Origin of the sequence: Porphyrobacter sp. CACIAM 03H1 (assembly GCF_002215495.1) — a bacterium.
Classification (GTDB): domain Bacteria; phylum Pseudomonadota; class Alphaproteobacteria; order Sphingomonadales; family Sphingomonadaceae; genus Erythrobacter.
The window spans coordinates 1983169-2881677 of sequence record NZ_CP021378.1 but is presented as its reverse complement, the minus strand read 5'-3'; the positions used below and the strand labels follow the sequence as shown (position 1 = coordinate 2881677).

General features: G+C 67.9%; 864 protein-coding genes, 11 tRNA genes, 2 other RNA genes and 1 pseudogene (2 of these 878 cut by a window edge). 460 read left to right on the top strand and 418 right to left on the bottom strand.

The annotated features are described in order from the left end of the window. Positions 1 to 167, top strand: the 3' end of a protein-coding gene (locus CBR61_RS13780) for a thiol-disulfide oxidoreductase DCC family protein (protein WP_088914882.1). Its footprint begins 178 nt before the window's first position; only the last 167 of its 345 coding nucleotides appear in the window; the start codon falls outside the window, past its left edge; the stop codon is at positions 165 to 167. 70 nt (positions 168 to 237) lie between these two features. Beyond that, positions 238 to 1404 carry an alpha-hydroxy-acid oxidizing protein gene (locus CBR61_RS13775; RefSeq protein WP_088914881.1) on the top strand — a complete coding sequence of 389 codons (1167 nt, stop codon included), beginning with the start codon at positions 238 to 240 and terminating at the stop codon, positions 1402 to 1404. A 269-nt stretch (positions 1405 to 1673) separates the two neighbouring features. Here CBR61_RS13775 and CBR61_RS13770 read toward each other — a convergent pair whose 3' ends face one another. The 8 genes from CBR61_RS13770 to tsaD form a co-directional block, all read right to left on the bottom strand. Then, positions 1674 to 3125, bottom strand: coding sequence for an NAD-dependent succinate-semialdehyde dehydrogenase (locus CBR61_RS13770; protein WP_088914880.1), 1452 nt, complete (start codon positions 3123 to 3125; stop codon positions 1674 to 1676). A 113-nt stretch (positions 3126 to 3238) separates the two neighbouring features. Then, positions 3239 to 4249: a fumarylacetoacetate hydrolase family protein gene (locus CBR61_RS13765; protein WP_088914879.1), complete on the bottom strand. Its 1011-nt coding sequence runs from the start codon at positions 4247 to 4249 to the stop codon at positions 3239 to 3241. Positions 4250 to 4366: 117 nt separating this feature from the next. After that, positions 4367 to 5008, bottom strand: a complete 642-nt coding sequence (gene maiA, locus CBR61_RS13760; RefSeq protein WP_088915636.1) for a maleylacetoacetate isomerase — start codon at positions 5006 to 5008, stop codon at positions 4367 to 4369. A 106-nt stretch (positions 5009 to 5114) separates the two neighbouring features. Beyond that, the gene (locus CBR61_RS13755; protein ID WP_233996743.1) at positions 5115 to 5471 is read right to left on the bottom strand and encodes a response regulator; all 357 of its coding nucleotides are present in this window, start codon (positions 5469 to 5471) and stop codon (positions 5115 to 5117) included. 74 nt (positions 5472 to 5545) lie between these two features. Beyond that, positions 5546 to 6154 carry a hypothetical protein gene (locus tag CBR61_RS13750; protein WP_088914878.1) on the bottom strand — a complete coding sequence of 203 codons (609 nt, stop codon included), beginning with the start codon at positions 6152 to 6154 and terminating at the stop codon, positions 5546 to 5548. Positions 6155 to 6248: 94 nt separating this feature from the next. After that, positions 6249 to 7778: a lipopolysaccharide biosynthesis protein gene (locus CBR61_RS13745; protein WP_088914877.1), complete on the bottom strand. Its 1530-nt coding sequence runs from the start codon at positions 7776 to 7778 to the stop codon at positions 6249 to 6251. Further along, positions 7775 to 8782: an NAD(P)H-dependent glycerol-3-phosphate dehydrogenase gene (locus CBR61_RS13740; RefSeq protein ID WP_088914876.1), complete on the bottom strand. Its 1008-nt coding sequence runs from the start codon at positions 8780 to 8782 to the stop codon at positions 7775 to 7777. The genes CBR61_RS13745 and CBR61_RS13740 overlap by 4 nt, the downstream gene beginning before the upstream one ends. Next, positions 8779 to 9855, bottom strand: coding sequence for a tRNA (adenosine(37)-N6)-threonylcarbamoyltransferase complex transferase subunit TsaD (tsaD, locus tag CBR61_RS13735; protein ID WP_088914875.1), 1077 nt, complete (start codon positions 9853 to 9855; stop codon positions 8779 to 8781). The genes CBR61_RS13740 and tsaD overlap by 4 nt, the downstream gene beginning before the upstream one ends. A 44-nt stretch (positions 9856 to 9899) precedes the next feature. On the opposite strand from tsaD, the gene hemC reads away from it, so the two are divergent. Genes hemC through CBR61_RS13720 form a run of 3 tightly spaced genes read left to right on the top strand, consistent with a single transcriptional unit; the run spans position 9900 to position 12513 of the window. Then, on the top strand, positions 9900 to 10841 hold the full coding sequence (hemC, locus tag CBR61_RS13730) for a hydroxymethylbilane synthase (RefSeq protein ID WP_088914874.1): 942 nt from the start codon (positions 9900 to 9902) through the stop codon (positions 10839 to 10841). Next, positions 10838 to 11554: a uroporphyrinogen-III synthase gene (locus tag CBR61_RS13725; protein WP_233996742.1), complete on the top strand. Its 717-nt coding sequence runs from the start codon at positions 10838 to 10840 to the stop codon at positions 11552 to 11554. The genes hemC and CBR61_RS13725 overlap by 4 nt, the downstream gene beginning before the upstream one ends. 44 nt (positions 11555 to 11598) lie before the next feature. Continuing rightward, complete coding sequence (locus CBR61_RS13720) at positions 11599 to 12513, top strand: hypothetical protein (RefSeq protein WP_172835967.1); 915 nt, start codon at positions 11599 to 11601, stop codon at positions 12511 to 12513. A gap of 139 nt (positions 12514 to 12652) precedes the next feature. Here CBR61_RS13720 and CBR61_RS13715 read toward each other — a convergent pair whose 3' ends face one another. Further along, a complete protein-coding gene (locus CBR61_RS13715; protein WP_233996968.1) occupies positions 12653 to 13819 on the bottom strand; it encodes an FAD-dependent monooxygenase in 1167 nt (388 codons plus the stop codon). Positions 13820 to 13929: 110 nt separating this feature from the next. Between CBR61_RS13715 and CBR61_RS13710 the strand changes: the two genes are divergently transcribed. Beyond that, positions 13930 to 16020 (top strand): protein-disulfide reductase DsbD family protein, encoded by a 2091-nt coding sequence (locus CBR61_RS13710; RefSeq protein ID WP_088914871.1) that lies wholly within the window; start codon positions 13930 to 13932, stop codon positions 16018 to 16020. Here CBR61_RS13710 and CBR61_RS13705 read toward each other — a convergent pair. From CBR61_RS13705 to uvrB, 3 genes are read right to left on the bottom strand one after another with little or no spacing between them, the layout of a single operon-like run. Then, positions 15965 to 16546, bottom strand: a complete 582-nt coding sequence (locus CBR61_RS13705) for a hypothetical protein (protein WP_088914870.1) — start codon at positions 16544 to 16546, stop codon at positions 15965 to 15967. The two genes, CBR61_RS13710 and CBR61_RS13705, sit on opposite strands and share 56 nt — an antisense overlap. Then, positions 16543 to 18054, bottom strand: coding sequence for a S10 family peptidase (locus CBR61_RS13700; RefSeq protein ID WP_088914869.1), 1512 nt, complete (start codon positions 18052 to 18054; stop codon positions 16543 to 16545). The genes CBR61_RS13705 and CBR61_RS13700 overlap by 4 nt, the downstream gene beginning before the upstream one ends. Positions 18055 to 18101: 47 nt before the next feature. Beyond that, positions 18102 to 20297: an excinuclease ABC subunit UvrB gene (gene uvrB / locus CBR61_RS13695; protein ID WP_088914868.1), complete on the bottom strand. Its 2196-nt coding sequence runs from the start codon at positions 20295 to 20297 to the stop codon at positions 18102 to 18104. A gap of 121 nt (positions 20298 to 20418) precedes the next feature. Here uvrB and CBR61_RS13690 point away from each other — a divergent pair, with 121 nt between their 5' ends. From CBR61_RS13690 to CBR61_RS13660, 7 genes are all read left to right on the top strand, one after another. Continuing rightward, positions 20419 to 20961 (top strand): DUF3617 domain-containing protein, encoded by a 543-nt coding sequence (locus CBR61_RS13690; protein ID WP_088914867.1) that lies wholly within the window; start codon positions 20419 to 20421, stop codon positions 20959 to 20961. A gap of 70 nt (positions 20962 to 21031) precedes the next feature. Next, complete coding sequence (locus tag CBR61_RS13685) at positions 21032 to 21868, top strand: esterase/lipase family protein (protein ID WP_157696600.1); 837 nt, start codon at positions 21032 to 21034, stop codon at positions 21866 to 21868. 103 nt (positions 21869 to 21971) lie between these two features. Further along, positions 21972 to 23402, top strand: a complete 1431-nt coding sequence (locus CBR61_RS13680) for a circularly permuted type 2 ATP-grasp protein (protein WP_088914866.1) — start codon at positions 21972 to 21974, stop codon at positions 23400 to 23402. Between the two features lies 1 nt (position 23403). Next, the gene (locus tag CBR61_RS13675) at positions 23404 to 24348 is read left to right on the top strand and encodes an alpha-E domain-containing protein (protein WP_088914865.1); all 945 of its coding nucleotides are present in this window, start codon (positions 23404 to 23406) and stop codon (positions 24346 to 24348) included. Beyond that, positions 24345 to 25202: a transglutaminase family protein gene (locus tag CBR61_RS13670; RefSeq protein WP_088914864.1), complete on the top strand. Its 858-nt coding sequence runs from the start codon at positions 24345 to 24347 to the stop codon at positions 25200 to 25202. The genes CBR61_RS13675 and CBR61_RS13670 overlap by 4 nt, the downstream gene beginning before the upstream one ends. A gap of 87 nt (positions 25203 to 25289) precedes the next feature. After that, positions 25290 to 26036: a proteasome-type protease gene (locus CBR61_RS13665; RefSeq protein ID WP_088914863.1), complete on the top strand. Its 747-nt coding sequence runs from the start codon at positions 25290 to 25292 to the stop codon at positions 26034 to 26036. A gap of 142 nt (positions 26037 to 26178) precedes the next feature. After that, on the top strand, positions 26179 to 26799 hold the full coding sequence (locus CBR61_RS13660) for a response regulator transcription factor (protein ID WP_088914862.1): 621 nt from the start codon (positions 26179 to 26181) through the stop codon (positions 26797 to 26799). A 243-nt stretch (positions 26800 to 27042) separates the two neighbouring features. Here CBR61_RS13660 and CBR61_RS13655 read toward each other — a convergent pair whose 3' ends face one another. The 5 genes from CBR61_RS13655 to typA all read right to left on the bottom strand — a co-directional run bounded on the left by CBR61_RS13655 (position 27043) and on the right by typA (position 32175). Beyond that, entirely contained in the window at positions 27043 to 27723 is a 681-nt protein-coding gene (locus CBR61_RS13655) for an extensin family protein (protein WP_088914861.1), read from the bottom strand. A 137-nt stretch (positions 27724 to 27860) separates the two neighbouring features. Continuing rightward, complete coding sequence (locus tag CBR61_RS13650; RefSeq protein ID WP_088914860.1) at positions 27861 to 28256, bottom strand: VOC family protein; 396 nt, start codon at positions 28254 to 28256, stop codon at positions 27861 to 27863. Between the two features lie 140 nt (positions 28257 to 28396). Next, positions 28397 to 29869, bottom strand: a complete 1473-nt coding sequence (putP, locus tag CBR61_RS13645) for a sodium/proline symporter PutP (protein ID WP_088914859.1) — start codon at positions 29867 to 29869, stop codon at positions 28397 to 28399. Between the two features lie 65 nt (positions 29870 to 29934). After that, complete coding sequence (locus CBR61_RS13640) at positions 29935 to 30228, bottom strand: hypothetical protein (protein ID WP_088914858.1); 294 nt, start codon at positions 30226 to 30228, stop codon at positions 29935 to 29937. Between the two features lie 114 nt (positions 30229 to 30342). Then, the gene (gene typA / locus CBR61_RS13635; RefSeq protein WP_088914857.1) at positions 30343 to 32175 is read right to left on the bottom strand and encodes a translational GTPase TypA; all 1833 of its coding nucleotides are present in this window, start codon (positions 32173 to 32175) and stop codon (positions 30343 to 30345) included. Between the two features lie 405 nt (positions 32176 to 32580). Here typA and CBR61_RS13630 point away from each other — a divergent pair, with 405 nt between their 5' ends. Together CBR61_RS13630 and CBR61_RS13625 are read left to right on the top strand one after the other, a co-directional pair. After that, positions 32581 to 35157: a TonB-dependent receptor gene (locus CBR61_RS13630; RefSeq protein WP_088914856.1), complete on the top strand. Its 2577-nt coding sequence runs from the start codon at positions 32581 to 32583 to the stop codon at positions 35155 to 35157. Positions 35158 to 35297: 140 nt separating this feature from the next. Beyond that, the gene (locus CBR61_RS13625; RefSeq protein WP_088914855.1) at positions 35298 to 36155 is read left to right on the top strand and encodes a glycerophosphoryl diester phosphodiesterase membrane domain-containing protein; all 858 of its coding nucleotides are present in this window, start codon (positions 35298 to 35300) and stop codon (positions 36153 to 36155) included. On the opposite strand, the gene CBR61_RS13620 is transcribed toward CBR61_RS13625, so the two are convergent. Together CBR61_RS13620 and CBR61_RS13615 are read right to left on the bottom strand one after the other, a co-directional pair. Further along, entirely contained in the window at positions 36152 to 38677 is a 2526-nt protein-coding gene (locus CBR61_RS13620; protein WP_088914854.1) for an ABC transporter permease, read from the bottom strand. The two genes, CBR61_RS13625 and CBR61_RS13620, sit on opposite strands and share 4 nt — an antisense overlap. Continuing rightward, positions 38674 to 39375 (bottom strand): ABC transporter ATP-binding protein, encoded by a 702-nt coding sequence (locus CBR61_RS13615; RefSeq protein ID WP_088914853.1) that lies wholly within the window; start codon positions 39373 to 39375, stop codon positions 38674 to 38676. Before CBR61_RS13615 ends, CBR61_RS13620 begins: the two co-directional genes overlap by 4 nt. A 59-nt stretch (positions 39376 to 39434) precedes the next feature. Between CBR61_RS13615 and CBR61_RS13610 the strand changes: the two genes are divergently transcribed. Next, positions 39435 to 40151: an arylesterase gene (locus tag CBR61_RS13610; protein ID WP_233996741.1), complete on the top strand. Its 717-nt coding sequence runs from the start codon at positions 39435 to 39437 to the stop codon at positions 40149 to 40151. A gap of 225 nt (positions 40152 to 40376) precedes the next feature. Here the strand turns inward: CBR61_RS13610 and recF are convergent, their stop codons facing one another. Further along, the gene (gene recF, locus CBR61_RS13605) at positions 40377 to 41465 is read right to left on the bottom strand and encodes a DNA replication/repair protein RecF (RefSeq protein ID WP_088914851.1); all 1089 of its coding nucleotides are present in this window, start codon (positions 41463 to 41465) and stop codon (positions 40377 to 40379) included. A 241-nt stretch (positions 41466 to 41706) separates the two neighbouring features. Here recF and CBR61_RS17065 point away from each other — a divergent pair, with 241 nt between their 5' ends. After that, the gene (locus CBR61_RS17065) at positions 41707 to 41820 is read left to right on the top strand and encodes an enoyl-CoA hydratase (protein ID WP_199797434.1); all 114 of its coding nucleotides are present in this window, start codon (positions 41707 to 41709) and stop codon (positions 41818 to 41820) included. A 176-nt stretch (positions 41821 to 41996) separates the two neighbouring features. After that, positions 41997 to 42212: a PspC domain-containing protein gene (locus CBR61_RS13600; RefSeq protein ID WP_088914850.1), complete on the top strand. Its 216-nt coding sequence runs from the start codon at positions 41997 to 41999 to the stop codon at positions 42210 to 42212. Between the two features lie 106 nt (positions 42213 to 42318). Here CBR61_RS13600 and CBR61_RS13595 read toward each other — a convergent pair whose 3' ends face one another. The 5 genes from CBR61_RS13595 to CBR61_RS13575 all read right to left on the bottom strand — a co-directional run bounded on the left by CBR61_RS13595 (position 42319) and on the right by CBR61_RS13575 (position 45875). After that, entirely contained in the window at positions 42319 to 43101 is a 783-nt protein-coding gene (locus CBR61_RS13595) for an SDR family oxidoreductase (RefSeq protein ID WP_088914849.1), read from the bottom strand. A 3-nt stretch (positions 43102 to 43104) separates the two neighbouring features. Beyond that, on the bottom strand, positions 43105 to 43626 hold the full coding sequence (locus tag CBR61_RS13590; protein ID WP_088915632.1) for an NUDIX hydrolase: 522 nt from the start codon (positions 43624 to 43626) through the stop codon (positions 43105 to 43107). A gap of 111 nt (positions 43627 to 43737) precedes the next feature. Continuing rightward, positions 43738 to 44412, bottom strand: a complete 675-nt coding sequence (locus CBR61_RS13585) for a TPM domain-containing protein (RefSeq protein ID WP_088914848.1) — start codon at positions 44410 to 44412, stop codon at positions 43738 to 43740. Between the two features lie 3 nt (positions 44413 to 44415). Next, positions 44416 to 45267: a TPM domain-containing protein gene (locus CBR61_RS13580; protein ID WP_420705665.1), complete on the bottom strand. Its 852-nt coding sequence runs from the start codon at positions 45265 to 45267 to the stop codon at positions 44416 to 44418. 5 nt (positions 45268 to 45272) lie between these two features. Continuing rightward, entirely contained in the window at positions 45273 to 45875 is a 603-nt protein-coding gene (locus tag CBR61_RS13575) for a LemA family protein (RefSeq protein WP_088914846.1), read from the bottom strand. Between the two features lie 174 nt (positions 45876 to 46049). On the opposite strand from CBR61_RS13575, the gene mscL reads away from it, so the two are divergent. The 3 genes from mscL (at position 46050) to CBR61_RS13560 (ending at position 47485) form a co-directional block, all read left to right on the top strand. Further along, positions 46050 to 46472, top strand: a complete 423-nt coding sequence (mscL, locus tag CBR61_RS13570; protein ID WP_088915631.1) for a large conductance mechanosensitive channel protein MscL — start codon at positions 46050 to 46052, stop codon at positions 46470 to 46472. Between the two features lie 10 nt (positions 46473 to 46482). Then, positions 46483 to 46839, top strand: a transfer-messenger RNA (tmRNA) gene (ssrA, locus tag CBR61_RS13565). Between the two features lie 175 nt (positions 46840 to 47014). Then, positions 47015 to 47485: a GNAT family N-acetyltransferase gene (locus CBR61_RS13560; protein ID WP_088914845.1), complete on the top strand. Its 471-nt coding sequence runs from the start codon at positions 47015 to 47017 to the stop codon at positions 47483 to 47485. 36 nt (positions 47486 to 47521) lie between these two features. On the opposite strand, the gene CBR61_RS13555 is transcribed toward CBR61_RS13560, so the two are convergent. The 4 genes from CBR61_RS13555 to CBR61_RS13540 all read right to left on the bottom strand — a co-directional run bounded on the left by CBR61_RS13555 (position 47522) and on the right by CBR61_RS13540 (position 51406). Next, the gene (locus CBR61_RS13555) at positions 47522 to 47773 is read right to left on the bottom strand and encodes a hypothetical protein (RefSeq protein WP_088914844.1); all 252 of its coding nucleotides are present in this window, start codon (positions 47771 to 47773) and stop codon (positions 47522 to 47524) included. A gap of 93 nt (positions 47774 to 47866) precedes the next feature. Further along, entirely contained in the window at positions 47867 to 49114 is a 1248-nt protein-coding gene (locus tag CBR61_RS13550; RefSeq protein ID WP_088914843.1) for an N-succinylarginine dihydrolase, read from the bottom strand. 88 nt (positions 49115 to 49202) lie between these two features. Continuing rightward, entirely contained in the window at positions 49203 to 50219 is a 1017-nt protein-coding gene (locus tag CBR61_RS13545; protein WP_088914842.1) for an arginine N-succinyltransferase, read from the bottom strand. After that, on the bottom strand, positions 50216 to 51406 hold the full coding sequence (locus CBR61_RS13540; protein ID WP_233996740.1) for a hydrolase: 1191 nt from the start codon (positions 51404 to 51406) through the stop codon (positions 50216 to 50218). The genes CBR61_RS13545 and CBR61_RS13540 overlap by 4 nt, the downstream gene beginning before the upstream one ends. Before the next feature lie 124 nt (positions 51407 to 51530). Here CBR61_RS13540 and CBR61_RS13535 point away from each other — a divergent pair, with 124 nt between their 5' ends. Further along, entirely contained in the window at positions 51531 to 53630 is a 2100-nt protein-coding gene (locus tag CBR61_RS13535) for a malate synthase G (RefSeq protein WP_088914840.1), read from the top strand. 65 nt (positions 53631 to 53695) lie between these two features. Continuing rightward, positions 53696 to 54247, top strand: coding sequence for a hypothetical protein (locus CBR61_RS13530; RefSeq protein WP_088914839.1), 552 nt, complete (start codon positions 53696 to 53698; stop codon positions 54245 to 54247). Here the strand turns inward: CBR61_RS13530 and rsmA are convergent. The 4 genes from rsmA to CBR61_RS13510 all read right to left on the bottom strand — a co-directional run bounded on the left by rsmA (position 54222) and on the right by CBR61_RS13510 (position 59871). Next, positions 54222 to 55043, bottom strand: a complete 822-nt coding sequence (gene rsmA / locus CBR61_RS13525; RefSeq protein ID WP_088914838.1) for a 16S rRNA (adenine(1518)-N(6)/adenine(1519)-N(6))-dimethyltransferase RsmA — start codon at positions 55041 to 55043, stop codon at positions 54222 to 54224. The two genes, CBR61_RS13530 and rsmA, sit on opposite strands and share 26 nt — an antisense overlap. Next, entirely contained in the window at positions 55036 to 56067 is a 1032-nt protein-coding gene (pdxA, locus tag CBR61_RS13520; RefSeq protein WP_088914837.1) for a 4-hydroxythreonine-4-phosphate dehydrogenase PdxA, read from the bottom strand. Before pdxA ends, rsmA begins: the two co-directional genes overlap by 8 nt. Further along, positions 56064 to 57431, bottom strand: a complete 1368-nt coding sequence (locus CBR61_RS13515) for a peptidylprolyl isomerase (RefSeq protein WP_088914836.1) — start codon at positions 57429 to 57431, stop codon at positions 56064 to 56066. Before CBR61_RS13515 ends, pdxA begins: the two co-directional genes overlap by 4 nt. Before the next feature lie 172 nt (positions 57432 to 57603). Beyond that, positions 57604 to 59871, bottom strand: a complete 2268-nt coding sequence (locus CBR61_RS13510; RefSeq protein WP_233996738.1) for an LPS-assembly protein LptD — start codon at positions 59869 to 59871, stop codon at positions 57604 to 57606. Between the two features lie 166 nt (positions 59872 to 60037). Here CBR61_RS13510 and CBR61_RS13505 point away from each other — a divergent pair, with 166 nt between their 5' ends. The 5 genes from CBR61_RS13505 to ndk all read left to right on the top strand — a co-directional run bounded on the left by CBR61_RS13505 (position 60038) and on the right by ndk (position 63305). Further along, a complete protein-coding gene (locus CBR61_RS13505) occupies positions 60038 to 61498 on the top strand; it encodes a leucyl aminopeptidase (RefSeq protein WP_088914834.1) in 1461 nt (486 codons plus the stop codon). 44 nt (positions 61499 to 61542) lie between these two features. Beyond that, a complete protein-coding gene (locus CBR61_RS13500) occupies positions 61543 to 61698 on the top strand; it encodes a DUF2256 domain-containing protein (protein ID WP_088914833.1) in 156 nt (51 codons plus the stop codon). 25 nt (positions 61699 to 61723) lie between these two features. Continuing rightward, positions 61724 to 62158: a DNA polymerase III subunit chi gene (locus CBR61_RS13495; protein ID WP_088914832.1), complete on the top strand. Its 435-nt coding sequence runs from the start codon at positions 61724 to 61726 to the stop codon at positions 62156 to 62158. 63 nt (positions 62159 to 62221) lie between these two features. Continuing rightward, positions 62222 to 62728: a hypothetical protein gene (locus CBR61_RS13490; RefSeq protein ID WP_088914831.1), complete on the top strand. Its 507-nt coding sequence runs from the start codon at positions 62222 to 62224 to the stop codon at positions 62726 to 62728. 154 nt (positions 62729 to 62882) lie between these two features. Beyond that, on the top strand, positions 62883 to 63305 hold the full coding sequence (gene ndk, locus CBR61_RS13485) for a nucleoside-diphosphate kinase (RefSeq protein ID WP_088914830.1): 423 nt from the start codon (positions 62883 to 62885) through the stop codon (positions 63303 to 63305). A gap of 24 nt (positions 63306 to 63329) precedes the next feature. Here ndk and CBR61_RS13480 read toward each other — a convergent pair whose 3' ends face one another. The 4 genes from CBR61_RS13480 to purM form a co-directional block, all read right to left on the bottom strand. Next, the gene (locus CBR61_RS13480; RefSeq protein ID WP_088914829.1) at positions 63330 to 64010 is read right to left on the bottom strand and encodes a class I SAM-dependent methyltransferase; all 681 of its coding nucleotides are present in this window, start codon (positions 64008 to 64010) and stop codon (positions 63330 to 63332) included. Between the two features lie 60 nt (positions 64011 to 64070). Continuing rightward, complete coding sequence (locus tag CBR61_RS13475; protein ID WP_233996737.1) at positions 64071 to 65279, bottom strand: sulfotransferase; 1209 nt, start codon at positions 65277 to 65279, stop codon at positions 64071 to 64073. Next, positions 65279 to 66244 carry a phosphoribosylglycinamide formyltransferase gene (gene purN, locus CBR61_RS13470; RefSeq protein ID WP_088914828.1) on the bottom strand — a complete coding sequence of 322 codons (966 nt, stop codon included), beginning with the start codon at positions 66242 to 66244 and terminating at the stop codon, positions 65279 to 65281. Before purN ends, CBR61_RS13475 begins: the two co-directional genes overlap by 1 nt. An 87-nt stretch (positions 66245 to 66331) precedes the next feature. Next, complete coding sequence (gene purM, locus CBR61_RS13465; RefSeq protein WP_088914827.1) at positions 66332 to 67453, bottom strand: phosphoribosylformylglycinamidine cyclo-ligase; 1122 nt, start codon at positions 67451 to 67453, stop codon at positions 66332 to 66334. 69 nt (positions 67454 to 67522) lie between these two features. On the opposite strand from purM, the gene CBR61_RS13460 reads away from it, so the two are divergent. Genes CBR61_RS13460 through CBR61_RS13445 form a run of 4 tightly spaced genes read left to right on the top strand, consistent with a single transcriptional unit; the run spans position 67523 to position 70644 of the window. Further along, positions 67523 to 68812 carry a hypothetical protein gene (locus CBR61_RS13460; protein ID WP_088914826.1) on the top strand — a complete coding sequence of 430 codons (1290 nt, stop codon included), beginning with the start codon at positions 67523 to 67525 and terminating at the stop codon, positions 68810 to 68812. 13 nt (positions 68813 to 68825) lie between these two features. Further along, positions 68826 to 69476, top strand: coding sequence for an HdaA/DnaA family protein (locus CBR61_RS13455; protein ID WP_088914825.1), 651 nt, complete (start codon positions 68826 to 68828; stop codon positions 69474 to 69476). A gap of 53 nt (positions 69477 to 69529) precedes the next feature. Beyond that, on the top strand, positions 69530 to 70270 hold the full coding sequence (epsC, locus tag CBR61_RS13450) for a serine O-acetyltransferase EpsC (RefSeq protein WP_088914824.1): 741 nt from the start codon (positions 69530 to 69532) through the stop codon (positions 70268 to 70270). 8 nt (positions 70271 to 70278) lie between these two features. After that, on the top strand, positions 70279 to 70644 hold the full coding sequence (locus CBR61_RS13445) for a DUF2794 domain-containing protein (protein WP_233996736.1): 366 nt from the start codon (positions 70279 to 70281) through the stop codon (positions 70642 to 70644). Positions 70645 to 70764: 120 nt separating this feature from the next. On the opposite strand, the gene CBR61_RS13440 is transcribed toward CBR61_RS13445, so the two are convergent. From CBR61_RS13440 to CBR61_RS13430, 3 genes are all read right to left on the bottom strand, one after another. Next, positions 70765 to 71391, bottom strand: coding sequence for a hypothetical protein (locus tag CBR61_RS13440; RefSeq protein ID WP_088914822.1), 627 nt, complete (start codon positions 71389 to 71391; stop codon positions 70765 to 70767). Positions 71392 to 71841: 450 nt separating this feature from the next. Beyond that, positions 71842 to 72771 (bottom strand): SDR family NAD(P)-dependent oxidoreductase, encoded by a 930-nt coding sequence (locus CBR61_RS13435; protein WP_088914821.1) that lies wholly within the window; start codon positions 72769 to 72771, stop codon positions 71842 to 71844. A 126-nt stretch (positions 72772 to 72897) separates the two neighbouring features. Beyond that, on the bottom strand, positions 72898 to 73593 hold the full coding sequence (locus CBR61_RS13430; protein ID WP_088914820.1) for an HAD hydrolase-like protein: 696 nt from the start codon (positions 73591 to 73593) through the stop codon (positions 72898 to 72900). Between the two features lie 76 nt (positions 73594 to 73669). Here CBR61_RS13430 and glmU point away from each other — a divergent pair, with 76 nt between their 5' ends. Next, positions 73670 to 75037 carry a bifunctional UDP-N-acetylglucosamine diphosphorylase/glucosamine-1-phosphate N-acetyltransferase GlmU gene (glmU, locus tag CBR61_RS13425; RefSeq protein WP_088914819.1) on the top strand — a complete coding sequence of 456 codons (1368 nt, stop codon included), beginning with the start codon at positions 73670 to 73672 and terminating at the stop codon, positions 75035 to 75037. Beyond that, positions 75034 to 75309 (top strand): HNH endonuclease, encoded by a 276-nt coding sequence (locus CBR61_RS13420; RefSeq protein WP_157696599.1) that lies wholly within the window; start codon positions 75034 to 75036, stop codon positions 75307 to 75309. Before glmU ends, CBR61_RS13420 begins: the two co-directional genes overlap by 4 nt. 12 nt (positions 75310 to 75321) lie before the next feature. Here CBR61_RS13420 and CBR61_RS13415 read toward each other — a convergent pair whose 3' ends face one another. The 11 genes from CBR61_RS13415 to CBR61_RS13365 all read right to left on the bottom strand — a co-directional run bounded on the left by CBR61_RS13415 (position 75322) and on the right by CBR61_RS13365 (position 87448). Continuing rightward, positions 75322 to 75570, bottom strand: coding sequence for a DUF1153 domain-containing protein (locus CBR61_RS13415; RefSeq protein ID WP_088914818.1), 249 nt, complete (start codon positions 75568 to 75570; stop codon positions 75322 to 75324). Between the two features lie 245 nt (positions 75571 to 75815). Then, positions 75816 to 77906, bottom strand: coding sequence for a prolyl oligopeptidase family serine peptidase (locus CBR61_RS13410; RefSeq protein WP_088914817.1), 2091 nt, complete (start codon positions 77904 to 77906; stop codon positions 75816 to 75818). A 137-nt stretch (positions 77907 to 78043) separates the two neighbouring features. Beyond that, on the bottom strand, positions 78044 to 79510 hold the full coding sequence (locus CBR61_RS13405) for an ArnT family glycosyltransferase (RefSeq protein WP_157696598.1): 1467 nt from the start codon (positions 79508 to 79510) through the stop codon (positions 78044 to 78046). Between the two features lie 103 nt (positions 79511 to 79613). Continuing rightward, positions 79614 to 79871: an ATP synthase F1 subunit epsilon gene (locus CBR61_RS13400; RefSeq protein WP_088914815.1), complete on the bottom strand. Its 258-nt coding sequence runs from the start codon at positions 79869 to 79871 to the stop codon at positions 79614 to 79616. Between the two features lie 136 nt (positions 79872 to 80007). Beyond that, positions 80008 to 81462 (bottom strand): F0F1 ATP synthase subunit beta, encoded by a 1455-nt coding sequence (atpD, locus tag CBR61_RS13395; protein WP_088914814.1) that lies wholly within the window; start codon positions 81460 to 81462, stop codon positions 80008 to 80010. Positions 81463 to 81506: 44 nt separating this feature from the next. Then, positions 81507 to 81725, bottom strand: coding sequence for a hypothetical protein (locus CBR61_RS13390; RefSeq protein ID WP_088914813.1), 219 nt, complete (start codon positions 81723 to 81725; stop codon positions 81507 to 81509). After that, a complete protein-coding gene (locus tag CBR61_RS13385; protein WP_088914812.1) occupies positions 81725 to 82594 on the bottom strand; it encodes a F0F1 ATP synthase subunit gamma in 870 nt (289 codons plus the stop codon). Before CBR61_RS13385 ends, CBR61_RS13390 begins: the two co-directional genes overlap by 1 nt. A 12-nt stretch (positions 82595 to 82606) precedes the next feature. Further along, positions 82607 to 84136: a F0F1 ATP synthase subunit alpha gene (gene atpA / locus CBR61_RS13380; RefSeq protein WP_088914811.1), complete on the bottom strand. Its 1530-nt coding sequence runs from the start codon at positions 84134 to 84136 to the stop codon at positions 82607 to 82609. Positions 84137 to 84148: 12 nt separating this feature from the next. Continuing rightward, positions 84149 to 84703 carry a F0F1 ATP synthase subunit delta gene (locus CBR61_RS13375; protein WP_088914810.1) on the bottom strand — a complete coding sequence of 185 codons (555 nt, stop codon included), beginning with the start codon at positions 84701 to 84703 and terminating at the stop codon, positions 84149 to 84151. Between the two features lie 187 nt (positions 84704 to 84890). Further along, positions 84891 to 85826, bottom strand: a complete 936-nt coding sequence (locus tag CBR61_RS13370; protein ID WP_088914809.1) for a hypothetical protein — start codon at positions 85824 to 85826, stop codon at positions 84891 to 84893. 65 nt (positions 85827 to 85891) lie between these two features. Continuing rightward, positions 85892 to 87448 carry a S1 family peptidase gene (locus CBR61_RS13365; RefSeq protein ID WP_088914808.1) on the bottom strand — a complete coding sequence of 519 codons (1557 nt, stop codon included), beginning with the start codon at positions 87446 to 87448 and terminating at the stop codon, positions 85892 to 85894. A gap of 91 nt (positions 87449 to 87539) precedes the next feature. On the opposite strand from CBR61_RS13365, the gene ada reads away from it, so the two are divergent. Further along, a complete protein-coding gene (gene ada / locus CBR61_RS13360; protein WP_088914807.1) occupies positions 87540 to 88577 on the top strand; it encodes a bifunctional DNA-binding transcriptional regulator/O6-methylguanine-DNA methyltransferase Ada in 1038 nt (345 codons plus the stop codon). Here ada and CBR61_RS13355 read toward each other — a convergent pair whose 3' ends face one another. Then, the gene (locus CBR61_RS13355) at positions 88578 to 88826 is read right to left on the bottom strand and encodes a hypothetical protein (RefSeq protein ID WP_157696597.1); all 249 of its coding nucleotides are present in this window, start codon (positions 88824 to 88826) and stop codon (positions 88578 to 88580) included. A 217-nt stretch (positions 88827 to 89043) separates the two neighbouring features. Between CBR61_RS13355 and CBR61_RS13350 the strand changes: the two genes are divergently transcribed. Continuing rightward, positions 89044 to 89841, top strand: coding sequence for an acyl-CoA thioesterase (locus tag CBR61_RS13350; protein ID WP_088914805.1), 798 nt, complete (start codon positions 89044 to 89046; stop codon positions 89839 to 89841). Here the strand turns inward: CBR61_RS13350 and CBR61_RS13345 are convergent. Then, complete coding sequence (locus CBR61_RS13345; protein WP_088914804.1) at positions 89838 to 90473, bottom strand: glutathione S-transferase family protein; 636 nt, start codon at positions 90471 to 90473, stop codon at positions 89838 to 89840. The two genes, CBR61_RS13350 and CBR61_RS13345, sit on opposite strands and share 4 nt — an antisense overlap. A 101-nt stretch (positions 90474 to 90574) precedes the next feature. On the opposite strand from CBR61_RS13345, the gene CBR61_RS13340 reads away from it, so the two are divergent. Beyond that, positions 90575 to 91465, top strand: a complete 891-nt coding sequence (locus CBR61_RS13340) for a CPBP family intramembrane glutamic endopeptidase (RefSeq protein WP_088914803.1) — start codon at positions 90575 to 90577, stop codon at positions 91463 to 91465. Here the strand turns inward: CBR61_RS13340 and CBR61_RS13335 are convergent. Beyond that, on the bottom strand, positions 91462 to 93021 hold the full coding sequence (locus CBR61_RS13335) for a cryptochrome/photolyase family protein (RefSeq protein ID WP_088914802.1): 1560 nt from the start codon (positions 93019 to 93021) through the stop codon (positions 91462 to 91464). The two genes, CBR61_RS13340 and CBR61_RS13335, sit on opposite strands and share 4 nt — an antisense overlap. A gap of 140 nt (positions 93022 to 93161) precedes the next feature. Further along, positions 93162 to 95330: a primosomal protein N' gene (locus CBR61_RS13330; protein ID WP_088914801.1), complete on the bottom strand. Its 2169-nt coding sequence runs from the start codon at positions 95328 to 95330 to the stop codon at positions 93162 to 93164. Between the two features lie 55 nt (positions 95331 to 95385). Between CBR61_RS13330 and CBR61_RS13325 the strand changes: the two genes are divergently transcribed. Further along, the gene (locus tag CBR61_RS13325; RefSeq protein WP_088914800.1) at positions 95386 to 96084 is read left to right on the top strand and encodes a DUF4197 domain-containing protein; all 699 of its coding nucleotides are present in this window, start codon (positions 95386 to 95388) and stop codon (positions 96082 to 96084) included. A gap of 10 nt (positions 96085 to 96094) precedes the next feature. Here CBR61_RS13325 and CBR61_RS13320 read toward each other — a convergent pair whose 3' ends face one another. Beyond that, entirely contained in the window at positions 96095 to 96751 is a 657-nt protein-coding gene (locus tag CBR61_RS13320) for a DUF2490 domain-containing protein (RefSeq protein ID WP_088914799.1), read from the bottom strand. 59 nt (positions 96752 to 96810) lie between these two features. Here CBR61_RS13320 and fsa point away from each other — a divergent pair, with 59 nt between their 5' ends. The 9 genes from fsa to CBR61_RS13280 all read left to right on the top strand — a co-directional run bounded on the left by fsa (position 96811) and on the right by CBR61_RS13280 (position 106820). Next, on the top strand, positions 96811 to 97464 hold the full coding sequence (fsa, locus tag CBR61_RS13315) for a fructose-6-phosphate aldolase (protein ID WP_088914798.1): 654 nt from the start codon (positions 96811 to 96813) through the stop codon (positions 97462 to 97464). A 41-nt stretch (positions 97465 to 97505) separates the two neighbouring features. After that, positions 97506 to 99344 (top strand): cobaltochelatase subunit CobT, encoded by a 1839-nt coding sequence (cobT, locus tag CBR61_RS13310; RefSeq protein ID WP_088914797.1) that lies wholly within the window; start codon positions 97506 to 97508, stop codon positions 99342 to 99344. Further along, positions 99344 to 99811: a hypothetical protein gene (locus tag CBR61_RS16900; RefSeq protein WP_157696596.1), complete on the top strand. Its 468-nt coding sequence runs from the start codon at positions 99344 to 99346 to the stop codon at positions 99809 to 99811. Before cobT ends, CBR61_RS16900 begins: the two co-directional genes overlap by 1 nt. Before the next feature lie 4 nt (positions 99812 to 99815). After that, complete coding sequence (locus CBR61_RS13305; RefSeq protein WP_088914796.1) at positions 99816 to 100475, top strand: nitroreductase; 660 nt, start codon at positions 99816 to 99818, stop codon at positions 100473 to 100475. 171 nt (positions 100476 to 100646) lie between these two features. Next, positions 100647 to 102095 carry a cysteine--tRNA ligase gene (gene cysS, locus CBR61_RS13300; protein WP_088914795.1) on the top strand — a complete coding sequence of 483 codons (1449 nt, stop codon included), beginning with the start codon at positions 100647 to 100649 and terminating at the stop codon, positions 102093 to 102095. 30 nt (positions 102096 to 102125) lie between these two features. Further along, complete coding sequence (locus CBR61_RS13295) at positions 102126 to 102482, top strand: phosphopantetheine adenylyltransferase (protein ID WP_088914794.1); 357 nt, start codon at positions 102126 to 102128, stop codon at positions 102480 to 102482. Between the two features lie 10 nt (positions 102483 to 102492). After that, positions 102493 to 103431, top strand: coding sequence for a D-2-hydroxyacid dehydrogenase (locus CBR61_RS13290; RefSeq protein WP_088914793.1), 939 nt, complete (start codon positions 102493 to 102495; stop codon positions 103429 to 103431). Between the two features lie 148 nt (positions 103432 to 103579). Then, positions 103580 to 105262 (top strand): acetolactate synthase large subunit, encoded by a 1683-nt coding sequence (locus tag CBR61_RS13285; protein WP_088914792.1) that lies wholly within the window; start codon positions 103580 to 103582, stop codon positions 105260 to 105262. Positions 105263 to 105383: 121 nt separating this feature from the next. Next, the gene (locus CBR61_RS13280; protein ID WP_088914791.1) at positions 105384 to 106820 is read left to right on the top strand and encodes an aldehyde dehydrogenase family protein; all 1437 of its coding nucleotides are present in this window, start codon (positions 105384 to 105386) and stop codon (positions 106818 to 106820) included. Positions 106821 to 106844: 24 nt separating this feature from the next. Here CBR61_RS13280 and CBR61_RS13275 read toward each other — a convergent pair whose 3' ends face one another. Beyond that, entirely contained in the window at positions 106845 to 107270 is a 426-nt protein-coding gene (locus tag CBR61_RS13275) for a hypothetical protein (protein ID WP_324616817.1), read from the bottom strand. Continuing rightward, on the bottom strand, positions 107270 to 107473 hold the full coding sequence (locus CBR61_RS13270; RefSeq protein WP_088914790.1) for a hypothetical protein: 204 nt from the start codon (positions 107471 to 107473) through the stop codon (positions 107270 to 107272). The genes CBR61_RS13275 and CBR61_RS13270 overlap by 1 nt, the downstream gene beginning before the upstream one ends. Positions 107474 to 107597: 124 nt before the next feature. Here CBR61_RS13270 and CBR61_RS13265 point away from each other — a divergent pair, with 124 nt between their 5' ends. After that, positions 107598 to 108278, top strand: coding sequence for a S24 family peptidase (locus CBR61_RS13265; protein WP_088914789.1), 681 nt, complete (start codon positions 107598 to 107600; stop codon positions 108276 to 108278). Positions 108279 to 108290: 12 nt separating this feature from the next. Here CBR61_RS13265 and CBR61_RS13260 read toward each other — a convergent pair whose 3' ends face one another. Next, positions 108291 to 108866, bottom strand: coding sequence for a hypothetical protein (locus CBR61_RS13260; RefSeq protein ID WP_088914788.1), 576 nt, complete (start codon positions 108864 to 108866; stop codon positions 108291 to 108293). Between the two features lie 123 nt (positions 108867 to 108989). Here CBR61_RS13260 and CBR61_RS13255 point away from each other — a divergent pair, with 123 nt between their 5' ends. Beyond that, entirely contained in the window at positions 108990 to 109631 is a 642-nt protein-coding gene (locus tag CBR61_RS13255) for an MBL fold metallo-hydrolase (RefSeq protein WP_088914787.1), read from the top strand. Positions 109632 to 109758: 127 nt separating this feature from the next. On the opposite strand, the gene CBR61_RS13250 is transcribed toward CBR61_RS13255, so the two are convergent. Further along, entirely contained in the window at positions 109759 to 110154 is a 396-nt protein-coding gene (locus CBR61_RS13250; protein WP_172835966.1) for an MAPEG family protein, read from the bottom strand. Between the two features lie 224 nt (positions 110155 to 110378). Here CBR61_RS13250 and rpmF point away from each other — a divergent pair, with 224 nt between their 5' ends. The 5 genes from rpmF to CBR61_RS13225 all read left to right on the top strand — a co-directional run bounded on the left by rpmF (position 110379) and on the right by CBR61_RS13225 (position 113541). Then, complete coding sequence (gene rpmF, locus CBR61_RS13245) at positions 110379 to 110555, top strand: 50S ribosomal protein L32 (RefSeq protein ID WP_086736123.1); 177 nt, start codon at positions 110379 to 110381, stop codon at positions 110553 to 110555. Between the two features lie 38 nt (positions 110556 to 110593). Continuing rightward, positions 110594 to 111679, top strand: a complete 1086-nt coding sequence (plsX, locus tag CBR61_RS13240) for a phosphate acyltransferase PlsX (RefSeq protein WP_088915627.1) — start codon at positions 110594 to 110596, stop codon at positions 111677 to 111679. Next, entirely contained in the window at positions 111676 to 112650 is a 975-nt protein-coding gene (locus CBR61_RS13235; protein WP_088914786.1) for a beta-ketoacyl-ACP synthase III, read from the top strand. Before plsX ends, CBR61_RS13235 begins: the two co-directional genes overlap by 4 nt. A 140-nt stretch (positions 112651 to 112790) precedes the next feature. Next, on the top strand, positions 112791 to 113090 hold the full coding sequence (locus tag CBR61_RS13230; RefSeq protein ID WP_017665718.1) for an integration host factor subunit alpha: 300 nt from the start codon (positions 112791 to 112793) through the stop codon (positions 113088 to 113090). A 19-nt stretch (positions 113091 to 113109) separates the two neighbouring features. Beyond that, positions 113110 to 113541, top strand: a complete 432-nt coding sequence (locus tag CBR61_RS13225) for a MerR family transcriptional regulator (RefSeq protein WP_088914785.1) — start codon at positions 113110 to 113112, stop codon at positions 113539 to 113541. Between the two features lie 3 nt (positions 113542 to 113544). Here CBR61_RS13225 and CBR61_RS13220 read toward each other — a convergent pair whose 3' ends face one another. From CBR61_RS13220 to CBR61_RS13205, 4 genes are all read right to left on the bottom strand, one after another. Continuing rightward, positions 113545 to 116967, bottom strand: a complete 3423-nt coding sequence (locus CBR61_RS13220) for a chromosome segregation SMC family protein (protein WP_088914784.1) — start codon at positions 116965 to 116967, stop codon at positions 113545 to 113547. 30 nt (positions 116968 to 116997) lie between these two features. Next, complete coding sequence (locus CBR61_RS13215) at positions 116998 to 117747, bottom strand: DsbA family protein (protein WP_088914783.1); 750 nt, start codon at positions 117745 to 117747, stop codon at positions 116998 to 117000. A gap of 112 nt (positions 117748 to 117859) precedes the next feature. Continuing rightward, positions 117860 to 118618, bottom strand: coding sequence for a DsbA family protein (locus CBR61_RS13210; protein WP_088914782.1), 759 nt, complete (start codon positions 118616 to 118618; stop codon positions 117860 to 117862). Continuing rightward, positions 118618 to 119181 carry a DUF721 domain-containing protein gene (locus CBR61_RS13205; RefSeq protein WP_088914781.1) on the bottom strand — a complete coding sequence of 188 codons (564 nt, stop codon included), beginning with the start codon at positions 119179 to 119181 and terminating at the stop codon, positions 118618 to 118620. Before CBR61_RS13205 ends, CBR61_RS13210 begins: the two co-directional genes overlap by 1 nt. Positions 119182 to 119195: 14 nt before the next feature. On the opposite strand from CBR61_RS13205, the gene CBR61_RS13200 reads away from it, so the two are divergent. Continuing rightward, positions 119196 to 120239, top strand: a complete 1044-nt coding sequence (locus tag CBR61_RS13200) for an A/G-specific adenine glycosylase (protein ID WP_088914780.1) — start codon at positions 119196 to 119198, stop codon at positions 120237 to 120239. Here CBR61_RS13200 and CBR61_RS13195 read toward each other — a convergent pair. Continuing rightward, positions 120236 to 120457, bottom strand: a complete 222-nt coding sequence (locus CBR61_RS13195; protein WP_088914779.1) for a hypothetical protein — start codon at positions 120455 to 120457, stop codon at positions 120236 to 120238. The two genes, CBR61_RS13200 and CBR61_RS13195, sit on opposite strands and share 4 nt — an antisense overlap. A gap of 118 nt (positions 120458 to 120575) precedes the next feature. Between CBR61_RS13195 and CBR61_RS13190 the strand changes: the two genes are divergently transcribed. The 5 genes from CBR61_RS13190 (at position 120576) to CBR61_RS13170 (ending at position 124787) form a co-directional block, all read left to right on the top strand. After that, complete coding sequence (locus CBR61_RS13190; protein ID WP_233996735.1) at positions 120576 to 121907, top strand: serine hydrolase domain-containing protein; 1332 nt, start codon at positions 120576 to 120578, stop codon at positions 121905 to 121907. Further along, positions 121907 to 122800 (top strand): NAD(+) diphosphatase, encoded by an 894-nt coding sequence (gene nudC, locus CBR61_RS13185; protein ID WP_088914777.1) that lies wholly within the window; start codon positions 121907 to 121909, stop codon positions 122798 to 122800. The genes CBR61_RS13190 and nudC overlap by 1 nt, the downstream gene beginning before the upstream one ends. Next, positions 122797 to 123483: a DsbA family oxidoreductase gene (locus CBR61_RS13180; protein WP_088914776.1), complete on the top strand. Its 687-nt coding sequence runs from the start codon at positions 122797 to 122799 to the stop codon at positions 123481 to 123483. The genes nudC and CBR61_RS13180 overlap by 4 nt, the downstream gene beginning before the upstream one ends. 127 nt (positions 123484 to 123610) lie before the next feature. Continuing rightward, entirely contained in the window at positions 123611 to 124129 is a 519-nt protein-coding gene (locus CBR61_RS13175) for a hypothetical protein (RefSeq protein WP_088914775.1), read from the top strand. Positions 124130 to 124208: 79 nt separating this feature from the next. Then, on the top strand, positions 124209 to 124787 hold the full coding sequence (locus tag CBR61_RS13170; RefSeq protein ID WP_088914774.1) for an HdeD family acid-resistance protein: 579 nt from the start codon (positions 124209 to 124211) through the stop codon (positions 124785 to 124787). On the opposite strand, the gene CBR61_RS13165 is transcribed toward CBR61_RS13170, so the two are convergent. The 5 genes from CBR61_RS13165 to mgtE are packed head-to-tail and all read right to left on the bottom strand — an operon-like array spanning position 124784 to position 129318. Next, a complete protein-coding gene (locus CBR61_RS13165; protein ID WP_088914773.1) occupies positions 124784 to 125176 on the bottom strand; it encodes a DUF1489 family protein in 393 nt (130 codons plus the stop codon). The two genes, CBR61_RS13170 and CBR61_RS13165, sit on opposite strands and share 4 nt — an antisense overlap. 31 nt (positions 125177 to 125207) lie before the next feature. Next, entirely contained in the window at positions 125208 to 126581 is a 1374-nt protein-coding gene (locus CBR61_RS13160) for an aromatic ring-hydroxylating dioxygenase subunit alpha (protein ID WP_088914772.1), read from the bottom strand. Next, on the bottom strand, positions 126578 to 127078 hold the full coding sequence (locus CBR61_RS13155) for a nuclear transport factor 2 family protein (protein ID WP_088914771.1): 501 nt from the start codon (positions 127076 to 127078) through the stop codon (positions 126578 to 126580). The genes CBR61_RS13160 and CBR61_RS13155 overlap by 4 nt, the downstream gene beginning before the upstream one ends. Continuing rightward, on the bottom strand, positions 127078 to 127836 hold the full coding sequence (locus CBR61_RS13150) for a glucose 1-dehydrogenase (protein WP_088914770.1): 759 nt from the start codon (positions 127834 to 127836) through the stop codon (positions 127078 to 127080). Before CBR61_RS13150 ends, CBR61_RS13155 begins: the two co-directional genes overlap by 1 nt. Before the next feature lie 33 nt (positions 127837 to 127869). After that, complete coding sequence (mgtE, locus tag CBR61_RS13145) at positions 127870 to 129318, bottom strand: magnesium transporter (RefSeq protein WP_088914769.1); 1449 nt, start codon at positions 129316 to 129318, stop codon at positions 127870 to 127872. 102 nt (positions 129319 to 129420) lie between these two features. Between mgtE and CBR61_RS13140 the strand changes: the two genes are divergently transcribed. After that, the gene (locus CBR61_RS13140) at positions 129421 to 129882 is read left to right on the top strand and encodes a peptidylprolyl isomerase (protein ID WP_088914768.1); all 462 of its coding nucleotides are present in this window, start codon (positions 129421 to 129423) and stop codon (positions 129880 to 129882) included. Positions 129883 to 129975: 93 nt separating this feature from the next. Continuing rightward, positions 129976 to 131325 (top strand): tRNA (N6-isopentenyl adenosine(37)-C2)-methylthiotransferase MiaB, encoded by a 1350-nt coding sequence (gene miaB / locus CBR61_RS13135; RefSeq protein ID WP_088915626.1) that lies wholly within the window; start codon positions 129976 to 129978, stop codon positions 131323 to 131325. Here miaB and CBR61_RS13130 read toward each other — a convergent pair. Together CBR61_RS13130 and CBR61_RS13125 are read right to left on the bottom strand one after the other, a co-directional pair. Further along, positions 131305 to 132219 (bottom strand): hypothetical protein, encoded by a 915-nt coding sequence (locus CBR61_RS13130; RefSeq protein WP_088914767.1) that lies wholly within the window; start codon positions 132217 to 132219, stop codon positions 131305 to 131307. The genes miaB and CBR61_RS13130 overlap by 21 nt on opposite strands. A 6-nt stretch (positions 132220 to 132225) precedes the next feature. Next, the gene (locus CBR61_RS13125) at positions 132226 to 133044 is read right to left on the bottom strand and encodes a hypothetical protein (protein WP_088914766.1); all 819 of its coding nucleotides are present in this window, start codon (positions 133042 to 133044) and stop codon (positions 132226 to 132228) included. 213 nt (positions 133045 to 133257) lie between these two features. Between CBR61_RS13125 and CBR61_RS13120 the strand changes: the two genes are divergently transcribed. Both CBR61_RS13120 and CBR61_RS13115 read left to right on the top strand, forming a co-directional pair. Beyond that, positions 133258 to 134301 (top strand): PhoH family protein, encoded by a 1044-nt coding sequence (locus CBR61_RS13120; RefSeq protein WP_088914765.1) that lies wholly within the window; start codon positions 133258 to 133260, stop codon positions 134299 to 134301. A gap of 12 nt (positions 134302 to 134313) precedes the next feature. Continuing rightward, positions 134314 to 134697 (top strand): hypothetical protein, encoded by a 384-nt coding sequence (locus CBR61_RS13115; protein WP_088914764.1) that lies wholly within the window; start codon positions 134314 to 134316, stop codon positions 134695 to 134697. Here CBR61_RS13115 and CBR61_RS13110 read toward each other — a convergent pair. After that, complete coding sequence (locus CBR61_RS13110) at positions 134694 to 136148, bottom strand: erythromycin esterase family protein (RefSeq protein ID WP_088914763.1); 1455 nt, start codon at positions 136146 to 136148, stop codon at positions 134694 to 134696. The genes CBR61_RS13115 and CBR61_RS13110 overlap by 4 nt on opposite strands. 123 nt (positions 136149 to 136271) lie before the next feature. Here CBR61_RS13110 and ybeY point away from each other — a divergent pair, with 123 nt between their 5' ends. The 3 genes from ybeY (at position 136272) to CBR61_RS13095 (ending at position 138687) form a co-directional block, all read left to right on the top strand. Next, positions 136272 to 136751 (top strand): rRNA maturation RNase YbeY, encoded by a 480-nt coding sequence (ybeY, locus tag CBR61_RS13105; protein ID WP_088914762.1) that lies wholly within the window; start codon positions 136272 to 136274, stop codon positions 136749 to 136751. A gap of 26 nt (positions 136752 to 136777) precedes the next feature. Next, a complete protein-coding gene (locus CBR61_RS13100) occupies positions 136778 to 137707 on the top strand; it encodes a hemolysin family protein (protein WP_088914761.1) in 930 nt (309 codons plus the stop codon). Positions 137708 to 137802: 95 nt separating this feature from the next. Continuing rightward, a complete protein-coding gene (locus CBR61_RS13095; protein ID WP_088914760.1) occupies positions 137803 to 138687 on the top strand; it encodes a LysR substrate-binding domain-containing protein in 885 nt (294 codons plus the stop codon). On the opposite strand, the gene CBR61_RS13090 is transcribed toward CBR61_RS13095, so the two are convergent. The 7 genes from CBR61_RS13090 to CBR61_RS13060 form a co-directional block, all read right to left on the bottom strand. Continuing rightward, entirely contained in the window at positions 138684 to 139544 is an 861-nt protein-coding gene (locus CBR61_RS13090; RefSeq protein ID WP_088914759.1) for a lysophospholipid acyltransferase family protein, read from the bottom strand. The genes CBR61_RS13095 and CBR61_RS13090 overlap by 4 nt on opposite strands. Further along, positions 139537 to 139959 (bottom strand): Fur family transcriptional regulator, encoded by a 423-nt coding sequence (locus CBR61_RS13085; RefSeq protein WP_088915625.1) that lies wholly within the window; start codon positions 139957 to 139959, stop codon positions 139537 to 139539. The genes CBR61_RS13090 and CBR61_RS13085 overlap by 8 nt, the downstream gene beginning before the upstream one ends. Before the next feature lie 134 nt (positions 139960 to 140093). Further along, the gene (locus CBR61_RS13080) at positions 140094 to 140543 is read right to left on the bottom strand and encodes a MucR family transcriptional regulator (RefSeq protein WP_088914758.1); all 450 of its coding nucleotides are present in this window, start codon (positions 140541 to 140543) and stop codon (positions 140094 to 140096) included. Positions 140544 to 140659: 116 nt separating this feature from the next. After that, on the bottom strand, positions 140660 to 141136 hold the full coding sequence (locus CBR61_RS13075) for a GNAT family N-acetyltransferase (protein ID WP_088914757.1): 477 nt from the start codon (positions 141134 to 141136) through the stop codon (positions 140660 to 140662). Continuing rightward, entirely contained in the window at positions 141133 to 141759 is a 627-nt protein-coding gene (tsaB, locus tag CBR61_RS13070; protein WP_088914756.1) for a tRNA (adenosine(37)-N6)-threonylcarbamoyltransferase complex dimerization subunit type 1 TsaB, read from the bottom strand. Before tsaB ends, CBR61_RS13075 begins: the two co-directional genes overlap by 4 nt. A gap of 49 nt (positions 141760 to 141808) precedes the next feature. Continuing rightward, positions 141809 to 142417 carry a malonic semialdehyde reductase gene (locus CBR61_RS13065; RefSeq protein ID WP_088914755.1) on the bottom strand — a complete coding sequence of 203 codons (609 nt, stop codon included), beginning with the start codon at positions 142415 to 142417 and terminating at the stop codon, positions 141809 to 141811. Then, the gene (locus CBR61_RS13060; protein WP_088914754.1) at positions 142414 to 142995 is read right to left on the bottom strand and encodes a NifU family protein; all 582 of its coding nucleotides are present in this window, start codon (positions 142993 to 142995) and stop codon (positions 142414 to 142416) included. Before CBR61_RS13060 ends, CBR61_RS13065 begins: the two co-directional genes overlap by 4 nt. 110 nt (positions 142996 to 143105) lie before the next feature. On the opposite strand from CBR61_RS13060, the gene CBR61_RS13055 reads away from it, so the two are divergent. The 5 genes from CBR61_RS13055 to CBR61_RS13035 all read left to right on the top strand — a co-directional run bounded on the left by CBR61_RS13055 (position 143106) and on the right by CBR61_RS13035 (position 151046). Further along, the gene (locus CBR61_RS13055; protein ID WP_088914753.1) at positions 143106 to 146123 is read left to right on the top strand and encodes a M16 family metallopeptidase; all 3018 of its coding nucleotides are present in this window, start codon (positions 143106 to 143108) and stop codon (positions 146121 to 146123) included. A gap of 142 nt (positions 146124 to 146265) precedes the next feature. Further along, positions 146266 to 147651: a class II 3-deoxy-7-phosphoheptulonate synthase gene (locus CBR61_RS13050; protein ID WP_088914752.1), complete on the top strand. Its 1386-nt coding sequence runs from the start codon at positions 146266 to 146268 to the stop codon at positions 147649 to 147651. Positions 147652 to 147786: 135 nt separating this feature from the next. After that, the gene (gene egtB, locus CBR61_RS13045; RefSeq protein WP_088914751.1) at positions 147787 to 149061 is read left to right on the top strand and encodes an ergothioneine biosynthesis protein EgtB; all 1275 of its coding nucleotides are present in this window, start codon (positions 147787 to 147789) and stop codon (positions 149059 to 149061) included. A 1-nt stretch (position 149062) separates the two neighbouring features. Then, positions 149063 to 150049 (top strand): L-histidine N(alpha)-methyltransferase, encoded by a 987-nt coding sequence (egtD, locus tag CBR61_RS13040; RefSeq protein WP_088914750.1) that lies wholly within the window; start codon positions 149063 to 149065, stop codon positions 150047 to 150049. Between the two features lie 31 nt (positions 150050 to 150080). After that, a complete protein-coding gene (locus tag CBR61_RS13035) occupies positions 150081 to 151046 on the top strand; it encodes an NAD(P)/FAD-dependent oxidoreductase (RefSeq protein ID WP_088914749.1) in 966 nt (321 codons plus the stop codon). Here CBR61_RS13035 and CBR61_RS13030 read toward each other — a convergent pair. The 4 genes from CBR61_RS13030 to CBR61_RS13015 all read right to left on the bottom strand — a co-directional run bounded on the left by CBR61_RS13030 (position 151019) and on the right by CBR61_RS13015 (position 155359). Further along, positions 151019 to 151798: an FkbM family methyltransferase gene (locus CBR61_RS13030; protein ID WP_157696595.1), complete on the bottom strand. Its 780-nt coding sequence runs from the start codon at positions 151796 to 151798 to the stop codon at positions 151019 to 151021. The two genes, CBR61_RS13035 and CBR61_RS13030, sit on opposite strands and share 28 nt — an antisense overlap. Then, entirely contained in the window at positions 151791 to 152960 is a 1170-nt protein-coding gene (locus CBR61_RS13025) for a hypothetical protein (protein WP_088914747.1), read from the bottom strand. Before CBR61_RS13025 ends, CBR61_RS13030 begins: the two co-directional genes overlap by 8 nt. Beyond that, positions 152957 to 153754: an NTP transferase domain-containing protein gene (locus tag CBR61_RS13020; RefSeq protein WP_088914746.1), complete on the bottom strand. Its 798-nt coding sequence runs from the start codon at positions 153752 to 153754 to the stop codon at positions 152957 to 152959. The genes CBR61_RS13025 and CBR61_RS13020 overlap by 4 nt, the downstream gene beginning before the upstream one ends. Positions 153755 to 153847: 93 nt before the next feature. After that, the gene (locus CBR61_RS13015; RefSeq protein WP_088914745.1) at positions 153848 to 155359 is read right to left on the bottom strand and encodes a tryptophan halogenase family protein; all 1512 of its coding nucleotides are present in this window, start codon (positions 155357 to 155359) and stop codon (positions 153848 to 153850) included. A gap of 195 nt (positions 155360 to 155554) precedes the next feature. On the opposite strand from CBR61_RS13015, the gene CBR61_RS13010 reads away from it, so the two are divergent. The 5 genes from CBR61_RS13010 to CBR61_RS12990 all read left to right on the top strand — a co-directional run bounded on the left by CBR61_RS13010 (position 155555) and on the right by CBR61_RS12990 (position 164583). Beyond that, on the top strand, positions 155555 to 158842 hold the full coding sequence (locus CBR61_RS13010) for a TonB-dependent receptor (protein WP_088914744.1): 3288 nt from the start codon (positions 155555 to 155557) through the stop codon (positions 158840 to 158842). A 10-nt stretch (positions 158843 to 158852) separates the two neighbouring features. Continuing rightward, complete coding sequence (locus CBR61_RS13005) at positions 158853 to 159830, top strand: glycoside hydrolase family 16 protein (protein WP_088914743.1); 978 nt, start codon at positions 158853 to 158855, stop codon at positions 159828 to 159830. 21 nt (positions 159831 to 159851) lie between these two features. Continuing rightward, positions 159852 to 160904, top strand: a complete 1053-nt coding sequence (locus CBR61_RS13000; RefSeq protein WP_088914742.1) for a LacI family DNA-binding transcriptional regulator — start codon at positions 159852 to 159854, stop codon at positions 160902 to 160904. After that, positions 160901 to 162097, top strand: coding sequence for an MFS transporter (locus CBR61_RS12995; protein WP_088914741.1), 1197 nt, complete (start codon positions 160901 to 160903; stop codon positions 162095 to 162097). The genes CBR61_RS13000 and CBR61_RS12995 overlap by 4 nt, the downstream gene beginning before the upstream one ends. Positions 162098 to 162201: 104 nt before the next feature. Then, positions 162202 to 164583: a glycoside hydrolase family 3 protein gene (locus CBR61_RS12990; RefSeq protein WP_088914740.1), complete on the top strand. Its 2382-nt coding sequence runs from the start codon at positions 162202 to 162204 to the stop codon at positions 164581 to 164583. On the opposite strand, the gene CBR61_RS12985 is transcribed toward CBR61_RS12990, so the two are convergent. The 3 genes from CBR61_RS12985 to CBR61_RS12975 are packed head-to-tail and all read right to left on the bottom strand — an operon-like array spanning position 164580 to position 169321. Further along, positions 164580 to 165746, bottom strand: coding sequence for a DUF1501 domain-containing protein (locus CBR61_RS12985; protein WP_088914739.1), 1167 nt, complete (start codon positions 165744 to 165746; stop codon positions 164580 to 164582). The two genes, CBR61_RS12990 and CBR61_RS12985, sit on opposite strands and share 4 nt — an antisense overlap. Positions 165747 to 165751: 5 nt before the next feature. Continuing rightward, positions 165752 to 167296: a DUF1800 domain-containing protein gene (locus CBR61_RS12980; RefSeq protein WP_324616815.1), complete on the bottom strand. Its 1545-nt coding sequence runs from the start codon at positions 167294 to 167296 to the stop codon at positions 165752 to 165754. Between the two features lie 57 nt (positions 167297 to 167353). Next, a complete protein-coding gene (locus CBR61_RS12975) occupies positions 167354 to 169321 on the bottom strand; it encodes an alkyl/aryl-sulfatase (RefSeq protein ID WP_088914738.1) in 1968 nt (655 codons plus the stop codon). 201 nt (positions 169322 to 169522) lie between these two features. On the opposite strand from CBR61_RS12975, the gene CBR61_RS12970 reads away from it, so the two are divergent. Together CBR61_RS12970 and CBR61_RS12965 are read left to right on the top strand one after the other, a co-directional pair. Then, complete coding sequence (locus tag CBR61_RS12970) at positions 169523 to 170671, top strand: hypothetical protein (protein WP_088914737.1); 1149 nt, start codon at positions 169523 to 169525, stop codon at positions 170669 to 170671. 37 nt (positions 170672 to 170708) lie between these two features. Continuing rightward, positions 170709 to 171074: an ArsR/SmtB family transcription factor gene (locus tag CBR61_RS12965; protein WP_172835965.1), complete on the top strand. Its 366-nt coding sequence runs from the start codon at positions 170709 to 170711 to the stop codon at positions 171072 to 171074. Between the two features lie 20 nt (positions 171075 to 171094). Here the strand turns inward: CBR61_RS12965 and CBR61_RS12960 are convergent, their stop codons facing one another. The 3 genes from CBR61_RS12960 to CBR61_RS12950 are packed head-to-tail and all read right to left on the bottom strand — an operon-like array spanning position 171095 to position 173750. After that, positions 171095 to 172663, bottom strand: a complete 1569-nt coding sequence (locus tag CBR61_RS12960; RefSeq protein WP_088914736.1) for a SulP family inorganic anion transporter — start codon at positions 172661 to 172663, stop codon at positions 171095 to 171097. Positions 172664 to 172705: 42 nt separating this feature from the next. Continuing rightward, positions 172706 to 173371 carry a carbonic anhydrase gene (locus CBR61_RS12955; protein WP_088914735.1) on the bottom strand — a complete coding sequence of 222 codons (666 nt, stop codon included), beginning with the start codon at positions 173369 to 173371 and terminating at the stop codon, positions 172706 to 172708. Positions 173372 to 173384: 13 nt separating this feature from the next. Beyond that, positions 173385 to 173750 carry an ArsR/SmtB family transcription factor gene (locus CBR61_RS12950; protein ID WP_088914734.1) on the bottom strand — a complete coding sequence of 122 codons (366 nt, stop codon included), beginning with the start codon at positions 173748 to 173750 and terminating at the stop codon, positions 173385 to 173387. A 192-nt stretch (positions 173751 to 173942) separates the two neighbouring features. Between CBR61_RS12950 and CBR61_RS12945 the strand changes: the two genes are divergently transcribed. Next, complete coding sequence (locus CBR61_RS12945) at positions 173943 to 175109, top strand: acyl-CoA dehydrogenase family protein (RefSeq protein ID WP_088914733.1); 1167 nt, start codon at positions 173943 to 173945, stop codon at positions 175107 to 175109. Positions 175110 to 175197: 88 nt separating this feature from the next. Here CBR61_RS12945 and CBR61_RS12940 read toward each other — a convergent pair whose 3' ends face one another. Beyond that, a complete protein-coding gene (locus tag CBR61_RS12940; RefSeq protein WP_088914732.1) occupies positions 175198 to 178509 on the bottom strand; it encodes a TonB-dependent receptor domain-containing protein in 3312 nt (1103 codons plus the stop codon). A gap of 420 nt (positions 178510 to 178929) precedes the next feature. Here CBR61_RS12940 and CBR61_RS12935 point away from each other — a divergent pair, with 420 nt between their 5' ends. Further along, positions 178930 to 180591, top strand: a complete 1662-nt coding sequence (locus tag CBR61_RS12935; protein WP_088914731.1) for an acyl-CoA dehydrogenase family protein — start codon at positions 178930 to 178932, stop codon at positions 180589 to 180591. Here CBR61_RS12935 and CBR61_RS12930 read toward each other — a convergent pair. After that, entirely contained in the window at positions 180588 to 181049 is a 462-nt protein-coding gene (locus tag CBR61_RS12930) for a response regulator (protein WP_088914730.1), read from the bottom strand. The genes CBR61_RS12935 and CBR61_RS12930 overlap by 4 nt on opposite strands. A gap of 183 nt (positions 181050 to 181232) precedes the next feature. On the opposite strand from CBR61_RS12930, the gene CBR61_RS12925 reads away from it, so the two are divergent. After that, positions 181233 to 182048 (top strand): tyrosine-protein phosphatase, encoded by an 816-nt coding sequence (locus CBR61_RS12925; protein ID WP_088914729.1) that lies wholly within the window; start codon positions 181233 to 181235, stop codon positions 182046 to 182048. A 61-nt stretch (positions 182049 to 182109) separates the two neighbouring features. After that, on the top strand, positions 182110 to 183081 hold the full coding sequence (trxB, locus tag CBR61_RS12920) for a thioredoxin-disulfide reductase (RefSeq protein ID WP_088914728.1): 972 nt from the start codon (positions 182110 to 182112) through the stop codon (positions 183079 to 183081). A 17-nt stretch (positions 183082 to 183098) separates the two neighbouring features. Here trxB and CBR61_RS12915 read toward each other — a convergent pair whose 3' ends face one another. The 4 genes from CBR61_RS12915 to CBR61_RS12900 form a co-directional block, all read right to left on the bottom strand. Further along, a complete protein-coding gene (locus CBR61_RS12915) occupies positions 183099 to 183545 on the bottom strand; it encodes an MAPEG family protein (RefSeq protein ID WP_172835964.1) in 447 nt (148 codons plus the stop codon). Positions 183546 to 183555: 10 nt separating this feature from the next. Then, positions 183556 to 184005: an MAPEG family protein gene (locus CBR61_RS12910; protein ID WP_088914726.1), complete on the bottom strand. Its 450-nt coding sequence runs from the start codon at positions 184003 to 184005 to the stop codon at positions 183556 to 183558. A 78-nt stretch (positions 184006 to 184083) separates the two neighbouring features. Continuing rightward, on the bottom strand, positions 184084 to 185583 hold the full coding sequence (locus tag CBR61_RS12905) for a helicase HerA domain-containing protein (protein ID WP_088914725.1): 1500 nt from the start codon (positions 185581 to 185583) through the stop codon (positions 184084 to 184086). 69 nt (positions 185584 to 185652) lie between these two features. Next, the gene (locus tag CBR61_RS12900) at positions 185653 to 185997 is read right to left on the bottom strand and encodes a hypothetical protein (RefSeq protein WP_088914724.1); all 345 of its coding nucleotides are present in this window, start codon (positions 185995 to 185997) and stop codon (positions 185653 to 185655) included. Positions 185998 to 186354: 357 nt separating this feature from the next. On the opposite strand from CBR61_RS12900, the gene CBR61_RS12895 reads away from it, so the two are divergent. The 8 genes from CBR61_RS12895 to CBR61_RS12860 are packed head-to-tail and all read left to right on the top strand — an operon-like array spanning position 186355 to position 197101. After that, the gene (locus CBR61_RS12895) at positions 186355 to 187989 is read left to right on the top strand and encodes a TldD/PmbA family protein (protein WP_088914723.1); all 1635 of its coding nucleotides are present in this window, start codon (positions 186355 to 186357) and stop codon (positions 187987 to 187989) included. A gap of 22 nt (positions 187990 to 188011) precedes the next feature. Beyond that, positions 188012 to 189334 carry a TldD/PmbA family protein gene (locus tag CBR61_RS12890; protein WP_088914722.1) on the top strand — a complete coding sequence of 441 codons (1323 nt, stop codon included), beginning with the start codon at positions 188012 to 188014 and terminating at the stop codon, positions 189332 to 189334. A gap of 26 nt (positions 189335 to 189360) precedes the next feature. Further along, complete coding sequence (locus CBR61_RS12885; protein ID WP_233996734.1) at positions 189361 to 190098, top strand: DUF4159 domain-containing protein; 738 nt, start codon at positions 189361 to 189363, stop codon at positions 190096 to 190098. A 58-nt stretch (positions 190099 to 190156) separates the two neighbouring features. After that, on the top strand, positions 190157 to 191119 hold the full coding sequence (locus CBR61_RS12880; protein WP_233996961.1) for an AAA family ATPase: 963 nt from the start codon (positions 190157 to 190159) through the stop codon (positions 191117 to 191119). Positions 191120 to 191122: 3 nt separating this feature from the next. Continuing rightward, on the top strand, positions 191123 to 192019 hold the full coding sequence (locus CBR61_RS12875) for a DUF58 domain-containing protein (RefSeq protein ID WP_088914720.1): 897 nt from the start codon (positions 191123 to 191125) through the stop codon (positions 192017 to 192019). After that, positions 192016 to 193158 (top strand): BatA domain-containing protein, encoded by a 1143-nt coding sequence (locus CBR61_RS12870; RefSeq protein WP_088914719.1) that lies wholly within the window; start codon positions 192016 to 192018, stop codon positions 193156 to 193158. Before CBR61_RS12875 ends, CBR61_RS12870 begins: the two co-directional genes overlap by 4 nt. Further along, positions 193155 to 195293, top strand: a complete 2139-nt coding sequence (locus CBR61_RS12865) for a DUF4175 family protein (protein ID WP_088914718.1) — start codon at positions 193155 to 193157, stop codon at positions 195291 to 195293. Before CBR61_RS12870 ends, CBR61_RS12865 begins: the two co-directional genes overlap by 4 nt. Beyond that, a complete protein-coding gene (locus CBR61_RS12860; RefSeq protein WP_088914717.1) occupies positions 195290 to 197101 on the top strand; it encodes a hypothetical protein in 1812 nt (603 codons plus the stop codon). The genes CBR61_RS12865 and CBR61_RS12860 overlap by 4 nt, the downstream gene beginning before the upstream one ends. On the opposite strand, the gene CBR61_RS12855 is transcribed toward CBR61_RS12860, so the two are convergent. Beyond that, positions 197098 to 197772, bottom strand: coding sequence for a sugar transferase (locus CBR61_RS12855; protein ID WP_233996733.1), 675 nt, complete (start codon positions 197770 to 197772; stop codon positions 197098 to 197100). The two genes, CBR61_RS12860 and CBR61_RS12855, sit on opposite strands and share 4 nt — an antisense overlap. A gap of 206 nt (positions 197773 to 197978) precedes the next feature. On the opposite strand from CBR61_RS12855, the gene CBR61_RS16895 reads away from it, so the two are divergent. Next, positions 197979 to 198185, top strand: coding sequence for a hypothetical protein (locus CBR61_RS16895; RefSeq protein WP_157696594.1), 207 nt, complete (start codon positions 197979 to 197981; stop codon positions 198183 to 198185). Here CBR61_RS16895 and CBR61_RS12850 read toward each other — a convergent pair. The 6 genes from CBR61_RS12850 to CBR61_RS12825 form a co-directional block, all read right to left on the bottom strand. Then, the gene (locus CBR61_RS12850; RefSeq protein WP_088914716.1) at positions 198114 to 198605 is read right to left on the bottom strand and encodes a Rap1a/Tai family immunity protein; all 492 of its coding nucleotides are present in this window, start codon (positions 198603 to 198605) and stop codon (positions 198114 to 198116) included. The two genes, CBR61_RS16895 and CBR61_RS12850, sit on opposite strands and share 72 nt — an antisense overlap. Further along, entirely contained in the window at positions 198602 to 199534 is a 933-nt protein-coding gene (locus CBR61_RS12845) for a cell wall hydrolase (RefSeq protein ID WP_088914715.1), read from the bottom strand. Before CBR61_RS12845 ends, CBR61_RS12850 begins: the two co-directional genes overlap by 4 nt. Positions 199535 to 199672: 138 nt before the next feature. Continuing rightward, on the bottom strand, positions 199673 to 201520 hold the full coding sequence (locus CBR61_RS12840) for a glycosyltransferase family 2 protein (RefSeq protein ID WP_088914714.1): 1848 nt from the start codon (positions 201518 to 201520) through the stop codon (positions 199673 to 199675). Further along, a complete protein-coding gene (locus tag CBR61_RS12835; RefSeq protein WP_088914713.1) occupies positions 201517 to 202707 on the bottom strand; it encodes a glycosyltransferase family 61 protein in 1191 nt (396 codons plus the stop codon). The genes CBR61_RS12840 and CBR61_RS12835 overlap by 4 nt, the downstream gene beginning before the upstream one ends. Positions 202708 to 202722: 15 nt before the next feature. Continuing rightward, positions 202723 to 204570 carry an ABC transporter ATP-binding protein gene (locus tag CBR61_RS12830; protein WP_088914712.1) on the bottom strand — a complete coding sequence of 616 codons (1848 nt, stop codon included), beginning with the start codon at positions 204568 to 204570 and terminating at the stop codon, positions 202723 to 202725. Further along, positions 204567 to 205763 (bottom strand): hypothetical protein, encoded by a 1197-nt coding sequence (locus tag CBR61_RS12825; RefSeq protein ID WP_157696593.1) that lies wholly within the window; start codon positions 205761 to 205763, stop codon positions 204567 to 204569. The genes CBR61_RS12830 and CBR61_RS12825 overlap by 4 nt, the downstream gene beginning before the upstream one ends. Positions 205764 to 205932: 169 nt before the next feature. Between CBR61_RS12825 and CBR61_RS12820 the strand changes: the two genes are divergently transcribed. Next, positions 205933 to 207180, top strand: a complete 1248-nt coding sequence (locus CBR61_RS12820) for a glycosyltransferase family 2 protein (RefSeq protein ID WP_157696592.1) — start codon at positions 205933 to 205935, stop codon at positions 207178 to 207180. On the opposite strand, the gene CBR61_RS12815 is transcribed toward CBR61_RS12820, so the two are convergent. The 4 genes from CBR61_RS12815 to CBR61_RS12800 form a co-directional block, all read right to left on the bottom strand. Further along, positions 207135 to 208244 carry a glycosyltransferase family 4 protein gene (locus CBR61_RS12815; RefSeq protein ID WP_088914709.1) on the bottom strand — a complete coding sequence of 370 codons (1110 nt, stop codon included), beginning with the start codon at positions 208242 to 208244 and terminating at the stop codon, positions 207135 to 207137. The genes CBR61_RS12820 and CBR61_RS12815 overlap by 46 nt on opposite strands. Before the next feature lie 15 nt (positions 208245 to 208259). Continuing rightward, positions 208260 to 208829: a polysaccharide biosynthesis/export family protein gene (locus CBR61_RS12810; RefSeq protein ID WP_199797433.1), complete on the bottom strand. Its 570-nt coding sequence runs from the start codon at positions 208827 to 208829 to the stop codon at positions 208260 to 208262. Further along, positions 208826 to 210133: an O-antigen ligase family protein gene (locus CBR61_RS12805; RefSeq protein WP_157696591.1), complete on the bottom strand. Its 1308-nt coding sequence runs from the start codon at positions 210131 to 210133 to the stop codon at positions 208826 to 208828. Before CBR61_RS12805 ends, CBR61_RS12810 begins: the two co-directional genes overlap by 4 nt. A 115-nt stretch (positions 210134 to 210248) precedes the next feature. Then, positions 210249 to 211235, bottom strand: a complete 987-nt coding sequence (locus CBR61_RS12800; protein WP_157696590.1) for a glycosyltransferase family 2 protein — start codon at positions 211233 to 211235, stop codon at positions 210249 to 210251. 165 nt (positions 211236 to 211400) lie between these two features. Between CBR61_RS12800 and CBR61_RS12795 the strand changes: the two genes are divergently transcribed. Together CBR61_RS12795 and CBR61_RS12790 are read left to right on the top strand one after the other, a co-directional pair. Then, positions 211401 to 212780: a glycosyltransferase gene (locus tag CBR61_RS12795; protein WP_088914706.1), complete on the top strand. Its 1380-nt coding sequence runs from the start codon at positions 211401 to 211403 to the stop codon at positions 212778 to 212780. Further along, positions 212777 to 214090 (top strand): glycosyltransferase, encoded by a 1314-nt coding sequence (locus CBR61_RS12790; protein WP_088914705.1) that lies wholly within the window; start codon positions 212777 to 212779, stop codon positions 214088 to 214090. The genes CBR61_RS12795 and CBR61_RS12790 overlap by 4 nt, the downstream gene beginning before the upstream one ends. Here CBR61_RS12790 and CBR61_RS12785 read toward each other — a convergent pair. Continuing rightward, positions 214009 to 215040, bottom strand: a complete 1032-nt coding sequence (locus CBR61_RS12785) for a glycosyltransferase family 2 protein (RefSeq protein WP_233996732.1) — start codon at positions 215038 to 215040, stop codon at positions 214009 to 214011. The two genes, CBR61_RS12790 and CBR61_RS12785, sit on opposite strands and share 82 nt — an antisense overlap. Beyond that, positions 215037 to 216146 carry a glycosyltransferase gene (locus CBR61_RS12780; protein WP_088914703.1) on the bottom strand — a complete coding sequence of 370 codons (1110 nt, stop codon included), beginning with the start codon at positions 216144 to 216146 and terminating at the stop codon, positions 215037 to 215039. Before CBR61_RS12780 ends, CBR61_RS12785 begins: the two co-directional genes overlap by 4 nt. 295 nt (positions 216147 to 216441) lie before the next feature. Between CBR61_RS12780 and CBR61_RS12775 the strand changes: the two genes are divergently transcribed. After that, complete coding sequence (locus tag CBR61_RS12775; RefSeq protein ID WP_088914702.1) at positions 216442 to 218655, top strand: GumC family protein; 2214 nt, start codon at positions 216442 to 216444, stop codon at positions 218653 to 218655. Between the two features lie 6 nt (positions 218656 to 218661). On the opposite strand, the gene CBR61_RS12770 is transcribed toward CBR61_RS12775, so the two are convergent. From CBR61_RS12770 to CBR61_RS12740, 7 genes are all read right to left on the bottom strand, one after another. Then, entirely contained in the window at positions 218662 to 219921 is a 1260-nt protein-coding gene (locus CBR61_RS12770; protein ID WP_157696589.1) for an outer membrane beta-barrel protein, read from the bottom strand. A 67-nt stretch (positions 219922 to 219988) separates the two neighbouring features. After that, positions 219989 to 221812, bottom strand: coding sequence for an ABC transporter ATP-binding protein (locus tag CBR61_RS12765; RefSeq protein WP_172835963.1), 1824 nt, complete (start codon positions 221810 to 221812; stop codon positions 219989 to 219991). Continuing rightward, positions 221809 to 222738 carry a serine kinase gene (locus tag CBR61_RS12760; RefSeq protein WP_088914699.1) on the bottom strand — a complete coding sequence of 310 codons (930 nt, stop codon included), beginning with the start codon at positions 222736 to 222738 and terminating at the stop codon, positions 221809 to 221811. Before CBR61_RS12760 ends, CBR61_RS12765 begins: the two co-directional genes overlap by 4 nt. Continuing rightward, positions 222735 to 224588, bottom strand: a complete 1854-nt coding sequence (locus CBR61_RS12755; protein ID WP_088914698.1) for an asparagine synthase-related protein — start codon at positions 224586 to 224588, stop codon at positions 222735 to 222737. The genes CBR61_RS12760 and CBR61_RS12755 overlap by 4 nt, the downstream gene beginning before the upstream one ends. After that, positions 224588 to 225034, bottom strand: a complete 447-nt coding sequence (locus CBR61_RS12750) for a lasso peptide biosynthesis B2 protein (protein ID WP_088914697.1) — start codon at positions 225032 to 225034, stop codon at positions 224588 to 224590. The genes CBR61_RS12755 and CBR61_RS12750 overlap by 1 nt, the downstream gene beginning before the upstream one ends. Then, positions 225019 to 225306: a PqqD family protein gene (locus CBR61_RS12745; RefSeq protein WP_157696587.1), complete on the bottom strand. Its 288-nt coding sequence runs from the start codon at positions 225304 to 225306 to the stop codon at positions 225019 to 225021. The genes CBR61_RS12750 and CBR61_RS12745 overlap by 16 nt, the downstream gene beginning before the upstream one ends. A 131-nt stretch (positions 225307 to 225437) precedes the next feature. Next, on the bottom strand, positions 225438 to 225596 hold the full coding sequence (locus CBR61_RS12740) for a lasso RiPP family leader peptide-containing protein (protein WP_088914695.1): 159 nt from the start codon (positions 225594 to 225596) through the stop codon (positions 225438 to 225440). A gap of 196 nt (positions 225597 to 225792) precedes the next feature. Between CBR61_RS12740 and CBR61_RS12735 the strand changes: the two genes are divergently transcribed. Next, positions 225793 to 226950, top strand: a complete 1158-nt coding sequence (locus tag CBR61_RS12735) for a nucleotidyltransferase family protein (protein ID WP_088914694.1) — start codon at positions 225793 to 225795, stop codon at positions 226948 to 226950. Then, positions 226951 to 228273 carry a glycoside hydrolase family 16 protein gene (locus tag CBR61_RS12730; protein ID WP_088914693.1) on the top strand — a complete coding sequence of 441 codons (1323 nt, stop codon included), beginning with the start codon at positions 226951 to 226953 and terminating at the stop codon, positions 228271 to 228273. It abuts the gene before it with no gap. Here CBR61_RS12730 and CBR61_RS12725 read toward each other — a convergent pair. From CBR61_RS12725 to CBR61_RS12685, 9 genes are all read right to left on the bottom strand, one after another. Continuing rightward, positions 228258 to 229925, bottom strand: coding sequence for a sulfatase (locus CBR61_RS12725; RefSeq protein WP_233996730.1), 1668 nt, complete (start codon positions 229923 to 229925; stop codon positions 228258 to 228260). The genes CBR61_RS12730 and CBR61_RS12725 overlap by 16 nt on opposite strands. Beyond that, positions 229922 to 230341 carry a DUF1330 domain-containing protein gene (locus tag CBR61_RS12720; RefSeq protein ID WP_088914692.1) on the bottom strand — a complete coding sequence of 140 codons (420 nt, stop codon included), beginning with the start codon at positions 230339 to 230341 and terminating at the stop codon, positions 229922 to 229924. The genes CBR61_RS12725 and CBR61_RS12720 overlap by 4 nt, the downstream gene beginning before the upstream one ends. Next, the gene (locus CBR61_RS12715; RefSeq protein WP_088914691.1) at positions 230338 to 231246 is read right to left on the bottom strand and encodes a haloalkane dehalogenase; all 909 of its coding nucleotides are present in this window, start codon (positions 231244 to 231246) and stop codon (positions 230338 to 230340) included. The genes CBR61_RS12720 and CBR61_RS12715 overlap by 4 nt, the downstream gene beginning before the upstream one ends. A 61-nt stretch (positions 231247 to 231307) precedes the next feature. Further along, the gene (locus CBR61_RS12710) at positions 231308 to 232237 is read right to left on the bottom strand and encodes a formylglycine-generating enzyme family protein (protein ID WP_088914690.1); all 930 of its coding nucleotides are present in this window, start codon (positions 232235 to 232237) and stop codon (positions 231308 to 231310) included. Next, positions 232234 to 232752: a TetR/AcrR family transcriptional regulator gene (locus CBR61_RS12705; RefSeq protein ID WP_088914689.1), complete on the bottom strand. Its 519-nt coding sequence runs from the start codon at positions 232750 to 232752 to the stop codon at positions 232234 to 232236. Before CBR61_RS12705 ends, CBR61_RS12710 begins: the two co-directional genes overlap by 4 nt. A 197-nt stretch (positions 232753 to 232949) precedes the next feature. Continuing rightward, positions 232950 to 233276, bottom strand: coding sequence for a GNAT family N-acetyltransferase (locus tag CBR61_RS12700; RefSeq protein WP_088914688.1), 327 nt, complete (start codon positions 233274 to 233276; stop codon positions 232950 to 232952). Positions 233277 to 233280: 4 nt separating this feature from the next. Then, positions 233281 to 234159, bottom strand: coding sequence for a pirin family protein (locus CBR61_RS12695; RefSeq protein WP_088914687.1), 879 nt, complete (start codon positions 234157 to 234159; stop codon positions 233281 to 233283). A 234-nt stretch (positions 234160 to 234393) separates the two neighbouring features. Next, on the bottom strand, positions 234394 to 237414 hold the full coding sequence (locus CBR61_RS12690; RefSeq protein ID WP_088914686.1) for a TonB-dependent receptor: 3021 nt from the start codon (positions 237412 to 237414) through the stop codon (positions 234394 to 234396). Positions 237415 to 237442: 28 nt separating this feature from the next. Next, positions 237443 to 239107: a hypothetical protein gene (locus tag CBR61_RS12685; RefSeq protein ID WP_157696585.1), complete on the bottom strand. Its 1665-nt coding sequence runs from the start codon at positions 239105 to 239107 to the stop codon at positions 237443 to 237445. Positions 239108 to 239202: 95 nt separating this feature from the next. On the opposite strand from CBR61_RS12685, the gene CBR61_RS12680 reads away from it, so the two are divergent. Next, a complete protein-coding gene (locus CBR61_RS12680) occupies positions 239203 to 239853 on the top strand; it encodes a Crp/Fnr family transcriptional regulator (protein ID WP_172835962.1) in 651 nt (216 codons plus the stop codon). Positions 239854 to 240236: 383 nt separating this feature from the next. Next, the gene (locus tag CBR61_RS12675; RefSeq protein ID WP_088914683.1) at positions 240237 to 241694 is read left to right on the top strand and encodes a tyrosine-type recombinase/integrase; all 1458 of its coding nucleotides are present in this window, start codon (positions 240237 to 240239) and stop codon (positions 241692 to 241694) included. A gap of 877 nt (positions 241695 to 242571) precedes the next feature. On the opposite strand, the gene CBR61_RS16890 is transcribed toward CBR61_RS12675, so the two are convergent. After that, entirely contained in the window at positions 242572 to 243087 is a 516-nt protein-coding gene (locus CBR61_RS16890; RefSeq protein ID WP_157696584.1) for a hypothetical protein, read from the bottom strand. A gap of 322 nt (positions 243088 to 243409) precedes the next feature. Here CBR61_RS16890 and CBR61_RS16885 point away from each other — a divergent pair, with 322 nt between their 5' ends. Beyond that, the gene (locus CBR61_RS16885; protein ID WP_157696583.1) at positions 243410 to 243586 is read left to right on the top strand and encodes a hypothetical protein; all 177 of its coding nucleotides are present in this window, start codon (positions 243410 to 243412) and stop codon (positions 243584 to 243586) included. A 572-nt stretch (positions 243587 to 244158) separates the two neighbouring features. Here the strand turns inward: CBR61_RS16885 and CBR61_RS16880 are convergent. Beyond that, positions 244159 to 244410, bottom strand: coding sequence for a hypothetical protein (locus CBR61_RS16880; protein WP_157696582.1), 252 nt, complete (start codon positions 244408 to 244410; stop codon positions 244159 to 244161). Between the two features lie 274 nt (positions 244411 to 244684). Between CBR61_RS16880 and CBR61_RS12665 the strand changes: the two genes are divergently transcribed. From CBR61_RS12665 to CBR61_RS16875, 3 genes are all read left to right on the top strand, one after another. After that, positions 244685 to 245275, top strand: coding sequence for a recombinase family protein (locus CBR61_RS12665; RefSeq protein WP_233996728.1), 591 nt, complete (start codon positions 244685 to 244687; stop codon positions 245273 to 245275). Positions 245276 to 245479: 204 nt separating this feature from the next. Then, a complete protein-coding gene (locus CBR61_RS12660) occupies positions 245480 to 246787 on the top strand; it encodes an SMODS domain-containing nucleotidyltransferase (protein WP_088914681.1) in 1308 nt (435 codons plus the stop codon). Positions 246788 to 246789: 2 nt separating this feature from the next. Then, the gene (locus tag CBR61_RS16875; protein WP_157696581.1) at positions 246790 to 247359 is read left to right on the top strand and encodes an SLATT domain-containing protein; all 570 of its coding nucleotides are present in this window, start codon (positions 246790 to 246792) and stop codon (positions 247357 to 247359) included. A gap of 147 nt (positions 247360 to 247506) precedes the next feature. Here the strand turns inward: CBR61_RS16875 and CBR61_RS12655 are convergent. Continuing rightward, a tRNA-Gln gene (locus tag CBR61_RS12655) sits at positions 247507 to 247581 on the bottom strand. An 82-nt stretch (positions 247582 to 247663) separates the two neighbouring features. Next, positions 247664 to 248524 (bottom strand): glutathione-dependent disulfide-bond oxidoreductase, encoded by an 861-nt coding sequence (yghU, locus tag CBR61_RS12650; RefSeq protein WP_088914680.1) that lies wholly within the window; start codon positions 248522 to 248524, stop codon positions 247664 to 247666. 117 nt (positions 248525 to 248641) lie between these two features. Between yghU and CBR61_RS12645 the strand changes: the two genes are divergently transcribed. From CBR61_RS12645 to CBR61_RS12635, 3 genes are all read left to right on the top strand, one after another. After that, positions 248642 to 249664 (top strand): DNA topoisomerase IB, encoded by a 1023-nt coding sequence (locus CBR61_RS12645; protein WP_088914679.1) that lies wholly within the window; start codon positions 248642 to 248644, stop codon positions 249662 to 249664. A gap of 67 nt (positions 249665 to 249731) precedes the next feature. Then, complete coding sequence (locus tag CBR61_RS12640) at positions 249732 to 251810, top strand: NAD(+) synthase (protein WP_088914678.1); 2079 nt, start codon at positions 249732 to 249734, stop codon at positions 251808 to 251810. After that, positions 251810 to 252712, top strand: coding sequence for a DMT family transporter (locus CBR61_RS12635; RefSeq protein WP_088914677.1), 903 nt, complete (start codon positions 251810 to 251812; stop codon positions 252710 to 252712). The genes CBR61_RS12640 and CBR61_RS12635 overlap by 1 nt, the downstream gene beginning before the upstream one ends. A gap of 119 nt (positions 252713 to 252831) precedes the next feature. On the opposite strand, the gene CBR61_RS12630 is transcribed toward CBR61_RS12635, so the two are convergent. Both CBR61_RS12630 and CBR61_RS12625 read right to left on the bottom strand, forming a co-directional pair. Continuing rightward, positions 252832 to 253428, bottom strand: a complete 597-nt coding sequence (locus CBR61_RS12630) for an FMN-dependent NADH-azoreductase (RefSeq protein ID WP_088914676.1) — start codon at positions 253426 to 253428, stop codon at positions 252832 to 252834. Positions 253429 to 253518: 90 nt separating this feature from the next. Continuing rightward, positions 253519 to 254220 (bottom strand): pirin family protein, encoded by a 702-nt coding sequence (locus tag CBR61_RS12625; protein ID WP_088914675.1) that lies wholly within the window; start codon positions 254218 to 254220, stop codon positions 253519 to 253521. Between the two features lie 107 nt (positions 254221 to 254327). Between CBR61_RS12625 and CBR61_RS12620 the strand changes: the two genes are divergently transcribed. Then, positions 254328 to 255221: a LysR family transcriptional regulator gene (locus CBR61_RS12620; RefSeq protein WP_088914674.1), complete on the top strand. Its 894-nt coding sequence runs from the start codon at positions 254328 to 254330 to the stop codon at positions 255219 to 255221. Here CBR61_RS12620 and CBR61_RS12615 read toward each other — a convergent pair. The 5 genes from CBR61_RS12615 to CBR61_RS12595 all read right to left on the bottom strand — a co-directional run bounded on the left by CBR61_RS12615 (position 255218) and on the right by CBR61_RS12595 (position 259351). Then, entirely contained in the window at positions 255218 to 255850 is a 633-nt protein-coding gene (locus CBR61_RS12615; protein WP_172835961.1) for a glutathione S-transferase, read from the bottom strand. The two genes, CBR61_RS12620 and CBR61_RS12615, sit on opposite strands and share 4 nt — an antisense overlap. Then, positions 255850 to 256680: a rhodanese-related sulfurtransferase gene (locus CBR61_RS12610; RefSeq protein WP_088914673.1), complete on the bottom strand. Its 831-nt coding sequence runs from the start codon at positions 256678 to 256680 to the stop codon at positions 255850 to 255852. The genes CBR61_RS12615 and CBR61_RS12610 overlap by 1 nt, the downstream gene beginning before the upstream one ends. Next, positions 256674 to 257033, bottom strand: a complete 360-nt coding sequence (locus CBR61_RS12605; RefSeq protein WP_088914672.1) for a hypothetical protein — start codon at positions 257031 to 257033, stop codon at positions 256674 to 256676. Before CBR61_RS12605 ends, CBR61_RS12610 begins: the two co-directional genes overlap by 7 nt. Positions 257034 to 257036: 3 nt before the next feature. Beyond that, positions 257037 to 258113, bottom strand: coding sequence for a branched-chain amino acid aminotransferase (locus CBR61_RS12600; protein ID WP_088914671.1), 1077 nt, complete (start codon positions 258111 to 258113; stop codon positions 257037 to 257039). 698 nt (positions 258114 to 258811) lie between these two features. Then, positions 258812 to 259351, bottom strand: a complete 540-nt coding sequence (locus CBR61_RS12595) for a hypothetical protein (protein ID WP_088914670.1) — start codon at positions 259349 to 259351, stop codon at positions 258812 to 258814. Positions 259352 to 259386: 35 nt separating this feature from the next. Here CBR61_RS12595 and CBR61_RS12590 point away from each other — a divergent pair, with 35 nt between their 5' ends. Next, a complete protein-coding gene (locus tag CBR61_RS12590; protein ID WP_088914669.1) occupies positions 259387 to 260151 on the top strand; it encodes a TlyA family RNA methyltransferase in 765 nt (254 codons plus the stop codon). A 109-nt stretch (positions 260152 to 260260) separates the two neighbouring features. Here the strand turns inward: CBR61_RS12590 and CBR61_RS12585 are convergent, their stop codons facing one another. Then, positions 260261 to 260473, bottom strand: coding sequence for a hypothetical protein (locus CBR61_RS12585; RefSeq protein WP_088915616.1), 213 nt, complete (start codon positions 260471 to 260473; stop codon positions 260261 to 260263). A 296-nt stretch (positions 260474 to 260769) separates the two neighbouring features. Between CBR61_RS12585 and CBR61_RS12580 the strand changes: the two genes are divergently transcribed. From CBR61_RS12580 to CBR61_RS12555, 6 genes are all read left to right on the top strand, one after another. After that, positions 260770 to 261318 (top strand): TspO/MBR family protein, encoded by a 549-nt coding sequence (locus tag CBR61_RS12580; RefSeq protein ID WP_088914668.1) that lies wholly within the window; start codon positions 260770 to 260772, stop codon positions 261316 to 261318. Positions 261319 to 261406: 88 nt separating this feature from the next. After that, positions 261407 to 261658: an accessory factor UbiK family protein gene (locus CBR61_RS12575; RefSeq protein WP_088914667.1), complete on the top strand. Its 252-nt coding sequence runs from the start codon at positions 261407 to 261409 to the stop codon at positions 261656 to 261658. Between the two features lie 93 nt (positions 261659 to 261751). Beyond that, positions 261752 to 263749, top strand: coding sequence for an alpha/beta hydrolase family protein (locus CBR61_RS12570; protein ID WP_088914666.1), 1998 nt, complete (start codon positions 261752 to 261754; stop codon positions 263747 to 263749). 10 nt (positions 263750 to 263759) lie between these two features. Beyond that, positions 263760 to 264359 (top strand): DNA repair protein RecO, encoded by a 600-nt coding sequence (recO, locus tag CBR61_RS12565; RefSeq protein WP_088914665.1) that lies wholly within the window; start codon positions 263760 to 263762, stop codon positions 264357 to 264359. Positions 264360 to 264361: 2 nt separating this feature from the next. Further along, positions 264362 to 265420 carry a 3-isopropylmalate dehydrogenase gene (gene leuB, locus CBR61_RS12560; RefSeq protein WP_088914664.1) on the top strand — a complete coding sequence of 353 codons (1059 nt, stop codon included), beginning with the start codon at positions 264362 to 264364 and terminating at the stop codon, positions 265418 to 265420. Positions 265421 to 265554: 134 nt separating this feature from the next. Then, positions 265555 to 266649 carry a glycosyltransferase gene (locus CBR61_RS12555; protein WP_233996959.1) on the top strand — a complete coding sequence of 365 codons (1095 nt, stop codon included), beginning with the start codon at positions 265555 to 265557 and terminating at the stop codon, positions 266647 to 266649. Between the two features lie 45 nt (positions 266650 to 266694). On the opposite strand, the gene CBR61_RS12550 is transcribed toward CBR61_RS12555, so the two are convergent. Together CBR61_RS12550 and CBR61_RS12545 are read right to left on the bottom strand one after the other, a co-directional pair. Then, positions 266695 to 268029 (bottom strand): phospholipid carrier-dependent glycosyltransferase, encoded by a 1335-nt coding sequence (locus CBR61_RS12550; protein WP_088914662.1) that lies wholly within the window; start codon positions 268027 to 268029, stop codon positions 266695 to 266697. A gap of 46 nt (positions 268030 to 268075) precedes the next feature. After that, positions 268076 to 268489 (bottom strand): hypothetical protein, encoded by a 414-nt coding sequence (locus tag CBR61_RS12545; RefSeq protein ID WP_088914661.1) that lies wholly within the window; start codon positions 268487 to 268489, stop codon positions 268076 to 268078. Between the two features lie 102 nt (positions 268490 to 268591). Here CBR61_RS12545 and CBR61_RS12540 point away from each other — a divergent pair, with 102 nt between their 5' ends. The 4 genes from CBR61_RS12540 (at position 268592) to CBR61_RS12525 (ending at position 273090) form a co-directional block, all read left to right on the top strand. Further along, entirely contained in the window at positions 268592 to 269128 is a 537-nt protein-coding gene (locus CBR61_RS12540) for a TetR/AcrR family transcriptional regulator (protein ID WP_088915615.1), read from the top strand. 11 nt (positions 269129 to 269139) lie between these two features. Then, on the top strand, positions 269140 to 270357 hold the full coding sequence (locus CBR61_RS12535; protein ID WP_088914660.1) for a trans-sulfuration enzyme family protein: 1218 nt from the start codon (positions 269140 to 269142) through the stop codon (positions 270355 to 270357). Between the two features lie 12 nt (positions 270358 to 270369). Beyond that, a complete protein-coding gene (locus CBR61_RS12530; protein ID WP_088914659.1) occupies positions 270370 to 270987 on the top strand; it encodes a 2-hydroxychromene-2-carboxylate isomerase in 618 nt (205 codons plus the stop codon). 120 nt (positions 270988 to 271107) lie between these two features. Continuing rightward, positions 271108 to 273090, top strand: coding sequence for an alpha/beta hydrolase family protein (locus tag CBR61_RS12525; RefSeq protein ID WP_088914658.1), 1983 nt, complete (start codon positions 271108 to 271110; stop codon positions 273088 to 273090). Positions 273091 to 273205: 115 nt separating this feature from the next. On the opposite strand, the gene CBR61_RS12520 is transcribed toward CBR61_RS12525, so the two are convergent. Beyond that, entirely contained in the window at positions 273206 to 273928 is a 723-nt protein-coding gene (locus CBR61_RS12520) for a M15 family metallopeptidase (RefSeq protein ID WP_157696579.1), read from the bottom strand. Positions 273929 to 274071: 143 nt separating this feature from the next. Between CBR61_RS12520 and apaG the strand changes: the two genes are divergently transcribed. Both apaG and CBR61_RS12510 read left to right on the top strand, forming a co-directional pair. Beyond that, positions 274072 to 274485 (top strand): Co2+/Mg2+ efflux protein ApaG, encoded by a 414-nt coding sequence (gene apaG / locus CBR61_RS12515; RefSeq protein WP_088914656.1) that lies wholly within the window; start codon positions 274072 to 274074, stop codon positions 274483 to 274485. Positions 274486 to 274524: 39 nt separating this feature from the next. Continuing rightward, a complete protein-coding gene (locus tag CBR61_RS12510; RefSeq protein ID WP_088914655.1) occupies positions 274525 to 275313 on the top strand; it encodes a LysR family transcriptional regulator in 789 nt (262 codons plus the stop codon). 22 nt (positions 275314 to 275335) lie between these two features. Here the strand turns inward: CBR61_RS12510 and CBR61_RS12505 are convergent, their stop codons facing one another. Further along, a complete protein-coding gene (locus CBR61_RS12505) occupies positions 275336 to 276064 on the bottom strand; it encodes a helix-turn-helix transcriptional regulator (protein WP_088914654.1) in 729 nt (242 codons plus the stop codon). Between the two features lie 152 nt (positions 276065 to 276216). Between CBR61_RS12505 and CBR61_RS12500 the strand changes: the two genes are divergently transcribed. The 37 genes from CBR61_RS12500 (at position 276217) to CBR61_RS17055 (ending at position 301541) form a co-directional block, all read left to right on the top strand. Continuing rightward, positions 276217 to 276819 (top strand): helix-turn-helix domain-containing protein, encoded by a 603-nt coding sequence (locus CBR61_RS12500; protein WP_088914653.1) that lies wholly within the window; start codon positions 276217 to 276219, stop codon positions 276817 to 276819. A 328-nt stretch (positions 276820 to 277147) separates the two neighbouring features. After that, positions 277148 to 277519: a 30S ribosomal protein S12 gene (gene rpsL, locus CBR61_RS12495; protein WP_006831873.1), complete on the top strand. Its 372-nt coding sequence runs from the start codon at positions 277148 to 277150 to the stop codon at positions 277517 to 277519. Positions 277520 to 277654: 135 nt separating this feature from the next. Then, complete coding sequence (gene rpsG, locus CBR61_RS12490) at positions 277655 to 278125, top strand: 30S ribosomal protein S7 (RefSeq protein ID WP_069310558.1); 471 nt, start codon at positions 277655 to 277657, stop codon at positions 278123 to 278125. Positions 278126 to 278235: 110 nt separating this feature from the next. After that, complete coding sequence (gene fusA / locus CBR61_RS12485) at positions 278236 to 280368, top strand: elongation factor G (protein ID WP_088914652.1); 2133 nt, start codon at positions 278236 to 278238, stop codon at positions 280366 to 280368. Between the two features lie 94 nt (positions 280369 to 280462). Beyond that, on the top strand, positions 280463 to 281653 hold the full coding sequence (tuf, locus tag CBR61_RS12480) for an elongation factor Tu (protein WP_088914651.1): 1191 nt from the start codon (positions 280463 to 280465) through the stop codon (positions 281651 to 281653). Between the two features lie 329 nt (positions 281654 to 281982). Then, positions 281983 to 282294: a 30S ribosomal protein S10 gene (gene rpsJ, locus CBR61_RS12475; protein WP_017665146.1), complete on the top strand. Its 312-nt coding sequence runs from the start codon at positions 281983 to 281985 to the stop codon at positions 282292 to 282294. A 277-nt stretch (positions 282295 to 282571) separates the two neighbouring features. Continuing rightward, positions 282572 to 283366 (top strand): 50S ribosomal protein L3, encoded by a 795-nt coding sequence (gene rplC / locus CBR61_RS12470; RefSeq protein WP_086739460.1) that lies wholly within the window; start codon positions 282572 to 282574, stop codon positions 283364 to 283366. 3 nt (positions 283367 to 283369) lie between these two features. Beyond that, on the top strand, positions 283370 to 283993 hold the full coding sequence (gene rplD, locus CBR61_RS12465; protein WP_088914650.1) for a 50S ribosomal protein L4: 624 nt from the start codon (positions 283370 to 283372) through the stop codon (positions 283991 to 283993). Further along, complete coding sequence (locus tag CBR61_RS12460) at positions 283986 to 284294, top strand: 50S ribosomal protein L23 (RefSeq protein ID WP_088914649.1); 309 nt, start codon at positions 283986 to 283988, stop codon at positions 284292 to 284294. Before rplD ends, CBR61_RS12460 begins: the two co-directional genes overlap by 8 nt. Before the next feature lie 23 nt (positions 284295 to 284317). Next, the gene (gene rplB, locus CBR61_RS12455; RefSeq protein ID WP_088914648.1) at positions 284318 to 285154 is read left to right on the top strand and encodes a 50S ribosomal protein L2; all 837 of its coding nucleotides are present in this window, start codon (positions 284318 to 284320) and stop codon (positions 285152 to 285154) included. Between the two features lie 6 nt (positions 285155 to 285160). Beyond that, positions 285161 to 285436 (top strand): 30S ribosomal protein S19, encoded by a 276-nt coding sequence (gene rpsS / locus CBR61_RS12450; RefSeq protein WP_088914647.1) that lies wholly within the window; start codon positions 285161 to 285163, stop codon positions 285434 to 285436. Next, positions 285436 to 285813, top strand: a complete 378-nt coding sequence (rplV, locus tag CBR61_RS12445; RefSeq protein ID WP_017665140.1) for a 50S ribosomal protein L22 — start codon at positions 285436 to 285438, stop codon at positions 285811 to 285813. The genes rpsS and rplV overlap by 1 nt, the downstream gene beginning before the upstream one ends. A 1-nt stretch (position 285814) precedes the next feature. After that, positions 285815 to 286510, top strand: coding sequence for a 30S ribosomal protein S3 (gene rpsC / locus CBR61_RS12440; protein WP_088914646.1), 696 nt, complete (start codon positions 285815 to 285817; stop codon positions 286508 to 286510). Between the two features lie 11 nt (positions 286511 to 286521). Further along, complete coding sequence (gene rplP, locus CBR61_RS12435) at positions 286522 to 286956, top strand: 50S ribosomal protein L16 (RefSeq protein ID WP_088914645.1); 435 nt, start codon at positions 286522 to 286524, stop codon at positions 286954 to 286956. Continuing rightward, positions 286956 to 287168 carry a 50S ribosomal protein L29 gene (gene rpmC, locus CBR61_RS12430; protein ID WP_066529807.1) on the top strand — a complete coding sequence of 71 codons (213 nt, stop codon included), beginning with the start codon at positions 286956 to 286958 and terminating at the stop codon, positions 287166 to 287168. The genes rplP and rpmC overlap by 1 nt, the downstream gene beginning before the upstream one ends. 11 nt (positions 287169 to 287179) lie before the next feature. Beyond that, complete coding sequence (gene rpsQ, locus CBR61_RS12425) at positions 287180 to 287470, top strand: 30S ribosomal protein S17 (protein WP_066529809.1); 291 nt, start codon at positions 287180 to 287182, stop codon at positions 287468 to 287470. Positions 287471 to 287542: 72 nt separating this feature from the next. Beyond that, positions 287543 to 287911 carry a 50S ribosomal protein L14 gene (gene rplN / locus CBR61_RS12420; protein ID WP_088914644.1) on the top strand — a complete coding sequence of 123 codons (369 nt, stop codon included), beginning with the start codon at positions 287543 to 287545 and terminating at the stop codon, positions 287909 to 287911. Beyond that, positions 287911 to 288231 (top strand): 50S ribosomal protein L24, encoded by a 321-nt coding sequence (gene rplX / locus CBR61_RS12415; RefSeq protein ID WP_088914643.1) that lies wholly within the window; start codon positions 287911 to 287913, stop codon positions 288229 to 288231. The genes rplN and rplX overlap by 1 nt, the downstream gene beginning before the upstream one ends. Beyond that, the gene (gene rplE, locus CBR61_RS12410) at positions 288224 to 288805 is read left to right on the top strand and encodes a 50S ribosomal protein L5 (protein WP_088914642.1); all 582 of its coding nucleotides are present in this window, start codon (positions 288224 to 288226) and stop codon (positions 288803 to 288805) included. Before rplX ends, rplE begins: the two co-directional genes overlap by 8 nt. A 42-nt stretch (positions 288806 to 288847) precedes the next feature. Then, a complete protein-coding gene (gene rpsN / locus CBR61_RS12405) occupies positions 288848 to 289153 on the top strand; it encodes a 30S ribosomal protein S14 (RefSeq protein ID WP_088914641.1) in 306 nt (101 codons plus the stop codon). Positions 289154 to 289163: 10 nt separating this feature from the next. Then, entirely contained in the window at positions 289164 to 289559 is a 396-nt protein-coding gene (rpsH, locus tag CBR61_RS12400) for a 30S ribosomal protein S8 (protein WP_088914640.1), read from the top strand. Then, a complete protein-coding gene (gene rplF, locus CBR61_RS12395; RefSeq protein ID WP_088914639.1) occupies positions 289559 to 290092 on the top strand; it encodes a 50S ribosomal protein L6 in 534 nt (177 codons plus the stop codon). The genes rpsH and rplF overlap by 1 nt, the downstream gene beginning before the upstream one ends. A 1-nt stretch (position 290093) precedes the next feature. Then, a complete protein-coding gene (gene rplR, locus CBR61_RS12390) occupies positions 290094 to 290438 on the top strand; it encodes a 50S ribosomal protein L18 (RefSeq protein WP_088914638.1) in 345 nt (114 codons plus the stop codon). Positions 290439 to 290440: 2 nt separating this feature from the next. Further along, on the top strand, positions 290441 to 291148 hold the full coding sequence (gene rpsE, locus CBR61_RS12385) for a 30S ribosomal protein S5 (RefSeq protein WP_088914637.1): 708 nt from the start codon (positions 290441 to 290443) through the stop codon (positions 291146 to 291148). A gap of 6 nt (positions 291149 to 291154) precedes the next feature. Next, positions 291155 to 291331, top strand: a complete 177-nt coding sequence (rpmD, locus tag CBR61_RS12380; protein WP_088914636.1) for a 50S ribosomal protein L30 — start codon at positions 291155 to 291157, stop codon at positions 291329 to 291331. 1 nt (position 291332) lies between these two features. Further along, positions 291333 to 291617 carry a hypothetical protein gene (locus CBR61_RS12375; RefSeq protein WP_088914635.1) on the top strand — a complete coding sequence of 95 codons (285 nt, stop codon included), beginning with the start codon at positions 291333 to 291335 and terminating at the stop codon, positions 291615 to 291617. 32 nt (positions 291618 to 291649) lie between these two features. Further along, a complete protein-coding gene (gene rplO / locus CBR61_RS12370) occupies positions 291650 to 292174 on the top strand; it encodes a 50S ribosomal protein L15 (protein WP_088914634.1) in 525 nt (174 codons plus the stop codon). 184 nt (positions 292175 to 292358) lie between these two features. Then, positions 292359 to 293723 carry a preprotein translocase subunit SecY gene (secY, locus tag CBR61_RS12365; protein ID WP_088914633.1) on the top strand — a complete coding sequence of 455 codons (1365 nt, stop codon included), beginning with the start codon at positions 292359 to 292361 and terminating at the stop codon, positions 293721 to 293723. Positions 293724 to 293826: 103 nt separating this feature from the next. Next, on the top strand, positions 293827 to 294474 hold the full coding sequence (locus CBR61_RS12360; RefSeq protein WP_088914632.1) for an adenylate kinase: 648 nt from the start codon (positions 293827 to 293829) through the stop codon (positions 294472 to 294474). Between the two features lie 75 nt (positions 294475 to 294549). Next, positions 294550 to 295428, top strand: a complete 879-nt coding sequence (locus tag CBR61_RS17060; RefSeq protein ID WP_199797431.1) for an SRPBCC family protein — start codon at positions 294550 to 294552, stop codon at positions 295426 to 295428. Positions 295429 to 295690: 262 nt separating this feature from the next. Beyond that, positions 295691 to 296059: a 30S ribosomal protein S13 gene (gene rpsM / locus CBR61_RS12350; RefSeq protein WP_017666382.1), complete on the top strand. Its 369-nt coding sequence runs from the start codon at positions 295691 to 295693 to the stop codon at positions 296057 to 296059. 55 nt (positions 296060 to 296114) lie between these two features. Next, positions 296115 to 296504 (top strand): 30S ribosomal protein S11, encoded by a 390-nt coding sequence (rpsK, locus tag CBR61_RS12345; RefSeq protein ID WP_017666383.1) that lies wholly within the window; start codon positions 296115 to 296117, stop codon positions 296502 to 296504. Between the two features lie 127 nt (positions 296505 to 296631). Further along, on the top strand, positions 296632 to 297687 hold the full coding sequence (locus CBR61_RS12340; RefSeq protein WP_088914631.1) for a DNA-directed RNA polymerase subunit alpha: 1056 nt from the start codon (positions 296632 to 296634) through the stop codon (positions 297685 to 297687). A gap of 113 nt (positions 297688 to 297800) precedes the next feature. Beyond that, entirely contained in the window at positions 297801 to 298220 is a 420-nt protein-coding gene (gene rplQ / locus CBR61_RS12335; protein WP_088914630.1) for a 50S ribosomal protein L17, read from the top strand. A gap of 86 nt (positions 298221 to 298306) precedes the next feature. Next, the gene (locus CBR61_RS12330; RefSeq protein ID WP_088914629.1) at positions 298307 to 299737 is read left to right on the top strand and encodes a serine hydrolase domain-containing protein; all 1431 of its coding nucleotides are present in this window, start codon (positions 298307 to 298309) and stop codon (positions 299735 to 299737) included. A gap of 147 nt (positions 299738 to 299884) precedes the next feature. Continuing rightward, positions 299885 to 300427, top strand: coding sequence for a hypothetical protein (locus CBR61_RS12325; RefSeq protein WP_088915614.1), 543 nt, complete (start codon positions 299885 to 299887; stop codon positions 300425 to 300427). 205 nt (positions 300428 to 300632) lie between these two features. Continuing rightward, the gene (locus tag CBR61_RS17055; RefSeq protein WP_088914628.1) at positions 300633 to 301541 is read left to right on the top strand and encodes a hypothetical protein; all 909 of its coding nucleotides are present in this window, start codon (positions 300633 to 300635) and stop codon (positions 301539 to 301541) included. Positions 301542 to 301558: 17 nt separating this feature from the next. On the opposite strand, the gene CBR61_RS12315 is transcribed toward CBR61_RS17055, so the two are convergent. The 13 genes from CBR61_RS12315 to CBR61_RS12255 all read right to left on the bottom strand — a co-directional run bounded on the left by CBR61_RS12315 (position 301559) and on the right by CBR61_RS12255 (position 316717). Next, a complete protein-coding gene (locus tag CBR61_RS12315; protein WP_088914627.1) occupies positions 301559 to 302203 on the bottom strand; it encodes a trimeric intracellular cation channel family protein in 645 nt (214 codons plus the stop codon). Next, positions 302200 to 302883, bottom strand: a complete 684-nt coding sequence (locus CBR61_RS12310; RefSeq protein WP_233996727.1) for a PepSY domain-containing protein — start codon at positions 302881 to 302883, stop codon at positions 302200 to 302202. The genes CBR61_RS12315 and CBR61_RS12310 overlap by 4 nt, the downstream gene beginning before the upstream one ends. Before the next feature lie 38 nt (positions 302884 to 302921). After that, positions 302922 to 304280, bottom strand: coding sequence for an amidase family protein (locus CBR61_RS12305; protein WP_088914625.1), 1359 nt, complete (start codon positions 304278 to 304280; stop codon positions 302922 to 302924). 73 nt (positions 304281 to 304353) lie between these two features. Further along, the gene (locus tag CBR61_RS12300; RefSeq protein WP_157696578.1) at positions 304354 to 305844 is read right to left on the bottom strand and encodes a DUF4403 family protein; all 1491 of its coding nucleotides are present in this window, start codon (positions 305842 to 305844) and stop codon (positions 304354 to 304356) included. Between the two features lie 43 nt (positions 305845 to 305887). After that, a complete protein-coding gene (locus CBR61_RS12295; RefSeq protein WP_088914623.1) occupies positions 305888 to 306739 on the bottom strand; it encodes a hypothetical protein in 852 nt (283 codons plus the stop codon). Positions 306740 to 306752: 13 nt separating this feature from the next. After that, positions 306753 to 308159, bottom strand: a complete 1407-nt coding sequence (lpdA, locus tag CBR61_RS12290) for a dihydrolipoyl dehydrogenase (RefSeq protein WP_088914622.1) — start codon at positions 308157 to 308159, stop codon at positions 306753 to 306755. 35 nt (positions 308160 to 308194) lie between these two features. Further along, positions 308195 to 308665 (bottom strand): acyltransferase, encoded by a 471-nt coding sequence (locus CBR61_RS12285; protein ID WP_088914621.1) that lies wholly within the window; start codon positions 308663 to 308665, stop codon positions 308195 to 308197. Between the two features lie 16 nt (positions 308666 to 308681). Beyond that, the gene (gene odhB / locus CBR61_RS12280) at positions 308682 to 309917 is read right to left on the bottom strand and encodes a 2-oxoglutarate dehydrogenase complex dihydrolipoyllysine-residue succinyltransferase (protein ID WP_088914620.1); all 1236 of its coding nucleotides are present in this window, start codon (positions 309915 to 309917) and stop codon (positions 308682 to 308684) included. A gap of 108 nt (positions 309918 to 310025) precedes the next feature. Continuing rightward, positions 310026 to 312821 carry a 2-oxoglutarate dehydrogenase E1 component gene (locus tag CBR61_RS12275; protein WP_088914619.1) on the bottom strand — a complete coding sequence of 932 codons (2796 nt, stop codon included), beginning with the start codon at positions 312819 to 312821 and terminating at the stop codon, positions 310026 to 310028. 67 nt (positions 312822 to 312888) lie between these two features. Next, entirely contained in the window at positions 312889 to 313779 is an 891-nt protein-coding gene (gene sucD, locus CBR61_RS12270) for a succinate--CoA ligase subunit alpha (protein ID WP_088914618.1), read from the bottom strand. 87 nt (positions 313780 to 313866) lie between these two features. After that, positions 313867 to 314829, bottom strand: coding sequence for a malate dehydrogenase (gene mdh, locus CBR61_RS12265; RefSeq protein WP_088914617.1), 963 nt, complete (start codon positions 314827 to 314829; stop codon positions 313867 to 313869). 271 nt (positions 314830 to 315100) lie between these two features. Next, a complete protein-coding gene (locus tag CBR61_RS12260; protein WP_088914616.1) occupies positions 315101 to 315442 on the bottom strand; it encodes a hypothetical protein in 342 nt (113 codons plus the stop codon). Between the two features lie 129 nt (positions 315443 to 315571). After that, positions 315572 to 316717 carry a cell wall hydrolase gene (locus tag CBR61_RS12255; RefSeq protein WP_233996726.1) on the bottom strand — a complete coding sequence of 382 codons (1146 nt, stop codon included), beginning with the start codon at positions 316715 to 316717 and terminating at the stop codon, positions 315572 to 315574. 141 nt (positions 316718 to 316858) lie between these two features. Here CBR61_RS12255 and CBR61_RS12250 point away from each other — a divergent pair, with 141 nt between their 5' ends. From CBR61_RS12250 to uvrA, 4 genes are all read left to right on the top strand, one after another. Continuing rightward, positions 316859 to 317710, top strand: coding sequence for an ABC transporter substrate-binding protein (locus tag CBR61_RS12250; protein ID WP_088914615.1), 852 nt, complete (start codon positions 316859 to 316861; stop codon positions 317708 to 317710). Continuing rightward, the gene (locus CBR61_RS12245) at positions 317707 to 318708 is read left to right on the top strand and encodes a FecCD family ABC transporter permease (RefSeq protein ID WP_088915612.1); all 1002 of its coding nucleotides are present in this window, start codon (positions 317707 to 317709) and stop codon (positions 318706 to 318708) included. The genes CBR61_RS12250 and CBR61_RS12245 overlap by 4 nt, the downstream gene beginning before the upstream one ends. Next, on the top strand, positions 318705 to 319460 hold the full coding sequence (locus tag CBR61_RS12240; protein ID WP_088914614.1) for an ABC transporter ATP-binding protein: 756 nt from the start codon (positions 318705 to 318707) through the stop codon (positions 319458 to 319460). The genes CBR61_RS12245 and CBR61_RS12240 overlap by 4 nt, the downstream gene beginning before the upstream one ends. 461 nt (positions 319461 to 319921) lie before the next feature. Next, positions 319922 to 322834 carry an excinuclease ABC subunit UvrA gene (gene uvrA / locus CBR61_RS12235; protein ID WP_088914613.1) on the top strand — a complete coding sequence of 971 codons (2913 nt, stop codon included), beginning with the start codon at positions 319922 to 319924 and terminating at the stop codon, positions 322832 to 322834. A gap of 145 nt (positions 322835 to 322979) precedes the next feature. On the opposite strand, the gene CBR61_RS12230 is transcribed toward uvrA, so the two are convergent. From CBR61_RS12230 to CBR61_RS16865, 3 genes are read right to left on the bottom strand one after another with little or no spacing between them, the layout of a single operon-like run. Then, positions 322980 to 324047, bottom strand: coding sequence for a beta family protein (locus tag CBR61_RS12230; protein ID WP_088914612.1), 1068 nt, complete (start codon positions 324045 to 324047; stop codon positions 322980 to 322982). Beyond that, the gene (locus CBR61_RS12225) at positions 324048 to 324524 is read right to left on the bottom strand and encodes an ImmA/IrrE family metallo-endopeptidase (RefSeq protein ID WP_088914611.1); all 477 of its coding nucleotides are present in this window, start codon (positions 324522 to 324524) and stop codon (positions 324048 to 324050) included. It lies immediately after the preceding gene. After that, a complete protein-coding gene (locus CBR61_RS16865) occupies positions 324521 to 324913 on the bottom strand; it encodes a hypothetical protein (protein ID WP_157696577.1) in 393 nt (130 codons plus the stop codon). Before CBR61_RS16865 ends, CBR61_RS12225 begins: the two co-directional genes overlap by 4 nt. A gap of 292 nt (positions 324914 to 325205) precedes the next feature. On the opposite strand from CBR61_RS16865, the gene CBR61_RS12220 reads away from it, so the two are divergent. After that, positions 325206 to 325445, top strand: coding sequence for a hypothetical protein (locus tag CBR61_RS12220; RefSeq protein ID WP_088914610.1), 240 nt, complete (start codon positions 325206 to 325208; stop codon positions 325443 to 325445). A 148-nt stretch (positions 325446 to 325593) separates the two neighbouring features. Here the strand turns inward: CBR61_RS12220 and CBR61_RS12215 are convergent, their stop codons facing one another. Continuing rightward, the gene (locus tag CBR61_RS12215) at positions 325594 to 327090 is read right to left on the bottom strand and encodes a sodium:solute symporter family transporter (RefSeq protein WP_088914609.1); all 1497 of its coding nucleotides are present in this window, start codon (positions 327088 to 327090) and stop codon (positions 325594 to 325596) included. A gap of 93 nt (positions 327091 to 327183) precedes the next feature. Here CBR61_RS12215 and CBR61_RS12210 point away from each other — a divergent pair, with 93 nt between their 5' ends. Next, the gene (locus CBR61_RS12210; protein WP_088914608.1) at positions 327184 to 327567 is read left to right on the top strand and encodes a hypothetical protein; all 384 of its coding nucleotides are present in this window, start codon (positions 327184 to 327186) and stop codon (positions 327565 to 327567) included. 6 nt (positions 327568 to 327573) lie between these two features. On the opposite strand, the gene CBR61_RS12205 is transcribed toward CBR61_RS12210, so the two are convergent. Continuing rightward, on the bottom strand, positions 327574 to 328128 hold the full coding sequence (locus CBR61_RS12205; RefSeq protein ID WP_233996724.1) for a septal ring lytic transglycosylase RlpA family protein: 555 nt from the start codon (positions 328126 to 328128) through the stop codon (positions 327574 to 327576). A gap of 975 nt (positions 328129 to 329103) precedes the next feature. Continuing rightward, positions 329104 to 330324 (bottom strand): argininosuccinate synthase, encoded by a 1221-nt coding sequence (locus tag CBR61_RS12200; RefSeq protein ID WP_088914607.1) that lies wholly within the window; start codon positions 330322 to 330324, stop codon positions 329104 to 329106. Positions 330325 to 330511: 187 nt separating this feature from the next. Between CBR61_RS12200 and CBR61_RS12195 the strand changes: the two genes are divergently transcribed. Continuing rightward, positions 330512 to 330925, top strand: coding sequence for a hypothetical protein (locus CBR61_RS12195; RefSeq protein ID WP_199797430.1), 414 nt, complete (start codon positions 330512 to 330514; stop codon positions 330923 to 330925). Here the strand turns inward: CBR61_RS12195 and CBR61_RS12190 are convergent, their stop codons facing one another. Next, complete coding sequence (locus CBR61_RS12190) at positions 330926 to 332149, bottom strand: SAM-dependent methyltransferase (protein WP_088914606.1); 1224 nt, start codon at positions 332147 to 332149, stop codon at positions 330926 to 330928. It lies immediately after the preceding gene. An 86-nt stretch (positions 332150 to 332235) separates the two neighbouring features. Here CBR61_RS12190 and CBR61_RS12185 point away from each other — a divergent pair, with 86 nt between their 5' ends. Further along, positions 332236 to 332676 (top strand): DUF1801 domain-containing protein, encoded by a 441-nt coding sequence (locus CBR61_RS12185; protein ID WP_088915609.1) that lies wholly within the window; start codon positions 332236 to 332238, stop codon positions 332674 to 332676. Here the strand turns inward: CBR61_RS12185 and CBR61_RS12180 are convergent. The 13 genes from CBR61_RS12180 to CBR61_RS12120 form a co-directional block, all read right to left on the bottom strand. Continuing rightward, a complete protein-coding gene (locus CBR61_RS12180) occupies positions 332673 to 333422 on the bottom strand; it encodes a molybdopterin-dependent oxidoreductase (protein ID WP_088914605.1) in 750 nt (249 codons plus the stop codon). The genes CBR61_RS12185 and CBR61_RS12180 overlap by 4 nt on opposite strands. Next, positions 333415 to 334140 (bottom strand): cytochrome b/b6 domain-containing protein, encoded by a 726-nt coding sequence (locus tag CBR61_RS12175; RefSeq protein WP_088914604.1) that lies wholly within the window; start codon positions 334138 to 334140, stop codon positions 333415 to 333417. Before CBR61_RS12175 ends, CBR61_RS12180 begins: the two co-directional genes overlap by 8 nt. After that, positions 334137 to 334910, bottom strand: a complete 774-nt coding sequence (locus tag CBR61_RS12170) for an SDR family oxidoreductase (protein WP_088914603.1) — start codon at positions 334908 to 334910, stop codon at positions 334137 to 334139. The genes CBR61_RS12175 and CBR61_RS12170 overlap by 4 nt, the downstream gene beginning before the upstream one ends. An 85-nt stretch (positions 334911 to 334995) precedes the next feature. Continuing rightward, entirely contained in the window at positions 334996 to 335367 is a 372-nt protein-coding gene (locus CBR61_RS12165; RefSeq protein WP_088914602.1) for a glycine zipper 2TM domain-containing protein, read from the bottom strand. A 129-nt stretch (positions 335368 to 335496) separates the two neighbouring features. Continuing rightward, complete coding sequence (locus CBR61_RS12160) at positions 335497 to 335949, bottom strand: glycine zipper 2TM domain-containing protein (protein ID WP_088914601.1); 453 nt, start codon at positions 335947 to 335949, stop codon at positions 335497 to 335499. A gap of 134 nt (positions 335950 to 336083) precedes the next feature. Beyond that, on the bottom strand, positions 336084 to 336722 hold the full coding sequence (locus CBR61_RS12155) for an MOSC domain-containing protein (protein ID WP_088914600.1): 639 nt from the start codon (positions 336720 to 336722) through the stop codon (positions 336084 to 336086). Then, on the bottom strand, positions 336719 to 337315 hold the full coding sequence (locus tag CBR61_RS12150) for a class I SAM-dependent DNA methyltransferase (RefSeq protein WP_088914599.1): 597 nt from the start codon (positions 337313 to 337315) through the stop codon (positions 336719 to 336721). The genes CBR61_RS12155 and CBR61_RS12150 overlap by 4 nt, the downstream gene beginning before the upstream one ends. 7 nt (positions 337316 to 337322) lie before the next feature. Continuing rightward, the gene (locus CBR61_RS12145; RefSeq protein WP_088915608.1) at positions 337323 to 338036 is read right to left on the bottom strand and encodes a hypothetical protein; all 714 of its coding nucleotides are present in this window, start codon (positions 338034 to 338036) and stop codon (positions 337323 to 337325) included. Next, entirely contained in the window at positions 338036 to 338602 is a 567-nt protein-coding gene (locus CBR61_RS12140; protein WP_233996723.1) for a hypothetical protein, read from the bottom strand. Before CBR61_RS12140 ends, CBR61_RS12145 begins: the two co-directional genes overlap by 1 nt. A gap of 52 nt (positions 338603 to 338654) precedes the next feature. Continuing rightward, positions 338655 to 339914, bottom strand: coding sequence for a 23S rRNA (adenine(2503)-C(2))-methyltransferase RlmN (gene rlmN, locus CBR61_RS12135; RefSeq protein WP_088914597.1), 1260 nt, complete (start codon positions 339912 to 339914; stop codon positions 338655 to 338657). 40 nt (positions 339915 to 339954) lie between these two features. Next, complete coding sequence (locus CBR61_RS12130; RefSeq protein ID WP_088914596.1) at positions 339955 to 340431, bottom strand: hypothetical protein; 477 nt, start codon at positions 340429 to 340431, stop codon at positions 339955 to 339957. Further along, complete coding sequence (locus CBR61_RS12125; RefSeq protein WP_088914595.1) at positions 340424 to 340903, bottom strand: GreA/GreB family elongation factor; 480 nt, start codon at positions 340901 to 340903, stop codon at positions 340424 to 340426. Before CBR61_RS12125 ends, CBR61_RS12130 begins: the two co-directional genes overlap by 8 nt. Before the next feature lie 8 nt (positions 340904 to 340911). Beyond that, complete coding sequence (locus CBR61_RS12120; RefSeq protein WP_088915607.1) at positions 340912 to 342798, bottom strand: lytic transglycosylase domain-containing protein; 1887 nt, start codon at positions 342796 to 342798, stop codon at positions 340912 to 340914. 174 nt (positions 342799 to 342972) lie between these two features. Here CBR61_RS12120 and dapA point away from each other — a divergent pair, with 174 nt between their 5' ends. After that, the gene (gene dapA, locus CBR61_RS12115) at positions 342973 to 343860 is read left to right on the top strand and encodes a 4-hydroxy-tetrahydrodipicolinate synthase (protein ID WP_088914594.1); all 888 of its coding nucleotides are present in this window, start codon (positions 342973 to 342975) and stop codon (positions 343858 to 343860) included. Here the strand turns inward: dapA and CBR61_RS12110 are convergent. Then, positions 343857 to 344921 carry a succinylglutamate desuccinylase/aspartoacylase family protein gene (locus CBR61_RS12110; protein WP_088914593.1) on the bottom strand — a complete coding sequence of 355 codons (1065 nt, stop codon included), beginning with the start codon at positions 344919 to 344921 and terminating at the stop codon, positions 343857 to 343859. The two genes, dapA and CBR61_RS12110, sit on opposite strands and share 4 nt — an antisense overlap. Before the next feature lie 106 nt (positions 344922 to 345027). Between CBR61_RS12110 and smpB the strand changes: the two genes are divergently transcribed. From smpB to alaS, 7 genes are all read left to right on the top strand, one after another. Then, on the top strand, positions 345028 to 345510 hold the full coding sequence (gene smpB / locus CBR61_RS12105) for an SsrA-binding protein SmpB (protein ID WP_088914592.1): 483 nt from the start codon (positions 345028 to 345030) through the stop codon (positions 345508 to 345510). 200 nt (positions 345511 to 345710) lie between these two features. Continuing rightward, on the top strand, positions 345711 to 346265 hold the full coding sequence (locus CBR61_RS12100; RefSeq protein ID WP_088915606.1) for a DUF2062 domain-containing protein: 555 nt from the start codon (positions 345711 to 345713) through the stop codon (positions 346263 to 346265). 128 nt (positions 346266 to 346393) lie between these two features. Then, a complete protein-coding gene (locus CBR61_RS12095; RefSeq protein WP_088915605.1) occupies positions 346394 to 348841 on the top strand; it encodes a response regulator in 2448 nt (815 codons plus the stop codon). 85 nt (positions 348842 to 348926) lie between these two features. Beyond that, positions 348927 to 350420, top strand: a complete 1494-nt coding sequence (locus CBR61_RS12090; RefSeq protein ID WP_172835960.1) for a DUF4139 domain-containing protein — start codon at positions 348927 to 348929, stop codon at positions 350418 to 350420. Between the two features lie 10 nt (positions 350421 to 350430). Then, positions 350431 to 352035 carry a DUF4139 domain-containing protein gene (locus CBR61_RS12085; RefSeq protein WP_088914591.1) on the top strand — a complete coding sequence of 535 codons (1605 nt, stop codon included), beginning with the start codon at positions 350431 to 350433 and terminating at the stop codon, positions 352033 to 352035. Positions 352036 to 352180: 145 nt separating this feature from the next. Next, entirely contained in the window at positions 352181 to 353248 is a 1068-nt protein-coding gene (recA, locus tag CBR61_RS12080; protein WP_088914590.1) for a recombinase RecA, read from the top strand. Positions 353249 to 353532: 284 nt separating this feature from the next. Then, positions 353533 to 356190 carry an alanine--tRNA ligase gene (gene alaS / locus CBR61_RS12075; protein ID WP_088914589.1) on the top strand — a complete coding sequence of 886 codons (2658 nt, stop codon included), beginning with the start codon at positions 353533 to 353535 and terminating at the stop codon, positions 356188 to 356190. A gap of 22 nt (positions 356191 to 356212) precedes the next feature. Here alaS and CBR61_RS16860 read toward each other — a convergent pair whose 3' ends face one another. The 5 genes from CBR61_RS16860 to cpdR all read right to left on the bottom strand — a co-directional run bounded on the left by CBR61_RS16860 (position 356213) and on the right by cpdR (position 360318). Next, positions 356213 to 356389 (bottom strand): hypothetical protein, encoded by a 177-nt coding sequence (locus CBR61_RS16860; RefSeq protein WP_157696576.1) that lies wholly within the window; start codon positions 356387 to 356389, stop codon positions 356213 to 356215. A 49-nt stretch (positions 356390 to 356438) separates the two neighbouring features. After that, complete coding sequence (locus CBR61_RS12070; protein WP_088914588.1) at positions 356439 to 358202, bottom strand: cation:proton antiporter; 1764 nt, start codon at positions 358200 to 358202, stop codon at positions 356439 to 356441. A gap of 110 nt (positions 358203 to 358312) precedes the next feature. Beyond that, entirely contained in the window at positions 358313 to 359536 is a 1224-nt protein-coding gene (locus tag CBR61_RS12065; protein WP_088914587.1) for an NADP-dependent isocitrate dehydrogenase, read from the bottom strand. 236 nt (positions 359537 to 359772) lie between these two features. Then, a tRNA-Val gene (locus CBR61_RS12060) sits at positions 359773 to 359847 on the bottom strand. A gap of 81 nt (positions 359848 to 359928) precedes the next feature. After that, the gene (cpdR, locus tag CBR61_RS12055) at positions 359929 to 360318 is read right to left on the bottom strand and encodes a cell cycle two-component system response regulator CpdR (protein WP_088914586.1); all 390 of its coding nucleotides are present in this window, start codon (positions 360316 to 360318) and stop codon (positions 359929 to 359931) included. A gap of 137 nt (positions 360319 to 360455) precedes the next feature. Here cpdR and CBR61_RS12050 point away from each other — a divergent pair, with 137 nt between their 5' ends. Then, on the top strand, positions 360456 to 361433 hold the full coding sequence (locus CBR61_RS12050) for an N-formylglutamate amidohydrolase (protein ID WP_172835959.1): 978 nt from the start codon (positions 360456 to 360458) through the stop codon (positions 361431 to 361433). Between the two features lie 92 nt (positions 361434 to 361525). Here the strand turns inward: CBR61_RS12050 and CBR61_RS12045 are convergent, their stop codons facing one another. Both CBR61_RS12045 and CBR61_RS12040 read right to left on the bottom strand, forming a co-directional pair. Next, positions 361526 to 362320 carry a SapC family protein gene (locus tag CBR61_RS12045; RefSeq protein ID WP_088914585.1) on the bottom strand — a complete coding sequence of 265 codons (795 nt, stop codon included), beginning with the start codon at positions 362318 to 362320 and terminating at the stop codon, positions 361526 to 361528. Positions 362321 to 362430: 110 nt separating this feature from the next. Then, the gene (locus CBR61_RS12040; RefSeq protein ID WP_088914584.1) at positions 362431 to 363900 is read right to left on the bottom strand and encodes an FAD-binding oxidoreductase; all 1470 of its coding nucleotides are present in this window, start codon (positions 363898 to 363900) and stop codon (positions 362431 to 362433) included. 173 nt (positions 363901 to 364073) lie between these two features. Between CBR61_RS12040 and CBR61_RS12035 the strand changes: the two genes are divergently transcribed. The 4 genes from CBR61_RS12035 to CBR61_RS12020 all read left to right on the top strand — a co-directional run bounded on the left by CBR61_RS12035 (position 364074) and on the right by CBR61_RS12020 (position 367943). Next, positions 364074 to 364649 carry a hypothetical protein gene (locus tag CBR61_RS12035; RefSeq protein ID WP_088914583.1) on the top strand — a complete coding sequence of 192 codons (576 nt, stop codon included), beginning with the start codon at positions 364074 to 364076 and terminating at the stop codon, positions 364647 to 364649. A 148-nt stretch (positions 364650 to 364797) separates the two neighbouring features. Next, positions 364798 to 366213, top strand: coding sequence for a DEAD/DEAH box helicase (locus tag CBR61_RS12030; protein ID WP_088914582.1), 1416 nt, complete (start codon positions 364798 to 364800; stop codon positions 366211 to 366213). A gap of 82 nt (positions 366214 to 366295) precedes the next feature. Beyond that, entirely contained in the window at positions 366296 to 367066 is a 771-nt protein-coding gene (locus CBR61_RS12025; protein ID WP_088914581.1) for an aspartyl/asparaginyl beta-hydroxylase domain-containing protein, read from the top strand. 52 nt (positions 367067 to 367118) lie between these two features. Beyond that, positions 367119 to 367943 (top strand): sterol desaturase family protein, encoded by an 825-nt coding sequence (locus CBR61_RS12020; RefSeq protein ID WP_088914580.1) that lies wholly within the window; start codon positions 367119 to 367121, stop codon positions 367941 to 367943. Between the two features lie 7 nt (positions 367944 to 367950). Here the strand turns inward: CBR61_RS12020 and CBR61_RS12015 are convergent, their stop codons facing one another. Then, positions 367951 to 370257: an ATP-dependent helicase gene (locus CBR61_RS12015; RefSeq protein WP_088914579.1), complete on the bottom strand. Its 2307-nt coding sequence runs from the start codon at positions 370255 to 370257 to the stop codon at positions 367951 to 367953. Positions 370258 to 370528: 271 nt separating this feature from the next. Between CBR61_RS12015 and CBR61_RS12010 the strand changes: the two genes are divergently transcribed. Continuing rightward, the gene (locus tag CBR61_RS12010; RefSeq protein ID WP_157696575.1) at positions 370529 to 370984 is read left to right on the top strand and encodes a hypothetical protein; all 456 of its coding nucleotides are present in this window, start codon (positions 370529 to 370531) and stop codon (positions 370982 to 370984) included. Here CBR61_RS12010 and rsmD read toward each other — a convergent pair. Genes rsmD through CBR61_RS11995 form a run of 3 tightly spaced genes read right to left on the bottom strand, consistent with a single transcriptional unit; the run spans position 370981 to position 373494 of the window. Beyond that, positions 370981 to 371568 carry a 16S rRNA (guanine(966)-N(2))-methyltransferase RsmD gene (gene rsmD, locus CBR61_RS12005; protein WP_088914577.1) on the bottom strand — a complete coding sequence of 196 codons (588 nt, stop codon included), beginning with the start codon at positions 371566 to 371568 and terminating at the stop codon, positions 370981 to 370983. The two genes, CBR61_RS12010 and rsmD, sit on opposite strands and share 4 nt — an antisense overlap. Beyond that, positions 371565 to 372344, bottom strand: coding sequence for a pseudouridine synthase (locus CBR61_RS12000; protein WP_088914576.1), 780 nt, complete (start codon positions 372342 to 372344; stop codon positions 371565 to 371567). Before CBR61_RS12000 ends, rsmD begins: the two co-directional genes overlap by 4 nt. Before the next feature lie 19 nt (positions 372345 to 372363). Next, on the bottom strand, positions 372364 to 373494 hold the full coding sequence (locus CBR61_RS11995) for an aromatic ring-hydroxylating oxygenase subunit alpha (protein WP_088914575.1): 1131 nt from the start codon (positions 373492 to 373494) through the stop codon (positions 372364 to 372366). 115 nt (positions 373495 to 373609) lie between these two features. Between CBR61_RS11995 and CBR61_RS11990 the strand changes: the two genes are divergently transcribed. Beyond that, entirely contained in the window at positions 373610 to 375325 is a 1716-nt protein-coding gene (locus tag CBR61_RS11990; protein WP_088914574.1) for an AmpG family muropeptide MFS transporter, read from the top strand. Positions 375326 to 375542: 217 nt separating this feature from the next. Here the strand turns inward: CBR61_RS11990 and CBR61_RS11985 are convergent, their stop codons facing one another. From CBR61_RS11985 to radC, 13 genes are all read right to left on the bottom strand, one after another. Further along, a complete protein-coding gene (locus tag CBR61_RS11985) occupies positions 375543 to 376865 on the bottom strand; it encodes a bifunctional folylpolyglutamate synthase/dihydrofolate synthase (RefSeq protein WP_088914573.1) in 1323 nt (440 codons plus the stop codon). 7 nt (positions 376866 to 376872) lie between these two features. Continuing rightward, positions 376873 to 377724 carry an acetyl-CoA carboxylase, carboxyltransferase subunit beta gene (gene accD / locus CBR61_RS11980; RefSeq protein WP_088914572.1) on the bottom strand — a complete coding sequence of 284 codons (852 nt, stop codon included), beginning with the start codon at positions 377722 to 377724 and terminating at the stop codon, positions 376873 to 376875. Beyond that, complete coding sequence (trpA, locus tag CBR61_RS11975) at positions 377721 to 378518, bottom strand: tryptophan synthase subunit alpha (protein ID WP_088915602.1); 798 nt, start codon at positions 378516 to 378518, stop codon at positions 377721 to 377723. Before trpA ends, accD begins: the two co-directional genes overlap by 4 nt. Beyond that, positions 378515 to 378736, bottom strand: coding sequence for a hypothetical protein (locus CBR61_RS16855; protein WP_157696574.1), 222 nt, complete (start codon positions 378734 to 378736; stop codon positions 378515 to 378517). Before CBR61_RS16855 ends, trpA begins: the two co-directional genes overlap by 4 nt. Before the next feature lie 121 nt (positions 378737 to 378857). Further along, positions 378858 to 380069 (bottom strand): tryptophan synthase subunit beta, encoded by a 1212-nt coding sequence (trpB, locus tag CBR61_RS11970; protein ID WP_088914571.1) that lies wholly within the window; start codon positions 380067 to 380069, stop codon positions 378858 to 378860. A 95-nt stretch (positions 380070 to 380164) separates the two neighbouring features. After that, positions 380165 to 380800 carry a phosphoribosylanthranilate isomerase gene (locus tag CBR61_RS11965; RefSeq protein WP_088914570.1) on the bottom strand — a complete coding sequence of 212 codons (636 nt, stop codon included), beginning with the start codon at positions 380798 to 380800 and terminating at the stop codon, positions 380165 to 380167. 10 nt (positions 380801 to 380810) lie between these two features. Continuing rightward, positions 380811 to 381344, bottom strand: coding sequence for a GNAT family N-acetyltransferase (locus CBR61_RS11960; protein WP_088914569.1), 534 nt, complete (start codon positions 381342 to 381344; stop codon positions 380811 to 380813). Between the two features lie 2 nt (positions 381345 to 381346). Beyond that, the gene (locus CBR61_RS11955) at positions 381347 to 381709 is read right to left on the bottom strand and encodes a bleomycin resistance protein (protein WP_088914568.1); all 363 of its coding nucleotides are present in this window, start codon (positions 381707 to 381709) and stop codon (positions 381347 to 381349) included. An 11-nt stretch (positions 381710 to 381720) separates the two neighbouring features. Next, positions 381721 to 382395, bottom strand: a complete 675-nt coding sequence (pyrF, locus tag CBR61_RS11950; RefSeq protein WP_088914567.1) for an orotidine-5'-phosphate decarboxylase — start codon at positions 382393 to 382395, stop codon at positions 381721 to 381723. Then, a complete protein-coding gene (locus tag CBR61_RS11945) occupies positions 382392 to 382787 on the bottom strand; it encodes a DUF1049 domain-containing protein (RefSeq protein WP_088914566.1) in 396 nt (131 codons plus the stop codon). The genes pyrF and CBR61_RS11945 overlap by 4 nt, the downstream gene beginning before the upstream one ends. A gap of 76 nt (positions 382788 to 382863) precedes the next feature. Further along, positions 382864 to 384174 carry an adenylosuccinate lyase gene (purB, locus tag CBR61_RS11940; protein ID WP_088914565.1) on the bottom strand — a complete coding sequence of 437 codons (1311 nt, stop codon included), beginning with the start codon at positions 384172 to 384174 and terminating at the stop codon, positions 382864 to 382866. A 50-nt stretch (positions 384175 to 384224) separates the two neighbouring features. Then, positions 384225 to 386165, bottom strand: a complete 1941-nt coding sequence (locus CBR61_RS11935) for an acyltransferase family protein (protein ID WP_088914564.1) — start codon at positions 386163 to 386165, stop codon at positions 384225 to 384227. Positions 386166 to 386167: 2 nt separating this feature from the next. Next, complete coding sequence (gene radC / locus CBR61_RS11930) at positions 386168 to 386902, bottom strand: RadC family protein (protein ID WP_088914563.1); 735 nt, start codon at positions 386900 to 386902, stop codon at positions 386168 to 386170. A 75-nt stretch (positions 386903 to 386977) separates the two neighbouring features. Here radC and CBR61_RS11925 point away from each other — a divergent pair, with 75 nt between their 5' ends. From CBR61_RS11925 to CBR61_RS11885, 9 genes are all read left to right on the top strand, one after another. After that, entirely contained in the window at positions 386978 to 390151 is a 3174-nt protein-coding gene (locus CBR61_RS11925; RefSeq protein WP_088914562.1) for an intermembrane phospholipid transport protein YdbH family protein, read from the top strand. Continuing rightward, a complete protein-coding gene (locus tag CBR61_RS11920) occupies positions 390148 to 390426 on the top strand; it encodes a YnbE family lipoprotein (protein ID WP_233996722.1) in 279 nt (92 codons plus the stop codon). The genes CBR61_RS11925 and CBR61_RS11920 overlap by 4 nt, the downstream gene beginning before the upstream one ends. A gap of 23 nt (positions 390427 to 390449) precedes the next feature. Next, positions 390450 to 390830 carry a YdbL family protein gene (locus CBR61_RS11915; protein ID WP_088914561.1) on the top strand — a complete coding sequence of 127 codons (381 nt, stop codon included), beginning with the start codon at positions 390450 to 390452 and terminating at the stop codon, positions 390828 to 390830. A gap of 129 nt (positions 390831 to 390959) precedes the next feature. Then, entirely contained in the window at positions 390960 to 391307 is a 348-nt protein-coding gene (locus CBR61_RS11910) for an AtpZ/AtpI family protein (protein ID WP_088914560.1), read from the top strand. A 102-nt stretch (positions 391308 to 391409) separates the two neighbouring features. Beyond that, on the top strand, positions 391410 to 392171 hold the full coding sequence (locus CBR61_RS11905; protein ID WP_088915600.1) for a F0F1 ATP synthase subunit A: 762 nt from the start codon (positions 391410 to 391412) through the stop codon (positions 392169 to 392171). 64 nt (positions 392172 to 392235) lie between these two features. Further along, positions 392236 to 392460: a F0F1 ATP synthase subunit C gene (locus CBR61_RS11900; RefSeq protein WP_054118254.1), complete on the top strand. Its 225-nt coding sequence runs from the start codon at positions 392236 to 392238 to the stop codon at positions 392458 to 392460. Positions 392461 to 392546: 86 nt separating this feature from the next. Further along, positions 392547 to 393041 carry an ATPase gene (locus CBR61_RS11895; protein ID WP_088914559.1) on the top strand — a complete coding sequence of 165 codons (495 nt, stop codon included), beginning with the start codon at positions 392547 to 392549 and terminating at the stop codon, positions 393039 to 393041. Next, complete coding sequence (locus CBR61_RS11890; protein ID WP_088914558.1) at positions 393034 to 393564, top strand: hypothetical protein; 531 nt, start codon at positions 393034 to 393036, stop codon at positions 393562 to 393564. Before CBR61_RS11895 ends, CBR61_RS11890 begins: the two co-directional genes overlap by 8 nt. A gap of 156 nt (positions 393565 to 393720) precedes the next feature. Beyond that, the gene (locus CBR61_RS11885; protein WP_088914557.1) at positions 393721 to 394329 is read left to right on the top strand and encodes a flavodoxin family protein; all 609 of its coding nucleotides are present in this window, start codon (positions 393721 to 393723) and stop codon (positions 394327 to 394329) included. On the opposite strand, the gene CBR61_RS11880 is transcribed toward CBR61_RS11885, so the two are convergent. The 6 genes from CBR61_RS11880 to aroA form a co-directional block, all read right to left on the bottom strand. Continuing rightward, on the bottom strand, positions 394317 to 395294 hold the full coding sequence (locus CBR61_RS11880) for an NADPH:quinone oxidoreductase family protein (protein WP_088914556.1): 978 nt from the start codon (positions 395292 to 395294) through the stop codon (positions 394317 to 394319). The genes CBR61_RS11885 and CBR61_RS11880 overlap by 13 nt on opposite strands. Positions 395295 to 395298: 4 nt before the next feature. Continuing rightward, positions 395299 to 396054 carry a hydroxyacylglutathione hydrolase gene (gloB, locus tag CBR61_RS11875; RefSeq protein ID WP_088914555.1) on the bottom strand — a complete coding sequence of 252 codons (756 nt, stop codon included), beginning with the start codon at positions 396052 to 396054 and terminating at the stop codon, positions 395299 to 395301. A 122-nt stretch (positions 396055 to 396176) separates the two neighbouring features. Beyond that, on the bottom strand, positions 396177 to 397883 hold the full coding sequence (gene rpsA / locus CBR61_RS11870; RefSeq protein WP_088914554.1) for a 30S ribosomal protein S1: 1707 nt from the start codon (positions 397881 to 397883) through the stop codon (positions 396177 to 396179). Between the two features lie 214 nt (positions 397884 to 398097). Further along, on the bottom strand, positions 398098 to 398718 hold the full coding sequence (gene cmk / locus CBR61_RS11865) for a (d)CMP kinase (RefSeq protein WP_088914553.1): 621 nt from the start codon (positions 398716 to 398718) through the stop codon (positions 398098 to 398100). Next, entirely contained in the window at positions 398715 to 398978 is a 264-nt protein-coding gene (locus CBR61_RS11860) for a CBU_0592 family membrane protein (RefSeq protein WP_088914552.1), read from the bottom strand. The genes cmk and CBR61_RS11860 overlap by 4 nt, the downstream gene beginning before the upstream one ends. After that, positions 398975 to 400294, bottom strand: a complete 1320-nt coding sequence (gene aroA, locus CBR61_RS11855) for a 3-phosphoshikimate 1-carboxyvinyltransferase (RefSeq protein WP_088914551.1) — start codon at positions 400292 to 400294, stop codon at positions 398975 to 398977. Before aroA ends, CBR61_RS11860 begins: the two co-directional genes overlap by 4 nt. A 177-nt stretch (positions 400295 to 400471) precedes the next feature. On the opposite strand from aroA, the gene CBR61_RS11850 reads away from it, so the two are divergent. The 13 genes from CBR61_RS11850 to CBR61_RS11790 all read left to right on the top strand — a co-directional run bounded on the left by CBR61_RS11850 (position 400472) and on the right by CBR61_RS11790 (position 411391). Continuing rightward, positions 400472 to 400816, top strand: coding sequence for a TIGR02300 family protein (locus CBR61_RS11850; RefSeq protein WP_088914550.1), 345 nt, complete (start codon positions 400472 to 400474; stop codon positions 400814 to 400816). Between the two features lie 89 nt (positions 400817 to 400905). Then, positions 400906 to 400981: transfer RNA gene (locus tag CBR61_RS11845), tRNA-Ala, on the top strand. 132 nt (positions 400982 to 401113) lie between these two features. Continuing rightward, a complete protein-coding gene (gene ffh, locus CBR61_RS11840; RefSeq protein WP_088914549.1) occupies positions 401114 to 402574 on the top strand; it encodes a signal recognition particle protein in 1461 nt (486 codons plus the stop codon). A gap of 55 nt (positions 402575 to 402629) precedes the next feature. Continuing rightward, entirely contained in the window at positions 402630 to 403115 is a 486-nt protein-coding gene (gene rpsP / locus CBR61_RS11835) for a 30S ribosomal protein S16 (RefSeq protein ID WP_088914548.1), read from the top strand. Between the two features lie 116 nt (positions 403116 to 403231). Continuing rightward, complete coding sequence (gene rimM / locus CBR61_RS11830) at positions 403232 to 403738, top strand: ribosome maturation factor RimM (protein ID WP_088914547.1); 507 nt, start codon at positions 403232 to 403234, stop codon at positions 403736 to 403738. Between the two features lie 3 nt (positions 403739 to 403741). Beyond that, on the top strand, positions 403742 to 404290 hold the full coding sequence (locus CBR61_RS11825) for a glycine-rich domain-containing protein (protein WP_088914546.1): 549 nt from the start codon (positions 403742 to 403744) through the stop codon (positions 404288 to 404290). After that, the gene (locus tag CBR61_RS11820) at positions 404290 to 405102 is read left to right on the top strand and encodes a TIGR04222 domain-containing membrane protein (protein ID WP_157696573.1); all 813 of its coding nucleotides are present in this window, start codon (positions 404290 to 404292) and stop codon (positions 405100 to 405102) included. The genes CBR61_RS11825 and CBR61_RS11820 overlap by 1 nt, the downstream gene beginning before the upstream one ends. 22 nt (positions 405103 to 405124) lie before the next feature. Next, entirely contained in the window at positions 405125 to 406075 is a 951-nt protein-coding gene (locus CBR61_RS11815) for a carbon-nitrogen hydrolase family protein (protein WP_088914544.1), read from the top strand. Next, positions 406072 to 406920 (top strand): tRNA (guanosine(37)-N1)-methyltransferase TrmD, encoded by an 849-nt coding sequence (gene trmD, locus CBR61_RS11810; protein ID WP_088914543.1) that lies wholly within the window; start codon positions 406072 to 406074, stop codon positions 406918 to 406920. Before CBR61_RS11815 ends, trmD begins: the two co-directional genes overlap by 4 nt. Next, positions 406917 to 407285 carry a 50S ribosomal protein L19 gene (rplS, locus tag CBR61_RS11805; protein ID WP_017665507.1) on the top strand — a complete coding sequence of 123 codons (369 nt, stop codon included), beginning with the start codon at positions 406917 to 406919 and terminating at the stop codon, positions 407283 to 407285. The genes trmD and rplS overlap by 4 nt, the downstream gene beginning before the upstream one ends. A 183-nt stretch (positions 407286 to 407468) precedes the next feature. Then, entirely contained in the window at positions 407469 to 409715 is a 2247-nt protein-coding gene (locus CBR61_RS11800; RefSeq protein ID WP_088914542.1) for a S9 family peptidase, read from the top strand. A gap of 78 nt (positions 409716 to 409793) precedes the next feature. Then, the gene (locus tag CBR61_RS11795; RefSeq protein ID WP_088914541.1) at positions 409794 to 410819 is read left to right on the top strand and encodes an aspartate-semialdehyde dehydrogenase; all 1026 of its coding nucleotides are present in this window, start codon (positions 409794 to 409796) and stop codon (positions 410817 to 410819) included. Then, the gene (locus CBR61_RS11790; protein ID WP_088914540.1) at positions 410819 to 411391 is read left to right on the top strand and encodes an aspartate-semialdehyde dehydrogenase; all 573 of its coding nucleotides are present in this window, start codon (positions 410819 to 410821) and stop codon (positions 411389 to 411391) included. The genes CBR61_RS11795 and CBR61_RS11790 overlap by 1 nt, the downstream gene beginning before the upstream one ends. Positions 411392 to 411394: 3 nt before the next feature. Here CBR61_RS11790 and CBR61_RS11785 read toward each other — a convergent pair whose 3' ends face one another. The 3 genes from CBR61_RS11785 to CBR61_RS11775 are packed head-to-tail and all read right to left on the bottom strand — an operon-like array spanning position 411395 to position 414480. Beyond that, positions 411395 to 412969 (bottom strand): DHA2 family efflux MFS transporter permease subunit, encoded by a 1575-nt coding sequence (locus CBR61_RS11785; RefSeq protein ID WP_088914539.1) that lies wholly within the window; start codon positions 412967 to 412969, stop codon positions 411395 to 411397. A 1-nt stretch (position 412970) separates the two neighbouring features. After that, entirely contained in the window at positions 412971 to 414044 is a 1074-nt protein-coding gene (locus CBR61_RS11780) for an HlyD family secretion protein (protein WP_088914538.1), read from the bottom strand. Next, on the bottom strand, positions 414037 to 414480 hold the full coding sequence (locus tag CBR61_RS11775; RefSeq protein WP_088914537.1) for a MarR family winged helix-turn-helix transcriptional regulator: 444 nt from the start codon (positions 414478 to 414480) through the stop codon (positions 414037 to 414039). Before CBR61_RS11775 ends, CBR61_RS11780 begins: the two co-directional genes overlap by 8 nt. Before the next feature lie 94 nt (positions 414481 to 414574). On the opposite strand from CBR61_RS11775, the gene CBR61_RS11770 reads away from it, so the two are divergent. The 6 genes from CBR61_RS11770 (at position 414575) to rimK (ending at position 420297) form a co-directional block, all read left to right on the top strand. After that, positions 414575 to 415231, top strand: coding sequence for a 2-hydroxychromene-2-carboxylate isomerase (locus tag CBR61_RS11770; protein ID WP_088914536.1), 657 nt, complete (start codon positions 414575 to 414577; stop codon positions 415229 to 415231). Next, entirely contained in the window at positions 415224 to 415976 is a 753-nt protein-coding gene (locus CBR61_RS11765) for an alpha/beta fold hydrolase (RefSeq protein ID WP_088914535.1), read from the top strand. Before CBR61_RS11770 ends, CBR61_RS11765 begins: the two co-directional genes overlap by 8 nt. Before the next feature lie 63 nt (positions 415977 to 416039). Then, entirely contained in the window at positions 416040 to 417899 is a 1860-nt protein-coding gene (locus CBR61_RS11760) for a M2 family metallopeptidase (RefSeq protein ID WP_088914534.1), read from the top strand. Next, on the top strand, positions 417899 to 418915 hold the full coding sequence (locus tag CBR61_RS11755; protein ID WP_233996958.1) for a YncE family protein: 1017 nt from the start codon (positions 417899 to 417901) through the stop codon (positions 418913 to 418915). The genes CBR61_RS11760 and CBR61_RS11755 overlap by 1 nt, the downstream gene beginning before the upstream one ends. Positions 418916 to 418932: 17 nt before the next feature. Continuing rightward, a complete protein-coding gene (locus CBR61_RS11750) occupies positions 418933 to 419367 on the top strand; it encodes an ATP-dependent zinc protease (protein ID WP_088914533.1) in 435 nt (144 codons plus the stop codon). A gap of 24 nt (positions 419368 to 419391) precedes the next feature. After that, positions 419392 to 420297, top strand: coding sequence for a 30S ribosomal protein S6--L-glutamate ligase (rimK, locus tag CBR61_RS11745; RefSeq protein ID WP_088914532.1), 906 nt, complete (start codon positions 419392 to 419394; stop codon positions 420295 to 420297). On the opposite strand, the gene CBR61_RS11740 is transcribed toward rimK, so the two are convergent. The 5 genes from CBR61_RS11740 to rpsF form a co-directional block, all read right to left on the bottom strand. Further along, positions 420294 to 421052 (bottom strand): SDR family NAD(P)-dependent oxidoreductase, encoded by a 759-nt coding sequence (locus CBR61_RS11740; protein ID WP_088914531.1) that lies wholly within the window; start codon positions 421050 to 421052, stop codon positions 420294 to 420296. The two genes, rimK and CBR61_RS11740, sit on opposite strands and share 4 nt — an antisense overlap. After that, positions 421049 to 422485 carry an AMP nucleosidase gene (locus CBR61_RS11735; RefSeq protein WP_088914530.1) on the bottom strand — a complete coding sequence of 479 codons (1437 nt, stop codon included), beginning with the start codon at positions 422483 to 422485 and terminating at the stop codon, positions 421049 to 421051. The genes CBR61_RS11740 and CBR61_RS11735 overlap by 4 nt, the downstream gene beginning before the upstream one ends. 138 nt (positions 422486 to 422623) lie before the next feature. Then, positions 422624 to 423229: a 50S ribosomal protein L9 gene (gene rplI, locus CBR61_RS11730; RefSeq protein ID WP_088914529.1), complete on the bottom strand. Its 606-nt coding sequence runs from the start codon at positions 423227 to 423229 to the stop codon at positions 422624 to 422626. Positions 423230 to 423243: 14 nt separating this feature from the next. Then, the gene (gene rpsR / locus CBR61_RS11725) at positions 423244 to 423468 is read right to left on the bottom strand and encodes a 30S ribosomal protein S18 (protein ID WP_017665523.1); all 225 of its coding nucleotides are present in this window, start codon (positions 423466 to 423468) and stop codon (positions 423244 to 423246) included. Then, a complete protein-coding gene (gene rpsF / locus CBR61_RS11720) occupies positions 423468 to 423833 on the bottom strand; it encodes a 30S ribosomal protein S6 (protein ID WP_088915598.1) in 366 nt (121 codons plus the stop codon). The genes rpsR and rpsF overlap by 1 nt, the downstream gene beginning before the upstream one ends. A 215-nt stretch (positions 423834 to 424048) precedes the next feature. On the opposite strand from rpsF, the gene CBR61_RS11715 reads away from it, so the two are divergent. Together CBR61_RS11715 and CBR61_RS11710 are read left to right on the top strand one after the other, a co-directional pair. Further along, on the top strand, positions 424049 to 424996 hold the full coding sequence (locus tag CBR61_RS11715) for a DUF808 domain-containing protein (protein ID WP_088915597.1): 948 nt from the start codon (positions 424049 to 424051) through the stop codon (positions 424994 to 424996). A 10-nt stretch (positions 424997 to 425006) separates the two neighbouring features. Then, positions 425007 to 425648, top strand: coding sequence for a glutathione S-transferase family protein (locus CBR61_RS11710; RefSeq protein WP_088914528.1), 642 nt, complete (start codon positions 425007 to 425009; stop codon positions 425646 to 425648). A gap of 15 nt (positions 425649 to 425663) precedes the next feature. On the opposite strand, the gene CBR61_RS11705 is transcribed toward CBR61_RS11710, so the two are convergent. Both CBR61_RS11705 and CBR61_RS11700 read right to left on the bottom strand, forming a co-directional pair. Next, positions 425664 to 427124 (bottom strand): M48 family metalloprotease, encoded by a 1461-nt coding sequence (locus tag CBR61_RS11705; protein WP_088914527.1) that lies wholly within the window; start codon positions 427122 to 427124, stop codon positions 425664 to 425666. Between the two features lie 11 nt (positions 427125 to 427135). Continuing rightward, positions 427136 to 427789, bottom strand: coding sequence for a LemA family protein (locus CBR61_RS11700; protein WP_088914526.1), 654 nt, complete (start codon positions 427787 to 427789; stop codon positions 427136 to 427138). A 200-nt stretch (positions 427790 to 427989) separates the two neighbouring features. Here CBR61_RS11700 and CBR61_RS11695 point away from each other — a divergent pair, with 200 nt between their 5' ends. Both CBR61_RS11695 and CBR61_RS11690 read left to right on the top strand, forming a co-directional pair. Continuing rightward, on the top strand, positions 427990 to 429795 hold the full coding sequence (locus tag CBR61_RS11695; RefSeq protein WP_172835958.1) for a DUF1963 domain-containing protein: 1806 nt from the start codon (positions 427990 to 427992) through the stop codon (positions 429793 to 429795). Positions 429796 to 429937: 142 nt separating this feature from the next. Continuing rightward, on the top strand, positions 429938 to 430720 hold the full coding sequence (locus CBR61_RS11690; RefSeq protein ID WP_088914524.1) for a transglutaminase-like domain-containing protein: 783 nt from the start codon (positions 429938 to 429940) through the stop codon (positions 430718 to 430720). 219 nt (positions 430721 to 430939) lie between these two features. Here CBR61_RS11690 and CBR61_RS11685 read toward each other — a convergent pair whose 3' ends face one another. Genes CBR61_RS11685 through CBR61_RS11675 form a run of 3 tightly spaced genes read right to left on the bottom strand, consistent with a single transcriptional unit; the run spans position 430940 to position 434227 of the window. Beyond that, the gene (locus CBR61_RS11685) at positions 430940 to 432481 is read right to left on the bottom strand and encodes a class I adenylate-forming enzyme family protein (RefSeq protein WP_088914523.1); all 1542 of its coding nucleotides are present in this window, start codon (positions 432479 to 432481) and stop codon (positions 430940 to 430942) included. Positions 432482 to 432509: 28 nt separating this feature from the next. Beyond that, the gene (locus CBR61_RS11680; RefSeq protein ID WP_088914522.1) at positions 432510 to 432764 is read right to left on the bottom strand and encodes a hypothetical protein; all 255 of its coding nucleotides are present in this window, start codon (positions 432762 to 432764) and stop codon (positions 432510 to 432512) included. 35 nt (positions 432765 to 432799) lie between these two features. Then, on the bottom strand, positions 432800 to 434227 hold the full coding sequence (locus CBR61_RS11675; protein WP_088914521.1) for a Mur ligase family protein: 1428 nt from the start codon (positions 434225 to 434227) through the stop codon (positions 432800 to 432802). A 57-nt stretch (positions 434228 to 434284) separates the two neighbouring features. Here CBR61_RS11675 and CBR61_RS11670 point away from each other — a divergent pair, with 57 nt between their 5' ends. From CBR61_RS11670 to CBR61_RS11645, 6 genes are all read left to right on the top strand, one after another. Next, positions 434285 to 435115: an LD-carboxypeptidase gene (locus CBR61_RS11670; protein ID WP_088914520.1), complete on the top strand. Its 831-nt coding sequence runs from the start codon at positions 434285 to 434287 to the stop codon at positions 435113 to 435115. A gap of 38 nt (positions 435116 to 435153) precedes the next feature. Then, positions 435154 to 436092, top strand: a complete 939-nt coding sequence (locus tag CBR61_RS11665; protein ID WP_088914519.1) for an ACP S-malonyltransferase — start codon at positions 435154 to 435156, stop codon at positions 436090 to 436092. Next, positions 436092 to 436853 carry a 3-oxoacyl-[acyl-carrier-protein] reductase gene (fabG, locus tag CBR61_RS11660; protein WP_088914518.1) on the top strand — a complete coding sequence of 254 codons (762 nt, stop codon included), beginning with the start codon at positions 436092 to 436094 and terminating at the stop codon, positions 436851 to 436853. The genes CBR61_RS11665 and fabG overlap by 1 nt, the downstream gene beginning before the upstream one ends. Before the next feature lie 167 nt (positions 436854 to 437020). Then, positions 437021 to 438148 carry a DNA polymerase III subunit beta gene (gene dnaN, locus CBR61_RS11655; protein WP_088914517.1) on the top strand — a complete coding sequence of 376 codons (1128 nt, stop codon included), beginning with the start codon at positions 437021 to 437023 and terminating at the stop codon, positions 438146 to 438148. Then, positions 438145 to 438777 (top strand): glutathione S-transferase family protein, encoded by a 633-nt coding sequence (locus CBR61_RS11650; protein ID WP_088914516.1) that lies wholly within the window; start codon positions 438145 to 438147, stop codon positions 438775 to 438777. Before dnaN ends, CBR61_RS11650 begins: the two co-directional genes overlap by 4 nt. Positions 438778 to 438808: 31 nt before the next feature. Then, a complete protein-coding gene (locus CBR61_RS11645) occupies positions 438809 to 439891 on the top strand; it encodes a DUF2855 family protein (protein ID WP_088914515.1) in 1083 nt (360 codons plus the stop codon). Positions 439892 to 439897: 6 nt separating this feature from the next. Here CBR61_RS11645 and CBR61_RS11640 read toward each other — a convergent pair whose 3' ends face one another. Beyond that, entirely contained in the window at positions 439898 to 441664 is a 1767-nt protein-coding gene (locus tag CBR61_RS11640) for an N-acyl-D-amino-acid deacylase family protein (protein WP_088914514.1), read from the bottom strand. A gap of 101 nt (positions 441665 to 441765) precedes the next feature. Here CBR61_RS11640 and CBR61_RS11635 point away from each other — a divergent pair, with 101 nt between their 5' ends. After that, positions 441766 to 442719: a glycerophosphodiester phosphodiesterase family protein gene (locus CBR61_RS11635; protein ID WP_088914513.1), complete on the top strand. Its 954-nt coding sequence runs from the start codon at positions 441766 to 441768 to the stop codon at positions 442717 to 442719. A 21-nt stretch (positions 442720 to 442740) separates the two neighbouring features. Beyond that, complete coding sequence (locus CBR61_RS11630) at positions 442741 to 443022, top strand: DUF427 domain-containing protein (protein ID WP_088914512.1); 282 nt, start codon at positions 442741 to 442743, stop codon at positions 443020 to 443022. A gap of 19 nt (positions 443023 to 443041) precedes the next feature. Here the strand turns inward: CBR61_RS11630 and CBR61_RS11625 are convergent, their stop codons facing one another. Further along, positions 443042 to 443902, bottom strand: a complete 861-nt coding sequence (locus CBR61_RS11625; RefSeq protein WP_233996721.1) for an alpha/beta fold hydrolase — start codon at positions 443900 to 443902, stop codon at positions 443042 to 443044. A gap of 132 nt (positions 443903 to 444034) precedes the next feature. Next, positions 444035 to 445732, bottom strand: coding sequence for a PHA/PHB synthase family protein (locus CBR61_RS11620; RefSeq protein WP_088914510.1), 1698 nt, complete (start codon positions 445730 to 445732; stop codon positions 444035 to 444037). Between the two features lie 206 nt (positions 445733 to 445938). Here CBR61_RS11620 and CBR61_RS11615 point away from each other — a divergent pair, with 206 nt between their 5' ends. The 3 genes from CBR61_RS11615 (at position 445939) to lepA (ending at position 452864) form a co-directional block, all read left to right on the top strand. Further along, entirely contained in the window at positions 445939 to 448674 is a 2736-nt protein-coding gene (locus CBR61_RS11615; protein ID WP_233996720.1) for an EAL domain-containing protein, read from the top strand. A gap of 148 nt (positions 448675 to 448822) precedes the next feature. Beyond that, positions 448823 to 450979: a putative bifunctional diguanylate cyclase/phosphodiesterase gene (locus CBR61_RS11610; RefSeq protein WP_233996719.1), complete on the top strand. Its 2157-nt coding sequence runs from the start codon at positions 448823 to 448825 to the stop codon at positions 450977 to 450979. Between the two features lie 67 nt (positions 450980 to 451046). Further along, positions 451047 to 452864, top strand: a complete 1818-nt coding sequence (lepA, locus tag CBR61_RS11605) for a translation elongation factor 4 (protein WP_088914508.1) — start codon at positions 451047 to 451049, stop codon at positions 452862 to 452864. Between the two features lie 370 nt (positions 452865 to 453234). On the opposite strand, the gene CBR61_RS11600 is transcribed toward lepA, so the two are convergent. Next, positions 453235 to 453402, bottom strand: coding sequence for a Flp family type IVb pilin (locus tag CBR61_RS11600; RefSeq protein WP_088914507.1), 168 nt, complete (start codon positions 453400 to 453402; stop codon positions 453235 to 453237). Between the two features lie 82 nt (positions 453403 to 453484). Here CBR61_RS11600 and CBR61_RS11595 point away from each other — a divergent pair. Together CBR61_RS11595 and CBR61_RS11590 are read left to right on the top strand one after the other, a co-directional pair. Continuing rightward, positions 453485 to 453649 (top strand): annotated as a pseudogene (locus CBR61_RS11595) (hypothetical protein); the annotation flags it as partial. 190 nt (positions 453650 to 453839) lie between these two features. Then, positions 453840 to 454844, top strand: a complete 1005-nt coding sequence (locus CBR61_RS11590; RefSeq protein ID WP_088914505.1) for an FRG domain-containing protein — start codon at positions 453840 to 453842, stop codon at positions 454842 to 454844. 252 nt (positions 454845 to 455096) lie between these two features. Here the strand turns inward: CBR61_RS11590 and CBR61_RS11585 are convergent, their stop codons facing one another. Both CBR61_RS11585 and CBR61_RS11580 read right to left on the bottom strand, forming a co-directional pair. Next, positions 455097 to 455861, bottom strand: a complete 765-nt coding sequence (locus CBR61_RS11585) for a DUF3800 domain-containing protein (RefSeq protein WP_157696572.1) — start codon at positions 455859 to 455861, stop codon at positions 455097 to 455099. 171 nt (positions 455862 to 456032) lie between these two features. Continuing rightward, positions 456033 to 456917, bottom strand: a complete 885-nt coding sequence (locus CBR61_RS11580; RefSeq protein WP_088914503.1) for a hypothetical protein — start codon at positions 456915 to 456917, stop codon at positions 456033 to 456035. A gap of 108 nt (positions 456918 to 457025) precedes the next feature. Between CBR61_RS11580 and CBR61_RS11575 the strand changes: the two genes are divergently transcribed. The 7 genes from CBR61_RS11575 (at position 457026) to CBR61_RS11545 (ending at position 465314) form a co-directional block, all read left to right on the top strand. Next, positions 457026 to 457820, top strand: coding sequence for an outer membrane protein assembly factor BamD (locus tag CBR61_RS11575; RefSeq protein ID WP_088914502.1), 795 nt, complete (start codon positions 457026 to 457028; stop codon positions 457818 to 457820). 69 nt (positions 457821 to 457889) lie between these two features. Beyond that, a complete protein-coding gene (locus tag CBR61_RS11570) occupies positions 457890 to 458942 on the top strand; it encodes a phosphotransferase family protein (protein ID WP_233996718.1) in 1053 nt (350 codons plus the stop codon). Between the two features lie 4 nt (positions 458943 to 458946). Beyond that, positions 458947 to 460017, top strand: a complete 1071-nt coding sequence (locus CBR61_RS11565; RefSeq protein ID WP_088914501.1) for a hypothetical protein — start codon at positions 458947 to 458949, stop codon at positions 460015 to 460017. Between the two features lie 68 nt (positions 460018 to 460085). After that, positions 460086 to 461753: a DNA repair protein RecN gene (gene recN, locus CBR61_RS11560; protein ID WP_088914500.1), complete on the top strand. Its 1668-nt coding sequence runs from the start codon at positions 460086 to 460088 to the stop codon at positions 461751 to 461753. Continuing rightward, a complete protein-coding gene (locus tag CBR61_RS11555; protein ID WP_172835957.1) occupies positions 461750 to 462649 on the top strand; it encodes an alpha/beta hydrolase family protein in 900 nt (299 codons plus the stop codon). Before recN ends, CBR61_RS11555 begins: the two co-directional genes overlap by 4 nt. Before the next feature lie 8 nt (positions 462650 to 462657). After that, entirely contained in the window at positions 462658 to 464820 is a 2163-nt protein-coding gene (gene ligA, locus CBR61_RS11550) for an NAD-dependent DNA ligase LigA (protein WP_088914498.1), read from the top strand. Continuing rightward, a complete protein-coding gene (locus CBR61_RS11545) occupies positions 464820 to 465314 on the top strand; it encodes a CinA family protein (RefSeq protein ID WP_088914497.1) in 495 nt (164 codons plus the stop codon). Before ligA ends, CBR61_RS11545 begins: the two co-directional genes overlap by 1 nt. Before the next feature lie 22 nt (positions 465315 to 465336). Here the strand turns inward: CBR61_RS11545 and CBR61_RS11540 are convergent, their stop codons facing one another. Next, the gene (locus CBR61_RS11540) at positions 465337 to 466410 is read right to left on the bottom strand and encodes a phosphoribosyltransferase (RefSeq protein ID WP_157696571.1); all 1074 of its coding nucleotides are present in this window, start codon (positions 466408 to 466410) and stop codon (positions 465337 to 465339) included. A gap of 209 nt (positions 466411 to 466619) precedes the next feature. Here CBR61_RS11540 and CBR61_RS11535 point away from each other — a divergent pair, with 209 nt between their 5' ends. Beyond that, the gene (locus CBR61_RS11535; protein ID WP_088914495.1) at positions 466620 to 466973 is read left to right on the top strand and encodes a YciI family protein; all 354 of its coding nucleotides are present in this window, start codon (positions 466620 to 466622) and stop codon (positions 466971 to 466973) included. Beyond that, positions 466970 to 468217 (top strand): RNA polymerase sigma factor, encoded by a 1248-nt coding sequence (locus CBR61_RS11530; protein ID WP_233996717.1) that lies wholly within the window; start codon positions 466970 to 466972, stop codon positions 468215 to 468217. Before CBR61_RS11535 ends, CBR61_RS11530 begins: the two co-directional genes overlap by 4 nt. 100 nt (positions 468218 to 468317) lie before the next feature. On the opposite strand, the gene CBR61_RS11525 is transcribed toward CBR61_RS11530, so the two are convergent. Next, positions 468318 to 469232, bottom strand: a complete 915-nt coding sequence (locus CBR61_RS11525; RefSeq protein ID WP_088914494.1) for a 50S ribosomal protein L11 methyltransferase — start codon at positions 469230 to 469232, stop codon at positions 468318 to 468320. Further along, positions 469222 to 469947: an SDR family NAD(P)-dependent oxidoreductase gene (locus CBR61_RS11520; RefSeq protein ID WP_088914493.1), complete on the bottom strand. Its 726-nt coding sequence runs from the start codon at positions 469945 to 469947 to the stop codon at positions 469222 to 469224. The genes CBR61_RS11525 and CBR61_RS11520 overlap by 11 nt, the downstream gene beginning before the upstream one ends. A gap of 109 nt (positions 469948 to 470056) precedes the next feature. On the opposite strand from CBR61_RS11520, the gene sdhC reads away from it, so the two are divergent. The 7 genes from sdhC to CBR61_RS11485 all read left to right on the top strand — a co-directional run bounded on the left by sdhC (position 470057) and on the right by CBR61_RS11485 (position 475345). Beyond that, on the top strand, positions 470057 to 470437 hold the full coding sequence (sdhC, locus tag CBR61_RS11515; RefSeq protein ID WP_088914492.1) for a succinate dehydrogenase, cytochrome b556 subunit: 381 nt from the start codon (positions 470057 to 470059) through the stop codon (positions 470435 to 470437). 13 nt (positions 470438 to 470450) lie between these two features. Next, on the top strand, positions 470451 to 470837 hold the full coding sequence (gene sdhD, locus CBR61_RS11510; protein WP_088914491.1) for a succinate dehydrogenase, hydrophobic membrane anchor protein: 387 nt from the start codon (positions 470451 to 470453) through the stop codon (positions 470835 to 470837). Beyond that, positions 470837 to 472705, top strand: coding sequence for a succinate dehydrogenase flavoprotein subunit (gene sdhA, locus CBR61_RS11505; protein WP_088914490.1), 1869 nt, complete (start codon positions 470837 to 470839; stop codon positions 472703 to 472705). The genes sdhD and sdhA overlap by 1 nt, the downstream gene beginning before the upstream one ends. Positions 472706 to 472831: 126 nt before the next feature. Continuing rightward, positions 472832 to 473839 (top strand): C13 family peptidase, encoded by a 1008-nt coding sequence (locus CBR61_RS11500; RefSeq protein ID WP_088914489.1) that lies wholly within the window; start codon positions 472832 to 472834, stop codon positions 473837 to 473839. Between the two features lie 88 nt (positions 473840 to 473927). Then, on the top strand, positions 473928 to 474386 hold the full coding sequence (locus CBR61_RS11495) for a YiiD C-terminal domain-containing protein (RefSeq protein ID WP_088914488.1): 459 nt from the start codon (positions 473928 to 473930) through the stop codon (positions 474384 to 474386). A gap of 9 nt (positions 474387 to 474395) precedes the next feature. Beyond that, a complete protein-coding gene (locus CBR61_RS11490; protein WP_088914487.1) occupies positions 474396 to 474965 on the top strand; it encodes a TetR/AcrR family transcriptional regulator in 570 nt (189 codons plus the stop codon). Further along, complete coding sequence (locus tag CBR61_RS11485) at positions 474962 to 475345, top strand: PaaI family thioesterase (RefSeq protein ID WP_233996715.1); 384 nt, start codon at positions 474962 to 474964, stop codon at positions 475343 to 475345. The genes CBR61_RS11490 and CBR61_RS11485 overlap by 4 nt, the downstream gene beginning before the upstream one ends. Here CBR61_RS11485 and CBR61_RS11480 read toward each other — a convergent pair. Continuing rightward, a complete protein-coding gene (locus CBR61_RS11480) occupies positions 475342 to 476943 on the bottom strand; it encodes an esterase-like activity of phytase family protein (protein ID WP_172835956.1) in 1602 nt (533 codons plus the stop codon). The two genes, CBR61_RS11485 and CBR61_RS11480, sit on opposite strands and share 4 nt — an antisense overlap. 132 nt (positions 476944 to 477075) lie before the next feature. On the opposite strand from CBR61_RS11480, the gene CBR61_RS11475 reads away from it, so the two are divergent. Both CBR61_RS11475 and CBR61_RS11470 read left to right on the top strand, forming a co-directional pair. Then, a complete protein-coding gene (locus CBR61_RS11475; RefSeq protein WP_088914485.1) occupies positions 477076 to 477477 on the top strand; it encodes a BlaI/MecI/CopY family transcriptional regulator in 402 nt (133 codons plus the stop codon). Continuing rightward, positions 477474 to 479150: a M56 family metallopeptidase gene (locus tag CBR61_RS11470; RefSeq protein WP_088914484.1), complete on the top strand. Its 1677-nt coding sequence runs from the start codon at positions 477474 to 477476 to the stop codon at positions 479148 to 479150. The genes CBR61_RS11475 and CBR61_RS11470 overlap by 4 nt, the downstream gene beginning before the upstream one ends. Before the next feature lie 27 nt (positions 479151 to 479177). Here the strand turns inward: CBR61_RS11470 and CBR61_RS11465 are convergent, their stop codons facing one another. Continuing rightward, on the bottom strand, positions 479178 to 479690 hold the full coding sequence (locus CBR61_RS11465; RefSeq protein WP_088914483.1) for a hypothetical protein: 513 nt from the start codon (positions 479688 to 479690) through the stop codon (positions 479178 to 479180). 4 nt (positions 479691 to 479694) lie between these two features. Next, entirely contained in the window at positions 479695 to 480582 is an 888-nt protein-coding gene (locus CBR61_RS11460; protein WP_088914482.1) for a neutral zinc metallopeptidase, read from the bottom strand. A 100-nt stretch (positions 480583 to 480682) separates the two neighbouring features. Here CBR61_RS11460 and CBR61_RS11455 point away from each other — a divergent pair, with 100 nt between their 5' ends. The 5 genes from CBR61_RS11455 (at position 480683) to CBR61_RS11435 (ending at position 486237) form a co-directional block, all read left to right on the top strand. Next, on the top strand, positions 480683 to 481444 hold the full coding sequence (locus CBR61_RS11455) for a 3-hydroxybutyrate dehydrogenase (protein ID WP_199797429.1): 762 nt from the start codon (positions 480683 to 480685) through the stop codon (positions 481442 to 481444). Next, positions 481441 to 482949: a M28 family metallopeptidase gene (locus CBR61_RS11450; protein ID WP_088914480.1), complete on the top strand. Its 1509-nt coding sequence runs from the start codon at positions 481441 to 481443 to the stop codon at positions 482947 to 482949. Before CBR61_RS11455 ends, CBR61_RS11450 begins: the two co-directional genes overlap by 4 nt. An 82-nt stretch (positions 482950 to 483031) precedes the next feature. After that, entirely contained in the window at positions 483032 to 484486 is a 1455-nt protein-coding gene (guaB, locus tag CBR61_RS11445) for an IMP dehydrogenase (RefSeq protein WP_088915592.1), read from the top strand. A 9-nt stretch (positions 484487 to 484495) separates the two neighbouring features. Beyond that, complete coding sequence (locus CBR61_RS11440) at positions 484496 to 485674, top strand: RsmB/NOP family class I SAM-dependent RNA methyltransferase (protein WP_088914479.1); 1179 nt, start codon at positions 484496 to 484498, stop codon at positions 485672 to 485674. A gap of 62 nt (positions 485675 to 485736) precedes the next feature. Continuing rightward, positions 485737 to 486237 (top strand): tetratricopeptide repeat protein, encoded by a 501-nt coding sequence (locus tag CBR61_RS11435; RefSeq protein ID WP_233996714.1) that lies wholly within the window; start codon positions 485737 to 485739, stop codon positions 486235 to 486237. A gap of 4 nt (positions 486238 to 486241) precedes the next feature. Here the strand turns inward: CBR61_RS11435 and CBR61_RS11430 are convergent, their stop codons facing one another. Beyond that, positions 486242 to 486724, bottom strand: a complete 483-nt coding sequence (locus tag CBR61_RS11430) for an RNA pyrophosphohydrolase (RefSeq protein WP_088914477.1) — start codon at positions 486722 to 486724, stop codon at positions 486242 to 486244. Beyond that, positions 486721 to 487671, bottom strand: coding sequence for an alpha/beta hydrolase (locus tag CBR61_RS11425; RefSeq protein ID WP_088914476.1), 951 nt, complete (start codon positions 487669 to 487671; stop codon positions 486721 to 486723). The genes CBR61_RS11430 and CBR61_RS11425 overlap by 4 nt, the downstream gene beginning before the upstream one ends. Positions 487672 to 487768: 97 nt before the next feature. Here CBR61_RS11425 and CBR61_RS11420 point away from each other — a divergent pair, with 97 nt between their 5' ends. The 3 genes from CBR61_RS11420 to CBR61_RS11410 all read left to right on the top strand — a co-directional run bounded on the left by CBR61_RS11420 (position 487769) and on the right by CBR61_RS11410 (position 491553). Next, on the top strand, positions 487769 to 488755 hold the full coding sequence (locus tag CBR61_RS11420; RefSeq protein ID WP_088914475.1) for a metal-dependent hydrolase: 987 nt from the start codon (positions 487769 to 487771) through the stop codon (positions 488753 to 488755). A 113-nt stretch (positions 488756 to 488868) separates the two neighbouring features. Next, complete coding sequence (locus CBR61_RS11415) at positions 488869 to 490260, top strand: cryptochrome/photolyase family protein (RefSeq protein WP_088914474.1); 1392 nt, start codon at positions 488869 to 488871, stop codon at positions 490258 to 490260. A 69-nt stretch (positions 490261 to 490329) separates the two neighbouring features. Continuing rightward, entirely contained in the window at positions 490330 to 491553 is a 1224-nt protein-coding gene (locus CBR61_RS11410; protein ID WP_088914473.1) for a serine hydrolase domain-containing protein, read from the top strand. Positions 491554 to 491577: 24 nt separating this feature from the next. On the opposite strand, the gene CBR61_RS11405 is transcribed toward CBR61_RS11410, so the two are convergent. The 3 genes from CBR61_RS11405 to purF form a co-directional block, all read right to left on the bottom strand. Next, entirely contained in the window at positions 491578 to 491925 is a 348-nt protein-coding gene (locus CBR61_RS11405) for a PilZ domain-containing protein (protein ID WP_088914472.1), read from the bottom strand. A gap of 132 nt (positions 491926 to 492057) precedes the next feature. Beyond that, on the bottom strand, positions 492058 to 492777 hold the full coding sequence (locus tag CBR61_RS11400; protein ID WP_088914471.1) for an SDR family NAD(P)-dependent oxidoreductase: 720 nt from the start codon (positions 492775 to 492777) through the stop codon (positions 492058 to 492060). 6 nt (positions 492778 to 492783) lie between these two features. After that, positions 492784 to 494283, bottom strand: a complete 1500-nt coding sequence (gene purF, locus CBR61_RS11395; RefSeq protein ID WP_088914470.1) for an amidophosphoribosyltransferase — start codon at positions 494281 to 494283, stop codon at positions 492784 to 492786. 206 nt (positions 494284 to 494489) lie between these two features. Here purF and CBR61_RS11390 point away from each other — a divergent pair, with 206 nt between their 5' ends. Genes CBR61_RS11390 through dnaE form a run of 5 tightly spaced genes read left to right on the top strand, consistent with a single transcriptional unit; the run spans position 494490 to position 500897 of the window. Next, entirely contained in the window at positions 494490 to 495728 is a 1239-nt protein-coding gene (locus CBR61_RS11390) for a lipoprotein-releasing ABC transporter permease subunit (protein ID WP_088914469.1), read from the top strand. Then, positions 495721 to 496398, top strand: a complete 678-nt coding sequence (locus CBR61_RS11385; RefSeq protein WP_088914468.1) for an ABC transporter ATP-binding protein — start codon at positions 495721 to 495723, stop codon at positions 496396 to 496398. Before CBR61_RS11390 ends, CBR61_RS11385 begins: the two co-directional genes overlap by 8 nt. 55 nt (positions 496399 to 496453) lie before the next feature. Next, positions 496454 to 496741: a hypothetical protein gene (locus CBR61_RS11380; protein ID WP_088914467.1), complete on the top strand. Its 288-nt coding sequence runs from the start codon at positions 496454 to 496456 to the stop codon at positions 496739 to 496741. A gap of 19 nt (positions 496742 to 496760) precedes the next feature. Further along, a complete protein-coding gene (locus CBR61_RS11375) occupies positions 496761 to 497240 on the top strand; it encodes a glutathione peroxidase (protein ID WP_088914466.1) in 480 nt (159 codons plus the stop codon). A 60-nt stretch (positions 497241 to 497300) separates the two neighbouring features. Then, a complete protein-coding gene (dnaE, locus tag CBR61_RS11370) occupies positions 497301 to 500897 on the top strand; it encodes a DNA polymerase III subunit alpha (protein WP_088915591.1) in 3597 nt (1198 codons plus the stop codon). A gap of 64 nt (positions 500898 to 500961) precedes the next feature. Here the strand turns inward: dnaE and CBR61_RS11365 are convergent, their stop codons facing one another. Together CBR61_RS11365 and CBR61_RS11360 are read right to left on the bottom strand one after the other, a co-directional pair. Further along, a complete protein-coding gene (locus tag CBR61_RS11365) occupies positions 500962 to 502116 on the bottom strand; it encodes an OmpA family protein (protein ID WP_088914465.1) in 1155 nt (384 codons plus the stop codon). A 155-nt stretch (positions 502117 to 502271) separates the two neighbouring features. After that, on the bottom strand, positions 502272 to 503405 hold the full coding sequence (locus CBR61_RS11360; protein WP_088914464.1) for an OmpA family protein: 1134 nt from the start codon (positions 503403 to 503405) through the stop codon (positions 502272 to 502274). Positions 503406 to 503654: 249 nt separating this feature from the next. Here CBR61_RS11360 and CBR61_RS11355 point away from each other — a divergent pair, with 249 nt between their 5' ends. From CBR61_RS11355 to CBR61_RS11345, 3 genes are read left to right on the top strand one after another with little or no spacing between them, the layout of a single operon-like run. Continuing rightward, positions 503655 to 505262, top strand: coding sequence for a long-chain fatty acid--CoA ligase (locus CBR61_RS11355; protein ID WP_088914463.1), 1608 nt, complete (start codon positions 503655 to 503657; stop codon positions 505260 to 505262). After that, on the top strand, positions 505255 to 505770 hold the full coding sequence (locus CBR61_RS11350; RefSeq protein ID WP_233996713.1) for a GNAT family N-acetyltransferase: 516 nt from the start codon (positions 505255 to 505257) through the stop codon (positions 505768 to 505770). The genes CBR61_RS11355 and CBR61_RS11350 overlap by 8 nt, the downstream gene beginning before the upstream one ends. Next, a complete protein-coding gene (locus CBR61_RS11345) occupies positions 505767 to 506204 on the top strand; it encodes a DUF1330 domain-containing protein (protein WP_088914461.1) in 438 nt (145 codons plus the stop codon). The genes CBR61_RS11350 and CBR61_RS11345 overlap by 4 nt, the downstream gene beginning before the upstream one ends. A gap of 6 nt (positions 506205 to 506210) precedes the next feature. On the opposite strand, the gene CBR61_RS11340 is transcribed toward CBR61_RS11345, so the two are convergent. The 5 genes from CBR61_RS11340 to CBR61_RS11320 form a co-directional block, all read right to left on the bottom strand. After that, positions 506211 to 507128, bottom strand: coding sequence for an alpha/beta hydrolase (locus tag CBR61_RS11340; protein WP_088914460.1), 918 nt, complete (start codon positions 507126 to 507128; stop codon positions 506211 to 506213). 61 nt (positions 507129 to 507189) lie between these two features. After that, positions 507190 to 508275, bottom strand: coding sequence for a PA0069 family radical SAM protein (locus CBR61_RS11335; RefSeq protein ID WP_088914459.1), 1086 nt, complete (start codon positions 508273 to 508275; stop codon positions 507190 to 507192). A 108-nt stretch (positions 508276 to 508383) separates the two neighbouring features. Next, complete coding sequence (moaB, locus tag CBR61_RS11330; RefSeq protein ID WP_088914458.1) at positions 508384 to 508914, bottom strand: molybdenum cofactor biosynthesis protein B; 531 nt, start codon at positions 508912 to 508914, stop codon at positions 508384 to 508386. Positions 508915 to 508929: 15 nt separating this feature from the next. Continuing rightward, positions 508930 to 510705 carry a lytic transglycosylase domain-containing protein gene (locus CBR61_RS11325; RefSeq protein ID WP_233996712.1) on the bottom strand — a complete coding sequence of 592 codons (1776 nt, stop codon included), beginning with the start codon at positions 510703 to 510705 and terminating at the stop codon, positions 508930 to 508932. Next, a complete protein-coding gene (locus tag CBR61_RS11320) occupies positions 510687 to 511499 on the bottom strand; it encodes a hypothetical protein (RefSeq protein ID WP_157696570.1) in 813 nt (270 codons plus the stop codon). The genes CBR61_RS11325 and CBR61_RS11320 overlap by 19 nt, the downstream gene beginning before the upstream one ends. 125 nt (positions 511500 to 511624) lie before the next feature. On the opposite strand from CBR61_RS11320, the gene CBR61_RS11315 reads away from it, so the two are divergent. From CBR61_RS11315 to CBR61_RS11280, 8 genes are all read left to right on the top strand, one after another. After that, positions 511625 to 513274, top strand: coding sequence for an electron transfer flavoprotein-ubiquinone oxidoreductase (locus CBR61_RS11315; RefSeq protein ID WP_088914455.1), 1650 nt, complete (start codon positions 511625 to 511627; stop codon positions 513272 to 513274). A gap of 14 nt (positions 513275 to 513288) precedes the next feature. After that, entirely contained in the window at positions 513289 to 513507 is a 219-nt protein-coding gene (locus CBR61_RS11310; RefSeq protein WP_088914454.1) for a hypothetical protein, read from the top strand. Continuing rightward, positions 513504 to 514307 carry a 4-(cytidine 5'-diphospho)-2-C-methyl-D-erythritol kinase gene (locus tag CBR61_RS11305; RefSeq protein WP_088914453.1) on the top strand — a complete coding sequence of 268 codons (804 nt, stop codon included), beginning with the start codon at positions 513504 to 513506 and terminating at the stop codon, positions 514305 to 514307. Before CBR61_RS11310 ends, CBR61_RS11305 begins: the two co-directional genes overlap by 4 nt. 88 nt (positions 514308 to 514395) lie before the next feature. Further along, positions 514396 to 515112, top strand: a complete 717-nt coding sequence (locus CBR61_RS11300) for an N-formylglutamate amidohydrolase (protein ID WP_088914452.1) — start codon at positions 514396 to 514398, stop codon at positions 515110 to 515112. 41 nt (positions 515113 to 515153) lie between these two features. Then, entirely contained in the window at positions 515154 to 516875 is a 1722-nt protein-coding gene (gene ilvD / locus CBR61_RS11295; RefSeq protein WP_088914451.1) for a dihydroxy-acid dehydratase, read from the top strand. After that, complete coding sequence (locus tag CBR61_RS11290; RefSeq protein WP_157696569.1) at positions 516856 to 517239, top strand: hypothetical protein; 384 nt, start codon at positions 516856 to 516858, stop codon at positions 517237 to 517239. The genes ilvD and CBR61_RS11290 overlap by 20 nt, the downstream gene beginning before the upstream one ends. Continuing rightward, positions 517236 to 518627, top strand: a complete 1392-nt coding sequence (locus tag CBR61_RS11285; protein ID WP_088914449.1) for an NAD(P)H-hydrate epimerase — start codon at positions 517236 to 517238, stop codon at positions 518625 to 518627. The genes CBR61_RS11290 and CBR61_RS11285 overlap by 4 nt, the downstream gene beginning before the upstream one ends. Then, entirely contained in the window at positions 518624 to 519832 is a 1209-nt protein-coding gene (locus tag CBR61_RS11280; protein ID WP_088914448.1) for a class I SAM-dependent RNA methyltransferase, read from the top strand. The genes CBR61_RS11285 and CBR61_RS11280 overlap by 4 nt, the downstream gene beginning before the upstream one ends. Here CBR61_RS11280 and CBR61_RS11275 read toward each other — a convergent pair. The 4 genes from CBR61_RS11275 to CBR61_RS11260 all read right to left on the bottom strand — a co-directional run bounded on the left by CBR61_RS11275 (position 519829) and on the right by CBR61_RS11260 (position 522667). Then, positions 519829 to 520620, bottom strand: a complete 792-nt coding sequence (locus CBR61_RS11275) for a hydrolase 1, exosortase A system-associated (RefSeq protein ID WP_088914447.1) — start codon at positions 520618 to 520620, stop codon at positions 519829 to 519831. The genes CBR61_RS11280 and CBR61_RS11275 overlap by 4 nt on opposite strands. Next, positions 520617 to 521306, bottom strand: coding sequence for a hypothetical protein (locus CBR61_RS11270; RefSeq protein ID WP_233996711.1), 690 nt, complete (start codon positions 521304 to 521306; stop codon positions 520617 to 520619). Before CBR61_RS11270 ends, CBR61_RS11275 begins: the two co-directional genes overlap by 4 nt. A 33-nt stretch (positions 521307 to 521339) precedes the next feature. After that, on the bottom strand, positions 521340 to 521636 hold the full coding sequence (locus CBR61_RS11265; RefSeq protein ID WP_088914445.1) for an acyl carrier protein: 297 nt from the start codon (positions 521634 to 521636) through the stop codon (positions 521340 to 521342). A gap of 92 nt (positions 521637 to 521728) precedes the next feature. Next, positions 521729 to 522667, bottom strand: a complete 939-nt coding sequence (locus CBR61_RS11260) for a GNAT family N-acetyltransferase (protein ID WP_088915590.1) — start codon at positions 522665 to 522667, stop codon at positions 521729 to 521731. Between the two features lie 56 nt (positions 522668 to 522723). Here CBR61_RS11260 and CBR61_RS11255 point away from each other — a divergent pair, with 56 nt between their 5' ends. The 12 genes from CBR61_RS11255 to CBR61_RS11200 all read left to right on the top strand — a co-directional run bounded on the left by CBR61_RS11255 (position 522724) and on the right by CBR61_RS11200 (position 537802). Next, entirely contained in the window at positions 522724 to 524265 is a 1542-nt protein-coding gene (locus CBR61_RS11255) for an acyl-CoA ligase (AMP-forming), exosortase A system-associated (protein WP_088914444.1), read from the top strand. Beyond that, positions 524262 to 525488: a pyridoxal-dependent decarboxylase, exosortase A system-associated gene (locus CBR61_RS11250; protein WP_088914443.1), complete on the top strand. Its 1227-nt coding sequence runs from the start codon at positions 524262 to 524264 to the stop codon at positions 525486 to 525488. The genes CBR61_RS11255 and CBR61_RS11250 overlap by 4 nt, the downstream gene beginning before the upstream one ends. A 189-nt stretch (positions 525489 to 525677) precedes the next feature. Then, complete coding sequence (locus CBR61_RS11245; RefSeq protein ID WP_088914442.1) at positions 525678 to 526319, top strand: XrtA/PEP-CTERM system exopolysaccharide export protein; 642 nt, start codon at positions 525678 to 525680, stop codon at positions 526317 to 526319. A gap of 15 nt (positions 526320 to 526334) precedes the next feature. Further along, positions 526335 to 527855 (top strand): XrtA system polysaccharide chain length determinant, encoded by a 1521-nt coding sequence (locus CBR61_RS11240; RefSeq protein ID WP_088914441.1) that lies wholly within the window; start codon positions 526335 to 526337, stop codon positions 527853 to 527855. 15 nt (positions 527856 to 527870) lie between these two features. Continuing rightward, positions 527871 to 528842, top strand: a complete 972-nt coding sequence (locus tag CBR61_RS11235; protein ID WP_088914440.1) for an AAA family ATPase — start codon at positions 527871 to 527873, stop codon at positions 528840 to 528842. Further along, complete coding sequence (locus tag CBR61_RS11230) at positions 528839 to 530491, top strand: preprotein translocase subunit YajC (protein ID WP_233996710.1); 1653 nt, start codon at positions 528839 to 528841, stop codon at positions 530489 to 530491. The genes CBR61_RS11235 and CBR61_RS11230 overlap by 4 nt, the downstream gene beginning before the upstream one ends. 14 nt (positions 530492 to 530505) lie before the next feature. Then, a complete protein-coding gene (locus tag CBR61_RS11225; RefSeq protein WP_088914439.1) occupies positions 530506 to 531684 on the top strand; it encodes an XrtA/PEP-CTERM system-associated ATPase in 1179 nt (392 codons plus the stop codon). Positions 531685 to 531688: 4 nt separating this feature from the next. After that, entirely contained in the window at positions 531689 to 532612 is a 924-nt protein-coding gene (locus tag CBR61_RS11220; RefSeq protein WP_088914438.1) for an XrtA system polysaccharide deacetylase, read from the top strand. Then, a complete protein-coding gene (locus CBR61_RS11215) occupies positions 532609 to 533670 on the top strand; it encodes a FemAB family XrtA/PEP-CTERM system-associated protein (protein WP_088914437.1) in 1062 nt (353 codons plus the stop codon). The genes CBR61_RS11220 and CBR61_RS11215 overlap by 4 nt, the downstream gene beginning before the upstream one ends. Continuing rightward, positions 533670 to 534899, top strand: a complete 1230-nt coding sequence (locus CBR61_RS11210; RefSeq protein ID WP_088914436.1) for a TIGR03087 family PEP-CTERM/XrtA system glycosyltransferase — start codon at positions 533670 to 533672, stop codon at positions 534897 to 534899. The genes CBR61_RS11215 and CBR61_RS11210 overlap by 1 nt, the downstream gene beginning before the upstream one ends. Next, positions 534889 to 535893: an exosortase A gene (xrtA, locus tag CBR61_RS11205; RefSeq protein WP_088914435.1), complete on the top strand. Its 1005-nt coding sequence runs from the start codon at positions 534889 to 534891 to the stop codon at positions 535891 to 535893. Before CBR61_RS11210 ends, xrtA begins: the two co-directional genes overlap by 11 nt. A gap of 13 nt (positions 535894 to 535906) precedes the next feature. Next, positions 535907 to 537802 (top strand): XrtA/PEP-CTERM system amidotransferase, encoded by a 1896-nt coding sequence (locus CBR61_RS11200; protein WP_088914434.1) that lies wholly within the window; start codon positions 535907 to 535909, stop codon positions 537800 to 537802. Between the two features lie 113 nt (positions 537803 to 537915). Here CBR61_RS11200 and zapE read toward each other — a convergent pair whose 3' ends face one another. From zapE to CBR61_RS11185, 3 genes are read right to left on the bottom strand one after another with little or no spacing between them, the layout of a single operon-like run. Beyond that, a complete protein-coding gene (zapE, locus tag CBR61_RS11195; RefSeq protein ID WP_088914433.1) occupies positions 537916 to 539037 on the bottom strand; it encodes a cell division protein ZapE in 1122 nt (373 codons plus the stop codon). 1 nt (position 539038) lies between these two features. Continuing rightward, on the bottom strand, positions 539039 to 539500 hold the full coding sequence (locus CBR61_RS11190; protein WP_088914432.1) for a PaaI family thioesterase: 462 nt from the start codon (positions 539498 to 539500) through the stop codon (positions 539039 to 539041). Between the two features lie 4 nt (positions 539501 to 539504). Continuing rightward, positions 539505 to 540284 (bottom strand): succinate dehydrogenase iron-sulfur subunit, encoded by a 780-nt coding sequence (locus CBR61_RS11185; RefSeq protein ID WP_088914431.1) that lies wholly within the window; start codon positions 540282 to 540284, stop codon positions 539505 to 539507. A 142-nt stretch (positions 540285 to 540426) separates the two neighbouring features. Between CBR61_RS11185 and CBR61_RS11180 the strand changes: the two genes are divergently transcribed. Beyond that, the gene (locus CBR61_RS11180) at positions 540427 to 541182 is read left to right on the top strand and encodes an SDR family NAD(P)-dependent oxidoreductase (protein WP_088914430.1); all 756 of its coding nucleotides are present in this window, start codon (positions 540427 to 540429) and stop codon (positions 541180 to 541182) included. Between the two features lie 55 nt (positions 541183 to 541237). Beyond that, positions 541238 to 541870 (top strand): class I SAM-dependent methyltransferase, encoded by a 633-nt coding sequence (locus CBR61_RS11175; RefSeq protein WP_088914429.1) that lies wholly within the window; start codon positions 541238 to 541240, stop codon positions 541868 to 541870. A 176-nt stretch (positions 541871 to 542046) separates the two neighbouring features. Here the strand turns inward: CBR61_RS11175 and CBR61_RS11170 are convergent, their stop codons facing one another. Continuing rightward, positions 542047 to 544839, bottom strand: a complete 2793-nt coding sequence (locus CBR61_RS11170; protein WP_088914428.1) for an Rne/Rng family ribonuclease — start codon at positions 544837 to 544839, stop codon at positions 542047 to 542049. A 425-nt stretch (positions 544840 to 545264) separates the two neighbouring features. On the opposite strand from CBR61_RS11170, the gene CBR61_RS11165 reads away from it, so the two are divergent. The 7 genes from CBR61_RS11165 to CBR61_RS11135 all read left to right on the top strand — a co-directional run bounded on the left by CBR61_RS11165 (position 545265) and on the right by CBR61_RS11135 (position 553478). Continuing rightward, a complete protein-coding gene (locus CBR61_RS11165) occupies positions 545265 to 546164 on the top strand; it encodes an N-acetylmuramoyl-L-alanine amidase family protein (protein WP_088914427.1) in 900 nt (299 codons plus the stop codon). A gap of 54 nt (positions 546165 to 546218) precedes the next feature. Then, positions 546219 to 548735: a penicillin-binding protein 1A gene (locus CBR61_RS11160; RefSeq protein ID WP_088914426.1), complete on the top strand. Its 2517-nt coding sequence runs from the start codon at positions 546219 to 546221 to the stop codon at positions 548733 to 548735. Between the two features lie 42 nt (positions 548736 to 548777). After that, the gene (locus CBR61_RS11155) at positions 548778 to 549320 is read left to right on the top strand and encodes a peroxiredoxin (RefSeq protein WP_172835955.1); all 543 of its coding nucleotides are present in this window, start codon (positions 548778 to 548780) and stop codon (positions 549318 to 549320) included. A 77-nt stretch (positions 549321 to 549397) separates the two neighbouring features. Next, positions 549398 to 550525, top strand: a complete 1128-nt coding sequence (gene prfB / locus CBR61_RS11150; RefSeq protein ID WP_088914425.1) for a peptide chain release factor 2 — start codon at positions 549398 to 549400, stop codon at positions 550523 to 550525. A gap of 6 nt (positions 550526 to 550531) precedes the next feature. Next, the gene (locus tag CBR61_RS11145; protein ID WP_088914424.1) at positions 550532 to 551263 is read left to right on the top strand and encodes a class I SAM-dependent methyltransferase; all 732 of its coding nucleotides are present in this window, start codon (positions 550532 to 550534) and stop codon (positions 551261 to 551263) included. Between the two features lie 63 nt (positions 551264 to 551326). Continuing rightward, positions 551327 to 552763, top strand: coding sequence for an NAD(P)H-dependent flavin oxidoreductase (locus CBR61_RS11140; RefSeq protein ID WP_088914423.1), 1437 nt, complete (start codon positions 551327 to 551329; stop codon positions 552761 to 552763). 13 nt (positions 552764 to 552776) lie between these two features. Then, entirely contained in the window at positions 552777 to 553478 is a 702-nt protein-coding gene (locus CBR61_RS11135; RefSeq protein ID WP_088914422.1) for an alpha/beta fold hydrolase, read from the top strand. On the opposite strand, the gene CBR61_RS11130 is transcribed toward CBR61_RS11135, so the two are convergent. Beyond that, the gene (locus tag CBR61_RS11130; protein WP_088914421.1) at positions 553475 to 554485 is read right to left on the bottom strand and encodes a 2-hydroxyacid dehydrogenase; all 1011 of its coding nucleotides are present in this window, start codon (positions 554483 to 554485) and stop codon (positions 553475 to 553477) included. The genes CBR61_RS11135 and CBR61_RS11130 overlap by 4 nt on opposite strands. A gap of 96 nt (positions 554486 to 554581) precedes the next feature. On the opposite strand from CBR61_RS11130, the gene CBR61_RS11125 reads away from it, so the two are divergent. Further along, positions 554582 to 555079, top strand: a complete 498-nt coding sequence (locus CBR61_RS11125) for an SH3 domain-containing protein (RefSeq protein WP_088914420.1) — start codon at positions 554582 to 554584, stop codon at positions 555077 to 555079. A gap of 27 nt (positions 555080 to 555106) precedes the next feature. Here the strand turns inward: CBR61_RS11125 and CBR61_RS11120 are convergent, their stop codons facing one another. Together CBR61_RS11120 and CBR61_RS11115 are read right to left on the bottom strand one after the other, a co-directional pair. Next, positions 555107 to 555514 (bottom strand): hypothetical protein, encoded by a 408-nt coding sequence (locus CBR61_RS11120; RefSeq protein WP_088914419.1) that lies wholly within the window; start codon positions 555512 to 555514, stop codon positions 555107 to 555109. 74 nt (positions 555515 to 555588) lie between these two features. After that, on the bottom strand, positions 555589 to 556785 hold the full coding sequence (locus CBR61_RS11115; protein WP_088915588.1) for a thiolase family protein: 1197 nt from the start codon (positions 556783 to 556785) through the stop codon (positions 555589 to 555591). Positions 556786 to 556922: 137 nt separating this feature from the next. On the opposite strand from CBR61_RS11115, the gene CBR61_RS11110 reads away from it, so the two are divergent. From CBR61_RS11110 to CBR61_RS11015, 22 genes are all read left to right on the top strand, one after another. Further along, complete coding sequence (locus tag CBR61_RS11110) at positions 556923 to 558374, top strand: coniferyl aldehyde dehydrogenase (protein WP_088914418.1); 1452 nt, start codon at positions 556923 to 556925, stop codon at positions 558372 to 558374. Between the two features lie 143 nt (positions 558375 to 558517). Next, the gene (locus tag CBR61_RS11105) at positions 558518 to 558892 is read left to right on the top strand and encodes an NADH-quinone oxidoreductase subunit A (RefSeq protein ID WP_088915587.1); all 375 of its coding nucleotides are present in this window, start codon (positions 558518 to 558520) and stop codon (positions 558890 to 558892) included. A gap of 35 nt (positions 558893 to 558927) precedes the next feature. Beyond that, positions 558928 to 559467 (top strand): NuoB/complex I 20 kDa subunit family protein, encoded by a 540-nt coding sequence (locus CBR61_RS11100; RefSeq protein WP_172835954.1) that lies wholly within the window; start codon positions 558928 to 558930, stop codon positions 559465 to 559467. Between the two features lie 10 nt (positions 559468 to 559477). Beyond that, positions 559478 to 560269: an NADH-quinone oxidoreductase subunit C gene (locus tag CBR61_RS11095; RefSeq protein WP_088914416.1), complete on the top strand. Its 792-nt coding sequence runs from the start codon at positions 559478 to 559480 to the stop codon at positions 560267 to 560269. Continuing rightward, positions 560266 to 561477 carry an NADH-quinone oxidoreductase subunit D gene (locus CBR61_RS11090; RefSeq protein WP_088914415.1) on the top strand — a complete coding sequence of 404 codons (1212 nt, stop codon included), beginning with the start codon at positions 560266 to 560268 and terminating at the stop codon, positions 561475 to 561477. Before CBR61_RS11095 ends, CBR61_RS11090 begins: the two co-directional genes overlap by 4 nt. Next, the gene (gene nuoE / locus CBR61_RS11085) at positions 561477 to 562145 is read left to right on the top strand and encodes an NADH-quinone oxidoreductase subunit NuoE (protein WP_088914414.1); all 669 of its coding nucleotides are present in this window, start codon (positions 561477 to 561479) and stop codon (positions 562143 to 562145) included. The genes CBR61_RS11090 and nuoE overlap by 1 nt, the downstream gene beginning before the upstream one ends. A 1-nt stretch (position 562146) precedes the next feature. Next, the gene (locus CBR61_RS17010; protein ID WP_172835953.1) at positions 562147 to 562290 is read left to right on the top strand and encodes a hypothetical protein; all 144 of its coding nucleotides are present in this window, start codon (positions 562147 to 562149) and stop codon (positions 562288 to 562290) included. Next, positions 562287 to 562463, top strand: a complete 177-nt coding sequence (locus CBR61_RS16850) for a hypothetical protein (protein WP_157696568.1) — start codon at positions 562287 to 562289, stop codon at positions 562461 to 562463. Before CBR61_RS17010 ends, CBR61_RS16850 begins: the two co-directional genes overlap by 4 nt. Then, positions 562463 to 563755, top strand: a complete 1293-nt coding sequence (nuoF, locus tag CBR61_RS11080; protein ID WP_088914413.1) for an NADH-quinone oxidoreductase subunit NuoF — start codon at positions 562463 to 562465, stop codon at positions 563753 to 563755. Before CBR61_RS16850 ends, nuoF begins: the two co-directional genes overlap by 1 nt. Further along, positions 563752 to 564495: a hypothetical protein gene (locus tag CBR61_RS11075; protein WP_088914412.1), complete on the top strand. Its 744-nt coding sequence runs from the start codon at positions 563752 to 563754 to the stop codon at positions 564493 to 564495. The genes nuoF and CBR61_RS11075 overlap by 4 nt, the downstream gene beginning before the upstream one ends. Then, on the top strand, positions 564495 to 566510 hold the full coding sequence (nuoG, locus tag CBR61_RS11070; protein WP_088914411.1) for an NADH-quinone oxidoreductase subunit NuoG: 2016 nt from the start codon (positions 564495 to 564497) through the stop codon (positions 566508 to 566510). Before CBR61_RS11075 ends, nuoG begins: the two co-directional genes overlap by 1 nt. After that, positions 566507 to 567640 carry an NADH-quinone oxidoreductase subunit NuoH gene (nuoH, locus tag CBR61_RS11065; protein ID WP_088914410.1) on the top strand — a complete coding sequence of 378 codons (1134 nt, stop codon included), beginning with the start codon at positions 566507 to 566509 and terminating at the stop codon, positions 567638 to 567640. The genes nuoG and nuoH overlap by 4 nt, the downstream gene beginning before the upstream one ends. Then, the gene (gene nuoI / locus CBR61_RS11060) at positions 567637 to 568125 is read left to right on the top strand and encodes an NADH-quinone oxidoreductase subunit NuoI (RefSeq protein ID WP_088914409.1); all 489 of its coding nucleotides are present in this window, start codon (positions 567637 to 567639) and stop codon (positions 568123 to 568125) included. The genes nuoH and nuoI overlap by 4 nt, the downstream gene beginning before the upstream one ends. A gap of 128 nt (positions 568126 to 568253) precedes the next feature. Then, positions 568254 to 568877 (top strand): NADH-quinone oxidoreductase subunit J, encoded by a 624-nt coding sequence (locus CBR61_RS11055; protein ID WP_088915586.1) that lies wholly within the window; start codon positions 568254 to 568256, stop codon positions 568875 to 568877. Then, positions 568874 to 569179, top strand: coding sequence for an NADH-quinone oxidoreductase subunit NuoK (gene nuoK, locus CBR61_RS11050; RefSeq protein WP_088914408.1), 306 nt, complete (start codon positions 568874 to 568876; stop codon positions 569177 to 569179). Before CBR61_RS11055 ends, nuoK begins: the two co-directional genes overlap by 4 nt. 7 nt (positions 569180 to 569186) lie before the next feature. Next, on the top strand, positions 569187 to 571247 hold the full coding sequence (gene nuoL, locus CBR61_RS11045; RefSeq protein ID WP_088914407.1) for an NADH-quinone oxidoreductase subunit L: 2061 nt from the start codon (positions 569187 to 569189) through the stop codon (positions 571245 to 571247). A 14-nt stretch (positions 571248 to 571261) separates the two neighbouring features. Then, positions 571262 to 572827 carry an NADH-quinone oxidoreductase subunit M gene (locus CBR61_RS11040; RefSeq protein WP_088914406.1) on the top strand — a complete coding sequence of 522 codons (1566 nt, stop codon included), beginning with the start codon at positions 571262 to 571264 and terminating at the stop codon, positions 572825 to 572827. Then, complete coding sequence (nuoN, locus tag CBR61_RS11035; RefSeq protein ID WP_088914405.1) at positions 572827 to 574305, top strand: NADH-quinone oxidoreductase subunit NuoN; 1479 nt, start codon at positions 572827 to 572829, stop codon at positions 574303 to 574305. The genes CBR61_RS11040 and nuoN overlap by 1 nt, the downstream gene beginning before the upstream one ends. Continuing rightward, a complete protein-coding gene (locus tag CBR61_RS11030) occupies positions 574302 to 575012 on the top strand; it encodes a biotin--[acetyl-CoA-carboxylase] ligase (RefSeq protein ID WP_088914404.1) in 711 nt (236 codons plus the stop codon). The genes nuoN and CBR61_RS11030 overlap by 4 nt, the downstream gene beginning before the upstream one ends. A 17-nt stretch (positions 575013 to 575029) precedes the next feature. Then, positions 575030 to 575824: a type III pantothenate kinase gene (locus tag CBR61_RS11025; RefSeq protein WP_088914403.1), complete on the top strand. Its 795-nt coding sequence runs from the start codon at positions 575030 to 575032 to the stop codon at positions 575822 to 575824. A 95-nt stretch (positions 575825 to 575919) separates the two neighbouring features. Next, on the top strand, positions 575920 to 577506 hold the full coding sequence (locus CBR61_RS11020; RefSeq protein ID WP_088915585.1) for a ribonuclease J: 1587 nt from the start codon (positions 575920 to 575922) through the stop codon (positions 577504 to 577506). Further along, the gene (locus CBR61_RS11015; RefSeq protein WP_088914402.1) at positions 577506 to 577787 is read left to right on the top strand and encodes a DUF1467 family protein; all 282 of its coding nucleotides are present in this window, start codon (positions 577506 to 577508) and stop codon (positions 577785 to 577787) included. Before CBR61_RS11020 ends, CBR61_RS11015 begins: the two co-directional genes overlap by 1 nt. Here CBR61_RS11015 and CBR61_RS11010 read toward each other — a convergent pair. Then, the gene (locus tag CBR61_RS11010) at positions 577784 to 580327 is read right to left on the bottom strand and encodes an ATPase (RefSeq protein WP_088914401.1); all 2544 of its coding nucleotides are present in this window, start codon (positions 580325 to 580327) and stop codon (positions 577784 to 577786) included. The genes CBR61_RS11015 and CBR61_RS11010 overlap by 4 nt on opposite strands. A gap of 70 nt (positions 580328 to 580397) precedes the next feature. On the opposite strand from CBR61_RS11010, the gene CBR61_RS11005 reads away from it, so the two are divergent. The 4 genes from CBR61_RS11005 to CBR61_RS10990 all read left to right on the top strand — a co-directional run bounded on the left by CBR61_RS11005 (position 580398) and on the right by CBR61_RS10990 (position 584421). Further along, positions 580398 to 580724, top strand: coding sequence for an Hpt domain-containing protein (locus CBR61_RS11005; RefSeq protein WP_088914400.1), 327 nt, complete (start codon positions 580398 to 580400; stop codon positions 580722 to 580724). A 114-nt stretch (positions 580725 to 580838) separates the two neighbouring features. Then, positions 580839 to 582038 (top strand): hypothetical protein, encoded by a 1200-nt coding sequence (locus CBR61_RS11000; RefSeq protein WP_088914399.1) that lies wholly within the window; start codon positions 580839 to 580841, stop codon positions 582036 to 582038. 53 nt (positions 582039 to 582091) lie between these two features. Then, positions 582092 to 583015, top strand: a complete 924-nt coding sequence (locus CBR61_RS10995) for a hypothetical protein (RefSeq protein ID WP_088914398.1) — start codon at positions 582092 to 582094, stop codon at positions 583013 to 583015. Next, complete coding sequence (locus tag CBR61_RS10990) at positions 583015 to 584421, top strand: HAMP domain-containing sensor histidine kinase (RefSeq protein ID WP_324616814.1); 1407 nt, start codon at positions 583015 to 583017, stop codon at positions 584419 to 584421. Before CBR61_RS10995 ends, CBR61_RS10990 begins: the two co-directional genes overlap by 1 nt. A gap of 10 nt (positions 584422 to 584431) precedes the next feature. On the opposite strand, the gene CBR61_RS10985 is transcribed toward CBR61_RS10990, so the two are convergent. Genes CBR61_RS10985 through gltX form a run of 3 tightly spaced genes read right to left on the bottom strand, consistent with a single transcriptional unit; the run spans position 584432 to position 587419 of the window. After that, entirely contained in the window at positions 584432 to 584626 is a 195-nt protein-coding gene (locus CBR61_RS10985; RefSeq protein WP_088914397.1) for a hypothetical protein, read from the bottom strand. Between the two features lie 14 nt (positions 584627 to 584640). After that, positions 584641 to 585927 (bottom strand): citrate synthase, encoded by a 1287-nt coding sequence (locus tag CBR61_RS10980; protein ID WP_088914396.1) that lies wholly within the window; start codon positions 585925 to 585927, stop codon positions 584641 to 584643. 55 nt (positions 585928 to 585982) lie between these two features. Continuing rightward, positions 585983 to 587419: a glutamate--tRNA ligase gene (gltX, locus tag CBR61_RS10975; protein ID WP_088914395.1), complete on the bottom strand. Its 1437-nt coding sequence runs from the start codon at positions 587417 to 587419 to the stop codon at positions 585983 to 585985. Between the two features lie 38 nt (positions 587420 to 587457). On the opposite strand from gltX, the gene CBR61_RS10970 reads away from it, so the two are divergent. Continuing rightward, positions 587458 to 589818, top strand: coding sequence for a ComEC/Rec2 family competence protein (locus CBR61_RS10970; protein ID WP_233996709.1), 2361 nt, complete (start codon positions 587458 to 587460; stop codon positions 589816 to 589818). A gap of 128 nt (positions 589819 to 589946) precedes the next feature. On the opposite strand, the gene lexA is transcribed toward CBR61_RS10970, so the two are convergent. From lexA to CBR61_RS10925, 9 genes are all read right to left on the bottom strand, one after another. Continuing rightward, a complete protein-coding gene (gene lexA, locus CBR61_RS10965) occupies positions 589947 to 590630 on the bottom strand; it encodes a transcriptional repressor LexA (protein WP_088914394.1) in 684 nt (227 codons plus the stop codon). 195 nt (positions 590631 to 590825) lie between these two features. Continuing rightward, positions 590826 to 592007 carry a molybdopterin molybdotransferase MoeA gene (locus CBR61_RS10960; RefSeq protein WP_088914393.1) on the bottom strand — a complete coding sequence of 394 codons (1182 nt, stop codon included), beginning with the start codon at positions 592005 to 592007 and terminating at the stop codon, positions 590826 to 590828. Then, positions 592004 to 592477: a cyclic pyranopterin monophosphate synthase MoaC gene (gene moaC, locus CBR61_RS10955; protein ID WP_088914392.1), complete on the bottom strand. Its 474-nt coding sequence runs from the start codon at positions 592475 to 592477 to the stop codon at positions 592004 to 592006. The genes CBR61_RS10960 and moaC overlap by 4 nt, the downstream gene beginning before the upstream one ends. An 84-nt stretch (positions 592478 to 592561) precedes the next feature. Continuing rightward, the gene (gene trpC / locus CBR61_RS10950; RefSeq protein ID WP_088914391.1) at positions 592562 to 593353 is read right to left on the bottom strand and encodes an indole-3-glycerol phosphate synthase TrpC; all 792 of its coding nucleotides are present in this window, start codon (positions 593351 to 593353) and stop codon (positions 592562 to 592564) included. 4 nt (positions 593354 to 593357) lie between these two features. Next, complete coding sequence (gene trpD, locus CBR61_RS10945; RefSeq protein ID WP_088914390.1) at positions 593358 to 594350, bottom strand: anthranilate phosphoribosyltransferase; 993 nt, start codon at positions 594348 to 594350, stop codon at positions 593358 to 593360. After that, positions 594347 to 594958, bottom strand: a complete 612-nt coding sequence (locus CBR61_RS10940; RefSeq protein WP_088914389.1) for an anthranilate synthase component II — start codon at positions 594956 to 594958, stop codon at positions 594347 to 594349. Before CBR61_RS10940 ends, trpD begins: the two co-directional genes overlap by 4 nt. Beyond that, positions 594955 to 595812, bottom strand: a complete 858-nt coding sequence (locus tag CBR61_RS10935) for a phosphodiester glycosidase family protein (RefSeq protein ID WP_088914388.1) — start codon at positions 595810 to 595812, stop codon at positions 594955 to 594957. Before CBR61_RS10935 ends, CBR61_RS10940 begins: the two co-directional genes overlap by 4 nt. After that, positions 595809 to 597332, bottom strand: coding sequence for an anthranilate synthase component I (gene trpE, locus CBR61_RS10930; RefSeq protein WP_420705706.1), 1524 nt, complete (start codon positions 597330 to 597332; stop codon positions 595809 to 595811). The genes CBR61_RS10935 and trpE overlap by 4 nt, the downstream gene beginning before the upstream one ends. A 20-nt stretch (positions 597333 to 597352) precedes the next feature. Beyond that, positions 597353 to 599287 (bottom strand): peptidylprolyl isomerase, encoded by a 1935-nt coding sequence (locus CBR61_RS10925; protein ID WP_088914387.1) that lies wholly within the window; start codon positions 599285 to 599287, stop codon positions 597353 to 597355. A 249-nt stretch (positions 599288 to 599536) separates the two neighbouring features. On the opposite strand from CBR61_RS10925, the gene tpiA reads away from it, so the two are divergent. The 3 genes from tpiA to CBR61_RS10910 all read left to right on the top strand — a co-directional run bounded on the left by tpiA (position 599537) and on the right by CBR61_RS10910 (position 602597). Continuing rightward, complete coding sequence (tpiA, locus tag CBR61_RS10920) at positions 599537 to 600310, top strand: triose-phosphate isomerase (RefSeq protein ID WP_088914386.1); 774 nt, start codon at positions 599537 to 599539, stop codon at positions 600308 to 600310. Between the two features lie 140 nt (positions 600311 to 600450). Next, positions 600451 to 600825 carry a preprotein translocase subunit SecG gene (gene secG, locus CBR61_RS10915; protein ID WP_088915581.1) on the top strand — a complete coding sequence of 125 codons (375 nt, stop codon included), beginning with the start codon at positions 600451 to 600453 and terminating at the stop codon, positions 600823 to 600825. A 134-nt stretch (positions 600826 to 600959) separates the two neighbouring features. Continuing rightward, complete coding sequence (locus CBR61_RS10910) at positions 600960 to 602597, top strand: CTP synthase (RefSeq protein WP_088914385.1); 1638 nt, start codon at positions 600960 to 600962, stop codon at positions 602595 to 602597. Between the two features lie 429 nt (positions 602598 to 603026). Here CBR61_RS10910 and CBR61_RS10905 read toward each other — a convergent pair whose 3' ends face one another. Next, positions 603027 to 603506 (bottom strand): Hsp20 family protein, encoded by a 480-nt coding sequence (locus CBR61_RS10905; RefSeq protein WP_088914384.1) that lies wholly within the window; start codon positions 603504 to 603506, stop codon positions 603027 to 603029. 148 nt (positions 603507 to 603654) lie between these two features. Between CBR61_RS10905 and grxC the strand changes: the two genes are divergently transcribed. The 4 genes from grxC (at position 603655) to CBR61_RS10885 (ending at position 605335) form a co-directional block, all read left to right on the top strand. Then, entirely contained in the window at positions 603655 to 603918 is a 264-nt protein-coding gene (gene grxC / locus CBR61_RS10900; RefSeq protein WP_088914383.1) for a glutaredoxin 3, read from the top strand. Between the two features lie 14 nt (positions 603919 to 603932). Further along, the gene (locus CBR61_RS10895) at positions 603933 to 604754 is read left to right on the top strand and encodes a carbon-nitrogen hydrolase family protein (RefSeq protein ID WP_088914382.1); all 822 of its coding nucleotides are present in this window, start codon (positions 603933 to 603935) and stop codon (positions 604752 to 604754) included. A 6-nt stretch (positions 604755 to 604760) separates the two neighbouring features. After that, positions 604761 to 605225 (top strand): DUF1178 family protein, encoded by a 465-nt coding sequence (locus CBR61_RS10890; RefSeq protein ID WP_088914381.1) that lies wholly within the window; start codon positions 604761 to 604763, stop codon positions 605223 to 605225. Positions 605226 to 605258: 33 nt separating this feature from the next. Continuing rightward, a tRNA-Arg gene (locus CBR61_RS10885) sits at positions 605259 to 605335 on the top strand. Positions 605336 to 605488: 153 nt separating this feature from the next. Here the strand turns inward: CBR61_RS10885 and CBR61_RS10880 are convergent. Beyond that, positions 605489 to 606709 (bottom strand): MFS transporter, encoded by a 1221-nt coding sequence (locus tag CBR61_RS10880; protein ID WP_088914380.1) that lies wholly within the window; start codon positions 606707 to 606709, stop codon positions 605489 to 605491. After that, positions 606706 to 607623 (bottom strand): haloalkane dehalogenase, encoded by a 918-nt coding sequence (locus CBR61_RS10875; RefSeq protein ID WP_088914379.1) that lies wholly within the window; start codon positions 607621 to 607623, stop codon positions 606706 to 606708. Before CBR61_RS10875 ends, CBR61_RS10880 begins: the two co-directional genes overlap by 4 nt. Before the next feature lie 152 nt (positions 607624 to 607775). On the opposite strand from CBR61_RS10875, the gene CBR61_RS10870 reads away from it, so the two are divergent. The 4 genes from CBR61_RS10870 to CBR61_RS10855 all read left to right on the top strand — a co-directional run bounded on the left by CBR61_RS10870 (position 607776) and on the right by CBR61_RS10855 (position 611938). After that, complete coding sequence (locus tag CBR61_RS10870; RefSeq protein WP_088914378.1) at positions 607776 to 608939, top strand: acyl-CoA dehydrogenase family protein; 1164 nt, start codon at positions 607776 to 607778, stop codon at positions 608937 to 608939. A gap of 108 nt (positions 608940 to 609047) precedes the next feature. After that, a complete protein-coding gene (locus CBR61_RS10865) occupies positions 609048 to 609350 on the top strand; it encodes an FtsB family cell division protein (RefSeq protein ID WP_088914377.1) in 303 nt (100 codons plus the stop codon). A gap of 155 nt (positions 609351 to 609505) precedes the next feature. Beyond that, positions 609506 to 610573, top strand: coding sequence for a pyruvate dehydrogenase (acetyl-transferring) E1 component subunit alpha (pdhA, locus tag CBR61_RS10860; RefSeq protein ID WP_088914376.1), 1068 nt, complete (start codon positions 609506 to 609508; stop codon positions 610571 to 610573). 3 nt (positions 610574 to 610576) lie between these two features. Next, positions 610577 to 611938 carry a pyruvate dehydrogenase complex E1 component subunit beta gene (locus tag CBR61_RS10855; RefSeq protein ID WP_088914375.1) on the top strand — a complete coding sequence of 454 codons (1362 nt, stop codon included), beginning with the start codon at positions 610577 to 610579 and terminating at the stop codon, positions 611936 to 611938. Between the two features lie 30 nt (positions 611939 to 611968). Here the strand turns inward: CBR61_RS10855 and CBR61_RS10850 are convergent, their stop codons facing one another. Genes CBR61_RS10850 through CBR61_RS10840 form a run of 3 tightly spaced genes read right to left on the bottom strand, consistent with a single transcriptional unit; the run spans position 611969 to position 615221 of the window. After that, a complete protein-coding gene (locus tag CBR61_RS10850; RefSeq protein ID WP_088914374.1) occupies positions 611969 to 612658 on the bottom strand; it encodes a TadE/TadG family type IV pilus assembly protein in 690 nt (229 codons plus the stop codon). After that, on the bottom strand, positions 612655 to 613269 hold the full coding sequence (locus CBR61_RS10845) for a TadE/TadG family type IV pilus assembly protein (RefSeq protein WP_088914373.1): 615 nt from the start codon (positions 613267 to 613269) through the stop codon (positions 612655 to 612657). Before CBR61_RS10845 ends, CBR61_RS10850 begins: the two co-directional genes overlap by 4 nt. Beyond that, entirely contained in the window at positions 613269 to 615221 is a 1953-nt protein-coding gene (locus CBR61_RS10840; RefSeq protein WP_157696567.1) for a pilus assembly protein TadG-related protein, read from the bottom strand. Before CBR61_RS10840 ends, CBR61_RS10845 begins: the two co-directional genes overlap by 1 nt. 244 nt (positions 615222 to 615465) lie before the next feature. Between CBR61_RS10840 and CBR61_RS16845 the strand changes: the two genes are divergently transcribed. Together CBR61_RS16845 and CBR61_RS10830 are read left to right on the top strand one after the other, a co-directional pair. Continuing rightward, positions 615466 to 616128 (top strand): squalene/phytoene synthase family protein, encoded by a 663-nt coding sequence (locus CBR61_RS16845; protein WP_157696566.1) that lies wholly within the window; start codon positions 615466 to 615468, stop codon positions 616126 to 616128. Positions 616129 to 616177: 49 nt separating this feature from the next. Next, a complete protein-coding gene (locus tag CBR61_RS10830) occupies positions 616178 to 616639 on the top strand; it encodes a hypothetical protein (protein WP_172835950.1) in 462 nt (153 codons plus the stop codon). Between the two features lie 4 nt (positions 616640 to 616643). Here CBR61_RS10830 and trmFO read toward each other — a convergent pair whose 3' ends face one another. Then, complete coding sequence (trmFO, locus tag CBR61_RS10825) at positions 616644 to 618029, bottom strand: methylenetetrahydrofolate--tRNA-(uracil(54)-C(5))-methyltransferase (FADH(2)-oxidizing) TrmFO (RefSeq protein WP_088914369.1); 1386 nt, start codon at positions 618027 to 618029, stop codon at positions 616644 to 616646. 69 nt (positions 618030 to 618098) lie between these two features. On the opposite strand from trmFO, the gene CBR61_RS10820 reads away from it, so the two are divergent. Continuing rightward, positions 618099 to 618764, top strand: coding sequence for a lysoplasmalogenase family protein (locus CBR61_RS10820; RefSeq protein WP_088914368.1), 666 nt, complete (start codon positions 618099 to 618101; stop codon positions 618762 to 618764). On the opposite strand, the gene gyrA is transcribed toward CBR61_RS10820, so the two are convergent. Further along, entirely contained in the window at positions 618757 to 621546 is a 2790-nt protein-coding gene (gene gyrA / locus CBR61_RS10815) for a DNA gyrase subunit A (RefSeq protein ID WP_088914367.1), read from the bottom strand. The genes CBR61_RS10820 and gyrA overlap by 8 nt on opposite strands. 320 nt (positions 621547 to 621866) lie before the next feature. On the opposite strand from gyrA, the gene CBR61_RS10810 reads away from it, so the two are divergent. Beyond that, positions 621867 to 623198 carry a hypothetical protein gene (locus CBR61_RS10810; protein WP_157696565.1) on the top strand — a complete coding sequence of 444 codons (1332 nt, stop codon included), beginning with the start codon at positions 621867 to 621869 and terminating at the stop codon, positions 623196 to 623198. Between the two features lie 83 nt (positions 623199 to 623281). On the opposite strand, the gene CBR61_RS10805 is transcribed toward CBR61_RS10810, so the two are convergent. After that, positions 623282 to 623992, bottom strand: coding sequence for an NYN domain-containing protein (locus CBR61_RS10805; protein WP_088914365.1), 711 nt, complete (start codon positions 623990 to 623992; stop codon positions 623282 to 623284). Between the two features lie 91 nt (positions 623993 to 624083). Here CBR61_RS10805 and lipA point away from each other — a divergent pair, with 91 nt between their 5' ends. Both lipA and CBR61_RS10795 read left to right on the top strand, forming a co-directional pair. After that, positions 624084 to 625049 carry a lipoyl synthase gene (lipA, locus tag CBR61_RS10800; RefSeq protein WP_088915580.1) on the top strand — a complete coding sequence of 322 codons (966 nt, stop codon included), beginning with the start codon at positions 624084 to 624086 and terminating at the stop codon, positions 625047 to 625049. 6 nt (positions 625050 to 625055) lie between these two features. Continuing rightward, entirely contained in the window at positions 625056 to 625517 is a 462-nt protein-coding gene (locus CBR61_RS10795) for a type II toxin-antitoxin system RatA family toxin (protein ID WP_088914364.1), read from the top strand. On the opposite strand, the gene CBR61_RS10790 is transcribed toward CBR61_RS10795, so the two are convergent. Genes CBR61_RS10790 through CBR61_RS10780 form a run of 3 tightly spaced genes read right to left on the bottom strand, consistent with a single transcriptional unit; the run spans position 625478 to position 627731 of the window. Continuing rightward, the gene (locus CBR61_RS10790) at positions 625478 to 625990 is read right to left on the bottom strand and encodes a CinA family protein (protein WP_088914363.1); all 513 of its coding nucleotides are present in this window, start codon (positions 625988 to 625990) and stop codon (positions 625478 to 625480) included. The genes CBR61_RS10795 and CBR61_RS10790 overlap by 40 nt on opposite strands. A gap of 5 nt (positions 625991 to 625995) precedes the next feature. Beyond that, positions 625996 to 626559, bottom strand: a complete 564-nt coding sequence (locus CBR61_RS10785; RefSeq protein ID WP_088914362.1) for a hypothetical protein — start codon at positions 626557 to 626559, stop codon at positions 625996 to 625998. 11 nt (positions 626560 to 626570) lie between these two features. Beyond that, the gene (locus CBR61_RS10780) at positions 626571 to 627731 is read right to left on the bottom strand and encodes a bifunctional 2-C-methyl-D-erythritol 4-phosphate cytidylyltransferase/2-C-methyl-D-erythritol 2,4-cyclodiphosphate synthase (protein ID WP_088914361.1); all 1161 of its coding nucleotides are present in this window, start codon (positions 627729 to 627731) and stop codon (positions 626571 to 626573) included. 79 nt (positions 627732 to 627810) lie between these two features. Between CBR61_RS10780 and dusB the strand changes: the two genes are divergently transcribed. The 7 genes from dusB to hflX all read left to right on the top strand — a co-directional run bounded on the left by dusB (position 627811) and on the right by hflX (position 637191). After that, positions 627811 to 628827: a tRNA dihydrouridine synthase DusB gene (gene dusB / locus CBR61_RS10775; protein ID WP_088914360.1), complete on the top strand. Its 1017-nt coding sequence runs from the start codon at positions 627811 to 627813 to the stop codon at positions 628825 to 628827. 2 nt (positions 628828 to 628829) lie between these two features. Further along, positions 628830 to 629939 carry a two-component system sensor histidine kinase NtrB gene (locus CBR61_RS10770; protein ID WP_088914359.1) on the top strand — a complete coding sequence of 370 codons (1110 nt, stop codon included), beginning with the start codon at positions 628830 to 628832 and terminating at the stop codon, positions 629937 to 629939. Between the two features lie 4 nt (positions 629940 to 629943). Further along, complete coding sequence (gene ntrC / locus CBR61_RS10765) at positions 629944 to 631380, top strand: nitrogen regulation protein NR(I) (protein ID WP_088914358.1); 1437 nt, start codon at positions 629944 to 629946, stop codon at positions 631378 to 631380. 94 nt (positions 631381 to 631474) lie between these two features. Then, positions 631475 to 633703, top strand: coding sequence for an ATP-binding protein (locus CBR61_RS10760; RefSeq protein WP_088914357.1), 2229 nt, complete (start codon positions 631475 to 631477; stop codon positions 633701 to 633703). Positions 633704 to 633749: 46 nt separating this feature from the next. Beyond that, positions 633750 to 635132, top strand: a complete 1383-nt coding sequence (locus tag CBR61_RS10755; protein ID WP_088914356.1) for a sigma-54-dependent transcriptional regulator — start codon at positions 633750 to 633752, stop codon at positions 635130 to 635132. A gap of 158 nt (positions 635133 to 635290) precedes the next feature. Further along, positions 635291 to 635872, top strand: coding sequence for an RNA chaperone Hfq (gene hfq, locus CBR61_RS10750; RefSeq protein ID WP_088914355.1), 582 nt, complete (start codon positions 635291 to 635293; stop codon positions 635870 to 635872). A 26-nt stretch (positions 635873 to 635898) separates the two neighbouring features. After that, positions 635899 to 637191: a GTPase HflX gene (hflX, locus tag CBR61_RS10745; protein WP_172835949.1), complete on the top strand. Its 1293-nt coding sequence runs from the start codon at positions 635899 to 635901 to the stop codon at positions 637189 to 637191. Between the two features lie 3 nt (positions 637192 to 637194). On the opposite strand, the gene mazG is transcribed toward hflX, so the two are convergent. From mazG to CBR61_RS10700, 9 genes are read right to left on the bottom strand one after another with little or no spacing between them, the layout of a single operon-like run. Next, positions 637195 to 637965 (bottom strand): nucleoside triphosphate pyrophosphohydrolase, encoded by a 771-nt coding sequence (gene mazG, locus CBR61_RS10740; RefSeq protein ID WP_088914353.1) that lies wholly within the window; start codon positions 637963 to 637965, stop codon positions 637195 to 637197. A gap of 37 nt (positions 637966 to 638002) precedes the next feature. After that, entirely contained in the window at positions 638003 to 638200 is a 198-nt protein-coding gene (locus CBR61_RS10735) for a hypothetical protein (protein WP_088914352.1), read from the bottom strand. Continuing rightward, positions 638197 to 638979, bottom strand: a complete 783-nt coding sequence (locus tag CBR61_RS10730; protein WP_088914351.1) for an MBL fold metallo-hydrolase — start codon at positions 638977 to 638979, stop codon at positions 638197 to 638199. The genes CBR61_RS10735 and CBR61_RS10730 overlap by 4 nt, the downstream gene beginning before the upstream one ends. Further along, positions 638976 to 639752: a TatD family hydrolase gene (locus tag CBR61_RS10725; protein ID WP_088914350.1), complete on the bottom strand. Its 777-nt coding sequence runs from the start codon at positions 639750 to 639752 to the stop codon at positions 638976 to 638978. Before CBR61_RS10725 ends, CBR61_RS10730 begins: the two co-directional genes overlap by 4 nt. After that, positions 639752 to 641308, bottom strand: a complete 1557-nt coding sequence (metG, locus tag CBR61_RS10720; protein ID WP_088914349.1) for a methionine--tRNA ligase — start codon at positions 641306 to 641308, stop codon at positions 639752 to 639754. Before metG ends, CBR61_RS10725 begins: the two co-directional genes overlap by 1 nt. Further along, positions 641301 to 642257, bottom strand: coding sequence for a DNA polymerase III subunit delta' (locus CBR61_RS10715; RefSeq protein ID WP_088914348.1), 957 nt, complete (start codon positions 642255 to 642257; stop codon positions 641301 to 641303). Before CBR61_RS10715 ends, metG begins: the two co-directional genes overlap by 8 nt. Next, entirely contained in the window at positions 642254 to 642877 is a 624-nt protein-coding gene (gene tmk / locus CBR61_RS10710) for a dTMP kinase (protein WP_420705705.1), read from the bottom strand. Before tmk ends, CBR61_RS10715 begins: the two co-directional genes overlap by 4 nt. A 5-nt stretch (positions 642878 to 642882) precedes the next feature. After that, on the bottom strand, positions 642883 to 644067 hold the full coding sequence (locus CBR61_RS10705; RefSeq protein WP_088914346.1) for a D-alanyl-D-alanine carboxypeptidase family protein: 1185 nt from the start codon (positions 644065 to 644067) through the stop codon (positions 642883 to 642885). Positions 644068 to 644120: 53 nt separating this feature from the next. Then, positions 644121 to 645170: a lytic murein transglycosylase gene (locus CBR61_RS10700; protein ID WP_088914345.1), complete on the bottom strand. Its 1050-nt coding sequence runs from the start codon at positions 645168 to 645170 to the stop codon at positions 644121 to 644123. 205 nt (positions 645171 to 645375) lie between these two features. On the opposite strand from CBR61_RS10700, the gene CBR61_RS10695 reads away from it, so the two are divergent. Then, positions 645376 to 645465 (top strand) — tRNA-Ser (locus CBR61_RS10695). A 4-nt stretch (positions 645466 to 645469) separates the two neighbouring features. Here CBR61_RS10695 and CBR61_RS10690 read toward each other — a convergent pair. Genes CBR61_RS10690 through CBR61_RS10675 form a run of 4 tightly spaced genes read right to left on the bottom strand, consistent with a single transcriptional unit; the run spans position 645470 to position 650479 of the window. Next, a complete protein-coding gene (locus tag CBR61_RS10690; RefSeq protein WP_233996707.1) occupies positions 645470 to 646636 on the bottom strand; it encodes an aspartyl/asparaginyl beta-hydroxylase domain-containing protein in 1167 nt (388 codons plus the stop codon). Between the two features lie 55 nt (positions 646637 to 646691). Continuing rightward, positions 646692 to 647546, bottom strand: coding sequence for a class I SAM-dependent methyltransferase (locus CBR61_RS10685; RefSeq protein ID WP_088914344.1), 855 nt, complete (start codon positions 647544 to 647546; stop codon positions 646692 to 646694). Positions 647547 to 647559: 13 nt separating this feature from the next. Then, on the bottom strand, positions 647560 to 648975 hold the full coding sequence (gene lpdA, locus CBR61_RS10680) for a dihydrolipoyl dehydrogenase (RefSeq protein ID WP_088914343.1): 1416 nt from the start codon (positions 648973 to 648975) through the stop codon (positions 647560 to 647562). A gap of 49 nt (positions 648976 to 649024) precedes the next feature. Beyond that, the gene (locus CBR61_RS10675; RefSeq protein ID WP_088914342.1) at positions 649025 to 650479 is read right to left on the bottom strand and encodes a 2-oxo acid dehydrogenase subunit E2; all 1455 of its coding nucleotides are present in this window, start codon (positions 650477 to 650479) and stop codon (positions 649025 to 649027) included. Positions 650480 to 650617: 138 nt separating this feature from the next. On the opposite strand from CBR61_RS10675, the gene CBR61_RS10670 reads away from it, so the two are divergent. Next, positions 650618 to 651070, top strand: coding sequence for a universal stress protein (locus CBR61_RS10670; protein ID WP_088914341.1), 453 nt, complete (start codon positions 650618 to 650620; stop codon positions 651068 to 651070). Between the two features lie 9 nt (positions 651071 to 651079). Here CBR61_RS10670 and CBR61_RS10665 read toward each other — a convergent pair whose 3' ends face one another. From CBR61_RS10665 to radA, 9 genes are all read right to left on the bottom strand, one after another. Continuing rightward, a complete protein-coding gene (locus CBR61_RS10665; protein WP_233996706.1) occupies positions 651080 to 653500 on the bottom strand; it encodes a ribonuclease R family protein in 2421 nt (806 codons plus the stop codon). Positions 653501 to 653619: 119 nt separating this feature from the next. Next, positions 653620 to 654987, bottom strand: a complete 1368-nt coding sequence (locus CBR61_RS10660; RefSeq protein ID WP_172835948.1) for a M28 family peptidase — start codon at positions 654985 to 654987, stop codon at positions 653620 to 653622. A gap of 37 nt (positions 654988 to 655024) precedes the next feature. Then, positions 655025 to 656569: an aminoacyl--tRNA ligase-related protein gene (locus CBR61_RS10655; protein WP_088914339.1), complete on the bottom strand. Its 1545-nt coding sequence runs from the start codon at positions 656567 to 656569 to the stop codon at positions 655025 to 655027. 42 nt (positions 656570 to 656611) lie between these two features. Beyond that, positions 656612 to 657190, bottom strand: coding sequence for a polyhydroxyalkanoate synthesis repressor PhaR (phaR, locus tag CBR61_RS10650; protein WP_088914338.1), 579 nt, complete (start codon positions 657188 to 657190; stop codon positions 656612 to 656614). 83 nt (positions 657191 to 657273) lie between these two features. Continuing rightward, the gene (alr, locus tag CBR61_RS10645; RefSeq protein WP_233996705.1) at positions 657274 to 658356 is read right to left on the bottom strand and encodes an alanine racemase; all 1083 of its coding nucleotides are present in this window, start codon (positions 658354 to 658356) and stop codon (positions 657274 to 657276) included. After that, positions 658349 to 659980 carry an MFS transporter gene (locus tag CBR61_RS10640; protein ID WP_088914337.1) on the bottom strand — a complete coding sequence of 544 codons (1632 nt, stop codon included), beginning with the start codon at positions 659978 to 659980 and terminating at the stop codon, positions 658349 to 658351. The genes alr and CBR61_RS10640 overlap by 8 nt, the downstream gene beginning before the upstream one ends. A gap of 49 nt (positions 659981 to 660029) precedes the next feature. Beyond that, positions 660030 to 660470, bottom strand: coding sequence for a Fe-S cluster protein (locus CBR61_RS10635; protein ID WP_088914336.1), 441 nt, complete (start codon positions 660468 to 660470; stop codon positions 660030 to 660032). Positions 660471 to 660476: 6 nt separating this feature from the next. After that, on the bottom strand, positions 660477 to 661022 hold the full coding sequence (locus CBR61_RS10630; protein WP_088914335.1) for a CvpA family protein: 546 nt from the start codon (positions 661020 to 661022) through the stop codon (positions 660477 to 660479). Positions 661023 to 661033: 11 nt separating this feature from the next. Next, the gene (radA, locus tag CBR61_RS10625) at positions 661034 to 662401 is read right to left on the bottom strand and encodes a DNA repair protein RadA (protein ID WP_088914334.1); all 1368 of its coding nucleotides are present in this window, start codon (positions 662399 to 662401) and stop codon (positions 661034 to 661036) included. A 73-nt stretch (positions 662402 to 662474) separates the two neighbouring features. Here radA and CBR61_RS10620 point away from each other — a divergent pair, with 73 nt between their 5' ends. Next, positions 662475 to 664784: a patatin-like protein gene (locus CBR61_RS10620; RefSeq protein ID WP_088914333.1), complete on the top strand. Its 2310-nt coding sequence runs from the start codon at positions 662475 to 662477 to the stop codon at positions 664782 to 664784. 77 nt (positions 664785 to 664861) lie between these two features. On the opposite strand, the gene CBR61_RS10615 is transcribed toward CBR61_RS10620, so the two are convergent. From CBR61_RS10615 to dnaK, 3 genes are all read right to left on the bottom strand, one after another. After that, positions 664862 to 665485 (bottom strand): DUF6445 family protein, encoded by a 624-nt coding sequence (locus CBR61_RS10615; protein ID WP_088914332.1) that lies wholly within the window; start codon positions 665483 to 665485, stop codon positions 664862 to 664864. 5 nt (positions 665486 to 665490) lie between these two features. Further along, positions 665491 to 666645 (bottom strand): molecular chaperone DnaJ, encoded by a 1155-nt coding sequence (gene dnaJ / locus CBR61_RS10610; protein WP_088914331.1) that lies wholly within the window; start codon positions 666643 to 666645, stop codon positions 665491 to 665493. A gap of 91 nt (positions 666646 to 666736) precedes the next feature. Continuing rightward, complete coding sequence (gene dnaK / locus CBR61_RS10605) at positions 666737 to 668656, bottom strand: molecular chaperone DnaK (protein WP_088914330.1); 1920 nt, start codon at positions 668654 to 668656, stop codon at positions 666737 to 666739. 168 nt (positions 668657 to 668824) lie between these two features. On the opposite strand from dnaK, the gene CBR61_RS10600 reads away from it, so the two are divergent. Next, positions 668825 to 669316 carry a copper chaperone PCu(A)C gene (locus CBR61_RS10600; protein ID WP_233996704.1) on the top strand — a complete coding sequence of 164 codons (492 nt, stop codon included), beginning with the start codon at positions 668825 to 668827 and terminating at the stop codon, positions 669314 to 669316. Positions 669317 to 669399: 83 nt separating this feature from the next. Next, positions 669400 to 669816, top strand: coding sequence for a vgr related protein (locus tag CBR61_RS10595; protein ID WP_233996703.1), 417 nt, complete (start codon positions 669400 to 669402; stop codon positions 669814 to 669816). Here CBR61_RS10595 and CBR61_RS10590 read toward each other — a convergent pair. From CBR61_RS10590 to hrcA, 3 genes are all read right to left on the bottom strand, one after another. Continuing rightward, complete coding sequence (locus CBR61_RS10590; protein ID WP_088914329.1) at positions 669813 to 670085, bottom strand: glycine zipper family protein; 273 nt, start codon at positions 670083 to 670085, stop codon at positions 669813 to 669815. The genes CBR61_RS10595 and CBR61_RS10590 overlap by 4 nt on opposite strands. 104 nt (positions 670086 to 670189) lie before the next feature. Then, positions 670190 to 670759 (bottom strand): nucleotide exchange factor GrpE, encoded by a 570-nt coding sequence (locus tag CBR61_RS10585; protein ID WP_088914328.1) that lies wholly within the window; start codon positions 670757 to 670759, stop codon positions 670190 to 670192. Between the two features lie 17 nt (positions 670760 to 670776). Then, positions 670777 to 671820, bottom strand: a complete 1044-nt coding sequence (hrcA, locus tag CBR61_RS10580; RefSeq protein WP_088914327.1) for a heat-inducible transcriptional repressor HrcA — start codon at positions 671818 to 671820, stop codon at positions 670777 to 670779. A 155-nt stretch (positions 671821 to 671975) separates the two neighbouring features. Between hrcA and rph the strand changes: the two genes are divergently transcribed. Both rph and rdgB read left to right on the top strand, forming a co-directional pair. Continuing rightward, a complete protein-coding gene (gene rph / locus CBR61_RS10575; protein ID WP_088914326.1) occupies positions 671976 to 672689 on the top strand; it encodes a ribonuclease PH in 714 nt (237 codons plus the stop codon). Further along, positions 672686 to 673312 carry an RdgB/HAM1 family non-canonical purine NTP pyrophosphatase gene (gene rdgB, locus CBR61_RS10570; RefSeq protein ID WP_088914325.1) on the top strand — a complete coding sequence of 209 codons (627 nt, stop codon included), beginning with the start codon at positions 672686 to 672688 and terminating at the stop codon, positions 673310 to 673312. The genes rph and rdgB overlap by 4 nt, the downstream gene beginning before the upstream one ends. A 4-nt stretch (positions 673313 to 673316) precedes the next feature. Here rdgB and CBR61_RS10565 read toward each other — a convergent pair whose 3' ends face one another. After that, positions 673317 to 673859, bottom strand: coding sequence for a CAP domain-containing protein (locus CBR61_RS10565; protein WP_088914324.1), 543 nt, complete (start codon positions 673857 to 673859; stop codon positions 673317 to 673319). 69 nt (positions 673860 to 673928) lie between these two features. On the opposite strand from CBR61_RS10565, the gene hemW reads away from it, so the two are divergent. Next, positions 673929 to 675080, top strand: coding sequence for a radical SAM family heme chaperone HemW (hemW, locus tag CBR61_RS10560; protein ID WP_172835947.1), 1152 nt, complete (start codon positions 673929 to 673931; stop codon positions 675078 to 675080). Beyond that, complete coding sequence (locus tag CBR61_RS10555; RefSeq protein WP_088914322.1) at positions 675077 to 675967, top strand: tyrosine recombinase XerC; 891 nt, start codon at positions 675077 to 675079, stop codon at positions 675965 to 675967. Before hemW ends, CBR61_RS10555 begins: the two co-directional genes overlap by 4 nt. Here CBR61_RS10555 and CBR61_RS10550 read toward each other — a convergent pair. From CBR61_RS10550 to rsmI, 4 genes are all read right to left on the bottom strand, one after another. Continuing rightward, the gene (locus CBR61_RS10550; RefSeq protein ID WP_088914321.1) at positions 675964 to 676587 is read right to left on the bottom strand and encodes a DedA family protein; all 624 of its coding nucleotides are present in this window, start codon (positions 676585 to 676587) and stop codon (positions 675964 to 675966) included. The genes CBR61_RS10555 and CBR61_RS10550 overlap by 4 nt on opposite strands. Before the next feature lie 35 nt (positions 676588 to 676622). Beyond that, positions 676623 to 677588 carry a glutathione synthase gene (gshB, locus tag CBR61_RS10545; protein WP_088914320.1) on the bottom strand — a complete coding sequence of 322 codons (966 nt, stop codon included), beginning with the start codon at positions 677586 to 677588 and terminating at the stop codon, positions 676623 to 676625. A gap of 112 nt (positions 677589 to 677700) precedes the next feature. Continuing rightward, the gene (locus tag CBR61_RS10540; protein ID WP_088914319.1) at positions 677701 to 678078 is read right to left on the bottom strand and encodes a YraN family protein; all 378 of its coding nucleotides are present in this window, start codon (positions 678076 to 678078) and stop codon (positions 677701 to 677703) included. Then, positions 678075 to 678947: a 16S rRNA (cytidine(1402)-2'-O)-methyltransferase gene (gene rsmI, locus CBR61_RS10535; RefSeq protein ID WP_088914318.1), complete on the bottom strand. Its 873-nt coding sequence runs from the start codon at positions 678945 to 678947 to the stop codon at positions 678075 to 678077. The genes CBR61_RS10540 and rsmI overlap by 4 nt, the downstream gene beginning before the upstream one ends. Before the next feature lie 26 nt (positions 678948 to 678973). Here rsmI and CBR61_RS10530 point away from each other — a divergent pair, with 26 nt between their 5' ends. The 6 genes from CBR61_RS10530 (at position 678974) to CBR61_RS10505 (ending at position 685723) form a co-directional block, all read left to right on the top strand. Then, positions 678974 to 680191, top strand: coding sequence for a penicillin-binding protein activator (locus tag CBR61_RS10530; protein WP_088914317.1), 1218 nt, complete (start codon positions 678974 to 678976; stop codon positions 680189 to 680191). A 57-nt stretch (positions 680192 to 680248) separates the two neighbouring features. Further along, positions 680249 to 682249, top strand: a complete 2001-nt coding sequence (gene parE / locus CBR61_RS10525; RefSeq protein ID WP_088914316.1) for a DNA topoisomerase IV subunit B — start codon at positions 680249 to 680251, stop codon at positions 682247 to 682249. A 76-nt stretch (positions 682250 to 682325) separates the two neighbouring features. After that, complete coding sequence (locus tag CBR61_RS10520; RefSeq protein ID WP_088914315.1) at positions 682326 to 682850, top strand: RNA polymerase sigma factor; 525 nt, start codon at positions 682326 to 682328, stop codon at positions 682848 to 682850. Beyond that, complete coding sequence (locus CBR61_RS10515; RefSeq protein WP_088914314.1) at positions 682847 to 683440, top strand: hypothetical protein; 594 nt, start codon at positions 682847 to 682849, stop codon at positions 683438 to 683440. The genes CBR61_RS10520 and CBR61_RS10515 overlap by 4 nt, the downstream gene beginning before the upstream one ends. A gap of 29 nt (positions 683441 to 683469) precedes the next feature. Further along, a complete protein-coding gene (locus CBR61_RS10510) occupies positions 683470 to 684780 on the top strand; it encodes a serine hydrolase (protein ID WP_088914313.1) in 1311 nt (436 codons plus the stop codon). A gap of 82 nt (positions 684781 to 684862) precedes the next feature. Then, on the top strand, positions 684863 to 685723 hold the full coding sequence (locus tag CBR61_RS10505) for an AAA family ATPase (protein WP_088914312.1): 861 nt from the start codon (positions 684863 to 684865) through the stop codon (positions 685721 to 685723). A 16-nt stretch (positions 685724 to 685739) separates the two neighbouring features. On the opposite strand, the gene CBR61_RS10500 is transcribed toward CBR61_RS10505, so the two are convergent. After that, the gene (locus CBR61_RS10500; protein WP_088914311.1) at positions 685740 to 687140 is read right to left on the bottom strand and encodes a methyl-accepting chemotaxis protein; all 1401 of its coding nucleotides are present in this window, start codon (positions 687138 to 687140) and stop codon (positions 685740 to 685742) included. Positions 687141 to 687274: 134 nt separating this feature from the next. On the opposite strand from CBR61_RS10500, the gene CBR61_RS10495 reads away from it, so the two are divergent. From CBR61_RS10495 to CBR61_RS10485, 3 genes are all read left to right on the top strand, one after another. Continuing rightward, positions 687275 to 688459, top strand: a complete 1185-nt coding sequence (locus CBR61_RS10495; RefSeq protein ID WP_088914310.1) for a vWA domain-containing protein — start codon at positions 687275 to 687277, stop codon at positions 688457 to 688459. After that, the gene (locus CBR61_RS10490) at positions 688456 to 689115 is read left to right on the top strand and encodes an immunity protein Imm33 domain-containing protein (protein WP_088914309.1); all 660 of its coding nucleotides are present in this window, start codon (positions 688456 to 688458) and stop codon (positions 689113 to 689115) included. The genes CBR61_RS10495 and CBR61_RS10490 overlap by 4 nt, the downstream gene beginning before the upstream one ends. Positions 689116 to 689241: 126 nt before the next feature. Beyond that, positions 689242 to 689595: a hypothetical protein gene (locus tag CBR61_RS10485; protein WP_088914308.1), complete on the top strand. Its 354-nt coding sequence runs from the start codon at positions 689242 to 689244 to the stop codon at positions 689593 to 689595. A gap of 34 nt (positions 689596 to 689629) precedes the next feature. On the opposite strand, the gene CBR61_RS10480 is transcribed toward CBR61_RS10485, so the two are convergent. Then, positions 689630 to 690922, bottom strand: coding sequence for a spinster family MFS transporter (locus tag CBR61_RS10480; RefSeq protein WP_088914307.1), 1293 nt, complete (start codon positions 690920 to 690922; stop codon positions 689630 to 689632). Positions 690923 to 691006: 84 nt separating this feature from the next. Further along, positions 691007 to 692206 (bottom strand): exo-beta-N-acetylmuramidase NamZ domain-containing protein, encoded by a 1200-nt coding sequence (locus CBR61_RS10475; RefSeq protein WP_088914306.1) that lies wholly within the window; start codon positions 692204 to 692206, stop codon positions 691007 to 691009. 89 nt (positions 692207 to 692295) lie between these two features. Between CBR61_RS10475 and CBR61_RS10470 the strand changes: the two genes are divergently transcribed. Next, a complete protein-coding gene (locus tag CBR61_RS10470) occupies positions 692296 to 692799 on the top strand; it encodes a TspO/MBR family protein (protein WP_088914305.1) in 504 nt (167 codons plus the stop codon). Here the strand turns inward: CBR61_RS10470 and CBR61_RS10465 are convergent. Next, complete coding sequence (locus CBR61_RS10465; protein WP_088914304.1) at positions 692796 to 693311, bottom strand: DOMON-like domain-containing protein; 516 nt, start codon at positions 693309 to 693311, stop codon at positions 692796 to 692798. The genes CBR61_RS10470 and CBR61_RS10465 overlap by 4 nt on opposite strands. Positions 693312 to 693388: 77 nt before the next feature. Between CBR61_RS10465 and tyrS the strand changes: the two genes are divergently transcribed. The 5 genes from tyrS to CBR61_RS10440 all read left to right on the top strand — a co-directional run bounded on the left by tyrS (position 693389) and on the right by CBR61_RS10440 (position 697987). Continuing rightward, on the top strand, positions 693389 to 694618 hold the full coding sequence (gene tyrS, locus CBR61_RS10460; RefSeq protein WP_088914303.1) for a tyrosine--tRNA ligase: 1230 nt from the start codon (positions 693389 to 693391) through the stop codon (positions 694616 to 694618). A gap of 80 nt (positions 694619 to 694698) precedes the next feature. Then, the gene (locus CBR61_RS10455) at positions 694699 to 695037 is read left to right on the top strand and encodes a PilZ domain-containing protein (protein WP_088915574.1); all 339 of its coding nucleotides are present in this window, start codon (positions 694699 to 694701) and stop codon (positions 695035 to 695037) included. A 69-nt stretch (positions 695038 to 695106) separates the two neighbouring features. After that, positions 695107 to 696372, top strand: a complete 1266-nt coding sequence (locus tag CBR61_RS10450; protein WP_088914302.1) for an MFS transporter — start codon at positions 695107 to 695109, stop codon at positions 696370 to 696372. Further along, entirely contained in the window at positions 696369 to 697289 is a 921-nt protein-coding gene (cysK, locus tag CBR61_RS10445) for a cysteine synthase A (RefSeq protein ID WP_088914301.1), read from the top strand. The genes CBR61_RS10450 and cysK overlap by 4 nt, the downstream gene beginning before the upstream one ends. Next, positions 697286 to 697987: a dienelactone hydrolase family protein gene (locus CBR61_RS10440; RefSeq protein ID WP_088914300.1), complete on the top strand. Its 702-nt coding sequence runs from the start codon at positions 697286 to 697288 to the stop codon at positions 697985 to 697987. The genes cysK and CBR61_RS10440 overlap by 4 nt, the downstream gene beginning before the upstream one ends. A gap of 7 nt (positions 697988 to 697994) precedes the next feature. Here the strand turns inward: CBR61_RS10440 and CBR61_RS10435 are convergent, their stop codons facing one another. Next, entirely contained in the window at positions 697995 to 699266 is a 1272-nt protein-coding gene (locus CBR61_RS10435; RefSeq protein WP_088914299.1) for a M20/M25/M40 family metallo-hydrolase, read from the bottom strand. Between the two features lie 193 nt (positions 699267 to 699459). Between CBR61_RS10435 and CBR61_RS10430 the strand changes: the two genes are divergently transcribed. Then, the gene (locus CBR61_RS10430) at positions 699460 to 699942 is read left to right on the top strand and encodes a hypothetical protein (RefSeq protein ID WP_088914298.1); all 483 of its coding nucleotides are present in this window, start codon (positions 699460 to 699462) and stop codon (positions 699940 to 699942) included. A 74-nt stretch (positions 699943 to 700016) separates the two neighbouring features. Then, the gene (locus CBR61_RS10425) at positions 700017 to 701522 is read left to right on the top strand and encodes a M20/M25/M40 family metallo-hydrolase (protein WP_088914297.1); all 1506 of its coding nucleotides are present in this window, start codon (positions 700017 to 700019) and stop codon (positions 701520 to 701522) included. A gap of 65 nt (positions 701523 to 701587) precedes the next feature. Here CBR61_RS10425 and CBR61_RS10420 read toward each other — a convergent pair whose 3' ends face one another. The 4 genes from CBR61_RS10420 to CBR61_RS10405 form a co-directional block, all read right to left on the bottom strand. Next, entirely contained in the window at positions 701588 to 703393 is a 1806-nt protein-coding gene (locus CBR61_RS10420) for an acyl-CoA dehydrogenase C-terminal domain-containing protein (protein ID WP_088914296.1), read from the bottom strand. A 53-nt stretch (positions 703394 to 703446) separates the two neighbouring features. Next, a complete protein-coding gene (locus CBR61_RS10415) occupies positions 703447 to 703902 on the bottom strand; it encodes a MerR family transcriptional regulator (protein ID WP_088914295.1) in 456 nt (151 codons plus the stop codon). Between the two features lie 31 nt (positions 703903 to 703933). Next, positions 703934 to 704329 (bottom strand): phosphoribosyl-AMP cyclohydrolase, encoded by a 396-nt coding sequence (gene hisI, locus CBR61_RS10410; protein WP_088914294.1) that lies wholly within the window; start codon positions 704327 to 704329, stop codon positions 703934 to 703936. Between the two features lie 361 nt (positions 704330 to 704690). Beyond that, positions 704691 to 705404 (bottom strand): ComF family protein, encoded by a 714-nt coding sequence (locus CBR61_RS10405; RefSeq protein WP_233996702.1) that lies wholly within the window; start codon positions 705402 to 705404, stop codon positions 704691 to 704693. 39 nt (positions 705405 to 705443) lie between these two features. Here CBR61_RS10405 and CBR61_RS10400 point away from each other — a divergent pair, with 39 nt between their 5' ends. After that, entirely contained in the window at positions 705444 to 706211 is a 768-nt protein-coding gene (locus CBR61_RS10400; protein WP_088914292.1) for a methyltransferase, read from the top strand. Here CBR61_RS10400 and ppdK read toward each other — a convergent pair. The 4 genes from ppdK to CBR61_RS10385 form a co-directional block, all read right to left on the bottom strand. Next, complete coding sequence (ppdK, locus tag CBR61_RS10395; RefSeq protein WP_088914291.1) at positions 706208 to 708880, bottom strand: pyruvate, phosphate dikinase; 2673 nt, start codon at positions 708878 to 708880, stop codon at positions 706208 to 706210. The two genes, CBR61_RS10400 and ppdK, sit on opposite strands and share 4 nt — an antisense overlap. A 120-nt stretch (positions 708881 to 709000) precedes the next feature. Beyond that, positions 709001 to 711304 carry a glycine--tRNA ligase subunit beta gene (glyS, locus tag CBR61_RS10390; RefSeq protein WP_088914290.1) on the bottom strand — a complete coding sequence of 768 codons (2304 nt, stop codon included), beginning with the start codon at positions 711302 to 711304 and terminating at the stop codon, positions 709001 to 709003. Continuing rightward, on the bottom strand, positions 711304 to 711426 hold the full coding sequence (locus CBR61_RS17240; protein WP_267890699.1) for a hypothetical protein: 123 nt from the start codon (positions 711424 to 711426) through the stop codon (positions 711304 to 711306). Before CBR61_RS17240 ends, glyS begins: the two co-directional genes overlap by 1 nt. Continuing rightward, complete coding sequence (locus CBR61_RS10385; RefSeq protein ID WP_088914289.1) at positions 711426 to 712358, bottom strand: glycine--tRNA ligase subunit alpha; 933 nt, start codon at positions 712356 to 712358, stop codon at positions 711426 to 711428. Before CBR61_RS10385 ends, CBR61_RS17240 begins: the two co-directional genes overlap by 1 nt. A 319-nt stretch (positions 712359 to 712677) precedes the next feature. On the opposite strand from CBR61_RS10385, the gene CBR61_RS10380 reads away from it, so the two are divergent. The 10 genes from CBR61_RS10380 (at position 712678) to CBR61_RS10335 (ending at position 721062) form a co-directional block, all read left to right on the top strand. Then, positions 712678 to 712878: a helix-turn-helix transcriptional regulator gene (locus CBR61_RS10380; RefSeq protein WP_088914288.1), complete on the top strand. Its 201-nt coding sequence runs from the start codon at positions 712678 to 712680 to the stop codon at positions 712876 to 712878. Next, positions 712875 to 713327, top strand: a complete 453-nt coding sequence (locus CBR61_RS10375; protein ID WP_088914287.1) for a hypothetical protein — start codon at positions 712875 to 712877, stop codon at positions 713325 to 713327. The genes CBR61_RS10380 and CBR61_RS10375 overlap by 4 nt, the downstream gene beginning before the upstream one ends. Before the next feature lie 76 nt (positions 713328 to 713403). Further along, positions 713404 to 714312, top strand: a complete 909-nt coding sequence (locus CBR61_RS10370; protein ID WP_088914286.1) for a TraB/GumN family protein — start codon at positions 713404 to 713406, stop codon at positions 714310 to 714312. Continuing rightward, positions 714312 to 715217: a TraB/GumN family protein gene (locus CBR61_RS10365; protein ID WP_088914285.1), complete on the top strand. Its 906-nt coding sequence runs from the start codon at positions 714312 to 714314 to the stop codon at positions 715215 to 715217. The genes CBR61_RS10370 and CBR61_RS10365 overlap by 1 nt, the downstream gene beginning before the upstream one ends. A 118-nt stretch (positions 715218 to 715335) precedes the next feature. Further along, positions 715336 to 715947 carry a 50S ribosomal protein L25/general stress protein Ctc gene (locus CBR61_RS10360; RefSeq protein WP_088914284.1) on the top strand — a complete coding sequence of 204 codons (612 nt, stop codon included), beginning with the start codon at positions 715336 to 715338 and terminating at the stop codon, positions 715945 to 715947. A 90-nt stretch (positions 715948 to 716037) separates the two neighbouring features. Further along, on the top strand, positions 716038 to 716607 hold the full coding sequence (gene pth / locus CBR61_RS10355; RefSeq protein WP_088914283.1) for an aminoacyl-tRNA hydrolase: 570 nt from the start codon (positions 716038 to 716040) through the stop codon (positions 716605 to 716607). A 41-nt stretch (positions 716608 to 716648) separates the two neighbouring features. Then, complete coding sequence (locus CBR61_RS10350) at positions 716649 to 717650, top strand: SDR family oxidoreductase (RefSeq protein ID WP_088914282.1); 1002 nt, start codon at positions 716649 to 716651, stop codon at positions 717648 to 717650. A gap of 123 nt (positions 717651 to 717773) precedes the next feature. Further along, entirely contained in the window at positions 717774 to 718874 is a 1101-nt protein-coding gene (ychF, locus tag CBR61_RS10345; protein WP_088914281.1) for a redox-regulated ATPase YchF, read from the top strand. 48 nt (positions 718875 to 718922) lie between these two features. After that, a complete protein-coding gene (locus CBR61_RS10340; RefSeq protein ID WP_088914280.1) occupies positions 718923 to 720128 on the top strand; it encodes an ectonucleotide pyrophosphatase/phosphodiesterase in 1206 nt (401 codons plus the stop codon). Between the two features lie 133 nt (positions 720129 to 720261). After that, on the top strand, positions 720262 to 721062 hold the full coding sequence (locus tag CBR61_RS10335) for a DUF1206 domain-containing protein (protein ID WP_233996701.1): 801 nt from the start codon (positions 720262 to 720264) through the stop codon (positions 721060 to 721062). Positions 721063 to 721064: 2 nt separating this feature from the next. Here the strand turns inward: CBR61_RS10335 and mutL are convergent, their stop codons facing one another. Then, positions 721065 to 722936, bottom strand: coding sequence for a DNA mismatch repair endonuclease MutL (gene mutL, locus CBR61_RS10330; RefSeq protein WP_088914278.1), 1872 nt, complete (start codon positions 722934 to 722936; stop codon positions 721065 to 721067). A gap of 208 nt (positions 722937 to 723144) precedes the next feature. Between mutL and CBR61_RS10325 the strand changes: the two genes are divergently transcribed. From CBR61_RS10325 to CBR61_RS10285, 10 genes are all read left to right on the top strand, one after another. Then, positions 723145 to 724188: a rod shape-determining protein gene (locus tag CBR61_RS10325; protein ID WP_088914277.1), complete on the top strand. Its 1044-nt coding sequence runs from the start codon at positions 723145 to 723147 to the stop codon at positions 724186 to 724188. 35 nt (positions 724189 to 724223) lie between these two features. Then, positions 724224 to 725168 (top strand): rod shape-determining protein MreC, encoded by a 945-nt coding sequence (mreC, locus tag CBR61_RS10320; RefSeq protein ID WP_088914276.1) that lies wholly within the window; start codon positions 724224 to 724226, stop codon positions 725166 to 725168. Further along, positions 725168 to 725722, top strand: a complete 555-nt coding sequence (gene mreD / locus CBR61_RS10315; RefSeq protein WP_088914275.1) for a rod shape-determining protein MreD — start codon at positions 725168 to 725170, stop codon at positions 725720 to 725722. Before mreC ends, mreD begins: the two co-directional genes overlap by 1 nt. Continuing rightward, positions 725722 to 727869, top strand: coding sequence for a penicillin-binding protein 2 (gene mrdA, locus CBR61_RS10310; protein ID WP_233996700.1), 2148 nt, complete (start codon positions 725722 to 725724; stop codon positions 727867 to 727869). Before mreD ends, mrdA begins: the two co-directional genes overlap by 1 nt. Beyond that, positions 727866 to 729002, top strand: coding sequence for a rod shape-determining protein RodA (gene rodA / locus CBR61_RS10305; RefSeq protein WP_088914274.1), 1137 nt, complete (start codon positions 727866 to 727868; stop codon positions 729000 to 729002). Before mrdA ends, rodA begins: the two co-directional genes overlap by 4 nt. Positions 729003 to 729119: 117 nt before the next feature. Further along, positions 729120 to 729195, top strand: a tRNA-Lys gene (locus tag CBR61_RS10300). 560 nt (positions 729196 to 729755) lie between these two features. Next, complete coding sequence (locus tag CBR61_RS10295; protein WP_233996699.1) at positions 729756 to 730115, top strand: GNAT family N-acetyltransferase; 360 nt, start codon at positions 729756 to 729758, stop codon at positions 730113 to 730115. 804 nt (positions 730116 to 730919) lie between these two features. Beyond that, entirely contained in the window at positions 730920 to 731150 is a 231-nt protein-coding gene (locus tag CBR61_RS16840) for a hypothetical protein (RefSeq protein WP_157696564.1), read from the top strand. Positions 731151 to 732241: 1091 nt separating this feature from the next. Then, positions 732242 to 732715, top strand: a complete 474-nt coding sequence (locus CBR61_RS10290) for a hypothetical protein (protein WP_088914272.1) — start codon at positions 732242 to 732244, stop codon at positions 732713 to 732715. 162 nt (positions 732716 to 732877) lie between these two features. Next, positions 732878 to 733183 (top strand): excalibur calcium-binding domain-containing protein, encoded by a 306-nt coding sequence (locus CBR61_RS10285; protein ID WP_088914271.1) that lies wholly within the window; start codon positions 732878 to 732880, stop codon positions 733181 to 733183. Positions 733184 to 734361: 1178 nt separating this feature from the next. Here CBR61_RS10285 and CBR61_RS17315 read toward each other — a convergent pair. The 9 genes from CBR61_RS17315 to CBR61_RS10250 form a co-directional block, all read right to left on the bottom strand. Next, a complete protein-coding gene (locus CBR61_RS17315; RefSeq protein WP_420705654.1) occupies positions 734362 to 734538 on the bottom strand; it encodes a hypothetical protein in 177 nt (58 codons plus the stop codon). Next, entirely contained in the window at positions 734453 to 735247 is a 795-nt protein-coding gene (locus CBR61_RS16835; protein ID WP_157696563.1) for a hypothetical protein, read from the bottom strand. The genes CBR61_RS17315 and CBR61_RS16835 overlap by 86 nt, the downstream gene beginning before the upstream one ends. A gap of 28 nt (positions 735248 to 735275) precedes the next feature. After that, complete coding sequence (locus CBR61_RS10275) at positions 735276 to 736664, bottom strand: AAA family ATPase (protein WP_088914269.1); 1389 nt, start codon at positions 736662 to 736664, stop codon at positions 735276 to 735278. Further along, the gene (locus CBR61_RS10270) at positions 736657 to 736965 is read right to left on the bottom strand and encodes a hypothetical protein (protein WP_088914268.1); all 309 of its coding nucleotides are present in this window, start codon (positions 736963 to 736965) and stop codon (positions 736657 to 736659) included. Before CBR61_RS10270 ends, CBR61_RS10275 begins: the two co-directional genes overlap by 8 nt. Positions 736966 to 737188: 223 nt before the next feature. Continuing rightward, entirely contained in the window at positions 737189 to 737557 is a 369-nt protein-coding gene (locus tag CBR61_RS10265) for a hypothetical protein (RefSeq protein ID WP_088914267.1), read from the bottom strand. After that, positions 737554 to 737817, bottom strand: coding sequence for a hypothetical protein (locus CBR61_RS17005; protein WP_172835946.1), 264 nt, complete (start codon positions 737815 to 737817; stop codon positions 737554 to 737556). The genes CBR61_RS10265 and CBR61_RS17005 overlap by 4 nt, the downstream gene beginning before the upstream one ends. Positions 737818 to 737820: 3 nt before the next feature. Next, on the bottom strand, positions 737821 to 738027 hold the full coding sequence (locus CBR61_RS10260) for a helix-turn-helix transcriptional regulator (RefSeq protein ID WP_088914266.1): 207 nt from the start codon (positions 738025 to 738027) through the stop codon (positions 737821 to 737823). 127 nt (positions 738028 to 738154) lie between these two features. Beyond that, on the bottom strand, positions 738155 to 739456 hold the full coding sequence (locus tag CBR61_RS10255; protein ID WP_088914265.1) for a hypothetical protein: 1302 nt from the start codon (positions 739454 to 739456) through the stop codon (positions 738155 to 738157). A 90-nt stretch (positions 739457 to 739546) separates the two neighbouring features. Beyond that, positions 739547 to 740797 carry a tyrosine-type recombinase/integrase gene (locus tag CBR61_RS10250; RefSeq protein WP_088914264.1) on the bottom strand — a complete coding sequence of 417 codons (1251 nt, stop codon included), beginning with the start codon at positions 740795 to 740797 and terminating at the stop codon, positions 739547 to 739549. A gap of 329 nt (positions 740798 to 741126) precedes the next feature. On the opposite strand from CBR61_RS10250, the gene ribB reads away from it, so the two are divergent. The 4 genes from ribB to CBR61_RS10235 all read left to right on the top strand — a co-directional run bounded on the left by ribB (position 741127) and on the right by CBR61_RS10235 (position 743787). Further along, positions 741127 to 742374 carry a 3,4-dihydroxy-2-butanone-4-phosphate synthase gene (gene ribB, locus CBR61_RS10245; protein WP_088914263.1) on the top strand — a complete coding sequence of 416 codons (1248 nt, stop codon included), beginning with the start codon at positions 741127 to 741129 and terminating at the stop codon, positions 742372 to 742374. A 5-nt stretch (positions 742375 to 742379) separates the two neighbouring features. Continuing rightward, positions 742380 to 742799, top strand: coding sequence for a 6,7-dimethyl-8-ribityllumazine synthase (gene ribH / locus CBR61_RS10240; RefSeq protein ID WP_088914262.1), 420 nt, complete (start codon positions 742380 to 742382; stop codon positions 742797 to 742799). 162 nt (positions 742800 to 742961) lie between these two features. Next, positions 742962 to 743126: a hypothetical protein gene (locus CBR61_RS16830; protein ID WP_157696562.1), complete on the top strand. Its 165-nt coding sequence runs from the start codon at positions 742962 to 742964 to the stop codon at positions 743124 to 743126. Between the two features lie 142 nt (positions 743127 to 743268). After that, the gene (locus CBR61_RS10235; protein WP_233996698.1) at positions 743269 to 743787 is read left to right on the top strand and encodes a MarR family winged helix-turn-helix transcriptional regulator; all 519 of its coding nucleotides are present in this window, start codon (positions 743269 to 743271) and stop codon (positions 743785 to 743787) included. Here the strand turns inward: CBR61_RS10235 and eno are convergent. Then, positions 743784 to 745070, bottom strand: coding sequence for a phosphopyruvate hydratase (gene eno / locus CBR61_RS10230; protein WP_088914261.1), 1287 nt, complete (start codon positions 745068 to 745070; stop codon positions 743784 to 743786). The two genes, CBR61_RS10235 and eno, sit on opposite strands and share 4 nt — an antisense overlap. Before the next feature lie 192 nt (positions 745071 to 745262). Between eno and CBR61_RS10225 the strand changes: the two genes are divergently transcribed. The 6 genes from CBR61_RS10225 (at position 745263) to CBR61_RS10200 (ending at position 748108) form a co-directional block, all read left to right on the top strand. Further along, positions 745263 to 745898, top strand: a complete 636-nt coding sequence (locus CBR61_RS10225; RefSeq protein ID WP_088914260.1) for a hypothetical protein — start codon at positions 745263 to 745265, stop codon at positions 745896 to 745898. A gap of 25 nt (positions 745899 to 745923) precedes the next feature. After that, complete coding sequence (locus CBR61_RS10220; protein ID WP_088914259.1) at positions 745924 to 746361, top strand: phage holin family protein; 438 nt, start codon at positions 745924 to 745926, stop codon at positions 746359 to 746361. Then, on the top strand, positions 746358 to 746738 hold the full coding sequence (locus tag CBR61_RS10215; RefSeq protein WP_088914258.1) for a hypothetical protein: 381 nt from the start codon (positions 746358 to 746360) through the stop codon (positions 746736 to 746738). Before CBR61_RS10220 ends, CBR61_RS10215 begins: the two co-directional genes overlap by 4 nt. Further along, positions 746735 to 747304 (top strand): hypothetical protein, encoded by a 570-nt coding sequence (locus tag CBR61_RS10210; protein WP_088914257.1) that lies wholly within the window; start codon positions 746735 to 746737, stop codon positions 747302 to 747304. Before CBR61_RS10215 ends, CBR61_RS10210 begins: the two co-directional genes overlap by 4 nt. Before the next feature lie 83 nt (positions 747305 to 747387). Next, entirely contained in the window at positions 747388 to 747618 is a 231-nt protein-coding gene (locus CBR61_RS10205; RefSeq protein ID WP_088914256.1) for a DUF4170 domain-containing protein, read from the top strand. A gap of 7 nt (positions 747619 to 747625) precedes the next feature. Then, positions 747626 to 748108, top strand: coding sequence for a GNAT family N-acetyltransferase (locus CBR61_RS10200; protein WP_233996697.1), 483 nt, complete (start codon positions 747626 to 747628; stop codon positions 748106 to 748108). Positions 748109 to 748189: 81 nt separating this feature from the next. Here CBR61_RS10200 and CBR61_RS10195 read toward each other — a convergent pair whose 3' ends face one another. The 7 genes from CBR61_RS10195 to carA all read right to left on the bottom strand — a co-directional run bounded on the left by CBR61_RS10195 (position 748190) and on the right by carA (position 755085). Further along, positions 748190 to 748477 carry a hypothetical protein gene (locus tag CBR61_RS10195; RefSeq protein ID WP_088914255.1) on the bottom strand — a complete coding sequence of 96 codons (288 nt, stop codon included), beginning with the start codon at positions 748475 to 748477 and terminating at the stop codon, positions 748190 to 748192. Between the two features lie 22 nt (positions 748478 to 748499). After that, positions 748500 to 748976 (bottom strand): transcription elongation factor GreA, encoded by a 477-nt coding sequence (greA, locus tag CBR61_RS10190; RefSeq protein ID WP_088914254.1) that lies wholly within the window; start codon positions 748974 to 748976, stop codon positions 748500 to 748502. A gap of 114 nt (positions 748977 to 749090) precedes the next feature. Further along, complete coding sequence (gene carB / locus CBR61_RS10185; RefSeq protein WP_088914253.1) at positions 749091 to 752417, bottom strand: carbamoyl-phosphate synthase large subunit; 3327 nt, start codon at positions 752415 to 752417, stop codon at positions 749091 to 749093. Next, the gene (locus CBR61_RS10180) at positions 752417 to 752983 is read right to left on the bottom strand and encodes a hypothetical protein (RefSeq protein WP_157696561.1); all 567 of its coding nucleotides are present in this window, start codon (positions 752981 to 752983) and stop codon (positions 752417 to 752419) included. Before CBR61_RS10180 ends, carB begins: the two co-directional genes overlap by 1 nt. Continuing rightward, the gene (locus CBR61_RS10175; RefSeq protein WP_088914251.1) at positions 752983 to 753585 is read right to left on the bottom strand and encodes a carbamoyl-phosphate synthase large subunit; all 603 of its coding nucleotides are present in this window, start codon (positions 753583 to 753585) and stop codon (positions 752983 to 752985) included. The genes CBR61_RS10180 and CBR61_RS10175 overlap by 1 nt, the downstream gene beginning before the upstream one ends. Continuing rightward, positions 753578 to 753907: a hypothetical protein gene (locus CBR61_RS10170; protein WP_088914250.1), complete on the bottom strand. Its 330-nt coding sequence runs from the start codon at positions 753905 to 753907 to the stop codon at positions 753578 to 753580. Before CBR61_RS10170 ends, CBR61_RS10175 begins: the two co-directional genes overlap by 8 nt. Beyond that, positions 753904 to 755085, bottom strand: a complete 1182-nt coding sequence (carA, locus tag CBR61_RS10165) for a glutamine-hydrolyzing carbamoyl-phosphate synthase small subunit (RefSeq protein ID WP_088914249.1) — start codon at positions 755083 to 755085, stop codon at positions 753904 to 753906. The genes CBR61_RS10170 and carA overlap by 4 nt, the downstream gene beginning before the upstream one ends. 142 nt (positions 755086 to 755227) lie before the next feature. Between carA and CBR61_RS10160 the strand changes: the two genes are divergently transcribed. From CBR61_RS10160 to rpoD, 4 genes are all read left to right on the top strand, one after another. Beyond that, positions 755228 to 755680 carry a GatB/YqeY domain-containing protein gene (locus CBR61_RS10160; RefSeq protein WP_088914248.1) on the top strand — a complete coding sequence of 151 codons (453 nt, stop codon included), beginning with the start codon at positions 755228 to 755230 and terminating at the stop codon, positions 755678 to 755680. Positions 755681 to 755796: 116 nt separating this feature from the next. After that, positions 755797 to 756147, top strand: a complete 351-nt coding sequence (locus CBR61_RS10155; RefSeq protein ID WP_088914247.1) for a GIY-YIG nuclease family protein — start codon at positions 755797 to 755799, stop codon at positions 756145 to 756147. 6 nt (positions 756148 to 756153) lie between these two features. Then, a complete protein-coding gene (gene dnaG / locus CBR61_RS10150; RefSeq protein WP_088914246.1) occupies positions 756154 to 758046 on the top strand; it encodes a DNA primase in 1893 nt (630 codons plus the stop codon). Between the two features lie 53 nt (positions 758047 to 758099). After that, positions 758100 to 760130, top strand: a complete 2031-nt coding sequence (gene rpoD / locus CBR61_RS10145) for an RNA polymerase sigma factor RpoD (RefSeq protein WP_088914245.1) — start codon at positions 758100 to 758102, stop codon at positions 760128 to 760130. Positions 760131 to 760155: 25 nt separating this feature from the next. On the opposite strand, the gene CBR61_RS10140 is transcribed toward rpoD, so the two are convergent. Together CBR61_RS10140 and CBR61_RS10135 are read right to left on the bottom strand one after the other, a co-directional pair. Next, entirely contained in the window at positions 760156 to 760338 is a 183-nt protein-coding gene (locus CBR61_RS10140; protein WP_088914244.1) for a DUF3008 family protein, read from the bottom strand. 67 nt (positions 760339 to 760405) lie between these two features. Next, entirely contained in the window at positions 760406 to 761551 is a 1146-nt protein-coding gene (locus tag CBR61_RS10135; RefSeq protein ID WP_157696560.1) for a sterol desaturase family protein, read from the bottom strand. 103 nt (positions 761552 to 761654) lie between these two features. Here CBR61_RS10135 and CBR61_RS10130 point away from each other — a divergent pair, with 103 nt between their 5' ends. From CBR61_RS10130 to CBR61_RS10095, 8 genes are all read left to right on the top strand, one after another. After that, positions 761655 to 762134, top strand: coding sequence for an RpiB/LacA/LacB family sugar-phosphate isomerase (locus tag CBR61_RS10130; protein WP_088914242.1), 480 nt, complete (start codon positions 761655 to 761657; stop codon positions 762132 to 762134). After that, positions 762131 to 763456: a serine hydroxymethyltransferase gene (gene glyA / locus CBR61_RS10125; RefSeq protein WP_324616812.1), complete on the top strand. Its 1326-nt coding sequence runs from the start codon at positions 762131 to 762133 to the stop codon at positions 763454 to 763456. The genes CBR61_RS10130 and glyA overlap by 4 nt, the downstream gene beginning before the upstream one ends. Before the next feature lie 12 nt (positions 763457 to 763468). After that, entirely contained in the window at positions 763469 to 763687 is a 219-nt protein-coding gene (locus CBR61_RS10120; protein ID WP_088914241.1) for a hypothetical protein, read from the top strand. A gap of 8 nt (positions 763688 to 763695) precedes the next feature. After that, entirely contained in the window at positions 763696 to 764157 is a 462-nt protein-coding gene (gene nrdR, locus CBR61_RS10115) for a transcriptional regulator NrdR (RefSeq protein ID WP_088914240.1), read from the top strand. Positions 764158 to 764164: 7 nt separating this feature from the next. After that, entirely contained in the window at positions 764165 to 764911 is a 747-nt protein-coding gene (locus tag CBR61_RS10110; RefSeq protein ID WP_088914239.1) for an RNA methyltransferase, read from the top strand. Positions 764912 to 764993: 82 nt separating this feature from the next. Further along, positions 764994 to 765269, top strand: coding sequence for a hypothetical protein (locus tag CBR61_RS10105; protein WP_088914238.1), 276 nt, complete (start codon positions 764994 to 764996; stop codon positions 765267 to 765269). 181 nt (positions 765270 to 765450) lie between these two features. Then, a complete protein-coding gene (gene rpsD, locus CBR61_RS10100) occupies positions 765451 to 766065 on the top strand; it encodes a 30S ribosomal protein S4 (RefSeq protein WP_088914237.1) in 615 nt (204 codons plus the stop codon). Between the two features lie 100 nt (positions 766066 to 766165). Further along, positions 766166 to 766804 (top strand): NAD(P)H-dependent oxidoreductase, encoded by a 639-nt coding sequence (locus tag CBR61_RS10095; RefSeq protein ID WP_088914236.1) that lies wholly within the window; start codon positions 766166 to 766168, stop codon positions 766802 to 766804. Here CBR61_RS10095 and CBR61_RS10090 read toward each other — a convergent pair. From CBR61_RS10090 to CBR61_RS10045, 10 genes are all read right to left on the bottom strand, one after another. After that, on the bottom strand, positions 766794 to 767096 hold the full coding sequence (locus CBR61_RS10090) for a chorismate mutase (RefSeq protein WP_088914235.1): 303 nt from the start codon (positions 767094 to 767096) through the stop codon (positions 766794 to 766796). The two genes, CBR61_RS10095 and CBR61_RS10090, sit on opposite strands and share 11 nt — an antisense overlap. Further along, positions 767096 to 768232 (bottom strand): tRNA guanosine(34) transglycosylase Tgt, encoded by a 1137-nt coding sequence (gene tgt, locus CBR61_RS10085; RefSeq protein WP_088914234.1) that lies wholly within the window; start codon positions 768230 to 768232, stop codon positions 767096 to 767098. The genes CBR61_RS10090 and tgt overlap by 1 nt, the downstream gene beginning before the upstream one ends. Before the next feature lie 108 nt (positions 768233 to 768340). Continuing rightward, positions 768341 to 768913 carry a hypothetical protein gene (locus CBR61_RS10080; RefSeq protein WP_088914233.1) on the bottom strand — a complete coding sequence of 191 codons (573 nt, stop codon included), beginning with the start codon at positions 768911 to 768913 and terminating at the stop codon, positions 768341 to 768343. A 164-nt stretch (positions 768914 to 769077) separates the two neighbouring features. Continuing rightward, positions 769078 to 769848, bottom strand: a complete 771-nt coding sequence (locus CBR61_RS10075) for an ABC transporter permease (RefSeq protein WP_088914232.1) — start codon at positions 769846 to 769848, stop codon at positions 769078 to 769080. Continuing rightward, positions 769845 to 770786, bottom strand: coding sequence for an ABC transporter ATP-binding protein (locus CBR61_RS10070; protein ID WP_088914231.1), 942 nt, complete (start codon positions 770784 to 770786; stop codon positions 769845 to 769847). Before CBR61_RS10070 ends, CBR61_RS10075 begins: the two co-directional genes overlap by 4 nt. A gap of 9 nt (positions 770787 to 770795) precedes the next feature. Further along, entirely contained in the window at positions 770796 to 771833 is a 1038-nt protein-coding gene (gene queA / locus CBR61_RS10065) for a tRNA preQ1(34) S-adenosylmethionine ribosyltransferase-isomerase QueA (protein ID WP_088914230.1), read from the bottom strand. 42 nt (positions 771834 to 771875) lie between these two features. Then, complete coding sequence (locus CBR61_RS10060) at positions 771876 to 772619, bottom strand: peptidylprolyl isomerase (RefSeq protein ID WP_088914229.1); 744 nt, start codon at positions 772617 to 772619, stop codon at positions 771876 to 771878. An 85-nt stretch (positions 772620 to 772704) separates the two neighbouring features. Then, on the bottom strand, positions 772705 to 773217 hold the full coding sequence (coaD, locus tag CBR61_RS10055) for a pantetheine-phosphate adenylyltransferase (protein ID WP_088914228.1): 513 nt from the start codon (positions 773215 to 773217) through the stop codon (positions 772705 to 772707). Between the two features lie 27 nt (positions 773218 to 773244). After that, positions 773245 to 774156, bottom strand: coding sequence for a polyprenyl synthetase family protein (locus CBR61_RS10050; protein ID WP_088914227.1), 912 nt, complete (start codon positions 774154 to 774156; stop codon positions 773245 to 773247). 5 nt (positions 774157 to 774161) lie between these two features. Further along, positions 774162 to 774434 carry an exodeoxyribonuclease VII small subunit gene (locus tag CBR61_RS10045; RefSeq protein WP_088915570.1) on the bottom strand — a complete coding sequence of 91 codons (273 nt, stop codon included), beginning with the start codon at positions 774432 to 774434 and terminating at the stop codon, positions 774162 to 774164. An 11-nt stretch (positions 774435 to 774445) separates the two neighbouring features. Here CBR61_RS10045 and CBR61_RS10040 point away from each other — a divergent pair, with 11 nt between their 5' ends. The 3 genes from CBR61_RS10040 (at position 774446) to purL (ending at position 777886) form a co-directional block, all read left to right on the top strand. After that, entirely contained in the window at positions 774446 to 774943 is a 498-nt protein-coding gene (locus CBR61_RS10040) for a DUF2177 family protein (RefSeq protein ID WP_233996696.1), read from the top strand. A gap of 79 nt (positions 774944 to 775022) precedes the next feature. Continuing rightward, positions 775023 to 775619 carry a hypothetical protein gene (locus tag CBR61_RS10035; RefSeq protein WP_324616811.1) on the top strand — a complete coding sequence of 199 codons (597 nt, stop codon included), beginning with the start codon at positions 775023 to 775025 and terminating at the stop codon, positions 775617 to 775619. 29 nt (positions 775620 to 775648) lie between these two features. Beyond that, positions 775649 to 777886, top strand: a complete 2238-nt coding sequence (purL, locus tag CBR61_RS10030; protein ID WP_088914225.1) for a phosphoribosylformylglycinamidine synthase subunit PurL — start codon at positions 775649 to 775651, stop codon at positions 777884 to 777886. Between the two features lie 7 nt (positions 777887 to 777893). On the opposite strand, the gene CBR61_RS10025 is transcribed toward purL, so the two are convergent. Continuing rightward, positions 777894 to 778685, bottom strand: coding sequence for a Coq4 family protein (locus CBR61_RS10025; protein ID WP_088914224.1), 792 nt, complete (start codon positions 778683 to 778685; stop codon positions 777894 to 777896). Between the two features lie 165 nt (positions 778686 to 778850). Between CBR61_RS10025 and CBR61_RS10020 the strand changes: the two genes are divergently transcribed. Both CBR61_RS10020 and CBR61_RS10015 read left to right on the top strand, forming a co-directional pair. After that, positions 778851 to 779228, top strand: coding sequence for an argininosuccinate lyase (locus CBR61_RS10020; RefSeq protein WP_157696559.1), 378 nt, complete (start codon positions 778851 to 778853; stop codon positions 779226 to 779228). 27 nt (positions 779229 to 779255) lie between these two features. Then, positions 779256 to 779942 (top strand): nitroreductase family protein, encoded by a 687-nt coding sequence (locus CBR61_RS10015; protein ID WP_088914222.1) that lies wholly within the window; start codon positions 779256 to 779258, stop codon positions 779940 to 779942. 6 nt (positions 779943 to 779948) lie between these two features. On the opposite strand, the gene CBR61_RS10010 is transcribed toward CBR61_RS10015, so the two are convergent. Next, a complete protein-coding gene (locus CBR61_RS10010; RefSeq protein WP_172835945.1) occupies positions 779949 to 780791 on the bottom strand; it encodes a Coq4 family protein in 843 nt (280 codons plus the stop codon). Between the two features lie 117 nt (positions 780792 to 780908). Then, complete coding sequence (gene serB, locus CBR61_RS10005) at positions 780909 to 781793, bottom strand: phosphoserine phosphatase SerB (RefSeq protein WP_088915568.1); 885 nt, start codon at positions 781791 to 781793, stop codon at positions 780909 to 780911. On the opposite strand from serB, the gene miaA reads away from it, so the two are divergent. From miaA to CBR61_RS09980, 5 genes are all read left to right on the top strand, one after another. Then, entirely contained in the window at positions 781786 to 782742 is a 957-nt protein-coding gene (miaA, locus tag CBR61_RS10000) for a tRNA (adenosine(37)-N6)-dimethylallyltransferase MiaA (protein WP_088914220.1), read from the top strand. The genes serB and miaA overlap by 8 nt on opposite strands. A 155-nt stretch (positions 782743 to 782897) precedes the next feature. Then, positions 782898 to 784643, top strand: coding sequence for a biosynthetic-type acetolactate synthase large subunit (gene ilvB / locus CBR61_RS09995; RefSeq protein WP_088915567.1), 1746 nt, complete (start codon positions 782898 to 782900; stop codon positions 784641 to 784643). 16 nt (positions 784644 to 784659) lie between these two features. Further along, entirely contained in the window at positions 784660 to 785175 is a 516-nt protein-coding gene (ilvN, locus tag CBR61_RS09990) for an acetolactate synthase small subunit (RefSeq protein ID WP_088914219.1), read from the top strand. 38 nt (positions 785176 to 785213) lie between these two features. Beyond that, on the top strand, positions 785214 to 786233 hold the full coding sequence (gene ilvC / locus CBR61_RS09985; RefSeq protein ID WP_088914218.1) for a ketol-acid reductoisomerase: 1020 nt from the start codon (positions 785214 to 785216) through the stop codon (positions 786231 to 786233). A 98-nt stretch (positions 786234 to 786331) separates the two neighbouring features. Continuing rightward, complete coding sequence (locus tag CBR61_RS09980) at positions 786332 to 786994, top strand: YceI family protein (protein ID WP_088914217.1); 663 nt, start codon at positions 786332 to 786334, stop codon at positions 786992 to 786994. 63 nt (positions 786995 to 787057) lie between these two features. On the opposite strand, the gene CBR61_RS09975 is transcribed toward CBR61_RS09980, so the two are convergent. Next, entirely contained in the window at positions 787058 to 787555 is a 498-nt protein-coding gene (locus CBR61_RS09975) for a YHS domain-containing (seleno)protein (protein ID WP_088914216.1), read from the bottom strand. A 139-nt stretch (positions 787556 to 787694) separates the two neighbouring features. Between CBR61_RS09975 and CBR61_RS09970 the strand changes: the two genes are divergently transcribed. The 6 genes from CBR61_RS09970 to CBR61_RS09945 all read left to right on the top strand — a co-directional run bounded on the left by CBR61_RS09970 (position 787695) and on the right by CBR61_RS09945 (position 794272). Next, positions 787695 to 788846 (top strand): alpha-hydroxy acid oxidase, encoded by a 1152-nt coding sequence (locus tag CBR61_RS09970; RefSeq protein ID WP_088914215.1) that lies wholly within the window; start codon positions 787695 to 787697, stop codon positions 788844 to 788846. A gap of 71 nt (positions 788847 to 788917) precedes the next feature. Next, complete coding sequence (locus CBR61_RS09965; protein ID WP_088914214.1) at positions 788918 to 789379, top strand: hypothetical protein; 462 nt, start codon at positions 788918 to 788920, stop codon at positions 789377 to 789379. Between the two features lie 192 nt (positions 789380 to 789571). After that, the gene (gene leuA, locus CBR61_RS09960; protein WP_088914213.1) at positions 789572 to 791260 is read left to right on the top strand and encodes a 2-isopropylmalate synthase; all 1689 of its coding nucleotides are present in this window, start codon (positions 789572 to 789574) and stop codon (positions 791258 to 791260) included. Positions 791261 to 791329: 69 nt separating this feature from the next. Further along, positions 791330 to 792115, top strand: a complete 786-nt coding sequence (locus CBR61_RS09955; protein ID WP_088914212.1) for a DUF2189 domain-containing protein — start codon at positions 791330 to 791332, stop codon at positions 792113 to 792115. Between the two features lie 15 nt (positions 792116 to 792130). Next, positions 792131 to 793177, top strand: coding sequence for an amidohydrolase family protein (locus tag CBR61_RS09950; RefSeq protein ID WP_088914211.1), 1047 nt, complete (start codon positions 792131 to 792133; stop codon positions 793175 to 793177). A gap of 90 nt (positions 793178 to 793267) precedes the next feature. Continuing rightward, on the top strand, positions 793268 to 794272 hold the full coding sequence (locus CBR61_RS09945) for an NAD(P)H-dependent flavin oxidoreductase (RefSeq protein ID WP_088914210.1): 1005 nt from the start codon (positions 793268 to 793270) through the stop codon (positions 794270 to 794272). Positions 794273 to 794275: 3 nt separating this feature from the next. On the opposite strand, the gene CBR61_RS09940 is transcribed toward CBR61_RS09945, so the two are convergent. From CBR61_RS09940 to CBR61_RS09930, 3 genes are all read right to left on the bottom strand, one after another. Next, complete coding sequence (locus CBR61_RS09940) at positions 794276 to 794794, bottom strand: AHH domain-containing protein (RefSeq protein ID WP_088914209.1); 519 nt, start codon at positions 794792 to 794794, stop codon at positions 794276 to 794278. A 1-nt stretch (position 794795) separates the two neighbouring features. Beyond that, the gene (locus CBR61_RS09935) at positions 794796 to 795461 is read right to left on the bottom strand and encodes a hypothetical protein (protein ID WP_157696558.1); all 666 of its coding nucleotides are present in this window, start codon (positions 795459 to 795461) and stop codon (positions 794796 to 794798) included. 232 nt (positions 795462 to 795693) lie between these two features. After that, complete coding sequence (locus CBR61_RS09930) at positions 795694 to 796182, bottom strand: flavodoxin family protein (RefSeq protein WP_088915566.1); 489 nt, start codon at positions 796180 to 796182, stop codon at positions 795694 to 795696. A 95-nt stretch (positions 796183 to 796277) separates the two neighbouring features. Between CBR61_RS09930 and recJ the strand changes: the two genes are divergently transcribed. The 8 genes from recJ to phoB all read left to right on the top strand — a co-directional run bounded on the left by recJ (position 796278) and on the right by phoB (position 804710). Beyond that, positions 796278 to 798080 carry a single-stranded-DNA-specific exonuclease RecJ gene (gene recJ / locus CBR61_RS09925; RefSeq protein ID WP_088914207.1) on the top strand — a complete coding sequence of 601 codons (1803 nt, stop codon included), beginning with the start codon at positions 796278 to 796280 and terminating at the stop codon, positions 798078 to 798080. Between the two features lie 105 nt (positions 798081 to 798185). Next, positions 798186 to 798260, top strand: a tRNA-Glu gene (locus CBR61_RS09920). A 116-nt stretch (positions 798261 to 798376) separates the two neighbouring features. Continuing rightward, on the top strand, positions 798377 to 799642 hold the full coding sequence (locus CBR61_RS09915) for a sensor histidine kinase (RefSeq protein WP_088914206.1): 1266 nt from the start codon (positions 798377 to 798379) through the stop codon (positions 799640 to 799642). 127 nt (positions 799643 to 799769) lie between these two features. After that, on the top strand, positions 799770 to 801155 hold the full coding sequence (gene pstC, locus CBR61_RS09910; RefSeq protein WP_088914205.1) for a phosphate ABC transporter permease subunit PstC: 1386 nt from the start codon (positions 799770 to 799772) through the stop codon (positions 801153 to 801155). After that, the gene (pstA, locus tag CBR61_RS09905; protein WP_088914204.1) at positions 801152 to 802441 is read left to right on the top strand and encodes a phosphate ABC transporter permease PstA; all 1290 of its coding nucleotides are present in this window, start codon (positions 801152 to 801154) and stop codon (positions 802439 to 802441) included. Before pstC ends, pstA begins: the two co-directional genes overlap by 4 nt. 17 nt (positions 802442 to 802458) lie before the next feature. Beyond that, on the top strand, positions 802459 to 803226 hold the full coding sequence (gene pstB / locus CBR61_RS09900; RefSeq protein WP_088915565.1) for a phosphate ABC transporter ATP-binding protein PstB: 768 nt from the start codon (positions 802459 to 802461) through the stop codon (positions 803224 to 803226). Further along, on the top strand, positions 803226 to 803894 hold the full coding sequence (gene phoU, locus CBR61_RS09895; RefSeq protein WP_172835944.1) for a phosphate signaling complex protein PhoU: 669 nt from the start codon (positions 803226 to 803228) through the stop codon (positions 803892 to 803894). The genes pstB and phoU overlap by 1 nt, the downstream gene beginning before the upstream one ends. A 126-nt stretch (positions 803895 to 804020) precedes the next feature. After that, positions 804021 to 804710 (top strand): phosphate regulon transcriptional regulator PhoB, encoded by a 690-nt coding sequence (gene phoB, locus CBR61_RS09890; RefSeq protein ID WP_088914203.1) that lies wholly within the window; start codon positions 804021 to 804023, stop codon positions 804708 to 804710. Between the two features lie 3 nt (positions 804711 to 804713). On the opposite strand, the gene CBR61_RS09885 is transcribed toward phoB, so the two are convergent. The 9 genes from CBR61_RS09885 to CBR61_RS09845 form a co-directional block, all read right to left on the bottom strand. After that, positions 804714 to 805601, bottom strand: a complete 888-nt coding sequence (locus tag CBR61_RS09885) for an alpha/beta hydrolase family protein (RefSeq protein ID WP_088914202.1) — start codon at positions 805599 to 805601, stop codon at positions 804714 to 804716. 60 nt (positions 805602 to 805661) lie between these two features. Continuing rightward, positions 805662 to 806381: an extensin family protein gene (locus tag CBR61_RS09880; RefSeq protein ID WP_088914201.1), complete on the bottom strand. Its 720-nt coding sequence runs from the start codon at positions 806379 to 806381 to the stop codon at positions 805662 to 805664. Between the two features lie 10 nt (positions 806382 to 806391). Further along, complete coding sequence (locus CBR61_RS09875; RefSeq protein ID WP_088914200.1) at positions 806392 to 809868, bottom strand: error-prone DNA polymerase; 3477 nt, start codon at positions 809866 to 809868, stop codon at positions 806392 to 806394. 1 nt (position 809869) lies between these two features. Then, positions 809870 to 811318: a UdgX family uracil-DNA binding protein gene (locus CBR61_RS09870; protein WP_088914199.1), complete on the bottom strand. Its 1449-nt coding sequence runs from the start codon at positions 811316 to 811318 to the stop codon at positions 809870 to 809872. Positions 811319 to 811412: 94 nt separating this feature from the next. After that, a complete protein-coding gene (locus CBR61_RS09865; RefSeq protein ID WP_088914198.1) occupies positions 811413 to 812651 on the bottom strand; it encodes a putative DNA modification/repair radical SAM protein in 1239 nt (412 codons plus the stop codon). Between the two features lie 89 nt (positions 812652 to 812740). Next, positions 812741 to 813073, bottom strand: coding sequence for a PilZ domain-containing protein (locus tag CBR61_RS09860; RefSeq protein ID WP_088914197.1), 333 nt, complete (start codon positions 813071 to 813073; stop codon positions 812741 to 812743). 56 nt (positions 813074 to 813129) lie between these two features. Beyond that, positions 813130 to 814749, bottom strand: coding sequence for a DUF6504 family protein (locus CBR61_RS09855; protein ID WP_088914196.1), 1620 nt, complete (start codon positions 814747 to 814749; stop codon positions 813130 to 813132). Next, positions 814631 to 815386 carry a recA-like protein gene (locus CBR61_RS16825; RefSeq protein ID WP_157696557.1) on the bottom strand — a complete coding sequence of 252 codons (756 nt, stop codon included), beginning with the start codon at positions 815384 to 815386 and terminating at the stop codon, positions 814631 to 814633. The genes CBR61_RS09855 and CBR61_RS16825 overlap by 119 nt, the downstream gene beginning before the upstream one ends. 122 nt (positions 815387 to 815508) lie before the next feature. Then, positions 815509 to 817086: an amino acid permease gene (locus CBR61_RS09845; RefSeq protein ID WP_088914195.1), complete on the bottom strand. Its 1578-nt coding sequence runs from the start codon at positions 817084 to 817086 to the stop codon at positions 815509 to 815511. Positions 817087 to 817223: 137 nt separating this feature from the next. Between CBR61_RS09845 and panB the strand changes: the two genes are divergently transcribed. Further along, complete coding sequence (gene panB, locus CBR61_RS09840) at positions 817224 to 818096, top strand: 3-methyl-2-oxobutanoate hydroxymethyltransferase (RefSeq protein ID WP_088914194.1); 873 nt, start codon at positions 817224 to 817226, stop codon at positions 818094 to 818096. Between the two features lie 182 nt (positions 818097 to 818278). Here panB and CBR61_RS09835 read toward each other — a convergent pair whose 3' ends face one another. The 6 genes from CBR61_RS09835 to CBR61_RS09810 form a co-directional block, all read right to left on the bottom strand. After that, complete coding sequence (locus tag CBR61_RS09835; RefSeq protein WP_088914193.1) at positions 818279 to 819274, bottom strand: bile acid:sodium symporter family protein; 996 nt, start codon at positions 819272 to 819274, stop codon at positions 818279 to 818281. Between the two features lie 52 nt (positions 819275 to 819326). Continuing rightward, on the bottom strand, positions 819327 to 820805 hold the full coding sequence (locus CBR61_RS09830; RefSeq protein WP_088914192.1) for a hypothetical protein: 1479 nt from the start codon (positions 820803 to 820805) through the stop codon (positions 819327 to 819329). Beyond that, positions 820789 to 822153: a PEP-CTERM-box response regulator transcription factor gene (gene prsR / locus CBR61_RS09825; protein WP_088914191.1), complete on the bottom strand. Its 1365-nt coding sequence runs from the start codon at positions 822151 to 822153 to the stop codon at positions 820789 to 820791. Before prsR ends, CBR61_RS09830 begins: the two co-directional genes overlap by 17 nt. Continuing rightward, entirely contained in the window at positions 822153 to 824285 is a 2133-nt protein-coding gene (prsK, locus tag CBR61_RS09820) for an XrtA/PEP-CTERM system histidine kinase PrsK (RefSeq protein WP_088914190.1), read from the bottom strand. Before prsK ends, prsR begins: the two co-directional genes overlap by 1 nt. Continuing rightward, positions 824264 to 825649, bottom strand: a complete 1386-nt coding sequence (locus CBR61_RS09815; RefSeq protein ID WP_088914189.1) for a TIGR03013 family XrtA/PEP-CTERM system glycosyltransferase — start codon at positions 825647 to 825649, stop codon at positions 824264 to 824266. Before CBR61_RS09815 ends, prsK begins: the two co-directional genes overlap by 22 nt. 122 nt (positions 825650 to 825771) lie before the next feature. Next, a complete protein-coding gene (locus CBR61_RS09810; protein WP_088914188.1) occupies positions 825772 to 827127 on the bottom strand; it encodes a helix-turn-helix domain-containing protein in 1356 nt (451 codons plus the stop codon). A gap of 181 nt (positions 827128 to 827308) precedes the next feature. Between CBR61_RS09810 and CBR61_RS09805 the strand changes: the two genes are divergently transcribed. Together CBR61_RS09805 and CBR61_RS09800 are read left to right on the top strand one after the other, a co-directional pair. Beyond that, positions 827309 to 828907, top strand: a complete 1599-nt coding sequence (locus CBR61_RS09805) for an isocitrate lyase (protein ID WP_088915563.1) — start codon at positions 827309 to 827311, stop codon at positions 828905 to 828907. A 108-nt stretch (positions 828908 to 829015) separates the two neighbouring features. Further along, positions 829016 to 829204, top strand: a complete 189-nt coding sequence (locus CBR61_RS09800; protein WP_088914187.1) for a hypothetical protein — start codon at positions 829016 to 829018, stop codon at positions 829202 to 829204. Between the two features lie 235 nt (positions 829205 to 829439). On the opposite strand, the gene CBR61_RS09795 is transcribed toward CBR61_RS09800, so the two are convergent. From CBR61_RS09795 to efp, 5 genes are all read right to left on the bottom strand, one after another. Then, positions 829440 to 830762 carry an amidohydrolase gene (locus CBR61_RS09795; RefSeq protein ID WP_088914186.1) on the bottom strand — a complete coding sequence of 441 codons (1323 nt, stop codon included), beginning with the start codon at positions 830760 to 830762 and terminating at the stop codon, positions 829440 to 829442. 23 nt (positions 830763 to 830785) lie between these two features. After that, positions 830786 to 832624: an SLC13 family permease gene (locus CBR61_RS09790; protein ID WP_088914185.1), complete on the bottom strand. Its 1839-nt coding sequence runs from the start codon at positions 832622 to 832624 to the stop codon at positions 830786 to 830788. A gap of 68 nt (positions 832625 to 832692) precedes the next feature. Then, positions 832693 to 832777 (bottom strand) — tRNA-Leu (locus CBR61_RS09785). 143 nt (positions 832778 to 832920) lie between these two features. Next, positions 832921 to 833739 (bottom strand): inositol monophosphatase family protein, encoded by an 819-nt coding sequence (locus CBR61_RS09780; protein ID WP_088914184.1) that lies wholly within the window; start codon positions 833737 to 833739, stop codon positions 832921 to 832923. Positions 833740 to 833837: 98 nt separating this feature from the next. Beyond that, positions 833838 to 834401: an elongation factor P gene (gene efp, locus CBR61_RS09775; protein WP_088914183.1), complete on the bottom strand. Its 564-nt coding sequence runs from the start codon at positions 834399 to 834401 to the stop codon at positions 833838 to 833840. A 187-nt stretch (positions 834402 to 834588) separates the two neighbouring features. Here efp and CBR61_RS09770 point away from each other — a divergent pair, with 187 nt between their 5' ends. Both CBR61_RS09770 and CBR61_RS09765 read left to right on the top strand, forming a co-directional pair. Beyond that, the gene (locus CBR61_RS09770; RefSeq protein ID WP_088914182.1) at positions 834589 to 835014 is read left to right on the top strand and encodes an elongation factor P; all 426 of its coding nucleotides are present in this window, start codon (positions 834589 to 834591) and stop codon (positions 835012 to 835014) included. Between the two features lie 21 nt (positions 835015 to 835035). Continuing rightward, positions 835036 to 835773, top strand: coding sequence for a haloacid dehalogenase type II (locus CBR61_RS09765; RefSeq protein WP_088914181.1), 738 nt, complete (start codon positions 835036 to 835038; stop codon positions 835771 to 835773). 27 nt (positions 835774 to 835800) lie between these two features. Here CBR61_RS09765 and CBR61_RS09760 read toward each other — a convergent pair whose 3' ends face one another. The 8 genes from CBR61_RS09760 to tkt form a co-directional block, all read right to left on the bottom strand. Then, entirely contained in the window at positions 835801 to 836229 is a 429-nt protein-coding gene (locus CBR61_RS09760) for a hypothetical protein (RefSeq protein WP_088914180.1), read from the bottom strand. Positions 836230 to 836303: 74 nt separating this feature from the next. After that, a complete protein-coding gene (thiE, locus tag CBR61_RS09755) occupies positions 836304 to 836942 on the bottom strand; it encodes a thiamine phosphate synthase (RefSeq protein ID WP_088914179.1) in 639 nt (212 codons plus the stop codon). A 59-nt stretch (positions 836943 to 837001) separates the two neighbouring features. Then, complete coding sequence (locus tag CBR61_RS09750; RefSeq protein WP_088914178.1) at positions 837002 to 837886, bottom strand: fructose bisphosphate aldolase; 885 nt, start codon at positions 837884 to 837886, stop codon at positions 837002 to 837004. 123 nt (positions 837887 to 838009) lie between these two features. Further along, on the bottom strand, positions 838010 to 838462 hold the full coding sequence (locus CBR61_RS09745) for a PaaI family thioesterase (RefSeq protein ID WP_088914177.1): 453 nt from the start codon (positions 838460 to 838462) through the stop codon (positions 838010 to 838012). A 2-nt stretch (positions 838463 to 838464) separates the two neighbouring features. Next, a complete protein-coding gene (locus tag CBR61_RS09740) occupies positions 838465 to 838890 on the bottom strand; it encodes a YybH family protein (RefSeq protein WP_157696556.1) in 426 nt (141 codons plus the stop codon). 2 nt (positions 838891 to 838892) lie between these two features. Beyond that, entirely contained in the window at positions 838893 to 840095 is a 1203-nt protein-coding gene (locus tag CBR61_RS09735) for a phosphoglycerate kinase (protein WP_088914175.1), read from the bottom strand. A gap of 131 nt (positions 840096 to 840226) precedes the next feature. Next, a complete protein-coding gene (gene gap, locus CBR61_RS09730; RefSeq protein WP_088914174.1) occupies positions 840227 to 841234 on the bottom strand; it encodes a type I glyceraldehyde-3-phosphate dehydrogenase in 1008 nt (335 codons plus the stop codon). Between the two features lie 15 nt (positions 841235 to 841249). Then, a complete protein-coding gene (tkt, locus tag CBR61_RS09725; RefSeq protein ID WP_088914173.1) occupies positions 841250 to 843229 on the bottom strand; it encodes a transketolase in 1980 nt (659 codons plus the stop codon). Positions 843230 to 843430: 201 nt separating this feature from the next. Here tkt and CBR61_RS09720 point away from each other — a divergent pair, with 201 nt between their 5' ends. The 6 genes from CBR61_RS09720 (at position 843431) to CBR61_RS09695 (ending at position 846530) form a co-directional block, all read left to right on the top strand. Continuing rightward, the gene (locus CBR61_RS09720) at positions 843431 to 843646 is read left to right on the top strand and encodes a hypothetical protein (RefSeq protein WP_088914172.1); all 216 of its coding nucleotides are present in this window, start codon (positions 843431 to 843433) and stop codon (positions 843644 to 843646) included. An 8-nt stretch (positions 843647 to 843654) separates the two neighbouring features. Then, entirely contained in the window at positions 843655 to 844131 is a 477-nt protein-coding gene (locus tag CBR61_RS09715; protein WP_088914171.1) for a cell division protein ZapA, read from the top strand. An 11-nt stretch (positions 844132 to 844142) separates the two neighbouring features. Further along, positions 844143 to 844314, top strand: a non-coding RNA gene (gene ssrS / locus CBR61_RS09710) — 6S RNA. A 202-nt stretch (positions 844315 to 844516) separates the two neighbouring features. Then, entirely contained in the window at positions 844517 to 845086 is a 570-nt protein-coding gene (locus CBR61_RS09705) for a 5-formyltetrahydrofolate cyclo-ligase (protein ID WP_088914170.1), read from the top strand. Continuing rightward, the gene (locus CBR61_RS09700; protein WP_088914169.1) at positions 845086 to 845340 is read left to right on the top strand and encodes a DUF2842 domain-containing protein; all 255 of its coding nucleotides are present in this window, start codon (positions 845086 to 845088) and stop codon (positions 845338 to 845340) included. Before CBR61_RS09705 ends, CBR61_RS09700 begins: the two co-directional genes overlap by 1 nt. Before the next feature lie 116 nt (positions 845341 to 845456). After that, on the top strand, positions 845457 to 846530 hold the full coding sequence (locus CBR61_RS09695) for an MBL fold metallo-hydrolase (RefSeq protein WP_088914168.1): 1074 nt from the start codon (positions 845457 to 845459) through the stop codon (positions 846528 to 846530). Between the two features lie 17 nt (positions 846531 to 846547). On the opposite strand, the gene CBR61_RS09690 is transcribed toward CBR61_RS09695, so the two are convergent. From CBR61_RS09690 to thyA, 6 genes are all read right to left on the bottom strand, one after another. After that, a tRNA-Asp gene (locus CBR61_RS09690) sits at positions 846548 to 846624 on the bottom strand. Positions 846625 to 846743: 119 nt separating this feature from the next. Beyond that, the gene (locus tag CBR61_RS09685; RefSeq protein ID WP_088914167.1) at positions 846744 to 847310 is read right to left on the bottom strand and encodes a YdeI/OmpD-associated family protein; all 567 of its coding nucleotides are present in this window, start codon (positions 847308 to 847310) and stop codon (positions 846744 to 846746) included. A 34-nt stretch (positions 847311 to 847344) separates the two neighbouring features. Further along, positions 847345 to 848709, bottom strand: coding sequence for a dihydrolipoamide acetyltransferase family protein (locus CBR61_RS09680; RefSeq protein WP_088914166.1), 1365 nt, complete (start codon positions 848707 to 848709; stop codon positions 847345 to 847347). 7 nt (positions 848710 to 848716) lie between these two features. Then, on the bottom strand, positions 848717 to 849769 hold the full coding sequence (locus CBR61_RS09675; RefSeq protein ID WP_088914165.1) for an alpha-ketoacid dehydrogenase subunit beta: 1053 nt from the start codon (positions 849767 to 849769) through the stop codon (positions 848717 to 848719). Continuing rightward, positions 849766 to 851061 (bottom strand): thiamine pyrophosphate-dependent enzyme, encoded by a 1296-nt coding sequence (locus CBR61_RS09670; protein ID WP_088914164.1) that lies wholly within the window; start codon positions 851059 to 851061, stop codon positions 849766 to 849768. Before CBR61_RS09670 ends, CBR61_RS09675 begins: the two co-directional genes overlap by 4 nt. A 114-nt stretch (positions 851062 to 851175) precedes the next feature. Next, positions 851176 to 852144 (bottom strand): thymidylate synthase, encoded by a 969-nt coding sequence (thyA, locus tag CBR61_RS09665; protein ID WP_088914163.1) that lies wholly within the window; start codon positions 852142 to 852144, stop codon positions 851176 to 851178. Positions 852145 to 852254: 110 nt separating this feature from the next. On the opposite strand from thyA, the gene CBR61_RS09660 reads away from it, so the two are divergent. Continuing rightward, positions 852255 to 852331, top strand: a tRNA-Pro gene (locus tag CBR61_RS09660). Positions 852332 to 852644: 313 nt separating this feature from the next. Here CBR61_RS09660 and CBR61_RS09655 read toward each other — a convergent pair. Continuing rightward, on the bottom strand, positions 852645 to 855011 hold the full coding sequence (locus tag CBR61_RS09655) for an EAL domain-containing protein (protein ID WP_157696555.1): 2367 nt from the start codon (positions 855009 to 855011) through the stop codon (positions 852645 to 852647). Positions 855012 to 855105: 94 nt separating this feature from the next. Continuing rightward, the gene (locus CBR61_RS09650) at positions 855106 to 855561 is read right to left on the bottom strand and encodes a DUF3429 domain-containing protein (RefSeq protein ID WP_088914161.1); all 456 of its coding nucleotides are present in this window, start codon (positions 855559 to 855561) and stop codon (positions 855106 to 855108) included. A gap of 78 nt (positions 855562 to 855639) precedes the next feature. Between CBR61_RS09650 and CBR61_RS09645 the strand changes: the two genes are divergently transcribed. The 3 genes from CBR61_RS09645 (at position 855640) to CBR61_RS09635 (ending at position 858519) form a co-directional block, all read left to right on the top strand. Next, on the top strand, positions 855640 to 856413 hold the full coding sequence (locus tag CBR61_RS09645; protein ID WP_088914160.1) for an SDR family NAD(P)-dependent oxidoreductase: 774 nt from the start codon (positions 855640 to 855642) through the stop codon (positions 856411 to 856413). A 169-nt stretch (positions 856414 to 856582) separates the two neighbouring features. After that, positions 856583 to 857887, top strand: a complete 1305-nt coding sequence (locus CBR61_RS09640) for an ABC1 kinase family protein (RefSeq protein ID WP_420705704.1) — start codon at positions 856583 to 856585, stop codon at positions 857885 to 857887. 131 nt (positions 857888 to 858018) lie between these two features. Beyond that, positions 858019 to 858519, top strand: a complete 501-nt coding sequence (locus tag CBR61_RS09635) for a low molecular weight protein-tyrosine-phosphatase (RefSeq protein WP_088914159.1) — start codon at positions 858019 to 858021, stop codon at positions 858517 to 858519. A gap of 1 nt (position 858520) precedes the next feature. Here CBR61_RS09635 and recG read toward each other — a convergent pair whose 3' ends face one another. After that, positions 858521 to 860596 (bottom strand): ATP-dependent DNA helicase RecG, encoded by a 2076-nt coding sequence (gene recG / locus CBR61_RS09630; RefSeq protein WP_088915561.1) that lies wholly within the window; start codon positions 860594 to 860596, stop codon positions 858521 to 858523. A gap of 74 nt (positions 860597 to 860670) precedes the next feature. Here recG and CBR61_RS09625 point away from each other — a divergent pair, with 74 nt between their 5' ends. Together CBR61_RS09625 and mfd are read left to right on the top strand one after the other, a co-directional pair. Further along, on the top strand, positions 860671 to 860949 hold the full coding sequence (locus tag CBR61_RS09625; protein ID WP_088914158.1) for a succinate dehydrogenase assembly factor 2: 279 nt from the start codon (positions 860671 to 860673) through the stop codon (positions 860947 to 860949). Between the two features lie 158 nt (positions 860950 to 861107). Continuing rightward, positions 861108 to 864608: a transcription-repair coupling factor gene (gene mfd / locus CBR61_RS09620; protein WP_088914157.1), complete on the top strand. Its 3501-nt coding sequence runs from the start codon at positions 861108 to 861110 to the stop codon at positions 864606 to 864608. 134 nt (positions 864609 to 864742) lie between these two features. Here mfd and CBR61_RS09615 read toward each other — a convergent pair whose 3' ends face one another. Further along, positions 864743 to 865576 carry an EAL domain-containing protein gene (locus CBR61_RS09615; RefSeq protein ID WP_088914156.1) on the bottom strand — a complete coding sequence of 278 codons (834 nt, stop codon included), beginning with the start codon at positions 865574 to 865576 and terminating at the stop codon, positions 864743 to 864745. A 154-nt stretch (positions 865577 to 865730) separates the two neighbouring features. On the opposite strand from CBR61_RS09615, the gene CBR61_RS09610 reads away from it, so the two are divergent. Both CBR61_RS09610 and CBR61_RS09605 read left to right on the top strand, forming a co-directional pair. After that, positions 865731 to 866525 carry an NAD kinase gene (locus tag CBR61_RS09610; RefSeq protein ID WP_088914155.1) on the top strand — a complete coding sequence of 265 codons (795 nt, stop codon included), beginning with the start codon at positions 865731 to 865733 and terminating at the stop codon, positions 866523 to 866525. A 92-nt stretch (positions 866526 to 866617) separates the two neighbouring features. After that, positions 866618 to 866692: transfer RNA gene (locus tag CBR61_RS09605), tRNA-Asn, on the top strand. A gap of 259 nt (positions 866693 to 866951) precedes the next feature. On the opposite strand, the gene CBR61_RS09600 is transcribed toward CBR61_RS09605, so the two are convergent. The 8 genes from CBR61_RS09600 to CBR61_RS16815 form a co-directional block, all read right to left on the bottom strand. After that, positions 866952 to 867470 (bottom strand): PEPxxWA-CTERM sorting domain-containing protein, encoded by a 519-nt coding sequence (locus CBR61_RS09600; protein ID WP_088914154.1) that lies wholly within the window; start codon positions 867468 to 867470, stop codon positions 866952 to 866954. 402 nt (positions 867471 to 867872) lie between these two features. Further along, complete coding sequence (locus CBR61_RS17310; RefSeq protein WP_420705652.1) at positions 867873 to 868025, bottom strand: hypothetical protein; 153 nt, start codon at positions 868023 to 868025, stop codon at positions 867873 to 867875. Beyond that, positions 867958 to 868647, bottom strand: a complete 690-nt coding sequence (locus tag CBR61_RS16820) for a hypothetical protein (RefSeq protein ID WP_157696554.1) — start codon at positions 868645 to 868647, stop codon at positions 867958 to 867960. The genes CBR61_RS17310 and CBR61_RS16820 overlap by 68 nt, the downstream gene beginning before the upstream one ends. Before the next feature lie 118 nt (positions 868648 to 868765). Beyond that, the gene (locus CBR61_RS09590) at positions 868766 to 870259 is read right to left on the bottom strand and encodes a YfjI family protein (RefSeq protein ID WP_088914152.1); all 1494 of its coding nucleotides are present in this window, start codon (positions 870257 to 870259) and stop codon (positions 868766 to 868768) included. Further along, a complete protein-coding gene (locus CBR61_RS09585) occupies positions 870256 to 871140 on the bottom strand; it encodes a DUF7146 domain-containing protein (RefSeq protein WP_088914151.1) in 885 nt (294 codons plus the stop codon). Before CBR61_RS09585 ends, CBR61_RS09590 begins: the two co-directional genes overlap by 4 nt. Further along, positions 871137 to 871337: a hypothetical protein gene (locus CBR61_RS09580; protein ID WP_088914150.1), complete on the bottom strand. Its 201-nt coding sequence runs from the start codon at positions 871335 to 871337 to the stop codon at positions 871137 to 871139. Before CBR61_RS09580 ends, CBR61_RS09585 begins: the two co-directional genes overlap by 4 nt. A gap of 3 nt (positions 871338 to 871340) precedes the next feature. Next, positions 871341 to 871526, bottom strand: a complete 186-nt coding sequence (locus CBR61_RS09575; RefSeq protein ID WP_088915560.1) for a helix-turn-helix domain-containing protein — start codon at positions 871524 to 871526, stop codon at positions 871341 to 871343. Positions 871527 to 871689: 163 nt separating this feature from the next. Beyond that, positions 871690 to 872598 (bottom strand): hypothetical protein, encoded by a 909-nt coding sequence (locus CBR61_RS16815; protein ID WP_157696553.1) that lies wholly within the window; start codon positions 872596 to 872598, stop codon positions 871690 to 871692. An 823-nt stretch (positions 872599 to 873421) separates the two neighbouring features. On the opposite strand from CBR61_RS16815, the gene cas9 reads away from it, so the two are divergent. The 3 genes from cas9 to CBR61_RS17305 are packed head-to-tail and all read left to right on the top strand — an operon-like array spanning position 873422 to position 877337. After that, positions 873422 to 876562 (top strand): type II CRISPR RNA-guided endonuclease Cas9, encoded by a 3141-nt coding sequence (gene cas9 / locus CBR61_RS09570; protein WP_088914149.1) that lies wholly within the window; start codon positions 873422 to 873424, stop codon positions 876560 to 876562. Further along, on the top strand, positions 876528 to 877010 hold the full coding sequence (locus CBR61_RS09565) for a CRISPR-associated endonuclease Cas1 (RefSeq protein ID WP_324616835.1): 483 nt from the start codon (positions 876528 to 876530) through the stop codon (positions 877008 to 877010). Before cas9 ends, CBR61_RS09565 begins: the two co-directional genes overlap by 35 nt. Before the next feature lie 24 nt (positions 877011 to 877034). Then, positions 877035 to 877337, top strand: a complete 303-nt coding sequence (locus CBR61_RS17305; RefSeq protein ID WP_420705703.1) for a CRISPR-associated endonuclease Cas1 — start codon at positions 877035 to 877037, stop codon at positions 877335 to 877337. Between the two features lie 218 nt (positions 877338 to 877555). Here the strand turns inward: CBR61_RS17305 and CBR61_RS17300 are convergent, their stop codons facing one another. From CBR61_RS17300 to CBR61_RS09550, 3 genes are all read right to left on the bottom strand, one after another. Then, the gene (locus tag CBR61_RS17300) at positions 877556 to 877699 is read right to left on the bottom strand and encodes a hypothetical protein (RefSeq protein WP_420705651.1); all 144 of its coding nucleotides are present in this window, start codon (positions 877697 to 877699) and stop codon (positions 877556 to 877558) included. Positions 877700 to 877782: 83 nt separating this feature from the next. Continuing rightward, complete coding sequence (locus tag CBR61_RS09555; RefSeq protein WP_088914147.1) at positions 877783 to 879081, bottom strand: tyrosine-type recombinase/integrase; 1299 nt, start codon at positions 879079 to 879081, stop codon at positions 877783 to 877785. A gap of 201 nt (positions 879082 to 879282) precedes the next feature. After that, positions 879283 to 880224: a hypothetical protein gene (locus CBR61_RS09550; protein WP_088914146.1), complete on the bottom strand. Its 942-nt coding sequence runs from the start codon at positions 880222 to 880224 to the stop codon at positions 879283 to 879285. A gap of 171 nt (positions 880225 to 880395) precedes the next feature. On the opposite strand from CBR61_RS09550, the gene CBR61_RS09545 reads away from it, so the two are divergent. Both CBR61_RS09545 and CBR61_RS09540 read left to right on the top strand, forming a co-directional pair. Next, positions 880396 to 882531, top strand: coding sequence for a hypothetical protein (locus CBR61_RS09545; RefSeq protein ID WP_157696551.1), 2136 nt, complete (start codon positions 880396 to 880398; stop codon positions 882529 to 882531). A 60-nt stretch (positions 882532 to 882591) separates the two neighbouring features. Continuing rightward, the gene (locus tag CBR61_RS09540) at positions 882592 to 883536 is read left to right on the top strand and encodes a YeeE/YedE thiosulfate transporter family protein (protein WP_088914144.1); all 945 of its coding nucleotides are present in this window, start codon (positions 882592 to 882594) and stop codon (positions 883534 to 883536) included. Between the two features lie 2 nt (positions 883537 to 883538). On the opposite strand, the gene CBR61_RS09535 is transcribed toward CBR61_RS09540, so the two are convergent. The 3 genes from CBR61_RS09535 to CBR61_RS09525 all read right to left on the bottom strand — a co-directional run bounded on the left by CBR61_RS09535 (position 883539) and on the right by CBR61_RS09525 (position 887493). Beyond that, the gene (locus CBR61_RS09535; protein WP_088915559.1) at positions 883539 to 884294 is read right to left on the bottom strand and encodes a sulfite exporter TauE/SafE family protein; all 756 of its coding nucleotides are present in this window, start codon (positions 884292 to 884294) and stop codon (positions 883539 to 883541) included. A 22-nt stretch (positions 884295 to 884316) separates the two neighbouring features. Next, entirely contained in the window at positions 884317 to 887079 is a 2763-nt protein-coding gene (gene secA / locus CBR61_RS09530; protein WP_088914143.1) for a preprotein translocase subunit SecA, read from the bottom strand. 126 nt (positions 887080 to 887205) lie between these two features. Beyond that, a complete protein-coding gene (locus CBR61_RS09525) occupies positions 887206 to 887493 on the bottom strand; it encodes a hypothetical protein (RefSeq protein ID WP_157696550.1) in 288 nt (95 codons plus the stop codon). Between the two features lie 89 nt (positions 887494 to 887582). On the opposite strand from CBR61_RS09525, the gene argJ reads away from it, so the two are divergent. Then, positions 887583 to 888809, top strand: a complete 1227-nt coding sequence (gene argJ, locus CBR61_RS09520) for a bifunctional glutamate N-acetyltransferase/amino-acid acetyltransferase ArgJ (RefSeq protein WP_088914141.1) — start codon at positions 887583 to 887585, stop codon at positions 888807 to 888809. Beyond that, positions 888806 to 889600: an inositol monophosphatase family protein gene (locus CBR61_RS09515; RefSeq protein WP_233996694.1), complete on the top strand. Its 795-nt coding sequence runs from the start codon at positions 888806 to 888808 to the stop codon at positions 889598 to 889600. Before argJ ends, CBR61_RS09515 begins: the two co-directional genes overlap by 4 nt. A gap of 353 nt (positions 889601 to 889953) precedes the next feature. On the opposite strand, the gene trxA is transcribed toward CBR61_RS09515, so the two are convergent. From trxA to CBR61_RS09490, 5 genes are all read right to left on the bottom strand, one after another. Next, positions 889954 to 890274, bottom strand: a complete 321-nt coding sequence (gene trxA / locus CBR61_RS09510; RefSeq protein WP_088915557.1) for a thioredoxin — start codon at positions 890272 to 890274, stop codon at positions 889954 to 889956. Between the two features lie 68 nt (positions 890275 to 890342). Further along, positions 890343 to 893873, bottom strand: a complete 3531-nt coding sequence (addA, locus tag CBR61_RS09505) for a double-strand break repair helicase AddA (RefSeq protein WP_088914140.1) — start codon at positions 893871 to 893873, stop codon at positions 890343 to 890345. Further along, the gene (gene addB / locus CBR61_RS09500) at positions 893870 to 896932 is read right to left on the bottom strand and encodes a double-strand break repair protein AddB (protein ID WP_088914139.1); all 3063 of its coding nucleotides are present in this window, start codon (positions 896930 to 896932) and stop codon (positions 893870 to 893872) included. The genes addA and addB overlap by 4 nt, the downstream gene beginning before the upstream one ends. Beyond that, positions 896925 to 897641, bottom strand: a complete 717-nt coding sequence (locus CBR61_RS09495) for a nucleotidyltransferase family protein (protein ID WP_172835943.1) — start codon at positions 897639 to 897641, stop codon at positions 896925 to 896927. The genes addB and CBR61_RS09495 overlap by 8 nt, the downstream gene beginning before the upstream one ends. Beyond that, positions 897638 to 898509, bottom strand: the 3' portion of a protein-coding gene (locus tag CBR61_RS09490; protein ID WP_088914138.1) for an aminoglycoside phosphotransferase family protein. 115 nt of this gene lie beyond the right edge of the window; the window shows 872 of its 987 coding nt (coding positions 116-987); its start codon lies off the right edge, out of view — the gene reads right to left on this strand; its stop codon occupies positions 897638 to 897640. Before CBR61_RS09490 ends, CBR61_RS09495 begins: the two co-directional genes overlap by 4 nt.

Sequence of the window (898509 nt, the reverse complement as noted above, 5' to 3'; positions counted from 1 at the left end):
GCGTGATCCACTCGGGCGCGGCGGCCTTCGCGGCGATGTGGCGCGCCATTCCGCTGCTGCGCCCGCTCGGGTTGGCGGCGCGCTCGCCAGTGGTGCTGGGTATGCTCGAGGCGGCCTATCTCCGCTTCCTCAAGGTCCGGCCCCGGCTCCAGCGCCTGTTCGCCTGAAAAACCGCTTGCCCGATCGGGGTCGATGGTCTGAATTCCCGCCCGAGAGAGACGGGAGAGACCACACGCCATGACCTATTTCGGCGCGATGCAGAACGAGATCTACAATGCCGGCCTCAAGGGCATCCTGCCCACCTGGCCGGTCGATTTCGCCACGCTGGAAAAGCGCGCGCACGAGGCGCTGGGGCCGAGCCTGACCAATTATGTCGCTGGCGGCTGCGGCGACGAACACACGCAGGACCAGAACGCCAGGGCCTTCCATCACTGGGGCATGGTGCCGCGCATGATGGTCGATTGCTCGGTGCGCGATCTCTCGATCGAACTGTTCGGCCACCGCTATCCGACCCCGCTGTTCATGGCCCCCATCGGCCTCAACGGCGAGGCCTCGCAGGACCGGCACGGCGACGTGGCCGCCGCCCGCGCTTCGGCTTTGACCGGGGTGCCCTTCTGCGCCTCGACCCTAGCGAACGATCCGCTCGAGGACGTGAAGGTCGCCTGCGGCGACACGCCCGCCTGGTTCCAGCTCTACACGCCCAAGAACAGGGAACTCGCGGAAAGCCTGATCCGCCGCGCCGAGGACGCGGGCTACAGCGCGCTGGTGGTGACGCTCGACACCTGGGTGACGGGCTGGCGCCCGCGCGATCTCAACGCATCGAACTTCCCCCAGCTGCGCGGCAAGGTGCTGCAGAACTACTTCTGCGATCCGGTGTTCCGCTCGCTGCTCGCGCGGCCGCCCGAGGAGGACCCGGCGGCGGCGATCTTCACCTGGGCGGCCACCTTCGGGCAGGTGCTGACCTGGGACGACATGGCGTGGTTCAAGTCGGTGACGAAGCTCCCCATCGTCCTCAAGGGCATCTGCCACCCCGATGACGCGCGCCGCGCGGTCGATACCGGGGCGGATGCGATCTACTGCTCGAACCACGGCGGGCGGCAGGCGAACGGGGGTATCGCCACCATCGACCTGCTCGCCGATGTCGTCGCGGCTGCGGGCGACACCCCGGTGCTGTTCGACAGCGGCGTGCGATCCGGCACTGACGCGGTGAAGGCGCTGGCGCTCGGGGCGCGGGCGGTCGGGGTGGGGCGGCCCTACACCTACGGACTCGCGCTTGGCGGGGCCGAGGGCGCGGCCTGGGTGTTAAGATCGATCCTCGCCGAGGCCGATCTCCTGATGGCCGTTAACGGTTATCCGACCCTTGCGGATGTTCGTGCGGCGGGTGGCCGGCGGACCGACCGATGAATCGGACAATGCAAGAGCGTTAACCACATTCGGTCTGTGTTTTCCACAGGCTTGCTGGTAAATTGCCCGCATAACAACCACCGAATCGGGGACGCGATCGATGGCAAGACCGACCATCTGGTCCAGTGGGCCGGATCCCATGCGCCGCACCGTGTGTATCCAGGACGAACATTCGCGCCGCGCGCGATATGGGCGGATTCAGCCCATGCAACGGCGGTCGTCGATCCTGGCGCGTATCGCCAGCCTCATCGGCTGAAGCGGGCAGCCGGTCAGCCGCCGGCCTTGGCCAGCATGACGAGCTTGGTGTCGGTGAAGGCGAGATAGCCTTCCTCGCCGCCTTCCGATCCGAAGCCGCTGTCGCCGACCCCGCCAAAGGGGGTTTCGGGCGACGAGACGATCAGCTGGTTGATCCCCACCATCCCCGCGCGCAAGGCCCGGCCGAGCGCGTGCGCCTCGTCGAGATCGGCGGAAAAGGCATAGGCGGCAAGGCCATAGCGCAGCGAATTGGCGATCCGCACGGCATCGGCGATGTCGTCGAAGGGGACGATCCCGGCGACCGGGCCGAAGGGCTCCTCGATCATGAAGCGGCTGTCGGGCGCCGGGTTGGCGATCACCGTCGGCTGGAAGAAGAAGCCCTGCCCGGCGATCGCCGAGCCGCCGGTGACCACCTCGCCGCGGTTGCCGCCGGCGTCGGCGACCACCTGCTCCATCGCCGCCACGCGCCGGGCGTGGGCGAGGGGGCCCATGTCGACGCTGTCGTCTGCGCCGGGATCGCCGACCTTGATCCTGCTCGTGCGGGCGGCGAATTCGGCGACGAATTCGTCGTAGACCTCCTTCGCCACCAGGAACCGTGTGGGCGAGACGCAGACCTGTCCGGCGTTGCGGAACTTGGTCGTCGCGCACATCGCCACGGCCCGCGCGAGATCGGCATTCTTGCTCACGATGACAGGGGCATGGCCGCCGAGCTCCGGAGCGAAGCGCTTCATGTGGGTGGCAGCGAGCGCACCGAGCTGCTTGCCGATCGCGGTCGATCCGGTGAAGCTCACCTTGCGGGTCACGGGCGAGGCGATGAGGTGCTCGGCGATCGGGCCCGGGTCGCCGTGGACGAGGTTGAGCACGCCCTCGGGCAGCCCCGCCTCGACGAAGCACTCCACCAGCAGTTGCGCCGAGGCCGGGGTGTTCTCGGCCGGCTTGAAGATCGCGGTGCAGCCCGCCGCGAGCGCGCCGGCGATCTTCTTGGCGGGGAGGTTCACGGGGAAGTTCCACGGCGTGAGCAGCACCGCGGGGCCGATCGGCTCGTGGGTCACCATCTGCGCCAGCAGCTGGTTGCCCCGGGTCGGGATAAGCCGCCCGCCCCGGCGCTTGGCCTCTTCGCCAAGAAAATCAATCGTATCGCAGGCCGAGAGGATTTCGCCGACGCCCTGCGCCCGGGGCTTGCCCATCTCGGCGGTGATGACCCGCGCGATGCTTTCGGCGCGCGCGCGCAGCAGGTCGGCGGCGCGGCGCAGGATCGCGTGACGCTCTGCTCCCGGGGTGGCGCTCCAAGAAGGGAAGGCGTCGCCCGCCGCCTTCAGCGCGGCGTCGAGCTGGGCGGTCGAGGCCTTGGGACACCGGCCGATCACCGCCCCGGTCGAGGGGTTGACCACCTCCATCGTGCCGGCCTCGCCATCGGCGATCCACTGGCCGGCGATGAACATCCTGAGGGCGGGGTAGGTGGTCATGGTGCGTTCTCTCGTGCTGGATAGGGGACTATTTCCGGAGCATCATGCCCCCGGGACGGTGCTGCAACGACATGGCGACGACCGCGCGACGACCGCGCGACGGCAGCGGCACGTCACACCGCGACGACGTGCTGCTCGATCGCGCCGAAGATCGAGTGGTTCGCCGCATCGCGCATCTCGATCCGCACGGTGTCGCCGGCCTGCATGAACGGGGTGCTCGGCTTTCCATCGCGGATCGTCTCGATCATGCGGATCTCGGCGATGCAGGAATAGCCCGCGCCGCCCTCTGCCACCGGCTGGCCCGGGCCGCCGTCGGCGCCCTTGTTCGAGATCGTGCCGGTGCCGATGATCGTGCCGGCGCACAGATTGCGGGTCTTGGCGGCGTGGGCGACCAGCTGCGCGAGGTTGAAGGTCGCATCCACCCCGGCATTGGCGCGGCCGAAGGGCTTGCCGTTGAGGTCGACCATCAGCGGCAGGTGGATGAGCGCGTCCCGCCACGCATCGCCCAATTCGTCGGGGGTGACCGCGACCGGCGAGAAGGCGCTCGCGGGCTTGGACTGGAAGAAGCCGAAGCCCTTTTCCAGTTCCGCCGGGATCAGGCCGCGCAAGCTGACGTCGTTGACCAGCATCAGCAGGCGGATGTGGCCCGCCGCTTCCTCGGGCGTGCAGCCCATCGGCACGTCGCCGGTGATGCAGGCGATCTCGCCCTCCATGTCGCAGCCCCATGCGGGGTCGCCGAGCGGAATGTCTTGCCGCGGGCGCAGGAAGGCGTCCGAGCCGCCCTGATACATCAGTGGATCGTGGTAGAAGCTGTCAGGCACCTTGGCGCCCCTCGCCTGCCGGACGAGTTCCACGTGGTTGATGTAGGCGCTGCCATCGGCCCACTGGTAAGCGCGTGGCAGGGGCGAGTGGGCCTGGCGTTCGTGGAACCGTTCGCAGGGCACCGTCTCGTGCTCGACATCGCGGGCGAGCACCTCGAGCTCGGGTGCGACCCGATCCCAATTGTCGAGCGCATATTGCAGCGTCGGTGCGATGTAACCGGCGGCGCAGCAGCGGGTGAGGTCTTTCGAAACCACCACCAGCCTGCCGTCGCGCGTGCCGTTGTCGAGGGTTGCAAGTTTCATCGTCTTTCTTCCTAAACTTCCGTTCGTGCTGAGCTTGTCGAAGCACTGTTTTTCTTCTGTCCCGCATCCTTCAGGAAAGGATGGCCCCTCGACAAGCTCAGGGCGAACGGGTCTGGTTCACTGCCCCGGCGCATCGACCTGAACATCGGGATGCGCCGCGGCGAAGGCGGGCAGGGCGAGGCAGGCGGCCTCGATGCGGGTGAGGTGCGGGCTCGCCGACAGGTCGTAGGCAAAGCGCCGCGCATTATAGAGCTGGGGCACCAGCACGATCTCGAACAGGCCGGGCGCATCGCCGTGGAGGAAATCGCCGGTCCCGATCTGCGCCAGTCGCGCCTCGACCGGATCGAGCGTGCGCTTCAGCCAGGTGCGATACCAGACGTCGATCTCGTCCTGCGTGTGGCCGAGCGGGTCCTTGAGGTATTTGAGAACCGGCAGGTTGTTCACCGCGTGGATCTCGGTCGCGATCCCGTAGGCGAGTTCGCGCACGGTATAGCGGTCCTCGATGTCGCGGGGGAGGAAGGGGGCTTGCGGATAGGCCTCGTCCAGCCATTCGAGCAGCGCCATCGACTGCGCCCGGTCGCGCCCGTCGGCCTCCAGCATCGGCAGCGAGCCGAAGGGATTGCGGCTGGTGAAGCCGCCCTGCTTGTTCTCTGCGGTGACGAGATTGACCGGCACGTTCTCGAAGGCGAGGCCCTTCAGGTTGAGGGCGATGCGCAGGCGGTAGGAGGTCGAGCTGCGGAAATAGCCGTAGAGTCTCATCGTGCTCATGGGCCTGCCATCGCAGGGTTGAGGCGGGGGGGCAAGGGCGCGCTTGCGAAGTTCGTCCGGTCGCACACGGGGGCGGCCGGAGGACCGCTTCAGCCGCTCACGCCGGTGTCAGCGCGCGGCTTACCGTGTCGAGCAGCTTGGCCGGCGGGCAGGGCTTGGCGAGGGTCGTGGCCCCCGGGAAGCGCATCGCCAGTTCGCCCGCCTCGTGCGGGTCGGAATGGAGGATCACCGGCACGTTATCGTCGATCAGCTTCTGCGCCAGTTCGTAGGTCAGCCCGTCGGCCAGTTCGACATCGAGCAGCACCACATCGGGCCGTTCCTTCTGGCAGGCGAGCATGGCCGAGCAGATCCCGGCGTGCGGGCCTTCCACCTCGTAGCCTGCCTCCTCGAAGGTGTCGCACAGGTCGAAGGCGGTCACGAATTCGTCTTCGGCCACCAGGATACGCACGGCCATCGGTCCTCTCCCGCGTCAAACGAATCCCAATCGCGGGAGTGTATCACGGTTTGGACGTCAAGCTTGCGGTAATATTATCCGTTCCTGCCGAATTGTTCCGCAAAGGTGCTCTCGTCGCCGGCAGCGAGCAGCCTGGCCTGTTCCACCCATTGATCGCGGGTGATCCGTCCGCTGAAGCGCCCCAGTTTCGCGTCGATCCGCTCGACCTCATCGGGCGTCCATGCGGCGATCTGGGCGAAGGTGGTGATCCCGAATTCGCCGAGCAGCGCGGCGATCTTGGGGCCGAGGCCCTTGATCCGGGTAAGGTCGTCGCCCGCGCCGGGCGTGGCGGCGGGCGAAGGCGCGGGGGCGGGCTCCGGCTCGGGTGCGGGGGCCGGGGCAATCTCGGGCCCGGCTTCCGCATCGGTGCCGAGCGGGGCGGCGGCGGTCGGCTGGGCGTTGGCGGCTGCCGAGAGCGGGCCCTGGATGATGTCGATGGCGCGCGGCGCATCGATCAGCGCCTGGTTGCGCGGGGCCGGTGCGGCGCCTTCGGCAAGCACGTCGCGCGCGATGCCGGGGGCGCTGTCGTCCTCCACCACCCGCGCCTTGCGCCCGCCGCGCGCGATCAGCCAGATGACGAACACCAGCACGGCGAGGCCGATCAGGATCAGCGGCAGATAGGAGGCGATGTCGGCGGAGATCATGGGCGTTGCTTTCCGGATGGTCTGCGTGAGTCGCGCGCTTTAGCAGGCTGGTGGGGCCGCGCCCAAGCGCGAGGTTGGTTTTCGTGGCGCGGCGCTAGGCGAGGTCGGTCTCGGGATCGGGCACCACCTGCTTGCGGAACAGCGCCTTGTCCGCCTCGCCGAAGCCTCGCCGCCAGATCACGAGCGCGTAGGTGCCGAGGATTGCGGGGACGCCGATGACGAGCTCGACCCATTCGGGCGCCCAGGTGAAGGCGTATCCCACCACCACGGCAGGTGCGGCGGCATAGACCAGCGCCCAGCGCCAGTTGGAGACGGGGGCCTTGAGCAGGCGCTTCAGCAACAGCGCCTTGACGAGGCTGGAGGTGGCGAGCGCGACCAGCAGCGCGCCTGCGGCGCTCGCGGCCTCGTAGCCCTTGCCGAGGCCATAGGCATCCGCTGCCTTGATCAGCGCAATGGTGAGCGTCGCCTGGAGCGCGATGATCGCGACCGAAATGGCTAGGTTGCGCTTGCGCGCGATGTAGACCAGCACGCTTTCCGAGACGACCGCCATCGAGGCGGCGACCTCGGCGGCGAGCAGGAAGGCGAGCGCGCCGGTGCCCGCGACGTAATCCGGCCCCCACAGCCCCATCACCGCCTCGCCCGGCACGCCCAGCACCAGCGCGATGCCGAGCTGGACGGCGATGATCCAGAACCCCACCTGCCGCACCTGCGCGGCGATCGCCTCCATGTTGCCGACGCGCAGGTTCTTGGTGATGACCGGCGAGAGGATCGGCTCGAAGCTGGTCTTGAGCTTTTGCGGCAGCGAGGCGATCTGCTGTGCGGCGTAGTAGATCCCCACCGCCTGCGGCGGGGCGAAAAGGCCGAGGATGAAGATGTCGAGCAGCCGCGTGCCCCGCTCGATCGCGTCGGCGCCGACGATCGGGAAGGCGCGGGCCGACATGGAGAGCATCGCGCGGCCCTGCGGCTGCCACCCCCGCGGCAGGCCGTAGGAGCGCAGGAAGGGCCACAGCGCGGTCAGGAGCCCGGCATAGATCGAGGCGATGAAGGCCAGCGCCAGCCCCGCCTCGCGCGTCGCGGGGATGAAGAAGAACACCCCCGCCCCGATCGAGATGGTCCACGGCTCCACCACCGCCCGCGCGCGCACGGTGGTGGCGATGTCGAAGCGGTAGGCCTGCGCCGCGAGCAGGATCTCGGTAACGGCGAAGGCGGGGATGGTGGCGACCAGCCAGATATCCCACTCGCTGTTCATCCCGTTGGGGAACATCGGTTCGGGGAACACCAGCAGCACGCCCGCCGCGACGGCAGAGTAGAGCAGCGCCAGCAGGATGCCGTCATAGACGAGATTGGTCTCGGCGCTGCGGTTCTCGCCCGCCCCTTCCGACAGGCGTTGCGCAAGCCCGCGCTTCTCGCCCAGCGAGCAGAGCAGGGCGACGATCTCGATCAGCACCAGCGCCGAGGCGAAGCGCCCGAGCGCCTCGGCCCCGTAGAGGCGGGTGGCGATGACAAGGAAGGGGATGCGCGCGATCAGGCGGATGACGAAGCCCAGCGTGTTCGTCCGCCCGCCCTTGGCGAGCTGCGCGAGATCGTCGCCGTCCCCCGGTGCTGCCGTGCTTTGGGTGGTCACGCGCCGAGGTCTCCGGCATCGCTTTCGAGCTCGGCGCGCAAGGGGCGGGCGAGCAGCGCGGCGACCACCGCGCGCGCCCCGGCGCCCTTGAGGATCGCGTCCACCGCATCGACGATCGGCATGGCGATCCCGCGCGCGGCGGCAAGATCGGCGAGGACGGGGGCGGTGAAGGCGCCCTCCGCCACGGTGCGCCGATCGGCCATCAGGTCGGCGGCGCGCGCGCCTTCGCCCAGCGCCTTGCCGAGGCTGAAATTGCGGCTCGAGGTCGAGGAGCAGGTCAGCACCAGATCGCCGAGCCCGCACAGGCCCGACAGCGTCTCGGCCTCGGCCCCCAGCGCCTCGCCGAAGCGCAGCATCTCGGCAAAACCGCGCGAGATGATCGCGGCGCGCGCGTTCTGGCCGAGCGCAAGGCCCTCCACCACCCCGCAGGCGATGGCGAGCACGTTCTTGACCGCCCCGCCGATCTCCGCGCCGGTCACGTCGTCGGAGTAGTAGGGCCGGAAGGCGGGCCGCGCGATGGCGGGCGCGAGGCGTTCCCACTGCGCGCGCCCGCCGCTGCACGCCAGCGTCACCGCGGTCGGAAGGCCTGCGGCAACCTCGTGCGCGAAGGTCGGGCCGGAGAGCACCGCGACCGCGCTGCCGGGTGCGGCCTCGCGCGCGACGTCGTTCATCAAGCGGCCGGTGCCCGCCTCGATCCCCTTGGAGCACAGCACCAGATCGCGCGGGGCTTCGGAAAGGCCCGAGAGCACCTTGCCCAGCACCTGCGCGGGCGTCACCACCAGCACCGTGCCGATCCCGGCCAGTTCGCCGAGGTCGCCGGTCGCACGGATGCTCGGGGCGAGGGTGGCGGAGGGCAGGTAGAGCGGGTTGCGGCGATCCGCGTTTATCGCCTGCACCACCTCGGTCTCGTAAGCCCAGAGCACGACCTCGCGCCCGTCGCTCGCCAGCATCTGCGCGAGCGCCGTGCCCCATGCCCCTGCGCCGATGACGCCGACCGGGCTCATGCCTTAACCCCCGCGCCGCGCACCGCCTCGGCCGCCGGATCGAGCGGCCAGCGCGGGCGGGCGACGAAATCGAGCGGGTCGCCGGCGAAGCCCTCACCCTCGAGCGCGAGCCGCTCGCACCCGGCCCAGGCGATCATCGCGGCATTGTCGGTGCAAAGCGCGAGCGGCGGGGCGGTGAAGCGCATCGCGTGCCGCGCGGCCAGCGCCTCCAGCGCGGTGCGCACTGTCTTGTTGGCGGCGACCCCGCCTGCGACGACCAGCGCCGGGAAGGGGCCGGCGCTGTCCAGCGCGCGTTCGAGCCGGTCGATCAGGCACTCGACCGCAGCCTGCTGGAAGCTCGCGGCGATATCGGCGGGACTGTGCGCGCCGCTCTCGACCGCGCGCAGCACCGCGCTTTTCAGCCCCGCGAAGGAGAAATGCGGCTCGCTCGAACCCTTGAGCGGGCGGGGCAGGGGGACCGCCGCGGGATCGCCCTCCAGCGCCAGCCTCTCGACCGCCGGACCCCCGGGATAGCCGAGGCCGAGAATCTTCGCGGTCTTGTCGAAAGCCTCGCCCAGCGCATCGTCGATGGTGGTGGCAAGGCGGCGATAGCGCCCGACGCCCTCCACCGCGAGGATCTGGCAGTGCCCGCCCGACACCAGCAGCAGCAGGTAGGGGAAGGCCAGCCCTGCGTCCGCGAGGCGCGGCGAGAGCGCGTGGCCTTCGAGGTGGTTGACCGCCAGCAGCGGCTTGCCGCTCGCCATCGCGAGCGCCTTGGCGCTCACCAGCCCGACCATCACCCCGCCGATCAGCCCGGGGCCGGCGGTGGCGGCAATGGCGTCGACATCGTCGAGCGCGACGCCTGCCTCGTCCATCACCCTCGCCAGCATCGGGGCGAGCCGCTCGGCATGGGCGCGCGCGGCGATCTCGGGCACGACGCCGCCATAGGGCGCGTGCTCGGCCTCCTGGCTGGCAATCGCCTGCGCGACGATCGTTCCGTCGCCGCGCACCAGCGCGACCGCGGTCTCGTCGCAGCTCGATTCGATCCCCAGCACCAGGGGCGCCTTGTCAGAGGTGTGCGTTCGCGATCCCATCCGGCTTCCATCTAGTCTTTGTGAAGGCTAGGGCAAGGCTAGCCATGACCCAAGCATCCCGAGCAGCCCCGAGACTCCGCCTCGGCACCCGCAATTCTCCCCTCGCGATGGCCCAGGCCCACGAGACCCGCGCAAGGCTGTGCGCCGCCCACGGCTGGGCGGAGGAGGAGGTCGAACTTGTCCCCGTCCTTGCGAGCGGCGACAAGGTTCTGGACCGGCCCCTGTCGGAGATCGGCGGCAAGGCGCTGTGGACCAAGGAGCTGGATCAATGGCTCGGCGAGGGGCGCATCGACCTGTCGGTGCACTCGGCCAAGGATGTCGAGACGATCCGCCCGCCGCAGTTCCACTTCCCGGCCTTCCTGCCGCGCGCCGACCGGCGCGATTGCCTCGTCGGCGCCTCGAGCATCGCTGCGATCCCGCAAGGGGCGGTGGTCGGCACCAGCGCGCCGCGGCGGGCGGCGCAGCTCCTCAACCTCAGGCCCGATTGCACGGTCGTCACCTTCCGCGGCAATGTCGCCACGCGGCTGAAGAAACTCACCGAGGGCGAGGCCGACGTGACCTTCCTTGCCGCTGCCGGACTGGAGCGGCTGGAGCAGTCCGAGGTCGGCGCGCCGCTCGGCTCCGACGAATGGATCCCCGCCGCGGCCCAGGGCGTGATCGCGATCGAATGCCGCTCGGATGATGCCGCGACCACCGCGCTTCTTGCCGCGATCGACCACGCGCCCACCCGCGCCGAGCTGGAAGCGGAGCGCGCGCTGCTCGCCGAACTGGGCGGCACCTGCCATTCGCCGGTCGCGGTCCTGTGCGAACTGGCGCAGGGCACGTTGACGATGCGCGCCGCGCTGTTCTCGCCCGACGGGGCCGAGCGGATCGAGGGGTCTGCCAGCTTCGCGCCCGGCGATCATGCCCCGGTGCGCGCGCTCGCCGCCGACCTGCTTTCGCGCGCGACGCCGGGCATCGCGCCGCATTTCAGGGCGGCAGGGTGAGCTTCCGGCTTCTCGCGCTCAGGCCCGAACCGGGGCTGTCCGCGACCATCGAGAAGGCCCGCGCAATGGGGCTGGCGATCGCCGGCCATGCGCTCTCGGAAATCCGTCCGGTGGCTTGGGACTGCCCCGATCCGGCGGGGATCGACGGCCTGCTGGTCGGCAGCGCCAACGCCATCCTCCACGGCGGCGAGAACCTCGCCCGGCTCGCGGACAAGCCTGTTTTCGCCGTGGGCGAGGCGACCGCCGCCGCCGCGCGCGCGGCCGGGTTCACCGTCGCCATGACGGGGAGCGGAGGGCTGCAGGGCGTGCTCGACGCGATCGCCCGTCCCTGCCACCTGCTGCGCATCGCCGGCGAGGAGCACGTGCCGCTCACCCCGCCTGCCGGCGTCACTTTCGCCGAGGTGATCGCCTATCGCTTGGTGCCTCTGCCGCTCGATCCCGCCGCCGCGCTGCTTGGTTCGGGCGAGGCGCTGGTGCTGCTCCATTCCGCCGCCACCGCACGGCACTTCGCCGCCGAATGCGACAGGCTCGGCCTGCCGCGCGGCACCGTCACCCTCGCCGCGCTCGGGTCCCGTATTGCAGACGCTGCGGGCGGGGGATGGGCGGGCGTCCATGTCGCCGCGCGTCCCGACGAGAGCACTTTCCTGCAATTGGCATTTGACTTGTGCGAACAGGCGCGCTCCATTCCCGGCTCCCCGCACCGGGAGCCGTAAGCGCGGCACCGGGGACAGGACAGGGTCGCAAAGAACGGATCAGGATGGCATCGCAACCCGGACCATCGACGCAAGCTAGCCCGCGCAAGCCGAGTTCGGCGCGCACGCTCATGCTCGCCGCCGCGCTCGCCTTCATTGCGGGCGGCGCGCTGGTGGGCTGGGTGGTTTGGTACAACCTCGCCGGCGACCGCGCCGCCGCCCCGCGCGCCGACGTGATGGCCGAGGCGGGCGCCGATCCCGCCGCGCCGACTCCCGCGCTCACCGCCTCGCCAACCCCGCTCGCCGATGCGCGCAAGGCCGAACAGGCGGTGGAGCGGGTGGCCGAGCAGCAGGGCGGGCTCGACCAGCGCCTTGCCGCGGCCGAGCAGCGCCTCACCCAGCTCGACCTCCAGGCCCAGGCCGCCGCCGGCAATGCCGCGCGCGCGGAGAGCCTGCTGATCGCCTTCGCCACCCGCCGCGCGGTCGAGCGCGGGGCGGAGCTGGGCTATCTCGCCGACCAGCTACGCCTGCGCTTCGGCGACCAGTGGCCCAACGCCGTGGGCACGATCATCGATTTCTCGCGCAAGCCGATCCGGCTCGACAGCCTCGTCGCCCGGCTTGAGGGCCTCTCGCCGCAGCTGCGCGAAAGCAGCGAAGGCCCCTCGTGGGGCGCCTTCAAGCGCGAGCTGAAGCAGCTTTTCGTGTTCCGCCGCGAGAGCACCCCGTCGCCCCAGCCCGAACGCCGGATGGAACGCGCGCGCTGGGCGCTCGAACAGGGGCGCTACCAGGCGGCGATCGACGAGGTTCGGGGGATGCCGGGCGCCGCCAAGGCCGAAGGCTGGATTGCGGACGCGGAACGCTACAAGAAGGCCATGGACGCGCTCGAGGTGATCGAGACCGCCGCCGTGCTCGACCAGCGCGGCCTGCGCGACGGCGCGGGCAATCCGGTGCGGCAATTGAGCCCGCTGGTGCGGCCTTAGTTTCTCGGCCACCTCCGGTGGCGCAGACCCCCCGCCCCGCCTCCCCACCCGGCCACCACAACATAGTGGTACTATTGGTGGCCGGGTGGGGAGGCGGGGCGGGGGGTCTGCATCGCGCGCAAGCGCGATCGAAAGCCAATCAACCCCGCAGCAGTTCCGGCAGGTCGCCCGAGACCCCGCGCGCCTCGTCCATGAAGAACTGCTTGAGCAGCGGCGTGCGCTGCACCGCCGCCATGCCGAGGCGGCGCACCGCGCTTGCCGCGTTGCCGGGGACGCCGAACAGGCGGGTCAGCCCGTCCGTCGCCAGCGCGACCATGAAGCTGTCGAGCCCGCGCCAGTTCTCGTAACGCTTGAGGATCTCCGGATCGCCCGGATCGAGGCCCAGCCGCGCGCCGTCCGCCAGCACCTCGACCAGCGCGCCGACATCGCGCAGCCCGAGGTTGAGGCCCTGCCCTGCAATCGGGTGGATGCCGTGGGCGGAATCGCCGATCAGGGCGAGCCGCTCGGCGGTGATCTTCGCCGTGTGATGGAAGCCGAGCGGGTAGCTCGACCGCTGCCCCACCGAAAGCACCTTGCCCAGCACCCCACCCATGCGCTTCTCGACCTCGGCGAGGAAGGCCCGGTCGCCCAATTTGGTGACGCCCGCCGCATCGCTTTCCGACACGGTCCACACAAGCGAGCAGCGGTGGGTGCCGTCGGCATCGTCGTTCAGGGGCAGCAGCGCGAAGGGCCCGGCAGGGTAGAAGATTTCCCACGCGACATTGCCGTGCGGCTTTTCGTGGGTGAGGCCGCAGATGATCGCGCGGTGCTTGTAGTCCCACTTGGCGATGGTGATTCCCGCCGCGTCACGGGTCGGGGACTGGCGGCCCTCGGCGGCGACCATCAGGCTGCCGCGGAACTTGCGCCCGTCGGCGGTCACCGCCGCGACGCCGTATTCGCTGCGCTGGCGCTCGGTGACGGTGGCCTTGCTGGTCCACTGGATCAGCGGCTCCTTCGCCGCGGCCTCGAACAGGGCGAGGCGCAGGCGGCGGTTGGGGAACATCCGCCCGAGCGTGCCGTCACCCTCGCCGGGGACGAAGTCGAGCCGCCCGGGCTTCTGCTGGTCGGTCACGGCGATGCTGGCGATGTCGCAGGCGAATTCCTCCAGACCCTCGGCGATGCCGATATTCTCGAACAGGTGCCAGCTCGCGGTCGAGATCGCGGTCGCGCGGTCGTCGAAGCCCTCGGCGGTCAGTTCAGCCGGGTCGGCGCGGTCGATCACGTGGCTCGACAGGCCCTTCCTGGCCGCCGCGAGCGCGAGGGTCATGCCCACGAGGCCGCCGCCGAGGATGACGAGATCGCGGGGTTTGTCTGAAGTCGCTGTCACCTTGGCCGCTCCGATTGCGAAGTCACGGGCTCATGCCTAGAGGGTAGCCCGTGCACCGCGCAAGAATCTTCCCCCGCCTGACGCGACAATTCGCTGCATGGGTGCTTGCGCTGGCCGCAAGCCTCGCTCTGCTCGCCACCGGCGCGGTGGCGCAGGAGGCGGGCGGGCGCAAGGAGGTGTTCGGCGATGCCAACATCGCCGTCACGCTCCACGCCGAGGGCGCGCCGCAGGAGGGCAGGGAGTGGCTCCTCGCGCTGCGCTTCATGCCGAGCGCGCCCGAATGGCACGGCTACTGGTCGAACCCCGGCGATGCGGGGGCGGGGATGCGCCTCAGCCTCGACCTGCCGCCCGACTGGGAGGTGGGCGAGGCGCGCTATCCAGTGCCCAAGCGCCTGCTGATCAGCGGGCTCATGAACCACATCTACGAAGGCCCCTACACGGTGCTGGTGCCCGTCACCCCGGGGCCGAGCGTCAGGACCTTCACTCCGCCGCTAAAGGGCCATGTGGAGTTCCTCGCCTGCACCGACCAGATCTGCGTGCCGCAGGATGCGCTGCTGACCGCCGAGCCGGGCGGGGACTTCGCGCGCTGGCGGGCCGAGGTCGCGCCGCTGCTCGATGCGAAGGCGCGTTTCGCGATCAGGGGCAAGACGCTGCGGATCGCCATTCCCCTGCCCGAGGGCATGGGCCTTGCCGATCCCCATGTCTTCGTCGCGAACGAGCAGCTGGTCGCCTATGCCGCGCCCCAGACCTTCCGCCGCGCGGGCGACGTGCTGGTGGCCGAGATTCCGCTCGATTCCTACGGCACCGGCAAGGCCGAGGGGCTGGCGGGCATCCTCGCTTTCGGCGACGGATCGGGGGTGCGCTTCACCGCCGCGCTCGGCGCGGTGCCCGCCGGCGGCGAGGTGGTGAAGGGCCCTGCCGCCGCCGCCGGGGCCCCGCCGTGGTGGACGCTGGTGTTGGGCGCATTGCTCGGCGGGCTGCTGCTCAACATCATGCCCTGCGTCTTCCCGATCCTCAGCCTCAAGGCGATCGCGCTCGCGCGGGCGGGCGAGAGCGAGGCGCGGGCGCGGGCCGAAGGGCTGGCCTACACCGCAGGCGTGGTGATCGCCTGCCTCGGATTGGGCGCGCTGCTGCTGGCCCTGCGCGCGGCGGGCGAGCAGGTCGGGTGGGCGTTCCAGTTGCAGGAGCCGGGCGTAGTCGTCGCGCTGCTTGTGCTGGCGGCGGCGATCACGGCGAACTTCGCCGGGCTGTTCGAACTGCCCGCGATCTCGGTGCGGATGGGGGGCGAGCGGGCCGGGGCCTTCGCCACGGGCCTGCTCGCGGCCTTCGTCGCCACGCCCTGCACCGGCCCCTTCATGGCCGCGGCGCTCGGCGCGGCGCTGCTGCTGCCGGTGCCGCAGGCGCTGCTGCTGTTCGCCTTGCTCGGGCTGGGGCTGGCGCTGCCCTTCCTGCTGCTCGGCTTCGTCCCGCCCCTGCGGCGGATGCTGCCCAAGCCCGGCGCGTGGATGGAGCGGTTCCGGCGGATCATGGCGATCCCGATGGCGCTGACCTTCCTCGCCCTCCTGTGGCTGACGGTGCAGCTCGGCGGACGGTCCTTCGGGGTGGTGGCGCTGGTGCTGGTGTTCGGCGTGCTGCTCGGCCTGTTCGTGACCGGCAGGCTGCAACGCGGCGGCAAGATGGCCTGGCCCGCCTTCGGCCTCGTCGCCGCGCCCTTCCTCGCCTTTGCCCTGATCGCGCTCCCCAACCTCTACGAGGCCAGGGGCGCCGAGGCGAAGCAGAGCATCCATGCCCCGCGGGCCTTCAGCGCCGAGTCCCTCGCCGACGCGCGCGCGAGCGGCAAGCCGGTGTTCCTGTGGTTCACCGCCGACTGGTGCGTGACCTGCAAGGTCAACGAGGCCGCCGCGATCGAGCGCGAGGCCGTGCGGGCGGCCTTCGATAAAGCGGGCGTGGTGACGATGGTCGGCGACTGGACGCGGCGCGATGCGGCGATCACGCAGTTCCTGACAGAACAGGGCGCGGCGGGCGTGCCGCTCTACCTGTGGTATGCGCCGGGTGCCGCTGCGCCCGAGCAGCTGCCGCAGGTGCTCACGCCGGAACTGCTGGAAGCGCAGGCGGCGCGTCCGAACCGTCCCCGGCCCTAGCGCGGCAGGCCTCCACCAGCGCCATCGGCAGCGGGCTGGGGTTGAGCCGCACCAGCCCCGCGCCCGGCACGGTGACCGTCGCCTCGCGCACGGGCTTCAGCGCATCCCACTCGCGCGCCGCAGCGGGCACTTCGCCCTGCCACAGCGCCCGGTTGCCGACCCTCGTCGCATCGACCGGGAAGCGCCCGATCCAGCCATTGCCGATCAGCGCCAGCAGCGCGCTCGCGCCCGGGTCTGCCGGGGCATGGCGGGTGATCCTGAGCCGCGCGGCGGCGCTCGCGGGTTCGAGGCATTCGAGCGCGATCAGCACCGGCTTGCCCGGCACGCCGTAGACCAGCCGCAGCGGGTTCGCCGTGCTCGTCCAGATCGCGCCGGTGACATCGGGCGAGGGCAGCGGCTCCGACGGCGCGCCCGTCGGCCCCAGCAGCGACACGCGCGCCACGGCGGCATCGGTCGGCGGGGGCTTGCAGCCGGCAAGGCCGCCCGCCAGCGCCAGCCCCGCCAGAAGGGCGCGGGCCCGGATCATCGGGCGCGGATGAAGGCGCGCAGATCGGCCGAGAGCTTCGCGCGATCCTCGTCGCGCACATACATCATGTGGCCGGCGTCGTAATATTTCCACGTGATCCGGTCCTGCGGAATGCCGGGGCGCTTGAGCGAATATTCCGCCCCGAAGAAGGGCGTGGCGAAATCGTAGTAGCCCTGCGCGTTGAACAGGCGCAGCTGGCTGTTCTGCCGCATCGCGCGCCCGATCAGCGGGGCGACGTTGAGATAGGCGCCGCGGAACGAACCGTCGAGGCTCCAGTCCCAGTTGCGCCCCGGTTCGCGGCCGATCGACTGGTATTCGCGGTCGGTCTTGTAGCCCAGCGTCTCGCGCGCCCAGCTGTTGACCGCGGCGGTGTAGCCCGCGTCGATGCCGTAGAAGCTCGGATCGTTGTCGGGCGTCTCGCCGGCGGCGTCGTAATCCGTGCCGGTGTAGCGCGCATCGAGCCGGCCGATGGTCCGGCCCCGGTCGCGCAGCAGTTCCTTGTAGAACCGCTGGTCGGTGACGCGCAGGTTGGCCTGTTCGAGATAGGTCTCCGACAGGCCGGTGAGGCGCGAGAGTTCCTTGCGCACCGCGGCGCGTTCATCGGCGGGCAGGTCCTGCCCCTTGAGCAGCGCGCTGGCGAAGGGGCCGATGGCAAAGCGCCGCGCTTCCTCGGCGATCGCCTCGACCGAGGGGGCCTGCACCTTCCCGTGGTAATAGGCCGCCGCGGCCATGTTCGGCAGGGTGACGACATAGGCAAGCTCGTTGCCCGGCGTCGTGTCCTCCACGCCGAAATCGAGGATCGTCGAGATCAGGATCAGGCCGTTGAGGCCGACATCGTTGTAGGTGCTGCCTTCCAACTCGTCGGCGACCATGGCGGTGCGGGTCGTGCCGTAGCTCTCGCCGCCGAGGAACTTGGGGCTGTTCCAGCGGCCGTTGTCGTTGATCCAGCGGCGGATCACCTTGGCGACGGCGCGGCCGTCCTGCCTGAGGCCGTAATACTTCTTGGGGTCGGTGCCCTGCGTCAGATGGCTGAACCCGGTGCCCGGCGGATCGATGAACACGAGGTCGGCGACGTCGAGCAGGCTGTCGGGGTTGTCGAGCAGCGGATAGGGCGGCGCCCCGTCATCGCGCGCGTCCGAGGGGATCGCGACCCGCTTGGGCCCGAAGGCGCCCATCTGGAGCCAGACCGAGCCCGAGCCGGGGCCGCCGTTGTAGATGAAGAACACCGGCCGCGTCGGATCGACGGGCGTCTTCACGTAGGAAGTGGTGACGATCACCGCCTCGGCCTTGCCGGCATCGTCGGTCAGGATCGTGTCGGCGATGGTCGCGCGGTAGGCGATCCGCTGCCCGCCGAAGGTCCCCGCGAGATCGCGCGTGCGCACCTGCGGGGCGGGGGAGGCGGCGGCCGGCTTGGCGGCCTCGTCCTTGGGCGCATCCTGCGCGATGGTGGGAACGGTGAAGGCGAGGGTGCCGGCAGCGGCCAGCAGCGCGAGGAATCGGGCGTTCATGGGCCGAGGGGAGTGACAGGCTTGTGACGGCGGTTCAAGCCCTCGGCCTAGGGTTTGCCCCCCATCCGCTTGTAGCGTGTCTTGCCATAGCGGGTCTTGCGCGTCCCCGGCTTGCCCTCGTTGGAACGGCCGACGATCGGCGCGCGTTTCTGGTCGTCGGGCAGGCCGAGCTCGTCCGCCTCCAGACGGCGGATCTCGTCGCGCAGCCTTCCGGCTTCCTCGAATTCGAGGTTCGCCGCCGCCTCGCGCATCCGCTTTTCCAGGTCCTCGATGTAGCTGCGCAGGTTGTGGCCGACAAGGTTGTTGCGCTCCTCGTCGCCCGTATCCACCACCACGCTGTCCTGCGAGGCGGTGTGCGCGACGATGTCGTGGATGTTGCGCTTGATGGTCTGCGGGGTGATCCCGTGTTCCTCGTTGAAAGCCTGCTGTTTGGCGCGGCGGCGGTCTGTTTCGGCGAGCGCGCGCTCCATGCTGCCGGTGATGCGGTCGGCGTAGAGGATCACCCGGCCATCGACATTGCGCGCGGCGCGGCCGATGGTCTGGATCAGCGAGGTTTCGGAGCGCAGGAAGCCTTCCTTGTCGGCATCGAGAATGCAGACGAGGCCGCATTCGGGGATGTCGAGACCCTCGCGCAGCAGGTTGATGCCGACCAGCACGTCATAGACCCCGAGCCTGAGGTCGCGGATCAGCTCGATGCGTTCCAGCGTCTCGACGTCCGAGTGCATGTAGCGCACGCGCACGCCCGCCTCGTGCATGAACTCGGTGAGGTCTTCGGCCATGCGCTTGGTGAGAGTGGTGACGAGCGTGCGGTATCCCAAGGCGGCGGTCGCCTTGCACTCGGCGATGCAGTCCTGCACCTGGTCCTCGACCGGACGGATGGTGACGGGCGGGTCGATGAGGCCGGTGGGGCGGATCACCTGTTCGGCGAAGACCCCTCCGGTCTGCTCCATCTCCCAGCCGCCGGGGGTGGCCGAGACGCAGAAGGTCTGCGGGCGCATCGCGTCCCACTCGTTGAACCGCAAGGGCCGGTTGTCGATGCAGGAGGGCAGGCGGAAGCCGTATTCGGCGAGCGTCAGCTTGCGGCGGTGGTCCCCGCGCGCCATCGCGCCGATCTGCGGCACGGTCTGGTGGCTTTCATCGACGAAGAGCAGGGCGTTTTCAGGCAGGTATTCGAACAGGGTCGGCGGCGGCTCGCCGGGCAGGCGGCCGGTAAGGAAGCGGCTGTAGTTCTCGATCCCCGCGCAGCTGCCGGTCGCGGCGATCATCTCGAGGTCGAAATTGGTGCGCTGCTCGAGGCGCTGGCGCTCCAAGAGCTTGCCCTCGATCTCCAGTTCCTTGAGCCGCTCCTCCAGCTCGAACTTGATGGCGGCCATGGCTTGCTTCATCGTCGGGCCGGGCGTGACGTAGTGCGAATTGGCATAGACCCGCACCTTCTCCAGCGCCGCGCCCTTGGTGCCGGTGAGCGGATCGAACTCGCTGATCGCCTCGATCTCGTCGCCGAAGAAGCTGACCCGCCAGGCCATGTCCTCGTAGTGCGAGGGGAAGATTTCGAGGCTGTCGCCGCGCACCCGGAAGCACCCGCGGGTGAAGGCGGCGTCGTTCCTCTTGTATTGCAGGGCCACGAGCTTCCTGATCAGCTCGCGCTGGTCGACCACCTCGCCGACCTTGATGTCGAAGATCATCGCCGAATAGGTCTCGACCGAGCCGATACCGTAGAGGCACGACACGGACGCCACGATGATCACGTCGTCGCGTTCGAGCAGCGCCCGGGTGGCCGAGTGGCGCATCCGGTCGATCGCCTCGTTCACGCTCGACTCCTTCTCGATATAGGTGTCGGAGCGCGGGACGTAGGCCTCGGGCTGGTAGTAATCGTAGTAGGAAACGAAGTACTCGACCGCGTTCTCGGGAAAGAAGCTCTTGAACTCGCCGTAGAGCTGGGCGGCGAGGATCTTGTTGGGGGCGAGGATCAGCGCCGGGCGCTGGAGCGTCTCGATCACCTTCGCCATGGTGAAGGTCTTGCCGCTCCCGGTGACGCCGAGCAGCACCTGGGTCTTCTCGCCCTCTTGCGCGGCGCCCACCAGTTCGGCGATCGCGGTCGGCTGGTCGCCCGCCGGCTCGTAGTCCGACACAAGTTTGAACGGGATGCCGCCCATTGACTTGTCGGGGCGCGCAGGGCGGTGGGGGGTGAAGTCCGCGCCCGTTTCGGGCTCGTCCAGTCCGCGGCGGATCACGAGTTCGGCCATGCTTCATCTATGGGGAACAAAGCGGGGACGTGCAAGGCGGGGCGGCAGCAGTTGGCGCTTTTCGGGCACGAACGGCAGCGAATGCTGTTATGCTGGGACAAGCGCAGCAGGAGACGAGCACATGACACGCATCACCATCATCGCCGCAAGCGCAGCGGCTGCCCTGCTGGTCGCGGGCTGTTCGGGCGGGAACGCCGATGCCGACGGCAATGGCGAGGTCAGCATGAAGGAGGCGGCGGACAAGGCCCGGGACGAAATGCCGCGCCCGCAGCCGGGCCTCTACAAGACCACCGTCACCATGACCGGGCTCGAGATCCCGGGGATGCCGCCCGAGATGGCGGGTCACGGGGCGGGGCTGACCACCACCTCGGAACATTGCCTCACCCAGGCCGAGGTCGACAAGGGCTTCGGCGAGCTGGTCAAGCGGGGACAGGACGGCGAGTGCAGCTACGAACGCTTCGACGTGGCGGGCGGCAAGCTCGATGCGGTGATGGTCTGCAACGCGCAAGGGCGGGCCGCGCGGATGGAGATGACCGGCACCACCACCGCCACCGGCGCTGATCTCGAGGCCGAGATGGCGATGGAGTTCGACGGCGCGGGCAAGGGCACGATGCGATTCACCGCCAAGCACGAGCGGATCGGCGAGTGTCCTCCGGCGAAGTGAAAAATGTCGGAATTGTTACAATGGTGACAATTCATTGAACATTCAGTGCGGTTCTGGCTTGGTGCCAGGCATGGCATCGCCGCGCTTCGCCTTTGACCGTCCCCGCCTTCCCGCGCCGCTGATCGCGGTGGCGAGCGCGGCTGGCGCGCAGGCGCAGCAGGCCTACGCCGCGACCGAGCTTGCCCGCCGTCTCGCCCTGGCGCGCGAGGCCATCCCCGAGGAATTCGAGGCCGGCAAACCGCGCCTGGTGCGCCTGCTGGGCGAGGCCGAGGTGCTGCTCGAACCGATCCGCCGGCCGCGCCGTTCGGTGCCGATCGCGGCAACGAGCAACCCGCAGGTCGCGATGATCCTCCCCGGTTTCGCCACCCACCCGATGCGGATGCGCTATCTCGCGCGTCAGCTCGAGAGCGCCGGGCATGTCGCCAAGCGCTGGGGGCTGGGCTTCAACTGGGGGCCGACGGACGAGAACTTCGCCGCGATCGAGGAACGGCTGCTCCAGCTCCACGCCCGCCACGGGCGCAAGGTGGTGCTGATCGGCTGGAGCCTCGGCGGGCTCTATGCGCGCGAGATGGCCAAGCGCCAGCCGCAGGCCGTGGCGAAGGTCATCACGATGGGCTCGCCCTTCTCCGGCTCCCCCCGCGCGAACAACGTGTGGCGCGCTTACCAGTTCATCACCGGCCACTCGGTCGACGCCCCCCCGGTCGCCGCCGAACTCAAGGTCAAACCCCCGGTCGAGACAGTCGCGCTGTGGAGTGCGAACGACGGGGTTATCGGCCCGCGCTGCGCCGCCGGCCGCCCGGGCGAGCGCGACCGCGCGATCCCGCTGCGCTGCACCCACATGGGCTTCACCTACGACCCGCAGGTGATCGCCACGTTGCTCGCGGAGCTCGAATCCACCCGGGCCTGACACACCTCCGCAGCATTCTTGCGCAAAGTGATGTGACCGCTTCCCTTTTGCGAAACTCCGGTTACTTGTTGCATTGCACCTAAGGGGACGATGCGAAGGGTCGATGCACGGGCGGGGCAGCAATTTCGACGAGATGTTCGACGGCGAGGGCGGCACGCGCCCGGCCTATGCCGAATATTGCCGCTGGTACGACGAACAGCCGCCAGAACTGATGCGCCGCAAGAACCGCGAGGCGGACGACACCTTCCGCCGCACCGGGATCACCTTCAACGTCTATGGCGAGAACGAGGCCGAGGAGCGCCTCATCCCCTTCGACATGGTGCCGCGCATCATCACCGCCGCCGAATGGCGCCGCCTCTCGCGCGGGATCGAGCAGCGGGTGCGGGCGCTGAATTCCTTTCTCTACGATCTCTACCACCGGCAGGAGATCGTGCGCGCCGGACGCCTGCCCGAACGCCTGCTGCGCGGCAACGACGCGTGGCTCGCCAACATGGTCGGCTTCACCCCGCCGGGCGGTATCTACACGCACATCGTCGGCATCGATCTAGTGCGCACCGGGCCGGACGAGTTCTTCGTGCTGGAAGACAACGCCCGCACGCCTTCGGGCGTCTCCTACATGCTGGAAAACCGCGAGACGATGATGGGGATGTTCCCCGATCTGTTCAGCCGGATCGGGGTGGAGTCCGTTTCCAATTACCCCCGCCGCCTCGCCCGCAGCCTCGCGGCCTGCGTGCCGCCCGCCTATACCGGGGGCAAGCCGACCGTGGCGGTGCTGACGCCGGGGATCTACAATTCGGCCTATTTCGAGCACGCCTTCCTCGCCGACCAGATGGGCGCCGAGCTGGTCGAGGGCAGCGACCTGCGTGTGGTGGAAGGGCGGGTGCAGATGCGCACCACGCGCGGCTACCAGCCGATCGACGTGCTCTATCGCCGGGTCGACGACGAGTTCCTCGATCCGCTCACCTTCAACCCCGATAGCGTGCTCGGGGTGCCGGGCATCATGGACGTCTACCGCTCGGGCGGGATCACCATCGCCAATGCGCCGGGCACGGGCATTTCCGACGACAAGGCGATCTATTCCTTCATGCCCGAGATCGTCGAGTTCTACACCGGCGAGCGGCCGCTGCTTCCCAATGTCCAGACCTGGCGCTGCGCCGACAAGGACAGCCTCGCCTATGTGCTCGACAACCTCGCCGAACTGGTGGTGAAGGAGGTCCACGGCTCGGGCGGCTACGGGATGCTGATCGGCCCGACCTCGTCGAAGCGCGAGATCGCCGCCTTCCGCGAGAAACTCGTCGCCAAGCCCGAGAACTACATCGCCCAGCCCACGCTCGCCCTGTCGACCTGCCCGATCTACACCGCCAAGGGCCTCGCGCCGCGGCACGTGGACCTGCGGCCCTTCGTGCTGGTCAGCCCGGAAGGGATCGACATCACCCCGGGCGGGCTCACCCGGGTGGCGCTCAAGAAGGGGTCGCTGGTGGTCAACTCCTCGCAAGGGGGCGGCACCAAGGACACCTGGGTGCTGAAGGACTGACATGCTCGGGAGAACCGCCAACAGCCTGTTCTGGATGTTCCGCTATCTCGAGCGGGCCGAGAATACCGCGCGCCTGCTCGAGGCGGCGCTGCGGATGGCGCTGACCCGCGACGTGGTGACCGCCGAGGCCGAATGGCGTTCGGTGATCGCGACGCTGGGGCTGCAGCAGGCCTTCGATGCGACGCATGACGGCTATGACGGGCTGTCGGTGTGGAACTTCGTGCTGCGCGGGCCGTCCAACCCCGGCAATGTCCGCGCGATGATCGGGGCGGTGCGCGCCAATGCGCGGGCGGCGCGGATCAACATCTCCTCCGACGTGTGGGAGGCGGTCAACGAGAACTGGATGCGGCTCGACCGGCTGCTCGCGCGCCCCGTCGGGCAGACGATGGTGGGCGAGGTGCTCGCCGCGATCCGCCGCGCGGGCACGCAGGTCCACGGCGCCTTCGACGGCTCGATCCTGCGCGACGAGGGCTACCACTTCAGCCGCGCCGGCACCTTCATCGAGCGCGCCGATTCCACCGCGCGCATTCTCGACATGAAGTATTTCCTGCTGCTCCCCTCGCTCTCCTATGTCGGCTCCAGCCTCGATACCGGACAGTGGGAACAGGTGCTGCGCTCGGTCGCGGGGGCGCGGGTCTATTCCTGGCTCAACGCCGGGCAGATCGAGGCGCGCGGGATCGTCGAGTTCGTGGTGCTCGACGAACGCTTCCCGAGAAGCCTCGCCTTCTGCCGCAATGCCCTGCGCGATTGCCTCGCCGCGCTCGCCCGGACCCACGGCGTCGAGGGCGAGGCGGTGGCGCTGATGCGCGATGCCGACACCCGCATCAGCCACCTCACCGTGGACGAGATCTTCGACCAGGGCCTGCACGAATTCCTCGTCGATTTCCTCGCCCGCAACAACGCCATCGCCGGGGCGATCGCGGGGGATTACCGGTTCCACGCATGAGCAAGCTCAAACTCCAGGTCCGCCACACCACCCACTACGCCTTCAGCGAGCCGGTGGTGCACGCGCTCCAGCGGCTGCGGCTGACGCCCAAGGAGACGCAGGGCCAGCGCGTGATCGACTGGCAGATGCGCTTCGACAACGCCCGCGCCGAGCTCCACTACGACGACCAGCATTTCAACCACGTCACCCTCGTCAGCCTCGCCCCCGGCGCGCGCGAGGTGACGGTGACCTGCGAAGGGCTGGTCGAGACCGAGGACAATGCCGGGGTGATCGGCCGCCATTCGGGCCACCTGCCGCTGTGGAGCTTTCTGCGCCAGACCCCCCTGACCCGCCCGGGTGCGAAGCTGCGCGCCCTGCTGCGCGAGGTGCCCGCCGCCGCATCCGACGCGCCGCTCGATTATCTCCACGCGCTCTCCGCGACGATCCGCGAGCGCATCGTCTACGAAGCCGGCCGCACCCATTCGGCCACCACCGCCGAGGAAGCGATCGGGCACGGCGCGGGGGTGTGCCAGGATCATGCGCACATCTTCATCGGCGCCGCGCGGGCGAGCGGCATTCCGGCGCGCTATGTGAGCGGCTACCTCCTGATGGACGACCGCATCGAGCAGGAGGCGACCCATGCCTGGGCCGAGGCCCATGTCGAGGGGCTGGGCTGGGTCGGCTTCGACGTCTCGAACGGCATCTCGCCCGATCCGCGCTATGTCCGCGTCGCCACGGGGAGCGACTACCGCGATGCCGCCCCCGTCACCGGAATCAGTATCGGCGCGTCCGACCAGCGCCTGACGGTCGGCGTCGCGGTCGAGGCGCAGCCCGCCGCGGGCCAGAGCCAGAGCCAGGGCCAGTCGAACCAATAATCGGACAGACCGCCCGGCGATTTTGCGCTAGCGCCGTCTTGGGGCTAGGGCGGCGGACGGACCGCGGGGCGAGGAAAAGGACACGGCATGACCTATTGCGTTGGCATGGTGCTCGAGAAGGGGCTTGTGCTCATGAGCGACACGCGCACCAATTCCGGCGTCGACAACATCTCGACCTTTCGCAAGCTATTCCACTGGAGCGTGCCGGGGGAGCGCATGATCGCGGTGATGACCGCGGGCAACCTTGCCACCACCCAGGCGGTGATCAGCCAGCTCGAGGAGCGCACAAAGGCTCCCTCGGAACGCGAGAACTGCCTGCTCAAGGGCACCACCATGTTCCAGGTCGCGACCGAGATCGGCCGCATCCTGCGCGGGACGATCGAGGAAGTGCAGCGAGCCAACGGCGACGGAGGCAAGGGCCGCTTCACCGCGACGATGATCGTCGCCGGGCAGATCGCCGGCATGCAGCCGCGGCTGTTCATGATCTACCCGGAGGGCAACTTCATCGAGGCGAGCTGGGACACGCCCTTCTTCCAGATCGGCGAGACCAAATACGGCCGCCCGATCCTGATCCGCGGCTACGAGCGGGACATGAGCTTCGAGGAAGCGGTCAAGTTGTTGATGGTAAGCTTTGATTCGACTCTGAAGGCAAATCTTTCGGTCGGATTGCCGCTCGATCTGCTGGTGATCGGCAGGGACGGCTTCAAACCTTTGCATGAGCACCGCGTCACCGCCGAGGACGAATATTTCGATGCAATTTCATCGGGTTGGGGCAATGCCCTGAGGTCCGCGTTCCATTCGCTCCCTCCGTACAAGTTCGGCAACGACGCTTAGGACACGGGCCCCATATCGCTCCAATCCGGAGATAAGATTTCCTTTTACTTCAAAGGGATGATCCTTTCCGGAGATGGTAAATCCTCCGGATTGGCGGCGCTCCTGCGTGAAACCCATAATGGGTTAGAGCAGACACCGTTGCATGACACGCAAAGCCTCTCTCCACTTCGTCGACTCTTGCAGCCGTCAACGCGCCGAACTGGCCAGAGTCGGCTTCGGCCTGGGCCATCACTGCGAGGTCTATGGCGACCTTTCCGAACTGGCGGTGCATCCGCCGCGCGAAGGCATCATCATCGCTCGCGACACCGCCGAAGAGGGCGGGGTCGGCATGATCCTCGACCGGCTCGGGCGGCTCGGCATCTGGCTCCCGCTGATCGCGGTCGACATCCAGCCGCGCCCGGGCCGCATCGTCGAGGCGATCAAGGCCGGCGCCCTCGACTATCTCGCCCTGCCGCTCGATCCGGAACGCTTCACCCGCTGCCTGCTGCGCATCGAGAAGGAGGCCGAACAGTTCGGCGCCGCCCGCCGCCGCATGATCGAGGCGCGGGACCGCATCTCGACCCTCTCGCAGCGTGAACGCGAAGTGCTCGACTGGCTGGCCGAGGGCAGCAGCAACAAGGCGATCGCGCGCGAACTCGACATCAGCCCCCGAACCGTCGAGATCCACCGCGCCAACATGATGACCAAGCTCGGCGCGCGCCACGCGGCCGAAGCGGTGCGCCTGAAGCTGGAAGCGAAACTCGAACCGAAGCTGCGCGCGTGAACTGACGCGCGGCAGTCCGGCGGTCCGTCCGCCCCCGTTTCGGACCGCGGCCGCCGGCAGGTCCGGACGATGGAGGTTTCTCCCCCGAGGTGGCCCTCAGGGCCCGGCCTTCGGTCAAGGGGTCGCCGTTCCCCTGTTTTGCGACACGAGCGCGAGGCGGTCGGCTCCAAGGGCCGGTTAGCGGGGTGGTCGGGGGGGCTCAGGCCCTGAGCGCTTGCGGCAGGAAATCCCCTCCGTGCTGCGTCAGCGGCAGAACTTCGCGCCGGTGCCTTCGAGATGGAAGTGATCCTCGTGCGCGGCGTTGTATTCCGGGCCGAGCACCGTGCCGAACCGCTTGCAGGCGCTGCGATGCACCACCCGCAGGAACTCGCGCGTCGCCGCATCGCCGCCGTTCCAGTCGCGCTTGAGCACGATGCGTCGGCCATCGGCGAGCACGAAGCCCGACACGTCGATCGCCTCCGCGCGGGCGTGGGCTGAAAGCCGCTCGGTCCCGGCGACGTTGCGGCAGGCGTAGGATCCCATCGTCTCGATGCGCGCCACCGGGCTGCCGAGGATCTGGCGTGCGGCGCGGTCCACCCCGAAGCGCGCCCAGTCGCCGAATGCCTTGGCGACCTGGCACTGCACCGGGCCGAGATTGGCGACGCTGAGCGGCGCGCGGTCGCCCGCCAGCGCCATCAGCTGCACCGTGCCGAGCTTGTTGCACCCCGGCGCGGCATAGGTGTCGGGCAGGGGATCGAAACGGGCCCCGCTTGCGCCCAGATCGGCAAGGCAGCTCGCGTCACCCGGGCGCGGGGCGAGGCTCTGCTGAACCGAGGCGACCGGCACCGCGGGCCGCGCTGGCGCACGGGCGGTCTGGCCGGGAGAGGCGGGGGCCGCTCCGCCGCTCCCGCCAGGGACCAGCGAACCGCAGCCTGCCAGCGCCATGGCTGCGGCTGCTAAAAGCGCTCCGGCGCGAATCCTGCCCTTGCGTTCCATGACTATGGATTATCACGCAGGAATGGTTAACGCGCCGGAAACGTCGACGGCTAAGCGAAAATTGACCATCGCCCCCGGGAAATCCCCTAGGGCAGGCTGTCCTCGACCTGCTCCCACAGCTCGATTTTCACCCCGTCGGGGTCGAGCAGCCAGGCGAACTTGCCGTAACCCTCGTCCGCCTCGCCGAGGATCTCCACGCCCTTGTCGCGCAGCATGGCGGCAAGGCCGGCCACGTCGTCGACCCTGAGGTTGATCATGAAGCCGCCCGTGCCGGGCCGGATATACTGGTCGTCGGCAAAGTGGCTGATCAGCGAGTAGGGGTGCGCGCGCGGCTCGTTGGCCCAGGCGAACTGCGGGCCGTAGGGGCCGTCGATCCCCAGCGTCTCGCGGTACCACGCGCGGGTCGCCTCGGGATCGCGCACCACGTAGAAGACCCCGCCGAGCCCCGTCACCCGCGGACCTGCCTTGTCCGAAACCGCCATGTCCTGTCCTCCCCGCCGCGATCATGCCCGAAGGCAGGGACCGTGGAAAGGGCGCGAGACCCGCTTCCGTCCCGGTCGGGGGCGGAGGGCGGGGCGGCGCGGGCCTCGCACGGCCCTGTTCGCCGCGCCCGCGCCTGCGGTTACAGCGCCGCGCGCCTGCGATCGGCGGTCAGCAGGCTCACCGCCACGATCGCCGCCAGCGCGGCGAAGAAGCCCGGCACGATCTCGTAGAGGCCGGGACCGCCCAGAAAGGCCTTGTTCCAGCCCAGCGCGATCCATCCTGCGACGACGAGCGCGCCCGTCACCAGCCCCGCGACCGCGCCCGCGCCCGTCATCCGGTCCCAGGTCAGCCCTAGCAGGATGAGCGGGCCGAAGGCCGCGCCGAAGCCCGCCCAGGCGTTCGCCACCAGCCCCAGCACCTCGCTCTCCGGATCGGCCGCGATCACCATCGCCGCTGCCGCCACCAGCGCAACGCTGACGCGCCCGATGTTCACCGCCTCGCGCTCCGAGGCGTCGCGGCGCAGGAACAGGCGATAGAAATCCTCGGTGAGCGAAGAGGAGGAGACCAGCAGCTGCGAGGAGATCGTGCTCATGATCGCCGCCAGCAGGGCGGCATAGAGAAAGCCGGTCACGGCCGGGTGGAACAGGAGGTTGGCGAGGATGATGAAGATCGTCTCGGGGTCCTCGACCACGAGGCCGTTGCGCTCGACATAGGCGCGCCCTGCAAGCCCCATCGCCACCGCGCCCACCAGCGAGATCACCATCCAGCCCATGCCGATCCAGCCGGCGCGGGGCACGTTCTCCACCCGGTCGATCGCCATGAAGCGCACGATGATGTGCGGCTGGCCGAAATAGCCCAGCCCCCAAGTCACTGCGCTGACGAGGCCGATGCCGCTAAGGCCCTGCGTGAGGCTCAGGAACCCCTCCTGCGGCACGGCGACGATGCTCCCCCCTGCGCTCCCGCCGGGGCCGAACATGATCACCAGCGGCATCACCACCAGCGCGACCATCATGATGAGGCCCTGCACGAAGTCGGTCAGGCTGACCGCGAGGAACCCGCCGATCATGGTGTAGACCAGCACGATCCCGGCGGTGATCCAGATGCCGAGCATGTAGTCGGAAAGCCCGGTCGGCGGCAGCACGCCGGCAAAGGCGGTGGCGAAAAGCTTGCCTCCGCCGACCATGCCGCTCGCGGTGTAGACGGTGAAGAAGGCGACGATGATGACAGCCGAGGTCACCCGCAGCAGCGTCGCGCGCTCGGGGAAGCGGTTGGCGAGGAATTGCGGGATGGTGAGCGCATTGCCCATCCGCTCGGTCTGTTCGCGCAGGCGCGGGGCGACGATGATCCAGTTCGCCGCCGCGCCCGCCGTAAGGCCGATGGCGATCCACGCCTCGACCAGCCCGGAGGCATAGAGCGCCCCCGGCAGCCCCAGCAGCAGCCACCCCGACATATCCGAGGCCCCGGCCGAAAGCGCCGCCACCGAAGGCGGCAGATTACGCCCCGCCAGCAGGTAGCCCGCGCTATCCTGCGTCGACTTGCGCCAGGCATAGAGCCCGATGGCGAGCATGAGCACGAAATAGGCGGCGAGCGTGGCGATGGTATAGGGGTTCATGCCCGCGGGGGTAACGGGTGCAGGCGCGCTTGGCCAGCGGCCGCGTAGGCCCCCGCTTTAATCGTTCACAGGGCCGTCACCCGCAACACCATGTCATAGCTGGCGCCCGGTCCTTCCACCCGCGCTTCGACCCAGGGACGGAAGCCGGCGTCGACGGCGAAGATCTGCGTCACGCTGGCCCCTGTCCTGCCATCTGCATGCATCACCCGGTTGGTGCCGGAGCAGGCGAGGCTGATGCGGACGTTATCGCCGCCGCCCCATGCCGTGGCCACCACCACCTGCTGTCCCGCCTCGCTTGCGGCAAGCTCGAAGCGTTTGCTGAAGCCGCTCGCAACGCCGGTCGCGTCTCCGACCTGCACGCGGCCGCCAGTCTGCCCATCGATCCCGTTCGTGTCCCCCCTCCTGTTTCAGGCCGGAGAGTTAAGCGGCAGCCCGCAAGTGTGCAACAGGGGGAACGCTGGGGCGCGGGAGGATCAATCCTCCTTCTTGCGCCGCGCCTTCTTGCGTTCGTGCGGGCACAGGATCGCCTTGCGCAGGCGGATCGACTGGGGGGTGACCTCGACCATCTCGTCATCGTCGATATAGGCGATGGCTTGCTCGAGGCTCATGCGGCGCGGCGGGGTGAGGCGGATCGCGTCGTCCTTGCCGCTCGAGCGGATGTTGGTGAGCTGCTTGGCCTTGAGGGGGTTGACCTCGAGATCCTCGGGCTTGGCGTTCTCGCCGATCACCATGCCTTCGTAGACCTTCATCTGGGGCGAGATGAACAGGGTGCCGCGCTCCTCCAGCGAGTTGAGGGCATAGGCCACCGCCTCGCCATCGCCGTTGGAGATCAGCACGCCGTTGATCCGGCCTTCGATCGGGCCCTTGTAGGGGCCGTATTTCTCGAACAGGCGGTTCATGATGCCCGTCCCGCGCGTGTCGGAGAGAAATTCGCCGTGATAGCCGATGAGGCCGCGCGAGGGGGCCGAGAAGGTGATGCGGGTCTTGCCCTGGCCCGAGGGGCGCATCTCGGCCAAGTCGGCCTTGCGGCGCTGCATCTTCTCGACGACCGTGCCCGAGTGCTCGTCATCGACGTCGATCACGACCGTCTCGTAAGGTTCCATGCGCTGGCCGTCTTCCTCGCGGAACAGGACGCGGGGGCGCGAGATACCGAGTTCGAAGCCCTCGCGGCGCATCGTCTCGATGAGGACGCCGAGCTGCAATTCGCCGCGGCCCGCGACTTCGAAGCTGTCCTTGTCCTCGGATTCCGTGACGCGGATCGCGACGTTGGTTTCCGCCTCGCGCAGCAGGCGGTCGCGGATCATGCGGCTCGTGACCTTGCTGCCCTCGCGGCCCGCAAGCGGCGAATCATTGACCGAGAAACGCATCGCCAGCGTCGGCGGGTCGATCGGCTGGGCGGCGATGGGTTCGGTGACGGAAGGATCGCAGATGGTGTTGGCGACGGTCGCCTTCTCCAGCCCCGCGATGGCGATGATGTCGCCGGCGCGCGCGATGTCGACCGGCACGCGCTCGAGCCCGTCGAAGCTCATCAGCTTGGTGGCGCGGCCGGTCTCGATCACCTTGCCGTCGGCGTCGATCGCGTGGATCGGATCGTTGACGCGGATCGTGCCGGACTGGACGCGGCCCGTCAGCACGCGGCCCATGAAGTTGTCGCGGTCGAGCAGGGTCGCAAGGAAGGCGAACTTGGCGTCGGGGTCGAGGCCGGGGGCGGGGACGTGCTCGATGATCTTGGCGAACAGCGGGGCCAGCGTGCCCTCGCGCGCATCGGCATCTTCGCTGGCATAGCCTTCGCGGCCCGAGGCGTAGAGCACGGGGAAATCGAGCTGCTCGTCATTGGCATCAAGGCTGACGAAGAGGTCGAACACCTCGTCGAGCACTTCCTGCGGGCGGCCGTCGGGGCGGTCGATCTTGTTGACGACGACGATGGGGCGCAGGCCCAGCGCGAGCGCCTTGCCGGTCACGAACTTGGTCTGCGGCATCGCGCCTTCGGCGCTGTCGACCAGCAGGATCACCCCGTCGACCATCGAGAGGATGCGCTCCACCTCGGCGCCGAAGTCGGCGTGGCCGGGGGTATCGACGATGTTGATGCGGGTGGTGGTGCCGTCCTGTTCCCACTCCACGCTTGTGCACTTGGCGAGAATGGTGATCCCGCGTTCCTTTTCGAGATCGCCCGAATCCATCGCGCGTTCCTCGACCCGCTGGTTCTCGCGGAAGGTGCCCGATTGGCGGAAGAGCTGGTCGACGAGCGTGGTCTTGCCGTGGTCGACGTGGGCGATGATCGCGATATTTCTGAGGGCGGACGACATTCGGGAAAACTTCCGGTGAAAAGCCGGACGCGCTCGCATCCGGGCGGGGAAACAGGCAACGCGGCCGGGGGCGCTCGCGTTAGGAGGGGATTGTGGCGGGTTGGCGACAGCGCCGGACGCTACGGCAAGCGCCGCGGCCGCGACCGTGTGCTGCGATGCAACATCGCCGCGGCGCCTAGCAGGGGTGTGGCTCCGGGGCAAGCGCGGGGCTCCGGAGGGGGTGAAACCAGTGTGACTCTTGCGCAACATTCTCCCTGTTCGACTGTCAAAAGCAGTGGGGCGCGGCTTGTCGGTCGCCCTGCGCTGGCTTATCAGGCGCCTCACACGACCACGGGAGAGAGCGCACAGGGAGGTGCGTGCCCGCAACGGGCGCCGGGGTCGCGGGATTTTTGGAGAGGAGCTTCCATGCGTTCGACCTTCACCGGCACTGCCGGCGCGTATCGATTCACCCTGCTCGCGGGTGCCGCGTCCTTCGCCCTGGCCATGCCGGGTGTCGCGCTGGCCCAGGACGGGGAGCCCGAAGTCGAGGCGCCCGAGAGCAGCAACGTCATCATCGTCACCGCCTCCAAGCGCGAGCAGACGCTTCAGGAAACCCCGATCTCGGTCTCGGTGACCAGCGGCGAGGTGCTCGAGCAGGCGCAGATCCGCGACGTGCTCGACCTGCAGACCGTCACCCCCTCGCTGCGCGTCAGCCAGCTGCAGAGCGCATCGGCCACCACCTTCATCATCCGCGGCTTCGGCAATGGCGACAACAACTTCGGGATCGAGCCTTCGGTCGGCGTGTTCATCGACGGCGTGTTCCGCTCGCGCTCGGCCGCGGCCCTGTCCGACCTCAACATGGTCCAGCGCATCGAAGTGCTGAACGGGCCGCAATCGACCCTGTTCGGCAAGAACGCGTCGGCGGGCGTGATCTCGGTCGTCACCAAGGAGCCGCAGTACGAATTCGGCGGCCTCGTCGAAGCGAGCTACGGCAACTACAACGCCTTCGTCCTGCGCGGCGAGGTGACCGGCCCGATCAGCGAGAACATCGCCTTCGCGCTCGACGGCAGCTACAACCGGCGTGACGGCTATGCCACGATCGTCAACCTCGACGAGGAACTGTCGGACCGCAACCGCTGGTCGGCCCGCGGCCAGCTGCTGATCGAGCCGACCCCCGACTTCAAGATCCGCGCCATCGCCGACTATTCGGCAATCGACGAGGTGTGCTGCCAGGTCTCGACCCTGGTCGCCGGCCCGACGGCGGGCGCGATCCGCGCCGTCGGCGGCGCGCTCGACACCGACTTCTTCAGCTACAACACCTTCCTCAGCCAGGTCCCGCGCAACACCGTCGACAACTACGGCGGCTCGATCCAGGCCGACTGGAACGTGGGCAACCTGACCTTCACCTCGATCACCGCCTACCGCGAACTGAAGAACTTCCTCGATCAGGACGTCGACTTCACCAGCGCCAACGTGGTGACCGAAGTGCGTGACCAGAAGGTCGATACCTTCACGCAGGAACTGCGTCTGGCCTCGGACTTCGATGGCCCGATCAACTTCCTGCTGGGCGGCTTCTACTTCGACGAGTCGATCACCCAGGACAGCCGCCTCACCACCGGCGCGGACGCCCGTCGGTTCTTCAGCCTGCTGACCGGCAACCCCACCGTGTTCAACGGGGTCGAGGCCGCGCTCGGCCTGCCGCAGGGCGCGATCTTCAGCGCCGGACCGCTGACCGCCGAACAGTTCGCGATGGACAACAAGGCGTGGTCGGTGTTCGGCACCGTGGACTTCGAACCGGTCGATGGCCTCGTCTTCACCGCCGGCTTCAACTACACCGACGACCGCAAGGACTTCGCGCTGTCGCAGCAGGCTTTCGACGAGCTGTCGAGCACCAACCTCGTCGATGCCTTCATCACCTTGGCGAGCGGCGGTGCGGTGCGTAACCGGGCGCAGTTCCAGGCGCTTCCGGCGGCCAACCAGCAGGCGCTGCTGGCGGTGGCGACCAACCCGGCGACCAACCCCTTCCTCGGGCTGACGCCGTTCCAGTTCCAGCCGCCGTTCCTCAACGTCCCCAACTCGGTGGAGCCGGGCCGCACGCAGGACGACCAGTTCACCTACCTGCTGCGCGCCGCCTATCAGGTCTCGAACGAGGTCAACATCTACGCGAGCTACGCGACCGGCTTCAAGGCGAGCTCGATCAACCTCTCGCGTGACAGCCGTCCGGTGTTCGGCGACTTCATTCCCGGTCCGGGCCGTTCGACCTTCGCCGCACCGGCCTCGCCGGTGACCAACGCGGGTCTCGCGGTTCCCAACCTCACCACCGGTTCGCGCTTTGCCGGGCCGGAAGAGGCGGAAGTCTACGAACTGGGCATGAAGGCGCAGTGGCCGGGCTTCGGCTTCAACCTCGCGCTGTTCGACCAGACCATCCAGGGCTTCCAGAGCTTCCTGTTCACCGGCACCGGCTTCCAGCTGAACAATGCCGGTCAGCAGTCGGTGCGCGGCTTCGAATTCGACGCCACGGTCCGTCCGAGCGACAGCCTGGTGTTCACCTTCGCGGCGACCCACCTCGATCCGAACTTCGACAGCTTCACCGCAAGCCCGGTGGGCGACCTGACCGGCTTCCGTCCGGGCGGCATCCCTTCGTGGAGCCTTGCCACCTCGGCGACCCACACGCTCGAATTCGGCAGCAGCGGCAACAAGCTGATCAGCCGCATCGACTATGCCCATGAAAGCAACGTCGCGATCAACAACGGCTTGCCGACCTTCAACGGCCCGGTTAACGCCCGCCGCGACCCGCGGATCTTCCAGCGCGAGACCAACCTGGTCAACGCCTCGATGATCTTCCAGATGGAGAACGGGCTGGAAGTCGGCCTGTGGGCGCGCAACCTTCTCGACGACCAGTTCATCATCACGGTGTTCGACGGCGTCGCGCAGGCCGGCACGGTTTCGGGCTATCCGAACCAGCCGCGCACCTATGGCGGTCTCGTGCGCTTCCGCTTCTGATCGCGGGAGGGCTTCGGCCCTCCGGCAAGAAAAAGGCCCCGCACCGGCAAGGTGCGGGGCTTTTTTGTGTTTGCGCCAAGGGCTTGGCCGGTGCATTCCTGACCTGGCGGCACGGGGATGGCCGCAAGGGGTTTCGCACAATGCAGATCGGACGCGTGTTTGCGACGAGTTTCGCCATGCTGCGGCAGCGGTTCTGGAAGCTGGCGGGGATGTGGGCGGTGTTCTTCGCGATCCAGATCGCGGGCTCGATCGCGCTGGGCGTCGGGATTGTGATGATGAGCCTGTCGGGCATGGAGAGCCTCGAGGGGCTCGAGGACACCACGGCGATCGCCGGCATGGGGATCGGGATGCTGGCGATGGTGGTGCTGTTCTACGGCGCCTATCTGGTGCTGGTGCTGGCGCAGCAGGCGGCGATGGTCACGCTCGCCTCGCCGCTGGAGGAGCCGGCCTTCGGCCCGGCAATGGCGCGCGGCTTCCGCAGTGCCCTGCCGTTCTTCGTCGTCGCGGTGCTGGCGACGGCCGCCTATGTCGCCCTCGCCGTGGCGGTAGAGACGGCGACCGGCGGCAGCGAGAGCGGGGAAAGCTCGGCCGCGGGCACGGTGATCGGTCTCGTGCTGCTGCCGGTGGCGATCTACCTCGCCTGCCGCTTTTCGGTGCTTGTGCCGGTCGTGGCGGTCGACCAGGTGTACAACCCGCTCGCCGCGCTGCGCCGCTCATGGGTGCTGACGCGCGGCAAGGTGCTTTCCATCCTGCTCGCGATGATCGCCTTGACGGCGCTGATGGCGGTGGGGCTTGGCCTGCCCTTCGTGCTCGTTTTCAGCGCGCTGCCGGACGGCGGGCAAGGTGCTGTCGCCTCGGAGGGCGTGGTTCTTCTAGGCGTGCTGCTGATCGTGCTCCTGTTCATCCTCGTCACCATCTTCGCGGCAGCTTTCAATGCGGCGCTGCACAGCGAGGTGACAGGCGGCGGGGCCGAGGCGCTCGAGGAGGTCTTCGCCTAGAGTTCCCGCAGGGCGCGCGCCGGCTTGGCCCGCAGCAGCGGCAGCGAGCCGCCGAGCGCGAAGGCCAGCACCAGCGCCACCCCGAGACCGAGCACGGCGAGAACCTCGCCCCAGTCGGGCAGCCAGTCGAATTCGAACAGCTGGGTGATCACCACCCAGGCCAGACCCCCGCCGAGTGCCAGCGCCACCAGCGCGAGGATCCCTGCAATCAGCCCGTATTCGGCCAGCTGGAGCAGCAGCACCTGCCGCCGGCTCGCGCCCAGCACGCGCAGCATCACCGTGTCATAGGTCCGCGCCGCCCGCGCCGCCGCGATCGCGCCCATCAGCACCGCAAGCCCCGCCAGCACCGTCACCGCCGCCGCCGCCAGCGTGGCGAGGCTGACCTGCTGGAGGAGCTTCCGCGCCTCGACCAAAATGCCGCCCACCTCGATCACCGAGGACGAGGGCATCTCCTTCACCATCGCGCGCAGCAACCGGCCCCTTGCGGCGCTGTCGGCGCCCTCGGGTAGGTCGATGGTCGCCGAGAGGTTGTGCGGTGCATCGGCGATCGCGTTGCGGCTGAAGACCAGCGCGAAATTGAAGCCCATGCTCTCCCAGTCGATCTCGCGCAGGTTGGCGACGCGCGCGGTGCGCTCCACGCCGAGAATGCCGATGGTAAGGTAGTCGCCGGGCTTCAGGCCCACCGCGCGGGCGAAATCGGCATCGACCGAGACCAGCGGCTCGCCCTTGTGGAAGGGGCTCCACCATTCCCCCGCCACCACGCGGTTGCCCTGGGGCAGGGTGTCGGCATAGGTCAGCCCGCGCTCGCCGCGCAGCGCCCATGCGCCTTCGGGGATCTCCTTGAGGTCGGCGACGCGCACCATCTTGTCCTTGGGCCCATAGGCGAGCACCGCGCCGCGCATCGTCGGCACGGTGCGGATCCCGGCCTTGGGGAATTCGCCCTGCACCAGTTGGAAGAAGCGCGGCTCCTTGGCGGGGGGCACGTCGAGCACGAAGTAATCGGGGGCCTCTTGCGGCACGCGGCTCTGGATATTGCCGTCGATCGCGCTCTGCACCGCCGCCAGCAGCACGAAGGCGGCAAGGCCGAAGCCCAGCGCCGTCACCAGCGCCCCCGTGGGCGCGCCGGGGCGGTGGATGTTGGCGATGGCGCTCCTGAGCAGCGGATTGGCCGGACGCGGCAGGCGGCGGGCGAGGGCCTGAATGCCCCAGCCGATGCCCGCCAGCAGCACCAGCGCGCCGCCTGCGCCGAGCAGGAACCCGCCCGAGAGCATCGGCTGCGCGGTCGTCGCCAGCGCCAGCGCGCAGATCGCCGCAAGGCCGAGCGCCGTCGCCAGCAGCGCGCGCCGGTCTCGCGCCAGCGGCACGATCCCCGATCGCATCAGCGCCATCGCCGGAAAGGTCCGCGCGCGCAGCAGGGGCGCGGCGGCGAAGGCGAAGGCGACCAGCAGACCGTAGCTCGCCGCCAGAAGCAGGGCGGGGGGCGAGACGATGAACCCGCTCTCGACCGGCAGCAGGCCCTGCAAGGCCCCCGCCAGCAGCGGCGTCACCGCCACGCCCGCCGCCAGCCCGGCAAGGCTCCCGGCCAGCGCCGCCACGCCGATCTGCATGGCATAGATGCGCACGATGTCGGAGGAGGTCGCGCCCAGCACCTTCAGCGTCGCGATGCTCGCACGGCGCTGGTCGAGATAGGAGGAGACGCCGCCCGCGATGCCGATCCCCGCGATCACCAGCGCGGCGAGGCCCACCAGCGTCAGGAAGTCGCTCATCTGCCGCACGAAGCGGTCCGCGCCGGGCGAGGCGCGGTCGCGCGTGCGGATGTCGAACCCGGCGGTCGGAAACTGCTTGGTCAGCGCGTCCTCGACCACCTCCGGATCGCGCCCTGCATCGGCGAAGGCGACGCGGTGCTTGCTCTGGTAGAGCGCGCCCGGTTGCAGCAGGCCGGCGCGGGCGGGAATGTCTTGCGCGGTGATGATCGTCGGGCCGAGCTGGAAGCCTTCGGACAGGCGGTCGGGCTCATCCGCGATCACTCCGGCGACCTGCAGGGTGAGGGTCCCGACCCGGAAGCTGTCGCCCACCGCGATGCCGAGCCGTTCGAGCGCGGTCGCGGCGAGGTAGGCGTCATTGCCCGAAGGCGCGCCGACGCGGCGCCCGTCGGCCAGCTCCAGCCGGCCGAACAACGGCCATTTCGCATCGACCGCCTTGAGCTCGACGGGCGCCGCCGCCTCGGGCGTGCTCGCCATCGCCTGCATCCGGTAGCCGCTGGAGACCTCGCCATATGCGCCGAGCGCCTCGACTTCCTCGGGCCTGAGGTCGCGCTGCCACACCTCGACCTCGAGATCGCCGCCGAGCAGCTCCTGCCCACTGGACGCCAGTTCGCGCTCGATCGCGGCGGTCAGGGTCCCGATCGCGGCGAGCGCGGCGGTGCCGAGGAAGATGCACACCAGCAGCAGCCTCAGGCCACGGAAGCGCGCGTTGAGATCGCGCCGGGCGATGCGCCATGCCGTGCCGAGCGGCAGGCTCATGCGGCGGCCTTCGCCCGGGTGTCGGAGACGATCACCCCGTCCGCCATGGTCAGAACCCGCTCGCAGCGGGCAGCAAGGGCGGCGTCATGGGTGATGATCAGCAGCGTCGCCCCGGTCTCGGCGCGGCGGGCGAATAGCAGCTTGATGATCTCCTCGCCGGTCGCGGCATCGAGATTGCCGGTCGGCTCGTCTGCGAAGATCAGGTCGGGCCGCGGGGCGGTGGCGCGGGCGATGGCGACCCGCTGCTGCTCGCCGCCCGAAAGCTGGGTGGGGTAGTGCCCGGTGCGGTGGCCGAGGCCGACCGCTTCCAGTTCCGCCAGCGCGCGGGGCGCAGCATCGGCCATGCCCGCGAGTTCCATCGGGGTGGCGACGTTCTCGGCGGCGGTCATGGTGGGCAGGAGGTGGAAGGCCTGGAGCACAATCCCGATCCGTCCCCGCCGCGCGGCCGCCAGCCCGTCCTCGTCGAGCGCGGCGAAATCCGCGCCGGCGACATCGAGGCTCCCGCCGCTGGCGCGTTCGAGGCCGGAGAGCACCGCCATTAGCGAGCTCTTGCCCGATCCCGATGGCCCGAGCAGCGCCACCACTTCCCCGCGCGGAATGTCGAGATCGATCCCGCGCAGGATCGTCACCGGCGAAGCTGTGCTGCCGAGGGTGAGGGTGAGGTTGCGGGCGCTGATCGCGAGAGAGGGGCTTGTCACGGGGTTCCGATGGCATAGGTGATGGGTTGCAACAAGCTACAGGTATGGAAGGTGTGCAGATGCACAAGCGCTCTTGGTCGAATATTGCCCTCTTGGCCGCCGTGTCGCTGGCGCTGGCAGCGTGCGGGGAGGGGGCAGACGAGGCTGCGCCTGCCGCCCCGCTGGCCGAGGATGGCCGGCCCGAACTGCCCGCCGTGCCGGTAATGGGGCCCGAGCGCGTGATCATCGCCTTCGGGGACAGTCTTTTCGCAGGCTACGGCCTCGACCCGCGTGACGCCTATCCGGAGAAGCTCGAAGCGGCGCTGCGGGCGAAGGGGATCAATGCCGACGTGGTGAACGCGGGCGTCTCGGGCGATACCAGCGCGGCGGGGCTCAACCGGCTGGAATTCACGCTGGCCGCGCAGAAGACGCCGCCGGCGCTGTTCATCCTCGAATTGGGCGGCAACGACCTGCTGCGCGGCATCTCGCCCGAGCAGACCCGCGAAAACCTCGGCAAGATGCTGGCGATCCTGCAGAAGCAGAAGGTGCCGGTGTTGCTGATGGGGATGCGTGCGCCGCCGAATTACGGGCCGGAGTACCAGGCCCAGTTCGATGCGATCTACCGCGATCTCGCGAAGGAATACGGCGCGGCGCTGATCCCCTTCTGGCTGGAGGACATCTACCGCGATCCGGCGCTGTTCCAGTCCGACCGCATCCACCCGACCGCCGAGGGGATCGAGAAGCTGGTGGAATCGACCCTCGGTGAGGTGCAGGAAGCCCTGCCGCCGGCCGAATAGGCGGGCGCAGGCCGGTCGCTGCGGCCGATTTCCTACTGGAAGCCGGGGCGTTATGGGGGGAGCGCGGCTCTTTCCCATTGTCAGGCAGCGGCGAAGCCAAGGAAGGGCCGAAAAAGCGAAAACAAAGTGTCAACTTCGGTTTTGCGCTTCAAGAACATGATTTTACAGCGGAATTACTGTAGGATTGTGAAGTTTACAGTGTCAACTTTGTAAACTTCGCCCGCTCTAGAGCCGCTCCACGCCTCCGCCCGCCACCCGCCAGACCGCTGCCTCGGCCCGGATCGGATCGAAGGGGGCAAGTTCGGTGCCGGTCATCCAGACCTGGGCCTTGCCGGTCCGGAGCCGGTTGAAAAGCTCGGTCCGGCGCACCGGGTCAAGGTGCGCGGCGACCTCGTCGAGGAGCAGCACCGAGGGCCGTCCGGCGGCGGCAAGGATGCCGTGGGCGAGGGTGATCGCGATCAGCATCGCCTTCTGCTCACCGGTCGAACAGGATGCGGCGGGCTGGCCGGAGGAGGCCATCTTCACCTGCAACTCGTCGCGCTGCGGGCCGGTGAGGGCGCGCCCCGCGGCGCGGTCGCGCGGGCGGGCGCGGGCGAGTTCGGCGCGCAGGGCGGTCTGGTCAGTGGGGCCTCCCGGCAGATAGGCGAGCGCAGGCCGCGCGAAGGGCTCCGGAGGGAGGGCGGAAAGCTCGTCGGCCAGGCGCAGGACAAGCTCGGCGCGGGCCCGGGCGACGGATGCGCCGTGCTCTGCGACCTGCGCCTCGACGGCATCGAGCCAGCGCGGATCGGCGCGGTTCTCGAGGAGCTTGCCGCGCTCCCGCAAGGCCGCCTCGAGCGCATTGACGCGGCGCGCATGATCGGGGGCGAGGGCGAGCGCCATGCGGTCCATGAAGCGCCGCCGCGCCCCGGCGCTGTCGGTGAACAACCCGTCCATCGCAGGGGTCAGCCACGAGAGCGCAAGCCATTCGGCAAGGCTCGACGCGCTGGCGGGCGCGCCGTTGACCCGCACCAGCCGCCGCGCCGGCTGGCCAGCCTCGGTATAGGTCCCGATGCGGGCGGAGACGGTGCCGGCCTCGGTCAGGCTCGCGCCGATGGCGAAGGGGAGCGGCGCATCGCCCGGCATCGCGCGCCGCGCCAGATCGCCGAGGTTCGCGCGCCGCAGCCCGCGCCCCGGACCGAGCAGCGAGAGCGCCTCGAGCAGGTTGGTCTTTCCCGCGCCGTTCTCGCCCACGAGCAGATTGAAATGCGCGGTCTCGCCGAGGTTCGTCGCGGCGTGGTTGCGGAAGTTCTCGAGGCTGATGCGGCTGAGGCCCATGGCTCGGGCGGGGGTAGCGGGAGGGGTGAGATTTGGCCAGACGCGAGGCGGCGAAATCGCCGATCCCAATGCTTGGGAAAAATTCCCAAGCTTTCGTTTGGCTGAACGGCGCGTTTGCCTGGAGCAAGGATGGAAATGGCGGAAATCCGCCGTTTTTCGAGTTTGGCACGCCTCCTGCAATGTATCTGGCATCCCGGGATGGTCCCGGAAACATCACAAGAAACACCAAAGGAGACTTCCAATGACCGCCATCGAAACCAGCAACCGCTTCTTCGCCGCCGCCTTCTCGGTCGTGCTTTCCGCCGCCGTCTTCGCCTACGCGATCATCCCCGCCACCCCGACCCTCGTCGCCTGATCCTCAGTACCCGACCAAGACAAAGGACCATTGACCATGTTCTCCCCCGACCAGACCGCCCGCTTCGCCTCGGCCGCCTTCGCTGTCATCCTGACCGTCGCCAGCTTCGCCTACGCGATCGTTCCCGCCACCCCCGGCCTGACCGCCTGATCGAACCCGCAAAGGACACGAGACATATGAACGACATCACCGGTCACTCCGGCGGCAAGCCGCCCAGCCGCGGCTTCCGCCTCGACAAGACCAACGGCAAGATCTTCGGCGTGTGCGCAGGGATCGCCGACCACTTCGGGATCGACGCCATGCTGGTGCGGATCGGCTTCGTCGCCGGCACCCTGCTCGGCTTCGGCAGCTTCATCCTGATCTACCTGGCGATCGCTCTGATCGCCGATTGAGTGCAGCGCCAGACAAGCGGTTCCCGGTTATCGGGCCGCTGCACCTGATCGAGAAAACCGGGAAGGGGCCTTCGGGGCCCCTTTCTTTTTGTCTGGCTCTTGCCGATCACATCGCCGAAATGCCGCCGTCGAGCTTGAGCTCCGCGCCGGTCATGAAGCGGCTCTCGTCGCTGGCGAGGTAGACCACCGCGTTGGCGATGTCGTTGGGCTCGCCGACGAACTTCAGCGGGATCTGTCGCGCGAGCTTTTCCATCAGCACGTCCTTGTCGAGCGCATGGGCGCGGGCCGTCCCGTCAAGGATCGGGGTGTCGACGAAGGTGGGATGCACCGAGTTGCAGCGGATCTGCATCCCCTTCTTCGCGCAGTGCAGCGCGATCGACTTCGACAGCATCCACACCGCCGCCTTCGAGGCGTTGTAGGCCGGCATGGTGTCGCTCGCGATCAGCCCCGCGATCGAGGAGATGTTGATGATCGATCCCGGCGCGTGCTCGCGCATCAGGGGCAGGGCCTTCTGGCAGCCGTGGAAGATCGAGTTGACGTTGATGTCGAAGCACCGCTGCCAGTCGCCGAAATCGCAGGCCTCGATGTTGCCGGGAACGCCGATCCCGGCATTGTTGACCAGCACGTTGAGGCCGCCGAGCTTCTCGCGCGCGGCATCGACCGCGGCTTCCCACTGGGCGGGGTCGGTGACGTCATGGGCCATGCCGAAGGCGGTGCCTTCGCCCACTTCCGCGTTGACGATCGCCGCGGTCTCCTCCGCGCCCGCGCCGTTGATGTCGGTCGCCAGCACCCGCGCGCCTTCCTGCGCCAGCCGGATGCAATGCGCCCGGCCGAGGCCCTGCGCAGCCCCGGTCACCAATGCGAGCTTGCCCGCCACACGTCCTGCCATGTTCTATTCCTCTCCCAAGTATCCCGGTGTCAGAAGCATCGCTATCCGCACATCGACCGCATGGCCAGCCCTGCGCCACTCGGCGACGAAGCGCGCCAGATCGCGCAGGGCGACGCGGTGGACGAGGATGTTCTCGCCCTCGGTCCCTCCGCCTGCGCTCACCCGTTCGAGCGCGGTTGCCTTCAGCAGGGTGAAGCATTCCGAGACCATGCCGGGCGAGGAGTAGAACTCGCCCAGCACTTCGAGCTTGCCGGCGCGGTAGCCGGTCTCCTCCTCGAGCTCTCGCGCGGCGGCGAGGGTTGCATCCTCGCCTTCCTTGCCCTCGTCATCGCCGATCAGGCCGGCGGGAATTTCAAGGCTGAAGCGGCCGAGCGGCACGCGGTACTGGCTGACGAGGATCACATGGCGGGTGCCGTCCGGGTCCTCGTCGAGCGCGATGATCGCCGCCGCCCGGATGCCGCGCGCGCGGCCGACATATTCCCACCGGCCGCGCTTCTTGGCGGTGATGAAGCGCCCTTCCCACATCACCTCTTCGGGAAGGTCGGCGTCGCGGTCTCGTTCCAATTGGGGGCTCCGTCGGCTGGGGAAGGACGGCCCTTCGACAGCTTCGCGCGGCGGGTCAATAGGGAAGGGGAGCTAAACCTCGATCAGCCGGTCGGGCAGCTCGTTCACGTCCTCGGCGCCGCGCGGGAAATGCTCGGCGAGGACGAAGCCGACATCGCGGATGCCGACCGCCAGCCCCTCGGCAACTTGGCCCTTGCGGATCAGGGCGAGCATGTCGCCCATCGCCTCGCCCCACACCTCGGCGGAGACCTTGGCGGCGATGCTCTCGTCGGCGACGATCTCGGCCCGGTGCTCGCGCATCGAGAGGTAGATCAGCACGCCGGTGCGCCCGGTGGTGCGCCGTTCCGCGCCGACCTTGAACTGGCGCACTGCCTGATTGTGGACGCGGATCGTCTTGGTCGGGCCGGGGATCAGCGCGAACTTGAGCGGCTGCCACTGCTGCACGAGCAGCACGGCGAGGAACTTCACCAACCCGAGCCCGATCACCATGCTGGCGAGCTCGCCCGTGGTCCATTCGTGGCCCCATCCGCCGATCAGGCGATCCCACAGGTCGAGGAAGGGCTGGGGGAGGGCGGCGAAGACGCTCATGGCGGTGAAGGCCGCGCCGACCGCCCACAGCAGGGCGACATCGGTGTAGCCGTCCGAGGCATCGGCGAGCACCGTGACGATCTCGCCCGAGGTGGCGCTCTCCGCCTCCGTCACCGCCGCGCCGACACGTGCGCGGCCGGCATCGTCAAGATAGGCCATGTCTCACCACCCTCCCGAGGCGCCGCCGCCCCCGAAGGAGCCGCCACCGCCGGAAAAACCGCCGCCGCCGCCGAAGCCGCCTCCGCCCCAGCCACCGCCGCCATCATTGTCGCCGCCGGAGAGCAGGCCGCGCGCGACCGCGCTGCCGACTTCCCACAGGATGATGTCGCGCGCCGTGTCGCCGAGGTCGCGGCTGCCCCAAGGGCCTTTCCCGCGCGAACGGTAGCGCCGGCGCCGCCCGCGTCCGGCGAGCAGCGGCAGAATGAAGAAGAAGAACATGAAGGCCAGCCAGATCAGCACGCCGACAGGGAAGCCGCCGTCGCTCTCGCGCGCCTTGCCCGCCTCGGAGGCGACCTTCGCGGCCTCCTCGGGCGAAAGCTGGAGCTGGGCAATGATCGCGTCGGTTCCTGCCTCGATTCCGCCGGGGAAATCACCGTCGCGGAAACGCGGCAGGATCTGGTTCTGGATGATCAGGGAGGACAGGGCATCGGTGAGATAGCCCTCCAGCCCATAACCGACCTCGATCCGCACCTTGCGGTCGTTGGGGGCGACCAGCAGCAGCGCGCCGTCGTTGCGCTCCGCATCGCCGAGGCCCCAAGCGCGGCCCAGCTGATAGCCGTAATCGGAGATGTCGTAGCCTTGCAGGTCCGGCACGGTCGCCACGACCAGCTGGCGCTGCGACTGGGTTTCCAGCGCTTCGAGTTTGGTCGTCAGCGCCGCCTCGGCCTCGGGCGTCAGCAGGTCGGCATTGTCGACCACGCGCCCCGTCAGTTCGGGGAACTGCGGCTGCGCGGCGAGCGGCGCGGCAAGCCACGCCGCTACGGCCGCCAGCAACAGGACAAGCGAGCGGAGCACGCCGCTCAGTTCGACGTCATGTCGAGTGTCGGCGCGGCCTCGGCGCCTTCGGTCACGGCCTTGTAGGGCACCATCGGCTCGGCACCGTGGATGATGTTCGCGCCGATCGAATCCGGGAAGGTGCGGATCGTGGTGTTATACTTGCGCACCGCCTCGTTGTAGTCGCGGATGGCGACGGCGATGCGGTTCTCGGTGCCTTCGAGCTGGCTTTGCAGCGCGAGGTAGTTCTGGTTCGACTGGACCTGCGGATAGGCCTCGACGCTGGCGAGCAGGCGGCCGATCCCGGCGCCGAGCTGGCTCTGCGCGGCGGCGAACTGCTCCATCTTGGCCGGGTCGTTGAGATCGTCGGCAGTGACGTTGATGCTGGTCGCGCGGGCGCGGGCCTCGGTCACCTGGGTCAGGATGGTGCGCTCGTTCTCGCCCGCGCCCTTGGTCACTTCGGCGAGGTTGGGGATGAGGTTGGCGCGGCGCTGAAACTGCGCCTCGACATCGGCCCACTTGGCCTTGGCCTCCTCCTCGGCGGTCGGGACCGAGTTGATCCCGCAGGCGGCAAGGCTCAGCGCGGCGAGGGCGGCGAAGGCGCCGCGCAGGGTGGTGGCGAGAGTCATGTGGCAATCCCTCCTGAAAGCGCGCCGGTCGCATGCCGGCAGCGGTCAATCTGTATTGCGCATATAGCACACCACTTTGCCCGTTCAAGCGGTGGACTGACAGCACCCTCACGCTTGGCAGAGCGGCGTGCGGGTGCCAGAACATCCCTAACGGCAATGGCAAAGGGGATCGTGATGCTGTCGGAATTCAGGGCTTTCATCGCCAAGGGCAATGTCATGGACCTGGCGGTCGGGGTGATCATCGGCGCGGCTTTCGGCGCCATCGTCAAGTCGCTGACGGACGAGATCATCATGCCGGTGGTCGGCGCGCTCTTCGGCAATATCGACTTTTCGGACCGCTACATCGTCCTCTCGGGCGAGGTCGCGCCGGGTACGCCGCTTGCTGCCGCGCGCGAGGCGGGGGCGAATGTGCTGGGGCTGGGCGCCTTCGTGTCGGTGGTGATCAACTTCCTGATCCTCGCCTTCATCATCTTCCTGATGGTTCGCTACGTGAACAAGGTGACCGCCCAGTTCGCCCGCCACGAGGAGGCCGCCGCTCCCGCCGGCCCGACCGAGGTGGACCTGCTGATCGAGATCCGCGACGCGCTGAAGAAGTAAGCGCCGCCGCTCACTTCACATTAAGCTGGCGATCGCTATATGGGGTCTCGCCGGTTTCGGCCGGCTATGACGATAAACTGCTGCGTGCAATAGACGCAACGGACCCGGGGGCAGTACCCGGCGGCTCCACCAGAAGGGGCGGTCAGCGAAGATTGGCCGCAACTCCTGACGGGGCCGAACCAGGATCGACGTGTGTTGAAAAGCGTAGTTTTCGTCCGGGCTGAGTAACCCGTTAAAGGCTCAAAACCCATAAGTGCCAACGACAACGAAGCACTTGCTCTCGCTGCGTAATGTGACGGCCTAGCGGCCTGAATTTACAAAGCTACGAGCACGGTTCGGACCGAACCGGGTAACAGAATCGGAAACCGGGCGCCCGGGGGAGCGTAGCAACAGAATCCCCCACCCGTACTCGGAGATTTTTTGACTACGATTGCAACCATCCGCTGACCTTCCGACAGGTCGGCATCTGCACGAACCGGCGGCAGCGCGCCATGCGCTGACGATCGGTTCCTCGTAGTCACAATCTACCGAAAGATATCTCCATGCCTCATATTGTCATTCGCCCGCTCGCGCGCGGCGATCTCGCGCACGTTTCCTGTTTGGTCGACGCCAACGCCATGTTTCCCTCCGAAATGCTCGAAGGGATGACAGCGGCCTATTTTGCCGGAGACGGCGAAACCCAGCGCTGGATCGTCGCTGCGTGCGACGGGGTCGCTCAAGGTGTTGCCTTTACCGTGCCCGAACCGCTGACCGAGGGCACGTGGAACACGCTTCTGATCTGCGTCGATCCCGGTGCCCATGGGCAGGGGATCGGCACGGCCCTGATGCGCCACATCGAGGGTGAATTGCGCAGGCAGGGCGCCCGGGTGCTGCTCGTCGAAACCTCGGGGACGCCGGAGTTCCGGCGCACGCGCCGCTTCTACGACATGCTCGGCTACGAGCGGGAAGCGCGCATCCGCGACTACTATACGACCGGCGACGACAAGGTCATCTTCCGCAAGGCGCTGATCTGAAGAGAGGGGCGGGCCGGCGCGCGGCGGCGGCTCGCCCTATTCGCTGCGGACTTGAGCTGCCCGGAATTCGGCCACTTCCTTCTCGAGCTTCAGGCAATCGAGAATCTTCGCCCCCGCCAGGAACACCGCGCCGGTCGTCGCGAGGAACAGCAGCTTGCCGCCGAAGCCGGGATATTCGTGCAGATAGACCATCCCGCGCGCGCTCGAGCCGAGGGCGAGTGCGTAGATGATCAGGAACGCCTCGAAGCGCGTCTTGATCACGAACAACCGTCCCAGCTTGCGCAGCATGGCGCCTCCCGACCGTCTGCGACCGGCCCGGGGGCTGAGTCGCCTTTAATATCGGGGTAACCTTACGCCTGCGCGGGCCGGGCGCCAAACGCGTTAACCAAGCTGTGCCAGATCGAGCGCCTCCAGCAGGGCGAGCCGGGCTGCAATCACGCTGTCCGCCAGCGCGGGTGACCCAAGATCGGACGGATCGATCTGCTCGGGCCAATGCGCGGCGATGACGCGCTCCAGCAGGTAGGCCTTGGCCTCATCGAGCAGGAAGCGCGGGTCGACCGTCGCCGGATCGCACACCACCCTGAGCCGCAGACAGGCAGGGCCGCCGCCGTTCGCCATCGACTGGCGCACGTCGACCGGAATGACCTGCCGGATCGGGCCATTGCCCGCGAGCATCTCCTGCGCCCAGCCCCACACGGCCGCGCTCTCCCGGCATTCCTCAGGGACGATCAGTGCCATCTCGCCGCTCGGCAGGGTGAGGAGCTGCGCGTTGAACAGATAGGTGCGGATCGCCTCCTCGAGGCTGACGGCGGAGGAGGGCACCTCGACCACCTCGAGCGCGGGGAAGGCGGCGCGGATCGCAGCATAGGCGCCCTGCTGGTCGGCGAAGGCCATGTCGTGGGTGAACAGCACCCGCCCGTTGGCCACCGCGACCACGTCATTGTGGAAGGCACCCGCCGCGATCGCCTCGGGGTTCTGCTCGATGAACACGGTGCGCTCCGGTGCGAGGCCGTGGGCGCGGGCGACGAGGCGGCTCGCCTGTTCGTGCTGGCGCGCGGGGAAGCGGCCGCCGGGCCTGCCGTAGACGAACACCTCGACGCCCGGTGCCTCGTGGCTCTCGCACAGCCGCATGTGATTGGCCGCGCCCTCGTCGCCGAAGGTCGGCGGCACGGCGTCGTGGATCGCGAAGTGGCGGGTGTCGGCGAAGGCGATCTTCAGCTGCGCCTGCGTGTCGGGCCATTCCTGCGCGCGGTGGAGCATCGTGACGAGGTTCGCGGGGGTGAGATGGCAGCGCCCGTCGGCAGTGTCCGGGGCGGGGCTGACCGTCGCCGCATTGGCGGTCCACATCGAGGAGGCCGACCACGGCACCGCGCGCAGCTGCGCGGGCTCGGTGCCGTCGAGCGCGAGCGCGGCCTCGAGCGCGCGGTTCGGGCGGGGCAGGGGCAAGAGGAAGCCTTGCACGCCCAGCCGCCCGAGGTTGCCGCGCATCTTCGCCACCCCCTGCAACGCCGCCGCGCGCGGATAGGACGGATCGCCCGCATGGCTCGCGCTGGCGATGTTGCCGAGGCTGAGGCCGGCATAATTGTGCGAAGGGCCGACGATCCCGTCGAAATTGATCTCGGTGAGCATGCAAATGTCCGTTCGGTTCGAGCGAAGTCGAGAACCCCGGGGCTGGTCGTGTCTCGACTTCGCTCGACACGAACGGGGAAAGGGTTGGCTACCGCGCCACGCTCCACACCATGTCGCCCGCCCGCACATCGAGCAGGTCGGCGCTGGCGCTGTCGATCGCGATGCCGCCCTCGCTGTCCAGCACCCTCGCGCCGAAGCAGGCGCGGAAGGTGCCGAGGCGGCCGGTGGCGAGGATCGCGCGTTCGCCCTCGGCCACGTCGAGCGCGGTGACCCGGGCCTCGCTGCTGTTTCGCACGCTGGTGACATTGTCGGTCCGCGCGACCATCGTCGGGCCGCCGTCGAAGATGTCGACATAGTTCTCGAAGCGGAAGCCCTCGTCCTCGAGCATCCGCATCGCCGCGCGGCCCGTGGGGTGGGGGATGCCGATCACGCTCCTCGCATCCTCGCTCAGCATCGCGACATAGACCGGGTGCTTCGGCATGAGGTCGGCGATGAACTGGTTGCCGTGGATCGCGTTGAAATAGTCCGCGTCCTGGAAATTCATCCCGAAGAAGCGCCCCGCCACGCCCTCCCAGAAGGGCGACCCGCCGCGCTCGTCGATGATGCCGCGCAGTTCCGCAAGGATGCGCTCGGCAAAGCGCGGGCGGTGCATTGCGACAAACAGATAGCGCGAGCGGGCGAGCAGCAGGCCGAGGCCCCCGGCGCGCTCGTTGGGGTGGAGGAACAGCCCGCCGACCTCGCTCGACCCTTCCAGATCGGTGACGAGGCTGAGCAGTTCCGCGCGCACCGTGCGGTCGAGTTCCTGCGAATACTGGGTCAGCGTGTTGAGCCGGTAGGAGTAGAACGGCCAGCGCTGGCCGACCTGGCTCATCAGCTGGCAGGTGCCGCGTACCGCGCCGGTGCGGGCGTTCTCGAGCACCAGCACGAAGAGCTCGTCGCCGAGCGTATCGCCATCGCGCGCAAAGGCCGCCTCGGCCCGCTCGAGCTTGGTGCGTAGCGCCGCGCGGTCGGGCGGAAGGTTGGTGAAGCCTCCACCGGTCAGCTTGGCCATCTCGTAGAGCGCCTCGAGATCGGCGGGGCGCGCGGCGCGCAGGCGGAAGGTCAATTGAGGGCTCCTTGGGAAAGGCGGGTGATGACGCGCGCGGACAGGGCGGCACGCTCGGCAAGACTGGGGACGATGAGATATTCGTCCGGCGAATGGATCGCGCCGCCGCGCACTCCCATCGTGTCGACCACCGGCACCCCGCAGGCCGCGATGTTGTTGCCGTCGCACACCCCGCCGGTCGATTGCCAGCGGATGTCCTGCCCGAGCTCGGCCCCGCAGGCGCGCACGAGATCGAACAGCCTCTGTGCGGCGGCATCGACCTTTTTCGGCGGGCGGGTGACACCGCCGTGGCGGCGGGTGGCGACCTCGTGGGCTGCCTGGATGTCGATCAGCAGGTGGTCGAGCGCATGGTCGAACGCCGCACCCGCTTCCACGCTCCGCGGGCGGATGTTGAAGCGCAGCACGGCATGGTCTGGCACGACATTGTTGGCCGACCCGCCTTCGAGCTTGGCCGGGTTGATCGTGATCTCGGGCGTCTCCAGCGCCTTGAGTCGCAGGATCAGGTCAGCCGCCGCGACGATGGCGTTGCGCCCCTCGTGCGGATTGCGACCGGCGTGGGCGCTCTTGCCGGTGATCGTGATCGAATAATTGCCCGTGCCGCCCCGCTCGTGCGCCAGCGTGCCGTCGGGCAGCGCGGCGGGCTCGTAGGTGAGCGCCGCCATCTTGCCCGCCGCCAGCTCGGCGATCAGCGCCGCGCTGGCGAGAGAGCCGGTCTCCTCGTCGGAATTGATGAGAACGTCGTAGCCGAGGGCCGAGGCGCCGGGGGTGGCCTCGAAGGCCATCAGCGCATGCAGCATCACCGCGATCCCGCCCTTCATGTCGGCGACGCCGGGGCCGTTCAGCGTCTCCCCGTCGAGCCAGCGCTGGTGCTGGAACGGGTGATCGGCGGGAAACACCGTGTCCATGTGGCCGGTCAGCAGAATGCGCCGGTTCGCCTGCGGGCGCACCCGCACCACCAGATGCCGGCCGTGGGGCTTGTCGAACGCAGTGCCGTCGGCGGCGATGGCGGTGACGGGGGCGGGATCGACCTGCTCGACCGTTCCGGGCAGCACCGCGAAGGCCTCGGCCAGAGCATCGGCCTGTTCGGCCAGCCCGGCGAGATTGGACGTGCCGGTGTTGATCGCGCTCCACGCGCGCACCTGCGCCAGCATCGCGGCTGGGTCTATCGTTCCCATGGTCCCGTCCATGACCTCCCTCTAGCCGTCTCAAGGCGCTAGTCCAACCCGTTGCAATCGTGGCAGCGCTGCGCCATAGGGCGGCCCGTCCTCTCCTCCCCGGGTTCGGCTTCACGCTTACCACACGAGGACTACCATGACTGACATGACCGCCCGCGCCGGAGTGAGCATCGACTCCCGGTTGGCCGCCTTCCTCGAAAGCGAAGTGCTGGGGCCGCTGGGGCGCGATGTGGACGCCTTCTGGCAGGGTTTCGCGGCGCTGCTGGCCGAGTTCGCCCCGAGGAACCGGGCGCTGCTGGCCAAGCGGGAAAGCCTCCAGGCGCAGATCGACGCATGGCACGTGGAGCGGGCGGGCAAGCCTCACGACGCGGCGGCCTACAAGGCATTCCTGACCGAGATCGGCTACCTCGTCCCCGAGCCCGCTGACTTCCAGATCGGCACGCAGAACGTCGATCCCGAGATCGCGACCATGGCCGGGCCGCAGCTGGTGGTGCCGATCCTCAACGCCCGCTTCCTGCTCAACGCCGCGAATGCGCGCTGGGGGAGCCTCTACGACGCCTTCTACGGCACCGACGCGCTCGATGCCGCCCCTGCCCGGCCGGGCGGATATGACGAGGACCGCGGCGCGGCGGTGATCGCGCGCGGGCGCCGGTTCCTCGACGAGACCTTCCCGCTCGCGGGCGGTGCAAGCTGGACCGACCTGGCAAGCCGCGAGGCCATCGCGCTCGCCGATCCGGCGCAGCAGGTGGGCACCACCGAAAAGGGGGTGCTGCTGCGGAACAACGGTCTTCACGTCGAGATCGTCTTCGATCCCGCGACCCCCGTCGGCGCGACTGACAGGGCGGCGATCGCCGACATCATCGTCGAAGCAGCGCTCACCACCATCGCCGACTGCGAGGATTCGGTCGCGGCCGTCGATGCCGAGGACAAGCTGCTCGCCTACACCAACTGGCTCGGCATCATCCGCGGCGATCTTCAGGAGAGTTTCGAGAAGGGCGGCAGGACGCTCACCCGCAAGCTCGCGGAGGACAAGGCCTACGCCGCGACCGACGGCACGGCGCAGACGCTCAAGGGCCGCAGCCTGATGTTCGTGCGCAATGTCGGCCACCTGATGACCAACCCCGCGATCCGCCTGCCCGATGGCAGCGAAATCCCCGAGGGCATCATGGACGCGGTCTTCACCAGCGCGATCAGCACGCTCGATGTCGAGGGCCACGGCAAGTTCGGCAACTCGCGCACCGGCAGCATCTACATTGTGAAGCCCAAGATGCACGGGCCCGAGGAATGCGCCTTCACCAACGACCTTTTCGACGCGGTGGAAGACCTGCTCGGCCTCAAGCGCCACACCATCAAGGTCGGCGTGATGGACGAGGAGCGCCGCACCTCGGCCAACCTTGCCGCCTGCATCCAAGCGGTGAAGGACCGCATCGTCTTCATCAACACCGGATTCCTCGACCGGACCGGCGACGAAATCCACACCTCGATGCGCGCCGGGCCGATGCTGCGCAAGGGCGCCATGAAGACCAGCGCGTGGCTCAAGTCCTACGAGGCGAGGAACGTCGCCATCGGCCTCAGGCACGGCCTTTCGGGCAAGGCGCAGATCGGCAAGGGCATGTGGGCCGCGCCCGACCTGATGGGGCAGATGATGGTCGAGAAGATCGGCCACCTCAAGGCGGGTGCCAACACCGCATGGGTGCCGTCCCCCACCGCCGCGACGCTCCATGCGCTGCACTACCACCAGATCGACGTGTTCGACGTGCAGAAGCACCTGCCCGAACCCGCCGGGCTCGACGACCTGCTGGCGATCCCGCTCGCCGAGGGCGCGAACTGGTCGGAGGAGGAAATCCGCGAGGAACTCGACAACAATTGCCAGGGCCTGCTCGGCTACGTGGTGCGCTGGATCGATCAGGGGGTCGGCTGCTCCAAGGTGCCCGACATCAACGATGTCGGCCTGATGGAGGACCGCGCGACGCTGCGCATCTCCTCGCAGCACATCGCCAACTGGCTGCTGCACGGGGTGATCAGCGAAGCGCAGGTGATGGACAGCCTCGCCCGCATGGCCGCCAAGGTCGACGCGCAAAACGGGGGCGACCCGCTCTATGTGCCGCTGACGGGCAACGAGAACGGCGCGGCCTTCAGCGCGGCGAAGGACCTGATCTTCAAGGGGGTGGAGCAGCCGAGCGGCTATACCGAGCCGCTGCTGCACGCGTGGAGATTGCGCAAGAAGGCGGGGTAAACTCTTTCTCCATAGCTTCCGCATAAGGTTGCCCGAACGGCCGGGCCTTGGCGGAGCAATGGACAATGGGCGAGATCCTCGAACAGCTCTACATGACTGTCGTCAGCATGCTCAGCCTCGCTTTCTTCGGTGGGCTGGCGTTCTACATCATGCACGCCAGCAATTCCCGCTGGCGCGAGTACGAACAGCTTTACGCCGCCTTCGAACCGCGCGAACCGCTGGCGAAAAAGCTGACAGGCATGGTGCGCTTTGCGAAGCCGGGTTTTCGCTGGGGGCATATGTCGGGCGATCTCAAATCGCATCGCCATCCGCCCGTTGTGGTCGGCGTTCATCCCGAGGGCCTGAGCCTGTCGATCGTGCCGCCGTTCCGTTACGGCTGCCGAGACCTGTTTCTGCCGTTCGACAGGATGACGGTCGAACCTGCCGCATGGGACATGTCCGACAAGGAGTACGGCATCCGTATGGAAGGCGTCGACGGGATCGAGATCCAGATGTTTTCCAACATCATGCAATGGGCTGCCGAGAGGTCCGAAATCCTCGATCTGATGCTGCGACGGGCCGAGCTGGTGCGTGAAATGTCTGGCCCCGCCGCTAACCGAGTGCCCGCGCCACGCTGACGAATTCGGCTACGCTGACCGTTTCCGCACGGCGCGTCTCGTCGATGCCGAGCGCCGCCAGCGCCTCCAGTGCGCCCGGCACGCTCTTCATGCTCTGGCGCAGCATCTTGCGGCGCTGGCCGAAGGCGGCTTCCGTGAGACGTTCGAGAGTGCGTGCGCTGACGCCCTCGGGTGCGGCGGCGGGGGTGACGTGCACGATCGCGCTCATCACCTTGGGCGGCGGGGTGAAGGCGCTGCGGTGCACCTTCATCGCGAGGCGCGCCTCGGCCCGCCACTGGGCGAGCACGGCGAGGCGGCCATAGGCATCCTCGCCCGCGGCGGCGACGATCCGGTCGGCCACCTCGCGCTGGAACATAAGGGTGAGCGAGCGCCAGAGGGGCGGCCAGCTTTCCCCGCCGAGCCAGCGCACGAACAGCGCGGTGCCGACATTGTACGGCAGGTTCGAGAGGACGTGGAACGGCTCCCCGCCCATCAGTTCCGCATGATCGAGCTTGAGAGCATCGCCTTCGATAACAGTCAGTTGTCCGGGAAAGCTCTCGCCCAGTTCAGCCAGCGCGGGGAGGCAGCGGCGGTCCATCTCGATGGCGGTGACCCGCGCCCCGGCGCGCAGCAGCGCGCGGGTGAGACCGCCGGGGCCGGGGCCGACCTCGAGCACCTGCTGGCCCGCAAGATCGCCCGGGAGCGCGGCGATGCGGGCGAGCAACTGTTCGTCGAGCAGGAAATTCTGCCCCAGCGCCTTGGAGGCGGCGAGGTTATGTCTCTGGATAACCTCGCGGATCGGGGGGAGCTCAGGCATCGGCACTAGCCCGCGCCTCGGCCATCCCGCTCGCCATGCTGATCGCCGCCGCCATCGCGCCCGGGTCCGCCAGACCCTTGCCCGCGATGTCGAAGGCGGTGCCGTGATCAGGGGAGGTGCGGATGATCGGCAGGCCGAGCGTGACGTTCACACCCTCGTCGAATTCCAGTGCTTTCAAGGGGATAAGTGCCTGATCGTGATACATGCACAGCGCCGCGTCATAGCCGGCGCGGGCGCGCGGGGTGAACAGCGCGTCGCCCGGGACGGGGCCGAAGGCATCGATCCCCTCGGCCCGGAGCGCGGCGATGGCGGGGGCGATGATGCGCGCCTCCTCGTCGCCGAACTGGCCGCCTTCGCCCGCGTGGGGGTTCAGCGCCGCAATCGCAAGTCTGGGCTGCAACACACCGAAATTCCTGCGCAATCCTTCCACCACGATGCGCGCCTTGTGGAGGATCAGGCCCTCCGAAATCAGCCCCGGCACCTCGGCGAGCGCGACATGGACGGTCAGCGGCACGGTGCGCAGCGAAGGCCCCGCCAGCATCATCACCGCGTCGCGCCAGGGTCGCCCGCAGGCCTCGGCGAGGAATTCGGTCTGGCCCGGATAGTCCCAGCCCACCGCCGCCAATGCCGCCTTCGATATCGGGGCCGTCACCAGCCCCGCCGCCTCCCCCGACAGCACCAGTTTCGCCCCCCATTGCAGCGAACCGAGCGCCAACCGGGCGCCAACGACCGTGGGATGACCGGGCGACGACATGCCATCGAGCCCCGCCATCACGGGCAGTCCCGCAGCCGAGGCGAACTGCGCATCGGCCGGTTCCGCGATCGGCACGATCGGGCAGTCGATCCCGAGCCTTTCGGCGGCATTTCGCAAAAGCTCCGGCCCGCCGGCCACGAAGGCGGGCGGCGCGCGGCGTTCGGCCCGCAATCGCGCCCATGCGCCGAGGATCACTTCCGGGCCGATGCCCGCCGGATCGCCCAGCGTGATCGCGAGCGGGGCGCCCGGAGATGAACTGCCCGGCGTCAATTGTACTCGATATAGGCGTCGTTGCGGAGGTCGCGCAGGAACCGCTGGGCGCGCTTGTTGACGCGCTCCTGCTCGATCTGGTCCATCACCGCCGCGAAGGTCGGCGCGCCCGAATCCTTGGGATCGTCGCGCCCGCACAGCATCAGCACGCGCACGCCTTCCTGGATCCCGCCGAAGGGCGGGGTCGCCTGGCCGATCTGGAGGTTGAGGATGATCGCGCGCAGCTGTTCGGGCAGGTTCGCGGCCTTGATCTGGTCGTTCGAGACGACCTCCGCCCCGATCTTCGCCGCCCCCGCCTCGACATCGGCGCAGCCGCGCAGCGACTGGAGGTAGGTGTTGAACTCGGCCACCCGCGCCTCGGCCTGGGCCTGGGTCACCCCATCGGGGAAGTCGATCGAGATCTGCTTGAGGCTCAGCATCGCCTCGGACGGATCGGCCATCAGCACCTGGCGCTTGTTGATGAGGTAGACGATCGAGAAGCCGCCCGGGATCTCGATCGGGCCCTGCAACTGCCCGGCCTGCATGTTGCGCAGCGATGCGGCGAGCTGCGGGGGGAGCTGGCCGAGCCGCAGCCAGCCCAGATCGCCGCCGACGACCGCGCTGCTCGCCTCGGAATATTGCCGCGCATAGGCGACGAAGCTGCCGCCCTGCTGGAGCTGCTGCATGATCGCCTGGGCGTTCTGCAGCACCGTCGCGCGGTTTTCGGTGGTGGCCGAGAGGAAGATCTCGCCGACCCGGTATTCGTCGGTGCCCTTGGCCTCGTTCATGCGCTTGAGCACGTCGTTGACCTCTTCGGCCGAGACGTTGACGAAAGGCATGATGTTGCGGCGCAGGAGGTTCTCCCATGCCACTTCGCCCTCGATCTGGCGCTTGAGCGAGGCCGCAGAGGAGCCGATCGAGGCCAGGTAGGCGTCCATCTTCTTGGTATCGCCGCCGAAGTTCTGGCCGGCGAGCTGCTGGTAGGTCTGTTCGACCTCCTCGCGCTTGACCGCCAGTTCGGCCGCTTCGGCGGCCTGGATCTTGAGCGTCTCGTCGATCAGGTTGCGCAGCACCTGCACGCGCAGGCGCAGCATTTCTTCCTCTGCGATCGGCGCTTCCGAGGCCGCCGTCACCAGCGCCACGCGCTGATCGATGTCGGTGCCGGTGATGACATAGCCGTTGACGATCGCGGTCGCGGTGCGCTTGTCCGGGTCGGCCTTGCCGAACAGGGTGATGTCCTCGGGCAGGCCGAAGGGATTGTCCGCGGTCGGCACGGCGACGGTCTGGGCGGGCAGGGTGGCCGGGGTGAGGGCAAGGCCCACGAGGCCGGCTGCCGCCAGCACGCTTCCGGTCCGGGCCAGCAGGGCCTTGGAAAACAGCTTCACTCTCACGCGTTCAATCCGCCTTCTCGAAATTCCCGCACCCATCGTGTGCGTGATGGGGTGCCGATGCCCCGCACCGGCTGAATGGAAGCTGAGTCCCGGGCAACCAGCCTTCCGCGGCCCCTTTAACGCCATTTGTCCGCCCTGCCAATTGTTGCAGGCATCGGGTTCGGGGTTAGCGGAAGCCGAGGTTGCGCAGGGCGAAGAACACCTGGAATGCGTTGCCGCGCCGCGCGTCGCCCGCGTCGATGAAGTCGCGCCGCCAGGTGGTGCCGAATTCGATGCAGTCGTCGGCATAGGCGATGCCGAGGCGCGTGCGGATCGGCTCGAATCCGTCGGGCTGGAATACCGGGTCTTCCTCGGGATCGGTGAGGTTGAACACGCCCGAGCCGAACACCGACCACTTGCGCCCGATCGCCACCCGCGCGGCGGCGCGCAGTTCCTCGCGGTCGCGCAGGTCCTCGACGGTGGCGATGTCGCGGTCGAGCCTGAGGTAGCCGACCTCGAGATAGGTGCGGCGCGAGCCGATGGTCGCGTCGATCTCGTTGCGGCGCACCGCGAAATTGTCCTTGTCGAGCCGGAAGCGGTGGGTGAAGCTGACGAGGTTGCGGAAACGCACCTCGGTGCGGCCGACGAAATCGGAGACGCGCTCGGACAGGCCGGTGCCTTCGGGGAACAGGCCGGGTTCGGGCCGCTCCAGCCGGAAGGACTGGCCGACGGTCGAACGCACCCGCCAGCCCGGGCGCTGCAACTCCCAGTCGACGCCCCAGGTCACGCGGCTGCCATCCTCGACCCGGTCGTAGCCGGGGAAGCGGTTGAGGGCGAAGAGGTTGGAATCCTCGAGATCGATGGCGCGGGCGTCCTCGTTGGGAACGGCGAGGTTGCGGATCTTCGGGCTGGCAACGAATTGCAGCCGCGGCTTGAACACCTGCGTCCCCCCGAAGGCGGCGCCAGCGAACGGCCATTCGATGTCGAGCGCGGCGGTGGCGATGCCGCGCGTGGTCCAGCCCTCGGTGCCGCGATAGGACAGCGTGGTCGTCGCGAGCGAATTGCTGGTGTTGTAGACATCGCCGCGCACCAGCCCGGTGAGCGTCACGACCTGCCCCATGCCGGTGAGGCGCTTCCAGTCCCACTGCGCGCCCGCGAAGGCGCGCTGGGTGTCCTGCCCGTCGTTGCGCAGCAGGGCGAGGGTGTTGGCCTGCACCATCAGGTTGCCGCCGAGCACGGTGTCGCCGATCTTCTGGCGGTAGTCGATGGCGGGCAGGGCGAGCGGCACCTGCCCCTGATCCGCGTTCAGCCGCAGGGTCTGGGTCGCCCAGCCGGCGATCGAGAGATAGGACCGGTCGGTGATGCGTTCGAGATTGAGGGTCGAGCGCAGCCGATCGTCGCGGCTGATGTCGTAGCGGCGCAGGAAGGTGCGGTCGCTGGCGAGGCGGATCGAGCCGGTCAGGCTCCAGTCGGGCGAGAACTGGAAGCGGCCGTTGCCGTCGAAATAGCCGCGAGGATCGCTGCGGAAGCTCTCGCCCCCGGTGAAATCGGTCGCGCGGTCGGAAAAGGTGACGAAGCCGCTGGCCTGATAGGCGCCCTTCTCGGTGAGGTGCCGCCATTTCGCGCTCGCCATCGGGGCGGCGTTGGAGAAGACATAGGCGCCCAGCGTCAGATCGGCATTGTCGGCGACGCGCCAGTAGTATTCGCCCGAAAGCTCGAAGCCGTTGACCTGCGTGACCCGCACGTCGGGCACCAGAAAGCCGCTTTCCGCCTTGCCATCGGTGCGGATCGCGAGGCCCGGCAGGGGCAGGATGCGCGCGCCGAAGAGTTCGAGCATCGCGCCCTCGAACCGCACGCGGTTGGCCTTCTGGTCGTAGATCACCCGCCGGGCGGTGACGCGCCAGCTCGGGTCCTGCGGGCAGCCCTCGGCATCGACCACCGGGCAGGCCGAATAGGCGGCATCGGTCAGCACCGCGCTCCCGTCCGCCCCGCGTTCCGCCGAGCGCGCGGCGAGCCGGCCTCCGGCGCGCAGGGCGATCAGCAGTTCGCTCATGGCGCCGGTGTCGAATTCCTCGGTGAGTTCGACCTGATCGGTGAAGAGCTGATTGCCGGCCTCGTCGACGAGGCGGATATTGCCGCTGGCGATGATCCGGCCGGTGTTGCGGTCCCAGATCACCTCGTCGGCGCGGACCGAGCGGTCCTCCGAGCGCAGGATCACGTCGCCGCGGGCGGTGACGATGTCGCTTTCGCTGTTGTAGGCGAGCTCGCGCGCCTCGAAGTCGATCCGGCGGGCGGTTTCTTCGGCCTCCTCGGGTGCCGGGGCATCGTCCTGCGCGGCGAGCGGCGCGGCGGCGGCGCCGAGGACGAGCGCGAGCGCAAGGCGCGACAGGCGCGAGCGAGCCGCGCCCCGCGCCGGGAGGCGCTGGGCGGGGTCCGCGGCGATGCGCGTGTCCACGTGAGAGCCTCCCGACATGGCCTTGCCTATTGCACCGCTCGGGCCTAATCGCAATCGCCATTGCGCCCGGGGCGGCGGGGCCTTTCGCACGGTTCGTCGCACGCGCGGGACACCTCGTGGCCGCCCTTCCGCTGGCGTGCCTGCACAAGCCTTTGCCGGAGTATCCATGCAGATCCATTTCACCGCCGCCGCTCCCTCCGATGTCCGCCTCCAGGCGCGGGTGATCAATCAGGGCCAGAGCCTCTCCGGGCTGGACGAGACGATCGTCGAGGGCGCGGCCGCATCGCGCTTCTCGGGCCGGGCGGGGCAGCTGTTCGAGGGCTTCGCAGGCGTGGGCGGGGCGGTCCGGCGGATCGCGCTGGCGGGCCTTGGCGAGACCGGCTCCGCCGACCGCCGCGCCAATTGCGAACGCGCCGGCGCGGCGATCACGGCCAAGTATCTGGTCTCGGGCGAGACGGCGCTGGCGCTCGACCTTGGCGGTGCGGGCCTTTCGGCGGATGACGCCGCGGCGGTGCTGCTGGGCCTGCGCCTGCGCGCGTGGCGGCACGACGCCTATCGCACGCGGCTTGCCGCCGACAAGCGGCCCTCGCTCGCCGCGGTCCACGTCGCCAACGCGCCCGAGGGCACCGAGGCCGCATGGGCCCGCGAGGAAGCGGTCGCCCGCGGGGTCGAATTCACCCGCCGCCTCGTGACCGAGCCCGCCAACATCATCTACCCCGCCACCTTCGTCGCTGCCTGCGAGGAAGCCTTCGCGGGCACCGGGGTCGAGATCACGGTGCTGGGCGAACCCGAGATGGAGGCGCTCGGCATGGGCGCGCTGCTCGGCGTCGGCAAGGGTTCGGAGCGCGAATCCCGGCTGCTCGCGATCCGCTTGAACGGCGGCGCGGCGGGCGAGGCGCCCACGGTCTTCGTCGGCAAGGGCGTGACCTTCGACACCGGCGGCATCTCGCTGAAGCCCGGCCCCGGCATGGAAGACATGAAGTGGGACATGGGCGGCGCGGGCGCGGTCGCGGGCGCGATGCTCGCGCTGGCGGGCCGCAAGGCCAAGGCCAACGTCATCGGCGTCATGGGCCTCGTCGAGAACATGCCCGACGGCAAGGCCCAGCGCCCCGGCGACATCGTCACCACCATGAGCGGCCAGACGGTCGAGGTGCTCAACACCGATGCCGAAGGCCGGCTGGTGCTGTGCGACGCGCTCCACTGGGCGCAGGAGCAATATGCCCCCGCCCGGATCGTCGACCTCGCGACGCTGACCGGCGCGATGATCATCTCGCTCGGCAACGAGTATGGCGGGATGTTCGCCAATGACGACACGCTCGCCCAGCAGCTCGACGCCGCCGGCAAGGCGAGCGGCGACAAGCTGTGGCGGATGCCGCTCGGCCCCGCTTACGACAAGCTGATCGATTCGCCGGTCGCCGACATCAAGAACATCGGCCCGCGCGAGGCCGGTTCCATCACCGCGGCGCAGTTCCTCCAGCGCTTCGTCAAGGAAGGCACCCCCTGGGCGCACCTCGACATCGCGGGGATGGTCTGGTCGAACAAGCCCGGCCACACCTGGGACAAGGGTGCGACCGGCTACGGCGTGCGCCTGATCGACCAGTTCGTGCGGGATGTGGTCGAGGGTTGATGCCACGCATGAACGGCCTCGAGTAGCGAAGCGGTAGGCCGTTCATGCCAAAAATGCGGAAGAAAAGTGACCTGCCCACCAAGACCTGCCTCGCCTGCGGGCTGCCCTTCGCATGGCGCAAGAAGTGGGAGCGGGACTGGGACAATGTGAAGTATTGTTCCGATCGGTGCAGGCGGGGGAAGGCCCCCGTCCTCAAGTAGCGCAGCGGTAGGACGACCAAGACTCATGAAACTGGATTTCTGGCAGGTCACCGACGATCCGGTCGAGAAGGTCGTCACCCTCATCGCCCGGCGCGCGATCGGGCAGGGTGAGCGCGTGCTGGTCGTTTCGGCCGATGCCGGGCAGCGCGCCGCGATCGATGCCGCGCTGTGGCAGGCGGGGCCGGAAAGCTTCCTCGCCCACGGCGCCGCCGATGCGCCGGGAGCCGAGCGCCAGCCGATCCTGCTCGCTGCAGAGCCCGTCGCCGCCAACGGCGCGAGCCACCTGATCCTCGCCGACGGCACCTTCCGCGACTGCCCCGGCTTCGCCCGCGTCTTCCTGCTCTTCCCCCCCGACCTCGCACCCGAGGCGCGGCAGGCGTGGCGCGCGCAGGACGGGCGCGAGGGCATCGAGCGCGCCTATTTCGCGCAGGAAGACGGGCGCTGGGTCAAGAAGGGCTGAGGGCTTGCGCCCGGGCCGCCGATGGGGGATGCTCCCGCCCCAGTGACAGGGGGGACATGATCCATGCGCAAGACCGCCATCATCCTCGCAGGCGCCGCCGCGCTGGCGCTCGCCGCCTGCGGTTCGGAGACCTCGGGCGAGTTCACCACCGAGGACGGCCAGAACGCCGAATACACCATCGACAAGGACACCGGCGAGACCAGCATGACGGTCGAGGGGCCGGACGGCACCGCCACCATGCGCTCGGGCGCGGGGGTGCCGGTCAGCCTGCCGGACGGGTTCACCCTGTTCCCCGGATCGAAGATCGTCACCAACACCGTCGTCAACCAGCCCGGCGGGCAGGGCACGATGATCACCTTCGAGGCCGACGCTCCCGCCGAGGCGGTCGTCGCCCACTACCGCGACGCGGCCAAGGCGGCCGGGTTCGACATCCAGCTCGAGATGAACACCAACGGCACGCGCATGGTCGGCGGCGAGCGCAAGGCCGACGGCTCCTCGCTCTCGGTCACCGCGACCGACGGGAAGCCCACGACCGGACAGATCATCATCGGCAGCGAAAAGGGCGGCTGAACCGGCCTGCCAGCGCGCCCCGGCGCCGTTGATCGGCGCGGGTCCGCCGCACATCGGCAGGCCCGCCCGCACAGGCTTGCCATTTTGCAGCGCAGCATCTAGGGGCGCGGCCAAACTCTCCCCCAACAACAAAAGACGTTCACAGGAGCTTCCCATGGCGGTCACCCGTACCTTTTCGATCATCAAGCCCGATGCCACCCGCCGCAACCTGACCGGTGCGGTCACCAAGATGCTGGAAGACGCCGGCCTGCGCGTCGTCGCCTCCAAGCGCATCCACATGACCCGCGAACAGGCCGAGGGCTTCTACGCGGTCCACAAGGAGCGCCCCTTCTTCGGCGAGCTGGTCGAGTTCATGATGAGCGAGCCGGTGGTGGTGCAGGTGCTCGAGGGCGAGGACGCCGTCGCCAAGAACCGCGAAGTGATGGGCGCCACCAACCCCGCCGACGCCGCCCCGGGCACGATCCGCAAGGAACTGGCCCTCTCGATCGGCGAGAACACAGTCCACGGTTCGGACAGCGAAGAAAACGCCGCGATCGAGATCGCCTTCTTCTTCAAGGACGAAGAGATCGTCGGCTGACCCAATCCGTGCCGGCGGGGCGGGTCAGGCGTAGCCGACCCAGCCCCGCCAGCCGAAGCCGGCATAGAACAAGTTGACATCCCCGAAGCCCGCCTCGCGCAGCAGGGCTTCGTCCTCGGCGGGGTCGAGCACCGGCAGGCTTGTCGTGACCGCCCGCGCCTTCGCGGCCAGCTGCGCATCAACGCCCTGCACGAGCGCGAAGGCTTCATAGCGGTCGAGCCACGTCGTGCGATCGGGCTCGGCCTGCGGGAAGCTGCAATGCACCGCGACGAAGGGCGCGCCCGGTGCGAGCCTGCGGCGGACCGCGCGCAAGGTCTCGAGCCGCTCGCCGCTTTCCAGGAAGTGGAGCGTCAGCAGGCAGCATCCCGCGGCAAAGGGCCCGGCAGGCGCGTTTTCGATCAGGCCCTCGACGAAGCGCGCCCGCGCCGCCGCCTCCCCCATCACCTCGCGCGCCTGCGCCAGCATCGGTCCGGCGGGATCGACCGCGACGAAGCGCCAGCGCGGGAACAGCGCCGCGAAGGCCGCAAGTTCCAGCCCGCCGCCTGCGCCCAGCACCAGGACCTCGGCCTCGGGCCCGGCCCGCTCCGCCATCAGGATCGCGGTCATTGTCTGCATGTCGCCGAAGCCCGGCGTGAAGCGTGGCGGCCCCTCGGCATAGCGCGGGGCGGTGGCGGGATCGTTGAAGAAGTCGAGGAAGGCGTTCATCCCTCGATGATATAGAGTAACATCGATGCCGAGGAAGCGCGGTGAGGCAGGTCGACGCGCTCAGCGCGGCGAGGCGGCGAACCGCGCGAGCTGTTCGCGGTGCGCGTGGTGGTGCCCCGCTTCGCTCGCCGCCATCACGCGGCGCATCGCGCCGAGCGCCTCAGGGGTGAGGATGAGGCCCAGTTCGGCGTAGACGGAGGCGATGGCGGATTCCCAATCCTCGTTGAGCGCATCGAAGCTGGCCCGCGCGATCCGCCCGTCCCAGCCCCCCAGCTCCGCCGCTATGCGCGCCTCCCGCAGGGCGATCTTGTGGCGCCAGCGCGCCTCGATTCTCTCGAGGCAGCACGAATCCGACTGCATCGCCATCTGGTTCGCCGCAAGGCTGATCGCGCTTTTCAGCACCGCCTCGTGCTCGCGCTCCGCCAGCACCAGACGCGCGTCGGGGAACAGGGCGAGCAGGGTCGACAAGTCCTCGGCGAAGGCGGGGACCTTGAGGACGCGGGGACGCTCGGCAATGCCCCGGTGCGCGGCGTCGGTGGCGAGGATGCGCGCGAACTCGCGATAGACGGCGGCAGGATCGCGCGCCTCGCTCCAAGCGGAATAGGCGGGGATGTGCCACTGGCTCTCGTAGATCGAATGGTGGAGCGCGGCGGAGATCCACGCCAGCTCCTCCTCGACCGCCGCCGGCGCCATCGGGTGGATCGACTGCATCCACGGGTTGAGCGCGCCCAGCATGGCCAACTCCAACGCCGCCTTGACCCGGTTCATGCCCAGCGGCGCGGGGACGGGGTGATAGGCGTCGCAATAGCGGGTGTGCGAAAAGGCCGGGTCCGCCGCCAGCAGGGTGTGGATGCGGGTGGTGCCGCTCCGCATATGGCCGATGACGATGATCGGCGGGGCGAGCGGGGTTTCTAGCAATTCGGGCCGCTCCCGCCATAGCGCGCCGAAGGCGAGGCGGTTCTTCACCACCCGCGACAGCTGCCCCCAGGCCATCGCCCGCCCGAGCGGGTTGAGATCGGCGTCGGCCTCGATCGCGGCGATGAGCCGGACGAGCCGCTCGCGGAAATCGGCGACGTCCTCCCCGCTGCGCCCGCCGTGCTCGACATCCTCGGCCCTTGCGCCATAGGGCTTCGCGGCGAGCGCCCAGAGCGCCTCCGGATCGAGCACGGGCGGCGGTAGCCAGCCGCGCTCCCATGCCCGCCCCAGAAAGGCATTGGCCCGCTCGGCCAGCGGCCCGCGTGCCAGCAGGTGATCGCGGGTGGGCGGCATCAGAATTCCTCGGCCACGTCCATCAGCCGCGTCAGCCGCTTCGGCGCGACCGCGCGCCAGCTTCTTTGGAGCCACGCCTCGACATCGCCCCAGTCGAGATCGGGCCGGTCGAGCACGATCCCGACCCATCCCCTCGCGCCGTAGAAGGCGGGCTTGAAATAGGTCTCCGGCTGATCCTCGACGAGGGCGTGGAGCTCGTCCATGCCGCTGGCCTTGACCAGAAGGGCGATGCGCTCGTGGCCGTGGGGTCGGTCGGCGAAATAGGCGAAATACTTGCCCGACTTGCCCTCGCCGACGCGGAAGCCGGCCGAGCCGAAGCTTTCCTGCTCGCAGGTTTCGGGCAGGGCGAGGGCGCGGGCGCGGAGCTGATCGAGCAGCCAGGCCGGGTTGCGCCAGCGCGACACGTAGTCGGCCACCGCGCGCGGGTAGAGCTGGTGCTCGGCAAGCTTGACCCGTTCGGCGAGGCTGGCGGGGGTGTCGCCGGGCACGATCGGCACCGCGATCTGCGCCAGCACTTCGCCCGCGTCGAGCTCGGGGGTGACGAGGTGGACGCTGGTGCCCGCATGACTGTCGCCCGCCGCGATGGCGCGGGCGTGGGTGTCGAGCCCCTTGTAGAGCGGCAGCAGCGAGGGATGGATGTTGAGCATCCGGCCCTCCCACCGCTCGACGAAACCGTCCGAGAGGATGCGCATGTAGCCAGCCAGCACGATGTGGTCCGCGCCCGCTTTCAGCACCGCCGCCTCCATCGCAGCGTCATGTGCCTCGCGGGTCATGCCCTTGTGCGGCAGGGCGAAGGTGGCGATCCCCTCGGCGGCGGCAAGTTTCAGACCCGCCGCTTCGGGGTCGTTGGAGGCGACCAGCACCACCTCGTATGGGCAGGGGGCGATGCGGCTGGCATAGACCAGCGCCGCCATGTTGGTGCCGGCGCCGGAGATGAGGACGGCGATTCTGGCCTTGCCGGTCACAACCCGCCTCCGTTCGCCCCGAGCGAAGTCGAGAGGCCCGTCGCCATGTGTCTCGACTTCGCTCGACACGAACGGGAAGGGCGGAGTTCAGCCAAGATGCGTGGCGCTCCAGTCGCTCTTGGCGGACCAGGTCTCGATCGAGCCGCGCACCGTGCAACCCTTCTCCCCCGCCTCGATCCGGCCGACCGGGAAGACGGTCTCGCCCGCCGCCTCGAGCCGGGCCGTGACTTCGGCGACCTTCGCTTCGCTGACCGCCAGCACCATGCCGACGCCGCAGTTGAAAGTGCGCGCCATCTCCTCGGGCTCGATGTTCCCCTGCGCCTGGAGGAAGGCCATCAGGCGGGGCTGGGGCCAGAGGTCGGCATCGACATGGGCGTGCGCGCCTTGCGGCAGGATGCGCGGGATGTTCTCGAGCAGGCCGCCGCCGGTTATGTGGGCGAGGGCGTTGATGGATCCAGCGCGGATCAGCGGCAGCAGGCTCGCGACATAGATGCGGGTCGGCGCGATCAGGGTGTCGATCAGCAATTGCTCCTGATCGAAGAGGGCCGGGCGGTTCAGCTTCCAGCCCTTGTCTGCCGCGAGCCTGCGCACCAGCGAATAGCCGTTGGAATGGACACCCGAAGACGCAAGGCCCAGCAGCACGTCGCCCGGCGCAACCTTGTCGCCCGTCAACTGCTCGCCGCGCTCGACCGCGCCGACGCAGAAGCCGGCGAGGTCGTAGTCGCCGGGCGCATACATCCCCGGCATCTCCGCCGTCTCGCCGCCGATCAGCGCGCAGCCTGCGATCTTGCAGCCCTCCGCAATCCCCGCGATCACCCGCTCGGCGACTCCGTTCTCGAGCTTGCCGGTGGCGAAATAGTCAAGGAAGAACAGCGGCTCGGCACCCTGCACGATGAGGTCGTTGACGCACATCGCGACCAGATCGATCCCGACGGTGTCGTGCCGGTCATGCTCGATCGCGAGCTTGAGCTTGGTGCCCACGCCATCGTTGGCCGCGACTAGCAGCGGATCGGAATATCCTGCCGCCTTGGGGTCGAAGAACCCGCCGAACCCGCCGAGCTCGCTCGTCGCGCCCGGGCGCGCGGTGGCCTTCGCCAAAGGCGCGATGGCCTTGACCAGCGCATTGCCCGCCGCGATCGAAACGCCCGCGTCGGCATAGGTGTAGCCCGTGCCTTGCGGCGTGCTCTCGTCGTTTGTCCCCGAGGTCATGCGCAGTCCCTTAGCCTTTCGCGCTTGGAATTCCACTCGCCATTGGGCAAAGGACAAGCGATTTTCCCCATGAGCGCGACGCTTTCCCCTCCCGGCCCCGCTGCCGCCTCCTCCCGACCGCTTCGCCGCTGGGTGAGTGGTGCCGCGCTGGCGCTGGGCCTGCTCGGGGGCGGCTATGCCCTGCTGGCGCAGGTCGCGGGCGAGCGCGGGATTGCACCGACCGCCGCCAGCGCCGACATCGAGGTGAAGGGCATCAGCGTCGACGTGCAGGGCAAGACCGCCGAGGAAGCCCGCGCCAACGGCTGGCGCGAGGCGCAGCGCCAGGCCTGGGCGAAGCTCAACGGCCCCAAGCTCTCCGACAGCCAGCTCGACGGGCTGGTTTCCGCCATCGTGATCGAGCGCGAGCGGCTCGGCCCCCGCCGCTATATCGCGACGCTCGGCGTGGTGTTCGACCGCCAGCGCGCGAGCGGCTATCTCGGCGGGGCGCAGCAGGCGACGCGCTCGGCCCCGTTGCTGGTGATTCCGGTGCAGGAGAGCGGCGGCGCCTACATCACCTTCGAACAGCGCAACCCCTGGCAGCGCGCCTGGGCCGAGTTCAACCCGGGCACCAGCCGCATCGACTACGTGCGCCTGTCGGGCGCGGGGGGCGATTCGCTGCTGGTCAATTTCGGGCAAACCGGCCGCCGCAGCCGCGCCTGGTGGCGCTCGACGCTCGACCAGTACGGCGCGACCGACGTCGTGATGGCCTTCGCCCGGCTCGACCACCAGTTCCCGGGCGGGCCGGTCACCGGTACCTTCACCGCGCGCTACGGCCCCGACAGCCGGCCGCTGGGCAGCTTCACCCTCAAGGCCGACAACCCCGACGCACTGCCGGCCATGCTCGCGCAGGCGGTCGAGCGGATGGACCAGATCTTCACCGGCGCGCTGGCCTCGGGCAAGCTGCGGCCCGACCCGACGCTGCGCCTCGGCGGCGTGGGCGAGATCGATCCGGCGATCCAGCGGCTGATCGAGATCGGCCGCGCCGCGCAGGCGCGCCGTGCCGCCGAGGCGGCGCTGGCGGGCGCCGGCGTGCCGCGGATCGAGGCCGCCCCCGTCACCGGGATCGAGCCCGGCGAAATGCAGGTGCGCAACATCGTCGTCCAGTTCGCCACCCCCGATGCCGCCGCCTTCGATGCCGCGCTGGGCGCGGTGCGCGGCACCGGAGGCGTGCGCGGCGTGGGCGTGACCAGCACCGCGATCGGCGGCACCTCGGTGATGAGCGTGAGCTTCGCCGGATCGCTCGAGGAACTCGCCGCCGCGCTCGAGGCGCGCGGGTTCAGCGTGCGGCGCGGGGCGAACGCGCTCGCTATCAGCCGCTAGGGCCTGACCCGTCATGGGCGAGCCGTCCCAGATTGCCCTTCCGCTTTCCGTGCCCGGGGCGACGCAGCGGATCGTGGTTGGCGCTGCCAACGCGGCGGTGATCGACGCCTTGCAGCATCCCGCCAGCTGGCCCTTCCACGTCGCCGTCCTCACCGGCCCGCCCCGCTCGGGCAAGAGCCTGCTCGGGCGCTGGGCGAAGGGGCTCCACGCCGACGCCGGGCTCGAGGTGATCGACGATGCCGAGACGCTCGAGGAAGCCGAGCTGTTCCACCGCTGGAACGCGGTCCAGCAGGGCGGCACGCGAGAGGGCGGGGCGCTGCTGCTGATCGCCAATGCCGACGCAGCGGACGGCCCCGGCTGGCGGATCAAGCTGCCGGACCTCGCCTCGCGCATCGGCGGCTCGCTCCAGCTCGCGATCCAGCCCCCCGACGACGCGATGGCGGGCGAGCTGATCCTCGCGCACGCCGAGGCGCGCGGCCTCTCCCTGCCGGCGGGCGCGGCGGACTATCTGGTACCCCGCACCACCCGCAGCTTCGCCGCGATCGAGGCGCTGGTGGCGGCGATCGACCGGATCTCCCTTGAACGCCAGACGCCCGCCACCATGTCTGTCTGGCGCGCTGCGCTCGAGGCCCTGCACGGCCCCGAACAGCAGCGGCTCCTGTAGGTCAGCGCTCGCCGATTGCATCGGCGGCGCTTTGGTGGGAAAAGCGAGGGGCGATGTTCGAGCAACTGGTCAGCTATCTGGACTCGGTCCGCGCCCGCGATCCCGCGCCGCGCTCGCGCTGGGAGATTCTGCTCTACCCGGGCGTGTGGGCCTTGGGCTTCCACCGCATCGCCCACTGGCTGTTCGAGGCGCGGCTCTATTTCCTCGCGCGGCTGGTGAACCATGTCTCGCGCCTCCTGACCGCGATCGACATCCACCCGGGCGCCACCATCGGGAAGAACTTCTTCATCGACCACGGCTTCACCGTGATCGGCGAGACGGCGGAGATCGGCGACAACGTGACGATCTACCAATGCGTCACGCTGGGCGGCACCAACCCCGCCAACGGCAAGGGCGGCAAGCGTCACCCGACCTTGCAGGACAATGTCATCATCGGTTCGGGCGCGCAGATCATCGGGCCGATCGTGGTCGGCGAGCGGGCCCGCGTGGGCGCCAATGCGGTCGTCACCGACGATGTGCCCGCCGGCGCAACGATGGTCGGGATCAAGGCGCGTTCGACCCTGGTCCCGGCGGAGCAATGGATGCGCGAATTCGTGCCCTACGGCACGCCCTGCGACGATCCGCCCTGCGACGAGGAAGGCCGCCCGCGCCGCGACTGCATCGAGAAGCTCGAGAGCGAGATCGCCCAGATGCGCGAGGAGATGGCGGCGATGAAGACCCTGCTCGCCGAACGCGAGGCTCCGCCGCCGCCGCTCCAGCCGGTGCGGGCGCGCAAGAGCGGAACCAAGGACTGAGCGCAGGGATGGCTGCACCGCAAACGCCGGGGATGCCCGGACAGGTGGTTCCCTTCCCCGGTCGGGGCGCGGACCAGGTCGGCTTCGAACGGCCCGAGCTGATGCGCATCCTCGACCTCTACGGACGGATGGTCGCGGCCGGCGAATGGCGCGACTACGCGATGGACTTCACCCGCCACGCCGCCACCTTCGCCGCCTTCCGCCGCGCCGCCGAACGCCCGCAGGCGCGGGTGGAAAAGCGGCCTGCGTTGCGTGGCAAGCAGGGCATGTGGACCTTGTTCGGCGAGCACGGTCAGGTGCTCAAACGCGGGCACGATCTGGCGAACGTCCTCGCGCCCGTCGAGCGACGGCTGCTGAAGGCGGTGGAGGAGTAGGCGCTGCGAGGTGCGCCCGAGCGGCGAGAATGGCAGCTTTCGGGCTTCTTGACTGCCTTCTTCGATGGCTGAAACTGGGTGGGAAGGCGAATGACGGCTTTTCGTGTCACCCTGAGCGGATCAGATAACGCGGCATCGGCGCATTAAAAAGGCATCCTTCAGGCCTGCCTCCACAATGCGGTCGCCGAGACGGGCGCTGAAGAAGAGAGAACCTTGCAAGAGCGGATCGACCCATTGATCCGGACCCGCCAGTGCATCTCTGGTGACGGCCACCGCATCGTCGGCCAGCAGGCGTGAACCATCAAGATCCCACACAACGTCCATTGAGCTTAACTTGATCTTCGCTGTAGTTGCATCCAGCACCACGGCAGTCTTCTTGTTGCCGATCACCCAGCTCGAATAGCTTTTGGCGTATCTCGTCTTCTGATCCGATTGAAAAATGCCTTCGTTCAACGGCAGCACTTCGCCCTCGCCAAGGTCGAGCCCATCGAAAACGAAAGTGACGTCGTCGGCGACAAGCAGCGCATAGCCGATGTTGAAAACAGGAGGCAGCTTCTCGATCGGTGGGTCGTCAGCATTGGCCCAAATCTTGTGGGGGCGCAGTTCTCTCGCAATCGGCTTGCCGTTCTTGTTCGCAAACAGCAGCGAGCCTTCGTCTGTCTTGCCGTCATGGAAGAGATCGATGTCCCAGCCACGGTTGAGCGTCGCGTTATCGAACAGCGAGCTGACCCAGACGTATTCGGCCATTCTTCCTCAATCCCACGGTCTATAAGCCGATCCGGCGCGGAATGCAGCGCTCGATTGCCTACGCCGCTGCGAAATCAACGCTCGCTTGTTTCGCCAAGATCTTCGGTGAAGGCAACCGGAAGCGGCGGCTATGGGTCGGTTTCAGAACGTCAGCTTTTGGCTGACGATGAGCGAATACCGCCATTTCCTACATCTATGCCCACCTCTACAATCCGCCCGGCTCTTTCCCATCGTTGTGCCCGGTCTACGAGGCCGTTGGATCGCCCGGGGCGCGAAACAAGGCCCCGCTTCCCTGTCCGTCCGCTTTGCGAAAGCGGGTGCAGACAGTTGAAAAGGTTGAAATATTCGTGACCAAGCAAAGCGGACAGGGTGTCCGCTTTGTCCGCTTCAAAGCAAAGGCCCGACCCCTCGCGGGGACGGGCCTCTATTTGTCCGTTGGGAAATGCCGGATCAGCCGCGGGCGCTCGACGGGCCGGTGCCGGTCACCTTCTGCATCGCCTTCAGGATGTTGGCCGACTGCTCGCTGCCCGATTGCGGGGCGATCAGGTTGGTGAAGGAATTGATCTCCTCCCAGCGCGCGGCGAAACCTTCGAGGGTGCGCTCGCCTTCCGGCAGCCACACGGCCTCGTTCATCACCGTCCACGAGGAGTGGTAGCCGCCCGCACCCGCGCCGACGATGGCGTTGGTCGGCGCGTCCTCGGAGACGAGGTAGAGCGCGGCCGGGACCACGTTCTCGGGCGCGAAGAGCTTGAAGGCTTCCTCGGGGAAGAGGTCCTCGGTCATGCGGGTGCCCGCGACCGGCGAGAGCGTGTTGACGCGCACGTTGTACTTCGCGCCTTCGAGCGCCAGCGTCTTGGTGAGGCCGGCAAGGCCGAGCTTGGCCGCGCCGTAGTTGGCCTGGCCGAAATTGCCGAACAGGCCGGTCGAGGAGGCGGTCATCAGGATGCGGCCATAGCCCTGCTCGCGCATGGTTTCCCAAGCGGCCTTGGTGGCGAAGGCCGAGCCGGTGAGGTGGACCTTGACGACGAATTCGAAGTCGGCCGGCTCCATCTTGGCGAAGGTCTTGTCGCGCAGCACGCCCGCGTTGTTGATGAGGACATGGACGCCGCCCCACTTCTGCTTGGCGTCGGCGATCATCTTTTCCATCTGCTCGAATTCGGTGACGGAAGCGCCGTTGGCGATGGCTTCGCCGCCCATCGCCTCGATCTCGGCGACAACCTGCGCCGCGGCGTCCGAGGTGCCGGTGCCGTCGCGCGAACCGCCGAGGTCGTTGACCACGACCTTCGCGCCGCGCCGCGCGAGTTCGAGCGCATAGGCCTTGCCGAGCCCGCCGCCCGCGCCGGTGACGATGGCGACCTTGTCCTTGAAGCTGATGCTCATGGGTGTTCTCTCCTGTTGTGCGAGAGGGCGTGCTTTACGCCCGCGTAAACCGAATTGCGGGGCGCTGCGTGGCACTTTCGCGCGCGCCTTGCAACAACCGAACTGACAGGTGCGCGTGCCGTAGGGTCAGGCAGTGGTCCGCAGGCCCGCGAGGGCAGGAATCAGCCCCTCGAACGAATCGATCACCGCGTCCGCGCCCAGATCGTGCGGGGGCCGGTCGCAGTAGCCATAGGCCGCCGCGATCACCGGCACGCCCGCCGCCTTGGCCGCGCGCACGTCATAGGTGGAATCGCCGAGGAACGCGAAGCTTCCGCCGCCCGTTACCTCGCGCGCCTTGAGAACCGGGGCGGGGTGGGGCTTGGCGAGGAACTGGCCGTCCTCGCCCTTGCCGAGCGAATCCCCGCCGATCACCGCCTCGAAGGCCTCGATCAGATCGAGTGCGGTGAGCACGTTGCGGGCGAAGGCCTCGAACTTGTTGGTGACCACCGCCATGCGGATGCCGCGCGCGGCGAGATCGGCCAGAACCTCGCGCACCCCGGGATAGGGCACGGTGTGGACCGCGTTGTTTTCCTCGTAGAAGGCCAGCATCGCCTTGTAGAGCCGCCGGAATTCGTCCTCGGGAAGGCCCCCCTGCGCCTCGACGGCGCGGGCGAGCATGATCTTGGCCCCGCCGCCGATCAGGTCCTTGCTGGTCTCGACCGACACCCCATCGAACCCGCCCAGCACCAGCGCATGGTTCACCGCCGCGCCGAGATCGCGGAAGGTATCGAGCAGGGTGCCGTCGAGGTCGAAGCCGATGGCGTCGAAAGGGATGTCGTGCATGAGGCGCGCGGTGGCCCAACCTACATCAAACCGCAAGCATTTGCTGGCAGGCGCGGCTTTGCTTACAGGGGCTTTCATGACCACGACCACACATCCTTTCGCCGCCATCATCCTCGCCGCCGGCAAGGGCACCCGCATGAAGAGCGACACGCACAAGGTGCTCCACACAATCGCGGGCCGGGCGATGCTCGAACACCTGATGGCGAGCGTCGCCGAACTGGGGCCGGAGCGTCTCGCGGTGGTCGTGGGTGCGGGGCGCGAGCAGATCGAGAAGGCGGTGGGCGAGCGGGCGGTGACCTGCCTGCAGGAGCCGCAGCTCGGCACCGGACACGCCGTGCAGCAGGCCGAGGGCGCGCTGGCGGGCTTCGATGGCGACGTGCTGGTGCTCTATGGCGATGTGCCCTTCGTGCAGGCGGAGACGATGCGCGCCATGCTCGAGCGGCTGCATGGGCCCGACAGCCCCGCGGCGGTGGTGCTCGGCTTCGAGCCCGACGATCCGCTCGCCTATGGCCGGGTGATCGCCGACGATGCCGGCACGATCCTCAAGATGGTCGAATACAAGGACGCCGACGAGGGCGAGCGGGCCTGCCGGCTGTGCAATTCCGGGCTTCTCGCCGCGCGCGCGGCGGACCTGTTCGGCCTGCTGGCGCGGGTCGGCAACGACAATGCGCAGGGCGAATACTACCTGCCCGACATCGTCAACATCGCGATCGCCGACGGACGCGCCTGCGCGGTGATCGTCGCGGCCAGCGCCGACGAGGTGGCCGGCATCAATTCCCGCGCCGAACTCGCCGCCGCCGAGGCGCGCTGGCAGGCGGTGCGGCGCCTTCAGGCGATGGACGAAGGCGCGACCCTGATCGCGCCCGACACCGTGTTCTTCGCCTTCGACACCGTGCTGGGCCGCGACGTCACCATCGAGCCGAACGTCTTCTTCGGCCCCGGTGTGACGGTCGCCGACAATGTCCTGATCCGCGCCAACTCCCACATCGAGGGCGCGCGCCTCGCCAGCGGGGTCAAGGTCGGTCCGTTCGCCCGCCTGCGCCCGGGCACGGTGATGGAGGAAGGCAGCTTCGTCGGCAATTTCGTCGAGGTGAAGAACGCGGTGATGCACGAAGGCGCCAAGGCGAGCCACCTCACCTATCTCGGCGATGCCACCATCGGTGCTAACGCCAACATCGGGGCGGGCACCATCACCTGCAACTACGACGGCTATTTCAAGTATCGCACCGTGATCGGCGAGCGGGCCTTCATCGGCTCCAACTCGGCGCTGGTCGCCCCCGTTACCATCGGCGCTGATGCGATCGTCGCTGCGGGCAGTACCGTCAGCCGCGATGTGGCTCCGGGGGAACTGCGCATGGTGCGCGCCGAGCAGCTGATGAAGCCGGGCTGGGCGGACCGCTTCCACGACACGATGAAGAAGAAGAAGGCGGCGGAGAAGAAGTGAGCGAGGACGCCGAAACCCTCACCTGCTGGCTGTGCGATCGTCCGTTGGGGGAGATCGTGCAGTGGCATCATCCCGTGCCCAAGTCGAAGAAGGGCAAGGTGAAGGTGCCGGTCCACCCGATCTGCCACAAGACGATCCACGCCAACTTCACCAACAACGAACTGGCCCGGATCGGCGCCGACGCGGAGGTGATCCGCGCCAATGCCGCCATCGCGAAGTTCGTCGCCTGGATCGCGAACAAGCCCGCCGATTTCGACGCGCCGACGCGCTAGGGCAGGGGAGGGTCAGGCGTCCTGCCCGACCCGCGCCTGCTGGTCGCCGCCGCCGGCGAGGTATTCCGCTTCCCACTGCTCGAACTCGCTCCGGCTCAGCAGGTAGCGTTCGCGCGCCTCGTGGAAGCTGATCGCACGTTCGCGCACCGCGCGCACGACCTCGTCCTTCCTGGCCTTGGACCAGTGGACGCGGTGGTTGCGGGGCAGGGCATAGTAGCTCTTGATCGCGTCGGCGATCGAGATATTCCGGTCATAGGCCATCGGTGATGCTCCTCGTCGCTTGCTCATCGCCCCCGATGGGCCGAGTGTTGACGGGGAGGGCTAACCGGACCTTTCCGGACAGGGTTAAGAGAGCGTTGATGAAACGCGCCGTGCTTTTCGCGCGACGAACCGAGGCGGCTGTGTCGGCTTGTTTTACAGGCAGTTGCGTTGCCTTCCGCACCTAACGCGAAGGGGCGGCTCCCCGCAGGAAGCCGCCCCTCGTGAAGGTGACGATGCGCCGCCGTTTACTTCGCGGGGCGCGGGTCCATCAGCCGCTTCATTAGGTAGATGAACTGCAGCGCCTGCAGCTTGGCGCGCTGGTCGTTGTCGACCCCGCCCGAATGGCCGCCGGTGGTGTCCTCGAAGTAGTAATAGGGCTGGCCCAGCTCCTTCAGCCGCGCCGCGCCCTTGCGGGCGTGGGCGGGGTGGGTGCGGTCGTCGGCGGTCGAGGCCCAGAGGAAGGGCTCGGGGTAGTCGACCCCGGCGACGATCTTCTGGTATGGCGAATAGCCCTCGATCCACTTGCGCTGCTCGGGGATGCGAGGATCGCCGTATTCGCCGATCCACGAGGCCCCGCGCCCGATCACGTGATAGCGCAGCATGTCGAAGAGCGGGATCTGCACGATCGCCGCGCCGAACAGGTCGGGCCGCTGGGTGAAGGCGGTGCCGACCAGCAGACCGCCCTGCGAGCCGCCCTGGATGCCGAGATGCTGCGGCTTGGTGAAGCCGCGCTTCACCAGGTCCTCGGCCACGGCGAGGAAATCGTCCCAGGTGCGCTGCTTGTTCTCGCGGATCGCGGTCTGGTGCCACATCGGGCCGAACTCGCCGCCGCCGCGCATGTTGGCGAGCACATAGGCGCCGCCCTTCTCGACCCACAGCTTGCCGGTCGAGCCGAGATAGGCCGGCAGGCGCGGCACCTGGAAGCCGCCATAGCCGGTCAGCAGCGTGGCGGTGGAGCCGTCGGTCTTCATCCCCTTGGGCTTGACGATGAAGTAGGGGATCTTCGTCCCGTCCTTGCTCACGGCTTCGTATTGCTCGACCGTGGCGCCCGCCGGATCGAAATAGGACGGGCTGGTCTTGAGCACCGCCGGCGGGGCGCTGCCGTCAGTGTAGTAGAGCGTGGTCGGCTCGAGGAAGCCCGACACGGTGTACATGATCTGGTCGGTCTCGTCCGAAGCGGCCGCGATGCCGAGCGTCGCGTTGTCCGGCAGCGGCACCTCGCGGCTGCGCCATGCGCCGTCGTCGAAGTTGAACTCGAGCACCTTGCCCACGACATTGTCGAGCAGGGTCACATAGAGCGCATTGGCCGTTACCGCACCGCCCTGCTTGGTCTGGCGTTCGCCCGGCGCCCAGACGAGGGTCTTCTTCGCGCCGTTGGGATCGGCCTTCCACTCCTCGAGGTTGACCGCGATGAGGCTGTCGGCGCGGAAGGTCTGGCCCTGCGTGGTCCAGTCCTCGTCGATCGAGATCAGCACGTGATCATCGACGATGCCGTAGAGCCCGGCCTTCTTCGGGATGTCGAGCTGGAGCCATGCCCCGTCCTTCCAGACGTAGTTGAGGCTCTCGTGGAAGCTGATGCCGCGGAAGGCGGTGCGGGCGTGGATCGTCCCGCTGTTGTCGCGCAGCAGGGTCGCGCCAGCCCAGACGTCGCTCGGCTCTCCGCGGAAGATCTCCTCCGCTTCGGCGAGCGGCGTGCCGCGCTTCCAGACGCGGCTGGTGAAAGGATAGGCGCTTTCGGTGAGGGTGCCCTCGCCGAAGCCGCGGCCTACGAGCAGCGTGTCCGCGTCGATCCACTGGATGCCGCCCTGGCTCTTCTGGTCGAGCACGAAGCCGCCTTCTACGAAGGACTTCGTGGTCATGTCGAACTCGCGCATGATGGTGGCGTCCTCGCCGCCGTCCGACAGCGCGATCATGCACTTGGTCATCGCTGGCGGCAGGCAGGTCGAGCCCTGGTAGACCCACTCCTTGCCCTCGGCCTTGGCGAGCGCGTCGATATCGAGCACCACTTCCCATTCCGGCTTGTCGGTGCGGTAGCTTTCCAGCGTCGTGCGGCGCAGCACGCCCTTGGGGTTCGCCTTGTCCTGCCAGAGATTATACAGGCCATCGGGGCGGAAGCTGACGAAGGGGATGCGGTCGTTGCTGTCGAAGATCGCCAGCGCCTCGGCCTTGAGCTGGGCGAAGCGCGGATCGGCCTCGAAGGCGGCGAGGGTGCGCGCGTTCTCTTTGGCGACCCAGTCGAGCGCCTCGGGGCTGCGGGCTTCCTCGAGCCAGATGTAGGGATCCTGTTCGGGGCCGGGGACGCCGTCCTGCGCGACGGCAATGCTGGAAGTGGTCATGGCCAAGGCAATGGCCAGCCTCGATACGAGTTTCAAGTGAGACTCTCCCTTCTCGGATGCATCCGCGGCGGTGCGGGTGCGAATGATGCGGGGAAAGGTGGCCGGAGATCGCGCGCAATGCAAGGCCGGGCGGTTCGCTACTCCCGAAGGACGAAGGCCCGGATCGTGCGCTTGTGGAATTCCTCCTGCGCCAGCGGCCGGTAGCCCTCGGCGATCGCCGCGCGCACCTGCCCGAGCGCCGCGGGGTTCTGCGGCGTCAGCGCGGTGTCGGCGATCACGATCACCGGCGGTCGGGCGGCGAGGATGCGGGCGACCTCGTCCTCCTGCCGAACGCCGAGGGCATCGCGTTCGAGCGCGTTGTTGAGATGGTCGGGGTAGATGAAGCGGGTCGGCAGGCAGCTTCCCGAGAGGCGGTAGAGCGCGGTCGGGCCATCGAAGACGAGGAGGCAGCGGTCCTCGCGATCGACATGGGGCGCGATCGCGGCGGCCATGCGCTCGGCGGCGGCGCGGCTGCCTTGCGCGAGGCCATACTGCGAGGGCAGCAGGGCGAGGATCAGCGCGGCGGGGGCCATGATCAGCGGATTGGCGGCGGCGGGGTCCCTGCGGGCGAACAGCGGCAGGGCGAGCAGCACGCAAGGCGGGATCAGCGCGGCGAGGTAATAGCCGTAGACGGTCGAGGGCATGAACACCGTGGCGAGCGCCGCAGCCAGCCACAGGCCGAGGAAGGCGTAGGTCTGCCGCTCGTGCGCGGGTCGTCTGCGGGCGGCATTGAGCCCCAGCAGCGCCACGCCCAGCAGCGGCAGCAGCAGCATCATGATCTGGCCATGCAGTCGCCCCGCGCCCGAGGGCAGGCGGTCGAAGAAGGACAGGAAATTGGCGAAGACGAAGGCCTCCCCATGCCCCGCCAGCGCATAGCCTGCGCCGACAAGGACGGTCGGCAGCAGCCCGAGCAGGCCGAACAGAGCAGCCTGACCTGCAAGCCCCGGCAGCCCCGCGCCGCGGCGATATTCGCCCCACAGCGCCCACAGGCCGAAGAACAGGCATTGCGGCAGGACGGTGTATTTGACCTGCAGCGCCGCCCCGCCGATCAGCATCGCCGCCATCGCCCGCAGGCGCGCGCGCGGATGGTCGGGCTCGCGCACAAGCATCGCCATTGCCAGCATCATCGGGATGAAGAACACCTCCGAGTTCGCCGAATGGGCGCCATAGAGCGCCGCCAGCACGACATAAAGCAGCCCCGCGCCCGCCGCGGTCCAGCGCGCCGCCAGTGGGCGCGCGAGCACGAAGATCATCACCGCACCCGCCAGCGTGAACACCGCAGCCAACGCCTGATAGGCGACCGGTCCCGGCCCGCCCAGCGCATGGGCCAGAGCGAAGAGCGCGAACAGGCCCCAGGGCTTGCGGTCCCACAGGTCGACGAAGGGCACCTTGCCCTCGAGCATCCCGCTGCCGATCAGGGAATAGAGCTGCTCGTCGATGTCGGCATTGGGATCGCCGAACCACACCCCGCGCACGATCAGGGTGAAGACTGCGAGCACGCCCACGACCTTGAGGTCGGCACGGGTCAGCGCGGACGGCCGCTTGTGGTCGGGCGGTGCGAACATGACCGCAGCCTGTGCCACGGGCATGGTTAATTTTCGGCTTGGCCCGACGAAAAAGGGCGGACCTCGCGGCCCGCCCCTTTTCGCTCATCCGGGAGCGAAGGGCTCAGCCCTCGACGTGCTCGGCAAGGACGGTGAGGCCCTTCTCGTTCACCTCGGCAAAGCCGCCGCGCACCTGGATCACCTCCGGCGCCGCGCCAGCGGCGCGGAAGACCTGCACCGCGCCGTCGCGGATCGTGCTCATGAAGGGCGCGTGGCCCTCGAGCACGCCGAATTCGCCCTCGGTGCCGGGGACGACCACCATGTGGACCTCCTCGGAGCGGACGAGCTTGGCAGGGGTGACGAGTTCGAAGTGGAGGGGCATTGTCTCTTCCTAACCGCCCTCCCGCTTGCGGGAGGGGCTGGGGGTGGGAATGGGCCGGTGGAGGCCCACCCCGCTGCGACTAGCCAGCAAGCTGGCAAGTCTCGCTCCCCTCCCGCAAGCGGGAGGGGGAAGCGCCTTACGCCTCTTCGGCCAGCTTCTTGGCCTTCTCGACCGCCTGATCGATGCCGCCGACCATGTAGAAGGCGCTTTCGGGCAGGTGGTCATATTCGCCGTCCACGACCGCCTTGAAGCTCTTCACGGTGTCCTCGAGCTGCACGAACACGCCCGGAATGTTGGTGAAGACTTCCGCGACGTGGAAGGGCTGCGAAAGGAACTTCTGGATCTTGCGCGCGCGGGCGACGGTCAGCTTGTCCTCTTCCGACAGCTCGTCCATCCCGAGAATGGCGATGATGTCCTGAAGCGACTTGTACTTCTGCAGGATCGCCTGGACGCGGCGGGCGGTGTCGTAGTGCTCCTGGCCGACGACGCGCGGTTCGAGAACGCGCGAGGTCGAGTCGAGCGGGTCGACCGCCGGGTAGATGCCGAGTTCCGAAATGGCGCGCGACAGCGTGGTGGTCGCGTCAAGGTGCGCGAAGGAGGTCGCGGGCGCGGGGTCGGTAAGGTCGTCCGCGGGGACGTAGATCGCCTGGACCGAGGTGATCGAACCCTTGGTGGTCGAGGTGATGCGCTCCTGCAGCTTGCCCATGTCGGTCGCCAGCGTCGGCTGGTAGCCCACCGCCGAGGGGATGCGGCCGAGCAGCGCCGACACTTCCGAACCCGCCTGGGTGAAGCGGAAAATGTTGTCGACGAAGAACAGCACGTCCTGGCCTTCGACGTCGCGGAAGTACTCCGCCATGGTCAGGCCCGACAGCGCGACGCGCGCGCGGGCGCCCGGGGGCTCGTTCATCTGGCCGAAGACGAGCGCCACCTTGGAGCCTTCCGAGGTCGCATTGCCCTCGGCGTCCTTGGCGATAACGCCGGCGTCGAGGAATTCGTGGTAGAGGTCGTTGCCTTCGCGGGTGCGCTCACCCACGCCCGCGAACACCGACACGCCGCCGTGGCCCTTGGCGATGTTGTTGATGAGTTCCTGGATCAGCACGGTCTTGCCGACGCCCGCGCCGCCGAACAGGCCGATCTTGCCGCCCTTGGCGTAGGGGGCGAGGAGGTCGATCACCTTGATGCCGGTGACGAGGATCGCCGCTTCGGTCGACTGGTCGATGAAGGCGGGGGCCTCGGCGTGGATCGGGGCGGTCTGCTCGGCGCCGATGGGGCCGCGCTCGTCGATCGCCTCGCCGACGACGTTCATGATGCGGCCCAGAACCTTCGGGCCAACGGGAACGCTGATCTGCGCGCCGGTGTTGATGACTTCGCTGCCGCGGGTCAGGCCCTCGGTCGCGTCCATCGCGATGGTGCGCACGGTGTTCTCGCCGAGGTGCTGGGCGACTTCGAGCACCAGCGTCTTGTCGCCGTTGCGGGTTTCGAGCGCGGTGAGGATCGGCGGCAGCTCGCCTTCGAACTGCACGTCGACGACGGCGCCGATGACTTGGCTGATCGTGCCGTTGGTGGTCTGGTTGAGAGCGGCGGTGGCCATGATGACGTTCCTTGAGGACTTGGTGTCAGTGTTGATCGGTTGTTCTAGACGGGGCGAACGGTGAGCGTGACCTGATGGCCATCCGCATTTCCGTTCCAGTAGATTGCGTGCGAAACCTTCTCGATGATCCAGTCGGCGCTGTTGCCTTCAAGCATGTCAATCCGGTCGCCGACGCTGAACGCCATGAACGGCGTCTCGCGGGTCTTCTGATAGACCAACCCTTGCGGCTCCTGCCAGACGACAAGCTTGTATTCGGCCAACATCAGAGCGCCTCCGCGCCCGCGATGATTTCGATCAGTTCGGTGGTGATCGCCGCCTGGCGGCTGCGGTTGTACTGGATGGTGAGCTTCTGGATCAGCTCGCCCGCGTTCCGTGTGGCGTTGTCCATCGCGGTCATCGAGGCGCCCTGTTCCGAGGCCTCGCGCTCGAGCAGCGCGCCGAACAGCTGGGTGCGCACGTAGCGCGGCAGCAGTTCCTCGAGGATTTCCTCCTCGCCCGGCTCGTACTCGACCACGGCGTCCGCAGCGACCGCCTCGGCGGGAGCGGGGACGGGGATCAGCTGGGTGACGGTCGGCTCCTGCGCCAGCGCCGACTTGAAGGTCGGGAAGATCAGGTGCGCGACATCGAAGGCGCCGGCGTCGAACAGCGCGATCAGCTCGTTGGCGATGGCCTCCGCTTCATCGAAGCCCGGGGTCTTGACCGTGCTGGTGTCGAAGCCCTTGTCGACGAGCTTGGGGAAGTCGCGGCGCAGCGGGGCGCGGCCCTTCTTGCCGACGAGGTAGAATTCCACCGACTTGCCCGCCGCCTGCAGCTCGCGCGCCTTGGCCTTGGCGGCCTTGACGAGGTTCGAGTTGAGACCGCCGCACAGGCCCTTGTCGGTGTTGACCACCACGAGGAGGTTGCGCTGATCCGAGCCGGTGCCCGCCAGCAGCCGGGGCGCGGCGGAACCCGACACCTTGCTCGCCAGCGACGCCATCACCGCGCTGAGACGCGTGGCATAGGGCCGCCCGGCCTCGGCCGCAGCCTGGGCACGGCGCAGCTTGGCCGCCGCAACCATCTGCTTGGCCTTGGTGATCTTCTGGGTCGACTTGACCGAGTTGATCCGGCCCTTGAGTTCCTTGAGTGAGGGCACGTCAGGGCGTCCTTAAGCGAACTGCTTGCCGAAAGCTTCGAGCGCGGCCCTGGTCTTGTCCGCGACTTCGCCTTCGAACTTCTTCGAGGTGCGGATCTCTGCCAGCACGTCGCCGTGTTCGCGGCGCATGAACTCGAGCATCTGGCTCTCGTATTCGTTGACGCGGTTCACCGGAATGCTGTCGAGGAAGCCGTTGGTCCCGGCGTAGATCGACACGGTCTGCTCCTCGAAGGGCATCGGCGAGAACTGCTTCTGCTTCAGAAGCTCGGTCAGGCGAGCGCCGCGGTTCAGCAGCTTCTGCGTCGCGGCATCGAGGTCCGAGCCGAACTGCGCGAAGGCCGCCATTTCGCGGTACTGCGCAAGGTCGAGCTTCATCGAGCCCGAGACCTTCTTCATCGCCTTGGTCTGGGCGGCACCGCCGACGCGCGACACCGACAGACCCACGTTAATCGCGGGGCGGATACCCTGGTAGAACAGGCCGGTTTCGAGGAAGATCTGGCCGTCGGTGATCGAGATCACGTTGGTCGGGATGTAGGCCGACACGTCGCCCGCCTGGGTCTCGATGATCGGGAGCGCGGTCAGCGAGCCGTGGCCGTTTTCCTCGTTCATCTTCGCCGCGCGCTCGAGCAGGCGGCTGTGGAGGTAGAACACGTCGCCCGGATAGGCTTCGCGGCCCGGGGGACGACGCAGCAGCAGCGACATCTGGCGGTAGGCGACGGCCTGCTTGGAAAGGTCGTCATACACGATCACGGCGTGCATGCCGTTGTCGCGGAAGAACTCGCCCATCGCGCAGCCGGTGTAGGGCGCGAGGTACTGGAGCGGGGCGGGCTCGGAAGCGGTCGCGGCGACGACGATCGAATATTCCATCGCGCCGTTTTCTTCGAGCTGCTTCACGATCTGCGCGACGGTCGAACGCTTCTGGCCGACCGCGACGTAGACGCAGTAGAGCTTCTTCTTCTCGTCGTCGCCCTGGTTGGCTTCCTTCTGGTTGATGAAGGTGTCGATCGCGACGGCGGTCTTGCCGGTCTGACGGTCACCGATGATCAGCTCGCGCTGGCCGCGGCCGACGGGCACGAGGGCGTCGATCGCCTTGAGGCCGGTCTGGACGGGCTCCGACACGGATTCGCGCGGAATGATGCCCGGCGCCTTCACTTCGACGCGGCTGCGCTTTTCGGCGACGATCGGGCCCTTGCCGTCGATCGGGTTGCCGAGCGCGTCGACCACGCGGCCGAGCAGGCCCTTGCCGACCGGCACGTCGACGATGGTGCCGGTGCGCTTGACGACATCGCCTTCCTTGATCTCGCTGTCCGAGCCGAAGATCACGACGCCGACATTGTCGGCTTCGAGGTTGAGCGCCATGCCCTGCACCCCGTTGGCGAATTCGACCATCTCGCCGGCCTGCACCTTGTCGAGGCCGTGGATGCGGGCGATCCCGTCACCCACCGACAGCACGGTGCCGGTTTCGCTGACTTCGGCCTCGGTGCCGAAATTGGCGATCTGGTCCTTGATGACCTTCGAGATTTCTGCGGCGCGGATTTCCATGGTTCTTATCCTTTAGGCCTGCATGGCCTTGGCGAGCGAGTTGAGACGGGTGCGGATCGAGGCATCGATGCGCTGCGATCCGATGGTGACGACGAGGCCGCCGAGCAGGTCGGGATCGACCGAGGCGGAGAGCATGACGGTGCGGCCTTCGCGCGCGGTCAGCTTGGTCTTGAGCGCGGCGAGCTGGTCGTCGCTGAGCGGGTGGGCGCTGGTGACGGTCGCGGCCACTTCGCCGCGCTGGGCAGCGGCGATCGCCTTGAAGGCGGCGATGATCGCGGGCAGCTTGCCGAGGCGGCGGTTGGCGGCGAGCACGCCGAGGAAATTGGTGGTGAGGGGCGAAAGCTTCAGCTTCTTCGCCACCGCCGCAATCGCTGCGCCTTGCGCGCTGCGGGCGAGTTCCGGGTTGGTGGTGAGCGCGGCGAGATCGCCCGATTCGGCCAGCGCGGCACCGAGCGTGCCGAGGTCCTTCTCGACCGCGGTCACCTTGCCGTTCTCGGCGGCCAGATCGAACAGGGCCGAGGCATAGCGTCCAGCGAGGCTAGCCTTGATACCGGCGGAAATATCCACGCGCTTCGTTTCCTCTCGGAAGGGTCAGAGGGTCTTGCTTGAGCCTGGGTTGCAGGACGAGCGCAGGGGCTGCCCGCAAGGCTGGCGCGCGCCTAGCAATTGATTCCCGCCCGCGCAAGCCGTGCGGGGCGGGAATTGTGCAGGTGCGAAGTCAGACGCGCGCGGATGCCGTGCCGCGTGGCGCGGATCAGGAGGGGCTGGCGGGGCTCGTCGCGGCCCCGGGCAGGGCCTCGGGCTCGCGGTAGGCGGCGAGCACGCTCGCACTCAGCCGCCAACCCCACTCGTTGCTGCGCAGCGCATAGAGGCCGCGCAGATAGGCGCGGTCGAGCGAGGTCATCGCCGGCGGGGCCTTGGCCGGCCCGTCGGCAAAGAGGCTGAGGATCGAGGGCACCCCGGCCCCGGCATGATCGGCCGGATCGCGCGGATCGCCGAGCAGGTGCAGGGTTGCATAGTCCGCCAGCTGGTTGACGTGGACATCCTCCAGCCGGTCGAGATCGAAGAACACCAGCGCGTTGACCTTGGCCTGATAGAGCGGCGCGCGGTGGCGCGAGGGGAGCGCGCCGAAGAACACCGGGACGACGAAGGCGGGGTTCGAGCTCGAGCTCGACCGCTCGCCGAAGATGATGCCGTCGTTGGCGCGCAGGATCGTCTCGCCCCAGGCGATCGCCGGGCTTCCCGCATCGAGCTGGCGGCGGATCGCCTCCTCGCTGGCACGGTTGAAGAGCTGCGGATCGCGGCGCCGCAGCGCGTCGATCACCGCCTTGGGCTTGCGGTTGGCGGAGACCAGCGCATTGGGCTTGCATCCGGCCCCGGCCAGTTCGACCCCGGCCTCGCGGATATTCGCACGGATGCGCTCGGCGACGATGTCGTTTTGGCGCCCGGCAAGGCCGACCACCGCGACGCAGACCGGATCGTGGAAGCGCGGGGCGGTGCGGTAGGCGAGTCCCGCCTCGTAGAGCGCGCGCTGGCCGCGCAGGATCTCGTCACGGCTGAGCGCGCGGTCGCCCTGCACCTCGATGGTGCTACCCTCGGCGAGCGGGGGCGCCGCTTCCTGCGCGGTGGCCGCCGCTGACAGCGCGGCGAGGCCGAGCGCCCCGATAATGGTTGCAAAGGAACGACCCACCTCGCCTCTCCTCACCTTGCATCTTCTGGTGAGATGAGATTCTATCACATTACCTGAACAAGGGCTTAACCCTTTGTTTTCGCGGTGCAGCTGTAGACCAGCCGCTCGTTGGGCCGTTCGGGCAGGGCGGCGATCAGGGCCGATTGCTGCTCGCCGAGGGTGCGGGCGGCATCGCTCACCCCGCAGGACGGCGGCGTATAGGCGGCGCGGGCCTCGCGCGCGGCGGCGAGTGCCTCTGCCCCGAGCAGATAGCGGTCGGTGCGCAGGGTGCGGGTCTCGGGGTCAAAGGTGTTGACCGCCACCGCCGCGTCATCCTGCGCGGCGAAAACGCGGCTCCATTCGCCGCCTTGCCCGAGCCCGTATTGCGTGCGCCCGTTGACGCAGCCGTCGGCGGTCCAGTCGAAGGCGACATCATCGGTTCGGGCCGAGGTGACGCGGCTGCGCTCGGGCACCAGGGTGCAGATCAGCGCGCCCTCGGTGGCGGTGGAGGGTCCGGCGGGTGCTGGCGTCCCGGCGCCGTTGTTGGTTTCGGCAAGAGCCGCGGCGACGCGATCCTCGATCTCGGCCAGGCCCGGCCGGGTGACCCACAGCAGCACCGCCGCCACGAGAGTCGCGGCCGAAATGGCGGCGGCGACGCGCACATGGGTGCGCCGCTCCTCCTGTCTGCGCCACACGAAGGCGGCATAGCCCGTGCCGAGCGCGGCGAGGAGGGCGATCAGCGCCAGGGCGATGCGGTTCTCGCGCTCGCCGATCACCTCCATCTGCGCCGCGAGGCGCGCCGTGTCGCGCTTCTCGCGCAGGGCCTCGTTGCGCTCGGCAAGGGCGGCGCGGGCCTCGGACTGGGCGGCCTCGAGCCGCTGGCGTTCCTCTGCATTGAGTTCGTCGATCGAGCGGCAGGGCAGCGCGTTCATGACCGGCTCGACGCCGTTGTCCTTCAGGAAGGGCAGCAGTTCGCGCAAGGACACCGCGAAGTAGAACTCCGCCTCGCCGGCCGCGGAATCCGCGCTGAAGGAATTGACCCCGATCACCCGCCCGCACGGATCGAGCAGCGGGCCACCCGAATTGCCGCGCGCGATCGGGGCGGTGTGGAGGATCGTGTCGAACTGCCGGCTGGGCCGCTCGCCCGACAGGAAGCCGCGCGACTTGACCGGCGGCTGGGCGCGGAAGATGTCGGCCATGTCGAGGCCCTGCGCCAGGTCGACATTCATCGGATAGCCCACCGCCGCGACCTCGCCGAGGTTCGCGCTGACGCCGCCCGCGAGCGCCAGCGGCGGCAGGCGCAGGCTTCCCTTGGCGATCTCGAGCAGGGCAAGATCGTTGCGGGGCGAGATGGCGACCACCCGCGCGAAGGCGCCGCCTTCGCCCTCCGCCGGGACGATGCCGATGCGCAGCGTGTCGTCCTGCGACGCCTCGGTGACGACATGGGCGTTGGTGACGATCCGGGTCGGGCTGACGGCAAAGCCGGTGCCGTGGGAGACGGGAACGGGCTGGCCGTTCTCGCTGCCGATCAACACCACCCGCACCACGCCCCGCGCGGCCGCCTCGACATCGCCGGGGTCGGCTGAGGCGGGGAGGGCGAGGAAAGCGAAGAGCAGGGCAAGCGCGCCGAGAATCCGGGTCATGGCCCGCTTATAGCCGCTTTGCGCGCCCGCGCGACATTGAACGCAAGGAAGCGGGGTGCGGCGCGCGGGCGGCTGTGGCAGAGTGTTCCACGTGAGACATTCGGCAAACATCACGGACGAGGACCGCTGGCAGGCGATGCTCGCCAAGGACCGCCGGTTCGACGGGGCCTTCGTCACCGGCGTGCATTCGACCGGCATCTATTGCCGCCCCTCCTGCCCGGCGCGGGCACCCTTGCGCCGCAACGTGCGCTTCTATGCCAGCCCGCAAGATGCTGAAAAAGCCGGGCTTAGGCCATGCAAGCGGTGCTCCCCGCACACCCTGAGTGCCGAGGAGGCCTGCGTGCTCGCCGCTCTCGCCGCGATCCGCGAGCAGGGCGCGATGACGCTCGATCAGCTGGCCGATCTGACCGGCTACACCCCCGCCCATTTCCAGCGCCTGTTCAAGCGCACCACCGGCCTCTCGCCCGCTGCCTATGCCCGCGCGCTGCGGCAACAACGCCTCGACGAGGCGCTGACGACCGGGCAACGGGTGGGCGATGCCATCGCGACGGCAGGCTACAGCGGGCCGGAACAGTTCTATGCGGAAACGAAAGGCAGGCTGGGCATGAAGGCGAGCGACTGGCGCAAGGGCGGCGCGGGGCGCGTCATCCACTGGGCGGTGCTGGCGACCTCGCTGGGCGACATGCTGGTCGCCGCGACGGACAAGGGCGTGTGCTGCCTCGCCTTCGGCGAAGGCGAAGCGGAATTGCGGGCGGGCTTCCCGAAGGCCGAACTGGTGCCCGCGGGCGATGCCTTCCGTGCCCTGTTCGCGCAGGTGCTCGAGGCGGTCGAACAGCCCGGGCCCGGCAGCGCCGCGATCCCGCTCGACGTCCACGGCACCGCCTTCCAGCAGCGCGTATGGGAGGAACTGCGCCGCATCCCCCACGGCGAGACGCGCTCCTATGGCGAACTCGCCGCCGCGCTCGGCCAACCCAAGGCGTCCCGCGCGGTCGGGGGGGCGAACGGGGCGAACCATGTCGCGGTGCTGATCCCCTGCCACCGCGTGATCGCCAGCGACGGGACGCTGGGCGGCTATGCCTATGGCCTGACGATCAAGGCGGAACTGCTCAGGCGCGAGGGCGCCGGCTGATCACTCCGAAGGCTCGCCGCCCGGAGCGAAGGGCTCGGGCGCGGGGGATGCGCTGCTTTCCTCCGGCTCGTTGACCTGCCCGACGCCCACGCCCTCGCCCGTTTCGGGCATGACGATCGGGTCCTCGACCGCGCCATCGCGGTCTCCGGTCGGGTTGAGGAGCACCACGACTAGCACGAAGGCGAGCACGACGATCGCCGCGACCCAGAACCATTTCGCCATCGGTCTGCGGGGAGGGGGAGTGGCCATGATGCTTTTCTCGCTGCTGCTGTCGGATAGGCAGGCATAACCTCGGCGGGCGACAGGCTGTTTCCTGCGGCAAGGCAGGGCGCGCCGCCGGTGCGCCGGACCGATTGCACGCCAACCGCAAGAAATCGCGCTTGCGCCGGAAACCGAAAGTGAACAGTAGCGTTCAATAATCAGGCGCGTAGGCCCGCGCGCCATCCTGTCCCCTCCGGAGAAACCCATGACCGATTACCCGCTCGACACCGCCACTCGGCTTGCACGAAATGCGGATGGCAGCTTCATATCGTCGGGCGGGGCGGCCTACTGGAACTTCCAGTCGGCCTTCGGCAGCTGGGCGCTGGCGCTGGCGCTGGAAGCGGTTCAGGCCGAAGGGCCGCGCGCGGGGCTGCTGGCGAGCGCCGCGGCCCATTTCATGAAGCCGCTGCCCGAAGCGGGCCTGGCGCTGACGGTGCAAACCTTGCGCGAGGGGCGGCGCACCGATTTCGTGCGTGCCGAGGCTTTCGCCGGATCAGACCGCGCCGCACCCCTGTTCGCGGCGGACTTCGTCTTCTCCGACGCGCGCGAGGGCGCGCTCGACTATGTCACAGGCTTCCCCGAGGTCGTCCCGCCCGAGCAATCGACTCTGCTTCCCACCTCGCCCGGGCCGCGCTGGCTGGCGAACTACGAGCAGCGCCTTGCCGTCGGCAAGCCCTTCACCGCGCAGGAGCATCCGCGGACCGCGGCCTGGGTGCGCGACGCCAGCGGGCGGCCGTGGGACGAGAAGGCGATCCTCGCACTCTCCGACACCCCCATGCCGCGCACCTTCTTCCTCGATCCCGCCCCGCGCTTCAGCGCGACGGTGAGCTATGACCTCCACTTGCTGTGCACCCGCGCCGAGCTCGAGGCGCTGGGGAGCGACTACCTGCTGGTCGAGACCGACGCGCCGCGCGTGGCCCGCGGGCGCTTCTCGCAGGCGGTCAGGATCTGGAGCGCGGGCGGCCTGCTGATCGCCGTGTCGCACCAGCTCGCCTTCTACTAGTCGAGCTTCGGCGGCATCCCGGGCTCGCACTTGGCCATCGCGCGCTGGTAGGCGGGGCGCTCGCCGATCCGTGCGAGATAGGCCTTGAGGTTGGGCAGGTGGTCGATGCTCATCCCGCTCATCGCGCGGCTGGTGGTGAGCTGGAAGCCCATCATGATGTCGGCGGTGGTGAGCTGGCTGCCGCCGAAATAGTCCGCCTCGCCGAGGCGCTTCTCGACGATGGCCCAGCCCTTCTGCACCCGGTCGGCGACGAAGAAGGGCAGTTCCTGCGCCCCCATGAACTGCGCCACGAGCGCCATCATGCCGTTGGTCATGAAGGTCGCGTTGGCCCAGTGGTAGTAGAACAGGTGGTCGGCATAGTCGGGATGGTCCGGCCGCGGGACGAGCGGTGTCGCGGGAGCGTAGGTGGCGACGATGTAGTCCATGATCGCCCCGCTCTCGCCGAGCACCAGATCGCCGTCGGTGATGACCGGCGCGATGCCCATCGGGTGCAGCGCCTTGTATTCGTCGGGGGCAAGGCGGTTGTCGGCGCGGCGGTTGTAGAGCTTGAGATCGTAATCCAGCCCCAGCTCCTCGGCGAGCCAGACGATGCGTTCGGATTGCGACAGGCGCAGGTGGTGAATGGTCAGCATGGCGGCGCTCTCTCCCGTGGGTTGTGTCGGGCGAGGGCCTAGCCAATCACACGCGGCTGCGCCATCCTCGGTGCGTAACGCCTTGGGGAGCATTGCACAGCATGGACACCGTCGAACCCGCGCGCGCGCCGCTCTGGAAGCGGATCGTGAATTTCCCGCTTGTGACCATGCTGATCGCGCTGGCGCTGACCGTTGCCGTGATCTTCCCCGTCAACATGGCAGGCAATGCCCTGTCCGGGCCGCTGGGCTGGGACCTTGTCGAGCCGCTGGTCGCGATCACAGCCATCGCGGCGCTGATCGTCCTGCAGAAGACCGTGCTGCGCCAGCTTGGGGCGCGCAAGCATGACGACCTGCCCTTTGCCCTTGCACCGCGCAATCTGGCAGCGGGGGCTTTTGGCGCGGCCGCGCTGTTCAGCCTCGTCGTCGGCATCGCGGCGCTGATGGGCGCCTATGTGATCGACGGCTGGGGCGGGATGACAAGCTGGGTGTTCATCCTGTTCTGGGCCGGGTTCAACGCCGGTTTCGTCGAGGAGCTGATCTTTCGCGGCATCCTGTTCCGCTGGATCGAGGAATTCGGCGGCAGCTGGGCGGCGTTGCTCATCACCTCTGCGCTGTTCGGGCTGGTGCATATGGGCAACGACAATGCGACCTGGATGTCGGGGCTGACGATCGCGGCGGTGGCGGGGACGCTGCTGGGCGGGGCCTACATGCTCACGCGGAGCCTCTGGCTGCCGGTGGGCCTCCACTTCGGCTGGAACGTGACGCAGGGGCTGGTGTGGGACGTGCCGGTGTCGGGCTATGACGGCGACGGGCTGGTCGATGCCCGGCTGGTGGGCGATCCGCTGATCTCGGGCGGGGCGTTCGGGCTCGAGGCTTCGGTGATCGCGCTGGTCGTAGGAGGCGCTGCCGGCGCGTGGATGGTATGGCGTGCGGTCGCGGCGGGCGAGGTTATGCAGCCTTGGTGGGTGCGCCGCCGCCTCGCCGCAGCCTAGTTCCGCGCCCAGCCTTCGCGTGCGGGTTCGAGGCTGTCGAGAAAGGCCTCGGCGCTCTCCAGATACTCCCGCTGCTTGGCCTCGCCCATCCTGTCCCACGTCGCGTAGATGCGCCCGATGCGGTGGTTGCTTTCGAGCCTCGCGCGGTTCCTCGCCATGAAGTGCCAGTAGAGCGGGTTGAAGGGGCAGGCGTTCGGGCCGGTCTTCTGGGCAACCTTGTAGCGGCAGCCGCCGCAGTGGTTGCTCATCTTGTTGATGTAGTTGCCCGAGGCCGCATAGGGCTTGGTCGCGAGCCTGCCGCCGTCTGCATAGAGGATCATGCCCGCCACGTTGGGCAGTTCGACCCACTCGTAGGCGTCGGCATAGACGACGAGATACCAGTCGGCGACCGCTTGCGGGTCGATCCCGGCGATCAGGCAGAAATTGCCGAGCACCATCAGCCGCTGGATGTGATGGGCATGGGCGTCCTCGCGGGTGGTGCGGACGCAGTCGGCAAGGCAGCGCATGTCGGTCTCGCCCGTCCAGAAGAAATCGGGCAGGGGACGGTGGGCGCCCAACTCGTTGGCAGCGGCAAGGCCCGGCATCTGGTGCCAGTAGAACCCGCGTACATATTCGCGCCACCCGATGATCTGGCGGATGAAGCCTTCTACGGAGTTCAACGGAGCGGTGCCTCTTTTGTAGGCATCCTCGGCGGCACGGCACAGTTCGAGCGGGTCTAGCAGCCCGCAATTGAGGCTGGTCGAGAGCATCGAGTGGTAGAGGTCGTCCTCCCCGTGCACCATCGCGTCCTGGTAGGGGCCGAACAGCGAGAGGCGGCGCGCGAAGAACGCCGCGGCTGCCTCCAGCGCCTCGGCGCGGGTCACCGGCCAGCCGAAGGGTTCGAGATCGCCGAAGTGGTCGGGGAAGCGTTCGCCGACCAGCGCGATGACCTCCTCGGTGATCGTGTCGGGGACGAATTTGGGGGTGGGCGGGGCTTTCAGTCCGGCCTTGGGCGGTTCGCGGTTCTCGGCGTCATAGTTCCATTCGCCGCCTTCAGGCTTGCCGTCGGGGCGCATCAGCAGGCCCGTTTTCTTCCGCATCTCGCGGTAGAAATACTCCATCGTCAAGTGCTTGCGCCCTTCGGCAAAGGCGCGGAATTCGGCGTGGGTGGCGATGAAGCGGGTGTCGGGGAGAATGGTGACGGGGCAGGGGAAGCGGCCTTCCCATTCGAGCATCGCCTCGTGCACCCGCCACTCGCCGCTCTCGGTGACGCGGATTTCGCCGGGCGCGTGGCGTTCCACCGCGCGGGCGACCTCGCCGGTGAAGCTGCCTGTGTTCTCCGGATCGCCCAGGCGGATGTAATCGACCTGCCAGCCTTCCGCCCGAAGCTCCTCGGCGAAGTGGCGCATTGCCGAGAAGATCAGCACGATCTTCTGCTTGTGGTGCTTCACGTAAGTCGCCTCGTCCCACACCTCCATCATCAGGATGCGGGTCTCGGCGGGAGCGAGGCCTTCGAGGCTGGACAGGTTACGCGACAGCTGGTCGCCGAGGATCGGCACGAGAACGGGACGGGTCATGGGGGGGTTACGCAGACCACCCCCTTACGGTTTCGTCATTGCGAGCCGCAGGCGAAGCAATCCATGGCCGGATATTGCCGCCTTACGACAGGTTCGGTCGATGGATCGCCGCGGCGACTGCGTCGCCTCGCAATGACGGGTTAGACAAAGCTGTAAGGATCGACATCCACCCCCACCCGCACGCCCGGCGCGAACTGGACCGCGCCGATCCAGTCGCGCAGCATCGCCTGCAGATTGGCGCTGCGCCTTGCATTGACGAGGAAGCGGTAGCGATAGCGCCCGCGCAGCAGCGCCATGGGGGCAGGGGCGGGGCCGAGGATCTGGACATCGGTCAGCCGCGGGCGGACGTCGCCGAGCCGCACCGCGGCCTCGCGCGCCTCCTTCTCGTCCTCGCTGGACAGGATGATCGCCGCCCAGCGTCCGAACGGCGGGGCGCCCGCATCGCGCCTCCCTTGCGTCTCGGCGGCGTAGAAGGCGTCGCGGTCGTTGTTGGCGAGGGCGGCGATGACGGGCGCGTCGGGGTGGCGGGTCTGGATCAGCACCTCGCCCGGCTTCGCGCCCCGCCCGGCGCGCCCCGCGACCTGCGCGATCTGCGAGAAGGTCCGCTCGCCCGCGCGCAGGTCCCCGCCCTCCAGGCCGAGATCGGCATCGACCACGCCCACCAGCGTGAGATCGGGGAAGTGGAAGCCCTTCGTCACCAGCTGCGTGCCGATGATGATGTCGATCGCCTTGCCTTCTGCTCGCGCGATGAACTCGGCGGCGCGTTCTGGGGTGTTGAGCGTGTCGCTCGTCGCCACGGCCAATCGCGCCTCGGGGAACAGCTCGCCCACCTCCGCCGCGATCCGTTCAACCCCCGGGCCGCAGGCGACGAGGCAATCGCTCTCGCCGCATTCCGGGCAGGCCTCGGGCACCCGCGTCTCGAAGCCGCAATGGTGGCAGGCAAGGCGCGCCGACAGGCGGTGTTCGACCAGCCACGCGCTGCAACTCGGGCATTTGAAGCGGTGCCCGCAATTCCTGCAAAGCGTGAGCGGGGCATAGCCGCGGCGGTTGAGGAACAGCAGCGATTGCTCGCCCTTGTCCAGCCGCTCGCGCAGGGCATCGATCAGCGGTCCGGCGAGCCATCGCTGGCTGCCGGGCTTCTCCTCCGTCAGGTCGACGAGTTGGACGGCGGGCAGGCTCGCCCCGCCGAAACGGGCGGGCAGGTCGAGTTTCGTGTAGACCCCGATCTCGGCCATGTGCAGGCTCTCGAGCGCCGGGGTGGCGCTGGCGAGCACAACGGGGATGCCCTCGAACCGCGCCCGCATCACCGCCACGTCGCGGGCGTTGTATCGCACGCCGTCATCCTGCTTGAAGCTGATCTCGTGCGCCTCGTCGACGACGATCAGCCCGAGCCTGGCATAGGGCAGGAACAGCGCCGAGCGCGCCCCGACCACGACCTGCGCCGAACCATCGGCGATCGCGCGCCATGCGCGGCGCCGCTCGGTCGACTTGAGCGAGGAGTGCCACAGCACCGGCTTGGCACCGAACCGCGCCTCGAACCGCGCGAGGAAGTTCTCGGTGAGCGCGATCTCGGGCAGCAGCACCAGCACTTGCCGCCCCTGCGCTATGGCCTCGGCAACGGGCTCGAAATAGGTCTCGGTCTTGCCGGAACCCGTCACCCCATCGAGCAGGAAGGGGGCGAAGGCCCGGGCGCGCACTGCCTCGACCAGCGTCCCTGCCACCGCCGCCTGGGCATCCGACAGGTCCGGTCGGTGGAAGCCCGGATCGGCTGGCGGGTAGGGGCGGTCGATCGCGACCGTCACCGGTTCGATCAGACCCGCCCCCGCCATGCCGCGCAGCACCCCTTCCGAGACGCCCGCGATGCCCGCCAGCTCGCGCATGGTGCCCTGCTGCCCCGCCAGCTTTTCCAGCGCCGCCCTGCGCTGCGCGGTCAGGCGCCCCGAACTCTCCGCCCCCGTGAGGCGGTATTCGGTCATGGTCGCCGGCCCTCCCAGCGCCCCGCCGCTGGACAGCGCCATGCGCGCCACGCTGGCGAGAGGGGCGCAGTAGTAGTCGGCGGTCCACTCGATCAGCCGCCTGAGCGGTGCGGGCAGGGGCGGCACCGGCAGCACCTCGAGGATCGGGCGCAGGCGCTCGAAGGCGATCTCGTCGCCCGGCAGGGCTCCCTCGTCCCACACGATCCCCGTCACCTTGCGCGGGCCGAGCGGGGCGATGACCACGCTCCCCGCAGGTGCACCCACGCCCTCGGGCAGCCGGTAGTCGAGCGGGCCCAAAGCTGCGTTAAGGACAAGGAGGCGGACGCGGTTCATCGTGGGGATATATGGCGAGCGGCATGAGGAAGCCGCAAGATTGGAGACACAGTCTATGACCGAGTTTGTCGCTTCCCCCACCACGCGCCGCCGCCTGCTTGCGGGCGCATCGGGCGGGGCCGTGCTGCTGCTCCTGCCCGCCTGCGCCAGCACCGGCGGCGGCTTCTCGATGGTCGAGGCGGTGCGGCGGATGCTGCTGCTCGCCACCGAGAACGCCTTTGCGCGCCTCACCGCGCCGGGCGGCTTCTGGGACGAGCAGGTCGCGCAGCTCGGCCTCGGCACCATGCTGGGCGCGCGCGGCGACGTGCTCTCGCGCATCCTCACCTCCGCGCTGGTCAAGGACCGGCTCGAGGAACGCTTCGCCACCTTCGCGATCGACGCGAGCTTCCGCGCCGCGCCGGTGGTGACCGACGCGATCCGGGTGATCGGCTTCGAGAACGCCATCGCGCTGGTGCGCGGCGGGCCGACGGCGGCGAGCGGTTATCTGCGGCAGGAGGTCGGCACGGCGCTGATCGATGCGGTGGTGCCCGAACTGGGCGAGGCGCTGCGCCTCAGCCGCGATCCGCTGATCGCGCAGGCGCTCTCGGCGCTCGCCGGGGTCGATGTGGCGGGCGTCGCCGACCGCTTCGGCCGCCAGATCGACGATGCCATCTGGGGCGAGATCGCGCGCGAGGAAGCCGCGATCCGCGCCAATCCGCAGGCGACGCGCGATCCCGTGCTGATCGGCGTGTTCGGCGGGCTGGGGCGGGTCTGATCCCGCGCCGTCAGAAGCGCCAGGTAACGACCGTCTGGGGCACGTGGGTGTAGCGATCGGGACGATCCCCGCGCGGGAAGCCGATCAGCCAGTAGCTCGCGGCCACTTCCAGCCGGTCGTTGACTGCATGCATGATCCGCACCTGCGCGCGCCACTGGTCGGTCGAGGCGCCGTCTCCGGCGTTGCGTCCCTGAAGCAGGCCGAGCACCTCGCCCCCCACACTGGCGCGCCAGCCTTTGCCAAGCGGGTGGGTGTACTGGATGCGTTGGCGCAGCCGCAGCTCGGCCCGGTCGGCACCGTCGAAGAAGCGCTGCTCGAACCGCGTGCGCGATTCGAACCCTCCGCGCACGATCGTGATCTGCTGGTGCGGCCGCAGCTCGGTGCTGCCCCCAGCCTCGAACACCGCCGCGCCGCCCCCGATCCGCACGCCCTCGGCCACGCGCTGGTCGATGCTGAAGCGGAAGGTCTGCTGATCCCCGCCGCGCGCCGTCTCGCGCCAGCGCTGGCTAACATCGACGGTGAGCGCGGTGTCCTTGGCAAGATCGCCGGTGACGATCGCGATCTGCCACAATTGCACGTCCTCTTCCGCCGCCCGCGCTTTCGACGGTTGCCAAGCCGCCAGCGTGGCGGCAAGCAGCATCGCAATTCGCACGGGCATCCGAGTCATGCCCGCCCCCTAGGCGCGCGCCGCCGCGCCGCCTATCGCAAAATGTCTGGAGCGCACTCATGAAATTCTTTGTCGACACCGCTGATATCGAGGCCATCCGCGACCTCGCCGCCACGGGTCTGCTCGACGGGGTGACCACCAATCCCTCGCTGATCGCCAAGTCGGGGCGCGACTTCAAGGAAGTCACCGCCGAGATCTGCAAGCTGGTCGACGGCCCGGTCAGCGCCGAGGTGGTAGCGCTCGATCACGAGACGATGATGAAGGAGGCCGAAGTCCTCAGGAAGATCGCAGACAATGTCTGCATCAAGGTGCCGCTGACGGTCGACGGCCTCAAGACCTGCAAGGCGCTGACGTCCGACGGCACGATGGTCAACGTCACGCTGTGCTTCTCGGCCAATCAGGCGCTGCTGGCGGCCAAGGCGGGGGCGAGCTTCATCTCGCCTTTCGTCGGGCGGCACGACGACAACGGCTTCGACGGCATGGACCTGATCGAGGACATCCGCCTGATCTACGACAACTACAACTTCGTCACCGAAATCCTCGTCGCCAGCGTGCGCCACACCACCCACGTGCTCCAGGCTGCCAAGATCGGCGCCGACGTGATGACCGCCCCCCCTGCGGTGATCCACGCGCTCTTCAAGCACGTGCTCACCGACAAGGGGATCGAGGGCTTCATGGCCGATTGGGCCAAGACCGGGCAGAGCATCCTGTGAGCTTGCGCGGGCAGCCTTCGCGTTGCTAACGAAAACCGATCATGGCTGACCAGTCCCCGCTCGACCGTTTCAAGCAGGCGCTCACCGGCGCGAGCCGCGCGATTGCGCGCGATGCGGAGGTCGAGGTCGCATGGAGCGCCGATGTGCCCGGCAGCGCCGGCAACCGCTTCCGCGTGCCCTTGCCCGGGCGCGACCTGCCCGCCGATCAGGTGCGCGAGGCGCGGGGGTTTGCGGATTCGTTTGCGCTGAAGCTGCGGCACCACGACGCCGCGCTCCATGCCCGTTCCGCCCCGCCCGAGCCGATCGCCCGCGCCTGCTACGACGCGATCGAGCAGGTGCGCTACGAGGCCCTGGGCGCCAACCGCTTCGGCGGCATCCGCGCCAATCTCGACGCCGCGACCGAACTGCGCACGGCGGGCGACAAGATCGTGCGTGCACAGAACTCGGCCGAGGTTCCCTTGCAGACCGCGCTCGCCCTGCTGGTGCGCGAGGCGCTGACCGGCGAGGCCGTGCCGCAGAAGGCGCAGGGCGGGATCGAGCTGGTGCGCGACTTCCTCGAGGAGAAGGTCGGCGGCGATTTCGCCGGGCTGGCCGCCGCGATCGGCGACCAGCAGACCTTCCAGAAGCTCGCGCTCGACATGCTGCGCGAACTCGACCTGACCCGCCCGACCGATGCTCCCGACGAAAGCGACAGCGACGACGCGGACGAGGACGACGGCGCCGACGACGAGAACGAGGGCGAGGACGACAACCAGGGCGAAGGCGATCCGCAGAGCGCCGAAATGGCCGGCGACATGGCCGAGGGCGAAGGGGAGGGGGAGCAATCTTCCGACACCCAGACCGACAGCGACATGGCCGAGGGCGACCCGGGCGACGACAGCGATGCCGCCAACGCCCCCGTGCGCCCCAACCGCCCGCAGGCCGAGGTGCCGGCAAGCGTCGACTACAAGGCCTTCACCACCCGCTTCGACGAGGAAGTCGCCGCCCCCGACCTGTGCGATGCCGAGGAACTCGACCGGCTGCGCGCCTATCTCGACAGCCAGCTGACCGGCCTTCAGGGCGTGGTTACGCGCCTCGCCAACCGCCTCCAGCGCCGGTTGATGGCGCAGCAGAACCGCAGCTGGGATTTTGATCAGGAGGAGGGCGTTCTCGACGCGGCGCGCCTCTCCCGCGTGATCGTCTCGCCCGGCACAGCGCTGTCCTACAAGGTCGAACGCGATGTCGAGTTCAAGGACACGATCGTCACGCTGCTGATCGACAACTCGGGCTCGATGCGGGGCCGTCCGATCTCGATCGCCGCGATCAGCGCGGACATTCTGGCGCGCACGCTCGAACGCTGCGGGGTCAAGACCGAGATCCTCGGCTTCACCACCCGCGCGTGGAAGGGCGGGCAGAGCCGCGAGGCCTGGCTCGCCGACGGCAAGCCGCAGAACCCGGGTCGCCTCAACGACCTCAGGCACATCATCTACAAGCAGGCCGACGAGCCGTGGCGCCGCGCGCGCCGCAATCTCGGGCTGATGATGCGCGAGGGGCTGCTGAAGGAAAACATCGACGGCGAGGCGCTGATCTGGGCGCATTCCCGCCTGCTCTACCGCCCCGAGGAACGCCGCATCCTGATGGTGATCAGCGACGGCGCGCCGGTGGACGATTCGACCCTGTCGGTGAACTCGGCGGGCTATCTCGAAGCGCACCTGCGCGGCGTGATCGAGTGGATCGAGAAGGTCTCCCCCGTCCAGCTCGTGGCGATCGGCATCGGTCACGACGTGACGCGCTACTACCGCCGCGCGGTGACGATCATGGACGTGGAACAGCTCGGCGGCACGATCATGGAACAGCTCGCCGAACTGTTCGAGGATGAAAAGGGCGTGAAGAAGCGGTGATGCGATCAGGCGTCTTGCTAACAGCGTTCGCCGCTTTCTCGCTCGGTCAGCCTGCCTATGCTGACGAGCCAGAATGTTACGATCTGAAGATCCGAGCAAAGCCTGTAGCACAGGTTCCCACAGAGATCATCGAAGAGCCCGGCTACATTGTTATGAGCTGGCCGTGGTTTGTCGACCTAGAGGTCGAGCGTGTTCTCGATGGCAATTCCGATGAAACAAAGCTCACGGTTCTGGCAGTCCTCCACACGAGTTACGTCGCCAAAACGCGTGTTTTTCTGCTCCGCCGCAACACGCTCGGGGGCTTTAATTTGCTGCGACCAGAAAGTCCCGAAGAGCTGACTCGGTGCAAAGCAGGGGTAGAACCGATGATATCCTACCTCCGTACTGCCGAGGGTAAATCGCTGGAAGACTATAGATTGGCGGGAGAGAAGGCTTGGGCAGACTATCTCGGCTACAACAAGGACTGAACTGATGAACGTCACCGAAGCCGTCACCTCCCGCCGCTCGATCCGGCAGTTCCTCGACAAGCCCGTCGATCTCGAGACCCTCACCCGCGTGATGGACAAGGCGCGCTGGGCGGCCTCGGGGTGCAACTTCCAGCCGTGGGAGGCGAGCATCGTCACCGGCCAGCCGCTCAAGGACCTCCAGGCGAAGATCACCACCACGCCGCCCCAGGCCGCCGAATACGACTGGACCGCGCCGGGGACCGAGGATGCCTACAAGCAGCGCCTCAACGGCATTTCGGCCGGGATGTTCGGCGCGATGGGGATCGCGCGCGAGGACGGCGCCGGGCGCATGGCGGCGATGATGCGCAATGCCACCAGCTTCGATGCGCCCGCGGTGATGTTCGTCTATTTCCCGCGCCTCATGAAGGAGCCGCAGTGGTCCGACACCGGCATGTGGCTCCAGACCGTCGCCCTTCTGCTGCGCGAGGAGGGGCTCGATTCCTGCTTCCAGGAATACATGGCGCTCTACGCCAACGTGATCCGCGACTTCCTCGGGCTCGATCACGAACGCTACATGTTCTTCTGCGGCATGGCGATCGGCTACCGCGATCCCGACGCGCCGGTGAACAATTTCGAGCGCGAGCGGGTGCCGCTGGAGGACCACGTCAAGTTCATCGGGTTCTGACTTCCCTCGTCATTGCGAGCGGAGCGAAGCAATCCATGGCCCAAGGCGAGCAAGCTGGTCGGCAGGCCATGGATTGCCGGGTGGGGCGGAGCCCCGTCTTCGACTCCGCTTCGCTCCTCGCAATGACGAGGTAATTGACGGAAGGGCCCCGGCTAGCCAAAGGCCCCGCCCATGACCGACGCGCCTCTCAAGCTGTTCAACTCGCTCACCCGCCAGATCGAGGTGTTCAAGCCCGTCCACGAAGGCGAGGCGCGCGTCTATTCCTGCGGGCCGACGGTCTACAACTACCAGCACATCGGCAACATGCGCGCCTATGTCTTTGCCGACACGCTCGGGCGCACGCTCCAGTGGAAGGGCTACAAGCTCACCCACGTGGTCAACATCACCGATGTCGGCCACCTCACCTCGGACGCGGACGAGGGCGAGGACAAGATGGAGAAGATGGCCGCGCGCGAGGGCAAGAGCGCGTGGGATATCGCGAAGTTCTATCAGGAGGATTTCGAGCGCGATCTTGCCCGCCTCAACGTCCAGCCCAAGCAGCACCCGCGCGCGACCGAATATGTCGAGGCGATGATCGAATGGGGCAAGTCGATCGCGGAGAAGCACTGCTACGAACTGGAGAGCGGGCTCTATTTCGATGTGTCCACGGTGGCGGATTACGGCCGACTGGCGCGCGCGACCACCGATGAGGGCGAAAGCCGCATCGGGGACGTGGAAGGCAAACGCAACGCCGCCGACTTCGCGATCTGGCGGCGGACGCCGCCGGGCGAGACGCGGCAGATGGAATGGGAGTCGCCCTGGGGCCGGGGCGCGCCGGGGTGGCATCTCGAATGCTCGGTGATGGGCGAGGCGCTCTTGGGCTTTCCCTTCGACATCCACACGGGCGGGATCGACCACCGCGAGATCCACCACCCGAACGAGATCGCCCAGAACCAGGCCTATTGCTGCACGAAAGGCCTCGACGACCCGAGGAATTCGGGCGCGAAGATATGGATGCACAACAACTTCCTCGTCGAGCGCAGCGGCAAGATGTCGAAGTCCTCGGGCGAGTTCCTGCGGCTGCAACTGCTGGTCGACAAGGGCTACCACCCGCTCGCCTATCGGCTGATGTGCCTGCAGGCGCATTACCGCAGCGAGCTGGAGTTCTCGTGGGAGGGCCTCGGCGCGGCGCTGACGCGGCTGAAGCGGATGGTCATGGCGGTCGCCCCGCTTGCCGAAGCCGAACCCCAGCCGGGCACGACCCACCCGAAGTTCGCCCCAGCGCTTGAGAAATTTGCCGAGGCGATGGCCGACGATCTCAACACCCCGATAGCGCTCACCGCGCTGGAGGAGGCGCTGGCGACCAAAAAGGTCGATGCCGGTATCAAGCGCGCGGTCATCGCGGAAATGGATGCGGTGCTGGGCCTTGACCTGTTCGGCCTGACCCGCGCCGACCTGCGCATCCGGCCCGTTGCTGCCACCATCACCGAGGCCGAAATCGAAACTGCGCTCGCCCGCCGCAAGGAGGCGCGCGCGGCGAAGGATTTCGCCGCCTCCGATGCGATCCGCGAGGAATTGGCGGAACAGGGTGTCGAGGTGATGGACGGCGATCCGCTCGGCTGGGAGTGGAAGCTGGCTTGACCATCATGTAGCTTTCGCTACATAGGTTGCATGATGCAACCTATCCTCTGGCTGATCCTCGCCGCGATTCACGCCATGCCGGCGCTCGCGTTCTTCCGCCCGGCGACGCTTACCTCGCTCTACGGCCTGCGGCCCGACAATCCGCTGTTCCTGCTCATGCAGCACCGCGCGGGCCTGTTCCTCGCGGTCTTCGTCGCCTGCATCTGGGCCGCCTTCGTGCCCGAGGGCCGCAGGCTCGCGGTGCTCGTCGTCGGCATCAGCATGGTGAGCTTCCTCGTGCTGTGGTGGCAGGCCGGGGCGCCCGCACCGCTCAGGCGGATCGCGCTCGTCGACTTGGCGGGCCTGCCTGCTTTGGCAGGGGTGGCGTGGCTCGCTTTCCGGCAGTAACGATCCCGCCATGACCATCCTCGCCATTTCCGGGCTCATCCGCCCGATGCTCGAACACCGCCTTCCGCAGGGCCTCGACGTGCGCTGGTTCATGACCCGCGAGGAGGCGCTGGAGGCCGTCGCCGAGGCCGAGATCGGCTGGTTCGACATGAACGACCAGCAGGCGATGGCCGAAACCCTGCGCGCGGCGAAGAAGCTCAAATGGCTCAATTCGATCTATGCGGGGCTCGATTTCCTGCCGATGGACGTGCTGATCGAGCGCGGGATCACCGTCACCAACGGGGCGGGGATCAATGCGATCACCATCGCCGAATATGTCGTCATGGGGATGCTCAACATCGCCAAGGGTTTCCGCGAGGTGGTTCGCGCGCAGGAGCGGCGCGAGTGGCTGCTCGATTCGCCCGGCAAGCGCGAACTGGCCGGATCGAAGGCGCTGCTGCTCGGCTACGGCGCGATCGGCAGGCTCATAGAGCCGCGCCTGAAGGCCTTCGATGTCGATGTCACCGTGGTTCGCCGCAGCGCGGGCGAAGGCACCCTCGGCCCGGACGAATGGCGCGCACACCTCGATGAATTCGACTGGGTGATCCTCGCGGTCCCCGCCACGCCCGAGACGGAAGGCATGATCGGGGCCGCGGAACTGGCGGCGATGAAATCGGACTGCGTCATCGTCAACATCGCGCGCGGGTCCGTAATCGACCAGCCGGCGCTCTTGGAAGCGCTTGAAACAAAGGCGATCGGCGGCGCGTTCCTCGATGTCACCACGCCCGAGCCGCTGCCGGCCGACCACCCGCTGTGGGCGCTCGACAACGCGCACATCACCATGCACCTGTCGGGCCGCGCGCAATCGAAGATGTTCCAGCGATCGGGCGACCGCTTCCTCGACAATCTCGACCGCTATCTGCGCGGGGAGCCTGTCGCCCCGGTGTTCGACCCGCGCCTCGGTTACTGACCCCGGGCGACGGGCCGCTTTCAGGCTTGGCGCTTTTCTGCAATACTCGCCCCGCGTGATCCGCCATCACGGAGCGGTCACACGCGCGCGCTAAGCCTCGGGGCCTCGCGCGCAAGGCCGGGGGGCCTCTAAAGGGGGGGAGTACCACATGAGCGATACGCAGAAGGCATCGGACCTGTTCATCGAATGCCTCGAGGCCGAGGGCGTCGAATACATCTTCGGCGTGCCCGGGGAGGAGAACCTCGATTTCCTCGAGAGCCTGTCGAAGTCGGAAAAGATCAGGCTGATCCTCACCCGCCACGAACAGGGCGCCGGCTTCATGGCCGCGACCTATGGCCGCCACACCGGGCGCACCGGCGTGTGCATCGCGACGCTTGGCCCGGGCGCGACCAATTTCGTGACTGCGGCCGCCTATGCCCAGCTCGGCGGGATGCCGATGCTGATGATCACCGGTCAGAAGCCGATCAAGAAGTCGAAGCAGGGCCGCTTCCAGATCCTCGACGTGGTCGGGATGATGACCCCGATCACCAAGTTCACCCACCAGCTCGCCAGCGCCGACAACATCCCGAGCCGCGTGCGCGAGGCGATCCGGCTGGCCGAGGAGGAAAAGCCGGGCGCGGTTCACCTCGAATTCCCCGAGGACATCGCCGAGGAGCACACCTCCAGCCGGCCGCTCGCCGCCAGCCTCGCCCGCCGGCCTTCCGCCGAGGAGAAGGCCGTGCGCCAGGCGGTGCTGGCGATCGAGCAGGCCAAGGCCCCGATCCTCGTGATCGGCGCGGGCGCCAACCGCAAGATGACCGGGCGGATGCTGCGCCAGCTGATCGACAAGACCGGCATCCCCTTCGTGACGACCCAGATGGGCAAGGGCGTGGTCGACGAGCGCCACCCGCTGTTCCTCGGCTGCGCGGCGCTTTCGGCGGGGGATTTCGTCCACCGCGCGATCCAGGACGCGGACTGCATCGTCAACATCGGCCATGACGTGATCGAGAAGCCGCCCTTCTTCATGCGCAACGACGGCGAGGGGCCGGTCGGTTCCGACAGCCCGCCCACGGTGATCCACGTCTCGACCCGCACTGCCGAGGTCGATCCGGTCTACTTCCCGCAGATCGAGGTGATCGGCGACATCGCCAATGCGATCTGGCAGATCAAGGAAGACATCGTCCCGCAGGGCCGGTGGGACTTCCGCCGGATGCTCGAATACCGCGCCGCCGAGGTCGCGCACACCGAGCCGCTGGCGAACGACACCCGCTTCCCGATCTTCCCGCCGCATCTGGTGAAGCAGGTGCGCGGCGCCATGCCGGAGGACGGGATCATCTGCCTCGACAACGGGGTCTACAAAATCTGGTTCGCGCGCGGCTATACCGCCTACCTGCCCAACACCGTGCTGCTCGACAATGCGCTGGCGACGATGGGGGCGGGGCTGCCTTCCGCGATGATGAGCGCGATGCTCTATCCGGACCGCAAGGTGATGGCGATCTGCGGAGACGGCGGGTTCATGATGAACTCGCAGGAGATGGAGACCGCGGTGCGCCTCGGCCTCAACCTCACCGTGCTGATCCTGCGCGACGATGCCTACGGAATGATCCGGTGGAAGCAGGCCAACATGGGCTTCAAGGATTTCGGCCTGACCTATGGCAACCCCGATTTCGTCCAGTATGCCGAAAGCTACGGCGCGACCGGGCACCGGGTAACCTCGTCCGAGCACCTCACCGACCTGCTCCAGCACTGCCTCGCCACGCCGGGGGTGCACCTCATCGATTGCCCGGTTGACTACACCGAGAACGACCAGATCCTGAACATCGACATCAAGCGGCTGTCGAAGGAGCTGTAGACGCTCGCGTACCCCTCCCGCTCGCGGGAGGGGCCAGCGGTGGGCGCGTCATGGGATGGCGCTCACCCGGACAGGCCCACCCCCGGCCCCTCCCGCAGGCGGGAGGGGGGAAGGACGCCCGATGAAACTGAAAGAAACCTACCCGCTCTACCTCAACAACAAGGCGGTGCAGCCCAACACCGATCTCGAGGTGACCGACAAGTACACCGGCGAGGTCGCCTTCCGCACCGCGCTCGCCACGCCCGATGTGATCGAGGAGGGCATCGCCGGTGCCGTGCGCGCTGCCGAGCCGATGGCGCGGCTTGCCTCCTACGAGAAACAGGACGTGCTGATGCACTGCGTCAAGCGGTTCCGCGAACGCTTCGACGAACTCGCCTATGCCCTGTGCGTCGAGGCGGGCAAGCCGATCAAGGACAGCGAGGGCGAGGTCACGCGCCTGATCGACACCTTCCGCATCGCCGCCGAGGAGGCGGTCAGGAACTACGGCGAGGTTCAGCCGCTCGACATCTCCCCGCGCGCCAAGGGCTACCAGGGCATGTGGAAGCGCGTGCCGATCGGGCCGTGCAGCTTCATTTCGCCGTTCAACTTCCCGCTCAACCTCGCCGCGCACAAGATCGCACCTGCGATCGCGGTCGGCTGCCCCTTCGTGATGAAGCCCGCCTCCAAGACGCCCTTGGGGGCGATCATCATGGGCGAGGTGCTGGCCGAGTGCGACGTGCTGCCCGAGGGCGCCTTCTCGATCCTGCCTGCCAGCCGCGACGGGGCGGACCTCTTCACCCAGGACGAGCGGCTGAAGCTGCTCTCCTTCACCGGCTCGCCGGGGGTGGGCTGGGACCTCAAGGCCAAGGCCGGCAAGAAGAAGGTCGTGCTCGAACTGGGCGGCAACGCGGCGGTGATCATCGACAAGGACGCCGACCTCGACGACGCGCTGGAGCGGGTGATCTTCGGCGCCTTCTACCAGTCGGGCCAGTCCTGCATCGGCGTGCAGCGCATCCTGATCCACGCCGAGGTCTATGACCGCTTCAAGGCGATGCTGGTCGAACGCGCCGGAAAACTGATCGCGGGCGATCCCAAGGACCGCAACACCTTCATCGGCCCGATGATCTCGGACGGCGAGGCGAAGCGCCTCAAGGGCTGGATCGACGAGGCGGTCGAGGCGGGCGCGACCCTGTTGTGCGGCGGCGGCCTGTCGCGCGGCAACATGCTGGAGGCGACGCTGCTCGAAGGCGTGCCCGAGGACGCCAAGGCGAAGAACGAGGAAGCCTTCGGCCCGCTCGCGATCCTTCAGAAGTTCCATCACTTCGATGAAGCGCTGGAGGAAGTGAACAACTCAAAGTTCGGCCTTCAGGCGGGCATCTTCACCCGCGACCTGTTCCAGATGTTCGATGCCTGGGACCAGCTCGATGTCGGCGGTGTCGTCATCAACGACGTGCCGAGCTACCGGGTCGACAACATGCCCTATGGGGGCGTGAAGGACTCCGGCCTCGGCCGCGAGGGCATCCGCTTCGCGATGGAGGACATGAGCGAGATCCGGAATTTGATCATTCGGCGCACGTAATCCCTCCCCACCGGGGGAGGATGCTCAACCCTCCTCCAGCAGCAGCAGCACGGCGGTGACTTCCAGCCGCTCCATTGCGCCGAAGCGGTGGTCGACCTTGGTGATCGTGGCGTCGGCGACCAGCTGGCCGGGTATCGCGAATTCGTGATCGGGCAGATGCTCGATCAGCTCCTCGCCCGCGGCCACCGCCTCGGCACCGCAGAACTCCAGCACCACCGCATGGCGCGTGCCGGCGAAGGTGATCGAGGCCCAGGCCTTTTCCTCGTGCGAGAGGATGGTGCCGGACCCGCCGGTGATCAGCAGCAGGGCGCTGCGCACCCGGTCCGCGAGCGAGCGCCGCGCGCGCAGCGCGGCGGGCACGCCGAGGGGGAAGGTGGCGGACTTCACCTCGATCTGGTCGAAGGGCGCGTTGAGGTGGGCGAAGGGATCGCCGCAGCTTTCGGTCAACATCAGGCCATCCCCCTCGTCTGTTCCGCCGATCCGTCGGCATAGCCCTGCATCCACGCGCGGGTGCGCAGTTCGGTCTCGCGGCGGGCGGTGCGGCCCATGCGCAGGTCGAGCACGAAGCGCGGGTCATGGGCGGCAAGGCGCCCGAACTTGGTGGCGGGCATGGCGTGTTCCCTGAGGAAGGTCTCGATGGTTCGAAGCAGCATGGTGTTGCGTCCCTGTCGGTTGCCGAGTCGAAGGCTTGGCATCGGGCGAATCGCCTGATGTTCCTGAAATGTTCCATGATTTTTCGCGCTTGTCTAGGAAAAATCCTTCGTGTAGGAAGTTTCCATGATGCAAACCCAACAGAATGCTGTCGAGAGCCTCTCCGGACCGCGTGCCCGGCTGCTCGAATTGGCCCAGGCGCGGGGGGTGAGTCTCGCCGCCCTGTCCGAATTGCTCGGGCGTAACCCGTCCTATCTGCAGCAGTTCATCCGAAAGGGCAGCCCCCGCAAGCTTGAGGAACAGGACCGCGCGACGCTCGCGCGGTTCCTAGGGGTGGGCGAGGAGGAGCTGCGCGAGGCGAAGGATAATTCCTACGTAAAGCCCCCGAGGCGCCGCGATGGAGGCGACTGGGTCGAGGTGCCCCGGCTCGATCTCGGCGCGGCGGCCGGGGCGGGGCGCATTCCGGGCGGGGAGGCCGCCTTCGACGCCTTCCGCTTCTCGCGCCGCTGGCTGGAAGAACAGGGCCTCGCCCGCGCCGAACTCTCGGCGATCCGGGTCGAGGGGGATTCGATGGAGCCGCTCCTCAACGATGGCGACGAGATCCTCGTCGATCGCGCGCCCCGCGCTTTCCGCGACGGCATCCACGTGGTCCGCCTGGGCGACACGCTGATGGTGAAGCGCGTCGCCAGCGCGGGGGCGGGGCGGGTGGCGCTGCTCTCGCAGAACCTCGCCTACCCGCCGGTCGAGGTTGCGGCCGAGGAGGTCGCAATCATCGGGCGGGTTGTGTGGAAGGGGGGGCGGGTGTGACGCCCGCGTCCGTCAGTCCAGCATAAAGGGCATGTATTTCCGGATATATGCCTCCGACACGAGCTCGGCCTCGCCGATGTCATGATAGGGCATTCTCGCGGTCTGTCTCGGTACCGGCGTCGCGAACATCCGCCGTGGAAAGCGCGGATCGTCGGCGAACCGTGCGAGCAGGGCGGCGCGATCGTCTTCCCACCCCGGTTCAAGCCCGATGCCGTGCTCCGGCCAGGAACGGTGCGTGTCGAGCGCACAGAGCCGATCGATCACGTGGTTGATGCAGAGCTGCCTGCTTCGATAGGGCTCGGGCAGCTGCTCGGGCGGCAGCACCCCGCCTTCGAGCCGGTGTATGCCGTTGGATTGTGCCATGAAGATCGCGAGCGCGGTAACACGGTCCATGCGTTCCTGCTCCACCAGCCAGGCCATGAAATCCGCGTCTTCGACGCCGAACACCACCATCGACAGAGCGACGCAATGCCACACCAAGGGGTCGCCGCTTTCCTTGACCCAGTCGAGGTCTTCGGGGTTGGCAAGATCCAGCGACTCGGGCATCTCGGCCCGTGCCGGTTCGCGGCCCCATTTCAAGCCGAACATATCGCACCTCCCTGTAAATTCACGACAACATGGCAGGGCAGTCGTTAATTTCCCGTCACTTGCCAGTCTTGCCACAAGGGCTATCTTGCGCCCATGACCGACACCCCCGCACCCCAACTCCCCATGCGCGCCGCGATCATTCCGGTGACGCCGCTCCAGCAGAACTGCTCGCTGATCTGGTGCACGAAGACCATGAAGGGCGCGCTGGTCGATCCGGGCGGTGATCTCGACAAGCTCAAGGAGGGCGTCGCCAAGGCGGGTGTCACGCTCGAAAAGCTGCTCGTCACCCACGGGCACCTCGACCACTGCGGCCAGACCGGGATGCTGGCGGACGAACTGGGCCTGCCGATCGAAGGCCCGCACGAGGACGACCGCTTCTGGATCGACCAATTGGACGATGACGGCCCGCGCTGGGGGATGGTTGCCAAGAGCTTCACTCCGACCCGCTGGCTCCAGCACGGCGACACGGTGACGGTGGGCGAACTCACGCTCGACGTGATCCACTGTCCCGGCCACACGCCGGGCCACGTGGTATTCTTCCACGAGCCCAGCCGCTTCGCGATCGTCGGCGATGTGCTGTTCCAGGGCTCGATCGGCCGCACGGACTTCCCGCGCGGCAACCATCAGGACCTGATCGATTCCATCACCCAGCGCCTCTGGCCGCTCGGCGAGGACGTGATGTTCATCCCCGGCCACGGCCCGACCAGCACCTTCGGGCGCGAGCGCAAGACCAATGCCTTCGTAAGCGACTACGCGCTTTCTTGATTGCGACCCCGCCTCCGCGGGGTCGTCCTCGGTGCTGTTCCTTCGCTCCGCTACGGGCACCTGCGGGCGGCCGGTCGGTCTTGCGGCCTGTCCGTTGGCGGGCCGGTGAGAGCCTTCATTTGGCGGATCACATCACCCCTGCGCCCACCAGCGCCGCGACCACGGCGAGGCCCAGCAGCACCAGCATCGTCACCAGCGTTCCGACCATCCGGCCCCAGCCCCAGTTGCCGCCGTCCATGCCGAAGCCGTGCAGCACCCGGGCGATCATGTAGGCCGCTGCGACCAGGCTCAGCCACCCGCCGCCCTTGCCGGCCAGCTCGATGGCGGCAATCAGCGCCAGCACGAAAGGCGTGTTCTCGACGAAGTTGGCCTGCGCCCGCATCCGGCGTTGCAGGCTGTCGCTTCCGCCGTCGCCGACGCTGATCGACAGCGCGCGCCGCACCGCGCCGACGCGGATCGAAAGCCACAGGTTGAGCACGGCCGCAGCGGCCGCGGCCGCGAGCGTCACGGGAAGCATGATCATGGACGGAGATCCCCTCGTTGATGTGCCCTCGTGCTAGGGCGCGCGCTCGCGGGTTGCAACGCGCGATTTTTCCGCTATAGCGCGCGCCTTCCCGCCGCTGCTGGCCAAGGAAAGCCCGCACAGCCTCGCGCTTGTGCGCCAGCCCTCCTTGCCGTAAGGGCGGCCTTCGAGAATCGCAGGCGCCGATGGCGCGCACGTTGTTTATTTGAGGAATTGGTGCCGCCATGGCTGTCCCCAAGAGAAAAGTTTCGCCTTCCCGTCGCGGCATGCGTCGCTCGCACGATGCCCTGAAGGTCGAGGCGTTCCACGAATGCCCGAACTGCGGCGAGCTGAAGCGCCCGCACAACATCTGCGGCCACTGCGGCCACTATAACGGGCGTCAGGTTGTCGCCGTCGGCTGATCGCCGCTGGCCTGGACAATAGACCGGAGATGAGCGCCATGAGCCTGCCCCGTATCGCTGTCGATGCGATGGGCGGAGATGAAGGCGTGCGCGTGATGGTCGAGGGCGCGGCCCTCGCCCGCCGCCAGCACGACAAATTCAAGTTCCTGTTGGTGGGCGATGGCGCGCGGATCGAAGCGGCGCTCGACAACCACCCGAACCTGCGCGCGGCCTCCGAAATCCTCCACTGCGACGACGTGGTGGGCGGGGACGAGCTGCCCAGCAAGGCGATCCGCCGCGCCAAGACCACCTCGATGGGCCTTGCCGTCAACGCGGTGAAGACCGGCGATGCCGGGGCCGCGGTCAGCGCGGGCAACACCGGTGCGCTGATGGCGATGAGCAAGCTCGCGCTCCGCACCATGCCGGGAATCGACCGTCCGGCGCTCGCCGCGATCATGCCGACCTTGCAGGCGCATGACGTTGTCATGCTCGACCTCGGCGCCAATACCGAGGCGGACGCGAGGAACCTCGTCCAGTTCGCGGTGATGGGCGCGGCCTATTCGCGGATCGTCAACGGCTTCGACAAGCCGGTGGTGCGCCTGCTCAACATCGGCACCGAAGAGATCAAGGGCACCGAGGAACTGCGCGATGCGGCAGCGATGCTCACCGCCGCATCGGCCGGCGATGGCCTCGCGCTCCAGTTCGACGGCTTCGTCGAAAGCGACAAGATCAACCGCGGCGAGACCCATGTCGTCGTCACCGACGGCTTTTCGGGCAATATCGCGCTGAAGGCGATCGAGGGTTCGGCGCGCTTCGTCACCGATCTGCTGCGCCAGGCCTTCACTTCCTCGCTGCGGAGCAAGATCGGCTTCCTGGTCTCGCGCCCGGCGACCGAGCTGCTGCGCCACCATCTCGATCCGAACAACCACAACGGCGCGGTCTTCCTCGGGCTCAACGGGGTGGTGGTGAAGAGCCACGGCAGCGCGACGGCCAAGGGCGTCGCCCATGCGGTCGCTGTGACGGCTCGCCTGCTCGAGAACAAGCTGACCGAGCGGATCGCGCAGGATCTCTCGCGCCTCGGCGAAGGCGCGCTGCGCCAGAACGGGCGCGCGGCGACGCCGAAGGACAGCGAGGCTCCCGCGTGACCGGATCGCGCGTGCTCGGCACCGGTTCGGCCCTGCCGCGCCGGATCGTGACCAACGCCGAACTGGCGGAGAAGGTCGACACCTCGGACGAATGGATCACCGCGCGCACCGGCATCCGTCAGCGCCATATCGCCGGTGACGACGAGACCACCTCCACCCTCGCCATCGCCGCCGCCCGCGCCGCGCTTGCCGATGCCGGGGTCGAGGCGTCGAGCATCGGGCTGATCGTTCTCGCCACTGCCACCCCCGACAACACCTTCCCCGCCACCGCCACCAAGGTGCAGGCCGCGCTGGGGTGCAACGGCGGGGTCGCCTTCGATGTCGCGGCGGTGTGCTCGGGCTTCCTCTATGCCCTGAGCGTCGCCGATTCGCTGTTGAGGACCGGCATGGCGAAGCGCGCGCTGGTGATCGGCGCGGAAACCTTCAGCCGCATCCTCGACTGGGAGGACCGCACCACCTGCGTGCTGTTCGGCGACGGGGCCGGGGCAGTGGTGCTCGAGGCGCCCTCGGGCGAGCCGGGCGGCAAGGACGCGCCGGGGATCCTCGCCTCGCGGCTCCATGCCGACGGCGCGCAGCACGATCTGCTCTATGTCGACGGCGGCCCCTCGACCACGCGGACCGTCGGCCATGTGCGGATGCGCGGGCAGGAAGTGTTCCGCCACGCGGTCGTCAACCTGTCGGGTGTGCTCAGGGAAGTGCTTGAGGAGACAGGCATTTCCGCCGACGCGATCGACTGGGTGGTGCCGCACCAGGCCAATGCCCGGATCCTCGACGCGACCGCGAAGAAGCTCGGCATCGCGCCCGAAAGGGTGATCGTCACGGTGCAGGATCACGCCAACACCTCGGCCGCCTCGGTGCCGCTGGCGCTCGATGTCGCGCGCAAGGACGGGCGGATCAAGCCCGGCGATCTCGTCATGCTCGAGGCGATGGGCGGCGGCTTCACCTGGGGTGCGAGCCTCATCCGCATGTGACCGCGCAGAGCCGCGTCTGTCCCTTTCGCTAACACAATTGCTGAAAACTCAAGCCCCGGCATGGCATCGCTTTGCAAAGGCGCGAGAAAAATCGTAAGCAGAAAACCTTCTTTCGGGTCGCGCCGCGAAGGAGAAATCGCATGATGCGTTCGGTTGGGACTTTGACCCGCGCCGATCTGGCGGAGACCATCAATCGCAAGATGGGCTTCAGCCGGGCCGAGTCGCTCGATCTGGTCGAGGCAATTCTCGCCAAGATGAGCGATGCGCTCGCCAAGGGCGAGAACGTGAAGATTTCGGGCTTCGGCAGCTTCGTGCTGCGCGACAAGAACGAACGGATCGGCCGCAATCCCAAGACCGGGATCGAGGTGCCGATCACCCCCCGACGGGTGATGACCTTCCGCGCGAGCCAGCTGCTCAAGGAACGGATCGCCAAGGGGTGAGAGCAAGAGGTGAGGCCAGATGACCGGTTTCGATGACGGCAAGGACGAGGGCGCGCTGCGCACCATCGGCGAAGTCAGCGAGGCGCTCGGCATCCGGCCTCACGTGCTCAGATACTGGGAGGCGCAGTTCCCGCTGCTGAAGCCGCTGAAACGCAGCGGCGGGCGACGCTATTACCGCGCTGCCGATGTCGAGCTGGTGAAGACCATCGACCGGCTGGTGAACCGCGAAGGCTACACCCTCAAGGGTGCCGAGGCGGTGCTGCGCGCCGCCGCAAAGTCCCCGCTCGACCGCCGCAAGGACGATCGCCGCAGCGGCGACCGCAGGGCCGATGCCGAACCCGATGCCGCGCCCGGGGTGCGGGTGGTGGTCCCCGAAGGGCCCGACATGGCCGAGATAATCGCCGGCCTTAAGGCCGTGCGCGCCAGACTCGCGGCGGCGCTCGAGGCCTGATCGCTACTCCGCCGCCAGCAGCGCGGCCTCGCCCAGATCGACACTGACGAGGCGCGAGACGCCTTTCTCGGCCATCGTCACCCCGAACAGGCGGTGCATCCGGCTCATCGTCACCGCGTTGTGGGTGACGATCAGGTAACGCGTCGTGGTGGTGGCGACCATCGATTCCAGCAGGTCGCAGAAGCGTTCGACATTGGCATCGTCGAGCGGCGCGTCGACTTCGTCGAGCACGCAGATCGGGGCCGGGTTGGTGAGGAACAGTGCGAAGATCAGCGCCGTGGCGGTCAACGCCTGCTCCCCGCCCGAGAGCAGCGACAGCGATTGCAGCCGCTTGCCCGGCGGCTGGGCGTAGATCTCGAGGCCCGCTTCGAGCGGATCGTCGGAATCGACCAGCGCCAGATGCGCCTGACCGCCCTCGAACAGGCGCGTGAAGAGGACGCGGAAATGTCCGTCGACCGCCTCGAAGGCGGCGCGCAGGCGCTCGCGACCCTCGCGGTTCAGGCTCCCGATCGAGCCGCGCAGGCGGGCGATGGCCTCGACCAGTTCCGCCTGCTCCTCGGCGGACGAGCCGTGCTCGGCCTCGATCCGGGCGAGTTCGTCTGCCGCCACCAGATTGACCGGGCCGATCCGTTCGCGCGCGGCGGTGAGCTTTTCCAGCTCGGCGGACTCGTCGGCAGCGGGGGCGAGGTCGTTCTCGTCGAAGCCGAAGCGTTCGCCCAGCAGCGGGGGCGGGCACTGGAAGCGTTCGCCCGAGATGCGGGCCATCTCGGCGCGGCGCAGCTCCTCGTTCTCGGCGCGCGCGGCGAGGCTGGCGCGGCTCTCTCGGGCCTGAGCCAGCACTTCGGTCGCCTGCGACAGCGCCGCATCGGCAGTGCGCTGGCGGGCGTCGGCCTCGCGCATCACCGCGTCGGCGGCGGCGAGTTCCTCGGCGAGGCGGTTGCGGGTCGCCTCGCCTGCCTCGATCTCGGCGGCCAGCATTGCAGGCTTGCCGGCGTGGACCGCGTGTTCCTCGGCGATCTCGGCGAGGCGGCGGGTGGTCTCGGCCATGCGCCGCTCGGCATCGGAGGAGCGCGCCTGCCATCCGGCGTGGTCGGCGGTCTGCGCCGCGAGCCTTTCGCGCGCGACGGCGAGCGCCTGGTCCTGCGCGGCGAGATCGGCGAGCGCGGCCTGCACCGCGGCGCGGGCGGCGGCGTTCTTCGCCTGCGCCGCCTCGAGCGCGGCGCGTCCGGCATCCTTCGCGGGAAGGCGCGTGCAGGCTTCGCGGGCCGTTTCGACCTCGCCCTTCGCGGCGGCGACCTGCGCGTCGATGTCGGACGCGCTGGCGGCGAGTTCGGCGAGGCGCGCGGCTAGGCGTTCCTTCGCGGCCTCGGCCTGATCGAGCCGCCGCAGCGCCTGCCGCTCCGCCTCGATCGCGCCTGCGATGCTGCGTTCCTGCGCGACGAGGCCTGTCTGGAGTGCCGCGAGTTCCTCGCGCACAGCCTTGTCCTCGGCCTCGGCTGCGGCGGCCGCGGTCCGCAGGGGGGGAAGGGCGGCTTCGAGTTCGGCAAAGCGGTTGGCTGCCTCGAGCTGCGCCGCCTCGGCCGCGCCTTCGCCGCGGGCGACGAAGCCGTCCCAGCGCCTGAGGTGCCCGGCGCGGGTCACCAGCCATTCGCCCGGCGCGAGCGTGCGGCCGTCGTCCTCGTCCACGCAATGCACCAGCGCGAGGCGGGCGGCGAGTTCCTCGGGGCATTGCGAGAGGCGCTTTGCCAGGCTGTCGGCCACCGGCTTCGGCGCGGCGGCCCCGGTCCAGAAGCGCCCGTCGGGCGTCCCCGCGGGCGCGCCAAGGGGGGACTTGCCATCTCGCCCCAGCACGGCGGCGAGCGCGCGTTCGTAGCCGGGGGTGACGGTGACGCGGTCGAGCGGGGTCGCCATGCCCTGCCGCCCTGCTTCGCGCTTGGCCCGCGCCTCGCGGTCGCGGGCGAGGGCGGTGTGCTCGCGCTCGACGCCGGCGAGTTCGGCGCGCGCCGCGGCAAGCGCACTGGCGGCCTCGTCGCGCGCGGTCTGCAATTCGCCCTTGCGCGCCTGATCCTCGGCAAGTTTCGCGCGCAGCCGGGCAAGGTCGTCGGCGGCGAGGTCTGCCGCCTCGCGCGCAGCGATGACATCGGCTTCGGGATCGCCCGCGCTTTCGAGATCGGCGCGGGCGCGCGCGATGCGCGCGGCCTCGGCCTCGATCCGGGCGAGGCGCGCCTCGGCCTGCTCGACGGCGGCTTCGGCGACGCGCCACTCGGCCTCGACCCCGGCCTGATCGGCAGTCGCCTTGGCGAGCGCGAGTTCGGCGGCGCGGGCAGCGCGTTCCTTGTCCTCGGCCTTTTCGGCGAGCAGCGGGCGGGCCGCTTCGGCGGCAGCAGCGGCCTCGCGGCTGGCGGCGAGTTCCTGCGTCAGCCGAGCCAGCGCCTCGACCGCGGCATTGGTCAGGCGGTCGGCATCCGAGCGGTCCTCCTCGAGCCGCTTGCGCTGCCGTTCGAGATCGGCGAGCCGCGTTTCGGCAGCGTCGAGCTTTTCGGCAAGCGCGGCCATGCGGTGCCCGTGGGCGCTGGCATCGTCGCGCCGGTCGGCAAGCTCGTCGCGCGCTTCGGCGAGCGCCTGCGCCGCCTCGGCCTGCTGCTTCTGGGCGATCTCGACCAGCTTCTGCGCCTGCGCGACCTTGGTCTCCGCCTCCTCGGCTGCGGCGCGTGCGGCCTTGGCGGCGGCGGCGGCCTCGCGCCAGCGGGCGAAGAGCAGCCGCGCCTCGGCCGCCTGGATGCGGTTCGTGAGTTCGGTGTAGCGTTCGGCCTGCTTGGCCTGCCGCTTCAGACTCGCGATCTGCGCGTCGAGCCCGGCCATCAGGTCCTCGAGCCGGGCGAGGTTCGCTTCGGCCCCGCGCAGCTTGCTCTCGGCATCCTTGCGGCGGACGTGGAGGCCGGCGATCCCCGCCGCTTCCTCAAGCATCGCGCGGCGTTCGGCGGGCCTTGCGGCGATCACCTGCGCGATCTTGCCCTGGCTGACCAGCGCCGGGGAGTGCGCGCCGGTGGCGGCATCGGCGAAGGTGAGCGCCACGTCCTTGGCGCGCACGTCGCGCCCGTTGACGCGGTAGGCGCTGCCCGCCCCGCGCTCGATCCGGCGGGTGACGACCAGCTCCTCGCCGCCGTCATCCTCGGCGTGGAGCACCACTTCGGCGAAGTCGCGGGGTGGCCTTGTGGAGGTGCCCGCGAAGATCACGTCCTCCATCCCGCCAGAGCGCATCGACTTGGCCGAGGTTTCCCCCATGACCCAGCGGATCGCTTCGAGCAGGTTGGATTTGCCGCAGCCGTTCGGCCCGACGACCCCGGTCAGCCCGGGCTCGATGCGCAGTTCCGCCGGCTCGACGAAGCTCTTGAACCCGCTGAGCTTGAGCCGGTGGATCTGCATCGGCTGACTTGGCGCCCCCGCCCGTCAGCCTCAGCGCGCGCCGGCGCGCTGGAGGGCCGGTTCGAGCACGTCCCAGGTGGTGCCTTCCACCCGCTGGCCGTTGAGGAAGAAGGTCGGGGTGCCGGTGACCTTGTCCTTGGCCTGATTGGCCTCGACGCTCTTGACCAGCGCCTCGATCTTCGTGGTGTCGGCGAGGCAGGCGCGGCCCTGATCGGCGCTGAGACCGCGCGCGGCGAAGAATTCGAGCAGGCCCGTCGCCTCCCCGATCGCGACGAAGCGCTGGTTCAGCGGCAGCGCGCCTGCCGCCTGGACCGCCTGCGGGTTGCCCTGCAGGCCGGTGAAGACGGTCTCGAGGTTCTGCCACACCTCGTCCGAGAGCGGCTGGAACTGCTCCTTCGCCCCGCACTGGGCGAGGGTGGCGATCACCGCGTCGAAGGGATTGAGGAAGATCTCGCGCTGCTCGAAGCTGACGGTGCCGCTGGCGACATACTTGTTCTTGAGCGGCTCCTTGCCGGTCTTGGCGAAGTTGGCGCAGGCACCGCAGGTGTGCGAGGCATACTCGACCAGCTTGAGCGGCGCATCGGGGTTGCCCATCATGTAGCCGCCCTCGGGCGTGATGGTGACGACATTGGTCCACTGCTGGCCGGCGGGCGGCGCGACGGCGGGCAGGGGCTCGCCCCTGGCACCGGCGCCGTCGGTGGTCGCGGCATCGTCGCAGGCGGCCAGCATCAGCGGCGCGAGCGCGAGCAGGGGAAGGGCGAGCAGGCGGGTCTTGATCATTGTCGGGGCAATCCTCGGGACAGCGAAGGGAAAGGGATAACCCCTGAGAGGCTGGAGCGGCAAGCGCGCCCGCGTCCGGGGGCTGTGAACAGTGTGAACAACTCGCGCGGGGTCAGCCCGCAGTGGGGGTGAACTTCGCCGAGAGCACGGGGTAGAGCCCCTCCCAGCTGTAGACATCCTCAAGTAGCTTGCCGTCGAGCGCAAAGCTGGGCGTGCCAGGCACGGCGAATTCGGCGTAGTCGGCCTTGGCGTTGGCGAGAATGGCCTTGGCGGCGGCGTCGTTGGCTATGCAGGCGTCGAGCTCGGCGCGCGACTGGCCGCGGCGCACCAGCATCTCGGTCAGCCCGAGCGCGGCGGCTGCATTGGCGCGGCCGGCCTTGTCGCCGCGCTCCCAGATCGCCTGCTGGCTGGCGGGCGCCGCGCGCGCCTTGCCGAGCCAGTCGGCCTGAGCGAGCATCAGCGCCTGGTGGCGGCCCTTGAAGCCCGCCGGATCGCCGCACTGGGCAAGGAGGGTCACCGCGAGGTCGAGCCCGTTGCGGATCACCGGACGCACCTCGACGTTCATCTTGCCCGGCTTCAGGAGCACGATCTCGAGCGCCGGTTCGCCCCGCGCGGCGAAATCGGCGCAATGCGGGCAGGTGTAGCTGATGAACTCGATGAGCTTCGTATCCGCCGCCGGATTGCCGATCAGGTGGCCGCGCGCGGTGCGGGCGATGGTGGTCTGCCAGTTGCCGGGGTTCTCGGGCGCGCCGAAGGCGCTGCCCGGACGCGAGAGGTCGGCTGGCTGCTGCTGCTGCTGCTGCGCGGTCACCGGGCCGGTCGCCAGCGCCATGAGGGCGGCGGCGGCGGAAAGGAGGAGGGGCTTGATCATCACGTCTGGTCGTCCTGAGGGGTGTCGGCTTCGCTGTTCGAGAGGCTGCGGGCGAGCGATTCGAGCACGGTGCGCAGTTCCGGATCGCCGATATCGCGCAAGCTGTCGCCCAGTTCCAGCGGGATCGGCTTCAGGGAGGGCGGTGGGCGCACCGGCCTGCCGTCAGCGGGCGGGGTGACGGCGCCCTGCCTCAGCTTGACCCGGGCGACCGCGCGGTAGCCGAAGAAGCGGTTCACCCGCTCGATGATCTCGGGGATGACCTGCGTGATGAGCGGCGCATGGGCCGGCACCACAACCAGCTCGAGGATGCCCTCGGCCTTCTCGCCCGGGGGAAAGCGGATCGCCTCCGGGCTGCACACGCGGGCATGAGCGGGGCCGACGATCTCGGGCCAGCGGGTGACGACCGAGGACTGCACGAAGCCGAAGCGGCGGAAGGCGGTGCGGCCGATTTCCGGCATCAGGTCGCCGATCGCGCGCGCGCCCTGTCCGCGTGGGCGGGCATAGGGCTTCGGAGCGGCCTTGCCGGTGCTTTTCTTGTCGCTTCCCATGTCTGCGCCCGCCATGCCATAGGCGGCGCGTGACTGCCAGCATCTCCGACCAACTGCTGTCGTGGTACGACGGGAACGCCCGCGACCTGCCGTGGCGCCTGCCGCCGGGGAGCGCGCTGCCCGATGACCCCGCATGGCCCTATCGCGTATGGCTGTCGGAGGTGATGCTCCAGCAGACCACGGTGGCGGCGGTGAAGCCCTACTTCGCGAAGTTCACCGCCACTTGGCCGACGGTCGATGCGCTCGCCGCCGCTTCGGACCATGACGTCATGGCGGCATGGGCGGGGCTCGGGTACTACTCGCGCGCCCGCAATCTGGTGAAATGCGCGCGTGCCGTGGCGGAGCGGGGCGGCTTTCCCCGAACCGAGGCCGAACTGCGCGCGCTTCCCGGCCTTGGCGACTACACCGCTGCCGCCGTGGCCGCGATCGCTTTCGGCGAGCGGGCGGTGGTGGTCGATGCCAATGTCGAGCGGGTGGCGGCGCGGCTCTTCGCGATCGACGAACCCCTGCCGGGCGGACGCAAGGCGATCCGCGCCGCGGCGGACAGGATCACGCCCGAGCGGCGCGCGGGGGACTTCGCGCAAGCCCTGATGGACCTCGGCTCGCATATCTGCACCAGCAAGTCCCCGCGCTGCCTCCTCTGCCCGCTCGCCGAAGCCTGCGAGGGTCGCCGCGCAGGCGAGCCGGAACGCCTGCCGGTCAAGCCGGCGAAGAAGGCGGTGCCGGAGCGGCGGGGCACCGCCTACTGGATCACCCGCAACCGGGGCGCCGATGTGTGGCTCGTCACCCGTCCGCCAGAGGGGATGCTCGGCGGGATGCGCGCCCTGCCCGACGACGGCTGGAGCGCGCGCATGGATGGATCCGGCACGCCGCCGCTTGCGGGTGAATGGCGCAGCCTCGGCGCGGTGCGGCACGGCTTCACCCATGCCAGCCTGACGCTGGAGGTGCTGACGCTCGAAACCGCGCAGGAACCGGCGGGCGAGGGCGGCTGGTGGCCGGTCGAAAGGATCGGCGAGGCGGGCCTCGCGACGCTCTTTGCGAAAGCAGCGCAGATCGCGCTGGCGGCGGACTAGAGGATCCCGCCGCCCAGCGTCAGCCTGACGCCCGCGATCAGCAGCACGATCAGGCAGAAATTGCGCCCGCCGTCCTTCGAGGACAAGGCACCGATGATGATCCCGACCACGATCAGCGGCAGCGCGAGCCAGTTGGCCCAGCCGAGCAGGGGGATCTGCGCGGGGATCACGATCACGAGGCTGACAAGCCCGACGAGATAGGCGAGGACGTTGAGCATGTGTCTTATATGGCTAATACGCCCCGCGATTGCAAGCACCCCCTGTGCCCCCGATTGACCCGCGCCGCGCCCTGCCGCAGACATGGCCGCGACGCACCAAGCCGGAGATTCTCCCCACATGCCGACCCCCATGTCGACCTACGCCTTCGCCTCTCCCGTGATCTCGCGCCGCGCCCTGTTCCGCAGCGGTGCGCTGCTGGCCGCAGGCGGCGCGCTTTCCGGGCTGCCCTTCGGCCGCGCGCTGCTGGCGCATGACGTTGCCGAGGACTGGCCCGCGGTCGCGGCGATGGCAAACAAGTATGTCGGCACCCGCAAGCTCGCCAACCTGTTCCTGACCTTCGGCTGGGGGCAGGAAGACCACGCCCACACCGTCGGCGGCGGCACGCTCTCGCTGGCGAAGCCCGCCCCGGTCGACGAGAATTCGCTCTACCGCATATATTCGATGTCCAAGCCGATCACCGGCATGGCGACCATGATCCTGATCGACGAGGGCAAGCTCGGCCTCGACCAGCCGCTGCACGAGATCCTGCCCGCCTTCCGCAACATGCAGGTGCTGGTGCGCCCCGACGCCGACCTGATGGACACCGAGCCGGCGATCCGTCCGATCACCATCCGCCAGCTGCTCACCCACACCGCCGGGCTGGCCTACCAGATCAACCCGAAATCGCCGCTGGTCGATGCCTACAGCGCTGCCGGCCTTGTCGGCGGACGGGTGAGCCGGATGCCGATCCCGGGCTTCCCGCCCGTGACCCCCGCGCCCAATCTCGCAGAATGGGCCGACCGCCTCGCCGAACTGCCGCTGATGTACCAGCCGGCGACGAAGTGGAACTACAGCTGCTCGATCGACCTGCTCGGCCGGGTGATCGAGGTGGCGAGCGGGATGGATTTCGAGGCCTTCCTCAAGAAGCGCATCTTCGACCCTTGCGGCATGACCAGCACCTGGATGCAAGTCCCCGCGAGCGAGGTGCACCGCCTTACCGACAATTACGGCATACTCGGCAGCAATGCCTTCCCGCTCGATCCGGCGGCGAACTCGATCTACCTCGATCCGCCCGAGGTGCCCACCGGCGGCGGGGGCCTTGTGTCCTCGCCCAAGGATTATGACCGCTTCCTGAGGATGCTGCTCGGCTACGGCCGGCTCGATGGCAAGTTCGTGATGAGCGAGGAGGCGGTGCGCGTCGGCACCTCGAACCTCATCCCGGCCACGGTCGACCTCACGGGAAGCTGGATGGAAGGCGAGGGCCACGGCGCGGGCGGGCGCTCGTCCGGCACGACCTTCGGCTGGGGCGGGGCGGCGGGCACGCTGGCGGCGGTCGATTTCGAGCTTGGCCTGCGCAGCGCGCTGTGGACCCAGTACATGCCGTCGGAAGCCTATCCGATCCGCGACGAATTCCTCGCCGCGATGGAGAGCGACCTCGCGGCGATGCGCGCGAAGAAGAAGGCCGCGTGATGCACGCCCCCGCGTCTGCGCCGCTCATGGCCTTCGCCGGATCGCCGATCGACCGGGCGGACCACATCCGCGTCGATGATGCGGCACTGGCGGGCCTGATGAACTGGCGCGCGAGGGTGCTGCTGCTCGAGGGGTTGCTGCCGGGCGTGGACGAGCAGGGCGGCTTGGTGTGGGGCTCGCTGGCGGACGTGCCCGAGGAGGCCGAACTGGTGTTCCTCGGGATGCTCGACGGTAAGGCGCACTTCGCTCCCGTTCCCGCCGAGGGCGCTGAAGGGCCGGCCTATGCCATGCCGCGGGCGTGGCAGCTGATGACCCAGCTCGCGCCGCCGGACCTGGCGATCTACGGCGCGGCGAGGAGCCTTGTCGACTGGCATGCGCGGCACCGTTTCTGCGCGCGCTGCGGCTCGCCGACGAAGCTCGTCAAGGGCGGCTGGCAGCGGCACTGCGACAATTGCGGCGCGGACCACTTCCCGCGCACCGATCCTGTCACGATCATGCTGGTCGAACATGAGGACAGGCTGCTGCTGGGCCGCCAGCCGCGCTTCCCGCCCAGGATGTATTCAGCCCTCGCCGGCTTCGTCGAACCGGGCGAGACCATCGAGGAAGCGGTCGCGCGCGAAATCCACGAGGAAGCGGGCGTGCGGGTGCGCGATGTGAAATACATCGCCAGCCAGCCCTGGCCCTTCCCGAGCCAGCTGATGATCGGCTGCACCTCGGTCGCCGACGATCCGACGCTCAACATCGACAAGACCGAGCTCGAGGACGCCCGCTGGTTCACCCGCGCCGAGCTGATGGAAGCGCGCGCGGCCGGGGAAGCGGGGACGGATCTGCTCTACTTCCCGCGCCCCTTCGCGATTGCGCACCATCTGGTGTGCTGGTGGCTCGACCGATGACAGGTCATCGCCTTGTCATCGACATCTGGTCGGATGTCATGTGCCCGTGGTGCCTGATCGGTTATGGCCAGCTGTCGAAGGCGCTGAAGGAACTCGAAGGCGAGATCGCGGCCGAGATCCGCTGGCGACCGTTCGAGCTCAACCCGCAGATGCCGCCCGAGGGCGAGGAGCAGGAGGCCCATCTCCGGCGCAAATATGGCCGCCCGGCGGAAGAGGGCGCGCGCATTCGCGGGCAGATGAAGTCGATTGCCGAAAGCGCTGGCGTGTCGCTGTCGTGGGAAGGTGAGGGTGATGCCCCTCCGGCGATGATGTGGAACACTCGCGATTGCCACAAGCTGCTCGCCTTCGCGCTCGAGCAGGCCGGCCCCGAGGTGCAGACCGCCCTCAAACTCGCGCTGTTCCGCGCACATTTCAACCAGCGCCGCGACCTGTCGGACCGGACGGTGCTGCTCGATATCGCCGCCGCGGCTGGCCTCCACCGCGAGGCGGCGAAGGCTGCGCTCGATGATCCCGCACTCGAGGCCCGCGTTATCGCCGAGGAACAGCAGGCCTGGGACATGAACATCTCCGGCGTCCCGGCGATGATCGTCGAAGGCAAGTTCCTGATCCCGGGCGCGCAAACCCCCGAGGTCTACGTGAACGCCCTGCGCCGCGTCGCCGCGAAGGTGCGCGCGGCGGGTTGACCCATATTCGGGGCGGGGGGCCGTCCGTCAGCCACCCATGTCAGCGCCCCTTTGCGCCGTTCCCTGCAAGCCGGTGGGACGCGACCCGCCATCCGGCCGGACGCTCCATTCCAGCAGGAGAACACCCATGTCCAAGGTTTCAGCCATTTTCGACAGCCACGCCGAAGCCGAGCGCGCCGTGCGCGATCTGCGGATGCTGGGGATCGGCGATCACGACATGTCGGTGATCGCCCACCACAAGGGCACCACCACCACGCGCTCGGGCGACATCGACGTGACCGACGAGGACCATCGCAACGTGCTGCGCGGCGTGCTCGGCGGCGGGGCGCTGGGCGCAGGGCTGGGCGTGGCCGCTCTCGCGATCCCGGGTGTCGGGCCGCTCGCCGCGGCCGGCGCCATCGCTGCCGCCGCCGTGCCGGAAGCGGTCGGCGTCGGCGCGGTTCTCGGCGCGATCGGCGGCACGCTCAACGAAACGCTCACCAAGCACGGCGTGAGCGAGGAAGACGCGACCTATTACAACGACCGCATCAAGGAAGGCGGCGTGGTGGTGACGGTCGAGGATATCGGCGTCGACGAGGAAAAGCTGCGCGAGGTGCTCTACCGCAACGGCGGCCACAACGCCTCGCGGGCGCGCGGCGTGGCCTGATCGCTGGCCTAGCCTGGCCGGACGCGGGGGTAAGCCCCTCGCGCCCGGTCCGGCACCGCAGAACCGAAGGGCCGGAACGATGGCACTCATGCCCCGGATGCGCGCGCCCGCCAGGGCGCTGCCCGATATCGGGCGCGGCGGCTTCGTCGCGCTCGGCGTGCTGCTGATGACGGTGGGGGCGCTGTCGCTGCTGTTCCCCTTCCTAGCCGCCCTGTCCTTCAATCTGGTCGTCGGTGTCACCCTGCTCGCCGGAGGGATCGTCACGCTGGTACAGGCCATCCGGCTGCGTGGCTGGCGCGGCTTCGCGCTGCAGGTGCTGCTGGGGCTGCTCTATGTCGGGGGCGGGATCATCTTCCTCGTCGCCCCTCTGGCCGGCGTGCTCGCGCTGACGGTGCTGCTCGGGGCCTTCTTCGCCGCCGATGGCGCGGCCCGGATCATGCTCGGCCTGCGCATCCGCCGGCAGCGCGCATGGTGGCTGTTCGTCGTATCCGGACTGCTGTCGCTGGCGCTCGGCGTGCTGGTGCTGTTCGGCCTGCCGAGCGGGCTTTCGGTGGCGCTGCTCGGCATCGTGGTCGGGGTCAACATGATCCTGACCGGCTTCAGCTTCGTGTGCTGCACCGGCAAGGAGGCGGACGCCGAGCCCGCGCCGGGCGGCTAGACCAGCCCGAGCCGCTCCAGCTTCATCGCCAGCCTGCCGGGGAGGGCATCGCCGATGTCCTCCCCCTCGGCCACGTCCCTCGGGGCCTTGTCCTCGGTGAGGTAGCGCCAGCCCTGATGCGCGCGCTTGGGCTGGGTGTGGACGCGGATCAGGCGCGGTTCGAGCACGATGTCCCAGCGGCCATCATCCGTCTTCTCGAACCCGAGGATCGGCGAGCGTGCGACGATCGCGTGATTGATGATCCAGTACAGCGATCCGCCGATACACTCCGCATGGCGCGTCGGGCGGTTGCGGGTGGTCAAGGCGATCGCCTCGCGGCCCTCATACCAGCTTTCGAGATGCGCATAGCTTTTCGCCCCGAAGGCGATCTTGGTCAGGTGAAGCGGCATCCTGCGGCTTTCCGGCACCCGGCGCCGGGAGTCAACGGGCGAGGTATTCGTCGAGCGTCAGGTGCAGGCGGCGGATGCGCGCCTCCTGATAGTTCCCGAGCGTCTGCGCCCCTTTCCGCGAGGCCTTGGCCCCGTCGCGCTGGAGCTTGAGGTTCTCGGTGTCCTGATCGAGGATCTCCGCGAGCGCAAAGCCGGGGACGGTGGTGTAGCTGTCCTCGACGCCGAGCCGGACCGGGGTGGCGGGCGGCGGGCGCTCGCCAGAGGCGGGGAGGGGCTGCAACACCAGAATCTCGTGGAGGCATTCGTCCGGCCCGAGCGGGCGGAAGCGGTAGCATAGGCGGATGCCGATGCCGGGGAAGAAGAAGGCATTGGGGAAGAGGAAGTACTCGATCGAATCCATCATCTCGCTGGTGGAGACGCTCGAAAGGTCGGTACCGAAAGCTGCGCCCAGTTCCTCGCGCAACAGTCGCGCGTGCTCGGCGCGGGCCTTGGCGCCCTCAGGCAAGGCGGAGGGATCGCGCCCCAGCTTGCCGAACAGCGTCGCCTCGCTGACCTCCTGCCTGAGGTGGGGCGAGGGCACGCCGACCGCATGGATGAAGCGCGACACGTGCTTGCCGAAGATGTCGTATTGCGCATTGGCATCGGCGGCGGTGTAGACCGCCTGCGCGTGGGTCTCGAGCACGTGGAAGGCTTCCAGAAAAGCCTCCATCGCCATCTTCCAGTTGGCGGGCAGCACCTTCTCGGTGTGGAGCGCGACATAGCGGTCGTGCATCGGCCAGAGCTTGAAGTGCTCCGGCATCACTTCGAGCTGCTCGGCCAGCGGCGGCGGATCGGCACCCATGTGGATGAAGACGAACCCGCCCCAGGTCTCGCAGGCGACTTCGTCGAGGCCGAAATTCTCGTCGGAGACGTGGGGGAAGTCCCATCGACAGGGGATTTCCCGCAAGCTGCCGTCGAGGTTCCAGCTCATCCCGTGAAACGGGCAGCGGATATGCGCCCGCCGCACCCCGCGCGAACCTTCGGCGGCGAACTTCATCCCCCGGTGGGGACAGGAATTGACGAAGGCACGGATCTGCCGGTCGGCCCCGCGCATCACCAGCACCGAGTGGTGGCCGACGTCGTAAACATAGCGGTCGCCGGGATCGGGGATATGCTCCTCGCGGCAGGCCCATTGCCACACGCCCGGCCACAGGCGCTCCATCTCGAGATCGTGGAAGGCCGGGTCGGTGTAGCGCGCGAAGGGCAGGTCTGCGTCGCCGAGGAAGGTGTAGGCCTGCGCGCGCATCGCGGCAGGGGGATTGTCCCCATCGGCATCGAGGATGTCCTGCATCGAGGGGCCGGGGCAGCGCGCCTCCCCCGGCGCGAGTGCGGGGTCGGACGGGGCGGTGAGATCGGGCCTGCTCACCGCATCGCCTCGCGGTGGTAGAGCGGGTCGTCGGGCTTGCGCTGACCCATGATGAAGGGGGTGGCTGCAACCATGCCGTCGGTCGCGGGATCATCGCGCACCCAGTCGACCAGCTCGCTGCGGTAGGCGATCTTCCAGATGCCCCCGCGCCGCTCGTAGCGATCGACGTAACGTCCGGAGATGAACAGATCGCGCGGCGCGTCGCCGTCATCGAAAACGCGGTGATAGGCCTGGTAGTAGACTTCGCCGAAGGCCTCATCTTCGCCGGCGAAGTCGATCAGGTGCTGGCCGATCAGGTGATGGTTGCGCTGGTGCCCGGCGAGCATGGTCATGCAGAAGTCTGCGAAGTCGGCTGGCGAGCCGGAGAACACCCCGTATTCGCACCGCGCCTCGGGCCAGAACTGCGCCGCCAGCAATGCCCCGTCGAGCCGGTCCAGCCCGCGCATGTAGTGTGCGGCCAGATCGATGATGGCGAAACGATCCTCCGCGCTGCCCATCAAGCGATACTCAACCCGCCATCGACGATGAAGGGCGCGCCGGTGGCGAACCTGCTTTCGTCGCTGGCGAGGTAGACCACGAGGTGGGCGATATCCTCGACCTCGCCCATCCGACCGATGGGCTGGGCGATGGAGAAGGCGGCGCGGGTCGCCTCGGGGTCGGGTGTGCCGGCGATGACGCTCTCGACGTTGGGCGTAAGGATCGTTCCCGGCTGGACCGAATTGACCCGCACCCCGTTCTTCTCGCGCGCGCAGTAGAGCGCGATCGACTTGGTCAGCGTCACCACGGCCGCCTTCGCGGAGTTGTAGGCGGCAAGATCGGGCGAGACCTTGTTGCCCGCCGCCGACGAGAAGTTGACGATCGATCCGCCGCCGCCCTTCGCCATCAGCGGGATCGCCGCCTTGCAGCCCATGAAGATCGAGTCGACGTCGACGGTGTAGCAGCGCCGGAAATCCTCCGGCGAGATGTCGGCGATCGAGCCGAACACGGTGATCGCGGCGTTGTTCACCAGCACGTCGAGCCGCCCGTGGACCTGTTCGACCTCCGCGATCACTTCCTGCCAGCGCGCCCAGTCGGTCACGTCCTGCCGGATGTAACCGCAGCCCAGCTCCGCTGCCGTGGCGCTGCCCGCCGCCTCGTCGATATCGGTGATGATCACCGTGGCACCCTCGGCCAGCAGCGCCTTGGCCGACGCCTTGCCGAGCCCCATCGCGCCGCCTGTCAGCAGCACCACCTTGCCTGCCACCCGTCCTGCCATCGCTCTCTCCCCGCTGTGTTTCGGGAGAGGCTATCAGCCGACCAGACCGCTCACCACTGCCAAACTGAGGAAGACCAGGAAGCCCATCGAGTCGGTCGTCATGGTGACGAAGATCGACGAGGAGATCGCCGGGTCGGCCTTCAGGCGTTGCAGCACCAGCGGCACGCACACGCCCGCAATGCCGGCGATCATGATGTTGCACAGGATCGCCGCGCCGATCACGCCGCCGAGCAGCGGGTTGCCGAAGAGCACCGCGACGATGCTGCCGAGCACCACCGCGATGCTCGCGCCGTTGAGGGCCGCGATACTGAGTTCGCGCCGGATCGCGCGGGAGGTGTTGGCGTCGGTGAGCTGGTTGGTGGCGATCGCGCGCACCGTCACCGCAAGAGTCTGCGTGCCGGCATTCCCTCCGATCCCCGCCACGATCGGCATCAGCACCGCAAGTGCCACCATCGTCGCGATCACGTCCTCGAACTGCGCGATCACGGTCGAGGCGACCGAAGCGGTCACGAGGTTCGCCAGCAGCCAGCGCACCCGGGCCTTGTAGGAATCGACGATCGGCTCGTTGATGTCCCCGTCGCCCGCGCCCGACAGCAGCAGCGCGTCCTCGCCCGCCTCTTCGGAGATGATGTGGACGATATCGTCGACGGTCATCTGGCCGACCAGCCGCCCGCTCTCGTCCACCACGGCGGCCGAGATCAGCGCGTATTTCTGGAACATCAGCGCGACCTCTTCCTGATCCATCGTCACCGGGATCAGGGTCTGGTCGCGCTTCATCACGTCGGTCAGCTTGACCGAGCGCGGGGTGGTGAGGATCCAGTTCAGGGCGCAGGTGCCGACCGGATGGTGCCGCTCGTCAATCACGAAGACTTCGAAGAAGTCATGCTCCAGATCGCCGGCCTCGCGCAGGTAATCGATCAGATCGCCGACCGTCAGATGTTCGGGCACCGCCACGAAGTGCCGGCTCATCAGGCGCCCGGCGGTTTCCTCGGGATAGGCGAGCGCGCTCGAGACGGCCTCGCGGGTCTCCGGCTCGAGCTCGGCCATGACCGCGCGCTGGTCGTCCTCATCGAGGTCCTCGATGAGCTGCACCGCGTCATCGGTGTCGAGCTGCTCGGCGATGGTGGCGACCGCCTGCGCGGGCAGGGCCTCCATCAGGTCCTCGCGCACGTAGTCGTTCAGTTCCGCGATGACGTCGCTGGTCATCAGATCGCTGATCGCGGTCGCCAGTTGCGCGCGTTCCGAGCGGTCGAGCAGCTCGATCAGGTCGGCGATGTCGGCTGCGTGCAGCGGCTCGACCAGATCGTAGACCGCGCCCTTGTCGCCCGCATCGAGGGCATCGCGCACCGCGCCGACGTAATCGGCTTTCAGGCGGTTCTCCTCGTCGTGACGCTCGTCGTCGACGCGGTCGTCCGGACGCACCTCGACCTCGCCGGAATCGGCGATCAGGAGATCGTCTTCGGGGATGCGGTCGTCGGCCATGTCGGCGGTTTAGGCGGGGAGGGCGCAAAAGCAAGGCTGGAGGGTGACAGGGGCGACATGGCTGCTAAAAGCGCGGGCAAATTCACGCAGGAGATACCCCAGATGGCCGAAACCCTTACCTTCACCCTCGACAACGGCACCGGCGAACACGGCGATGTCGTCATCAAGCTGCGCCCCGACCTGGCCCCCGGCCACGTCGCGCGCATCACCGAGCTGGCGCAGGAAGGCTTCTACGATGGGGTGATCTTCCACCGCGTGATCGCCGGCTTCATGGCGCAGGGCGGCGACCCGACCGGCACCGGCATGGGCGGCAGCGACAAGCCCGACCTTCCGGCCGAGTTCAACGCCGAGCCGCACGTCGAAGGCGTGTGCTCGATGGCCCGCGCGCAGAACCCCAACAGCGCCAACTCGCAGTTTTTCATCTGCCTCGACGACGCGCGCTTCCTCGACAAGCAGTACACCGTCTGGGGCCAGGTCATCAGCGGCATGGAACACGTCCACGCCATCCCCAAGGGCGAACCGCCGCGCGCGCCGGGGAAGATCGTCAAGGCGACGGTCGCCTGAGCGACACCATCGCATTGCAGGATCCGGAGGGGCGGCTTCGGCCGCCCCTTTTCGTTGAACCGCCGGGCGCTTGGCGCTATGGGCGCGGCCTTCATGAAACCGCAAACGCCTCCCCGGACCTACAGGGTCAAGAGCTTCGGCTGCCAGATGAACGTCTATGACGGCGAGCGCATGGGCGAGCTGCTGGGCGAGCAGGGGATCGTGCCCGCGCCCGAAGGGGAAGAGGCCGACCTCGTCATCCTAAACACCTGCCACATCCGCGAGAAGGCCGCGGAAAAGGTCTATTCCGACATCGGCCGGCTGGTCGCGGCGGGCAAGGAAGCAGAGGCCCAAGGCGGAAGGGCCCCGCTGATCGCGGTCGCGGGCTGCGTCGCGCAAGCCGAGGGCGAGGAGATCATGTCGCGCGCGCCTGCGGTCAGTATCGTGGTCGGCCCGCAGGCCTATCACCGGCTGCCCGAGATGCTCGACAAGGCCGTGAAGGGCGAGCGCGCGACCGACACCGACATGCCCGCCATCGCCAAGTTCGACGCGCTCCCTCAGCGCAAGAAGCGCGGCCCGAGCGCCTTCCTGACGGTGCAGGAAGGCTGCGACAAGTTCTGCACCTATTGCGTCGTCCCCTATACCCGCGGCGCGGAAATATCGCGGCCTTTCAGCCACCTCGTTTCCGAAGCGCAGAAACTTGTCGAAGCGGGCGCTAAGGAGATCACGCTGCTCGGCCAGAACGTCAATGCGTGGTCGGGCGAGGACGAGAAGGGGCGGCGCGGAGGCCTTGGCGGGCTGATCCGGGCGCTCGCCGGGATCGATGGGCTGGAGCGTATCCGCTACACCACCAGCCATCCCAACGACATGGACGAAGACCTCATCGCCGCGCATGGCGAGGTCGCCAAGCTCATGCCCTATCTGCACCTCCCCGTGCAGGCCGGGAACGACCGGATCCTCAAGGCCATGAACCGCCAGCACACGGCGGAAAGCTACCTCAGGCTGATCGAGCGCTTCCGCGCCGTCAGGCCTGATATCGCGCTGTCGGGCGATTTCATCGTCGGCTTTCCGGGCGAGACCGAGGCGGAGTTTGAGGACACCCTGAGCATCGTCGACGAAGTCCGCTACGCCGCCTGCTTCAGCTTCAAGTACTCCCCGCGTCCCGGCACGCCCGCGGCGACGATGGACGGCCAGATCGCCCCCGAGGTGATGGACGAGCGCCTCCAGCGCCTTCAGCAGCGCATCGGGCACCACCAGTATGCCTTCAACCAGGCGAGTGTCGGCAAGACCTGCAAGGTTCTGGTCGAGCGCACCGGGCGCCATCCCGGCCAGTGGCTCGGCAAGTCGCCCTGGCTGCAATCGGTGTGGTTCGAGGGCGATCACGCGATCGGCGATCTGGTCGAAGTCACGCTCGCTGAAGCCGGCCCCAACTCCCTGAAAGGGCTAGTTTCCGTCCCGGCCTGATCGTTCTGCGGCGACTGCCGCGCGGGCGATGTCGTTGTAGACCCGGCGCGGCTTGGCATTGCGCGACACGTTGTAGAGCTCGCTCACCAGCGCCCGGTCGAACTCCGTGAGGCCTTCGGGCGGGGCGGGATCGTCGAACAGGGTCAGGATGGTGGGCGCGGGCACTCTGCCCTCGGGCGACCCGGTGCCGAGCAGGGCGCGCATCGTCGCATAGTCGGCCAGCTGTCCGAGCGTGAGGCCGTCTGCCGCATCGCGCGCGATCAGCACCGCGGCCCCGGTGATCTCGGTGGTGACGATTGGATCGGTGCGGCTGAGCGGCTCGATTTCCGTGAACGTCGGGAACCTCAACTGGTCGCCAAGCTGTGGACGGAAGGCCTGACCGGTCGCGTCGCGCACCGCGATCCTGTTCCACGCCCGCACCGGCCCGGTCTCGCCCAGCACGCGTTCGCGCTGGTAGCCGGCGAGATGGGCGAGCTGCGGCGACTCCATGCTGAGCCAGCTTGCCGCAGGCCCTGCCGCAGGGGCCATGAAGGCGACCCGCACCGTCGGTACGCAGCCGGGTTTGCGCTCGGCACCGACGCCGAGCGCATCGGCATTATCGCGGATCCGCGCGGCCACCACCTCGGCATCCCCGGGCGCAAGGCCGAGCACCGCGACGCAGACGGGATAGAAGAACTTCGCCACCGGCTGGTTCATCCGCGGCTGGCGGATCACCTCGCGGGTGAATTCGCGCATCTCCCGCTTGCGCTCGGCTTCGGTGGAGGGCGGGCGCACGATGATCGGCTCGCCCTCGGGCACACGCTTAGCCTTGGCGGTGTCAGGCGGAGCGGCACCGACGGAGGGGGTGCTCGCGACAACCGCGGCAATCGCCCAGAGCGCAAGCACCCGGCGCATCGGCCTCTACCTCCCGCCCTTTGCCGCCGCAGCGGCCAGCACCTCGTGGGCGAAAGCCGTGCGCGGCATGGTGTAGAGAGCCCGCAGATAGGCCCTGTCCGACGCGGTCCATTCGCGCGGGGCCTCGGCAGGGGCGACGAACATCGAGAGAATCGTGCGCGGTGCGAGCGCGGCATCGGCTGCGACCTCCGCTGTCGGCGCGAGCAGGCGCAGGGTCGCGTAATCGGCGAGCTGGACCGGGCTGAAGCCGCCGGTCGCACGCTCCTCGAACACCACCATCGTCGTCAGCAGGTCTTCCGGCGTGCGCAGGATCGAACGTTCGCTCGTCCAGTTATCGCCGCTGGTAGAAACCCCGAATTCCGCGTCGCCCTCGCCGATGCGGGGGGTCATCTCGACCGCCTGGAAAACGTAGGCCGGATCGCGACCGGCGAGTGCGGCGTCGATCTCCTTCTCGCTCATGCGGCGGAACAGCTTGCGGCCGCCATCGCGGACAGCCTGCATCTGTGCGCGGGCATCGTCGGTGAAGCTGACCAGCGCGTTGGGCGAGCACCCTGCGCTGCGGGTGCGGACCCCGGCGGCGCGAGCATTGTCGATGATCCGCTTGGCGACGACCCGCGCGAAGTCCTGATCCTCGGCGGCCACCACCAGGCACAGCGGCGAGCGCAGCTTGGCAAGCGGGCGGCGGTCTTCGGGATGGCCGGCCACGGTCCGCACGAGCGCCAGCGAGGACGCCTCGGGCGGCCCGCTTTCCGTCGTTGTGCTGGCGTGGAGCGGGGCAGTGGCGAACAGGCTTGCGGCGCCGAGGAATGCGAGGCTGAGTCTCATCGGCACATCCTTTCGTTCGCAAAATCAACATTCTGGCGCTGAACTGTCGATGAACGGGCGACCTTTGCAAGACGTTCCCCCGGCAAGGCGGATGGCACTTCGATGACTTTCCACCACCATCTCGCCGCACACGGCTTGCCAAGCCGCGCGGGCGACTTACCTTCGCGACTCAAGGTCCGGGGGATCGTCCCCGGTCCTTAGCCAAAGGAACCTATGGGCCGACGACCCTCCCGTGCCGGACACCCGGCGCTCTCGCCCGATCCGCGCGGCATTCCGGCACCCCGGCGCGCGCGAGTCGATCTGACCTTCGAGAACCAGGCCCTGCTGGGCCCGCTGTTCGGGCAGTTCGACGCCAATCTGGTGCAGGTCGAGAACCGGCTGGGGGTTTTCATCCATGCGCGCGGGCACCAGGTGGTGATCGAGGGGCCGGAGGACGACGTCGCCCGCGCCCGCGAGACCCTGAAGACCATGTACGACCGGCTCGCCCGCGGCGAGGCGCTCGATAGCGGCGCGATCGAATCGATGATCGCGATGTCCGCCGAACCGACGCTCGAGGGCATCATCGCGGGCGATCAGGGCGCGCCGCCGATCATGATCCGCACGCGCAAGAAGACCATCGTCCCGCGCTCCGCGACGCAGATCGAATACATGCGCGCGCTTGCCCGCGACGACATCATCTTCGCGCTGGGGCCGGCGGGGACGGGCAAAACCTATATCGCGGTCGCCCAGGCGGTGAGCCAGCTCATCACCGGGAGCGTCCAGCGCCTGATCCTGTCGCGCCCGGCGGTCGAGGCGGGCGAGAAGCTGGGCTTCCTGCCCGGCGACATGAAGGAGAAGGTCGATCCCTATCTGCGGCCGCTCTACGATGCCCTCAACGACTGCATGCCGCCCGAGCAGGTCGAGCGGCGGCTGGCGAACGGCGAGATCGAAATCGCGCCCATCGCCTTCATGCGCGGACGCACGCTCGCCGACAGCTTCATCATCCTCGACGAGGCGCAGAACACCACGCGCGAGCAGATGAAGATGTTCCTCACCCGCTTCGGCCAGAACAGCCGGATGGTGATCTGCGGCGACCCGCGCCAGGTCGACATACCCGGCGGACCGAGGATGAGCGGATTGAACGACGCGGTCGAGAAGCTCGAGGGCATCGAAGGCTTCGGCACGATCCGCTTCACCGCCGCCGACGTCGTGCGCCACCCGATCGTCGGTCGGATCGTCGAGGCCTACGAGGGCAAGGACGAGAGCGAGGGGGCCTAGCGCGGAGCGGCCATGCTCATCGCTGCATGGTTCGTGCTGCTGGCTGCTGCCGCGTGGCTGGTGTGGGCCGGCTGGCTCATGGCCTTCCGCCCGGCCAGCGCACTCGACCTCCTGAGCCGCACCGCCACAACCTGTCGCATCAACGCGATCGAGCAGGTGCCCCGGCTGGTCGCGGGCGCGGCGATGATGGTGCGCGCCGATGTTTCGCGCTTCCCGCAGTTCTTCGCCATTGCGGGAGGGTTCATCGTCGCCAGTTCGATGGTGCTGCTGATCATCCCGCTGCGATGGCACAACGGCTATGCGGTGTTCTGGGCGAAGCGCATCCCCCTGCCCGCAGTGCGGCTCATCGGGCCTCTGTCGGTGCTCGGCGGGATCGGGCTGATCTGGGCGGCCTAGGAGCCGGGGGCCGCCTGTTCCGGTATCGGCGGCTGCGGCCACAGGTGCGACGGGCTGATTGTCTTGAACCACACGATCACGTCGTGCCCCATGCCGACGGGCAGGGGAATGTCGCCGGTCTCGAAACTGGTGACCTGCCAATTCGCCGGATTGGCGACCCAGCCTGACCAGCCGCGCCAGTAGGGTCGCCCCGTCCAGCGCGCGACCGGGCCCTCGGCCGGGCGCCGCGCGAGATCGATCCACATCGCCACCTGACCGGTGCGGTCGAACACGTGGCCGAGTTCCCCCGGGCGGTTGTTGGGCAGGTTGAAGGGCTCGAGCGTCTGGCGCTGCGAGGCGCGCGTGAAGTCGGCGCCTTCGGGCACCAGCGTCGCGCGGAAGGCACCCTGCGACCAGGTGAAGCCGACCGTGGCGTAATCCTCCCCCAGCTTCTCGCGCAGCACCGTGCCGACCGTCACGAAGCCCACCGCCTTGGCGATGTCGGGCAGATCCTCGAGCACGTGCATGTCATGGGCCCACAGCGCGCCCCGCTCCCCCGGCTCGAGCATCGCGAGGGCGTTCTCGCCCATGTAGCGGTCGCGCCGGGCGAAATAGGCGGCATCGGCCTTCGACTTGTCGGCATCGGCGCGTTCGAATTCGAAGGCCATGAAGGCCTGGTGCGCCGTGCGCGCCGCCCAGCGCGCTTCGGCAAAGCCGGGATCGGCGCGGGCGGCAGGAGGAGCGGCCGCGAACCACGCGTCGAGCGCGGCGGCGCCGGTGGCGGCGCGCTCCGTCTCGGCGCGCTCGGCATCGATCAGCCAATCGACGAAGCGGGTACGCGGCTTCTCCATCGCCGCGATCAGCGGGGCGAGATCGGCGCGCACGCGCGCGGCGGCGGCAGGATCGTGCCGCTCCGCCAGCGCCAGCGCCGCCGCCGCGTCGCGCCCTCCGTCCTGCACGTCCACCCCGACGATCCGCACCTTGCGCTCAGCGGTCCGGTTCCAGTGACGCAGCCACAGCAGCAGGCCCGCGAATTCGTCGTTCTTCCAGATGCGGAAGAAGGCCGGGGTTTGCATCACCACGGCCGGATCGCCGATCCCTTCGCGGACATAGCGGTCGAAGGCCAGCGCCGGTTCGCGGTTGGCCTCGAGGATCAGCACCTCGATCTGGCCGCTGGCGACAAGCTGCCGGATCAGCGCGGCCTTGAAGGCCTGATCCTGATGCGAACCATGGGTCGCCTCGCCGATGCCGATCACCCGCGCGCCGCCGAGCCGCTGCGCCAGCGGTGCCAGGGTCGCGGTGTCATAGGCCGAGGGGTCGAAGGCGACGCCGCTGGTCTTGATCCAGTCGACGGCTGCTGCCTCTTCCTCTGCGGTCGCGGGCGTGAGATCGGGCAGTTCGGGCTCGGCCAGAGCCGCGCCCGTCCCTCCTGCCCACAGCGTCGCACCGATCACCAGTTTGGCAAGTCGCATCGCAATTCCCCCCGGAATGTGTTCGCGCGTCACGCTAGCGGGGATCGCGGCGGATTCGAAGGGCGAAACGGCGCAAGGACGCGGCTTTCCCCCGGCGGGGATTCCGGGCTAAGGCGCACGGGCATGGAACTCGACATCGATATCGAAGACTGGCCTGCCGGTGACTGGGAGGCGCTCGCGGCACGCGCTGCTGCCGCTGCGGGCGAGGGGGAGCCGCTGCTCTCCAACCCGCGCCTTATCGCCAGCGTGCTGTTCACTTCGGACGCGGAGGTCCACACCCTCAATCGCGAGTGGCGGCAGCGAGACAAGCCGACCAACGTGCTCTCCTTCCCGATGCTCGAGCGGGACGAGCTTGAGGTGCTCGCCCCTGATGGCCCTCCAGTCATGCTCGGCGACATCGCTCTTGCGCATGAAACCTGCGCGCGCGAGGCGGCGGAGAAGGGCGTCACTCTCAAGGCCCACGCGACGCACCTTATCGTCCACGGGCTGCTCCACCTTGCCGGTCACGACCACGTCGACAGCGACGAACAGGCCGAGGCGATGGAAGCTCTGGAGACCCGCATACTTGCCAAACTGGGCATCGCTGACCCATATGGCGGGTGAAACCACAAGGAGCCCTTCGCAAGGCCATGGCCGATTCCCATTCCTCCACGTCTCAATCGGGAGACGCGGACAGTAGCAGCGGGCTGTGGCCTGCTCTGCGCAAGATCCTGAGGCTCGAGGGCGCGCGGTCCCTGCGCGAGCAGCTCGAGGAAGCGATCGACGAGCACGAAGACGAGAACGGCGGCTCCGGAAGCGACGAGGGCTCAGGCACACGGGGCGATCTGTCGCGGGTCGAGCGGCAGATGCTGCGCAATCTCCTCCATTTCTCCGAACACGATGCCGACGATGTCGCCGTGCCGCGCGGCGAGATCATCGCGGTCGAGGCCGGGATCAGCTGGGACGAAATGGTCGCGGCCTTCTCCGAACACGGCCACTCGCGCATGCCGGTCTACCGCGAGACGCTCGATCAGGTGATCGGGATGATCCACATTAAGGACATCTTCCCCTTCCTCGCGAACGGCACGCCGCCACCCGCCGATTGGACCACGCTGATGCGCCAGCCGCTCTACGTGCCCCAGGCGCGCGGGGCGCTTGACGTGCTCGCCGACATGCGCACCCAGCGCGTGCACCTCGCGATCGTGCTCGACGAGTTCTCGGGCACCGACGGGCTCATCACGATCGAGGACCTGGTGGAGGAGATCGTCGGCGACATCGAGGACGAGCACGACGAGGCCCCGCAGGAACTGATCTCCCCCATTGGAGAAGGCATGTGGGACATCGACGCCCGCGCCGAACTCGATGACATCGCCGAGCGCATCGACCCGCGCCTTGCCGATGTGGAAGAGGCAGTCGACACGCTGGGCGGGCTCGCCTTCGTGCTCGCCGAGGCGGTGCCGCCGGTCGGCACGGTGCTGGAGCACCCGAGCGGCTGGCGTATCGAGGTGACCGCAGGCGACGAAACTCATGTGACGCGGTTGCGGCTGCATCCCCCGGCGACCGAGGAAGACGTGCAGTAGGCGCAACTTTTCGCGTATCCACGAATTTTTTCTTCGATTTTTTGCATCCGAATTGCGGTTTCGGGCGTATCTCCCTCCACTCAAGGAGAGAGTTCATGCCTGCACGTCGTCTTCCCCCCCTGCGCGCGCTCGAAGCCTTCATGCGCACCGTGCGGCTCGGTTCCGCCCGCGCGGCGGCGGAGGAGATCGGCCTCAGCCCCTCCGCGCTGTCGCGGCGGATCAGCAATCTCGAGGAATTCGTCGGGAAGAAGCTGTTCACCCGTGCGCGCCAGTCGATGCAGCTGACCGACGAGGGCCAGGCCTTCTACGAGGCGGTGAACCCGCACATGGAGGCGCTCGCCCGGGCGGTGGAGAGCCAATCGGACAACATCGCCCTGCTGCGCCTGCGCCTCGGCGTGCTGCCGATGTTCGGCAGCCAGCGCCTGTTCCCGCGGCTGGGCGAGCTGCGCAAGCGCCACCCGCTGCTCCACATCGACATCGACAGCGCGCCGCATCTCGAGGACCGGGTGGGCGACACGCTCGATGCCGCGATCATCCTGTCGCGCGGTCCGGCGAGCGGGCTCCACGCGGTGCGGCTCGACCACAATCTGGTCCACGCGATCTGTTCTAAGGAGATCGCGCGCACGATCGGCACCGACATCACGCCCGAGGTGATGGCCAAACAGACCTTCCTCATCCACAACGAAATGCCCGAGAGCTTCGTCGCGTGGAAAAAGGCGAACGGCCTGGAGACGATGGATCTGGCCGCGATTGATCACTACGATTCGGGCGCGCTGATGCTCGAGGCTGCCGCGCAGGGCCTCGGCATCGCGATCATGCACGATGACCACCTGCGCCGCGCCAACGACAACCGGCTGATCAACTTGCCCGGCAAGCCGGTCGAAAGCCCCTATTCCTACTGGTTCGTGTGCAAGCCAGTGGCGCTGGAGAGCCGCCCGGTCCGGATCTTCCACGATTGGCTGGTGAGGGCAGGGCTCTAGTCCGCTGCCTCGGTCTTCGCCTGATAACGCACCGGGGGCACGGTGTGCGCGAAGGGGCGCAAGGGGCGACCGAGGATCTCCACCAGCGCCTCCTCGATGCGGCGGCGCGATTCCTGGCTGATCGCCTTTCGGCCCTTGAAATCCTCGGGGCTGAAAGGCTCGAGATAGTGCAGCGCGACCTTGAAGGTGCCCTTGCGCGACAGGACCCGCTTGGCGTTGTTGAGGCCGCCTTCCTCGCCGATCCAGCCGATCCATTCGGCGACGGGCCCGTAGTCGACGATTACCGGCTGCACGAGCACGCCGGGCGGGGGCGGCTCGAGAACCGACAGCATCGAGGTCTTGAACGGCAGCAGCGACTTCCCGTCGGTGGTGGTGCCTTCGGGGAAGACGGTGACCGACCAGTTGTCGACCAGCGCCTCCTTGAGGGCATTGATCTGCTCGGCCACGCCCATGCGGTGCTCGCGCTTGACGAAGACCGTGCGGTTGAGGCTCGCGAGCCAGCCGACCACCGGCGCCTCGGCCAGTTCAGCCTTGGCGACGAAGGCCGTCCCGCTTGCCCCCGCCAGCGCGAGGATGTCGACCCATGAGACATGGTTGGCGACGAAGAAGACATCGCGCTTCAGGTGCGTTCCGTGGACCGTGACCCGTGCCCCGCACACCCGCGCCGCATAGCGCAGGAACAGCATCGGGAAGGGCGAACCGTAGGAGACGGTGCGGTAGAGGTAGTGGAGCGGCACGAAGACGACGATCAGCGCGATCAGCGCCAGCGCGCGCGCGACGATCCGCAGCCAGCCGACCGGGGAGACCGGGGTCGTCTCCCCGCGCGCGGCGGCCTGCCGCAGCTCCCAGTCAGTCATTGCGCGACAGGCGCACGCCGTAGAGCTCCATGCGGTGATCGACGAGGCGATAGCCGAGCCGTTCCGCGATCTGGCGCTGGAGCGCCTCGACCTCGGGATCGACGAATTCGACGACCTTGCCGGTCTCGACGTCGATCAGGTGATCGTGATGCGCCTCGGGCACGGGTTCGTAGCGCGAGCGCCCGTCGCCGAAATCGTGGCGATCGAGGATGCCCGCTTCCTCGAACAGGCGAACGGTGCGGTAGACCGTGGCGATCGAGATGCGCGGATCGATCGCGGCGGCGCGACTGTGGAGCAGCTCGACATCCGGGTGGTCGTCGCTTTCCGAAAGCACCTTGGCGATCACCCGGCGCTGCTCGGTGATGCGCAGGCCCTTTTCGGCGCAGAGTTGTTCGAGGTCGATTTTCTGGGTCAAGGAAAGCTCCATCGCCAGGCGCGGCGCTCCATCCGGATGCGACCGCCCGAAAGCATTGCAGCCTCACCCCTACAGGGACGAGGCTGCATGCTCAAGCGGGCCGTCCACCCTCTCAACAGGGCGGCGGGGAGAGTTCAGGCGCCCTTGCGGGGGCGGCGCGCCTTGGGCGCGCTCTCGCCCGGCTTGCGGCCGAGGCCGATCTTCTTGGCGAGGTCGCGGCGCTTTTCGGCATAGTTGGGCGCGACCATCGGATAATCGGCCGGCAGGCCCCAGCGTGCCCTGTATTCCTCGGGGCTCATGTTGTAATTGGTGCGAAGATAACGCTTGAGCATCTTGAGCTTCTTGCCGTCTTCGAGGCACACGATGTAATCGGGCTTGACCGAATTGCGCACCGCGACAGCCGGCTGGGGCTTGGCTTCTTCGACAACCGGCGTCTCTCCAAGATTGGCGAGTGCAGCGTAGACGTTGGTGATGAGTCCGGGCACGTCGGCGACCGCGACATCATTGTTGCTGACATGGGCGGCAACAATGTCGCTGGTCAGCGTGATAAGTGTTTCTTTCATATCCATTTCCAGATTGTCCATGAGTTCCTCACTGGCGTCTTTTCGCTCGCGCCGGTTACTGCGCCATGAACTACGGCGACTACATTGGCAACTAGGTTGCTTTGCTTGTTCACGGATTCGGGATGAATCGCAGGTTACTAGATCGAACGTGCGAAAGTAATCGCGTCGATGCGATCCCCATTAGCCATGCGATAATAGTTTCGCCGCTCGCCGATTGGTTCGAAGCCGAACTTGCGATAGAGGTGTATCGCCGGATTGCCTCGCCGCATTTCCAGAAAGATGCGCTCCGTGCCCCGGCCTCTGGCGGCAGCGAAGAGGTGCTCGATCAGAGCCGTGCCGATGCCGCGCTGGCGGGCAGGCGGCACGACCGCGATCAGGAGCAGTTCCTCCTCGTCGAGCACGTGGCGGGTCAGCACGAAACCTGCCGCGGCAGGCGCAGGTCCTGCGCCCTCCGGGATCGGGGCGCCCGTGGTATCGACCACCAGCGCATGGGTGCTGGGCAGGGTGAGCGCGTCGGCGACCTGGCGCCGGTTCCAGGCCTCGCCATAGGCAGGATCGAAGGCCGCCTCCATCACCGACATGATCCGGTCGAGGAGGTGCGGGCAGGGCGTCATCCGCGCACCCGTTCCGCCATCGGCGTGGCATCGGGTCCGCGCCCGTAGATCGGAGCGAGGACGGAGGTGAGTAGTTCGGGCGGCAGCAGCGGCACGGCGGCGGCGTCGGGAAGGAGGTCGAGCACCCGCGCGGCGGAACCGTCTCCCGCGAGCGCAGCCGCACGGTTGCCCGCCACCACCGCCGCCCGGGCGCGGTTGGCCGCGGCCTCGGGAGTGAGCGAGGTGGCCTCGCACAGCGGCAGGCCGTCCGCCCCGAAATCGGCGACGAACCATTCGCCGTGCCCGCCGTTGACGCACACGGTCACCGGCTCGCCCGGACAGGCGGCCTGCGCCCGGGCTGCGATCAGCGCGAGGGTCGGGTAGCCCAGCACCTCGGCGCCCCAGGCAAAGCCGAGCGCGCGGGCCGTCGCAAGGCCGATGCGAACGCCGGTGAAACTGCCGGGGCCGAGGCTGACGAGAATGCGCTCCGCCCGGCCCTTTTCCGGCAGGGCGGCGATCATCGGCACCAGCGCTTCGGCGTGGCCGCGCCCGATCACCCGGTGATCATGCGCAACAATGCCGTCGCCCTCGAACAGGGCGATGCTGCACGCCTCTGAGGCTGTTTCGATCGCGAGCACCCGCATGGGGTCCGCCCTGCCTCAGCAACCCGTCGCAAGCAAGCGGCGATACGTCCTATGCGATGGTGTTGAAGCGCGCGAAATCGGGGCGGGGGGAGCGATCGAAGATGCTCGCCGGATCGCCGTAGCCGACCGAACAGATGAAATTGACGCGGTGGCGGGGTTCGTCGGCGAAGAAGGCCGCCTCGACCGCCTGACGGTCGAAGCCCGACATCGGCCCGCAATCGAGCCCGAGGGCGCGCGCGGCGAGCATCAGGTATGCCCCTTGCAGCGAGGAGTTGCGGAAGGCGCCTTCCTCGCGGCCCTTCTCGTCGCCCTCGAACCAGCTCTTGGCGTCGGTGTGCGGGAACAGCCACGGCAGTTCCTCATGAAAATCAATGTCGTAGCCGATGATCGCGGTGACGGGCGCGGCGGCGACCTTCTTCTTGTTGCCCTCGGACACGCATTCGACGAGCCGCGCCTTGGCCTCGGGCGACTTGACCCACACGATCCGTGCCGGCTGCATGTTGGCCGAAGTGGGCGCCATCTTCATGAGGTCCCAGATCGCATGGAGCTGTTCGTCGCTCACCGGCCGGTCGAGCCACCCGTTATAGCTGCGTGCCTCGGTAAAGAGCTGCGCAAGAGCTGCAACGGATAGCGGATGATCGTGGTACTGCATGGTCATGCCGCGCGCACCTCTGTCACTTCGGGGACATAGTGCTTGAGCAAGCCCTCGATCCCGTGCTTGAGCGTCGCGGTGCTCGACGGGCAGCCCGAGCACGAACCCTGCAGGGTCAGATAGACCACCCCGTCGCGGAAACCCCGATAGGCGATGTCGCCGCCGTCACCCGCCACGGCGGGCCGCACGCGGGTTTCGAGCAATTCGTTGATCGCGGCGATCACCTCGGCATCCTCGGGGCGTTCCTCGACCGCCATGTCCTCCTCCGGCGGCGGGACGCTGATCCCGCCGGCGGTGGCGGTGGCGAAGAGCGGGGCCTCGGATACGAAATGGTCGAGCAGGATCGCGATCACCTGCGGCTTCAGGGCGCTCCAGTCGGCCCCGGGCGCGGCGGTGACGCTGACGAAATCGGCGCCGAAGAACACGTTCACCACCTCGCCCGTGTCGAAGATCGCCTGCGCGAGCGGGCTCGCCTCGGCCGCCTCGGGCGTGGCAAATTCGCGGCTGCCTGCGGCCATGACGGTCTGCCCGGGCAGGAACTTCAGCGCGGACGGGTTCGGGGTGGTTTCGGTTTCGATGAACATGGTGGGGATTTAAGAGCAATTTTGTCCGATTTCAAGCGCGCGATGCCCTTGTCGCGGCAGGGTTGCGCATTCACTATCGCTTCACCTTTTGGCTCCCTATAAGCCTTCCCATGACGTCGCTGACCCGCGCTGCCCGCGCTCTCGCTCTCCTGCTCGCTTCTCTCGCCCTGGTGCAACCGGCGCTCGCCCAACAGGCGCCCCGGCCCGATCCCGATGCCCAGAGCGACACGCGCCCGCTCCCGGCGGTTCCGGCCCCCCGCGCACTCCAGAACAACGGCGAGACGCCGTGGCTCTATCGCGGCTCGGACGTTCCGGTCGACGACAAGTGGCTGTTCGGCGAGATGAAGAACGGCCTTCGCTATGCGGTGCGCCGCAACGGGGTGCCGCCGCGCCAGGTCTCGATCCGCGTGCGCATCGATGCGGGATCGCTGCACGAGAACGACAGCGAGCAGGGCTATGCGCACCTCCTCGAACACCTGCTGTTCCGCGAGAGCAAATATCTCGGCAAGGCCGAGGCGATCTCGGCATGGCAGCGGCTGGGTGCGACCTTCGGCAGCGACGCCAATGCCGAGACCACGCCGACCCACACCGCCTACAAGCTCGACATCCCCAACATCGACAACGCCAAGCTGGCCGAGAGCTTCAAGCTGCTTTCGGGCATGATCCGCGAACCGGTGCTGAATGATGCCAACGTCGCCGCCGAGCGGCCGATCGTGCTCGCCGAGAAGCGCGAGCGGGGCGGGGCGGGGCTGCGCATGGCGGATCTCACGCGCCAGACCTTCTTCGCCGGCCAGCGCCTCGCGAGCCGCAACCCGATCGGCACCGACGAGACGCTGAGGGCGGCGAACGGCACGACGGTCAAGGCCTTCTACGACCGCTGGTACCGGCCCGAGAACACCGTGATCGTGGTGGCCGGCGATGCCGACCCGATGGTGCTCGCAGGGCTGGTGGAGCAGTGGTTCGGAGACTGGAAGGGCACCGGCAAGCCCGGTGTGCCCCCTGCTTTCGGCGATCCGGTCGCCCCGGCAGACGCAGCTGACCCGGCCGGCCCCGCCACCCCGATCGGCGAGCTTGCCGTCGGCGTCGAGCCCGATCTGCCGCGCAGCCTGACCTATGCGATCATGCGTCCGTGGCGGCAGGTCGAGGACACCATCGTCTACAACGAGGGCCTGCTGACCGACGCAGTCGCACAGGCGATCATCAACCGCCGGCTCGAAAGCCGCGCGCGGGGGGGCGGGAGCTTCCTCTACGCCCAGGTCCAGCAGGACGACGTGTCGCGCTCGACCGACGCGACCTTCGTGACCTTCGCCCCGCTCAGCGCCGACTGGCAGGCCGCGCTGGCCGATGTGCGCAGCGTGATCGCCGACGCGCTCGCCACGCCCCCCACGCAGGAAGAAATCGACCGCGAGGTCGCGCAGTTCGACGTGGTCTTCGCCAACGAGGTCGAGCAGGAGAGCGTCCAGTCCGGGAGCGATCTTGCCAACAATCTCGTCAATGCGGTCGATATCCGCGAGACGGTGGCCGCGCCCAAGGTGGTGCTCGAGGTGTTCCGCAACATGAAGCCGCGCCTGACGCCGGAATTCGTGCTTGAGCGCACCCGCGGCCTGTTCGAGGGCACGGTCACCCGTTCGGTCTATGTCACCCCGCAGGCGGGCGAGGCCGATGTCGCCGCCCTGCGCCTTGCGCTGGCGAGCGAGGCGGCGGTCGACAGCACCGCGCGGCTCGCGGCGCAGACCATCTCCTTCGACGAACTGCCCCCCGTGGGCGCGCCCGGCACGATCGCGCAGCAGGCGCCGCTCGGCGTGCTCGAGATCGAGAAGGTCGACTTCGCAAACGGCGTGAAGGCGCTGGTGTGGGCCAATGATGCCGAACCCGGCCGTGTCACGGTGCGCGTGCGTTTCGGCGCTGGCTGGCGCGCCTTCGACGCCTCGAACGCGGTCTACGCCTCGCTGGGGCAGGCCGCGCTGGTCGGCTCCGGGCTCGGCGAACTCGGTCAGAACGAGATCGACCGCCTCGCCACGGGCCGCAAGCTCGGCTTCGACTTCGCCATCGACGATGCGGTCTTCACCCTCACGGCCCAGACCCGGTCCGAGGATGTGAACGACCAGCTCTATCTCTTTGCCGCCAAGCTGGGCATGCCGCGCTGGGACAAGGAGCCGGTGCTGCGCGCCAAGGCGGGGGCGGAGCTGGCCTACAACACCTATTCGACCAGCCCCGGCGGGGTGCTCAACCGCGATCTCGAATATCTCGTGACCGGCCGCGATCCGCGCTTTGCCACCCCCGATCCCGCCGCGCTCAAGGCCGCGACGCCAGAGGAATTCCGCAAGGTGTGGGAGCCGCTGCTCAAGCAGGGTCCGATCGAGGTGCTGGTGTTCGGCGAGTTCGACAAGGCCAAGGTGATCGAGCAGTTGCGCCTCACCTTCGGCGCCCTGCCGGCGCGCGAGCCGATCGCGCCCGAAGTCGCCGCGCGCGTGCCGGCCTTCGCCCCGCCGACGGCCGAGCCGGTCGTCGTCACCCATCGCGGCGATGCCAACCAGGCCGCGGCCGTGGTGTCGTGGAAGAGCGGCGGCGGGGTCGCTTCCCTGCGCGAGAGCCGCCAGCTCGAAATCCTCACCCAGCTGTTCAGCAACCGCCTGCTCGAGGCGCTGCGCGAACGCGCCGGGGCGAGCTATTCGCCGCAGGCCTTCTCCAACTGGCCGGCCGATCTCGCCAGCGGGGGCCGGATCACCGCCCTGGCGCAGCTCGAGCCTGAATTCGTGCCGGTGTTCTTCGCCGAGGCCGAACGCATCGCCAAGGACCTCGCCGCCAACCCGCCCACCGCCGACGAGCTGGCGCGGGTCACCGAACCGCTCGGCCAGCTGATCCGCCGCGCCTCGACCGGCAACCAGTTTTGGCTCTACAACCTCGAAGGCGCGACGCAGGACCCGCAGCGCGTCGCCCTGCTGCGCACGCTGCTCGCGGACTACTCGCAGACCAGCCCGCAGGCGATGCAGTTCCTTGCCGAACGCTATCTCGCCAAGGACGATGCCTTCCGGCTGGCGATCATCCCCGAAGGCCAGAGCCTTGCCGCAGGGCCCCCGGCGGGCGCAGGCACGAATGCTGCGCGAGGGGCGATGACCGGGCGCTGATCGCCCCTCCCGCTGACAGTGGCCGGGAAATAAAGTTGTCCCATCGGCCATTGTCGCTTTACAATTCGTGCCGCGCTCGGGTAGCGGGCGCCCCCGCGCCGTGCGACCCTGGCGCCGACTGGACAGAGAAAGAGTTGTGACCGTGCCCGAGACCTGGACCCCGGATAGCTGGAAGGCCTTCGAAGCGCGCCACCTGCCGCATTACGAGGATGCGGCCGAGCTGGCGGAAGCGGAAAAGACCCTCTCCTCCTATCCCCCTCTGGTCTTCGCGGGCGAGGCGCGCGCGCTCAAGGCGGATCTCGCGGACGTCGCGAACGGCCACGGTTTCCTGCTGCAAGGCGGGGACTGCGCGGAAAGCTTCGCCGAGTTCCACCCCAACAACATCCGCGACACTTTCCGCGTGCTGCTGCAGATGGCGGTCGTCATGACCTTCGCCAGCAAGCGCCCGGTGGTGAAGGTCGGGCGGATGGCCGGCCAGTTCGCCAAGCCGCGTTCCTCGCCGACCGAGACGATCGGGGACGTCACCCTGCCGAGCTACCTCGGCGACAACATCAACGGGATCGAGTTCGACCCCGTCAGCCGCCGCAACGATCCGGCGCGGATGGTGAAGGCCTATTCGCAGGCTGCCGCCACATTGAACCTGCTGCGCGCCTTTGCTGGCGGGGGCTATGCGAACCTGCGGCAGGTCCACCAGTGGACGCTCGACTTCATGGGCCGCACGCCCTGGACCGAGAAGTTCAGCGAGATGGCCGACCGCATCGGCGAGGCGCTCGACTTCATGGAAGCCTGCGGGATCGACCCGGCGACAGTGCCGCAGTTGCAGGGCACCAGCTTCTACACAAGCCACGAGGCGCTGCTGCTGCCCTACGAGCAGGCCATGACGCGGCGGGATTCGCTCACCGGCGACTGGTACGCGACCAGCGCGCACATGGTATGGATCGGCGACCGCACGCGCTTCCCGGGTTCGGCGCATATCGAATTCGCGCGCGGGATCGGCAATCCGCTGGGCATGAAGTGCGGGCCTTCGCTCGAGCCCGATGCGCTGCTGCGGCTGCTCGACGACCTCAACCCGGCCCGCGAGGCCGGGCGGATCACGCTCATCAGCCGCTACGGCCACGACAAGGTCGAGGAGGGGCTCCCCAAGCTGGTGCGCGCTGTCATGCGCGAAGGGCATCCGGTGGTGTGGTCCTGCGATCCGATGCACGGCAACGTCGTCAAATCGGATACGGGCTTCAAGACCCGCCCGTTCGACCGTATCCTTCGCGAGGTGAAGGGCTTCTTCGCGGTCCACCGCGCCGAGGGCTCGCACCCCGGCGGCATCCACATCGAGATGACCGGGCAGGACGTCACCGAATGCGTCGGCGGGGCTGTGGCGATCACCGAGGAACGGCTCGGCGACCGCTATCACACCCATTGCGATCCGCGCCTCAATGCGGAACAGTCGCTGGAGCTTGCCTTCCTCGTCGCCGAGATGCTCAACGAGGCGGCAGGCGGCGGCCGCGAAGCCGAGGTCAGCCACGCCGCCTGACCGCCGGTTTCGCGCAAAAAGCTGACAGGTGTGATGATTTCGCGATAGAATTGCGCTTACCAAGCGTCTTCCCTGTGTCATGACGAACGGGCATGGTCCTTGGCGTCGGCACCAGCTTGGACGGGAGGTGCACGCGTGCATCGCAGCGAACTGCAGAACGCCGAAAGCGGCGCGGGCCCCCGCGGGCTCGCCGAGCGTTTTCGCGCAACCCGCGCGCTGACCGAGGCGCTGGTCGCTCCGCTGAGCGATGCCGATGCCTCGATCCAGTCGATGGAGGATGCCTCACCTGCCAAGTGGCACCTCGCGCACACGACGTGGTTCTGGGAGACGTTCCTGCTGCGCGAACATGCGCCCGGATACCGGCTGCATGACGAACGCTGGCCGTTCCTGTTCAACTCCTACTACGAGGCCGAGGGCGCGCGGATCGCCCGCGCCGCGCGGGGGATGCTCTCCCGACCGACGCTCGCCGAGGTGCTGGCGTGGCGCGGGCAGGTCACCGAGGCGATGGAGCCGCTGCTCGCCGATCCGGCGCTGTCGGACCTCATCGCGCTCGGCATCGCGCACGAGGAACAGCACATCGAACTGCTGCTAACCGACATCAAGCACGCGCTGTTCCAGAACCCGCTCGGGCCCGCGATGTGGGAGCGCGAGGCGCCTCCGGCCGCAGCGCAGGTGGACGCGCCGGGCTGGCACACCCATCCCGGCGGGATCGCGCGGGTCGGGCACCAGACCGAAGGTTTCGCCTTCGACAACGAGGGCCCGCGCCACCGGGTGCTGCTCGAGCCCTTCGCGCTCGCCGACCGGCTGGTGACCAATGGCGAGTGGGCGGACTTCATCGCCGACGGCGGCTATGCCGATGCGCGCCTGTGGCTTGCCGACGGCTGGGGCTGGGTGCAGCAGAATGCCATCGCCGCGCCGCTCTACTGGCGCGAGGACGGCGCGCACTTCACCCATCGGGGCTGGCAGGCGCGCGATCCCCATGCGCCGGTCACCCACATCTCCCATTTCGAGGCCGATGCCTTCGCCACCTGGGCCGGTGCGCGGCTGCCGACCGAGTTTGAATGGGAGGCGATCGCGCGCGGGCAGGACGGCGCGACAAGCGCCCCGGCGCATGATCCGGCCGGGGGCAACCAGCTCGACGGCGCTGCCCCGCCACTTCCCGCAGGCTCCCCTGGCCTGTTCGGCGATTGCTGGCAGTTCACCCGATCGGCCTACCTGCCTTATCCCGGCTTTCGCGTCGCCGAGGGCGCGGTGGGCGAATACAACGGCAAGTTCATGAGCGGGCAGGTGGTGCTGCGCGGCGCGAGCTGCGCGACCGTGCGCGGGCATTCGCGCCCCTCCTACCGCAATTTCTTCTACCCCCATCAACGCTGGCAGTTCACCGGGCTGCGGCTGGCCAAGGACGCCTGAGATGACTTCTGCCAAGGGCCTGCGGCTGGTCGAACGCGATGCGGGCGGGGTCGATCTCGCCTTTCGGGAGGATGTGCTGGCGGGCCTTGCGGAAGCCCAGAAGGCGGTGCCCGCGCGCTGGTTCTACGACGATCGGGGATCGCAGCTGTTCGAGGACATCACGCAGCTTCCCGAATATTACCCGACCCGTGCGGAGACCGAGATCCTCCAGACCCGTGCGGGCGCCATCGCCGATCTCGTCGGAGAGGCACGCGCGGTGGTGGAGTTCGGCTCCGGCTCCTCGGTCAAGACCCCGCTGCTGCTTTCGGCGATCCGCCCTTCCGCCTATGTGCCCCTCGATATCGCCGGGGACTTCCTGCGCGCCTCGTCGGCGGCACTGGCGGCGAAGTTCCCGGGGCTGCCGGTCTATCCGGTCGAGGCCGATTTCATGCGCCGGGTCGAGCTTCCCGCCGAGGTCGCGGGCCTGCCCAAGCTCGGCTTCTTTCCTGGATCGACCATCGGCAACATGATCGCCCGCACCGCGACCGACCTTCTGCGCACGATGCGCGCGACGCTGGGCGAAGGGGCGATGCTGCTGATCGGAATGGATCTGGTGAAGGACGAGGAGGTCCTGCTCGCCGCCTACGACGATGCGGCGGGGGTGACGGCGCAGTTCAACCTCAACCTGCTCGAACGCATCAACCGCGAACTCGGCGGAGACATCCCCATCGACGTCTTCGCGCACGAGGCGCGCTGGAACGATGCTTTCGCCCGGATCGAGATGCATCTCGTGGCGCAGTCGGATGTGGCTTTCACCGTCGGCGGACAGCGCTTCGCCATGCGCGCGGGTGAGAGCATTCACACCGAGAACAGCCACAAGTTCACCAAGCGTTCGGCGCAGATGCTGCTTGCGGCGGCCGGGTGGGAACCGTGCGCGCGCTGGACCGACGAGGCGCGGCAGTTCTCGCTGGTGCTGGCCGAAAGTCGCCCGCCACGCTCGGCCCCCTGAAACGAACCCGCCTCCCGCGCGTTGGCGCGGGATGGACGGACAGACTGACATTCTCATCATCGGCGGCGGCATGGCCGGGCTTTCCGCTGCCACCGCTTTGGCCAGCAACGGGAGGCGCATCGTCGTGCTCGACAAGGGCCGCGGCCCGGGCGGACGGATGGCAACCCGGAGAGTGGAGATCGAGGGCGCGCAGGCGAGCTTCGATCACGGCGCGCAATACTTCACCGCGCGCGATCCCGCCTTCCGCGAGCAGGTCGCGCAATGGGAGCAGGCCGGCATTGCGGCACGCTGGCCGGCGGCGGGCGAGGACGCCTGGGTGGGCACGCCCGGCATGAACGCCTGCGTCAGGCACATGGCTACCGGCCTGGACATGCGCTGGGCCGTGCGCGCTGAACGGCTGCACCGCGACGGCGCGCTCTGGAGGGTCGAGGCGGGCGAGGAGGCCTTCACCGCATCCACCATCCTCGTCGCCGTGCCTGCCGAGCAGGCCGCAGCGCTGCTGCCAGACGTCGCGCCGGAGATGGCCGCGCTCGCCGCCGGTGTGGTTTCCGCGCCGTGCTGGGCGGTGATGGCGGGCTTTGCCGAGCGCCTGCCGCTTGCCGACACCTTCCGCTCCGATGCCGGCCCCGTCAGCTGGGCCGCGCGCAATGCGGCCAAGCCGGGGCGTGGGGGGCTGGAGACATGGGTGATCCACGCCAGCCCCGCGCGCAGCCGCGATTTGATCGATCTGCCCAGAGACGAGGTCGCCGGCATCCTCCTCGCCGATTTCTTCGCGGCCGCCGGGATCGCCCCGACCGCGCCCGTCCACTGCGACGCCCACCGCTGGCTCTATGCCCTGCCCGAAGCCCTGAAGGGCGAGGGCGCGCGCTACAATCCGGATCTCGGGATCGGCATCGCGGGCGACTGGCTGCACAGCCCGAGGGTCGAGGGTGCATGGCTCTCGGGCCGCGCCCTCGCCGAGGCGGTTGCTCAGGAGCGGGTCGCCAGCACGTCGTAGTGGTGGCCCCGCCCGTATTTGGCAAAGCGGGTGAAGCCAGAGGCGCGCAAGAGGCTCTCGATCTCGCCCGCGCTCGCCCAGCGGTCGTCGACTTCGTAGAAGATCGCGGCGACGCGCGCGAAGGCCTCCGTCTTGGCGAGTTCGGCGATCACCACCGCCTCCAGCCCCTCGACGTCGATCTTGACGAACATCGGAAGGTCACCGGCCAGCAGCGGGTTAACCATCGGCGCGTCAATGGTGCGGATCGTCACCCCGCCTCCCAAAGGTGCGCCGCTCTCGCGCCCGGCCAGCGTCGCGGTGCCGGTGTGTCCTTCGGCCACGCTGATCGTCACCTCGCCCACGCTGTCGGCGATCGCCAGCTGGTGCAGCACCGTCCGCTCCGCCCCGCCATTGAGCGCGACATTGGCGGCAAGGCGCGCATGGGTAGCGGGGACCGGCTCGAAGGCGATCACCTGACGGCACGTGGGGTTCTGCGCGGCGATGAGCGAATAGAGCCCCTGGTTCGCGCCGATATCGACGAAGACGAAGTGCTCGCGCTGGCCGAGCAGCAGGTCGGCGAGGTCGCGGCCGTAGGTGCCGAAGATGCAGTAGCGGAAGGTGGTGTCCTGCCAGTTGGGGACCATCAGCACGCCGTAGGCCGAGCGCACCGCCGCTTCCCCGCGCCCCGCCATCAGTGGCGAGAGCGCCGCCGCTTTCCATTTGCGCAGCGTCTTGACCACGCCGTAGCGCCAGAATGCCGTAAGATCAGCCACGCTTTTGTCCTTCCAGAAAGGCGGTGATCGCATCCGCCGCCCGCTCGGCCGAGGGGCGGTCGGAAAGCGAGAAGGTCGCATCGATCAGCGCCTGCTGCACCGGCGCATAGTCGGGATGCGAGGCGACCGCCGCATCGATCGCGTCGAGCAGGCCCTCGGGGCTCTCCAGCACCGGCCCGGCCTGCCAGTGGAGGTAGTTGGGATCGCCGCGCCAGTCCACGCCGTGGCTGTCGAGGAACAGGCAGGGGCGGGGCGCGCGCAGGAACTCGTAGACCTGGCTGCTGACATCGCCGAGGTAGATGTCGGCGCGGTTGGTGTAGCTCATGTCGCTGCTCGCCGCGCTGCCGGTGTCGATGTGGATGCGCGGTTCGCGCGCGAATTCCGGTCCCGGAGGGACCACCTGGGCGAGGCTCGGCGGGTCGACCGTCACCACCCACTTTCGCTCGAACAGCATCACGTGCGGCGCGAAGATCAGGTTGTAACGATCCTGATTGCGGAATGCCTCCAGCACCGCCGCGCCGTGCCGGAACCAGCTCGACAGCTTGGGCGAGGGGTGGGGGTTGTAGAGCACCGTCGGCCGCTCCGGCGCGGGGAAGCTGTCGGCGAAACGGTTGTTCGCGCACAGGTCGAACTTCGGATAGCCGACCAGCGCAATCTGCTCCGGCTTCAGGCCCGCATCCTTGATCAGCCGGTCCCGGATCTTGGGGCCGGAGACCAGCACCAGATCGAAACCCGCGCTCTCGGGGTTGAACCCGATCGCCCGGTCGCCCGCGCCGTGGCGGGTGTGGATCAGCTTCACGTTATCGAGCCCGTAGCGGGTCTTGAGCAGGAGGGTGGTCTTTTCCGACACCACCACGGCATCGAAGCTGCGGAAGAAATCGAGGTTGTCGCGGTAGATCAGCAGCTTGGTGGCAGGCACGAGCCGCTCGAGCGCGCCGGCCAGCAGCCGCGTGTCCGCTCGCTTCAGTCCCAGCCTGACCAGCTCGACCCTGGCAAGCAGGGCTGGATCTGCCTGCCGCTCGATCTCGGCGCGAATCGCGTCGCGGGCGTAGGCAAGGACGATCCGGTGCCCGCCCCGCGCCGCCAGTGCCAGCGCGATCGGCAGCGAATGCGCGACCTGGTGCGTCTGGTCGTGGTTGAAGAGGAAGCAGATGCGCTTCATGCGCGCCCGTCTGCCAGCAGGCGCTCCGCCAGCGCGTGATCCTCGGGCTTGTCGACATCGACGCCCATGCGCCCGTCCGAAAGCAGCAACGGCGCGGCCGAGGCGCCGAGCTTGCGCCCGGCCGCCGCGATGGCATCGGCGAGCGTCAGGCGCCGCAGCAGCAGCTGCACCATCAGCAAGGGGCCGAAATGGGCGGCAAGGCGAGGCACGGACTTGCGGTCCTGCTCGACCCGCTCCCAAAACCTCAAGGCATTGACCGCAGAGGTGCCGGTGAGGGCGAAGAGATTGGCCCCGGTGAAAGCGCCGTCCCGAAACGTCAGCCAAGTGCGCCGGTTCGAGCCAACCGCACGTTCGAGGTTCCCGCGCTCGACCATCGCCACCCCGACGTCGCCCGCGCCCGCTGCAGCCAGGAATTCGGCGACGGTCGCGGGGGTCAGCATGACATTGTCGGCGGTGGTGACGAGCACCGGCAGGCCGATGGCGGGATCGTTCACCGCATCCAGCACCGATCCGCTGATGGTGCGGCCCGACCGCCGCGCGTCGATCCGGGTATCGCCGGCCGCCTTCGCGACGGCGGGATCGGCGACAAGAGCGGACGCATCCTGCGCCATGATGATGATCCGCGCGATCTGCGGCGCATCCGCAAGCGCGCGCACCACCCGCGCGAGCATCGGTTCGCCCGCGACCGGGATCAGCGCCTTGGCCTCGCGCCCGAAATGCGCCGCGAGCCTGTCCACGCCCGGGCGCTGGCCGGCCAGCACCAGCGCAGTCCAGCCTTGCGGAGCGTCAGTCATGGGCAGGTAAGACCTCGGGAGGGGGCGGGGAGGGGTATGCTCGCCCCTTTCAGCCACGGCCCGGGTTTGTCAAGGAACCGCCCCCGCTCTGCCTCACGCGGCCATAGGTGCGGGGCAATAGCGCTTCAGGTAATCGCCGTGCCCGGGCATGTGCTGGACCAGCCAGCGGATCGATTGCTCCATTTCGTTGACTTCCTTCGCGGTCGTCACCGGATCGAGCGCGTCGGCCATGGCGTTGTGGCCGCCCATCTGGATGCCCTGTCCCATCATCACCGCCGCCCAGCTGGTTTCGGTGAAGAGCTCGTCCTCCTCCCGGAAGATCTGGCCGTTGGCGCGGAACAGCTCGACCTTCTCGGTCAGCGTGTCGGGCACCGGCATCGTGCGGAGATGGTTCCAGAAGTCGGAATCGGTGCGCTGCGTGGCGTTGTAGTGGAGGATCAGGAAGTCGCGGATGCGGGCATATTCGCGGCCCGTGAGGCGGTTGAAGGTGTCCTCCTGCACCTGCGTTATCCCGTCGAGCGACAGCAGCGAGATCAGCTTGTCGATCCCGGTGTTGATGAGGTGGATCGAGGTCGATTCGAGCGGCTCCATGAAGCCGGCCGCAAGGCCCAGCGCGACGACGTTGCGGTTCCAGAACTTCTTGCGCCGCCCGGTGACGAAGCGCAGCCAGTTGGGCTCGGCCTGTGGCTTGCCCGCGATGTTGCCCAGCAGGATGTCGAGCGCCTGCTGGTCCTCCATATAGGCCGAGCAGTAGACATGGCCGTTACCGTTCCGGTGCTGGAGCGGCACCTGCCATTGCCAGCCGGCAGAGTGCGCGGTGGCGCGGGTGAAGGGCGGGGGCGGGCTGCCGTCCTCGCGCAGGCAGGGCAGAGCGACGGCACGGTTGCAGGGCAGGTAGTGGCTCCAGTCGTCGTATCCGGTCTTCAGCGCCTGCTCGATCAGGAGGCCGCGGAAGCCCGAGCAGTCGATGAACAGGTCGCCCGCGAAGGCGCGGCCATCGTCGAGCGTGACGCCGGTGACGAAGCCGCTCTCCCCGTCCAGCTGGACATCGGCGACCTTGCCCTCCTGCCGCACCACGCCGCGGCTTTCGGCGAGCCGGCGCAGGAAGGCGGCATAGCGGCCCGCGTCGAGGTGATAGGCGTAATTGACCGGGGGCAGATCGTCGCGCTTGTAGTCCTCGGTGCGGGCGAACTTGCCGAAGGCGGCGGCCATCGTCTCGAGGTTGAAGACCTGGATCGGCCGCCTGTCTCCGCCGGCCTGCATCCGGTGCCACACGTGGTGGAAGCTGATCCCGCCCATCGTGTAGCCATAGGCGCCGAAGGGGTGGATGTAGCTGTCGCCCAGCTTGCCCCAGTTCTCGAACTGGATGCCGAGCTTGAAGGTGCCGCCGACGGCTGCAAGCATCTCTGCCTCGTCGATCCCGAGCAGCCGGTTGAAGCCGACGAAGGGTGGAATCGTTGCCTCGCCGACGCCGACCGTGCCGATCGCCTCGGATTCGATCAGCGTGATTTCCACAGGCCGCCCGGCCTTGATACGCGACAGGGCGGCGGCTGCCATCCACCCGGCCGTGCCGCCGCCGACGATGATAATGCGTTCGATTGCCACGTTTTCCTCGATTCCCAGCGGGCCTCTGCGGGCCCTGTCGGCAGGCGTTCTGCGCTCGCGCCCAGTGTTGCCAGAATGCAATATGAACCGCAGATTACAAGTCTTGAGAACGCTCACAAGATGCGCTAGGAAAGAAGGGCAAACCGCAGCGTCAGGCACGAAACTGTCGCGCGGCATGGGGAGAGACAAAAGATCATGACCATCGCACAGCCTGCGCCGCGCCGGCGCCTGTTCGCCCTCGGCACCGCCTCCGCACTGGCGATCGCCGCCGCCAGCCCCGCGCTGGCGCAGGATTCGGGCGAACCGGAGGCCGAAGCGCCCGCCGCCGAGGAGGACGAATCCACCATCGTCGTCACCGGCTTCCGCGCCTCGCTGCAGTCGGCCCAGAACATCAAGCGCGATGCCGACACCTTCGTCGACGTGATCACCGCCGAGGACATCGGCGCGCTGCCCGACCGCTCCGTGGCCGAAGCCCTCCAGCGCGTGCCCGGCGTCAATATCGGCCGCTTCGAGAAGCCTTCCGACCCGGACCGCTTCTCGGTCGAAGGCACCGGCGTGATCATCCGCGGCCTCAACTTCGTGCGCTCGGAACTCAATGGCCGCGACATCTTCTCGGCCAATGGTGGGACCGTTCTCAACTTCAACGAGGTCTCGCCCGAACTGCTCGGCCGGGTCGAGGTGTTCAAGAACCTCACCGCCGACATGGTCGAGGGCGGGATCGCGGGGACAGTCAACCTCGTCACCCGCAAGCCGCTCGACCGGCCCGGCACGCATATCGCCGGCACGATCGAGGCTAACGTCGGCGACCTTGCCGAAAAGTGGTCGCCCGGCGGTTCGGTGCTCGGATCGACGACCTGGGAAACCGACGCGGGCACGCTCGGCGTCCAGTTCGGCTATGCGCGCTCAGAGCTGATCAGCCGCACCGACGCATCGCAGGTCGGCGATCCCTGCTACCGCGCGAACAACCTCACCGGCGCGTGCCTGCGCGTGCGGCCGGTGGGCAGCGGCGGCTTCGGTGGCGCGCCGGTGTTCGGTCCCGACAACTTCCCGCCCGCCGGCGCGCTGGTCGTGCCCAAGGGCGCTGGCGTGCGCACCACCGATCTCGAGCGTGACCGTGAGGCGATCTCGGGCATCATCCAGTACGAAAGCCCCGACCGCAATTTCGTCGTCACCGCCGAATGGCTGCGCGCCGACACCACCTTCTTCACCAAGGAAAACGCGGCGATCGCGCTCGTCAACGACGATGCGCTGTTCCCCGTCCCGGCGGCGGGCAGCACCTGGGAATTCGACAGCAACGGCATCTTCCAGCGCGGCGTGCTGAGCCAGCGCATCGGCGATGCCTATGCCAACCCCTTCGGTCGCGGCGGCATCCCGCTCGAACTGCTTCGCTTCGAGCGCGAGACGCAAGCGATGACGCAGGATCTCTCGATCGACATCGACTGGAGCATCACCGATCGCTTCCGCGTCAATTTCGAGGCCCAGCACATCGAATCCGACCTCCGGCAGGATTCGATCATCGGCACCATGTCGACCTGGGCGAACATCGACCTCGACATGAGCGGCAAGGTGCCGCAGGTGCAGTTCCTCGCTCCTCCCGGGGCGCCGGCGGACTACTTCACCTCGGGGCGCAACACCTATTACTGGTTCCTGCTCGACAGCATCGCACGCAACGAGGGCGATCTCGACACGCTGCGCTTCGATGCCGAATACGACATCTCGGAAGACGGCTTCTTCAAGCAGGTCAAGTTCGGCGCCCGCTGGTCGGAGCGCGACCAGACCACGCGCGACACCAATTTCAGCACCTGGGGCAACCTCTCGGCGCCCTGGGCCGGGCGCGCCGGCTGCGCCCCGTGGAATGCCGGGCCGGGCTGCGCCGCCACGGGCGGGTTCCAGCCGGGCCGCTATTTCACCGGTCTGCCGGGGCAGGAATTCGCGATCGGCGGCGGTGCCTTCGTCGACGACTTCCCGGCCTTCGCCAATCTGCGCGCGCCGTTCGACAACGGCTTCCAGCGCGGCAATGCCCCTGCGCCGCTGCCGGGCGGGGCGCACTTCTTCGGGGCGGACAGCTTCCTGAAGGAATATCTTGCGGGCGATTCCGCGCGTCAGGCGGGGCTGATCAACACCTTCTCGCAGACGCCCAACCCCTTCTTCGGGGTCAACAACCGCACCTTCTTCAATTCGATCACCGGCGAGAGCACGCCCTGCGATCCGTTCTGCACGCCCGAGATCAGCACCGTGGCCGAGACCACCAAGGCCGCCTACGCCCGGGTCGACTATGGCACGGAGTTCGGCAACGGCTGGAAGCTCTCGGGCAATTTCGGCCTGCGCTATGTCGAGACCGAGGTGGTCGCGGCAGGGCTGGTGGGCTTCCCCAACCCGTTCTTCTTCGATGATCCCACCGCGGGCGGCAACGGCGACGGGGTGGCGCAGCTTTCCGAAGTGACCGCCGCCTGCGGCCGCGCCCAGCAGCTCCCGGCCGACCAGCGCCCGGCCTTCTGCAGCCTCTCGCAGGGCCGCCTTGCCGAATTCGCGGCGGCGCACACCGGCGAGATCGTGCTCGACGACCGCGCGGTGACCTTCGAGAACTGGCTGCCGAGCTTCAACGCCCTGCTCGACACCGGCAACGGCCTGCTGTTCCGCGCCGCCGTTTCCAAGGGCATCTCGCGCCCCGACCTCGCGGCCTTCCGCTCGGGCGGCGGGATCGGCGACAACACGGGCGACCTGCGCTCCGAAGGGACGCTGGAGACCGGGCCGCTGTTTCAGCTGTTCACCGGCAACCGCAACCTGCGGCCGATCGAAAGCTGGAACTACGACCTTTCGCTCGAATGGTATTTCGACCGCGTCGGCTCGCTGACGATCTCGGGCTTCGTCAAGGACATCAAGGGGATCGTCAACAACGGGGTCGATCTGGTCAACTTCGTCAGCCCCGGCGGGCTCGATCTCGATGTCGAGGTCAACGGCCCCGACAACCGCCAGGACGGCACCATGAAGGGCGTCGAGATCGGCTATCAGCAGACCTACGATTTCCTGCCCGGCGTTCTCAGCGGGCTCGGGACGCAGCTGACCTACACCTATGTCGACGGCAGCGATTTCCGGAACACGAACCTCGCCAACAACCAGGGCGACTTCGCGGCCTTCCAGCCGCTCGCCGGGATCTCCAAGCACACCGTCAACGCGGTGCTGTTCTACGAGAAGGACTGGCTGTCGATGCGCGCCGCCTACAACTGGCGCTCGGCCTTCCTGATCACCCCGCGCGACGACATCTTCCCCTTCTCGCCGATCTGGGGCGAGGAGACCGGGCAGCTCGACGCGTCGATCTTCGTCACCGTGATGGACGGGGTGAAGCTCGGGGTGCAGGGGGTGAACCTGCTCGACGAGGTGTTCCGCACCAGCCAGGTGATCGACTTCGACGGAACGCGGGTGCAAAGGTCGGCGTTCCGCAACGACCGGCGCTTCACCTTCCTCGCGCGCTTCGACTTCTAGGGAACCGGACATGACGATTGCAGGGCTGCCCAAGGCGGGAATGCTGGCGGCGGCCCTGCTGCTCCTTGGGGCGGCGCCCCCGCAGGCACCGCTCGTCACCGCCCCGCTGGAAGGCGCGGGCTGGGAACTTGTCTGGGCCGACGAGTTCGAGGGCGAGGCGCTCGACCGCACCAGGTGGACCCCCGAGGTCTCGTGCTGGGGCGGGGGAAACAACGAGCGGCAGTGTTACACCGACCGGCCCGAGAACATCGCGGTCGAGAAGGGGCTTCTGCTCCTCAAGGCGCGTAAGGAGCGTTTCACCGGCCCTGCGCGCCCGCCCGAGATCGCCGAAAATCCGAACCCGCGCCTCACCCAAGCCTACACCTCGGGCAAGGTGCGCACGATCGGCAAGCACGCGTGGCGCTATGGCCGGATCGAGGTGCGCGCCAAGGTGCCGCCGGGGCAGGGGACCTGGCCTGCGGTGTGGATGATGCCGGACGATCCCGCCTACGGCCCTTGGCCGCGCTCGGGCGAGATCGACATTCTCGAGGCGGTCAACATAGGGGCGAAGTGCAAGGCCTGCGAGGGCGGCAGGGGCGAGAACCGCACCATCAGCGCGCTCCATTTCGGCGACTTCGCACCGAAGAACCGCTTCGTCGACAGCCGCACGGCCTTGCCCGATCTCGCGCTGCCGTCCGAGGATTTCCACGTCTATGCTGTCGAATGGGGCGAGGGGCTGATCCGCTTCCTGGTGGATGACCGGGTGCACCTCACCGTCACCGCCGACCAGTGGAGCACCGCAGCCCCGGCCGCGAAGGGCAACCCGGCCGCACCCTTCGACCAGCCCTTCTACATCATGGCCAATCTTGCGGTGGGCGGGCGATTGTCGGAAGAAAACAACGCCAAGGGGCTTGCCGCGAAGAGCTTTCCCGCGCAATTCGCAATCGATTGGATCAGGGTCTATCGCTGCGGCAGCGATCCCCACACGGGTCGCGCCTGCATGCGCTAGGCGGACAGGGGCGCAGGAACCATGGCGCGGGTGCGCAAGACAGTCACGATCAGGGACGTGGCCGAGGATGCGGGCGTCTCGCTCCAGACGGTGAGCCGCGTGGTCAACGGCGGCCCAAATGTGCGTCCGCAGCTGCGCGACAAGGTGCGCGCCTCGATCGAGCGTCTGGGCTATGTCCCCTCGCTTGCCGCCCAGCGGATGAGCGGTTCGCGCTCCTACATCATCCTCGCCATCAACGACCGCGAGCGCACCCTTGCCGACTGGCGCGAGCGGCGGGGCACGGACTGGGTCGACCAGATGCTGTTGGGCGGGATCCTGACCTGCTCGAAGCACGGCTACCGGATGATGGTGGAACTGGTCGACACCCATTCCGACCACGTCGAGCGCGAGCTTGGCGCCGCGCTCTCGGCGCTCCAGCCCGACGGGGTGATCCTCACGCCGCCGCACTCGGAAAACCGGCTGATCACCGCGCTGCTGGCAGAGCGGGGAATCCCCTTCGCCAGGATCGGATCGGACGCGCCGGGACCGGGCATCCGGCTGACGATGGGCGACGACGGCGCGGCCCATCTCGCCACCACCCGCCTTGCCGCGCTCGGCCACCGGCGGATCGCGATGATCGCCGGGCCCTCGGCCTACAGCCTGTCGGGCTGGCGGATCGAGGGCTGGAAGCGCGCGCTCGCCGAAGCCGGGCTGCCGCACGAGGGCCTGCTGGAGGTGGGCGATTTCGGCTACGAGAGCGGCACCCGCGCGGCGCGTGCGCTGCTCGACCGCAATCCCGATCTGACCGCGATCATCGCCTCGTCCGACCAGATGGCGCTCGCCGCGCTCGAGGTCGCACGCGACCGCGGCCTTGCCGTGCCGCGCGACCTGTCGCTGATCTCCTTCGACAACACCCCGATTGTGCGCTTCACCCAGCCGCCACTCACCGCCATTGACCAGCCGATCGCCGAGACCGTGTCGCGCGCCGTCGAACAGCTGATCGCGCGCGGGGAGGGGGAAAGCGCCGGGGTGATCGAGGTCGCCGCCGCGCTGGTCGAACGCTCCTCGACCGCGCTCGCCCCGGCCCGGGCTTGAGCGCGCCCGACACCCTCGCGCAGCCGCCCGAACGCCAGCCGGCCTGGTTCCTTGCCCTGTTCGCGCTCGCTGCCGCGGGGGGCGCGGTTGCCTATGTGCCGCTGCTCACCGTCCTGCTGCCGCAGCGAATCGCCGAGTTGCAGGGCGGCGAGGACGTCGCGGCGCTTGCGCAGGTGACCTTCCTCGGCGCGGGCGCGGCGAGCCTTGCCAATATCGCCATCGGCTTCCTCAGCGACCGGAGCCGCACCCGCAGGCCGTGGATTCTCGCTGGGCTCGCCGCATCGGGCGCCCTGCTGGTGGCGGTGGGCGAGGCGCGGTCGGTGCGCGAGCTGATCGTGCTGGTGATGGTCTGGCAGGTTGCGCTCAACCTGATGCTCGCCCCTCTGATGGCCTGGGCGGGGGACTGCTTCCCCGACGAGCAGAAGGGCGAGCTGGGCGGGGCGCTGGCGCTGGCACCTGCGCTCGGCGCGCTGGCAGGATCGCTGGTGACCCATGTCGGGCTGGTCGAACCGGGCGCGCGGCTGGTGCTGGTGGCGGGGCTGGTGAGCGCGCTGGTGCTCCCCGCCGTGCTGCTGGGCCGTGGACGGGTGCGCCCGGCTCTGGTCGCCCCCGCGCCGGCCCCGGCCCCGCTGCCGCCGCGCGAGCGGGTGGTGGTGCGGATGTGGACGGCGCGGCTGCTGGTGCAGGTGGCGGAAGGCGGAATGTTCGCCTTCCTGCTCTACTGGCTGCGCTCGCTCTCGCCCGGCTATCCCGAGAACGGCGCGGCCAACATCTTCAGCGCGGTGCTGGTCTCGGCCGTGCCGCTCTCGCTGCTGGCGGGGCGCTGGTCGGACCGCCACGGGCGTCCGGTGCTGCCGCTGGTGGCGGCCGCGCTGGCGTGCGCGGCGGGAATGCTGGTGATGGCGCTCGCGCAGAGCCTCGCCTTCGCGATCACCGGCTACGTGCTGTTCGGCCTTGCGGCGGCGATCTTCCTCTCGCTCCATTCGGGCCAGACCCTGCGCGTGCTCCCGCGCCCGCAACACCGCGGGCGCGATCTGGGGATTTTCAACCTCACCAACACCGTGCCCGGCATGGTGATGCCGTGGCTGACGGTGCTGCTGGTCCCGCAATTCGGCTACGGCGCGCTGTTCGTCCTGTTCGCCGCCCTGTCGCTGGGGAGCGCGGCCCTGCTGGCGGGCACGATGCGGCGCTGAGAATTCACATCCGGCCCGCTTGAAGCTTGCCAAAGCGGCGCACCGGCGGCATAGCTTGATAACGTTCTCAAGAATATGTGACGGGTCTGGGAGGGTCTGGCGTGATGGCGCGAAGCGGGATGGGTCGGCTGGTGTGCGGAGCGGCGCTGGGTGCGTTGCTGGCCGGATGCTCGGCGACGCCGGAGGTGCGCTCGGCGAGTGCGCCGGTCGCGGCGGCTGCCCCTGCGGCGAGGACCCCCGAGGCGCTGCTCGCGGCGATGAGCCTCGAGCGCAAGGTCGCGCAGATCGTCATGCCCGATATCGGTTCGATCACCCCCAGGGACGTGCGCAAGTACCGCTTCGGCACGATCCTCAACGGCGGCAATTCCGGGCCCTACGGCGATGACAAGGCCCCGGCGGCCGACTGGCTGAAGCTCGCCGACGAATTCTGGGAAGCCTCGAGCGCGCCGCTCGCCAAGGGCGAACCCGTCATCCCCGCGGTCTGGGCGACCGATGCGGTGCACGGCCATGCCAATGTCCCGGGCGCTACCGTCTTCCCGCACAACATCGCGCTTGGCGCTGCGGGCGATGCCGATCTCGTCCGCCGCATCGGCGCGGCCACTGCCGTCGAGATCGAGGTGACCGGGCTCGACTGGACCTTCGCCCCCACGGTCGCGGTCGCACGCGATGATCGCTGGGGCCGCACCTACGAGAGCTATTCGGAAGACCCCGCGCTCGTCACCCGCCTCGGCAAGGCCATGATCGAGGGGCTTCAGGGCCGCCCGGGCGAACCCGGCTTCCTCGGCGAGGGCAAGGTCGCGGCCACCGCCAAGCACTATTTCGGCGACGGCGGCACGGCGCAGGGCGTCGACCAGGGCGATGTCGACGGCGACCTCGGCGACCTGATGGCGATCCACGCCGCGCCCTATCCCGAAGCGATCGGGGCAGGCGTCGCCAGCGTCATGGCGAGCTTCAACTCGATCAACGGCACCAAGATGCACGGCAACGCGCCGCTGCTGACGGGCGAATTGCGCGGGCGGCTCGGCTTCGGCGGGCTGGTGGTCGGCGACTGGAACGGCCACGGGCAGGTCGATGGCTGCACCAACGCGAACTGCCCGCAGGCCCTGCTGGCAGGGCTCGACGTCTACATGGTGCCCGAGGACTGGAAGGCTCTCCACGCCAACCTCGTGAAGCAGGTGAAGAAGGGCGCGATCCCCATGAGCCGCCTCGACGAGGCGGTTCTGCGGGTGCTGCGCCTGAAGCAGACGCTCGGCATCCTCGACGGCGAGGTGAAGCCCTCGCTCAGGGCCAATGCGGGGCGCTGGGAAAAGCTCGGCTCGCCCGAACACCGAGCGATCGCGCGCGAGGCGGTGGCGAAGTCGCAGGTGCTGCTCAAGAATGCGGGCGTCCTGCCGCTGAAGCCGGGCGCGCGGATCGAGGTGGCGGGAAGCGCCGCCGACAACATCCCGCAGCAGGCCGGCGGCTGGTCGGTGACGTGGCAGGGCGGCGGCGATCTGACGGCGAAGGACTTCCCCGGCGCGACCTCGCTCTGGACCGGGATTGCCGAGGCCGCCCGCGCCAGCGGCGGCGAGGCGCGCCTTGCGCCCAAGGGCGATGCCGCCAGCACGCCCGACGTCGCAATCGTCGTCTTCGGCGAGGAGCCCTATGCCGAATTCGTCGGCGACCGGAAGGATCTCGCCTTCCGCGACGAGGAGGGCCTGAGCCTGCTCAGGGCTTACCGCGCGCGCGGCATCCCGACCGTCGCCGTGTTCCTCTCGGGCCGACCGCTATGGGTCAACCGCGAGCTCAACGCCGCCGATGCCTTCGTCGCATCCTGGCTCCCCGGGAGCGAGGGGGCGGGGGTGGCCGACGTGCTGTTCGGCAAGGCGGTGCCGACGGGGCGGCTGTCCTTCAGCTGGCCTGCGACCTGCGAAGGCGCGCCGGTCAACACCGCCGAGCGCGCGCTCTTCCCGTTCGGCTACGGCCTCGGCTACGGCGCGCCGGGCGGGCCGGGGACGCTCGACGAGACTTGCGCGGCGCTCGCTGCCGATGGCGGCGCGGTGTGGTTCGCCAGCGGCAAGCTCGGGAATGCGGTGCAGGCGGTGGCGGACAATGCCCTGCTGCCCGACCTGCGCGGCACCGGCAACGGGATCACCGCGACCGGGATCGACCGCCGCGCGCAGGAAGACGCGCGCCGCATCGCCTTCGCGCGCGGGGCGGAGCTGACGTTGAGCGGCCCGGAGAGCACTGCAGCGTGGCGGATCACCTACAGCGTCGCGCAGCGCCCCAAGGCGCCGGTGACGGTAACGGCGGGCGGTGCGGCGCTCGACATCACACAGCGCCTCGCGGTCGCCGAGGGCAAGGGCTGGCGCGAGATGGTGCTGAGCCCCGCCTGCCTCGGCACGGCGGGCGGCAGGATCACCTTCGCCTCGCAAGGGGCCTTCGTGCTCCAGATCGCCGAGATCACCCGCGACGAAAGCGCCGCCGAAGCGGAGTGCTCGTTCTAGGCGCGTATCAGCCCCGACAGCGGCGCGCCGCCCCGGCCGGGGAACAGCCGCGCCATCGCGCGGGCCGGGTCGAGCCGCAGGTGCTCGGCCACGGCGCCCGCCAGCACGCTCTCGAGCGCGATGGTCGGGGCCAGATCGCGGCCCTCCAACAGACGGCTTTCGGCGAGGCCCGGCCAGTCGGCGATCACCCGCCCGCCGCGCACGCCCCCGCCCATCACCAGCGCCGCCGAGGCGGTGCCGTGGTCGGTGCCACCGGTGCCGTTGAGGCGGGCGGTGCGGCCGAACTCGGTCGCCACCACCACCAGCGTGTCGGCCCAGCCTGCGCCCATGCCGGCGCGATAGGCGCCGAGCAGCGCATCGAGTTGGCGCGCGGCGCGGGCGAAGGCGCCGCGCTGGTTGGCGTGGGTGTCCCACCCGCCCAGCTCGATCATTCCGATCCGCGCGCCCCCGGCATCGCGCATCAGCGAGGCGGCAAGCTCGCCCGCCTTGCGCGCGTCGTTGAGGTTGCGCATGCCATCATCGCCCGCCATCGCCCGCGTCTCTAGCGCCTGCGCCCACAGCGGGCCGAGCTCGCCATCGCCGGCATAGAGCTGGCTCACGCGGGCGAGCAGGTCCTCGCTCGCCTCGGGAAGGGCCGAGGGGGCGTAGTTCGAGACCGGGGCCGTCCCGCGCAGCGCCAGCGGCACCGTCGGCGCGATCGCCAGTGCGCGCAGCGGGGAAGGGGCGCCCTCGTTCAGCAGCCCGGCGAGGCGGTTGAGCCAGCCATCCTTGCTCGCATAGGGCGCCGTGCCGCCTGTCTCGAGCAGGTTCTGCCCGTCGAAATGCGACCGCTCGCGATAGGACGTGGCGGCGGCATGAACGAACAGTGCCTCGCCCGCCTGCACCGCCGCGCCGACCTCGGCAAGCGCGGGGTGGAGGGCGAAGAAGCTGCCGATCCGCGGGGCGTTGTCGTAATCGGCAAGGCTGGCGCCGCGCAGGGCCGCAAGGCCCGGGTCACCGACGGGGGCAAGCATCGCCATCCCGTCGGCCGCGCCGCGCAGCAGCACGAACAGCAGCTTCCTGTGTCCTGACCCTTGCGCAAAGGCGATGCGCGGCACGGCAAGGCTGCCTGCGCCGATCAGCGATCCGGCGAGCAGAGTGCGGCGATCGAGGTTCATCGTCATTGCACTTACCTCCGCATCATTTCAGGCGAGACCAGCAGCAGGGCGAGCGCCTGCTGGCCGCTTTCCGCGCGGGCGAGCTGGGTGCGGGTCGCCTCGCTGAGGGTGCCCGGGAAGGCGGCCTCGGCGCGGGCGATGACCCCCTCCTGCGGCGCGCCGCGGGCGATGCGCTCGGCGAATTCGACCCGCCGCACGAGAGCGTCGGGCCCGGCCCATGCGGCGGCGCTGTCCTCGTAGCCCGCGGGCGAGGGCGCGGCCCAGGGCACCTGCCCCAGCTGCGTGAGCGCGGCGACGAGGCGCTGCGGCGGCGGGCGCTCGATCCCGGTCAGGCGCAGCGTCGCCACCAGCCATTCGAAGGGCGTGCGGAACTTGACCGGCGCGCTCGTCCACGTCTCGGGCGCTGCGATCAGCACCCGCGCAAGGCTTGCAAGATCGCCGCCGGTCTTGACGAAATCCGCCTCCAGCCGCGCGACCAGCGCCGGGGGAGGGGTGTCGCCCGCGAAGTGGCGTGCGAGCTTGGTGGCGATGTGGCGCGCGGTGGCGGGGTGGGCGGCGAGATCGTCGAGGATCGCCAGCGCCTGCTCCGGCCCTCCGGTCGCATAGCTGCGCCCCAGCACCTGCCGCGCGCCCGGCTCGTGCACCGGCGCGACGAAGGCCGCGCCGCTCGCCTGCGCCTGCGCGAAGCGGCCCGCGCGGCCGATGCCCGGCACCGTCCAGCCGGTGAGCGCGCGGGCGAGCTCGGTCACGTCGGCCTGGGTATAGCCGCCATCAACCCCCAGCGTGTGCAGCTCCAGCACCTCGCGCGCGAGGTTCTCGTTGAGGCCGCGCGGCCCCGGCGCATCGGGGTTCCGGCGCGCGCGCATCTGCGCGAAGGGGGCATTGGGGCCGATCGACTGGAACTGGTCGAGATAGAGCAGCATCGCCGGATGCAGCACCGCGGCCTTGAGCATATCGGAAAAGCGCCCCAGCACATGCGGGCGGATCGCGGTGAATTCGTGCGGGGCGACCTCGAACTGGGTGCCCGGCTTGCCGACCGAGACGCTGAAGTGGTTCGACCAGAAATGCACCAGCCGCTCCACCATCGGGGCGGGGCTCGTCACCGCCAGATCGACCCGCACCGCGATATCCTCCACCAGCACGCGGCGGGCCTCCATGAGCTTCTCGCGATATTCGGGCGGCAGCGCGGCGAGGGCGGCGGCGCGGGGGTTGTCGGCCATCGCCGTGCCCGCCATGCCCTCGGCCATAGCCGGCGCGCCGCCCGGTTCCATCGCGGCGAGCGCGCGGGTGTCCTGCCGCAGACGGCGCAGGAGCTCGATCATCTCGGATGTCTTCGCCCGCGTGCCGAGGCGCCCGGCGATTGCGGGCGGGGCGGGGTCGAAGGCCTCCAGCTGGCGCAGCAGGAAGCGGCGCGGATCGGCGGGCGGCGTGTCGCCTGCGGCATAGCCGTAGCCGAAGCGGCTGATCGCGATGCTGGCGGGGGTCATCGGCACGAACTCACGGGCATGGCTGGCGGTCCTGATCGCGGCGCATACGGGCGCGGCACGGTGCCGCACCCGCCTGTCCCAACGTTCCGGTGCGCCCAAACCTTCGCATGAGCACGGCGCTTTTTGCTATGGCGTGACGATGTCGAAGCCATGCGGCAGCGGATCGAGCGCGTCGATCAGGGCCTGGAGGCCCGCCCGGTCGCCCTCGATCGTGACCCCCTCCATCGGGCTGACGCTTTCGACCGGCATCTTGACGAAGAACAGCGCGAGGAGCGCCCGGCGGGGGCCGCGGATCGTCACGCCGGGCTGCGGCGGCAGGGTCCCGACCCGGCCGATCATCGCCTGCGGGCCGACCTCGATCATCGCCTGTTCCTTGCGGTCGGTAAGCTCGATCCCGACGATCAGGCGGCGCCCGCCGTGGCGTTCGGGGGCGAAGCGCGTGGCCGCGGAATCGAGCAGTTCCTGCGTCGCCAGCGCGGCGATCATGTCGTTGCTCTGCGCGGCGCTCATCGGGGCGCGGCCCTTGCGCAGGTCGCTCGCGGCGGCGAGGAACTGGTTGCGCCAGATCGCGCTTTCGGACCTGTAGCCCTGCTGTTCGTAGCTGTTCGCCAGCATCGCCTTGGCCTCGGCATTCTCCGGCGCCGCGAAGACGAGGTTCTGGAGCAGGTCCGAGGCCCAGCGGTAATCGCCCGCAGCCATGGCGTTCTGCGCCAGCGCGAGCGTACGTTCCGCCCCGCCGAGCGCCTCGACCAGACGCCGCGCACGCTCCACCGGCGGGTGCTGGTGGAGGTTCGCCGGCACGGCATCGTACCAGCCGAGATAGAACTGGTAGATCGCCTTGGCGTTGTGGCTGATCGTGCCATAGTAGCCGCGCGTCGACCATTCTTGGCCATTGCCCGGCGGGGGCGAGGATTCCAGCGCCTCTGCGATCTCGTGCATGGTCTCGCCGCGGTTCATCCGGCGCACGGTCTGGTCGTGGAGCCAGCGGTAGTTGTCGCGCTGCGCGGCGAGCCAGGCGGTGCTTTCCGCCTTGCCGAAGATCGGCCAGCAATGGCTCGAGATCACCGTGTCGCTCTGCGGCGCATAACGGGTCACGGCCTCGTCGAGGTAATGCGCCCAGGCCCGCGCGTCGCGCACCTTGGCCCCGCGCGGGGTGAGGATGTTGTGGAGCGTGCAGGTCGCCGTCTCGGCGGCGAGGAAGGTCTTCTCCGGCGCGATCATCACGTTGAATTCGGCCGGGGCCTCGGTGCCCGAGACGATCTGGAACTCGAGCGCGATGCCGTCCACCACCCGCGTCTCGCCGGTCTTCGCCACCGTGTCGGTCGGCGCGATCAGCGAGAGCGTGCCCGAGGACAGGCCCATGCCGATGCCGCTGCCCATCTGCCCGGTCGCGCCGGGGGCAAGCCCGGTGCCGAACTGGAACGCCGCGCGGCGCATCATCGCGCCCCCGGCCATGACGTTCTCGGAGGTGGCTTCCTCCATGAAGCCCTCGGGCGCGATCACCGGCACCTTGCGCGCGGCGGCATCGGCGGGATCGATCACGCCCTTCGCGCCGCCGAAATGGTCGCCGTGGCTGTGCGAATAGATGAGGCCGGTGACAGGCCGCTTGCCGAGGGTCTGGTCGACCAGCTCCATCGCCGCCGCCGCCGCCTCGACGCTGGTGAGCGGGTCGATGATGATCCAGCCGGTCGCGCCGCGGATGATCGTCATGTTCGAGACGTCGAAGCCGCGCACCTGCCAGACATTCTCGGTGACCTTGAACAGGCCGTGGTGCCTGAGATGGGTCATGTGCCGCCACAGGCTGGGGTTGACCGTGTCGGGGGCGGGACCGGTGACGAAGGCGTAGGCGTCGAGGTTCCAGACCACCTTGCCGTTGGGAGCGAGGATCACCGGGTCCTTGCGCGTCGCAAGAAAGCCGCGCCGGGCGAAATCGGCATCGCGCGTGCCTTCGGGCGGAAGCTGCGCGGCGGCGGCCTGCTGGGCCGCGCGGGTCTGCGCGCTGGCGGTGCCGGCAGCGTCCTGCGCCGCCACGCCGTGGAAGGCGCCGAGTCCGAGCCCCAGCGCCAGTGCGGCGCGCATCGCGGTGAGTGTCATTATCCTTTTCCCCCTCTTCTCCCGCCGCCGTGATGCCTGCGGCGGGGCGCGGTTTCAAGCCGTCGGGACTGCGGTTCCGCACAATCTTCATTCATTCAAAATCTGGAACGTTTGCGAAGAAAGATTGAATTTTTCCGATTGGGCCTGCGCCGCTAACAACCGCCCACCTCTCCGCTTCACCCCAGCCAAGGGACCCTGCGCATGGACCAGACGAGCCCGCTTCCGCACCGGCTTCCGCTCGAGCACGGCGCTCCCGCACAGCGCGCGAGGGGCGTGGGTCTGGCACTGGTGAACACGCGCTTCCGCCTCGCGCAGCCCGCCGAACCGGCGCCGGCGGCGTGGCAGGAGGGGCTCGACGCGCTGATCGCCTGGCTCGGCATCGATGCCGAGTTCGTGCCCGCCGCGCGCCCGCGCCGCCTCCCGCGCCTCGCAGATTGGGCGATGGCCCCGGCCGCGGGTGTGCCCGTTTTCGCGCCGTGGATCGGCTGGAGCCCGGTCGCCTTCCAGCACGGCGGCATCGCCGCGCTGCCCGCAGCATCCTTCGTCGCCAGCTACGGCCTCGATCACGCCCGCGGCGCTGGCCCGGGGCAGGACGGATCCGATGTGCTGTTGATGAGTCCGCACCCCTCCGCCTGCGCTGTCGAGGAGGCAGGCGCCGTGCCCGTGCCGCGCGCCGGGGTGATGAAGGCCATGATCCGCACCGCGCGCGACGAAGGGCGCGGCAAGCTCGCGATCATCCTCCACGCCCGCCAGCGCAACGCCGTCGCCGCGCAGCTGCTCGCCGCGGGCAAGGGGCTGACGCGCGAGGGCCTCGCGCTCGACATCCTCACCATCGAGGAGGCGCTTCCCCTGCTGGTCGCGCCGCGCGCACCGTGGGACGCGATCATCGCTATGCCCGACCTGCGCGGGACGGTTTTCACCCTGCTCTCCGCGACGAGCGGGCTGCGCGGACCCTGGCCCATGCTGTGGTTCGCCAGCGATGCGAGCGGCGGACGCGCCCTGAGGCTCGTGACCGCCGAGGCGCCGGGCGAGGGGGCGAGCCGCCTGCCGCTCGATGCGCCGGTGCTGGTGCAGGCGCTGGCGCTGGCGCTCCACGCCGGCGGCGCGGGCCGCGCGGCGCGGCGGCTGCACGAGGGCTGGGCGCGGCTGCGCGACAGCGGGGTGACCACCCCCGGGCGCGGCGGCGGTGATGCGCCCTATGCCAGCGAAGTCGCCGACAGCGCCTTCATCGGCATGATCTGCCGCGATGCGGCGGTCAGCAAGCGGGCCCAGCCGGAGTGGCGCGCGCTCGAAAATGCAAAAATGTCAATTTCCCGGACACCAATCCCGCACTTGCGCGTTGTGTCTTAAAACCTCGCTAATCCCCTCCAACTGAAAGGTTCGCCCCATGCCCAGCCGCAAGATTGTTGCCAACGAGCTCGCTCACGTGCTGCGGCAGATTTCCCACCCGGACCGCATCCGACTGCTGCTGAAATTGCAATCGGGCGACCAGACGGTGAACGAGCTGGGGGACATTCTCGAGATATCGCCGACCCGCGTCTCGCAGCACCTCGGCGTGCTGCGCGCGATCGCGCTGGTCGAGACCGAGACCCACGGGCAGAAGCGTGTCTATCGCCTCGCCCAGCCCGATCTGGCGCTGTGGCTGATCGAGGGGATCGACTTCGTCGCCCACCGCTTCAGCCGCGCCAGCAGCTCGGATATCGAGCAGGCGAAGAAGCTGTGGCAGGCCGAGGCCGCCGAAACCGTGATGTGACCTTGCGCCGCCCCCCCGCGTCAGGCGGCGGGGCGGACCATTAGCGCCGGGATTGCGGTCTTGCTAGGATCTTCCGAGCGCCGCCCGTAGCGTTCGACCAGCTCGCTCCATTCCACCACCAGCGTCCCGCCGGTCGACTGGTGCAGCTTCTCCCACGAGGAGAGCATCTCGAGACAGGCGTGGTCGATGTAGTCGAGCTTCTCGACATGGATGTGCACCTCCGACCCGAAGGGCGAGCTTTCGAGCGCCTGGCCGAGCTGCGGGATCGAGAAGAAGGTGGCAGAGCCGGTCATCCACAGGTCGACCCGGTTGGCCTCGGTGTCATGCTCGCGCCGGATTTCGAGGTGCGAGAAGGTGTAGACCAGCTTGGCGGTCGCCAGCGCGAAGCCGAGGATCACGCCGGTGAGCAGGTCGATCGCCACCACCCCGATCAGCGTCGCGAAGTAGATCACCAGCTCCTGCCGGCCGAACTCGGCGATCTTCCTGATCTGCGCGACGTTCACCAGCTTGTAGCCGGTATAGACCAGGATCGCGGCGAGCACCGAGGTCGGGATCTCGTTGAGCACGAAGGGGAAGGCCGCCACCGCCAGCAGCAGCCAGGCGCCGTGGAGGATCGCCGACAGGCGCGTGGTCGCGCCGGCATCGACATTGGCCGAGGAGCGCACGATCACCCCGGTCATCGGCAGCGCGCCGAGCCCGCCGCAGATCATGTTGCCGATCCCCTGCGCGCGCAGTTCCTTGTCGTAATCTGTCCGCGCGCCGATGTGCATCTTGTCCACCGCGGTCGCGCACAGCAGCGTCTCGGCGCTGGCGACGAAGGCAAAGACGAGGCCAAGGGTCAGGATGTCGGGATCGGCGAAGCCGGCGAGCGCCTCGGTGGTGGGGATGTTCAGCCCGCTGGTCAGCGTGGCGGGCAGTTCGACCAGCGTGATCGGCAGGGCAAAGGCGATGGCGAAGGCCGTGCCGACGATCACGCCGAGCAGCGGCCCGGGGATCAGCGCCAGCGCCTTGGGCTTGAACTGGTTCCAAAGCACGATCGTGGCGATGGTCACGATCCCCGCCATCGCCGCGAGGTGGTGCACGGAACTGTCGGTCGGGATCGCCTTGACGATCGCCTCGGGGATGGCGGCGATGTTGAGCAGGCCGCTCGCGCGCGGGGCGTCGTCGAGCATGACGTGGAGCTGCGAGGCGAAGATCAGCACGCCGATCCCCGCCAGCATCCCGTGGATCACCGAAGGCGAGATCGCCCGGAACCACTGGCCGAGCTTGAGCGCCCCGGCGAGCAGTTGCAGCGCGCCGGCAATGAGGCCGACGACGCCGAGCATGATCAGCCCGTGTTCCTGCACCAGCTGGAAGACCAGCACCGCCATACCCGCCGCAGGGCCGCTCACCTGCAGCGGCGAGCCCGCCAGCGTGCCCACCACCAGCCCGCCGACGATCCCCGTGATCAGCCCCAGCGCGGGCGGCGCGCCCGAGGCGATGGCGATGCCCATGCACAGCGGCAGGGCGACCAGGAACACCACGATCGAGGCGAGGAAATCGCGGCCGATCACGGCGGAGGTCAGGCGGTCGGCTGTGGCTGCGGGCATGGCGAGGGGAACTCCTGCGGGAAGGGGACGGACGGGAGAAGCTCAGCAGGCGTGCTTGTGCAGCACCGCCCCGGCGAGGTCGGCGGCGTAGCGATCCTCGACCGGGACCCAGGTGCCGGTGTTGTCGTCGAAGGCGGAAACCTCGCCGGTCTTGATGTCATAGACCCAGCCGTGGAGCGTCACCGCCTTCTGCGCGAGCGCGACCGCGACCGTGGGGTGGGTCTTGAGGTGCTGCAATTGCAGGATGACGTTCTGTTCGAGCAGCATCCGCATCTTGGCATCGGGATCGAGCCCCGCGCCGATCGCCTCGACGATGTCGACCGCGCCCTGCGCATAGCCCAGCCATTCGCGCACGTGGGGCAGGCTGGTGAGGGCGGCGCGGTTCATCGCGCCCTTCATCGCCCCGCATTCGGTGTGCCCGCAGACCACGATGTTGGGCACCTTCAAGGCGCCGATCGCGAATTCGATCGAGGCGGTCATGCCGCCGGTCTGGTTGGTGTGCGGGGGCACGATGTTGCCCGCGTTGCGGCAGATGAACAGCTCACCCGGATCGGTCTGGGTGAGCATCGCGGTCTCGATCCGGCTGTCGGAGCAGGTGATGAACAGCGCCTCGGGGCTCTGGCCGGTGGCGAGCTTTTCGAACAGCTCCTGCTTCTCCGGGAAGACCTCGCGCTGGAACTTGACGACGCCCTGGGCGAAACTCGGCATGATAACGGTCCTTTCAGTCAGACGAATGGGGATCGGGCACGCCCCACAGGGCGCGCGCGGTGTCGATGTGGCTGGCGTCCTCGAGCCGTTGGCGGATGTCGACGAAGGGCAGGGCGTCGATGATCCAGTCGGCGAGGTGGGCCGGCACGAGGCGGTAGAAATGGCTGCGCCCGTCGCGTCGTTCCTCGACGAGGCGCTGGGCGCGCAGCAGGGCGAGGTGCTGGGAAACCCGGGTGGCGGGCAGATCGAGCGCCGCCGCAAGGCCGCTCACGTCCTTCTCGCCGCCGCGCAGTTCCTCGATCAGTCGCAGGCGGTCGGCATGGGCGAGCAGGCGGAACAGATCGGCGAGTTCCCGCGACACGATCAGCCGACTCGGCATGGCTCCCTCCCTTCACCTGCGAAGATGTGCAGATTTGCATGTGAGAAGGTATGTGACTTTGTAACTTACGTCAACCGGAGAAGACACGGGGCAAAAAGCCGCGCCGCTGGTGAATCCGGCGGGTGACAGGCGGCGTATTGTGTGGTGTCAGGGCGCAAGCAGAACCCCACACAGGACAGGGACAAGAGAGAGATGAATTTCGAGCTCAGCCACGAACACCAGATGCTCAAGGAGCTGGTCGGAAAGTTCGTGCGCGACCAGCTGATGCCTTACGAACAGGCGGTGATCGCCCGCGAGAACATCGGGCAGGGCACCTACCTCACGCCTGAGGAAACCGCGAAGGTCGATGCCGCCAGCCGTGAACTCGGCCTGTGGGGCCTCGATGCGCCCGAGGAGGTGGGGGGCATGAACCTCCCCATGGTGGCGATGGTCGGTGTGTCCGAGGAACTGGGCAAGACCGTGGTGCCCTACTACCTCCCCCCCGACAGCCCGAACTTGAGGATGCTGATGGTCGCGGCGGATGAACGCCAGCGCGCCGCCTATCTCGAACCCTATGTCCGGGGCGAGACGATCAGCGCCATCGGCATCTCCGAGCCCGGCGCGGGCGCGGACCCGGCGGGGATGCGCACCACCGCCGTGCAGGACGGCGACGACTGGATCATCAACGGCCGCAAGATCTGGATCACCAAGGGCGCCGAGGCCGATTTCACCATCCTCATGGCGGTGACCGACAAGAACCCCAACGGCAGGAACGGCATGTCGGCCTTCCTCGTCGACAAGGGCACGCCGGGCTTCAACGTCACCCGCAAGATCCCGATGATCGACGGCACCGCGACCTACGAGATCGCTCTCGAGGACTGCCGGGTGCCGGGCTGGAAGCTGCTCGGCAAGCGCGGGCAGGGCTTCGCCCCGATGCAGGTGCGGCTCGGCACGCGGCGGATCGAGATGGCCTCGTGGTCGATCGGCATGGCGCAGCGCGCGATGGAGATGATGATCGACTATGCGCCCCAGCGCACGACCTTCGGCAAGCCGCTCTCGGCGCGCCAGACGGTGCAGAACTGGATCAGCGACGCCGCCACCAAGATCCACGCGATGCGGCTGATGACTTACGACTGCGCCTGGAAGATCGACGAGGGCCGCGACGTGCGCAGCGAGATCTCGATGATCAAGAGCTTCTGCACCGAGAGCGCCTACGAGATCGTCGATCACGCGATGCAGCTCTACGGCGGCATGGGCATGACCCGCGAGCTGCCGCTCTACCTCATGTCGAACAAGCTGCGCACCATGCGCATCTACGACGGCCCGAGCGAGATCCACAACTGGGTGGTCGCCCGCGCCCTGCTGGGGACGAGCGAGTAGCCCCCTTTCCGCTCACCACGGCGCCAAAGGAAACGGGCGGGAGAACCGAGGTTCTCCCGCCCGCTCTTTTTTCTGCCCTGAGGCCGGATCAGAAGCGGCCCGTCACCCCGAGGAAGAAGCTCCGTCCCATGCCCGAGACCGGGTAGGCCGAGCTCGAGAGGTAGGGGATCTCGTCGGTCAGGTTGTTGATGCCGCCGTAGAAGGTGACTTCGTCGGTCGCATCGAGCGAGAAGGCGAGGTTGTGGATCCAGTAGTCGGGCGCGAAGCCGGCCGGACCGAACTCGAAGTCGATGCGCTCGATCTGGATCACCGAGGCGACCGCAGTCGATTCGATGTACTGCACGCCGTAGTTGAGCGTGAAGTCGCCGCGATTCCAGGTGACGTTCCCGAAGCCGGAGAATTCCGGCGCGCCGAGTTCCCTCAGGCCCGGGTTGGGCACGTCGGGACGGCGCGGATCGAAGAAGCGGTTGAGCCGCTCGGTCCAGTTGCCGTTGACCGACAGGTTGAAGTTGTTCTCCCCGAGGCTGAAGGCGTAGTTGATCTGGGCATCGACGCCGCGCGTGTCGAGCGCCGCGAAGTTGATCTGCGACTGGCGCAGGAAGTTGAAGCCCAGGAAGGTCGGCGAGGTCGCGGTGCGGTTGCGGGTGAACAGCGTGCAGAAGTTGTTCGGGAAGGTCGGCAGGTCATAGCAGTTGTTGACGATGTCCTGCGCCGAGACCGCCGCGATCGCGTCCTCGATCTTGATCGAGTAGTAGTCCGCCGAGAGCGTCAGGCCGGGGATGAAGCGCGGCTGCACCACCGCCCCTGCCGTCCACGTCGTGGCGGTTTCTTCCTGAAGGTTGGGGTTGCCGCCCGACACGCCGGCGAAGCGCGCGGTCAGCGGATCCTCGTAGCCTGCCGGAATGCCGTCGGCGCGGCAGTTGTTGAGCCGGTTCTGCGCCGCCGGATCGTTGTTGGCGATCAGCGAGTTGATCGCCGACTGGCTGCACGGGTCGGCCGGGCGGAAGAACGCCGTCAGTTCCGGGCTGAACAGCTCGGAGATGTTCGGCGCGCGGATCGCCACGGAGTAGGTGCCGCGCAGGCGGATGTCCTCGATCGGCGCCCAGGTGCCGTTGACGTTCCAGGTGAAGGCCCCGCCGATCGTCGAGTAATCGGCATAGCGGCCCGCCGCCCCCACGGAGAGATCGTGGAAGAAGGGCGTGTCGCTGAGGATCGGCAGCAGGACTTCACCGAAGACCTCGACCACGTCGAACTCGCCGCCCGCGTTCTGGTTGCGGGTCGCATCGAAGATCAGCGACTGGTTGGGCGAGATCGAGCCGATGAAGGTCCCGGCCGGGCCGGCGGGCGAGCCGGCAGGCAGCAGGCCGAGCACCAGCGGGTCGAGCTCGGTCTGCGATTCCTCCTTGCGGTATTCCGCGCCGAGCGAGAACGACACCGCGCCGCCCGGCAGGTTGAAGAAACCGCCCGTGTCGCCGTTGAGCAGGCCGGTGAAGACCAGCTGCTCGAGCCGGGCCCGGCTGGTGGTCGGCGTGGTGATCCACGCCGCCGCTTCCGGGCTGACCGAATTCGCGCCGCGGAACAGGTTGGCCGGAACGCAGCCGCTGTTGGGGCCGGGGGTGAAGGTGAAGAAGCCGGGCGCGATCACCGGGAACGCTTCCGAACCGGGGTGCAGCGCCGTCGGGTTGACGTTCGAACGGCAGGTCGGCTGGCCGGTGCGCGGATCGGTGATCACGTCGATCGCCGCGAACAGTCGGTCGTAGCGCACCGAGTTGCCGGTGGTCGTGCGGTTGTCGGTGCGGCCGTAGTTGCCGACCAGTTCGTACTTGAGGTGCGGGGTGATCTCACCGTCGAGCCCGCCGACGATCCGGTAGGTCTCGCGCACGGACTTGGTGATATTCGGTCCGAGATCGGTGAAGTCGCGGCTCACCAGAAGCCCGCCCGCCGCATTCGCGTCGGCGCGCAGCACCGCGGGAATGAAGGGGTTCTGCGGCGAGATGAACAGCGTGTCGTAGAAGGTGTTGTAGTCGTTGCGGCTGGTCGCCTCGTTGCGGGCATACTTCGCATCGACCCACACGCGCGCCGCGTTCGAGAACTCGAAGCTCGACCGCAGGTTGCCGTAGATGCGCTCCGAACCCGGGATGAGCGAGGCATTGTTGGTGCGCTCGACCGCGCCGTCGCCGCCGAACTGGTTGGCGGTGCCCGCGATCAGGCCGTCCCGGAACACCTGCACATTGCCGTTGGAATCGGTGATGTAGCAGCCGCCCCCGCCGAACACGACGCGGCCGATATAGCTCTCGTTACAGTCGGGTGTGCCGTTGTTGTTGATGTCGAGCCCGGGGAAGCGCGCGAAGTCCGCGCGGTAGATCAGGCCCTGGTTCGACGAGATCGCGAAGCGCGGATCGGCGCCGATCACGAACAGGGGCGCAGCCGCGGCACGATCGACCAGCGCCTGTTCCGCCGCGGTGATGCCGCCGGGGAAGAGCGTGGCGATTTCGGCCGGGGTCGGGATGATCCCGCCATAGGGGAAGCGCCCGCTCGCCGGGGCCGAGCCGCCGATGCGGAAGCGGTTGGCGAAGTTCGGCATGGTCGCCGGGTTGATGTCGCCCTGCTGGAAGCGCCGCAGCGGGTTCTGGTAGGTGGCCGAGTTGTTGCCGCGGCCGTTGTTGGCGGTGAACTCGCGCTCGCCGAGCAGGATCTCGTTGTCCTTGGTGTAGCCGGCCGCGAAGGTCACGTTGCCGCGTCCCTCGGCGAAGTTCTTGCCGTAGACGCCCTCGATCCGGGCGGTGCGCCCGTCACCCTTCGACGAGACGCCCATCTGGGCATCGATGGTCAGGCCCTCGAAGTCGCGCTTGAGGACGTAGTTGACCACGCCCGTCACCGCGTCCGCACCATAGACCGCCGAGGCGCCGCCGGTGAGCACTTCGACGCGCTCGATCAGGGCATTGGGGATGGTCGCCACGTCGACCGTTTGCGAGCCCGCCACGCCCGAGACGTGACGCCAGCCGTCGACCAGCACCAGCGTGCGATTGGCGCCGAGCTGACGCAGGTTGAGGGTCGCCTGGCCGATGCCGCCCGCACCGCGCTCGATCGAGTCCGCGACCGTGCCGGAGGAAAGCAGCGCCGGGATCTGGCGCAGCGCCGCGGTCGCATCGGTCGAGCCGAAGTTGCGCAGCGCCTCGGAATCGAGGGTGCTGATCGGGAGCGGCGCGGTGGCGTTGGGATCGCGCGCGATGCGCGAGCCGGTCACGATGATCTGCTGCTGCGGTTCTTCGGCAGCGGCATCTTCCTCGGCAACGCTGTCCTGCGCGCTGGCGGAGGCCGGAACGAGCCCTGCGACCAGCAGGGCGGCGGCCAGCGCGGGAAGCGAAGCCGACTGAAGGGAAATCTTGGAATGACGCATGATATATCCTCGCGTAGGTCTGTGTTGGACACGGGCTCACGCCTTCGGAAAGGGACGTTCGCGCCATGTCGTCAACGCCGGGCACCGGGCCGGTAGAGGCAGGCGCCCCCCGTCATCCGCAGTCCCTGACGATTCCTCCTGCACAAGGTGAGCGGCCGTGTTTTGCACGTACCGCGCAGCCCCGTTTCGCGGGCGCGCCAGTGCACCGGGAGCGCCCACAGGTGGCATAATACCCCATTGCCAACCTGTGATAAGCTTTGATCATGCAGGTTTAAGGCTCTTGTGGCTTTTGTTCAGGGAGTGTCACCCCGCGGCAACATTGCTGCGCCTCGGCCCCCTTGGGCGCAATCCCTTCCAGACAGGGCAGGGCGCGATTTTGGCGGTTCGCATGGCGCTTCCCGGTCTGCTAGCACCCCGCCCATGAGCGAATGGATCGATTGCGCGCGCGCCGCCCTGCCGGCGGCGCGGACCTATGGCGAAGCGGTGCGGGCGGCGGTGGAGCGGGCGGTCGCCCCGGGTGGCACGCCCGATCCGGCCCGGCTGACCCGAGAGCAGCACCGCGTCCACGGCTTCGCCTGGATCGCGGCGACCCTCGCGGCGCTCGAGGCGACGCTCGACTGGGCGGTGCGGGCCGAGGGCGCGGGGCGGCTGGGCGCGGTCGAGGAACTCACCCTGCGCATCGGTTTCGGCGAGGGCCTCGCGCAGATTGCAGCGGGCCTGCCGATGAGCGCGCACGAGGTGGTGCGTCCCGCGGCTTTCGGCACCGAAGCCGAAGCGCGCGCGCTCGCTGCCGATCCGGCGGCCGCGCGCCTGATCGCCGAGGGCAGCACCCCCGAAAGCCGCGCCGATCTCGCCGCGTTGCTGGCCGAGGGTGCGCGGCCCTGCGAGGCGCTCGGTGACGAGGCGCTCGACCTGATCCGCGACCAGATCCGCGCCTTCACCGTCGAGGAAATCGCGCCCTATGCCCATGCCTGGCACCTCGCCGATGCGCTTATCCCTGACGCGGTGATCGCGCGGATGGCCGGGTTGGGGGTGTTCGGCATCTGCATTCCCGAGGCCTATGGCGGGCTCGGCCTCGGCAAGCTGGCGATGGCGGTCGTCTCTGAGGAATTGTCGCGCGGGTGGATCTGCGCGGGCAGCCTCGGCACCCGTTCGGAAATCGCCGGCGAGCTGATTGCCGCCAACGGGACCGACGAACAGAAGGCGCGCTGGCTCCCCGCCATCGCCGACGGATCGTGCCTGCCGACCGCCGTCTTCACCGAGCCCGACACCGGCAGCGATCTGGCCGCGGTGCGTACCCGGGGTGAGCGGCAGGCGGACGGCAGCTGGCGTGTCACCGGGGCCAAGACCTGGATCACCCACGCCGCCCGCGCCGACCTGATGACGATGCTGGTGCGCACCGATCCGGCGGCGCCCGGCTATGCCGGCCTCTCGATGCTGCTCGCCGCCAAGACGCGCGGCAGCGATGCGGATGCCTTCCCCGATCCGGGCATCGAGGGGAGCGAGATCCCGGTCCTCGGCTACCGGGGGATGAAGGAATATGCGCTGGGGCTCGACGGTTTCGCGGTCGCGGCGGACGGCCTTCTGGGTGGGCGCGAGGGGCAGGGCTTCAAGCAGCTGATGCGCACCTTCGAGGGCGCCCGCATCCAGACCGCCGCCCGCGCGGTGGGCGTGGCGTGGAACGCCTTCGACCTCGCGCTGGATTACGCACAGGGTCGCAGGCAGTTCGGCGAGGCACTGACCCACTTCCCGCGCGTCGCCGACAAGCTCGCGCTGATGGCGGTCGAGACGGTGATGGCGCGCGAGCTCACCTATGCCGCCGCCCGCGCCAAGGACTTGGGGGACCGCTGCGACATCGAGGCGGGGATGGCCAAGCTGCTCGGCGCGCGCGCGGCGTGGAACGCGGCCGACAATGCGGTGCAGATCCACGGCGGCAACGGCTATGCGCTCGAATACCCGATCAGCCGGGTGCTGTGCGATGCGCGGATCCTCAACATCTTCGAGGGCGCGGCGGAAATCCAGGCGCAGGTGATCGGGCGCGGGCTGCTCGCTGGGCAGGGGCGGGCAGGGCAGGCGGCCTAGATCATCCGCCGCACCGCCATCACCTGCGGCTGCGCGGGCGGGGTATCGGCCAGCACCGCGCTCCTGAGGTCGACATGGCGCGGCCGCCCGGCGCGCAGCTTGATGATCCGGTCGACCCGCGCGATCAGCGCCTGCGGCTCGAACGGCTTGGAGAGGAAGTCCTGCGCCCCGGCATAGATCGCCTGCAGGTGGTCCTGCTCGCCGGTCATCGCGGTGAACATGATCACCGGCAGATCGTAGAAGCGCGGCGACTGGCGCAAGCGGCGCAGCAGGGTGAGCCCGGATTCGCCGGGCATCGACTGGTCGAGCAGCAGGATGTCGGGCCGCCGGCGCTGGATGCAGGTCCAGGCCGCCGCGGCATCCGTTACCCAGCCGCAGGCATGGCCGGCATCGATCAGCACCTCGCTCGCCAGTTCGGCGATCAGCTCGTCGTCGTCGGCAATCAGGATACGGCTCATGGGGGGACCTTGGATTGAGTCGATGTTGGGAAATGCCGGATTAACCTTGTCACCCTTCAGCCCGGCTTGGCCGACGCCTGCGCAATCTTCCTTAGGGCGCGCCCATGGCGAGGTCGTGCCGCAGTCGTTGCGCTAACGTCGCGTGGTCTTGCCCCTGTCTTGGGGCCTTGTAAGGGTCGGCGGATGGACAGCGATTCTCTCGGCGGGACCTCCCTCGGCGCCCGCATCGGCCCTTTCTACGTCACGCATGGCATTCATAACCTTCGGGATTATGGTGGCTATGCGGTGCCGGGCGGCGGGCGGGTGCGGACGGGGGTGCTGCTGCGCTCGGGCCAGCACATGGAGGCGTCGGACGAGGACCTCGATCTCATCCATGCGCTCGACATCCGCACCGTGATCGACCTGCGCGGCACCAGCGAGCGCGAGGGTTTTCCGTGCAGACGCCATGCGAGCTTCGCTGCGCAAGTGATTGCCCATGATGGCGAAACCACCAACTCTCCGCCGCACGAGGGCGGCGGCGGGCGGGTGGTGATGACCCCCGCGAAGGCGCGCGAGCGGATGCTGGCGGTCTATACGCGGATGCCGGTCAACCCCGCGATGATCGACATCTTCAGCCGCTATTTCAAGGCTTTGGACGAGAACGACGGGGCAAGCCTCGTGCACTGCTTCGCCGGCAAGGACCGCACCGGCATCGCCGCGAGCCTCCTGCTCCACGTGCTCGGCGTGCATCACGATGATATCGTGGCGGAATTCCTGCTCACCAACGAAGCGCCGACCCGCGCCATCCTCGAGCGGCAGTCGCTTCCCCGGATGCAGGCCCACTACGGCGCGATCGAGCCCGAGGCACTGCACAACCTGATGGGGGTTCTGCCCGAATATATCGACACTTACATTGCGAAGGTGACAGAGGATCACGGTTCGCTCGACGGCTATCTGGCGACAATTCTGGGTGTGGACGACGCAAGAAAAGAGCGCCTGCGCGCCAAGCTGGTGGCGTGACAATCGCCCGCCCAGACCCCATATCCCCGCCCTGAGATTCGCGCGCAAAGGCACCGCAGACATGGCCACCCACACCACCAAGATGCTCATCATCGGCTCCGGCCCCGCCGGCTATTCCGCCGCGATCTACGCCGCGCGCGCGATGCTGGAACCCATCGTCGTTCAAGGACTTCAGCCCGGCGGCCAGCTCACCATCACCACCGATGTCGAGAACTACCCGGGCTTCCGCGACGTGGTGCAGGGCCCGTGGCTGATGGAGGAAATGCGCGCCCAGGCCGAGCATGTCGGCACGCGCATGATCTGGGACACGATCGTCAGCGTCAACCTCGAACACGGCTCCCCGTTCCGCGCGATCGGCGACAGCGGGGACGAATACATCGCCGATTGCGTGGTGATCTGCACCGGAGCGCAGGCCAAGTGGCTCGGCGTGCCCGGCGAGCAGGCCCTTGGCGGTAAAGGCGTTTCGGCCTGCGCGACCTGCGACGGCTTCTTCTACCGCGGCAAGCGCGTCGCGGTGATCGGCGGGGGCAACACCGCGGTCGAGGAGGCGCTCTACCTCACCAACCACTCCGACAACGTCACCCTGATCCACCGCCGCGACAGCTTGCGCGCCGAGAAGATCCTGCAGGAGCGGCTCTTCGCCAACCCGAAGATCACCGTGCTGTGGAACAAGGCGGTGGACAGCTTCGAGGCCGGCGAGAACGGCATGCTCCACCACCTCGCGCTGACCGACACGGTGACGGGCGAGGCGAGCACGCTGGAGACCGACGGGGCCTTCGTCGCCATCGGCCATGCGCCGGCGACCTCGCTGTTCGTCGGCAAGCTGCCGATGGACGAGAGCGGCTATCTGCTCACCGAACCCGGCACGCCCAAGACCGCGATCCCGGGCGTCTTCGCCGCGGGCGATGTCACCGACCACGTCTATCGTCAGGCGGTGACGGCGGCGGGGATGGGCTGCATGGCCGCGCTCGACGCCGAACGCTGGCTCGCCTCGCGCGCCCATGCGGTGCAGGAGGCCGAGGCGGCGGAGTGATCCGCCGCCCAACCCTGTCAGCCGTGCAAGTGCAGATCGAACACGGGAATGATCGCGTGGAAAATCAGCACCATCAGCGCCAGACTTGAGAGCGCGAAGAGGGCGAAGCGCAGCGCCACCTTGTTGATCGTCGCCTGCACCACCGAGTGCGCGATCCGCAGGCCCACATAGGCCCAGGCGATGGTGGCGTTCAGCCCGTCGCCGTGGCCGATCACCGCGAGCACGATCGCCACCGCATAGAACAGGGTGGGCGCCTCGTGCAGGTGGTTGTAGTTGTCGGCCTTCCAGCTCACCCGCTCGGGCAGCTGCGCGCGCAGCGATGCGCCGGTGGTGCCGACCAGGCCCTTGGCGTCGATCCCCGCTGCGAGCATCGCCGGGATGCGCGTCGCGTACATCCACAGCCACATCACCATCGTCCAGCCCAGCAGCACCACCACGGGCTTCAGAATGTCCATTCCGATCATGTTCGTCTCCTCAGGCTGGAAGGGCAGAAGGGTCTGCGAAGGCGGTCGCGATCACGGCGCGCACCGCCAGCACCAGCAGCGCCAAAGTGGCGATGAGGAACAGCAGAAAGCGCACCGGCACCTTGTTCACGGTCGCCTGCCAGATCGAATGGAGGATGCGCAGCCCGACATAGGCCCAGGCGAGCGCCACATCCACCGCGCCCGCGCCCATGATCGCGAGGATCACCACGGCGGGATAGAACACTGTCGGCTGTTCCATCAGGTGCGCGTAGTTGTGCGCGGGCCAGTTGACCTTCGGCTCGAGCACCCCTTCGAGGTCCTGACCGCGCCCGCCCGGGCGGTTTCCCATGTCGATCCCGGCCTTCTTCATCGCCGGCAGGCGCACGCCCGCCATCCAGAAACACATGATCAGCGACCACACCACCAGCACGGCGGCGGGCGCGAGAATTTGCGCTTGCATCGAATGATCCCCTTCGAGAGCCTCTCTCTCCTGCGTCCCAGACTGCGAGGGACGCAATGAATTGTCAAATGCAACCTATCATGCGGCGGCGGGCACCTGCGGCACGCTGATCGAGCGTTCGCCGCCGAAATCCTCGCGCACCACGATCAGCCCCTGGCGTTCGAGGTGGTCGAGCAGCCGCCGCACGCGGCTGGGCGAGGCGCTGCCGTAGAGGCGGCCGAGCTCCTCCTCGCCGGGCATGGGGGTGCCGGTGGCGGCGGCGATGAGGATCGCGAGGTAGGGGGCGAGAACATCCTCCTCGACACCCTCGGCGGCGGCGGCAATGGGTCCGCGAAGGCGCTCCTCGAGGCGATCGAGGCCGCTGATCGCGAAGGCGAACATCCGGCGGAAGCGGGGCAGGTCGATATGGGCGGAAGCCACGCCCTGCTGGCGGCAGCGGATCGCGAAGTCGCGGAAGCAGGCCGCCGCCGGGCGGAAGGCGGCCCCTTCGGCCAGCGCGATGTCGCGCACGATTGCCTCCACGTCCGCGCCTGCCTCGGTGGGTGGCGACGGCGGAGGGGCAGAGGCAGGAGCGGGAGCAGGTGCGGGGCGCTCTGCGGGCGGCTCGGCGGCAGGCTTCACCTCCGGCAAGGCGCGGGGGGCGGTCAGCCGCTCCTCCAGATCGGCGCGCGGGGGCGGGGCGGGGGGCGTGCGGCGCGCGGGCTGAGGCTGCGCGGCGGCTTCGGTCAGGCGGTCGGTCAGCAGGGCCTCCATCGCCCCTTCGGCGGCCTCGGGAAGCGGGATCAACCCCTGTCCGCCGCCCCGGCCTGCGGTGCGCACGCTACCGACGTCGACCGCCACCGGACGCCGGCTGATCGCCGGGCCGAGGCCGAGGAACTGCCCCCGGCGAAGATCGCGGATGCGCTCCGCCTGGCGCCGGTCCATGCCGAGGAGGTCCGCGGCGCGGGCCATGTCGATGTCGAGGAATGTGCGTCCCATCAGGAAGTTGCTGGCCTCGGCCGCGACGTTCTTGGCGAGCTTTGCGAGGCGCTGGGTGGCGACGATCCCGGCAAGGCCGCGCTTTCTGCCCCGGCACATGAGGTTGGTCATCGCCGCGAGCGTCAGACGGCGCACCTCGTCGTTCATCTCGCCCGCGGCGGCGGGGGCGAACATCTGCGCCTCGTCGACCACCACCAGCGCCGGATACCAGTGCTCGCGCGGGGCATCGAACAGGGCTGTCAGAAACAGCGCGGCACAACGGATCTGGGCCTCGACCTCGAGCTCGTCGAGCGCGAGCACCACCGAGGCGCGGTGCTGGCGCACGCGCAGGGCGAGCGCCTCGATCTCGCGCGGGGAATAGGCGCCCGCGTCGATCACGACATGCCCGAATTCGTCCGCCAGCGTGACGAAATCGCCCTCGGGGTCGATCACGATCTGCTGGACCTGCCCGGCACATTCCTCCAGCAGGCGGCGCAGCAGGTGCGACTTGCCCGACCCGGAATTGCCCTGCACCAGCAGACGGGTGGCAAGCAGCTCCGCCAGATCGATTCCGATCGTCTGCCCGTCTGGCCCGCGCCCGATGTCGATCCGTTCCGTCACAGGGGCGGGATAGGGGCGCAGCGGCCCCCGCGCCAAGGCGGGCGGGGGAGTTTTCCAGCGTTTCCCGTCTCAGCCCGCCGCACGCTCCGGCCCGAGCAGCAGGGCGGCGACATCGCCGCGCGTGCGCCAGCTCTCCACGAGCAGATAGGCCGAGAGGAACAGCATCCCCCCGAACACCGCGACCAGCCCCAGTGCGAGGCCTGCGGGCCGGAAGCGGTGGCGCCATGCGACCCACAGGCCGGAGAGCAGCAGGAAGCACAGGAAGTCGAAATTGAACTGCCCCGGCCACGCCATGCGCGCCATGTCGCCGAAGAATACCGGCAGGAGATCGAACCCGTGGCGGGATACGGTGATGGCGGTGTAGCCGCTGATGGCGCAGAAGCAGGCGAGGAGGAACAGGCGGAACAGGGTCATGGCGCGGTCCTTCGCAAGGGGTGTAGATGGCTATGTAGTGTCTGCTACATCTATCGCCATGCGCGCGCCTGGCAAGCCGTCCCGCCGCAGACCCCCGACCTGCGCCGGTGGTATGTTCGTCGATTAAGTCCGGCGCTTCGTCGTGTGTGCCGCCCATCGGCGCATGGCGCGTTGCTAGTGCTCGGGAATCGGGGCGATGCCGCGCTGCTGTTTTCTGCCGGACCTGCCGCAGGCGTGTGCGCCTGACGGTTTGACCGGGGGCACATCGCTCGGCACAATCATGTCCCATCACAGCCATCGCCGGGCAAGCTTCGGATTTCCCGGAGGAAACGATCGGCCGGTCAGGGGAGTTTTCACGTGGACAGACGGGATTTTCTCGCGCTCAGCACCTTCTTCACGGGGGTTGCGCTGACGCCTTCCATCTTCGGCAAGGCGATCGCGGCCGAACAGCTCAAGGACGGGATCGACGCCGCGGTGAAGAAGCGCCTCGCCGATGCCGCGCTCTCCGCCGCGACGGGGGCGGGCGCGAGCTACTGCGACGTGCGCGTCGGGCGCTACCTGCGCCAGTTCGTCATCACCCGTGAGCGCAATGTCGAGAACATCGTCAACACCGAGAGCACCGGCACCGGCGTGCGCGTGATCGCCGACGGGGCTTGGGGCTTTGCCGCAACCAACGTGATGACCGAGGACGCGGTGGCCGCCGCCGCGCGTCAGGCGACCGCGATCGCCAAGGCCAATGCCCGCATCCAGACCAGCGCGGTGCAGCTCGCCCCCACCCCGGGCGTGGGCGAGGTGAGCTGGCGCACCCCGATCAAGAAGAACGCGATGGACGTGCCGATCGCCGACAAGGTCGCGCTGCTGATGGATGTCAACGACGCCGCGCTCTCTGCGGGCGCGAGCTTCGTCAACTCGCTGCTGTTCCTCGTCAACGAGCAGAAGTATTTCGCCTCGACCGACGGGTCCTACATCGACCAGGACGTGCACCGCATCTGGGCGCCGATCACCGTCACCGCGGTCGACAAGACCACCGGCAAGTTCCGCTCGCGCGAGGGCCTCTCGGCGCCGATGGGGCTGGGCTGGGAGTACATGGACGGGCGTCAGGAGGACAAGTTCATCCTGCCCAACGGGCTCACCACCTACGGCAATTCCTACGACATGAAGGAAGACGCCATCGCCGCCGCGCAGAACGCGCAGGAAAAGCTCAAGGCGCCCTCGGTCAAGCCGGGCAAGTACGACCTCGTGCTCGATCCCAACCATCTGGGCCTGACCATCCACGAGAGCGTCGGCCACCCGCTCGAGCTCGACCGCGTGCTCGGCTACGAGGCGAACTACGCCGGCACCAGCTTCGCCACGCTCGACAAGCGCGATGCCGCCTTCAAGTACGGCAGCGAGATCGTGAACCTCTTCGCCGACAAGACGCAGCCCGGCAGCCTCGGCGCGGTCGGCTACGACGATGAAGGCGTGAAGTGCAAGCGCTGGGACCTCGTCAAGGACGGCACCCTGGTCGACTACCAGACCATCCGCGATCAGGCGCACATCGTCGGCAAGACCGAAAGCGACGGCTGCTGCTATGCCGACAGCTGGTCCAGCGTGCAGTTCCAGCGCATGGCGAACGTCAGCCTCGCGCCGGGCAAGACCAAGCTTTCGCCCGCCGACATGATCGCCGGGGTCGACAACGGCATCTACATCTCGGGCCGCGGCTCCTTCTCGATCGACCAGCAGCGCTACAACGCCCAGTTCGGCGGGACCGTGTTCTACGAGATCAAGAACGGCAAGCTCGGGCCGATGATCGAGGACGTCGCCTACCAGATGCGCACCCCCGAATTCTGGGGCGCCTGCTCGGCGATCTGCGACGAGAGCGACTACCGCCTGTTCGGATCCTTCTTCGACGGCAAGGGCCAGCCGAGCCAGGTCTCGGCCGTGAGCCACGGTTCCTCGACCACCCGCTTCGACGGCGTGAACGTCATCAACACCGCCCGGTCGCTCGGCTAAGCGCGCGCAGGAGACACAGATCATGAGCATCCTTTCGGAAAGCGAAGCCAAGGCCATTCTCGACAAGGTGATCGGCTTCTCGACCGCCGACCACACCGTCGCGACGCTCGGCGGCGGCATCCAGGGCAACGTCCGCTTCGCCCGCAACGACATCTCCACCTCGGGCATCGTCGACGACGTGCAGCTCGGCGTCGAGGTCGCCTTCGGCAAGCGCGTGGGCACGGCCTCGATCAACCAGTTCGACGACGCCTCGCTCGAACGCGTGGTGCGCCGCGCCGAGGACCTTGCGAAGCTCGCGCCGGAGAACCCGGAATACATGCCGCCGGTCGCCAAGCAGACCTACCGGCCGACCGAGACCTTCAGCGAGGCGACCGCGGCGCTCACCGCCGAGGCGCGCGCGAAGATCGCCGAGGCCTCGATCCTGCCGTGCCGCGAACGCGGGCTGATCGCGGCGGGCTTCCTCGAGGACGGGCACACCTTCTTCGCCCACGCCAATTCCAACGGCAATTTCGGCTACCAGAAGTCGACCGTCGCCGACTACACCTGCACGGTGCGCACCGAGGACGGGCGCGGGTCGGGCTGGGTGGCGAGCAACGTCAAGGACATCGCCAGCTTCGATGCCGCCGCCGACGTGCAGATCGCGATGCGCAAGGCGGCCGCCTCGGTCGATGCGCGCGCTCTGGAGCCGGGCAAGTACACCGTCATCCTCGAGCCCGCGGCGGTCTCGGGCCTCGTCAGCTTCATGCTGAACTTCTTCAGCGCCCGCTCGGCCGACGAAGGGCGCAGCTTCCTCAGCAAGCAGGGCGGCGGGAACAAGATCGGCGAGCAGATCATGGACCCCCGGGTCAACATGTACACCGATCCCTGGCACCCGGTCGTGCCGGTGCTGCCGTGGGACGGCGACGGCCTGCCGCGCGAACGCGTCAAGATCATCGATCAGGGCAAGCTCGCGAACCTCGAATACTCGCGCTACTGGGCCGCCAAGCAGGGCAAGCCCGAAACCGCGGGCTGGGGCAACACGATCATGGAAGGCGGCACCAAGTCGACCGCCGACCTGATCGCCGGCACCGAACGCGGCATTCTCGTGACCCGCACCTGGTACATCCGCATGGTCGACCCGCAGACCGTGCTGCTCACCGGCCTCACCCGTGACGGCACCTTCTACATCGAGAACGGGCAGCTGAAGTATCCGATCAAGAACTTCCGCTTCAACGAAAGCCCGGTGATCATGCTCAACAACATCGAGGAAATGGGCCGCTCGGTGCGCGTCGAGGGCGGCAACCTGATGGTCCCGCCGCTCAAGGTGCGGGACTTCACCTTCACCTCGCTGTCGGACGCGGTCTGAGGCCGCAGCATGAAGGCAGGGCGCGCGTGAACCGGACGGCAATCACCCGCGCCCGCTTTCTGCGCCTGGCGGCAGGTGCGCTGACCGCTGCGGCGGCGGGGGCGCTGCCTGCTTCCGCCCAGCGCCGTCCCGGCGGTGCGGCGGCGGGCGGCTACGACTTCTGGTTCACCCGGCTCAAGTACAATTCGGGCGATTGGAACGTCGACCAGCGCATGCCGGCGAACCTCATCACCTCGCTGATCGACTACACCACCTTGCGCGTCGATCCTGAGGAGCATGTCGTGGCGCTCGAAGATCCGCGGATGCTCTCGGCGCCCTTCTGCTATCTCTCCGGGCACAAGGCGGTCGAGTTCTCCGAGGCCGAGCGCCGCAATTTCGAACGCTACGTCAGGAACGGCGGCTTCGTCTTCGTCGATGATTGCAACCACGACATCGACGGGCTGTTCGCCAAGTCCTTCGAGGCGCAGATGGCGGGGATCTTCGGGGCCGAGGCGATGAAGAAGCTGCCAAACACCCACCCGCTCTATTCGAGCTTCTTCAAGTTCGACGGCCCGCCCGCGACCTCATTCGAATTGAACGGCTGGGGCGACGACCTCATTCACGACTACCTCAAGGGGATCACCATCAACGGCCGTCTGGGCGTGCTCTACAGCAACAAGGACTACGGCTGCGAGTGGGACTACGACTGGCGCAACAAGCGCTTTCTCGCCGAGGACAACACCCGTTTCGGGGTGAACATCATCATGTATGCGCTCAGCAATTGAAGGGTTTGACACAGTGGCTCAGCAGGAACCCGTGAACGCGGCGCAGGTCGATCGGCAGATGGCGCGGCTCGGCGACCTCAGGCGCGCGATCGCCACCGCGATCGTCGGGCAGGAGGACGTGGTCGAGCAGCTGCTGATCGGGCTGCTGGCGGGCGGGCATTGCCTGCTCGAAGGCGTGCCGGGGCTCGGCAAGACGCTGCTGGTGCGCACGCTGGGCGAGGCGCTGGCGCTCGATTTCCGGCGGGTGCAGTTCACCCCCGACCTGATGCCGAGCGACATCCTCGGCACCGAGCTGCTCGAGGAGGATCACGGCACCGGCCACCGGAGCTTCCGCTTCCAGAAGGGGCCGGTGTTCACCAACCTGCTGCTGGCGGACGAATTGAACCGCACCCCGCCGAAAACGCAGGCGGCGCTGCTCGAGGCGATGCAGGAAAAGACCGTCAGCTATGGCGGGCAGACCTACCAGCTGCCGCGGCCGTTCTTCGTGCTGGCGACCCAGAACCCGCTCGAACAGGCCGGCACCTATCCGCTGCCCGAAGCCCAGCTCGACCGCTTCCTGCTGCTGGTGCGGGTCGGCTATCCGACCGCCGCGGAGGAGCGCGACATCCTCGCCCGCACCACCGGCAGCGCGGGGGATGCCGTGCCTTGCGTGATGCAGGGCGATGAGGTGCTGGCGCTCCAGGCGATGGTGCGCGAGGTCTATCTGAGCGAGGACCTGCTCGGCTGGATCACGACGCTGGTGCGCGCGACCCGCCCGGGCGATCCGGCCGCGCCTGCCGATGTCGCGAGCTATGTGCGCTGGGGTGCCGGGCCGCGTGCCGGGCAGGCGCTAGTGCTCTGTGCCAAGGCCCGCGCGCTGCTCCACGGGCGCCTTGCCGCCACGCGCGAGGACATCGCGATGCTGGCCGCCCCGGTGCTGCGCCACCGCCTGCTGCTCTCCTTCGCCGCCGAGGCCGAGGGGCGGAGCGCCGACGACGTGGTCGCCGCGCTGCTGGCGCACCTGCCGCCGCCCGCTGCCTGACCGATGGCGCGCCCGCCGCTGACGATTCCGCCCGAGGTGCGCAGCCGGTTGAAGCGGCTTGCCTTGCGCACCCGGCGCGACATGGGCGACCGCGGCTTCGGCATGCACCACAGCCGCAACAAGGGTGCGGGCCTCGAATTCGCGCAGTACCGCGCCTACGAGCCGGGTGACGAGCCGCGCCGGATCGACTGGAAGCTGTTCGCCCGATCGGACAAGTTCTTCGTTCGCGAGGCCGAGGAGGAAAGCCCGATCGCGGTGTGGCTGCTGATCGACGCCAGCGCCTCGATGGGCCAGGCCGACCGCGCGCGGCCCGACTGGTCGCGGATGGATGCGGCGCGGCTGCTGGCGCTGTGCACCGCGCAGCTGGCCCTGATGCAGGGTGACCGCTTCGGATGGATCGCGTTGCATGGTCATGGGCTGGTGGTTGCTGATCCGCACCGCGGTCGTGCGCAGTTCGAACGCATGCAGATCGAGCTCATGCGGCTCGAAAGCGCGGGCACTTTCCCCGATCCCGCGACCCTTGCACCCCTGTGGGAACGCATCGGCCCCAACGACCTCGTGCTGTTCCTCTCCGACTGCTTCGACGAGGGCGGGATCGCCATGATCGAACGCCTCGCCAAGGCGGGGCGCGAGGTGCTGGCGGTGCAGCTGCTGACCGTCGAGGAGCGCGATTTTCCTTTCGACGGCGGCTACCGCTTCCGCGAGCAGGAGAGCGGCGCGGCGCTGGTCGGCGACGGCAAGGCCCTGCGCGACAGCTTCCTTGCGCGTTTCGCCGAGGCACGCGCCGCGCTGGCCGAGCGGCTCGATGCAGCAAGCATCCGCCACACCGCCTACGTCCTCGACGAAGCGATCGACCGCCCGCTGCACGTCTTCTTCGGGCGCGGGGCACCCCCAGCGTGACGCCGCTGCTGCTCGCCCCGCTCGGTCTCGCGGCACTGGCGGCGCTGGTCGTGCCGCTGCTCGTCCACCTGCGCCGCCGCACCGAGGAAGTGCCGCTCGATTTCGCTGCGCTGCGGTGGCTCGATCCGCGCCCGCGGCCCCGCAGCAAACTGCGCTTCGACGAATGGCTGCTGCTTGCCCTGCGCCTGCTGCTGGTGGCCCTGCTCGCCTTGCTGCTGGCGCGGCCCGCGGTGCTGGGGTGGCAGGACGATGCCCTGCGCGTGCTGGTTGCCCCCGGAGTTGACCCCGCCGCCGCGCAACAGGCCGCGGGGCCCGAGGCGGAGCTGCGCTGGATCGCGCCGGGCTTTCCGGTGGTGGGCGAGGGCGCGCCGCCTCCTCCTGCCGGGGTCTCCAGCCTGATCCGCCAGTTCGATGCCGAACTGCCGCAGGGCGCGCCGCTGACGATCCTCGTGCCGCCGGTGCTTGCCGGTGTCGACGCCGCGCCCTTGCGCCTGACCCGCGAGGCCACGTGGCGCATCGTCGACGGTGGAAAGACGCAGGCGAAACCCGCCGCGCCCGCAAGCCCGGCGCTGGCGGTGCGCCACGCACAGGATCAGGCCGGCGCGGTTCGCTATTTCCGCGCCGCCGCGGCAGCGTGGAGCGACAAGCCCCGCTTCGATTCCGGCACAGATGGCGCGCTTCCCCCGCGCGGGAGCGTGCTGGTCTGGCTCGTCCCCGGTCCGGTCCCGGCCTCGGTGAGCGACTGGGTGAGCGCAGGCGGAACCGCGCTGCTCGCCAGCAACACCGAAATCGCCATGCCCGCCGCGACCGAAGCGCTCTGGCGCAGCGTCACCGGCGCGACGCTGGTGGAGGGCGGGATGCTCGGGGAAGGACGGCTGCTACGCTTCACCCGCCCGCTCGAGCCCGCAGCCATGCCCGAACTGGTCGACGCCGGCTTCCCGGCGCGCCTGCGCGAACTGGTCTCGCCCCCTGCGCCGCCACCCGCGCGGATCCGCGCGGAAGACTTCGCGCCCGCCACGGGGGCAGCGCCCTTTCCACTCCCCCCGCGCGAATTGTCCGACTGGCTCGCCGTGCTGATCGCGCTCGTCTTCCTCGCCGAAAGAGTGCTCGCCACCCGGCGGCGGAGGTTAGCCGCATGAGCCGGGAGCTGCGGACACAGGAGTGGCTCGCCCCCGCGCGCCGCCGCGCCGTGCTCGACACCCTGCTGGTGTGGGGGCCGCCGGTGCTGGTGCTCGCCGCGGCGGGCTGGGCGATGGCGGGCCCGCTCGCAGCGGCGGCAGCGCTGGGGGCGGGCGGTTTCGCGCTCGGCTGGCAGGCGGTTCGCATCGCCCGCCGCTTCGACCGTGACTGGCTGGTGCGCCGCCTCGATGCCCGCGACGCCGCGTTAGAGGACAGCGCCGCGCTGGTCTTCGTGGAGGCCGATCTCGGCCCGCTCCAGCGGCTTCAGGCGGAACGCATCGCCGCCCGCATTGACGCGCTCGACCCCGCCGCCCTCGCCGAGGACTGGTCGCGGCGGCGCATTGCCGTGGTGTGGGCGCTGGGACTTGCGGCGGTCGCAGGCATCCTCGTCTGGCAGGCGCGCGCCGAGGCGCCGCCGCCGCTCGCGCCCGTCACCGCCGTGACCGCAGCAGCACCGGGCGAGCCGCGCCTCACCGGCCAGCGTATCCGCATCGTGCCGCCCGCCTATACCGGCCTTGCGCCGCGGTATGCGACGGGCCTCGATGTCCGTGCGCCCGCCGGTTCGCGGATCGAATGGACGTTTGCCTTCGCGCCGCAGCCCTCGTCCGCCGCGTTGCAGCTGGTGGGCGGCCAGCGCCTCCCGCTGGCGCAGGGCGGGGACGGGTGGACGGGCGCGCTGCGGCTCGACGTGCCAGCGCTCTACCGGGTCACCGCCGAAGGCATGCGCGCCGCGCAGCCGGCGCACCGGCTCGAACCCGTCGCCGACGAACCGCCGCAGGTGCGGGTGGTTGAGCCCGCCTCGGGTCTCGTCATGATGAAGCCCGGGCAGCGCAACTGGCGCGTGGTGTTCGAGGCGAGCGACGATTACGCGGTCGACCGGCTCGCCCGCCTCACCCTCACCACCGCCATCGGCGAAGGCGAGAACGTGACCTTCACCGAGCGCAGCCGGACCGTCACCGGCACCGGCGATCCGAAACGCCGGCGCTTCGTCATCGACCTGCCGCTTGCCGATTTCGGGCTCCAGCCGGGGAGCGATCTGGTGGCGCAGTTGACCGTCGCCGACACCCGCGCCCCCGGTCCACAGATGGTGCGCGGGCCGGGCGTGATCCTGCGCTATCCTATCCCCGAGCCACCCCAGGCCGAGGGGCTCGACCTCATGGCCAAGCAGGTCATGCCCGCCTATTTCCGCAGCCAGCGGCAGGTGATCATCGACACCGAGGCGCTGATCCGGCAGCGCCGCAGCCTGTCCGCCGACGAATTCCTCGTGCGTTCCGACACCATCGGGGTCGACCAGCGGCTGCTCCGCCTGCGCTACGGCCAATTCGTCGGGATGGAGGCCGAGGAGACGCCGAGGCCGCCGATGCCGACTGCGGACAAGGATGCGGCCGACCAAGGCGAGCATTACGACGGCGACGGTCACGATCACGGCCACCATCCGGGCGACGGGCACGATCATGGGTCGGAGACCGAAAGCCCGGTGTTCGGCGATCTCGGCAACATCACCGCCGAGTATGGCCATGTCCATGACGAGAGCGAGGCGGCAACGCTGCTCGATCCGGACACGCGCACGCTGCTCAAGGCGGCGCTGGATGCGATGTGGGAGGCCGAACTCAACCTGCGATCGGGCCGGCCGGAGGCGGCGCTGCCCTTCGAGAACAGGGCGCTCGACTACATCAAGCAGGTTCAGCAGGCGACCCGCATCTACCTGCCGAAGATCGGATCGCGGCAGCCGCCGATCGACCAGGCGCGGCGGATGACCGGAAAGCGCGAAGGGATCGTCGGCGGTGGCGCGAGCCTTACCCCCTTCGCGATCGAGGATGCGGTTCCGGCCACCGCGTGGCGGGCGCTGTCGCAGCCCGGGGCGATCGACCTCGACGGGCTGGAAGGCTGGGTGCGCGCCAACAGCGGGCGGATCCGCGACCCGCTGGCGGTGCTGGCGGCAATCGACGCGGTGCGCGGCGCACCGGCCTCTCGGAGCCTTCGCGATAAACTGCGCGGGCAGCTATGGACGGTGCTCACCCGCCCGCCCGCCGCAGTCCGCCGCCGCCCCGATGGCGGGGCGCTCGGACGCCGATATCTCGAGGCCCTGCGGTGACCGCGACGCCCGAAACCCTCGCCGCGGTGCTGATCGCGGCCGGCGCGCTGGTGGCGGCGCTTCGCCTGCTGTGGCGCCGCCGCGATGCCCGTGCGGCGGCGCTGGCGGTGCTGAGCCTCGCCAGCGGCGCTCTGCTCTATCTCGCCCTGTTTCCGCCACACCTGCCGGTCGGCGGGGAGACCCTTGTGGTCGCCACCGCCGAGACCCCGGCGGGAACGCGGGCGGGGCCGGGCGAGAAGCTCGTGGCCCTGCCCGAGGCACCGGCGCTGGCCGGAGCCGAACGGGTGCCCGATCTCGCCACCGCGCTGCGCCGCCACCGCCAGGTGCAACGCCTGCGGATCGTCGGTCGCGGTCTTGTCGCGCGCGATCGTGAGGCGGATGCGGGCCTGCCGGTGAGCTTCTCTCCCTTGCCCGATCTGCGGGGGCTGGTGCGGCTCGATCCCCCCGCCGATACGCCGGCGGGTTCGGTGTTCGCGCTGGCGGGAGAGGCGGCAGGGCTGGCCGGCGGGACAGCCGAGCTGCTCGATCCTGCCGGACGCCGCGTCGACAGCCGGGCCATCGCGCCTGACGGGGCTTTCACCCTCGGCAGCACCGCACGCGCACCCGGCCTTGCGTTCTTCACCTTGCGGCTGCGCGGAGCCGACCGGAAGATCGTCTCGGACACGCCCGTGCCGCTGCGCACGCTGGAGGCGCCCGAACCTCTGCGCGTGCTTCTGGTCGGCGCACCTTCGCCCGAGGCCAAGTATCTGCGCCGCTGGGCCGAGGACTCCGGCATCGACCTCCAGAGCCGCCTTGAAGCAGGGGGCGGGGTCGATCTGGGCGATGCGGGAGTGCGCCTTGATGCCGCGACCTTGCGCGATCTCGACGTGGCGATCATCGACGACCGTTCGTTGCTCGCGATGGGAAGCGGCGCGCGCGCGACGCTCGCAAGTGCCGTCGCGGGGGGGCTCGGCGTCGTCATCCGCATGACCGCCCCTGCGACCGCTGCCTCGCGCGAAAGCTGGCGCGGTCTCGGGCTCGCTGTCGAGGGTGGCGGCGAAGTCGCTGCGGTGTCGCTGCCGCCGCTTGCCGCCGATGCCGAGGCACTCGCGGTGCAGCGCGGACCCGGGCCGGAGGATGTTCCGGCCGAACTCAACAGCTTCGAGGACCCCGCGCCCGAACTCGGCAGCTGGCAGCTGCGCGGCGGGCCTGCGCTGGTGCCCGCCGTGCGCGATGCCGACGGTGCGCTGCTCGCCGGGTGGCAGCCGCGCGGGCAGGGGAGGGTCGCAATCTGGACGCTGGCCAACAGCTTCGCGCTCGTCCTCAACGGGCAGGCCGAACGCTATTTCCAGTGGTGGAGCGACACGGTGAGCGCGGTCGCACGGGCCGAGGGCGCGTTCCGGCCCGACTTGCCGCCGCTGGTGTACGAGGGAGAGCGGATCGCGATCTGCGGCCTTGCCGGACCGGCTAGGGTGACGGGGGCTGACGGCAAGACGGTGGCGCTCGTGCTCGATCCCGATGCCGGGTCGCGCGGCTGCGCCGCCTTCTGGCCGCAGCAGGCAGGGGTGCATGGCATCGCTGAGGACGGGCGCAAGGATGGCGGGAGCTTCGCCTTCGCCGTCCTTCCCAAGGGCGCGGTGGCGGGCATCACGGCCCGCGAAACTGCCATGGCGACGCGCCGCTGGGCGGCCGCCCAGAGCGGGCAGCATGATGGGGAGGTGCCGGAGCGGCGAGGGCCGGGATGGCCGTGGTGGCTCGGCTGTCTGCTGGTCAGCGCGGCGCTTTGGTTCCTCGAGCGCCTCTGGCTCGCGCGCCGGGATCCGACCTAGCGAGAGCCGCGCGCGGCAAGGACGCTCGGCACTGTGAGGACGATGATCTTGAGGTCGCGCATCATCGAGCGGCTGCTGACGTAGCGCACATCGAGCAACACCCGCTCGAAGTAGCGAATGTCGCTGCGGCCCGAGATCTGCCAAAGGCCGGTGATCCCCGGCCGGACGAGGCAATAGAGCGCGAAGTGCTGGCCGTAACGCGCAGCCTCGTTCTCGACGATCGGGCGCGGGCCGACGATGCTCATCTCGCCCATCAGCACATTGAAGAGCTGCGGCAGTTCATCAAGGCTCGAGCGGCGCAGGAAATTGCCCAGCGCGGTGACGCGCGGATCGTTGGTGAGCTTCTGGTGCTCGGCCCATTCGCGCGCAGCTTCGGGATCGCTGCACAGAATCTGCTCGAGGCGTGCCTCGGCATCGATCACCATCGAGCGGAACTTCCAGCAGCCGAAAGTCTTGCCGCCCAAACCCACGCGGCGATGGCGGAAGAAGACCGGCCCCGGATCCGTGCACTTGATCGCGATGGCGATGACGACGAACAGCGGGAGGAAGAACAGCAGGGCGAGCGATGCGATCAGGATGTCGAGCCCCCGGGATAGAGCCTGCGGCGACCAACTGCCTTCCACCTGATGCAGCGGCGCGACCCGGAAACTGTCCTTGGGCTCGATATACACGGTCCTGCTACCTTTCAGGTCTGCCGGATCTGCGATCCTCGATGAGACAAATTGTGCGTGAAGGCCCCTGCCCCGCGTGTAAAGTTTCTATTTCCGAGGGCCGCGGGTGGCTCTAGAATAGGTTAACATAGCGCTTCGTTCCGGGGAGGTCGTAGCGGTTAAACAACGGCTCGTCGCAGCGATGGCGCGCCGTTAGGTGGGACAAGATGATGGTTAGTGAACACGGCCTTGCCGACGATGCGCCTCCCGCCGAGGAGACGCCCGACAAGGAGGTGACTCGCCGCCGCGTGCGCCGCAGGGTGCGGGTGCGCAAGCAGGAGAAGTTCCCGCGGCCCGTCCGGCTAGCGCTGTGGCTGGGAATTCCTGTCCTGCTGTGGATCGCCATCTACCTCGTCGGCCGGGCGCTGCTGTGACGGTGCGACGGGCGCTGGCATCGGCGCCGGCGTCGCTGCCGAGCAGGGATGGGCTTCCTGGAGACTGGCGACGATCACCGATGCCGCCTGCGCCCCGGTGAGCGAGGGGTTCGCGACAAGATAGGCCTCGAAAGTGTCGGCAAGCTTGCCGAGCGTCAGGCCGGCGGGAAGGCAGGGGTCGCCGGATCCGATCCAGACACGATAGGCGCGCGCGCTATCGGCCACCGCTGCGAGATAGGCGAAGCAGTAGGAGCGCGAGAAGCTGGAGTTCTCCCGGCACTTGCGCAGCAGCCCGCCTGCGGATTCGAACCCGGCAACGTCATCGGCATCCGCGGTCTGGGCTGCGCCAGTCTGCGGGAACGCCAGTATGAGGATCGCGCCCGCGAACCAGGCGAGCGCCCGCGCAGGCCTTGCCTTCACTTGCCGCCGTCCGCAGCGTCTTTTGCAAGCCGCAGCGGCCGGGCCCTGAAGGGCGTGGCCGCGGGCGCGGGCGGGGCGGGGTCGAACGTCGCGGTGATCTCCGCGATGCTCCCGGCTTGCGTTGCCCCCGGCATCACCGCCGGGATTTCGTCACCGGCGGCGGCGCGCGGTGTGTAGGCGGCGATCTCCGGTTCCTTGCCGGAATAACGCATGGTGAAGGACGACGCCTGCCCGTTCGTGCCGCGCCAGCGGTAGAACATGTGGCGCCCGATCTGCCCCGCCGGATCGAGCGAGGCGCTCCAATAGGGCGTCACGTAGTCGGCGTGGTAATGGGTCGAAAGGCCCACGTCCGGTTCCACCGCGCCTCCGAGGGCAGCCTTGGCGACGCGGTTCGCGCGGGCCCACAGGTTCGGGACGGGCGGACGCGCGCGTGATCCGTCGCAGGTGAAGGTGAATTGGCACCCGGTCGAGCGGTGCTGGCCTTCGAACACCACGCCGCAGACGCTATCCGGATAGGCGGGATGGCGGACCCGGTTGAGCACCACCTGCGCGATGGCGCGCTGGCCGCTTTCCGGCTCGAGCGCACCTTCGTAGTAGATCGCCTCGGTGAGGCAGGTTTCGGCCCGAAGCGCGCTGGCCGCATCACCGTAGCTGGCCACGAAGGGGCTCGCCGCCTCGAATGCGAAGGCTGTCGCAGGCGAATGGTCCGGCTCGGTCCGCGGCTGGATCTCGACCCCCTCCGCAACACCGAGCGCGGGCAGGGCAACCCCGGCAACGACGCCGCCCGAACGGCCCTGTTCGGCGAGCACGAAAGGCACTGCGATCATCGCCAGCACCGCCAGCGCGCGCGCGGCACGCCGGGTCTGCGTCCGACCCCGCGGGAGCGGTGCGGCGGGCGTGCCGAGGATTTCTGGCAGTGCGGACGGCATGGGCCTGATTGCTGCTCCTTGCAGATGGGATTGCAGAGCTGGCGCGCCTGCAACGTCGCGGTTTGGCAGGTGCGCGGGGCTCCTGCCTCGGCTGGGCGAAAGCGGCCTTAACGTGGGTTTGGAACGCGGGGAGGCGGCTCAGGCACGCGATGCGCCGTGCGAGACGGCGCGCCGGAACAGCTGCGGGAGGAAGCGCGTCGCGGCCCAGCGCCAAGCATAAGGACGCTGGGGACGGCTCAGGATCGCCCGTGCCGCAGCGCGCATGGCCACCGGGATGGTGCCGCCTGCAAGGAAGAGCTCGCGCTCGGCACTGGCGATGAAGAACAGATGCGCCGTGCCTGCCCGACGCATGTCCTCGCCATAGCGCGCGAACAGGACACGGCGCGAGGCACGGTTGGCTCCGGCATGGCGCGACACGCGTGCCTCCGTCGCGCTGCCGTCATGGTAGCGCGCGAAGGGCCCGGGGACGCAGTCAGCTTCGAAGAAGCGGGTAATGCGCAGGACGAGATCATAGTCCTCGTTGGCCGCCAGCGCCGGGTCGAAGCCGCCGACGAGCTCGAGCGCGGCGCGGCTCGCCATCGCGGTCGATCCGCAACCGGTGACGACATTGCGGGCCAGCAGGTCGCGGTAGATCCAGCCCTTGTGGCGGGCCCGGTGGACCGTTCGCGAGCCGTCAGCCGCGAGGCTTTCAAACCCTGTATAGACTAGGCCCAGCCGTGGACCCGCGGAGCGGAAGCGGGCGACCTGCGCGGCGAGCTTGCCTGGCAGCCACTCGTCGTCGGAATCGAGGAAAGCCACGAGACCGCCGCGCGCCTCGGCGATGCCGCGGTTGCGCGCGGCGCTCACCCCTGCATTGGGCTGCGAGACAAGGCGAAGCCGCGGATCGGCGATCGCTTCGACCACCTCCCGGGTGGCGTCGGTCGATCCGTCATCGACCACGATGACCTCGAGGGGCGGAGGGTGTTGCGCCAGTGCGCTGGCGACCGCCCGGGCGATGGTGGCGGCGCGGTTGTAGGCCGGGATCACGACACTGACACGCAGGTCCGGGCGGTTCGCGCTGGCGGCGATGGAAGGGCGCGTGTGCGGATCGGGGCCGGGCGGGCCGCTGCCGGTAGGCCAGCGCGGGCGAGCTTGGGCCACGTCGGGCACGTTGCCCAGCCGCAGCGCGAGGTCAGCACAGCGCGTCCGCAGTGCCTCGGCATCCGACGGGATGTCGCAGGCGATCCGTTCAAGCGATCCGGCGAGCGCGCTGCGATAACGGGGCAGGCGCCCCGACCCCTCGAGCAGGTCGATGATCCGCGCATTGACCTCGAGCCGCGCGGCGACGCCTCTCTCGCTGCGGGCGGTGCCGGAGAGGGACCCGCCGCCCGGTAGTCGCCGGTAGAAGGCGGCACCACTCGCCGTGCGTGCCAGCACATTGCCGCGCGCAAGTCCCCGCATCATCACGTCGCCGTCCTGATTGACGGCAAGGTCCGGGTCCCAGCCGCCGCTGCGTTGATAGGCGGCTCGGCTCCACAGCACGCTGCACGGCGGATGATACCAGCCGCCGAGCCAGGCGGAGAGATCGTCCTGTCCCGCGCAGCGCGGGGCGCAGGAAGGCGGGGCCCAATGCCACGCGCCGCCTTGCCCCTGCTCGAAGCGGTACCACGGGGCGCAGGCGATATCGCCTTCGCCCGCCTCCAGCGCCCCCACCAGCGCCGCGAGGGTCTCCGGGGCGAGCAGATCGTCGGCATCGCAGAACATCAGCGCCTCGCCTTCTGCCTCGGCGAACCCCGCCAGCCGCGCACGGCTGGCCCCGCGTTCGGGCACCCCGACGAGCCGGACCGGCGCCCCGAAGGACCGGGCAATCCTGCGGCTGCCATCTTGCGAACCATTGTCGGCGACGATGATCTCGTGGGGCGGCCGGGTCTGGTTCAGCAGGGAACGGATCGCGACGCCCAGATAGGCCTCGGCGTTGAGGCAAGGGATGATGATCGAGGTCCTCACGCGATCGCGTCCAGCACCGCCTCCACGCCCGCCACATCAACCGTCAGATCGCGGTCGAGCGGATGTTCGGCCGTGCCCGCCTCGGCATGGAGCAGCCAGTAATGCAGCCCGAGCCCGCTGGCGAGGTTGTAGAAATTGGGGTTGGGAAAGCCGGGATCGGCAAGTTCGACCACATGGCCGCCCTCGGGGCAGAACAGCATATTGGTCAGGCCCGCGCCGTGCGGGGCGAGGAGGACCCGGGTCTGCTGCATCAGCGCGACCTGATCGGGAAAGGCGAGGTCCTCCATGAACACCTTCTCGAAGCCGCGCGGCTCGAGCACCGCCCACAGCGAAGCCTCGTTGGTGATGCGCCGCCCGCGGGATCGCTCGCGGCTTATGAACACCCGGCGCGAGGCGGAGGCGCCGTGCCGCTCCGGATCCGCGAAGGCGCTGCGCACGGCCTGCATATGGGACGGATCGAAGCGGTCGGTGACGAGCAGCGTCAGTTGGTCGACCGCTACCGGCTGCTCGGGATCGAAGCGCCGGAAAGTGGCAGGATCGATCCCCAGCATCCTTATGGACGCCTCCATGACGCCAGTCATGGTGCGGGGCATCAGGACCTCGCCGAGCAGCCCGCGCTCCTTCAGGATGAGCAGCTTGGGCAGGTGCGCGGTCAGCCAGTGCGAGTGGTTGTGATAGGCGCGCTCGAGGATCCAGGTGGCGCTGTCGAAATGCTGGACTGCGATCTCGCCGCGCGCCGCGGCGGCTGCCTGGGCGGCGTGGCCGGGGCGGTGGGCGATTTCGCGGCTTTCGAGCGAGGTCTCCTCGTCGCTGATGAGTGCGGGGAAGAAATCGCCCTTGCCTGCGGTGTGGAAGAACAGCAGCCGTGCGCGCTCGATGTGCGCAAGGTAGGTGGCGGCGATAGTGCGCTCGGGAACGTCACGCATCGCGTAGCCCCACAAGGCACCGTCATCCGAGAGCCCCGCGCGCGCGGCGATATTGCGCGGCAGGGGCGCACAGGCGGTGCGCGGGGGACGCAGCACCTGCCTGTCGCCGGGTGATCCGCGCCGTTCGAGATAGGTCTCGAGCGGCTCGCGCACCCGCCAGCGCCACCCCAACCATGCGGGCGCCACGCCGCGCTCGACCGCACGCTCCGGCATTCGCCTGAGATGCCAGAGCAGCGCGTGGGGAAGGTCGGCCAGTGCCATTGCCGGATATCCGTGTCAGGCCGCCATCTCGCGGAATTCCCGGTGTCCGCGCCTGAGACTTTCGAAATCGCCGAAGCCTTCGACCCTGCCGTCCTTGAGGTAGTAGAGCGTGTCGCAGCTTCGCACGGTCGTAAGGCGGTGGGCGATCATCACCACGGTGCGCTGGCCGCGCATCCCCTCGACCGCTTCGATCACGGCGCGCTCGGTGGTGTTGTCGAGCGCGGAGGTTGCCTCGTCGAGGATCAGGATTGCGGGATCGTGATAGAGCGCGCGAGCAATGCCGATGCGCTGCCGCTCGCCGCCCGAGATGCGCACGCCGCTTTCGCCGACCACCGTGTCCAGCCCCTCGGGCTGCCGGTCGATGAACCGGCCGAGCTGGGCGAGACGGATCGCGGTCGCAAGCGCCGCCTCGTCCACGTCGCGGTCCTCGATCCCCAGCGCGATGTTGCGCCTGATGGTGTCGTCGAGGAGGTAGATCGACTGCGGGACATAGCCGACCTGCGTGCGCCAGCGCCGCAGTTCCTGCTCGTCGAGCCGGTGACCGTCGATCACCAGCCCCCCGCGCTCCGGTGCAAGAAGGCCGAGCAGCACGTCGACCACGGTCGATTTGCCCGCTCCGGTGCTGCCGACCAGGCCCACGGCGGTGCCCACGGGGATGGCGATGTCGATGCCCTTCAGGGCATGGTCGGGTGCGCCGTCGTAGCGGTGCCAGACACCTTCGATGCCGATCACGCCGAGCGGGCGGTCCTGTGCAACCGATGGTTCCGCGGCCGGTCCGCCAAGTGCAGGCGCGTCGCCCAGAAGAGCGAGATCGCGCACGATCGGCTCGATCGAAACGAGGCTGTAGCGCAGGTCCGCGAACTGGTTCATCGCTGCGCTCGAGGCTTCGCGCAGGCGCACCAGGCCGACGACGAACAGTGACAGGGTGACAAGGATGCTCTCGGTTGAGCGGCCTTGTAGCACCAGCCCGCAGGCGAGCGCGAGCAGGCCCGTCATCGCCACCATCTCCGAGGCGGGCGGGATGATCCGGGTGATGAACATCTTGAAGCCATTTACCCGCGAGATGCGGCCCACGGCGGCCATGACCTTGCCGGTGAAGAACGCCTCGCGGCCAAGAGTGCGGATTTCCTTGATGCCGCCGAAGGCCTGCATCAGGTTCTGGTTGAAGACCTTGCGTTCCTGCTGCTGGATCAATCCGAAGCGTCGCAGGCGGCCGCTCACGCCGCGCACCGCGAGGATCGCGATCACGCCCAGGAAGGCGATCCAGGCGAGGGTGATCACGGGTTCGACGAAGAGCAGGAAGCCGAGCACCGCCACGAGGATCACGATGCGCGTGCACAATTCGAGGATCGTGCTGATCACGCTGTAGCACACCGTGGTCACCTCGCCGTCGACGTTGCGGAGCAGCTCGGACCGGTTGCGCTGGAGGAAGAAGGTGTAGGGCGCGTTCATGTAGGCGCGCATCAGCCGCCCGGCGATCGCGATGCGGCGGTTGGTGACATAGCGAATCTGGGCCCAGTAGTTGAGCGCCAGGAAGCCGTTCTTGAGCGCGAAGATCGCGAGCAGCACGCTCGCGCCCCACAGCACCAGCTCGCTGCTCGAAAGGTCCCGGGTGACGTCGCCGAGGATGCCGCCGATCAGCGGCAGGCCGACCATCGCCTCGCGGTCGACGACGGCGCTCACGAAGGCAGGCACGGCGGCCAGCCCAGCGATCTCGAGCAGCGCCCCCATCAGCATCATGGCGAACAGGACGAGCGCATTGAGCCGGTCGCGCCGGGACAGGAGCGACAGGAGGCCGAGGAGCGGCTGGACCCTGCCCGAGCTGTCGTCCTCGCGGCGGAGCGTCGTGGCGGCGCTCGTCATGCCGGGGTCGCCAGTCCCGCCGCAGGCATGCGGCCCGCCGCAGCGGCGGCCTCCGCGATCATGCGGTAATCGGGGAGCTTGCCGCACAGGGCGTCATCCCACAGGTCCGTGAGCAGGTGCTTGTGGCGTTCGATGTCGGATTTCCTTGCCTGTTCAAAGCCGCGCTCGCGCATTTCCTCGGGCACGGGTGCTGAGACGATGGCGGGCAGTTCGTCGATGGAATCGTAGAGGACGCCGGCACCTTCGCCGACATACTGGATGAGGTCGCGCCGCAGGTTCGGCATGCAGATCCCGACACCCGCCGCCTGGGCCTCGGCGATCGCCATCGGCCAGCCGACCGTCGGCCTGGCGAAATCGCCGGTGTAGACCAGCCAGCGGTGCTTCTTGTATTCTGCCGGCATGTCCTCCGGCTGGACGGGATCGACCATGTTGACGCCTGCACCGAGCTGCGCGTCGCGCGCCTTCAGCCACTCGGTGCGATAGCCCATCGCATAGAGGTTGAAGGTGCGGTCGGGGACTTTCCGGGCAAGCCGCAGGAAATCGGGCATCGCCTTTTCCTCGGTGACCAAGCCAATGTTCATGACGGCGTCGCCATTGGCGCTGCGGTCGTGGAAATGGTCGAAGCGCACTACGGGGAAGCAGTCGATCAGTTTGCTCGCGTTGGCCCCGGCGTGGATCAGCCACGGGCGCGCGCAGGGGAAGCCGAGCACCCCGAGACACAGGTCGCTTTCCATCGCTTGCAGAGCGTCTCGCAGCCACGGCGAACGCTCCGGCGGCGTCTCGCGGCGGAGCATCTGCCTGATGCGTCCGGCGAAGCCCTTTCTTCGGAGAGCGATTGTGTCGCAGGAATGGGTGCGCACGGTGAAAGGCACCCCGGTGATGCGCGAGACTTCGCCGATCAGGTGCAGTTCGGTGAGGTGATGGGTGTGCAGCAGGTCGGGCCTGAACGCCTGCACCGCTGCGACGAGTTCCTCGATCGTGCCGGCAAAGCTGTGCGGCCGGTGATTGTCATAGGGAATGCCGGGCGCTTCGCGCGTGACGATGCCGATCTCGTAATCCTGCTCCAGCGCCTCGATCTCGTTCTTGATGTAGGTCTGGCCGATCTGCGGATATTCCCTCAGCAAGAACAGCACTCTGGGCTTTTGCAGGCCAGGACCGGAACGGCTGGCGGGAGGATGGCTGGTCGTCGTCATGGGCACTCCCTTGATTGGGGATGGAACTTGGGCGACATCGAGGAACCACAGACGCACCCGTGCCGCGGCGCCGGGGGTCGTGCTGCGGTTGCGAAAAGACAGGCTTGGCGAACGCAAGACCACTAAGCAGGTTAGGGACCTGATCCCGCCGCGCGCGCAAGCGGAGCGCATGACCCGAACATCCACTTCCGAGACCCGCCCTGCGGGCGCCGCCCGCCGTGCCCGGGTGTCCATCGTGATGCCGACCCACAACCGCGCGCACCTTGTCGGCGAGAGCATCGAGTCTGCCCTCGGCCAGTCGCTGCCGCCTGCGGAGATCATCGTGGTGGATGACGGATCGAGCGACGAAACGCCCGCAATCCTGCGATCTTTCGGTGACCGGCTGATCGGGTTGAGGCAGGACAAGGCGGGCAAATCGGCCGCGCTGAACCGCGGCATCGCGGCGGCCAGCGGCGACTTCCTGCTGGTGCTCGACGATGACGACCTCTTGCCGCCCGGTGCGCTGGCGGCGCATGTCGCGGCCCTCGAGGCCATGCCGGAGGCAGGTTTCTCCTATGGCCGGTTCGCCCGATTTACCGGACGGGGCGAGGATGCACATTGCAGCACCGATTGCGAGGAACTGCCGCCCGAGGGCGAAAAGCGGCTGCTGGTGCAGCTGATGCAGTGCTGCTTCCTTCCCAATCCGACATGGATGGTGAGGCGCAAGGTGCAACTTGCGGCCGGTCGTTACCGGAGCGATCTGCCGCGCGGGCAGGATTACGAGATGATCCTGCGCCTCGCCCGGGCTGCGCCGGGAGCCCGGGCCGAGGGTATCTTGCTCTACCAGCGCAAGCACGTGGCAGCGCGCACCACCAGCCACGGCACGGTGGTCGCCAAGGATACGGTGGCGGGCTGGATCGATGCCGAGCGCACGATCTTCGCCGAGATCGACGAGAGCTGGAGCGATGCCGACTTCCAGCCATTCGAGACCCCGCCGTCAGGTGCTGAAGCGGAGCGGCTTGCGGTTCTCCAGCGTGCGGTGATCCTGTTCATGCGCAAGCTCCACGACCGGGCCGAAGGGCACCTTGCGCGCTATTGCGCGCTGCTCGGCAACGCAGCCCCGGGACGGCGCGAGCTCGCTGTGGCCACCGACCTTCTCGGCGCGCGTTACGGGATCGGCGAAATTCTCGATGCGAGCCATGATCCGGCGCGGCTTGCGGCGCTCGACCTGCCGCTGGCGCTGCGCCGTTCGATGGCGCGCCATCTGCCGTGGCGGATGCGCGAGTTGATCGGTGGCGGGCGATTCGGCGATGCGGCAAGGCTCCTCGGCTGGGGCCAGCGTGCGCTCGGGACCGCGGCAGTGCTCGGCGCGGCCGGCGGGCGGCTCGAGGATCACGCCCGACGGGGGCGGACCAGATCGCGCATCAGCGCGTCGTAGGCATCGTGTGCGCCGGCGACGGAGAAGGCTTCGGCGCGGGCGCGGGCCTTCTTTCCCAGAGCGGCACGTGCGCCGGGATCGCCAAGCAGATCGGCTACCGCTTCGGCGAGAGCCTCGGGATCGTCGGGCGGGACCAGCCGGGCGCCATTGCCTGCGGTGTCAGCCACGCCGCCGACGTCGGCGGCAACCGCAGGCGTGCCGGTGGCCATCGCCTCCATCAGCGCCAGCGGCATGCCTTCGCTGCGCGAGGGCAAGACGAAGAGGTCCGCCTGGTGAAGATAGGCCCGGATGTCTTCCGGGCTACGCCGTCCGGCGAAATGCACCATGTCCTCTACCCCGAGCCTTGCGACCTGTTGCGCGAGTGCGTCGTGCTGCGAACCTTCGCCGATGATCACCAGCCGCGCCCGGCAGCCGCGCCGTGCCAGCGCCGCACAGGCCCCGATCAGCACGTCGAAGCCCTTGACCCGCTCCAGCCGCCCGACGGCCACCAGCAGCCGATCGCCGTCCTCCGCCTGGCGCGGCGGACCGGGATGCCAGAAGTGCGTATCGACCCCGTTTGCGATCACAACGGGCGCGATGCGGGGGGCGAGCCCCTCGTCGACAAGCTGGGCGGCGATGTCGTCGGACACGGCGGTCACAGCATCCGCCCCGCCGATGACCTGCGCAAGATAGGGAGCATCCTCGGGTAGCGGGCGCAGGATGTCGCTGCCGTGGCAGGTCACCACCACCCGGTAGCCAAGCCAGGGCGCTAGCGCGACGAAGTAGAGTGCCGAGGGCGAGGCGAAATGGATGTTCACGATCTGCGGCCGCTCGCGCAGCAGGCGCAGTATCAGGCGTGCGGCGGTCGGCAGGTGGAGCCATCGCGCGGAGTTCCGCCGCACATGGAAGGGTTCCGCCCACCCGGCATTCCGCCTGCGGTCCGGACGGCCGCGCTCGGCCCACCCGCTGCTCACCCGGTGGCCGCGCCGGGCGAGGCCGCAGGCAAGGCTGCGAACCACGGCCTGCACCCCTCCGGCCTGGGCGCTGTCGACATTGGTGTAGAGCAGGACTCGCAAGCCGGTCACGCGGTCGCCATCGGTCTAGAAGAACCTCTCGCCCACCCGGATCGTGTCGCCCGGGCGCACCGGGAAGGAGGGCGTCTCGCGCAGGTCGACCAGCATCTCGCGCGTGTCGGTGGCGCGTTTCAGGAACACCTTGCGGCTGTTGGCACGGTAGGTGAAGCCGCCCGCTGCGGCCACCGCCTGCTCGATCGTCAGGCCCACCGCAAAGTCGTATTGCCCGGGGCGCGCCACCTCGCCGAGGATGTAGAAGGGACGGTAGTTGATGATCTCGGCGCTGACCCGCGGATCCTCGAGATAGCCGCTTCCCAGTTTTGTCGTCAGTTCGGCCTGCAGGTCCTCGACCGTGCGGCCCGCGACGGCGATGTTTCCGATCAGCGGGAACGACACGTCCCCGGCGCCGGTGACCCCGTATTCGCCCGTGAGCGTCTCCTCGCCAAAGACGGTGATGCGCAGCTTGTCGCCCGGACCGAGCGTGTAGGGCGCGGCGTTGTCGACGATGCGCGCGCGCGGCGCGTCGCCTCCGCCCGAACAGGCGGCGAGCAGTGCCAGCATCAGGGCGGCGAGCAGGGCGGGGATGCGCAGCATCATGCGGGGTTCCTTTGCGCTTGTGGAGAGAGACGGGGCGCGCGTCCGCGCATCCGCCTGAGAGCAGGGGAGCGTCGGGTCGGCGTGGCTGCGGCAAGCGGCAGGGCCGCGAGCGCGGCGGTGATGGCGTAGAGCAGCACCGTGTCGATCAGGAAGGGGCCGACGACCAGCTCGGTGCGGACCCGCAGGAGAATGGTCAACAGCGTCACGACGGCGAAGGCGCGGGGCGCGTCGACCGCGACGACCAGCAGGGCCACGCCGCGCAGCACCGCATAGGCGACCGGCAGCAGAAACAGCGCCAGGCCCACCAGCCCGAGATCGGCCATCAGCTCGCGGAAGGTGTCGTGGAAGTGGAAGGCGCGCCCGTCGCTCTGGCCGTTGCGGGCGAGCAGGCCCTTGCCTTTGGGGCCGAGCCAGATCGCCTTGTAGCCGTGGCCGATGACCGGGGCCTGCGCGATCAGGCTGTCGGCCTCCTCCCACAGCAGCGTGCGCCCGGTGAGCCGCGCGTCCTTGTGCAGCACGTCAGTACGCACGATCGCGGCTTGGCGCTCGATCTCGGGCAGGGCGACCAGCACGGGAACCGCGAGCAGCGCTGCGGCAAACAGCGCGAACAGCCGCCCCGCGCGCCCGAGCAGCGCGGCGAGCGCGACGAGCCCGAGCATTCCCGCCATGACCAGCCCTGAGACAACCGCCGTCATCGAATCCGCCTGCACCAGCAGGAAAGCGCCGGGGACCAGCGCCAGCGCGGCGGCGATGCGGGTCCTCAGAAGATGCGCGCCCGACGCCAGCACGCACAGCGCCGAGCCGATCCAGAACAGGGCGATATAGCTCATCTGGTTCTTCGATCCGGCAAGGCCGATCAGCACCGGCCCGCTTTCGGACATGCCCGCACGGCCCGAGGCGAGGCCGGCGAGGCAGGCGATCGACACTCCGACGAAGACTGCAAGCACAAGTTCGCGCAATGACAGGAACCGCCCCAGGGCGAACCCCATCACCACGGTGAGCAGCAGTTGCAGTCCGTAGCGCAGCGAGACGGCGGGGATGTCCGACCACAGCCACGATGCCGCGGCAAAGGTCGGCAGCAGCAGCAAGGGAAGGGCCGCCGGCAGCAGCGATGGCAGGCTGCGCCAGCGTACCGCAAGGATGGCACCGAGGCACAGAAGTTGCACCAGCGTCATCGCCGGACCCAGTGCCGGAGCGGCAAGGCAGGCGAAGATCGTCACCGCGAAGCCGAACACGGACAGGCGCTCGAACCCGAAGGGTTCGGCCGGGCCCCGTCCCTCGCGTGGTCGAGCTGGTGCTGGCAAGGTGGTTCGCCTCCGGTTGCTGGTCGGGCGGGCGCGACCCTCGCCGATTGGACCGTGCGGTTCGCTCACACAGGTTACTGCCCTGCCGCAGGATCGGTCTTGCTGGCCGGGTCGGTCAGGGTGCGATCAGGAAGCGGTGGCGGGGCGCGCCGGTGCCGCCGCTCCGGACATGATCGGGCCGCAGCAGGGCGAACTTGTCGCGCGCGACGCCGAGACCCGCATCGAGCAGCAGGCGGGGACGGTCGCTATGCGCGATCAGCGCGCGCAGCAGCCCGCTCTCACGCTTGGCATCGAGAAAGTGCCGATGATGCCAGCGTTGGGCGCACTGGGCACGGTGGGCCGTGAGAATGGCCCGGTCGGCGTCCCGGAGCGGCCCCGCCAGCATCCGGTCGTCCGCTGCAACCAGCGCGGCGAGATCGGCTGCGGAGTGGCGCGCGCTGAGCGAATCCGGACGCTCGATGGCGAGGTAGCCGCAGGCCGCCACCAACCGGAACCGCGCACCGGCCAGCAGCATCCGTGCGTAGAGATCGAAATCCTCTCCCAGCCGCAGTCGCGGATCGTAGGACAGGCCATGTCGCTCCAGAAAGGCGCGGCGCATGACCGGCTTGAGGAATCCGAGCTCGCCGCGCGGGCGCCCGGGCCGCGAGAAGTTGGCCTCGACGAACCGGGCGAAGGTCATGCGTTCGGCCACGCCGCCGGTCGCGAAGGCGGCGAGTCCGGCGAACTCCGCGGCCTCGTCCTCGGCGACGAACATGATGTTGTCGGCCGACATGTCCCAGTCCTCGCGCAGGTCCGCGATGGCGGCGAAGCGTCCGGGGAGGATGACGTCGTCGGCGTCGAGCACGGCCACCAGCGGGGCGGACGAGGCGGCGAGAGCGGCGTTGCGTGCGCCGGCTGGGCCGAGATTGCGCGGTTGACGCAGGATGCGCAGCCGCCCGCTCCCGTCATCGACGCTCGCCGCTTTGCCGGCCGTGTCATCGCGCGAGCCGTCATCAACGACCACGACCTCGCGCACCGCGCTCTCGGCCAGTGCCGACGCAACCGCCCGCGCGATGGTGGCCTCGGCATTCATCGCCGCGACGATCACGCAGATGTCGTCCATGCCGCAGCCTCTTTTCATGCACCGGTGGGGAAACAGGCGCAGCTTTAGCCGCAGGCCAGAGACGGGGAACTAACCTCGTTAAGGGGCTGCCGGGTCCGATCCGGCCTATGCGGTGGCAGCCACGCCGCAAAGCCTTGCATTCACCCCCGGAGAACCCCCGCGCTCATGGCCCTTGCCGCGTCCAGCCCTGCCGAGCCGCTCGTCTCGCTCCTGATGGTCGCCCGCAATGCCGCGGCCCATATCGATGCCGCGATCCTCTCGGCCCGCCGCCAGACGCTGGGCGCGATCGAGATCGTGGTGGTGGACGACTGTTCTCAGGACGCGACCGGCGAGATCATCCGCCGCCATGCCGCGCTCGATGCGCGGGTGATCCCGGTGCGGGGCCACGGCCGGGGCCTCGCGGCGGTGCGCAATCTCAGCCTTGCCGCCGCTGCCGCCCCCTATGTCGCGGTGGTCGATTGTGACGACATCCTGCATCCGCGGCACGCCGAGAACCTGCTTGACCTTGCGCGCCGCTGCGGCGCGGACCTCGCGGCGAGCAACATGATCGCCTTCTCCAGCGACGAACCTGCCACGCTGTTCGCGGATGCCCCGGAATGGCAGCGCGAGCGAATGATCGATCATGCCGAATTCGTGGCGACCGGTAGGGTCGACAGGCCGTTGCTGCAACTCGGATATCTCAAGCCGCTCTTCCGCGTCGATGCTCTGCGCCGCCACGGGCTCGGCTACGACCAGCGCCTCAGGATCGGTGAGGACTGGGATCTAGTCGAGCGCGCGCTCGCAGCCGGGCTGACCTACGCCTATCGTCCCGAACCGACCTACTTCTACCGCCGTCACGCCGCCTCGACCTCGTTCCGCTGGCGGCCCGAGGATCTTGCCGCGCTGATCGCCGCCGAGCGTGACCGCCTGGCGAAGGACGTTGCCGGCGGGGCGGGCAAGGGGCTGGTGCGGGCGCGGCGCGAACGACTAGCCTCGCTCGAGGATGCGCTCGCGCATGTCGAGGCGGTTGATCACCTCAAGGCCCGCCGCATCCTGCGCGCGCTGCCCGGTCTCGTGCGCCGCCCGCAAACCGCCGCGATGCTGTGGCGCAGCGCGCGCGAGGGGCTCGAGCGGCGCACCGCCGCAGCCCGCAAGCGCGGTCTTTCGCCCGAGCCGCCCGCGCCCGAGCCCCATGTCCTCGTCTGCGGGGAGGTGCCATGCGGCTCGCCGGTCGCGATCGCCGCCGCTCTGGTGGCGGCAAGCGGCTGGACCGTGCGCCAGCTCTCGCGCGAGGCGCTACGCGATCCCGTCGCCACGGCCCGCGCGGGACAAGGTGCGGCGATGGTGCTGCTCGCCGACGGGACGCTCGCCGATGCCGCAGCCTATGCGATCGGCGACCGAGCGCCCTTCGTGGCGGCGGCGGGTGCCGGTCACCCGCTGGTCGACCATGTCATCGAGCCGCACAGCTGCGGAAGCCTCCTCGGCCTCTTGTCGGCCGTAGGGCTCGCCGACACTGGTCTCGCATGGCGGGTGCGTGAAGGGCCGGTCTCGGGCCTCGCGGCATGAGTCAGGCTCCCCGCGCGCTTTTCGTCAGCCGACAGCGCCTGATCGGTGCGACCAACGGCAGTTCGGCCTATCTCATCGATATCGCCAATTCGGTCCGGGCGGCAGGGCTCGAACCCGTGCTGCTCCAGCCTTCGCCCGACGTGATGGGGCGGGTTCCCTTCTACCGCGCCCGGCCGGAGATGGCGGTCTTCGCACAGCACCGCATTCGCGGGGTGGCACGGATCGGGCGCTGGTTCGTTTCCCGCGACCCGGGGGTGTGGCGCGATGCGACCCTCGGCGTGCTGCGGAGCCTTGCGCGGCGTCTCGGCGCGCGTGGCGCGTGGTCGCAGGATCGACCGCGCCCCTATGCCATAGCCGCGCCGTGGAGCGAGGCGGACCGTGTCTGGCTCACCGCCCGGCAGGCGGGCGGCGGCGATCTGGTGATCGCCGACTATGCCTTCCAGTCCGTCGCCTTCGCCCTGCTCGGCGTCCCGCGCTCCCGCAGCGCCATCGTGATGCACGACCTGTTCCACCGCCGCGGCGGCTCGGGCGAGGGGGCGGACCGGGATTCTGTCGTCGCGCTCACGCGCGAGGAGGAAGTGGCGATGCTCGCCCGCGGCGGAACCATCATCGCGATCCAGCGGGACGAGGCCGACTTCGTTACCGCGGCGCTTCCCGAGGCGAGGGTGATCCTCGCACCCGGCACCCGCAAGGCCGAGCCGGCTGTGGCAGCGACGGGCGCGCCGGAGCGACTGCTCTTCGTCGGCAGCCGCACCGCGCCCAATTCCGACGGGCTGCGCTGGTTTCTCGAAAGGGTGTGGCCGCAACTTCGCGCCGCATTGCCCGAAACCCGGCTCGACGTAGTGGGGACGGTCGCGGCCGACTTTGCCGGCGAGCTGGTGCCGGAGGGCGTGCGACTACACGGCCTCGTCCCCGATCTTGCGCCCTTCTACCGTCAGGCGGGCATCGTGATCGCTCCGCTCCGCTTCGGCTCGGGCCTCAAGATAAAGCTCGTGGAGGCGCTCGCGTGGGGCAAGCCGATGGTGGTGAGCCCGGTGACATTGCAGGGCGTGGAGGAGACCTGCGGCCCGGCGGTGCTGGTCGCCGACAGCGCAGCCGCCTTCGTCTCGGCGATCCGCTCGTTGCAGCGGGACGGGGGCCTGCGTGCCGACCTCTCGCGGCGCGCGATCGGCGCGGTGGAGGCGCAGTTCGCTCCGGCCGTGGCCCACCGCGCGCTGCGCGCCTGGCTTCAGGATGCGGCGAAGGGCAATACCGGGGCGGGGATGCTTCTCCCGCCGGAGACGCGCGCGACGATAGCCTGCTTCCAGTAGCCCGCCGACCATCCGAGGTGCATGATCATCGCCGCGCTGCCCGAAAGGGCTACATCCGCGCGGCGCTCTCGGATCGCGAGGCCCAGCCCCCAGCCCTGGCATAATAACGCCCAGCCAACCGCGGGAAGCGCGAACGCTGGCTGCAGCGGCGCTGCGAGCGCAAGTCCGCAGGCCGGTGCGATCGCCAGCGGCAGGGCTTGGCGCAGGCGCAGCCGCCGGCGGTGCCGCCGCACCGTGGTCGCGCGGCCCTCGCCATAGCGCAGGTATTGCCGCAGCAGTCCACGCGCCGTCCCGCGCGGGAAGTATGTCACCGGCACCTCGGGTGCGAGCCAGATGCGCGCGCCCCGGGCCAGCATCCTTAGGTCAAGCTCGGCATCCTCGTTGCAGGCCATCGCCTCGCAATAGCCTCCCGCCGCGCGGAACGCGCCGATCCGCATCAGCGCGTGGTGGCCGTGTTCGACCAGCCCCGCAGCGGCGCCCGTCCGGTGGGCCGCGCCGCCCGTGCCGAGGCGGGAGTTCTGCGCGGCGGCGACGCCGCGCGCAAAGCCGCGCGCCGCACGCGTCTCCATCCGCACGACGACGGAATCGACGCCCTGCGTCTCGGCTATCGCGACGAGGCGCGAGACATAGTCCTGCGGGTAAAGGCAATGCGCATCGACCCGCGCGAGCCATGTGGCCTGCTCTCCGAACCGCGCCACCGCGCGGTTGATCCCGGCGCTCTGAATGCGGTCTGGATTGTCGAGCAGCACGACCCGCGCGTTCTCCTGCGCCATGGCGCGGACGATCCGCCGCGTCCCATCGGTGCTGCCGCCGTCCGCAACCACGATCCGCGTGTTGGCGGGGTCGGACAGGAGGCAGGTCAGCAGCGCCGCGATGTGGGCGGCCTCGTTGAGGCAGGGTACCACGGTGAGCACGCGGGAGGGGTGCGGCAGGGCAGGCATTGCTGTCATCGGACGAGGGTCTCCAGCTGGCGAACGAGGTGCCTGTGGTCGGCGGCGGAAAAGGCGATGCGCCCGGGCGGTACCGTGCGCGCCGCATCGGCGAGGGCGGCGTAGCTTTCGGGCGTGAGCGCTCCGAGTGCCGCCCCGATCGCTTCGCCCTCGGCAAGCCGCAGTCCCACCCCGGCCACCGCGAGCCAGCGCCCGGTCTCGACCCCGGCGAGAGCGACGGGCACCGCGCCGTGGGCAAGGCTTTCGTACAGGCGGTTGGGCAGCAGCCAGCGCGAGTTGAGCCCTTCCTCGAAATAGTCGATGCACCAGGCGAAATGGACCCGCCCGTAAAGCCGGGGGAGGTCGGAAGGGCGATAGGGGCCGGCATATTCCACGAAAGGTGCGCGGGCGATCTCGGCCGCGAAATCGGGAAAGATGTCGGGCGAGGGGATGCCGGCCACCAGCACCCGCACGCGCCCGTCCGAACGGGCGGCGAGGGCGGCGAGGATTTCGAGGCTGCGGCGGCAGCGCAGCATTCCGAACCAGCCGATCACCCAAGGGCCGTCGGCAGTGCCGGCCCCGGAGGTCGGCGCTTCGGGCAGGGAGCCGACCTTGTTCTCGACCAGTTCGATCGGCCCGCGCCAGCGCTGCACCGCGCGGAAGTAATCGCGCTCGAATGCGGGGGAACTGACGATCACCCTCGCCGTGCGGTCGAGCAGGCGGCGTTCGATGAAGCGCAGGATCCGTCCCGCCACACCGCCGCTGACCATCTTGCGGTGAATGTCGAGGCATTCGTAGACGAGCGCCTGCCCCGGTCGGGCGAGCGCCGCGGCGATCGCCAGCATCTCGAGATTGCGCGCAATCACGATATCGGCCCTGCGCACCATCGACCGCAGACGCCCCGGGACGAGCAAGGTGCGCAGCACCAGCAGCGCCCGCTGCCCCAGCCGTGCGTCGTGGCTGCGGCCAAGGGCAAGCGCCGGTGCGCCGCTGACGGCGGCCGGCGCAGTGCGCCGATGGAACCCGGCAAGCGTGACCTCGGCGCCGCCGGCCTGCAACGCCTCGACCCGCCGCGCGACGGCGGCATCGCCGAGATCGTGGACGAGATAGGCGATCGTGCTGGCCATGGTGGTACCCGTGTCCCCGCTGCTCCGGGGCGCGACCTAGTGGCACGCCCACGGGGCCGCTCTCTGGCCCACTGGCTGGCGGGGGAAATTCAAGTGCTTTGCTGACCTCGATCAGGACGCCGCAGGCCGCGTCGCATCCTTCGATGCCTAAACAGGTTATGGCGTGGGCCCGCGCGCGCGGGCACCTCGGCGCGGCAAAGTCGGCGCTGGTGCCGGTCCATGGACACGGGAGACGCCCTTGGCGACGAGAGCAGACCGCCTGACTCACGAGAATGCAGACCCTCACGCGCGCAGTATGGCTTCCCGGCCATCGCAAACCCGCACCAGCAATGACGACTCTGGGAGCGGTGGTGCTGGTGGCGGGGGCGGAGGCGGCGGGTATCCTGCCGGCGGAGGAGGCGCGGGAGGCCCGTTCCTTCCGGATCCGGAGTGGCTCTGGCTGATCTTCCGGCGTCGCCTTTGGCTGTTCCTCGCGGTGGTCGGCACGGTGCTGGCGCTGGTCGCGGCCTACACCTTGACCCGCCCGGAACTCTACTCCGCCTCCGCCAGCGTCCTGATCGAACCGCGCCAGCCCGAGGTTCTCGAAAGCGATCCCATCGCTCCGGAACTGGCGGGCGACACCAACGTCATCGACACCGAGGTCGAAATTCTCTCGTCGCGCCGGCTCGCAGGCCGTGTTGCCGAGGCGCTCAGGCTCGAGACCTGGCCGGAATTCGCCGGCGTCCGCGCCGAACCGGCGGCGGCCGACGCACCCGGCACGCATCCCCTCGCGGGCGCGGTGCTGGCGCGCATGGACATCCGCCGCTCGGGCCTGACCTATCTCATCGACATCACCGCGCAGGCCGAAAGCCCCGAGCTCGCCGCCGCGCTGGCCAATGAATATGCGCGGCAATATCTCGCCCAGCAGCAAGACGCCAAGACCGGCACCTCGCAGAACGCGCAGGAGTTCCTCCAGACCCGGCTCGTCGAGCTGCGACGCAACGCCGCCGAAGCCGATGCGGCGCTGCAGAACTACATGATCCGCAACGGGCTGATGAGCGCCGAGGGCGCGACCATGGCGGAGCAGGAAGTCTCGGTGCTCAATCAGGAGATTTCCGCCGCGCGCGCCGCGCTGGCGGAGAAGGAAGGGCAGCTCGCCGCCGCGCGCAATCGCGTCGGACGCGGCGGTGGCGGCGCGGAGGTCCCGGCGGCGCTGCAATCGGGCACCGTGGCGCAGCTGCGCGCCCGCGAGGCGACCCTGACCGGCGAGGTCGCGCGGCTCGAGAGCCGGCTCGGCGACCAGCATCCCGAACTGCGCCGCGCGCGGGGCGAGCTGGTCGACATCCGCAGCCAGATCCAGCGCGAGATCGACCGTGTGATGTCCTCGCTCGAAAGCGACGTGCAGGCCGCTCGCTCGCGGCTCGCTTCGCTCGAGGCGAGCCAGAGCCGCGCGCGTGGGTCGCTGGCGGCGAACAATTCCGCGCAGGCCGGGTATCTCCAGCTCGAGCGCGATGCCAAGGCGGCGCGCCAGATCTACGAGACATTCCTTGCCCGGGCGCAGGATGTGGAAGCGCAATCCGGGCTGATCCGTCCCGATGCCTCGATCGAGACCTTTGCCCGCGTGCCGGTCATGCCTTCCTCGCCGAGCTATCCGCTCGCGGTGGTCGGCGGCCTGACCGTCGCGCTGATCCTCGGCTTCGTCGCGATCGCGTCCGCAGAATATCTCGACGCCCGCATCCGCACCCGCACCGACGTCGAACGGCGGCTGGGCCTCGCCTATCTCGGCGCGGTTCCCGAACTGGGGAGCACCACCAAGCGCAAGGTGCGGGGGGTGCTGCCGCAGGATTACCTGCTCGAGCATCCCCAGTCGCAGTTCACCGAGGCGGTGCGCGCGCTCAAGAACGCGGTCCTCCTGAGGCCTGGCGGGGCCCCCCGGAGCATTGCGGTGACATCGGCACTACCGCGCGAAGGCAAGTCGACAACCTCGATATGTCTTGCGCGAATGCTGGCGGATTCGGGTGTGCGCACGGTGCTGGTCGACTGCGATTCGCGACGGCGTGCGGTGAGTTCGGCGATGCTGCCCGAGGACTGGGACGGCTTCGGCCAGTACCTGCGGCGCGAGGTTCCGCTCTCCCGTGCGCTCGCGGTGGACGAGCTGACGGGACTCGCCGTTCTCGGATCGCGCCAGGCCGATCTCGACGGACGCGAGCTGTTCGTGAACCTCCCGCTGGCCGAGATGCTGGCCGAGCTAGCCCTGCAGTTCGAGGTGGCGGTGATCGATACAGCGCCGGTGCTGGGCGTCGCCGAAACGCGTCTCATCGCTTCCGGAGTGGAGAGCACGCTGATGCTGGCGCGCTGGCGCGACACCTCGGTCAAGGCCGCCGAAACGGCTGCCGACCTGCTGGTGGCGGCGGATGCGGACATCGTCGGCGTGGCGCTGACCCGGGTCGACGTGCGGAAGTACGGCAGCACGGGCCAGCAGGACGTCTATTCCTATCAGGACAAGTTCGCCGGTTACTACGTCGACTGACCGGCCTCAGAATACCAGCCTGACGCCTGCGGTCACGCGGTTGCGCGTGAATTCGCGGAAGAAGGCATCGTCGGCGAAACGCTGGAACCGGTCGGCGCGCGCGAAGACGCGGAAGTTGCGATCGAGCTTCCAGGTGGCGCCCACCATCAGGTTGTATTCGTCGGCACTTGTCTCGACCTGTCCTATGGTCTCGATCCGGGCGAACCCGGCGCGGCCCTCGAGCACGAGGTTGCGCAGCAATTCGTGCTCCACCTCGACCCGGGCCTGGCTGCGCACGTTTCCGCTGACCAGCTGTGAGCCGCCTTCCTCGACCTGACGGTCGGCGAAAAGCCGCAGCGTGGTGAGCGGTGTGGCGGCCCAGGTGAGGTTGGCGCCGAAAGAGGCGCCGGTCAGGCCGTCGGCGCTCGGATCGTCCACTTGGCGGTGCAGCACCCCTGCGCGAACCTCGCCGAACAGGAGGTTGCTCAGCTCGAGCTTCATACCTGCCTCGATCGCATAACCGGTCGTGTCGCGATCGAAGGGGTCGGGAGTGTCCGGGTTGCCGGAATAGGTCAGGCGGTCGACCTGCCCGCGCAGCAGGCCCGAGACCCGCGGCGATACCTCGACCAGCGTGGTGAGCGAGGCCCGCAGATAGGTCGAATCGCGGAAATCCTGGTTGAGCACGGTGCCGTCGGCGCGGGTCGCATCGTCGAAATCGAGCACCACCATCTGCGCATCGCCGACCACCTGCACGCGCCCGAAATCCTGCGCCAGCGCAAAGAGCGCATCGGCGCGGCGGAAGCGCGTGGGACGCCTCGCCTGGCCGGCGCTGGTGATGTTGGCGCGGTCCTCGGCGAGCGAATCCAGCGACGCGATCAGCCGTGCGGAAGTATCGCGGCTGATGTCGAGCCGCCCGCGCAGCCGCGCCCCGCCTTCCATCACGTCCTCGGTCGTGAAGCGCCCGTGGAAGTTCTGCTGGACATAGGCATCGGCCTCGAGACTGTGGCGCTGCCAGCGGGACTCGATCGCGACGCCGCCGCGCACGGTGAGCTCGACATCGCCTTCCCCTTCGCTCGGCAAGGCGAGGATATTGTCGTCATATTCGATCCGGGTCTCGAGGCTCGGGAACAGGAAGAAGCTGCCGATCCGGCCGCCGACCGGTTCGAACTCGTCGGACTGGCGTTCCGCGGGGCGGGGCGGGGGTGCGACCTGCGCGCGCGCGGCCGTGCCCGCAGACAGCAGAGTGACAAGGCCGGCAAGGCCCGTGACGGTGACGGCGTGGCGCATGGGTATCCCTCCTGTTCGCCGAAGGCCTCGGCTGTCAGCGCCGGAACGGCACCGACATGGGTTAGGTTCAGCCCGCCGGACCGCTCGCCGGCGGCCGTGTATCGCTCCGCTCGGCCGCGACCAGCCGCGCGACAGGGCCTTGGCCGCCCGCAAGGTCGGCAAAGCCGCCCACTTCGACCACCCGTCCGCGATTGAGCGCAACGACATGGTCGGCCGCCGCCACCATCGAGAGGCGGTGCGCGATCACCAGCACGGTCACGCGTCCGCGCAGCGCCGCAACCGAGTGTGCGAAGGCGGCCTGGCTCTCCCAGTCGAGCGCACTGGTGGCCTCGTCGAGCACGAGCAGCTGCGGCGCCATCACCAGCGCCCGGGCCAGCGCAATTCGCTGTCGCTGGCCTCCGGACAGGCCGCTGCCGTTCTCGCCCAGTATCGCGGCGAGCCCTTGCGGCAAGGCCCGCACGAAGTCGGCGGCACCCGCCCCTTCGAGTGCCGCCCACAGGTCGGCATCGCTCGCATCGCCGCGGGCGAGCCGCAGGTTCTCGGCAACGCTTCCGGCGAGCAGGAAATGGTCCTGCGGCACATAGGCGATCGCCCGCCGCCACGCCTGCGCGGTGGCAGGGGTGAGCGCGTGGCCGTCGATGGTGATCGAACCGTGCTGCGGGATCAGCAGGCCGCAGACCAGATCGGCGGTGGTGCTCTTCCCGCTCCCCGAAGGGCCTACCAGCGCTGTGATGCGGCCGGCAGGAATGACGAGATCGAGATCCTCGATTGCCGGTCGCCCGTCACCCCCGGCATAAGCGTAGCGCACGCCCTTGCAGCGGATCGCATCGCGCAGGACCGGCGGAGCCTCCGGCGAGGCCGGCAAGGGCGGCTCTGCGGCAGCGGCGCATTCCTCGCGGAAGCGCTCGATGTCGCCGAAGACCGTCACCTCGGCCAGCAATTGCTGGAGGTTCGTCTGCAAGGCGGTGAAGCGCGGGGCGATGCGCATGAGCAGCAGCAGGAAGGCGACCAACTCGGGCAGCGCCATGCCGATCAGCGCGACCCCGGCATAGACCAGCACGGCCACGGCAAGCGCGCTGACCAGTTGCGACAGGATCGTGCCCAGCGAGGTCAGGCGCATATAGCCCACGGCTTCGGCATGGACCTTGTCCAGATTGGCGGCGAGACGCGCACGGTAGGCCGGTTCGGCACCATGGATCCGCGCCGTCTTGAGCCCGCCGAGATATTCCGCGACGGTACGGTACTGGTCGCGCTTGTTGGTGGTCCGCTCCCGTCCGAAACGGGTCGCGCGGCGGCGCAGCGGGGCGAGCAGGGCGAGCATCAGCAAACCGAGCGCGCCGGCGGCGACCATCAGCAGCGGCGAGATGATCCAGGCGACCACGAGGTAGATGGCGAGCAGGATCGCGGTCTGGAGCAGGACCATCACCGCCATCGCCGCGCCATAGACCCGCTCGACATCGGCGGTGAGGAGGTGGTGGAGATCGGACGGACGCCGGCGCACCAGCTCGTCCCAGCGCAGCGAGCCGATGGCGGCGAAAAGATCGAGCCGCAGCCGGTTGAGCAGGTCGAACAGAAGATCCGCAAGGTAGATATTCTTCGCCCGCGTGAACACGCCGTGCAGCGCGATCAGCGCGACCAGACCCGCAAGTGCCGTGCCGAGCCCGATGCTCACCTCGCCCGGCACCCAATCCGGCAGCCGCATGGCGGAAGGCGTGTCCTCGCCTGCGAGGGAGAGCAGCGGGATCACCAGCAGGATCGAGACGCCCTCGGTCAGCCCGCCCAGCACGAGCAGTGCCAGCGCGACGGTGAACCGCGGGCCGCCCGATGCGGCGAGATAGCGCACAAAGCGCGCAAGGCTTGCCGTGGTGCCGGAGCGGGCAAACGCGGTCATGCGCTGCATGCCGGAGGCTCGGCCGCCAGTTCAGACTCGACGAATGCCACTACCTCGCCCAGCGCATCCAGATCGTGCGGCACGGTCAGGATCGCGGCGCGGGCGCGATGCGCCAGTGCGGCGCAGGCGCGGGCGTGGCGCACTGCGATTGCGGGGGTGATCGACTCCGGACCGAAGCGCGTGCCGTAGGAAAAGCGCAGGAAGGCCTTCATCCGCTCCTTTGGATCGAGATCGCGGATCGCCAGCGCCTCGCCCCGGCGCAGCAGAAAGAAATGCCCGGGCGCGTGCTGCTCGCTAGCAAGTCCGGAGCCGACGAGATAGCGCTGTTTCTCGCGCACCAGCGGCACCCCGGGACGCTCGGTCAGGTCCTCGCCTGCGAACACGGCGGAGGCCGCCCGGGTGAGCTTGACCTGCGGGAAGGCGGGCATGATCCGGCCCGCGCCGTGGTCCAGTCCCGTGATCGCGATGATGTCGTCGGTGAGCAGCGGGTAGCCCGCACGCAGGAAGGCCGCCGCCGTCGTCGATTTGCCCGCGCCCTTGTCGCCGAGGAAGGCAAAGGCCTCCTTGCCAGGCCCGACGAGCGCGCTGCCGTGGAGCAGGAAGGCGCCGCGCATCTGCAGCAGCAGGGCCATGACCGGGCCGAGTAGCGGAAAGCCGATCAGCGCCGGATCTACCCCGGGGCGCGGTTCGACCTCGATCAGGCCCGATGCGGCCACGCGGAAAGCGCCGATCTGGGGATAGAGCAGGAAGCAATCGCTGTCGCCGAAACGGAAGGTGCCGGGTGTCTCGGGTGCCGGGAATCCGCGCCCGGTATCGACCAGACGGATCGCCGCATCGGCGGGGCCGGGCGGTGCGGGCGTCAGTTCGGGCAGTTCGAGATCGCTGGCGATGGTGAGGCCGAAGGCGCGGTAGCTGTGCTCGTTCATGCCGCCGCCTCGCGGGGCTGCGACGCGCCCGCGGCCTTGGCGCCGCAGCCGGTCTCGAGCCAGATTCCCAGCGCGACCGCGCGCCAGACCATCTGCACCGCGCGGCCCGACGCCGCGTCGGGATCGGCGGCGATCGCCGCATAGGTGCGCTGCGCCCGCGCTAGATCGACATAGGGGGCGAGCGGGCTTGCGGCTGAGGCGAGAAGCTCGCTGATCTGCGCATGGTGATGGCGTACCAGGCCGCGCGCGAGATGGACCGAGAAGTCGATCTTGTCGCGCCGCCGGAGGACGCTGTCGGGAACGATGCCTGCCATCGCCCGGCGCAACACCAGCCGCGACCAGCCTTGCGAAAGCTTTTCGTGCGCCGGCAGACCGAGGCAGAATTCGACCACCTCTCGGTCCCAGAAGGGATAGCGCGCGGTCACGCCCATGCTGCGATAGAAGGCGGCGTGGACCTCGAAGGCGTACGCTTGCAGCGGATCGGCCAGCACTGCATGATGTTGCGCCTGCTCACCCCCCGCCATTTCGGGCCGGGCAAGAGCGCGGAGCCGTTCGGCAAGGGCGCTTTGCGCCAGCAGGTCGCGCGAGAGGAGATGGGCGGGGGGGCGCTCGGCAGCCGGCGCCGCCTCGCGGTCGAAGGGGGCCAGCGCCCGCGCGATGAACCTCGCGTCGATGCGCGTCTGGCGGGCGGCGACGCGGCGTGTCAGCACCAGCCGCGAGCGGCCGTAATTGTCCGCCGCCCCGCGCGCCTCGCGCCACAGAGCAGCCCAGGCGCCGCGGGCGGCGAGTTCGTCGAGGAGGCCGTAGCCGTGGCTCACCACCTCGTCGCCGCCATGCCCGTCGAGCAGCACCGTGATACCCTGGTCCGCTGCGGTGGCAACGACAGCGCGCATGCAGGCGAGGTTGGGCGAGAGGGCGGGGCCGCCGGTCGCATCGAGCAGGCTTTCGAACCCGGCGAGCGGCGCATAGCCGTCGAGATCAAGGACATGGGGCGCGAAGCCCCCGGTGGCCAGCACCGCATCCAGATGATGGCGCTCGTTGCTGCGTCGAGGTTCGCGGAACATCATCGAGAAGATCGGCAGCGGCGCCGCTCCGGCGCGCTTGCGGCGGTCGCGCAGCAGGCAGGCGATCGCGGAGGAATCGAGCCCTCCGCTCAGCAGGACGCCGACGTTCTCGCCATCGCGTGCGCGGCGGGCAACGGCGGAATCGAGCAGTCCGCGCAAGGTTGTGGCCGGATCGCTCCCGGGTGTATGCGGTGTGGCCGTGATGCTGCGATACTGGCGCAGTCGCATCGTGCCGCGCTCGTGGACGAGAGCGTGACCTGCCGGCAGTCGGCGGACGCCGGCGAACCAGGTCCCTTCGGCATCAAGCACGCGGCCGTAAAGGAAATCGGCGACAGCTTCCTCGCGCACGCAGCGCGACCCGTCGGCGCCGTCCGCCAGCGCCGCCGGGCTCTGGGCGAAGCGCAAGGTCGTGCCCTCCACGCGATAGCACAGGGGGCGCACGCCCATCAGGTCGCGGGCGCACAGGAGGCGGCGGCGACCCGCATCCCACAGGGCGAAGGCGAAGCTGCCCTCGATGCGGGCAGGACAATCCTCGCCCCAACGCCGATAGGCCCACGCGATCACCGCCGCCTCAGGTGCATCGGCGGGCAGGCCGAGCTCGCGGCACAGCGCGGGGCGGTTGTCGATCCGCGCATCGGCGACGACCACGCAGTCGCTGTCGAGCATGACCGGGCCGGAGCCGCCCGCCAGCATGATGCCGGGGGCACTCCAGCGGCCCGGACCTGGTGCTGCATCGCGCCGGTGCGCATCGCCGGCGAGGATCCCGGCGATTTCGGGAAGCGGCATCAGCGCCGCTCCGCGAGCACCGTGAACTCAGACAGCGGCGTCGTCGACGCCCCGAGCACGATGCGTTGGTTGCAGCTGACCCAAGCATGGGCAGCGAACCGACCGGCCGCGTCCTGCCGCACGCCGACGAACAGCTCGCTCGCATGGCCCGCGCGCGCGAGCAGCCATTGCAGGGCCAGTGCCTGGGTCAGGCAGGAGGCGCGCGGGACGAAGCGGGCGAGGCGCTCGATGCTCCGGGCGAGCTGACGGGCATAGAAATGGCTGTCGGTAGTCGGCGTCGGCTGCGGCATCCGGGCGCGGATCGCGGCGTAACCCACCAGCGTAAGCGCAATGCGCATGACGACGAGCGTCCCGAGGCAAAGTACATCGCGCTTCAGCGTGCGGCGCGCGGAGGGCGTTGCAGCACGCGGCGGGCGGGGTTGCCGGTCCGTTAGCGGTGGCTGCATGTCACCAGCCCGGCCTCGTCCAGTCTCGCCACGAGCCGCGCGAGGTCCTTCTCGACCTGATCGGCGGGCGCGGCATATTCCGTCGCCACCCGCTTCACGAGGTTGCCGAAGGGGACCGGCTGGCCAATGGCATGCCAGACATAGGTGCCGACCTCGTTGAGGCTGTAATAGATGTTGGTGCGCAGATTGAGCAGCGCCGAGCCGTCGCCCAGCACGCAGTCAACCACCTCGGGGTCGCTGGTGACAAGCAGGTCGTGAGCGATTTTCTCCATCGCAGTTCCTTTACGTGCATGACGCCGCCCGCAACCGGACGGCACCCCCATGCCTTGCCGCAGAAGTGTGGCGGGGGCGCCGGACACAGGCGATGCCTGCAAGCCCGGGACCACCCGCCGGGACTCGTCGATCAGGAAAGGCCGTCCTCGGCCCCGCAGGTCAGATCGCCGAAAGGCGTTCCGGCCGGGAAGCTCGCATCGAGCGCATCCGGGCAACCGCTGGCCTGGGTCAGCTTCTCGAAGGTGCCCAGTTCTTCAAGTTCGGGGGCGTTATAGGCTCTATTGTTCATTGACTTCCTCCTTTGGCAACTTTGATCACTCCCTGCATGGGATGCTGCAGGAATGCGAAAGGAGTGGGCGAATATTCAAGCACTTCATGCCAGTCCGCGAATGGCGGCAGGATAAAGCACGTTATTTAATTCGGCTCGCACACCCCTATCGTAAATCCATCGCGGATTTCGATGGTTTCAACCCTGGGGTCGCCTGATGAATGCTGCACTCACCCAAGATAGAAACCGTTCTGCCGCGAAAATTTCGGACGAGGGGGCGGCTTCTTCCGCAGTGGCGTGGGAGACCGCGCAAGATGCGTTAGCCCGGTTATGCAGCGCGAGCCTGACGGGCGAGGCGCACGCGCTGTCGGGCTGGCAGGCGGCCTGCCCGGCGAGTCTTGCTGCTCTGGCAGTGCGGGCGCGCATGACATCGCCCTGTATGCGCGGCTTCGAGCGCGCGGGGCTCGTGCCGCCCGTGCCGGTCGCCGAGGCGGCAAAGGCGGCGCGAACCCGTTCGGCGATCGCCAACGGGCGGGTGATGGCTCTGGCGCGGCTCGCCTTTCCGGTGCTGGCGCGAGCGGGGATCGCCGCCATCGCCTTCAAGGGGCCGTTCCAGCATCGTCTGCTCCATGGCGATCCGTTCTTCTGCCGTTCGGGCGATCTCGATCTGCTGGTTGCGCGAGCCGACTTCGAGGCTGCGCTGGCGGCGCTCGAGCACGAGGGTTTCCGGCAGCGTGCCGGAACATCGGCATGGTGGACCGGCCCTCTCGGCGAGGTGCACCTCGATCATGCGGGGGGAGGGGTGATCGATCTGCACCACCGTCTCCAGCAGCCGGGGTGCCCCCCACCGCACGACATCGGAGCCTTTCTGCGCGATCCCCGTCGCGAGCTGGTCGGGCAGGTGGAGGTTGCCGTGCCCCACCGGCCGCAGGCGGTGCTGATCTGCGCGCTCAACTTCACCAAGGAACTGGTCCACCGCCATCCCTCGGCCCGCTATGCCTACAACCTGGCGGCAGGGTTGCTGGGCATGAGCGCCGAGGAACACCGGCAGTTCGCGCAGCTCGTCTGCCGCCAGCGGCTGAGCGGCACGGTGGGCCTGGCAGTGGCGCTGTGCGAGACGATTTTCGGAGTGAGCCTGCCGTTCGTCCCGCCTCTTGCGCGCCGCGCGCCGCCCGAATGGGCACACCGCAGCGCCCTGCTGGCGATGGTGTTCGAGCCGCATGCGCCTGCAACGCTCTGGCCCAGGCGCCGCGCGATTCTCTGGGCGATGTGCAGCGGCTCGCCCGGCGCGCAGCGGGCGGCGGAATTCTCGCGCGAGGCGGCACGCATGATCGCGAGCGAGGCTCTTCGGCGCTCCGTGCCGGTGGAGGGATAGATGGGCGCGGCGGTGCGGCGACAGGTGCAGGCGGTGCTTCTGGGCCTCTGGCTGGTCGCCTGCGGGGCGAGCGGCACTTCGTCCAATGCCGCCGGCGATCCCCCGCCGGGGCAGCGTACCGACGGCGCCTTTGCGGATTTCGACTTTGCCGGCGGCACGGCCTTCCCGCCGAGGGCGCGGGTGCGCATCGGCGATGTCGCCGTCGCGCCCGGCGCGCGCGAGGTGCACGTTCCCGTGACGCTCGACCGCCCCACGCCCAACACGGTCCACGCGCGGGTGCTGACCCGTAACGGCCGCTTGCCCGGGGGCGCGATCGAGGGCCGGCATTTCGAGCGGCTCGACGGCGTTGTGGTGTTCCGTCCCGGCGATCCGCTCGTCCAGACGGTGCGCGTCTCCTTGCGCGGCATGCCCGAAGGCGCGCGATTCGAGCTGCATTTCCCCGAGGGCGTCGACGGCGCGCATGTGGCCGACCCGCGCGGCCAGATCCGCGCGGTGGAGGGCGCGCCGCCGACGGTGGCGCGAACCGCCGACTTTCGCGAACCGCGCCGCTTCGCCGCGTCCGGCACGCCCGCCTACCGGCTCAATCCGGCCCGTGCGCGCTGGAGCGACGGGGGCGGACCGGAGGCGTTCTCGACCCGCCTGCCTCACGGGCGCACCCAGCCGGGCAATGCCGAGACCGGACTCTATCTCGATCCCGATCGGCACGCGGCGCCGCGCGCGCCGATCGCGGTGGAAGAGGGCGTGCTGGTGCTGCGCAGTCAAGAGCTCGACCGTCCGATCCGCCACGAAGGGGAGATGTGGCGACACGGGGCGGCGGTGCTGACGGGCGAGAAGATGCCGGCAACCCACGTCGCTTACGGCCAGTACGAGTGGGAGGCGAAGATGCCCGACCGCCGCGGCGCCTGGCCCGCCCTGTGGCTGCTGCCGACGCGCGGGTGGCCGCCGGAGATCGACGTCTATGAAGGCTTCGGCGATTCGCCCGACTGGAACTTCGCGCGCGACATCAGCGCGAACCTGCATGGCGGCGCGGACGGAAAGCGCCGCTTCACCGTGCCCCTCCGGATCGATGCGAGGCGCTTCTACGCGATCAGCGGAATGTCAGACGGCTATCACCGCTATGCCGTCGACATCGCGCCCGACTTTATCACTTGGTTCGTTGACGGCACCGAGGTCTATCAGGCCGTCAACCCCTTCGCCGGCGTGACCTGGTTCCCGCTGATGAATGTCGCGGTGAAGCACGAAGGCGCGTTCACCGGCGGAAGCGGCGCGATGCGGATCCGGGCCTTCACGGTCTGGCGCGGGGCCGGTCAGTTGGGCCAGTAGATCCACTCGCCGCGCGGGTCGAAGGGCTCGGCCATTGTCCGGTCGATCGAGACGGGAGTCTCGAAGGTGCTGGCATAGAGCGGCGCCTTGCGGCCGCGTTCGTGCGCAGCAAGGAGCCTCTCGAGTTCGGCGCGCTTGGCCGGCTGCGCGGCGGCGAGGTTCCTGGTCTCGGTCGGATCGGCGGCGAGGTCGTAGAGCCAGACCTTGTTCTGCCTGCCGTTGACCTGCAGCTTCCAGTTCCCGGCGCGCACGGCCTTGTAATAGCCGCTGCTCCAGAACAGCGGCGCATCGGCGCGTTCGGGTGTTCCCTGGCCGGTCAGCGCGGGGAGCAGGTTGCGCCCGTCGATCGTGACGCCCTTGGGCAGGGGCGCCCCGGCCACGGCGGCCAGCGTCGGCATGACGTCGACCTGCCCGACCGGCAGCGGAACCTTCGTCCCCGGGGCGATCCGCGCCGGCCAGCGGGCAAACAGCGGGACCCGGATGCCGCCTTCGAAGAAGGACCCCTTGCCGCCGCGGAACGGCGCGTTGACCCGGTCGATCCCGACATAACCCGGCGCGCCGTTGTCGGACGAGATCACCACAAGCGTGTTCTCAGCCAGCCCCTCGGCCTCGAGCTTGGCCATGATCCGCCCCACGCTGCGGTCGAGCGCACGCATCATCGCCGCATAGACCCTGACCCGGTGCGGCGCGATGTCGCCGACAGCGTCATAATCCTCGCGCGTCGCCTGCAAGGGCGAATGCACGCCCCAGTGGGCCAGATAGAGGAAGAAGGGCCGGTTGCGGTTGGCCTCAATCACCTTCAGGCTCTCGTCGGTCCAGTAATCGGCGAGATAGCCGCCGGGAGCGAATTTCTCGCCGCCGTTGTAGCTGGTGACGAAATGGCCCGAGGCCCACAGGAAGTGGTCGATGGGATCGAATTCAAGCCGCGCATTGACCGCGTCCGGATGATCCTCGGGCAGGTGCAGCATGCCGTCCATGTTGAGGCTCTCGTCAAAGCCTTGCGCATTGGGGTGGAAGCGCGGCGCGTTGCCGAGGTGCCACTTGCCGATGTGGACCGTGTGGTAACCCCGGGTCTTGAGCACCTCGGCCAGCGTCACTTCCTCGGGCGGCAGGCCCTGTTCCTCGAAAGGCGGGGCCGCGGCCTCGGCTGCGGCATCGTAGACGACCGGCGGGCGATCGGGGGCGAGATCGGCCGAGACCATCGATACGACGCGGGCAAAGCCGGGGGGCGTCGGGGTGAACTCGAACCCGGTGCGGGTGGCATAGCGCCCCGTCATCAACTGCGCGCGCGAAGGCGAGCAGGTGGCGTTGCCGGCATAGGCCTGGGTGAAGATCGCGCCATCTGCCGCAAGACGGTCGATGTTCGGGGTCTTGATCCGTCCCCCGGCGATCCCGCCGCCGAAGGTCGACAGGTCGTTCATCCCGAGATCGTCGAACAGGATGAAGACGATGTTGGGCGGCCGCTCGGACGGGGGCGCGGCGGGGGTGGCGGGGCCCTGCTGCCACGGCACCGGGCGGGTGGCCGCGATGTCCTGCGCGCTGCGCCAGCGCACGAAGGCGAGCGCCAGATCGGTGCGGAAGTGATAGCCCGCTGCGCCCAGCACTGCGAGCGCCGCCAGCGTGCCGAGCGCACCCTTGACCCAGCGCCTCACGCGCCCGTGGCTCCGGCCCGGGTGCAGATGTTGAGCTGGCCCGCCAACCCCGCATCGCGGTGCCTGGTGATCGCCTGGTATTCGGGCGATTGCACCATCGCCATCATCGCCTTGCGCGAGGGGTATTCCGCGATCGCCACCATGTCCCACAGCTCCTCGACCTCGCCGAGCAGCAGCCCGGTCACGGCGCCGCTGAAGCGCACCTTGCCCCCCACCGCCGCAAGGCAGGCGTTCACGCCTGCGGCATAGCGCATGTAGGCCTCGCGCCCTGAGAGCTCCGGCTCGGAACCGTCGGCATAGGCGGCCTTGTCCCTGAACCTCAGGAGATTGACCATGCACATGGGCTGCCCGTCGTCGGCGGCGAAGAAGGCCATCGCCTGTTCGGGCGCGGGGTGGAGGGCGTTGGTGACGTTCATTGCGGCGCTCCCTGGCGTGCGACCTCGAGAATGGCGGCGACGAAGCCCTGCGGGTCGTCCTCCTGGATGAAATGCCCGCCCTTCAACGTGCGGTGCTTCTGCCCTGCGGTGCCGGGGACGCGGCCGATGAAGCGTGTCTCGCCGGTGCGGGTGATCGGATCGCCGTCGGAGAAGGCGCAAAGGAAGGGTTTGTCCCAGCGGTCGAGCACCTCCCACGCCGCCTTCTGGTCGGGCACCGCGCGGTTGCCTTCAAAGGGAACGAAGCTCGGGAAGATCCGCGCTCCCGCCTTGTAGCGGGCATCGGGGAAGGGCGCGTCATAGGCGGCGATCTCTTGCGGGGAGAGGCCGCGCTTGGTCCCCTTGTTGACGATCCTGCCGATCGGGAACAGCGGGCTCCACTTGGAGAAGGCGCGCCAGATCGCGAAGGCGCGGGGGGCGGGGCCGCCTTCGGGCAGGCCGCCGTTGGACAGCACCACGCCCGAGAACCGTTCGGGCATTGCCGCCACCAGCCGCAGTCCGACGAGCGATCCCCAGTCCTGGCAAGCGAGGGTGATGCGCGCGAGATCGAGCGCCTCGAGCCATTGCCGCATCCACGCGACATGGGCGGCATAGCTGTAGTCGCTCTTGGCCGCTGGCTTGTCCGACTTGCCGAATCCGACAAGATCGGGCGCCACAACTCGGAAGCCGGCCTCGGCCACGGGCCCGATCATGTGGCGGTAGAGATAGGACCAGGTCGGCTCGCCGTGCATCATCAGCACCACGGGCGCTTCGCGCGGGCCTTCGTCGATGTAGTGGACCCGCAAGGGCGTTCCGCTCGCGGGGTCGCGGATCTCGCAATAATGCGGCGCGAAGGGGAAGTCAGCTATCCCGGCGAAGGCGGCATCCGGCGTGCGCAGAACTTTCATGACGGCTCTCCCCCATCGCTCATGAAATTGGCACCCTAAATGTCATTATCCCGGCTTAAGGTCAATCCCCCGGAGCGGGCCGCGCAGTGTCGATCAGCCGGAACCCGATGTGATCCGTGCCGAGACCGCGCTCCTGGAACTGGCGCGCGGCGGGGCGGTAACGGGCGCAGTAATTGGCGGCGCACAGGAACGAACCGCCCTTGATGACGCCCACCGGCTCGCCCGCATCGGCCCGGTCGCCGGACGAACTTGTCCACTCCCAGACATTGCCGATCATGTCGTGCAGCCCGAAGGCGTTGGGCGCAAAGCACCCCACCGGTGCCCGCCCGGTGAAGCCGTCGCTTCCAAGGTCGCGGGCGGGAAACACGCCCTGATAGTAATTCGCCTGAGGCGTGCCTTCGCCGTCGACCGGCTCGGGCAGGGCGGGCGCGCCTGCCCTTGCGGCATATTCCCACTGGACCTCGTCGGGCAGCCGCTTGCCCGCCCAGCGGGCATAAGCCTCGGCGTCCTCGTAGGCGATCTGGACGACGGGGTGGCGGTCCTGCCCGGCGATGCCTGCCGTCCCGCCTTCGGGGCGGCGCCACTGTGCGCCCGGCGCCCAGCGCCACCACGCCGGATCATCGGGTGTCGGCAACCGGAACACCGCCGAGCCCGGCTGGAGCATCTCGGGAGGCGCGCCTGTGAGCGGGGGCGGTGCGCGCTCCGCCATCGTGATATAGCCGGTCGCTGCGACGAAGGCCGCGAACTGCGCGTTGGTGACCTCGTGGACGTCGATCCAGAAGCCTTCGACCGCCACGGTGCGGGGCGGCCCTTCCTCGGGATAGCGGGGGTCTTCCCCCATCACGAAGGAGCCGGGCGGCACCCACACCATGCCATCCTCGACCATGCCGGTGCAGGCCTTCGCCGCAGTGGCAGGCGCGTCCGTGTCGCCACAGGCGGCGAGCGTCAGGCCGGATGCAGCCAAGGCGGCAAGGGCACCGCGCCCGATCATGCGTCGGGCCACCGCGCGACGGCATCCGCCAGCAGCCGCCGCACCACCGCTGCCGCGTCCTGCGCGCCGAGGCCCTTGTCCTGACGCAGCGCCCGCCAGGTGCCGAAGCCGAGAATAATGTCGAGCGCCTGCGCCCCTGCCGCATCGGCGCGCACGGCCTCCGGCAGGTGGGCCTCCAGCGCCTCGCGCTCGAGCCTGAGCAGGCGGCGATGGTCCTCCATCAGATAGGGCGATTCGAACCGCCTCAGATCGGCCGAGACCCGGTAGGGCATGATCGTCTCGAAGATTCGCGCCCGGCGCGTGGCGAGGTCGAACAGGCGCTGCTGCCACGTCGCCCCCTCGGGCGGGCGGAGCAGCATCGGCAGGACCTCGATCTCGATTGCCTCGGTCATCTCGCGATAGAGCGCGTCCATGTCCTTGAAATGGCGGAACACCGATCGCAGGCCCACGCCCGCGGCTTCGGCCACCTGCGCCGCGCCCGGCGCAAACTCGCCTCTGGCGACAAGTTCGAGCATCGCCGCCACGATCCGCGCCCTGCTGGATCGGCTGCGCTCGTGCCGGCCGTCGGGCACCGGCGTTGCCGTTGACGTCGCGCGTGGCAGCTTCTGGGAGATGACCGCCTCCGATCCTGCGGAGCCACGCCGGCTCCGGGAGCAGGGCTATATTCCGGCACTCCGCCTGTCAATTACGGCCCGGGGCAGGCTCCGTCCGCTCATCCCGGCGAATCCGGCTCCCACTCGGGCGGCACTGCGAAGGCGTCGGCCCATTCGGGGTGCTTCCTGTATTGCCCACGCACATAGGGGCAGTACGGCAGCACCCGGAATCCCCGCGTCCGTGCGTCGGCGACCAAGTGTTCGACCAGCGCCAGCGCCGCCCCGGTGCCCTTCAGGCTGTCGGAAGCGATGGTGTGGTCGGCGCTGATCACGCCTTCCTCGCGTTGGGTGAAGGCGATGTAGGCCTCGCCCTCGCGGCCTTCGACAACGGCGATGTAGCGGCCCTTGCGGCCCTGTTCCTCGCGGCGGATGGTGATGTTGCCCATCGGCTTAGAACCCCTTGAATTCGGGCAGGGGGGTGAACTCGGCATCGTCGGCGTCGGGGAGCTTCATGCGACCCTGCTTCCAGTCCTCGGCAGCCTGCTCGATCCGCTCCTTGCGCGAGGAGACGAAATTCCAGAACATGAAGCGTTCGCCCACGGGCTCGCCGCCGAGCACCATCACCGTCGCATCGGAGAGCGCGGTCACCGGCACGTCGCCGCCCGGGGCCAGCACCGCCATCATGCCGGCCGACAGGGCCTGCCCCGCTACCTCCACATGCCCGCTGGCGACATAGATCGCACGTTCAGGATATTCGGCGGGGAGCAACCTGCGCGTGCCTTCGCGCATCAGCCAGTGCGCGTAGAACTGCGGCGAGTGGACGGGCGTGCCGGCGCTCAGGCCCTCGAGCGAACCGGAGATCAGCCGTCCGGTCAGCCCGGGCTCGTTCCATGACGGCAGCTCGGCGGCGGCGTGATGCGAGAAGGCGGGCTCGGCCTCCTCGGTCTCTTCCGGCAGCGCCACCCACGCCTGGATCCCGTGCATCCGCGCCCCGTGCGCGCGGGCTTCCTCGAAACGTTCGGAATGGGTGATGCCGCGCCCGGCGATCATCCAGTTGACCTCGCCCGGCCGGATTTCCTGATGGTAGCCGAGGCTGTCACGGTGGGTCAGCGCCCCGTCGAACAGGTAGGTGACTGTGGCAAGGCCGATATGCGGATGCGGCCGCACGTCGAGTTCGCGCGGGATGCCGGGGGCGAGTTCGGTCGGGCCCATGTGGTCGAAGAAGATGTAGGGGCCGACCATCCGCCGGGCATGGAACGGCAGGACCCGCCCGACCTCGAACCCGCCGCCAAGATCATGGGTGCGTTTGGTGATGATGCGTTCGATCATGGCGTGGCTCCTCGGAGCTGATGGAGGCAAGATAGGGTGCCGGGTGCCCGATTGCAGCCCCGGTCTCCGCCCGGTCGCACCGCCAACCAGACGGCCGGCCGGCCATGAGCGTGCCGCTGCACTGGAATGACGCCTCCGCCCTAGAGCCGCTCGCGCCCCGCGGCATGACGCCGATGACGAGAACACACCCGGGCCCCACGCGGGACCCGGGTGCGCTCACGCCAACAACTGCACTCAGAAGCGTGTGCCGAAGGCCACCCCGTAGCGGCGCGGCTCGAGGGCGAAGACACCTGTTCCGAGCCCGGTCGACGCGTCGGTGAGTGCGAGCCCCGTGATGGCGTCATTGTCGGTCAGGTTCTGGACGAAGGCGCGGGCGAACCAGCGATCATCACGTCCGTTCAGCTGGACCTGCGCGTTGATGATGGCGAAGGCCTCCACCCGGTTGACGTTGCCGTTGAAGATGCTGCCGTAGCTCTCGCCGGTGAAGGCGAGATCGCCGCGCAGGACGAGGCTCATGCCGGCCCCAAGATCGGCCGTGTGCTGCGCGCCCGCGGACACCTTGAAGTCGGGCGCCTGCGGCAGGGCGTTGCCGCGGATGTTGACCGGAACGCCCGACGGCTCGAGCGTGAACGGCAGCGGGCCGGTCGGGGTGGCGAAGCTTGTGCGCAGCGCCGCCGAAGGGTTGGCGATCGCGTTGGCGAGGGCGCTGCAGATGCTGAACGCCCCCGTCGCCCCGTTGATGCCGCTGCCCGTCGGGAATGCGGTCGGCGCGCGCAGCAGACCGGGCGCGCCCACGCCCGCGCCGATCCCCTGGTTGACGGTGGCGACCAGAGTGTTTGTCCCCGCCGCGTTGCCGGCCACGGTGGGCACGACCGCACAGTTCGAGGCGTTGGTGATGTCCTTGATGATCACCGCGTCCGCCCGGCCGCCGCTCGGATCGCGCGGGTTCGTCATCAGGAGGTCCTGCGTCACCTTTGTCTTGAGCGCGCTGAAGTTGAGGTCGAAGCGCCACCCGCGCGCAGGGCGCACCACCGCTTCGGCCTCGAAGCCGTAGATGTCGGCATCGACGTTGTCGTTGATCGCGGTGCGCGCGACGAGGCGGCTGAGCTGCAGGCCCTTGTACTGGTAGTAGAAGGCCGATGCATTGAGCTGCAGCAAGCCGTTCGCGAAGAGGTTCTTGGTGCCGATCTCGAAGGCGTTGACGTATTCGGGGCTGAAGTTCTCGGGCACGTCGAAGCCGGGCTGCACCGGCGGGTTGATCCCGCCCGACTTGTAGCCGCGCGAATAGGACACATAGATCATGCTGTCCGGCGTCACCTGCCAGTCGATCACCGCGCGGCCCGTCAGGGCGTCGAAGCCGACCGCGCGGTCCTGCCATGGCTGGTTGCCGGGGGTCGCCTGGTCGGCGTCGAAATTGCCCGCGAAGGGAGAATCGAAGGCCGAGGTGGTGCCGACGGGGGCGGGGAAGCTCGCCAGCGTCGACCGCGCCCGCAGGCTCTTGCGGTCGTTGTTGTAGCGCAGGCCCGCGGTAAGGGTGACGTCGCCGGTCAGCTCCCATGCCGCTTCCCCGAAGATGCCGTAGGACTTGAGTCGGTATTCGTCGGTGTTGCTGCGGAAGAAGGGCGTGGCGAGAAACACCGCGGGATAGGCCGCGTTGCCCGCCTGACGCTGGCTCAGGGTGTTGAGCACGCCGAGCACCCCGGCGACATAGTCGGTGCCGAAGTTGCTGACGTAATAGCTGTTCTCCGACAGGCGGTTGTCGGCATAGATCCCGCCGAGGATGAGGTTGAGGCCCTCGGCGGGCTGCGCGGTGAGGATCGCCTCGGCCGACCACGCGCGGTTGAAGCCGACCGAGCGATCGAAGTTCACCGGCGTGTCGGCGCAGGTCGAGCGTCCGGCGAAGGCTCCAACGCCCAGCGGGTCGGCGATCGAGGTGCACAGCTGCCCGCGTGCGCCGCCGGGGATGATGGCGGAGCGCGTCGCGGCCAGCAAGCCGTTGATTGTCGCGCCAAGCGCTGTCGGGTTGACGGCCGCGTAATTTGCGAGATTGTCGATGCCGGGCTGCCAGATCGCGCGGTTGGTGACGAGCAGCGTCTGGTCCTGCCGGGAATCCACGCTGGACTCGGAATAGAGGCCGGTCAGCTGCAGCTGCGCCGCGCCAAAATCGTGGTCGAGCCGCCCCTGGAACTGCTTTTCGTCGGCGAAGTAGGTCGGCTGGAAATCGACATCGACGGTGCGCACGTCGTCGGGAACGCGCGCACCGGTGGCGCTGTCGGGACCATAGAGGCTGGTCAGCGCCAGCAGCGACAGGCCCGGGCCGATCCCGGTGCCCCCGCGCCAGCGCAGGAACTCGCGCGAGGTCAGAGTACCGGTGAAGCTGGCGTTGGCGTTGGGCGCCTCGAAGGCGAGCCGTCCGGGGAGGCACCCCAGCACGCCGGTGGGATCGCGCTGGCACAGCTGCTTCTGGATGCGCAGCCGGTCGTCGTCCTCGCGGAACCAGTAGGCCATGAGGTCGATCGAGGTGTCGCTGGTCGGCTCCCAGCGCACCGAGCCGCGCAGCGCGAACATATCGCGCCCGTCGATCAGGCTGTTGTCGAACAGGTTGCGGGTATAACCGTCTCGGTTGAGATAAATCCCCGCGACCCGAACTGCGAGCGTGTCGGTGAGCGGCACGTTGACCATGCCGCGCAGGCGGACGGATTTGAAGTTGCCGTATTCGCCGTCGAAATTGGCTGCGAACCCGCCCGCATCCGGCCGCGCGGTCACGATGTTTACGACGCCGCCGGTGGCATTGCGGCCGAACAGCGTGCCCTGGGGCCCACGCAGCACCTCGATCCGCTCGAGATCGAAGAACTCCGTCTCGAACAGGCGCGTGCCGAACAGGGGCGAGCCGTTGACATGGATCGCGGTGGCGGCATCGCAGCTTTGCCCCACGCACAGGTCGCCGATCCCGCGGATCGTGAAGCTCGCGCTGGTGAAGGCGGTCTTGGTGAAGGTGACGTTCGGCAGGGTGAGCTGCAGGTCGGAGGAGTTGCGGATCTGCTGGCGCTCGAGCGCCTCGGTCCCGAAGGCGGTGACGGTGAGCGGCACATCCTGGAGCGATTGCGCGCGCCGCTGGGCGGTGACGATGATTTCCGCACCCGGCGTGCTTTCCGCCTCGGCCTCGTCGACGCTCGTATCCTGATCCTGCGCCAGAGCCGGCTGGCAGGCGACGAGATAGAGCGCACTCGCCGCCAGCAACTTGATCCTGTTCATTGCATTCTCCCCTGTGTTTTCTTGATTGTCAGCCCCGTGCCACCGCGATGGTGGCGTAGGGTTCGAGCGTATCGATGGCCTCGAGCGGATCGGGTTCGCGCCAGCCGAACAGGCGGAAAACCATGCTTTCGGGCGTCACGTCGACGATGGTGAAGCCGTTGCGTTCGCGCACCGGATCGAGCGTCTCGGCCGCCAGTGCCCCCGGCACCTGCGGCACCCCGCCACGCACTGCCGAGGGCCACCCGGCCGTCGATGTGCCGAGCGGGCCGGCGAGCAGCACGTGGACGGGGTTGTGCGACAGGTCGAGCGTGCCGCTGCGCGTCAGCTTCAGCGCCCCGGTGGCGTGGAGATCGCCCGAGATCACCGCGGCGGGGCGGCGGCGCTGGCCGGCGAGGGCCGCCATCAGCCGCTGGTGCTGCGCCTGCCAGCCGGGCTGCCACATGAACTTGGGCACGGCGGTCGTCAGCCGCCCCGCGCCGTCGCTCGCGCCACCGAAATCGGTGACCGCCGCGCCGCCCGCCGTCAGCCGGCTCGCCTCCGCGGCGACCACATCGGGATACCACTCGCGCCACTTGCCCGCCGACCAGCCGGGAGGGTGCGAGGGCACGTGGAGAAGCTGGGCGGTGTCCTCGGCGCGGGTCCGCTTCAGCAGCCATTCCTCCGCCGCCGCCGGCACGAGCCGCGCATCGTCCCCCGCGAGCGAGAGGTGCCCGCCGCAGTCGTAGATCAGCGCCTCGAACAGGCGCCCGACGCGCAGGGTGCCGAAGCTCTCAGAGAGGCCGTCCGCCCGGCTGCCGGGGAGCGCGAGCGGGCGCGCGGCATCGGGCAGGAACTCGGGGTAGAACAGCTGCTGCGTGGCCCGTTTGGCCGCCATCGAGAAGGCGTCCGGCGGGAAGGTGACGAACCGCTCCTCGGCCTCGTCGTTCTCGAAATAGTCGTGATCGTCCCCCACGAAGAAGGACGGGACCGAGCGCAGGCTGGTGCCGTAGAGCGCGGCGATCTGGGCATCGCCGATCCGCTCGATCAGCGCCTCGTTGGGGGTGCCCATGACCGGCCGCGCACGGTCGAACATCCCGAAGGCCTCGTAGCGCGCGCGGGCGAGCTTCGCGATCCGCGGGTTGCGCGATTGCAGCCAGGTCGTCTGGTCCCAGTAGATATGGTCGCCGTTCGCGATCACCGCCTGCGGGCCGAAGGACAGCGCGCGCGCCAGCAGGCGGCGGCGCACCTCTGTCGGGCGGAAGATCTCGAGCTGCGGCGTGTTGCTCGCCGGGTCTCCGCCCGCGCAGGTGAAGGAAAGGAACCGGAAATGACCGGGGCGCGAATCGGGCGCGGGCAAGGTGGCGAGCGGCCAGGGCGCGCACAGGTGGCGGCCTTCCTGCATCAGCCGCAGCTCGTGCACCCGGCCCGGCGCGAGGCCCTGCGCCCGGAACGTCCAGTGCCGGCGCTCGCTGCCGGTTGCGGTGCCCGGCCAGCGGCGTCCGCCGATGACCAGATCCGCCGCGCCCTCGATTGGCTTCGTGAAGGAGACCTTGAGCAGGACGCGGTCGTGGCTGGCGGCAGGCAGGATGTGGCGCACCGCGCCGGCGTCCCACGGCTCGGCAGCCCACGCCGCACCTGCCATGCTTGCCCCCGCCAGCGCCGCCGCGCCGCCGACGACCTGCCTGCGAGTCAGGCATGCACCCTCGTGCGCCATCCCTCTCTCTCCCTTGTCGAGGCGCGGGCTTATCAGGTACTCGGGCGGCTGGTTGTCATCTGTGTGACATTTGCAAAGAGGAGGAGCGGGGAGGGATGCTGCGCTGGCTGGATCGTTTGCCCGAAGCCGTGCGGGCCGAGCTCGTCGCAGCAGGGCGCGAGCGCAGCTTTTCTGCCGGCGCGCTGATCTACACGATCGAGGACCAGCCGGGCGGGATCTTCGCGATCCAGTCAGGCGAGGCGCGGCAGTTCATCGGCCGTGCCGACGGCGGGAACCTCTTGCTGCGCATCTGCCGCCCGGGGGATTCGCTAGGCCAGACCTACATAACCGACGGCGCCCCGGCCCCGCTGTTCGCGGAGGCCCGCACCGACCTCGTGACGCTGTTCATCCCGGCGACCGCGATCGCCAGATTGCGGCGCCAGCATGTCGAGATCGAGCAGGAACTCGCCCTGGTCGCGGCCGAGACAATCCGCCAGCAGTGGCGGCTGATCGAATCGCTCGCGTTCCTCTCGCTGCGCGAACGGCTGTGGCGGCGGCTGCAGTTCATGCGGGAGAGCGAGAAGATGTCCGATCCGGTCAAGGCGGATGCCGAATGGATCGAACTGGATGTGACGCAGGCAGAACTGGCATCCATGCTGGGCGTCAGCAGACCCGCCTTGAACCGCGAATTGCAGCGCATGGACACCGCCGGCGTGGTGCGGCTCGGTTTCCGGAAAATCTACGTTCCGGCCGGCTTCCCGCTCTGACAGGCCACGCGGTGAGCACGAGGCGGCAGCGCGGTGCGGATCCTTTGCACTTGCCGGTGGGAACGCCGAGCAAATCGGGCCGCATCCTGCGATCATGGTGCCCAGATCAGGACCCCGACGGGTGCTGCGGGATTTTCACGTTGAAAAAACTGCTGTTCTTCAGATGGTCGGGCCTGAAGATATTCGTGGCTGGGGCGGAAGGAGTTTCTGGCCTAGGGGTGAAAAGCCGAATTGCGGCAGTCACTTGCTTGTAAATGCTAGGCTTTCCCCCCACAAACCTGCCCCACAGACCTGCCCCACAGCGACCGCGCGGCGAATACTGCCACCTCTAGGACAGAGGAACATCCCGCGCGGTGCGGACAGCAGCAGGACAGGAGGCGAGCATGGCATCACTACGGCAGAGGCATCACAAGTTTGAGGCGAAGGTGCGGGTCCCCACGGCCCTCCGCGTTCACTATGGAGACCGCGAGTATCTCTACCGGACGCTTGCCGCATCCAACCGGCGCGCTGCCGTCATCGAGGCGGCCGAATGGGAGACCGGGCTTAAGCTCGAATGGGCGGCGGAGCGGGGACACGACTGCGAGGCGCTGGACGGGCTGCGCGGTGCGCGGCGCATCTATCAGCACATCAGGGCCAAGGCTGCGGCAGGCGCCTATCGGCTGGAGGTCGCAAACGAGGAGCCGGGGCTCGCCGGCATAGACCACGAGCTCGACAAGCTCGCTTTCCTCCACGGCCCCGCCGAGCTCTCGCCGGTCGACGCGGCGAAGGTGGCGGCATTGCAGGACGCCGCGCGGGAGCTCCGCGGGCTCCCCGCCGAGCCCCGGAAAGAGTTAGAGCCGACGCTGTCAGAGGTGGCGGAGGAGCATATGCGGTGGTGGTCAAGCCAACAGGGTTTGAAGGAGACCAACACCGGCAACCAGAAGCGAGCGACCTACCGGCTGTTCGCCTCCTTTTTTGGCGACAAGCCATTGCGGGAGGTGAGGAGGGCGGACGCTGCGCGCTTCATGGACGGGCTCCAGACCCTAGACCCCGTCTGGGGCCGGTCGCGGGAAGCGCGGGAGCTCTCGTGGGCAGAGCTACAGCGCAAGTTCGGCGGCAATGTGAAGGGCCTTTCGAGCTCAAGCCTCAATCGGCACTCCGCCGCGTTAGCGGCTCTGTGGCGGTGGGCGGAGGAGCGGGACTACTGTAGCGGGCGCAATCCCTTCACCAGCTTCCGCACTCGTCTCAAGCAGGGCATCAATGTGCAAGGCTACGAGGCTTGGGAGGCAGAGGAGCTCAATCACCTGTTCGCCGACCCCCCCAAGCGAGCGGACCTCCGGGAGGTCATTCTTGTGGGCCTGTTCTCCGGGATGCGGATTAACGAGATTGCTTCCCTTACCGGCGACCAGCTCCGGGAGAGGGACGGGGTCCGTTACATCGCTGTCCGGGACGCAAAGACCCCCGCGGGGAACCGTGAGGTTCCTTTGCACTCCCGGCTCGGCTGGCTTTGGGAACGGAAGGAGAGTGCGGGAACGGAGCGGCTCTGGCCTAGCTTCAACGGCGAGGGACCGGGCAAGAAGGCCGGGGCCGATGCGGGTCGGGAGTTCTCCCACTACAAGAAGCGCCGGGGCTTCACCTCCCGGACAAAGGCGTTCCACAGCTTCCGCAAGAACGTGACCCGTATCATGGAGCGGGCGAGGGTCCACGAGAATGAGTGGGCGCAGGTGCTCGGCCATGAGAAGGGCTTCACCTACGGGCGATACAACGCGGACGGCATCACCTTGGAGCACAAGGCGGCCATTATCGAGCTCATCGCCTATCCGGGGGTGAACCTGTTGAGGCCGGGGGAGGGGGCGGCCTAGGCCGCCTCCGAGCCTTCCGCTCGAACGCCCGGCCCAATCTGGCGAAACCTCCTGCCGAGCTTCCGGGGAGACCGGGACGAGGAGCGGGTGCCAATTACTGTTACCTCTTGGTAGGCAGAGCGTTGTAGATATACCTAGGAGATAGGCGCCGAGCCGTGGCGTGCCAAATACTGCCATACTTCGGGGGGAGAGAGGATTAGATACACTGTAGGAGTCCTAAGGAGCTCATGCAGGTTCACCTCCGGATTCTCCAACGGAGCTCTGCGGTTGAACCTAGGTTCTCCTCATCCTCTCTCACCTCATCCCCTTCTGCGGTTCTCCTGTAAGAGACCCAATGAGCGTAGGGCGCCGTGGATAGCGCATTGGAGCGGTCTGTCTGGTGGATGAGGGACGAGGTCTCCGCCAGCCGAGGCGGGGTCCGGTTGTGAATATGAAAAGATCCGAAGCGGTTTCCGGTCTGCCGGTCGACCTCTGCCGGGAGCCCCGGACCTGAATACCCCCTAGGATTCATTCTGAGACTCGTGGGGCGTGTCTGCGGCCTTCTGGCTGTCCCTAACAGCTTCCAGCGCCTCCACGCGATCCTAGGGCCTTCTACGGCCGCCCTACGACCCGTCAGATATGGCCACACTTCGGTAGAAGAAACATTCGCCGCCCGCTCCTGCGGCGGGCGCCTCCTCTACCACACAGTTCCCCTCCGGCCTCCCGTGCTGACCAACGGTCGCAGGCCAAGCGGCGGGGCGAGCCTGCCCGACGGGGCAAGGCCCCCGCTGCAATCCCTCAATCCAAGTTTCGAGCTCCTGCGGGAGCACGGAAGGGCCCCGCGGGGGCCACGCGACCGCGGCCTAGGCTCGGCCTCGCCGTCTAGCTTGTGAGGGGGCTACCTACCTCTATCCTCGGTGAAACCATCACTGCTAAGCCAAACACCATCGCTCAGGTATATGTCTTCCCCATCGAACTCCGACGATAGAGCACGATAAATCTCAATCAGCTCCTCGCGTAGGTGCGGATCTTCAGCTTCTCGTTCATCAAAGACGCAAAAAAACTCACTTATGAATTCGTGTAGCTCTTCATTGAGCTGATCATCACTTTCCTCCTTTCTTTGGTGAAGCTCGCAGATCAGAACATAGTCTCTACCTTTGAGGTCCCTCTTGGCAACAGGTTGAGTTTGCCGCCTGTGACCAATCTTGAATGCTGCCTCGACGAGTGCAGCGCGATCTGAGACAGCTCCGACCGTACCATCGTCTTCACCGGCTGTGGCAGTCATCACTTGCCACGTTGGCTGCTTTCCCAAAATCCTGAGGTAAACTTGGTCACCTCGGCCCACGATGTGACTTTCTTCGCTGATTAGCCCCGCTTTCTGTGACCTACGTATCCAGATATCGGCAGCTTGCATCTGAATCTCTCCTCTCCGAACTCTGCACCCCGCCACACTAGGATCATACTCGGTCACATCAAGCCTTCACCAAGTCCGCGGCTACGCCGAGGCGTTGGAGCCGCAAGGCTCCCTCCGCTCTCCCCGACCCCCTACAGTCCCGCCAGCGCAGACTTCGCCGAGCGGTCGCGGGAGCACGTGCGGACCGAGGGAGACCTGACGGTCATCACCATCGGCACGCCTCCTCCACGCACCTGACAAGTTAGACCCAGGACCTCCTTTCCCTCCCGTTGGCGCGGCGCTGGAGGAGGTTCTGGGTCGCCCGTCTCCCAAGGAACCCTGCATGACCCGCACCATCGACCGCCTGTCCCTGCGGGGCGCTATCAACGCCAAGTGCCGGGACTGCACCTTCGACGAGGTGGAGCCGGGGATCTGGAGACAGCAGGTCTCCGCCTGCCCGGTGACGACCTGCTCTCTGCATTCTGTCCGGCCGTTTTCCCGGTCGACCCGGACTCCCTAACGGTCATGGGCAACAAATCCTCTCCCCCGGTCCCCGCCGGTCTCAAGTGGTGCCACGGCTGTTGCGCTGCGGTCCCGCTGGAGCGGTTTGGCAAGCGGCGATGCCGGGGCAAGGTGGTCTTTTACTCCCGATGCGCGCCCTGTCTCGACAAGCAGCGCCGGGAAGCGGCGGCCGCCTATGCCGTCTGGCAGGCGCACCTCGCCGCCCGTGCGGCCCTTCGCCGGCCTCCTGCCGTTCCCCTTCGATTGCCCGAGGAGCTCGACCTTGTCCCGCTTCCCCTACGCTGACACGGCCGCCGGTATCGCGGACCCCGTGCTCCGTCAGAGGTTCGTCAACGCGACCCGCTACCTGACGCACATGAGACCTGACGAGGTCCTGCGGGTGCTCCGAAGGCGCCCCGGCAGCTATTTCCGATAGCCGTTGGTTTTCGCTGAAAAATCCGAGGCGGTATATCGTCAGACGCAATCACTCATCCCCCCCTATGGGGGTGTCGGGGAGGAGGACGCCTGCGGCGCCCGACGGCAACCGGGACGCTGTAGTCCGGCCTCCTCCCTACAGCCAAGCTAGGGCGGCTATTGATCATCGAAAAAGCCTCGATAGACGTAGCGAATTAGCCATAATCCCGTGGCAGCTACGGCTACAACTAGGATCACGATGGCCAAACCTGAGTAGCAATCATCTGCAAACAGCCACGGTGCTTCTAGATAGTTGCTGCAATGTTGTAACGCATCGCTAATGTAATTTGTAGTGAGAAACAGTATCGACAGAATCCATATGGCGGAGGCGGCTAATGCCACTCTCTTCCAGCCTTCTTTGTTGTCCATCTAAGCCCCCTCAACATTAGCTCACCTATAGCCGTCTCACATCCCCACTCCAAATGCATTTGACGGCGAACTGCCTCCTTCCTTCAATGATAAGAATAGGTCGTGTGCCGACGGTCCGCTTTTGCTCACAGACGGCATAAAGCCGCCGGGGTATAGCTAGCGCAAAAGGTGTAACTTGCGAGCCTAGGGCTGAGAGCCCGCTCAGGGGTGGTGCGAAACATATGTTGACAGGTATATGAGCTAGGCGCATAAGGATGGCCTATCTTCTGCACCTATGGAGCTACTCATGAGCCGCATCGCCTACTACCGCGTGAGCACCGGAGACCAGAGCATCGAAGCGCAGCGCCGCGCCCTTGGCGGAGCCTTCGACCGGGAGTTTGCGGACGAGGGCGTGAGCGGGGGCTCTCTCGCTGCCAGCCGGCCCGGCTTCGCCTCCCTCCTCTCCTACGTGCGCGAGGGGGACACGGTGTGCGTCTATGCCATCGACCGGCTCGGCCGCGATGCCCTCGACGTCCAAGCAACCGTGCGGGGGCTCATGGAGAAGGGGGTGACGGTCGACGTCCACGGGCTCGGCAGTATCGGCCGAGGCGTGGGCGAGCTTATCGTCGCTGTCCTAGCGCAGGTAGCGGACATGGAGCGCCAGCGCATCCGTGAGCGGTGCGAGAGCGGCCGTGAGGCGGCCAAGGCGGCTCTGAGAGAGACCGGCCTGACCCATAGGGGCAAGGCGTCTCTGGGCCGTCCTACGGCCGCGCAGCCGGCCGAGGTGGTGGCTTGGCGCAAGGCCAACGGCGCCAGCATCGCGCAGACAGCCGAGCACTTCGGGCTCTCCGCGGCGACCGTGAAGCGATACGGCAAGGGAGCTTAGGGGCGGGCAAGCAGTCTAGCTGTCAGGGGCCCTGCATTTTTCGTTCTGTGTTCCTCACCGATGATCCAGCCTTGAAGACAAGGTCAAATCTCTCTGGAAAACGGTAGTATCCTATTGAAAAAAAGGTCGCTGTTTCTAATTCACTGTCAAGGGCGATGCGGCAGAGATTGAGGGTGCCGCCGCGACGGTGAGGGGGCAAGGCCGATTTCTATCTCAACTGCGTTTAGCGACTTTCTCGACAACATTGCCATCGACAATGCGGAGACAATCTCCCTCCGCTATGGCGAGGTGACGCGTGCGTTGAACATGCGGTTTAGAGATACGGAGTCGCGGACCGCGAACACACTGCAAGTTGGTTCCTACGGTCGCCGGACCGCGATCAAAGGCGTGTCTGATCTGGATATGCTGTTCATAATGCCCGCTTCCAAGTGGGACGATTACAGCAACGGCGGGCAATCTAAACTGCTCACCGACGCCGCCAATGCGATCAAGGCGCGCTATCCGAACACGACGGTCAAGGTCGACCGGCTCGTAGTGCAAATCCAATATCAAGGGTTTCAGATCGAAGCGCAGCCCGTCTTCAAGCTGGTTGATGGGTCATTCCGCTATCCGGACACCTACCGAGGCGGCTCATGGAAGACCACAAAGCCAGAGCAGGAGCTCACGGCGTCTTCACAAGCACAACTGGACAAGAACAACAATTTCCGGCCGCTGTGCAAGATGGTGCGTGCATGGCGCAATCGGCACGGCGTGCAGATGGGCGGGCTGCTCATCGACACGCTCGTATACAAATTTCTCTATTCGACCAGCGAATACGATAGTGCTGGCTACAGAAGCTATCCACAGATGGTGGAAGCCTTCTTCGCTTACCTCGCAGACCTGCCTGTCCAGCACGAATACGGTGCCCTTGGCAGCAATCAGCGCGTGAAGGTGAAGAAGCGGTTTCAGAGACGTGCGCGGGAAGCGCAAGAGGCCGCGGCTAAGGCAGCGGCAGAAGTTGATGAGGCAAAAGCGCGCGCTAAATGGCGAAAATTGTTTGGGCGTGCTTTCCCGCTTGCCGAAGAGGGTATTGCAGAATCTGTCATCTACGAAGCCGGTTACCAAGCAAGGAACACCGAAGAGTTTCCGGAGGAAGTTTTCTCCGTCGACATTCGATACACACTAAAAATTGATTGTGAGGTGAAGCAGAACGGGTTTCAGACGCTACTACTTCGTGCCATGCTTGTAGATCACCTGCCTCTGTTCACTCAAAAGTCGCTCCGCTTCAAAATTGTGCATCACGACATCCCCGAAAGTATCGATCACCAATTCTACTGGAAAGTGCTGAACCGCGGCCCCGTGGCCGTCAAGAGAGACTGTATCAGGGGGCAAATCGTTCCCGATGAAGGGCAGCGGCAAAAGATTGAGAACACAAACTTCCGCGGCGACCACATCGTAGAGTGCTACGCGGTCTCGAACGGCGTAGTTATAGCGCGGGATCGTATAAAAGTCCCAATTCGCGAGGAAGCCTAAAGTTGTCTAGCAAATCAGACCTTGAAAGCATCGCTAGAGCTGCCTACGACATCGGCTTTGGCGCAAAGAAACATTTTGCAACGTTCGATGCTGTGGAGAAGCTCCCGGGCTGGGTAGGCTTCATTTCATTCTCTATCGGCGTGTTTGCCCTTATACACGAGCCACTCGCAAAGAAGTTCGTTTCAGCGACGCTCGTGGTCGCAGGTATGTCCGTTATATACCTCGCGGTGTATCGCTCTGCTGATTACGAAAAGGCAGGCAAAGCACTCACAGACATATACCACGAGCTTGCTGCTCTACACACCCAAGCCATGAATGGAGGGTTTCGTGGCAGCATCTCAGACAAGGTGAGCGAATGTCGTCGGAGAGCTCAAGACGTCTCAATAAGTCGCCAGTTGTTTCTGGCCGATTGGTGGGCGCATTATAAATTTTTCGGCCAACAACAAACCGGATGGATTGAGGCGGAGTTAGGCCTGACTTGGCGAGACAAATGGCCGGCTAGCCTTCGGTTTACGATGAGCGCGGCCGCAATCTCCGCCATTGCCGCAGCCGCCTACTACTGGTCGAGCTAAGTCCTTCACAAACTCCATGGGAGTAAGCGTCGGCGCACGCGAAGCGACCGCTAGTCATTCCCTGTGGATAAACCTGCCCCACACCCCTGCCCCACAGAGGCAATGCTATACGAATTAAGTGTCTGAAAAGCATCAGGAAAAAGAAGATGGCTGGGGCGGAAGGATTCGAACCTTCGCATGGCGGTACCAAAAACCGCTGCCTTACCGCTTGGCTACGCCCCAGCAGAGGCGGCGGTCTATAGCGGCATGTGCGGCAATGTGAAGGGGGCGAAAACGCCGTTTCGCCCCCTTTTTTCAAGTCCGCTCAATCGAGCCGCTTGCCTTCGAAATCTGCCGCCGAGTGGCGTTCGCGCAGCTGGGTGTCTTCGTCGCCCCAGACCTTGTTGACGATCCGGCCGCGCTTCACCGCCGGGCGCGCGGCGATCTCCTTCACCCAGCGGCCGACGTTCGCGTATTCGTCGATCGACAGGAAGGTCTTCGCGTCGTTGTAGATCGTGCCGGTGGTGAAGGGCGCGAGCCAAGGGAAGTTGGCGATGTCGGCGAGGCTGTATTCGTCGCCCGCCAGGAACCGGCTTTCCGCCAGCCGCTTGTCCGCCACGTCGAAGATCCGCTTGGTCTCCATCGCGTAGCGGTTGATGGGGTATTCGTATTTCTCCGGCGCATAGGCGTAGAAATGGCCGAAGCCGCCGCCGATGAAGGGGCCGCTCGCCACCTGCCAGAACACCCAGCTCAAGACCTCGGCACGCCTGGCGGCATCGGCGGGAAGGAACATCCCGAACTTCTCGGCCAGATGGACGAGGATCGCGCCGCTCTCGAACACGCGGAAGGGCGCGGCCGGATCGCTGCGGTCGAGGAGGGCGGGGATCTTGGAATTGGGGTTTACGCCGACAAAGCCGCTGGTGAACTGTTCGCCTTCGGAGATGTTGACCGTCCACGCGTCGTATTCGGCGACGCTGTGTCCGGCCTCGATCAGCTCCTCGAGCATGATCGTCGCCTTCACCCCGTTGGGGGTGGCGAGCGAATAGAGCTGGAAGGGGTTGGCGCCGACCGGCAGGTCGCGCTCCTCACGGGCGCCGGCGGTGGGGCGGTTGATGCTGGCGAAGCGGCCGCCCGAAACGGTGTCGGCGCTCCAGACGGCAGGCGGGGTGTATGTGGCATCGGCCATGAGACATTCTCCTTTCGGCGCGAGCAGGGTGCGCGCCGTCGCGATCCCCAAGCTGGCGCGCGCGGGGCCGGGCTTCAAGATGGAACATCGCGGCTGCCCTGCGCATTTCGCTTTGCAATGGAAAAGCTGGTCTATGTCGACGATGACCTGCCCGGCATCACCCGCAGGCGGGCGGGGAAGGGCTGGGCCTACTACGATCCCGGCGGGGCGCTGATCCGCGATCCCGCGGAGCGGCGGCGGCTCAATGCCATCGCCTTGCCCCCGGCCTACACCGACGCATGGTTCTGCCCGGCCGCCAACGGCCACATCCTCGCCACCGGCTATGACGATGCGGGGCGCAAGCAGTACCGCTACCACCCCGATTTCCGCGCGGCGCGCGAGAGCGCGAAATACGATGCCTGCGCCGCCTTCGGCAAGCGTCTGCCGCTGATCCGCAGGCGTGTCGACACCGATCTGCGCGCGCCAGGCGTGACCCGCGAAAGGGCGCTGGCGGCGGTGGTGCGTCTGCTCGACCTGTCGGCGATCCGCATCGGCAACGAGCACTACGCCCGCACCAACGAGAGCTATGGGGCGACGACCCTGCGGGCCGACCATGCCGAGGTCGGCGCGCGGCGGATCATGCTGTGCTTTGTCGGCAAGGGCGGCAAGGAGCACGAGCTCGATCTCGTCGACGGGCGCCTCGCACGGGCCGTGGCGCGGATGCAGGATCTGGCCGGGGAGGGGGAGGATGACCACCTGTTCCGTTACGAGGACGACGGGGGCGTGCTGCGCCCCGTCGCCTCGGCCGACGTCAACGCCTATCTGCGCGAGACGATGGGCGAGGATTTCTCCGCCAAGCATTTCCGCACCTTCCACGCGAGCAGCCTTGCCTTCGAGAAGCTGGCCGAGGGCCCCGGGGAGGTGCGCATGAAGGAGATGCTCGAACACGTCGCCGAACGCCTCGGCAACACCCCGGCGATCGCGCGCAGTTCCTACGTCCATCCGGCGGTGATCGCGCGGATCGAGGGGCAGGCGGCATGGCGCGAGGGCCTGAGGCTCCCGCGCCGCACCCGCTGGCTGACCCGGGCCGAGCGCGGGCTGATCGCCTTTCTGGAAGAATGCGGCACGGCGGGCGATTATCTGGCGGAGGACGCTGGCTGAAGGGCTGGACCCTAGGCAGCGCGCCCGCGGCGCGTTACAGCGCGCCCGACCAGGAGACGCCAAGGCGATGAGCGAAGCCCACCCCTTTTTCGACATGCACGAACACGGCTTCGTGCGCGTGGCGACGGCGACCCCGTGCAGCCGCACCGCCGATGTCGCCTACAATACCGCCGGCGTGCTCGCCGAGGCGAAGAAGGCGCACGCGGCGAACGTCGATCTGGTGGTCTTCCCGGAGCTGACCCTGTCCTCCTACGCGATCGACGACCTGCTGCTCCAGCACGCGCTGATCGAGCGGGTTGAGCAGGCGCTGGCCGAGGTGGTCGCCGCCTCGGCCGAATTGTCGCCGGTGCTGGTGCTGGGCGCGCCGCTGAAGCGCGGGGACAAGCTCTACAATTGCGCGGTGGTGGTCGCCCGCGGCCAGATCCTCGGCGTGGTGCCCAAGAGCTTCCTGCCCAATTACCGCGAATTCTACGAAAAGCGCCACTTCGCCCACGGGCGGGGCTGCACCGACCTGTGGATCGCCGTGGCGGGCGAGGAAGTGCCCTTCGGCACCGATCTGATCTTCGCGGCTGCGAACCTGCCCGGCTTCCGCTTCGGGATCGAGATCTGCGAGGATTTCTGGGCGCCCGTGCCGCCCGGGATGCAGGCCGCGCTCGCCGGGGCGCTGATCCTGTGCAACCTCTCTGCGTCGCCCGTCACCATCGGACGGGCGGACGACCGCCACCTCCACTGCCGCTCCAGCGCCAGCCGCGCGATCGCCGCCTATGTCTATTCGGCGAGCGGGCACGGCGAGAGCACCACCGACCTTTCGTGGGACGGGCAGGGCGTGGTCTACGAGATGAGCGCGCTGCTGGCGCAGTCCGAACGCTTCGACCGGTCGGGCGAGCTCACCATCGTCGACATCGACACCGAGCGTCTCGCCGCCGAGCGGATACGCAACCAAACCTTCGCCGACGCGGCGGAGTGGGCGGGGCGGCCGGACGACACCTACCGCAAGGTCGTGTTCGAGCACGCCTATGCTGCGGGCGATATCGGCCTGGTCCGCCCGGTGGCGCGCTTTCCCTTCGTGCCCGACCGGCCGGAACGGCTCGACGAGGATTGCTACGAGGCCTTCAACATCCAGGTCGACGCGCTGATGCGGCGGATGCAGTCGACCGGCAGCAAGAGCCTCGTGATCGGCATCTCGGGCGGGCTCGACTCCACCCATGCGCTGATCGTCGCCGCCAAGGCCTGTGACCGGCTGGGCCTGCCGAGGAGCACGATCCGGGGCTACACCATGCCCGGCTTCGGCACGTCGGAGGGGACGAAGACCAATGCCCACCGGCTGATGGCGGCGATGGAGATCACCGCGGGCGAGATCGACATCCGCCCCGCCGCGATGAAGATGCTGGAGGACATCGGCCACCCCTTCGCCGATGGCGAGCCGGTCCACGACGTGACCTTCGAGAACGTCCAGGCGGGCCTGAGGACCGATTACCTCTTCCGCCTCGCCGGACAGCACAAGGGCTTCGTCGTCGGCACCGGCGACCTTTCCGAGCTGGCGCTGGGCTGGTGCACCTATGGCGTGGGCGACCACATGAGCCATTACGGCGTCAACGCGGGCGTGCCCAAGACCCTGATCCAGTACCTGATCCGCTGGGTGATCGCGACGGGCCAGTTCACCGACGCCTGTGGGCAGGTGCTGGGCGATGTGCTCGCGACCGAGATCAGCCCGGAACTCGTGCCCCCGGGCGCGGACGGGGCCATGCAATCGACCGAGAGCCTCGTCGGGCCCTATGAGCTCAACGACTTCTTCCTCCACCACATCACCCGCTTCGGCCAGCGGCCCACCAAGACCGCCTTCCTGGCGTGGCACGCGTGGAAGGAGGCGGGCAGCGGCCTCTGGCCGGCGGGCTTCCCCGAGGGCGCCAGGAACGCCTACGACCTTGCCACCATTGCCCGCTGGCTCGACAAGTTCTGCGCGCGCTTCTTCGGCTTTTCGCAGTTCAAGCGGTCCGCGCTGCCCAACGGCCCGAAGGTCTCCTCGGCGGGCGCCCTGTCCCCGCGCGGCGACTGGCGCGCGCCCTCCGATGCGGTGGCGGCCGTGTGGCGCGAGGAATTGCGCCAGGGCCTGCCCGACGAGGTGGCGAACGACCTTCCCGCCTGATGCCGAGGAGCCTGCCCCTCTCCGCGCTCGGCATCATGCTGTTCTGCAATGTCGCCTGGGCGATGAACGTCGTGGTCAGCAAGATCGCGGTCTCGACGCTTGGCCTGCCGCCGCTGTTCTACACCGTGCTGCGATCGGCGACGGTGCTGGCGGTGCTGTTCCCGCTGCTGCTGCGCCAGAGACCCGACCGCCTGCCGCTGGTGCTGGCGATCGGCTTTGCCATCACGGGCGGGAGTTTCGGCTTGCAGTTCATCGGCCTCCAGACCGCGAGCCCCTCGGCGGTAGGGATCGTCAACCTCTCGGGCGCGCCGCTCACCGTGCTGTTCGCGATCATCTTCCTCGGCGAGGAGGTGCGCTGGCGGCGCGGGCTGGGCATGGCGCTGGCGCTGGGCGGCGTGGGCCTTGCCATCGGCGCGCCTTCGGAGGCGGGCGATCCGGTGGGGCTGGGCTTCGCCTTCGCGGGCGTGCTGGTGGGGGCCTTCGCTTCGGTCTTCGTCAAGCGGCTGGAGGTGGAATCGGTGACCTTGCAGGCCTGGGCCGGGCTCGCTTCGCTGCTGGTCATGCTCCCCGCCACGCTGGCGCTGGAAAGCGGGCAGTGGGAGGCGTTCAGCGCCGCCCCGCTGGCGGCGGCGGGATGCGTGCTGTTTGCCGGGTTGGTCGTCTCGGTCGGCGCCCACTCGGCCTATTTCCGGCTGTTCCAGACCTACGACGCCAACCTCGTCGTGCCCCTGACCCTGCTTACCCCGCTACTCACCATCGCCTTCGGGACCTGGCTGACGGGGGACACGATCCACTGGCCGCTGATCGTCGGCGGGATCATGGCGCTCGTCGGAGTGGCGATCATCGTCATCCGTCCGAGCCGAACGATCTTCAAGTGGCAGCTGATGCGGCCGAAGATCTGACACGGCCCATGTTGAACATGAAACCTTCCGCGAGCGGGGGGCTGACAGGTGCCTGGCGCGGGCAGGGCGGGGTGAGCGGAGGGCGGTGCGATCCTTGCCGGCCGCCCCCCCCGCCCATGTCATGCCGCGAGCTTCAGCGCCGCGTCCTGCGCCGCGGCGATCTTGGCTTCGCCGCCTTCTCCCATGATCCCGTCGGCGGCGACGATCTCCACGTCGGTGATGCCGAGGAAGCCGAGGAAGAAGGTCAGCCAGCGGCTCATGAAGTCGATCTCGCTGCCCACCGGCGTGCCGCCGCTGGCGATGGCGATATAGGCCTTCTTGCCTGTCAGCAGGCCTTCGGGGCCGGTCGCGGTGTAGCGGAAGGTGGTGCCGGCGCGGGCGACGAGGTCGGCCCAGGCCTTGAACGTGGCGGGCGGTCCGAAGTTGTAGATCGGCGAGGCGATCACGATGGTGTCGGCGGCCTGCAGCTCGGCGATGAGTTCGTCGGCGATCCGCGCGAGTTCGGCCTGCTCCGGAGTGCGATCGGCGGCGGGGGTGAGGTTCGCGCCAAAACGCTCGGCGCTGACATAGGGCAGGTCGTTCGCGGCAAGGTCGCGGGTGGTGACGCTGGCGCCGTTCCGGGCGGCGAGGCCATCGACGAGGCGCTGGCCGAGGCCGCGCGAGATGCTGTCGGCCTCCGAACGGATGCTGGCGGTGATGTAGAGGATGTTGCTCATCGATGTGTGTCCTTGAAGGGGGAGGGGGGTGGAGCCGGCCGGGGGGAGAGGGGGTGGGGGAACCGGCCGGCTCCGGGGGGAGGGTTGGCCTTACGCCGCGTCGACCAGCACGACCTCGCTGTCTTCGAGCGCGGTGATGGTCACGCTGTCCATCTGCGTGATCGCCACGCCGTCGCGGGCGTTCGCCTCGACATCGTCGATCCGCACCTTGCCGGTGGCGGGGACGAGGTAGAGGTGGCGATCCGCCGAGCGGGGCGTGTAGGTCACGCTCTCGCCCGCCTTGATGGTCGCGCCCAGCACCCGGGCATCGGCCCGGATGGGAAGCGCGTCATCGTCGTTCGCCGCGCCGCTCGCCAGCGGCACGAAGGCGCCGTTGCGGGTCTCCTTGGGGAACTGCCGCGCGCCCCAGCTCGGCTGGCCGCCCCGCGCATCGGGGATGATCCAGATCTGGAACAACGTGGTCGTCTCGTCCTCGAGGTTGAACTCGGAGTGCGCGACGCCGCTGCCGGCGCTCATCACCTGCACGTCGCCCGCCTCGGTGCGGCCTTCGTTGCCCATCGAATCGCGGTGCGTGATCGCCCCGGTGCGGACATAGGTGATGATCTCCATGTCGCTGTGCGGATGGGTGGGGAAGCCGCTCTTGGGCGCGATGGCATCGTCGTTCCAGACGCGCAGCGCTCCCCAGTGGACCCGCGCCGGATCGTGGTAGCCTGCGAAGGAGAAGTGATGATGCGCGTCCAGCCAGCCGTGGTTGGCGGCGCCGAGGGTGTTGAAGGGCCTGAGTTCGATCATGGCGTGTCTCCTGTCTCAAGAGTGTGAACGCCAGATAGGCCATGCGGTTCGTGCGGATAAGTGCGATAAAACTTGCCAAGATGTTCGGGTTATCTGAACATGATGACATGAAGCTCGGTGAACCCTCCCTCGATCAGCTACGCATCTTCATCGCCGTCACGGAAGCCGGCAGCTTCGGCGGCGCGGCCAAGGCAATGGGGCGTGCGGTTTCCGCGATCTCCTACGGCATCGCCCAGCTCGAGGCGCAGCTCGCGCTGACCCTGTTCGAGCGCGAGGGCTCGCGCCGCCCGGTTCTGACACCGGCGGGGGAGGGCCTGCTGGCCGAGGCGCGCGCCATCGCCGATGCGGCCGATGCCTTGCTCGCCAAGGCGCGCTCGCTCCATGCCGGGCAGGAGCCGTCGCTGACGCTGGTGATCGACGTGATGGTGCCGGGCGAGATCACCGCGCATGTCCTCGGGAGCTTCCGGCAGATGTTTCCGACCTGTGCGCTGACCATGCGGATCGAGGGGCTGGGCGCGGTCGCCGCCTGCCTGATCGAGGGCGGGGCCGATCTGGCGCTCGGCGGGCCGGTGATCGGCGATCATCCGATGCTGGAGAGGCAGGCCGTCGGCGAGCTCGATCTGGTGCCGGTCGCCGCGCCCTCGCACGCGCTGGCGCGCGCAGGCGTGCAGCCGGGGGAGAGCCGCCGCCACCTGCAACTGGTGCTGACCGACCGTTCGCCTCTGACCGAGGGGCGCGAGTTCTCGGTGCTCTCGCCGCTGACCTGGCGGCTGGGGGATCTCGGCGCGAAGCATTCGCTGCTGAAAGAGGGCCTCGGCTGGGGCAATATGCCGCGCGGGATGGTGGCGGGCGATCTGGCGGCAGGCACGCTGGTGGAGCTCGACCTGCCGGAGAAACCGGGCGCGCATTACCGTCTCAGCGTGCTATGGCGGCGCGATACGCGGCTGGGGCCTGCGGCAAGCTGGCTGGTGGACGCCTTCAGGGCGGGGCTGGCCGGTTAGGGCCCGAACAGCGCCGGCGCGTCGCCTTCCTTCCAAGGGGCGAACTTGGGCATGACGGCGGCGAACAGATCGGATGCCAGCAACTCGTCGAGCCAAGCCTGCAAGCGGGGATTGGCCTGTGCGGCGAACCATGCAGGGTCGATCGCGGCGAACTGGCGGATGAAGGGCAGCAGCGCGATGTCGGTGAGGCTGCGCCTGTCGCCGCACAGGTAGGGTGCCTCCGCCAGCCGTGCCTGCAGCGGGGCAAGCAGGGCGAGGGCGGCAGCGCGGTGATCGGTGGCGGTGTGCTCCTCCTCGTAGCGGCCTGGATATTTCGCGCGGTCGAGGTGGTGCTTGAACGGCCCGTCATTGGCGGCGATCAGGGCAGGATCCGCGCCCGCCAGCCAATGCTCGCGATCGTTCTGCCCGAGCGCCCAGCGCATGATGTCGAGGCTTTCGTCAATCACCCGTCCATCGGCCAGCACCAGCACCGGCACGGTCCCCTTGGGGCTCGCCGCGAGGAGCGCGGGCGGCTTGGCGGCGAGCTTCACCTCGCGCAGCTCCACCATGATGCCGGCCACCCACAGCGCCATCCGCGCCCGCATGGCGTAGGGGCACCGGCGGAAAGAGTAGAGGACCGGCAGCGTCATTATGCGGGCGCGGCAGGGCCGCATACCGGACACGCTCCCCCGATCGGGAAAGGCCGTCCGCAGGGCTGGCAGCGCGAGTGGGTGCCCTGCGCAAGGCCGTGGCCGAGGCTCACACGTTCATCGAAGACAAAGCACTCGCCCTGCCACAGGCTATCGCTTTCAGAGACTTGCTCGAGATATTTGAGAATCCCTCCACGCAGGTGATAGACCTCCTCCACGCCCTCCGCGCGCAGGAAGCTGGTCGATTTCTCGCAGCGGATGCCCCCGGTGCAGAACATCGCGACCTTCTTTTTGCCCGCCAGCAGGGCCTCGCGGTTGTCGCGGAACCAGGCGGGGAAATCACGAAAGGACGGCGTGGCGGGATCGACCGCGCCCGCGAAGGTGCCGATGGCGACCTCGTAATCGTTGCGGGTGTCGATCACGACGGTATCGGGATCGGCGATGAGCGCGTTCCAGTCCTGCGCGTCGACATAGGTGCCGACGCTGAGGGTGGGATCGATGTCGGGCTGGCCCATGGTGACGATCTCGCGCTTCACACGGACCTTCATCTTGCCGAAGGGCATCGCGGGCGCGGAGGAGAACTTCACGTCGAGGTTGGCACATCCCGGCAGCGCGCGGATGTGGGCTAGCACCCCATCCAGCGCTTCCGGCATGCCCGCAATCGTCCCGTTGATCCCCTCGCGCGCGAGCAGCAGCGTGCCCTTGATGCCGTGCGCCTCGCACACCGCCAGCAGCGGGCCCTGAAGGGCGGCCGGATCGTCGAAGCGCGTGAACTGGTAGAGCGCGGCAACCTGCAGGCCAGCATCGGATCGGCTGTCGAGGCTCACCATGTCCGGTCCTGTGAATCGGGGCACACCGTGGGGGCCAGCGAGAGACGCGTCCCGCGCCGCTCGATCGCAACCCGGCTTCCGGTGCGGCAGCCGCGATCATCCCGGTCACCGATCCGGAGATAGCGCAACTTCCCGTCCGGAAAGGCCACCAGAAGATAGGGGCCGTCCGGCAAATGGCGGCTGCCGCCGGGATGAAATGCTTGAAGCTTGCCGAAGACGATGTCGGGGGCTTGCGCCGGCAGCTCCTTGCTCCGGTATGCGGACACTGCGCCAAGGCCCGCCATGGCGATAGCCAGGACGGCTAGCACGGGTAGAGCCTCACGCCACCAGTGCCGACGGGACGGATCGCCCATTGGTTACACCCGCATCACCCAGCCATGGGTGTCGGCAATGCGGCCCGTCTGGATGCCCACCAACGTCTCGCGCAATGCTGCCGTGGTCTGGCCGATGCCGCCTGCGCCGATGGTGAATTCACCCTCCGGCCCTGCCACCTTGCCGACCGCCGTGACGACCGCCGCCGTCCCGCAGGCCATCACCTCGACGAGGTGGCCGCTCGCCGCGTCGGTGCGCCACTGGTCGATCGAGTAGGGGGCCTCGGACACCTTCAGCCCCTGCTCCTCCAGCAGCGTGATCAGCGAGTCGCGGGTGATGCCGGGCAGGATCGTGCCAGTCAGCGGCGGGGTGATGACCGTGCCGTCGGCAAAGACGAAGAACAGGTTCATGCCGCCCAGTTCCTCGACCCATTTGCGTTCGACCGCATCGAGGAACAGCACCTGGTCATGGCCCTTGGCGAAGGCTTGGCCGGTGGGGACGAGGCTGGCGGCATAGTTCCCCCCGCACTTGGCCGCGCCGGTGCCGCCGGGGGCCGCGCGGGTGTAGTCGGAGATCCAGATGCTCACCGCCTTTGCGCCCGATTTGAAGTAGTTGCCGGCCGGACTTGCGATAACGATGAACTTGTACTTCTTTGCCGGACGCACGCCGAGGAAGGCCTCGGTCGCGATCATGAAGGGCCGCAGGTAGAGCGCGCCGCCCTCGACCGCCGGATACCACGCGCCGTCGGCGGCGAGCAACTCGCGGATCGCGCCGATGAACAGCTCCTCGGGGAGTGCGGGCATGGCGAGCCGCTCGGCCGAGGCGTTGAAGCGGGCGGCGTTGGCCTCGGGCCGGAACAGGCCGAGCGCGCCGTCGGGGTGGCGGTAGGCCTTCAGCCCCTCGAAGATTTCCTGTGCGTAGTGCAGCACGCTCGCCGCCGGATCGAGCGCGATCGGCTCGCGCGGGCCGATCACGGGGGTCTGCCAGCCGCCCAGCGCCTCGTCGTAGTCGACCGTCACCATGTGATCGGTGAAGACGGTGCCGAAGCCGGGATCGGCAATCAGCGCATCGCGGGTCTCGGCGGGGGTGGGCGAGGGGTGGGGGAGGCGGGTGACGTGCATGGAACGCGCCTAATCCTGCGGGCCTACGAGAGCAAGATGACTTTGGGGGCCATGTTGCCTGCCCCTCCACCATCCTGCGGATGGTCCCCCTCCGCTGAAAGGGAGGATCACCGGGCCGCAAGGCCCGCGAGGCCACGCGGTCGAGCCGCAGGCGATCCGAAGCGAAGCGAAGGAAGCTCGCCGAGGACGTGCCCGCGGAGGCGGGCACGAAAACAAGAAATGAAAAGGGCGTTTCCTGCCCGTCGGAGGAAACGCCCTTGACATGGTCAGCGGCCGGAAGCGCCGCTCACGTAGCCTTACTCAGGCGGAAGTTACCGAGTATGCTCCGTAGGGATCTTCACCGACCTCGCTACTGAACCATGAGACATCGGATCACCTCCTTTCGCGCTTGTGAGCCAGACCCCGCGTTTCACCGGGGGCCGAGAGCCGCGTTCGCCGCTGGCCTCGTTGTGCAATGTGATTAATCGAGGGGGCTTCCACAAGACTTGTATAAATCTTTTCCCGCGTCATAATTGCACCTCGCCGCACAGGACGGGCAGACCGGCGCCAGGGGGTAACCTCGGGCGCCTTTTTCGTGCCGCCGGGGGATGTGGACAGGCTGGGCACAGCCCTGTGGATATTAATGTATGGAATCGGATGGAAGCGCCGTTGCTCCCCGGCGCGCGCCGCGACCGCGAGCGCACGCGCGCAAACAACATTCAGCGGCAATCCTCGATCACCCGGCTAACCTCGGCCCAGCTCGGCAGGTAGAGCGTCGGCAACCCGTCCGCCTCCACGGCAAAGCGCCCCTTGGACAGCGCCATCGCATCGAGCAGCGGGTCGGACGGGTCGAGCGCCGCCAGCGTCTCGCGCCCTGCGGGCTGGGCCGCGAGCGTGCGGGTGAGCGTCTCGGTGCGCAGCGTCACCACCGGGCTCCTCGCGCCGCTTTCGGGGAGCGAGAGGACGATGCGGCGGGCGTCGGCCTCGCAGCGCAGGCGCAGCATCGGCGCCCCGCCTGCGCTCCAGAAACTCGCCTCGCTGCGGGTGCCCTGCGCCGCAAAGCGCCAGTTGCCCGGCGTGGCGGGCGCGTCCATCCAGTTCGCGCTCGGTGGGGCCTGCGGGACCGCCGGCGCGGGGGCGGGGCGCGCCGGAGCGGGGCGGGGCGCCGTGGCGGTGGCGGGCGGAGGCGGGGCCTTGGTCGGGGCGACGCAGCCGGCAAGCAGCAGGGCGCCGGCAAGAAGCGGGAGAGCGGCTTTCATCCCGGCATTGTGCGCGCTACAGCCGGTGCTTGTCCATGCCCGACCACCCTCCTCGTCCCCCGAAAGCGCCCAAGCGCCGCGTCGACCAGCTGCTGGTCGAGCGCGGGCTCGCCGAAAGCCGCGCCCGCGCGCAGGCACTGGTGATGGCGGGGCTGGTGTTCATCGGCGACAACAAGGTCGACAAGCCCGGGCAACAGGTGGCCGACGACATCGCGATGACCGTGCGCGGGCGCGATCATCCGTGGGTCAGCCGCGGGGGGATCAAGCTCGCCCATGCGCTGGAGCATTTCGGCCTCGATCCGGCCGGCGCGGTTGCGATGGACATCGGCTCATCGACCGGCGGCTTCACCGACGTGCTCCTGACCCACGGGGCCGAGCACGTCTTCTGCGTCGACAGCGGCACCAACCAGCTCGCCTGGAAACTGCGCGAGGACCCGCGCGTGACGGTGCTCGAGCAGCTTTCCGCCCGGCTCCTGACTCGCGATCACATCACCCGCCCTTGCGACTGGGTGGTGTGCGATGCGAGCTTCATCAGCCTTGCCAAGGTGCTCGAGGTGCCCTTGCAGCTGGCGGCCCCGCAATGCCGGCTCGTCGCGCTCATCAAGCCGCAGTTCGAGGTCGGACGCGAGGAAGTCGGCAAGGGCGGGGTGGTGCGCGATCCGGCCCTTCACGAAAGGGTGTGCGAGGAGGTGCGCGGCTGGCTCGAGGGGCTCGGCTGGACGGTCCAGGGCATCGCCACCAGCCCGATCACCGGGCCGCAGGGCAATGTCGAATTCCTGATCAGCGCCCACCGGGGATAGGCACGAAAGAAAAGACCGGCAGCAACCCGAAGGTTGCCACCGGCCTTTCTTGAACCTGGTTTCCGGCTAGGCCGGAACCGGTAGTCCTTGAGGCACTGGGCCCGAAGGATTACTCGGCAGCCGGGGTCTCGGTAGCGGCCGGGGTTTCGGCAGCCATCGCGTCAGCGGCCGGGGTTTCGGTAGCGGCCGGGGTTTCGACAGCCATCGCGTCTTCGGTGACGGCGGTGGTGTCGGCTTCGGTGGCAGCTTCTTCAGCCGGCTTCGAGCAAGCGGCGGTGGCGAGGGCGAGGCCGGCGACGGCGACGAGAGCGATCTTCTTCATGGTCATTTCCCCTATCGGCCGGTCAGGGCCGGTAATGAGCAAAGCGCGTTATTTTGAACTCCCTGCCGCCAACGCGCTTTCGAATCACGGCAGGAATGTGGCAGCCTCTAGCAGACAGATTGCGGCACCTGCAAAGGTTTCGTGACGATCTGCCCAAATTTCACCACAATTTTTGCCGGCCCCCTCCGTAGAGATGCGGAGCGTGGCCCAATGCGGGTCAAGCGCGGGCGCGAAAGTTGGCGCTGGCGCAAGGCTCTGGTATCGCGGCGCTCCCGCCTGCCGGAGACCGTAAGCCGATGAACGTACTTGCCTCACCTGCCCAGCTGCGTGCCAGCTTCCTGCGCTGGGCGCTGTTCATGGTGCCGCTGGTGCTGCTGATCGGCTTCGCCGCAGGGCAACTGGGCGGACCGGACACGCCGTGGTTCGCCGGGCTGGTGAAGCCTGCCACCTATCCGCCGCCCGCCGCCTTCGGGATCGTGTGGAGCGTGCTGTTCGTGCTGATCGGCCTCGCGCTGGCGCTGGTGGCGAGCGCCTGGGGCGCGCACGGGCGGGGAGCGGCGCTGGTCGCCTTCGCGATCCACTTCGCCATAACCCAGAGCTGGACCGCGGTGTTCTTCGGGATGCAGGACATGTTCGCCGGGCTGATGGTGCTGGGCGTCGGGATCGCTAGCCTCCTCATCGCGCTGGCACTGGTCGCGCGGGTCCGGCGCAGCGCGGCGCTGCTGCTGCTGCCCTATCTCGGCTGGCTGTGCTTTGCGGGCGTGCTCAACTACCAGTTCATCGCCGCCAACCCCGATGGCGGCCCCAAGGACGCAAGCGGCGCGGCGACCAAGGTCGAGTTCTGAGGGAACAGCGGGCCAGCAACGCGACCTTCAGGTCGTGAGATCGAGGAGGGTGCTTGCACTTCAGCGCAAGCGCCCCCAAAAAGAGAGAATGCAGAGCCAGAACCCGATCATCGCCGACCTCGTCAAACTCGCCAACAGCGCCGCCGGGACGATGGCGGGCATGACCCGCGAAGCCCGCGAAAGCGCGCGCGAGCGGATGCGCGAGGCCTTCGGCGGCATCGATTTCGTGTCCCGCGAGGAGTTCGAGACGGTCAAGGCGATGGCCCAGAAGGCGCGCGAGCAGGCCGATGCGCTCGAGGCGCGGCTCGCGGCCCTCGAGGCGAAGGCCAAGGGCGAATAGCCACGCCTGCCGCACCCGCGCGGGATTGCGCGCGCGGGGCGTTCGACTAATCTGCCGGCTTTCCGATCGCTATGCATCCGGGGGCCTTCATACATGATCCGTTATCCCTTCCTCGCATCCGCTGCGGCGCTGGCCCTGTGCGCCGCGCCGTCTGTCGCCCAGGACAAGGCCGAAAGCTTCGGCGGGGCCAAGGGCGCGGACCTTTCGATCGAGGCGATCGAGCCCGATGGCGGCGCGGTCACGATCGGGCGGGCGGGGGAATACCCGGCCGACATTGCCCGCTTCCTGCTCGCCGGCGGCGCGGGGGCGGCGCGGCTTTCGCCCGATGGCTCGCAGATCGCCTTCGCCTGGGACGTGACCGGCCAGAGCGAGCTGTGGATCATGCCCGTCGCGGGCGGCCAGCCGCGCCAGCTCACATTCCGCACCGGCGTCGGCGCGCCGGTCTGGACCCCTGACGGCACTTCGCTGTTCTATTCCGCCGACCGCGACGGCAACGAGCAGCCCGGCTATTTCACCATCACCGCCGACGGCGCGCGCGAGACCGCGATCCTGCCGGCCCAGCGCGGCGACTTCCGCGCCTTCGGCGATTTCGCGGCGGACGGCAGCTACATCTACGCCTCGACCGCGCGCGGAACCGGCGTGTTCGACATCTATCGCGGCACGCTGGCAGGGGCGAGCGAGCTGATCGTCCAGTCGGAACTCGGCCTTGTCGCCCAGTCGATCTCGCCAGACGGAAAATATGCGCTGGTGACCGACATCGTCGGCGAGGATGCCGACAACCTCTACCTGCTCGACCTCACGACCAAGGCGCTGAAGCCCGTGGCCAAGCCCCCCGTGGAGCAGCGCGCCAGCCACACCTTGGGCGGCTTTGCCTGGACGCCGGATTCGGTCTCGGTCTATTTCTCCAGCAACGAGGGCCGCGAATTCGGCGCGCTCACCCGCTACGACGTGGCGAGCGGCAGACTGGAGGTCGTCGCCCCCGGCGCGGCTGCCGGCGGCGATGTCGAGAATGTCGAGCTGTGCGGCGCGAACGGCCAATACCTGCTGTGGACCGAGAACCGCGACGGGTTCGACACCCTCAAGGGCTGGGACCGGACCGCTAACCGCGCGCTCGCGGTGCCGCAGCTGCCCGAGGGCAAGTACCGGCTCGATTGCGAGGGCAGCCCGGCAAAGCTCCTCGTCACCGTCAACGGCTGGGCGACGCCCGGCGCGATCTGGATCGTCGATCCGGCAGGCGGCACCGCGCGGGAGGTCTTCGCGCCCAATCTCGCCGGGATCGATCCCGCCCGCCTGATCCGCCCGCAGGTGGTGCGCTACAAGGCGCGCGACGGGGTGGAGTTGCAGGGCCTGCTCTATCTTCCCCCCGGCGCGAAGCGCGGGGCCGGGGCGCCGCCGGTGCTGTTCGACGTCCACGGCGGGCCCTCGGGCCAGAGCGCGGCGAATTTCGAGCCGGTCGCACAGTATCACGCCGGGCGGGGCCTTGCGGTGTTCCAGCCCAACGTGCGCGGCTCGACCGGGCTGGGGCGGACCTATTCGACGCTCGACGATCGCGAGAGGCGGCTCGATTCGGTGCGCGATCTCGTCGATCTCAAGGCCGCGCTGGCGAAGGACGGGCTGATTGACGGCAAACGCGCCGCGGTGATGGGCGGCTCCTATGGCGGCTACATGGTCAACGCCGTGCTGGCCGAATATCCGGGCGAATTCGCCGCCGGGGTCTCGCTGTTCGGGGTGGCGGACTGGATCACCGCGCTCGAGATCGCCTCGCCCGCCCTCAAGGCTGCCGACCGGATCGAGTACGGCGACATCACCGAGCCGAAGTGGCGCGAGTTCTACAAGGTCAATTCACCGATCCGGAAGGCCGGGCAGATCCGCGTGCCGGTGCTCTATTCGCACGGGGTGATGGACCCGCGCATCGACATCTACGAGACCGAGGTGATGGTGAAGACCCTGCGCGCGAACGGCATCGATGCGCCCTTCATCCGCATCCCCGACGAGGGCCACGGCTGGCGCAAGCTCGCCAACCAGCTGTTCTATTTCCGCAAGCAGGCCGAGTTCGTCGAGCAGCAGCTCGGGCTCGGCGCAGGGGAATGAGCGGGCGGGCATGAGCCAGCGCGCCGCGGCGATCGTGCTCGCCTCGCGCCAGCAGGGCGAGACGGGTGCGATGGTGCGCCTGCTGACCCGCGAGCAGGGGCTGGTCGCGGCCTATGTCGCGGGCGGGCGGGGGCGGCAGATGCGCGCGGTGATGGTGCCGGGCAACCGCGTCGCGGCGGAGTTCACCACGCGGCCCGGGAGCCAGCTGCCCTTTGCGCGCCTGGAGCTGGAGCACTCGCGCGCGGCGCTCATCACCGAGCCGCTGCCGGCGTCCGCGATCCAGTGGGCCTGCGCGCTGACGGCGGCCGCGCTGCCCGAGCGCCAGCCTTACCCCGCGCTCCACGCCGCGCTCGATGCGCTGCTCGAGGCGGTCGCCATCGCCCCCTCGGCGCGGGGCTGGGTGAGCGGGCTGGTCGCCTACGAGACGCTGCTGCTGAGCGAGCTGGGCTATGGCGGGCAGGCCCCGCCGCCCGCGCCCGACTGGGCGGGGCAGATGGCGCAACTGGCAAGCCTCGGCAAGCGCCTCGCGCACTACCTGCTTGCAGGGCCGAAAAGCGATGTTATGGGCGCGCGCAAGCTGCTGACCGAGCGGCTCGAGCGCATGGGGTGACAATGAAGATCGCAGTTCTGCCCGGCGACGGGATCGGCCCCGAGGTCACCGCAGAGGCGGTCGCCGTGCTCGAGATGCTGGGCCTGCCGGGCCTGACGCTGTTCACCGGCGATGTCGGCGGCGCGGCCTGGCATCGCCATGGTCACCCGCTCCCGCAGGAGACCCTGGACATGGCCCGCGCGGCCGACGCGATCCTGTTCGGCGCGGTCGGCGATCCGGCCTGCGATGCGCTCGAGCGGCACCTGCGCCCCGAGCAGGCGATCCTCGGTTTGAGGAAGGAACTTGGCCTCTTCGCCAACCTGCGTCCGGCGCGGGTCTTCGCGGGGCTGGAGCGCCTCTCCCCCCTGCGCGCCGACATCGCGGGCGGGCTCGATATGCTGATCGTGCGCGAGCTGACCGGCGACGTCTATTTCGGTGCCAAGGGCCGCCGCACCACCGATGCGGGCGAGCGCGAGGGCTGGGACGCCATGTCCTATGCCGAGCACGAGGTGCGCCGCATCGCCCATGTCGCCTTCCGCGCGGCGCAGGCGAGCGGCCAGACACTCACCAGCGTCGACAAGGCCAACGTGCTCGAAACCAGCCAGCTGTGGCGCGACGTGGTGGTGGAGGTCGCCGCCGAATATCCGGGCGTCGCGCACGATCACATGTATGTCGACAATGCCGCAATGCAGGTGGTGAGCCACCCCGACCGTTTCGGCGTGGTGCTGACCGGCAACCTGTTCGGCGACATCCTCTCTGACCTCGCCAGCGCGGCGGTCGGCTCGATCGGGCTGCTGCCGTCCGCCTCGCTCGGCGAGCGGCAGACGGAATTCGGCACCTTTGGCCTCTATGAGCCGATCCACGGCTCCGCCCCTGATATTGCGGGGCAGGGCAAGGCCAACCCGATGGCGACCATCCTTTCCGCCGCGATGATGCTGCGCCACTCCTTCGCCCGCGAGGCCGAGGCGGCGCGGATCGAGGCGGCGGTGGCGCGCACGCTCGCCGACGGCATCCTCGGGGGCGATCTCGGCGGCAGCCACGGCACGGCGGCGATCGGCGCCGCGGTGCGCGACCGGCTCTGACGCGGCCCGGGGGCCCTGCGCGTTATGGTTTATAAAGGATTATGGTGCACATGGGGGGCATGGAACAGCCCTTCTTCCTGCGCGCCGACGCCTGCGAGGACGACCTCGCCGAAAGCTGGCCGGCACCCGCACCCATGACGCTCGATCTCGCGATCATCCTGCCCACCCTCAACGAGAGCGGCAACCTTGCCCCGCTGGTCGAGCGGATCGACCGCGCGATCGGCACGGCGGCGCGCTGGGAAGTGATCATCGTCGACGACGACAGCAAGGACGGCACGGCCGACGAGGCCCGCGCCCTCGCGCTCGCTGACCCGCGGGTGCGGGTGATCCAGCGCATCGGGCGTCGGGGCCTTGCCAGTGCCGCGATCGAGGGCTTCTGCGCCACCGCGGCGCCCTTCGTGGCGGTGATGGACGCCGACCACCAGCACGATCCCGCGCTGCTGCCGGGGATGCTCGCAGCGCTCAAGGCGGGCGAGGCCGAGATCTGCGTCGCCAGCCGCTTTGCCGAAGGGGCGAGCACCGCCGACTGGGCCGCGCCCGAGCGCGAAAAGCTTTCGACCTACGCCAACGCCATTGCGCGCAAGATCACCGGCGTCGAACTCAGCGACCCGATGAGCGGCTATTTCATGCTGTCCGCCGCCACCGCCCGCGCGCTCGCGCCGCGACTTTCGGCGATCGGCTTCAAGATCCTGCTCGATCTGCTCGCGACCGCCGACGAGCCGATGAAAGTGAAGGAATTCCCTCTGAACTTCGCCGCCCGCCGGGAAGGAGAAAGCAAGCTGGACCGCGCCATTCTGTTCGATTTCCTCGCCGGGCTCTATGACAAGACCCTCGGGCGGGTGATCCCGACCCGCTTCGCCCTGTTCGGCACCGTCGGCGCGCTGGGCGTGGTGGTGCACTTCGCGGTGCTCTCGGTGCTGCTCTTTGCGCTGGGGGAGCGGTTCTCCATCGCCCAGACCGCCGCCGTGCTGGTGGCGATGAGCTTCAACTTCTGGCTCAACAACTGGCTGACCTACCGCGACAAGCGGCTGGTGGGCTTCGTCCCGCTGCTGCGGGGCTGGCTCGGCTTCATCGCGACCTGCGCGGTCGGGGCCTTCGCCAATGTCGCGATCGCGACCTTCATGGAAGGCCAGGGCGTGTTCTGGGCGCTGTCGGCGCTAGCGGGGATCGTGGTCGGCTCGGTGTGGAACTACGCCCTGTCGAGCCGCTTCGTGTGGGGAAGGTTCTGAACTAGGCTTCGTCATTGCGAGGAGCGCTCGCAATGACGAGGCAGGTCACCACCATCCGGCCAGCCACATCCAGGTGACGAAGCTGTTCGGCCCCTTCAGCGGCAGGGCGGCGATGATCGGGAAGAAGAAGGCGAAGACCCCGGCCGAGGCGGCGGGGATGCCGCAGGCGATCCAGGTGCCGTAAGGCAGGCGCCTCAGATCGCTGCACGCCAGCGCGAGGGCAGCGAGCAGGAAGAAGCTCGGCGCGAAATAGTGATAGTAGAACTGCACCGGCTTGGGCGCGACCAGCCACAGGCCGAGGCTTGCCGCATAGCCCAGCGCCGCCGCCAGCCGCGCCGGCTCGCGCCGCCACACGCCCGCCGCAAGACACCACGCCAGCGCCGGCAGGCCGAGCCACATCGTCAGCGGATTGCCGACCAGCAGCACCCCGCGCTGCGCCCCGTCGACGACCTCGTAGAGATACCAGATCCCGCGCGTGTTCAGCACCCATTGCGGCCACTGGCTCATGTAGCGGTGCGGGGTCATGAGCTGGCTCTGCAGCTCGAAGATCTCGCGGTGCAGCCCGATCAGCCCCTTTTCCGCGAGCGGGGAGGGGTGGAGATACTCGGCCAGCCAGTAACCGGGAATGAAGGTCGCGGCATAGACGGCAAGCGGCACGATCCCGAGCCACACGAAGGCCTCGACCAGCGTGATCCCCGGCACCGGCGCGCCGCGGCGGCTGAGGAACAGGCGGCGGCGTCCGGCGGCGAGGCGGGCGAGGAAGAAGGTGATCCCCGGCATCATCGCGAGCGGTATCGCGTTCCACTTCGCCCCCAGCGCGCAGCCGAGGGCGATTCCGGTCAGCGCGAGGCGCCAGCGGCCCTGTTCGGGCTGGGCGCAGGCGGCGGCGAAGTTCCACGCGGCGCTCGCCAGCGCGGCGATCATGACCATGTCGAGCATGGCGATGCGGGCGTGGATGAAGAGGTGGAAGCCCGTCGCCAGCAGCACGCCGAAGGCGAGGGTGGCGAAGCGGTCGCGGCTGGCGTGCCACAGCGCCCGCAGCGCCGCGAAATAAGCCAGCACCCCGGCGAGCCACGGCACCACCCGCCAGCCGAGCGGATTGTCGCCGAACACCGCCATGCCGAGCGCGATCAGCTCCTTCGCCAGCAGCGGGTGCTCGCGGTTGCGATAGGCCCCGTGCCCGCCCTCGATCAGGGCGAGGATCTCGCGTGCGGCGGGGACGTAGTGGACCTCGTCGAAATACTCGATCGAGGGGATGCCGAGCCGCCAGCCGGTGAGCAGCGCGAAGAGGCCGGTCAGCGCGGCGATCCACGCCAGCGGATCGCGCGGGCGCGGGGGCGGGGTGGCGGCGGGGGAGAGGGTCGCTTGCGCCTCGGCCATGACGGGGCCGGCGCTTAAGGACGGCCAGCCCCGCGGGCAAGCGCGATTATGCGGGCACGGCCTGCTTTGCGCCGTCCTGTTCGAGCCAGAACAGCCGCGCGGCCATCGCCAAGAGGCCGATGCTGGCGGTGGCGAGGACGAAGGCGGTCCACGCGGGCACGTTCATCCCCTGCGCCCGGGCACGCGGCAGGATCAGGAAGAAGGCGACGCCGAGCGAGAACAGCAGGTCCCACCACACCTGCACGCCCCAGAGGTTGCCGGTGTGGTTGAGGATCACCGGAAACACGCCCTCGCTGGCGATGGTGACAGCGGTGAACCCGGCGAAGCCTGCCGACAGGGTGCCGGCGAGCAGCGCATTGCCGGGCGCGCCGGGGCGCAGCGCGATCATCAGGATCGCGGCGACCCCGGCGAGAAGCCCGCCACCGGCGAGCGCAAGAAAAGGCGTAAGGCTTTCGGGCATGGCGGGAAATCCTCTGTTATGTAGCAAACGCTACACGCGCTTGTAGCAAGCCCTTCCGGCCGCTACAAGCCCGCCATGGCGCCCCGCGCGAAAAAGCCCCCGATGTCGAAGGACAGCCTGCTGCCCCTGCTGCTGGGGCACGTGCTCGCGCACGGGCTCGGCCAGGCGAGCCTGCGGCCGCTCGCCAAGGCGGCGGGCACCTCGGACCGGATGCTGATCTACCACTTCGGCACCAAGGAGAAGCTGATCGCCGATCTGCTGTCCTTTGCTGCCGGGGTCTATGCCGCGGGGCTGGAGGCGGTCATCACCGCCGATGCGCGCCCCGCCACGCGCGCCGCGCTGCTTGCGCGAATCCTGGAACAGAACGCCGCGCCCGAGGCGCAGCCCTTCATGCAGCTGTGGTGGGAGATCGTCGGCGGCGCTGCGCGCGATCTGCCCGGCTTCCGCACGGCGGCGCGGGGCATGGTGAACGAGCTGCTCGTCTGGCTCGAAGGCAACATGCCCGCGGGCGATCCCGATCCCGCGGGCGGCGCCCGGCTGCTGCTGACGGTGATCGAGGGCACGCTGATGCTCTCCTCGCTCGGTCACGAAGATACCGCGCGCGAAGGCCTGCTTGCGGGCGGGCTGCTGGCGTCCTAGAGACGCGCCCCATGAAGAAGACCACCGGCATGGACCGCGCCGCCACCGCGCGCTGGCGCCCCGCAACGAGGGCGCTGCGCGGCGGCACCTGGCGCTCCGAACACGGCGAGACCAGCGAGGCGCTGTTCCTCACCTCGGGCTACACCTACGACGACGCCCAGACCGTCGCCGACCGCTTTGCGGGCGAGGCGGTGGGGATGACCTATTCGCGCCTCCAGAACCCCACGGTCGCGATGCTCGAGGAACGCATCGCCCTGATCGAGGGGGCCGAGGCCTGCCGCGCGCAGGCGAGCGGCATGGCGGCGATGACCGCGGCGCTTCTGTGCCAGCTGTCCGCCGGCGATCACGTCGTCGCTGCGCGCGCGGCCTTCGGCTCGTGTCGTTGGCTGGTCGATACGCTGCTGCCCAGGTTCGGGATCGCCACCACCGTTATCGACAGCGCCGACAATGCCGCCTGGGAGGCCGCCATACGGCCCGAGACCAAGGTGTTCTTCTTCGAGACTCCGGCCAACCCGACGCTCGACATCGTCGATCTCGCCTACGTCTGCGGGCTGGCCAAGGCGCACGGGATCACCACCGTGGTCGACAACGCCTTCGCCTCGCCGGTGCTCCAGCGCCCGATGGAATTCGGCGCCGACGTGGTTGCCTATTCCGCGACCAAGCTCATGGACGGGCAGGGCCGCGTACTCGCGGGTGCGATCTGCGCCAGTCGCCAGTGGATCGACGAGGTGCTGATGCCCTTCCAGCGCAACACCGGCCCGACGCTCTCGGCCTTCAACGCCTGGGTGGTGATGAAAGGGCTGGAGACGCTCCCCTTGCGCGCCTTCGAGCAGAGCCGCAGCGCCGTGGCGCTGGGCGAATTCCTCGAACCGCGGGTGACGAAGGCGGGCGGGCACTTGCTCCACCCGGGCCTCCCGAGCCACCCGCGCCACAACCTCGCGCTCGCACAGATGGACGCAACGGGGCCGATCTTCGCCTTCGACGTGGGCAGCCGCGCGCGCGCCTTCGCGATCCTCGACGCGCTGCAACTGATCGACATCTCGAACAATATCGGCGACGCCCGCTCGCTGATGTGCCACCCGGCCTCGACCACCCACGCCGGCCTCACCGAAGAAGCCCGCGCCGAGATGGGCGTGACCGAGGGTCTGCTGCGCATCAACGTGGGCCTCGAGGACGTCGACGACCTGTTCGAGGACATGGATCAGGCGCTCGCGGCCGCGGGCATCTAGGGAGCGCAAGCAATGGCAAACCGCGTTGAACTCGTCTTCGATTTCGTCTCGCCCAACGCCTACCTGATCTGGTGGCCGCTGCGCGAGCTCGTCAGCCGCTACGAGGCGGAGCTCGACGTCGTGCCGGTGTTCCTCGGCGGGATGCACAAGCTCACCGGCAATGCCCCGCCGATGATCCGCGACAGGGACGTGAAGGGCAAGAACGAATACGCGATGCTGGAGATGGAGCGGTTCATCGCGAAGCACGGCCTCACCCGCTACCGGATGCACCCGCAGTTCCCGTTCAATTCGATCCTGCTCCAGCGCATGCTCTACGCCGCCGATCAGGACGGGCGCGGCGTGCAGTTCGCCGAGAGCCTGCTGCGCCCGATCTGGGAGGAGGGGCTGGACATTTCCTCGCCCGAGGCGGTGGGTGCGGCGGTCAGCGCGGCGGGGTTCGATGCCGCCGATCTCTTTGCCCGCGCCCAGACGGACGAAGTGAAGCAGGGACTTGCCGCCAACACCGACGCGGTGGTTGCACGCGGCGCCTTCGGCATCCCGACCATGTTCGTCGGCCCCAGGGGGCAGGGCGAGATGTTCTTCGGCAAGGAACGCCTCGGGCAGATCGAGGAGCTGCTCAGCCGCGGATGATCTGCCGACCCGGCGCAAGCCCCTTGCCTTTGGCAGCCGAAATCATAGGCTTGGCGAATCAGGGGCTGACACAGGGGGCAGGGGCGCGTGCGGGGCAATAGCGGATTTTTTGTGCGGGCGATGCTCGCCGCAGGGCTCGTGTCGGCCGCCGTCACGGCAGGCGCCCAGGAGGCCGCGCCGGCGCCCGCCGCCGCGCCAGCCGAGCGCGAGGCCCCGCCGCCGTTCATCCCCGCCAGCAAGTTCGCGGGCCGCCCGTCCTTCTGGGACACCCGGCTCTCGCCCGGCGGCAGCCTGTTCTCCTTCGTGCGCCAGGGGGCGGATGCGGTGCAGCTGATCGTCACCGACATCGCTTCGGGCCAGGTCGTGCGCGCTTGGGCCACCGACCCTGCCGACGAGCTCGAGTGGTACCGCTGGGTTACCGACGACAAGCTGCTGCTCTCGGTCTCCACCCCCGGCTCCTTCTTCGGCGAGGAGGTGCGCTTCACCCGCATGATCCTGGTCGAGATCGGCACCGGCGAGCTGACACGCCTGTTCAGCCGTTTCGAGGAGGTGGTCGAGGGCGACAATGTCATCCACATCGCCGAGGACGGGTCCTACATCCTCGTCTCGATCCAGAAGTCGATTTACGACTACCCCTCGGTGATGCGCCATGACCTTGCCCCTCGCGGCAAGATCACCACCGTCCAGTCCCCGCGCGAGGGGGTGTGGAACTGGGTCGCCGACGACAAGGGCGTGGTGCGGATGGGCACCGGCTGGAACAGGGGCAAGCTCAACGTCTACTACCGCCCCGACGGTGCCAGCGAGCTGGCGCTGATCGCGCGGATGAAGGAGGACGACAAGGAGGGCTACTGGGACGCGCTCCAGGTGATCGGCGGCTCGGACGAGGGTTATGTCCTGTCCGCCGGCGAGAACGGACGCGTGGGCCTCAGGCGCTTCAACTTCGCCCGGCGCGAGGCGGTCGAGACGATCTACGAGCATCCCGAATGGGACATTGACAGCGTGACCCTGAAGCAGGGCAAGCCCTTCGCCGCCTTCTACACCGCCGATCGCGACGAGGTGCACTGGTTCGATCCCGCCATCGCCAAGGAACACCGCGCGCTGCAGAAGGCGCTCGGCGATACCGAGGTGTGGGTGGTCAGCCGTGCGGAGAACAATGCGAAGATGCTGGTCTATGCCGGCAACGAGAGCGATCCCGGGGTGCTCTACCTGTTCGATCCCGTGGCCAAGAGCCTCAAGGAGATCTCTCAATATCGCCCCGAGGTCGATTTCCAGGCTCTCGCGCGGCCGAAGCCGATCCAGTACACCGCCCGCGACGGGACGGTGATCCGCGGCTACCTGACCCTCCCGCGCGGGCGCGCGGCCAAGGGGCTGCCGCTGATCCTCATGCCTCACGGCGGGCCTTACGGCATCCGCGACAAGCTCGAATACAACGATGAGGTGCAGCTCCTCGCCAATCGCGGCTATGCCGTGCTCCAGCCCAATTTCCGCGGCTCGGGCGGCTATGGCGGGGACTTCTTCGAGAAGGGCGAGGGCCAGATCGGGCGCGCGATGCAGGACGACATCGACGACGCGATGGACTGGGCCGTGAAGGAAGGCATCGCCGATCCGGCGCGGGTCTGCGTGGTGGGCGGATCATACGGCGGCTATGCGGCGCTATGGGCGGTGCTGCGCAATCCCGAACGCTACCGCTGCGCGGCGAGCTGGGCCGGGGTGACCGACTGGGCGAAGCTGCTGCGCTACGACCGGCGCTATCTCACCAAGCGGGTCAACAAGTGGTGGTCGGCGCGGGTGCGCGGCGAGGACGGGACCGCGAATCTCGACGCGGTTTCGGCCTATCGGACCGCCGGCCAGCTTTCGCGCCCGGTGCTGCTCGCGCATGGCACCAAGGACCAGCGCGTGCCGCTGAGCCAGTACAACATCTTCGAGAAAGCCGCCCGCACCGCCCCGGTCCCGCCGCAGACGCTGGTGATCAAGGGCGAGGGCCACTCCTTCTCCAAGCCCGAGAATGCGCAGGCCTGGTTCGAGGCGCTCGAGGGCTTTCTGGCAAAGCACAACCCGGCGGACGGGGCGCCTGCCGCACAGGTGGCCGCGGCGGGCGAGTGAGCGGGGTCTTGGCTGGCGAGGGAATGAACAGCAAAAATCGTGACCGGCTGAATAGCGGTTTGGCGCTGCGAACGGCACAGGCGGTCCACGATCCACACCGCAACACCTCCCGCGCTCACCCCGCCGTCACCGCCTCCAGCGGCACATCCATCACCGGATAGCGCCGCCAATCCTTCCAGTCGTAGTGCCACCATTCGTTGGGCAGGGGCACGAAGCCCTCGGCGACCATCCAGTCCTCCAGCATCCGGCTGAGGCGCAGGGCCTCCGGCGGGGCGGCGGTGTTGGAGCGGTAGGCGGCGGGGGTGAAGTCGTCGTAGGGGCTGGGCATGGTGACCTCCACACCCCCGCGGTGGAGGGACAGGTCGATCGAGCAGCCGCGGTTGTGGCGCGATCCGGTTCTCGGGTCGGCGACGAACTCGCGCTTGTCGGGCGGGGTCTGGTCCCACATCGCTCTCGTGATGCGCCAGGGACGGTAGGCGTCGAAGACGAGGAGGCCGTAGCCCGCCGCCTCGGCCCGGGTCTGGACGCGGGAGAGCGCCTCGGCGACGGGTCGCTGCGCCACCGCGCTGGGAATCGGGTAGAGCACCCGGCCCATGAAGTTGGCCGGCGTCGCATAGCGGATGTCGAACCTGAGGCGCGAATCGAAGCGCGCAAGGTCGACAAGATCGGGCGTGGCCGTCGCCTGCGGGTCAACCGGCGGGGCGAGGGCAGGGGCGGAAGGGCCGGTCAGCACCCGCGGGGTGCAGGCCCCGAGCCAGCCGGCGACCAGGCCCGTGCCGGCCGCCCGCAGTGCCCCGCGCCGCGAGAGCTGCCCGGTCGTCTCCATCCTCATCGCCATGCCTCTCCTCCTGCCCGGACAACGCATAGGCCGAACGCCCCGGCGCGCCCATCGCAAATCGGCGGACCTGCCGGGATACACCCGTGGTTAAGCGCGTTGGGGGTCTTGTGAGCGCATAAAGAATCGCTAGTTTCGGAGGCGACATGAAAGAATTCTTCCAGCATGCCGCCACCACCGACGGGGTCACCGTCAGGGTCGCCGTCAACTACCTGCCGGAGCAGTCGCATCCGGAGGCGGGCAAGTGGTTCTGGGTCTATCACATCCGCATCGAGAACGGCTCGCATGAGGCGCTGCGCCTGCGCACCCGGCACTGGCGGATCACCGACGGGCGCGGCATGGTGAACCATGTCGACGGGGAGGGCGTGGTCGGCGAACAGCCGCTGCTCACCCCGGGGCAGAGCCACGACTATGTCTCGGGCTGCCCGCTGACGACGCCGTTCGGATCGATGGAGGGCTTCTACACCTTCGAGCGGGCCGACGGCTCGCCCGCAGAGGTGCGCATCCCCTTCTTCCCGCTCGCCGCGCCCGAGACGGCCGAGGGGCGCTCGCCCCGCTGACCCTTGCGGTGAGCCGCGCCGCGCCCTAATCGGCGATGCGTGAAGCGCACGCACCTCCCTCTCAACGCCCTGCGCGTGTTCGACGCCGCCGCGCGGCACCTCTCCTTCACCCGGGCCGCGGACGAGCTCGCCGTTACCCCCGCCGCCGTAGGCCAGCAGATCCGCGCGCTCGAGGACGTGCTCGGCGTCGTCCTGTTCCGCCGTACTTCGAAGGGCCTCGAACTCACGCCGGAAGGCGAGGCCGGACTCGATCCCCTGCGCGAGGGCTTCCTCAGGTTCGAGGAGAGCGTCGCCGCGATGCAGGCCGGACAGGCCTCCGACCGCTACACCATCGCCGTCCCGCGCGAGTTCTATGCCGAGTGGCTCGCCCCCCGCCTCGCCGTGTTCCAGGCCGGGACCCCCGGCGTGCAATACATCCTCGCCCCCGACGAGCACGCCGATTTCACCGAGGCGAACCTCGATCTCGCGATCCGGCTTGTCGACGGGCCGGGCGAGCTGCAGGGCGTCCAGCTGGCCCCGGCGATGCGCGTGCAGGTTGCTGCGCCCGAGCACCGCGATGCGTGGATCGACTGGCCGGGCGTGGCATTGCCGGAGGGGCTCAACCCCTGCATCCGCGCCGGCTCTCCCGGCCAGGCGCTCGCCTCGGCGCTGGCGGGGATGGGGCGCACCATTCTCCCGCTGGCGCTGGCCGAAGGCGCGATCGCGCGCGGGCAACTCACCGCGCTCGAGCCCCCCGAGCCGGCCACCCGCGCCTATTGGCTGCTCGCCCCCCCGCCGCAGTGGCGAAGCAAGAAGGTGCGCGCGCTGGTGGCATTCCTCGGCGCCTAGGCAGCGCCGCGCGGGCGGACCTTCACAGGCTGATCAACCGAAGTTTCAGCGCCTTGACCACCGCTCCGATCCGGTCGTGGCACTCGAGCTTGGCATAGATGCGCCGCTTGTATGTCGCGACCGTCTCCGGAGAGATCGACAGGATCGTGGCGATGTCCGTGTTGCTCTTGCCTTTGGCAATCCACGTCAGGACCTCGCGCTCGCGCTGCGAAAGGATCGCCGACTCCGGTTGTCCGGCCGAGAGTTCGACGATCTTCACGTGCCCCGCATGCAGCAGCATATGCTCGGCCCGGATGACTTCCGGCCTCACATCGACATCGTTCCCGGGAAAGCCGATCGCGACGAAGGCGTTCTGGCTTTTCGGCCCCCAAAGCGGGAAGCCCAGCCCATTGAGCAGCCCGTGCTGCTCGGCTCGCTTAAACCAGTCCCTTTCGCCGTCAGTCAGCGTTAACTGACAGAGAGCCTCGCGCCATGTCATCACCCGGCCAGCCTGCATGACAATTTCTGGAACAGGATCGAAGGCCTTGCCGCCTCCGGCCAAGTAGAACTCCGTCCATTCTTTCGGGAAACCCATGGCAAACACGTTCGAATGTGCAGATGCCACACCTTCGAACATTGTTTCGGAGTGATAACTGAGCTTGTCCCCGCCGATCAGCAGACAGGACGCATATAAGGCATGTATTACTTCCGAAACTTGAGCCGCATTCGATATATTCCGGAAGATGTCTGAATCGTGGATGACGTTCGGCATAAATTCCCTGCCTCGGCCTCCAAGGCAATTTAGTCGGCCATTACTAACAAATTAAATTGCTAGCAGAATTCGAGGTGGGATTGATTATTTTAGGTTACGTAACCCGACTGGGGGACAGGAAAATTCCGCAGTGGAACTGTAACTGCGCTGTCATGACCGGCGACACCAAGAACATACGGAAGCGGCTCGAATTGCTCGAGAATGCCATCGCGTCTCTGACGGCTGGCGAGGGCTCGCCTGACAACGTCGACGACCAGCGCTGCGGGTTTCGCGACATCGGTCAGCCGCTGGCTGAGCAGGATCAAGCCAGCCAAGCGGGTATCGGCCGGGTTGCACCGGTCGTGCCTTCGCCGCAGTACGGTGAGGGCGATATTCTCCATGTGCTCGAAGCGGTGATCGCGTCGCGTCGGCAGCGCTTGAAATTCTTCGAGCCCGATCTCTTCTTCGATCCGTCGTGGACGATGCTGCTCGATCTGTTCAGGGCGGCGCTGCGCCGGCAGCGGATTTCCGTGTCTTCGGTGTGTTACGGCAGCGGCGTTCCGGAGACGACTGCGCTGCGCTACATCAAGGTGATGGAGGAGCGTGGCTATCTCACACGCGATCCGGATCCGACCGACAAGCGGCGGGTTTTCCTGTGCCTGACCCCGCTGGCGTCCGAACGGTTGACGGGGTATTTCATGCAGGTCGCTTCCGACCTCGCCTTTACCGGCCAGCGAGCAGGTCGGATGGCATCGGGCAGGGCGATGCGCCAGTAGTTGTGACGCCGTCCCTTGACCCTTGCCCCAAACCCGCCTAAGGGCGCCCATCTTTCCGGGGCAACCCCTCGGAGCGAGCTGAACATTGGCGGTGGGTCCTTCAAAGAGGGGCAGCCGTCAAAGTAACCCGGTGGCCGAAGGGCCTGATCATGTGGGTGGAGCGTTTCGGCCTCGTCGTCATTCCCGCAAATGCGGGGATCTCATGCCTCGGGCGCATCGCTCGAGGTTCCGGGACCCGGTTTTCGCCGAGGTGACGAAACGAGCGGGCAACTCTCTTCCTCCATCGTCGGTTTCCCGTGTCACCCCCATCCGGTGAAGTGAGAATCTAATGCCGACGATCAACCAGCTGGTCCGCAAGGGCCGCGTTCCGCAGAAGGCCAAGTCCAAGGTCCCTGCGATGGAGCAGAACCCGCAGAAGCGCGGCGTCTGCACCCGCGTCTACACGACGACCCCGAAGAAGCCGAACTCGGCGCTGCGCAAGGTGGCCAAGGTCCGCCTGACCAACCAGCGCGAGGTCATCTCCTACATCCCGGGCGAAGGCCACAACCTGCAGGAGCACTCGGTGGTGCTCATCCGCGGCGGCCGTGTGCGCGACCTTCCGGGCGTGCGTTACCACGTCCTTCGCGGCGTGCTCGACACGCAGGGCGTGAAGGACCGCAAGCAGTCGCGCTCGAAGTACGGCGCCAAGCGTCCGAAGTAAGGGTTTAGGTCCGGCTCCGGACCGCTCCCCCTCCCGAGCGCCCTACGGGGTAGCATCTGGGTGGTCGGGAGGGGGAGTGGGCCGGAGCCGCAAGCCCGGGCGGAGGCCCGGGCGCATTCCGAAGGAATTCAAAAGATGTCACGTCGTCGTCGTCCCGAAAAGCGGGTCATCCTGCCCGATCCCCAGTACGGGGATCAGATCCTGTCGAAGTTCATGAACAACCTCATGCTCGACGGTAAGAAGGCCGTTGCCGAGAAGATCGTCTATGGCGCGCTCGCCACGGTCGAAGCCAAGGCGAAGGCCGATCCCATCCAGCTGTTCCACGATGCGCTGAACAACGTGAAGCCGCAGGTCGAGGTGCGCAGCCGCCGTGTCGGTGGTGCGACCTACCAGGTGCCGGTCGAGGTTCGTCCCGAGCGTGCCCAGGCTCTCGCGATCCGCTGGCTGATCACGGCTGCGCGCGGGCGTCCGGAAACCACGATGGCCGCGCGGCTGTCGGGCGAGCTGCTCGATGCGGCCAACAACCGCGGCAACGCCGTGAAGAAGCGCGAGGACACGCACCGCATGGCGGACGCGAACCGCGCCTTCTCGCACTACCGCTGGTAATCTCGCGGATTGTGGGCAGCCGGGAGGCAGGGTCTTCCGGCTGTCACAATTCTCCCTATATGGGGCCCTGACCGCGACCCGGCGGCCCCCTCACGATCAAGGAACCTGATATGGCCCGCGAGTATCCGCTGGAGCGCTATCGCAATATCGGCATCATGGCGCACATCGATGCCGGCAAGACCACCACGACCGAGCGCATTCTCTACTACACCGGCAAGTCCTACAAGATCGGCGAAGTGCACGATGGTGCCGCGACGATGGACTGGATGGAGCAGGAGCAGGAGCGCGGGATCACGATCACCTCGGCCGCGACCACGACCTTCTGGACCGCCGAGGACAGCTCCATGGATCCGATGAGCGATCCCGAGGCGCTGCGCGCGAACCAGCCGAAGCACCGCATCAACATCATCGACACCCCCGGCCACGTCGACTTCACCATCGAAGTCGAACGTTCGCTGCGCGTGCTCGACGGTGCCGTGGCCGTGTTCGACGGCGTGGCCGGCGTGGAGCCGCAGTCGGAAACCGTGTGGCGCCAGGCCGACAAGTACGGCGTGCCGCGGATGTGCTTCATCAACAAGCTCGACCGCACCGGCGCCGACTTCTACTATTGCGTCCAGTCGATCATCGACCGCCTCGGCGCCAAGCCGCTCGTGCTCTATCTCCCGATCGGGGCCGAGAGCCAGCTGCAGGGCGTGGTCGACCTCGTCAACAACCGCGGCATCGTCTGGAAGGACGAAAGCCTCGGCGCGAAGTACGAGTTCATCGAGATCCCCGCTGACCTCGCCGACAAGGCTACCGAGTACCGCGAGCGTCTGATCGAGCTCGTCGTCGAGCAGGACGACGAGATCATGGAAGCCTACCTCGAAGGCAACGAGCCGGACGTCCCGACGATCAAGAAGCTGATCCGTCAGGGCACCATCGCGCGCGCCTTCGTGCCGGTGACCTGCGGCTCGGCGTTCAAGAACAAGGGCGTCCAGCCCCTTCTCGACGCGGTGGTCGACTATATGCCGTCGCCGCTCGACATTCCGCCGATCAAGGGCGTGCTGCCCGACAGCGAGCAGGAAGACGAGCGTCCCTCGAGCGACGATGCGCCGTTTGCTGCGCTCGCGTTCAAGATCATGAACGATCCCTTCGTCGGCTCGCTGACCTTCACCCGCATCTATTCGGGCAAGCTCACCAAGGGCCAGGTCCTGAACTCGGTGAAGGACAAGAAGGAAAAGATCGGCCGCATGCTGCTGATGCACTCGAACAACCGCGAGGACATCGATGAGGCGTTCGCGGGCGACATCGTGGCGCTGGCCGGCATGAAGGACACGACCACCGGGGACACCCTGTGCGACTCGTCCAAGCCGATCATCCTCGAGCGCATGGAATTCCCCGAGCCGGTCATCGAGCTTTCGGTGGAACCCAAGACCAAGGCTGACCAGGAAAAGATGGGCATCGCCCTCAACCGCCTGGCGCAGGAAGACCCCTCGTTCCGCGTGTCGACCGACCACGAAAGCGGTCAGACGATCATCAAGGGCATGGGCGAACTCCACCTCGACATCATCGTCGACCGCATGCGTCGCGAGTTCAAGGTCGAAGCCAATGTCGGCGCGCCGCAGGTGGCCTACCGCGAATACCTCGCCCGCGAGGTCGAAGTCGATTACACCCACAAGAAGCAGTCGGGCGGCTCGGGCCAGTTCGGCCGCGTGAAGGTCACGGTCACCCCGGGTGAGCGCGGCCAGGGCGTGATCTTCGAGGACCAGATCAAGGGCGGGAACATTCCGCGCGAATACATCCCGGCGATCGAAAAGGGCTTCCGCGAGCAGGCCGAAAGCGGCCACCTCGTGGGCTTCCCGATCATCGACTTCTCGATCAGGCTGACCGATGGTGCCTACCACGACGTCGACTCGAGCGCGATCGCGTTCGAAATCGCCGCCCGCGGTGCCATGCGCGAAGTCGCCCAGAAGGCCGGCATCAAGCTGCTCGAGCCGATCATGAAGGTTGAAGTGGTGACCCCCGATGATTACCTCGGTGATGTCATCGGCGACCTGAACTCGCGGCGCGGCCAGATCCAGGGCACCGACACCCGGGGCAATGCCCAGGCGGTCGAGGCCTTCGTGCCGCTCGCCAACATGTTCGGCTACGTTAACGAGCTGCGTTCGTTCACCCAGGGGCGTGCGCAGTACACCATGCAGTTCTCGCACTATGACGAGGTTCCGGCCAACGTCGCAGCCGAGGTCAAGGAGAAACTTGCCTAAGCTGCTTCGGCAGTCTAGGGGCGGCGCCTGATTCTGCGGGCGCTGCCGTTCTCCCGCGAACACATCATTTCATTCAAGAAGGTACACCAGAGAAATGGCCAAGGAAAAATTCCAGCGGAACAAGCCGCACTGCAACATCGGCACCATCGGTCACGTCGACCATGGCAAGACCACGCTGACCGCGGCGATCACCAAGGTGATGGCTGAAACCTACGGCGGCAGCGCCGTCGACTTCGCCAACATCGACAAGGCTCCGGAAGAGCGCGAGCGCGGCATCACCATCTCGACCGCGCACGTCGAGTACGAATCGGCTGCCCGTCACTACGCGCACGTCGACTGCCCGGGTCACGCCGACTACGTGAAGAACATGATCACCGGTGCCGCCCAGATGGACGGCGCGATCCTGGTCGTGAACGCCGCCGACGGCCCGATGCCCCAGACCCGTGAGCACATCCTGCTCGCCCGTCAGGTCGGCGTGCCGGCGCTGGTCGTGTACATGAACAAGGTCGACCAGGTCGACGACGAGGAAATCCTCGAGCTCGTCGAACTCGAAGTGCGCGAGCTGCTCTCGTCGTACGACTTCGACGGCGACAACATTCCGATCGTCAAGGGTTCGGCTCTGGCCGCTCTCGAAGGCCGTGACGACAACATCGGCAAGGACTCGGTCATCGCGCTCATCGAAGCCGTCGACCAGTACATCCCGCAGCCCGATCGTCCGATCGACAAGAGCTTCCTCATGCCGATCGAAGACGTGTTCTCGATCTCGGGCCGCGGCACCGTGGTGACCGGCCGTATCGAAACCGGCGTCGTGAACGTGGGTGACGAAGTCGAGATCGTCGGCATCAAGGACACCCGCAAGACCACCGTCACCGGCGTGGAAATGTTCCGCAAGCTGCTCGATCGCGGTGAAGCCGGCGACAACGTCGGTGCCCTGATCCGCGGCGTCGCCCGTGAAGAAGTCGAGCGCGGCCAGGTTCTCGCCAAGCCGGGCACCGTGACCCCGCACACCGAGTTCTCGGCCGAGGTCTACGTGCTGTCGAAGGACGAAGGTGGCCGTCACACGCCGTTCTTCGCCAACTACCGTCCGCAGTTCTACTTCCGCACCACCGACGTGACCGGCGAAGTGATCCTTCCCGAAGGCACCGAAATGGTGATGCCGGGCGACAACGTGACCATCGGCGTCAAGCTGATCGCTCCGATCGCCATGGACGAAGGTCTGCGCTTCGCGATCCGCGAAGGTGGCCGCACCGTGGGTTCGGGCGTCGTCGCCAAGATCACCAAGTAAGGTGCTGCTCCGTTAAGGGGCGAAACTGAACACGAAGAGGCCCGGCGCTCCCAGGAGCTGCCGGGCCTTTTTGTGTGAGGGCAGGGCGCCTTCGCGGCCCGGAATTACGGTCGTTTCACGGTCATGTAATTTCCTGTCCGTTGGCCCTTGCCAGAAGGGGGCGCTCCCCGTATAGGCGCGCATCCGCAGACGAGATTCGTCCCGTCTGTCACGAGTTTTGAGGAAGGCCGCCCGCTCACGGGAAACCGGATGCACGCGGGGCGGTCTTTGTTTTTGGGAAATGCCGGGCAACCGGCGGCTCCTTGGCTCTTTCGCATCGGTAGTAGGACATGGAAGCTCAGAATATCCGTATTCGCCTCAAGGCGTTCGACCACCGCGTTCTCGACCAGGCCACTGGCGAGATCGCAGATACGGCCCGCCGCACCGGCGCTCTTATTCGTGGCCCCATTCCGCTGCCGACGCGTATCGAGAAGTTCACCGTGAACCGCGGCCCGCACGTCGACAAGAAGTCGCGCGAGCAGTTCGAGGTGCGCACCTACAAGCGGCTGCTCGACATCGTGCAGCCCAACGCCCAGACGGTCGACGCGCTGATGAAGCTCGATCTGGCTGCCGGCGTGAACGTCGAGATCAAGCTGGCCTGAGGCCAGCCGAAATGCCCCTCGCTCAGGTGAGGGGCCTCTATCGTTGGAGCCCTGATGGCTCCGCCTGACGATAGGGTGGATACCGCCGGAGAACCTCTCCGGGCTGCGTCCCCCGTCTCGCTCCCGAGGCCACCCGGCCAGCAGGAGCACTCAGCCCGGACGGGGCGATGCATCAAAATTCGGGCTGAACGGGGCCGCGATGCCATTTCGGTGTCGCGGTCTCACACGCACCTTGCGGATGGTCTGCAAGGTGCCTCTGTCGAGGAGTGAACTGACGATGCGCACCGGCGTTATCGCAAAGAAAGTCGGGATGACCCGCCTCTTCCAGGAGGACGGCCGGCACGTGCCCGTGACCGTTCTCGCGCTGGAAGATTGCCAGGTGGTCTCGCACCGCACCGCCGACCGCGATGGCTATTTCGCGGTCCAGCTCGGCGCGGGCGAAGCCAAGCACAAGAACGTTGCCAAGCCGCAGCGTGAACAATTCGCCAAGGCCGACGTCGGCCTGAAGAAGCAGGTTGCGGAATTCCGCGTGGACAGCGCCGATGCGCTGGTCCCGGTCGGCGCCACGATCAGCGCCGAGCATTTCATTGCCGGCCAGATGGTCGACATTACCGGCCACACGCAGGGCAAGGGCTTTGCGGGCGCCATGAAACGCTGGGGTTTCGGCGGTATGCGCGCCACCCACGGTGTCTCGATCTCGCACCGTGCCCACGGTTCGACCGGTAACCGCCAGGATCCGGGCCGCGTGTTCAAGGGCAAGAAGATGGCCGGCCACATGGGCGACCGTCAGCGCACCCAGCAGAACCTCGAAATCGTCCGCACCGACGCCGAGCGCGGCCTTCTCTTCGTCAAGGGCTCGGTACCGGGCGCGAAGAACGGCTGGCTGCTCGTCCGCGACGCCGTAAAGCTGCCGGCCCCGGAAGGCCTGCCTTTCCCGGGCGCGATCCTCGAGAAGAAGGCCCCCGTGGCTGACGAGACCCCCTCGGTGGTCGAAGCCGCGGCCGAAGAAGCCATCGTGACCGAAGCCGTCGAAACCGACGCGCCGGCCACCGAAGAAAACAAGGAAGGCTGAGCCATGAAAATCAAGGTTCAGAACATCGAGGGCAAGGCCTCGGGCGATATCGAGCTGTCGGATGACGTGTTCGGCATCGAGCCGCGCGCCGACATCCTGCACCGCGTGGTGACCTGGCAGCTCGAGAACCGCCGCGGCACCGCCCGCCCGACGCGCGAGCGTTCGGACGTGGCCCGCACCGGCAAGAAGTTCGGCCGCCAGAAGGGTGGCGGCACCGCCCGTCACGGCGACCGTGCGGCCCCGATCTTCATCGGCGGCGGCAAGGCACACGGCGCGCGCAAGCGTGACTTCGAGCAGTCGCTCAACAAGAAGATCCGTGCGCTCGGCCTCAAGATGGCGCTTTCGACCAAGGCCAAGAGCGGTCTGGTCGTCGTCGACAGCCTCGAGCTGAAGGACGCCAAGACCAAGGCGCTGAAGGGCCACCTCACCAAGGCCGGTCTGACCGGCAAAGTGCTGGTGATCGACGGCGAGCAGGTCGACGCGGGCTTCAAGAAGGCTGCCGGCAACCTCCCGGGCATCAACGTGCTCCCGGCGATCGGCGCCAATGTCTACGACATCCTCAACCACGACACGCTGGTGCTGACCAAGGCCGCTGTCGAAAAGCTGGAGGCGCGCTTCAATGGCTAAGAAGCAGACCGTGGACGCGCGTCACTACGATGTGATCATCGCGCCGCACATCACCGAGAAGTCGACCCTCGCGTCTGAACAGAACGCCGTGGTCTTCAAGGTCGCCAAGGATGCGACCAAGCCGCAGATCAAGGAAGCGATCGAGGCGATCTACGACAAGAAGGTCGTCGCCGTGAACACCCTGGTCCAGAAGGGCAAGACCAAGCGCTGGAAGGGCAAGGCCTACCAGCGTTCCGACGTGAAGAAGGCCATCGTCACCCTCGCCGAGGGTGAGATGATCGACATCACCAGCGGTATCTGAGGCCAAGGGACAGGAAACGAACAATGGCACTCAAGAACTACAAGCCGACCAGTCCCGCCCGCCGCGGCCTGATCCTGGTTGACAAGTCGGGGCTCTACAAGGGCAAGCCTGTCAAGGCGCTGACCGAAGGCAAGCGCAAGACCGGCGGCCGCAACAACAAGGGCCACGTCACCTCGCGCGGTATCGCCGGGGGCCACAAGCAGAAGTACCGCTTCATCGACTTCAAGCGTCGCAAGTGGGACATGCCGGCCACCGTCGAGCGTCTCGAGTATGACCCGAACCGCACCGCCTTCATCGCGCTGGTGAAGTACGAGGACGGCGAGCAGGCCTACATCATCGCGCCGCAGCGTCTCGCAGTCGGTGACCAGGTCGTGGCCGGCGAGAAGACCGACACCAAGCCGGGCAACGCCATGCTGCTCGGCCAGATGCCGGTCGGCACGATCTGCCACAACGTCGAGATGAAGCCGGGCAAGGGCGGCCAGATCGCCCGTTCGGCCGGCACCTATGTGCAGGTCGTCGGCCGTGACCGCGCTTTCGTGATCGTCCGCCTCAACTCGGGCGAGCAGCGTTACCTGCGCGCCGATTGCATGGGCACGGTGGGTGCGGTGTCGAACCCCGACAACGCCAACCAGAACTTTGCCAAGGCCGGCCGCTCGCGCTGGATGGGCAAGCGTCCGCTGACCCGCGGCGTCGCGAAGAACCCGGTCGACCACCCGCACGGTGGTGGTGAAGGCCGCACCTCGGGTGGCCGTCATCCGGTGACCCCGTGGGGCAAGCCGACCAAGGGTGCCCGCACGCGCCACAACAAGCAGACGGACAAGATGATCATCCGTTCGCGTCACGCGAAGAAGAAGAGGTAAGAGACGATGGCACGTTCCGTCTGGAAAGGTCCGTTTGTCGAGCTGAGCCTGCTGAAGAAGGCAGAAACGGCGCAGGAAACCACGAACGCCAAGCCGATCAAGACCTGGTCGCGGCGTTCGACGATCCTGCCGCAGTTCGTCGGGCTCACCTTCAACGTCTACAACGGGCACAAGTTCATTCCCGTTTCGGTTTCGGAAGAAATGGTCGGCCACAAGCTCGGTGAATTTGCGCCCACGCGCACCTTCCCCGGCCACGCTGCCGACAAGAAGGGCAAGCGCTAATGGGCAAGGCAAAGGCACCCCGCCGCGTGGGCGATAACGAGGCGCTGGCCGTCGGCACCACGATCCGTGGTTCGGCGCAGAAGCTCAACCTCGTCGCGGCCCTGATCCGTGGCAAGAAGGCCGAAGAGGCGATGAACATCCTCGCCTTTTCGAAGCGGGCGATGGCGCGCGATGCGAGCAAGGTGCTCGCCTCGGCGATCGCCAACGCTGAAAACAACCACAACCTCGACGTCGACGCGCTGGTCGTCGCTGAGGCGAGCGTCGGCAAGTCGGTGACGATGAAGCGCTTCCACACCCGTGGCCGTGGCAAGTCGACCCGGATCCTCAAGCCGTTCTCGCGTCTGCGGATCGTCGTTCGCGAAGCAGAGGAGGCCTGATATGGGTCAGAAGAGCAATCCGATCGGTCTGCGCCTGCAGATCAACCGCACCTGGGACAGCCGCTGGTACGCCGAAGGGCGTGACTATGCGCAGCTGCTCAAGGAAGACATCGCGATCCGCAAGTACATCATGAAGAACCTGCCCCAGGCGGCGGTTTCTAAGGTGGTGATCGAGCGTCCGGCCAAGCTGTGCCGCGTGTCGATCTATGCGGCCCGTCCGGGCGTCATCATCGGCAAGAAGGGCGCGGACATCGAGAAGCTGCGCTCGAAGCTGGCGACCATGACCGCGAGCGACGTGAAGCTGAACATCGTCGAGATCCGCAAGCCGGAAATCGACGCCAAGCTCGTCGCGCAGGGCATCGCCGATCAGCTGGTGCGCCGCGTGGCGTTCCGCCGGGCGATGAAGCGCGCGGTGCAGTCGGCGCTGCGTCTGGGTGCCGAAGGCATCAAGATCGTGTGCGGCGGCCGTCTTGGCGGGGCTGAAATCGCCCGCGTCGAATGGTACCGCGAAGGCCGCGTGCCGCTCCACACGCTGCGTGCGAACATCGATTACGCCGAGACCGAGGCGCTCACCGCCTACGGGATCATCGGGATCAAGGTGTGGATCTTCAAGGGCGAGATCCTCGCCCATGATCCGACCGCGCAGGACCGCCTGATGATGGAAGCCCAGACTTCCGGCGTCCGCCCGGCTCGTTGAGGTAACAAACCATGTTGCAACCGAAAAAGACCAAGTTCCGCAAGGCCTTCAAGGGCCGGATCAAGGGCGACGCCAAGGGTGGCACCACCCTCAACTTCGGCTCCTATGGCCTCAAGGCCCTTGAGCCGGAGCGGGTCACCGCTCGTCAGATCGAAGCGGCGCGTCGTGCCATCACCCGTCACATCAAGCGCCAGGGTCGTCTCTGGATCCGCGTGTTCCCCGATGTGCCCGTGTCGAAGAAGCCTGCCGAAGTCCGTCAGGGTAAGGGCAAGGGTTCGGTCGAATACTGGGCGGCGCGCGTGAAGCCGGGCCGCATCCTGTTCGAACTCGACGGCGTCGCCGGTCCGCTGGCCGCCGAAGCTTTCGAGCGCGCGGCGATGAAGCTGCCGATCAAGACCAAGGTCGTCGCCCGTCTCGGCGACACCAGCCACCTGGGAGGCGAATAATGGCCGATATCGCGGACCTTCGCACCAAGACCGATGACCAGCTGACCGCCGAGCTCACCGAGCTCAAGCGCGAGCAGTACAATCTTCGGTTCCAGGCTGCGACCAACCAGCTCGAGGCTCCCTCGCGCATCCGTCAGGTGCGCCGGACCATCGCGCAGATCAAGACGCTGCAGAGCGAGCGCGCGGCCAAGGCCGCGGCTGCCAAGGCGTAAGGAGAAAGCACATGCCCAAGCGCATCCTCGTCGGGACTGTGACCTCCGACAAGACCGACAAGACTGTGACCGTGCTGGTCGAACGCAAGGTGAAGCACCCGCTCTACGGGAAGATCATCCGTCGATCGAAGAAGTATCACGCGCACGACGAGCAGAACGAATACACCGTGGGCGACGTGGTGCGGATCGAGGAGACCCGCCCGATGTCGAAGACCAAGACCTGGATCGTGAAGGACCGGGTCGTGGCGGGCGGCGTGCAGGCGGTGGAAGCCGACCTCGACGTCGCTGCTGCGGGTAACTGAAACGTAGACGGAACTGCCGGGCCCCGGTCGGATCGGGCGTCCCGGTAAGCCAATGAGAAGGAAGACGGATCAATGATCCAGATGCAATCCAATCTCGACGTCGCGGACAACAGCGGCGCCAAGCGCGTCCAGTGCATCAAGGTGCTGGGTGGCTCGAAGCGTCGTACCGCGGGCGTCGGCGACGTGATCGTCGTCTCCATCAAGGAGGCGCAGCCGCGCACCAAGGTCAAGAAGGGCGACGTTCACCGCGCCGTGATCGTGCGCACCAAGAAGGACGTGCGTCGTCCCGACGGCACCGTGATCCGCTTCGACAGCAACGCGGCCGTGCTCGTGAACAAGAACGAGGAGCCGATCGGCACCCGTATCTTTGGCCCCGTGGTGCGCGAACTGCGCGGCAAGGGCTTCATGAAGATCATCTCGCTCGCTCCGGAGGTGCTGTAATGGCTGCCGCGAAGATCAAGAAGGGTGACCGCGTCGTCGTTCTGTCGGGCAAGGACAAGGGCCGCACCGGTACGGTTGCCCAGGTTCTCCCGAAGGACGGGAAGGTCGTCGTCGAGGGCGTGAACATCGTCGCCCGTCACCGCAAGCCGAGCCAGCAGAACCCGCAGGGTGGAATCGATCGCTTCGCCGCGCCGATGCACATCTCGAAGGTCGCTCTGGCTGATCCCAAGACCGGCAAGGCCACCCGCGTCCGCTTCGAAGTGAAGGACGGGAAAAAGGTGCGCGTCGCCGTCAAGAGTGGGGAGACCATCGATGGCTGATTACACCGCCCGGATGAAGGCCAAGTACGACAACGAGATCGTCCAGGCCATGACCGAGAAGTTCGGCTACAAGAACCGCATGGAGGTGCCCAAGCTCGAGAAGATCACGCTCAACATGGGTGTGGGCGAGGCGAGCCAGGACAAGAAGAAGGTTCAGACCGCCGCCGAGGAAATGGCGCTGATCGCCGGCCAGAAGCCGGTCATCACCCTCGCCAAGAAGTCGATCGCGCAGTTCAAGCTGCGTGAAGGCATGCCGATCGGTTGCAAGGTGACCCTGCGCCGCGAACGGATGTATGAATTCCTCGACCGTCTCGTGACCGTCGCCATGCCGCGCATCCGCGACTTCCGCGGGCTGAATCCGAAGTCGTTCGACGGCCGCGGCAACTACGCGATGGGGCTGAAGGAACAGATCGTGTTCCCCGAAATCAGCTACGACAAGATCGAGAAGGTGCGTGGGATGGACATCATCGTCACCACCACCGCCAAGACCGACGAAGAGGCGCGCGAGCTGCTGCGCCTGTTCGGCTTCCCCTTCCAGGGCGAGGCCAAGACCGAACAGAAGGAAGCGGCGTGAGCCGCTTCCCGTTAGAGACACGAAAGCAGAGAGCTTAAGTCCATGGCGAAACTGAGTTCCATCAACAAGAATGAGCGTCGCAAGAAGCTCGTCAAGCAGTACGCTGCGAAGTACGAGAAGCTGAAGGCGATCGCCAACGACGAATCCCTCGACGAGACCGAGCGCCTGGTCGCCCGTCTCAAGATGGCGGAGCTTCCGCGCAACGCGAACCCCACCCGGGTGCGCAACCGTTGCGCCACCACCGGCCGCCCCCGCGGCTATTACCGCAAGTTCGGCATCAACCGTATCGAACTGCGCGATCTCGGCAACAAGGGCCTGATTCCGGGCCTGACCAAGTCGAGCTGGTGAGGACACAAAGATGGCAATGACCGATCCTCTGGGTGATATGCTCACCCGCATCCGCAACGGCCAGCAGGCGAAGAAGGACTCGGTCCTCACGCCCGCGAGCAAGCTGCGCGCCAACGTGCTCGAAGTGCTCCAGCGCGAAGGCTACATCCGTGGCTATTCCGAGGACAACTCGGGCAAGCACCCGGCGCTGCGGATCGAACTGAAGTATTTCGAAGGCGAGCCCGCGATCAAGCACGTGGCGCGCGTCTCCAAGCCCGGCCGCCGGATCTATTCGGGCTCGAAGGAGCTCCCGACCGTCCGCAACGGCCTCGGCATCACCATCGTCTCGACGCCCAAGGGCGTGCTCTCGGATGCCGAGGCACGCAGCCACAACGTCGGCGGCGAAGTCCTGGCGGAGGTGTTCTGATGAGCCGCATCGGCAAGAAGCCGGTGGCGATCCCCGGAGGGGTGACGGCCACCATCGAGAACGGCACGCTCGTCGTGAAGGGGCCCAAGGGCACCCTGTCGATGGGTCTGTCGGACCTCATCACCTACTCGCTCGAGGACGGCGCGATCTCGGTCAAGCCGGCCAATGACAGCAAGCAGGCGCGCGCCTTCTGGGGCATGCAGCGCACGCTCGTGTCGAACCTGGTGGAGGGCGTCAGCGCCGGCTTCACCAAGATCCTCGACATCAAGGGCGTCGGCTACCGTGCCAACGCGCAGGGTCGCAATCTGAAGCTGCAGCTCGGCTACAGCCACGATGTCGACCTCGCCGTGCCCGAAGGTCTCGAGGTGAAGACCCCGGACCAGACCACGATCGAGATTTCCGGCTCGGACAAGCAGGCCGTCGGCCAGTTTGCCGCCGAAATCCGCCGCTGGCGCAAGCCCGAGCCCTACAAGGGCAAGGGGATTGCCTATCGCGGCGAGTACATCTTCCGCAAGGAAGGGAAGAAGAGGTAAGATGGCAAAGCTTTCCCTGTTCGAACGGCGCCGTCGCCGGGTCCGCACCGCGCTGCGCGCGCGTGCCGGTGGCAAGCCCCGTCTCTCGGTGCACCGCACCGGTCGCCACATCTACGCCCAGATCATCGACGATGCCGCCGGCCGCACGGTCGCCGCTGCCTCGACGCTCGGCACCAAGGCGAGCGGCGCGAATGTCGATGCCGCTGCCGAAGTCGGCAAGCAGATCGCCGAGGCCGCCAAGAAGGCGGGCGTGACGACTGTCGTGTTCGATCGCGGCGGGTTCCTGTTCCATGGCCGCGTCAAGGCGCTGGCCGATGCCGCCCGCGAAGGCGGGCTGGAGTTCTGACAATGGCTGACGAAAACACCATCGACACCGTCGACGTGGCGGGCGACATCGGCGGCGACGCCGGCGAGAGCCAGGGCCGTCGCGGTCGTGGCCGTGGCGGCAACCGCGAAGGCGGCGAAGGCCGTGGTCGCGGGCGTGGCCGTGACGACCGTCGCGGGCCCAAGCAGGAAGAAGATGACGGCATCATCGAGAAGCTGGTGCACATCAACCGCGTCTCCAAGACCGTGAAGGGCGGTAAGCGCTTCGGCTTTGCGGCACTGGTCGTGGTCGGCGACGGCCAGGGCCGCGTCGGCTTCGGCCACGGCAAGGCCCGCGAAGTGCCGGAAGCGATCACCAAGGCGACCGCTTCGGCGCGCAAGAAGATGATCCGCGTTCCGCTCAAGGAAGGCCGCACCCTGCACCATGACGGCAATGGCCGTTTCGGCGCGGGCAAGGTGACCCTGCGCACCGCGCCTCCGGGCACCGGCATCATCGCCGGCGGTCCGATGCGCGCCGTGTTCGAGAGCCTCGGCGTTGCCGACGTGGTGACCAAGTCGGTCGGCACCTCGAACCCCTACAACATGATCCGCGCCACCTTCGACGCGCTGCAGGACCAGACTTCGCCGAAGTCGGTTGCCCAGCGTCGCGGCAAAAAGGTTGCCGACCTCCTAGGTCGGGGCGGGGCCAGCGCAGCCGAGGCGGAAGCCGAAGCTGCCGCGATCGTGGAGTAATCTTCAATGGCTACCATCAAGATCAAGCAGATCGGCTCTCCGATCCGTCGCCCCGCCAGCCAGCGCCAGATCCTCATCGGTCTGGGTCTGAACAAGATGCACAAGGTGGTCGAGCGTCAGGACACCCCCGAGGTGCGCGGCGCGATCGCCAAGATTCCGCATCTGGTGCAGGTGATCGACTGAAGTGAAGCTCTATCGGTGCCTGGTCAGGGGTGAGAATTTTCCCGGCCAGTTGATCGGTAAGAAGGGATTGGTCGGCTTCTACACCACGCGTTGGGTAGAAGCCGTTTCCCTTGAAGAGGCGGAAATGTCGGCGCTCGAAGCGATGCGCATCGACCCGGCATTCGAGATTGTCAGCCCGAAGCTGCGCAAGCAGTTCAAGGCGATGGTTTACTTCGACAAGATTGTCGAAGTGCCGCCGGAGACGCCTAGGGTGCCCAACAAGGGCGCTACTTGGTTTGAAATCTAACAGCGCGACAAAAGCGAAAGCGAGTGCACGACATGAAACTGAATGACATCCGCGACAACGCCGGTGCCCGCAAGGGCCGCGTCCGTGTCGGCCGTGGTATCGGCTCGGGCAAGGGCAAGACCTCGGCCCGCGGCCAGAAGGGCCAGAAGGCCCGTTCGGGCGTTGCCATCAAGGGCTTCGAGGGCGGCCAGATGCCGCTCCACATGCGCCTGCCGAAGCGCGGCTTCAACAACCCCTTCGCCAAGGACTACGCCGAGGTGAACGTCGGCATGATCCAGAAGTTCATCGACGCGGGCAAGCTCGACACCGGCGCCACCATCACCGAGGAAGCCCTGCGCAATGCGGGCCTCGTGCGCGGCGGCAAGGACGGCGTGCGCCTGCTCGGCAAGGGTGAGATCACCGCCAAGGCCACCTTCGCCGTGACCGGCGCCACCAAGGGCGCGATCGCCGCGGTCGAAAAGGCCGGCGGCAGCGTCGAAGTCGCCCCCGCGCCGACCCCCGAGCACGAGAAGAAGCTCGCCCGCCGCGAGGCCAACAAGGCCGCCAAGGCCAAGTAATCGACAAAAGGCGGCGCGCGGGGGTTCGACAAGAGCCCCCGCGCTCCCTATTTACGCTCTCGCGCGCCGACCTGCCCCTTCTTCCGGGGGCATCCCGACGAGGGTGGGGCGCGCAGGACATGGTCCACGCGGTGCCTGATGGGGGCAGAGCCGCCGGGCCAAGAGCTAGGATCGACACGACGACATGGCATCACGCGCCGACAATATCGCGAGCAACCTGAACCTCGGCAATTTCGCCAAGGCGACCGAGCTCAAGCAGCGCATCTGGTTCACGATCGGTGCGCTGATCGTCTTCCGCTTCCTCAGCTTCGTGCCGCTGCCCGGCGTCAACCCGCTGGTTCTTGCCGAACTCTACGACCAGACCCGCGGCGGCATCCTCGACCTGTTCAACGCCTTCTCGGGCGGCAGCCTCGAGCGCATGAGCCTCATCGCGCTTGGCGTCATGCCCTACATCACCTCCTCGATCGTGGTGCAGATGGCCTCGGCGCTGCACCCGTCGCTCTCGGCGCTCAAGAAGGAAGGCGCTTCGGGGCGCCAGAAGCTCAACCAGTACACCCGCTACGGCGCGGTGCTGCTGTGCGCGATCCAAGGCTATTTCCTTGCCGTGGGCCTTGAAAGCTTCGCCGCGCAGAACGGCCTGCAGGCGGTGGTCGATCCGGGCTACATGTTCCGCATCGTCGCTGTCATCAATCTCGTCGGCGGGACCATGTTCCTGCTGTGGCTCGGCGAGCAGATCACCAGCCGCGGCATCGGCAACGGCATCTCGCTGATCATCATGGCGGGCATCGTTGCCCAGTTCCCGAGCTTCGCCACCAACCTCTTCGAAGGCGGCCGCACCGGCGCGATTTCCTCGCTGGTGATCATCGGCTTCCTCGTGATGGTGGTCGGTCTGATCCTGCTCATCTCCTTCATGGAGCGCGCCCAGCGCCGCCTGACGATCCAGTATCCCAAGCGCGCGACGCAGCGCGGAATGATGCAGGCGGAGCGGTCCTACCTGCCGCTCAAGATCAACACCGCGGGCGTGATCCCGCCCATCTTCGCCAGCTCGCTGCTGCTGCTGCCGCTGACGATCACCCAGTTTGCCGGCAATTCGGTCGACACCGAGAGCGGGTTCTACACCGTGCTCCAGGCGCTCAACCAATATCTCGCCCATGGCCAGCCGCTCTACATGACGCTCTACGCCATCGGGATCATCTTCTTCTGCTTCTTCTACACCGCGGTGGTATTCAACCCCGAGGAAACGGCAGACAACCTTAAGAAGAACGGCGGCTCGATCCCCGGCATTCGTCCGGGCAAGCGCACGGCGGACTATCTCGAATATGTCCTCACCCGCATCACCGTGGTGGGCGCGCTCTACCTGACTCTGGTCTGCGTGCTGCCGGAATACATGATCGCGCAAACGGGGATCCCGCTGTTCCTCGGCGGCACCAGCCTGCTGATCGTCGTCAACGTGACGGTGGACACCATCAGCCAGATCCAGTCGCACCTTCTGGCGCTGCAATATGGCGACCTGATCAAGAAGGCCAAGCTCAAGGGCAGGATGCGCTGATATACGACATTAGTCGGCTTGACGCGCCTTGCCACTTGGTTGAACCCGTAAGTCTGAAAGAACGTGCCGGGCAGCGACCCGCGGCGATATTGGGGGACGGTTCGTGAACATCATTCTTCTTGGCCCTCCCGGCGCCGGCAAGGGGACGCAGAGTGCGGGCCTGGTCGAACGTCACGGGATGCGCCAGCTATCCACCGGCGACATGCTGCGCGCCGCGGTCAAGGCGGGCACGCCCGTCGGGCTGCGCGCGAAGGAAGTCATGGAGCGCGGCGAGCTGGTATCGGACGAGATCGTCTCCGACCTGATCGACGCCGAACTCGCCGCAATGGCGCCTGAAACAGGCGCGATCTTCGACGGCTATCCCCGCACCGCCGCGCAGGCCGATGCGCTCGATGCCATTCTGGCGAAGAACGGCCGGGTGCTCGATCACGTGATCGAACTCGAGGTCGACGAGGACGCGCTGGTCGAGCGAATCACGGGCCGTTTTTCCTGCGGCAACTGCGGTGCGCTCTATCACGACACCGCCAATCCGCCCGCGACGCCGGGCGTGTGCGATGCCTGCGGCAGCACCGAGTTCAAGCGCCGTCCGGACGACAACGAGGAAACTGTGCGCACCCGCATGGCGGAATACCGCGCCAAGACCGCGCCGATCCTGCCGGGCTACGAGGCGCGCGGGATCGTCACCCGCATCGACGGCATGGCCGCGATCGACACGGTCGCAGGCCAGATCGACGCCATCCTCAAGGGCTGATTGCGGCCCCGGGGGCTTGCGGCATCGCCGCCTTTGCCGCAGCCTTGTGCGATGATCGCAAGGGAGGGTCTTGCCATGAAGCAGTTTTCGCGAGCCGGTGCTGGCGCGCTTGTCCTGTCCGCCCTCGTGGCCGCCAGTCCGGCCGCGGCCGAGGTCGTACGCGCGGATGAGGACAGCTTTGTCACTCGTCACGAAGTGGTGGTCGAGGCGAGCCCGAAGGACGTGTGGCTCGCCCTGATCTCGCCTTCCGGCTGGTGGCAATCCGAGCATACGTGGTCGGGGGATGCGAAGAACCTCTCCCTGATGCCCAAGGCGGGCGGGTGCTTCTGCGAAACCATCCCCGAGGTGGATGAACCGGGGCGCTTCACGCTCGAGGGCAGTGTCGAGCACATGCGGGTCGTTCAGGCCTATCCGGAGCGTGCGCTGCGGATGGTCGGCAGCCTCGGTCCGCTCCAGAGCGAGCCGGTGACCGGCGTGCTCACCATCGCGATCAGCACCACGCCCAAGGGCACGCGGATCTTGTGGGAATACAATGTCGGAGGTCCGATGCGCTACGAGGTGGCGGTGATCTCCAAGGCCGTGGATGGGGTGATGGGCGCGCAGATCGCCGCATTGGCCAAGCCCTTGGGTGTGGTCGCCATGCCGGCATCTGTGCCGCCGCCTGCTGCCGAAGCACCGGCCGAAGCCAAGCCGGAGCCGGCAGGGCAGGGCGGGGCGAAGGTGGCTCCGCCTTCCGCACCAGCTGCTGCTGCCAAGCCAGGTCCCGCACCCGCGCCAGCTCCGGCCAAGGCCGGGACGCCCGTGACGCTGCCCGGGATCAAGCCGACGCCCGGGCCTGCTGCCGCGCCCGCTCCAGCGGCGAAGCCCGCCGACAAGCCGGCGTCGAAGCCGGCGACCAAGACGCCGTCCGTGGACGAGGCTTTCAGCGATATCGGCGACAAGCCGCCGCGCTGAACGCACCGGCATCATGCGTTGCTTGCGCGTCCTGGGCTTCTATGCCTGATGCGGTTGACCTGAAGGGCGAATCGGCCTATGCGCGCCCCTCATTCGACATGTTCGAAGCAAGTTCGGCAGGCATCGCCCTTGCGCGTGCCGACCGGACTTTTTGCCGTTTGCGCACCAGCGCTCGGCAGGCGAGCGTGGGGAATGAATGTCGCGTTGAGATAGGGGTGGTTCCTCAAGGACCGTCAAACCCCTGTGGAGCATGGAGAAATAAGTGGCTCGTATTGCCGGGGTCAATATCCCCACCAACAAGCGCGTGATCATCGCGCTGACCTATATTCACGGGATCGGCCGTACCACCGCCGTCCAGATCGCTGACAAGCTGGGCATCGCGCACACCGCGCGTGTGCAGGATCTCTCGGACGAGGAAATCCTGCGCATCCGCGAAACCATCGATGCCGATTTCACCGTCGAAGGCGACCTGCGTCGCCAGACCGCGATGAACATCAAGCGTCTGATGGACCTGCGCGCCTATCGCGGCCTGCGTCACCGTTCGGGCCTGCCCGTCCGCGGCCAGCGCACCCACACCAACGCCCGTACCCGCAAGGGCAAGGCCAAGCCCATCGCGGGCAAGAAGAAGTAAGCAGGGCCTTCGGGCTCCCGCTTTTTCCTTCTGACGAGCTAGAGGAATATAGAGAATGGCACGCGAACCAGGCCGTATCCGGCGCCGTGACAAGAAGAACATCACCAGCGGCGTGGCGCACATCAACGCCAGCTTCAACAACACCATGATCACCATCACCGACGCGCAGGGCAATGCCATCTCGTGGTCGTCCGCCGGCATGATGGGCTTCAAGGGCAGCCGCAAGTCGACGCCCTACGCCGCGCAGGTCGCCGCCGACGATGCCGGCAAGAAGGCCGCCGAGCACGGCGTCCGCACCCTCGAAGTCGAAGTGAAGGGCCCGGGTTCGGGCCGTGAAAGCGCCCTGCGGGGTCTTGCAGCCGTCGGCTTCAACATTACCTCGATCCGCGACGTGACCCCGATCCCGCACAACGGGGTCCGTCCGTCCAAGCGTCGCCGCGTCTGATCCGCCGGGATGGCGGGGGCGCGTATCGCCTCCGCCGCCCGATCGGGTCAGATGCCCGCGCCCCTCGCGCCCGCGCATCCGGCCCGCCCAAGTTTGAAACGCCCGAAAGGCGAATTAGGGGAAATCCATGTCCGTCAACACCAAGAACTGGCAGGAACTCAAGAAACCCAACTCCCTGGAAATCAAGGATGGCGGCGATCGTCAGCGCAAGGCGATCTTCGTGGCCGAACCGCTCGAGCGGGGCTTCGGCCTGACGCTCGGCAACGCGCTGCGCCGGGTGCTGCTCTCCAGCCTGCAGGGCGCCGCGATCACCTCGATCAAGATCGAGAACGTGCTGCACGAATTCTCGAGCCTCGCCGGCGTGCGCGAGGATGTCACCGACATCGTCCTCAACGTCAAGCAGATCGCGCTGAAGATGGAAGGCGAAGGCCCGAAGCGGCTCCAGCTTTCGGCCACTGGCCCGGGTGAAGTCCGCGCCGGCGACATCGCTGTGACCGGCGACATCGAGGTGATGAACAAGGATCTCGTGATCTGCCATCTCGACGAAGGCGCGACGCTCAACATGGAGCTGACCGCCGACACCGGCAAGGGCTACTCGCCGGCTGTCGCCAACCGTCCGGCCGATGCGCCGATCGGGCTGATCCCGGTCGACTCGCTCTATTCGCCCGTGCGTCAGGTGAGCTACAAGGTCGAGAACGCCCGCGTCGGGCAGGAGCTCGACTACGACAAGCTCTCGCTGACTGTCGAGACCGACGGCACCGTCACTCCGGAAGACGCCGTGGCCTATGCCGCGCGCATCCTCCAGGACCAGCTAACGCTGTTCGTCCACTTCGAGGACGGCATCCCGCAGCCGGTCGGCCAGATGATCGGCCACGCCGTGCAGCCGGAAGAGAGCGACGCCAACCAGCTCAACCGCTACCTCCTCAAGAAGGTGGACGAGCTGGAGCTCTCGGTGCGTTCGGCCAACTGCCTCAAGAACGACAACATCATCTACATCGGCGATCTGGTCCAGAAGACCGAAGCCGAGATGCTGCGCACGCCGAACTTCGGCCGCAAGTCGCTCAACGAGATCAAGGAAGTGCTCTCGAGCATGGGCCTGCGCCTCGGGATGGACATCCCTGGATGGCCGCCCGAGAACATCGAGGAAATGGCCAAGAAGCTCGAACAGGAACTTCTCGGTTGATGAACAGGGAGCCCCCGCGAAAGCGGGGGCTCTCCGCAAGGGCAGGTCGGACCCTTTCCGACCAGAACCGGGCTACCTCATACGGGCCCCTTTCGAACAAAGGATGAAGTAAAATGCGTCATGGTATTTCGGGCCGCAAGCTGGGCCGCCGCACGGGTCACCGCAACGCCCTGTTCCGCAACATGGCCGCCGCGCTGATCAAGCACGAGCAGATCACCACCACTCTGCCCAAGGCCAAGGAACTGCGCCCCTACGTCGAGAAGCTGATCACGCTGGCCAAGCGTGGCGGCCTGTCGAACCGTCGCCTCGCGATGGCCCGTCTGGGTGACGAGACGCAGCTCAAGAAGCTGTTCGAGGTCCTCGCCGAGCGTTACTCGGATCGTGACGGCGGATACACCCGCGTGCTGCGCGCCGGTGTCCGCGCCGGTGACGCCGTGCAGATGGCGATCATCGAACTCGTCGACCGCGACGAAGCCGCCAAGGGCCAGGACAGCGGCCCGGTGCAGTCGGAAGACGAATACGAAGACGCGTAAGCCGCGTTTCGGGATACAGCGAAGGGGCCGGGGCGGTAACGCTTCCGGCCCTTTCCTTTTGTGGGCGGCCAGATAGGTTGCGCGCCATGATCCGCACCGCATTCGCAGCCGCCGCGCTGCTCCCCGCCGTCGCCGCCTCCGCCCAAAACCAGCAGGAGGCGCTCGACGCCCGCTACGAGCGCGCGCTTGCGGCTGGGTACAAGGCGCTGATGCTGTGCAGCGCCATCGCCAATGCCGAGCGCAACGGCGCGATCCGCACGCCCGAGAGCGTCGCCGCATGGGAGCTGGTAGGCATCCAGTCTCCGCAGGCGGCCGTGATCGGCGACCTGCCACACACGATCCTGCGCAACGTCTCGGGACAGATCGCCGAAGTGCAGGTGCGCTGGGCCGAGGGCATGCCGGCGCGGGTCGCCGTTCATGACGGACCCGACAACGGCTGTGCGATCCGGCCCCTTGGCGCGCCCGAACGGTCGCTTCCGTCGGAGCCCGCGCAGACCGTGCCGGCAACCGCGGCGCAGGAGCCGTCTGCTGACAGCGGCAAATCCCGCGGGCGCATCCGCCGCCCGGTGGATGATCGCGGAAGGAAGGTGATAGTCCTGGCCGCCCGGGCGCTCGACCACACGCGCACCGAAACCTACGGCAAGGGCGCGCGCACCACGGCGCTTGTCGTCCGCAGCTTCCATCCCGATGGCTCGCGCGATTTCAATGCCACGTTCTATGCCGACGGCTTTTCGGAAGCGACTCCGCTGCGCACCTGGTCGGTCGCCAAGTCCATCGCCGCGACGCTGGTGGGTGCCGCTGTCCAGCGCGGTGAGGCGGATGTGAACGCCTCCGCCGGTCTCGGCCTGTCTGCCGCCGACCCGCGCCGTGACATCACCGTCGACCACCTGCTGCGCATGGCTTCGGGCCGCTACTCCGACACGCCGGGGAACCGCACCGATCCGCTCTATTTCGGCGGGGCTACCGTCGCGGAGGTCGCGCTCGACTGGCCGCTGGTTGCCGCGCCGGGCAGCACCTTCCGCTACGCCAACAACGACACGCTCGCCGCCGTGGCTGCCATCAAGGGGACCTTCGAAGCCCATCCTCCCGCCAGGTTCTTTGCAGAGCTGGGCATGAAGGGAACGGTGGCCGAGACAGATTGGCAGGGCGACTACATCCTTTCCTCGCAAGTCTGGGCGACGGCGGAGGACCTGGCGAAGCTCGGCCAGCTCTATCTCGAAGACGGGGTTTGGAACAACAAGCGCATCCTGCCCGAGGGCTGGGTGAAGTACGTCACCACCCCCAGCGGGCCGCAGCCACCCACCGGCACCTTTGGCTATGGCGCGGGGTTCTGGCTCCTGAACCGCGAGGAGGGCGTGCCGCCCGACACCTTCGCCGCCATCGGCAATCGCGGACAATATGTGGTGATCGTGCCCTCGCGGAAGGTCGTGATCGTGCGCCGGGGCGAGGATCCGGCAGGCTCGGGCTTCGACATCGCGGCCTTCACGCGCGATGTTCTAGCCGCTCTGGAAGAGTAGCTCATAGCGGCGATGCGTTCATCAAAGCGGCGATTAAACTTAACAACACCTGACATCCCGATTCAGCTTCGCCACACCCCGAATCACGCAAAACGGCCTCGACACCTGCGGCAATCCCGCCTCCGGGTGATGGACGAGGACCTTACGATGACCACCACGACCAACCGGCTGGCCTCCGGCAAATCGGCCCGGCTCGTGCTCGGCGCGGTCGCGGCCACGGCGCTGACCGCAGCCTCGGCGACCCCTGCCATGGCGCGCGACCGCGACCGCGACGGCATCAGCGCGGGCGAGATCATCGCCGGCGCCGTGGTGATCGGCGGCATCGCGGCGCTGGCGGGCGCCTTCGACGGTGATCGCGACCGCTGGGACCGGCGCGATTTCCGCGGCGACCGCTGGGATCGGCGCGGCGACTGGGATCGCGGGGGCTGGGGCTTCGCCGGTGGTCCGCGCGCCGCTGTCGACCGCTGCGTGCGCGCTGCCGAGAACCAGGCCCGGCGCTTCGGCGGTTACCGCTTTGCCGACGTGATCGACGTGCGCGACATCGACCGGACCCGCGAAGGGTTCCGCGTGCGCGGTCGGATCGATGTGGGCGGCGGCTGGAACCGCAGCGACCGCGGGCGCTTTACCTGCCGCATTGATGGGCGCGGTGCGCCGCTGATCGACTTCGACGGCATCCGCGGCCTGCGCTGATCCCTCATCTCTTCCCCTCGCGCGCGGGTCTCCTGCCTTATCGTCCCGCGCGCACCCTTGCCGCCCCGTCAGCGCTCCACTCGCTGGCGGGGCGGCTTCATTTCGGGTCGCCTCGGCCGGTTCAGCCCAGCGCAAGCCTCGCACGGCTAGTCTCGTCCGCATCCGGCCTTGGTGGGGGCCACAACATCGACAGGAGAGAGCAGCAATGGCTCTGATGTTTCGCGCGACCCTGATCGCGGGCGCGCTTGCCGGCACCACCCTTGTTTCCGCGCCCGCCGCCGCTGCGCCGCTTTCCGCGACGCCGGCGTTGGGCAGCCCTTCCGTCGTCCTTGCCCACAGCCGCTTCGATCCCGCCGCTGACAGCGCCGAATGGCGCCGCTGCGGCTGGGGCTGGGGGCGCCGCTGCGGCTGGGGCGGTGGCTGGGGCGGCCGTGGCTGGCGCCGCAACCGCATCGACGGCGGCGACGTCTTGATCGGCGCCGCCATCATCGGCGGCGCCATCGCCATCGCCAATGCCAACAATCGCCGCCAGCGCGACCGCGACGTGGTGGTCGTCGAGCGCGACGCCGATTTCCGCGACCGCGACTGGGAACGCGACCGCAACTGGGACCGCCGCGACGATCGCCGTTCGGCCCCGCGCGGTACGGGCGCCTCGGGCCTCGATAATGCGGTGAACATCTGCCTCGACCGGATCGAGCGCGACGTGCGGGTCGACACGGTCGACAATGTCGAGCGCACCGGAGCCGGGTGGCGGGTGAGCGGGGCGCTCTATGACGGCTCCGCGTTCCAGTGCCGGATCGGCAACAGCGGCCAGATCGACGGGATCGACTATGGCCGGGGCTTCTCGGGTGTCGGGTTCAACGGCGGTGATGCTCCGGCTGCGCCGCGGGCCGCCGGCCAGTTCGACGACAGCTACTACGCCGATGCCCGTGCGCGGGTCGGCGGGACGGTGCGGCCCGACATCGCGGTGAGCGAGACCACGGTCCAGGTCGCGCGGGTGCCGCAGGGCACGGCTTTGAGCCCGGCTCTTGGCACGGCCATGCCTGCCTATCCCGGCGGCCCGATCCCGGGCGAGGTGATCCCCGAGACGATCGACGGCGATATCGGCGGCTGATGCGAGCGAGAGGGGCCTCAGTGCCCCTCCCGGTCCCCGCCATAGCTCGGCAGACCCCATTCCCAGCCGATCGCGGCGCTGCGCAGCGCGAATCCGCAGGCAAAGGCGAGCGCCCATGCGGCGGCATCGGCAAGACCGAGCAGCGGCGCCGCGAGCATCCCTGCCACACACAGCGCCGAGGCGAGGGCGGCAGGGGTGACGTAGAGTTCGGGGCTCATGATGATCGAGGGGCGGCCGGCGACCACGTCGCGGATGATGCCGCCGACGCTGCCGGTGATGACGCCCATCAGCGCCGCGGGCACCGGCGGGATGCCGTAGGCGAGCGCCTTGGCGCTGCCAAGCACGGCATAGGCGGCAAGGCCCGCGCCGTCGGCGTAGTCGAAGCCCTTGCCCTCCCACCAGCGCACCGGCGTGAACCACGCGATCAGCGCCGTGCCGAGGCATACGGCGGCGACCCAGGGATCGTCGATCCAGAACACCGGTGCCCGGATCAGCAGGTCGCGCACCGTCCCCCCGCCGACGCCGGTGACGAGGGCGAAGAAGGCCATCGTCACGAAGGTCTGCCTGAGCCGCGCCGCCAGCACCGCGCCCGACAGCGCAAAGATCGCGATGCCGGCCAGGTCGAGAAGGTCGAGGATCGGGGTCAGGACGGTCGGGGTCATTTCGTCCCTGCGGCCACCGGACGCGCCTTGCGGCGGCGGAACATCAGCACGCAGCCGATCAGCGCCCCTGTCAGCGACAGGGCTGCGAAGAGGATCAGCACCGGGTGGCTGGTGTCCTCGCGTTCGGAGAGGTCCATTATGTGAAGGCCCCACGCGAAGTCGAAGGCACGCCACCAACGGGTGCGCACCGCCTCGATCTCGCCGGTGTCGCGCCCGACGTAGATATTGGTGCCGTCCGTCAGCGCCACCTGCCACACTGCCAGCGGGCGGCGGAAATCGAACGGGGTGCGCTCGGCGGGGAAGAGCGTGACGCGCGCGACCTTCTCCCCGCCCACGATCCTCTCGGCCACCAGCGCCCGCGCCGCAGCGGCGTCGAGCGGCGCGAGCGCGGCCCCGGTCGCGAAGTCGACCCGCCGCGTGGCACCGTCGAGCGTCGTCAGGATCGCCACCGCGCGCCCGTCCTGCATCGTGACGCGCATCTCCTTGAGGCCCGCCTCGGGCGCGGCAAGGGTGCTGCCGGGGATTACGAGCGGGCTTGCCGGCCGTTCGCGGCGCAGGTGATCGCCGCGCACCTCGTCGATGGGGCGCGCCACCATGACGAGGCCGGTCGCCAGCCACATGGCGATCGGCACGCCGACCAGCCAGCCGAGCCAGATGTGCCACTTGGCAAGGGAGCGCATGGAGAGAAGCTTCATTCCCGCGCCATGACGAAGGGCGCTCAGCCGTGCAAGATGTTCCCGATCGCCTCGGCGGCGGCGATGCAGTCGAGGTCGGCCCAGCGCGGCCCGATCACCTGCATCCCGCAGGGCAGCTCGGCTCCCAGATAGGTGCCCGACCCGATCGGCAGGACGGTCGAGGGCAGGCCCGGGAAGGTCGCCATGCCGGACCACACGAGGCCGCTCCCGCCCGGTTCCTCCTCCCCGTCGATGGTCAGCGTCCCGCGGAACACCGCCTTGTCGGCGTGGGGCACGGCGAGCACCGGAGCGGGCGGGGCGAGGACGAAGTCGTATTGGGCGAACAGCGCCTCCCACTGCGCCATGCAGGTCGCCTGCGCGTTCATCAGCGCAAACCAGTCGGTCGCGGTGGCGCGCTTGCCGTCGGGGGTGGGGCCGCCGCCCGACATGGTGATGTTCATCATCTTGAGATAGCTGCGGTAATGCGTCGCCTGATCGGGCAGGAGGTCGCTCGCGCGGTCGATCCGCACCCCGGCACGCGCCAGCGTTTCGAGCGCGGCTTCGGTCGGCTCAAGCACGCTGGCATCCACCGGCGCGCCGGGCAGCTGCGTGACCGCCAGCAGGCGGCATTCCTTCAGCGGCTTCCGTCGGCGGCGCAGAGGTACCTCGGCACCGACCTCGACCAGCACGGCGAGGTCGGCGGCATTGCGGGCGAGCGGCCCTGCGATGCTGAGCGGCCCGTCGGCGGCGGCGACGAAGCCCTCGCGGCGGCTCATCGCGGGGTGATCGTGGCCGTGCTTGGGAACAAGGCCCCAGGTCGTCTTGTGCCCCCAGACGCCGCAGAAATGCGCCGGTACCCGCACCGATCCGCCAATGTCCGTGCCGTAGTCGCACGCAACCATCCCGCTCGCCACCGCCGCGGCGCTCCCACCCGAGGAGCCGCCGGGGGAACGCTCCGGATTGTGCGGATTGCGCGTGCGGCCATAGACCGGGTTGAAGCTCTGCCAGTCGGTGAGATCGACCGGCACGTTGGTCTTGCCGATGATGATCGCGCCCGCCGCCTTCAGCCGCCGCACCAGCAGTGCATCGCGCGGGGCCGGCTGATCGCGGAACTGCGGATGACCCCAGGTGGTGGGAAGCCCCGCAACGTCGAAGCTCTCCTTGATGGTCATCGGCACGCCATAGAGCGGCTGGTCGTGCCGAGGACCCGCAGCATCGAGCGCGCGGGCTTCGGCGTAGGCCGCCTCGAAGTTGGGCACGGCGAGCGCGTCGATCTCGCAATCGAGCTTTTCGACCCTCACGATTGCGGCATCGACCGCCTCGGCAACGCTCATCTTGCCCGCGCGCACGGCGGCGCTGGTCGCGAGCGCGCCCGCCTTGTCGGTGAGTTTCGGATAGGCCATGCGTGATCCCCCTCGGCCCTGATGGTCTAGCGGGCGGCGCGGGCGGGCAAAAGAGTCAGGTTTGCGGTTGTCGTCAGTTCAGGCGCTGGAGCCGCGCCGAGACACGCGCCGTGACATCGACGGGCAGGTAGAGCCCTTCGCCGTGGGCGGTGATCTGCCCGGTCGCGATGTTCTCGATGGCGATGGAGTAGTCGGTGATCCGCCCCTTGCGCGCGGCGAGGGCGCGTTCGATCTTGCTCCGCAGGCTTTCGAAGTCCTTCTCGAAATTCTGCGCGAGGGCATCGCTGATGGTGCTCTGGAATTCGGGAGAATTGGCGAGTGCGAAAAGAAAGGCCTCGCCGACGATGTCGGTCTCGCCCGTGATCGCCACGTCGGCAAAGCCGACCGCGCGCGAGCCCGGGGTGCTCACGGGCCGCGCGGTGAGCCAGATCGTGCCGCTCGCCTGCTCGATCACGGGAAGGTCAGAAGTTGCGGTGAAGCGCCCGCCGACAGCAATCCGGCCCTTGCCTGTGCCATAGACCCTGATGTCCTCGAAACGCGCCGTGACCGAACCGTAATCGCGGATCGCAAAGGGCCGTGCCGCGCGCTTGGCAAGGGCCTTGGCGATCACCGGCTCGAGCACGGCATAGTCGGCGACCACCGGGATGTGCAGCAGCGAGTCTGTCTCCGCCGCGTCGCGTCGGGCGAGCGGCGGGAGCGGACCGGGCGCGTTCGCCTCGGGCTTGATCCCGACATATGTCTCGAACAGCGCGTCGAGCCCGAGCCGCAGCGTCAGCTCGCGCCCGCGCACCTCGTAACCGCCGAAGCGGAACGCCTGCGGGGTCAGCCGGCCCCACACCGCCGGGTTGGCGCGGTTCAATTCGATCACCTGATGCGCCTCGCGCCAGCCTGCCTGCGCGGTCGGCTTGACCGGCAGACGCGCGAGCTCGCGGGCGACGATCCGTTCCACCTGCCGCTTCACCGGAGCAAGCTCGCGGTCGGCCTCGCTGGTGAATGTGATCCGCCGCCCGAGGAAGTCGATCCCCGGCGCGCGGGTCCAGCGATAGTCGATCCGGCTCTGCCCGGCGAGGGTCCAGTCGCGCGTCAGGTCGAGCCGGAGCGACATCGCGACCTCGGCGGCACCCGTTCCGGTCTCGCCCTTGAAGATCCCCGCCACATCGCGCGCCGCCAGCGTGCCGCTGACCGGCATGGTGACGAGCAGCGCCTGCCCCTTGCCGCCGAGCCTTATCCGCCCGCGCGTCACCTGGCCGACAATGCGACATTCGATCTTCGGCGACTTCACCTCGAACAGCGCCAGATCGACCTTCTTCGAGGCGATGCATTCGCTGCCCGGGCGGTCGATCTGCCACAGCCGGCGGGGTAGCTCACGCTCGAGAGCGCGCTCGAGATCGGCGAGGTCGACCTTGAGATCGACGGCCACCTGCGAGGGCTCCTGCGGCAGGGCGATGCGGTCGGTGGCGCGGGGCGGGGCGGCCGGCAGGCGCTCGGCTGCGTCGGAACAGCCAGCGAGCAGCGCCAGAACGGCTGCCGCGCCTGCCATCGCGACCCTGCGCAGCGCTCCCACGGCCTATTCTCCTGCCCCGTTGACCCGACGCTGCCATAGCCCGTCACGCACCTGCGCGAAAGCCGCCTTCCCCGATCGGCTCTCCCCGTGCCGTGCGGCGGCTTGCCCCCAGTGCCAGGCCGAAGCCCAGGATCGGCGCGGCGCCATGGCCGATCAGCGGATAGGGGAAGGGCGCGATCGCCGCCATCGCGCCCAAGGCGATGAGCAGGGCGGCCAGTGCCAGCCCCTCGCTCCGCCCGGGTTGTGGTTCGACCACGAGGTGCCAGAGCGGGAGGATGAAGAGCATCAGTGCGAGCGCAGCGGCGGTCAGCGCCGAGCGTCCGGCGACCTGCGGCAGGACGTTTTCGGTGTAGACCTGCAGCTCCAGCGTCCCCGCGCTAAAGGTAAGGACGGCCATCGCCGATGCGCCCGCGGCGACACAGGCGAAGCCGATGCTGCGGTGGAACAGGGCCAGCACCGCGCTCGCGGCCGCAAGCGCCGCCAGCGCGGCTGCGTCCGGTTGCAGCGCGAGCGCCGCGCCCGTCAGCGCCAGCAGGGCCGGGCCCCATGCCCTTTCCCGCGCAGCTATGACGGCTATCATCGGCAGGAGCAGCGCGCCTGATTGCAGGCTCACGGGCCCGGCAGGCAGCCACCGCGCAACGCCGCCGATCTCGGGACCGGTCAGCACCGGGAGGAACAGCGCCAGCGCCGCACCGCCGCCCAGTACAAGCCGCGCTCCCTGCCGTTCGGGCAAGCGCCCGACCAGCACCCAGACAAGCGCCACGGCCAGCGCCCCGGCATTGATGGCGATCAGCCGCGCAGGCGCTTCGAAGGCGGCAAGGTAGGCCAGCCCGCCGACCGACGGGATAGCAAGGGGCAGGGCGAGCCGCCAGCGATCGGACGCGCGCGCGCTCACCCCCGGGTTCGGATCACATGTGGATCGGCTTGCCCGTCACCGCCATCGCCGCTTCCTTGAAGGCTTCGGCGTGGGTCGGGTGGGCGTGGCAGGTGTAGGCGATGTCTTCCGAGGTGGCGCCGAATTCCATCGCCTGCGCGGCCTGGGCGATCATCGTGCCTGCGAGGCTGTTGATCATCCACACGCCGAGGACGCGGTCGGTTTCGGCATCGGCGATCACCTTCACGAAGCCGTCGGTGTCGCGGTTGGCCTTGGCGCGGCTGTTGGCCATCATCGGGAACTTGCCGACCTTGACGGCGAGGCCCTTTTCCTTGGCCTGTTCCTCGGTGATGCCGACGCCCGCGATTTCCGGCGCGGTGTAGACGACGCTGGGGATCACATCGTGGTTCACGATCCCGGTCAGGCCCGCGATATTCTCGGCTACCGCGATGCCCTCGTCCTCGGCCTTGTGGGCGAGCATCGGACCCGGCACGACGTCGCCGATGGCCCAGATGCCTTCGACGGCGGTGCGGAAATCGTGGTCGATCTCGATCTGTCCGCGGTTGTTGACCGAAAGGCCCGCTTTCTCGAGCGCGAGGCCATCGGTGTTGGCGCGGCGGCCGATCGCCACCAGCACGTGACTGGCGGTGATGGTCTGCGCCTCGCCGCCCGCGGCCGGTTCGACGGTGAGGGTGACGGTCAGGCCGTCCACGCTCGCGCCGGTGACCTTCTGGCCGAGCATCATCGCCATGCCCTGCTTCTTGAAGATCTTGCCCGCTTCCTTGCGGACCTCGCCATCCATGCCGGGGAGCAGCTGGTCGAGGAATTCGATCACGGTGACCTTGGCGCCCAAGCGCCGCCACACCGAGCCGAGTTCCAGCCCGATCACGCCGCCGCCGATCACCACAAGGTGCTCGGGCACTTCATCAAGATCGAGCGCGCCGGTGGAATCCACGATGCGCTTGCCCGCGTTGTCGACCGGCACGCCGGGGAGCGGGGTGACGCTCGATCCGGTGGCGATCACGATGTCCTTGGCGGTGACCTTCTCGCCCGCGACGGTGACGGTGTGCGCGTCCTCGAATGCCGCGTGTCCCTTGAGCCATGTGACCTTGTTCTTCTTGAACAGGAACTCGATCCCGCCGGTCAGCTCGCCCACGGCCTTGGTCTTCTCGGCCATCATCTTGCCGAGGTCCAGGGTGGGCGTGGCGGTGATGCCCCAGGTCGCAAAGTGACCGCCCGCGGCTTCCTCGAACAGCTCCGAGCCGTGCAGCAGCGCCTTGGAAGGAATGCACCCGACGTTGAGGCAAGTGCCGCCCAGAGTGCCGCGGCTTTCGACGCAGGCGGTCTTGAGACCCAGCTGAGCGGCGCGGATCGCCGCGACATAGCCGCCGGGGCCTGCACCGATGATGAGGACGTCGTAGTCGTAGTTGTGGTCAGCCATGATGGGGATACCGTTCCTCTTGCTCCGCATGGAGTCTAGTTGTTCTTGCGCGCGGTGATTTCAACCGCGATCGCCTCGAGTGTCGAGGCCATTGTGCGTCCGTGCCTGCCCAGCCTCAGGTCCGAGCGCAGCACCCGTGCCGGGTTCCCGGCGACCAGCGAATGGGCAGGCACATCCCGCGTCACAACGGCACCGGCCGCAACGATGCACTGGTCGCCCACGTTCACCCCGGGCAGGAGGGTGGCGTTGGCCCCGACGAAGCAGCGCGCCCCGATGCGGGTATCGCGCAGATAGCCGCCGACGAAATCATGGGTCAGCACCCGCGCGCCGGGGGCGATGAGGGTCATGTCCCCGATATGGACCCCGCCGGGATTGGTGAAATCGAGATGCGCCTTGCCCGAGATGCGCACGTCGCTGCCGATATGCATCCCCCACACGCGGGCCAGCCACAAGGTCCGCAGGCGGGCCATTGCGACCTGCAAGGAGGTGCGCAGGGCAACGAGCATTCTCGGGCAGCCTCCCTTAGAGGTCGATCAGCATCCGGGTGGGATCCTCGATCGCTTCCTTGATGATCTTGAGCGCGGTCACCGCCTCGCGCCCGTCGATCAGGCGGTGGTCATACGAAAGCGCGAGATACATCATCGGACGGATCACGATCTCGCCGTTACGGACGACCGGGCGGTCCTCGATGCGGTGGAGGCCCAGCACGGCGCTCTGCGGCGGGTTGATGATCGGAGTCGACATCAACGATCCGAACACGCCGCCGTTCGAGATCGTGAAGGTCCCGCCGGTCATGTCCTCCATCGTCAGCGTGCCCGCCTTGGCGCGCGCGCCGAAATCGGCGATGTCCTGCTCGATCCGGGCAAAGCCCTTCTTGTCGGCGTCGCGGATCACGGGAACGACAAGGCCGTTCGGCGCACTAACGGCGACCGAGATGTCGACATAGTCGTGGTAGATGATCTCGTCGCCGTCGATATAGGCGTTGACCGCCGGCACGTCCTTCAGCGCGAGGCACGCGGCCTTGGCGAAGAAGCCCATGAAGCCTAGACGGATGTCGTGCTTCTTGGCGAACAGGTCCTTGTACTTGTCGCGCGCCTCGATGACCGCGCTCATGTCGCAGTCGTTGAAGGTCGTCAGCAGCGCGGCATTGTCCTGTGCAGCCTTGAGGCGCTTGGCGATCGTCTGACGCATGCGGGTCATCTTGACCCGCTCGGTGCCGCGCGCGCTGCCGGTCTGGGCGGGCGCGGGGGCAGGCGTCGGGGCCGGAGCGGGTGCCGGCGTGGCCGGGCCCTTGGCCTTGGCTTCGGCGGCGGCGAGCACATCTTCCTTGGTCAGGCGGCCATCCTTGCCGGTGCCCTTGATGGTCGAGGGATCGACACCGTGCTCGAGCACCGCGCGCCGCACCGCCGGCGACATCGTCTGGGCGGGGGTGAGCAATTCCTCGCTCGCAGCAGGGGCCGGGGCCGGGTCGGCCTTGGCGGCAGCAGCGGCGGGGGCGGGTGCAGGCGCAGGCGCGCTCGCGCCGTCCTCGATGATCGCGATCACCGCGCCGACTTCGACGGTGTCGCCGACCGCGACCACGTGCTGGCTCATCACGCCCGCGACCGGCGAGGGCACATCGACCGCGACCTTGTCGGTCTCGAGACTGGCGATCGGTTCATCAACCGCGACCGCTTCGCCGGGCTGCTTGAGCCATTCGGCAATCGTGCCTTCGGTGACGGATTCGCCGAGGACGGGGACTTTGATTTCGGTGGCCATCTCAATGCGTTCCTAAACTTTCGTTCCGTTCGGTTCGAGCGAAGTCGAGAACCATTCGTGCGGGGTGTCTCGACTTCGCTCGACACGAACGGGTGATGGTGTTTGCAGCTACAGCCCCAGTGCGGCGGCGACGAGCGCCTCCTGCTGGGCCTTGTGGCGGCTGGCGAGACCGGTCGCGGGCGATGCGGCGGCATCGCGCCCCGCATAGGTCGGGCGCATGCCGGCGTGACCGGCGGCGGTCAGCGCATCCTCGATCCGCTCGTTCACGAAGAACCACGCGCCGTTGTTGCGCGGCTCCTCCTGGCACCACACGACCTCCTGGAGGTTGGTCATGCGGGACAGGCGCAGCGCCAGCGGATCGCCGGGGAAGGGGAAGAGCTGCTCGATGCGCACGATCGAGATGTCGTCGATCCCTGCCGCATCGCGCGCCTCGGTCAGGTCGTAGGCGACCTTGCCCGAACACAGCACGAGGCGGCGGATCTTGTCGTCCGCGATCTCCTTCGTGTCCGACATGATCCGGCGGAACTGCTTCTCGCCGAGGAAGTCGGACTTGGCGCTCTTGGCCATCGGGTGGCGCAGTAGCGACTTGGGGCTCATGATGATGAGCGGCTTGCGGAAGCTGCGGAGCATCTGGCGGCGCAGCACGTGGAAATAGTTCGCCGGCGTGGTGATGTTGCACACGCACATATTGTCGTCGGCGCACAGCTGGAGGAAGCGCTCCAGACGCGCGGAGGAGTGCTCCGGCCCCTGGCCTTCATAGCCGTGCGGCAGCAGCATCACGAGCCCGTTGGCGCGCAGCCACTTGCTCTCGCCGCTGGCGACGAACTGGTCGATCATGATCTGCGCGCCGTTGGCGAAGTCGCCGAACTGGCCTTCCCACAGCACGAGGCTCTTGGGGTCGGCCATCGCGAAGCCGTATTCGAAGCCGAGAACGCCATATTCGGAGAGCGTGCTGTCATGCACCTCGAACTTGCCGTGGGGCAGGGTCGAGAGCGGCACGTATTTGCGCTCCGACTTCTGGTCGATCCACACCGCATGGCGCTGGCTGAAGGTGCCGCGCCCGGAATCCTGCCCGGACAGGCGCACCCCGTAGCCTTCCATCACGAGGCTGCCGAAGGCGAGTGCCTCGGCGGTCGCCCAGTCGAAGCCCTCTCCGGCGGCGAACATCTCGCGCTTGGCGGCGAGCACGCGGTCGAGGGTCTTATGGATTTCCAGATCGGCGGGGACTTCGGTGAGCACCCGGCCGAGCGCATCGAGCGTCTTGGGCTCGATCGCCGTTTCGACCGAGCGGCGCGCGGTTTCCGGGTCGGCGGGCTTGTTGAGCCCGGCCCAGCGGCCGCCGAACCAGTCGGCCTCGTTGGCCTTGTAGCTCTTGCCGGCCTCGAACTCCTCCTCGAGCAGGGCGACGAAATCGGCGGCCATCGTCTCGCGGGTGCCGGCCTCGACCACGCCCTCACGCACCAGCCGCGCCTCGTAGGAGACAGAGACCTTGGGGTGGCTGCGGATCTTGTCGTACATCAGCGGCTGGGTGAACTTGGGCTCGTCGCCCTCGTTGTGGCCGAAGCGGCGGTAGCACCACATGTCGATCACCACGTCGCGGTGGAAGGTCTGACGGTATTCGACCGCGAGCTTGCACGCGAAGGTCACGGCTTCCGGATCGTCGCCGTTGACGTGGAGGATCGGGGCCATCACGCCCTTTGCCACATCGCTCGGATAGGGCGAGGAACGCGCGAACTTCGGCGAGGTGGTGAAGCCGATCTGGTTGTTGATGATGAAGTGGATGCAGCCGCCGGTGTCGTAGCCGGGGACGCCCGAGAGCGAGAGGCTCTCCCACACCACGCCCTGACCCGCGAAGGCCGCATCGCCGTGGATCAGCACGGGGAGGACCTGGTCCTTCTTCTTGAGGTCGTCGCGGATCGCCTGCTGCGCGCGCGCCTTGCCGAGCACCACCGGGTTCACCGCCTCGAGGTGCGAGGGGTTGGGCACGAGGCTCATGTGCACGCTGATGCCGTCGAACTCGCGGTCCGTCGAGGTTCCGAGGTGATACTTCACGTCGCCCGAACCGCCCACGTCATCGGGGTTGGCCGAACCGCCCGAGAATTCGTGGAAGATCACGCGGTAGGGCTTGGCCATGACGTTGGCGAGCACGTTGAGGCGGCCGCGGTGCGCCATGCCGTAGATGATCTCGCGCACGCCCGCGCTGCCGCCGTGCTTGATCACGGCTTCCAGCGCCGGGATCATCGACTCGCCGCCATCAAGGCCGAAGCGCTTGGTGCCGACATATTTCTTGGCGAGGAATTCCTCGTACTGCTCGCCGCGCAGGACCGCGGCGAGGATCGCCTTCTTGCCCTCGGGGGTGAACTGGATTGTCTCGCCGGGCTTCTCGAACTTGTCCTGGAGGAAGCGGCGTTCCTCGGTATCGGCGATGTGCATGTATTCCAGGCCGACCTTGCCGCAGTAGACTTCGCGCAGCCGCTGGTGGAGCTTGCCGACCGTGGTCCATTCCATGCCGAGCACGCCGCCGACATAGACGTCCTCGTTCTCCTTGCCCGCAAGGCCGTGCCATTCGAGCGTGAGGTCCGCCGGGCCCTCGCGGTTCGAGAGGCCGAGCGGATCGAGGTCGGCCGCCATGTGCCCGCGCACGCGGTAGAGGCGAACGAGCGTCATCGCCGCGATCGAGAGCGCGGCGGCCTTTTCGACCGCCTTCGGGTCGGCAGGCTTGCCCGCATCCTTCGCCGCCTTCTGCACGGCGAGGCGCATCTCGGTCGGGTCCATCGCCGCGACGAGGTCGGCGCCGCTGTCCGCGAGCGTGTCGAGCCAGCCGCGCTTCGCCCAGGAGGGGCCGGGCTGCGGGCCTTCCTGATCGGTGAAGGCGGGGATGAAGTTCTGCGGTTCGTTGCCCATCGTGGGACTCCCGGGGAGGAGGAAGGATGGCCCCTCGCTAGAACGCGAGGGGCCGGTAGTCGTTAACTCAGGCGTTTTCTTTCAGCATCGCGGCCAGCGTTTCGCCGAGCAGCGAAGGCGAGGGCGAGACGCGGATGCCCGCGTCTTCCATCGCCGCGATCTTGTCCTCGGCGCCGCCCTGGCCGCCCGAGACGATCGCGCCCGCGTGGCCCATGCGGCGGCCCGGAGGGGCGGTGCGCCCGGCGATGAAGCCGACCATCGGCTTCTTGCGGCCCTTGGCGGCCTCGGCCTTGATGAAGGCGGCGGCTTCTTCTTCCGCCGAGCCGCCGATTTCACCGATCATGATGATGGACTCGGTTTCGGAGTCGTCGAGGAACAGGTCGAGCACGTCGATGAAGTTCGTGCCGTTGACCGGATCGCCGCCGATGCCGACCGCGGTGGTCTGACCGAGGCCCGCCATCGTGGTCTGATGCACGGCTTCATAAGTGAGCGTGCCCGAGCGCGAGACGATGCCGACCGAGCCCTTCTTGAAGATGTTGGCCGGCATGATGCCGATCTTGCACTCGTTCGGGGTCAGCACGCCGGGGCAGTTGGGGCCGATGAGGCGCGACTTCGAGCCCGCGAGCGCGCGCTTGGCGCGGACCATGTCGAGCACCGGGATGCCCTCGGTGATGCAGATGATCAGCTCGATCTCGGCATCGATCGCTTCGCAGATCGCGTCGGCGGCGAACGGCGGGGGCACGTAGATGCACGAAGCGGTCGCGCCGGTCGCGGCCTTGGCTTCGCGCACGGTGTCGAACTGCGGCAGGCCGATATGGGTGGTGCCGCCCTTGCCCGGGGTCACGCCCGCGACCATCTGCGTCCCGTAATCGAGCGCGGCCTGGGTGTGGAAGGTGCCGGTGTTGCCGGTCATGCCTTGGGTGATGACCTTGGTGTCTTTGTTTACGAGGATGGACATTGGGTTTTTCCTTGTTCGTCATGCCGGCGGAAGCTGGCACCTAGAGCCCCTAGGCCCCGGCTTTCGCTGGGGTGACGGAGTTGAGAATTAGGCGAGCGAGCTATCCAGCGCCTTGCACGCCTCGAGCAGTTCCTTTACCGCGTCGACGCTTACCTGGAGGTTGGCCTTTTCCTCGTCGGTAAGGTTGATCTCGATCACCTCTTCCGCGCCGTTCGCGCCGATCACCACCGGCACGCCGACATAGAGCCCGTCGACGCCGTACTTGCCGTCAACCTGCACCGCGCAGGGCAGGATGCGCTTCTGGTCGTAGAGATAGGCTTCGGCCATCGCGATCGCGCTGGTGGCCGGCGCGTAGAAGGCCGAGCCGGTCTTGAGCAGTGCGACGATCTCGCCGCCGCCCGAGCGGGTGCGCTGGACGATCTCGCCGAGGCGCGCTTCGGAAATGCCCTTGATCTTGGCCATGTCCGCGACCGGGATGCCGTTGATGGTCGAGTAGGACAGCACCGGCACCATGGTGTCGCCATGGCCGCCGAGCACGAAGGCGTTCACGTCCTTCACCGAAACGCCGAATTCCCACGCGAGGAAGGTCGCGAACCGCGCCGAGTCCAGCACGCCGGCCATGCCGACGACCTTGTTGTGGGGGAGGCCCGAGAACTCGCGCAGCGCCCAGACCATCGCGTCGAGCGGGTTGGTGATGCAGATCACGAAGGCATCGGGGCAGTTGTCGCGGATGCCTTCGCCGACCGCCTTCATCACCTTGAGGTTGATGCCGAGGAGGTCATCCCGGCTCATCCCGGGCTTGCGCGCGACGCCCGCGGTGACGATCACCACGTCGGCGCCGGCGATGTCGGCATAGTCGTTCGAGCCGGTGATCGAGGCGTCGAAGCCCTCCACGGGGCCGCACTGGCTGAGGTCGAGCGCCTTGCCCTGCGGCACGCCTTCGACCACGTCGAACAGGACGATGTCGCCAAGGCCCTTCAGCGCAGCGAGGTGAGCGAGCGTGCCGCCGATATTGCCGGCGCCGACGAGGGCGATCTTCTTGCGGGCCATTGTTCGGACTTCCTTCCCTGATCCTTCGGGACGAAGCGATGAAGCGCGCGTGAACAAGCGAGGCGCCGGTGCCAACCCTCGTCCCAAGCGGCTGGGCACCCGTTACATGAGGCGCGGTAGGCCGCTCGAAATGCGATTGCAACCGGCAAAAGCGCGGATGCGGCAACTATCTTTGCAAACAGTTCGCAATTGCATTAATGGATCAGGTTGACGCACAGACGGACCGCCCTGTGGTGCAGGACCTTAGGGAAGCGGGACTTGGCAGGTGTGGTCAGGCGGGTTCGAGCACCCGCTCGGCCCGCGCGGCGAGGCGGCGGTCGAACATCCGGGTCACGGCCAGCCAGTGATCGCGGGCATCGGCATCGTCGCGCTGCGAGGCTTCGGCGGCGAGTTCCGCTGCGGCTTCGGCCGATGCAAGGCCGTGGACGGCGAAATGCTTCAGCGCATCGGTCAGCAGGGGATCGAAGCGCACTGCCGTCGGCTCGGCAGGGCCGCCCGCGCGCGGATTGTCGTTGACCGCCCGCGCCAGGGCCGGGGCCACCAGCCCGCGCCCTGCAGCACGCCATCCGAGACGGCGGGCCGGATGATTGGCGGAGGCGAAGCGGACGGACATGGTGTGGCGGTTCCCGTGTTCTTGGCCGGCTTCGGTATCCGGCGTTGCAGGCCGCCTAGCCCGGGTGCCGCTAAGGCTTGGTGTGGCAACAGGGTTGCCGGGACCTTAACCCTGTTCCGCGCGGCGGTGCTACTGGGCAGGAACGGGCGCGGGAGCAGGGGCCGGGGCCGCGCCCGGCTGCGCTTTCCACTGTCCGGATCGGGCATATTCGGCCTTCACCGCGCCTGTCCCGGCATAGGCGGGTGCGGGTGCGTCGGCGGCGGGATCGGCCGGAGCCTTAACGCCCGCCGCCCGCGCGGCCTGCCGCGCCGCGGGCACGGGACCGAGATCATAGGCGATCACCGGACGGCCCGGCACGGCATCGGAAGCCACAGGCACGATCGTCGCGGCGGCCGGCGCTGTGCGACCGCTCACCACCGGCTCGAGCCCGGCATAGCCTCCGGTGAAGGCTGCCGCCTGCCCGCTCGTCCCGCGGTTGCGGTAGAAGCGGTGCGCCCCGATCGTGCCGATATGGTCGAGCGTGCCGGCCCAGTAAGGATTGACCCAGAGCGTGTGGTAATGGGTCGCAAGGCCGACCGGGGCATAGACGCTCCCCGACAGCGCCTCGGCCGCGATGCGCTGCGCCCGCGCCCAGCTCACGCCCGAAGGGCGCCGCGCGAGGCTGCCGTCGCAGGTGAAGGTGAACTGGCAGCCGGTGCTGCGCTCCGACCCCTGGTAGACCACCCCGCACACGCTCGAAGGCCACGAGGGGTGGGCGACACGGTTGAGCACCACCTGTGCCACGGCCCGCTGCCCAGCCTCGCTCTCGCTCGCGGCCTCGTACCAGACGGCCTGCGCAAGGCATTCCTGCGCGCGCATGTGGGTGATGCCGGTGCCGGGGGAGTAGAAGGGCTTGGCCGCAGCGCCGACATCGATCAGCGCACCGAGCTCGCGCGCGCCCTCGGCGGCGCCGTGGGCCAGGGGGTCGGCATCGGGCAGCGCGACCAGCGCCGTGCCGGCGGGATCGGCCATGTAGTAGAAGGCCGAGCCCGGGAAGCTCATGCCAGGGCGCTCGAAGGGCAGGGCTGCCTCGGCGGCCTTGCGGGTGGCAACCGCGGCGGTGCTTTCCACCGCCGGACCCGGGAGCGTGCCGACCCCGCCTGTTGCCGCCATCGCGGGCACGGCGATCGCCGCGACCAGCACCGCAAGACGCTTGCGCCACGGCCCCACCGGCAGGCTCCAGCGGCGGCGGGAGGCCGGAGCCCTGAAGGCGAAGGGGGTGTGCGCTGTGCCCATGATCGGACCCCGCCTTACGCGCGCGCCGGGGGCGGGGCGAGGGCAGGGCGGCCCCGCGTCCCGATTCGGGACGGCGCGCTGCGGGTTCTTAACCCGTTGCCTGCACGCCCGCGCCCGCCTATCGCCTTGGCCGCAAGGGATATGGCGCGGGATCGCATCACGACAGGCTGGCGGGGCAGGGGGCGCGGGGCGCTGCTTGCGCTGCTGTGCCTTGCGGCCTGCGCCGGCCCTCCGCCCACGCGTCCGGAGGATCCCGCGCACCCGACCATCGTCAGCCTCAACCCCTGTCTCGACGCGATCCTCGTGGAGATCGCGGGGCCGGAGCAGGTGCTGGCGCTGTCGCACTACAGCCGCGATCCCGGCTCCAGCTCCATCCCGCGAAGCATCGCCGCGCGTTATGGCGCGACGGGCGGCACGGCCGAGGAGGTGATCGCCCGCCAGCCGGATCTGGTGCTCGCCTCGATCTTCCTGCCCCAGCCGACGCGGCAGGCGCTGGAGCGCGCGGGACTGCGGGTGGCGACCTTCGGCAGCCCCACCTCGATCGCCGAGAGCGCCGCTCAGGTGCGCGAGGTGGCCGCGCTCGCCGGACGCGTGCGCGAGGGCGAGGCGCTCGCCGCGCGCATCGCCGCGCCGCCTCCCGCAGCCGATACGCCCCTCGACGCGCTGCTGTGGCAGCCGGGGGAGATCGTCGCGGGCGAGGCGACGCTGATCGCCGAGCTGCTGCGCGAGGAGGGCTTCGTCAGCCACGCTGCCGCGCGCGGGCTGCGCCAGGCTGACCGGGTGAGCCTCGAGGCCGTGCTCGCCGATCCGCCGCAGGTGCTGCTGGTGGCGGGCGAGGCGGAGGGCCAGCGCCACCCGCTGCTCGCGCAGGGCGTGCCCGGAATGCAGGTCGCAGCCTTCGATCCCTCGCTGATCTGGTGCGGCGGGCCGACCATTCCGCGCGCCCGCGCCCGGCTGCGGGCGATCCGCGCGGCGGTGGAGCGCGGGGCATGAACCGGGCGAGCCTCGTCTTTGCCGGCCTTCTCGCGGTGCTGCTGCCGCTGTCGCTGCTGGCCGGCCGCGTGTGGATCGATCCCTTTGCGCCCGCGCTTCCCGCCAATGCCGGCCTGATCCTCGCCGAACTGCGCGCGCCCCGCGCGATGCTGGCGGTGGTGATCGGCGCGGGGCTGGGCGCGGCGGGCGCGGCGATGCAAGGCTATCTCAGGAACCCGCTCGCAGACCCGGGCCTCTTCGGCATAGCCCCGATGGCGGCGCTGGGCGCGGTGGCGAGTTTCTGGCTGGTCCCCGTCCTGCCGCCGCACCTTGCCGCCTGGAGCCTGCCGGCGCTCGCGCTGGCGGGGGCGGGCGGCGGCATGGCGCTGCTGGCGCTTATCGCCGGGCGCACCGCCTCCGACGCGGCGGGCGGCGCAGGCGGCGGGATCGCGCTCTTCACGCTCGCCGGCCTGATGCTGGCGAGCCTCGCCGGCGCGCTCACCGCACTTGCGATCACGCTGGCGCCCAATCCCTTCGCCCTGTCCGAGATCGTCATGTGGCTCAACGGCGCGCTCACCGACCGGTCGTGGCGCGAGGTTGCCATCGCCGCGCCGCTCACGCTCGCCGGGATCGGCGTGCTGGCGCTGGCGGCGCGCAGCCTCGATGCCCTGACGCTCGGGGAGGAAGCGGCGCGCTCGCTCGGGGTCGATCCGGCGCGGCTCCTGCTGCTGCTGGTCGCGGGCGTCGGAATGACAGTGGGCGCGGGCGTGGCGGTGGCGGGGATCATCGGCTTCGTCGGCCTCGTCGTGCCCCATCTGGTCCGCCCGCTGACCGACCGCCTGCCCTCCAGCCTGATCCTGCCGAGCGCGCTCGCCGGGGCCTGCCTCGTGCTTGCCGCGGACAGCATCGTGCGGATTCTGCCGCTGGTCACCGAGCTGCGGCTGGGCATCGCCCTGTCGCTGATCGGCGCGCCCTTCTTCGGCTGGCTGCTGCTGCGGATGCGACGGGGGCGCCTGTGACGCTGGCAGCCGAGAACCTTTCCCTGATGCGCGGCGGGCGGACTGTGGTGGAGGGCCTGACCGCCGCGCTCTCGTCCGGCCGGATCACCGCGATCACCGGCCCCAACGGTGCGGGCAAGTCCTCGCTGCTGCTCGGGCTTGCGGGGCTGCTGGCCTCCTCCGCCGGGGCGGTGACGCTGGAGGGGAGCGCGCTCGCCACCCTTCCGGCGCGCGAGCGGGCGAAGGCGATCGGCTATCTGCCGCAGACCCCCGATATCGCCTGGGACGTGGCGGTCGAGAACCTCGTCGCCCTCGGCCGCCTGCCGTGGCGGGACCGGGGCACCGGGGCTGTGGAAGCGGCGCTGGCGGCGCTCGATCTGGCGGACCTGCGCCACCGCCCTGCGAGCCGGCTGTCAGGCGGCGAGCGCGCGCGGGCGCTGCTGGCGCGGGTGCTGGCGGGGAGCCCGCGCTGGATTCTCGCCGACGAGCCCCTCGCCGCGCTCGATCTCGCGCACCAGCTCGCTCTCGTCGCCCATCTGAGGGCCTGTGCGGCGGCAGGGCAGGGGGTGGTGCTGGTGCTCCACGATCTCGCGCTGGCGATGAACCATGCCGATCACGTGCTGGTGCTGAAGGAAGGCCGCCTGATCGCCGAGGGCCCGCCCGCCGAGGCGCTCAATCCCGACGTGATCCGCAAGGGGTGGGGCGTGCAGGCGCGGTGGCTGGGCGAGCCGGGCGCGATGGCCCTGTCGAGCGCGCTGCCGGGAGCGGAGTGAGGCGCCTTGCCGAACATGCGGCGGGGAGCCCTTCCCAAAGCCCGCCCGCCAAGTTCCGCCCCCATCCGCAGGCCCCGTCCGACCGGCCAGGTTGCGACCCTGAAAGGACCCGGCCGGAGCTCCGCAGAGAGGCCCTCCTTGTGGCCGAAGGGGGCCGGACTGGCGACTACAGATTTTCTATAGGGCGGTGAAAATGGCGGAATTGCTTGGGTTTCGGCAATTGCGGATCGCCATCGGCGCGGCCCCGTTGTCCTGAAACGCGCCGCACACTGCCAGGTCGGTGACGCGAAAAGCCCGCCGGCGTCCGGGGTTCGATCGTTCGATCTCCGCCCCCGGCCGGGCACCATTCCCCGCCTCGCCCGTTGCACTCCCGCGCCTTCGTCTCCATCTGGGGATGACCGGCGCGCCGCCTTGCCGCGCGCCCTTGACCCACGCGAACATTTCCGGAACAAACCTCCTCCATGAGCCTCACAACGATCAGCGTGCGCGGTGCGCGCGAACATAATCTCAAGGGTATCGACATCGATCTGCCGCGCGATGCGCTGATCGTCGTCACCGGGCTGTCGGGGAGCGGCAAGTCGAGCCTCGCCTTCGACACGATCTATGCCGAGGGGCAGCGGCGCTATGTCGAAAGCCTTTCGGCCTATGCGCGCCAGTTCCTAGAGATGATGCAGAAGCCCGATGTCGAGCATATCGACGGGCTCTCGCCGGCGATCTCGATCGAGCAGAAGACGACAAGCCGCAACCCGCGCTCGACCGTGGCGACCGTTACCGAGATCTACGACTACATGCGCCTGCTGTGGGCGCGGGTGGGCACGCCCTATTCGCCTGCCACCGGCGAGCCGATCTCCGCCCAGACCGTCAGCCAGATGGTCGACCGGGTGATGGCCCTGCCCGAGGGCACGCGCGCCTATCTGCTCGCCCCCGTGGTGCGCGGGAGGAAGGGCGAATACCGCAAGGAAATCGCCGAATGGCAGCGCGCGGGCTTCACCCGCGTGCGGATCGACGGGGAGATCTACCCGATCGAGGAGGCGCCTGCGCTCGACAAGAAGTTCAAGCACGACATCGAGGTGGTGGTCGATCGCATCGCGGTGCGCGAAGGCATCGAGACGCGGCTCGCCGACAGCTTCGAACAGGCGCTGAAGCTTGCCGAAGGCCTGGCCTATGTCGACCTCGCCGACGGGGTGGTGCCCGGGCGCGAGAACGAGGGGCAGGGCGGGGGTGCCATGAAGGGGGCGGGCCTGCCGCCCAACCGCATCGTCTTCTCCGAGAAATTCGCCTGCCCGGTGAGCGGCTTCACCATCGAGGAGATCGAGCCGCGCCTCTTCTCCTTCAACGCCCCGCAAGGCGCGTGTCCGGCGTGCGACGGGATCGGTGAGAAGATGCTGTTCGATCCGCAGCTGGTGGTGCCCAACGAGGCGCTGACCCTCAAGCAGGGCGCGGTGGTGCCCTGGGCCAAGTCCAACCCGCCTTCGCCCTATTACATGCAGGTGCTCGCCAGCCTCGCCAAGGCCTACGGCTTCGACCTCACCACGCCGTGGAAGGACCTCGCGCCCGAGCAGAAGCTCATCATCCTCCACGGCACGGGCGGGATGCCGGTGCCGCTGACCTTCAAGGACGGTCGCCGCGAATACACCGTTCACAAGCCCTTCGAGGGCGTGATCGGCAACCTCAATCGCCGCATGATGCAGACCGAGAGCGCCTGGATGCAGGAGGAGCTGTCGAAGTACCAGACCGCGCAGCCCTGCGAGACCTGTGGCGGCAAGCGGCTCAACGAGAAGGCGCTATCGGTGAAGATCCCCGGCGCCGACGGGCCGACCGACATTGCCACGCCGGTGCAGATGAGCGTGGCGGACGCCAAAGCATGGTTCCTCGGCCTCGATCAATACCTGACCCCGCAGCAGAGCCAGATCGCCCGCGCGATCCTCAAGGAGATCAACGAGCGGCTGGGCTTCCTCGACAACGTGGGGCTCGACTACCTCAACCTCGACCGCACAAGCGGTACGCTCTCCGGGGGCGAGAGCCAGCGCATCCGCTTGGCCAGCCAGATCGGCAGCGGCCTCTCCGGCGTGCTCTACGTGCTCGACGAGCCCTCCATCGGCCTCCACCAGCGCGACAACGACCGGCTGCTGGAAACCCTCAAGCGCCTGCGCGACCTCGGCAACACCGTGATCGTCGTCGAGCATGACGAGGACGCGATCCGCGCCGCCGACCATATCGTCGACCTCGGCCCCGGTGCCGGGGTGCACGGCGGGCAAGTGGTGGCCGAGGGCACCCTCAAGCAGATCCTCAAGGCCAAGGGCTCGCTCACCGCCGACTACCTCACCGGCAAGCGCAAGATCGACGTCCCGGCCAAGCGCCGCAAGGGCAACGGGCACCACATCGAGGTCAAGAACGCCCGCGCCAACAATCTCAAGGGCGTCACCGCGAAGATCCCGCTCGGCACCTTCACCTGCATCACCGGCGTCAGCGGCTCGGGCAAGTCCTCGCTCACCATCGACACCCTCCAGGCCGGCGCCGCCCGCGTCCTCAACGGCGCACGGGTCATCGCCGGGGCGCATGACGAGATCACCGGCCTCCACCACTGCGACAAGGTCATCGAGATCGACCAGTCCCCCATCGGCCGCACCCCGCGCTCCAACCCCGCCACCTACACCGGCGCCTTCACCCAGATCCGCGACTGGTTCGCCGGCCTCCCCGAGAGCCTCGCGCGCGGCTACAAGCCCGGCCGCTTCTCCTTCAACGTCAAGGGCGGCCGCTGCGAGAAGTGCCAGGGCGACGGCCTCATCAAGATCGAGATGCACTTCCTCCCCGACGTCTACGTCACCTGCGAGGAATGCCACGGCAAGCGCTACAACCGCGAGACGCTCGAGGTGAAGTTCAAGGGCCACTCGATCGCCGACGTGCTCGACATGACGATCGAGGACGCCGAGGAATTCTTCAAGGCCGTCCCCCCGATCCGCGAGAAGATGCGGATGCTGAACGAGGTCGGCCTCGGCTACGTCAAGGTCGGCCAGCAGGCGACGACGCTATCCGGCGGCGAGGCCCAGCGCGTGAAACTCGCCAAGGAACTCGCCCGCCGCTCCACCGGCCAGACCCTCTACATCCTCGACGAGCCGACCACCGGCCTCCACTTCGAGGACGTCCGAAAATTGCTGGAAGTGCTGCACCGGCTGGTGGAGCAGGGCAATTCGGTGGTGGTGATCGAGCACAACCTCGACGTGATCAAGACCGCCGACTGGATCATCGACCTCGGCCCCGAGGGCGGCGTGCGAGGGGGGGAGATCGTGGCGGTGGGGACGCCGGAGGCGGTTGCCGAGGAACCCCGGTCGTTCACGGGAGCCTACCTCAAGCCGCTGCTTGAACGGCGCTGATGCAGGGCGAGGGTAGCCGGCAACCGAGCCTGTCCTGAGCTTGTCGAAGGATGGTGAAGGTGGAGCGGAGCTTTACGGGGCGGTATCTCAAGCCGCTGCTCCAACAGTAGGCAAGCATAACCAGTCCTGAACTTGCCTAGCACCGCTAGAGATCGTCACCTACAGCTTCATCACCGACATGCAATCCTCCTGGATTGTCGAAGTTAGCTTGCTGATGGAGATGGATGTTCACTCGGACGGCGGCGGCCATGGCAGGAGCCTTTATTCGTACAGCCTCTTCTTCGGCAGTTGCAACAACCATGTACTCGCCCCAAATTCCCAGCTTTCCGTCCCATGCTGGGTCTGTGATGACACGCTGAGCGACCTCAACGTAAGTTTCATCATCTTCACTTCTCCAGCAAACCCAGTCGGTTGACCTAGCGGTATCTATGCGCGGAACATGCTTCATTGGTATCGGGTCAGTCGGTGGTCTCGTACTGCCCCAATCTCCATAATAGAGCGCATCGAAGTTGACTTGACGTCGTACCTCAAAATACAGCTGTCTTTCAATAGCTGGTATCGTAAATCGTTCTCCGAGTCCTTTGAAGTCATCAGGAAAACTGCTACCTGCGATGACAATTTCAAATTTATCGGAAGTATTCACAAGTCTTTGAGCGAACTGAGATGCAAGAGCCGCAGAGACAAGTAAGTCTCGACCCCAGCCGCAGTCGATGATAAAGACTGCGTTGTCAATATCGTTTTCGGCCAATTTTCGCGCTATTTCGAGGAGTGAGCCCGGCTCCCCGACCTTAGCTCGAACAAAGACACCGCGATCGATATGGAGAATATGTTCAATCTGTTTCTCTATTTCCAAGTCCGCATCGTTGATGCCTCGAAAGACGGGCACTCGATTTGGTCCTGATGCGACCAAGTCGTAGTAATTTTTATATCCCTCGGCTTTTTCAAACAGCTGCAAGAACTGTGTAGCGGCTGTTTTCGACGGGTCAGGATTTAAGTTGAGCTTGAACTCATCGAGATCAAGTCCGTAGAGCCGGTTGCCTACGGCTTCTTCGACGACCTCAACTGCGCGATCTAGTTCTTTGGAGTTTAGCCAAGGGCGCAACTTGAAAACGGGCACCATCAAGTTTTTGCTGCTTTCGGGTAGCTCACGCATCGCGCGAATCTCAGCAAGTCGCGTGTACAATAAAGGTACGTATTCTCGACCCTTGAGCATCTACCCTCCAAGCTTAATCCTCATCGCCGGTTCAGAGACGCGTAAGTCCTTTGCCATGAGGTGAGTCATTTCCTCGAATGAGTGGCCTGAGTATTTTCTCCGCAGCATGTCAACCGCAGCCTCCGGCATAACGATTTTTGATGCAAGCTTATTTGCTTCGATCTCGTGCCTGCTGCTCAGGTTAGAGCGGTACATCGTGTCGTCAATGACGCCATTTCTGATCAGCTCTCGATGAAGCAGAAAATGAGAGATCTCATGGGCTAGCGTGAACCGTTGGCGTTCGACGCTTTCGTGGCGATTGATTTTAATCCGAAATCCACTCGGCGCACTATGCGAAGGCTCAATGAGGCCAGATATACCAGGGCGCAGCGGCGATTTGAAAACTTCCAAGCCAAGCTCGCTGGCAAGGGCGCCGAGTTTAACTGGCACCTCAGAAAGATGCCGCTGAAGTATCGATCGCTGAGTGTCCGTAATCATATTTGATTCTCATCAAATTTGCTTAGGTTTTCGATTTCTTTCTCCGCCTCTAATAACCGACGAGTTTTTTCCTTGTGATCCTCAATGAGGTCACGGATGGCTTCATAACGCTCCGTGGGTTTAACAAAGTTGTTTAAATACTCTTCAACTTTAATTTGTACATTATTTTCAAATCTCTGCCAATTTATATAGGCTAAAAGGCCAATTACTGCTGCAAGTGCAGCTAGAATGACCCCAAGTGCTGTCAAGATTACAGCGACTAGGTCTGTGTACTTCATGTTGGTCGAAACCACGAAGGACACATTCGGTTCGCTTGCTGCGATGATCCCAACAGCCACGCCCAATCCCACCAGTGTGAGGCGGCGGCAGAATTTGATGTATCCTTCCATCTCACTCCTTAGGAACATAGGGAGAACATGTCAAGTCAGCGCTGCTTTTCCTCTCAATGATTCATGCCTTAGACCCGAAAACAGCATTTTCCTACACCCCCAGACCCCCTCTACCCTCCCGCGCAGGCGTCGGCCCTGCGCAAGCGAACCTCCCACCCCACGCGCTCGTCCCGCCAGCCCCTCGGCGCGCCGTGCATAACGCGCAGGCCGGGGCTCGGGCAGGCAGGGCGGAGGAGAGGTTGCGGGGGGCGGGCGCTGTTTTGCTCAGCCGCTCGCCAGGAGCCCCGCGCCCATGATCCGAACCTTTGCGCTTTCCCACACCCCGCTCGCGCCCGTCGATCCATCGCAAAAACTCCCCGTCGGGCCGACCGATTGGCGCGATCCCGGGGGGCAGGGCTTCGTCGCGGAGTGGCTCTCCCATGTCGAAGCGGGCCGCATCGGGCAGGCCGCGCCGGTCAACGAGGAGGCGCGCGCCATCGTGCTCGCGAACGAGCGGCTGATCTGCGGGGACGGGCGGCTGCCCATCTGGTGAGCGGCATTTTGCCCCGCAGCCGTGGACCTTGCGGCCAAAGCTCTGACATCATGGAACATCGCGCGCCCGCGCCCCCCTCGCGGCGGCGCTTTTGCGCGCGGGTATCGCGATGTCGTGTGCAGGTCGTCGCGCGGTCGTTGCGCGGTCGTCAGGGGGTGGTCGGTGCCTGCGGGGCGGTGCGGCGGCGTTCCCAGGCGGTGATGGCGGCGAAACTCGCCGCGCCGCTCGCCAGCATCCACAGGAAGGCGCCGGGCATCCCGAACCCGTAGTCGAGCACCCCCAGCACCGCCGCCTGCACGAGGATCGCCCCCGCCGCCGCCCGCGCGCTGGTCGACCATCGGGCGAGGCCGACGATGATCGGCACCGCCAGCACCGCCGCGATCGCCCCGGCGTCGAGCACGAGGTTGCGCAGGGACTCCCCCTGCAGCGCCAGCCCCGCCGCGAGCGCCGCCGCAGCCACGGTCGCGGTCCGCGCCGCGCGCAGAAGCTGGAGGGGAGAAGCGTTCGGATTCAGGCGCTTGTAGCCGTTTTCGGTGATCACCGCCGAGACCGCGAGCAGGGCGGAATCGACCGAGGAGAGGATCGCGGAAACCAGCGCGCCGGTGAAGATGATCATCAGCCAGCCGGGGAACAGCGCGCCCGCAAGGCTCGGCAGATAGGCCTCGTCCGCCCCCAGCGGGAGGCCGAGCTGCGGGCCGAACAGGCCGAAGCTCACCGGGATCAGCCCCACGGTGAGATAGATCGCCGCCCCCAGCAGCGCGCCCCGCCGCGCCACCTCGGGCGAGCGGGCCCCGAGCGTGCGGGCGAGCGCCTCCTGGCTGACCATGGTGCCGGCGATGGGAATGAGCCACAGTTCAAGGCGTTCCACCCAGGTCTCGCCCGGCGCGGTGAAGCTCCACACGGTGGCGGGGGCTGCGGCCCACATGGCGGCAAGGCCTCCCGAGGCATCCACCATCAGGGCGAACAGGATCAGGATCGCGACAATGATGATCGCGCCCTGCACGATGTCGGTGACGACGTCGCCGGCCAGGCCGCCGAACAGGGTGTAGGTCATCACCAGCAAGGTCGCGCCGATCAGCGAGGTGGCGAAGTCGAGCCCCGATGCGCCCGCGATGATTGTCGCGAAAGCAAAGAGTTGCGCCGCCGACCAAGTGGTGGCCGAAAGCGCGATCACCCCTGCGGCGAGGCGCTCGGTCTGGCCGCCGAAGCGCTCGCGCAGGAAGTCGGCGATGGTGATGAAGCCCCCGCTCCTGAGGCGATGGGCGAAGAAAAGGGCGATGGCGAGGATGCCGATGGCATAGGCGAAGGGCTCGGCCCGCGCCCCCGCGAGCCCGTCGCGCGCCACCTCGCCCGAGGTCGCGATCAGGCTTTCGGAGGCGAACCATGTGGCGAACAGGCTCATACCCACGGCGAAGGGGCCGAGCGAGCGGCCGGCGACGAGATAGTCGGCATCGGACTTCGCCCCGCGCCCTGCCCACAGCGCAAGCGAGACCTGGGCGGCGACATAGGCGAGGATCAGCGCAAGCGTGAGCGTGATGGCGAAAACCCCCCGGCAAGCTGCCGCATCCCCGGCGGCGCAAGCCCCTCTTGCGGCGCGGATCGGACAGCAGGACGACGTTCCTAGCCGCGCCGTGCCGCCAGACAAGAGGCGCGTTCCGCGCTATCGTCAGGCGGATGCATCCGCCGGCGCGCCGAGGGCGTAGATCCGAGCGGACGGGGCAGCGCGAAGGAGCGCCCGATGAGACTGTTCACCAAACGAAATGCCCTGCCGCTGGTCGCTGTCGCCCTTGCGCTGGCCGCAGGCACGCAGGCGGGCGAGATCACGTCCGGCCTCCAGATCGAGCCCGGCCAGACCTTCGAGCTCGGCGGCGGGCAGCCCGGCGCATTCGAGGTGACCGGGCGCAATTCGGGCAAGGTCGCGGTGGTGGTGCTCGGAAAGCTGCCCGGTGCGCAGCCGGTGGAGCGGGGGACGGTGGCGCCCGGCGGCCTGGTCGAGGCCCGCTTCGCGCCCGGGGAGCAGGCGCTGCTGCGCAACACCTCGAACCGCGTGACGGCGCGCATGAAGCTGAAGATCACCGGCGATACGGCGGCGCTGGAAATGACCTATTCCGAAAACCCCTGAACGGGATCAGTCGGCGACGAGGGCGAGTTCCACCGTCGCATGGCCGCGCGCGACGAGCCCGAGTTCCTCGGCGGCGGCGCGGCTCACGTCGATCATGCGGCCGCGGGTGAAGGGCCCACGGTCGTTGATCCGCACCACCACGCTGCGGCCATTGGCCGGGTTGGTTACGCGCACGAGGCTGCCGAAGGGCAGGGTGCGGTGCGCGGCGGTCATGTCGGTATTGTCGAAGCGTTCACCGTTGGCGGTGCGCTGGCCGTGGAACCTGGCGGCGTAGTAGGACGCGCTGCCGCGCCCGATCACGGTGTCCTGCGGCGCGGAGGGCGCGCGCTCTTCGATTGCGGGGGCGGGGGCGGTCACTTCGGCGCTGGGCTGGACCGGCACGAGCTCGATCACGGCGGCGCTGGTCGCGGCATCGACCCGCGGGGCGGCCGCGTCGGGGGCGGCTGCCGAGGATGCGGCGAGCGGCATGAGGCCGAGCAGGCCAGCGACAGCGAGAGCCTGAAGGCTCTTCGCGGTCAGGCTGCGGGCGCTGCGGCCATCGAAATGCGTTCCCGTTCGCATGGCGGCGCCGATACAGCGGGCCCGTAGCGAAAGGCAAACCAGGTTAGGCTTTCATCGCTGCGACGCTTCGAGTCGGGCCCGAGTCGCACCGGAGATGCGACGAACCGTTGGAACGGCTGGCCGTCCATTGCATGGGTTAGAAGCCTTCTGGGGCGGCGAATCGGCTTCAAGGCTCGCAAACGGGCAAGGGGAAAGTCCGGAATGCAAATGGGGCCGGCATCGCTGCCGACCCCACTCTCACCGGCGTGTGGATGACCCCGCTCGTGATGCCTCCGGCGAACCTTCGGCCTCATTTGCCTGGGGCCATGCTTGGCGCCCGATGTCTAGCCTCTCGCTGCCTGCGCCTTGCGGCCGGCCCTGCCAGAGATTTGTCACCGGCGCTCGCGCCGGCATCCGGCCCTGCTTCCGGCTGGCTTGGCGTTCCGCCTCGGACCGAAGTCCTCCGCTTTCCGCCGCCGCGCGCTTCCGCCTGGCCGAGACCGCGTCCCTTTACCGTCTGCAAGAACTGCGGCTTGGGGGCTCTCGCCGTTTCCGCTGCACTCGCCGTACGGCCAGGTTCTTGGCCTGTCCGGTGCCACCGCGTCGCTCCAACCCTTGAATTGAGCCGACTTGCCTTTGGCCGAAGCCTCCTGCATGCCGTCTCCAGATCGGCGCGTGGACAGATGTCACCGCCATCCTTGGGATAAAAACCTCCGGTTCTTCAGAGCCTTGCGGCCTTCCGGTCCGGTTGCTTCGTATCCCGAAGACAGGTTGAAAGTGCGCCTGAATCGGCGTTCTGGCAACATTTCCGCAGGCGAGTTTTCCACTTCGGGCCATCTGGCCTGTGGACACGAGTGGATAACTCAACGCTTCGTCGCATTTGTCGCGAAGCGGAGGGGAAAGCAGGAACGAAACTGCCTTCAAACTGTCACGATAAGGGCGCCGTGCCGCTGCGACGAGCGCCGCGACTCGGTTTTCCCCATTCGGGATCGCGGATCAGGCGTCGCGATTGCGGCGCGACAGGAGCCTCAGGCGCAGGCCGTTGAGCTTGATGAAGCCCTCGGCGTCCTTCTGGTCATACGCCCCGGCGTCGTCCTCGAAGGTCACGTGGGCTTCCGAATAGAGCGAATAGGGCGACTTGCGGCCCACCACGCTGGCCAGCCCCTTGTAGAGCTTCAGCCGCACCGTGCCCGTCACCTTGTCCTGGCTGTGGTCGATGGCGGCTTGCAGCATCTCGCGCTCGGGCGAGAACCAGAAGCCGTTGTAGATCAGCTCCGCATAGCGCGGCATCAGCTCGTCCTTGAGGTGCGCTGCGCCGCGATCGAGGGTGATCTGTTCGATCCCGCGATGCGCGCGGGCGTAGATCTCGCCGCCGGGGGTTTCGTACATCCCGCGGCTCTTCATGCCGACGAAGCGGTTCTCGACGAGATCGAGCCGGCCGATGCCGTGCTTGCGGCCGAGGTCGTTGAGCGCGGCGAGTAGGTTCGCGGGGCTCATCGCCTCGCCGTTCAGCGCCACGCCGTCACCCTTCTCGAAATCCACCGTGATGTATTCGGGCGTATCGGGCGCGTCCTCGGGATTGACCGTGCGCGAATAGACGTAGTCGGGGGTTTCCTCCCACGGGTCCTCCAGCACCTTGCCCTCGGACGAGGTGTGCAGGAGGTTGGCGTCGGTCGAGAAGGGGCTGTCGCCGCGCTTGTCCTTGGGCACCTGGATCTGGTGCGCCTCGGCCCAGGCGATCAGGGCAGTGCGGCTGGTCAGGTCCCACTCGCGCCACGGGGCGATCACCTTGATATTGGGATCGAGCGCATAGGCCGAGAGCTCGAAGCGCACCTGGTCGTTGCCTTTGCCGGTCGCGCCGTGGGCGATGAAGTCGGCGCCGGTGGCGTGGGCGATCTCGACGAGGCGCTTGGAGATCAGCGGCCGGGCGATCGAGGTGCCGAGCAGATAGTCGCCCTCGTAGCGGGCATTGGCGCGCATCATCGGGAAGACGAAATCGCGCACGAATTCCTCGCGCAGGTCCTCGATGAAGATGTGCTCGTCGGGGATGCCCATGGCGCGGGCCTTGGCGCGCGCGGGTTCGATCTCCTCGCCTTGCCCCAGATCGGCGGTGAAGGTGACGACCTCGAGGCCCCGTTCGACGCTCAGCCACTTGGCGATGACGCTGGTATCGAGACCGCCCGAATAGGCGAGGACGACTTTCTGGGGCTGGGCCATGGAGAGGGGTTCCTTGGGAGACTGACGCGCGCGCCCCTAACAGTGCGCGCGGGGCGGGGCAATCGGGCAATCGGCCAGCAGCTGCGGCGCCGAGCTAATGTGCTAATGTATCATGGTTTTTCGAGTGACGTCGCGCAGCGGATAGGGTAAGAGAGGGGCGGGATCGTCGCAAGTGGAGGACACGCGAATGAACCGATCCCTGTACTGCGCCATGCTGGCGCTGCCCCTGTTCGCCGCGCCGGCGATGGCGCACGAGGTGATTCACGGCGGGCACGAAGGCCATGCCCACGCCAAGGGCTGCGGCCATCAGGCTATCGACCACAACGGCCATGTCGATTATCTGCATGACGGGCATCTCCACCGCGCGCACGATGGCCATGTCGACGAACATGTGCTCGAGGTTACCGACAGCAATCCCGATGCCGAGGAACTGGTCAGCCGCGTCACCACCGACGATCACGCCCACGGCCATGCCGGCGAGGAACACATGACCGTGCAGCACGGCGATCACATGGACTTCGTCCACGACGGGCACCTGCATCACCGTCACGGCGACCACACCGACGATCACGGTGCGGTGAAGCTCGTGGCGGCGCGCTGATCAGCGGTACAGGTAGTCCCGCGTCACCGGGAGGGCGTGGCGGTTGCGGATGTACTGGATCTGGTAATTGCCCATGCTCCCGTGCTCGAACACGGTCGCGGCGCCGGCGAGGTAGAAGGTCCACATCCGGAAGAAGCGCTCGTCATGCAGGGCGACGATCTGCTCGCGGTGCGCGAGGCAGTTGGCATACCATGCGCGGATCGTCTTCGCGTAGTGGAGGCGCAGTGTCTCGATGTCGCTCGCGATCAGGCGGAATTTCTCCGAGGCGGCGAGGGTTTCCGAAAGCGCGGGGATGTAGCCGCCGGGGAAGATGTACTTGCGGGTGAAGGCATCGGTGGTGCCGGGCGAGCCGAAGCGGCCGATGGTGTGGAGCAGCATCACCCCGTCATCGGCGAGCATGCGCGCGCAGGATTCGAAAAAGGTCTCGAACTGCGCGCGGCCGACATGCTCGAACATCCCGACCGAGACGATCCGGTCGAAGCGGCGGCCGGAGGCGGCGGTGTCGCGGTAATCCTCGAGGAGGATCGTCACCTTGTCCGCGACCCCCGCCTCGCGCACCCGCTGGCGGGCGAGCGCGGCCTGTTCCTCGGACAGGGTGATGCCGGTGACGCGCACATCGTGGTGGCGCGCCAGATGGATCGCCATCCCGCCCCAGCCGCAGCCGATGTCGAGCACCTCCTGCCCGGGCGCAAGGTGCAGCTTCTTCGCAATGTGCGAAAGCTTGGCGAACTGCGCCTCGGCAAGCGTGGTGACGCCGTCTGCCCAGTAGGCGCAGGAATACTGCCAGTGCTCGGCATCGAGCATCAGTGCGTAGAGATCGTTGCCGATGTCGTAGTGGTGCGCGACGTTCTTCTTCGATCCGACGCGGTTGTTGATCTGCTCGGCGGCGAAGCTCGCGCGGTTGACGAGGCGCTTGAGCCGCCCGGGTCGCAGGTTGTTGTTGCCGCGCTCCCACGGGTCGTTCATCCGCAGCAGGCTGACGAGGCCCATGACGTCCCCTTCCTCGATCAGCAGCCGCCCGTCCATGAAGGCCTCCGCCGCGCCGAGACGCGGATCGAGCACGATGTCGCGCGGCACGGCGGCATCGGTGAAGCGCAGCACGATCTCGGGAAAGCCCTCGGCAGCCTCGCCGTAGGTGCTGGCGCTACCGTCGGCGAAGACCACGCCGAGGCGGCCCTTCTTCACGGCGCGGGCGAGGAAGCGGTCGAGGAGAGGCTTGCTCATGGGGCTCCTTTCTAGGATGCTGCCATGGTAACTTTAGCCGGACTTGCGGCTATCGCAATATCATGGGCTTGGTGGGGGAGGGGGCCATGGCAGAGGCCAAGACGACGATCACCGATGTAGCGGTCGAGACGTTCATCGCCAGCGTCGAACCACCCGCCAAGCGCGAGGAGGCGAGGGTGCTCGATGCGCTGTTCCGGAAGGTCACGGGCGAGACCCCGCGGATGTGGGGGCCGACGATCATCGGCTATGGCGAATATCGCACCGTCTACGAAAGCGGTCGCAGCGTGCACTGGATGCGCAGCGGCTTCTCTCCCCGCAAGGCCAAGCATTCGCTCTATTTCATGGGCGGCTACTGCGACCCCGTGACCGGATCGGGCCGCGACGATAAGCTCAAGCGGCTGGGCAAGCATGCGACCGGCAAGAGCTGCCTCTACGTGAACAAGCTCGCCGACATCGATCTCGCCGTGCTCGAGGAGATCATCGCGGCCGACTGGCAGGCGATGCGGCAGCTGTTCCCCGACAGCTAGACCCCGGCATACCACTGGTAGCCGGCGACGTCCTCCCAGAACCCGCCCTTGCCCTGGCCGATGTCGGCGAAGCTGGCGACCGCCTCGATCGCCTTGACGTATTTCGCCTGCTTGTAGCCGAGCTGGCGCTCGATCCGCATCCGCAAGGGCGCGCCGTTCTTCTCGGGGAGCGGCTCGCCGTTGAGGCTGTGGGCGATGATCGTCTGGGGGTGATAGGCATCGACCATGTCGATGCTCTCGTAATAGTCCCGTCCGTACAGCACATCGGCGCAGCGGAAGACGATGAAATTCGCGCCTTTCCTGATCTTCGCGGCATCGAGCAGCGCGGCGAGCTGCGGTCCCTGCCATTCGCCGATCGCGCTCCAGCCCTCGACGCAGTCGTGGCGGGTGATCTGGGTGCGCTGCGGCAGGGCGCGCAGATCGGCCAACGTAAGGGTGAGCGGATTGTCGACGAGGCCCGTCACCGCCAGCTTCCAGTCAGGGAAACCCTTGCCCAGCTGGTCCTGGTAGAAAGGGTCCGCAACCGTCACCGAGCCGTTGCCCTTGAAAGTAGGCGAGCGTTCGGCGCGGGTGTATTCGGGTGCGAGGCCCTGCTTGCCGGCGAGCGCGCGGTGGACGGCGCGGTGCCCGTCCTCGGCGGCCTCGAACAGCCCCTTCGTGGTCTCGCTCTCGTTGATCTTCGCGCAGGCCGAGGCGCCCATCGCGGCGATCCCGGCAAGCAGCGAACGGCGCGGCAGGTCAGCCATGGGCGGGAATTCCCTCTTCGGGTGGCAGGGGCTCGGCCGCGGGCGGGGCGGAAGCCTCGGGCTCGGGCCGCCTGCCGCCGGTGATCATTTCGAGGATCAGCCGCCAGTCGATCAGCGCCAGCACGATGTGGATGACGAAGAAGCCGAAGATGCCCCAGGCGGCGATGAAATGCAGCGAGCGCGCGCTCTGGCGGCCGCCCAGCACCTCGAGCAGCCATGGCGCGGCAGCCTGGAAGCCGGGGCTGATGGCAAGGCCGGTGAACAGCATCAGCGGCAGCAGCACGCCGAACACCATGCCGTAGAGGATGCGCTGCACCGGGTTGTAGCCATGCGCGGCGCCCGCGCCCGCGCCGGAATGGGCCTTGAGCGATGCGACCACCGCCCCCGGCGTCCAGTCGCGCGGGGTCGTCATCAGGTCGCGGCGAAAATGGCCGTTCGCCAGCATCGCGATCCAGATGAACAGCAGCCCGACGCCAAAGGGCCAGGCTGCGGTGATGTGCCAGTCGCGAGCCATCGCGAGGTTGTAGTGCTGCGGGATCGTCGCCCAGCCGGGGAAGCGGATCACCGAAAGCCATGCGTCCTTGGGATCGAAGCCGTAATCGCCCCAGTAGAGGTAGCGGTGGGCGTTGGAGATGTTCAGCCCGGTCATGAACAGCACGATGATCGCGGCGGCGTTCACCCAGTGCCACAACCGGGTCGAGAGCGCGTGCTTGATCATGCCGCGCCCCCGCGGCCGGCCTCGCGCGCCAGCCAGATCACGTCGCGCGGCTGATCAAGCAGGTGCTGGCCGCTGTCGACGAACAGGCTCTGCCCGCTGGCGAGCGCGCCGCTGCTGAGGAACAGCGCCGCCTCGGCGATTTCGTCAGGGCCGGTCTTGCGGCGCAGCAGGTTGAGCCGGTGCGAGATTTCCGTTTCCTCCTCGCGCTGGTCGTGGCTCGCCAGGATCGCGCCGGGCGCGATGCCGTAGATCCTCACGCTGTGCGCGCCGTTCCCCTTGGCCAGCATCCCGATCGTGGCTGCCAGCGCGTGTTTGGACATGGTGTAACTGAAGAAATCGGGGTTCGTATTTTCGATTTTCATGTCCGTGACGTGGATCACGCTGCGCACCCCGGCGCTCGCCGCATGGGCGATGAAGGCCTGGGCAAGGCGGGCGGGGGCGAGGGCGTTGACCTGCATCGCCTCCCTGTTCGTCGCCGGATCGAGACCGGTTACACTGTCGTAATCGAAAACCGAGGCGGAGTTGACGAGGCAGCGCCAGTCGGGGAGGCGCGCGGCGAGCGTGGTGACGGTGGCGACCGCGCGCTCGTCGTCCGCAAGGTCGAAGCCGAGCGTCTCGGCCGAGGGCAGGGTGGCGGCGAGCGCCTCTGCATCCGCGGCCGAACTGCGGTAGTGGATCACCACGTGCCAGCCGGCGGCGGCAAAGCGGCGGACGATGGCGGCGCCGATACGGGTCGCCCCGCCGGTCACTAGAACGGCGGGGCGGGTCATGGTTGCATTGGGGTGGTGCGGGACATGACCACCCGGCTAACAGGGCAGGGCGCGCGCTTCAATCGCGCAGCGCGCCCCTTAGCGCCTAGCGGCAGCGCAGCTCGCCGCGGTCGATCTCGCGGCCAAGCAGGCCCCCGCCGATGGCGCCGAGCAGGGTGCCCACGCTGCGATCGCCGCGCGTGTCGATGGTGCGCCCGAGCAGCGCGCCGACACCGGCGCCGATCACGAGGCCCGTCGTCCCGTTGTCGCGGCGGCAGTAGTAACGGTCGCCGTCGCGCCAGATGCGGTCGTTGCGCGACAGGCGGCGCGGCTCGATGTAGCGGCCGCGGCTGTCATAGATGCGGTCCTTGCCGCGCTTGCCCCAGGCCGGGGCATGGGGAGGCGGATCCGCCTGCACGGGCGCCGCCATCGGCAGCGTCATGGCGCCCGCGGCGAGCACGAGTGCGATCTTCTTCATGGCAGTTTCTCCTTTTGGGTTTGGCTGCTTCATCAAGGCATCGGCTGGCATTGTCCCGCCAGCCCGGGAAGTGCGGGGGCGACGAGGCGGGCCCGGCATAAGGCCGGTGCCCGCCTGTCAGCCCGGGCATCAGCGGCAGCGGGCGCCGCCGCGCTCGATCTCGCGGCCGAGCAGACCGCCGCCGATGGCGCCGAGCAGGGTGCCGACCGAGCGGTCGCCGCGGGTGTCGATGGTGCGGCCCAGCAGGGCCCCGCCGACAGCGCCGACCACGAGGCCGGTGGTGCCGTCGGGACGGCGGCAGCGCCAGCGCCCGTCATTGCCGCGCCAGTAATCGCCTCGGCGCGCATCATGGCGACGGTCATCCCGGCGATCGTCCCAACGGCCGCGGTTGTCGCGCCAGCGGCGATCGTCACGATAGCGGCGGTCGTCCCAGCGACGGTCGTATTCGGCGGCCTCGGCAAAGGGCGAGGAGGTGCCAGCATATGCGATGCTGACAGGAGCGGGAGCTAATTCGGCGGCCTGCGCGGGAACGGCAAAGGCGGCCATCGAACCGGCGGCGGCGATGAGGGCGAGGTGTTTCATGGTCGTATCCCTTGTGAGGGCTCCCCGATGGAGCACGACCGTTTTCGTTCATCTAACTCGAATGCAGGATGAACGCCCTTGTCAGCAAACAGCAGTTTTTGTTCAGTTTGGGCGGCTTCGGGATGAACCGTGTCTCACCCGCGCCCGGCTGCCGCCCTGGCCCTCAGACGTGGGGTGAGCGCGGCGAGGTCCGCAAGTTCGCCAAGCTCCTCGGGTGTTGCCTTGCCCCCCACCAGCGCGCGGAACACCCGCGCGACGCTCCATTCGGCGGCGCCGGTTGCCACCCGTTCGAGCGTGTCTCCGGCGGCGACCTCGCCCGTTTCGAGCACGCGGAAATACCAGCCGCAGCGCCCGCTTTTCACGATCGCGGCGACCATGCCCTTGTGGCCGAAGCGGTGCTCGATCTTCCAGCACGGCTGGCGCGGCTGGCTGATCTCGACCAGCGCCGTCCCGAGGCGGAAGCGGTCGCCGATATGGACCATGTCCTCGGTCAGGCCCGCGACGGCGAGGTTCGAGCCGAAGCCGCCGGGTTCGTCCAGTGCGGGGTGGTCGCCGATCCGTGTCCGCCACCAGGCGTGGTGATCGAGCGGGTAGAGATGCAGCGCCATCTCCGGCCCGCCGTGAACCGTGCGGTCGGCCTGTTCGTCGGGGGCGAGGCCTTCGGCAAGCACCTGCACCGCGCCCTCGCGCGGGCGCTTGGCGATCGCGCTGGTCTCAGCGCCGAGGAAGGGGCGGGCGGTGCCGGTGCAGACGGCGGTGACGATATGCTTCACGGCTTGCTCGCGATGAGGTCGATCCAGTCGCGCTCGACATTGTCGAACCCGCCGGCCGTATAGCGTTCGGTGGCGACGATCCGCCAGCCGGGAATCGCGGCATATTGCGCGGCGAGCCAGTCGGCATCGGGGAAGTTGTAGAACCGCCCGAAGGCATCGCGGCCCTCGGCCTCGCCAAGCTTGTAGCTGGCGAAGAACCAGCCGCCCGGTTGCAGCGCGCGGTCGATTCGGGCGAGGATTCCCGGCAGGGCCTCGCGCGGGGCATGGAGCAGGCTGGCATGGGCCCAGACCCCGGCATACGCGGCCTCGGCCTCGAGCTCGTGGAAAGCCATGATCCTTGCGCCGAGGTTCCAGCGTTCGTTGGCCTTGGCGACCATCGCGGGCGTGGCGTCGGTCGCGTCGACCACGAAGCCGCGCTCCTTCATCCGCGCCGCATCGCGTCCGCTGCCGCAGCCCAGTTCCAGCACCGCCGCGCCGGGCGGCAGGCGGTCGAGGAAGGCGTCGAGCTGGTGGCTCGGGGCCTCGCCGAAGCGCAGCACATAGTGCGGCGCGCGCGCCTGGTAGAAGGCGATGGTGCCGGGATCGGTGCTCATGCCTGCGTCAGGGCGCCGGTTTCTCGACCGGCATGACGTTGTATTCGCGCACCTCGGCCTGGCTGAGGCAGTAGCGCGTCGAGGGATTATCCTCGCTCTTCACCGCCTGCTGGCGATACATGACGTCGGTCAGCAGCTTGCGGCTGATCCCCATGCGGATGAGGAAATCATTGTCCTCGCTCGCCAGCATGGCCGAGGACTGCTCGACGCTGGCGATGTATTCGGTCGTGGCCTTGCTGCCCTCGATCACCACCTCGTCGATTGTCGCGCGATCGCCGGTGTGGGTGAACATGTGGACCATGAACACCCCGCCTTCGTCGACGACCCTGCGGTCGCCCCCCATGAAGACGAAGTTGCAGGCCGAAAAGCAGGCCCAGCCGGAAGGGATGCGGGTCAGCATTCCCCGATAGGAGCGGATCACCTTGCCCGCCGCGTTCCCGGCGCGGGCATTGCCCCCGCGCGAGCGCAGCCACACCTCCTCGATCCGCTCGTCGGCCTCGATGGCGGCCTTGAGGCGCTCGGGGAGGGAGGCGTCGATCGTCCCCTCGGCCAGCAGCACGCGCTTGCCGCCCCGGTCCGCGGGGGTGAGGGTCATCGCGGTCTTGGGGCCGAAATCGGGCTCGGCCGGGCAGGTCGGATTGTCGGGGTCCATCGGCGCCGCCGCCCCCGTCAGCAGCGCGAGCGCTGCGAGCGCGGCGAGCGGGCGACCGCCGGCGCGCATCAGGCGACGATCGAATAGCGCGCGGAGCCCGGCGCGCGGCACATCCGCTTCTCGGCGCGGGTTTCCTCGCCCTCGATGATGACGACGTCGGTCACGGTGATGCAGTCGCGCTGGCCTGCGGCATTGTCGCGGCCGGTGACGGTCGAGCTGCCGCTGACATTGGCGCGCGAGGCCGAGGTCCATTCCGCGCTGGCGCCGAGTTCGGGCTGGGCTTCGGCATCGTCGGTGCGAGTGACCGCGAGGGTCGCCTCGGCAGCCTGCTTCTGCTCCTCGGGGTCGAGGCGGCAGGCGATGCTTTCGGTGAGCTGGTCGGAGAATTCGGGCACCGGCAGGAAGGAGGGCAGGCCGGCGCTGCGGGCGAGTTCGTCGACTGCCCCGCCGAGCAGCCCGCCAAGCGCGCCCCGGCCCTTGTCGCCCTTCTTGCCCTTGCCGCAATTGTCGGCCTTCTCGGCACCGCGGCGGGTGCTGTTGAACAGCCCGCCGAGCTGGGCCTCGGCCGGGATGGGGGCGGCGATGGCGGCCATCAGCCCGGCGGCGAGCGCGATTCGGGTAGCGGAAAAGGCCACGGCGATCCTCCGGGTGGAAGCGCCGCGAGGCTACGCCTGCGGGGCGCCAGCGTCAATCGCGCGCCGCGGCGGCAGCGGCGGCTTCGCGGTCGCGCTGGGCGCGGGACTTCTTCTCGGCAGCGGTCTTGAGCTGGCCGCAGGCGGCATCGATGTCTCGCCCGCGCGGGGTTCGCACCGGCGCCGAGAAGCCGCCTTCGAACACGATCTCGGAGAAGCGCCGGATGCGTTCGGGCGTCGAGGTCTCGTAGCCGGCGCCCGGCCAGGGGTTGAACGGGATCAGGTTGACCTTGGCGGGGAGGTTGTACTCGCGCAGAAGGCGGACAAGCTCGCGCGCGTCATCGTCGCTGTCGTTCTTGTCCTTGATCATCACGTATTCGAAGGTGATGCGGCGTGCGTTCGAGGCGCCGGGGTAGTCGGCGCAGGCCTGAAGCAGCTGATCGATGCCGTACTTCTTGTTGAGCGGCACCAGTTCGTCGCGCACTTCCTTGCGCACGCCGTGGAGGCTGACGGCAAGGTTCACCCCGATCTCCTCGCCGCAGCGCTCCATCATCGGGATGACGCCGCTGGTCGAGAGCGTGATGCGCCGCTTCGAGAGGGCGAGGCCGTCCCCGTCCATCACCAGCTTGAGCGCATCGCGCACGTGATCGAAATTGTAGAGCGGCTCGCCCATGCCCATCATCACGATGTTGGTGAGGAGGCGCCCGTCGGCGGTGTAGTGGCCCGCCTCGTCATCCTCGTCGATGGCGTCGGCGTCCGAGACCATCGTCCCGCGCGGCCATTCGCCCAGCGCATCGCGGGCGAGCATCACCTGGCCGACGATCTCGCCGGGGGTGAGGTTGCGGACGAGCTTCATCGTGCCGGTGTGGCAGAAGGAACAGGTGAGAGTGCAGCCGACCTGGCTGGAGACGCACAAGGTGCCGCGGGTCTCGTCGGGGATGAAGACCATCTCGAAATCGTGGCCGTCGGCGGTGCGCAGCAGCCACTTGCGGGTGCCGTCGACCGAATGCTGTGCCTCGACCACATCGGGGCGGCCGATCACGAAACGCTCCGCCAGCCACGGGCGCATCGGCTTGGCGATGTCGGTCATCGCCTCGAAATCGGTGACGCCGCGGTGGTAGAGCCAGTGGAACACCTGCTTGGCGCGCAGCTTCGCCGCCTTGGCATCAAGGCCGGCTTCCTCGAACAGCTCGCGGATGCGCGGGCGGGGAAGGCCGATCAGGTCGACGCGCCCGTCGGCGCGCGGCGTGATGTCGCGCGCGGCGGGCACCGGGTCGACGAGGCCCGGGATGGTCATGAGTGCGGTATCGGCCATGGGTGGCGGCCATATAGTGGGGAAGCGGCGGTTTGACCAGTCAGCGCTTGGCGCAGCCTACGGTGGCAGCATCGATGGCGGTGGCGGCGCCCGCGAGGGTGTAGCGGTCGGTGAAACTTCCGCCCTTCGCGCCGGTCGCCGTAACGCTCATCCGGCTGGCCGAGCGCAGCGCGGCGACGATCGCCGCATCACCCCGCGAATCCGCCGCCCAGGCATTGCGGCCCTTGGCGACAAGGTCGAAACGCTTGTCTCCCACCGCGAGCCGCACCGGTCCCCTGGCCGCCGCCTCGCGGGAGAGCACGATATGCACGCTCCCCCGCACCTTGCGCTCCGGCCAGTGCGAGATCGTGGCATAGGCGGGCGCGGGCGGCTTTCCTTCCGCCTTGGCGATGGCATAGCATCGCTGCGGACTCGGATCGCGGAACGCGGCCCAGCTCTCATAGACGCCGAGACTCTCGCGCGCGGCAAGCGGGGCGGCGAGCGCAAGCAGCGGCAGCAGGGCGAGGGACCTAGTCATAGTCGATCGCCAGCACTTCCCATTCGCGGGTGCCCGAGGGGAGCGTCACCGTGCGCAGGTCGCCGACGCCTGCGCCCCGCAGCGCGCGGGCGAGGGGGGCGTTCCAGCCGATCCGGCCTTTGGCGGCGTCCTGTTCGTCGTCGCCCACCAGCGTGACGATCTGGCGGTTGTCGTCCTCGTCGGCGATCTCGACCCGCGCGCCGAAGAACACCCGCGTCCGGTCCACTGCCGCTGCCGGATCGACCACCCTCAGCACCTTCATCCGGCGGGCGAGATGCGCCAGTTCGCGGTCGATCTCGCGCATCTTCTTGCGGCCGTAGAGATAGTCGCCGTTCTCCGAGCGGTCGCCGTTCCCTGCCGCCCAGCTGACGATCTCGACGATCGCCGGCCGCTCGGTGCCGAGCAGGTGGTCGTAGCGCGCCTTGAGCGCCGCCATGCCCGCTGGCGTGATGGGAGGCCCCGCCGGTTTCATCGCCGGGATCAGCGCAGGAAGCTGTCGACCGTGCGCGGCATGCCCGCCTGTTCGGGATACATGTGCGAATAGGTCACCGCATTGCCGATCACGCGCATGATGTAATAGCGCGTCTCGAAGTTCGAGGGGATCTTCTCGACCCAGGTCACCCAGTCGATCGCGCCGGTGCGCGGATCGCCGTTGCGGCGCAGCCATTCGTTCACGCGGCCCGGCCCGGCATTGTAGGCCCCCACAGCCAGCGGATAGGCCCCGCCGTAGTAGTTCATCATCCGCGCGAAATAGGCATCGCCCAGTTGGATGTTGTAATGTGGTGTCGCGGTGAGATCGGCGGCCAGGTAATTGATGCCGAGCTTGCCCGCCTGTTCGCGCGCGGTGCCAGGCATCAGCTGCATCACGCCCCGCGCCCCGGCATGGGAGACGCGGGTGCGGTCGAACTCGCTTTCCTGCCGGGCGATGGCGTGGACCATCGTCCAGTCATTGACGAAGGAGGGGGTGGAGACGGTCGGAAAACCGATCCGCTCGAGCCCGGCGATGCCGTTCTCGCCAGCCTTCATGCCGAGCACCACGGCCATCTCGTCGAGCCCGGTCTCGCGTGCCAGCATCGCCGCCATGAGCATTTCGGCAGGCGTGTCGGCCTCGTCGCCCAGGGCCTCGAAGAAGCGGCGCTCGGTGCGCCAGTCGCGGCGGTTCTTGGCGAGGGCGCGGATCGCCCTGACGACGGGGCTCGCCTCGAACTCGGCGCGGACGGAGGCGTCCATCGCGGGCTGGGGCAGGCCGGCGAAGGCGGGCATCGGCCGGCCCATCGCCGCCAGCGCGAGCTGGCCGTAGTAGTAGTCGGGCCAGCGCGCGGCCATCTCGAACCAGCGCGCCGCACCCGCCTGGTCGCCGGCCTGACGCGCGGCGCGGCCCGCCCAGTAATAGCCCTTGGCCTTGGTCAGCGGGGTCTTGGCGGCATCGCCGTAACGCGCGAAGAGCGGCGCAGCCGTCGCGCCGTCGCCGAGGTCCCACAGCGCCTTCGTCCCGCCGAGCCACATCAGGTCGGTCAGCCGGTCGCGCAGGGTGAAGCTGGTCGCCGACAGGTCGGTACCCGGCGCGAAGAGATCGGCGGTGCGGCTGGCGATGTTCGCCGCGTCGCGCGCGCCGACATCGCCGGCAAGGCGCAGCAGTTCGCCCACGAAGGCCTCGGGATCGACCGCCGGCCGCACGAAATCGGGGCGGCTGGTGAAGACCCGCGCGGCCTCGTAACTCTGGCCGCTGCCGCGCAGGAACTTGACCATGTTGAAGACATAGCCCGGATCGGCTCCGGCCCCGGCGGGGACCGCGATCCCCGCGCTTTCCGGCCGCGCGCCGCGCAGCAGAGACAGCCGCGCGAGCGCCATCGGCCGCTCGCTTTCGGCGAGGTTCATCAGCTGGCGCGAGGCGGCGTCGGCCTTGCCCTGCCACAGCAGCGCATCGATCCGCACCGCGTGGTCCTCGGGCGTGAACTGCGCGCCGTAGAGGCCGGACAGATAGAGCTCGACCGGATCGCTCATCTGCCCCCCGCGCCAGGCGCGGCGAGCCTCGGCCAGGGCCTCGGGGCGCTGCACCGCGGCCAGCGCGAGCGCATAACGCGCGCGTGCCGGGTTGGTGAGCGGCGGATTGGCGTCGAAATAGCGCAGCAGATCGGTCTGCGGCGGGGCCTCGTTCTCGAGCGCGGCCTCGGCCCGCAGGCGCAGGATGTCGGTGCGCGGGAAAGTCGGCCATGCGAGGACGAAGCCGGCATAGTCGGCGAAAGTGTGGGTGCGGCTGGCCTGCAAGGTCTCCCAGCGGGCAATCGCGGCGTCCACCGCGCCAGGCTGGCGGGCGACGAGATCGCTGCCCGCGCCCCATCCTTGCGCCGCCGCGGGTGCGGCCATCGCGGCCCCCACACCCATCGCCAGAGCCACAGCACATATCCGCGGGGAAATCACAAGCTTACGGACCATGCTGGACATAGTGCCAATCGGCTCCTTATCAGGCGCTGAACAATGGGGTGACGGGGATCGGATCCCCCCGCCCCGATACCTAGAGATGAAGGCAGGACAAAGGCAATGTTCAGCGGATCGATACCCGCTCTGGTGACTCCTTTTCGCGGCGGAGCGTTCGACGAGGCGGCTTTCCGCCGGCTGGTCGACTGGCAGATCGAGAACGGCAGCGCCGCGCTCGTCCCCTGCGGCACGACGGGGGAGGCCTCGACGCTCTCCAATGCCGAGCATCACCGCGTGATCGAGGTCTGCATCGAGCAGGCTGCGGGCCGCGTGCCGGTGATCGCGGGCTGCGGGTCGAACGACACGCGCAATGCCCAGCTCCACATGAACTTCGCCAAGAAGGCGGGCGCGGCGGCGGGGCTGTGCGTTGCCCCCTATTACAACCGCCCGAGCCAGCGGGGTCTGATCGCCCATTTCAGCTATCTCGCGGAAAACTGCGATCTGCCGATCGTGCTCTACAACGTGCCGGCGCGCACCGTGACCGACATTCTCGACGACACGGTGGTCGAGCTGGTGAGGAAGTATCCCGACCGGATCATCGCCATCAAGGATGCGAGCGGCGACCTGTCGCGGGTCGCCGATCACCGCATGGGCATCGGGCGCGAATTCTGCCAGCTTTCGGGCAATGACGAACTGTGGCTGCCCCACGCGGCGGCGGGCGGGCGCGGGTGCATCTCGGTGACGGCCAACGTCGCCCCCAAGCTGTGCGCCGAATTCCACGAGGCGATCGCGGCGAACGAGCTGAAGAAGGCGCGCCAACTGAACGACCGCCTGTTCCCGCTGCACTACGCGATGTTCTCCGACGCGAGCCCTGCGCCGGTGAAATATGCCCTCAGCCGCGTCCACGACTGGATCGAGCCGGAGGTGCGCCTGCCGCTGGTGGAATGCTCGGAGGAGGCGAAGAAGGCCGTGGACGAGGCGCTGGTGAGCGCCGGGGTGCTTACGGCCTAGACCACCTCGTCCTCGTCGAGCAGACGCTCGGCGAAGCCTTCGGGTTCGCTGGCGAGGATCGCCTCGGTGATCGAATCGATCCGCGCGCCGACCCGCTCGGGATGGTCGATCACCGCGATGTGGAACAGCGCGTCGCCCTGGTGCACCACCGGCAGGGTTGCATGGCCGATGACGATGCCGTCGGCGGGGCTGACGATCTCCTGCGCGTCCTCGCCGAACAGGCCCGCCACGCAGGCGAGCAGGTCGCCCTTCCTCACCGGATCGCCGCTCCGGCGCACCCGGTGGGTCACGCCCCCGCGAGGGCTGCGCACCCACACCGAGCGGTTGGCGCGCGCCGGGATGCCGACCGCGCTGAGCCCGTCGTCGGCCTCGGTCATACCTAGATGGGCGAGCACGCGGTTCACCCCCGCCACCCCCGTCTCGATCGACAGGCGGTCGAAGCGCAGCGCCTCGCCGGCCTCCATAAGCAGCATGTCGACCCCGTTCTTCTGGGCGAGATCGCGCAAGCTGCCGTCGCGCAGCGGGCTCTCGATGATCACCGGCGCGCCGAAGGCCATCGCCAGCTCCACCAGCCGGCGGTTGCCGGCGGCGATGCGGATCTGGGGCAGGTTGTAGCGGTGGACCGCGGCCGAGTGGATGTCGATCCCCAGCGAGCAGCGCGCCACCACCTCGCGGTAGAAGATGTGTGCGAGCTGCCCCGCGAGCGATCCCCCCGCGCTGCCCGGGAAGCTCCGGTTGAGATCGCGGCGGTCGGGAAGGTAGCGATTATGGGTGATGAAGCCGAAGATGTTGGCGGCCGGCACCAGCAGCAGCGTGCCCGCCAGCGCCGCCGGATCGATCTCCTGCGCGAGACGCTGGATCACCGCGGTCCCGATGATCTCGTCGCCGTGGATCGCCGCGCTGACGAACACCGCCGGGCCGGGCTTCGCGCCGTGCAGCACCCTCAGCGCGAGCGATGACGCATTGCCCGTCGCCATCGTTGTGACCGGAAATGCGACATCGCGCATCGTGCCCGGCGCGATGGTCTCGCCGGCGATGATGTAGGGTTGCGCTGTCGTCATGCCTGCCTGCTGCCCCGTTCTGCCCCGCGCCGATGCTAGCCCGCGCGCGGGCAAAGCGCAAAGCCCCTCGCTTTTTGCCGCCCCAGCGCCTACATCGCCGCCCCTTATGACACGCCCCAGACCCGTCACCTTCGACAAGCTCAAGATCGTCGCCGAGAACCGCCGCGCGCGCTTCGACTACCATGTCGAGGACGTCTACGAGGCGGGGCTGATGCTGCAGGGCACCGAGGTCAAGGCGCTGCGGGCAGGGGAGGCCAGCATCGCGGAAAGCTATGCCGAGGTGAAGGACGGGCAGGTGTGGCTGGTGAATGCCAACATTCCCGAATACTCCCACGGCAACCGCCTCAACCACGAACCGCGCCGTCCGAGGAAGCTGCTGCTCCACGAACGCGAGATCGACAAGCTGTTCGGCGCAGTCGAGCGCAAGGGCATGACGCTGGTGCCGCTGTCGATCTACTTCAACCGCACCGGCCGCGCGAAAGTCGAACTCGCGCTCGCCAAGGGCAAGCAGACCCACGACAAGCGCGCCAGCATCAAGGAACGCGACTGGAAGCGCGACAAGGCCCGCCTGATGCGCGAGCGGGGTTGAACGCGCGCGCGGAAAATTGTCACGGATTTGTCGATTCACCCACTGGTCAGTATCGCCATGCTACCCATATGGGCACCCACCATGCCGGCCTCGTCCTCGCCCTTCCTGACCGCCATGTCCGCCCGCCGCGGAGCCGCTGTTGCATGAGCGCGCTGCCGCCCCGCAAACCGACCATCGCCGGGCGCTCCAAGACCTGGGCGATGGACGTGATCCGCCGCAACACGCCCACGCGCGAGGAGATGGCGGCAAACAAATATCTCGCCCCCATCGCCCACCGCTTCCTGTCGCCGGAACTGTGGCGCTTCACCCGCCGCTCGGTGCCGCGCGGAGTGGCGCTCGGGCTGTTCGCGGCCTTCATCGTGCCGATCGGGCAGATCTTCCTGGCTGCCTTCCTCGCGCTGCCCTCGCGCGCGAACGTGCCGCTGGCGGCGCTCGTCACCTTCGTCACCAATCCCTTCACGCTGCCCTTCTGGCTGGTGGTCGCCAACCGCATCGGTGAATTCGTGCTGCGCTTCGATGCCGCCGGGGTGGGCCTCGCCGGCGCGACCGCGGGTGACGAGACCTGGGCCTGGCTGACGATGGTCTACGAGGTCGGCGCGGCCACGATCGTCGGCTGCCTCGTGCTGGCGATCGTCTCGCCCGCGCTCGGCTGGGTGATATCCGGCTGGGTGTGGCGCGCCGTGGTGTCGCGCAAGCGCGCCAGACGGTTGAAGGCGATGGAAGCGCGGCTCGACCAGCGGCTCGGCGCGCAGTAGGACAGGCCTTTGCCGGCGTCGCCCCGGGCGCCGCACCATGCCAGAGGAGCCGACCCGTCTTGTCCCGCCGCACCGGCAAAGATCCGCAAGCCCTGCTCGCCCCCGAGGGCGCCAATGCGCGCGGCGGCCTGCCGCCCGCCAGCCTGCTGGCGGCGCTCGGCGGCGCGCTCGCGGCGAGCGCGGCAGTGCTCTGGTTCGCGACCGGGAGCGGCCTCGTCGCGCTCGCCTTCGTGCTTGCCGCGGGCGTGCTCTTGGGCGGAGTGGTGATGCTCGACGCGGTCCGCAGCGCCCCGGCGGCCGAGGCCCCTGCCGCGCCCGACTGGAGCGTGACCGTCGCCGCGATCGAGCGCGCGGGCGAGGCGATCGCGATCACCGACCGCGCCAACCGCATGGTCTGCGCCAACATGTTTTTCCTCGACAGCTTCGGTGCCAATGCTGCCCCCCCGGCGCTGCCATTGGGGCGCGAGGGGCTGGAGGAAGTGACGCTGCTTGCCCGCAACGCCTGGCGTGACGGCAGTGCCGCGCTCGAAGCGGTCGAGGCGGCGGACGAGACCAGCTGGCAGATCAGCGCGACCCGCGCGGGTCGCGGCGACGATCACCTGATCTGGCGCCTCAAGCCCATCGCCCGCGCGAAAGGTGCCGATCTCGGGTCACTCGATCTGGCGGGGCCCTTCGGCAAGATGCTGAGCCGCGCCGGGATCGAGACCGCGATAACCACCGCCGATGGCGTGATCCGCGCCGTCAGCGCGGGCTTCGCTGAGCGCGCCGCGGGCGACGAGCGCGCGACGCTGATCGGGCAGGACTTCGTCTCTTTCCTGCGCTCCGACGAGCGCGACCGCATCTTCTTTGCGCGCGAGGGCCGCGCCGGCACCCCGCAGACGCTGGTCGACATTCCGCTGGTCGACCCCGAGGAGCGCGTCACCACGCCCGGACCCGACGAGGCGACATCGCTGATGCTGCTGATCGATTCGGGCGTCGGCATCGGGAGCGGCTGGGACGGGGCCTCGCAGGCCGGAGTGGCGCAGCTCGACGCGCTGCTCGCGCAACTGCCGCTGGGCCTTGCCATGACCGACCGCGACGGGCGCTTCCTGTTCGGCAACGAGGCCTTCCTGCGCTCGGTCGGCCGCGAGGGGCGGGGGCTGCCGGCCTTCCCGACCGACCTCGTCACGCGCGAGGACAAGGCGGCGCTTTCCGACGCGGTGCGCCGCCACGGGCGGGGCCCTGCGACCAGCGGCGATGTCGCGGTGCGGCTGACGAATTCGCCCGAGGAGCCGGTCAGCCTCGGGCTGGCGGGCGTGCGCGGCCTCGGCGAGGCGGCGGTGCTGCTCAGCCTCGCGGATACGTCGCAGGAGAACCAGCTTCGCCGTCAGGTCGCGCAGGCCACCAAGATGCAGGCGGTTGGCCAGCTCGCGGGCGGGGTGGCGCATGACTTCAACAACGTGCTGACCGCGATCATCGGCACCTGCGACCTGATGCTGCTGCGCCATATCCCGGGCGACAGCGACTATGACGACATCCAGCAGATCCGCGCCAATTCGAACCGCGCCGCCTCACTGACGCGGCAACTGCTCGCCTTCTCGCGCCAGCAGACCCTGCGGCCCGAGATCATCCAGCTGCCCGACGTGGTCAGCGAGGTCAGCCCGCTGATCAAGCGGCTGCTCGGCGAGAAGATCACCTTCTACGTCCAGCACGACCGCAACCTCGGCCCAGTGCGCGCCGATCCGCAGCAGCTCGAGCAGGTGATCATGAACCTCGCGGTCAATGCCCGCGACGCGATCCAGGGCAACGGCGGCCCGGCGCGGGGCGACGGGCGGGGGCGCATCTCGCTGTTCACCCGCGCGCTGCAGGCCAAGCAGGTGGTGCAGCTGGGGTCCGAGGTGCTGCCGGCGGCGGACTATACGGTGCTGATCGTGCAGGACACCGGGGGCGGCATCCCGCCCCACGTGCTGCCCAAGCTGTTCGAGCCCTTCTTCACCACCAAGGAGCAGGGCAGGGGCACGGGCCTCGGCCTCTCGACCGCCTACGGGATCGTCAAGCAATCGGGCGGGTTCATCTTCGCCGACAACGTCACCGACAAGTCCGGGCATCCGGTGGGCGCGCGCTTCACGGTCTATCTCCCGGTCCACCGGGGCGAGATGCCGAAGAAGCGCGAGGCGGCGCCGCTGGCGTCCTCGGACTGGTCGGCGGGCGGAAAGGTGCTGCTGGTCGAGGACGAGGACATGGTCCGCACCGTTGCCGAGCGGGCGCTCACCCGCGCAGGCTACGAGGTCACCGCCTGCGCCAACGGCGAGGAGGGCCTCGCCGCGATCGCCGAGGGGACGGTGGATTTCGATCTGGTGGTAAGCGACGTGGTGATGCCGGGGATGGACGGCCCGGCGATGGTCCGGGCGATCCGCGCGCGCCTGCCGCAGATGCCGGTGCTGTTCATGTCGGGCTATGCCGAGGAGCAGCTGCGCCGCGACATCGACATCCCCGACATGCACTTCATCGCCAAGCCCTTCAGCGTCGCGTCGATCGGCGACAAGGTCGGTGCGGTCCTGCGCGAGGCGCGCGCCAATGCGGGGGCGGGGGCCTGACAATCGGCGCGTGCGCCCCCTCATTCACCTTGGATAAAGCCGCATCATCGTTCATCCTGCCATCCACTTGAGGGAAGGGGACAGGATGGGACTTCGCACTATCGCCGCCGGGTGCGGCATCTCGGCAGCGGCGCTGCTGGCAGCGGGCGCACTGGCGCAGGGCGTCCCCGATCCCGATGCGACGGCGCAGGGCGATCTCTCCCTCACGATCTACAACAGCGATCTCGCGCTGGTGCAGGACGTGCGCCAGCTTGCCATCGCGCAGGGGCGCAGCCGCGTCGAGTTCCCCGACGTCTCCGCCCGGATCCAGCCCGAGACGCTGAGCTTTGCGGCGGCGGGCACCACGATCATCGAGCAGAACTTCGACTACGACCTCCTCACCCCCGGCAAGCTGATGGAGAAGGCCATCGGCCAGACCGTCACCCTGCTGCGCACCAACCCCGCCACCGGCGCCGAGACCCGCGACCGGGCGAAGGTGCTCTCCACCGCCGGGGGCGTCGTCATCCAGATCGGCGAGCGGATCGAGGTGCTGCGCGACGACGGCCTGCCGGTGCGGGTCATCTTCGACCGCGTGCCCCCCGGCCTGCGCGCGCGGCCCACGCTCTCGGTCAACCTCGACTCGGCGCGCGGCGGCACCCGCCCGGTCGCCCTGCGCTACCTGACGAACGGCCTCGGCTGGAACGCCGATTATGTCGCGCTCTACAACGAGGCCGCGGGCACCATCGACATGCAGGGGTGGGTGACGCTGACGAACGGCACCGGCACCACCTTCCACAATGCCGACACCGTGCTGGTCGCGGGCAACCCGAATGGCGGGGGCGGCGGCTACGGTTACAACCAGCGCGGCATGACCCGCGCCGGGACCCAGGCGGCGGAGCGCGAGCGGCTCGGCGATTTCTACCTCTACCCGATCAAGGGCCGCACCACGATCGCCAACGCCCAGACCAAGCAGGTGAGCTTCCTCGACGTGCAGGCCGTGCCCGCGCGCAAGATCTACGCCGCGGGCGTCGACTGGCAGCAGAACGACGAACAGCCCCGCAACGTCCAGAGCCGCATCGCCTTCTCCTCCTCGCGCGAGCAGGGCCTCGGCGATGCGCTGCCCGCGGGCACGGTGCGCTTCTACCAGCGCGACCGCGAGGGCACCCCGCAGTTCATCGGCGAGAACGCCATCGGCCACACCCCGATGGGCAGCGAGCTGTCGCTCGTCACCGGCGATGCCTTCGACATCACGGTGAGGGCCGAGATCGAGAAGCGCGAGACGATCACCGGCGCGGAGTGGGAGAAAAGCGCCCGCTACCGCATCTTCGAGGGCGGCCAAACCCGCGAGGTCACCATCGAGCGCCCCAAGACCTTCTACCGCACTACCATGCGCTACACCCTCACCAATGCGAAGGCGGCCCCGGTCGAGGTCGAGCTCACCCAGACCGGCCTTGCGCGCGGCTGGTGGGGCGACGACACCCGCGTCACCCTCGAGGACATCAAGGGCGAACAGCTCAATGCCGACCGGCGCAAATATGTGGTCCCCGTGCCGGCCGAGGGCGAGCGGGTGATCCGCGTGACCTACGAAACCCGCTACTGAGGCGGCGGCGATGCGGCTGGCCGCAACCTGCCTCGTGCTCGCCGCGCTGGCCGGCGGGCCGCTCGCCGCGCGCGAGGTGGTCGACGCCTCGCCGCCCGCCGACCTCTCGGTGACGATCTACCGCGATCCCGACCGCGACCCGGACAAGCGGTTGCGGCGTGAGCGGCCGGGCGGGATCGCGATGATCTCCGAAACCCGCCGCGTGACGCTCCCGCCGGGCGAATCGACGATCCGCTTCGAAGGCGTGGCCGAGGGCATGATCGGCGTCTCCGCAATCGTCACCGGCCTGCCCGGCGGCACCATCGAGATGAACCGCAACGCGCAGCTCCTCTCGCCCGCCGCGCTGGTCGACGGGACGCTCGGCAACCGCGTGACCATCACCCGCACCAACCCCGCGACGGGTGCCGCGACCAGCGAGCAGGCGGTGGTGCGCACCCGCGCCGACGGGGGGCTCGTGCTCGAAACATCGCAGGGCTTCGAGGCGGTGCGCTGTTCGGGCCTGCCCGAAAGCCTTTCCTTCGCGCGCGTCCCGCCCGGTCTGTCGGCGCGCCCGGTGTTCTCGGTCGACACCCGTTCACCCGAGGGCGGCACCTTCGACGTGACGCTGACCTATCTCGCCTGGGGTTTCGACTGGCAGGCCGATTACGTCGCCAGCCTTTCCGAGCAGGCGAAAGGCGGCGAGCTTAGCCTCGGCCTGCTGAGCTGGCTCACCCTCGTCAACGACAACGGCCAGAGCTTCGATTCCGCGCGCCTCCAGATCGTCGCGGGGCGACTCAACCTGACCAGCGATTACCGCAGACTCGCCGATCCGCCGGTGGCCGAGTCGCTGCGCCTGACCTGCTATCCGATCGGCAGCACCGCGGCGGGCACGGCGCCGCCCCCGCCGCCGCCGCCGCCAGCTCCGCCGCCCCCGCCGATGGCTGCGCCCGTCATGATGGCTGAGGCGATCACCGTTACCGGCGCCCGGATGCAGGCTGCCGATGCCGGCGTGGTGACGGCATCCGAGGAAAACCTCGGCGATCTCAAGCTGTTCCGGGTGCCGGGGCGGGTGGACGTCTCGGCCAAGGGGATGAAGCAGGTCGCCTTTCTCGACAAGGACGGGGTGAAGGCGCGGCTGCTCTATCGGACGACCTGCGATCCCTACACCGACAGCGCCGAGGAGCCGCTCGCGGCAGAGCTGCTCCTGGCGACGCGGAACGAGGAGGCGCGCGGCCTCGGGATCGCGCTGCCGCAGGGGGCGATGACGCTCTACGAGCCGGCCGCCGGGGGCGAGCGGCTCGCCGGGCGCACCACCCTGCGCGACTATGCCCGCGGTCAGGAAATGGAGCTGGAACTGGGCGAGAGCGCGCAGGTCTTCGCCCGCTGCGCCGCCCAGCAGGCGGGCGGGGCGGGCGAGATCGCGCGGCAATGGGTGCCGATGCGCGCCAGCCTCACCAACGCCAACCCCCATCCCGTGACCATCCGGCTGCAACTGGGTTACACGAGCGGTTTCGACATCCGCTTTCCGGGGCAGAAGGTGGTGGTGAAGGACGGCTGGCAGACGGCCGAAGTGACCATCCCCGCCAATGCCGAACGGCGTTTCGACTGGCAGCTGCGCTCGGCCACGCGCCCCTGAGGCGCGGGTAGGGAAGGGCGCGCGGGGCAGGGCGGAAAAATTATCCGTTCCCTACTTGTTCCATGAGAACAAATGCGATACATGCTGCCCCAGCGGGCGGCGGAAAACTCCGCCTTGCCCCTAGGCAAGCGAAGGAGCGCATGCGATGGCTACCCAGTTGAAATTGGTCGAAGAGGACAGGAAAGCCGTGGATCGTCAGAAGGCTCTGGAAGCCGCGCTTGCGCAGATCGATCGTGCCTTCGGCAAGGGTTCGGCGATGAAGCTGGGCTCGAAGGAGACGATGCAGGTCGAAGCGATCTCCACCGGATCGCTGGGTCTGGACATCGCGCTCGGGATCGGCGGCCTGCCGCGCGGCCGGGTGATCGAGGTCTACGGGCCGGAAAGCTCGGGGAAAACCACGCTGGCGCTGCACGTCATCGCCGAAGCGCAGAAGATGGGCGGCACCGCGGCCTTCGTCGATGCCGAACACGCGCTCGATCCGGTCTATGCCAAGAAGCTGGGCGTCGACATCGACGAGCTGATCGTCTCGCAGCCCGACACCGGCGAACAGGCGCTCGAGATCACCGACACGCTGGTGCGCTCCAACGCGATCGACGTGCTGGTGGTCGATTCGGTCGCGGCGCTGGTGCCGCGCGCGGAAATCGAGGGCGAGATGGGCGACAGCCACGTCGGCCTTCAGGCGCGTCTCATGTCGCAGTCGCTGCGCAAGCTCACCGGCTCGATCAGCCGTTCGCGCTGCATGGTGATCTTCATCAACCAGCTGCGCATGAAGATCGGGGTGATGTACGGCAACCCGGAAACCACCACCGGCGGCAATGCGCTCAAGTTCTACGCCAGCGTGCGTCTCGACATCCGCCGCACCGGCCAGATCAAGGACCGGGACGAGATCATCGGCAACACCACCCGCGTCAAGGTGGTCAAGAACAAGGTGGCGCCGCCGTTCAAGCAGGTCGAATTCGACATCATGTACGGCGAGGGCATCTCCAAGATCGGCGAGATCCTCGATCTCGGGGTCAAGGCGGGCCTGGTCGAGAAGTCGGGGAGCTGGTTCTCCTACGATTCGATCCGCATCGGGCAGGGGCGCGAGAACGCCAAGACCTACCTGCGCGACAATCCTGAGGTTTGCGACCGGTTGGAAGCTGCGATCCGCAGCCGCACCGACCAGGTCGCCGGGGAGATGATGACCGGGCCGGACGCGGACTCGGACATGTGATTCCCAAGCGGGCGCCTGCCTGAGCCCGGAGTGTCCCGCTCCGGTCCGGCTGTCCCCATCGGTGCCCGGACAAGCGGAACGCCGGTGCGAGCCCTCCCCAGGCCCGCACCGGCCTTTCGCGTTTCGGGGGGTCCTTCTGCCCTCTGCCGTCGCGGTGTCTTCGGCCTGTCGTGGCGATGTCGTTGCACGGTCGTCGCGATGCGGTTGTTCTTTGAACCCCGGTCCGGGCGCTCGCAATGCGCGCTCCATTGCGTTCGGCCCGCGCTTTGCCTAACTGCACGCCCATGACGTCGACCAACGAAATCCGCCGCTCCTTCCTCGACTACTTCGGTAGGAACGGGCACACGCCCACGCCGAGCGCGCCGCTCGTGCCCTACAACGATCCGACGCTGATGTTCGTCAACGCCGGGATGGTGCCGTTCAAGAACGTCTTCACGGGCCTCGAAACCCCCGCCAGCCCCCGCGCCGCGTCCTCGCAGAAATGCGTCCGCGCCGGCGGCAAGCACAACGACCTCGACAATGTCGGCTACACCGCGCGGCATCACACGTTCTTTGAAATGCTTGGGAATTTTTCCTTCGGCGACTACTTCAAGGAACAGGCGATCGAACATGCCTGGACCCTGCTGACCCGCGAATGGGGCCTGCCCGCCGACCGGCTCACGGTGACGGTGTATCATACAGACGACGAGGCCCACGCCTTGTGGCGGAAGATCGCCGGCCTGCCCGACAGCCGCATTATCCGCATCCCGACCTCGGACAATTTCTGGTCGATGGGCGACACCGGCCCCTGCGGTCCCTGCTCCGAGATCTTCTACGATCACGGCGATCACATCTTCGGCGGTCCCCCGGGCAGCCCCGACGAGGACGGCGATCGCTTCGTCGAGATCTGGAACCTCGTGTTCATGCAATACGAGCAGCAGGCCGACGGTACGCGTCGCGACCTGCCCAAGCCCTCGATCGACACCGGCATGGGCATCGAACGCATCGCCGCGGTGCTCCAGGGCGTGCACGACAACTATGACACCGACACCTTCAAGGCCCTGATTTCGGCTTCGGAATCGCTCACCGGTGTTGCTGCGGAGGGGGATCATGCAGCCTCGCACCGCGTCATCGCCGATCACCTGCGCTCGACCAGCTTCCTCATGGCCGACGGGGTGCTTCCCTCGAACGAGGGCCGCGGCTACGTGCTCCGCCGGATCATGCGCCGCGCGATGCGCCACGCACACCTCCTCGGCGCCTCCGAGCCGCTGATGCACCGCCTTGTGCCCGCGCTCGTCGGGGAGATGGGGCAGGCCTACCCCGAGCTCGTCCGCGGACAGGCGCTGATCGCCGAGGTGCTCGAGCGCGAGGAAACCCAGTTCCGCCGCACGCTCGACAAGGGCCTGAAACTGCTTGACGAAGCGACCGGCGATCTGGCGCAGGGCGGCGAACTCGACGGCGAGGTGGCCTTCCGCCTCTACGACACTTACGGCTTCCCCTACGATCTCACCGAGGACGCCCTGCGTGCCCGGGGGATCGGGGTTGACCGCGCCGGCTTCGATGCCGCGATGGCGCGCCAGAAGGCCGCCGCGCGTGCCGCCTGGAAGGGCTCGGGCGAGGCCGCCTCGGGCGAGGTGTGGTTCGACATCGCCGAGCGCGAGGGCGCGACCGAATTCACCGGCTATGCGGCCACGACCGGCGAGGGCAAGGTCGTCGCGATCGTCAGGGGCGGAGCCGAAGTCGCCGCCGCGGCTGCGGGCGACGAGGTCGTGATCCTCACCAACCAGACCCCCTTTTACGGCGAGAGCGGCGGCCAGACCGGCGATGCGGGGACGATAGCGAGCCTCGTGGGCCTGCGCGCGACCGTCACCGACACGGCAAAGCCGCTCGGCCGCCTCCACGCCCACCAGGTGCGGATCGACGAGGGCGCTGTCAGCGTCGGTGACACGGTCGAGCTCAAGGTCGATGCCGAGCGCCGCGACCGCATCCGCGCGAACCATTCGGCGACGCATCTCGTCCATGCCGCGTTGCGCAACCGTCTGGGCGGGCACGTGACGCAGAAGGGTTCGCTGGTCGCCGAGGACCGGCTGCGGTTCGATTTCTCGCACCCCGTCGCGCTCACGCCGGAGGACATCGCGGCGATCGAAGCCGAGGTGAACGCCGAGATCCGCGCCAACGAGACGGTCAGTACGCGCCTGATGACCCCCGACGATGCCGTCGCGGCGGGCGCGCTGGCGCTGTTCGGCGAGAAGTACGGCGATGAGGTCCGGGTGCTCGCGATGGGGCGCGCCGGCAGCGAGGGCCGCAACTATTCGGTCGAGCTGTGCGGCGGCACGCATGTGCGCGCCACCGGCGATATCGGCATCTTCCGGATCGTCTCCGAAAGCGCGGTTTCCTCGGGCGTCCGCCGCATCGAGGCGATGACCGGCGAGGGCGCGCGCCAGTGGCTGGTCGCGCGCGAGGAAGCCCTGAAGTCGGCCGCCAGCGTGATCCGAGCGACGCCCGAGGAAGTGCCCGCGCGCCTCGCCGCGCTGCTCGACGAGCGCAAGCGGCTCGAGAAGGAGCTGGCCGAGGCCAAGAAGGCGCTCGCACTGGGCGGCGGCGGAACAGGCGGGGCGGCCGCTCCCGCCGACGAGACCGTCGCCGGCGTCACCTTCAGCGGTCAGGTGCTCGAGGGACTCGATCCCAAGGAACTTCGCCCGCTGCTCGATGCGGCCAAGCAGCGCATGGGATCGGGCGTCGCGGTGCTGATCGCGGTCAACGAGGGCAAGGCAAGCATCGCCGCGGCCGTCACGGACGATCTGACCGGGCGGTTCAGCGCCGTCGATCTGGTGCGCGCGGGAGTCGAGGCGCTCGGCGGCAAGGGCGGCGGCGGGCGGCCGGACATGGCGCAGGGCGGCGGACCCGACGGCAGCAAGGCCGCCGACGCCCTTGCGGCGGTCAAGGCGGTGCTCGAAGGCTGATCGGGACCACCCCGCGCTGGCGCTAGCGCTTGGTCGAGGCCGCGCGGGTCGCGGGCTCGGAGCCGCGCGCGAGATCCGTGTCCGGGCGGCGATTGCCTTCGAGCTGCTTGTCCTTGACCGTGCCGTGTTTCTCGTCGGTCAGAGTTTCGGGGCGACGATCGGCCGGGTTCTCGGACTGGGGGGTGTCGGGCTTGCTCATGGGGGCTCTCCTTTGCCCCGACTTACCAGCGGCGTGCGCGAATTGTTTCTCAGCCCGTCGTGCTGGTGCGCAGCTTCGGCTTTTCGCTGAGGCCCCCGTCGCGTTCCAGTTGCTCGCGGAACTCGTCGCGCTTGGCGTGGATCGAGGCGATTACCGGGCCCATTGCCACGCCGATATCGACCAGCACCGCTTCGGATAGCTGGAGCGAGCTTTCCAACGTCTCGGGCACGGCATGGCTTGCCCCGGCGCGGTAGAGCGCGGCGGCGTGATCCGTGTCGCGCGCGCGGGCGACAATCAGAAGATCGGGATAAGTCTGCCTCAGCTTGGCGACGAGCCGCTGGGCCAGCACCGGTTCGTCCATCGTCAGCACCACGGCCGGGGCGGTCTCGACCCCCAGCCGCGGCAGCGCATCGCCGCGCGCGGCATCGCCGAAGGTGGCCCGATAGCCGTCGCGCTTGGCCTGGGCGATCAGATCGGGGTTGGTGTCGATCATGACATAGGGCTTGCCGTGGGTCTGCATCATGTCGGCCACCAGACGTCCGACACGGCCGCCGCCGACAATGATGGTGCGCTCCTCGGCGCTGTCCTCCTCGCCGGGCAGGGCGGGCGCGCCGTCGACCCTGCGGGCGATCACCTGTCCCAGCTTCGCCAGCAGCGGGGTGATGGTGAGGCCGATGGCGGTGACGGTCTGCCAGAACTGCGCCGTTTCGGTGTCGACCACCATCGCGGCGGTTGCCGCCGCCAGCACGATCAGCGTCGTCTCGCTCGGCGAGGCCATCATCACGCCGGTCTCGGCCGCGGTGCTGCGGCGGGCGCCCATCAAGCGCAGGAGGATGCCGGTGACGATCGCCTTGAACACCAGAACGCCCACGACTGCCACCGCGATCATGCCGATCTGCTCGCCGATTTCCCTGAGGTCGATGCTCATGCCGATGGTGATCAGGAACACCCCGAGGGCCAAGCCCTTGAACGGCTCCATGATCAGTTCGACCTCGGTGTGATACTCGGTTTCGGCGATCAGCAGCCCCGCGATCAGCGCGCCGACGATCGGGGAAAGTCCGACGAGCGCGGTGGCGAGGCTGGCGCCGATCACCACCAGCAGCGAGGCGGAGAGGAACAGCTCGGGGCTCTTGGTGCGCGCAGCCTGGGCGAAGAGGCGGGGGAGGGCGATGCGTCCGGCCACGAGCAGCACCGTGATGACGAGGCCGCCCTGCCACAGGGTCTCGACAAGGCCGCTCCAGCCATCGCCCTGCGCATTGGGGGCGAGCGCGCCGAGGATGAAGATGATCGGCACGATCATGATGTCCTCGAACAGCAGCATCGACAGCGCAGCGCGGCCCACCGGCGTGCGCGTGCCCGAGATCGGTAGAACGATTGCAGTCGAGGAGAAGGCGAGCGCGAAGCCCAGTGCCAGCGCCGCCGTCCAGCCAAGCATGCCGGTGAGGCCGAACAGCGCGGCAAGCGACGAGCCGATGATCAGCAGTTCGAGCGCGCCCAAGCCGAATACCAGCTTGCGCAGCTGCCACAGGCGATTGAACGACAGCTCCAGCCCGATCGCGAAGAGCAGCAGCACGATGCCGAAATCGGCGAAGGGCGTGAGCGCCCCTGGGTCGCTGATCGTGATATAGTAGAGCCAGGGTATTCGCTCGACCAGCGAGCCGAGGCCATAGGGGCCGACCAGCACTCCGATGACGATGAAACCGATGATCGGGGTGATGCGGAAGCGGGCAAAGACCGGGATCACGATCCCCGCCGCGCCGAGGATCACCAGTGCATCGGACAGAAAGGGGGAAAGGGTCAGTTCGCCAGCCACATGACGGACTTAACGGGCCGGAAGGGGGCTGTCACCCTTGTGCAGTGCAGAAAAAAAGCCGGGCAGGCCATCCGGCCGCCCGGCTTTTGCCCATGGCAATCGAGAAGCGATCAGGACCAGGAGGCCATTTCGGTCTCGAGGTTCTGGACGATCGTCTCGAAGAACTGCTCGGTGGTCTGCCAAGCCTGGCCCGGGCCGATCAGCAGCGCGAGGTCCTTGGTCATGTAGCCCTTCTCGACAGTCTGGATGCAGACCTTCTCGAGCGTTTCGGCAAAGCGCACCACGTCTGGCGTGTTGTCGAACTTGCCGCGGTACATGAGGCCGCGGGTCCAAGCGAAGATCGAGGCGATCGGGTTGGTTGAGGTCGCCTTGCCCTGCTGGTGCTGGCGGTAGTGGCGGGTGACGGTGCCGTGTGCGGCTTCGGCTTCGACGGTCTTGCCGTCCGGGGTCATCAGCACCGAGGTCATCAGGCCGAGCGAGCCGAAGCCCTGCGCCACGGTGTCCGACTGCACATCGCCGTCGTAGTTCTTGCAGGCCCAGACGAACTTGCCGCTCCACTTCAGGGCTGAGGCGACCATGTCGTCGATCAGGCGGTGTTCGTAGACGATGCCCTTTTCCTTGAACTGCTCGGCGAAGCCTTCGGTGTCGAACACCTCCTGGAACAGGTCCTTGAAGCGCCCGTCATAGGCCTTCATGATCGTGTTCTTGGTGGAGAGGTACACCGGCCAGCCGAGGTTGAGGCCGTAGTTGAAGCTCGACCGGGCGAAATCGCGGATCGAATCGTCGAGGTTGTACATCGCCATCGCGACGCCGGCGCTCGGGAAATCGAACACGTCGAGGTCGATCTTGGTGCCATCCTCGCCGTCGAAGACGAGGCGCAGCTTGCCCGGGCCGGGGATCAGGGTGTCGGTGGCGCGGTACTGGTCGCCGAAGGCGTGACGGCCGACGACGATCGGATCGGTCCAGCCAGGCACCAGACGCGGCACGTTGTCGATCACGATCGGCTCGCGGAAGACCACGCCGCCGAGGATGTTGCGGATCGTGCCGTTGGGCGACTTCCACATCTTCTTGAGGCCGAATTCCTCGACGCGCTGTTCGTCGGGGGTGATGGTCGCGCACTTCACGCCGACGCCATAGTGCTTGATGGCATTGGCGGAATCGACGGTGACCTGGTCGTCGGTCGCATCGCGGTTCTCGATCGACAGGTCGTAATACTTCAGGTCGATGTCGAGATAGGGCAGGATCAGCCTTTCGCGGATCCACTGCCAGATGATCCGGGTCATCTCGTCGCCGTCGAGTTCGACGACGGGGTTGGCGACTTTGATTTTCTGCATGGCCTATGCCCTATCCTTCTTGCCCCGTCGTGCGCGGGGCCGTGCTTGATCGACAGGAAGCTGTTGTGGGCCCGTCCGAGGCCCAAAGATCCCGCGCGGGCTTTAGCAGAGGCACGGGGGCTTGCAAGCGCGGGAAATGCGAATGAAACGCAACAGCCCTTGCGCGGCGCGGCGCCCGGCAATTCGGGCACGAAAAAGCCCGCCGGTGAGGGCGGGCTCGTCAGCCTTTCAGCCGATGGTGGGCGTAGCAAGGATTGAACTTGCGACCCCTACGATGTCAACATAGTGCTCTACCACTGAGCTATACGCCCACACCATCGGATCGGCCCCGGCTAGGGGCGGAGCGGCCCTTTATCGCAGCACCCTGGAAGGTGCAAGCGATTCGAGAACGTCTAGCCGCGCGCCGCGTCCGCTTCCTCGAACACGCGTTCCACCTCGAGCACCAGATCGCGCAGGTGGAAGGGCTTCGAGAGCACCTTGGCGGCGGGCTGCTCGCGGCTCGCACGCAGGGATACTGCGGCAAAGCCGGTGATGAACATCACCTTGGTCCGGGGCGAGATCTCGGCGCAGCGTTGCGCAAGCTCGATCCCGTCCATCTCGGGCATGACGATGTCCGAGAGCAGCAGGTCGTAGTCGCCCGTCTCCAGCAGCGGCACGGCATCGGTGCCGCGATCCACCGCGCTGACCGAGTAGCCGGCATTGGTGAGCGCGCGCTCGAGATAGGCGCGCATCGCCTCTTCGTCCTCGGCGAGCAGGATGCGGGGGGTGCGTGTCGCTGTCATGGCGGGGGTGTTAGCAGACCCGGCTTAAGAAATCTTTGTGCTTGCGGCAGGCCGAGGCTGCGCGATCCTGCGGAGGGGCGGGCCGGCGGACGATCAGGCTTTGACACTGCGCGCCAAAGGCTTCAGCTAGGGTGACGATGCCATCGCCTCCGAAGCCTCTCCGCCCGGGCCCTGCCCCGCGCCGTATCGCGATCAGTGGCGGGGTGGTGCCCGGGCTTGCCGAGGCGCCGGCCTTCACCCTGACCCGCCCCGAACGCCTGCGCCTGCCGGTGCTGGTGGCCGTGCCGCACGCAGGGCGCGCCTATCCGCAGGCCGTGACGGCGCGGATGCGGGATGCGACGCTCGCCCAACTGAGGCTCGAGGATCGCCATGCGGACCGGCTCGGGGTCGCGATCGCGCGCGAGACCGGTGCGGCGCTGCTGGTCGCCCACGCGCCGCGCGCGCTGCTCGATCTCAACCGCGCCGAGGACGATGTCGACTGGGATATGATCGAGGGCGGCAGGCCCGCCGATGCCGCGCCGGCAGAACCGGGCCAGCGCAGCAACGCGCGGGCGAGGAGCGGCCTCGGGCTGGTGCCGCGTCGCCTGCCGGGCTCGGGTGAAATCTGGCGCGGGCGCCTCGCGCCTGCCGAGCTCGAGGCCCGGATCGAGGGCATCCACCGCGCCTATCACGCAAGCCTCGCCGAAGAACTGTCGCGGATCCGCGCCGAATGGGGCGCGGCCTTGCTGGTCGACCTGCATTCCATGCCGCCGCTGCGCCCTGCAGAGGGCGAGACCCGCGCCCCGCTGGTGGTGCTCGGCGACCGCTTCGGCGCCTCCTGCCACAACGCGCTGGTCGGCCGGGCGCTCGCCCATCTCGAGACGCGCGGTGTGCCAGCCTCGCAGAACCGGCCCTATTCGGGCGGCTATGTGCTCGACCGGCACGGCGCCCCGCGCGAGGGGATCCACGCGGTTCAGATCGAGGTGTGCCGCGCGACCTATCTCGATCGCCACCTTGCCGAACCCGGCGCCGGCCTTCCGGCGATCGCCGCGATGCTCGCCGGGCTGGTGCGCGAGCTCGGCGCGGAAACGGCGCTGCTGGGCGGTGGCGAGCAGCTGCGGCAGGCGGCGGAATAGCGCCGCGCAGCAAAACGGGCGGGCAGACCAGGTCCACCCGCCCGCTTGATCTTTCCCTCAGGCCGGAGCGCCGCCCCGACCAGATCGCAGGGTCAGTTGACCGCCGGAGCCGGAGCGCCGTTCGGCGTCATCGGCACCTTGCCCTGGGCAAGCTGGCGCTCGAACAGGGTGCGCAGCAGGTTGAGCGAGAACAGGTGTGCATAGATCAGCATCAGCATGCCGTTCTTGGCCAGTTCCTCGAGCTTGGCGGCGGGAAGCTCGCGCAGCTTGTTCTCGTCGACCATTCGGAAGCCGCGATAGATGAACGGGGTGTCGGGCATGTCGTTACGGGTGATCGCGATCTCGCCGTCCATCAGCACGTCGAGCTTGACCAGCTCCTCCATGAACAGCTTGGTGCGCTGACCGGCTTCCTCGAAGCGGCGGCAGAAATCGAGCACGCCTTCGGTGTATTCGGTCGGCTTGCCCTCGCCGTCGAACAGCGCGAGACCCTCGTCGAACTTGCCGAGCAGGTTGGCGCTCGGATCGAAGCACAGCGACATGTCGTCGCTGCCCGGCTGGAGCTTGGCGAGGATGAAGGGATAGCGGCGCGCATAGGCCGGGAGGTAGATCACCTCGTTGATCTTCATGTCGTCGCCCACGAAGGTGTTGACGCCCTCGTTGAGGCCGAACAGCGCGATCGGAAGCGGGTTTTCGCCGGCGCTGAAGACGATCGGGAAATCGCGCTGGGCGTCGACGAACTCGTCCGAGGTCACCGGGATCGCGTGGGTCGCGGCAAGATAGGCGGCGCTTTCGAGCGTGCCGGCCTTCCAGTCGGCGTGATCGCGGCTGTTGAGCGGCAGAAGGTCCTTGTAGAACAGCGGAAGTTGCGGTTGCGGCGCGCTGGCCATGACGAAGTCTCCGACAAACGGTGGTGGTTGATCCCCTCAGCGGAAGACCTCTCGCCCCGCCGAAAGCGCGGCCCTTAGGGCTTTGCGTGCCCCTGCGCAAGCCGCGAGGGTCAGGCTTGCGGGGGCGTGCGCAGCAGTTTCCCCGGATTGAGCAGCCCCGCCGGATCGAGCGCCCGCTTGACCTGCGCCATCACCGCCAGCGCCACCGGATCGTGGAGCCGGACAAGCTCGTCCACTTTCATCTGCCCGATGCCGTGCTCGGCACTGATGGAGCCGCCCCACTGCGTGACCAGATCGTGCACCTTGGCGCTCACGACCTTGCCCTCGGCTTCTTCCCATTGCCCCCGCACCGCGCCCGGCGGGGCGAGCACGTGGAAATGGACATTGCCGTCCCCCAGATGCCCGAAGGCGACCGCGCGGGTTCCGGGGAAGGCGGCTTCGACGTCGGGCACGGCGGCGAGGATGAACTCGGGCATGGCTGCGACCGGCACCGAGATATCATGCTGCATCGCCGGGCCGATCGCCCGTTCGGCAGCGGAGATGCCGTCGCGCAATTGCCAGAAGGCCTCTGCCTGAGTGTCGCTGGCAGCGATCACGGCGTCGGCGATCAAACCGTCCTCGAGCGCGGCGGCCAGCGCGGTCTCGAGCGCCTCGCGCAGGGCAGCATCGTCCTGGACGGGCGAGACGCATTCGACAAGCGCGTTCCAGGCATGGGCCTCTGCCAGCGGCGAGCGGGCATCGCTCTGGTGGGCCAGCACGCTTTCGAGACAATGGGCAGGCACGACCTCGAACCCCTCGAGCGCATCGCCGAGCGCGCGCTCCATCCGGCCGAGCAAGGTCCCCGCCGCGACGATCCCGCCGAGTCCCACCCAGGCGGTCGCGCGGCCGATGGGGGCGGGTAGCAGGCGCAGCCGCGCAGCCGTGACGATACCGAGCGTGCCTTCCGAACCGATCAGCAACTGCTTCAGGTCGAAGCCGCGATTGTCCTTCTTGAGCGGGGTCATCAGGTCCAGCACCTCGCCCGAGGCAAGCACGGCCTCTAGCCCCAGCACCTGCGCGCGCATCGTGCCGTGGCGCAGAACTTGCGTGCCCCCCGCATTGGTCGAGACGAGGCCGCCGATAGTCGCCGACCCCTTGCCGCCGAGCGTCAGGGGAAAGCGCATCCCGGCATTCTCCGCCGCCTCGTGCAACGTCTGGAGGATCACCCCGGCCTCGCACTCGGCCTGCCCGGCCTCGGCGCTGAGGGCGCGGATCCGGTCCATGCGCCGCAGCGAGATGAGGATGGCGCGGCCGGTCGCATCGGGGGTCGCGCCCCCGGCCATGCCGCTGTTTCCGCCCTGCGGGACGATCGGAATGCGATGCGCGGCGCACAGCTTCACCAGCGCGGCGACCTCGGCGGTAGAGGCCGGGGATGCGAGCGCCAGCGCCCGGCCGGTGTATCGTCCGCGCCAGTCGGTCAGCCAAATGTCCATCCGCTCGGGATCGGTGGTCAGCCCGCGCGGACCGAGCAACTCGGTGGCCTCAGCCAGAAAGGCGGCTGTGTCGGGGGCGGGCAGGGGCGGGGCGGCAGGATGATTCATTGTTGTTTCCATGCCACAGTCGGCAGGGAAATTGCCACCGCTTTCGTGCCGCGCGTCGCGGCAGTTAAGCCACGGTTCAACCATCGCTGCTAAACCGCTTCGGCCTTTGGCAAGGGGTCGCGCCATCGGCACGCCCGCCCGTTCCGCCGCTCACGAGGAGAGTGCATCCTCCCATGGACAGCCTGTTCGCCCTCGCGGCGCCGCTGGCGCTGCTGCTGCCGTTGGTGGCGTCGGGTGGCGAGGAGACGGGCGATGAGCGGCCCCGATCCGGCGCTTCGGCCCCGCAATGCGACGCTGCGGCTGCGGCCGGCGACGCGCCGGTCGCGCTAAACCCGCTCTCGGCCTTGCGCGAGTCCGCGATCGCCCGCCAGGTGCGGATCGAGCAGCGGGTCGTGGTCCGGATCGCTCCCCAGCCGTCTGCCGTCCGCCAGAACATGCTTGCCGAGATGCCGCAGCGCCCCCAGCCGCCGCGTTTCGAGGAGCGGGGGAAGGAAAAATGTGTGCCGCTCGACGGCATCGCCGGGGTCCAGACGGGCAGCGGCAACCGGCTCGTCCTGTTCCTGCGCGACCGTCGGATGATGTCTGTCGCTCTGGAAAAAACCTGCCGTGCCCGCGACTTCTACGCCGGCTTCTATGTCGAGAAGAACAAGGACGGGCGCCTGTGTGTCGATCGCGACAAGCTCCAGTCGCGCACGGGCGCGCGGTGCGAGGTGGAGACGATGCGCCAGCTTGTTCTGGCGGACGGTTGACGTCGCACCGCCGCGCCCGCGCGATTCCTTGACTTTTGCAGCCATTTGCGGGAAAGGCGCGGCGGCCTGATCCGGCGCGTCCACGCGCGAGCCGGCCTGCAATCTCCGGCAGCGACCCTGCCCGCTATTCTCGGACACCATACACCTGATGACCTTCGCCGATCTCGGCCTTTCGCCCGAATTGCTCAAAGCCGTGGAAGACGCGGGCTACACGACGCCGACCGCGATCCAGGCGCAGGCGATCCCGACCGTGCTGATGATGAAGGATCTCATCGGCATCGCGCAGACCGGCACGGGCAAGACCGCGAGCTTCGTGCTGCCGATGATCGACGTGATGGCCTCGGGCCGCCGCCGCGCGCTGATGCCGCGCTCTCTGATCCTCGAGCCGACGCGCGAGCTCGCCGCGCAGGTGGCCGAGAACTTCGAGAAGTACGGCAAGAACCACGATCTCAAGATGGCGCTGCTGATCGGCGGCGTGCAGATGGGCGACCAGCTCAAGGCCCTTTCCGACGGTGTCGACGTGCTGATCGCCACGCCGGGCCGCCTGATGGACCTGTTCGAGCGCGGCAAGATCCTCCTGAACGGTTGCGAGCTTCTCGTCATCGACGAGGCCGACCGGATGCTCGACATGGGCTTCATCCCCGACATCGAGTTCATCTGCTCCAAGCTCCCCGAAACGCGCCAGACCATGCTCTTTTCGGCGACCATGCCGCCGCCGATCGAGAAGCTGGCGAAGAAGTTCCTCACCAATCCCAAGCGCATCGAGGTGAGCCGCGCGGCATCGACCAATGCCGACATCACCGCCTTCAAGGTGCCGGTGAAGTCGCGCGCCAAGCGCGAGACGCTGCGCTGGTTCCTCGAGAACGATCTGGTCGAAACCGCGATCATCTTCGCGAACCGCAAGACCACCGTGCGCGAGCTGAACCAGAGCCTCAACCGCCACGGCTTCCGCTCCTCGGAGATCCACGGCGACATGGACCAGTCCTCGCGCCTGAAGGAGCTTGACCGCTTCAAGAAGGGCGAGGTCAATATCCTCGTCGCCTCCGATGTCGCCGCGCGCGGGCTCGACATCAAGGGCGTGTCCCACGTTTTCAATTTCGACACACCCTGGCACCCGGACGACTACGTTCACCGCATCGGCCGCACGGGCCGCGCAGGGGCCAAGGGCCGTGCCTTCACCTTCGTCTCGGAAGAGGACGCCGAGGCGATCGCCAATGTCGAGAAGCTGACCGGCAGCGCGATCAAGGTGTTCGGCAAGGCCGATGTGCGCGTCGATCTCAGCGAGGCGATTGCCAAGGCCGAAGCCGCCAAGACCGAGCGCGGCGCCGCGGAGGCCGACCCGCGCGAGGAGCGCAAGCCCCGCCGCGCCCGCCAGGAACGGGAGGAACGCGAGGAGCGTCCTGGCAAGGAACGCCGCCCTCGCGACGAGCAGCGCGAGGAACGCCCGGTGCGCGCCGAGCGGCCCGAGCGCGGCGCCCGCCGTCACCGCGAGGACGATGAGCCGGTGCCCGCCGGCGAATGGAACGGCCCGCGCCCGAGCTTCCTAGACGTCGGCTTCGGCTAGAGCGTTTCAGGGGCTTTCGCGAAGCAAGACCTTGGGGTAACGGGACAAGGTTCGTCCAACCCCGGCGAAGGATTACCCTTCAGTGAACTGGCAGCAAACCGTCAATGCGCGCGGCTGGAAGGTGCCGTTCGTCAACAAGTCCCTGTTCCAGATCGGCAAGGACCTGCGACCCAAGATCGACCGGATCATCATGAACGCGTCGAAGATTCCCGATACCGCGATCGTGGACAAGGCCGCCTTTCCGTGGATCCCCGCACTCGAGGCGCGCTGGCAGGACATACGCGACGAAGCCGTGCGCATCCGCGCCGAGGACATTCCCTCGCTCGGCGACATCTCCTTCGATCACGGCCGGATCGCCGCCGACCGGCGCTGGCGGGCGTTCTTCATCAAGGGCTACGGCTACCGGATGGAATCCAACGCCCGCCGTGCGCCGATCACCGCCGATCTGCTCGACAAGGTGCCGGGACTGGTCACCGCCAACTTCTCAGTGCTCGAAGCGGGCGGGCACATCCCGCGCCACTGGGGCATGACCAAGGGGATGCTGACCTACCACCTCGCGCTCAAGTCCCCCGCCGAGCGCGCGAAGTGCCGGATGCATCTCGAGGAAGGCGAGGCGGTGCATGTGCTGCACTGGGACGAGGGCGAGTCCTTCGTCTTCGACGATATGTTCAACCACGAGGTCTGGAACGAGACAGACGAGGATCGCTACATCCTGCTGATCCAGATCAAGCGCCCCTGCCGCTGGCGCGGCAATGCCATCCAGAACCTGTTCCTGTGGGCGGTGGGGCGGTCGCGTTTCGTGCAGGATATCCGCAAGGCGATCGAGGCCGCCGGGGGCAAGGTCACCGCCTGAGCGCGGCTGCGGCTTAACGCTTTGTTGGCGGGTGTCCGGCTAGAACGCGCTGGTGACCGGCACCATCCTCGAAGCCCTGCGCACCGAACTTGTCGAATTGCTGCCGATGGCGGTGGTGTTCGGCCTGCTCGCGCTGGCGCTGAAGCGCGGGGCGGTGTTCTCCGGCATCCGCCGGGCGCGCGGCGAGATCGTCACCAATCTGGCGTTGCTGCTGGTCAATGCCGTCGTGGTCGTGCCGCTGCTGGCGATCCCGCTGATGACCGGCAAATCGCTGCTTCCCCGTCCCGAGGTGCTGGTCGCCTTCTGGGAGGGCGTGCCGGGCCTGCTCCCGCTGTTCGTCGCCATCGTGCTGATCGACTTCGCGGGCTACTGGCGCCACCGCCTCGAGCACACCCGCGCGCTGTGGCCGGTCCATGCGACCCACCATGCCGACGAGGCGATGAACTGGCTGAGCCTGCGGCGCAAGCATCCGCTCGGCGAGGCGCTGAGCCTGCTGTTCGACAACCTGCCGGTGATCCTGCTGGGCCTGCCGTTCTGGGCGATCGCGATCGCCTTCATGCTGCGCAGCTGGTGGGGCTATTTCGTTCACGCCGACGTGCCCTGGACCCTCGGGCCGGTCGGGCGGGTGATGATCTCGCCGGCCGCGCACCGACTGCACCACATCCGCGACGAACGGCTGATGGGGACCAATTTCGGCAACACGGTGACGCTGTGGGACCGCGTGTTCGGCACCTACATGGACCCCGCGCCTTTCGTGAACTGCGAGACCGGCATCGCCGAAGGCACCCGCGACGCCTGGGGCGAACTCAAGCGACCCTTCGAGGCGCGCTACTGGCGCAAAAGCGTTGCCGACGTGGCCGAACAGCCCGCCGCCTGACTAGCGTTCAGCCCACCACTGTCACGAAGCTGTCGAGCACCCGCTTCTCGCCCGCTTCCTCGAACAGGATGGTGAGCTTGTTGCCCTCTTGGTCGATCACGCAGCCCGTGCCGAACTTGGCGTGGGTGACCATCGCACCGATCGCGATGTCGGAGCGGGCGGGGGCGGCGAAGCTTGCGGCGGATCGCGTGTTCTCGCGCACCCGGGCAGGCGTGGTGTCGTAGCCCGAGGCGATGGCGCGCCGCCAGCCGGGCCCTCGGGCTTGCGCGCGGTCGGGACGGCTCTGGGCGACGTGGGCGAAGGGGTCTTCCTGCTCGCTCCAGTTCGCCCGCCACAGCGAGGCGCCGCCTGTAAGCGTCGTTTGCTGTTCGATATGCTCGGCCGGCAGTTCATCGATGAAGCGCGAAGGGATCGAGCTGGTCCACTGGCCGTAGATCCGGCGGTTGGCGGCGTGGAGGATGGTGCAATGCCGCCGCGCGCGGGTGATCGCGACATAGGCGAGGCGGCGCTCCTCCTCCAGTGACGCAAGGCCCCCCTCGTCGATCGCGCGCTGCGAGGGGAAGACGCCTTCCTCCCAGCCGACGCAGAAGACGTTATCGAACTCCAACCCCTTGGCAGCGTGGATCGTCATGATCGTCACCGTCTCGCCCTCGTTCGCGCGGTCGTTGTCCATGACGAGGCTGACGTGCTCGAGAAAATCGCCGAGGGTCTCGTATTCCTCCATCGCGCGCGCAAGTTCGGAGAGGTTCTCCGCACGTCCTGCGCTCTCGGGCGAGCGGTCGGCGGCGAGCATCGCGTTGTAGCCGGATTCTTCCATCACCAGCCGCAGCAGGTCTGCGGGGCTGAGCGTCTCGGCCTGCTGCCGCCAGTGCAGGAACTGGCGCATCAGCCCGCCGATGGTGATCGCGGCGCGCTTCGGCAGCTCGTCGCTGTCTGCCAGTTGCAGCGCGGCCGCCGCCAACGGCAGGCCGGTGCGGCGGGCGTGCGAGTGCATGGCCTCGAGCGCCTTGGCCCCAAGCCCGCGCTTGGGGACGTTGTGGATGCGCTCGAAGGCGAGATCGTCCTGCGGCTGGGCGATGAGGCGCAGATAGGCGAGCGCATCGCGGATTTCGGCGCGCTCGTAGAAGCGGAAACCGCCGATGATCCGATAGGCGACGCCGATCTGGATGAAGCGGTCCTCGAACTCGCGCGTCTGGTACTGGGCGCGCACGAGGATCGCGACCTGATCGAGGCCTGCACCTTCGCGCTCGAGCCGCTCGATCGCCTCGCCCACCCGGCGCGCCTCCTCGGGCGCGTCCCAGACGCCGATGACCTTGACCTTGTCGCCGCCGTTGACCTCGGTCCACAGGGTCTTGTCGTGGCGCTGCGAATTGGCGCGGATCAGCCCCGATGCCGCGCCGAGGATGTGCGGGGTGGAGCGGTAGTTCTGTTCGAGCCGGATCACCTCGGCGCCCGGGAAATCCTTCTCGAAGCGCAGGATGTTGGCGACCTCGGCCCCGCGCCAGGAATAGATCGACTGGTCATCGTCCCCGACCACACAGATGTTCCTGTGCCCTTGGGCGAGGAGCCGCAGCCACAGGTACTGGACGGCATTGGTGTCCTGGTACTCGTCCACCATGATGTAGCGGAAGCGGCGCTGGTAATCGGCAAGGATGTCGTGATGCTGCTTCAGGATGTTCAGCATGTGCAGCATCAGATCGCCGAAATCGCAGGCGTTCAGTTGCTTGAGGCGCTCCTGATAACGGCCATAGAGCGCCGCGCCGCGGCCGTTGGCATAGGCCTCGTTCTCCACCGCATCCAGGTCCGACGGATTGAGGCCGCGGTTCTTCCAGCGGTCGATCAGGCCGGCAAGCTGCCGCGCAGGCCAGCGCTTCTCGTCGAGATCGGCCTCGGTGATCAGCGCCTTCAGCACCCGCAGCTGGTCGTCGGTGTCGATGATCGTGAAATTGTGCTGCAGGCCGACCAGCTCGGCATGGCGGCGCAGCATCTTGGCGCAGATCGAATGGAAGGTGCCGAGCCACGGCAGCCCCTCCGCCGCCGGGCCGAGATGGTGTGCCACGCGCTCGCGCATTTCGCGCGCTGCCTTGTTGGTGAAGGTGACGCACAGGATCTGCGAGGGCCAGGCGCGCCCTGTCGCAACCAGATGCGCGAGGCGCGAGGTGAGCGCGGCGGTCTTCCCCGTTCCCGCGCCGGCAAGCATGAGGACGGGCCCCTCGGTCGCCAGCACGGCCGCACGCTGCGGCGGGTTCAGCCGCGCGGCATAAGCGGGCACCGACTCGGGCGGAGCGGCGGGGGAGGGCAGGGGCGGGCTCATCGTCTTGTGCGAACAGGTAGGGAACAATTATCCCCGGAGCAAGCCGCGAGGCGCCTTGCCGCACAGGCATTGCGACGAGCGGATCCTCGGCCTGCCGTCTTTCAGCCACATTTGCCGACCGGACGGGGCAGTGACGGGTTGCCCGGTCGGCCGGAGCATTGTCCCGGGAAGCACCGTGGCCATATGTGGAGATGTCCGGTTCGCAGGGGTCGCGCCGCCGGACAGAATACAGCGTTCGTCGTGCTCGGGTCAGTTAATGATGGAGTTACCCATGCACAAGTCTCTGAAGATTCTCGGTCTTGCCGGTGCCGCTTCGGCTCTGGCGATGACTCCCGCCCTCGTCTCGGCTCAGGATGAAGCGATGCCCGGCACCACGCCGCCGAGCATGCCGGACACCGGCACCACCACCACGACCACGCCGCCGACGGCGCCGTCCGACACCACCACCGAAACTCTCCCCGAGCCCACCGAGGGCACCGTGGACGACAGCACGATGCCGCCCCCGGCATCTGCCTCCAAGACCATGACGGTGGAAGAACAGCAGGCGGCCGTCGCAACCTGGCCGGCCGAGACCCAGACCTATTACCAGTCGCTCACCGAGGAGCGTAAGGAGATGTTCTGGGCGCTGTCGGATGCGGACAAGGTCCGGCTGAGCCAGCTGCCGGAAGACCAGCGTGAAGTGGCCTGGGGCCAGATCGAAAGCCAGATCAAGTCCTCGCAGGGCTAACCCGCACTTTCGTCGCGGACCGTCGCCGGGCCGGCAGCGGAAGCTTCCATCCGCAAGAGGTGGAGCTTCCCCTTGCCGACCCGGCGTTCGGTGTCGTGCACCAGCCCCTTGACCGCCACGTCCTCGTTGAAGGCGGTCTCGAGCGCAATCCAGGTTTCCGGGCCGATCCATCCCAGCCGCAGCAGCCGGTCGAGCGCAACTTCGCCGGCACCCGACTGGTAGGGCGGATCGGCGAGGATCAGGTCGAGCGGCCTTGGACAGGCACGCAAGGCCATGACCGAGCCCGCCTCCACTCGCGCCTTGGCACCCGCACCGAGCGCCGCGACATTGGCGCGGATCACGTCGCACGCGGCGCGGTCCTGCTCGACGAACAGGCACGATGCCGCCCCGCGCGACAGGGCTTCGAGCCCAAGCGCGCCCGAGCCGGCGAAGAGATCGACGACCTGCAACCCCTCGAAATCGCCGAGCCGGCTGGTGAGCATCGCAAATAGCGTCTCGCGCGCCCGGTCGGCTGTCGGGCGCGTGGCCTCGCCCTTGGGCGCGGCAAGCTTCCTCCCGCGCCATTCCCCGGCGATGATCCTCACTTGAGCGGACCCTTCGCCAGATCGGCAAGGAAGCGGTCGACCGGCTTGCCCTTCAGCTCCACCGCCTGCCCGCGCGGCAGATCGCCGAGCGCGAAGGGGCCGTAGCCGACGCGGATCAGGCGGTTCACCTGCAAGCCCAGATGTTCGAGCACGCGGCGGACCTCGCGGTTCTTGCCCTCGGTGATGGTCATCTCGATCCACAGGTTCCGCCCGCTCGATCGCTCGAGGTTCGCGTCGATCGAGCCGTAGCGCATCCCGTCGATGGTGACGCCTTCGATGAGGTCCTCGAGCTGTTCCTGTGTCACGGTCCCGAAAGCACGGGCGCGGTAGGTGCGGGGCACGCGGCTGGCGGGCAGTTCGAGCGTGCGCTTCACCGCGCCGTCATTGGTCAGCAGCAGCAGCCCCTCGGTATTGAGGTCGAGCCGCCCCACCGGCATCACCCGCCCGGCGTTCTTCGGCAGGGCATTGCGCAATGCGGTGTAGATCGTCGGCCGGCCTGCCGGATCGCGCTCGGCGGTGATGAGGCCGGTGGGCTTATGGAAGGCGAACAGCCGGGTCGGCTCGGCGGCGGTGACGGGCCTTCCGTCGACCGTCACGCCCCTGAGGTTCGGCAGGATGGTCGCGGGGGTTTCAAGCACCTTGCCGTCCAGCGCCACGCGCCCCTCGGCGATCATCCGCTCGACCTCGCGGCGGCTGGCGATCCCTGCGCGGGCGAGGAGCTTCGCGATGCGGTCACCCTGGGGGCGGTCTTCGGAGCGGGGAGGCTGGGTGGGCATGGCGGGGGCGAGTAGGCGCTCAGCCCGCCGCCCGCAAGGCTTCGCTCACGATCGCATCGAAGCGCGCGATCCCGCCCTCGAGCGTGCCGAGGGTGATGTGATCGACCGCACCCGAGGAAAGCCCCTGCTGGCCGAGCTCCGCCGCGCGGAAATCCTCGCTGGCGAAGACCCCGCCGTCGAGCAGGTTCCAGCTCCTTTCCCAATGCGCGAGCGCCTTCTCGGTCGCGGGTGCCTCCGGAATGAGCATGAAGTCCTCGACGAGCGTCAGGTCGGCTGCCTGCGGCATAAGCACCATCACGTTGACGTAGTCGGGGCTGGGGACGATGATCGTCGCCGGCAGCAGCTGGTAGGCGAAGGTCACCACCCGCCTAAGCTGCGCCATGTCGGTGAGGTCGACGCCCTCCATCTCCTCGAGCCGCCCGACGGCGCTGCGCTGGTGCGGGCCGATCTGGTCGCCCGCCGTGATCCCGTCCTTGAAGAAGGGGCCAATGGTGGCGGCGTGGAGGCGCGTGACGTGGTAGCTTTCGAGGAAGGCATCCATGATGAGCTTCCAGTTGCCCTTTACCGTGTGGAGCTTGCGCCGGAACAGGTGCGCGCCCGCCAGTCCGAAGGAATCCAGATCCCTGCCCAATTCCTGTGCAGCGCCGAAATCTGCACCTTCGACAGGCGCGAACCAGACAAGGCCCCCTGCCTCGAAACTGGGCAGTTCGACGAGGCCGTAATCCGCCTTGTCGAGGCCGGGGAAAGTCTCGGGCCGGGGGAGGGCCATCAGCCCGCCATCGAGCCGGTAGGTCCACGCGTGATAGGGGCACACGAGGCGCTTGGCGCATTGCACTTCGTTGCCTTCGACCAGCCGCGTGCCCCGGTGGCGGCAGACATTCAGGAAGACGTGGGCGCGCCCCTCGGCGTCGCGGGTAACAATCAGCGGGCGGCCCGTGGCATCGTGCGGCACCGCCATGCCGGGATCGGGCAGGAGAGCGGAGGGTGCGATCACCTGCGGCAAGCGGTCGAACAGCCCCGCCTTCTCGCGGGCGAAATGATCGGGGCAGGTGTAGTTCGCCGCCGGCACCCTCTGGATCCCGCCAGCCACCTTGGCGCGCCCCTCGCGGATCGCCTCGGCAAGCGCCAACTGGCCGGGGGTCGGCGACATTCTGGGCAAATCTGTTGTTGCAGCGTTCATCGCTCTTTTCTCATCCTCTCGTCCCTGCCTAGTGTGGCACGAAACCGGGCGTGCGCAAATCCGCCCTGTCAGCATGGGATCATCGATGGCTGAAGCCGCACTGGATCAACACACCCGCCTGTCGCGCTGGCTCTCGCTGCTCGCCGCGCTGCGCCATCCGAAGACCGGCTATGTCCTGCTGTTCGGTTTTGCGAGCGGGTTGCCCTATGCCCTGCTGCTCGGCACGCTCTACGCCTGGCTGACCGAGGCCAAGGTCGATGTCGAAACCATGGGCGTGTTCTCGCTCGTGGGTCTGGCCTATGCCTTCAAGTTCCTGTGGTCGCCCGCGCTCGACCGGATCGACCTTCCGGGCCTGAGGCGGCTCGGCAAGCGCAAGCAGTGGATCGTCACCGCGCAATTGCTGCTGGGGGCGATCCTGGTGACGCTCTCGGCGCTCAATCCGCTGACATCGCTGGGGCTGTTCTCGCTGCTCGCCGGGATCGGGGCCTTCGCCAGCGCGACGCAGGACGTGGTGATCGATGCCTGGCGCGTGGATGTCGCCGACGAGGTGGCGACGATCGACATCCTCTCGACCGTGTTCCAGATGGGCTACCGCGTTGCCGCGCTGGTGGGAGGTGCGCTGGCCCTGTTCATGGCCGAGCGGATGGGCTGGCCGGCGGTCTTCGCCAGCATGGGCGGCATCCTGCTGTTCGTGGGCTTTCTCGGGCTGTTTGCCCCTGACGCCGAACGCAGCGCCGCCGCGCTGGCCGACGAGCGCGCGAACCTCGGCACGCTGCGGCAGGCGGGGCAGATCGAGCCGCGCACCCGCGCGGTGGCACTGGGCGCGGTTGCCCTGCTGTGGGGCTGGGCACTGGTCACGGTGCTCGATTTCATGGTCCGTTCCCTCACCGCCACGCCCGAAACCCGGCCCGATTCCACCGCCTTCGTGGCGCAGATGGGCCCGCTGATCGTGATTGCGACGGTCGTGATACCCGGCCTTATCGCCGGATGGCTGGAGGCGATGCGCAAGGCGGGCCGCCATGTGCTGACCGCCGATGCCCCTGCAAGCGGCGCGCTCGATACCGCGCTCGATCATGGCTACCGCGCGCTGATCCTGCCGCTGGCGGAGATCATCGGGCGTCTTAAATGGGCCGCCGTGCTGGTGATCGCGCTGGTGCTGTCCTACCGCATCACCGATGCGATCTGGGGGAGCTTTGCCTATCCCTTCTATCTCGGCGAACTGCAATACACCAAGGACGAGGTGGCAATTGCCTCCAAGTTCTTCGGCGTCGGCGCGCTGATCCTTGGACTGGCGCTGGGCGGCACCTTGCTCACCGTGATCGGGCGCATGACGACGCTGACGCTGGGCGCGGTGATCGCGGCGCTCACCAACCTGCTGTATGCCGACCTCGCGGTCGGTGGGGCGCGGATGCAAATGGCCAGCGATCTGACCGGCTTCACCTGGCTTGCCGGACTGTTCGGCGCGGACGACCGCATGGCGCGCCTGATGCTGACCATCGGGATGGAGAACATCGCTGTCGGCATCGCGGGCGCGGCCTTCGTCGCCTATCTCTCCAGTGTCGTCGCCAAGGGATACAGCGCGGTGCAATATGCGCTGCTGTCCTCGCTGACGATGCTGGTGGGCACGCTGGGTCGCCCGGCGCTCGGCCAGATGATCGAGGAGCGCGGCTATTACGATGTGTTCCTGCTGACCACCGGAATCGGCGGTTTTGCCGTGATGCTGTGCCTGATCGAGTGGGTGCGGCAGGCGCGGTCGGGGAGGGCGGAGAACGCCCCGCCGCCAGAGCCGGAGTTGGTCTGACCGGGGTTTGCGGATGGGGGCGAAGTTTACAAAGTTGACACTGTAAACTTCGCATTCCTACAGGAATTCGTCTGCTTGTTCAGCGTGTTGCGTCGCAAAACCGAAGTTGACACTGTGCAGGGCGTTTTCTGGCCCTTGGGCCCGGCACTGGCGGGACCGACGATGGGAAAGAGCGGCTTGAGACTAGCGGATGCCGGCAGAGTAGGAAATCGCCCGATCAGTCCGGCAATTCGTCATTGAGCCGCAGCACCTCGCCCGCGAGGTAGAGCGAGCCGGCGATCAGCACCGGAAACCCGTCGTCGGGGATCATCGCCATGGCCGAGGGCACATCAGGTGCGGATCGCGCTGCGGGACCGAAGGCGCTTGCGGGGTGCCAGTCATGCCCTGGCACCGGCACGGCGGTGATACTGGCGAGCGAGCCTGCCAGCGGCCCGGTCAGCGAGGCGGGGTCTTTCCCCTCGATCATGCCGATCACGAGGTGCAGGCGCTGGCCTGCAAAATGCGCCCCCAGCATCGCGCCCGCCTGCGGGTTGTGCCCGCCGTCGAGCCACACCGCGCGCCTGCCCGTCAGCGGCCCTTCGCCCAGACGCTGCATCCGCGCGGGCCAGCGGGCGGCTTGCAGCCCCAGCGAATAGGCGCCGAAGCGCATGGGGAGCCTGTCCTGATGGCGCAGCATCGCGATGGCGAGCGCGGCGTTCTGGAACTGGTGCGCGCCGGGCAGGGCAGGCGGGGCGAGGTTCATGCTGTCCACGCCGTCCTTTCCGGTGCGATCCGAATAGCCAAGGTCCCCATCGAATGGGCCTGCGTGCCAATCCTCGCCCTGAACGATCAGCGGGGCGCCCTTTTCGCGCGCGACGGCGGCAATGGACTGCGCCTCGAGCGGGGACCGCGCGATGCTGACGAGCGGCACGCCCGGCTTGGCGATCCCCGCCTTCTCGAAAGCGATGCGGGCCATCGGCTCTTCTGGCACGCCGTCCTCGGGGGCGAGGAGGAAGCGTTCGTGATCGAGACCGAGCGCCGCGATCCCGCAGGCGGCGAGCACCCCGGGTTCGAGCACGTTGGTCGCATCGAAGCGCCCGCCCATGCCGACCTCGACCACGCAGGCATCGGCGGGGGTGCGGCTGAAGGCGAGGAAGGCGGCGGCGATGGTGACTTCGAAGAAGCTGGGGCCGAGGTCCTCGCCCCCCTGTTCACTGGCATCGAGCACCTCTTGGAGGATCGCGGCCAGCTCGGCATCCGAGATCAGCCGTCCGGCAATCCGGATGCGCTCGTTGTAGCGCACGAGGTGGGGGCTGGTGGTGACGTGGACGCGGTAGCCCTCGGCCTCCAGCATCGCGCGCAGGAAGGCGCAGGTCGATCCCTTGCCGTTGGTGCCCGCGACATGGAACACCGGCGGCAGCCTGCGGTGCGGGTTGCCGAGGCGCTCCATCAGGGCGCGGATCGTCTCCAGCCCGAGCCGCCCCTGCGGCAGGCTCAGGCGGGCGAGGCGATCGAGCTGGGCCTGAACGCGCGGGTCGTCGGACCGACCGAAGTCGCGCATGGGTGCGTTACGCCGCCTTCACGGGCGCCAGATAGTCGAGCACCTGCGCCAGCGTCGCCTTGAGCTCGTGGCGCGGCACGACCATGTCGACCATGCCGTGCTTGTGAAGGTATTCGGCGCGCTGGAAGCCTTCGGGCAGCTGTTCGCGGATCGTGTCCTGGATCACCCGCTGGCCGGCAAAGCCGATCAGTGCGCCGGGCTCTGCGATGTGGATGTCGCCGAGCATTGCGTAGCTCGCGGTCACGCCGCCGGTGGTGGGGTCGGTGAGGACGACGATATAGGGCAGGCCGGCATTCTTGAGGCGACGCGTCATCACCGTCGCGCGGGGCATCTGCATCAGGGAAAGGATCCCCTCCTGCATCCGCGCGCCGCCCGCCGCCGTCACGACGACATAGGCGCACCTGCGATCGAGCGCCTTCTGCGCGCCGTCGCAGAAGGCCTGCCCCACGGCCATGCCCATCGAGCCGCCCATGAAGCCGAAGTCCTGCACCCCGACCACCGCCGGTTGCGTGTCGATGGTGCCCGAGCCGACCACGAAGGCATCCTCATGCGGGTTCGCGGCGCGCGCGGCCTTGAGGCGGTCGGTGTATTTCTTGGTGTCCTTGAACTGCAGCGGGTCCTCGGTGACCTTGGGGAGGGGAAGCACCTCGAAGCCCGGGTCGAGCAGCAGCGCGAGGCGCGCGTCCGCGCCGATGCGGCCGTGATGCTCGCATTTCGGGCAGACCGAGAGGTTCGCCTCGTAATCGGCGACGAACAGCATCTCCTGGCACGAGGGGCACTTGATCCACAGGTCCTTCTCGGTGGTCTTCTTCTCCGAGGCGAAACCGAGCGAATTGCGGACGCGGGTGAACCAGTTCATGCCAGTTGCTCCTGACGGGCGGTGTGGACCGCCTGGGCGAGGGCGGCGGTCAGCTCCCTTAGCTTGGCCGGAGCCGCGGCGCCATACTGGCCGCAGATTTCCACCAGCGCCGAGCCGACGACGACGCCGTCGGCGACCTTGGCGATTTCTGCCGCCTGTTCGGGGGTGCGTACGCCGAAACCAACCGCCACCGGAATGTCGGTCGACTGCTTGATGCGCGCGACATTGGCCTCGATGCTGGCGATCTGCGCCTGCTGCTTGCCGGTGATCCCGGCGACCGAGACGTAGTAGAGGAAGCCCTCCGAACCTTCGAGCACCTGCGGCAGGCGCGCGGCGTCGGTCGTGGGGGTGGCGAGGCGGATCGGGGCGATGCCCTTGGCACGCAGGGCCGGACCCAGCGCGTCGTCCTCCTCGGGGGGAATGTCGACGCAGATGACGCCGTCGACGCCAGCTGCGGAGGCTGCCTCGGCGAACCACTCGGGGCCGCGCCGCACCATCGGGTTGGCATAGCCCATCAGCACCAGCGGCACCTGCGGGTGCCGGGCGCGGAAGTCGGTGGCGTAGCGCAGCACGTCCGCCGTGGTCGTGCCTGCGCCGAGGCTGCGCAGATTGGCACTCTGGATCGCGGGGCCATCGGCCATCGGATCGGTGAAGGGCATCCCCAATTCGATCACGTCCGCTCCGGCTTCGACCAGCGCATCGAGATTGGCCGCGGTGTCGCCGTCGCCCGCCGTGATGAAGCAGACGAGCGCGGGGCGGGGCTGGGCGAAGGTGGTGGTGAGGCGGTTAGTCATTTTGCGGAGTTCCACCAAGCCCATTTAGTCACCACCATACAAATCCCGAAAGCAACGATAAACACCAGTATCGCCCAAATCTCAGTTGCCGATGGAAACACATCTGCAAAATTTTCACTGTCGAACCGGGCTTCTTCTGCGATGTGGCGGATTGCCAGCGAACCAAACATCACAACTTGGAGCAGAAGCACAATTGCTAACTTCCGATCTCTCTTCATGGCGCAGTCCCAGGCAATAAAGCATCGTCATTGCGAGCGTAGCGAAGCAATCCAGAGCGGCACGCGCAAGCTCTGGATTGCCGCGTCGCCTTCGGCTCCTCGCAATGACGAGGAATGGTGGTCAAAGCTCCACCCCCAGACGCTCCGCGACGGTGAAGATGTCCTTGTCGCCGCGGCCGCACAGGTTGGCGAGGATGATGCTATCCTTCGGCATCGTCGGCGCGACCTTCTTCACCGCCGCGATGGCGTGCGAGGGTTCGAGCGCGGGGATGATGCCCTCGGTTGCGCAGAGCAGCTGGAAGGCGTCCAGCGCCTCCTCGTCGGTGACGGCGGTGTAATCGACGCGACCGCTTTCCTTGAGCCACGCGTGCTCGGGGCCGATGCCCGGGTAATCGAGCCCGGCGCTGATCGAGTGGCCCTCGGTGATCTGGCCGTCGGCGTCCTGCAGCAGATAGGTGCGGTTGCCGTGGAGCACGCCGGGCGAGCCGCCGAGCAGGCTTGCGGCATGCTCGTCGCCGTCAAGGCCGTGGCCTGCGGCTTCGACGCCGAGCATCTTCACGCTCGGGTCGTCGAGGAAGGGATGGAACAGCCCCAGCGCGTTCGATCCGCCGCCGATGGCTGCTACCAGCAGGTCGGGCAGGCGTCCGGTGCGGCTCAGCATCTGCGCGCGGGCTTCCTTGCCGATCACGCTCTGGAAGTTGCGGACCATCTCGGGGTAGGGGTGCGGGCCTGCCGCGGTGCCGATGATGTAGAAGGTGTCGTGGACGTTCGCGACCCAGTCGCGCAGGCCCTCATTCATCGCGTCCTTGAGCGTCGCGCCGCCGCTGGTGACGGGTACGACTTCCGCGCCCAGCAGCTTCATGCGGAACACGTTGGGCGATTGGCGCTTCACATCCTCCGCGCCCATGTAGATCACGCAAGGCAGGCCGAAGCGCGCGCAGACGGTGGCGGTCGCGACCCCGTGCTGGCCTGCGCCGGTCTCGGCGATGATGCGGGTCTTGCCCATGCGGATCGCGAGCAGGATCTGGCCGATGCAATTGTTGATCTTGTGCGCGCCGGTGTGATTGAGCTCGTCGCGCTTGAACCACACCTGCGCACCGCCCAGTTCCTCGGTCAGGCGCGGGGCGAAGTAGAGCGGCGAGGGGCGGCCGACGTAATGCTCCAGCAGGTCGTCGAATTCCGCCTGGAACGCCGGGTCGGCCTGCGCCTTGCGGTATTCGCGCTCGAGATCGAGCACCAGCGGCATCAGCGTCTCGGCGACATAGCGCCCCCCGAACTGGCCGAAATGGCCGCGCTCGTCTGGCTGGGTACGGAAGGAGTTGGGAGAGTTCATAGGACCATCAATGCCGTTCGTGTCGAGCGCAGTCGAGACACTTTTCTGCGCCGCAGGGGTGGCCTCTCGACTTCGCTCGAGGCGAACGGGAGGGGTTATGCTTGGCGTGCCGCTTTGCAGAAGGCCGTGATCTTGTCCACGTCCTTGATGCCGGGGGAACGCTCGACCCCGCTTGAAGTATCCACCAGCGGCGCGCCCGTCAGCCGGATCGCCTCGGAGACATTGGCGGGCGTGAGGCCGCCGGCAAGGCCCCAGGCGAGCGGGGCCTGCCAGCCGGCAAGGAGGCTCCAGTCGAAGGCCGTGCCATTGCCGCCGGGAAGGGCCGAGGCAGGGGCATCGAGCAGCACACGGTCGGCTGCGCCCCGGAAGGCGGCGACAGCGGCGAGGCTTTCGGCATCCCTCACGGCCATCGCGCGCCATGCCTCGATGCCGGTCTCGGCGCGGAAGCGGGCGAGGGATTCGGGCGTCTCGCTGCCGTGGAACTGCACCACATCGGGCGCGACGGTGCGCACCGCTTCGGCAAGGGTCGCCGGATCGGCGTTCACCAGCAGCAGCACCACCTTGACGTGAGCGGGCAGCTGACGCCGCAATGCCGCCGCATCGGCGAGCGCCAAGTGGCGCGGGCTCTTGGCGAAATGGACGAAGCCGACATGGCTCGCCCCCGCACCGACCGCCGCAGCGAGGGTATCGGGCGTCGAAATCCCGCAGATCTTGACGAGGGTGCCTGCCATGCGGCGGGCCTTACGCGGGCGAGAGCGGCTTTTCCAGCACCACGAAGGTGATCTGCGGGCCGGTTTCGGCATCAGCGGGGCGCAAGGCGTGGAAGGGACGGGTCTCGCCGGTGAAGGCGTAGCCTCGCCGGACATACCACGCGATCAGGCTTTCGCGGCTGTCGATCACCGTCATCTCCATCGTTGCAAGGCCGAGGGCACGGCCGTGGTCCTCCGCCGCATCGAGCAGCCGCCGGCCGAGCCCGGAGGATTGCAGCGTGGGCGAGACGCACAGCATCCCGAGATAGCCGAGGCTTTCGTCCTTCCTCGTCACCGCGACGCAGCCGATCAGCGCCCCGCCGTCCCGCGCCGTCAGGATCGTCACCGCCGGATCGGCGAGCATCGCTTCCAGTTCTTCGCGCCCGATGCGTTCATCGTCGAGGATGTCGGCCTCGTGGTTCCACCCCTGACGTGCCGAATCGCCGCGATAGGCGGCCTCGAGCAAGGCCTTGAGCGCGGGCGCGTCGGCGGGTGTGGCGGTGGTGATGGCGAGTGTGTCGGACATGCTCAATCGTTCTGGATCAGGCGCAGCAGCGTCCCGTCCGGGTCGATCAGGTAGGCGATGGAGAGCCCGCTCGGGTCGGGCGCGGCCGGGTGATAGCGCGGGATGCCGTGGCGCGCATCGGGCACGCCGCTCGCTTCCACCTGCCGCATGATCGCAGCGAGATCATCGAGCCGGATGCAGCAGCCGAAGGACGACTGGAAGGGATCGAGGTCGGGGTAGGGGAAGAATTCGAGCGTCACCTCGCCGCGCGAGAGGATCATCCATCCGGACGAGCGGTAGTCCTCCTCGAAGCCGAGCCTGGCATAGAACGCCGCCGTCGCGGCGAAATCGCGCGCGGGCAGGTTGGGGGTGGCGCGGTCGGTCATCGACCGGGGCGTCAGAGCGTCGCCTCGATCGCCCGCGCCGCCGCCGCCGGGTCCTCGGCGCGGCTGATCGGGCGGCCGATGACGAGCACGCTCGCGCCGTTGTCGCGGGCCTGGCGCGGGGTGACGACGCGCTTCTGGTCGCCGGTGCCATTGCCGCTGGGCCTGAGGCCGGGGACGACGAAGAAGCCGTCGCGCCATGCCTTCTTCACCATGCCGACCTCCTGGCCGGAGCACACGATCCCGTCCAACCCCGCCGCATGGGCGAGTTCGGCAAGGCGCATCACCTGCGTCTCGGCGCTGCCATAGACGCCGGTCGCAGTGAGGTCGCTCGCATCGAGGCTGGTGAGCATCGTCACCGCGACCACCTTCGTGCCCGCAGCCGCCGCTGCCTTGGCATCCTCCATCATCGCGCGCCCGCCGCTGGCGTGGACGGTGACGATCGCCGGTTCATGGACGTGGATCGCCTGCATCGCCGATGCGACCGTGTTGGGGATGTCGTGAAATTTCAGGTCGAGGAAGATCGGCAGACCGCAATGGGCGATCTCGTGGACTCCGTGCGCGCCGTGGGCGCAGAAGAACTCGAGCCCGAGCTTGACCCCGCCGACATGGGCCTTGACCTTCTCGACCAGCGCCTTTGCCGGTTCGAGCTGCGGCACATCGAGCGCCAGATAGACCGGATTGCTCATTCGCCGCCCCCTGTTTCGCCCCCGCCACTATCGGCCGGCGCGAAGAAATCCGACTGTTCTCCTGCGCTTTTGCCGGACTTGTCCACAGGGCTGTCCGCCGCGTGGGCGGCATTCGCGGCCACCGTGGTGTCGGCGCGGTGCGCCATCGCGGTGTTCTTGAGCGAGTTCTCCAGCGTGCGGATGCGGCGGGCCTGCCCCCAGGTCACGCTGCGGTGCACCGCCCACATCGGCAGGAACCCGGCGACGAAGGCCAGCAGCGCCAGCACCGGCACCTTGGTTTCCAGCACGAGGTTCTGCCACAGCCTCAGCTCGACCGGCTGCCAGTTGTAGATCGCGAAGATGAGGAAGCCGAGGGCCGCCAGAACCCAGACAATGGTGCGCAGGATCTTCACGAGCGGTCCCTCTCCCGGTGGCCGTTGCCCTGCGCGAACCTAAGCAATTCGGCTCCCTTGTCCAGCATCGCCGGGCTCACCCGAAAACGCGGGCGAAGATCGTGTCGACGTGCTTGAAGTGGTAGCCGAGGTCGAACTTCTCCTCGAGTTGCTCGGGTGTGAGCGCGGCGGTGACGTCCGGATCGGCCTTGAGCAGGTCGAGCAGCGAGAGCGCGCCGTCCGATTCCCACACCTTCATCGCGTTCCTCTGGACGAGGCGGTAGCTCTCGTCGCGGGTCAGGCCCGCCTGGGTCAGCGCCAGCAGCACCCGCTGCGAATGGATCAGGCCGCCCATGCGGTTCATGTTCTTCTCCATCCGCGCCGGATAGACCAGCAGCTTCTCGACCACGCCGGTCAGCCGCGCGAGCGCGAAATCGAGCGTGATGGTCGCGTCCGGCCCGATGTAGCGCTCGACCGAGGAGTGCGAGATGTCGCGCTCGTGCCACAGCGCCACATTCTCCAGCGCCGGGGTGACGGCGGAGCGCACCACGCGGGCGAGACCGGTGAGGTTCTCGGTCAGCACCGGATTGCGCTTGTGCGGCATGGCCGAGGAGCCCTTCTGGCCGGGGGAGAAATACTCCTCGGCTTCGAGCACCTCGGTGCGCTGGAGGTGGCGGATCTCGGTGGCGAGTCGCTCGATCGAACTGGCGATCACGCCGAGGGTGGCGAAGAACATCGCGTGGCGATCGCGCGGGATGACCTGCGTCGAGACCGGCTCGATTTCGAGGCCGAGCTGCTCGGCGACATAGGCCTCGACCTGCGGATCGACATTGGCGAAGGTCCCGACCGCACCCGAGATGGCGCAGGTCGCGATCTCGGCGCGGGCCGCGACCAGCCGGGTGCGGCAGCGGGCGAACTCGGCATAGGCCTCGGCGAGCTTCAGGCCGAAAGTGACGGGCTCGGCATGGATGCCGTGGCTGCGGCCGATGGTGGGCGTGTACTTGTGCTCCTCGGCGCGGGTGCGGATCGCGGCGAGCAGGGCGTCGATGTCTGCGAGCAGGATGTCGCTCGCTCGGGCAAGCTGCACCGAGAGCGTGGTGTCGAGCACGTCGCTGCTCGTCATCCCCTGGTGCATGAAGCGCGCTTCCTCGCCGACCGCTTCCGCGACCCAGTCGAGGAAGGCGATCACGTCATGCTTCGTCACCGCCTCGATCGCGTCGATGGCTTCCACGTCGATCTTCGGATCGGTCGCCCACCAGTCCCACAGCGCCTTCGCCGCCGATTGCGGCACGACGCCGAGATCGGCGAGCTTCTGGGTCGCGTGCGCCTCGATCTCGAACCAGATGCGATATTTCGCCTCCGGTTCCCACAGGGCGGTCATGGCAGGGCGGGCGTAGCGGGGGACCATCGTCGACTCCGGCAAAGGGCAGTTGGCGCGCGCCTAGGGAAGGGCGGCGGTCAAGGCAAGGTCGCGGGGGGAATGGGCGCCGGCGCCAGCAGCGCGGGATCGATCCTCGCCGCCACCCGCCGCGCCGCCGACAGGGTCATGTGGCTGCCGTCCCAGTAATTGAGCGTGCCGTCCTGCACGAACAGGCAGCGCCCCTCCCTGCACAGGGCGGGGGCGGGATCGACATAGGCGAGGCGGGGGTCGCCAGCGGCCAGCTGCGCCAGCCGCGCGCTGATCCCCCGTCCCTCGGCCAGCGCCTCGGGGTAGCTCGCCGGGCAATCGGTGTTCCATGCGGCGCGGCAACGCAGCCAGCCGTCGGCGAACCGATCGCCGGCGGCCCAGGCGGTCGGCGAATTGCCGAGGAGGATGATCCGCGTGCCCTCGGGCAGTCGCGCGGCGAACCGCCTGATCGCGGCCAGAAGGGTTCGAGCGCCCGCCTCCTCGGTGCTCGATCCGAGCCACGTTTCCGATCCGGCGACGTAGAGATCGCGCTCCCACCGCTGGGCCCAGATGACCGTGCGCACGCCCCGTTCGCGCAGCAGCGCCTCGAGCCTGCCGGGCAGGGCGTCGCATTGGGCCGTGTAGATCCACGAGGGCGGATTGTTGCGCAGATCGTCTGCCGCAAGGCAGCCCGACTGGCTGATGAGCGCGCCCGGGCCGAACCGTTCGGTGAAGGCCTCGTAATACTGGCTTGCATGACTGTCGCCGTAGAGCACGAAGCCGAGCGGGCCGCGCGGCGGGATAATCGTCCTCTCGTCGGCGAGGGGCGGCTTCAGCCCGTCGAGCCGCGCCGCCTCGGGGCCGCTGGCGGGGAGCAGCCATCCGGCATAGCCTGCCGCACCCGCCAGCGCCGGCAGGGCCAGCGCCGCGCAGGCCGCGGCCGCCAGCGCGCCGGGCCGTGCCAGAGCGCGCCGCGCGCGCACCGGCTGCTCGATCCAGCGCCACGATGCCGCGCCGAGCCCGACCGAGACCGCGATCAGCACGACGCGCGTCCAGACGGGCAGGCCGCCCAGCCACAGGTATTCGCCCAGCGCCAGCAGCGGCTGGTGCCAGAGATAGGTGCCGAAGGAGACGAGGCCGAGCCCGGTCAGGGCCCGCAAGCCGAGCACCCGCATCGCCGGGCCGGGGACCGCGCCATGGCGGATGACGAGCGCCGTCCCGAGTGTCGGCAGGGAGAACCATGCGCCGGGGGCGGAAGCTTCGGGGGTGATCAGCACGAGCCCCGCCGCGATCAGCGCCAGCCCCGCCGCCGCCAGCGCCGCACGTGGCTGCCGTGCGGGCGGCGCGAGCGCGCAGAGCGCGCCGAGGCCGAGCTCCCACATCCGCGTCGGCAGGAGGTAGAAGGCCCCGAGCGGCCAGGGCGGGGCGAGCCACAGCGCCAGCGCGAAGCTCGCCAGCGTGATCCCCGTGACGACCGCTGCCAGCGCTCCCCGCCGCCAACGGAAGACCGCCATCAACAGCAGCGGGAAGACGAGGTAGAACTGTTCCTCGACGCCCAGGGTCCAGGTGTGGATAAGCGGCTCGGCCCCGGCGGCGCTGTCGAAATAGCCGACATCGCGGGCGAACAGCAGGTTCGATCCGAACAGCGCCGCCGCCGCCAGCGCCTTGGCGAACTGGTAGAAGTCGAGCGGCGTCATCACCGCCCAGGCCACCAGACCCGTCACCGCCAGCATGGCCGCAAGGGCAGGCACGATCCGGCGGATGCGACGCTGCCAGAAGGCCCAGACCGAAAAGCGACCCGCGGCCAGCTCGCCCGCGATGATCGCGGTGATGAGGTAGCCGCTGATCACGAAGAACACATCGACCCCGGCAAAGCCGCCGGGCAGAACCTCGGGAAAGGCGTGATGGACGACCACCGCGGCGATGGCGACGGCGCGCAGTCCGTCGATCTCGGGGCGGTGAGGGGCGGAGGCGGGTGCCTCCGCGCGCGCCTCCTTCGGCAGGGGGTGCATCGTCAGATCAGGCCCTTGGCCCTGAGGCTGATGTGCCCCTCGCGCCCGATGATCACGTGATCGTGGACGGTCACCCCCATGTGCCGCCCGGCCTCGGCGATCCGCTGGGTGATCTGGATGTCGGCGCGGCTGGGTTCGGGCGAGCCGGAGGGGTGGTTGTGGACGAGGATCATGGCAGAGGCGCCCACGTCCATCGCGCGCCGGATCACCTCGCGCGGGTGGATCGCCGCCTCGTCGATGCTGCCGTCGCCCACGTGATGATCCTCGATCAGGCGGTTCTTGGTGTCGAGATAGAGCACCCGTACGCGCTCGACCGTCAGGTGCGCCATGTCGGTGGTGAGGTAGTCGATCAGCGCCTGCCAGCTGCCCAGCACCGGCTTGCCCATGATCTCCCCGCGGGCCATGCGCCGGGCGGCGGTGGCGACAGCCTTCAGTGCGGCGGCGGAATTCTCGCCCACGCCCTTTACGCGCTGCAAGGCCTTGGGATCGGCGTTGAGCACGCCGGCGAGGCTCCCGTACTGCGCCAGCAACGCCTTCGCGATCGGCTTGGTGTTACCGCGCGGAATGGCCGCGAAGAGGAGATATTCGAGCACCTCGTAATCGGCGAGCGCCTCCGCGCCGCCGGTCAGCAGGCGCTGGCGCAGCCGCGCGCGGTGCCCGTCCCCGGCGGCCTTGCCCGCGTCCCAGTCGGGCACGGGCCCGTCGAGAAAATCGAACCCCTCTTCAGCTTCCGGCAATGCGACCCCCCGGACAAGCGTTGCGTCTCGCGCTTCATTGCCTTTGGACGATGAAGCGCGCAAGGGTTGGAGACGATGCCGGGAGCGGACGCGCAGCAGATCGAGGGGCCCGAGGGCGGCGAGGCGGGGCAGGCCCGGTCGCGCCGCTGGCCGAGGCGCATCGCCGCGGGCGTGGCGGTGGTGGCGCTCGCCGCCGGGAGCACCGCGTGGCTCGCGCGAGAGCGAATCGCCGCCGATGCGATCGACGGCTATCTTGCCGACAACGGCGTTCCGGCCACCTACGACATCATCAGCCTCACCCCGCGCGAACAGGTGATCGCCAACCTCGTCATCGGCGATCCCGCGCGGCCCGATCTGACGGTGAGGCGCATGGTGGTCACGCTCGGCGCGGGCTGGCAGGGGCCGGAGGTGCGCGCCGTGTGGGTCGAGGGCGCGCGGCTCTATGCCAGCCTCCGCGGCGGGCGTGTCAGCCTCGGGGCGCTCGATCCGTTGGTGTTCACCGAGAGCGATGCCCCGCCGCGCCTGCCGGCGATCGACCTTGCCCTGCGCGATGCCCGCGCGCTGGTGGAGAGCGATTACGGTCGGATCGGGGTGAAGCTCGAAGGCGCGGGGCGGCTCGATGACGGATTCGCCGGCATCCTCGCCGCGACTGCTCCGGGAATCGGCACCGAGGGCTGCCGCGCCGCCGGGGCGACGCTTTATGGCAAGCTCACCACAAACGGCGGTGCGCCCACCATCGACGGCCCGCTGCGCCTTGCCGGGCTGGAATGCGCCGACGCGCGCCTCGCCCGGGCGGATATCGGCACCAGGGCCAGCCTCAGGCCCGATTTCGCCGCGGCCGAAGCCGATTTCGCGATCCGGGGCTCGGGCGGGGCCTATGGCGACCTGTCGGGCGAGGGCCTGTCAGGGACGGCGCGGCTGGGCTGGTCGGAAGGCCGCGTCGCGCTTGCCCATGACCTTTCGCTCGTCGGCATCGCCGCCCCGCAGGGACGCCTGGCGCGCCTTTCGGCCGAAGGGGCATGGCGCGGCACGGCGGACGGGGCGAGCGGCCAGTGGGAGGGATCGCTGCGCGCCGCCGGCCTTGCGCCCGCGCCCGGCCTCACCTCCAGCCTCGCCGAAGCCGCGCGCGGGGCCGAGGGCACGCTCGCTTCGCCATTGCTCGATAAGGTCCGCGCCAGCCTCGAGGCAGGTCTTGCCGGAGCGAGCATCGCCGTCGACGCGACCCTGCGCCACAGGGGCGCCGAGACATCGCTGGTCATCCCCGAGGCGAGCCTCGCCACCCGCCGCGGCACGCGCGTGCTGGCGCTCTCGCGGGCGAGCGCGGGGCTGGGCGAGGGCGGGCTCACCGGCCTCAGCGGCAACCTGCTCGCCGGCGGCGCGGGTCTGCCCGACATCAACGCGCGCATCGCGCAAGCGCCGGACGGCGGCTGGACCATGCGCCTCGCGATGGCCGACTATGCGGCGGGCGCCAACCGCCTCGCGATCCCGAGCCTGACCCTGCGCGCCGCGGCCAATGGGGCGGTGCGCTTCGACGGCCTGTTGACCGCGAGCGGCGACCTGCCGGGAGGCGGGGTGGAGGACCTTTCCCTTCCGCTCGAGGGCTCGTGGTCGCAGGGCGCGGGCCTCGCGCTGGGCACGCGCTGCACGCCGCTGCGCTTTGCCAGCCTCGCGCTTTCGGGCCTTGCGCTCGAGGGGCAGGCGATCACCCTGTGTCCCGAGCGCGGCGGACCCATACTCGCCTGGCGGGACGGCCTCAAGCTCGCTGCCCGCACCGGCGCACTGCGGCTCGAAGGCACCATGGGCGAAAGCCCCGCAAGCCTTGCGGCGGGGGGCGCGGTTCTGCGCTATCCCGGGGCGTTCCGCATCGAGAACCTCGCCGCCAGCATCGGCAGCGGCGAAAACGCGGTGAACCTTGCCGCTGCCAGCCTTGAGGGCAGCTTGACGGGCGAGACTGCCGGGACCTTCGCGGGCGGCACGGCGCGGCTCGCGGCGGTGCCCTTCGATCTCGACGCGGTGGGCGGGCGCTGGGCTTTCGCCGAGGGCGCTTTCAAGGTGACCGGCGGGGCCTTCACTCTGTTGGACCGGCCGGAGGCGGGCGCCCCTGCGCGCTTCGCCCCGCTCGTGGCGGAAGGCGCGGGCCTGACGCTCGCCGACAATCGCATCACCGCCGATGCCCGTCTGCGACATCCCGCATCGCAGCGCGCGATCGCCGATGTCGCAGTGACCCACGATCTCGACACGGCCGCAGGCGGGGCGCGCTTCACCGTGCCCGGCATTGCCTTCGACGCGGCGCTCCAGCCCGAGGACCTGTCCTATCTCGCCAAGGGCGTGATCGCGCTGGCCGAGGGGACGGTCACCGGCAACGGCCGGATCGACTGGCGGGGCGGCGACATCACCAGTTCGGGCATCTTCGCCAGCGACGGGTTCGACTTCGCTGCCGCCTTCGGGCCGGTGCGGGGCCTTGCCGGCAAGGTCGTCTTCACCGACCTCGTCAATCTCACCACCGCGCCCGACCAGCGCCTTACCGTCGCCGCGATCAACCCCGGGGTCGAGGTGCTAGCCGGCACGCTCCAGTTCGAGCTGCGCGACGGCACGGTGCTCAGCGTCGAGGATGCGCGCTTCCCCTTGATGGGTGGCACACTGCTGCTGCGCCCGCTGGAGATGGATTTCGGCAAGTCCGAGGAGCGCCGCTACGTCTTCGAGGTGGTCGGCCTCGATGCCGCGCAGTTCGTCGCGCAGATGGAGCTCACCAATCTCTCGGCCACCGGCATCTTCGACGGGACGGTGCCGATCGTCTTCGATGTCCAGGGCAATGGCCGGATCGAGGGCGGGATGCTGATCGCCCGCGAGGGCGGGGGCAATGTCGCCTATGTCGGCGAGCTCACCTACGAGGACCTCGGCACGATGGGCAACTATGCCTTCTCGGCCCTGCGCTCGCTCGATTACCGCCAGATGAGCGTCGGCCTCGGCGGCGACCTTGCGGGCGAGATCGTCACCAGCTTCAATTTCGACGGGGTGCGGCAGGGGGCGGGTACGAGCCGCAACTTCATCACCCGCCGCCTCGCCGAGCTTCCGATCCGGTTCCGGGTCAATGTCCGGTCGGAGAATTTCTACGAGCTCGCCACCATGGTGCGGTCGTTCTGGGATGTCGGCTATCTCGGCAATCTCGAGGAACGCTACCGCGTCGAGAGCGGGCGGCTCGTGCCCCGCGATCCCGTTCAACCTCCCGAAAGCGAAAGCCAGCCATGATGCACCACGAATTGACCGCGCCGCGGCGCGCTGCCACACCTCCGGGCATGAAGGGGGCACGGGCAGGCACCATGGAGCGGACAGGCAGCAACCGGCGCCGGGCGTTGGCGGGTGCGGGCCTGGTCCTTTCGGCAATGCTCGCGGGCTGCATCAACATCGCCGCCCCGGACAAGCCGATCGTGATCGAGCTCAACGTCAACATCCGGCAGGAAGTGATCCTTCGCCTGGCGGAGGATGCGAAGAACACGATCGAGGAAAACGCGGACATCTTCTGATGCCGCGACAAGGAGGAAACACGATGCGCAGTGCCATTCTCGCCGGGATCGCCGCCACGGCCGCGCTCGGCCTCGTGGCCGGGCCCGCGCTCGCCCAGCGCGATCCCGCCTATGCCGCCGCGCGCGAGGCGGGCAAGGTCGGCGAGAAGCCCGACGGCTATCTCGGGATCGTCGGCGATGCCGATCCGGCGCTGCAACGGCTGGTCAACGACATCAACATCAAGCGCAAGGCTGTCTATGCCGAGAAGGCGCTGGAGAACAAGGCGACGCCCGAAGCCTATGCCTTCACCTCCGGCTGCCTTGCGATCGCCGCGACCAAGCCGGGCGAGAAATACATGGGCCCCGACGGCTCGTGGCAGACCCGCACCGCCGCCGCGCCGCTGCGCGATCCGCGCTGTCCCTGATTTTTTCGCACCTGCACAATCTGGCCCTTGGGCGATGTTGACACATATGTGCCCCCCTTCTAAGGGGTCGGCGCCCTCGGCGGGCACCTGGTTGCGCGTGTGCTGGTCTTGCTCTTGGGAGATCAAGGCATGAGCGACGAGAAACCCGCCCGAGAACCCATTCACGAGGATGCGCGGATCGACGCGCTCGAAGCGCGGCTCAGGGCCGCACGCGAGCGCGAAGAGCAGCGCAACCGGCCACAGGTGAAGGGTGTCGATGCGAATTACCGCAGCGGCAACCGCGCCTTGGCCAGTCTCCTGGGCGGGATCATCGGCGGCCTGGTGATCGGCTCTGCGCTGGACGCATTGCTGGGAATCGCGCCCTGGGGTCTGTTAGGCGGGCTGTTCCTCGGAACGGCCTCGGCTTTCAGAAGCATTATCCTGAGCGCGAACACGCGCCCCGCAGATGAGGTCCAGAGCCGGGACGACGAGGGATAGACCCCTCCGGATCCCCTCCAGACCCCGTTCAAGGGGCGTGTTTCATGTGAAACATTTGGGGATCTTTCGATCGTGGCAGCCGAAGAAGGCAAGGTCGATCCGATGAAGCAGTTCACCATCGAACCCCTGCTGGGGTCCGATTGGCAACTGGCCGACGGGATCAACATCGCGTTCACCAATTCCGCGCTGTGGATGGCCGTGACCGCCATCCTCGTCTGGGTGTTCGTCGCTGGCGGCATGAAGCGCGAGCTGGTGCCGGGCCGCTGGCAGATGGCGGTCGAGACGATGACCGGCTTCATCGACGATCTGCTCGAGGCCAATGTCGGCCAGGCCGGGCGCAAGTACGTGCCCTACATCTTCACGCTCTTCATGTTCATCCTGTTCGGGAACCTGCTCGGCCTGGTGCCGCTCGGTCTGATCCCGGGGGTGCACGCCTTCACCTTCACGAGCCACTTCACCGCGACCGGCGTGCTGGCGATCATGAGCTTCTCGATCGTGCTGATCGTCGGCTTCTGGAAGCACGGCCTGCACTTCTTCTCGCTGTTCTGGCCCGCGAACACGCCCGCGTTCCTCGCGCTGCCGATCAGCCTGATCGAGCTCGTGTCCTTCATGGTCCGCCCCTTCAGCCTCGCGCTGCGTCTGTTCGTCGCGATGATGGCCGGCCACGTCCTGCTCAAGGTGCTGGCGAGCTTCGTGATCGCCGGCGGCAGCGGCGGGATCGGCACCGGCGTGCTGGTTGGCGTCCCGAGCTTCGTCCTGATGGTCGCGATCAGCGCGCTCGAAATCCTCGTCGCGGGGATCCAGGCCTATGTCTTCGCGCTGCTGACCTCGCTCTACATCAACGACGCGGAAAACCTTCACTGAGAGCCCGCGGGCTCTCTTAGAAACCCTCACCATCACACAGATTTTACTCAAGGAGTTTGATATCATGGACGCAACTGCTGCAGCTCTCCTCGGTGCCGGTCTCGCCGCTATCGGCGCCGGCCTCGCCGCGCTCGGCGTGGGCAACGTCTTCGCCTCGTTCCTCGAAGGCGCGCTGCGCAACCCGGGTGCCGCCGACGGCCAGCAGGGCCGCCTGTTCATCGGCTTCGCGGCCGCCGAACTTCTCGGCCTGCTCGCCTTCGTTATCGCCGTTCTGCTGATCTTCCGCTAAGATCGGGCGCGCCGGACGCGGGCGGGGCCATGCCTCGCCTGCGTGCCGGCGCCCTTCTCGCGAACTGCCGGTAACAAGGGCGGACCATGCCTCAGATTGAACAAATCGCCGAGACGCTGTCGAGCCAGGTGTTCTGGCTGCTGCTGTTCTTCGGCCTCACCTTCGTGGTCGTCGGTCTCGGGATGGTTCCCAAGATCCTCGGCACGGTGGAGCTGCGGGACAACCAGATCGCCGGCGATCTCGCCGCGGCGCAGGCGGCGCGTGACGCTGCCGATACCGAGGAAGCGGCCTGGCGCTCGCGCGAGAATGCCAACCGTGCCGCGGCGCAGGAGCTGATCGGCGCGGCCAAGGCCAAGGCAGCCGCTGCCAGTGCAGCCAAGCTTGCCGAGGCGCAGGGCCGGCTCGATGCCCGCCTTGCCGAAGCCGAGGCCGCGATCGAAGCCGCGCGCAGCAGCGCGATGGCCGAGATCGAGGGCGTCGCCGCCGAAGCCGCACGCGACATCGTCGCCCGTGTTGCTGGCGCCGAAGTCGAACCCGCCGCCGCCGAGGCTGCGGTCAAGGAGGTGATGGCGCATGGCTGACATTCTGATGCTGCTCGCCAGCGGGGCCGAAGGTCACGCCGAACCGGGGGTGCTGGGCCTCGATTCGTACCAGTGGGTCGCCCTCGCGATGACCGTGCTGATCGGCGTCTTCCTGTGGAAGAAGGTCCCCGGCCTCATCACCGGCGGGCTCGATTCCAAGATCGCCGCGATCCGTGCCGCGCTCGATGAAGCCAAGACCCTGCGCGCCGAGGCCGAGGCCCTGCGCGCCGAATACGCCGCCAAGATCGCATCGGCCGAGAAGGACGCCGAGGCGATGCTGGCAGGCGCGCGCGAGGAAGCCGACGCGATCCTCGCCAAGGCCGAAGCCGACAGCGAGGTGATGGTCGCCCGTCGCCAGCGCATGGCCGAAGACAAGATCGCCGCCGCTGAGCGCGCTGCGGTTGCCGAGGTCAAGGCCAAGGCCGTGACCGCCGCCGCCGCGGCCTCGAAGGTCCTGATCGCGCGTGCGCATGATGGTGCCGCCGACAAGCGGCTCGCCGACGAGGTGATCGCCTCGCTCTGAGCGGCGCGTTCGAAGTAACATCGAAGGGCGGTCCTGCGGGGCCGCCCTTTTTTCGTGGCGCACGGCCTGCCGCGCCGGCGGGGCGGGCAGGCGGTCCCGGCGAAACAAAGGCGCCGGGAAGCAGCTTCTTCTTCCTTTGCGAAGGAGACCCGCCCCATGCCGCTCACCGCCTGCGCCATCAATTGCTCGCTTGCCGCATCGGACGCCCGCGAAAGTTCGACGGACGCGATGATCGCCGTGCTGCGCGAGGCCTTCGAGAAGCATGACGTGACGCTCGGTAAGCCGATCCGCATTGCCGACCACAACGTCAGGCCGGGGGTGACGTCGGACGAGGGCGAGGGCGACGATTGGCCCACGATCCGCAAGCAGATTCTCGCCGCCGACGTCCTCGTGTTCGGCACCCCGATCTGGCTCGGGCAGGCGTCGTCCGTCGCCAAGCGGGTGCTCGAGCGGATGGACGCCTTCCTTTCCGAGACCGACGACCAGGGCCGTATGCCGAGCTACGGCAAGGTCGCGGTGGCGGCGATCGTGGGGAACGAGGACGGGGCGCACTGGGCCTCCTCGCAGCTCTTCCAGTCCTTGAACGACCTGGGCTGGACCATACCCGCCGTGGCAGCGTGCTACTGGGTGGGCGAGGCGATGGGGAGCACCGACTTCAAGGATCTGGACGAGGTGCCTGAGAAGGTCGCCAAGACCGCCGCGATGGTCGCCGGCAATGCCGCGCACCTCGCGCGGCTGCTCAAGGATGCGCCCTATCCGGGCTGAAACACCACCTTGCCCACCAGTTCGCGCCGCGCCATCGCGTCGAAGCCCTCGCGCCAGCGCGACAGCGGCAGGATGCGGTCGATCGCGGGGGTGATTGCGCCCGCTTCGGCAAGCTTCGCAATCGCACGGTTGATGGCGCGTCCTTGCTCGGGGAAGCGGCGTGCGTATTCGCCCGCGCGCAGTCCGACGATGCTGAAGCCCTTGATCAGCGGGATGTTGGTGGAGATGTCGGCGATCCGCCCGCTCGTGAAGCCGACCACCACCAGCTTGCCGCCGAAAGCCACGCAGCGGGTCGACTCGTCGAACACGTCGCCGCCGACCGGGTCGAAGACGATGTCCGCGAGGTGGCCGCCCGTCAGGTCGGCGACCTGTTCGCGGAAGCGCCCCTCGGCGGCGATCACGGCCTCGGGGCGGGCGAGGGCGGCGATGCGCTCCGCCTTGTCGGGCGATCCGGTGGTGGCGATCACCCGCGCGCCGAGCGCCCGCGCGAGGTCGCAGGCGGCAAGGCCCACCCCGCCGCTAGCGCCGTGGACCAGCACCCACTGGCCCTCACTGAGGTCGGCCAGCTCGACCAGACCAGTGAAGGCCGTGGAATAGGCCGCACCCATCGCGGCGGCGGCAGGAAAGTCGAGCCCCGCGGGCATGGGCGAGAGCCTCTCGGCGGGGACGCAGGCCTGCGCGGCAAAGGCGCCGGTCTTGTTGCCGCCCATGACCCTGTCGCCGGGCGCGAAGTCGCTGCCCGGGTCGGCCTCCAGCACCTCGCCGGCGAATTCGAGGCCGCTGGTGAAGGGCACCTCGGGCCTGAACTGGTATTCGCCGCGGGTCATCAGCAGGTCGGGGTAGTTGAGCGAAGCGGCGCGCACGGCCACCCGGACCTCACCCGCGCGGCGCTCCGGCGTGGGCACGTCTGTCAGGGTCACGCCCGAGAGATCGGACGAGAGCCGCTCGACCCTGAGGGCCTGCATGAGGCTAGAAGTTGTCCTTGGCCGCGCGCAGCGCCGCGAAGGTCTCGGCCGGGGTGCTGCCGCCCCAGCGCGCCATCATGTCGGGATCGTCGGCGCGCAGGAAGGGGTTGGTGGCAAGCTCCCGGCGCAGCGTGGTGGGAACGGTGGGTTCGTCCTTGGCGCGCTTGGCGGTGATCTCGTCGATATAGTCCTGCAGCGCGACATTGCCGGGATCGGCATGGGCCGCGAACTTCGCGTTCGACGCGGTGTATTCGTGCGCGCAGTAGAGCAGGGTTTCGGGGGGCAGAGCCTTGATGCGTGACAGGCTGTCCCAGAACTGCCCGGGCTCTCCCTCGAACATCCGCCCGCAGCCGAGCGCAAAGACCGAATCGCCGACGAAGGCGATCCCGGCCTCGGGCAAGTGGAAGGCGATGTGTCCGTTGGTGTGGCCCGAGACGTCGATCACGTGCGCTTCGACACCGCCGATCATCACGGTCTCGCCATGCGTCACCGTCCGGTCGAGCGGGAACTTGCCGGAAACCTCGGCCGGGCCGAGGATGGTGCAGCCGGTCTCTTCCTGGATATGCGCGTTGCCCCCGGCATGATCGGGGTGCCAGTGGGTGTTCCAGATCTGGGTGATCTTCCAGCCCTTCATGTCAGCCTCGAGCAGGTACTGCTTGGCGTCGGGCGTATCGATGGCCACCGTCTCGTGGCTCTCGGTGTCGTGGACGAGATAGCCGTAGTTGTCGCTGAGGCAGGGGAACTGGTGAACGTGGATCATGGGCGGGGGTCTTACGCGCGTTGTGGGCGCGTGAAAAGGCCCGCCTGCGGAACGCAAGCGGGCCTGTTTCTTGGCCAAGCCGGATGGAAGGGGCGCCCGCCGCCGGGGCGGGCGCTGCCCGATCAGTCGTCCTTGCGCTTGAGGGCTTCGCCAAGGATGTCGCCGAGCGAAGCGCCCGAGTCCGACGAACCGAACTGCGCAACCGCTTCCTTCTCTTCGGCGATCTGACGCGCCTTGATCGAGAAGTTCGGCTTCTTGGAACGGTCGAAGCCGATCACCATCGCGTCGACCTTGCTGCCGACCTGGAAGCGGTCCGGACGCTGCTCGTCGCGGTCGCGGCCGAGGTCCGAACGCTTGATGAAGCCGGTCGCGCCGTCCTCGCCAACCTGCACTTCCAGCCCGCCGTCGCGCACTTCGAGCACGGTGACAGTGACGGTCTGGTTCTTGCGCAGGCTCGAGCCGCTGGCGGTGCCTTCAGCCGAGGGCGCGCCCTTTTCGAGCTGCTTCATGCCGAGGCTGATGCGCTCCTTCTCGACGTCCACGTCGAGGACGACGGCCTTGACCATCTCGCCCTTGCGGTGGAGCGCCAGCGCGTCCTCGCCCGAGATGCCCCAGGCGATGTCCGACATGTGCACCATGCCGTCGACGTCGCCATCGAGGCCGATGAACAGGCCGAATTCGGTCGCGTTCTTGACTTCGCCTTCGACGACCGAGCCGACCGGGTGCTTCTCGGCGAACTCGTCCCACGGATTGCGCTGGGCCTGCTTGAGGCCGAGGCTGATGCGGCGCTTGTCGCTGTCAACTTCCAGCACCATCACGTCGACTTCCTGCGAGGTCGAGACGATCTTGCCCGGGTGGACGTTCTTCTTGGTCCAGCTCATTTCCGAAACGTGGACGAGGCCTTCGATGCCCGGCTCGAGCTCGACGAAGGCGCCGTATTCGGTGATGTTGGTGACCTGGCCGGTGAGCTTCATGCCGACCGGATACTTGGCCGAGACGCCATCCCACGGATCGCTCTCCAGCTGCTTCATGCCGAGGCTGATGCGCTGCGTTTCGGCGTTGATGCGCACGATCTGCACGGTCACGGTGTCGCCGATGGCGATCACTTCGCTCGGGTGGTTGACGCGCTTGTAGCTCATGTCGGTGACATGGAGCAGGCCGTCGATGCCGCCGAGGTCGACGAAGGCGCCGTAATCGGTGATGTTCTTGACCACGCCGTCGATGATCTGGCCTTCGACCAGGTCATTGATGAGCTCGCTGCGCTGTTCGGCGCGGGTTTCTTCGAGCACGGCACGACGCGAGACGACGATGTTGCCCCGGCGACGGTCCATCTTGAGGATCTGGAAGGGCTGCGGCACGTCCATCAGCGGGGTGACGTCGCGCACCGGGCGGATGTCGACCTGCGAGCCGGGGAGGAACGCCACGGCGCCATCGAGGTCGACGGTGAAGCCGCCCTTGACGCGGCCGAAGATGCGGCCTTCGACGCGCTTGCCTTCGCCGAACTCGCTTTCGAGCTTGTCCCACGCGGCTTCGCGGCGGGCGCGGTCACGCGAGAGCATGGCTTCGCCATCGGCGTTCTCGACGCGGTCGACGAAGACTTCGACTTCGCCGCCGACGGTCAGGCCGTGGTCGTCCTCGCCACGCGAGAATTCCTTGAGGGAGATGCGGCCTTCGCTCTTGAGGCCGACGTCGATCACGGCGAAGCCGTTCTCGATCGCGGTGACGGTGCCCTTGACGACGCGGCCTTCGAAGCCTTCGTCGCCGGCGCCGCCGAGCTGTTCGTTGAGAAGCGCTTCAAAGTCAGCGCGGGTGGGCATCTGGGTTGCCATAAGGTCAGCAGGTCCTGTTTCGTTGTGCTACCGGCCACCGGTTTTTCCGGGGTCTTTCTCCGCTTCCCAGGCACCATTGCCGGGGCTGGCGGGGCAAGAGGCAGACTTCCCCGCGCGGCCCCATGCCGGACGCGAGGGTTCCTTCAACCTTGGATGATTGCGAGAACGGGGCCGCGCCTAGGCGAGGCCTGCGCGAAAAGCAAGGAAAACCGGCTCAGCCGGCGCGGGCCAGCACGGCCTCGATCGCCGCCTCGATCGCGGCGTCGCGGCCGAAATGGGTGGTGTCGAGCACGAGCGCATCGGGCGCGGCGATGAGCGGGGCATCCTTGCGGCCCATGTCGCGCGCGTCGCGGGCGGCGATGTCGCGTTCGATGTCGGGGAGCGCGACGGCGATCCCGCGACCCGTCATCTCGAGCCAGCGCCGCCGCGCGCGCTCGGCCACGCTGGCGGTGACGAACAGCTTCACCTGCGCCTCGGGCGCGATGACGGTTCCGATGTCGCGCCCGTCGAGCACCGCGCCGCCTTCCTGCGTCGCGAAGGCGCGCTGGCGTTCGTAAAGCGCGTGGCGCACGTCGGGGTGGACGGAGACGCGGCTCGCGAACCCGCCGACCTCCTCGGAACGCAGGATGTCGTCTTCGAGCAGGGCGTCGGCGAAGTCGCAGGCCGCGAGCGCCGCGTGCGGATCGTCAGGGTCGGTGCCGTTGATCTGCACCTGCCGTCCGACCGCGCGGTAGAGCAGGCCGGTGTCGAGATGGGGCAGGCCGAAATGCGCGGCGAGCGCCTTGGCGATGGTGCCCTTGCCACTGGCGGTGGGGCCGTCGACCGCGATGATCATTCCGCCGCCTCCTTGCGTCCGCGCCACGCTTTCACCAGCCCGAGCAGCGCGATGGAGGCCCAGAAGAACTCCAGCACGAGGCTCGCCCAGTTGGTGTGGTAGAGCAGCGAGACCGTCAGCAGCGCGGCGCCGAGCAGGTTGGTGCCGTGGAGAAGGAAGGGATTGGTCGCCTTCGCCAGCGTCAGATAGGCATAGGCGCCGATGATGCAGGCCGTGCCGCACAGGCCGACGATGCTGGGCCAGTCGAGCGGGGTGTTCATCGCGCGGTCGCCTCGGCGAGCAGGCCCGTGAAGGTCGGGAAGCTGGTGTTGATCGGGCTGATGTCGTCAACCTCGACCCCATCGGCGCTGACAAGACCCGCGACCGCCATGCTCATGGCTATGCGGTGATCGAGCAGCGACTTGACGCGCCCGTTGGCCGTGCCCCTCAGAGGCTCGCCGCCGGTGCCGTGAATGGTGAGACCGTCCTCGTGTTCGTCCACCCGCGCGCCGGCGGCGGTCAGCGCGGCGGCCATCGCGGCGAGGCGGTCGCTTTCCTTGACGCGCAGTTCCTCGAGGCCCGTCGTGCGGGTGGTGCCCCCGGCCAACGCGGCGGCAACGAAGAGGACGGGGAATTCGTCGATCATGCTCGGCGCGATGGCCGGATCGACCTCGACGCCGGTCAGGGCCGCATGTCGCACGCGCAGGTCGGCCACCGGCTCGCCGCCGACCTCGCGGGGGTTCACCTCCTCGATATCGGCGCCCATCTGGCGCAGCACATGGAGCAGCCCGGCGCGGGTCGGGTTGAGGCCGACGTTCATGATCGTGAGGTCGCTCCCCGGCACCAGCGTGGCCGCGACCATGAAGAAGGCGGCCGAGGAGGGATCGCCCGGGACGACAACGTCCATCGGGTGCAGGTCCGCCTCGCCGTGGATGGCGATAACTGTCTCGCCGTTCTCCTCGCCCACCTCGAGCTTGGCGCCGAACCCGGTCAGCATCCGCTCCGTATGGTCGCGGGTGGGGACGGGCTCGATCACGCGGGTGATACCGGGGGTGTTGAGCCCGGCGAGCAGCACCGCGCTTTTCACCTGCGCGCTCGCGACGGGGAGGCGGTAGGTGATCGGCACGGCGGGGCTCGCGCCCCGCAGCATCAGGGGGAGAGTGCCCCCCGCGCTCGCCTCGAAACTGGCGCCCATCAGCGACAGCGGATCGATGACGCGCTTCATCGGGCGGCCCGAAAGGCTCGCATCGCCCGTGAAGGTCGCGGTGATGGCATGGCTCGCGACCAGACCCATCAGCAGCCGCGTCGAGGTGCCCGAATTGCCCATGTCGAGCGCCTGTTTCGGTTCGATCAGGCTGCCGACCCCGACGCCGTCGACCGTCCAGCTGCCGTCCTCCCCGCGCGCGATCTGCGCCCCGAAGGCGCGCATCGCCGCCGCGGTCGCCAGCACGTCCTCGCCCTCGAGCAAGCCGTGGATGGTGCTGCGGCCCACCGCGAGGCCTGCAAACATCAGCGAACGGTGGCTGATCGACTTGTCGCCCGGAACGCGGATCGCGCCCCGCAGCGGACCCATGGACGTGAAGCGGTGGCTGGTCATAAGGCGGCGGTCTTTGACAGCGCCCCGCGCTTCTGGCAAGGCGCGCCGCGTTTGCCCGCCCGGCTCTTGATAAAGAGCTTGCCGGGACCCAATTTTTGCGATCAATCGCCCTTCGAATTTCGTGACACTGACAAGGCCCGCCCTTCGCCAAGGGTCGGCCCCAATCGAGGAATACACATGGCCAAGCCCGAATGGGGTACCAAGCGTACCTGCCCGAAATGCGGGACCCGCTTCTACGATCTCGGCAAGGAGGACCCCGTCTCCTGCATCGAGTGCGGCGAGACCTGGACGCCCGAGCCCGTTCTCAAGTCCAAGCAGCCGATTCCCTTCGAGGAAGCCGAGAAGAAGGTTGATGTCGAAGCCGATGCCGATCTGGGCGGCGACGATGATCTGGGCGATCTCGAGGACATCGAGGATATCGACGAGGACGGCGATTCGCCCGACAACGATGTCGACCTCGGCGGCGACGACGATCTGGGCGTCTCGACCGGCACCGGTGACGACGACGACGACGAAAACTGATTTTTTCGCTTGCAAGGGGGAGGTGGCCCTTATAATGGCCGCCTCCCGCGAGCAGGGCACCACGCTCTGCTTCGCATGATGACTGGCTCGGGGCCTTAGCTCAGCTGGGAGAGCGCAACACTGGCAGTGTTGAGGTCAGCGGTTCGATCCCGCTAGGCTCCACCAGTCACCAACTGATAAAGTCGAAAGGCGCATCCCCTAAGGGGACACCTTCCGCAACGCTGGCCGACGAGGTTTCGTCCGCCGGCGTTTTTCGCATTTTCCGGGCGTTTCGGCTCCCGGCAGGAGACGTTGGCGATGTTCGATACGCTGTCCGACCGCCTTGGCGGGGTGTTCGACAAGCTCAAGGGCCGCGGTGCGCTGCGCGAGCAGGACGTGCGCGATGCCATGCGCGAGGTGCGCATCGCTCTCCTCGAAGCCGACGTCGCGCTCCCCGTCGCCCGCCGCTTCATCGATGCCGTCACCGAAAAGGCCGTCGGTCAGGATGTCCTGAAGTCGGTCACCCCCGGCCAGATGGTCATCAAGATCGTCCATGACGAACTGGTCGCAACGCTGGGCGGGATGGAGGTCGAGGGCCTCAAGCTCGACGCCAAGCCGCCGGTCGTGATCATGATGGTCGGGCTTCAGGGCTCGGGCAAGACGACCACCACCGCCAAGCTCGCCAAGCTGATCCGCGAACGCCACGGCAAGAAGGCGCTGATGGCCTCGCTCGACGTCAACCGTCCGGCGGCGCAGGAGCAGCTCGCGGTGCTGGGCACGCAGGTCGAAGTCGCGACCCTGCCGATCGTGGCCGGCCAGCAGCCGGTCGATATCGCGCGGCGCGCGATGGAAGCCGCGCGCCTCCAGAACTTCGACGTCCTCCTCCTCGACACCGCGGGCCGCCTCCACGTCGACGACGCGCTGATGGCCGAGATGAAGGCCGTCGCGAGCGTCTCGGCGCCGAACGAAGTGCTGCTGGTGGTCGATTCGCTCACCGGCCAGGACGCGGTAAACGTCGCGCAGAGCTTCACCAATGAAGTGCCGCTGACCGGCGTGGTCCTCACCCGCATGGACGGCGACGCGCGCGGCGGTGCGGCACTGTCGATGCGCGCGGTCACCGGCAAGCCGATCAAGTTCGCCGGCACCGGCGAAAAGCTCGACGCGATCGAGCCCTTCCGGCCCGGTTCCGTCGCCGACCGCATCCTCGGCATGGGCGATGTCGTCAGCCTCGTCGAACGCGCGGCAGCGACGATCAAGGAAGAAGAGGCCGAGAAGCTCGCCCGCAACTTCGAGAAGGGCAAGTTCGACCTCGACGATCTCGCCATGCAGCTGCGCCAGATGCGCAACATGGGCGGGCTGGGGATGCTCGCCGGCATGATGCCGGGCATGAAGAAGGCCAAGGCCGCGATGGCCGCGAGCGGGATGGACGACAAGGTGCTCGTCCACCTCGAGGCGGTGATTTCCTCGATGACCCCCAAGGAGCGCGCCAATCCCGACCTGATGAACGCCAAGCGCAAGAAGCGCGTGGCGGCGGGCAGCGGCACCGACGTGCAGACCGTCAACAAGCTCCTGAAGATGCATCAGGAAATGGCCCGCGCCATGAAGCAGATCAGGAAGATGGGCGGCCTCAAGGGCCTCGCGGCGATGTTCGGCGGCGGGGGCATGGGTGGCCCGGGCGGTCCGATGGGTGGTCTCGGTGGTCCCGGCGGGCTCCCCGGCCTCGGGGGCGGCGGAATGGGCGGCCTGCCCGGCCTTGGCGGCCCGCCGCGCAAGAAATAGTTTCAGTTCAGAAGTTTCGGTTCAAAAGTTCAATTCACTCGAAAGGTAACTACTCATGTCGATTTCCATCCGGCTCTCGCGCGGCGGTGCCAAGAAGCGTCCCTACTACCGCATCGTCGTCGCCAACAGCCGCAGCCCCCGCGACGGCAAGTATCTCGAGCAGATCGGGACCTACAACCCGCTCCTCGCCAAGGACAGCCCCGAGCGCGTGAAGCTGATCGAAGACCGCGCCCGCTACTGGCTCGGCGTCGGCGCCCAGCCGACCGACCGCGTCGCCCGCTTCCTCGATGCCGCCGGCATCAAGGAGCGTGCGGCCCGCGTGAACCCCAAGAAGGGCGAACCGGGCGAGAAGGCCAAGGAGCGCGCCGAAGAGCGTGCCGCCAAGATCGCCGAGGCCGAGGAGGCCGCGCGCGCTGCCGAGGAAGAAGCCAAGGCTGCTGCCGCTGCCCCGGCTGAGGAAGCGCCGGCCGCTGAAGAAGCTGCCGCCGAGGAAGCTCCGGCTGCTGAAGAAGCCGCTGCCGAAGAGCAGGCCGAAGGCTGAAGCACGATGCCTTCCTCCGTTCGTCCTGAGCCTGTCGAAGGACCGCACTTCTTCTTTTGCGTAGCCGCGAAGAAAGAACAGGGCTTCGACAAGCTCAGCCCGAACGGGGATTGGCAATGACGACCACCAAGCCCGTCACCCTTGCCGCCATCGCCGGCGCGCACGGGGTGGCGGGCGAGGTGCGCCTGAAGCTGTTCGGCGACGGGATCGCCACGCTGGCGAAGCAGAAGAGCTTCAACGACGGCGCGCTCACCCTCGTGAAGATCCGCGAGGACGGGAAGGGCGGCGCGATCGCCCGGCTTGCCGAGAGCACTTCCCGCGCCGATGCCGAGAAGTTGCGCGGCACCGTGTTGACCGTCCCCCGTGAGGCGCTCCCGCCGCTCGCCGAGGGCGAATTCTACCATGCCGATCTGCTGGGCCTGCCGGTCGTCACCGACGCCGGCGATGCGGTCGGCACCGTCCTCGCCATCGAGAATTTCGGCGCGACCGACATCGTCGAGATTGCCCTCGACCCCGCGCCCGCTAAGGGCCCCAAGACCTTCATGGTCCCGATGATCCCCGCTGCGGTGATCGAGTGGGACGACAAGCGGCTTGTGATCAGCGCCGATTTCGCCGATAATTGAGGCGTGCCATCGCCCGCCGACGCCGCTCTCTGGCAGCGCCTCGCCGACCACAGCATCGGCCCTGCGGACGCATCGCTCTCCTTCGCCGCCCGCCTTGCCCGCGAGAACCGCTGGACCGACGCCCATGCCAAGCGGGTGATCGGGGAATACAGGCGCTTCTGCTATCTCGCCGTCACTGCCGGACACGAAGTCACCCCGTCGGATGCGGTCGACCAGGCCTGGCACCTCCACCTCACCTATTCGCGCGATTATTGGCAGGTGTTCTGCCCCGAGGTGCTGCGCGCCGAGCTGCATCATGGCCCGACCAGGGGCGGCACGGCAGAGCGGGACCGCTTCTACCGGCAATATGCCGCAACCCTTGCCGCCTACGAGACCGCCTTCGGCGAGACGCCGCCGGCGGACATCTGGCCCGCAGCCCAACGGCGCTTCGCTGTGGACCTGCGTGGAGTTCGCGTTAACTTTTCCGATGGTATTTTCGTCACACGCCGGGTCGCGCTGGCGCTGGGCCTTCTTCTTCTTGCCGGGGGATGGCTCGCGGGAAGGATGATGTGATGCAGCTGTTCTCGTCCTGGACGGGCAGCGATTTCCTGCTGTTATACGCCATGCTGCTGGCATTCGCGTGCCTTGCGGCCTGGTGGATCCCGGCCCGCCTGCGCGAGCCCGGGCGGCGGGGCAGCATCGATGATCTCGAAAGCATCGCCGTGCTTGCGGGCGGGCGCGCCCGGTTTGCGGACACTTTGCTTGCCGATCTGTTCGTGCGCGGTGCGCTGGAACCGGCGGGCAAGGGCAAGCTGGGCGTTGCGGCGCGCGATCTGACGGTGCCCCCTGCGGGGCAGGCCCTGCTCGCCCATGATGCGCCTCTGACGCTCGGTGAGGCGGTCAAGCTGCTCGCGACCCATGCCGATCGGGTCGCGGCGCGGCTCCAGCGGGCGGGGCTGCTGATGCGCGGCGGGGCGGACACGCGGCTGCGCTGGCTCTCGATCGCGCCGTTCCTCTTTCTGCTGGTGCTCGGGATCTACCGCCACCGCGCCGGGAGCGCGCTGGGCGAGCCGACCGAATTCCTGTCGGTCCTGCTGGTGCTGACGGCCGTGCTGGCGGTGATCCGCTATGCCAAGAGCGACCCGCGCACCGCCGCCGGGATCGCGGTGGTGCGCGAGCTGCGCGCGAAGAACGGCCGCTTCTCCCGCGCCCCGCGCGCCGAGGAGGCGGCGATGGCCGTCGCGCTGTTCGGCACGGGCGTGCTGGTCGGAACGCCTTGGGAGCCGGTTCACGCCATGCGCCAGAAGGAGAGCGACGGCGGCAGCGACAGCAGCAGCGACGGCGGCTCGGGCTGCGGCGGCGGCTGCGGCGGTTGCGGAGGCTGAGGCCCGCGCCTAAGTGGCGGCCATGACCAAGCTTCCTGTCGCTGTCGTGCAAGCCGCGCCCGTCCCGCTCGATTTCCAGGGCGGGATCGACAAGGCTGTGGCCCTCGCCCGGGCAGCGGTGGAGAATGGCGCGAAGGTGGTGGCTTTCGGCGAAACCTTCCTCGGCGGCTATCCCCTGTGGCTCGACGAGGCGCCGGGTGCGGCCTTGTGGGATCATCCGGGGTCGAAGGCGCTGCACCGGATCATGCTCGAACAGGCGGTGGTCGCCAATGACGAGCGGCTGCTTCCGTTGCAGGAACTGGCCGATGCGCGCGGGGCGATCATCTCCATCGGCGCGCACGAGCGGGTGCGCAGGAGCCTCGTCAACAACCAGCTGACCTTCCGCCCCGGAGCATCGGTGCTCGATCACCGCAAGCTGGTGCCGACCCACGGCGAGCGCCTGATCTGGGCGCGCGGCGATGGTTCCACCCTCGGCGTGCATCAGGCGGAGTGGGGCCGGCTCGGCACGCTGATCTGCTGGGAGCACTGGATGCCGCTTGCCCGCGCGGCGATGCACAACCTTGGCGAGGACGTGCACATCGCCGCCTGGCCGACGGTTCGCGAGAGCCACCAGATCGCCTCGCGGCATTATGCGATGGAAGGACGCTGCTTCGTGCTGGCGGCGGGGCTGGTGCAGACGCGCGACGATCTGTTGGGCGGGCTGGAGCGGGTTGGCGGTGATGCCGCCGCTCGGGAACTGCTGGAAGCGATCCCCGCCGAGGTGCTCAACCGCGGCGGCTCGCTGATCGCCGCCCCCGACACCCGCGTGATCGCGCAGGCAGGGGAGGGGGAGGAGACGCTCTTCGCCGAACTCGACCTTGCCGAAGTGGCCGAAGGGCTGACGAACCTCGATACCGACGGGCACTATGCGCGGCCCGATGTGTTCGACCTTATGGTGGATACGCGGGCGAAGGATGGGGTGAACTGGCAATGACCTTCGCCGCCACCATCCTCACGCTTTACCCGGAGATGTTCCCCGGGCCGCTCGGGCACTCCATCGCGGGGCGCGCCATGGCCGAGGGCAAGTGGGCCTGCGAGACGGTGCAGATCCGCGACTTCGCCACCGACAAGCACCGCACCGTCGATGACACGCCCGCGGGCGGCGGGGCGGGGATGGTGCTCAAGTGCGACGTGCTGGCGCGGGCATTGGATCACGCCATTGCCACTCACTCCGTTCGTGCTGAGCTTGTCGAAGCACCGTCCTTGTCTGTCGGACCCTTGGCAGAAGAGAAGGGCGGCCCTTCGACAAGCTCAGGGCGAACGGCTTCTTCTTCTGTGCCCATCCTCGCCATGACCCCGCGGGGCAAATCCATCACCCAGCAGCGCATCCGCGAGCTTGCCGCCGGCCCCGGCGTCATCATCCTGTGCGGCCGCTTCGAGGGCTTCGACGAGCGCCTGTTCGAGGCGCGGCCCGCAATCGAACAGGTCTCCCTCGCCGACATCGTCCTGTCCGGCGGGGAGATGGCGGCGCTCACCCTCCTTGACGCTTGCATTCGGCTGCTTCCCGGAGTAATGGGCGCGCCTTCCAGCGGGACCGAGGAGTCGTACGAAAACGGCCTTCTCGAATATCCGCACTACACCCGACCTCAGGAATGGGAAGGGCGCACGATCCCCGAAGTGCTGCGATCGGGGGATCATGCGAAGATCGCTGCTTGGCGCAAGGCAAGGAGCGAATCTGATACACGGTCACGCAGGCCGGACTTGTGGGAACGCTATCGTGGCGATCCGGTCCAACCTGCCTCTGGCGCGCGGCATGAAACGAAGGAACCGGACCAGTGAACCTGATCCAGCAGATCGAAGCCGAAGAAATCGCCAAGTCCGGCAAGGACATCCCCGAATTCCGCGCAGGCGACACCGTCCGCGTCGGCGTGAAGGTGAAGGAAGGCAACCGCGAGCGTATCCAGGCCTATGAAGGCGTCGTGATCGCCCGTTCGAACCGCGGCATGGGTTCGAACTTCACCGTTCGCAAGATGAGCTTCGGCGAAGGCGTCGAGCGCGTCTTCCCGCTCTACTCGCCGATCGTCGAGAGCATCACCGTGGTCCGCCGCGGCGTGGTGCGTCGCGCCAAGCTCTATTACCTGCGCGGCCGCACCGGCAAGAGCGCGCGCATCGTCGAGCGCAAGGCCTCCGCGCCCAAGGCGTAAGGCTTCACGGCCACCGAAACACGAAGGGCGGCTCCGCAAGGGGCCGCCCTTTTCGTTTGCACCTCTTGCCAACCATGTTCGTCATTGCGAGGAGCGTAAGCGACGAAGCAATCCATGGCGCAACGCTCGTCCATGGATGGCCGCGCCGCCTTTGGCGGCTCGCAATGACGAGGTGAGTCTTGAATGCGTTCCCTGATTGCTGCTGTTGCGCTCGGTCTTTCGACCTGTCTGACGACGCCCGTGCTGGCGGAGACGCCCGCAATGGCTGAAGCTGCCCCCATCCTCACCCTCGAACGCGTTTTCGCCTCGCCCGGCCTCGATGGCCCGGCGCCGCGGCAGGTGAAGCTCTCGCCCGACGGGCGCTTCCTCACCCTGCTGCGCAACCGCGCCGACGACCGCGAGCGTTACGACCTGTGGGGCTACGACATCGAAACCCGCGAATGGCGGATGCTGGTCGATTCCGAAAAGCTCGGCAGCGGGCGCGAATTGTCCGAGGACGAGAAGATGCAGCGCGAGCGCGCCCGCGTCGGCAGCCTCAAGGGGATCATCAGCTACCAGTGGGCGAGCGACGGGGCGGGGGTGCTGGTGCCGCTCGACGGCGACCTGTTCCTCGCGAAGCTCGATGGCACCGTGACGCGGCTGACCGACACCGAGGGCACCGAACTCAATCCCAAGCTCTCGAGCAAGGGCGGCTTCGTCAGCTTCGTGCGAGACCGGCGCCTGTGGGTCGGGCCGGTGGGGGCCGAGGCGCAGCCGATCACCCCCGCAGGCGAGGCCGAGACGATCCGCTGGGGCGAGGCCGAATTCGTCGCCCAGGAGGAAATGCACCGCCTCTCCGGCTACTGGTGGAGCCCCGACGACAGCCGGATCGTTGTGCAGCGCACCGACGAGGCGAGCGTCGGCATCGTCACCCGCGCGGCGATCGGCGCCAAGGGCACAAAGGTGTTCGAGCAGCGCTACCCCGCCGCGGGCACCGACAATGCGGTGGTCGAGCTCTACGTGATGAACCCCGACGGGACGGGCAGCGTCAAGGTCGACCTCGGGCTCAACATCGACATCTATGTCGCCCGCGTCGACTGGGCGCCCGATGGCAGCGCGATCTACGTCCAGCGGCAGGACCGCGCGCAGACCAGGATCGACATGCTGCGGGTCGATCCAGCGACGGGCGCCAGCACGGTCTGGTTTACCGAGAACGCGGCGCGGCCCGATTACTGGGTGAACCTGTCGGACAACTACCGCTTCCTCGCCGACGGCAGCCTGCTGTGGTGGTCCGAGCGCGACGGCTACGGCCATTTCTACCGCTTTGCGGACGGCCAGTGGCAGCAACTCACCAGCGGCACCTCGCCCACGACCATGCTGGTCGGCGTCGACGAGGCCGCGGGGACCTTCACCTATCAGGCGACCGCCAATGTGCTGACCCAGCAGATCTACCGCGCGCGGCTGGACGGGACGGGTGAGCCCGAACTGCTGACGGACCCCGCCTTCACCAACAGCGCCAGCATGGACGGGGCGGGGCGGCTTCTCTACGTCACCCGCTCGGGGCCGGACCAGCCGCCGCAGTCCTACCTCGCCACGCCCGACGGCAAGCGCGTGGCCTGGATCGAGGAGAACCGGGTCGAGGGCGATCATCCCTATGCGCCCTATCTCGCAAGCCATGTGAGCCCCGAATTCGGCACCATCGCCGCCGACGACGGCACGCCGCTGCACTGGATGATGCTCAAGCCGACGATGGAGCCCGGCAAGCGTTACCCGGTGTTCTTCCAGCACTATGGCGGCCCCGGTCCGCAGACGGTGACGAAGGGCTGGAACGGCGCGCTGGCGCAGGCGATCGTGGACAGGGGCTACATCTTCTTCGAGCTCGACAATCGCGGCTCTGCCAACCGCGGCGTCGATTTCGAACAGCCGATCCACCGCGCGATGGGCAGCGTCGAGGTGCGCGACCAGAAGGCCGGGGCGACCTTTCTCAAGAGCCTCGATTTCGTCGATCCGGCCAAGATCGCGACCTATGGCTGGTCCTACGGCGGCTACATGACCTTGAAGATGCTCGAGGCTGATCCCGGGCTCTATGCTGCAGGTATCGCGGGCGCGCCGGTGACGCGCTGGGAGCTCTACGACACCCACTACACCGAACGCTACATGGGCGATCCGCGCGAGGTGCCCGAGGCTTACGAGACAGCGAGCGCCATCCCCGATGCCGCGAAGATCGCCGATCCGCTGCTGCTGATCCACGGCATGGCCGACGACAACGTGGTGTTCGAGAACGCCTCGGAGCTCATCAGCGTCATGCAGGAGAGCAACACGCCCTTCGAGATGATGCTCTACCCGGGCTACACCCACCGCGTGTCGGGCGAGAAGATCGGGCCGCACATGTGGAACGCGATCTTCCGCTTCCTCGCGGCGCACGGGGTGACGCCTCCGACCAAGGAATAGGTCTGCGGAGGGCGGTTAGCGGTTGCGCTGGAGCCAGCGCACGCTATTTCGCACCTGCGAAACACAGGAGAATGCCAAGTGGGTTACCGGGTGGCAGTGGTCGGCGCGACCGGCAATGTCGGGCGCGAGATGATGCAGGTCCTCGCCGAGCGCGAGTTTCCGTGCGACGAGGTCGCCGCGGTCGCCTCGTCGCGGTCGGTCGGCACCGAAGTCGAGTTCGGCGACACGGGCAAGATGCTAAAGTGCAAGAACATCGAGCATTTCGACTTCGCCGGCTGGGACATCGCCCTGTTCGCGGCCGGGAGTGGTCCAGCCAAGGAATATGCCCCCAAGGCAGCGGCAGCCGGTTGCATAGTCATCGACAACTCGTCGCTCTATCGTATGGACCCCGATGTGCCGCTGATCGTGCCGGAGGTTAACCCCGATGCGATCGACGACTACACCAAGCGCAACATCATCGCGAACCCCAACTGCTCGACTGCGCAGCTGGTGGTGGCGCTGAAGCCGCTCCATGACTTCGCGAAGATCAAGCGCGTGGTGGTGGCCACCTACCAGTCGACCTCGGGCGCCGGGAAGGCGGGGATGGACGAGCTCTTCGCCCAGAGCCGCGCGATCTTCGTCGGCGATCCGGTCGAACCGCAGAAGTTCACCAAGCAGATCGCCTTCAACGTCATCCCCCACATCGACAGCTTCCTCGACGACGGTTCGACCAAGGAAGAGTGGAAGATGGTGGTCGAGACCAAGAAGATCCTCGATCCCAGGATCAAGCTCGTCGCAACCTGCGTGCGCGTGCCGGTCTTCGTCGGCCACTCCGAGGCGGTCAACATCGAGTTCGAGAACGAAATCAGTGCCGAACAGGCAATGGACATCCTGCGCGAGGCGCCGGGCGTGATGCTCGTCGACAAGCGCGAGGACGGCGGATACGTCACCCCGATCGAATGCGTCGGCGATGCCGCGACCTTCGTCAGCCGCGTGCGCGAGGACCCGACCGTGGAGAACGGCCTGACCCTGTGGTGCGTCTCCGACAACCTGCGCAAGGGCGCGGCCCTGAACGCGGTGCAGATTGCCGAACTGCTCGGCCGGCGGCACCTGAAGAAGGGCTGATGCCGGTGCGGCCTTCGCTTCTCGTGCTCGCGGGCGCCCTGGCGCTCGCCGGATGCGACAGCGGCGAAGTGCCGAGCCCGGCCGAGCGCCAGCAGGGCGATGCTCCCGCCGCGCCGGTCTCCGCGACCCGCGTCGAACTGCGCAGCGAGGGCCTCGCCGCAGGGGGCGAGGCCTTCTACTTCGCCGCCGGCAAGGCCGAGGTCGAGGCCGCCCTGACGAGGGTGCTCGGTCCGGTGCTGCGGACCGGCGAGAATGCCGAATGCGGCGCAGGTCCGGTGGTCTTCACCGACTTTGCCGGCGGGCTCACGGTCCATTTCCAGGACGACCGCTTCGTCGGCTGGAACTGGCGCGCCCCGCAGGACGGCGATGCCCCTGCCACCGGTACCGTCACGCTGCCCGGCAAGGTGCAGCTCGGCACGGCGCGCGCTGTCGTCGAGGCGGCGCCCGGCTTCGCCCGGGTCGAGGGCAGCACGCTCGGCGAGGAATTCGCGCTCGGCGGCGAGATCGGCGGGTTCATAGCAGGCGACAAGGTCGACATGCTCTACGCCGGAACGCAGTGCTTCTTCCGCTAGGCGCTATTCCGAAAGCGCCACCGGGCCCGCAGGCCGCGCATTCTTTCGCATCAGCAGCGCGAGCGGCGCGGCGGCCAGCGTGATCCACATCATCGCCCAGAAATCGTCGACATAGGCGATCATCGCCGCCTGCCGGTTCACCTCCGCGTCGATTGCCGTCAGCGCGGTGTCGCCTAGCGCCTGGAAGCGGTCGATGGTCGAGAAATCGACCATGCTCGCCGTTGCCGCGGTGACATGGGTGGCGAGATCGGCGTGCGCCGTCTGGATGTTGCGCGCGAGCAGCACGGTCATCCACGCGATCCCCGCCGAGGCGCCCAGCGAGCGCAACAGGTTGAGGAGGCTCGATCCGTCGGTGCGCAAGGCCGGGCTGAGCGTGGCGAAGGCACTCACCTGCAAGGGGATGAAGACGAGGCCCATGCCGAGGCCCTGCAACAGCCCGCTCATGATGACGTGCATCTCGTCGACCTCGAGCGACCAGTGCGCCATCTGCCACAGCGAGACGGCGCAGATCAGGAAGCCGCTCGCCACCACAGGCCGCGCATCCACCCCGCGGCGCATCAGCAGGCCCGAGATCTGCATCGACACCAGAACGCCCACCCCGCGCGGCATCAGCACGATCCCGGTGTCGATCACGCCGTAGCCGAACAGGTTCTGGAGCATCGGCGGCAGCAGGGCCATCACCGCGAACATGACGATCCCGATCACGACCATGAAGGCGAGCGCGATGGCGAAGTTGCGGTCGGCGAAGAGCGCACGCTCGAACATCGGCGCGCGCGCGGTGGCGAAGTGGATCACCACCATCCAGGTCGCAGACAGGGTGAGCAGCAGGTAGACCCAGATCTCGCCCGAGGCGAGCCAGTCCTCCTGCTGTCCGCGGTCGAGCATCAGCTGGAACGCCGCAAGTGCGACCGCCAGCAGCATGAAGCCCAGCAGGTCGAACCGCCGCTCGCGCCGCGGGCGCTTCGGCAGGTAGGCGATCAGGATGGCAAGCGAAGCGAGGCCGACGGGAAGGTTGACGAAGAATACCCAGCGCCAGTTCGCGGTCTCGGTCAGCCAGCCCCCCAGAATGGGGCCGAGGATCGGGCCGATCATGATCCCCATGCCCCACACCGCCATGATCTGCGGATGGCGCGAAGGGCGTGTGGTATCGAGCAGGAAGGACTGGCTGAGCGGGGCGATGAAGGCCCCGGCGACGCCCTGCAAGGCGCGGAAGGCGACCATCTCCTCGAGGTTCTGGGCGATCCCGCACAGCATCGAGGCGAGGATGAACCCTGCGACCGAAAGGATGAACAGCAGCCGCGCGCCGATCCGGTCGGCGAGCCAGCCGGTGATCGGCAGGGCCACGGCCGAGGCGATGATGTAGCTCGTCAGCACCCAGGTGATCGTGTCGACCGTCGCGCCCAGCGAGGATTGCATGTGCGGCAGGGCAACGTTGGCAATGGTGGTGTCGAGGATCTGGAGGAGCGATGCCGCCATCACCCCGACGATCATCAGCGGGTAGTTGCCTGTCTCGAGCTCGGCGACATCGCGGGGCGGGGGCGAGGGGGCCGCGATTGCGGGCGCGGCGGTGCTCGCCATCTCAGCGTCTGCCGGTTTCGGTGAAGACCGTCACCTCGCTCGACAGCCCGGCGATCAGGCGCCGCGGGCTCTCGCCCTCGAGCGCGATGCGCACGGGCACGCGCTGTGTGACCTTGACCCAGTTGCCGGTGGCATTCTGCGCCGGAAGCACCGAGAATTCCGCCCCCGTTCCCGCCCCGATGCTGGCAACCCGGCCCTTCAGCACCAGATCGGGATAGGCGTCGAAGCGGACTTCGGCGTGCTGGCCCACGGCCATGTCGGCAAGGTCGGTTTCCTTGAAATTGGCCTCGACATAGGTCGAGCCGGAGCGGACCAGCGTCAGCACGGGGAGGTTGGGGACGGCCTGCTGGCCGACCTGCAACCGCTCGGCCTGCGCGATGCGGCCGGCGGCAGGGGCGCGCACCTCGGTGCGGCTGAGGGCGAGCCGGGCATTGGCGCGGCGCGCCTCGGCGGCGGCGACCTGCGGATTGACGCCGGGCACGGCCGGACCGCTGGCAAGCCGCGCCCGCGCCTCGCGCTGGCGGTCCTCGGCCTGGCGCACCCGCTCGCGCGCCTGCACCACGGCCTGCTCTGCGGCCTCGTAATCGGCCTTGGTCGAAAAGCCCTTCTCGCGCAGCGCCCGCACCCGTTCGAAGCGCGCCTCGGCAAATCCGACGTCGCTGCGGGCGGCGGCGATGTCGTTGCCGGTGAGGTCGGCATCGTTGCTGAGCGCGATAACATTGGCCTGCGCCCCGGCGATCGCGGCATCGGCCTCGGCGATCTGGAGGCGGAAGGGCTCGGGGTCGATGCGGAACAGCAGCTGGCCTGCCGTCACATCGGTTCCGTCGGCGACCATCACCTCGACGATCCGCCCGCCGACCTCGGCGCTGACGGCCACCATGTCCTGCTTGATATAGGCGTTGTCGGTCGAGACCTTGCCCGCAAGGCTCTGCCAGTAGAGCCACGCCCCCACGGCGAGCGCGAGAGGCACGACCAGCATCAGCGCCCAGCGGCCCCAGGCGCGGCGGGCGGGCACCGGGGGCGCTGCCTCGGCGGCGGCATCGGCGCGGGCGAGGGCAGGATCGGCCTCAGCCATCGACCGCCTCCGGCTGGCGCGCCGCCGCGAGGTTGAGCGCGATGCGCTCCAGCATCGCGGCGAACAGCGCGCGCTCGCCCGCATCGAAGCCGGCGAGCATGTCCTCGAACAGCCCTTCGACCCCGACGCGCAGCCGGGTGACGATCCCGCGGCTCTTGTCGGTAAGGTGGAGGATCCGCGCGCGCCGGTCCGCGGGATCGGCCTGGCGTTCGACCCAGCCGGCATCCTCCAGACGGTCGACAATGCGGGTGAGGGTGATCGGCTCGATCTCCAGTCGCTCGGCATAGAAGGCCTGGTTCTGGTCGGGGTGGCGTTCGAGGGAGAGCAGCAGCCGCGCCTGGGGACCGGTGATCCCGAGGCCGCGCACCCGCTCGTCGAACAGGCGGCGCAGCTGGCGCGAATTGTCGGCGAGTCGGTAGCCGGTCTCGATGCTCATGCGTGCACTTATAATAAGCAGGCTTACTATCGACAAGCGCCCGCAGTGCCGCAAGGGGCTGGCCCGAAGGCGCCGGGCGCGGTAGCACGGGGGCATGACACTCCATGCCGACCTGTTCTTCAGCTTCCGCTCCCCCTATTCCTATCTCGCCGTCGGGCGATACCGCGCGCTGTCGGCGGAATACGATCTGACGATCGCCTTGCGCACGGTCCTGCCGATCGCGATCCGCGATCCTTCGATCCTGTTCACCGGCAGCCCCAATGTCGGGCGCTACATCTTCATTGATGCCGCCCGTTCGGCGCAGATGCTCGGCATCCCCTATCGCTGGCCGCGCCCCGATCCGGTGGTGCAGAACCTCGCCACGCGCGAGATCGCGCAGGAGCAGCCTTACATCCATCGGCTGTGCCGCATGGGACAGGCCGCCGAGCGGCGGGGGAGGGGGCTGGCCTTCGCCGACGAGGTCAGCCGGGTGATCTGGTCCGGCACGGTCGATGACTGGCACGAGGGCGATCACCTGCGCGAGGCTGCGACCCGTGCGGGGCTCGACCTTGCCGACCTCGATGCCGAGGCGCAGGACGATGCCGCCGCGCTCGACGCGGAGATCGCCGCCAACCAGGCCGCGCTCGAGGCGGCGGGCCACTGGGGCGTGCCGACCCTCGTTTTCGAGGGCGAGCCCTTCTTCGGGCAGGACCGCATCGCGATGGCGCAATGGCGCATGGAGCAGAAGGGGCTGTTGCGCCGCGATGCTTGAACACTTTGCCAGCTTCGACGGCACGCGCCTTGCGGTCCACACCGAGGGGGAGGGGCACCCGGTGATCCTGCTGCACGGGCTGTTCTCCTCTGCCGACATGAACTGGATCAAGTGGGGCCACGGCGCGCGGCTGGCGGCGGCGGGGTTCCGGGCGATCATGCTGGACTTCCGAGTCCACGGCCAGAGCGATGCGCCGCAAGACCCAGCTGCCTATCCCCCTGGCGTGCTGGTGCGCGACGTGGCGGCGCTGGCCGAGCACCTCGCGCTCGAGCCGGGTGCATTCGACCTCGTCGGCTTCTCGCTGGGCGCCCGCACCGCGATCCACACCGTCGCCCACGGCATCCTCGAGCCGCGCCGCCTGTGCGTGTGCGGGATGGGGGTGGAGGGGCTTGCCGGATGGGAGCGCCGGGCGGGGTTCTTCAAGCGCGTGATCGACGAGTTCGACACGATCCGCCCGGGCGATCCGGCCTACACCGCGCGCACCTTCCTGAAGTCGCAAGGCGTGGACCGCGTCGCCGCGCGGCTGCTGCTCGATGCGATGGACGATTTCGACCTCGCGCGCCTCGCCGCCGTGACCATGCCGACCGCGGTGATCTGCGGCGATGCGGACGATGACAACGGCTCGGCGACGGCGCTCGCGGCGCGGCTGCCCGATGCGCGCTACATCGAGGTGCCCGGCACTCACATGAACAGTGTGACCCGGCCGGAACTCGGCATGGCGATTGCCGATTTCCTCGCGGGTTGATTCCCGCGGCCTCAACGTTCAAATCTGCAAACATTGTCACATGACTGACGGGAACCCCTCACAATGAAACTTGCCGCCCCCCTTCTGAAGGGTGCCGCCGCCGCCCTCGCCATCGCCGTTGCCGCCCCGCTCGCGGCGCAGGACGCCGCGCCCGCTGCCGCCGATAGCGCCGCCGCCTATCCCGCCACGCCCGAGGGCGCCAAGGCGTGGATCGCCGCCGTCGAGGCCGAACTGGCGGCCTTCTCGAAGGAATACGGCCACGTCTCCTGGCTCAACGCCACCTACATCAACCACGACAGCGACACGCTCGCGGCGCGATACGGCGCGGAGCTGACGCTGAAGCAGGTCGGCTGGGCCAACGAGGCGGCGCGCTATGCCAAGATCCCTGGGCTCGATGCGGAAACCGTCCGCAAGCTCGACATGCTGCGCAACAGCATCTCGCTGCCGGCCCCGAACCGCCCCGGCGCGGCCGAGGAACTGAACGCAATCGCGACGCGCCTCAATTCGGCCTACGGGCGGGGCAAGGGCACCCTCAACGGCCAGCCGATCAACGGCAGCGACATCGAGGCCGAGATGGGCAACCTCGAACGCACGCCGGACGAGCTCAAGGAAATGTGGGCGAGCTGGCACGACAATGTCGGCGCGCCGATGCGCGAGGATTACGCCCGCATGACCGCGCTCGCCAACGAGGGCGCCAAGGAACTGGGTTTTGCCGATTACGGCGCGATGTGGCGGTCGGGCTACGACATGCCGCCCGAACAGTTCGCCGCCGAGACCGAGCGGATGTGGCAGGAGGTGAAGCCGCTCTACATCGCGCTCCACACCTATGTCCGGCGCAAGCTCAACGAGAAATACGGCGATGCCGTCCAGCCGCGCACCGGCCCGATCCGCGCCGACCTGCTCGGCAACATGTGGGCGCAGGAATGGGGCAACATCTACCCGCTGGTCGCTCCGGCAGGCGCGGGCGACATCGGCTATGACCTCACCGACCTGATCGCCAAGAAGGGCCTCGATCCGGTCGGCATGGTCAAGGTCGGCGAGCAGTTCTTCTCCTCTCTCGGGTTCGAGCCGCTGCCCGGAACCTTCTGGGAGCGCAGCCAGTTCGTGAAGCCTGCCGACCGCGAAGTGGTGTGCCACGCCTCGGCCTGGAACATCGACAATGTCGACGACCTGCGCATTAAGATGTGTATCAAGCCCAATGCCGACGACTTCGTGACCATCCACCACGAACTCGGCCACAATTACTACCAGCGCGCCTACAACAAGCAGGACACGCTGCACCTGACCGGCGCGAATGACGGGTTCCACGAGGCGATCGGCGACATGATCGCCCTGTCGATCACGCCCGAATACCTCGTGCAGATCGACATGCTCGATCCCGCGCAGGTGCCGAGCGCCGACAAGGACATCGGCCTGCTGCTGCGCCAAGCGATGGACAAGGTCGCCTTCCTGCCCTTCGGCCTGCTGCTCGACCGCTACCGCTGGGGCCTCTATGACGGCTCGATCCCGGAAGGCGCGATCAACACCGGCTGGAACGACCTGCGCCGCGACTACCAGGGCATCGTCCCGCCGGTGCCGCGCGATCCGGCCGGTTTCGACGCGGGGGCGAAGTATCACATCCCCGGCAATGTCAGCTACACCCGCTACTTCCTGGCGCGGCTGCTCCAGTTCCAGTTCTACAAGGCCGCCTGCGACACCGCGGGCTGGAAGGGGCCGCTCCACCGCTGCTCGTTCTACGGCAACAAGGACGTCGGAGCGAAGCTCAATGCGATGCTCGAAATGGGGGCTTCCAAGCCCTGGCCCGACGCGCTCGAGGCCTTCACCGGCGAGCGGCAGATGAGCGGCAAGGCGATGGTCGAATACTTCGCGCCGCTCAAGAAGTGGCTCGACCAGCAGAACAAGGGCGAGAAGGCGGGCTGGTGATGGGCCGCGGGGGGCGCATCGCGGCGGGGGCGGCGGCACTGATGGTGCTGTCCGCCTGCGCGCCGACCGCGGAACCGGAGGCGTCTGCGGGCGCGGCGATGCCGCCGACCCTGTTCGTCGCGGCCAAGCGCGGCAACACCCTGTCCAAGGTCGATCTGGCCACCGGAAGGGAAGTGCTGCGCCTGCCGAGCTGCACCAACCCGCACGAACTGGCGACCTCGCCCGACGGGCAGCACGTGGCGCTCGCCTGCTATGGCGGGACGACGGTCGACATCTTCTCGACCGGCAGCCTCGAAAAGGTCGCCAGCATCGACCTCGGCGAGAACGCGCGCCCGCACGGGATCGTCTGGCACACGCAGGGCGACCTTTTCGTCACGGCGGAAGGCCGCAAGTCGATCTTCCGGATCGCCACGCCCCTCGCCGCCGCCCGCCAGCTGTTCGAGTTCGGGACCGGCAAGCAGGGCAGCCACATGCTCGCCGTGAGCCCGGATGCGCGCACGGCATGGACGACCGATCTCGGCTCGCGAACAGTCACCCGGCTCGACCTCGTCACCCGCCGCGCGCCGCTTTCGGTGACGGTCGGCGAGGAGCCGGAGGGCATCTCGCTTTCGCCCGACGGCACCGACCTTTGGGTCTCGGCGCGGGGTTCAAATCAGGCCTTCGCGCTTGATCCGCAAACGATGGAGGTGCGCTCCACCGTGGCGACAGGCAGGTTCCCGCTGCGCATCGCGGTGCGCCCGCAGGGCGATGTCGCCATCACCTCCGATCTTCAGGAAGGCAGCCTCAGCGTGATCGACACCGCCTCGGCAAAAGTGATCCGCACCATCACCGTCTCCGGCCCCGCCGAGGCCGAAGCGCGGTTTCAGGTGACGATCCTGTGGTCCGCCGACGGCAAGCGCATCTACGTCGCCGAGACCGCCAGCGACACCGTGGCCGAGGTCGATTATGCCGGCGGTACCGTGCTGCGCCGCCTGAAGGTGGGCGAGGGCGGCGACGGGATGGCGATCCTGCCTTGAAGGAACCGAGGCCCGCGATGGTGGTCGGCTGGCGCGAACTGGTCGACCTACCCGGACTGGGCCTCGCCGGGATTCCCGCCAAGATCGACACCGGCGCGCGCACCTCCTCGCTTCATGCCGACGTGCTCGAGGATTTCCGCCGCGAAGGCGAGCGATTCGTGCGCTTCGCGGTCGACTGGGGCGGCCAGCGGCACTTCTGCGAGGCCATCCATGTCGACGTGCGCGGCATAACCTCCTCGAACGGCGAACAGCAGACCCGCTTTGTCATAAAGACGCCTCTCACCATCGGTAATCTCACCTTCCGGGCGGAAATCAGCCTGGCGGACCGGTCCCAGATGCAGTTCCCGATGCTGATCGGGCGCACCGCGCTCAGGCGGCGGATGGTGGTGGATAGTGGCCATTCTTGGCTGCAATCACCTGCGATGTCGCATATGGGGCGCCTCCGCCGGTAAAATGCCGGTCTTGAAAGGGTCTTCATGAAAATCGCGATGCTGGCGCGCAACGCCAACCTCTACTCGCACCAGCGGCTGAAAGAGGCCGCCGAGGCGCGGGGGCACACGCTCGACATCCTCAATACGCTGCGCTGCACGGTGCACATCGCCAGCCACCGCCCGCAGGTGTTCTACAATGGAGCGCCCATTGCTTCCTATGACGCGGTGATTCCGAGGATCGGCGCCTCTATCACGAATTACGGCCTTGCGATCCTCCGGCAGTTCGAAATGGCGGGCATCTGGTCGCTCAACGAAAGCGTCGCCATCGGCCGCAGTCGTGACAAGCTGCGGTCCTTGCAGATCCTCGCCAAGCACGGGCTCGGCCTGCCGCTGACGGCCTATGCCAACGATCCCAAGGCGGCCGAGGAGATCATCAAGGCGGTGAAGGGCCCGCCGGTGGTGATCAAGCTGATCGAGGGGACGCAGGGGATCGGCGTGGTGCTCGCCGAGACCATGTCGAGCGCCAAGTCGGTGATCGAGGCCTTCCGTGGGGCCAACGTCAACATCCTTGTGCAGGAGTTCATCAAGGAGGCCGGCGGCACCGATATCCGCGCGCTGGTGGTGGGTGGCAAGGTGGTTGCGGCGATGAAGCGCACCGGCGCGCCGGACGAGTTCCGCTCCAACCTCCACCGCGGCGGCAGCGCGCAAGTGATCAAGATCACGCCCGAGGAACGCTCCACCGCCGTGCGCGCCGCCAGGCGCATGGGGCTCAACGTGTGCGGCGTCGACATGCTGCGCAGCAATCACGGTCCCGTGATCATGGAGGTCAATTCCTCCCCCGGCCTCGAAGGCATCGAAAGCGCGACCGGCAAGGACGTTGCAGGCCAGATCATCGATTTCATCGCCGCCAACGCCAAGGGCGGGGCGACCAAGACCAAGGGTCGGGGCTAGGCGTTCCGCGCCATCAGTCCGCCATCGACCGGGATCGCTGCGCCGGTGATGTAACTCGCGGCGGGAAGCACCAGCGACAGGGTGATGTGGGCGACCTCCTCGGGCTCGCCGTAGCGTTTGAGCGCGGTGCGGCGCTTGGCGAAGATCGTCTTGTGCTCCTCCGCCACGGCGTCGGTCATCGCGGTGCGGATCGGGCCGGGGCAGATGCAGTTCACGGTGATGCCTTCAGGGCCGAGATCGACCGCAAGCCCGCGTGTAAGGCCGATGACGCCCGTCTTTGCCGCCACGTAAGGCGTATCGCCCGGGGTCGCGCCCAGCCCTTCGGTCGAGGCGATGTTGACGATCCGCGCCGCATCGCTCCGCCGCAGCCACGGCAGGGCCGCTCGCACCATCCGCTGGTGGGCGGTCAGCATCACCGCGATGGCGCGGTGCCAGACATCGTCGTAGGCGGGATCATCGAGCCCGCAGAAGCTCGACACCCCGGCATTGTTCACCAGAATGTCGATTCCCTCAAAGTCCTCGGCGATCCGCGCGACCGTTCGGATGATGGCTTCCCCGTCCGACACATCGAGCGCATAGGCCCGCGCGCCACTGCCGCATTCCGCCGCCACCGCCTCGCAGGCAGCCCGATCAAGGTCGATCACCGCCACCTGAGCGCCCTCGGCGGCAAACAGCCGCGCAGTCGCCCGGCCCATGCCGCTCGCCGCGCCGGTGACGATGGCGACGCGGCCCGCGATGGAGCGCGAGAGACTCACCGGAACGGAGGTTCGTTGAACGCGCGCAGCTTGCGGCTGTGCAGCCGGTCGCCCTCATCCCGCAGCATCGCGCAGGCGACGAGGCCGATCTGGAGGTGGGCGGCGATGGCCTCCTCGTAGAACTTGTTGGCCTGGCCGGGCAGCTTGATCTCGCCGTGCAAGGGCTTGTCCGAGACGCACAGCAGCGTGCCGTAAGGCACCCGGAAACGGTAGCCCTGCGTGGCGATGGTCGCGCTTTCCATGTCGATGGCGATGGCGCGGCTCTGCGAGAAGCGCTTGGCCGAGGAGGAATAGCGCAGCTCCCAGTTGCGATCGTCGGTGGTGACGACCGTGCCGGTGCGCATCCGCTGCTTGAGGTTCGCGCCCTGAACGCCGCTCACCGCCTCCGCCGCGCTGGCCATGGCCTGCTGAACTTCGGCAATCGGCGGGATCGGCACCTCTGGCGGGAGGACCGGATCGAGCACGTGATCGTCCCGCAGATAGGCGTGGGCGAGCACGAAGTCGCCGATCTTCTGGGTCGAGCGCAGGCCGCCGCAGTGCCCGATCATCAGCCACGCGTGCGGGCGCAGCACCGCGAGGTGATCGCAGATTGTCTTGGCGTTGGACGGGCCGACGCCGATGTTGACAAGGGTGATCCCGCGCCCGTCCTCGCGGATCAGGTGGTAGGCGGGCATCTGGTGGCGCCGCCAGGCGGTGTCGTTGAGCTGGTCCTGCGCGTGCGTGGTCGGCTCGCGGATGTCGAGCCCGGCGGCACCGGTCAGGGCGACATAGCCGTCCTTGCCGATCTGCGCCGCACCCCAGTTCACGAATTCATCGACATAGCGGTGATAGTTCGTGAACAGGATGAAGTCCTGAAAGTCGCTGACCTCGCTACCCGTGTAGTGCTTGAGCCGCGCCAGCGAATAATCGGTGCGAAGGCCGTCGAACAGCGAGAGCGGCATGGCGTGCTCGCCGTCGATCTCGATCCCGTCGGCGAGTTCGTCACCGATCAGGGCGAGGTCGGTCGAGGGGAAGTGCGCGGCGATGTCCTGCGGCGCGATCCCGACCATCGCCGCTCCGGCCTCGCCGTCGAGCACATAGGGGAAGGGGATTTCCTGGCGCGACCGGCTGACCGTGACATCGACCTCGTATTCGGCGGCGATCAGCTGGAGCTGTTCGGTGAGATATTGCGCGAAGCGGTCCGGGCGGGTGACGGTGGTGGTGTAGGTGCCCGGCATCTCGAGCCGCCCGAAGGCGCGGCTGCGATCGCGCGGCGCGCCCACGCCGTTGTAGCGCAGGGTGATCTGCGGATAGGCGTAGGACCCATCGGCCCGCTTGGAAGGCGCGGGCAGGGTGCCGTCGCGTCCGAAGGCGATCACGTCGTCGCGCAGGGTGCGAACCGCTTCGTCGTAATGCTGCTGAAGCTGGTCGAGAATGGCTGGGATGTCGATCATGGCAGTTGTTCTGCTCCTTTGTTGTTATCGTTGTATGGCAGCACCTTTGCGCGTGCGGGCGCTGTTTACAAGAAGGGCGCGAAGATCGAGGTGATCTTCGCGCCCTGCTGTGTTTCAGGCTGGTGAGGGCCGGATGGCTTACGCCTCGTCGCCGCCCTCGAGCAGTTCGGCCGGGATTTCGCCGGGCTCGAGGCTGGTGTCGATGCGGGTCGCTTCGGCCTGCTCTTCGATCTCGCGCTGTTCGTCGGCGAACATCTGGGCCAGCACGTCGACGCCTTCGCTCTGCAGCTTGGCTTCGTCGTCCGAGCGGGCGACGTTGGCCTTCACGGTCACGCGCACTTCGGGGTGCAGGGCGATGGTCACGTCGTGCATGCCGATGGTCTTGATGGGCGAGCCCATGATGACCATGCGCTTGTCGACCGAGTGGCCCTGATCGGCGAGCCCGGCGACGATGTCGCGCACGCTGACCGAACCGTAGAGCTGGCCGGCGTTCGAGGCGGCGCGGATCAGCACCACTTCAGCGCCCGCGACCTTTTCACCCAGGCCTTCGGCCACGGTGCGACGCTCGGCGTTTTCCTTCTCGAGCCGCTCGCGGTTGGCTTCGAAGACCTTCTTGTTGGCTTCGTTGGCGCGGAGAGCCTTCTTCTGCGGCAGCAGGAAGTTGCGCGCATAGCCGTCCTTCACGGTGACGACGTCACCGATCGAGCCGAGCTTCTCGATGCGCTCAAGGAGAATGATGTCCATGTCTCTTTCTCCTCTTACTTCACGATGAACGGCAGCAGGCCGATCTGGCGCGCACGCTTGATCGCCTGGGCCAGTTCACGCTGCTTCTTCGCCGAGACGGCGGTGATGCGCGACGGCACGATCTTGCCACGCTCGGACATGAAGCCCTGCAGCAGGCGCACGTCCTTGTAATCGATCTTGGGGGCGTCCTTGGCCGCGAACGGGCAGGACTTGCGGCGGCGGAAAAACGGGCGGGCCATCAGTCGCGCTCCTCACGGGTTTCGCGGCGCTTCCGCTCGCGTTCGTTCTTGCGCATCATCACGCTCGGGCCTTCCTCGTGCTCTTCCACGCGGATGGTCATGTAGCGAATGATGTCTTCGTTGATGCGGGTCTGGCGCTCGAGCTCGGCGACCACCGAGCCGGGGGCATCGATGTTGAGCAGCACGAAATGCGCCTTGCGGTTGCGCTCGATCTTGTAGGCGAGCGACTTGAGACCCCAGGTTTCGGTCTTGGTGACCTTGCCGTTGCCGGCCTCAACGATTTCGGTGGCTTGCGCCGCCAGCGCGTCAACCTGAGCCTGGCTCAGATCCTGACGCGCAAGAAAGACGTGCTCGTAGAGCGCCATCTTGCGTCCTTTCACTTCCTGCCGATCGCTGGCTGATCCGACGCATGACGCGTCCAGGGCCCCTCCGGCTTTCTTCCATATCCGCATGGGCGCATCCCAAGCGAAGCGCGGCCCCTTACAGCTTTGCCGGGCAATTGCAAGTCTTGTCCGTCGGGAACCGGAAGGGCAGGCGCTCGGTTTGGGTGCTTGCACGATTCGCTAAAGGGGGGATGGCTGTGCCGTCAGGACTGGTCGCACTGCTCGACGACATTTCGGTTATCGCGAAGGCGGCCTCGGCCTCGATCGACGATGTGGCGGTGGCCGCAGGGCGGGCGGGGACGAAGACGGCCGGCGTGGTGATCGACGATGCGGCGGTGACGCCCAGCTATGTCACCGGCCTTTCTCCGGCGCGCGAGTTGCCGATCATCTGGAAGATCACCAAGGGCAGCCTCAGGAACAAGCTGATCTTCCTGCTGCCGGGCGCGCTGCTCCTGTCGGAGTTCCTGCCTCAGGCGATCACCTATCTGCTCATCATCGGCGGTGCCTTCCTGTGCTACGAGGGCGCGGAAAAGGTGATGGAGAAGCTCGGCTTCGGCAAGCACGGCGAGACGCTCGAGGACGAGATCACCGATCCTGTCGCCTTCGAGAACGAGCGCGTGGGCGGGGCGATCCGCACCGATTTCATCCTCTCGGCCGAGATCATGGCAATCGCGCTGGCCGAGGTCGCGGACGAGAGCCTGGTTATGCGCGGGGCGGTGCTGGCGCTGGTGGCGGTGGCCGTGACGGTCGCGGTCTACGGTGCGGTCGGGCTCATCGTGAAGCTCGACGATATCGGCCTGAATCTAACACGCAGGGCGAGCACCTCGGCGCAGGCCTTCGGGCGGTTTCTGCTGCGCTTCGTGCCCAAGCTGCTCACCGCGCTCTCGATCATCGGCACCATCGCCATGCTGTGGGTGGGCGGTCACATCGTTGTCGACAGCCTGCACAAGCTTGGTTGGGACGGGCTCTACGGCCCGATCCACGCCGCCGAGCATGCCGTCCATGAAATGGCAGGAGCGGCGGGCGGTGTGCTCGGCTGGCTGACCGCGACAACGCTATCGGCGATTTTCGGCCTGATCCTTGGCGGCATCATCGCCCTGGTCCTGCACAAAGTGCTGGGTGTGGGCGAGGGCGAGGGGCACTAAGCCTTCGGCCATGACCAGACCCGTTCTCTACACCTGCGCCCGCTCGCGCGGCCTGCGCGCAACCTGGGCGGCGGAGGAAGCGGGGGTCGACATCGACCTGCGCATTCTTCCCTTTCCGCCGCGCTACCTCGCGCCCGAATACATGGCGATCAATCCGCTCGGCACGGTGCCGATGCTGGTCGATGGCGAGACGAAGCTGACCGAAAGCTGCGCCATCGCGCATTATCTCGCCACTCGCAGCGGCTACACCGACCTCGCGGTGGCCCCGGGCGAGCGCGATTACGGCGAATATTGCGACTACACCTACCACGCCGATGCCACGATCACCTTCCCGCAGACGGTCTACATGCGCTTCTGCCTGTTCGAGAAGGACAAGGGGCTCGAGGAAGCGGGTCACGCCTATGCCAAGTGGTTCCACAAGCGCCTGATCAAGGTTGAGCAGCGCCTCGAGGACCGCGAATACCTGTGCGCCGACCGCTTCACCGTAGCCGACATCTGTGTCGGCTATGCACTGATCCTCGCCCAGAGCGTAGGACTCGACGAGGGCGTGCCCGACAGTCTCAAGGCCTATCGCGAGCGACTGACCGCGCGCCCGGCCTACCGGCGGGCCTTCGCGCGCGAGGAGGAGGGGCGCAGGGCGCTTCCCGCCTGAGCCGCAAGCGCAAGGTCACTTGCCGCTGAGGTTCATCGTCCCGTCGGGGCGGCAACCGGGGGTGGTGGGGCTGCAGAAGATCTCGCCCGCAGCCGCATCCGATTGCCGGAGCCATTCCCGGCCCGAGAGCTTGTCGAGGAATTCTCCCGGTGAATTGCTGATCGAGGCGTAGAACAGCAGCCCCGCCGCGAGCGCGCCTGCATACCACAGCGTCATCTCGTCGGTCGCGCCGAGGATGTTGCGGTCGTCCTCGACCCGCCAGCGCAGCTGGTCATACATCCCGCGCTGCCAGGCGCGCGCCGCCTCGCGGTCGAAGACCTGAGCCCAGAGCAGCCACAGCCCGGGACGCGGTGGCACCTCCTGCGACCGGCGGTCGGCGAGGACGAAGCCGTTGGGGCCGGCTTTGGCAGCGGCGGTGGCAAGGCCCGCTTGCAGGCCCCGCCGCCCGAAGCCCCCGCTCGCCACCGGCGCGCTCGCGGCGCGCGTGATGGCATCGCGGGTGTCGCGGCGCTGGCGGCCGGGCATGAAGAGCTCGCTTGCCACCCCGGCCATCGCGTCGATCCGCTCCTGCGCCGGGGGATGGGTGCCCCCCTGCGCCGCCGGATTGCCGGAAAACAGCAGCGCCTCGTAGCGTTCGGCTCCCTTGAAGTAGCCCTGGCCCTCGCACTTCGCGATTGCCGATTGCAGCGCCTCGGGGAAATGGGTGATCCTGAGCGCCTCTGCATCGGCGACCAGATCGCGGGCCGCGCGCACGCTCGCGTCTGCATGGCGCACGAGACGCCAGGCGAGCGCGGTGATCATCCCGCCGATCCCCATCACGATCAGGAAGATCGGCAGCACGACCCCCACCACCATGTGCCACTGCACCTTCTCGTGGACGTTCTTGTCGATCTTGAGCGGGTTGTTGGTCTGCAGCCACGCCGCGGTCCGGAACAGCGCGTGGTTGAGCGAGAGGAAGGCGGCATCGCCGGCGCGGAAATGGGCGAGCTCATGCGCGATCACCGCCGCGATCTCGTCGTCGTCGAGCGCGTCGAGCAGGCCGCGCGTCACTGCGATCATGCGCTGACCAGGAGTGGCACCGATCGACAGGGCATTGCGCGCGCGGGTCTCGATCACGCCGAAGCGCGGCCGCGCAAGGCCCTGGAGGATCGCCTGCTCCTCGCCGATCCGCACCAGGCGCGGTTCGCTTTTCGCGCTCACCTCGCGGATCGACAGCGCCTCGGCGACCTCGCGGCGGAAGCCGAAATAGCTCCTCGCCAGCAGCGCCAGCACCATTACCGTCGCGAGCGGCGCATAGCGCAGTGCAAAGCCCAGGGGATCGACGAAAACCGATCCCATCGCATTGCCCAGCACCAGCGGGACGATACCCAGCAACAGCAGTGCGACCGGGGCGAAGGTAAGGGCATAGAGCCCGACGAACATCAGCCCCTTGCGCCGGTTGTGCGCGGCGTGGGCGGCAAAGCCGCGCGCGGCCATCTCGCGCGCCCTCAGCCGAAGGCGACGCGCTGCGGGGCGGCGATCTCGGCGCGCTGTTCGCCCAGATCGAAGCGGTCATGCTCGGGCAGGGGCGCAAAGCGCGCCAGCAGCCCCGAGACGAACCCGCCGCGCGCGGCGTCATATTCGGCGACCGTGGTATTGTAGTAGCGCCGCGCCGCAGTCACCCGCTCCTCGATCCGCGACAGTTCGAGCCGCAGTTCGGGGAACTGGCTTGAGCTGGCGAGCTTGGGCATCGATCCGGCGATGTTGACGAGCTGGTTGACGGCATTGCCGACCTCGGTCTCGGCGGTCATGCGGTTGCGGCCGAAGGTCTCGAGCGCGTTCTGCTGCGCCTCGAGCAGGCGGTCGAGCACGGCGATCTCGTGGCCGATGTGTTCCTTTGTCACCGCCACCAGGTTGGGGATCAGGGCGTGGCGTTCGGCCAGCAGCGCGTCGACATCGCCGAATGCCGCAGCACAGCGCGCCTCGAGCGCCGCCATCTTGCGGCGCATGCCCATGATCGTGACAACCGCGACCGTCACCACCGCGATGATCAGCCACAGCCACCACAGGTCGAGCAGGAAATTGGTCGAATCGACCGAGCGTTCGTAGAGGCGGGTGTCCTCCGAAAAGCTTCCAGCGGGTGCGGTGGCAGGCTGCTGCATGACGGTTTCCCCTGTAATTTCAGGGGCTCTCTACAAGGTGAAGCACAAAGAACCGGTTAATGTGGCGCCGCATCGCTGACCGACGGAAGGGTTGCCCCTTCGTTCCGCCAAGACAGCGCTCTGGCCGGGTCGGGGAGCGACAACATTCTCAGTTATTTAAGGAATATCTTCTAGAGGTGGCGTCAAGGAGGCGTTGCCACATGAGTTTCTGGAGCCTTGTCGGTCTCGTTGCGGTCGCGTTCATGCTGGCCCTGCGCCTTCTCGCGGTCATCGTCCGTACCATGGCTGCATCGGGCGGCCGACGCCGGCCCGCGACCGCGGCGCCGCATGTTCGGCAGACCGATTTCCGCGACCGCGCTTCGCCCGAGCCGCCCGAGAGCGAATGGCTGCGGCCCGAGCCCCTCGTCAAAGTCATCCGCGCCGCCGCCGCCCGAGCCGAGTTTGCCGAGGATGTCGCGCACGGCGCTGCCGCCCGTGACGATGCCAGGAGCAAGCACGAGGAACGATCGGAAGACTATCGCAACCGCTGGAACACGCGGCCCGAGCCTGTTCGGGTGGAGGAGCGCGCGACCGTGGTGCTGCGCAAGCAGATCCCCCCGCGCGACGAACCGCCGCGCTCGTGGATCGGCGGCTTGCCGATGATGCCCGAGGACATCGCCTGGCCGCGCTGGGTCAACGACGACAAGGGCGGTGACGAGGAGGAGCCCTGTCATTTCATCTGCCAAATCGCGCTCGCCGATTGCCACCCCGACCTGTGGGGCGGCCTCGGCCCGCGCGAGGGCTGGCTGCTGCTGTTCGCCAACAGCAACGACTGCGAGGGCCATTACAAGTTCATCTACACCCGCGAACTCGGCCCCGAACGCACGCCGCCGGCCGATATCGGCCCGATCCATGACGGCACCTACACCGGACAGACCACGTGGGTTGCGCGCGAGAGCGTCTATCCGCGTTTCCCGGTCGACCTCGTGAGCATGCCCAACCGCACCTACGAGCGCGACGGCGTGATCCACGCCTCGCCCGAAAACCTCGACCGGCTGCTCTACGAGGGCCAGACCGTTGGCGACAACGGGCCCTATCGCGGGCTCAAGCAGCCCTTCACCTGGGGCTGCGTCGCGCTGGCCGCACGCGCCGCCATCGCCGCGATGGACGATACGCGCGCGCAGGCGAATTCCGAGCGCTACCGGGCGAGCATGCGCGAAAAGCTGGTCGCCCCCGGCGGGTTCGAAGGGATCATCCCCGACAAGCAGGCCGATGTGGACCGCGTGATGGCCGCGAACGGCATGGACGCGATCCTCGCTGCCGACCCTGCCACGCTCGACGAGACCGGACGCAAGCGGCTCGCCTATCTCGAGACGCAGCGCGAGGCGCTGGCGGCGACCAAGACCCTGCTCGAACGCTATCCCGATCCCGAGGCGTTGCTGGCCTTCCTCGAGAAGGAGGGCGAGGAGACCTGGCGCGCCGAGACCCGCTCCATGCTCGTCGTGCTCGCCGAATATGCCGAGGAAACGGGCCGCGATCACCCGCTGGGCGAGGCGGAGTGGCAGACGGTCTGCGAACAACTCGCCGGCCACGACAAGACCATCTGGACGATGGGCTGGGCGCACAGCAGTCCGCGCGGGCTACCGGTGACTGTGGTGCAGCGCAAGCTCAGCATTATCGAACGTCTCGATCACCATATGACTTCCGCCTGCGCCGACGAGGCCAAGCGTTGCTATCTCGATGAGCGCCTGCGCGGGCTGATCCCGGCCGATGCCCTACCCGGACTGGAGGCTCATCTACGCAGCCTCGACAGCAATCGCCCGTGCCGCATGGGCGGCTACAGCGACGGCGTACAGCACGACGTCGCTCCACATCCGCAAGGCAAGCTGTTGCTGCTGCAGATGGCGTGTGACTACAACCTCGAGATGATCTGGGGCGATTGCGGCGCGATCTATGCCTTCATCTCCCCCTCGGATCTGGCGGCGGGCAATTTCGACAGGGCCGACGTCCACCTTGAATGCCATTGACGCCAGCGCGAGCGCGGTCCGGCATGACGGGGCTTCGCTGCGACCGCTGCGCCATATCTCTTGAAGCAAAGCTGTGGCAGGACGGCTATCGCCGTACCGCCGACCTCCCGGCTGCCTTCACGCGAATCGGAACCCCGTCCCCTTGCGCCTCCAGATCAACGTCGAGCTCGATTACGGCCTTTCGCGCGCCTGCGACCTCCTGTTGCAGATCGAGGCAGCAGCGATCCCCGAACAGCGCATCGAGGCGGCGCACCTCGGATTGTCGCCCTGCGAGCACTTCGCCCGCGTGCCGGCGCAGGACCACATCGGCGAGCGCATCTGGCTGAGGGCAACCGACCGGATCGAAGTCCATTACCGCGCCACCGTCGGCATCGAGCGGATCCTGCGCGACGTCGCCACGCTCCCGGCGCTCCCGCCGCATCGGTTGCCGGGCGAAACGGTGCAGTATCTCCTGCCCTCGCGCTACTGTGCCTCGCACCAGTTCACCGACTTCGTGAACGAGCGCTTCGGGCATCTCGCAGGCGGGGCGAAGCTCGCTGCGATGCGTGACTGGGTGACCGGACACATGACCTACACGCCGGGCTCAAGCGATTCGGAGACCAGCGCCGTCGACACTTTCCATTCCGGTAGGGGCGTGTGCCGCGACTATGCGCATCTCCTCATCACGCTGGCGCGCGCAGGCGAGATACCGGCGCGCTATGCAAGCGTCTATGCGCCGGGGGTGAAGCCGCCCGATTTCCATGCCGTGGCCGAAGTGTTTCTCGGCGGGGAATGGCACCTCGTCGATGCGACCGGCATGGCGAGGGAGGCGGAGATGGCCAAGATCGGCATTGGCCGCGACAGCGGCGATGTGGCTTTCCTGACCGGCTTCGGCCCACTGTTCCTGCGAAGCCAGAGCGTCTCGGTCGGGGTCCTCGCTGGCTGAGGGAGGCGCAGGTTTCCTACGCCTCCTCCTGTCGCTATCCTGCTCGCCGGCTCTTTCGCATCGTTATCGGGGGCGGCCAGCGAGGCCGCGTGTTCCGCAGTTTTCGCGCGCATTCCCGTGTCCGTCCGGCTTGCGGAACGGATGTAGAAAGTTGAATTTCAATCGTTATTCGGATGTAGTCGAGCCGGACAGGGTGTCCGCTTTGTCCGCTTGGCGAAGCTATGCCGCCTGATCGGGAGTCACGGGCCGCGCCGAAAGCTCGCGCCGCAGCAGCTTGCCGATGGGGTCGCGGGGCAGCTGATCGACGAATTCGATATAGCGCGGGCGCTTGTAGCCGGCGATCTGGCCCTTGAAGCGCTGCGTTATCTCCTCGCGGGTGAGCTGCGCGCCCGGCTTCAACACGACAAAGGCCTTGACCGCCTCGCCCCACTGCTTGTCAGGCACCCCGCAGCAGCCCGCGTCAGCGACTTCGGGCATGGCGGCAAAGACTGCATCGACCTCGGCGGGGTAGACGTTTTCGCCGCCGGTCTTGATCAGTTCCTTGGCGCGGCCGAGCAGGTAGCCGCGCCCGCGTTCGTCCATCGTGCCGAGATCGCCGGTGCGCAGCCAGCCGTGGCCCAGTGCCGCCTCGGTCGCCTCGGGATTGCGCCAGTAGCCGAGCATCACCGATGGGCCGCGCAGGCAAAGCTCGCCTTCCTCGCCGGGGGGCAGGTGGTTCCCCTCGGGATCCAGCACCGTCATGGTCACATGCGGCAGCGTCCAGCCGATCGAGCGCGGGGCCTCGAGCATGTCGGGATAGTCGATGAAGGTCGCAAAGCCGCAGATCTCGGTCTGGCCGTAGCCGCCGACGACGCGCGCGTCCCACTCCTTCTCGATGAATTCGTACATCTGCGGCCGGCCCATGCCTGCCCCGCCGGTATAGTTGGTGAGCGGCATTCGCCCGTCGCGCACGGGGTTCATCGCCTGCCACAGGAAGGAGATGGTGGGGAAGGCGCTGGTGGTGGTGCAGCCCTCGCGGTGGAGCAGGTCGAGGATCGCGGCACTGTCGTCGTCGCGTCCGGCGAAGACCGATGTGCCCCCGCAGGCGAGCATGGCGGCGACCTGCTGCATCCCGACGACATGGAACAGCGGATTGACCGAAAGCAGCACCTCCTCGTGGGTGAACCGCCGGTGCTGCGCGAAGCCGAGTGCGCTTGCCGCGACCGCGCTGCCCGCTTGCAGGCAGCCCTTGGGCCGTCCGGTCGTGCCGCTGGTGTACATCATGTAGAGCGGCCGGTCGGGGGCAAGGCCGAGGCCTAGGTCGTAGGCATGGGGAACCGGTCCGTGTGCGGTGGTGGCGGCAGTCTCGAACAGGCCGTCGGCGGCGTGGGCTTCGTCCACCATGTGCACTTCGCCCGCCTCCGCCTCCGACAAGAGCGCGGCGAAACGGGGGTTGGCGAAGGTCATCGCCGGCTCGGCATTGCCGCAGATCCAGGCGATTTCGGCCGGGGCGAGGCGCCAGTTGAGCAGGACTGCGATGGCTCCGATCCTGCCGCAGGCCAGCAGAACGGTGAGGAACGGCGCGCCGTCTGTCAGCAGCAGGGCGATCCGGTCGCCGGGGGCGATCCCGCGCGCGAGCATCCATCGCGCGAGATTTGTCACGCGCACGTCGAGCTCCGCCCACGTCAGCCGCTGGCTGCCGTCGACGGTGGCAAGCCGGTGGGCGTGGCGCGCGGCGCAGTTCGCCAGCAGCGTGTCGAGCGAGAAGTCGCGGGGATGCATGGCGACAGGCTAGCGCGGGACAGGGCCCTCAGCCATCAGCGTTTTTGGCAAGCGGTCCGTCCAGATCCGTCCCACAACGGGTGCAGATCCGGTTCGGCCAGGGGAAGACGAACACGCCCCGGAGAAAGGCGTTCTTGCCGCATTGCGGACAGTTGAAGCGCGTCATCGGCGCATTGGCGAATATGAGCAGCATGATCGCCGCCGCGAAGGCGAGGCTCGAATGGCCGTGGAAGCGGTCGACCGCCAGCACAAGCATCACCGCGAACGCCAGGACGCCCATCATCCGCCAGGCATGGCGCGCGGCGCGGCGGTAGAGCGTCAGGGCAGGCGGGCGAGGATCGATCGTGCGAACTCCGTGAGCGTGTCGTCGCGGGCGCCCATCACCGCTATCCGGTCGCCGGGTCGGGCGAGGGCGGCGATCCGCTCGCCGCAGGCCTCGCGGCTGGCGACATGTTCGGCCTTGCCGCCCGCGGCGTTGATGAGATCGACGATCCGCCCGCTACCCTCGCTGCGGTCGACCGTGCCGCCGAAATAGACCGGATCGCACAGGATCGTCAGGTCATCCGGCCCCAGCTCCCGCGCGAATGTCTGCGCCAGCTCCGTGCCCATCTGGCGCAGCGGCCCGTAGCCGTGGGGCTGGAAGAAGGCGATCACCCGCCCCGGCGTCGCCTTGAGGGTGCGCAAGGTGGCGGCGCACTTCTCCGGATTGTGGCCGAAGTCGTCGATAACCGTGATCCCGCTTGCAGAGGTGCCGATCACGTCGAAGCGCCGCGCCAGCCCGGCGAAACTGCGCAGCGCATAGGCGGCATGCCCGACCCCGATCCCCGCCGCACTCGCCGCCGCGATCGCTGCCAGGGCGTTCGAGAGATTGTGCAGGCCCGGCATGGGCAGGATCAGCGGGTAGGCCTCGCGCGCGCGATTATCGATGACCGCCGCCCGAATCCCGCGCTCGACCTGCTCGACACTGTCCGGATCGACCGTGATGTCGGCCTCCGGCGCCCTGATCCCGAAGGTGACGGCGCCCTCGGTGCGCTGGACGAGATAGGCCGCTTCCGGACTGTCCATGTTGATCACCGCCGTTCCCGCTGTGGCGACGTAATCGCCGAACAGGACGCGCAATTCCTCGATGCTCTTGTGGTCTAGGCTGACATTGAGCAGCACACCCACGGTCGGGCGGTAGAGCGCGATCGAGCCGTCGCTCTCGTCGACCTCGCTGACGAAGACCTTGCCGCCGCCGACCCGCGCGCTGGCGAAGGGGTTCTGCGGGCCGGCGAAGTTCTTCATCACCGCGCCGTTCATCACGGTGGGATCGTGGCCTGCCTCGGTCAGGATCCAGGCGATCATGCCGGTGACAGTCGATTTGCCCGAGGTGCCGCCGATCGCAACGGAGAAATCGGCAGCGTTGAACAGGCGCGAGAGCAGTTCCGCGCGGCTCAGGCGCGCGCATCCCAGCTCCTTGGCGCGGGCGACCTCGGGCACGGTGTCCTCGATCGCCGCCGAGGCGATGAGCACCTGATCGGGCGAGGTCACTCCGCTGCCGTCCTGCGGGTGGAGTGCAAAGCCGTTGGCCTCGAGCCAGACGAACTTGTCGGGCGTGCGGCCCTGATCGCGGCTGCGGTCGGACCCGGCGACCGGATGGCCGAGCCCGCGCGCGATCTGCGCGAGCGGCAGCATCCCGGACCCGCCGATGCCGCAGAAGAACAGCGGCCGCCCTGCCAGCGACCCGGTTTCGACCCCGTTATCCATATCCGGCTTGGTTATTGGCTTGCGCCCCGCCTGACAAGCGCCATAGGCTGCGGTGCCATGACGAATATCGCCATCTGCGCCCCGGCAACCCCGATCGACCGCGAGCACCAGGCCGCGCTGGAGGCGCTGGTCGCAGCCGAATTCCCGGGCCACCGCGTAACTTTTCACGAGCAATGCTTCGAGCGCGCGGGGCACTTCGCAGGCGACGATCTGCTGCGGCTGACCGCGCTGCTCGAATGTGCCAACGATCCGGCCTTCGATGTCGTGTGGTTCGCCAAGGGCGGCTATGGCTCCAACCGCATCGCCGAGGCCGCGACCCGCCAGATGAACCGCGCGGCGCGGACCAAGACCTATATCGGCTTCTCGGACGCCGGTTACCTGCTCGCCGCGCTCTATCGCGACCGGATCGGGCAATGCGTCCACGGCCACATGCCCGTCAGCGCGCGTTCGGAAGGCGGGAAGGAAGCGATCAGGCGCGTGCTGCGCTGGCTCGAAGGCGACACCAGCGGGGTCGAGCCCAGCCTCGACGGGACGACGCCGGCGGCCGCCTTCAACCTCATCACCCTCGCGATGCTGACCGGCACCCCGATGATGCCCGACCTCACCGGCCATGTGCTGATGGTCGAGGAGGTGAGCGAACATCTCTATTCGGTCGACCGCCTGTTCTTCCACCTCGCCGGAACGCTCCCGCGGATCGCTGGCCTCAGGCTCGGCTCGGTCACCGATGTGCCGGAAAACTACGTCGAATTCGGCCAGAGCGAGGAAGACATCGCCCGCTATTGGTGCGCGCGCGCCGGCATTCCCTATCTCGGGCGGGCGCTGATCGGCCACACCTCTGCCAACAGGGTTGTGCCCTTCGGCCTTGCCAGTCCGCCCGCGCGGACGTAACGGCGCGCCCCACAAAACGACAACGGACGGGGCCAGACATGCGCGCGTTTCTTTTTCCGGGGCAGGGCAGCCAGAAGGTCGGCATGGGCACGGAGCTCGCTGCCGCGAGTGCAGCCGCCCGCGACGTCTTCGGCGAGGTCGACGAGGCGCTGAGGCAGAACCTCTTTGCCCTGATGCGCGACGGGCCGGAGGATCGGCTGACGCTCACCGAGAACGCGCAGCCGGCGATCATGGCTAATGCCATCGCCACCCTGCGGGTGCTGGAGAAGGACTTCGGCGTGAAGCTTGCCGAGCACGGGCACTGCGTCGCCGGCCATTCGCTCGGCGAATACACCGCGCTTGCCGCGATCGGCGCCTTCAAGCTCGCCGACACCGCGCGCCTTCTCAAGTTGCGCGGCTGGGCGATGCAGGCGGCGGTGCCGGTGGGCGAGGGCACGATGGCGGTGCTGCTGGGCGCCGATATCGAACAGGCGAAGGCACTCGCCGAAGCCGCCGCGCAAGGCGAGGTGTGCGAGGTCGCCAACGACAACGATCCCTCGCAGGTCGTTCTTTCCGGCCACACCGGCGCGATCGAGCGCGCCGTGGCGCTGACCAAGGAGCACGGGATCAAGCGCGGCATGATCCTCAACGTTTCTGCGCCCTTCCACTCCTCGCTGATGGGCCCCGCCGCTGAGCGGATGGCCCATGCCCTTGCCGCGACCCCGCCCGGGCCGCTTGCCCTGCCGCTCTACGCCAACGTCACCGCCGCGCCCGTCACCGACCCCGAGGAGGAGCGCGCCTTGCTGGTCGAGCAGGTCACCGGCCGCGTGCGCTGGCGCGAAAGCGTGCTTGCCATGCGGGCGGACGGGGTAGAAAGCTTCGTCGAGCTTGGCGGAAAGGTGGTCGGCCCGATGGTCAGTCGCACCGACCGAGAGGCGCAAGTGACCAGCCTCGTGACCATGCAGGACCTCGAGGCCTTCGCGAAGGAGACCCTGTGATGTTTTCGTTGAAGGGCATGAATGCGCTGGTCACCGGCGCGAGCGGGGGGATCGGGTCGAGCATCGCCCATGCGCTGGCCTCGCAGGGCGCACGCCTCGCGTTGTCGGGGTCGAACGCGGCGAAGCTGCGCGCCTTCCGCGACGAACTGAACGAGACCTATCCGCATCACGATCATGACGGCCATGTCGAGATCACCTGCGACCTCGGAAACACCACGCAGGTCGAGGAACTCGTGCCGGCGATGCTCGACACGCTCGGCAGCATGGACATCCTGGTGAACAACGCCGGCATCACCCGCGACAACCTCGGGATGCGGATGAAGGACGAGGAATGGGATCAGGTGATCCGCATCAACCTCGAAGCCGCCTTCCGCCTTATGCGGGCTGCTGCCAAGCCAATGATGAAGGCGCGCTTCGGGCGGATCGTCAACATCACCTCGGTGGTCGGCGCGACCGGCAATCCGGGCCAGATGAACTACTGCGCCGCCAAGGCCGGCCTCACCGGCATGACCAAGGCCTTCGCGCAGGAAGTCGCCAGCCGCGGGATCACCGCCAACTGCGTCGCCCCAGGCTTCATCCGCACCGCCATGACTGCCGCCTTGGACGAGAAGCAGCAGGCCGCGATCAATGGCCGCATCCCGATGGGCCGGATGGGCGAGGGCGCGGAAATCGGCGCCGCGGTCGCCTTTCTCGCCAGCCGCGAGGCGGCCTACGTGACCGGCGAAACCCTGCACGTGAACGGCGGAATGGCGATGCTCTGAGCCGGGCGGGGGCCTCCCCGGCGCCCTTATCCCCAACGGAGTCGCCCCTCGCAATTGCGCCTCCTTGCCCGTATTGTCGCGCGCGCTAAGGTTTTGCGCACTTTCCGGCGCTTGGGGGCGATTCCTCGTCTCTCCGCGCAAGACCCGTAGACCGATAGGGACAAGCGATGAAGGCCACGATCGAACGCGCGACGCTGCTGCGGTGCCTTTCCCACGTTCAATCCGTGGTGGAGCGCCGCAACACCATCCCGATCCTGTCGAACGTGCTGATCGACGCAAGCGACGGCGGCAGCGTGCGGGTGATGGCGACCGACCTCGATCTTCAGGTCGTGGAGACCATGGCCGCCTCCTCGATCGACCAGCCCGGCGCGATCACCGTCTCGGCGCACCTGCTGTTCGACATTGCCCGCAAGCTGCCCGAGGGGAGCCAGGTCAGCCTCACGACCAACGACAACCGTCTGGAAGTCAAGGCGGGCCGCTCGAACTTCAAGCTGCCAACCTTGCCGCGCGACGATTTCCCGGTGATCGTCGAGGGCGACCTGCCGACCAGCTTCGAATTGCCCGCGCGGATGCTGGCCGAACTGATCGACCGCACCCGTTTCGCGATCTCGACCGAGGAAACCCGCTATTACCTCAACGGCATCTTCCTGCACGTCACCGACGAGGACGAGCCGCTCCTGAAGGCCGCCGCCACGGACGGCCACCGTCTCGCGCGGTTCACCCTGCCGCGCCCTGAAGGCGCTGCCGGGATGCCTGACGTGATCGTGCCGCGAAAGGCCGTGGGCGAACTGCGCAAGCTGCTCGAAGAGGCACTGGACGGTAACGTGCTGGTCGACCTTTCCGCCAGCAAGATCCGCTTCACGTTAGGCGGCGAGGGCGGCGTGGTGCTGACCTCGAAGCTGATCGACGGGACCTTCCCCGATTACAGCCGCGTGATTCCGACCGCGAACGACAAGCTCCTCAAGGTCGATCCCAAGCTGTTCTATTCGGGCGTCGACCGCGTCGCCACCATCGCCACGGAGAAGACCCGCGCAGTCAAGATCGGGCTCGACAATGACCGCGTTACGCTCTCGGTCACTTCGCCCGACAACGGCACGGCGGCCGAGGAACTGATGGCCGACTACAAGGCCGAAGGGCTCGAGATCGGCTTCAACGCCAATTACCTCAAGGACATCCTCGGCCAGATCGACAGCGACACCGTGGAACTGCACCTTGCCGACGCCGGCGCGCCGACCCTGATCCGCGAGAACGAACAGGCCCGGGCGCTCTATGTGCTGATGCCGATGCGGGTGTGACGGCGCCCGCACAGGTCCGCATCTTCGGGACGGTCATCTCGACCTATACCCGCATCTGCCAGATCGCCTGCGAGGAGGCGGGGCTGTCGCATGAGGTGATCGCCACCGCCGCCCATTCGCCTGCCAACCGCCACCCTTTCGGCAAGGTTCCGGTTGTCGAGATCGACGGCTTGGAACTCATCGAGAGCGTCGCGATCACCCAATACATCGACAATGCCCACAACGCCGGCGCGCTCCAGCCCGCCAATCCGGCGGCGCGGGCGATGACCGACAAGTGGATCGCCGTCGCCAACAACTACCTCTTCCCGCTGTTCGAGCGCGGACTGGTGATGCCCTGGGTGATGCACCGCGTCGCCGGTTTCCCGCTCGAGCGCGAGACCATCGAGCGCGCGCTTCCCGCGATCAGCCGGGCGCTCGGCTTCCTCGAGGGCGAGCTGGCGGCGGACGGGGCATGGACCCGCCACGGCTTCACGCTCGCCGACGTGTTCCTCTATCCGATGGTGCGCTCGGTCGAGCTGACGCCGCAGGGGCAGGCGGGAATTTCGCAATGCGACCGGTTGCTGGCGTGGCTCGAGATGTGCCGCGCGCGTCCGTCGATCGCCGCGACACGCTGGGAAAGCGAGCCCTGAGCGGCTAGGGCGGGGAAGAGGGAGAAATGCCATGAACATCACGCAAGTCCATGTCCGCAAGGCCGCGTTGACGCAGGCGGCGCTCGCCGAGGTGCCGCTCGGCCCGCTCGCCGAAGGCGCCGTGAGGCTGGCGATCGAGAGCTTCTCGGTCACCGCCAACAACGTCACCTATGCGGTGGTTGGCGACGGGTTCAAATATTGGGACTTCTTCTCCGCTCCCGAAGGCTTCGGCATCGTCCCGATGTGGGGCCATGCCCGGGTGATCGAGAGCCGCCACCCCGAGATCGCGGTGGGCGAGCGGGTCTATGGCTACCTGCCGATGGCGAGCCACCTCGACGTGATCCCCGGCCGCGTCACGCCGGGCGGGTTTTCCGACACCGCGGAGCATCGCCAGCCGATGAGCCCGGTCTACAACAGCTACACCCGCCTCGCTGCCGACCCGGAGCACGATCCTGCGCGTGAGGCGGAGCGGATGATCTTCGGGCCGCTGTTCCGCACCGGGTTCCTGATCGAATACTTCCTGCGCGGAGAAGGGTGGTTCGGGGCCGAACAGCTGGTGGTCACCAGCGCCTCGTCGAAGACCGCGATGGGGCTGGCGAGCGTCGCGCGCCAATCCTCGCCGCAGATCAGGCGGATCGGGCTGACCTCGAAGGGCAATGTCGGCTTCGTCGAAGCGAGCGGGCTGTATGACGAGGTGCTCGCCTATGACGATCTCGACAAGCTTGCGGTTCTGCGCAGCGTCAGTGTCGACTTTGCGGGGAATGCCGATCTCCTCGCCCGCATCCATCGCCATTTCGAGGACGCGCTGGCGCAGTCGGTGCTGGTCGGCGCGACCCACATCGAGGCGCGCTCGGTGTTCGGCAAGCACGAGCCGCTGCCCGGACCCAAGCCGCAGCTGTTCTTCGCGCCCGACCACGCGGTCGCCTTCTTCAAGGCGCACGGGGCCGATGAAGGCGGCAGGCTGGTCGCGGCCGCCTGGCGCGATTTCCTCGAGGCCGCCGAGGGCACGATCGCGATCGAGCGGCACGCCGGCTTGGAATCGGCGCGTGACGTGTTCACCACGATGGCGGCCGGGCAGATCGACCCGGCCAAGGGCATCGTGATCGAACCCTGACGCGGCCTACTCCGCCGCCTCGGCCAGATCCATCCGCTGCGGCCCGCGGATCACGCCGCCGGGGGTCGCGCCCGTCCACTGCCCGCGCCGGAAGGTGACGACACCGCTCTTGATCGTGGCGACATAGCCTTCCGCCTTCTGGAGCAGGCGCTTGCCGCCCGCCGGCAGGTCGAAGGCGAGCCACGGCTTGCCGAGCTTCAATCGCTCCAGATCAATCACGTTGATATCGGCGAGATAGCCCGGCTGGATCAGCCCGCGATCCTCGAGCCCGTAGAGCACTGCCGTGTCGCGGCACTGGCGCTTGATCGCCTGTTCAAGGGCAATCCGCGCGCCCCGCCTGCGGCCCTTCACCCAGTGTTCGAGCATGAAGGTCGGCGAGGCGGCATCGCAGATCGTCCCGCAATGTGCGCCGCCGTCCGAGAGCGAGTTCACCGTGTCGTCGGCATGCTGGAGCGGGTGCAGGAAATCGAGATTACCGTCGGCGTAGTTGAGGATCGGCAGGTAGATGAAACCCCTGCCATCGTCGCGGCAGAGCAGGTCGTAGGCATACTCCTGCGGCGACACCCCCGCCGCCGCGGCGCGGGCGTTGATGCTCGCCTCGGGGCCCGGTTCGTAGTCGAAATCGGGATCCATCTCGTATTGCAGCGTCCAGCCCATGCTGATCGCCATCACCACCCCGCCGATGTCCTTGGGGGCATCGGCGTAGTCGTTCGGCTCGGCGAGCATCTGCGCCTTGAAGACGGGGTCGAGGAGCATTGCCTTCTGTTCCTCCCACGGCAGGTCGGCGATCGCCATCCAGCTCGGCCGGAAGCGGAAGGGGTGGACAGTACCTTGCCATGCCATGACAATGCCATTGCCACGAAGTGCTATCTGGGCGACGATGTTCGCACCATTGTCGTTCTCGGCGCGCATGGCGTCGATCTGCTCGCCCAGCGACATCTCCTTGGCGATAGATTGCAGCGCAGCGAAGGTGACGGGGATGCCCGCCTCGCGGCTCAATTGCCCCATCCAGCCGAATTCGTTCCACTCGCGCTTCAGGTCGCTGGCGATCTCGAACACCGCATGGCCGCCTGCCGCCCGGGCGCGGCCCATTGCGCGGCCGATGGCGATCAGTTCCTCGGCCGTGGCGGTGGTGCCGGGGACGAGCTCGCCATCGACCGACTTGTGGAGCACCGTGCGGGAGGTCGAGAAGCCGAGCGCGCCCGCGCGCACACCCTCCTCGACGATCCGGCTCATCTCGGCGATGTCCTCCGCCGTGGGCACCGCGCCGGGCTGCTCGCGGTCCCCCAGCACATAGGCGCGCACCGCCCCGTGGGGCACATGGGTGCCGACATCGACCGTGCGGGGGAGCTTCTCCAGCGCATCGAGATATTCGGGGAAAGTCTCCCAGTCCCAGGTGATCCCTTCGGCGAGCGCCGTGCCGGGGATGTCCTCCACGCCTTCCATCAGGCTGATCAGCCAATCGTGGCGGTCGGGGCGCGCCGGGGCGAAGCCGACGCCGCAATTGCCCATGACGACCGTCGTCACCCCGTGCCAGCTCGATGGCGCCATCTCCTGATCCCAGGTCGCCTGCCCGTCATAATGGGTGTGGATGTCGACGAAGCCGGGGGCGACGATCATGCCGGTGGCGTCGATCTCATCGGGCGCGCTCCCGATAATCCGCCCCACCGCCGCGATCAGCCCGTCCTTCACTGCCACATCGCCGGTGAAGGAGGGGCTGCCTGTCCCGTCCACGATCGTGCCGCCCCGGATGATCAGGTCGTATTGCGCCATTCTGTCTCTCCCTTATGGGGCGAGGATGTCGCAAAGCGGGCGGCCCGGCAAGAGGGCCTCGCGCCAGCGGACGAAGTGCATCGTGAGACAAGGGTGACGAGATGGGTCGCAAACGGGTTTTTCGCATCGGATTTGCAGGACTTGCGGCATGGGCCGCACTCTCGGCGCCGCTCGCCGCGCAGGATACGGGCGCATGGCGGCTGGCGCCGGAGAGCGATCTTTCGGCCATGCTCGATTGCTTCGAGGCCGCCGGGCAGACGCTGGTGTCCGGCCATCGCGGCGGGCCGACGCCGGGACTGCCGGAAAATGCCATCCCGACGATGGACGCGCTGCTGATGGCCGCGCCCGCGATCATGGAAGTCGATGTCGGACAAAGCGCCGACGGCGTGCTGTTCCTGCTGCACGACGACCGGCTCGATCGCACCACCACCGGCACGGGCGAGGCGGCGGCGCAAAGCTGGGCGACGCTCAGCCAGCTGAAGCTGAAGGACAATTGGGGCTGGGTCACGCCCTACGCCATCCCGACTCTTGCCGAGGCGCTGCAATGGGCGAAGGGGCGCACCGTGCTCCAGATCGATTTCAAGCGCTCTGCCGATTACGGCAAGGTCGTCGCCGCGATCCGCGCGGCGGGGATGGAGCGCGGCGTGATCCTGATCGCCTATTCAGTCGAACAGGCCGCCGCCTTGCACCGAGCCGCGCCCGAAATGCTGCTGTCGGTCTCGATCGACGAGCCCGGCGATGTCGCCGCGCTGGCGGCGGCGGGCATCCCCGAGGAGCGCATGGTCGCCTTCACCGGGACGCGCCTGCCGCGGCCGGAGCTCTACAGCGAACTCGACAAGGCCGATATCGAGGTGATCTTCGGCACCCTGGGCCGCCCGCCGCGTTCGATCGACGCGGTGATCGCGCGGCTGGGCATGGAAGAACGCTATGCCGAACTCGGCAAGGAGGGTGTCGACATCCTCGCCACCGACCGCCCGCGCGAGGCCGCTGCAGCGCTTGCCGAGGCGGGGCGGCTGCCCAAGGCAGGGCAGTGCGGGGTCAGCCGGGGCGAATAAGGCGCAAGGGGAGAACGGGCAATGGTCAAGGCAATCTGGAACGGTGCGGTGATTGCCGAGAGCGACGCGACCATCGTGGTCGAAGGCAACCACTACTTCCCGCGGGAAGCCGTCGATCCCGCCGTGCTCGCCCCAAGCGCCACGATGACGGTCTGCCCGTGGAAGGGCACCGCGCATTACCACAGCATCGTCGTGCACGGGGCGACCAACCCCGACGCCGCGTGGTACTATCCCGAACCGAAGGACGCTGCCGCCCGGATCAAGAACCACGTCGCCTTCTGGCGCGGGGTGGTGGTGGGCTGACCGAAGCCCGCACGCAGCGTCAGGCGGCTGCGCGTTTCGCTTCCTTCGCGGTCTCCGGCGCATCCAGGAATTCGCGGATCGCGGCGACGCTCTCGTCGGCATGGGTCAGAAGGAACAGGTGCCCGCCGCCGGCGAAGGTGACGAGCCGCGAATTGGGGATCATCGCCTTCAGGATCCGGCCGTTGATGACGGGGACGATCTTGTCGTCCTCGCCCATCATGATCAGGGTTTCCTTCTTCATGAAGGGCAGGGCGGGCAGGCTGGTCCAGCCCATCATGCACATCAGCTGATACATGTAGCCGCGCGGGGAAGGGGGCTTCAGCCGCCCGATGTGGCTGTCCTTCTGGTGGCTGGCGCCGTCCCGGTCCACCCCGCCGTAGAGCGTGGCGAAATGCTCGTTCATGAACTCGGGATCGATGTAGCGGCGCGGGTCGGCCATCTTGGTGAAGGCAGCCGGATTGCCCGGCACCATCAGCATCCCCGGGGTGGTCGCGATCAGCGTGAGCCGCCGGGTGCGCTTGGGGTGCTGGAGCGCGAAGTGCTGCGCCATCGCGCCGCCCCACGAGACGCCCATCACGTCGACCTCATCGAGCCCGTACTTGCCGAGCAGCTCGGCGGCGGTCCAGCTCATGGTGAAGGGGTTGTAGGGGATCAGCGGATCGGGCGATTCGCCCGTCCCCGGCATGTCGAACATCAGGAACCCGCGCTCGGGCAGGGAGGCGGCGAGCGGGGCCACGGCCTCGATATTCGCCCCGATGCCGTTGAAGAACAGCACCGGCAGGTGATCGGAGGGCATGTCGAGCCGCCAGGCCGCAGTCCGTAGCGTCCGGCCGCCCACTTGCTCCATCGTGACGATGGCATCGTCCATGGGATTGGTCACGTATTCACGTCCTTTCTGCGCCCCCGGGAGAGGGGACGGGTTGGGCGCGCACACCGATCCCATAGCGCGCGCGCCCACAAATGGTGCGCCGCCGTTCCGCTGTGGGAACGGCCCCGGCGCGAGGCTCCTCTATCAGACTTCTTCGACGACGTAGAGTCCCGGGGCCGGGTCGCCGGGCTGGAACGTGTCGTTGCCGAGAGCGGCGGGGGCGGGTTTCTTCTTGCCCGAACGCTTCTGCACCCATTCCATCCACAACGGCCACCAGCTGCCCTTGACCTCCTCGACCCCGGCCAGCCACTCGTCGGCGGTGGCGGGGAGCTTGCCGGCCTTCTTCTGGACGAAATACTTCGCCTTGGGGTTGGTCGGCGGGTTGAGGATCGCCTGCATGTGGCCGCTTTGCGAGAGCACGTAGGTCACGTCCTTCGATCCGAACAGCTGGGTCGAACGGTAGGTCGCCTTCCACGGGGTGATGTGGTCGGTCACCCCGCCGAGGATGAACAGGTCAGCGGTGACCTTGGAAAGATCGATCTTGTGCCCGGCCATCTCGACTTCGCCCTTCTTGGTGAAGGCGAGGGTTTCGAACAGCGTGAGGAAGTCGCCCATCAGGCTGGAAGACAGGTTGGTCGCGTCCGCGTTCCAGAACAGCACGTCGAAGGCCGGCGGATCCTGACCCAGCAGGTAGTTGTTGATGACGTAGTTCCAGATGAGGTCGTTCGGGCGCAGCCAGGCAAAGCCGCGCGCGAGGTCGTCGGCCTTGATCACGCCCTGCTTCATCGCGCGCTGGCGGGCGAGCTGCATCCCGTTCTCGGAGACGAGCGAGCCGGCCTCGATGTCGGTGGGCTTGGGGTGGAGCACGCAGACCATCAGCGTCAGCGTTCCGAGGATCGGATTGCCCGTCGCGGCGAGCTTCGAGGCGAGCACCGAGGCGGTCTGCCCGCCCGAGCACCCGGCCGAGACGTTGACCTTCTTCGAGCCGGTGATCGAGGACACCACCTCAAGCGCCTTCTCGCAGGCGGCGATATATTCGTCCATGCCCCAGTGGCCCTGATCCTTGCTGGGGTTGCGCCACGAGATCACGAAGGTCTGGATGCCGTTGTCGACCTGCCACTTGACCACCGATTTGTCGGGGCTCAAGTCGTTGATATACATCTTGTTGATCTGCGGCGGAATGGTCAGCTGCGGGACCTCGTAAACCTCCTCGGTCGAGGGGGCATACTGGATCAGCTCCATCATCTCGTCGCGATAGACCACCGCGCCCTTCGAGGTCGCGACGTTCTCGCCCAGCTTGAACGGGCGCTTGTCGACCTGGCTCACCATCCCCTTGTTGTGGACGATGTCGTTATAGGCGTTCTGCAGGCCCTTGATGAGGCTGAGGCCGCCCGAATTGATGATCTGCTTCTGCGCCGTGGGGTTGCCGACCAGCGTGTTGGTGGGGGCGAGGCCGTCGAGGATGATGTTGGCGATGAAGTTCGCGCGGTTGCGCTCGAGCTCGTCGAGCTCGAGGTCCTCGAGCCAGTTCTTCATCCCCTTCTGCACGGCGAGGTAATATTGCGCGCCGGCGCGGAAGAAGGGGTTGTACTGCCAGGCCGGATCCATGAACCGCTTGTCCTTGGGGTCCGGGGCAAGGTCGCTCTTGCCGGTCATGATCTTGACCATGTCCTGCGCCATCGCGGTGGAATGGCGGATGAAGCGCGAAGGATCGGAGGCGGTCTCGCGCAGGAGCAGGGCGACGGCGCTGACGAAATCCTCCCGCGCCACGCCGATCAGCGGCCCCAGCGCATTGGTGGACTGGGCTGCCTCGTTCTCGAGCTTCACTTTGCTGCTTGCCATGGGATCCCCTTTTCTCACGACCTTGCGTTTCACCCGTCCTGAGCGGCACCGGGTTAACGCGGTCTCGGAGCTCAGAATGCATCGCGGCGACCCAAGTTGCAAGCGGGCGAGGGCGCGGATCGCGGTCCCGGGAAAGGTGCGAAAGCGGCCGGAATCACCGATCGCCATTAACGATTTTCTAGGCGAACCCATGGCATGGAAGGGTGATGGCCGGGGAACCAATCCGCAAATTCGCAACGCACAATCCGCGCCCGCTCGGTTCGGGACGCGATCTGCGGTCTGTCGCCACCGCGCGGCAGGCCGCGGGCGAGGCTGCAAGCTCGGACCAGCGCGGCCGCGGGGAGCGTCGCGGTCCGGAGCGCCTGAAAGCGGAACGCGCAGGCGGCCTCCAGCAGGCGATCGACGAACCCGCAAGCGAGCAGAACTTCTTCCTTCCGCGCGAGGCGGGCGGCATGACCATGTTCCTGCTTGCCGCCTTCGGGATGGCGCTGGTGGTGCACCAGGGTCTTCCCTCCACCATCACGCTCAGCTTCGCGCTCGCCTCGGCGGCGCTGTTCGCCTGCGGCTCGCTCTTTGCCGCGACCGAGCGGCAGGCCGAGAAGGCCAGCGCGCTGCGCCTCGGCATCGTGGGGGTGGGGATCGTGCTGCCGATGGCATGCGCGGGGATCGCGCTCGCGATGTGGGTGAGCGAGGGGCTGCCCTGGCAATGGGCGATCGGCACGCTGGTATGCATCAACGCCGCCGCCGCCGCCCTGTTCGACATGCGTATCATCTCGCTGTTCTGCGCCAAGATCGCGAGTTGGGCGGGCTTTGCGCTGCTCGTGCCCGAGGCAGTCACCCTCGCTGCCGTTTTCGCCGCCGCGCTGACTCTCGCGCTGATCGCACGGCTCGAATGGAAAGCCGCACAGCGCCGCCGCCTCGCTCGCGAGGCCCGCGAGCGCGTTGCCGCCCGCGCCGAGGACATCCTGCGCAGCTTCGAGGAGACCGGGCAGGGCTGGTTCTGGGAAACCGACCGCCGCGGGCTCATCACCTACATCTCGCCCAAGGCCGCGCTGGTGCTGGGCAAGACGGCCGACGAAGTGGTCGGCTGCCCGCTGAGCGAGATCGTCGACCCCTCCCAGGGCGCCGCCGATGCCGAGCGCACGCTGGCCTTCCATCTGTCCGCCCGTTCGGCCTTCCACGATGTCGAGGTGCGCGCCGCGACGACGGGCGATGAACGCTGGTGGGCGCTCGCGGGCCGACCGGTCTACGACAGCTACAAGAACTTCTGCGGCTTCCGCGGCCACGGCACCGACCTGACCGAGAAGCGCCGTTCCGAGCAGCAGGTCTCGCGCCTCGCGCATTACGATTCGCTCACCGGCCTCGCCAACCGCGTGCAGATGAGCCAGGCGCTCGAACAGATCCTCGCGGCCCCGAGCGGACGCGAACGCGCCTGCGCAGTGCTGATGCTCGATCTCGACCGCTTCAAGCACGTCAACGATACCCTCGGCCACCCGGCGGGCGATGCCCTGCTCAAGCAGGTCGCCCAGCGCCTAGAGCGGGCCATCGGCGGGGCGGGGCGCTGCGGACGTCTGGGCGGCGACGAGTTCCAGGTGATCGTTCCCGGCCATCAGAGCCGCAACGCGCTGGGCAACATGGCGCAGGAAATCATCGCCTCGCTTTCGCAGCCCTATTCGATCCAGGGCCAGAGCGTGGTGATCGGCGCATCGGTCGGCATCGCGCTTGCGCCTGAGCATGGTGCCAACAGCGACGAGCTGATCCGCAACGTCGACCTCGCGCTTTACGCCGCCAAGGATGCCGGGCGCGGGGTGTTCCGCTTCTACGCCGAGGACCTCCACGCCGCCGCCGAAGAACGCGCCGAGCTCGAACAGGACCTGCGCGAGGCGATCGCCAAGGGCGAGCTCGAGCTCTACTACCAGCCTGTCGTCTATGCCGCGAACGAGAAGATCGTCGGCTTCGAGGCGCTGATGCGCTGGAACCACCCCAAGCGCGGCTGGATCAGCCCGGCCAAGTTCGTGCCGATTGCCGAGGATGCAGGGCTCATTGACCGCATCGGTCAATGGGCGCTGCGCACGGCCTGCGCCGACCTTGCCCGCTGGCCGCGCGCGATCCGCTGCGCGGTCAACGTCTCGGCGCTCCAGTTCGCCAACCCTGACCTGCCGACCATCGTCGCCAATGCGCTGGCGCACAGCGGCGTCGCGCCTTCCCGGCTCGAGCTGGAAATCACCGAAAGCGTGTTCCTCAACGACAGCCAGGGCACGGACGCGATGTTCAAGGCCCTGAAGCGCGTCGGCGTGCGGCTTGCGCTCGATGACTTCGGCACCGGCTATTCCTCGCTCGGCTATCTGAAGAAGGCGCCGTTCGACAAGATCAAGATCGACCGCAGCTTCGTGCAGGGCGCGACCGAAGAGGGCAGCCGCAACGGCGCGATCATCGCCTCGATCACCTCACTGGCCGAGGCGCTGCACATGGATACCACGGCGGAAGGCGTGGAGACGCTCGACGAGCTCGAGCTCGTCCGCCTGCTCGGGTGCAGCCACATCCAGGGCTACATCTACTTCAAGCCGATGAACGCCTCCGATGCGACCGCGCTGGTCTCGGGCGATCTCATCGCCGAGGCCGATGGTCCGCAATCGGCCCGTGCGCCGCGCCAGAACCTGCTGCGCCGGGTGGTGGTGGTCCACAACGGCAACCGCCTCAACGCGACGCTGCGCAACATCTCGGAAAGCGGGGCTATGATCGAGGGTCTGTGGAACATGCCCGCAGGCAGCACGGTGCGGGTCGAGTTCTCGGCCGAAAAGTCGGTCACGGCGCAGGTGCGCTGGTCGCGTGAGAACCGCGTGGGGATCGAATTCCATGCTCCGCTGAAGCGCCGCGCCGACGGCAGCTTCGCCGTGCTCAAGGGGCCGGCCACCCAGGCCACCGGCACCGGCGGCTGGTAACCCCTGCGGTTAGCGCCGCGTTAGCGAGCCGCTTTAGCGGAATAATAACCATCGGGGTTTAGGCCTTGGCAAACACGGTGCGGCGGCGTGTCAGCGCCTGCCGCCCGAGGTTTGGAGGTTCGACCGCGAGATGTCCCTTAAGGGTCTCTTGTCTTCCCGCAGCCCCGCCGCCGTGCGCGGGGGTTCGCCGATTGCCGTCTCGTCACTGTCCGACGGGGAGCGGCTCGCCATGCTCGACGATCTCGAGCAGTCGGGCCTCGGCTGGTTCTGGGCGAGCAATGCGAGCGGGCAGCTGACCTACCTTTCCGGCGCAATCGCGACGCGGCTCGACTTGCCGCTCGAGGAGCTGATCGGTCAACCGCTCACCACCATCTTCGCCGCCGCAGACCGAGAGGAACGCGGCAAGTCGCTTGCGTTGATGCTGGGTGCGCACAAGGCCTTTGCGGGCATGGCGGTGCGGGCGGCGCGTCGGCCCGAGGGCGCGGTGCTGCGCCTGTCCGGCCAGCCGGTGACCGGCACGACCGGCGAGTTCCTCGGCTTCCGCGGGACCGGCGCCGACATCACCGAGGAGTACCACCGCGAGGAGGAGACCGCGCGGCTGGCGCGCTATGATTCGCTCACGGGCCTCTCCAACCGGCACCGCATGGCGCACCAGATCGAGGCGACCCTGACCGCCTTCAAGGCGGCGCGGCGCAACTGCGCGGTGATGATGATCGATCTCGACCGCTTCAAGCACGTCAACGACACGCTCGGCCATGCGGCGGGCGATGCCCTGCTCAAGCAGGTGGCAAGCCGCCTCACGCGCGCGATCGACCGCGAATGCGAGATCGGACGGCTGGGCGGTGACGAGTTCCAGGTGATGCTCCCCGACATCGACGACCGCGGGGTGCTGGGCGAGCTGGCGACGAAGATCATCACCATGCTGCGCCAACCCTACAGTCTCGAGGACGGGCGCTGCGTGATCGGCGCTTCGGTCGGGATTGCCATCGCCCCGCATGACGGCGTCACCCGCGATCAGATCGTGCGAGCGGCCGACCTCGCGCTCTATGCCGCCAAGAACGGCGGGCGGGCGCAGTACCGCTTCTTCTCGGGCGATCTCGAGAACGAGACGATCTTCCGCCGCCGGCTCGAACAGGACCTCGGGACCGCGCTGCGCGAGCAGCAGCTGTTCCTGCGCTTCGAACCGATCGTGGAGGCGACGGGTGGCGCGGTCGCCTCGCTCGAGGCGCATGTGTGCTGGAACCATGCCGACCGCGGCGTGATCGACGAGGAGGAGTTTGCCCAGATCGTCGAGGGCTCGGCGCTGCTCGGCGATGTCGGCCGCTGGGCGATCGCCGCCGCCTGCGCGCGAGCTGCGCTATGGCCGGAGAGTGTCCGGATCGCGGTCAACGTGCCGGTCGTGCTGTTCCTCGCCGACGACTTCGTCGAGATCGTGGCGGCCGCCATAGAGGCCGCCGGCGTTGCGCCCGCGCGTCTCGAGCTCGAGATCAGCGAGGCGGTGTTCTTCGGCGATACGAGCGTCGTTGACCGCACGCTGGCGGCGCTGTTCAAGCTCGGGGTGCGCCTGACGCTCGACGAGTTCGGCAGCGGCTATTCCTCGCTCGCCTATCTGCGCCGCGCGCCGTTCGACGCGATCAAGATCGACCAGAAGCTGGTCGCCGAGGCCGAGCGCCACGATGGCCGCGAACTGGGGCTGGTGCGCGCGATCGTCGCGCTGGCAGGCGCTCTGCAAATGGACACGATGGCGGGCGGCATAGAGAGCGCGGGCCTGCTTGCCGCGCTCACCGATTGCGGGGTGCGCTATCTCGAAGGCCCGATTTTCAGCGAGCCGTTGGACGAAGGTACGCTCGATCAGGAAATGGCCGGCGGTGCATGGAAGATCGACCCCGGCGCCGAGCGCACGCGCCGTGCCCGCCGGCGCACGGTATTCCGCAAGATCCAGGTGATCCACGACGACTACGCCTACGAGGTCACGCTGCGCAACCTCTCCAAGACAGGGGCGTTGATCCAGGGGCTGGCCGATGTGCCCAAGGGCACGCAGTTCGTGGTCGATCTGGGCGGCGGGCAGCTCGCGGTCGCGACGGTGACCCGCTCCAACGGCGATGTGCAGGGCCTCGAGTTCGAGCAGTCGCTGGTCGAGGACGGTTCTGGCGGGCTGTGCACCCGCAACCGCGTCTCGCCCTATGCTCTGGCCGCCGCGGGAGCGCCGCTTGCTCCTCTGGGGGCGGGCAAGTTCCTCGGCATGGACCAGGGCGGAGCGGTGCCCAAGTTCGGCTACGCGGCACCGGCTCGCGAAGGGGGCTGAGAGGCACCGGGGGTGTTGCGATTTTGGCGAATGACAATGCGGTGACCCGGCGCTACATCGCGCGGCGATGACCGACCTCTCCCACATCCGCAATTTCTCCATCATCGCGCATATCGACCACGGCAAGTCGACCCTAGCCGATCGGCTGATCCAGTTCACCGGAGGCCTCTCCGCGCGCGAGATGTCCGAGCAGGTGCTCGACAACATGGACATCGAGAAGGAGCGCGGCATCACCATTAAGGCGCAGACCGTGCGCCTCACTTACCAGGCCAAGAACGGCGAGACCTATCAGCTCAACCTGATGGACACCCCAGGCCACGTCGACTTCGCCTACGAAGTCAGCCGCAGCCTCGCCGCCTGCGAGGGCGCGCTGCTCGTGGTCGACGCCGCGCAGGGGGTCGAAGCCCAGACCCTTGCCAACGTCTACCAGTCGATCGAGCACGATCACGAGATCGTCCCCGTCATCAACAAGATCGATCTGCCCGCCGCCGAGCCCGACAAGGTCAAGGCCGAGATCGAGGACATCATCGGGCTCGACGCCTCGGACGCCGTGCTCGCCTCCGCCAAATCGGGCATCGGCATCGAGGAAGTGCTCGAGGCCGTCGTCGCCCGCATCCCGCCGCCCAAGGGCACGACCGAAGCCCCGCTCAAGGCCAGCCTCGTCGATAGCTGGTACGACCCGTACCTCGGCGTCGTCATCCTCGTGCGCGTGATCGACGGCAAGCTCACCAAGGGCCTCAACATCAAGTTCATGCAGGGCGGCACCCAGCACCTCGTTGACCGCGTCGGCTGCTTCACCCCCAAGCGCACCGACCTCACCGAACTCGGCCCCGGCGAGATCGGCTTCATCACCGCGCAGATCAAGGAAGTCGAACAGGCCCGCGTCGGCGACACCATCACCACGGTGAAGGGCGGGGCGACCGAGGCGCTGCCGGGCTACAAGGAAGTCCAGCCGGTGGTGTTCTGCGGGCTCTTCCCGGTCGACGCCGCCGATTTCGAGAAGCTGCGCGAGAGCATCGCCAAATTACGCCTCAACGATGCAAGCTTCAGCTTCGAGATGGAATCGAGCGCCGCGCTGGGCTTCGGCTTCCGCTGCGGCTTCCTCGGCCTGCTGCATCTGGAAATCATCCAGGAACGCCTCAGCCGCGAATACGATCTCGACCTCATCACCACCGCGCCTTCGGTGGTCTACCGCATCCACCTCGGCCATTCGAAGACCGAGGACGCCAAGACCATCGACATCCACAACCCCGCCGACTGGCCCGACACCAACCGGATCGAGTCGATCGAGGAGCCGTGGATCAAGGCGGTGATCTACACCCCCGACGAATATCTCGGCGCAATCCTCAAGCTGTGCCAGGACCGCCGCGGCATCCAGACCGAACTCACCTATGTCGGCGGCCGCGCGCAGGTGACCTACGAGCTGCCGCTCAACGAGGTGGTGTTCGACTTCTACGACCGCCTGAAGTCGATCTCGCGCGGCTACGCCTCTTTCGACTACGAACAGATCGGCACCCGCGAGGACGACCTTGTGAAGATGAACATCCTCGTCAACAACGAGCCGGTCGACGCCCTCAGCCTGATCGTCCACCGCGCCAACGCCGAGGAGCGCGGCCGCGGCATGTGCGAGCGGCTTAAAGACTTGATTCCGCGGCATCTTTTCAAGATTCCGATCCAGGCCGCGATCGGCGGCAAGGTGATCGCCCGCGAGACCATCGCCGCCCTGCGCAAGGACGTCACCGCCAAGTGCTACGGCGGCGACATCACCCGCAAGAAGAAGCTGCTCGAGAAGCAGAAGAAGGGCAAGGCGCGGATGCGGGAGTATGGCAATGTCTCCATCCCGCAGGAGGCGTTCATTGCGGCGTTGCGGATGGGGGAAGAATAAGGCCCAGCGCCTAGCGCAGACGTTCGCGCAGCGAACGGCAAGCTAGAAGCCAGAGGCCGCATTCCGGCCGGCGGGTCGCCGCAGGCCAACCCGTTCGACGCAGGCCGCGGCTTTGCCGCGGCTAACCTTCCTGATTCCCGTTCGTGCTGAGCTTGTCGAAGCACTGCACTTTCTTGAGCCGCGCACAGCAGCAGAAGGGAAGAACAGTCGTTGACCCTTCGGGTCAGCTTCGCTTCCGGCAAGTTCAGGACGAACGGGTCTGACTGCCTAACCCGCAATCCTCCCCTTCAGGGGAGGGGGACCGCCGAAGGTGGCGGAGGGGCGGGCGCCGCGTTCCGAACGTGTCATGCGAAGCCGCGAAGATCCCGCCTCACGCCGACCCGCCCGACATCGCCGCGTTGATCGTGTTGAACACCCCCTCGAGCGTCAGCCCGAGCTGCTGGAACGCAATCACCGCCGCCAGCGCGATGAGCGCGGCGATCAGCCCATACTCGATCGCGGTCGCACCCGCCTCGTCCCCGATCAACCGTGCCCACATTGCGCTTCCCCTTCAGATGCTTGCGCGAAGGTGAGTGCGAAAGGTTGAGCGGGCGTGGCGGGGCGTGGTTGATGGGAATTAAGCCCGGCGCAAGGCCGTGCCCGCGAAGTGCTATGGCGGGTATATCTCCCGGACGAGGAAGCTGCTGGAGAAGCAGAAGAGGGGGAAGGCGCGGATGCGTGAGTATGGGAATGTTTCCATTCCGCACGAGGCGGTTATCGCTGCGCTGAGGGTGGGTGAGGAGTAACCCCACCCTCCGTTTGCCTTGAGTTTGTCCAAGGGCTGCACTTTCATGCGATTGCGCAAAACAAGAGGAGAAGAAGATCAGTCTTCCGGCAATTTTTGATAGACATACTTTCGAAGCGATATCAATTTTCTGTCTCGAAGTAACTGATGTATAATGCACGCGAGTAGATTGAGCATGGCAGGTCTGAAGCATGGATTCGAGCAAACACTTCGAGACAATCGATAGCGACCCGTTTGGCAGGCAATTCACCGCAGCAACGTTTTTTGACGTGTTCGAACCGCGTAAGCGACGCTTCGCGCGCGCTCCGGGGTATAGTCCCTGGCTGTTTCGGGGACATTCAGACGCGAGTTGGCCGCTACTTCCCTCAGCATTCCGGCCTCTTTCCTCGCGTTACGCTGGATTGCTAGATGCAGTTTCTAGATACGAGAAGCGGGTTTTGGAAACGCGCGATTGGAGTAATTTGAATTCTGGGCAAGCCGAATACTTTATAAATTCTCACATATTGATGTGGTCAATCAGCGAGTTCTGCAAAAAATGCCACGAGATAGGTGAGATTGACATGTTGGATGTATATGAAGGATTAATTCAATCTGGTGAACGATTTTTCAGTCCGCAAAGAGTTCATCATTGTTTTACAAATTCGTTCGGCGATGTTCATCAGAATCTCAGGCTGAGGTTTATATATGAATTGGCTCAACACTACGGCTTGCCCACTCACTTGCTTGATTGGACGACGAATCCTCTCTTTGCGTTGCATTTTGCATCGCGAGACTGGTGGAATGGCGAATCCGAAGGTGAAATTGCGGTTTGGGCGATGAGTCCACGGAGCAATACATTAGAGTTCACTGATGAATTTGATAAGGTATATCGCTTATCCGTTCAAATGTTCCACCCAAGTATAAAAATAAACGTGCACGCTCGTGCACAAATGAGCGTTTTTACTGTTTTAGGTGAAGATGCGTCGAGCGAATACTTCGCAAACGTCGGAGTTTATCCATCATTAGAGAGCCTTCAGTCGATTTCGCCAGGCGACCGCGTACTGCGTAAGTATGTACTACGCCGCGAGTATTCGCGTGATTTACAGGAGCTGCTTGCTCTTTACGGCGTTAGTGACGTCAGGTTGATGCCCACTTTCGCCACAGCAGCTGAGGCTGCGCGTAACGATTGGATTGTCAAGGCTTTCACCAAAATTTGAAGATGCGCGGCGACCTTCTCCTCCTGCTGTTCCCGCCATCTCGTTCGTTGAAGGATTGAAGCCAGCCATGGCGACGTCGCGACCGCGAGGTGGCTTTTCGCCAGCTTATCCTCCGAATGGTTCGGTTCATGCGGCCAGCCGGTCGAACACGATCGCGGGACTGATGGCCCTCTGGCGCCGTAAGTGACGAAGCTGCTCTTAACCATTGGAGGTGCTACCGCGGCGGCCGGAGGGAGCTGAGTTTGCGAAGCTTTATACACCAACTGCTTCTATGGAAGCGCAGGTAAAGTAGCCGTCGCCTAGATCAACCGGCACTCTGATCGAGGAGCTAGCTGGCCCATATAAAGCATCAACGTACGGTTCTGCATCGTTATAACCTGCAAAATACCTTCGAAATGCGAATGCACAAGCATCTGCGAATTGAAGCAGGGGTGAATCGGCCTTTGAGGCAAAATGAACAGTATCAATGATTCTCTGCAGGGGAAGAAAATCTCTGTAAACAGGAAAGGTCGATTTTTTTGAAGTTAATTCGGTGTGGATATCCTTTATTTTCTTGCGTGCAGTAGGAGTATCTTCGGCTATTACCATGCCAAGTTCGTTGATGTCTCCGTACGTTCTTATATAATATTCACAACCAATGACGCAGAATGAGTATGCCATTAAATGGCGGATTAACGCGGCGGAATGTCCAGTGTGATGGGCGTGCTTTCTGCACAATCCGACACATAATGAAAATCCGAGAAAAGTTCTTGCATACAAGATTTCTTTGATGAAATCTTGACGGCGCTCTTTCGGCCAATTTTTGTTATTACTGAAATTTTTGTTTCCTGCGGATATATCTTTCGCGTGAAAAACGAATCCCTCACGTTCATCTTCTGGCATATATGAATGTGCAACCCCTCGAAGATAGGTTTCGAGACTTCTCCAGTCTTTGTCCGGGTCAATGATGATGCCAACGACAACGGCTACCGGCTCCGATGCGGAGATCCCAGCCTCGTCAAGATAAATCAGCCTCAAATTTCCGCATCCTAAAGCATTGATGGTGCTAAATTAATGATCACAATGCAGGCCAAAGACAATGATGAAGTCGCATGTGCCAAGCGAATTCTCGATTTCCACGTAGGCCCCTTCGCTTGCAGGGGAGGATTGCCACACCTTCACCGCCCTACGGATCAAAGCTCTCATCCTTCAACGTCCACACCGTCTTCGCCTCCCGCTCCGGTTCCGGCTCCGGCTTCTGCCACAAGGAACCACGATCTCCCTCCCGGCGGGCGCCTCGTCCCGGTTCATCTCGGCGCGCAGCAGGGTTTCGGAGATCGGGCCGGTTGCCTCGAAGCAGGTGGCGGGGGTGTCGTAGTCGACCGCCATCAGCGCGCGGGTGGCCTCGTCGGCCTTCATCGCGGCGAGGTCGCGGTCGCGCAGCGCGATAAAGCGGGCGAAGGCCTCGCGGGTTTCCTCGGACATGGCGGCCCAGCGGGCGATGCGGCGCGGCTCCATCGTGCGGCGGATGTTCTCGATCTTGCGGTCGATGCTCGCCTTGATCTCGGCGGCGGAGACGAAGCCCATTTCGGCCTCCCATTCCTTGCGCCACTGTTTCCTGAGCCGCTCGAGCTCCATCTGGCCGACCGCGTTCAATCCGCGCGGGCCTCCACCGGCGGCGAAGCGTTCGGGGGCGCGGTTGCTGAGCAGGAACATCAGGAGCCGGTCGTTGTAGACCTTCCGCTCGCCGACCGCCTCGCCGTGATAGAAGACGGGCTGGTCGACCCCGTTGAGGGCGCGGTCCATCGCCACGTCCTCGATCCGCTGGATGCCCATGTCGAGCGCGGCCTCCCAGGCCTTGCGGAAGGAGGCTCCCTCGGGATGGTTGCGCAGGACATAGACCTGGTGCTCGCCCACGCCCATGCGGCGGCAGGCGGCGCGCACGGAGCCGGTTTCGGCGAGGTGTTCGATGAATTCGCGCTGGCGGGCGGCGCTCCACCCGCGGCGGCGCATGCGCTTGCGCGGGACGGGGGTGAAGGCGAGCGGATCGGCCGGGTCGGGGGCGGGCGCGGCGGGGGTGCTGGGCTTGGTCATGGGCGGAAGGGAACATATTTTTCCCGGGTAGGAAAATGCGCAGACGCGGGGGAGGGCGCGCGCGGCTTCACTTCCCATTCACCGGAGGCCCCGTTATAGGTCCGGCCCATGTCGAAGAAGCTCACCACCCGGACCCTCGGCGCCGCGCTCGCCGCCGCCACGCTGCTCACGCTCCCGGCCTGTGCCGGCAGCTCCAAGGGCAAGGACGTCGCCTATGTCGCGCGCGATGTCGAAACGCTCTATGCCGAGGCGCAGCGGCGGCTCGACCGGGGGAACACGCTGCAGGCCGCGGCGCTGTTCGACGAGGTGGAGCGCCAGCACCCCTATTCGCCCTGGGCCCGCCGCGCGCAGCTGATGAGCGCCTTCAGCTATTACATCGCGCGCGATTACAACAAGGCGATCCAGAATGCGCAGCGGTTCCTGTCGATCCATCCGGGGAACAAGGACGCGCCCTATGCCTACTACCTGATCGCGCTCAGCTATTACGAGCAGATCAGCGACGTGAACCGCGACCAGAAGATCACCGAGCAGGCGCAGACCGCGCTGCGCGAGGTCAACCGGCGCTTCCCCCAGAGCGAATATGCCGCCGACGCGCGGCTGAAGCTCGATCTGGTGGCGGATCACCTCGCGGGCAAGGAGATGGAGATCGGCCGCCACTACCAGCGCATGGGCCTGTGGCTGGCGGCGGACATGCGGTTCAGGAACGTGGTGGAGAAGTTCGACACCACCAGCCACACTCCCGAGGCGCTCTACCGCCTGACCGAGAGCAGCCTTGCCCTCGGCGTGCCGCAGGAGGCGGTGAAATATGCCGCGGTGCTCGGCGCGAACTACCCGGGCAGCGAGTGGTACGAGCGGGCCTACAAGCTCGTCGGCAAGCACGCCGAGGGCGTCACCGCGAGCTGAGCGTCAGGGGCCGCCGAAAACCCGTTGCCCGCCCGCGCGGTGCTGCCTATCCCGGTGACGGGAGAGGGCATGATGAGGGCATTTCCGGCACATCCGGATGATATAACCGATGACTGGTGGGCAGAGCGGCTCGGCCGTGTGCCCGAAAAGTGGCGCTGGGAGCCGATCGGCACGGGGCAGGTGGGCGATAGCGTGCGCTTCACCCTGCAATTCGCAGGCGAGACGGCCCCGGTCACGCTGGCCGGCAAGTTCGCCGCCGCCGATCCCACCAGCCGCGGCACGGCGGCGATGCTGGGACTCTATGTCAAGGAGGTGCGCTTCTACCGCGACCTCGCCTCGCAGCTGCCGATCCGCACACCCCGCACCTTGTGCGCCGAGATCGCCGATGACGGCGCCAGCTTCTGCCTTTTGTTCGAAGACCTCGGCCCGGCGCGCGGGGGCAACCAGATCGCGGGGTGCTCGGTAGAGGACGCCCGCGCCGTGGTGACACAGGCCGCTGCGCTCCACGCGCCCAGCTGGCGCAACGAGTCGATCCTCGCCCTCGACTGGCTCCAGCCCGATCCTGCCGCAGCTGCCAAGGTCAAGGCGCTCTATCCCCAGGCGCAGGCGATCTTCCGGGAGCGTTACCAGGGCATCCTCGAACCCGAATTCATGACCCTGTGCGACGAACTCGCCGAAATCACCGCCGCCACCGACCGCAAGCAGGAGCGCATCAGCCTCGTCCATGGCGACTTCCGGCTCGACAATGTGCTGTTCGACATCAAGGCCGGCGCGGAAGCCGTGGCGGTGCTGGATTGGCAGACGCTGACCATCGGCAATGGCCTGACCGACATCGGCTATTTCCTCGGCTGCGGCATCGGCGATGCCCTGCGCCGCCAGCACGAGTGCGAGTTGCTCGATCTCTACTGCGCCGCCATGACTGCGCGCGGCGTGCCGTTGACGCGCGAGGCGATCTGGGAGGATTACGTGCTTGGCGCGCTCCACGGGGTCTCGACCGCGGTGTTTTCCAGCGCCTTCGTGGTGCGCACCGAGCGCGGCGATGCCAACTTCCTGTCGATGGCGCGCGGCGCCTGCGCACTGGCGCATCAGTACGGCAGCCTCGATCTCCTGAAGAAAGGATAGCACCATGGCTTTGAGCCGGGGCGATGATTACCCGATCCACCAGACCCCTGATCCGGTCGCCTATGCGGGCACCGATCGCAATTTCTACGATCGCTATTTCTTCAACGGCTACGCGCCCGACGGCAGCGGGTTCTTTGCCGCGGCCTTCGGGGTCTATCCCCATCTCGACGTGGCGGATGCGCATTTCTGCGTGGTGAGGAACGGCGTGCAGCACTGTCTCCACGCCAGCCGCCACCTCGGCATGGAGCGCATGGCGCTGGAATGCGGCCCCATCAGGATCGAGATAATCCAGCCGCTCCAACAGCTTCGCGTGATCGTCGATGGCGAGGGGATCGCCGCCGACATCACCTTCACCGGCCGCGCCTTCCCGATCGAGGAGCCGCGCTTCACCTGGCGCGTGGGGCCGCGCACGGTGATGGATTACACCCGGCTTACGCAGAACGGCCATTACGACGGCTGGATCGAAGTCGATGGCGCGCGCGAGGCGCTTCCCTCTGGCAGCATGGGCACGCGCGACCGCAGCTGGGGTGTGCGGCCGATTGGCGCGGCCGACCCGCAATTTGCCGGGCGCAGCGTGCCGCAGTTCTTCTGGCAATGGACCCCGATCAACATGGGCGCGCGCAGCATCTTCTTTCACCTCAACGCCCATGCCGATGGCACCCCATGGAACACTCGCGCGGTGATCGTCCCCGATGGCGCAGGCGCGCAGGGCCTCGCCGAACACCACGCCCCGCACATGGCGAGTGCGCTGGAGGAAGGCACCCGCTGGCCTGCGGCAAGCGTGCTTGCGATCGGTGCGGAAACCTTCCGCATCGCGCCGCTTTCCCGCTTCCAGATGCGCGGCCTTGGCTACACCTCGCCCAGATGGGGCCACGGGCTCGATCACGGCACGCTGGAGGTGGAGCGCGAGGACATCGTTCTTGCCGACATCGACCCGGCACGGCCGGACAACCTTCACGTCCAGATGCTTTGCCGCGTCACCGGGCCCGAGGGCGAAAATGGCATGGGGGTGTTCGAACAGCTGGCGATTGGCGATTACGCCCCGCTCGGCCTGACGGGGCTTGCAGGGCGCTGACCCTTGGGGATTGGCCGATCATCCGCAGGTGACGCGCGAAAGGCCGTGCGCTATCTGTTCCCCCGCCCATGCTGACCCGCCTGTCGATCCGCAACATCGTCCTCATCGAAGCGCTCGATCTCGATTTCGCGCGCGGGCTGGGCGTGCTGACGGGGGAGACGGGGGCGGGCAAGTCGATCCTGCTCGATGCGCTCGGGCTGGTGCTGGGCGACCGGGCGGAAACTTCGCTGGTGCGCGCCGGGGAGGAGCGGGCGAGCGTCACCGCCAGCTTCGAATTCGCGAGCCTGCCGCGCGCCATTGCCGCCGCGCTCGACGAGGCGGAGATCGCCATCGAACCGGGCGAGCCGCTGATGATCCGTCGGCAGGTGCGCGCCGACGGCGGCTCCAAGGCCTTCATCAACGACCAGCCGGCGAGCGTCGCCCTGCTGCGCGAACTCGCGCCCGCACTGGTCGAGCTTCACGGCCAGCACGACGATCGCGGGCTGGTGAACCCGCGCGGGCACCGGATGCTGCTCGACCGCTATGCCGGGACCGACGTGGCGGGGCTCGAGCGCGCCTATGCCGAATGGGCGCGCGCCGAGGCGCAGCTGTCCGAGGCGCGCGATGCGGTGGAGCAGGCGAGGGCCGATCAGGACCTGCTGATTGCCCATCTCGCCGAGCTTTCGGCGCTGGAGCCGGTGGCGGGCGAGGAGGAACGCCTCGCGCTGGCCCGTGCGGACATGCAGAAGGGCGAGAAGCTCTCGGGCGACCTCGAGGACCTGCGGCACCTGTGGGAGGGTTCGGATTCGCCGCTTGCGGCCCTGCGCGTCGCGGCGCGGCGTCTGGACCGGATCGCCGAGCAGCATCCCCTGCTGGCCGAGGCGCTGGCGGCGCTCGACCGCGCGGTGATCGAGGCGAGCGAGGCCGAGGACAAGCTGGCCAAGGCCGCCGAGGCGCTGGTGCACGACCCGATGGAGCTGGAGCGCGCCGAGACCCGGCTGTTCGAGCTGCGCGCCGCGGCGCGGAAACACCGCTGCGATGTCGATGACCTGCCCGAGCTGATGCGCACCATGCGCGCCCGGCTCGATGCGATCGAGGGCGGGGAGGCGCAGCTCGATGCGCTCGAGGCGGCGGCCAGGGAAGCCCGCGCCGCCTATGTCACCGCCGCCGAGGCCGCGCGCGCGGCGCGCTTGGCCGGGGCCGGGCGGCTCGATGCGGCGGTGGCGGCGGAGCTTGCGCCGCTCAAGCTCGATGCCGCGAAGTTCCGTACCGCCGTCACCCCGCTGCCCGAGGACCGCTGGGGCGCGCAGGGGATGGATGCGGTGGAGTTCCTGATCTCGACCAACCCGGGCGCGGATTTCGCCCCGCTCGCCAAGATCGCGAGCGGCGGGGAATTGTCGCGCTTCATCCTCGCGCTCAAGGTCGCGCTGGCGGAGAAGGGCGGGGCGGCGACGATCATCTTCGACGAGATCGACCGCGGCGTGGGCGGCGCGGTCGCCTCGGCCATCGGCGAGCGGCTGGCAAGGCTGGCGGCGGACGAGGGGCAATTGCTGGCGGTGACGCACTCGCCCCAGGTCGCGGCGCGGGGGCAGCGGCACTACTTCATCGCCAAGGCCTCGAGCGGCACGGTGACGCGGACCAGCGTGGTGCTGCTCGACCATGCCGGGCGGCAGGAGGAGATCGCCCGGATGCTCTCCGGCGCCGAGGTGACCCCCGAGGCCCGCGCGCAGGCCGACCGGCTGCTGGAGGGGGTGTGAGGCATCTCCTGCTCCTGCTGCTCACGGCAGCTGCCTGCGCGCCTGCCATCTCCGCGTCCGAGGAGGCATCGACGAGCGTGAAGCCCAACCATTCGACCTACGGCACCGATGCGAACCTCGCCGCCTCCGCTCCGGATGCGGTGCTGCGCTATGCCCACCATCCGCGCGGCTTTGCCGAGCTGCGGCTGCCGCAAGGGGAGGGTCCGTTCCCGCTGGCGGTGATCTATCACGGCGGGTGCTGGAAGACCGGCATCGCCTCGCAGGCCTACATGGCCCCGCTCGCCACGCGCTGGCAGCAGGAGGGCATCGCGACGCTCAATGTCGATTACCGCGAGGTCGGGGACGGGGGCGGGTGGCCGGGCTCCTTCGTCGACTGGGCCGCTTCGACGCGGCTGATCGACGAGGTGGCAGCGAAGCACCCCATCGACCGCGCCCGCGTCACGCTGGTCGGCCATTCGGCGGGCGGATTGCCGGCCGTGTGGCTGGCGCGCGCGAGCGGTGAAACCGGTCCGACCGGCAAACGTGAGGCTCTCAAGGCGCGCGCGGCGATCGTGCTCGACGGGCCGGGCGATGTCGGCGCCGAGCAGCCCGCCTTCGATGCGCTGTGCCAGTTCTCGGCCGTGGAGCCCTTCATGGGTGCGGCGCCGGCTGCGAACCCTTCACGATACGGCGCGATATCTCCCGCCGCCCATGCACCGCAGCTCGCGCAGATCCTCTTCGTGCAGGCGAGGCTCCCCGCTCCCTCTGCCGCCACGCTTTCGGCGCTCGGTGCGGGCGGGGCGAAGGTGACCGTCCGCGAGAACATCGGGCAAAGCCACTTCGCGATCATCACGCCGGGCAACCCCATCCACGACGCGAACGAGCCTGCCATGCTGGCGGTGCTGAAGGGCCGGTAACCCACCCCATGACCGACGTTCAGACCCTCTCGGAAGCCGAAGCCGCCAACGAGCTGATGCGCCTCGCGCGGGCCATTGCGCGGCATGACCGGCTCTATCACGCCGAGGACTCGCCCGAGATCACCGACGCGGAATACGACGCGCTGGTGCGACGCAATGCGGAGATCGAGGCGGCCTTCCCGCATCTGGTGCGCGAGGACAGCCCCTCGCGGAAGGTCGGCCACGCCATCGGCGCCTCGCCGCTCGGCAAGGTGACGCACGAGGTTCGCATGATGAGCCTCGACAACGCCTTCTCCCCCGAGGAGGTCGCCGAGTGGCTGGCGCGGATGCGGCGGTTCCTTAACCTGCCGGACGACGCGCCGCTGGCCTGTACCGCCGAGGACAAGATCGACGGGCTGTCCTGCTCGCTGCGCTACGAGAACGGCAGGCTGGTGCGCGCCGCGACGCGCGGTGACGGGCAGGTGGGCGAGGACGTGACGGCCAATGTCGCGCACATCCCCGACATTCCGCAGCAGCTCCCCGCGGGCGTCCCCGCCATCTTCGAGGTGCGCGGAGAGGTCTATATGGAAAAACAGGCCTTTACCGCACTCAATGCTGCGCAGCATGAAGCGGGCGGGAAGATCTTCGCAAACCCCCGCAATGCCGCCGCCGGAAGCCTCCGCCAGAAGGATGCCGGCGTCACCGCCAAGCGCCCCCTGCGCTTCTGGGCGCATGGCTGGGGTGCGGCCTCCGAGGTGCCGGGGGCGACCCAGAGCGAGGTTGTGGCGAAGCTGCGGGAGTGGGGTTTCCCGGTCTCGCCGCTGTTCACCCGCATCGAGGGCGATGCCGACGCGCTGATCGCCCATTTCGATGCCATCGGCGCCGCGCGGCCGAGCCTCGCCTATGACATCGACGGGGTGGTCTACAAGCTCGATCGGCTCGACTGGCAGGAGCGCCTCGGCTTCGTCGCCAAGGCCCCGCGCTGGGCGCTGGCGCACAAGTTCCCGGCGGAGCGTGCCGAAACCATCGTGCAGGGCATCGACATCCAGGTCGGACGCACCGGCAAGCTGACGCCTGTGGGTCGCCTCGCCCCGGTGCTGGTCGGCGGCGTCACCGTAACCAACGTCACGCTCCACAACCGCGACGAGATCGCGCGGCTCGGGCTTCGCGTCGGCGACCGCGTGGTGATCCAGCGCGCCGGCGACGTTATCCCGCAGGTGGTCGAGAACCTCACCCGCGAGGAAGATCGCCCCGCCTTCGCCTTCCCCGACCACTGCCCCGATTGCGGCAGCGAGGCGGTGGCGGAGGAGGGCGAGGTCGATGTGCGCTGCACCGCAGGCCTCATCTGCCCGGCGCAGCGCACCCAGCGGCTCGAACATTTTGTCAGCCGCAAGGCGCTCGATATCGAGGGTCTGGGCGAGAAGACCATCGCCCAGTTCTTCGCGCTCGGCTGGCTCGAAAGCCCCGCCGACATCTACCGCCTGAGAAGGCGCCGCGCCGACATTCTTGCGCTGGAGGGCTGGCAGGAAAAGTCGGTCGACAACCTCCTCGCCGCGATCGAGGCCAAGCGCGCCCCCGATGCCGCGCGGCTGCTCTTCGCGCTCGGCATCCGCCATGTCGGCGAGGTGACCGCGCGCGACCTGATGAAGCATGTCCACGAGCTTCCGGCGCTGCGGGCGATGGCGACGCTCGCCAACGCGGATCGCCTCCCGTTCGCCTCGAGCGAAGTCGAGAGGCAGATGCACAGTGTCTCGACTGCGCTCGACGGGAACGGAGACATCGCGGCGCAGGCCCGCGCCGAACTCACCGCCATCGACGGCATCGGCCCCTCGGTGGTCGAGGCGCTCGGCGACTTCTTCCACGAACCGCACAATGTTGCGGTGTGGGAGGACCTGCTGAACGAGGTCAGCCCGCCGCGCTACGAGGTGCGGACCGTCGCATCCCGCGTTGCAGGCAAGACGGTCGTCTTCACCGGCAAGCTCGAAACCATGAGCCGCGACGAGGCCAAGGCCCAGGCCGAACGCCTCGGCGCGAAGGCGGCCGGCAGCGTCAGCGCCAAGACCGACCTTCTGGTCGCAGGGCCGGGGGCTGGATCGAAGCTCAAGAAGGCCGCCGAACTCGGGATCGAGACCACCGACGAGGCGGGCTGGGCGGCGATCGTGGCAGAGGCGCTGGGCGGCGGCGCGGTTTGATGGACCTGCTGCACGAACTCCACCCACAGGCCTTGCGCATCGCCGCTCTGCTGCGCGACCGGGGCGAGAAGGTGGTCGTGGCAGACGGGGCGACCGGAGGCCTCATTGCCGCAACCCTGCTGACCGTGCCCGGCGCGCTTGATTTCTTCGTGGGCGGCGGCGTGGTTTATTCCTTCCGCGCCCGCGACGTCCTGTTCGCCCTCCCGCGCGAGGCCTACAAGGGGATGCGCGGGGCGAGCGAGGATTACGCCCTGCTTCAGGCCCGCGCGATCCGCGACAATTTCGGGGCCGACTGGGGGCTGGCCGAGAGCGGTTCCGTCGGCGGCTCCAGCCATCCGAGCGGCGCGCCTGCGGGCCGCAGTGTCGCGGCGCTGGCAGGGCCGGGCGGGGAGCATACCCGCCTGCTCGAGACCGCCTCCGACGACCGGATCGCCAACATGGCCGCCTTCACCCGCAACGCGCTCGCGCTGCTGGAGGACGTGCTGGCGGGCTAGGTGCGGGCGGGCCTTGCCGCGATCACTCGGCGGGATGGGGGCTGGCGTCCTGCTTCTGCGGCGGCGCGACCTGATCGGGCGCGGCTGGCCGTTCCCCGGCCCCGGCGCCGTCGCTGCCCTTTATCAGCGCGACCATCCGGTTCATCGCGCGATAGGCCCATTGCGGCAGCAGCCGGCGCAGCCTGCGCTTGAGGGCGTGCCGGCTCAGCAGCGGCGAATCGCTCATCGCGGCGTGACGGCGCATCCCCCGCAGCCGCTGGAGCGCGGCGGTGCCGGTCCAGGCGCCGGGGCTCACCATCTCCTGAAGGTCCGTGCAGAACACCGGCTTGCCCGCGATCTGCGCGATGGCGGCGCTTTGCGCGGGGTCTTCCTCGACCAGCAGCATCTCCCGCGCTTCGCGGTAGAAGCGGCCCTTGATCTCGGCAGGGGTCGGCTGGCCGGCGCAATCGAGCATCACCAGCCGCTCGCACCCGATGCCGTGGCGGGCGAGCCAGGCCTCGAGCGCGGGGCGGCACGATTCCGGCTGGGTGGAGAGCAGGCAGGCGGCCGTCTGGGTCGGGCGGCACAGCGCCGGTGCGTTTTCCAGAAAGGCGGCATAGTCCGTCGCGCTCTGCCGCTCGGTCTCGGACGGGGCGGGGCAGAGCACCCCCTCGACGCTGATGCAGGCGCGCGAGAGGTAGGTGTGGTGGAAGAAGTTCCACTCGAAAATGCGCGGCAGCGGCAGGACCTCGAAGGCGATGTCGACCTCCTCGACACCGTCGGGCACCACGTAGATCGCGGCCAGCGAGACCCTCGCGGTGACCCCGGCGCGCGCCAGTTTCTCGCGCACCTCGCGCATCGCGTAGCCGCGGTTGAGGCTGTCGTCGACGACCAGCACGTGGCGCGCCTCGGAAAGATTGGCGATCAGCCGCGTGCCCGGCTTGGTCGATCCCGCGCCCGGCAGGCGCCCTTCGCACAGGCTGTCGAAATCGGCGAAGCGCAGGTTGAGCAGCAGCGCCAGGGTGATCGCCGGCAGGATTCCGCTGCGCGGCACGCCGACGATCAGATCCACATCGCTCGGGACCAGATGCAGGCTGCGCCTGATCAGGTCGGTCATGTCCGCTATGCTGCGGTATCGCATCTTGTCGCATCCCCCCGTCGTTTCGACGTGCGATGAAGTGATGGCTTGCGGCGTTCCCGCATTAACGTGAGTTAGGCGCGGGTCGCGGCGCAATTTCGCGGAGGGCCTGTCGAATCCGGCTTGGCAAGCGCGTCTTCCTGTCGGAGCCTCGCCATTCCGGCCGGGCCGATGACGGAGATGCACCCATGCAATTCATGCTGATGATCTACGAGGACGAAAGCGCCTATGCCGGCCCCGAGGGCGCGAAGCTGATGGAGCAGGTGATCGCGGGGCACATGAAGCTCGCCGAGGACCTTGCCGCCGCCAACGTGCGGTTCTCGGGCGAGCGGCTCAAGCCCGCCGCGACCGCCACCACCATCCGGTTCGACAATGGCACGGCGACGATCCACGACGGTCCCTTCGCCGAGACCCACGAGGAACTGGGCGGCTTCTACATCATCGATGTCGCGGGGCTCGACGAGGCGCTCGAATGGGCAAAGCGCATTCCGGTGCCCAAGGGCGGGATCGAGGTTCGTCCCGTCTGGCCGATGGAGGGATGACGTCGCCGGCCTCCGCCGCCGCGCGCGAGACGGCGCTGGCGATCATGGCGGCGCGGCCCCGGGTGGTGGCCGCGCTCGCCGCGCGCTTTCGCGATCTCGATGCGGCGGAGGAGGCCTTTGCAGATAGCGCGGCGCGCTGCCTCGCGCTGGCCGAGCCTCCGCGCGATGTCGCCGCCTGGCTGTTCGTGGCCGCCCGCCGCCGCGCGCTCGATGGGTTGCGCAAGGCCCGCTCCGAGGCGCGCGCGGCGGACGCGCTGGCGGAGGTTGCCGACATGACCAATGTCATCCCGCTTCCCGAAGCGATCCCCGAGGAACGGCTGCGGCTCCTGTTCATTTGTTGCCACCCGGCGCTCGGGGCGGAGGTGCGCGCGGCGCTGGCGCTCAAGGTGATCTGCGGCCTGCCGGTCGCGGCGATCGCGCGGCTCTTCGTGGTGAGCGAGCCCACGATGTTCCAGCGCATCACCCGCGCCAAGGCCAAGGTGCGCGAGGCGGGGATCGCCTTCGAGCTTCCGCCCCGTCGCCATTGGCCCGAGCGGCTCGAGGCGGTGCTGCTGGCGCTCGAACTGGCTTACACGGCCGCCTATTCCGACGCGGGCGGGGAGCTGTCGGCGGCGCTGCCGGAGGACATGGATGCGGATCTTGGCGGAGAGGTCGAGCGGCTGGCGCTGCTGGTCGCCGAACTCCTGCCGCAGGAGCCCGAAGCGCTGGGCCTTGCCGCGCTGGTGATGTTGGCGCGCTCGCGCAAGGGGGCGCGGCTGGATGGGGAGGGGGCGATGGTGCCACTCTCGCAGCAGGACACGGGCCGCTGGAACCGCTCCCGGATCGAACTGGCGCAGACCTTCATGGTGCGGGCCGGGCGGCTGGGCCGGTCCGGGCCCTATCAGGTGATGGCCGCGATCCAGCTGACCCATGCGCGCCGCGCCTTCGACGGGGTGGTGGACTGGCACGCTGTGCTGCGGCTTTACGACGTGCTGGTGGTCCTGCGCCCCTCGCCGATGGTGGCGGTGAACCGGGCGCTGGCGCTGGCACAGGTCGAGGGAGCCGAGGCGGGGCTTGCCGCGCTCGCGGCGCTTCCTGCCGACCGGCTGGCGCTGGCGCGGCCGTTCCATGTCGCCCGCGCCGATCTGCTGGCGAAGGCGGGTCGGGCAGGAGAGGCCGTCGCCGCGCTCGATGCCGCGCTGGCGCTCGATCCGCCGCGCGCCGAGCGGCTGTGGCTGGAGAAATGGCGCGCCGGGCTGGAATAGTCCCCCTCCCGCTTGCGGGAGGGGTTAGGGGTGGGAGCGAGCGAAGCGGGCCCTTGCAAAGGCCCACCCCGGCCCCTCCCGCAAGCGGGAGGGGAGTAGTTTAGCGCACGCGCCGCCGCCGCAGCCACAGGATCGCCCAGTCGCCGCGCTGGAGGCGGGCGGCCATGCGGAAGCCGGCCAGATGCATCGCGCGCTTGACCGCCGCCTCCTGCTCGCCCGCCAGCAGACCGGCGAGCAGCAGGTTCCCGCCGGCCGGCACGGCCCGGGCGAAGTCGGGGGCGAGGCTGACGAGCGGCCCTGCGAGGATGTTGGCGATCAGCAGGTCATAGGGCCCGCGCAGGCGCAGCAGCGGGTCGTCCATCCCGTCGGCGACGATCATCACCGCCGCGCCCGGGCCGGGGCCCATCGGCACGCCGTTGAGGCGCGCGTTCTCCTCGACCACGCCGGTGCACACCGGGTCGATGTCGGTGAGGGTGCAGAGCGCGTGCGGCCACAGGGCCAGCGCCGCGAAACCGAGCAGTCCGGTGCCGGTGCCGATGTCGGCGATATTGCGCGCCACCACGCCGCTCGCCTTCATGTGCCCCAGCATCTCGAGGCAGCCGGCGGTGGTCTTGTGCTGGCCGGTGCCGAAGGCCTGCGAGGCGGGAATGGTGAAGTCGATCAGGTCGGGATCGGCGGGATAGTCCGGCGTGTGGACATGGAAGCGCCCGGCGCGGATCGGCGGCGCGTTGTGCTGGCTCAGCGTCACCCAGTCGGCGGGCGGGAGCTCCTCGGCGGTGATCTTCGGTGCCGTTCCCTCGAACAGGCCTGCGAGCGCCGCTTTCTCGGCCTTGCCGGGCTTTCGCGGATACCAGCCTTCGAGCACCCAGTCCTCGGGCTGATCCTCGGCCACCTCGCGCCCGGCGATGACGAGCTCGTGATCCCAGTCGTCGATCAGGTCATGGGCGAGCAGCGCCGCCTGCACCACCGGCTTGGGGGCGAAGGCGGACAGTTTCCACGTGGTGCTATCGGACAAAGCTCGCTCCGTTGGCGTCGATCACCGCGCCGGTCATGCTGGGCGGCGCATCGAGCGCGCAGAAGGCGATGATGGCGGCGATTTCCTCGGGGGTCGCCACCCGGCCCAGCGGGATGTCGGCGAGCAGCCCCGGCCCGCCGCGGCTGGCGAGGTAATCGCCCGCCATGCTGGTGTCGGTGAAGCCGGGGGTCACGGCAAAGCTCAGGATGCCGTCCTTCGCATAGGCGCGGGCAATCGTCTTGTGCATCCCCACCATGCCGCTCTTGGCCGCCGCGTAATGCCAGTGCGCCGGGCTGTCCCCCCGATAGGCCGCGCGGCTCGCGACGTGCACCAGCCGCCCCGCAAAGTCGCGCTCCTGCCAGTGCAGCACGGCAAAGCGCGAGAGCTGGGCGGCACTGGTGAGGTTCACCCGCATGGTGTCTTCCCAGGCATCGAGCCATTCGATGTCCGACCGGTCGAGCCGGTTCGCCTCGAACCGCCCGGCATTGTTCACCACCACGTCGATTTCGCCCTGCGCGATGTCGAGCGCCTGGTCCCACAGCGATTGCACCGAGAGCGGATCCCCGAAATCGGCGGCGATCACGGGCGCGCCGCCCGGGCCTTCGAGCCCTCCGCGCGAGGCATGGCCGATGACCTTCGCCCCCCGCGCCGCGAGGGCCGCAAGCGCCGCACTGCCAATTCCGCGGCTTGATCCGGTTACGAGAATGTGTCCCATGCAAGTCGCTATCCGAAACTTTGCAAGCCATGTCCACTGCTCGCCGCTTGCCTCATGCGCCAGCGGCGTTAAGTGGGAGCCACGAAAAAAGGGACCAGACGGGATCACCATGAACCAAAGACCGCTTTCTCCCCATCTCCAGATCTGGCGCTGGGGACCGCACATGCTCGTATCGATCCTCCACCGCGCGACCGGCGACGGCATGGCGCTGGTGGGGCTGGCCGTGCTGGTCTGGTGGCTGGGCGCGCTGGCGAGCGGGCCGGCAGCCTATGCGAGCTTCCAGTCGGTCATGGGTTCGCCGCTGGGGATGGTGGTGCTGGTGGGCCTGTCGTGGGCCTTCTTCACCCACCTCATGAGCGGCCTTCGCCACTTCGTGCTCGATATCGGTGCGGGCTACGAGCTCGACACCAACCGCCTGTGGTCGGTGGCATCGCCGATCATCGCCATCGTCCTGACCGCGGCCTTCTGGGCCCTGATCCTGACGCGCTGAGGGGGGACGGGACATGGGTAACGGAACTTCCATCGGACGCGTGCGCGGGCTTGGTGCCGCGCATGAAGGCCCGCACCACTGGCTGCTCCAGCGCTTCACCGCGATCGGCAACGTGGTGCTGATGAGCTGGCTGCTGGTCAGCCTCGTCATGCTCGGCGATTTCGGCCACGCCAACGTGGTCAAGTGGCTCAGCCACCCGGTCAACGCGACGGCGATGATCCTGCTGGTCATCAGCCTGTTCTGGCACGCGCGGCTCGGGCTGCAGGTGCTGATCGAGGACTATGTCCACGAAGCCGGCACCAAGTTCGGCGCGCTCGCCGCGCTCAATCTTGCAACCATCGGCGGCGGCGCCTTCGGGATTTTCAGCGTCGCCGCGCTCGCATTCGGAGGTAACGCCTGATGGCAACGTCGGCAGCACACGGAACCGCCAACGATGTGGGGGGCGCCCACCTGAAGGGTGCCTATACCATCGTCGACCACACCTATGACGTCGTCGTGGTCGGTGCGGGCGGATCGGGCCTGCGCGCGACGATGGGCGCCGCGGAAGCGGGCCTTCGCACCGCGAACATCTCCAAGGTCTTCCCCACCCGCTCGCACACCGTGGCGGCGCAGGGCGGGATTGCCGCCTCGCTCGGCAACAATTCGCCCGACCACTGGACCTGGCACATGTACGACACCGTCAAGGGGTCGGACTGGCTGGGCGACCAGGACGCGATCGAATATCTCGCGCGCGAGGCTCCGGCAGCGGTCTACGAACTGGAGCACGCGGGCGTGCCCTTCAGCCGCAATGCCGACGGCACGATCTACCAGCGACCCTTCGGCGGGCACATGCAGAACATGGGCGCCGGCCCGCCGGTGCAGCGCACCTGCGCCGCAGCCGACCGCACCGGCCACGCCATGCTCCACGCGCTCTATCAGCAGTCGCTGAAGTATGACGCGGACTTCTTCATCGAATACTTCGCGCTCGACCTCATCATGGCCGAGCGGGACGGGGTGAAGCAGTGCGTCGGCGTGATGGCGATGTGCCTCGACGACGGGAAGATCCACCGTTTCCGCGCGCAGTCCGTGGTGCTGGCAACGGGCGGCTATGGCCGCTGCTACTACACCGCCACATCGGCCCACACCTGCACCGGCGACGGCGGCGGGATGGTGCTGCGCGCCGGCCTGCCGCTGCAGGACATGGAGTTCGTGCAGTTCCATCCGACCGGCATCTACGGCGCGGGCGTGCTCATCACCGAGGGCGCGCGCGGCGAGGGCGGCTACCTCACCAACTCGGAAGGCGAGCGCTTCATGGAGCGTTACGCGCCTAGCGCCAAGGACCTCGCCTCGCGTGACGTGGTCAGCCGTTCGATGGCGCTCGAGATGCGCGAGGGCCGCGGCGTCGGGCCGGAGGGCGATCACATCTACCTCCACCTCGACCACATCGATCCCAAGGTGCTCGCCGAGCGCCTGCCGGGCATCACCGAGAGCGGCAAGATCTTCGCGGGCGTCGACCTCACCCGCCAGCCGCTGCCCGTCACCCCGACGGTGCATTACAACATGGGCGGCATCCCGTGTAACTACCACGGGCAGGTCGTCACCCTCGGGCCGGACGGCAACCCCGATCAGGTCATCCCGGGCCTCTATGCCGTGGGCGAGGCGGCCTGCGTGTCGGTGCACGGGGCGAACCGCCTCGGCTCGAACTCGCTGATCGACCTCGTGGTGTTCGGCCGCGCGACCGGCCACCACCTGCGCGACAACCTGAAGCCCGGCGCGAAGCAGCCCGAGCTGCCCGCCGACAGCGCGGACTTCGCCCTGACCCGGCTCGACCACTTCCGCTACGCCAGCGGCGGCTCGCCGACCGCGCAGATCCGTGCGGAGATGCAGAAGGCGATGCAGAAGCACTGCGCCGTGTTCCGCGACCAGAAGCTGATGGACGAGGGCGTCGCCAAGCTCGCCGAGCAGAACAAGCGGATGGAGGATATCCACGTCACCGACAAGTCGCTGATCTGGAACAGCGACCTGATCGAGACGCTCGAGCTCGACAACCTCATGGCGCAGGCCAACGTCACCATGGCGTCGGCCGCCAACCGCAAGGAAAGCCGCGGCGCCCATGCGCACGAGGACTACCCCGAGCGCAACGACAAGGAATGGATGAAGCACACCATCGCCTGGTTCGACGGCTGGGGCGGTCGCGGCAGCAACATCCGCATCGATTACCGCCCGGTCCACGAATACACGCTGACCGACGACATCGCGTATATCGAGCCCAAGGCGCGGGTGTACTGATCGGCGCCGCAAGGCGAGGCTGACACGAAGGCCCGGTCCCGCAAGGACCGGGCCTTTCCTTTTGTGGCGGGCGCGGCGCGATGCCTGCTTGACCCTTGCAAGGCGGCACGGCAGCTTGCCCCCTGCATGAACAGGGGCAGGATCATCGCTGGAGCCTTGGCGGCGCTGCTTGCCGTGCCTGCGCTTTCGCAGTCCGCCCCCGCCAACCCCTTCCAACCCCCGCCGCACACCGCGCCCTGGCCCGAACTCGCCAGCGGCAAGACCCCGGCCGAGCGCAGCCGCAGCTACGAGCTTTCACCCGAGCTGCGGCGCGGGGTGAGCGCGGCCGAGGTGCGCGCCCAGCAGCGGCGGCTCGATGCCGCGCTGGGGGCGCTGCCCGGGCATACGCCGGGCGTGGCCGAGGCCTATGTCCTCACCGTCGCGCTCGACAGCGATCCCGTCTTCGCCCGCGAGGCGCGCGAGGCGGCGCGGGTGCTGGCCGCGCGCTACGGGGCCGGCGCGCGCACCCTGACCCTTGCCGGGCCCGACGGCACCCGCGACGATGCGCCCCACGGCTCGATCAGCGCGCTGCTGCTGGCGATTGCCCATCTCGGAACGGTGATGGACGGCCGCGAGGACGTGCTGGTGCTCTACACCACCAGCCACGGCAGCGACATCGGGCTGGCCTATCATTACGGCGACACCGGCTATGGCATCCTCTCCCCCCAGCGGCTCAAGGCGGCGCTGGAGGAGGCGGGGATCGCGCGGCGGGTCTTGATCATCTCGGCGTGCTATTCCGGGGTCTTCGTGCCCGTACTCGCCAGCCCCGACACCGCGATCCTCACCGCCGCGGCGAGCACGCGTTCGTCCTTCGGCTGCGTGGCGGAGAACGACTGGACCTTCTACGGCGACGCGCTGATCAACCGCGCGTTGCGTCAGCCTGTCGCACTCGAGGACGCGGCGAGGATGGCGGGGCGCTCGGTCGCGGAATGGGAGACGCGTGCGCGCTTCCTCGCCTCGCTGCCGCAGGTCAGCATCGGCGCGGGCGCGCGGGGCTGGCTGCCGCAGATCGAAGCCGGGATGCCGCGCATCGCCAGCGCCTCGGTGGGCCGTCCGGCCTTCGACGAGGCGGCGCTCAGGGCAGCAGCAAACTAGGCGTCACGCGATCGCGGCGTAGCCGGGATTGACGCCGTGCGAGGGCAATGTATCCAATGGATACATTGAACGACACAAGGATTCGCACATGACCCCCTTCGACGCTCTCAAGGCCCAGCTTTCCGTCGCCGTCCCCTTCGCCGCCCATGTCGGCGTCGCGCTGCAGGAAATCGGCGCGGGCACCGCCACCGCCACGCTCGACCAGTCGCACAGCACCAGCAACCACATCGCCACGCTCCACGCCGGCGCGCTGTTCACGCTGGCCGAAGCCGCCTCGGGCGCGGCAATGGCGGGGATGTTCCTCGAACGCCTCGCGGCCCTGCGCCCCGTCGCGGCGAGCGCGACCATCGACTACGTCAAGCCTGCGCGCGGCGCCGTCACCGCGCGTGCGAGTGTCGACGAGGGCAGGGACACGCTGTTCGCCGCGCTCGATTCCGAGGGCAAGGTGCGCTTCGCCGTCACGGTGCGGATCGAGGATGCCGAGGGCCGCGAAGTCGCGCGCATGACGGTCGACTGGCACGTTGCGGCGCTGGCCCGCGCCGCCTAGACCGGCCGCATGGCGAGACGGGCTGGCTATCATCATGGCGATCTGGCGGCAGCCGCGATCGATGAGGCGCTGCGCCTCGTCGAGAGCGGCGAGGGTGCGGGCTTCAGCTTGCGCGCGCTGGCCGAGCGGCTCGGGGTGGCGCACCGTGCGCTCTACAACCACTTCGCGACCCGCGAGGCGCTGCTCGCCGCCATCGCCGCGCGCGGCTTTGCGCAGCTGGCCGAGGCGCTCGCGCCCGCGCCCGATCCGGCGGCCTTCCTCGGCGCCTATGTCCGCTTCGCCCTTGCCCGGCCGGGGCTCTACGACGTGATGACCAAGCGGTCCTACGAACAGATCAACGCCAGCCCCGATCTGCGCAGCGCGATCGACCGGGTGATCGCCATCGCGCTCGGCGTGCTGGCGGTGCCCGGCACCGACGAGGACACCCGCCGCCGCGCGGTGATGCGGGTGTGGATGCTAGCCCACGGGGGCATCGGGCTGCACCGGGCGGGAATGCTCCGCCTGCGCAGCGACAGCGATTTCGCCGAGGAGATCCTGCACATCGCAGGCCTCGCGCCGATCAAGGAGACACGCCCATGAACCCTGCCGATGCCATGCCGTTTTCGAAGCTCATGGGCGTGACCGTCACCGCCACCTCGGCCGAGGCGGTCGAGGGTGAGATCACCGTGCGCGAGGACCTGTGCACCGCGGGCGGCATCATGCATGGCGGGGCGATCATGGCCTTCGCCGACGCGCTCGGCGCGGTCGGGGCGGTGGCCTGCCTGCCGGAAGGCGCGAAGGGCACGACCACGATCGAGAGCAAGACCAATTTCCTCGGCGCGGCGCCGGTGGGCAGCACGGTCAGGGGCGTGGCAAGGCCGCTCAAGACCGGGCGGCGCATGTCGGTGTGGCAGACCACCATCACCACCGCCGAGGGCAAGGCGGTCGCGGTGGTGATCCAGACCCAGCTGGTGCTCTAGGGCTTCGGCTCCAGGCGGCGGGCGGAGCGGATCTTCACCGGCTTGTCGATCATCTGCCCCTTCATCACCCCTTCGCCGCCCTGCGGATCGCGCGGACTGGCGAGGATCGCGGCGATCACGTCCATCCCTTCGGTGACGTAGCCGAAGGCGGCATAGCCCGCCTGCCATGCCGGGTCCGTCGCGGCGGGATCGGCGTTGAAGCCGGTCTGGTCCTCGACGAGGATGAAGAAATCGCCGTCCGCATCGCCCGGCGCCAGCATCGCCATCGACAGCGCGCCGTGGGTGTGGGTGAGTCCCGTGGCGGTGGTCGGCTCGTGCGCGATCTTGGGCAGGACGCGCTTGGGATCGTTGATCACGCCGGCCTGCACCAGTCCCGAAGGCTGGCGCTCCCCGCCCAGTTCCATCGCGCGGTAGAAGGTCACCCCGTCGAACCGCTTCTCGTCGACATAGCGCAGGAAATTGCCCGCGGTGACCGGCGCGCGTTCGGTTTCGAGCGCGATGGTGACGCGGCCGAGATCGGTCTCGAGCACGACATCGACATGGGCGGCCTCGGGGAAGGGGCGGATGCCGGGGCGCCCCGTGGGGGCGTTGGCGAACTCCGCCGGCGCAGGAGGTGCGGCCTCGGGCGGGCGGGGCAGCTCGAACTTCATCACGACGGTCCGCTGGCAATCGGCGCGCTTCACGGTCTCGCAATTGCGGAAATTGTCGTCCGAGGCGAGGTAGAGAAAGGTCCGCCCCGGTTCCTCGCGCAGGGCCAGCCCCTCGAAATTGTCGAGCCTGAGCGGCGGCGCAAGGAGGGCGAGGGTGCGGCTTGTCCCGTCCGGATCGACCTCGACCACGGCGGCGCGGTTGCCTTGCCCCGGCGTGAAGCTGCGGAACAGGACGAAGCAGGTGCCCTCGGCCTTGCAGGCGGCGTCGGTCGGCACCCCGCCGGAAGCGGCGATGCCTTCGGGCGGGGCAAGGTGGAAGCTTTCGCTGCCCGCATCGGTGATCCGCAGGCAGTTTGGCCGCGCCGGATCGGCCCATTCGCCGCAGGCCAGGAGGCCGCCCTCGTAGGCGGCGAGGGTCTCGATCCCCGCATTGGCCGCGGCCCCGGCGACGAGCGCGGCGGCGCGCGTCTCCTCGCCGGTTGCGGGGCCTTCGAGGTCGGCATAGCGCCAGATGCGATGCTCCTGCTCGAAGGCGACCAGCCATTCGCCCGAGGGCAGCCGGGTCAAGGCTTCCGCATCGCCGCGCTTCTTGGCATCGAGCGTCTTGCCGCCCGCATCGCGCAAGGGGCCGAGCCGCACGCCGTTGACATCGACCAGCCTGATGCCGACCTCGCTAAGACTCATCTCCAGCCAGCGTCCGTCGTCGGCCACCGCGAACAGCGCGCCCTCGTGCCAGTGGAGGCTCGATATGCCGCCGATGTCGGCCTTGTCGGGGGCGATCTCCACCCCGCCGCGAAACACCAGTTCGCCCACTTTCACGTCCGGCTCGCCCTCGGCCAGCGCCACGGTTTCGGTCATCGGCAGGAAGGCATCATCGGCCTGTGCGGCAAGCGGGGCCGGGAGCAGCAGGGCGGCAAGAGCGAGGCCAGTGGCGAGGGGAGCGCGCATCCATGTCATTCGTCCGGGTGTATAGCCGCTTCGACGAAGCGCAAGCGCCGAGGCACCCGTTCAGCCACGGGCAAGGTTTACAGATGTAATCGCCATGACTACAGGTGTAATCATGAGCGAGGGAGACGCCCCGTGAATCCGCCCGACGACAATCCTGCCGACCGCCCCGGCGAACGCATCACCGATGCCGAGCACGCGGTGATGGAAGTGCTGTGGGATCGCCCGCGCCAGACCGCCGCCGAGGTGTGCGAGGAAGTCTGCGGCAATCGCGGCTGGAGCCTTGCGACGGTCAAGACCCTGCTCTCCCGCCTCGTCCAGAAGGGCGCGCTCGCCGCCGAGCCGGACGGGCGGCGCTTCCTCTACACCCCGGTGATCGCGCGCGAGGACTATGTCGAGGGCGAGAGCCGCCGGCTGGTCGATCGCCTGTTCGGCGGGCGCGCGGCCTCGCTGGTGGCGCATCTCGCCGAGACCGAGGCGCTGACCGAGGACGATCTCGCCGAGATCGAGGCCCTGCTGAAGGAGCTGCGGCCATGAGCGCGGTGCTGCTCCAGACGCTGGCCTGGACCGGCGTGCTGATCGCCGTCGTGCTGGTGCTGCGTCGTCCCGTGTCGCGCCATTTCGGCCCCGAGGCGGCCTATGCCCTCTGGGCGCTGCCGCTGCTGCGCCTGATCGTGCCGCCGCTGGTGCTGCCCGCGTGGATGGCGCCCAAGACGGCGCCTGCCGCTGCGCCCGAGTTGCCTGCGCTTCAGGCCGCCGCGCCTGCCGACGCTGTCGTGTGGGAAGCGGTCGCCGCGCCGTCGATACCGCCTGCGCCGGTCGAGCCTGCCGGGTTCGATCTCTTCGCCGCGCTCGCCGCATGGCCCATCGCCGAGACCCTGCTGCTGCTCTGGCTGGGCGGGGCAGGGGTGTTCCTCGCGCTGCGCTTTGCCGCCTATTTCACCTTGCGCGACCAGTTGCTGGCCGAGGGCCGCGAGGTCGGGCGCATCCCGGGCCTGTTCGGCAAGGTGCGCCTGATCGAGACCCCGGCCACCAATGCCCCGCTGGCCATGGGCGTGCTCGATCCGGTGATCGCGCTGCCGCCGGGCTTCCTCGCGCTCCACGACCGCGAGGCGCGCGATCTCGCGCTGGCGCACGAGCTGGCGCATCACCGCGGCGGGGATCTGCTGGTCAACGTGCTGGTGCAGCCGCTCTTCGCGCTGCACTGGTGGAACCCGCTCGGCCGCTATGGCTGGCTGGCGCTGCGGCGCGACCAGGAAGCGGCCTGCGATGCGCGGGTCATGGCCCGCCGCACCGCTCACGAGCGCGCCGCCTATGCCGCGCTCATCGCCCGCTTCGCCGCCGCGCCGGGGACCGCCCACCATGCCGCTCTCACCGCGCCGATGGCGTGTCCGGTGCTGGGCGAGAAGTCGATCATTCACCGCCTGAGGAGTCTGTCCATGTCCGATCTGTCCCCCCGCCGCCGCCTGGCGGGCCGTGCGCTCCTCGGCGCAGGGCTGCTGGCGCTGCCGCTGACCGCGAGCATCACCTATGCCGCGACCGAGAGCGTGCAGGAAGCGCCCGAGCCGCCCGCGCCCCCGGCTCCGCCCGCTCCGCCTGTCCCCCCGTCGCCGCCGCTCGCACCCGAGGCTCCCGAAGCGCCCGAGCCGCCCGAAGCCCCCGAGCCGCCGACGATCGTTATGCTCGAGCGCAAGGGCGAGAGCGGCACCGAAGTCACCGAGCACGTCTGGCGCGATGGCGAGGGCAAGGAACGGCGCGTGCGCATGGTGTTTCGCGACGCCCCCGATGCCAAGGTGCTCTCGCGCCGGCTCGAAGGCGTCCACGCCGCCGACGCGGCCCAGCGCGCCGAGATGCTCGCCGCGCTGCGCACCAGTCTCGCCGAGGCCGACCGTGCGCTTGCCGATCTGCCGCGCATCATCGACGAGGCGATGCTCGAGAGCAATGCCTGGCGCGATGAGGCAGGGCGCCAGCGCGTCGTGGTCAAGCATGGCTGCGCGCCCGGCGGCGAGGAGGTCAGCGAGACCACCGGCAAGGACGGCACCCAAGTCGTCCGCATCTGCCAGCGCCGGATCATGGCCTCGGCCCGCAAGGGCCTCGAGGAAGCGCGCGAGGAGATCGCGCGCGACAAGGATATCCCCGAGGACACCCGCAAGGAGATGCTGCGCCACTTCGACCGCCAGCTCGAGCGCTGGCGCGACAAGGAAGTTTGATCGGGAGGCGGCGCGCGGGCCGGGGCGTTATTTCCGGCCCGCCGCCGCCGTCGCCGCCTTGGGCCGCGCCGGGTAGGCACATCCCCGTCCGAGGCCCCAGCCTTTCAGGAATGCGCGTCTGACCATCCCCGCAGTATAGGCGGCGCGCAGGGCGCGGTCGTTACCGGCCGCGCCCGTCACCTCGCGCAGGATGCCCCGGAAGGGGATCACCGATCCGACCACGCTCTGCCCGATCCGCCCCTCGCTGAGGCGCTTCTCGCCATCGTCCACGGCAATGTCGTAATCGGCGCCCAGCACCGTATCGAGCTCGGCGATCGCGGTGACCAGCGCATTGCACCGACCGAGCCCTGCCGTGGCGTAGGGATCGGCGGCGGCGACCTTGAGCACTTCGGGAATGTCGCGCCCGTCGATGTTGAGATCGCGCAAGGGGGTCTTGGCGACCTCCTCGGCATCGGGTTCGGGCATGACCTGCGCGGCGAGCGGCGCGGCAAGCGCGCCCCAGCCTGCAAGGGCCGCAATGGCGAGAGACAGGGATCGCATCGGGTCAGCCTCCTTCGAAGAAAACGTCGCACGCGTTGTCGTCGCGTGCTTCCAGTCCCAGCCTGAGCGCGGCCATGCGCTGGCGGCTGGTGCCGTGGGTGAAGCTCTCGGGATTGATCGACTGGCCGGCATTGCGCATCAGCGTATCGTCGCCGATCGCGCTGGCGGCTTGCAGACCCTCCTCGAGATCGCCCGGTTCGATAAGCTGGCGGTTCTTGCCCGCCCACATCCCGGCATAGCAATCTGCTTGAAGTTCCATCGCGACCTGCAGCCCGTTGGCCTGCGACGGGTTGCGCTGCTGCGCGGCCCGCACCTGCCGGGCGAGGCCGGTGAGGTTCTGGATGTGGTGCCCGTATTCATGGGCGATCACGTAAAGCCGCGCAAAATCCCCGCCGGTGCCCGCCATCTGGGCGAGCTGGTCGTAGAAGGTCGTGTCGATGTAGATGCCCTTGTCGGCCGGGCAGTAGAACGGCCCCGCCGCCGAGGATGCGCTGCCGCAGCCCTCGGTGCGGACCACGCCGGTGCGGTAGAGGTTGAGGAAGGGCTGTTCGAAGGGAATGCCGGCGCGCGCGAAGCTCGCCTCCCATGTCGCATCGAGGCTGGTGAGCGCATTGCAGGCCTCGGTCGCATAGGCGCTGCTGGTGCAGATCTCCTCCTCCGACAGTTCCCGCCCGCCGCCCGCGCCGCCGCCGGACGGCGCCGACTGCTGCTGGACGCTCTCGACCATGCCGATGGTCTGCATCGGATCGATCCCGAAGACGAGCGCACCGATCAGCGCGATCACCAGCGTCCCGCAGCCGATCCCGCCCGCGCCGATCCCGCCGCCGCCCCCGCCGCCGTCGGCGCTGGAACGGACATTGATCCGCGAGGTGTCGAACGGCCCCAGACGCATGAAAAATTCTCCCCCTGCCGTCCCGTTTCCCAAAGCAATTTGCTGGACAGCCGCGTTTGCCACGGCAAAAGCGAACGCCAATAGCCCGAACGTGCAGGAGATGCGGCGAATGCTCAAGGACAAGCGTGCTCTGGTCACGGGTTCGACCTCGGGCATCGGCCTTGCGATTGCGCGCGCGCTGGCGGCCGAAGGGGCGACGGTGATTCTCAACGGGCTGGGCGATGCCGACACCATCGCCGCCCTGTGCGACGAGCTCGGCGCGACCTACAACGGGGCCGACCTGATGGACCCTGCGGCCATCGCCGCGATGATGGACGAGGTCGGCCCGGTCGACATCCTCGTCAACAATGCCGGGATGCAGCACGTCGCCCCGATCGAGGATTTCCCGGCCGCGAAGTGGGACGCGATCCTTGCGCTCAACCTGTCGGCGGCGTTCCACACCACGCGCCTTGCGGTGCCGGGGATGAAGGCGCGCGGCTGGGGGCGGATCATCAACACCGCGAGCGCCCATTCGCAGGTCGCCTCGCCGTTCAAGAGCGCCTATGTCGCGGCCAAGCACGGGCTGGCCGGCTTCACCAAGACCATCGCGCTGGAACTGGCCACCCACGGCATCACCGCCAACTGCATTTCGCCCGGCTATGTCTGGACCCCGCTGGTCGAGAACCAGATCCCCGACACCATGGCCGCGCGCGGGATGACGCGCGATCAGGTGATGAACGACGTGCTGCTCGCCAAGCAGCCGACCAAGCAGTTCGTCCAGCCCGACGACGTGGCCGCGCTGGCGGTGTTCCTGTGCAGCCCGGCCGCGCGCGGCATCACCGGCGCCAACTATGCGATCGACGGGGGCTGGACCGCCGAATGATCCTGTTCCGGCGGCCCCTGCTGGCACTGCTGCTGGCGAGCCTGATGCTGGCCGGCTGCGCGCGCCCGCCGGCACTCAGCGTGCCGGTCGACGACAGCGCCGAGATCGCCGCGCGGCTCAGGGCCGACATTGCGGCCCTTGCCGACGATGGAATGATGGGCCGCAAGCCGGGCACGGCGGGGGGACGCGCGACCTATTCCTACATCGAGCAGCGCATGGGCGAGGTGGGGCTCGTGTCGGGCACCAACGATCCGGGGTCCTACTGGCGCCTGCCGGTCGACCTGCTCGAGACCGAGCCGCAGAGCGCGCAGCTGGTGCTGGCGCAGGGTCGGCGTCGGGTGGTGGTGCCCGAGAGCGACGCGGCGGTCTACACCCCGCGTCGCCGCGCGCTCGCGATCGGCGGACCGGGCACCGGCGTGCCGGTGGTCTTCGTCGGCTATGGCGACGGGTCGGTGCTCGGCGATGCGCTGGCGGGCGCGGTGGCGGTGATGCTCGCCGATCCGGGGCGCGACGGCGCGCGGCGCGATGCCCTGTTCCGCCAGCGCGCGACAGCGGTGCTGACCGTCGTGCCGGATGCCGAGGAACTCGCGCGGGTGCGCCGTCAGGAGGAACGCCCGCGGCTCCAGCTCGCCAGCGACGAGAAGGACCATCTCGCCGCCTACATCACCGACAAGGCCTTTGCCGACCTCATCGGCGCACGGCGCTGGAAGGCCCTGCGCACCGAGGCCGAGGACGGCGCCTTCGCCCCGCTCGAGCTCAATCTATCGGTCAGTCTCGAGGCGACCTCCGACCGGCGCGAGTTCCCGAGCCAGAACATCATCGGCAGGATCCCCGGCAGCGTGCCGGGTTCGGGCGCGGTGCTGCTGCTGGCGCATTGGGACCATCTCGGCGAATGCGGCGCCCCTTCAGCGGCGGACCGGATTTGCAACGGCGCGGCCGACAATGCCAGTGGCATCGCCATGCTGCTCGAACTGGCACGGCGCCTCAAGGCCGGGCCGCCGATGGCGCGCGACATCTACTTCCTCGCCACCACCGCCGAGGAGCCCGGGCTGCTCGGCGCATTGTCCTTCGTGCGCGATCCGCCGATGCCGCTCGGCAGCATCGTCGCCGCCTTCAATCTCGACATGATGGCCGTTGCCCCGGCGGGCAGCCCGGTCGGCTTCATCGGGCGCGGGCAGAACCCGGCGCTCGATGCCGCAATCCTCGAGGCGGTGGCGGCGAGCGGACGGCGCATCGGCGACCAGGCGCTCGCCGACGGCTTCCTGCAAAGGCAGGACGGCTGGGCGCTGGTGCAGGCCGGGGTGCCGGCGGTGCTGCTTTCGGGGACCTACGGCAGCCGCGCTGTGCTCGATCCCTTCCTCGTCGCCCGCTACCACAAGCCGGGCGACGAGACGGACGCGATCGAGCTTGGCGGGGCGATCGAGGACCTGCTGCTCCACGAGGCACTGGTCCGCCGGATCGCCGATCCCGCGCGCTATCCGGCACCCGTTCCCGCGCGGCCCTAGCGCTGCGCGGCAACTGCGGTTACATGGGCCGCCACGATTCTCCCGCCAGAGGAGAACCCTCTCTGATCAGGAAGTGGCGCTCATGGATATCCCGCTCGGCTTGACCTTCGACGACGTGCTGCTCCGCCCCGCGGAAAGCAGCGTGCTGCCGAGCATGGCGGATACCTCGACCCGGCTGACGCGCGACATCCGGCTGAACATCCCCGTCCTCTCGGCGGCGATGGACACCGTGACCGAGGCCGACATGGCGATCGCTATGGCGCAGCTGGGCGGCATCGGTGTGCTCCACCGCAATCTCGACATCGAGGCGCAGTGCGCCGCCGTGCGCGCGGTCAAGCGCTACGAGAGCGGGATGGTGGTGAACCCGATCACGATCCAGCCTGATGCGACGCTGGGCGAGGCGCAGGCGCTGATGCAGGCGCACCGGATCAGCGGCATCCCCGTCACCGACGCGGCCGGCAAGCTGGTCGGAATCCTCACCAACCGCGACGTGCGCTTTGCCGAGAACCCGCTCCAGCCGGTGCGCGAGCTGATGACCACCGAGAACCTCGCCACCGTGCCCCTCGGCACCGGGCAGGAGGAGGCGCGCCGCCTGCTCCATGCCCGCCGGATCGAGAAGCTGCTGGTGGTCGACGAGGCCTATCGCTGCATCGGCCTGATCACGGTGAAGGACATCGAGAAGGCGGTGAACTACCCCCACGCGACCAAGGACGGCGCGGGCCGGCTGCGCGTTGCCGCCGCCACGACCGTGGGCGACGCGGGCTTCGCCCGCACCGAGGCGCTGGTCGATGCCGAGGTCGACGTCATCGTGATCGACACCGCCCACGGCCACAACATCGAGGTCGCCCGCGCGGTCGAACGCGTGAAGAAGCTCTCGAACGCGGTGCAGGTCGTCGCGGGCAATGTCGCCACCGCCGAGGCGACCCGCGCGCTGGTCGATGCCGGGGCGGACGCGGTCAAGGTCGGGATCGGCCCGGGTTCGATCTGCACCACCCGCGTCGTCGCCGGCGTCGGCGTGCCGCAATTGACCGCGATCATGGAGAGCGCCGCCGAGGCCGCCAAGTCGGGCGTGCCGGTGATCGCCGATGGCGGCCTGCGCACCTCGGGCGATGCCGCCAAGGCGCTGGCGGCAGGGGCCTCCAGCGTGATGATCGGATCGATGCTCGCCGGCACGGCCGAAAGCCCGGGCGAGGTGTTCCTCTACCAGGGCCGCTCCTACAAGGCGTACCGCGGCATGGGGAGCGTCGGCGCGATGGCGCGCGGCTCGGCCGACCGCTATTTCCAGCAGGACGTCAGCGCAATGAAGCTCGTCCCCGAGGGGATTGAGGGTCAGGTGCCGTTCAAGGGCCCCGCCGCCGACGTCGTTCACCAGCTCGTTGGCGGGATCAAGGCGGCGATGGGCTATACCGGCTCGGCCACGATCGGCGACCTCCAGGCCCGCGCGCAGTTCGTGCGGATCACCAACGCCGGGCTTTCCGAAAGCCACGTCCACGATGTCGCGATCACCCGCGAGGCCCCCAATTATCCGACGCGCTGAGGTGGGGGCGTGACCCCCGCCGCGCGTGTCCAGGCGGCGATCGAGGTGCTCGATGCGATCATTGCCGCCGCGCGCAGCAAGGGCGCGCCTGCCGACCGGCTGATCGCCGACTATTTCCGCGCGCGCCGCTATGCGGGCTCCAAGGACCGCCGCGCGGTGCGCGATCTGGTCTATCGCGCCATCCGTCTATGCGGGCCGGTGCCTGCTAGCGGCCGGGCGGCGATGTTGGCGGTGGCGGGGCAGGACGCCGCGGTGGCCGCGCTGTTCGACGGTTCCTCCCACGGCCCTGCACCGCGTGGGGAGGGCGAGAAAGCGGCCAATACGGGCCTCGCCCCCAAGTGGCTCGCCGCCGCATTGCGCGCCTCGGGGCTGGGCGGGCGGGAGATTGCCGCGCTGCTCGACCGCGCGCCGCTCGATTTGCGGGTCAATGCGCTCAAGGCCGACCGCGAAGGATTGTCGCTCCCCGAACCGGGCGAACCCCTCGCCAGTGCACAGGGCCTGCGCTTCGCCTCGGGCACGCCGGTCGAGCAGTGGGAGGCCTATGATCAGGGCCTTGTCGAGATCCAGGACCTCGGCAGCCAGCTGATCGTCGAGGCGCTGCCTGTCTCCCCCGGCGACACCATCATCGACCTGTGCGCAGGCGGCGGGGGCAAGACGCTTGCGCTCGCCGCCCGCCTCGGCAACGGGGGGAGCCTCGTCGCCGCCGACACCGACAAGCGCCGCCTCGGCAATCTCGCCCCCCGCGCCGCGCGCGCCGGGGCGGCGGTTGACCACACCGTGCTGCTCGATCCGGGCCGCGAGATGCGCGCACTCCAACCCTTCGCGGGCAAGGCCGATCACGTGCTGGTCGACGCGCCCTGTTCGGGCAGCGGGACATGGCGCCGCAGCCCGGAGGGACGCTGGCGGCTCGACCCGCCGGAACTCGCCCGGCTCAATGCCTTGCAGGATCACGTCCTGGACGTGGCGGAGCAGCTCGTGCGGCCCGGCGGCAGCATTGCCTTCGTCACCTGCTCGGTGCTCGATGCCGAAGGGCCCGACCGCATCGCCGCGTTCCTCGCGCGCTATCCCGGCTGGAGAGCCGAGCCCCTAGCGCTTCCGCTCGGCGCGCCGCGGGGGGCAGGGATCCGGCTCGAACCGCTCCGCGACGGCACGGACGGTTTTTTCGTCGCGTGCTTGCGTTCACCATGATAGCTTCGCATGATATGCAAGAGCCTGCCGGTTCCCGGACTCACGCCCTGAAGGAGCTCCTGATGCGTTTCGCAGCCCCTGCCGTCGCTCTCTCGCTGTGTCTTGCGATTACCGCGAGCATCACCAGCGCAGGCGCTGTCGGAAAGCCCGATCCGCGCGCGGCGGCGCTGATCGCGCAGGGGCAGGCGGCACTGACCGCGGGCGAGACCCAGGCGGCCGTCGACGCCTTCGAGGCCGCGCTGGCAGTCGATCCGGGCTACACGCCGATCTTCATCGACCTCGCCGAAGCCGCGCGCCAGAGCGGGCTGCAGGGCAAGGCGATCCGCTATTACCGCGAGGCGCTGGAGCGCGATCCGGGCAACTTCGCCGCGATCTCGGGCGAGGGCGCGGCGCTGGTCGAGAAGGGCGCGGTCGAGAAGGCCAAGCGCAACCTCGCCAAGCTGCAATCGCTGTGCGGCGACCAGTGCCCCGAGACGGTGGCGCTGCAGAGCACTATCGCGCGCGGCGTTCCGGCGCGTCTGGCGGTCGAGAGCAAGGCCGACGGCGGGCCGACCTCGAACTGACCGCTCAGATCAGGTCCCTGAACTCCGCCAGCACCGCCTCGTAGACCGCCCGCTTGAAGGGCACGATCACCTCGGGCAGCAGGCCCGGATCGATCCAGCGCCATGCATTGAATTCGGGCGGATGGTGCGCCTCGAGGTTCACGTCGGCGTCCTCGCCGAGGAAGCGCCCGAGGAACCAGTGCTGCGCCTGCCCCCGATATTTCCCCTTCCACACCTTGCCCAGCAGCTCGGGCGGAAGGTCGTAGGCGATCGGGCGCGAGGCGGGGGCGATGACTTCGACCAGATGCGCGCCGATCCCGGTCTCCTCCTCGAGCTCGCGCAGCGCGGCGGCGCGGATGTCCTCGCCCTTGTCGATCCCACCCTGCGGCATCTGCCAGTAGCCGTGCGCGGTGGGGTCGATGCGCTGGCCGACGAAGACGAGGCCCTCGGCATTCACCAGCATGAAGCCCGCGCAGGGGCGGTAGGGGAGAGTTTCGGGATCGATCATGCGGGGTTCTCCAGCATGAAGCGCATCGCGGCGATCACGCGTTCGAGGTCCTTCTGGGTGCTCGGCACCATCTGCCTGAGGTTGGTGAAGGAGTGGGTGACTCCGCGCATCTCGATGAACACCACGTCGCGCCCGGCATCGACCAGCGCGCGGGCATAGGCGCGGCCCGAATCGCGGATCGGATCGAGGCTGGCGGTGACGACGATGGTGGGCGGGGCGTTGCTGTGATCGGCAAGGATCGGGAACCCGCGCGGGTCGGCGCGGTCGGCGCCATAGGCCGCATCGAAGAAGCCCATCGTGTCGGCGGTGAGCAGGAAGCCTTCCGAGAAGACCGCCATGCTCGCCGAGCCGATGGCGTCCTCGACCAGCGGGAAGATCGGGACTTGCAGGATCACCGGCACGGCGGCGGGTTCGGCACCCAGCATCTGGCTGACGACCACCGTGGCATTGCCCCCGGCACTGTCGCCGATGGTGACGATGCCGCTGGCGGTCAGCCCGAGCTCGGCGGGGCTGGAGGCCACCCAGCGCGTCGCCGCCTCGCAATCGAGGATCGCGGCTGGGAAGGGCGCCTCGGGCGCGCGGGCATAGTGCACCGCGACCAGCGGCAGATCCATCAGCGCGGCGATCTCGGTGCACAGGGCATGGTGCGTGTCGAGATCGCCGATCACGAAGCCGCCGCCATGGTAGAAGACGATCACCGGCGTCGGCCCTTCGCGGGTCCCGCGCGCGTCGTAGAGCCTCAGCGGGATTTCCCCCGCCGGGCCGGGGCAGGCGAGGTCGCGGATCACGGCGAGGTCGCGCGCCGGGCGGTCGGCGAGGTTGTGCATCGCCACGTATGACGCACGCGCCTCCTCGAGGGTCATGTCGGCGAGCTTGGGCCCGTTCACCTGCGCCATCATGTCGAGGAAGGCCTTCATGTCGGGGCGGATGTAGGGCGCGTCGGTCATCGTGGTTCTCTCCCTTGGTCTTGGGGCGATGCGATAGGCGAGGGCGGGGCCGATTTCCACTCGCTAGATTGCAGGCGCCGCGCTAGCCAGCGAAGTCATGGACAATCTGACACATAGCCTTGTCGGCGCGGTGCTGGGGCAGGCGGGGCTGAAGCGCACCACGGGGCTCGCCATGCCTGCGCTGGTCATCGGCGCGAACCTGCCGGATGTGGACGCAGCGTGCTTCTTCTGGCTCGAGGGCACCGAGCACCTCGCCTTCCGCCGCGGCATCACCCACGGCCCGCCCGCGCTGGTGCTGCTGCCCCTGATGCTGGCGGGGCTGCTGTGGGGCTGGGACCGCTGGCAAACGAAACGCGGGGCGCGGCCCGAGGCGCGGCTGCCGGTGCGCTTCGGGTGGCTTTACGCGATGGCCTTCATCGGCTGTCTGAGCCACCCCTTCTTCGACTGGCTCAACGTCTACGGCATCCGGCTGCTGGAGCCGTTTTCCTCGCAATGGTTCTACGGCGACACCCTGTTCATCATCGACCCGTGGCTGTGGGCGCTGCTGATCGGCAGCGTGTGGTGGTCGCGGCGGCGGGAGAAGGCGGGTGGTAATTGGGCGCGCGCGGGACAGCTCGGCGTAGCGGCGATGCTGGCCTATGTCGGGGTGAATGGGGCGATCTCCCACGCAGCGCGCGATCAGGTAGGCCGCCAGTTCTCGGATGGTCACCATAACGCCCCCGTGATTGCGAGCCCCGTTCCGCTCGCGTTCTGGGAGAGGGAGACGATCCGCACGGCGCTCGCTGGCGGGGAGCCTCCCAGCGTCGGGCCGGTCTATCGCTTTGGTCGCTGGACACCCACTGAAGGCCTTCGCGGCGAAGTCGCGCAAGGTGAGGCGCCTTGCGCGTGGCCCGACTTCACCGCCCTCCGCCGCACAAATTCCCAGCTCGACGCCTTCCTGTTTTGGTCGCGCGCGCCCTTTGCGACCCGTGCGCCGGACGGCTCGGTGATCCTCTACGACGCCCGCTTCTACGATCCGCGCGCGCGGGACCGGTTCTCGGTCGCGCTGCCGGATGTGAAATGCGAGGAACTTCCCAGCCCCTAATTCGTCATTGCGAGGCGACAAAGTCGCCGCGGCAATCCAAGGCGGAACCGTGAGGTCATGGATTGCTTCGTCGCCTCCGGCTCCTCGCAATGACGAGAGTAATTCAGCTTCTTATGCTCCAAACCCAAATCATCTGGCTGCGCCGCGACCTGCGCCTTGCCGATAACCCCGCGCTCTACCACGCCGCCAAGGCTGGCCCCGTCATCGCGGTCTTTGTCCTCGACGACGAAAGCCCCAGGCACCACGCCTATGGCGGCGCCTCGCGATGGTGGCTGCATCATTCCCTGTCGAGCCTGGCAAAGTCCCTTGAGGCAAGGGGCAACAGGCTGATCCTGCGGCGGGGGGAAGCGGTGGCTGAGCTGACCAGGCTGGCGGTCGAAACCGGCGCGCGCACCATCCACGCCAATTGCCATTATGAACCCTGGTGGCTCAATGCCGAGCGCAAGCTTGCCAAGAGCCTCGACCTGCAACTCCACCACGGCAATTACCTTATGCCCCCCGGCTCCATCACAACCGGCACCGGCGGGCAGTACAAGATCTACACCCCCTTCAGCCGCGCCGTGCGGGCCGAATTCCCGCCGCGCCCCGAACTCCCCGCGCCCGAAAAGCTGGAAGCCCCCGCCAGCTGCCCCGCCTCGGACGATCTCGCCGCGTGGAACCTGCTCCCCACCAAGCCCGACTGGGCCGGCGGAATGCGCGCTTTCTGGGAGGTCGGCGAGGCGGCGGCGCACCGGCGCCTCGAAGCATGGGAAGCCGATGTCGACGACTACGACGACAAGCGGAACCTGCCGAGCCTCGACAAGGTCTCGCACCTCTCGCCGCATCTGCATTTCGGCGAGATCTCGCCGATCCAGATCTGGCACCGCTTCAAGGACCGCTCATCTGTCGGCTGGCGCACCTTCGAGGGCGAGCTGATCTGGCGCGACTATTCCGCCAATGCGGTGCTGCAATTCCCCGCCTATGCCACGAAGAACTACCGCGAGGATTTCGACCGCTTCCCGTGGCGCGATCCGGCCACCGACGAAGCCGCTGCGCGCGATCTCAAGGCATGGCAGCAGGGCCGCACCGGCTACCCGATCGTCGATGCCGGGATGCGCCAGCTGTGGCAGACCGGGTGGATGCACAACCGCGTGCGGATGATCACCGCGAGCTTCCTCATCAAGCACCTGCTGATCGACTGGCGCGAAGGGGAAAAGTGGTTCTGGGACTGCCTTTGCGATGCCGACTACGCCTCCAACGCCACCAACTGGCAGTGGACGGCGGGTACGGGGGTGGACAGCAACATGTTCAGCCGGATCATGGCCCCGCTCTCGCAGTCGGAGAAGTTCGACGCGGCGCGCTACATCCGCACCTGGGTGCCCGAACTGAAAGGCATCGACGAACCCTACGTCCACGATCCCGAGGAGTTCGGCCGCAGGCCCGCAGGCTATCCGCGCAAGATCGTCCCCCACAAGGCCGCGCGCGAGCGGGCGCTGGCGGCGCTCAGGACGATCAAATCGGCATAGCCAAGGCTTGCTCCGGCGGTCTTCGCAGGCCTATGCACCCGCAACGACACAAGACGAGAGGGTGACATCATGGGGTTGAAACACGGCATCCTGGCGGGTGCGGCATGGGCGCTGGCGCTTGGGGGCATCATGCCGCTCCACGCGCAAGCGGAGCGGCAGGCGCCGGCGCTGGCAGTGCCGCCGCAATATCCCGAAAAACCCGCCGCACGGCTGACCCAGCCTCCTGCGCGCGATCAGGCCGAACTCCAGGTGCTGTTCTGGACCGATGCCCAGCGGGTCGAACGGTTCCGGGCGATGGAGCAGTGGTTCGCCGGCCACGAGGTTCCCGCCGCCGCCACCCCGCGCGCGCTTCCCAAGGGCAAGGCGCTCTCGGCCGGATTGCAGGCCGAGATCGCCGCGCTGATGAAATCCACCGGCACCGCCGGGGTGATGGTGCTGGTCGATGGCAAGGTGGTGCACGAGGAATATGGTCTCGGGCTGGGGCCAAAGGACCGCTGGACCAGCTTCTCGGTCGCCAAGAGCTTCACCTCGACCCTGCTCGGCGCGGCGGTGAAGGACGGGCACATCGCCAGCCTCGATGATCCGGTGACGAAGTATATCCCGGGCCTTGCCGGGTCGGCCTATGAAGGCGTGACGGTGAAGCAGCTCGCCACCATGACGAGCGGGGTGAAGTGGAACGAGGACTACACCGATCCCAAGTCCGACGTGGCCCAGATGAACCGCTTCGTGGTCGAGTATGGACCCGAGGCGATCGTCGCCCAGATGAAGGCTCTGCCGCGCGAGGCGGAGCCGGGGGCGAAGTGGGTCTACAAGACTGGCGAGACCAATCTCATCGGCCTGCTGGTAGAGAATGCGGTGGGCAAGCCGCTCGCCGAATATGCCAAGGCCAAGATCGTCGATCCGGCGGGCTTTGCCGGCGACCTGTTCTGGATGGTCGATCCGCGCGGCGGGAACATCGGCGGGTGCTGTCTGTCCATCACGCTGGCGGACTATGCCCGCATGGGCCAGTTTGCGCTCGAGGGCGGCAAGGGCGCGGTGCCCGAGGGCTGGTTCGCCGAGGCGACGGACAGCGCGGTCGATTTCGGCGACAGCGGCTTCGGCTATGGCTACCAGTGGTGGACCTACCCGCAGGGCACCTATGGTGCGCAGGGGATCTTCGGGCAGGGGATCACGATCTTCCCCGACAAGAAGGTGGTCTTCGCCTATGTCGGCAACTGGGCACAGGCGAGCGGCGGCCCGATGCGGGGCCAGTTCCTCGATCTGAGCCGCAAGGTCGCCGCCGAGGTCAAATAGACCTCGCGGCGCGCCTGCCTCGCCTCAGATCACCTGCCGGTACACCCCGACATTGCTGTAACGCTGCAGGATGTTGTCGTGCACGATCGGGCTCAGCAGCTCCGAGAAGGCGCATCCCACGATGCAGTTGTCCCACCACACCACCTCGGCCTGGAGCGATTCGAGGCCGGGCAGGGTCAGCCAGCACATCTGGCCTTCGTGCATGCGGTTGATCGAGGCGGCCGAGAAGCCCGAGATCGACAGGTCGTGGACCACGCTCTGGAAGGCGCGGCCCCCCGAGGCGCGCAGCGTCGCGGGGATCGTCAGCCGCGTGCGCGGGCTGCAACGGTCTTCCTGCGCGGCGGCGCGATAGGGATCAGAATTCAGCGGCATCGCTGTCTACCTTGAAATCGAAGCCTGCGGTCTCACGGGGGCGGATTGGTCCGCCCGCAGGTTTGCGCCCGCGAGCCTTAAGGGCAGGTTTGCGAAGAAGGTAAACGGCCCGGCAACCTTGCCTTGCGCCGGTCAGCCGATGCGTTCGCGGTGCAGCCCGTCGTAGCCTTGCGCGAGGAGCGCCACGATCCGGTCGGCCACAACCTCGGGTGCCTTGACCGTCTCGGGATCCTCGCCCGGATAGGCGCGCGCGCGCATCTCGGTGCGGGTCGCGCCGGGATCGATGATCGCGACGCGCAAGGGCGAGAGGCGCTCGACCTCGGCGGCGTAGGTCGCCAGCAGGTTCTCGAAGGCGGCTTTGGTCGCGCTGTAGGCACCCCAATAGGGCCGCGGGTTGGCGCCGACCGAGCTGGTGAGGCCGATGATCCGCCCCGCCGCCGCACGGCGAAGCAGCGGGTCGAACCCGGCGATCAGTGCCTGGGTCGCCACGACATTCGTGAGCAGCGCCTGGTTGAACTGCTTGGGCTCCATCTGCGAGGCCGGGGTCAGTTCGGGCAGGTAGGCCGCGGCAAGCACCATGATGTCGAGCGTCTGCCAGCGCCCCGCGATCGCGCCCGCGAGGCGGGTGACGGCGTCGGGCTCGGTCAGGTCGATCGGCGCGATGGTCGAGGTGCCGCCAAGTCCGTGGATCTCGTCCTCCACCGCCTCCAGCGCCTTGACCTTGCGCGCCACGAGAATGACGTGCGCGCCCGCCGCGGCGAGCGCCTTGGCGGTGGCGGCACCGATGCCGCGGCTGGCACCGGTGACGAGCGCGGTCTGGCCGGAAAGCGGCTTGGCGGTGGTATCGGTCATGGCGTGTCAGGCGGCCTTGGGGTCAGCGAAAGGAAGCTGGGCGCTCTTTGCCTCGGCTAGCGCGAGGTCGGTGAGCGAGGTCGGATATTCGCCCGTGAAGCAGGCGTCGCAGAACTGCGGGCAGGCCTTGTCGCGTTTCTCCTTGCCGACCGCGCGGTAGAGCCCGTCGATCGAGATGAAGGCGAGGCTGTCGGCCTTGATGAACTCCCGCATCGGCTCGAGGTCCATGCGCGCGGCGAGAAGCTTGGAGCGTTCGGGCGTGTCGACCCCGTAGAAGCAGGAATGGGCCGTGGGGGGGCTGGCGACGCGGAAGTGCACTTCCTTGGCGCCCGCCTCGCGCATCATTTCCACGATCTTGAGGCTGGTGGTGCCGCGCACGATCGAATCGTCGATCAGCACGATCCGCTTGCCCTCGACGAGCGCGCGGTTGGCGTTGTGCTTGCGCTTGACGCTGGAATGGCGCGCGCCGTCGCCCGGCTGGATGAAGGTGCGCCCGACATAGTGCGAGCGGATGATGCCGAGCTCGAACGGCAGGCCGGATTGCTGGGCAAAGCCGATCGCCGCGGGCACGCCGCTGTCGGGCACGGGCACGACGAGATCGGCCTCGCACGGCGCCTCGATGGCGAGCTGTGTGCCGATGGCCTTGCGCGCCTCGTAGACCGAGCGGCCGGCGAAGACGCTATCGGGGCGGCTGAAATAGACGTGTTCGAAGATGCAGGGCCGCGGGGCCGGGCTGCCGAAGGGGCGGACCGAGCGGACCTCGCCGGCGAAGTCGACCAGCACCAGCTCGCCCGGCTCGACTTCGCGGATCAACTCGGCACCGACGACGTCGAAGGCGACGGTTTCAGAGGCGAACAGGATCGCACCGCCGTTCTCGGGGCCCATCCGGCCCATCACCAGCGGCCGGATGCCGAGCGGGTCGCGGCAGGCGATCATGCCCTCGGGCGTCATGACGATGAGCGCATAGGCGCCCTCGACCAGCCGCAGCGCGTCCACCAGCCGGTCGGCGATGGTGGGATAGCGCGAGGTTGCGACGAGGTGGATGATCACCTCGGTGTCGGAGGTCGACTGGAAGATCGAGCCCTTGCTGACGAGGTCCGCCCGCAACGCCATCGCGTTCGAGATGTTGCCGTTGTGCGCCACGGCGAAGCCGCCGCTGGCGAGATCGGCATAGAGCGGCTGGACGTTCCTGAGGCCCGAGCCACCGGTGGTCGAATAGCGCACGTGGCCGGCCGCCATGTGGCCGGGCAAGGCGGCGATCGCCTCGGAGGAGGAGAAGTTCTCGGCGACATGGCCGAGGCCGCGGCTGGCGTAGAATTCCTGCCCGTCGAAGCTTACGATTCCTGCCGCTTCCTGCCCGCGGTGCTGAAGCGCGTGGAGCCCGAGCGCGGTGGTGGCGGCGGCGTCGTTGGCGCGGATCGCGCCGAAGATTCCGCATTCCTCCCGCAGCTTGTCGCCATCGGCATCGAGGAAGGGGTGGGTCACATTGAGCGGTGTCGTCGGCATCACCAGACTATTCCCGGAAAGTTGGCCCCTGCGGTGCACCGCCCCAATGGCGATGTGACGGATCAATTACAAGGGCAAGCAGGTCTCGCGTGCCCGCCTTTTTGCCGACCGAAGTGTGACAGGCGGTCGCGGGCGGCGCTATTGCGGGGGCGGCATTGCCGCACTACAGGCGGCATTCAGCCAACAACGGGCACCTCCTAGCACCCATGCTCTCCCCCTTCGAATGGATGATCGCCAAGCGTTACCTCTGGCCCGGCAAGGGGGAGGCCTTCATCGCGCTTGTCGCCGGCATCTCGGTGGGCGTGGTGGCGCTCTCCGTCGCGCTGCTGGTGGTGGTGATGAGCGTGATGAACGGCTTTCGCGGGGAGCTGCTCGACAAGATCACGGGCCTCAACGGCCATGCCGTGGTGCAGGCCTATGGCGGCCGGCTGGAGAACTGGCAGAGCGTGCTCGCCAATCTCGAGAAGACCGAAGGCGTCGTCGAAGCCTCGCCGATAATCGAAAAGCCGCTGCTGGTGAGCTTCAACGGCAACGTCGAGGCGATCTTCCTGCGCGGCCAGTCCGACAAGGACATCGCCGGGCTGGGCGAGAAGGTGCTGCTCGGCGACATCCGCACGCTCGGCAGGGGATCGGGCAAGGTCGCGATCGGCAGCCGGCTGGCGCAGAACCTCGGCATCCGTGTCGGCGACACGATCACGATCATCAATCCCGCGGGCCGCTCCACCCCCTTCGGCACCACAATCCGCCAGGTGCCCTACGAGGTCGGCGCGATCTTCGAGGTCGGCATCTTCACCTTCGACGAGAAGTTCGTGATGCTCCCGCTCGCCGATGCGCAGCAGCTTCTGCTGATGGGAGATTCGGTGGCGCAGATCGAGGTCACCGTGACCGATCCCGACCGCGTCGGCGAGATCCTCGCCCCCGTCGCCGAGCGGCTGACGGGCCGCGCGGTGATCGCCGACTGGAAGACGATGAACTCGGCGCTGTTCGAGGCCTTGCAGGTCGAGCGCGTGGCGATGTTCTTCGCGCTCAGCTTCATGGTGCTGGTCGCTGCCTTCAACATCCTCTCGAGCCTCGTCATGCTGGTGCGCGCCAAGACCCGCGACATCGCGATCATGCGCACGATGGGCGCGACGCGGCGGTCCCTGCTCAAGATCTTCGTCACCACCGGCACCACGGTGGGCGCGATCGGGACGATGGCGGGCCTTCTGCTCGGCGCGGTGGTGCTGTTCTTCCGCGAACCGATCGTCGATTTCATCGCCTTCGCCACCGGACAGGAGATCTGGGATCCCCAGGTGCGCTTCCTCTCCACGCTGCCCTCGCGCACCGATCCGTGGGAGGTGTTCGGGATCGTGATGCTGGCGCTGACGATGAGCTTCCTCGCCACGCTCTACCCGGCCTTCAAGGCGGCCAATACCGATCCCGTGCAGGTGCTGCGTTATGAATAGTGGGCCGATCGTCAGCCTTCAGGGCCTGAGACGTTCCTTCGAACAGGGCGGACAACGCATCGACGTGCTGCGCGGGGTCGATCTGGCGATCATGCCGGGCGAGATCGTCGCGCTGCTAGGGCCTTCGGGTTCGGGCAAGTCGACCATGCTTCAGGCGATCGGGCTGCTCGAGGGCGGGTTCGAGGGTTCGATCACCATTGCCGGCCAGCAGGCCGAGCACCTCGCCGGGGATGCGCGCACGCAGCTTCGGCGCGAGCATCTCGGCTTTGTCTACCAGTTCCACCATCTCCTGCCCGATTTCGACGCGCGCGAGAACGTGGTGATGCCGCAGATGATCCTCGGCACGCCCCGCTCGGAGGCGGAGGCGCGGGCGGACAGCCTGCTGTCGAGCCTCGGCCTTGGCGCCCGCCTGACCCACCGTCCGAGCCAGCTCTCGGGCGGGGAGCAGCAGCGCGTCGCGGTCGCGCGCGCGCTCGCCAACCGGCCGACCCTGGTGCTGGCCGACGAGCCTACCGGCAATCTCGACGAGCATACCTCGGATGCGGTGCTCGCCCAGTTCCTCGAGCTTGTGCGGGGCGAGGGCAGCGCCGCGCTGGTCGCCACGCACAACGAACGCCTCGCGGCGCGGATGGATCGCGTGGTGCGGCTGAAGGACGGCGTGCTGATCTAGGATAGGTCGCCGAGGTCCCTCACAACGCAGGATGGCGCGAGAGGAGACCACAGGAATGTCAGACCACCCCAGCACTTTCGGCAGCGAAACCAATCCTTCGGGCGAACACGCCTGGGACGACCGCGCGCGGATCGTGTCCGCCGACCAGAGCGACAGGCTCGACGGCGGAGGCGTACCGCTGCTGCGCGGGACCTTCGCCGAGATGATCCGCCGCATCTCCCTGCTCGCCGAGGAGGACCGTGCCGGCTATGTCATCGAGAAGGCCGGCGACCGCACCTACAGCGCCGAGGAAGCGATGGCGCTTGCCAGCCGCCCCGATTTTCCCGCACAAGACCCCGGTTGATCCAACCAGCGGGGGCTGCATGACCACGATTGCCGATTTCACCGTCACCACCAACCGGGGCGAGACGCTCGATCTCGCGGACAAGCTCGGCACAGTGCTGCTGGTGGTCAATACCGCCAGCAAGTGCGGCTTCACCCCGCAATATGACGGGCTGGAGAAGCTCTACCAGACCTACAAGGACCGCGGCTTCGAGGTGCTCGGCTTCCCCTGCAACCAGTTCGGCGCGCAGGAGCCGGGCAATGCCGACGAGATCGCCGAGTTCTGCAAGGTCAATTTTGGCGTCACCTTCCCGCTGATGGCCAAGATCGACGTCAACGGCGCCAATGCCTCGCCGCTCTACGATTGGATGAAGTCGGAGAAGAAGGGGCTGATGGGCTCGACCTCGATCAAGTGGAACTTCACCAAGTTTCTGATCGGCCGCGACGGCAAGGTGGTGAAGCGTTACGGCCCGACCGACACGCCCGCGGCGATCGCCAGAGACATCGAGGCGCTGCTCTAGCCGACTTTCCTGTGGAAGCGCCTCTTGGCGCTGACGGGCCATGTGCGCATATTCGCGCCCATGCCCTTTGCCCCCTTCGTTCCCCTGCGCGTGATGTCGTCCTATTCGATGCTCGAAGGGGCGATCGACCCGAAGGAAATCGCCAAGCTGGCCAAGGAGCGCGGCTTTCCGGCGATCGCGATCTGCGACCGCAACGGGCTCTACGGCATCATGGCCTTCGCTGCGGCGTGCAAGGGTGAGGGCGTGCAGCCGATCATCGGCGCCTTGCTGGGCGTCGCGCGGGACGAGACCCGCGGGGTGGTCGACTACCTGCCGCTCTTCGCACAGGACGATGCGGGCTACGACAACCTGTGCCATCTCGTCTCGGCAGCGCATCTCGATCGTCCGCTGGAGCGCGATCCGCACGTTACCCTCGCCGATCTGGAGGGCCGCACCGATGGCTTGATCGCGCTCACCGGCGCGGGCGAGGGGGGACTGACGCGGCTACTCGCCGAGGGGCAGCAGGAGGCCGCCGAGCGTCTGGCCGAGCGGCTGGAGGCGCTGTTCCCCGGGCGCCTCTACATCGAACTGGCGCGCACGGGCGATCCGGTCTGCGAGCGGGCCGAGGATGCGCTGGTCGATCTCGCCTATGCCCGCGATCTGCCGCTGGTCGCCACCAACCCCGCGAACTTCGCCGAACCGCACATGCACAAGGCGCATGACGCCATGCTGTGCATCGCCCATTCGACCCAGATCGAGGCGGAGGACCGTCCGCGCTCCAACCCTCAGGCTTTCGTCAAATCCGCGAGCATGATGGAGGAGGCATTCGCGGATCTCACCGAGGCGACCGCCAACACCCTCGTCATCGCCCAGCGCTGCGCCTTCGCGCCGCCCTATCGCAAGCCGATCCTGCCGAGCCTCGCGGGCGACCTTGCCGGCGAGGCGCGGATGCTGGCGGAGGATTCGCGCAAGGGTCTCGTCGAACGGCTGGCCGCTTACTACCCTGACACCGTTCGGGCTGAGCTTGTCGAAGCCCTGCTCTTGCCTTCGGCCGAAGCGATGGAAGAGCAGGAACAGTCTTTCGACGCGCTCAGGATGAACGGGGTGTGGGACGAGGTTCTCACCTACAAGCGTCGCCTCGAATTCGAGATCGACGTGATCGTGAAGATGGGTTTTCCCGGCTACTTCCTGATCGTTGCCGACTTCATCAAGTGGGCCAAGGAACAGGGCATTCCGGTGGGGCCCGGGCGCGGGTCCGGCGCGGGCTCGGCGGTCGCCTGGGCGCTGACCATCACCGATCTCGATCCGATCAAACTGGGCCTGCTGTTCGAGCGCTTCCTCAACCCGGAACGCGTCTCGATGCCCGACTTCGACATCGACTTCTGCGAAACCCGCCGCGGCGAGGTGATCCGCTACGTCCAGCGCAAGTATGGCGGCGATCACGTCGCGCAGATCATCACCTTCGGAAAGCTGAAGGCCCGCGCCGTGCTGCGCGACTGCGGGCGTATCCTGCAGATGAGCTACGGGCAGGTCGACCGGCTGTGCAAGATGGTGCCCAACCATCCGACCGACCCCTGGACCCTGCCGCGCTCATTGAACGGCGCGGCGGATTTCAAGCGCGAATACGACAACGACAAGGAAGTGAAGCGCCTCGTCGACCTCGCAATGCAATTGGAGGGCCTGCCCCGCAATTCCTCCACCCATGCCGCGGGCGTGGTGATCGGCGACCGGCCGCTCGCGAAGCTCGTGCCGCTCTACCGCGACCCGCGCTCGGACATGCCGGTGACGCAGTTCGACATGAAATATGTCGAAAGCTCTGGCCTCGTGAAATTCGACTTCCTCGGCCTCAAGACCCTGTCGGTGCTGAGGAAGGCCGTCGATCTGCTGGAGAAGCGCGGGATCGCCATCGACCTCGGCGCGCTGCCGCTCGATGATGCGCAGGTCTATCACCTCATGCAGGCGGGCAACACCGTGGGGGTGTTCCAGTTGGAATCGGAAGGCATGCGCCGGACGCTCAAGGCGGTGAAGCCGACCAATTTCGGGGACATCATCGCGCTCGTCTCGCTCTACCGCCCCGGCCCGATGGACAACATCCCGTTGTTCGGCCAGCGCAAGGCGGGGCAGGTGCCGATCGAATATCCGCACCCCAAGCTGGAAGGCATCCTTGCCGAGACCTACGGGATCTTCGTCTACCAGGAACAGGTGATGCAGGCCGCGCAGGTGCTCGCCGGTTACTCGCTTGGGGACGCGGACCTGCTGCGCCGCGCGATGGGCAAGAAGGTGCAGGCCGAGATGGACGCCCAGCGCGGGCGTTTCGTCGAAGGCTGCAAGGCGGTCTCCGACATCGAACCCAAGCGCGCCAACGAGCTGTTCGACTTGATCGACAAGTTCGCTGGCTACGGCTTCAACAAGTCGCACGCGGCGGCCTATGCGCTGCTTGCCTACCAGACCGCGTGGATGAAGGCGCATTATCCGGAAGAGTTCTACGCCGCGTCGATGTGCTTCGACATGCACCAGTCGGAGAAGCTCAACGTCTTCGTCGACGATGCGCGCCGCTATCCGAACGGGCACGGCGGGGTCGAGGTGCTGGCACCCTGCATCAACGCCTCCGAGGCCGAATTCACCGTCGAGCAGACAGACACCGGCTATGCCGTGCGCTATGCGCTCGCCGGCATCCGCAATGTCGGCGAGAAGGCGATGGAGGCGATCGTCGCCGAGCGCGAGGCGAACGGGCCCTTCGCCAGCCTCAAGGACCTGTTCGAGCGGCTGCCGCAGGGCACCATGAACCGCCGCCAGCTCGAAGGGCTGATCTGCGCCGGCGCCCTCGATGCGCTCGAGCCCGACCGCGCGCTGCTGTTTGCCAATGCCGAGCACCTGATGGCGGTGGCGGATGCCGCGATCCGTGAACGCAGCAGCGGGCAGGCGGGCCTGTTCGGCGGGGATGCCGGACCTGCCGAGGACCTGCGCCTCCAGCCCTGCGATCCGTGGTCGCGCACCGACCGCATGGCCAGGGAGCGCGAGAATTTCGGCTTCTACTTCTCCGCCCATCCGGTGGCGCAATACCGCGATGTCGCCTCGGCCAACGGCGCGCGCACCTATCAGAGCCTGATGGAGGCGGGCGCGCCGGTTGGCGGGCGCGGCTCGGCGGTGATGGCGGTGCTGGTCGAAGGCATCACCAAGGCGCGCACCCGCAAGGGCGGCACCTTCGTGCGGGCGGATTTCTCGGACGCATCGGGGCAGTTCTCCGCCGCCTGCTTCGAGGAGGCACTGGTGCCCGATTTCGAGCGCTGGGCCCAGGCGGGCGAGTGCCTGCTGCTGACGGTCGAGCTGGATTCGCCCAATCCCGACGAACCGCCGCGCCTCACCGTGCGCGGCGCGCGGCCGCTGGCGGCGGTCAGCGGGTCGACGGCAATGGAACTGACCGCCGACATCGCCCATGCAGAGGCCCTGCGTGAACTCGAGATCGAGCTTTCGGCGGCGCGCGGCGAGCGGCCCACCGGAGCGGGCGAGGTGGTGGTGCGGCTGGCGCTGGCCGATGGCGGGCAGGCCGAGATGCGGCTGGGCCGCAGCTTCGTGCTGACCGGCGAACTCGCCGAGCGGCTCGCGGCGGTCGAGGGCATCTCGCGGGTCGCGCTGGTGCCCCTCAAGAAGCGCGGCAATCTCAGGCTGGTTGCCTGAGGCCCACGGAAAAAGGGGCCGGATTGCTCCGGCCCCTCCTTTTCATTGCGTCGGGCGGGGAGCCTTACATCCCCGAACCCGGGCCGTAGGTCACTTCGACGCGGCGGTTCTGCGCCTCGCGCACGCCATCGGCGGTCGGCACGCGCGGCTGGCTTTCGCCGAAGGCTTCGCCGCTGATCTGGCCCGCCGGAACCCCGCGCGAGACCATGTAGCCGCGCACTGCTTCATTGCGGCGACCGGCCAGCGCCATGTTGTACTGGGCGCTGCCCGCCTTGTCGGTGTGGCCCGCCAGCATCACCCGCGCCGTGCCGCAATTGGCATAGGCGGTGACGGCATTGTTGAGGATGCTCGCCGCTTCGGGGCTGATGTCCGAACGATCGAAGTCGAAGAACACGATATAGGGCCCGGTGTTGCACTGCGCCTGCGGCGGCGGAGGCGGGGGCGGCGGCGGGGGAGGCGGCGGCGGGGGCGGCGGGGGCGGCGGGGGCGGCGGCGGGGGTGCCGCAACCGGTGCGGGCTCCGCCTGTCCGCCGAAGTTGTAGGTCAGGCTCGCGAGGATCGAGTGTGACGAATAGTCCGCGCGCAGATCGCGGCCGTTGGCGGCCTCGATCTCGAAGTTGTCGATCACGAAGTAGCGGTACTTCACCCCGAGATCGACGCTGCGCGACAGTGCGACCCGCGCACCGGCGAGCAGCTGCCACGCGAAGTCGGTGGTGCCATCATCGATCACGGTCCCCACGCCCGCGACCTCGACGGGGAGATTGAGCCGGGCGATGCCGACCCCGCCGCCGCCGAAGACCTGGAAGCCGTCATCGCTGCCGAACTCCACGAGGCCGTTGATCATGCCGCTCCAGATCTCGAGGTCTTCCTCGTTCTGGACGACGGTGCCCGGCGCAACCGTGAGGCCGCCGGGGAGGATGGCGGAATTCACCACGGTCAGGCGGTCATAGCCGTTGCGCTTGTAGCCACCCTCGGCTTCGAGCCGGAAGGCGCCGAAATCGTAGCCGACCACGATATCGGCATCGATCCCGAGCTTGGTGTCGGCAATGGCGGCATTTTCCAGGCGGCCGTCGGCGCGGTCGTTGTCGATGTCGAGCGTCACCTGATCCTCGAGGCTGACGCCGCCGTTGATGCCGATATAGGGCTGGCCTTCGCGTGCCTGTGCTGGCACGGCAACGACTGCGGCAGCGCCGCAGAGCAAAATTGCTGTTCTTTTCATGGGTCTTGTCCCTCTTTTCTGGGTACGGGATGCAGCTAGCCACATCCTGTTTCGCGCGTGTGACAGGCCCGGCCCGCGCCGACCCCAACCTAGGTGGGGATCGGCGGCGGATGGTGCCGGAGCCTGTCCGGGAAGGCGGGGCTCGCGGCCCCCTCTTACATCCCCGCGCCGGGACCGTAGGTCACTTCGACCCGGCGGTTCTGCGCCTCGCGCACGCCATCGGCGGTCGGCACACGCGGCTGGCTCTCGCCGAAGGCCTCGCCGCTGATCTGCCCTGCCGGAACGCCGCGCCCGGTCAGGTAGTTGCGCACCGCCTCGTTGCGGCGCCCGGCGAGCGCCATGTTGTACTGCGCGCTGCCCGCCTTGTCGGTGTGCCCGGCGAGCATCACCCGTGCATTGCCGCAATTGGCATAGGCGGTGACGGCACTGTTGAGGACGCTGGCGGCCTCGGCGCCGATGTCCGACCGGTCGAAGTCGAAGAAGATGATGTAGGGGCCGGTGTTGCACTGCGCCTGCGGCGGCGGCGGCGGCGGAGGAGGCGGTGGCGGCGGAGGGGGCGGGGGAGGCGGCGGCGGGGGCGGCGCCGCGGCGGGCTCCGGCTCGGTGCGCCCGCCGAAATTGAAGATCAGGCTCCCGAGCACCGAATGCGATTCCAGCGCGATCTCGAGAGGATTGCCGCCGAAGCCGTCGACATTGACGTTGTCGGCCCTGAAATAACGGTACTTCACGCCCAGATCGACAGTGTCGCTGAGCGCGTAGCGCACCCCGGCGAGGCCCTGATAGGCAAAGGTCGTGTCGCTGTCGTCGGCAAGCAGGCCCGTTTCCGGCGTGCTCAGCTGGAAATCGACATGGGCGATCCCCGCACCGCCGCCAACGAAGAACTGCAGGCCATCCTCGTTGCCGAAGTCGAGCAGGGCGTTGACCATCCCGCTATAGGTCTTCTGGGTGCTGTCCGGACCGAAACGGCGGCCCGGCACAAGGCCGGGAAGGCTGTTGTTGCTGGTGATGATGAGCGTGTCGTGGTCCTGGTTCTTGAAGGCCGCTTCCCCCTCGATCCGGAACCAGCCGAAATCGTAGCCGAGGACGCCGTCCACTTCCCAGCCCGTGCCGGTATTGGCAAGCGCGCGGTTGCCGGGCGTGTCGCTGCGGAAGGGTTCGCTCTCGATCTCCACCTGGTCCTCGAAGACGATCCCGCCGTTGATGCCGGCATAGACCCGGCCGTCGCGCGCCTGGGCAGGCACTGCGAGGATCGTCGCGGCGCTGACGAGCAGAAATGCTGCTTTTCTCATTTCTTGTTTTCCCTGCATTCGTGTTCGCCCGCTGGTTCAGCGAGCCGTGGCGTCGCCGGACCGACCGAAGGTCCGGTCCGTTGACCGGAGGCCCAAGCCTCGGAAGGTGCAAATAGTTCAACGGCTCGCGGCGAAACGTGCCCGCCGTTGGGCGAAGCGATTGCCAATCGTTTTCGCCAGAGGCATGAACGGGCCGAACCGCCCGGCACGACTGCGGCGGAAACACACGCAATCGCAGGAGAGAGAAACATGGCCGCAGGCAAGCTCGGGGCAATGCAGGACTGGACGATGCGGGTCACCGCAGTGATCGATCACGCCGCGCGCGAGGCGGGCGGGCGCGAGATCGTCAGCCGCTGGGCCGACGGCAGCGAGACGCGCACCGACTGGGCAGGCATCCGCCGCGATGCGCTGAAGATGGCGCAGGCCTTGCAGCGACTTGGCCTCAAGCCGGGCGACAAGGTCGCGAGCCTCGCGATGAACCATTCGCGCCATCTCGTCAGCTGGTATGGCGTGGCAGGGATGGGCGGGGTGCTCCACACGGTGAACCCGCGCCTGTTCGACGACCAGCTCGAATATATCGTCAACCACGCCGAGGACCGCGTGCTGTGCTACGACGCGGCCTTCCAGCCGATCGTCGACCGCATGAAGAGCCGCTGGCCGACGGTCGAGCACTACATCTGCTACGATAGCGGCGCCCATGCCCCGGCCTTCGAGGACTGGATCGCGGCCGAGGACGGCGATTTCGAGTGGGTGACCGGGGGCGAAACCGACCCCTGCATGATCTGCTACACCTCGGGCACCACCGGCAATCCCAAGGGCGTGCAATACGAGCACCGCTCGACCGTGCTCCATGCGCTCGCCGGGCTGCAATCCGCGGCCTTCAACTTCTCGAGCGCTTCGGTGATGCTCCCGGTCGTGCCCATGTTCCACGCGGCGAGCTGGGGTCTGCCCTATGCGGGCGCGATGGCGGGGATCAAGTTCGTGTTCTCGGCGGTCAACGATCCGGCGGTGCTGCACGACCTGATGATCCGCGAGGGCGTGACGGATTCGGCGGGCGTGCCGACCGTGTGGCTGGCACACTTCCAGTATTGCGACGCGAACGGGCTCGACCTGCCGCCATTGAAGGCCGCGACCATCGGCGGCTCGGCCGCGCCGCGCTTCATGATCGAGCGGCTGCTGAAGAACGGCACCCGCGTCCAGCACGCATGGGGCATGACCGAGACCTCGCCCATCGGCACCGTTGGCGGGCCGACCTGGGACTGGGACCAGCTCACGCTCGAGGAGAAGGTCGAGAAGACCGCCATGCAGGGCCGCCCGATCTTCGGCGTGCAGCTGCGCACCGTGGCGCTCGACGACATGACCACCGAGCTGCCGCGCGACGGCAAGACCTCCGGTGCGCTCCAGATCCGGGGGCCGTGGATCATCAGGCGCTATTTCAAGGCGGAGCAGGACGCGGTCGGCAATGACGGCTGGTTCGACACCGGCGATGTCGGCATCCTCCACCCCGACGGCACGCTGCAACTCACCGACCGCACCAAGGACGTGATCAAGTCGGGCGGAGAGTGGATCAGTTCGGTCGAGCTGGAAAACGCCGCCTGCGGGCACCCCGCCGTGGCCGAAGCCGCCTGCATCGGCATCTATCACCCCAAGTGGGACGAGCGCCCGGTGCTGTTCGTGGTCAAGAAGGCGGGTGCCGAGGTGACGTCCGAGGATATTATCGAGCACCTGAGGCCCCAGATCGCGAAGTGGTGGCTGCCCGATGCCGTCGAATTCGTCGACGACATTCCCCACACCGCCACGGGCAAGATCAGCAAGAAGGACCTGCGCGACCGCTTTGCGGACTACACGCTTGCCTGACGTGTCGATCCGGCCTGCGCGTGACGGTGACGCGCAGGCCATCGCCGCGATCTACGCATGGCACGTGGCGAACGGCACCGCGACCTTCGATACCGAGGCGCCGGACACCGGCGCTTGGGCGGCGAAGATCGCGGACTTCGCCGCGCGCGGCTTCCCCTTCCTCGCCGCCGAGCGGGAGGGCGGGATCGTCGCCTATGCCTATGCCGCCCGCTTCCGCGATCGCGCCGCCTATGCCCACACCTGCGAGGACAGCATCTACGTCGCCCACGAGGCGCGGGGGGGAGGGATCGGCAGCGTGCTGCTCCCCGCGCTGATCGAGGCGGCACGGGCGAGCGGGTTCCAGCAGATGATCGCCGTCATCGGCGGCGGCGAGCCGGCCTCGGTCGCGCTCCACGCCCGCTGCGGCTTCGTCCACGCCGGGCGGATGCGCAATGTCGGGAGCAAATTCGGGCGTTTGCTCGATACCGTCTATATGCAACGCGACCTCAGGGAGGACCAGAACCCGTGACCTGCGAAACCTATATCGACCCGTCGCCCGTCAACTTCCAGGCCTTCAAGGACCTGCCGCGCGACACGCCGATCAACATGCTCAACCTGCTGCTCTATCGCGATCTCGCCGAATATCCCGAGGGCCACGAGCACGCCGGCAAGGGCTGGAGCGGGCGGCGGGCCTATGAGGAATACGGCATCACCAGCGGCCCGATCTTCCGGCGGCTCGGCGGGCAGATCCTGTGGCGCGGGCGGTTCGAGACGGTCGTGACCGGCCCCGAGGGCGAACGCTGGCACGACGCCTTCATCGCGCAATACCCCAATGCGGGCGCCTTCTTCGCGATGATCAAGGACCCGGATTACCAGAAGGCCGTCGTCAACCGCACCGCTGCGCTGATGGACAGCCGGTTGGTGCGCTTCGCTCCGGGCGAGGTCGGCGAAGGGTTCGGCTAGACCGCCTCACGGCGCCTGCTTGAGGTGCCTTTCGGCGAAGGCGACCACCCGCTCCACATTGGACTGGCTGAGGAATATCGGCGTCGACACGCCCATGTCGCCGTGGCCTGCCCCCTCCAGCAGATCGAGCTCCACAGGCACGCCCGCCGTGGCGAGCGCCTGTTTCAGAAGCTTCGACTGGCCCACCGGCACAAGGCAGTCCTCGCTGCCCTTCTGGAGTAGGAAGGGGGGATCCTCGCGGTCGATATAGGTCATCGGGCTGGCCGCCCTGACCTTTTCGGGCACGGAGGCGATCGGTGCACCCAGATAGGCGGACTCCGGTGAATCCGCCGCTCCGTGTTCGGGCGGGCAGCCCTGCTCGCGCGCCTGCGGGTCCATCTGCAGGAATTCGGTCGGGCCGAACCAGTCGATCACGGCATTGACCTTGCTCGAGACGCCCGGATTGCCAAGTGCGTGATTGTCGAACACCGCTGCATTTCCGGTTGTCCCGACGAGCGAGGCAAGGTTGCCGCCAGCCGACTGACCGAAGACGAGGAAACGTTCGGGATCAAGACGATAGCGGCCAGCGTTCGCCCGCAGATACCGCACCGCAGCCTTGGCATCCTCTATCGCTGCGGGGAACTTGGCTTCGTCCGACAGGCGGTAGTCGATCGAGGCGACCGCGATGCCCCTAGCCAGCAGCGCCTCGGCAATGGGCGCATCCAGCATGTCCTTGTCGCCCATCCTGAAACCGCCGCCGTGGATGTTGATCACCAGCGGGAAGGGGCCGGTGCCATCGGGCAGATAGAGATCGAGGGTCTGCGCCGGCGACAGGGTCGCATAGGCCACATCCGCGTGATCGGGATCGGGCAGCCCCGAAGAACATCCCCCGAGCACGAGGATCGCCGGGGCAGCGAGCAGAAGGGCGCGCCGGATTGGTGGCATGGGTCGTTCCTCGATCCGGTGTGTGCTGGTCGGGACGACAGCCTAACCGCTTGTCATCAAGTTACAATAACCGCAGTTGCCCGCCGGCTTGAGGAGGCTGGAACCGCGAGCAATCAAGCACGAACCGCGCCTTGCCGATCCCGGCCTTGCGGCAGGCGACGGCAAAGCGCGCGCGGATCAGGTCGGCCCATACGCCTTGCGGGTTGAAGCGGCTGTGGAAATTCGGATCATTGTCCCGCCCGCCGCGCATCTGTCTGACGATGCTCATCACCTTGCCCGCGCGCTCCGGGTAGTGGACGGCGAGCCATTCGCGGAACAGCGGGGCGACTTCGTGGGGCAGGCGCAATGGGATCCAGTTGGCGCTGCGCACCCCGATCTCGCCGAGGCGGGCGATGATGCTTTCAAGAAACGTGTCGGTGATCGCCGGGATGATCGGCGAGATCGAACAATGCACCGGGACGCCCAGCTCGGCGAGTTTCCCTAGCGCCGCCAGCCGCTTGGCAGGCGCGGCACAGCGCGGTTCGAGCTTTGCCGACAGCACCGGATCGAGGCTCGTCACCGAGATCGACACCGCCACCAGTTTTTCGCGCGCCAGCTCCGCCAGCAGGTCGGCATCGTCCATCACCCGGTCGGACTTGGTGGTGATCGTCACCGGATGGCGGGCTTCGAGGCACACTTCGAGAATCTGGCGCGTGATCCGCCAGTCTCGCTCGATCGGCTGATAGGGGTCGGTATTGGTCCCCATGGCGATGGGTCTCGGGGAATAACCCCTCTTCGCCAGTGTCTTGCGGAGCAGAGCGGCCGCTTCCGGCTTGGCGAAAAGCTTCGTCTCGAAGTCGAGGCCGGGTGACAGATCGTGATAGGCATGGGTCGGCCGCGCGAAGCAGTAGACGCAGCCGTGCTCGCAGCCGCGATAAGCGTTGATCGAGCGGTCGAAGGGCACGTCGGGGGACTGGTTGAAGGTGAGGATCGACTTCGGGCGCTCCTCGGTCACGGTGGTGCGCAGTTTCACCGGCGGGCCGTCCAGCGCTTCGACATGATCGCGCCAGTCGCCATCGACCTCGCGCTCGGCCAGGCCGAAGCGGGTGGGGATCTGCCCCGATTGCGCACCGCGCCCCTTGATCGGCGAATGTTTCACGTGGAACATTTACGGAACAAATGTCCGTCTGCCAAGCCCCATGTCCACCGCGCTGACCGGCAAGTGCCGCGCTACGACCTGACGATGACATTGCGACGAGAGCGCGACGACCCCGGTTCAGACTTCCCGCAGCCGCGGCATCAGCTCGACGAAGTTGCAGGGCCGGTTGCGGCTGTCGAGTTGTTCGGCGAGGATCCCGTCCCAGCCGTCCTTCACCGCCCCGTTCGAGCCGGGGAGGGCGAAGATGTAGGTCCCCCGTGCCACCACGGCCATCGCGCGCGATTGCACAGTGCTGGTGCCGATGGACTTGAAGCTCAGCCAGCGGAACAGCTCGCCGAAGCCGGGGATCTCGCGCGCGCCCTCGATCCGGGCGAGCGCCTCCGGGGTCACGTCGCGGCCGGTGAGACCGGTGCCGCCGGTCGAGACCACGGCATCGACGGAGGGATCCTCGATCCATGCCTCGAACTGGGTGGCGAGCAGCGCGGCGTCGTCCTTCACGATCATGCGCGCTGCGAGATGATGTCCGGCGCCTGTCACCCGTGCGGCGAGAATGTCGCCCGAGGTGTCGGTCTCGGGCGTGCGGGTGTCGGAAACGGTGAGAACAGCGATGTGTATCGGTTTGAATTCGCGCGTTTCGTCAATCGCCACTTTGCCCGCTCCCCGCTACGGCTCCAACCGTGCCGAACGGGTCGTAGCAGCCCGCGGGAATTCCGGCCAGCGCCCTTGCGCGAGCGCGCGGCGGCTCTGCGAGGGAACACCGGCGGCGCGCTCGTACATCCAGTAATTGCGCATCACGATCGCGACATAGCCGCGGGTTTCCCAATAGGGGATCGATTCCATCCACAGCAGCGGATCGCCCTGATCGTTGATCTCGCCATTCCAGCGCCCGACCGGCACGAGGCCCGCGTTGTAGGCCGCCATGATCTTGGGCAGCGCGCCGCCCGTGGCGGGATGGTCGCGCAGCATCTCGAGGTGGCGCTGCCCATAGGCGAGATTGACCTGCGGATCGTTGAGGTCCGCATAACTCATCCCGAGGTTGAGGCGCCCGGAATGATCCTTCGCAGCCGCCGGCATGATCTGCATCAGGCCCCGGGCATTTGCGGGGCTGACGGCGGCGGCGCGGAAGTTCGATTCCTGGAGCGCATGGGCGAAGGCCAGCGCCGGATCGACCTGCCATCCGCCCACCGGCTGCCAATAGGCCACCGGAAAGCGCAGCGAGGGGTCGCTGCTGGTGCCGTAGGGCGCGTTGTGCGCCATGAACAGCTGGGTCGAGGGCAGGCCGAGTTCGCGCGCGAGGCGGGCGAGGGCGCCATACTGGTAGGCCGGACCGATCTTCGCCTCGTGGCGCAGCACCTCGTCGGCAAGCGAAGGCCGGCCGATCTCGATCAGCGCGGCGGCGACGCGGACATTGGGGCGCTGCTGAAGCTGGTTCCAGTCCTCGCGGCTCATCGGCGCAAGGGGGGCATGGGCTGGCAGCTCGATCCCGAGCTGGTCGGCGGCGAGCATCCCGTAGAGCGTCTCGTCCATCCGCGCCGCGGCGGAAAGGTGCTGCTGCGCCTGCCCCGGCTCGCGGCAGCGCACCGCCGCGCGCGCGGCCCAGTAGTGCCCGGCGGCGGCGAGTTCGACGTTGGATGCGATCCCGGCGACCCGCGCGAAGGCCTCGCCCGCGAGCGAGCAGTGGCCCATGCGCCATGCGGCAAGCCCCTCGACCCATGCGCCCTCGGCGACCCAGGCGCCGGTGCCTTCGGCGACGGTCCGCGCCAGTTCGAGCGCGGCGTTGTCGTTGTTCTCGATATAGTGGCTCCACGCCACGCGCTGGCGCCATTCGGCGCGGGCATCGCCCGAAAGCTGCCAGTCGACCTCGGCGAGCAGGCGCTGGGCCTCGCCCGGGTTGTCTGCCTTGATCGCCGCGAGGATCGCGGTCGCGGTGGCGGGCGGCATGGTGCCGTCGTTCACGGTGCGCGGCAGGATGCGCTTGGGGGCATAGGGCTGGCGCGCGAAGCCCTGTTCGCCCGGGATCGGCGGCAGGGTGGTCAGGCCACGCTTGGCGCCCATGCGGGCGAGCTGTTCGGCCTGGGGCAGATCGGTGCCGCCGGCGGCGAACCATGCGGAGATCTGCTCGGCGGCGATCCTGGGGCTCTTGGCGTGGGTGTAGTATTCGGCGCGGGCGACCTGAGTCAGCACGCCGGCGGGTCGCTGGGCCAGCAGGCTCTCGACGAGGCCCCATTGCTCGGTGTCGATCGCGGCGAAGAGCTGGCGGTAATGTTCACGCTCGTCGGGCGCGAGCACGGCGGAGAGCGCGCGCTCGCCCGGCACCGCGCCGTTCCAGCGCGCCACGAGATCGCCCGATTGCGCCGCCGACGGCGACGCCACGGTCGTCGTCGCCAGCGCCAGCCCTGCCAGAAGCACTGCCTTGCGCATCAATGTGTGGCCGACCATTCCATCCATCTCCGCCAGAACCGGGCCTTGAGCCGGGGGCTTTCCATGAGGGCTTCGAGCGTTTCGCTCATGATGACCGGGCGGTTAACATTGCCATGGTTATTCCCGCTTGAATCATCACGGTTAACAAATCCCAGCATCGGCGCGAGGCCCGTGCCGAAGGCGAGCACCCGGGCCGGGGCGACAAGGGCGACATGATGGGCGGTGACCATGTCCATCCCGCCCGCAGCCAGCGCCGCGAAGTCAGCCATCGGCATGACCGAGGGAAGGGCCGAGGCGATGTAGACCGCGCTCTCGTCCAGACCCATCGCGGCGAGGATGTTGGCGAGCAGCCGCCCCTGCGGCCCGTTCATCAGCACCTCGCGGTCGCCTTCCTCGGGCTGGGGGACGAGCACCATCAGCGTCGCGCCGGCATTCCCGCGCGGCGGCACACGAAGGGCACCGCGCGCGAGGCCCGCTTCGGGTGCCTCCATCCACCACTCACGGAAGGCGGCAAGGTCGCCCGGGGGCGAATCGCCCAGTGGGTTGCGGCGCGTCGCGGCGCGAGCGGGGGGCGTTTCCGGCAGGGCTGCGGAGCGGCGGACCGGCTTGTCCGCAACCGGGCGGTGATCGCCCGTGGCGGCCCGCGCCCCGGTAACCTGACCCGCGCCTGCGGCCTGCCCGGGTGCGGCGGGGGCGGGTTCTCCCAACCACGCCGTAGCGTCATCGGCGAAGTCGTGGTCGACCCCGGCCATGTGCCACCAGGCGAGCGCCGCTTCGCATTCGCGCGCTAGGGAGGGGTCTGGCCAACTCATCGGGGGGTCTTGCTATCCAATGCGGGTCTTGACTGTCCCTGTCCCCGTTAGCAAGTGGACGGACAAGGCATATCGCCAGACTGTGCGGCCCGCGCGGCAAAAACCAACAAGGATCAGGAATCCCCATGAGCGAACGTGAATCGATGCCCTGCGACGTCGTCATCGTCGGCGGCGGTCCGGCGGGTCTGTCGGCGGCGATCCGGCTGAAGCAGATCAATCCGGAACTGGAAGTGATCGTGCTCGAGAAGGGCTCGGAGATCGGTGCGCACATCCTGTCGGGCGCGGTGGTCGATCCCAAGGCGCTCGACGAGCTGCTGCCCGAATGGCGCGAGCAGGGCTGCCCGATGGCCGAGACCCCGGTGACCGACAACTGGCACTGGGTGCTCTCGAAGACCGGCAAGACCTCGCTTCCCCACGCGATCATGCCGCCGCTGATGAGCAACCACGGCTGCTACACCGGCTCGCTCGGCAACCTCACCCGCTGGCTGGCGGAGCAGGCCGAGGGGCTGGGCGTGATGGTCTTCCCCGGCTTCCCGGCGGCGGACGTGATGATCGACGAGAACGGCGCGGTCGCGGGCGTCATCACCCAGGACATGGGCGTGGCGGCGGACGGCAGCCACAAGGGCGACTACCAGCCCGGCATGGAGATCCACGCCAAGTACACCCTCTTCGCCGAGGGCGCGCGCGGCAACCTCACCAAGCGGATGAAGGCGAAGTTCGACCTCGAGGCGAACTGCCAGCCGCAGGTCTACGGCCTCGGCATCAAGGAACTGTGGGACATCGATCCCAAGAAGCACAAGCCGGGCCGCGTGATCCACACGCAGGGCTGGCCGCTCTCGGAAAGCGAGAGCTGGGGCGGGGGCTTCCTCTACCACCAGGCAAACGGGCAGGTGGCCTTGGGCTTCGTGACCGCGCTTGATTACAAGAACCCCTGGGTCTCGCCCTATCAGGAATTCCAGCGCTGGAAGCAGCACCCGGCGATCCGCGAATATCTCGAGGGCGGCAAGCGGGTGAGCTATGGCGCCCGCGCAATCAACGAGGGCGGCTGGCAGTCGGTGCCCAAGCTCGCCTTCCCCGGCGGCGCGCTGATCGGCTGCGCGGCGGGCTTCGTCAACGTGCCGCGCATCAAGGGCAGCCACACCGCGATGAAGAGCGGGATGCTGGCAGCCGAGAGCATCGCGGCGGCGATTGCTGCCGGTCACGAAAAGACCGAGCTGATGGACTATGACGCCGCGGTGCGCTCCAGCTGGATCGCGACCGAGCTGAAGCTGGTCCAGAACGCCCAGCCCGCGGTCGCCAAGTACGGCGGCGACATCGGCACCGCGCTTGCGGGCATCGACATGTGGATGCGCACTCTCAAGATCGGCTTGCCGATCAGCATGAAGCACCATCGCGACTACGAGATGACCGGCCGTGCCGATCTCTACCCGCCCATCGCCTATCCCAAGCCCGACGGGGTGATCAGCTTCGACAAGCTCACCAACGTCGCCTACAGCTACACCAACCATGCCGAGGACCAGCCCTGCCACCTTCAGGTGAAGGACTGGGAGCTGCAGAAGCGCAGCGAATACGACGTCTTCGGCGGCCCCTCGCAGCGCTATTGCCCGGCGGGGGTCTACGAGTGGCTGATCGACGAGAAGTCCGGCGAGCCCAGGTTCCAGATCAACTCGCAGAACTGCGTCCACTGCAAGACCTGCGACATCAAGGACCCCAACCAGAACATCAACTGGGTGACGCCTGAGGGTGGCGGCGGGCCGAATTATCCGAATATGTGATCGGACGGGGCGGCATGCTTTCAATCAAGCGATTCCGTGCCGCCTTTGCTGTGCTGGCATTTCTATTTGCCTGCGTGTTCGCCGGTTTCGCCAATGAGCAGGTCAAGCAAGTGCTTACCGGCTTCGATCGTGCGGTACTGCTGATTGGGTTCATTCTGGGCGCTGGCGCCGCTTCGCGCTGGATTGCCAATGGCTCAGTGCGCCACCTCGGAAGCGGTAAGCTGCGCGCATGACCCTCACTGAAACCGCCTACGCCAAGATCAACCTCGCGCTGCATGTCCGCAGGCGGCGGGAGGACGGGTATCACGAGCTCGAGACCCTCTTCGCCTTCGTCGATGCGGGCGATGTGCTGACGGCGACACCGGCCGCGGCCGACAGCGTCACCACGCTGGGCGAGTTCGCGGGCGGGCTCGACAATCCCTTCGACAATCTGGTGGCGAAGGCCCTGAACGCCCTCCCGCGTCCGAAGGGGCTGGCGGTGACCCTCGAAAAAAACCTCCCCGTCGCGGCTGGCCTTGGCGGCGGGTCGGCGGATGCGGGGGCGGTGTTCCGGATCGTCGAGGCGCTCCACGGTCTGCCCGATGACTGGCCCGCGCGCGCGGCCAAGCTCGGTGCGGATGTGCCCGCCTGCGTGCGCAGCCGCACCCATATCGGCCTCGGCACCGGCACCGAGCAGGAGGACGTCGAGGACGACCTCGCCGGCACCCCCGTGTTGCTGGTCAACCCGCGCGTGCCGCTCTCGACCGGCCCGGTGTTCAAGGCGTGGGACGGCGCGGATCGCGGTGGGCTCCCCGAAGGCCCCGCCAGCCGGATTGCGCGGGAAGGGCGCAACGACCTCGAAGCCCCTGCCATTTCGCTCTGCCCGGTGATCGCCGAGGTGCTGGCCGCGCTGGCCGACACCAACCCGTGGCTCGCCCGCATGTCCGGCTCCGGCGCGACTTGCTTCGCGCTTTACGATACGCCCGAAGCCCGCGACGCGGCGGCGGCGGCCTTACCGCGCGAATGGTGGACGATGGCGGGGCGGCTGCGGTGATCTGTCCTGAGTCCCGTTCGTGTCGAGCGAACTCGAGACACCCCGGACAGACCTCTCGACTTCGCTCGAGGCGAACGGAAGTGGGGGCATGAACGAAGTCTTCCGCCAGCTCGGCACGCCCGTCCCCGGCGGCATCGTGCTCATCGCCGACCATGCCTCCAATACCGTGCCCGCCGACATCACCCTCGGCATCCCCGCGCACCTGATGGGCGAGCACATCCCCCTCGACATCGGCACCGAGGCGATCGCCGAAATCCTCGCCCGCGATCACGCCATCCCCGCCCACATCGCCGCCGTCAGCCGCCTGGTCTGCGACCTCAACCGCGAGGAGGACGCGCCCGGCCTCGTTCCCGAAGCGAGCGACGGGCACCTCATCCCCGGCAATATCGGCGCGGACCGGGAAGCGCGTCTCGCCCGCTTCCATCGCCCCTATCACACGGCGCTGGCCGCGTGGCTGGAGCGAAGCGAACCCGCGCTGATCCTCTCGCTCCACTCCTTCACCCCGCGGCTCGAAACCTCGGATGCCGCGCGGCCGTGGGAGGTGGGGGTGCTCTACAACCGCGACGAGCGCGCCGCGCGCATCGCGATTCCGCTGCTCGAAGCTGAGGGGCTGAACGTCGGCGACAACCTCCCCTATTCGGGCCGCGATCTCAACTACACCATGAACCGCCACGCCGAGGCCGAGGGCTGCGCCTACCTCGGCATCGAGCTCAGGCAGGACCTGACCGCCACCCCCGCCGACCACGCCCGGTGGGCCGCGCTGTTGGCGAAAATTGCGCAAAGGGTTGCGTCGGCGCTCACCTGAAGGCAAGGGCGTGTCGCAAATCGCCGCAATCGGGAAATCTTATGTCGCACACCTTTGACAAGTCGAAGCTCCCCAGCCGCCACGTTTCGGTCGGCCCTGAGCGCGCGCCGCACCGCTCGTACTACTACGCGATGGGCATGACCGAGGAGGAGATCGCCGCGCCCTTCGTGGGGGTGGTCAGCGCGGGGAACGATTCGGCGCCGTGCAACACCACCCTCAACGCGCAGGCCGATATTTGCCGCGAGGGCGTGATCGCGGGCGGCGGCACCCCGCGCCGTTTCAACACCATCACCGTGACCGACGGGATCGCGATGGGTCACCAGGGCATGAAATCCTCGCTTATCAGCCGCGAGATCATCGCGGACTCTATCGAGGTTTCGGTCCGAGGCCATTGTTATGACGCTCTTGTCGGCTTTGCCGGCTGCGACAAGAGCCTGCCCGGCATGATGATGGCGATGTTGCGGCTGAACGTGCCCTCGATTTTCGTCTATGGCGGATCGATCCTCCCCGGCACCCACCGCGGCAACGACGTGACTGTGGTCGACGTGTTCGAGGCCGTGGGACAGTTCGCCGCCGGCAATTGCCCGCTGACCGAATTGATCGCGCTCGAGAAGGTCGCCTGCCCCGGCCACGGCGCCTGCGGCGGCCAGTTCACCGCCAACACCATGGCCTGCGTCGGCGAGGCGATCGGATTGTCCCTGCCGAACAGCAACATGGCGCCTGCTCCTTACAGGTCGCGTGACGATATCGCCGTGGCCGCGGGCAAGCAGGTCATGGAGCTCGTCGCCCGCAACCTGCGCCCCCGCGACATCTGCACCCGCGAGGCCTTCATGAACGCCGCCCGCGTCGTCGCGGCCACCGGTGGTTCGACCAACGCCGCGCTGCACCTGCCAGCGATGGCGAATGAATGCGGCATCGACTTCGATCTGTTCGACGTCGCCGAGGTCTTCAAATCAACGCCTTACATCGCGGACCTCAAGCCCGGCGGCAAGTATGTCGCCAAGGACATGCACGAGGCGGGCGGGGTCTACATGGCGATGAAAACGCTGCTCGATGGCGGGTTCATCGATCCCAACCCGATCACCGTCACCGGCAAGACCATCGGCGAGAACCTCGAGGAGATCACCTGGAACCCCGACCAGAAGGTCTTCTACGACGTGAAGAGCCCCATCACCCCCACCGGCGGCGTGGTCGGCCTCAAGGGCTCGCTCGCCCCCGACGGCGCGATCGTGAAGGTCGCCGGGATGGCGCGGCTCCAGTTCTCCGGCCCGGCGCGGGTGTTCGACTGCGAGGAGGACGCCTTCGCCGCCGTCGAAGGCCGCGACATCGCCGAAGGCTGCGTCATCGTCATCCGCTACGAAGGGCCCAAGGGCGGTCCCGGGATGCGCGAGATGCTCTCCACCACCGCCGCGCTTTACGGGCAGGGCATGGGCGAGAAGGTCGCGCTGATCACCGACGGGCGCTTCTCCGGCGCGACGCGGGGCTTCTGCATCGGCCATGTCTGCCCCGAAGCCGCCGACGGCGGCCCGATCGCGCTGGTCGAGAACGGCGACATCATCAGCATCGACGCCGAAACCGGCAGCATCGAGCTCGAAGTACCCGCAGAGGTGCTCGCCAGGCGTCTCGAATCGTGGCAGCCCCGCACCAACGACTATCAATCGGGCGCGCTTTGGCGCTATCAACAGGTGGTCGGAAAGGCGCGTTACGGGGCGATCACGCATCCGGGCGCGAAGGCGGAGACCCATGTGTTTGCGGACATCTAGCGCGACTGTCCTGCCACTGGCGGCGCTGCTCGCGGCCTGCGGGTCCGACAGCGACGCCCCTCCTTCGCCGGCGGCCTCCGCCTCGGCCTCGCCCTCGGGCGCGGTGATGACCTGCGCCATCGGGGCGGGTGCCTCACTGTCCCCGGGCTGCTTCGTCGAGCGCATCGCGGGGACCTCCGAGATCATCCTCTACCATCCCGACGGCGGTTTCCGGCGGCTGACCCGCGATCCCGCCAGCGGCGCGCTCGCCACCCGCGACGGGGCCGATCAGTTGGTGATGGAGCAGGGCGGGCAGGATGCGGTGCAGTTCAGCATCGCGGGCGACCGCTACCGCATCCCGCTCGCGCTCCTCAACGCCTCGTGAGCGTCGCGCAGGTCCTCACCGCCTCCCAGATGCGCGCCGCCGAGCAGGCGCTGTTCGATGCCGGCACGAGCGTTTCCGAGCTGATGGAGATCGCCGCGGGCGGTGCGGCCGAGTGGATCCGCCGCCTCGCTGCGGGCCGGAGCGTCACCGTGCTGTGCGGCCCCGGCAACAACGGCGGCGACGGCTACGTCATCGCCCGGCGCCTGCGTGAGAGCGGCAATGCCGTCACCGTCATAGCCCCGCTCGAGCCTGCCACAGATGCCGCCCGCGAGGCGCGCCGCCGCTGGGGCGGACCAGTCGCGAGCGGAGCGGGGAAGGGACCGGGCGACGTCTTCGTCGACTGCCTGTTCGGCTCCGGGCTCGCCCGCCCCCTGATCCCGGAACACGCGCTGCTGCTACGCGACCTCGCCGCGCGCCACCGGTTCCGGGTCGCGGTGGACGTGCCTTCGGGCATCGCCAGCGACAGCGGCGCGGTGCTGGGCGAGCGGCTGCCGGCCTTCGATCTGACCCTCGCGCTCGGGGCTTGGAAGTTCGCTCACTGGAGCCTGCCGGGCCGAGTGTTGATGGGGCAGATGCGGCTTGTGCCGATCGGGATCGCGGGCGTCGAGGGCGCGGCGCAGCTGGTCGGGCGGCCGCGCCTCGCCGCGCCTGCCGTCGACAGTCACAAGTACCGCCGCGGATTGCTCGGCATCGTGGCGGGAGCGATGCCGGGGGCGAGCCTGTTGGCGGCGATGGCGGCGCAGCATGCAGGGGCGGGCTATGTGAAGCTCCTTGCCGCCGCGCCTGACTCCCGCACGCCGCCCGACGTGGTGACCGACAGCGCCCCGCTGGCGGAGGCACTTGCCGATTCCCGCATGGCGGCGGTGCTGGTCGGGCCGGGACTGGGCCGGGACGATGCCGCGCGCGATGCCCTTGCGGCGGCCTTGCGCCGCGCGCGGGCGGTGGTGATCGACGCCGATGCGCTGGTGCTGCTTGCCCCGGCGCTGCTGCCGGACGGCAAGCCGATCCTCGCCACGCCCCATGATGGCGAGCTGGAGGTCCTGTGCCGCAGCTTCGGGGTGATCGCCGAAGGACGCCGCACGCGGGCGCTGGCCCTCGCAAGGGTCAGCGGCATGGTGGTGCTCGCCAAGGGCCCCGACACCTGCGTCGCGGCCCCCGACGGCCGCCTGGCGCTCGCCCCGCCGGCTCCGAGCTGGCTGTCGGTCGCGGGCACCGGGGACGTGCTGGCGGGCATCGCTGCGAGCCGCGTGGCTGCGGGCAGTGATGCCTTCGCGGCGGCCTGCGAGGCGGTCTGGCTTCACGGCGAGGCGGCGCGGCGGGCGGGGGCCGCCTTCACGCCCTCGCAGCTTGCCGAAAGGGTGCCCGAGACGCTAGCGGCCTCTCTGTGAGCAGCACCGAACAGATCATCCGCCTCGCCGCCAAGGGCGACGGCGTCACCCCCTCCGGCCGCCATGTCGCAGGCGCGGTGCCGGGCGATGTGGTGGACGGGGCGGGCGAGATCACGCCCGGGCTGCACCACATTGCGCCGGCCTGCCGCCACTTCGCGCAATGCGGCGGGTGCCAGTTGCAGCATGCCGACGATGCCGCGCTCGGCGATTTCGTCACGGACCGGGTGGTCAATGCCGCGCGCGGGCAGGGGCTGGAGGCGGGCGAGGTGCTGCCGGTCCACCTCTCGCCCCCGCATACCCGCCGCCGTGCCGGACTTCATGGCCTGCGCACCGCGAAGGGGGCTGTGCTGGGCTATCGCGAGGGCGGGGCGCACCGGATCGTCGATCTTGCCGAGTGCCCGGTGCTTCACCCGCAGCTCGCCGCGCTGATCGCGCCGCTGCGGGCCTTCGTCGCGGCGCATGGGCCCAAGGCGATGGTCGGGATCGACCTCACGCTGGCCGATCAGGGGGTGGAGGCGAGCCTTGCGCATTTCCCGCTGGAGGGCCTTGGCCCCACCGAGGCGGCGCTGGATTTCGCTCGCGAACAAGGGCTTGCACGGCTCTCCTTCGATCAGGGCTATGGACCGGAGACGGTCTGGGAGCCAGAGCCGGTGACGGTGACGCTTGCCGGCGTTCCCGTCGGCCTGCCGCCGGGCGCCTTCCTCCAGGCGACGCAGGACGCCGAGAGCCGCATGGTCGCCGACGCGGCGGAATGGCTGGGCGATGCCCGCATGGTGGCCGATCTCTTCGCGGGGCTGGGCACCTTCGCCTTCGGCCTCCGCGCCAAGGGCAGTGAGACCCGCAAGGTGCTGGCGGTCGAGGCCGATCAGGCCGCGCATCTCGCGTGCAAGGCGGCGGGCGCGCGCAGCGGAGGGCAGGTGCTCGCGCTTCACCGCGACCTGTTCCGCGCACCTCTCCAGCCGGCCGAACTCAACCGCTTCGACGCGGTGCTGCTCGATCCCCCGCGCGCCGGGGCGCGGGCGCAGGTGGCTGAAATCGCGGCCAGCACGCTGTCGCGGGTGGTCTATGTCAGCTGCAATCCCTCGAGCTGGGCGCGCGATGCGGCTGTGCTGGCGGAGGCGGGCTTCCGGCTCGCGAAGCTGCGCCCGGTGGGCCAGTTCCGCTGGTCGACCCATGTCGAACTGGTCAGCCTGTTCGAACGCTAGCCGCGCAGCATTTCAAGCAGTTGCGCCTCAAGCCAGGCGCGGTGTTCGGGCTCGACATAGGCATGCCCCGCGCCGTCGCAGCGGCGGATGCGCGAATCGCTGCGCTCCCATGCGCTCTCGAAGACCTGCGCGGTGCGGTCGGCAGTGGCGAGCAGGATGCGCACCGGGCCGGCAAATCCCGCCAGTCCGGCCGCCATGTCCTGCGCGAGGCTCGAGGGCGGCGGGGGCGGGCTGACGGCGTGGACCAGCCCGCGCGCGAGTTTGCGCAGATTCACACCTCCTCCGAGCAAGCGCATGATTTCGCGCGGGTTCGTCAGCTTTTCGAGATAGCGCGAGCGGATCGCGGCCGGGGGCGGGACGGCGTCCGTCGCCATGCCGTCGCCGTCGCTCTCGATGGTCCACGGGTTCGAGAGCACCAGCCCGTCGCACCCGGCGCCCTTGGCCAGCATCAGCGCCGAGGCGGCGTCGCAATTGCCGAAGGCCACCACCCGCGACACCTGCGGGGCCATCGCCCGGAAGGCGTCAAGTGCGGCGCCTATGTCCTTGGCCGAATGGCGGAAACCGCGGTTCTCCCCCTCGCTGTCACCGATCCCGCGGCGGTCGAAGCGGAACGCCGGGAAGCCTGCCGCCGCGATGCGCGCGGCCATGTCGGCCTGCCCGCCGAAGGCGCCGCTGCGGATCTCGTTGCCGCCGCTGACGATCAGCAGGCCGGTGGTGCCCGGCGCGGTGTCGAGCGTGCCGGCGAGCATCAGGCTGCCGCAGCCGAAGGTGTGGGAAAGGCGGGTCATGCACCTGATTCCGCGAGGCTCTGGACGATCAGCGCGGCGAGGCGATCGGCTTGGCCCGCATCCTCGTCCGGCTCGGCGCGCAGCCACAGCCCGGGGCCGCCGACCTGCGACTGGGCAATGTCGGACTGGCCGGGGGCGAGGGCGGGCTCGGCGCTCTCCAGCGCGGCGAACATCGCCGGCCCTATGGCCCAGCCGCCGAGCACCAGCCCGCGCGCACGGCCCTCGGCCATGAGGCCTTCGGAAGTCTCGGTGATCCCGGCCTCGCGCGCGGCGATGGTGCGCGCGCGGATCATGCCGCGCAGCAATCTCGGGCCGGACTGGGCGGCATAGTGCCAACCCGGAAGGCCGGTAGGTGCGACCAGCGCGCCCGCGCGGATCGCGAGCACATGGGTTGCGCCGAGGCTCAGCGCGGCTGCCGCCATTGCTTCGCTCCAGCCTGCAAGCGTCTGATCCTGAAGCGGGACGGTGCTCTCGTTGCAGCCCGGCAGGTCGGGCAGCAGGCTGTCGATCCCGGCCCCATCGAGCCGCCGCATCACCTCCACGGTGAAGCGGCGCAGCTTGTTTGCCTCGTCGAACCAGGCGGGGCAGACGAGCACCCGCCGCGTCCGGCCCCGGTCGAAGGCGAGGAGCATTTCCTCGGCCGTATCAGCCCCGCCGGTTGCCGGGATGGTCCACGTGGAAATCACGCTGAGCGATCTCGGAAGGGGGCGGGCGGCAGGTCAGCGCGCCTCGAGCTTCGCGCGGGCGAACGCGAGCAGGCCGCCATAGGTTTCCAGCATCTCGCCGTCGACGTCGTCATCCTCGATCACGATGCCGAGCCGGTCCTCCATCTCGGTGAGAAGGCCCGCGACCGCCATCGAATCCAGTTCGGGCAGGTGGCCGAACAGCCCCGAGTCCGGCCCGAAGCCCGCCGCCTGCGCGGGATCGAGGCCCAGCACGTCGGCAATCAGCGCCTTGAGTTCGCGGTCGAGCGCGTTGTCTGCAGCGTCGCTGTCGAGGTTCGAAGAGGTGGTCATCAGTGCCCAAAATCCCTGTTGCAGGCCGTGGCGGCGGGGCTTAGCCATGCGCAGGGCCGCGTGCAAGCATAGCCCGCGCGCAGGAGCAGGCTTCAGCCCACCGCGCGCCGCAGCCACCGCTTGGCGAGCGGGGCCCAGCTTTGCGGGCGTGCCGGAGCGAGACAATCGATGCGGAAACGTTCCCGCACCTCCTCCATCCAGTCGGCCTTGTAGCTCTGGTCGCCGGTGCCGAAATCGACCAGCGCGACCCTGTCGGTGTCGATCACGTGCTCGAACAGCGCCGCTGTGAGCGTGGTGCCGGCCGAGAGGTTCTTGTGGCTTTCGAGGTGCGCGAGCTTGTGGATGTAGGCGATGGAATTCTCGACCGTCCAGACCTGCGCGGCGACCGCCACGCCATCGGCGCGCGCCACCCCGAGCCGCAGCCGCCCGGCTGCGCCCTCGGCTTCGGCAAAGGCGCGCAGCATCGCGGGCTGGTCCTCGGCCGGCTTCCAGCTGGCGGCGTAGATCGCCTCGTAATCGGCCCAGACCTGCGCGTCGAAGCGGGTCAGGATCTCGGTCTCGACCTTCTTCGCCTTGCGCTTCAGCGTGGTGCGCAGGGGGCCGGGGCGGCTGTCCCAGTAGTCGGCGAAGCTGCGGCCCTTGACGGGCAGGATGTGGTTGATGTCGCAAGGCTCGACCGCGACCTGCCAGCCCGCGGCGCGGAAGGCGCGGGCGAGCCGGTCGGCCGATCCGTCCTCGCCGGGCACGGGTTCGAGCGTGACGCGCCACCCGCGCTGCTTGAGCTGCCGGGCGATGGCGACCAGCAGGCGCTCGCCCGCCGGGCCCGCCGGGGCGAGTTCGCGCCAGGTGAAGCTGTACCAGTTGCGCAAGGGCGTGATTCGCCCGCCTGCCTCGGTGAGGGCGAGGGCGGCGGTTTCGGCCCCGTCGCCCGCCATCGCGATCAAGGGCACGAGGCCGGTCTCGGCTAGCAACGCGAACCACTCCGCCCGGTCGAAGGGCGCGGCCACGCCTTGCGCAGTCAGCGCTTGCAAGACGTTAACGCTATCGTGATACCGCGCTTCGATCACCTGAAAGAACACTCCCGATCATGCCGCAGCATCCCGATCCTCTCCCGCGTCCGCTCGATACACTCGCCGAACTGGCGGTGGCGGCGGGGCGTGGCGAGGCACCGGCACTGGTGCTGCGCGAGGGCACGCTTAACCACAACCGGTTAAGACAGCGTGTTGCTCTGCTCGCCGGATGGCTTTCACGGATGGTGCCCGAGAAGGGCGCGCGGGTGGCGAGCTGGGCCGCGAAGGGCGAGCTGACCTGCCTCCTGCCGCTCGCGACGGCGCGGGCGGGGCTGGTGCATGTGCCGGTCAATCCGCTCCTGAAGCGCGCGCAGGTGGCGCATATCCTCGCCGACAGCGGGGCGAAGCTGCTGATCGGAACGGGCTCGCGGCTTGCCGGGCTGGAGCCGGGCGATCTGCCCCCGGGCTGCGCGGCGCTGGGCGAGGCCGAGGCGCTGGCGGCGGCCGAGGCGACAGGGGTGGAACTGCCACCCTCCGAGGCCGATCCGTCGGAGCTTGCGGCGATCCTTTACACCAGCGGCTCCACCGGTCGCCCCAAGGGGGTGATGCTGAGCCATGCCAACATGTGGCTGGGCGCGGTCAGCGTGGCGCATTACCTCGGCCTTGCGGACGACGACGTGACGCTCGCCGTGCTGCCGCTGTCCTTCGATTACGGGCAGAACCAGCTTCTGAGCACATGGTATGCGGGCGGCTGCGTGGTGCCGCTCGATTTCCTGTTCCCCAAGGATGTCGCGAAAGCCTGTGCCCGGCACGGGGTGACGACCCTTGCCGCGGTGCCGCCGCTGTGGGTGCAGCTCACCGAGATCGACTGGCCCGCCGAGGCTTCCGCTCCGCTGCGCCGGCTCACCAATAGCGGGGGCGCCTTGACGACCGATCTGGTGCGGTCCCTGCGCGGCATGTTCCCCGCAGCGCGGCTGTTCTCGATGTATGGCCTCACCGAAGCCTTTCGCTCGACCTATCTCGATCCCGCGCTGGTCGACACCCACCCGACCTCGATGGGCAAGGCGATTCCCTTTGCCGAGATTCTCGTCGTGAACGACGCGGGCGACATCGCGGCGGACGGCGAGGAGGGCGAGCTGGTCCACTGCGGTCCGCTGGTCGCGCAGGGCTACTGGCAGGACCCGGAGCGCACGGCGGAACGCTTCAAGCCCGCGCCCGCGGCCTCCACCTATGGCGGAATGGCCGTGTTCTCGGGCGACCGCGTGAAGCGCGACGCGCAAGGGCTGCTCTATTTCGCCGGGCGGCGCGATGCGATGATCAAGAGCGCGGGCAACCGTATCAGCCCGCAGGAGATCGAGGAGGCTGCGCTCGCCACCGGGCTCGTTGCCGAGGCGGTGGCGCTTGGCGTGCCGCACGCGCGATTGGGGCAGGCGGTGCATCTGGTGGTGCGCGGCGATGCGGCGGGGGGCGAGGATCTGCCGAAGCGGCTCCAGCGCGACCTGCCCAATTTCATGCAGCCCCAGCAGATCCACTGGCGCGAGGCCATGCCGCTCAACCCCAACGGCAAGATCGACCGCACGGCCTTGCAGAGCCAACTCAACGAGGAATTCGGCGAATGAAGCCCGTCGGCCCCATCCCCGCCGGTTACGAGACGATCGACGGCGAGCTCGCCATCGGCGGGCGCCGCGCGAGCGAGCTTGTCGCGGAAGCCGGGCGCACACCGCTGTTCGTCTATTCGCGCGCCCACCTCGATGCACGGGTGGCGGCGCTGCGGGCGGCCCTGCCAGCGCGCGTCGGGGTCAATTTCGCGGTCAAGGCCAACCCGCATCTCGCGGTGATCGGCCACATGGCGCCTCTCGTCGACGGCTTCGACATCGCCTCGGCGGGCGAGCTGGCGCTGTGCATGGCGGTCGGCATCGACCCGCGCCGGATCAGCTTTGCCGGCCCGGGCAAGCGGGACGACGAGCTGGAAGCCGCGATCCGCGCCGGTGTGACGCTTAATTGCGAGAGCGAGGGCGAGGGCGCGCGTGCGCTGGCGATCGGCGAGCGCCTCGGCGTGCGCCCGCGCATCGCGATCCGGGTCAATCCCTCTTTCGTGATGACCGGATCGGGGATGAAGATGGGCGGCGGAGCCAAGCAGTTCGGCATCGATGCCGATCGCGTTCCGGCGCTCGCCCGCCACCTCATCGCCGCAGGGGCCGAGTGGCGGGGCCTGCACATCTTCACCGGCAGCCAGACCCTGTCTGCCGACGCCATCATCGAGGCGCAGGCGAATGTCCTCGCGCTTGCCGCCGAGCTGACCCGCGCGATCGGCCATGCCTGTCCCAAACTCAACATGGGCGGCGGCCTCGGTATTCCCTACTTCCCCGGCGACACGCCGGTCGATCTGGAGCGCGTCGGCGCGGGGCTGGCAGAGCGGGTCGCGGACCTGCCGCCCGAACTGGCCGATACCGAACTTTGCATGGAGCTCGGCCGCTACCTCGTGGGCGAGGCGGGGGTCTATCTCTGCCGCGTGATCGACCGCAAGGAGAGCCACGGGACGACCTTCCTCGTCACCGACGGGGGCCTCCACCACCAGCTGGCCGCTTCGGGCAATTTCGGCACGGTGGTGCGCCGCAACTATCCTTCGGCGATTGCAACCCGTTACGGGGCGGAACCGACGGAGGAAGTGAACATCGTCGGCTGCCTGTGCACTCCGCTCGACCGGCTTGCCGACAATGCCATGATGCCCCGCGCCGAGGTCGGCGATCTGGTCGCGGTGTTCTGCGCCGGCGCCTATGGCGCCAGCGCCTCCCCGAGCGCATTTCTAGGTCACGGTCCGGCCGCCGAAATGCTCGTCTGAGCACGCGCCGTTAACCCCTGCCGGGGCGCTGTCCCGATCCGGGATGGGGCCGGTTTTGGCGCTGTATAACTAACCAGATGTTCACCATTTCCGGCGACAAGAGCCCCGATATCCGGGCGCTTTCGTGTCGCAGGTCGCTCCTGCGGGTTAACGGGGCCCCACCCAGGAACGGCCAAGGATCCATAACCGATGTTTCATCGTCCGCCTCTCAAGCACCTCGCGGCTCTCGGCCTTGCTTCGGCCCTGCTGGGGGCCTGCGCGGGCGGGGGCAAGCAGCTGCCCCCGGCAAGCTACGGCGACGGCTCCGTCGCGCCGTCCGAGGAATACACCATCGGGCCCTTGGACGAGATCACCATCCACGTCTGGCGCAACCCCGAACTCAGCGCAGACAAGGTGCGCGTGCGCCCCGACGGGCGTCTCACCATCCCGCTGGTGCAGGACATCCCGGCGGTGGGCAAGACGGCGACCCAGCTGCAGGACTACATCGCCGGCGAGCTGTCGAAGTATATCGAGCAGCCGATAGTCTCGGTGATCGTCAACACGCCGGAAGGCAATTTCACCCAGCAGGTGCGCATTATCGGCGCGACCCCGCAGCCCGCCTCGCTGCCGTTCCGCGCCAACATGACGGCGCTCGACGCGATGATCGCCGTGGGCGGCCTCGGCGAATTCGCCGCCGGCAACCGCGCCAAGCTGATCCGTCTCGACCGCGAGAAGGGCACCCAGGTCGAATACCGCCTGCGCCTGTCCGATCTCATCCGCAAGGGCGATTCCAGCGCCAATGTCATGCTCAAGCCCGGCGACACCATCATTATTCCCGAAAGCCGGTTCTAAGGGGCGCGCGGGGGCATGAGCGAGATCTTCGACGAGCTGCGCGCCGCGCTGTGGTCGGTCTGGCACCGGCGCTGGATCGCGATCGCGACCGCCTGGGGCGTGTGCCTGCTGGGCTGGCTTGTGATCGCGATGATCCCCAACACGTACGAATCCAAGGCGCGCGTCTATGTCGACGTGCAGGACGTGCTCTCCAAGCAGCTCGGCATTGCCGGTGACGGCAAGGAAGAGATCATGCGGGTGCGCCAGACGCTCTCGAGCGCCAAGAACCTCGAGAAGGTCATCACCTCGACCCGCCTCGGCGAAGGCATCACCGAGCGCGGCGCGCTCGATGCCGCTATCGCCGAGCTGGAAAAGAAGGTGAAGGTGACCAGCGAGCAGGACAACCTGTTCGAGATCACCGCCGAGATCGGGCGCGGCGACCTCGGCGATGCCGAGAACGCGGTGCTCGCGCGCGATGTGGTGCAGAAGCTGCTCGACATCCTGCGCGAGGAGCACGTGATCGGCAACCGCACCGGGATCAGCACCGCGATCGGCGATCTCGACCGCCAGCTCGACGAGCGCAAGCTCGAGCTCGAACAGGCCGAACAGCGCCGCCTTGCCTTCGAGGCGCAGTATCCCGATCTCGTCGGCGGTTCGGAGAGTCTGTCGAACAAGGTACAGCAGGCGCGCACCGAACTGCGCAACGTCGATGCCGATCTGGCGGCGGCGGAAAGCGGGCTGGCGGCGATCTCCGCCCAGCTCGCCAGCACCCCGCGCTCGCTTGCCGGCGGCCCGCAGGCCAGCGGCCCGCGCGCCGCGCTGCTCCAGGCCCAGACCCAGCTCGCCGAACTGCGCGCGCGCGGGCTGACCGACAGCCACCCCGACATCGTGGCGATGAACCGGCAGGTCGCGCTGCTCGCCAAGCAGGCCGCAGGCGCGGGCGAGGACGCGGGCGGCACGCCCAACCCGGCCTATGCCTCGCTGATCGCGATCCGTTCCGAGCGGCAGGCCAGCGTGGAGGCGCTCCAGGCCCGCCGCGCCGCGCTCCAGAGCAATTTCGCCGCGCTGATGGCGAGCCAGGCCAGCGAGCCCGCGGTCGCCGCCGAGGCCAACCGCATCAGCCGCGACTATGACGTGCTGCGCCAGAACTACGAAAAGCTGCTGCAGGACCGCGAGGCGCTGCGTACCCGCGGCAAGGTCGAGGACAAGGCCAGCCAGTTCCGCTTCGACATCATCCAGCAGCCCACCGTGCCGCAGAAGCCCGCCGCGCCCAACCGGCCGCTGCTGCTGCTCGGCGTGCTGGTGGTCGGGCTCGGCGCAGGGGTGGCGGCGGCCTATGCGATGGGCCAGCTCAAGTCGAGCTTCGCCACGCCGCAGAAGCTCGAACGCGCCTTCGATCTGCCGGTGATCGGCGCGATCTCGCTGACCGTTTCCGATGCCGCGCGGGTGACCGAGCGGCGGCGGCTCAAGCAGTTTGCCGGGGCCTGCGGCGGCCTTGCCGCGATGTTCGTGATCCTGCTCGCGATCGAGATCGTCTCGGTCGGGACGATGGCCTGAGGACGGGAAAAGACGATGACCGATCAGGGCAAGATCAACCGCGAGGGTGCACGGCCGGCATCGCTGTTCGAGCGGGCGGATGCGGCTTACGGCCTCGATCCGCGGGCATCGGGGGTCAAGCTGCCGCCCGTGCCGTTCGATGTGCCGCCGGTGCCGCCCGGCCTGCGCCGTCCCGCTGCACCCGCGCCGCAGCCTCAGGGCACCCCCGCGCCGGCACAGAAGGCCGCTCCGGCCCATCCGGCCCCGCAGGCCGTTGCATTCTGCGGTCCCCATGCCGCGATTGACCGCGATCACCTGCGCGACGGCGGGCTGATCGTGCCCGAGGACCCGGTGACCGGCCTTCTCGAGGAGTTCCGCATCGTTAAGCGCGAGCTGCTCGCCGATGCCCGCGCCGACGAGAGCGCGTTGTCGCGCCGCATCCTCGTGTGCTCGCCCCATCCGGGCGAGGGCAAGACCTATTGCGCCACCAACCTCGCCATCGCGCTCGCCGCCGAGCGCGGGATCGAGGTGCTGCTGGTCGATGCCGACGTAGTCAAGCCGAGCGTGACCGCGCGGCTCGGGATCGAAGCCGAGCAGGGCCTGATGGATGCGCTCGCCGATCCCTCGATCCTGCCCGAGAGCCTCGTGATCCGCACCGATATCGAGGGCCTGTTCGTGCTCCCCGCCGGCACCGCCAGCGCGCGCGATGCCGAATGGCTTGCCAGCACCCGCACCGCAGAGGTGCTGGATCGCCTCACCGCCGGGTCGGGCGAGCGGATCGTGATCTTCGACACGCCGCCCGCGCTCGCCGCGTCGCCCGCTGCCGAGCTCGCCCAGCATGTGGGCCAGGCGCTGCTGGTGGTGCGCGCCGACGAGACCAGCCGCGCCGCGCTCGAGGATGCGCAGCAGCTGCTTTCGGCCTGCGGCGACATCAAGCTGCTTCTCAACGCCGCGCGCTACAGCCCCTCGGGCCGGCGCTTCGGCTCCTACGGACCGAAGGGGAAATGATGATGCGTCCCCGCAACTTCGCAGCCGGGCTGATCGCCGCCGTCCTCGTGGCGGTCGGCGGCGCCCCGGCGATCGCTCAGGATCAGGGTCGGGGGCAGGGGGGCGGCACCCCCGGCCAGCGGTCGAACCGCGTGGTCCAGCCCTATATCGAGGTCGGCCAGGTCGTCTCGGCCGAGCTCAGCCCCGGCAACGATGTGGTCACCTTCACCCAGATCGCGGCGGGCGTGGACATCAACGTCCAGGGCCGCAACAGCGGCGCGGCGGTCTCGCTGCGCTACGAGCGCAACATCGGCTACGGCGACGACAGCATCGACAGCGACACGATCAGCGGCATCGCCCGCACGACGCTTTCGCTGGTCCCGAATACCCTGAGCCTCGAGGCGGGCGGTCTGGCCTCGCGCACCCGGATCGATGCCGGCGGCGGCACCAGCGCCAACCCGCTGGTGCGCGAGGATGCCGAGAGCCGCATCTATTCCGCCTATGCCGGGCCGAGCCTCAACACCCGCGTCGGCGATGTCGACGTGCAGGGCGTGGGCCGCATCGGGTACAACCGTTTCGAGGCCGACAACGCCCTCGTCACCCAGGCGGGCAACGCCGTCGACGTGTTCGACGACAGCGTGACCTATCTCGGCCAGCTGCGCGCCGGGGTGCGCCCCGACACCGTGCTGCCGGTCGGCCTTGCGGTAACGGCGGGGGGCTTCCAGGAAGACATCGGCAATCTCGACCAGCGCGTGCGCGACCTTTATGTGCGCGGCGATGTGACCGTTCCGATCTCGCCCAGCCTCGCGCTCGTGGCAGGTGCGGGCTACGAGGATGTCGAGATCTCCAGCCGTGATGCGGTGCGCGATGCCAACGGCAATCCTGTGATCGGCGCCGACGGCCGTTTCGTGACCGACCCCACCGCGCCGCGCCGGATCGCCTTCGATGTCGACGGGCTGCTGTGGGACGTGGGCGTGCTGTGGCGCCCCTCGTCGCGCACCAACCTCCAGGCGGCGGTCGGGCGGCGTTACGATTCGACCACCTATTACGGCACCTTCACCTATGTCCCCAGCCAGCGCAGCGCCTTCGCGCTTTCGGCCTATGACGGGGTGAGCGGCTTCGGCGGGGTGCTGAACAACGCCCTCGCGGGGCTCGACAGCGACTTCCAGGCGATCCGCAATCCCGTCACCGGCGATTTCGGCGGCCTCGTCACCGGCACCGAGGGGCAATCGGTGATCGGCGGCCTCGGTTCGACCCGTTCGGCGGCGTTCCGCGGCCGCGGGGTGCGCGCGTCCTACCAGCGCATCATGGGCCGTACCACCGCGGCGCTCGGCGCGGGCTACGACCGGCGCACCTTCATCGCGGCGGCCGGCACGGCGCTTGCGCCCGTCAACGGGCTCACCGACGAGACCTATTACGTCATCGGCGGCCTCACCCGCGAGATCGGACAGGCCGCCAGCATCACCACCAACGCCTACGTCAACTGGTTCGACGGGGCGGGGGCCAACGACAATGTCACCGCCGTGGGCGGCACCTTCGCCTACAACCAGTCGATCACCCAGCGCCTCGTGGGCCGGGCAGCGATCGCGGTCGATTACTTCGACAGCGAGTTCACCGCCCAGGACTTCGCCTTCGCCACCGCGCTGGTCGGTCTGCGCTACAATTTCTGAGGGGTAAGCGGCTCATGTACGAACAGTTCTACGGCTTCAGCGGGCGACCCTTCCAGCTGACCCCCGATCCGCAATTCTACTTCGAGAGCATCAGCCACCGTAAGGCCATGAGCTATCTCGGCTACGGTCTCGGCCAAGGTGAGGGCTTCATCGTCATCACCGGCGAGGTGGGCGCGGGCAAATCGACGCTGGTCGCGCACCTGATGGAGCGGATCGACCCGGCGGCGCTCACTGTGGCGCAGGTCGTCACCTCGGCGCTCGACGGGGCGGAGATCGTGCACGTGGTTGCGCAAGCCTTCGGCCTGGCGGTCGAGGGCCACGACAAGGCCGCTGCGCTGGGCGCGATCGAACGTTTCCTCCAGGACGAGGCGCGCGCCGGACGGCGCTGCCTGCTGGTGGTGGACGAATGCCAGAACCTCGAGCTGACCGCGCTCGAGGAACTGCGGATGCTGTCGAACTTCCAGCTCGGCTCGCACCCACTGCTCCAGAGCCTGCTGCTCGGCCAGCCCGAGTTCCGCCGCACGCTTGCCCATCACCCCGGGCTCGAACAGCTGCGCCAGCGCATCATCGCCTCGCATCACCTCGAGGCGCTCGATGCGAGCGAGCTCGAGAACTACATCTGCCACCGTCTCGCCCATGTCGGGTGGAACGGGCGTCCCGGCTTTGAGGCGGGGCTGCTGGATGCGCTCTACCGTCACACAGGCGGCATTCCGCGCCGGGTGAACCAGGTGATGAACCGCCTGCTGCTGCTCGGCGCGATCGAGGAGCGTTCCGAGCTGAGCCTCGCCATGCTCGACGACGTGATTGCCGAAATGGCCGCCGACCAGAACCGCGGCGCGCGCGCCGGCAGCGATCTGCGCAGCGCGCCCGCCGCCGCCGCCCCCGCGGCTGTGCCCGCCGCGCCGCAGGGCAGCCTGCCCGTGACCGAGGTCGCCGCGCTGCTTGCCGAGCGCGATGCCCGCACCGCCGAGCTCGAAGCGGCGATCGGCGAATTGCAGGCGGCCGGCTTCGGCCAGCGCCCGGTACCGGGCGAGGGCGTCTCGCCGGAGGATGCAGCCCTCGCCGAAGCCCGTCTCGCCACCGCGCTCGAGCGGATCGAGGCGCGGCTCGAGGAGCAGGAGCAATCCTTCCGTCACGTGCTCACCATGCTGATCGAGTGGCTCGAGGAAGACCCGTCGCGCAGGGCCGCCTGAGGCCATGAACGCGCCCTTTCCCGATCCCTCCGGCATCGCGCCTGCCGCATCCGGCATCGTCAACGGCCTGTCGGTCGATGTCGAGGACTGGTTCCAGGTCGGCGCCTTCGAGAACGTGATCGCGCGCGGCGAGTGGGACAGCATCAAGACGCGCGTGGAGGACAATGTCTACCGCGTGATCGACCTTTTCGCCGAGGCCGACGTCAGTGCGACCTTCTTCACGTTGGGTTGGGTTGCCGGACGTCATCCCAACATGATCCGCCGCATCGTCGATGCCGGGCACGAGATCGCCAGCCACGGCTATGACCATGCGCGGGTCTTCACCTTTACCCGCAGGGAATTCGCCGAGGACATCCGCAAGGCGCGCGCCATCATCGAGGACTGCGCCGGCGTGGCCGTGACCGGCTACCGTGCGCCGAGCTTCTCGATCGATCACCGCACCCCCTGGGCCTTCGCCGAGCTGGCCGAGCAGGGCTATGCCTATTCCTCCAGCGTCGCGCCGATCGTGCACGATCACTATGGCTGGCCCGAGGCGCCGCGCTTCGCCTTCCGCCCGCTGCCGTGGTCCTCGATGATCGAGATCCCGGTGACCACCGCGATCCTCGGCGGACGGCGCGTGGCGGCAGGGGGAGGGGGCTTCTTCCGGGTGCTGCCCTATGGTTTCTCGCGCTGGGCGATCCGGCAGGTCAACCGCCGCGACCAGCGCCCGGCGGTGTTCTATTTCCACCCATGGGAGGTCGATCCCGACCAGCCCCGCGTCGGCCACGCGCCGCTGCGCTCGCGCTTCCGGCACTATACCGGCCTCGCCAAGATGGCGGGCAAGCTGCGCGAACTGGTCCACGAATTCCGCTGGGGCCGGATGGACCTCGTCGCCCACCGCGAGGCGGCACGGGCAGAGGACCTGGTGCTGCCGGAGGCGGCGGAATGAACGCGCCGGTCAGGGCCGCGACGATGCTGCGCCCGCTCGATTTCCGCGATGCGGGAGAGGTGCGCCGGATCGAGGGCTTCGTGGCCGAGGCGCGCGGGAGCCTGTTCCACCGCCCGGCCTGGCTGCGCGCCGTGGAAGCCGGCACCGGCCAGCGCGCCGCCGGGTTCGTGGCGGAACGGCTCGGCACGGTGACGGGCTGGCTGCCGCTGACCGAGGTGCGCTCGACGCTGTTCGGCAAGGCGCTGGTGTCGAGCGGGTTCGGAGTCGGCGGCGGTATCATCGCCGCCAGCGAGGATGCCGCGCGCGCCCTTGCCGAGGCGGCGCAGGCCCATGCCATGAGCGGCGGCTACGCGGGGATCGAACTGCGCGGCGGCCCGGTGCCCGAAGGCTGGGACAGCTGGTCCGACAAGCATTGCGGCTTCGAACGCAGGCTTGCCGCCGACGACGAGGCGTTACTCCTCGCCATTCCCCGCAAGGCGCGGGCCGAGGTGAGGAAGGGGCTGGGCTTCGGCCACCGCATCACCATCGGCCGCGGGCGGGATGATCTTGCCGCCCATTACGCCTGCTACAGCGCCAGCGTGCGCAATCTCGGCACCCCCGTCTTTCCCCGCGCGCTGTTCGCCGCGATGCTCGACGCCTTCCCCGAGAGCAGCGACATCCTCACCGTGTGGGCGGGCCAAACCCCGCTGGCGAGCGTGCTGAGCTTCTACCACGATGGCGCGGTCATGCCGTTCTGGGGCGGTGGGGTCTTCGCCGCGCGCGCAGCGCGGGCCAACGAGGTGATGTATTACGAGCTGATGCTCCACGCCCGCCGGCAGGGGATGGAGCGCTTCGATTTCGGTCGCTCGAAGACCGGGAGCGGGCCCTTCGCCTTCAAGAAGAACTGGGGCTTCGAGCCGCAGCCGCTCACCTATGCCGGATGGACCGCGCCGGGGCAGCCCGCGCGCAACATCGACCCCACCGACGCGAGCTATTCGCGCAAGATCGAATTGTGGAAGAAGCTGCCGCTGCCGGTGGCGAACACGCTGGGGCCGTGGATCGCGCGCGGACTGGCGTGATGGGGGGCATCCTTTTCCTCGCTCACCGCGTGCCCTTTCCGCCCGATCGCGGCGACCGCATCCGCTCGCACCACCTGCTGAAGGCGCTGGCGCGGCTCGGGCCGGTCCATGTCGGCTGCTTCGCGAACGAGGACGGCGGGGGCGAGGATGCGCTCGCCGCTTTGGCGGCCTCGGCTTGCGTCGTGGCGCGCACCATGCCGCTGCCGCTTGCCGGGGTGCAGGCGGTGCTTTCGTGCAAGCCGGTCAGCCTCACCGCCTTCCACAGCCGCAGACTGGCCGAATGGGTGCGCGCGACCATCGCCCGCGAGGCGATCGAGGCGATCGTCGTCTTCTCCGGGCAGATGGGGCAATATGTGCCCGATGACTTTGCGGGGCGCGTCATCGTCGACCTGTGCGATGTCGACAGCGCCAAGTTCGAATCCTACGCCGCCGCGGGCGAGCGCGTATGGCTCAACGCGCGGGAGGCGCGGCTGCTTGCCGCCGAGGAGGTGCGTCTGGGACGCCGCGCCGACGCGACGATCCTGATCTCCGGGGCAGAGGCGGCGCTCTATCGCAGGCGGCTCGCCGATCCGGGGCGGGTCGATGTGCAGGTGATCGGCAACGGCATCGACGCCGCCTTCTTCGATCCCGCCGCCGCCGCCCCGCACCCGGCGATCGTGGGCCAGCCGGGTCCGCACTTCGTCTTCACCGGACAGATGGATTACCGCCCCAACGAACAGGCCGCGCTGTGGGTGATCGACGCCCTCCTGCCGCGCCTGCGCGCCGCGCATCCGCAGGCGGTGTTCCACGTCGTCGGCCGCAATCCGACCGCGGCGCTGATGGCCCGCCGCGGCGCGCCCGGCGTGCATGTGTGGGGCGCGGTGGCGGACGTGCGCCCCTTCATTGCTGCCGCCGATGCGGTGCTCGCTCCGCTGCTGATCGCGCGCGGGGTGCAGAACAAGGTGCTCGAGGCGATGGCGATGGCGCGGCCCGTCATCCTCACCCCAGAGGCCGCGACCGGCATCGCCGCCGAGGACGGCGCGCAATGGCTCGTCGTCCCGCCCGACCCGGAGGTCATGGCCGCGCGGATCGACGCGCTGCTCGCCGAGCCCGGGGCGGGGCCGCGCATCGGCGCCGCGGCCCGCCGCTTCGTGCTCGCGCATCACGGTTGGGATGCGGTGATGACGGCGCCCGTTGCCGCGCTTCTCGGCGGGGAGCGGGACAGGGCGGGGCAGCGCGATGCCGCCTGAAGCCGCCTCCCTCGCGCCCGCTCCTGCCGCCGCCGGCCTTCCCGCCGCGTGGCGCGCGCCGCTTGCCGCCCTCGCCCTGGCGGCGCTCGCGCTGGTCGCGGTGACCGCCGGTGCCTGGGGCGCGATGGTCCACCAGTGGTGGAACATCGACACCTACAACCACCTGCTGCTCGTCCCCTTCATCGTGGCCTGGCTGGTGGCCCTGAAGGAGCGCGAGCTTGCCTCCCTCGCCCCGCAGCCCTTCGCGCCCGCCCTCCTCGCGGTGGCAGCTGCGCTCGGCCTGTGGGTTTGGGGCGCGAGGCTGGGCATCGATCTCGTCGCGCAAGCGGGGGCGGTGCTGGCCTTGCAGGCGGCGGTGGTGACGGTGCTGGGGCTGCGCGTCAGCCTCGTCCTGGCCGTGCCGCTCGCCTTCGCCTCCTTCCTCGTGCCCTTCGGCGACGAGATCATCGCGCCGCTGCAATACCTCACCGCCGACATTGCCATCGCGCTGACCCGCTGGAGCGGGGTCGCGGCGCGGATCGAGGGGATCCATATCCACACGCCCGCCGGCCTGTTCATCGTCGCCGAGGCCTGTTCGGGGGTGAAGTTCCTGATCGCGATGGTCCAGCTGGGCGTGCTGGTCTGCGCCGTCCGCTTCTCGCGCTGGCGGGTCCGGATCGCCTTCATGGCCGCCTGCATCATCGTCCCGATCCTCGCCAACGGGGTGCGCGCCTTCGCGACGATCTGGGTCGCGCAGGTCATCGGCGCCGATCGGGCGACCGGGTTCGACCACATCGTCTATGGCTGGATCTTCTTCGCGATCATCGTCGCGCTGCTGCTCGGGGCGGCATGGCGCTTCGCCACGCGCGAGCCCGATACGCATGGCTGGTCGCTCGCCGCCATCGCGGGCTGGCGCTGGGTCGCGCGCGCCGAGGCCTTCCGGATTGCGCCCATCGGCGCGGTGCTTGCGATCATCGCCCTTGCCGCGATTGCCGCGCTCGGCCTGCTGCTTTAGGCCAGACGTCGCGATGTGCGGGATTGCCGGGATCTTCCATGCCGAAACCCCCAAGCCGGTCGACCCTGCGCGGGTCGAGCGGATGTGCGACGCGCTCGCGCATCGCGGGCCGGACGGCGCGGGCGTGTGGACCGACCGCGGGGTGGGCCTCGGCCACCGGCGCCTCTCGATCATCGACCTCGCCGGTTCCCCGCAGCCTATGCACTCCGCCGACGGCCGGGCGGTGATCGTCTTCAACGGCGAGATCTACAATTTCCGCGAGCTGCGCCGCGAACTGGAGCAGGCGGGCTTCTCCTTCCGCACTTCGGGTGACACCGAGGTGATCCTCGCCGCCTACCAGCGCTGGGGCGTCGACTGCCTCGCGCGGCTCGACGGGATGTTCGCCTTCGCGCTGTTCGACCTCGAGAAGCGCCGCCTGCTGCTTGCCCGCGACCGCTTCGGGGTGAAACCGCTGTTCTGCGCGCACCTCTCGGACGGCTCGATCGCCTTCGCCTCGGAGCTGAAGGGCCTTCTCGCCCATCCGCAGCTGCGCCGCCGCGTCAACCCGCAGGCGATCGAGGCCTACATGGCCTGGGGCTACGTGCCCGACAGCCATGCGATCCTCGCCGGGGTCGAGAAGCTGCCTGCAGGGCACTTCTGGCTGATGGAGCAAGGCAAGGCCCCGGGGCGGCCGCAACGCTGGTGGGACATCGACTTCACCCACCGTGAGCGGGGGAGCGAGGCCGATCTCTCCGCCCAGCTCGTCCACCTGCTGCGCGAGGGCGTGCGTTCGCGCATGGTCGCCGACGTGCCACTCGGTGCCTTCCTCTCGGGCGGGGTCGACTCCTCCGGGGTGGTCGCGCTGATGGCCGAGGCGAGCGCCCAGCCGGTGCAGACCTGCTCGATCGGCTTCGATGTCGCCGCCTATGACGAGACCTCCTACGCCCGCCAGGTCGCGGCCAAGTTCGGGGCGGACCATCAGGAGCGGATCGTCGCGACCGACGATTTCGCCGCCATCGAAAGCCTCGCCGCGATGTTCGACGAGCCCTTCGCCGATGCCTCGGCCCTTCCCACCTGGCGCGTGTGCCAGCTGGCGCGCGAGCGGGTGACGGTGGCGCTTTCGGGCGACGGGGCGGACGAGGCCTTCGCCGGTTACCGCCGGCAGGTGTTCCACCACCACGAGGAACGCGCCCGCTCCGTCCTCCCTGCCGGTTTGCGCGCGCCGCTGTTCGGCACGCTGGGCCACGCATGGCCCAAGGCCGACTGGGCCCCGCGTCCCTTGCGCGCCAAGGCGACCCTGCTGGCGCTGGCGGAGAGCGGGGAGGAGGGCTATGCCCGCGGCCTCTCGGTGACCCTGCCGGACGCGCGCCGCGCGCTCTATTCCGACAGCTTTGCCGCCAGCCTCGAGGGCTTTCGCGCCGAGGACGAGCTGATCGCCCTGATGCGCACCGCCCCCGGGCGCAGCGGGCTCGACCGCGCGCAATATGCCGACCTCACCTTCTGGATGCCCGGCGACATCCTCACCAAGGTCGACCGCACCAGCATGGCGGTGAGCCTCGAGGCGAGGGAGCCGCTGCTCGACCACCGCCTCGTCGAATTCGCCGCGCGCCTGCCCGAGGGGATGCGGGTGCGCGGATCGGTGGGCAAGCACCTGCTGAAGAAGACCCTCGAACGCTACCTTCCGCACGACATCCTCTACCGCCCCAAGCAGGGCTTCGTCACGCCCATCGCCGAATGGCTGAGGGGGCCGCTCGCCGGGGCTTCGCGGGGGATCGCGACCGGGAGCCTCGCCCAGACGGGGTTCTTCGACGCGAAGTCGATGGCCGCGCTCGCCGAAGCGCATATCGCGGGCCGTGCCGACCATTCGCGCACCTTGTGGCAGCTGCTGATGCTGGAGAAGTCGCTTGGCCAGCTCGGGGTCAGCGGCTGACCGGTTTCCAGCTCCGTTCGTGCTGAGCTTGTCGAAGCACTGCACTTTCTTGCTGACCTTGCAAGAAAGAGGAAAACGGCCTTTGGACAGGCTCAGGGCAAACGGGTGGGGTGCTATTCCTCGGTTCCGTGGCCCTTGGCCATATAGTCGGCGCTCTGCATCTCGTTGAGGCGGCTCACCGTGCGCTCGAATTCGAAGGCACCGTCGCCTGCTTGGTAGAGCTCTTCCGGCGCCGCCGCGGCGGTGACGAACAGTTTCACACGATGCTCGTAGAGCGCGTCGATCAGCTTGGTGAAGCGGATCGCCTCGTTGCGGTTCTCGGGGCCCATCCGCGGGATGCCGACGAGGATCACGGTGTGGAAGGCCTGCGCCACGGCGAGGTAATCCGCCGCCCCGCGGTTCTCCGCGCACAGCTTCTTGAAGCTGAACACGCCCACGCCCTTGAGGCTCTTGGGCACGTGGAGCGTGCGCCCGCCGCCGAGGTCGAGGGTGCCGCTCGGGACGTTGGCGGCATCCTCGGGCGCGAAGTCGGTGAGGCGGAAGAAGGCCTCGCGCACCTGCGCGGTCGCTGCGTCCTCCAGCGGCGCGTGCCACATCGCAAGGCCTCCAATGCGGTCGAGCCGGTAGTCGGTCGGCCCGTTGAGCGAGAGGACGTCCATCCGCGCCTCGACCAGATCGATGAAGGGCAGGAAAAGCGAGCGGTTGAGCCCGTCCTTGTAGAGATCGTGCGGGGGCCGGTTGGAGGTGGTGACGATCACCGTGCCCGCCTCCATCAGCGCGGTGAAGAAGCGGCCCATGATCGCGGCATCGGCGGTGTTGGTGACGACCATCTCGTCGAAGGCGAGACAGCGCACGCGGGGCGCCATCGCCAGCGCGACGCTGACCAGCGGGTCCTGCCGCTCGGCCTTGCGCGCCTCGGTGACGAGCCGGTCCAGCTCGAGCATGAAGGCGTGGAAGTGGACGCGGCGCTTGCGCTCGATGCCGAGGGTCTCGACGAAGAGGTCCATCAGCATCGACTTGCCGCGTCCGACGCCGCCCCACAGGTAGACCCCGCGCGGGTCGGGTGTGGAAGCAGCGGTGCCGGTGAGGCGGGCGAACAGGCCGCGTTTTGGCGGCGGCGCTTCAAGCTCGTCCTGCAACCGCGCAAGCCGTTCGGCCGCCGCGCGCTGGTCGGGGTCGGTGCGCAGCTCGCCGCTGGCGATCAGCGCGTCGTAGCGGGCGAGCAACCCCGGCACATTAACCGCGCGGCTGCATCTTGCGCACGATGCCCGAGAAGCTGGCGACGGTATCCTCGTCCTGCACCACCATCCCGCGAATGAAGACGAGCTTGCCGGTCTCGCGCACGATCTCGGTCACGGTATCGAGCGGGCGCTGCGGATCGCCGCCGCCCACGAATTGGGTCGAAAGCTCAAGCGTCACCGAGGGTCCGGCATTGCCGGTGCCGATGCGGTGCATGGTCACGAACAGCGCAATGTCGATCAGCGACAGCGTCACCGCGCCGTGGATCACGCCCTGGAGGTTCATGTGCCGCCGCTCGGGGAACATGCGCAGGCGCGCCTTCCCGTCGTGATCGACGCGGGTGATGAGCTTGCCCATCACCGCGCCGTTGAACAGCGTCTCGTCCTTGAGGTTCCAGTGATGCCAGCCCGGATTGTCCGGGTCCGGCCCGTGCTCGAAGACGTCGTCCTTGAAGCTCACCGGATCAGATCGCGCGCTCGGCCATCATCTTCTTGGTCTCGGCGATGGCCTTGGCCGGCGAGAGGCCCTTGGGGCACACGTTCGCGCAGTTCATGATGGTGTGGCAGCGGTAGAGGCGGAAGGGGTCTTCGAGGTCGTCGAGCCGCTCGCCGGTCATCTCGTCGCGGCTGTCGGCGAGCCAGCGATAGGCCTGAAGCAGGATCGCCGGGCCGAGGAACTTGTCGGAGTTCCACCAGTAGCTCGGGCAGGAGGTCGAGCAGCAGGCGCACAGGATGCATTCGTAGAGGCCGTCAAGTTTCTCGCGCTGTTCGGGCGATTGCAGGCGCTCCTTGCCGCTCGGCGTCGGGCTGACGGTCTGCAGCCAGGGGCGGATGCTCGCATACTGCGCGTAGAAGTGCGTGAAGTCGGGCACGAGGTCCTTGATCACGTCCATGTGCGGCAGGGGCGTGATGCGGATTTCGCCTTTCAGGTCCTCGATCGCGGTGGTGCAGGCGAGGCCGTTCTTGCCGTTCATGTTCATCGAGCACGACCCGCAGATCCCCTCGCGACACGAACGGCGGAAGGTAAGAGTCGGGTCGATCTCGTTCTTGATCTTGAACAGGGCGTCGAGAACCATCGGCCCGCATTCGTCGAGATTGATCTCGAACTTGTCGTAGCGCGGGTTCTGGCCGCTGTCGGGATCGTAGCGGTAGATCTTGAACGACTTCACGCGGCCGCCGGTGGCCTTGTGGGTCTTCCCGTTGGCATTGATCTTGGAATTCTTGGGGAGAGTGAAGGTCGCCATGAACTGATCCCGGTTTCGAATTGCACCCTATCTAGCGGCATCGCGCGCCTGCGCAAGCGGGCGGTGTTGCACGCTTTCGCACAGGGGTTGAATGCGCCTCACACGGCGGAACCATGTGCGGGCCGGCGCGCTTTGAGCAGCAATGGCACAGAGCGGACAAGTATCGGAAAAGGTAGCCTGCTTCCCGCAGGTGGCGGCGGTGTTCGGGGCGAGCGGCGGGATCGGCGCGGCGCTCTGCGCGGGGCTGGCGGCGGGCGGGACCAAGGTGGTCCATGCGGGATCGCGGCGGGGGGAAGGGCCGCAAAGGTCGGCGATCCGCCCCTTCGCCTTCGACCTCGCCGACGAGACGAGCATCGCGGCCGCCGCAGCAGCGATGAAGGATGACCCGCCCGAATGGGTGATCATCGCCACCGGCGTGCTGACCCTGGCGGACGGCACGGGGCCGGAGCGGACCTACAAGCGGCTCGATCCTGCCGCGATGGCCGAGGTCTTTGCCCTCAACACCATCGGCCCAGCGCTGATCGCCAAGCACATGCTGCCGCTGATGCCGCGTGGGCGGCCCTTCACCTTCGCGGCGCTTTCGGCGCGGGTCGGGTCGATCGGCGACAACCACCTCGGCGGATGGCATTCCTACCGGGCGAGCAAGGCGGCGCTCAACATGCTGCTGCGGAACTTCGCGATCGAGATGGCGCGCACCCATCCGGAAAGCGTGATCGTGGGGCTGCACCCGGGCACGGTCGACAGCGCGCTTTCGGCGCCGTTCCAGTCCGGGCTGCCCGAGGGCCAGTTGACCGCGCCCGATGTCGCCGCTGCCAACCTGCTCGGGGTGCTGGCCGGGCTCGGCCCCGCGCAATCCGGGCGCGTGTTCGATTTCCGGGGTACGGAGGTTCCCGCCTGATCGCGCTTCCCTTGCGGCTCCGGGCGGCTAGACTGCGGCCGCAGGGAGGCGGGGAATGGGGATCAAGAGCTGGTACGAGGCGAACATCATGCCGCGCCTCATCACCTGCGCCTGTTCGCAGGGGCAGGTCATGAAGCGCCGCGCGGCGGTGGTGCCCCGCGCCCGGGGCGACGTCTTCGAACTGGGCTGCGGGGGCGGGATCAACCACGCCTTCTACGACCCGCAGGCGATCACCTCCTATGCCGGGATCGATCCGCACGCGGGGCTGCTGGAGGGCGCGCGCGCCGCGGCGCGGGAAAAGGGCTGGGCGGCGGACCTCAGGCAGGGGCGGGGCGAGGCCATCCCCTTTGCCGATGACAGCTTCGACTGCGTGGTGTGCACCTTCACCCTGTGCTCGGTCAACAACCCCGCGCAGGTCATGGCCGAACTGCACCGCATCCTGCGCCCGGGCGGCGAGGCGCTGTTTCTCGAACACGGGCGCGCGCCCGATCCCGCGGTGCGCGGATGGCAGCATCGGATCGAGCCGGTCTGGAAGCGCCTTGCGGGCGGCTGCCATCTGACCCGGCCGATCGCCACTGCGCTGGAAGGCGCGGGTTTCGCGGTCGAGAGGCTGGGGGAGGGCTACACGCCGCAGGCCCCGCGATTTGCCGGATGGATGGAGTGGGGGGTGGCGCGCAAGTTCGGGTAAACGGGCACCCGTTGGAGGCCCACCCCGCTGCGACTAGCCTCGCCTTCGGCTCGGCAAGTCTCGCTCCCCTCCCGCTTCCGGGAGGGGCTGGGGGTGGGTCCGAGCAGCGGCTGCAAAGAAAAAGGGCGGGAAAGATCGCTCCTTCCCGCCCTCATTTCTTCCGGTCCCGGCCCGGCCTATTCGCCGAAGGTGCGCTGCCACCAGCCGCGGCGCGGCTTGGCCTCGTCCTTGGCGTCGGCATCTCCGGCGTTGTCCTCTTCCGCCGTCTCGGCCGCCATGGCCTCGGCGGTCTGGGGTGCGTCGTCGGGACCGGCGATCACGGCCATGTCCTCGGCAACCTGCTCGGAGAGCGATTCGCTGGCCTCGGCAGCGGCCGCCTTGGTCTTGCGCGGGGCGCGCTTGCGCTTGGGCTTCTCGGCCGGCGCTTCCGCATCCCCGGCAGGAGCCGCCTCGTCGGCAGCGGCGGCGGCGAGTTCGGGCGCGAGTTCGGCAGGCGCTTCTTCGGCTGCGACGGGCTCGGCATCCTTCTTCTTGCGCGGCGCCCGGACCCTCCTGGGCTTTGCGGCCGGCGTTTCTTCGGCGGGGCCTTCGGCCTCGGCGGGTGCTTCGTCCAGCGGTTCCTGGGCGGGCGGGGGCGCTTCGGCCTCGCCTTCGGCGTCGGTCACGCCTTCGCCATCATCGCCGGTGGGCTCCCCGTCGGCGCCTTCGCCTTCACCGCCTTCGCGACGCTTGCGACCGCGACCGCCGCGACGGCGGCGCTTCTTGGGACGACCTTCGCCGTCCTCGCCGGCTTCGGGAGCGGCGGTCTCGCCGTTGTCCTCGCCCTCGGCATCGGCTTCGGTGCCGTCTTCGCCGTTGTCGTTTTCGGCACCGTCCTCGCGATCGCGATTGCGGTTGCGGCCGCCGCGCCGACGCCGGCGCTTCTTCTTGCGCCCACCCTCGTCGTCTCCTTCACCGCGTTCGCGGCGGGGCTGACGCTCCTGACGCTCCTCGGCCTCTTCCTCGGCGTAATCATCCTCGTTCTCGGGCAGATCGTCGTCGTCCTCGTCGATGATCGGCTCGAACTTGGGCGCATGGACCGGACGCGGCCCGGCGCTCGAGACGCTCATCTTCGCGCCTTCCTGTTCGCCTTCCGGCACGACTTCGACGCTGACGCCGTAACGTTGCTCGATCTCGACGAGGTCGGCGCGCTTCTCGTTGAGGAGATAGATCGCCGCCTCGGTGGAGGCCGCGAGGCGGATGAGCGTGCCCTTGCCCTTGGCCGCCTCGTCCTCGATCAGGCGCAGCGCCGAGAGGCCCGCGGACGACGCGGTGCGCACGAGGCCGGTGCCGTCGCAATGCGGGCAGGGGCGGGTGGTCGCTTCGAGCACGCCGGTGCGCAAGCGCTGGCGGCTCATTTCCATGAGGCCGAAGGAGCTGATCCGGCCCACCTGAATGCGGGCGCGATCGTTCTTCAGAGCCTCCTTCATCGCCTTCTCGACCTTCCGGACGTTGGAGGGGTACTCCATGTCGATGAAGTCGATGACGACGAGGCCGGCCATGTCGCGCAGGCGCAGCTGGCGGGCGATTTCCTTGGCCGCTTCGAGGTTGGTGTGGAGCGCGGTCGCCTCGATCCCGTGCTCCTTGGTGGAGCGCCCGGAGTTGATGTCGATCGACACCAGCGCCTCGGTCGGGTTGATGATGAGGTAGCCGCCGCTCTTCAGCTGCACCATCGGGTCATACATCGCCTTGAGCTGATCCTCCGCGCCGTAGCGCTGGAACAGCGGAACCGGATCGACATAGGCCTTCACCCGCCGCGCGTGGCTGGGCATCAGCAGCTTCATGAAGGCCTTGGCCGACTTGTAGCCTTCCTCGCCCTCGACGACGACTTCCTCGATTTCCTTGTTGTAGATGTCGCGGATCGCGCGCTTGATGAGGTCGCTGTCCGAATGGATCAGCGCCGGTGCGACCGAGGCGAGGGTCTTCTCGCGGATCTCGTCCCACACGCGGGCGAGGTAATCGAAGTCGCGCTTGATCTCGGGCTTGGTGCGGCTCATGCCGGCGGTGCGCACGATCAAACCCATGGTCTTGGGCAGCTTGAGGTCGGAGACCATTTCCTTCAGCCGCTTGCGATCGCTGGTCGAGCTGATCTTGCGGCTGATGCCGCCGCCGCTGGTGCTGTTGGGCATCAGCACGGTATAGCGTCCGGCGAGGCTGAGATAGGTGGTGAGCGCCGCGCCCTTGTTGCCGCGTTCTTCCTTGACGACCTGCACCAGCAGCACCTGGCGGCGCTGGATCACGTCCTGGATTTTGTAGCGGCGGCGCAGCGCCATGCGCTTGGCGCGCACCTCGTCGACCTGCTTGGCGCGGGCTCGCCCGCGCTCGCCGCCCTTGTCGCCCTTGCCCTGGCGGCGACGGCCACGACCGCGACGGCCGCGTTCCTCGCCGCTGTCGCCGTCCCCGGCGGCTTCCTCGCCGCCTTCTTCGTCGCCGTTGTCGTCGTCGGCGCTGTCTTCCTCGTCGGAGGCGCCGCCTTCGATCGTGGCGACATCGTCCTTGTCGGAGGTGTCGACTTCCTCGACGCCGTTCTCGGCGAAGTCCTCGGCGAGCGCCTCGCCGCTTTCGTCCTCGGCGTCGTATTCGGCGCCGGGCGCGATGCCTTCGTCCTCTTCCTCGGCGCGCAGGCGTTCCTCTTCCTCGGCGGCCTCGGCTTCTTCGGCGAGCAGCGCGTCGCGATCCGCCTTGGGAATCTGGTAGTAGTCGGGATGGATTTCGCTGAAGGCGAGGAAGCCGTGGCGATTGCCGCCGAAGTCGACGAAGGCCGCCTGTAGCGACGGTTCGACCCGGGTTACTTTCGCGAGATAGATATTGCCCTTGATCTGCTTGTGTTCGGCAGATTCGAAATCGAATTCCTCAATCCGGTTGCCTTGCAGAACCGCCACCCGGGTTTCTTCCGGGTGGCGCGCATCGATGAGCATGCGCGTTGCCATTGAATAGTCTCCATGCGCCCGGCCTGGTCCGCGAACGGACGCGAAGGGGGCGCGCATTGTGTGGTGAACCGGCGAGCCCGAAGGCGGTGCCGGAAGGGGAAATCGCGCTGTGAGGGGCAAAGCCGCTCGGCGCGAAGCTCGTGTCTGCGGTGGCGGATGTGCGGGCTAGCGCCGCGCCTCCTCCCGCAACGGCACAGGGGCGCACAAGGCGCATGGTGCTCGTTGTCCGGGAAAAGCGATCTGTCACTGCATCAACCTGTACTGGTCCGGGGAGCGAATAAAGGAGTGTGCCCCGGCGCAAGAGGCGGGCGCGGGCGCAAGGCTGCGCCATGATCCGGCCTCCATGACAGAACTGCTAGCACTGTGGGGCAAACCCCGCAACTCTATTGCGTTTCCTTCGCGCAAGAACGTAAGCCGCAGCGGCAATGAGCTATCGCACGCTTCTGCTGATCCTCGTGCTGGTGCCGGCCGCGCTGCTGGGCGGGGCGGCGGCGTTCGGGCTGACAATCCCGGTGCCGCAATGGGGGCGCGACTATGTGCTGCGCTTCGTGCTCGAGGAAAGGCAGGCGCCGCTCGAGCTGCCGCCGGTCGCCGGGCCCTCCGATCCCTCGCGCCCGCTGGTGGTGATCGATGCCGGGCATGGCGGGCGCGATCCCGGCGCGATCGGGACCGACGATGCGGGTCGGCGCTTCCGCGAGAAGGACATCACGCTCGCCCTCGCACTCGCGCTGCGCGACGAGCTGCTGCGGCAGGGCGGCATCCGCGTAGCGCTGACCCGGGCCGACGACCGCATCCTGCCGCTCGCGCACCGTCCCGAGATCGCCCGGCGGCTCGAGGCCGATCTGTTCATCTCGGTCCATGCCGATTCCGCCGGGGAGAACGCCGATGTCGCCGGGGCGAGCATCTACACCCTCTCGGACGAGGCCTCAAGCGAGGCGGCGGCCCGCTTTGCCGCGCGCGAGAACGATGCCGACCGGCTGAACGGCATCACCATCGACGGCGAAAGCGCAGCGGTGAGCGCGATCCTGGTCGGATTGTCGCAGCAGCGCACCCTCGAGGAATCGATCGCCTTTGCCGGGCTGATCGAGCGCGAGGGGGAGGGGGCGCTCGCCTTCGTCCCCCAGCCGCGCCGTTCGGCCGCGCTGGCGGTGCTGCGCGCGCCCGATGTGCCCTCGGTTCTGTTCGAGAGCGGCTTCGTCACCAACCTCACCGATCGCGCGCGGCTCACCACGGCAGAGGGCAGGGCGCAATATGCCGCGGTGCTGGCCCGGGCGATCAGGGTCCATTTCGCCCGCCGCCGCGAGACGGCGCCGGGCGGCGGATAGGTTCGCAAAGCGGCTAGCCTTGGCCGAGCCTCGCGTGCTAGTTGCCCCCGGTCCATGACCGAGCCTGCCCCCGCCCCCGACCAGACTTCGACCTGGGCCTATCTGCGCTATCGCGTGAACCGCGATGTCGGCGGGGCGCTGGCGTGGTTCCGCGTGCGCTGGCGCGAAAGCCGCCTGTTCAAGGCGGTGGCGATCGCCTTCGGCCTGTTCCTTGCCCTTTGGATCGCGGTCTTCGTGTGGCTGGCGAGCGACCTGCCAGAAGCCGAGGCGCTGCTCACCTACGAAACCCCGTTGCCCACCGTGGTGCGCGGCTACGATGGCGAGATCGTCCACTCCTATGCCCGCGAGCGGCGGGTGCAGCTGCAATATGCCGATTTCCCGCAGAAGCTGATCGAGGCCTATCTCTCCGCCGAGGACAAGACCTTCTTCAGCCACGGCGGCATCGACTTCTTCGGCACCGCCAACGCCGTGTTCGACTATGCGCGCAAGGCCGGCACTGGCGAGCGTGCGGTGGGCGGATCGACCATCACCCAGCAGGTCGCCAAGAACCTGCTGCTGGGCGACGAATATTCGGTCACCCGCAAACTCAAGGAAATGATTCTCGCCAGCCGCATCGAGCAGGTGCTGACCAAGCAGGAAATCCTCGAACTCTATTTGAACGAGATCCCGCTCGGGCGCCGCTCCTTCGGGGTGCAGGCGGCGGCGCGGGCCTATTTCGACAAGGACGTGGACGCGCTCGAACTGCACGAGATGGCCTTCCTCGCGATCCTGCCCAAGGCGCCGGAACGCTATGGCCGCAAGGGACAGGAACAGGCGGCGCTCGAACGGCGCAATTTCGTGCTCGGCCAGATGGAGGCGAACGGCTTCATCACCGGTTCGGAGCGACGCGCGGCGGCGGCGAGGCCCCTCGGCCTCGTCACCCAGCGGCGCGAACGCAGCGTCGACGCGGGCTATTTCCTCGAAGAAGTGCGCCGCGAGCTGATCGAGCGTTTTGGCGAGACCGCGGAGGAGGGGCCGAACTCGGTCTATGCCGGGGGTCTTTGGGTGCGCACCAGCCTCGATCCCGACATGCAGCTTGCCGCGCGCGATGCGCTGCGCGAGGGGCTGCTGCGCTATCACGGCGGGCGGGCATGGGCGGGGCCCATCGCGACGATCGACGTCTCCGAGGGCAACTGGGCGAGCCAGCTGCAATCCTCGCCGCTCGGCATCAGCTACAAGGACTGGCGCGTCGGCGTCGTCACCCGGCGCAGCGGACAATCGGCGCAGATCGGCTTTTCCGACGGCACCGAAGCGCCGCTCGGTAATCTGCCCAATGCCCTCAAGGCCGGCGACGTCATCGCCGCCAGCCCCTCGGGCAATGGCTGGAATGTCCGCACCATCCCCGAGGCGCAGGGCGCTCTGGTGGTCGAGAGCGCGCAGACCGGCCGGGTGCTGGCGATGCAGGGCGGGTTCGATCACCGCCTGTCCGATTTCAACCGCGCCACGCAGGCCAATCGCCAGCCGGGATCGACCATCAAGCCTTTTGTCTATGCGGCGGGCCTCGACACCGGCATGACCCCCTCGACCCAGGTCGATAACTCGCGCTTCTGCTACTATCAGGGCGCCAACCTCGGCGAGAAGTGCATCCGCGGCTCGGGCAGCGGGGGGCAGCACCCGATGCGCTACGGGCTCGAGCAGTCGCAGAACATCATGACCGTGCAGATCGGCATGACCGCCGGCATGAACAATGTCGTGCAGGGGATCGAGAAGCTCGGCATCGGCAAGTTTCCGGCCTATCCCTCGACCGCGCTCGGGGCGGGGGAGACCACGCTGGTCAAGATGGTTGCCGCCTATTCCGCGCTCGCCAACCACGGGCGGCTCAATCCGCCGACGGTGATCGACTACGTGCAGGACCGCCGCGGCAAGGTGCTGTGGCGCGCCGACAACCGCGAATGCCGCGGCTGCAACATGGCGAAATGGGACGGCAAGCCGATGCCGCGCTTCGGCGTCAAGGGCGCGCAGGCGATGGACGCGCGCACCGCCTTCCAGGTGATGCACATGCTGCGCGGAGCGGTGAGCCGCGGCACGGCGACCGTGCTCAATCCGCTGAACCTCCCGCTGTTCGGCAAGACCGGCACCACCACTGGCCCCAAGGACGTGTGGTTCATCGGCGGCACCCAGCAGATGATCGCTGGCGCCTATGTCGGCTTCGACCAGCCGCGCAACATGGGCGGCTATGCCTATGGCGGCACGATCGCCGCGCCCATCATCAAGAGCCTGATCGAGAAGACCAAGCCGAAGTGGTCCGATCTGCCCGCCGTTGCGCCTGCCGGGGTTCGCATGGTGCGCGTCGACCGCCGCTCGGGCAAGCGCGTCTTCGAAGGCTGGCCTACCGATGATCCCAAGTCGGCAATCATCTGGGAAGCCTTCAAGCCCGACACCGAACCCGAACGCTACACTCGCCAGGACGCCATTGCCGCCAAGCGCAACGAGATCCTCGCGCTGATCCGCGCCGGACGCCAGAACGCCGAAAGCGCGGTGATCGATGCGCCGGAGGACGACGTGGAGTACGAAGAGGGCGGGATCGACTGATCCGGGCCGGAACCGCCCGCGCCTTTCGGAGGTTTGACTGACATGACACGCCGTATCCTTGCCCCGCTCGCCGCGCTTGCCATGACCGGGCTTGCTGCCGTCCCTCTCAACAGCGCCTCGGCGGAACTGCCCACCGGCGCCAAGGCCCCGGCCTTCTCGACCCGCGCCGCGCTCGCAGGCGAGGAATTCGGCTTCACCCTCAGCGCCGCGCTCGCGAAGGGGCCGGTGGTGCTCTATTTCTACCCCAAGGCCTTCACCAAGGGCTGCACGCTCGAGGCCAATGCCTTTGCCGAGGCCATGCCGAGCTTCAAGGCCGCAGGGGCGAGCGTGATCGGCATGTCGGGCGACGACATCGCCACGCTCCGGCGATTCAGCCGCGAGGAATGCCGCGATGCCTTTCCGGTCGGGGTCGCCTCGTCGAAGATCGCCCAGGCCTATGACGTGGCGATGGGCACTTCGGGGCTGACCACCCGCACATCCTATGTCATCGCCCGCGACGGCCGGATCGTGGCGGTGCATTCCGATGCCGACTACCGCGGCCATGTCGAAAAGACGCTGGCGGTGGTGCGCGCGCTGAAGAAGTGAGGCGGGCGGGGGCGCTTTACAATCGCGCCGCCGACGCTAAGCGGTGCCGACTTTTTCGCGTGACTGAAGGATAGACCATGCGGGCCGAGGCCCAGGCTTACATCAACCGGATCGAAGCTGCGCTCGCGCTGGTGCGCCTGTCGCTCGACTGGGAGCGCGCGCTGCGCCGGCTCGACGAGCTGAACGCGCGGGTGCAGGACCCGAACCTCTGGGACAATCCCAAGCAGGCGCAGGCGATCAGCCGCGAGCAGAAGACGCTCGAGACTGCGGTGAACACGGTGAACGAGATCGCCGCCGAGATGGCCGACGCGATCGAATTCATCGAAATGGGCGAGGCCGAGGGCGAGGACACCATCGTCGAGGACGGTCTCGCCACGCTCGCCGCTCTGGCCGACCGCGCCGATGCCGACAAGGTGCAGGCCCTGCTCTCGGGCGAGGCCGACGGGAACGACACCTACCTCGAAATCCACGCCGGCGCGGGCGGGACCGAGAGCCAGGACTGGGCCGAAATGCTGCTGCGCATGTATGCGCGCTGGGCCGAACGGCGCGGCTTCAAGGTCGACACGGTCGAATACCAGGCGGGCGAACAGGCCGGGATCAAGTCGGCGACGCTGCTGATCAAGGGCGACGGCGCCTATGGCTATGCCAAGACCGAAAGCGGCGTCCACCGCCTCGTGCGCATCAGCCCCTACGACAGCTCGGCGCGGCGCCACACCAGCTTCTCGAGCGTGTGGGTCTATCCGGTGATCGACGACAGCTTCGAGATCGAGATCAACCCGGCCGACCTCAAGATCGACACCTACCGCGCATCGGGCGCGGGCGGGCAGCACGTCAACACCACCGACTCCGCGGTGCGCATCACCCACCAGCCGACCGGCATTGTGGTGGCGAGCCAGCAGGACCGCAGCCAGCACAAGAACCGCGAGATCGCGATGAACATGCTCAAGGCGCGGCTCTACGAGGCCGAGATGCGCGCCCGCGAGGAAGCCGCCAATGCCGAGCACTCGGCCAAGAGCGACATCGGGTGGGGCCACCAGATCCGCTCCTACGTGTTGCAGCCCTACCAGATGGTCAAGGACCTGCGCACCGGCGTCGTCTCGACCTCGCCCGACGCGGTGCTCGACGGGGCCATCGATCCCTTCATCTCGGCCGCGCTCGCCCAGCGGGTGACGGGGGAGAAGGTCGAGATCGAGGACGTGGAGTAGGCGCGGATGCGGCTGCGGCATGGGATCATCGCCGGTGCAGGCCTCGTCGGGGCGGCGATGCTCGGTGGCTGCGACGGCCTTGTCCCCGCCGAGTCCGCAAGGCCCGAGACCGCGCTCGCCTTTCCCTCGCCCGACCGGCCCGTCGCCAAGGTCGTCTCGAACCAGTTCTCGAACGAGGATGCCCGCGACGAGCGCAACGAGGCGCAGGTCGTGATGGACCTCGCCAACATCCGCCCGGGCATGACCGTCGCCGATATCGGGGCGGGCGAGGGCTACTACACCGTGCGCCTGGCCGAACGGGTCGGCGCCGACGGGCGCGTGCTGGCGCAGGACATCAGCCGCGAGGCATTGGACCGGCTCGGCCGCCGGGTCGAGCGCGAGCGGCTTGAGAACATCTCGATCAAGTTCGGCGATGCCGACAACCCCCAGCTTCCGCCCGACAGTTTCGACCGCGTGTTCATGGTGCACATGTACCATGAGGTGACCGAACCCTACGCCTTCCTCTGGAACCTGTGGCCGGCGCTCAATGCCGGTGGACAGATCGTTGTGGTGGAAAGAGACAGCCCGGTCGGGGGGCACGGCCTGCCGCACACCCTGCTGTTCTGCGAGTTCGAGGCGGTCGGCTACGTGCTGGTCGATTACGCCGAACGCCCTGACATCGAGGGCTATTTCGCCCGCTTCGAACGCGGCCCCAAGCGGGCCGAGCCGGAGGCGATCAAGGTGTGCGAGGCGGGCTGAGGCAGGCCGGCCCCGGCGAGGTTGCGGGGCAGGACCTCCCGCACTATGGCAAGATCATGCAAGATGGCGCCGCTGGGGCGCGAAGGGGATTGTTCATTGTTCAAGGGATTGAGCCCGATCGTCTACGGCGGGCGTGAAGTCTGGCCGCTGGTCGAAGGCGGCAAGGGTGTATCGGCAACCAACCATGCCAGCTCCGGTGCGTGGGCTGCGGCGGGTGGGATCGGCACGGTCAGTGCGGTCAACGCCGACAGCTATGACGAGAACGGCAACGTCATTCCGCAGGTCTATCACGGCCGCACGCGCGAGGAGCGCCATCAGGAACTGATCCGCTACGCGATCGAAGGCGCCACCACGCAGGTGAAGAAGGCCTACGAGATCGCGAACGGCAAGGGCGCGATCAACATCAACGTGCTGTGGGAAATGGGCGGGGCGCAGGCCGTGCTCGAAGGCGTGCTCGAACGCACCCGCGGCCTTGTGACCGGCGTCACCTGCGGGGCGGGGATGCCCTACAAGCTCGCCGAGATCGCAGCGCGCTTCAACGTCAACTACCTCCCCATCGTCAGCTCCGCGCGCGCCTTTCGCGCGCTGTGGAAGCGCTCCTACCACAAGGTCGCCGAGCTGATGGCGGCGGTGGTCTATGAAGACCCGTGGCTGGCTGGCGGGCACAACGGCCTCAGCAATGCCGAGGACCCGACCAAGCCCGAAGACCCCTATCCGCGCGTCAAGGCGCTGCGCGAGACCATGCGCGCCGAGGGTGTCTCGGACGACGTGCCGATCGTGATGGCGGGCGGGGTGTGGTACCTGCGCGAGTGGGAAAACTGGATCGACAATCCCGAGCTCGGAAAGATCGCCTTCCAGTTCGGAACGCGTCCGCTGCTCACCCGCGAAAGCCCGATCCCGCAGATCTGGAAGGACATGCTGCGTACGGTCGAGCCGGGAGATGTGCTGCTCCACAAGTTCTCGCCCACCGGCTTCTATTCGAGCGCGGTCAAGACCCCGTTCCTCTACGACCTGATGCACCGTTCGGAGCGCCAGATCCCGTTCTTCAAGCGCGGCGAGGAGGAGGGCACGGTCCAGCTCGGCGAGGAGGGCAAGGCCCGCAATTTCTGGGTGCGCCCCGAGGACAAGGCCCGCGCCGAAATGTGGATGCGCGCCGGACACACCGAGCCCTTGAAGACACCGGACAACACCATCGTCTTTGTCACGCCGGATTCGCGCGACACCATCCGCAAGGACCAGCAGGACTGCATGGGCTGCCTGTCGCATTGCGGCTTTTCGGCGTGGAAAGACCACGACGACTACACCACAGGCCGTCTGGCCGACCCGCGCAGCTTCTGCATCCAGAAGACGTTGCAGGACATCGCCCACGGCGACGATCCGGACAAGAACCTCGCCTTCGCGGGCCACGCGGCCTACCGCTTCAAGACCGACCCCTTCTTCTCGAACGGCTACACGCCGAGCGTGGGCGAGCTGGTCGAGCGGATTTTGACCGGCGACTGACGGGGCGAGGGCGGTGACCGACGACACGGCGCCGCCGCCGCTTTCGCTGTGGGTCCGCGAGCTGCCGATCACCGTGCCGATCGCGCTCAGTCCGTTGCGGCGGCCGCAGCCGGTCGCAGGCGCCCGGGGCGGGGCAGGGCAGCCGGTGATGGTGATCCCCGGCATCCTGTCGAGCGACAGCGCCACCGCCCTGCTGCGCCGCACGCTCGATCTGACCGGCTACCGCGCCCACGCGTCGGAAATGGGTTTTCTGACCGGGATCCAGCCCGACACGATGGCCCGCGCGATCGACCGCCTCGCCGAGATCGCCGGGGCAGAGCGGCGCAAGGTCGCGCTGGTGGGGTGGAGCCTCGGCGGTCTCTATGCCCGGGTGCTGGCGCAGCGCCATCCCGAACTGGTCGAACTGGTGATGACGCTCGGCACGCCGTTCTCGGGCGATCGCCGCGCCAATAACGCGTGGCGGGTCTACGAGGCGCTGAACGATCACACCGTGGATGCCCCGCCTGTGCCCGACGATCCCTCGGTCAAGCCGCCGGTGCCGACGATCGCGCTGTGGTCGCGAAGGGACGGCGTGATCGCGCCTGCCGCTGCGCGCGGCTTGCCGCGCGAGCGCGATTCCGAGGTCGAGGTTCCCTTCCACCATTTCGCGCTTGCCTCGACCCGCCCGGCGATCGCCCGGGTGGTGATGGAGCTTGGCCGCGCGTTGGCAGGCTAGCGCACCAGCGCCGTCAGCACCTGATCCGGCGGCCGGTGGCCGTCGGCCCACATGCGGATGTTGGCGATGACCTTGTGGCCCGAATCCTCGCGGCCTTCTGCCGTGGCACTGCCGATGTGCGGCAGGGTCATGACATTGGGATGATCGATCAACCGGCGGTCGACGTTCGGCTCGTTCGGATAGACGTCGAGTCCGGCGCCTGCGAGGTGCCCCGATTGCAGCGCCGCGATCAGCGCCTCCTGGTCGATCAGTTCGCCGCGTGCGGTGTTCACGATGCTGCTGCCCGGCTTCATCAGCGCGATCCGGCCCGCGTCGATGAGGTGGCGGGTCTCCTCGGTCAGCGGGCAGTGGAGGGTGAGGATGTCGGCCTCGGCCATCAGCGTGTCGACGCTTTCGACATGGCGCGCGCCCAGCATCCGCTCCAGCGCCTCGGGCAGGCGCTTGCGGTTGTAATAGGCGATCTCCAGCCCGAAAGCGCGGGCGCGGTGGGCTACGGCCTGGCCGATGCGGCCCATGCCGATGATGCCGAGCACCTTGCCCGCCAGCTTGCGCCCGAGCAGGCCCGAAGGCGTCCAGCCCGTCCATTCACCGCGCCTGACGAGCGCGGTGCCCTCGCGTATGCGGCGCGGCACCCCGATGATCATCGCCATGGCCAGATCGGCGGTGTCGTCGGTGAAGACGCCGGGGGTGTTGGTGACGATGATCTTGCGTTCGGCTGCGGCGGCCAGATCGATATGCTCCGTACCCGCGCCGAAATTGGCGATGAGGCCCAGCCGCTCGCCCGCGCCCGCGATCAGATCGGCGTCGATCCGGTCGGTCACGGTCGGCACCAGCACGTCGCAATCCTGCATCGCCGCGGCGAGCTGGTCGCGCGTCAGCGGCGCGTCGGCCTCGTTGAGCACCACGTCGAAGAGCTCGCGCATCCGCGCCTCGACCGCGGGCACCAGATGACGGGTGACGATCACGCGCGCAGGCGCGGCGAGCGGGCGAGTGGGGCGCTGGGTCATGGGCTGTGGGCTAATGCCTGAGGCCCCGCGCGGTCAAGGCGCGGATGCGTCGGCGAGGCTTGAATCCGCAAGGGCTTGGACGCTATCGTCGCGGCGATGAGGGATTTCCGAAAGATCGCAGCTCCGGGCCTTGCCGTGCTGGCGGCCATTGTGTTCGTCGTCGCCCCGGCATGGGCGCAGGACCGGTTGCTGCCCTACTGGGCGACCTTGCGCTACGACGAGGTCAACATGCGCGTCGGGCCGAGCGTGGAGTATCCGATTACCTGGGTCTACAAGCGCAAGGGCCTGCCGGTGAAGGTGGTGCGCATCCGCGAGGGTTGGCGCCTGGTCGAGGACCACGAGGGCACGCAGGGCTGGATCTCGCAGAACCAGCTCGATCCGGCGCGCGGCGGGATGGTGACGGGCACCGGCACCGCCGAGGTGCGGGCCGCCGCCTCGGATGCCGCTGCCGTGAAGTGGCGCGCCGCGCCGGGCGTGATCGCGCGGATGAAGAAATGCCGCGAGGGCTGGTGCGAGGTCGATATCGCCGGCCGCCGGGGCTGGATCAGCGCCGCGCGCCTGTGGGGATCGCAGGACCTGCCGGGCGACGAGTAGCGCGCCGCCCGGCCTGTCTGCCGTCCGTCAGCCCGCTGCGGCGGGTGCCGGCTTCACGGTGATGGTCTCGCCGCTGTCCGAGGTTGCGGTGAAGGAACCGTCGGCTCCCGGCGCGCTCTCGGTCCAGCATTCGGGCTTCGCGCCCTCTTCCTTGCCGGTGAAGCAGGTCTTCCCGTCGACCACCGCCCAGGTGCCTTCCGCGACTGTTCCGTCCGCGGCGGTATCCGTGAAGGTGCCGTCGGCATTGAGCACGCTGGTGGCCGTGGTGCCGTCGGCGGTGACGACCGTGTAGGTGCCCGCCGCCGATCCGTTCGCCGTGGTCGCCGCAGCCGCTTCGGGCGCGGCCACGGTCTCTTCTGCGGCAGGCTCGTTCGGTGCCGGCTTGCTGCAAGCCGCAAGCAGGCCGAGGCCCGCGATGATCGCCAATTTCTTCATGATGGTTCCCCCTCTGGTCTTGCGACCCGGAAGGGGGTGTATCACGAAGGTTGGCGCAGCGCCAAATCCGACCGTCAGACCAGCTCGACCGCGACCGCGGTCGCTTCCCCGCCGCCGATGCAAAGCGAGGCGACGCCGCGGGTCTTGCCCTGGGTCTTGAGCGCATTGATCAGCGTGACGATGATCCGCGCGCCGCTCGCCCCGATGGGGTGGCCGAGCGCGGTGCCGCCGCCGTTGACGTTGATCTTCTCGTGCGGGATGCCGAGGTCGCGCATCGCGAACATCGCGACGCAGGCGAAGGCCTCGTTGACTTCGAACAGGTCGACATCGTCCACGCCCCAGCCGGCGCGGGCGAGCACCTTCTGGATCGCCGGGATCGGTGCGGTGGTGAACTGCGCGGGCGCCTGGGCGTGGGCGGCGGTGGCGACGATGCGCGCGACCGGGGTCAGGCCCTTCTCTTCGGCGACGCTGGCGCGGGTCAGCACCAGCGCGGCGGCACCGTCGGAGATCGAGGAGGAGGTCGCGGCGGTGATCGTCCCGTCCTTGGCGAAGGCGGGCTTCAGCTGCGGGATCTTGTCGGGGCGGCCCTTGCCGGGCTGCTCGTCATGCTCGACGACGACATCGCCGGCGCGGGTGCTGACCGTCACCGGAACGACTTCGTCCGCGAAGGCGCCCCTGGCGATCGCGCGGTTGGCGCGGGCGAGGCTCTCGATGGTGTAGGCGTCCATCTCCTCGCGGGTCATCTGGTAGGCGTTGGCGGTCTCCTGCGCAAAGGTGCCCATCGCCCGGCCCGGCTCGTAGGCGTCCTCCAGCCCGTCGAGGAACATGTGGTCATAGGCCGTGTCGTGACCCATGCGCGCGCCCGAGCGGTGCTTCTTCATCAGGTAGGGCGCGTTGGTCATGCTCTCCATGCCGCCCGCGACGACCACGTCGATGGTGCCGCTCGCCAGCGCCTCGCTGCCCATGATGACGGTCTGCATGCCGCTGCCGCAGACCTTGTTGACGGTGGTCGCCTCGACCGAGAGCGGAAGGCCCGCCTTGATCGCGGCCTGGCGCGCCGGCGCCTGGCCGAGGCCGGCCGGCAGCACGCAGCCCATGTAGGCGCGGTCGATGTCATCGCCCGAAACGCCCGCCCGCTCGACCGCGGCCTTGACCGCGATCGCGCCGAGATCGGTCGCGGCGACCTCGGCCAGCGCGCCCTGCATCGCGCCCATCGGGGTGCGGGCGTAGGAGAGGATCACGATCGGATCGGAGGGGGACAGCTGGCTCATGGCGTGGTTCCTTGCCTGACGGGTGAAGGTGTCGGGGGCCATGTAATGCTGCATTGCAGTAATGGCAATTGGTCCAAGGTGTCGCGCTTGCGTCGGGCGGCGCTTTGCGCGACAACGCGTCGCAAATCAAAACGCATATGTCCGATTGGGAGAACGACATGGCCGACGACCGCCGCGCAGAACTCGAGAGCCTTCTTGCGCGCCAGCGCGCCGCCTTCACCGCCTCGCGCCCCGAGCCGATGAGCCAGCGCAAGGACCGCATCCGCCGCGCGATCGCGCTCGTGAAGGATCACGGCGAGGAATTCGCCAAGGCGATGAGCGCCGATTTCGGCAGCCGCTCGATGCACCAGTCGATGCTGACCGACATCGCCGCGACGGTGGGCGCGGGCAATCATGCGCTGAAACACATGGATAGCTGGGCTAAGACGGAAAAGCGCAAGGTGCAGTTCCCGCTCGGCCTGCTCGGCGCGAAAGCGGAGCTGCGTTACGAGCCTAAGGGGGTGATCGGCATTCTCTCGCCCTGGAACTTCCCCGTGCAGCTGGCTTTCGGCCCGCTGATGCAGGTGCTCGCCGCCGGCAACCGCGCGATGATCAAGCCCTCCGAGTTCACCGAGCGCACCAGCGAGCTGATGGCGCAGCTCACGGCCGAATATTTCGCGCCCGAGGAGGTGGCGGTGGTCACCGGCGGGCCGGAGGTCGCGGCGGCGTTCTCCTTGCTACCCTTCGATCATCTGGTCTTCACCGGCTCGACCGCGACGGGGCGGCGGGTGATGCAGGCAGCGGCCGAGAACCTGGTGCCGGTCACGCTCGAGTTGGGCGGCAAGTCGCCGGTGGTGATGGGTCGCAGCGCCGATTTCGCCAAGGCGGGCGAGCGTATCGCCATCGGCAAGATGATGAATGCAGGCCAGATCTGCCTTGCGCCCGATTACCTGATGGTGCCCGAGGACAAGGCCGACGAGGCGGTGGCCGGCGTCACCGGCGCTGCGGCGGCGATGTATCCGCGTCTGCTCGACAACGACGACTACGCCTCGATCGTCTCCGACCGCCATTTCGAGCGGCTCCAGGGCCTCGTCGCCGACGCGCGCGACAAGGGCGCCGAGGTGATCGAGGTCAACCCGGCGGGCGAGGATTTCGGCAACGCCAACCAGCGCAAGATGCCGCTCACCGTGCTCAGGAACGTCAACGATGCCATGACCGTGATGCAGGAGGAGATCTTCGGCCCCGTCCTGCCGGTCATGACCTACAAGGCGGTCGATCAGGCGGTCGACTACATCAACGAGCACGACCGCCCGCTCGGCCTCTATTATTTCGGCGAGGACAAGGCGGAGCAGGAGCGCGTGCTGACCCGCACCATCTCGGGCGGAGTGACGACCAACGACGTGGTGTTCCACGTCTCGATGGAGGACCTGCCCTTCGGCGGTGTCGGGCCGTCGGGGATGGGCAGCTACCACGCGATCGAGGGCTTCCGCGAGTTCAGCCATGCCCGAGCGGTCTATCACCAGCCGAAGATCGACATCGCCAAGCTAGGCGGGCTCAAGCCGCCCTATGGCAAGGCGACCGAGCAGGCGGCGGCGCGGATGATGAAGTAGGGCAGGGGCACGGCGGGTGGTTTCCCGCAACCTTTGTTCGATTTCCTGCAACATTCCTGAGGGGTTTTCCCCGAGTCGCACCCTTGCGCGCCGCGCGCTAGAAGCCTAGGGCGGCGCCAGGGATTAATAGCTTGGACATCGCTGTGATCGACCTCAGCCAGTATCTGCCGATACTGTTATTCGTGCTCGTCGCCTTCGGGCTGTCGGTGCTGTTCGTCGTGGCGCCGATGGCGGTGTCGCGCCTGACCGGCGTGCACAATCCGGATGCGGAGAAGCTGTCCGAATACGAGTGCGGCTTTCCCGCCTTCGAGGACGCGCGCAGCCAGTTCGACGTGCGCTTCTACCTCGTCGCGATCAGCTTCATCGTCTTCGACCTCGAGGCCGCCTTCCTGTTCCCCTGGGCGGTGAGCCTCGGCAAGACGGGCTGGATCGGATGGAGCGGCATGATGGTGTTCCTGTTCATCCTTGCAGTTGGCCTTGCCTATGAATGGAAGAAAGGGGCGTTGGACTGGGAATGACCAATATCGTTTCTCCTCCCCAAGGACTTCCGGACATGTCGAGGCTCGCGACCGCCCAAGGTGGCGAGGTGCGCGCGCCCGATGCCGATTTCTTCAAGGCGCTCCAGACCGAGGTCACCGACAAGGGCTTCCTCGTCACCTCGACCGAGGAGCTGTTCCAGTGGGCGCGCACCGGCTCGCTGTGGTGGATGACCTTCGGCCTCGCGTGCTGCGCGGTCGAGATGATCCACGTCAACATGCCGCGTTATGACATGGAGCGCTTCGGCGCCGCGCCGCGCGCCTCCCCGCGCCAGTCCGACGTGATGATCGTCGCCGGCACGCTGTGCAACAAGATGGCCCCGGCGCTGCGCAAGGTCTACGACCAGATGTCGGACCCCAAGTATGTGATCAGCATGGGCAGCTGCGCCAATGGCGGCGGCTATTACCACTATTCCTATTCGGTGGTGCGCGGCTGCGATCGCATCGTGCCGGTCGACATCTACGTCCCCGGCTGCCCGCCGACCGCCGAGGCGCTGCTCTACGGCGTCATGCAATTGCAGCGGAAGATCCGCCGCGTGGGCACGATCGAGAGGTAAGGGTCAGGACATGGCTGTTCTCCACTCCGCCCCGAAGTTCGCTTCGAACGAGGGCGTGATCGACGCCATCAGCGAGACCATCTCGGTCTGGCTGGTAGATGCGCATGAGGCCCACGGCGAGGTGATCTTCCGCATCCAGCGCGATGCGGTCGAGAAGGTTCTGCGCATCCTGCGCGACGATCACGCCTACCAGCAGCTGATGGAAATCGCCGGGGCCGACTACCCGAGCCGCGAGGAGCGGTTCGAGGTGGTCTACATGCTCCAGAGCCTGACGAAGAACCACCGCATCATGGTGAAGTGCTCGGCCTCCGAGGACACCCCGGTGCCCACCGTCACGACGCTCTGGCCCAACGCGGGCTGGCTCGAGCGCGAGGTGTTCGACATGTTCGGCGTGACCTTCGCCGGCAATCCCGACCTGCGCCGCATCCTCACCGACTACGGCTTCGAGGGGCACCCGTTCCGCAAGGACTTCCCGATGACGGGCTACACCGAACTGCGCTATTCCGAGGAGGAAAAGCGCGTGGTGTACGAACCTGTCGTGCTGCCGCAGGAAATGCGCACCTTCGACTTCCTCTCGCCGTGGGAAGGCGCGGACTACGTGCTGCCGGGTGACGAGAAATCGCGCGGCACGCCGCCGGTGGCCGAGCCCAAGACCACCGACAGGCCGGCCCAGACCGGCGCGGGCAAGGATGCCGACAAGGCCGCCGCCACGCGCGTCTCCCCTCCGGGGCCCGAGCAGAAGGACACCGGCAAGCCCGCCCCCGGCGCCCCTGATCCCACCTCGAAGGAGGGTGGCCGATGAGCATGCAACTCGAACAGTCGCCCACCACCGAGGGCGAGGTCATCACCAACTACACGATCAACTTCGGCCCCCAGCACCCGGCCGCGCACGGCGTGCTGCGCATGGTGATGGAGCTGGACGGCGAGGTGATCGAGCGGATCGACCCCCATGTCGGCCTGCTCCACCGCGGCACCGAGAAGCTGATCGAGCAGAAGACCTATCTCCAGGCGCTGCCCTATTTCGACAGGCTCGACTACTGCTCGCCGCTGTGCATGGAGCACTCCTATGTGCTCGCCATCGAGAAGCTGCTGAACCTCGAGGTTCCGCTGCGCGCCCAGTACCTGCGCGTGCTGTTCGCCGAGCTGACCCGCATCTGCAACCACATGCTCAACATGGGGGCGCACATCCTCGACGTCGGCGCCTTCACGCCGAACCTGTGGATCATGGACCTGCGCGAGGACTGCCTCAACTTCTTCGAGCGGGCCTCGGGCGCTCGCATGCACTCGGCATGGTTCCGTCCGGGCGGCGTCCACCAGGACGTGCCGGAGAAGCTGCTGGTCGACATCGGCGACTGGCTCGACAACCGCTTCTTCCAGCTGTTCGAGGACGCGATGAGCCTCGTCATGGACAACCGCATCTTCAAGCAGCGCAACGTCGATATCGCCGTCGTGTCGCGCGAGGACGCGATTGCATGGGGCTTCTCGGGCCCGATGATCCGCGCTGCGGGCATTCCGTGGGACCTGCGCAAGAGCCAGCCCTACGACGTCTATGACCGCATGGAATTCGACATCCCGGTCGGCACCAATTCCGATTGCTACGACCGGTTCATGGTGCGCGTGAAGGAAGTCTACGAGAGCGCCAAGATCATGCGCCAGTGCCTCCGCGACATGCCGGGCGGCCCGATCGCCTCGACCGACACCAAGGTCGTGCCGCCCAAGCGCGGCGAGATGAAGCAGTCGATGGAAGCGCTGATCCACCACTTCAAGCTGTACACCGAAGGCTTCCACGTGCCCGCGGGCGAGGTCTATGTCGCGACCGAAAGTCCCAAGGGGGAATTCGGCGTCTATCTCGTCAGCGACGGCACCAACAAGCCGTACCGCTGCAAGATCCGCCCCACGGCGTTCTCGCACCTTCAGGCGATGGACTTCATGTCCAAGGGCCACATGCTGCCCGACGCGACCGCGATCCTCGGCGCGATCGACGTGGTTTTTGGCGAGTGTGACAGATAATGGCTGACCGTACCCCCGCTCCCGACACCCCCGAACTGCGCGCCCGCTGGGGCGGCTTCGCGTGGACGCCGGAGAACAAGAAGACCGCCGACTGGCATATCGCCAAGTATCCCGAGGGGCGTCAGCGCTCGGCGGTGATGCCGCTGCTCGACCTTGCCCAGCGTCAGGTGGGTGCCGAGACCGATACGCAGGGCTGGCTGCCGCTGCCGGTGATCGAATATGTCGCGAAGTATCTCGATATGCCGGTGATCCGCGTGCTCGAGGTCGCGAGCTTCTACTTCATGTACAACCTTAAGCCCGTGGGCAAATTCCACGTGCAGGTGTGCGGCACCACGCCCTGCATGCTGCGCGGCTCCGACGACATCATCGCGGCCTGCAAGAAGCGCGGGATGGTGAAGGGCGGGGTCTCGGCTGACGGGTTGTGGACCCTCACCGAGGTCGAATGCATGGGCAATTGCGCCACCGCGCCGATGGTCCAGATCAACGACGACAACTACGAGGACCTGACGCCGGAACGCCTCGATGCCGTGCTCGATGCGCTCGCCGCGGGCCAGCAGCCCAAGACCGGCACGCAGGAGCCGGGCCGTCACACCTCCGAACCTTCGGGCGGGCCGACCACGCTCAAGGACATGGTGACGGAGAACCACGACTACCGGGGCGAGTGGTAAGGTGGAAGCGGTCGCATCCATCCTCGGCGCGCTCGTGCTGGCCTTCATCGCCTACAAGGTGCTGATGGGCCTCATGCGCGTGGGGGTGATCCTGCTGATTATCGCGGTGCTGGCCGGCCTGTGGCAGTCGGGAGCGATCGGATGAACCCGCTGACGCTTCTCCTCGCGATCCTCGGCCTGACCGGCTTTGCGCTGGGCGCGGTGCTGACCGTGACCGGGCCCTACGAGATGGGCGTAATCGTGATGGGCCTCGGCCTCGTTTTCCAGGTGATTTCGCTGGTGCGCATCAAGCGCGCCAAGAACAAGGGAATGCAGTGATGCTGGCTGACAAGGACCGCATCTTCACCAACCTCTACGGCTATCAGGACTGGAGCCTGAAGGCAGCGCAGAAGCGCGGGGATTGGGACAACACCAAGGCGCTGCTCGCGCGCGGGCAGGATGCGATCATCGAGGAAATCAAGGCATCCGGCCTGCGCGGGCGGGGCGGGGCGGGCTTCCCGACGGGTCTCAAGTGGTCCTTCATGCCCAAGGAATCGCGCGACGGGCGGCCCAGCTTCCTCGTCATCAACGCCGACGAATCCGAACCCGGTTCATGCAAGGACCGCGAGATCATTCGCCACGACCCGCACAAGCTGGTCGAAGGCGCGCTGGTCGCCGGCTACGCGATGCGCGCGCGCGCGGCCTATATCTACATCCGCGGCGAGTATATCCGCGAGGCCGAGACGCTCCAGAAGGCGATTTCCGAGGCCTATGATGCAGGGCTGATCGGAAAGAACGCCTGCGGTTCGGGTTACGATTTCGACGTGTTCATGCACCGCGGCGCGGGGGCCTATATCTGCGGCGAAGAGACCGCGATGATCGAGAGCCTCGAGGGCAAGAAGGGCCAGCCGCGGTTGAAGCCTCCTTTCCCGGCGGGCGCGGGCCTTTATGGCTGCCCCACCACGGTGAACAACGTCGAGTCCATCGCCGTCGCCCCCACCATCCTGCGGCGCGGGGCGGCGTGGTTCTCAAGCTTCGGGCGCGAGAACAACAAGGGCACCAAGCTGTTCCAGATCTCCGGCCACGTGGAAAAGCCCTGCGTCGTCGAAGAGGCCATGAGCATTTCTTTCGAAGAGCTGATCGAGAAGCACTGCGGCGGTATCCGCGGCGGGTGGGACAATCTGCTGGCGGTGATCCCCGGCGGCTCCTCGGTGCCGCTGGTGCCCGCCGAGCAGATCCGCAACGCGCCGATGGACTTTGACGGGCTCAAGGAACTGGGCTCGGGCCTCGGCACCGCGGCGGTCATCGTCATGGACAAGTCGACCGACATCGTCCGCGCGATCAGCCGCCTCTCCTACTTCTACAAGCACGAGTCCTGCGGCCAGTGCACCCCCTGCCGCGAAGGCACGGGCTGGATGTGGCGCATGATGGAGCGCCTGCGCACCGGCGATGCGGCGATCGAGGAAATCGACATGCTCCACGAGGTGACCAAGCAGGTCGAGGGCCACACCATCTGCGCGCTGGGCGACGCCGCCGCGTGGCCGATCCAGGGCCTCATCCGCCACTTCCGCCCCGAGCTTGAGCGGCGGATCAACGAGCACAACGCCCGCTTCGCGGAGGCGGCCGAGTGACGAGACGGCGCAAGCCCTTCCTTGGTGCGATAACCGCGCTGTTCCTCGCTTCGCCCCTCGCGGCGGAGCCGTCGGATCAGGCGCTGATCGACGGTGCCATCGGACCGCTGGGCGATGCGGAGAACCTGAAGCTGCTCGATTACACGGCGCGCTGTGTGGTCGAGAAGTACCCGCTCGCTGCGGATACCTTCGTGCGCGACACCACCGATGCAACGGCCATGGTAAAGGATAAGGCGCGGCTGCTCGACGAAAATTGCATTAAGGCATACTGGTTCCGCAGCAGCACAACCTCCTACGAACCGGGCGTCTACCGTGTCATCCTGGCGGAGGCCCTGATCGGACTGGCGCAGCAGGACAAGTCCCTGTCCCTCGCGGTTGCCGATGCGGCTGCTACCGATCAGCCTCAACTCCCGGCCGTTCCGGTGTCCGAGGTTCACCCCTATTACCGGCCGATGTTCGTGGTCGACCGGCACGAGGCCCAGCTTTCGCAATTTGCGGAGTGCGCCGTGCGGTCCCGGCCCGAGGCGGTCCTCGCCCTCGTGGCGACCAAGCGGGGCAGCGCGGAAGAAGCCGCCGCGCTTGCGGACGTCGAGTCCGCGCCGGCCGAATGTGCGGCCAAGCGCCCCTCCGTTTCCTTCCCGGCTTTCGCGCGTCGCGGAGAATTGGCCTTGCATCTCTACCTATTGAGCCGCCTTTCGGGAGCGCCCGCTCCCAAGCCCATGCCGAAGAGGAGGCGTTGATGCCCAAGGTCACCGTAGACGGTCAGGAAATCGAGGTCCCGGCGGGCGCCACCGTCCTCCAGGCCTGCGAGATGGCGGGCAAGGAAATCCCGCGCTTCTGCTATCACGAGCGGCTGTCGATCGCCGGCAATTGCCGCATGTGCCTCGTCGAGGTGAAGCCCGGGCCGCCCAAGCCGCAGGCCTCCTGCGCGCTGCCCGCCACCGAGGGCCAGGAAATCCGCACCGACAGCCCGATGGTCAAGAAGGCCCGCGAGGGGGTGATGGAGTTCCTGCTCATCAACCACCCGCTCGATTGCCCGATCTGCGACCAGGGCGGCGAGTGCGACCTTCAGGACCAGGCGGTGGCCTATGGCCGCGGCGGCTCGCGCTATCACGAGAACAAGCGCGCGGTGACCGAGAAGTACATGGGCCCGCTGATCAAGACGATCATGACCCGCTGCATCCACTGTACCCGCTGCGTGCGCTTCTCCGAGGAGATCGCGGGCGTCGACGAGATCGGCGCGCTGTACCGCGGCGAGGACATGCAGATCACCACCTACCTCGAAAAGGCGGCGGCGCATGAACTCAGCGCCAACGTCATCGATCTGTGCCCGGTCGGTGCGCTGACCTCGCGGCCCTATGCCTTCGAGGCGCGGCCGTGGGAGCTCAAGAAGACGCTGAGCATCGACGTCTCCGACGCTGTGGGTGCCAACATCACGCTGCACTCCAAGGGCCGCGAAGTCATGCGCGCGCTGCCGCGCATCAATGACGACGTCAACGAGGAGTGGCTGTCGGACAAGGGCCGCTACCAGGTCGCCGGCCTCACCAAGCGCCGCCTCGACCGCGTGTGGGTGCGCCGCGACGGCCGCCTGCAGCCGGCCGAGTGGACCGAGGCTTTCGGCATGATCGCAGGCGCCCTTGAAGGCGACAAGGCCAGCATCGCGGCGGTGGCGGGCGACCTCCTCGATGCCGAGACGATGTTTGCCGCCAAGGCGCTGGTCAATGCCTGCGGCTCGAACCTCACCGAGGCGCGCCAGACCGGCATGACCTATGACGTGTCGAACCTCGCGGCGGTGAATTTCAACTCGACCTTCGCCGGGATCGAGACCGCCGATGCCATCCTGATCGTCGGCAGCAATGTCCGCTGGGAAGCCGCGCTGCTCAACGTCCGCCTGCGCAAGGCGGTGAAGGCGGGGGCCAAGGTCTTCATCATCGGCCCCGAATGGGACCCGACTTACCCTGCGACCTTCCTCGGCTCCGATCTCAAGCTGCTGAACCGCGTGCCCAAGGAACTGGGCGACGTCATGAAGTCGGCCCAGCGTCCGGCGGTGATCGTCGGTGCGGCGGCGCTCGCGAAGGGCGCGCTGCCGGCTGCTCTCAAGCTGGTCGACAAGTTCAATCTGGTCCGTGAGGGCTGGAACGGCTTCAACGTGCTGCACATCTCCGCGGCGCGGATGGCTTCGCTGATGCTCGGCTTCACGCTGCCGGGCGGGATGGGCGACATCGCCGCCGCTTCCCCCAAGGTGCTCCTGAGCCTCGGCGCGGACGAGATGGACTATGCGCCCTACGCGGGCAGCCTCAAGGTCTATGTCGGCCACCACGGCGACAAGGGCGCGCATCACGCCGACATCATCCTGCCGGGCGCATCCTATGCCGAGAAGGACGGGACCTACGTCAACACCGAGGGCCGTGTGCAGTTCGCCGAAAAGGCGGTCTTCGCACCCGGTGACGCGCGCGAGGACTGGACGATCCTGCGGGCGCTGGCCGATGCGTTGGGCGTCACCGTCGGGTTCGACAGCTTCTCGGAGCTTCAGGCGAAGATGATCGCCGCTGTCCCCGCCTTCGGGGAAGAGGGCCTCGCGGATTACGGTGCGCTGCCCAAGGCGGACAGCTCCGCCAAGTTCGAGGGCGAGCTTGCCGGCTATCCGATCAAGGACTTCTACCTCACCAACCCCATCGCCCGCGCGAGCGAGGTGATGCAGCGGTGTTCGGATGAATTGCTCCACGGGGCAGATGTCAGGGAGGCCGCGGAATGACCGCCTTCTTCCAATCCCTCGGCCTGCCTTACGAATGGGCCTGGACCGTCGCGACGCTGACCGGGATCATCGTGATCTCGCTGCTCGTAATGTTCTCCGTCGCCATGGTGATCTATGTCGACCGCAAGGTGCTGGGCGCGATCATGCTGCGGCGCGGGCCCAACGTGGTCGGGCCCTTCGGCCTGCTCCAGTCCTTCGCCGACGGGCTCAAAGTCTTCCTTCAGGAAACCATAATCCCCTCGGCCGCGAACAAAGGCATCTTCCTGATTGCGCCGATCATCACCTTCACGGTCGCCCTAGCGGCCTGGGCGGTGATCCCCTTCGATGCGGGCGTGGTGCTGTCGGACATCAATGTCGGCCTGCTCTACATTCTCGCGATCTCCTCGATGGGGGTTTACGGCGTGGTGATGAGCGGGTGGGCGTCGAACTCCAAGTACCCGTTCTTCTCGGCGATGCGCGCCTCGGCGCAGATGATCTCCTACGAAGTCTCGATCGGCTTCGTGCTGGTGTGCGTCGTGCTGTTTGCCGGCACCTTCAACCTCAGCGGAATCGTGAACGCGCAGCAGGGCTTCGGCCTCGGGCTGATCAACGCCTACGCGATCCATCCGCTGCTCTTCCCGATGTGGGTGGTGTTCTTCATCTCGGCGCTGGCCGAAACCGCGCGCGCGCCCTTCGACCTCACCGAGGCCGAGAGCGAGCTCGTCGCGGGCTACCAGACCGAATATTCCTCGATGAGCTTCGCGCTGTTCTGGCTGGGTGAATACGCGAACATCCTGCTGATGTGCTCGCTCAACACGCTGCTGTTCTGGGGCGGGTGGTTGCCGCCGCTCGACATTCCGGTGCTCTACGCGGTGCCGGGGATCATCTGGTTCCTGCTGAAGACCTTCGTGTTCTTCTTCATGTTCAGCTGGATTTGGGCGACCGTGCCGCGCTACCGCTACGACCAGCTGATGCGCCTCGGGTGGAAGGTGTTCCTGCCGATGAGCCTGCTCTTCGTTGCGGCGACCAGCGGCTACCTGATGGCGACCGGCCATTTCGACCGGTTCAGCCCGGCCGAAACCGCCGCGTCGCCCGCCGAATTCGTCCAGTCCAACCCCGCGCAGCAGACCGCTGTGAGAGGCCAGTCATGACCACCGTCTCCCACCTCATCAAGTCGTTCACCCTCTGGGAATTCCTCAAGGCCCACGCCTTGACGCTGAAGTATTTCTTCAGGCCCAAGGTGACGATCAACTACCCCTTCGAGAAGGCCCCGCTCTCGCCCCGCTTCCGCGGCGAGCATGCGCTGCGGCGCTATCCCAATGGCGAGGAACGCTGCATCGCGTGCAAGCTGTGCGAGGCCGTCTGCCCCGCGCAGGCGATCACCATCGAGAGCGAACCGCGCGAGGACGGCAGCCGCCGCACCACCCGCTACGACATCGACATGACCAAGTGCATCTATTGCGGCTTCTGCCAGGAAGCCTGCCCGGTCGATGCGATCGTCGAGGGGCCGAACTTCGAATATTCGACCGAAACCCGCGAGGAGCTGCTTTACGACAAGGCCAAGCTGCTTGCTAATGGTGACAAATGGGAAAGGGCCATCGCGGCCAATCTTGAAGCCGACGCACCCTATCGCTAGGGCGCGGCAAAGTTTGAAACTCCGTTCGGGCTGAGCTTGTCGAAGCCCTGCACTTCAGTTTCCGGGATCAAAGAAGGACTGCCCTTCGACAAGCTCAGGGCGAGCGGTTGAGAGGCATGGGGATCGATATGATACAGGCCATCGCCTTCTATTTCTTCGCGACCATCGTCGTCGCCAGCGCCGTCATGGTCGTGATGGCGAGGAACCCCGTGCACTCGGTGCTGTGGCTGATCCTCGCGTTCTTCAACGCTGCCGGCCTGATGGTGCTGCTCGGCGCCGAGTTCATCGCGATGCTGCTGGTGATCGTCTATGTCGGCGCGGTCGCGGTGCTGTTCCTGTTCGTCGTGATGATGCTCGACATCGATTTCGCCGCCATGCGCGCAGGCTTCAGCCGCAACGCCCCCCTGGGGCTGCTGATCGCCGCGGTTCTGCTGGCGGAGCTGCTGCTGGGAGTGGGCGCCTACAACGCGGGCGGGCTGACCCTCGGTACGCCTGACGGCAGCGCGGTGCAGGCGGCGAACACTTCCAACATCGAGGCCTTGGGCGCGCTGCTCTACGGCCGCTACATCATTCTCTTCGAGATCGCCGGTATCATCCTGCTGGTGGCGATGATCGGCGCGATCGTGCTGACCTTCCAGCCGCCCAAGCCGGGTGCCCGCGCGCGGCAGGATGTCGGCAAGCAGATCCGCCGCCGCCCGGAAGAGGCAACCGTCATGAAGCAGCCCGGGATCGGGCAGGGGGTCGAGCTGTGATCGGCATCGAACATTATCTCACCGTCGGCGCGATCCTGTTCGTGCTCGGCGTGCTGGGCATCTTCCTCAACCGCAAGAACGTGATCGTCATCCTGATGGCGGTCGAGCTGATCCTGCTTGCGGTGAACATCAACCTCGTCGCCTTCAGCGCCTTCCTCCAGGACCTGACCGGTCAGGTCTTCGCCATGCTGGTGCTGACCGTCGCCGCCGCCGAGGCCGCGATCGGCCTTGCGATCCTGGTGATCTATTTCCGCACCCGCGGCTCGATCGCGGTCGACGACATCAACCGGATGAAGGGGTAAGGCTCCGATGCATCCGATCCTTATCATCGTTTTCGCGCCGCTGGTGGCTGCCCTCGTCGCAGGGCTGGGCAACCGCATGATCGGCAACGTCGCGGCCAAGTCCGTGACCACCGGCGCGCTGTTCCTGTCGGCGGGCCTCTCGTGGCCGATCTTCCTCGGCTTCCTGGGCGGCACGGAAACCGCCGCGGTCGTGCCCGTGCTCAAGTGGGTCGAGAGCGGCACGCTCAGCTTCGACTGGGCGCTGCGGGTCGACACGCTCACCGCGGTCATGCTGGTGGTGATCAACTCGGTCTCTGCGCTCGTGCACCTCTATTCCTGGGGGTACATGGAGGAAGACCCGGATCAGCCGCGCTTCTTCGCCTATCTGTCGCTGTTCACCTTCGCGATGCTGATGCTTGTCACGGCCGACAACCTCGTCCAGATGTTCTTCGGATGGGAAGGGGTGGGCCTTGCCTCGTACCTGCTGATCGGCTTCTGGTTCAGGAAGCCCTCGGCGGGCGCCGCGGCGATCAAGGCCTTCGTGGTCAACCGCGTCGGCGACCTCGGCTTTATGCTCGGCATCTTCGGCACCTATCTGGTGTTCCAGACGACCTCGATCCCCGAAATCCTCGCCGCTGCCCCCGCCATGAGCGGGTCGACGATCACCTTCGTCGGGATGCGCCTCTACACGATGGACATCCTGTGCATCCTCCTGTTCATCGGGGCGATGGGCAAGAGCGCGCAGCTGGGCCTGCACACATGGCTGCCCGACGCGATGGAGGGCCCGACGCCGGTCTCCGCGCTGATCCACGCCGCGACCATGGTGACGGCGGGCGTGTTCATGCTGTGCCGCCTCTCGCCGATGTTCGAGACCGCGCCGACCGCGCTGATGATCGTCACCATCATCGGTGCCGCCACCTGCTTCTTCGCCGCGACGATCGGCACGACGCAGTGGGACATCAAGCGGGTGATCGCCTATTCGACCTGCTCGCAGCTCGGCTACATGTTCTTTGCCGCGGGCGTCGGCGCCTACGGCGCGGCGATGTTCCACCTCTTCACCCACGCCTTCTTCAAGGCGCTGCTGTTCCTCGGTGCGGGCTCGGTGATCCACGCGATGCACCACGAACAGGACATGCGCTACTATGGCGGCCTTCGGAAGCACATCCCGCTGACCTTCTACGCGATGCTGGCCGGCACGCTCGCAATCACGGGCCTCGGGGTCTATCACCTCGGCGCAGGCTTTGCGGGCTTCTGGTCGAAGGACGCGATCCTCGAAGTCGCCTTCGCGCGCGGCAATGGGGCCGGGCAGGCCGCCTTCTGGGCCGGTGCGGGTGCGGCGTTGCTAACCAGCTTCTATTCGTGGCGCCTGATGTTCCTCACCTTCTGGGGCAAGCCCCGCTGGGCGCAGTCGGAGCACATCCAGCACGCGGTGCATGACGGCCACCACGACGGCGACCACCACAACCCGCCGAAGCAGGAGCATGCCGGACACGACGCGGTGCACGACGTTCCCTCGGCGGACGATCACGAAGGCACGGCAGGCTATCACCCGCACGAAAGCCCGGTGTCGATGCTGATCCCGCTCGGCGTCCTGACCTTCGGTGCGATCGCGGCAGGGCAGGTCTTCGCGCCCGCCTTCCTCGATAGCGCGGCCTTCTGGAACGGCTCGATCTTCTACAACGAGGCGCTGATCCACGCAATGCACGCGGTCCCCTACTGGGTGAAGTATACTGCCTTCGTGGTGATGATCCTCGGCTTCGCGGGCGCCTACCTCGCCTACATCGCCAGGCCGGACATCCCGGGCAGGTTCGTTGCCACCTTCGGAGCCTTGCACAACTTCGTCTACCGCAAGTGGTACTTCGACGAGCTCTATGACGCGCTGTTCGTGAAGCCCGCCTTCGCCTTCGGTCGCTGGTTCTGGCAGCTCGGCGATGTCGGCACGATCGACCGCTTCGGCCCCAACGGCATCGCCTGGGTGGTCGATCGCAGCGCCACCGCGGCCAAGTCGATCCAGTCGGGCTACGTCTACACCTATGCGCTGATCATGCTCCTCGGGCTGGTCGCCGCTGTCACCTACGTTCTGCTTTAGGAGCGCGCTTCGTAATGGAAGGCCTTCCCATCCTGTCGCTGATGATGTGCGTGCCGCTGGCGGGCGCCGCGGTGTGCCTGTTGGCTGGCGCCAATGCCGCCCGCTGGATCGCGCTCGGGGCGACGCTCGTCACCTTCGCGCTCGGCGTTGTCCTGTGGTCCAATTACGAGATCGGCGGCCCGCAGTGGCAGTTCACCGAACGCGCCGAGCTCTTCGCGGGCTTCAGCTATGCCTTGGGGATTGACGGGATCGCGCTGCTGCTGATCATGCTCAGCGTCTTCCTGATGCCGGTCTGCATCCTGGCGAGCTGGGATTCGATCGAGAAGCGCGTCGGCGAATACATGGCGGCCTTCCTGTTCATGGAAGTGCTTATGATCGGCACCTTCGCGGCGCAGGACCTGTTCCTGTTCTACGTCTTCTTTGAGGCGGGCCTCATCCCGATGTACCTGATCATCGGCGTGTGGGGCGGGGACAACCGCATCTACGCGAGCTACAAGTTCTTCCTCTACACGCTGCTCGGCTCGGTGCTGATGCTGATCGCGATGTTCTGGATGGTGGCCGAGGCCGGAACCTCCGACATCCCGACTCTGATGGAATACGGCTTCCCGGCAGGCGCGCAGACCTGGCTGTGGCTGGCCTTCTTCGCGAGCTTTGCGGTGAAGGTGCCGATGTGGCCGCTTCACACCTGGCTGCCCGATGCCCACGTGCAGGCGCCGACCGCGGGTTCGGTGATCCTGGCGGGCGTGCTGCTGAAGCTCGGCGGCTACGGCTTCATCCGCTTCAGCCTGCCGATGTTCCCCGAGGCATCCGCGCAGTTCGCCTGGCTGGTCTTCGCCCTGTCGATGGTGGCGGTGGTCTACACCTCGCTCGTGGCGCTGGTGCAGGCCGACATGAAGAAGCTGATCGCCTATTCGTCCGTGGCGCACATGGCGATCGTCACGGTAGGACTTTTTGCCTTCAACGTGCAGGGTCTGGAAGGCGCGATGATCGTGATGCTCAGTCACGGGCTCGTGTCGGGGGCGTTGTTCCTTTGTGTGGGGGTCATCTACGACCGGTTGCACACCCGTGAGATCGCCCGTTACGGCGGCCTCGCGATCAACATGCCCTACTACGCACTCTTCTTCCTGCTGTTCACGATGGCCTCGATCGGCCTTCCGGGGACCAGCGGCTTCGTCGGCGAGTTCCTGTCGCTGGCGGGGATCTACCAGACCTCGAGCCTCGTCGCGCTGATCTGCACCACCGGGATCATCCTCGGCGCGGCCTACATGCTCTACCTCTACCGCCGCGTCGCCTTCGGCGGGCAGACCAACGAAGACGCCGCCGCCATGCCCGACATCTCGGCGCGCGAGTGGATCATGATGGCCCCCATCGCCGCCGCCGTGCTGTGGATGGGCGTCTATCCCGAGAGCTTCCTTGCCCCCATGCGGGCCGATATCGCCGTGCTCGACGCGCGGCTTGCGAGCGCCGCCCCGGCGGGTGACGCCCGCCTCGCGCCGGGCACCCCGCGCGCCGAGGCCGCCAATGCGCTGTCGCATCACGGGGCTTCCGAGCATTCGAGCGCCGAGGAGGGCGCGCACTGATGGATTTCGCCGCTTCCTTCGCGCTCGTCATTCCCGAGCTGCTGCTGAGCTTCACCGGCCTGGTGCTGCTGCTGGTCGCCGCGTGGAGCGGTGACAAGGGTGCCCGCCAGATCGCCATCGGCGCGGCCGCCGCGCTGTTCGTCGCCGGTTTCCTGCTCGTCCCCGGCCTCCACACCGGAAGCGACGGTCCGGCAACGCTGGCCTTCGGCGGCCTCCTCAAGATCGACAGCTTCGCGCTTTTCGCCAAGGCGCTGATCTACCTTTCGGCGATCGCCGCCCTGATGATCGCGCCCGCCTTCTTTGCTGGCCCCGCCGCCGGTACGGAGCGCGGAATGCGCGCCGAATATCCGGTGCTGGTGATCTTCGCGGCGGTCGGCATGAGCATCATGGTCTCGGCCAACGATTTCATGAGCCTCTATCTCGGGCTCGAACTCAACAGCCTGTCAGCCTACGTCCTCGCCGCCATCCTGCGCCGCGACACGCGTTCGGGCGAGGCGGGGCTGAAGTACTTCGTGCTCGGCGCGCTCGCCTCGGGGATACTGCTTTACGGGATGAGCCTGCTCTACGGCTTCACCGGCGGCACTTCCTTTGCCGCGGTGCGTGCGGGGCTGAGCGGCGAGATGGGTTATGGGGCGCTGTTCGGGGTGATCTTCGTGCTGTCGGGCCTCGCCTTCAAGATCAGCGCCGTGCCGTTCCACATGTGGACGCCCGACGTCTATGAAGGCGCGCCGACCCCCGTCACCGCCTTCTTCGCCACTGCGCCCAAGGTCGCCGCTGTGGGCCTCACCGCGCGCGTGGTGTTCGAAGTGTTCGGCGGACAGGTCGCCGCATGGCAGCAGATCGTGATGTTCATGGCGCTGGCCTCGATCGTCTTCGGCGCGCTGGGAGCCATCGGGCAGGAGAACCTGAAGCGCCTGCTCGCCTATTCCTCGATCAACAATATCGGCTTCATCCTGCTGGGCCTTGCGGTCGCCAATGCCGACGGGGCGGCGGCGATGCTGGTGTACCTTTTCATCTATGTTGCCATGAGCATCGGCTGCTTCGTCGCGCTTCTGATGCTGCGGGCCGAGGATGGGGCGCTCTACGAGACCTTCGCCGACATTCGCGGCCTCTCGGTCACCCGGCCGGCCATCGCCTGGGCGCTGCTGCTGTTCATGTTCAGCCTCGCCGGCATCCCGCCGCTGCTCGGCTTCTACGCCAAGTTCGTGGTGTTCCAGGCGACCATCGAGGCCGGCCTCGTCGCCTTCGGCGCCATCGCTATCGCGGCGAGCGTGATCGGGGCCTTCTACTACATCAAGTTCGTCAAGGTGATGTTCTTCGACGAGCCTGCGGGCCTCGTCACCGGCAAGAGCGAAGCGGGCCACTGGGTGCTGCTCGCACTGACCGCGCTGATCATCTCGCCGCTCGGTTACCTGCTGACGCCCTCGCTGACCGATCTGGCCGGCAAGGCCGCCGCATCGCTGTTCCTCGCGGTTTGATCCACCTCGTCGAAGAGACCGGATCGACCAACGCCGACCTCGCCGCGCGCCTGCGCTCGGGAGAGGGGTGGGCGGAGGGGTCATGGCTGGTCGCCCGCCGCCAGACCGCCGGGCGCGGTCGGCAGGGGCGGGAGTGGTTCGACGGGGCGGGCAACTTCATGGGCTCGACCGTCGTAGCGCTCGGGGAACCCTCCCCGCCGCCCGCGTCGCTTAGCTTCGTTGCCGCGCTCGCGGTGCACGATGCCTGCGCGGCTGCAATCGGGGAGGGCGCCGAGCTTTCGCTCAAGTGGCCTAACGACGTGCTGCTGGAGGGCGGCAAGCTCTCCGGCATCCTGCTCGAGATGGTGCGCGGGCACATCATCGTCGGAATCGGCGTCAACCTCGCCCGCGCGCCGCAACTGCCCGACCGCAAGACCGCAGCCCTTGCCGATGTCGCCGCCGCCCCGCCGCTCGAGGATTTCGCCGCCAGCCTTGCCGCCGCCTTCGACCGCCGTCTCGAAGCCTGGCGCACCTACGGCCTCGGCGCGACGCTCCGGGCCTTTCTTGCCGGATCGATCCATGCGCAAGGCTCGCCGCTCACCGTCCACGATACGGATGGTTCGTTCGTCTCGGGCACCTTCGCAGGGCTCGAGGAATCCGACGGGGCCCTGCGCCTGCGCTTGGCGGATGGCCGCGAACGTGTCATTCGCGCAGGCGATATCTCCTAACCCGAGGACCGAAGTATATGCTGCTCGCCGCCGATGTCGGGAACACCAATGTCGTCTTCGCGCTGTTCGACCTTGCCGCGGACGGCACGCACACGATCCGCGCGCGCTGGCGCATCGCGACCGATCCGCGCCGCACCGGTGACGAATATGCGGTGTGGCTGCTCCAACTCCTCAAGATCGAGGGCGTCGAGCGGTCGGACATCAGCCAAATCATCGTCGCCTCCGTGGTACCGCGCGCCGATCACAACCTTACCGTGCTGTGCGAGAAGTATTTCGGGATCACCCCGCTCTTCGCGGGGCAGGGCGCCGCGCGCTGGCGGTTCGAGATCGACGTCGACCAGCCCAGTTCGCTGGGAGCCGACAGGGCGCTCAACATCCTGGCCGCCCACCACAAGTACGGCGGCGACCTGATCATCGTCGATTTCGGGACCGCCACCAAGTTCGAGGCGGTAGACTTCACCGGCGCCTACAAGGGCGGATCGATCGCACCTGGGATCAACCTTTCGCTCGACGCCCTTGTCGGCAAGACCGCCAAGCTCCCGCGCATTGCGATCAAGGCTCCCGCCAGCCGCTCGGTCATCGGCCGCAACACCGAGGACCAGATGCTGATCGGCGTGTTCTGGGGCTATGTCGCGATGATGGAAGGCATGGTCGCGAAGATGAAATCGGAGATCGGACGGCCAGCAAAGGTTGTCGCCACGGGAGGGCTCGCCATATTGTTCGACGACGCGACCGACATCTTCGATCACGTCGATGCCGACCTCACCCTCGATGGCCTCGCCATCCTCGCCCGTCAGGCCGAGGGCGGCTGATCCTCCCAGACAGAACCGGACTGACCTTGAAGAACGATTACACTCCCGAAGACGAACTCCTGTTCCTTGCGCTCGGCGGCTCGGGCGAGATTGGCATGAACGTCAATCTCTACGGCACACAGGGCAAGTGGATCATGGTCGATCTGGGCATGACCTTCTCGGGCAACGAATATCCGGGCGTCGAACTGGTCTTCGCCGATCTCGACTTCATCGAGGAGCGGCGCAAGGACCTGCTCGGCATCGTGCTGACCCACGCGCACGAGGACCATATCGGCGCAGTGCCCTATTTCGCGGGCGATCTCGGCGTTCCGCTCTATGCCACGCCCTTCACCGCCGATCTGGTGGCGCGCAAGCTGGAGGAGGCCGGGCTGCTGGGGCAGGTCGAACTTAACATCATCGAGGAAGACCACGGGACGCTCGAACTCGGGCCCTTCACCATCACCTACTTGCCGCTCGCCCACTCGATCGCCGAGGGCAACGCCCTGCTGATAGATACGCCGCACGGCCGCATCTTCCACACCGGCGACTGGAAGCTCGACGAGGAACCGATCATCGGCGAGCCGACCACCGAGGAAGAACTGCGCGCCATTGGCGAAGAGGGCGTGCTGGCGCTGGTCTGCGATTCCACCAACGTCTTCAATCCCAATTCCTCCGGCAGCGAGGGCGCGGTGCACCGTGCGCTGATGGAGGAGGTCGCGCGTCATTCCGGCAAGCGGGTTGTCGTCACCACCTTCGCCAGCAACGTCGCACGCCTGCAAACCCTGGGCGAGGTCGCGCGCGAGACAGGGCGGCAGATCTGTGTCGCGGGCCGCTCGCTCGACCGGATCATCGAGGTGGCGCAGGACAATGGCTACCTTCAGGACTTCCCGACGCCGGTCGATTTCGACACCGCGATGGGCCTTCCCCGCGGCGAGGTGCTGATCCTTGCGACCGGTGGGCAGGGCGAACCGCGCGCCGCGCTGGCGCGCATGGCGGAGAACAACCACCCTATCGAACTGACGTCAGGCGACGTGGTGCTGTTCTCCTCGCGCCAGATCCCGGGTAACGAGATCGCCATCGGCCGCATCCAGAACCAGCTCGCCGCACGCGGGATCGCGATGGTGACCGACCGGCAGGCGCTGATCCACGTCTCGGGCCACCCCGGGCGGCCGGAGCTCGAGGCGCTTTACGACTGGCTCAGGCCCGAGGTGCTCGTGCCGGTGCACGGCGAGATCCGCCACATGGCCGAACAGGCGCGGGTCGGCAAGGCAGCCGGAATTCCTGCGCAGGTCGTCCAGAAGAACGGCGATCTCGTGCGCCTCGCGCCTGGCAAGCCCGGCAAAATCGCCGAGGTGCGCGCGGGCCGTCTGGTGCTCGACGGCGACATCATCGCGCCCGCCGACGGCGAGGCGATCACCATGCGCCGCCGCATTGCGGGCGAGGGGGTGCTGGTGGTGGTGCTGGCGCGCGGCGCGGAGCCGGTGATCGAGGCGGTAGGCCTGCCGCTCGACGAGGACCTGCCCGAATTCCTCGCCGAAGCCTCGCAGGATGTCCTCAACGCGATCAAGCGCCTCAAGGGCAGGGACGCACGCGACGAAGCGGCGATCCGCGAGGCCGCCCGCCTTGCTGCCCGACGTGCAGCGCAGCGCTGGTCGGGCAAGCGGCCGCAGGTGCGCGTGGTGATGCCCGGGGCGGCGGCCTGATGCAGATCACCTCAGTCGCCGCCATCTATTTCCTGTTCTGGGTGATGAGCGCCTTTATCATGCTCCCCTTCGGCGTCCGCACGGCGGAGGAGGCGGGGGTCGAGAAGGTGCCGGGACAGGCCGACAGCGCGCCGGTCAATTTCCGGCCCGGCCGGCTCGCGCTGCGCGCGACGGTGATCGCGGCAGTGCTGACCGCGCTGTTCGTCGCCAACTATCTCAATGGCTGGATCACCGCCGCCGATGTGGACTTCCTGCCCAAGCCGCCGGGCGCGGGCCGCTAGGTCCTGAAGCGCTGGATCGCCTGGGCGAGCGCCACGTAGAGCTTGCCCATGTCCGACCCGAGCATGGTCACGCTCAGCACGTGCCCGTCACGGGTCGAGAGCGTCTGGCGCAGCAGAGCCTCGAAATCGTGGATATAGCGGCTGACATTGGCCCTGAAGGTCTCGTCGGCGCTGTAGAGCGCGGCGATGTCCTTGGCGGTGCCGTTGTCGATGAGCCGCACCGCGCGGCGGGTGAAGATGCCGCGGTCGCCCTTGAGATAGGCCTCCCACGCCGTGTCCGCGATCTCGCTCGACAGCGCGCCGGCGATGTCGATCGCGGCCGAATTGAGCGCATCGGTGATCAGCGCCATGCGCCGCGCGAAGTCGTTGTTGACCTGCTCCTCGGCCAGTTCGCGGGCGCGGGTGATGCGCTGTTCGAGATTGCCGGTGAGCTCGTTGACCTTGACCAGCTGGTCGCGCAGCTGGATCGCCGCCTCGCGTCCGACGCCCGAAGCGTGGGCGGCGGACTGTTCGAGCTTGCCGAGCGTCGCCGCGGTCTCGTTGCGCAAGGTGCGCTCCAGCGCCTCGACAGCTTCGGCCCCTAGGGCGCCTGCCGCAGCCAGCATCCGGTCGCGCGCGCCTTGGTCAAGCGTGGCGAAGGCCTGCTTGATCGCGCCCTCGAGCTGCCCGAGCGCTTCGCGCAGGCTCTCCTGCGCCACACCACCGAGCGTGCCGCTCTCCTCGGCCAGACGGGCGAAACCGCCGCGTAGGCCCTGCAGGCGGGCCAGAGCGTCCTCCGTCTCCTCGGCGAGGCGTGACTTGAAGCCGGCGATTGCGATTTCCGCCGCGTCGATCTCGGCGCGGGTCTTGACGAGATAGTCAGAAAGGTCGCTGCCCGCCTCGGTGCTCCGGAGCATCAGCGCCCCGACCTTGTCCGCCCGGGCCTCGACGCCCTCGATCGCGGCATTCGCCTGGCCGATCGCGGCCGAAAGGTCCTCGCGGCAGGTGCGCGCGCCCGATTGCAGGATCTCGAGTAGGCGCACGCTCTGGTCGGTGAGCTGTGCCATCTGCTCCTCGGTGGTCGCCAGCGCGACGCGCTTTTCGGCGAGCTGCTGCGAGATGCCCTCAAGCGCACCCATGAGGCTCGCACGCGCCGCCTCGCCGGTCTGTCCGGCCTCGCCGACCACGCGGCCGAGTTCGGCCACGCGCGCGGCCATGTCCTCGCTCTGGATCACCAGCTTCTCGATCTCCGCCATCTGCGCCTCGCGCCGCTGGGCGAGAGCATCGTCGAGCGCGGCGAGGCGCTGCGCCAACACTTCGCTGGCCTGCGCCTCGTGGGTCTCGAAAGCAGCCTGGCGCTGTTCGATCAGCTCGTCGAAGCGGCGGTTGCGCGCCGCCAGCTGTTCGTCGAAGCGGATCGCCTCGTCGCGAAGTTGGGTGATGCGCTCGCCCGAGGCCGCGCTGGTGCTGCGGTCGAGATCATCGACCAGACGGAGCTTTTCGAGCAGCCCCTCGTGCAGCGCTGCGATCGCTTCGGCAAACCGTGTCTGCGCGGTCTCGCCGGCCTCTTGCAGACGCGCGGCGATGGTTTCGGTCTCCTGCGCCGCCGTGCCCGCACGCTGGCGCAGCGCCGCAAGCGCCGCTTCCTCGAGTTCGGACACGCGGGCACGATAGGTCTCGGCCTCCGACTGCAAGGCGGCGAAACGCTGGGTCACCAGCGTCTCGATCCGTGCGAGCTGGTCCTCGAAGGCGGACAGCGTCTCGCCCACATTGCCGCCGAGACGCGCGACGAGGGTCTCGCTTTCGGCGCCAGAGGCGGCGAGCCGGTCGAACCCGCCCGCTAGACGTCCGAGCTGCTCCTCGGCCACACGTCCCGCGCTGCCGATCTGGTTCGCCACGTCCCGCGCGGCATTGGCGATCACCGGCAGATCGTCACGCAGGCGGTTCATGTTGCCGAGCGCCGTTTCGCTCGTGTTAGCGATGGTCTCGACCTCGGCGCCATTGTTGCGGATGAGCGCCTGCAACTCGCCCGCGTGGGTCGAGAGCCGCTCGGCCGCGATCCGCCCCAGCGCCTCGAGATCGCGCGCCTCGGCGGCGAGGAATTCGCGCGCGAGGCTGAGCTCGCGGTTCACGACCTTGAGCCGCGCCTCGAGCGCCGCGCTCTCGCGGCTCATCGATGCAGCGGTGGCGGCGAAACGGTGCGCCTCGGCGCGCGAGGTGCGCAGCGCCAGCAGCCAGACGATCCCGACCAGCACGACCGGGATGGCCCAGGCGACGACCAATTCCGCCCCTTGCGCCGGCGTGACCCCGGCGGTGATCGCCGGAAGCTGCGCCCAGACGAAGAACGCCGTCCACCCCGCGACGACCAGCAGCGCCAGGGCCGGCGCCAACCACCCGCTCCGGGGCGGGGAGGCGGCCTCGGCGGTTTCTTCTTCCTCGACCCAGGTGTCGGCGAGGACGAGCGCCTCCTCGCCTGCCTCGGTTTCGCCGGAAACCATTTCCCCTGCGCCATCATCGCCGCTCTTGCGCCCCAAGGCGCGCATCTGGTGCCGTCCTGCCATGGGACACTCCATACCACAGCGCCTATCGGGATAAACCCCGCTTTAACCCAATCAGGTCTATCCCTGCCGCATGGCGTTCAACCACGGTGCCCTCGATGCGACCCTTGCGGCTGCGGCCGGCGATGATGCCGTGCTGCTGCGCGAGCTGCGCAGCGCCTTCCTCGAAAGCGCGGCCAAACAGCTCGATCTGCTGAAGCGCGCCCGCTGCGACGGCAACTGGCACGTCGCGGCGATGCGCCTGAAGGGCCTTGCCGCAAGCTTCCACGCCGACGACCTGCTCCAGGCCGCCGAGATCGCGCTTCATGCCGCCCCCGGCGAGCCGATGGCGATCCGCGAGGTCGAGGCGGTGCTCGCCCGCTTCAACCGCGCCCACAGCCGCGATCCGAAGTTCCGCTGATCCGTCGCGCCGGGCCGCGAATGGGGGCAACCCCGCGGCTCCCGCTTGAACCGCGCCGCCGAAACCGCCAATTCCTGATCCTCCCGGCGGGAGAGATAAGGGAAGGGTGGAGCCATGCGCATCGGTCTGATCGCCGCGCTCCGGCGGAGCGATGACGGCACATTGCGTGCCGCCATGCCGCTTGCGGGGCGCAGCGTGCTGGCTTGGCAGGCGGCGCTGCTGACTGATCTCGGGGTCGAGCGGGTGCTGTGCCTGACCGAAAGCCTTGCCGCCACGGACGACATCCTCGGCCTGCAGCACGCCCTCGAGGCAGGCGGGGTGCAGTTCCACGCACTCAAGGGTTTCGCCGCGTTGCCCGCCCTGGTGCGGGCGGAGGACGATCTCGTCGTCCTGCTCGACGGGCTGGTTCCCGATCCGCAGGTGGTGCGCGCTGTCTTCGGCGGGGGAGGCGAGGACCGCCTGAGCCGGGCGGTGGCAACGATCCCCGCCGATCATCCGCTGGCCGTGAGCCGCCCCGAGGATTTCGAGCGCATCGACGCGAGCCGCCACTGGGCGGGCGTTCTGGCCATGCGCGGCGCGCCGGTGCAGCACCTGTCCGATTTCCCCGAAGATGCCGACGCCATATCGCTGCTGCTGCGTCTTGCGCTTCAGGCTGGCACCCCGACGCGCGAACTCGCCGCACGCGAACTGGTGCCGGAGAGCTGGCTGCTGGCCGAGAGCGCGGCGATGGTCGAGCGGCACGAGGCAGACCTCGTCGCCCGCGCCGCCCCGGTTGCCGACTGGCGCGCACCATCGGCCTCGCTGGCGGGGATGCTGGTGCGGTCGCTGGTCCCGCGCGGTCTGGCGCAGGGTGGGGTGGTCGCCGGGAGCCTCGCGCTGGCGGCGCTGTTGGGAGCGCTGATGCTCGCCGCCTTCGGCTTTCCGGCGGCAGGCCTCGCGCTGGCGGCGGCAGGAGTCTTCGGCGGCGAGGTCGCCCGGACCTTCGGCACGCTCGCCGCGCGGCTGCGGCGCGAGGACCGCATGCCGCGCGGCGGGGCGGTGCTGGGCGCTGCGGCAGACGCGCTTGTCGCCCTTGCCTTGTGGTTCGCGCTAGCGCCCTGGCCCGAATGGCAGCCGCTTGCCGTGCTCGGACCGGTTGCCGTAGGCCTTGCCCGCGCCGTGTCACGCCCGCCGGGCGCGAACCTCACGACCATCGCGGGCGACCGGCCCGCCATGCTCCTTGTCCTCGCGCTTGCCGCCGGCTTCGGCCTTTTACCCGAAGCGCTCGCCTGTCTCGCCTTGGGGCTGGTCGCAGCTTTGCTGCTGCGCCGCTGACAGGATTGATCTAACCCGTCCTTAACTATGCCGGCGCTAGGCCGGATGCGATAATGGGCGAAGAGACGATGGACCTTGCCGCCGACCAAGCTGTCGAGGCGATCCTGCGGGACGAACTCGCGCGGGAAGCCCGCGCGCTGTCGGCTGTCGTCCCTGTGCTGCGTCACCTGCTCGGGTCGGAAGCACAGGCCCTCCTGAGCGAGGCGATCCTTGCCCGCGTGCGCGGGATGATCGGCGATCTTGCCGCCCAGCTTGTCGCCGCAGAGGCCGGCCACGATCCGGCGACCCGCGCCGTCGGCATGGATCCGCTCGCGGCTGAAGCGCTTGCCGAGACTCTCACGGGCGATGCGGAGCTGCTCGCCCATTGCCATGCGCTGGCCGCCGAAAGCCTTGCCGCCGAGCGCCTGCACCAGCGCCACGCCATCGACCCGGTGCTGAGCCCGCTCCTGCAGGAGCTGATCGCGTCCGAGGACACCGCAGTCGCCGCACTGGCGATGGCGGCTCTCGCGGCGCAATCGCGCTTCGTACAGGGCCAGCGGCGGATGGAACTGCCGCTCGGGGAACTGCCCGCCGAACTGTTTCACACCCTGCTCGCGCGGCTGCCCGAGGGACCAGGGCGCGCAGGGCTGGTGGCGGCTTATGACGAGGGCGCCTCGCGGCTCGGCCTGATGGCGCGACTGGTGGCGAGCCTGCGCCGCGGTGTCGTCGCCGCGCTGGCGCTGGATCACGCGGGGCTGGCAATGTTCGCGAGCGCTCTTGCCGTGACCACCCCCACGCCCCGCGGTGCGGCGGTGCTTGCCTGTCACGAAGGGCAGGGGATGCGCTTTGCCCTGCTGCTGCGCGCCGCGGGTCTCGCACCTCCGGCGATCGAGCGCCAGTTGCTGCTGGTCGAACCCGCCGGTCGCCCGCCGCGTATGCTCGCCGCCGTCTCGCCCGAGCGTGCCGCCGCGCTGCTCGGCGGCGAGCAGGCGGGGTGATGAACGCCATGGACCGCACCGACAGCCTGCTCGGCGCCTATGGCCTGACCGACGCGCGCGACCGGCTGCTCAGCGCGGATGCGCCGCTGGCCGAGCTGCAGGAGCGTTGCGGGGGCGATCTGCCGGGAACGCTGGCGATCCCCGAACTGCTCGCGCTGGTGCAGCAGGCGCGGCGCATGGGCCTCAGGATCGCGCGCGGCTTTTCCGCCTATGACGGCGATGCCGAGGTTTCGGGCTTCGCCCGCATCCATCCGCTCGCCGAAGACGACGGAGGCGGCTGCGAGGTGCTGGTGGAGAACTGGCAGCGCAGTCCCGTGACCCCGCCGAATCCGCGCGAATTCGCCGATCGCATCGATGCCATCGACCGGGCTACCGCCGAGGTCAGCGGGCGGCTCGACGCGCGCCAGCAGGTCCAGGTGCTCAGCGCGCGCGCGCGGGATGCCGCCGCGCTCGAAGCCGCCGCGCGCGCGGCACCGGGGCGGGTGTGGAGCGATCTGGTCGAGCTGACCGGCATCAGCCACCACCAGCCGCTCCACTGGCGGTTGCTCGACGGTGCGGCCTGCCGCCTGCCCGGCTCGGCACGGCACTGGCGCGCGCGGCTGATCCCGCTCGGGCCCGACCCGCACAACCCGCAAGGCTTCGAACTGCTGCTGATCGCCGAGGAGCCGCTTGCCGAGGCCCCGCCTGCCGACAGCGCCAGCGAGGCGCCCGAGACCGCGACGACCCGCCTCGTCGGCACCGCGCTCGCCCCTGTGCTGCGTCAGCCGGTGACCCGGATCATCGCCAATGCCGAGACCATTCGTGCGCGCCTCGCGGGGCCCCTGCGCGAGGAATACAGCGAATATGCCGGCACCATCGCCAGCGCGGGCCAGCACCTTGCCGCCATGCTCGATGACCTAGCCGATCTAGAGGTGGTCGAAACGCCCGGCTTCAGCACGGCGCGCGAGCCGGTCGATCTTGCCGATGCCGCCACCCGCGCCGCCGGCATCCTCGGCGTGCGCGCCCAGCATCGCGAGACGGTGCTGGTGGTCGAGGGCGAGCGTGGGCGGACAGTCGCCACGGCCGAGTTCCGGCGCGTTCTGCAGATCCTCATCAACCTCGTGGGCAATGCCATCGCCTATGCCCCGGCGGCCAGCACGGTGACGATCTCGGCCCGTGCCGCAGGCGAGGGACGGGTGGCGGTGACGGTTGCCGACGAGGGCTCCGGTATCACGCCCGAACAGGCGGAGCGCATCTTCGACAAGGGCGAACGCCTCGGCCGCGACAGCGACGGCGGGCGCGACAAGGGATCGGGCCTCGGCCTCTACATCTCGCGCCGGCTTGCCGAGGCGATGGAGGGAAGCCTGACCGTTGGCCCTGCTCCCGGCGGCGGCGCCCTGTTCACGCTGGAGCTTCCGGCCGCCTGATCCGCACTGCTCAGCGGCGCGAACGCCAGACCGCGAGCCCGATTAGAGCGGCACCCGCAAGCGCCGTTCCCGCCCCGCGCCAGGCCCAGTCGCCTTGTCCGAGCATGAAGCTGTCCGCCGGCCAGTGCAGCACGCCGGTGCCCTGCAGCACCCAGATAAGACCGAGGGCGACAAGGAACATCCCTGCCGCCCTCAGCATCAACATTGCTTTTCAGCCTCTCAGCGTGCGCTGAGCGGCACGTAGTCGCGCTGCGTCGGCCCGGTGTAGAGCTGGCGAGGACGGCCGATCTTCTGGCCGGGATCGCTGATCATCTCGTTCCACTGCGCCACCCAGCCCACGGTGCGGGCGAGGGCGAAGAGCGCGGTGAACATGGTGGTCGGGAAGCCGATCGCCGAGAGGATGATTCCCGAGTAGAAATCGACGTTCGGGAACAGCTTCTTCTCGATAAAGTAGGGATCGCTCAGCGCGATCTCCTCCAGCCGCAGCGCGGTTTCGAACAGCGGGTCGGTGACCTTGAGCGCGTCGAACACCTCGCGCACGGTCTTCTGCATCACCGTCGCGCGCGGATCGTAGTTCTTGTAGACGCGGTGACCGAAGCCCATCAGGCGGAAGGGATCGTTCTTGTCCTTGGCGCGCTCGATGTAGTGCGGGATCTTGTCGGGCGTGCCGATTTCCTTGAGCATGTTGAGCGCCGCCTCGTTCGCGCCACCATGCGCCGGGCCCCACAGGCAGGCGATGCCGGCCGCGATGCAGGCGAAGGGGTTGGCGCCCGAGGAACCGGCGAGCCGCACGGTCGAGGTCGAGGCGTTCTGTTCGTGGTCGGCGTGGAGGATGAAGATGCGGTCCATCGCGCGCTCCACCGCCGGGATCACCTCATACTCCTCGGCCGGAACGCCGAAGGTCATGCGCAGGAAATTACCGGTATAGGACAGGCGGTTGTCCGGATACATGAAGGGCTGGCCGACCGAATACTTGTAGGCCATCGCCGCGATCGTCGGCATCTTGGCGATCAGGCGGTGCGAGCTGATCTTGCGGTGCTCGGGATCGGAGATGTCGGTGCTGTCGTGATAGAAGGCAGACAGCGCGCCGACCACGCCGCACATGATCGCCATCGGGTGCGCGTCACGACGGAAACCCCGGTAGAAGGTCATCAGCTGCTCGTGCAGCATCGTGTGACGGGTGATGGTGTAGCTGAAGTCGTCGAGTTCCTGCTTGCTCGGCAGCTCGCCGTTCAGCAGCAGGTAGCTGACTTCCATGAAGCTCGAATGCTCGGCCAGCTGGCCGATCGGATAACCGCGGTGCAGCAGCACGCCCTCGTCACCGTCGATATAGGTCAGCGCGCTTTCGCAGCTGGCGGTCGAGGTGAAGCCGGGATCGAAGGTGAAGGCTCCCGTCTGCGCGTAAAGCTTGCGGATGTCGATCACGTCGGGGCCGGTGCTGCCTTCGAGCACGGGGTACTCGTAGCTCTGGCCGCCGATTTCGAGTTTCGCCGTCTTGTCTGCCAAGATCTGTCTCCTGTCCAAAATCCTTGTGTGGCGCTCTGTGCCCGCGCAGCCTGCCTCAGGCGGCCTGCGCTTCGAGCCGGGCGAGCGCCTCGTCCCGGCCCAGGAGGACCAGCACGTCGAAGATACCGGGTGATGTCGTCGTCCCGGTCAGCGCCGCGCGCATCGGCTGCGCCAGCTTGCCGAGGCCCAATCCCTGCTCCTCGGCGAGCGCCTTCGTAGTGGCTTCCAGTGCCTCGCTTGTCCAGTCGTTTTGCGCTGCAAGTGCGTTGCAAACCGCGCGCAGGATGGTGCGGGCATCGCCTTCGAGCAGGGCCTGCGCCTTTTCGGTCATCGCAAGCGGGCGGGTGGCAAAGAGGAAGCCTGCGCCTTCAGCCACTTCGTTGAGGTTCTTCGCGCGCACTTTGAGCACCGGCATGGCCTGCGCCAGCAGCGCCTCGTCCGCGTTCTCGCCAATCCGCGCCGCTACCAGCGCGGCAAGACGCGCATCATCGGCCTCGCGCAGGTAGTGGCCGTTCAGGTTCTCGAGCTTTTTCATGTCGAAACGCGAGGGACTCTTGCCCACCCCGTCGAGATCGAACAGCGCCACCGCCTCGTCGCGGGTGATCTCCTCGCGGTCGCCGTGGCCCCAGCCGAGCCGCAGCAAGTAGTTGAACAACGCCTCGGGCAGGATCCCGAACTCGTCGCGATAGGCCTCGACCCCGAGCGCGCCGTGGCGCTTCGAGAGCTTGGCCCCGTCGCTGCCGTGGATCAGCGGGATATGGGCATAGACCGGATCGGGCCAGTTTCCCTCGATTTCGTTCATCGCGCGGATGATCGGCAGCTGGCGGAAAGCGTTGTTGAGGTGATCGTCGCCCCGGATCACGTGGGTCACCCCCATGTCGTGATCGTCGACCACCACTGCGAGCATGTACGTCGGCGTGCCGTCGGCGCGCAGGATGATATAGTCGTCGATTTCCTCGTTCTTCACCGTCACCGGGCCCTGGACGCGGTCGTGGATGGTGACCTCGCCCTCGGTGGGCGTCTTGAGGCGGATGACGAAAGGCGCGCCCTCGGGGGCCTCGGCCGGATCGCGGTCGCGCCAGCGCCCGTCGTAGCGCAGCGGCTTCTTCTGCGCCCGCTGCTCCTCGCGCATCGCCTCGAGTTCCTCGGGCGTGGCGAAGCATTTGTAGGCGTGGCCCGCATCCAGCAATTGCCAGGCAACCTCGGCATGGCGCTCGGCCCGGTCGGACTGGAAGATCGGCGGCGCGTCGTAATCGAGGCCCATCCAGTCGAGCCCCTCGATGATTGCGTCGATAGCCTCCTGCGTGCTGCGCTTCTTGTCGGTGTCCTCGATGCGCAGCAGGGTGCGTCCGCCGTGGTGGCGCGCATAGAGCCAGTTGAACAGCGCCGTGCGTGCCCCTCCGATATGCAGGAAGCCGGTGGGCGAGGGGGCGAAGCGGGTCACGACTTCGCCGGCGGTGCTGGCGGCGGGGGTGCTGCTTTCGCTTGCCATGGGCGTTGACTTCCTGTTCATTTCGAGCGGTTTGGGCCTTGACCGGGCCGATCGGGGGCGAGCCGATGCGCGATGTGCCGATCATACCGATGGGGGACGATCCGGGCGGCGGCGAGGCCCCCGGAGAACCTCGCCCGCGCCCTTGGCAAACCCTTGGCGGCTTGTCCAGCACCGGCAGCCGCGGGGCGTGGAGCGGGAGGGGGCTGGATGCGGCCGAGGGCTTCCTCGCCGCAGCCGGGTTCGATCGCGCACCATGGCTGGCGGTGGTCTTCGCGGGCGGCATCCTCGTCTGGTTCGCGCTGCCGACGCCGACACACTGGATGGTGGCGATGGCCGGCGGCGCGGGAGCGGCGCTCGCCGCGCTGGCGCTCTGGCCGCCCGGAAGCGTGGCGGACGAGACGCGGGGCAACCTGCGCAGGGCGGTGGTTGCCTGTGGGCTGGTCTTCGCGCTCGGCCTGGCGGTGGTGTGGGCACGCTCCGCGATTGTCGGCGCCGCGCCGATCGCGCGGCCCGCGGTAATGCTGATCGAGGGGCGGGTGCTCGCCCGCGAGGATCAGCCTGCGGAAGGCCGCCTGCGGCTCACACTGGCGATGCGCGAAGCGCCGGACACGGCGGCGCGCAAGGTCCGGATCAATGTGCCGCTCGCGGCGCTGGGCGAGGGCGGGCCGCCCCCCGGCCTGGCCGAAGGTGCGGTTGTGCGCCTGCGCGCAAGGCTGATGCCGCCGGCACACCCGATGCTGCCGGGAAGCTACGATTTCGCCAGGGCCGCGTGGTTCCAGGGACTCTCGGCAACGGGCACGATGGTCGGGCCGCTCGCGGTGATCACTCCAGCCCCCGGGAGCGGTGGGATCGCGGCGCTGCAACGCGGGCTTGCCGACCATGTGCGAAGGCAGGTGACGGGTTCCCCCGGGGCCATCGCGGCGGCCTTTGCGAGCGGCGACCGCGGCGGTATCGCGGGGGTGGACGAGGCGGCGATGCGGGATTCGGGGCTAACCCACCTGCTCTCGATCAGCGGGCTCCACGTCAGCGCGGTGATCGGCGCGGCCTATTTCCTCGCCTTGCGGCTGCTCGCCCTTTGGCCTGCGCTTGCCCTGCGGGTGCGGCTGCCGGTGGTGGCGGCGGGGGCGGGGGCGCTCGCCGGGGTGGGCTATACCCTGCTGACCGGGGCTGAGGTGCCGACGGTGCGCAGCTGCGTCGCCGCCCTGCTGGTGCTCGGCGCGCTGGCGCTCGGGCGTGATGCGCTGTCGCTCAGGATGGTGGCGCTGGCGGCGGGGTTCGTGCTGCTGCTGTGGCCGGAGAGCGCGATCGGGCCGAGCTTCCAGATGAGCTTTGCCGCGGTGCTGGCCATCGTCGCACTGGCAGGTTCCGCGCCCGTCCAGACCTTCCTCGCCCCGCGCGAAGAGCCATGGTGGGCGCGCGGCGGGCGGCGGGTGGCGATGCTCTTCGCGACCGGTGTGGTGATCGAGCTCGCACTGATGCCGATCGTGCTGTTCCACTTCCACCGCGCCGGCATCTATGGCGCGCTCGCCAATGTGGTTGCCATCCCGCTGGTCACCTTCATTGCCATGCCTCTGATTGCATTGGGACTTCTCCTCGACACGCTGGGGCTGGGAGCGCCCGTGTGGTGGTTGGTCGCGCGCGCGCTGGAGCTGCTGCTCGCCATCGCGCATCTCACCGCCTCGCAGGCGGGCGCAGTGCGCCTGATGCCGCAGATCGGCGGGCTCACGGTGGCGCTCTTCGCGGCCGGTGGGCTATGGCTGGCGCTGTGGCGCGGGCGGGTGCGGCTTGCCGGTCTGCTGCCCGTCGCCGCCGCGAGCGCGATGGCGGCGGCGACCCCGATTCCGGACGTACTGGTGGCGGGTGACGGTCGGCAGGTGGGTCTCACGGTCGAGGATGACGAAGGAAACCCGCGCCTGCTTGCCCTGCGCGACAGCCGTTCTTCCTACACACGGGACAACCTGATGGAACTCGCCGGCGTCGCGGCCGAGCCCGTGCCGCTGGCCGAGTGGCCGGGAGCGCGCTGTTCCTCGGCCTTCTGCACGATGAGCCTCGAGCGCGGGGGGCGCGAATCGGTGCTGCTGCTGGGGCGGGGGCGCGAGCAGATCGAGGAGCGCGCCCTTGCGGCGGCCTGCGCCGATGCGGATATCGTCGTGGCCGAGCGGTTTCTCCCGCGCTCGTGCCGTCCGCGCTGGCTCAAGGCGGACCGGCGGTATCTGGAGCACACGGGAGGACTGGCGATCGACCTCGCGAGGGAGCGGATCGCCACCGTCGCCGCGAGCCAGGGGGAGCACGGGTGGTGGCAGGGCGGCAAGGAACGGGTTGGAAAGCCGCGCCCGGAGGCAAGCGCCGAAGCACCGCCCGGTCAGACAGCACCACACGAAGCAACGACCGGGCGATGAAGCGGCAATGACACCGGCACGACATCGCCTTGGAACGGCGCTCGCCGGGCCACGACAGGATGGAAAAAGGGGCGCCGTAAGCGCCCCTCTAACTCCAACATGTTCGCAGCCATCCGGCCCGGATCACCTCAGTGATAGCGCCGCAGCAGGCCGGCGAGCTTGCCCTGCACCTCGACCTCGTCGGGGCGGTAGTATTGCGGGTCATAGGCCGCATTGGCCGGATCGAGCCGGACCTGTCCGCCCTCGCGCCGCAGATACTTGAGCGTCGCCTCCTCGCCGCGCACCAGCGCGACCACGATCTCGCCGTCGCGCGCGGTGCTAGTGCGCCGCACCAGCGCAAAATCGCCGTCGAAGATCCCGGCTTCGACCATCGAATCCCCCGACACCTCGAGCGCATAGTGTTCTCCCGGGCCGAGCAGCGCGGCGGGCACGGGCAGGGTCGACTGGCCTTCGAGCGCCTCGATCGGGGCGCCGGCGGCGATGCGGCCGTGTAGCGGCAGCTCGATCACGTCGTTCGCAGCCTCGGGCGCGCGGGGCGCGGGCGAGGGCATGGCCACCACATTGTCGCCGGCCGGCGCAGCACGAGAGGGCGTGGTGTCGCCCGGTTCCCGGATCACCTCGAGCGCGCGCGCCCGGTTGGGCAGGCGCCGCAGGAAGCCGCGTTCCTCCAAGGCGGAGATCAGCCGGTGCACGCCCGACTTGCTCTTGAGATCGAGCGCCTCCTTCATTTCCTCGAAACTCGGCGAGATCCCGGTCTCCTCCAGCCGCTGCTGGATGAAGACGATCAGCTCGCGCTGTTTTGCCGTCAGCATTGGTCAAGTCTCCTGTGGTCGCACCCACGGTGCGCCGGTCACAGCGCACCATGCCAATCCCTTGCGTGCGCCAAGAGGCACCCCGAACAGGTGCGTTGATTGCACTGGCCGCTCGCCATTAAGGTGAACGAACAAGGAACAATTAGGAAACTAAATTGACTGAGTCAAGCGCGGCCCGCAGCAAACCCGCGCAATTCAGCCATTCTGGAGGCGGAACACCGGAACGGGCGCGCCTGCGGGGACGGGCGGGGCACCTGCGGGGCGATCGATCAGGCAATCGGCGGCCGCCAGGGCGGAGAGCGCCGATGAATCCTGCGATCCTGCCAGTCGCACCGCGTCCCCCTCGCTCACCGCCCGCAGGAACTCGCGTCGGGGGCCGACGGCGGGCAGAGGCTCGCCCGCGCGCAGGATCACGGGGCGGGGCAGGGGATCGGGATCGCCCTGCGCCGCCCGCACCAGCGGCAGGGCGAAGAGGAAGGCGGTGACGAAGCTCGACACCGGATTGCCCGGCAGGCCGAGGATCACCTGGTCGCCGCGCGTGGCCACCAGCAGCGGCTTGCCCGGCTTGATCGCGATCTTCCAGAAGGCGATCCCGGCCCCCCAGTCGGCGAGCGCGGGCTTGACCAGGTCATGGTCGCCGACCGAGGCCCCGCCCGAGGTGACGAGGATGTCCGTGCCCTCGGCCAGAGCAAGCGCCCCCGCCAGTGCCTCGCGGTCGTCGGGCACAGGCCCGATGCGCGTGACCTCGCACCCCAGCGGCGCGAGCATCGCGGCGATCATGGCGGCGTTGCTGGCGGGGATCTGGTGGGGGAGGCAACGGGCGGGATCGGGTGCCAGCTCGTCCCCGCTGTCCATCACCGCCACGCGCACCCGCCGGGTGACGGGGAGCGTGCCATGTCCGCCCGCGAGGGCCAGCGCGAGGCGAGCGGGGGTGAGCCGCGTGCCTTTCGCGAGCAGCAGGTCCTCGGCATGGAAATCGAATCCGCGCGCGCGGATGTGCCGGCCGGGCGGAGGCATCTCGGTGGCGGTGATCCGCCCGTTCTCGTCGGCCGCGTCCTCCTGAAGCAGCACCCGGTCGGCTCCCGGTGGCACCATCGCGCCGGTCGAGATGCGCACACACTCGCCGGGGGAGAGGACATCGCGGAACGGCGCGCCGGCGCGGCTCTCGCCGACCAGCCGCCACGGCCCCTCGCCGGGGGCGAGCGCATAGCCGTCCATCGCCGAAAGGTCGGCCGGGGGCTGGGTCCGCGCGGCGTGCACGTCCCCGGCAAGCACGCGCCCGAGCGCGGCATCGGCGGGGACGGTCTCGGAACGGAGCGCGGGTGCGAGGGCAAGCAGGCGGGCCTGCGCGTCCTCGAGACCGAGCGGCGCGGTCATTCGGGCGCGGTCCAGTCGCCCGACTTGCCGCCGGACTTGGCGATCAGGCGCACGGCGGAGATCACCATCCCCTTGTCGAGCGCCTTGGCCATGTCGTAGATTGTGAGGAGTGCGATGGAAACGGCTGTCATCGCTTCCATTTCGACCCCGGTCTTGCCCGTGAGAGAGGCGGTGGCGACGGCGCGGATGGCGCTTTCCTCGTAATCGAATTCGATGTTCACCGCCTCGAGCCCGAGCGGGTGGCACAGCGGGATCAGCTCGCCGGTGCGCTTGGCGGCCATGATCCCGGCGATGCGCGCGGTGCCCAGAACGTCGCCCTTGGGGGCATTGCCGGCGCGGATCGCGGCGAGGGTTTCGGGCCGCATCGCGATCCGCCCCTCGGCGACCGCGCGGCGGGCGGTGGCGGGCTTGCCGCCGACATCGACCATGTGCGCCGCGCCGCTTTCGTCGAGGTGGGTGAGTCTGGTCATGGGCCTCCCTAACCGTTCGCCTCGAGCGAAGTCGAGAGGCTCAAGACCGGTGTCTCGACTGCGCTCGACACGAACGGGCCCTTGCTACTCTGCCCCGAGCAGGGCGCGGGTGGCACTGGCGATATCGTCAGCGCGCATCAGGCTCTCGCCGACGAGGAAGGTGCGCACGCCCGACGCGGCCAGACGCGTGAGGTCCGCGTGGGTGTTGATGCCGCTCTCGCCCACTATCAGCGTGCCCTCGGGCATCAGCGGAGCGAGACGCTCGGTGACGGCGAGCGAGGTGGTGAAAGTTTTGAGGTCGCGGTTGTTGACCCCGATCAGGCGCGATTGCAGCACGCGGGCGGCGCGCTCGAGCTCGGCCTCGTCATGGACCTCGACCAGCACGTCCATCCCCAGTTCGCGGGCGGCGGCCTCGATCTCGGCCATGAGGGTATCGTCCAGCGCGGCGACGATGATCAGGATCGCATCGGCCCCGATCGCGCGCGCCTCGAGGCACTGCCAGGGATCGACCATGAAGTCCTTGCGCAGGACGGGGAGGGCACAGGCGCTGCGGGCTTCGATCAGGTAATCCTCGTGGCCCTGGAAATAGGGCGCGTCGGTCAGCACCGAGAGGCAGGCCGCCCCGCCCGCCTCGTAGGCGGCGGCGTGCTCGGCCGGGCGGAAGTCGGCGCGGATCAGGCCCTTGGAGGGGCTGGCCTTCTTGATCTCGGCGATGAGGGCGAATCCCGAGGCCGCGCGCGCGCGCAGGGCGGCCTCGAACCCGCGTGGGGCGGTCTGGATGCGCGCGGCGCGGGCGAGCTGGTCGTCGCTGATCGCCAGCTTGCGGGCGGCGACGATCTCGCGCTTGGCGGCGCAGATTTCCTCGAGCTTGTTCATCGTCTCACTTCGCTAAAGCAATCCAGCGTTCGAGCAAGGCCAGGGCCGCGCCCGAATCGATCGCCTCGGCGGCCATGGCCGCCCGCTCCGGCCAGCTTTCGCCGCGTCCCGCGACCGTCAGCGCGCCCGCGGCGTTGAACAGCACCGCATCGCGATAGGGGCCGGGGGTGCCCATCAGCAGCGCCCTGAGCGCGGCGGCGTTGTGCCGCGCATCGTCGCCCCGGATCGCCTCGATCGGCGCATGGGGCAGACCGGCGGCCGAGGCATCCACGCGCTCCATGGTGAAGCCGTGCCCCGTCACCACCGCGACCTCGTTGCCGCCCGCGAGGCTCAGCTCGTCCAGCCCCTCGTCCCCCGAGACGATCAGCGAACGCCCTGTGCCGAGCCGCGCCATCGCACCGGCATAGATGGGGACATAGGCGGGCCGGGCGATGCCGATGAGCTGGCTCCTGACCTTCGCCGGGTTCGACAGCGGGCCCATCAGGTTGAAGATCGTGCGCTGGCCGATCTTCACGCGGATGGGCTGGATGCGCGCCATCGCGGGGTGGTGGTTCTTCGCGAAGAGAAAGCAGATGCCGATCTCGGCGAGCGTCTTCTCCGCCGTGCGTCCGGCCGCGTCCATGTCGAGCCCGAGGGCTTCCAATGTGTCCGCCGCCCCTGCCTTGGATGAGGCCGCGCGGTTGCCGTGCTTGGCGACCGGCACGCCGCAGGCCGCGACCACGAGGCTGACCGCGGTCGAGACGTTCAGGGTGTGGTGCCCGTCGCCCCCCGTCCCGCAGACATCGATCGCGCCCTCGGGCGAGGCGATGGGGATGAGCCGCGCCCGCAGCGCCCGCGCCGCGCCCGCGATCTCGTCGGCGGTCTCGCCGCGCGCCGAGAGGGCAACGAGGAAGTCCGCGATCTCCTCCTCCGACGGCGCCCCGTCGAGCAGGGTGCCGAAGGCGGCCTCGGCCTCGGCCTCGCTCAGGGGGGTGGCGATGTCGGGCAGCAGGCTCATGCGCGCAGCCTTTCGGGCAGTACCGGCTCCAGCCCGCACAGCCGCACGAAGTTGGCGAGCAGCGCATGGCCGTGCTCTGTGGCGATGCTCTCGGGGTGGAACTGCACCGAATGGATCGGCAGCTCGGCGTGGCGGAAACCCATCACGGAGGGGTGATCGGCGCCCGGCGTTTCGGCATGGGCGTTGGCGACGAGCGCCTCGGGCACGTTCACCACCTCGAGGCTGTGATAGCGTGTGGCGGTGAAGGGCGAGGGGAGCCCGGCGAACACCCCCGACCCGTCATGCGTCACAGGCGAGGTCTTGCCGTGCATCAAGCCGCCGCGCTGCACCGTGCCGCCGAAATGCTGGCCGATCGCCTGATGCCCGAGGCACACGCCCATCAGGGGCTTGCCCGCATCCGCGCAGGCCGCGACCAGATCGAGGCTGATCCCGGCCTCGTTGGGCGTGCAGGGGCCGGGCGAAATCAGGAATCCGGAAGCATTGGTCCGCAGCGCCTCGGCGGCGGTGAGGGCGTCGTTGCGCTCCACCCGCACCTCGGCGCCCAGCTCCATCAGGTAATGGACAAGGTTGAAGGTGAAGCTGTCGTAATTGTCGATGACGAGGATCATTCGCTTGCCGCCCCTGCCTTCTCTGACCGCTTCGTCACCACGATGATCGGCCCGACGCGGCCCTTGTCCATGCGGCCGGTCGCCGGGTCCCACAGGGAGGACACCTGCCCGTCGAGATAGAGCGCATTGGCGACCTTCAGTTCGTCGCGGAAATAGCGGGCGAGCTGGCCGAAGCTCACCGGCGCATCGGCGATCACGAAATGCGCCTTGCCGCCCGCGTCCACGCCCACGCCGTTGCGGATCGCCTTGGAGGGCCCGTCGTCCTGAATATCGGGGTGGAGCTTGCCGCCGTCGAGCAGCAGCGGGCCCGACTGGGTGCCGAATTCGGGCCGGTCGCCCACGGTGTTGAAGAAGGTGTTGCTCCCCAGCACGCGCCAGCTTCCGCCCGAGCCGAAGAACACGCCGTTGGGCTTCATGTAGAAATTGCCCTCGCCGGTCTCGCGGTTGAGTTCCGCCAGGCGCTCGCCGTTCTGGACGTAGTAGCCGATGGGCTTGAGGTCATCGCCGTACATCCCGCCGTTCATGGCGAAGGCGATGGTTGCCGGATCGACGCTGGCGGCGAAGGCGGAAAGCGAGGCGAAGGGCTGCTTGTCCGGCCCCACATTCGCCATCTGGATGCGGTGCTGCGCGGGATCGGCGATGCAGTGGGTGAGGGGGACGCCCTCGAAGGTGACGCTCTTGCAGGCCGAGGGCACCGCGGGCTCGGTCGCGGTCGCGGCCGGATCGGGGGCGGCGGTTTCCTCGACCTCGGAGCCATCGAGATTGACACGCACCAGAGCCTCGCCCTCGGGGGCTTCGGAGCAGGCGGCGAGACATGCGAGCGGCAGCAGCGCCGCGAGGAAAACGCGCCTCATTGGCCGTATCCCGGCTCGCCCGCGACGCGCACCGCCTCGCGTGCGGCGGCGATCAGGGCGCCCGCCTTGGCGCGGCATTCGGCGAGTTCGTAGTCGGGGTCGCTGTCGGCAACGATCCCAGCCCCGGCCTGCACGTGCATCACCCCATCCTTCACAACCGCCGTGCGCAGGACGATGCACGAATCGAGGCTGCCGTCGGGCGCGAAATAGCCGACGCCCCCGGCATAGGCGCCGCGGGTCTCGGGTTCGAGTTCGGCGATGATCTCGCAGGCACGGATCTTTGGTGCGCCCGAGACGGTGCCCGCCGGGAAGCCCGCGAACAGCGCGTCGAGCGCGTCCCTCGATCCGTCCAGCTGACCTATCACGTTGCTGACGATGTGCATGACGTGGCTGTAGCGTTCGATGGTGAAGCTGTCGGTGACCTCGACGGTTCCCGCCGCTGCCACGCGCCCCACGTCGTTGCGGCCGAGATCGAGCAGCATCAGGTGCTCGGCCCGTTCCTTGGGATCGGCGAGCAGCGAGGCCTCGTTGGCCTCGTCCTCCTCGCGCGTCTTCCCGCGCGGCCGGGTGCCGGCGATCGGGCGGATCGTCACCTCGTCGTCACGCACGCGCACGAGGATCTCGGGCGACGAGCCGACCAGCGCGAAGCCGGGGAGGTCCAGGAAATAGAGGAAGGGCGAGGGGTTCACCCTTCGCAATGCGCGGTAGAGCGCCAGCGGGGGGAGGGTGAAGGGGCAGGTGAAACGCTGGGCGAGCACCACCTGGAAGATGTCGCCCGCGACGATGTATTCCTTGGCGGCCAGCGCCATCGCCTTGTAGTCCTCGGGCGCGATCACCGGGGCAAGGTCGGGCAGGCTTTCGGGCAGGGCATCGCTCTCGCGGGCCGGGGCGGCCTGCGCGAGCAGGCTCAGCGTGGCATCGATTCGCTCGCCCGCGCGGGTGACGGCGGCCTCGGGATCGGCGGCCTCCCAGATCGGGGCTATGGCGAAGAGCGCGTCGCTGAGGCGGTCGAAGACGAGGATCACCGTCGGGCGCACGAACAGCATGTCGGGCAGGTCGAGCGCGCTCTTGGGCGCGCGCGGCAGGGTTTCGACGAGGCCGATGGTCTCGTAGCCGAAATAGCCGACGAGGCAGGCGAGTGCCGGGGGCAGGCCCTCTGGCACGGGATCGATGCGGCAGGCGGCGGCAAGCGCGCGCAACTCGGCCAGTGCATCGTCCGCGAGCGGCGCGAAGGCTTCGCGGTCGGTGCGCCATTCGCGGTTGATCGCCGCGCGCGCGCCCTCGGCCCGGAACACCAGATCAGGATCGAGCCCGAGCAGGCTGTAGCGCCCGCGCACCTCGCCGCCCTCGACACTCTCGAGCAGGAAGTCGCCGCGCCCCGGCACGATCAGCCGCCGCGCCGCGCCGACCGGCGTGTCGCTGTCGGCGATGATGCGCCGCCACACCAGCGCAGGGCGTCCCTGCGCCAGCGAAGCGGTGGCGGCAGCGGCGTTCTCGGGCAGGCCTGCGGCAGTCGGTATCACGAAGCGGTCGCTTGGGCTCACTGCTCGCCGACCAGCTGCCGGCGCACGGCGGCGATGGCGTTGTCGTTGCGGGTGACGCCGAGCTCCTTGCGCATCGCGGCGGTCGCCTGGCTGCGATACTCCTCGGACAGGGTCTGGCCGAGCTGCTGGCGGGTCTGGGCGATCATCTGGCCTTCCTGGTCGAGCGGGAGGGTGCTGATGTCCTCCAGATCGACGATGTACCAGCCGATGTTGCGCGGCGCCTCGAGTGTCTTGGCGGTGCCCTCGGCCATGCTGAACATCAGGACCAGCGGCGGGGCGATGCGACCGCGCTGCTGGGCGAGCAGCTGGCGGCGCTCGAGATCGATCACCTCGCGCTCGAAGCCAGGCTTGTTCTCGGCCGCCATCGCTGCGGCGAGAGGGGTGCCGCCGCGCACCTTGGCGAGGATGCGCTCGGCCGCCTGCTTGGCGAGAATTGCACCCTGCGCCCGCTTCCATCCGGCTATTGCGGCGTCCCTGACCTCGGCGAGCGGCGGGGCGCTGGCTTCCTCGACCCGCGCGACCTCGAAGATCACGAACTGTTCGCCCGGCACCACCTCGGCGAGCTGCGGCTCGCTCTCCTCCATCTGGAAGGCGGTCTGGAGCACCGGCGCGAGCTGCGGCACGATCTGCACCTCGGGCTTTCCGAAAGCGCGGCCGTTGGCGAGCAGGGCGGGGGTGGTCTCGACCTTGAGGCCATAGGCCTTGGCGACCTCGGCGAGCGCTGTGCCGCCGTCGACCTCGCCTTCGATCTCGGCGACGAGATCGGCGATCGCGGCAACGCGTTTCTCGCCCGCCAGCTGCTCGGTGATCTCGGGCGTCGCCTGGGCGAGGCTGCGGGCGGGGGTGCGCTCGATCCGGTCGACGCGCGCGACATACCATCCGAGCGTGCCCTGTGCCGGTTCGATCACGCCGCCCTGCGCGGCCTTGAACGCGGCTTGCGCGAAGGCGAAGCTGGTCGCCCCCGCCATCGCCTCGCGCTCGCGCGCCTCGGAGGACGAGGCGGTGAAGCCCGCCTCGCGGGCGACGGCTTCGAGCGAGGCGCCGCCGGCGATGCGCGCGGCGAGCGCCTTGGCGGCGTCCTGGGTGGGGACGACGAAGCTCGTCACCGCGCGCTTCTCGCTTGCCGCATACTTGGCCGCGTCGCGCTTGTAGCGTTCCGCGATCTCGGCGGCGGTCGGAGTGGCGTTGACCTTGAGCGTGTCGGCACCGAACACCGCGAAGCGCAGGGTGCGGCGTTCGGGACGGATGAACTGGGTGCGGTTGTCCTTGTACCACGCGGTAAGCTGCGCGTCGGACGGATTGCCCGCCGGCGCGAAGGCGGCCGAGGGGATCAGCGCGATCTCGCCCTTGCGCTTTTCCAGCACCAGCGCGGCATATTGGCGGGCGATCTTCTCTGGCAGCTGCGGCGCGGCCACTGCCGAGCGGAGCAACTGCTGTTCGAGCAGGCCGTCCTGCAGGTCGCGGCGGAAGGTCGCATCGCTCAGGTTCCGCGAGCGCAGTGCGGCGAGGTAGGTCTGTTCGTCGAAATTGCCGGTCACGCCCTGGAAGGCGGGGATCTTGAGGATCTCGCTGTTCACGAGATTCTCGCCCGCGCGCAGGCCATAGCGGCGGCCGTATTCGCCCACGGCAAAGCGGTCGATCAGCTGGTCGATCACCTCGTCGAGTCCGCCCTCGGCGACGAATTCGGGCATGGTCAGGGTGGGGTTCTGCGCGCGCACCTGGTCGAGCGCGGCGTTTGCCGCCACCGGCAGTTCGGAGATCGGGATCCCCTCGCCCCCCACTACCGCCAGACGGTCGCCGCCCGACACGCCGCCGAAGGTGCTGCCGGTGATGTCCGAGGCCGCAAAGGCCAGCGCCATGAGCGCAAGGAAGGCCAGAACGATCGGCAGACCGATCTTCGAGGCGAAAAAGCGGCGGAAGAAGGAAATCATCGGCGTTACGGATCCCATCCGGGGCCGGCCGGGTAGGGCCGGGATGTCTCGGGCACGCATCGCGGGAACCGCCGCGACGCACCGCGCGCTTTAGAGGCCCTGCGACTGCGCGGCAACAGGTGTCAGCGCCTTTTGACTAGTGGGGCTTCCTCGGCTAGCGGACGCGGCCCCGGCGCTCTACAGCAGAACACAGAATCACGACCCGCCGGGCCTATCCCTCTCAATAATATAGAAGTGCAAAGGCAGATCATGACCCGCCGACCCTATATCGTCGGAAACTGGAAGATGCACGGCACCCGCGCGATGCTGTCCGAAGCGCGCGCGATCGACCGTGCGGCACAGCGTCACATGAAGGTCGAGGTGGCGCTCGCGCCGCCTTACACGCTGATCCACCCGATCCACCGCGAGGCCGAGCAGATCGCGGTCGGCGCGCAGGATTGCCACCATGCCGAGGGCGGGGCGCACACCGGGGACATCTCGGCGGCGATGATCGCCGATGCCGGCGCCAAGTTCGTGATCCTCGGCCATTCCGAGCGGCGGCAGGACCATGGCGAGAGCGATGCGCTGGTGCGCGCCAAGGCCGAAGCCGCGCTGGCGGCGGGGCTGCGCATCATCATGTGCTGCGGCGAGAGCGCCGAGACCCGCGATTCGGGCAAGGCGGTGGCTTTCGTGAAGCGCCAGCTCAAGGCCTCGCTTCCGCCCGCCGACCGGATCCCGGGCGAGATCGCCGACCGCATCACCGTCGCCTACGAGCCGATCTGGGCGATCGGCACCGGCAATGCCGCCACCACCGACGACATCGCCGAGATGCACGCCGCGATCCGCGCGCTGCTGGTCGAGCTGCTGGGCGAGGAGCAGGGCGCGGAGGTGCGCATCCTCTACGGCGGTTCGGTCAAGCCGGACAATGCCGCGGAAATCTTTGCCGTGCCCGAAGTCGGCGGGGCGCTGGTCGGAGGCGCGAGCCTCACCGCCGACAGCTTCATGGGCATCGCGCTGGCCGCGAGCGAGCCCTTCGAGAACTGAGGCGGCGTCCGCGCGCCGCGCCCTCTGCGGGGGCGCTGCCTGCGGGCGGGCTTGCCGCGCGCGCGTCTCGCGCCTACATGGCGCGCAACATCCGCAACCGGGCGACCTGATCGCCCCTGCCACGAGAAGTCTTCATGTCGCTGTTCATCTTCCTCACCGTGATCCAGGCCCTCGTGGCCGCCGCGCTGGTCGGCGTCGTGCTGATGCAGCGCTCCGAGGGCGGCGGGCTCGGCATCGGCGGCAGCCCGGGCGGCGCTTTCGGCGCGCGCGGGGCGGCGGACTTCCTGACCCGTTCGACCAAGTGGCTGGCGGTCGCCTTCGTGGCGCTCTCGATCGTGCTCGCCGGTCTCGCGGTGCGCGAAAGCCGGGTCGGCGGGGTGACGAGCACGCTGGACCGCGCGGCTCCGGCACCGGCAGCGCCCGATCTGCTCGCCGATCCGGTCCCGGCCCCCGCGCCGGCCGAGCCGGCCCCGGCACCCGCGGCACCCGAAGCCACAGGCGAGGGCGCGCAGTAACGCCCTTGCTGCCGGGCGCGCGCCGCTGCGCCCGGTTTGACCGCTGGTCACCCCACACCGCTGTGGATGGCGTCCCCGCGCGGGGCGCAATTCGCTTGCCCCGAATCCCTCCTGTTGCTTAAGGCCCGAATCCCATGGCGCGGTTCATTTTCATCACCGGCGGCGTGGTCTCCTCGCTCGGCAAAGGTCTCATGGCAGCCTCTCTGGCGGCCCTCCTTCAGGCGCGCGGCTACAAGGTCCGCATCCGCAAGTTCGACCCCTATCTCAACGTCGATCCGGGGACGATGAGCCCCTACCAGCACGGCGAGGTCTTTGTCACCGACGACGGGGCCGAGACCGATCTCGACCTCGGCCATTACGAGCGTTTCACCGGCGTCTCGGCGCGCCAGAGCGACAACATCACCTCGGGCCGGGTTTACCGCGACATCATCGCCAAGGAGCGCCGCGGCGATTATCTCGGCGCGACCGTTCAGGTGATCCCGCACGTCACCGACGCGATCAAGGAATTCGCGCTCGCCGACCAGGGCGACCATGATTTCATCCTGTGCGAGATCGGCGGGACGGTGGGCGACATCGAATCGCTGCCCTTCATGGAAGCGATCCGCCAGCTTCGTAACGAGCTCGAGCCGTTCCAGACGGTTTCTGTCCACGTGACGCTGGTGCCCTACATCAAGGCGGCGGGCGAGCTTAAGACCAAGCCAACCCAGCACTCGGTGCGCGAACTGGCGGCGCTCGGGATCAAGCCCGACATCCTGCTGTGCCGCGCCGAGCATCCGATTCCCGAGAGCGACCGCCGCAAGATCGCGCAATTCTGCAACGTCCGGGCCGAGGCGGTGATCCCCGCGCTCGATGCGCCCTCGATCTACTCGGTCCCGCAGCAGTATCACGCCGAGGGGCTCGACCGCGAGGTGCTGCGCGCTTTCGGCATCACCGACGCGCCCGAACCCGACCTGTCCGCCTGGAAGGACGTCACCGACCGTCACTTCAACCCCGAGGGTGAAGTCACCATCGCGGTGGTGGGCAAGTATGTGGGCCTCCCCGATGCCTACAAGAGCCTCAACGAGGCGCTGGTGCATGGCGGGCTCGCCAACCGCGTGAAGGTCAATATCCGCTGGATCGACGCGGAGATCTTTGAAGGCGACGACGACAGCCAGATCATCGCCCAGCTCGAACCGATGCACGGCATCCTCGTGCCCGGCGGCTTCGGCGAGCGCGGGAGCGAGGGCAAGATCGCAAGCGTGCGCTTCGCGCGGGAGCGGGGCGTGCCCTTCTTCGGAATCTGCCTCGGCATGCAGATGGCCTGCATCGAGGGCGCGCGCGCGGCGGGTTTCGAGAAGGCGTCCTCGACCGAGTTCGGCCCGACCGACACGCCCGTCGTCGGCATCATCACCGAATGGATGAGCAAGGAAGGCCTCCAGAGCCGCGCCGAGGGCGGCGATCTGGGCGGTACGATGCGGCTTGGCGCCTACACGGCCAAGCTCAGCCCCAACAGCCACACCTCGCGCATTTATGGCGGCGCGGAGACGATCTCCGAGCGCCACCGCCACCGCTACGAGGTCAACAGCGCCTTCATCGAGCCGCTCGAGAAGCAGGGCCTGATCTTTTCGGGCATGAGCCCCGACGGGTTGCTGCCCGAGATCGTCGAGCGGCCCGATCATCCATGGTTCGTGGGCGTACAGTTCCATCCCGAACTGAAGTCGCGCCCCTTCGATCCGCATCCGTTGTTCGCCGGCTTCATCGCCGCAGCCTTGCAGCAGTCGCGGCTCGTCTAGGAGCGTCCTGTCTATTTTGGCAGGGGGCGACGAAAAGCCCATTGGACCGCGTTAGCGGTAGGGGCGTAGCGGGCCCTTTCATCGCGGCGGAACGCCCGATGCAATCCTTTGTTTCACCGGCCTGATGGGCTGTGTCGTATCCTTACAACCTGTGCAGATTGCCCTTGCGTCTTGTTGCGATTCCGCATTAGACCGCTGGCCGTTGGTCACGGTTTTTCAGGAAACCGGCCGCTAGGACTTATCCGTGCCGCCGTGCTTCATGGCAGCAGTCCGGAGCGGTCCTTTCGGGGGTGTTCCAGTAACGAGCTTGTTTGGTGTTGTCCGTCTTCTGCGACCCGGACGGACAGGACCGGACAGGGCGACGAAAGTCGCGGGGGCGGATCGCAAGATCCGCCCCCTTTTGATTCGTGCCGGCTTGCGGGCCGGAGGTCAGGCGGCGCTGGCCGCGTCGCTGTCGTCGGGAGACGGCACCGCCGTCAGGGTTGCCGCGCCGCCGATGGCGATCTTGCGCGGCTTCATCGCATCGGGAACCTCGCGCACGAGATCGATGATCAGCAGTCCGTCAGCGAGGTCCGCGCGCTCCACCCGCACGAAGTCGGCCAGTTCGAAGCGGCGTTCGAAGCCACGGTTGGCGATGCCGACGTGGATCAGCTCCGATCCGTCCTCGGCCTCCTCGCGCTTGCGGCCCTGCACGACGAGCAGGTTCTGCTGCGCGGTGATGTCGATGTCCTGCGGGCGGAAGCCAGCAACCGCGAGGGTGATGCGGTAATTGTCCTCGCCGCGGCGCGAGATGTTGAAGGGGGGGTAGTTGTCGCCGGCATTGAGGCGCGCCTGGTTCTCGAGCAGGTCGAACAGGCGATCGAAGCCCACGGTGGAGCGGCGATAGGGGGTGAAATCGAAACGCGACATTGGCAAATCCTCCTCTGGAGCAATTTGGTTCGGGCGCGGGCCTGCCGGATGCAGCACCCGCCTTGCCGCCGTGACCGTTTCCCGAGACTGGCGAAACGCGGCGACAGGCCCTATCTGGTTTTCCGACGAGAGCTTTCAAGAGGTGCAAATGGCCGCCCCCCAGATCGACATCTACACCAAGTTCGCCTGTCCCTTCTGCGTGCGCGCCAAGCGCCTGCTGACCGAGAAGGGTGCCGTCTTCAACGAATACGACATCACGATGGGCGGGCCGAAGCGCGAGGAAATGCTCGCCCGCGCCCCGAACGCGATGACGGTGCCGCAGATTTTCATTGGCGATACCCATGTGGGCGGGTCGGACGATCTGGCCGCGCTTGAACGCGAGGGCAAGCTCGACGCGCTTCTCGCGGGATAGGAGCAGACCGTCTGATGCTCACCATCGGCGTCCTGCAGATGACCTCGGGTGTGGACCCGGAGGCCAATCTGGCGGTGATCGAGGATGCCGCAAAACGTTGCGCCAAGCGCGGCGCGCTGATGCTGTTCACCCCCGAGATGTCGCTGCTGCTCGACCGTGATCGCGCCCGCGCGCGTGCCTGGATCGAGAGCGATGCGCCGGACAGGGTGATCGAGAGCCTCTCTGTTATCGCGGCCAAGCAGCATCTCGATATCGTGGTCGGCTCGATACCGGTGGCGGCGGGTGGGGGCAAATGGGCCAACCGCACGCACTACTTCCACCCCGATCTCGGCCCGCCTGTCACCTACGACAAGACCCACATGTTCGACGTCGATCTCGCCAGCGGTGAGAGCTGGCGCGAAAGCAACGCCTACGAACCGGGGCGCGAGGTCGTGACGGTCGAGGATACGCCGCTCGGGCGGCTCGGTCTCACGATCTGCTACGATCTCAGGTTCCCCGCGCTGTTCGGTGCGCTTGGTGACCGCCGCTGCGATGCCATCGCCGTGCCCGCCGCCTTCACCCGGCCCACCGGCGCAGCCCACTGGCACGTGATGCTGCGCGCCCGGGCGATCGAGGCGCAGGCCTTCGTCATCGCCGCAGCCCAGGTTGGTCGCCACGAGGACGGGCGCGAGACCTATGGTCACTCGCTTGTCGTCGACCCGTGGGGCGAGGTGCTGCTCGACATGGGCGGCGATGCGCCGGGCCTCGGTTTCTGCGACATCGACCTTGGGCGGATCAGGGAGGTGCGTGCCCAGGTTCCGGCTCTTGCCAACCGGCGGGAAATCGCCAAATCCTGACGCGCCATGATCGTCTACGACCTTGCCTGCCATGAAGGCCACCGTTTCGAAGGGTGGTTCGGCTCCTCGGCCGATTACGAGGACCAGCGCGCCCGCGGCCTGCTCGCTTGCCCCTCTTGCGGTTCGGGCGAGGTAAGCAAGGCCCCGATGGCCCCTGCCGTGCCCGCCAAGGGCAACAGCCGTCAGGAGGTGCTCCCGTCCGAACCGCGGCCCATGGCGAACACGCCGATGCCGCCAGAGGTGCAGAAGGCGCTGGCGGCGCTCGCCAAGGCGCAGGCCGAGGCGCTCAAGAATTCCACCTGGGTCGGCGACAGGTTCGCCGAGGAGACCCGCAAGATGCACTATGGCGAGCGCGACGAGGCCCCGATCCACGGGCAGGCGAGCCTCGCCGAGGCCAAGGCGCTGATCGAGGAGGGCGTGCCGGTGGCGCCGCTGCCTTTCCCTGTGGCGCCGCCCGAAAAGTTGAATTGATCGGAAAGCCCCTGCTGCTATGAAGCCGCTCGGGACCCCGTAGCTCAGCAGGATAGAGCATCAGATTCCTAATCTGAGGGCCGCGCGTTCGAATCGCGCCGGGGTCACCATCCACCCCATCGTCTGCCGGACAGACAAAAGGCGCTCGGCCCAACCGGAGTGACAGGCGATTGACCCGTCATTCGGTATCTGGCCGTAGCGCCTTTCAAGAACCTGTTTACCGACAGAGGCTTAACAAGAAGTTACGCCTTACACCTTGTGTGTCAGCCACTGGGAACACCGGGGGATTTGCGCCAGCGGCGCTCGGCATGGGCGGAGAGGACCAGCACGCCTGCCGACATGGTCAGCAGTAGCGAACAGGTCGCGCCCCATCCGCCCAGATCGTAGACCGCCGTGCCGAGCGCGCTGCCGATCGCTCCGCCGATGAACATCGCGACGATGTAGCTGGTGGTGAGCCGTGTGCGGATGTCGGGCGCGAGGGTGAAGAGCGTCATCCGCCCCGTCACGTCGATCGTCGGCCCGACGAGGTTGGTGAGGAGCAGCGGCACCATCACCCCCCAAATGCTGTGCCCGAGCGGATAGAACAGCGCGATGCCCGTCATCTGAACCACCGCCGCCCCGAGCCTTGCGCGGCGCGGGCCGACCCTGTCCGCCCAGCGACCGAGCCGCGGGGTGCTGAACACGCTGACCGCGGCGATCGCGGCGAGATAGCCGACATCATCGGTCCCGTAACCCATCGCAGGGCTTGTCAGATGTAGCGCCAACGCCAGCCAGGTCGCGGTGAAGGTCGCGAAGTTCAGGCCCTGGATCGCGGCGGAAAGACGCATGTCGGGGTGTCTTGCAGCGAGGGTGAAGACCGAGGCGATCAGCGCCCCGTAGCCTGCCGGGGGCTGCTTGGCGGTGGCCTCGCTTTTCATCGCGAAGGGCAGGAATGCGGTCACCGCCACCATCAGCACCAGCGCGCAGACATAGACCGTGTGCCAGTCGGCGCGCGCGGCGATGATCCCCGCGCCGACCCGCGCCACGAGGATCCCGAAGATCACTGCGGCGGTAAGCTGCGCCGTGACCTGCCCCAGCCGCTCAGGCGCGACCCGCCTCGAGGCGAAGGCGGGGATCAGGTAGGGCGCGATGGTGACGAAACCGAGCAGGGTCGAGGCTGCGGTGAACGTGACGAAACCGGGGGCGAGCACCATCCCGCCGAGACACAGGGTCTGGCCCGCGACGAAGATCAGGCACAGCCGCCGGTTCGGATAGAAATCGCCGAGCGGCAGAAGCAGCAGGATCCCGAACGCCAGCGCCAGTTGGTTGAGCGCCGGCACCAGCCCGATCTCCGCCTCGCCGACGCCGAAACCGCGCGCGACCTCGCCGATGATCGGGTGGATGTAATAGGCATTCGCCGTCACCACCGCGATGGTGAGCGCGAGCGCCCGCTCCTGCGTGCGGGTCAGATAGGCGGGGACGGGGGCAGGGGAGGCTTGGGTCAAGTCAGGAAGCCTGCCTTCCGCGCCATCGCGATCACGCCCTGCGAGAGCGCCTCGGGGTGGTCTTCCTGGCTGAAATGGCCGCACTTCGGGAGCATTGCGTGAGGCTGACCGGCTGCGCCCCTGATCCGGCCGGTGAGCAGCGGCGCCGCCTTGCCCAGCACCGGGTCATCCTCGCCGAACAGCGTCAGGAAGGGTTTGTCGAAAGCGGCGAGCCCCTCCCATGCCGCGATGTTGTCGGCGACCCCGTCCTTGTCGTCCTCGACCGGCACCAGCTGCGGAAAGGCGCGCGCGCCCGCCTTGCTGGCCTCGTCGGGGAAGGGGGCGTCATAGGCGGCGACTTCCTCGGGCGAGAGGGTAGTCTGGCAGCCGCGGTCCATGATTCCGCCGATGCGGAACTCCGGCGAGGAGCGGGCGAATTCGCGCCATGCGAGAAATCCCGGCGACGCCGTGCCGCCGCCGGTCGGCAGGAAGGTGTTGCTGGCGACCACGAAGGCGAAACGCTCCGGCTCCTGCCCGACGAGGCGCAGCCCCAGAAGCCCGCCCCAGTCCTGGCAGAACAAGCCGGCCACCTCGGGAACGACCGCGTTGCGCCATTGCTTCAGCCACCCGGCATGGCGGGCATAGGTGTAGAAGGCCTGATCGTCGGGCTTGTCGCTCTTGCCGAAGCCGATGAGGTCAGGCGCGAGGCAGCGGAAGCCGGCGTCCACAAGCAGCGGGATCATCTTGCGATAGAGATAAGACCACGACGGCTCGCCGTGGAACAGCAGCAGCGGCGGGGCGTCCTTCGGCCCTTCGTCGAGGTAGTGCATCCGGGCCGACAGGCCCTCGCCGAGGTCGATGGTCAGCCAGTTCTCGGCGAAGTCGTAGCCCGGCAGGTTGGCGAAGCGGGCGGGGTCATGGGCGATGATCTGCATGGATGGGGCCTCCCTCTCTGGTGAGTCGGTAGCAGATCGAAACGGGATTGCCAGACCCCGTGTCTTTCGCGAAAGCGCGCAAATTGGTGAGGTGGACTTGCGCGCGCGGCGAAGGCAAGCCGTCGCCGATCAGGAGGAGAGAACGCGTGTCGATGTCCGCCCACGAGCCCGAGGAACTGGCCGAGATCCGCCGCGCGGTGCGCGCGCTGTGCGACGGTTTTCCGGGGGAATACTGGCGCGCCAAGGATGCCGTGCGCGAATATCCGGCGGAATTCGTCGATGCGCTGACACAGGCGGGTTTCCTCGCGGCGTTGATCCCGGTCGAGCACGGCGGGAGTGGCCTCAGCCTCGAGGCGGCCTGCGTCATAATGGAGGAGATCCAGGCGAGCGGGTGCAACGGTTCCAGCGCCCATGCGCAGATGTACATCATGAACACCCTGCTGCGGTATGGCTCACCGGAGCAGAAGGCGGCCTATCTCCCCCGCATCGCCAGCGGGGAGCTGCGCTTGCAGGCCTTCGGGGTGAGCGAGCCCACCAGCGGCACCGACACGCTCTCCCTGAAGACTCGCGCCGTGCGTGACGGTGATCATTATCTGATCAACGGCCAGAAGATCTGGACCAGCCGCGCCGAACATTCCGACCTCATGCTCCTCCTCGCCCGCACCACCCCGCGCGAGGCGGCCGCGAGCAAGACCGAAGGCCTCTCGATCTTCCTTGTCGACATGCGCGAGGCGCTCGGAAACGGCATGACGGTGAAGCCGATCCGCACGATGATGAACCACTCGTCCTGCGAGGTGTTCTTCGATGATCTGCGGATCCCGGCTTCCGCACTGGTGGGCGAGGAGGGCAAGGGCTTCCGCTACATCCTCTCCGGCATGAACGCCGAACGCATCCTGATCGCGGCCGAGTGCATCGGGGACGCCAAGTGGTTCATCGAGAAGGCGACCGGCTATGCCAGGGATCGCAGTGTCTTCGCGCGCCCCATCGGCCAGAACCAGGGCGTCCAGTTCCCGATCGCGCGCTGCTACGCCCAGATGCGCGCCGCCGAGCTGATGGTCCATCATGCGGCGCGGGTCTATGACGAAGGCGGCAATCCGGGGGAGGAGGCCAACATGGCCAAGCTCCTTGCTTCGGAAGCCAGCTGGGCGGCGGCGGACATGTGCGTCCAGACCTTCGGCGGCTTCGGTTTCGCCGAGGAATACGACGTCGAGCGCAAGTTCCGCGAGGCGCGGCTCTATACCGTGGCGCCGATCTCGACCAACCTGATCCTCTCCTACCTTGCCGAACACGTGCTCGGCCTGCCGCGTTCCTACTGAAACCGGGCAATTCCCCACCGGATTCCTGCGCATTGCGGCGCATTCTTCTTGCAGCGAAAGGCCAAGTGTGATTCTGTCGACGGCAGCGGCAAGGGGACAAATCGCGTCATGCGCAGACCGGCGACGGACAACAGGCTCAAGAAGGTAGCGGCGCTGGGCGGCCTGCTGCTGCTCGCGGGCTTTGCCGTGGCCGGGCCGACGGGCCTGCTCGCCTGGAGCGAGAACGCGACCGCGCTCGAACAGCGCAAGGCCGAGATTGCCGAGCTCACCGCTAAGCGCGATGGCCTGCGCAACCGCGTGATGCTGCTCGACCCCGAAGCCGCCGACCCCGATCTTGCCAGCGAATTGGTGCGCGACCAGCTGGGCGTGATGCGCGAGGACGAGGTCGTCCTCACGCTCGAGGACGAGTGACCCGATCCTAACGCGCAAGGCGCGCTGATTTCGTATGCGCGTTCGGTTTTCTGCAACGCCTTGCCGTTGCGTCAACCCCGTCCCACTGCCTATAGAGCAAACAGTTGGACGGCGCTTCTCCTCCCCATGAGCGCGCCAGAGAGAGGGATACTGTCTTGGCCAAACAGCCTGCTAAGAAGTCCGCCAAGCCTGCGGACGATGCCGATTTCATTCTCCATTCGCTCCAGGACGCCTTCGAGGCGAACAAGCGCTACAAGGCGAGCGAGGCGGAGATGCTCGAATTCTACCGCCAGATGCTGCTGATCCGGCGGTTCGAGGAAAAGGCGGGCCAGCTCTACGGCCTCGGCCTGATCGGCGGGTTCTGTCACCTCTATATCGGCCAGGAGGCGGTGGCGATCGGCCTGCAGTCGGCACTCGACAACGAGCGTGACAGCGTCATCACCGGCTACCGCGATCACGGCCACATGCTCGCCTACGGGATCGACCCCAAGGTGATCATGGCCGAACTGACCGGCCGCGAGGCCGGGATCTCGAAGGGCAAGGGCGGGTCGATGCACATGTTCTCGACCGAGCACAAGTTCTACGGCGGCCACGGCATCGTCGGCGCGCAGGTGGCGCTGGGTGGGGGCCTCGCGCTTGCGCACCAGTACAACGAGGACGGCGGCCTGTGCCTCGCCTATTTCGGCGACGGCGCGGCGAACCAGGGCCAGGTCTACGAGACCTTCAACATGGCGGCCTTGTGGAACCTCCCCATCGTCTTTGTGGTCGAGGACAACCAGTATGCGATGGGCACCGCGACCAAGCGGTCGTCTGCCGAGACCCGCTTCTACCGCCGCGGCACCGCATTCCGCATTCCGGGGATGGAAGTGAACGGCATGGACGTGCTCGAAGTGCGCGCGGCGGCCGAAGTCGCCTTCGCCCATGTCCGCGCCGGCAAGGGCCCGGTGCTGATGGAGTGCAACACCTACCGCTACCGCGGCCATTCGATGTCCGACCCGGCGAAGTACCGCACCCGCGAGGAAGTGCAGGAACAGCGCGATCATCACGACCCGATCGAGGGGCTCAAGAAGGTGCTGATCGAAGCCGGCAAGACCGAGGACGAATTGAAGGCGATCGACAAGGCGATCCGCGCCGAGGTGGCCGAGGCCGCCGACTTCGCCGAGACTTCGCCCGAGCCGGGTGCGGGTGAACTCTACACCGATGTTCTCGTGGAGGAGTACTGAGCCATGGGGATCGAACTGAAGATGCCGGCGCTCTCGCCGACGATGGAGCAGGGCACGCTCGCCAAGTGGCTGAAGCAGGAAGGCGACCGGATCGAGCCGGGCGACATCATTGCCGAGATCGAGACCGACAAGGCGACGATGGAATTCGAAGCCATTGATGAAGGCGTGCTGGAGAAGATCCTTGTGCCTGCGGGCACCGAGGACGTGGCGGTCGGCGCGGTGATCGCGCTGATCGCAGGGGAAGGGGAGGCAGCTGCTCCCGCACCGGCGCCCGCGCCCGCAGCCGAACCCGCTCCTGCTCCGGCGCCTGCTCCGGCACCCAAGGCCGAGAAGCCTGCTGCGGCCGCGCCTGCCGCCGATCCCGCCATTCCCGCCGGCACCAACCTCGTCAGCACCACCGTGCGTGAGGCGCTGCGCGACGCGATGGCCGAGGAAATGCGCCGCGATCCCCGCGTCTTCGTGATGGGCGAGGAAGTCGCCGAGTATCAGGGCGCCTACAAGGTGACCCAGGGGCTGCTCGCCGAATTCGGCCCGAAACGCGTGATCGACACGCCCATCACCGAGTACGGCTTTGCCGGCATCGGTACGGGCGCAGCGATGGGCGGCCTGCGTCCGATCGTGGAGTTCATGACCTTCAACTTCGCGATGCAGGCGATCGATCACATCATCAACTCGGCCGCCAAGACCAACTACATGTCGGGCGGCCAGATGCGCTGCCCGATCGTGTTCCGCGGCCCGAACGGTGCCGCCTCGCGCGTGGCGGCGCAGCACTCGCAGAACTATGGGCCGTGGTATGCGAGCGTGCCGGGCCTCATCGTGATCGCGCCCTACGACGCTGCCGATGCGAAGGGGCTGATGAAGGCGGCGATCCGCTCCGAGGATCCGGTCGTCTTCCTCGAGAACGAGCTGGTATACGGGCGCAGCTTCGATGTTCCGGATGTCGATGATTACGTCCTTCCCATCGGCAAGGCGCGGATCGTGCGCGAGGGCAAGGACGTCACCATCGTCAGCTATTCGATCGGCGTCGGCCTCGCGCTCGAAGCGGCGAACACGCTGGCGGGCGAGGGGATCGATGCCGAAGTGATCGATCTTCGCACCCTGCGTCCGCTCGACAAGGAGACTGTGCTGAAGAGCCTCGCCAAGACCAACCGCCTGATCGTGGCGGAAGAGGGCTGGCCGACCTGCTCTATCGCCAGCGAGATCATCAGCATCTGCATGGAGGAGGGCTTCGACCACCTCGATGCGCCTGTCCTGAGGGTCTGCAACGAGGACGTGCCGCTTCCCTATGCCGCCAACCTCGAAAAGCTTGCGCTGATCGATGCCGCGCGGATCGCCGAGGCGGCGCGCAAGGTGTGCTACAGGTAGAGCCTGCCCGGCAGGGCCGCCCGGCCGCGATCAGGTCGGGCGGGCTGCCGAATAGGTGGTGCAACTCGCCACCGGCCCGCCGGCGTAAAGCCGGGTGAGGTCGCGGTTGTCGCGCACGTTGAAAGCGGCGGTGTAGGTGATCGTCTGGCCCTCGAAGATCTCGACGGGCAGGGGCGAGGTGAAGTCGTAGGCGACTTCGACGAACATCACCGCAGTTCCTTGCGAGGCGGTGATGTAGCGACCCGGCTCACCCATACCGGGGAAGGAGGTTCCGGTCGCGCCGGCCCCCTCGCGGCCATAGGTCGAGTCATGGCGCTTCGCGCCGCGGCACCGCTGCCATGCGATCCACTGCCCGCCCTGCGCGTTGCGCTGGAGGCTGGAGATGATCACCCGCCCCTGGCCGAAGATGTTGATGTTGTCGCCGAGCTTCTCGGCTCCGATGAGGGTCTCGGCGATATCGCGTTCGAACACCTTGCGCGCGGTCAGCACGTCCTGCTCGCCGACGCGCGAGGCGTTGTCGGCGACCTGCATCGCGATCTGGCTGACCTGCAGGTGGGTGATCACCAGCAGCGCGGTGTCGGTGCCGAGCATCCCCATGCCGAGCACCAGCGGCGCGGCGAAGGCGAATTCGACCATCGCGAGACCCGAGCGGTCCCCGGAGAGGTGGCGGGCAAAGGCCCGTGCCTTCGCCAGCGGTGAGACCGGTTTGGTGTCGGTCATGTGCAGTTCCTCGTCGTGGTGATGCGGTCGTTCTGCTCGTCGAAAGGCTGGTTGCGCAGCACGGTGGAAGCCTCGAGCGTGACCTCCTGCGGCAGGCCGATCATCCCGTAGAGCGGGAACAGCCGCGGATAGGAAACCCGCGCGGTGTAGAGCACGGCGTCGCGCGCACCGCCGATCCCGTCCTTGCCGCGATCCGCATCCCACTGGCCGTTGTCGTTGGTGTCGACATAGGGTTCGTTGTTGTTGCAGATGTCGTCGTCGTTCTGGTCGGTAAATTCCTCGGGCTCGCCGATATCGGCGAAGTCGAAGTGCGACACCTTTTCGAACACGACCGTGGCGCTGGCCGGCATGAGCGAGCGGACCTGGTCGGCAACGCGCTGGTCGATGTTCGCCTCCTGGCTGTTCGCGTTCTCGAGGGTGAGATCGCGGCCCGCCTTCTGCAACGCGCCGTGCAACACCGAGCTGGTGTACTGCGTGTGCGCGATGTCGAACAGGCCGATGACCATCAGGATCAGGACCGGTCCGACAAAGGCGAACTCGACGAGGGTGACCCCGCTGCGGTCGTCGCGCAGCTGCCTTAGGAAGTCACCAATACGGTGCAGGCGGCGCATCACGAGGTGAGCCTCAGCGCGGCGATCTTCTGCGCGATTTCCTGAAATTGCGCATTGAGGGTCGCCGAATCGTTGGCCTGGAAGGCGCGTCCGGGGGAGGCGCAGTCACGGAGATTCTGCGTCAGGGTTGTCCCGAAGGCGACCACCCAGACGGTGATGTTCTCCTGCTGGGCGGCGCGGCAGATGGCCTGCAGACGCGCAGCGCGGCGGGTCGCTTCACGGTTGGAGTCGCCATTGCCGGTGACACGGCGATCCCACCATTCGATGCCTTGGGTCGAATAGTTCTCGACCCCGGTCACCAGAAGGCCGTCCGTCATGAACACGATGTGCCTCGCTATCGCATCGCCGTTGGGCGCTTCGGCGTTGTCGGCGGCGAACATCCCGCGCGGCGAGATGAAGCGTGCGCCCCAGAGCATGCCGATATCGTGATAGGTGTTGCCGCTTGCTGCGAGGCTGTTGACGTAGTTCTGCAGGTCGGTGCGGGTGAAGGGCTGGCCTGTGCCGATTTCCCGGAGCCGCATGGCTGCGCGCGGGCAGACCCAGCCGGGGCGGTCCTGGTTGCCGGTCGAAGTCACCCAGGAGGTGGTGCGGTTCCCGCTGCCGTCGCGTCGTTCATAGACTGCACTGTTGAGCGAGGGCTTCCAGCGCTGGGCATCGTTCTGCGGCACCAGGTTGATGTTGAGGTCATGGGCTGCATTCGGAATCGGGCTGTAGTTACCGGTGGTGTCCATCCACACCGGTTCCTCGATGCAGCCGCTCCAGGTCTGGGTGATCATCGCCCCGTTGGTGCCTACCGGGATCTGCAGCGTGTTGTTGTTGTAGATCGAGGAGAGGTTCACCGTCTCCCAGCCGGCGGGGCTGCGCGCCGGATTGTTGACATTGCAGGGATTGGCGACGCCGGGCGTGACTTGGCAATAGATCCACTCGCGGAACTGCGGCGTGACGTCGGTCGCGGTCAGCTGACGGGTCTTGCGGACCCGGGCGCGGCAACCGGCAAGGTTGTTGTTGCTGCCGTTCCACGGCCACTGGTTGAGCACGAATTCGGTCGCCGCGAACACCTGCCAGCTCTGGGTCTGGCCGTTGACAGTGACGGTATAGGTGTTGGGGTAATTGGTGCAGACATTGCGCGCCGTTGTCCCAGCCGAACCGTCGGTACGGAAGCGGTAGTGATCGGTGTTCGTCGAGTTGAAGTTCGAAGTCGACCGCGGCAGGAATTCGACAGCGTCCGACAGGACGATCGTGTCGCCTTCATTGTTGTTGGGGAAGGCGGCCGGCCAGTAGCGCGCGACGCGCGACTGGTAGGTGTGGCTGTCGGCCATGTATTCGCGCGGGATCGAGAAGCCGACATTGACCTGCTGCGAATAGGGCACCACGCCGTAACGCACCTGTGCGCTCGCCGAGGTTGCTGCCTGCACGGTATCGTAGAAGTTCATCACCGCGCTGCGCAGCGCGACGATCTTGGAGCCCGAACCCGAATTGCACTGGGTGCCGTCGGGACACTCGGACATCGAGCCCGTAACGTCGAGCACGAACATGATGTCGGTGTTCGAGATGTTGATTTCGGCGCTGCAAGAGACGGTGACGTTGAACTCGTTGTAGCCGAAGGCGCCCATGATCGTGGTGGGGAGGGTGGCGCTGGCATTGCCGAACACCACGCCGTTGCCATCGGAGGTGAAGTTGCGCGTGCGTCCCGAGACGCCGTAAATACCTTCGTTGAAGTTCTGGTCGAAGAAGTTGAGGCCGATCTGGCGATGCGCGGTGGTGAAGGTGTCGTCGGTCATCGCCCTTCGTGCGGCGAGCGCGCCAGCGTCACAGGCGGCCTGCATGCGCGCGGTCGCCATGTAGTAACGACTGGCGTCGACGCCGCCGCCCACCATCGCCATGAGCGGAACCATCGCCGCTGCGGAAATCGCGAGCGTGTTTGCGGACTTGTCGCGCAGCAGTCTGCGCATGAACGACATTCCTGTCTGCATTTCTCGCCCCATCGGATCGGTGCCCCTTCCTGATGCCGCACGCGCAAATCGCGCAGGCATTCCAGATGCAGCCTGAGGCCTTAATCGGGTCTGGTAAGCGGATTGCCAAAGTTCGTGGTTAGCGAATTCCTAATGGCCGTTAGCGGTCGGCTTTCGCCCCTTGCGTGCCGGGCCGGGACAGTTTGCTTGCCAAGCCTGCAAAGCCTTGGTTAGGCGCAGGACCGTGACCCCCGATCCGACCGATCCCCTGCCTCCCGAGGCCGAACTGGCGCTGGCCTGGTCCGGCCCGAAGGTTCGCGGGCCGTTAAGCATAGCTCTTCAGTTTGATCGCAGGCTGGCCCGGATCGTGGCCCGCACCAGCGAGCCGATGCTTGGCCAGATGCGGCTCGCTTGGTGGCGCGAGGCCCTTGCAAAGCCACGGGATCATCGCCCGCGCGGGGATGCCGTGCTCGATGCGATCGGGGTGCATTGGAAGGGGCGGGAGAGCGTGCTCGCGCCAATGGTTGACGCGTGGGAAGTGCTGGTTATCGCCGAGAAGATTGGCCCCGAGGAGGCAGCCGCTTTCGGTGCCGGGCGCGGGGCATTCTTTGCCGGACTTGCCGATGGAGAGGCTTCCGGCTTGGTGGCGGCGCGGCTCGGGCTGGCCGGGCGGCGCTGGGCGCTGGCCGATGCCGCCGCGGGCGTTTCCGATACGGCCGAGCGCGCGGTGCTGGTCGCGGCCGGGCTCGCGCCGGGGGAGGGCGTGGGCAGGATTCCGCGTGCCCTGCGCGGTCTTGCCGTGCTCGAGGCGCTCGCACTCCGTGCCCTGCGGGGAGGAGGACATCCGCTGATGCTCGGCCGGGGCGCGCCGCTGGCAGCGCTCGGTGCCGCTATCTTTCGCGCATGATTACGTATATTTACGGAGCGGGATCGTAGCAAAAAGGGGGGGCAGACCCTTGCGACAGATCGTGCTGGGAGTGCTGGGTGGCTTGGTCCTCGCCGGGGTGGGCGTGTTCTGGTGGCAGGGCCGTGCGGCGATCGAACAGGGCGCTCCGCCACCTGCTGCCGCGCTGCCCCCGACAGACCGGGAACAGCTTCCGCTTGCCGATCCAGGCAGTCTCAAAGGTCCGGCGCCGCCTGAACTCAGCGACCTCAGCCGCGAGGAACAGCGCTTCTTCCGCTATGACCGCAACCGTGACCGGCTGATCAGCCGCAACGAGATGCTCGCCAGCCGAACCGAGGGCTTTCGCAAGCTCGACAAGGACGGCAACAACCTGCTGACCTTCGAGGAATGGGCGGTTGCCACGGTCGACCGCTTCGAAAGCGCCGACATGGACGGCGATGATAGCCTGACCCCGCGCGAATTCGCTGCCACGGCTCCCAAGCCCGCGGCGAAGAAGCCCGCCTGCAAGTGCTGAGCCGCTAGGCCGGTACCGCCGCGCGGGTCTCGCCGATCCAGCGTTCGAGATCGGCCTTGGCGCGGGTGGTGTAGGCCTCCTTGCGGGCCTTCTTGCCGACCTCGTGGAGCGGTGGGAACAGGCCGAAATTGATGTTCATGGGCTGGAAGGTCTCGGCCTCGGCATCACCGGTGATGTGGCTGAGTAACGCGCCCAAGGCGGTTGTCGCGGGCAGAGGCTGCCATGCCCGGCCCGCCAGTTCCGCCGCCGTCATCATGCCCGCCACAAGGCCGATCGCCGCGCTTTCGACATAGCCCTCGCAGCCCGTGACCTGCCCGGCGAAGCGGATATGCGGCGCGGCCTTCAGGCGCAGCTGGCGATCGAGCACTTGCGGCGAGTTGAGGAACGTGTTGCGGTGAAGGCCGCCCAACCGGGCAAACTCGGCGTTCTCCAGCCCCGGGATGGTGCGGAACAGCTCTATTTGCGCCGCGTATTTCAGCTTGGTCTGGAAGCCGACCATGTTCCACAGCGTGCCGAGCTTGTTGTCCTGTCGCAGCTGCACCACGGCATAGGGCCAGCGGCCTTGCGGGAACTCGGGCGTCGTATCGAAGGGATTGTCGAGTCCCACACCCTTCATCGGCCCGAAGCGCAGCGTGTCCACCCCGCGCTCGGCCATGACCTCGATCGGCATGCAGCCGTCGAAATAGGGCGTGTCCTTTTCCCACTGTTTGAACTCTGTCTTCTCGCCCTCGATCAGCCCCTTGTGGAAGGCGAGATACTGCTCCTTCGTCATCGGGCAGTTGATGTAGTCGCCGCCCTCGTTCGAGGCCTCGGTCCGCTTGTTCCAGCGCGACTGGATCCAGACCTTGCTCATGTCGATGGAATCGCGGTGGACGATGGGGGCGATGGCATCGAAGAATGCGAGCCGTTCGGCACCGGTCGCGCGCACGATACTCCCCGCCAGCGCCTCGGCGGTTAGCGGCCCGGTAGCGACGATTGTGAGGCCCGCCTCGGGCAAGGCATCCACCCGTTCGCGGACGATGGTGACATTGGGGTGCTGGCTCAGCGCCTTCTCGACCTCGGCCGAGAACACGTCGCGGTCGACCGCCATCGCGCTCCCAGCGGGCACCCGCGCGACTTCGCCTGCACGCATCACGAGGCTGTCGAGCGCCCGCATCTCGTGGTGAAGCAGGCCGACGGCGTTCTTGGCATCGTCGTCGGAGCGAAAGGAGTTGGAGCAGACCAGTTCGGCAATCCCGTCCGTCTGGTGCGCCGGGGTCATGTCGCCGCTGCCGCGCATTTCCGACAGTCGCACCCGCACCCCGCGCTGCGCGAGCTGCCAGGCCGCCTCGCTTCCGGCGAGGCCGCCGCCGATTATGTGCACATCGTGGGAAGTCGCAGGTCCGGTCATGGCGGGGCAGGTAATTGCGTGTTAGCCCCCCGGCAAGCCCTAAGGGGTTTGCGACAGGGACGGGACCGAATGGCGAGGCAAGCACTGATCGAACAACGGCCGTGGCTGCTGGCGAGCATCGCGGCGGCGGTCGCCTATTACTTCCTGCGCGACAACCCGGTGGGGGAGGGCACCTGGGGCCTCCTCGCCAAGGGCGCCTCGGTCGGCCTGCTCGCGGTCTATTCGTGGGTGCGCGTTCCGTCGGAGTGGCGGGGGCGCGACGGCATTTTGCTGGTTGTGGCATTGGTGCTGGCGGCGGCGGGCGACGTGGCGATCGATCTCAATTTTGTAATCGGCGGCGCTTTCTTCGCCTCCGCCCATATCGTGGCCGTGATCCTCTACCTGACCAACCGCCACCCGCGCCCCTCGCCGACCCAGAAAATGATCGGGGCTGGGCTGCTGATCGGAACCCCGCTGGTCAGCTTCCTGCTGAGCGGGGCGGCCGAGGTCGCCATCTATGGCGCCTTTCTGGGCGCAATGGCGAGCGCGGCCTGGATGAGCCACTATCCCCGCTACCGCGTCGGCACCGGGGCGGTGCTGTTCGTGATCAGCGACTGGCTGATCTTCTCACGCATGGGGCCGATCAACCTCGCTCCGCTGCCCGATCTGCTGATCTGGCCGATCTACTATGCCGGGCAGGTCATGATCGCCACCGGGATCGTGCAATGCCTGAGGGGTGAGCAGCCCGTCAGGTGACGGGCGGCTCGGTCTTGCCCGCAAGTTCCGCAGCGATCGCTTCCTCGGCCGGGTTCTCCGGCTCCTCGGTCTCGTCGATCAGCGCCGCGCCGACGATGTGTTCGCCCTTGGCGACATCGAAGATGCGGATGCCGGACGAGCCGCGGCCCGAGATGCTGAAGCCCTTGAGGCTCTCGAATCCGCCCTCGATCAGGTGGCGGAAGTCGATGCCGAGCCGGATCAGCTTGGCCTGGTCGGTCACCAGCATCAGCTGCGAGCCGTGCTTGACGGGGAAGCTGGCAACCACCGGGCCGTTGCGTTCCGGATTGCTCTCGGGCGCACCGATATTGGTGATGCCCTGTCCGCCACGCGATGTGGTGCGGTATTCGTAGGCCGACGAGATCTTGCCGTAGCCGTTGGCGGTGATGGTGAGGATGAATTCCTCGGCCTCCGCCATTGCCGCCACCTGATCGGCGGGCAGGGTCGGCACGGCGCCGTTGTTCTTCCATGCCGCCGCGCGGACGTAGGCCTCGCGCGTTTCCATGTCGGCAGTGAGCGGGGCAAGCACCGCCATGCTGACGACCTTGCCGCCCTTCTTCAGGCTCATGCCGCGTACCCCGATGCCGGTGCGGCTCTTGGTCTCGCGCGCGTCGGTGGCGGAGAAGCGGATCGCCTTGCCGCTGTCGCTGGCGAGGAAGATCTGCTGGTCTTCGGTGAGCAATTGCACCCCGATCAGCCGGTCGCCCGAACCCTCGACGAAGCCCATCGCATACTTGCCCGCGGTCGGGATGTTGGCGAAGGCGTCCATCGAGTTGCGGCGGACCATGCCCTGCTCGGTGGCGAAGACGATATTGAGGTCGGCCCAGCTCGCCTCGTCCTCGGGCAGGGGCAGCACGTTGGTGACGCGCTCGTCCTCGCCCAGCGGAAGGAGGTTGACCATCGGGCGACCCTTGGTCTGGGGGCCGCCTTCGGGCAGCTTCCACACCTTCATGCGGTAGACGCGCCCGGTGTTGGTGAAGAACAGCACCGGGTTGTGGGTGCTGGTCACGAACAGCTCGACGACGGCGTCTTCGTCCTTGGTCGCCATGCCCGAGCGGCCCTTGCCGCCGCGGCCCTGCGCCCGGAAGGTGTCGAGCGGGGTGCGCTTGATGTAGCCGCCGTGGGTGACGGTGACGACCATCTCCTCGCGCTCGATCAGGTCCTCGTCGTCGAGACCGTCCCATGCGGGCGCGATCTCGGACAGGCGCGGGGTGGCGTAGGTCGCCTTGATCTCCTCGAGTTCGCCGCGCATCACCTCGTAGAGCTTCACCCGGTCGGCGAGGATCGAGAGATATTCCTCGATCGCGGCGGCAAGGCCCTTCAACTCGTCGCCGATCTCGTCACGGCCGAGCGCGGTGAGGCGGTGGAGGCGCAGTTCGAGGATCGCCTTCACCTGCCGTTCGGACAGGCGATAGGTGCCGCCGCTCTCGTCCGCGTTAGGCTCGATCGCCTCGACCAGGCGGATATACTGTGCGATGTCGCCGATCGGCCATTCCTTGGCGAGCAGCCGCGCGCGGGCCTCGGCCGGATTGCGGGCGGAGCGGATCATCGCCACCACCTCGTCGAGGTTCGAGACCGCGACCACGAGGCCGAGCAACAGGTGCGCCCGCTCGCGCGCCTTGTTCAATTCGAACTTGGTGCGGCGGGTGATGACCTCCTCGCGGAAGGCGATGAAGCTCTGCACGATGTCGCGCAGGGTGAGCGTTTCGGGGCGGCCGCCGCGGATCGCCAGCATGTTGGCGGGGAAGCTCGACTGGGCAGGCGTGTGCCGCCAGATCTGGTTCAACACGACTTCCGGCGTGGCGTCGCGCTTCAGGTCCACCACCACGCGCACACCCTCGCGCGAGCTTTCGTCGCGGATGTCGGCGATGCCCTCGATGCGCTTGTCCTTCGCGGCCTCGGCGATCTTCTCGACGAGGTTCGACTTGCCGACTTGGTAGGGGATCGAGGTGAAAACAATCGACTGGCGCTCGTTGCGGCCGCGCTCGATCTCGTGGCGGCAGCGCATCAGGATCGACCCGCGGCCCGTGGTGTAGGCCATCCGCGCCCCGTGAGTGCCGAGGATCAGCGGCGCGGTCGGGAAGTCGGGGCCGGGGATGTAGCGGATCAGCTCTTCCGAGGTGATGTGCGGGTTCTCGATGAAGGCAAGGCAGCCGTCGATCACTTCGCCGAGGTTATGCGGCGGCACGTTGGTCGCCATGCCGACTGCGATCCCGCCCGCGCCGTTGACCAGCAGGTTGGGGAAGCGTGCGGGCAGGACGGCCGGTTCCTTGCGGCTGCCGTCGTAGTTGTCGGTGAAGTCGACCGTGTCCTTGTCGAGATCGTCGAGCAGCGAGTTCGCGACCCGCGCCAGCCGCGCCTCGGTGTAGCGCATCGAGGCCGGCGGATCGGGGTCCATCGAGCCGAAATTGCCCTGACCGTCGATCAGCGGCACGCGCATCGACCAGGGCTGGGTCATGCGGGCGAGGGCATCGTAGATCGCCGCGTCGCCGTGCGGGTGGTAGTTGCCCATCACGTCGCCAACGATCTTGGCGCTCTTGCGATAGGGCCGCCCGGCGACGAAGCCGCCTTCCTGGCTGGCGAAGAGGATGCGGCGGTGCACCGGCTTCAACCCGTCGCGCACGTCGGGCAGCGCGCGGCTGACGATGACGCTCATCGCATAGTCAAGATAGCTCGACTTCATCTCGTCGACGATGTCGATGCGGTCGAAGCCGCCCATGGGTGCGGGCGGGGTGGAATCGAGGATGTCGCTGTCGTCGCTCAAGGTCGGGGCCGTTTCTGCTTGTGTCTGGTGCCGCGTTCGGCGGGCCGGGCCATATCAGGGCCGGGGGGTTCCCACCATTTAGGCACATGACGGGGACTTCGCCACCACCCAGGCAGAACACAGCGGGAACGGGGTGCATTTTTCCACACTTGGAAGCCCCGGCCGCGCCAATCGTCACGACGGCATTCAAAGCCCGTTCAGCACGGCGCGGCTAGCGGCAATTGCAAATCCCGCGCGAGCCGTTCAAAGGTCCGTCCGGATTCCGTCGCAGGGCGTGCTCCGGCAAGGGGCGCCCGGCTGCGCTACTTGTGGAGGATGCAGTGACCAATATGTCTTCGCCCCGTGCCTCGACCCGCCTCGCGCGCCAGCTTGCGCTGGCCATGGCGCTCGCCGGCGGCACCGCCGTGCTGGCCGTGCCGGGCTTTGCCGACGCGGCCTATGCCCAGAAAAAGAAGAAGGACGAGAAGGCCGACGCCGGCAAGCCGGTCTATTCGAAGGAATTCGTTGCGGCCTACCAGCCGATCGACACGGCCCTGCGCGCGCCGACGGCCGACCTCGCGGCGCTCAAGCCGCAGGTTCTCGCGCTCCTGCCGCTGGCCACCTCGCCCGACGAGCAGCTCGCGCTAGGCGGCATGATGTTCAACACGGGAATCAACGCCAAGGATCTGCCGCTGCAGTTCCAGGGCGTCGAGCTGATGCTGGCGAGCGGCAAGGTCAAGCCCGAGGAAACGGGCAAGTTCAACCTGGTCGCCTTCCAGATCGCCAACGAACTCAAGCAGTACGACAAGGCCCGCGGCTACCTCCAGAAGGCGATCGACCTCGGCTACAGTGCGCCGAACGTCTCGACCTCGGACCTGCAGATGAACATGGCCGAGCTCTACTTCTCGGAAGACCGCTTCACCGAGGGCCTCAAGTATCTGAGCGACGCGATCGCCGCGAAGAAGGCTGCCGGCCAGCCGGTCGACGTGCGCTGGTACAAGCGCGGCGTCTCGGTCGCCTACACCAACGAGATCGTCCCGCAGGTCTACGACTTCGTCCAGGCCTGGGTGAGCGATTACCCGACCCCGGAAAACTGGCGCGATGCCGTCAACCTCACCCGCAACCTCAACGAGTACGACGGCCCGGTGCTGCTCGACCTGCTGCGCCTCGGCAAGAAAGTCGGCACGCTTAAGGAAAAGAACGACTACGTCTTCTACATCGAATCCGCCGACACCCGCCGCCTGCCGGTCGAGGTCAAGGCGGTGATCGAGGATGCCTACGCGACCGGCGTCATCCCCAAGGGCAGCGACAGCTGGGTCGAGGAGCAGTTCAAGACCGCCAGCGGCCTAATCGCGGAAGACCAGAAGGCCCTGCCGGTGCTCGAGCGTGACGCCAACGCGCCGACCGCGCGGCTGCGCACTGTGATCGCGGCGGGCGATACCTTCCTAAGCTACGGCGAATACGCCAAGGCCGCCGGCTTCTACGAGCGCAGCCTGACGATGCCCGAGGTTGACCGCAACCTCGCGCTCACCCGTCTCGGCATCGCGCAGATCGGGGCTGGTGACGTTGCTGCGGCCCGCGCCACTCTCGCCAAGGTCGAAGGTCCGCGTGCGCCGATCGCGATGCTGTGGACCGCCTATGCCGAGCAGGCCGGCGGCGCCACGGGCGGCTGAACGGCCAGCGTTGCAGGCTGAAGCAGGACAGGGCGCCGGGCGGGCAACCGCTCCGGCGCCCTTTCCTTGTGTCGGCCAGCGGATTAGCGCAGGCGCTTGACGTAGACCTGATTGTCGCGGCGTTCGAGCTTGAAGTTGTCGAGCGAGGCGAAGAGATCGGACAGGCGCTTGAAGCCGTGGTTGCGCACGTCGAAGCTCGAGCGGTTACCTGCGATCTGCCCGACCTGCTGGAGCAGGGCATAGCCCTCGTCGTCGCGCTTCGCTTCGCGATAGGCGGCAAGGATCAGCTCCTGCAGGTCGTCCACCGCCAGCTTGCTTGCAGGCTTCGGGTCGGGCGCTTCGTCGCGGGTGCTGGCGATCAGCTCGTCGATGTAGAGAAACCGCGTGCACACCGCCTGGAATGCTTCCGGCGTCTTCTTCTCGCCGAAGCCGTAGACCAGGATACCGTCCTGCCGCAGGCGCGTGACGAGCGGTGTGAAGTCGCTGTCCGAGGTCATGATCCCGAAGCCGTCGACCTTGCCCTGGTAGAGGAGATCGATGGCGTCGATCGTCATCGCCATGTCGGTGGCGTTCTTGCCCTTCGAGATGTCGAACTGCTGCTGCGGCCGGATGCCGAACTTGTTGGTGATCCGGTCCCACTTGGCGAGGTTGTCCTTGGCGAAATTTCCATAGGCGCGCCGGATGTTGACCTGGCCCAGCTCGGCCATGACGGTCAGCACCGGATCGATGGCTTGCGGGCTGGTGTTGTCCGCGTCGATCAGCAGGGCGATGTTTCTCAAGGTGGTGTCCGTCATTGCGCCGCTACGCAGTGCGGCTGCGCACTTCGCAAGAATGGCAGTCCCCCCTGCGCTTGCGGGACAGCGCGTGCGCGCCTAAATGGCCCTCATGAACGACCTCTCCAGCCCGCCGCAGCCGACCCCTTCCGAGGAGCGGCCCGCCCGCCAGCGCAAGCCCGACTGGATCCGCGTGCGCGCGCCGGTGAGCGAGGGCTACAACGAAACGCGCCGCCTGATGCGCGAACTGAACCTCCACACCGTGTGCGAGGAAGCCGCCTGCCCGAACATCGGCGAGTGCTGGACCAAGAAGCACGCAACGGTGATGATCCTCGGCGATGTCTGCACCCGCGCCTGCGCCTTCTGCAACGTCAAGACCGGGATGCCGCGCGCGGTCGATCCCTTCGAGCCCGAGAACACGGCGATCGCCGCGGCGAAGATGGGGCTCGAGCACATCGTCATTACGAGCGTCGACCGTGACGATCTCCCGGACGGCGGCGCCTCGCAATTCGTCAAGGTGATCGAGGCGCTGCGCCGGACGACGCCGAACACCACGATCGAGATCCTCACCCCCGATTTCCGCGGCAAGATGCGGCGCGCGGTGGAGATGATCTGCGAGGCGGGGCCGGACGTGTACAACCACAACCTCGAGACCGTCCCGCGGCTATATCCCACGATCCGCCCCGGTGCGCGCTACTACGCCTCGTTGCGGCTGCTCGAGGAGGTGAAGGCGCACAATCCGCTGATCTTCACCAAGTCCGGGATCATGCTGGGGCTGGGCGAGCAGCGCCTCGAGGTGCATCAGGTGATGGACGACATGCGCAGTGCAGAGGTCGATTTCATCACCATGGGGCAATATCTCCAGCCGACGCCCAAGCACGCCAAGGTCGAGGAATTCGTCACGCCCAAGGCCTTCGCCGCCTATGGTGCGATTGCCCGGGCGAAGGGCTTCCTTCAGGTCGCCTCCAGCCCGCTGACCCGGTCGAGCTATCATGCGGGCGACGATTTCGCGAAGATGCGCGCCGCCCGCGAGGAGAAGCTTGCGCGCGAAGCGGCGCGTTCGGGGGCCAAGGCGTAAGGCCTGATGCCGGGAATTCGCGAGACCCGCCGCCTGCCTTACAGCGCCGAGCAGATGTTCGATCTGGTCGCCGATGTCGGCCGCTATGGCGAGTTCCTGCCCTGGGTGATCGCCACCCGTGTCCGCTCGAACAGCGAGACCGAGATGGTCGCCGACATGGTGGTGGGCTTCAAGGCGATCCGCGAGAGCTTCACCTCGCGCGTGAAGAAGGATCGGCCGCGCGAGATCGATGTCCATTACCTCGACGGGCCGCTCAGCGATCTCGATAACGTCTGGACGTTCCGCGCGGTGGACGATCACACCTGCGAGATCGATTTCCTCGTCGACTTCACCTTCAAGAACCGCCTGTTTGAGCGCATTGCCGGGCAGTATTTCGACAAGGCCTTCCGCAAGATGGTAGAGGCCTTCGAGGCGCGCGCGGCGCAGCTTTACGGCAGCAGCAATTCGAGCGCGCAGAGCGTCGCCTGACGGCGGATCTCCGCTCTGCCGCCGGGGCCGTCCCCTCCTTCAAAGAACCTGAGCTCGCCCTCCGGCTCGCCGACCGAATTGCGAACCACGCGGGCGAAGACCACCGTGCCCACCGGCTTGAGCGCGGTGCCGCCGCCCGGGCCGGCGACCCCGCTGATCGCCACCGCGACATCGGCTTTTGACCGCTCCAGCGCGCCCTTGGCCATTGCCCAGGCGCATGCGATCGAGACCGCACCGAAAGTCTCGATGATATCGCGCGACACGCCGAGCATCTCCATCTTCGCTTCGTTCGAATAGGTCACGAAGCCGCGGTCGAGCACCGCAGAGGAGCCCGCGATCTCGGTGATTGCGCCTGCCACCAGCCCGCCGGTGCAGCTTTCCGCCGTGGCGAGCTTGCGCCCGAGTGCAGTGTTCTCGGACACGACGCGCTCGGCAAGGGCGGCGATATCGTCTGGCAGGAGCGCGTTCGGCATGGCGCTTACCGGGCCGCGCGCGCCGGGGCAGGGGCGGTGCAGACGGGCGGGTTCTTGAGATCGGCAAGCTCGACCACGAAGGCGATCAGCCCGCCGACATTCTCGCTCGGCAGGGGGCTCAGGAGTTCCAGCCCGCGCTCGATCTTGCCGCAGCTGTCGCCCTTGATCTGCTCGGCGATCATCTGGCCGACGAGCGCATCGACGAAGGGCCGCAGCGAGTCTTCCGGCATGGCCGAGAGCATCGCCTTCATGTCCATGCCGCCGGCCTCGCCCGCTGCTGCATCCTGCTCCATGAAGGTCTTCAGGAAGCGGAAGGCGCCCGGCCATGCCTTGCTCTGCCCGGCGCGGAAGGGGGCAATGTAGTTGTCGCCCCGGCGCGCGATGAAGCCGTTTGCCGAGAGCCGGTTGGCGCAGGAGGTGCGGGCGGCGTCATAGGCGATCGGCATGGCGTAGACCACGGCGTCCGACAGGTCGGCAGGGGCGACGCAGGCCTGTTGCTGGGCCTGCGCGGTGTGCGCCGTGGCGAGGGCGGCAAGCGCGAGAGCGGGGGCGATCATCCGGTGGGTCATGGCGGGGCTCCTCAAGGGGTGCGGGTGACAAGGACGATGGCTTGGGCGGCGATCCCTTCGCCGCGGCCGGTGAAGCCGAGTTTCTCGGTGGTGGTGGCCTTGATGCTGACGGCGCTCTCGGCGAGCCCCATCAGGCGCGCAACCTCGGCGCGCATCGCAGGACGGTGGGGGCCGATCTTCGGGGCCTCGCAGATGAGCGTCAGGTCGACATTGGCAATGGCATAGCCCGCGCCGCGCGCGAGGCCCACGGCGTGTTCGAGGAACTGCCCCGAGCGCGCCCCGCGCCACTGCGGGTCGCTGGGCGGGAAGTGCGTGCCGATGTCGCCTTCGCCCACCGCGCCGAGCACCGCGTCGGTGATGGCGTGAAGCGCCACATCTGCGTCGGAGTGCCCTGCAAGGCCCTTGTCGTGCGGGATCTGCACCCCGCCAAGCCACAGCTCCTCGCCTTCCTCGAGCCGGTGCACGTCGAAGCCCTGGCCGATGCGGAAGGCGGGAAGGGTGGTCTGGTCCATGAGGTCCTCGGCAAAGGTGATCTTCTTCAGGCGCTCGTCCCCATCGACCAGCGCGACTGAACCCTTGCTGGCTGTCAGCACCTGGGCATCGTCGCCCGCGTCGGTCGGGCCATCCCAGGCGCGGTGGGCGGCGAGGATGGCGGGGTAGCGGAAGGCCTGCGGGGTCTGGACGCGGCGGAGCGCCTCGCGGGTCGCCTTGCCGGCCATCACGCCGCCTTCGCCTGCCACCGCGAGGCTATCGACCACCGGCAGCACGGGGATCGCGCCGGGGTGCTCCTCCAGCGCGGCGAGCAGGCGGGCGATCACCTCGCGTGGCAGGTGAGGCCGCGCCGCGTCGTGGATCAGGACACGGTCAGGCGCGCGCTCCGCCAGCGCCTCCAGGCCGGCGCGCACCGAGTCCTGCCGGGTCGCTCCGCCGGGGACAAACACGAGCCCCGCAATCCCGGCCAGCGCCGCTTCGGCCTCGGCAAGGGTCTCGGGTGCGATCACCGTTACGATCACATCCGCACCCGCGTGTGCGAGTGCCTCGATAGACCACCGGATCACCGGCTTTCCGTTCAAGTCCCTGAATTGTTTGGGTTTATCCCCGCCAACGCGCAGACCCTTGCCTGCCGCCACCACGATCGCTGCGAAGGGAGGGAGGGGGGCGGGACCGGCCATCGGGACCTTCGCTTAGGCACTGGACGGCCTTTCGGCAATCCACTATGCGCCTGCCCATATTTTAGGCAATGCCCCCGACATGACCACGCTTCCCCCTCCGCCGCCCTTGAAGCCGATCGCCATCGGCCCGGTCACCGTGGCTGAGCCCGTCGTGCTCGCGCCGATGACCGGCGTCACCGACATGCCGTTCCGCACGCTGGTGCGGCGCTACGGCTCGGGGCTCAACGTCACCGAGATGGTGGCGAGCGAGGCGGCGATCCGGGAGACGCGGGTCAGCACGCAGAAGACCGCGTGGGACAGGATCGAGGAGCCGGTTTCGATGCAGCTGGTCGGCTGCGACCCCGCCAGCATGGCCGAGGCGGCGAAGATCCAGGAAGGCAACGGCGCGGCGATCATCGACATCAATTTCGGCTGCCCGGTGCGCAAGGTCGTTGGCCAGTTCGCCGGCTCCGCGCTGATGCGCGAGGTGCCGCTCGCGGTCCGGCTGATGGAGGCGACGGTCAAGGCGGTGAAGGTGCCCGTCACCGTCAAGATGCGCATGGGCTGGTGCCACGACAGCCTCAACGCCCCCGAGCTCGCCCGCATCGCCGAGGATCTCGGCGTGCAGATGGTCACTGTCCACGGGCGCACCCGCAACCAGATGTACAAGGGGAGCGCCGACTGGGCCTTCGTGCGCAAGGTCAAGGAAGCGGTGAACATCCCTGTCATCGTCAACGGCGACATCTGCACCATCGAGGACGCTTCCAGGGCGCTCGAGCAATCGGGCGCCGACGGGCTGATGATCGGGCGCGGCGCCTATGGCAAGCCGTGGCTGCTCGGGCAGGTGATGCACTGGTGGCGCACCGGCGAGGCCCGCGCCACCCCCGGCATGGACGAGCAATATGCCCTCGTCGTCGAGCACTACAAGCGGATGCTCGACCACTATGGCCGCGACACCGGCGTGAAGATGGCGCGGAAGCATCTCGGTTGGTACACCAAGGGCCTTCATGGCTCGGCCGAGTTCCGCAACCAGGTCAACTTCATCGACGATGCCGATCAGGTTCTCGGCGAACTCGAGCGGTTCTACGCCCCCTTCCTGATGCAGCAGGCCGCCTGAGCGTGGCCAGCATTCCCGTGGAGCCGCAGTCCGAGGCCAGGCCCGATGCCCGCGCGCAGCTTGCCGGGCTCATCTTCGCCGTGGTTCTGGTCGATGCCGAGGGCTGCATCGCCGAAGTGAACCATGCTGCCGAAGACCTGCTCGGCACCAGCGCGGTGCGCCTCGTGGGCACCCGGCTGACCGACCGGATCGGCCCGCTCGATCCCCGCGTCGAGGCGCGGCTGCTCGCCGGTGACGAGGCGCTGGTGGCGCGCGATCAGGCGATCCGCAGCGGCGCGCAGGAGGTCCGCGTCAACATCACCGCCTCGCCGCTCGGCGGCTATCCGGGCTGGCGGGTGGTGACGCTGTCGCAGATCGGCCACGACGAGGCGGCAGGGCCCGCGGGGGGTGAGGCGATGCTGGGCGCGCCGGCGGTGCTGGCGCACGAGATCAAGAACCCGCTCGCCGCGATCCGCGGAGCGGGGCAATTGGTCGCGCGCAAACTCCCCCACGCCGACAAGAAGCTGGCGCGCATGATCACCGACGAAGTCGACCGGATCGCCCGGCTGATCGACCGGATGCAGCAGCTGGGCAGCACCCGCACCGGCCCCGTGGAGGCCTGCAACCCGCACGAGGCGATCCGTGCTGCGGTCGCCACCATGCGCGCCGCCGGAAGCGCGCTCGGCGAGGTAGAGATCCGCGAGGAGTTCGATCCCTCGCTCCCACCCGTGCTCGCCAACCGCGACGCGCTGGAGCAGGTGCTGATCAATCTCGTCTCGAACGCCCGCGACGCCGCCCTGGGGCCGGGCGGCCCCGGCGCCGGTGGCGGGGTGGTGACCGTCCAGACCCGCTTCGTCAGCGGCCTTGCCTTCAGCGCCATCCGCAACGGGCGCGCCGTGCCCTTGCCGATCGAGATCACGGTCTCCGACAACGGGCGGGGCATCGATCCGGCCCTGCGCGACCACGTGTTCGAGCCTTTCGTCTCGTCCAAGCCCTCGGGGCAGGGCCTCGGCCTGTCACTGGTGCGCAAGCTGGTGCGCGACATGAACGGCAACGTCAGCCACGATCGCGACGCGCGCGCCGGGCTCACCCATTTCCGCCTGCACTTGCCGCAGGCGCCGGATGAGGTCTGACACGATGCCGACCTCGCGCCCGGTCCTGCTGGTCGAAGATGACGCCGCGATCGCGACGGTGATCATCGCTGCGCTCGAGGACGAGGGCTTCACCATCGTCCACTGCACCGGCATCGCCGCCCGCGACCGCCAGCTCGATCAGCGGCGCTTCGGGGTGATGCTGACCGACGTGATCCTCGAGGACGGCGATGGCCTTGCCAGCCTCGCCGCGGTGCGCGAGCGCGCGCCGGATATGCCGGTGATCGTGCTCTCGGCCCAGAACACGCTTGATACGGCGGTGCGCGCCAGCGAGAGCGACGCCTTCGAATATTTCCCCAAGCCCTTCGATCTCGACGAGCTGGTGCAGGCGGTGCGGCAGGCGGCCGGATCGCGCGCGCCTGCGGGCGAGGAGGCCGGTGCCGCGATCCCGGGCGAGGGCGAGCGGATGCCGCTGGTCGGGCGCAGTCCGGCGATGCAGGGCGTCTACCGCATGATCACGCGGGTGCTGCGCAACGATCTCACCGTGCTCATCACCGGCGAGAGCGGCACCGGCAAGGAGCTGGTGGCCGAGGCGATCCACGAACTCGGCAACCGCCGCACCGGGCCCTTCGTCGCGGTCAACACTGCCGCGATCCCTGCCGACCTCGTCGAAAGCGAGCTGTTCGGCCACGAGAAGGGCGCCTTCACCGGCGCCATTGCCCAGGCGATCGGCAAGTTCGAGCAGGCCAATGGCGGCACCCTGTTCCTCGACGAGATCGGCGACATGCCCGCCGAGGCCCAGACCCGACTGCTGCGCGCGCTGCAATCCGGGCGCATCCGGCGCGTGGGCGGGCGGCAGGAAATCGCGGTCAACGTGCGGATCATCGCCGCGACCCACCGCGACCTCACGCCAATGATCGCGGCGGGCACCTTCCGCGAGGACCTGTTCTACCGCCTCAACGTCGTGCCGATCGTGCTGCCCCCCTTGCGCGAGCGGCGCGAGGATATCGCCGCGCTGGCCCAGCACTTCCTCGTGCAGGCGGCGGAGGACGGCCTGCCGCGCCGTGTGCTGAGCGCCGAGGCGCTCGAGCGGCTCGAGCAGCGCACCTGGCGCGGCAACGTGCGCGAGCTGCGCAACGTCGTCCACCGGCTTGCGCTGATGGCGCGCGAGGAGAGGATCGACGCCGAGAGCGTGGGCGACATCATCGGCCCTGAGATCACCCCCGCGAGCGTCCCGGGCGAGGGCGGGCAGGGCGGCTTCGGTGCGGCGCTGGCGGGCTGGCTCACCGCCGAGAGCCCGCCGCCCGGCAGCCTCTACCACCGCGCGCTTGCCGCCTTCGAGAAGCCGCTGATCGAATATGCGCTCGGCCGCACCGGCGGAAACCAGCTGCGCGCGGCGCAATTGCTGGGGATCAACCGCAACACGCTGCGCAAGCGGATCGGCGAGCTGGGCCTCGAGCCGGAGCGGTTCTCGCCCTCCTGATCGGCGCAAGCGCGGCACGTCATGGCGCATGACTGCGACATTTTCGCGGTTTCATCTTGCATCTTTGCCACACCATTGTTGTAAAGCGGCAACGATGGAGCAGTTGCCGCCCAAAGCACCGAGCCTCGCCTTCCGTCAGCCGCCGCGCTGGTGGCGGCGCTTCATGCTGGCTGCGCGCCGGGCGAACCTGTTCCTCTGGCTCGAGGGCGGGGCGGTCGTGGCACTGGTCGCGGCGGTGTTCGCCACCTGGTCGGCCTACAGCCGCACCGGCAGGCCCGACGATCTGCTCCCGACGATGCAGGTTTCGCTGCTGCTGATGGCGACGCTGGTGCCGGCGATGACGCTGCTGGTGCTGATCGGCCGCCGCCTCGCGCTGCGCCGCGCGGCGGGAAGCACCGCTCGGCTGCACGTGCGCCTCGTGTTCTTCTTCTCGATGGTCGCCGCCGTGCCGACCCTGCTGGTGGCGGGGTTCGCCGCCTTCCTGTTCCAGACCGGCGTCGACTTCTGGTTCTCCGACGAATCCCGCGGACTGATGCAGAATGCCAATGCGCTGGCGCAGAACTATTACGACGCCAACCAGCGCAACGTCGAACAGAACACCATCACGATGGCGACCGACATGCGCGAGACCCTCGCGCGGGTGCCGATCACCGATCCCGACTTTCCAGATTTCTACGCCTATCAGGCCCAGGCCCGCGAGATTTCCGAGAGCGCGATCCTCCAGCGGATGCCCGACGGCTCGTTCCGCACCGCCGCCGCCCTCAACCTCACCAAGGACAACAGCCCGCTCGCCTTCAGCCGCGAGGCCCTGCCGCGGCTCGACGGGGGGGAATTCGCCGTCGTGATCGGCAGCCCGGAACGGATCGAGGCGCTGGTGCCGATCGACGCGCAGACCGGCGTCTACCTCTACAATGCCCGCACCACCGAGGAGACGATGTTCAACTCGTGGTCGCGCGCGCAGTCGATCGTGACCGCCTATGACCGGCTGACAGGCAGCGCGCGCACGCTGCAGCTGCGGTTCAACATCGCGCTGGTGGCGGTGAGCCTCCTGCTGGTGGGCCTCGCGATCTGGTTCGGCCTGCGCTTCGCCGACCGGCAGGTGGAGCCGCTGACCGATCTGGTCGGCGCGGCGCGCAAGGTGGGGCAGGGGAACTTCGCCCTGCGCCTCGAGGGGCGCACCGGGGCGGACGAGATCGGCCTTCTGAACCGTGCCTTCAACCGCATGACCGCGCAGCTCGAGAAGCAGACCCAGGCCCTCGTCAGCGCCAACCGCCAGATCGACGATCGCCGCGCCTTCACCGAGGCGGTGCTCGAATCGGTGACGGCGGGCGTGGTGTCGGTCGATGCGGACGGGCGCGTGACCCTCATGAACTCCTCGGCCCAGGCCCTGCTGGCCCCCGAAGGCGCGGCGAGCATGATCGGCGAGGCGCTCGAGGCGCTCTCCCCCGAACTGGTGCGCGTGATCGGGGAGGGCAAGGAACGCGCGGTCGTTACCCATGCCAAGGGCACCGAGCTTCTCACCCTCGCGGTGAAGGTTGCACCCGGCAGCAGCGGGGGCCACGTGATCACCTTCGAGGACATCACCCGCCAGCTGCTCGACCAGCGCCAGGCCGCATGGTCCGACGTCGCCCGCCGGATCGCCCACGAGATCAAGAACCCGCTCACCCCGATCCAGCTCGCGACCGAGCGCCTCAAGCGCCGCTATCGCACGCAGGTGGGCGACGAGGACCGCGAGCTGTTCGACGATCTCACCAACACCATCGTCCGGCAGGTCGGCGACCTCAGGAAGATGGTCGACGAGTTCTCCTCCTTCGCGCGCCTCCCCAAGCCGGTGTTCCGCGACGAGGACGCGCTCGATCTCGTGCGGCAGGCGGTGTTCCTGCAGGAAGTCGCCCATTCCGGCATCGCCTTCAGCGTCTCGTCCTCCGAGCTTCTCGACCGCGAGGTGCGCTGCGACCGGCACCAGTTCGGCCAGGCCATGACCAACGTGCTCAAGAACGCGGTCGAGGCGGTCGAGGCACGCGCCGCCGAGGCCAAGGGCGCCTTTGCCGGCGAGATCGCGGTCACCTTGCGCGATGCGGGCGAGGCGATTGTCGTCACCATCGAGGACAACGGCATCGGCCTGCCCGCCGATCGCGAGCGCATCACCGAACCCTATGTGACCACCCGCGAGAAAGGCACCGGCCTCGGCCTCGCTATCGTCAACAAGATCGTCGACGAGCATGGCGGCGACATGAGCTTTGCCAGCGCGGCCAGCGGCGGCACGCGCGTCACCCTGCGCTTCGCCCGCAATCCCAACCCAATTGAAGGCGCCCAAGCATGATGGCGCTTTCGCTTTTCCCTGACCTGCCAACCGAAGGACCCGCCTGATGGCCCTCGAAATCCTGATCGTCGACGACGAACGCGACATCCGCGAACTGGTGGCCGGCGTGCTCGGCGACGAAGGCTATGCCTGCCGGACCGCCGCCGACAGCAACGAGGCGATTGCCGCGATCGACGAGCGGCGGCCCTCGCTGGTGCTGCTCGACGTGTGGCTGCACGGCAGCCCGATGGACGGGCTCGAGCTGCTCGATGCGATCAAGACGCGCGAGCCGAACCTGCCGGTGATCATCTTCTCGGGCCACGGCAATATCGACACCGCGGTCGCCGCGGTCGGGCGCGGGGCGATGGACTTCATCGAAAAGCCCTTCGAGGCCGAGCGCCTGCTGCTGCTGGTCGAACGCGCGACCGAGACGGAGCGCCTGCGCCGCGAGAACAGCCGCCTGCGCGAAGGCAGCTGGGGCAGCGCCGAGTTCACCGGCAATTCGCCCGCGATCAACGCCGTTCGCGCGACCCTCAAGCGCGTCGCCAGCACCGGCAGCCGCGTGCTGATCTCCGGTCCCGCGGGCGCGGGCAAGGAAGTCGCCGCGCGTCTGCTCCACGCCTGGAGCGCCCGGGCGAACGGGGCCTTCGTGCTGGTCAATTCGGCGCGCATCACCCCCGAACGCTTCGAGCAGGAACTCTTCGGCGAGGAAGTGAACGGCAAGCAGGTGCGCCCGGGCCTGCTCGAACTGGCCGATGGCGGCACGCTCTATCTCGACGAGATTGCCGACATGCCGCTTTCCACCCAAGCCCGCATCCTGCGCGTGCTGACCGACCAGAGCTTCGTGCGCGTCGGGGGCACGCGGCAGATCGGGGTAGACGTCCGGGTCGTCTCCTCCACCACCCGCGATCTCACCGTCGAAATGGCCGAGAAGCGGTTCCGCGAGGACCTGTTCTACCGCCTCAACGTGGTGCCGGTGACGATCCCCTCGCTCGCCCAGCGCCGGGAGGACATTCCCGCGCTCGCCGAGCATTTCTTCACCCGCTATTCGAACGATCAGGGCCTCGCGCCGCCGGAAATCTCCTCCGAGGCGATGGCCGCGCTGCAGGCCTATGACTGGCCGGGCAACGTCCGCCAGCTGCGCAATGTCGTCGAGCGGACCATCATCATGACCCCGCGCGACAGGCTCGGCACGGTCGAGCCCGACATGCTGCCGCCCGAGATCATCGGCGGCCAGATCGGCCTTGCCAGCGACAGCCTCTCGGCGATCATGGGCGTGCCCCTTCGCGAGGCGCGGGTGAGTTTCGAGCGCGAATATCTCTCGATCCAGATCCGCCGTTTCTCCGGCAACATCTCCAAGACCGCGAGCTTCATCGGCATGGAACGCTCGGCGCTGCACCGCAAGCTGAAGCTGCTGGGCATGGCCGACCGCCGCGACGGGGAGGAATAGGCCAAGCGCAGGCCACGGCAATTTTGGGCAAAATCAATTCTTGTCGCCGGGCGGCGCAGTCGCCATTATGGCGCAAGAAGGGTTGCCGTTCCCCGAGCTTGCGGCAGCCTGACCAACGCGGACCGCAACATCGGCCGCCAAGAACAGGAGCCAAGACCATGTCCAGCGGGCGAACGCTCTCCCCACGTCCGATTTCCCGCCCGGCAGCGCCCGAACAGGCCGAAGGCAAGGGCGGCGGTTCCGCCGTCCGGCTGAGCGGCAATCTTCAGGACGCCTTCCTCAACCTGCTGCGCAAGAACAAGATCCCCGTCACCATGTTCCTGGTGAAGGGTGTCAAGCTGCAGGGCATCGTCACCTGGTTCGACAATTTCTCGATCCTGCTGCGCCGCGACGGCCAGTCGCAGCTTGTCTACAAGCACGCGATCAGCACGATCATGCCCGGCCAATCGCTCGATCCGGCGCAGTTCGGTAGCCAGGCCGGGGGGCGCAAGCAGAAGCTGCTGCAGGACGTGTTCCTCAGCCGCGTCGCCGAAGCCGAGGTTCAGGTCACGATGTTCCTGGTGAACGGTGTGATGCTCCAGGGGCGGATTGCCGCCTACGACCTGTTCTGTATGCTGCTCGAACGCGACGGCGCGGTGCAGCTTGCCTACAAGCATGCCGTCTCGACCATTCAGCCCGCCAGCCCCGTCGACCTCAGCGTCGATGACGAGGATGGCGACGACGACGGGACGGACGACTGAGCTTCGACAGCGATCTTCAGGATGAGGTGACCCGCGGGGCGCGGGCGCTTGTGCTGTGCCCGGACATCCGCGCGCTGCGCTACGATCTCGACGCGGCCGAGCGCCTCGCCGAGGCCGAGGGGCTGGCGCTCGCGATCGGCGTGGTGATCGCCCATTCCGCCGTGCTGCCGGTGCGGCAGATGCAGCCCAACACCCTGTTCGGCTCGGGCCAGGTGGAGAATATCGCGATCTGGTGCGAACAGCACGAGGCCGAGCTGGTGATCGTCGACGGCGCGCTGACGCCGATCCAGCAGCGCAATCTGGAAGACCGGCTCAAGCGGAAGGTTATCGACCGGACCGGACTGATCCTCGAGATCTTCGGCGAACGCGCGGCGACCGCCGAGGGCCGCTTGCAGGTCGAACTCGCGCATCTGGACTACCAGCAGAGCCGTCTTGTGCGCAGCTGGACCCACCTCGAACGCCAGCGGGGCGGCTTCGGCTTCCTCGGCGGGCCGGGGGAAACCCAGATCGAGGCGGACCGGCGGATGATCCGCCAGCGCATGGGCCGCCTGCGTCGCGAACTCGAACAGGTGAGGAAGACCCGCGCGCTTCACCGCGACCGGCGGGGCAGGGCGCCTTGGCCGGTGGTGGCCCTCGTGGGCTATACCAACGCGGGCAAGTCGACGCTGTTCAACCGCCTGACCGGCGCCGAGGTGATGGCCGAGGACCTGCTCTTCGCCACGCTCGACCCGACGATGCGCGCGATAGGCCTGCCGGGCGTGGAGAAGGCGATCCTTTCGGACACGGTGGGCTTCATCTCCGATCTCCCGACGCAGCTTGTCGCGGCCTTCCGCGCCACCCTCGAGGAAGTCACCGCGGCCGATGTGATCTGCCACGTGCGCGACATGGCCAATCCCTCGCACGCCGCGCAGAAGAAGCAGGTGCTCGAGGTGCTTGCCGATCTCGGCGTGGTCGACCCGGAGACCGGCACAAGCTCCATCCCGATCCTCGAAGTTTGGAACAAGTGTGACCTGCTCGACGCTGAATCGCTTGCGGAACTGCGCGAGGCGGCGGAGGGGCAGGGGGCCGTGATCCTGTCCGCCGCGACCGGGCAGGGCGTGGAAGTGCTCGAGGCTGAACTCGCCCGGTTGCTGACGGGCGGCGCGCGCGAGGTCAGCTTCGTGCTGCCGGTGAGCGACGGCCGCCGGCTTGCGTGGCTCCACGCCCACGGCGAGGTGCTCGCCGACGAAGATGCAGGCGAAAGCGGGGACGGACCGATGCGGCGCGTGACGGTGCGGCTCAATCCCAAGGAGCTGGGCCAGTTCGCCAGTCTTTCCTGAAGCCTAGCTCTGCTTCTTGACCTGCTGCCAGAGCTCTTCCTGAGCCTCGAGGGTCAGCGTGGCAAAGGTCTCCGGACCGACCAGCTGCTCCATTGCCCGGAACCGCGCCTCGAACTTCGCATTGGCAGCCCGCAGCGCATCCTCGGCGGCGATGCCATGAGCGCGCACGAAATTGACCGCGGCGAACAGCAAGTCGCCAGCCTCCTCGAGCTTGGCCGCGTCCGAGGTGGCGGCCTTGAGCTCCTCGATTTCCTCGGCAATCTTGGCTTCCGAGCCTGATGGATCGGGCCAGTCGAAACCCGTGCGCGCGGCGCGCTTCTGGAGCTTTTCGGCCCGCATCAGCGCGGGTAGCGCGAGGGCGACACCGTCAAGCGCGCTGGCCACGCCCTTCGATGCGCGCTCGCTGGCCTTGATGTCCTCCCAGCGCGCTTCGTCCATCGTGCCGCTTTCGGCCCCGAAGATGTGCGGATGGCGCGCTTCCATCTTGCCGCTGATCGTCGCTGCCACGTCGTCGAATGCGAAGTGGCCGGCTTCCTCGGCCATCCGCGCGTGGAAGACCACCTGCAGCAGCAGATCGCCGAGTTCTTCCTTGAGATCTGCCATGTCGCCGCGGGCGATCGCGTCGGCGACCTCGTAGGCTTCCTCGATCGTGTAAGGGGCGATGCTCGCGAAATCCTGCGCGAGATCCCATTCGCAGCCGTGCTCGCGATCGCGCAGGCGGGCCATTATGCCGAGGAGGCGGGTGATGGGGGGCTGGTGGGGCGTCTCGCTCATCCGATCCTCGAGATGGATAATATATATTATGTAAAATTTAGATCAGGCCCGAGGCGGTGTCGCGGGCAATCATGAACCACTCCACCACCAGGAAGATGCCGGCGAAAATCGCCACCCACACCAGCGTCATCTTCACCATCGGACCCCAGCCCAGACGGTGCGATGCCAGCGCGGAGCCGACGAGGATCAGCCAGCCGATGCTGGTGATCACCGGCAGCAGCAGATCCGGGCTCATGCGACGATCTCCAGCCCGTCATAACCGACCGTCACGAAATCCGGCACTTCCGCGCACAGCGACCGGTAGTCCATGCTCTTGTCGAGATGGCTCAGGACAACGCGGCCCGCCTTGCATCTCTGTCCCAGTTCGATTGCCATGCCGAGATGCGCGTGGGTCGGATGCGGCTCGCGGCGCAGACAATCGCTCACGAGAATGTCGACGCCGTAGAACAGATCGATCATCTCGTCCGAAATCGCACTGAAATCCGTCGCATAGCCGATGGACTTCCCATCTGCTTCGAAGCGGTAGGCAGTCGTTTCGCCGGGTCCATGGGCCATCTGGCACCAGTCGACCCCGAAGCCGGCGATCATGCGCAGCCGGTCGAGCGTGTCGAGGGTGCAGATCGTCGGATAGCCGTCCTGCCCCGCGAAGACATAGCCGAAGCGCTGGCGCAGGCGCCGCACGGTTTCGGTCGAGGCGAACCCCGGGATCGGCCCCGCGCGGCCGTAGCGCAGCACGCGCAGATCATCGATGCCGTGGCAGTGATCGGCATGATCGTGGGTCCAGAAGACCGCGTCGATCCCGTCGATCCGGTTGGCAAGCAGCTGCGCACGACAATCGGACGACGTGTCGACGAGCAGCCGACGACCTTCGGCACTCTCGACCAGGATCGACACCCGCGTGCGGCGGTTCCGCGGCTCGGCCGGATCGCAGTCGCCCCAGTCGCCCGCGCCGTCCGGCCCGCCCAGCCGCGGCACCCCGGTCGAGGTGCCAGAGCCGAGCATCACCAGCTTCACAGGCGCGCCTTGCTGAACAGGTTGAAGAAATTGGCGGTGGTCACCTGCTTGAGATGTTCCACATCCGTTCCGCGCAACCCCGCCACGAAACCCGCCGTGTCGGCGACATAGGCCGGTTCGCACACCCTCCCCCGATGCGGGACCGGGGCGAGGAAGGGACTGTCGGTCTCGACCAGCAGCTTGTCTTCCGGAATGATCTTCGCAACGTCCTGCAAGTCCCTGGCGTTCTTGAAGGTTACGATGCCCGAGAGAGAGATGGTCAGCCCCAGCGCCAAGACCTTCTCAGCAAAGTCTGCCGAGGCGGTGAAGCAGTGGATCAGCGCGGGAAAGGCCCCCTTCCCCATCTCCTCGGCGAGGATCGCGTGGGTATCTTCCTCGGCATCGCGGGTGTGGATGATCAGCGGCAGCTGTGTTTCGCGCGCGACATCGATATGCATGCGGAACAGGGATTTCTGCGCCTCTCTGTCCGACTTGTCGTAATAGTAGTCGAGCCCCGTCTCGCCGATCGCGATCACCTTGGGATGGCGCGTCGCCTCCAGCAGCGCGGCCCGGCCGAGGTCCTGATGCGCATCGGCCTCGTGCGGGTGGATGCCGACGCTGGCGAAGACGTCGGGTTCGCGCGCGGCGGTCCCGACGACCTGGTCCCACTCGCTCTGGCGGGTCGAGATGTTGAGGAAGGCCCCCACCCCAGCCGCCCGCGCACGGGCCAGCACGGCCTCGCGGTCCTCGACGAGGCCCTTGTATTCGAGGTGACAGTGGGAATCGACCAGCATCACGCGGCTTCTTCGGCGGGGAGTTCGAGGCGGGGGAACAGCGGGGTCGGCGGGGCGACGGTGAAGCCGCTTGCGACGAGGCGCTCGAACCATTCTGTGTCCGCCAACGCGGCATAGGTGCGCTCATCTTCGGGAATGCCGAGCTGGTCCAGCAGGGCCGCCGCCTTGCCGGGAACGACGGGCTGGATCGCGATCGCGAGATCCCTCAGCGCCATGAACAGCGTCTGGAGCACGGCCTTCATTCGCGCAGGATCGGTCTTCTTCAGCGCCCAGGGCGCCTGTTCGTCGACATACTGGTTGCAGGCATAGACCGCGCGCATCCACGCCTCGATCCCTGTCGAGAAGGCGAGGTCATTGAATTCACGCGGGAGTTCGCTCTCGCACGCGGTCCTGACCATCGCCAGCAGGGCCGCGTCCGCCTCGGCCTGATCGAACGCCTCCAGCGCCCCGTCCATGTTCTTCGTGATCATCGAAAGGGTGCGCTGCGCGAGGTTGCCGAAGCTGTTGGCGAGCTCGGCATTGGCGCGCAAAACAATCGCTTCCGGCGAATAGCTCCCATCCTGCCCGAAGGCGACTTCGCGCATCAGGAAGTAGCGCAAGGCATCGACGCCGAACTGCTCGGCCAGCGCCAGCGGATCGGTGACATTGCCGAGCGACTTCGATTCCTTCTGGCCGCGATTGAGCAGGAAGCCGTGGCCGAACACCTGCTTCGGCAGTGGCAGCTTCGCGCTCATCAGGAAGGCTGGCCAGTAGATCGTGTGGAAGCGCACGATGTCCTTGCCGATCAGGTGCAGGCTGGCGGGCCAGAAATCGCCCATGTCGTCGGGATAACCCAGCCCCGTCAGATAGTTGGTGAGCGCATCGACCCACACATACATGACATGGCCCTCGGACCCGGGCACCTTCACCCCCCAGTCGAAGGAGGTGCGGCTGACCGAAAGATCGCGCAGGCCCTGCTCGACGAAGGCGATCATCTCGTTGCGGCGGCTTGCAGGTTCAAGAAAGCCCGGGGTCTTCAGCAATTCAAGCAGTTGGCTCTCGTACTTCGAAAGCCGGAAGAACCAGCTTTCCTCGACGGTCCATTCCACCGGAGTGCCCTGCGGCGAGAGCTTCGCCCCGCCCTCGCCCTCGACCAACTCGCTTTCGTCGTAATAGGCCTCGTCGCGGACCGAGTACCAGCCCTCGTAACGATCGAGGTAGAGGTCGCCGGACGCCTCCATCGCCTGCCAGATTGCCTGGCTGGCGCGGTGGTGATCGGGCTCGGACGTGCGGATGAAACGGTCATAGGACACGTTCAGAGCGTCGCACATCTCACGGAAATAGCCCGACATTTCGTCGGCGAGACCGGCCGGCGTGCGGCCCTGTTCCTCGGCCTTGCGCGCCATCTTGAGCCCGTGCTCGTCGGTGCCGGTCTGGAAGCGCACCCGGCGGCCGGAGAGGCGCTGGAAGCGCGCGATCACGTCGGCGGCGATCGCCTCGTAGGCATGGCCGATGTGCGGCTTGCCGTTGGGGTAGCTGATCGCGGTGGTGATGTAGAAGGGGGTCGTGTCAGCCATGGGCCGGTTCGCTAGCGGGGGCGGCGGCGACAAGCAAGCTGCCGATCTCGAAGGGAAGCATGGCGGGATCGAAATTGGCCGTTGGCGCCTCGACCGCAAGCGCGACCAGCGCGGCGTGGGTCTCCACCAGCCGGGCGCGGCGGTCGTGATCCTCGGCGGCGCGGGCGGCGCGCGCGGCGAGCGACTGGGCGAGGTCGAGCACCGCCTGCACCCTTTCGCGCGAGGCGCGCGGGCCGATCAAGCGGGCGAGTTCCCCGCGCCCGGTCATGCCGTTGTCGCCGCCTGCCAGCAGGCCCGATATCACGCGGGCGACAGGCGCGAGATCCTCCTCGGCAAAGCGCAGCGCCGCGCCGAAGGAGCCCTCGGCCGCGGCGATCGCCTGCGGGTCGGGGGTCAGCCCCGCCTCCGCCAGCATCGCTGCGAGCTGGCTGTCGCTCAGCACCGGGAAGCGCAGCGTGCGACAGCGCGAGCGGATCGTCGGCAGCAGCCGCGCGGGGCGGTGGGTGACGAGCAGGAAGAAGGTGCCTGCCGGCGGCTCCTCGAGGCTCTTGAGCAGCGCGTTGGCGGCGGACTTTTCCATGTCGTCGGCCGGATCGATGATGATCGCTCGGCGGGTGCCGAGGGTCGGGCGGGTGACGAGGCGGCGCTGCATCGCGCGGATCTGCTTGATGCGGATCGAGCGGGCGAGCTCGAACGGCTTGCCCTCGGCGGCGGCGCGCTCGGCCTTGTCGTCCTTGGGGCCGTAGGTGAGCGTTATGATGTCGGGATGGTCGCCAGCCGGTTGCGGCACCCCCGGTTCGGCGACCAGCTCGCGCGCGGCGGCCATTGCGAAGTCCCGCTTGCCGAGGCCGGCCTTGCCCGCCAGCAGCCAGCCGTGATGCATCCGCTCGCCGCCCAGCGCGTCGCGCCAGGCGCGCCAGGCCTCGGCGTGGTTGGGCCAGTTCGTCACGGCAGAAGATCCGAGATCGCGGCGAGGATGCGCGCGTGGACCGCCTCGGGCGAGCCGATCGCGTCGAGGCGCGCGAAACCTTTCGGGTCGGCCTCGGCGAGGGTGCGGAAGGCGGCGGCGACGGCGCGGTGATAGGCGGCAGGCCGGCCCTCGATCGCGTCGGCCTCGACCCCGCGCGCGGCTAGGCGGGCGCCGAGGGCGGCCTCGTCACCCTCCAGCAGGATCACCCGGTCGGGGCGCAGGCCCCCGCTGCCGAAGGCGTGGAGCGCGGTGATCGCCTCGTCGCCGAGGCCCCCTGCCCCGCCCTGGTAGGCGCGGCTCGAATCGACGAAGCGATCGCAGATCACCCACGCCCCGCGTTGGAGCGCGGGGCGGATCAGGTGCGCGACATGATCGGCGCGGGCGGCGGCGAAGAGCAGGGCCTCGGCCTCGGCCGGCCAGCCCTCGCCCGGAGGCGCGAGCAGGAGCTGGCGGATCGCCTCGGCGCCCGGGGTTCCTCCCGGCTCGCGGGTGACGACGACCGGAAGCCCGCGCGCCTCGAGCGCCGTAGCGAGCAGCCGGGCCTGAGTCGACTTGCCCGCCCCCTCCCCGCCCTCGAAGGCGATGAACCTGCCCCGCACGGCGCTCACGAGAAGATCCCCGCGACCGCGTTGACGATCCGGTCGAGCGGGCCGGCCTTGCCGACCGGGGCCGCGGCATAGAGCGGGATGCGCGCCGGAGCGACGCCGCGGGCGGTCACCTCGAGCACCGCCACCTCCTGCCCCGCCGCGATCGGCGCGCGCAGGGGGCCGTCGTAGCGGATCGTTGCGGCAAGCCGCGCGTCGCTGCCCTTGGGCAGGTTGATCGTGACTGGCCCGGCCGCCCTCAGCGCGATGCTGCGCACATCGCCGTCCTGCACGCGGGCCTCGCCCACCACCGCCCCCGGCGCGAAGAGTTGCCGGCGGTCGAAGGCGGTGAACCCCCATTCGACATAGGCCTTGGCCAGTCGCGCCCGCAGCCGCCCGTTCTCGACCCCGGCGAGCACCAGCACCAGCCGCTGCCCGTCGCGCCGGGCAGTGCCGAGGTAGGAGAAGCCCGCCTCGTTGGTGAAGCCGGTCTTGATCCCGTCGGCCCCGGCGACCCGGCCGATCATCGGGTCGTGATTGACCTGCGCGATGCCCTTGTAGTCGAACCCGCTGCGGCCGATGTAGTAGCCGAACTTGTCCGGATGCCGCGTGATCATCGCCCGGGCGAGCGCCACGAGATCGCTCGCAGTGGTGAACGTCCTGCCCTCGTCGGGCCAGCCGTTGGGGCTGGCGAAATGGCTCCCCGTCATCCCGAGTCCGAGCGCGGTGCGGTTCATCGCCGCGGTCCAGGCCGCGACCGAACCCGCCTGGCCCTCGGCCAGCACCGCCGCCCCGTCATTGGCCGAGACATTGGCGATGCCGAGCAGCAGGTCGTCGACCCGCACCTGCTCGCCTGCGTCGAGGAACATGGTCGAACCCTTGCGCCGCCACTCGCGCGCGATGGCGGGGCTCATGACGAAGACTTGCGCCGGATCGAGCCGCCCCGCCTCGATCAGTTCGAAGGCGAGGTAGAGCGTCATCACCTTCGTCACCGAGGCCGGCATGAAGCGCCGGTCGGGGGCGCGGGCGTGGAGGATCTGTCCGCTCCCCAGATCCACCAGCAGCGCGACGGGCGCCTCGGCGGCGGTGGGCACCGCGGGCGGGACCGCGCCCGGATCGGGCACCAGCGCGCGCGCCGGCAGTGCGGCAGCGGCAAGGACGAGGGCAAGCAGACGAAGCGCCGGGCGCACACGGAAGGGGGGCATCACGCGGGCTGCTATACCCGTGCCCTTCCCGCTTGGCGAGGCGGCGGGACGGATCAGTTCACGATTTCGTCGGCGAGCAGACCCACGCTCAGCGCATAATAGCTCGAACAGTTGTATTCGAGGATCGCGCGGTAATTGCCGGTGAGCAGCCAGGCCGGGGTGCCGGGGCCATCGGGCTGGAAGAACGACACCATGACGTCATCGGCCAGCCCCCCTTGCGCGACCACGCCCGCGGCGCGCCACTCGCCCACGGTCATCCAGCGGCTGAGCCGTTCGTGCACCCGCGGGCACACCGGCGAGACCAGCCGCGTGCGGTAGCGCGAGACGTCGAAGCCTGCGGGCACGCTCGCCCGCACGCCCCAGGGCTGGCCCGTCCGCCACCCGGCATCGCGGAAGTAGTTGGCGATCGAGGCGAAGGTGTCGGCGCGGTTGGTGAAGATGTCCGCTCGCCCGTCCCCGTCGCCGTCGGTGGCGAGGCGCAGGTAGACGCTGGGGAGGAACTGCGGATTGCCGAAAGCCCCGGCATAGGATCCGACCAGCTGCGAGCGGTCGTAGCCCTTCTCGGCGATCTTCATCAGCGCGACGAACTCGCCGGCGAAGAGCTCGCGGCGGCGCCCTTCCCACGCCAGCGTCGCGAGGCTGCGGGCGAGATCGAAGTCGCCCTTCACCCGGCCGTAGCTGGTCTCGTGGCCGAAGATCGCGACGATGATCGGCCCCGGCACGCCGTAGCGCGCCTCGATCGCCGCGAGCGTCCCCTGTTGCTGGCGCCAGACCGCCCGTCCGCCGCCGATCCGCGCGGCATCGACATGGGTGGCGATGTAGTTCGACATCGGCGGATAGCCTCGCGTCGTCGCGCTACCGGGCTGATTGTTGTCGAGCGCGATCACCCGCGGATTGGGCGTGAGCCCGGCGGTCATGCGCTCGATGGTGGCCTCCGACACGCCCTCCCCCCGGGCGCGGGCCTTGAGCAGTTCGAGATAGGCATCGAAGGGCACCCCGTCGCGGCTGACCTGCGCCGCAGCCGGCGCCGAGACCGGCGGCGCGCCGAGCGTGGCAGACAGGGCAAGGGCGAGCGCGGCAAGGGGAAGCAGACGGGGAATCATGATGTTCGGCAAGGTGTCACACCTTGGCTGAATTCCCAACAACCGAACTGGGGATGACTTGCGGTCCGAGTGTGGCTAGGGGCGATTCACCGGACAGGTGGCCGAGTGGTTTAAGGCAGCGGTCTTGGAGCCGGAGGCGCGCCAGCGCCGGAGACGTCACCGCAGGTGACAATACCGCCGTTCGGCGCTAGCCGACTGCGGCATAGGACAGGTGGCCGAGTGGTTTAAGGCAGCGGTCTTGAAAACCGCCGTAGGTGCAAGCCTACCGTGGGTTCGAATCCCACCCTGTCCGCCAGTACCTATAGCGCCCCCACCGGCATCGCCGCCGCGCTCACCGCCGCCTGTATCGCGCTGCGCTCGGCGGGCGACAGGTCCGGGTGCCACAGGTCGAAGATCAGGATCACCCGCAAGGCGTCGGTCTCGTTCATGGCTTCGTGCTCGATGGTGTCGTCGAACACCCATGCCTGCCCTTCGGCAAAATCGCGGGTTTCAGCGCCGACCCTGAACCAGCAGCGGTTCGGCACGATCAGGGGCAGGTGACACAGGAGCCGGAAATTGGCGACGCCGACATGGGGCGGAATATGCGTGCGCGGGGCGAGCAGCGAGAACATCGCGTTCGCCGCGCAGCCCGCGATCCGCGGCTGATCCATCCGCGCGAGGAAGTCCATCGTCACGGGGCAATGCGCAGTGTTGGCGGTCACCGCTTCGCCGCGCTCGATCAGATGGATCGCGGTCCAATCGCGGTTGTGGTTGAGATCGCGCCACTGGGCGAGCGGCTCGCTGTCGGCATAGTTGACGTAGGGCACGAGCGCCGCTGCGGGCGCGTTCGCCACGGCGTCCATCTCGGCGCGGATGACGGGGGTCAGCGCCTCGAGTTCCTCCAGCCAGGGGAAGGCGGCGCGATGATGGAACTCGGCCTCGCGAAGGCCCGGCCAGGCAAAGTGGGTCGGCTCGGAATGGTAAGGCCGCGTGGTGCGCGCGATGTTGCTGGCGAAGCGTTCCGCACGGGCGCGCTCGGCGGGCGTCAGGTCGGCGCCGCTTGCCTCGACCGCCCCGGCGAGGCGCGCCGTCATGTCGCGCTGGTGGGCGGCCCACAGCGCCTCGGCCCGCGCGAGGGTGCGCTGGAACATCGGCGGCAGCGGATCGGGGCGCGGCTGCGCGAGGGCGCGGCCATAGGCTTCCCCAGCCTCGGGGTGGCCCGCGCCGTCGAGCAGGTGCGCGCGCATCAGCAGGTTCACGAAATCGAGCGGCGCAAGCGCAAGTGCCCGGTCGATCGCCTCGATCGCGAGGCCGGTTGCGCCGGCCATTTTCCTGACGGTCGCAAGCCGCTGCCAGAAATCGGGGGTCGGTGGATCGCGCCGCACCGCCTCCTCGAGGATGTGCCGCGCCTCGGCGAGGTTGCCGCCCGCAAGCGCGCGGTCGGCGGCAGCGATGCGGTCGGAAAGATCGGGCGCGATGACGGTCACGCACCGAATACTTACCTATGTTAGAAACTCGCGCAAGGCGGCGTGCCTGTACGGCTCAGGCGCTGGCACTCACCAGCCATGCCTTGCAGGCCAGCATGACCCCCTCGCCCGCGCGATGATGGCGGGCGAACATGGCTTCCAGATCGGCCCGTGCCGCCGCCAGCACGCTCTCGCCCTGCTCGGCGAGGATGCGTCCTGCGGCCATCGAGGCGAGGACGAAGTCGGTCGCCTCGGACGCGCTCGCACCGGGGCCGCCGACCGGCTGCTGGCCCTCGTAGGCCTCCACGGTCATCCCGCCGAAACCGGCGCCGGACAGCACCTCGGCGAGGTAATCCAGATCCTCGAAGGCGAAGGGACCGGGTGCGCGGGGGATGGCGGTCGGCACCTCGACATGGGCGCGCACCACGCCCATGACCTCCATCATCCACGCATTGTCGCGCGGGTGCGCCCAGACGGCGAGGTCGATCCGCGCCCCCGGCTTCAGCATGGCCTTGATGTTGGCGAAGGCCGCCACGGGTTCGGCGAAGAACATCGATCCGAAGCGCGAGAACAGCCGGTCGAAGGGCGGCTCGTCCAGCGTGGCAGTGGCGGCGTCGGCGCAGACGAAGCGCGCGGTGCTGTGCGCATCGGCGGCGCGGCGGGTGGCGGCCTCGACCAGCATCGGCGCGATGTCGAGCCCGACCGCCGCACCTTCCGGGCCGACAGCCTCGGCAATCGCGAGCGTCGTCGCCCCGCCCCCGCAACCGAGATCGAGCACCCTTTCGCCGGCGCGGTAGTCCGCGCGGGCCAGCAGCGCGGCCCCGATGGGGGCGATCATGCCCTCGAAACGGTCGAGGCTGGCGAGCCAGCGCTCGCCCATCTCGCCGGCCCAGTCCTCGCCCTTCAGGGCATCGGGTGCGCTTTCGGCCATGCGGGTCCTTTCGTCAGAAGTGCAGCGCCCTCCCGTAGGCGTCGAGCACGCTTTCGTGCATCATTTCCGACAGGGTCGGGTGCGGGAAGACGGTCTGCATCAGTTCGGCCTCGGTGGTCTCCAGCGTCTTGCCGACGGTGTAGCCCTGGATCAGCTCGGTCACTTCCGCGCCGACCATGTGCGCACCCAGCAGCTCGCCGGTCTTCGCGTCGAACACGGTCTTGATGAAGCCCTCCGCCTCGCCGAGCGCGATGGCCTTGCCGTTGCCGATGAAGGGGAAGTTGCCGACGCGGACCTCGTAGCCCGCCTCCTTCGCCCTCGCTTCGGTCAGGCCGACAGAGGCGACCTGCGGGTGGCAATAGGTGCAGCCCGGGATGTTGCTGCGGTTGAGCGGATGCGGGTGGACCTCGGTGTTGCCCAGTTCCTTCGCAATGGCCTCGGCGGCGGTGACGCCCTCGTGGCTCGCCTTGTGCGCCAGCCACGGTCCGGGGGTGCAATCGCCGATCGCCCACAGGCCCTTGGTCCTGGTGCGGCCATAGGGGTCGATCTGGATGAAGCCGCGGTCCATGTCGGCAAGGCCTTCGAGGCCGATGTTCTCGGTATTGGGCACGATGCCGATGGCGACGATCACGTGGGTGAAGTCGCTGGCGGTGCTGGACCCTGCCTTGTCCTTGATGGTGGCGGTGATGCCCTTGTCCGAGACCTTGATCGCTTCGACCCCGGCGCCGGTCATGATCGTGATGCCCTGCTTCTTCAGCGACTTCTCGAGGAAGGTCGAGACGTCGGCATCCTCCACCGGCACGATCCGGTCGAGCATTTCCACGACGGTCACCTCGCTGCCAAGATCGTTGTAGAAGCTCGCGAATTCGATTCCGATGGCGCCCGATCCGATCACCAGCAGCTTGGCGGGAAGCTCGCCGGGGGTCATGGCGTGGCGATAGGTCCACACGCGCTTGCCGTCGGCGGGTGCGAAGGGCAGGTCGCGGGCGCGCGCGCCGGTGGCGACAATGATGTGCTTGGCGGTGAGTTGCTCCTCGCCCTTGTCCGACTTCACCGTCAGGCTTGTCGGGCCGGTCAGCCGCCCCTGCCCCATGTGCACGGTGATCTTGTTCTTCTTCATCAGGTGCGTGACGCCTTGGTTGAGCTGCTTGGCCACCCCGCGGCTGCGCTTGACGATGGCGGCGAGGTCCGCCTCGATCTGCCCGGCAACCTTGAGGCCGTAGTCGCCCGCGTGCTGCATGTAGTGGAAGATCTCGGCCGAGCGCAGCATCGCCTTGGTCGGGATGCAGCCCCAGTTGAGGCAGATGCCGCCGAGGTTCTCGCGTTCGACGATCGCGGTCTTGAGCCCGAGCTGCGCGCAGCGGATCGCCGCGACATAGCCCCCGGGGCCCGAGCCGAGCACGATCACGTCGTATTGATTGTCAGCCATTGTCGTTGTCCTTGGGGAGGAAATTGTGTCGTGACGGGGGCACCGGTCCTCAGACCACCAGCCCCATCGGGTTCTCGACGAGGTTCTTGAGCGCCTCCATCAGCTGCGCCCCGTCGGCGCCGTCGATGGCGCGGTGGTCGAAGCTGCCGGTGGCGCTCATGACGGTGGCGGGGACGATCTGGCCGTCCTCGACCCACGGACGCTGCTCGCCCGCGCCGACGGCGAGGATCATCGCCTGCGGGGGGTTGATCACGGCGTCGAACTGCTTGGTGCCGAACATGCCGAGATTGGAAAGGCTCGCCGTGCCGCCCTGGAATTCGTGCGGTTGCAGCTTGCCGTCCTTGGCCTTGTTCGCGAGCGCCTTCATCTCGGTGCTGATCTGGGCGAGGCCCTTGCGGCCGGCATCGCGGATGATCGGGGTGATGAGGCCCGAGGGCGCGGCGACCGCGACCGAGATGTCCTGCCGGGTGAATTGCAGCAGCGTGTCGCCCTGGAAGCTGACGTTGCACTTGGGCACGCGCTGGAGCGCGCGGGCGAGCGCCTTGATGAGGAGGTCGTTGACCGACAGCTTCACGCCGTCCGCTTCAAGCGACTTGTTCAATTCGCCGCGCAGCTTGAGCAGCGCATCGAGCCGGATGTCGACCGTGAGGTAGATGTGCGGGATGGTCTGCTTGGCCTCGGTCAAGCGGCGGGCGATGACCTTGCGCACGTTGTTGAGCTTCTGGACCTCGTAAGGCGCGTCGAGATCGCCGCCGAGGCTTGGGATGGCTGCGGGTGGCGGGGCTGCGGCAGGGGCAGCGGCGGATGCCGCAGGAGCCGGGGCCCCCGCAGCAGCAGCCGGGGCGGCGGCGGGGGTGAAGTTCTCGACGTCGTCCTTGACGATCCGGCCATTGGGGCCGGTGCCCTTCACCTGCGCAAGATCGATGCCCTTGTCGGCGGCGATCCGCTTGGCGAGCGGGGAGGCGATGATGCGCTCTCCCGAAGCGGCAGGCGCAGGCGCGGCTGCGGGGGCAGCGGCGGGGGCCGCAGTGGGCGCGGGCGCGGGCGAGCCGCCGCCCTTGGCAATCGCGGCCTCGACATCCTCCTTGGTGATCTTGCCCTTGGGGCCGGTCCCGGTCACGCCGGCGAGGTCGATCCCGGCCTGCTCGGCCATTTTCCTCGCGGTCGGCGTGGCGGCGGGGCCATCGGCAGCCGGAGCTTCGGCAGGCGCCTCGGCAGCGGCGGGCGCGGCGGCAGGGGCAGGTGCCGGCGCGGCTTCCTCACCCTCCACCGCCAGCCGCGCGATCACGGCGCCGACCTTCACGCCCTCGGTGCCCTCTTCGATCAGGATCTCGGCGATCACGCCCTCGTCGACCGCCTCGAACTCCATCGTCGCCTTGTCGGTCTCGATCTCGGCCATCACGTCGCCGGAGGACACCGTGTCCCCCACCTTGACCAGCCATCTGGCGAGCGTGCCCTCTTCCATGGTGGGCGACAAAGCCGGCATCTTGATGTCGAGGGCCATGATCCGATGTAACTCCCGTAATCGATCCTTGGGGCTGTCTCTGGCCAATTCCCTAGCGTCGGGCAAGCCCCGAGCGGCGGGGGACTTGCCATTCCATACGAATGCATTGATACCCGCGCGGTAACGGGGCCTGACGAGATGCGCACATTCCTGGTCATCATCGACGAGAGCGAGGAGGCGACCGCCGCGCTGCGCTATGCCGCGCGCCGGGCGGTGGCGGTGGGCGGCGCGGTGCATCTGCTGGCGCTGGTGCCGCAGCAGAACTTCAGCGCCTTCGGCGCGGTGCAGGCGACGATCGAGGCCGAGGCGCGCGACCGGGCGGAGATGCTCGCCCACGGGGTCGCGGGCAATCTCCTCGCCGAAAGCGGGATCATGCCGACGATCTCGGTCAAGATCGGCCAGGGGCAGAAGATCGTCAGCGAATTCCTCGCCGAGCACGCCGAGGTCGCCGCGCTGGTGCTGGGCGCGGCCAAGGGCGCCGCGCCCGGCCCTCTGGTGACACATTTCTCGGCTGCCGCCGGATCGCTCCCCTGCCCGCTCTACGTCATCCCGGCCGATTACGACGAGACCCAGAGCGACCACGGCGCCTGAGGCGACGACCTATTTCTTGCGCCCCTGATGCCGGATGTTGCCGGGCCGGCCGCGCTTTCCGACCATGAACTTTCCGGCTTTCTTCGGTGGCGCTCCGCCCGGGACACGGCGACGCTCGGGCGGGCGGTTGCCGCGCGGCTCGATCGCGTTCGCGTCGGCATCGGGCAACACGAACTTGAGCGCGCCGGTGAGCGGATTGGCCTCGGCGAGCTTGAGCTTGAGCCGGTCGCCGCTGGCATAGGTCGTCCCGCTGTCGCTGCCGACCAGCGCCTGCGCCGCCTCGTCATGGCGGAAATACTCGCCGCCCAGCGTGGAGATCGGTACCAGCCCGTCACCGCCGAGGCCGACGATGGTGGCGAAGAAGCCGAAGGCCTGCACCCCGGTGATGCGGGTGTCGAACACCTCGCCGACGCGGTTCGAGAGCCAGGCGGCGACATAGCGGTCGATGGTGTCGCGCTCGGCCTCCATCGCGCGGCGCTCGGTCTGGCTGATCGCATCGGAAACCTGTTCGAGACTGGCCCGGTCACGGTCGGACAGGCCGCTGGTGGCCGGGATCGACCCCGGCGGGGCGGGCTGTTCCAGCTTGTAGGCATCGACCAGCGCGCGGTGGACGAGGAGGTCCGAATAGCGACGGATCGGCGAGGTGAAGTGGGCATAGGAGCCGAGGCTCAGTCCGAAGTGTCCCGCGTTCGCCGGCCCGTAATAGGCCTGCGTCTGGCTGCGCAGCACCGCCTCCATCACCAGTGCCTTCTCGGCCTCGTCGGAAATGTCCTTGAGCATCCGGTTGAACAGGCCTGGCGTCACCACCTGCCCCAAGGCCAGCTTCTTGCCCATCGTGGCGAGATAATCGCGCAGGGCGATCAGCTTCTCGCGGCTCGGCGGTTCGTGGATGCGGTAGACGACGGGCGCGGTCTTGGCCTCGAGCGCCTTGGCTGCGGCGACGTTGGCCGCGATCATGAAATCCTCGACCACGCGGTGCGCATCGAGCCGTTCGCGGATGGCGATGGAGGTGATGCGCCCCTGCTCGTCAAGCACCACGCGGCGTTCCGGCAGCTCGAGTTCCAGCGGATCGCGCGCCTCGCGCGCCGCCGACAGCGCGCGCCATGCGGCCCAAAGGTTGGCGAGGATTTCGGCCACGTCCCCGTTCGGGTCGAGCCCTTCGGCAGGCTCAGGATGAACTGCCGACATTCTGTCGTCGGTCGAGACACCTTCCTCAGCGCCTCTCGACTTCGCTCGAGGCGAACGGATTTCTCCATCAATGATCGCCTGCGCGTCCTCGTAGGCGATATTGTGCGCAATCCGCACCAGCGCGCGGGTGAAGCGGAAGCTCGATACCTTGCCGTCGGCATTGATGTGCAGGTGGCAGGCCATCGCCGCGCGGTCCTCGCCCTCCTTGAGCGAGCAGACATCGGCCGAGAGCACCTCGGGGAGCATCGGCACCACCCGGTCGGGGAAATAGACCGAATTGCCGCGCTTCCTCGCCTCACGGTCCAGCGCCGAGCCGGGCCGGACGTAGAAGCTCACATCGGCGATGGCGACCACGGCGTTGAACCCGCCCTGACCGTCGGGCTCGGCCCAGATCGCATCGTCATGATCGCGCGCGTCGGCGGGGTCGATGGCGACGATGGGCAGGTGCCGCAGGTCCTCGCGCGCCTTCTCGGACAGCTTGAGCTTCGCCGCGCGCGGGGCCTCTTCCAGCACCTCCTCAGGGAAGATGTGCGGAATGCCGTGCTTGGCGATGGCGATGAGGCTGAAGCTGCGTGGCGCGAGCGGATCGCCCACCACCTCGATCACCTTCACGCCCGCGCGTTCGGAGCGACCCACGCGCTCGGCGATCACCAGTTGGCCGTCCTCGGCATTGCCCAGATCTGCGATGGGGGCGGACTGGCGCACCCGCTTGTCGACGGGTGCAAGCCAGGCCTTGCCGGTCCTGTCGATCTCGACCACGCCCATCAGCCCCTCGGTCCGCGCCGGGAGTTTCTTCATCACGTGGGCGACCCAGCCCCGCTCGGTCTCCTCGGTCCGGGCAAGCACCCGGTCGCCACGCTTCAAGGCGGGCGGCCGCTTGGCGGACTTGGCGTTTCTCGGCATCTTCGGTTCCCGCACGACCAGGCGCGGCGGCTTTCCGGGGGCCTCGGGGTCCCAGTTGTCGGGCTCGGCAATCAGATCGCCCTCGTCCAGGTCGACGATCTTCAGGGTCGTCACCTTCGGCACACCGCCCATGCGGTGATAGGCGCTCTTCCTGCCGTCGATCAGGCCTTCCTCGGCCATGTCCTTGAGCAGGGCCTTGAGCGCGATCTTCTCCTGCCCCTTGAGGCCGAAAGCCTTGGCGATCTCCCGCTTGCCGGCGGGAATGTCGGAGGACTGGATGAAGTCGAGCACTTGGCTGCGGCTCGGCATCCCCTGGGGGAGCTTGGGAGGTTTGGGCATGGGATAGCCCTATTCTCCCAACCCGTTCGTGTCGAGCGCAGTCGAGACACCTTGCGCCGAACGGCCTCTCGAGTTCTGCCTGCGGCAGTGCTTCGCAACCGCTCGAGGCGAACGGGGGTTTATTCCTTCGCCACCGGCTCGAACGCCCCGCCGGGGACCGCGCTGGAGACGGGCGAGCAATAGCTGCCCGCACAGGCCGCCACGCCGAACATCCAGTCGTCGCCGCGCAGCTTCTTCACATGCTTGAACTCGCGCTCCTTGTTGGCGGCGGCATCATTGGCCGCCTGGGGCCCGTCGATGGTGACCAGTGCGGCATCCTTGCCCCATTCGGGCGCGTCGGTTGCGCGGGTGGCGACGGCGTAGACTTGCGCGCCGGGCACGGCCTTCCACGTCAGCTCCGTGTCGGTCCGCACCGCCGCATCCACCGTCACTTTCGGCGGCATCGGCGCGCGGGCCAGTGCATCGAGCGCACGCACGTTCAGTTTCGTCACCCCGGCGAGATAGGCGAAGTCCATCTCGTCGATGGTGTCGCCATAGACCACGCCGTTCTCGGTCCGCAGGTCCTGGTGCTGGTGGTCGTAGTCCTCGACGCCCACGGAGAAGCGGATCGCGGGGTAGCCCTTCTGCAGGAACGGCACCTGGTCCCCGCCCCGCCCCATGCGGTCGGTGCGCCAGATCTGGCGGACCTGCATTTCCTCCGGGTGCTTGGCCGAAAGGTCGGCCACCCAGCGCGACAGGTTGCGCGAGGGCGTGTCGTTCTCGCCCCCGAAGCGCGTGGCGGCGGCGCGCAGCCGCTCGGTGAGGTCGGCGCGCGGACCTTCGGAGAAGACGCGCACCACCTTGGGCTCGCAATAGCCGTCCGACCCGCAGGAATTGCCGACGATGTCGTTGTTGAGCACCGCCTTGACGGTGAAGCCCTGTGCAGCCGCCCAGTCGGCAAGGATGCGGCCGCCGTGGAGGCCCTGCTCCTCGCCCGAGAGCAGGGCGTAGATGATCGTGCTGGGGTACTTCGTGCCCGAGAGCACCCGCGCCGCCTCGATCACCAGCGCGGTGCCGCTGCCGTCGTCATTGGCGCCGGGGGCGTCGGAGGTCGCGTCCATCACGTCGCTCACCCGGCTGTCGATGTGGCCCTGCACGATCACGACCTCGTTCGGCCGCTCGGTGCCGCGCTGGATCGCCACCGCGTCGCGCACCAGCGTCGGGGTCGGGATGCGCGGGCCGGTGACGGTCTCGCCGACGGGCAGCACTTCGAGGCACCCGCCGCACTTCGCGCCGATGCGCTTGAACTCGGCCAGCCCCCAGTCGACCGCCGCGCCGATGCCGCGCTCGGGATCGGTCTGCGAGGACAGGGTGTGCCGCGTGCCGAAGCTGACGAGCTTGGCGACGTCCTGCTCCAGCCTTTCGGCGGAGACGTTCTCGGCGGGGTGGGTCTGAGCGGAGAGGGGCGAGGCCGCGAGCGCGGCGAGCAGCAGGGCACGTTTGATCATGCCGCCTGTCTGCCCGCCCGCTGGCGCGGGCGCAAGCCTAGTAAGCCCGCGCCACCAGAATGCGTTCCACCGCCGGTGCGCCGGTGAAGATGCAGGCTCCGCCCGCTGGCTCGGCGCCGCGCGGCACGTTGCGGATGGTGAGCTTCACGGCCTTGAGCTTCTCGACCACGGCTTCGAGCGCCGCGCCGGTCGGCTTGGCCCATTCGACCTCGACCCAGCCGGGATACTTGCCGCCCTTCTCGAAGTGGTCGACGACCTGCTGCCACTCGGTCACACCGCGCGTGATGTTGGCATCGCGCCGCGCGCGGGCTTCCTCGTAAAGACCCGTCTGGATCGCTTCGAGCAGCGTGCCCGCCCCGGTCACGAACTCGCCGTGCGCGGGATAGGTGAAGGCGGGCTTGCCGTTCGCTTCGTTCCACAGCCGGTCGCGGCGCAGCACGGCGATCTTGCCTTCGGCCATGTCGCGCGGACCAACCTCGATGATGACGGGGGCACCCTTCCTCACCCAGTCCCAACGCTTGGCCGCGGCCTTGCCCGGCTTGGTGTCGAGCAGCACGCGGACGCGTTCGCCGAGCGCGGTCTGGCTCGCCAGCGCGGCGCGAACGGACTCGCAATAGGCGATCAGTTCCGCATCCTCCGGCGCCTCGCGCAGCATCGGGATGATGACGATCTGCTGCGGGGCGATGGCGGGCGGCACGCGGAGGCCGTCGTCGTCGCCGTGGGTCATGATCACCCCGCCGATCATGCGGGTCGAGACGCCCCAGCTTGTGGTGTGGCAGTATTGCTGCGTGCCCTCGCGGTCCTGGAACTGGATGCCAGCAGCATGGGCGAAATTGGTGCCGAGGTAGTGCGAGGTGCCCGCCTGGAGCGCCTTGCCGTCCTGCATCATCGCCTCGATCGACCACGTCTCAACCGCGCCCGGAAAACGCTCGTTCTCGGGCTTCTCGCCCGCGATCACGGGAAGCGCGAGATCATCCTCGGCGCAGGCGCGGTACATCTCGAGCGCGCGATGCGTTTCGGCGAGCGCATCCTCGCGGGTCTCGTGCGCGGTGTGGCCTTCCTGCCAGAGGAACTCGCTGGTGCGCAGGAACATCCGCGTGCGCATCTCCCAGCGCACCACGTTGGCCCACTGGTTGGTGAGCAGCGGCAGATCGCGCCAGGACTGCACCCAGCGCGCCATGGCATCGCCGATGATCGTCTCGGACGTCGGGCGCACCACCAGCGGCTCTTCGAGCTTGGCTTCGGGATCGGGGATCAGCCCGCCCTTGCCGTCGGCGATCAGGCGGTGGTGGGTGACGACCGCCATCTCCTTGGCGAAGCCCTCGACGTGCTCGGCCTCGCGGGTGAAGTTGGCGAGCGGGATGAACAGCGGGAAATAGCAGTTCTGCACGCCCGCGGCCTTGATCCGGTCGTCCATCAAGCGCTGGATGCGTTCCCAGATGCCGTAGCCCCACGGCTTGATCACCATGCAGCCGCGCACCCCCGATTCCTCGGCGAGATCGGCGGCGGAGATCACCTCCTGGTACCATTTGGCAAAGTCGTCTTCGCGCTTCACGGTGAGCGCGTGGCGGATCTGGGACACTGTTGGGCTTTCCTGCTTGGAATTGCGGCAGGGCGCTATGCGCTATTTGCCGAGTTCGTCCAGCTTCTTTTGCATCGCCGCCATCTGCTCGCGCAGCACCGCGATCTCGTCGCGGTTGTCGCCGGCGGGCGGGCGCGGCTTGTCCTTGGGCTTGCCGATCCCCGGCATGAACACGTCGGCCGCGGCGCGCATCATCGCCATGTTGGTTTCATGGATCGCGGCGAAGGGCGTAGCGCTGATGCCCTTCTCGAAGGCCTCGCGGATCTTGGACTGGTTCTCGCGGAAATTGGCCATGCTGGCTTCGAGATAGGACGGCATCATCGCCTGCATCGAATTGCCGTACATGCCGATCAGCTGCCGGAGGAAGCTGACGGGGAGCATCTGCTGGCCGCCGCTGGCTTCCTCGTCCATGATGATCTGGGTCAGGATCTGGTGGGTGATGTCGTCACCGGTCTTGGCGTCGAGCACCTGGAACTCGACATTCTCGCGAACCATCTTGGCCAGGTCCTCGAGCGTGATGTAGCTCGAGGAGGCCGTGTTGTAGAGCCGCCGGTTGGCGTATTTCTTGATGATGATCGCATCGCCCGCTTCGCCCGATGCCGATTTCGCCCTGCCCGCCATTGTGTGTCGATCCCGAATTGCGTCCCGTCGCATGCTCCTTAGCACCTGCACACGCTGCAGTGCAACAACCGCGCCCGAATCTGTCAACCGCGGCGTAGGCGCGCGCCGATCACCGTCAGCATTTCATACGGAGACAGAGCATTTTGCTGCGCAGCATCGGCAATGTCCCAGGGAACCTCGAGCCAGTCTCCGGCCACAAGATCGGGTGCCGCGCCCAGATCGACGACCACCATGTCCATCGAGACCTTGCCCAGGATCGGCAGCGGCCGGCCCTCGTGACGGAGCGCATTGCCCGGGCCGCGGCTGCGCAGGAACCCGTCGGCATAGCCGATCGAGACCGTGCCGACCCGCATGTGGGTGGGCGCGATGAAGGTGGAGTTGTAGCCCACGCCCTCGCCAGGCGCGAGCTGGCGGCATTGCAGCAGGCGTGCCTCGACGCGGGCGACGGGACGGATCGCGCCCGCCAGTTCGGCGCGCGGCACCCCGCCGTAGAGGGCAAGGCCGGGGCGCGTCATGTCGAAGGCGAAGCTCTCCCCCAGGGCAATCCCGGCGCTGTTGGCGAGGCTGAGCCGCCGGTGCGGGACGATCTCGGCCGCCTCGCGCAGCAGTTCGGCCTGCATCCGGTTCATCGCCGTGGTCTCGTCGGCGCTGGCGAGATGGCTCATCAACATGTCGATCTCGAGCGCGGCGATCCGCGGATCGCCCGCTTCGGCCAGCGCGATGCCGAGCCGGTTGATCCCGGTGTCGACCATCAGATGGCAGCGCCCGCCCCCGCTGTTCGTCCACATTGCGGCCTGTTCGAGCGAATTGATCACCGGCACCGCCCCGCTCGCCCGCGCATAGGCGCAGTCTTCGGTCGTCAACGGGCCGTGGAGCACCGCCACATGTTCGGCGGGGACGTGGGCGATCACCCCCGCGACCTCGCTCCAGTGCGCGACGAAGAAGGTCTCGCACCCCGCATCCCTGAGCACCGGAACGCAGGTGTCCACGCCGAGGCCGTAGCAGTCCGCCTTGACCGCAGCGCCCGCGCGCGCCGCGCCCGACAGCGCATCGAGCGCCCGCCAATTGGCCGCGAGTGCCTCGCGATCGACGGTCAGGCGCAGGCTGGGCGGAGGCAGCAGGGGGTCTGGAGCGTGGCCCATCGCCGCCCGGTAGCTGTCATTCATCGACAAAGTCTCGCGGCGGGCCTCCCGGAATGCCCCACCATGCGACCAGCAGGCCGAAGGCGACCACCGCCCAAGTGTACCACAGGCCGGAATAGATATCCCCCGTCCGGGCCACGATCACGCCGGCGATCAGCGGCAGGAACCCGCCAAGATAGCCCGCGCCGATGTGGTAGGGGATCGACATCGAGGAATAGCGGATCCGGGCCGGGAACATCTCCGAAAGAAGTGCGGCAACCGAACCATAGGTCAGCGCCGAGAGCAGCCCCAGCACCAGCAGCACGCCGACGATGCCGATGATGTTGGCGAGGGGCGGTTGCTGCTTGGCGAAGTCGAACCCGTATTGCCCGAGAGCGCCCTGGATCCCCGCCTTGCGCGCTGCTCCGTCGGCGAACCATGCCGGATCGACCGGCACAGGCTCCCCGCCGACGCTGAGGGTGACCGCATCCCCCGCGGTCAGGGTGTAGGGCACGCCCGCGGCGGTCAGCGTCTCGAGGACCTTGCCGCAATCGGTCTGGTCGCGCTGGAACAGTTCGGCGAAGGGATCGGTCTCGCAGGCCGGGCCGCTCACCACCACCGGCGCGCGCTCCGCCGCCTCGGCGATCGCGGGGTTGGCCAGGCTGCCCATGAGCCAGAACAGCGGGAAGAGGAGCGCAAGCGTCAGCACCGATCCGACGATGATCGGCAGCTTGCGCCCGACCCGGTCGGACCACTTGCCGACCACGATGTAGAAACTCATGGCGATCAGGCCCGAGACCAGCAGCACCAGTTCGACCGTCAGGTCGTCGACATGCATCGGCCCGCGCAGGAAGCTCATCCCCGAGAAGAAGGCCGTGTACCATATCGTCGTCAGGATGCCGGTGATCCCGAACAGCGCGACGAACAGGCGCTTGGGATTGCCGGGATAGGTCATGCTCTCGACGAAGGGGTTGCCCGAGGTCTCGCCTGCCGCCTTCATCGCCTGGAACACCGGGCTTTCCGACAGCTTGAGGCGCATCCACAGCGAGATCAGCAGGAGGATGATCGAGAGCAGGAAGGGCATGCGCCAGCCCCATGCGGCGAAGGCATCGGCCGGGATCAGTGCGCGGCAGGCCAGCACGACGATGATCGACAGCACGAAGCCCCCGGCCACGCTGGCCTGGATGAAGCTGGTGTAGAAGCCGCGCTTTTCGGGCGGGGCGTGCTCGGCGACATAGATCGCCGCGCCGCCATATTCGCCGCCGAGCGCGAGGCCCTGTATCACCCGCAGCAGGATCACGATGATCGGCGCCGCCATGCCGATGGTGTCGACTGTCGGGATCAGGCCCACGCCGGCGGTGGCGATCCCCATGAGGGTAACGGTGACGAGGAAGGTGTATTTGCGCCCCAGCCTGTCCCCCAGAAAGCCGAACAGCACCGCACCCAGCGGGCGGAAGGCGAAGCCGACTGCGAAGGTCGACCACACCAGCAGGAGACCCAGCGTCTCGTTGTCGGTGGCGTAGAAGGCGTCCTTGAGGATGTAGGCGAGCGTGCCGTAGATGAAGAAATCGTACCACTCGAAGATGGTGCCGGCGGACGATGCGCCGATCACCAGCCGGATTTCCTGTTCTGACGGCTCGCGGTCAGCGAGCGCCTGCGCCTCTGCCATGTTTCTCTTATCCCCTTTGCCGCCCGAGGCAGCTTCTCGGGACACGTCCCTAGCGCGCGTCCGCGCCGCTTGAAAGCGCCGCGAGAGCGGCCTTCCACGGCAAGAGCAGCGCGCCGTGGCGCCCGGCGTGCGCCTGTGCGGGTGCCAGCGCGGTGATTCCCGGCCATGACGGCAGGGCGCCCTCGCCCGCCAGCCACGCCTCGAGCGCGCCGAGGGTGCGGTGGAAATCCTCCGGATCGGCGCCCGCCGCGCCTTGGGCCAGCAGCGCCGCCGAGGCCTGTCCGATGGCGCAGGCGCTGACCTGCATTCCGACACGCTCGACCTGCCCCGCCCCGTCCAGCGCCAGCCCGAGCGCAATCACGCTGCCGCAGCTGCGCGAGCGCGCCTCGGCACGGAGCGGCAGGTCGTCAGCGAGGGGGAATGCCGCAAGCGCCGTCGCCAGCGACAGGAGTTCGGGCGAATAGAGCCTTGTCGATGCGCGCGCAGTCACCGGCCGTCACTTGGCGAACCTGGCCGCCGCAGCCTCGCGCGCCTCGTTCTCGCCGCGCAGCCGGTCGCGCCGGATCGCGATCGATGGCAGGAGCTGGCGCGAGAAGGCATCGGCGGCCGGATAGGTGCGTGCACCGGTGATCCATTGCGGGCGACCGGTGTAGCCCCAGCTCTCGTCGAAGCCGGTGACCAGCATGGCGAAGGCGAAGACCGCCATCAGCGCGCCCTTGACCGCACCAAATCCGAACCCGAGCACCCGGTCGATCGGCCCCAGCACCGCCCCGTCCGATGCCCCGCTGGCATTGCCGATGATGACCTTCATCGCGGCATAGGGGATCAGGAGCAGGAGCGCGAAGGCCAGCAGCGAAACGGCCGGTTCGGCACGGTAGAAATTGCGCAGGCCCTCGGTCAGGCCGGGGTGGAGAAAGTGCAGCGCGATCGCCGCCATGATCCACGAGGCGAGGCTTAGGACTTCCTGCACGAGCCCGCGCATGAAGCCGCCGATGGCGGCGACGCCCACGATGATGGCGATGATGATGTCGAGACCTGCCATGGGCGCGAGGTCTATGCGCTGCCCATCACCTGGTCAACGAGGTTCGCAAGCGCCGGCAAGCCGCGATATTGCGCGCCCTTGTCGCCCGTCGCGGCGCCCGCGGGGCCGTAGCAGCGCGCAAAGCCCAGCTTGGCCGCCTCGCGCAGGCGCAGCGGCGCGTGGGCGACGGGGCGGATCTCGCCTGCAAGGCTGACCTCGCCGAACCACGCGGCCTTGTCGGGCAGCGGCCGGTCGGCGAGGGCCGAGACCAGGGCGGCGGCGACGGCAAGGTCGGCCGCAGGGTCTGTCAGGCGATAGCCGCCGGCGATGTTGAGATAGACTTCGGCAGAGGAGAAGTTGAGCCCGCAGCGCGATTCGAGCACGGCGAGCAGCATGGCGAGGCGCCCGGAATCCCATCCCACCACCGCCCGGCGCGGGGTCGCGCCCGATTGTAGCCGCACGATCAGCGCCTGGATCTCGACCAGCACGGGCCGGGTGCCCTCCATCGCCGGGAAGACCGCGCTGCCCGCGAGCGGCGTCTCGCGGCCCGAGAGGAACAGCAGCGAAGGGTTGGCGACCTCCTCCAGACCTTCCGTTGCCATGGCGAAGACCCCGATTTCGTCGACCGCGCCGAAGCGGTTCTTGAGCGCGCGCAGGATGCGGTATTGGTGGCTGCGCTCCCCCTCGAAGCTCATCACCACATCGACCATGTGTTCGAGGACACGCGGGCCGGCGATGGTGCCGTCCTTGGTGACATGGCCGACCAGCACCAGCGCGCAGCCCGACTCCTTGGCGTAGCGGATCAGCTCGAGCGCGCAGCCGCGAACCTGGCTGACGGTGCCCGGTGCCCCCTCGATGGTGTCGGAATGCATGGTCTGGATCGAATCGATCACCAGCAGCGCGGGCGGCTCGCCCTGACCGAGCGTCGTCAGGATATCGCGCACCGAGGTCTCGGACGCGAGCCGGATCGGGGCATCGGCCACGCCCATGCGGCTTGCGCGCAGCCGCACCTGCCCGGCCGCCTCCTCGCCGCTGACGTAAACCACATCATTGCCGCCCCGCGCGATGGTCGCGGCGGTCTGCAGCAGCAGGGTCGACTTGCCGATCCCCGGATCGCCGCCGAGCAGCACCGCCGAGCCGGGCACCAGCCCGCCGCCCAGTGCGCGGTCGAATTCGGCGAGGCCGGTCGACTTCCTCACCGGCAGGGTCGTGGGCGCATTGAGGGGCTCGAAGGCCACCGGCCGCCCGCCGCTCGAAAGGTCGTGCTTCTGCGAGAACACCGTCGCCGGCACGTCCTCCACCAGCGTGTTCCACTGTCCGCAATCGGCGCATTGCCCCTGCCAGCGGTGCGAGACCGAGCCGCATTCCTGACACACGTAACGGCGCTTGGTTTTTGCCATAGGCACGCGCCATAACGAGAACAGATGCTGAACGCAATTGCATCCCGCCTGTCTTCCCCGCTAGACAGTCGCCATGCGCCAGAAGGAATTGCGCCTAGCCCTGGTATGTTATGGCGGGGTCAGCCTTGCGGTCTACATGCACGGGATCACCAAGGAGGTCTGGCACCTCGCCCGCGCAAGCCGCGCCTTCCATCACCCCGCCGCGGTGCCGCTCGAGGGCGTGGCGGCCGCCTATCGCGATTTCCTGCGCACAATCGAGCAGCAGCAGGGTCTGCGCCTGCGCGTGCTGCCCGACATCCTCACCGGGGCGAGCGCGGGCGGGATCAACGCGGTGTTCCTCGCGCAGGCGATCCACGCCGGGCACAGCCTGGAGCCGCTGACCGACCTGTGGCTGACCAATGCCGACGTGAGCGAACTCACCGATCCCGAGGCCGAGCCGATGTGGCGGTATGCCAAGCTCTGGGCGCAGCCGATCGCCGAATGGTTCCTCTCGCGTCCGGGCAACGCCGTCAGCGCCACCGTTTCGCCCGAGACACGGGCCGAGGTGCGGGCCAAGGTCTCGCGCCTCGTGCGCGGGCGCTGGTTCAGCCCGCCCTTCTCGGGCGCGCGCTTTTCGGCGATGCTTTACGAGGCCTTCAAGAAGATGGAGGCGGAAGGCGACGGCATCCCGCTGCTGCCCCCAGGCTATCCGGTCGACCTCGCCGTGACGGTCACCGATTTCCGCGGGCACCCGGAGACATTGCGCCTCAACTCCCCGCTGGAGGTCGAGGAGACCGAGCACCGCCTGCCGATCAATTTCCGCGCACGCACCGGGGATGGCGGGATGCTGGCCGATCCGCTCGAACTGGTGCTCGCTGCCCGCGCCACCGCGAGCTTTCCCGGCGCCTTCCCGCCGCTCACCCTCGCCGAGATCGACCGTCTCGCCGAGACCGAGGGGCATCGCTGGTCCACCCGCGAGTCGTTCCTTGCCCGCACCATGCCCGCGCACGTCGCGCGCGGCACCGTCGGCGAGGTCGCGCTGATCGACGGGGCGGTGCTGGTCAACGCGCCCTTCGGGGCGGCGCTCGCGGCGCTCCACGGGCGGCCCGCCCAGCGCGAGGTCGACCGGCGCTTCGTCTATCTCGACCCGCGCCCGGAAGGCGCCGCCCCCACCCCGGCGATGCGCGCGCGCGATGTCGGCTTCTTCGGCGCGATCTTCGGCTCGCTCTCGACCATCCCGCGCGAACAGCCGATCAGGGACGATCTGGAACGCATCGAACAGCAATCGCGCGACGCCGCCCGCCTCAAGCGCATCGTCATGGACCTCCAGGGCGACATCGACCGCGCGGTGGAGAAGCTGTTCGGCTACACCTTCCTGCTCGACCGGCCCACGCCCAGGCGCCTCGCCGGATGGCGGGCCAAGGCGCAGCAGGCCGCCGCCGAGCGTGCGGGCTATGCCTTCGGGGCCTATGCGCTGACCAAGTTCGAGGGAATCCTTGACCAGCTCGCGCGCCTGACGCTCAAGGCCGCGGGTCAGCCGCTCGGCGACACGGCACCGCTGGTGCGGGCGCTGCGCTGTGAGCTCGAGACGCGCGGGCTCGACGGGCTGACCGACGCGCATGGCGGCGCCACGCCCGGCGCGATCGCCTTCTTCCGCGCCCACGACACCGGCTTCCGCATCCGCCGGTTGCAGCTCCTCGCCCGCAAGCTCGCGCGCGACTGGCAGGTCGATCCCGACATCGCCGAAGACGCCCTCGACCGTGCGCGCGACCGGCTCTACGAGATCCTCGCGCTGTACTACCGCGCCGACGAGGACGTGCTGCGCGCGCCCCGTTTCCGCGAGCTTGCCGCCGACGCGATCCGCAATCCCGGCGCGGTGCTCGATCTGCTCGCCACCCAGCGGCTCCTGCCCGCGACCGATCTGGCCGCCGAAGAACAGCTGATCGACGCGCTCGAGGACATGCCGAAGAACCTCAAGCGGCGGATGCTGCTCACCTATCTCGGCTTTCCCTTCTACGATGTCGCCACCCTGCCCCTGTCACGGCGCGAGGGGCTCGACGAGTTCAACCCGGTGAAGATAGACCGCATCTCGCCCGACGATGCGCTGAGCATCCGTGGCGGCGGGACGGCGGCGACGCTCAGGGGCATCGAGTTCTACAATTTCGGTGCCTTCTTCAGCCGCGATTACCGCGAGAACGATTACCTGTGGGGCCGGTTGCACGGGGCGGAGCGGATGATCGACCTCGTCGCATCGACCGTCACCGGCGGCGTCTCGGGCGAGGCGGTGCGCGCCGCCAAGCGGGCGGTGTTCCTCGCGGTGCTGGAGGAGGAGGAAAGCGCCGGGCGCTGCCAGCGCGGGCTGATCGAACAGGTGCGGATGGAAGTGCGCGAGCGGATGGGGTGAACCACCTTGCGTTCGTGTCGAGCGAAGCCGAGACACATGGCGCGGGGCCTCTCGACTGCACTCGAGGCGAACGGACCTCAGTTCTGCACCACCCCGAAGAACAGCAGCATCACGAGGCGCGAGTCCTCCGGCGTGGTGCCGAAGCCCGGGGCGGCGTCGTGGAACTGCCAGGGCGAGAACAGCAGCAGCCGGTTGAAGCGCGCGGGCACGCGCATGACGCGCTCCCACTTGGCCGGACTGGTGGTGTCCTTGTTGACCACGTCCTCGACCAGCGTGTTGATGTCGGCATAACCCGAGGCAGCGATCCTCGCCGGGTCCTGCGGCACGGCCTCGAGCCCGGTGCGCTTGTGACGGAAGAAATCGGTGCCGCCCGCATCCGGTTTCGCACAATCCTCGGGGCGCGAGAGGTAGAGGATGCCGGAATAGGCGGCCGGGTCGATATGCACCCCGCTTCGGCCCTTGGCGCCCTTGCGGGTGAGGCGGCAATGCCCGTGCTGCGTGCCGGGCGCGGCGGTGAGCCTCACCCCGAGCAGACGCGAGACCGCCGCATCAATGGGCGCGGTGTCGAGCGGAGCAGAGGAATTGAGCCCCGGGAAATTGCCGTGCTGTCGCGCCGGATCATAGTCCAGCCCGAGCGCCGCGCGCCGCGCTGCCCAGGGGTCGGCGAGGAAATCGTCGATGATGAGGAGCGAGGGAAGCATGCGCCTCAGCCGCCGAACGCGTCCTTGAGCTTGGCGAAGAAGCTGCGGCTTTCGGGGCATTCGTCGCCCGTCTCGGTCGCCTTGAACTCCTCGAGCAGCTCCTTCTGGCGGCGCGTCAGCTTCGTGGGCGTCTCGACCGCGATCTCGACCACCAGATCGCCGCGCCCGCGCCCTTGCAGCACCGGCATTCCTGCGCCGCGAATGCGAAGCTGCTTGCCCGACTGGATGCCGGCCGGAATGTCGAGACGGTTGGTCGAGCCGTCGAGATCGGGAATCTCGACGCAGCCGCCGAGCGCGGCGGTGGTGAAGCTGACCGGCACGCGGGTGGCAAGCGTCGTGCCCTCGCGTTCGAAGACCGGGTGGGGCTTCACGTGAAGGAAAATGTAGAGATCGCCCGGAGGCGCGCCGCGCTGGCCGGCCTCGCCCTTGCCTTGCAGGCGGATGCGGGTGCCGGTGTCGACGCCGGCGGGAATATCGACCTTGAGGGTCTGGGCCTTGTCGACGCGGCCCTCCCCGCGGCAGACGCGGCAGGGGTTCTCGATCACGGTGCCGCGGCCGTTGCAGGTCGGGCACGGGCGCTCGATCACGAACAGGCCCTGCTTGGCGCGCACGCTCCCCATGCCGTGGCACAGGTTGCACTGGCGTTCGCTGGTGCCCGGGGTGGCGCCGGTCCCGTCGCAGGTGTCGCAGGATTGCGAGACCTCGATCTCGATCTCGCTCGACTTGCCGTGGAACGCCTCTTCCAGCGTAACCTGCATGTCGTAGCGCAGGTCCGCCCCGCGCCGCGTCTGCTGGCGCTGGCCACCCCCGCCGAACGCCCCGCCGAAGATCGTCTCGAAAATGTCGCCGATATCGGCGAAGTCGCCGCCGCCCCGGCCGCCGAAGCCGCCTCCGAACGGGCCGCCCCCGCCCCCGCCGTTCATCCCCTGCGTGAAGGCCTCGTGCCCGTAGCGGTCATAGGCCGCGCGCTTCTGCGGGTCCTTGAGGCAGTCATAGGCCTCGTTGATCGCCTTGAACTTGGCCTCGCAGGTCGCATCGCCCGGATTGCGGTCCGGGTGATACTTCATGGCGAGCTTGCGGTAGGCGCTCTTGAGGGTCGCCCCGTCGCAATCGCGGGTGACCTCGAGCGTGGCGTAGTAATCGAGCTGGGCGCTGGACATGTGCGTGACCTAATCCCCGTGACCACCGCCCGTCGCCGCGCCGGATAGTTGATCCGGGCGCTGCGACGGGCCTGTGGGTTGCATCGGGGCCTTAGCCCTTCTTGTCTTCGTCGACCTCGGAGAACTCGGCGTCGACCACGTCCTCGGCCGGAGCCTCTTCGGCCGGCGCGGCCTCGCCTTCCGGCCCGGCGGCCTGCTGGGCTTCGTAGATCTGCTGGCCCATCTTCATCGCCGCCTGGGTGAGCGCCTGCGCCTTTGCGTTGATGTCATCCGGATCGCCGCCTTCGAGCGCGGCCTTGACCGCGGCGATCGCGGCCTCGACGTCGGACTTGGTCGCGGCGTCGATCTTCGATCCGTGCTCTTCCAGCTGCTTTTCGGTCGCGTGGACGAGGCTGTCGGCCTGGTTGCGCGCTTCCGCGGCGGCCCGACGCTTCTTGTCCTCCTCGGCGAACTTCTCGGCATCCTTGACCATCTGGTCGATGTCGGCATCCGACAGACCGCCCGAGGCCTGGATCTTGATCGTCTGTTCCTTGCCGGTGCCCTTGTCGCGCGCCGAGACCGAGACGATGCCGTTGGCGTCGATATCGAAGGTCACCTCGATTTGCGGCACGCCGCGCGGTGCGGGCGGGATGCCGATCAGGTCGAAATTGCCGAGCAGCTTGTTGTCCGCCGCCATCTCGCGCTCGCCCTGGTAGACCTTGATCGTCACCGCGTTCTGGTTGTCCTCGGCGGTCGAGTAGGTCTGGGTCTTCTTGGTCGGGATGGTGGTGTTGCGGTCGATCATGCGGGTGAACACACCGCCCAGCGTCTCGATGCCGAGCGAGAGCGGAGTCACGTCGAGCAGCAGCACGTCCTTGACGTCGCCCTGAAGCACGCCCGCCTGGATCGCCGCGCCCATCGCGACGACTTCATCGGGGTTCACGCCGGTGTGCGGCTTGGCGCCGAAGAACTGCTCCACGACCTCGCGCACCTTGGGCATGCGGGTCATGCCGCCGACGAGGATCACCTCGTCGACCTGGTCCTTGGTGATGCCCGCATCCGCCAGCGCCTTCTTGCAGGGCTCGAGCGTGCGCTGGATCAGCCCGTCGACCATCTTCTCGAGGTCGGCGCGGGTGATCGTCTCGACGAGGTGCAGCGGGGTGGTGCTGCCGCCTTCCATGCGCGCGGTGATGAAGGGCAGGTTGATTTCGGTGGTCGCCGCGCTCGACAGCTCGATCTTGGCCTTTTCGGCGGCTTCCTTGAGCCGCTGGAGGGCGAGCTTGTCGGTCTTGAGGTCCATCTGCTCCTTCTTCTTGAAGGAATCCGCGAGGAACTCGACGATCGCGTTGTCGAAGTCTTCACCGCCGAGGAAGGTGTCGCCGTTGGTCGACTTCACCTCGAACACGCCGTCCCCGATCTCGAGGATCGAGACGTCGAAGGTGCCGCCGCCGAGGTCGTATACCGCGATGGTCTTGCCGTCTTCCTTGTCGAGGCCATAGGCGAGCGCCGCCGCGGTCGGCTCGTTGATGATGCGCAGCACTTCGAGGCCGGCGATCTGGCCGGCATCCTTGGTCGCCTGACGCTGGGCGTCGTTGAAGTAGGCGGGCACGGTGATGACGGCCTGCGTCACGCTCTCGCCGAGATAGCTCTCGGCGGTTTCCTTCATCTTCTGGAGAATGAAGGCCGAGACCTGCGAGGGGCTGTAATCCTCGCCGCCGGCGTTGACCCAGGCATCGCCGTTCTTGCCCTTGGTGATCTTGTAGGGGACGAGCTCCATGTCCTTCTTGGTCATGGGATCGTCGAAGCGGCGGCCGATCAGGCGCTTGATCGCGAAGAGCGTGTTGTCGGGGTTGGTGACCGCCTGCCGCTTGGCGGGCTGGCCGATCAGGCGCTGGCCATCCTTGGTGAAGGCGACGATCGAGGGCGTGGTGCGCGCGCCTTCCGAATTCTCGATCACCTTGGGCTTGCCGCCGTCCATCACGGCGACGCAAGAGTTGGTGGTGCCGAGGTCGATACCGATTACTTTACCCATTGTTTCCCCATCCATAAGGACAATTGTTGGACACCGCTGCCTTCGGCTTCCCGAACATCGGCAAAGCACCTCGGCGGCTCGTTTGTGACGGCGATATAGGTGTGGTTTCGCTTGGCACAAGAGAGGCCCCGCCCTAGATTCGGAGCCCTTCCACAAGGAGACAGAAACGTGATTTCCCTTCGACCCGTCGCATGTGCCGCTCTGGTTGTCCTCGCCCTGCCCGGCCTTGCCGCCTGCGCCCCCGAGGCCGGCGCGCCCGCAGGCGAGACCGCGACCCCCGCAGCCAGCGGGCTTTCCGTGAGCAATGCGCGCGTGGTGCTCCCGCCCGTCGCGGGCAATCCGGCGGCGGTCTATTTCGACCTTGCCTATGCCGGCGCGGCGGGCGTGACGCTCGAGGATGTGACGGTCGACGGCGCAGGCATGACCATGATCCACGACTATGCCGAGACAGCGGGGAAGATGGAGATGACCATGGCCGGGCCTGTGACCCTCGCCGAGGGTGCCCCGGTCAGCTTTGCGCCGGGCGGTCTGCACGTGATGGCGATGGAGCCGACCGACGCGCTCAAGCCCGGCGGCACCGCGAAGGTGACGCTGACCCTGTCCGACGGCAGCACCACCACCGTCGATGCGCCGGTGCGCGCCGCCGGGGACGAACGCTGAACAAGGCTCAGGCCCTCGCCCCTGCCTGCCCGGTCGGCGGCGAGCGGCCCCTGACGGCGGGCGAGGTCGCCCTTGCGCGCTCGGTGTTCGGCGATGCGATCGATTATGCGCCGGTGCGCATCCGCCGCCGCAAGTTCTTCGCGCTACACCCGCGCGGGGTGACGATGGCGCCGATGGGCCATCTGCACTTCCACCCGCTCGCCGCCCATTACTGCGACGACTTCGCCGCCGCCCCGCTGGAACGGCAGGCCCATTTCATCCACGAGATGGTGCATGTCTGGCAGACGCAGACCCGCGGGCGCTGGTATCTGGTGACGCGCCGCCATCCGTGGTGCCGCTATGACTACGCGCTGAGACCGGGCTGGCCGCTCGAACGCTACGGGATCGAGCAGCAGGCCGAGATCGTGCGCCACGCCTTCCTGCTGCGCGAAGGCGGCGAGGTCGCGGGGGCGCCCGACCTCGCAACCTACGCCGGAATTCTGCCCTTCCGGGCGGGTTAGTCGGGACAGCGCACCGCGTATTCGCGCCCCTGCCCATCGACGCGGTAGCAGTCGCCGTTGTCGCGCTTCTTGATCAGCGTGCCGCCGACGCCGCCTGCGGCAGCACCGATAGCGGCGCCCGTGCCGATGTCGCCGCCGGTCACTGCGCCGACGGCGGCCCCTGCGGCCGCGCCGACACCGGCGCCCTCGACGGCATAATTGTCGGCACAGGCGGCAAGCGACAGGGCTGCGGCCGCGCCGAGGATCGGGGTTGCAAGGCGATAGTTCATGTCATCTCTCCGATGGATCAGGTTAGGCCCAAGCCTACCGGAGAGGGGACAGCGATGTTCCTCGGCTCGCCGTGCCGCAGAGTGCGTGCGGCGCGAAAGCCCGGTTATTCGGGCGCCTTCGCCACTGCGACCATCGCCGCGCGCAGCAGGCGGTCCTTGATCATCCAGCCCGCCTGCATCTCCGAGACCACCGTGCCCGGCTCGTGATCCGTGGTCGGCACCTCGAGCATCGCCTGGTGCTGGTTCGGATCGAGCGGCAGGCCGACGGCCGCGATGCGGGTGATGCCGTTGCTGGCGAAGACCTTCTCGAGCTCGCGCTGGGTCGCCTCCAGCCCGATGACGAGGCCCTTCATGCTCTCGTCCTCGCGCAGGGACTGCGGGATCGCGTCGATCGCGCGCGACAGGTTGTCGGCGACGCTCAGGATGTCGCGGGCAAAGCCGGTCGCGGCATAGGCGCGCGCCTCGTCCTTCTCGCGCTCGAGGCGGCGGCGCACGTTCTGCGTCTCGGCCTGGGCGTAGAGCACCTCCTGCTTGGCCGCCTCGAGATCGCGCTTGAGCGATTCGAGCGCCTCGGCCAGCGGCTCGGCTTCCTCGCCGCCCTCGCGCAGGTGCTCGGGCACGCCCTTCAATTCGTCTTCCGCCGCCTGATCCAGCGGCTTGTCGTTGTCGGTCATGTCGTGTGGCTTTCCATTCAAGCGATAAGCTTGCCCAGCGAACGGGCGGTGAGGTCCACCATGGGGACAACCCGCGCATAATTCAACCGCGTGGGGCCGATCACGCCGAGCACGCCGACCACCCGCCCCTCGCGGTCGCGGTAGGGCGAGGCGATCACCGACGAGCCCGAAAGCGCGAAGAGGCGGTTTTCCGAGCCGATGAAGATGCGGGTCGCCTCGGCCTCGCGCGCCGAATCGAGCAGTTCGGCGACCGATTGCTTGTTCTCGAGGTCTTCCAGCAGCATCCGCACCCGCTCGATATCGCCGAGCGCCGCCTCGTCGAGCAGGTTCGCGGCGCCGCGCACGATCAGCACGGGCCGTGCGGCGGCGTCCTGGCTCCACACCGCGAGGCCGCGTTCGACCAGATCGCGCGAGGCATCGTCGAGCTGGGACTGCCCGGCGCTGATCTCGGCGCGCATCGCGGCCGCCGCCTCGGCAAGGGTGCGCCCGGCGAGGCGCGCGGTGATGTAGTTCGACGCGCGATCGAGCGCGCCGGGGCTCAAGGCGCCGCCGATGGTCAGCACCCTGTTCTCGACCCCGCCGTCCTCGCCCACCAGCACCGCCAGCGCGCGGCCCTGCCCGAGATCGACGAGGGAGAACTGGGCGAGCCGCTGTTCGCGCGGCGCGACCAGCACCATGCCCGCCGCGCCCGAAAGATCGGAAAGGATCGCGGATGCCTGCTTGAGCGCGGCCTCGACCGGCCCGGCCTCGGCAAGCCGCGCCTCGATCGCGGCCTGCTCCTGAGCGGTCGGCTCGGCCACCCGCATCATGCCGTCGACGAAGATCCTGAGGCCCGCATCGGTCGGCATCCGCCCCGCGCTGGTGTGCGGCGCGGCGAGCAGGCCCAGCATCTCGAGGTCCGCCAGCACAGAGCGGATCGAGGCGGGCGAGAGGTTCAAGGTGCCGTCCGCCGCCAGCGTCTTCGATCCGACGGGCTGCCCGCTCGCGATGTACTCCTCCACCACCCGCTGGAAGATGTCGCGCGCGCGCTGGGTCAGTTCTGTGACGGGGAGCGAGGTCATGGAGGTGAGGCTAAGCGGTCGGCCAAGTTTTCTCAATTTCCGTTCGTGCTGAGCTTGTCGAAGCACCGCACTTTCTTCTAGCGCAAAGCCGCAGAAGAAGAACAGCCCTTCGACAAGCTCAGGGCGAACGGGTTTTTCCCGATTGGAGAACACACATGCGCCCTTCAGGACGCGCGCCCGACGAAATGCGCGCCATCACCATCGAGACCGGTTTCACCAAGCATGCGGAAGGCTCGTGCCTGATCGGCTTCGGCGACACCAAGGTGCTGTGCACCGCAAGCGTCGAGAGGGGCGTGCCGCCGTGGATGCGCGGCAAGGGCGAAGGCTGGGTGACGGGGGAATATTCCATGCTCCCGCGCGCCACCCACACCCGGGGCCAGCGCGAGGCCGCCAAGGGCAAGCAATCGGGCCGCACGCAGGAAATCCAGCGGCTTATCGGCCGGAGCTTGCGCGCGGTGGTGGACCTGCAGAAGCTCGGCGAGCGGCAGATCACGCTCGATTGCGACGTGATCCAGGCCGATGGCGGCACCCGCACCGCCGCCATTTCCGGTGCATGGATCGCGCTCAGGCTCGCCATCAACGGGCTTATGGCGGCGGGCGAGATCAAGCATGATCCCATCACCGCGCAGGTCGCGGGCATCTCCTGCGGCATCTACAAGGGCACGCCGGTGCTCGATCTCGACTACGACGAGGATTCGAACGCCGAAGCGGACGGCAATTTCGTGCTGCTGTCGGGCGGCAAGATCGCCGAGGTGCAGGCCACCGCCGAAGGCGCGACCTATGACGAGGAAGGCCTCCTGCGCCTCCTGCGCCTCGCCCGCATCGGCTGCGACCGGATCTTCGCGGCACAGCTGGACGCGGTGAAATGACACGGCGCCTCGGCTCCGGCACCCTGGTGATCGCCACGCACAACGCGGGCAAACTGAAGGAGATCGCCGCGCTGCTCGATCCCTACGGGGTCAAGTGCATCTCGGCCGGATCACTCGGCCTGCCCGAGCCGGCAGAGACCGGCACCACCTTCGCGCAGAACGCCATGATCAAGGCGCGCGCGGCGGCGGAGGCTTCAGGTCTTGCCGCGCTCGCCGACGACAGCGGGCTCAGCGTCGCGGCGCTCGATGGTCGCCCGGGGGTCTACACCGCCGACTGGGCCGAGCGGCAGTGGTTCGAGGGCGCGCCGGGCCGTGACTGGTACATGGCAATGGGCAAGGTCGAGGGGATGCTCGCCGAGAAGGGCCCGGATGTGGACCGCACCGCCGCCTTCCACTGCGTCCTCGCGATCGCCTGGCCCGATGGCGAGCACGCTATCTACGAGGGCCGCTGCGACGGCGCGCTGACCTGGCCGCCGCGCGGGACTCTCGGCTTCGGCTATGATCCGGTCTTCGTGCCCACGGGGCGCGCGCAGACCTTCGCCGAGATCGCGCCGGAGGAAAAGCACGCCATCAGCCACCGCGCCGATGCTTTCGCGAAGCTGGTGGCCGAACAGTTCGGCTGAGCCCTCAGCGCCGCGCGACGTGCTCGCGCGGGTCGATCCGCTGGCCCCAGATGTTGCCCGCCGGCCAGTAACGGCACACCAGCACCTCGTCGGTGGCGGTATGCGCCAGGGCGCAACCGACCTCGCGGGTCTCGGGCCAGATCACCTGGGTGTAATGCCCGACATCCGCCCAGTGACCGGTGCGCGAGACATCGGGGAAGCGGCCTGGACGGAAGTGGCGCCTCTCGGCCACGAAGAAGCCGACCTTGTCCCATGCCGACCAATGGCCCTTCGGCCCGCGCCACAGGTTCTCGCCCTGCCCCTTGCGCCGATCGGGCGAGGCGTGGTCGTAGAGATCATGGCGCGCAAGATGCCGCGCCCAATCCGCCGCGTCGCGTGCCAGCCTCTCGTTCCACGCCAGCGGCGGCAGGCCCACATCCTCGCGGGCGAGGTTGTGCGCGTCGAGCAAGTCGCGCGCCTCGGCCCCATTGCCAGCGGAGGCTTGCGGCAAGGCAGGCGCGGCTGCCATAAAGAGTGCAAGGCAGGCAAGGCGGGCGATGGTGCTCAAGCGGCGGAAACCTTCCTTCGGGCGGGGACTATCCGCGCAAACGATTAAGCGAGGCTGAAAATTCCACCCGTGGCGCGCGCGCTCTACATCCACTGGCCCTTCTGCGCGAAGAAGTGCCCTTATTGCGACTTCAACTCGCATGTGCGCGACAGCGTTGACGTGGCCCCATGGCAGGCGGCGCTGATCGCCGACATGCGCGCCGAGGCGGCGGTGGCAGGGGGCGAGAGCCTTGCCTCGGTCTTCTTCGGCGGCGGCACGCCCTCGCTGATGCCGCCAGCCCTCGTCGCCGCGCTGCTGGCCGAGGCCGAGCGGCTGTGGGGCTTCGATCCGGCGATCGAGATCACGCTGGAGGCCAATCCCTCCTCGGTCGAGGCGGCGAACTTCGCGGCACTTGCGGGCGCGGGGGTGAACCGGGTGTCGCTGGGGGTGCAGTCGCTCGACGATGCGGAACTGCGGTTCCTCGGGCGGCTCCATGGGGCCGGTGAGGCGCTGGCGGCGCTGGATACGGCGCAGCGGCATTTCGCGCGGGTCAGCTTCGACATGATCTATGCCCTGCCCGGCCATACCCCGGCGCTGTGGGAGGAGCGCCTGGCGCGCGCTCTGGGCTTCGGCACCGGGCACCTCTCGCTCTACCAGCTGACGATCGAGCCGGGAACGCGCTTCGCCAGCGACGTGCGGCGCGGACGGCTCGTGCCGCTCGATGACGACGCGGCGGCCGAACTCTTCGACATCACCCAGAGCCTGACCGGCGCGGCGGGTCTGCCGGCCTACGAGACCAGCAACCATGCAAGGCCGGGCGAGGAAAGCCGCCACAACCTCGTCTACTGGCGCTACCAGGATTACGCCGGGATCGGCCCCGGCGCGCACGGACGGCGGGGCGGCATGGCGACGGTGCGGCACAGGAAGCCCGAGAACTACCTCGCCGCCTTGGCGCGGCAGGGCGATGGCATCGCCGAGGCCCGCGCGCTGGCCGTCGCCGAACAGGCCGCCGAGGCGCTGCTGATGGGCCTGCGTCTGACCGAGGGGGTTGATCTTGCCGCGCTCTCGGAGCGCTTCGGCCTGCCGGTCGCCGGACTGGTCGACGAGAGCGCCCTCGCCCGGCTCGCGGGCCTCGGGATGATGTGGACTCAGGGCACGCGGATCGGGGTCGCGCCGCCGGGTCGGGGGGTGCTCGACGCGCTGCTCGCCGAACTCGTCGCCGACACGCTGGTCGTGGCATGAGCGCCGCCGACCTGCTCGAGGGCTGGCGCGCCCATCTTGCCGACAACCGCCGCCGCTCGCCCCACACGGTGCGCGCCTATGTGGCCGCCGCCGCAAGGTTGATGGCGGCAAACGCGCTGGAGGACTGGCCATCGGTCGCCCGGACCGAGGCGCATCACCTGCGGGCTCACCTCGCCGCGCGGCGCACCGAGGGGCTGGGCAACGCCAGCACCGCCCGCGAGCTTTCGGCATTGAAAGCCTTCATCGCTTTTGCCCGCACGCAATCGGGCGACCCGGACCCTGCCGCACCGCGCCTTCGCGGACCGCGCCTCAAGAAGGGCCTCCCCCGCCCCGTCACCCCCGACGAGGCCGCGAACCTCGCCGACCTCGTCGATGGCCTCGCGGGCGAGGACTGGATCGGCGCGCGCGACCGGGCGGTGCTGCTACTGCTGTACGGATCGGGCCTGCGCATCGCCGAGGCGCTCTCGCTCAAGGGGCGCGACGGGGCGATGGGCGAGGTGCTGCAGGTGACCGGCAAGGGCGGAAAGCAGCGCATGGTGCCGGTGCTGCCGATCACGCGGGCAGCGGTGGCCGATTATGTGCGCCAGTGCCCCTGGCCGCTCGCTCCGGCAGAGCCGCTGTTCCGGGGGGCGAAGGGCGGGCCCCTCTCGCCCGGGATGGTGCAGCGGGCGATGGCGCAGGCGCGGCGCGCGCTCGGGTTGCCGGACACAGCCACGCCGCACGCGCTCAGGCACTCCTTCGCCACCCACCTGTTGGGGGCGGGGGCGGATCTCAGGAGCTTGCAGGAACTGCTCGGGCACGCCTCACTGGGATCGACCCAGATCTACACCCGCGTCGATGCGGCGGCCCTGCTGGAGAACTACCGGAAGGCCCACCCGCGGGGTTAGGCCTTGTCGTCGGCCTCGTGCGCCTTGACCGGTTTCCAGGTCACGACGCGGTAAATGTAGAACACCACCCCGGCGAGAACGATAGCGACCACGCCGTAGCCCGCAAGCTTCTCGAACCGCTCGACCAGCGGCGCCGCCGCCTGTCCGCCGAAGATCAGCACCGCGTTCCAGATCCCCGAGCCGAGGAAGGTGAACAGGCAGAAGCGCCACAGCTTCATCTGCGCCAGCCCCGCCGGCAGCGAGACGATGGTGCGCAGGATTGGCGAGAACCGCAGCGCGAAGACGATCCCGTCGCCGTACTTGCGGAAGATGTTGCGTGCCTTGGTGAACTCGTCCCACTCGAAGGTCAGCCAGCGGCCCCAGCGGTCGATGATCGCCTTGAGCTGTTCCTCGCTCCAGCGCACACCGATCCAGTACCAGAACAGGTTGCCCGCGACCGTGCCGAGCGTGGCGACCACCCACACCGCCCAGAAGGTCATCTCGCCCCTCGCGACCAGCAGCCCTGCCCCGCCCATGATCACCTCGGACGGGATCGGCGGGAAGACGTTCTCGGCCATCATCAGCAGGAAGATTCCGAGGTAGCCGCCCTTGTCGAGCAGTTCGAGGAGGAATTCGGTCATGTGATCCCAGTCGAGAGGTTGCGGGACGGATCGGTCTATGCGGCGCGGCGCGCGGCGAGGCGCCGTTCGATCGCGTCCCAGATCATGCCCGCCGTATCAGTCTGGTTGAAGCGGTCAATCGCCACGATGCCCGTGGGGGACGTCACGTTGATCTCGGTGAGCCATTTGCCGCCGATCACGTCGATCCCGACGAAGGTGAGGCCGAGCCGCTTGAGGTCCGGCCCGAGGGCATCGCAGATCTCCCGTTCGCGCTGGGTGAGCTGCGTCGGCTGCGCGGAGCCGCCCATGGCGAGGTTGGAGCGGAACTCGCCCTCGCCCGGGATGCGGTTGATCGCGCCCGCGACCTCGCCGTCGACCAGCACGATGCGCTTGTCGCCCTGCGCCACCTCGGGGAGAAAGGGCTGCACCATGTGTGGCTCGGGCCAGGTCTGGTTGAACACCTCGAACAGGGCGGTGAGGTTTTCACCGGATTCGCCGATGCGGAAGATGGCCTTGCCGCCGTTGCCGTGGATCGGCTTGACCACGATCGCGCCGTGCTTCGCCATGAAGCGCCGCACCTCGTCCACCGAGCGGGTCACCAGCGTCGGCGGCATGAAGCGGCGGTAGTTCAGCACCATCACCTTTTCGGGGCTGTTGCGCACATTGACCGGATCGTTGACCACCAGCGTGTGCGGCGCGATCCGCTCGAGCAGGTGCGTCGCCGTGATGTAGCCCATGTGGAAGGGCGGATCCTGCCGCATCAGCACGACATCGACATCCTTGCCGAGATCGAGCCTGACCTGCTCGCCGCGGGTGAAATGATCGCCCTCGACCCGCTGCACCGTCACCGGGAAGGCATGGGCAAAGAGCCGGTCGTCCTCGTCCAGCGTCAGGCTTTCGACGTGGTATTCATAGACCGTGTAGCCCCGCGCCTGCGCCGCCAGCATCAGCGCGAAGGAGCTATCGCCCGCAATGTTGATCCGGTCGATGGGGTCCATCTGGACGGCAATTCTCAGGGTCATGTCCCAAATCCGTTCGTGCTGAGCTTGTCTAAGCACCGTGTTTCTCAGGTGCGGCGGTTTAGAAGGAAGGACGGCCCCTCGACAAGGTCGGTGGAAACGGAAGAGCGGGCCGTTACCCGAAAGGCATCCATGCGTTTTCGATGTGGGTCGGTTTGCGGTCGGGGGCGAGCAGGATGACGTCGATGCGGATGTCCTCGCCGCCTGTCGCATAGTCCTGCCACACGCATTCCACAGCCGCCGCGACGCGCCTGAGGCGCCTCTCGTCGATGGCGTCTGCGAGGCTGGCGGCGCGCGCCCGCCACTTCACCTCGACGAAGGCGACGAGGCCGGCCTTCCTGGCGACGAGATCAATTTCGCCCGCCCTGGTTTTCACCCGCTCGGCCTCGATCCGCCAGCCTCGCTGGGCGAGGAACATCGCCGCTTCGGCTTCGCCCTCGCGGCCGCGGGCGTCGGCCTCGTGGCGCTCTTCCGGGGTTCGGGGCGCGATCATTCGCCTTTGAGCTCCAGCGCGCGGGCATAGAGCGTGGCGCGGTCGATACCGGTTTGCTTCGCCACCTGCCCCGCCGCCTTGCCCGGCCCCGCATCGGCCAGCGCCGCACGCAGCAGGGCGTCGGTGTCGTGGACGGGCGCCTCCGTCTCCGAGGGCGGGCCGACCAGCAGCACGATCTCGCCCTTGGGCGGATGCGCGGCGTAATGGCCCGCGAGCGCGGCGGCGGTGCCGCTGCGGCACTCCTCGTGGAGCTTGGTGAGTTCGCGCGCGACCGCCACCTCGCGGGTCGGCCACAGCTCCGCGATGGCCTGTAAGGAGCGTTCGAGCCGCGGCGCGGTCTCGTAGAACACCAGTGTCGCCCCCACGCCCGCCACGCCCTCCAGCGCCTCGGCCCTCGCCTTGTCCTTGACCGGCAGGAAGCCCGCGAAGAGGAAGCGGTCGGAGGGCAGGCCCGCCATCGCCAGCGCCGAGACCGCGGCGCAGGCGCCCGGAATGCTCGTCACCGTCACGCCCGCCGCGCGCGCCTCGCGCACCAGGCGATAGCCCGGATCGGACACCAGCGGCGTGCCCGCATCCGACACCAATACGACCGGCGCCTGCCTCGCCTCGTCGATCACCCGTGAACGAACCTCGGGCGGGGCGTGATCGTCGAGCCGCTGGAGTCGCGCCTTGATACCGTAATGTTTCAACAACTTGCCCGTCACCCGCGTATCCTCGCAGGCGATCAGAGCCGCGCCCCCGAGCACCGCCAGCGCGCGCAGCGTGATGTCGCCGAGATTGCCAATCGGGGTCGCGACGATATACAGCCCGGGGACGGGTTCCCATGCGGGAATGGAAGGAAGCTCCGAGGGTCTCACGGGACGTTTCATGGAGCACGGCTGAGGGGTCGGCAAGAATGAAGCTTTGGGCGGGATCGATTTGGGCCGCACGGCTCGGGCACGCGGCGCAGCGCATCGCGTCTGCCGTTCCGGCGCGCAACGTGGCGCTGGCCGGCGCGGCGCTGCTGGCGGCGGGGTGCCAGGTGATCCCCAAGACCGACGTGGCGACCACCGCCCCACCCGCGCCCGCGCCCGAACCCTCGGCTACCGCGCTCCCGACCGACACGGGCCGCCACCGCATCGCCCTGCTGGTGCCGATGTCGGGCGATACCGGACCGGTCGGCCAGGCGATCGCCAATGCCACCACCATGGCGCTGCTCGATACCGGCGCGGACAATCTGCGCATCACCACCTACGACACCTCGGCCGGGATCGGCGGAGCGGCGCAGAAGGCGATCGCCGACGGCAACAAGCTGATCCTCGGCCCGATGACCTCCGATGCCGTCCCTGCGGTGCAGATGGCGGCGCGTCCGGCAGGCGTGCCGGTGATCGCCTTCGCCAATGACGCCTCCGTCGCCAGCGCCGATGTCTTCGTGATCGGGCACCTGCCCGAACAGTCGATCCGCCGCACCGTGCAATATGCGCGCGGCAAGGGCGCAGGCCGCTTCGCCGTGCTCGCCCCCGAAGGCGACTACGGCACCCGCGCGGTCTCGGTGCTGGAGAACGCCTTGCGCGATTTCGGCGGCGCACTGGTGCGGCGCGAGAGCTATGCGCGGGGCAACACCTCGATCGTCAGCGCCGCCGCAAGGCTGCGCGCGGCGGGCGGCTACGACACGGTGCTGATCGCCGATTCCGCGCGGCTCGGGGTCGATGCTGCGGGCGAGCTCAACAAGTCGAGCCGCAACCGCACCCGCATTCTCGGCACAGAACTGTGGAGCGGCGATGCCGCGCTCACCCGGGCGGCCTCGCTCGAAGGGGCGCTGTTCGCCGCCGTCTCGGACCAGCGCTACGCCCGCTTCGCCGACAGCTACGCTGCCCGTTTCGGTGGCCAGCCCTACCGGGTGGCGACGCTCGGCTATGATGCGGTGCTGCTGACCCTCAGGGTGGCGCGCGACTGGAAGGTGGGCACGCCCTTCCCGAAGAACGAGCTCTACGACAAGGGCGGGTTCCTCGGGGTCGACGGGGCGTTCCGGTTCGGCCGGGGCGGCGTGATCGAACGGGCGCTCGAGGTGCGCGAGGTCAGGGGCGGCGAGGTCGTGCCGGTCGATCCGGCGCCGACCGGCTTCGGCAAGTGAGTATAATCGCGGGGGATGGCTTGTGAGGCTCGGCGCGGCGGCCCTATAACCGCGCGCATGGCCGACACCTCCCCCGATGATCTCTTCGCCAACACCCCGACCTCCAGCGGCGACTACAACGCCTCCGCCATCGAGGTGCTGGAGGGGCTGGAGCCTGTCCGCCGCCGCCCGGGGATGTATATCGGCGGGACCGACGACCGCGCCTATCACCACCTTGCCGCCGAAGTGCTCGACAATGCGATGGACGAGGCGGTGGCGGGCCATGCGACGCGGATCGAGGTGCGTCTCGACGAGGGCAACCGCCTCTCCATCGCCGACAACGGCCGCGGCATTCCGGTTGACGAGCATCCCAAGTTTCCGGGCAAGTCGACGCTGGAGGTAATCCTTTCGACGCTCCACTCGGGCGGCAAGTTCTCGGGAAAAGCCTATGCCACCAGCGGCGGCCTCCACGGGGTCGGGATCAGCGTGGTCAATGCGCTGTCGTCCCACACCCGCGTCGAGGTTGCGCGCGACAAGCAGCTTTACGCGCAGGAGTTCTCCAAAGGCGTTACCCAAGGCCCGATCCAGAACCTTGGCCCCACCCCCAACCGGCGCGGAACGACCGTCACCTTCGTCCCCGACACCGAGATCTTCGGCGAGCGCAGCTTCAACCCGAAGCGGCTGTTCAAGCTGGCGCGTTCCAAGGCCTACCTGTTCGCAGGCGTGGAAATCCGCTGGAAATGTGCGCCCTCGCTCGCGTCCGATGAAGTGCCTGCCGAGGCGGTGTTCAAGTTCCCCGGCGGGCTTGCCGATCACCTCGCCGAACAGGTCGGCACCCGCGAATGCGTCACCGCCCAGCCCTTCACCGGCTCGCAGGATTTCCCGCAGGTGGACGGCGTCCAGCAGGGCCGGGTCGAATGGGCGATCGCCTGGCCGCTCTATTCCGACGGGGCGACGAGCTGGTACTGCAACACCGTGCCCACGCCCGATGGCGGCACGCACGAGCAGGGCCTGCGCACCGCCCTGACTCGCGCGCTCCGCGCCTTCGGCGAGCTGGTGGGTCAGAAGAAGGCCAAGGACATCACCGCCGACGACGTGATGACCGGCGCCGAGGTGATGCTCTCGGTCTTCATCCGCGATCCCCAGTTCCAGTCCCAGACCAAGGACCGCCTCACCTCGCCCGAGGCCGCGCGGCTCGTCGAGAACGCGGTGCGCGACCACTTCGACCATTTCCTCGCCGACAACATGGAGCGCGGGAAGGCGCTGCTGGGCGAGGTGATGGAGCGCATGGACGAGCGCCTGAAGCGCAAGCAGGAACGCGAGATCAAGCGCAAGAGCGCCACGAATGCGAAGAAGCTGCGCCTGCCCGGCAAGCTCACCGATTGCTCCGGCGAAGGCGGGCGCGAGACCGAGCTGTTCATCGTCGAGGGCGACAGCGCGGGCGGCAGCGCCAAGCAGGCGCGTGACCGCAAGAGCCAGGCGATCCTTCCGATCCGCGGCAAGATCCTCAACGTCGCCAGCGCCACCGCCGACAAGATCCGCGCCAACAGCGAAATCGCCGACCTGATACTCGCGCTGGGCTGCGGCACCCGCAAGGACTGCGACGCGGGCAACCTGCGCTACGACCGCATCATCATCATGACCGACGCCGATGTCGACGGCGCGCATATCGCGACGCTGCTGATGACCTTCTTCTTCCAGGAAATGCCCGACATCGTGCGGCGCGGGCACCTGTTCCTCGCCCAGCCCCCGCTCTACCGCCTGACGGCGGGCAAGGAGAGCCGCTATGCCCGCGACGACGCACACCGGGCGGAGCTGGAGGCCACGGTGTTCAAGGGGCGGAAGGTCGAGGTCAGCCGCTTCAAGGGCCTCGGCGAAATGAACCCCCAGCAGCTGCGCGAGACCACGATGGCGCCCGAGACCCGCAGCCTCATCCGCATCACCCTGCCGCAGGAATTCGAGCAGCGCGCGGGGATCGCGCGGCTCGTCGACGAGCTGATGGGCCGCAACCCCGAACACCGCTTCAACTTCATCCAGAACCGCGCGGGCGATGTCGACCGTGACCTGATCGACGCCTGAGGCGGCCTTTTCCGTCCGCCGCACAAAAAAATCGCCCCTCGTGTAAGGAAACCGCTCCGGCGGGGACTAAGGGGGCATGACCGAAGCGATCGAACAGCTCTACCGGCAGGCCGGCGCGCAATTCGCGCCCGCGCTGGCGCGTCTCGCCCGTTCGGTCGAGCGTGACGCCGACAAGGCGTGCGATCTCGAGCAGGAGATGCACTGCGCGCTGTGGCGCAGCCTTGCCCGGTTCGAGGGGCAATGTGCGCTCAAGACCTGGGTCTACCGCGTCGCCCACAATGTCGCCGCCGATCACATCGCGCGGGCCGTGCGAGGGCCCCGGCGGGTGCCGCTCGAGGAGATCGAGGCGCTGCCCTCGCCCGGCAACATCGAGGCCGAGGCCGGGGATGCGCTGGTGCTGGCGCAGGTCGGCGAGTTGATCCGCCGTCTCCCGCCCGTCGACATGCAGGTGATCGTGCTGTGGCTCGAAGGAGAAACCGCCGCCGCCATCGCCGAGATCACCGGCCTCTCGCCCGGCGCGGTCAATGTCCGCGTCCACCGCATCAAGGCCCTGCTGGCCCGCCACTTCAACCCCGACGAAAATCCGGAGAGCGACGCATGAGCAACGCCCCGTTCCCCCTGTGGACCGCCGCCTCGAATGATGCGGCCTTCACCGATCCTGCCGCCTGCGCGGCACGGGCGGGCAGCTTCGAGCGCCAGATCGCCCGACGCAACCGGCGCGAGAGGCTTGCCGCGTGGATCCAGCTTCCGGTCTGGGCCGGAATGGCGGGGTTCTTCCTATGGGAGGGCGAATGGCTCATCGCGCTCTCGCTGGTGCTGACCGGCGCGGGCGTGCTGCTGGTGCTGCGCAACCTCGCGCGCTGCGCCGACAATCTCCAGCCCCGGCCCGAGGAGCCGTGCCTTGCCCATCTCGAACGGCAATACCGCCACCAGCTCGCCGCGCTCCGCAGCGTTCCCCTGTGGTATATCGGCCCGCTGGTGCCGGGCACGCTGGCCTTCTTTGCCGCCGTCACTCTCCGCTCGGCAGAAAGCAGGGGCTGGAGCGCCGCGCTTGAGGGCGCGATCGTGCCCTTCGCCGTGACCTTCGGGATATTCCTCGCCGTGATCCTGCTCAACCTCCTCGCTGCACGCTCGATCGCCGCCGACATCGCGCGGATCAGGGCGCTGGCGCCGGACGGACATTCGACCTAGACCATGCAGACGGGAGAGGAGTGAAGCCCATGATCCGCAGTGTCTTTCTCGGCCTCGCGCTGGCGGCAGGAACGGCGCTCGCCGCCCCGCTCGCCGCGCAGACACAGGGGCCCGCGCCCGCCGCTGCACAGGAGCAGACCGCGCTCGAAGCGCGCGCCGATCAGGTCGTGGCCCTGCTCAACGGCGAAGTGCAGCCCGAGGCGATCTTCACCGCCGGCTTCCGCGCCGCCATCGCCGATGCCCAGATCAAGGCCCTGAGCGCCAACCTGACCGCACAGTTCGGACGGGCGGTCGAGGTCGCCGTGCTGCTCCCCCGCGAGGGCACGCGCGCGGCGCTGGAAATCCGCTTCGAACGCGGGCTCGCCAAGGGCGGCATCGCCATCACGCCCAGCGAGGACAACCGCATCAACGAGTTGCGCTTCACCTCGGTCGATGCGGTCGCGGTGCAAGGGGACACGGCGGAAAGCATCGCCGCCGATCTTGCTGCCCTGCCCGGCACCGTCAACGCCCTGTTCGCCCCGCTCGGCGGGGGCGCGCCGGTGATCGGCCTCGATACCGCGCGGCCTCTGGCGCTGGGGTCGACCTTCAAGCTCTATGTTCTCGCCGCGCTCGCCGAGGACGTGAAGGCGGGGCGGCGCAAGTGGAGCGATGTCGTGCCGCTCTCGGAGAAGAGCTATCCCAGCGGCCGGTTGCAGGACTGGCCGAAGGGCGCGCCGGTGACGCTCCATACCCTTGCCGGGCTGATGATCTCGATCAGCGACAACACCGCGACCGACCAGCTTGTCCGCCTGCTGGGGCAGGAGCGGCTGCAGAAGGTGCTGCGCGACAGCGGCCATGCGAACCCGGCCGCGAACGACCCGTTCCTGACGACGCGCGAGATGTTCCTCCTGAAGGCCGGATCGCCCGCGCTGATCGAGGAGTGGCGCAGGGGCGGAGCCGTCAGCCGTGCCGCCATCGCCGCGATGACCGGGCAGACCGACCTGCCGCTCGACTCCATCAACGCCGCCTTCGCGGGCGGGCCCAAGGCGCTCGACATCGAGTGGTTCGCCTCTCCGGCCGATCTTGCGCGCCTGTTCGCGCACATGCGCCGCACCGCCGATCCCGAGGCCTTCCGGATCATGGCCATCAACCCCTCGGCCACTGAAACGATCAAGGCCAAATGGCCTTATATCGGCTTCAAGGGCGGGAGCGAGCCGGGGGTGATCAATCTCACCTGGCTGCTGACCGGCAAGGACGGGCGCGACTGGGTGCTCAGCCTCGGGTGGAACAACCCGGCGGCGGTGGTGGACGAGGGCAAGTTCGAGGCGCTCGCCCAGCGGATCCTGCTGCTGCCTCGCTGATTTGCGAGGGGGAGCCCCCTTGCGCCGGACGAAGTGCGCCCTTATCGCTGGCGCGCCGAATTCAGTCTCACAAGGAAACCCGATGTCAGAGCAGCAGCAGCGTTTCGAAGGCACCAAGTCCTATATCGCGACCGAGGATCTCAAGGTCGCGGTCAATGCCGCCGTCACCCTGCGCCGCCCGCTGCTGGTCAAGGGCGAGCCGGGCACCGGCAAGACCGTGCTGGCGCACGAGATCTCCAAGGCGCTGGGCGCGCCGCTGATCGAGTGGAACATCAAGTCCACCACCAAGGCGCAGCAGGGCCTCTACGAATACGACGCGGTGGCGCGCCTGCGTGATGGCCAGCTCGGCGAGGAGCGGGTCCACGACATCCGCAACTACATCAAGAAGGGCAAGCTGTGGGAGGCCTTCACTAGCGAGAAGCTCCCCGTGCTGCTGATCGACGAGATCGACAAGGCCGACATCGAGTTTCCGAACGACCTTCTCCAGGAATTGGATCGCATGAGCTTCGACGTCTATGAGACGCAGGAGCGTATCGCGGCCAAGGAACGCCCGATCGTCGTCATCACCTCGAACAACGAGAAAGAGCTGCCCGACGCCTTCCTGCGCCGCTGCTTCTTCCACTACATCAAGTTCCCCGACCGCGAGACGATGCAGGACATCATCGACGTCCACTTCCCCGGCATCCAGAAGACGCTGGTGAAGAAGGCGATGGATATCTTCTACGACCTGCGCGAGGTGCCGGGCCTGAAGAAGAAGCCCTCGACCAGTGAGCTGCTCGACTGGCTGAAGCTCCTGCTCAACGAGGACATGCCCTTGGACGTGCTCCAGAGCAGCAATCCCGCGAGCGCCATCCCGCCGCTGCACGGCGCGCTGCTGAAGAACGAGCAGGACATCATGCTGTTCGAACGGCTCGCCTTCATGGCCCGGCGCAACCCGAGCTGACGACGCACGGGCGGGGTCAGTCGAAGCTGTAGGCCAGCTCGAAATCGCCCCAGCGGCGGCCGCCGATCACCAGCGGAACATAGACATTGCGCACCACCCGGTAAGTCGTCCCGTCGCCCTCCTGGCGATAGACGGCCATCATGTAGGCCTCGCTCGAGACCTTGGCCTTGCGGTCGATCGCCTCGAGCATGATCCGCCCGTTGCGGCAGAACTGGGTGTCGTGATTGATGTCGCCGGTGGGGGTGCGGCTGCGCTCCGTGAGGTGGGTCGGCAGGAAGCCGTTCATGTCTGTGCAGGCAGCGGCCAGCACGCGGGGATCGCTCGCCTTGGCGCGGTCGAGGAAGGGGCGCCATTCGGCGTGGGCCCAGTCGGTGAGGCGCGTGCGGTAGAGCTGCGGATTGGTGCCGGGGACGGGCTGGTATTCGGTGTCGAACAGCGCCGCCATCGTCACCGCCCCCTTGGCCAGCGCGGCTTCGGTGTGGGCGGTGAGTTCCTGCATCATCGCCTGCGCCTGCGCGACCATCGCGCTGTCCTCGGGGCTGAGGCCGGCGTGGACGATGCGGTCGAACATCTCGCTTGCCGTGATCTCCAGCTCTTCCATCTTGCGGTGCGCGCCGTGGAGCCGGTCCTCGTTGGAGCGCGCCGCGGCATCGAACCCGGTCAGCACGCGCTGGACCTTGTCGACATGGCTGCTGATCGTCCCGGTCGAACGGGCGATGACGTCGTTCTGCTTGTCGACCTCCTCCACGAGGGCGCCGACATTGGCGATGGTGCTCTCGATCCGGGCGACCGAGGCGCGCGCCTCGCCGCTGGCCTTGGAGCCCGCCTCGATCCGGCCGATCACCACCTCCGCCTCGCCGCCGAGCGCGTCGATGGTGGCGGCGATTTCCTCGGTCGCCTTGCGGGTGTCGCTGGCGAGGCTCTTCACCTCGCTCGCGACGACCGCGAAGGTGCGGCCCGCGTCCCCGGCGCGCATCGCCTCGATGGTGGCGTTGAGCGCGAGGATGTTGGTGGTCTCGGCAATCTCGCCGATGTCCTGCGCCGAGCGGCGGACCTGCTCCATCGCGGCCGAAAAGCTGGTGACGTGCTGGCCGAGAGTGTCGACCAGTTCGATCAGCGAGGCGATCTGGCCCAGTGACGACTGGATCAGCGCCGTGCCTTCCGACAGGCGCTCGATCGCGCGCTCGGACAGCAGGCGCGCCTCGTCGCTCGCCTCGGCGACCTTCGACTGGTCGGCCTCGAGCGCGCGAACCGTCTCGGCCAGCGCCTCGTGTTCAGAGCGCAGGGTCTTGGACGAGGCGATCACCGCCTCGACCACGCCGGCCACATCGGTGCAGCCGACGGTCACCGCGCCGCAGCTCTCCGGGATCATCCCAAGGGCATGGGCATTGGCGGTATCGATGGCGAGCTGGTTCATGTGCGGTTCGCGGCCCCTGTTTGGCGTGCAGCGACCCTAGGCGCGGGATGGTAAGCGAAGCGTTAAGCGGCGCGGCCTTCCCCTCGCAAGAATGGGGACTGGTCAGCCTGCGGCGCGCGGGTTAAGCAGCGCCCATGTTCTTCAATTTCGTCGACGAGCTTCGCGCCGCCGGGATCGGCGCCTCCTTCAAGGAGCACCTCACGCTGCTGGAGGCGCTCGACAAGGACGTGATCGAGCAGACGCCCGAGGCGTTCTACTACCTTTCCCGCGCGACCTTCGTGAAGGACGAGGGCCTGCTGGACCGCTTCGACCAGGTGTTCCAGAAGGTCTTCAAGGGGATCATGACCGATTACGGCCAGAACCCCGTCGACATTCCGGAAGACTGGCTGAAGGCCGTCGCCGAGAAGTTCCTGACGCCCGAGGAGATGGAGAAGATCAAGTCGCTGGGTGACTGGGACGAGATCATGGAGACGCTCAAGAAGCGGCTCGAGGAACAGGAAAAGCGCCACCAAGGCGGCAACAAGTGGATCGGCACGGGGGGCACCAGCCCCTTCGGCAATTCGGGCTACAACCCCGAAGGCGTGCGGATCGGCGGGGAGTCGAAGCACGGCCGCGCGATCAAGGTCTGGGAAAAGCGCGAGTTCAAGAACCTCGACAACACCAAGGAACTCGGCACCCGCAACATCAAGATGGCGCTGCGGCGTCTCAGGCGTTTCGCACGCGAGGGTGCGGCGGACGAGCTCGACATTCCCGGCACCATCGAGGGCACCGCCAAGCAGGGCTGGCTCGACATCCGCATGCGGCCCGAACGGCGCAATGCCGTCAAACTGCTGCTGTTCCTCGATGTCGGCGGGTCGATGGACCCCTTCATCAAGCTGGTCGAGGAGCTGTTCAGCGCCGCCACGGCGGAGTTCAAGAACCTCGAGTTCTTCTACTTCCACAACTGCCTTTACGAGGGCGTCTGGAAGGACAACAAGCGCCGCTGGCAGGAGCGCACCAAGACCTGGGACGTGCTCCACAAATACGGGCATGACTACAAGATCGTGTTCGTGGGCGATGCGGCGATGAGCCCCTACGAGATCACCCATCCGGGCGGCTCGGTCGAGCACATGAACGAGGAAGCGGGCGCGGTGTGGCTGCAGCGGGTCACCAACACCTACCCCGCGACTGTGTGGCTCAACCCGGTGCCGGAAAAGCAGTGGGGCTATTCGCAGTCGACCAAGATGATCAAGCAGCTGGTCGGCGACCGGATGTATCCGCTGACGCTCGAGGGGCTGGACGACGCGATGCGGGAGCTGTCGCGGAAGCACGGGGCTTGAGCGACGGGATCGAATTGCCCGAGGGGATCTCGCTCGAAGATCCGCGGCCGATCGCAGCCGGGGCGCCCTACACCTACGCGATGCCGTGGCCGCAGGAGCTGGCGGCGCTCGAGCCCGGTGACGCGGTGCAGGCCATCTTCCGCGAGACCGCCGGCGGCCGCCGATATGGTGCCGAACGGATGTGGGTGACGATTGAACGCATCGAGGAAGGCTTTGTGCTCGGCCGCCTCGACAACGAGCCTTGCGACATGCCGTCGATCAGACTTGGCGATCCGGTCAGGCTCCCGCTGTCGCACGTTATTTCCTGCACCTACTCAAAGGGCAAGCAGCGTCCCGAGGTGCCCAAGCGCCGCTGGTACTGGGAACGATGCTTCGTCGATGCCTGTGTCGTCGAAGGCCGCTCCCACGCTGATTACCTCTACCGCGAGGAGCCGGACATGACCTGTGAGGGCGACCGGGACCCGGATAGCGGCTGGCGCATCCGGGGCACCGACGAGGCCATCGCCGAGGACGAGCGGCTTGGCGAGAAACCGATGTACATCGCTCTAGGCAAGGTTCTGAACGCGGACGATCGCTGGCTGCACTTGATCGACCGCGACATCGGCTGTGCCTTCCAGTGGGACGCGGAACGCGCCGAATACATCGAGCTCGAGTGACGCCAGCCCGTCAGGCCCGCTTCCGATCCGCCCGCCTCCGGCTCGCTGAGCCGCAAGCACGGGGCGTGATCGGGGCCTTCTGAAGCATCTGAAATCGTGCTATTCTCCTTTCTGGAGGAGAACGCCATGCAACCGCTTGCCCTGCCGCTTGTCATCGCCCTTCTCGGGGCCAGCGATGCGCCCCCTGCCCCGCAGCCCATCATCATCGCCGCCCCGGAAGCGGCCGGGCGCGAATTGCGGCCGGACTTTATGGCTGGCCCCAAATGCCGCGACGCCAAGCTGCCCACGGCCGACAATCCCGGACAGCAGCCGCGCTTCGAACGCGGGCCCGCGACGGCGGATATGGGGCAGTATATCTATGCGGTCGACCGGCGGATCGACGGCTGCTCGGTGGTTCTGGCGATGAGCCCGAGCCTCAAGCCTCGTGGTGGGATGAAGATCACCCCAGAGGAAACGGCAGAGGTGCTTGGTCGTCGTTGACGGCCGCAATCGGGTTCAGGATTAGAGAGCCCGTTCAGCCCTTCTGATCAAGCTCTGCATCGAGGTGCAGGCTGCAGCGCCAGAAGAAGAACGCCGGCACCAGCCCCAGCACTGCCGCGCCGTAGAGCACGTAGCGCACCGATTCCGCGCCATAGGCCGGTTGCAGCCAGTCCGACAGCATCCCGAAGAACAGCGGCCCCAGCCCCAGCCCGATAAGGTTCTGGAAGAACAGCAACGCGGCGGCCGCAATCGCCCGCGCCTTGATCGGCACCAGCCCCTGCGCCGCCGAATAGCACGGTCCGTAATAGAGCGAGTTGCACACCTGCGGGACAAAGATCAGCGCCAGCGCGAGCGGCCAGCTCGGCGCATTGTAGGCGGCGATGGCGAGCGGCACGGCAAGCGCCATGCCCACCGCCGGCGCGGTCAGCACATGGCGGCGGTTCCGCGCGCCGAAGCGGTCGGCAAGATAACCGCCGAGCCACGTGCCGAGGATGCCCCCCACCCCGCCGATGATCCCGAACCACAATCCGACCTGCCCCGGCGTCATGTCGTGGGTGCGCTGGAAGAAGATCGTGGTCCAGGTGGTCTTGCCGTAGGACAGGAACGCGGCCGCCGAGCCCGCCAGCACCAGCAGCACAAAGGCGCGCGAGCGCATGACCTCGGCCACCGCCTGACCCAATGGCAGCGCGGCGGACTGGCTGCTTGCACGCAGTTGGGCTGCGGCGTCAGAGCGGCGCGGGTCTTTCAGCACGAACCACACGACCAGCGCGAGGGCGACGCCGGGCAGCCCCACCACCACGAAGGCCTCGCGCCACCCGAGGTAGTCGGCCAGCAAGCCCCCGATCACCATGCCTAGCAGCGAACCGATCGGAATGCCGAGCGAATAGAAGGCCAGCGCCGAGGCGCGCTTCTCGGGCGGGACCATGTCGCTGATGAGCGAATGGGCCGGAGGCGTGCAGCCTGCCTCGCCCACGCCGACACCGATGCGGGCGAGCAGCAGCTGCCAGAAGTTCTGCGCCACCCCGCACAGCGCCGTCATCCCCGACCACAGCGCCAGCGCCACCGCGATGAGCTTCGGGCGGCTCGTGGTCGGCCGGTCGGCCAGCCTCGCGATGGGGATGCCCAGCACGGTGTAGAACAGCGCGAAGGCAAGGCCCGTCATCAGACCGATCTGGGTGTCGCTGAGCTCGAGGTCGACGGCGATGGGCTCGGCCAGGATGTTGACGATCTGGCGGTCGATGAAATTGAAGATGTAGACCGTCAGCAGGATCCACAGGGTCAATCGAACGGACTGCGAGCCGGACACGGAGTCCGCTGTGGTGGCCATCTTGTCTTCTCTCCCATCGGTGGCGGTTCGTCCGCCATCCCTTGTCATGTCGTGGCCCGGTGGTTGTCTGGGCGTTGACGCCAATCAGTAAAGCAGGTGCCGTCGCACCGCGGCAACCCACGCCGCCTCGTCATGTGACGTCATGGCGTCGAGATCATGCGGCGTCGCGGCCGGGTCGTCCACCCATTCGCGCAAGGAAGGAGCGCCGTTGATGACGTCAATTGCGAGGCGGGTGAGCTCATATTCATAAGGGAAGTCGCGCCACAGCGGATAGTCGGGATAGAGCAGCCGGATCGCCTTGAAGGCCAGCGCCTGCATGCGCCAGGGGCGGAAGGCGTGGTGGCTGTAGAAATCACCTTCCGCATGGATCATCAATGCGTTGCAAAGTGTTCCTGAGTGCTTGTGGAAAGTCGGCTCGAACCAGCATTCGCGGATCGCGGCACCCTCCAGCCAGTCCGGCGCGAGCTTCCTCATCACCTTCAGCACCCCGCCCGCGTCGACATCGGGTGCACCGAAGAGCACCTCGAGAGGACGGGTGGTGCCTCGCCCTTCGGACAGCGTCGTGCCCTCCAGCATCACCGTCCCGGCATAGCAGCGCGCCATGTTGAGATTGGCGGCATTGGGCGAGGGATTGATCCACAGGCGTGACGTCGGCCAGCCAAAGCCGGGCGCGGCGTCAGGCTGCCAGCCCTCCATTGCAACCACCCGGTAGGCGACGTCGAGACCGAAATGCTCGATAAACCAGTGGCCCATCTCCCCCATGGTAAGCCCGTGACGCATCGGCATCGGGGCGGCGCCGACGAAGCTTTCCTGCCCCGGCACCAGCAGCGTGCCCTCGACCGGGCGACCGGCGGGATTGGGCCGATCGAGCACCCAGACCTCCTTGCCAGCCTTCGCCGCTTCTTCCAGCAGATACAGAAGGGTGGTGACGAAGGTGTAGATCCGGCAGCCCAGGTCCTGAAGGTCGAACAGGAACACGTCCGCGCTCGACATCATCTGCCCCGTCGGGCGGCGCACCTCGCCGTAGAGCGAGAAGATCGGGATGCCGTAGCGCGGATCCATCTCGTCTGCGGTCTCGACCATGTTGTCCTGCTTGTCGCCCTTCAGCCCGTGCTGCGGCCCGAAGGCGCTGTTGACCTGCACGCCCGCTGCGATCAGCGCATCGAGGCTGTGGGCGAGGTCTGCCGTCACGCTCGCCGGATGGGCGACCAGCGCCACGCGGCGGCCCTTGAGTTGCTTGAGGAGTTCGGGGTCGGCGAGCAGCCGGTCGATGCCGTTCTTCATGGCCGCCAGCGTTGGAACAGCCCGCGCGCAAAGGCAATGCCTCGCGAGGCCCCCGGGAACATTGCCGCCCCCGCCACCGTTAGGGTGGCATGGACATCGACTGGACAGCCGCCGCCATCGCCGCCGGATGGGCGATCATTCTCGGCGGCGCGGGCGGCGCGCTGACCGAAATCGGGCAATGGTATCGCGACCTTCGCAAGCCGCCGTGGCAGCCGCCCGACTGGCTGTTCGGCCCCGCATGGACGGTGATCCTCGGCCTTGCGGGGTGGAGCTTCTACATCGGCCTCACGCAGGCGCCCTCTCCCGAGGCGCGCATGGGCGTCTGGGCGCTGTTCATCGTCAATTTCGTGCTCCACTTCCTGTGGTCGCCGCTGTTCTTCAAGCTGCGCCGACCCGACTGGGCGCTGGCCGAGAACGTGCTGCTGTGGCTTTCGGTGACGGCGCTGATGGTGGTGCTTCCCCGCCTCGCGGGAGACAGTTTCGCGGGCTGGCTCAACGTGCCCTATTTCGTCTGGGTGAGCTTCGCCTTCGTGCTCAACGCGAAGATCGTGCAGCTCAACCGCCCCTTCGGCCGCGCCGCGACCGCGCCCTAGCGTTCGACGATGATCGCGCGGCAGGCCTCGGAGTGGAACTCGGGCTTGCCGGGCGGGAAGGCAAGCGCCCAGAATTGCAGGCTGCCGTCCGGATGCTCGACGATCGCGTTGAGCGCGACCTGCGCGGGATCGGGCAGGCTCGCGGCGATGCTGGCCTTCAGCACCAGAGCCCCGTCGTCATGCGAACAGGCGACGGCGATCGCCTCGACCGGCGCATCGCGCATCCCTTCGCGGAAGGAATCGAAGTCGTAGGCCGCCCATTGGCCGGAGGGCGAGAGGTTGAACTCGCGATACCAGGTGTCGCCGAGGGGCTGCCAGAAGATCTCGAAGCAGGTGGTCTTCCACAGATTGTCGCGCCGGGCGGGCGTGGTCGGGGCCGGCACCACGATCGAGGGGATATGCCCCTCGAGCCGGAATTCGGCCTCGCAGCCCTGCGGGGTGGGCGAAATGGCGGCGGTGACCGCGCGGACAGGGCCGAGATCGCAGGTCTGGTGGAGCATCAAGGGGTGCATCGACCCTCAATGCCTCGCGCGCTGGCGGCGGGCAAGACACTTCCCGCCGCGCCCTTGCGCTGGTAGGGCCGCGCGCCATGAGCACCTACGAATCCGCCCTTTTGCGCCTGCTCGACGAGCGCGGCTACATCCACCAGCTGACCGATGCGGCGGGGCTCGATGCCCTTGCGGCCAGGCAGATCGTGCCGGGCTATATCGGATTCGATGCCACCGCGCCCTCGCTCCATATCGGCAGCCTTGTGCAGATCATGATGCTGCGCCGCCTGCAGCAGGCCGGGCACAAGCCGGTGGTGGTGATGGGCGGCGGCACCACGCGGATCGGCGACCCCACGGGGCGCGACGAGAGCCGCAAGATGCTGACCGACGAGACCATCGAGGCCAACATCCGCTCGATTTTCACGGTGTTCGACAAGCTGCTGAAATTCGGTGACGGCCCGACCGATGCGGTGATGGTCAACAATCACGACTGGCTGGGCCAGCTCGGCTACATCGAATTGCTCCAGCAGGTCGGCACCCATTTCACCATCAACCGGATGCTGACCTTCGATTCGGTCCGTCTGCGGCTCGAGCGCGAGCAGCCGATGACCTTCCTCGAATTCAACTACATGATCCTCCAAGGGTACGATTTCAGGCACTTGAGCCGTGAACTTGGCGTGCGGTTGCAGATGGGCGGCTCCGACCAGTGGGGCAATATCGTCAACGGGATCGAGCTCGGCCGGCGCATGGACGGGACCGAGCTGTTCGGCCTGACCACTCCCCTGCTGACCACGGCCGACGGCGCGAAGATGGGCAAGACGGCGGCAGGCGCGGTGTGGCTCAACGAGGACAGCCTCCCCGCCTACGACTTCTGGCAATACTGGCGCAACGTCGACGACCGCGATGTCGGCCGCTTCCTGCGGCTGTTCACCGACTTACCTCTCGATGAGATAAAGCGTCTCGAAGCCCTTGAAGGCGCTGAGATAAACAGCGCCAAGGTGGTGCTCGCGAACGAGGTGACGAGGCTGGTGCGCGGTGCGGAGGCGGCGACGCGGGCCGAAGCGACGGCGCGCGAAACCTTTGCCGGGAGCGGCGCGGGCGAGGATCTGCCGAGCCTTGCCACCGGCCCGGAGGGGATGCGCCTTGCAGCGCTCTTGACCGAGATCGGCCTCACCGCCTCCAACGGCGAGGCGAAGCGCAAGCTTGCCGAGGGCGCGGTCAAGCTCGACGGCGAGACCGTCACCGATCCCGCGCTGCTGGTCCTGCCCGCCGATGGCCAGACCCTGCGCCTCAGCCTCGGCAAGAAGCGTCACGCGCTCGTCCACCGCTGAGGAGCGCGTCCTTTACCAATTGTCAGGCTTTCTGCGGCATCCCCTTCTCCGTGACCAAGCGGAGGGAAGGATCGCAGCGCGTGGCGGGTGGAGCTAACCTGAGTGTGACCGATCTGCGGCGCGCGGCGCGGCATCCGGTCGATTTCCCGGCGATCGTCGAGCACTTCGTGCACGGCGACCTGCATCTGCACATCTGCAACTTGTCCGCCCACGGCTTCATGGTCGACGATGCGCGCCAGCTTCAGCGCGGCGATCGCATCATCATCCGCCTGCCCATCGTCGGCCGGATCGAGGCCTATGTCATCTGGACTCGCGACACCCGTGCGGGCTTCCAGTTCGAGCGGATCATCCGGCTCGACGATTTCCTCGCGATCATCGACCAGCTCCAGCCTAACCCCCGCCTGCGCCGGCCGCGATAGGCCAGCCTTACCGAGCGCAAGTTTCACCTGCTTGGCAGGGACCTCGCCGCCTGCCATGGCGCGCTGACGATGGAACCTGCCTCCCCGCTCCAGATCGGTGATTACCGGCGCTACTGGCTCGCGCGCTTCATGGGCGTGTTCGCCACCATGTCGATGGTGGTGCTGCTCGGCTACCAGCTCTACGCCGTCGCGCGCGACGATTACGGGATGAGCGTGGCCGAGGCCTCGTTCCAGCTCGGCCTGCTGGGGCTGGCGCAATTCGTCCCCCTGTTCCTGCTGACGCCCCTTGCGGGTCTGGCGGCCGACCGGTTCGACCGCCGCCATGTCGCGGCGTTCGCAAACGGGATCGACGGCTGCGTGGCAGCGGTGCTGGCGCTGATCACATGGGCCGATGCGCTCAACCTCCCGATCCTGTTCGCCCTCGCCGCCGCTCATGGCGCTGCGCGGATATTCCTCGGCCCCTCGATGAGCGCCATCGCGCCCAATATCGTGCCGCCTGCCTTGCTGCCGCGTGCCATCGCCCTGTCCTCGATCGCGTGGCAGAGTGCGAGCGTCGCCGGCCCTGCGGTGGGCGGCCTCATCTTCGCCAGCGCCGCGTGGCTTCCCCACGCGCTGTCGGCCGGGCTGCTTTGCTGCTCGATGCTGCTGATCCTCACCGTTCGCCCGGTGCGGGCCACCCACGAGGGCCCGCCGCTTAAGCCGCTGCGCCAGATCATCGACGGGCTGGTCTATGTCTGGCGCGAGCGGTTCCTGCTCGGCTGCATCACGCTCGATCTGTTCGCGGTGCTGCTGGCGGGCGCCACCGCGCTGCTGCCGGTCTTTGCGCGCGACATCCTGTTCGTCGGGCCCGAGGGCCTCGGCCTGATGCGCGCCGCCCCTGCCCTCGGCGCGGCGAGCGTTTCGCTGTGGCTGTCCTTCCGCCCGCTACAGCGCGAGGTGGGAATGAAGATGCTCTGGGCGGTCGCGGCCTTCGGGGCACTCACCATCGTCTTTGCCTTCTCCCGCCACTTCGTCCTGTCGCTGGCGATCCTCGCGATGATGGGCGCGGTCGACATGGTCTCGGTGTTCATCCGCAGCTCGCTCGTGCAGCTGTTCACGCCCGATGACCGGCGCGGGCGGGTCTCTGCGATCTCTGGCCTCGCCATCTCGGCCTCGAACGAACTCGGCGAGATGCAGTCGGGCCTTGCCGCCGCGCTGCTCGGCGCAGTCGGTGCGGTTGTATTCGGCGGGGCCGGTGCGATATTCGTGACACTGGTATGGGCGTGGTACTTCCCCGAACTGCGCCGCGCCCGCAGCTTCGAGCCGCAGGAGCTCAAGAGAGAGGTATCGACATGAAGGCTGACAACATCCTCGCCACCATCGGCGGCACTCCGCATATCCGCCTTTCGCGGCTGTTCCCCGACCACGAGGTGTGGGTGAAATCCGAGCGTGCCAACCCGGGCGGGTCGATCAAGGACCGCATCGCGCTGGCGATGGTCGAGGATGCCGAAGCGCGCGGTGCGCTGAAGCCCGGCGGCACGATCGTCGAGCCGACCTCGGGCAACACCGGCATCGGCCTTGCGATGGTCGCGGCGGTCAAGGGCTACAAGCTGGTGCTGGTCATGCCCGAATCGATGTCGATCGAGCGCCGCCGCCTGATGCTGGCCTATGGCGCCAGCTTCGACCTCACCCCGCGCGAGAAGGGCATGAAGGGCGCGATCGAGCGCGCGCAGCAGCTGGTCGACGAGACGCGGGGCGCATGGATGCCGAGCCAGTTCGACAACGGCGCCAATCCCGCCGTCCACGCCCGCACCACCGCGCAGGAGATCCTCGCCGATTTCGCCGACACGCCGGTCGACGTCATGATCACCGGGGTCGGCACCGGCGGACACCTGACGGGCTGCGCCGAGGAGCTGAAGAAGCACTGGCCGGCGATGAAGGCCTATGGCGTCGAGCCCGCGCTCTCGCCGGTCATCAACGGCGGGCAGCCCGGCCCGCACCCGATCCAGGGCATCGGCGCGGGCTTCATCCCGGGCAACCTCCACACCAACGCCATCGACGGCGCAGTCACCGTCGATGCCGAGGAGGCCAAGGAAATGGCCCGCCGTGCCGCGCGCGAGGAAGGGATGCTGGTCGGCATCTCCTCGGGCGCGACGCTGGCCGCAATTGCGAGCAAGTTGCCTTCGCTGCCCGCCGGTTCGCGGGTGCTGGGCTTCAACTACGATACCGGCGAGCGGTACCTCTCGGTCCCCGACTTCCTGCCGGTCGAATGAGCGCGCTCGAACGCCTCGGTTATGCCGACGGGCCCACGCCGCTGACCGGGTGGCTGGCCCGTCCGGCCGGTCCGGCGCGAGCGGCGGTGGCGGTGTTTCCGACCTTCATCAACACCTCGCCGGGCGTCGAGGCCAAGGCGCAGGCGCTCGCCGAGGCGGGGTGCCTTGCGCTGGTCGGCGACTTCTACGGTCCCGATGCGCCGCACGACGCACAAAGCGCCTTTGCCGCGATGGAGCGGCTGCGGGCCGATCCGCTCGCGATGCGCCGAAGGCTGCGGGCGACGCTGGCTGCACTGGGCGGGGCCGCACCCGGCATCCCGCAGATCGCGATCGGCTTCTGCCTCGGCGGAATGGCGGTGCTCGAACTTGCGCGCGACGGGGCCGACTTCGCGCTCGCGGCGAGCTTTCACGGTCTGCTTGCCACGCCCCTGCCCGCCACCGCACCGATCGTGCCGCGCCTGCTGGTCTGTCACGGAGACGCCGATTCGCTCGTTCCGCGCGCCGACGTGATCGCCTTCTGGGAGGAGATGGACCGGGTCGGTGCCGACTGGCACTTCCTGTCCTTCGCGGGGGTCGAGCACGGCTTCACCAACCCGCTCACCCCTGCCCACACGCCGAACCCCGCCTATCACCCGCTCGCCGACGCCCAGTCATGGCGCGCGCTGATGGGGCTGATCGACGAGGTCGCGCCGCGCTGATCGGCCCTCAGCGCGCCTCGGCGCCTGTCTGGGCGAGGATGATCGCAAGCCCCACCGACACCCCCGCGACGAACCGCTGACGCTCGGTCTCGAGATATTCCTCGATGCTGTGAGTCCGCCCGCCTCCCGCGCCGGTGCCGATGGTGAGCGCCGGGATGCCGAGGCTCATCGGGATGTTGGCGTCGGTCGAGGATTCGTCGAGCCTTGCCGCGAAGCCCGCCGCTTTCGAGGCCGCGAGCGCGTCGCGCACCAGCGGATGATCGGGCGGGGTCGTGCCGGCCGGGCGATCGCCGATCAGTTGCGGCTCCACACTGATGGCCCCGCTCCGCACCGAGCGGGCGGCATTTTCCGCTGCGACCCCGGCCTCGACCGCGGCCATCAGGTCGGCCTCGAGCTGGCGCAGCGCCGCCGGGTCGGGCGAGCGCATGTCGACCTCGAGCGTGACGAGATCGGGTATCGCATTGACCGATGTGCCGCCGCTGACGACGCTGGCGGCATAGGTGGTCTTCGGTTCGGCGGGGACCTTGATCGCGTAGATCCCGCGCACCGCCTCGGCCATCGCGGCCATCGGGTTTACGATCCCGAAGGCGCCGTAGCTGTGCCCGCCCGGCCCCTTGAAGCCGAGCCGGTAACGGCGCGAGCCGACAGCGGCGTGGACCACCCGCGCCGCATCGGCATTGTCGACTGAGAGGAACGCCCCGATGCGGTCCTTCCAGGCGCCCTTGGTGAACAGGTGGCGCACCCCGCGCAGGTCGCCCGCCCCTTCCTCGCCCACCGTGCCGACGAACAGGACGGGCTGGCGCGTGACGATGCGGTTGGCCTCCAGCACGCGCACCCAGGCGACGATCGAGGCGAGGCCGAGGCTGTCGTCACCGATGCCGGGCGCCAGCAGACGATCGCCTTCGCGCGTCACCTTGATCGGAGTGCCCTCGGGAAAGACCGTGTCGAGGTGGGCCGAGACGACCAGCGCAGGGGCATCGGTCCGGCCCGGGCGCAGCGCTAGGACATTGCCCTCCTCGTCGATGGTTACGTCGGTAAGGCCCGCATCGCGCAGCATCTGGGCGAAAAGCGCGGCGCGCTTCTCTTCCTTGAACGGGGGCGCGGGGGTTTCGGTGATGCGGATCAGATCGGCGATGATCCGGTCATACTGCGCATCGAGCTGGGTCTTGAGCGACTCGGATAGCTGGCCCGCCTCCACCGGCGCGGCGGCGAGCGGCGCGGGAGGTGCGAGCGTCGTTGCCGCCAGCGCTGCCGCGAGGGCGATCCATGTCCGTGCCATTGCTCCGTCTCCCTTTGTCTCCGAACGCGGCTCTGGCTTATCGCGCCCGTGCTGGCCAGCCCCTTTCGGCACGCGGCCGTTGGGCCCTCCGGCGGAAAAGCGCGTCCGGATAAACCCTTTGCTAAACCGCTTGGGCCTATGTCTGCGGATCAATCGGCGGCCAATCGCCGCCAGAGGCCGGAAACGCACAGGCATGAAGTTCATCAAGCTCGAATCGCGTGGCGGCAACTATCTCGTTGTGGCCTCCAACGTGGCATGGCTGCGCACGGCGGAGAACGGGCAGACCAATGTCGGGATCGTCGGCGGTCAGCCGCTGCTGGTGGTCGGTTCGATCGAGGAAGTGGCCGAGAAGATCCTCGCCGGGCTTGCCGGAGGGGACGAAAGCGCCGCGTCCGCGCCCGCGGCCCCTCCGCCGGCCGTCGCACAGGCACCCGCCCCTGCGCCTGCCCAACCCGCCCTCGAACAGCAGGCCGCGCCGGTTGCCGCCGCTCCCGAGCCGGAGCCTGAGCCGCAGGGCGAGGCGGAACCCGAACCTGCCGCCCCTCGCCCTACCCCGCCTGCCCGGCCGCGCGTCGCCTCTGCCCGATCGGCGAGCATGTGGGAACGTCCCGCCGCCGCCGCCCAGAACCTCAAGATCAAGGCCGGATCGCAGCGGATGATGGGGCGGCTCGACTAGGCCTGTCACAAAGGCCGTTGCGAAACGCCGTTCGCCTGATACCTCTCGCGCTGTCACGGACAGGGAGAGAGGGCATGACACGACCATTGGCAGCATCGGGCATGGCGGCGGTGATCGCCCTGATGGCGGCCCCGCTCGCGGCGGAGACGCCCGAGCGCGCGAAAATCGAGGCGGTCGTCGCCGCGCAGCATGACGCCAGCGTGAAGGCGCTGAAGGACTGGATCGCCCTCCCCACCATCGCCGCCGAGAAGCGCGGGACGCCGGAGGGCGCCGAATACATGCGCAAGCTGGCGCTCGATGCCGGGTTCCAGCAGGCGAAGATCATTCCCACCGACGGGGTGCCCGCCGTTTTCGCGACGCTCGATGCCGGGGCGAAGACCACGGTCGGCGTCTACTTCATGTATGACGTGAAACAGTACGATCCCGCAGAATGGGACACGCCCCCGCTCGAGGGAACGCTCAAGCAGCGCGAGGGCGAGGGGCTCGTCCTCTACGGGCGCGGGGCGGTCAACCAGAAGGGGCCGGAAATGGCCTTCCTCGCCGCGATCAAGGCAATCCAGGCCAGCGGGCGCAAGCTGCCGGTGAACCTCGTGCTCGTCGCCGAGGGCGAGGAGGAAGTGGCCTCGACCCATTTCGATCAGGTCGTGGCCGTGCCCGAGGTGCAGGCGGCACTATCAAAGGCGGTCGGTGTGTTCATCCCCGCCGCCAACCAGTCCAAGGACGGCAGCGCCGCCATCACGCTCGGGGCCAAGGGCGCGGTCGAGTTCCAGCTGGTGGTCGGCGGCGAGACCTCCGACCGCTATCCCAAGACCGATGTCCATTCCTCCAACCACGCGCGGATCGAGAACCCGGCGTGGCGGCTCGTCAAGGCGCTCGACACGCTGGTCGCGGACGATGGCCACACCCCGGCGATCGACGGGTGGTTCGAGAACGTGCAACCGCTCACCGCGCGCCAGAAGGAACTGATCGCCGAGAGCGCGAAGCCCGGGCTCGAGGCGCAGGAGAAGACCTCGCTCGGCGTCGGGCGCTGGATCGGGGACGAGGATTACGTCACCAGCCTCGAACGGTTTTATTCGCAGCCCACTGTCAACATCCAGGGCCTCGTCGCGGGCTATACCGGCGAGGGCGGCAAGACCGTCCTGCCGGGCCGTGCCGAGGCGAAGCTCGAATTCAGGCTCGTTCCCAAGATGACCAAGGCAGAGGCCGTCTCCAAGCTGCGCGCGCATCTGGCCAAGCGCGGCTTCGACGATGTGCAGGTGACGGTCTCGGGCGGCTATGGCCCGAACGAGACGGACGAGGACTCGGCCCTCATCCGCGCGCAGAAGCGGCTGTTCGACGAGCAGGGCGTTCCCTATACCATCCGACCGCGCAATGCGGGGAGTTGGCCGGGCGTGATCTTCAATGGCCCGCCGCTCAATCTGCCTGCCTCGCAATTCGGCCTGGGGCGCGGCGCCGGGGCCCATGCGCCCAACGAATGGTTCCTGATCGAGAGCAGCGATCCCAAGGTCTATGGGCTCGACCAGGCGACGATGGCCTATGTCGACTACCTCTATGTGCTGGCCGAGGAGGCCGCAAAGTAGGCGCACAGGAAAAGGGCCGCCCCGCGACGTGCAGGGCGGCCCTTCCTGGATGATGCGAGCGAAGCTTACGCGGCGGTCGCGAAGGCTTCGGCCGGAAGCTTCATCATGTATTCGCTACCCGCCTCGAGCTTGCGGCGCAGTGCGCCCGCGTCCGGCAGGAAACGTTCGGCGTAGTAGTTGGCCGAGACCAGCTTGGCCTCGTAGAAGGCCTTGTCGTCCGAACCTTCGGCGAGCTTCGCCAGCGCCACCTTGGCCATCTTCAGCCAGAAGAAGCCGAGCGTCACGATGCCCATGATGTGCATGTAGTGATGCGCACCCGCGCCGAGATGGTTGGGGTTCGCCATTGCGTTCTGCATGAACCACATGGTGGCCGCCTTCTGCTCGCCCAGTGCCTTTTCGAGGCGCTCGGCGACGCTTTTCAGTTCGTCGACCTGCTTGGCGGCAGCGATTTCCTCGTCGATCATCGCGAAGAAGGCCTGGATCGCCTTTCCGCCCCCGGCAGCCAGCTTGCGGCCGCAAAGGTCCATCGCCTGCACGCCGTTGGCGCCTTCGTAGATCATCGCGATGCGGCTATCGCGCACGAACTGCTCCATGCCCCATTCGCGCACATAGCCGTGGCCGCCGAACACCTGCTGCATGTTGTTGGCGATGTCGTAGCCCTTGTCGGTGCCGTAGCCCTTGATGACCGGCGTCATCAGGCCGATCAGCAGATCGGCCGTCTCGCGCTCCTCGGGGGTCTGCGCCTTGTGGGTCAGATCGACCTGGAGCGCGCCCCACAGGCACAGGGCCCGCATCGCCTCGGTGAAGACCTTGGCGTCCATCAGCATGCGGCGCACGTCGGGGTGGACGAAGATCGGATCGGCCTTGGCCTCGGGATCGGCCGGGCCGGTCAACGCGCGGCCCTGCCGACGGTCGAGCGCATAGTTCACCGCGTTCTGGTAGGCGACCTCGGCCTGGGCATAGCCCTGGATGCCGACGCCGAGACGCGCGGCGTTCATCATAATGAACATCGCGGCGAGGCCCTTGTTCTCCTCGCCCACGAGATAGCCGGTCGCCCCGTCGTAATTGAGGAGGCAGGTGGCGTTGCCGTGGATGCCCATCTTCTTCTCGATCGACCCGCAGGTGACGCCATTTCGCTGGCCCGGGTTGCCGTTCTCGTCGAGCAGGAACTTGGGCACGATGAAGAGCGAGATGCCCTTGGTGCTATCCGGCGCGCCCGGGGTCTTGGCCAGCACCAGGTGGATGATGTTGCTGGTGAGGTCATGCTCGCCTGCCGAGATAAAGATCTTGGTGCCGGTGATCGCATAGGTGCCGTCGCCGTTCGGCACGGCCTTGGTGCGGATCATGCCGAGATCGGTGCCGCAGTGCGGTTCGGTGAGGTTCATCGTGCCCGACCACTCGCCCGAGATCATCTTGGGAACGAAAGTCTCCTTCTGCTCCTGCGAACCCTTGGCGATGATCGCGGCGATCGCGCCGTTGGTGAGGCCGGGATACATGGCGAAGGCCTGGTTAGCGGTGCCGGTGTATTCCTCGAGCACGAAGCCGAGCACGTGCGGCATCCCCTGCCCGCCGAATTCCTCGGGCTGGGCGAGCGTGCCCCAACCGCTTTCGACATAGGCCTGATAGGCCTCCTTGAAGCCCGGAGGCGTGGTGACCGAGCCGTCCTCGTGGCGGGTGCAGCCATGCTCGTCGCCCGCCTGGTTGATCGGGGCGAGCACCTCGGCGCAGAACTTGCCGGCCTCGTTGATGACGGTGTCGATCATGTCGGGAGTGGCGTTCTCGAAGCCCGGCAGGTTGCCGTAGCTGGCAAGGTCGAGCACCTCGTTGACGATGAAACGCGTGTCGCGGGTGGGCGCGGTGTAGGTCGGCATCACTTGTTCCCTTGGGTGAGCGGCGTGGTTGAAGCGGTGTTGGGCCTAGCGCATCAGCGCAGGTCGAGCTTTTCGATTTCGGCCACGAAGTCGGTCAATTCCTTGATCGACGAATCGATATCGTCGCGCTGAGCCTTGAGCTTGGCGATATGCGCGCGGCATTTCTCGATCGTGACGCGGCGCTGTTCGACGCGGCCGTCGTCGAGATCGTAGAGGTCGATCATCTCGCGGATCTCGGTCAGCGAGAAGCCTACGTTCTTGGCGCGCATGATCCAGGCAAGCCGGGCGCGGTCGCGCTTGGAATAGACTCGGGTCAGCCCGACACGTGCCGGGCTGATAAGCCCCTCGTCCTCGTAGAAGCGCAGCGCGCGGGCGGTGCAGCCGAATTCCGAGGTGAGGTCGGAAATGGTGAACTGTTCGCGCGCGTGAACATCCGGACGGTCGAGATGGGCGCCGTTGCGGCGCGACTCGGTGGCGGAATGGGCGGGAGGAGCAGGAGCAGTAGCCATGCCCTGCCCCTACCTTACGTTTACGTGAGCGTCAAGCGACGTTGCGCGTCAGCACCGGATCCCCGCCATCCAAGGCGACCTCGCGGTAAAAGCAGCTTCGCGCGCCGGTGTGGCAGGTCGGGCCGGCAGGCGTGGCGCGGATCAGCAGGGCATCCTGATCGCAGTCGACCAGCACCTGCTCAACGACAAGCACATGACCAGAGGTCTCCCCCTTCATCCACAGTGCGCCGCGCGAACGTGACCAGAAGTGCACCTTGCCCGTCGCGAGCGTCGCTTCCAGCGCCTCGGCGTTCATGTGCGCCACGACCAGCACCGTGCTGTCGGCATGATCCACCACGATCGCGGTCAGCAGCCCCGCCGCATCGAATTTCGGCGCGAATACAGTGCCGTTCTCGCGCTGGTCGGTGGTGAGGGGAAGATCGGTCACACGCGCAACTCCAAGAATGCCGGGACGGCGCCCATGCGCCGATTGTTGCAGCCACACAACAGCGGACGACAAAAAAGCGCAAGCGGCACGGTTTCGTCTTCCGCGTTATCCAACTCGGTGGAAGAAAGCCTCCGGAGCCTTCGCAAGGGGTTCTCCACCGAACAATGGCACCGCCCGGTGTCAGGTTCAGGGGGTGACCGGACCGCAGATCTGGCAGCGGGGTGCCAGCGCGACCGGTTGAACGATAGGGACTGGATCCCGGCAGCGAAGTTAGGGGGTCGCTGCCTCGGCCCGCAAGGGTGGATCCGCACCGTTTCGTCACGTGGCGCCCGGGGTCGAAAGGCCTCGGGCGTTATGTGTTTCAGGGCATGGAGCCGCGGTGGCCCTCCTCGACCCGCGCGAAGCAGGCAACCGTGATCGAGGCCGGTCCTGCCGCGGCAATCGCTGCGATGCAGGCCCGGCTCGTCGCGCCGCTGGTGAGCACATCGTCGACCAGCACCACGTCGCGCCCCGCGAGCCGCAGCGACTGGCGGGGATCGAGCCGGATTGCCCCGCTCAGCATCCGCTCCCTCGCCTCGCGCCCGAGGCCGCCGAGATTGGGTGTACGCCGATGCCGGACCAGCGCCGCCACTGCTGCCTCGCCCCTGCCCATTCGCGCCAGTTCCCGCGCGAGCAGCGCCGCCTGGTTGAAGCCGCGGCTCCACAACCGCCAGCGATGGAGCGGGACCGGCACCAGCAGGGGCGGCGCGCCGCCCTCCCCCCGCTCTGGCAGTTGCGCCGCGATCAGCCGGGCCAGCAACCGGGAGAGCGCGATCCGTCCGCCATGCTTGTAGGCCAGCACGAGCCTGCGCGAGGTGGCGTTGTAGATAGTGGCCGCGTAGACCGGCACGCCATCGCCCGCGGCATCGTCCTGATCGGGCACTTCGAGCGTGCTCCAGCATTCCGCGCAAAGCCCTGCCTGGCTGGCGATCGCCACCCCGCAGGACGGGCAGCGCGGCGGATAGACCAGATCCACCACGGGCGCGAGATGCCGGGCAAGTTGAGCGACCACTGCCATCGCCTCGCGATGTCGCATGGCTTGCGCTCCCGAGGCAAGCGCGGCAGGGCGCATCACATGAACAACGCCGCCGTCCCCACGATCTTCGCCGAGAGCCGCCGCGTGGCCCGCGCGCTGCGCTCGGCGCAGCGGCTGCGCAGCGCGGCGGAGCCTGCGACCTTTCTCCTCGACGACATGGCCGACGACATGATCGAGAGGCTGTCCTTCGTGCGTCACACCCCGGCGCGCGCGCTGCTGATCGGTGGCTGCACAGCCAGGCTGGCGGCGCACCTCGGCCAAGGTGGCAGCGAAGTGGTGGTCGATGTGGCAGCCAACCCCGCGGAGCCGATTGCGGGCGGCCCCTATGATTTCATCGGGGTGATCGGCCAGTTCGATGCTGTCAACGACCTGCCCGGCGCGCTGATCCACCTGCGCAACGCTCTCACCCCCGGCGGGCTCGTGATCGCAAGCTTCATCGGCGGGCAGAGCCTCCCAGCCCTGCGCGCCGCGATGCTTGCCGCCGAGCCTGACCGGCCCGCAGCGCGGCTGCATCCGCTCGTCGACGCCCGCGCCGCCCCCGCCCTGCTGCAGCGCGCCGGATGGAAGGACCCGGTGGTCGATACCCACACGCTAGCGGCGCGCTATGGCTCGCTCGACCGCCTCCTCGCGGACCTGCGCGACCAAGGGCTCGGCAATGCGCTCCAGCGGCCGGCAGCGCCGCTCGGCAAGGCCGCGCTCGCCCGCGCCCGCGCCGGCTTTGCCGCGCGGGCCGAGGCCGACGGAAAGACCACCGAGAGCTTCGAGATCGTCACCCTGACCGGGCGGCGATCCCTTGCAGGAACCTAGCCCTTCTTCAGCGCCGCCTGAGCCGCGGCAAGCCGCGCGATCGGCACGCGGTAGGGCGAGGCGCTGACGTAATCGAGCCCGACGCTCTCGCAGAAGGCGATGCTCGCCGGATCGCCGCCGTGCTCGCCGCAGATGCCGAGCTTGATGTCGGGCCGGGTCGCGCGCCCGCGCTCCGCCGCCAGCTCGACCAGCTGGCCGACGCCCTCGATGTCGAGGCTGACGAAGGGGTCGCGCGGGAAGATGCCCTTGTCGACATAGACGCTGAGGAACCGCGCCGCATCGTCGCGGCTGACGCCGAGCGTCGTCTGCGTCAGATCGTTGGTACCGAAGGAGAAGAATGCGCCCTCCTCGGCGATTTCGCCTGCCATCAGCGCGGCGCGGGGGAGCTCGATCATCGTGCCGACGAGGTAATCGACCCGCGTGCCGATCTCGGTGAAGACCGCCTCGGCTTCCTTGTCGACCAAGGCCTTGAGGATCGCGAGTTCGCGCTTGGTCGCCACCAGCGGGATCATGATCTCGGGGAGCGGCGCCTCGCCCGAAGACAGCTTCACCGCGCACCCCGCCTCGAAGATCGCGCGCGCCTGCATGGCGTAGATCTCGGGGAAGGTGATTCCCAGGCGGCAGCCGCGGTGGCCGAGCATCGGATTGAATTCGTGAAGCTCCCCCGCCCGCCGCTTGAGGTGATCGACCCCGAGGCCGGTCGCATCAGCCAGCTCGGCGAATTCCTCGTCGCCGTGGGGCAGGAACTCGTGCAGCGGCGGATCGAGCAGGCGAATCGTGCAGGGCAGCCCCGCCATCACCTCGAAGATCGCGGTGAAATCGGCGCGCTGTTCGGGCAACAGCTTGTCCAGCGCGCGCCGCCGCCCGGCCTCGTCTTCCGCAAGAATCATCTGGCGAACCAGCGAGATGCGCGAGGCTTCGAAGAACATGTGCTCGGTGCGGCACAGCCCGATGCCCTCGGCCCCGAACTGACGGGCCATGCGGCAGTCCTCGGGCGTCTCGGCATTGGTGCGCACCTTCATGCGGCGCAGCTTGTCGGCCCACACCATCAGCGTCCCGAAGTCGCCGGCCAGCTCCGGCTCCACCGTTGGCACGATACCGAGCATCACCTGCCCGGTCGCCCCGTCGAGGGTGATGGCATCGCCCTCTTTCAGTTCGGTCGAACCGATGCGCAGAGTGCGGCTCGCACGGTCGATCGACACGGCGCCCGCGCCCGACACACAAGGACGGCCCATGCCGCGAGCGACGACCGCCGCATGGCTGGTCATGCCGCCTCGCGCCGTCAGGATGCCCTGCGCCGCGTGCATCCCGTGAATGTCTTCCGGGCTGGTCTCGACCCGCACCAGGATAACCTTCTCGCCCCGTCCGGCCCATTGCTCCGCGGTGTCGGCATCGAGCACGATCTTGCCCGCTGCCGCGCCCGGCGAGGCGGGCAGACCCGTGGTCAGCACATTGCGCTCGGCATTCGGATCGAGCGTCGGATGGAGCAGCTGGTCCAATGCCATCGGATCGACCCGGCGCACCGCTTCCCGCTCGTCGATCAGGCCCTCGGCCACCATGTCGACCGCCATCTTGAGTGCGGCCTTCGCGGTCCGCTTGCCCGAGCGGGTCTGGAGCATCCACAGCTTGCCGCGCTCGACGGTGAACTCGATGTCCTGCATGTCCTTGTAGTGCAGCTCGAGCAGATCGAAGACGCGGGCGAGCTCGGCATAGGCCTCCGGCAGCGCCTCCTCCATCGAGAGCGGCTTCGCCCCCGCCGCCTCGCGCGCCACCCGGGTCAGGTATTGCGGGGTGCGGATACCGGCAACCACGTCCTCGCCCTGCGCATTGATCAGGTATTCGCCGTAATAGGCCCGCTCGCCAGTGGCGGGGTCACGAGTGAAGGCGACGCCGGTGGCGCTCGTCTCGCCCATGTTGCCGAACACCATCGCCTGCACGTTCACCGCAGTGCCCCAGTCGCCCGGAATGTCGTTTAGGCGGCGGTAGACCTTGGCGCGGTCCGAATCCCAGCTGTCGAACACGGCCCGGATCGCGCCCCAGAGCTGTTCGTTCACGTCCTGCGGGAAGGGCCGGCCGAGTTCCTCCGCGACGATCCCCTTGTATTCGCCGACCAGCGCCTGCCAGTCTTCAGCCGCCATCTCTGTGTCGTTGTAGAAGCCCTTGTCTTCCTTGGCGATCTCCAGCGCTTCCTCGAACAGCCCGTGATCGATCCCGAGCACCACGTCGGAATACATCTGGATGAAGCGGCGGTAGGAGTCCCAGGCGAAACGCGCATCGCCGCTGGAGGCCGCCAGCCCGTCCACGGTGCTGTCGTTCAGCCCCAGGTTGAGCACCGTGTCCATCATGCCCGGCATGGACACCCGCGCGCCCGAGCGGACCGAGACCAGCAGCGGATCCGCCGCATCGCCGAAGCGCTTGCCGACCGATGCTTCGACATGGGCGAGCGCGTCCGCCACCGCGGCCTTCAACCCTTCGGAGAAGCCCGCGCCATCCCTCAGATAGGCGACGCACTCTTCGGTAGTGATGGTGAAGCCCGGCGGCACCGGCAGGCCGATCGAGGCCATCTCGGCGAGGTTCGCGCCCTTGCCCCCGGCCACGGTCTTGTCCTTCTGGCGCGGATCGGAGTGGTCGGCATTGCCTCCGAAAACATAGACAGTCTTCAATGTCATGGCTCTTCCCGGGTCAGTCGTTAAGCGGACAAAGCGGACACCCTGTCCGCCCCGAAATGCGTTATATTCCCTTGATATCGCGCGCTTTTGCAAAGCGGACGGACAGGGGAACGGGGGCTTTCATCCCTCGATCCGGCTGAAATCAGCGACCCGGTGGACCGCATCGCGGAAACGGGCGAGCAGGGCAAGGCGGCTGCTCCGCTTGTTCGCCTCATCGGCGTTGACGGTCACCTCTTCAAAGAACCGGTCGATGGGGGCGCGCAAGGTGGCGAGCGCCGCCATCGCATCGGCGAACTTCTCGGCCTCCACCGCGGCGGCAGCCCGCGGAGCGGCAGCGTCGAGCGCGTCGATCAGCGCCTTTTCCGCCGGTTCGGGCGTGTAGGAAAGCGCCGCATTGTTCCGCGCCTCGGCAGCGAGGATATCGCCCACGTCGGGATCGTCGACCAGCGCGAGCGGGTCTTCCTCGCCGGTGTCGGGGATGGTGTCGTTGCCCTCCTTGAGGCTGGCAAGCACCTGCGGATCGGGCGTCCCCGTCGGGCCTTCGTAGCCCTCCTTCTTGAGGATATTCGCCGCGCGCTTGTAGCCCGCGAGGAGGTTGGTGCCGTCCTCGGTGCCGACGAAGGCCTGGAGCGCATGGACGCGGGCGAGCAGGCGGACGAGATCGTCTTCGCCCCCGAGCGCGAAGACCGCGTCGATCAGGTCATGGCGGACGCCGGCCTCGCGCTGCTGGACCTTGAGGCGGTCGGCGAAGAAGTCGAGGAGGTCGCTGCCTACCTCCGTTCGTGCTGAGCCTGTCGAAGCACCGTCCTTGCCTTCGGACGAGAAGTGCGGCCCTTCGACAAGCTCAGGGCGAACGGAGGACAGGTTCAGGCGCAGGGCGTTGTGCTGAATGAGCCGGATGATGCCGAGTGCGGCCCGGCGCAATGCGAAGGGATCCTTCGAGCCGGTCGGCTTTTCGTCGATCGCGAAGAACGAGCGCAACGTATCCAGCTTGTCCGCAAGGCTCACCGCCACCGTCACCGGTGCGGTCGGCACATCATCACCCTGCCCGACCGGCTTGTAGTGATCGCGGATCGCCTCGGAGACCTCCTGCGGCAGGCCCTCCTTCGCGGCGTAGTAGCCGCCCATCAGGCCCTGCAATTCGGGGAACTCGCCGACCATCTCGGTGACGAGATCGGCCTTGCACAGCCGCGCGGCCTGTTCGGCCATGTCGGCGAGGTTCCGCACCTCCGCCCCGTTCGCCTCGAGCGAAGTCGAGAGGCCGTCCTCGGTGTCTCGACTGCGCTCGACACGAACGGAGGTCGGTTTGACGATGCCTTCCTCCACCAGCCACCGCGCCAGCTTCGCCACGCGCTCGACCTTGTCGGCGACGGTGCCGAGCTTCTCGTGGAAGGTGATGCGCGCGAGCTTCTCGGCATGGACGGCGAGCGGGGTCTTCTGGTCCTGCTCCCAGAAGAAGCGCGCATCGGAAAGCCGCGCGGCGAGGACCTTGCGGTTGCCGTCGACCACCACCGCCGGATCGCGCGGCTCGATATTGGCAGTGCAGACGAAGGCGTTGGCGAGCTTGCCGTCCGCGCCCTCGCACACGAAATACTTCTGGTTCACCCGCGCGGTGAGCTGGATCACCTCGGGCGGCACGTCGAGAAACGCCTCGTCGAAGCGGCCGAGCAGCGGCACGGGCCACTCTGTCAGGCCGGCGTTCTCGATCACCAGCCCCTCGTCCTCGACCAGCGTCAGGCCTGCCTCGGCGGCGACGCGGGTGGCGCCTTCGCGGATCATGCGGCAGCGTTCGGAGACATGGACAATCACATGGGCCGCGCGCAGCGTCTCGATATAGGAGCCGGCGTCGGCCACCTCGACCGGGCCGGAATGGTGGAAGCGGTGCCCCATGGTGGTGCGCCCGCTCGCAATCCCGTCGACCTCGAACGGCACCACGGCGCCATCCAGCAGCGCGACAATGCCGGAGAGCGGTCGGACCCAGCGCAGGCTTTCGGTCGAGAGAGACCCGGCGCCCCAGCGCATCGACTTGGGCCAGGGGAAGGCACGGATGATCGTCGGGACGGCCTCGGCCAGCACATCGGAGGTGTCACGTCCCGGCTTCTCGACGACGGCGAAATAGACGCCGTCGCGCACGACCAGCTGCTCCTCGGCCAGACCGACCTTGCGCAGGAACCCCTCCAGCGCCTGAGGCGGTGCGCCGACTTTCGGTCCCTTGGTTTCCTCGCTCACGGCAGACGTGGCGAGCGGCAGGTCCGTGGCGATCAGGGACAGGCGGCGCGGCGTGGCGAAGGTTTCGACCTGCCCCGCCGTCAACCCGGCCTTGGCCAACGCGTCGGCAAACAGCCGCGCCAAGTCCTCCTTGGCCTTGGGCTGCATCCGTGCGGGGATTTCCTCGCAGCGCAGTTCGAGCAGGAAGTCGGCCATTACGCCCGCCCTCCGTTCGCCTCGAGCGGTTGCGAAGCACTGCCGAAGGCACAACGCGAGAGGCTGGTGAAGGACGGTGTCTCGACGACGCTCGACACGAACAGGTTGTGGGTGATGGCCATCAGACGAGGCTCCACCCGGGATATTTCGCCTGCCATTCCGGCGTCATCTTCTCCGCATAGGCCTCGCAGGACGAGCGCGCGAGGTCGCGCACGCGGCCCATGTAGCTGGCGCGTTCCTGCACGCTGATCACGCCGCGGGCCTGGAGGAGGTTGAAGACGTGACTCGCCTCGACTGCCTGTTCATAGGCCGCGATGGGGACACCTGCCGACAGGGCATTGCGGCACTCGGCCTCGGCCTTGGCGAAGAGATCGAACAGCGCGTCGGTATCGGCGACCTCGAAGTTCCACTTCGACATCTGACGCTCGTTCTCGAGGAACACCTCGCCATAGGTCACCCCGGCGGAGTTGAAGGCGAGGTCATAGACGTTGTCGACGCCCTGGATGTACATCGCGAGACGCTCGAGCCCGTAGGTCAGCTCGCCTGCGACCGGTTTGCAGTCGAAGCCGCCCATCTGCTGGAAATAGGTGAACTGGGTGACTTCCATCCCGTCGCACCAAACCTCCCACCCGAGGCCCCAGGCGCCGAGAGTGGGCGATTCCCAGTCGTCCTCGACGAAGCGGATGTCGTGCGCCAGCGGGTCGATGCCGATCGCGGCGAGGCTCTTGAGGTAGAGCTCCTGGATGTCGGGCGGGCTCGGCTTCAGGATCACCTGGTACTGGTAGTAGTGCTGGAGCCGGTTGGGGTTCTCGCCATAGCGCCCGTCGGTCGGACGGCGGCAGGGCTGCACGAAGGCGGCGTTCCACGGCTCGGGTCCTAGGGCGCGCAGGGTGGTCGCGGTGTGGAACGTCCCCGCCCCCATGCGCATGTCGTAGGGCTGGAGGATGACGCAGGAGCCTTCCGCGCTCCAGAAGTCGTGGAGCGTCAGGATCATGTCCTGGAACGAGCGCGCGGGATCGCGGGCTGCGGGGGTGAAGGCAGGGACGGCGCTCATGGCGGCTCGCCATGGCGGAAGGGCCTGCAAGCGTCAATGCCGCAGCGCAGCAATCCGGGGAAGGGCGACGCTGGGGTCAGGATCGTGCGACAATAAGTCAAGTCATCTTGACATAGTCAGCGAATCGCGACATATAGTCAGGGAAACCTGACAAGCGCTGGCTAGTTGGCCGCAAACTTCTTGAGGTGACCCATGCAGAAGCTCAGTCGCACCATCTGCGTCAAGCAGTGGCAACTCTACCTGATGCTCGGCCTTAGCGGCTTCGCGGTCGGCAACGTGCTCGCCAAGATCACCACGGCACTCGGCTTCTGAGGTCGCCGTGAAGAACCGTCTCAAGGTCCTGCGCGCCGAACGCGACTGGAGCCAGGCGGAGCTTGCCGGCCGGCTCGATGTGTCGCGCCAGGCGGTCAACGCGATCGAGACCGGCAAGCACGACCCCTCCCTCCCCCTCGCCTTCCGCATCGCCCGGCTGTTCGACATGCGGATCGAGGACATTTTCGACGATGGAGACGTCGCATGATCTGGAAGCCCAAGACCAGCCTCGGTCCCGGCGAGGCGCGAAGCCGCGAGCGCAACATCCGCCAATGGCTCTATATCGGCCTTGCAGCCGTGATCGGCGGGGTCATCGGGATCGCGACAGGCTTCTTCGACCAGGGCGACGGCAATCTCTTCGCCGGCGACTGGGAGAACCTGAAGCTGCCCCCCGCTCTCGCCATCGGGGTTGCCGTCCTTCTGCTCGCCGGCTTCGTGGTCCTGCCCCTGTCCGGGTTCCGGATGATCGACGACTATAAGCGCGAGCAGAACTACATCGCCTTCACCGGCGGCTGCGTGGCCGTGCTGGCAGGCTATCCCGTCTGGGCCGTGCTCCACGCGGGCGGGTGGACGCCCCCGCCCCACGCCTTCGGCGTGTTCGCCCTCGCCTATGTCGCGATGCTCCTGTCCTTTCTCTACGCCCGCTGGCGTCTTTAGTCTGCGGATCGTTTCGCCAGCCCTGACCGTTCCACCCCCAACCCCTGTTGAACACCACCCCCGAAAGGAAATGCCCATGAAGCTTGCCACCCTGTTCAGCCTAGCGGTCGCTCCCCTTGCGCTCCTCGCCGCCAACCCGGCGCTCGCGCAGGACCACGCCGGCCACACCGCCGCCGCCCCTGCCGGCAAGGGCCCCGCCCTGTGGAAGGTCGCCGACGAGGACACCACCATCTACCTGTTCGGCACGGTTCACGTGCTGCCCAAGGACCTCGAATGGTACGACGCCACCATTGCCGAGGCCTTCGACAGCTCCGGCACCATCGTGACCGAGATCCCGATGGATGCCGCGAGCGAGGCGCAGATGGCCCAGCTCACCCAGGCCAAGGGGATGCTTCCCGCCGGCACGACCCTGCGTTCGCTGCTCAATGCCGAACAGACCGCCGCCTATACCGCGGCGATGGGCAAGATCGGCATTCCGGTCGAGGCCTTCGATCCGGTCAAGCCGTGGCTCGCAGGCCTCACGCTCTCGATCCTGCCGCTGATGCAGCAGGGCTATGACCCCAACAGCGGGGTCGAGAAGGTGTTGCTCGCCAAGGCCGAGGGCAAGGAAAAGGGCGCGCTCGAGACCGCCGAGTTCCAGCTCAGCATCTTCGACGGCATGACCCAGGAGGCGCAGGTCGCCTTCATGATGGAGGCGGCCACCGGCATCGACGAGGTCAAGCCGACGCTCGACCGCATGGTCGCCGAATGGGCCAAGGGCGATGCCGACCGGCTGGCCGAGGTGATGAACGAGGGCATGAGCGATCCCGCCGTCGCCGAGGCGCTGCTCTACAAGCGCAATGCCAACTGGGCCGAGTGGATCGACACCCGCCTGGATACGCCCGGCACGGTGTTCATCGCGGTCGGCGCGGGCCATCTTGCCGGTGCCAAGAGCGTGCAGGATTACCTCGCGCAGAAGGGCATCGCGGTGACGCGGGTCAAGTGATGCGCGCAGCTTTCGGGGCGATGGCGCGGCGGCTTGCCGCAGGCGTCATCGCCTCGCTCCTCCTCATCGGTCTTGCCGCCTGCGGCAATCGCCCCGCGGACGCCCCCCCCCCCAACCCGCTGCTCTACGAGATCGCCTCGGCCGATGGCGCAGTGGAGGGATGGATGCTCGGCACCATCCACGCCCTGCCCGACGGCACCGACTGGCGCACCCCTGCAATCGGCCGTGTCATCGACACGGCCGATTTGCTCGTGGTGGAAGTGGGCGAAGTGAAGGGGCGTGACGAGGGGCCCTCGATCTACAGGAGCCTCGCGCAAAGCCCCGGCCTCCCGCCGCTCGCCCAGCGCTTGCCCGCCGATCTGCGCCCGCAGCTGGCCTCCCTGCTCGAGCGCGGCGGACTGGACGAGAGCGCCTTCGCCGCCGAGGAAAGCTGGGCGGCAGCAATCGGCCTTGCACGGATCGAGGCAGCCGGCGATTCCGCCAACGGGGTCGACCGCGCGCTGATCACCGACTTCGCCGGCCGCCCGGTGCGCCAACTCGAAGGATTGCGCGGCCAGCTTTCGATCTTCGACCGCCTCCCCGAAACCGCACAGCGCGAGATGCTCGCCGCCGTGGTGCGCGAGAGCACAAGCGCCGGAAGGGATCCAGAACGCCTGGTGCGCGCCTGGCTGGCGGGCGATGCGGCAACCATCGAACAATCGACCCGCGAGGGCTTTCTTGCCGATCCGACCGTGCGCGAGGCGCTGCTCACAGGGCGCAACCGGCGCTGGACGGCGGCGCTCGTGCCGCTGCTTGCCGAGGCTCCGCGCCCGCTGATCGCGGTCGGCGCTGCGCATCTGGTCGGCCCCGGAGGGCTGGCCGCCCTGCTGGAGGCGCAAGGCTACCGCATTCGCCGCATTCCCTAGACGGGTTGCCAAACCGGCCTCGTCTCTCTATGGGCCCGCGCTTCGATGCTTCCGGTCATCCCTGGAGGCGGTTGCATCGCTGACTACTTATATCAACACGCATTCGAAAGGCATCCGTATGAGCGAGACTCTCACGCTGCCGGCCGAAGCGCGCGAACGGGCTGGCAAGGGAGCCTCCCGAGCACTTCGCCGCGATGGTCGGACCCCTGCTGTCATCTATGGCGGCAAGGAAGAACCCACCCTGATCCACGTCGAGCAGAAGGAACTGGTCCGTCAGCTGATGACCGGCCACTTCATGAACTCGATCGTCAACATCGAGATCGGTGGCAAGACCGTCCGCACCCTGCCCAAGGATGTCGCGTTCCACCCGGTGACCGACCGCCCGACCCATGTCGACTTCCTGCGCCTCACCGGCGACAGCAAGGTCGAAGTGGCCGTGCCGGTGGTGTTCATCAACGAGGAAGCCTCGCCGGGCCTCAAGAAGGGCGGCGTGCTCAACATCGTGCGCCATGAGCTCGAACTGGTCTGCGCGAGCGACTCCATCCCGGAAGAGATCCAGATCGACGTGACCGGCCGTGACGTGGGCGAATCGATCCACATCAGCGACGTGACCCTGCCCAAGGGCGTCACCAGCGCGATCACCGACCGCGACTTCACCATCGCAACGCTCGTCGCCCCCTCGGCGCTCAAGAGCAGCGAAGGCGACACGACGCAGGCTGACGCGGAGTAATCCGCCCTGCGCCTTTGACGGCTTACGAACGCCGGGCTTCGCAAGAGGTCCGGCGTTTCGTTTTGCCCTGCCCCCCGCTAAGGACACGCCATGCAGATCTGGGTCGGCCTCGGAAATCCCGGACCGCGCTATGCGCTCCACCGGCACAATGTCGGCTTCATGGCCGTGGACGTGATCGCCGACATGCATTCCTTCGGACCCGTCCAGAAAAAGTTCAGCGGGTGGGCGCAGGAAGGGCGGATCGGCAGCCAGAAGGTGCTGCTGCTGAAGCCCGCGACCTTCATGAACGAAAGCGGCCGCTCTGTCGGCGAGGCGCTGCGCTTCTTCAAGCTCGGCACCGACGCGCTGACGGTGTTCCACGACGAGCTCGACCTTGCCCCGTTCAAGGTCAAGGTGAAGCAGGGCGGCGGCCATGCCGGGCACAATGGGCTGCGCTCGATCGACCAGCATCTGGGCCCCGACTTCCGCCGCATCCGCCTCGGCATCGGCCACCCCGGCCACAAGGACCGGGTGACCGGCCACGTCCTCGGCAATTTCGCGAAGGCCGAGGAGGACGATCTTGCCGCCATGCTCGGCGCAATCGGCGCGGAGGCGGAGTGGCTGGCGAAGGGCGACGACGTGCGCTTCATGAACGATGTCGCGCTCAGGATGCAGGGCTAGGCGGCATTGATCGCGCGGGGCCGCGTGCTAGTCTCGCTGCCATGAGCAACATCAATCGCCGCACCCTCCTTGCCGGAGCCGCCGCCACCGCCTCGCTCGCCGCCACTATCCGGGTAGGCGCGGCCGAACCGGTCTACACCTCGCAGCTCGACTTCAAGGGCAAGAGCGTGCTGATCACCGGCTGTTCGTCCGGGTTCGGCAGGCTCGCGGCGGAGCTGCTGGCGCGGCAGGGGGCGAAGGTCTTCGCCACCATGCGCGGCCTGCCCCGACCCGAGGCCGAGCAGCTGCGCATCATGGCGCTGAACGAACGGCTCGACCTTCACGTGATCGAGATCGACGTCACCTCCGACGAGCAGGTGAAAGAGGGCGTTGCCGAGGCGGAGATGATCGCGGGCGGCGGGATCGATGTCCTCGTCAACAATGCCGGCATCGGCATCACCTCGCCGGTCGAGGTGCAGGACATGGAAGCCACCCGCCTGATCTTCGAGACCAACGTCTTCGGCCCGCACCGTATGGCACGCGCGGTGCTGCCGGGGATGCGCAAGAAGGGCGCGGGCCAGATCATCCAGATCTCGAGCCAGCTCGGCCGCGTCATCTCGCCGTGGTCAGGGCACTACTCGGCCACCAAGTTCGCGCTTGAGGCGATGAGCGAGCAGCTCGCCTACGAGCTGGTGCCGCACAGGATCGACGTCTCGATCATAGAGCCGGGCGGCTATCCGACGAAGGTCTGGGTCAACCGCAACACCTATTCCGCCGCGCTCAAGGAGCGGGCCGAGGCGGTGCACACCGAGGGCTACCCTCAGCAGGTGGCGCGGATGGGCACCGAGGACGGATCCGGGCGCAGCAACGATCCTGCCGATGTCGCCAAGGCCATCGCGGGCCTGATCGCCCAGCCTCCCGGCACCCGCCCGCTGCGCCTGCCGGTGTCGCCCGGCAACAAGCCGCAGGTGCCGATCAACGAGGTCACCGCGCGGGTGCAGACCGAGTGGCTCGGAGGGTCGCCGGTGGTCGGCCCGCTGGTCAGGGCCGTGCACCAGCGGTGACAGTCTTTTCCCCGTTCATCCTGAGCTTGTCGAAGGATTGCATTTCTCTATAGGCGCAGCGCGTCATCCAGTAGTGCAGCCCTTCGACAAGCTCAGGGCGAACGGTTTAGAGAAAGTCACATCATGGGTTTCCGTTGCGGGATCGTCGGCCTGCCGAATGTCGGCAAGTCCACTCTGTTCAATGCGCTCACCGAGACGCAGGCGGCGCAGGCGGCGAACTATCCCTTCTGCACGATCGAGCCCAATGTCGGCCAGGTCGCCGTGCCCGACGAGCGCCTGCAGAAGATCGCCGCAATCGCCAAGAGCGCCAAGATCATCGAAACCCAGCTCGGCTTCGTCGACATCGCCGGCCTCGTGAAAGGCGCGAGCAAGGGCGAAGGTCTCGGCAACCAGTTCCTCGGCAATATCCGCGAGGTCGACGCGATCGTCCACGTCCTGCGCTGCTTCGAAGATGACGACATCCAGCACGTCGCCAACAAGGTCGATCCCATCGCCGACGCCGAAGTGGTCGAGACCGAACTGATGCTGGCTGACCTCGAAAGCCTCGAAAAGCGCGTCCCCGCCGCCGCCAAGCGCGCCACGGGCGGCGACAAGGAAGCCAAGGCGATGGCGAGCGTGCTCGGCCAGGCGCTGGAGCTGCTCCGCGAGGGCAAACCCGCACGTCTCACCGTGCCGAACGACGACGAGGAAGCGCGGCTCTTCAAGCAGGCGCAGCTGCTCACCGCCAAGCCCGTGCTCTACGTGTGCAACGTCGCGGAAGAGGACGCCGCCACCGGCAATGCCCTCTCCGAAAAGGTCTTCGCCAAGGCTGCCGCCGAAGGTGCCGAGGCGGTGGTGGTATCCGCCGCGATCGAGGCCGAACTGGTCGCCATGCCGGAAGAAGACCGGGGCGAGTTCCTCGAAGCGCTCGGCCTCACCGAAAGCGGCCTCGCCCGTGTGATCCGCGCCGGCTACAAGCTGCTCGGCCTCAAGACCTTCTTCACCGCCGGCCCGAAGGAAGCGCGCGCCTGGACCTTCCCGGCGGGCGCCAAGGCCCCGCAGGCGGCAGGCGAGATCCACTCGGATTTCGAACGTGGTTTCATCCGCGCCGAGACCATCGCCTACGAGGACTACATCGCGCTGGGCGGCGAAGCGGGCGCCAAGGAAGCGGGCAAGCTGCGGCAGGAAGGCAAGGAATACGTGGTGCAAGACGGCGACGTGCTGCTCTTCAAGTTCAACGTCTGATCACGGGCCGTCTCGCATTTGTCGCGCGCCGCGCCTAGGGCGAGCGTCATGCGCCACATCCTCGTCCTGATCGCCCTCCTGTTCCTTCCCGCCGGGCTCGCGGCGCAGGAGGCATCCCGCCCCGTCACCGTGCTCGTCGGGATCGACGGGTTCCGCCCCGATTACCTCGACCGCGGCATCACCCCGCACCTCTCCGCGCTGGCGGCGCAGGGCGCGGCAGGCCCTATGCGGCCGAGCTTTCCCACCAAGACCTTCCCCAACCACTATGCGCTCGTCACGGGCAAGCGGCCCGATCGCAACGGGATCGTCGGCAATTCGATGATCGACCCGCGCCGTCCGGGGGTGATGTTCAGCCTCGGCAATGCGGCGCAGGCGCTCGATCCCTTCTGGTGGAACGAGGCCGAGCCGGTCTGGATCACTGCCGAGAAAGCGGGACTGCGCAGCGCCACGATGTTCTGGCCGGGCAGCGAGGTCGCGATCCAGGAAATGCACCCGTCCGACTGGCTGCGCTTCGACCAGAACGTGACCAACGTGCAGCGGGTGAACACCCTCCTCGACTGGCTCCGCCGTCCCCCCGATATCCGTCCCGCCTTCGCCACGATCTACTTCGACACGGTCGACACGCAGGGCCACCGCTTCGGTCCAGACAGCGCCGAGGTGAACGCTGCCATCGCCGAGGTCGACGCGCGGATCGGCGATCTCGTGGCCGGCGCGGCGCGGCTGGGTGCGGCGGTCAACTGGGTGATCGTCGCCGACCACGGGATGCGCCAGACCGACGAGGCGCGGGTGATCCAGCTCGACACGCTCATCGACCGCGCAAGCTATATCGCGGTCGAGACCGGCCCCTATGCCGCGATCGAGCCTGCCGCGGGGACGGACAACCGCGTCGCCGAAGCCCTGCTGAAGCCGCACGAGCACATGACCTGCGCCCGCAAGGAGGATCTGCCGGCGCGGCTCCACTACGGTGCCAATCCGCGGGTCGCCGCGATCATCTGCCTTGCCGAGCCGGGCTGGACGATCCTCTCGGGTCCCTCTCTCTATCCGGTCACGGGAGGCGCGCACGGCTACGACAATGCCGATCCCGAGATGCTCGCCGTGTTCATCGCCAGCGGCCCCGCCTTCGCCGAGGGCGCGCGCTTGCCGGTGTTCGACAATGTCGCGGTCGCCGCCCTGCTGCGCGCGGTTCTGGGGCTGCCGGAGGATGCGCAGGCAGATGGCAGGCTGGCCGACCTGAAGGCCGCGCTTCGCCCCTGACGCCTCGGCATATCCCGACGCCCGCTCTTTCCGACCTTGCGGCGTGCCCCCTCTGCGGCGGATGGGGCGATGCGCGGAACACCGCCCCGCCCCGGCTGTTCGCCCCTACCAAACCCAAGGGAGGAGCGTTCGCGTGGCGGGAACAGACGGCAAATTCGAAACTCTGGTGCGGATCGGCTATTTCAGCCGCGCCGTGCTCTACATCGCCCTCGGGCTGCTCGCGCTGACCGGCGCAAGCCGGATGCGCGAGGGAATGGACGGCATCTTCCGCGCCGTCGAGGACCTGCCGGCAGGCGACCTGCTGCTGTGGGTGCTGGTGGTGGGCCTCGTCGCCTATGCGCTGTTCCGCCTCGCCTCGCCCCTGTTCGATATCGAGCACAACGGCTCGGATGCGAAGGGATGGGGCAAGCGCATTGGCCATGCCGGGAGCGCCGTCGCCCACCTCGCGCTGGCCTGGACCGCCTTCCGCTTCGCGACCGGCGAGCCTGGTGGCGGCGGAGCGGGGGCGTCGCAGGCTGCGGCCGGGGTGCTGTCGGTCGACTTCGGTGCGCTCGCGCTCGGACTTCTCGGCATCGCCTTCTTCATCGCCGCCGTCGCGCAGGCACAGAAGGGCATCACCGGCAGCTTCATGCGCCGCATCGCCGCCGATGCGCCCGATGCGACCCGGTGGCTCGGCATGGCGGGCTATCTGGCGCGCGCTGCGGTCTTCGCGGTCATCGGCTGGTCGCTGGTGGAGACGGGTTTCCTGTCGCAGGGCGCATCCAACGTGAAGACGCTCGGCGAGGCGGTCGCATCGCTGGCGGACACCGGATGGGCCTTCACGCTGGTGGCCGCCGGTCTGCTGCTGTTCGGGCTGTTCAGCCTGATCCTTGCTCGCTGGCGGATCATCCCCGATCTCGACCCCCACGGACGGGTGCCGTCATTCCGATCCTGAGATCAGTGGCGGCCGAAGAGCTTCTCGACGTCTTCCATCGAGAGCTTCACCCAGGTCGGGCGGCCGTGGTTGCACTGGCCTGACCGGGGGGTTGCCTCCATCTCTCGAAGCAGGGCGTTCATTTCGGCGACACTGAGGACGCGGCCCGCACGCACCGACCCGTGGCAGGCCATCGTGGCAAGCACCAGTTCGAGCCGTTCGGCGAGCAGCAGCGCGCCGCTGTCCTCCTGCTTGCCGTGCTTGGCGATGTCGTCGGCAAGGTCGGTGAGGAGCTTGGCCGTATCCGCCTTGGCGATGGCCGAGGGCACGGCCCGCACCAGCATCGCGGACGGGCCGAAGCGTTCGATCACGAGCCCGTAGCGGGCGAGCCCCTCGGCAGCGTCCTCGAGGCGGTCGCAATCGACTTCATCCATCTCGACCACGTCGGGCACCAGCAGCGCCTGCGAACGGCGCACGCCCTCGTCCGCGCCAGCTGCGCGCAGGCGTTCGAGCACGAGACGCTCGTGCGCGGCGTGCTGGTCGACCAGGACGAGCCCGTCGGCGGCCTCGGCGACGATGTAGGTGTTGGCGACCTGTCCCCGCGCGATGCCGAGCGGGTAGGACTGGGCTTCGGCGGGTACGGGTGCCGCTTCCTCGGCCCGGCCCTGTGGTTGCGACCATGCGAGCGAGGCTTCGCGCAGCAATAGCCCCTCCCGCTCGCGGGAGGGGTTGGGGTGGGCCTGCATAGGCCAGAGCGGGGTCTGTGACTCGCCCACCCCCAGCCCCTCCCGCGAGCGGGAGAGGAGAACGGGCTCACTCACCCAGCGCGCCATCGCCGCGCGGTCCGGACCCTGCGCGCTACGCCTGTCCCCGGTCGCGAGCGCCTGCCGCAGCCCCGAGACGATGAAGCCGCGTACCCCTGTGCTGTCGCGGAAGCGCACCTCGGTCTTGGCCGGATGGACGTTCACGTCGACATCCTGCGGCGGCAGTTCGAGGAACAGGGCAAGCACCGCATGGCGATCGCGCGCGAGCATGTCGGCATAGGCCCCTCGCACCGCGCCGACCAGCAGCCGGTCCTTCACGGGCCTGCCGTTGACGAACAGATACTGGTGATCGGCAACGCCCCGGTTCCAGGTCGGCAGCCCCGCCACGCCCGTCAGGCGCATGACCCCGTGCGGGGTGTCGCGGGCAAGGTCGATGGGAACGGAATTGTCCTTCAATTCATGCGCGATGATCCGGGCAACGCGGGTCGCGAGTTCCTCGTCCGCCTGGAGCGAGAGCACGGTGCGCTTGGCACCGTCATTGAGCGTCTCGAGGGTGAAGGCAATGTCGGGCCGCGCCATCGCGAGGCGGCGCACCACGTCGAGGCAGGCGGCATATTCGCTCCGCGCCGAACGCAGGAACTTGCGGCGCGCGGGGACCTTGGCGAACAGCTCCTCAACCCGCACGCGCGTGCCCGCCGGGAGCGCGGCGGGCTCGTCGGCGATCAGGGCGCCGTGATCGACCACCCGACGCCAGCCTTCCGCCGCTGCGCCCTCCCGGCTCTCGATGGTGAGGCGCGCGACGCTGGCGATGCTTGGCAGGGCCTCGCCGCGAAAGCCCAGGGTCGTCACCAGCTCGATCGCGCCATCCGGACCGATCAGCGAATCGGGAAGCTTGGAGGTCGCGTGCCGTTCCAGCGCCAGCGCCATCGCGGCAGGCCCCATCCCGCAGCCGTCGTCGACCACCTCGATGCGCTGCAATCCGCCCTCGGCCAGCACCACGCCGATTCGCCGCGCGCCCGCGTCGATGGCGTTCTCGACCAGCTCCTTGAGCGCCGCCGCCGGGCGCTCGACCACCTCGCCCGCAGCGATGCGGTTGACGAGTTCGGAGGGAAGGCGACGAATTTCCGGCATTTCCCGCTAGGCTAGCGACGAGCCGCCACAATTTCGAGGGCAGCCGCGCCAAAATCACCTCGGCAGTGGACAAATATTTTGGCCTTTTGCCCACGGATTCGCTAGGCGCGCGCAGTCATGTCATAACCGGGTCGAATTCCCCCGCAGCCGCGCTCCCCCGAAAGCGGTCTGCGGAGCAAGTCCCCCCATTACCGGAACCCAATCACCGATGAGCTTCCTGTCCAATCTCTTCAAGTTCGGCTCGCAGAACATGGCGATCGATCTCGGCACCGCCAACACGCTGGTCTATGTCCAGGATCAGGGCATTGTCCTCAACGAACCCTCGGTGGTGGCGATCGAGACGATCAACGGCATCCGCCGCGTCAAGGCCGTGGGCGACGATGCGAAGATGATGATGGGCAAGACCCCCGACAGCATCGAGGCGATCCGCCCGCTGCGCGACGGCGTGATCGCCGACATCGAAGTGGCCGAGCAGATGATCAAGCACTTCATCCAGAAGGTGCACGGCAAGAAGTCGATGTTCCGCTACCCCGAAATCGTCATCTGCGTGCCCTCGGGCTCGACCTCGGTCGAGCGCCGCGCGATCCGTGACGCCGCCTCTAACGCGGGGGCATCGGACGTCCACCTGATTCTCGAGCCGATGGCCGCTGCGATCGGCGCCGACATGCCCGTGACCGAGCCCGTCGGCTCGATGGTGGTCGATATCGGCGGCGGCACCACCGAAGTCGCGGTGCTCTCGCTGCGCGGCCTCGCCTACACCACCTCGGTGCGGACCGGGGGCGACAAGATGGACGAAGCGATCGTCAGCTATGTCCGCCGCCACCACAACCTCCTGATCGGCGACGCCACGGCCGAGCGCATCAAGAAGGATTACGGCATCGCCATGATCCCCGAGGACGGTGTGGGCGAGATCATCACCCTCAAGGGCCGCGACCTCGTCAACGGCGTGCCCAAGGAAATCACCATCAACCAGGCGCATGTCGCCGAAGCCCTGTCCGAACCCATCGGCGCGATCGTCGAGGGCGTGCGCATCGCGCTCGAGAACACCGCGCCGGAACTGGCGGCGGACATCGTCGACCAGGGTATAGTGCTCACGGGCGGCGGTGCCTTGATCCGGCGGCTCGACGAGCACCTGCGCGAGGAAACGGGCCTGCCCGTCTCGGTCGCCGAGGATCCGCTCACCTGCGTCGCCATCGGCACCGGCCGGGCGATGGAGGATCCGGTCTACCGCGGCGTGCTGATGACCGCGTGACGCGGAGCGCCATTAGCCGGAAGGGACTCTAAGCCATGGCGCCCCCCTCTTCGCGCCGCTCGGGCTTCTCGAAGAAAGCGCAGTATTCGCTGTTCACCGGCTACCTGCTGGCCGGTGCGGGAGCCGTGGTGGGTGCGGCGCTGCTGGCGCTGTCGCTGTGGCAGCCGGCTGCCTTTGCCCCTTTGCGCGGCGTGGCGGGCGACGCCGTTGCCCCCGCCGGACAGGCTGCCGCGGTGACGCGCTCCGGCTCGCAGGGGGTGTTCGCGGCGATCGCGGGCTATTTCAACGCGGGTGCCCAGAACGCCGAACTCCGCCGCGAGATGGAGATCGCCCGTATCCGCCTTGCCGAAGCCGAGGCGGTCAAGGCCGAGAACCGCCGCCTGAAAGGGCTGCTCGGCCTCGCCGAGGGCGAGGCCAAGCCTGTCGCGGTTGCCCGCCTCGTCGGCTCGACCGCGACCAGCGGGCGGCGCCACGCCTTCATCAATGCAGGGTCGACCGCCGGCGTTCTGCCGGGGATGCCGGTGATCTCCGAGCGCGGGGTGATCGGCCGCGTGCTCGAGACCGGGCGGATCTCGGCCCGGGTTCTCCTGCTGACCGACAGCGAGAGCGTGCTGCCGGTGCGCCGCGCCACGGACAATGTCATCGCCTTTGCCGAAGGTCGCGGCGACGGCCTGCTGCGCATCCGCCTCGTCAATCTCGGGGTCAATCCGCTGAAAGTCGGCGACATGATGGTGACGAGCGGCGCCGGCGGCTATTACCGGCCCGGCGTGGCGGTGGCGGTGATCGCCAAGATCACGCCCGACGGCGGGATTGCGCGGCTCGTGGCCGAACCTGCGGCGACCAGCTTTGTTGCGATCGAACCGGTCGCGCGGCCCGCCGCCATCACCGAGATTGCCGACGACAGCGAGATCGCCGGACCGGCGGAAAGCGCAGCCGCGCCCGCCCCCTCCCCTTCCCCCGCCGAACCGGACGCGGAGTGATGGAGCGGCTCGATCCCCGCGCCCGTTCGGACATCTACGGGTTGCGCATCAATCGCGCGCCGGACCCGTGGCGGGTGCGCGGGGTGCCCTATGCCTCGATCATTCTCGGTTCGCTGCTTCCGGTTCTGCTGATCGCCGACCTGATGCCGCTGCTGCCTTCCTTCGGCTTCCTGATGCTTCTCGCCTGGCGGATGGTGCGCCCCGGCCTGCTGCCGCTCTGGGCCGGAGCCCCGCTCGGCGCTTTCGACGATCTGGTCAGCGGCCAGCCTTTCGGCAGCGCGATCCTGCTGTGGTCGCTGACCATGATCGCCATCGAGATCATCGAGACCCGTTTCCCGTGGCGCGATTTCTGGCACGACTGGTTCACCGCCAGCGTGCTGGCGCTGGCCTACTGGCTGGCGGCGCTGCTGGTTTCGGGTGCGAGCGTGACGCCGGAAATGATCTCGGTCGCCGCCCCGCAGGCCTTGCTGTCGGTCCTGCTCTATCCGATAATCGCGCGCATGGTAGCCGGACTCGACCGCTTCCGTCTGTCACGGGCGCGGACCATCGACTGATGAAGATCCCGTTCCTGCAGAAAGGCCCTGAACGCCCCGCGCGGATGATCAGCGCCTCGATCCTGCGCAGCACCTTCGAGCGGCGCGCGGTGGTGATCGGCGCGGTGCAGGGCGGGATTGGCGTGCTGCTGGCGCTGCGGCTCGGCTATCTCTCTGTGGCCGAGAACGAGAAATACCGCCTCGAATCCGAGAGCAACCGCGTCAACCTCACTCTCATTCCGCCGCGGCGGGGCTGGATCCTCGACCGCGACGGTGCACCGCTCGCCTCCAACCGCGCCGATTTCCGCGTCGACCTGATCCCCGAGCGGCTCGTCGATGCAGATGCCACCATTGACCGGCTCGGCGAACTGCTGTCGCTCGAGCCCGCGCGGATCGCCGACATCAAGGACAAGGTCGCGACCTCGCGCGGGTTTCAGCCGGTCGAGGTCGCAAGCGGCCTCCGATACGAGCAGTTCGCCGCGCTCAGCGTGCGCCTGCCGGACCTCCCCGGCGTGGTGCCCCAGCGCGGCTTTTCGCGCTTCTACCCGACCGCCTCCAGCGTCGGGCATCTGATCGGCTATGTCGGCCCGGCTTCGGCGGAGGAATACGAGAAGGACCCCAATCCGCTGCTGATCACGCCCGGCTACAAGATCGGCAAGGACGGGCTCGAGAAGCAGTTCGAGAAGGAGCTGCGCGGGGTGCCCGGCGCGCGACGGGTGGAGGTGACGGCCGGCGGGCGGATCGTGCGCGATCTCGAAACGCGCGAGGATGTTCAAGGCAACCCCGTGCGCCTCACCATCGACGGTCCGCTCCAGGATTACGCCGCCCGCCGCATCGGGCTCGAAAGCGGCTCGGTGGTGGTGATGGACTGCCGCACCGGCGACCTGCTCTGCATGGCCTCGATGCCGAGCTTCGATCCCAATTCCTTCTCGGACGGGATCGGCGGGGTCGAATACGCGATGCTGCGCGAGGACGAGCGGGTGCCGCTGCGCAACAAGGTCCTGAAGGGGCTCTATCCCCCCGGATCGACGGTCAAGCCGATGGTGTCGATGGCGCTCATGGAGCAGGGCATCGACCCCGAAGAGACGGTTTTCTGCGGCGGCGGCCTGCGGGTCGGCAACCGCGTCTTCGGCTGCTGGAACCGGCGCGGCCACGGCGCAACCAACATGGCAAAGGCCATCTACCAGAGCTGCGACGTCTATTTCTACGCCATGGCCCAGCGCACGGGCATGGACCCGATTGCAGCGATGGCGCGGCGCTGCGGGATGGGGCAGGAATTTCCCCTGCCCGTCACCAGCCAGTTCTTCGGCACCGTGCCGGACCCGGCATGGAAGATGAAGAAGTGGGGCCGCGAATGGCAGGCCTTCGACACGGTCAACGCCACCATCGGGCAGGGCTACATGCTCTCGAGCCCCTTGCAGCTCGCGGTGATGGCCTCGCGCCTTGCGACGGGCAAGCACGTGATGCCGCGCCTCACGCTCGACACCAAGCCGCAGGGGTTCGACAAGATCGACTTCCCCGCCGATCAGGTCGAATATGTGCGCAAGGCGATGAGCGACGTGGTCAATGGCCCCGGCACGGCGGGCCGCGCGCGTCTGCCGGTCGAGGGCACGCTGATGGCGGGCAAGACCGGCACCGCGCAGGTCGTCTCGCTCTCGATCTCCAACGGCAAATCCGGGCCTTGGAAATATCGCGACCATGGCCTGTTCATCTTCTTCGCCCCCTATGACAACCCACGCTATGCCGGCGCGGTGGTGATCGAGCACGGCGGTGGATCGGGCGCGGCCTATCCGATCGCGCGCGACGTGATGACCTTCATGTTCGATCCGGCCAAGGGGCTGGAGGCGCTCGCCGCGCTCGAGGCCGGATGGGGCGGGACGGCGCAGCAGCGGCTCGAGCGGCGCTACGCCGCCTATGCGGCAGAGCGCGGTGCGACCGTCAGCCGCCCGCCGCGCCGGGACGAGGAGATCTTCGACCGCGTCGAGGCCGAGGCCCGCCGCGCCGCCACCCAGACCGAGGCCATCGCCGACGAGGTGATCGCTCCGCGGCCCGAGGCCAATCCTTCGGGCGCCCCGCCGGGGGCAGCCGCCGCGCCGACGCCCGCGCCGCCCACCGCCCCGGCCCCGCCACCGCCGCCAGCCCCCTCCCCTGCCGGGACGACACCATGAACACGCTGGCCGCCCGCGGCGGGATCGTTCCCGAACCGATCGCCCGCCAACCGTGGGAGATGCTGATCCCGTTGCTGTTGCTGACCGGCTTCGGCGGGCTGGTGCTCTATTCGGCGGGCGGGGGTTCGATGCAGCCCTTCGCCCTGCCCCACTTCATCCGCTTTCTCGTCTTCGCGGTCATGGCCGGCGTGATCGCGGCCCTGCCGCGCGATTTCGTCCGGGTGGTGACCTATCCGGGCTATCTCGTGGTGCTGCTGATGCTGCTCGCGGTCGAGATCGTCGGACAGGTCGGGGGCGGGAGCCAGCGGTGGCTCGAGGCCGGGCCGATCCGGATCCAGCCTTCCGAGATCATGAAACCTGCCGTGGTGCTGGCGATGGCACGCTTCTACGAGACGCTGCCCTCAGGGATGATAGGATCCTGGCGCTCGGTGGTGCCGGCGGGGATGCTGATCCTGCTCCCGATCGGCCTCGTGCTGATGCAGCCCGACCTCGGCACTTCGGTCGCAATCGCCTTCGGCGGGGTGGTGGTGATGTTCCTCGCCGGTCTCCCCCTGTGGTGGTTCCTGACCGCGGGAGGCCTAGGGATCGCGGCCCTGCCGCTGATCTACTTCTTCGCGCTCCACGACTATCAGCGTGCCCGCGTGACGACCTTTCTCGATCCCGAGAGCGATCCGCTGGGCGCAGGCTACCACATCGCCCAGTCGAAGATCGCGATCGGATCGGGCGGGATCTTCGGCAAGGGGTTCAACAACGGCACGCAAAGCCACCTCAATTACCTGCCGGAACCGCACACGGATTTCGTCTTCGCCTCGATGGCCGAGGAATGGGGTCTGATGGGCGGACTGTTCGTGCTCGCGATGTACACGCTGATCCTGCGCTGGGGATGGAAGGTCGCGGCCGAGAGCCAGGACCGCTTTTGCGCGCTGCTCGCCGCGGGGGCGACGGCGACGATCTTTTTCTACATCGCGATCAACCTGCTGATGGTGATGGGGATGGCGCCCGCCAAGGGGATTCCGCTGCCGTGGATGAGCCACGGCGGCTCCTCGATGATGACCAACATGATCTGCATCGGCCTGCTGATGATGGTCAACCGCTGGAACCGCGAGGCACCGCGGCGGGGCCTTGCAGTCTGATTTCCCGCGACTGCGAAAAGGCGCTTGCCATCAGGGCGGGACGCGCTAAATGCAGCGCCTCACGCGAATCGGGATGCGGCCTCGCTCCCGTCTTTCGCGGTCCGACCAGGTCGGAATGGACGCATAGCTCAGTTGGTAGAGCAGCTGACTCTTAATCAGCGGGTCCTAGGTTCGAGCCCTAGTGCGTCCACCACCTTCAAAATCAAGGGTTTTCGGGTTTTCCCCGCACTCAAATTTGTGCCTCGGAAAACCTGTTTAGCAATCACCTAGCTAGCACGGCGGGGCTTGCAGGTTGTTGTGTCGCGGCGGAGCGTTTCCTTCAGCCGCTGTATGCAAACACACTTTTCAACTTTTTATTGAGTCCGTAACCCTGAGCGCATATGTATCTGATTGCGGCAAGGTGCCGCAATCTACGAGGACGAACCGATGGCAGCACAACTAGCAGACAAGGGCCACCCGGCCCTGCAGACGGTGCCTGCCGAGAGCTTTGCTAAGCTGTTGGCAGATTCCAAGACGGACAAGCGCCCGTCTGCCGAACTTCTTAAGCTGATTGCAAAGGGTAGGAAGACGCTTCACAAGCGCTAAGTGTCCGAATTAGCTTTTAACATCGAACCCCTCGGCCACCACCATGATCGGGGGGTTTTTTCATGTGGGGTCAAATTCATTGACCACTATCTCGCTAAGCGTTGCCTGAGCGACCACGAGAACCACAAGTCGCGGGTTTACGTCGCTGCCGAGCCAGAGACGCATCGCGTGTTCGGATTCTACACGCTCTCTCTCATGTCGTTGCGTCCCGAGGATGCTTCGCCAGATGAAGCGCAGGCCAAATTTGGAAGTTGGGCCATACCGCTGGTTTACCTCGGCCAAATCGGTGTGCATCAAGAATATCAACGCGGCCACGGTATCGGAAGCACGCTGATGACGCATGCATTCGAGCGCACGCTAGAGATAGCCAACCTTGCAGGCACTTTCGGCTTAGCGCTCGATGCGATCGATGAAGATCGCGCGCAATGGTATGAACGCCTCAGCTTCGACCGATACGGAGTCGAGCAGGATGGTCGCATTAAGATGGTTTGCTCGTTAAACATCATCAAACAAGCGCTGGCGAGTTAGCAACCTACCTTCCGACCAGATTGCGCAGCCCAGCCGCAGCGGCCCCACCCAGCGCGTTAGCGACCTGCCAATTGTGGGACGTCACATGCAAATGGTCGCGTTCCTCGCGCGTTTGCGCGTAGAACTCAACACGCTGCACCCGTAGAATAAGAGGGCTCAGCGTCATGCCAAGGGGCGAGGCCAGATCTAGCGCGCAATCGGACGGGCAACTAGCCATCGAAGACCTAGCGCAAAAAAATTGGCCTATGATAAGGTGTGACATGCTCAGATTGCACCTCGCTCCACTCGTTCTGACCTTAGGTGCCTGCTCGCCGGCAAACCCGTCTAGCTCGGATTATGTAGCTGAGGACATGGTGGAATGGTCGCGCCGCAATCCGCCAGTCTCAGAGGCAACCTGGAGAGGCGTTGGACAAGTGACCTGCGTCCCTGCTCAGCTCAACGTATGCAACAGCAATGGCTGCACCGCTCGCGACTTGAACGGAAAGCCGCCGATTGTCGTCAGGTGGGTCCCATCCAGCGGGAAGTATGAACGATGCGATCCAAACGCTGGCGGCTGCGAGAGCTTCACTCCCGTCATCTCATATTCAGGTTCATTTATGCGCGCGACGCTTCCGGCCAATGGTCTGATGTTCTCATTAACTGCTAGTGGCGACTACCGTGAGATTGCCACCCTTGCGACCGATACCATGATCTATCAAGGTGTCTGCCAAAGGCAGCAATTTCCTTGAGGATCGCTTGCCTTGTCGTTGGTCAATCAGTCTAACTCTCATCACAATGTGGCGGTCGCAAACAAAAGGAGAGAGGATGTTCCAGCTTACATTTCATGCTCGCGTCGAAATCGCCATCGCCACCATCTTGCTTCTTGCAAGTTGCTCAGGGAGCGAAACCCCAGCGAAGTTCAGTGACGCTGAAATGGATGAGATATCGGATATATCAGCCGATGTCGCATACGACGTGGTTTTAGAACATGAGAAGATAAGGGAACTTGAAAATCGGCTGGCGGAAGTCGAAAGCCGGTTATCAGCCGAATATTGATTCAGCTAGAAGCTAATTAGATTGGGGTGCTTTAGCGGTTCGCCCCCGCCACACCCAGCGAGCAACAGCTACGGCGAATGCTATTAAACCGTAGACGATCAACAACCCGACCGCAGAGAACATGACGCCCTCCCACCAAGCGCCCCAGCCCATGTAACCTAGCCTAGCGTTCTCAACCCACAATTCCCAACAAAGCTCTCTACCAGCCGACCCTTGTTCAACATTGGCCGCGGCGAGGCATTTTCGATAACCGGATTGCATGACCTCGCCGTGCCTCGTGTTCGTGGAAACAATCCACCAGCTTGGGAGCGCGAGAGTGCCGACCACCCACAGGACTAAAGCAAGTCGATTCCAAAAGCCCAGCCGCATAAAGCCCCATTCCCTTGCCGTTCACCAGACCTAACTAACTAATCCGAGACGAAAAAGCGGGTTACACGTGACACCGTACGCCCTAGCCGAGTTTGCTTTTTCTCTTGTTCGAAGAGCGCGACAGCGACCAATCCCCAACCGAAAAAACCGCCAATGCCCGCGAAATCAGCCGGGACGCCTAACCACATAAGAAGTCCCGTTAGCGCCCCCATCGGAACGAGCAACAGGACCAGAACCCCCAAACTTTCGCGAAGCTCTCCCATTGATCGTTTGTGTCCGTATGGCCAAGCAGCGTCAATGGTGGAGTGGGCCGCTTTGGCGGGTTTTAATCGTCTACGCAGCGGGTTACGTTTACTCTATGAGCAGGGCGCAAGAACTCTACTTCGAGATGACCAAGAGCGTCAGCCAATATGCCTATTTTCAGTTAGGCGTAGCTGGCGGCGCAATCGCCTTCGCGGTTCACCAGACCAAAGGCATGAAGCTGCTTGAGGCGCCGTGGCCTATACGACCGCACCCTTGCCGTGGTCTATGCGGACGGGCGCAATGTCGCCTGCCAGATGGTGAGCGCAGTGCACGCCGCCCATTTCCCGCGGTGCGACAACGGAGAGGGTTGCGTGGGATTGCGGCTGAGCTACCGACCAGACAGCGCTTATGTTATTTTAAAGAATGCAGTCACATAATCTAACGGGCAAAGCTGAAGCGCGGCAGAAGGACGCTATGCAATGAGGTATCTGGCCATCGGGTTACTGGTTCTTGCGGCACCGGCGACCGCGCAGGAAAGCGGCAATCGCCTAAGCCTCATCTGTGCGGGCGGGGGATACGCGACCAAGTTAGACCAATCGACCGCTCAAGCCTGGAACAATTACGGCGACAGCGCGACCGCTACTGTCCAGAGCCCCAGCCGCGTAGGCTTCCAAGACCAAACCCAACTTTGGGTTGAGGGAAGCGAAGGTCGCATCCGCATGCCGCCCAGCATGCTTCCGGCAATTCGAGGAGGCGAAGACGGCTGGTTCAAGCTGTCCTCGATTGAGGTGACTGACAGCGAAATACGCGCCACGGTGAAGGTCAATCCCCTCAACAACCCGAAACTTCGGCTGGACCGTATCACCGGAGCCGTAAGCCTATCGGGCAAGGCCGGGGACTATGCTGGTCGGTGCCAGAAGTTCGACCCGCAGGCCGTCCAGCGGCAGTTTTGAGGAGCGGCTAACAGACCGCCCCCTTCTTCAATCCCTCGAGCAGCACCGCCATAACTGGCTCAATCCTCGCATCGAGCAGTTGCTCCCTTTTGGCGTTCAACATTAACGGATTTCGCACAAGAAGATGCTGGTACCGAACCGCTCTGTGTCGGAGGAATCGCAATGAAGAGACTTGCCGCACTGGGGCCAATCGCTCTGGCGTTCACCGGGCTAACCCCTGCATCAGTCGCGCATCCGGGCGGTCTTGCGGCTGACGGTTGCCACAACGACCGTAAGAACGGCGGACGCCATTGTCATCGTGCCTCTACAACTCAAGCGCCAGCATCATCGCAGCAGTCGCCGAGGGGCAGCACCTACTATCCTAATTGCGCGGCCGCTCGGGCAGCCGGCGCCGCCCCCCTCTATCGAGGCGACCCAGGTTACGGCACACACCTTGACCGCGACAATGACGGAAAGGCTTGCGAATAAGCCTTCAATGTCCGCCGTCAGGTCAAGCGAGCGGCCCAGCCATAGTACGTCATGTCTTGAGTCTAAGGAGATCGCCCGCCATCCTTTCACTCGCTGCGGTCGCCCTTGAGTGCCCTTGCCTCGTCGCGCGATGAGCGTTGCACTGAGAACTGCGATGAATGGGGCGTAGACAGCGCATAAATTCGGACGCAAGTTTGCAATCTACGGAGATTGGTGAGCCACAAGCGCAGAAAAGAGGCAACATGTCCAACGATGGTGTTTGGGAGGTCGATCGCGTCGCGGCGGCCGATTTGTTGGCCGCACTTGGGGCAGCACCTGAGCCGGAGTGGGGCGTAATCGTCGCTCAAGCACTGGCCCGACATCGCCGCCAGAGTTACGATTGGGCAAGTCAGCGAGCGCGACAGTCCGCCCTTCAAGTTCTCGAGAAGGAAGCAGCGGAGACTTTTCAACGCCACAACGGGGAGTGGGTTGATGGCTTTAGGCATGCAGAAAAATGTTTGATGACAACCACTCCTTCGGCATTGCTAGGCTTGCCTACTAACCAGACGCGGTCGAAGGGGCAGATCTTGCGGTCCTTGGTCCGCTCGGCGAAACGGACGAGGGGCACGACACCCGGCTAATCGAGCTCGGTTAGAAGCCACGCTATCGCCTTTGGCAGCCGCGCCGCGACCTTAGCCTCTGCGCTTGAGCATGAAAATCAGTCAAATTATCAACGAAGGCAGCGCGTTATTCCGCTCGATCCTCGCGAATTACATCGATAAGAAGCTTGAAACTTGGCGTTTCGGATTTGCTTTGGTTAAAGATTTAACCACCGCGTTCATACGAGCTGTTACCGCCCCCTAGAATCTAACGTAGGTTGGTCTTGCAGCCTCATCTTCAATGCTATTATCTCGTCATGACTGAGGACGTGCATCAGCGCTTAAGCGACATCGCTAGTGAACTGGCGAGGGCTGGCCATCTCGTCTCTGCAGCGCATGTGCAAATCGCGGCCGAAATTATCTTTGACGAAGTCACGTATCGAAGGCGTGGGCAATGTGGTCACGTCAGCACCGACTTACACTGACGCGTGTCCTTTAGAGGCGCCGGCAAATTCGGATGCTGTCTGCCCGTTACCTATCCGCTGGTTGGCCGTAACACGGTGGTGCGGGCAATACGCCGCGGCGCTCGCCAGATCGGCCTCATCCATCCCGCAGTTCCTTCAGCAAATGCCGCGCAGCAGCCCGCAGCGCCCGCGCCTCTTTCGTCTCGCCACCGTGGCGATAAGCGCCATTACGCTCGCCCCGAGGCGCGCCCGCTCTTGCCCCGTGGAACCGGCATCGGTTCTTGCCCTTCTCGGCGGGGGCTTGGCAGGGCATCCCGGCGCGGTTCTTCGCTCCACACCGCTTCGCTTGCCTCAATCGTTCGACCGGACTCGGCGGGACCATGCGATTGCCTGCCAAATTCGGCCCCTCCCCCGTGGTGATGGACATGCTGATGGGTTTCCTTGTGAACGTGGATTGATTGGTTGGCGGTGCGCGACTTGCCCTTGAGCGCCTGCATAGCATCGCACTGGATTGCGAAAGTGCGCGCCAGCTTCGAGGCTAGTGCCGCGTCATGGTGATAGACCGTGTGCCCACGGTTGAGGCCTTGTGCGCTCAGCTTCATCATCAGCATGTGCGTTGCCGCCATCTGCGCAGCGAGCGCCGCCTGTGCGGAGTTTTCCGGCTGGTGCTCGGCCACGAGGGCAAGCAGCGCGTTCCACTCGGTTTCGTCGATTTTCCATTCCCGCGCGTCCTCGTCCCACGCTTGCGGGCACAGCTTCGACAACTGGATGAGGAAGGTTTGCAGCAGCGAGCCAGAGCGCGTCCCGAACGCCTGCACCAACTGCAATTCCCATAGATCAATGTCGCTGTGGGGCGGGACGACCGTGAGGCAGTCAGCCCTTCCCTCGCCCATGACGCCGGGATTGATCGGCAGGCTATCGGCAAACGCACGCGCCGAGGCCTTTCCTGCTTTCAGGATATCGGAGGGTTCAGGGCGCGAGCGATCCTTGCGGCGACGCTTGCGAGGCTCGCCCGCATCCATTCGGCGAGGGTCAATGTCGGTCGAGGGTCTAGGCATGAGCCACCACCCCACTTCCCGCGCCGAGGCCTTCCCCCACCCCACCACCACGCCCACCCCTATAAGGGGGGTGGGGTGGGGTAGGGTTCTGGGCGGGAATTTCCCCACTTCCCCCACCTGTCCCCACCCCACTTTTCGAGGTGGGGATTTCGTCAGGCTTGATCCAGTTTCCGACCACGACAAAGGGCCTTTCGCGTCCCTTCGCCTTGTCTTTGCGCTTCTCTACGGCCAGCGCGCCGCTATTGATCCACGACGCGAGCAGTGACGAGATACGGCCCTTATCCTTCTTGTCGCCAGCATCGAGGCCCAAGGCGTCTGCTACAGCGCGCCCGACCCAATCGGAGGCCTGCACGTTGGCCGCGTAGTCCCCGCCTGCGATGGCATGTTGCACGTTGTAGAGGTCGCGTACGGACAGGCCTTCGAAGGGGTCGGGCGCTTGCCAGATCGCCGCAGCGCCAACCTGATCGCCCTGCGAAAGTCCGTTGCCGTTGCCGAGGTCCACAGAGTGCAGCTTGAACCAGAAGGCGTTTTCGGGCGGGGCGCGGTTGCTTTTGCCGTTATCGACGCGAATGATCGTCCGGCGGTCAGCCTTCTCCGTGATGCCGTAGCGGTTGCCCTCTTCCTCGCTCATGGGATTGAGGGTCAGCACTGTTCGGACAGCACCGCTAAGCGAGGACGCCCCGCGCGAGTCTTCGGCGGTGACAGCATTGCCACCCGTCTTGCGGCTATGGTGGACGAGCAGGATCGCGCAGTCGCAATCTTGCGCGACACGCTTCCACCGCTTGGCTATCGCGTCGATCTTTCCGTTGTCGTTTTCGTTGACCGCATGGCTCGAAACGAAGGGGTCAATCTTGAGAACATCAATCTTGCGTCGTCGCAGTTCCCGCGTGACCGCCTCATAAACGGGCTCGAGGATTTGTGCCCCGTCCGCCGTTTCAATGGCGGTGCAAAGCTTCTGGTCGAGGCCATCGACGAACAACCGCCCGTCAATGTCCGAAGCCCCGATTTGATGATGCAGAGCCGCAGCAGCGAATTGCCGTGCCAGCTCTTGCGCGTCGTCTTCGAGGTTCCAGAACCACACGCGGCGCGGGCCTTCCGGCAAGCCACGGTCGAACAGATCCTTTCCGCTCGCCAACGATAGCGCCAAGCCCACTTCGAAAGTAGTCTTGCCGACGCCGCCGGGGGCGATCATCGCACTAAGTTCGCCACGCTGTAGCCACTTGCCGAGCAGCCAGCGACGCGGCGGGATCGAGGCAGGGTCAGGCAGGGCGAAAGGCGACGCAGCGATCGGAGGCAGGCCCCCGCCCTCATCGCCCCCCACATAGAGGCGCTTTTGGTGGGCGCGGTCGAGTTGCTCAATCCGCTTGTCGAAATCATCCATGCGAAGCCTCGCGCAAAATGTCGTCCATTTCCTCGGCCTGCATCGCGGTCAGCATCAGGCGCTTGGACAGTTGGTTAAGGCGGTCGAGCCAATCGAGGGGGACGCCGGGGGCATAGACAAAGGGCGTCGCCCAATTGACAACTTCCCAAGCGAGCAAGCGCGCCGTGTCGCTTTCCGTCCTGGCAACGAACGCCGCCGCCGCATTGCGGTAGCTGGACAGCTTCGCGCGGCGCTCGTGTTCCTCGTCCGGCAGAGCACCAAGAAAAATGCGGATTGCATCGGGGGCGGGTTCCGCGCTCATAAGCCCGCCCTCCGCTCGCATTCAGGGTGAACCGTGACGGGAAGCCCGCGGCCTTCTGCCCGCAGATCGCGCAGGATGGTTTCAAGCCGACCACGGCGAAGCGGGGGGCCAGCGAAGCCATAACCGCCCTGCACCACACGGCAGAGGTCAAGGTGATGGTCAGCCGCAGGAATGGCCACGAGCGCGCGGATCGGCACGCGGGGAAAGGGGATAATGTCCGCAGTCATTCCGCGCCCCCTTCCGGCTTTGCCACGCTGTAGGACATGACCTTGAAGCCCATGCCGCCAGTGCGCTTGCCTGCCTCAAAGAGCAGACCACGCTTGACCAGTTCGCCAGCACGCGGGCGCACCACATGGACAGGCAAGCCCACATCGTCGGCAACCTGTTCAGGGGTGGCGCCAGCCGCACCGTAGCGCGACCACGCGGCCATCATCTGCGCGTGACGACGCCCGAGCGTCTTGTTGACCACGTGCGCCGCCGCAGCGCTGTTCTGGCGAGCCTGTGGGCTATTGCCCTTGAAACCCGCAGCTGTGCCGTTGCCGTAATGCGGTTTGGATTCTTCCGGTTGATTGGAGAGGTTTGTGGAGGTCATGCACGCCTCCTGTTCTGCCGTGCAAAGCCGTCCTGATGACCATCGACAGGCGCATCGTAATAGCGCCGCCGCTTGCGGTTTTCGTCCGCCCACGCATCACGGGCGCGCAGTAGGGCGTTGCCCCAAAGCGTCGCTTGCTGTATGGTTTCCCCGTCGAAATTAGCCGCCTGCAAAGCGTTTTCGATAAGGGGGTTGCGCACTTTCAGGGTTGCGCGCCCCCTCAACTTTTGGGGTTCGGCCCCACTAAGGTTGTTCCCCATAAGTCACGCAGCCCCCGCTTCCGAAGTGGACTGGTAACGACGCTCATCTTTCCACGCCTCGATATCGGCGGGATCATAGAGGACGCGCCCCTTGCGGCCAGCGGTCTTGATGAAGCGCGGGCCGATACCCAGCGAACGCCAGTTCTCAAGCGTCGCGGGAGCTACGCCGATGCGCGGCGCGGCGGCTTTCGTGTCGAGCAATTCTTCCATGCTGCACCTATCAACCCGAAGGGGAATATCCCCTGTCTTCGTGGGTTGAAGGGAGGCTACGAGCCGAAAATGTGCCGTCCGAAATGTCTTAATGCGCTGCGCATTTAAACATTGTTTGTGTTTAGGTTCAGGCGCTTGCGCGGCCAGATAACTTGCGAGGCCGCCCCTTCACGACTGGCGCACGGCGTGCTGTCTTCGCCTCCTTTAGAAGCGCATCAACGTCTATTTTGCGCAGCACCCCAGCGCCGAGTCTCCTGACCGCGTCAGAATATGCAGACCGAAGAGGTAGCCCCGCTTTGTCATAGTCGTGCACCCAAGCGAGAACATCCGCAGACGCCTCGGCAAGTGTCATAGCCGGGGGGGCAGGCTCCTTCCAATTATGCAACGGACGATGATTTTGAGGCTCAGGGGCGATCTCCGTCGCCTCTCCTGCTTGGCTGGGAAACGCCGCCCGCACATCAGTCGACGACCAGCTGACGCCATAGACGCCGGGGACAAGCGAAGTGCCGTGCTGATCGTGAATAACCGTCATGCGCGCCCACTCGGCAGGCGTGATGTCGCGGCTTCGCCCTGTCTCCAGATCGAGGCCGCTGCCAGCCGCAAGAACGCGGTCTCCAATGGCGACTTGCAAGCGGCGCAGAGCGTCCTTCCCGCTGACGCCGAACCTATGCCGCATTGCCCCGCTTAAGACGATCCAAGCAGCCTGAGAGTAAACGCCGCCGCGATCTAAGCGCTGTTCGCATTCAAAGCGTTGGGCCTTCGCGGTGAAGGCCTCACACCGTGAGCCGACCCAAGCGCACGTAACGAATGCAGACCAAAAGCCCCCCTCCAAATCGTCGCGCCCCGCCGTGATGCTCTCAAAGGCTTCGCTATCGCTTGTGTCATCAACGTTTTGAATTTCGCGCTGCGCCTCTTGATCCAAATGATCGGCCCATGCCATCACTTGCTCGCGGGGCAGGTGAATATCGGAGAACCACACCACCCGCTCACCATTGAGGGCGCGGTCAATGCCTTCAAGATCGCGCCAACCCTCCCGCACAAGGTCGCAAGTGTCCGAGCAATCAACTTCGCTGCCCACCCAATCAGACGGTGCAATCTCAACAAGGCTCCCGCTAGGAGCCGTCCGCCCCCACGCTTTGACCTTCCCCGCCCTAATTGCCATCATCAGGCGATCCTCAGCGCGGGCCTGCCAATTGCGGAAAGTCTCGCTATCGGGATCGTCGTCGCCGCACAGCACAGCCACAACTCGCCCGAACGCGCCGACAGCATCAACGCTGCTTCCTTTAGAGGCCAGGTGGGTCTCAACCCCGCCGCGCATGGCATCATATCGCGCAGGCTTCGACTGGACATAGGCAACAGCAAACCACCACGGCCAATAGGCTTGCTCAATCTGGCGGTTCACCGCCTGATCCAGTTCGTAACGATCCATAACCCCCCGCAGGGCATCCGCTAATCTAGGCGGGGCGACAGGGCCGAGCGGTTCCGGCCTGTTCGGTAGCTATCCTAGTCGCCCCTGCGATCACGCCCGCTTGTCAGCGAGCACAACCACGTTCGATTTATCCTTCTCCACAAGCAGCCCCGCGACATGGCAGGCCCACGCCTCAATTGCCGTGCGCTTTTCGTCCGCCCAATCGTGACGCTGATAGACACCCGCCACACCGGACTTCGCGCCGCTAATGTGGTTCAGCAGTGCCTCGGTCACCTCAAAGCGCACCCCGAGGCGCTGCATCCCCGTTGCCAGCGTCCGCCGCAGATCGTGAAGCCGCCACGGGGATAGAGGCTCCTTATCGTTCAGCTTTGCAATTTCGGCATCGAGCCGTGCCTTCGCCTTTGAGAACCCGCTAACGGGCGTCTTGCCCGTGGTGGAGAACAGCAGCCCCTTGCGCGGCCACTTGTCACCCTTCCCCTTCAACGCGTCGAGTTCCTGCACAGCGAGCGATGACAACGGCAGATCGAAGGCAAAGCCATTCTTAGCCCGTTCGGCTGGAAGGTGCCACATGGCAGAGGCTTCGCGCAGTTCGCCCCAAGTTAATCCAGCCACTTCCTCACGCCGCGCGCCCGTCACCACTAGCAGGCGCACCAGCGGCCCGAACGGCGAGCCGAGTTTGTGCGAGGCCTGCCAGACCAGTTTCAATTCCCAATCCTCAAGCACGCGGTCGCGGGCTTCAGGAACAGAGGGCGCTTCCATGTCGGACATGGGCGAGGTCGCTAGATCATCCTCGGCAACAGCAAACTTGAACAGACGGCGCAGGATCGCAAACAGCTTGCGCGCGGTCGCAGGCTTTCCCTGCACAGGCCGAAGCACCGCCCGAATGTCGCGCCGGTCAATGGCAGGCAGGGGCTTGCTTTTGAGGACAGGCACGGCGAAGCGGTCAAGCGTCGCGCGGGCGTCCGCACAGGACGCAGGCCATTCGCGCTTGAGATAGTCCGTCTCGAAACGCTCAACATACTTGTCAAAGGCCAGATCGACCACTTCGCGGCGATGCTTGGCCTTGACCTGTTGGGGATCGGTACCTTGCGCCACGAGCCGCGCCAGATGCTCGGCTTCGTGCCGCGCCTTGTCAGGCGTGAAAGGACCGAATTTGCCGATGGTGTAGCGCCGCACCTTCGCGCCGCGCCCACCGAGGCGATACTGATAGACAAAGACTTTGGACCCCGAGGGCGTCACCTTGACCCCGAAGCCCGCAAGCTTGCTGTCCCACACGAAGGCATCTTTAGCCCCCGGCGTCAGACCATCAAGCAGGCTCTTGGTTATGCGCGCGGTCGCCATGTGATTGCTAATCCTGTTTTCAGCAATCACGATAGCAGGAACACGCGGGAACAGCAAGGGAACGGAGGGAAGTATCCCCAGAGGAAACAAGGCGGGACGACATTCCCGTCCCTGAGAGTAGCCACTAACTCTTAATCAGCGGGTCCTAGGTTCGAGCCCTAGTGCGTCCACCATCCTCCTCATTCCGAAGCGCCTTATTTGCTGATCCATCACGGCTGCCGTCTCGCTGTGACCGGTCGCTGCGCGGCTTCATGCATTTCATCCACGCTCGCATTTTTGGCAGCGCCGCCTCGCATTGCATTCACATTGTAATGTGATAATGCAAGCGCATGAACACATCGCTCATCACACGCGTTCGCGATCTCGTCACATCAGGCACGATGACCCGGGCCGGCCTCGCCCGCGCCGCCGGACTCCACGCCAACACGCTGCGCGATTGCGGCGACGATGGCTGGAACCCCACCGCCGAGACCCTCGCCAAGCTAGAGGCCTTCCTCGCCGCCAATGATGATCGCCCGGTGCTCGCCACCATCGAGGAAATCATCGACGAGGCACGCAACGGCCGCATGTACATCCTCGTCGACGATGAAGACCGCGAGAACGAGGGCGATCTCATCATCCCGGCGCAGATGGCAACCCCGCAGGCGATCAACTTCATGGCCACCCACGGGCGCGGCCTCATCTGCCTCGCGCTCACCAAGGACCGCGTCGAACACCTCGGGTTGCAGCCGATGAGCCGCAACAACAAGGAATCGATGCAGACCGCTTTCACCATCTCGATCGAGGCCCGCGAAGGCGTGACCACCGGCATCTCGGCCGCCGACCGCGCGCGGACCATCTCTGTCGCGATTGATGCCGCCAAGGGTGCCGACGATCTGGTTACCCCCGGCCACGTCTTCCCGCTGATGGCGCGCGACGGCGGCACGCTGGTGCGTGCCGGGCACACGGAGGCGGCGGTCGACATCTCGCGGCTCGCCGGCCTCAACCCCTCGGGCGTGATCTGCGAGATCATGAACGAGGACGGGACCATGGCCCGGCTCGACGACCTCATCGCCTTCGCGCGCAAGCACGATCTCAAGATCGGCACGATCCGCGACCTCATCGCCTACCGGATGCGCAACGATCATCTGGTCGAGCGCCTGTCCGAGCGCGCCTTCACCTCGGACTACGGCGGCCAGTGGCGGATGATCACCTACCGCGACCGCGTGGCGGGAAGCGAGGCCTATGTCCTCCAGAAGGGCCATGTCATTCCCGGCGAGCCCACTCTCGCCCGGGTCCACCCGATCTCGGTGTTCGACGACGTGCTGGGCCAGCCCGGCCCCCGCAAGCGCACGCTCCAGCGCGCGATGGACGCCATCGGCGCGCACGGCTCGGGGGTGATCGTGATCCTCACCGGTCGCGTCGGCACCGGCACCTGGGCAGCGGGCGAGGAGCAGCGCAATATCGGCATCGGCTCGCAGATCCTCGTCGATCTCGGGGTGAGCGAGATGGTGCTGCTGTCGAACAGCCGCCCCGATCTCGTCGCGCTCGAGGGCTACGGCCTTACCATCACCGACTTCCACCCCATTCCGGAGTAAACCCCATGGCCGACATCCTCATCGTCGAAGCGCGCTTCTACGCCCATCTCAACGACATGCTGATCGCCGGCGCCCGCGCCGCGCTGGAATCCGCAGGCCACTCGGTCGAGGTGCTGACGGTGCCCGGGGCGCTCGAAATTCCCGGCGCCATCGCCCTTGCGGCAGAGAGCGACCGCTACGACGCCTTCGTCGCGATCGGCGTGGTGATCCGCGGCGAAACCTACCACTTCGAGATCGTCGCCGGCGAAAGCGCGCGCGCGATCATGGCCTTGACGATGGACGGCATCGCCATCGGCAACGGCATCCTCACGGTCGAGAACGAGGCCCAGGCGCTGGTCCGCGCGGACCCTGCCCAGAAGGACAAGGGCGGCGAGGCGGCCAAAGCCGCGCTGGCGCTGCTGGCGCTGCAGGACCGCTTTGGTTGACGCTTGCCCGGGCGGATGTACTGTTCCGGTACAGGTCCGCCACTACGTAGTTTCCCTCTGTAGATTTGCGTAAGTCATTTACGCGATATCCGACGAGCTTATTGTGTTCCCTGCTGGTCGCGCGGGGTAGAAGGGCCGTAGAGCTCATATCGGGAACCGGGTTTGGAAAACCAACTGGCAGGCGCGCCATGCGACACTGACGCGCATCACATCATTGCCGTACTCGAGCAGCAGCTCGCCGCGCTCGACAAACGCGGCGCACACATCGCGGCGGCGCATCTCGACGCCGCCATCCAGCAGTTGCGGCTCGACTGCGCCCGCCGATGAAGCTCCTCCATGCTCCCGCTTTCTGCTGCGAAAAGAGGGCTATGCGTATTAACCCGTAAAGCCATGGTCGGTACCTGCGCCTATCATTGCGCCCTGGGGTAGCCGGCGCAGCCGTGCGCGGGCACTTCCCGAAGGCAGCAGGATGGGCAAGATCTCAGGCGATACAGGGGCGGACGCGCGGGACAAACAAGCGTCCGCGGCGGCGCTGTTCCATCCGCTCGCCGAGGAACTGATGGCGATCGCCGAGAGGCTGCGCGATGCAGCGGAGCAATATCCGGATGCCGCCTACCCCGAACAACCAGCCTCTGTCCGGTCGTCCCGCCCGGGCCATTCCCACCTCGTCCTCGCCCGCAAGATCTATGCCCTTCGCCGCAAGCGCGCCTCGATCTTCGGCAATCCCGATCTGTTCGGCGAGCCTGCCTGGGATATCCTGCTCGACCTCTACATCGCGCAAGGCGAAGGCAAGCAGGTCTCCGTCTCGAGCGCATGCATCGGCTCGGCCGCGCCCGCGACCACCGGGCTGCGCTGGCTCAGCGTGCTCGCCGACCAGGGCCTGGTGGTGCGCGAGAACGATCCCGAGGATCACCGCCGCGTGCTCGTCAGGCTGACGGGTGCCGGGTTGACGGCGATGGACCGCTTCTTCGAGGCTGTCGACTTCTAGCCGCGCGCGCCAAAGCAGGCGCGGCCCGCATAGGCGGCGCTGTCGCCCAGCTCTTCCTCGATGCGGATCAGCTGGTTGTACTTGGCGAGCCGGTCCGACCGCGCGAGCGAGCCGGTCTTGATCTGCCCGCAATTGGTGGCAACCGCGAGGTCGGCGATGGTCGCATCCTCGGTTTCGCCCGAGCGATGGCTCATCACGTAGGTGTAGCGCGCGCGGTGCGCCATATCGACCGCCGCGAGCGTCTCGGTCAGCGTGCCGATCTGGTTGACCTTGACCAGCAGCGAGTTGGCAAGGCCACGGGCGATGCCGTCGGACAGGCGCGCGGGGTTGGTAACGAAGAGATCGTCGCCGACGAGCTGGACCTTCTCGCCCAGCTTGGCGGTGAGCGCGGCCCAGCCTTCGAAATCGTCCTCGCTCATGCCGTCCTCGATCGAACGGATCGGGTAGTCCGCGCACAGCTTCGCAAGATAGTCGGCCATCTCGGTCGGGGAGAGGCTGAGGCCCTCGCCGCTGATCTCGTACTTGCCGCCCTTGAAGAACTCGGTCGCGGCGCAGTCGAGCGCCAGCACGATGTCCTCGCCCGGAGTGAAGCCGGCCTTGGTGATCGACTCCATGATGAAATCCAGCGCCGCACGGGTGCTGGCGAGATCGGGAGCGAAGCCGCCCTCGTCGCCCACCGAGGTCGCGAGGCCCTTCTGGTGCAGGCCCTTCTTGAGGGTGTGGAACACCTCCGCCCCCCAACGAACCGCCTCGGCGATGCTGTCGGCACCGACGGGCATGATCATGAATTCCTGGATGTCGATCGGGTTGTCGGCGTGCTCGCCGCCGTTGATGATGTTCATCATCGGGACCGGCAGCATGTGCGCCGAAACGCCGCCGAGATAGGAATAGAGCGGCAGGCCCCGCGCATTGGCAGCCGCCTTAGCCACCGCCAGCGAGGTGCCGAGCAGCGCATTGGCACCGAGGCGCGACTTGTTGGGCGTGTCGTCGAGCGCAATGAGCGCAAGGTCGATGTCGCGCTGGTCCTCGGCATCGAAATTGTCGATCAGCAGCTCGCGAATCTCGGTGTTGACGCCTTCGACGGCCTTCAGCACGCCCTTGCCGAGATAGCGCCCGGCATCGCCGTCACGCAGCTCCACCGCCTCGTGCGCGCCGGTCGAGGCGCCCGAGGGCACCGCCGCGCGGCCGAAGCTGCCGTCCTCCAGCAGCACGTCGACCTCGACGGTCGGATTGCCGCGGCTGTCGAGGATTTCGCGGCCGTGGATGTCGATGATCGCGGTCATGTTTGGCTCCGGCTGTAATGTGGTTTAGGTTGTTAAGACACTCGAAGGCTATGCTAATGGGAACGGCATGATTCTGGCTCGATGATTCCAGCCCAGGCCGGACGCGAGTTGTCCCTATGCGCGGGAACTGCCTCGCGCAAGCGGGCGGCGCGAGCGGGGCCGGAACGAGCGTAAAGGACAAGGAGCACCGCGATGGCAGACACCACCCCGACCAAGAAGACCCCCGCCAAATCGGCCAAGGGCGCGACCGCGAAGAGCGAAGGTCCGGCCAAGGCCGCCCCGCGCAAGACCGGCGCCACGGTGAAGGCCCCCGATACCGAACCGGCTCCGGCCACCCCGGCGGCCTCGGCGCAGGTGGTGGAGGCCAAGAGCCGCTTCAACGCCGCGCTCGAGGAAGCCAAGGCCGGCGCCGCCGCGCTGCGCGCCGAGGCCGAGAACCGGCTGACGGCTGTCGGCGGGCAGGCCAAGGGCAAGGGCACCGACCTCGTTGCCGAAGCGAAGACGTATGGCGAGCAGGCGATGGGCAAGGCGGGCGAACTCGCCGTCGAAGGCAAGCAGGTCGCGACCGACGCGATCGCCTCGCTCGGCAAGGTCGTTGGCGACACGGCCCCGCAGATCGACGAACGCCTCGGCGAGCAATATGGCGACTATGCCCGCAGGGCCGCGCGCACGCTTCAGGAAACCTCGGCCAAGCTGGAAGCCAAAAGCGTCGAGGAACTGGGTGAGGATGCGCGTGCGATGGTGCGCAAGAGCCCGGGCGTCGCTGTCGGCATCGCGGCGGTGTTCGGCTTCTTCCTCGCACGGATGCTCGGCGGACGGCGGCGCTGACGGATAGCGCCGGAAAGGCGACAGGATGCACGACACCGAACCCGGCCCCCGCGCCGGCCCGACCGGGCCGGTCGAGGACGCGTCGCCCGATCCGGCGGCAGCCATGCCGGGCGAGGACAGCACGGGCTTTGCGGCCCTGCGCGATGATGTGGGTGCGCTTGTCGAGGACGCGCGCACCTATGCCGAAGCCGAGATCGCCTTCCAGAAGACCCGCGCCAGCCTCGCCGGCAAGCGCGGCGGGCGGGCGCTTGTCCTGCTCGTGCTGGCGCTGGTGCTGCTGCACATCGCGCTGATCGCACTTGCCGTGGGCGCGGTGATCGCGCTCGCTCCGCTGGTGACGATCTGGGGCGCGATCGCCATCGTGGTCGGCGTGCTGCTGGTCGGGGTCGTGGTGCTCGTCATGGGCGCGGCGGCCGACGGGCGGATGGTCGCGGCGATGTTCGGTTCGGGGGAGGAGCGATGACCCGCCTTCCCGACCGCTTCATCGAGGACCGGGCGATCCGCGATGCCGCCCGCGCTGTGCTCGCAGAAGATATCGAGCACCTGCGCGCCAGCCTCTCGGAAGAAGGCATTGCGAGCCGCGTGTCGTCGGGCGTCACCGGCACGATATCGAACCGCATCCGCACCGGCGCGCGCGACGTGCTTGAACAGGCCAAGGCCCAGGCCGGCGACAACAAGGGCGTGCTCGCGCTGCTTGTCGGGGCGCTGATCCTGTGGTTCGCGCGCGGGCCTATTCTCGAATGGATCGAGGGACTTCTCGAGGAGAGTTCCGACGAGACCGAGCTTGACATGGACAGCGCCGGAGCCCCCGTACCGGCGGCTGTGGGAGATCCCGAATGACCGACCTTGCCCCCCTCGACCGGCGCGACGCGCTGCGCGCCCGTATCGAAGCCGCCGAACGCCGCAATGCCGAGCGCAGTCTGGCCGAACAGGCCCGCGCCGCCGCCGATGCCGCGATCGACTACACCCGCGCCCATCCGCTGACGGTGATCGGCGGGGCCGTGGCGGCGGGGCTGGTGATCGGCCTGCTCACCCGCCCGGGCCGCCGGGTCGCGGGCCGTGCGTGGCACGGCGCGGGCGAGGCCATCTCCGGGGCCGCAACAAGCGCATCGACAAGCGTGAAGAACGTCGCCTCGCGCGGTGGATCGCGGCTCGGGACGATGATCGGCGAGGCTGCGGTCGCCTATGCCATGTCCATGCTCGACGAGTTTCTCGATGCCGCGCGCACCGGGCAGGAACGCGCCGCGGAACTGGGCGATGCCGCCGGGGCGCAGGCGAAGAAGCTATCCGCCGATGCCTCCGAGGCAGCTGGATCCGCGGCGGAGGGCACCCGCGCCCTCGCCCGCCGGACCCGCGAGGCTGCGCTCGGCGTGGTGCGCGACATCCGCCGCCATACCGGGGACTGATCGTCCCCCACGCCCCGCAAGGCTTGCCCTTGGCGGCGAGCGCGCTAAGGGGCGCGCATCGTTCCTCCCCAAGGGCTTAAAACATGGCAGAAACCACCCCCACCCAGCGGCTCCACCTCGTCATGGGCGGCCGCGTCAAGGACCCGCGCGGCCTCGAGTTCCAGGACCCGGAGAGCATCCACGTCGTCGGCGTCTTCAGCTCCTATGACGCCGCGGTCGACGCCTGGCGCGCGCAGGCGCAGCGCACGGTCGACGATGCGGAGATGAAGTATGTCGTCGTCCACATCCACAAGCTGCTGACTCCGGAGGAATAGTCGCCTCGTGGCGGTGATCCGCTTCTATCGTGAAGGCGATGCCGAGGAAATCGCGGCGCTGACCCTGGCGGCGATCCGCGAGACGGCGCTAGCGGCCTATTCGCCCGCGCAGGTCGCGGCGTGGTCGGCGCGCTATTCGGTGCAGCGATTGCTGGACGGAGCCGCGCGGGGCGACGTGATCCTCGTCGCGGCAGCTGCGTATGACCAGCCCCTCGCCTACACCGTGCTCGAGGCGGACGGGCATCTCGACATGCTCTACTGCCATCCTGCGCACACCGGAAAGGGACTTGCCGTCGCCCTGCTCGCCGCCGCCGAGGCCGAGGCGCGCGGGCGGGGGTTGGCCCGCCTGTTCGCCGAGGCGAGCGAACTGGCCCGGCCGGTCTTTGCACGGGCGGGCTATGTGCTGCTCAACCGCCGGGACTTCACCATTCCCGTCGAGGGCGGCGAAGTGGCGATCCACAATTACGCGATGGAAAAACGCCTCGGCTGAGACGCGGGGCGACGCGGCCTGTTCCACGTGAAACCGGCAATGACCGGGCAACGACAGTGCAACGACCGCGCGACGACCCGCCTAGCGCAGCGCGGCGAAGGCCCCCGCGGCGGCAACCGCCAGCATCGTCAGAACAACCCGGGTGCGGCGATCGGAGCGGCGGCCGTTCCAGCGCTCCTCGTCGAGCCACCACTTGCCCTGCCCGTCGGTCCTGAGCACGTCGGCACCCTTCAGCCGCTCGAAGGCGCGCCGGCTGCTCGGGCGGGTCGGTGCATAGGCGATGGCGTCGGCCATGCTGACAGCGCCCGCATCGAGGAAATCGGCGGCAACCCTGCGCTCGGCAAGGGGCCTCACCGGAACAACGGCCATGTCGCGCCCCCCGGCCCGTTCGTCAGATGAACTCGATCTTCTCGACGAGGTAGAACTTCTCGCCCGAGGGCACCGTCACCTCGATCTCGTCGCCGACCTGCTTGCCGATCAGCGCGCGCGCCAGCGGCGAGTTGTAGCTGATGCGGCCCTTGTTCGCGTCCGCCTCGGTCTGGCCGACGATCTGGTAGCGCACCGGCTTGTCGTTCTCGTCGAGCAGGGTCACGGTTGCGCCGAAGATGATCTTGTCGCCCGACAGCGTGGTCGGATCGATGATCTGCGCGCGGCTGACCTTGTCCTCCAACTCGGCGATCTGCGCCTCGACCTGGCCCTGCCGCTCCTTGGCGGCGTGGTATTCGGCGTTTTCCGAAAGGTCGCCGTGGGCGCGGGCCTCCTCGATCGCCTCGACGATCCGGGGGCGTTCCTCGCGCAGGACCTTGAGGTCGGCGGTGAGCCGCTCGTAACCCTCGGCCAGCATCGGGACCTTTTCCATCGTCGCCATATGTCTTTTCTTTCTGTCTGTTGTCCCTCCCCCTTGTGAACCGGGAAAGAAAGCCCTTGCCGCCGTCCAACTGGCTCGACGTCAGGCACTCTCGATGTCGGGGGGAGGTGTCAGTCAGGTCCCATAATAGTCCTGCAAGCTGCGGACTTCAAGCTGCTCGGGCCGGATCGCCGAAATCGCCGCCGCCGCCGCGACCGAGGCGGTGGCGGTGGTGTAGTAGGGCACCTTGCCCGAAAGCGCGGCCTGGCGGATCGATTTGCTGTCGAGCAGCGACTGCCAGCCTTCGGTGGTGTTGAAGATCAGCGCGATCTCCCCGTCGATGATCTTGTCGACGATGTGCGGCTGGCCTTCGGCGACCTTGTTGACCCGCTCCACGGCAAGCCCCTGTTCGGCAAGGTAGCTCTGGGTGCCGCCGGTGGCGAGCACGCGGAAGCCGTGCTCGATCAGCCGCCGGACGCCCGCCACGATCACCGGCTTGTCGGTGTTCTTGACGCTGACGAACACCGTGCCCGCCTGGGGCAGGATCGAGCCTGCGCCGATCTGCGACTTGAGGAAGGCGGCCTCGAAGGTGGCATCGATCCCCATCACCTCGCCGGTCGATTTCATCTCGGGGCTGAGCACCGGGTCCGATCCCGGGAAGCGCGCGAAGGGGAAGACCGCTTCCTTGACGGCGATATAGGGCAGGTTGCGCTTGAAGGGCTCGAAGCCGGAAAGCTTCTCGCCCGCCATCACCCGCGCGGCGATCTTGGCGACCGGCTGGCCGATAGCCTTGGCGACGAAGGGCACGGTGCGGCTGGCGCGCGGGTTGACCTCGATGAGGTAGACGTTGCCGTCCTTCACCGCGAACTGGATGTTCATCAGCCCCTTCACGCCCAGCGCGAAGGCCAGCGCCTCGGCCTGACGCTCCATCTCGGCGATGATGTCCGGCGAAAGCGAATAGGGCGGCAGGGTGCAGGCACTGTCACCCGAATGGACGCCGGCTTCCTCGATGTGCTGCATCACGCCGGCGATGCGCACTTCCTCGCCGTCGCAAAGCGCATCGACATCGCACTCGATCGCGTCGCGCAGATACTGGTCGATCAGCACCGGGCTGTCGCCCGAGACATTGACCGCGGTGGCGATGTAGTCGTCGAGCTGCGCAACGCTGTCGACGATCTCCATCGCCCGGCCCCCGAGCACGTAGGAGGGGCGCAGCAGCACCGGATAGCCGATGCGCGCGGCGACCGCGGCGGCCTCGTCGCGGCTGCGGGCGATGCCGTTCTCGGGCTGCTTGAGCTTCAATTTGCTCACCAGCTTGGCGAACCGCTCGCGGTCCTCGGCAAGGTCGATCGCGTCGGGCGAGGTGCCGAGGATCGGGATGCCCGCATCCTCCAGGGCCTGCGCCAGCTTGAGCGGGGTCTGCCCGCCGAACTGGACGATCACGCCGAGGAGTTCGCCCTTCGACTGCTCGACGCGCAGGATTTCCAGCACGTCCTCGTCGGTCAGCGGCTCGAAATAGAGGCGGTCGGAGGTGTCGTAATCGGTCGAGACGGTTTCGGGGTTGCAGTTGACCATGATCGTCTCGAAGCCCTGCTCGGCGAGCGCGAAGCAGGCGTGCACGCAGCAATAGTCGAACTCGATCCCCTGCCCGATCCGGTTCGGCCCGCCGCCGAGGATCACGACCTTGCGGCGCTCGGAGGGGTCCGCCTCGCATTCGGGCTCGCCGAAGCTCGGGGCCTCGTAGGTCGAATACATGTAGGGGGTGATCGCCTCGAACTCGGCGGCGCAGCTGTCGATGCGCTTGAAGACGGGGAACACGCCGAGCTTGTGGCGCAGCTGCCGGACTTCCTCCGCGCTGGTCGCGCCCGCCATCGCCACGAGCGCATCGTGGAGCAGGCCGGAACGCCGGGCCTGGGTCTCGGCGAGTCCGCCCGCAACGCCCACCGAACGCACCGCGAGGGTGGCAAGACGGCGGTCGGAAAAGCCCATCGCCTTAAGCCGCCGCAGCCCCGCGGCATCGCGCGGCAGGCCATCGGCCTGGATCGCCTTCTCGGCGGCGATGATCGCCTCGATATGGCGCAGGAACCAGGGATCGTAATGGGTGACGGCGGCGATCTCCTCGACGCTCAGACCCTCGCGGAAGGCCTGCCCGACCTTGAGCAGCCGGTCCGGGGTGCGGCGCGAGAGGGCGGCGGTGATGACCTCGGGGCCCGCGCCTTCGAGCTCGGGCACGCGGTTGAACCCGTCAAGCCCGGTTTCGAGCCCGCGCAGGGCCTTCTGCACGCTTTCCTGGAAGTTGCGGCCGATCGCCATGACCTCGCCGACCGATTTCATCGCGGTGGAGAGGTCCGGCTGTGCGCCCTTGAACTTCTCGAAGGCGAAGCGCGGGATCTTGGTGACGACATAGTCGATGGTCGGCTCGAAGCTCGCAGGGGTCGCGCCGGTGATCTCGTTGGTGAGCTCGTCGAGCGTGTAGCCGACCGCCAGCTTGGCCGCGACCCGCGCGATCGGGAAACCCGTCGCCTTGGACGCCAGCGCCGAGGAGCGGCTGACGCGCGGGTTCATCTCGATCACGATCAGGCGCCCGTCCTTTGGGTTGACCGCGAACTGGACGTTGGAGCCGCCCGTCTCCACCCCGATCTCGCGCAGGCACGCGATGCTCGCGTTGCGCATGATCTGGTATTCCTTGTCGGTCAGCGTCAGCGCCGGGGCGACGGTGATGCTGTCCCCGGTGTGGACGCCCATCGGATCGACGTTCTCGATCGAGCAGACGATGATCGCGTTGTCCTTGCGGTCGCGCACCACCTCCATCTCGAACTCCTTCCACCCGAGGAGCGATTCCTCGATCAGGACTTCGGTGGTGGGCGAGGCGTCGAGGCCCTCGCGCACGATCTTCTCGAACTCGGCCTTGTTGTAGGCGATGCCGCCGCCGGTCCCGCCGAGGGTGAAGGAGGGACGGATGATCGAGGGCAGCCCGGTGCGCTCGAGGATGGCGAAGGCTTCCTCGACCGTGTTGGCAACGCCGCTGCGTGCGCTTTCGAGGCCGATCTTGTCCATCGCATCGCGGAACCGCTGGCGGTTCTCGGCCTTGTCGATCGCGTCGGCCTTGGCGCCGATCATCTCGACGCCGTATTCGGCGAGCACGCCCATCTCGTCGAGCTTCAGCGCGCAGTTGAGCGCCGTCTGCCCGCCCATCGTCGGCAGCAGCGCATCGGGCCGCTCCTTGGCGATGATCTTGGCGACGATCTCGGGCGTGATCGGCTCGATATAGGTCGCGTCCGCGAACTCCGGATCGGTCATGATCGTCGCGGGGTTGGAGTTGACGAGGATGACGCGGTACCCCTCCTCCTTCAGCGCCTTGATCGCCTGCGTGCCGGAGTAATCGAACTCGCAGGCCTGGCCGATGATGATCGGGCCGGCGCCGATGACGAGGATCGAGGAAATGTCGGTTCTTTTGGGCATCAGGGAAGAAGGTCCTTGATCTTGGGTCTGTCCAGTTCTTGCACCGCGCGGATTTCGGCGGCGGTCGGGCCGGAAGGCAATTTGCCGTCCTTGATGAAATCGGCGCGGGCGGCCTGCCAGCTGACGAGCCGCATTCCGGCGCGCTGGCCCTCGCACCCCTGTCGCAGCAGATCGCGGTTGAGACCGGGCTTGCCGCGCACCTTGTAGAGCGCGGGATCGCCCGCCAGCACGACCGCGCCAGCCTCGGTGGCGGGCATGTCGTTGAGCTTGTCGCGCTCACGTTGCAATTGCTGTTCGGGAGGTCGGCTGCCCTGCCATCCCACCCACCAGAATTTGCCGCCGCGCTTGTGCACCTCTTGTCCGAAGGCGTGCGGGTCCGCCACCTTCGTCACGTCATAGGTATAGGACGGCACCCACTGGTTCGTATCATCGGCCAGCGGATCGACCGCCCCCTCTTTCGGCGCGAACCGCTTCAGGCAGGCCTCGACGCCCTCCTCGCCCTCCCGCCAGTCACTGCATCCGGCGAGCGCGAGAACGGCCAAGGCGGCGAACATGGTGCGGCCCATCATCCCTCCCCACCGCCATGGGCTCCGGCATCGGCGCCGAAAGCGAAGATCAGTCTGGTGTAGCGGTTCACGTAGGGCAGCACGTCGGGCCTGGAGGCGGCGGCGCCGAAGATGAAGGTGCAGTTGCGGCGGATATCGATCAGGCGCTCGCCGTCGCGCGCCATGATGTAGCTCAGCACGTAGTGGGAGCGCGGGCCGTTGCGCCGGCCGGTGACATCGAGCTGCTTGACGACGCCGGTGCCTGAGGCGAGGCGCTCGGTGTCGATATAGCCCTGTTCCTTGCGTTGCCCGGCCACAGCCTTGTGCCTCGCCTGCGGATCGAAGGCGGCGTCCTCGAACGGCCCCTCGCTTGCGGCGATGCGGCAGTCCATGCGGCCCGCGACGGGGTAGCGGGTGTTCTCGTCATGGAGCACGGGACGCCAGAAGGTGACGACGGGTAGGCCGGTCTCGGGCGAGGCTTCGAGCGTCACGGAGCCATCGCCCCGAAAGGCAACGCCCTCGGCGATCTCCGCGCCGGGCCATTCGGCCACGGGCGCGGGATTCTGGCCGAGCGCGGGGGCAGCCAGCAGCGCAGCGGGGACCAAGGCGATACGGCTATTCATCGGCCTGATACTTCTCGTTACCGACGAAACCGAACTTCGTGGCACCCGACTGCTTGATGTAGCGCAACACACAGGCCGAGGCTTCATAATCGGCGTACGGACTCGGCTCGAACCTGATTTCGCCGTCCGGCCTGACCTCGAGCTCGACGTCCGTTGCACCGCATTTGCGACGGATGGCATCGGCATCGGCTTGCTGGAAGCCGTCCGAGAAATCGATCGTGCTCGGAAGATCGACCGAAATGGTCGTGGATTCCGGCCCGCACGCCATCACGGCGAAAGGCGCGGCAAGCACGAAAGCAACGCTGCGAAGCGTGCCGATCACCCCAGCCCCCCGACGAACTTCTCGAACAGGTAGAAGCTGTCCTGCGGCCCGGGGCTCGCCTCGGGGTGATACTGCACCGCGAAAGCCTTCTTGCCCCTTATCGCGATGCCGCAATTCGTCCCGTCGAAGAGCGAGACGTGCGTCTGCTCCACACCTTCGGGCAGGGTCGCCGCGTCGACCGCGAAACCGTGGTTCATCGAGGTGATCTCGACCAGCCCCGTGGTCTCGCCCCACCCTTCCCCGACGCGCTGGACGGGGTGGTTCGCGCCGCGGTGGCCCTGGTGCATCTTGATCGTCTTCGCCCCTGCGGCGAGCGCGAGCAACTGGTGGCCGAGGCAGATGCCGAACAGCGGCACGTCGGCATCGAGCAGCGCCCTGATCACCGGCACGGCATATTCGCCGGTCGCGGCCGGGTCCCCCGGGCCGTTGGAGAGGAACACGCCGTCGGGCTTCAAGGCCATCACCTCGTCGAACGAGGTCTTGGCCGGCACCACCGTCACCCGCGCGCCCGCCTTCACGAGGTTGCGGAAGATATTGTCCTTCGCGCCGTAATCGATGGCGACCACGTGCGGCTTGGCGTCGAACGGCGCGCGGCCATAGCCCTTGCCGAGCGTCCAGTAGCCGCCCTCCCAGCCCTCGTGCTTGTCGCGGGTGACGCGGATCGCGAGGTCCATGCCCTCGAGACCCGGCCATTCCTGCGCACGCTTGACGAGCGCCGGGATGTCGAACTTGCCGTCCGGCGCATGGGCGATCACCGCGTTGGGCGCGCCGCTCTGGCGGATGCGGCGGGTGAGCGCGCGCGTGTCGACGCCCGAAAGGCCGATCTTGCCGTTCCGCGCCATCCACTCGGCGAAGCGTTCGATCGAGCGGAAGCTGCTCGGCTCGGTCACGTCCTCGCGCACCACGCAGCCGACCGCGCCCTCGACGCGGCTCTCCACGTCCTCGCCATTGGCGCCGACATTGCCGATGTGCGGGAAGGTGAAGGTGACGATCTGCGCCGCGTAGGAGGGATCGGTCATCACCTCCTGGTAGCCGGTCATGGCGGTGTTGAAGCACACCTCGCCGACGCTCGTGCCGACATGGCCGAAGCCCCGGCCCCAGACCACGGTGCCATCGGCCAGAACGAGGACTCCCGTGGCTCCCGAAGGTTGCGCGCGAGAAGGTGCGGGGTCGGCCATGGGGCGCTCCGTTGAACAGGTTTTCCGGCGATGGTGCTAAGTTTTGCCCGCTACGCCTCCCGGCCCCCCGCGTCAACCTAGGCTTGGCGATTGATTTGCGTTAGGGGCGCCGGCCAGAAACCCCTTCCACAGGAAAGATGCGATGATCCGAGACGATATCAAGGCCGCCACCATCGCGGCGATGAAGGCGGGCGAGAAGGACCGCACCGCCGCGCTCCGCCAGATCAGCGCCAAGATCAAGGACCGCGACATCGAGGAACGCACCGCTTCCAAGCCGACGCCCGACGACGAGCTGGTGGTGAGCGTGCTCCAGAAGATGGCCAAGCAGCGCCGCGAATCGATCGAGATGTACGACGCGGGCGGGCGCACCGAGCTCGCCGCCGTCGAGCGCGCGGAGCTGGCGGTGATCGAGGAATTCCTGCCCGCTATGATGGACGAGGCCGCGACGAAGGCCGCGATCGAGGCGATCAAGGCCGAGACCGGCGCCTCGACCATGAAGGACATGGGCACCGTCATGGCCGAGCTGAAGGCCCGCCACGGCGCGGTGCTCGACGGCAAGCTCGCCAGCGGGCTGGTGAAGGCGGCGCTTTCGTAATTCACACCGTTCGCCCCGGATACCCCAACCAACCTCCGTTCGTGTCGAGCGTAGTCGAGACACCCTGCGCTGATGGCCTCTCGACTTCGCTCGAGGCGAACGGGTATGGATAGGCAATGGCCTTCTGGTGCTACATCCTGCGCTGTTCCGATGGCAGATATTACACCGGCCATACCGATGATCTGGAGCGCAGGCTGGCCGAGCATCAGCATGGCGGCTTCTGCGACTTCACCTTCAGACGCCGGCCCGTGACGCTGCTCTGGGCGCAGGATTTCCCTTCGCGCTACGAAGCCCTCCAAGCCGAGCTGGGCGTGAAGAAGTGGTCGCGCGCCAAGAAGGAAGCGCTTGCCCGGTCCGATTGGCGCTCCCTTTCATACTTCGCCAAGCCGCCGTCGGAACGATCCACAGGTGATCCACCGATAGGTGTCTCGACTTCGCTCGACACGAACGGGGTGGAAGAGCAGTAGGCTAGGATGGCCATCACCCCGCAATGGAAGGACGAGCTGCGTGCGCGGATCACGCTCTCGACACTCGTCCAGCGCAGCGTCAAGCTGACCCGGGCGGGGCGCGAGTGGAAGGGGTGCTGCCCGTTCCACGACGAGAAGACGCCGAGCTTCTACGTCAATGACCAGAAGCAGTTCTACCACTGCTTCGGCTGCGGGGCGCATGGCGATGCGATCAGCTGGATGGTCGATCATGCGGGCCTCCAGTTCCTGGACGCGGTCAAGGAACTCGCCGCGATGGCGGGGATGGAGGTCCCCGCCCCCGATCCGGTGCAGGCGAGGAAAGCGGAAGCCCGGGCAAGCCTGATCGACGTGACCGAGGCGGCGCAGCGCTTCTTCGTCGATAGCCTTGCCGGACCCGGCGGCGCGGCGGCGCGGGACTATCTCGAGCGCCGCGGCTTCTCCCCTGCGGTGATGCGCGAATTCGGCTTCGGCTGGGCGCCCGATGATCGGCAGGCCCTCCCCAGGGCGCTGTCGCAGTTCGGCGAGGACATGCTCGAAGGCGCGGGGATGCGCGCGGCGAGCGAACAGGGCGAACGCTACGACCGCTTCCGGGGGCGCGTCATGCTTCCGATCCAGGACGCGCGCGGACGCGTGATCGCCTTCGGGGGGCGCATCCTCGACAAGCGGGATGGCGTTGCGAAATATCTGAACTCCCCCGACACCGAACTCTTCGACAAGGGCCGGACGCTCTACAACCTCCACCGCGCCGCCCCCGCCGCGCGGCAGAGCGGGCGGGTTGTGGTGGTCGAGGGCTACATGGACGTGATCGCGCTCGCCAATGCGGGAATCGCCGATGTGGTCGCCCCGCTCGGCACGGCGCTCACCGAGATGCAGCTCGAACTGCTGTGGCGCATGGTCGAGGTGCCGGTGCTGTGCTTCGACGGCGATGCGGCGGGCCAGCGTGCGGCGATGCGCGCCATCACCCGTGCCCTGCCGCTGCTCGCCCCGATGCGCTCGCTGGGGATCGTGCGCCTGCCCGCGGGGCTCGATCCCGATGATCTTCTGAAGCAGCAGGGCAAGGCGGCGATGGAACGACTGCTGGCCGAGCCCGCCAGTCTCATCGACACCCTGTGGGCCTTCGAACGCGACGCGCAGGTGCTCGACACGCCCGAGGCCAAGGCGGGCCTCAAGGCGCGGCTGATGGCGCATGTCGAGACCATCGCCGATCCTGAGATCAAGGGCCTCTATCGCCGCGAGCTTTCCGACCGTTTCTCGGCTTTCGCCTATCCGCCCCGACCGCCGCGCCCCGCCCTCCCCCCGCGCGCGCCTGCCGGTCAGCGCGGCGGCTGGCGGGGGGCGCCGCTGCCGCCGCCGGGGCTGTCGGAGGAGGCGCGCGCGCGGCTCGCGGCGATCATGGCGGGGAGCCAGCGGCAGGGCCTGCTCAGCGCCGTTCTGGCCGGATTTGCACGCCATCCGCAGGCGATCGCACGCCATGCCGAGGCACTCTCGACCCTCGCCCGCAGTGCCCCGGCGGCGGCCGCCGACATCGAATCGCTGTTCGAGCTTGCAGAAACGCTTGATTCGCGCGCCCCTGTCGCCATATGCAACGCGCAAGGCCAACCCGCCCCGTCGGCAGATATCCGTTACGCCTTTCTCGATGAAGGCACCGATCCCGACGCCGCGCGCGAGGAACTGGCTGAAGCTGTGTCGCTGCTGGTCGAACGGCCGGCGCTGGAGGCTGCGCTTGCGGCCACCATCGCGCGTTTCGAGGACGATCCCGAAGGATCGTTCGCCGAGCAGACCCGTCTGCGCGCGCAGCTCATGGCAGTCGAAGAGCGCCTCAAGGCCTTCGGTCGCCGCAAGGCGGCGGCAGGGCCCGGCACGGGTGACGATGCCGCCCCGGCGGCGGACAGGGATTAACAGGCGGCTCCCCCTCGCGGCGAGCCGCCCGGCAACGGATAGACACGAAAAATATGGCCGAGAAGGAAGATGCCCCGCTGATCGATCTCAACGAGGCTTCGATCAAGAAGCTGATCAGCAAGGCGAAGAAGCGCGGCTATGTCACCTATGACGAGCTGAACGAGGCGCTGCCCTCGGGCGAGATGAGCCCCGACCAGATCGAGGACATCCAGACCGCGCTCAGCGAAATGGGCGTGCAGATCGTCGAGAGCGACGAGGATGCCGAGGCCGAGGCCGAGGACCGCGAGGACGGCGAGAGCGACGACATCGTCGCCGACGACGAGGACGAGGACGACGACGGCGAGAAGCGCGGCCCCGCCAAGGACGCCCGCGCCGCCAACAAGAAACTCGCGACCGGCGAGCGCACCGACGATCCGGTGCGCATGTACCTGCGCGAAATGGGCGCGGTCGAGCTGCTCAGCCGCGAGGGCGAGATCGCCATCGCCAAGCGCATCGAGGCCGGCCGCGACATGATGATCATGGGCCTGTGCGAAAGCCCGATCACCTTCCACGCGATCATCCAGTGGTCCGAGGCGCTCAACAACGGCGATATGCAGCTTCGCGAGATCCTCGATCTCGACGCGATGCTCTCCAAGGAACCCCCGGCCGAGAAGATGGCCGAGGGCGCCGAGGACGATGACGACGACGAGATCTCCGAAGCCACCGCCGGCCCCACCATCCGCGAGGACGACGAGGTCGAGGAAGAGCCGGAGGAAGCCGACGAGGACGAGGACGGCGAGCCCCGCGCCAAGCGCGAGGAGGACGACGAGGAGGACAACACCCTCTCCCTCGCCCAGATGGAGGCCGCGCTGAAGCCGGAGGCGCTCGAACGCTTCGCGCGCATCACCAAGCTGTTCGGCGATTTCGAGAAGCTCCAGGCGGAGCGGGTCGAAACCCTCGCTGCCGGCAATGCCTTCCCGCCGGCCAAGGAAGCCAGGTACGAACAACTGCGCGAGGACCTCACCGCCGAGGTCGAGTCCGTGCAGTTCCACGCGACCAAGATCGAATTCCTGGTCGACAACCTCTACGCCTTCAACCGCCGGCTGACGACGCTGGGCGGGCAGATGCTGCGCCTGGCCGAGCGCCACAAGATCAAGCGCGTCGACTTCCTCGGGGCCTACATGGGCAACGAGATGGACGATGCCTGGCTCAAGGAGCGGGCGAAGAAGGACAAGAAGTGGGCCGCCTTCGCCGAGCGCGAGGAGGACGCGATCGAGCGCATCCGTGTCGAGATCGCCGATATCGCCGCGCAGACCGGCATGAGCCTCAACGAGTTCCGGCGCATCGTGAACATGGTCCAGAAGGGCGAGCGCGAGGCGCGCATCGCCAAGAAGGAGATGGTCGAGGCGAACCTGCGCCTCGTGATCTCGATCGCCAAGAAGTACACCAACCGCGGCTTGCAGTTCCTCGACCTCATCCAGGAAGGGAACATCGGGTTGATGAAGGCGGTCGACAAGTTCGAGTACCGCCGCGGCTACAAGTTCTCGACCTACGCGACGTGGTGGATCCGGCAGGCGATCACCCGCTCGATCGCCGACCAGGCGCGCACCATCCGTATCCCGGTCCACATGATCGAGACGATCAACAAGCTGGTGCGCACGAGCCGTCAGTTCCTCCACGAAGAAGGCCGCGAGCCGACGCCGGAGGAAATGGCCGCGCGCCTCTCGATGCCGCTCGAGAAGGTCCGCAAGGTGATGAAGATCGCCAAGGAGCCGATCTCCCTCGAAACGCCCATCGGCGACGAGGAAGACAGCCACCTCGGCGATTTCATCGAGGACAAGAACGCGATCATCCCGGTGGACGCCGCGATCCAGGCGAACCTCAAGGAAACCGTCACCCGCGTGCTCGCCTCGCTTACCCCACGCGAGGAACGCGTGCTGCGCATGCGCTTCGGGATCGGGATGAACACCGATCACACGCTGGAAGAAGTCGGCCAGCAGTTCTCGGTGACCCGCGAACGTATCCGCCAGATCGAGGCCAAGGCGCTCAGGAAGCTGAAGCACCCGAGCCGATCGCGCAAGATGCGGTCGTTCCTCGATCAGTAAGCGCGCCTCGCGTCCCCGTTCGCGATCATTCCTTCCGTTCGGGGAGCGATTTGCGCTTGGTGCTCGCCAGTTCCTCGAGTTCCTTTTCGCTCATCGATTGGGCCATGTCTTTCGATGCGCCCCTGAGGTTCTTTTTCGGCGTCTCGCCGCGCTTGGCGGACAACGCCGCTCCGGCGGCCTTTTGCTGAGCCTTCGACTTGGCTGGCATCGCGCGTACTCCTGATCGCACTGGCAGGGTAATCTAGGCGCGCGCGACTGGGTGGCCCTAACCTGGGTCAGCCGCGAAACGGCCACACCAGCTGCCGCACCCAGCCTTCGGGCGCGCGTTCGCCGGCGATGCCGTAGCCTTGGGGCCAGCGATCCTCGGGCATGTGATGCGTCCCGAACCAGCGGTCGATCATCGGCAGGTGGACCGCGAAGTTCACATCCCTCGCCTCTTCCTCCACCCCGTGGTGCCAGTGGTGGAAACGCGGCATCGCGACCCAGCGTTCGAGCCATCCCCAGCGCGGCGCGAAGTTGGCGTGGATGAACACCGCGTGGAAGCTCACCAGCGCGAGGTAGGCATAGACCGCAGTCTCGGCAAACCCCACCACCAGCAGCGCCAGCAGCACCAGCCCGCGCGTTAAGACCACATCGACCAGATGCAGCCGCGATCCGGCGAGCCAGTCCATCGTCTCGACCGAATGGTGCACCTTGTGGAACCGCCACAGGAAAGGGACGGCATGGAAGGCGCGGTGCACGCCATATTGCGCGAGGTCCGCGACCAGCACCGCAAGCGCGAATTGCATCAGCCACGGCAGGCTCTGCACCGCGCTCTGCATCTGCGGCACCGCCAGCACCGCCCCCAGCGCCACGGCCGGTGCCAGAACGGCGATGCTCATCACCTGCGCCAGAACGTGGCTGGCGAAGAAATACTGCGTGTCGGTCAGCCAGCCCCGCCGGAACGCACCCTGCCCGCGCCGCAGGGGGAATGCCCCCTCCAGCGGCACGAAGATCGCCGCCGTGGTCAGTACGCCGAGCACGAACCAGTCGAGCCCCAGATAGACCGCGCTCGCGCCCCCGCGCGGGATGTCCACCCCGCCCGCCCCCAGCGCCAGCGCCGCGCCTGCAAGCGCGAGCGCCGTCACTCCGAGCACCTTGCGTCGGCGCAGCAGCATCGACAGCCCTGCCAGCCCCATCGCCGCCAGCAGCGCCACGTCGATCGCGAGCCGCACCAGCGGCAGGGGATAGCGCGCGCGCAGTTCGGGCAGGGTCAGGTATTGCGGGAAGTGCAGACACAGCACCGCCAGCAGCGCCAGCAGCGCGAGCACGATCCCCAGCACGCCCGACAGCCACCCCGTGCCGAAATGGCGCGGCCGCCCGTCCGCGAAGACACGGGCGAGCCACTGTTCGGCGGTCGGGCGGGGCGCAGGCGCATCCATCACCGCCCGCATAACATGAAGTGGTGCTCGGGAAGGTTAAGGCCGGTCGAAAAGGCGCAAGCCGGGGGTGGAGAATCTCCGGCCCTGCGCCTATAGCCCTACCATGCGCATCGCCATCGCCTCCGATCACGCCGCCGTCGAACTGAAGGCGGAACTTGCCGAATGGCTCGTCGAGGAAGGCCACGAGGTCGCCGACCTCGGGCCGGAACCGGGGCAGAGCGTCGACTATCCCGATTATGGCTACCGCCTCGCCGAGATCCTGGCAGAAGGCACGGCGGAATTCGGCGTCGCGCTGTGCGGGTCGGGGATCGGCATCTCGATCAGCGTCAACCGCCACCCCGAGGTGCGCTGCGCTCTTGTGAGCGAACCCCTCTCGGCTGCGCTGGCCCGCGAGCATAACGACGCCAATTGCATCGCTTTGGGCGCGCGTCTCGTAGGGATCGAAATGGCGAAGTCCTGCGTTGCCACCTTTCTCGACACCGAATTCGCCGATGCCGGCGATCCGGCCGGGCGCCACCAGCGCCGGGTCGGCAAGCTCGGCAAGCCGCCCTTCTTCCCCGATCACATCGAGACCCACCAATGAGCACCGCCCCCGTCGATTTCGCCGCCCGCACCGCCGTCCATTCGATGGATGGCTTCTGGCACAATGATCTCGCCGCCGCCGACCCCGAGATCGCGGCCGCGATCGGCAAGGAGCTCGCCCGCCAGCGCGACAAGATCGAACTGATCGCCTCCGAGAACATCGCGAGCCGCGCGGTGCTGGAAGCGGCCGGGAGCGTCTTCACCAACAAGTATGCCGAGGGTTATCCGGGCAAGCGTTACTACGGCGGCTGCGACTATGCCGACGTGGTCGAATCCCTCGCCATCGAGCGCGCCAAGCAGTTGTTCGGCTGCAACTTCGCCAACGTGCAGCCGAACTCCGGCTCGCAGATGAACCAGGCGGTGTTCCTGGCGCTGCTGAACCCGGGCGACACCTTCATGGGGCTGGACCTCAATTCGGGCGGCCACCTCACCCACGGTTCGCCGGTGAACATGAGCGGCAAGTGGTTCAATGTCGTCTCATACGGCGTCACCCGCGAGACCGAGACCATCGACATGGAGGAGGTCGCCACCAAGGCGCGCGAACACAAGCCGAAGATCATCATCTGCGGCGGCACCGCCTATTCGCGCACCTGGGACTTCCCCGCCTTCCGCGCCATCGCTGACGAAGTCGGCGCGGTGCTGCTGTGCGACATGAGCCACATCTCGGGCCTCGTCGCGGGCGGCGCGCACCCCTCGCCCTTCCCGCACTGCGACATCGTCACCTCGACCACCCACAAGAGCCTGCGCGGCCCGCGCTCGGGCATCATCCTGTGGAACGACGAGAAGTACACCAAGCCGCTCAACATGGCCGTATTCCCGGGCCTTCAGGGCGGCCCGCTGATGCACATCGTCGCAGCCAAGGCGGTGGCCTTCAAGGAGGCTCTGGACCCCTCGTTCCGCGACTACGCCCACCGGATCGTCGAGAACGCCCGCGCGCTGGCGGCAAGCCTCGAGGAGAACGGCCTAAGGATCGTTTCGGGCGGCACCGACAACCACTCGATGCTGGTGGACCTCACCGCGAAGAACGTGACCGGCAAGGACGCCGAGAAGGGCCTCGATCGCGCCTTCCTCACCTGCAACAAGAACGGCATCCCCTACGACACCCGCTCGCCCTTCGTGACCAGCGGCATCCGCCTCGGCACCCCCGCCGGCACCACCCGCGGCTTCGGCCCGGAGGAGTTCCGCACCGTCGGCAAGCTCATCGCCGAAGTGGTTGAGGGTCTGTCGAAAAACGGCCCCGAGGGCGACGCCCAGATCGAGGAGAGCGTGCGCCGTCGGGTAAGCGCCCTGTGCGCCGCCTTCCCCGTCTATCCGGGCATGTAAGGAGCCGCCCGCATGGATCAGGATCCCCGCGAAGGCCCGGACTGGGTCGAGGACGCCAAGACCGAAATCTCGGGCATGGCCAAGGAGGGGCTCGATCACCCCTCGAGCAAGCCTGTCATCGCCGGTGCCGTGATCGGGGCGCTGGCGGGGGGCTTGCTGCCGGTGGTCACCTGGCCGATCGGGCTGGTGGCCGGGGCGGGCTTCGCGCTGTATCAGAGAATCAAGAAATAAGACCCTGAATGCGCTGCCCCTTCTGCGCCCATGACGACACCCAGGTAAAGGACAGCCGCCCGACCGAGGACAACGCCTCGATCCGGCGGCGGCGCCAGTGCTCGTCCTGCGGGGCGCGCTTCACCACCTTCGAGCGCGTGCAGCTGCGCGAGGTGGTGGTGGTGAAATCCGGGGATCGCCGTGAGCCGTTCGAACGCTCCAAGCTCGAACAGTCCGTCGCCCTCGCCTGCCGCAAGCGTGCGATCGACCAGGAACGGCTCGACCAGCTCATTTCCGGCATCCAGCGCCAGGTCGAAACCTCGGGCGAGGCCGAGGTGCCTTCCTCGCATATCGGCGAGCTGGTCATGGAGGGCCTGCGACAGATCGACTCCGTCGCCTATATCCGCTTTGCCAGCGTCTATCGCGATTTCTCCGAAGCTCGCGATTTCGAAGAATTTGCCAGCACCGTCCAGCAAGCCGCGAAAGAATAACCGGAACATGGCCGACCTCAACAAGCCGGTGATCGTGCTGGTGCGCCCGCAGCTGGGCGAGAACATCGGCAAGGCGGCGCGCGCGATGCTCAATTTCGGGCTCACCGAGATGCGGCTCGTCGCCCCGCGCGACGGCTGGCCCAACCCGTCGGCGGGGCCTGCGGCGGCCGGGGCGGACATCGTATTGGAACAGGCGAAGGTCTATGCCACCACCGCCGAGGCGGTGGCCGACTGTGCCCATGTCCACGCCACCACCGTCAGGAAGCGCGGCGTCACCAAGCCGGTGATCGGCGCCGACGAGGCCGGGCGGCAGGTCCACACCCTGCCCGGCCGCCACGCGATCATCTTCGGCCCCGAGCGTTCGGGGCTGGAAACGGAGGACGTCGCCCTCGCCCGCAACATCCTGACCATCCCGATCAACCCCGAGTTCGGCTCGCTCAACCTTGCCCAGGCGGTGATCCTCGTCGCCTATGAATGGTCGCGGATCGGGCGCGAGATCGCGGATGCGGGCGATGCGCTGGTGCAGCCGACGCTGGAGGAGACCCTCCCCCCCGCCCCGCAGGACGAGCTCGACGCGATGATCGCCCACTTCGAGAAGCTGCTGGAACCGCGCGGCTATTTCTTTCCCGAGAGCCGCGCCGAGGCGACCCGCCGCACCTTGCGCGGGCTGCTCACCAAGCCCGGCTGGAACCATCTCGAAGTGCGCACCCTGCGCGGCATCCTCAGCAGCCTCGAGCGCGAGCGGGAACGCTGACGTCGTTCGTCGATTGGGGGGTGGACAGCACCCGCCGGCGCGCTACCCCTCACCTTCCTCTCACAACCTCGCGAGTTTACTGATGAATCCGTTTCGCCCCTTCCTGCTCGCGATCGCGGGCGGCGCCCTGCTCGCACCGCTTGCCGCCACGGCCAACCCCCAGACCGCGCCCGCCGGGACCCCTGCGCCGCGCGAGGAACCGGCCGAGGCCGAGACACAGCCTGCCGAGGGTGCCGAGAGCGAGGCCGATGCCGACAAGCGCGTGTGCCGCTACGTCAAGCTCGACGCCTCGAGCCGCCGCAAGACCAAGGTGTGCCGCACCGTCGAGGAATGGCGGGACCTCAACAACATCCGCTGAACCCTGCGCGCCGTCGTTCGGCGCTTGACGCGCGCGCCTGTCCTGCTATGGGCGCGCCTTCGCAAATGGGCCCTGCACCCCGGTGAAGCAGCGGCCGCGTCGGGAATATCGTCCCGGCGGAGCGATACCGGGTTCAAGGCCGCCCGCTGTGGGCGGCTCAGCACATTGAAGGATACGACTTATGTCGAAGCGCAAGAGCGCCAAGCACAAGCTTGATCGCCGCATGGGCGAGAACATCTGGGGCCGCCCGAATTCCCCGGTGAACAAGCGTTCCTACGGCCCCGGCCAGCACGGCCAGCGCCGTAAGGGCAAGATGAGCGACTACGGTCTGCAGCTGCGCGCCAAGCAGAAGCTCAAGGGCTATTACGGCGACGTCACCGAGAAGCAGTTCAAGCGAAACTACCTCGAAGCCTCGCGCATGAAGGGCGACACCAGCCAGAACCTCATCGGCCTGCTCGAGCAGCGTCTCGACATGGTGGTCTACCGCGCCAAGTTCGCGCCGACCATCTTCGCCGCGCGCCAGCTGGTGAGCCACGGCCACATCCGCGTCAACGGCCAGAAGTGCAACATCGCCTCGCGCCGTGTGATGGTGGGTGACGTCGTCAGCCTCGGCGTCAAGGCCAAGGAAATGGCCCTCGTGATCGAGGCCCAGGGCCTCGCCGAGCGCGACATTCCCGACTACGTCATGCCCGACGGCAACGACAAGGTGACCTTCACCCGCGTGCCGAAGCTCGACGAAGTGCCCTATCCGGTGACGATGGAACCGAACCTCGTGGTCGAGTTCTACTCGCGCTGATCCTTCGGGCATCGCAAGAGACACCAGAGGGCGGCCCTGCGGGGCCGCCCTTTTCTTTTGCGGGGCGCGCTGCGATTGTCCCCCGCCAAGGGGAATCGCGATGAACGTGCTCTTGATCGACGGCCATCCCGACGAGGGCCGCCTCACCACCCATCTGCTCGACACCTATGCCGCCGCTCTGCCCGCACAGGCGACAGTGACCCGCGTGGCGGTGCGCGATCTCGCCTTCTCGCCGGTGCTGCGCCAAGGCTACAGGCACCGCACCGACTGGGAGCCCGACGTGCAGCGGGTCGCCGGACTGATCGACGCCTGCGATCACCTCGCGGTCGCCTTTCCGATGTGGTGGGGCGCGGAGCCGGCGGAATTGAAGGGGCTGATCGACCGCGTGCTGCTGCCGGGCTTCGCCTTCGCCTATCGCGTCGGCGATCCCTGGTGGGACAAGCTGATGCAGGGCCGCTCGGCCGACATGATCGCGACGATGGACACCCCGCCCTTCGTGCTGCGCTGGTATTACGGCAATCCGCTGATCCGGCGCTGGAAGGGGCAGATCCTCGGCTTCTGCGGCTTTGCCCCGGTGCGCACCCTTGCGCTGGGTCCGGTCGGGGAGAACACCCCGCCGCGCAACATCGCGAAATGGGAAGCACGGGTGGCGAAGCTGGCGCGCTCGGTGCGGCAGAAGGCGCCGGAGAAGAAGCAGCCGCGTCTGGCCGCCTTTCTGGGACGGGAGCCTAGTCCCTGATCCGGTCCCACTCGCCGAATTCGTAGGCGATCGAGCCTTCGACGAGGCGCTCCCAGATGTCCGCAACGACGTCGGCCGGGATACCGTGCGCCCCGGCCTCGGCGACCGCTGCGGCGATCACGCTCGCCTTGCGGGCCTCGTCGCGCACCGCATCGCGGCTCTGCTTGATCCGGGCGGCGGCGCGCATGTAGCCAAAGCGTGTCGCCAGCAGCGCGACCAGCTCCCGGTCGAGCGCATCGACGCCCTCGCGCACCTCGACCATGGTCTCGCAGTCTTCGGGGGCTTTGGGCATCAAGCGGAACTTCCAAGGTAATCGCGCCGGAACGTGGCGGCGAAATCGGCAAAGGTGCCCCCCGCAATGGCATCGCGCATCCCCTGCATCAAGGCCTGATAGAAGCTGAGGTTGTGCTCGGTCACCAGCATCGCGCCGAGCATTTCGCCCGACTTCACGAGGTGGTGGATATAGGCGCGGCTGTAGGTGGTGCAGACCGGGCACCCGCACCGCTCGTCCAACGGCCCGGTGTCCTCGGCGAAGCGCGCATTCCTGAGGTTTAGGGAGCCGTTCCAAGTGAAGGCCTGCCCGTTGCGGCCAGAGCGGGTCGGGAGCACGCAGTCGAACATGTCGATGCCCCGCTCGACCGCGCCCACCAGGTCGTCGGGCTTGCCCACACCCATCAGGTAGCGCGGGCGATCCTCGGGGAGCATGGCGGGGGCGTAGTCGAGCACGCCGAACATCGCCTCCTGCCCCTCGCCCACGGCAAGGCCGCCCACGGCATAGCCGTCGAAGCCGATGTCGGTGAGCTTGTCGGCGCTGATCCGGCGCAGGTCCTCGTGGAGAGCGCCCTGCTGGATGCCGAACAGCGCCGCGCGGGAGGCGTGTTCCTCGCCGCTGTCGAAGCCCTCGCGGCTGCGCTTCGCCCAGCGCATCGAGAGCTCCATCGAGGCGGCGATCTCGTCGCGCGGCCGGTCGGCGCGCGGGCATTCGTCGAAGGCCATGACGATGTCGCTGCCGAGCAGGCGCTGGATCTCCATGCTGCGCTCGGGCGTGAGCATGTGCTTCGAGCCATCGAGATGGCTGCGGAATTCGACCCCGTGCTCGGTGAGCTTCCGAAGCTCGGAAAGGCTCATCACCTGGTAGCCGCCGCTGTCGGTCAGGATCGGGCGCTGCCAGTTCATGAACTTGTGGAGGCCGCCCAGACGGGCGACGCGCTCGGCGCCGGGGCGCAGCATGAGGTGGTAGGTGTTGCCGAGGATGATGTCGGCGCCGGTCTGGCGCACGGCCTCGGGCTTCATCGCCTTGACGGTGGCGGCGGTGCCGACCGGCATGAAGGCGGGCGTGCGGATCTCGCCGCGCTGCATCCGGATCGTGCCGGTGCGGGCCTTGCCGTCGGCCGCGTGGAGAGTGAAGTCGAAACGGGGGTTCGTCATTGCGCCAGCGCGCTAACGGGCCCGCACGCCCCTGTCACCCCCAAACGGAACGGGCCGCCTGCCTACGTGGCAAGCGGCCCGCCTCCGATCGATACCTTTGCGGAACGATCAGAACCTGAAGCCGACGCCCACCGTGCCGCGCAGGGTGTCGAAGGCGATGGTGTCGACGTTGGCGCGCAGCACCACGCGGCTCACCGGCACTTCCACGCCGACGCCGAGGAGGTAGTCGCCTGCGGTGGTGTCGAGATCAAAGTCGTCCTCGTCGAAATCGGGCACGCCGATGACGTTGCCGGCATCGAGATCGACCCACTGGTAGCCGCCGCGGGCGTAGATCTTGCTGCCGCCTTCGGTGCGGATGCCGAGACGGGCGGCAAGGCCGTATTCGGCGTCGATCGGGCCGCTGCCGAAGTTGGCGTTGCCTTCGACACCGGCGAACAGGGTCTCGCCGAGCGGGAAGTCGGCTGCGATGAAGCCGCCGTAGATTTCGCCGCTGTCGTCGATGTCGAGATTGTTGAAGTCGCCATCATCGGCGTCGAGGTCGCCGAGGTCGATGCCGAGATCGTGGAGACCAACCTGGGCCCCGACAGTGATTTCGGGACGGGTGTCGCTTTGTGCATGAGCGGCGGTCGGGAGCGCGATGGCGCCCAGAGCGGCGAGCGTGCCGAATGCGATCTTGTTCATCCTGTTTTTCCTTGTTTTACCGGTCGCTAAGGGGGGTGCGACGCGAACAAGGAACTAGGAATCGGCGCGTGTCTGCGCAATGAACGAACAGGATACTTTCCGTTAATGTCGGGCGAACGGTGCCTGCGACCCGACCAAAGCCTGCCTTGGCTCGACGAAGGTCGTCACTCGCGCAGGCGCCATCCAGTGCGGAAGATCACGGCGATGACAATGGTGCAGGCCGCGAGGAAGCCCAGAGTCAGGCCGAGCGACAAGCCAATGGGCACATCGGAGACGCCGTAGAAGGAATATCGCAGGCCGCTGACCAGGAAGGCGATCGGATTGGCGAGCGCGACCGCATCCCACGGCGCGGGCAGGTCGCGGATCGAGTAGAAGGTGCCCCCGAGGAAGGTCAGAGGGGTCAGGATCAGGAGCGGGATGATCCCGAGCTTCTCGAAGCTGTCCGCCCAGATGCCGAGCACGAAGCCGAACAGCGCGAAGCTCGCCGCCACGAGCATGATGTAGAACGCGGCGAGGAGCGGATACTTGATCTGATAGTCCACGAAGAAGGTTGCCGTGCCGAGGATGATCGCGGCAAGGATCAGCCCCTTGGTCGCCGCCGCGCCGACGAAGCCCGCCAGAGTCTCGGCGACCCCAACCGGGGCCGAGAGAAGCTCGTAGATCGTGCCGGTGAAGCGCGGCATGTAGATGCCGAAGCTGGCGTTGCTGGTTGTCTCGCCAAGCAGGGTCAGCATCAGCAGGCCGGGGATGATGAAGGCGCCGTAGGGAACACCGCCGACCGGTTCCATGCGCGCCCCGATGACAGAGCCGAACACCACGAAATACAGCGAGGTCGTCAGCACCGGCGAGAGGATCGACTGGAAGGCGGTGCGGAAGGCGCGGGCCATCTCGCGGCGGTAGATGGCATAGGCGCTGCGCAGGCTGAAATGCATCATGCGGCCTCCTTCTCGCCCAGCAACCCGACGAAGATGTCCTCGAGCGAGCTGTCGTGGATGTCGAGGCTGGTGAAGCCGACGCCGGCGCGGGTCAGAGCTTGCACCAGCTGCGCGATCTCGGATCGGCCCCGCCCTTGCCCGTTACCCCCGCGATAGGTCAGCCGGGTGCCGCCTTCAGACAGTTCCACCCCGAAACCCGCCAGCGCCTCGGGCACGGCCGCGAGCGGAGCGGCAAGTTCGATCACCGCCTCGGTGGTGCCGAGCCGCTCCATCATCGCGCGCTTCTCGTCGACCATCAGGATGCGCCCGCCCTGGATGATGCCGACGCGGTCGGCCATTTCCTCGGCTTCCTCGATATAGTGGGTGGTGAGAATGATGGTGACGCCGCGCTGCTTAAGTGCCGCGATCTGCTCCCACATGCCCTTCCTGAGTTCGACATCGACGCCCGCGGTAGGCTCGTCGAGGAACAGGAGTTCCGGTTCATGCGCCAGCGCCTTGGCGATCAGCACGCGGCGCTTCATCCCGCCGGACAAGGCCCGGATCTGCGCGTCCTTCTTGTCCCATAGCGACAGGCTCTTGAGGATCGCCTCGAGCGCCGCCGGATCGGAAGGGCGGCCGAACAGCCCCTGCGAATAGGAAACCGCGCTCCACACGGTCTCGAACATGTCGGTGGCGAGCTCCTGCGGGACGAGGCCGATCCGCGCTCGCGCAGCGCGCCAGTCCTTCGACAGGTCCTTCCCGAAGGCGGTGATGGTGCCGCCCGAGGGCCGCACCAGACCGCACACCGCCCCGATCAGCGTCGTCTTGCCCGCCCCGTTGGGCCCGAGCAGCGCGAAGATCTCGCCTTTGCGGATGTCGAGATCGACCGAGTCGAGCGCGCGCGGGCCGTTCCTGTAGGTCTTGGTCAGGCCACGGATCGAGAGGATGGGTTCGCTCATTGCCTGCCGTTACGGGAGCAGCAGCGAGGAGTCACCATAGGAATAGAAGCGGTATTCGTTGGCGATGGCATGGGCATAGGCGGCCATCATGCGCTCGCGCCCCATCAGCGCGCTGACCAGCATCATCAGGGTCGATTTGGGCAGGTGGAAATTGGTCATGAGCCCGTCGACCGCCTTCAGCTTGTAGCCCGGCGTGATGAAGATCGCGGTGTCGCCGGCGAAGGGCTGGATGATGCCGTTCTCGTCCACCGCGCTTTCCAGCAGGCGCAGGACCGTGGTGCCGACCGCGATGATCCGCCCCCCGGCAGCGCGCGCGGCGTTGAGGCGGTCGGCGGTCTCCTGCGAGATGCGGCCGAACTCGGCGTGCATCCGGTGGTCGTCGGTGTCGTCCGCCTTGACCGGCAGGAAGGTGCCCGCCCCCACGTGCAGCGTCAGCGTCGCCCGCCCGATCCCGGCGGCGTCGATCGCATCGACAAGGCGCTGGGTGAAATGCAGCGAGGCCGTGGGCGCGGCGACGGCCCCTTCCTCGCGCGCGAACATCGTCTGGTAATCCTCGAGGTCCTGCGCATCGACCCCGCGCTTGGAGGCGATATAGGGCGGCAGCGGCATGGTGCCGGCGCGGTCGAGCAGGACTTCGACCGGCTCCTCGCCCTCGAAGAACAGGGTGAGCGAGCCGTCCTCGTGGCGCTCCTCGGCTAGGGCGGTGACCCCGCCGCCGAACACCAGCTGATCGCCGATCTTCACGCGCTTCGCGTTCTTGAGGAAGGCCTGCCAGCGACGCAGGTCGATGCGCTTGTGCAGCGTCGCGCCGATCTTCGCCTCACCGTCGGCGCGGCGGCCCTCGAGCTGGGCGGGGATCACGCGGGTGTCGTTGAACACCAGCACGTCGCCGGGATCGAGAAGGGTCGGGAGGTCGCGCACCCCGCAGTCCTCGAAGGGGGCATCAGCCCCCCGCACCACCAGCATCCGCGCCGCATCGCGCGGGCGCACGGGACGCAGCGCTATGCGCTCGGGCGGAAGCTCGAAATCGAACAGGTCAACTTTCATGGGCCGCGCGCATAATGCGCTGAGCCCGCCGCGAAAAGAGGCTTAGCGCAGCGGCGCGTTCAGCATGTCGGCGGAGATCGGCGCGTCGTTCGCGGGGGCGGGCATGGCCGGCGGCGCCTTGTTGTCGCTCCCGAGCGAGGCCTGGAGGATGTAGGTCGGGCTTTCCGGTGGCTCGCCGCGGTTGATCGCGTCGACCGCTTCCATGTTCTCGATCACCCGGCCGAAATTGGTGTATTTCTTGTCGAGGCTGAAGCGCGGGTAGAAGACGATGAAGAACTGGCTGTTGGCGCTGTCTTCCTCGGCCGCGCGGGCCATCGACAGGGTGCCGCGCACGTGGGGCATGGGATTGAACTCGGCCTTGAGGTCGGGAAGCTCGCTGCCGCCCTGCCCCGTGCCGGTGGGATCGCCGCCCTGCGCCATGAAGCCCTCGATCACGCGGTGGAAGATCACCCCGTCGTAGAAGCCGGCGCGGGTCAGGGTCTTGATCCGCTCGACATGGCCGGGCGCCCAGTCCTTCTGAAGCCGGATCTTGACACGCTGGCCGTTCGACAGGTCGAGCACCCAGACGTTCTCGGGATCGACCGACGGATCATACTCGATCGGCGCATAAGTGCGCAGCGCCGCCGGGGCGGCCTCGTCCTCGTCGGGCTTGTCGGCATTGTCGCCGAAGGCCACGGGCGGAGTGTCGTCCTTCTGCTTCTGGGCGAAGGCGGCCTGCGGTGCGGCGAGCAGCCCGAAAGCGGCGAGGGAGACGGCAAGGGTGGCGGCGAACTTGGCTTTGATCATGGTTCCATCCGGATTTCCGGGGCCGTTTAGACCCGCCGGGCTGACACTGCAATGAATGAAGGGCGAGGCCCCGGGCGGGCGACGCTCAGTAGTCGCCCTTCAGCCCCTGTTCGCGCACACGTGCGACCACTTCCTCGCGCACGGGCGGGCTCACGAACCTGGCGATGTCGCCGCCGTAGATTGCGATCTCCTTGACCAGCTTGGAGGCGATCGGCTGCAATGAGACGTCGGCCATCAGGAACACGGTCTCGATATCGTCGTCGAGCTGCTGGTTCATGCCGGCCATCTGGTATTCGTACTCGAAGTCCGCCACGGCGCGCAGGCCGCGGATGATGACGCTCGCGCCCTGCTTCTGGGCGAACTTCACCAAGAGCGCGTTGAAGCCCACCACCTCGACATTGCCGAGCCCCATATTCGCCACCTCGCGCTCGACCATGCGGAAGCGCTCCTCGGTCGAGAACATCGGGTTCTTGCTGGGATTGGTGGTGACGCCGATGATCAGCCAGTCGACCAGCTTGGCGCCGCGCCGGATGATGTCGGCATGGCCGAGGGTGATGGGGTCGAAGGTCCCGGGATAGATCCCGACGCGGCGGCTCATGGGTTATTCCTCTCCTGTCGCGGACGCTCAGTGGTCGCGTTCGACGATGTAGCGGGCGAGCGCGCGCAGCACATCGGCCTCGCTGCCGTGCGAGGCAAGGCGCTCCACCGCCTGATCGACCAGCGCGCGTGCCTGCTCGCGGGCGCGCTCCACCCCCAGCAGGGTGACGAAGGTCTGCTTGCCCTGTTCGTCGTCCTTGCGCAGCGCCTTGCCGGCCTTGCCGGCATCGCCCTCAACGTCGAGCAGGTCGTCGGCGATCTGGAAGGCGAGGCCGATGTCGCGGGCGTAGGCCCTGAGATGCGTGCGGCCCGCCGGGGGAACCTTGCCGAGGATCGCCCCCATCTCGACCGCGGCGGCCAGCAGCGCGCCGGTCTTGAGCTGTTGCAGACGGGTGATCGTCCTGAGATCGTAGACCACGCCCTCCTCGTCCGCGACCATGTCCATCATCTGCCCGCCGGCCATGCCGTTCATGCCGCTCGCCTGGCCGAGGGTCAGGATCAGCTCGCTGCGGGTGAAGGGGTCCTCGGACGTGGCATCATCGGCGAGAATCTCGAAGGCGAGCGCGTGGAGCGCATCGCCCGCGAGCACCGCGGTCGCCTCGTCATAGGCCTTGTGCAAGGTCGGCTTGCCGTGCCTGAGGTCGTCGTTGTCCATGCAGGGCAGGTCATCGTGGATCAGCGAATAGACGTGGATCGCCTCGATCGCCGCCCCTGCCCTGAGCGCCGCATCGCGCGAGACGCCGAACAGCGCGGCGGTGCTGCACACCAGCAGCGGGCGCACCCGTTTGCCCCCGCCGATCGCGGCATAGCGCATCGCTTCGACCAGACGCGCGCTGGTGTCATCCGGCACGGGAAGCAGCGCATCGAACAGCGAATCGATCTCCGACTGGGTGCGCCTGATCGCGTCCGCCAGCACATCGCCCGTGGTCTCGGCCAGCATCGCCCTCAGCCCTCCGTGTCGAAGGGTCGCGTGCCGGCGGCGCGGCCATCGGCGGCGGTGACGATCCGCTCGATCCGCGCCTGCGCCGCGTCGAGCCGCTGCTGGCACGCCGCGCGCAGGGCCTCGCCGCGTTCGTAGAGAGTGATCGACTGGACGAGCGGCACGTCGCCGCGTTCGAGCTGCTGCACGATCGCCTCGAGGGCGGCGAGCGCCTGTTCGAAGCTCATGGCGGAAATGTCCGGCGCGGCGGCGGCCGGTGATGAAGTGCCCTCGTCCATGGCCGGGAGCATTGACGGGGCGTGCGGGCGCGGTCAAGGCTGCCGGTGACGGGCGGATCAACCAGCACAGGATAACCGGACAGATGTTGAAGTGGATCATCGCCTATGGCGTGGCGGCCGTGTCGTTCCTGGCGCTCGATGCGGTGTGGCTGCGCTGGGCCTCGGTCAATCTCTACAAACCGGTGATCGGCGAGATCATGGCCAAGGATTTCAACCTGCCCGCGGCGGTCGCCTTCTACCTGATCTACATCGCCGGGATCACCTGGTTCGCGATCCGCCCGGGGATCGAGAGCGGGACGGTACAGGCCGCGATGCTCAACGGCATCCTGCTGGGCGCGCTGTGCTATGCGACCTTCGACCTGACGAGCCAGGCGGTGATGAAGGTCTGGGCGACCCACATCAGCGTGCTCGACATCCTGTGGGGCGCCTTCGTGACCGGCGCGGCGAGTTCGATCGCGACCTGGGCGGTGCTCAAGTTCGCCCCCGCCACGCCTGCCGCCGCCGGCTAGGATGTTCATCGGCCACTTTGCCCCCGCGCTTGTCGCAGCTGCCCTGAGCACGGAGCGGCCGAGACTCGGGACGCTGTTCGTGGCCGCGCAACTGGTCGACTGGGGGTTCTTCACCCTCGCCCTGTTCGGGATCGAGGCGATGCGCGTCGATCCCGGAGCGAGCGCGATGGTGCCCTTCGACCTCTATCACATGCCTTTCACCCACAGCCTGCTCGGCACGGCGATCTGGGCGGGCGCGTTTCTCGGGGTGGTGGCGATCCGGCAGCGCGATGTGCGGCTGGCGGTGCTGGCGGGGCTGGTGGTGCTGTCGCACTGGCTGCTCGATTTCCTCGTCCACGTGCCCGATCTGACGCTCGACGGGACGCCGCCCAAGCTCGGCCTGGGCCTGTGGAACATGCCGTGGATCGCGATGCCGCTGGAGCTGGGCCTGACCGGCGGGGCGCTTGCCTTCTACCTGCGCCGCACCCGTGGTCCGGCGGGGCCGCCGTTGGTGCTGGCGGGGGTGATGCTGCTGTTCCAGCTGGTCAACTGGTTCGCCCCCCATCCCGCCAGTGCGGGGCCGTTCCTCTACATCCAGGCGCTGGTCGCCTTCGGGGTGCTCACCGCGCTTGCGGCGTGGGTGGGGGAGAATCGCTGGTTCAGGAAACGCGGCGGCTTGGCGATGCAGGGCAGGTGATCTAGGGGGCCTGCCCAAGGAGTCCCCACATGAGCGCCATCACCCCCGAAATCGTCGAACAGCACGGCCTTTCCCCCGAGGAATACGAGCGCGTCCTTTCGGCGCTCGGCCGCGAGCCGAACCTCGTCGAACTCGGCATCTTCTCGGTGATGTGGTCGGAGCACTGCTCCTACAAGTCCTCGCGCATTCACCTGAAGAAGCTCCCCACCGAGGCGCCGTGGGTGATCTGCGGCCCGGGCGAGAACGCGGGCGTGATCGACATCGGCGACGGTCAGGCGGCGATCTTCAAGATGGAGAGCCACAACCACCCCTCCTATATCGAGCCCTACCAGGGCGCGGCGACGGGGGTCGGCGGCATCCTGCGCGACGTGTTCACCATGGGCGCCCGGCCCATCGCCAATGCCAATGCCTTGCGTTTCGGGCGGCCCGAGCACCCCAAGATGAAGCATCTGGTGCAGGGCGTGGTCGCGGGGATCGGCGGCTACGGCAACTGCGTCGGCGTGCCGACCGTGTGCGGCGAGACCAATTTCCACCCGGCCTATGACGGCAACATCCTCGTCAACGCCATGACCGTGGGGGTCGCCGATCAGGACAAGATCTTCTACTCGGCCGCCACCGGCGTCGGAAACCCCATCGTCTATGTCGGTTCCAAGACCGGGCGCGACGGCATCCACGGCGCGACCATGGCGAGCGCCGATTTCGGCGAGGACGCCGAGGCCAAGCGCCCCACGGTGCAGGTCGGCGATCCCTTCACCGAGAAGCTGTTGATCGAAGCCTGTCTCGAACTGATGGCGACCGATGCGATCGTCGCGATTCAGGACATGGGCGCGGCGGGGCTGACCTCCTCCTCGGTGGAGATGGCCTCCAAGGGCGGCGCGGGCATCCGGCTCGACATGAACAAGGTGCCGTGCCGCGAAACCGGCATGACGCCCTACGAGATGATGCTCTCGGAAAGCCAGGAGCGCATGCTCATGGTCCTCAAGCCGGGCCGCGAGGCCGAGGCCGAGGCGATCTTCCGCAAGTGGGAGCTCGATTTCGCGGTGATCGGCGAGGTGACCGACACGGGGCACATGGTGCTCATGTTCGATGGCGAGGTGGTGTGCGACATCCCCCTCGCCCCGCTTGCCGACGAAGCCCCGCTCTATGACCGGCCCTACCTCTCCAAGGAGGAATACACCGCCTGGGCAGGCGTGAAGCCGCTCGGCGAAGTGCCTTCGACCGACGATGTGGCTGCCGACCTCCTCGCCCTGATGGCCTCCCCCGACCTCGCCTCGCGCCGCTGGATCGCGCAGCAATATGATTCGCAGGTCGGCGCCGACACACTCCAGACCGGCGGCGATGCCGGCGTGGTGCGGGTGCACGGGACCGGCAAGGCGCTCGCCATCACCACCGACTGCACCCCGCGCTATGTCTTCGCCGACCCGTACGAAGGCGGTAAGCAGGCCATTGCCGAGGCATACCGCAACCTTTGCGCGGTCGGCGCGCGGCCGCTGGCGGTGACCAACTGCCTCAACTTCGCCAACCCGCAGCGCCCGGAGATCATGGCGCAGATCGTCCACGCCCTCGAAGGCATGGCCGACGCCTGCCGGGCTCTGGATTTCCCCATCGTCAGCGGAAATGTCAGCCTTTACAACGAGTCCAAGGCGACCGGCGGCGGCAGCGCGATCCTCCCCACCCCGGCGATCGGCGGCGTCGGCATCATCACCGACCTGTCGAAGATGATGACGATGCACTTCAAGCAGGCGGGCGATGCGATCTACCTCGTCGGCCCCGAGTTCTGGGCCAAGCCCGATCCCACCCGCTCACACCTCGGCCGCTCGCTGTGGCTGCGCGTGGTCAAGGGGATGGAGGCAGGGCGCACCCCTCCCACCGACCTCACCGTCGAACGCAACGCCGGCGAAATCATCCATGAGCTGATCGCCGACGGGCTGGTGAACGCGGTCCACGACCTCAGCGATGGCGGCCTCGCGGTCGCGCTGGCGGAAATGGCGTTGGCAGGCGGGATCGGCGCAGAAACCGAAGCGGGCAACCCCGCCTACACCCCGGCGCAGTGGTGGTTCGGCGAGGATCAGGGCCGCTATCTCGTCACCGTCCCCGATGTCGCCGCCCTCAACGAGGCCCTGTCCAAGGGCACCCGCGACGACGAGACGGCGCAGATCGGCTTCCAGCGCATCGGCACGGTCGGCGGCGACAGTGTCCTCGGCGTGCCGCTCGCCGAGCTGCGCGCCGCGAACGAGCGGTTCTTCGAGGAGTGGATGGAGGCCTGAGGCCCCCTCAGGCCGCCTGCGCGCTGCCGAGCGTCAGTTCCTCGCTCAGGATTCCTTCGCCAGCGAGGATCGCGAGGCACTGGCGATAGATCTCGGGCTTCCCGATCCCGAGCCGCGTGCGGGCGGCGCCGATATCCTCGCGCATCAGCGCGGCGATGTCCTGATGCGCGATCTTCGCCGCCGCCCGGCCGAGCCTGCGGCCTTCCTTGATCGCGGCGAAGACGGGCGCTTTCGTGCCGCTCACCTTCCTGATCTGGCGGGCGCCGGCATAGGCGATGAACAGGATGCCCTTGTTGTGGTTCTGCTCGTAGCTGAAGCCGAGCAGGCTCGCCTCGCCCAGCGCATCGCGCCCATAGCCGGTCAGCACGTGGAACAGATCATGGGTGTCGCGCAGGCGGTCGAAATACCACTGGGTCTGGTCCTTGGGCAGGCTTTCGGGCGGAGCCCACTTGTGGCTTTCGGCCACCAGCCCCGCCGCCGAAAGCCCCTCGCGCTTCATGAAGGCGATGTAGTGCGCCGCCACCGTGTTCGGCCCGCAATCGGCCCAGCGGGCGTGATCGTCGAGCATGGCGGGGATATCCACGCCCTCGCGCATGAAGCGCTGGCCCTCGTTCGACCGGATGAAGGCGTGCGCCTGGGCATGGCTCTTCCGGCCCTTGGTCGCCTCGATGATGTGGAACACCTGTTCGGTGTCTTCCTTGTCCTCGACCAGCTTGCCGAAGTGGTGCAGCACCTTGAAGGGCCGGAAGCCCGAGGTCCTGCGGTCTGGGGCCACGAGCGGGAGATCGGTGACGGCCATCGTGGAAGGTCCTTCTGCGCGAATCGCGGTGTCGTGCGAGGATACTAACATCGGTGTCAGTTAACTGTCGATGACGACGGATCGGCGGGCAGGATGCAAAGCGGCTTTTGCGCCGTCAAGCAGCGCGATATAGTCGCGCACGCAATCGGCAATGGGGGGAAGGCCTTGGGAAAGAAGACGATCGTCGCCGCACTCGGCGGCTTTGCAATGGCGGCGCTGGCCGCCGTGCCGGCGTTCGGGCAGATGTTCGAGAAGATCACGGTCGTGAACTCGACCGGCTATACCATCTCCGAAGTCTACATCGCGCCCTCGGCCAATCGTAGCTGGGAGGAGGACGTGCTCGACCGCGACGTCCTCGCCGACGGGCAGGAGGTTGAGATCGACTTCCGCCGCTCGGAGAATACCTGCGACTGGGATCTGATGGTCGTCTATGACGACGGCGAGCAGGCGATCTGGCAGGGCCTCGACCTTTGCGAGGATTGGCATTTCGAGCTGTTCTACAATGCCCGAACCGGCGACACCCGGCTCGTCTCCTCGCACTGAGCGGGCACATCGGCTAGGGACGGCGGGATGCAGCAACACGACGCCCTCCCTTATGCCCTTGCTGCACTCGGCGACGAGAACGCCGTTGCCCGCGCGCGCGCCCTTGCCGCCCGGCTGCGCGAGCGGCGGACGTGCCGGGACTTCTCCGACGAACCCGTGCCCCGCGCGGTGATCGAGGCCGCAATCGATGCCGCGGGCAGCGCGCCCTCGGGAGCGAACCACCAGCCCTGGCACTTCGCCGTGATCGGCTCGCCGGAGCGCAAGCGCGCGATCCGCGAGGCGGCCGAGGCCGAAGAGCGGCGCTTCTACGGCGCCGATGGCGATGCACCGAAGGCGGGCGAGGAATGGCTTGCCGCGCTCGGCCCGCTGGGCACGGATGCCGACAAGCCCTTCCTCGAAATCGCGCCGTGGCTGATCGTCGTCTTCGCCCAGCGCAAGGGCGGGATCGACGAGGACGGGATGACGCAGAACTACTACGTGAACGAAAGCGTCGGCATCGCCTGCGGCCTGCTGCTGGCGACGCTGCACGAGGCAGGCGTGGCAACGCTCACCCACACGCCCTCGCCGATGGGTTTCCTGAGAAAGCTTTGCGGTCGGCCCGAGTGGGAGAAGCCGGTGATGATCATTGTCGCCGGGCGGCCGGCCGCCGATGCGACGGTGCCGGCCCGCGCGCTCGTCAAGAAGCCGCTGGAGCAGATCGCCAGCTGGCTGTGAGGCCGGTCAGGCCGCCAGCAACTCCGGCTCGGCCGGAGTGCGGCTGGCGAGGAGGTTGAAGGGATCGATCCCCTCGGCCTGCCACACGCGGTGGCATTCGCGGTACTTGACCGGCTGCGGGATGCGCAGCTCGGCACGCACATCCTCGAGCGGGCGTTCGAGCAGCTGGCGGATCGGCTGGTTGATCAGCGGCGGCGCGCCCTTGCCGATGCGATGCGCCTCGCGCACGGCACCGAAGACAGGAGCCTTGGTGCCCTTGGCCATCTTCTTGATGTTGGCGGCGCCCGCATAGCCGATCAGGAGGTGCCCCTGGCTCGGCGCCTGGCCGTGGGTGAACAGCAGCACCGAAGCCTCGCCCAGCGCGTCGCGGCCATAGCCGGTCAGCACGTGGAACATGTCATGCGTGTCGCGCGAGCGATTGATGTACCACTCGACAAGATCCGGGAAACGCGGACGCCCGGCGCGGTCGCTTTCGGCGACGAGGCCCGCGGCCGAAAGACCTTCGGCCTCCATGAAATCGCAATAGGCATGGGCAAGGCTGCCCTTGGGCGTGCGGCGCAGCGCGGCGTGATCGTCGAGGATCTCGGGCAGGCACGGCTCGGTCTCGCGCAGATAGGTTCCGCGTTCGGACAGGGCGAGGCCCGCAATGCGCGGCAGGAAATCCTTCGAGGGAAGCGATTCGAAGATCCGGAACACCGCCGCGGTGTCTTCCTTGTCCTTCATCAGCATCTGGAAATTCTGGATCGCGCGCAGGGGGCGATACTTCGATTCCGGCCGCTCGGGGTGCAGCAGCACCGTGCCGTCGGCGGCGAACATCCGGGTGTAGGCATCACGATCGATTCGGGGCATGGTCGTGCAATCCTTGAAGGGCAGGCTCGTCTAGTGCCCACTTGCTTACACGAGTGTTAATAGCCGATTCGGTTCGCGGACGAAACCTTTTTGTGCGCTTCCCCGCGCGCAGCGCCTTCAAGCCTCGCGCCACTCCACGCGCGGAACGCCGAGCAACGTCAGCACCGCAGTCAGATCGCACGCGTCGACCCGGCCATTGGCCACGGCCCGCGCCTTGGGCTTGGCGCGATAGGCAAAGCCGTAGGTCGCCGCCTCGATCATCGGGATGTCGTTCGCGCCGTCGCCCGTGGCAAGGCTGTGGACGCCCTCGCCCAAAACGGACGCCTCCTCGGCGAGCACCGCCGCCTTGACCGCGGAGTCGGTGATCGGCCCGACAAGCCCGCCGGTGAGCTTCCCACCCTCGACCCCGAGCCGGTTGCCGACCACCCGGTGGAAGCCGAGCATCTCGGCGACCGGATCGGCGAAATGGTGGAAGCCGCCCGTCACCAGCACGGTGCGCGTGCCCAGCGCCGCGAGCGTCGCCACCAGCGTCTTCGCGCCCGGCGTGGCGGTGATGCGCTCGGCGAGGCAGGCGTGGATCGCGCTCTCATCGAGCCCCGCCAGCAGCGCCACGCGTTCGCGCAGGGCGGCCTCGAAGTCGAGCTCTCCCTGCATCGCGCGCTCGGTGATCTCCGCGATCTGCGGCTTGATCCCGGCATAATCGGCCAGCTCGTCGATGCATTCCTGCCCGATCATGGTCGAATCCATGTCGGAGACGAACAGCGCGGGCACTTCGATGGCATCTCGCGCGACCAGCATGGCGGGGGGCGTGAAGGTGGCGTCGATCGCCGCCAACACCGCCGCCGGATCGCCATCCTCGATATGGAGTTCGAGCACCTCGTCCTCGCGTGCGGGCATTGCCGCAGCCGCCAGCGGCGCCCCGGCCCCGGCCAGCGCGCGCGACAGCGCATCGAGACGCGTTTCACATTCACTTGTCTCTGCTATCAGCCGCGCAATGAGCATCCCTGTCACTCCTGAAAATCCGCTCGCGCTCATCGCAGGGCCGACCGCCAGCGGCAAGAGCGCGATCGCGCTCGCCCTCGCCCATCGTCTCGCCGCCGATGGCAGGCAGGCGGTGATCGTCAATGCCGACAGTGCGCAGGTCTATGCGGACCTGAAGATCCTCTCCGCGCGTCCCTCCGAGGACGAGATGGAGGGCATCGAGCACCGGTTGTTCGGCGCGTGGGACGGCAGCGAGGCCTGCTCAGCCGCAGCCTGGGCGAACCGCGCCAAGGCCGAGATCGCCGATCTTCATGCGGCCGGCGCGGTGCCGATCCTCGTGGGAGGTACGGGCCTTTACCTCAAGGTGCTGCTCGAGGGCATCGCCCCCATACCCGAGATCGACCCGGCCGTGCGCGCGCAGGTGCGGGCGATGGACGAAGCTGACGCCTGGAAACTGCTCCAGATCGAGGATCCCGAACGCGCCGCGATGCTCGACCCCGGCGACAGCCAGCGCATCGCCCGCGCGCTCGAGGTCAAGCGTTCGACCGGCGTGACGCTCGGCGACTGGCAGCTCGCCAAAGCGGGCGGGATCGCCGAGGAGGTGACGCTCCATCCCCTGATCGTCGAGCCGGAGCGCCAATGGGTCTACGACCGCTGCGACGCACGGTTCGAGGCGATGCTGGATCAGGGCGCAATAGCCGAGGTCGAGACGCTGCTCGCGCGCGGGCTGGATCCCGAGCTTCCGGTGATGCGCGCCATCGGCGTGCCGGAGATCGCCGCCTGGCTCGCCGGCGAGATCGAGGCCGACGAGGTTATCGCCTCGGGTGCCCAGGCGACCCGCAACTACGCCAAGCGCCAGTTCACCTGGTTCCGCCGCCAACCGCCAGCGGACTGGCCGCGCGTGCATCCCGATTGGGAGTCTGAAAATATCGACATCGAGGCAGCTTTCGCATCATTATTGCGCAAATAGGTGTTGACTTATCAGATTATGATATTTAGCGGCGGTGTCACTCGGCCCGATGCGCACCCCCCTGCGTCGGGCCGGTTTTCTTATCGACGCCCGCAATGATGGAGTTCCCCGTGCCCGGTCAGCCGGCCCCTGCCCCCTCGGACAATCCCGCCGCCATGAGCGGTGCGGCGATCCTCGTGCAGAGCCTGATCGAACAAGGCGTGGAATTCGTCTTCGGCTATCCCGGCGGCGCGGTTTTGCCGATCTATGACGAGCTGTTCGGCGACGAGCGCATCCGCCACATCCTCGTCCGCCACGAGGCAGGCGCGGCCCATGCCGCCGAAGGCTACGCGCGCGCCACCGGCAAGCCGGGCGTGGTGCTCGTCACCTCCGGCCCCGGCGCGACCAACGCCATCACCGGAATTGCCGATGCTTGGATGGACTCGATCCCGATGGTGGTCATCACCGGACAGGTGCCGACCGCGCTGATCGGCACCGACGCCTTCCAGGAAGCCGACACCATCGGCATCACCCGCCACTGCACCAAGCACAATTACCTCGTGAAGGACCCGGCCGATCTTGCCGCGACGATCAGGGAGGCCTTCCTGATCGCCACCACCGGCAGGCCCGGCCCGGTCGTGATCGACATCCCCAAGAACGTCCAGATCGCCGTCCCGTCCGAGCGCCGCGCTCTGGTGCGCCCCGGATCGCACCGCTACGCGCCCCAGACCGTCGCCCCGGCGGAGCAGATCATCGAGGCCATCGAGATGATCGCGGGGGCCGAGCGGCCGATCCTTTACACCGGCGGCGGCGTGATAAATTCCGGCCCCGAGGCGAGCCGCCTGCTGCGGCAGTTCCAGGACATGACCGGCGCCCCCGTCACCTCGACCCTGATGGGCCTCGGCGCCTTCCCCTCGCGGCACCCCGACTGGCTCGGGATGCTCGGGATGCACGGCACCTACGAAGCCAACATGGCGATGAACCAGTGCGACGTGATGGTCTGCATCGGCGCGCGGTTCGATGACCGGGTGACCGGTCGGCTGGATGCGTTTTCGCCGAATTCGAAGAAGATCCACATCGACATCGACCGCTCCTCGATCAACAAGACGGTCCCCGTCGATCTCGGGATCGTCGGCGACTGCGGCACGGTGCTCGCGCAACTGATCGAGGCCTGGGGCACAAGGCAGCCGAGGAACCTCGGCGAATGGAAGGCGCGGATCGCCGGATGGCGCGCGCGCGAATGCCTCGCCTATCCGGAACGCTCGACCAAGAACCCGGGCATGATCATGCCGCAGAAGGCGGTGGAGCGGCTCCATGCCCTCACCCACAAGCGCAGTCCGATCATCACCACCGAGGTCGGCCAGCACCAGATGTGGGCGGCGCAGTATTTCGGCTTCGAGGACCCGAACAAGTGGCTCACCTCGGGCGGGCTCGGCACGATGGGCTATGGCCTTCCGGCAGCGATCGGCGCGCAGCTCGGCCACCCCGACGCGCTGGTGATCGACATCGCGGGTGAGGCCTCGATCCAGATGAACATCCAGGAACTCGGCACCGCGAGCCAGTATCGCCTGCCGGTCAAGATTTTCATCTTGAACAACGAATACATGGGCATGGTCCGCCAGTGGCAGGAGCTGACCTATGAAAGCCGCTATTCGAACTCCTATTCGGACAGCCTTCCGGATTTCGTGAAGCTCGCCGAGGCCTATGGCTGGAAGGGCATCCGCATCACCGAGGAGCGCGATCTGGACGACGGCATCATGCGGATGCTCGACCATCCCGGCCCGGTGATCGTCGATTGCCTCGTCGCGCAGGATGCGAACTGCCTGCCGATGATCCCTTCAGGCGCCGCGCACACCGAGATGCTGCTCTACGGCGACAAGGTCGACGGCACGATGGACGACGAAGCCAAGGCGCTGGTCTGAGGACAAACCCATGCCCATGAAGATTGCCGAAGCGGCCTCCGAGCGCCACGTGCTCGCCGTCACCGTCGACAACGAGCCGGGGATCCTCGCCAAGATAACCGGCCTGTTCACCGCGCGCGGCTACAACATCGACAGCCTCACCGTGGCCGACATCACCGAGGACCACGCGGTCAGCCGCATCACTATCGTCACCAAGGGTCCGCCGCAGGTGATCGACCAGATCGAGGCGCAGCTCGAACGGCTGGTGCCGGTGCACAAGGTTACCGACCTCACCACCGCCGGTCCGCACGTGGAGCGTGAGCTCGCGCTCATCAAGGTTACCGGAACGGGCGAGAAGCGGGTCGAGGCGCTGCGTCTCGCCGACATCTTCCGCGCCCGGCCGGTCGACACCACCACCGAAAGCTTCATCTTCGAGATCACCGGCCCGCCCGACAAGGTCGACAGTTTCATCGCCCTCATGCGCGAGCTGGGGCTGGTCGAGGTCGGCCGCACCGGGATCGTCGGCATGATGCGCGGGGCGCAGCCTGCCTGAAAAAATTCAACGAATACAATTCACAAGAGAGAATAGTGATGAAAGTCTATTACGACGCCGACGCCGATCTGAACCTGATCAAGCCCAAGAAGGTCGCCATCGTCGGCTACGGCTCGCAGGGCCATGCCCATGCGCAGAACCTGCGGGACAGCGGCGTTGCCGAAGTCGCCATCGCCCTGCGCGAAGGTTCGGCCACCGCCAGGAAGGCGGAAGCGGCGGGCTTCAAGGTGCTCTCGAACACGGCGGCCGCGCAGTGGGCCGACATCATCATGATCCTCGCGCCCGACGAGCATCAGGCCGCGATCTGGGAGAACGACCTCAAGGGCCACATGAAGCCGGGCGCCGCGCTCGCCTTCGCACACGGGCTCAACATCCACTTCGGCCTGATCGAGGCGCCTGCCGATATCGACGTCATCATGATCGCCCCCAAGGGCCCGGGCCACACCGTGCGTTCGGAATACGTGAAGGGCGGCGGCGTGCCCTGCCTTATCGCCGTGCACCAAGATGCATCGGGCTCGGCGCATGACGTGGCGCTGGCCTATGCCAGCGCCGTCGGCGGCGGGCGCTCGGGCATCATCGAGACGAATTTCCGCGAGGAATGCGAGACCGATCTGTTCGGCGAGCAGGCGGTGCTTTGCGGCGGGATCACCCACCTGATTCAGGCCGGGTTCGAAACGCTGGTCGAGGCCGGCTACGCGCCCGAAATGGCCTATTTCGAGTGCCTCCACGAAACCAAGCTGATCGTCGACCTGCTCTATGAAGGCGGCATCGCCAACATGCGCTACTCGATCTCGAACACCGCCGAATACGGCGACATTACCACCGGTCCGCGCATCATCACCGCCGAGACCAAGGCCGAGATGAAGCGCGTGCTGGCCGACATCCAGTCGGGACGCTTCGTGAAGAACTTCGTGCTCGACAACCGCGCCGGCCAGCCCGAACTCAAGGCCGCGCGCAAGATGGCCGCCGCCCATCCGATCGAGCAGACCGGCGAAAAGCTGCGCGCCATGATGCCGTGGATCGCCGCCAACAAGCTGGTGGACAAGGCCAAGAACTAGGCGGGAAAGATTTCCTCCGCCCGCCCCTTGCGGCGGGCTGTGGAACCATCGCGAGGCGTCGGGTATTGGTCCCCTGCACCTACAGGAGACCCTGCCCGATGAACCGTTTCGTCCTTGCCCTCGCCGCGACCGCCATCGGCGTCACTGGCGCGATCACCGCTGCCCCCGTCCTTTTCGCGCAAAGCGCACCGCAGGTGCCCGGCGCCAAGGACCCCTCCCGCGTCACCGCCGGGACCTATGCCGCCGATCCGGCGCACTCGCTGATCGGGTGGGAAGTCAACCATTTCGGGTTTAACGACTATTACGGCATCTTCGGCGACGTTGCGGGCACGCTGGTGCTCGATCCGGCGAACCCCGGTGCCGCCAAGGTCGACGTGACGATCCCGGTTGCAAGCGTCACCACTGCCAGCAAGGGCCTGACCGAGCACCTGCTGCGCGCCGGCAAGGACGGCGGCGCGCCCGATTTCTTTGGCCCGGCCCCCGCGCCCGCACGCTTCGTCTCCACCGCCGTCACGGTCGATTCCAAGGACGCGACGAAGGCGACGATCACCGGCAATCTCACGCTGAACGGCGTCACCAAGCCCGTCACCTTCGAGGCGGAGTTCACCGGCGCCGGTGTCAACCCGATGAACAAGAAGGAAACCGTCGGCTTCGAGGCCGAGACCGAGATCAAGCGCTCGGACTTCGGTGTGAATTACGGCATTCCCTTCGTCAGCGACGAGGTGGAGCTCGACATCAGCGTCGCTTTCGAAAAGCAGTAGGCGCCATAGGCGACTGGCGGGCCGCAAAGGGCTGAGCCCGCCAGCCACCCGGCGCGAGGCCGGTCAGAATCCGAACCAGGACGATCCGCCATAGGTCTTGCCCGCCGGGATCTTGGCCCAGTTGGGCCCGCCCTTGGCGATGAAGCCCGAGATGTCCTGGCGCCACTTGGCGCGAATGCCCTGATCGTAGTTGAGGTAGAGCTTGCCGCCGACGATGTCGTAGGCGGTCGGATCGCCCGGCGCGAGATAGCCCTGCGCAATCGCCCAGGCGCAGTGCCCGCCGTATTGCGGCGCGAAGGCGGCAGGGTTGTCCTTGAAGGCGGCAGCGTTCGCGGCGCTGGCGAAGTGCCATTCGGCGCCCTTCCACGTCACTTTGAACTTCGCACTGCCCTTCACCGGCGCGCCATTGCCGCGGAAGTAGCTGACGGTGTCGTAGCCGCCGACCGCGATCTTCTCGCGGGCACTGGCGACATAGACCCCGCCCTCGGCAGCTGCGGGGGTGGCGAGCACGAGCGGTGCGGCGAAAGCGGCGAGCGCGAATATCAGGCGGGCAGTTTTCATCGGGGGTGTCCTTGCTTTGGGGCAAGGCCCGGATATCGGCCTTGCCTGCCCTGGTCTTTCGCGTGCTCGCTGCCATTGGTGACAGGCCCTCAACAAAATGTTCGACTTGCCGAAGCGGCTGCTTCAAGACTGCCCTCAGATGCGCCTTGCCGACTGCCACAACATCGACGATTTCCGGAAGCTCGCGCGCGCGCGGCTGCCCTTTCCCGTGTTCGACTACATCGACGGAGCGGCGGACGACGAGCTGACCAAGGCGCGCAACACCGCCGCCTTCGCGGGGGTCGATCTGGTGCCCGACGTGCTGGCGGGGGTCGAGACGATCGACACCTCCTGCACCATCCTCGGTCGAAGGTCAGCGCTGCCCCTGATGCTCTCGCCCACCGCCGTCCAGCGCGCCTTCCACTGGCAGGGGGAGACGGCGGTGGCGAAGGCGGCGGAGAGGTTCGGCCTGTGGTTCGGCATCTCCAGCCTCGCCACGCGCAGCATCGAGGAAATCGCCGCGCTCACCAGCGGACCCAAGCTGTTCCAGCTCTACGTCCACAAGGACAAGGGGCTGAACGCGAGCATGATCCAGCGTTGCCAGGCGGCGCAGTTCGACGCGCTGGCGCTGACGGTCGACACCATCGTCTCGGGCAAGCGCGAGCGGTGCCTGCGCAGCGGCTTCACCACCCCGCCGCGCTTCACCCCACGCGCGGTGTGGAGCTATGCGACCCGGCCCAAGTGGACGCTCGACTACGTGCTACGCGAGAAGTTCCGCCTGCCCAATCTCGACACCCACGTCGCCGAGGGCACCGGCAAGGCGGTGAGCATCGCCGAATATTTCAACACCATGCTCGACACCGCGATGGACTGGGATACCGCCGCCAAGATCCGGCAGGACTGGGGCGGCACCTTCGTCCTGAAAGGCGTGATGAGCGCGGGCGACGCGCGCCGGGCTGTGGAGATCGGCGCCGATGCGATCATGATCTCGAACCACGGCGGGCGGCAACTTGACGGGAGCCGCGCCCCCTTCGACCAGCTACCAGAGATCGTCGATGCGGTCGGCGGACGGATCGAGATCATTTGCGATGGTGGCATCCGGCGCGGCACCCATGTCCTGAAGGCGTTATGCAGCGGGGCGACGGCGGCATCGGGCGGGCGGCTCTATCTCTATGCGCTCGCAGCGGCAGGGCAGGACGGGGTCGAGCGCGCGCTCGGCATCCTCAGGGACGAAATCGAGCGGGGCATGCGGCTGATGGGGGTGACGCGGCTCGAACAGCTGACGTCCGACCGCATCCGCAGGCGCAACTAAAGCGCGCCTTGTCATAATCCGGTAACGCAAGGCGCGCTTTTGCGTGCGCACGCCAATCCGGGGACCGATCCATGACCACTGCCGCGCGCGCCCTCGCCTTCGCCCTACCCGCCCTCTGCCTCACTCTCGCCGCCTGCGGCAGCGAACCCGCGCAGTCCGGCAACGATGCCGAAAGCTTCGCCGCGCGCATCGGCGCAGGCGAGGCGACGCCGGTCGCGACGCCTGCGCCTGCCGCAACCGCCACACCCCAGATCGCCGAGCCGCTTCCCGGCGCCGCCCCCGGACCTTTCGCGCGCGGGACGCTGACCGATCCGGCCTCCAGGACCTGTGGGGCGCCGCTGATGGGGCCCTTCATCGGAAAGCTCGCCGACCAGGCGACCCGCGCCGAGATCGCCAGGCTGCTCGGTCGCACCGACAACCTGCGTTTCGTCGCCTATGGCAGCGGGGGCTTCGTCAACCCCGATCCCACCAATCCGCGCCTGTCGATCATGCTCGATGCGCAGAACATCATCCGCGATGCGCGCTGCGGCTGAAATCGGGGCCATTCCCGGCTTGCGCACCGCGCAATAATCGGCAATGAGAGCCCCCATGACGGGACACGGACTTTCGCTGCTTCGACTTATGCGCCCTTGGGCGTAGGCAGCCGCGCGCGAGGAACGCGGGCGGCCCGCTCCCAAGGGTAACCCGCAGCTTCCCCCCTTCCTTCTCGCGACGAGCCACATTTCATGCCCATGCTCAAAGAGCCTTCCGCCAAGTATCGCCCGTTCGGGCAGATCGACCTGCCGAACCGCCAGTGGCCCTCAAAGCTGATCGAGCGCGCGCCGCGCTGGCTCTCGACCGACCTGCGCGACGGCAACCAGTCCATCATCGATCCCATGGACGCGGTGAAGAAGCGCCGCTTCTTCGACCTGCTGGTCGAGATCGGCCTCAAGGAAATCGAGATCGGATTCCCCAGCGCAGGCGCGACCGAGTTCGACTTCATCTCCGGCCTCGTGCAGTCGGATGCCATCCCCGATGACGTGATCGTGCAGGTCCTCACGCAAAGCCGCGAGGACCTGATCCGCACCTCCTTCGCCAGCCTCGAAGGCGCGAGGGCGGCGATCGTCCACCTCTACAACGCCGTCAGCCCTGCCTGGCGCGACATCGTCTTCCGCATGAGCCGTGAGGAAGTGAAGGCCATCGCCGTCGCCGGCGCGAAGGTGATGCGCGACGAGGCCGCACGCTATCCAGGCACCGACTGGCACTTCCAGTATTCGCCGGAGACCTTCTCCACCGCCGAACTCGATTTCTCGATCGAGGTCTGCGCGGCGGTGATGGAAGTGCTCCAGCCCAACCCCGAACACCCGATCATCCTCAACCTGCCCGCCACGGTCGAGGCAGCGACGCCCAATATTTACGCCGACCAGATCGAGTATTTCGCCCGCCACCTGCCGAACCGCGATAGCGCGGTGATCTCGCTCCACACCCACAACGACCGCGGCACCGGCGTGGCGGCGGCGGAGCTGGGCCTGATGGCGGGCGCCGACCGCGTGGAAGGCTGCCTGTTCGGCAATGGCGAGCGCACCGGCAATTGCTGCCTCGTGACGATGGCGCTGAACCTCTACACGCAAGGGGTTGATCCGAAACTGGACTTCTCGGACATCGATCGGGTGATCGAGACGGTCACCTATTGCAACGACCTCCCCGTCCATCAGCGCCACCCCTATGGCGGGGAACTGGTCTACACCGCCTTCAGCGGCAGCCACCAGGACGCGATCAAGAAGGGCTTCGAGGCGCGCGAGACGCAGAACGACGAGCTCTGGCGCGTGCCCTACCTGCCCATCGATCCGGCCGATCTCGGGCGCTCTTACGAAGCGGTGATCCGGGTCAATTCGCAATCTGGCAAGGGCGGCTTTGCCTGGGTGCTGGAGAAGGACCAGGGGCTGAAACTCCCCAAGAAGATGCAGGCCGATTTCTCGAAGCACGTCCAGCGCATGGCCGACGAACTGGGCCGCGAACTGAACGCCGCCGACATCTGGGACGCCTTCCGCCGCGCCTACCACGTCAAGATCCACCCCAAGCACTTCCAGCTGGTGCGTTACGAGGAAAGCCGCGCCGCCGACGGCACGCGAATCTTCGCCGGGACCATCGCGGTCGACGGGCAGGAGCGCAGCGTCTCCGGGCGCGGCAACGGCCTCATCTCGAGCGTCATGGGCACCCTGCGCGAGGCCTTCGGCGTGGAGCTCGAAGTCGTCGACTACACCGAACACGCGCTCGGCGCAGGCACGGATGCGCGGGCGGCGGCCTATCTCGAATGCCGCGATCCCCAAGGGCGGACCATCTGGGGCTGCGGCATCGACGAGGACATCGCAACGGCCAGCGTGCGCGCGGTGCTCTCGGCGGCGAACACGGCTGTGGCTTCCGCCCCCGCCTGAGCCCGGCCGCCCCTTGCGCAGGCCCCGATTTGCGCGCAGGTTCGCCTCCGAGGGAGGGAGAGCCCACGCATGCAAACGCAAACCACCGGTCTTGCCGTGCCGCCGACCCCGCCGACCCCGAAGGTCGCGGACGATCTCGCCTGGAGCGATCTGGCGGCTGCCCTTGCCGCAGGCTGGCGCGACTTTGTCGCCATGCCGCGCTTCGGGCTGTTCTTCGGAGGGGTATATGTGCTCGCCGGTCTCGCGATCGGCTGGGCGACGATCGCCGGCGGCAATCTTACCTGGCTGATCCCCGCCATCGCCGGCTTCCCGCTGGTCGCCCCTTTCATCGCGGTCGGGCTCTACGAGGCAAGCCGCCGCCGTGCGGCGGGCGAGGCGCTCACGTGGCGTGCGGTGCTCGGCGCCCTCAAGGGCCACGGCGACGACCAGATCCTCTCGATGGGGGTGATCGTCTTCGTCGCCTTCTCCTTCTGGATGATCGTCGCGCACGCGATCTTCGCGGTGTTCGTCGGCGAGAGCGGGATGGGGCGCGATCCGCTCGCGGCGCTGCTCACGCCCTCGGGCCTGACGATGCTGGCGGTGGGAAGCGCGGTCGGCGGGGCGATGGCCTTCGCCTTCTACGCCATGACCGTCATCAGCCTGCCGCTGCTGGTCGACCGCAGGCACGACTTCCTCACCGCGATCATCGCCAGCCTTTCGGCGGTGCGCCGCAACTTCCCGGTGATGCTCGGCTGGGCCGCGCTGATCGCGGCGCTCCTGTTCGTGGCAATGCTGCCCGGCTTTCTCGGCCTGATGGTGGCGCTGCCGGTGCTGGGCCACGCGACCTGGCACCTCTATGCACGAACAGTTGACTAGAAAGAGACCGGACGAATGACCGAAGCGATCATCGAACCCGAACTGCCGATCATCGACCCCCACCACCACCTATGGGACTTGAGGCCGATGCTGCCGATGTTCCCGGCGCCGCACCACCATTTCATCGCCGCGCTGGTCGACAATGCCCACTACACCTTCGACCAGCTCCACGCGCATATTGCCGGCAGCGGGCACAACATCGTCGGCACGATCTTCATGGAATGCGGCGCCTTCTACAACGGGGCCTATGGCGAGGCGCTGAAGCCGGTCGGCGAGGTCGAATACGTGAACGGCGTCGCGGCGCAATCGGCGAGCGGGCTCTATGGCCCGGCGCGCTACTGCGCCGCAATCGTGGGCCATGCCAACCTTATGCTGGGGAGCGGCGCGGGCGAGGTGCTCGATGCGCTCGCCGCCGCCGCGCCCGGACGGTTCCGGGGCATCCGCCATGCCGCCGCCTGGGATGCCGATCCCGAGGTCCTTGGCCCGCCGTTCCACCATCCCGAAGGCCTCTATCGCGACACCACCTTCCGCGAGGGCTTCGCCGAGCTCGGCAAGCGCGGCCTCACCTTCGATGCCTGGCTGCTCGAACCGCAGCTGCCCGACCTGATCGACCTCGCCCGCGCCTTCCCCGATCAGCCGATCTGCCTCGACCACTGCGGCACGCCGCTGGGGGTGGCCGCCTACAAGGGCAAGCTGCACGAACGCTTCGACACCTGGCGCCATAACATTAAGGAACTCGCCCGTTGCGAGAACGTGGTGGTCAAGCTCGGTGGCCTCGCCATGGCGTTCTGCGCCCTGCCCGAGGATGGCCCCGCCGCCGGCCACGGCTCGGAACATCTCGCGGCGCTGTGGCGACCCTATGTCGAAACCTGCATCGAGGCCTTCGGCCCGTCGCGCGCGATGTTCGAAAGCAATTACCCGGTCGATTACTGGGGCGCGGATTACGCGGTGCTGTGGAACGCCTTCAAGCGCCTCACCCGCAGCGCCAGCCCCGAGGAGAAGGCGGCGCTGTTCGCGGGCACCGCCGCGCGCTTCTACGGGATCGAAGACCTGCTCGGTTGACGCTGCGTCACCATCAAAATCACGCTTGGCAGGTCCGGAACCGGCGCTAGAGACGCGGGTTGATCGCAAAAGCGTTTTGAGGAGAAACCGATGCCCCTTCCCGCCCCCTTCGATCGCCTGCGCCTGCCGCTGATCGGATCGCCGCTGTTCATCGTCTCCGGCCCCGAACTGGTAATCGCGCAGTGCAAGGCGGGGATCATCGGCAGCTTCCCTGCCCTGAACGCGCGGCCGCAGTCGCAGCTCGACGAGTGGCTCCACCAGATCACCGAGGAGCTCGCCGCCCACAACCGCGCGCACCCCGACCGTCCGGCCGCGCCCTACGCCGTCAACCAGATCGTCCACAAGACCAACGACCGCATCGAGGCCGACATGGCGACCTGCGAGAAGTGGCAAGTTCCGATGGTCATCACCTCGCTCGGCGCGCGAGAGGAGGTCTATCAGGCGGTGAAGAACTGGGGCGGGATCACGATGCACGACGTGATCAACAACCGCTTCGCGCAGAAGGCGATCGAGAAGGGTGCGACCGGCCTCATCCCCGTGGCGGCCGGCGCCGGCGGGCACGCGGGCGCGCTCTCGCCCTTCGCGCTGATGCAGGAAATCCGCGAGTGGTTCGACGGCCTCGTCGCCCTGTCGGGCTCGGTTGCGCACGGGGCGACGATCCTCGCCGCCCAGGCCCTGCGCGCCGACTTCGCCTATGCCGGCAGCGCCTTCATCGCCACCAAGGAGGCGAACGCGACCGAGGGTTACAAGAACGGCATCGTCGAAGGCTCCTCGGAAGGGATCGTCTACACCAACCTCTTCACCGGGGTGCACGGCAACTATCTGCGCTCGTCGATCGAGGCGGCCGGGCTCGATCCCGACAACCTGCCCGAGAGCGATCCCAGCAAGATGAACTTCGGCAGCGGCGGCAACACCAAGGCCAAGGCGTGGAAGGACATCTGGGGTTCGGGCCAGGGGATCGGCACGATCAAGGAAGTGGGCACCGTCGAAGACCTCGTCGCCCGGCTCGAGCGCGAATATCACGCCGCCAAGGCGCAACTGCTCGCCAATTCGGGCTATTCATCGTGGGGCGCGATGGCGGAGGCCGCCGAATAGCGCCTATTCGGCCGCCCAGAGCAGCTCGGCCATCGCATCGAGCTCGGTGAAGTCGAAGCCGGTGCCGAGCGGGTCCTTGCGGTTGAGCACGACCCGCCGGCGCTGCGCCGGCAATTGCCGCCGGAGCGCCGATTGCAGCAGGTGCAGGCGCATCAGCGCCTCGACCAGCGCCGCTTCCTCGTTCGCCCCGCGCGCCGCCGACCAGCGCGACTCGATCCGGCCGACGCGGGCGATCACCACCTCGTTGTAGCGCCGGTGCGGCCCGCGGTGGAGCGGCATCCCGCTGCGCATCGCCGCCGCCTCGCTCGCCGGAAGCAGCAGGCCGTTGCGGCGGAAGTCGTCGAAGCCGACCCGCGAGCGGCCGACCTCGCCGAACATCCGGCCGAAGCAGCGCTGCGAAAGGAGCTGGCGGGGCAGCAGGTGATGGCGCTGGAGGCCGGGGTCGTATCCCGCCGCGCCCGGCGCATTGACCGAGCGGAAGGCGATGATCGCATGGCTGGCGGCGTGATCCCGGCGCCCCATCTCATTCCCGCCAGACGCTGATCACCCCGCGGCTGCGTGAGGGGCGCAGGACGAGGCGCGTGCCGTCGGGTGCGATGATGCGGTCGTCCTCGGCCGGCGCGCCGGTGATGACGAGGTGGTTGACCAGCCTGATGCCAAGCCGGGTGGCGGCAATCCGGTCGGCGCTGAGCGGGGGTTCGATGCGCAGTTCCTGCCCGATCCAGAAGCCGAGGCCGATACTCTCGAGCGCTCCATCGGGTGCCTCGACGAAGGCGGTGAGCCCGAGCGCCGGGAAAGGCCCGCCGTCGAGCCAGGCGCTGACGACGGATTCGAAGAATCGCGGGCCGATCGCGGTGCCGGCGGGGCCCCAGACAATGGCGATGCAATCCTCGAATTGGCGGACGAGGTCGCAGGCGACGGCTAGCAGCCCGCGCATCACCGGCTGGCTGTTGCCACCTGCCGCGAGATGCGGACCGGGGCGCAGCACCACGGCCTCACACGCCTCGGACACGGGCATGGCAGGCAGGTCGAAGCGGTGGGCAAGATCGGGGAAAGGCGCGGCTCGTCCGGGAACAAGGCCGCTGAGATCGAAGGTCAATCCGTCGCGCAGCAGCTCGATCCAGTGGAGCTGACCGGGCCACAGCGCCTCGGGATGGGGGGAATCGCCGGGCACAGGGTCGTGGCTCACGCTGAGCGAGGGCAGCCGTTCGGCACAGGCCCTGATGGCATGGCGATCGGGCCGCTTGCCGAGGGCAAACAGCAGGTGCAGCTCGGCATCCCTAGCGCGCTGCGACTGTGAAATTGGCCAGCCCCCCTCCGTAAGTCGCGCAGTTGTCGACAAAAAAGCTGTCCACATTTGGCGCGTTTGCTGCAAATCGTCGAGTCCCCAAACGGCACACCCGTGCCGTTTCGGAGCAATCTCAGAACAGCCCGAGCCGCAGACCTTCCACCAGCGCCGCGCCGGTGTCGCGTGCCTGAACAAGGGCCGATCCGGGCACCTGCTTGGGCGCGGCGATCGCCTCGGGCGTCTGGGCCGCAAGATTGACGATCATCGGCTCCGCCACCCGCCGCAGCCGCCAGCCCGTCGCGATCCGGTCGATCTGGCGCTGGGCGCCCTCCCCGTCCGATCCGGCGGCGATGATCGTGGCATAGGGGCGCCCCTCGATCCGGCCGAGCACGGGATAATAGGCGCGGTCGAACATTTCCTTCATCATCCCGCTCATGCTTGCGAGATTCTCGGGACAGCAGAACAGATAGCCCTGCGCGGCCAGCAGCATGTCGGGCGTGGCCTCTGCTGCCGCCACCAGCCAGCCCGCCTCCCCCGCCCCGTCCGCCGCCGCCCGCGCCAGCGCCGCACTGGCGCCGGTGCGGCTGTGCCAGACGATCAGCAGGCGGGGTTCGGCGGTCATGGTGCTCATGGGAGAGAAGGCTGCCGCGCAGGGCTGTCGATTGTCAACGCCGCGCATCTGTATGGCGCGGAGCCTTTGCGCTATCGCACCTCGCGATGGCCTCCCGCTCGCTTCCCTCCATGCCCGGTCTTGCGCCGGTGCTCGGCGTTGCCGCCTCACTCTCGGGCAAGGCATGGCGCTGGCGCGGCGGGAACATGGAGCTGGGCGACGGGGTGCATGGCCTCGACCATTCGATCCTCGACCAGCTGCTGCTGACCCGCGGCGTCGCAGAGGACGATCTCGCCCGCCACGCCCAGCCAACGCTGCGCGCTTTCCTCCCCGATCCATCGACCTTCCGCGACATGGACGCCGCCGCCGAGCGCCTCGCGGCCGCGGTGATGACGGGTGAGCGGGTGACGATCTACGGCGATTACGACGTCGACGGCGCGACCAGTGCTGCGCTGTTGATCGAGCTGCTGCGCCAGCTGGGTCTCGAGGCGGGCTACTACATCCCCGACCGGCTGCTGGAGGGCTACGGCCCCTCCGGAGAGGCGCTGGTCAGGCTCGCCGAGGCCGGATCTCAGCTGATCGTCACGGTCGATTGCGGGGCGATGGCGCACGAGGCGCTCGGGATGGCGCGCGATGCGGGGGTGGACGTGATCGTGGTCGATCACCACAAGTGCGCGCCCGACCTTCCCCCCGCCGCGGCGTTTGTCAATCCCAACCGTCTCGACGAAAGCGACCTCGGCGCAGCCCACGGCCACCTTGCGGCGGTTGGTGTCGCCTTCCTGCTCGGCGTGGCCTTGGTGCGCACCCTGCGCGGGCGCGGCTGGTTCGCGGGCGGGCGCGCCGAGCCCGACCTGATGGGCCTGCTGGACCTCGTAGCCCTAGGCACGGTCGCCGATGTCGCCGCGCTCCACGGCCTCAACCGCGCCTTCGTGGCGCAAGGGCTGAAGGTGCTCGCCCGCCGCGGGCGGATCGGCATGGCGGCGCTGATGGACGCAAGCCGCCTCGCCCGTGCGCCGCAATGCAGCGACCTCGGCTTTGCGCTCGGCCCCCGGATCAACGCGGGCGGGCGGATCGGCGAATCGACCCTCGGCGTGCGCCTGCTCACCACCGCCGACCCGGAGGAAGCCCGCGCCATCGCCGCCCAGCTCTCGCAGCTGAACGAGGAACGCCGTGCGATCGAGGCCGAGGTGCAGGAAGCGGCCGAGGCGCAGCTCGCAGGCCAGCACAACATGGCGGTGCAGGTGCTCAGCGGGCATGGCTGGCACCCCGGGGTGATCGGGATCGTCGCGGGACGGATCAAGGAGAAGACCGGGAAGCCCGCGGTCGTGATCGCGCTCGACGAGGCGCAGGGCAAGGGCTCGGGCCGCTCGATCAGCGGCGTCGATCTCGGTGCTGCGATCATCGCCGCGCGCGAGGCCGGGCTGCTGGTCGCGGGCGGCGGGCACGCGATGGCGGCGGGGCTGACGATCGACCCGGCGCGGCTTGCGGACTTCGCGGGCTTTCTCGACGAGCGCCTCGCGCGCGATGTCGAACGCGCCCGTGCCGGGGCGGCGATGCTGCTCGACCTCGCGCTGGCGCCCGGCGGCCTCACCCCCGATCTGGTCGAGACGCTGGAGGCGGCCGGCCCCTACGGCGTCGGCTGGCCCGCGCCGCGCGTCGCAGTCGGGTCGGTCCGGATCGTCAAGGCGGACATCGTCGGCAAGGATCATGTCCGGATCGTCGCCAGCGGCAATGACGGCAAGAGCTTCAAGGCGATCGCTTTCCGCGCCGCCGAGACCGAAATGGGCCAGACCCTGCTCCACCGCCACCAGGGCCGCCGCTTCCATCTCGCCGGCCGCGCGCGGATCGACGACTGGGGCAGCCGACCGGCTGCGGAATTGCAGCTGGAAGACGCCGCTTTCGCCGATTGAGCGGGGGCTTTTGCACCGGCTGCCACGCCCGTGCGAATTTTTGCGCAAGTCGGGGGTTGACCGTCTCGAAGCGCCCCCCTAAAGGCGCGCTTCCGCACCGGACGTGGCCCGTTCGTCTAGCGGTTAGGACGCGGCCCTTTCACGGCTGAAACACGGGTTCGATTCCCGTACGGGTCACCACTCTTCCGGAAGCGGACAAGCGGGCGGCAGGCTTCGGCCTCGCCGCCCTTTTTCGTGGCACCCCGGCACCGCTCGGCGCTTCCCACCGGGGCTGCCAGCCTGTAAGGCGCTTGGCCATGGGCAGCGGCCAGAACATTCCCATCGCCGGCATCAGCCTTGCGGCGGTGACCTTCGTGGCGCTGCTGATGCTGGGAACCGACGTCGTCATCGCGCTTGCCGTGCTGACGGTGTGGGTGGGATCGCTGCTCGTTGCCGCAGGACGCCCGCCCGAGCCGCCCAAGGCCAAGGTCAAGCAGCGCCTCACGCTCGAATCGATCCGCGACCTGATCGAGAACTCCTCGATTCCGCTCGTCATCACCGAGCGCAACACCATCGCGCTCGCCAACCGCGCGGCGCGCAGGATGCTGGGGCCGCACATCATCGGCCAGGACGCGCGCGTCGCGCTGCGCCAGCCCGAGGCGATCAGCCTGCTCGGCGAGAACCGCCAGAGCGAGGCGATCGTGCGCGGGCTCGTCCGGCGCGGCGACATCTGGCAGATCAGCCGCCAGAGAATCGACGATCGGCTGGCGATGCTCGAATTCATCAACCAGACCGCAGAGGCCGACATCAGCCGCGCGCACACCGATTTCGTCGCCAATGCCAGCCACGAGCTGCGCACCCCGCTCGCCGCGATCATCGGCTATGTCGAGACGCTTCAGGAAGGCGACGGCGACATCGACACGCCGACCGCGCGCAAGTTCCTCGGCATCATCGAGCGCGAGGCGCAGCGGCTCCAGGCGCTGGTCAGCGATCTCATGAGCCTCAGCCGGGTCGAGGCGGAGAAGCACGATCTGCCCACCACACGGATCGACCTCGCCCCGCTCGTCGAGCGTGCGGCGCGCGATGCGGCAGGGCCGCAGCGGATCGAGCGGCTGAAGCTCGATCTCGCCGCCGAGCCGCTGGTGCTGGGCGATCTCCAGCAGCTCGAACAGGTGGTGCGCAACCTCGTCGACAACGCCCTGAAATACGGCGCGGCCAATGCGCCGGTGCACGTCACGCTCGATCTGGCGCAGGGTGATCTGGCGCGCATCGCGGTGCAGGACGAGGGCGAAGGCATAGCGCCCGAGCAGATCCCGCACCTCACGCGGCGCTTCTACCGCACCGACCCGGGCCGCAGCCGCGCCTCCGGCGGCACGGGCCTCGGCCTCGCGATCGTCAAGCACATCGTCGAGCGGCACCGCGGGCGGCTCGACATCACCAGCGAGCTCGGCAAGGGCACGCGCGTGGTGGTGCGGATTCCGCTCGCGGAACGCGATCCGCCCGAGGCGGTGCCGCTCGCCGAAAGCGACAATGCAGCAGGCGACAGCGACCCCCGCGCACCCCAAACGCAACAAGTGTCATAAACGTGTCTTATTTCTTCAACATGGCGCGCCCATGGCGTGAAGGCTGGCTTCGCGCAGCCCGTGCCGTGGCTTTCTCACTCGGCCCGACGCCCGACGCGCACCTCCGGCAGGAACCACAGGTCTGAACATGTCGCCGATCACGCTGATCCTGATTGCTCTCGGCCTCGGCCTGCTCGGCTGGCTGGCGGGGCGTGCCAAGGCGTGGAGCTTCCAGACGGGCGATGCAGCAACGCGGCCCGCCTCGCGCCCGATCTACCACGCCTGGTATGTCGCCCTGTGGGTGGTGATGCCGGTGCTCGGCTTCGTCGTCGCCTGGAGCGTGATCGCGCCGCAGTTGGTGCTGCAATCGGTGCTCGCCTCGCCCGCGGCCGAAAGCCTGCCAGCCTTCGGATTCGAGCGGGACGCCTTCCTCGGCGAGGCGCGCGCGGTGGCGCTGGGCCAGGCGCCCGGGGTCTTCAACGACGAGGCCGAGGCGCTGATCGCGCCCTTCCGCGATGCCTTCGCCCATTACAACACCATCGGCATCATCGTGACCGTGCTGATCGCCATTGCCGGCGGCGCGCTCGCCTTCCTTCGCCTCAGGCCGCAGTTCGGCGCCCGCACCCGGGTCGAACGCACGGTGATGATGATTCTCCTCGTCGCCTCGCTGGTGGCGATCCTCACGACCTTCGGCATCTTCGCGAGCCTGGTGTTCGAGACGGTGCGCTTCTTCGGCATGGTATCGCCGGTCGATTTCCTGTTCGGGACCAAGTGGGGCCCGGACACGATGACGAGCGCCAGTTCGGTCGATCCCTCGCGCTACGGCGCGGTGCCGCTGTTCTGGGGTACGATCTTCATCGGCGCGATCATCGCCATGATTGTGGCGATCCCGCTCGGGCTGATGAGCGCGATCTACCTCACCCAGTATGCCGACCCACGGGTGCGCACCTGGATCAAGCCGCTGCTGGAACTGCTCGCGGGCGTGCCGACGGTCGTCTACGGCTATTTCGCCGCCCTCACCCTCGCCCCGATGATCCGCGATGCGGCGGTCGCGGTGGGCATCACCAGCGCCTCGACCGAGAGCGCGCTTGCAGCGGGGATCGTGATGGGGGTGATGATCATTCCCTTCGTCTCCTCAATGGCGGACGACTCGATGGCCGCCGTGCCGGGCGCGATGCGTGACGGGAGCCTCGCGATGGGCGCGACCCGCTCAGAGACGATCCGCCGCGTGCTGTTCCCGGCAGCCCTGCCCGGCATCGTCGCCGGGATCATGCTCGCGGTCAGCCGCGCGATCGGCGAGACGATGATCGTCGTCATGGCCGCCTCGCCCGCCGCCAATCTCACCGCCAATCCGCTGGAACCGATGTCGACCGTCACCGTGCAGATCGTCAAGCTGCTGACCGGCGAGCAGAGCACCGATCACCCGGCGACGCTCAGCGCCTATGCGCTCGGCTTCGTGCTGTTCATGGTGACGCTTGCGCTCAACTTCATCGCCCTGCGCGTGGTCAAGCGTTTCCGGGAGGCCTACGAATGAGCAGCATTCCCATGTCCGAAACCGCGCCCGCGCCCGCCGCGCAGCCGCTCGGCCCGACCCGCACGCCCGCCTTCGAGCAGCGTCTCGCGAAGCGTTACCGTGCCGAGCGCAATTTCAAGCGCCTCGGCCTTGGCGCGGTGGTGTTCTCGGTCGCGGTGCTGGTATTCCTGCTCGGCAACATGCTGATGAACGGCATCGGCGGCTTCCAGCGCGCCGAACTCGAGGTTACGATCGATTTCCCGGCGAGCGGCATCACCGGCGATGCCACGTCGCTGACCGCGCCAAGCGCCAGCCAGACCCTCGAGATGCAGGGCCTGCCGGACGTCGTGACCTTCTTCGCCGAGGAGCAGGTCGGCAAGGACGCCGCGGCCCAGATCTCGCCCGAGGCCTGGCGCGATGTCGCCGCGGCGCTGGCGGAGGATCCCGAACTCGTCGGCAGGACCGCGACCTTCAACCTGCCCGTCTCCTCGGCGCTCGCCGCCGGTCTCCAGGCCGAAGGCCCGGCCGAGACGCAGGCGCTGGCGGACAGGCTCGCCGCCGAAGGCAAGCTCGCGCGCAATTGGGACTGGGGCTTCCTCGCCCGCTCGGATGCCACCTCGCCGCAATCGGTCGGCATCTGGGGGGCGCTCAAGGGCTCGATGCTGACCATGCTGGTGACGCTGGTGCTGGCCGTCCCGATCGGCGTGCTCTCGGCGCTCTATCTGGAGGAATACGCCCCCCGCAACCGCTGGACCGACATAATCGAGGTGTCGATCAGCAACCTTGCCGCGGTGCCCTCGATCATCTTCGGCCTGCTCGGGCTGGCGGTGTTCCTCGCGCTGTTCCCCAACCTGCGCTCGGCCCCGCTGATCGGCGGGATGACGCTGGCGCTGATGACCATGCCGGTGATCGTCATTTCCGGGCGCAACGCGATCAAGGCGGTGCCCCCGTCGATCCGCGACGGCGCGCTCGCCATCGGCGCATCGCCGGTGCAGGTGGTGTTCCACCATGTCCTGCCGCTCGCCCTGCCGGGGATGCTGACCGGCACCATTATCGGCATGGCCCGCGCCCTGGGCGAGACCGCGCCGCTGCTCCTCATCGGGATGCGCATCTTCGTGGCCACCCCGCCCGAAGGCTTCGCCTCCCCCGCCACCGTTCTGCCGATGCAGATCTTCCTGTGGTCCGACGAGATCGACCGCGGCTTTGTCGAGCGCACCAGTGCGGCTATCATCGTGCTGCTCGCGTTCCTGCTGACCATGAACGGCGTCGCAATCTACCTCCGCAACAAGTTCGAGAAACGCTGGTGACAGTCATCCATCCCAACATGACCGACGAAAGCGCGAAGATCCGCGCGCGCGATGTCTGCGTCTTCTATGGCGAGAAGAAAGCCATCGACGAGGTGTCGATCGACATCTCGCCCGATTACGTCACCGCCTTCATCGGCCCTTCGGGCTGCGGGAAGTCGACCTTCCTGCGGTGCTTCAACCGGATGAACGACACCATCGGCGCGGCCAGGGTGACGGGGCTGATCGAACTCGACGGGGAGGACATCCACGGCAGCCGCATGGACGTGGTCCAGCTGCGCGCCCGGGTGGGCATGGTGTTCCAGAAACCCAACCCCTTCCCCAAGTCGATCTACGAGAACATCGCCTACGGGCCCAAGATCCACGGGCTGGCCGAGAAGAAGGCCGATCTCGACGTGATCGTCGAACGCTCGCTGACCCGCGCAGGGCTGTGGGACGAGGTCAAGGACCGGCTCGACGATTCGGGGACGGCGCTTTCGGGCGGCCAGCAGCAGCGTCTGTGCATCGCCCGCGCCATCGCGGTCGATCCCGAGGTGATCCTGATGGACGAGCCGGCCTCGGCGCTGGACCCGATCGCCACCGCCAAGATCGAGGAGCTGATCGACGAGCTCTCCGGCCGCTACGCGATCGTGATCGTCACCCACTCGATGCAGCAGGCCGCGCGTGTCAGCCAGCGCACCGCATTCTTTCACCTCGGCAAGATGGTCGAGTATGGTCCAACCTCGGAAATCTTCACCAATCCCATCGAGGAACGGACGAAAGATTATATTACAGGACGTTACGGCTGATGGCTGAGCATACCGTCAAGGCATTCGACGAAGACATCACCCGCCTGCGCGGGCTGATCGCGGAAATGGGTGGCATCGCCGAGGTCGCCATCGCGGAGAGCTTGGACGCGCTGGTGCGCGGCGACGAAGCGCTGGCCGAACAGGTCGTCGCCCGCGACAAGCGCATGGATGCGCTCGAAATGGAGGTCGACAAGCTCGCGGTGCGGATCATCGCCCTGCGCGCGCCGATGGCGGACGACCTGCGCGAGGTGATCGCGGCATTGAAGATCGCCGGCGTGCTCGAGCGGATCGGCGACTATTCGAAGAACATCGCCAAGCGCACCGGCATGATCGACGGCCGCGCCCGGTTCGAACCGCTGACCCTGCTTCCGACAATGGGCGAACTCGCCGGCGAGATGGTCCACGACGTGCTCACCGCCTATGCCGCCCGCGACCCCGATCTCGCGCGCGAAGTGATCGCCACCGATGCGAAGGTCGACGGGTTCTACAACTCGATCTTCCGCAATCTCGTGAGCTACATGGTCGAGAATCCTTCGACCATTTCGAGCGCGGCACAGCTGCTTTTCGTGGCCCGCAACATCGAGCGGATCGGCGACCATGCCACCAACGTCGCCGAGATGGTGCACTTCGCCGCAACCGGCGTCTATCCTCCTGAGGGCGATCGCTGAGGCGCCGGGCTTGTCACTGTCCTGTTGAAAATTTGCCATGTGCGTTTTCATCAAATTGTCGCGCAAGTGAAACATAGGCTTCGGTGACGCGCGCTCCAGGGGGAGCCGCAAGGAGGCATCATCCGTATGTCCGCTGCCAAACTGCTGCTGGTTGAAGACGATCCGGCGCTCTCCGAACTGCTCGAATACCGCTTCCAGAACGAAGGCTACGCCGTGCGCTGCACCGGCGACGGTGACGAGGCGCTGGTGCTCGCGGCGGAGGAAGTGCCCGATCTGATCATTCTCGACTGGATGATCGAGGGCACCAGCGGGATCGAGGTATGCCGCCGGTTGCGCCGCGACAAGGACACCGCCCACGTCCCTATCATCATGCTCACCGCGCGCGAGGCCGAGGACGACCGCGTCAGGGGCCTTGAGACCGGGGCGGACGATTACCTGACAAAGCCCTTCTCTCCCCGTGAGCTGCTGGCCCGCGTAGCCGCCGTGATGCGCCGCATCCGTCCCGCGCTCGCCGGCGAGACCATCGAGGTGGGCGATTTGCGGCTCGATCCGGTCGCCCACAAGGTCCAGCGCCGCGGCCGTGCGCTGCAACTGGGGCCGACGGAATACCGGCTGCTCAAGTTCTTCATGGAAAGCCCGGGTCGGGTGTTCAGCCGCGGCCAGCTGCTCGACGGGGTATGGGGCACCGGCTCCGACATCGAGCTGCGCACGGTCGACGTCCACATCCGCCGGTTGCGCAAGGCGATCACGGTCGAAGGCGCGAAGGACCCGATCCGCACGGTGCGCTCGGCCGGCTACGCGCTCGAGGCGAGCTGACCGCTATCGGGCTTTCGCCTCCAGGCCGTCGAGCCACCGGATGACCTGTGCGGCGAGATCGATGCGCCGGTCCGACCAGCTGTGGTCCGTCGCCGCGTGATAGGTGGTGATCCGCGTCCCGCCATTCTGGCGCACAACGGCGACCAGCGCATCGGTCTGCGGGGCAAGGCCGTCATCCGAGCTCAGCACCAGCAGCGGTTTGCGCGCAAGGCCGGGCGCTGCGCTCAGGAAATTGAACGCCGCACGGCTTGTGTCGAGCTCCTCGGCCATGCGCTCCGGGCTGGTCCCGGCCAGTGCTTCGGCGTTTGTGCGCGCCATATTGAGGATACCCTCGCGGTCGAGGCCGCGCACCACGCCCATGTTGGCCGCGGAGATCAGGCCCACCCCGATCAACCCCTCATCGGCGCCGCCCACCAGCGTGGTGACCCAGCCCCCCATCGAGTGCCCCATGATCACGAGCCGGGCCCGATCGACGCCAAGCCGCGCCGCATTGGCGGGATCCCGCAGGAAGGCGAGCACGGCCCTTGCATCCTCGGGGTTCTGGGCGAAGCGGAACGCGCCCGGGCTGCCCCAGGCACCGCGATAGTTGAAGGTGACCGCGTTCCAACCCGCGCGCCGCACCGCCTGGGCGAGGTCGAGGTTCTTCTCGTTGCCGGGCCAACCATGGCAGATCACCACCGTCGGATGTGGCCCTCTGCCGGCGGCGAGATAGGCGACACCGTTGATCTCCACCCCGCCGCTCGGGATGTGCAGCACCTCCATGCGTGCCGGGTTCGCCGCATCGTGAGGCGGATCGGTGTAGATCGCGGCCGGTATGTCGCGTGGCGGCGCGGCCTGTGTCGGCTGCGCCAGCGCCGCGGCCGCAATGAGCAGCATGCTCCTCGTGATCATGGATCGTCTCCCCCTTTTGCGCGAAGGTAGTGGGACGGGCGGGCCGTGTGCAAGGATGTTCTAACGACACACCCCGCTCCAGCGCCCGTCCTGATCGAGATGGAAGTGATCCGCATGGGCCGCGTTGTAATCGGGCGAGAGCACTGTGGCGAAGCTCTTGCAGGCGCCGTCGCGCACCTCTCGCAGGAAGCGGGCTTCGGTGCCTTCCCCGTCCCAGTCGCCGAGCACGCTGATCCGCCGGCCGTCCTCCAGCACGAAGCCGGCGATGTCGATGGCGTTGCCGGTCGCGTGTTCGCTCCAGCGACCCTCGCTCGCGCCATACATCCGGCGGCAGGAGAAGGCGCCAAGGTGCTCTATCCGGGCAATGTCGCTGCCGAGGATCCGGCGCGCGGCAGGCGCCACCGAATCGCGCCGCCACAGTTCGAGGGCGATGGCGACAGGGCAGGTCACCGGCGGCGTGTCGGGGCTGAGCGGGTAGTCGCCGAGGCGGGTGCGGTCGGGCCGGGCGCACTCCCCCTCCCCCGCCGCATCGAGCGCGGTGAAGACGATGTCGCTGCGCGCCAGCACCGCCCGGCACGCGCCGACGTCCTCCTTCAGCCGGGCCAGCTTGGTGCGCGTCGCCCAGCCCGGCGGGTCGCGCAGGTCGAGCGGAGCCCAAGGGTTGTGCTGGGGGTGGTTCTGGAGCCACTGCCAGCCCGCGATCGCCAGCAGCAGCGGCACAAGGGCGAACAGGGCGCGGCGGGCGGCGCGGAAATGGGGGTTGGGCGCGGCGGGTGGCATCTGCCGGACCCTAGTGGAAGTCGCGCGACTTGGGCAAAATCCTGTGATCGCGCGGGTGGCCGGTCACGTTGGGCCGTGGCGCAAGTTCGTCGATCAGATCGCGAGGGAGCGGCGGGCCGCGTTCGGGCATGGGGCGGTTGACCTCGTCGGCCCGGGCTAGAGGTGCCTCGAGCAGGTCGTCCGACAGGGCGTGGAGCCGCGCTGTCGCATCGGTCATGTGGGCGGCGATGACGTGGATCACCTCGTCGTCGTACTCGACCCGGCCCCGCACCTCCATCAGCCGCGCGCCCATCACCACCTTGCGCTGCTTCTCCTTGAGGTCGGGCCAGACGACGAGGTTGATGACGCCGGTCTCGTCCTCGAGGGTGATGAAGGTGACGCCCTTGGCGCTGCCCGGTCGCTGGCGGATCAGCACCACGCCGGCGACCTGCACCATGGAACGGAACTTGCGGGCGCGCAGGTCGCAGGCTCGCACGAAGCCGCGCTGGGCGAGGTCGGCGCGCAGGAAGGCCATCGGGTGCGCCTTCAGGCTGAGGCGGGTGGTCTGGTAATCGGCCACCACCTCCTCGGAGAGCGGCATGGCGGGAAGCGCGATCCGTGCCCGTTCCGCCCCCTCCTCGCGCACCCCGGCGGCGCGGAACAGCGGCAGGTCGGGCGCGGGGATGAGGCTGCGGGCGTCCCACAGGGCCTGCCTGCGGGTGAGGCCCAGCGAGGTGAAGGCATCGGCGCTGGCGAGCCGCTCGATATGCGCCGGCGAGAGGCCCGCGCGCGCCCGCAGGTCGGCGACGTCGCGGTAAGGCCCCCCGGCCTCGCGCGCCGAGACGAGCGTAGCGGCGACGTGTTCGGGCAGGCCGTCGATCTGCCGGAGGCCGAGGCGCAGAGCCCCGCCCTCCAGGGTGCAGTCCCACAGGCTCGCGTTCACATCGACCGGCAGCACCGCCACCCCGTGCTCCCGCGCATCCCGCACGATCTGCGCCGGGGCATAGAAGCCCATCGGCTGCGAATTGAGCAGCGCGCAGGCGAAGGCCGCCGGGTAGTGGCACTTGAGCCAGCTCGAGACATAGACCAGCTGCGCGAAGCTCGCCGCGTGGCTCTCCGGAAAACCGTATTCGCCGAAGCCCCTGATCTGGTTGAAGCACCTTTGCGCGAAGTCGCGGTCATATCCGCGCGCGACCATGCGTTCGACCATCATGTCCTGGAGCTCGTCGACCATCCCCCGGCTGCGGAAGGTCGCCATCGCCTTGCGCAGCCGGTTGGCCTCGAGGCTGGAGAACTTCGCCGCGTCGAGGGCGATCTTCATCGCCTGTTCCTGGAAGATCGGGACGCCCAATGTGCGGCCGAGGATGCTGGTGAGCTCGTCGGGCGGCCCGTGCTCGGGCGCAGGAGCGGGGATGCGGACGGGCTCGGCCCCGCGGCGGCGTTTCAGGTAGGGGTGCACCATGTCGCCCTGGATCGGCCCGGGGCGCACGATCGCGACCTGGATCACGAGATCGTAGAATTCCCTCGGGCGCAGGCGCGGCAGCATGTTCATCTGTGCCCGGCTCTCGACCTGAAAGACGCCGAGCGAATCCCCCCTGCGCAGCATGGCGTAGGTCTCGGGGTCCTCGCGCGGGACCGTGGCCAGCGTGAGCGGGCGGTCGTGGTGATCGGCGAGCAGGTCGAGGCACTTGCGGATGCAGGTCAGCATCCCCAGCGCCAGCACATCGACCTTGAGGATGCCCAATGCGTCGATGTCGTCCTTGTCCCATTCGATGAAGGAGCGTTCGGGCATGGCGCCATTGCCGATCGGCACGGTCTCGGTCAGCGCGCCCTCGGTGAGGATGAAGCCGCCGACATGCTGGCCGAGATGGCGGGGCATCCCGATCATCTGCTCGGTGAGCTTGAGCACCCGGCGCAGGTGCGGATCGGTCACGTCGAGCCCGGTTTCGGCGGCGTGCTTCTCGCTGATCTCGCGCCCCCACCCGCCCCACACGGTCCGCGCAAGCGCGGAGGTGACGTCCTCGGAGAGGCCCATCGCCTTGCCCACCTCGCGGATCGCCATGCGCGGACGGTAGTGGATGACGGTGGCGCACAGCCCGGCGCGGTGGCGGCCGTATTTGCGGTAGATGTACTGGATCACCTCCTCGCGCCGTTCGTGCTCGAAATCGACGTCGATATCGGGCGGCTCTTTGCGCTCCTCGGAGATGAAGCGGTCGAACAGGAGCTGGTGCTTGGCCGGATCGACGCTGGTGATGCCGAGGACGTAACACACCGCCGAGTTGGCGGCGGAGCCCCGCCCTTGGCACAGGATCGGCGGCTCCTGCCCGCGCGCGAAGTCGACGATGTCCTTGATGGTGAGGAAGTAGCGGGCGAGATCGAGCGTGGCGATCAGGGCGAGCTCGCGCTCTAGCGTCTGGCGCACGGAGTCGGGCACGCCCGACGGGTAGCGCCGCCCTGCCCCCTTCCAGACCTCGCTCTCAAGGAAGGCCTGCGGGGTCTGCCCGTCGGGATAGATCTCCTCGGGATATTCGTAGCGCAGCTCGTCGAGACTGAACCGGCAGCGATCGGCGACCTCACGGGCGGCGCGGATCGCGTGGGGCCAGCGGGCGAAGAGGCGCTGCATCTGCTCCGGCGACTTCAGGTGCCGCTCGGCATTGGGGTGGAGCAGGTGGCCGGCCGTCGCGACGGTGGTCTTGTGCCGGATCGCGGTCATCACATCCTGCAGCGCGCGGCGTTCGGGAGCGTGGTAATGGACGTCGTTGGTGGCAAGCAGCATCAGGCCGTTTGCGCGGGCGAGGCTGTCGAGATGCTCGATCCGCGCGATGTCGTCGCCGCGGTAGAGGTAGGCGGCGGCGAGGTGGCGCAGGGTGGGGAGTTGGCGGACGAGGTGGGGGAGGAGGTCGGGGAATGGCAATTCCCTCTCGTCATCCCGGCGCAGGCCGGGATCGCTGTCGGCAGGCGGTCCCGGATCAAGCCCGGGACGACGGAAGGGAATGACGTTGCTCGGCACCTGAATCGTGAACACCGCCTCCTGATCGTCCGGCGGGAGCAGAATCAGCTGCACGCCCTCGCTATGTGCTGCCAGCATCGCAAGGTCGATCTCGCACACGCCCTTGTCCTGCCACCCGCCGGTGAGTGTCTGCATCCGGCCGGCGCTGATAAGACGGCAGAGCCGGCCATAGGCGGCGCGGTCCTCGGGGTAGGCGAGGAAGGCGAGGCCCTCGACCGTCTCGATCCGGCAGCCGATCACCGGGCGCAGCTTGAGCGTCTTCGCCTCGGTATGGATGCGCACCACCCCGGCCATCGAATTGACGTCGGCAATCCCCAGCGCGTCATAACCCGCGGCGTGCGCTGCCAGCACCAGGTCGACCGCATCGGAAGCCCCGCGCAGGAAGCTGAAGCAGCTGACGAGGCCCAGTTCGACGAAAGGCGCGCGTTCGGGCGGCGCGATGTCGGCCGGGTCGATGGCGAGCGTGCGCTTGTCGGGGGTGAGCGGGGCGTCGGGCATGTCAGCCCGCCAGCTCCGCGAGCCGCTCCCTCACCGCAGCCAGATCCGCAGCGAACAGGCGCGCCTGTTCCTCGCGCGCCTCGCCCTCGAGGCGCAGCAGGTAGGAGGGGTGCGCGGTGACCCACAGCTCGGTGCCGTCATCGAGAGCCGTCGGACTCCCGCGCACTCTGGTGATGCTCACCGTCTTGCCCAGCAATCCGCGGGCCGCGCTCGCACCTAGCGCCAGCACGAGCCGAGGCTTCACGATGGTCCGCTCGGCCTCGAGCCACCAGCGGCAGGTGTCGATCTCCTTGGCGCCCGGCGACTGGTGGAGCCGGTGCTTGCCCTTCCACACAAACTTGAAGTGCTTGACCGCGTTGGTGACGTAGGCGGCGCTGCGGTCGATCCCCGCACGGCTCAGATAGTCGTCGAGCAGTTGTCCGGCAGGCCCCACGAAAGGCCGTCCCGTCCGATCCTCCTGATCGCCCGGCTGCTCGCCGACGATCATCAGGGGCGCTCCAAGAGGCCCCTCGCCCATGACAGCACGGTTATCCAGCTCGCCAATCGGGCAATTGCGGCAGGCGTGGATCGCCGTGCCCACACCCTCCAGCGTGGAAGGCCGTTCGCCCATATCGAGGCTGCCCGATGCCACCATCCGCGCCTCCCGCGCCTGCGCCCCGGCGATGAGCTGCGGGATCAGCGCGGCCTCGGGCAGGTTCTTCCAGTACTTCTTCGGCATCTCCGAGAGCATCGCCCCGACCTTCAGCCGTGCGGGATTGAATATCGAGGCATAGTAGGAGCGCCACAGATCTTCGACCGGGTCACCCCCGGGTGCGTCGGAGCGGCGGGCGGGCGGGCCTTCACGCATCGTCTCGCCATCCCAGTGGATGCTCCCGCGCGGGGTGAGGATCGACCAGCGCATATTGGCGAAGCGGCGCATGAAGAAGGCGGCCTCGGCGCGGACGATGTGGTGATCGGGCTCGAACCAGGCGACGAAATGCGGTGTGCCGTCTTCCTCCTCCACTTCGCGGAAGCGGACGAAGGCGTGCATCTTGTGCGCATCGCGGCGCACCGATTTGGCAAGTTCCTCGATCCGGCGCACCTCCGGGTCGGCCTTGTCCTCCATCAGGCCGGGATTGCGCTGAAGCCGCCACAGCACGCGGTAGAGCAGGCCGAAGCGCGCCGGATCGGAGTGCAGAGCGGCATGGCGGGCCAGTTCGAGAAAGCGCTTGCTGGCACGCACCGGCGGCGCATCGGCGGGCGGCACGGGCAGACGCTTCTCGCTGCGTGACGGACCTTCGGCCGCGAACAGATCGCCTGTCCCGCCCGGCTCCACCCACGAAACCCGGTCGGGCGGCACATCGCATTGCACCAGTCCCCGCGCCCGATCGCGCCAGACGGCGAAATCGTCGGGCGCAGGCAGGTGGACAGCGTAATGCGCGCCAAGACTGACATGCTGCATCGCGGTCATGCCCCCCTCCGTTCGTGTCGAGCGAAGTCGAGACACCTTGTGCCGAAGCCTCTCGACTTCGCTCGAGGCGAACGGATGAACGACCAGAGCCCCATCAGAACAGCTCCAGCTGCTCTGACTTCGGCGTCAGCAAGCCTCTCAGATCGGCACGATCGGTGAGGAAGGTCGGACGCCAGTCCACGGTGCAGATGAAGGGGCGCACCTTGGCGAGGGAGGCCGTGAGCCGCGCCACGTCGTCAAGCCGCAGCCGCCGGTGCCTGCGCGAGGCGAGGATGCGCGCTACTGCCTTGGTCCCGAGCCCCGGCACGCGCAGCAACAGCTCCCTGGGCGCGCGGTTGACGTCGACCGGGAAGCTCTCCCGGAACTTCAACGCCCACGCCAATTTCGGGTCGATGTCGAGCGGCAGGTTGCCGTCCGCCCCGGCAGCGTCCGCCACCTCCTGCGGGGCGAAGCCGTAGAAGCGCATCAGCCAGTCAGACTGGTAGAGCCGGTGCTCGCGCAGCAAGGGCGGGCGCTTCAGCGGCAGCACGGCGGAAGCATCGGGGATCGGAGAGAAGGCGCTGTAATAGACGCGCCTCAACCCGAAATTGTCGTAGAGCCGGCTCGCCTTGCCGATGATTGCGGCATCATTGGCATCGTCGGCGCCCACAATCATCTGGGTCGACTGGCCCGCGGGCGCGAAGCGCGGCGCGTGGCGGAAGCGCTTGCGCTCGTCCTTGGCGGTGAGGATGCGCTCTTTTGTGCGCCCCATCGCGCCCTCGATCTGCCTTGCATTCTTGTCGGGCGCGAGCCGGGTGAGACCGGTGTCGGTCGGCAGCTCGACATTGATCGACACGCGATCGGCATAGAGGCCCGCCTCGTGGATGATCTCGGCATCGGCCTCGGGAATGGTCTTCAAGTGGATGTAGCCGCGGAAATCATGCTCCTCGCGCAGAATCCGGGCGACCTCGACCAGTTGCTCCATCGTGTGGTTGGCGCTCTTGACGATGCCCGAGGAGAGGAACAGCCCCTCGATATAGTTGCGGCGGTAGAAGCTCAGCGTCAGGTCCACCACCTCCTGCGGCGTGAAACGCGCCCGCGCGACGTTCGAGCTCTTGCGGTTGATGCAGTAGTGGCAGTCGAAGATGCAGTGGTTGGTCAGCAGGATCTTGAGCAGCGAGATGCAGCGACCATCGGGCGCATAGGCGTGGCAGATCCCCATCCCCTCGGTCGAGCCCACGCCCTTGCCCCCCAGCGAGTTCTTCTTCGCCGTGCCGGACGACGCGCAGGAGGCATCGTATTTCGCAGCATCGGCGAGGATCTCGAGCTTCTGGCGGAGGGTCTGCTGGGGCATGGGAACGAGGAACACCTTTCGTGTGTTCCTTATATGTTCCTACATCGCCGCTGCCAAATGCAAAGCTTGCAAGCGGGTCTGGCCTGCGATCAGTAGATGCGCCGCAGCCTCGGGCCCTCGTCGCGGGCGGAGCCGCCCTCGCACAGGAAATCGATCACGGCCGGGTGCATCGCGCCCTCGAAGGCAACGCCGGCGAGCCCGCCCTCGACCCAGGCGATCGAGCCGAGCGGGGCGTTGATCCCGTTGACCTTCATCGTCACCCGGTCGCCCACCTCGGCAAAGCCGGGCTTTGCGCGGATCTTGCACCCGCCCTCGGACAGATCGAGCAGGTCGACGAACACCACGCGCGAGCGCACACGGCTCTTCACCGTCAGGCTCATCGGCCTGCGATCGGACGCACGCGGGATCGAATCGAGGTTCATGGGCCGAGCATCGCACAAAGCGGTAAAGGAAAGCTGAGCGGGAGCGCCGGGATCCATCAGGCATAGAGGCCCTGCAGGAACCAGTCCGGCACCCCGCCGCGCCCGTCACCGATGATCCCCTGCCGGTAAATCCAGTAGCGCCGGCCGGCCTCGTCCTCGATGCGGTAATAGTCGCGCAGCCGCGTGGTGGAGCGTTCGCGCCACCATTCAGGCGCAATCCGCTCCGGCCCCTCGACCCGGGCCACCTCGCGCACCTCGCCGCGCCAGCGGAAGCGCTGGGGCACGCCGTCGGGCGCGGCATGGAGCACCGCGATCGGCTCCGGGCGGTCGAGCAGCTTCAGCGGACGGGTGTGGAAGGCGAGCGCCTGCTGGACGGCCGGAACGGGAGCGAGCGGTGGCTGCCAGCTCTGCGCGCGCTCGGGAATGTGGCTGGCGCGGGCGACCGGGCGGGTGACGGCCCGCGGCCCGAGGCGGATGGTCAGCCGGTCGATGCAGGCGGCAAGCGCGGTCCCGTGGCTCTCGGCGGCCGCATCGAGATCGGCCTGGGTGAGCGCCAGCGGCTCGCTCCAGCTGGCGCGCAACTGGAGCATCTCGATCCCGAACCCGGCCTCGACATCGTCGAGCCGCGTGGCGAAGAGCCGGGTGATGTGCGCCGCCTCGCGGGTGGCGGCGGCAAGTTCGATGCGGCGTTGCAGGACCTCGCCATCGACCCGCCACAAGGCCAGTTCGAGCCGCCGCGCGCCCTCCCCCCGCGCCTCGAGTGCGCGCACCATGTCGGCGGCGAGATCGGCGAGCACGGTGTCGAGCGGGGCGCGGTGGCGCAGCGGCTCCATCAGCCGGCGCTGAACCAGCGGCATGGGCCTGTCGATCACCGGCAGCAGCGGCTCCGGCACGCGCCCAAGCAGCTGGTCGAGGCGCAGCAGCGGGTTGGCGGCGGGTGCATGGCGGTTGCGGAACCGGCGGCGCAGGGCATCGCGCGCGGCGGCCTCGCGCGCCGGATCATCCTCGGCGCCGCTCACCCCCGCCAGTTCGCCGAGCCGCTTGATCCCGAGACGGCGCAGCACGGTCAGCACATCGTCATCAAGGCGCAGGGCGGCAACCGGCAGATCGGCCAAGAGGCGCAGCGGATCGTCTTCGGGCGCGAGGATCGCCGCACCCCGCCCGTAATGCGCCAGCGCCCAGGCGGCACCGGCGGTGGGCGCGAGGGCAGCGCGGGCGGTGAGGCCGCGCGCGGCGAAGGCGCCGGCGACATCGGCGAGCAGCCGCTCCTCGCCGCCGAACAGATGCGCCGCACCGGTCACGTCGACCAGCAGGCCATCGGGCGGATCGAGGGCACTCCACGGCCCCCAGCGCTGCGCCCACAGGGCGAGCTTCTCGAGCGCGGCGAGATCGCCCGCCGGGTCGGCCGGGACGGCGGCGAGATCGGGGCACAGGGCGCGCGCGTCGGCGAGCAGCATCCCGGGCCGCGCCCCTGCCGCGGTCCCGGCCTCGTTGGCGGCGGTGATGCGTGGGCCGTGCGCCGTCTCGAGGATCAGCGCGGTGGGGGCGGCATCGGCCTCAGGCGTGGACGCGCGCCGCCAGCGATCGACCGACAGTCGGGCGAGCCAGACGGACAGGATCCGGCGCGGCGGTTTCGAAGTCGGGATCGCCGGCGAGGCGCAGGGTTCCGGCGTCATCGCTGAGGCTCCATTGGCCCGGTGCGTGGGCACGCGCGCGGAACAGTTCGGCGTGCCAGGTGGCGGTGCCGGGGGCGGCGGGATTCCAGCGCGGGGCGGCAGAGGGCGCCGCACGGGCCTGCCAGCGCATCCGCGCCGAGGACAGGTCGGGCTCCGCATCGAGGCGCACCAGCCACAGCCGCACCCCATGCTTCTCGGCAGTGAGGCTGAGGCGGCGCGAGGCGGTGAAGGACAGCGCGCGCGGGTTGCCGGCGATCTCGCCGATCACGCAGGCGAGGTCGCGGCACTTCAGCCCCTCCTCCAATGCGAAGAGCGCGTCCTCGGGCGTGGCGGCGGCGACGTGGATCAGGCGGTGGCGCAGGTCCGGCGGCAGGCCGGCAAGGCAGGGGCGCCCGCCGAGCCGGATCGCGGCGCGGTCCTGCACCCACAGGACCTGGCGGGTCTCCTCACCCTCCCCTGCTGCCGCCAGAGCATCGCGCGCCAGCGCCAGCGCCAGCCCCGCCCCGCTCCCCTCTCCGGCAGGGGCGAAGATCTCGGAATGGAACGGCTGCGCAGGCAGGCCCGGCCGCCAGCGCGGCTCGGGCACGGCGCGGGAAAGGATACGCGCGGGCGAGGGTCTGAAAGACGGAGAGGACATGGGCGAACGACTCATTTGTTCGCATTATGTTCCAACATGCCCGGCTTGGCAATCGTCCCGTTCCCCAAAGCAGAAGGGCCGCCAAGCGGGCGGCCCTTCGTGGTTCGGGTCCGACAGGACAATCAGTTGTCCGGGGTCTGGATCGGCACCATCTTCTCCTCGCCCTCGATGTCGTCGACCACGACCACGACGCCGCGGCCCAGATGGCTGTTGCCGCGGCTGTAGGCGAAGTAGATCACGAAGCCGATAATCGTCCAGATCGGCAGGACCAGCATGGCCTCGGTGGGCAGGTTGAGGAACAAGAACAGACAGCCCCCGATCGTCAGCGGCCCGATCAGCCAGAGCGCGGGCACGGTGAAGGGCCGCTCGCGGTCGGGCGCCTGCTTGCGCAGCAGCATCACCGCGATCGCCACCATGAAGAAGGCGTAGAGCGTGCCGGCATTGGCGATGTCGGCCAGCTGCCCGACCGGCAGGAACGCCGCCGCGACCGCCACCAGCAGACCCGTGAGCCCGGTGACGATGTAGGGGGTCTTCCACTTCGGGTGGACCTCGGCCAGCTTCTCCGGGAACAGGCCGTCACGCGCCATCACGAAGAAGATGCGGGTCTGGCCGAACAGCAGGATCAGGATCACCGAGGGCAGCGCGAGGAAGGCGGCGATGCCGAGCACGTTGCCGATCCCCGAGAAGCCGATCTGGCGCAGCACGTGGGCGAGAGCCTCATTGGAGCACACCAGCGCATCGCGGTGTTCAGGCATGAGGCACTGGCGCGCCAGCTCCTCCGAGCCCGCCGGGAAGGGCACGCCATTCGGCCCCATGATCGGCTGGCCGCCGATGGTGCCGATCGCGCCGGCGGCGACGAGGATGTAGAAGATGGTGCAGATCAGCAGCGAACCGACCAGGCCGATCGGCACGTTGCGCTGCGGGTTCTTGGTCTCCTCGGCCGCGGTCGAGACCGCATCGAAGCCCACGTAGGCGAAGAAGATCGTCGCCGCCGCGCCGACCGCGCCCACGCCGCTGCCGAAGCCGCCGAAGACGCCGGCCGGCAGGAAGGGGTTGAACTTGTCGGGGTCGAAATAGGCGCTCGTCAGGGTGAGGCCGATGAAGGCGGTCAGCGCGGTGATCTTGATCGCCACCAGCACGGCATTGACCCGCGCGCTCTCGGTCGTGCCGACCATCAGCAGCCAGGTGACCAGGAGCGCGATCACCAGCGCGGGCAGGTTGATCAGCCCGCCTTCCGACCCGCCGAGGACCAGCGGCCCGGCACTCAGCCAGGCTGGCAGGCCGACCCCGAAGAACTCGTTGAGGATCGTCCCCGCGAAATAGCCCGACCAGCCCACCGATACCGCGGAGGCGGCGATCGCATATTCGAGCACCAGCGCCCACCCGACCGTCCAGGCGAGCAGCTCGCCCATGGTCGCATAGGTGTAGGTGTAGGCCGAGCCCGCCACCGGCACCATCGCGGCGATCTCGGCATAGCACAGGGCAGCGACGATGCAGACGGCCCCCGCGATAATGAAGGCCAGCATCAGCCCCGGCCCCGCCTTCTGCGCCCCGGCCGAGGTAAGCACGAAGATGCCGGTGCCGATGATGCAGCCGATGCCGAACAGCGTCAGCTGCACAGCGCCCAGCGAGCGGTGCAGCGATTTCTTTTCCGCCGTCGCGAGAATCGCATCGAGCGGCTTGATCCGGTCAAGAAACATCTGGAATTGGTCTCCCATTGATCGCAGGCAGTTCCCCCGCGCGATCGTCAGGGCGCAACGCTAGCGAAACACGCCCGCAACACAAGCGGCAAAGCGAGGCTTTCCCCCGGGGCGCACAGGCGCTAGACCCCGCCCCCATGTCCACGACGTTCCAGCTCGACACGAGCACGAGCCGCGCCAACCCCACGCCTGCCCCGATGCGCCGCCTGACCGTGCCGGCGATCCGGGCGCGCAAGTCGGACGGGGTGACGGCCGAACCGCTGGTGATGCTCACCGCCTACACCGCGCGGCAGGCGCAGATCCTCGATGCGCATTGCGATCTCCTGCTGGTCGGGGACTCGCTCGGCCAGGTGATCTACGGTCTGCCCTCGACCGTGCCGGTCACGCTGGAGATGATGGCGAACCACGGCGCGGCGGTGGTGCGCGGGTCCTACCATTCGGTCGTGGTGGTGGACATGCCCTTCGGAAGCTACGAGAGTTCGCCGCAGCAGGCGTTTGAAAGTGCGGCCTTTCTCCTGAAGCAGACCGGTGCGGCGGCGGTGAAGCTCGAAGGCGGGGCGGCGATGGCGCCGACGGTCGCCTTCCTCAACCAGCGCGGCATCCCCGTGATGGGCCATGTCGGCCTCACCCCGCAGGCGGTCAACGTGCTCGGCGGCTACGGCGCACGGGGCCGCTCCGACGCGGAGGCCGAGAAGATCGTCTCCGATGCCAGGGCGCTCGACGAGGCCGGAGCCTTCGCGATCGTCGTCGAGGGCGTGGTCGAACCCATTGCCATCGCCGCGACCGAGGCGGTTGCCTGCCCCACCATCGGCATCGGCGCCTCGGCCCGCTGCGACGGCCAGGTGCTCGTCACCGAGGACATGCTCGGCATGTTCGAGCGCGTGCCGCGGTTCGTGAAGCGTTACGAGGACATCGCGGGCGTGATCGACCGGACCGTGGCGAAATATGCCGAGGAAGTGCGTGCCCGCAGCTTCCCCACCGCCGACCAGACCTATCAGCCCAAGGCCTGAGCCCTCCGGGCGAAGTTTACAAAGTTGACACTGTAAACTTCGCAATCCTACAGGATTCCGGCAGGAAATTCATGGTCTTGTGGGTCAAAAGCGAAGTTGACACTGTGTTTTCGCTTTTCGCGCTTTCGCCCATGGGGGCGGTATGGCCGACGATGGGAAAGAGCCCGGCTGCCATAGCGCGGTCAGCGCCCTGTAGGAAACACCTCGCCCCCGCCTCCCTGCGCTAGCCGCGTCGCCAGCGGCGCGGCCAGAACCAGTTGAGCAAGGTGGTAGAGCAGCAGCGGCGCGATCACGAAGCCCGCGCTCGCCGGCGGGAACAGGATCGCGGCGAGCGGCGCGCCGATGGCGACGCTCTTCTGCGATCCGGCGAACAGGAAGGCGATGCGGTCGGGCCGGGGCAGGCCGAGCAGGCTCGCCATGCCCCACGCCGCGCCGAGCGCCAGCGCCAGCATCGCCAGCACCAGCACGACCAGCACCGCCCAGTCGGTCGCGGCGAACATCGTCGCCAGCCCCTGCTCGACCGCGCCCGAGAAGGCGACATAGACCGCGATCCCGATCACCGCCCGGTCGAGCCACGCGATCCGCGCGCGGTGCCGGGCGATGCGGTCGATCACGCGGTCCTGCACGATCTGGCCCAGAACAAAGGGCAGGACGAGGATCAGGCCGATGCGCAGGATCGCCTCGCTGCCGATCTCGCCCGCGCCTCCGCCGCCCAGCAGCGCGAAGAGCGGGGCGCTGACGAAGACGCCCGCAATGTTGATCAGCGCCGCGCCGACCACCGACAGGGCGACATTGCCCTCGGCAAGGCTGGTATAGGAGGTCGCCGATTGCACGGTCGAGGGCAGCACCCCGAGATAGACGAAACCGAGCGCCACCAGCGGCGGCAGAAGGCCACTGGCAAGGTGTGCAAAGCCGACCCCTGCCAGCGCCATGCCGCCGAACACGAACAGCATCAGCGGCCCGAAATAGCGCCAGTTGGCGAGCCCCCGCGCGATCTCGGAGCGGCGGATGCGCATACCGTTCACGAGGAACAGGACGAAGATGCCGATGTTGGACACGCTCGTCGCCGTGGCTCGCGCTTCCCCCGCCGCGGGCAGGACCAGCGCCAGCACGGTCGCGATCACGAGGACCGCGATCATCGGATCGGTCAGGAAAGGCGCGCGCGGGGGCTTGGACATCAGGTGGAGCCCCCTGCCCTGCCCGCCCGGCTATGTCGAGAGCGACCGGCGCTCAGCGCGGCGCGAGGGGCGTGGGCCGCACCTCGGCAAGGGTCGCGGCAAGGCGTTGCTCGTCCTCCGTCGCCTTTTCCTCGCGGGCCGCACGCAGGCGCAGGCCAAGCAACGCGGGATCATGCCCCGCACCCAGCACCGCCGCGTGATCGAGCAGCAGCGCGGTGCGTTGCCAGTCCCCGCGCGCCGCCCGGCGTTCGGCGAGGGCAACGAGGGCGCTCGCATTGCTGCGCTCCCCGCCCGCGTGACGCGCCAGCAGATGGTCCGCCGCGGCGGAATCGCCCGCGCGGTCGAAGGTCCAGGCGACCTTGCGGGTCAGCGGCCAGGGGCGGCGATAGCGCGACGCGCGGGCATAGTCCGCCAGCGCCGCGCGCACGTCGCCTGCACCCAGCAGCGCATCACCCACCAGCACCGCGACATCGGCCGAGGCCGGGAAACGTCTGCGCAAGGCCAGCGCCTGATCGCGCCCGGCCGGCGCCTTTCCGGCGGCCAGCGCCGCGCGCACACCGGCTGTGGCCGGCGGCAGACCCTCACGCGCCGACAGCACCACAGCCCCCGGTGTCCCGCCGCCATAGGCCCGCGCCAGCAGCGGTGCCGCCGCCGCCCGGTCACCGAGGCGTTCGTGCGCGCGGGCGACCAGCATGAGGAGGTAGGCTGACGCATCAGCCCCTTCGGCCTCGGCGCCGAAGCGCGCGATCACCTCGGCCTCGCGACCGCCCACCAGCAGCGCCCGGGCGAGCAGTTCGCGCACCCGCGCATTGCCGGGCTGGCGCGCGGCGAGACCTTCGAGCGTCGCGGCGGCGCTGTCGACATTGCCTTCCTCGAGGCTGATCACGGCATCGAGGAGCAGCGCCGCCGGCACGCCCCGGGTGGCCATGCCGCTGCGCGAGAGGAGGCTGCGGGCAATCGTGAACTTGCCCCCGCGCGCGGCAAGCACCGCCTGGAGATAGGACACGCGCGGATCGCCGGGCACGGCCTCAGCGAGATCGCGCACCATCGAGAGCATCGCGCCTGCCGCGCCGCTGTCGCCGAGGGTGGCGGCATATTCCGCGAGGATATCGGGGTTGTCGGGATCGGCCTTGCGCGCCGCCTCGAACCACACCAGCGCCTCGGCCGCGCCGTGGGCGTCGCGCACCGTCAGGGCGCGCAACAGCAGGGCAGGCGCATGGTCGGGGGCAATGGCGAGCGCGCGGTCGGCGGCCTCGATGGCGGTCAGGTGCTCGCCGCCGCGCAGCCGCAGCCGGGCGATGGCGAGCCACAGGTCGGGGCTGTCGGGCGCGAGCGCGCGCGCCTCGTCGAGCTTCACGCCCGCTTCGGCGAGCGCCCCTGCCGCCATCGCCGCATCGGCATCGGCAAGCAGCCGCCGCACGGCCGGATCGGCGGCGGCGAGGCGCGCGGCCGCATCCTCGCCGGCATCGGCAGAACAGCCCGCGAGCGCCAGTGCGACGAGGACGGGGAAGGCCCTAGGTCTGGAGATCATACTGCTTGAGCAGGTCGTAGAGCGTCGGGCGGCTGATCCCGAGCAGCTTGGCGGTGCTCGAGATATTGCCTTCGCTGCGGGCGAGCGCGTGGCGGATCACCTTGCGGTCCGCCGCCTCGCGGGCGGCCTTGAGGTTGAGCACGTCGGCCTCCGCGTCATCGGCTCCGGCCAGATCGAGGTCCTCGGCACTGACCAGCTTGCCGTCGGCCATGATCACCGCGCGCTTCACGCGGTTTTCCAGTTCGCGGACATTGCCCGGCCATTCATGCGCGTCGATCGCGGCGAGCGCGTCGGGGGCGAAGCCGGTGACGGCAGGGTTCATCTCGGCGGCGAACCGCTTGAGGAAGGCCTTGGCCAGCAGCACCGGATCGCCGTGGCGCTCGGCAAGGCCGGGGATGCGCACGACGATCTCGGCGAGGCGGTAGAACAAGTCCTCGCGGAAGGCGCCGGCCGCGATCATGCCTTCGAGGTCCTGGTGCGTGGCGCACACGATGCGGGTGTTGACCGCGATCGCCTTGCGCCCGCCGACCCGCTCGATGGTGCGTTCCTGGAGGAAGCGCAGCAGCTTGACCTGAAGCGGCAGCGGGATGTCGCCGACCTCGTCGAGGAACAGCGTGCCCCCGTCGGCGCTCTCGATCTTGCCCTCGGTGGTCTTGACCGCGCCAGTAAAGGCGCCCTTCTCGTGGCCGAAGAGCTCGCTTTCGAGCAGGTTCTCGGGGATCGCGGCGCAGTTGATGGCGACGAAGGGCCCGTTCGCGCGGTCACTCGCCTCGTGGAGGCCCTTGGCGAGCAATTCCTTGCCCGTCCCGCTCGCGCCCAGCAGCATCACCGAGACAGAGGTGCGCGCCACGCGTTCGATGGTGCGGGCGACCTTGACCATCTCGGGCGCGCCGGTGATCATCCGGCCGAGCACCGTCTTGTCGGCGCCGGCCGAAGCGACGAGGCGGCGGTTTTCCTCCTCGATGGCGCGCAGGTTGAAGGCGCGGCGCACGATCAGGCCGAGCGCGTCGATGTCGATCGGCTTCTGGTAGAAGTCGTAGGCCCCGCGCGCGATCGCCGCCAATGCGCTTTCGCGCGCGCCGTGGCCGCTCGCGACGATCACCTTGGTGTCGGGCTTGAGCTGCATGATCGCATCGAGCACGGCGAAGCCCTCGGTGGTGCCGTCGGGATCGGGCGGCAGGCCGAGATCGAGCGTCACCACGCCGGGCGCCTCGGAACGCAGCGCCGCGATGGCGCTGTCGCGGTCGCCCGCGATCACCACCTCGAAATCGTCATAGGCCCATTTGAGCTGGGCTTGCAGGCCGGGATCGTCCTCGATCACCAGCAGAACGGGTTTCCTGTCCGCCATCACATGGCCTCCTGAACGGGTTGATGGCCTTGCGCGCCCGCATCGAGCAGCCGCACCGCCTCGGCGAGCGGCAGGACGACGGCAAAGCGCGTCCCCAGCCCCTCGCGGCTCTCGACCGCGATCCTTCCGCCCATCGCCTTGACCAGCTCGCGCGCCTCGAAGGCGCCAATGCCGAAGCCGCCGTGCTTGGACGAGACGAAGGGCTTGAACAGGCCGGTGCGCACGAATTCGGGGCTCATGCCCTTGCCGGCGTCGACCACCTCGATGGTGCCGTGGAGGCCCTCGCCGGTCACATCGAGGAACACCGGGCTTTGCGGCTCGCTCGCGTCGATGGCGTTCTGGACGAGATGGATCAGCGCCTGTTCGAGCGCCTCGCGGTTGCCCATCACCCGCACCGGCGCCTCGCGGGACAGCGCCACCGGATGCACCCCCGCAAAACGCCCTGCCACCCCGCGGGCGAGGTCGATCAGGTCGATCGGCGCAAGCTCCGCCACCTGCCCCGCACCATAGCGCCCGAGCCGCGCCAGCAGCGCCGAGAGCTTGTCGGCAGAGTTCCGCAGCGTCACCAGCATGTCGGCGCGGAAGGCGGGGTTGTCGGCGTGCTTTTCGGCATTGGCAGCGAGCAGCGAAAGCTGGCTCACGAGGTTCTTGATGTCGTGCATGACGAAAGCCATGCGCCGGTTGAACTCGTCGAAGCGGCTCGCATCCATCAGCGCCTGCTGCCCGGCCTGTTCGGAAAGGTAGCTCGCCAGCTGCTGCCCGGCGACGCGCAGGAGGTCGAAATCCTCCCAGTCGAGATGGCGCGGGCTGCGCGGGCGGGCGAGCACGATCACGCCGACGAGGCGGTCGAAATGGATCAGCGGCACCATCGCCCAGGCATCATCGGCATCGCGCAACCACGCGGGCACCTCGCGCGCCTCCCCATGGTGGTCGATCCCCGCGCGGGCCTCGTCGAGCGCGAGGATGAGGTTGTGCTGTTCGAGCAGAGCGGAGAGCGCGAAATCGCCCGCCACCGCCGGGACCGCAAGGGTCGGCCAGTTCCAGCGCGCGGTGAGTTCGAGCTGAGCCTGCTCGTTGGGCATCAGCAGAAGGCCGGCCGGGCTTTCGGTGATGTCGGCGAGCGCCTTGACCACGCGCTCCTCGAGGCTTGCGCCGCCCGTTCCGCCGCGCCCGATGGTGCGGGTGAAGCGCATCCATTCCTGCCGGTAGTCGTAGCGGTGCTGGAACAGGTGCTTGGTCGCCGTCACCCGCAGCCATGCGCGCATCCGCGGCGAAGGGAGCGCCGCCCCGGCCGCGACGATCGCCGCGACCACGAACACCACCTGCCCTGCGCGCGCCACGTCGCCGCCGAGCAGCGCCAACGCCTTGGCGACCAGCGCCATGCCGGCCAGATAGCCTCCGATCAGCAGCAGCGAGAGCGTGCGGAAAGTGACCGCGCGCGAAGGGCTGAACTGCACGCGCGGTCCGGCCGCGTTCACCCCGAGTGCGAAGATCACCGCCATCGTCCCGGCGAACACCCCGCGCAGATCAGCCAGCGCACGCGGCGTCTCGCCGCCGAGATAGGCCAGCGTGTGGAGGTTGAGATCATAGGCGAAGATGCCCGCCAGCGCGACGCCGGTCCAGCGCAGCACCGGTCGCAGGGCACTTGCCGCACCGGCATAGAGGTTATGGAGCAGCATCAGCGCGCCGATCGCCACCAGCATATCGATCAGCACCCGCGCCTCGAAGGCGGCGCGGCCTCCTTCCAGCGGACTGCCGGCCAGCAGCACCACCGCCTGCAGCAATTGCACCAGCACCAGAGCGACGATCACCGGACGCACCGGCTTGAGGCTGGCGGTGCGGCCGTCGGCGGCGAAGAGCGAGAAGATCGTGGCGATCAGCGCGAGGTTGCGTACCATCCCCGCCAGCGCCGTCGCACCGTGTTCGGGGCCGATGGCCGCGGCCAGCGCGCACCACACGGCGCTCGCGCCCGACGCCGCCAGCAGCCCGGTCCGGTCGGGCCGCGCGCGCTCGCCGTTGCGCCAGATCCACAGCATCGCACCCGCGCTCAGCACGGCCCCCGCAAGCCATGCGAGGAAGCCCGCCAGCGGCACGAGACTGCCCGGCCAGATCACCGCGCGCCCTCCGGCCACAGGATCACCCGCAGCGTCTGGAGCAGGATCACGAAATCGAGGAAGGGCGTGTAGTTCTTGGCGTAGTAGAGATCATACTCGAGCTTGCAGCGGCTGTCCTCGACCGAGGCGCCGTAGGGGTAGTTGATCTGCGCCCATCCGGTGATGCCCGGTTTCACCATGTGCCGCTCGCCATAGAAGGGGATCTCCTCCTCGAGGCTTTCGACGAAGGAGGGGACTTCGGGACGCGGGCCGACGAAGCTCATCTCGCCCTTCAATACGCTCCAGGTCTGGGGGAGTTCGTCGATCCTGACCTTCCGAATGAAGCGGCCGAGGCGGGTGACGCGCGGATCGTTCTTCTCGGCCCACTTGGCGCCGTCCTTCTCGGCATCGGTGCGCATCGAGCGCAGCTTGATGAGCGTGAAGGTCTCGCCATAGAGGCCGACGCGCTGCTGGCGGAAGAAGGCTGGCCCCTTGCTGTCGAGCTTCACCAGCAGGGCAAAGACGATGATCACCGGCAGGGTGACGGCGAGCAGGATCAGGCTCGCGGTGATGTCGAAGATGCGCTTCACCGCGCTCGAGAACATCCGCGAGCTGGAAAAGCCGTCCGAGAAGATCAGCCACGAAGGGTTGATCGTGTCGAGATCGACGCGGCCCGTCTCGCGTTCGATGAAGCTCGAGAAATCGTTGACGTGGACGCCCTTGGTCTTGATGCGCAAGAGGTCCTTGAGCGGCAGGGCGTTGCGGCGTTCCTGCAGGGCGAGCACGACCTCGGAGACCCCAAGGTTCTCGACGAAGCGCCCCAGATCGTGGATCGCGGCGCGCGGGATGGCTTCCTCGACCACGCGGTTGTCGTCGCTCATGGCGATGTAGGCGACGATGGCGAAGCCGGTCTCGGGCTTCTCACCCAGCTCGCGCAGGCGCTGCGCCCGGTCGCCCGCCCCCAGCACCATAACCCGGCGACGGAAGGCCGAGGAGCCGAGGAAGGAGTTGAGCAGCAGCCGGTCCGCCACCAGCACCAGGATCGCAAGGCCCATCGTGTAGAGCAGGGTCGAGCGCCAGAACATGTCGCTCGGGAAGACGAAGTCGATCACCGCCAGGGCGATGATGCCGAGGCTGATAGCGACGAGCACGCGCGCGCCTGCAAAGCGCAGCGATCGCAGGGCGTGGGGGCCGTAGACCCCGACCGCGATCATCGCCAGCCAGATCACCAGCGATGTGCCGATGAGCGGTAGCCAGCGTTCGCCGACGGCGCCCGGCGCGATCGCGATCTGGTGCGCGCGCCACTGCCAGGCGACCTCGCTGGCAAGCACCAGCAAGCCGAGATCGAGCAGGCCGAGCAGCAGCACGGCGTGCGGGATATAGTGCTTGAACAGGCGGATCATTGCGCAGGGGGCCTCTGGTGCATGCACCGATGCTTCTAGGCGCGAGACCTTAAGTGTCGGTAAACTTTACACCGTCTGCGCAGCGCCTGCTTTCCTGCGGGTTGCGAGGGTTAACGCCGGGGCTAGGAAGCGGGCCTCGGCCGGGGCAAGGTTCCGGCAAGGCGCAGCGGTGCGGGGGTGAGGCATTCCGCTCGCCCGCAGCGGCCGCAGGGCGTGCCGAGCGGCACCGCATCCGCCCGGTCCAGCGAGATCCCCCGGGCATGGGCGAGGTCGCCGGCGAAGCGCGCCTCGAGCCCCAGCACCACCGCCCGGCGACCGGCGCACATCACCCCGTCACCGTCGACCGTGCGGGTGATGGTGAACCAGTGCCGCGCCGCCGCCTCGCCTTCGCCGAAGGTCACGGCCTGGGTGAGCACGGTGCCCGGGCGCTCGAAGGCGGCATAAGGCACCCAGGCCGGCCAGCGCGCGCTCTCGAGCGGGTAAAGCGCGCCGCTGCCGCCGGCGGTGAAGTGGGTCATCCGTCCGGCGCGGTCGATGGTGGCGGTGAAGAAGGGCAGGCCGCGCTCGCCCACCCGCCCGAGCGTGGTGAGGCGCTGCGCGACCTGATCGAAGCTGACGGCGAAACGGCGTTGCAGCACCGCGAGATCATATCCGGTCGCCTCGCAGGCGCGCAGGAAGCGGCGGTAGGGGAGCAGCAGCGCCCCGGCGAGGTAATCGGCGACATATTCGCGCAGCATATCGCGCGCTTCGGGGCTGGCGAGGTTCGCACCCGCCACCAGCGTCTCGATCCCCTCGCGCATCTCGAGCATCCCCACCTGCCGCGCGATCTGGAACCGCCGCGCCGCGCCCGGGAGCATTTCGGAGAGCTGCAACTGCCGGGCGTGGAGATCGAGCCGGTGAACCTGCCCGGGCATCACCTCGGCCGGCAGGATGCGCACCTGCAGCTGGTGCTTTTCGCGCAGGCGTTCGGAAAGCGCCGCGCTGATCTCCCCCCGGCTCAGGCGCAATTCGTCGGCGAGGTCCTCGGCGGCATGGTCGAGGTCTGCAAAGTGGTTCTGCCACCGCTCCACGGCCCGGCGCGCGGCGGCCGCGGCGTCCTCGGCAAGGATGCGCTCGCCCCCGCCCCCGGTGTCGTAAAGCCGCGCGAAGGCGGCGGCGATCTGGGGTGCGGCGGCGAGGAATTCCTGCACCTCCTCGCGGTCGATCCCCAGATCGGCGAAGCGCTTGTCGGCCATGCGCCGCGCCAGCCCGTCGAGCCCGCCGATGGCATCGTCCTCGCGCAGGGAGCGCGGATCGAAGTCGAAGCGTTCGATCACCTGCACCAGCACGCGCGCGGAGAGCGGGCGCTGGTTCCTCTCGATGAGATTGAGGTAGGAAGGCGAGATGCCGAGCAGGCCCGCCATGCCGGCTTGCGTGAGGCCCTCGCGCTTGCGCAGGCGGCGCAGGGCGGGTCCGGCGAGGAGGTTTGTGTCGCTCATGACGTCTTGTAAACAAATTTACCGATTTACACAAGATCAGGCACCAAAGTCCGCATAGCGACAAGAATATTTGTAACTTTCCCTGTCATGCTGCGGCGCAACACGGCACAGCGAGGCCATGCAGCGGCGCGAGTCCGGCAAGCGGGCCCGAACCACTCCCCAGGATGGACAGGAGAAGACCATGACCTACCAGAACACCATCACCCGGATGCGCGACATCGTCACCGCCAATGGGCCGAGCTGGGCCGCGATCGACCCCGAAAGCGCCGCGCGCATGGCGATCCAGAACCGCTTCGCCACCGGCCTCGATATCGCCAAGTACACCGCCAAGATCATGCGCGAGGACATGGCCGCCTATGACGCCGATCCGGCGCAGTACACCCAATCGCTCGGCTGCTGGCACGGCTTCGTCGCGCAGCAGAAGCTGATCGCGATCAAGAAGCACTTCGGCTCGACCAAGCGCCGCTACCTCTATCTCTCGGGCTGGATGGTCGCCGCGCTGCGCAGCGAGTTCGGCCCCCTGCCCGACCAGTCGATGCACGAGAAGACCTCGGTGCCCGCGCTGATCGAGGAACTCTACACCTTCCTCAAGCAGGCCGACGCCCGCGAACTCGGCATGATGTTCCGCGCGCTCGACAAGGCCCGCGAGGCCGGTGACGCGGTCGAGGCCAAGCGGCTAGAGAACGCGATCGACAACTACGAGACCCACGTCGTGCCGATCATCGCCGACATCGATGCGGGCTTCGGCAATGCCGAGGCGACCTACCTCCTTGCCAAGAAGATGATCGAGGCGGGTGCCTGCGCACTCCAGATCGAGAACCAGGTTTCGGACGAAAAGCAGTGCGGCCACCAGGACGGCAAGGTCACCGTGCCGCACGAGGACTTCCTCCAGAAGATCCGCGCCTGCCGCCACGCCTTCCTCGAACTCGGCGTCCCCGACGGGATCATCGTTGCCCGCACCGACTCGCTCGGCGCCGGCCTCACCAAGCAAATCGCCTATTCCAAGGAACCGGGCGATCTCGGCGACCAGTACAACAGCTTCCTCGACGCCGATGAGGTCGATCCCGCCAACATCACCAACGGTCAGGTTTTCATCAGCCGCGACGGCAAGCTGCTCGCGCCCAAGCGTCTGCCCTCGAACCTCTACCAGTTCCGCCCCGGCACGGGCGAGGACCGCGTCGTGCTCGACTGCATCACCTCGCTCCAGAACGGCGCGGACCTGCTGTGGATCGAGACCGAAAAGCCCCACGTCGAGCAGATCGCCGGCATGGTCGACCGCATCCGCGAAGTCGTGCCCAATGCCAAGCTGGTCTACAACAACTCGCCCAGCTTCAACTGGACGCTGAACTTCCGCCAGCAGGTGTTCGACGCCTGGGAAGCGGCGGGCAAGGACGTGTCGGCCTATGACCGCAGCAAGCTGATGAGCGTCGACTACGACGGCACCGAACTGTCGAACGAGGCCGACGAGAAGATCCGAACCTTCCAGCGCGATGCTGCTGCGCGGGCCGGCATCTTCCACCACCTCATCACCCTGCCGACCTACCACACCGCGGCGCTCTCGACCGACAACCTCGCCCGCGAATACTTCGGCGAGGCCGGGATGCTCGGTTACGTCAAGAACGTGCAGCGCGAGGAAATCCGCCAGGGCATCGCCTGCGTGAAGCACCAGAACATGTCGGGCTCCGACATCGGCGACGATCACAAGGAGTACTTCGCCGGTGAAGCTGCCCTGAAGGCGGGCGGCGTGCACAACACGATGAACCAGTTCGAGGCGGCCTAAGCCTCAAGGGGTGGGAGAGAATCCCGGGAGGACCGGACGATCCGGCCTTCCGGGATGCACCCGAACCGCCTAAGGAAACGCGGGTGACATCACCCAGCGGAGAGTGACATGACCGAGACCGATACCCCCAAGACCGAGCCCGCCCGCGCCCGCGCGCTGCTCTCGACCGCCGACATGAAGCTCCTGCGCCGCGCGCTGGAAAGCCATGCCCGCGCCACCGAGGACCGCGAGGAGCTGGCCAAGATCAACGCCCTTCACCACCGCCTCGGCACCTACGTGCCCGCATCGGGCGAATAACCCGTTTCACAGTTCTCCTGGGGAGGAGAAACGGCCGCCGGAATGCCTCCGCAAGGGGGCGCTCCGGCGGCCGAATTTATTGGCGGGGCGGGAAAGTTCCTGGCGAAACGCACGAAATCCGTTCGTCCTGAGCTTGTCGAAGGACTGCACTTTCCTTGAGTTCAGCGCGAACCCGAGAAGCGAAGGACGGCCCTTCGACAAGCTCAGGGCGAACGGGTCCGATGGATGACGCGGCCTACCCGCCCTTCTTCGCCAGCAGATCCAGCGTCGCCGCCGTCAGCGCCTCGGTCGCGGTGGCGATCACCACCGGAGCGTCGGGCGCCCAGAAGGGGGAGTGGAGCGAGGGCAGCGACAGCTCGCCCCTCTGCGCCTTCTCCCAGCGGTCCTGCGGCACCCCGCCGACCCAGAAGATCAGGCTTTCGACATTCTCGCGGTCAGCGCGGTAATACTGGCTGAAATCCTCCCCCGCCATCGCCGCCGGAACCTCCGACACCCTGCCGGCAAAGCGCGTCTGGAGCCCGGACATCACCTTCGTGGTCAGATCGGCCGTGTTGAAGGTCGCCGGCGTGTAGACCTGCTGCACCACCACGCGGGGCATCCTGTCCTCCGGCATCCCGGCGGCAACCGCCTCGCCCCTGGCGATCCGCGCTATCCCCTCGAGCAGGTGCTGGCGGGTCGCATCGGCATAGCTGCGCACGGTGATCTGGAGCCGGGCCTCGTCGGGGATGATGTTGTGCTTGGAGCCGGCCTGGAAGCTGCCGACTGTGACGACGGCAGGTTCCTGCGGATCGATTTCGCGGCTCACCAGCGTCTGCAGACGCATCACGATGCTCGAGGCGATGACCACCGGATCCTTGGTCGTATGGGGCGAGGCGCCGTGGCCGCCGATGCCGGGCACGATCACGTCGACCGTATCGACATTGGCGAGCGCGAAGCCGTTGGAATAGCCCAGATGCCCCGCCGGGGCCTGCGCCGAATCATGGAAGGCAAGCACGTAGTCCGGCTTGGGGAAGCGGGTGTAGAGCCCGTCGTCGAGCATCGCCTTGGCGCCCTCGCCGATTTCCTCGGCGGGCTGGAGGATCATCACCAGCGTGCCCGACCACTGGTCGCGCCGCTCGCTCAGCAGCTGCGCAGTGCCGACCCAGGCGGCCATGTGGGTATCGTGCCCGCAGGCGTGCATCACCCCGGTCTCGACGCCCGTCGCGGGCACGGCGCGGCGCTTCGAGGCATACGGCAGACCGGTCTGCTCGATCACCGGCAGCCCGTCCATGTCCGCGCGCAGCATCACCGTGGGGCCCTCGCCGTTGCGCATCACCGCGACGACGCCGGTCCTGCCGACGCCCTCGGTCACCTCGAAGCCCAGCGCGCGGGCGCGGGCGGCGAGCTTCTTCGCGGTCTCGACCTCCTGGAACGACAGTTCGGGGTTGGCGTGAAGGTCCTTGTAGAGCTCGACCAGCGCCGGCAGGTCCGCCGCCACCGCATCGCGCAGCTCGTCCGCCTGCGCCGGCGCCGCCACCAGCGCGAGGACGCTCGCACCCGCCCATGCCCGTCGCTTCATCCTCGCTCTCCCCTTCCCTGTCCTCACAAGCCGTACCACAGCACCAGCAGCACCGAGAGCACCGTCACCATCAGCGCCACCACCGGCAGGCCGGCGCGCACGTAATCGCCGAATTCGTAGTCCCCTTCGGACATGATCAGCAGGTTGGTCTGATAGGCAATCGGCGTGGCGAAGGCGAGGTTGCAGCCGAACAGAACGGCCAGCACCAGCGGCTCGGGCGGAAGGCCGAGCTGCAGCGCGATGCTGTAGGCGATCGGCGTCCCGATCGTCGCGGCGGTGGCGTTGGAGGCGAAGTTCGTCAGCAGCGTCACGAACAGCATGATCGCCGAGAGCACCAGCGCCGGCGGCAGGTAGGCGAGGCCCAGCGAGAGCGCCTGCCCCAGCCACGCGGCCGCCCCGCTCTCGTCGATCACCCGGCCGATGGCGAGGCTCGCGGCGATCAGCACGATCACCTTGGCCGAAAGCGCGCGGCCCACGCGGTCGAACTTCACGCAGCCGGTGACGAACATCGCGATCGCCCCGGCAAGCGCGGAGATCGCGATGGGGAGCTTGATCGGCGCATAGCCGCCCGCGCTGTCGAACCACGGCACCCCAAGCGACGCGGTGGAGATCGCCCCCAGCATGATCGCGCCTGCCAGCACGGCCTTCGAGCGGCGCGGCAGTTCGCGGGCACCCTCGAGCCGGAGCAGTCCGTCGCTGCGCGCGAAGCTCTGGAGGTCCTCCTCGATACCCATCACCAGCAGCACGTCGCCCTCGAGGATCCTGAGATCGCCCACCTCGCTGTAGATCTCGCGCTCGCCCAGAACGCGGGCCGGGCGATGGATGCCGAGCACCGCGACGCCGTAAAGGTCGGCAATGCCGGAGCTTGCCAGGGTGCGGGTGACGAGGCGCGAATCGGCGGTCACCGTCATCTCGACGGCGACGATGTCCTCGCCCTTCGCCTTTGAGACATTGCGGATCCTGTCGATCACCCAGGTCGGGGCAAGATCGCCCTTGAGCGCGCGGGCGGCCTCCTCGATCGCCTCGTGAGTGCCCGAGATGTGGAGCCTGTGATGGGGCGGCAGGGGCCCGGCGGGGGCATCGTGGACGGTGATCCCCTCGGGCAGCTTGGCGTGGACGCTCGTGAGGTCGGCGCCCGCCAGCGCGCCGCTCGACCCGACGCGCAGCCGGGTGTGGAAGATGCGCCGGGCATTGTCGGGCAGGACCGAGTTGTCGGGCAGCATCCGCGGCATCACCAGCCACAGGTAGGGCACCGCCACCAGCCCGGCCATCAGCACGATCGGCGTGAACTGGAACACCCCTATGGGGGCCATGCCGATATCGTCGGCGATGCTGACCACGAGGATGTTGGTCGATGTGCCGATGGTGGTCGCCATGCCGCCGAGCAGCACTGCGGTGTTGAGCGGCATCAGCACCTTTGACGAGGCCATCAGCCCCTTGGCCGCGATGGCGACGACGATCGGGATCAGCAGCACCATCACCGGCGTGTCGTTGACGAACATCGACAGGAAGAACGCCAGCAGGAGCGCCGCAAGAAGCCCGATCTGGCCATTGAGGCGGAACACGTTTTCCAGCAGCCGCGCGAAGGGTTCGAGCGCGCCCGTGACCACCAGCCCCCGGCCCATGATCATCAGAGCGCAGATCGTGATCAGCGCCGAATGGCCGAAGCCGCCGAAGGCGAGCGCGAGGCCGTCGGTCGGCTTGGTCCCGGCCAGCGGCGCGAAGTAGAGCCCCACGCCGATCACCGCGATGGTGACGAGCGAGACGATCTCCTCGGGGTAGCGTCCCCGGGCGAAGCCGATGAACATGGCGATGGTCACCGCCATGGCCGCTATCGCGTGATAGGAGGGAGCTTCCAGCATGGCGTTGCCCGCAAGGCTAGCCACTGGGGGCCGCTGCGGGCAAGCGGTTTGTCGCTAACGCAAGTGGGTGGTGCCCCTGGCCAGACTCGAACTGGCACATCTTTCGATAACCGATTTTGAGTCGGTCGCGTCTACCAATTCCACCACAGGGGCCCCGGAGCGGACCGGGCGCCTCTAGCCCGCATTGCGCGCGGCATCAAGCATGACCCCGGCTGTTCCACGTGGAACACCGCGACGGCAGCGGTACGGCGGGGCGATGACCGCGCAACGACCTGCCGACGACCGGCGAATGATCATCAGCGCAGCGCGCCCGCCAGCAGCTTGTGCAGCTTGGAGTGCAGCGCATCGTTCGCCGCCAGCACCTGCGCCGAATGGATCGCTTCCGAACGCCCGCGGAAATCGGAGACGAAGCCGCCCGCCTCGCGCACCAGCAGGCAGCCGGCGGCGGTGTCCCAGTCGGAAAGGCCGCTTTCCCAGAACCCGTCGAAGCGCCCCTGCGCCACGTAGGCCAGATCGAGGGAGGCCGCGCCGAAGCGGCGGATGCCTGCGACCTCGGGGCCGATGGCGCCGAAGATGCGGCTCCACTCGGCAAAGTCGCCGTGGCCGAAGAAGGGAATGCCCGTCGCCACCAGCGCGTCCGACAGGCGCGAGCGAGCCGAGACGCGCAGGCGCGCATCGTGGAGCCAGGCCCCGCGCGATTTCTCGGCCCAGAAGGTCTGGTCGGTGATCGGCTGGTAGACCACGCCCGCAACGACATCGCCCCAGCCCTTCCCGTCGGGCCGCGGCTCCTGCGCGGCGATGCTGATGGCGAAGTGCGGGATGCCGTGGAGGAAGTTGCTGGTGCCGTCGAGCGGATCGACGATCCAGCGGGGCATCCCCGGATCGCCCTCGATCACGCCTGCCTCTTCCATCACGAAGCCCCAACCGGGGCGCGCGGCGGAGAGTTCGTCATAGAGCGTGCGCTCGGCGCGCATGTCGGCCTTGCTGACGAAATCGGCCGGGCCCTTGCGGGAGACCTGAAGGTGCTCGACTTCGCCGAAATCGCGCCGCAGACGCCCGCCCGCCTTGCGCGCGGCGCGTTCCATGACGCGGATGAGGCCGGAAATAGCTGCCATTGCAATACTCTCTGCCGTTCGCCTCGAGCGCAGTCGAGAGGCGGGTGCGGCGCTATTGTGTCTCGACTACGCTCGACACGAACGGGAGGTGTCGCCCCTCAGTTCGCCTTGCCGACGTAGGCCTGCTCGTAGACGTCGACCACGATCCGCGTGCCGCTTTCGATATGCGGGGGCACCATGATGCGCACGCCGTTGTCGAGGATCGCGGGCTTGTAGCTCGAGGAGGCGGTCTGGCCCTTCACCACGGCGTCAGCTTCGACGATGGTGGCTTCGATCTGGGCGGGCAGCTCGACGCTGATGGGCTTTTCGTCCCACAGCTCGAGCATCACCTGCATCCCGTCCTGCAGGAAGGGGCGCGCGTCGCCCAGAAGGTCGGAGGGCAGGTTGATCTGCTCGTAGGTGTCCTGATCCATGAACACCAGCATGTCGCCGTCTTCATAGAGGAACTGGAAGTCCTTGGTGTCGAGCCGCACGCGCTCGACCGTGTCGGCGCTGCGGAAGCGCACGTTGGTCTTGCGGCCGTCCTGCAGGTTCTTCATCTCGACCTGCATGTAGGCCCCGCCCTTGCCCGGCTGGGTGTGCTGGATCTTGGCGACCTTCCAGATGCCGCCTTCATATTCGAGAATGTTGCCGGGGCGGATGTCGACGCCGCTGATCTTCATGGGCTTCAGGCCTTTTTACGAGGTGGAAAGAGCGTGCGGGGGCGCGCTGCCGGAAAGGCGCACATCCCCGAAAGATGCGCGCCCATAGCCGAGCGCGCTCCGATCGGCAAGCGGGCCGGCGCGCGGCGGCAGCGCGCGTGGTTAATGACATGGCGCGGCCGATGCGGGGCTGGTAGAGGTGCCCGTCATGAAGATGCGTTACGTGTTCCTGCTCGTCCTTTCCGCCGCCGCGATGGCCGCCTTCATCCCCGGCGAAGCCGAGGGACAGGACCGCAAGGCCTCGCGCCCGACCGGAACCGCCACCATGCCGACCGGCGGGATGCTCGGCATCCTGCGCCACGGCAACTGGCAATGCGCGCTTCCCGGCGATGCGGGGGGCGAGGCCTTCATCGAGGTGCCTGAGGAAGCCTTCCGGATCGGCACCGCCTCGAGCTACGAGAGCCCGGCGGGCAACGGCATCTACCTGCTGCGCGGCACCGAACTGGTCTTCACCCGCGGCCCCAAGAAGGACGAACGCTTCCGGGTGCTGGGCGAGAACACGCTGAGGAAGCTGGCGCCCGACGGGAGCGACAGCAAACTGATCTGCACCCGTATCGGCAGCGGCGGCGTCTGACCTAGCCTCGGCAGAGCAAGCATGGCCGATCCCGCTCACAGCCGCGCCCTGCCCAAGGCTCTCGCCTTCGACGTGTTCGGCACGGTGGTCGACTGGCGCACCAGCGTGGCGCGCGAATCCGCCCGCTTCCTCGCGATGATCGGCGAGGATCCGCAAGCCGCCGAAAGCTTCGCAGATGCCTGGCGCGGGCAATACATCGCGGCGATGATCGGGATGCGCAAATCGGGCCGGGCCTTCGTTCCGCTCGACGTGCTCCACCGCGAGATGCTGGAGACGGCCCTGCGCGAACGCGGCGTCGATCCCGCCGGGCTCGACGAGGCGCTGCTGGCCGACTGGAACCGTGCCTGGCACCGGCTCGACCCGTGGCCCGATGCCGTGGAGGGCCTCACGCGGCTCAGGAAGCGGTTTCCGATCGTCACCTGCTCGAATGGCAACATCGCGCTGATCCTCGCCATGGCCCGCCGCGCCGGCCTGCCGTGGGACGCGATCCTCGGGGCGGAGGTGAGCGGCGCCTACAAGCCCGACCCCAGGGCCTATCTCCACACCGCCGAGGTGCTGGGCCTTGCGCCGGGCGAGGTGTGCCTCGTCGCAGCACATCACGGCGACCTCGCCGGCGCGCGGAATGCCGGACTGATGTGCGCCTATGTCGACCGGCCCGACGAATATGGCGGCGCCCCTGCCCCCGATGCCCACCACGAACAGGCGTGGGAATGGTCGGCGACCAGCTTCACCGACCTCGCCGACCAGCTGGGCTGCTGATCCGCCGGAAGCCTTGATCGCGGCGGCCTAGTTCGTGTCCCCGGGCTGATCGAAGCACTTTTCGGGTTCGTAGGTCTGGTATCCGACGAGCTTGACCTTCGAACGGTCGTTCTTGCACACCCAGACCTCGATCCGGTCACCGACCTTCAGCTTGTCGAAGGAGGGGTTGGACAGCATCACACGGCGGAATTCCTCACGCCGCTCGCCGTTGTCGTCTCGATAGGCGAAGCGGATGCTGCCGGCCTGGATCGCATCGGGCTGGCTGCTCCGCCTGAGTTCGATCACCTCGCCGGGGATCGTGTCGTGCGCCATCGCCCCGGCGAAGATGACACCGCCATAAAGCATTACGAGGGCCAGCAGGGTCTGTCCTGCCTCGGTCCGGGCGAAAAGCACCAGCAGGACGGCCACCAGCCCGAGGACCACGAGGCAGCCGCCGCAACCGATTTTCCTGATCATCGAGGTCCGCCCCCAGCACCGAGATCGCACAGCCTCGCGGGGCTACACGGCGCGGCGGGGGCCGACAAGGGCCGCTAGCCGCGCATGACCTTGGCGAAGGCCTCGATCGCGGCGACCTCGTCCCCGCCCCAGACCGCGTGGCTGACCGCAAGGAAATCTGCGCCCGCCTCGATCAGCGGTTTGCAGTTGTCGGGCGTGATGCCGCCGATGGCGACGCAGGGGATCTCGAAAAGCTGGGTCCACCAGCTGAGGAGTTCGGGGGTTGGGCGTTCCGCATCGCCCTTGTCCTTGGTCGACGAGGGATAGAACGCCCCGAAGGCGACATAATCCGCCCCCGCCTCGCCCGCTTCCATCGCGAGGTGGCGGCTGGCGTGGCAGGTGACACCGATCTGCGCCTCGCGCCCCAGTTCCGCGCGCGCGTCCTTCGGCGAGCCGTCCTCCTGCCCGAGATGCACCCCGTCGGCCTTCAGCCGCTTGGCGAGCGCGATCGAATCATTGACGATGAAAGCCACGTCATGCGCGGCGCAGATCGCCTGGAGCGGCGCGGCGAGGCGGGCGGCCTCGTGCTGGTCCAGCCCCTTCACCCGGAACTGGAAGGCGGTGACAAGATCGCCGTGCCGACGCGCCCCCGCCGCCAGCGCACGCTCGAGCCGGGCGGGGAAATCCCCGCCGACATCGAGCGGGGAAATGAGGTAGAGCTGTGTCTGGGTCATGGGGGCGGTTCGCTAGCGGCTCGCGCCCCTGCTGTCACGCCCCCTTGCCCGCAGGCGCGTCAGACGCTCGCGCCCGCGATCTGGTCGATCGCCTTGCCGAGGACGGTGTTGAACTCCTCGTCCGACTGGCCCTTGCGCAGGTCCTGCAAGAGCCCGCGGCTGAAGCTCGCGATCATGCCGGGGTTCTGCGCCAGGCGGGCGCAGGCCTCGTCGGTCGAGAACCCGCCCGACAGCGCGACGACGCGCAGCACCTTGGGGTGCGCGATCAGCGGCGCATAGAGCCCGGCGGTTGCGGGGATCGAGAGCTTGAGCATCACCTGCTGGCCCTCGGGCAGGGCATCGAGGTGCTTCGTGATCTCGGCCAGCAGGATCGCCTCGCCCTCGGCGCGGTCTTCGGCGGTGATGTCGTATTCGGGCTCGATGATCGGCATGAGGCCCGCGGCGATGATCTGCGCGCCCACCTCGAACTGCTGGGCGACGATCGCGGCGATCCCGGCCGGGTTCGCCGCCTTGATGACCGAGCGCATCTTGGTGCCGAACATCCCGGCCGCGACCGACTTCTCCAGCAGCGCGGCGAGCTTGCCCATCGGCTTCATCAGCTGCACCCCGTCGGCCTCATCGGCGAGGCCCTCGTCAACCTTGATGAAGGGCACGATGCCGCGCGCCTTCAGGGCATCGGCGGTCGGCTTGCCGTCGACCTCGCCGTCCATCGTCTTCTCGAACAGGATCGCGCCGATCACCTTGCCGCTCGCAAAGCACGGCGCGGTGATGACGCGGGCGCGCATCGCGTGGATCTGGGCGAACATCTCGTCGTCGCCCGACCATTCGCTGTCGTCCACCCCGTAGCCGCGCAGCGCCTTGGGGGTCGAACCGCCCGACTGGTCGAGCGCGGCGATGAACCCCTGTCCGGTGGCGATGCGGTCGGTCATTTCACGGGTGTTCATGGCAAGCGTTCTCCAAGTCGCGAGAGGTGGTTCGACTGCGTCCCTGAAGGCCCTGTGCATAGGTATGCAGAGCCCTGTGCGCGCGGCCTTAGCGAGGCCTTGCGGATGCTGCAACCGCGAAGGTCAGCGTTTCGAAAGTCGCCGGATGATGCCGGTGAAACTCAGCGCCGGGGCGCCGTCGCCGGTGACGAGGCCGCGCACGAAGATGGTCTTGCCCCCGCCCCGCGTCACCTCGCCCCGCGCCTCGACAAGCGCGCCGGACTGGACCGAGCCGAGGAAGTCGCCCGAAAGGTTCAACGTCACCGCATGGTCGCCGTTCAGGGCATCGGTGGCGATGGCGAAAAGGGCGAAGTCGGCGAAGGTCAGCAGACAGCCGCCGTGCATGAACCCGCCGCCGTTCATGTGACGCGGCTCGGCGCGGAAGGCGCTGGTGTAGGTGCCGTCGTCCTCGCGGCGGTAGAAGAACGGGCCCGAGCGGGTCTCGAAGGGGTCGCCCTCCCAGTAGCGCCAACCCGCAAACTCGCCCGATTCCATCACCTTGAGGGCGCCGTAGGAGGTTTCGACCGCTTCGCTCATGCCTATTTCCACAATTGCAGCTTGCCGATGGCGCCGGCGATGCTGTCGTCGCTGTCGAGCCGCCCGAGGCTCCTTTCGGCGAGCTTCCATCCGCCGATCGTGCCCTTGCGCCACAGGTCGGTGACGAGGAAGCTGCCGGTCCAGGTCTTCGGCCCGAAGGCGAGCTCGAGCTCGGCCCCCGCGACGAACCACGCCGCCTTGCCCTGCGCGCGCACGATCACTTCGCGGAAGGTGAAGCGGGTGCAGGCAAAGGCGCGCTCCATCGCGGCAAGGAAGCTCGGGCGATCAAGCAGTTGCGGCGGGGTGCTGCCGGCCAGCATCATGAAATCGCGGGCCAGCAGCTTCTTCATCGCCTTGGCATCGCCCGCCACCCACGCGCGCATCAGGGTGAGCGCCAGAGCCTCGATTTCTGCTTCCGTCGCAGCCATGCTCAGGCTTCGAGCGCCGCCACGCCGGGCAGGACGCGGCCTTCCATCCATTCGAGGAAGGCACCGCCGGCGGTCGAGATGTAGCTAAAGTCCTCCGAAGCGCCCGCATGGGCCAGCGCCGCGACCGTGTCACCGCCCCCGGCGACGCTGGTGAGCGAGCCTTCGAGCGTCAGCGCAGCAGCCGTGCGGGCCAGCGCGACGGTTGCGGCATCGAAGGGTTCGGTCTCGAAGGCGCCGAGCGGCCCGTTCCACACGAGCGTGCGGCAGGTCTTGAGCACGTCGGCGAGCGCCTCCACCGCCTGCGGGCCGAGGTCGAGGATCATCTCGTCCTCGGCAACTTCATGGACGTTGCAGACCCGCAAGAAGGCCGGGTTGGCGGCGAATTCCTTCGCCACGACAACGTCATAGGGCAGGTGAACGGTGCAGCCGGCATTCTCGGCCTCGTCCATGATCTTCGCGACTGTGGGGGCGAGATCGTGTTCGCACAGGCTCTTGCCGACATTCACCCCGCGCGCGGCGAGGAAGGTGTTGGCCATGCCCCCGCCGATGATGAGGTGCTGGACCTTGCCCACGAGGTTTTCCAGCACGGCGAGCTTGGTCGAGACCTTGGCCCCGCCGACGACAGCGGCGACCGGCTGTTCGGGCGCGCCGAGGGCGGCGTCCAGCGCCTTCAATTCGGCTTCCATCGAGCGGCCCGCATAGGCGGGCAGATGATGCGCGAGGCCCTCGGTGGTGGCATGGGCGCGGTGCGCGGCGCTGAAGGCGTCGTTGACGTAGAGCGTCCCGTGCGCCGCGATCGCCTGGGCGAGGTTGGGATCATTCTTCTCCTCGCCCGGCCAGAAGCGGGTGTTGTCGAGCAGGCCGATGTCGCCCGGGCGCAGGATCGATTCCACCGCCTGCGCCACCACCGGGCCGGCGATCTCGGGGATGAACATGATCTCCTTGCCGATCACCTTCTCGACATCGCCGATCACCATGCTGGTGGAGAGGGTCGAGGAGCGCTGCCCGCCCGGCCGCCCGAAATGCGCGAGCAGCAGCACCTTGGCCCCGCGCCCGGCGAGTTCGAGGATGGTGGGCTTCACCGCCTCCACCCGGGTCACGTCGGTGGCCGAGCCGTCCTTCATGGGAAGGTTGAGATCGACGCGTACCAGCGCGACTTCGCCGGTGAGGTCGGCGGGCAGATCATCGAGGGTCTTGAAGCTCATGGCCACGTTTCCGTTCGGTTCGAGCCCTTCGGCAGGCTCAGGATGAACTGCCGACTTCGTCGTCAGTCGAGAACCGTTCGTGCCGAGGTGTGTCTCGACGTCGCTCGACACGAACGGTGTTGTTGAAGGGATTACAGGAACTTCGCCACCACCCCGGCGGTGTCGATCATGCGGTTCGAGAAGCCCCACTCGTTGTCGTACCAGCTGACGACGCGGGCGAGCTTGCCCTCCATCACGCTGGTCTCGAGGCTGTCGACGGTCGAGGAGGCCGGATAGTGGTTGAAGTCCGAGCTGACGAGCGGCTGGTCGGTGTAGTCGAGCACGCCCTTCATCGCGCCTTCCGCGGCGGCCTTCAGCGCAGCGTTGATTTCCTCGGCGGTGGTGTCGCGGCTCGGCACGAAGACGAGGTCGACCATCGAGACGTTCGGGGTCGGCACGCGCACGGACGAGCCGTCGAGCTTGCCCTTGAGTTCCGGCAGCACCAGGCCGACCGCGCGGGCGGCGCCGGTGGTGGTCGGGATCATGTTCTGCGCACCCGCGCGGGCGCGGCGCAGATCGGAGTGGATCTGGTCGAGCATCCGCTGGTCGTTGGTGTAGGAGTGGATCGTGGTCATGAAGCCGCGCTCGATCCCGATCGCGTCGTTCAGCACCTTCGCCACCGGCGCGAGGCAGTTGGTGGTGCAGCTCGCGTTGGAGATGATCACGTCTTCGGCGGTCAGCGTTTCGTGGTTCACGCCGTAAACGATCGTCTTGGACACGCCGGTCGCGGGCGCGGAGATGATCACGCGCTTGGCGCCTGCGGCCAGGTGCGGGCGGCTCGCTTCGTCCGACTGGAAGAAACCGGTGCATTCCAGCACGATGTCGACGCCCATCTCGCCATGCGGCAGCTTGCCCGGATCGCGCTCCTTGGTCACCGCGATGCGCTTGCCGTTGACGATGATCGCATCGCCGTCGGCCGTCACTTCGCCGTTGAAGCGCCCGTGGATCGAATCATGCGCGAACAGCAGCGCGTTGGCCTTGGCGTCGGCAAGGTCGTTGATCGCAACCAGATCGAGATCGTGGTCGGTGCGCTCGAGGATGGCGCGGGCGACGAGGCGGCCGATGCGGCCGAAGCCGTTGATGGCGACTTTGGTAGCCATGAGAGGTACTCCTGCTTAGTTCTTGAGCTTGTTCAGGATTTGCGGAACGATACTCTCCGCGGTGAAACCGAAATGGGCAAACAGGTCGCCCGCCGGGGCCGACGCGCCGAAGCGGTCGAGGCCGATGGTGAGGCCGCCCGTGCCGGTGTAGCGCTGCCACCCGAAGGTGCTCGCCGCCTCCACCGAGACGATCAGCGCGTCGGCGGGCAGCAGTTCGGCGCGGTAGGTTTCCGGCTGATCGTCGAACAGCTCGGTGCAGACCATCGAAACGACATCCGTCCCCACGCCCTGTTCTTCCAGCTTCGCGGCGCAGGCTGCGGCGAGTTCGACTTCCGATCCGGTAGCGAGGATCACCACCTTGCGGGGCGCCTCGGCCGCCTTGAGGCGGTAGCCGCCCTTGGCCGAGAGGTTTTCCGTCGACGCGGTCAGGCGCAGCTGCGGCAGGTTCTGGCGGGTCAGCGCGAGCACCGCGGGGCGGCCCTTCTGCGCCAGCGCGATCTCCCAGCATTCCGCCGTCTCGACCGCGTCGCAGGGGCGCATGACGAGGAGGTTCGGCATCGCCCGCAGCGAAGCGAGATGCTCGATCGGCTGGTGGGTCGGTCCGTCCTCGCCGAGGCCGATCGAATCATGGGTCATCACGTAGATCACCCGGGCGCGCTGGAGCGCCGACAGGCGGATCGCGCCGCGCGCATAGTCGGTGAAGACGAGGAAGGTGCCGCCATAGGGGATCACGCCCCCGTGCAGCGCCATGCCGTTCATCGCCGCGGCCATGCCGAATTCGCGGATGCCGTAATAGACATAGCGGCCCGCGTAATTGTCGCGCGTGAAGGCCCCGATCCCGCCCGCGAGCGTGTTGTTCGAGCCGGTGAGGTCGGCGCTGCCGCCGATGGTGTCGGGCAGGCGCGGATTGATTGCGGCAAGCGCGATTTCGCTCGCCTTGCGGGTGGCGATCTTCTGGGGCGTCTCGATCAGCCCGGCGATGTGATCGGCGAGGCTGAAGTCCTCCGGCAATTCGCCCGCCATGCGCCGCTCGAATTCGGCCTTGTGCGGGCTCGCCTCGAGGTGTCCGGCCCAGGTCCCGTGCGCCCGGCGCCCCGGCTCGCCCGCGCCGCGCCAGTCGGCGAGGATCTCGGACGGGATCACGAAGGGCTCGTGTGTCCACCCCAGCGTCTCACGGGCGGCGGCGACCTCGGCGGCGCCCAGCGGGGAGCCGTGGGTGGCGCTGGTGCCCTGCTTGTTGGGGGCGCCCTTGCCGATCAGCGTGCGGCAGGCGACCAGCGAGGGGCGCGGGTCGGCCTTGGCCTCCTGCAGGGCGCGTTCGATATCGGCGAAGTCGTGACCGTCGCACTCGGTGACGTGCCAGCCCGTCGCGGCATAGCGCGCCTTGATGTCCTCCGAGGTCGACAGGTCGGTCGCGCCGTCGATGGTGATGCGGTTGTCGTCCCACAGCACGTTGAGATGCCCGAGGCCGAGGTGCCCGGCGAGCCCGATCGCCTCGTGGTTGATGCCCTCCATCAGGCACCCGTCACCCGCGATCACCCAGGTGCGGTGGTTGACCAGGTCATCGCCATAGACCGCGTTGAGGTGCCGCTCGGCCATCGCCATGCCGACCGCCATCGCGAGCCCCTGCCCGAGCGGGCCGGTGGTGCTTTCCACGCCCTCGAGCAGGAAGTTCTCCGGATGTCCGGCGCAGGGGCTGGTGAGCTGACGGAAATTGCGGATATCGTCGATCGTCGGCGCGGCATAGCCGGTCAGGTAGAGCAGGCTGTAGATCAGCATCGAGCCGTGCCCGGCCGAGAGCACGAAACGGTCGCGGTCGGCCCAGTTCGGAGCGGAGGGATCGAACTTGAGGTGGGCGGTGAACAGCACCGTCGCCACATCGGCCATGCCCATCGGCATGCCCGGGTGGCCCGAATTGGCTGCCTCCACCGCATCCATCGACAGGGCGCGGATGGCGTCGGCCATGGGCTTGAGGCGGGCGGCGTCGATGCTCATCGGCACGATATTCTCCTGGCTCGGCGACAGCGTCCGCGTTGCACGATTCGACCCCTGTCACGGTGCGCTGTGCCATTGCCGAGGCCAAGAGGGAGGTCAACCTCGCGCGCGCACATCACGCGCATCCGCCCTCGGCACACTTATCAACAGCCCGCCCCAAGCCTTTGCGCGTCATGATTTCTGTTGGTATCGGTAGCCATCATGACCGCCGAACGCATCGCAACCGCGCTGGCCCGTATCGAGAGCGCGATGGCGCGCATCGATGCGGCGCGGGAGGTGGCGGCGGGCGCGGACGGCAAGGGCGGCGGCGGCTCGGGACGGGTCGTTGAACTGGTCAACGTCCACGAGAAGCTGCGCGAACAGGTCGCCGAATCCCTGCGCGAGCTCGATGATCTGCTCGCCCAGCTGGAGGATTGAGCCGCGCCATGAGCACCGTCACCCTCAGCATCGGCCCCAAGAGCTACACCATCGCCTGCGCCGACGGCGAGGAAGCGCACATCCGGGCGCTGGGCGCGATGATCGCCGAGAAATATGCCCAGCTGGGGGCGGCACGTGCGCCGCTCGAGGCGCAGAACCTGCTGTTCGCGGCCCTGTTCCTCGCCGACGAGCTGGCCGAGGCGAAGAAGCGGACGGCATCGCCACCTGCGCCTGCTCCGACCCCCGAGCCCGACACCGCCGAGCTCGACGCCCTGCGCAAGACCGTCGCCCGGCTCGAGGCCGAGCTTGCCGCGGCGCGAAAGACTCCGCCGGCCGCGCCTGCCGCAACCCCGCAATTCGACCTGTTCGGCACCCCCGCCGCACCGTCCCCGCTCGCCGAGGACATGGCCGAGCGGCTCGAAGCCCTCGCCGCGCGCGCCGAGGCGAGCGCCGCCGCGCTTGAAGCGGCCGCCGCAAACGCCTAGATTGGCAAGCGGCGGGACTGCCCGGCACGAGCCGATTGAATATCCCTGAGGCTATAAGCAATCCATGGGAGCTGTCCCTGCCCCTGTCTGCCGGTCCGTCCGGAAGGCTCGGGTAAACGGCGCCCACCTGACGTTACTGGCGTCAGAGGATTTCGAGTGCAAACGACCCATGGTGGTTCCGCCACGCATTTGTTTTGGCCTCAGGCGCCGGCGCGCGCATCCGCGCGCTTGGCTCTCCTCCGGGGGCCCGGCCCCTGCGGGGCCACCCCTCCGGGCGCGCGGTCGCGCTTGCGGGCCTGCGGGCCGATTTTCGCTCCTCCTCCGTTCGGGCTGAGCTTGTCGAAGCCCTGCTTTTTCTTCACTGGCGCAGGCGGAAGGACACGCGATGACCAAGGACGAACTTCGCAAGGAACTCCGCGCGCGGCGCAAGGCGCACGTTCAGGCCCTGCCCGACAACCTGCGCGCGCTCATGTTCCATCGCCCGCCCGCCCCGCTGCTCGCGCGGATTCCGCAGGAGGCGACCATCGGCCTCTACCACGCCGGCCCCTTCGAGGCACCCGCGGCCGCCTATGCGCGCTTCTTCCGCGACGCGGGGCACGTGATCGCCCTCCCCCACTTCGCCGATCGCGCCGCGCCGATGACCTTCCGCCATCACACCGATCCTTACGCGCAGGAGGATCTCGAGGTCGGGCCCTTCGGCATCCTCCAGCCTGCCTCCGACGCCGAGGCGCTCATCCCCGACGTCCTGTTCGTCCCCCTCGTCGGATTCACGCCCGAGGGCGCACGGCTCGGACAGGGCGGCGGGCACTATGATCGCTGGCTGGCGGAACATCCTCCCGTCCTTGCCGTTGGGCTCGCATGGGACGCGCAATTGTGCGAGGCCCTACCCACCGAACCGCACGACGTTCCGCTCGACGCGGTCGTCACGCCCACCCGGATCTACGGAAAGCCCTGATGCGCGAGACCCCGACCTGGCGAATCCCCTTCGGCATCGTCAGCCTGTTCTTCCTGCTGATGCTCTACGGCGTCACCATCGCGCGCTATGCGCCGGGGATAATCGGCCACTGGTCGGGCGGGGCGCAGACGGTGGTCTATGTGGTGCTGGGGCTGATCTGGCTGCTGCCCTTGCGGCGCTTCCTGATCTGGATGGAGACCGGCCGCTGGAGCCCCCCGCCCCCCGCCCCTGCGCCCGAGGAATCGCAGGGCTAGACCTCGCCCGTTCTTGTCGGGCAGGCATCGCTGAACTCCTCTGACGCGCCCCGCTTGCCAGTCGTGCAGGCACCCCGCATAACCGCCCCCGGGGACGCGAACGGGGGAGAGTGACGATGAAGCGGATCGCGTTGGTCGCGGTTGCGGCGCTGGTGCTGGCAGGCGGTCTTGCCTGGACTTTCGGCAAGCAGGCCATCAGCGAGCGGCTGTTCCTTGCCGCGATCCAAGAGCGCGTCGGCGAAGATCCGTCGGCGGCGCTGCCCGATGGCCTCCATGTCTATGCCTGCGGGACGGGCTCTCCGCTGCACGATGCCGACCGCGCGGGGCCGTGCCTTGCTGTGCTGGCGGGGCGCACCGGCCTCGTGTTCGATTCGGGCTCGGGCTCGGTCCGCAAACTGGGCGCGATGGGCTTCCCGATGGAGCGGCTGGATGCGGCCTTCCTCACCCACCTCCATTCCGACCATATCGACGGGCTGGGCGAATTGCTGCTCCAGGCTTGGATGGCCGGCCGGCGCGGCGCGCCGATCCCCGTCCACGGCCCGCCGGGCACGAGCGCCGTGGTCGAGGGCTTCGCGGCAGCCTATGCCACCGACCGCGGCCTGCGCATCGCCCATCACGGCCCCGAGGTCGCCCGCCCGGGCGGCTTCGGCGGCGCACCGCGCGAATTCGTTCCCGAGGCGCTGGACGGCGGCGTGGTCTATGCCTCAGGCGGCGTCACCGTCACCGCCGCGCGCGTGCCGCACGATCCGGTGAAGGACGCCTTCGCCTACCGCATCAGCTATGGCGGGCGCTCGGTGGTGATCAGCGGCGACCTCAGCTACCATCCCCCGCTCGGCGCCTTCGCGCGGGGCGCGGACGTGCTGTTCCACGAGGCGCTCAATCCGAAGCTGGTGGGCGAGATCGGCAAGCAGGCGGCGAAGAACGGGAACCGCGATGTCGCCAAGATCATGGCCGACATCCCCTCCTACCACGCCACGCCCGAGCAGGCCGCCGCCATCGCCGAGGACGCAGGGGTGAAGGCGCTGGTGTTCTACCACGTCATCCCCGGCCCGCCCGTGTGGTTCCTTGAGCCCGCCTTCCTTGGCGACGCGCGCAACCGCTTCGGCGGCGAAATGCGGATCGCCGATGACGGGCTGATCGTCAGCCTGCCCGCGAAGGCAGACACCATCGGTTACGATCAGGTTCTGTAGGAGAGAAGGGGCAGCAATGGCGCGAGTGACGGGGCTCGAACCCGCGACCTCCGGCGTGACAGGCCGGCGCTCTAACCGACTGAGCTACACCCGCGCACTGCTTGCCCAAGAGCGTTCCGGCGTTGCCGTCCCGCTCGTGGAGCGCCGCCATTAGGGCCGGTGCACCGGGCTGTCAACGGCCCAATCGGCAAAATTTCGGGGTGGCTGCAAGCTTCAGCACTTATCGTACTTCCAGTTGCGCTTGCGGCCCTCGGCGAGCCATTCGATCGCCTGTGCGACCCGCCCCGCGCGGGTCTCTGCGCGCTTCGCCCCGGTGATCCATTCGATGTATTCGCGCCGGTGCGAGGGGGCAAAGCCGTCGAACACCGCGCGTGCCTGAGGGGCGCCATCGAGCGCGGCGGCCAGGTCGGACGGCACGGGCAGTTCGGGCTTCGGCGCACGCTTCGGCCGGGGCGTGCCGACCGCCGCCGCACCCGCCCGGATGCGCGCGACGAGTTCCCCGTCGGGCGGCAGGTCGGCGAGACTCGCAAGCTTGCCGAGCGAGCCCATGCCCTCGCCCGACTGGTCCTCGTGGTGGATGACGACCGCGGCGTGCGCCTTGAACGCCGCCAGCCCCACGACATTGCGCCCGCCGAGGATGAAGTGCGGCATCCCCCACTTGATGCCCTCCTCCGCCTCAGGCAGCGCCTCGTGCACCAGCGCGCGTACATGCGCGAGGATGGGCTGCGCGAAGGCGGGGGCCTTCGCGATGTAATCGTCGATGCGCGGATCGCGGGTCATGCCGGCTCCTCCCTCGGCGCCGACATTAGCGCCTTCAGTCGACCAGCAAAAGCGCGGGAGTCTCGATCAGCTTCTTCACGCCCTGGACGAAGCTCGCCGCATCGTGCCCGTCGACGACGCGGTGATCGCAGGAGATCGAGATGTTCATCAGCTTGCGCTTGGCAATACGCTCGCCGCCCATGCCGTCGGGCACGAACATCGGGCGCTCGACGATGCGGTTGGGGCCGATGATCGCGACTTCCGGGCGGTTGATGACCGGGGTGGTGGCAACGCCGCCGAGCGGCCCGAGCGAAGTGACGGTAAGGGTGGAGCCCGACAGCTCCTCCGACGTCGCCTTGCCGCTGCGCGCAGCCTCCGCGAGGCGACCGATCTCGCGGGCGAGCTGCCAGAGGTTCTTCGCCTGCGCGTCGCGAATCACCGGGACCATGAGGCCGCTGTCGGTCTGTGCCGCCATGCCGAGATGCACCGCGCCGTAGCGGGTGACGACATTCGCCTCGTCGTCGTAGCGCGCGTTGATCATCGGGTATTGCGGGATCACCTTGCAGATCGCGGTGATGAGCAGCGGGAGCATGGTGAGCTTGGGCCGCTCGCCGCGCGCTGCGTTGAGCTGCGCGCGCAGGTCCTCCAGATCGGTGACGTCGCACTCCTCGACATAGGTGAAGTGCGGGATGTGGCGCTTGGCCGCAGCCATGTTCTGGGCGATGCGCTTCCTGAGGCCGATGACCTTGATCGTCTCATCGGAGCGCGCCTTGCCTGCGGCTCCGAAGCCGCCGTTGTAGGCGAGGAAGGCGTCGAGATCGGCATGGCGCACACGGCCATCCGCGGCGGGCTTCACCTCGGCGAGGTCGATCCCGAGGTCCTTCGCGCGCTGGCGCACGGCGGGCGATGCGAGGACCTTGGCGCCAGCATCCGTTTGCCCTGAGCTTGTCGAAGGGCTGCTCTTTTCTTCGAACGCGGTGCCGGAAGAGGAAGGCAGTGCTTCGACGGGCTCAGCACGAACGGAGGGATCTAAAGCCGCCGCATCCTGCTGATCGCTCGCGTCCGACGTCTCGACCTCGATCCGCTCGGCAACCTCATCAGAGGTGGGCGCATCGGACATCTCGTCCTCGACCCGCTCGGCAGCGGCTTCGGCTTGCTCAGCGGTCGCCTCCCCCTCACCGTCGGTCTCGATCACCAGCAGCATCGCGCCGATGGCGATGGTGTCGCCGACCTCGCCCGCAAGCTGCGTGACAACGCCCGCGACCGGGCTCTCGATGTCGATCGTCGCCTTGTCGCTCATCACGTCGACGAGGTGCTGGTCCTCCTCCACGCGGTCGCCGACCTTGACGTGCCATTCGACGACCTCCGCCTCGGCAACGCCCTCGCCCACGTCGGGCATGTTGAAAGTGAACTTGGCCATTGCGCGGTCAGTCCTTCAGAAGCTTGTCGATCGCCTCGCCGATGCGGACGGGGCCGGGGAAATAGGCCCATTCGAGGCTGTGGGGATAGGGCGTGTCGAAGCCGGTCACGCGTTCAACCGGGGCTTCGAGATGGTAGAAGCAGCGTTCGGTGACGAGGGCGGAAAGCTCCGCCCCGAAGCCCGAGGTGCGGGTCGCTTCGTGCACGATCAGGCAGCGCCCGGTCTTCTCGACCGAGGCCTCAATTGCCTTGATGTCGAGCGGCACCAGCGTGCGCAGATCGAGGATTTCGGCATCGACGCCCTTGGCCTTGCACACCGCCTCGGCGACGTGGACCATCGTGCCATAGGCGAGCACGGTGAGCGCCTCGCCTTCCTGCACCACCCGCGCCTTGCCGAGCGGGATCTTGTAATAGCCTTCGGGCACCACGCTGTCGGGGTGCTTCTTCCACGGCTCGACCGGCTTGTCGTAATAGCCCGAGAACGGCCCGTTATAGATGCGCTTGGGCTCGAAGAAGATCACCGGATCATTGTCTTCGATCGCGGCGATCAGCAGGCCCTTGGCATCGTGCGGCGTGCTCGGGATCACGGTCTTGAGGCCTGCCACATGGGTGAAGAGCGCCTCAGGGCTCTGGCTGTGGGTCTGCCCGCCGAAGATGCCGCCCCCGAAGGGCGAGCGCACGGTGAGCGGCGCGATGTAATCGCCCGCCGACCGATAGCGCAGCCGCGCGGCTTCGGAGATCAGCTGGTCGAGGCCGGGATAGATGTAATCGGCGAACTGGATTTCGGGCACGGGGCGCAGGCCATAGGCCCCCATCCCCACCGCCACGCCGATTATTCCGCATTCCGAAATCGGCGTGTCGAACACGCGGGTCTTGCCGTGCTTCGCCTGAAGGCCCGCCGTGGCGCGAAACACGCCGCCGAAATAGCCGACATCCTCGCCCATGATGATCACATCGGGATCACGGGTGAGCATGATGTCGAGCGCCTCGTTGATCGCCTCGATCATGTTGAGGCGGCGTTCGGCCTGCACTTCGCCCGCGGTTTCCATCTGCTCGCTCATCCGAAGGGCCTTTCCGTGCCGAACTTGGCGATGCGCTCGCGGATCGCCTGTTCGGCCTGTTCCTCGAGGTGCCAGGGCAGCTCCTCGTAGACGTCCTCGAACATGGTGTGGAACGGGTGGTGGAGGCCGTGGCCGAGGATGCCGTTCTTCTCGGCTTCCTTGGTGGTGGCCTTGACGCGCTCGGCGCATTCGAGGTCCATCGCCGCGTGGCGTTCCTCGTCCCATTCCCCGATGGCGATGAGGTGCTTCTTGAGGCGGTTGATGGGATCGCCCAGCGGCCACTCCTCGCGCTCCTGCGCGGAGCGGTAACCCGAGGGATCGTCCGAGGTGGAGTGCCCTTCGGCGCGGTAGGTGAAATACTCGATGAGGGTCGGTCCGTGATTGCCCCGCGCGCGGTTTGCGGCCCATTCGGTTGCCGCATAACACGCCAGCGCATCATTGCCGTCGACCCGCAGCGCCGCGATCCCGTAGCCCAGCCCGCGCGCGGCGAAGGTGGTCCGCTCGGCCCCCGCGAAGCCGCTGAAGCTCGAGATCGCCCACTGGTTGTTCACCACATTGAGGATCACCGGCGCGTTGTAGACCGCGGCGAAGGTGCAGGCGGAGTGGAAGTCCCCCTCGGCTGTGGAGCCCTCGCCCACCCAGGTCGCGGCGATCCGGCTGTCGCCCTTGATGGCGCTCGCCATCGCCCAGCCCACCGCCTGCGGGCACTGGGTGGCAAGGTTGCCCGAAATCGAGAAGAAGCTGTGATCCCGGCTCGAATACATGATCGGCAGCTGCCGGCCCTTCAGCTTGTCGGCCCGGTTCGAATAGATCTGGTTGATCATCTCGATCAGCGGATAGCCGCGCGCGATCAGGATGCCCTGCTGCCGGTAGCTGGGGAACACCATGTCATCGCCGGCGAGCGCCATCGCTGCCGCCACCGACGTCGCCTCTTCGCCGGTGCACTTCATGTAGAAGCTGGTCTTGCCCTGTCGCTGACCGCGGAACATCCGCTCGTCGAAGGCGCGCACCAGCGCCATGTGGCCCAGCATCGCCCGCAGGGTTTCGGGATCGAGCCGCGGATTCCACGGGCCGTGGGCCTGATTGTCGTCCCCCAGCACCCGCACGAGGCCATAGGCAAGGCCCGCCATCTGCGAGGGGTGGATGCCTTCGTCCGGACGCGGCTGGTCGCCGGGAGCACCGATGTCGATATGCGAGAAGTCGGCCTGGTCGCCGGGCCGGTATTTCGGCTCGGGGACGTGCAGCGCGAGGGGTGCGCGGTTGCTGTCTGACGGTCTTGCCGGATCGGCCATTGGCTCGCGCTCTCCCGTGCTCGCAGGGCCGCGAACAGCGGGTGCGATCATTGCTTGCATACGTATTTTTATTTCACCGCCGGGGAGCGGTCAAGCATGGTCGCAGGCGCGCGGTCACACCGCAACAGGGGCGCTGATCGGGGGCAGCGGCGCGTAATCATGCACCACGAAATCCTCGATCCGGTAGCCGAAAATTGTTTCCGGCCTGCGGAGGATCTCGAGGCGGGGCTGGCCCTGTGGCTGGCGCGCAAGCTGTTCCTCGATGAGATGCGCGTGGTTGAGGTAGAGGTGCACGTCACCCCCCATCCACACCAGCTCGCCGGGGAGCATGTCGACCTGCTGCGCGATCATGCGCGTGAGCAGTGCCGCGGACCATAGGTTGAAGGGCAGGCCCAGCGCGACATCGCAGCTGCGCTGGTACAGCAGGCAGTTGAGCCGCGCGTCGCCCCCCTCGCCCGCGACATGGAACTGGTAGGTCTTGTGGCAGGGCGGCAGCGCCATGCGGTCGAGCTCGGCGACGTTCCAGCCCTCGATGATGTGGCGGCGGCTGCCCGGGCTGGTGCGCAGCGATTCGATCACCTGCGCAACCTGGTTGATGCCCTCGCCCTTCTCGTAGAGGCCGTCGGGGCGGTATCGCCAGGTCGGCCAGTCCACCCACTGCTTGCCATAGACGGGCCCGAGATCGCCCCATGCTTGCGCGAAAGCCTCGTTATCGGCGATGCGCTGAACGAACTCCTCGAGGCTGACCTGATCGCCCGTCTCGCGGACATATCGGGCGTGCGGCCACTCGTTCCAGATCTTCACGCCCTGCAGCACCAGCGGCCGGATGTTGGTCTCGCCGGTCAGGAACCACAGCAATTCGCGCGTCGCGGTCTTCCAGTAGACCCGCTTGGTGGTGAGCAGCGGCATCGCTCCCCCGCGGAGGTCGAATCGCAACACGCTGCCGCATACCGAGCGCGTGCCCACCCCGGTGCGATCGACGCGCTCGCTGCCGGTCTCCCAGATCTGCCGCATCAGATCGAGATACTGCTGTTCGGGGTGCGGATTTGCGTCGGTGGAAAGGGGAATCGCTGCGCTGGCCATGGCGGCGACTATAAGCCGCATTTGCCCGCTTGCCACTGTGCTCATCCACACCTATAGGGCGCGCCTTGCCTCGATCCGCAGGGGCATTTGCCCGCGCGGAGCGACACGGTCGGGGAGTAGCTCAGCCTGGTAGAGCACTGTCTTCGGGAGGCAGGGGCCGGAGGTTCGAATCCTCTCTCCCCGACCAATTTCGCATCCATCCGGAAATCTGTACGCGGCACATCATACGGGCATGGGGCCCGTGCCTGAGGTTTCGGGGAATCCGGACGTTAACGATGATTCGAAATTGGAGGCCGCGTTCACGTGCCAGCGGGGCACGCGGCATAATCCGGAGCGGGCATCCCGCAAAAAAGAAAAGCCCCGGTTTCCCGGGGCTTTTTTTACAATATGATCAGCGTCTTAGCGGACGCCGCCAGCGTTGACTACCCATTCCCACATAACAGCCTCCTGTTAGCATTGATATGCCGTAGGAGCCTCTGATAGCACTTTATTAACCTTAATCAACCGTTAAATGCTGCCCGCCTCTCTCCCAACATCGCCAGCAGTTCGGGCATGGTGATCGCCTGCGAGAAAAAATAGCCCTGCGCCTGGTCGCAACCCATCGCCCTGAGCTCTGCGACGACAGCAGCGTCCTCCACCCCTTCCGCGACGACGATCTTGCCCAGCGAGTGCGCGATCTCGATGGTCGCCCGCACCACTGCCCTGCTCTCTTCCGAGGTCGCCATGTGCTGCACGAAGCGCTTGTCGATCTTGAGCTCCGAACTCGGCAGCTTCTCGATGTATTCGAGGTTTGACTCGCCCGTTCCGAAATCGTCGATCGACAGCCCGATCCCCCGCGCCTTGAGCGCGGCGATCTGCGGAGCGATGCGGTGATCCTCGAGCTTGGCGGTCTCGGTCAGTTCCAGCGTCAGGTTCTCGGCCGGAAAATCGTAGCGGCCCAGCAGGGTCATGATATCGAACAACAGGTGGGTGTCGGACAGGCTCTTGGCCGACATGTTGACCGCCAGCTTGAAGCGCGGGTCGAGCGCGATCGCCTGCTTGGCCTCGAGCAGCGCGCCCTCCATCACCACCAGGGTAAGTTCGTTGATCCGGTCGCCCGCCTCGGCGGCGAGCACGAGATCCTGCGGGTTGACAAGCTCTCCCCCGTCGGGCCGCCAGCGGATCAGCGTTTCGGCCCCGACGATCCGGCCCGAGGCGAGATCGACTTTCGGCTGATAGGCGACTCCGATATCCCGATCGCGCAGCCCCTTCTCCAGCAGACGGATCATCCCGAGCCGGTGGTTGCGCGCCTCCAGATGGGCGGCATCGTTGATGATGAAGCGCACGCCGCGCGCAGCCGCCTCATCGGCGGCCTGCATCGCCTTCTTGATGCGCTGGCCGATCGGCAGCTCGTAATTGATGTCGATGCCGAGCGCGGGCGCGCTATTGGTCGATTGCCAGTCGTAGCTGATCGCGGTCTTGAGCATCAGCGCCAGACCGTCGGCATGGCGTTCAAGGCTAGCGGCGTCCATGCGGGGAGCGAACCACACCAACACGTCACGCTCGAAGGCGACATCGGCGACCTCGCCCGGTTCCTTGACATAGGCGATCAGGCTGTTGACGAATTCGCCGAGTTCGCGCTCGCTCCAGTCCTCGGAAATTTCCGACAGGTTCGAGATCTTCAGCGCGTAGACGTCCCGGCCCGCATTGGCGCGATCGAGGCTGAGCGCCGAGGTCGTCATCGCATCGACATCGCCGCTGTAGTACTTCTTCGTTATGCGGTGGAAGCCGAAGCCGGCGACACCCAGCGCGAGCAGACCGGACATGATGTCCATGCTGACAGCGGTCTCGTCGAGAATGAACGTGACGGCCAGCAGACCACCGGCCGCGATCCACAACACACGGGACGATCGGGTGCGCCTCGATGCCTGCACGATAATGGCGAGGGCGCCGATCAGCAGGGCAGGATACCAGTAAAGATCGACGGGGGTGCCGCGCTTGAGCGTATGGGCGCCGACGATGTGCAAGGTGGCCCCGGGAAAGCGGCCATAAAGCGGATGCTCGAATACATCGACTGAGGCGATATAGGCCTCACCAACGATGACCCTCTTCCCCTTCAGCTGGTTTGCTCCCACGCGACCGTGCAAGACATCGACGTAGCTGTAAGTGGGCAAAGAGCGCGGATCGATCGCAAGGTCGGGCCGGAACCGACGAATCGGCCCGTCGTAGTCGGCCAGGACAGCTGCAATGGCGGGATATTTCGCTCCGCTCGTTTCGACCTCGGTGACGATCTTCGCACCCTGGCGGAATGGGGCTGACTCGTAGACCATCGATGCCACCCCGGCGCGTTCGCGGAACTGCGAATGGGGAAGCACTTCCTGGATCTTCTGAAAAGATTTCTCGAATTGAGGAACCATGCCCAGCCAGACCATGCCGCGATACCGGTCGAGGGTCGCGGAGAACCGCGCATCGGCTTCCGGGGAAGAAGGGTCGGCGTGTGCGCGGTCCCACACGATTTGGTGGACCCCGGCAGCAACCAGCCGGTCCATCAGCAGACTGTCGTCGAGCCGCGATGGCGTGCCCTTGCCGATTGCGTTGAGCGAGGCGTTATCGAGCGCGATCATCACCACGTCCTGCGGAGCCGGTCGGGCCCTCACGTGTGCGCGCATGACGCGATAGAAGTCTTCGGCTGGCAGGGGCACTTCGATCCAGCCCGAAAGCGAGCCCAGCGCAATCGCGATCACGGCCACCTTGATGCGCTTGCGCAGGACGATGTCCGTGCCGGAGCGGCCTTCCAATTCTCCTGCAGATACAGCAACTTTCCCGCCGGTCCTGCCGAACGCACGCCGGATCCTGTCGGCCAGTGACTTAAGCGAAGCAATGATCAAGCGCGCTGTCCCGTGGGGAAACTCTAGCTTCTCCCTAGGGTACAGTGGTTAATTCATCGCAAACATGACGTCCTCGCCCGCTTCCGCGGCGCCGTCACAGCACCTGCGGCGCCAGTAGTCCAAGCCCGATCGTCAGCCCGCCCAGACCGAGCGAGAGGTGCCAGCGCAGGCGCAGGAAGTCCGCGTCGGCAAAGCCCAGGGCGCGGTCGACAAGCGGCGAGAGCAGGATCAGCGCGCCGAGGTAGAGCATCGCCGGTCCGGGCCAGTCCCAGCCGAAAGTCCAGGGCAGGAACAGCGCCACAGCGATCAGGCTCGGGAGCACGGCGAGGACATAGGCACCCGTGCCCGCCCGCCCGTGTCCGAGCGCCTGTCCCCACCATACACCGCCAAGGAAGCTGAAGATCGCCGCCGCATAGGCGAAGCCCCCGGCAAGCGCCGAATAGCGCCATTCGTGGCCCGTCAGGATCAACGCGATGCAGATGATCTGCGGCAGCAGCCCGGCATAGCCGAGCGCCCGCGCTGCGGGTGAGAGCGAGGTCTGTCCGTCCATGCGGGCACAAACCGGCAGCCCTTGCAGCGGTTCCCGCCCGTCTTGCACCGGCGCGGCGTTTGCGCCACGTGGGACGGCATGGACCTGTTCGATCTCACCGGCCGCGTGGCCCTCGTCACCGGCGGCAATGGCGGGCTCGGCCTTGCGATGGCCCGCGGGCTCGCCAAGGCGGGCGCCCATGTCGCCATCCTCGCCCGCAACCCCGCCAAGAACGCCGCTGCGGTCGAGGAACTGCGCGGTCTGGGCGATGGCGACGTGCTGGCGCTGACCTGCGACGTGGCCGAGGAGGACGCGATCGCCGCTGCTCTGGAACAGACCCTCGACGCCTTCGGGCGGGTCGATGTCTGCTTCGCCAATGCCGGGATTTCGGGCGCGGGGACGGCGATCCCCGACATCACCGCCGAAGGCTGGGACCGCACGCTCGCGGTCAATACCCGCGGGGCGGCGCTGGTCTACAAGTACGTGACCCGCCACATGATCGCACGGGCGAAGGAAGGCGATCCCGGCGGAAAGCTGATCGCGACCTCCTCGGGCCAGTCGATCATGGGGGTCAACCGCTCGTCGGATTACGCCGCCTCCAAGGCCGCCCTCAACGGCCTCACCCGCGCCGCCGCGTTCGAGCTCGCGCGCTACGGGATAACCGCCAATGCCCTCCTCTTCGGCTATTACGAAACCGACATCACCGCCAAGGCCGACCCGAAGTTCGCGGAATGGATGAGCCGCCGCATCCCGCTGCGCCGCCCGGGCGACCACGCAGGGCTCGAAGGCCTCGCGGTGTTCTTCGCCTCGCCCCATTCGGACTACATCACAGGCCAGTGCCTGCCGGTCGACGGAGGCCTGTGCATCAGTTGATTACGCCAGGATCGGCCCCACCTTGGCCGGAACGCGCGGCTCCGCCAGCCGTTGCCGTCTGAAACGCCTCCCCGAAACGGAACCCTCTCCCGTGGCCGACGACGATATTCCCGACTTCAAGGATCTGCCCGAAGACCGCAACCGCCAGCGCCCCGTGCCGGCAGGGCGGATGGCGCGCTTCGGCACCTTCGGAAAGCTCGTCGGAGGGGTGGCCGGCGGCATGGTTGCGGAAGGGGCGCGGCGGCTCGCGAGCGGTGAGGGGATCACGGCACGCGACCTGATCCTGACACCCGGCAATGTCCAGCGCCTGACCGACCGCCTGTCGCACCTGCGCGGCGCGGCGATGAAGATGGGGCAGATGATCAGCCTCGATGCCGGCGATTTCCTGCCTGACGAGCTCTCGCGGATCCTCGCGACCTTGCGTGACCAGGCCAATTTCATGCCGACCCGCCAGCTCGATCAGGTGCTGAAGGCCGAGTGGGGCCCCGACTGGCGCAAGCAGTTCCGCTGGTTCAACCCCCGACCCATTGCCGCCGCCAGCATCGGTCAGGTCCACAAGGCCCTTACCCGTGACGGCGAGGAACTGGCTATCAAGGTGCAGTATCCCGGCGTCGCCAAGTCGATCGACAGCGATGTCGACAACGTCATGACCCTGCTCAAGGTCGCCGGCTTCGCCCCGCCGGAGCTCGAGATGGACAAGCTGATGGCGGCGGCCAAACAGCAGCTTCACGAAGAGGCGGACTACCAGCGCGAAGGCCGCCAGATGGCGCTCTATCGCGAGCGGCTTGCCGGGACCCCCGGTTTCGTCGTGCCGCGCCTCCACGAAGGCCTGACGCGCGGCGCGATCCTCGCCATGAGCTTCGAGGAGGGTGTCTCGATCGAGGAACTCGGCAAGGAAAGCCCGGAACGCCGTGACGAGGTCTTCGCCCGGCTGATCCGCCTTGTGGCGCGCGAGCTGTTCGAATTCGGGGTGATGCAGACCGATCCCAACTTCGCCAATTTCCGCTACCGGCGCGAGACGGGCGAGATCGTGCTGCTCGATTTTGGCGCCTGCCGGCCGGTCGATCCGACAGTGGCGAACGGCTATCGCAAGATGCTGCTTGCAGGCCTCGAGGGCAATGCGGAGGACGTGCTCAAGGCAACCATCGAAGCCGGGTTCATGATGCCGATCGTGGCCGAGAAGCACCCCGAGCGGGTGGGACGGATGATCGACATCGTCATCAACGAGATGCGCGCCGATGCGCCCTTCGACTTCGGGGACCGCGCTTTCGTGCCGCTGCTGCGCGAGGAAGGCTATGCCATCGCGCAGGACAAGGACACCTGGGCCTTCCCGCCGATCGAGACCCTCTTCGTGCAGCGCAAGGTCTCGGGCACGGCGCTGCTCGGCGCGCGGCTGAAGGCCAAGGTCAACATCCGGCGGATCACCGAGGAGGTGCTGGCAAGCACCTCGCCCCTCCCCGCCGCCGCCGCCTGAGGACCGTCCTGCCCCGGCTTGGTGCCCGCGCCGGCCTTGTCCAAGCAGCAGCGGACAGGCCGTACATGTTCCATTGGAAACCAACGAGATAGGCGATGGACAGCCTGCAGGAATTGTAATACTGCGAGGCCATGCATGGGGGGATCGACCACAGGATCGGCGTGCTGTTCGTGTGTCTCGGCAATATCTGCCGGTCACCGATGGCCGAAGGCGCATTCCGCGCGGCCGCGCAGGCGCGCGGACTTGCGGTGAATGTCGATTCCGCCGGAACCGCCTCCTATCACGTCGGCCATCAGCCCGACCCGCGGGCCATTGCGATGGCGAGCCTAAAAGGGATCGACATCGCCGGCCAGTCGGCGCGGCAGATCGAGCGGGACGATTTCTACCGCTTCAGCCACATCATCGCGCTCGACCGCGCCAATCTCGAAGGCGTGCGCGCCAAGGCTCCGCGCGACGGCACCGCCTCGCTGGCGATGCTGCTGGATGCGGTCGAAGGCAGGCGCGGGGAGCCGGTGCCCGATCCCTATTATGGCGATACCGCCGCTTTCGAGCACGCGTGGAGCCTGATCGATCTCGGGGTCCACGCCTGGGCGGACCGGCTCCTGCGCGAAGTCGACGCGCTGCGCGCCTGATCTAGCCGCCCCGAAGCAACTGCACGCCCCAGTCGCGCTCGAACAGGTAGAGCAGCAGCCGCGCCGCCTCTCCGCGCGGGCTTGTCAGCCCGCCGTCGCGTTCCATCAGCAGCCGCGCATCGCCGTGGGCGACGGGGAGCAGGCGCTGGGTCTGTTCGAGATCGGCGATGCGGAAGCCCGCCTCCCCCGATTGCCGCGTGCCGAGCAGCTCGCCCCCGCCGCGCAGTTCGAGGTCTTCCTCCGCGATCCGGAAACCGTCCTGCGTCTCGCGCATCAGGGCGAGCCGCTTCTTGCCCGTCTCGGAAAGTTCGTCGCCGCGCAGCAGCACGCAGCGGCTTTTCATCGAGCCGCGCCCCACCCGGCCGCGCAGCTGGTGCAATTGCGCAAGGCCGAACCGCTCGGCCTGTTCGATCACCATCAGCGTCGCGGTCGGCACATCGACCCCGACTTCGATCACGGTGGTCGCGATCAGCAGCCGGGCGTCACCGGTCACGAAGCGCTCCATCGCCGCGTCCTTGACCTCGGGGCGAAGCTGGCCGTGGACCATCACCACCGCATCGCCGAACCGCTCGCGCAGCGCGGCATAGCGCGCCTCGGCGGCGGCGATGTCGGCAAGGTCGGGAGCACCGTCAAGTTCGCGGACCATCGGACAGACCCAGTAGGCCTGCTGCCCGCTGGCAAGGTGCCGCTCAACCCCGGCGATCATTTCTTCCATGCGCGCCTGCGGGAAAACGAGGGTTTCGATCGCCTGCCGCCCCGGGGGCAGTTCGTCCAAGCGGCTCACATCCATTTCGCCATATTGCGCGAGGGTCAGCGAGCGTGGGATCGGTGTCGCGGTCATGGCGAGGGTGTGGGGCGCGCGCCTGCCCTTTGCGGCCAGCGCAAGCCGCTGCGCCACCCCGAAGCGGTGCTGCTCGTCGATCACCACGAGGCCGAGGTCGCGGTAATTGACCGTGTCCTGAAAGATCGCATGGGTGCCGACGAGCAGCTGGATCGAGCCATCAAGCAGCCCCATCAGGATCGACTCGCGCTCGCGCCCCTTGGCGCGGCCCGTCAGCAGGGCGATCTCGACTCCGGTCGGGCCAAGCATCTTCCTCAGGGTTTCGAAGTGCTGGCGCGCCAGGATTTCGGTCGGTGCCAGCAGGGCCGCCTGCTTGCCCGCCTCGACGGCGATCAGCATGGCATTGAGCGCCACCACGGTCTTGCCCGCGCCCACATCGCCCTGAAGCAGGCGCAGCATCGGCGCCTCCTGCGCCATGTCGCCCTCGATCTCGGCGATGGAGCGGATCTGGGCTCCGGTGAGGCCGAAAGGGAGTTGCAGCTTCGCCCTGAGCACGCCGTCGCCGACCAGCGCCTGCCCGCGCCTGCGCCGCCCGTCGGCCTTGACCAGCAGCAGCGCGAGGCTGTTCGCCAGCAATTCGTCATAGGCGAGCCTGTCGCGCGCCTTGGCATCGGTGCCCTCGTGCGCCAGCCGCAGAGCATCGCGCCATGAGGGCCAGCCGGCGCGTTCCAGTTGCCCCGGCTCGATCCACTCCGGCAGTTCCGGCAGCCGCGCCAGTGCCTGCCGTGCGAAATCGGCGATGCGCGGCTGCACCAGCCCTTCCGAGAGGCGATAGACCGGTTCGCTCAGGCGCCCCATGTTCGCGGCGCTGTCCGCCTCGATATGCTCGGGATGGACGATCTGGAGCATGTCGCCATAGCGGTCGAGCCGGCCCGCCACCCAGCGCTTCTCGCCCACCGGCACCAGCTTCCTGGCGCTGTAGGCGGCCTTGCCGAACCAGTTGAGCGAACAGACGTTGCCCTTGTCGTCCTGTGCCAGCACGCGATAGGGTCCGCGGCTTCCGGCGCGCGGGGCGCGATGTTCGACCGGCGTGAGCGGGATGATCACCTGCTCGCCCTCGCTCGCCGAATCGAGATCGGCCACCGCCCGGCGGCTGACGAAGCGTTCGGGCAGGTGGTAGGCCACATCCTTCACCCGCGTCAGGCCAAGCCGCTCGAGCGGCTTCATCAGCTTGGGCCCGACCCCGTCGAGCGTCGCCACTTCGGCGAAGAGCGGATTGAGAGCCTCGGGACGCATGGGCAGCATGGCTAACACCTGACTTGCGTCTTTGCGAGTTGAAGGCGCGCAAGGCTGTGGCTAGGTGCAACGCCATGACCGACGCGCCTTCCTTCGAACAACGTCTCGCCCGCGCGAAGTTCCGCGCCTGGCATCGCGGCACGCGCGAGGCTGATTACATGATCGGCGGCTTCTACGACCGCTACCATGCCGCCTGGGGCGAGGCCGAGCTTGGATGGTTCGAGGCACTGCTCGACGAGGACGATGTCGATGTGATGGCCTGGGCGCTGGGCACGCTGGCCCCGCCCGAGCACCTTGCGGGCGACCTGCTCGCAACCATGCAGAAGCTCGATTACGTCGACATTCCGCGCTGAGCCGCAGCGCCGTTCGACAAGCCGTCGATGCGCCGCTAAGGCCCGGAACAAATCGCGCGCGCCCGCGGTTGTGCGGGGGCGTGCGCCCTTCCCCATACCCCCCTCGATCCGAGCCGGGGGCACTCGTGCTTTGCCGCTGATCCTTGTGAAGTGACCCGATGCCAGACCTGAACCGCATCCTCGCGGCCCGCGATCCGCTCACCCTCGCCTCGCTCCCGCGCGGAAGCGTGCCGCTGGTGCTCGCCGATCTCGCCCGTGCCGCGAAACGGCGGGCGGTGTTCATCGCGCCCGACGATGCGGCGATGCGGGCCGCCGCCGAGGCGGCGCGGTTCTTCGCGCCCGAGATCGAGGTCGTCACCTTCCCCGCCTGGGACTGCCTCCCCTATGACCGCGCCAGTCCCGCCCTGTCGGTCAGCGCCGAAAGGCTCGCCGCGCTCCACCGGCTACAGCAGCCGGGCGCGGCGCAGCAATTGCTGGTCACCACCGTCAACGCCGTGCTCCAGCGCGTGCTCACCCCCTTCCGGGTGCGCGAGAGCGTGCGCGCGTTCAAGGTCGGCACGACCATCGGGCACGAGAGCCTCGCCGCGCTGCTCACCCGGCAGGGCTATTCGCGCACCGACACGGTGATCGACCACGGCGAGTTCGCGGTGCGCGGGTCGATCGTCGACATCTTCCCCTCCTCGCTCGAGAGCGGCCTCAGGCTCGACTTCTTCGGCGACGAGCTGGAATCCCTGCGCCTGTTCGATCCCGCCACCCAGCTGACGATCGAGCGTATCGACGAGCACCTGCTGCTCCCCGCCTCCGAAGCCCTGCTCGACGAGGAGAGCATCAAGCGTTTCCGCACCCGCTACCGCGAGCTGTTCGGCGCGGGCGCGACGCAGGACCCGCTTTACGAGGCGGTCAGCGAGGGGCGGCGACTGGCGGGCATGGAGCACTGGCTCCCGCTGTTCGAGGACAAGCTGGCGAGCCTGTTCGATCACTTCGCCAAGGACGATGTGGTCGTGATCGACCAGAACGCCCTCGGCGCAGCGGAGGAGCGGCTGGCCGATATTGCCGACTACCACGAACAGCGCGGGCGGATCGCGGGCGAGCGAAAGGGCAGCTACCGCCCGCTCAAGCCCGACGCGCTCTACCTTGCACGCGCGGAGTTCGACGCGGCGCTGGCCGCGCTTCCGGCCCACCGTGCCTCGGCCTTCGTCGCCGAGGAAAGCGCGAACGCAATCGACTTCGGCTTTCGCTCGGCGCGCGACTTCGCCCCCGAGCGCGGGCGCGGCGAGAATGTCTACGAGGCCGCCGCCGCGCACCTCAAACCCGTCGCCAAGTCGCAGCGCAAGTCACTGGTCGCCGCCTATTCGGCCGGCAGCGCGCGGCGCATGGCCGCGATCCTCGAGGAAGCGGGCGCCCCCACCGCAATCGCCGAAAGCTGGCAGCAGGCGCTGGGACTGGCGGCCAAGAAGACCACTGCGGTGGTCGTCCTGCCACTCGAGACCGGCTTTGCCTCGGACACGCTGGAGATCCTGACCGAGGCCGACATTCTTGGCGACCGGCTGGTGCGGCGCAAGAAGAAGCGCAAGGATTCCGATGCCTTCCTCGCCGAACTTCAGGCCCTGTCGCAAGGCGATCTCGTCGTCCATGTCGAGCACGGCATCGGCCGCTATCTCGGGCTCGAGGCGATCCCCGTCGGCAAGAGCCAGCACGATTGCGTCGCGCTCGAATACGCGGGCGGGGACAAGCTGTTCATTCCGGTCGAGAACCTCGACGTCCTCACCCGCTACGGTTCCTCGGAACAGGCGGTGGCGCTCGACAAGCTCGGGGGCGAGGCGTGGCAGCGCCGGCGGGCGAAGCTCAAGGAGCGCATCACCGCGATCGCCGGCGAGCTGATGCAGGTTGCCGCCGCCCGCGCATTGAGGCAGGCCCCGGCTCTCCCCGCCGATCCCGCCAGCCTCGGCCAGTTCACCGACCGCTTCCCCTGGGCCGAGACCGAGGACCAGGAACGCGCCATCGCCGACGTTCTGTCCGACCTCGAGAGCGGGCGTCCGATGGACCGTCTGGTGTGCGGCGATGTGGGCTTCGGCAAGACCGAAGTGGCGCTACGGGCTGCGTTCGTTGCGGCAATGAATGGTCAACAAGTGGCCATCGTTGCGCCAACGACCTTGCTTGCCCGCCAGCACTACCAGAACTTCGCCGAACGCTTCGCCGGCTTCCCGCTCAAGGTCGGGCGGCTATCGCGGCTGGTCTCCGCCAAGGAAGCCGCCGAGACCCGCGAGGGGCTGGAGAACGGGCAGATCGACCTTGTGGTCGGCACCCACGCGATCCTGTCCAAGTCCACCAAGTTCAAGAACCTCGGCCTCGTGATCGTGGACGAGGAGCAGCGTTTCGGCGTCACCCACAAGGAGAAGCTGAAGCAACTGCGCGCCGACGTCCACGTCCTGACCCTCACCGCCACCCCGATCCCGCGCACGCTCCAGATGGCGATGTCGGGCCTGCGCGAACTTTCCACCATCCAGACCCCGCCGGTCGACCGCCTCGCGGTGCGCACCTATGTCATGGAGTGGGACGACATGGTGATGCGCGAGGCCCTGCTCCGCGAACATCACCGCGGCGGGCAGAGCTTCATCGTCGTGCCGCGCATTTCGGATATGGCCGATGTCGAGGACTGGCTGCGCAAGAACGTGCCCGAGGTGAAGGCAGTCACCGCTCACGGCCAGATGAGCCCGGGCGAGGTCGAGGAGCGGATGGGCGCCTTCTACGACCGCAATTACGATGTGCTGCTCTCGACCACGATCGTCGAGAGCGGGCTCGACATCCCGAGCGCCAACACGATCATCATCCACCGCGCCGACCGTTTCGGCCTTGCCCAGCTCTACCAGCTGCGCGGGCGCGTGGGGCGGGCGAAGCTGCGCGCCTATGCCTATCTGACCCACGAGGCCGGCGTGGCCCTGTCGGAGATCGCGCAGAAGCGCCTGAAGGTGCTCGGCGATCTCGATTCGCTCGGCGCGGGTTTCCAGCTCGCCAGCCACGATCTCGACATCCGCGGCGCTGGCAACCTGCTCGGCGACGAGCAGTCGGGTCATATCCGCGAGGTCGGATTCGAGCTTTACCAAGCCATGCTCGAGGAGGCGATCCTCGCAGCCAAGGCGGGCGAGATGGGCCTCGAAAAACCGCGCGACAAGATCACCCCGCAGATCACGGTCGACGCCCCGATCATGATCCCGGAAGACTATGTCCCCGACCTCGCGGTGCGCATGGCGCTCTACCGCCGCCTCAACCAGGCCGAGGGGCAGAACGAGATCGAGAGCCTTGCCGCCGAGATGATCGACCGCTTCGGCGATCTGCCGCAGCCGACCAAGAACCTGATCCGCCTGATCGAGGTCAAGCATCAGGCGATCGCGGCCTGCATCGCCAAGATCGACGTCGGCGCGCGGGGCACGCTCGTTACCTTCCACAATGACGATTTCCCCGATCCGGCAGGCCTCATCGCCTATGTCGAGCGGCTGAACGCGAGCGCGCCGGAAACGGCCAAGCTGCGCCCCGACATGAAGCTGGTGATCAACCGCGCCTGGGGCGATCCGCTGAGCCGCCTCAACGGGTTATTCCAGCTGACCAAGGGCCTGAGCGGCATCGTCAAGAAGGCTGCGAAAGCGAAAAAGGCGGCGTGACCGGAGCAATTGCCGAGCGGACCATCTGACGCCCGCCCTTTTGCCCTACTCCCGGCGAATTCGGCAGGTTTCTCCAGGAGTCGTAAATGGCCGGCGAGGGCTGACGACACCGCTATCGTCGGCTGCCCCGCGCTCTACCCGTGCCCCATCCCCCGCGCGGTGCGGGCCAGCGCCAGCACACTCTCGCTCGGCATCGGCTGGGCGCGCAGGAAGCCCTGCCAGCAATCGCAGCCTTCAGCGGTAATCGCGGAGCGCTGGATCTCGGTCTCGATCCCCTCGGCGTAGATCGCGAGGCCAAGCGCCTTGCCGAGCTGCACGATCGCGCGGAACACCGCCAGCGCGGTGGGATCGCCGGGCACCCCTTCGACCATCACCTTGTCGAGCTTCAGCACATCGAGAGGCAGCTCGCGCAGATAGCGGAAATTGCAGAACCCCGCGCCGAAATCGTCGAGCGCGGTGCGGAAGCCGAGGCCGCGCAGCGCCTTCAGCGCGCTCGCCGCCTGGGCGAGGTTGCGCAGCAGCAGGTCCTCGGTGATCTCGAGCATCAGCCGCTGGGGGGTGATGTCCGACTGGCCGATGAGCGCGGCGAAATCGGCGGCGAAGCGCGGGTCGCCCAGTTCCTCGGGCGTGATGTTCAATGACAGGGTCAGCCCCTCGGGCCAGGTGCCGGCATCTTCCAGCGCACGGGCGACGACGTGGCGCGACAGGGGGGCGACCAGCGCCGCGCGTTCGGCCACGGCGAACAGGTCGCGCGCCCCGATCGGCCCCAGCGTCGGGTGCCGCCAGCGGGCCAGCGCCTCTGCCCCCGTCACCGCGCCCGTGACGCAGGAGAACTGCGGCTGGAACAGCACCTCGATCTCGCGCCGGTCGAGCGCGCGCAGCAGATCGGCCTCGAGCACGCCCGGTCGCACGCCGGGCAGGTGCCCGCGCGTTGCCGGTGCGCGCAAGGATGTCCGACCCTGTTCCATCACGCTCCTCTTTGCCCCGCCCTCCCTTAACCCTTGATCGCGCGCCTGCCTCGCATCAATTGCAATCCGAGCCGATATGGCACATCAGGGCAACCGCCTGGCACGGCGTCGGGGATAACCCAATTCGCGCCGCTTTTCTGCCGGAGGGGGACGAATGGCGAGCAACGGCATGACCTATCAGCGGCTGGCGCTGCTCGCGTCGGACACCCCGCGCGCGGCCGAGGCCTACGACGCGCTGCTCGCCCAGGGCGAATGGGTGCCGCTCGACGAGGCCGATGCCGTGGTGGTGCTCGGCGGCGACGGCTTCATGCTCCAGACGCTCCACGCCATGCTCGATGCGGGGCGGGTGATCCCGGCTTACGGGATGAACCTCGGCACCGTGGGATTCCTGATGAACCGCTACGACCGGCGCGCCGCAATCGCCGCCAAGGTCAACAAGGCACGCCACTGGACGATCTCGCCGCTCAGGGTCGAGGCGGTGACGCAGGACGGCGAGACCCACGTGATGAGCGCGATCAACGAGATCTCGCTGCTGCGCGAGACCCGCCAGACCGCCAAGATCGAGGTCACCGTGGGCGACCGCGTGCGCATCCGCGAGCTGGTGTGCGACGGGGTGCTGGTGGCGACGCCCGCCGGATCGACCGCCTACAACCTCTCGGCACAGGGGCCGATCCTGCCGCTCGACAGCAAGATGCTCGCCCTCACCCCGATCAGCCCTTTCCGCCCGCGCCGCTGGAGGGGGGCGATCCTGCCCGACCGGATGAAGATCATCCTCAAGGTGCTCGACCCCGCCAAGCGCCCCGTCGCGGCGGTGGCCGACCAGAAGGAACTGCGCGACATCGCCGAGGTGCGGCTCGAGATCGCGCGCGACTGCGACCTCACCCTGCTGTTCGACCCCGGCCAGAGCCTCGAGGAGCGGATCGTGGCGGAACAGTTCGTGACGGCCTGAGGATCATCCAAGGACCGGCCAAAAGCCTCTTGCAATCCCGTTTTACGCCACATATAGGCGCGCCTCTGCCAGCGGTTTCGGCTGCTGGTTGCTCCCCGATAGCTCAGCGGTAGAGCCCTCGACTGTTAATCGAGTTGTCGTAGGTTCGAATCCTACTCGGGGAGCCATTTTTCTTTATTTTACATTTGGGAATCAAAGCTTTACCTTTTTAAGCTGCAACCTTTCCCCACAATTCCCCCCACATTGCGCACTCGGTCTAGTCTCACGGTGAGTGGGCGATGGTTACGTCACGGCGAATGCATGACAGCTTTTCGGCGATTGGCTGAACCATTGCGAAGGCCGACGTTGCTGGGATCTTTGAGATTTCAAAACCAAAAAGACCGCAGTGTTTCTCGAGCGGCGCTCCAGATCAAACCACCAAGATGATTAAGCGTAAGAAACTGTTACGCTCTGCTGCCGCTTTGCGAAGCGAATCGCACCACCGGTGAAACCCAAACCAATTATCATCATCAGCCAAGTTCCGGGCTCAGGAACTGCGGGGACTTCGCTTACATTAAGCGTAAAGCCTCGGCCATCCACGCTTGTCAAACTGAACGTCCCAGCGGCAAATCTGGGCGCGGATGTTGGGCCGGAGAATAGCTGGATGCCGCTGTATTCTGCAATCCGGTTTCCATTAAGTAAAATGAAACCGCCCCCGTTTACGTCTTCGTTCTGAATCCAAAAGTGAAGATCGAAAACTTGGTTTGCCTGATTAATCGTTCCGCTTACTCCCCTGATGACAGTCCTATTGTTTGTAAAAACTGAAGGCGTTTGATTCTCATTTAGAAACCATGAGGCGCTTGTCGGGCCACTTAATTCAAACAACAACTCCGCTGCGCTAGCATTCGCAGGCGACACAAAGGCCGCTAGACTTGCGGCTGCTGTCAAGAACGGATACGCCTTCATTGAACCACCCCCAATATGAAGCCAGAAAGACAGAGGAAAAAGTTAACACAGCTAGCTGACACGGCAACTCATTTTTGGGACCAATCGAGTTGCATTGATGTCCTTCGTCAATGTTGACCCCGTTCCTGGGTTTCCTGCAGCCATAGCAAAAGTCCGCAGGTTGGTCTTCGTGCCTCCTTCGCGGCACAAGCACGCCGGGCGTGACGCTCTAGTTTTGCAGAAACGCCAGCGCGCTTGCTCCCGCGTTTAGTGCCACAGGGATTAGCGCGGCATGACAAACAAGCGCGCAGCCAAGATGACGCAAACGCAGCTTATTGACCGTTCTGCGGTCTCTCACAGAAGGACAGCTTGTTGTTGAGATAGATGCCTTGCTACCGCTCCAGCCATAGTGGGTCTCGAAAATTAGACCTCACGATCTCGCGCCAGCATCCGAATCAAGTCCTGACATCGCCGCGCCTCATCCGATCGCCCACCGTGCTTGAAGGCGTTACGGTTGCCCCTCGGCGCGCCGCTGCCCTTGCCCCCGTGCATGCGGCATCGGGCTTTGCCTTTCACCGCTGGGGATTGGCACTCCGTTCCCTTGCGGGTCCGCGCCAAGCAGCGCGGGGCTTTCGCCAACGGTTCCGGTTGCATGGGGTTGTTCGTTTGATTTTCCATTTTCGCTGCCCCCCGTGTGCTGGTGGAATTGATCGGCGACAATCGCTTGCCCCCCCTCGTTTACGTGAACGTGCTTCACGGTCTGCACCCGCCCGCTTGAAAGCCGCTCCAGCGCTTCGATTGTCGCTCGGCATTGCGATTGTGCCTTGAGCCCGAGCCGCATGTAGGTTTCGGTCGCTCCGAGATATTCGCCCATATTGAGGGCAGCCCGTCGCGCCATTTCCGTGAAAATCGAATTGAGCGCATCCGCTTGCGCAGCCAGCATCATTTTCTGATGCGACAGGTCGCAGCCAGCGGCTTTCGCCACCTTGTCCCTGTGAGACTCGAATAGCGCTGTTGTGTCCAAATCGCCAAAGCTGCCCCGAGCGAACATGCGGGTTGCCGCCATGCCGTGCGCAGCCGGGTCTAGTGCAACATCAGCACGGCAGCGTTCAGCACTTTTGCCGGGCTCGGCGGCCACTGAAAGCTGGTCCTTGCCTGCCTGCCCAGCGGCCTTTGTCTTGCTTGCCTTCGCTGTCATTCCATCATCACCTTTCGATCAAGTCGCCCCTTGCGACACTCGCGACAATTGCGACAAACCATCGGCTCGGCTGGCCCATGTCGCGAAAGTCGCAGGTGTCGCAGGGGGTCCGGGTTCATCAGCCAGCGCCGCCCGATCGGATCACGCGCCAAGCTTCTTTGCGGCTGGAGCCGCGCACTACGGTTCCCGCGTCCAGTCGGACAAGCCAGCCATGCTGTTCCAGCAGCAACAGGGCCGCCCGAGCCTTGGGGCTATCTCGCAAGGCGTTAGGCCCCCTGTTCACCACATCGCGCACCAGCACCTCGGGCTCGGGCCAGCGTTCCAGCAGCCAGCCGCGTAATTGTTCGGCGCGGTCAATATCTGCCGACACGTTCGCGACCTCGGCGAGCCGCGCAGCCTTCAGCAGATAAAAGCGGGCTAGTTCGATCGCGCTTGCCATGTCAGCAGCCGCAACCTCCAGCGCCTCCAGATCGCGCCAGAGTGTCAGCACCCCAGCGAGACGCGCCGCTTGCTCTGCGGACTTGGAAGCGGTGCCCGTGAGGTTCGCCATATCGCCCCCGAGTGCCTGCGAGCGCTCCACGCTGTCATGATAGTGCGCTAGCATTTCCCGCGCCTCGCCAGAGAGTGGCAGGCAGCGCAGCTGGAGCCCCCCTGTGTCGGCATCGATCGGCATAGGGGTTGCGAGAATATCTCCCAGCCGCCTTTCGAAGCTGGCCAGTGCTGAGGGGCTTTCCTTGGCATTGGCATGCAAGCGGGTGCCGATAGTGCTCGGCGGCTCGCACATCAGGAAACGGGGCAGAAAACCCGTATCAGCCGCCAGCGGATCGGCCATGAAAGCCCGCGCGACACTCGGCTGCACCATAAGGTGAATGGCGAGCCGCCGCCCATAAAGCGACTGGTGCCCGTCGCCCGCGCGGGTCCGCTTGATCGCATGGCCATCCCAAAGGGCATTGAAGGCAGCGAGGGTCTTTTGCCGGTTCTCGCTGTTCATGGCATGCCCGCCGAGGAATTGTCCGCCTTCGTCGGAAAACAGGCCTAGGCTCGGTTGCCCCTCGGCAAACAGTTTCGTGAGGCCTTCGAAGGTCGGTTCGCTAACGGTCCGATCGGTAAGCGCAGGCGGCTGAGGTTCGGGGCCAAGGGCGCGCAATTCTGCCTCTGACGCCGCCCGATCGCCCTTTTTACGGCTTCCGGAAACTATACCGTCATAGCTGGCTTTCCAGATCGCATGCCGCCGCTTCCACTCGTCACGGTCTGCCCGGTGCGCAATTGCGTCCTCGCGCTCGCGCGCGCGTATTGCTCCGAGAAAAGGCCGATCGCAGGCGGATTTGCGCTCGCCGGATCTTGCGACTGTCAGGAAATAAATCCCGACAGGCCGCGCGCCCCCCAGCGTTTCCACATCGGCAAAGCCTTGCACCGCCAGCGAAGCCACCGCCAGGGCGGATTGCGCCGCGATTGCGACAGGGGCCAGCGTCATGCCCTGCACCGCCTCCACAGCCGCGCGAAGCGGCCCGACCGCTGCGACAGGATAGGGAGCGCTGGGGGGCGTCGCCCGCACCAGCGGTTGCGGCCCCTCGGCTTCGAAGGGGGTTTCGGGGATCGGTAGCAAGGTCATGCTGCCACCGCCTTTCCGGTTAGAATGTCATTGAAGTCGGCACCCTCGCCGGGATCGATCAGGGACACGCGCCAGCCCAGCGCATGCGCCCGATTGGCCAGCACATGCGCGGCCTCGCGCCCTGGCTGGTCGCCATCGCCCGCAATCACCAGCTGCCCCGATTGCTCGGGCAAGCGCAGCGCGCGCATGCCGCTGGTGGAGAGCGCGGCCCACACCGCCACAGGCCCCGCCAAAAGCCCGCACAGCAGAGACAGGCCGCTTTCAATGCCCTCAGTGATAGCCACCCGCACAGCGCCGCCAGAGAGCCTTACAGCGCCCCCAGCAGTCGCGCCGAGCATCAGCTTGTCACCGCCCGCTAGGCCAGCCTTGCCGCGGCCATCGGGCCGCAAATAGGTGCGGTGCACGGCGAAGCCCGAGCCCCCTTCGACAAGCGCCACCATTGCGGGGAAACGGGCACCGCTCGGGCCGTGCCAGCAATGCGGGTGGAAGCGCAGCCGATCGGGCAAGGGGCAGGAAATGCCCCGCCCCCGCAAATAGGTCTCGGCTGGAGTGCCATCGATCGGCAGGCCCTCGCTCCACAGCTGGTGCGCTGCCTCTGCCCGCCGCGCTGCCTGCACCTTGGCCTCGGCAGCCCGCTTGGCGAAGTCTGCCGGATCGAGCGCGCGATAGTTGCCATCAATTACCCCAGCCGCCGCCAGAATGTCGCAAAAGTCGCAAGCTGCGCGCTTACAGTGGAGCAAGAGACCCGATCGGCCATCGGACAGGGTTAAGGCGTTCTGGTCCCTTCGCCGGTCCGGCTGGCACATAGGACAGGGCGCGGCCCCGTAGCGGCCATGCCAGCGCCCGCCGAGCGCAAGCGTCAATTCGCGGGCACCGGTCATTGCGCGCCCCCGTCAAATATCAGCGCCCCGAGCATCACCGCCATGTCAGGGCGGATCGCATGGGCAAGCATCAGGAATTGCGCCCGCTGGTGAGCGAGGCTAGAGAGTTCATGCGACAGGCCTGCAAAGCTATCGCGCGAAGCCCCGCCGGTGCCAGCCAGCGGGGCTTCCTTCTCTGGATGCGGAAAACTCGGCATCGGTCAGCCCTCCCCATCGATCAGAGCGCGCAGGCTGGCTGCCGGGATCAGGGTGCGCTTGCCGATTTTGCGGGCCTGCAAGCGACCTTCGCCAATCAGCTGATACAAGCGGGTGCGGCCTATGCTCGAAACGCGGCAGGCATCCGCCACGCTATAGGCTAAGGGTTCGGGGGATTGTTCGGGGGTCATCGGCATCGTCCTTTGTGCGGCAGGCGGGATTACCTGCACGGCACCGGACGATTATCGGGGCACAAGGCCCACTCGGGCAAAGCCTATAGGGGGGCAGGGCAAGGCCAGATTTGCCCGAAATAGGGGGGGCACCCCCGCTACGAATGGCTGAAAAGCTAGGCTTTCAGCGTCCCCCCCCTTTTTTTGCTTTGGCGCGCAGACCTGTTCCGATCGATCGGTTGTCGGGGAAGCCGATCACCCTTGTGATGGCTTCAACGGCATTGTCTGAAATTGTAATGCCGGGAAACAAGTCAGGCCATGCGCCCCTAATCTCTGCCTCTCTTACAGGATTAGTTTCGCAGGCTTTTCGGCTCGTATAGCCGTTTCTTAGCGCAAGCCGGACAGCGCCTTGCAGATATAACGATAGACGCGACAGATCGGCCTCGCTGACGACTAATGGCGCATCGGGCTCGAGTCTCAACACATTCAGCAGCTCGTCTTTCTCGAAAAAAACGAACGTATCAAAGGGGCCAGCGCTTTTCAGATCGCGGCAAAAGCGATTGTTTCCCCCATTGCTTACGAATGTAATCAAAGGAATGTCTACGTTCCACTCGTGAGCGCTCATTGGCATGACGGGTCCGCCGCCGACACGTAGTCTGTAAAATGATCTCAATTCCCCATCACGGCATTTCTGTGCGATCCAGTCTACGCTCTTATTGAGTCGTTCAGCCGCCCTCCTATTCGCCTCCCACTGCTCGTGTAACTTCTCTGCCTTCCAGTCCAAAACGTGCTCTATTGGTGCATGCCTTATGGGCTGGCGGGGCCTTGGATTGGAAAGACTGTGAGGGATTGGAGGCGAAGGCCGAAAAGTTTGTGCCCGCTTTCGTTCGGCTTTTGGACTTTCAATCCAAGATATGGCCGAGAGTTCCTCGCCGGTCCAATCGGGCGCAAGAATTGCCGACCCGACAAGATTTATGGCCTCAAAGATAAAGACATACTGCGAGGGCGCTTTGGGCCAGGTCTTGGGGAATTGCACCGCCGGAAAGCGGATTATCCGCTTGGCAGAGTCATGCAGCGGGTTCTCGAAGGGCATGGGGCACCATCCTATTCTGCCGAACAGGTGGAGCATCCAGCCGCCCTGTCGGGGCGAACCGCACCTGCTCTACTCCATCAACAGATTAGGAACAGTTCGGGAACGTGCAAGCCCGTTTGCCTTCAATCAGGGACTTATCCCCTATTCACGCACCCTTCGCGCCAAAACGAGGGATTTGATACTCCGGGCGCAGCCAGCGGACCTTGCCTGCCTTTTCCTCTGCCGCGCGCTCAGCGTTCAATGCCACCTGCCGCGCAACAATCTCGGTGGGGGCAGATTGGCTGGCTAGCCGTAGGCGGCTGCAACTCGGCGTCGATTTGCCGGTGGAGCCGGTCAACAATGCCGACGCGCGCGGCCTTGGCGCGTTCCACTTCGATCAGGTCCGAAAGCTGAGCTTAGCTGTTCCGGCGTCGAGCAACTCGCCGAATTCGCAATTTGTGATCGGCTAAAGGATAGTGTGGTTGCCAGCCCAAGGTCATTATCCCCGCGGCGCGGATTTCTTGTGCAATTGAGCTTGGTTAGGCGATAGACCATCTATTGATCATAGCCCTTGAAGCGGATATCCCAGTTCCGGGACAGCTCAGCGCACTGGGTGGCCCATCATGGCTTTGTCTGGCAAGAGAACCGTCTGGGGTCTGACAAATACGGGAGGCAGCACTCAACCGAAGTAGATTGCGGCGCCTTCGATTAACGAAAGCGCCGCAATGAACCGGCGGTGTCTTTGGGATGCCGAACCCACACGAAGAGACATTTGCTTGCGAAAAGCAGCCCCATCTCGTTCTGCTAGAAATTAACGGTAGCAACATACGGCGGGAGGTCAAGTGTGCCATCAGAACTCGTCTTCGGTTTTGACATCGGCACCACCTCGATCGGGTCGGCCATCATCAGAATGGACAGCACAGCCGAAGCCGGCGAGGTTCTGCACTTAGGGGTTCGCATATTTCCAGAAGCGCGCGACCCAGACGGCATTCCGTTAAACCAGGAACGACGGAAACGACGCATGATGCGGCGACAGCTGCGGCGGCGACGCACAAGACGACGCGATCTCAACCAGTTTCTTTTCGAGGCTGGCCTGCTGCCTGAATTCAGCAAGAAAGCAGAATCAGCATGGGCTGAGGTCATGGCCCTAAACCCATGGATGTTGCGGGCCAAAGCCACCCGCGAGCACCTCTCTCCTCTCGAACTTGGCCGCGCGCTCTATCACCTTGCGCAGCGTCGCCATTTCCGGGGCCGCGATCTTGAGGACGCAGCCGCAGCCGATGAGGACAACTGTGAGGCGGCGAGTGCAGAGGAACAAAGGGCGGCATCCCAGCGGGAGAAGGATCGCAGCGCCCTCAAGGCTTCGGGCCTCACGCTTGGTGCCTACATTGCGGCCATCCCCGAACGCATAGAGCGCCGGCGCGGGCATCATTTCGCCCGGGAAGATGTCGTCGCCGAGTTTCGCGCGATCATCGCGGCGCAAGCGCCGCATTGTGCAAAACTGCGCGATGCTGATTTTGTCACCGCACTTGAGCAGACAATCTTCAACCAGAAGTCGGTGTTCTGGCGAAAGTCCACGCTCGGAGAGTGCCGCTTCGTGCCCCGCGCCGGTCTCGCGGCCTCGGCCTCCTGGGTCGCACAGGAAAAGCGCATGCTGGAAAAGCTCAACAATCTGCGCATCGAGGAAAGCAATGACCGCCCGCTGGATGACCGGGAGCGAGCCGCGCTGCTCGCACTGCTACGCAAAAAGGACAGCGTGAGTTGGGGCGGTATCCGTCGGCACCTGAAGCTCTATTGGCGCAAGCATGATCTGCCGGAAAAGCCAACGTTTAATCTGGAACGCGGCGGCGAAAAGGGACTGGTGGGTAACAGGCTGGAAAGCCGCCTAGCCAGCATCATGGGCGACCGCTGGGACGCCGATGCAGCCTATCGAGACCGGATACGCCGTGAGATTCATGCCCGCCTCTATGCCGCCGATTATGACCAGATTGGCGACCGTATCGTCATTCGGCGCGAGGCAGAGCGGCGGAAGGCACGCGCAGCGGAGCGGGAGCGCCTCATGGCAGATTTCGGACTGAGCGCGGAGCAGGCCGAAAGTCTTACCGCGCTAACCTTTGCACCTGGGTGGGAGCCGTTCTCGGAAGACGCCCTTTGGAAATTCCTGCCTCGCCTACAAGAGGGTGCGGTCTTTGGCGCGTTGCTCGCCAGCCCGGAGGAGGAGGGCTGGCGCGCCAGTACCTTCCCGAACCGGCTGCAGCCTACCGGCAGCTGGGTGGATCGTCTGCCTACGCCCGGCAACAGCCGCGAGGAAATCAATCGGCAGAAAGCGGTGCGCAACCCAACCGTGCTGCGCGTCCAGAATGAACTGCGCAAGGTGGTGAACAACCTGATCGCCGTCTACGGTCGGCCGGATCGCATCCGCGTTGAGGTGGCGCGCGAGGTGGGCAAATCGGCGCGCGAGCGAGCGGAGGACCTGAAGCGTAACCGGGACCGTGAGAAGGAGCGCAAGAAAGCCAGCGAGGAGCTCCAGAAATGTGGCATTGCCCATCCAAGCCGCGATGACATCGAGAAATGGCTGCTGTGGCAGGAGTGCAATCGCCAATGTCCTTACACGGGGCAGATGATCGACTTTGCTGCCCTGTTTCATCGCGGGGAGTTTCAGGTGGAACACATCTGGCCCCGCTGGCGGTCGCTGGACGACAGCTTCGTCAACAAGACGCTCTGTCACCGCGACTTCAACCTGAAAAAGGCCAACCGCACGCCGTTCGAAGTATTCGAGCATGATCCGGATGGGTGGGAGGCTGCACTCGAAAGGGTTCGCGGCTTTGCTGGACCCAAGGGGCGCGTGACGATCAAGGCCCGCCGTTTCGCGGCAAGGGAAATCCCGGCCGATTTCGCCGCCCGCCAGCTCACCGATACCGGCTATGCCGCCCGCCAGGCTGTAGGGTTCCTGAAAATGCTGTTCCCCGATCTGGGCCAGGCCAGCGAGGTGCGGGTGGCCACGCTTTCGGGCCGGGTCACATCCCGGCTGCGTCACAGTTGGGGCCTGAACGGCATTTTGTCTGACAGCGGGGAGAAGGCCCGTGCTGACCATCGCCACCACGCCATCGACGCGCTGGTGGTGGCACTGGCGCACCCCGGTTACACCCAGCGCCTGTCGCGCTGGTTCCAGGCGCGCGATTCGGCCACACCGCAGCCCGAGCCGCGGCTCGATCCGCCGTTCGCCAATGTTCGGCACCAAGCCGAGCGAAAGGTCGCCGAGATCGTCGTCTCGCACCGCGTCCGCCGCAAGGTCTCTGGCTCACTGCACAAGGATACCACCTATGGCGATGCCGGCCCGGTCGATGGCACCGGCGGGATCGCCTATCGCTGGTTCGTGACGCGAAAGCCTTTGGAAGCGCTGACCAAATCCCTCTTGGCCGACGATGATGCCTGGCCCGATGCGCATGTGCGCGACCGAGTGCGCGCTTGGATCGAAGCGCATGGCGGCGACCCGAAAAAGGCGTATGTGAACGGCTATCCCACTGTCTCCGAAGGCGGCGCGCCGATCCGCAAGGTGCGCATCCGTTTGAAACAGCAGCAGAAGCTGATGGCACGCCTGAAAAACGGCCATGCCGATCTGGGCAACAACCATCACATGGCCGTGTTTCGCCATGCCGGCGGCCGGGTGGAAACCGAGATCGTGAGCCTGTTCGAAGCAGCCCACAGGTTGCGCAAACACACTCCGGTGATCCGCAAATCACTGAACGAGGCACCGCTGGTAATGTCACTGGCGCAGGGGGACACGCTTTCCTTTCCTGATGGCAAGCTGCAAGGGCTGTGGATCGTGCATGGCGTTTGGGCGGGTGGCCAAATTGTGCTGTGGCGGGCCGAGGATGCCACTGGCAGCAGCGTGTTCCGCCCCACTGCCGCATCCATCCTGAAGTCCGGCGGGCGCAAGGTTTCGGTCGATCCCATCGGCCGCATCCGCCCGGCGCGGGACTGATGCTGAAGAAGAGGATCGAGATCGCGCGCGGGGCAGGCGTCTGTCGGTCGCGCACCGGCAGTTGGTGATCGAGCGGCCGGAGATTCCGAGAGCGACCGTTCCAATCGAGGACCTGGGCGTGCTCGTAATCGACAATGGGCGCGCCAGCTACACCCAAGCGATGTTCATTGAACGTCTGGCGGCCGGCGCCACTATTGTCGTGATGGGGTGCGATCATCTGCCGGCAGGCATGATGCTGCCGATGGACGGGCACCATTCGCTAACGCATCGGCACTGTGCGCAGGTGGAGACAAGCGCGCCCTTGCACGAGCGGCTGTGGCAGGCGATGGTCGCGGCCAAGCTGCGCCAGAAGGGTCGCGTGCTCAAGGCGGCCGGCCGGGACGATGCGGGCCTTACCGCCCTCGCCAGCCGAGTGCGCCATGGTGATCCGGACAATCTGGAGGCCTAGGGCGCACAGTGCTACTGGCCGAAACTGTTCGGCAAGGCATTCCGCGGGGATCGCGGCGCCGATAATGCCAATGCACTGCTCAACTATGGCTATGCCATCGTGCGCACCGCCTGCGCCCGTGTTCTGGTGGCATCGGGCGTGATCCCGTCGCTGGGCGTATGGCACCGTAACCGCTCCAAAGCCCTCGCGCTTCCAGTCAGTTACGCGAGAGCAGCTCCAGCAGAACGAGAAAGGGCTGCAATCCGCAGCGCCACGCCCCGCCATTACAGGCAGACCCCGGCTCTAGCAGAACGAGAAAGGGCTGCAATCCGCAGCTGTCTCCGGTGAGGGCGCCGCGGAGAGTGCGCTTTAGCAGAACGAGAAAGGGCTGCAATCCGCAGCAGGGATGAACTGATCGCGCGGCTTGAGGCGCTCTAGCAGAACGAGAAAGCGCTGCAATCCGCAGCGTTCTCCTGAAGGTGCGCACGGACGGCGAGGCTCTAGCAGAACGAGAAAGGGCTGCAATCCGCAGCCAGGACACCCCGCGCGTGACCCAGGAGGATGCTCTAGCAGAACGAGAAAGGGCTGCAATCCGCAGCCACGGGAATGGGCAGGGCTAGGGCTTGCCAAAGGTCATTGATAAACTGACCGAGGGTGGCGCGCTCGGCCCCGCCGGTCACGCCGCCCCACTTGGCGATGAAATCGTTCACGGTCACGTGCGGTGCACTGCGCCTCTGGGCAGAGGCATAACTGCGAGGCTGGCAGCCACCGAGTGATTGATTGGCTTTGCAGCCTAATTCGCGGCAGCCTTCCCGATCGCGGTCACGTTATCGGCGACGCCGGACAGCTGGGGAGCAACGTGGCGGCCCCATGCATCCATCAAGGCGCGGCGCATGTCGCGCAGATCGCTGCGCAGATAGGCCTGTTCGGTTGCGGTGCCGACTTTGTGCGCCAGCGCCATTTCCGCCACCATAGCGGGGATGGTCGGCATTTTCTCGGCTGCCCAATCCCTGAAAGAGGAACGGAAGCCGTGGACGGTCTCTGTCCGGCCCGCGCTGCGCATAATCATGGAAAGCGCCATGTCGGTAAGAGGCTTGCCGCGCGCGCCTCGGAAAATCAGGCCCTCGCGCATGTCCTCGGGGGTGTAGGCCTCCAGCAGCGCCACCGCCGCATCGGACAGGGTGACAACGTGAGGGCGCTTCATTTTCATCAGTTCGGCTGGCAGGGTCCAAGTGCGGGCCTCCAGATCAATCTGTTCCCATGTCGCTTGCCGCGCCTCACCAGAGCGGGCCGCTGTCAGGATAGCGAACAGCAGCGCAGATCGGCCAGCCGCGTTGCCCTTGGCATACTCGCCCGCAAAGAACGCGGGCACTTCGATAAAGGGCACGGCTTCGAAGTGCTTGCCAGCCTTCTGCTTGGACAGGCCCGAGCGCAGTTCCCGCACATCGGGCAACGCCTCGGCGCGCCAGCCTTGGGCCTTGGCATAGGCCAGCACTTGCCCGATGCGGCTCCGCACCTTGCGCGCCATCATCGGCTTTTCCGTCCAGATCGGGGCGAGCGCGCCGATAACCTCGGCGCTGCCGATCGCATCCACCCTAAGCGCTCCCAGCTTGGGCAGGGCATGGTCTGCAAGCGACGTTTCAAAGGCCTTGGCTGTCTTTTCGCTCCAGCCCGCCTTTAGAGCCTCATGGGCGGCCTTCATGGCCTCGGCGAAAGTCGGGACCCGCTTACGCTTGCGGTCGCGCTCCAGCACCGGATTTGCCCCAGCCTTGGCCAGCTTGCGCAGGGCGGCTGCCTTTTCGCGAGCCTCTGCCAACGTGAGCGAGCGCTTGAGCATCAGCGAGGCTTCCCCTAGCCGATCATCCCCAGCCCCGAAAGCCTCGCGCCCAGCGCCGTCAACATCGGCAGCCCCGAGGCCAATGTCCCGCCGCTTGCCATCGGCCTGCACACGCAAAATCCAAGACTTTGCACCGGTCGGGGCGCAATTCAGGAAAAGGCCCTCCCCGTCCTGAAAGGTCGCTTTGATCGGCTGGCCATTCTTGCCGATACCCGGCTTAGCGTTTTTCACCTTAGCGACTGTCAGCTTGCCCATGACATTATCCCCACATTCTTACCCACACTTTAGGGCGGTTATGAGTGAATGGCAATGGCCGATAGCGGCAGAGGCTTTTAATTAATTTCAATAATTCAATGGATTTACAGGCCGTGACTGACTGGCACTGAAAGCGCCTTGTGATTCTACTCGGGGAGCCACTTTCTTCCAGACCCCAGACCGAATTCCTGCCTGCGCGGTTCAGCGCGGTGCGGCGGATCGCGGCTGCGCAGGGCACATCAAGGTCACCCTGCCTGCCGCGAAGTCATAGGTGATCGAGGCACAGTGCCCGATCGTGTCCATGCCGATATAGAGCCGCTGGTTGGGAACCTTGCGCTTGCTGTCGCCGGTCACGACGATCTCGTTGGGGTCCTGCTCGGCGGACGCCCCTTCGGCTATGCCCTCCGCGCTCCCCATGTCCGAGACCCGCACGGCGAGATTGCGGATCTCCAGTTCCCCGAGCATCAGCGGGCGTGCCAGTTCGAGCGGGCGGACGGGGCGCGATACGCCGTAGAGGATCGGTGCCGCGCGCGCCCCCCCGGAGAACTGCCCGCCATTGGCATCGGCGATCCAGCGCCCGCCCGTTGCGGTCACGAGGCTCTCTGCCCGGTCGAAACTGAAGGCCGCGTAGATCGGGCGGCCGCCGACATCCAGCCGCACGCTTGTCTGGCTGCGGCCCATCTCGCGGTCGAGAGGGAAGGTGACGGCGCGGTCGTCCGGTCGCGGATCGCGCAGGACGAAGGTGGTCCGCGCGGCGGGGAAGGATTCGGGGCCTGCAATGCCGTCGGCGCCTGAAACAAGCTGTCTGTCGCTGAAGGCGGTCCGGCGGCGGAAGGACGCATCGCGCGGGCCGTAGCGCACGTTGTCGGTGCGGAAGGCGATCTTCTCCGGGCCAATGACGTAGATGTAACCGATCATGCTCGGCTTCAGTCCGGCCCTTGCGGCGGCATCGGCATTGATGGTCGGAACGGAAATCGCATCGGGCGCCAGGCGGAACCGCATGGGCTGGTCGTTGATGGTCATGTCGACCGCCTCGCCGGCGCGCACGACAATGTCGGCCTGCTCCGGTGACGGTGCCTTCGCCAAGCCAGGCATCGCGATCGCGAGAGCGGCAAGGACAGCCGAGGACACCCGAAACATCATTGAAAATTCCCCTGAAAGTTTCACGATTTCAACTCCATGGTCACTGAATGGCGACTGAATGCCGGGCCGGTAACCTATGTTCGGGCGAGGCACCCCCGCACAGGCGATGGTGCGGCTCGCGGCGCAGGGATCCGGCCTGCAGCCGCTCGTCCACATCAAACGGGGGAAGATATGGAGAACCACCGCATCGCCGTGCCTTTTGCGCAGCTTCCGGAGATCGGCGGCGGGAAAGCCGCGTCCGGCGGGGCCAATTTGCATCCCGTTTCCCGGCCTTCGCCAGCCGGATTGACGACCTTCGACGTGTTCGAGACGCTGCTCGTGCGCTGCGTCACCCCGCATCACGAGATTTTCGACCGGCTCGGCCGGGCCGCTGCAAGCCGCGGGCTGATTCCCTGCTCGGCCCACGCCTTCGCGCGAACCCGCGAGGCCGCGAACCACCGCGCCCGATCGCTTCACGGCGATGCGATGTGCCTGCGCGAGATCTATGCCGATCTTGCGGCGGCGCTGGGCCTGTCGGCGGAGGTCGCGCAGGAGCTGATGGCGCTGGAGATTGCCGAGGAAGCGCGCGCGCTGCGTCCGGTCGAGAGCGCGAGGCCGCTGCTGGCCGGGGCGAGACAGGCAGGACGTGGCGTCGCCTTCGTCTCCGATATGTATCTGCCGTCGGACTTCATCCGCGAACAGCTCGAACGGCATGGCTTCTGGGAGGATGGCGACCGCCTCTACGTCTCGCACGATCACGGCTGCGAGAAGCGCGGCGGGCGCCTGTTCGCAATCGTCGCAGCAGCCGAGGGCGTCTCCCCCCGCGCCATCACCCATTTCGGCAACGACACCGCCGCCGATCTGCGCGGGCCGCAGAAGGCGGGGGCGACCGGTAGGCTCGTCACAGCCGGCAACCCCAACCGCTACGAACGCGCACTGGAGTCCTTCCGCCACGAGACCGACGGCCGAGCCGCGATCCTCGCGGGCGCCTCGCGTCTGGCGCGCACGTCGATCCCGGCGGCATCGGGACGCGATCAGGCGATGATCGATGTCGCGGCCGGAGTGATCGCCCCGCTGCTCACATCCTTCGTGCTGTGGCTGTTTCAGCAGGTCGAGGAGCGCGGCCTCAAACGGCTTTATTTCCTCTCGCGCGATGCCGAAATCCTGATGGAAATCGCGCTGCAACTCGCGCCCAAGCTCCGCAACCGCGTGGAGCTGCGCTATCTCTATGCCAGCCGGCTGGCGTGGAACTCGGCAGTGTCCGGGCCCGATACCAACCCCCACGTGTGGTACAGCGTCATCTACCAGTCGGCGACCGGCTTCACCAATGCCGAACTGCTCGAGCGCGTCGGGCTGGAGCAGGACCAGATCGAGCGGATCACTGCCGCAGACCGCAGGGAATGGAGCGGGACGCGCGACCGCACGATCCTGCGGACCACGCTCGAGGGCCTGCAGGCCGACGGGACGCTGCGGCGACTTGCCGAGCGGAACAAGGAACTGGTGCTCGACTACCTCGGGCAGGAAGGCCTGTTCGACGATGTCCCCCACGCGGTCGTCGACGTGGGCTGGCGCGGGACGCAGCACGACGTGCTGATTGAATTGCAGCGCGAACGCAGCGTCGCCCCGGCCTATGGGCTGTTCTTCGGGCTCGACCTCAGCGGCAGCCGGTGGGGGAGCCTGCGCAGCGGATTCTATTTCGATGCCCGCCGTCACGCCGCGGAAAACGCCGGCGAAGTCCATGACGGCCCGTGGGGCTACCAGCCCCCCCGCGTGCCCGAGGAACTGGGCAAGGTGGCCCCGCGCGAGCTCTATTCGCTGTTCGAAATGTTCTGCGCCGGCCGCGAGGGTTCGCTGCTCGGCTATCGCCGCGAGGACGGCCGCGTGCTCCCGGTCACCGATGCGCGCAGGCCGGCAGAGGTCCGGGCGTGGAACATCGACCGGGTCTACGAAACCGTCGCCGCCTTTGTCGCCAATGTCGACCTGGACGAGACGTCCTTCCTCAATGTCGACGTGAGGCCTGCCCTCGAACGCGTCGTCGACCTCCTGTGGCAGCGCCCGACGCGGCTCGAAGCCGAGGCCTGGGGCACCTTCCCGTGGGAACTCGGCCTCGGCAGCAGCCGGTGCACCCGCGATTTCGCCCCGCCCTACGATCACCGCTACATCGGCACGAAACTGGGGCTGGATGCGACGCTGAAGACCCAGTGGCCGGCGGCATCGCTGGCGCGCAGCAACCCTGTCATGCTTGCGTGCAAGACGCTGAAGGACGGATCGGCCTATCCGCGCCTGATCGGCAAGTCGAAGGCGGTAGTGAGACGGCTCGTGGGCTGAGGCAGCGCGGCCGCAGGGGGCGGATTGCCTTGGCGGGCGGAGCGGTTCATCCTGCCCGCCGTGAACCCTGCCGCAACCATCGCCCTGATGTTCCTGATCGGCTATTCCAGCCAGCGCAGCGGCGTCTGCATGGTGCGGGCGATGCGCGAGGTGATCGAGCGGCGGCGGGTGCACCGCCTCGCGGGCTTCCTCCTCGCCGCAGCGAGCGCGATGGTGGTGATGGGGCTCGCCAAGGCGCTCGGGGCCAGTCCGTTCATGACGATCCCTGGCGCCCCGCCCGACGCGCTGGCGGTCGCGGGCGGCGTGCTGTTCGGGCTCGGCTCGCTCGTCAACGGGCACTGCGCGCTGGGCACGCTCGCGGCGCTCACCGCCGGAGAGGTGTCCCGTCTCGCGACCCTCGCCGCGCTGTTCGTCGCCGCGCTGCTTCTGGGGCCGAGCATGTCGGGCGCGGCGCTGATGCTGCCGGAGCGCCCGGTGGTGATCTCGCCGCTTGCCCGCGACGCCGCCGATGCGCTGATCCTCGGAAGCGTGCTGTCGCTGATTTCGGCGGGCTATATCCATCGTCGTCTGCGCTGGAAGAGGCCGCGCGGCGGATGGTCACCGCTGATAGCCATGACCCTGATCGGCGCGGCATCGGGGTTGCTTTTCGCGCTCGACCGTCATTGGGTCTACACGAGCCGCATCGCGGAAATCGCTTACGGCAAGGCCTGGGCCCTGCCGGCGGTGGTCGGGCTGGCCGCACTGTTCGCCGGGATGACGATCGCGACGGTGGTCGCCGGCACCTTCCGGCTGCACACCGGCTCGTTCTCCCAATGGCTGCGCGCAGGCGGCGGCGGGCTGCTGATGGGCACCGGCGCGACGCTGGTGCCCGGCGGGAACGATGCGATGCTGTTCACCGGGGTGCCGCTGCTGCTGCCCAACCTGCTTGCGGGCTACGCGGCCTTCACCGCGACCTTGTTCCTCGCGTTGGCAATCCGGCGGCAGGCTGTGCCGACGGACGCCTGAACCTAGACGCCGAACAGCAGGCGGACGCCCACCACCAGCACCAACAGCGCGGTGAGCCAGCGGATCCATTGCTGCGGCAGCAGGCGGGAGGCCATCAGGCTGCCGACCTGCCCGCCGATCACCACCGCGAGCAGCAGCGGAAGCGCCGCGCCGATCGCCTGTCCGAACAGCGCGGGGCCGTTCTTGACCATCTGCCCGGCCAGCCCGAACAGTGAATTGACGAGGATGAACAGGCTGGCGGTTGCCGCGATCCCCCGCGCTTCGTGCCAGCGCACGATGTGCAGCAGGGGCGCAAGAAAGATCCCTCCTCCGATCCCCACCAGCCCCGCGAGATAGCCGAGCGGCGCGGCGGCGAGCGGCATGAGACGCGCGGCCCATGTCGGCGCGCCGCCGGCGCCCTCACGCACCGGCATCAGCATGGTGAGCGCGGTCAGAACGAGACTCCCGCCCAGAAGCATCAGGAAGGTCGCCTCCCTGATCGGGGTCAGGCCGCCGAGGAAGCTCGCCGGAGCGCCGAGGGCGACGATCACCAGCGCCTTCTTCCACGGGGTCACGCCGGCGCGGGCGAAGCGGATGCTTCCGCCCGTCACCACCACGATATTGCAGGCGAGGCTGACCAGCGGGATCAGCCGGTAGTCGAGGTCCGACAGCGCCAGCAGCGCCGAATAGGTCGATCCGCCGCCGAAGCCGACACTGGCATAAAGCAGCGCCGTCACCCCGAAGGCGAGCGCCAGCAGCACCGGAACCGCTCCGATCATCATTGCCCCCCGCTCTCAGGCGTCAGACGTTCTGGGAGGCGCCCACCGCACCGTGGCAATGCTTGTACTTGCTGCCCGAACCGCAGGGGCACGGCGCGTTGCGGCTGATATCGAGGTTGGCCCAGGGGTTTTCCGGGTTGGCCCCGCCCGGCCCGAACGCCGCGCGCGGGCTTCCCGCAAGCGAGCCGAACAGCTCGGGACGCAGTTCCGAACCGTCGCCATCGGCCGAGTTGTCGAGCCCGGTCAGCGGGTCGATATGGCCGGTGAGGAAGTCGGGCAGTTCCGGCAGGGCCTGCGGCGCGGGCTGTTCGATCCGCAGTTCGGCGCGGAACAGGATCTTGGTGACCTCCTCGCGCAGGGTATCGAGCATGGTCTCGAACAGGCCGAAGGCTTCCTGCTTGTATTCGTTGATCGGCTGCTTCTGGGCAATGCCGCGCATCCAGATCACCTGGCGCAGCGCATCGAGCGTGGCGAGGTGCTCCTTCCAGTGGTGATCGAGCTGGCGCAGCAGCACGTCCTTCTCGACGATCCGCCAGATCGAGGGGTCCGATGCCGTGACCTTCTCCTCCATCATCCCGTCGGTGAGCGCCCGCAGCTTCTCCTCGAGCAGTTCCGGCTCCACCTCATCCTCGGCGAGCCACTCGTCGTAGGGCGGCTGGAAGCCGAAGATCTCCTCGGTGCGCGCCTTGAGCTTCTCGATGTCCCACTGTTCGGGATAGGAGCCCGGCGGGCAGGCGGCGCCGACGATGGCGTTGATCGTGTCGTGGCGCATGTCGACCACCACATCGTCCACGGCTTCCGAATCCATGATCTCGGCGCGCTGTTCGTAGACCACCTTGCGTTGGTCGTTCATCACGTCGTCGTATTGCACGACCTGCTTGCGCATGTCGTAGTTGCGCGCCTCGACCTTCTTCTGCGCGGTCTCGATCGCCTTCGACAGCCACTTGGAACCGATCGCTTCCCCATCCGCGAGGTTCGAGTTCATCATCTTGGCGAACAGCGTGTCGGGGCCGAAGATGCGCAGCAGATCGTCCTCGAGGCACAGGTAGAAGCGCGAGAGGCCCGGGTCGCCCTGGCGGCCCGAACGGCCGCGCAGCTGGTTGTCGATACGGCGGCTTTCGTGCCGCTCGGTGCCGAGCACGAACAACCCGCCGGCCGCCTTGACGCGCTCCTTCTCCTCGGCGACTTCGGCGCGGATGCGGGCAATCGCCGCGTCGCGCTCGGGCCCCTCGGGTATCTCGGCGAGTTCGTCGTTGATGCGGAATTCGACATTGCCGCCGAGCTGGATGTCGGTCCCGCGGCCCGCCATGTTGGTGGCGATGGTCACAGCCCCGAAGCGGCCCGCCTGGGCGACGATGTGCGCTTCCTGTTCGTGGAAGCGGGCGTTGAGGACGGCGTGCTTCACGCCTTCCTTGTCGAGATACTGGCTGAGCAGTTCGCTCTTCTCGATCGAGACCGTGCCGACCAGCACCGGCTGGCCGATCTCCTGCTTTGCCTTGATCGCGCGGGCGATGGCCTGGAACTTGTCGGCGGTGTTCTTGTAGAACTCGTCCTCCTCGTCGATCCGCGCGACGGGCAGGTTGGTCGGGATCTCGACCACGCCGACCTTGTAGATGTCCCAGAACTCCGCCGCCTCGGTCGCCGCCGTGCCGGTCATGCCGGAGAGCTTGGGATACATCCGGAAGTAGTTCTGGAAGGTGATCGAGGCCAGCGTCTGGTTCTCGGGCTCGATCCGCACACCTTCCTTTGCCTCGACCGCCTGGTGAAGCCCGTTCGACCAGCGGCGACCATCCATCATGCGGCCGGTGAACTCGTCGATGATGATGACCTTGCCATCCTTGACGATGTAGTCGGTGTCGCGCTTGCGGGCGAAGTTGGCGACGAGCGCCTGATCGAGATGGTGGACGACCTGGGTGTTTTCGACATCGAACAGGTTGTCGGTGGCAAGCAGGCCCTTCTCGATGAGCAGCTTTTCGACCTCCTCCATTCCCTCCTCGGTGAGCTGCACGCGCTTCACCTTCTCGTCGATGTCGAGCCATTCCTTCGGGATTTCGCGCGCCACCTGATCGAGTGCGACGTAAAGCTCGGACTTGTCCTCGGTCGGGCCGGAGATGATCAGCGGGGTGCGCGCCTCGTCGATCAGGATCGAATCCACCTCGTCGACGATTGCGAAGTTGAAGGGGCGCTGCGCCATCTGCGCGCGCTCGTGCTTCATGTTGTCGCGCAGGTAATCGAAGCCGAACTCGTTGTTGGTGCCGTAGGTGATGTCGGCGTTGTAGGCGTCGCGCTTGTATTCCTCGGGCATGCCGGGGACGATCACGCCGACCGTAAGGCCGAGCCAGTTGTAGAGCCGCCCCATCTCGGCCGCGTCGCGCCGGGCGAGGTAATCGTTGACGGTAACGACATGGACGCCCTTGCCCTCGAGCGCGTTGAGATAGACGGCAAGGGTCGCCATCAGCGTCTTGCCTTCGCCGGTGCGCATTTCCGCGATCTCGCCGCGGTGGAGCACGAGGCCGCCGATCAGCTGCACGTCGAAGTGGCGCATCCCGAAGACGCGGACCGATGCCTCACGCACCGTGGCGAAGGCTTCGGGCAGGATGTCGTCGAGCTTGGCGCCGCCGTCGATCAGGGCGCGCAGCTTGGCCGTCTGGCCCTGCAGCTCCTCGTCAGAGAGCGCCTGAATCTGGGGCTCCAGCGCGTTGATCTGTGCAACGATCTTGCGCGCGGACTTGATGTAGCGGTCGTTAGACGAACCGAAGACCGATTTGACGATGGCATTGAACATGAAGGCAAACCTTTAATGCGCACGGCAGCCCGGCGGGCGGGCCTCTAGCGGGTTATGGAGGGTGGCGCGCGCGGGCTCGGCGGGTCCGACGCGCGCGGAAAGCACGGGGGGAAAGCTCGGGCGCGCCTATTCGTAGGCGCGTTCGATCCCCATCAGCACCGGCAGGCGCAGCGCCTCGGGCTCCGCCGGCGGCGGGCAGGCAGCCTCTGCCGCGCGGGTGGCGATGATCGTTGCGGGCGCGGGCTGGACCGCCACGCTTTCGCCCGCCATGTGCTCCGTGCCGCTTGCGGCGGCAACGCTGGACGAGCACGCCAGCGCCTCGGCCAGCGACGACGCCGCCGACGCTTGGGCCGTGCCGCCGATCGCGACAAGGCCGGTAAGCAGGGCCAGCAGGGCTAGGAGACGCCGGGTCATGGTCATGTGCAGATAGAGAATGGGTCGCGTTTCGTCCACCGGGTTTCGCGGATTTACTGCGCCGCGCCCCGGGCCTAGAGGCCACACCCATGCAGATCGACCGTTCCCCGCTCGCCCGCCCCTTCCCCCCCCTGCCCGCGATTGCTGGCGTGACGCTGCGCGTGGCCCGGGCGCGCTACAAGACATGGGACCGCTGCGACCTGACCTTCGCCGAACTCGCCGAGGGCACGAGCGCCGCAGGCGTGTTCACCAAAAGCGCCTGCGCTTCTTCCGAGGTCGAACTCGGACGCGAGGCAGTGAAGCTCGGGCGCGCGCGGGCGCTGATCGTCAATGCCGGCAACTCGAACGCCTTCACCGGCTGGCGCGGCCGCGCCGCTGTCGAGGCGATCCGGGCACAGGTCTCCGAGGCGCTGGGCTGCACGCTCGACGAGGTGTTCGTCTCCTCGACCGGCGTGATCGGCGTGCCGCTGCCGGTCGACAAGGCGCAGGCCGGGATCGCCGCCGCGCTCGAGGCCCCGGCCTGCGGATGGGAGGATGCGGCGAACGCGATCGGCACCACCGACACCTTCGCCAAGGGCGCGGGTGCCAGTGCCATGATCGGCCCGGTCCGGGTCGAGCTTGCCGGGATCATCAAGGGTTCCGGCATGATCGCCCCCGACATGGCGACCATGCTCGGCTATGTCTTCACCGATGCCGACGTCGCCCCGGCCTTTCTCCAGGAGGCGCTGGAGCGTGCCAATGACCAGACCTTTTCCTGCATCACCGTCGACGGCGACACATCGACCAGCGACACGGTGATGGTCTTCGCGACGGGCAAGGCGGGGAATGCGCGGATAGAGGGCTGGGACAGTCCGGGCGCGGATGCTTTCGCCGCCGCGCTCGCGGACGTGTGCCGCGAACTCGCGCAATTGGTGGTGCGCGACGGGGAAGGCGCGCGCAAGTTCGTCACCATCCGCGTGTCGGGCGCGGCCAGTGACGCAAGCGCCCGCCGCATCGGCCTTGCCGTCGCCAACTCGCCGTTGGTCAAGACCGCCATCGCCGGCGAGGACGCCAACTGGGGCCGCGTCGTGATGGCGGTGGGCAAGGCGGGCGAACCGGCCGACCGCGACCGGCTCTCGATCGCCTTCGGCGGCGTGTGGGCGGCGCGTGACGGCGTGCCGGTCGAGGACTACGACGAGGCGCCTGTGGCCGCGCACCTCAAGGGCGAGGAAATCGACATCGCCGTCGACCTCGGGCTCGGCGAAGGCCGCGCCACGGTGTGGACCTGCGACCTTACCCATGGCTACATCGCGATCAACGCGGATTACCGGTCTTGAGCGCGCTCGACGACGAAATCCGCGATCTGATGCGCTTTGCCGCGCAGCGTTCGATGCTGCCGCGCTTCCGCAATCTGGCTGCGGGCGAAGTCGAGATGAAGGGAGCGGACGATCCCGTCACCGTGGTCGACCGCGAGGTGGAGGCCTTTCTCACCGAGGCGCTGACGAAGCTCGCCCCCGGCGTTGCCGTCGTCGGCGAGGAGGCAGTGCACGCCGACAAGGGCGTGCTCGATCACCTCTCCGGCCAGTGCTGGATCATCGATCCGCTCGACGGCACAGCGAACTTCGCCGAGGGCAAGGAGCCTTTCGGCATCATCGTCGCGCTTGCCGACGCGGGAGAGGCTGTCGCAGGGTGGATCTACGATCCGGTGAAGGACCGCTTCTGCCATGCCCGTCGCGGCGAAGGGGCTTTCGTGAACGGGACGCGCATCACGGCCCGCACCACCGGGCAAACACCGCCCGTCACCGCCGTCAGCCGCATCTTCCTAACCCCCGAGCAATCCGCAATGGTCGATGCGAAGCTCGCGCCCCACTATACCCTCGTCGACATTCCCCGCTGCGCAGCCGAGCAGTATCCGCGCCTTGCCCTGGGGGAAAACGACATCTCCAGCTTCAAGCGCACCCTCGCATGGGACCACGCGGCGGGCGTGCTGTGGCTGAACGAGGCGGGCGGCAAGGCGGCGCGGCTCGACGGCAGCGCCTACCGCGTCGACCAGCATGACGCGCCCGGGCTGGTGGGCGCGTCAAATCCGGCGATCTGGGACGAGTTCGTCGCGCGGGTGCTGGGCTGACCTTACATTACACCGCCACAGCTGATAACAGCGGCGCGCCCCGCACCAGGGGTGCAACGACAGGAGGCCGCCATGGCATGCAAGACCAACAACCCTGCCGACCTGCCCTGCTTTCGAGCGAACGTCCAAGCGGCGTAAGGGCTTCCCCAGCGAGACACGCGTCAAGCGCGGCCTGCGCTTTGTCCATGGCGACAAGGAACTGGTCGAGAAACTCGGCCGCAAAGACCTCTGCCCCTGCGGCTCGGGCAAGTGCTTTCAGGCGGTGTTGCCTCGCATCGGGCCGGTTTCGACGGGGCCGAACGCCATGATTACTGCCGGTGAAGAAGGGGGCGCCAATACGGCGCCCCTCGAACTCAGAGCTCGCTTTCGAGCCAGGCCTTGAGCGCGCCCTTGGGCGCGGCGCCGAGCTTCTGGGCGACGGGCTGGCCGTTCTTGTAGAGCACCATCAGCGGGATCGACTGCACGCCGATGGCCGTCGGCGTGTCGGTGTTCTCCATGATGTCCATCTTGGCGATCACGACCTTGCCGGCGAGCTCGTCGCTGATTTCCTCAAGCGCGGGTGCGATCATCTTGCAGGGGCCGCACCAATCCGCCCAGAAATCCACCAGCACGGGGGTGTCGCTGTCCAGCACGTCGGCCTTGAAGCTCGCATCGGTCACGTTGACGGTCGCCATCATCTGTCTCCTTTTGCCGGAGCATAGGAGCGCCGGTCACGGAAATGCAATCTAGTGAGCGCGGCTTTTCACTCAATATCGGGCAGCGGCAAGGATTGCTGCGGGGTCTGCAAGGCGTGCTTGTGCGCCGCGATCACCTCGGGCGCGATTTCGAACAGCACCGGAGCGTGGGTGTAGAGCACCCCTGCCCGCACCGTGCGGCCCGGATGGATCGCCTCCAGCGCGGCGACATAGGCGGCCATCTGCCGCAGGGTCGAAAGCGGGATTTCCTCGGCACTGCCAGGCGGGCGGCGGGTGGTCTTGAAATCGACCACGGTGATGGAGGTCTCCCCGATCAGCAGGCGATCTGCGGTGCCGGCGACCACCACTCCGTCCACCGTTGCAGCCAGCGGCACCTCGGCGAGCGCCCCGGGAGAGAACAGCACGGCAAAATCGGGATGGTCGAGCACGCCGAGGGCAGCGGCCAGCATCTCCTCGCGCGCGGATTCTTCAAGGTCGGACGCCTGCCGTGCCAGCCACGCGCGCGCCGCCTCAGCCCGCCCATGCGCAGGGACATCGGGCAGGCGTTCGAGCAGCGCGTGGATCAGGCTCCCGCGCCTTGCGGCATCGCGCGCAGCCTCGGGCGGGAGCGGCGGCGCGGCGGCCGTGTCCTCGCCCGCCGACGACGGCGCCAGCGGGCGCGGCGGGCGTGGCTCGGGGCCGATCGGGGTGGTCACCCAGCCCGGGAGCGAAATCGCCTGCGCGGGCTGCGGCGCGGCGTCGGCGTCGGGCACCAGCGGGCCGGCACGCTCACCCCATTCCTGGCGCCAGTGCCAGACCGGATCGGACAGCTCCTCGCCCACGAACAGCGGCGCGAGGCGGGCATACCAGCTGTCCTCGTGGGGGACGCCCTTCTTTGCCTCGTTCTTGTTGAGCGATCCGCCGATGAAGAGGGCCTCCTCGGCTCGGGTCAGGGCGACGTAGAGCAGCCGCCAGTGTTCCTGCAGCGCGGCGGCCTTCTTCGCCTCCTCGGCCTCGGCGATGCGGCCCTTGCGCTCCTCCTTGCCCAGCGGCGGGAGCGGCACCTCGCGCTTGCGGTCGCCCGCGAGGCCGAAGGGATCGTCCTCCAGCGAAAGATCGCCCGGATCGCCGGGGGCGCCGGTCGCATCGGCGAGGATCACGATCGGCGCCTGAAGGCCCTTGGAGCCGTGCACCGTCATCACCCGCACCTGCCCGCCCCCGCCGCCGGAATCGCGCTTGAGATCGCCCGTCCCGGCATCGAACCAGGCGATGAAGCCCGCAAGGCTCGGCCAGTGTTCGGCCTCGTAGGAGAAGGCGGCGTTGATCAGCTCGTCGAGCGGATCATTGGCCTCGGCCCCCAGCCGCTCGACCAGCCGCGCGCGGCCCTGCCACGGGCCGGTCAGCAGCCAGGCGATCAGCGCCTGCGGGGTCTGGTAATCGGCGCGGCGGAGCAGATCGCGCAGCCTCTCGGCCGTGGCGGCAACCTCCGGCGGCGCATCCTTGCGGCGCAGGTGATCCCACAGCCGCACCTTCTCCGGGCGCGGGACATGGGCGAGAATATCGTCCTGAGTCCATCCGATCAGCGGCGAGGCGAGCAGGGAGGCAAGGCTGAGGTCGTCCTGCGGCTGCGCGGCGAAGCGCAGCGCGGCGAGCACATCGCGCACCGCCAGCGGCGCGCCCAGTCGCAGCCGGTCGACCCCCGCGACCGGCACGCCCTTGGCATAGAGCTTGGCGACGATCTGGGCGGCGAGCTCCTTCCTCTGGCGGACCAGCACCATGATGTCCCCCGCCCGGGCATAGCGGTGCGTACCCTTGGCGAGGACGAAGGGATCCTCGAGGCTGACCCAGCGGCGCACCTGTTCGGCGATGCGTTCGGCAAGCAGCGTGTCGTGGCGCGGCAGCCAGTCGCGCTCGCCAGCCTCCTCGGCCTCGTCGTCTTCTGCCTCGCTTTCGGCCTTCTCGGGCACGACCGGCGGCCACAGGGTGACGAGTCCGGGCCGCTCGGCCCCGACATGGGGCGCAGGCGCGCGGTCTAGCCCGAAGGCGGGGAAACCCAGCAGGTCGATCATGCGGTTGACGAACCCGAGAACGATGTCGGCAGTGCGGAACGACTGGCCGAGATCGAGATCCTGCCAGCCCGGCGCACGGCGGTTGACCCGACCTGCGGCGATCCCCTCGCGCGCGGCGGTGATGCGGGCGTGGACGCGGCTCTTGGCGCGGGCGAAGTTCTCCGGGCTGGTGCCCTGGAAGCCGAAGATCGCCTGCTTGTAATCGCCCACGGTGAAGATCGTGCGCAGCTTGTCCCCGCGCGCGCCTTCGCCCGAGAAGAAGTCGTCGATCAGCGCCTCGACGATGTCCCACTGGCTCTGGTTGGTGTCCTGCGCCTCGTCGATGAGGATGTGGTCGAAATGGCGGTCGAGCTTGTAGCGGATCCAGTCGGCGGCCTCGGCCTCGCCGAGCAGGCTTGCGGCCTTGCGGATCAGGTCGCCGAATTCGAGCAGGCCCTCGCGGGCCTTCCTCGTCTCCCAGCGGAGCGCGAAGGCGCGGCCGATCTCGAGCGCGGATGCGACGATGTCGGCGCAGGCGACGAGCGCGCGGCGATCCTCGTATTCGCGCAAAGCCTCGGCGATGTCCTCCTGCCGGCGGGTGAAGAGCGGATCGAGCTTGGCCGCACCCTCCATCTTGCGCGGCTCGCCGTCTTTCTTGAGCAGCGTCTCGCGAAAGCGCGATGCCTCCCCCACCCGCGCCGGGAGATCGAGCGACAGCCAGTGGCGCACGAAGGCGGCCGCCTCCTGGCCGGTCTTGGCCTTCCAGCCCTCGAGCGCGGGTAGCAGCGCCAGCAGGATATCGTCAGGAAACAGATCGCGATGGAGCACCTCGCTTGCCCATTCCTCGCCCGCATCCGCCGGCATCCCGAGCGTCTGGCGCACCCGCGCAATCATCGGCGATTGCCAGCTGCCCGGGCCTTTCCACAGGTCCTGGGCGTCGGCAGCGCGCATCAGCCACCCATGCAACGCGGAGGGATCCTTGCGGGTGGTAAACAGCCGGATCCCATCCAGCACCGCCACGTCATGCGTCCGCTCGGCCTCCTCGACGAGGTCGGTCAGCACCTCGCGGGCGAGCAGTTCGCGGCTGCGATCGTCCATTACCCGCGTGCCGGGGGCAAGGCCCGCCTCCTCGGGGAAATTGCCGATCAGGAACTGCGCGAAGGCATGGATGGTGTCGATCCTGAGCCCCCCGCCGGGGCAGTCTAGCACGCTCGCGAAGAGGCTGCGGGCGCGCTCGCGGGTCGCCGGATCGTTCGGCGCGCCGAGATGGCCGAGCTCCTCGAACAGCTTTGTCTCGGGCAGCCGCACCCAGCGCGCCAGCACCGCGTTGATGCGGTTCGCCATCTCCGCCGCGCCCGCCTTGGTGAAGGTGAGGCAAAGGATCTGCGATGGCGCCACATCCTCGCGCAGCAGCAGCCTGAGCACGCGGGCGGAGAGCACCTGCGTCTTGCCCGTCCCCGCAGAGGCGGAGAGCCAGACGTTGTCTTCCGGGTCCGCCGCAAGCAGCTGGTTGCCCGCCAAAGGAAAAACGAGACCGCCCCCGCCGCTCATGCTGCGCCTCCGCCAGTGCTGCTGTCAGGTCCGCTCATGCGCACCAGCCATTCCTCGAGCCGCATCAACTGGTCGTATTCGTTGTAGCCCTTGTAATCGGGGTTTTCGCGCGCGGTGAAGGGATCGGTGCCCCTGATGAAGCGGGAGATCGCCAGCGCCAGCTTGTCGGCATGGAAGGGGAGATAGTCCCCGGGCTCTATGCCGGTCCGGGCCTTATCGATCCGCATCGGCGTCTCGCGAAAGCCGAAGCCCTCTTCCTTCCTCGCCTTGCCGAGCGACCAGTATTCGAAACGGGTCGCCTCGCCCGTCACCACCTGGCCTGTCTTTTTGTTCGAAAACCGACCCTCCTGCGCGATCAGCCCCAGCAGCCCGAGTTGCAGCGCATAGCCGGCGGTCACCTGCGTCTTGGACGGCGGGGCGCCGGTCTTGTAATCGACGATCGCGAGGCTGCCGTCGGCGAGCCGGTCGATCCGGTCGGCGCGGCCGATGATGCGCACGCCGTCGAACGTCATCTCGCCGTCGATCTCGGTGGCCAGCACCTCGCGCCCCTGTTCGGCAGCATCATCGGCGATCATCCGCTCGAAGCGTTCCATCGCGGAGATCAGTCGCGGTTGCCACAGCGCGCGGAACAGGGGGTGGACGCGCTTTTTCTCGAAATGCGCCGCGGCAAAGGGCGCGAGCGCGAGGCCGGGCTCTGTCGCCTTGGCCTTGTGCCATGTGTCGAGGATGTCGTGCACCAGCGTGCCGCGCAACGCGGGATCGCTGAAGGGATCGGCGGCGAGCGGATCGAGCTGACGCAGGCCGAGGATCGCCTGGGCGTAGAACTGGTAGGGATCGCCCAGCAGCCGGTCGAGCGCGGTCACGCGGATCGGCACGTCGCGCAGGGCCGCCGAAGGCTCCGGCGCCGGACGGGGATACTTATCGGCGGGCGGACGCTGGCGGTCGAGATGCGGGAGCAGCGCCGGCACGGTGAACTCGAGGTGCTCGCGCTCGAGGTCGTCGCCAAGCAGCGCCTCTACCCTGAGCAGGAAGCGCGAGGGCAGCGTCGGCCCCTCGGCATCGCGCAGGGAGCGCGAGAGCACCACCTGCGGCGCGCCCATCGCGCCTGCAAGGTCATGCGCGGCGAGCCCGATCCGGAACTCCGCGCCCGGCACGCCCATCGCCCGCAGGATCGCCGGTGCCAGCAGCGCGTCGGCACCCGGCGCCTGCGGCCAGGACCCCTCGTTGAGCCCGGCGCAGATCACCAGATCGGCCCGCGCCATGCGCGCCTCGAGCAGGCCGTAGATGGCGACGCGCGGGTGCCCGCCGTAGCCGGGGCGCACCGCCACGGCCTCCATCTGGTCGCGCAGCACGCCGGCGAGGTCGGCGGTCTCGATCATGGTTCCGAGGCTGGCCGCCATCCCGCGCAGTTCCTCGACCATCTGGCCGAGCGCGCGCCCGTCCTCGCGCTCCCAGATCGCGGTCCGGGCGAAGGCCTCGGCGGCAGCCGAGAGCCGCGCCAGCGCCTCGGCAAGGGGGATGTCCTGCGGCCAGTCGGCAAGTGGAGCGATCAGCGCCTCGGCCTCGTCCCACCACGCGCCGATCTTTGCCTTGCCCGCGATCTCGCGCAGCGGCTCCAGCCCCGGGGCAGGCGACGGCCCGCGCAAGGCGCGGTCGAAGACGCGCAGGCCGGTGAGCCATTCACGCCGCGCGCCGTCGTCCCATGCGCGCACCAGCGGATGGCCGAAAGCGGCGACAAGGCTGGCGGGATCGGGCCCCTTGGCGGCGATCTCGGCGAGCAGGCCGAACAGCCGCCCGGCCGGGGTCAGCGCCAGCGGACGACCTGCGGAATCGTCCGCGGCGATGTTCCAGCGTTCGAGATGCTGCACCACCCGTCGCGCAAGGCCGCGGTCGGCCGCGACCACGGCGATGCGCTTCGCCGGCTGTTCGAGCGCCTGCCGCACGAGCAGGGCAATCGCCTGAGCCTCCTCCTCGATCGCGGCGCAAGTCATCAGCCGCACCCCGTCTAGCCGGCGCCTGTCGGCATCGAGCCCGACCCAGGCGCGGCTCGCCTGCGGGGGGAGGAATAGCGACGAGATGGCGCGGCTGCGCGCGGGCTCGGCGGCGGTCATCCCCCGGCGGTGCCAAGGCTGTACCTCGGCGCGGTTCACGCCCATGCGGTTGAGCAACAGCTTGAGGTGATACTGGGGATGGGTCACCGCGTCCGCGGCGCCGAACACCGGACCGCCCGGCTCGGCAGCGGCTCCCGCGAGGCCCAGTTCGTCCCACGCGGCGTCATCCATCGCAAGATCGCAGTCGGGCAGCACCACCGCGCCCTCGGGCAGCTCGGCCACGACCCGCAGCAGCCGCGCGAGCGCGGGGGCGGCGCTGGTCACCCCGGCAGCGATCACCGGATGGGGCGGCGGCACCTCCTTCCAGCGGCGCGCGGCGTGGTCGAACAGCAGATTGCGGCGTGTGGCGGCATCGACCTCGCCGCGCTGCGCCAGTTCCGCCTGCCAGCGGGCGGCGACCCGCGCGAACAGGCGGATCGCGCGTTTCCAGTGTTCGGCCAGTTCGGCCACGCTGTCGAGCACCGCATCGCCCAGCAGGTCGGCAACGGTCTTCTCCTCGACCAGCAGGCGGTCGATGGTGCGCGCCATCTCGCGCGCGAGATTGAGCCGCGCGCGTCCGGGGAGCGCATCGAGACCCTCGGCCGCGCGCTCCTCGGCAATCAGGCGGTCGAGCGTCAGCCAGCGGCGCACCGGATCGCAGGCCGGGGGGATGTCGGTCGCCCCCAGCGGATCGAGGGCAGGCCCCAGCTTCTCGTCGAGATCGAGATCGCCCACCGCGATCATGCGCGGCATGAGCAGCCCGCCCATGCCGTTCTCGCCCGCATGGCGGATGAAGGCCTCGGACAGGGTCCGCGCGGCACGGCTCGAAGGGACCAGCAGGGTCAGGCGGGCAAGGCCGAAGCCGTCCTCGCGGTAGCGGGGCACCAGTCCGGCAACCAGCGCATCGGCAAAGCCGCGATGCGCGGCGATCGAGCGGACACGCGGACCGGTGCGGCGCGGCTCAGCCACCCGTCAGCGCCTCCTCGGTCGGGCGGATCGCCTGCGGCGTGCCGACCTCGAACCACAGGCCGGTGAAGCTGATGCCGTAGAGCCGTCCCTCGGCCATCGCGCGGTTCCAGAGGATGTTGGTCGAGAAAGGTCCCTCCGGCGCATCGCGCAGCAGGCGGTGGCTGACGAGCTGGATGCCGGTGTAGATGAAGGGCGCGATACGCCCGTCGCGGCGGCGCGAAAGGCGGCCCATGGGATCCATGTGGAAATCCCCGGGCCCCTGGAAGTTCAGCGCCCGGGCGTGCGGAACGACGAGCAGCAGCGCGTCCATCGCCTCGGGATCCCAGCGGCGCGAGAGATCGTGGAAGGCGCTCTTGGGCCCGTCGAGCCAGATGTTGTCGGCATTGAGCGCGAAGAAGGGATCGGGCAGCTGCCCCAGCGCCTTCACCATCCCGCCGCCCGTCTCGAGCAGCAGCGCACGCTCGTCCGAGACGCTGACCTGCGGGACCTTGCGCGCAAGCACGTGGGCCTCGAGCGCGTCGGCGAGATAGTGGACATTGACCACGGCCCGAGCGATTCCCGCCTCGGCGAGGCGATCGAGCGCATGGTCGATCAGCGCCTTGCCCGCCACCCGCACAAGCGGCTTGGGCTGGCTGGCGGTGAGCGGCCGCATCCGCTTGCCGAGCCCGGCAGCGAGAATCATCGCGGTATCGGAGGCGAGCGCGGTCACGCCGCGAAGGCCCCGTTCGCCGCGCGCAGATCGGCGGGGATGTTCGCATCGAACCATTCCGCGACCGACGCGAGCGCGGGGTGCGCCAGATCGCGTTCAAGCGCCGCCCAGACGCGCGGGATCATGGCGAGATAGCGCGGCTTGCCGTCCCTCCGGTCGAGGCGGGTGAAAATTCCCACGATCTTGGCGTTCCGCTGCGCGCCGAGCGTGGCGTAGTCGGCCAGGAAATCCTCGCCAGCCCCGCCCGCATGGTGCGCGTAGTGGACCAGCATCGCTGTCTCGAGAGCGACATCGACATCGCGCCGCGCGTCCTGGAGGAGCGAGACGAGATCATAGGCCGGATGGCCCACCAGCGCGTCCTGGAAGTCTATCAGCCCCTGCGGCGCCCCGGCCTTGCCGCCGAGCAGCATGATGTTCTCGGCATGGTAGTCGCGCAGCACGGTGACACCGGGATTCTGTCGCGCGAGAACGGGGGCAAGCACCTCGGCCCATGCGGCTGTGTAGCCTTCGGCGTCGACGGTAAGCCCCTGTGCCGGGCACCACCATTCGGTGAGCAAGGCCGCCTCGCGCTGGTACACCGCGAGGTCGTATGGCGCGAAGGGCCCGGGCGGCAGGCGGTGCAACGCCGCCAGCGCCTCGACTGCGGCCTCGTAGGCCGTGCGCTCCTCGCCCGGATGGGCATCGAGCCAGTCGCGCATCCGATCATTGCCGAAATCCTCGGTCAGCACCCAGCCCGCCTCCGGCTCGGCGGCGAGGATCGCGGGGGCGCGCATCCCGCCGGCGTTCAGCCAGTGAGCGACATGGAGGAAAGGTGCCGGATCCTCGTGCGGCGGCGGCGCGTGCATCAGCATGGCGCTGTCGCCACCGC

Coding starts and splice junctions, on each gene's coding strand:
- CBR61_RS13775 (WP_088914881.1), top strand. CDS start 238: ATGACCTATTTCGGCGCGATGCAGAACGAGATCTACAATGCCGGCCTC.
- CBR61_RS13770 (WP_088914880.1), bottom strand. CDS start 3,125: ATGACCACCTACCCCGCCCTCAGGATGTTCATCGCCGGCCAGTGGATC.
- CBR61_RS13765 (WP_088914879.1), bottom strand. CDS start 4,249: ATGAAACTTGCAACCCTCGACAACGGCACGCGCGACGGCAGGCTGGTG.
- maiA (WP_088915636.1), bottom strand. CDS start 5,008: ATGAGACTCTACGGCTATTTCCGCAGCTCGACCTCCTACCGCCTGCGC.
- CBR61_RS13755 (WP_233996743.1), bottom strand. CDS start 5,471: ATGGCCGTGCGTATCCTGGTGGCCGAAGACGAATTCGTGACCGCCTTC.
- CBR61_RS13750 (WP_088914878.1), bottom strand. CDS start 6,154: ATGATCTCCGCCGACATCGCCTCCTATCTGCCGCTGATCCTGATCGGC.
- CBR61_RS13740 (WP_088914876.1), bottom strand. CDS start 8,782: ATGAGCCCGGTCGGCGTCATCGGCGCAGGGGCATGGGGCACGGCGCTC.
- tsaD (WP_088914875.1), bottom strand. CDS start 9,855: ATGGGATCGCGAACGCACACCTCTGACAAGGCGCCCCTGGTGCTGGGG.
- hemC (WP_088914874.1), top strand. CDS start 9,900: ATGACCCAAGCATCCCGAGCAGCCCCGAGACTCCGCCTCGGCACCCGC.
- CBR61_RS13720 (WP_172835967.1), top strand. CDS start 11,599: ATGGCATCGCAACCCGGACCATCGACGCAAGCTAGCCCGCGCAAGCCG.
- CBR61_RS13715 (WP_233996968.1), bottom strand. CDS start 13,819: ATGACCCTCGCGCTCGCGGCGGCCAGGAAGGGCCTGTCGAGCCACGTG.
- CBR61_RS13705 (WP_088914870.1), bottom strand. CDS start 16,546: ATGATCCGGGCCCGCGCCCTTCTGGCGGGGCTGGCGCTGGCGGGCGGC.
- CBR61_RS13700 (WP_088914869.1), bottom strand. CDS start 18,054: ATGAACGCCCGATTCCTCGCGCTGCTGGCCGCTGCCGGCACCCTCGCC.
- uvrB (WP_088914868.1), bottom strand. CDS start 20,297: ATGGCCGAACTCGTGATCCGCCGCGGACTGGACGAGCCCGAAACGGGC.
- CBR61_RS13690 (WP_088914867.1), top strand. CDS start 20,419: ATGACACGCATCACCATCATCGCCGCAAGCGCAGCGGCTGCCCTGCTG.
- CBR61_RS13685 (WP_157696600.1), top strand. CDS start 21,032: ATGGCATCGCCGCGCTTCGCCTTTGACCGTCCCCGCCTTCCCGCGCCG.
- CBR61_RS13680 (WP_088914866.1), top strand. CDS start 21,972: ATGCACGGGCGGGGCAGCAATTTCGACGAGATGTTCGACGGCGAGGGC.
- CBR61_RS13675 (WP_088914865.1), top strand. CDS start 23,404: ATGCTCGGGAGAACCGCCAACAGCCTGTTCTGGATGTTCCGCTATCTC.
- CBR61_RS13670 (WP_088914864.1), top strand. CDS start 24,345: ATGAGCAAGCTCAAACTCCAGGTCCGCCACACCACCCACTACGCCTTC.
- CBR61_RS13665 (WP_088914863.1), top strand. CDS start 25,290: ATGACCTATTGCGTTGGCATGGTGCTCGAGAAGGGGCTTGTGCTCATG.
- CBR61_RS13660 (WP_088914862.1), top strand. CDS start 26,179: ATGACACGCAAAGCCTCTCTCCACTTCGTCGACTCTTGCAGCCGTCAA.
- CBR61_RS13655 (WP_088914861.1), bottom strand. CDS start 27,723: ATGGCGCTGGCAGGCTGCGGTTCGCTGGTCCCTGGCGGGAGCGGCGGA.
- CBR61_RS13650 (WP_088914860.1), bottom strand. CDS start 28,256: ATGGCGGTTTCGGACAAGGCAGGTCCGCGGGTGACGGGGCTCGGCGGG.
- putP (WP_088914859.1), bottom strand. CDS start 29,869: ATGAACCCCTATACCATCGCCACGCTCGCCGCCTATTTCGTGCTCATG.
- typA (WP_088914857.1), bottom strand. CDS start 32,175: ATGTCGTCCGCCCTCAGAAATATCGCGATCATCGCCCACGTCGACCAC.
- CBR61_RS13630 (WP_088914856.1), top strand. CDS start 32,581: ATGCGTTCGACCTTCACCGGCACTGCCGGCGCGTATCGATTCACCCTG.
- CBR61_RS13625 (WP_088914855.1), top strand. CDS start 35,298: ATGCAGATCGGACGCGTGTTTGCGACGAGTTTCGCCATGCTGCGGCAG.
- CBR61_RS13620 (WP_088914854.1), bottom strand. CDS start 38,677: ATGAGCCTGCCGCTCGGCACGGCATGGCGCATCGCCCGGCGCGATCTC.
- CBR61_RS13610 (WP_233996741.1), top strand. CDS start 39,435: ATGCACAAGCGCTCTTGGTCGAATATTGCCCTCTTGGCCGCCGTGTCG.
- recF (WP_088914851.1), bottom strand. CDS start 41,465: ATGGGCCTCAGCCGCATCAGCCTCGAGAACTTCCGCAACCACGCCGCG.
- CBR61_RS17065 (WP_199797434.1), top strand. CDS start 41,707: ATGACCGCCATCGAAACCAGCAACCGCTTCTTCGCCGCCGCCTTCTCG.
- CBR61_RS13600 (WP_088914850.1), top strand. CDS start 41,997: ATGAACGACATCACCGGTCACTCCGGCGGCAAGCCGCCCAGCCGCGGC.
- CBR61_RS13595 (WP_088914849.1), bottom strand. CDS start 43,101: ATGGCAGGACGTGTGGCGGGCAAGCTCGCATTGGTGACCGGGGCTGCG.
- CBR61_RS13590 (WP_088915632.1), bottom strand. CDS start 43,626: ATGTGGGAAGGGCGCTTCATCACCGCCAAGAAGCGCGGCCGGTGGGAA.
- CBR61_RS13585 (WP_088914848.1), bottom strand. CDS start 44,412: ATGGCCTATCTTGACGATGCCGGCCGCGCACGTGTCGGCGCGGCGGTG.
- CBR61_RS13575 (WP_088914846.1), bottom strand. CDS start 45,875: ATGACTCTCGCCACCACCCTGCGCGGCGCCTTCGCCGCCCTCGCCGCG.
- mscL (WP_088915631.1), top strand. CDS start 46,050: ATGCTGTCGGAATTCAGGGCTTTCATCGCCAAGGGCAATGTCATGGAC.
- CBR61_RS13560 (WP_088914845.1), top strand. CDS start 47,015: ATGCCTCATATTGTCATTCGCCCGCTCGCGCGCGGCGATCTCGCGCAC.
- CBR61_RS13555 (WP_088914844.1), bottom strand. CDS start 47,773: ATGCTGCGCAAGCTGGGACGGTTGTTCGTGATCAAGACGCGCTTCGAG.
- CBR61_RS13550 (WP_088914843.1), bottom strand. CDS start 49,114: ATGCTCACCGAGATCAATTTCGACGGGATCGTCGGCCCTTCGCACAAT.
- CBR61_RS13540 (WP_233996740.1), bottom strand. CDS start 51,406: ATGGACGGGACCATGGGAACGATAGACCCAGCCGCGATGCTGGCGCAG.
- CBR61_RS13535 (WP_088914840.1), top strand. CDS start 51,531: ATGACTGACATGACCGCCCGCGCCGGAGTGAGCATCGACTCCCGGTTG.
- CBR61_RS13530 (WP_088914839.1), top strand. CDS start 53,696: ATGGGCGAGATCCTCGAACAGCTCTACATGACTGTCGTCAGCATGCTC.
- rsmA (WP_088914838.1), bottom strand. CDS start 55,043: ATGCCTGAGCTCCCCCCGATCCGCGAGGTTATCCAGAGACATAACCTC.
- CBR61_RS13505 (WP_088914834.1), top strand. CDS start 60,038: ATGCAGATCCATTTCACCGCCGCCGCTCCCTCCGATGTCCGCCTCCAG.
- CBR61_RS13500 (WP_088914833.1), top strand. CDS start 61,543: ATGCCAAAAATGCGGAAGAAAAGTGACCTGCCCACCAAGACCTGCCTC.
- CBR61_RS13495 (WP_088914832.1), top strand. CDS start 61,724: ATGAAACTGGATTTCTGGCAGGTCACCGACGATCCGGTCGAGAAGGTC.
- CBR61_RS13490 (WP_088914831.1), top strand. CDS start 62,222: ATGCGCAAGACCGCCATCATCCTCGCAGGCGCCGCCGCGCTGGCGCTC.
- ndk (WP_088914830.1), top strand. CDS start 62,883: ATGGCGGTCACCCGTACCTTTTCGATCATCAAGCCCGATGCCACCCGC.
- CBR61_RS13480 (WP_088914829.1), bottom strand. CDS start 64,010: ATGAACGCCTTCCTCGACTTCTTCAACGATCCCGCCACCGCCCCGCGC.
- CBR61_RS13475 (WP_233996737.1), bottom strand. CDS start 65,279: ATGCCGCCCACCCGCGATCACCTGCTGGCACGCGGGCCGCTGGCCGAG.
- purM (WP_088914827.1), bottom strand. CDS start 67,453: ATGACCTCGGGGACAAACGACGAGAGCACGCCGCAAGGCACGGGCTAC.
- CBR61_RS13460 (WP_088914826.1), top strand. CDS start 67,523: ATGAGCGCGACGCTTTCCCCTCCCGGCCCCGCTGCCGCCTCCTCCCGA.
- CBR61_RS13455 (WP_088914825.1), top strand. CDS start 68,826: ATGGGCGAGCCGTCCCAGATTGCCCTTCCGCTTTCCGTGCCCGGGGCG.
- epsC (WP_088914824.1), top strand. CDS start 69,530: ATGTTCGAGCAACTGGTCAGCTATCTGGACTCGGTCCGCGCCCGCGAT.
- CBR61_RS13445 (WP_233996736.1), top strand. CDS start 70,279: ATGGCTGCACCGCAAACGCCGGGGATGCCCGGACAGGTGGTTCCCTTC.
- CBR61_RS13440 (WP_088914822.1), bottom strand. CDS start 71,391: ATGGCCGAATACGTCTGGGTCAGCTCGCTGTTCGATAACGCGACGCTC.
- CBR61_RS13435 (WP_088914821.1), bottom strand. CDS start 72,771: ATGAGCATCAGCTTCAAGGACAAGGTCGCCATCGTCACCGGCGCGGGC.
- CBR61_RS13430 (WP_088914820.1), bottom strand. CDS start 73,593: ATGCACGACATCCCTTTCGACGCCATCGGCTTCGACCTCGACGGCACC.
- glmU (WP_088914819.1), top strand. CDS start 73,670: ATGACCACGACCACACATCCTTTCGCCGCCATCATCCTCGCCGCCGGC.
- CBR61_RS13415 (WP_088914818.1), bottom strand. CDS start 75,570: ATGGCCTATGACCGGAATATCTCGATCGCCGACGCGATCAAGAGCTAC.
- CBR61_RS13410 (WP_088914817.1), bottom strand. CDS start 77,906: ATGACCACTTCCAGCATTGCCGTCGCGCAGGACGGCGTCCCCGGCCCC.
- CBR61_RS13405 (WP_157696598.1), bottom strand. CDS start 79,510: ATGTTCGCACCGCCCGACCACAAGCGGCCGTCCGCGCTGACCCGTGCC.
- CBR61_RS13400 (WP_088914815.1), bottom strand. CDS start 79,871: ATGCCCCTCCACTTCGAACTCGTCACCCCTGCCAAGCTCGTCCGCTCC.
- atpD (WP_088914814.1), bottom strand. CDS start 81,462: ATGGCCACCGCCGCTCTCAACCAGACCACCAACGGCACGATCAGCCAA.
- CBR61_RS13390 (WP_088914813.1), bottom strand. CDS start 81,725: ATGTTGGCCGAATACAAGCTTGTCGTCTGGCAGGAGCCGCAAGGGTTG.
- atpA (WP_088914811.1), bottom strand. CDS start 84,136: ATGGAAATCCGCGCCGCAGAAATCTCGAAGGTCATCAAGGACCAGATC.
- CBR61_RS13365 (WP_088914808.1), bottom strand. CDS start 87,448: ATGACCCGGATTCTCGGCGCGCTTGCCCTGCTCTTCGCTTTCCTCGCC.
- CBR61_RS13355 (WP_157696597.1), bottom strand. CDS start 88,826: ATGGCCACTCCCCCTCCCCGCAGACCGATGGCGAAATGGTTCTGGGTC.
- CBR61_RS13350 (WP_088914805.1), top strand. CDS start 89,044: ATGACCGATTACCCGCTCGACACCGCCACTCGGCTTGCACGAAATGCG.
- CBR61_RS13345 (WP_088914804.1), bottom strand. CDS start 90,473: ATGCTGACCATTCACCACCTGCGCCTGTCGCAATCCGAACGCATCGTC.
- CBR61_RS13340 (WP_088914803.1), top strand. CDS start 90,575: ATGGACACCGTCGAACCCGCGCGCGCGCCGCTCTGGAAGCGGATCGTG.
- CBR61_RS13335 (WP_088914802.1), bottom strand. CDS start 93,021: ATGACCCGTCCCGTTCTCGTGCCGATCCTCGGCGACCAGCTGTCGCGT.
- CBR61_RS13330 (WP_088914801.1), bottom strand. CDS start 95,330: ATGAACCGCGTCCGCCTCCTTGTCCTTAACGCAGCTTTGGGCCCGCTC.
- CBR61_RS13325 (WP_088914800.1), top strand. CDS start 95,386: ATGACCGAGTTTGTCGCTTCCCCCACCACGCGCCGCCGCCTGCTTGCG.
- CBR61_RS13320 (WP_088914799.1), bottom strand. CDS start 96,751: ATGACTCGGATGCCCGTGCGAATTGCGATGCTGCTTGCCGCCACGCTG.
- fsa (WP_088914798.1), top strand. CDS start 96,811: ATGAAATTCTTTGTCGACACCGCTGATATCGAGGCCATCCGCGACCTC.
- cobT (WP_088914797.1), top strand. CDS start 97,506: ATGGCTGACCAGTCCCCGCTCGACCGTTTCAAGCAGGCGCTCACCGGC.
- CBR61_RS16900 (WP_157696596.1), top strand. CDS start 99,344: ATGCGATCAGGCGTCTTGCTAACAGCGTTCGCCGCTTTCTCGCTCGGT.
- CBR61_RS13305 (WP_088914796.1), top strand. CDS start 99,816: ATGAACGTCACCGAAGCCGTCACCTCCCGCCGCTCGATCCGGCAGTTC.
- cysS (WP_088914795.1), top strand. CDS start 100,647: ATGACCGACGCGCCTCTCAAGCTGTTCAACTCGCTCACCCGCCAGATC.
- CBR61_RS13295 (WP_088914794.1), top strand. CDS start 102,126: ATGATGCAACCTATCCTCTGGCTGATCCTCGCCGCGATTCACGCCATG.
- CBR61_RS13290 (WP_088914793.1), top strand. CDS start 102,493: ATGACCATCCTCGCCATTTCCGGGCTCATCCGCCCGATGCTCGAACAC.
- CBR61_RS13285 (WP_088914792.1), top strand. CDS start 103,580: ATGAGCGATACGCAGAAGGCATCGGACCTGTTCATCGAATGCCTCGAG.
- CBR61_RS13280 (WP_088914791.1), top strand. CDS start 105,384: ATGAAACTGAAAGAAACCTACCCGCTCTACCTCAACAACAAGGCGGTG.
- CBR61_RS13275 (WP_324616817.1), bottom strand. CDS start 107,270: ATGTTGACCGAAAGCTGCGGCGATCCCTTCGCCCACCTCAACGCGCCC.
- CBR61_RS13270 (WP_088914790.1), bottom strand. CDS start 107,473: ATGCTGCTTCGAACCATCGAGACCTTCCTCAGGGAACACGCCATGCCC.
- CBR61_RS13265 (WP_088914789.1), top strand. CDS start 107,598: ATGATGCAAACCCAACAGAATGCTGTCGAGAGCCTCTCCGGACCGCGT.
- CBR61_RS13260 (WP_088914788.1), bottom strand. CDS start 108,866: ATGTTCGGCTTGAAATGGGGCCGCGAACCGGCACGGGCCGAGATGCCC.
- CBR61_RS13255 (WP_088914787.1), top strand. CDS start 108,990: ATGCGCGCCGCGATCATTCCGGTGACGCCGCTCCAGCAGAACTGCTCG.
- CBR61_RS13250 (WP_172835966.1), bottom strand. CDS start 110,154: ATGATCATGCTTCCCGTGACGCTCGCGGCCGCGGCCGCTGCGGCCGTG.
- rpmF (WP_086736123.1), top strand. CDS start 110,379: ATGGCTGTCCCCAAGAGAAAAGTTTCGCCTTCCCGTCGCGGCATGCGT.
- plsX (WP_088915627.1), top strand. CDS start 110,594: ATGAGCCTGCCCCGTATCGCTGTCGATGCGATGGGCGGAGATGAAGGC.
- CBR61_RS13230 (WP_017665718.1), top strand. CDS start 112,791: ATGATGCGTTCGGTTGGGACTTTGACCCGCGCCGATCTGGCGGAGACC.
- CBR61_RS13225 (WP_088914785.1), top strand. CDS start 113,110: ATGACCGGTTTCGATGACGGCAAGGACGAGGGCGCGCTGCGCACCATC.
- CBR61_RS13220 (WP_088914784.1), bottom strand. CDS start 116,967: ATGCAGATCCACCGGCTCAAGCTCAGCGGGTTCAAGAGCTTCGTCGAG.
- CBR61_RS13215 (WP_088914783.1), bottom strand. CDS start 117,747: ATGATCAAGACCCGCCTGCTCGCCCTTCCCCTGCTCGCGCTCGCGCCG.
- CBR61_RS13210 (WP_088914782.1), bottom strand. CDS start 118,618: ATGATCAAGCCCCTCCTCCTTTCCGCCGCCGCCGCCCTCATGGCGCTG.
- CBR61_RS13205 (WP_088914781.1), bottom strand. CDS start 119,181: ATGGCGGGCGCAGACATGGGAAGCGACAAGAAAAGCACCGGCAAGGCC.
- CBR61_RS13195 (WP_088914779.1), bottom strand. CDS start 120,457: ATGCTCAACGTCCTCGCCTATCTCGTCGGGCTTGTCAGCCTCGTGATC.
- CBR61_RS13190 (WP_233996735.1), top strand. CDS start 120,576: ATGCCGACCCCCATGTCGACCTACGCCTTCGCCTCTCCCGTGATCTCG.
- nudC (WP_088914777.1), top strand. CDS start 121,907: ATGCACGCCCCCGCGTCTGCGCCGCTCATGGCCTTCGCCGGATCGCCG.
- CBR61_RS13180 (WP_088914776.1), top strand. CDS start 122,797: ATGACAGGTCATCGCCTTGTCATCGACATCTGGTCGGATGTCATGTGC.
- CBR61_RS13175 (WP_088914775.1), top strand. CDS start 123,611: ATGTCCAAGGTTTCAGCCATTTTCGACAGCCACGCCGAAGCCGAGCGC.
- CBR61_RS13170 (WP_088914774.1), top strand. CDS start 124,209: ATGGCACTCATGCCCCGGATGCGCGCGCCCGCCAGGGCGCTGCCCGAT.
- CBR61_RS13165 (WP_088914773.1), bottom strand. CDS start 125,176: ATGCCGCTTCACCTGACCAAGATCGCCTTCGGGGCGAAAAGCTATGCG.
- CBR61_RS13155 (WP_088914771.1), bottom strand. CDS start 127,078: ATGGGCAGCGCGGAGGATCGTTTCGCCATCATCGATCTGGCCGCACAC.
- CBR61_RS13150 (WP_088914770.1), bottom strand. CDS start 127,836: ATGGCAGGACGGGTGGCAGGCAAGGTGGTGCTGCTGACAGGCGGCGCG.
- mgtE (WP_088914769.1), bottom strand. CDS start 129,318: ATGGCCGACGACCGCATCCCCGAAGACGATCTCCTGATCGCCGATTCC.
- CBR61_RS13140 (WP_088914768.1), top strand. CDS start 129,421: ATGGCCGAAACCCTTACCTTCACCCTCGACAACGGCACCGGCGAACAC.
- miaB (WP_088915626.1), top strand. CDS start 129,976: ATGAAACCGCAAACGCCTCCCCGGACCTACAGGGTCAAGAGCTTCGGC.
- CBR61_RS13130 (WP_088914767.1), bottom strand. CDS start 132,219: ATGCGCCGGGTGCTTGCGCTCTGGGCGATTGCCGCGGTTGTCGCGAGC.
- CBR61_RS13125 (WP_088914766.1), bottom strand. CDS start 133,044: ATGAGACTCAGCCTCGCATTCCTCGGCGCCGCAAGCCTGTTCGCCACT.
- CBR61_RS13120 (WP_088914765.1), top strand. CDS start 133,258: ATGGGCCGACGACCCTCCCGTGCCGGACACCCGGCGCTCTCGCCCGAT.
- CBR61_RS13115 (WP_088914764.1), top strand. CDS start 134,314: ATGCTCATCGCTGCATGGTTCGTGCTGCTGGCTGCTGCCGCGTGGCTG.
- CBR61_RS13110 (WP_088914763.1), bottom strand. CDS start 136,148: ATGCGACTTGCCAAACTGGTGATCGGTGCGACGCTGTGGGCAGGAGGG.
- ybeY (WP_088914762.1), top strand. CDS start 136,272: ATGGAACTCGACATCGATATCGAAGACTGGCCTGCCGGTGACTGGGAG.
- CBR61_RS13100 (WP_088914761.1), top strand. CDS start 136,778: ATGGCCGATTCCCATTCCTCCACGTCTCAATCGGGAGACGCGGACAGT.
- CBR61_RS13095 (WP_088914760.1), top strand. CDS start 137,803: ATGCCTGCACGTCGTCTTCCCCCCCTGCGCGCGCTCGAAGCCTTCATG.
- CBR61_RS13090 (WP_088914759.1), bottom strand. CDS start 139,544: ATGACTGACTGGGAGCTGCGGCAGGCCGCCGCGCGCGGGGAGACGACC.
- CBR61_RS13080 (WP_088914758.1), bottom strand. CDS start 140,543: ATGGACAATCTGGAAATGGATATGAAAGAAACACTTATCACGCTGACC.
- CBR61_RS13075 (WP_088914757.1), bottom strand. CDS start 141,136: ATGACGCCCTGCCCGCACCTCCTCGACCGGATCATGTCGGTGATGGAG.
- tsaB (WP_088914756.1), bottom strand. CDS start 141,759: ATGCGGGTGCTCGCGATCGAAACAGCCTCAGAGGCGTGCAGCATCGCC.
- CBR61_RS13065 (WP_088914755.1), bottom strand. CDS start 142,417: ATGACCATGCAGTACCACGATCATCCGCTATCCGTTGCAGCTCTTGCG.
- CBR61_RS13060 (WP_088914754.1), bottom strand. CDS start 142,995: ATGTTCATCGAAACCGAAACCACCCCGAACCCGTCCGCGCTGAAGTTC.
- CBR61_RS13055 (WP_088914753.1), top strand. CDS start 143,106: ATGACGTCGCTGACCCGCGCTGCCCGCGCTCTCGCTCTCCTGCTCGCT.
- egtD (WP_088914750.1), top strand. CDS start 149,063: ATGACTTCTGCCAAGGGCCTGCGGCTGGTCGAACGCGATGCGGGCGGG.
- CBR61_RS13035 (WP_088914749.1), top strand. CDS start 150,081: ATGGACGGACAGACTGACATTCTCATCATCGGCGGCGGCATGGCCGGG.
- CBR61_RS13025 (WP_088914747.1), bottom strand. CDS start 152,960: ATGAAGCGCATCTGCTTCCTCTTCAACCACGACCAGACGCACCAGGTC.
- CBR61_RS13020 (WP_088914746.1), bottom strand. CDS start 153,754: ATGACTGACGCTCCGCAAGGCTGGACTGCGCTGGTGCTGGCCGGCCAG.
- CBR61_RS13010 (WP_088914744.1), top strand. CDS start 155,555: ATGACCATCGCACAGCCTGCGCCGCGCCGGCGCCTGTTCGCCCTCGGC.
- CBR61_RS13005 (WP_088914743.1), top strand. CDS start 158,853: ATGACGATTGCAGGGCTGCCCAAGGCGGGAATGCTGGCGGCGGCCCTG.
- CBR61_RS13000 (WP_088914742.1), top strand. CDS start 159,852: ATGGCGCGGGTGCGCAAGACAGTCACGATCAGGGACGTGGCCGAGGAT.
- CBR61_RS12990 (WP_088914740.1), top strand. CDS start 162,202: ATGGCGCGAAGCGGGATGGGTCGGCTGGTGTGCGGAGCGGCGCTGGGT.
- CBR61_RS12985 (WP_088914739.1), bottom strand. CDS start 165,746: ATGACGATGAACCTCGATCGCCGCACTCTGCTCGCCGGATCGCTGATC.
- CBR61_RS12975 (WP_088914738.1), bottom strand. CDS start 169,321: ATGACACTCACCGCGATGCGCGCCGCACTGGCGCTGGGGCTCGGACTC.
- CBR61_RS12970 (WP_088914737.1), top strand. CDS start 169,523: ATGGACCAGACGAGCCCGCTTCCGCACCGGCTTCCGCTCGAGCACGGC.
- CBR61_RS12965 (WP_172835965.1), top strand. CDS start 170,709: ATGCCCAGCCGCAAGATTGTTGCCAACGAGCTCGCTCACGTGCTGCGG.
- CBR61_RS12960 (WP_088914736.1), bottom strand. CDS start 172,663: ATGCCCGCAGCCACAGCCGACCGCCTGACCTCCGCCGTGATCGGCCGC.
- CBR61_RS12955 (WP_088914735.1), bottom strand. CDS start 173,371: ATGCCGAGTTTCGCCCAGGGCGTCGTCAAGTTCCAGCGCGAGGTCTTC.
- CBR61_RS12950 (WP_088914734.1), bottom strand. CDS start 173,750: ATGCCGAGTCGGCTGATCGTGTCGCGGGAACTCGCCGATCTGTTCCGC.
- CBR61_RS12945 (WP_088914733.1), top strand. CDS start 173,943: ATGAATTTCGAGCTCAGCCACGAACACCAGATGCTCAAGGAGCTGGTC.
- CBR61_RS12940 (WP_088914732.1), bottom strand. CDS start 178,509: ATGCGTCATTCCAAGATTTCCCTTCAGTCGGCTTCGCTTCCCGCGCTG.
- CBR61_RS12935 (WP_088914731.1), top strand. CDS start 178,930: ATGAGCGAATGGATCGATTGCGCGCGCGCCGCCCTGCCGGCGGCGCGG.
- CBR61_RS12930 (WP_088914730.1), bottom strand. CDS start 181,049: ATGAGCCGTATCCTGATTGCCGACGACGACGAGCTGATCGCCGAACTG.
- CBR61_RS12925 (WP_088914729.1), top strand. CDS start 181,233: ATGGACAGCGATTCTCTCGGCGGGACCTCCCTCGGCGCCCGCATCGGC.
- trxB (WP_088914728.1), top strand. CDS start 182,110: ATGGCCACCCACACCACCAAGATGCTCATCATCGGCTCCGGCCCCGCC.
- CBR61_RS12915 (WP_172835964.1), bottom strand. CDS start 183,545: ATGATCGGAATGGACATTCTGAAGCCCGTGGTGGTGCTGCTGGGCTGG.
- CBR61_RS12910 (WP_088914726.1), bottom strand. CDS start 184,005: ATGCAAGCGCAAATTCTCGCGCCCGCCGCCGTGCTGGTGGTGTGGTCG.
- CBR61_RS12900 (WP_088914724.1), bottom strand. CDS start 185,997: ATGACCCTGTTCCGCCTGTTCCTCCTCGCCTGCTTCTGCGCCATCAGC.
- CBR61_RS12890 (WP_088914722.1), top strand. CDS start 188,012: ATGAGCATCCTTTCGGAAAGCGAAGCCAAGGCCATTCTCGACAAGGTG.
- CBR61_RS12880 (WP_233996961.1), top strand. CDS start 190,157: ATGGCGCGGCTCGGCGACCTCAGGCGCGCGATCGCCACCGCGATCGTC.
- CBR61_RS12875 (WP_088914720.1), top strand. CDS start 191,123: ATGGCGCGCCCGCCGCTGACGATTCCGCCCGAGGTGCGCAGCCGGTTG.
- CBR61_RS12865 (WP_088914718.1), top strand. CDS start 193,155: ATGAGCCGGGAGCTGCGGACACAGGAGTGGCTCGCCCCCGCGCGCCGC.
- CBR61_RS16895 (WP_157696594.1), top strand. CDS start 197,979: ATGATGGTTAGTGAACACGGCCTTGCCGACGATGCGCCTCCCGCCGAG.
- CBR61_RS12845 (WP_088914715.1), bottom strand. CDS start 199,534: ATGCCGTCCGCACTGCCAGAAATCCTCGGCACGCCCGCCGCACCGCTC.
- CBR61_RS12835 (WP_088914713.1), bottom strand. CDS start 202,707: ATGGCACTGGCCGACCTTCCCCACGCGCTGCTCTGGCATCTCAGGCGA.
- CBR61_RS12830 (WP_088914712.1), bottom strand. CDS start 204,570: ATGACGAGCGCCGCCACGACGCTCCGCCGCGAGGACGACAGCTCGGGC.
- CBR61_RS12825 (WP_157696593.1), bottom strand. CDS start 205,763: ATGACGACGACCAGCCATCCTCCCGCCAGCCGTTCCGGTCCTGGCCTG.
- CBR61_RS12820 (WP_157696592.1), top strand. CDS start 205,933: ATGACCCGAACATCCACTTCCGAGACCCGCCCTGCGGGCGCCGCCCGC.
- CBR61_RS12810 (WP_199797433.1), bottom strand. CDS start 208,829: ATGATGCTGCGCATCCCCGCCCTGCTCGCCGCCCTGATGCTGGCACTG.
- CBR61_RS12800 (WP_157696590.1), bottom strand. CDS start 211,235: ATGGACGACATCTGCGTGATCGTCGCGGCGATGAATGCCGAGGCCACC.
- CBR61_RS12795 (WP_088914706.1), top strand. CDS start 211,401: ATGGCCCTTGCCGCGTCCAGCCCTGCCGAGCCGCTCGTCTCGCTCCTG.
- CBR61_RS12790 (WP_088914705.1), top strand. CDS start 212,777: ATGAGTCAGGCTCCCCGCGCGCTTTTCGTCAGCCGACAGCGCCTGATC.
- CBR61_RS12785 (WP_233996732.1), bottom strand. CDS start 215,040: ATGACAGCAATGCCTGCCCTGCCGCACCCCTCCCGCGTGCTCACCGTG.
- CBR61_RS12780 (WP_088914703.1), bottom strand. CDS start 216,146: ATGGCCAGCACGATCGCCTATCTCGTCCACGATCTCGGCGATGCCGCC.
- CBR61_RS12775 (WP_088914702.1), top strand. CDS start 216,442: ATGGCTTCCCGGCCATCGCAAACCCGCACCAGCAATGACGACTCTGGG.
- CBR61_RS12770 (WP_157696589.1), bottom strand. CDS start 219,921: ATGCGCCACGCCGTCACCGTCACGGGCCTTGCCGGCCTTGTCACTCTG.
- CBR61_RS12765 (WP_172835963.1), bottom strand. CDS start 221,812: ATGACCGCGTTTGCCCGCTCCGGCACCACGGCAAGCCTTGCGCGCTTT.
- CBR61_RS12760 (WP_088914699.1), bottom strand. CDS start 222,738: ATGAACGAGCACAGCTACCGCGCCTTCGGCCTCACCATCGCCAGCGAT.
- CBR61_RS12755 (WP_088914698.1), bottom strand. CDS start 224,588: ATGCCGCTTCCCGAAATCGCCGGGATCCTCGCCGGCGATGCGCACCGG.
- CBR61_RS12750 (WP_088914697.1), bottom strand. CDS start 225,034: ATGCAGCCACCGCTAACGGACCGGCAACCCCGCCCGCCGCGTGCTGCA.
- CBR61_RS12745 (WP_157696587.1), bottom strand. CDS start 225,306: ATGGAGAAAATCGCTCACGACCTGCTTGTCACCAGCGACCCCGAGGTG.
- CBR61_RS12740 (WP_088914695.1), bottom strand. CDS start 225,596: ATGAACAATAGAGCCTATAACGCCCCCGAACTTGAAGAACTGGGCACC.
- CBR61_RS12735 (WP_088914694.1), top strand. CDS start 225,793: ATGAATGCTGCACTCACCCAAGATAGAAACCGTTCTGCCGCGAAAATT.
- CBR61_RS12730 (WP_088914693.1), top strand. CDS start 226,951: ATGGGCGCGGCGGTGCGGCGACAGGTGCAGGCGGTGCTTCTGGGCCTC.
- CBR61_RS12720 (WP_088914692.1), bottom strand. CDS start 230,341: ATGAACGTCACCAACGCCCTCCACCCCGCGCCCGAACAGGCGATGGCC.
- CBR61_RS12715 (WP_088914691.1), bottom strand. CDS start 231,246: ATGAAAGTTCTGCGCACGCCGGATGCCGCCTTCGCCGGGATAGCTGAC.
- CBR61_RS12710 (WP_088914690.1), bottom strand. CDS start 232,237: ATGATCGGGCGCGGTGCCCTTGCCGCCTTGGCTGCATCCGGCCTGACG.
- CBR61_RS12705 (WP_088914689.1), bottom strand. CDS start 232,752: ATGCTCGAACTTGTCGCCAGAGGCGAGTTTGCGCCGGGCGCGGCGCAG.
- CBR61_RS12700 (WP_088914688.1), bottom strand. CDS start 233,276: ATGGGCAACATCACCATCCGCCGCGAGGAACAGGGCCGCAAGGGCCGC.
- CBR61_RS12695 (WP_088914687.1), bottom strand. CDS start 234,159: ATGATCGAACGCATCATCACCAAACGCACCCATGATCTTGGCGGCGGG.
- CBR61_RS12690 (WP_088914686.1), bottom strand. CDS start 237,414: ATGAACAGGATCAAGTTGCTGGCGGCGAGTGCGCTCTATCTCGTCGCC.
- CBR61_RS12685 (WP_157696585.1), bottom strand. CDS start 239,107: ATGGCGCACGAGGGTGCATGCCTGACTCGCAGGCAGGTCGTCGGCGGC.
- CBR61_RS12680 (WP_172835962.1), top strand. CDS start 239,203: ATGCTGCGCTGGCTGGATCGTTTGCCCGAAGCCGTGCGGGCCGAGCTC.
- CBR61_RS12675 (WP_088914683.1), top strand. CDS start 240,237: ATGGCATCACTACGGCAGAGGCATCACAAGTTTGAGGCGAAGGTGCGG.
- CBR61_RS16890 (WP_157696584.1), bottom strand. CDS start 243,087: ATGCAAGCTGCCGATATCTGGATACGTAGGTCACAGAAAGCGGGGCTA.
- CBR61_RS16885 (WP_157696583.1), top strand. CDS start 243,410: ATGACCCGCACCATCGACCGCCTGTCCCTGCGGGGCGCTATCAACGCC.
- CBR61_RS16880 (WP_157696582.1), bottom strand. CDS start 244,410: ATGGACAACAAAGAAGGCTGGAAGAGAGTGGCATTAGCCGCCTCCGCC.
- CBR61_RS12665 (WP_233996728.1), top strand. CDS start 244,685: ATGGAGCTACTCATGAGCCGCATCGCCTACTACCGCGTGAGCACCGGA.
- yghU (WP_088914680.1), bottom strand. CDS start 248,524: ATGGCCGATGCCACATACACCCCGCCTGCCGTCTGGAGCGCCGACACC.
- CBR61_RS12645 (WP_088914679.1), top strand. CDS start 248,642: ATGGAAAAGCTGGTCTATGTCGACGATGACCTGCCCGGCATCACCCGC.
- CBR61_RS12640 (WP_088914678.1), top strand. CDS start 249,732: ATGAGCGAAGCCCACCCCTTTTTCGACATGCACGAACACGGCTTCGTG.
- CBR61_RS12635 (WP_088914677.1), top strand. CDS start 251,810: ATGCCGAGGAGCCTGCCCCTCTCCGCGCTCGGCATCATGCTGTTCTGC.
- CBR61_RS12630 (WP_088914676.1), bottom strand. CDS start 253,428: ATGAGCAACATCCTCTACATCACCGCCAGCATCCGTTCGGAGGCCGAC.
- CBR61_RS12625 (WP_088914675.1), bottom strand. CDS start 254,220: ATGATCGAACTCAGGCCCTTCAACACCCTCGGCGCCGCCAACCACGGC.
- CBR61_RS12620 (WP_088914674.1), top strand. CDS start 254,328: ATGAAGCTCGGTGAACCCTCCCTCGATCAGCTACGCATCTTCATCGCC.
- CBR61_RS12615 (WP_172835961.1), bottom strand. CDS start 255,850: ATGACGCTGCCGGTCCTCTACTCTTTCCGCCGGTGCCCCTACGCCATG.
- CBR61_RS12610 (WP_088914673.1), bottom strand. CDS start 256,680: ATGGTGAGCCTCGACAGCCGATCCGATGCTGGCCTGCAGGTTGCCGCG.
- CBR61_RS12605 (WP_088914672.1), bottom strand. CDS start 257,033: ATGGGCGATCCGTCCCGTCGGCACTGGTGGCGTGAGGCTCTACCCGTG.
- CBR61_RS12600 (WP_088914671.1), bottom strand. CDS start 258,113: ATGCACGTCACCCGCCTCCCCCACCCCTCGCCCACCCCCGCCGAGACC.
- CBR61_RS12595 (WP_088914670.1), bottom strand. CDS start 259,351: ATGAAAGCCGCTCTCCCGCTTCTTGCCGGCGCCCTGCTGCTTGCCGGC.
- CBR61_RS12590 (WP_088914669.1), top strand. CDS start 259,387: ATGCCCGACCACCCTCCTCGTCCCCCGAAAGCGCCCAAGCGCCGCGTC.
- CBR61_RS12585 (WP_088915616.1), bottom strand. CDS start 260,473: ATGAAGAAGATCGCTCTCGTCGCCGTCGCCGGCCTCGCCCTCGCCACC.
- CBR61_RS12580 (WP_088914668.1), top strand. CDS start 260,770: ATGAACGTACTTGCCTCACCTGCCCAGCTGCGTGCCAGCTTCCTGCGC.
- CBR61_RS12575 (WP_088914667.1), top strand. CDS start 261,407: ATGCAGAGCCAGAACCCGATCATCGCCGACCTCGTCAAACTCGCCAAC.
- CBR61_RS12570 (WP_088914666.1), top strand. CDS start 261,752: ATGATCCGTTATCCCTTCCTCGCATCCGCTGCGGCGCTGGCCCTGTGC.
- recO (WP_088914665.1), top strand. CDS start 263,760: ATGAGCCAGCGCGCCGCGGCGATCGTGCTCGCCTCGCGCCAGCAGGGC.
- leuB (WP_088914664.1), top strand. CDS start 264,362: ATGAAGATCGCAGTTCTGCCCGGCGACGGGATCGGCCCCGAGGTCACC.
- CBR61_RS12555 (WP_233996959.1), top strand. CDS start 265,555: ATGACGCTCGATCTCGCGATCATCCTGCCCACCCTCAACGAGAGCGGC.
- CBR61_RS12550 (WP_088914662.1), bottom strand. CDS start 268,029: ATGGCCGAGGCGCAAGCGACCCTCTCCCCCGCCGCCACCCCGCCCCCG.
- CBR61_RS12545 (WP_088914661.1), bottom strand. CDS start 268,489: ATGCCCGAAAGCCTTACGCCTTTTCTTGCGCTCGCCGGTGGCGGGCTT.
- CBR61_RS12540 (WP_088915615.1), top strand. CDS start 268,592: ATGTCGAAGGACAGCCTGCTGCCCCTGCTGCTGGGGCACGTGCTCGCG.
- CBR61_RS12535 (WP_088914660.1), top strand. CDS start 269,140: ATGAAGAAGACCACCGGCATGGACCGCGCCGCCACCGCGCGCTGGCGC.
- CBR61_RS12530 (WP_088914659.1), top strand. CDS start 270,370: ATGGCAAACCGCGTTGAACTCGTCTTCGATTTCGTCTCGCCCAACGCC.
- CBR61_RS12525 (WP_088914658.1), top strand. CDS start 271,108: ATGCTCGCCGCAGGGCTCGTGTCGGCCGCCGTCACGGCAGGCGCCCAG.
- CBR61_RS12520 (WP_157696579.1), bottom strand. CDS start 273,928: ATGGCGATGAGGATGGAGACGACCGGGCAGCTCTCGCGGCGCGGGGCA.
- apaG (WP_088914656.1), top strand. CDS start 274,072: ATGAAAGAATTCTTCCAGCATGCCGCCACCACCGACGGGGTCACCGTC.
- CBR61_RS12505 (WP_088914654.1), bottom strand. CDS start 276,064: ATGCCGAACGTCATCCACGATTCAGACATCTTCCGGAATATATCGAAT.
- CBR61_RS12500 (WP_088914653.1), top strand. CDS start 276,217: ATGACCGGCGACACCAAGAACATACGGAAGCGGCTCGAATTGCTCGAG.
- rpsL (WP_006831873.1), top strand. CDS start 277,148: ATGCCGACGATCAACCAGCTGGTCCGCAAGGGCCGCGTTCCGCAGAAG.
- rpsG (WP_069310558.1), top strand. CDS start 277,655: ATGTCACGTCGTCGTCGTCCCGAAAAGCGGGTCATCCTGCCCGATCCC.
- fusA (WP_088914652.1), top strand. CDS start 278,236: ATGGCCCGCGAGTATCCGCTGGAGCGCTATCGCAATATCGGCATCATG.
- tuf (WP_088914651.1), top strand. CDS start 280,463: ATGGCCAAGGAAAAATTCCAGCGGAACAAGCCGCACTGCAACATCGGC.
- rpsJ (WP_017665146.1), top strand. CDS start 281,983: ATGGAAGCTCAGAATATCCGTATTCGCCTCAAGGCGTTCGACCACCGC.
- rplC (WP_086739460.1), top strand. CDS start 282,572: ATGCGCACCGGCGTTATCGCAAAGAAAGTCGGGATGACCCGCCTCTTC.
- rplD (WP_088914650.1), top strand. CDS start 283,370: ATGAAAATCAAGGTTCAGAACATCGAGGGCAAGGCCTCGGGCGATATC.
- CBR61_RS12460 (WP_088914649.1), top strand. CDS start 283,986: ATGGCTAAGAAGCAGACCGTGGACGCGCGTCACTACGATGTGATCATC.
- rplB (WP_088914648.1), top strand. CDS start 284,318: ATGGCACTCAAGAACTACAAGCCGACCAGTCCCGCCCGCCGCGGCCTG.
- rpsS (WP_088914647.1), top strand. CDS start 285,161: ATGGCACGTTCCGTCTGGAAAGGTCCGTTTGTCGAGCTGAGCCTGCTG.
- rplV (WP_017665140.1), top strand. CDS start 285,436: ATGGGCAAGGCAAAGGCACCCCGCCGCGTGGGCGATAACGAGGCGCTG.
- rpsC (WP_088914646.1), top strand. CDS start 285,815: ATGGGTCAGAAGAGCAATCCGATCGGTCTGCGCCTGCAGATCAACCGC.
- rplP (WP_088914645.1), top strand. CDS start 286,522: ATGTTGCAACCGAAAAAGACCAAGTTCCGCAAGGCCTTCAAGGGCCGG.
- rpmC (WP_066529807.1), top strand. CDS start 286,956: ATGGCCGATATCGCGGACCTTCGCACCAAGACCGATGACCAGCTGACC.
- rpsQ (WP_066529809.1), top strand. CDS start 287,180: ATGCCCAAGCGCATCCTCGTCGGGACTGTGACCTCCGACAAGACCGAC.
- rplN (WP_088914644.1), top strand. CDS start 287,543: ATGATCCAGATGCAATCCAATCTCGACGTCGCGGACAACAGCGGCGCC.
- rplX (WP_088914643.1), top strand. CDS start 287,911: ATGGCTGCCGCGAAGATCAAGAAGGGTGACCGCGTCGTCGTTCTGTCG.
- rplE (WP_088914642.1), top strand. CDS start 288,224: ATGGCTGATTACACCGCCCGGATGAAGGCCAAGTACGACAACGAGATC.
- rpsN (WP_088914641.1), top strand. CDS start 288,848: ATGGCGAAACTGAGTTCCATCAACAAGAATGAGCGTCGCAAGAAGCTC.
- rpsH (WP_088914640.1), top strand. CDS start 289,164: ATGGCAATGACCGATCCTCTGGGTGATATGCTCACCCGCATCCGCAAC.
- rplF (WP_088914639.1), top strand. CDS start 289,559: ATGAGCCGCATCGGCAAGAAGCCGGTGGCGATCCCCGGAGGGGTGACG.
- rplR (WP_088914638.1), top strand. CDS start 290,094: ATGGCAAAGCTTTCCCTGTTCGAACGGCGCCGTCGCCGGGTCCGCACC.
- rpsE (WP_088914637.1), top strand. CDS start 290,441: ATGGCTGACGAAAACACCATCGACACCGTCGACGTGGCGGGCGACATC.
- rpmD (WP_088914636.1), top strand. CDS start 291,155: ATGGCTACCATCAAGATCAAGCAGATCGGCTCTCCGATCCGTCGCCCC.
- rplO (WP_088914634.1), top strand. CDS start 291,650: ATGAAACTGAATGACATCCGCGACAACGCCGGTGCCCGCAAGGGCCGC.
- secY (WP_088914633.1), top strand. CDS start 292,359: ATGGCATCACGCGCCGACAATATCGCGAGCAACCTGAACCTCGGCAAT.
- CBR61_RS17060 (WP_199797431.1), top strand. CDS start 294,550: ATGAAGCAGTTTTCGCGAGCCGGTGCTGGCGCGCTTGTCCTGTCCGCC.
- rpsK (WP_017666383.1), top strand. CDS start 296,115: ATGGCACGCGAACCAGGCCGTATCCGGCGCCGTGACAAGAAGAACATC.
- CBR61_RS12340 (WP_088914631.1), top strand. CDS start 296,632: ATGTCCGTCAACACCAAGAACTGGCAGGAACTCAAGAAACCCAACTCC.
- rplQ (WP_088914630.1), top strand. CDS start 297,801: ATGCGTCATGGTATTTCGGGCCGCAAGCTGGGCCGCCGCACGGGTCAC.
- CBR61_RS12330 (WP_088914629.1), top strand. CDS start 298,307: ATGATCCGCACCGCATTCGCAGCCGCCGCGCTGCTCCCCGCCGTCGCC.
- CBR61_RS12325 (WP_088915614.1), top strand. CDS start 299,885: ATGACCACCACGACCAACCGGCTGGCCTCCGGCAAATCGGCCCGGCTC.
- CBR61_RS17055 (WP_088914628.1), top strand. CDS start 300,633: ATGGCTCTGATGTTTCGCGCGACCCTGATCGCGGGCGCGCTTGCCGGC.
- CBR61_RS12315 (WP_088914627.1), bottom strand. CDS start 302,203: ATGACCCCGACCGTCCTGACCCCGATCCTCGACCTTCTCGACCTGGCC.
- CBR61_RS12310 (WP_233996727.1), bottom strand. CDS start 302,883: ATGCGCTCCCTTGCCAAGTGGCACATCTGGCTCGGCTGGCTGGTCGGC.
- CBR61_RS12305 (WP_088914625.1), bottom strand. CDS start 304,280: ATGGCCTATCCGAAACTCACCGACAAGGCGGGCGCGCTCGCGACCAGC.
- lpdA (WP_088914622.1), bottom strand. CDS start 308,159: ATGGCTGACCACAACTACGACTACGACGTCCTCATCATCGGTGCAGGC.
- CBR61_RS12285 (WP_088914621.1), bottom strand. CDS start 308,665: ATGCTCGTTGCCCTGCGCACCTCCTTGCAGGTCGCAATGGCCCGCCTG.
- odhB (WP_088914620.1), bottom strand. CDS start 309,917: ATGGCCACCGAAATCAAAGTCCCCGTCCTCGGCGAATCCGTCACCGAA.
- CBR61_RS12275 (WP_088914619.1), bottom strand. CDS start 312,821: ATGGGCAACGAACCGCAGAACTTCATCCCCGCCTTCACCGATCAGGAA.
- sucD (WP_088914618.1), bottom strand. CDS start 313,779: ATGTCCATCCTCGTAAACAAAGACACCAAGGTCATCACCCAAGGCATG.
- mdh (WP_088914617.1), bottom strand. CDS start 314,829: ATGGCCCGCAAGAAGATCGCCCTCGTCGGCGCCGGCAATATCGGCGGC.
- CBR61_RS12260 (WP_088914616.1), bottom strand. CDS start 315,442: ATGTCCGTCCGCTTCGCCTCCGCCAATCATCCGGCCCGCCGTCTCGGA.
- CBR61_RS12255 (WP_233996726.1), bottom strand. CDS start 316,717: ATGGGCACAGCGCACACCCCCTTCGCCTTCAGGGCTCCGGCCTCCCGC.
- CBR61_RS12250 (WP_088914615.1), top strand. CDS start 316,859: ATGGCGCGGGATCGCATCACGACAGGCTGGCGGGGCAGGGGGCGCGGG.
- CBR61_RS12245 (WP_088915612.1), top strand. CDS start 317,707: ATGAACCGGGCGAGCCTCGTCTTTGCCGGCCTTCTCGCGGTGCTGCTG.
- uvrA (WP_088914613.1), top strand. CDS start 319,922: ATGAGCCTCACAACGATCAGCGTGCGCGGTGCGCGCGAACATAATCTC.
- CBR61_RS12230 (WP_088914612.1), bottom strand. CDS start 324,047: ATGCTCAAGGGTCGAGAATACGTACCTTTATTGTACACGCGACTTGCT.
- CBR61_RS12225 (WP_088914611.1), bottom strand. CDS start 324,524: ATGATTACGGACACTCAGCGATCGATACTTCAGCGGCATCTTTCTGAG.
- CBR61_RS16865 (WP_157696577.1), bottom strand. CDS start 324,913: ATGGAAGGATACATCAAATTCTGCCGCCGCCTCACACTGGTGGGATTG.
- CBR61_RS12220 (WP_088914610.1), top strand. CDS start 325,206: ATGATCCGAACCTTTGCGCTTTCCCACACCCCGCTCGCGCCCGTCGAT.
- CBR61_RS12210 (WP_088914608.1), top strand. CDS start 327,184: ATGAGACTGTTCACCAAACGAAATGCCCTGCCGCTGGTCGCTGTCGCC.
- CBR61_RS12205 (WP_233996724.1), bottom strand. CDS start 328,128: ATGCGAACGGGAACGCATTTCGATGGCCGCAGCGCCCGCAGCCTGACC.
- CBR61_RS12200 (WP_088914607.1), bottom strand. CDS start 330,324: ATGGCCCAGCCCCAGAAAGTCGTCCTCGCCTATTCGGGCGGTCTCGAT.
- CBR61_RS12195 (WP_199797430.1), top strand. CDS start 330,512: ATGAACCGATCCCTGTACTGCGCCATGCTGGCGCTGCCCCTGTTCGCC.
- CBR61_RS12190 (WP_088914606.1), bottom strand. CDS start 332,149: ATGAGCAAGCCTCTCCTCGACCGCTTCCTCGCCCGCGCCGTGAAGAAG.
- CBR61_RS12185 (WP_088915609.1), top strand. CDS start 332,236: ATGGCAGAGGCCAAGACGACGATCACCGATGTAGCGGTCGAGACGTTC.
- CBR61_RS12180 (WP_088914605.1), bottom strand. CDS start 333,422: ATGGCTGACCTGCCGCGCCGTTCGCTGCTTGCCGGGATCGCCGCGATG.
- CBR61_RS12175 (WP_088914604.1), bottom strand. CDS start 334,140: ATGATCAAGCACGCGCTCTCGACCCGGTTGTGGCACTGGGTGAACGCC.
- CBR61_RS12170 (WP_088914603.1), bottom strand. CDS start 334,910: ATGACCCGCCCCGCCGTTCTAGTGACCGGCGGGGCGACCCGTATCGGC.
- CBR61_RS12165 (WP_088914602.1), bottom strand. CDS start 335,367: ATGAAGAAGATCGCACTCGTGCTCGCCGCGGGCGCCATGACGCTGCCG.
- CBR61_RS12160 (WP_088914601.1), bottom strand. CDS start 335,949: ATGAAACACCTCGCCCTCATCGCCGCCGCCGGTTCGATGGCCGCCTTT.
- CBR61_RS12150 (WP_088914599.1), bottom strand. CDS start 337,315: ATGAGCACCGATCCCGGCACCATCGCCTTCTACCAGGCGCGCGCGCCG.
- CBR61_RS12145 (WP_088915608.1), bottom strand. CDS start 338,036: ATGCGCGCCGGCGGTCGCCCGCTCGCCGCGCTCGCAGCGCTCGCGCTG.
- rlmN (WP_088914597.1), bottom strand. CDS start 339,914: ATGGCCGATACCGCACTCATGACCATCCCGGGCCTCGTCGACCCGGTG.
- CBR61_RS12130 (WP_088914596.1), bottom strand. CDS start 340,431: ATGACTAGGTCCCTCGCCCTGCTGCCGCTGCTTGCGCTCGCCGCCCCG.
- CBR61_RS12125 (WP_088914595.1), bottom strand. CDS start 340,903: ATGAAACCGGCGGGGCCTCCCATCACGCCAGCGGGCATGGCGGCGCTC.
- CBR61_RS12120 (WP_088915607.1), bottom strand. CDS start 342,798: ATGGCCGCACCCGCGGCGGCGCAAGGATGGGGCGCGGGCAGCGATCTC.
- dapA (WP_088914594.1), top strand. CDS start 342,973: ATGTTCAGCGGATCGATACCCGCTCTGGTGACTCCTTTTCGCGGCGGA.
- CBR61_RS12110 (WP_088914593.1), bottom strand. CDS start 344,921: ATGACGACAGCGCAACCCTACATCATCGCCGGCGAGACCATCGCGCCG.
- smpB (WP_088914592.1), top strand. CDS start 345,028: ATGACACGCCCCAGACCCGTCACCTTCGACAAGCTCAAGATCGTCGCC.
- CBR61_RS12100 (WP_088915606.1), top strand. CDS start 345,711: ATGGACGTGATCCGCCGCAACACGCCCACGCGCGAGGAGATGGCGGCA.
- CBR61_RS12090 (WP_172835960.1), top strand. CDS start 348,927: ATGGGACTTCGCACTATCGCCGCCGGGTGCGGCATCTCGGCAGCGGCG.
- CBR61_RS12085 (WP_088914591.1), top strand. CDS start 350,431: ATGCGGCTGGCCGCAACCTGCCTCGTGCTCGCCGCGCTGGCCGGCGGG.
- recA (WP_088914590.1), top strand. CDS start 352,181: ATGGCTACCCAGTTGAAATTGGTCGAAGAGGACAGGAAAGCCGTGGAT.
- alaS (WP_088914589.1), top strand. CDS start 353,533: ATGACGTCGACCAACGAAATCCGCCGCTCCTTCCTCGACTACTTCGGT.
- CBR61_RS16860 (WP_157696576.1), bottom strand. CDS start 356,389: ATGAGCAAGCCCGACACCCCCCAGTCCGAGAACCCGGCCGATCGTCGC.
- CBR61_RS12065 (WP_088914587.1), bottom strand. CDS start 359,536: ATGCAGAAAATCAAAGTCGCCAACCCCGTCGTCGAACTCGACGGCGAC.
- cpdR (WP_088914586.1), bottom strand. CDS start 360,318: ATGACAGCGACACGCACCCCCCGCATCCTGCTCGCCGAGGACGAAGAG.
- CBR61_RS12050 (WP_172835959.1), top strand. CDS start 360,456: ATGCCATCGCCTCCGAAGCCTCTCCGCCCGGGCCCTGCCCCGCGCCGT.
- CBR61_RS12045 (WP_088914585.1), bottom strand. CDS start 362,320: ATGGCCAGCGCGCCGCAACCGCAACTTCCGCTGTTCTACAAGGACCTT.
- CBR61_RS12040 (WP_088914584.1), bottom strand. CDS start 363,900: ATGAATCATCCTGCCGCCCCGCCCCTGCCCGCCCCCGACACAGCCGCC.
- CBR61_RS12035 (WP_088914583.1), top strand. CDS start 364,074: ATGGACAGCCTGTTCGCCCTCGCGGCGCCGCTGGCGCTGCTGCTGCCG.
- CBR61_RS12030 (WP_088914582.1), top strand. CDS start 364,798: ATGACCTTCGCCGATCTCGGCCTTTCGCCCGAATTGCTCAAAGCCGTG.
- CBR61_RS12015 (WP_088914579.1), bottom strand. CDS start 370,257: ATGAGCCCGCCCCTGCCCTCCCCCGCCGCTCCGCCCGAGTCGGTGCCC.
- CBR61_RS12010 (WP_157696575.1), top strand. CDS start 370,529: ATGCACAAGTCTCTGAAGATTCTCGGTCTTGCCGGTGCCGCTTCGGCT.
- CBR61_RS12000 (WP_088914576.1), bottom strand. CDS start 372,344: ATGCCCACCCAGCCTCCCCGCTCCGAAGACCGCCCCCAGGGTGACCGC.
- CBR61_RS11995 (WP_088914575.1), bottom strand. CDS start 373,494: ATGTCGCCGACCCCCGGCCAGTTGGCGCTTGCCGAGGCGATCCGCGAG.
- CBR61_RS11990 (WP_088914574.1), top strand. CDS start 373,610: ATGGCTGAAGCCGCACTGGATCAACACACCCGCCTGTCGCGCTGGCTC.
- CBR61_RS11985 (WP_088914573.1), bottom strand. CDS start 376,865: ATGCGCGACTTCGGTCGGTCCGACGACCCGCGCGTTCAGGCCCAGCTC.
- accD (WP_088914572.1), bottom strand. CDS start 377,724: ATGAACTGGTTCACCCGCGTCCGCAATTCGCTCGGTTTCGCCTCGGAG.
- trpA (WP_088915602.1), bottom strand. CDS start 378,518: ATGACTAACCGCCTCACCACCACCTTCGCCCAGCCCCGCCCCGCGCTC.
- CBR61_RS16855 (WP_157696574.1), bottom strand. CDS start 378,736: ATGAAGAGAGATCGGAAGTTAGCAATTGTGCTTCTGCTCCAAGTTGTG.
- trpB (WP_088914571.1), bottom strand. CDS start 380,069: ATGAACTCTCCCAACTCCTTCCGTACCCAGCCAGACGAGCGCGGCCAT.
- CBR61_RS11965 (WP_088914570.1), bottom strand. CDS start 380,800: ATGGCAGGCACCCTCGTCAAGATCTGCGGGATTTCGACGCCCGATACC.
- CBR61_RS11960 (WP_088914569.1), bottom strand. CDS start 381,344: ATGTCCGACACACTCGCCATCACCACCGCCACACCCGCCGACGCGCCC.
- CBR61_RS11955 (WP_088914568.1), bottom strand. CDS start 381,709: ATGACCGACCGCGCCACCCCCAACCTGCCCGCGCGCGATTTCGCCGCG.
- pyrF (WP_088914567.1), bottom strand. CDS start 382,395: ATGAGCAATCCGGTCTATCTGGCGCTCGATGTGCCGCAGCTCGAACCG.
- purB (WP_088914565.1), bottom strand. CDS start 384,174: ATGGTCCCCCGCTACGCCCGCCCTGCCATGACCGCCCTGTGGGAACCG.
- CBR61_RS11935 (WP_088914564.1), bottom strand. CDS start 386,165: ATGCACCCCCTGCCGAAGGAGGCGCGCGCGGAGGCACCCGCCTCCGCC.
- CBR61_RS11925 (WP_088914562.1), top strand. CDS start 386,978: ATGCCGGGAGCGGACGCGCAGCAGATCGAGGGGCCCGAGGGCGGCGAG.
- CBR61_RS11920 (WP_233996722.1), top strand. CDS start 390,148: ATGATGCACCACGAATTGACCGCGCCGCGGCGCGCTGCCACACCTCCG.
- CBR61_RS11915 (WP_088914561.1), top strand. CDS start 390,450: ATGCGCAGTGCCATTCTCGCCGGGATCGCCGCCACGGCCGCGCTCGGC.
- CBR61_RS11910 (WP_088914560.1), top strand. CDS start 390,960: ATGAGCGACGAGAAACCCGCCCGAGAACCCATTCACGAGGATGCGCGG.
- CBR61_RS11905 (WP_088915600.1), top strand. CDS start 391,410: ATGAAGCAGTTCACCATCGAACCCCTGCTGGGGTCCGATTGGCAACTG.
- CBR61_RS11900 (WP_054118254.1), top strand. CDS start 392,236: ATGGACGCAACTGCTGCAGCTCTCCTCGGTGCCGGTCTCGCCGCTATC.
- CBR61_RS11895 (WP_088914559.1), top strand. CDS start 392,547: ATGCCTCAGATTGAACAAATCGCCGAGACGCTGTCGAGCCAGGTGTTC.
- CBR61_RS11890 (WP_088914558.1), top strand. CDS start 393,034: ATGGCTGACATTCTGATGCTGCTCGCCAGCGGGGCCGAAGGTCACGCC.
- CBR61_RS11885 (WP_088914557.1), top strand. CDS start 393,721: ATGCCGCTCACCGCCTGCGCCATCAATTGCTCGCTTGCCGCATCGGAC.
- CBR61_RS11880 (WP_088914556.1), bottom strand. CDS start 395,294: ATGCAGGCCCTCAGGGTCGAGCGGCTCTCGTCCGATCTCTCGGGCGTG.
- gloB (WP_088914555.1), bottom strand. CDS start 396,054: ATGATCCACGTTCACCAGTTCCCCTGCCTCAGCGACAACTACGGCTAT.
- rpsA (WP_088914554.1), bottom strand. CDS start 397,883: ATGGCAACCCAGATGCCCACCCGCGCTGACTTTGAAGCGCTTCTCAAC.
- cmk (WP_088914553.1), bottom strand. CDS start 398,718: ATGATCATCGCGGTCGACGGCCCCACCGCCAGTGGCAAGGGCACCATC.
- CBR61_RS11860 (WP_088914552.1), bottom strand. CDS start 398,978: ATGAACACCCCGCTCGACTGGCCCAGCATCGTCGGCCTGTGCGGCACG.
- aroA (WP_088914551.1), bottom strand. CDS start 400,294: ATGACCAGCCACCGCTTCACGTCCATGGGTCCGCTGCGGGGCGCGATC.
- CBR61_RS11850 (WP_088914550.1), top strand. CDS start 400,472: ATGGCCAAGCCCGAATGGGGTACCAAGCGTACCTGCCCGAAATGCGGG.
- ffh (WP_088914549.1), top strand. CDS start 401,114: ATGTTCGATACGCTGTCCGACCGCCTTGGCGGGGTGTTCGACAAGCTC.
- rpsP (WP_088914548.1), top strand. CDS start 402,630: ATGTCGATTTCCATCCGGCTCTCGCGCGGCGGTGCCAAGAAGCGTCCC.
- rimM (WP_088914547.1), top strand. CDS start 403,232: ATGACGACCACCAAGCCCGTCACCCTTGCCGCCATCGCCGGCGCGCAC.
- CBR61_RS11820 (WP_157696573.1), top strand. CDS start 404,290: ATGCAGCTGTTCTCGTCCTGGACGGGCAGCGATTTCCTGCTGTTATAC.
- CBR61_RS11815 (WP_088914544.1), top strand. CDS start 405,125: ATGACCAAGCTTCCTGTCGCTGTCGTGCAAGCCGCGCCCGTCCCGCTC.
- trmD (WP_088914543.1), top strand. CDS start 406,072: ATGACCTTCGCCGCCACCATCCTCACGCTTTACCCGGAGATGTTCCCC.
- CBR61_RS11800 (WP_088914542.1), top strand. CDS start 407,469: ATGCGTTCCCTGATTGCTGCTGTTGCGCTCGGTCTTTCGACCTGTCTG.
- CBR61_RS11790 (WP_088914540.1), top strand. CDS start 410,819: ATGCCGGTGCGGCCTTCGCTTCTCGTGCTCGCGGGCGCCCTGGCGCTC.
- CBR61_RS11785 (WP_088914539.1), bottom strand. CDS start 412,969: ATGGCGAGCACCGCCGCGCCCGCAATCGCGGCCCCCTCGCCCCCGCCC.
- CBR61_RS11780 (WP_088914538.1), bottom strand. CDS start 414,044: ATGGCTGAGGCCGATCCTGCCCTCGCCCGCGCCGATGCCGCCGCCGAG.
- CBR61_RS11775 (WP_088914537.1), bottom strand. CDS start 414,480: ATGAGCATCGAGACCGGCTACCGACTCGCCGACAATTCGCGCCAGCTG.
- CBR61_RS11770 (WP_088914536.1), top strand. CDS start 414,575: ATGACACTCCATGCCGACCTGTTCTTCAGCTTCCGCTCCCCCTATTCC.
- CBR61_RS11765 (WP_088914535.1), top strand. CDS start 415,224: ATGCTTGAACACTTTGCCAGCTTCGACGGCACGCGCCTTGCGGTCCAC.
- CBR61_RS11760 (WP_088914534.1), top strand. CDS start 416,040: ATGAAACTTGCCGCCCCCCTTCTGAAGGGTGCCGCCGCCGCCCTCGCC.
- CBR61_RS11755 (WP_233996958.1), top strand. CDS start 417,899: ATGGGCCGCGGGGGGCGCATCGCGGCGGGGGCGGCGGCACTGATGGTG.
- CBR61_RS11750 (WP_088914533.1), top strand. CDS start 418,933: ATGGTGGTCGGCTGGCGCGAACTGGTCGACCTACCCGGACTGGGCCTC.
- rimK (WP_088914532.1), top strand. CDS start 419,392: ATGAAAATCGCGATGCTGGCGCGCAACGCCAACCTCTACTCGCACCAG.
- CBR61_RS11735 (WP_088914530.1), bottom strand. CDS start 422,485: ATGATCGACATCCCAGCCATTCTCGACCAGCTTCAGCAGCATTACGAC.
- rplI (WP_088914529.1), bottom strand. CDS start 423,229: ATGGACATCATTCTCCTTGAGCGCATCGAGAAGCTCGGCTCGATCGGT.
- rpsR (WP_017665523.1), bottom strand. CDS start 423,468: ATGGCCCGCCCGTTTTTCCGCCGCCGCAAGTCCTGCCCGTTCGCGGCC.
- rpsF (WP_088915598.1), bottom strand. CDS start 423,833: ATGGCGCTCTACGAGCACGTCTTTCTTGCGCGTCAGGATCTGAGCCAG.
- CBR61_RS11710 (WP_088914528.1), top strand. CDS start 425,007: ATGACCAGACCCGTTCTCTACACCTGCGCCCGCTCGCGCGGCCTGCGC.
- CBR61_RS11705 (WP_088914527.1), bottom strand. CDS start 427,124: ATGGCCGCGCGCGGCTTTGCCGCCCACGCCGCGCACAACCGGCGCAAG.
- CBR61_RS11700 (WP_088914526.1), bottom strand. CDS start 427,789: ATGCAGCAGCCTGCCACCGCACCCGCTGGAAGCTTTTCGGAGGACACC.
- CBR61_RS11695 (WP_172835958.1), top strand. CDS start 427,990: ATGAGTTTCTGGAGCCTTGTCGGTCTCGTTGCGGTCGCGTTCATGCTG.
- CBR61_RS11685 (WP_088914523.1), bottom strand. CDS start 432,481: ATGCATCCCCGCGACTTCTCGCTCGACACGCTGCTGGCGAACTGCGCC.
- CBR61_RS11680 (WP_088914522.1), bottom strand. CDS start 432,764: ATGATGGGCGTCCTGGCGTTCGCGGTGATGCTTGTGCTGGCGGTCGAC.
- CBR61_RS11675 (WP_088914521.1), bottom strand. CDS start 434,227: ATGGATAACGGGGTCGAAACCGGGTCGCTGGCAGGGCGGCCGCTGTTC.
- CBR61_RS11670 (WP_088914520.1), top strand. CDS start 434,285: ATGACGAATATCGCCATCTGCGCCCCGGCAACCCCGATCGACCGCGAG.
- CBR61_RS11665 (WP_088914519.1), top strand. CDS start 435,154: ATGCGCGCGTTTCTTTTTCCGGGGCAGGGCAGCCAGAAGGTCGGCATG.
- fabG (WP_088914518.1), top strand. CDS start 436,092: ATGTTTTCGTTGAAGGGCATGAATGCGCTGGTCACCGGCGCGAGCGGG.
- dnaN (WP_088914517.1), top strand. CDS start 437,021: ATGAAGGCCACGATCGAACGCGCGACGCTGCTGCGGTGCCTTTCCCAC.
- CBR61_RS11645 (WP_088914515.1), top strand. CDS start 438,809: ATGAACATCACGCAAGTCCATGTCCGCAAGGCCGCGTTGACGCAGGCG.
- CBR61_RS11640 (WP_088914514.1), bottom strand. CDS start 441,664: ATGGCGCAATACGACCTGATCATCCGGGGCGGCACGATCGTGGACGGG.
- CBR61_RS11635 (WP_088914513.1), top strand. CDS start 441,766: ATGGGTCGCAAACGGGTTTTTCGCATCGGATTTGCAGGACTTGCGGCA.
- CBR61_RS11630 (WP_088914512.1), top strand. CDS start 442,741: ATGGTCAAGGCAATCTGGAACGGTGCGGTGATTGCCGAGAGCGACGCG.
- CBR61_RS11620 (WP_088914510.1), bottom strand. CDS start 445,732: ATGGCAAGCAGCAAAGTGAAGCTCGAGAACGAGGCAGCCCAGTCCACC.
- CBR61_RS11615 (WP_233996720.1), top strand. CDS start 445,939: ATGGCCGGGGAACCAATCCGCAAATTCGCAACGCACAATCCGCGCCCG.
- lepA (WP_088914508.1), top strand. CDS start 451,047: ATGACCGACCTCTCCCACATCCGCAATTTCTCCATCATCGCGCATATC.
- CBR61_RS11600 (WP_088914507.1), bottom strand. CDS start 453,402: ATGTGGGCACGGTTGATCGGGGACGAGGCGGGTGCGACCGCGATCGAG.
- CBR61_RS11590 (WP_088914505.1), top strand. CDS start 453,840: ATGGATTCGAGCAAACACTTCGAGACAATCGATAGCGACCCGTTTGGC.
- CBR61_RS11580 (WP_088914503.1), bottom strand. CDS start 456,917: ATGACCAAGCCCAGCACCCCCGCCGCGCCCGCCCCCGACCCGGCCGAT.
- CBR61_RS11575 (WP_088914502.1), top strand. CDS start 457,026: ATGTCGAAGAAGCTCACCACCCGGACCCTCGGCGCCGCGCTCGCCGCC.
- CBR61_RS11570 (WP_233996718.1), top strand. CDS start 457,890: ATGATGAGGGCATTTCCGGCACATCCGGATGATATAACCGATGACTGG.
- CBR61_RS11565 (WP_088914501.1), top strand. CDS start 458,947: ATGGCTTTGAGCCGGGGCGATGATTACCCGATCCACCAGACCCCTGAT.
- recN (WP_088914500.1), top strand. CDS start 460,086: ATGCTGACCCGCCTGTCGATCCGCAACATCGTCCTCATCGAAGCGCTC.
- ligA (WP_088914498.1), top strand. CDS start 462,658: ATGACCGACGTTCAGACCCTCTCGGAAGCCGAAGCCGCCAACGAGCTG.
- CBR61_RS11545 (WP_088914497.1), top strand. CDS start 464,820: ATGGACCTGCTGCACGAACTCCACCCACAGGCCTTGCGCATCGCCGCT.
- CBR61_RS11540 (WP_157696571.1), bottom strand. CDS start 466,410: ATGACCGACCTGATCAGGCGCAGCCTGCATCTGGTCCCGAGCGATGTG.
- CBR61_RS11535 (WP_088914495.1), top strand. CDS start 466,620: ATGCAATTCATGCTGATGATCTACGAGGACGAAAGCGCCTATGCCGGC.
- CBR61_RS11530 (WP_233996717.1), top strand. CDS start 466,970: ATGACGTCGCCGGCCTCCGCCGCCGCGCGCGAGACGGCGCTGGCGATC.
- CBR61_RS11520 (WP_088914493.1), bottom strand. CDS start 469,947: ATGGGACACATTCTCGTAACCGGATCAAGCCGCGGAATTGGCAGTGCG.
- sdhC (WP_088914492.1), top strand. CDS start 470,057: ATGAACCAAAGACCGCTTTCTCCCCATCTCCAGATCTGGCGCTGGGGA.
- sdhD (WP_088914491.1), top strand. CDS start 470,451: ATGGGTAACGGAACTTCCATCGGACGCGTGCGCGGGCTTGGTGCCGCG.
- sdhA (WP_088914490.1), top strand. CDS start 470,837: ATGGCAACGTCGGCAGCACACGGAACCGCCAACGATGTGGGGGGCGCC.
- CBR61_RS11500 (WP_088914489.1), top strand. CDS start 472,832: ATGAACAGGGGCAGGATCATCGCTGGAGCCTTGGCGGCGCTGCTTGCC.
- CBR61_RS11495 (WP_088914488.1), top strand. CDS start 473,928: ATGACCCCCTTCGACGCTCTCAAGGCCCAGCTTTCCGTCGCCGTCCCC.
- CBR61_RS11490 (WP_088914487.1), top strand. CDS start 474,396: ATGGCGAGACGGGCTGGCTATCATCATGGCGATCTGGCGGCAGCCGCG.
- CBR61_RS11485 (WP_233996715.1), top strand. CDS start 474,962: ATGAACCCTGCCGATGCCATGCCGTTTTCGAAGCTCATGGGCGTGACC.
- CBR61_RS11480 (WP_172835956.1), bottom strand. CDS start 476,943: ATGCGCGCTCCCCTCGCCACTGGCCTCGCTCTTGCCGCCCTGCTGCTC.
- CBR61_RS11470 (WP_088914484.1), top strand. CDS start 477,474: ATGAGCGCGGTGCTGCTCCAGACGCTGGCCTGGACCGGCGTGCTGATC.
- CBR61_RS11465 (WP_088914483.1), bottom strand. CDS start 479,690: ATGCGATCCCTGTCTCTCGCCATTGCGGCCCTTGCAGGCTGGGGCGCG.
- CBR61_RS11460 (WP_088914482.1), bottom strand. CDS start 480,582: ATGCGTCTGGGGCCGTTCGACACCTCGCGGATCAATGTCCGTTCCAGC.
- CBR61_RS11455 (WP_199797429.1), top strand. CDS start 480,683: ATGCGGCGAATGCTCAAGGACAAGCGTGCTCTGGTCACGGGTTCGACC.
- CBR61_RS11450 (WP_088914480.1), top strand. CDS start 481,441: ATGATCCTGTTCCGGCGGCCCCTGCTGGCACTGCTGCTGGCGAGCCTG.
- guaB (WP_088915592.1), top strand. CDS start 483,032: ATGGATATCCCGCTCGGCTTGACCTTCGACGACGTGCTGCTCCGCCCC.
- CBR61_RS11435 (WP_233996714.1), top strand. CDS start 485,737: ATGCGTTTCGCAGCCCCTGCCGTCGCTCTCTCGCTGTGTCTTGCGATT.
- CBR61_RS11430 (WP_088914477.1), bottom strand. CDS start 486,724: ATGATCGATCCCGAAACTCTCCCCTACCGCCCCTGCGCGGGCTTCATG.
- CBR61_RS11425 (WP_088914476.1), bottom strand. CDS start 487,671: ATGACCGACGCGCCCTACATCCGCCCCGACATGAAGGCCTTCCTCGAC.
- CBR61_RS11420 (WP_088914475.1), top strand. CDS start 487,769: ATGGACAATCTGACACATAGCCTTGTCGGCGCGGTGCTGGGGCAGGCG.
- CBR61_RS11415 (WP_088914474.1), top strand. CDS start 488,869: ATGCTCCAAACCCAAATCATCTGGCTGCGCCGCGACCTGCGCCTTGCC.
- CBR61_RS11410 (WP_088914473.1), top strand. CDS start 490,330: ATGGGGTTGAAACACGGCATCCTGGCGGGTGCGGCATGGGCGCTGGCG.
- CBR61_RS11405 (WP_088914472.1), bottom strand. CDS start 491,925: ATGCCGCTGAATTCTGATCCCTATCGCGCCGCCGCGCAGGAAGACCGT.
- CBR61_RS11400 (WP_088914471.1), bottom strand. CDS start 492,777: ATGACCGATACCACCGCCAAGCCGCTTTCCGGCCAGACCGCGCTCGTC.
- purF (WP_088914470.1), bottom strand. CDS start 494,283: ATGCCGACGACACCGCTCAATGTGACCCACCCCTTCCTCGATGCCGAT.
- CBR61_RS11390 (WP_088914469.1), top strand. CDS start 494,490: ATGCTCTCCCCCTTCGAATGGATGATCGCCAAGCGTTACCTCTGGCCC.
- CBR61_RS11385 (WP_088914468.1), top strand. CDS start 495,721: ATGAATAGTGGGCCGATCGTCAGCCTTCAGGGCCTGAGACGTTCCTTC.
- CBR61_RS11380 (WP_088914467.1), top strand. CDS start 496,454: ATGTCAGACCACCCCAGCACTTTCGGCAGCGAAACCAATCCTTCGGGC.
- CBR61_RS11375 (WP_088914466.1), top strand. CDS start 496,761: ATGACCACGATTGCCGATTTCACCGTCACCACCAACCGGGGCGAGACG.
- dnaE (WP_088915591.1), top strand. CDS start 497,301: ATGCCCTTTGCCCCCTTCGTTCCCCTGCGCGTGATGTCGTCCTATTCG.
- CBR61_RS11365 (WP_088914465.1), bottom strand. CDS start 502,116: ATGAAAAGAACAGCAATTTTGCTCTGCGGCGCTGCCGCAGTCGTTGCC.
- CBR61_RS11360 (WP_088914464.1), bottom strand. CDS start 503,405: ATGAGAAAAGCAGCATTTCTGCTCGTCAGCGCCGCGACGATCCTCGCA.
- CBR61_RS11355 (WP_088914463.1), top strand. CDS start 503,655: ATGGCCGCAGGCAAGCTCGGGGCAATGCAGGACTGGACGATGCGGGTC.
- CBR61_RS11340 (WP_088914460.1), bottom strand. CDS start 507,128: ATGCCACCAATCCGGCGCGCCCTTCTGCTCGCTGCCCCGGCGATCCTC.
- CBR61_RS11335 (WP_088914459.1), bottom strand. CDS start 508,275: ATGTTCCACGTGAAACATTCGCCGATCAAGGGGCGCGGTGCGCAATCG.
- CBR61_RS11325 (WP_233996712.1), bottom strand. CDS start 510,705: ATGGTCGGCCACACATTGATGCGCAAGGCAGTGCTTCTGGCAGGGCTG.
- CBR61_RS11320 (WP_157696570.1), bottom strand. CDS start 511,499: ATGAGTTGGCCAGACCCCTCCCTAGCGCGCGAATGCGAAGCGGCGCTC.
- CBR61_RS11315 (WP_088914455.1), top strand. CDS start 511,625: ATGAGCGAACGTGAATCGATGCCCTGCGACGTCGTCATCGTCGGCGGC.
- CBR61_RS11310 (WP_088914454.1), top strand. CDS start 513,289: ATGCTTTCAATCAAGCGATTCCGTGCCGCCTTTGCTGTGCTGGCATTT.
- CBR61_RS11305 (WP_088914453.1), top strand. CDS start 513,504: ATGACCCTCACTGAAACCGCCTACGCCAAGATCAACCTCGCGCTGCAT.
- CBR61_RS11300 (WP_088914452.1), top strand. CDS start 514,396: ATGAACGAAGTCTTCCGCCAGCTCGGCACGCCCGTCCCCGGCGGCATC.
- ilvD (WP_088914451.1), top strand. CDS start 515,154: ATGTCGCACACCTTTGACAAGTCGAAGCTCCCCAGCCGCCACGTTTCG.
- CBR61_RS11290 (WP_157696569.1), top strand. CDS start 516,856: ATGTGTTTGCGGACATCTAGCGCGACTGTCCTGCCACTGGCGGCGCTG.
- CBR61_RS11275 (WP_088914447.1), bottom strand. CDS start 520,620: ATGACCCGCCTTTCCCACACCTTCGGCTGCGGCAGCCTGATGCTCGCC.
- CBR61_RS11265 (WP_088914445.1), bottom strand. CDS start 521,636: ATGACCACCTCTTCGAACCTCGACAGCGACGCTGCAGACAACGCGCTC.
- CBR61_RS11255 (WP_088914444.1), top strand. CDS start 522,724: ATGCCGCAGCATCCCGATCCTCTCCCGCGTCCGCTCGATACACTCGCC.
- CBR61_RS11250 (WP_088914443.1), top strand. CDS start 524,262: ATGAAGCCCGTCGGCCCCATCCCCGCCGGTTACGAGACGATCGACGGC.
- CBR61_RS11245 (WP_088914442.1), top strand. CDS start 525,678: ATGTTTCATCGTCCGCCTCTCAAGCACCTCGCGGCTCTCGGCCTTGCT.
- CBR61_RS11240 (WP_088914441.1), top strand. CDS start 526,335: ATGAGCGAGATCTTCGACGAGCTGCGCGCCGCGCTGTGGTCGGTCTGG.
- CBR61_RS11235 (WP_088914440.1), top strand. CDS start 527,871: ATGACCGATCAGGGCAAGATCAACCGCGAGGGTGCACGGCCGGCATCG.
- CBR61_RS11230 (WP_233996710.1), top strand. CDS start 528,839: ATGATGATGCGTCCCCGCAACTTCGCAGCCGGGCTGATCGCCGCCGTC.
- CBR61_RS11225 (WP_088914439.1), top strand. CDS start 530,506: ATGTACGAACAGTTCTACGGCTTCAGCGGGCGACCCTTCCAGCTGACC.
- CBR61_RS11220 (WP_088914438.1), top strand. CDS start 531,689: ATGAACGCGCCCTTTCCCGATCCCTCCGGCATCGCGCCTGCCGCATCC.
- CBR61_RS11215 (WP_088914437.1), top strand. CDS start 532,609: ATGAACGCGCCGGTCAGGGCCGCGACGATGCTGCGCCCGCTCGATTTC.
- CBR61_RS11210 (WP_088914436.1), top strand. CDS start 533,670: ATGGGGGGCATCCTTTTCCTCGCTCACCGCGTGCCCTTTCCGCCCGAT.
- xrtA (WP_088914435.1), top strand. CDS start 534,889: ATGCCGCCTGAAGCCGCCTCCCTCGCGCCCGCTCCTGCCGCCGCCGGC.
- CBR61_RS11200 (WP_088914434.1), top strand. CDS start 535,907: ATGTGCGGGATTGCCGGGATCTTCCATGCCGAAACCCCCAAGCCGGTC.
- CBR61_RS11185 (WP_088914431.1), bottom strand. CDS start 540,284: ATGGCGACCTTCACTCTCCCCAAGAATTCCAAGATCAATGCCAACGGG.
- CBR61_RS11180 (WP_088914430.1), top strand. CDS start 540,427: ATGGCACAGAGCGGACAAGTATCGGAAAAGGTAGCCTGCTTCCCGCAG.
- CBR61_RS11175 (WP_088914429.1), top strand. CDS start 541,238: ATGGGGATCAAGAGCTGGTACGAGGCGAACATCATGCCGCGCCTCATC.
- CBR61_RS11170 (WP_088914428.1), bottom strand. CDS start 544,839: ATGGCAACGCGCATGCTCATCGATGCGCGCCACCCGGAAGAAACCCGG.
- CBR61_RS11165 (WP_088914427.1), top strand. CDS start 545,265: ATGAGCTATCGCACGCTTCTGCTGATCCTCGTGCTGGTGCCGGCCGCG.
- CBR61_RS11160 (WP_088914426.1), top strand. CDS start 546,219: ATGACCGAGCCTGCCCCCGCCCCCGACCAGACTTCGACCTGGGCCTAT.
- CBR61_RS11155 (WP_172835955.1), top strand. CDS start 548,778: ATGACACGCCGTATCCTTGCCCCGCTCGCCGCGCTTGCCATGACCGGG.
- prfB (WP_088914425.1), top strand. CDS start 549,398: ATGCGGGCCGAGGCCCAGGCTTACATCAACCGGATCGAAGCTGCGCTC.
- CBR61_RS11145 (WP_088914424.1), top strand. CDS start 550,532: ATGCGGCTGCGGCATGGGATCATCGCCGGTGCAGGCCTCGTCGGGGCG.
- CBR61_RS11140 (WP_088914423.1), top strand. CDS start 551,327: ATGGCGCCGCTGGGGCGCGAAGGGGATTGTTCATTGTTCAAGGGATTG.
- CBR61_RS11130 (WP_088914421.1), bottom strand. CDS start 554,485: ATGACCCAGCGCCCCACTCGCCCGCTCGCCGCGCCTGCGCGCGTGATC.
- CBR61_RS11125 (WP_088914420.1), top strand. CDS start 554,582: ATGAGGGATTTCCGAAAGATCGCAGCTCCGGGCCTTGCCGTGCTGGCG.
- CBR61_RS11120 (WP_088914419.1), bottom strand. CDS start 555,514: ATGAAGAAATTGGCGATCATCGCGGGCCTCGGCCTGCTTGCGGCTTGC.
- CBR61_RS11115 (WP_088915588.1), bottom strand. CDS start 556,785: ATGAGCCAGCTGTCCCCCTCCGATCCGATCGTGATCCTCTCCTACGCC.
- CBR61_RS11110 (WP_088914418.1), top strand. CDS start 556,923: ATGTCCGATTGGGAGAACGACATGGCCGACGACCGCCGCGCAGAACTC.
- CBR61_RS11100 (WP_172835954.1), top strand. CDS start 558,928: ATGTCGAGGCTCGCGACCGCCCAAGGTGGCGAGGTGCGCGCGCCCGAT.
- CBR61_RS11095 (WP_088914416.1), top strand. CDS start 559,478: ATGGCTGTTCTCCACTCCGCCCCGAAGTTCGCTTCGAACGAGGGCGTG.
- CBR61_RS11090 (WP_088914415.1), top strand. CDS start 560,266: ATGAGCATGCAACTCGAACAGTCGCCCACCACCGAGGGCGAGGTCATC.
- nuoE (WP_088914414.1), top strand. CDS start 561,477: ATGGCTGACCGTACCCCCGCTCCCGACACCCCCGAACTGCGCGCCCGC.
- CBR61_RS16850 (WP_157696568.1), top strand. CDS start 562,287: ATGAACCCGCTGACGCTTCTCCTCGCGATCCTCGGCCTGACCGGCTTT.
- nuoF (WP_088914413.1), top strand. CDS start 562,463: ATGCTGGCTGACAAGGACCGCATCTTCACCAACCTCTACGGCTATCAG.
- nuoG (WP_088914411.1), top strand. CDS start 564,495: ATGCCCAAGGTCACCGTAGACGGTCAGGAAATCGAGGTCCCGGCGGGC.
- nuoH (WP_088914410.1), top strand. CDS start 566,507: ATGACCGCCTTCTTCCAATCCCTCGGCCTGCCTTACGAATGGGCCTGG.
- nuoI (WP_088914409.1), top strand. CDS start 567,637: ATGACCACCGTCTCCCACCTCATCAAGTCGTTCACCCTCTGGGAATTC.
- CBR61_RS11055 (WP_088915586.1), top strand. CDS start 568,254: ATGATACAGGCCATCGCCTTCTATTTCTTCGCGACCATCGTCGTCGCC.
- nuoL (WP_088914407.1), top strand. CDS start 569,187: ATGCATCCGATCCTTATCATCGTTTTCGCGCCGCTGGTGGCTGCCCTC.
- CBR61_RS11040 (WP_088914406.1), top strand. CDS start 571,262: ATGGAAGGCCTTCCCATCCTGTCGCTGATGATGTGCGTGCCGCTGGCG.
- nuoN (WP_088914405.1), top strand. CDS start 572,827: ATGGATTTCGCCGCTTCCTTCGCGCTCGTCATTCCCGAGCTGCTGCTG.
- CBR61_RS11025 (WP_088914403.1), top strand. CDS start 575,030: ATGCTGCTCGCCGCCGATGTCGGGAACACCAATGTCGTCTTCGCGCTG.
- CBR61_RS11020 (WP_088915585.1), top strand. CDS start 575,920: ATGAACGTCAATCTCTACGGCACACAGGGCAAGTGGATCATGGTCGAT.
- CBR61_RS11015 (WP_088914402.1), top strand. CDS start 577,506: ATGCAGATCACCTCAGTCGCCGCCATCTATTTCCTGTTCTGGGTGATG.
- CBR61_RS11010 (WP_088914401.1), bottom strand. CDS start 580,327: ATGGCAGGACGGCACCAGATGCGCGCCTTGGGGCGCAAGAGCGGCGAT.
- CBR61_RS11005 (WP_088914400.1), top strand. CDS start 580,398: ATGGCGTTCAACCACGGTGCCCTCGATGCGACCCTTGCGGCTGCGGCC.
- CBR61_RS11000 (WP_088914399.1), top strand. CDS start 580,839: ATGCGCATCGGTCTGATCGCCGCGCTCCGGCGGAGCGATGACGGCACA.
- CBR61_RS10995 (WP_088914398.1), top strand. CDS start 582,092: ATGGGCGAAGAGACGATGGACCTTGCCGCCGACCAAGCTGTCGAGGCG.
- CBR61_RS10990 (WP_324616814.1), top strand. CDS start 583,015: ATGAACGCCATGGACCGCACCGACAGCCTGCTCGGCGCCTATGGCCTG.
- CBR61_RS10985 (WP_088914397.1), bottom strand. CDS start 584,626: ATGTTGATGCTGAGGGCGGCAGGGATGTTCCTTGTCGCCCTCGGTCTT.
- gltX (WP_088914395.1), bottom strand. CDS start 587,419: ATGGCAAGCGAAAGCAGCACCCCCGCCGCCAGCACCGCCGGCGAAGTC.
- lexA (WP_088914394.1), bottom strand. CDS start 590,630: ATGCTGACGGCAAAACAGCGCGAGCTGATCGTCTTCATCCAGCAGCGG.
- CBR61_RS10960 (WP_088914393.1), bottom strand. CDS start 592,007: ATGACCGCGCCGCTCGGTCTCGAGGACGCGCAGGCCCGCCTGCTTGCC.
- moaC (WP_088914392.1), bottom strand. CDS start 592,477: ATGACCAGACTCACCCACCTCGACGAAAGCGGCGCGGCGCACATGGTC.
- trpC (WP_088914391.1), bottom strand. CDS start 593,353: ATGAACAAGCTCGAGGAAATCTGCGCCGCCAAGCGCGAGATCGTCGCC.
- trpD (WP_088914390.1), bottom strand. CDS start 594,350: ATGAGCCTGCTGCCCGACATCGCCACCCCCCTGAGCGAGGCCGAGGCC.
- CBR61_RS10940 (WP_088914389.1), bottom strand. CDS start 594,958: ATGATCCTCGTCATCGACAATTACGACAGCTTCACCTTCAACCTTGTC.
- CBR61_RS10935 (WP_088914388.1), bottom strand. CDS start 595,812: ATGAGGCGCGTTTTCCTCGCGGCGCTGCTGCCGCTCGCATGTCTCGCC.
- CBR61_RS10925 (WP_088914387.1), bottom strand. CDS start 599,287: ATGATTTCCTTCTTCCGCCGCTTTTTCGCCTCGAAGATCGGTCTGCCG.
- tpiA (WP_088914386.1), top strand. CDS start 599,537: ATGACCCGCCGACCCTATATCGTCGGAAACTGGAAGATGCACGGCACC.
- CBR61_RS10910 (WP_088914385.1), top strand. CDS start 600,960: ATGGCGCGGTTCATTTTCATCACCGGCGGCGTGGTCTCCTCGCTCGGC.
- CBR61_RS10905 (WP_088914384.1), bottom strand. CDS start 603,506: ATGTCGCGTTTCGATTTCACCCCCTATCGCCGCTCCACCGTGGGCTTC.
- grxC (WP_088914383.1), top strand. CDS start 603,655: ATGGCCGCCCCCCAGATCGACATCTACACCAAGTTCGCCTGTCCCTTC.
- CBR61_RS10895 (WP_088914382.1), top strand. CDS start 603,933: ATGCTCACCATCGGCGTCCTGCAGATGACCTCGGGTGTGGACCCGGAG.
- CBR61_RS10890 (WP_088914381.1), top strand. CDS start 604,761: ATGATCGTCTACGACCTTGCCTGCCATGAAGGCCACCGTTTCGAAGGG.
- CBR61_RS10875 (WP_088914379.1), bottom strand. CDS start 607,623: ATGCAGATCATCGCCCATGACCCCGCCCGCTTCGCCAACCTGCCGGGC.
- CBR61_RS10870 (WP_088914378.1), top strand. CDS start 607,776: ATGTCCGCCCACGAGCCCGAGGAACTGGCCGAGATCCGCCGCGCGGTG.
- CBR61_RS10865 (WP_088914377.1), top strand. CDS start 609,048: ATGCGCAGACCGGCGACGGACAACAGGCTCAAGAAGGTAGCGGCGCTG.
- CBR61_RS10855 (WP_088914375.1), top strand. CDS start 610,577: ATGGGGATCGAACTGAAGATGCCGGCGCTCTCGCCGACGATGGAGCAG.
- CBR61_RS10850 (WP_088914374.1), bottom strand. CDS start 612,658: ATGACCGACACCAAACCGGTCTCACCGCTGGCGAAGGCACGGGCCTTT.
- CBR61_RS10845 (WP_088914373.1), bottom strand. CDS start 613,269: ATGCGCCGCCTGCACCGTATTGGTGACTTCCTAAGGCAGCTGCGCGAC.
- CBR61_RS10840 (WP_157696567.1), bottom strand. CDS start 615,221: ATGCGCAGACTGCTGCGCGACAAGTCCGCAAACACGCTCGCGATTTCC.
- trmFO (WP_088914369.1), bottom strand. CDS start 618,029: ATGACCGGACCTGCGACTTCCCACGATGTGCACATAATCGGCGGCGGC.
- CBR61_RS10820 (WP_088914368.1), top strand. CDS start 618,099: ATGGCGAGGCAAGCACTGATCGAACAACGGCCGTGGCTGCTGGCGAGC.
- CBR61_RS10805 (WP_088914365.1), bottom strand. CDS start 623,992: ATGACGGACACCACCTTGAGAAACATCGCCCTGCTGATCGACGCGGAC.
- lipA (WP_088915580.1), top strand. CDS start 624,084: ATGAACGACCTCTCCAGCCCGCCGCAGCCGACCCCTTCCGAGGAGCGG.
- CBR61_RS10795 (WP_088914364.1), top strand. CDS start 625,056: ATGCCGGGAATTCGCGAGACCCGCCGCCTGCCTTACAGCGCCGAGCAG.
- CBR61_RS10790 (WP_088914363.1), bottom strand. CDS start 625,990: ATGCCGAACGCGCTCCTGCCAGACGATATCGCCGCCCTTGCCGAGCGC.
- CBR61_RS10785 (WP_088914362.1), bottom strand. CDS start 626,559: ATGACCCACCGGATGATCGCCCCCGCTCTCGCGCTTGCCGCCCTCGCC.
- CBR61_RS10780 (WP_088914361.1), bottom strand. CDS start 627,731: ATGGCCGGTCCCGCCCCCCTCCCTCCCTTCGCAGCGATCGTGGTGGCG.
- dusB (WP_088914360.1), top strand. CDS start 627,811: ATGACCACGCTTCCCCCTCCGCCGCCCTTGAAGCCGATCGCCATCGGC.
- ntrC (WP_088914358.1), top strand. CDS start 629,944: ATGCCGACCTCGCGCCCGGTCCTGCTGGTCGAAGATGACGCCGCGATC.
- CBR61_RS10760 (WP_088914357.1), top strand. CDS start 631,475: ATGGAGCAGTTGCCGCCCAAAGCACCGAGCCTCGCCTTCCGTCAGCCG.
- CBR61_RS10755 (WP_088914356.1), top strand. CDS start 633,750: ATGGCCCTCGAAATCCTGATCGTCGACGACGAACGCGACATCCGCGAA.
- hfq (WP_088914355.1), top strand. CDS start 635,291: ATGTCCAGCGGGCGAACGCTCTCCCCACGTCCGATTTCCCGCCCGGCA.
- mazG (WP_088914353.1), bottom strand. CDS start 637,965: ATGAGCGAGACGCCCCACCAGCCCCCCATCACCCGCCTCCTCGGCATA.
- CBR61_RS10735 (WP_088914352.1), bottom strand. CDS start 638,200: ATGAGCCCGGATCTGCTGCTGCCGGTGATCACCAGCATCGGCTGGCTG.
- CBR61_RS10725 (WP_088914350.1), bottom strand. CDS start 639,752: ATGCTGGTCGATTCCCACTGTCACCTCGAATACAAGGGCCTCGTCGAG.
- metG (WP_088914349.1), bottom strand. CDS start 641,308: ATGGCTGACACGACCCCCTTCTACATCACCACCGCGATCAGCTACCCC.
- CBR61_RS10705 (WP_088914346.1), bottom strand. CDS start 644,067: ATGCCCCCCTTCCGTGTGCGCCCGGCGCTTCGTCTGCTTGCCCTCGTC.
- CBR61_RS10700 (WP_088914345.1), bottom strand. CDS start 645,170: ATGATTCCCCGTCTGCTTCCCCTTGCCGCGCTCGCCCTTGCCCTGTCT.
- CBR61_RS10685 (WP_088914344.1), bottom strand. CDS start 647,546: ATGGCCGAAAGCGCACCCGATGCCCTGAAGGGCGAGGACTGGGCCGGC.
- lpdA (WP_088914343.1), bottom strand. CDS start 648,975: ATGGCTGACAATCAATACGACGTGATCGTGCTCGGCTCGGGCCCCGGG.
- CBR61_RS10675 (WP_088914342.1), bottom strand. CDS start 650,479: ATGGCCCTCGACATCAAGATGCCGGCTTTGTCGCCCACCATGGAAGAG.
- CBR61_RS10670 (WP_088914341.1), top strand. CDS start 650,618: ATGCGCACATTCCTGGTCATCATCGACGAGAGCGAGGAGGCGACCGCC.
- CBR61_RS10665 (WP_233996706.1), bottom strand. CDS start 653,500: ATGCCCAAACCTCCCAAGCTCCCCCAGGGGATGCCGAGCCGCAGCCAA.
- CBR61_RS10660 (WP_172835948.1), bottom strand. CDS start 654,987: ATGATCAAACGTGCCCTGCTGCTCGCCGCGCTCGCGGCCTCGCCCCTC.
- phaR (WP_088914338.1), bottom strand. CDS start 657,190: ATGGCGGGCAGGGCGAAATCGGCATCGGGCGAAGCGGGCGATGCGATC.
- alr (WP_233996705.1), bottom strand. CDS start 658,356: ATGAATGACAGCTACCGGGCGGCGATGGGCCACGCTCCAGACCCCCTG.
- CBR61_RS10640 (WP_088914337.1), bottom strand. CDS start 659,980: ATGGCAGAGGCGCAGGCGCTCGCTGACCGCGAGCCGTCAGAACAGGAA.
- CBR61_RS10630 (WP_088914335.1), bottom strand. CDS start 661,022: ATGGCAGGTCTCGACATCATCATCGCCATCATCGTGGGCGTCGCCGCC.
- radA (WP_088914334.1), bottom strand. CDS start 662,401: ATGGCAAAAACCAAGCGCCGTTACGTGTGTCAGGAATGCGGCTCGGTC.
- CBR61_RS10620 (WP_088914333.1), top strand. CDS start 662,475: ATGCGCCAGAAGGAATTGCGCCTAGCCCTGGTATGTTATGGCGGGGTC.
- CBR61_RS10615 (WP_088914332.1), bottom strand. CDS start 665,485: ATGCTTCCCTCGCTCCTCATCATCGACGATTTCCTCGCCGACCCCTGG.
- dnaJ (WP_088914331.1), bottom strand. CDS start 666,645: ATGTCCAGCGCCCAGCTCGATTACTACGCCACGCTCGAGGTCACCCGC.
- dnaK (WP_088914330.1), bottom strand. CDS start 668,656: ATGGGTAAAGTAATCGGTATCGACCTCGGCACCACCAACTCTTGCGTC.
- CBR61_RS10590 (WP_088914329.1), bottom strand. CDS start 670,085: ATGAACTATCGCCTTGCAACCCCGATCCTCGGCGCGGCCGCAGCCCTG.
- CBR61_RS10585 (WP_088914328.1), bottom strand. CDS start 670,759: ATGACCGACAACGACAAGCCGCTGGATCAGGCGGCGGAAGACGAATTG.
- hrcA (WP_088914327.1), bottom strand. CDS start 671,820: ATGACCTCGCTCCCCGTCACAGAACTGACCCAGCGCGCGCGCGACATC.
- rph (WP_088914326.1), top strand. CDS start 671,976: ATGCGCCCTTCAGGACGCGCGCCCGACGAAATGCGCGCCATCACCATC.
- rdgB (WP_088914325.1), top strand. CDS start 672,686: ATGACACGGCGCCTCGGCTCCGGCACCCTGGTGATCGCCACGCACAAC.
- CBR61_RS10555 (WP_088914322.1), top strand. CDS start 675,077: ATGAGCGCCGCCGACCTGCTCGAGGGCTGGCGCGCCCATCTTGCCGAC.
- CBR61_RS10550 (WP_088914321.1), bottom strand. CDS start 676,587: ATGACCGAATTCCTCCTCGAACTGCTCGACAAGGGCGGCTACCTCGGA.
- gshB (WP_088914320.1), bottom strand. CDS start 677,588: ATGACCCTGAGAATTGCCGTCCAGATGGACCCCATCGACCGGATCAAC.
- CBR61_RS10540 (WP_088914319.1), bottom strand. CDS start 678,078: ATGATCGCGCCCCGAACCCCGGAAGAGCGCCACGAGGCCGACGCCCGC.
- rsmI (WP_088914318.1), bottom strand. CDS start 678,947: ATGAAACGTCCCGTGAGACCCTCGGAGCTTCCTTCCATTCCCGCATGG.
- CBR61_RS10530 (WP_088914317.1), top strand. CDS start 678,974: ATGAAGCTTTGGGCGGGATCGATTTGGGCCGCACGGCTCGGGCACGCG.
- parE (WP_088914316.1), top strand. CDS start 680,249: ATGGCCGACACCTCCCCCGATGATCTCTTCGCCAACACCCCGACCTCC.
- CBR61_RS10520 (WP_088914315.1), top strand. CDS start 682,326: ATGACCGAAGCGATCGAACAGCTCTACCGGCAGGCCGGCGCGCAATTC.
- CBR61_RS10515 (WP_088914314.1), top strand. CDS start 682,847: ATGAGCAACGCCCCGTTCCCCCTGTGGACCGCCGCCTCGAATGATGCG.
- CBR61_RS10510 (WP_088914313.1), top strand. CDS start 683,470: ATGATCCGCAGTGTCTTTCTCGGCCTCGCGCTGGCGGCAGGAACGGCG.
- CBR61_RS10505 (WP_088914312.1), top strand. CDS start 684,863: ATGTCAGAGCAGCAGCAGCGTTTCGAAGGCACCAAGTCCTATATCGCG.
- CBR61_RS10500 (WP_088914311.1), bottom strand. CDS start 687,140: ATGAACCAGCTCGCCATCGATACCGCCAATGCCCATGCCCTTGGGATG.
- CBR61_RS10495 (WP_088914310.1), top strand. CDS start 687,275: ATGTTCTTCAATTTCGTCGACGAGCTTCGCGCCGCCGGGATCGGCGCC.
- CBR61_RS10485 (WP_088914308.1), top strand. CDS start 689,242: ATGCAACCGCTTGCCCTGCCGCTTGTCATCGCCCTTCTCGGGGCCAGC.
- CBR61_RS10480 (WP_088914307.1), bottom strand. CDS start 690,922: ATGGCCACCACAGCGGACTCCGTGTCCGGCTCGCAGTCCGTTCGATTG.
- CBR61_RS10475 (WP_088914306.1), bottom strand. CDS start 692,206: ATGAAGAACGGCATCGACCGGCTGCTCGCCGACCCCGAACTCCTCAAG.
- CBR61_RS10470 (WP_088914305.1), top strand. CDS start 692,296: ATGGACATCGACTGGACAGCCGCCGCCATCGCCGCCGGATGGGCGATC.
- CBR61_RS10465 (WP_088914304.1), bottom strand. CDS start 693,311: ATGCACCCCTTGATGCTCCACCAGACCTGCGATCTCGGCCCTGTCCGC.
- tyrS (WP_088914303.1), top strand. CDS start 693,389: ATGAGCACCTACGAATCCGCCCTTTTGCGCCTGCTCGACGAGCGCGGC.
- CBR61_RS10450 (WP_088914302.1), top strand. CDS start 695,107: ATGGAACCTGCCTCCCCGCTCCAGATCGGTGATTACCGGCGCTACTGG.
- cysK (WP_088914301.1), top strand. CDS start 696,369: ATGAAGGCTGACAACATCCTCGCCACCATCGGCGGCACTCCGCATATC.
- CBR61_RS10440 (WP_088914300.1), top strand. CDS start 697,286: ATGAGCGCGCTCGAACGCCTCGGTTATGCCGACGGGCCCACGCCGCTG.
- CBR61_RS10435 (WP_088914299.1), bottom strand. CDS start 699,266: ATGGCACGGACATGGATCGCCCTCGCGGCAGCGCTGGCGGCAACGACG.
- CBR61_RS10430 (WP_088914298.1), top strand. CDS start 699,460: ATGAAGTTCATCAAGCTCGAATCGCGTGGCGGCAACTATCTCGTTGTG.
- CBR61_RS10425 (WP_088914297.1), top strand. CDS start 700,017: ATGACACGACCATTGGCAGCATCGGGCATGGCGGCGGTGATCGCCCTG.
- CBR61_RS10420 (WP_088914296.1), bottom strand. CDS start 703,393: ATGCCGACCTACACCGCGCCCACCCGCGACACGCGTTTCATCGTCAAC.
- CBR61_RS10415 (WP_088914295.1), bottom strand. CDS start 703,902: ATGGCTACTGCTCCTGCTCCTCCCGCCCATTCCGCCACCGAGTCGCGC.
- CBR61_RS10405 (WP_233996702.1), bottom strand. CDS start 705,404: ATGCGACATCGCGAGGCGATGGCAGTGGTCGCTCAACTTGCCCGGCAT.
- CBR61_RS10400 (WP_088914292.1), top strand. CDS start 705,444: ATGAACAACGCCGCCGTCCCCACGATCTTCGCCGAGAGCCGCCGCGTG.
- ppdK (WP_088914291.1), bottom strand. CDS start 708,880: ATGACATTGAAGACTGTCTATGTTTTCGGAGGCAATGCCGACCACTCC.
- glyS (WP_088914290.1), bottom strand. CDS start 711,304: ATGGCCGACTTCCTGCTCGAACTGCGCTGCGAGGAAATCCCCGCACGG.
- CBR61_RS17240 (WP_267890699.1), bottom strand. CDS start 711,426: ATGGCCATCACCCACAACCTGTTCGTGTCGAGCGTCGTCGAGACACCG.
- CBR61_RS10385 (WP_088914289.1), bottom strand. CDS start 712,358: ATGAGCGCCGTCCCTGCCTTCACCCCCGCAGCCCGCGATCCCGCGCGC.
- CBR61_RS10375 (WP_088914287.1), top strand. CDS start 712,875: ATGATCTGGAAGCCCAAGACCAGCCTCGGTCCCGGCGAGGCGCGAAGC.
- CBR61_RS10370 (WP_088914286.1), top strand. CDS start 713,404: ATGAAGCTTGCCACCCTGTTCAGCCTAGCGGTCGCTCCCCTTGCGCTC.
- CBR61_RS10365 (WP_088914285.1), top strand. CDS start 714,312: ATGCGCGCAGCTTTCGGGGCGATGGCGCGGCGGCTTGCCGCAGGCGTC.
- CBR61_RS10360 (WP_088914284.1), top strand. CDS start 715,336: ATGAGCGAGACTCTCACGCTGCCGGCCGAAGCGCGCGAACGGGCTGGC.
- pth (WP_088914283.1), top strand. CDS start 716,038: ATGCAGATCTGGGTCGGCCTCGGAAATCCCGGACCGCGCTATGCGCTC.
- CBR61_RS10350 (WP_088914282.1), top strand. CDS start 716,649: ATGAGCAACATCAATCGCCGCACCCTCCTTGCCGGAGCCGCCGCCACC.
- ychF (WP_088914281.1), top strand. CDS start 717,774: ATGGGTTTCCGTTGCGGGATCGTCGGCCTGCCGAATGTCGGCAAGTCC.
- CBR61_RS10340 (WP_088914280.1), top strand. CDS start 718,923: ATGCGCCACATCCTCGTCCTGATCGCCCTCCTGTTCCTTCCCGCCGGG.
- mutL (WP_088914278.1), bottom strand. CDS start 722,936: ATGCCGGAAATTCGTCGCCTTCCCTCCGAACTCGTCAACCGCATCGCT.
- CBR61_RS10325 (WP_088914277.1), top strand. CDS start 723,145: ATGAGCTTCCTGTCCAATCTCTTCAAGTTCGGCTCGCAGAACATGGCG.
- mreC (WP_088914276.1), top strand. CDS start 724,224: ATGGCGCCCCCCTCTTCGCGCCGCTCGGGCTTCTCGAAGAAAGCGCAG.
- mreD (WP_088914275.1), top strand. CDS start 725,168: ATGGAGCGGCTCGATCCCCGCGCCCGTTCGGACATCTACGGGTTGCGC.
- mrdA (WP_233996700.1), top strand. CDS start 725,722: ATGAAGATCCCGTTCCTGCAGAAAGGCCCTGAACGCCCCGCGCGGATG.
- rodA (WP_088914274.1), top strand. CDS start 727,866: ATGAACACGCTGGCCGCCCGCGGCGGGATCGTTCCCGAACCGATCGCC.
- CBR61_RS16840 (WP_157696564.1), top strand. CDS start 730,920: ATGTTCCAGCTTACATTTCATGCTCGCGTCGAAATCGCCATCGCCACC.
- CBR61_RS10290 (WP_088914272.1), top strand. CDS start 732,242: ATGAGGTATCTGGCCATCGGGTTACTGGTTCTTGCGGCACCGGCGACC.
- CBR61_RS10285 (WP_088914271.1), top strand. CDS start 732,878: ATGAAGAGACTTGCCGCACTGGGGCCAATCGCTCTGGCGTTCACCGGG.
- CBR61_RS17315 (WP_420705654.1), bottom strand. CDS start 734,538: ATGCCCTGCCAAGCCCCCGCCGAGAAGGGCAAGAACCGATGCCGGTTC.
- CBR61_RS16835 (WP_157696563.1), bottom strand. CDS start 735,247: ATGGATGCGGGCGAGCCTCGCAAGCGTCGCCGCAAGGATCGCTCGCGC.
- CBR61_RS10275 (WP_088914269.1), bottom strand. CDS start 736,664: ATGGATGATTTCGACAAGCGGATTGAGCAACTCGACCGCGCCCACCAA.
- CBR61_RS10270 (WP_088914268.1), bottom strand. CDS start 736,965: ATGAGCGCGGAACCCGCCCCCGATGCAATCCGCATTTTTCTTGGTGCT.
- CBR61_RS10265 (WP_088914267.1), bottom strand. CDS start 737,557: ATGACCTCCACAAACCTCTCCAATCAACCGGAAGAATCCAAACCGCAT.
- CBR61_RS17005 (WP_172835946.1), bottom strand. CDS start 737,817: ATGGGGAACAACCTTAGTGGGGCCGAACCCCAAAAGTTGAGGGGGCGC.
- CBR61_RS10260 (WP_088914266.1), bottom strand. CDS start 738,027: ATGGAAGAATTGCTCGACACGAAAGCCGCCGCGCCGCGCATCGGCGTA.
- CBR61_RS10255 (WP_088914265.1), bottom strand. CDS start 739,456: ATGGATCGTTACGAACTGGATCAGGCGGTGAACCGCCAGATTGAGCAA.
- CBR61_RS10250 (WP_088914264.1), bottom strand. CDS start 740,797: ATGGCGACCGCGCGCATAACCAAGAGCCTGCTTGATGGTCTGACGCCG.
- ribB (WP_088914263.1), top strand. CDS start 741,127: ATGAACACATCGCTCATCACACGCGTTCGCGATCTCGTCACATCAGGC.
- ribH (WP_088914262.1), top strand. CDS start 742,380: ATGGCCGACATCCTCATCGTCGAAGCGCGCTTCTACGCCCATCTCAAC.
- CBR61_RS10235 (WP_233996698.1), top strand. CDS start 743,269: ATGGGCAAGATCTCAGGCGATACAGGGGCGGACGCGCGGGACAAACAA.
- eno (WP_088914261.1), bottom strand. CDS start 745,070: ATGACCGCGATCATCGACATCCACGGCCGCGAAATCCTCGACAGCCGC.
- CBR61_RS10225 (WP_088914260.1), top strand. CDS start 745,263: ATGGCAGACACCACCCCGACCAAGAAGACCCCCGCCAAATCGGCCAAG.
- CBR61_RS10220 (WP_088914259.1), top strand. CDS start 745,924: ATGCACGACACCGAACCCGGCCCCCGCGCCGGCCCGACCGGGCCGGTC.
- CBR61_RS10215 (WP_088914258.1), top strand. CDS start 746,358: ATGACCCGCCTTCCCGACCGCTTCATCGAGGACCGGGCGATCCGCGAT.
- CBR61_RS10210 (WP_088914257.1), top strand. CDS start 746,735: ATGACCGACCTTGCCCCCCTCGACCGGCGCGACGCGCTGCGCGCCCGT.
- CBR61_RS10205 (WP_088914256.1), top strand. CDS start 747,388: ATGGCAGAAACCACCCCCACCCAGCGGCTCCACCTCGTCATGGGCGGC.
- CBR61_RS10195 (WP_088914255.1), bottom strand. CDS start 748,477: ATGGCCGTTGTTCCGGTGAGGCCCCTTGCCGAGCGCAGGGTTGCCGCC.
- greA (WP_088914254.1), bottom strand. CDS start 748,976: ATGGCGACGATGGAAAAGGTCCCGATGCTGGCCGAGGGTTACGAGCGG.
- carB (WP_088914253.1), bottom strand. CDS start 752,417: ATGCCCAAAAGAACCGACATTTCCTCGATCCTCGTCATCGGCGCCGGC.
- CBR61_RS10180 (WP_157696561.1), bottom strand. CDS start 752,983: ATGGGCCGCACCATGTTCGCCGCCTTGGCCGTTCTCGCGCTCGCCGGA.
- CBR61_RS10175 (WP_088914251.1), bottom strand. CDS start 753,585: ATGAATAGCCGTATCGCCTTGGTCCCCGCTGCGCTGCTGGCTGCCCCC.
- carA (WP_088914249.1), bottom strand. CDS start 755,085: ATGGCCGACCCCGCACCTTCTCGCGCGCAACCTTCGGGAGCCACGGGA.
- CBR61_RS10160 (WP_088914248.1), top strand. CDS start 755,228: ATGATCCGAGACGATATCAAGGCCGCCACCATCGCGGCGATGAAGGCG.
- CBR61_RS10155 (WP_088914247.1), top strand. CDS start 755,797: ATGGCCTTCTGGTGCTACATCCTGCGCTGTTCCGATGGCAGATATTAC.
- dnaG (WP_088914246.1), top strand. CDS start 756,154: ATGGCCATCACCCCGCAATGGAAGGACGAGCTGCGTGCGCGGATCACG.
- rpoD (WP_088914245.1), top strand. CDS start 758,100: ATGGCCGAGAAGGAAGATGCCCCGCTGATCGATCTCAACGAGGCTTCG.
- CBR61_RS10140 (WP_088914244.1), bottom strand. CDS start 760,338: ATGCCAGCCAAGTCGAAGGCTCAGCAAAAGGCCGCCGGAGCGGCGTTG.
- CBR61_RS10135 (WP_157696560.1), bottom strand. CDS start 761,551: ATGGATGCGCCTGCGCCCCGCCCGACCGCCGAACAGTGGCTCGCCCGT.
- CBR61_RS10130 (WP_088914242.1), top strand. CDS start 761,655: ATGCGCATCGCCATCGCCTCCGATCACGCCGCCGTCGAACTGAAGGCG.
- glyA (WP_324616812.1), top strand. CDS start 762,131: ATGAGCACCGCCCCCGTCGATTTCGCCGCCCGCACCGCCGTCCATTCG.
- CBR61_RS10120 (WP_088914241.1), top strand. CDS start 763,469: ATGGATCAGGATCCCCGCGAAGGCCCGGACTGGGTCGAGGACGCCAAG.
- nrdR (WP_088914240.1), top strand. CDS start 763,696: ATGCGCTGCCCCTTCTGCGCCCATGACGACACCCAGGTAAAGGACAGC.
- CBR61_RS10110 (WP_088914239.1), top strand. CDS start 764,165: ATGGCCGACCTCAACAAGCCGGTGATCGTGCTGGTGCGCCCGCAGCTG.
- CBR61_RS10105 (WP_088914238.1), top strand. CDS start 764,994: ATGAATCCGTTTCGCCCCTTCCTGCTCGCGATCGCGGGCGGCGCCCTG.
- rpsD (WP_088914237.1), top strand. CDS start 765,451: ATGTCGAAGCGCAAGAGCGCCAAGCACAAGCTTGATCGCCGCATGGGC.
- CBR61_RS10095 (WP_088914236.1), top strand. CDS start 766,166: ATGAACGTGCTCTTGATCGACGGCCATCCCGACGAGGGCCGCCTCACC.
- CBR61_RS10090 (WP_088914235.1), bottom strand. CDS start 767,096: ATGCCCAAAGCCCCCGAAGACTGCGAGACCATGGTCGAGGTGCGCGAG.
- tgt (WP_088914234.1), bottom strand. CDS start 768,232: ATGACGAACCCCCGTTTCGACTTCACTCTCCACGCGGCCGACGGCAAG.
- CBR61_RS10080 (WP_088914233.1), bottom strand. CDS start 768,913: ATGAACAAGATCGCATTCGGCACGCTCGCCGCTCTGGGCGCCATCGCG.
- CBR61_RS10075 (WP_088914232.1), bottom strand. CDS start 769,848: ATGATGCATTTCAGCCTGCGCAGCGCCTATGCCATCTACCGCCGCGAG.
- CBR61_RS10070 (WP_088914231.1), bottom strand. CDS start 770,786: ATGAGCGAACCCATCCTCTCGATCCGTGGCCTGACCAAGACCTACAGG.
- queA (WP_088914230.1), bottom strand. CDS start 771,833: ATGAAAGTTGACCTGTTCGATTTCGAGCTTCCGCCCGAGCGCATAGCG.
- CBR61_RS10060 (WP_088914229.1), bottom strand. CDS start 772,619: ATGATCAAAGCCAAGTTCGCCGCCACCCTTGCCGTCTCCCTCGCCGCT.
- coaD (WP_088914228.1), bottom strand. CDS start 773,217: ATGAGCCGCCGCGTCGGGATCTATCCCGGGACCTTCGACCCCATCACC.
- CBR61_RS10050 (WP_088914227.1), bottom strand. CDS start 774,156: ATGCTGGCCGAGACCACGGGCGATGTGCTGGCGGACGCGATCAGGCGC.
- CBR61_RS10045 (WP_088915570.1), bottom strand. CDS start 774,434: ATGGACGAGGGCACTTCATCACCGGCCGCCGCCGCGCCGGACATTTCC.
- purL (WP_088914225.1), top strand. CDS start 775,649: ATGAGCGCCATCACCCCCGAAATCGTCGAACAGCACGGCCTTTCCCCC.
- CBR61_RS10025 (WP_088914224.1), bottom strand. CDS start 778,685: ATGGCCGTCACCGATCTCCCGCTCGTGGCCCCAGACCGCAGGACCTCG.
- CBR61_RS10015 (WP_088914222.1), top strand. CDS start 779,256: ATGCAGCAACACGACGCCCTCCCTTATGCCCTTGCTGCACTCGGCGAC.
- CBR61_RS10010 (WP_172835945.1), bottom strand. CDS start 780,791: ATGCCCCGAATCGATCGTGATGCCTACACCCGGATGTTCGCCGCCGAC.
- miaA (WP_088914220.1), top strand. CDS start 781,786: ATGAGCATCCCTGTCACTCCTGAAAATCCGCTCGCGCTCATCGCAGGG.
- serB (WP_088915568.1), bottom strand. CDS start 781,793: ATGCTCATTGCGCGGCTGATAGCAGAGACAAGTGAATGTGAAACGCGT.
- ilvB (WP_088915567.1), top strand. CDS start 782,898: ATGAGCGGTGCGGCGATCCTCGTGCAGAGCCTGATCGAACAAGGCGTG.
- ilvN (WP_088914219.1), top strand. CDS start 784,660: ATGAAGATTGCCGAAGCGGCCTCCGAGCGCCACGTGCTCGCCGTCACC.
- ilvC (WP_088914218.1), top strand. CDS start 785,214: ATGAAAGTCTATTACGACGCCGACGCCGATCTGAACCTGATCAAGCCC.
- CBR61_RS09980 (WP_088914217.1), top strand. CDS start 786,332: ATGAACCGTTTCGTCCTTGCCCTCGCCGCGACCGCCATCGGCGTCACT.
- CBR61_RS09975 (WP_088914216.1), bottom strand. CDS start 787,555: ATGAAAACTGCCCGCCTGATATTCGCGCTCGCCGCTTTCGCCGCACCG.
- CBR61_RS09970 (WP_088914215.1), top strand. CDS start 787,695: ATGCGCCTTGCCGACTGCCACAACATCGACGATTTCCGGAAGCTCGCG.
- CBR61_RS09965 (WP_088914214.1), top strand. CDS start 788,918: ATGACCACTGCCGCGCGCGCCCTCGCCTTCGCCCTACCCGCCCTCTGC.
- leuA (WP_088914213.1), top strand. CDS start 789,572: ATGCCCATGCTCAAAGAGCCTTCCGCCAAGTATCGCCCGTTCGGGCAG.
- CBR61_RS09955 (WP_088914212.1), top strand. CDS start 791,330: ATGCAAACGCAAACCACCGGTCTTGCCGTGCCGCCGACCCCGCCGACC.
- CBR61_RS09950 (WP_088914211.1), top strand. CDS start 792,131: ATGACCGAAGCGATCATCGAACCCGAACTGCCGATCATCGACCCCCAC.
- CBR61_RS09945 (WP_088914210.1), top strand. CDS start 793,268: ATGCCCCTTCCCGCCCCCTTCGATCGCCTGCGCCTGCCGCTGATCGGA.
- CBR61_RS09940 (WP_088914209.1), bottom strand. CDS start 794,794: ATGGGGCGCCGGGATCACGCCGCCAGCCATGCGATCATCGCCTTCCGC.
- CBR61_RS09930 (WP_088915566.1), bottom strand. CDS start 796,182: ATGACCGCCGAACCCCGCCTGCTGATCGTCTGGCACAGCCGCACCGGC.
- recJ (WP_088914207.1), top strand. CDS start 796,278: ATGGCCTCCCGCTCGCTTCCCTCCATGCCCGGTCTTGCGCCGGTGCTC.
- CBR61_RS09915 (WP_088914206.1), top strand. CDS start 798,377: ATGGGCAGCGGCCAGAACATTCCCATCGCCGGCATCAGCCTTGCGGCG.
- pstC (WP_088914205.1), top strand. CDS start 799,770: ATGTCGCCGATCACGCTGATCCTGATTGCTCTCGGCCTCGGCCTGCTC.
- pstA (WP_088914204.1), top strand. CDS start 801,152: ATGAGCAGCATTCCCATGTCCGAAACCGCGCCCGCGCCCGCCGCGCAG.
- pstB (WP_088915565.1), top strand. CDS start 802,459: ATGACCGACGAAAGCGCGAAGATCCGCGCGCGCGATGTCTGCGTCTTC.
- phoU (WP_172835944.1), top strand. CDS start 803,226: ATGGCTGAGCATACCGTCAAGGCATTCGACGAAGACATCACCCGCCTG.
- phoB (WP_088914203.1), top strand. CDS start 804,021: ATGTCCGCTGCCAAACTGCTGCTGGTTGAAGACGATCCGGCGCTCTCC.
- CBR61_RS09885 (WP_088914202.1), bottom strand. CDS start 805,601: ATGATCACGAGGAGCATGCTGCTCATTGCGGCCGCGGCGCTGGCGCAG.
- CBR61_RS09880 (WP_088914201.1), bottom strand. CDS start 806,381: ATGCCACCCGCCGCGCCCAACCCCCATTTCCGCGCCGCCCGCCGCGCC.
- CBR61_RS09875 (WP_088914200.1), bottom strand. CDS start 809,868: ATGCCCGACGCCCCGCTCACCCCCGACAAGCGCACGCTCGCCATCGAC.
- CBR61_RS09870 (WP_088914199.1), bottom strand. CDS start 811,318: ATGACCGCGATGCAGCATGTCAGTCTTGGCGCGCATTACGCTGTCCAC.
- CBR61_RS09865 (WP_088914198.1), bottom strand. CDS start 812,651: ATGCCCCAGCAGACCCTCCGCCAGAAGCTCGAGATCCTCGCCGATGCT.
- CBR61_RS09860 (WP_088914197.1), bottom strand. CDS start 813,073: ATGAACCTCGATTCGATCCCGCGTGCGTCCGATCGCAGGCCGATGAGC.
- CBR61_RS09855 (WP_088914196.1), bottom strand. CDS start 814,749: ATGACGCCGGAACCCTGCGCCTCGCCGGCGATCCCGACTTCGAAACCG.
- CBR61_RS16825 (WP_157696557.1), bottom strand. CDS start 815,386: ATGTCCTCTCCGTCTTTCAGACCCTCGCCCGCGCGTATCCTTTCCCGC.
- CBR61_RS09845 (WP_088914195.1), bottom strand. CDS start 817,086: ATGTTTCTTGACCGGATCAAGCCGCTCGATGCGATTCTCGCGACGGCG.
- panB (WP_088914194.1), top strand. CDS start 817,224: ATGTCCACGACGTTCCAGCTCGACACGAGCACGAGCCGCGCCAACCCC.
- CBR61_RS09835 (WP_088914193.1), bottom strand. CDS start 819,274: ATGTCCAAGCCCCCGCGCGCGCCTTTCCTGACCGATCCGATGATCGCG.
- CBR61_RS09830 (WP_088914192.1), bottom strand. CDS start 820,805: ATGATCTCCAGACCTAGGGCCTTCCCCGTCCTCGTCGCACTGGCGCTC.
- prsR (WP_088914191.1), bottom strand. CDS start 822,153: ATGGCGGACAGGAAACCCGTTCTGCTGGTGATCGAGGACGATCCCGGC.
- CBR61_RS09815 (WP_088914189.1), bottom strand. CDS start 825,649: ATGATCCGCCTGTTCAAGCACTATATCCCGCACGCCGTGCTGCTGCTC.
- CBR61_RS09810 (WP_088914188.1), bottom strand. CDS start 827,127: ATGAGCGACACAAACCTCCTCGCCGGACCCGCCCTGCGCCGCCTGCGC.
- CBR61_RS09805 (WP_088915563.1), top strand. CDS start 827,309: ATGACCTACCAGAACACCATCACCCGGATGCGCGACATCGTCACCGCC.
- CBR61_RS09800 (WP_088914187.1), top strand. CDS start 829,016: ATGACCGAGACCGATACCCCCAAGACCGAGCCCGCCCGCGCCCGCGCG.
- CBR61_RS09795 (WP_088914186.1), bottom strand. CDS start 830,762: ATGAAGCGACGGGCATGGGCGGGTGCGAGCGTCCTCGCGCTGGTGGCG.
- CBR61_RS09790 (WP_088914185.1), bottom strand. CDS start 832,624: ATGCTGGAAGCTCCCTCCTATCACGCGATAGCGGCCATGGCGGTGACC.
- CBR61_RS09780 (WP_088914184.1), bottom strand. CDS start 833,739: ATGGCAGCTATTTCCGGCCTCATCCGCGTCATGGAACGCGCCGCGCGC.
- efp (WP_088914183.1), bottom strand. CDS start 834,401: ATGAAGATCAGCGGCGTCGACATCCGCCCCGGCAACATTCTCGAATAT.
- CBR61_RS09770 (WP_088914182.1), top strand. CDS start 834,589: ATGAAGATGCGTTACGTGTTCCTGCTCGTCCTTTCCGCCGCCGCGATG.
- CBR61_RS09765 (WP_088914181.1), top strand. CDS start 835,036: ATGGCCGATCCCGCTCACAGCCGCGCCCTGCCCAAGGCTCTCGCCTTC.
- CBR61_RS09760 (WP_088914180.1), bottom strand. CDS start 836,229: ATGATCAGGAAAATCGGTTGCGGCGGCTGCCTCGTGGTCCTCGGGCTG.
- thiE (WP_088914179.1), bottom strand. CDS start 836,942: ATGACCCAGACACAGCTCTACCTCATTTCCCCGCTCGATGTCGGCGGG.
- CBR61_RS09750 (WP_088914178.1), bottom strand. CDS start 837,886: ATGAACACCCGTGAAATGACCGACCGCATCGCCACCGGACAGGGGTTC.
- CBR61_RS09745 (WP_088914177.1), bottom strand. CDS start 838,462: ATGAGCGAAGCGGTCGAAACCTCCTACGGCGCCCTCAAGGTGATGGAA.
- CBR61_RS09740 (WP_157696556.1), bottom strand. CDS start 838,890: ATGGCTGCGACGGAAGCAGAAATCGAGGCTCTGGCGCTCACCCTGATG.
- CBR61_RS09735 (WP_088914175.1), bottom strand. CDS start 840,095: ATGAGCTTCAAGACCCTCGATGATCTGCCCGCCGACCTCACCGGCGAA.
- gap (WP_088914174.1), bottom strand. CDS start 841,234: ATGGCTACCAAAGTCGCCATCAACGGCTTCGGCCGCATCGGCCGCCTC.
- tkt (WP_088914173.1), bottom strand. CDS start 843,229: ATGAGCATCGACGCCGCCCGCCTCAAGCCCATGGCCGACGCCATCCGC.
- CBR61_RS09720 (WP_088914172.1), top strand. CDS start 843,431: ATGACCGCCGAACGCATCGCAACCGCGCTGGCCCGTATCGAGAGCGCG.
- CBR61_RS09715 (WP_088914171.1), top strand. CDS start 843,655: ATGAGCACCGTCACCCTCAGCATCGGCCCCAAGAGCTACACCATCGCC.
- CBR61_RS09705 (WP_088914170.1), top strand. CDS start 844,517: ATGACCAAGGACGAACTTCGCAAGGAACTCCGCGCGCGGCGCAAGGCG.
- CBR61_RS09700 (WP_088914169.1), top strand. CDS start 845,086: ATGCGCGAGACCCCGACCTGGCGAATCCCCTTCGGCATCGTCAGCCTG.
- CBR61_RS09695 (WP_088914168.1), top strand. CDS start 845,457: ATGAAGCGGATCGCGTTGGTCGCGGTTGCGGCGCTGGTGCTGGCAGGC.
- CBR61_RS09685 (WP_088914167.1), bottom strand. CDS start 847,310: ATGACCCGCGATCCGCGCATCGACGATTACATCGCGAAGGCCCCCGCC.
- CBR61_RS09680 (WP_088914166.1), bottom strand. CDS start 848,709: ATGGCCAAGTTCACTTTCAACATGCCCGACGTGGGCGAGGGCGTTGCC.
- CBR61_RS09675 (WP_088914165.1), bottom strand. CDS start 849,769: ATGAGCGAGCAGATGGAAACCGCGGGCGAAGTGCAGGCCGAACGCCGC.
- CBR61_RS09670 (WP_088914164.1), bottom strand. CDS start 851,061: ATGGCCGATCCGGCAAGACCGTCAGACAGCAACCGCGCACCCCTCGCG.
- thyA (WP_088914163.1), bottom strand. CDS start 852,144: ATGGCCAGCGCAGCGATTCCCCTTTCCACCGACGCAAATCCGCACCCC.
- CBR61_RS09650 (WP_088914161.1), bottom strand. CDS start 855,561: ATGGACGGACAGACCTCGCTCTCACCCGCAGCGCGGGCGCTCGGCTAT.
- CBR61_RS09645 (WP_088914160.1), top strand. CDS start 855,640: ATGGACCTGTTCGATCTCACCGGCCGCGTGGCCCTCGTCACCGGCGGC.
- CBR61_RS09640 (WP_420705704.1), top strand. CDS start 856,583: ATGGCGCGCTTCGGCACCTTCGGAAAGCTCGTCGGAGGGGTGGCCGGC.
- CBR61_RS09635 (WP_088914159.1), top strand. CDS start 858,019: ATGCATGGGGGGATCGACCACAGGATCGGCGTGCTGTTCGTGTGTCTC.
- recG (WP_088915561.1), bottom strand. CDS start 860,596: ATGCGTCCCGAGGCTCTCAATCCGCTCTTCGCCGAAGTGGCGACGCTC.
- CBR61_RS09625 (WP_088914158.1), top strand. CDS start 860,671: ATGACCGACGCGCCTTCCTTCGAACAACGTCTCGCCCGCGCGAAGTTC.
- mfd (WP_088914157.1), top strand. CDS start 861,108: ATGCCAGACCTGAACCGCATCCTCGCGGCCCGCGATCCGCTCACCCTC.
- CBR61_RS09615 (WP_088914156.1), bottom strand. CDS start 865,576: ATGGAACAGGGTCGGACATCCTTGCGCGCACCGGCAACGCGCGGGCAC.
- CBR61_RS09610 (WP_088914155.1), top strand. CDS start 865,731: ATGGCGAGCAACGGCATGACCTATCAGCGGCTGGCGCTGCTCGCGTCG.
- CBR61_RS09600 (WP_088914154.1), bottom strand. CDS start 867,470: ATGAAGGCGTATCCGTTCTTGACAGCAGCCGCAAGTCTAGCGGCCTTT.
- CBR61_RS16820 (WP_157696554.1), bottom strand. CDS start 868,647: ATGACAGCGAAGGCAAGCAAGACAAAGGCCGCTGGGCAGGCAGGCAAG.
- CBR61_RS09590 (WP_088914152.1), bottom strand. CDS start 870,259: ATGACCTTGCTACCGATCCCCGAAACCCCCTTCGAAGCCGAGGGGCCG.
- CBR61_RS09585 (WP_088914151.1), bottom strand. CDS start 871,140: ATGACCGGTGCCCGCGAATTGACGCTTGCGCTCGGCGGGCGCTGGCAT.
- CBR61_RS09580 (WP_088914150.1), bottom strand. CDS start 871,337: ATGCCGAGTTTTCCGCATCCAGAGAAGGAAGCCCCGCTGGCTGGCACC.
- CBR61_RS09575 (WP_088915560.1), bottom strand. CDS start 871,526: ATGACCCCCGAACAATCCCCCGAACCCTTAGCCTATAGCGTGGCGGAT.
- CBR61_RS16815 (WP_157696553.1), bottom strand. CDS start 872,598: ATGCCCTTCGAGAACCCGCTGCATGACTCTGCCAAGCGGATAATCCGC.
- CBR61_RS09555 (WP_088914147.1), bottom strand. CDS start 879,081: ATGGGCAAGCTGACAGTCGCTAAGGTGAAAAACGCTAAGCCGGGTATC.
- CBR61_RS09550 (WP_088914146.1), bottom strand. CDS start 880,224: ATGATGTTTCGGGTGTCCTCGGCTGTCCTTGCCGCTCTCGCGATCGCG.
- CBR61_RS09545 (WP_157696551.1), top strand. CDS start 880,396: ATGGAGAACCACCGCATCGCCGTGCCTTTTGCGCAGCTTCCGGAGATC.
- CBR61_RS09535 (WP_088915559.1), bottom strand. CDS start 884,294: ATGATCGGAGCGGTTCCGGTGCTGCTGGCGCTCGCCTTCGGGGTGACG.
- secA (WP_088914143.1), bottom strand. CDS start 887,079: ATGTTCAATGCCATCGTCAAATCGGTCTTCGGTTCGTCTAACGACCGC.
- CBR61_RS09525 (WP_157696550.1), bottom strand. CDS start 887,493: ATGACCCGGCGTCTCCTAGCCCTGCTGGCCCTGCTTACCGGCCTTGTC.
- argJ (WP_088914141.1), top strand. CDS start 887,583: ATGCAGATCGACCGTTCCCCGCTCGCCCGCCCCTTCCCCCCCCTGCCC.
- trxA (WP_088915557.1), bottom strand. CDS start 890,274: ATGGCGACCGTCAACGTGACCGATGCGAGCTTCAAGGCCGACGTGCTG.
- addA (WP_088914140.1), bottom strand. CDS start 893,873: ATGAGCGGCGGGGGCGGTCTCGTTTTTCCTTTGGCGGGCAACCAGCTG.